We start from the raw sequence: 897,857 nt of genomic DNA on the forward strand, positions 1-897,857 counted from the left end.
CGCGCCGTGATCCTTCAGCATCGCTTCGAGGGCGGGTGCGAAGGGCGAATAGGTCACGTCGGCCTGACCGGCGACGACGAGATAACGGACGCTGGACAGATCGACCGCCGGAATTTTTTCCAGCACCGACATTGGCCGCAGCAGCACGGCGCGCTCAACGAGGCCGGGGTGAAGCAGGGTCAATGCGGCCAGCAGATTGGCGCCGTTGGAATAGCCGACGAAGGTGGTGTGATCGAGATCGAGCATCTTCTTCTTGACGGCGTCCTGCAGGAAACCAGCAAAGGCGTTTGCCTCCGAGCGGATGTCGCGCTGGTCGAATCGGGTCGGCGTCAGGCGGGCGTACCAGCGCTTGCTGCCATCCTGTACGACGCGGCCGCGCACGCCCATCAGCACCGAACGCGGGGCGATGCGGGAGGCGAGCGCCATCATCGTCGTCTCGTCGCCGCCCGAGCCGTGAAGGAGCACAAGCGTTTCGGCAGTGGCCTTTTCCGGCCGCTTGACGAGGACGGTAAAATTCTTCGCGCGGATGATGGACGACGAGGCGGCGGCCGGCGGAACGGCTGCGTTGATTTCAGGAGCGTGCGAATCCTGTTCGATCATGGCCTTCACTGGCTCGGCTTTAAGGCTTTTCACGGGCGTCTCGACCGACAGGTCCGGGCAGCGCGCCGCAGCCGCACTTGCGGGTTTCGGTGATTCCTTACTGCTGTTGGAAGCCGCCATTTTTGCCTGCGAACCATTGCGCTCGCAATCAGATAGATCGCGCGCGCCGGCTGCGCCAGCAAAACCGAGGACAAGAATAAGCGCCATCGCGCCGAGGAGAGACTGCTTGATCATGGACGGACACTGTCAGCTAAAAGTTAACTAAAATTCTAGAGCCTGATCCATCACAAGAGATTCCGGATCGTGCTCTATCGTCTTGTTTCGCCACGATCTTTCCGGGAGCCGGGTTCCGGCTGCCGATCATGGTTTAGCGCGTTTCGCGGGAGGCCCAACCCCACCGCATTTCATGTGTCATGCGTAGATTCTAAGTGTTACAGCGTCCTTTGCGCGTCCGACTGGACGCGCGGCGCTGTAAGCAGGGCGGCGCGTTTTCACGCTCGCCCCAGCTTCATTCAAGTCCTAATCAGAATATTTTCGTTTGTCACCACGCAATCTTACAGGTGGTAACAATCCGGCATAAGTGTCGCTTTCAGGTCACATTGCCTATAAGCGACATGCTACGGGCGAGGTCACGGCCACTTCACCTCGGGCGGCATGCTCGACAGGATCGAGTTGACGTTGCCGCCGGTCTTCAGGCCGAAGATGGTGCCGCGGTCGTAGAGCAGGTTGAACTCGACATAGCGGCCGCGGCGAATCAGTTGCTCCTCGCGGTCGCCATCGGTCCAGTTCAGGCCGAAATTCTTGCGCACCAGATGCTGGTAGACGACGAGGAAGGAGCGGCCGACGTCCTGCACGAAGCGGAAATCGGCTTCCCAGCCGCCTTTTTCCTGCGGCGACTGCAGGTAGTCGAAGAAGATGCCGCCGACGCCGCGCGCCTCATTGCGGTGGGGCAGATAAAAATACTCGTCGCACCAGGCCTTGTAGCGGTCGTAGTCGGCGATCGCGGCATGCTTGCCGCAGGCGAACTGCATCGTCTTGTGGAAGGCGAGTGTATCAGGGTCTTCCTGCGTGCGACGCTTGTCGAGCACGGGGGTGAGATCGGCGCCGCCGCCGAACCATTGGCGCGAGGTCACGACCATGCGCGTGTTCATGTGCACGGCGGGCACGTTCGGGTTCCAGGGATGGGCGATCAGCGAGATGCCGCTTGCCCAGAAACTGGGATCTTCCTCGGCGCCGGGCATCTGCTTGCGGAATTCGGGAGAGAATTCGCCATGGACGGTGGAGGTGTGGACGCCGACTTTTTCGAAGACGCGGCCATGCATCATCGACATGATGCCGCCACCGCCCTTGCCTTCTTCGCGCTGCCAGGGGGTCTTTTCGAAACGGCCCGGCGACCACGAGGCCTGCGGGCCGGTGAGATCGTCCTCGATCTGCTCGAAGCCGGCACAGATGCGGTCGCGCAGTTCCTCGAACCAGGCGCGCGCGCGTTCCTTCTTGCCTTCGATATCCGCAGGCAATCCCACCGGTATTTCAGCTCGCTCCATAGGCACTCGTCTCCACTCACTGCCTTGCAGGCCTGCCATCCCGTGAATGGCGCCTGCGAAAATGACTCGTCTTTTCCCGCGCGATCCCTAATCTGTAATTGATCAGGGTCAAGGAGTTAGTCGTGCGTACCCCGACGAGACCGCCGCTCGATGGTCTGAAAAGAAGGCTCGATCAAAGCCGGGCTGAGCGTGAGCGCACGCCGCGCGACGGCTTTTTGCGCGAGACCTTCGTGTTGCCCCGTCCGGACGCTCGCGCCAAGGCGCAGGAGTGGTTCGAACGCTGGCCGAAGCAGGCCTACTGGACAACGATCGAAAGCTGGTTCGAGCGACCGGGCGATGTCATCGAATTCACCATCCGGCGTCTGCCGACTTCCGACTAGACTGTGTTGAGATTCAGGCGGGCGGTAGCCAAGTTCAGAGCTTTCCGCATTCGCGGCTGGATTTTCGATGCGATGCGGTCAGAAGCAGGCGCGGGCCGGGTCCATCTTCGCTGAGATGGTCGTCGGCATTGTGCAAGGGGCAGCGGTCGATCGACATGCAGCCGCAGCCGATGCAGTTGGTCAGCCCGTTGCGCAATTTCTGCAACTGAAGAATGCGCTGGTCGAGATCAGCGGCCCAGCCTTCCGAAAGCACGCGCCAGTCCTCCCGTGTCGGCGTCCTTCCGTCCGGCAATGCGGCAAGGGCGGCGGAAATGTCGGCCAGCGAAATGCCGACCTCCTGCGCGACCTTGATGACGGCGACTCGGCGCAGCACGTCCTGGCCGTAGCGCCGCTGGTTGCCGCCGGTGCGGTGGCTTTTGATCAGGCCCTTCGTCTCATAGAAATGAAGCGCTGAAACCGCGATGCCGCTGCGATGCGCCACCTCGCCGACCGATAATTCCCTGCCCATGTCCGACTTTCCGCTTGACCTCAACTAATGTTGAGGTTGTAGCAAGATATCCTTCAGGACGCAAATCGAAGGATGAGATGATGTTCACACGGCTGAGAATCGGTGGGTCGGTCAGGGTCCGGGGGCGCAAGATCGCAAGCTGGGCGATCGTGGCCGGCGTGGAGGATGTTTCAGCCGAGTTGCCGGATCGCTTCGCCCGCAGCCATCGCGGCACTCAGCGCGAGATTGAGGCTGCGGCCGCCGCCCTTCATCGGAATGAGGAGCCGCGCGTCGGCGGTCTCATGCACGTCTTCTGGTACGCCCGCCGATTCGCGGCCAAACAATATTACGTCGCCATCAGCGTAGCGAAATTGCGTGTAGGGCAGGGCGGCTTTGGTCGAGAAAAGAACGAGGCGGCGGCCCTCAGACTTTCGCCACGCCTCAAAAGCCGTGAAATCGACATGGCGCGTCAGGGAGGCCATTTCGAGATAATCCATGCCGGCTCGTCTCAGGTTCCGGTCGGAAAGATCGAAGCCGGCTGGCTCGATGATATCCACGGCGATGCCAAGGCAGGCGGCCATGCGCAGGATGGTGCCGGTGTTGCCGGCGATGTCGGGCTGGTAGAGGGCGATGCGGATGCCGTCGGCCAATATCTTCACTCGCTAATGTGTTGCGTTACAGCCACAGGCGCCGCAAGGTTGCGACAATTTGGCAGTTACGCGTGGTCTTGCGCGCCGAATGCGGTTATAGAGCCGTCATTGTCAACTCGAACCGACGGAGGCAGTCATGACTATGCGTGTATTCTTGCTCCCGGCCCATGCTGCACGACGCTGACGGCGGTTTTCGGTTCGAAGCTTTCCTTTGACATTCTAAAGCACCAGTAACTCCATCTCCGCGTATTCGTGCGCGTGTCTTTGCTCCCGATCCACGGCCTCTGGGCGTGATGTCGGCCTGGGTTTGGCGCTTTAACTCTGACATTTCGAAGCTTCAGGACTCGATTCCCGCCGGAACTCTTTTCCGTTTTCAAAGGAATCCGACGATGTCTTTTTCATTCAGGGGACGAAAATCCCCACCCGAACCAGCCCCTTTGTCGCGGCAGCCGAACGGTCGCGTGAGCCTGTCCGAACGCAAGCTGTCGGCCTGGGCGATGGTCATGGGCGTGCGGCTGCCGTCCGACTACCCCGAGAGCCGGATGCGGCGTCGCGGCGGTTTGCCCGATGTCGACTTTTCGGGTGCAAGCCCCGATCCGGGCTACCGCTCGCCATTGCAAAGGCTGAGCGATCGCATTGCTTCGGCGTTGCGGTCTCTCAGGGACTGGCGGGCTCCTGCCACGACCGTGGCAGGAGCGATCGCCGAAGATATCGGCGAATCCGCGCGGACACCCTACATTGAGGAGAACGGGCCTGCCCTGGCGGGCAAGCCCGATCAAGCCGGTGAGGAGACGCCCGAATATGATGGCGGTGAATCGGTTCGCCGCGCTGCATGACGCAACGCTGTAACATGATCGCGGATTGATTCCGGGGCATGTTACAAGTTGTTGCTTTTACGAACGATTTGCCCGAACGGCGCGCCGCTTTTCGGGAAAGGCACCAAACAGAGAATGAACGATGTTTCGCTGGTTTGAAAAAAGGTTAGATCCGTTTCCCGCTGCGGAGCCGGTCGAGCCGCCCAAGACGCTGGTGGCCTTCTGCCTCCATTACACCAAGGGATCGTGGCCCTTCATTGCCGTCTCGGCTGTTCTGACGGCGCTGGTCGCGTTGGCCGAAGTGTGGATGTTCGGCTTCCTCGGCTCGATCGTCGACTGGCTGTCGGCACAGAATCGCGAGACGTTCCTCCAGACCGAGGGCTGGAAGCTGGCGGCGATGGCTTTCGTCGTGCTGTTTCTGTTGCCGGGCACGGTGTTCATCAATTCGATGGTCAACCAGCAGACGCTGATGGGCAACTATCCCATGCGCATCCGCTGGCAGGTGCATCGCTACCTGCTCAAGCAGTCGATGACCTTCTATCAGGACGAGTTCGCCGGCCGCATCGCCACCAAGCTGATGCAGACCGCGCTCGCCGTGCGCGAATGCGTGATCAAGCTGGTCGACGTGCTGAACTATGTCATCGTCTATTTCCTCGGCATGCTGGCCATCGTCGGATCGGCCGACTGGCGGCTGGCTGCGCCGCTGGCAATCTGGCTCGTCTGCTACGTCATCCTGCTGCGCTATTTCATACCCCGGCTCGGCAAGGTGGCCGAAGAGCAGGCTGATGCGCGTTCAGTAATGACGGGACGCGTCGTCGACAGCTACACCAATATCCAGACGGTGAAGCTGTTTTCGCACAGCCGGCGTGAAGCCTCCTTTGCGCGCGAGGGCATGTCGAGCTTCCTCGAGACGGTCTACCGCTCGATGCGGCTGGTCACCGGGCTTTATGGCGTTCTCTACGTCCTCAACTCGATCCTGCTCACTGCCGTCACAGCACTGTCCATCTGGCTGTGGCTCGGCGAGGCCGTGTCGATCGGCGCGGTCGCCGTCGTCATCGGGCTGGTGCTGCGGCTGTGGGGCATGTCGCAATGGATCATGTGGGAAGTGTCTGGCCTGTTCGAGAATATCGGCACGGTGCAGGACGGCATCGGCTCGATTTCGATGCCGCGGCTTGTCGAGGACAAGCCCGGTGCGAAGGAGATCGTCGTCAGCAAGGGCGAGATCGCGTTCGAGAATATCGGCTTCCATTATGGCAAGGGCAAAGGGGTCATCGAGCATCTTTCGCTGACGATCAGGCCGGGCGAGAAGGTCGGTCTGGTCGGGCGCTCGGGTGCGGGCAAGTCGACGCTGGTGAACCTTTTGCTGCGCTTCTACGATCTGGAAAGCGGACGCATCCTTGTCGACGGCCAGGACATCTCGGCCGTGGCGCAGGATTCGCTGCGCGCCGAGATCGGCATGGTCACGCAGGATACGTCGCTGCTGCATCGCTCGGTGCGCGACAATATTCTCTATGGCCGTCCCGACGCCGACGACGAGATGATGGTGGAAGCGGCGCGGCGCGCCTCGGCTGCCGAATTCATCGCCGGGCTTTCCGATCCGAAGGGCCGCAAGGGCTATGACGCCCACGTCGGCGAACGCGGCGTGAAATTGTCGGGCGGCCAAAGGCAACGCATCGCCATTGCCCGCGTTATGCTGAAGGACGCGCCGATCCTCATTCTCGACGAGGCGACGTCTGCGCTCGATTCCGAGGTCGAAGCGGCAATCCAGGAAAACCTCTACCGGCTGATGGAGGGCAAGACAGTGATCGCGATCGCCCACCGGCTTTCCACCATCGCCGCGATGGACCGGCTCGTCGTCATGGATCAGGGCCGCGTCATCGAGGAAGGCTCGCATGAGGAACTCGTCGCACGCGGCGGGCTCTATGCGCAGCTCTGGAATCGGCAATCTGGTGGCTTCCTGCCCAGCGACGAATCGGTTGAGAATGGACCCATAGGAAAGGGTCTCGCCGCCGAATGAGCATGCGCGCCGTCTATGAGATGTTCGAAGGCTGGGTGAACCCGTTTCGGGAGCCCCGGAGCCTTCGGCCACCCGAGACGGTGTGGGGCTTTATCTGGCACTATGTCGGCCAGGCAAAGCTCGCCTTCTTCGCCATGCTGGTTATCGGTGGAATAGCCCCGCTCGTCGAAGCGGGGCTTTTCTACTTTGTCGGGCACCTCGTCGATATTCTCGATCAGGCGTCCGGCAACAGAAGCTGGCAGGGGCTCTGGGATGCTGCCGGCATGCAGCTGCTGTTCATGCTGGTCACCGTTCTGGTGCTGCGGACGATCGTCGAGGCGCTGTCCGACCTGATCGACGAGCAGACCATCACGCCGGGATTCTACAATCTCGTGCGATGGCAGGCGCATCGCCATGTCTCGCGCCAGTCCTATGCGTTTTTCCAGAACGATTTCGCCGGCCGCATCGCCACCAAGGTTTGGCAGGCGGGGCAGGCAACCGGCGACCTGATGGAAAGCTTCATCGAGGTCGTGTGGTTCATGATCATCTATACGATCACCACGCTGGCGCTGGTGGCGAGCCTCGATCTCAGGATGGCGGGGCTGGTGGTGATCTGGATCATCGCCTTCGGCTTCGTCGCCCGCCATTACCTGCCGTCGATCCGCAAGCATGCCGAGGCGACTGCCGAGGCCGGCTCGATGATCAATGGCCGCATCGTCGATTCCTATTCCAATGTGCTGACGCTGAAGCTGTTCGCCGCCGATGGCGACGATCGCTACATTCGCAACGGCTTCGACATCTATGTCGAGACGCAGCGGCCGTTCATGCGCAAGCTGACCGGCCTGCGCATCAGCATGACCGCGCTGTCGGGTGTGATGATCACGGCGATCGCCTGCTTTGCCGTCTTTCTCTGGGTCGAGGGCACGATCACGGTCGGCGCGGTCGCCTTCACGCTCAGTCTCGTGCTGCGGCTCAACATGCTGCTGCTGCGGCTGATGATGCAGCTCAACGGCATCCTGCGAAATCTCGGCGTGCTGGAAAACTCCAAGGCGCTGATCTCGCAGCCGCTCGGGCTGATCGACAAGCCCGGTGCGAAGGACCTGGTGGTCAAGGGCGGCGAAATCCGCGCGGAGAACGTCGTCTTCCACTACGGCAAGGGCGGCGGCGTGCTGGACGGCATCGATCTTGTCGTCAAGCCGGGCGAAAAGGTTGGGCTGGTCGGGCCGTCCGGCGCCGGCAAGACGACGCTCGTCAATCTGATGCTCCGGCTCTACGACCTCGAAGGTGGCAGGATTCTCATCGACGGGCAGGATGTCTCCACGGTGACGCAGAATTCGCTGCGCGCCAATATCGGCGTCGTCAGCCAGGATACCGCGCTCTTCCATCGCTCGCTGCGCGACAATATCAAGCTCGGCAAGCCGGACGCGACCGAGGCCGAGGTGATCGCGGCAGCACGAAAGGCCGAGGCGCATGGGTTCATCGGCCGGCTGCGCGACAACAATGAGCGCTCCGGCTACGACGCCTATGCCGGCGAGCGCGGCGTGAAGCTGTCGGGCGGCCAGCGCCAGCGCATCGCCATTGCCCGTGTTTTCCTGAAGGACGCGCCTATATTGGTGCTGGATGAAGCGACGTCGGCGCTCGATTCGGATGTCGAAGCGGCGATCCAGGAAAATCTCCATGCGCTGATGCAGAACAAGACCGTCATCGCCATTGCGCACCGCCTCTCTACCATCGCAGCCCTCGACCGGCTGGTGGTGCTCGATGACGGACGCATCGTCGAGCAGGGCACGCATGATGAGCTGGTCGAAATGGATGGGCTTTATGCGCGGCTGTGGAAGCGCCAGTCGGGCGGCTTCCTGTTCCATGAAGACCAGATCGAAGCGACGAGGCCGGCCGAATGAAAGACGGCGGTTTTAGCGACAGGCTGTGGCGCAGGCTGGAAGGCTGGATCGATCCGTTCCAGGACACCGACCGCGAGGTGCTGCCGGCCAATGCGTGGCGCTTCATTCTTTATTTCGCCAGCCAGGCCAAGGGACCGTTCATCCTGCTCCTGATCGTCGGCGGCTTGAGTGGGGCGGTCGACGCCGCGCTCTACTGGTCCGTCGGCTGGCTGATCGACCTTCTCGACAAAACGAGCCCGCAGGCATTGCTGACCGATCACTGGCCGGAACTGGTGGGGCTCATGGCGCTGCTTCTGGTGGTACGCAGCGTGGTGATGATCGGCGGCGCGATCGTCGAGCAGCAGATGGTCGTGCCCGGGTTTTTCTCGATGGTGCGCTGGCAGGCGTTCCGCCGCGTCATCGAGCAGCCCTATGATTTCTACCAGAACGATTTTGCCGGGCGCATCGCCACCAAGATCATGCAGGGCGGCGAGGCCGTCGGCGATTTCATCGTCAACGTGCTCCAGACCATGTGGGCGTTCCTGACCTTCATGATCCTGACGACGACGATCCTGATAACCGTCGATCCGCTGATGGGCGTTGTGGTGACGGTCTGGTTCATTTTGTATGGAGCGATCGTCTATTTCCTGCTGCCTGAGATGCGCCGCGCCGGCCGCGCGACGGCCGACGAGCGTTCGATCTTCAACGGCAGGCTGGTCGATGCCTTCACCAACATCATGGCGGTGAAGCTCTTCGACAGCGGGCGGCGCGAACATGCCTATGTCCGCGACGGGTTGGAGCGGTTTCTGGTCGCCGTTGTTCGGCTGACGCGGTCGGTGACGCTGGTGCGCAGCTCGATCGCCATCCTGAACGGCTTCATGATGGGATCGGTGGCGGCGATCTGCATTTACAAATGGACCGGCGGCGGCATTTCCACCGGCGCCATCGCCGCCTCGCTCGGCCTTGTCTTCCGGCTGAACCAGATGTCCGGCTGGATCATGTTCAATATCAGCGGCCTGATCCGCAATTACGCCACCGTGCAGGATGCCACCCGCACGATCTCGGTACGCCCGGCGATCCGGGATGCGGCGGATGCACTCGTCATGCCGCGCGCCGAGGGCGATATCCGCTTCGAGAACGTCTCCTTCCACTATGGCAAGGGCGGCGGCGTCATCGAAAACCTGAACCTGCATATCAGGCCGGGCGAACGGGTGGCGCTGATCGGGCCGTCGGGTGCGGGCAAGACGACCATCGTCAATCTCGCGCTGCGGCTGTTTGATGTCGAGCAAGGCCGCATTCTTATCGACGGGCATGATTTGCGCTCGGTCACGCAAGGCTCGCTGCGCGCGCAGTTCGGCGTGGTCAGCCAGGAGGCGATGCTGATGCATCGCTCGATCCGCGACAATATCGGCTATGGCCGCGAAGGGGCGACGCAGGCCGAGATCGAGGAGGCGGCCGAGCGGGCGGCGGCGCATGAGTTCATCGTCGATGTCTCCGATCCAAAGGACAGGCGCGGCTACGATGCCCATGTCGGCGAGCGCGGCGTAAAACTCTCGGGCGGCCAGCGCCAGCGCGTGGCCATCGCGCGCATGATGCTGAAGGACGCGCCTATCCTCATTCTCGACGAGGCAACCTCGGCGCTCGATTCGGAAGTCGAGGCGGCGATCCAGGACAATCTCTACCGGATGATGGAGGGCAAGACCGTCATCGCCATCGCTCACCGGCTTTCCACCATCGCAGCACTTGATCGTCTGATCGTGCTGGATGATGGCAAGATCGTCGAGGAAGGCACGCATGAAGCGCTGATCGCCAGGGACGGGCTTTATGCGCAGCTGTGGAAGCGCCAGTCGGGCGGCTTCCTGGCCGATCGGCTCGCCGCGGAGTAGGCGGTCATGTCGCTTCGTCCCCCGGGCAAGTATTCGCATCCATCGCAGGAAACCGGCTTCAACGTGCTCGAGCACGAGATGCTGGCGGAAATGGCCGTATCGCTCGGACGCGCCGGACAGCGCGCCGAAGAGGCGCTGGCGCTGCTGCGCGATCACCATGGCGACGAGGCAACGAGACCGAAGCTGCTGAAAGCGGCGGCGCGGGCCGTGCATGCCTATTTCATCCAGCGCGAGCTTTGCGGCCTGCGCCGCCATGACGACGTGATCCGCGATCTCGCCATTCCGAAGGAAGTGCTGGTCAGGCTCGGGGCGATGTGAGCGCGCTCATTCGAGCCATTCGGTGATGAAACTATCGCTGGCGTGAATGTCGATCGTTTCCAGCAGGTCGGGACCGATGTTTTCGAATTTGTGCGGCGTGTTGGCCGGTGCGACAAGGACCATGCCGGCCCGTGCTTCGATCTGCTGGTCACCAACCGTGAAGCGGGCGCGGCCGGACCGGATGATGAAGGTTTCGGCATAAGGATGCCGGTGCAGCCTTGGCCCGCTGCCGATCGTTTCCAAGCTGTTGAAGATTATCGAAACCGGTGAGCCGCATGCGGTACCTGGCAACTCGCCGTGCCACAAGGTCGGCGATTCGGCCCATCCATCGCGATCGATCACGGTCACCATGGCGGCGACGATACTCTGGAGCGTTGCTGCATGTCGAGGAGGCGGGCGGGGAGTGCCGTTTTCTACCTTGTTGATAGACTCTCCACAGCCACCCGCGACAATCTGCCCTGACCCCTTGTCCCGTCTGGACAAGAGCCGGCTTCGCGCATAAACCGAGTGCCAAATGCCGGAGGAATTCGTCAGCCTGTTCCGCTATGCGGTTGCGGGCTGTCGACAGTGAGCGGGGACATGGCTCGACCGCCGGCGTGGGTAAGGCGAAAGGATCATATCTCGTGAGCGCAAACGACACGATCGACCCAACCCGTCGTGATTTTCTTTATGTGGCGACCGGCATGGCTGGCGTCGTTGGCGCTGGTGCGGTCGCCTGGCCGTTCATCGACCAGATGCGCCCCGACGCCTCGACGCTTGCAGCCTCCTCGGTCGAGGTCGACGTTTCGTCGCTGACGCCGGGCATGTCGCTGACGGTCAAGTGGCGCGGCAAGCCGGTGGCTATCCGCAACCGCACGGAAAAAGAAATGAAGGATGCCGAGGCTGTCAGCCTTAGCGACCTCAAGGATCCGCTTGCGCGCAACGCCAATCTGGCCAGCGACGCGCCCGCGACCGACGCGAACCGCACCGTGCCGGGCAAGGAAGCCTGGATGGTGATGGTTCAGGTCTGCACCCATCTTGGCTGCATCCCGCTCGGCGAGCAGGGTGAATATGGCGGCTGGTTCTGCCCGTGCCACGGCTCGGCATACGATACGGCCGGGCGCATTCGCAAAGGACCGGCGCCTGAGAACATGGCGATCCCGATATTCTCGTTCATTTCCGACACTTCGATCCGGATCGGCTAAGGCAGAGGGAACTTAATCCATGAGCGGTGGACACTCGACCTATTCGCCAAAAACAGGCATCGAACGCTGGTTCGACGCGCGCATGCCATTGCCGCGCCTCATCCATGATTCGTTCGTCTCTTTTCCGGTTCCGCGTAACCTGAACTATGCCTACACCTTCGGCGGCATCCTTTCGCTGATGCTGGGCGCGCAGATCCTGACCGGCATCGTGCTGGCCATGCACTATGCGGCAGACACGACGCTGGCTTTCCAGTCGGTCGAAAAGATCATGCGTGACGTGAATTCGGGCTGGCTGCTGCGCTACCTGCATTCCAACGGCGCTTCGATGTTCTTTATTGCGGTCTATATCCACATCATGCGCGGCCTCTACTACGGCTCATACAAGGCGCCGCGTGAGTTGCTCTGGATTCTCGGCTGCATCATTTACCTCCTGATGATGGCGACCGGTTTCATGGGCTACGTGCTGCCTTGGGGCCAGATGTCCTTCTGGGGCGCCACCGTCATCACCGGCTTCTTCACCGCCATTCCGCTGGTGGGCGAGTGGATCCAGCAGCTTCTGCTTGGTGGCTTCGCCGTCGACAATCCGACGCTGAACCGCTTCTTTGCGCTGCACTACCTGCTGCCCTTCATGATCGCCGGCGTCGTCATTCTTCATATCTGGGCGCTGCATGTGGTCGGCCAGACCAACCCGACCGGCATCGAGATCAAGTCGAAGACCGACACCGTGGCCTTCACGCCCTATGCGACCATCAAGGATGCGTTCGGCATGGTCGTGTTCCTCGCCGTGTTCGCCTACTTCGTCTTCTACATCCCGAACTATCTCGGCCACCCCGACAACTACATCGTTGCCGACTCGCTGAAGACGCCGGCCCATATCGTGCCTGAATGGTACTACCTGCCGTTCTACGCGATCCTGCGCGCCATCACCTTCAACATCGGTCCGATCGACTCGAAGCTCGGCGGCGTGCTGGCCATGTTCGGCGCCATCGCGGTCCTGTTCTTCGTGCCGTGGCTGGATACGTCGAAGGTTCGTTCGGCCGTCTATCGCCCATGGTACAAGCTGTTCTTCTGGCTGTTCGTTGCCAATGCCATCTTCCTCGGCTGGCTCGGTTCGCGCCCCGCGGAAGGCACCTATGTGGCACTGGCCCAGGCCTCGACGCTTTACTACTTCGCGTTCTTCCTCGTCATCATGCCGGTTCTCGGCCTGATCGAGACGCCGCGGCGGTTGCCGAACTCGATCACCGAAGCGGTGCTTGAGAAGAACAAGTCCGGCTCGGGTCACCCTGCGGGTGCTGCGGCATCGCCGGAAACCAAGGGCTGAGCGAGAATCTTGAGAGGAATGTTCGCATGAAAAAGATTCTCACTGGATTGGCTGTGTTCGGACTGGTCGTTGCCGGCGCTTTCGGTGCCGCCCTCGCCGCCGAGGAAGGCCACAACGAGGCTGAGCCGACCCATTTCCCGATCCACAAGCCTACGCAGGAAAAGTGGTCGTTCGCAGGTCCGTTCGGTACCTACGACAAGGCCCAGCTCCAGCGCGGCCTGAAGGTCTACAAGGAAGTCTGCTCGGCCTGTCATTCGATGGAGCTGGTCGCTTTCCGCACGCTGGAAGATCTCGGTTATTCCGAGGCCCAGGTGAAGGCTTTCGCTGCCGAATACGAAGTGCAGGATGGCCCCAACGCCGATGGCGAGATGTTCACGCGCAAGGCGATCCCCAGCGATCACTTCCCTTCGCCGTTCCCGAACCACGCTGCGGCTGCCGCTGCAAACGGTGGTGCTGCACCGCCGGACTTCTCGCTGATCGCCAAGGCGCGCGGCGTGGAGCGTGGGTTCCCGACCTTCATCTTCGACATCTTCACGCAGTATGCCGAAGCCGGCCCGGACTATATTCACGCGCTGCTGACGGGCTTCGACGAGCAGCCGCCTGCGGGAATGCAGATTGCCGAGGGCACGCACTACAATCCGTATTTCATTGCCGGCAAGTCGCTGGCCATGGCCAAGCCGATCTCGGATGACCAGGTCACCTATGACGATGGCGCGCCGCAGACGGTCGACCAGTATTCCCGCGACGTTTCCGCGTTCCTGATGTGGGCCGCCGAGCCGCATCTGGAAGCGCGCAAGCAGACCGGCTTCCGCGTCATGGCCTTCCTGCTGCTGTTCGGAGCGCTGGTCTACCTGACCAAGCGCAAGGTCTGGTCGGGCGTCGCCCACTAAGCGTGGTCACGGCAAAATCAAATCTGGAAGAGGGCGCTGAGAGCGCCCTTTTCTTTTTGTCCGCACGGCGGCACAACTAGATCGCCGTGCGTCCGTTCGGACGCGCAAAGGACGATCAAGCACTTTGAGGATCGGAATATTCCGAAAACCGGTAACCACTTTTCGGTCCGATGCTCTAAGCCTCAACGGAACAATCTCATGAAATCCTCCCTCGAAGAAACCTTGATCTCCGCGATCCGCAACATTCCGGACTATCCAAAGCCGGGCATCATGTTTCGCGACATCACCACGCTGCTCGGCAATGCGCGGGCTTTCCGGCGCGCCATAGACGAGCTGGTGCACCCCTATGCCGGCTCGAAGATCGACAAGATCGCCGGCATCGAGGCGCGGGGTTTCATCCTTGGCGGGGCGATGGCGCACCAGCTCTCGTCAGGCTTTATTCCGATCCGCAAGAAGGGAAAGCTGCCGCACGAGACCGTGCGGGTGGCCTACAGCCTGGAATACGGTCTGGACGAGATGGAGATGCACAAGGACGCCGTCACGGCCGGTGAGAAGGTTATCCTCGTCGACGACCTGATTGCCACCGGAGGCACGGCTGAGGGCGCGGTGAAGCTGCTGCGCCAGATGGGCGCCGACATCGTCGCTGCCTGCTTCGTCATCGACCTGCCGGAACTCGGCGGCCGGGCAAAGCTGGAGGCGCTGGACGTGCCGGTGAGGACGCTGGTCTCATTCGACGGGCATTGAGGCTTTGGGAGGTTGGCACCCTTCCTCTCCCCTTTTGAGGGGGAGAGGTGGCTCGGCGAAGCCGAGACGGAGTGGGGGTGGGCCGCGCTATATACGATTGGGGAGAAGGTCGCGGCAGCGCCGAGCCCTAAATAGTTCTCAATCCGCCTTCAGCAGAACCGCGCTTTCGAATTCCAGAACCTTGTCGCCGGTCGAATCGAAGGCGTCGGCGCGTATGGTTACGAGACGCCATCCGGGACGGCTGGCGACCGGCCTATGGCTCAAGCCGGTGCGGGTGAAGGTTACTGTTTCGCCGGCATAGACCGGCTTCAGCCATTTCAGGTTCTTGAAGCCGGGTGAGGGGCCGAATTCCGGCTTCGGGCCGGGGCCGTCCCATTTACCGTCTGCCAGCGCCTGTTGTTCAAGATTGTAACGCATCCAGGTCGCGGTGGTGTGCCAGCCGGAGGCGCAGAGCCTGCCGAACACGCTGTTCTCGGCCTTCTTCTCATCCATGTGAAAAGGCTGCGGGTCATACTTGGCGGCAAAAGCCTTGATGGCTTCGGGCTCGAATCTGTGCGACCCGAGCGTGACCGTGGTGCCGATGCCGAGGAATTCGTCCAGCGTCATGCCGTGCCCTCACGCGTCAGGAACATCCCGGTGTTTTCCAGCTCGATCACGCTTTCGCCCTTCTGGTTGAAGAGTTCGTGGCGGCAGGTGACGAAGCCGAGCGTCGGCCGCGATTTCGACAGCCGCTTGGCAAGGACGGAGCTGCGGCCGGTCAGGGTGTCGCCGGCCAGCACCGGCTTCTTCCAGCGGGCATATTCGATGCCCGGCGCGCCCTGGGAGGTAGAGTCGAGCAGGAAGGCATCGCACATCATGCGCATGAACATCGCGCAGGTGTGCCAGCCGGATGCGGAAAGGCCACCGAGAATGCTCGCCTTGCCTGCTTCCTCATCAAGGTGCATCGGCTGAGGATCGAATTCGCCGGCGAATTCTATGATCTCGGCTGCGGTGACAATTTTCGTGCCGAGGTCGATCGAGCCGCCTTCGGGGAAATCCTCATAGGCCCATTTCTTGGTGGTCATGCCGCAATCCTGTTCAGGCTTGAACTTTCATAGTGCCAATTGTCGCCTCCGACGGCAAGGCCGGGGGTGGCGCCACAGGTGCCTTACGGTTGTTACAGCCAGCCGCGCCGCTTGAAATAGAGGTAGGGCAGGATGGCCGACAGGACCATCAGGCAAAGCGCAAAGGGATAGCCGAGAAGCCACTTCAGTTCGGGCATGATGTCGAAATTCATGCCGTAGATGGAGGCGACGAGCGTCGGCGGCAGGAAGACCACGGCAGCCACCGAGAAGATCTTGATGATGCCATTCTGCTCGATGTTGATCATGCCCAGCGTGGCGTCGAGCAGGAAGGTGATCTTGTTGGATAGGAACGAGGCGTGGTCGGTCAGTGACGAGACGTCCCGCGACAGCGTTTTGACGCGGGCGCGCACATCCTTGCTCTTGGCCTGCATGGTGACGTTGCCGAGAAACCCTGAGAGCCGCTGAAGCGTCATCAGGCTTTCGCGGATGTTGGAGGTCAGTTCTTCCTTGCGGCCGATGGCCTGCAGTACCTTCTTGAAGTCGTGGTCGCGCTTGGAGGCATTCTTTTCGGATGACTGGAAGATGCCGTGCGAAATGGTGTCGATGTCGTGGCCGATACGCTCCAGAACGTCTGCAAGGCGGTCGACGATCGCTTCGAGCAGACTGACGAGGATGGTCTCGCCATTGGTGCAGCCCATGGTGACTTTTTCGGCGCGCAGCGGAAAGGTCTGGAACGCACGTGGTTCGTGGTAGCGAATGGTGATCAGTCGTTTGCCCGACAGCACGAAGGTCACCGGCGACATGATGGGATGATCCTCATCCGTCTTCGCTGGCAGCGTGGCGGTCATGAAGTAGGCGCCGTTCTCGATATAGAGACGCGAGGAAATCTCGATCTCCTCCATCTCCTCGCGCGTCGGTACGCCAACGCCGAGCCACTTCTCGACTTCCACCTCTTCTTCCTTGGTGGGGACAACGAGATCGGCCCAGATCACCGCATCCTTATTCGCCTCGAGATCGTCCACGGGGCGCAGGCGATCATTGTCGAGGACAAAGGCCTTGATCATCGCTGGGCTCCGTTTCTTGAGAGAAAGCGCGTCAGAAGCCGACGCTTGGTATAAGTGAACGCCGTAGACCTCGGCGTTCAATGCGTCAAGAATTGGGTATCGGCGTTACATCGCTGCGATCAGGTGTTGAACTTGAACATCAGAACGTCGCCGTCCTGCACGACATATTCCTTGCCTTCGTCGCGGGCCTTGCCGGCTTCCTTGGCCGGCACTTCGCCGCCGAGCGTGACGAAATCATTGTAGGCGATGGTCTGGGCGCGGATGAAGCCGCGTTCGAAATCCGTGTGGATGACGCCGGCGGCCTGCGGCGCCTTGGTGCCCTTCTGGATGGTCCAGGCGCGCGTTTCCTTGGGGCCGGCGGTGAAATAGGTGATCAGGTGCAGGAGGTCGTAGCCGGCGCGGATAAGCTTATCCAGGCCGGGTTCCTCAAGACCGAGATCAGCCAGAAACTCCTGAGCTTCTTCGTCGGGAAGCTGGGCGACTTCGGCCTCGATCGCTGCCGAGATGACGACGGTGCCGGCACCTTGCGCGGCTGCCATCTTCTCCACGGCCTGCGTGTGCTCGTTGCCGGTCGCAGCCTCGGCTTCCGAGACGTTGCAGACATAGAGGACAGGGTGCGAGGTCAGGAGGTTGAGACCCTGCAGGATGGCGAGGTCTTCCGCAGCGATGCCCTTGAGCAGCATGCGCGCGGGCTTGCCTTCCTGCAGCAAGGCAAGCGCCTGTTCCATCATCGGCAGGATGGTCAGCGCTTCCTTGTCCTTGCTGCCGGCGCGCTTGCGGAACTGGACGATGCGGCGCTCGAGGCTTTCGAGGTCGGCGAGCATAAGCTCGGTTTCGACGGTCTCGGCGTCGGCGACCGGGTCGATGCGGCCCTCGACATGGGTGATGTCGTCATCCTCGAAGCAGCGCAGCACATGCACGATGGCGTCGACCTCGCGGATGTTGGCGAGGAACTGGTTGCCCAGGCCTTCGCCCTTCGAGGCGCCGCGCACGAGGCCGGCGATGTCGACGAAGGAGATGCGGGTCGGGATGATCTCCTTCGACTTCGCTGCGTCGGCGATCTTCTTCAGGCGCGGATCGGGCACCGCCACTTCGCCGGTGTTAGGCTCGATGGTGCAGAAGGGGTAGTTGGCGGCCTGTGCTGCAGCCGTGCGCGTGAGCGCGTTGAAAAGCGTCGATTTGCCTACGTTGGGCAGGCCGACGATGCCGCATTTGAAACCCATGATGATAAAGCCTTATCGAGAAACCAAGATTTGTTCAGGGCTATGGGCGAAAGGGTCGATGATCGTCAAGCCTTCGATGACCTGACAGTCCTTCAAATCCTCGGAAAGGAAGTATTTGCAGCCCAGTTCGAGCGCTGAGGCGAGGAGAAGGCAGTCCCACCAGGAGAAGCGAAAGGTAAGATGGATTGCGCGAGCTGAGATTGCCGTTTCGAGCCGAAGTGGATTTGAGCCGAATGCAGCGAAGGCATCGATCCTGAAAAATACGTTGGTGTCGCCGAATTTGGCCGACTTGCGTATCGCAACATTGGCAATTTCGTTCAGCACCTGAAGGTTGGTAACGCCGCAATCGCGATCGGACAGATATCCCAGCCAGCGCTGCGCTACGGGCCTCTTCTCCTCTTCATAGACGTCAAAAGTATAGAGAAATGTATTGCTGTCGATGAAGACCTTAGCGCCTGGCATTCCGCTCTTCCGCAGTAGGCATGCGCCCATTTTCGGAAATAGGAAGCTTAGGCCCGTCGAAGACACGCTGCAAAGCCTCCAGCCGGCGCTTTATCTCGTGTGCTTTGGTGGTTTCCTGGGAGGTTTCCCGTTCCAGCAAGTCGGCGACATATTGCGACATGCTCTTGCCAGCCTTGGCTGCGTTCACTCTGGTGTCCTGCAGCAACTCTTCTTTCAGTGATATGGTCAGGTTTTTCATGGCTCAATCTCACGAAAACACGAGGTTCGTGAGAAATATAGCGATAATGGGAGATTGCTTCAAGAAATCAGGCCATCGCGCCGTTTGAACGCTATGCGGAAGTGACTGCCGGTGCCTAGCCGGGCAAAGTCACTCTTTGCCGCCGAACAGCTTCTTCAGCATTGCGGCCATCGGGCCGCTCTCGGGAATTTTTACAGCCGGCGCCTGCGGTTTGCGAGCCTGCCTGATGTGGCTTTGAGCCTTTGGTGCCTTCGGCGGTGGGGTATCGTCGGTGCCGGTCGGCTGCAGCTTGTCGCGCAGTGCCAGCGTGATGCGGTTCATGAAGCCGCTTTCGTCGCCCTTGATGAGCAAAGGGGCGTTGTCCGCTATTGAGTCCAGAAGCACGTCCAGCCATTCACTGTCGGCCTTGGCGAAGTCGCCGAGTACATGGTTGTGCACCATTTCCTTGACGCCCGGATGGCCGATGCCGATGCGCACGCGGCGGTAATCCCTGGCGATGTGCTGGTCGATCGAGCGGATGCCGTTGTGGCCGCCGGCGCCGCCGCCGGTCTTCACCCGCACCTTGCCGGAAACAAGGTCCAACTCGTCGTAGAAGACGGTGAGATCAGAAGGCTGTAGCTTGTAGAAGCGTAGCGCCTCGCCGACTGACTGGCCGGACAGGTTCATGAAAGTCTGGGGCTTCAGCAGGATGACTTTTTCGCCGTCGAGCTTGCCTTCGGCGATCAGACCCTGGAACTTCTTCGACCAGGGCGAAAAATCATGGCGGCGGGCGATTGCCTCCGCCGCCATGAAGCCGACATTGTGCCGGTTGTTGGCATATTTGGCACCCGGATTGCCGAGACCTGCAAAAAGCAGCATCGATGCGGCCCTCCGGAGCCTCGAAGATTACTCTTCGGTTTCAGCCTCGGTCTCGGTTGCAGTTTCGGCCGTGGCTTCGGCTGCGTTGTCTTCGCTCTTGAGGCCGGCAGGTGCGGCAACGGTCGCGATGGTGAAGTCGCGATCGGAGATGACCGGCTTCACGTCCTTGGGCAGCTTGATGGCCGAGATGTGAACCGAATCGCCGATGTCGAGACCGGTGAGGTCGACTTCGATGAATTCCGGGATCGCATTGGCCGGGCAGTGGAATTCCACGTCATGGCGCACGATGTTGAGAACGCCGCCGCGCTTGATGCCGGGCGACTTCTCTTCATTGGTGAAGTGAACCGGAACGTTGACGTTGACTTCGGTGTTCTTGCCGACGCGCAGGAAATCCACATGCATGGGGAAGTCACGGACCGGGTCGAGCTGGTAATCCTTCGGCAGGACCTGGATCTTCTTGCCGTCAAGGTCGATCGTCGCGATGGTGGTTTTGAAACCGCCGCCGTGGATCTTGTAGTAGATGTCCTTGTAGGACAGGGCGATCGCCAGGGGAGGCTGCTTGTCGCCGTAAATAACTGCAGGCACTTTACCGTTGCGGCGAACTGCACGGGCGGACCCCTTACCGACCTGTTCGCGAGCTTCGGCCTTGAGCTCATAAGTATCGTGGCTCATGGCATTTCCTTTCGTGTTATGGAGCATCTCCGGATACCGCGAGCGCGGGTGCCGAAAATGTCGAAAGCCGCGAATTTCGCGGCCCTCGCCCGCGTTGCCTCCAAGGGTGTCTACGCGGGTGGCGGCTCTATAGCCGAAGGTACATCTAAGCGCAAGGTTTGGCGCGAAATCGCCGTTCTCAGGCGGGTTTTGCCTTGTTGAACTTCTTCTTCGGCTTCTTGTGCGGCGGCTCGCCTGAAAAACCCTCGGTTCTGGGCTTGGATTTGTTGGGCTTGAACTTGCCCTTCTTCTCGTTGTTCCAGGAAGGGGCGGCTGCAGCTTCGGGGGCAGGGGCCTTGCCGTCGATCTTCTGGATCGTCACGCCCTTTTCGCCGGTGCCGGTTTCCTTGACCGCCGCCCAGAAGCTATTTGCCTTGTCGCCGGCGATCTCGAAATGGCTGTCGGTGTCGTTGATCTTGATAGAGCCGACCGCACGCTTGGTGATGTGCCCGGCCTTGCAGATCATCGGCAGCAGCCAGCGCGGCTCGGCACGATGCTTGCGGCCGACCGTGACGCGGAACCAGACGCCATTGTCGAAATCACTGCGGTCGCGTGGTGCGGCATCGCCGCGGCCTTCGCCACGCGGCGCACGCTCGGCAAAGTGCGTCGGCGCGTCCATCAGCTCTTCAGGCGCAGGGCGCGCGGCAAGCTGCAGCCGCAGATAGGCGGCAGCGATGTTTTCGGCGCCGTGTGCCTTCATCAGCTCTGCGACGAAAGCGACCTCATCCTCGGTCGGAGCGACCGAAAGTGCCGGATCTTCAAGGATTTGTTCGCGGTTGTGACGCTCGATATCGCTGGCGGTCGGTGCGGGCACGGTGCGTGCCGTCAATTTCGCCAGTTTCAGCACGCGGCTTGCAGCGCCGCGGCGGTGAAGCGGCACGATCAGCGTGCAGATGCCCTTGCGGCCGGCGCGTCCGGTGCGGCCGCTGCGGTGGAGGAGCGTGTCGGGGTTGGTTGGCAGATCGGCATGAATGACCAGACCGAGATTGGGCAGGTCGATGCCGCGCGCCGCGACGTCAGTCGCCACGCAGACGCGGGCCCTGCCGTCGCGCATCGACTGCAGCGCGTTGGTACGCTCGGCTTGGCTGAGTTCGCCCGACAGCGAAACCACGGCAAAGCCGCGATTGGAAAGGCGGCTCGTCAGATGCTTCACCGCTTCGCGCGTATGGCAGAAGACGATGGTGTTCTGGGAATCGAAGAACAGCAGCGTGTTGATGATGGCGTTTTCGCGATCGGCGGCGGCTACCAGGATCTGCTGGTATTCGATGTCGCTGTGCTGGTCGCTTTCGCCCTCAGCGGTGATGCGGTGGGCGTCGCGCTGGAAGCGCTTGGCCAGCTGCGCGATCTGATTTGGAACGGTGGCCGAAAACAGAAGCGTGCGGCGCTCGGCCGGGGCGGCTGCGAGAATGAATTCGAGATCGTCGCGGAAGCCTAGATCGAGCATTTCGTCGGCCTCGTCGAGCACGACGGCGCGAAGCTCGGAGATATCCAGCGAGCCGCGCGTGATGTGGTCACGCAGGCGGCCGGGTGTTCCGACGACGATGTGCGCGCCATCCGCTAGAGCGCGGCGTTCCGTGCGCATGTCCATGCCGCCAACACAGGAGCCGATGCGGGCACCGGTTTCGCGATAAAGCCATTCGAGCTCGCGGCGAACCTGCAAGGCCAGTTCGCGCGTCGGCGCGACGATCAAGGCAAGTGGCAGGCCGGCGGCGCCAAAACGTTCGCGCCCTTCAAGCAGGGTCGGGGCAATGGCGATGCCGAAGGCCACGGTCTTGCCGGAACCGGTCTGCGCAGAGACCAGAAGGTCGGCGTCGCGCGCCTCCGGGGTCAGCATAGCGCGCTGGACAGGGGTGAGGGTCTCGTATCCACGCGATGCGAGTGCGGCAGCCAGCGCGGGCGCCATCAGTTCAAAGTCGGTCATCAAGTCAGGCTTTCATCGTAAGCGCGGCGGTGACAGGCTTCTGGTCAACGACTGGCCGCGCGGTTCGCAAATCTTTTTCGAACCCTCCCCTAAAGCCTCTTGGCGAAAGCAGCAAGTCGCGGATGCAATCGATCGAAAGACGATTATCCGGTTGAAGCGCTGCCAAAGCGGGAATAATGTCGGTTTACCGGGGGCATGGTGGACTCCCCGTTTGAGGCGCAATGCCCAAGCTCCGCCTTCGCTGCTGCATGCGGAGGATACCATGCCACGGAGAATTTCAGCCCAGGACCTTATCGCTTTGACCGGGACCGACCGGTTTCCGCATGTCGTCGATGTTCGCCGCGAGGCCGTTTTCAAGGAGTCGCCGACGCGCATAGCGGCGGCGGTATGGCGCGATCATATGAAGACCGCGGAATGGTCGCCTGAATTTCGTGATGGAGAGCAGATCGTCGTCTATTGCACGCATGGGCACAATGTCAGCGAGATAGCGGCTGCAGGGCTTGCCCGTGCCGGGGCCGACGTCGCGATCCTTGACGGCGGCATTGATGATTATGAAGAGGCCGGAGGCGTTCTGGTCGCGCGCGCCGGGACCGGTGTCGATGTTGCCGCCGGACCAAGCGTCTGGGTGACGCGGGAGCGGCCAAAGATCGATCGCATCGCCTGTCCTTGGCTTATCCGGCGGTTTATCGATCCATTCGCGGTTTTTCATTTTGTTGCAGCGGAATGGGTGAAGGATGTCGCCGAAGAAATCGGAGCGATTCCTTATGATATCCAGGATGTCCATTATTCGCATCGCGGGGAGGGCTGCACCTTCGACACGCTCATTGCGGAGTTCGGCCTTTCCGATGCGCCGCTTCTCCATCTGGCGCGGATAGTGCGCGGTGCGGACACGGCCCGGCTGGATATCGAGCCACAGGCGGCGGGTCTTCTGGCTGTCTCGCTTGGACTTTCAGCAACCGAGCAGGATGATTTGCGGCAGCTGGAAAAGGGCATGGTCATCTATGATGCAATGTATGGCTGGTGCAGGCATGCAGCCGACGAGCGCCACAACTGGCCGGTGGCAGCATGACGATGGTTGAGAACGCAGTCGTGTCGGAGCCGGGTTTCGAGTTGCCCGCGCCGACCTTCGCCGAAGCGACGAAGGTCTTCGCCAAGATCGGGTTTTTGTCGTTCGGAGGGCCTGCCGGGCAGATCGCGCTGATGCACCGGATACTGGTGGACGAGAAGCGCTGGCTCGACGAGCCGCGATTTCTGCATGCGCTGAACTACTGCATGCTCCTGCCGGGGCCGGAGGCGATGCAGCTGGCGACCTATTCGGGCTGGTTGCTGCATGGGGTCCGCGGCGGGCTGATCGCCGGGCTGCTGTTCGTGCTGCCGGGAGCCGTCGTCATCACGCTGCTGTCGGCGATCTATATGACGGTTGGCGACGTGCCGCTGGTTCAGGGCCTGCTGTTCGGGTTGAAGGCTGCCGTGCTGGCGGTCGTTCTGGAGGCGCTGATCAAGGTTTCGAAGCGGGCGCTGAAGGGCGGTTTCATGGTCGCGCTGGCCGTGGCGGCATTTGTCGCCATCGCCTTTCTGAAGGTGCCGTTTCCGGTGATCATCGCAGTTGCGGCGCTGTGCGGGGCGGCGGCACATTTTTTTACTGCCAGACAGCCAATTCCCGACGATGAGCAGGAAGCATCTATTCCTGTTGCCGCCATGCCGGAGTGGACTCAGCCAAGCTGGCGACGTTTCCTGACGACGCTGTCCGTCTGGCTGGTGATCTGGTTCGTGCCGCTCGCGGTTTTACATGTAGCGCTCGGCGGGGCGAATGTCTTTGCAGCAGAGTCGCTGTTCTTTTCGAAGATGGCGGCCGTCACTTTCGGTGGTGCCTATGCGGTGCTGGCCTATGTCGCGCAGCAGGCCGTGGAGGTTCATGGCTGGCTGAAGCCAGACGAGATGCTGACCGGGCTCGGCCTTGCCGAGACCACGCCGGGGCCTCTCATTTTGGTGCTGGTGTTCGTCGGCTTTCTCGGCGGCGCGCGCCTTTCCGGTTTCGAGCCGCCGATTGGTGGGCTGGCGGGTGCGCTGGTCACCCTGTGGTTCACCTTCGTGCCGTGCTTCTTGTGGATTTTCGTCGGCGCGCCTTTTGTCGAAACCGTGCGTAATATCCGCTGGCTTGCCGGCTCGCTTGGTGCGGTCACCGCTGCGGTCGTCGGCATCATCGCCAATCTGGCAGTGTGGTTTTCGCTGCATGTGCTGTTCGGCCATGTCGGCGAATGGAAGGTTGGACCGTTCACGCTGCCGGTGCCGGATTTTTCGTCACTGGATATAGCTGCAGGCGTCATCGCAATTGCCGCAGGCGTCGCGCTGATCAGATGGCATGCCAACATGATCGCTGTGCTGGTTGCGGCGGCACTGGCCGGGATGGTGTGGACGCTTGTGTAGGGCTCGAGAGCCGAAGCCTCATCCGTCACAATAGAATCAGGACGACAGCCTATCTGCCTGTTCCTGAATCGATTTCCCGAAATCAGGTTTCGGGAAATCGTTGCCGAAACTCAATCGAACAGGCTGGAAACCGATTCTTCCGTTGCCGTGCGCGAAATTGCTTCGCCGATGAGATCGCCGATCGAGACGACGCGGATGTTCTGCGCGGCATCGATGGTCGAGGTCGGCTGGATCGAATCGGTGATGACCAGTTCCTGGAGCTTCGAGCCGGCAATGCGGGCAGCAGCACCACCCGAGAGCACACCGTGGGTGATGTAGGCGGTGACGCTGGTCGCGCCATTGGCTAGCAACGCGTCGGCCGCGTTGCAGAGCGTGCCGCCCGAATCGACGATGTCGTCGATCAGCAGGCAGTCCTTGCCGCGCACGTCGCCGATGACGTTCATGACTTCGGATTCGCCCGGGCGCTCGCGGCGCTTGTCGACGATGGCGAGCTGGGCATCGATGCGCTTGGCCAGCGCGCGGGCGCGGACCACGCCGCCGACGTCCGGCGATACGACCATGACGTTGTTGAGCTGCTTGTATTTGGCCTTCACGTCGCGCGCCATGACCGGCACGGCGAAGAGGTTGTCGGTGGGGATGTCGAAGAAGCCCTGGATCTGGCCGGCATGAAGATCGAGCGTCAGGACGCGGTTGGCGCCGGCGCGCGCGATCATGTTGGCGACGAGCTTGGCCGAGATCGGCGTACGGCCCGATGCGCGGCGATCCTGTCTTGCGTAGCCGAAATAGGGAATGACCGCCGTGATGCGCCGCGCCGAGGAACGCATGAACGCGTCGATCATGATGAGAAGTTCCATCAGATGATCGTTGGTGGGGAAGGAGGTCGACTGCAGGATGAACACATCCTCGCCGCGCACATTCTCCTGGATTTCGACGAAGATTTCCTGGTCGGCGAAGCGCCGAACGCTCGCCTTGCCGATCGGCACGTTCAAATAGCGGGCGACCGCCTCAGCCAGGACCCGATTGGAATTGCCTGCGAAGAGTTTCATGCACCGTTCCTGGTGAAGGATTTCATCGGGCTTTTAGCGGGCTGCGCCGCTATTGCAAGCGGCGTCGGATTATTTCGTCGGATATTCCAAAGAAACGGTGCTTCATCGCAACAGGATCACCCCGTGGAGCCGGCCAGCCACGTGGCCAGTTGATCGACCGTCGTGTCGGCGATGGCCTGCATGGCGGTTGCCGGAACCGACGACCAGCCGTCGCCGCCCGTCACCTGAACCTTCTGCTGGCCGTTGATGCGGTGCAGCCTCGTGCCAGCGGGATCGTATACGTCCCAGACATAGACCACCGTCGTTTCCTTGCCCTCTGTAAGCGCCGAGAAATAGCCCTTGAGGATATGAGTCGCCGATCCGTCCGACCCGCCGGCAAGGCGGATGCCGCGTTGGCGGGCGCGGCTTGCCAGCCGTTCGGTCAGCGGGGTCGCGGCCTCGACGCTTGCGCCGACGATCGGCGCAATCTGGATGCGGGCGTTGGTGGGGATGGCCGCAGTGGTGCCTGCCGGCGCGGGGGACGGCGCCGTCGGCGACGACGGCTGAGGTGTGGTCGTTCCTGTCGGGGAAGGCTGGCCCGCGGTTGCGCCCTGCTGTTGCTGGGCAGATATTGCCGACGGCTCAAGAACATCCTGCGTGCTGGTGCAGGCGGTCAGCGCGGCGACTGCGAGCAGGGACAGAGCGCTTGCCGGCAATCGCCTCATTGTTCTCGAACTCCCCGGCGATATACGCGCAACCATCTTCACCAGCGGATTCACTTCACGATCAAGTCGAGATCATGGCGCGAAAGCGGCTTCGGTTGGGAATCCGTCGTCAGGTAGGTACGGCCGAGCGTCATCGCGGTTTCGGTTTCGGAATCCATGATGATCATATGGGCAAACAGCGTCATGTTGGGCGCGATCGGTTCGGGATTGCCCTGGTAGAACATCGGCATGTCCATCCAGGACGGCGTGAAGCGCGCGCCGAGCGAATAGCCGCAGGCGTTGAGCCGGTGCTTGGTCAGGCCATGCGCTTCCATGACCTTGGCGTGGGCGTCGAAGACATCGCCGAAAGTGTTGCCGGGCGTCATCGCCTTTTCCACGGCGATGAGCGCGTCGCGGGACGCGTCGAACAGTTCCTGATGGCGCTTCGAAACCTTGCCGGTTAGAACGGTGCGCATCATGGCAGCGTGGTAATGGTGGAATACGCCGGCCCATTCCAGCGTCAGCTGGTCGTTCTTGTTGAGCTTGCGGCGGCCGGCCTTGTAGCGGCAGAGCAGCGCGTCGGAGCCCGAGCCGATGATGAATTCGTTGGCGGGATAATCGCCGCCGCCTTCGAAGATCGCGCCCTGCATGGCGGCAAGGATCGCACCTTCGTCCGCACCCTGCTTGATGAGCTTCAAGCCGGCATCGAGCGCGTCGTCGGCGAGATTGGCGGCCTTTTCGGCCTTCTTGATTTCGGCCGGGCTCTTGAACAGGCGCAGCCGGCTGATGATGCCCGAGGCGTCGACGATCTGGCCGAAGGTCTGGAGCTGTTCGTCCAGCCGGCGGCCATTGTAGGCGGTAAGGCCATGCGTGTCATATTCGATGCCGATGCGGGCACCGAGAAGGTCCAGGTCGTTCAGCAGGTTGCGAAGGTCGAGCGTCGGGTTCGCGCCATCGCGGTCCGTCCACAAGACGATGTTCTCGATGGTCGAGGTGTGCCTGGCCTGGCGCAGATCGGCCGAGCGCGTCAGCAGAACCATCGAGCCGTCGGCCTTCATGACGAGGCACTGGAAGAAGCAGAAGCCGAAGGTGTCGTAACCGGTCAGCCAGTACATGCTTTCCTGCGCGAACATCAGGATCGCGTCGAGCTTCTTCTCCGCCATCTCGATGACCAGCCGGTCGCGGCGGGCGTCAAACTCGGAGCGTTCGAAATGCAGCGCCATCAGATGTCCTCCAGAATGATTGCCGATATCTGCCGGCCGTAATCCGCTTCCTTGCGGTGGGTGGAGCGGCGATAGGAATAGAACAGGTCTTCCTCGGCATAGGTGCAGCGGTCGAGGCTTTCGGCGTTGACCCCTGCCTTTAGCAAGCGATCGACCGTGTAGAGATTGAGGTCGAACATGGCGTGGCCGGGCGTTTTCGACGGTGCGAAGTAACGCGCATTTTCGCCGTCGACTTCCACGAAGCGCGCGACGAATTCGGGGCCAACCTCGTAGTTGTCCGGGCCGATCGAGGGGCCTAGCACGGCGACGATACGCTCGCGCTTGGCGCCCAGACCTTCCATGGCGGTGATGGTGTTTTCGAGCACTCCGGTGAAAGCGCCTTTCCAGCCGGCATGGGCTGCACCGATCACCTTCGCCTCTGAATCGGCAAACAGCACCGGCCCGCAATCGGCGGTGGTCGCGCCGATGGCGATGCCTGGACGGTCGGTAACGATTGCGTCAGCTTTCGGCCGCGCGCCGGAAAACGGCTCGCGCGCCACGATCACATCGGGTGAATGGATCTGATGAGCGCTCAACAGCGAATCGACGTCGACGCCCATCCATGCGGCTACGCGGCGGCGATTCTCGCGCACGAGCGACTGGTCGTCATTGGAGCCCGAGCCGATGTTGAGGCCTTCATAGATGCCGTTGGAGACACCGCCGACACGGGTGAAGTAACCGTGCCTGATGCCTTTGGTTTCAGCTTCGCCGAGCAGGGCGGAACGGATCGGGTTCAGCATGATTTGATCTGACATATGCCGCCTTGTTCTTCGCGAAACCCATTCCGTCAAGGCGAAACTTCGCCAGGCGAGCCTCGCTTGCAATGGTGCGGACGGGACAGTGAGGCAGGGGATTGGCCGAGTCAATCCGCATCGGAAAAGGGCGAAACGGCTGTTCCCGAAGGCAAAATCGCCAGCACTTTGAACAGGTCGCCCATGGCGGAAGGACCTGCGAGACGCTCGACTTGCCCCCGGATTTTTTCCTGGCCGGCGGCGTCCATAGCTGCCCCCAAATGGCCAGCACGTTCCAGCAAGCCCATCTCTAGGAGGAAGTGACCCTGGGTCATGAGATGGGCGTCGAGCCGCTTTCCCCGCGCGGTTGCGGCAAGTGCTGAGAAATCGACATGGGAGGTGATGTCGGCATGGCCGGGGCTTGCGAGAACGTCTTCGTATTGATGTTTTCGCAGCGCCTGCAGCGTGTCGCCAATGCCGGGCTCGAGATGGCCGTAGTCGATGAACAGGCCGGCGCCGCCAAGGGTCGCTATCCGGTCGGCGATTGCATCCATCAGCGCGGTTCGGGCCGGTGCAAGCTCGGAGATGGCGCCGTCCGAAGCGGTGGTGGCATTGCCCGGCAACAGGGATGTGTCTAGCGAAGCTGCGCCGGCGAGGAAATGAAGCTCGCCGGCTTCGTTCAGACCGACCATGCGCTCCCGCCACTTTCCGCCGGCGTGCACGAACTGCCGTATCGGGATAGCGTCGAAAAGCTCGTTGCCGACGATGATGAGCGGTTTGGCCGGCAGGGTCTCGATGGACTGATGCCAGTCGATGCGGGCCTGCGTCCCGGTCAACGTTTTCTTTTGTATCTCAACCAGCCGGGGGCTGGTTTCGATCATGGCGAAGGAGGCTTGCGCAACGAGTGAAGGGTCGAGCTTCAACAGCGTGCGCAATATGTCCTTCATCAGGGTGCCCCGCCCCGGCCCGATCTCGGCGATCGTGACGGGTAGGGGCCGCCCGGTTGCCTGCCATGCCGTATGCAGCCAGACGGCGACGAGTTCGCCGAACATCTGGCTGATTTCAGGCGCGGTCGTGAAATCGCCAGCGACGCCAAAGGGCTCGCGGTTGGTGTAATAGCCGTCTTCGGGATCGAACAGGCAAAGCGCCATGTAATCGGCAACCGAAATCGGCCCGTTGGCGGCGATCAGCCTTTTGATGCGCTGCTTGAGCGCAGTCATGCGGCCTTCGGCTCAGGCGTGGGCTTGGCCGTGACCATGGCCCAGACACCGAGCAGGACCATCGGCACGGACAGAACCATGCCCATCGTCAACCAGCCGCCGAAGAGGTAGCCGAGCTGCGCGTCCGGCTCGCGGAAGAATTCGACGAAGATGCGCGACAGCCCATAGCCGGCGACGAAGGCGCCGGCGACGAAGCCCGGCCTCTTCAGTTTGAAAAGCGTATGGGTGAGGATGCGCAGCACGCAGAACAGGACGAGACCTTCAAGTCCCGCCTCATAGAGCTGGCTCGGATGGCGCGTGAACGGGCCGCCTGTGGGAAACTCGAACGCCCAGGGGACGTTGGTCAGTCTGCCCCACAGTTCGGAATTGATGAAGTTGGTGACGCGCACCAGCCCGAGCGCGACAGGTACGCCGGCGGCGACCACGTCGAACATGGTCCAGACTGGAATGCCGCGCTTGCGGGCAAACAGGATCATCGCCAGCGTCGTGCCGGTGAAACCGCCGTGGAACGACATGCCGCCCTGCCAGACCTTGAAGATGTCGAGCGGGTTCTGGATATAGCGCGCCAGATCGTAAAACAGGATGTAGCCGACACGGCCGCCCAGCACGACGCCGACTGCCGCCCAGACGAGGAAATCGTCAAGGTCTTCCGGCTTCATCGGCAGATTGCCGTTGTTCCAGAGGCTCGGCGTGGTCACCAGCCGCTTGCCGTACCACCACGCAAACAGGATGCCGACGATATAGGCAACGCCATACCAGTGGATCGCCAGCGGCCCGATCTGGACGATGACCGGATCGATGTTGGGGAAGGGCAGGGCAGCCAGAGGCAAGGCAAGATAGTCGCTCAAGAAAAACTCCCGGGTCGGGCGGCGGTTCGGCGCGGACCATGATGCAGGCTTTTGGCCGGGTCAAGGCAGGGGAGGGATCAACTCAAACGTGATAGGGGTCAGCTTTCGGGGAAGGCGTTGTAGTCGCGCTTCGTTCACGCTTTACGGTCGGTTATCTGCGCCTTGTATTTCGCTTCTAGCCGCTCAAATGCCTCATCGATCGGGATCACTCGCCCGGCCTCCGCATCAGCTATCCCGCGGGCGATGGCTGCATCGAGTGCGGCGAGTTTCGTCTCGCGCTCCTGAATGAGGCGCACGCCCTCACGCAGCACTTCGCTCTTCGAATTGTAGCGGCCGCTGGTCACCAGCTTGTTGACGAATTCCTCGAGCGGTCCGCCGAGATCTGCGCTTATGGCCATGGGCTGATCCTTTCATTGTCTGCCGAATTTAATAACTGTTATTGACGGCATCAAGTCGCAGGCCAGATCGCCGTGCGTCCATTCGGACGCACGGCGATCTAGCACTTTGAATGAGCATCGGACTATTCCGAAAACCGGATTCCACTTTTCGGTCCGATGCTCTGAGCAACGATCTTGCATTCGCGGTCGCGCGGCACTACGTCAAAACTTCAACCAAGAGGGTTTGCCATGTCGACCGGACCGAACCGCATTCTCGACGAATTCGCCAAGCTGGTGACGGACGCTGCAGGTGCTGCGCAAGGCGTGCGCCGCGAGGTCGAGACCGCCTTCAAGGGACAGGCCGAGCGCATCCTCAATTCCATGGATGTGGTGCAGCGCGAGGAGTTCGAGGCACTGCGCGAAATGACGCTGAAGCTTCGCGCCGAGAACGAAAAGCTCACCGGGCGAGTCGCTGAGCTCGAAGCCAAATTGGCCAAGACGCCGGGTCAAAGCCAGGCAGCAGCCGAAGAAGCGCCGGCAAAACGGTCCACGAAGGCCGCTCCCAAAAAATAATTGAAAATATTTCGTTAACCTTTTCCACAAAGCCCGATCCGAAAAAGCGCTTTCGGCTGAATCGCTTATCGGTCTTCGATGAATCTTTGTGCGAGCGGCTTTCCACACCCTTGTGCCCCTTGCCGCAAAAAAGGGGCTGTTCACGCGACTCTGCATCAATACACTGAATTTGTTGCATGATTCGTAACGGGGTCATGCGCCGGGTGGTGGGGACCCGGTCCCAGTGTGCGTAGCAGACCAAATCCTGCCGACCGTGTTCGAGATTAAGATTGTTCGCGTGTGCCTTTCCGCGGAGTGCGGGAATAGCGCTCCCAGAACGTCAGGAAGCATTTTATGGAACTTGTCGAGCTGGAATACGCACGTGAAATCCACCCGGTGGATGTCATCGAGCAGGTCGCGCACAACAATGAATGGTCGTTCGAACGCACGGGCGATGACGAGATCGCCATCTCCGTCGTCGGCACCTGGACGGACTACCATATCTCATTCTCCTGGATGGAGGACTTCGAGGCGCTGCATCTGGCCTGCGCCTTCGACATCAAGGTGCCGGAGACGCGCACGCTCGAAATCATGCGGCTTCTGTCGCTGATCAACGAGCAGATGCTTTTCGGCCATTTCGATCTCTGGGAGCAGGAAGGCGCGATCATGTTCCGCCAGTCCTTGCTGCTTGCCGGTGGGGTCGAGCCGACCAGCCAGCAGGTCGAGATTCTCCTCTCCTCGGCGCTGGAAGCTTGCGAATGCTATTTCCAGGCGTTCCAGTTCGTTGTCTGGTCGGGCACCTCCGCCAAGGACGCGCTGGCCGGCGTGCTCTTCGAGACATTTGGCAACGCATAAGTTTTCCATGACCGCAGACACAACAAGAAAACCGGAGATCACCTTCGCCGATTTCGATCGCGTCGACATCCGCGCCGGCACGATCGTCGAGGTCGAACCATATCCGGAAGCGCGCAAGCCTGCCTTCAAGCTGAAGATCGATTTCGGGCCGGAAATCGGCATCAAGAAATCGTCAGCGCAGATCACCAAATACTATTCCATCGACACGCTCGTCGGCCGGCAGGTTTTTGCCGTGGTCAATTTCCCGCCGCGCCAGATCGGCAAGTTCATGTCGGAAGTTCTGACGCTTGGCTTTCCCGACGAAGAAGGCGACGTCGTGCTCGGCGCCATCGAGCGGCGTGTGCCGGATGGCGGGCGGCTGTTCTAGCGTTCGGTAGAATTCGAACCGACGGCTGCGACAACCGCCGGTCCGAAGACCTCATCACGACAGATGATGGACCTTTTGCAGCCCGTAGACGGGCGTTGCGATGCCTTCCTGCCGCGCCTTGAGCTGCAGCGACAGATACTGCGAGTAATGACGCGACTGGTGGAGATTGCCGCCGTGGAACCACAGCGCTTCCTGCTGCGTCGGCTTCCACATGTTGCGCTGTTCGCCTTCCCAGGGGCCGGGGTCCTTGGTGGTGTTTGAGCCGAGACCCCAGACCTTGCCGACCTTGTCGGCAACTTCCTTGGAGATGAGGTCGGCGGCCCAGCCATTCATGGAGCCGTAGCCTGTGGCGTAGACGACCAGATCCGCCGGCAGTTCGGTGCCGTCGGTCAGGATCACCGAGTTTTCCGTCAGTTCCTTCACGTCGACGCCGCTCTTCAGCTTGATCGAGCCGTTGGCGACGAGTTCGGAGGCACCGACATCGATGTAGTAGCCGGAGCCGCGCCGGAGATATTTCATGAACAGCCCGGATTCGTCGTCGCCGAAGTCGAGCATGAAGCCGGCTTTCTCAAGCCGCTTGTAGAAATCGGCGTCGCGTTCGCGGATCGCATTGTAAACCGGGATCTGGAACTCATGCATGATCCTGTAGGGCAGGGAGGCGAAGATCAGATCGGCCTTCCGCGTCGTCATGCCGGCTTCGACCGCCTGTTCCGAATAGAGCGAGCCAAGCCCAATCTCCATCAGCGAGTCCGACTTGACGATGTGGGTCGAGGACCGCTGCAGCATGGTGACGTCAGCACCCGCTTCCCAAAGGGCTGCACAGATGTCATGCGCCGAATTGTTGGAGCCGACGACGACGACCTTCTTGCCGGCATATTTCTCCGGGCCGGGGTGTTTCGAGGAGTGTTGCTGGTCGCCCTTGAAGATATCCATGCCCTTGATCTTCGGCATGTTGGCCTTGCCGGACATGCCGGTGGCCAGTACGAGCTGCTTGGGCTTTAGCACGATCTCCTTGCCGTCGCGCTCGACGACGACAGTCCATTCCTTGGTTTTCTCGTCGTAGGAAGCGCTCTTGCACTCGGTCGAGCTCCAGTAATTGAGCTCCATGACCTTGGTGTACATTTCCAGCCAGTCGCCGATCTTGTCCTTCGGCGCGAAGACAGGCCAGTTCTTTGGGAAGTCGATATAGGGCAGATGGTCGTACCAGACCGGGTCGTGCAGGCAGAGCGACTTGTAGCGCTTGCGCCAGCTGTCGCCGGCGCGCTCGTTGCGCTCGATGATGATGGTCGATACGCCGAGCTGGCGCAGCCTTGCGCCGAGCGCGATGCCGCCCTGGCCGCCGCCGACGATGACGCAATAGGGCTGGCGCGAGAAGCCGAGTTCGCTGGCTTCCTCCTCGCGTTCTTCCTTCCACGTCTTGCGGTTCTTGCTGGAGCCGTGCTTGGCGCCCATCGGGCGGGCAAAGCCTAGCGGCTCCTCATGGCCTTTCAACTCGCTCATCGTCGTCAGCAAGGTCCAAATGCGGCCGTCCTTCAGGCGGATATGGCCGTAGCCGCGGGCGACATTGGTTTCGAAGGTGATCCAGCCGTCGACGATGCCGTCGGCTTCGGTAACGTCTTCGCCTTCGGCCAGCGCCCATTTCTCCGGCTTGGTGGCTGCGAGCTGCTTTTCCAGCATCTGGCGGACCTGATCGGGGCCCTCCATCGTCTTGATGTTCCAGGTGAATGTAACGAGGTCGCGCCAGTAGCAGTCTTCCTGAAACAGGCTGACTGCCGTGTCGATGTCGCCGGCGGCCAGAGCTTTGCCGAAGCGGTCGAGCAGATCGGTAAGTGTCTTTTGCGGTGCCTTTTCGAGCATGGATGATCCTCCCATCGGTGCTGAAATATCGCTGCGACGTGCCTGTCTCCTCCGGGCTGTCTCGAAGCGAATGCGGGAGTATCCGCAAAGATCGTGATGGTCGTCACGCCCGACCATAGTTTGCAGGTGATTCAAATGCTTATGGGAATCGCAGTTTGCGCCTGATGTCAGGCCGGTACCTTGATGATCGCCCTCAGGCCGCCCAGCGGGCTGTCATCCAGCGTGATGTCGCCGCCGTGGCTGCGGGCGATGTCGCGGGCAATGGCGAGACCCAGGCCCGTGCCGCTGGCGTCCAGATTGCGGGCCTCGTCTAGCCGCACGAAGGGCTTGAACACCTCTTCACGCTTTTCCGGAGGAATGCCCGGGCCGTTGTCGTCGACGACGACCGTCAGCGAACCGCGCGTATGGGTGGCGTTGACGCGGACTTCCTTGGCGTAGCGGAAGGCGTTGCCGGTAATGTTGGCGAGAAGCCTGCTGAACGCGTTGGGGCGCACATGGATATCGCGGTCACCAACCAGCGATGTGGCCAGCTTGCGTTCGCGCAGCTTGGCCTCTTCGCCAAGCTGGTGGAAATAGGCATCGAGATCGAAGCGGCCGGGGTCTTCCGAGGCTTCGCCGCGGGCGAATTCGAGATAGCCTTCCAGCATCGACTGCATGTCGTCGATGTCCTGGTTGAGGGCTGCCAGGTCCGGTTTCTTGCCCGACAGAGCCAATTGCAGCCTGAAGCGCGTGAGGATCGTTCTCAAATCGTGACTGACGCCGGTCAGCATCGCCGTACGCTGCTCGATCTGGCGTTCGATGCGCTCGCGCATCTGGATGAAGGCGAAGCCGGCACGGCGCACTTCCTCCGCGCCGCGCGGGCGGAAATCGCGCGGCATCGGGCGGCCCTTGCCGAAGCTCTCGGCGGCTTCGGCGAGCGCCAGGATCGGCCTGATCTGGTTGCGCAGGAACGGAATGGCGATCACCAGCAGCACCAGCGAGGTGCCGACCATCCAGATCAGGAAGATGTGGGTGTTCGACGCGTAAGCCTGGCTGCGGCGCACGAAAACGCGCAGCACCTTGTTTTCGAGCTGAATGCGCACTTCGACGATGTTCGAGTTGCCCACCGTATCGATCCAGAACGGCCGATTGATCTGCCGCGTGATCTCCGACGACAGGATCTGGTCGAGAATCGAGAAGAAAGGCTTCGGCCCCGGCGGCGGCAGGGGGTCGGGCGGCAGGATGTCGATCTTCAGCGAGAGCCGGTCCTGCGCGATGCGAATGACGTTGGCGTAGTCGTCGTCATGCGGATAGGTCTCGATCATGTCGATGATCGCGGCGATGTCGCGGGTCACGGCCTGCGACAGGCGCAGCGTCACCGTTTGCCAGTGGCGTTCCATGAAGTTGAAGGCGACCACCGACTGCAGCAGGATCATCGGCGTTATGATGATGATCAGCGAGCGTGGATAAAGCCGCTTCGGCATGTATAGCGAAACGAGCCGCCAGAAGCGTTTCCAGTTTTTCGGCACGGCGGCAACCGCGCGCCTGGCGCGCGCGACAAGATTTTCGTTTCCCGGTCCGTTCAGTTCCGAAGTCGCCATCTGCCGTTTCCATCCGCCGATGGCTTGCTGTTAGCAAAGCCATTGGAAGGGTCAGTCTATTCCACATGCGGACAGGCGAGAAGAGCCTAGAGAAATCAAACGGTTAGGTGCGCAGTCCAGTGTGCGCCGCCGTTTGAGTTCATTGCGTTGTTTCGAAGACGAAAGCGCAACACCAAACCCGGTCCGATCCGATCAATATAGGGAGTTCGGGCCGATTCCCAATCGGAAACGCGGGCGTCCGATAAAGACGCCCAACGTTGCAGGCGCCTATTCGACACTCAGCCGGTAGCCGATGCCGCGAACCGTCTGCAGCCAGACCGGATTGGACGGATCGCGCTCGATCTTGCGGCGCAGCCGGTTGATCTGGACGTCGATCGTGCGCTCGCCGACATCGGATTCCCCGGCGACAAGCTCGTGGCGTGGAATGGTTTCGCCCGCACGCTCGGCAAAGATCGCAAGAATCTCCTGCTCGCGGTCGGTGAGTTTCAGCGGTTCGCCGCCCTTCTTCAGTTCGCGCTTGGCGATCTGGAATGTGTAGGGGCCGAATACCAGCTGCTCGACCTTGGGCGTGGCCGCCGGACCACCGCGGCGCAAAATATTGTTGATGCGCAGGATGAGCTCGCGCGGATCGAACGGCTTGGGCAGATAATCGTCCGCACCGGCTTCCAGCCCGGTGATGCGGCTGTCGGTTTCCGACAGCGCCGTCAGCATCAGGATCGGTACGGATTTCTCTGCACGCAGCGACTTCGTCAGGTCGACGCCGTTCTCGCCGGGCATCATGACATCGAGGATCAGCAGATCGAAATCGAGCCCGGCCAGCTTGCGCCGAGCCTCGCCGGCATTGCCTGCGACGGTGATGCGGAAGCCGTTCTCGCTGAGATACTGCTTCAGCAGGTTGCGGATGCGGGTGTCATCATCGACGACAAGGAGATGCGGTGCATCATCTTCCGGCGCTGTCGGATGGTCGGCTATCTCATTCGTCTCCATGGCTCTCCCTCAGCGCATTTCCCGGCAGATTGTCAATCTGCGCTCTTAATTCCGGGTTGACCATCGCTTTGAGGAATTGTTCGATCCCTTCGCGCTCGGTCGCTTGTGCACTCTCCAATGCCGCACTGATGCGGCGTGACTGTGGCCGGGCCAGGTCCAGAGCCAGCGCGCGGCCCTTTTCGGTTGGATAGAGCTCACGCTGACGCCGATCGCGCGGCCCCTGTATCTGGATGACATGGCCGGTGTCGATCAATTGCTTCAGGACGCGCGCAAGGCTCTGCTTGGTGATTTTCAAGACGTCGAGCAGTTCGGCAACCGTCAATCCGGGCATCCGGTTCACGAAATGCAGGATGCGATGATGCGCGCGGCCGAAGCCGTATTCTGCCAAAATCTGGTCCGGGTCGGAAGTGAAATCTCGATAGGCGAAGAAGAGCAGCTCGATGATGGCCAGATCGATGCCATCCTCGTTGGAGAGTGCGGTTCTGATTGGTTTGGCATCCTTGCCGTTACGATCTGCCATGGGTCTCCTGTGAGGTCGCTCAAATTTATGTCAGCCTTGTTGACATATTTTAGCGGCACTGGTAATTTTTGCCAAGCTTTTCGGCCAATTGCGAACGAAAAGGCAAGCCTCAGCCGTTTTTTCCGGAACTTCGTGAGTTTGCCTTGTCGATCATATCGGCCAGGGCTTCACGCCATCAATCGACATTGTGGCTGGTGTATTTCGACCCCGAAACGTGTGCGGGCGAGGACCCGCTGGAGGATATCATGGCATCCGTTCCCTTCGATCAGCTGGATGGTTTCATCTGGATGAATGGCGAGTTCGTAAAGTGGGCAGATGCCAAGATTCACGTACTCACGCACGGTTTGCACTATGCAAGTGCTGTATTCGAGGGCGAGCGCGCCTATGGCGGCGAGATTTTCAAGCTGACGGAGCATACGGAGCGCCTGCATGAGTCGGCGTGTATTCTCGGCTTCACGATTCCCTATTCGGTCACCGAGATCGACGATGCCTGCCGTGTGCTCCTGAAGAAGCAGGGTCTTCTGGACGCCTATGTGCGGCCAATCGCCTGGCGCGGCAGCGAGATGATGGGCGTTGCGGCGCAAAGCAACCGCATCAACTGCGCCATCGCCATCTGGCAGTGGCCGAGCTATTTCGACCCGGCGCAGAAGCTGAAGGGCATCCGCCTCGACCTGGCCGAATATCGCCGTCCCGATCCGCTCACCGCGCCGTCGAAGTCGAAGGCTGCCGGCCTCTACATGATCTGCACCCTGTCCAAGCATGCGGCGGAAGCCAAGGGCTATGCTGACGCGATGATGCTCGACTGGCGCGGCCAGGTGGCGGAGGCGACCGGCGCCAACATCTTCTTCGTCAAGGATGGCAAGCTCCACACGCCGAAGGCCGATTGCTTCCTGGACGGCATCACCCGCCGTACGGTGATCGGGCTGGCAAAGGATCGCGGGATCGAAGTAATCGAGCGCGCAATCCTGCCGGAAGAGCTTGAAGGTTTCGAGCAATGCTTCCTGACCGGCACCGCGGCGGAAGTTACGCCGGTGTCCGAAGTTGGTCCATACAGCTTCCAGGTTGGTGAAATCGCCAAGACGCTGATGGAGGATTACTACGCCGCCGTTCAGCCCAGGCAGGCGATTGCTGCCGAATAAGACCACGTCGATCGCCACCAAAGAAGCGTTTTCTTGCGGGCTGCCTTCGGGCAGCCCGTGTCATTTCAGCGGCTTAGCATTTGACTTTCGTCTAAATCGGCGTCTCATGTTGCTCATCGACTCGCGCGAGTCGGTTTTACTGTTGGAGGGATAGTAATATGGAAGCGCTTCTTCCGATCATCATACAGCTGGTAACCGGCGCCGTAGGCGGCCTCGGAGTTGGTGCGGCACTCAAGCAGGCAGCGATGAGTGCAGCGGTAAAAGTGATCTCGGGTGCCGTTGGCGGCGTTGCTGGCGGGCAGATTCTGACGAATGTTCTGAGTGATCCCAATGTTGCGGGCGCCCTGTCGGGTTCGCTCGGCAATGCAGTTGGCGGTGTGGTCGGCGGCGGTGTGCTGACGGCAATCGTCGGTGCCGTCATGGGCGCCATGAACAAGCGCTGAGCGCTACAAATTCCAGATCACGGGCGGTCTTCGGGCCGCCCGTTTTGTTTGGGCAATGCGGTGGACGCTGGGAACGATCCTGCATAAGTATCGCCTGACAAAGCGAAAGGAAAATCATGGGTCAGCTCAATGCGGGCATCATTCCGGTCACTGCCTTCCAGCAGAACTGCACGATCCTGTTCGATACCGAGACCAAGACGGGCGTCGTGGTTGATCCCGGCGGCGATGTCGACCGGATACTGGCGGCATTGAAGGACAACGGCATCACCATCACGGCGATCTGGTTGACCCATGGCCATATCGACCATGCCGGTGGGGCGATGGAGCTCAAGGAGAAGCTCGGCGTCGACGTCATCGGACCGCATGAGGCCGACCAGTTCCTGCTCGACAATATCGAAACCCAGGCCGAGCGCTTTGGCCTGGCGAAGGACGAGGTGCGCAACTGCGTGCCCGACCGCTATCTCACCGAGGGCGAAACGGTATCGTTCGGCGACCATGTTTTTGAAGTGCTGCATTGCCCGGGTCATGCGCCCGGCCATGTCGTCTTCTACAACCGCGATGCGAAATTCGCCCATGTCGGCGATGTGCTGTTCCACGGCTCTGTCGGCCGTACCGACCTGCCAGGCGGCGATCACGAGGCGCTGATTTCCTCGATCAAGGACAAGCTCCTGCCGCTGGGCGACGATATCGGCTTCATCTGTGGCCACGGCCCGGGCGGGAAGTTCGGCGAGGAACGGCGCAGCAATCCGTTCCTAGTCTGAGACGCTAAACCGGCTCCTGCACGGCGGCGATGCGGCGATAGACGAAAGTGGTCGCCTCGTTGCTGCCATCGGCGCGAGCGGTGGCCAGCGCATCCTCGATCAGCATGCTCATACGCGCATGGATGGGCGATTTCGCGCAGGCCGGGTCGGTGGCGGCCGGATCACCGGCGATTGCCATCGCCTGGCAGCGGCAGCCGCCCCAGTCGATCTCGCGGCGGTCGCAGCTCCGACAGGGTTCCTGCATCCAGCCGGTGCCGCGGAAGGCGTTGAATGCCGGCGAGTCGGTCCAGATCTCCGCAAGCGAGCGGTCGCCGAAGCGTTCGAATGTCAGCGTGCGAATGGTGTGCGCGGCATGGCAAGGCAGCACCGTGCCATCGGGCGCGACCATGAAGGCGTCGCGCGCCCAGCCACCCATGCATGGCTTGGGATAGGTGGCGAAGTAATCCGGTGTGACGAAATCGATGTTCATGATGCCGCGCAGGCGTTCGCGCGCTGCCTCGACGATTTCCACCTGCCGTTCCACGGCAGCCCGGTCCGGCATCAGGGCGTCGCGATTGACCAGCGCCCAGCCCGAATATTGCACATTGGCGATTTCCAGCCGTTCGGCGCCGAGCGACAGCGCAAGCTCGATGAAATCCGGCACTTCCTCGATATTGTGCCGGTGGATCGGTGCGTTGACGGTGAGCGGCAGGCCCGCCGCTTTGATGCGCCGCGCCGTCTCCAGCTTCTTTTCGTGGCTGCCGCGGTTGTTGCCGATACGCTCGGTGGTCGCGGCGTGCGCGCCCTGGAAACTCAATTGCACATGATCGAGCCCCGCCTCGGCCAGCGCGCGGATGCGGCCTTCGGCAATGCCGACACCGGCGGTGATGAGATTGGTGTAGACGCCGCGCGAGGAAAGCCCGGCGACGAGTTGCTCCAGGTCTCGGCGCAGGGTCGGCTCGCCGCCGGAAAGATGGACCTGCAGAACGCCGAGATCAGCCGCTTGGCGGAAAAGATAAAGCCAGGTCTGCGTATCGAGTTCGCGGTTCGCCTTCATCAGTTCGGTCGGATTGGAACAATAGGGGCATTGCAGCGGGCAGCGATGGGTCAGTTCCGCGAGCATGCCGATCGGGGGCAAAAGAGGTTCGCTCATAGCTTCACCAGCAGGTTGTCGGACCATTCCTGGAGGAACGCGGTGACGTCGGCGGCAACGTCTTCCTCCGCAGCATCATATTCCGCCGCCAGATTGGCGATGATGGTTCCGACATCTGCCTTGCCGTCGCAGCGGCGCAGGATGTCGAGACTGATGTCGTTTGGCCAGAATACCTTCTCCGGCGACAGCACCGACCAGGCCTGCCGAACGGGATCGAACTGGATGCGGACATGGCGCGGCAGGGAAGGGGTCGCCTGAAGCGAGACAATCCTGCGTTCGCGGGTCAGTGTCATCCGCGCTCCTCCGGCCGAAAGGCACCCGGCGGGATGTGGCCCGCCTCGCCATAGGCATGCATCAGCGCATCGAGCATTGCCCATAGTATATCGCATTTGAAGACCAGCGCATCGATTACCGACTGCTGGCGCTCGGGACTGTCGGCGTGGGCCAGCACATAGGCGAGTGCAAAATCGGAATCGCGCGAGGCCTGATCCGGCCGCGGCTTGAAATAGGCGAGGATGTCTTCGGTGACGTAATCATATTTCGCCAGCATCGCCGGCACGCGCTCGGCAATGATGACCGGCGAAAACAGTTCCGTCAGCGATGAGCCGACGGCCTCCAGCAGCGTGCGGTTGGTGCAGAAGGAAAGATAGGCGCCGACCGCGAAGCGCGTTGCCGGAAGCGCCAGCCGCTCGCCGATCACATCTTCCGCTGGGAGACCGAGGCCGGTCGCCAGCTTGAGCCAGCGGGCGATACCGCCGTTCCAGCCGTCTGCGCCGTCGTGATCCTCGATGCGCTTGCGCCATTCGGCCCGGAAGGCAGGGTCTTCGGCGCGCGCCAGGATCATCGCGTCCTTGCGCGGAATGACCGACTGATAGCAGTAGCGGTTAAGCGCCCAGGCCTGCATCTGGCCTTTCGTTAGTGCGCCTTGTGTCATCTGGTGATGAAACGGGTGAAGGTTGTGGTAGCGCTCGGCGCCGACCTGGCGCAGCACGGCTTCGAACTGCTGTGTGGTTAGCCCGTTCTTGGCGGCGTTATGGAAATCGCTCACAATTCTATCTCCATGCCGTCATAGCCGACTTCCCAGCCTGCGGACCTGACTGCCGCATGCTCGTGCGAATTCTCGTCGAGGACCGGGTTGGTGTTGTTGATGTGGACGAAGATGCGCCGGGAAATCGGCACATCCGCCAGACGGGCGATCGATCCGTTTTCGCCCGACATCGCAAGGTGTCCCATGCGGGCGCCTGTCTTGGTGCCGACGCCTGCGGTCACCATCTCGTCGTCGGTGTAGACCGTGCCGTCGAAGAGCAGGCAGGACGCGCCGGAAAGCCGCTGGCGGAGATCCGGGTCGACCCGCGCGCAGCCGGGAATGTAGAAAGCCGAGCTCTCAGGTCGCGAACCGGCAAGGCGAACAGCGATCGTATCGCCGCTGTCCGAGCCGAAATTATCGTTCGGACGGCTGGTGTCCTCGAGATAGAGCGCGATCTTGCCCGGCACGGCGAACGTCTCGATGCGCACACCGGTCTCGTTTCCCTCGGCGTCTTGAATGCTGGTCTCCTGATTTTCCATGAGCCTGTGGCGCGGGACAATGGACGGATCGAGCACATTGAAGATCGAATTCGCCCGCAGCGCCGACAGCACCTGCTCGGTGGCATAGATCGCGAATGGCTGACGCTCGCGCAGGCTGAGCAGGCCTGCGACATGGTCGACGTCGGCATTCGTCAGCACCACGGCGCGGATAGGCGTGGAGCGCAACGCGTCGTCAGGTTGGGGCTGCAGTTCCGGCGTTTCCGCAATCTGCTGGCGGATATCGGGGGACGCATTGAAAAGCACCCAGCCCCGCCCGTCGGCGGACGCGGCGAGACTGGATTGCGTCCTTGGTCTCACGCCTGCGCTGCCCGCGCGTGCCGCACGGCTTAGCCGGTAGTTGCAGTTCCATTGCGGGAATCCGCCGCCCGCCGCCGATCCGATGATCTTCACGCGCATGGCGAAGTCCGTCTTGCAAATTTCCAGTCAACCACCATTCTCCCCTGCCAAGCGCAATGCCTGCAAGGTCAAATTTCAAACCATTACGGCCCAAGCGGTCATGAACGGCGCGTGCCCCTGCAAGCAGTGGGCACGCGCCTTCTTGGCCTACTTCTTGGGAGTGATTTCAGCAGGCAGATACCGCGAAATTTCCATTCCTGCCGATACCTGGCACATTGTAGGCTTCGTCCAGCTCTTCTTCATGTCTTTCTCCTTTGTACCGGCCCCAAAGGCCGATTCCTTCGATCCTCAACCATTGCCTTGGCACCTATGTGCAATGGTCCGTCCATAAATGGACTAATGAAACAGCAGGTGCTTAAATTGCTAAACAAACTTATGTGAACATCCGTTCCGAAACTATCCGCCAGCCAGCGGCTTCTTCTCCTCCAGCGGAAATCCTGCTTTTTCCCAGCCATCGGCACCCGCTGGATACCAGATCACCGAGCTGTGACCCCATTCGATCGCGCGCCTGGCAGCATTCCAGGACATCCAGCAATCGGTCATGCAATAAAACAGGATAGGGCGGGCCTTGTCGTTGCCGGTATGCGCCGAAAGGCCGTCGCGGAAATAGGCTTCCTGTTCCTTCGTCAAGGCGCCGTAGCCGACATTGGCAAGCCACACGCTACCGGGAATGTCGTTGCGGGTCTTGTCGCGCCAGATCGTGCCGGCAGGCAGGTTTGCCGGCTTGGGCGTGTTGGGCATGACGTCGAAGAAGACCGCCTTCTTTTCCCGCCATAGGGCTTCGGCCTCGGCCGTCGTCACCACCTGCGCGCCGTGCAAGGTCTCAGGCGTGGGGGCACGATATTCGTCCGTGCGGTAGCCGTCCGGCTCGGCGACATCGCCGGCGAAAGCCACCGGCAGATGCATCGAACTCAAAAGGCCCGCAACGAGCAGCAAGATCGTTCCCTTTCTTTTCATCGTCTTCGGCATTTCCGCCTTGGCGCCGGTAGCCTGTTGCTGCCGGCTGATTTCAGCCTCTATTCCGTAATCGGTTGGTCGCGCTCATCGAGCAGCGGCACGTTGTATTCGAGCAGGAGCTTGTTGATCTCGCCCTGATTGTCCTTGATGAAGTTGTTCAGCGTGCGTTTCCATTCCTGGTCGGACGGGCGCACGCCCATGGTGATGCGATAGACCATGCGCGAGCCGGTCTTTTCCTTGACCAGCGGCACGACGGCGAGATCGGCATTGGCCTGCTTGGCGTAGTAGCCTGCCATCGGTCCCCACAGCACGGCCACATCGATGACCCCGGCAAGCATGTCCTTGATCATGACCTCGGCCATGGAGGGAGCCAGCCGGGTGTCGACCATCAGTGGGTAGTTCTTGGCCTTCTTCATCAGCTTGGCGGCGGCCATGTTCGCCGATGGCGGCGTGCCGCCGACGATGCCGAGCCGCTTGTCGGCAAGCTTGGGATCCTCGATCGTCTCGACGCCGTCGAGATCGCCGCCCTTCTTGTAAACCATCACATAGGTCGAGCGGTAATAGGCGTTGGTGTTCTGCACCAGCTCGTCGCCCTGGGCATAGCCCATGATGATGTCGCAACGATTGGCGCGAAGCGTGTTGCGCACGAAGCCGGTGGCCATCGGGAACCACGTGTAGGCCACGGACTTGCGCCCGAGCTTGGCGGCGACGAGTTCGGCGAGCTTGTTTTCAAAACCCTGGCCGTTCTCGTCGGTGAAAGGCATGTTGGAGGGGTCTGCGCAAACGCGCAGCACGTCCGGGTCGACCAGTTCGCCGGCTGCACCCAGGCCGGCACCTTGAGCGAAGGCGGAGCCGGGCAGGGCGACCGTCAGTGCCAGGGCAGCTGCGGCCCACCGGAAACGGGGAAATTTGTGCCCCAATGCCATCATCCACCCATGCATGAAGATTCGTGGTCTTTTGCGGCCTGCGGCTTGTCGGCTTTCTTGGCCGGACGTCCGCGTGGCAGGTCGCCGACGGCGCGGGCGCGCAGGTAGACGTAGAGGTCGTCCATGTAGCAATAGACGTTCTTGTTGTCGCCAAAGGCCGGCATCACATTTTCCTTGCCGCCGCCGACATTCTTGCGGCCCTCGGCAACGACGGAAAGGAAGGTTCCGTAGTCCATCGTCTTGAGCGAATCGGCCAGTGCGGGCGCGTAGCTCGAACCGACGCCGTCCGGGCCGTGGCAGACGTGGCAGTCCGAATTGAAGCGGCGATAGCCGCTGAATGTGTACCAGTCGACAGTGCCGTCGTCCTGAATCTTGTATGTCGGGTTTCCATCCGCATCGACATATTTCCCGTCATCGTCGGAGACTGCCGCCGCCTTCTCCTTGCTATCTTGTGCTTGTGCCGGACCAGTGCCGGCGACCGCAAGAAGGGAGAGGGCGAGAGCGGAGAGTACGATGCGAACAGACATTCAAAACCTCATGTTTCAACGCGTCACGGCACGAACCGTTTTTCGAAGTTTCTGCGCGGCACGTGCTTATGTCAGTGAAGGCGAGAGCCCGGGACGGATTGTCGGTTCGTTCCGGGCTCTCGTTACTCAATGCCTTGCAAGCGCAAGGTTCAGTCGTTCAGCTCCGGACGATCAGTCCGGCAAGCCGAAGACGGTCAGCTGACCACCGAGCGTGGTGTATTCAGCCAGTCCGGCGTAGCCACCGACGGCACCAAGACCTGCCGTGCCGACCACTGCTGCTTCGTCGCCCTGGGCGCGGCCCTGATCGACGGCACCGTGCCATGCAGCGGCGTTTTCAGGCGCCATCAATCCGCCAGCCAGACCGATGCCGGCCCAGCCGCCAACGCCCGACAGAACGGCAATGTACTGCTTGCCCTTATGCTCGAACGTATTGATGTTGCCGATGATGCCGGAAGGGGTCTTGAACTTGTAGAGTTCCTTGCCTTCCTTATCGACTGCCTTGATGTAGCCTTCGAGCGTGCCGTAGAAGACGACGTCGCCTTCGGTGGCGAGAGCGCCTGACCAGACCGAGAACTGCTCGGGCTTGGACCAGACGATTTCACCCTTGGCGGCGTCCCAGGCGATGAAGTTGCCCATGCCGCCGTGGCTGTCAGGTGCCGGATACATCGACACCGTGGCGCCGACGTAAGGCTGACCAGCGGTGTAGCTTACCCGGTAGGGCTCATAGTCCATGCAGACATGGTTGGTCGGCACATAGAACAGACCGGTCTTCGGCGAATAGGCTGCCGGCTGCTGGTCCTTCGTGCCGAGTGCCGCCGGGCAGATGCCCGTCGAGTTGGTGTCTTCGCCATTCTGCTGGGTCGAGTATTTGGCGACGACCTGCGGGCGGCCATACTGGTCGCTCTTGGGGTCCATGATGACTTCCGTCGCCCAGTTCACCTTCGGGTCGTATTTCTTGGCGACCAGAAGTTCACCGGATTCACGATCCATCGTGTAGGCGAAGCCGTTACGGTCGAAATGCACCAGAACGTCATGCTTCTTGCCGTTGACGTCCATGCCGTCGACAAGGATCATCTCGTTGACGCCGTCATAGTCCCACTCGTCATGCGGGGTCATCTGATAGAGCCACTTGGCTACACCAGTATCCGCATCGCGGGCCATGATAGTCATCGACCAGCGATTGTCGCCGGGCCGCTGCACAGGGTTCCAGGTCGAAGGATTGCCGGTGCCGTAGTAGACGAGGTTCAGCTTCGGATCATAGGCATACCAGCCCCAGGTCGCGCCGCCGCCCGTCTTCCACTGCTCGCCTTCCCAGGTGTTGGTGCCGGAATCCGGGCCAACTGGCTTGCCGAGCTGCGTGGTCTTTTCAGGATCGATCAGCGTGTCCTTGTCCGGGCCCATCGAATAGGCCTTCCAGGCAACCGAGCCGTCCTTCAGGTTGTAGGCAGCAGTCCAGCCGCGAACACCAAATTCACCGCCGGAGATGCCGATGATGACCTTGTCCTTGACGACCATTGGTGCGGCCGTGCCGGATTCGCCCTTGCTGCCGTCGGCAGCATCGCCGTTCTTGACCGACCATGCGACCTTGCCGGTCTTGGCGTCCAGCGCCGTAACCGTCGTGTCCGCCTGGTTGATGATGATCTTGCCGTCACCGTAGGCTACGCCGCGATTGACCGTGTCGCAGCACATGATCGGGATGACGTTCGGATCCTGCTTGGGTTCGTACTTCCAGAGAATCTTGCCATCGTTGTTCAGGTCGAGCGCGTAAACGATGTTCGGGAAAGGCGTGTGCACATACATCACGTCGCCTATCACAAGCGGCCCGCCTTCATGGCCGCGCAGCACGCCGGTGGAGAACGTCCACTTGACCTGCAGGTTCTTCACATTCTCGGCAGTGATCTCTTTAAGCTTGGAGAAGCGGGTATTGGCGTAGTCGCCCGTAGGCATCGCCCAGTTCTTGGCGTCGTCCGCCAGTTTTATCAAGTCGTCGTTGGCCAGTGCTCCATAAGCCGTGGTGCAGGTCAGAAACGCCGCGGCTAATGAGATGTACTTAGCTTTATTGAGTGCACGCATTCGAAATCCTCCCGGGGTTCACAATCAGGAATCGACCGTCGCGCCCACGAGGGCTTGCCCAAGCGATTCATGTGGGGGAAGTATTTCCGGCAGCGTGTCACGACCTAAGCCAGATAAGCAGAGGGCACCGTTACCGCCCACCTCACTTGGCCTACGAAAGACTGTCGCCGCTCCCTAATGACGGTGACGCCCTTGAAGCCGGAAACAAGGAAAGGCTATGTCATAAAAATTTTCATGGCAAGCAGAAACCTCCAATTTTATATTGCAGTGCAATATAATAAATACTGCATCGCAATATAAATGATTCTAGACTTGTATGAAGTTAATATTAGAGAAAAATTGCCTTTGTGATGGCACTGATAGGCTCAAATTCTATCATTGAATGATCTATAAAGAGAAGCTGGATCGTATTTCTTTCTTGTATATTTAGAGTTTTCGCACCTGCAAGCATGGAGTGTATCGAGTAAGCCAAACTAGTGCCGATGGATGAAACAATGGCTTGATTTCGATTTTTTATGGTTGCGATGCATGCCGCTGAAACGGGGTCTTTAGAGGCATTTGACGCCCATTCAGAGCTTTCAGGGCCCCGATCGCCACATCCTCCTTTGGTCCTATATGGCAAGTTGACCGATCGGATCACATATTGCCAACTGGCAAAACACGGGAGGATTTGACCATGTTTTCGAGATTGCCGATCTTTCTGGCTACGGCCGTCACCCTGGCGGGAATCGTCCCGTCCTATGCGGAGAGCGACTATCCCACCTCGGCCCTGGCCGACTATGTCTATGGCTGCATGAAATCCAACGGCGAAACCCGCGACATGCTCGATCGCTGCTCATGCTCTATCGACGTGATCGCCTCGGTCATTCCCTATGACCATTACGTCACGGCTGAGACCTTCAAGCGCATGGGCCTGACCACGGGCGAGGCGTCCGGGCTGTTCAAGGAGAGCGCGGTGGCAAAGGCGTCCCTCACTGAGCTGAAGAGGGCGCAGGCGGAAGCCGACATCCGCTGCTTCTGAGAGGCTGCCTGCTAACTCTACTCTGCCGGCCATCTGACGCGGCAGAGCGAGTTCTCAAGAGCTTATAGTCCCGTCGCCTCCAGCGGCCACTGGTTGCGGAACACGTTGCCGTCGGTGTCGGTTGCCTCGACGCGGATTTCGTCACTTCCGGCCGGCTTGTAGTCGAAGCGGAAATTCGGATCCTCGGAAATCGAAATCCCACCCTCCATACTCAGGATCTGGCGATCTCCTTGAGAAATCAGCAGCTTCTGGACGAAATGCGGCGGGATGAAATACTGGGTGATCGGGTCCTTCTGCAGTCCCGAATTGTTCGGATGACGAATCATCAGCTGCAATTCCGGGACTTTGGAGCCGCTCGAGGCATCCTCCGCGAACTGGCGCAATTTCATCTGGCCCATGGTCTTCTTCGCCTCGTCCGCGTTCTTGACCGCCGGTGCCGAGCAGCCGCCGGATGCCTTGACGTAGGTCTGGACCATATGGAGCTGGCCATCCTGCGTCTCGGCAATCGCGCGGATGTAGGAATAGTCGTTGACCCGCATGCGCGTCGCCAGATGAGTGATGCCGGAATCCTTGCCGAACTGGAACGTCGCCGCGACCGGGGCGGGATTGACGTCGACGATGACGGTTATGGCTTTCACGCCGTCCGGCGCCTTTGCCGGGTCGATATAGATATCGATCGGGACAAGGGCTGCGTCCTGCGCGCGCTTGGGTGCCTCAAGCCTGATGAGGCCGGTGTCGAGCTGGATCGCGCGGTCGCCAAAGACATCCGGCTTCAACCCGTCCCATATCTTGCTGGCGGGCGGGCTGGCGGTTTCCGCATACGCTGCCCACGGCAAGCTGCCGGCCATGCCGACAAGGCAAGCCGCTACCGCCGCTATTCGCGCGTGACGTAGAATGTGCATTCCAATGCCTCCACCAGGTCGAGAGGTGGTGCCCAGGCTGATCGAATGATAGTCCTCGATCGATGCCTTGGCAAACGGGCTGTCTTTCACCTTACCGTGTCATTCCCATTCGAGTTCGGCATAGGCGGCGGTGGCGTTGCGCTGGTTGTATTCGTCGAAAAGCGCCCAGTTGTCCTTCTCGCTCAAGCCGGCTGTCTGCACTGCCTCGCTGAGCGGCGTACCGCCAGCAATGGCCTCGCGCAGATCGGTGGCCAGCGCCTGGAAATAGCGAAGCTCAGGAACAAGCGCGTCCGGCCAGTCCGACGGAACCGGGCCATGGCCCGGAACGGCGCGTGCCGCCTTGATATCCGTCAACGTGCCAAGCTGATCTATCCAGCCGAGAAAGGAACCGTCCAGCGTCGGCAGGTGACCCCTGAAGACGAGGTCGCCGGTAAAGAACGTCCTGGTCGCCGTGTCGAAAACGGTGAGATCATTGTCGGTATGGGCGGGCTTCCAGGCGCGCAGCTCGATGCTGCGTCCGCCGAGGTCTAGCGTCATCGGGTCGGTTACGACGACCGTCGGCGGCACGATCTCGATGCCTTTCATAAGACCTTCGCCGATCTGGTTACGGTAGCTTTGAAGGTAGAACTCGCCTCGTGCTTCCAAAGCGCGCGGCAGGTTGTGATGACCGACGATCGTTGCGCCGATGTCGCGGAAGGCGGCGTTGCCGAAAATATGGTCGGGGTGCATATGCGTGCTGATCAGGTATTTGACCGGCCTGTCGGTGACCTCGCGGATCGCAGCGATGAAGGCTTCAGCCTCGATCAGGCTGCCGCCGCTGTCGATGACGGCAACGGCCTCCTTGCCGACGATGACCCCGAGATTGCAGATCGCGCCCTGGTTGGCCTGCGTCATCAACTCGTTCACGCCGGAGAAGGCGTAGATGCCGTCACCAATGTCCTTGAGCACGAAATCGCGGCCGGCGGCGATCGCCGGCAGGCAACAGGGCGGCAGGAAAGCGCCGGCGCCTACACAGGCAAATCCCTTGACCACTTGCCGCCGGAAAAGATCGGTTCTCATGGCTCAGCCTTTCCTGTTCGTTCCTGCCGGCATCACAACACATCCGCGAACTTTTCGCGAAAGGAACGTCCGAGATCGCTCATGACCTGCGGGTTGCGATATTGCCGCGGCAAACGCACATCGAAGATCCCGCGAACATGGCTGGGGCGGGGCGACAGAACGATGATGCGATCCGACAGCATCAGCGCCTCGCGCACATTGTGCGTCACCATCAGCGCCGTCGTCGGCCGGGCCGACCAGACGGATAGCAGGAGATAACGCAGCCGCTCCGCCGTCTGCTCGTCGAGCGAAACGAAGGGCTCATCGAGGAAAAGCACCGCCGGCTCGGTTGCAAAGGCTCGCGCCAGCGCCACCCGGCGCGCAAGCCCGAGCGAAAGCTCGGATGGATAGAGCGAGCGCATCGTAGACAGGCCAAGGGTCTGGAACAGGGAGTCGAGATTTGCCTGCCTCAGGCTCTTGGGCAGCGCCAGGCGGATGTTTTCTTCGACGGTGCGCCAGGGCAGGAGGGTCGGCTCCTGGAAGACGGCGGCGACGCGGTTGTGTTCGCCTTCGGGCAGTCGAAAAGAGCCGGTAAAGTCTTTTTCGAGTCCGAGCAGAATGCGCAGCGTCGTCGTCTTGCCGCAGCCCGATGGTCCGAGCAGGCAAGCGAATTCGCCATGCCGGACTTCGAAGGACAGGTCTTTCAGCGCCGTGACCGATACGCCTTGCGCCGAGCGGAAGGTCTTTTCGGCAATGTCTACCCTAAGCGGGGCGACGGCGCCAACGGGTTGCATGTCGTTCAAAGGGCTGCACCAGAAGAAGTTCGATGAGGAGCATGATCGCGACGAAAGTCAGCGTGTAGGCAAGGATCGCGGCGACGTCGAAAAGCTGGAAGTAGAGATAGATCTGGAAGCCGACGCCGTTGGAGCGGCCGAGCAGTTCGACCACCAGCACGATCTTCCAGATCAGCGCGATACCGGATCTGGACCCTGCGGCGAAATAGGGCTGAAGCTGCGGCAGGAGAATGTGGCGGACACGGTCGAGCGCGCTGAAGCGATAGACCTGTGCCATCTCGCGATAGCGCGGATCAAGCGCACGGGCGCCTTCGCGCATGGTGACGATGACATTCGGTATCTTGTTGATCGCAACGGCGCCGATGGCCGCGACTTCGTTGAGGCCAAACCAGATATAGGCAAGCACGATGATGACCAGCGCCGGCACATTCAGGAACAGGATGACCCAGGCGTTGAAGAACTGGTCGGCGCGCCGATAGGTGCCGAGGGCGATGCCGATGACAGAGCCGATCGTCATCGCCAGCACGAACGAGGCGGCGACGCGGGCGAGCGTCATGCCGAGATGGTATGGTAACTCGCCACTTACGGTGTCCTTGACCAGAACCTGCCAGACCTGACCGGGGTGCGGAAAGGCCCTGCTCGGCCACATCGTTGCGGCGAGGCTCCACAGCAGGAAGAGGCCGACCAGCGAGATCAGGACCGTCAGTGCGGGCGTCAGCGCTTGTCCGAGGGCGCTTGAATTACTGGATGACCTGCCCGGCTGGCTCTGCTGGTCCTCGGAATTCGCTTCGCGCAGTGTCATCTGGTCAATCCCGACCAGAACGTGCCCGGTGCCATTTCGCGCGCTTCTCCAACGAGCTTCTCGCCACCGACCGCGGCCAGGACGGCATACAATTTTGCGGCGTCGGCTTCTTCTTCGGCTATCGGCCGTGTCGGGATGCCTTCGCGGTAGCGGTCGCGAAGTTTTTCGAGTTCCTTGCCTTCCGCGCGCATCAGCGGTGCGAGGCGAAGCCATTCCCCGTCCGATTGCGCCAGCAGTTGCTTGGCAGCGGCGGAAGCCTTGACGAAACCGATGGCGGCGGCCTGGTTTTCTTGCGCCCATTTCTCGTGGAAAATGTAGCCCAGGGCTGACACCGCGCCTGTCGCACCCAGTGCCTTTGCTGCTTCATTCGCGCCGACCAGCCGGCGAAAGCCGTTGGCTTCGAGACGCGCGCAGAAATGCCAGAAGTTCAGTACCGCATCGAGTTCGCCATCCATCGCCTTTTCGGCAAGCAGCGGCGGTGCGCCGTAGACGATGTCGTTCTCAGTCGGCAGGTCGAGTTCGAAGTCGCGCTTGGCCATGGCCTGGATGAGAAGCCAGCTCTTGTCGATCGGCCCGCCGGCGACGCCGATCTTCTTTTCCTTGAGGTCAGAGACGGTTTTGACCGGCGAATCCTGCTTGACCATGATTGCGCCGACCGCGGTCGAATAGGGCACCAGCGTCAGATCTTCGCCGGACGAGCGCTGGCGCGACACCCACAGCCAGTCCGAAACGATCATGTCGACCTCACCTGCGAGCAAAGCGACGTTGGTGGCGTCCTCACCGGCGAAATTGACGACGTCCAGCTCGATGCCGTTGGCGGTGTCGAGCTGGTGCTGTTTTATCGTGTCCAGCTCCCAGCTGACCGTGCCGAATTTCAACACGCCGATGCGAACCTTGCCGGCGGCATAGCCGGAGCCGCAGCGCGACGCAAAGACGCCGGTCAGCCCGAGAGCTGCCAGTCGTAGGATGTTGCGTCGTGAAATCAGCAAATCGTCTCCTCCCAAAGACAGGCCGATGGATCAGGTATCCGCAGTCAGATCGCGCGCCCCTTGTCGGGGAATGCGCATTTCCAGCGAACGATCTTGAACGTTGGGTGCTCGCTCGACCATTTTGCCAATTCGGCCGGAGCCAGGATCATGCATTGCATGAGAGAGCCATGGCTCTCGAAATAGAGATGTTCGTCGCGGCAATTGCCGGGGTTTGCGGTCAGGCAAACCGTCAGGACGAGATCGACCATATCCATTTCAGCACCTTTCGCCATTGTTGGCGCTCGCCCATGATCGGCCCGGCGGATGTCACATCCGGTTCCGATCGCCCGTTGCCCGCGTTTCCCCAAGGTGCCATTGGGAAACCTTGGGAAAGGCTACGCGTTCACCCTTATTGCGTCAATAACGATGGCCGAAGGGAACTTGTTTCACTTGGCGCAAATGCGCAGGGCAGCACCTTGGTATGATTGACTTCCGGCATTCACCGACTAGCTTCCCTTGTCGCGAGTGCCGCAATTCCAACAAGGGATGGCTGGATACTCCGCATACCCGCATCAAAAGGGCGAGCCGGCGGGAGGAAAAGAGCGGCATCGCCCGTCGTTCAGGGCACCCTGACGATCAATGGGGAAATACCATGCGCTCAATTGTACTTTTCGCAGCCCTATCCACCGCCAGCATGCTGGTCAGCCACGCCCAAGCGCAGGACGCAGCCGCCGGTGAGAAGGTCTTTGCCAAATGCAAAGCCTGCCATGTCGCCGATGAAGACAAGAACAAGATCGGGCCTTCGCTGCACGGCCTGATCGGCCGGACGGCGGGAACCCATGAGGGGTTCAAATATTCGCCGGCCATGGTCGCTGCGGGTGCGGGTGGGCTCGTCTGGGACGAGGCCCATCTTAAGGACTATCTGCATGATCCGAAGGCGAAAGTTCCAGGCACGAAGATGGCGTTCCCCGGCTTGAAGTCGGATGACGATATCGCCAATGTCGTCGCATATCTGAAGCAATTCACGCCGTAACCACAAGGTTGACGAGCGCCGCCCCCGAGGCATCCCTCGGGGGCGGCAGTTCTCGTATGTGGCGGCGGGGGTCAGGCGGCGCTTCGAAGCCCTTGCAGGGCGGTCGGCAAGTCTAGCAGGCTGTCACAGACCATATCGGCGCCAAGTTCTTCCACCGGAACCTGCGTATAGCCGCCACGTACCAGAACGACCGCCATGCCGGCGGCGCGTGCTGCCCCGACATCTGCCGAACTGTCGCCGACCATCAGTGCGTCGGCCGGCTCGACGCGAAGCCGCTCCAGGGCCAGGAACAGCGAGTCGGGCGCAGGCTTCTGGTGGCTGACGGCATCGCCGCCGACGATCGCGCCAAGCTGGTCGGTAAACCCGAAATGCAACAGGACCTCACGGGTCGCCAGTTGCGGCTTGTTGGTGGCAACGCCAAGGGCTACGCCGGCAACGTGGAAATGCGCGACCGTCTCCTTCGCGCCCGGCATGAGGGTGGTTAGCTTGGTCAGATGCCGCCGATAGATCGGCGCCATGTCGCGGTTAGCCTGCTCGAGGGCTGCGCCGTAGAGCGGCATTCCCGATGCCGTAAAGGCGCGCTCGACAAGCTTTTTGACGCCATGTCCTATCATCGATTTGGCTTGTGCCAGCGAAAGCGGCAGCAGGTGGCGTGTCGCCAGAAGCTCGTTGACGGCAGCACCTATGTCGGGCGCTGAATCGACCAGCGTCCCATCGAGATCGAAGATGATGGCCTTCGGAAAGGCCAGGGAAGTTCCCGTCTCGCCGCTCATGCGGTCTCCTTCCATTTTATGGAGCAACCTATCGAGGTGATCTGTTCAACCGGGCCATCGCCCGTGCGGGCGACCTGCTTCATCGCCTCATAGAGATCGCGCCTGAGGCCTGGCGGTCCGGCTTCCTTGCGCGAGGCGTCAAGACGGCCGCGATATTGCAGCGTCAGATCGTTGTTGAAGCCGAAGAAGTCCGGCGTGCAGGCAGCGCCATAGGCGCGGGCGACGCTCTGATCTTCGTCATAGAGATAAGGAAAGGTGAAGTGGTGCTCGGCGGCGAAGAGCTTCATCTTGTCGAAGGAATCGTCCGGATAGGCATCCGCGTCGTTGGAATTGACGGTAACGAAGCCGATGCCTTCCTTTTTCAGGTCGGCGGCATCGCGCACGATGCGCTGGATGACGGCCTTCACATAGGGGCAATGGTTGCAGATGAAGGCGATGACCAGCCCGTTCGGGCCGGCCTGATCGAACAGCGAATGGGATTTGCCGTCGGTGCCGCGAAGCGTGGCATCGACAGCCGGCCATCCGAAATCGCAAACGGGCGGCGTTGATGCCATGGTGCCCTCCTGATCAATCTTACGCCGCTTTGCGCACGGCGCCATCCGCCGCCTCGCGAATGGCAGCGATGTTGGCGCGGTAGGCGGCTTCGGTGCCGCCCTTGAAGACAGCCGAGCCGGCGACGAGGACGTTCGCGCCCGCGGCAGTGACCAACGGCGCGGTTTCCGGCGTCACGCCGCCGTCGATTTCGATGTCGATCGGGCGGTTGCCGATCAGCGCCTTGACGCGCTTGACCTTCTCCACCACGGCTGGAATGAAGGCTTGGCCGCCGAAGCCGGGGTTTACGGTCATCAGAAGCACCAGATCGAGCCGGTCGAGCACATATTCGATAACGCTTTCAGGCGTCGACGGGTTGAGCGAAACGCCGGCCTTCTTGCCGAGATTTCGGATCGCCTGCAGCGAACGGTCGAGATGCAGGCCCGCCTCTGCATGAACCGTAATGATATCGCAGCCGGCATCGGCGAATGCCGCAAAGTAAGCGTCGGCGGGCGCGATCATCAGATGGCAGTCGAAGACCTTGTCGGTGCGATCACGAATTGCCTTGATGATTGGCGGGCCGAAGGTGATGTTGGGCACGAAATGGCCGTCCATGACGTCGAGATGAATCCAGTCGGCGCCGGCGCGGACCACCGCCTCGACCTCGTCGCCGAGGCGCGAAAAGTCGGAGGACAGGACTGAGGGGGCGATGATTGTGTTGGCGGTCATGTCTCGTTCTCACCTTATTTGCACGGCGTTTGCCAGTCACATTGCCTTACTGATTGCGACGCCTCAAGGAACCGCGCCGTCAACCGGATCGCCGTCGAGCTTCCCTTCCACGAAAACCCGGCTGCCGCGGATATCCGGCTCTTCTATTGTGATCAGATCGAGCCTGGTCAATTTTTCGCTCCGCCCGGCGAACAGGCGGTTGGCCTGCCGGAGGCGTGCCCGGTCGAGCGCGTTGCGGATCGACCTGGCGTTGGAAAAGTGGGGCAGCTTCATCCTGAGAGGGATGTATTCCTCCAGCGCTGCCGCCGCACCTTCGCTCAACCGGTAATTCTGGCCAGCCAGCATGATCTCGGCAATCGATTTGAGTTCGACGGGACTATAGTCGGGGAAATCAAGATGATGGGCAATGCGCGAGCGCATGCCCGGATTGCTGTTGAAGAAGCGGTCCATCTTGTCCTTGTAGCCGGCGAGGATGACGACGAGATCGTCGCGGTTGTTTTCCATGCACTGCAACAGGATTTCGATGGACTCCTGACCGTAGTCCCGCTCGTTTTCGGGCTTGTAGAGATAGTAGGCCTCGTCGATGAACAGCACGCCGCCCATGGCGCGCTTGATCACTTCACGCGTCTTGGGCGCGGTGTGGCCGACATATTGCCCGACAAGATCGTCGCGGGTGACCGAAACCAGATGTCCTTCGCGCACATAGCCCAGCCGGTGCAGGATCTCCGCCATACGCAGCGCCACCGTGGTCTTGCCGGTGCCGGGATTGCCGGTGAAGTTCATATGCAAGGTCGGCGTTTCGGCGGAAATGCCGAATTTGCGGCGCAAGCGGTCGACGAGCAGGAGGGCAGCGATTTCGCGGATGCGTGTCTTGACGGGTACCAGCCCGACAAGGTCACGATCGAGCTTGTCGAACACGTCATCGATGCTCGATGCCTCGAACTCTTCCTGCAGATTGACCGTTTCATCGTCGCCGACGGCCGCCTGATCCAAGCTGCTCAACATGGCGCACTCCTGTTTGTGCCGGGAAACCGCCTGGCAACGCTGCTCCAATCGCCGGAGCAGCGTTGCAAACGGCTGCTACGATCGCTCGCCTTCGGGCCGATCGGTCGCGTAGGGAACGATGGAGTAGCCCTGGCTGCGGCCGTCGCGCTCCTGGCGCAGCAGGCGGAAGCCCGGTTCGTTCGGCGGCCGGTTGACGATGAACGACATGCGCGGCGCTTCCCAGCCCTTGCTCGAGTCGAATGCGGTGACGCGGATGTACATATTGGGCAGCGCTTTGCGGCAATTGTTGATTTCCATCAGGATGCCGGCGGGATCCTTCAGGTCGAACATCGGATTGCCGTACATCTCCCAATAGGTATTGCGGGGATGCGGATCGTCGGAATATTCGACGCTCACGGCCCAGTGGTTCTTCAGTGCGTATTTGATCTGCGCCGAGATTTGCGCGTCGGTCAGGTCGGGCAGGAACGAGAACTGTCCCTGCGTGACCTTGTTTCCGGGATTGGTCATCATGGCTATGGTCCTTCCTTAGAAGCTCGGGGTCGCGGTCGGCACGAAATCGGCGGTGTCGGTCGATTCGTAGTTGAAGGTCACGTCCTTCCAGGTCGTCAGTGCGGCCTTCAGCGGCGAGCACCATTTTGCCGCGTCTTCGAGGATTTGCGGGCCTTCGCGCAGATAGTCGCGGCCCTCGTTGCGGGCGAGGATCATCGCTTCCAGCGCCACACGGTTGGCCGTTGCGCCGGCCTGAATGCCGTCGGGATGGCCGATGGTGCCGCCGCCGAACTGCAGCACCACATCCTCGCCGAGGTAGTGGATGAGCTGGTGCATCTGCCCGGCATGAATGCCGCCCGAAGCCACCGGCATCACCTTGTTGAGCGAGGCCCATTCCTGGTCGAAGAACAGCCCGGTCTCGAGGTTCTGCGGCGTGCGTTCCTCACGCAGCGTATCGTAGAAGCCCTTGATCATCAGCGGGTCGCCCTCGAGCTTGCCGACGACGGTGCCGGCATGGATGTGGTCGACGCCGGCCATACGCATCCACTTGCAGATGACGCGGAAGTTCATGCCGTGGTTCTTCTGGCGTGAATAGGTCGAGTTGCCGGCGCGGTGCAGGTGCAGGATCATGTCGTTCCTGCGCGCCCACTTGGCCATCGACTGGATCGCCGTGTATCCGATGACGAGGTCGATCATGATGATGGCCGAGCCGAGCTGCTTGGCGAATTCGGCGCGTTCGTACATCTCCTCCATGGTGCCGGCGGTGACGTTGAGATAGTGGCCCTTGACCTCGCCGGTCGCAGCCGACGCCTTGTTCACCGCCTCCATGCAGTAGAGGAAGCGGTCGCGCCAATGCATGAAGGGCTGCGAGTTGATGTTCTCGTCATCCTTGACGAAATCGAGCCCGCCTTTCAGCGCCTCATAGACGACGCGGCCATAGTTGCGGCCGGAGAGGCCGAGCTTGGGCTTGGTCGTGGCGCCGAGCAGCGGCCGGCCGAACTTGTCGAGCCGCTCGCGCTCGACCACGATGCCGGTCGCCGGGCCCTGGAAGGTCTTCAGGTAGGCGACGGGGATGCGCATGTCTTCCAGACGCAAGGCCTTCACCGCCTTGAAGCCGAAGACGTTGCCGATGATCGATGCCGTGAGGTTGGCGATCGAGCCGGGCTCGAACAGGTCGAGGTCGTAGGCGATGTAGGCGAAGTACTGCTGTTCGGTCTTGGTGCCGGGACCGGTGTTGGGCACCGGTTCGGAACGATAAGCCTTGGCGCGATAGAGTTCGCAGGCGGTCAGCCGATCGGTCCAAACGACGGTCCAGGTCGCCGTCGAGCTTTCGCCTGCGACCGCGGCGGCTGCCTCCTCATGGTCGACACCAGGCTGCGGCGTGATGCGGAACATCGCTATCAGGTCGGTGTCCTTCGGCCGATAGTCCGGCTCCCAGTAACCCATCTGCTTGTAGGGGAGAACACCGGAGCGATAGCGCTCCTTGCCTTCCTTGAGCGTTCCAGTCGTGTTTATGTCCACCTTGTTCATGACAAATCTCCTTCTGGTTGCTTCATGCTGCCTTGGCAGCCGCGATATGCGGGTCGAGTTTTCCCGCGGCGTAGCGTTTGGCCATCTCGTCGAGCGCGATGACCTTGATCTTCGAGGCGTTGCCGGCGGTGCCGAAGCGTTCCAGCCGGTCGCGGCATAGGTCGCGCATGGCGTCCATCGCCGGTTTCAGGAATTTGCGCGGGTCGAACTCGTTCGGGTTTTCGGTGGCGATGCGGCGGAACTGGCCGGTCATCGCCATGCGGCAGTCGGTGTCGATGTTGACCTTGCGCACGCCGTGGCGGATGCCGCGCTCGATCTCCTCGACGGGCACGCCATAGGTCTGGGGCATCTCGCCGCCGAACTTGTTGATGACGTCCTGCAGTTCCTGCGGCACCGAGGAGGAGCCGTGCATGACGAGATGGGTGTTCGGCAGCTTGTGATGGATCTCCTCGATGACGCGCATGGCAAGGATGTCGCCGTCGGGCTTGCGGGTGAACTTGTAGGCGCCGTGCGAGGTGCCGCAGGCGATCGCCAGGGCGTCGACCTTGGTGCGGGCGACGAAATCGACCGCCTGGTCGGGATCGGTCAGCAACTGGTCGTGCGACAGCACGCCTTCCGCGCCGTGGCCGTCCTCGGCCTCGCCATGGCCGCTTTCGAGCGAGCCGAGCACGCCGAGTTCGCCTTCCACCGATGCGCCGACCCAATGGGCCATGCGCGAGACGCGCTCGGTGATGGCGACATTGTAATCATAGCTCGCCGGCGTCTTGGCGTCGGCCTCCAGCGAGCCGTCCATCATCACCGAGGTGAAGCCGTGGCGGATGGCGGTGAGGCAGGTGGCTTCGTTGTTGCCGTGGTCCTGATGCATGCAGACCGGTATCTGCGGATAGATCTCGGCCAGCGCGTCGATCATCTTGGCCAGCATGATGTCATTGGCGTAGGAGCGCGCGCCGCGTGACGCCTGGATGATGACCGGCGCGTCGCAGGCCTTGGCCGCCTCCATGATGGCGAGGCCCTGTTCCATGTTGTTGATGTTGAATGCCGGCACGCCGTAGCCATGTTCGGCGGCGTGGTCGAGCAATTGCCTCAGCGTGATGCGCGCCATGGATCAGGCCTCCTCTTTCGTTCTGATGTCTTGCTTGATGGGTTCGAGCGTGCGGCCGATGGCGACGGCCGTGTCGGCCATGCGGTTCGAGAAGCCCCATTCGTTGTCGTACCAGGACATGACCCGGACCAGCGTGCCCTCGATGACCTTGGTCTGGTCGAGCGCGAAGGACGACGAGGCTGGATTGTGGTTGAAGTCGATGGAGACCAGCGGTTCCTCGACGACCGAGAGAATGTGCTTCAGCCGGCCCTTGGTCGCTGCGATCATCGCCGCGTTGACTTCCTCGACGGTGGTCGGGCGCTTCGGGACGAATTTGAAATCGATGACCGAGACGTTCGGGGTCGGCACTCGGATCGAGACGCCGTCGAGCTTGCCGTTGAGTTCCGGCAGGACCAGGCCGACAGCCTTGGCCACACCCGTCGAGGTCGGGATCTGGGAGAGGGCGGCGGCGCGGCCGCGGTAGAGATCCTTGTGCATGGTGTCCAGCGTCGGCTGGTCGCCGGTGTAGGAGTGGATCGTCGTCATGAAGCCGCGTTCGATGCCGATGGCGTCGTTCAGCACCTTGGCGACCGGCCCGAGGCAATTGGTGGTGCAGGAGGCGTTGGAGATGACGATGTGATCCTTGGTGATCTTGTCGTCATTGACGCCGTAGACAACCGTGAGATCGGCGCCGTCGGCGGGTGCGGAAACCAGCACGCGCTTGGCGCCGGCGGTGAGATGCGCTGAAGCCTTCTCCTTGGAAGTGAAGATGCCGGTGCATTCCAACGCGATGTCGACGCCGAGTTCGGCATGCGGCAGTTCGGCCGGGTTGCGGATGGCCGTGACCTTGATCGGTGGCAGGTCATCGACCTCGATCGTGTCGCCCTTGACCGTGACGGTGCCGGGGAAGCGGCCATGCACGGAGTCGTAGCGCAGCAGATGGGCGTTGGTCTCGACCGGGCCGAGATCGTTCACTGCGACCACCACGATATCGGTCCGTCCGGACTCGATGATGGCGCGCAGGATGTTGCGGCCGATCCGGCCAAATCCGTTGATTGCGACGCGAACTGCCAATTTCCCCTCCCGTTCAGATGATGAGCCGCCGGGCCGCGTCGGCGACCGCTTCAGGCGTGATGTTGAAATGCCGATAGAGATCGGGTGCCGGCGCACTTGCGCCGAAGCCGGTCATGCCGACGAAGGCTCCGTTGTCGCCGATCCAGCGGTCCCAGCCGAGGCGGGCTGCGGCTTCGACCGCGACGCGCGGGGCCGAGCCGAGAACCGACTTGCGGTAATCCGCATCCTGTTCCTCGAAGAGTTCCCAGCAGGGCATCGAAACGACGGCAGCAGCAAGTCCATGTTCGGCCTGCAGTTTTTCGGCGGCTGCAACGGCTATCTCGACTTCCGAGCCGGTGGCTATTAGCGTGGCGGCGCGCAGGCCGTCCGTCTCGCGCAGAACATAGGCACCGCGCGCCGAGCGGTTTTCGTCGGTATGCGCCTGGCGCAGCATCGGCAGGTTCTGGCGCGACAGCACGAGAACGCTCGGCCGGTCCTTGGACTTCAATGCCAGTTCCCAGCACTCCGCCGTCTCGATGATATCGGCGGGGCGGAAGAGGTTCAGGTTCGGCGTCGCGCGCAGCATCGCCAGATGCTCGACGGGCTGATGGGTGGGGCCGTCTTCGCCGAGCCCGATGGAATCATGCGTCATGACATAGATGACGCGCTGCCCCATCAGCGCCGACAGCCGCATTGCGCCGCGCGCATAGTCGGCAAAGCAGAGGAACGTGCCGCCATAGGGCACGAAGCCGCCATGGAGCGCGATGCCGTTCATGGCTGCGGCCATGCCGTGTTCGCGGATGCCGTAATGGATATAGCTGCCGGCATAGTCGCTTGGCGCGACGCGGTTCATGCCCTTGGTGATGGTCAGGTTCGAGTGGGTCAGGTCGGCGGAGCCGCCGACGGTCAGGTCGGTTGCAGTGTTGATCGCACCGAGTGCCATTTCGGAGGCCTTGCGGGTGGCGACCTTAGTCGCCTTCTCGAAATGCTCCTTGCGGAAGGCGTCGAGCGCTTCGAAAAAGGCGTCGGGTAGCTCGCCGGCGATGGCAGTCTCGAAGGCCTCGCGCTGTGGCGAGCCGTCGAGGCGCTGTTCCCAGATGCGGCGCTTCGCTTGCCCACGCGCGGCTATTCCACGCCAGGCATCGAGGATGTCTGCCGGCACATCGAACGGGGCAGAGGACCAGCCGATATTTTCGCGCGTGGCGGCGATTTCGGCATCGCCTAGCGGCGCGCCATGGGTCTTTTCCGACCCCTGGAGATTGGGCGCACCCTTGCCGATCAAGGTCTTGCAGGCGATCAGGGACGGGCGGTCGGATTGACGGGCATTCTCGATGGCCTCGGCAATCGCTTCGGCATCGTGGCCGTCGATCGACTGGACATGCCAGCCGGCTGCTTCGAACCGCGCGGGCTGGTTCATCGAGGTGGAAAGCGAGGTCGGCCCGTCGATCGAGATAGAGTTATCGTCCCAGAACACGATCAGGCGGTCGAGCTTCAGATGGCCGGCAAGGTCGATTGCCTCGTGGCTGATACCTTCCTGCAGGCAACCGTCGCCGGCAATGACATAGGTATGGTGGTCGACGAGATCGTCGCCGTGGCGGGCGGCGAGCATGCGTTCAGCTAGCGCCATGCCGACGGCTGTGGAGATGCCCTGGCCGAGTGGGCCGGTGGTGGTCTCGATGCCGAGCGCGTGGCCATATTCCGGGTGGCCGGCAGTGCGGCTGCCCAGCTGGCGGAAGCTCTGCAGCTGCTCGATCGGCATGTCGTCGTAGCCGAGCAGGTAATGCAGTGCATATTGCAGCATCGAGCCATGTCCGGCCGACAGCACGAAACGGTCGCGGTCGGGCCAGCGGGGATTTGATGGATCGATGGCGATGAAGCGGTTGAAAAGCACTGTCGCGACATCGGCCATGCCCATCGGCATGCCGGGGTGGCCGGAATTGGCCTTCTGCACGGCGTCCATCGCCAGCGCGCGGATGGCATTGGCCATGTCGCGTTCGGAAACGGCAGTTTCGGGGGCGGTCCTGATGGCGGTCTGGCTCATGACACGTTTCTCCGGTTCCGCGAGCGGATCCTCACCGGTATCGGTTTCTCGACCGCTGGGCAGAGAAGGTCGGTCAGCCCGCGTGCGAGGATCTCGATCATGCGTTGAAGTCTCGATGAAATCGGGCGAGGGGGCGTTCTGCGGGTGCTCATCATCATCACTCCTCACGACATCCGGTTCTGGCGTTCGATCAGTTGCAGGATCAGCGGGGTCAGGATCAGTTGCATGGCGAGGTCGAGCTTGTTGCCCGGCACGACGATCGAATTTGCTCGCGACATGAAGCTGTCGTGGATCATCGACAGCAGGTAGGGGAAGTCGATGCCGCGCGGCCTGGCGAAGCGGATGACCAGCATCGATTCATCCGGCGTCGGTATCCAGCGCGCGATGAACGGGTTCGACGTGTCGACGATCGGCACGCGCTGGAAATTGATGTCGGTCAGCGTGAATTGCGGCGTGATGTAGCGGATATAGTCCGGCATCCGGCGCAGGATCACGTCCATCACCGCCTCGGCCGAATAGCCGCGCGTGGTGCGGTCACGATGGATCTTCTGGATCCATTCGAGATTGATCACCGGCACGACGCCGATCTTCAGATCGGCGAACTTCGCCAGATCGACCTTATCGGTCACCGCGCAGCCATGTAGCCCTTCGTAGAACAGCAGCTTGCTTGGCTCGAATTCGCGCCATGGCGTGAAGGTGCCGGGAGGCTGGCCGTAGAGCTTGGCTTCCTCCTCGTCATGGACGTAGGTGCGGGTCTTGCCGGAACCGCGGCGGCCATATTCCTCGAAAACCGATTGCAAGGTTTCGAGTTCGTTGGCCTCGGCGTTGAAATGGGTGAAGTTGGGATTTCCCCTCTTTTCCTCCTCGGCGACCTTTTCCTTCATCGCGGCGCGGTCATAGCGATGGAAGGCGTCGCCCTCGATGAAGGCAGCGTCGATGTTCTCACGCCGGAAAATCTGCTCGAAGATGCGCTTGACCGAGGTCGTTCCCGCGCCTGAAGAGCCGGTGATCGATATGATCGGGTGCTTGGCTGACATGCTGAATTCTCCCGATCAGGCGCGAAACAGGCCGCGATTGCCGAACAGCGGCGAGCGTTCGCCTATGCTCGACGGATCCGTGTGGTAGCGGGTGATGCGCGCCACTTCCTTGGCCGAGCCGAAAACCACCGGCACGCGCTGGTGCAGGCTGTTCGGTTCGATTTCGAGGATGCGGCCGATCGTGTCGGTGGCCGCGCCGCCGGCCTGCTCGATCAGGTAGGCGATGGGGTTTGCCTCGTAGACGAGGCGCAGCCGGCCTTGTCCGTAGCCGCGGCGCTTGTCGCCCGGATAGAGGAAGACGCCGCCGCGCATCAGGATGCGGTAGCAGTCAGCGACCAGCGAGGCGATCCAGCGCATGTTGAAGTCGCGCTCGCGCGGGCCTTCGCTGCCCTTCAGGCAGTCGTCGACATAAAGCCGGACGGCCTCGTCCCAATGGCGGTAGTTGGCGGCGTTGATGGCGAATTCATGCGCGCGGGTTGGCACGATCCGGCTCTCATAGGCCTGGACGAAGGTGCCTAACCGTGTCGACTGGACGAAGACATGTGTGCCGCTGCCCAGCGAGAGCACGAGCGCCAGCTGCGGGCCGTAGATGAAGAAGCCGGCACCGATCTGCTTTTCGCCCGGCTGCAAAAAAGTGGCGGCCGGGTTGCCGTCCGGCGCGCCAGTTGCAGGGAGGAGCGAGAAAATCGTGCCGATAGAAACATTGGTGTCGATGTTGGACGAGCCGTCGAGCGGGTCGATGGCGATGCAGATCGGGGCATCCTTGTTGAGCAGGACCGGCTGCTCCAACTCTTCGGAAGCGTAGAGGGCGACGGGTGCGTGGCGCATTGCGTCGAGGAAGATGTCGTCGGCGTAGACGTCGAGGTCCTTCTGGGCGTCGCCGTCGGCGTTGAAGCCGCCGCGGGTTCCAGCGAAGGCCTTGCCGAGCACGCCCTGATTGATGGTGTGGCGGACCTTGACCGCGGCCTGTGCGAGCTGGCGAACCGTCGCGGCAACCGCCGCGCGCAGATCGTCTTGCTCCTTGCCGACATAGGAATTCAGAACCGCATCAAGGGTTGCCACAGTCATTGTCGTCTCCTCCGCCTGTTCCGGTTGGAGTGGTCAGGCACAGGGGAATGAGAGCAAAGCGATGAGGATAAGTAAAATTTAATAACTTTACCTAGTCAGTAAAATTCTCTTATTATGCTGTATGCGCAACCTGACCCTCAAGCAGTTCCGGGCCGTCGAAGCCATCGTCTCCCACGGCAAAATCATCAATGCTGCCAAGGTGTTGGGACTTTCGCCGCCGGCGATCACCATCCAGTTGCGGCAGATCGAGGAAGAACTTGGCCTGCAGCTCTTCGATCGCACCAATGAAGGTATGCGTCCGACTGCCGCAGGTCTGGCCTTCGTCGACACGGCGCAGGCGATCGAGGAACGCATGCGGCTGCTGGCGGACCAGATCGACGCGATCAAGGGCGTGCGCACCGGCAGCCTGAGGCTCGGCGTGGTTTCGACGGCCAAATATTTCGCGCCGAGGATGATGGCGGCCTTCATGAAGGATTATCCCGACATCGATATGCGGCTTGCCATCGGCAACCGTGCAGAGACCATCGCCCGCCTGAAGAACCATGAGGTCGATATCGCGCTGATGGGCCGGCCGGCGAAGGACGTGCCGGTGCGGGCGTCGGCGTTCGGCGATCATCCGCTGGTGATCATCGCTGCCCCGGAGCATCCGCTGGCGAGGGCGCGCGACATTTCCAAGGAGCGCATCGCGCGCGAAAACTTCCTGATCCGCGAGCCGGGCTCCGGCACGCGCATTTCGCTGGAGATTTTCCTGAGCGAACTGCCCGGACGGCTCGACGATCTCGGCATCGAGATGGATTCCAACGAGACGATCAAGCAGGCGGTGATGGCGGGGCTGGGCATCGCCTTCATCTCCGCGCACACTATCGCCTTCGAGGTGGAAGCGGGGCGGCTCGTCATTCTCGATGTCGCCGGCATGCCGATCCGGCGGCAATGGTTCGCCGTCATGCGCACCGACCACGCAATCTCGCCGGCGATGGCGACGTTCCATGATTTCCTGATGCGCAAGGGCGCGATGTATCTGCCGCTGTTCGGAAAGCTCTATCCTGACCCGGAAGTGAAACGCAGCTGAGCTAAATCACTTCTTGGGAAGGGTTTCCGCGACCGTTTTCGCCAGCTGATACAGCCGCTGCTCGATCAATGTCGGCACCTCGCAGACATAGGTCAGCGATTGCACGCGCTCTTCGAACACGCGCGTCTGCCAGGTCAGTTGATCGGTGCGTTTCGTCACCTCGTTCTGGTCGGCATCGGGCTTGTTGCGCAATGCATCGACATCGGACGACTCTTTCCGCAACGCCGTCGCCAGTTCCAGCTGCTTGTGCGCATAGCGGGCAATGCCGGAAATGACATGCGAGCGCTCGGCGTTCATGTGGTCGAATAGCCCCTGAACCAGCATGGTCAACTGCGGCTCCAGCTTCTCAGGCGGCAGAGTGGCGGCGAACTCCTTGATCTCCTTCTGCGCTTCCGGAAGCGGCAGGCGCCGGGCCGCCAGTTCCTTCACACGGTCAGAGATATCCTCGTCATTCGACCAGTCTTTCGACGCTTCGGGAAGGTCGGGTCCGTTCCATATCTGGCCGAGCGAAAGTTCCGGCACCTTGCGCTGGATGCAGGGCCAGTCGGGATCGTTGTTGGCGGCGGCAAGCGCTGAACTGGAGAAGCTGGAGGCCAGCAGAATGGCTGTCAGGCAGCGAACAGGGCCGGTTCGTCTCATCAGGCATTTCCTCCCGTATCCTGTTTGCGGTTCATGAGACCGCGTGATGGGTCGTAGGCGATGATCGCCCCGCCAAGGAACAGCAGCGTGCAGCCGAGAACCACCGCCAGCGAGAGCCAGTCGATCTGGCCGTAGAAGGCGAAGCGCACCAGTTCAACGGCATAGGTGAACGGGTTGGCCAGGCAGATCTTGTAGAGCAGGGGGCTCGATTCCTGGATGCGCCATAGCGGATAGAGCGCCGGCGAGGCGAAATAGGCCGGGAAGATCACGAAATTCATGATGCCGGCGAAGTTTTCGAGCTGTCTTATCATCGAAGACAGCAGCATGCCGAGCGCGCACAGCATCAGCCCGGACAGGAACAGGGCCGGCAGCACCATGACATAGCCGATAGGCGGGGCCTTCACGCCCCAGAACCAGGCGACGACCAGAAATGCATAGACCTGCGCGATCGAGACCGTGACGCCAGCGAGCAGCTTCGACACCAGCAGGAACCAACGCGGGAAGGGGCTGACCAGCAGGGTGCGTATATTGCCCATCTCGCGGTCATAGACCATCGACAGCGACGACTGCATGCCGCTGAACAGCAGGATCATGCCGCATAGGCCGGGCGTGATGTAGACCTCGTAGAGGACATATGTCTTGTAGGGCGGGATGATCGAGACACCCAGCACCTGGCGGAAACCGGCGGCGAAAATGAACAGCCACAGCAGCGGCCGCACCAGCGAGGAGATGAAACGCTCGCGCTGGTGGATGAAGCGCAGGCCCTCGCGCAGCAGGATGCCTTTCAGGCAGATGAGATAGTTGACCAGCCTGTAGGGTTTCGAGCGCACGGGCACGATGCCGGCACCGGTCGCGTTTGTGGGCAAGGCCGTGCTCATGTCTGCGCCCCCGTTGCCTTGCGCGCGTCGAGCCCGCTCAGTTGCGAAAACGCTTCGCGGATCGTCTGCTTGCCAGTCGATTTCACGACATCTGCGACGCTGCCCTTGGCAACCAGGTTGCCCTCGCGCAGCACCACGACATGATCGCCGTCGTCGACCTCATCGATGAGGTGGGTGGCCCAAAGCACGCCGATGCCTTCGGTCACCACGAGCCGTCTTATGGTGGCAAGGATGCTGGCGCGCGACTGGATGTCGAGGCCGACGGTGGCTTCGTCCAGCAGCAGCAGCGAAGGGCGGTGGAGCAGAGCGCGCGCAATCTCGACACGCCGCATCTGGCCGCCGGAAAGGCTGCGCGCCTTGTCATGCAGCCGATCACTCAATTCGACGGACGCCAGCAGCGCGTCGATGCGCTGGCGGGCATCACGCGTGCCGATGCCGTGAAGCGAGGCGTGGTAGGACAGGTTCTGGTAGACGCTGAGATCGAGGTCCAGCGTGCGCGCCTGGAAAACGATGCCGAGCCGCCGCAGCGCCTCGCCCGAGGCGCGATCGATGTCGTGGCCGAAGATGCGGATGGCGCCGTTGCGCGTGTTGTAGAGATGGCTGATCAGCGAGAACAGCGTCGTCTTGCCGGCGCCGTTCAAACCGAGCAGCACGGTGAAGCTTGCCGGGGCGATGGAGAAAGACACGTCGGACAGCGCGCGTTTCGAGCCATAGGAATAGCTGAGCGCGGCGACATCGAGAGCCGCCACACTGCCATGTCCATTGGTCTTCACGTGCTGCAAGCTGGATTTCTCCTTCCCTGCTGTGCAGGATAGCCCGCAAGTCGGCTCCGCTCCATCGGACTATTTGATGGTGATCGTGCCTTTCATGCCCTTGTCGGCGAGATCGGGCACGGACCATGTGTAGATGCCGGGGCGTACGGTGGTGAACTGGACCTGGATGGTGCCGTCTGCGTCGTATTCGAGCCAGGCGGGTGCGCCGTTCATGTGGACTTCGAGGTCGTTGATGACGATCTGGTTCATCCAGACATTGCGGAACAGGTCGGTCACGAATTTGTATTCCAGCCCGCCCGCAGCCGAGATCTTCCAGCGGTAGCCTTGCCCGGCGATCAGCTCGAAGTCCTTCTGGTTGGCGGTGAACTGGTCTTCCTTGGTGCCGAGGATCAGTTCGGGCACATCCTTGCTGGCGCGGGTGATCTGCTCCTTGCCGCCGCTCGCCGGCTCCGTGGCGGTGGCAGCAGCAGCAGGCTTGTCGTCATCGTCGTCGGCATCCTGCGCCCAGCCGTGCGAGGCCGACAGTGCCGCTCCCATCAGTGCCGCGAAAGCGATCGTGCGGTATTTCCTCATTAACGTCTCCTCCTTTGTTGCCTGCGAAAACTCTCTGCCGCTCAGTTCGGCGACACGACCACCCCCCATGGCAGCGCTCCGACCGTGACCGACTGGGTTGGCTCGTCGGTGGCGACATCGATGAAGGTGATGTCGTTGGATATGCCGTTGGTGCTGATGATCGTCTTCTGGTCGGGGGTGAAGGCGAGCTGCCAGACGCGCTGGCCGACCAGCACATATTTCTCGACCTCATAGGTCTCGGCATTGACCACCGCCACCCGATTGGCCGGCCCGAGCGCGACATAGGCCTTCTTGCCGTCGGCGGTGATCCTGATGCCGACCGGCTGGATAGACTCTGCACGCAATCCGGGGATTTCGAAGGTGATCTTGTGCGTCACCTCTCGGCTTGCGTTGTCGATGATGGACACCGTGCCGCCGATCTCGGCGCTGACCCAGACCTCCGAGCCATCCGGCTTGAACTCGGCAAAGCGCGGGCGCGAATCGACCAGCACATTGTTGACGATCTCATGGCTCTCGGTGTCGATGAAATGGGCCATGTTGGTCGTTTCCGAGGTGTTGACCATGACCTTGCCGTCGGGGCTGACGCCCATGCCCTCCGGCTCGACGCCGACCGGCACTTCGGCCAGAACCTTCTTGGTGGCGACATCGATGACGGTGACGAGATTGTCGTCCTCATTGGCGACATAGAGCTTCTTGCCGTCTGGAGACAGAACGAACAGTTCCGGATCGGGGCCGGACGGCAGCGTGTCGACGATCTCCAGGGTTGCCGTGTCGATGACCTCGATGGTGTCGTCGTCGCTGGCGCAGAGATAGACGAATTTGCCGTCATGGGAGATGGTGATGCCGCGCGGGCGCTGACCGACATTGACGGTCTTGACCACTTCCATCGTCGTCGAATCGACGACGCTCATCGTGTTGTCCTTCTCGTTGGAGACATAGACCATATAGGCCCAGGCCGGCGAGGCCACGCAACCTCCAGCCAAGGTCGCGGCCAGCAATGCCAATCGTCTTCCCATTCAAAACTCCTCCCGACTTGACGCTTATCTAAAGTGGCATTTGGTCTCCGGCTGGTCGACCCCGAGCGTGTCGAGCTCGGAAACCTGATGCAGGAAACCTTCCTGTGGCGAGGTCGTGACGACGGATTTTGCGTCGCCGAGGAAAATCGGCTGACGCAGCTGCCAGTTCCATTTGCGGAAGGTCAGCTTCTGGCCCTTGAAGGCTGCGATGGAAAAATCGTCAGAGCGAATGAAGGCCTCGATCTTGGCCGGGTCCGCACCTTGCGTGCGCGTGGCGGCGTCACCGAGGATGCGGGCGGCAGTCCACGCTGCCATATCCTTGGAAAGCATGCGCCGGCCTGCATATTTGGCAAAGCGGTTCTGGATCTGCGAGCCGCCCCATTGCTCGCTGGCCGGATGCCAGCCTGACGGGATCAGGCCCGCAGTGCCGGCGACAGGACGCGGAATCCAGGTGCGAAAGGGAACATAGCTGCCGAACACTTCGCTCTCGTCGGCGACCAGCAGCACATCATGGTCGGGCAGGTCCTGGGTGAAGACTGGCATCTGCCGCTGAATCTGCACGACACCGGAATCGGTGCGGCGGGCGGTGCCGGTGTCCTTGAATTCCTTTTCGGCAACGATCTGGCCGCCGAAGCGGGTTGCGGCGCGGCGCAGCGCCTCGGCGAACAGCTTGTCCTTCTCATGCGAGCCGTAGATCAGAGCCCATTTGGGCCATTGCTTCCAGATCAGATACTGCGCCAGCCCGTCGGCCAGCATGGTCCGCGTCGGTGCCGTGTGAAAGACGTTGACGCGGCATTCCTCCTCGCGCAGGACGTCGTCGGTCGCTCCGACATTGAAGATCAAAACACCGTGATCGCGCGCGATATCGGCGATCGACAGCAATTGCTGCGCCGAAATATCGGCAAGCAGATAGCGATCGCCCTTGGCGACCATCTCGTTGAAGACGGCAACGACATCGGCACCCGGCTTCACCTCGGTGACGTCGAGTACGAATTTCTGGCCTAGAAAGGAGCCGGTCGTGTTGTTGTCGTTGAGCGCGACATTGGCGCCGGCGACACCTTCGTCGCGTGGCGCAATGTCGAGAACCGAAAGCGCAAGCTGCGGTTCATAGGCGCGCAGATAGCCGATCTTGATCTCTGTAACCTGCTTTTCGGGCTTAGCGGCCTGAGCCTTCGGTGCAGGGGCGGCCTCCTGAGAGGCGGCTGGGCCAGCGTTGACGCTTGCCAAAAAAAGGGCGATGAAGACTGCGAGAGTGTTTGGCACCATACTCTTCATAGATACTCGTTCTTCTTGCATACGCCGTCGCCCGATCTAAACCGGGAGATGCAGAATTTCGGTGCCACGATGAACTTAACCCACGAGAAAAATTTATCAAACCCCGTAAGTCTACTTTTGCGGGCAGCTTTCGATGTTTGCCCGATCTCCGGTTTTGGCAAGGTGTCCAATAGGACAAGAAGCGGCGATTTGCGGCTCGTGCCCTGCATGGATTATCGCTATCGTGACATGCCGGTTTCGTGCCTTGAGGACCTGACCAAATGACAAAAATGCTGGCGAGCGTAAACGGGGTAGAAGAGGCGGAGATCGCCCTGACAGGCGGCGCCGATATCGTCGACCTGAAGGACCCGAAGGCCGGAGCGCTCGGGGCCGTGGCGGTCGAAATCGTCCGCCAGACCGTTGCGGCCGTTGCGGGGCGACGGCCCGTCAGTGCGGTGTGCGGCGATCTGCCGATGGTGCCGGAAACGATCCGCGCCAGGGCCGAGGAAATCGCGGCCACCGGTGTCGATTATGTCAAGGTCGGCTTCTTCCCGTCCGACGATGCGGCGGCCTGCGCAGAGGCGCTCGCACCGCTGGCCCAACGGACGAAACTGATCGCGGTTCTGTTTGCCGACCTCAAGCCGGACCTTGAGTTGCTTCCGGTGCTGGCCAAGAACGGCTTTCACGGTGCGATGATCGACACGGCTGACAAGGCGGGCGGGCGATTGCTCGACCACATGCCGCCAGAGCGTATTCCGGGCTTCATAGACCGCTGCAGGGCGGTGGGCTTGATCGTCGGACTGGCCGGATCCTTGGAAACGCCCGACATTCCTCGCCTGCTGCCATCCGGGCCGGATTTCCTCGGTTTTCGCGGCGCGCTCTGCGATCAGTCGCGGCGTACCGGTGCAATCGATCTCGAGGCAGTCAGGCAGATACGCGAACTCATCCCCGAAGAACGCCCGGCCGGCAGCGCGTCGAGCGTCGATTACCGCCTGCTGGCGGCGCGCGGCTATTCGCCGGGTGCTGCCGATCCGACACTCGGAACCGACAAGATATTCGTGCGCGATTTCGTCGTGCCGGTGCAGATCGGCGCTTACAGCTTCGAGCACGGGCATACGCAGAAGGTGTGCTTCAACGTGACGGCCGACGTGTTGCGCGTGACCAACGCGCCGGAAGACATGCGCCACGTCTTTTCCTACGACATCATCATGGACGGCATCCGCACCATCGTCGCGCGTGGCCATGTCCAGTTGAGCGAGGCGCTGGCCGAGCAGGTCGCGGCGCTGGTGCTCGAAGACCCGCGGGTTATGCGCGTCGTCGTGCGGGTGGAGAAGCTGGAGCTCGGACCCGGCGGCGTCGGCGTCGAGATCGAGCGCAAGCGCGCCAAGGAACAGACATCGTCGTTGCACCCGACCGCGCCGTCGCATGGCGGCGGCTTGATTGGCCGGGGCAAGAAGGGCGCCTCTTCATGAAGCGCAGTGTCGTCAAGCTTGGCGGCAGCACGGCCTTTCATGCCGAGATGCGGGAATGGATTTTTGCGCTTGCGACGGCTGGCATGCCGCTGGTCGTCGTGCCGGGCGGCGGGCCATTTGCGGATCAGGTTCGCGACGCGCAGAAGCAGATGAAGTTTTCTAACCAGGCTGCCCATTTCATGGCGATCCTTGCGATGGACCAGATGGGGCTGGCGATCGTCGAGATGCACGACCGGCTGGTGCCGGCTCGGACCTTCGAAGAGATCGATGTGGCGCTGGAGCGGAGGGAAATTCCGATCTGGCTGCCTTCGCAGATGTGCTTTTCGGCGACCGAGATTCCCCAATCCTGGGACATGACCTCGGATTCGCTCGCGGCATGGCTTGCCGGCAAGATTGGTGCGGGGGCGCTGCTGTTGGTCAAGCAAACCAATGCTTTCGATGAAAATTCTCAGATTTTGAATCTGGTTGCCGACGGCGTCGTCGATCCTCTTTTGCCGATGATGCTGAAACCGGCGACGGGCTTTTTCCTTGCCGGGCCGGCTGCGCTTGTGACTGCGAGACATCGGTTCGCTGCGGGCGAAGTGCCCGGTGTGAGGATTGGCGCGGATAGACCCTTGGCCAGGGGAGCCGCATAAAATGGCAAAGCTGCATACGCCGCGCTGGGCCTGGGTGCTGACGGGTTCCGGCCATTTCTTCACCGAGAGCTTTGCCCTGATCCACGAACTGGAGCATTGCGATATCTTCGTCACCAAGGCGGCAAACGAAGTGCTGCGCATGTACAAGCTCAAGCTCGATTTCCCTGACACGATGCGCGTTCTCCACGACAAGACATCGAGTTCGGTGCCGGTCGGCGGCTTCTATCACGGCGTCTACCATACGGTGGTGATCGCGCCGGCCACCTCCAACACCGTCGCCAAATGCGTGCTCGGCATTTCCGACACCATCGCCACCAATGTCTTTGCGCAGGCCGGCAAATGCCGGCTGCCGGCAATCGTCTTTGCCTGCGATACCGCGCCCGAGCTTGAGACGATGGCACCGGACGGTATGGTCAAGGTCTACCCAAGGCCGATCGACCTTGAGCACACCGAGCGCCTGAAAAGCTTCGAGCGCACCAAGGTGGTGGAGTCGCTGGCCGACCTTCAGGCGGCTGTGGCTGCGCGCCGGGCCGAACTCGAACGCCATGGCTGAGCGGCTCGTTTTCCTCACCGGCCATCTCGCCCGGTCGCGGCTGGAAAAGCTGCTGGCCGGACTTGGCCAGACAGAATTCGAGTGGGAGATCGTCGACATCGGGGTGAAGGTCGCGGCGCTGATGACCGAGGAGATCATCAAGCGGCGGCTGACGCTGCCGAAAGGCACCGACCGTGTCATCCTGCCGGGACGTTATCGCGGTGAGCTTGAACGGCTGTCGGCGCATTTCGATGTGCCGTTCGTGCGCGGACCCGACGAGATCGCCGACCTGCCGTCCTTTCTCGGACGCGCCGGCGAACCGCCCGACCTGTCGCGCCACGACATGCGCATCTTTGCCGAGATCGTCGATGCGCCGATGCTGTCGGTTGCCGGGCTGCTGGCGCGCGCAAATGTCCTTCGAACGGCGGGGGCTGACGTTATCGACATTGGCTGCCTGCCTGAGACGCCGTTTCCGTTGCTGGGGGAGGCGGTGCGCGCGCTTAAGGCGGAAGGTTTTTCTGTCAGCGTCGACTCGGCAAGCCTCTACGAGCTGAAAATCGGTGCGCAGGCGGGGACGGACTATTTGCTGAGCCTGACCGAACATACGCTGCCGCTGGCGTTCGATTTTCCGGTCACACCAGTATTGATCCCCTCGGTGCCCGGCGATCTGGATTCACTCGGCCGCGCCATCGAGGCTGCGCAGAAAGCGGGAATAGCTTTCATTGCTGATCCCGTTCTCGATCCGATCCATTTCGGTTTCGCGCAGTCGATCGGTCGCTTTATCGAAGCGCGGCGGCGGTGGCCCGAGATCGAATTGCTGATGGGCACCGGCAATCTCACCGAACTGACGGACGCCGACAGTTCGGGCGTGACGGCGCTGCTTGCTGGGCTCTGTTCGGAGCTTTCGGTGCGCAATGTGCTGACCGTCCATGTCAGCCCACATACGGTGCGGACGGTGGAGGAGCATGACGTCGCCCGCCGCATCCTGTTTGCCGCGCGCAACGATGGCGCGCTGCCGCGTAGCTATCATGCCGGCCTGCTGCAGGTGCATGACCGCAAACCCTATGCGGCGACCATCGAAGACATAGAGGCCCTTGCCGGTTCGGTGCGCGACGCCAATTTCCGCATCATGACGGCCGAGGACGGCATCCATATCTTCAACAACAGGGGCCATGCAGTCGCAACGGACGCGTTTGAACTGTTTTCCGGTCTGGGCGTTGAGAAGGATGGCGCTCATGCTTTTTATCTCGGCGCCGAGCTGATGAAGGCCGAAATCGCCTGGCGCCTTGGCAAGCGCTATGCGCAGGACGAACCGCTGGCCTGGGGCGTTGCCGCACCCGCGCCGGAAACCGATCGCACCCGCCTTGCGGAGGCGGGTCACACGCTGCGGGCGAAGAAAGAGGGTTCGTGATGCCTTACATTCGCGAGACGATCATCACCACGGCTGACAAAAGCGGTAATGTCCACATTGCGCCGATCGGCATCATCGCGGAGAAAGACGGCTGGATCATCGCGCCCTTCCGGCCTTCGACCACGCTCGACAATCTGGCGCAGGTTCCCTTCGCCATCGCCAACTATACCGACGATGCGCGCATCTTTGCCGGCTGTCTGACCGGGCGCAAGGACTGGCCGACCGTTGCCGTGAAAGGCTTTGCCGTTCCGCGCATTGAGGCTGCGCTGGCGCATTCGGTGCTGGAAGTCGTTCATGTCGATGATGACGGCTTACGGCCAAGGCACTTCTGCCGCGTGGTGTCGGAGGAAATGCATGCGCCGTTCACCGGTTTCAATCGGGCAAAGGCGGCGGTGCTGGAACTGGCGATCCTTGTCAGTCGGCTTGGCATGCTTTCGCGTGACAAGATCGAGGCCGAAATCGCCTATCTGACGATTTCCATGGACAAGACGGCCGGCCCCGAGGAGAAGGAAGCCTGGGGCTGGCTGATGGAGCGCGTGACTGCGCATTTCGCCGACACCGATGCCAAGGGCGAGGATGTCCAGGTGAAATCGGCGGTATAGGCGTCGATCAGCCCTTCTTCGGCAAATCGCAGGCCAGAATGGCAAGCGCTGCGGCAGGTGCGGCGCTGCTGGCCTCGCTGCTGCTTTCCTCCGTCGCAGGGATCAGATCGGCGAAATCGATGAAGCGCCGCTCCAGTCGATCTGCCAGCCGCTTTAATTGCGGGCGTCCGATGCCCGCACCGACTAGCGGCGCGTCCGGTCTGGCGGCAAGCTTTCCCGCCACTCGAAAAGCCGCGTCATGAATCGTTCGGAGTTGCTGCTCGCTGAACCAGCCGGCGAGTTCGCGCCATTCCGGCGCGGTCAGGTCGGACGTATCGCGGCCGACCATGCGGGCGATGCGAGCGATAGAACCGTCCACCGTTTTTGCCTGGCCATCTGCGGCGGGTTGCTTGTCGTCGGCTTCGTCGAGCACGCCGAGAATGCGATGCGCGTCAGCAATCGAGGCGAAATACTCGTTCATCAGCGGCGTCATCCGGCCACGAACCGGGGCTCCGGAAGCAACGCCGATCAGGGCGCTGCGGGTGAAGCCCGTATAGACGAGCTCACCGGTGAGCAGCCTTTCGGCATCGGTGTAACCGTCATTTGCAACGACACCACCTTCCGTGACGAGGATGTCGGTGGTGGTCGAGCCCATGTCGACGAACAGCGCATCGCCGGTGAGTTTCGCCACGAGGGCAGCGCTCGCATGCCAGTTGGCGGAGGCGACGTCCATGGCAAGCGACACTGCGCGGTCAGGGCTAACGAAGCCGGAGCGGCCGGCATAGATATGTGCCTCGCCGGGGAAATGGTCGGAGATCATCTGAAGCAGCGTTGCAATGCCTGCCTCGCGCGACGGAAAAATGTCCGAAAGTTCGCCGGTCATGGTGAAGGCGTTGAGGCTGCTGCCTTCAAACAGCGGCAATGCTTCGCGGATTGCGGCGGTAAGGCGATCGAGGCCGTGCCAGATCGGCGTCGCCAGCGTCAGTGCCTCGACGATGCGGCCGTCTTCCGCGCGCGCGACTTTCAGATGCGCGCCGCCGATGTCGCAGCCGACGGTGATGTGCTTTTCTTTTGTCACGCTTCAGGCTTTCATGGATTGATTCAACTGGACATTGCCGCATGCGTATCATCCCCGTTCTCGACCTGAAAGGCGGGCAGGTCGTCCGCGCCGAACAGGGCAGGCGGGACCGCTACAGGCCGATCATCACGCCGCTCAGCGCCAGTGCCGAGGTAGTGGCTGTGGCCGAGGGTTTGCGGGGTTTGCATCCGTTTTCGACCTTCTACATCGCCGATCTCGACGCCATCGAAGGCCGTGCGCCAAATGAGGATGCACTGTCGCGGCTGAGGGGAATGCCGCAGCCACCGGAGCTGTGGGTGGACGCCGGGCTCGCAGATGAGAGGGCATTCGCTAGCGCTCTCGGCACACCGTCGCTTTGTCCCGTTCTGGGATCGGAGTCGCAGGCCGATGAGGTATTGCTCAGACGCTTTATGAGCCATCCCGATCTCATATTGTCCCTCGATTTTTTCGCCAACGGTTTTCGCGGACCAGAAGCCCTGCTCGCAAATCCGGACATCTGGCCGCAAAGGGTTATCGTCATGACGCTGGCCAAAGTCGGCGCCGCCTCAGGTCCTGATTTCCCGAGGCTTAGGGAGATCAAGGCGAAGGCTGGAAACCGTATGGTGATTGCCGCCGGTGGCGTGCGCAATGAGGCGGATTTGCTTGAACTGTCCTCGCTCGGCATCGCCGCCGCTTTGGTCGCGACGTCGCTTCACGACGGCACGCTGACCCCGGCACAGATCGAAGCGCTGGCTGACAAGTCGCCCTGAACTCAGCCCAAACAAACTCGTCCCGCACGCTTGCAGGCTGAAACTCGTCCCGCACGCTTGCAGGCTGGTCGCACAAGCAGTCATCCGAAGGATCAAAGAATCCTTCGGATGGGGAGATCAAAATCCCAAGAGCTTTTTCAGCCGGCGCAACAGACCATCCGGCTCTGCAGAGGGCTTTACCTGTGCGGGGCTGTCTCTTGTCTAGGCGCCGAACGGATGCTTGACCTTGTCCCGCTGGGCAGTGGCTTCGGCGGCTGTCGGCGTGCCTGCGATGGCGCGCTGAATGGCTTCCTTGGTTGCCTTGTAGTTGTATTCCTGGATCTTGGCGTCATCATTGGCTTCCCAATGGATGAACACGCCGACGCAGATGAAAATGTCATCGGCTTCGTTGGCGGGAATGATCCCTTCAGCAACGCTGTCCTGCACCGCTTTTGCAACGGCGAACTGTGCCGGGCCGAACATCTGCACTGCCTGCTTGGCGCCCTTGATCGTGACCTTGTTGAACATCACGGTGTTGGGCTTGCACTGAAGATTGGGCGCGATCACTGCAAGAAGCGAAGTGAAGCCGTCCTTGTTGTTGGTGAGCGCGTTGCAGAACGCGGTCTCGACCGCACTCCCTCTCGGGCCAATCAGAAGGTCGATGTGGGCAACTTCGTTGCCGTCTCCGACAAGCGATTCACCGACCAATACTTTAGAAATTTTTGCCATGCCAATTTCTCCTCCAAGACACAATTATGGTGTCCACAGATGCCGCGACCGAGCGGGCGCTCGATGGACAGCTATCCTTGTTGGCAGCGCCCGGGGAAATCCGGACCGGTTGGCTAGATAGCCGCGAAAGCGTTGCTTCCGCGAAGGAAATTCAACCATCAACGTTTCTATTATGCAAGGCGAAGCCGGAGATTGTGGACTAAAAGACAAGCTACGGTGAGATCGGCCGAGGTGCCGGGGTTAATGCCGCGCTGCTTGAGGCGTCCGTCGAAGGCTGCGAGGATGCGAATGCGGTCTTCCTGATCGCCATTGCGGCCTATCGCGGCGCGAACGATCGCGGCTTCTTCGCGCACCTCTTCTGCAATTGCCTGTCCGTATTTTCGCAGCACATGGCTGTCCGGAATGGCACTCAGAAATTCCATGTATGCGAATACGGTCGGCCACATGCCGCTTTCGCCGCGGACTGTCGCGGCTTCCAGCGCCGGCAACCCAAGTTCGAAAATGTCCTTGTAGCCGGTGACATATTGCTGGGCGATGCTGTCTCGCGCCGATGCCTCGCGCATGGCTTCGAGCAGATGCGCGGTCGGCTTTTCGCGGACATCGTGCTGCGACGACGACCCGAGACCGCCGGGGGAGGCGAGTACGATCGCCTCGAATACGGCGGCGGTGTCTTCCAGATCCATGTCCCGCAGGGCTTCGTCGAGACTTTTGCGCAGGTCGTCATTGTTCGTTTCGGCTGCGAGCATGAGAGGCGCGCATAGCAGGATAATGCCGAGATTGGTGTTGGTGCCGACAGCGTTGCGCGTGGCGCGCACCGCTTCGAGGATGCGCGTTCCGAGCGGCAGCTTCGGGTCGGTGAGCGGCTCGGACGAGACGCTCGCGCTGGTCATGAATTGCGCGACGGTCATGTCATGACCCTCGGCGAAGACGTGCACATTGCCCGGTTTGAAGGCTTCGATTTCCTGCCGGCAGGCGTCTTCATAGGCGATGCGGATGTCGCTGCGGGTAAGCATCGGCTTACGACTTCGCGACGGCCATGGGAAATGGCTCGATCAACCTGAGCGGCGGGCGTGCCTGACCGCGCGTGTCGAGAAAGGCGAGCAGGGACTCCGCAATTGCCTCCGCGATGTTAACGGCCACCACCGACTGCAATCCCGACCAGGCCGGCATGCTGTTGACCTCAAGAACGTGCAGGCTGCCATCAGCCGCCGGCACGATATCGACGCCGGCGAAGTCTGCGCCGACTGCGGCAGCGGCGGCGAGCGCCAGTTCTGCAAGTTCGGCCTCGATCTCGCCCGAGATCGCTTCAGGTGCCGCACCGCGATTGACGTTTGTTATCCAGTCATCGCCGCGCCGCGCCATCATCGCCAGTACCTTGCCGGCGCAGACGAAAACCCGGTAATCGCGAAACGGTGGACCGGCGCGTGGAACGTAATGCTGGAGATAATAGACGCCGTTGATCTCCTCCTCCGTGGGAAGGTCGGACAGTTCGCGTATAAGCCTTATGCCCCGGCCTTGTGCCCCGAACAGCGGCTTGAGCACCAGCGGTGTCTGGGGCAATTCACGCGCCGTGATCGCGGTTGCGGCTTCCAGTCCCTCAATGGCGAAGGTCGTTGGTGTCGGAACATCGGCGTTCTTTAGCAGGAAAGTCGTCATCGACTTGTCGACGCAACGCTCTATCGCCTGTGCTGAATTCCAGACGGGAACGCCATGCTTGCCGAGCGCGTGCAACACGCCAAGGCGGCGCGTGACCGCCTCGAAAGATCCGGCCGAAATCGAGCGGACGATGACGGCATCGGGCAATTCGCCTGCGTCGAAGCCGGGAATGGCGAGGCCACTGTGGCTCGTCGTGTCGAAAGCGATGGTGGAAAGCGAGGCCGTCGTCACCTCAAAGCCTCTTTCACGCAAGGCAGAGAGGAGCCGTTTCGATTGCGGCCCGGCATTATCGTTGACGACGAGTATTCTGGCCTTCACGCAATGATTCCCTTGCCGGCGCCAAGTTGTTGTTTCGACGCGTGATCTTCGTTGCCGCAGTCTGCAACCTTTCGCGCGGGCTTTCGACCTGGCATCATGCGTCAGCCGAGGCTTTTTTCCAGCATTGCGAAATCGCGGCCGCCGCTTCGGAACGTATCGCCGGTCTCGATTGCCGTCACCAGTACCTGCGCCGGGCTGAACAGCAGCGGGTCGATGGCATAAAAATCGCCTTTGAAATGCTTGAAGATGTCGGCGAAGGGCCGGCCATGATCCCGCGAGGCGCTGCTCGGCAGTTTATCGGCAAGCGCCTGCGCATCCTTTGCCGTTCCGCGCACGAAAAGCTGTGCGACGCCACCGTATATGATGGCATCGTTGGTGCGGCCCATCGCGGTCAGGAAATCCGGATGGGGCGCCGGAATGGGGGCAGTGGCAACACCGTCGATGATATTGTCGAGCGGGAATTTGAGATCGTTGGCCTTGTGCAAGGCTACCTCAAGCACGCGGCTGACAATCTGCACCGCACCGGCAATGCTCTGGGTTGGCGCGTAGATGAATGTCAGTTTTTCGGGAGCGAGGCTTGTTGCCTTTGCCACCTTTTCGACGACCGATTCGGGTGGCGGCTTTGCGGTTTCCAGAATGATCACCGAAGCATTGGCGGTCTCGCGATAGGCGAGCGTGGAGAACAATGGCTCGACCCGCGCCAGCGCGCGAACAGGCCCGGAACCCATGGCGAAATACTCGCCGCTGGAAAGGTTCCAGCCGGCATACTGGCTGGCGAGGCAGGCCAGGACAGGTTGCGAGGAACGGACTTCGACATGGAGCGGCCACTTGTCCGAACCCTGGTCCAGATTGGTGGTGATGACGCCGAGCCCGCCCATGGCCGCCTCGGCCATGCGGAGACCGGCTTCGACACTGCCTTGCGCCTTTGCGCCGGCGTCGATCAGGCATTCGCCGAGAGGGCCTTTCGAAACGGAAACGCGCAAGCGCTCAGCATCGTGGATCATGTCCTGGACGATGCGTTGCGCATTGTCGTTGAGATATGCGGAACCGTCCTTCATGACGGGTCTCCTGCCCATTGGCGTTGCAATTCCCGCACGCGGCGGTTCAGGGCATGTTGGGCGACATGTGCACTGGGGCCGTTTGCGAAGATGGTGCAGACCGGATCACCGGCATCGAGGCTGGACCCGGCGGACTGGCGGTCGGCCACCCATTCGGGCCATGCCATCTGCGGAAAACTTGGGATCGGGCGGTCGGTGTAGGCAATCGTTGACGCCATGCAATCGGAAAAGCCGGGCAGGCGGGGCGCTTCGCCGCGCGAGGCGCGCAGATGAGCTTCCATCAGCGGTGCCTCATCGGTGTCGAAGATATCCAGCGTCGCGCCTGGGCGCGGATTGATTTCCAGAAGGTGATAGCCATTGTCGTTGCGAATGAAATCGGCGCTGCACAGGCCGACGAGGCCGGCTCGGGCGGTGAGTGCGGTCAGCCAGCCGCCAATCATTGCCGCATCCTTCCGGTCGAAGCGGCGTAGCCGTACCGCACCGCCATAGCGGTAGGGAGCGCCGGCGGTCGGCGACAGAAATTGGCGGCTGAAGCCGACGACGCGCGCGGAGCTTCCGTCGCCGACAAACAGCGCAGAGATGCTTTTGCCCGGAATGAAGCGCTGGAAATAGCGGCCGGCTTTTGCCTTCTCATTCTTCGCACGATGAATGTGCGTTCCGCCGGCGGCGCCTGCCGTCTTGACCAGCCAGTTCTCAGGATCAAGCGGCGGCTCGCGGCGCAGTTCCGGGTGCGGAATGCCGAGTGCCGCGCAATCGGCGGCGAAAGTCTCGGGGTCTTTTACCCGGCGAACAGCTTCGCCGCTGTTGCCGGCAAGCGGGAATTTCCTGGCGATCCGGTCGAGCGTGCCGGGCAGACGCTCGAAGCCCGAGCCGCAAACGACGGCGAGAGGCTCTTCACCGTCGGTGAGCTGCGAAAGCGTATCGATCATGCGCGCGCCGTCGATGCCGCTGTGCAGATTGCCCGGCAGCCTGATTGCGCGGTCCGCCAGTTCCACCGTGTCGGCATCGCAGAACATGTCGGCAACCAGCGCGCGATAGCCGGCGCGCCGCGCCGCCGTTGCGAGCGCACGGCCGGAAATTGCCGCGATGACCACGGCCTTGGAGTTATTTTGCGATCTCGCGGGCAAGGGAAAATGCGTCCTGAAAATCGAATGCGACCGGCTTCTTGGCGTCGATCATCTTCTGAAACAAACCGAACTCGGTCTTGTATTTGACATTGCCGATGGCGAGTGCGCCGATGCCCAGGGCGCTCGCACCATCGATCGGATCGCTGTTGGCGTTGACCGTGAGGCCTTCTATGCCGGCGGGTGGGACGGCGTTCACATCGGCCGCCAGCAACAGCTTTCCCGCCCCGTTCAACTGCGCTTTCGAAAGCACCTGGACGCCTGCCTTGGCCGCGGCCAGCACGACTTCGCTGGCTTCCAGGATCGCCGTCTTCTTGGCTTCGGATGAGCCGTCTTCGGCATGGACCTCGACGCCGAACCGACTCTTGATTTCCGCCGCGATCTTGCCGACGCGTTGCAAGCCGTCATGGCCGACGACCGTGACGTGCGCACCGTCCTTGGCAGCGATGACGGCGGTGCAAAAGCCGACGACGCCGGTGGCGCCGAAAACAGATATGCGCGTGTCCTTCAGCTTGCGGTCAAACTTCTTGTCCAGCGCCTTCTCGACCTTGGCGACCATGGCGGCAGCGGTGGTGAAGGAACCGGCCGGGTCTGCGAACACCGAAACCACGAAGGGCGGCACCATGGCCTGCTTCGCCGCGTCGAACATATCGAGTGCCAGCGAGACATCCTTGCCGGCAATGAAAATGCCGGTGTTGGCGCCCGCGTCCGGTGGACGCGAGAAGATGGCATCCTGAACGAGGCCGGTGACCTCGGCGAGCGTGACGCCGGTATAGGGCACCACAACGTCGAATCCGGCGTCCACCGCCATGTTGACGTCGAAGGGGCTCATCTGCCGGAGCGGCGTGAGCATGTGCAGAATGTGTTTGGTGGCCATGTGTGGTCTTTCCGACGTTTCGGGTGGTGCCCTTCGACGTCTCAACTCCCAACGAGGTCGAGTTCTGATGGCGCGATCTCCGCGCCCGAATTGCGGCCCCGGACAATCTTTATCTCCACGCCGGTTTCGGCTGTTCCGGCAGCGGCACGCACCATCGCTTCGGCGGCGTCCTGCGATGGCGCAAAGGCAAAACCTGTCGGCCCCCACGAACTCTGGCCAATTCCGACGGCACCGGCTTCTGCCAACCTGTTCGCAACGGCCTCCACCCTTTTGCTGGTGAAGACCCCGCCCTGTGCCGGCGCGAAGTAGGCACCGATGGTGGATTGGATCGCGGTTATGGCGGTGCCGAAGGCTGCGAGATTGTGCTCGATCATTGCCGGCATGACGCCCATCAGCACATGGCGGCAGATCTCGCCGGCACTCACTGTAGGGAAGGGCGGCAGCGCACGGAACGCCTCGATCTCTTCTGCGCCGTGAATGCCATTCAGGTGCGAATCCAGGATCAGCAGCACGCGCCAGTCGTCCGGGAAGGGCAGGCGGGCGATCACCGGCGGCTGCTTGCCGCTGTCGTCCTTGCCGGCATCGATGATCAGGCCGCCGCTTTCGAAGCTGGCGATGCCTATGCCGGAGCGCTCGCCGCGGCCGAGAAGGATCGCGTCGGTGCCGGTTTCCAGCGGCAGGCGATGCAGCGTGCGCAAGGCGGCCGCTACGGCGATGGCGATCTGCGTGCCGGAGCCGAGGCCGGCATGGCGCGGTATGGCCTGCTCGATCGAAAGCCGATGGTGCGATCGTAAGCCGAGATGCCGGGAGAGTGTCGCCAGATGCTCGGCCGCGCGAGCGCCGTCCGGCCCCTCGACGATTGTCTCGGCGGCGCGCGAAAGCGTCAGCACCATTTCCGGCTCGCTCAGGGGCAGCCCAAGGCTGCCGAAGCGCCGTACGGCTTCGCCGCTCAGATCGAGGAATCCGAGATGCAGTCGCGCCGGCACCTTTATCGTTACGGAATTAGACATCTGCCCCCATGTGGGTGCATCATACATGCATCACAGAAGTTTAGGTGCCCGCCATCATGATAACTGCTTTCATCGATGGAGCAAGCGGGGGGAGAGGATATCTCTGCTCTTTCCGCGCACGGAGAAGCAACGGCGTTCTGTGCAACAGGTGGAGACGGCAATGAGCGACGATGACGGAAAAGCCGCGAAAGAGCGGGTTTACTCCGAAGCTGAGGTTACCGAACGGCTGAAGAAGGACCTGCCGAACTGGCGCTACGAAAACGGCTGGATCAGGCGAAAGTACAAGACGCACAGCTGGAAATCGACGCTGATGGTGATCAACACAGTCGGCCATCTGGCCGAGGCCGCCTGGCATCATCCCGACATTGCAGCGTCCTATGCCTTTGTCGAAGTGAAGCTGATGAACCATGCGGCAAAGGGCATCACCGACAAGGATTTCGAACTCGCCCGGAAGATCGAGGATGTCGTGCAGTGGCAGCCGGCCAAGGAAGGCGGGGCGCTGGAAGGCACGCCGGCCACCGACCAGCGCTTCGCTTACGTCAAATACGACTGACGGCGCGGCAAAACGTCCGCACCCGGTTGTCTCGAGTGGGGTTTGCGCTCGAATTATTTTTAGCTACAGTCTGATCGGCACCAGAAAGTAAGCATTGCATGGCGGTTGCGTGGATCGGCGACCGGGATGTGCCTGTAGCGCAGGCGGCAAAGCATGCCGCCGGGCTTTTGGTGTCCAGTCTCAGTCCGGTTTTCAGTTTCGATACGGATGTGCATGGCACGCGCGCGGCGATCGCGCTCGCCGAGCGCGTCGGTGCGGCCTATGACCATATCGGCGGTGAAGCGCTGGCGCGGGAGACCGCGCTGTTCACCGACAAAGGCGGTATGTTCACCGCACCCGGCGAAACGCGGCGACGGGCCGATGTCGTCGTCATCGCAGGCAGCCTGCCTGCCCATCACCACGAGTTCGTCGCGGAACTCGCAAGCACGGCGCCCGATCTTGGCGGCGGTGCTTCCCGACAGTTTTTCCTGATCGGAGCCGAAACCAAGGCTCCATATCTCAGCAAGGTCAAGCCGATGCGGCTTGCCGTGGCGGGTGCAGGCATCGACGCCACGCTGGCGGCACTTCGGGCTCAATGCGCCGGGCGCGGGGTGGCCAAGCCGGTGTCGAATTTCGAGCGCTTTGCAAAGGCACTGGCTGAGGCAAAGTTCCCCGTCTTCCTGTTTTGCGGTCAGTCGCTCGATCTGCCCGGGCTGGACATGCTGCAGGGGCTGATTGCCGACATCAACCGCAAGTCGCGCGCCTCGGCGCTTCATCTTCCCGCAAGCGAAAGCGGCTGGGGCAGCACGCTCGCCTCGACCTGGATGACCGGGTTTCCCATGCGCACCGGTTTTGCGCGCGGGATGCCCGAGTTCGATCCGTGGTGCTTCGACGTGGCGCGGATGATTGCGGCAGGTGAGGCTGATCTGCATGTCTTGATATCGGCAAAGGATCGAATAGTGGCCGCGAAAGGGGTTTCCTTGATCGCATTGGCGAAGAGCAAGAAGCCCATCGCCGGTGCGGCAGTCACTATTTCCATCGGCGAACCGGGTATCGACCACGATGCCGTTGCCTGGTCGAGCCGGGTCGGCACGCTGGCCGCCGTCAAGGCGCAAGCCGCGACTGATTTGCCCGACGCCGCCACGGTCCTGCGGCTGATTGCCGAACACCTGCCTGACGGAAAGGCGCTGCCATGCTGACGCGGATCAAGGGCGGCGAGATCGTCGATCCCGTCAACGGACGGCTCGGCAAGGGCGATCTGTGGATCGAAGATGAGACGATCGTCGAGGCCCCCACCGGCAGGCGGGCCGACCGGACCATCGATGCCGCCGGCTGCGTCGTCATGGCCGGGGCTATCGACATCCATTCGCATATAGGCGGCGGCAATGTGAACACGGCGCGCCTGCTGTTGCCCGAGCATCACGCGGCGCACGCGCCGCGGCCTGCGGAAACCCCGCTTTCCAATGCGGGATGGTCGACCTTCCAGACGGGCTGCCTCTACGCCAAGATGGGGTTCACGACCGTGGTTGAGCCGGCGATGTCGCCCGGCAGCGCCTTGCATACGCATCTTGAGCTCGCCGATATCCCGATCATCGACAAGGCGACGCTGGCGATCCTGGGCAATGACGACTTCCTGCTGTCGATGATCCGCGACAAGGCGTCGTCGCAGATGATTGAGGATTACGTCGCCTGGACGGTTTCGTCGAGCCGGGCGCTGGGCGTCAAGGTCATCAATGCCGGGGCGGCCGCGGCCTTCAAGGAAAATGTGCGTACCTTCTCGCTGGACGATGTCGTGCCGTCCTACGGCGTCAGCTCGCGCAAGATCGTCAAGACGCTGCAGGCGGCTGTGACCAAGCTCGGCATTCCGCATCCGCTGCACGTCCATTGCAACAACCTTGGCGCGCCGGGTGCGGCGGACACCGCTGCCGCAACGATTGCCGCCGCCGAGGGTGTGCCGCTGCATCTGGCCCATCTGCAATTCTATGGCTACGGCACCGAGGGCAAGCGCCGCTTCTCGTCGGAGGGCGCGCGGCTTGCCGAGCTGGTGAATTCGACGTCGGAAGTGACCATCGACATCGGGCAGGTGATGTTCGGCCAGACGGTGACGATCTCGTCGGACGTGATGCGGCAGTTCACCTCGCGCGGCACGGCGAGCCCGAAGAAGACGGTTATCTTCGACGGCGACGGTAATGGCGGCGGCATCGTGCCCTATCGCTACCGAGACGATTTCTATGGCTCGGTCCAGTGGGCAATCGGGCTTGAGCTTTTTCTCCTGATCAACGATCCATGGCGCGTGTTCTTCACCACGGACCACCCCAACGGCGCGCCGTTCACCGCCTATCCCGATCTGTTTGCGCTGCTGATGAGCCGCGATGCCCGCAATGCTGCGGCGGCCAACCTTTCGCAAAAGGCGTTGGCCCTCACCACGCTCGGCTCGATCGACCGCGAATATACCTTCGAAGAAATCGCCATCATGACGCGGGCGGCACCCGCCAAGCTGCTTGGCTTGAAGGATCGCGGCCATCTCGGCGCCGGCGCGCTGGCCGACGTCGCGGTCTATCGCAAGGGCAAGGATATCGCGCAGATGTTCCGCGAGGCCGCCTTCGTCATCAAGAATGGCGAGGTGGTGGTCGAGGATGGGGCGATCAAGAATTATCGCTGGGGCAGGGCGCTGCGGCTCAACCCGCCACCGGACAAGGCGATGGTGCGGCGGCTGGAGGCCTATCATCAGGACCGCTACGGCCTGTCGCTCGACTGGTTCGATTTTCCCGATTCCGCCATCCGGCGCGATGAACCGTTCGGCGAGGTGTCATGCAACGCTTGATAGTCAACGGCGTGGCGATCGACGACACCTTCGCGGAAGCCTTCGGCATGCGCGCGACCGCCATCATCATCACCGGGCCGAACCGCAAATGGGCGCGGCAGGCGGCGATCTCGATGACCGGCTTCGCCACCTCGGTCATCGGCTGCGGCTGCGAGGCGGCGATCGATGTCGAGCTTCCGGCTTCGCAGACGCCGGACGGTCGGCCAGGCTGCCGGGTAATGATCTTTGCCGTCAGCACAGACGAATTGCAGAAGCAGCTGCAGAACCGGCTCGGCCAATGCGTGCTGACCTCGCCGGGCAGCGCCTGCTTTGCCGACCTGAAAGGCACGGCGGACCTTAAGCTCGGTTCGGCGCTGCGCTATTTCGGTGACGGCTGGCAGGTGTCGAAGAAGTTCGGCGGCAGGCATTACTGGCGCGTGCCGGTGATGGATGGTGAGTTCCTGTGCGAGGCGACGACCGGCCTGACCAAGGAGGCCGTCGGCGGCGGCAATCTGCTGCTGCTTGCCGAAAGCAATGCCAAGGCACTCGCGGCTGCGGAAGCAGCGGTTGCGGCAATCGAGAAGGTGCCGGGTGCGATCATGCCGTTTCCCGGCGGCGTCGTGCGTTCCGGCTCCAAGGTCGGCGGCAAATACAAGGGCATGACCGCCTCGACCAACGACGCTTTCGCGCCAACCTTGCGCGGCGTGGTGAAGAGCGAGCTCGATCCCGGCATCAATGCGGTGCTGGAGATCGTCATCGACGGGCAAACCAGCGATGCCGTGGCTGCCGCGATGAAGGCCGGGCTGGGTGCGGTCACGAAGCTCGGGCCGGCCAAGGGTGCCGCGCGCATCAGCGCCGGCAATTACGGCGGCAAGCTCGGCAAGTTCCACTATCATTTGAAGGATTTGCTGCCGTGAAAGCGCTGACCTTCACCCTTCGCGAAACGCCGCCGGAACGGCTCGATCTATCGCCGCTGACGCCTGAAAAGCTCGCCGGCATCGACAAGGGCGAGATCGGCAAGATCCGGCTCGGCATGTCGAAGCGTGCGCTGACGGTCGGTGATCTGTTCAAGGTTTCGGGCAGCGATCTGAAGAGCATCGTTTTCGAAGGTGGCAGTGAGCGGTTTGATCGTGTCGGCACCGGGCTTGTTGACGGCACGATCCGCGTCGTGGGCGATGCCGGCGCGCAGGCGGGGCGGCAGATGCGCGGCGGCTTGCTGACGATCGAGGGAAATACCGGCTCTCACGCCGGCTCATGCATGCGCGGCGGGCGGCTGGAGATCACGATCAATGCCGGCGATCATCTCGGCGGGCCGCTGGCCGGCGAACTCGCCGGCATGAATGGCGGCATGGTGATCGTGCGCGGACGCGCAGGCGCTTTTGCCGGCGACCGGATGAGGCGCGGCGTGGCGGCGGTGTTGAAAGGCTGCGGCGAGTATGCCGGGGCGCGGATGATTGCCGGGACGCTGGTCGTCACTGGCGGTGTCGGGGGATTGCCGGGCTATCTCATGCGGCGCGGTTCGATCCTGCTTGATCGCGAGCCCGCAGAGCTGTCGCCGAGTTTTGTGGAATGCGGTGCGCCTGACAGCAGCTTTGCGTCGGTCATGGATCGCTATCTGGTGACGGACGGTATCTTGAAGCGGCCGCTGCTCGGCAAGGCGCCGGGTAAGTTCGGCGGCGATAATGCGGTGTTCGGGACGGGCGAGATTTTGTTTCGGCGGTAGAGATTGATGCTGAGAGGTTGGCGCTGCCCCTCATCCGACCCTTGGGCCACCTTCTCCCCGTAAACGGGGAGAAGGAAGAAACGGCAACGTTGCGGCCAGCCATCCTCTCCCCGTCACTATACGGGGGAGAGGATGCCGGCAGGCAGGTGAGGGGCAGCACTGACCTGAAACCAGAGACACTCTAGAGCTCTAATGCTCATGCTCGCAAAGATCGTGGTTCGCCAGCGCCTGGATGACGTAGCAATCCTTGACCTGGTCGCCGTGGCAATGGCTTGTGATGCGCTCCAGTTCGCTTTCGAGCCGCTTCAGCTTCTCGATCTTTGCGCGCACCGCCAGCAGTTGCTCGGCAGCGATGCGGTCGGCCTCGGCGCAGGGCTGCTCGGGGTGGGCGCTTAGCTCGATCAGTTCGCGGATCGCCTCGATGGTCAGGCCGAGGTCGCGGGCGTGGCGGATGAAGGAGAGGCGGTCCCGTTCCTCGCGCGTATAGCGGCGCTGGTTGCCTTCGGAACGCTCGGCGGCCGCAATCAACCCCATCTGCTCATAGTAGCGGATGGTCGGAATTTTCACGCCGGTTCTGCGCGACAGGTCGCCGATGGTCAGCATTTTTGACTCCCTAAATAGCTCTAGTCTCTGGAGATGTGGAGCCTTTCCTAGCTCAGGTCAAGCACACGGCGCAGATCTGAGTGCCGGAAGTGAAAACATGAAAAAATGGCAAAAAGCCTCTTGTAGCTCTAGTTGCTATAGATGTTACGCCGCTTCTGAATGAACAGGAGCCGAACCATGTCTGCCCGGAAAACTACCCACTCTCACGCCGCTGAACCTGCGTCCTGCTGCGGTCATGACCATTCCGGGCATGCGAAAATTATCGAACATTCGCACAAGCACGATGACCATGGGCATTCCCATAGCCATGACCACAAGCATGATCATGACCACGATCACGGTCCGTTGCCGGAAGCGCCGACTGCGGCGCAGAAGGCCTCGGGACGCAGCTTTCGGGTCTTCGGCATGGATTGTGCCGAGGAAGTGGCAACGCTGAAGACGGCGGTTGGGCCGGTTGTTGGCGGTGACAGGCACCTTGCCTTCGACGTGCTCAACGGCCGCATGACCATTCTCGACAGCGCCGGTTCGGTGCGAGATGCCGCGATCGTCTCGGCGGTGGCTGCGACCGGCTTGAAGGCCGAACCGTGGCAGGAGGGCGCACCGCCGGCCAAGGATGCGCGGCTTGGCGAACAGAAGCTTTTCACCACTCTCAGCGGCATCTTCCTGCTCGCCGGCTTTGCCGTGCATGTCGCGACGTCGCCGGGTCAGTCTTTCCTGGAAATCATGGGCGGTCATCACACCGCTGGCACGCCGCTGGCCGAGCAGGCGGCACTGCTGCTGTCGGTCATCACCGGCGCGCGCTTTGTCGCTATCAAGGCATGGTATTCGCTGAAACGCCTGTCGCCCGACATGAACCTGCTGATGATGGTCGCGGTAGCCGGCGCGCTGATCATCGGCGAATGGTTCGAGGCGGCAACCGTCGCCTTTCTGTTTGCGCTGTCGCTGCTGCTCGAAAGCTGGAGCGTCGGGCGGGCGCGAAACGCCGTCTCGGCGTTGCTCGATCTGGCACCGCCGGTGGTGCGGGTCAAGGACGCCAATGGCGAGCGCGAAGTGAAGGCAGCCGAGGTTGCTGTCGGCAGCCGCTTCATCGTCCGCGGCGGCGATCGCATCGCGCTCGACGGGCGCATTGTCTCGGGCACGAGTGCCGTCAATCAGGCGCCGATCACCGGCGAGAGCATTCCGGTTTCGAAAGAGATAGGCGACGAGGTGTTCGCCGGCACCATCAATGGCGACGGTCTGCTCGAAGTCGAATCCACCAAGGCGGCCACCGACACGACGCTGGCGCGCATCATCCGCATGGTGTCCGATGCGCACAGCCGCCGCGCCGCTGTGGAGCAGTGGGTCGAGCGTTTCGCGCGCGTTTACACGCCCGCTGTCATGGTGCTGGCGCTGCTGGTTTTCGTGGTGCCACCACTGTTGTTTGGCGGGGCATGGGGCGCGTGGTTCTACAATGCGCTGGTGCTGCTGGTCATTGCCTGCCCCTGCGCGCTGGTCATCTCGACGCCGGTCTCCATCGTGGCTGCTTTGGCTTCCGCGGCGCGCAACGGCGTGCTCATCAAGGGCGGCACTTTCATCGAACTGCCGGCCAAGCTCACGGCGCTCGCCATGGACAAGACCGGCACGCTGACGAAGGGCGAGCCGCAGGTGACGCGCGTCATTCCGCTTTCCGGCCATTCCGAGGAAGAGTTGCTGCAACGGGCCGGCGCGCTCGAAGCGAGAAGTTCGCATCCGCTGGCGCAGGCCGTCACGCAATATCTCGCTGCAAAGCAGGTCAAGGCGGTTGCTGCCGAGGACGTGAAGCTTCTGCCGGGCAAGGGCGTGCAAGGTTCGTTCAATGGCAAGACCTACTGGCTGGGCTCCTGGCGCTATGTGGTGGAGCGCGGGCAGGCGGACGATGCGGTTGCGGCGCGAATTGCTGAGCTGGAAAGTGCCGGGGCGACAACGGTCGTCATCGGCAATGACGAGCATCTTTGCGGGATCATCGCACTTGCCGACACGATCCGGCCGGAAGCAAAGGCGATCCTGTCGGCGCTTCGCGCCGAGGGCGTGAAAGAAGTCGTCATGCTGACCGGCGACAACCGCGCCGCCGCAAACGCGGTTGCGCAGGCTGTCGGCATCGACACGGTGCGGGCGGAATTGTTGCCCGAGCAGAAGGTCGAGGCGATCGACGCGCTGACCAAGCGCCATGCGATGGTTGCCATGATCGGCGACGGCGTCAACGACGCGCCGGCCATGGCGCGCGCGCATTTCGGCATTGCGATGGGTGCGATCGGCAGCGATGCGGCGATCGAAACGGCGGATATCGCGCTGATGACGGACGATCTCTCCAAGGTGCCGTGGCTGATACGTCACTCGAGGCGGGCGATGTCGATCATCCGCCAGAACATTGTGTTTGCGCTGGGCGTCAAGGCGCTGTTCGTGGCCTTGACCGCATTCGGCATCGCCACGATGTGGGGCGCGATCGCTGCCGATGTCGGCGCTTCACTGTTGGTCGTCGGCAATGCGTTGCGCCTGCTCAATGCAGGAGAGAAACGGGTGCAGGGCTGACCGCCATCAACTCTTCGTTAATCATGCTGACCAAGAATGGCAGCGATGTTATGAACCGCCATGCCCGCAGTTCTGCCACACAATTGTGGCAGGTCGGGGCTGGGTGACGGGTTTCCTTGGACGGATCGGGTTGGATTTGCTGCGTAGATTTGCGATTCTTTTGGCGATGGTGGTGCTCTCGGCAGTCCTTTCGGGCTGCGTTTCGAGTGTGCTCGACGTCGACAAGAGAGCGATCCAGCCGATACCGGCCAAGCTGATGGGCCAGATGAATGCCAAGCAGATGAAGCCGTCGGATCCGATCCTGGTGCGCATCTTCAAGCAGGAAAGCGAACTGGAGATCTGGAAGCGTACGCGCAGCGGTCGCTACGCGCTGCTGAAGACTTATCCGATGTGCCGCTGGTCCGGGAAGCTCGGGCCGAAGGTGCGGAATGGAGACCGTCAGGCGCCCGAAGGTTTTTACACCATCTCGGTGTCGATGCTTAATCCGAAATCGCAATATTACCTGTCATTCAATCTCGGTTTCCCGAACCGGCTTGAAAGCGCACTCGGCTATACTGGCGAGGCGCTGATGGTGCATGGCGCCTGCTCGTCGTCGGGCTGTTACGCCATGACCGACGATGGCGTCGCCGAAATCTACGCCGTCGCCCGCGAGGCGCTGAAGGGCGGACAGACATCCTTCCAGGTCCAGGCCTTTCCGTTCCGTATGACGGCGCAGAATATGGCAAAGTACCGCAGCGATCCAAACATCGAGTTCTGGAAGAACCTCAAGGAAGGCTACGATATTTTCGAAGTGTCGCGCCGCCAGCCGACGATTTCCGCCTGCGGACGCCGCTATGTCTTCGACGCGCAGTTCGAGGGCGGCGAGCCTGCCGATCCACTGGCTGCCTGCCCGCCCATGACGACGATGGAAGAGCCGGCCCTGCTCGCCAAGCGTGACGCCGAGATGCGCGCCATGGAGACGGCGATGACCACCAGCACGCCGGTTGCCGTTCATGCCTATTCGGATGGTGGCATGCATCCGAGCTTCCGGGCCATCCTGCAGCGCAACGGCGCCAAGGAACTCGCCAAGAAGACGTCGCGCACGCTGGTGCCGATCAGCCGACCCGATGCAGCGCTCGCCGATCCGCACACTCCGGGCGATTGACTTCGGGACAAGCCAAGCCGCTGATTTGACTGCCATTCACGTCTTTTTGATCGAGCGCTAACCAGTCGGACAGGGTTTTCATCGATAGTACGAAGCATGGGTAACATGCTGCTGCGATGCGTTGTGGGTTTCGTCGTGGCGCTGGTCATGACGATGCATGCCGGCGCAGCGGGTCGCATTGCATTTTCCGCTTCGCCCCATGAATCGGCACGGCCATGCGCGAAGGCGCAGCTCGCGGAGGCTGTTCTATCGGACGGCCAAACGGACGGCGATGAGCAGGAAGGCCGTCCGCCGCGCAAGACGTTCTGCAAGATAGACATGACCCATATTGTCGACGAGCCGGACGAAGCCGCGGTTCCGGCGGTACCTCTGGCGCGTCCGTTGGACGATTCACCTGCGGTTGCCGCCATATGGCCGGTTTCAGACAAGCCGCCGAACCTTCGAAGCTGCTGATCATCAAATCAAATTCGTGATCCAGGTCTTCGAAGGGGTAAGACAATGTTCAATCGTCGTGTTTTCATGCTTGGCTTGGCGGCCAGCGCACTTGCACCAGAAGCGGCACTGGCTGCAAAGCCGAAAAAGCAATTCGCAATCGATCCCAAATTCATGCCGCAACTGGTCGATTTTCCGAGCGGCTATCCGATCGGCACCGTCGTTGTCGATCCGCGAAACAGGTTCCTCTATCTGGTCGAGGGGTTCGGCGTGGCGCGCCGTTACGGCGTCGGCGTGGGACGCGCAGGGCTTGCCTGGTCGGGCAAGGCCGAGGTTGCCCGCAAGGCGAAATGGCCGAGCTGGACGCCGACCGCTAACATGATCAAGCGCCAGCCTGACAAATACGCCAAGTACTCCAACGGCGTCCCCGGCGGGCCTGGCAATCCACTCGGTGCGCGGGCGCTCTATCTCTATCGCAACGGCCGCGACACCTATTATCGCATCCATGGCACGACGGAGCCCTGGACGATCGGGACGGCGGTCTCAAACGGCTGCATCCGGCTGGTCAATGAGCATGTCGCAGACCTTTATGAGCGGGTGCCGGTCGGCGCGGCTGTCGTGGTTCTCTGACAAGAACTGGAACTGCGGTACCAAAATGCCAACGGCTCCCCATGCGATTGCACGGGGAGCCGTTTTATTGTCGCTTGCGGCTGGGATCAGCCGGCGTTGCAGAAGTGTTCCTGGCCGTCATAGCCGACATAGGTGCCTGACCGCGCGTCGAAGGTGCGGTAGCGGCCCTCGCAGTAGCGGTACCAGGCTGGCGACCAGGGCTCCAGCGGTGCTGCGTATTCCTGAACGTAGACCCGGCGGGGACGCTCGCGATAGACGCGGCGCGGCTCGACATAGGTGTAGTCCGGCTCGGCGTAGCGGTAGTCGGGCTCATAATAGCGGTAGCGCGGCGGGGGCGGCGGTGTATTCAGCGCGCCGACAGCCAGTGCGCCGACCGCCAGACCGAGCACGCCGGCCGCGAGTGCGTCGCCACCGTGGTTGCGGTGATGATAACGCCAGCGATCGTCTGCATTTGCCGCCGAAAAGGCTGTCAGCGTGGTTGCGACCACAGCGGTGCCAAGGATGGCGGTCTTGAGAAAGCGATTCATTTTGGTCTCCTTCACGCGAGCCCGATTTCTGGGGCGGGCCAAGCGTTGAGACGAGAAATAGGGCACCGCACCTGAATGCAGGCTGAACGGCTTTTATGTCTTAGTTAAGGTTTTCCGCTTTTCGGTGAATCTGGCAGCGAATGCGCCATGTCAGGCAAATACGGGCCGCTTTGCCTTATTGTCCCGGCCTCACGGCCAGGACATTCAAACCTTGTGGAGCCGCCGTACGGGCAATGCCGACGGCGTCAGGCGCCTGCGAGGGCTGGAGCCCCAGCACAGGCTGACGGGCCTCAACCGACCGTCAGATTGACCGCCTTGGGACCCTTGCCGCGCTTGTCCGGCTCGGTGTCGAATGTAACTTTCTGCCCATCTTCGAGACCGGGAAGGCCTGAGGCCTGTACCGCCGAGATGTGGACGAAGACATCCTTCGCGCCATCGTCCGGCGTGATGAAGCCGAAGCCTTTGGCATGGTTGAAGAATTTGACAGTGCCGGTCTGCGGCATGGGAAACTCCTTATTATCCCCTCATAGTCCAGTTCAGCCGGGACGAATCCCATGCTGTCGGACGCTTACAGGAGGAGAAGAAACAGTTTATCGCGCCGGGGCTCTGCCGAGGCCCTCTCGTTTCGCGATCCAGCCAGGAGTGCCTTGCAGCAACCCTCCCGGTGCAGGCCATTCCAGTCTCCGGGCCGGCAAATGCCCGAAGTCGAAATTTCTCCATTATTTTAGCGGTTGGGGCAAGCAAAAGTTTTTGCGGCCCGGCGGCGGGTCGAATCGCACGCGGAGTTTTGTCCGGCGACAATTGCGGACAAAAAAGGCGAGACCGCGAGGTCCCGCCTTTTTCAAAAAAGCTGGAATGCCATCGCCGGGATGGCAGAAAGGCTCAGGCCGCGCTGAGGTTTACCGCCTTGGGGCCCTTGCCCATGCGGTCCGGCTCGACGTCGAAGGTGACCTTCTGGCCGTCGACCAGCGTGCGCAGGCCGGACGCTTCGATGGCGGAGATGTGGACGAACACGTCCTTGGCGCCGCCGTCAGGCGTGATGAAACCAAAACCTTTGGTTGCGTTGAAGAATTTTACAGTTCCGCTCTGGGACATTGGGAGAACTCCTTCACCCGTTTCGTTGGTCAGTCCCGGTCTTCCGTCTGGCGCCGGAGGCCGGGTTGGTGGCTGCTTGGCGGTCATGCATTGGCGCATGGCAAAACCCCCCGCCAATGAACGGGGCTGTCAGAGATTCACAGTGTCGGGGAAAGGGCTCGTGCAAAACGTTCCAGTCTCCGGGTCAGCAAACGCCCGAACGCAAAATTTATTGCACGGAAACGTGATCCTTGCAAGATGCCGGTACGGGGCGGAAAAACAGGGGCTTTGCAAAGCATAACGAAATCAGTCCCATGCACGGAATCCCGCAACGCCGGGGATTGCATTTAGCGGCAAAGTTGCGAGGATCGAAAAGCAGCGGCAAGCGTTGCTTTGGCGGATGGGGCCAAGGGAGAGGTCATGAATTTCTTTGCGACATTGTTTTCGCGCCGCGGCGCGGCGATCGTCGGCGCGGCCATGCTTTCGGCCTGTACCGTGGTCGAAGGGCCGGGTCCCGGCCCGGGGCCGTATCCTGGCCCGCGCCCGGAGCCGGGCCCTCGCTTCTGCACCCGCGAATACCAGCCGGTGTGCGCTCGCAGGGGTGGTGAGCGCCAGTCCTTCCCGAATGCCTGCGAAGCCGACCGCGCCGGCTTCCGCGTGATCCGCGACGGCCAGTGCCGTGGCGACGATGGCGGCGGTGGCATGGGGCCGGGCCCGCGTCCGCCTCGTCCAGAGTACCCGGGTACACGCCCACCGCGTCCCGAATATCCGGGTCCGGGCACGCGCCCGCCGAGGCCGGAACCTGAGCAGACCTTCTGCACCCAGGAATACAGGCCGGTCTGCGCGACACGGCGCGGCAGCACCCGCACCTTCGGCAATTCCTGCGAAGCACGCGCGGCCGACTACCGCATCGTCGACCAGAACGGCCCCTGCTGAGGGACGGCTCACTGCATATGCCCTGCCGGACATGACCGGCAGGGTGCGATCGATGGCCCTCTTCGTTCCCGTCATCAGGCGCTGTTGACGCGATGTCATTCGGCCCGCCGAACATTGGGAGAAAGGCTTCGTTCGACTGGTGTCGGGTCACAATCGGAAACGCGATGAAAGTGCCGCGCCGAGCGCGCCCGTTCCGACACGTCATGTGTGCGGATGTCGGAATGGCAACCGCCGACCGGAATTGCCTGGATGTCGTCTTCTATGCTCGGAGGCGGCGACATTGCGGTGCTCGTGGCAGCAAAGCCGGCTGCTGCCGACAGAATGAGGGCAAAGGCGGTGGGCGGGAATTTCGTCATGAAAAAAGCGTCTCCGACTATATCGTCACAGCGCCGCACGCCCATCTGAAGGCAGGCCACGCTGAAGGTGCTCGAATCTGCGCGTCATGTTTGCCGAAGGCCGGGATCGGCTTTCGGCAAGCATGATGCGACAGGCCCAGTTTAACGGTGTGTTAAGCGGAGTGTTCTCCTCACGTTTCGTAACATCGCTGTAAGGTTAACGCACTGCGCGAACGGCCTGCTTCCCTGCGCGCCTGGGCTGTGCAGGCTGCGCCGGCACCAGTGCCTCGCGGGCGCTTGCCGCGCGGCGTTCCTCCAGTATCCAGGACAGGGCCATGCCCTCGCATACGGCCTCGAACCTCTGCACCAGAGCGTCCGGCCAATGCGCGCCGCAGGGTGGGCCTTGCTCGCCGATCGTCCCGGCCCGGCAGATGCCGCCGCGGCGGCAGGCGGCGTCGTCGCATTCTTCCGGGATGCCGGCATCGGTCGCCATGGCATGCAGGAGCGCCAGCATCTCGTTGCGCGGCCACTCGCGCGGCGCAAACAGCGCGGCGATCATTGCCGGTAGTTCGCCGACGATCTTTTCGATCTCCATCATGCGGTAGTCGGGGTAGGGGCGGTTGGTGATTTCGGACATTGGGTTCTCCTTTGGGGTTGGGGGTTGGCGTTCCCCTCCCCCTCGAGGGGAGGGTGGCCCGAAGGGCCGGGTGGGGTCGCTGCGGCAGTGCTCGACGTTCTTTTGCGCCGAGTGCTGCCGCAAGGACCCCACCCGCTTCCTTCGCTTCGCTCAGTGCGCGACCTCCCCTCAAGGGGGAGGTGGACGCTGGCACACTTCATCATCGCCACGCCCGGTTTTCACCGTCTGGCCATTGTCAAAGATCGGGAAGCGGGGCGCATGGCCGTGCCTTCCTATGTTTAGTACGTGGCGCAGCTTCCGCGCCCCGCTCGGTGTCTGTCCCGAAGTTGGCCGGTCACAACGCCCGCTCCATGTACATTCCATGGACAAGACGCCGCGGGTTCTCCGCATCCTGCGCGATCTACCCTTGGTCCTTCCGCCACAAGTTTTCACCTGCAGCTTCCAGCCAGGGCATGCGGCCGCAGGACGCCGGCCTGTGTCGGGCCCTCGGGTTCCTGGCTACCACATCAGGGCGGGAGGTCACCGCCGCTCTCCCCGATCCCGGTTCCAGAACCCGGTCCCGCAAGAGCGATGGGAGGGATTATGCGGGAGGTGTCTTGGGGTGGGGAAAGATTGGGGGTGAAAAGATGTGTGGGGTGAATGGAAACAATGGGTTGGCGGGAAATTGGGTGGAAATCTTTCCACACCTTCGCAAGCTTCACCTTCGATGGTTCTGCACCGCTGTAGCTGTCATCAATGGTCCGGCATGGATCCGTCGCAAGAGCGACCCCCGCATGCGCTTCGCTCATGCTGCGCCCGGGATGACGAACTGCATGTTAGGTCTTCGCTAATCGTCAACGCTGGCGCGCGGCAGTTACGTCTCCGGCGCGGTAGCCGCGCCTGCTGTGCGGCAGTCAACAACGTTTGCGATTAGCGGCGACACCCCCCTCTTCGTCATCCCGGGCGGAGCGAAGCGGAGACCCGGGATCCATGCCGGAACGGAGAAGAGCTTCGGCAGTGCTGAACGCGCGTCAATATCAGGACCGGGCCGTGCTTGACGACGATCAGGCCAACGGGTCCCGGATAACCTCCGCTTCGCTCCGGTTTCCGGGATGACTGCGGAGAGGCACAGTCTTCCCTCATCCTTCGACAGGCTCAGGATGAGGGAACAACGGGGCTCAGGATGAGGGCCGAGAGTAGCCCGTCAGGCCTGCTTCACCGGTGCGTTCATGGCCCAGTGGATGCCGAAGGGGTCGCGGAGCTGGCCCCAGCGGTCGCCCCAGAACATGACGTCGAGCGGCACTACCACTTCCATGCCGGCCTTGACCGCGCGGTCCCACCAGGTGTCGATGGTGTCGGTTTCGAGCAGGAGCTGCATGGTGTAGCCCTGCGGCGCCTGATGCGGATGGCCATGCTCGGGATAGGCGTCGCACAGCATCAGCGACGAGCCGTTGATGTAGAGATGGACATGCATGGTGCGGCCCTGCTCGTCCGGCGGAACGGCGAAGACCTGCCTGGCGTCGAAGGCCTTGGCGTAGAACTCGGCCACCTTCATGGCGCCGTCGACCTGCAGATAGGCGACGAGGCCGCCGAGCACTTTCGGGGCCGGCTGTTCGAGGGTCTGGGCGGTTGCTTCGGACATGAAAATCTCCTGTCGTTCGGGTTGTGCCGCGGACGGCTGACACTATGACGAACGGGGAGGACGGAAACCGACAGGCGGTGGGAGATTTTTTGCTGCCATAAGGTGGCGGGGCTTCCGGGCTACTTCTCCCGTTGCGGGTAGATCGTTTCGCCGCGTTTGAGCATGTCGACGAAGGCGGCGATCTTCTTCTTGCGGCCGGCTTCGGTTTTCATGTTGTGGGTGCGGAAGGCGAGCGCGAAGCGGTTCTGTGCGCTGAGTTTTGCCAGCATCGCCTTGGCTTCCGGTTCGGCATCGATCGCGGCCTGAAGATCATCGGGGATCTTCATGTCCTTGCCGCTCTTGTAGGCGCGGTCCCAGCGCCCGTCGGCCTTGGCGGCTTCGACTTCGCGCAGGCCATGCGCGGTCATGCGGCCTTCCTCGATCAGGCGGGCGACGTTGTCGACATTGATCTGGCTCCAGATGCTCTTCTTGCCGCGCCGCGTGTAGCGCTGCAGGAAGCTGTTCTCGTCGAGGCCCTTTCGTATCGCATCGATCCAGCCCCAGCACAGCACGACATGGATGGCCTCGATCGGCGTGATGGATTTCAGGCCGGAATTCACCTTGTGAATCTTGATCCAGACTTCGTCTTCGCTGTCGTGATGCTGTTCGAGCCAGCGATAGAACGCCTCGGCAGTCTCGAATGTGTGAACCTTGTCCGGATCGACCTTGAATGGTGCCATGGGCGGGAATGGTCCTGTGCGGAAGACTCTGTGTCAAGCGGGACTGGCAGCGGCATGGAGCGCAAACCAGTTCTTTTTAATTCCTAGACTGCTTGCAAAACAAAATCGGTTATGGCATTGCTTTACTGGTTGTAAAAAGCAATCAGTTTGGAGGATCGAGACCGTGCTGTTTCATGTCTTCGCCTCGCTCGCTGGCGAGGAAGCGGAAAAATGAAGAAACAATGTCGGAATCGGCCTCGCTGAAACGTCCTTTGGACGTCAAACCGCAGAGGAGATCGAAAAATGTCTTATGTCGACGGGTTCGTGCTTGCCGTGCCGAAGAGCAAAATCGACGCCTACAAGGCGATGGCAAAAGTGGGGGGTGACGTGTGGATGGAGCATGGCGCGCTGGCCTATGTGGAATGCATCGGCGACGATGTGCCCTATGGCGAGCTCACCTCATTTCCGCGCGCCGTGCAGGCCAAGGACGACGAGGTCGTCATCTTCTCATGGGTCGTCTATGCCTCACGCGAGGACCGGGATGCGATCAGCAAGAAGGTGATGGCGGACACACGCCTTAACGAATTCATGACCGACATGCCCTTCGACGGGAAGCGCATGATCTTTGGCGGGTTCCAGAGCTTTATGGCGCTGGAACAGGGCGGCCTTTAGATCGCTGCTCGGCTTCGCGTTGGGAGACGGCGAGGAAGGCCTTGCCCATGAGCGAGCTCTCGCCGTCGATCGCCTTTTGCAGAACCTTGGCGCGGATGGCCTGAATGCTCTGATCCTCGGGGGCGGCTGCGCTGGCGAACTCGGCGAGTTGCACGGCGAGGCGGGATTGTCCCGCCTCGGACAAGGCTGCTGCCCGTTCGGCCAGTTTTCTTGCGCCGCCGACGAGGCCGGCCAGTTCCGAAGCGAGGTCGGATGCCGGAGCCGGCTTGAGATGCGCCGGGTTGCCGTCGAACCAGCCTGCGTAAAAATGATAGATGCTTCGGACCAGGAATTCCGGATCATCGTATTTCGCAAGAAGGTAGGGTTTTGCGAGAAATTCAGCGGGCATCTTCACCGCTTGAAGAACCTCGTCGAGCGTGGCGCCCTTGTTCATCAGCGCCAGCGTCTCGCGCACGAGATATTCGAGCGCTTCGGCGCCATCCGCCAGTATCTGCGCGGCCCGTTCTTCGCCAAAAACCACCGGGCCATGGCCGGGGATAAGGATCGCGGGCCGAAGCTGCTCCATCTGCCGGAGCGCGACGGCCCATTCCGCCGCGTAGCGCTGCACCTTGCGGGGATTTCCGGCGTTGGGAAACACCCAGATCACGAAATCGCCGCTCGCCAGAACGCGCCGTTCGGGCAGCCAGACGAATGTGGCGTCGTCTGTTTCCCCGCGGCCATGAAAGAGCTCGATCCGCTCTCCTCCGACGGTAAGCGACAAGGTGTCGTCATAGACTTCATCGGGGCGGCGCTGGCCGATTGGATAGACGTAGCCCGGCATGTTGAACTGCTGGCCCTGCACGATGCTGTTGAAGCCATGCGACGCCTCGTACCGCTCCATGCGCCGCTTCACGTTGCGATGGGCAATGATCCGGGGACGCGAAACGCCTCTTGCCTCGGCCTCCTCGTCGATGATGGTGATGCCGCTCGTGTGGTCGATATGGCCGTGGGTGAAGATGACGGTGTGGATCGGGCCGTTGTCCCACGAGCGCACGACATCCAGTGTCTGCTTCGCCGTGTCCGGCTTGGCAGTGTCGATCAAGACCAGCCCTTCGGACGTGCGTATCGCCGTCACGCTGCCGCAGAAGTAGGTGGTGTGGACCGTAATGATGTTCTCGGCGACATGCGTGATAGCGCCGTGCGAAACCGCGGCGGTCCATTCCTCCATCTTGGCGCTGCCGTCCCAAAGCCGCTCAAACAACGGGTCTTGGGTCATAGGAAATCCTCGCTGAAATGGTGCTGGCGCGAATGAAAACCGGCGATGCGTTTATTGCCCCGGCCGACCCGAGATGGTTCTAGTTCTAGGGTGTCGCGACTGCTGGTTTGCAGAGGTTGTCGGCGGCGGCAACCTTCACGTTCCCGCAGTCTGCCTCTTGAGTAACTACCGGATCGTTCCAGCCGAAGAACATCACGCCCAGAATGCTAAGGCCCATCGCCATCGCTACCCAAATCCCCGGTTCTCGCCACTTGGTTGCCATGCCGCTACCGCCCAGGCCGGCCCGTCTTGCCCGGACGCCGTTTCTGGCGGCGGGCATCAGTGGGGTCTTCGTAGGAGCCTATGCCGGCGCGCTCGCGGTTGATGGGTTTGGGGGAGTTGTCATCGGCCGCGTCGGCGCTGCCCCTCATCCGGCCCTCCGGGCCACTACCCGGGGCCGAGCCGCGGGTCTCGGCCCGTCCCTCGGACCCCCGTGAACGGGGAGAAGGAAGATCCGGCTTCGCCGGCTTGATGCCTTCGACCGGCTTTTCGGTGCGGCGGACGGTCATTTCGTCGAGCGAATTCTTCTTGAACAGCGATTTGTGGGCATCGTCCGGCAGGCCGTAGTCGGCGCCGTGGGCTTCCTGGGCGGACTGCTTCTTGAACAGCGAGCGCGATACAGCGCCGGCGGGTGTCGTCGCGTCGGTGCCGGGTCCCATGTCGTCGAGCGAGGGTTTGGCGAAGAGCGGCTTGGATGGCGGCGTCTTGCCGGCGCGGGTGGTGTGGTCGCCGGCGCGGCCCATCTCGTCAAGCTCGGGCTTGGCGAAGAGCGACCGGCCCGAGGCGGCGCGCTGCTTGGTGCGCTCTTCCTGCGGGGAGGGCGCATTGTCGTCCACCGCCCGGTGGATCGCACGGCCCTTGTTGTGCTTGCCCTTTTCGCGGCCGGAGACGGGGCTCTCCATGTCGGCATATTTGGCCAGAGGATCGTCGGAGACGGCCAGTTCCATTTCGCGCAGGCGCTTGATCTCGTCGCGCAGGCGAGCGGCCTTCTCGAAGTCGAGATCGGCGGCGGCGTTGCGCATCTGCTTGTCCAGCGCTTCCAGATGCGCCTTGAGGTTGTTTCCGACCATGTTGCCGTCGGCGGCGAAGTCCGAAATGTCGGCGCGGACATGGTCTTTCTCGTAGACCGAATCCAGAATGTCGGAGATGCGCGACTTGACGCTTTCGGGGGTGATGCCGTTGGCTTCGTTCCACGCGACCTGCTTCTCGCGGCGGCGCGCGGTCTCGGCCATGGCGCGCTCCATCGAGCCCGTCACGTTATCGGCATAGAGAATGACCTTGCCGTCGACGTTGCGCGCGGCGCGGCCGATGGTCTGGATGAGCGAGGTTTCGGAGCGCAGGAAACCTTCCTTGTCGGCATCGAGGATGGCGACGAAGCCGCATTCGGGAATGTCGAGGCCTTCGCGCAGCAGGTTGATGCCGACCAGCACGTCGAAGGCGCCGAGGCGCAGGTCGCGGAGAATCTCGATGCGCTCCAGCGTGTCGATGTCGGAATGCATGTAGCGCACGCGGATGCCGTTCTCGTGCAGATATTCGGTGAGGTCTTCGGCCATGCGCTTGGTCAGCACGGTGACGAGGGTGCGGTAGCCGGCCTTGGTGGTCTCGCGGATTTCGCCGACGACATCGTCGACCTGGGTCTTGGCCGGGCGGATTTCCACCGGCGGGTCGATCAGCCCGGTCGGGCGGATGACCTGCTCGGCGAAGACGCCACCGGCCTCCTCCATCTCCCAGCCGCCGGGCGTGGCCGAAACGGCGACGGAAAGCGGGCGCATGGCGTCCCATTCCTCGAAACGCAGCGGGCGGTTGTCCATGCAGGAGGGGAGACGAAAACCGTATTCGGCCAGCGTCGCCTTGCGCCGAAAGTCGCCGCGATACATGCCGCCGATCTGCGGGATGGTGACGTGGCTTTCGTCGACGAAGACCAACGCGTTGTCGGGGATGTATTCGAACAGCGTCGGCGGCGGATCGCCGGGGCGGCGGCCGGTGAGGTAGCGCGAATAGTTCTCGATGCCGGCGCAGGAGCCGGTAGCCTCCAGCATTTCGAGGTCGAAGCGGGTGCGCTGCTCCAGCCGTTGGGCTTCCAGCAGGCGGCCGGCCTTTTCCAGTTCTACCAGGCGGCCCTGAAGCTCTTCCTTGATCGACTTGATCGCCTGGTTGAGCGTCGGGCGCGGCGTGACATAGTGCGAATTGGCGTAGATTTTTACGCTTTTCAGATCGCCGGTCTTGTGGCCGGTCAGCGGGTCGAATTCGGTAATGCTGTCGATCTCGTCGCCGAACATCGAGATGCGCCAGGCGGAATCCTCCAAGTGGGCCGGGAAGATTTCGATCGTGTCGCCGCGTACGCGGAACGAGCCGCGTACGAAGTTGATGTCCTGGCGCTTGTATTGCTGGGCGACGAGGTCGGCGAGTAGCGCGCGCTGGTCGAGGCGGTCGCCGACCGTCATCTGGAAGGTCATGGCGGTGTAGGTCTCGACCGAGCCGATACCGTAGATGCAGGAGACGGAGGCGACGATGATGACGTCGTCGCGTTCCAGCAGCGAGCGCGTCGCCGAGTGGCGCATGCGGTCGATCTGCTCGTTGATCGAGGATTCCTTCTCGATGAACGTGTCGGTGCGCGGAACGTAGGCTTCCGGCTGGTAATAGTCGTAATAGGAGACGAAATACTCCACCGCGTTCTCGGGGAAGAACTTCTTGAACTCCGAATAGAGCTGGGCGGCCAGCGTCTTGTTGGGCGCGAGGATCAGGGCAGGGCGCTGCGTCTCCTCGATCACCTTGGCCATGGTGAAGGTTTTCCCGGAGCCGGTGACGCCGAGCAGAACCTGCGTGCGGTCATTGTTGCCAACGCCTTCGACCAGATCCTTGATCGCGGTCGGCTGGTCGCCTGCGGGCTCGAAGTCGGACACCATCTTGATCGCCACGCCGCCTTCGGACTTTTCCGGGCGGGCAGGGCGGTGGGGAATCCACATCTCGCCGTTCTTGTGCAGCGGGTTGCCGGATTCGATAAGGGCGGAGAGTGCGGCGACCGTGGCGGTAACACCGCCCGACGCCGACATTTTCTCGGCGTCTTCCAGCGAGATGTCGAGGCCGGCAACGGGGTTGAGGCCGGCTGCGGAACGTTCGCGGGCGGTGGCTGCGCCGCCCATGGAGGTGCCGCGCGCCGATTTGGTGGGGGCGGAGGAGCGCTCGGGGACGCGCTTGGGCGCCTTTCCCTCCCCCTTGAGGGGAGGGTGGCCCGAAGGGCCGGGTGGGGTCGTTGCGGCAGCGCTCGACGCTCCTTTGCGTCCAGCGCTTCCTGTACCGACCCCCTCTGTCGCCTGCGGCTCCTGCCCTTCGCTATGGCTCCGGGCGTTCGTCGCTGGAAAAGCCAAATCGTTGGCTTTTCCTCGGCCTTCGTCCGACCGCTTCTCACCCCCCTCGAGGGGGGAGATTCGCTCTGCCTCCTTCGAAATCTGCTCTGCCCAATCCGAAATTGAGCCGGTAAGCGGTGCGCCGGTGAACTCGGCTTGCGGCGCTTCGGAAAAGCCCTTGCGCTCCAGCGGTTCGGCGGCATCCATGAAATCGGTCAGCGCGCTGCGGCGCACGCCCTTCGCGGGGCGGTCGTCACGAGCGGCCGCTTCGCGCGGCGATTTCTTGTCGGGAGATTTGGCCATGACCGGAATATGGTGGGAATCCGGTAAAATGAAAAGAGAAAGGTAGATGAAAGGCAGGCGCAATGTTCGGCTGCTGACAGTAGGGTGTCAGGAGTCGGCAGTGGTTTGACGCGACAAACAAGCTGCGGTCGCTACGCCATAATTGCGCTATGAGGAGATTTTAGGGAAGACTCGTGAACGCCTTTGCGCAAAGGCAAATAACCCCATATGAGGGGTGCGGAAAAATCGACGCGCCCCACGCGGCTTTTCCTGCAATTGCAATTGATGGCCGCACAGGCCGATCGGAAAAGCCGACCGTTTATGAAGATAGCCCATCTCATAAGCCATGATGTCCTGAATGGCGTTGCGACGAGTACCAAAACCTTGATCGACAATCAGATCAAGGCTGGTCATGAGGTGATGCTGATTCACCCGCGCAAGAGCTGGATCGAGCGGCAGAAATTCGCCGGCCCGGTGAAGATGCTGCAAAGCAGCTTCCGGACCAACCCGACCGATCTGCGCAACACCGGCTATCCGATACGCGACTGGGGCCGCACGCTGGTTCATGCGCATGGCAGCCGGGCCAACAAGTTCCTGATGATCTTCACCATTGCCGACGGCGCCCCTGCGGTGATGACGGCGCATACGCGTCAGTTCCAGATTCCATGGCGTTTCGCCCATGCGGTCGTGGGTCTCAGCCGGCAGACGGCGGACTATTACATCAAGCGCCTGCTGGTTTCTCCGAGCAGAATGCATATCGTGCCGAACATGTTCGACAGTGCGGCCTTGCAGCCGGTTTCGGCCGAGGCCAGAAGCCTTGCGCGGCAGAAACTCGGCATTCGAGAGAACACTTTCCTTCTGGGTTCCGTCGGCCTGATAGGGGTGCGCAAGCGCCAGATCGACATGCTCGCTATCCTGAAGCAACTGCTCGAGAAGGGCATCGATGCGGAGCTGATGCTTGTAGGTGGGTTGGACGGAAAAGAGGGCATGCCAGGCTGGCATGCGGCGCTCAAAGACCCCATCCTGAACGGCAAGGTCCACCTTGTCGGCCCTCGCGAGGATGCCGTGGAACTGGTGGCGGCGATGGATCTTTTCCTGTGCACGTCGATAGCCGAGGAGGCGCCGATCGCGCCGCTGGAAGCGATGGCACAGGCAATTCCCGCCATTTCCACCGATGTTGGCAATATGGAAGATCTGCTTCCGGCGGACCGCCTTTTCACGGTCGGTGACGTGGACGGCCTTTCGAAAGCGGCGGAACGTTTTGCGCGCAATCCGCAATGGCAGGTTGAGGCCGGCGCGGCGGACAGGCAAAAGGTCACCGAGCAACTGGCGCCGGAGGCGATGCTGCCGCAGATCGAGGACATCTATCTCGCCGCACTCAGCCGGGCGCGCGACCGCGGCTGGAAATATTTCAAGAACCCGGCCGACAGATGGGTGCCTGGCAAGGCGAGGTAAGCGCTAAAACTGCGCCGCCTCACTCGCAGTTGCCGATGGCGTTGCGGATCGTTTCGCCATGGCCGTCGAGATCGAAGGTGGCGTAGGTTTCAAAGGTCGAGCTGTCGGCTGCAGTCGTTGGGTTGAGATCGAAGGCGAGCGTCAGCAGCTTGCCGGCGGTCAGCGCACCGATCAGCGCGTCGTCCAGCGGCGCCATGTAGCCTTCCGCCTCCTTGCCTTCGGAAAACAGCACGACCGCATCGCCCGAACCGGCGGCGACCATTGGGAAGGCGCTGCCGTCGATATCTGCGCGGATGAAACCGGGCTTGTAGAAATAGTCGACGACCTCGCCGCCGGCGGCCGGTTTTATCGTGCCGTCGCCGCCGGAATAGACGTCGATGGCCGCACCGTCGACGCAATGGAGAACGACGGCCTGGATGGTGCTGTTGGTTTCCTTGGGAACCGAAGATATGCCGCCATCGATCTCCTGCCAGGCGGCAATTGCCGGACTGGACAAGAACAGCGCAAAAACAAGCGTCAGCACAGTTTTCATGGCTTGAAACTTACTCACGAAAACCCCGGCGCGACAAGGCCGTGCCGGGGTGAACTGCCTGGAGCGGTCCAACCGCTCCAGGTATTTGTTTTTACGCAATTCCGGACGGAAAACCGTTTCACACTTTTCCTGGAATTGCTCTGGGCGGCAGCTACCGTTACGGGCAGGGGAAGCCGGGTGCGATCTTGCAGTGGTTGCCAGGACGCGGCGGTCGCGGCTTCGGCGGCCTTGGCCGGTGCGGCGGGCGGTTCCAATGTGGAGGACGGTTCCAGTGCGGGGGCCGGTAATGCGGCGGGCGCACGATGATGGGTGGCGGAACGACGACCACCGGCGGGCGATAGCTTGCGCCCGACAGGTAGTTCGCCGAGACCCAGCCACGCAGGCCGCCGCCGCGGATGTTGCACCAGTTGGCCTCGCAGCCGCGCACATTGACCGTGGTGCCGGCACTGAGCGTTCCGACGCGGTCATAGCCGGTGCCCGGGCCCGAGCGGACATTCACATTGCCGGTGACATAGGCGTTGGCTGCGTTTGCTGCCGCAGGCAAAAGTACCACCCCGGCCAGCACGGCCGCGGCGGTGACCAGTTTTCGAAAATTCATGGACTGCCCCTCCAGAGCGGATTGCATTTCGAAGCGGATACAACCTAGCGCCGATTCCCCGCCTCTCCAATATGGCAGCGCGGTTATGCTTTATGCCTGGTAACGGGGCTTTCGCGTGCGTGCGCGCGGCTTTCTGTTGATGACTGATCAATCCATAGGCAGACGGCACAAGCTATGGTTGACGTAAGGTAAATTTGCTGATCTTTTGAGCAACAGGGCACCGGCATAGGACAGCGCACACGCGATGTGGCTGTCCTGATGAATCCCATAGGGAGGGAATTCACATGCCATTGCTCACCGCACTTGCACTCAGCGTTGGAATACTCGGCGGCATAGCCACTTGGCTTTTCGTCGGGCCATTGGCCGGACTTGGCCTGCAGATATGGGCGGCCTTCATCGCCTGGGGCGCCTATTACCATTCAGGCGGCAAGGAAGGCTCGCTCAAGACCAACATTCCAGCCCACATATGGGGCGCGATTCTCGGCTGGATCGCGCTTTACGGCATATCGTTGCTCGCCGGCTCGCTCGGCGTACCGCTGGCGGCGGGCATATCGGTCGCGGTCACCGTCATCGTGCTCATCATGGGTGCGAATGCGCCGCTGCTGGCCCAGATACCGTCTGCCGTCTACGGCTTTGCCAGTGTTGCAGCCTATGCGCTGCTCGCGGGCAAGATGACGACGCTGACCTCGGCATCTCTCGTCGACAACCCGCTGATCAACATCATCATCTCGATGATCGTTGGTGCGCTGTTCGGCTGGCTGTCGGAGAAGATCGCCGGGGCGTTGGTGGCGAAGCCCGCGGGGGTGGCTGCGTAGATCGTTCAGCTCTCGGCGGAAACTGCCCCTCACCCTTACCCTCTCCCCGTCACTATACGGGGAGAAGGTCGCGGCAGCGGGATGAGGGGCGGCTCTAGCTGAGCTGGAAAGGCTCCGGGGACCGCACGCAATCTCCACCGATCCTTCCGCGCGCAGCGTGCGGAAGGATTTGAACCGAGCATCCGTTGCTGTAGCGTGCGCGCAAAATCAACGGGCGGCGCGGTGTCGAATTTTCCACTCTCTTACAAGCTGTCATGGCTGCCGCGTTTCCTGCGTCCGTCGCTGGGTGGCGATCGAACCGGTTTTGCGCCGATGGCACGGTCGGCGCCGGCGAATGGCCGGCTGGTGCGGCTGGTTTTCCTCGGCGACATTTCGGCGGTTGCCAACCGGCGCGCGCCGCTGGTCGACCCGGCGCTCGGCAGGATCATCGCATCGGCCGATCTGGTGATCGCCAATTGCGAGAGCCCGGTGGTTGAAAAGCTATATGCGCCGTTCGGGACGAGTCTCGGGCTGCGTCACGCGATGACGCCGGTTTTTCTCGCAAGCGCCTTGGCCGCGTTGGAGATAGAGCCTGCAAGGCTTGTCCTGTCGCTGGCCAACAATCATGTGCTCGACCAGGGCGTTGCCGGTTTTGAGGAGACGGTGGCGACTCTCGGGCGTTTTGGCATTCGCACGATTGGCACGGAGGCAGACGGCTGGGTGAAGCCCTTCGAAGCCGCCGGGCTGACGGTGGGGTTCTCGGCCTTCACGCAGTGGCGTAATGCGGCGCGCGAGGATTTCGCCGGGCGGGTGCTGATGGTGGAGGATTTTGGCGGCTGGGATACGGAGGCGAAAGCGGGCGTCGATCTCATCTGCGCCGTGCCGCACTGGGATATTGAGTTCCGGCATTTTCCGCAAGTAACGACGCGGACGCTTGCTCGAAAACTGGCGGCTGCCGGGGCAGGGTTGGTCGTCGGGCACCACGCCCATGTCGTGCAGCCGCTGGAGCAGATCGAGGGGGCGCTCATCGCCTATGGGCTGGGCGATTGCCTGGGCACCGCATGGGCGCGGCAGCCCTGGCCGGGGAGGATCGGCGCGATGCTGGTGGCCGATATCGGCACGGAGGGTGCGCGGCGCGGGCGGATTGCCGGCTTTGAGACGGTGCCGTTCATGCGGCTGCACGAGGGCGGCCGCGAGTGCCTCGTGCCGGTCGAAGCGCTGGAGGGCCGGCTGAAGGAAAAGGTCTCGGCGCGGCTTGGGGCGGTCTATCCGCCGGTCTGAACGGCGCGGCCGTAATGCAGTTTCATGCCGACAATCGCGACGATGAAAAGGAACGTCACGGCGTTGGCCATGATGACCGGCCACGAGCCGATGAACAGGCCGTAGAGCGTCCACAGAAAGACGCCGGTGGCGATCGTGCCGATGGCGACGAGCGAGATGTCGTCGGCCTTCTTTTCGCGACGGATTTTCAAAAGCTGCGGCAGCCAGCCGAGCGTGGTGATGACGGCGGCCAGCGAGCCGAGGATTTCGACGACGGGGTGCACGGAGCGACTTTCGAAAAAGAGCGGAGGATTTCCCGACACTCATGCCAGAAAGCCCGATTCTTGTGAAGCGGGATCGTGAGGCTGGCCCAATCTAGAAATGGAGCAGGTGGCGACGGGTGTTTTGCAGTCATCACGCAGGGGCAAACTATTCGTGCCCGGGACGTGATGTTTAGCATCCCTTTCGTGTTTGGCGCGTGATTTGAGAAAAGCCTACCGATTTCATGCGCGGTGAATGCGCCGATGAACGGCGGGTGACCGGCGCAACGATGGGAGAAGATCACATGAAAACCATTCTCGGAGCCGCTTTCGTATCGATCCTGATGCTGGCGCCGGCACTCGCTGGCGAAATGCAGGGCAAGGTCAAGGAAGTCGATGCGAAGAAGCACATGATCACGCTGGAGGACGGCATGTCGGTGATGACGACCGACAAGGTGAAGCTCGACAGTGTGATGGCCGGCGACACCGTGAAGATCATGACCGGCAGCGACAAGATGGCGACTTCGGTCGAGAAGATGAAATAAGACACTGCCGCTTTAGCAATCCTGGAAGCCGGTTCCGTGCGGACCGGCTTTTTGCTGTGCCGTTATGTGATGCGCCTTATGGTTTTCCTTAAAAACCCGCGCTATCGGTGACGCCTTGAGGGAGATCACCATGGCGGATGGGCGCAAGAGATTTGGCATTTCGCGGCGGTTGCTGCTGGGTGCCGCCGTGCTCAGCGGTGCCGCTGCCTGGGGCGGCACGACGCTGGCGCGGCTGGCGCGTGAACCGTCGGGTGCGAAGGACGCGGGGCGAATTGCCGATATCGATGGTGTTTCGCTGCCATTGCAGCCGCTCGCCAATCCACCCGCCTATGATCCCACGCTGCCCTGGCTTTCGAAGGGTGGAAACATCAACGATGCCAGCGCGCTTTCGCGCACGCCGGTCTATGGCGTGGTCGAGGTCGGCGAGGAGGATCATGTCGCGCGGGCGCTGGCTTTTGCGCGCGAGAGCGGGCTGAAGGTTTCGATGGCCGCAGTGCGCCACTCGATGGGCGGGCAGGCTTTTGACGACAACGCGCTGGTGCTGGACATGCGCAAGTTCAACAAGGTCACTGTGGATGCCGAGGCGAAGACCATGACCGTGCAGCCAGGCGCGACATGGCACGATATCCAGAACATCTTACATCCGCGCTTTGCCGTGAAGGCGATGCAATCGACCGACATTTTTTCCGTCGGCGGCTCGATTTCGGTCAACGCCCACGGCATGGACCATCAAGCTGGTTCGGTGGCCGGCTCGGTGCAGTCGATGCGGCTGATGCTGGCCGACGGCTCGATCATTACCTGCTCGCGCGGCGAGAATGCCGAGCTGTTCCGGCATGTGCTGGGCGGCTACGGCCTGTTCGGCGTCGTGCTGGAGGCCAAGCTCGATATCGTCGACAATGCCGTCTACCAGACCTCGCGCGAGATCATCCGCTCCGACGATTTCCCGGCCTTCTTTGCCGAGCATCTGGAGCAGGACAGGAATATCGGCCTGTTCTACGGGCATCTTTCGACGGCGCCCGGCAATTTTCTCGAGGACATGATCGTCTATCGCTATGACAAGGTGGCCGACCAGCCGCCGGCGGATATGCCCGCGCTTGGCGAGCCGGATGGTGTCGGGATGAAGCGGGCGATCATGAACCTCGCCAAGCTGGGCGATACGTTCCAGAGCCTGAAATGGTACGCCGAAAAGAACCTAGAGCCGAAATTCGAGAGCTGCACGGTGCCGCGCACGGCGGCGATGGGCGAGGGCGAAGCGTGCCTGGTGACGCGCAACAACCCGATGCATGATTCCGTGCCCTATCTGTTCAACGATCTCGCCTATGAGACGGATATCCTTCACGAATATTTCGTTCCGCGTGGCGAGTACGATGGTTTCATCGGCGGTGCGCGGGAGATCTTGCGCGGGCAGGATTTGCCGGTACTGAACGCCTCGGTGCGCATCGTGCATCGCGAGGACGTGGCGCTGACCTATGCGCCGGAGCCGGCCTTCGCGCTGGTGCTCTACATCAACCAGAGCGCCGACGATGCCGGCAACGCAAAGATGCGGACGCTGACGCGGGCGATGATCGACCTGACGCTGAAACATCGCGGCCGGTTCTTCCTGCCGTATCAGCTTCATTTCACGCGGGCGCAGCTGCTGGCGTCCTATCCGGAGCTGCCGGCTTTTCTGGCGAAGAAGCGGGAGGTCGATCCGGGGGAGCTGTTTCAGTCGACGTTTTATCGGGCGTTGAGGACGGCGGTTGGGGTGGGGTGAGGGGGTAACCGTGACGGTTTGCTGCCTATCCCTTGGTAGCGTTTTACCCGTCTACGGGAGGTAATTGCGTTTGGAGGGACCCCCACCCCTCCCCACAAGGGGGAGGGGAACTCTGCTGCAAGTCCGCTCCGTCCAATCTTCACAGTGCTTGGTGGCCAAAGCGACGAAATCGTCCCCCTCCCCCTTGTGGGGAGGGGTTAGGGGTGGGGGTAAACACCGTTTATCCGACCTAATACACCAACCTCAAAACGCCGGCAGCTTGGCGGCGATCCAGCCGGTGGCCCAGCTTGCCAGATCGGCCGTGCTTTCGGCGGCGTGGCTGATGCCCTTGCGCACGACGGTGTAGCCGCCGGCAGTGCGGTAGAGCACCGAGCGGCCGTCCTCGACCAGACCGGCATAGATGGGCGCGTTGCGGCTTGGTTCGACAGTGTGCGACGCGGGCGCCGGGTCGGTCGCCTGGACGGAGGCCGTCTTGAAATCATCGGGCTGGTTCGAACGGCAGATGCCGGAGACCAGCGGATAGTCGACGGTTTTCTCGTGCAGGATCTGCTTTTTCAGCGCGGCCTCGCAATCGGCCACGGAGGCGTATTGCGGCGGCGTCTCGCGGATGAACTCGCAAAGCTTCGCGTCGCAGTCGCAGCCGATGATCGTCATGGCTATGAGCGCGGTCTTGATCATGGTGTCCTCGGAAGGATGTTGACCAGAACAACTTGCGCCCGGTTCGCGGCGGGATTTGGCTTGAATCGCGGAATAAGTGTGGTGAAGCGCAACTGAATGTTGCTGGAAATGCAACTGAGGCCCTGATTCTGGATATTGCGCTAACGCCTTGATTTGCAATCAGCTACTCAGCTCACCTGAACTCAATAATCGTAAACATGTTCCAGCTTCGCCCCGTCTTCTGCAAGCGTCGGCAGGACGGCGTGCAGTGAGCGAACCGCGACGGTCAGGCCAGTGCGCCGACGGCTCGGCTCGGCCGGGAGCTGGTAGGAGAACAGTTCGCGGGCGCCGGCCGGGATTTCGACTTCGCCGTTGGAAAGCACGGTGACGAGGATTTCGTCATTGCCGCCGATCTCGACGAAGCTGACGCCCTTTTCGATCAGGCGCGGGATCATTTCGGTGAAGACCTGATAGCGCTTGGTCACGAAGACCGCGCCGTCCGGGCCGAAATCCTTTTCGAGCTTGGTGTTGGGTTCGCCGGCAATCGCGTCAGCGACCGGGCCTTTGGCCCAGACATGAATGTCGAGGAAGGCCGGATCGGCGGTGGCCGACAGCGCCGACTTGATGAGGTCGGCATAGGCCTGCTTGATGGTATAGGCGAGGCCGAAGGCGATCTTGCGCTCGCTGGTGCGCAATTGGTCTTCGTTAGCGGCATTGCCCACAGCCATCAGGCCGGCGCGTTTTTCGGCGTAGGGAAACTGGTACCACGGCACCTGATCGAGAAAGGCGGCGTATTCCGTGGCGATCCGGGCCTGATAGACGTCCACCGCGATGCGCCGGCCCGAGGTCGCCTCGGTGATGCGGCCGATGGTGTTTTCATAGGCCCACTGGATCAGGTGCTCGATGGTGTGGCTGGTGCCGATGACGGTGAGCATCTGGTGGTTGGCGATGTTGAACGGCTTGTCCGAGGTGGCGCGGATGACCATGGCATAATCCTGCCAGAAGCGGCCGATGGTGGACCAATAGGGAAAGCCGCTTTCGCGGTCGTTGCGGACGAAGCCGGCATATTCGCGCGCGGCATAGACGATCGACCATTCGGGATAGGTGAGATAGGTCGATTCCTCGGGCCGCTGGTAGCCAGGGATTTCGGTGCGGACCTGATCGGCAAGCGCCTGCGGCGGCGCGCCCTGCTCGATGCCGGCAAGCGGGGTCTGGTCGATGCTGCTGGTGGTCAGGAAACCATAGGCAAGGCCGAGCAGCGGGATCGCCAGCACGACGACGAGGATGATGAGCAGCGTCTTGACGAGGCGCTTCAGCAGGCGGAGCAGGAACATGCGCTCAGGCCACTGCCAGCTTTTCGTGCACCCGCTTCGACAGCCAGTAGCCGACGAACACGGCAAAACCGCCAATGGCCAGATGCGGCGCGTTGGCGAAGAAGCGGGTCGGGAATTCGACATCGCCGAAGGAGCGGAAGCCATCGATGAAGATGCCGCCGTCGAGGCAGCCGGAACCGGTGACGAGGCCGAGCACGCCGTCGAACAGATAGATCGCACCGAACAGCTTGAAATACAGCACCGACTGGCGATGCGAGACGAAAGCGGCGATCAACGCCCAGACGCCGGAGAAAGCGTGCAGCAGGTCGTCATACCATTGCAGCGAGAACAGCCCGAACAGATAGCCGTTGGCGTCGTTGAAGGCCGGCACATAGCCGACGCCGACAACGAAAAAGAACATGGCGGCGTAGAAGATCGCCAGTTTCTGGATGAGTGTCATGGTTGTCCCCGTTACTCGCGAACGTCCCCGGTTCGACGATCGCAATCTAACCGATTCCGTTCACCAAAGCGTGAGGTTCGGACCATGTCCACAGATATGGGCGAGGGGATGACGACTTCTAAGCCGCTGCTTTGATGGTCACTGGCACCTGCTATTCTCTTCGAAAAAACCCTATTGACTTAGAGTGCACTCCAACCCCTAGCCTTGTGAGCGTCGTGACGAGACAGGGCAAGATCATGAAGATTGGCGAACTTGCAAAGCGGTCGGGACTGTCGGCTTACACCATCCGTTACTATGAGCGGATCGGGCTGCTTCCCTATGCCGACCGGGACCAATCGAGCCAACGTGACTACGACGCCTCGATCCTGACTTGGATCGAGTTTCTCGGTCGCCTGAAAACGACCGGGATGCCGATCCGGCAGATGCTGCAATATGCGGCTTTGCGGGAGCAGGGCGCCGATACGGACAGGCAGCGCCGCGAATTGCTGGAACAGCATCGCGAGCGCGTGCGCAATCATGTGGCTGAGCTTCAGGCCTGCCTTCTCGTCCTCGATACCAAGATCGCCGGCTATGCCGGCTCTGAAAAAAGGACGAAAACCCATGACGCAGAACAAACAGGACAGCAGATTCGAACGCGGCAAGCGGGCGCTCGCTGAAATCGACGGCGCAGGCGGCGAAAAGGTCATTGCAGCACTGGCCGATATCGCGCCCGATTTCGCGCGCTACGTGATCGAGTTTCCCTTCGGCGATATCTACTGCCGCGAGGGGCTCGGATTGCGCGAGCGCGAGATTGCGACCATCGCAGCGCTGACGGCGCTGGGCAATGCCAGCCCTCAACTCAAAGTGCATATCGAGGCCGGACTGAATGTCGGGCTGACCCGCGACGAGATCACCGAAGTGATCATACAGATGGCGGTCTATGCCGGTTTCCCGGCGGCCCTCAACGGGCTGTTCGCGGCCAAGGAGGTCTTTGCGCATCGGGGCGAAGTTGAGGCTGTCGGGCAGGAGCGTGCGGCATGAGGAGGATGATGCGCAGTATGCTTGCCGGCAGCACGCTCCTGCTCGGTTCCGCAGCCTTCGTGGGCCCGTTGGTGACGCCTTCTGCCGTGCAGGCAAGCACGGCTGCGGCCGAGAAGTTGTGGGAAGGTTTCAGCGCTCCGACCGGCATTGCCAGAGCATCGGACGGCACCGTCTATGTGTCGAACTGGAGCGGCGGCATGGTCGAGCGCATGACGCCGGATGGCTCCCGCTCGGTGCTGGTGGATGGCGTGGCTTCGCCCGCCGGCATCGCCGTCGACAGCGAGGGCAGCGTGTTCGTCTCCGCCTATTCGGGCGATCATATCATCCGGGTAGGACTGGACGGTTCAACCGCGCGCGTCGTGGAAGGGCTGGCGACACCTGCCGGCATCGCCTTTACCAAGGACGGGCGGCTGCTCGTTGCCAATCGGGCTTCCGGCGAAATCCTGTCGGTCGATCTGGCGAGCGGGGAGCGGCGCGTGGTCGCCAGCGGGCTGTCGCTGCCGGTGGGTGTGGTCGAGATGGCGGATGGCAGCATCGTCGCTTCGCAATATGGCGGGCGGGTGACGCGCGTCTTGCCGGACGGCTCGGTTTCGGAACTGGGAGAGAGCTTTTCGAGGCCGGGCGTCGGCATACTTGCCGCCGGGGCGGATGCGGTTTTCGTCATCGACAATGGTGCGAGCCTGGTGCGTCGTGTCGCCTTCGATGGTGCGTCGCAGGTTGTGGCGGACGGCCTCGAAGGCAGCGCGGTCGCGCTTGGCCGTGGCGGCGAAGGCGAACTGCTGGTCGGCACCTGGGGCTCGGGAGCCGTTTACCGGGTCAAGCTGCAGGATTAGGCGCTCGGTTTGAGAAACCGATTCAGCCGCCTCGTGAAATGATTCCGGATCGCCGGCCAAGGCCTTGATCCGGAATCGCTTTTTGCTTCACGGAAACAGCGGGTCCTGCATCATGTCGAGATGCAGGTCCTTGCCGGTCCAGGGATGGGCCTCGCAGACGGCCTCGTTGAGTTCGACGCCGAGGCCGGGTTCCTTCGACGGGATGACATTGCCGTCCTGCCACTCGATCTTCTTCTTCAAAAGCGTCTCGTGGAAGCCGTCCCACTGCTTCAGCGATTCCAGGATCAGGAAGTTGGGCAGGGTGGCGGAAAGCTGGACGTTGGCGGCGCCGACGATCGGGCCGCAATAGCAGTGCGGGGCGATCTGGATGTGATAGGCCTCGGCCATGGCCGCGATCTTCTTGGTTTCGAGGATGCCGCCGGAGCGGCCGAGATCGGGCTGCAGGATGGTGGCGGCGCGGTTTTCGATGACGCGGGCGAATTCGAATTTGGTCGTCAGCCGCTCGCCGGTGGCGATGGGGATCGAGGTGCCGCGCGCCACCTGCGCCATGACTTCGGGCATATCCGGCGGCACCGGCTCTTCGAACCACAGCGGGTCGTAAGGCTCGATGGCCTTGGCCATGCGCAGCGCGCCCGACGCGGTGAACTGGCCGTGCGTGCCGAACAATATGTCGGCGCGGTTGCCGACCGCCTCGCGGATCGCCTTGATCATGGCTGCCGAGCGCTCGATGTCGATCAGGCGCGGCTGGTGGCCGTCGAAGGCGGTGTAGGGACCGGCGGGATCGAGCTTCACCGCGTTGAAACCCTGCTCGACATAGGCGAGTGCGCATTCGGCGGCGAGACCGGGATCGTTGTAGACGTTCTTGTCCGGGTTGTCGGCTTCGGCTGGCACCGCACTTCCGGTGTGCGGGTAGAGATAGGTGTAGGAACGCAGGGTCTCGTGCACCTGGCCGCCGAGCAGCTTGTAGATCGGCTTGTTGGCCTCCTTGCCGATGATGTCCCAGCAGGCGATTTCGAGCGCCGAAAAACAGCCCATGACGGAAATGTCCGGCCGCTGCGAAAAGCCTGAGGAATAGGCGCGGCGGAAGAAGGTTTCGATGTCGTGCGGGTCGCGGCCGACGAGATAGCGCTCGGCCAGATCCTCGATCATTTTTGCGGTGACGTGCGGGCCGAAGGTGGCGTTGTAGGCCTCGCCATAGCCGACGACATTCGAGTCCGTCGTCAGCTTGACGAAGATGAAATAGCGCCCGCCGATGCCCGGCGGCGGATTGCCGACGACGAAGGTTTTAACGTCGGTGATTTTCATGGGTGGTCCTCCAGTATCATTGCAGCGCCCTTGGCGCCGGTCATGATGGAAGCGGCGTTGGTGTTGCCGCTGATGTTGTCGGGGAAGATCGAGGCGTCGACGATGCGCAGGCCGGAAAGGCCGTGCACCTTCAGGCGTGGATCGACGACCGATTGCGATGCGTCCGGCCCCATGCGGCAGGTCGAGACCGGGTGGTAGACGGTGCCGGAGCGGGCGCGGAAATCGGCGACAAGCTCTTCGTCGGTCGTGCATTTGGGGCCGGGTAGCACTTCCTCCTCGATGATCTCGCTCATTGCCGGCATGGCGGCAATCTTGCGCACGAACTTCACCGCGTCGAGCATTTCGGTGACGTCGGTGTTGGTCGAATAGGCGTTGGGCGCGATTCTGGGGTAGTCGAGCGGGTTCTTCGTGCGGATCATGATCGAGCCGCGGCTCGAGGGGCGGCAGTTTGACAGGCCGATGGAAAAGCCCGGCCAGGGGTCGGGCGTGAGGATGGGGCGCTCGCCGACCCGTGGCAGCACGGTGGAGAAGGCCTGGAAATAGAGCTGCATGTTTGGGCGGGTCTGCGCGGCATCGGTGCGGAAGAAACCGCCGCCCTGGTTCATGCTCATCGCCAGCGGGCCATTGCGCGTCAGGATATATTGCATGCCGACCAGCATCTTGCCCCACCATGGGCGAAGGATCTGGTTGAGCGTCGGCAGCCTGCCCCGAAAAGTGTAGTTGATGCCCTGATGGTCCTGGAGATTGTCGCCGACATGGTCGTTGGCGTGGACGACCGGTATGCCGAGACCTTTCAGGAGGCCGGAGGGGCCAACGCCGGAAAGCTGCAAAAGCTGCGGCGTGTTGATAGAGCCGGCGCTGAGGATCACCTCGCGGCCGGCGCGCGCGGTGAGCGTCTGGCCGCCGCGCTGATATTCGATGCCGACGGCGCGGGTTCCCTCGAACAGGATCTTGGTCGCCAGCGCATTGGTCTCGACGCGGACATTGGCGCGCTTCATCGCCGGGCGCAGGAAGGCGCGCGCTGCCGACATGCGGCGGCCATTCTTCGTGTTGATCTGATAGACGCCGACACCCTCCTGGGTCCTGCCGTTGAAATCCTGGTTCAAGGCGAGGCCGGCCTGCTCGCCGGCTTTCAGGAAGCGGTGGGTGAGGGGGTGGACGCGGGTGCGATTGTCGGTGACGTGGACCGGGCCGCCGCGTCCGCGCCATTCATCTGCGCCAGCCTCGTTGTCCTCGATCGCCCTGAAGATCGGCAAGAGATCGTCGAAGCCCCAGCCGGGATTTCCGGCGGCGGCCCAGGCGTCGTAATCCTCGCGCTGGCCCCTGATCCAGACCATGGCGTTGATGGAGCTGGAGCCGCCGAGCAGCTTGCCGCGCGGCCAGTGGTCGGCATTGCCGGCGAGGCCGGGATCGGCCTCGGTCTTGTAGTTCCAGTTCACTGCCGGGTCGAAAAACGTCTTGCCGTAGCCGAGCGGCATCTGCACGAAGAAGCGGCGGTCGGTGCCGCCGGCTTCGAGCACCAGCACGGAGAAGCGGCCATCGGCCGACAATCGCTCGGCGACCACGCAGCCCGCTGAGCCTGAGCCGACGACAATGAAATCATAGGTTTGCATGTGAAACGAAAGGCCGCCCGTGAACTGGCTCAGATATTGATTCAGCCTAGCGTTCGGCGAGGGGCTTCGACACCCCGGCATCCGGCATGGCTTGTGAAAAAAGCGACCGGTGCTTGCTGTAGTTTGTGTTAGCTGCCATCGATGGGGCGGGCATTTACGGAGATTCACGATGGTTCATTACGCAGACGGTCAACCCACGGGCGAGCTGACCTTGCGCACGCTGGCGATGCCGTCGGATGCCAATGCTGCCGGCGATATTTTCGGTGGCTGGGTGATGGCGCAGATGGACCTTGCCTGCGGCATACGCGCCGCCGAGCGCGCCAAGGGGCGCGTGGTGACGGCGGCGGTGAAGGAAATGTCCTTCGCCAAGCCGATGAAGATCGGCGACACGCTGTGCATCTACACCCATGTCAACCGCGTCGGGCGCACGTCGATGACGCTGAAGGTCGAAGCCTGGGCGCAGCGCTATCTGCAGGATCTGATGGAGAAGGTGACCGACGCCGATTTCATCATGGTGGCGCTGGACAAGGACGGGAAGCCGAAGCCGGTGCCAGCTGAGTGAGTAGGGAATAGTGAATAGTGAATAGTGAATAGCGAATTGCCTTGCCGATAGAGCGAAGCAGTTCAAACTCACTACTCACTACTCACTACTCACTACTCACTACTCACTACTCACTACTCACTACTCACTACTCACTACTCACTACTCACTACTCACTACTCACTACTCACTACTCACTACTCACTACTCACTACTCACTACTCACTACTCACTACTCACTACTCACTACTCACGCAGCCTTCTTCCCCTTCGCCCGTTCCGGGCAGGCGGCGTCGAATTTCGCGCGTGCTGCGTTGACGCGCGCAGTGTTCAGCCGCGCCCATTCGCCCAGCGCGTTGACGGGTACGAGCAGTTCGTGGCCGAGTTCGGTCAGTTCATAATCGACACGCGGCGGGATGGTCGGGAACATGGTTCGGGTGACGAAGCCGTCGCGCTCCAGCCCGCGCAGGGTCGTCGTCAGCATCTTTTGCGAGATGCCGCCGATGATGTGGCGCAGTTCGTTGAAGCGCATCGGCCCGTCGCCGAGCCTGCTCACGACAAGAACGGTCCATTTGTCGCCGATGCGCTGCAGGATATCGCTGACGGCGCGGCAGTCTTCGGTGTGATGCAGGTGCCTAGGTTTCAAAAAAGTGCCTCCTTGTGCACTGAATGATCAGTCACCAATATAGTGCGGGTATCCAATGGATACCAAGTGTTTCATAGGGAAAACTATCATGTCCAAGCCGAAAATAGGAATCATTATCGGTTCGACGCGAGCTGTCCGCTTCGCCGACGTTCCGACCGAGTGGTTCGCCAAGATCGCCAAGGCCCGCACCGACATCGACGTCGAAGTCATCGACCTGCGCGATTTTCCACTGCCCTTCTTCGAAGAAGTGGCCTCGTCCGCCTGGGTGCCGTCGCAGAATGAAGTCGCGCAGCGCTGGCAGAAGAAGATCGCCAGCCTCGACGGCTTCATCTTCACGGCTGCGGAATACAACCACGGCCCGACGGCCGTGCTGAAGAACGCGCTCGACTATGCCGCGACCGAGTGGAACAAGAAGCCTGCCGGCTTCGTCGGCTATGGCGGCGTCGGTGGCGCGCGTGCGGTCGAACAGCTCCGGCTCCACGCCGTCGAGCTGCAGATGGCGCCGACCAAGGCGGCCGTTCACATCGTCTGGGCCGATTTCCTTGCGGTGAAGCAGGGCGAAAAGAAGCTCGAGGATCTCGAGCACCTCAACCAGGCTGCCCATGGTTTGATCGAAGAGACGGTGTGGTGGGCCAAGGTGCTGAAGGCTGCGCGCCTGGCCGATGCCGAGGCTGCTGAATCGGAAGCGGCGTAAAATACTCCTCCCAAGGATGAAAAGAGGGTGGCGGAAAGTAACCATCCGGTCAGGGCCGCAGGTTAGGCAGCTTGACCTCGTAAGGACTTCGAGGGCTGCCAATTCCACGGAAGCAATTGCTCCAGCTTGGTGATCGGCGTGTTGGCGATACGAGCGAGAACGTCGGCAAGCCAGGCCTGCGGATCGACGTCGTTAAGCTTGGCACTGGTGATCAAGGTCGCCATGAAGGCGGCGCGATCAGCACCACGATCGGAGCCGGCAAATAGCCACGACTTCCGTCCGAGAGCAAAGCCGCGCAGCGCCCGTTCGGCGGCATTGTTGGTGAGACAAACCCGGCCATCACAGAGGAAAGATGTGAACCCGTCCCAGCGCTTCAGCATGTAGTCGATTGGCTCGGCGACCGGAGAGCTGCGTGACAGTTTTGCCCGCTCGGTCCGCATCCAGTCTTCAAGCTCGCCGACGAGAGAGCGGCTCTCCTGCTGGCGTCGTTGCAGCCTTTCATCTGCAGGCAGACCATTGATGTCACGCTCGATGTCGAAGAGGGCATCGATACGCTTCACGGCCTCGAGCGCAATCGGCGAGATCGGCGCGGCATTCTTTCCGCGCTTGGCGTTGGCGGCGATGTCAGCCAGCACAAAGAACTTGCGACGCGAATGCGCCCAGCACAGCGCCTGTGTCAGCGGACCAGGATCGCGATCCACTTTGAACAGCGGGTTATAGCCGCCATAGGCATCGGCCTGCAGAATGCCGATGAAGGTCTTCAGATGCCGCTCGGGATGCTCCTGTCGCCGATCGCGCGAGGCATAGTAAAGCGCCGCGGGCGGGGACGTTGCGCCGAACGGCCGGTCATCCCTGACATAGGTCCAGATGCGGCCGGTATCTGTCTTGCCTTTCGCCAGGATCGGCACGGTCGTGTCGTCACCATGCAGGCGCTCGGCGGCGAGCACATGCGCCTCGATCAGCGCATGCACAGGCTTCAGCGCCGCAGAACAGGCTCCGACCTGGTCGGCCAATGTCGAGAGGCTGAGGTCGATACCCTCGCGGGCATAACGCTCGCTCTGCCGGTTCAGCGGTTGATGCTGACCGAACTTCTCAAAGAGGATCATGGCGAGCAGGTTTGGCCCGGCAAAGCCGCGCGGCGTCACGTGGAAAGGCGCTGGCGGTTGGGCGATCTTCTCGCATTCCCGGCACGAGAACTTCTCACGCACCGTCTGGATGACCTTCCATTGACGCGGGATCACTTCCAGTGTCTCGGTGATGTCCTCGCCAAGCTTTGCCAGCTTGGCCGAGCCGCAGCACGGGCAGTTCAAGGGCGGCGCAACGACCACACGCTCACGCGGCAGGTGTTCGGGAAACGGCTTCTTCGATGGACGCTTGCGCTCGAAGGCTTTGACCGTCGATGACCCTGCCGCCATCTCTGCCGCCAGTTCGTCCTGGCTGGCATCGGCTTCCAGCTCCTCGAGCTGCAACTCCATCTGCTCGAGAAGACGCGCCTTGCGCTCCGATCTGCTGCCGTGGATGTCGCGCTTGAGCTTCTCGATCTCAAGGCGCAACCGGGCGATAAGCGCATCCGAGTGCGCGTTCACAGCCTGTGCGCGCGCTGCAATGGCCTCCGCTTCACGGCGTGCCGCGCGCTCGGCGAGGATCATCGCATGCGCGCTGGCAAGGTCGTCCGGGAGCTGATCGGCCACACAGGTCATGACCAGACGGAATCATATTCGGCCCCGCCTTTCCAGCCATTTCCGCTATCCAGCGGAACTCGGATGCCAGGTTTTTTGCGGCATTCTCCAGTCGATCCCTTCGAGCAGATAACCGAGCTGCGCAGAGGTGATCACCACCGTGCCGTCGGCCGCAGAAGGCCAGACAAAACGTCCGCGCTCCAGCTTCTTGGTGAACAGGCAAGCACCCTGGCCGTCGTGCCAGATCACCTTGATCAGGCCACCGCTCCGGCCTCGGAAGACAAAGAGGTGGCCACTCATCGGATCGCGCTTCAACGTCTCCTGCACCATCAGCGACAGTCCCGGAAAGCCCCTGCGCATGTCCGTGTGTCCGGTCGCCAGCCAGACCTTCACACCGCTCGGAACAGGGATCATCGCCGCTCCAGAACATCGAGGATCCGGCCGAGCGCCTCGATGTCGACGTCACTCTCGACCCGCAGGCGACGGCCGCCGCCAAGCTCGATCGTCACCATACTTGCCTTCCTGCGCGGACGGGAGACCGGTGGCGGTTCCGCCGACGCTGGCAGCGCCTCGGCGACCTCCACCGGAACAAGCTGCGGGACCAACGGTGCAGAGATCTGGCAAAGTTCCTTGCGCCACCGGAAAAGCTGGCTCACATGAATACCGGCCGACCGCGCCACGTCCGAAATGCTGGCCTCAGGCTCGAAGGTCGCCGCGACCAGCCGCTCCTTATCCTCTCGAGACCAGCGCCGACGCCGTTCAACCGACGTGATGAACTCAATCTGATGCTTCGTCATAGGACTACTCCTAGTGCTTGCACTAGGACTTCCGATGTTCGCCCTCAGCTCACAAGACGGCCATCACCGTGGGGATACGGCGGAAACGCCGCCCCTTTGTTTGCCAGGCAACGCTAATTGGTTAACGTCGCGCTGCCCCTCACCCTTACCCTCTCCCCGTGAAAAACGGGGAGAGGGGGTCGCCAGCGTTGTGGCCAGCCTCCTTCTCCCCGTCACTATACGGGGAGAAGGTCGCGGCAGCGGGATGAGGGGCAGCACTGACCAATCAGAACACGATCCGATTCTGATTCAAACGCCCTCCGCAAGCCATTGTTCTTGCGGTCAAAAACGCTTCCCGCAGATCGCCGCTACGCCGGCAGCTTCGAGGCGATGACCTTGTCGATGCGGCGGCCGTCGAGGTCGACGACTTCGAAGCGCCAGCCCTGCGCGTCGACGCTTTCGCCGGTGGCGGGCAGGTGGTGCATGTGCGACAGCACGTAGCCGGCGACGGTTTCGTAGTCGCGGTTTTCCGGCAGGTCGATGCCGAGCTGGTCGGCCATCTCGTCGGCCTGCATGTAGCCGGCCAGCAGCCACGAGCCGTCCTCGCGCTGGACCGCTCCTTCCGATTCGTCCTCGTCGAGATCGGCGCGGAAGACGCCGGTGATCGCTTCGAGAATGTCGGCCGGCGTGACGATGCCTTCGAAATGGCCGTATTCGTCATGCACCAGCGCCATCGGCACATCGGATTGTTTCAGCGTGGTCAAGACGTCGAGTGCGTCGGCCTGGTCGTGGACGATGGGGGCGGCGCGAACGTGCTTGCGCGCGTCGAAGGCGCGGCCGGCCAGAAGGGTCGCCAGGATTTCGCGCGTCTGCACGACGCCGACCATGGCGTCAACCGAGCCCTCGCCGGCAGGCAGGCGCGAATGCTGTGTTTCCATCAGCAGTTTCTTGAGCGTTGTCTCGTCGGAATTGAGATTGAGCCAGTCGACCTCGGTGCGCGGGGTCATGACCGCGCGCACGGCGCGGTCGCCGAGCCGCATCACGCCGGCGATCATGCGGCGCTCGTCGGATTCGATGGTGCCGTGATGCTCGGCCTCGGCCACCAGCATCTTGATTTCCTCGTCGGTGACCTTTTCCTCGCTCTCGCCACGCTGGCCGAGCAGCCAAAGCACCGAGCGGCCGGAAATGTCGAGCAGCCAGACCAGCGGTGCGCCGACGACGGCAATTACGCGCATCAGCGGTGCGACCCTGACAGCAACGCCTTCGGGATTGCGCAGTGCGATCTGCTTGGGCACGAGCTCGCCGATGATCAGCGAGCCATAGGTGATGATGGCGACGACAAGGCCGACGCCGAGTGCGTCGGCAATGCCGTCCGGCACGCCGTTGGCCGCCAGCACCTGGGTCAGGCGCTGGCCAAGCGTGGCGCCCGAAAATGCGCCGGAGGCAACGCCGACCAGCGTGATGCCGATCTGCACCGACGACAGGAATTTGCCGGGATTGGAACCGAGTTCAAGCGCGCGCCCCGCACCCTTGACGTTGCGGTCGATCATGGCTTTCAGCCGTGCCGGCCGGGACGAAACGATCGCCAGCTCCGACATGGCCAGAAGGCCGTTCACGCAGATGAGGACGACGACGATAGCGACTTCGATGTATAGCATTGATGCTCAATAGCATTGAGGCGGGGCGCTAGAAAATAGGGTGTGGCACTTTTCAGCGCGCTATTGTTTCAGGGTTTTCGGTTCAGATCGCAAATTGTGGCCATGCCGTCGGTAAAATAGCGGTCGCCGCCGCCGTTGCGGCCGGTCTGGGTCGCGCCTACTCCATCGGCGCTGTGGCAGGCCTCGATCGCGCCGGCAGCCTTGAGGTCGGAGATGAGCAGATCACGCTCGGCGTCGATGTCGGGGCCGATATGATGGGTGATCTGGCCGGTGTCATGGCTGAGGCCGACATCGCGGTCGAAACTGGCCGATCCCAGCCAGAGCGGGCGATCGTCGCCGTCGGGCGGCGGGATCATCCAGAGGCGGACATGGTGGCGTTGATCGGCGCTTGCGCCCACCGATTTCTCGAAAACCACATCCTGCCTGCGCCCGTCGAACAGCAGCGTGCTGACCGGAGCGTCGGCATAGGGGCGGTCGAAGAGGACGCTTTCGCCGATCTCGAGGCTGGAACGCCAGGTTATCGCGTCGGCCGGGTTCCACCCGGCTGCCGCGAAGGCGCGCATGAGATCGGCCTTGGAGCCGACGAGCCCGACATTGATCGGATCGCCCGGAATGCCTTGCGGGGTGGTCGTCACCATCGCCTCGGGGAGCTTGCGGCTGTCGTGCTCCCTGACCGTCCAGAATTCGGGTGCGGCCATATAGGCGACGAGGCCATAGGCCAGCGCCAGCGTGACAAGATAGTTGGCGACACGCCGGGGCAATCTGTGTCGTGACATGCGGCAGGCACCGGGCTGTGACGCAGCCGCGCTGCGTCAACGTTTGCATTCACTCAGAGATTATGCCCGGCGCTGGAATTGGCAAGAATGGGCCTTTTGCACTCACCGGCAGGCGACGTAGCCGTTCCTGCGCGGCTTGATGTCGAAATGGAAATGGTTGCGGTGATCGTAGTTGTAGCCGGGGCCGAGCACGGTGGTGAAGTAATCGCAGCCGTCGGCGCGCACGGTGTTGAGAAAACCCTTTTCGCGGAAGGCGAACCAGCCGGGCTTGCGCACGTCGATATCCTTGCCGTTGCTGAGTTCGATGCGCATCACGTCGAGCGCATTGCCTTTGGAATGTTCTGATGCCGTCCGGGTGCCGGCGATGCGGCGGCAGGAATAGCTCGATCCCTGATGGATCGTCTTCACGCCCGACCAGTAGCGCATGCGGGCGGACGGCACGAGCTCCTTGCGGGTCCAGCGCGAGAAGGTCGCGGCCATGCTGCAGCTCAGCGTCGCCGCCGGCTTCATCTGGACGCTGCCGATGGCGGAAACTTTTACCGGGAAATCGATGCCGCAGCTGCCTTCGTGGATGGGAGCGAGGTTCTGGAAGGTGACGCCGAGGCGCTTGAGGTCGTTGCGGCAGGCGACTTCGTCGGCGGGCATGACGGTCGACCGCGCCGCCGGCGGGTCCATGCGCGGATAGCCGACCATCATCGGATTGGAAGGCACCAACGTCTGCAGGCCTCTCGGCTTGACCGAGGCGGGCGGAATGACGGCGGCGATTTGCGGCTGTACCTGCTCGGGTTCGATGGAAGGCTGGATGGTGGCCGCGGCCGGCTCATCGACTTCCGAATCCATCGTGGCTTCCGCGGGTTCGGGCTCGATCGGCGTATCAGCCGCCCCGAACGACGGCTCGACTGGTGCGATTGCCGGTGCAAGGTTTGGCTCGACCGGCTCCAGCATCGGCTCGACAGGGGCGAGGGCAGGGGCAGATGGCCTGACCCGTGGCGCGACAGCGGCGGTCTGCGTGCCGACATCGACTTCCGGCCGCATCGACATCAGGCTGTCGGTGGTGCAGGACGCGACCATCGCCACGAGCAGCACCGCGCCGCCGGTAGTCGCCAAGCGCGCGCTGCCGAACCGCCGCGCCCACGCCAGCGCGGAAGGAGTTTTTTGGGCCATGACCGGTTCCCTGTCCCTTGAATTTCAAGGATAGCGGCCGAGGGTAAAGGAAAGGTCAGCGGTCAAATTTACGCTTGTGACTTGAATGAGGCAGTCACTGGCAAAACGTGCCGCCGTGCTTGCGCGGGGCGAGGTCGAAGTGGAAATGCAGCGAATGGTCGGCGTCGCTGCCGGGGCCGAGCACGGTCTTGAACGGGCCACAGGCGGCCTTGCGGATTTCGGCAAGGAATTTTGCCGCCTTCTCGTCGGGTGCTGGTTCGACGTCGATCTTCGTGTCTTTTGAAAGCGTGAACTGGGCGATGTCGAGCGCGTTGCCGAAGGCGTGCTCCGACAGTTTCTTGGTGCCATTGCGCGGGCGGCAGACATAGGCGGAGGCTTGCGAGATGGATTTCAGCTCCTCGCCATAGGCGGCCTTGGCGGCGGGAGAGATGACATCCTTGGCGAATCTGGCCGAGGCCTCCGCAAGGGTGCAGTTCATCAGCGCGTCGGGTGCGAGCTCGATCGTCTTGCCGAGCGATTTGACGGTGATCGGCCAGGGCATGGCGCAGCCGGCGGGGTCGCTCTCCGGCTTGTGTTCCTCGAACTCGACGCCGAGATCTTTGATACGCGCGCGGCAGGCCAGTTCTTCCGCCGGCATGGTGTCGGCGCGCGGTTCGTTTGAACGCGGATCGGGTAGGTATTTCGGTTCGGATTTTTCCTCAGGTTCGGGCGGGTTCTCGCCGGGCTTGGCCTTTTCCTCCGGCGTGGTTGGTTTTTCGCCTGGTTTGGCCTCGTCCGGCTTGGGGGCTTCGGCGGGTGGAAGCGGCTTCTGGTCTTTGGAAACCTCGTCCGGTTCCTTCGGATTTTCTGTCGGGACTGGGGCCGTCGCCGGGATTTCCTGCTTTTCGGACTCGCCCTTGTCAGCAGGCGTCTTTTCGTCCGGCTGTTCGGGGTTCTCGGTCGGCAAGGGTGCGGTTGCCGGGGCCGTTACCGGCTCGGTCTTCTTGTCTGCGTCGGGCTCGGCGTCGCCCTTCTTGTGAGGGCGTGGTTCCGGCACGGGCGTGTCGCCAAGTTTTTGCGGCGGGATGTTGCCAGCCGGTGGCTCGTGCACCTTGGGCACCGGCACTTCCTGCGGCAGCGCAGGCGGCTTGTTGTCGGCGGCGGTGATGAAAAGCAGCGATACCGCCAGCAAGGGCAGGATTTTCAGGAAATTACCGCGCGGTGAAACCTTCATCGCGGTGGCAACGGCAATGGCGGGTTATTGGTTGCGCGCCAGCGATCACTCTGCGTGACAGGGCCGTTACGCGCCGACGGCCTCCAGGCCTTCCTCAAGCCAGTCGCCGAGCATCGGCATGCCGAGCAGATATTTGGCGGTGCGCTTGTTGCCGCGCTGGCGCGCTTCGGCAAGCGCCTCGGCCCATTCCGATGCGTCGTAGTCGCCGCGGCCTATCCACATCAGCGCGATCAGTTCGGCGGCTTCGTCGACATTGAGGTCGTTGATCAGCTCCGAGAGTTCCTCGGCCATCAGGTTGTCGGCCTTTTCCTCGGCCAGCCCATCATGGTGGTGGTTGTCGCGGGTGTCCCCGTCCAGCTCGACCTCGTGCTCGTTGCCGTCGGCATAGTCGTCCTTGATGGCCGCACTGATGGCGTTGGCCTTTTCAATGAAAAGGCGCACGGTGTCGGGACCGATCGTCAGTTCCCATTCTTTGTCCAGCCGTTGCTGCACAGGAACTACCTCCTTGCCGGATGATACCTGATTTGCGGGCTACGTCACGCCCCCGCCGTTTTTGAGGGATTTGAAGGCTTTCGCCGCCGTCGGCCGGACATTGACAGCGGCTCGGTTCCCATTGAAATGGCTCCTCCCTCGAACACGGTTTCTCCCATGGCATCCCTGCTGTCGCCCAAGATCCTGCCGATCCTGATGCTCGTCGCCTCGAATGTCTTCATGACCTTCGCCTGGTACGGGCACCTGAAGTACAAGACTTCGCCGATCTACATCGCGGTGATCGCCAGCTGGATGATCGCCTTCTTCGAATACTGGTTCGCAGTGCCGGCCAACCGCATCGGCAGCGCGGTCTATTCGGCGGCCGAGCTGAAGACCATCCAGGAGGTGGTGACGCTGACGGTGTTCGCCGTGTTCTCGGTGTTTTACCTGAAGGAAGCGCTGACCATAAACCACGTCATCGGCTTCGCGCTGATTGCGGGAGGCGCGGCGTTCATTTTTAAAGGATGAGCAGCCCTCAGGCGGTTCCGGCTGGTGCCCGTTTTGCAAACAGCGGCGGCAGAACCTCGACGGCGAGGATCGCGATGAAGATCAGGCCGCAGCCTAGAAGACCGGTGGCGGGCAGGCGCTCGCCCAGGAACAGGGCGCCGAACAGCCCGGCAAAAACTGCTTCCGACGACAGGAAGATGGCGGCCTGCGAGGCCGTCGTGTAGCGCTGGCCGATGATCTGGAGCGTGAAGGCGAGGCCGCCGGAAAAGATGCCGGCATAGAGGATTTCAGGCAAAGCAAGGCGTATCGCCTGCCATTCGATAGGCTCCATGACCAGCGCGATCGTCAGGCCGAGGACGGCAACGACGGCGGATTGCGTGACAGCCAGCGTGAGCGGCCGGCCGGTGGGGGCAGCCGCGCGGCCGATGAAGATGAGCTGGAGCGCGCAGAAGCCGGCAGCAAGCACGGTCAGCCAGTCGCCGGTGTTGAACGCGGTCGCGCCACCGCCCGACAGGAACCAGATGCCCGCCATGGCCGTAATCGCCGCTGGCCAGACGATCGGGTGCGGCCAGTTGCGGAACAGGATGACCGCGAACAGTGGCGTTATCACCACGTAGAGCCCGGTGAGGAAGCCGGAATTGGTGACGGTGGTGTGGAGCAGCCCGATCTGCTGGAAGACGATGGCGCCGAAAAGCATCAGGCCGATCCAGACGAAGGAAAGCCAGTTGCGCGTGGTCAGCGGGCTTGTCGCGCGGCCGGATTCGCGTAGCGCGAAGGGCAGGATCGCCAGCGCCGCCATCGTGAAGCGCAGGCCGGTGAACAGGAACGGCCCGATCGCCTCCATCGCCGTCGACTGGGCGACAAAGCCCATGCCCCAGATGGCACCGGCAAGCAGCAGAAGGAGATTGGCCTGAATTCTTGTCATTTCGCGCATTTACAGAAGGCTGGAGAATATCGCCAGCGTGTCTTAGCATCGCCGGGCGCGGCCGCATGAGCCACGCGGGGGACAATGGGGGGTTCAGCGTGCGGCTGATTTCGATAGTGACGGTTCTGTTTTTCTGCGGGCTTTCGGCTGCGAGCGCCGATGCCTACAAGGAGTTCAAGGATTTTAACGTATCCTGTTCGGTGGCCATGACCTGCACGATCCAGACGCTGGCCAAGACGCCAAAGCAGCCGCCGGTCAACGCGTTTTCGCTACTGCGCAAGGCGGGACCGGACACGCCGCTCGATATTCTTGTCGCGGCGCAGGATGAATTGAGCGCCGGGTCGGACATCCGCTTGTCGGTGGACGGCAAGCAGGTGCTGATCTTGCCCGTCGCCAAGGGCGTTCGCGATGAGAACACGGAATACACATTTGCGGGCGGTGCGGATTCGCTGAAACTGCTGGAGGCCCTGCGCAACGCAAGCAAGCTCGAAATCGCCTACACGGCCAAGGGTGGGCCCGGCACATCATCCTTCTCGCTATCGGGGCTGGTTGCCGCACTGATTTTCACCGACGAGGTGCAGGGCCGGCTGAAAGCCAGGGACGCGCTGCAGGTGAAGGGCGACGGCACCAGCCCGGCGGCTGCCGTGCGGGAGATCGCCACTGTTGCCGATATTCCCGAGGCGATCCGCGATGAGTTCAAAGGGCCGGATGGCACCTGCAGTTTCTCGGACGATGACGGTTTCGACAATATCGGCGGCTTCGATGCCGATGTCGGCGACGACGCGCATTTTCTGGCGCTGCCCTGCGGCGACGGCGGTGCCTACAACCAGCCCTATGCCTTTTTCGCCAGCCAGTCCGGCAGCATCGACCAGATGGCTCTGCCGGATATGGCGCCCGACGGCCCGACGACGACGTCGCAGGCCTGGAACATCGACTGGGACCAGCAGAAGCGCATCCTGACAGCCTTCTTCAAGGGGCGCGGCCTTGGCGATTGCGGCGGTTGGAACAAGTGGCGGCTGGACAATGGCGGGGAGGGCCTTGTCTTCGCTCTCCTCGAAGCGCGCTCGAAGGACGACTGCGACGGCAATTACGACAACGGCCCGGAAAACTGGCCGGCGACGTGGCCGGTGGGCAAGAAGTGAGCGCCGGCGGGAGGCAAAAAAAAGCCCGTCCCGGTGGTAACCGGTGCGGGCAATGAAGCCTGGGAGGCCTAGGCTGCTAACGTAGGGGCATTGCGGCGCGCCGAATATGAACTGCTTCACACGGCTCGCGGAAAACGCCGCCAGACCAGCGGGAAAGCTCTACCGCATATTGTCGGGATGAAAGCGGGCGCGCGATGCGTTAGTATGGAAATGGGAGCATTTCAGGAGGACTTTCCATGCAAACCCGGATTGCCATCTATGCCGCTTCGCTGATCGTTGCAGTTCCGCTTTTTGCCGTGCCAGTGTTCGCCGCGGGCGGCGAGGCGCCGACGGTTCCGACCTGCGCGAAGGGGCAGGTCTACGATCAGGCGAAGAAAAAATGCGTCAAGCAGAAGGCCGGCTATACCGACGACAACAGCCTCTACCTGACCGGACGCCAGCTTGCCCTGGCCGGCCGTTATGGCGAGGCGATCAGCGTGCTGAGTCTGGCCGCAAACAAATCTGACCCGCGCATCCTGAACTATCTCGGCTATTCGCACCGGAAGATGGGCCGCGTGACTGTCGGACTCGGCTATTACCAGGAAGCGCTGAAGGCCGATCCGAACTACACGCTGGTACGCGAATATCTCGGCGAGGCGCATCTGCAGCTCGGCGATGTAGCATCGGCCCGCCAGCAGCTTTCGGAAATCGAAAAGCGCTGCGGCAAGGGCTGCGAGGAATATGCCGAACTGTCCAAGCAGATCGACGCCTTCGAGAAGACGAAGTCCTGATTTTTCAGGATTGGGAATTCAGTGAAGAGCCCGGCCGTCATGCGACCGGGCTTTTTTGTCATCTAGCCGGCGGATAGCCGGATGATCGCGCCGTCGCTTTCGTCGGTCAGCAGCCAGACCGAGCCGTCGGGCGCAACATTGACGTCGCGGATGCGGCCGAACTCAGCTTCGAACATGCGTTCTTCGCCGGTGATCTTGCCGGCATCGTCGCGCTCAAGCCGCGACAACTGGCCGAATTTCAACGAGCCGACGAGCAGGTCGCCTTTCCATTCAGGAAACATGTCGCCCTGATAGCTGGCGAGGCCGGATGGTGCGATGGAAGGGTCCCAATAGAATTGCGGCTGCTCGAAGCCGGGGGCTTCGGTGCCGGTGCCGATCTTTGCGCCGGAGTAATCGACGCCATAGGTGATGACCGGCCAGCCATAGTTCTTGCCGGCTTGCGGATAGTTGATCTCGTCGCCGCCTTTTGCGCCGTGCTCGACGGTGACCAGCGCATTTATGACCGGATCGAAGGTCGCGCCCTGCAGATTGCGGTGGCCCTTCGACCAAAGGATGGGAAGGCCTTTCGCACCGTTGGCATCGGGATTGTCCGCAGGGACAGACCCGTCGGCGTTGATGCGAATCACGGCGCCAGCGCTGTCCTGCATGTCCTGCGCCCTGTCGCCCTGGCCGCGGTCGCCCGTGGTGATGAACAGGGTGCCGTCAGGCCGGAAGACCAGCCGCGAGCCGAAATGGTGCGACGTGCCGGTCTTCTTCGCCATGGAGAAGATGGTGGTGAGGTCTTCGAGCTTTGCGCTTGCGCCGTCGCGGACGAGTTTCGCGCGCGCAACCGCCGTGCCCTGGCCGCCTTCGCCGGGTTCGGAGAATGAGAAGAAGATCAGGTTGTCGGTGGCGAAGTCGGGCGATAGCGCGACATCGAGCAGGCCGCCCTGTCCGCTTGCCGCCACCTGCGGCACTCCGGCTACAGGCTCGGACAGCTTGCCGTCTGCGATGATGCGCATGCGGCCGTCGCGCTCGGTCACGATTGCCCCGCCATCGGGCAGGAAAGCGAGACCCCATGGATTTTCGAGGCCATCCACGACGGTTTCGGCCAGGATTTTGGCCTTTTGCGTTTCGAATGTCTGCTGGGCGAGGGCCGGAGTGATGGATGATCCTGCAAGGAGGCCAAGCAGGACGGCGGAGCTGGCAAGGGTTTTTGTCGGGCTCATGCTACCCAAGGTAGGGGAAGACGAATGCGAGGCAAGGCGTGCCGACGCGGCGTCGGGTAAACATTGCAGCTTGGCGATCACAAGCCGGTGAGTTCCGCGTGAGGTGCCGGTGCCCGGAGAACCGCGAAAGGAGCGCCTGCCGGCACAAGAATTTTGCCGGGTTCTTTTTTTGACGTGAAAAACGCGAGAAGATCGCTATATTAAATGGAACTGTATGGACGGTTCCTGTGGCCAAGGCTGCCGGACCGTTTTCTTTTTGTGCTCGCCCGCATGTTTTCAGGGATGGATTGGATGGCGAGTGAATTGAGGAAAGGCCGATTGAAATGAACAAGGTCCCGATGACCGCCGCCGGATTCGCAACGCTGAAGGAAGAGCTGCGGTGGCGCCAACAGGACGAGCGTCCGCGCATCATCGAGGCAATCTCGGAGGCGCGCTCGCATGGCGACCTTTCGGAAAATGCGGAATATCATGCCGCCAAGGAGTCGCAGAGCCTGAATGAAGGCCGGGTCAACGAACTCGAAGACCTGATCGCGCGCGCCGAAGTCATCGATATCTCCAAGCTGTCCGGCGACAAGATCAAGTTTGGCGCCACCGTTCGGCTGGTCGACGAGGATACCGAAGAGGAAAAGACCTACCAGATCGTCGGCGACCAGGAGGCTGACGTTAAGTCTGGCCGCATCTCCATCTCCTCACCGATCGCGCGGGCGCTGATCGGCAAGGAAGTCGGCGAAACCATCGAGGTCAATGCGCCCGGCGGGCCACGTGGTTATGAGGTTGTCGCAGTCCAGTTCATCTGAGGACAAACAGATGAACGCCAAGGGTGCAGCGGCAGCCCCATCGGCTGCCGCCGGACGCTCGGCCGTGCCCGACATGTCGACGGTCGAGGTGATCGCTCCCAATCTCAAGCAGCGCCTTTCCGGTGTGACCAGCACGATCATCCAGCTGGTGCCGGTGCAGGCACGCACGCTGGGCATCGCTACGATCGGTCCCGGCCTGCCTGACAGCTTGCCCAAGATGCGCTGGTGGCAGCTTTCCAGTCTGAGGACACGGCCGAAATCCGGCCGGGATCGCATCTGGCATGCGCGCCGCAATACGGAAATGGTCGCGGGTCTGCTGCTGCGGGATGTGCTGCGCGCGCCTTTGAAACTCGTCTTCACCTCGGCTGCGCAACGCGACCACCGGCCTTTCACCAAATGGCTGATCCGGCAGATGGATGCCGTGATCGCCACCGGTGAGAAGTCGGCAAGTTTTTTGAAAGTTCCCCATACCGTTGTCATGCATGGCGTCGACCTCGACGTGTTCCGTCCCCCAGCGGGCGACGACGACGCGTTTGCGGCCTCCGGCCTGCCTGGCAAATACGCTGTCGGTTGCTTCGGACGCGTGCGGCACCAGAAGGGCACCGACCTGTTCGTGGATGTGATGATCGCATTGCTGCCGCATCATCCGGACTGGACGGCGGTGATAACCGGCCGCGTCACGGCGGAACACAAGGCGTTTGCCGACGAACTCAAGGAACGTATCGCCAATGCTGGACTTACCGACCGCATCCGGTTTCTCGGCGAGGTGGACGACATCAAGCCGTGGTATCGCCGCGTCTCGCTCTATGTCGCGCCGTCGCGCAATGAAGGTTTCGGGCTGACGCCGCTGGAGGCGATGGCCTCGCAGACGGCGGTGGTGGCGAGCGATGCGGGCGCCTATGCCGAAATGATCGTGCAGGGCGAGACCGGCGCGCTTGTGCCGGCCGGCGACGGCAATGCGCTGCGCGAGGCGATCCGGCCGTATCTTGCCGATCCGGCTTTGACCGAAACACATGGCATCAATGCGCTGGCCGAAGTCCGGGCGCGGTTTCCGCTCGAGCGCGAGGCCGAGGGCGTGCGCCGCGTCTACGACCATGTCTGGGCCATGCGATGAACGCCGAGGCCTTCATCATCCATCTTCAGCGTGCCGAAGGGCGGCGGCCGCAGGTCGAGGCGCTGAAGGCCACGCTTCCGTTGACGGTGAATGTCATTGATGCGGTCGATGGGCTGAAGCTGAGCGAGAGCGACATCGACGCCGTCTATCGCCGCAACGTCCATCGCCCGCGCTACCCGTTCGAGCTTCGTGCCGCCGAGGTCGGATGTTTCCTGTCGCACCGCAAGGCATGGCAGGAGATCGTCGATCGCGGGCTCGATGCCGGCTTGATCGTCGAGGACGACGTTCAGCCGGAAGGCGAGGGCTTTCGCGAGGCGCTGACCATGGCGCTGAAAACGATCAAGTCCGGTGACTACATCCGCTTTCCCTATCGCAGCCACACCGACAAGGGCCGGGAGGTCGCCGGCTGGACCGGCGCCATGCTGGTCGAGTCGGATCATGTCGGGCTCGGCATGCAGATGCAGCTTGTCGGGCGCGATGCGGCGGCGGAATTGCTGAAAGCGACCGAGATTTTCGACCGACCGGTCGACACGACCATCCAGATGCGCTGGCTGACCAAGGCGCGCATTCTTGCCGTGTCGCCCGTCTGCATCCGCCAGATCGATCATCTGCTCGGCGGAACGGTCGTGCAGAAAAAGTCCAAGCCGCTGACCGAGGTGATTTCGCGCGAGATCAAGCGGGCTTGGTATCGCCTGGCGATCTGGGCGATCGTCGAAAAGCGCAAGCTCGCGAGTCGTTAGAGCATGATCCCGAAAAGTTGCAGACTTTTCGGACAAGATCATGCGTCAAAAACAAAACGGGCGCCCGCATGGGAACGCCCGTTTCTTTGTAGTCTGCCGAGGATCAGATCGGCTTGAATGCCGGGTCGATCTTCAGCGCCTCAGTGCGCCACTCGTCGCCATAGTCGACGTCCTGCCAGTCCTTGAACCATGGGCCGCCGCTCGTGAAGTGGACGGCCTTGGGCAGGCCCTTGGCCGGCTTTTCGTTCCAGCCTTCGAGCCAGTTCCATTCAATCGGCAGGTCGCCGATCTCGTCGTCGGCTGCCCACTGCATGCGATGCAGATAGGCGCCGGTCTGGCTGTTGATCAATTCCGGGGTCAGCTGGCGCGTCGAAGGATGCGCGCTGTTGAAGAACATGAAGGACGACCAGTTCTTGCGCGGATAGCTGGTCTGCACCTTGCCATCCATCTTCACGCCATCCTTGGGCTGATAGTCGTGCTTGGCGCAGAGAACGGCCTTGGACGGGTTCTGATAGTTCCGCAGGTCGGCGAGATCGCCGAAGAACAGGAAGTCGCAGTCGCAGAAAAGCGCCCAGCCTTCATAGCCGGCAAGATGCGGCGTGAAAAAGCGGGAATAGGTGAATTCGGTCGAAGCCAGCGGGTCGATGTCGCGCGAATAGAGGCCCTTGGCGACGAGATCATCGAGCTTGATCGGCTGGATATCCAGCGGAATGGAGGAGTTTTTCAAGGCTGTCGCTTTGGCGACCTCATAAGCGATCGGTTCGCGGGAATCCCAGCCAATGAAGATTCTCAATGCTTCACTCATTTGCTTGTCCGTTTCCTTTCTCGATGTGGGGCTACTTAGATTTGCGTCCACAAAACTCTAATTGACGCCCTCGTCGATGAGGACAATGCGGCCCTGGTCGACCTGTTCGCCAACCCAGCGCCGCTCGTCGGCCCAGGCATGACGTTGCCATCCCTGCCATGTAAAGCCGCAGACCTCTATACGCCACTCTTGGGCAGAATAATGCTCAAGCGCATGCCAGATACCGAAAAAGCCGGTGCTGGGAAACACTTCATGCATCTTGTCGGCTGGAACGCCGAGGACGCGGCAGCCCTCCATATAGAATTGTGGCGGCATGATGCGGATTTCCTTGCCGGCGGCGCCGAATTTCTCGATCGCGGGCAAGGTCCAGTCGGTGCGGCGGCCTTTCAGCTGCGACAGGATGTTGGGCCGGCGGAAGTAGCGCGCGATGATGTGCGGGTGATAGGCAAACATCAGCTCCTTCGTCGCGCGGAAGATCGGCGATTCGATCAGCGCGGGATCCTCGAGCCGGCGCTGCATCGGCTTGCCGGAATTGGCCATGATCAGCCGGTCGGTGCGGACGCCGCTCATGCCGATCGAGGCCTTCGGCTCGTTGAAGCGGATGACGAAATCGGCACTGTCGACCTCGGCGGAAAAGTCGCGCGACAGCGGGCCGTTGCCGACGATAACCATGCGTTTTGACGGAGCGGACGGCATGAGAGGCACTTATGTCCGATCGCCGATCGCCACCACGCCCTCGTCCTTGACCTGGCGGATGGTGAGTGCGGTGCGCACGGTGTCGACATTGGGCGTCGAGGTGAGATCCTCGATGACGAAAGCCTGGAACGCGGCGAGGTCGCTGGCGACGCAATGGAGAAGGAAGTCCGAATCGCCCGAGACCATCCAGGCCTGGCGCACGATGGGCCAGAGCCGGGTGCGGTCGGCGAAGGATTTCAGCTCGACCTCGGCATGATGATGCAGGCCGACAAGGCAGAAGGCGACGACATCGAGCCCAAGTGCGGGGCTGTTGAGCAGAGCGCGATAGCCGCGGATGATGCCCGAATCTTCCAGCCGCTTCACCCGCCGCAGGCAGGGGGGAGCCGAGATGCCGACGCGCCGCGACAATTCGACGTTGGTCATGCGGCCCTCATCCTGCAACTCGCGCAGGATTTTCCAGTCGATGGCGTCGAGATCGGCCTTGAGAGGCATCATTGTCCTTTCGGTGCATTGGGCGCAAGAATCTGTCGCGATCGTGTAATTAAACTATAAGATTGGTTCCGTCAGGCCCCGGACGAAGGAAATTTTCCCGGCAGGTCGACGCCGAAACGGCAGGCACGAACGGCCGCGAGGCAAAGCTTTCCGGGGACTATCGATTCGTTGCCTTGCTGCCACACCCGGCAACACCTAGATTAACGGCAAATATTTCGTTGAAATCGCTCTGCCGCTTCCAGTTTACGAAGGCTGTCCCATGACGACCAAACACGCGCCTGTTCTCATCATCGGTTCCGGTCCGGCTGGATATACGGCCGCGATCTATGCCGCCCGCGCCATGCTCAAGCCGGTGCTGGTCGCAGGCATGCAGCAGGGCGGCCAGCTGATGATCACCACCGATGTCGAAAACTATCCGGGCTTCGGCGATCCGATCCAGGGTCCGTGGCTGATGGAGCAGATGCTGAAGCAGGCCGAGCATGTCGGCACCGAGATCGTCAACGACCTGATCACCGAGGTCAATCTCGACGTGCGGCCGTTCCGGCTGAAGAGCGATTCGGGAACGGAATATACCTGCGACGCGCTGGTCATCGCTACCGGCGCGCAGGCCAAATGGCTCGGCATTCCGAGCGAGCAGACCTATATGGGTTTTGGCGTGTCGGCCTGTGCGACCTGCGACGGGTTCTTCTATCGCGGCAAGGATGTCGCGGTCATCGGCGGCGGCAATTCGGCGGTCGAGGAAGCGCTCTATCTGTCCAACCTGGCAAAGAGCGTGACGGTCATCCACCGGCGCAACGATTTCCGCGCCGAACGCATCCTGCGCGACAGGCTGTTTGCAAAGGACAATATCAAGGTCATCTGGGACACGGTCGTCGATGAGATCACCGGACAGCCGGGCAAGGCGCCGATGCCGCCTTCGGCCGACGGGTTGAAGCTTCGCAACGCCGTGACCGGCGAGGAAAGCCATTTGAAGGTCGACGGCGTGTTCGTGGCGATTGGCCATGCGCCGGCGGTGGAGCTGTTCGTCGGCAAGCTTAAGCAGAAGCCGAACGGCTATCTGTGGACCGCGCCCGATTCGACGCGCACCGACGTGCCGGGCGTGTTCGCGGCGGGCGACGTGACCGACGATGTCTATCGCCAGGCGGTGACGGCCGCCGGGCTTGGCTGCATGGCAGCACTGGAAGCGGAAAAGTATCTGGCGGGCATCGAGGTGCACAGAGAAGCGGCGGAATAAGCAGAAGACCGGCCCCAATGTTTGTGGATTGAATCAGGATCGCTGTCTAAATCGTTGTTTTGACGCATTCTTGTCCAAAAGCCTGCAACTTCGGGAGTATAAATAAGGGCCGGCGGAACGAGGGGAACCATGGCACTGGATTGGGATAAGCTACGCGTGTTTCACGCCGCGGCGGAGGCGGGTTCGTTCACACATGCGGCCGAGACATTGCGTCTTTCGCAATCGGCGATCTCGCGGCAGGTGAGCGCGCTGGAGCACGATGTCGGCGTGCCGCTGTTTCATCGCCATGCGCGCGGGCTGGTGCTGACCGAACAGGGCGAGATGCTGTTTCGCACGGCGCATGACGTGCTGATGAAGCTGGAATCGATCAAGACCCGGCTGACCGAGGCCAAGGACCGCCCATCCGGCGTGCTTCGCGTGACGACCACCGTTGGGCTCGGCGCCGGCTGGCTGACGGAGCGGGTGCAGGAGTTCCTCGAACTCTATCCCGAAATCCACCTGCAGCTGATCCTCGCCAACGAGGAACTGGACCTGACCATGCGGCAGGCCGATTGCGCAATCAGGCTGAGGCAGCCGCAGCAGCCGGACCTGATCCAGCGCCGGCTGTTCACCGTGCATTTCCACCTCTACGCCTCGCCGGCCTATATCAACAAATACGGCAAGCCGGACACGATGGCGGAGTTGAAGAACCATCGCATCGTGACTTTCGGACTGCCGGTGCCGACGCATCTGAGCGAGTTGAACTGGCTGGAGACCGTCGGCGATTTCGAGGGTGGGCAGCGCGTGGCCAATCTGCAGATCAACGATCTGCTGTCGATCAGGCGCGCGGTGCAGACGGGGGCGGGCATCGCCATGCTGCCGGACTATCTGGTGAACAAGGACACCGAACTGGTCCAGGTGCTGCCGCAGACCGAGGTGCCGTCCTTCGACACCTATCTGGCCTATCCGGACGCGATGAAGAACCAGGCCAAGCTGCATGTCTTCCGCGACTTCGTCATCGCCAAGGCGCGAAGCTGGTCGTTCTGATCCTTCTTGTTTTTTGCGCAATTCAGGACGGAAAACCGCGGCCCACTTTTCCTGGAATTGCTTATCTGTCTTTCCATGGCGTGAGGCGCGGCCACCAGCCGGGAACCGCGCGGCGGTAGGCTTCGTATGAGGCGCCATAGCGGCGCGCCAGCGTCGGCTCCTCGTAGGTTTTGACGAAGGCGAACATGGCTGCACCGGCGACGCAGGCATATAGGGCGACCGGCCAGTGCGCGAAGATAAGCGCCTGTCCAAGGATGATCGACAGCACGGCGACATACATCGGGTTTCGGACATAACGGTAGATGCCGCCGACAACCAATTTCTCGGTCGGCGCGACGGGGGCAGGCGTGCCTGATCCTTCGAGCGCAAAGCGGGTAAATGCGTGGAGCAGCACTGCCAGTCCGGCAATGACGAGCAGCGATCCCGCTGCAACGAAACCGGCAATGGAAGAGAACGGCAGGCCATAGCGGTCGGTGAGCAGCCATGGCAGCAGCCCGGCCACGACACCTGGAGCCAGGATCAGGAAGAGCACACTGCCTGCAATCGCGGATGGCTTGCGCATGCGTAAAACTTAATCCCTTTTGTCTGGTGGCTATAAAATAGGCAGTAAGTCTCAGCTTTTCCTCTTCAGACTGCAAGTCTACGGAACCAAGAAAACAAACGGGCGTGGCTGCTTTCTCCTTGGATTCCCTTGGTCCTATGCCTTCGCCCCGGCGATTGGACCACAGCCTGCGTCATTTTGCATGGCAGCCTTGCAAGGTTTTTGCTTGTTTTATGGGCAGGAGAGGCGCATATAACAATCATCTCCTGGGCGCGTTCCTCCTCCCATTAGCGCCCGAGAGTGTTCCCCTCTGGAGGTTTAGCCTTAATCGGCACTTCCAATCAAACTCAGCCGGGTCTTTCAGATCCGGCTTTTTTGTTGCCTGTCGTCAGCCGGCCGGTCCGCGATATCTGCTTCCAGGAGTGGACCAGATGCACCGTCGGTTTCCCGCGGGCCTTATCCTTCAGCACTGAATGAAACACGCTGCCGCTCTCCTGATTTCGAGAACGTTGCTCTCGTGTTTGTGAACACGCAGGCAGGCTCGTTGCGTTACCTTCGCTGTATGGGAGCGCATATGACGCGTAACATGACGCATCGGCATCCTTGCTGTGAAAAGGGCCGGGCGGCGTAACAGTGACATGTAACCTCGGGTAACGTGCCGCACGGGTTTCGAATTTGCTAGGCATTGCTTAGGACGCGGCGTTGGGCCGTCGGGAGATGGGGGCATCACTCGGCCGGACCAGGGCTTAGGCAGCCGTCGCGTCCAGCCAGTTTCTCGCTGCGTGTTTCGTAGCGCATATGTATCGGAAAGTGTTGCGGCGGACCTGACGTGCCGCTTTTCCTCCCCACCCACTCCCCATGGGCGGTACGGTCCGCAAAGGCGGCGTCTGGATGTTGGTCCAGGCGCCGTTTTGCTTTTCATCGTTGATCTATGCGGCCTTGCCGTTGGCGTTCATCGCCTCGTCCGCCAGCCTGCCGGTCAGTTCGGCCATGTGGTCGAAACCGGCGCGGTAGCTGGCAACGCCGGCAGTGGCCGAGCGCAGTTCGATGATGAGGTCGCCGATCTCGGCCTGCGGCATGGTTGCTTCAACGACATCCCAGCCCGGCCAGCCCGGCCGTGCGTCATAGCCGAGAATCTGGCCGCGCCGCTGCGGCACGATGCCGGTGATCTTGGCTGTCGCATCCGAAGGCGTGAAGATCTCCACCTTCATCACGGGTTCGAGCAGCACCGGCGAGCAGGCGGCCATGCCTTCCTTCATGGCGAGCTTGGCCGCCATCTGGAAGGCCATGTCGGAGGAATCGACCGCATGGTAGGAGCCGTCGGAGAGATTGACCGCGACATCCACGACCGGAAAGCCGAGCGGGCCGGATTTCAGATAGTCGCGAACGCCGGTCTCGACCGACTGGATGTAGGTCTTGGGCACCACGCCGCCGGTGATCGTATCGGTGAACTGGAAGCCTGAGCCGCGGGGCAGGGGTTTTATCTCGACCACCACATCGCCGAACTGGCCATGGCCGCCCGACTGTTTCTTGTGGCGGCCGCGCTGCTGGACGCCTTTGCGGATCGTCTCGCGATAGGGCACGGCCGGCGTGTGGCCTTCGACGGCGATCTGGTTCTTGCCTTCCAGCCGCTCGACCGTGACGCGCAGATGCATTTCGCCATGGCCGGACAGCACCGTCTCGCTCGAATCCTGCTGGTGGCGCAGGCCGAGCGAGGGGTCTTCCTCGGCGAGGCGCTGGATTGCCGCGGACATCTTCACCTCGTCCTTGCGCTCCTTCGGGCGCAGCGCAAAGGCATAGACCGGCTGCGGCGCCTCGAACGCGATGAGGGGCGCGATGCCGCCCTTGGCCGAGGTCAGCGTCTGGCCGGTGCGCACGCCATCGAGCTTGCCGAGCGCTACCGTATCGCCGGCCTTGGCCGAGGGTTGCTTGGCCTGATCCTTTCCGAGCATGCGGTAGATGCCGGACACCTTGGCGCTGTCGCCGCCTTGCCCGAACAGTTCGGTGCCGTCGGCGACGCTGCCGGACAGGATGCGCGCGACGGACAGCTTGCCGCCATGGGCGGTGTGAACTGTCTTCATCACCTGGACAAGCGTCGCGGCACCATCAGGTGCGCCGAGCCGTTTGCGCGTCGCCTCGATGTCGGGGGCATCGTGGCGAATCGCCTTCAGCAGGCGCAACACGCCGTTGCCCTTTTCGGCGGTGCCGATCAGCACCGGGGTGACGGAGCCGTCGCGCAGGTCGGCCGACAGGTCGTCGAAGACGGCATCCTTGGGCGGCTCGATCTCTTCGAGCAACTGCTCCATCAACTGGTCGTCATGGTCGGCCAGCGTTTCCAGCATGGAGAAACGCGCCTCGAGCTCGCGCGCCTTCTCGTCGCCCGGAATCTCGGCGACCTCGCTCTCGGCATATTCGCGATAGATGTAGGCGCGCTCCAGCGCCAGATCGATCGAGCCGATGACGATGTTGTCCTTGCGCAGCGGTATCTGGCGCAGCAGCAGCGGCGCGGTGCTTGCCGGCTGCAGCATCTTCAGCGTTTCGCGCACGCCGGCGATCGCCTTGTCGACCTTGTTGAGGAACAGGATGCGCGGCACGCCGAGTTCGTCGAGCTTGCGCATGATGAGCTGCAGGGCGGGTATCTTCTTCTCGTCGGCTTCCGCGACAACGACGGCAAGGTCGCAGGCGGCAAGCACCGGTTCGGCCTCGAAGGCAAATTCGATCGAGCCGGGACAATCGACGAAGGTCAGGCTGTCGCCCATGAACTCGGTGGTGGCGAAGGTCGCCTCGACGCTCATGGCGTGTGCCCGCGCTTCGGCGGAATGATCTGAGACGGTGTTTCCCGATGAGACCGGGTTCTGGCGGGCTATGGTGCCCGTTCGGGCAAGTATGGCTTCAAGAAGGGTTGTTTTTCCGCTTGCAAAGGGACCGACGATGGCAATGCATTTCGGTCCCGTGCGTCTTCCTCCGGCGCGATTTCCCATGGTCTGGCGACCTCCTCCTCACGTGTTGACACCGAGGCGGCGGCCGGCCTCCTCCCGGCCGTCGCGCGGCGGGACAGGCTTGTCCCGTCGAAAGGCTATCGTCACATGGCGACGGGCCGAGGGCAAGGGGATTGGAGAAGCGCCATGCCAATTGCGCCATCAAATGTCGCATTCGGCTCCGTGACCTGATTGGTGGTCCGGCCAATATCCCCTTGGGGAATGCAACAACCGTCAAACGGTGCTGGAGGAAATTTTCTGCCATGTCCGATGAACTGAAATTCCTGAGCCATCATGTCATTCGCGGGCGGCTGTCGCGGCGCGATTTTCTCGGTCGTGCCGCTGCGCTCGGCGTTACCGCGACGTTTGCCAATTCGCTGCTTGCGGGTGCCGCGCGGGCCGAAGGCCCGGTCAAGGGCGGCCAGTTGAAGGGCGGCCTCGTCGGCGGGGCTGCCACCGACAGCCTTGATCCCGCGACCTGGGCAAGCCAGGTGCCTTACACGTTCGGGCGCTGCTGGGGCGAGCAGATGCTGGAAGTGTCGCCGACCGGCGAGATCGAGCCGCGGCTGGCAGAGGAGTATCACGCCTCCGACGACGCCAAGACCTGGACCTTCAAAATCCGCAAGGGCGTGACCTTCCACAACGGCAAGGACCTGACGCCGGCCGATATCGTGGCGACGCTGGAGCGCCACGCCGACGCCAATTCGAAATCGGCGGCGCTGGCCTTTGTCTCCAGCTTCGAGACCGTGAAGGCTGACGGCGACACTGTCGTCATCGTGCTGAAGGACCCGAATGCCGATCTGCCCTATGTCGTCGGCGACTATCATCTGATGATCCAGCCGAATGGCGGCAAGGACAACCCGACCGAGGGCATCGGCACCGGGCCTTACAAGGTGGCCGTCAACGAACCCGGCGTTCGCCATGTCGGCGAGCTTCACAAGGGCTATTGGGGTTCGGACAAGCGCGGCCATGCCGACCAGATCGAGATCATTGTGATCAACGATGCCACCGCGCGCACGTCTGCCCTGCAGGGCGGGCAGGTGCATATGATCAACCGCGTCGAGCCCAAGATCGTCGAGCTGGTCAAGCGCGTGCCGGGCGTGGAAATCCGCAACGTGCCGGGCAAGGGGCACTATGTCTTCATCGCCCATTGCAATACCGCGCCCTTCGACAACAACGATCTCAGGCTCGCGCTGAAATACGCCGTCGACCGCGAGGAGATGGTGCAGAAGATTCTCGGCGGCTACGGCTCGGTCGGCAACGACATGCCGGTGACGGCGGCCTATGCGCTGTTTTCCGACGACATCGAGCAGCGCAAATACGATCCCGACAAGGCGGCGTTCCACTTCAAGAAATCCGGCCATGATGGCGCGGTGCTGCTGCGCACCTCCGACGTGGCGTTTCCGGGTGCTGTCGATGCGGCGCAGCTCTACCAGCAGAGTGCCGCCAAGGCCGGCATCACCATCGAGGTCAAGCGCGAGCCGGGCGACGGCTACTGGTCTGAAACCTGGAACAAGCAACCGTTCTCGATGTCCTACTGGACGGGCCGGCCGACGCAGGACCAGGTCTATTCGATCGCCTATCTCAAGAATGCCGAATGGAACGACACGCGCTTCTTCCGTGACGATTTCGACAAGCTGATCCTCGGCGCGCGGGCCGAACTCGACCAGGCCAAGCGCAAGCAGATGTACCGCGATGCCGGCATGATCCTGCGCGACGAGGGCGGGGTGATCGTGCCGATGTTCAACAACTACATCGACGCGACCAGCCAGAGTGTCGGCGGCTGGGTCGACGATCCGAACGGCGAGCTGATGGGTGGGCATGCCCTGACCAAGTGCTGGCTGAACGCATGAGAAAAATGGGATGCTGCCCACCGCCGGTCTGCTGAGTTGATCGATCGGCGGCGCAAGATGCCGTCGTCCCGGAAGCTGGGCTGTGCTGGTCAATGGTTCCCGGGTCTCCCTTCGCTTCGCTGCGGTCGCCCGGGATGACGACGGTTTGGCGGACGACAAGGCCGGCAATGTGGCTCATTGCGCTCAGGATGATAAAGAGCAACAGTGCCGCCCGCTTCCGCGAAAGGGAGCGGGCGGTTTGTTTTAGGCATTCGCGCGTAGACGAAGGAGTACCCGACCATGAAGATCATCGCTTGCGGCAGCGTGCCGACGGTAACCGCTCCGGAGAACTACTTCACCGGACGTGTTCTCCAGACGCCCCTGATGATGGAGCCGGAAGAGCCGGCGCGACTGCGCACCGTTCTGGTGAATTTCGAGCCGGGCGCTCGGACTGCCTGGCATACGCATCCGCTTGGCCAAACGCTTCATGTCGTTTCCGGTGCCGGTCGCGTCCAGAGCTGGGGCGGGCCGATAAAGGAAATCAGGGCCGGCGATACGGTCTTCTTTGCTGCTGGCGAAAAGCACTGGCACGGTGCAGGGCCAAAAACGGCCATGTCGCACATCGCCATGCAGGAAGCGCTCGATGGCGTCACCGCCGACTGGCTGGAGAAGGTGTCTGACGAGCAGTATGGCGGCTGAGGCCGTCCGGCTGAAGCGGGCTAAGGCCGAAGCATTTTCAGAAACAGTGCCGACAGCTTTGCAGCGAGCTCGTTTCCGTCCCGATTGCCGGTCTCGATCGCTTCGTCGACGGCGCCATGCAACCCCTGGAACAGCACGATGGCGGTGAGGCGCGGGTCTGCGAAGGACCAGATGCCTGCTTCCGATCCGCCTTTGAGCAGGGCTGAAAGATCGACAACCACGGGATTGTCGCCCTTCATGCGCCGCTGGTCGGGGCGGTAGTCGTGAAAGACCACGTCGTGCAGCTTGTAGTCGTCCAGATAGGCGGCGACGCCGGCATGGACCCAGCTTCGCAACCTGGCATTCCAGTCGCCTTCCGGTGACGTGTCGATGGCGGCTCGCACGCGTGCGCAAAACCCCTCGACGAAGCGCTCGCGCAGGGCTGCGACGAGATCTTCTTTCGACGAAAAATAGAGATAGAAAGTGCCCTTGGCGACTTCGGCGCTGGTGGTGATCTCGTCGATCGTGGTCGTGCCCACACCCTTGGCGATGAACAGGGCCGCAGCGGCCTGAAGAATCTCGTCGCGGCGCACCTCCGCCGGCTTGGTCCGCGGCTTCAGCGCCTTCTTGCGCATCGTTGCTGATGTGTTGGCGGCCATGCTCACCCTGATAATTTCTCAACCAGATAACCCGACGAGGCCGACCTCTACAAGCATTTTATAACGATTCCAAAGTGACTTATACGAATTGACTGACCGTCGGTCAGCGAGATAGATGACTTGAAAACTCATATTTGGAGTCGTCATGTCAAGCCGCCGCACCTACCTTGTCGCCGCCGTTTATCTCGGCACTTTCGTTGCCCTGCTCGATGTGAGCATCGTCAATGTCGCCCTGCCGACGCTGCAGGCGGCGCTGGCGACCGATTTCGCCGGCCTGCAATGGGTGGTCGATGCCTATACGCTCTGCCTCTCGGCCTTCATGCTGTCTGCCGGCCTGATCGGTGACCGTTACGGACGCAAGCGCTCGTGGCTGGCGGGAATTGCCATTTTCATCGTGGGGTCGTTGATCTGCGCTGCCGCGTCCAATCTGCCGGTATTGCTGGTGGGGCGGGTGGTGCAGGGCATAGCCGGCGCGCTGGTCATTCCCGGCGCACTGTCGATCCTGGTGCAGGCCTTTCCCGATCCGCGCGAGCGTGCAGGCGTCATCGGTGGCTGGGCGTCGTTTGCGGCCATCTCGCTGCTTGTCGGGCCGATCCTCGGCGGCATCCTGGTCGAGACCGTCGGATGGCAGAGCATCTTCCTCATCAACCTGCCGCTCGGCCTGGTCACCCTCGTTCTGGGATCCGCCTCGATCGAGGAGACGGCGCATCCCGACCATGCTCATCTGGACATCGCAGGGCTGATGCTCAGCGTGCTGTGGCTGGGGGCGCTGACCTTCGGTTTCATCGAAGCCGGTGAGCATGGCTGGGGCTCGATGCGAACGATCGCGGCACTGGCTCTTGGTGCGGCTGGATTGGCCGCGTTCCTGACCTACGAGGCGCGCACGGCGCGGCCGATGCTGCCGCTTGGCCTGTTTCGCGACATCCGTTTTGCGGTGACGAATGTCGCGTCCTTCGCGCTCGGCTTCACCTCCTACACGAGCATCTTCCTCTACTCGCTGTTCCTGCAGCAGGTGCAGGGCTGGTCGCCGACGCAGACCGGCCTATGCATGGCGCCGCTGTTCCTGGTCCAGATGGTGGTTTCACCGGCCATCGGCAGGCTGACGGCGCGATATGGGCATACTGCCCCGATGAGCGTCGGCTATCTGCTGATCGGCGCGTGCCTAACGGGCATGTGCCTGGCGGATGCTTCCACGCCCTATGCCGCGATCGGCCTTCTGTTTGCCGTCGGCGGTCTCGGCAATGCGCTGGCGATCCCGACCACGAGTGCCGTCGCCATGTCTGCGGCCCCGCGCGAACGCTCGGGCATGGCGTCGGCGGTCATCAATGCCACGCGCCAAGGCGGGGCGGCCATCGGCATCGCGCTTCTCGGTGCCCTGATGAGCATGCGCGCGACGACGCTGATGGCGGAGAGCCTTGCAAAGGCCGGCGTTGCGGATTCTGGAACGGTCGCTCGGGCCGTGGTTTCGCGGCATGATTTCACAACCAGCCTGGCCTTGGGTGAGAACGGTCTGCGTGAGCTGTTCACGGCCGCCTATGCAGGCGGGTTCCATGCCGCCGTGCTGGTCGCCGGGATATTTTCGTTTCTGATTGCAGCACTTGTCGTCATTGTGCTGGGTCGCGCGGAAGCCCGTTCATTGGCTGCAGCGAAACAGGAAGCATGAAGCGACCTGCTTGCGGCCAAGAAAAAACCCGGCGCGAAGCCGGGTTTTTCATTTTCGATCTATGCGCCGATCAGGTCAGCGAGGCGGTGAAGCGCTGGATGCGCGTGCAGGCTTCTTCCAGCAGCGCCTCCGAAGTGGCGTAGGAGATGCGGAAGTTGGGGCCGAGGCCGAAGGCCGAACCCTGCACGACCGCCACGCCTTCCGCTTCCAGAAGCTCGGAAGTGAAGACGGCGTCGTCGGTGATGACCGTGCCGGCTTGCGTCTTCTTGCCGATCAGTCCTGCGCAGGACGGATAGACGTAGAAGGCACCTTCCGGGGACGGGCAGGTGATGCCGCGCGCCTGGTTGAGCATCGACACGACGAGATCACGGCGCGCCTGGAACACCGCCTTGTTCTTGGCGATGAAGTCCTGCGGACCGTTCAGTGCCTCGACCGAGGCCCACTGTGCGATGGTGCAGGCGCCCGAGGTCTGCTGGCCCTGGATCATGTCCATCGCCTTGATGAGCTGGATCGGACCGGCCGCATAGCCGATGCGCCAGCCGGTCATGGCATAGGCTTTGGACACGCCGTTCATGGTCAGCGTGCGGTCGTAGAGTTTCGGCTCGACCTCGGCGATGGTCTTGAAGACGAAATCGCCATAGGTCAGGTGCTCATACATGTCGTCGGTCAGCGTCCAGACATGCGGATGCTTGAGCAGGACGTCAGCGATAGCCCGCAACTCGGCCTCGGTGTAGGCCGCACCCGACGGGTTCGACGGCGAGTTCATCAGCAGCCACTTGGTCTTCGGCGTGATCGCCTTTTCCAGCTCCGCGGCCGTCAGCTTGAAGCCGTTGTCGATCGAGGTCTCGGCAAAGACCGAGGTGCCGTTGCAGATCGCAACCATCTCGGGATAGCTGACCCAGTAGGGACGAGGGATGATGACCTCGTCACCGGGGTTCAGCGTCGCCATGAAGGCGTTGAACAGGATCTGCTTGCCGCCGGTGCCGACGATGGTCTGCTCCGGCTTGTAGTCGAGATTGTTCTCGCGCTTGAACTTGGCCGCGATTGCTTCGCGCAGCGGCGCGATGCCGGACACCGGCGGATACTTGGTCTCGCCGCGGCGGATCGCATCGATGGCCGCATTCTTGATGTTGTCCGGCGTATCGAAGTCGGGCTCGCCCGCGCCAAGGCCTATCACGTCCCGGCCCGCATTTTTCAGCTCGCGCGCTTTCTGGGTGACCGCGATGGTCGCAGAAGGCTTTACGCGTGAAAGGGCATCGGCAAGGAAGGCCATGACGTTTTATCTCCGGTTCATGGATGGGCCAGTTTTCAGCCGCGCTTCTCATGTCGGATTGTGCGGAGAATCGCAAGTGTTGCGTGGCCGTGGCCAAGACAAATCGCCGTGTGGGCCGATTCATGGATTTATTAACGCGCAATAAAACGTTGCATGGCAATCTCCGGCGTCAATCCGGAGCAGCATCGTGTCGCGCAGTGTCGGCCTCAATCACGTCATCCGAGGCGATGACGGCACCGCTACAGGCGTGTGGGGCGCTTTCACGCTGGAAACGGCCTTTCAGCCAATCTTTGCCTTCCGTGATGGCAAGCTGGAAATCGTTGCCTATGAAGGCCTGCTGCGGCCCTCGCGCGATGGCGCGCCGGTGGCGCCGACGACTTTCTTCAACGAGATCGCTGCCGTGGACCGACTGGCGGTCGAGACGCTGACGCGCACGCTGCATTTATTGAATGCCGCGATCTGGCTGGACGCGGACGCCACGATCTTCGTCAATTTCGACCCTTCCATCTTCACCGAGCGATCCGTCGTCGACAATGCTTTGCGCGACCTGCGCCTGGTGCTGCATGAGGCCGGCATCGAGCCCTACCGCGTTATCTGCGAAGTGACGGAGCAGAAGGCCGCCTCGCAGGAGGTGCTTTATGCCTTCGTCGAGGCGCTGCGGGCTAACGGCCTGCGGATTGCCATCGACGATTATGGCGCAGCCGAGTCCGACATTACGCGGATACGGGAATTGCGGCCAGACATCGTGAAATTCGACGCGCAGTGGATCGCCCGGCTGATGGAAACGGGAGCCGGCTTCGCGCTGCTGACATCCATGGTCGAGAACTTTGCCGAGCAAGGCATCATGACCGTGTTCGAGGGCATCGAGGAGGGCTGGCAGCTGGACCTCGCCGAACGATCCGGCGCTTCCATGGTGCAGGGTTTCGTGCTGGCGCGGCCGGAAACGGTGGCGGCCGGGGCATCGCCCTTGCCGGAAGCACCGCCGACCGAGCCGGCCATCGAGCCGCAACTCCTAGTGAAACCCGTCCGCAGTGCCCGGCGCACGGACAAGAAGTTCGGCCGAAGGAGGCCATCATGACATCCGCATCAGGCCTTTTGGCTGCCATCGACGAGGCGATTTTTGTCGACGAAGTGGGTATCGAAATCGGCGTCATGGGCGATCTTCGGCTGAAGAGCGCCTGCCAGCCGATTTTTTCGCGCTCGGATGATGTGCTGGTGACGGTGGGCGTCAAATCCGTGCCGGCGTTTTTCCTGCATGGCCGGCCTTTGACGACCAAGGAGTTTCGGGATGGTGCGGCCTCTCCGTCCGCCGAATTTGCCGAGATGCTGTTGCGGGTTCTGCATCTGCGGAACTATCGCAATATCGGCCTTGGCGACGTCGATATGTTTGTCGATTTCGATGCGGGATGGTCCGATCTCGATACCTTCCTGAGCTTCCTGCCGACTGCCGCGTGGGAACCGGAATGCACCGTGTTGTGCCCGGATATGCTGGTCTGCGAACTCGACAACGTCATGCAGTCTGAAGCGGAGCATGTTTTGCAGCTCGCGGAGCAAATGCGCTGGAAGGGCATTCGGACAGGCTTGCGCGTTTATGGCGTCGGGCAGGCCGGCGACGATGAGATCGAGTTGATCCGCCCGGATGTCGTGCGCGTGGACGAGACATGGTTCGGCGAGCTTTGCCGGGACAGCGCGACAGTGCGGCTGTTTGCACCGATCGTTTCAGCCTTGCAGGACCAGGGTGCGAAGGTGCTTGTCGAAGGCATAGCCGACGCCGCGTCGCTGCGTGTTGCGCTGGATGCCAATGTCGATCTGTTCCAGGGCGACCTTCTTGCGCTTGCGGCACTGGCCGGAACGGTTTTCGACGAGAAGCCCCTGCCGATCGCGCGGCTGCTTGGGCGCAACGTGGTGCGGCTGTTCGGATGATTCATCAGCAGCGCTGATAGACCCGTCATTACAAATCACTGGATGGATTTTGCGGCAGCGATAATCTGCGCGCAAAGCAGGAGAGATGGATGACGCGAATCTACGGCATGGTCGACAGTGGCAATTGCTACAAGCCGCGGCTGCTGCTGGCCAAGCTCGGCCAGACCTTCGAGCATGTAGAGGTGAGTTCGCACAATGGCGCGACGCGCTCGGCGGACTACCTGGCGAAAAACCCGAACGGCATGGTGCCGCTGCTTGAACTGGAAGACGGACGGCTGCTGGCCGAGTCGAACGCGATCCTGCTCTATTTCGCCGAGGGCACGCGGTTCCTGCCGTCTGACCGCTATCTACGCGGGCAGGCCTATCAATGGCTGTTCTTCGAACAGTACAGCCACGAGCCTTACATTGCCGTGCGCAAGGCGCTGCTGACGTTTCCCGAACGCGCGAAGGACGCGACGCCGGAGCGTCTGGCCCTGACGCTTGAACGCGGCAACAAGGCGCTCGGCGTCATGGAAAAGCATCTGGCCAAGAATGCATTCTTCGCAGGCGATGCGATGAGCGTCGCCGACATCGCGCTTTATGCTTATACGGCCGATGCCGGCAAGGGCGGCTTCGACCTTGGTGCCTACCCAGCGGTGTCGGCCTGGCTTGAGCGGGTGAGGGCGGACCCGGGGCACGTATCGATCGACTGGCTGCCTTGAGGAAGGGATCAGCCGGTCATTCCCGGCAGGCGAGCCGCCAGAGTATCGATCAACAACCGCATCCGTGTCGGCAGATGCGGAGTCCGCGGCCATAGCGCGGAACTGTCAAAGACCAGAGGATCGATGTCTCGCAAAACGGGCACGAGTTCACCGTCGCGAACGCGATCCCGTATGAGCCAGCATGGCAACCAGGCCAGGCCCATGCCGGCCGTTGCCGCATCGGCAATCGCATCGAGATCATCGAATTTGATACGGCTCTGAAGCGGCAGTTCGTAGCTTTCACCGCTGATGCTGCGGAAGCGCCATGATCTGATCCGGCCGCCGAGCGAATAGACAACGGTATCGTGATCCGCGATCTCGGCGAACGTTGCGGGACTGCCCCGCTGTTCGAGATAGCGGGGTGAGGCGCAGATGGTCATGCGCTGGCGAGCGACCCGGCGCATCATCAGCCCGGCATTGTCGCGCACCGGGCCATTGCGGATTGCAAGATCGTAGCCTTCTTCGACGAGATCGACGGTCCGGTCGGTGAAGGACGCTTCCAAGTCCAACTTCGGATACTGTCGCGCCAGTTCCATGAGGACGGGCACGACGCAACGCCTGCCGAACAGAACCGGCACGCTGATCCTGATGCGGCCGGCCGGTTCGTTGCGGCCGGTCTCGATGGCGGTTTCAGCGGCTTCGAGTTCCCGCAACGCCCGCAAGCAGCGCTCATAAAAAACCTGGCCGTCGTCAGTCAGGTTGAAGACGCGGGTGGTGCGATGGCATAGCCGGACGCCCAGGCGCCCTTCCAGCCGGACGACGGCCTTGCCGACTGCCGAGCGCGACAGGCCCAGTCGTTCGCCCGCGGCTGCAAAGCCGCCAGCCCCGACGACGGCGACAAACTCCTGAATGCCGGAGAGACGATTTGTCATTCTGCACTCCATTGTATCCCAATAGGATACAATGAGAAGACAAATTACCGCCACTGGAGATTTTTGAGATCACCTATGTTTCTGCCGAACTCCATTTTCGGAGTGCAGCATAGGGAAATTGCAGATGACCGCCTTGATGAAACATTGGTCGATTGACGCGGCCGGCCGGGAAAACCTCAAACTTGTCGAGAGTCTGATCCCGACGCCGGGGCCTGCGGAAATCCTGGTCCGGGTTGCTGCTGTCTCGTTGAACTATCGCGACAAGCTGCTGGTGGACGACGGCTTTGGACTCCAGCGGATGGTCACGCCGCTGACGCCCGGCTCGGACATGGCAGGGAAGGTGATCGCCGTAGGCTCGTCGGTCGACAGGTTCCAGCCGGGTGACCGCGTTATATCGACGTTCATTCCGGGCTGGATCGATGGGGTCGGTCCCGGCAATGCACGCCAGCCCACTCACGGATCGCTTGGCGGCGGCTACCAAGGTGTTCTGGCGGAATATGTCGCGCTCAATCAGGAGTGGGCGGTCAAGGTTCCTGGAGGCCTGAGCGATGTGGCTGCGAGCACCTTGCCTTGCGCCGGCCTCACGGCCTGGACCGGGCTTGTCGAGCGCGGGAACCTCCATTCCGGCCAGACCGTCCTGGTGCAGGGGACGGGCGGTGTCGCGCTCTTTGGTGCGCAGATTGCGCTGGCGCATGGCGCCGAAACGATTGTGATATCGGGAAGTGACGAGAAACTGACGCGGGCCAGGGAACTGGGCGTCCATCATGCCATCAACCGCAACAAGCATGACTGGGTCGAAGAGATCTATCGCATCACCGGTGATCGAGGCGTCGACCACATTCTCGAAATCGTTGGCGGCGCGCATCTCGACCAGTCGCTGCGGGCCGCGGCGGTTGGCGGTCGCATCTCACTCATCGGGGTTCTGGAAGGTTTTGAGATTTCCGGCGGCTTCGCGTCTTTTGCGCAAAAGCGCCTCGTCGTGGAAGGGATACAGGTGGGACATCGCCGGGCGCTGGAAGATTTTGCCCACGCTGTCGAAATGAATGGCATCAAACCTGTCGTCGACGCCGAGTACGGGCTTGTCGATCTGCCGGCGGCACTCGATCATCTGACGCGTGGGCCGTTCGGCAAAATCGTCGTCACCGTGAACTGAACTGCGGACAACAAAAAGGCGGGGAGTTACCCCGCCTTCCGCGCCCAAAACAGGCTGATCTGGAATTCATTGACCAGGTCTGGCGGCTATCTGCCGCTTCAGCTCCTGGCCTTGACCTCCGGCGCGCTTGTCGCGCGGCCGCCAGTACATCCGTGACTTGCCGTGCGCTTCGAACCTTTCAGTCCGAGGCGCGCGTAAAATCAGCCGGCCTTGGAAAGAGAACCAGCAGACGACTTGCCGGTGCGGCGGTCCTGCTCGATCTCGAAGTTGATCTTCTGACCTTCGACGAGGTTCGACAGACCAGCGCGCTCAACAGCGGAGATGTGGACGAAAACGTCCGCGCCGCCTGCGTCAGGCTGGATGAAGCCGAAACCCTTGGTCGAGTTGAACCACTTTACGGTGCCAGTAGCCATTTTATATTTCCTTGCGTTTGCAACGTTATTTAACCAAGCGAACTTGGTCGCCTTGTATCGAGATTTTGGAGATAGACGTCAGCAAACGCGAATAAATCGCGGGACTACCATATCGATCGGCCGAAATATCAACGGGGCTGATATAATGCGTATTGCTCGCCAGCACAAGAGCCAGAGAAGATGATCGTTCACCGGGATGTGATCGGCCCGCATGAGCACTTCCGTCGATCCCGCTCGTTCCTGTCTATAGGAACACTTGGTGATGCATGCGCAGGGAGGTGACTTTGAAACGTGTTTTGCTCGTTCTTTGCCTGTCTTTGATCGCGGTCGAGGCGCAGGCGATTTCTCGCTATACCTCTACCAGCATGAGTTGCGGCGAGGTTCAGGCCACCGTCCGGCGCGATGGTGCTGCGCTGTTGCGTTATCGTTCGGAGCGCAATCCTTCAATCCTGCGCTATGACCGCTATGTGGCGGATCGCCGGTTCTGCAAAAGCGATGAAAGCGCCGAGACCGTCTTCGTTCCGACGGCCGACCGGTCCTGTCCGGTGCGTCGTTGCGAGCGGGTGGACCCGGAGGATCGCTTCATGATTCTGCGCCGCGACTGAGAGGCCGCTCGCTAACTCTACCCTGCCGGTCATCTGACGCAGTTTTCTGCGCTTCCGGTGCTCACGTACCTAAATGTACGCTCCGCTCCGGTTCTCGAAAACCACGCCATATGCCTCGGCAGGGCGAGTTATCAAACGGCCTCTAAGCAACCAAAGCTTCAGAAACCAAAAGACGCCTGTGCGGACGGTGGCGGGCCGACCCGCACGCCTTCCATGGTCAGAAGCTTCTCCTTGGTGGCCGAGCCGCCGGGAGCCGAAAAGCCGCCGATCTTGTTGCCGGCTGCAAGAATGCGATGGCAGGGCACGACGATCGGCACCGGGTTGGAGCCCAGCGCCTGGCCCGTTTCGCGCGCCAGCCCGGTGTGGCCTGCGCGTTGGGCCAGCTCGCCATAGGTCGTCGTCTCGCCGAAACCGAGCTTCCGCGCCGCGTCGTAGATCGCCAGCCGGAAGTCGTCGATGCCTGCGAGGTCGACCTTGATGTCGGAAAAATCCACCATCTCGCCAGCCGCGTAGCGCGTGATCTCATCGACCGCGGCAACGATGTTCGCCGGCAGATCGCTCGCCGTCTGTTGCGAAGGTTCGCCGGACTGTGAGATTCGCGACATCGTCGCCAGCAGCCGCCTTTCGGTGGCGGCGCGGTCGCGCTCGGGCAATTGCACCCGCGTCAGGCCCTGCTCGCTCCAGGCGATTCCGATCCAGCCGATGGCGGTTTCGAAGAGATGATAGGGTATGGTCATCACGTTTTTGTCCAAAAAACCGAGGTGTTTCATACCACAAAAGCCGCCTGGTACAAAGCGGGAACATCCCGTTATCAGTGGACTGCGCGAAGCCTCCTGACAGACTGGCGGATGCAGTTGCAACCGGGCCGTGTTGCCGAAACGGTGCGGCTGATGTATGGGGTTTCCAATCGTTAACAATTGATTTGCAGACAACGAGCGCGGCTTTGCCTTCTTTTCTGAGATTTCCTCTCGTTGCAGCGGTGCTGTCGCCCTTGGCGCTAGCGGCCTGCGCGACGACTGGAGAAGACACGGCAACAAGCCTTGCCATGGCGCCGACGGTCGATCTGGCGCTGCCTGACACCGTTTCGATCTTGCCGAGTTCCTATACACAGACGGTGGCGCGCGAAGAGGCCTATCCGGCCGAGACCGTTACGGCCAATGCCTTCGCCACGCCGGATACGCCCGCTGGCCCGGTCACTGCGCAAAGCGGTACCGTGGTGGACAAGCTCATCACCAAATACGCCGCGATCTATGAAGTGCCGGAAACGCTGGTTCGCAGCGTGGTCAAACGCGAGAGCACCTTCAATCCGCGCGCCTACAATCGCGGTCACTGGGGCCTGATGCAGATCAAGCACGCGACTGCGCGCGGCATGGGCTATGACGGCCCGGCGAACGGCCTTCTCGATGCCGAGACCAATCTGAAATATGCGGTGAAATATCTGCGCGGGGCCTATCTGGTGGCCGGTGGCGACCACAGACGCGCCGACCGCCTCTACCAGACCGGCTACTATTACGATGCCAAGCGCAAGGGCCTGCTGGAAGAGACGGGCCTGGGCACGGATCGCCGCCGCATGCGCCGCCCGGACCCGGCGCCTGAGATGAACCCGATGGCAGGCGGCTTAGGCCCCGAGCCGATCCCTGGCGCCGCCAATACTGCGCCTGCGGCTATTCCCGCCACGGCGCCGGTGTTTCCTCCCGCGCCAACGCCGCTTCCTGCCGCTGCACCGGTTCCGAAGCCGGCTGCCGCTCCCGGCGCTGCCTGATACCTAGACGCCCTTCGTTTCAGCATCCGATTTGGTCGGCAAGCGGATTTCCGTTTTCGGCGTGATGCGGTAAGTCGGCATGGTCCGAATGCAAGGGGATCGCATGCTCACGCTTCACCATCTCAACAATTCGCGCTCGCACCGCATTCTGTGGCTGCTGGAAGAACTCGGGCTCGAATACGACCTGGCTCTCTACCAGCGCGACTTAAAAACCATGCTGGCGCCGCCTGAGCTGAAAAACGTCCACCCGCTCGGCAAGGCCCCGGTACTGACGGACGGAGAGCTGACGGTCGCTGAATCTGGCGCGATCATCGAATATCTGCTCGACCGGCATGACGACGGCACGCTGCGGCCTGCACCGGGCGCTCCCGAGCGCGTGCCCTATCTTACCTTCATGCATTTTGCCGAAGGTTCGGCGATGCCGCCGCTGCTCTTAAAACTCTATTTTTCGCGCATGGGTGAGGCGGCTGCCGCCGTCCTCCCGCGCATCGATGGCCAGATCGCCGAGATCCTGACCTTTCTGGACGGTGAGCTTGAGAACCGCGATTTCTTTGCCGGTGACGACTTTACCGCCGCCGACATCCAGATGAGTTTTCCGCTGGAAGCCGCTGTGGCGCGCGGTGGGCTCGACCATCGCTTCCAGAACCTCACCGGCTTTCTCCAGCGCATCCATGCGCGACCGGCCTATCAGCGGGCCGTCAAACGTGGAGGAGCGGTAACGCTGGGGCGCTGAAATCATGGCGGATGAGCAGGTGGTGCGGTTTCGCCGCGACCTCGACGCCGATTTTCCCGCGCCAAAATGGCCGGCTGGGTTCTCGATGCGGACTTTTAGAGCCACCGATGCCCAAAGCCTGCACACGCTGCTGAGCGAGGTGTTCGACGATGGCGAGGAGGGTCCTTTCGACACCTGGTGGCAGAAAGTGTCGAACGATGCCGAGTTCGACCCGTCGCTGTGCTTCCTGGTGTTCGACGGCGACGACCGGCTCGTTGCGGCAGCCTTATGCTGGACCAGTGCCTATCTGAAGGACCTTGCCGTGCGCCCGGAGGCGCGCCGGCGCGGGCTGGCCGAAGCATTATTGCTGCAGGTCTTCGGCACGTTTCAGGCGCGTGATGCGGCTCATGTCGATCTGAAGACCGACCTCGTCAAAAACCCGGATGCCGTACGGCTCTACGAGCGGATGGGCATGCGCCGCGTTCCGCTCGAAGGCTGATTGCGTCGCTCAGGCAGCCAGCGGCAGACGGCCCAAAATGCTGTTTTTCTTCTGCAGGAAGCGCAGGAGCCGGTCGTTGTAGTCGGGCACGACGGCGTTTTTTACCGAAGGGCGCGCGGCCAGCGCCTCGCGCCATTTCTGCACCTTGGGCAGGCCGTCGAAAACCTCGAGATCGGCGAGGCGGTCGATGACTTCGAAATAGCGAAAGGCCGGGGCGAAGACGGCATCGACGATGGAAAAATCCTTGCCGGCGAAATAGGGGCCGTCGCCAAGCTCGCTTTCGACGCGCGCGAGCTTTTCCTTTAGCGCCACGCGGGCTGCGTCAAAGGCGGCCTGATCGCTCGTCACTTCCAGCGTCCAGATATCGCCGAGCACCGCCGAGCCGAACTCCATCCAGGCGCGATGGCGTGCCCGCGTCACCGGATTGGCCGGGTGCAGGGCAGGCGGGTTGGTCTCATCGAGATATTCAACGATGGCAGCGCTTTCGAACAGCACGTCGTCGCCGACCTTCAGCAGCGGAACCTTGCCGCGCGGCGAGATTTTCAGGAACCATTCGGGTTTGTTTTCGAGATCGACGTCGACGCGCTCGAAAGGCACGTTCTTCTCGGCCAGCACGATGGCGGCGCGCTGCACATAGGGGCAGAGGTCGAAGGAGATCAGGGTGAGGTTCTTCGTCATGACGGGAGCTCCGTGAACTGGATGCATTTGCATCTAATTAAGCGGGCGCCCATGTTCTGTCAATCTTGATGCAGATGCATGAAATCAACTATGTGTGAGAGATGGACAGACAACCGGACGACACGACCATCGCGGCCTGGATCGGCCTTTCGCGCGCGCAGCGCGTGGCAACGGCCAGCATCGAGGCGCAGCTGAAGGCGGCGGGCTTTCCGCCGCTTGCCTGGTATGACGCGCTTTGGGAACTGGAACGCGCCGGCGGCGAGGGGCTTCGGCCCTTCGAACTGGAGCGGGCGCTTCTGTTCGAGCAGTACAATCTTTCGCGGCTGATCGACCGTCTGGAAAAGGCCGGGCTGGTGGCGCGGCGTGCCTGCCCGGACGACAAGCGCGGCCAGGTGCTGGCGATCACGCCCGAGGGTTTGACCCTTCGCCGCGATATGTGGGGCGTCTATGGGCCGGCGATCGAGGCGGCGGTGGGCGCGAAGCTCGATGCGGGCGAGGCCAAGGTGTTGGCAGGATTGCTGACCAAGCTCGCCATAACTTCTGCGTGAAGCGCGAACGTCAGAACGGCTTCCGCCTATCTTTTGCCGTTCACGCTCCCTCCCTCGCTTCCATGGACAGACGCACAGCAATTGCCCTTCTTGCCACCGCCGCGATGCCGTGGCCGGCTTTCGCCCAGACGCCGGCGGAGCCTGCAACGCCGCGCCCGCTGCCGGATCTGCTTGATGAAGCCGAGCGGCTGACCTCGCTCAAGACCGTGCTGGTCATGCGCGGCGGTGAAACGATTGCAGAACGCGGCTATCGCGGCAATTCGCTGACGGCTCCGACCAACATCAAGTCAGCTTCGAAATCCATCGTCTCGGCGATGGTCGGCATCGCCATCGACAGGAAGCTGTTGCAAGGGCCGGACCAGAAGATCGCGCCGCTGCTGCGCGCCGATCTGCCGGCCAATGCCGATCCGCGCATCGAGGATATCACCGTCGGCAATCTGCTTTCCATGCAGGCCGGGCTGGGGCGCACTTCGGGGCCGAATTACGGGCGCTGGGTTTCCAGCCGCAACTGGGTGCGCACCGCCCTTGCCATGCCATTCGACGACGAGCCGGGCGGGTCGATGCTTTATTCCACCGGCTCGACGCATCTTTTGTCGGCGATCCTGACGCGCGTTGGCGGCAAATCCACGCTGGCACTGGCGCGCGACTGGCTGGGGCCGCTCGAGGGCTTTCGCATCGCTGCCTGGGACCGCGACCCGCAAGGCATCTATGTCGGCGGCAACCAGATGGCGATGAGCGCCCGCTCGCTGGGCAGCTTCGGCGAACTCTACTGCAACGGCGGCAAGACGCCCGAAGGCCGGCAGATCGTGCCGGCGGCATGGGTCGAGCAATCCTGGCAGCCGCGCACCACTTCGCGCTTCAACGGCGATGGCTACGGCTATGGCTGGTTCCTGCGCGAGCTTGGCGGCCGGCCGGTCAGCTATGCCTGGGGCTATGGCGGGCAGATGCTCTACATCGTGCCGTCGCTGGAACTCACCATCGTCATGACCTCGGCCGAGGACAACCCTTCCGCCCGCACCGGCTACCGCGACGACCTCCACGCGCTGGCAAGCGGCATCATCGAGGCCGCTGCGGCGACTTGAAGCGCGGCATCGCCGCACTTGCCTGCGACGGCGCGATGCTGTCTCCTCCTCCATGAAAAGAGGAGGCAGCTATGACTGACTGGAAACGCGAAGGCGGATGCCGCTGCGGGCAAGTGCGCTTCAAGGTGAGTGCCGCGCCGCTGGTGACCATGGCCTGTCACTGCACCGGCTGCCAGAAGATGAGCTCCTCGGCCTTTTCGCTGTCCGCTGCCATCCCCGCAGACGGTTTCGAAGTGACGCAGGGCGAGCCGGTGATCGGCGGGCTGCACGGCGCGACGAAACACTATTTCTGCCCGCATTGCATGAGCTGGATGTTCACGCGGCCGGAAGGCATGGACTGGTTCGTCAACCTCCGCTCGCCCCTGCTGGACGATACGAGCGGCATGGCGCCCTTCATCGAGACATGGACCAGCGAAAAGCTGCCCTTCGCCCAGACCGGCGCCCCGCACAGCTACGAGGCCCTGCCGCCGATGGAGGCGTATGAGGGGCTGATGAAGGAATATGTGGAGTGGACGGGGAAGTGAGTGACCAGCCGTAGAGGGCCCGTGTCGCAGTATCGCCTGGCTTTTTTCAAAGAACATTTTTCTTGGCTCATGACTCGCTTTCTCGACCCGGCTTCGCCGGTCGAGGCATGACGAGGGAAGACGGGCGGTCGTCGGATCGCTCGTTTTTGTATTATTATTGCGATCTTTGGACCGCCCGTTCAGTGCTCTTGTCCCGCTCAGTCGCCTCCACATTCGCGTAGCCAGCCGCCGCCAAGACCCGGGCTTAGGGGCTCATCACCCAGCAGCGCTACCGTCGCGCCACCAGCCCGGACACTGCCGTCCCCCACGCTCATCCGGTTCATGACCCGTGTTCCCGGTGAGGACGATGGAGGGATTATCGATCAGTCTGAAAGGGTGTGGATAAAAAAACTCGTTTTCGGTATCGTCTGACAATAAAATCAATGACTTGTACCGAATGCACCGTGAATTTTATCCTCCGCCCGCGTTAGATATCCGGCGCGTTGCCGATGCGGGTCTTGAGGTCGAGCGCCCAGGCGCGGCCTTCGTCGCCGCCCCAGAGAAGCCAGGCGATGTAGCCGGCCGAGGGGTTTTCCTCATTGCCGAAATTCTTGGCGCGCTTGTCGACCTCGTGACGGGCGAAATAGCTCACCATGCGATTGATAACGGAAGGCTGGAGCGCACGCCGCGCGACCAGCTCCTGCGCCCGCGCGAAGCCGATCTCCGTCCCGCCGCGTCTGAATTTAGCGCGAAAGGCGAGGCCTTTGGCGGCGTTGTCGGCGACGGATTGGGGTGGGACGAGGGAGATGAGGTTGTCGGGTTTCATGTGCGTGCTGCCTCGTCTACCGGAGTGACTTTGAGATGTATCCGACGATGTTCCAAGGTTCCATAACTTCGCGGCCGGCAGCTCGACGCTCCCTTCTCCCCTTGTGGGAGATGATGAGGCGGGCCTTCGTGCGAATTGCTAAAAAGCTCGCTGTAATCCAGCTTTCGTCGCTTGGACAAACATCAAGAATTCTCGTCCAGCGTCGGTAAGTTCCACGCGATCTCCTTCGATCCGAGCTAAGGTGTTTATTTCAAGATAGCGAAACCAGGTCGAGAACGTCACGTCCTTATAGAACTCAGCATGTTCCTTCTTGACGCTCTCAAAGTATTGCTCAGCGTCGTTCAGTGACAAACTGCCACCTGCCAAATGGAGTTGGTGAAGACCTTGGATTTGGCTCCCAAAGATATTGGAGAAGACAGCTTCAAATGCACTCTTGATTCGTGCCGATGCAAGCTGCTCGATCAGAACAGGAAGCTGTTTTTCGGGGACAATGGTCTTGAGGTCGTGGAGGATGCTTTCTTCTATCGCCTTATGCCATGATGAATGGTTTGGGGATGTACTTAGCACGAGTTCCGTTGTGGAGCGCGTAGTCGCATCTGTAACCTGTGGTTGAAATGTAACGCCGGTCGGACCAGCCGATAGCATGTCCTTAATCTTATTTCTGATTTCAGCTCGAAAGATCAGCGCCAGTAAAACTATGGCGAACGGCCATGCTACTCCAACCACGAGGGTCGTAACCGCTTTGAAGACCTCAAGCCACGCGACGCCAACAAACCATCGCGCAAAAGTTTGAAGCGCCTCCATACGAGTTACCTTTCATTCTTGGTGCAATCCGAGCTGATCTGAGTCGCTCGTATTTATACAGAAAGAAAAGAATTTTTTACTCGTTAAGAGCTTGAGGTTTATATCAAAAATACTCCTGCAGCGGCCGAACCTCCAAGCTCCCCGCCCTCAATGCCGCAATCGCCTCCGCCACCGCTGCCATACCCGCCAGCGTCGTATAGTACGGCACCTTCTGCATCAGCGTCGCGCGGCGGAGTGATTTGGAGTCCGAGACGGCTTTCTGGCCGTCGGTGGTGTTGAAGACGAGCTGGACCTGGCGGTTGCGGATGGCGTCTTCGATGTGGGGGCGGCCTTCGAGGACTTTGTTGATCTTTTCTGCGGCCACGCCGTTTTCGGCGAGGAAGCGCTGGGTGCCGCCGGTGGCGAGCACCTTGAAGCCTTGTTCGGCGAGGCGCTTGACGGCGGGCAGGATGCCTTTCTTGTCCTCGTCACGCACCGACACGAACAGGGTGCCCGAGCGCGGCAGGTCGACGCCGGCGCCTAGCTGCGCCTTGGCGAAGGCCAGCGCGTAGTCCCGGTCGAGGCCCATGACCTCGCCCGTCGAGCGCATTTCAGGTCCGAGCAGGATGTCGACGCCGGGGAAGCGGGCGAAGGGGAACACGGCTTCCTTGACCGCGATGTGGCCGGGGTTGCGCGCGTTCGGCTTTTCGCCGTAGGCGGCGAAGGCGTCGTCCAGCGTCTGGCCGGCCATGATGCGGGCGGCTACCTTGGCGATTGGCTTGCCGATGGTTTTCGCCACGAAAGGCACGGTGCGCGAGGCGCGCGGGTTCACTTCCAGCACATAGATGGTGCCGTCCTGAATGGCGTATTGCACGTTCATCAGGCCGCCGACTTTCAATGCCCTTGCAAGGGCGGCAGTCTGGCGCTCCAGCTCGTCGACGGTCTCGTCGCTCAGCGAATGGACCGGCAGCGAGCAGGCACTGTCGCCCGAATGGATGCCGGCCTCCTCGATATGCTCCATGATGCCGGAGACGAAGGTGTTGCTGCCGTCGCACAGGCAGTCGACATCGACCTCGATGGCGTCGGTCAGATAGGTGTCGAACAGCAGTGGGTTCTTGCCCAGCAGCGTGTTGATCTGGCCGGTCTTGTCGTTGGGGTATTTCTGCTTGATGTCCTCCGGAACCAGGCCGGGCACGGTGTCGAGCAGGTAGGTCTGCAGCATCTGCTCGTCATGAATGATCTGCATGGCGCGGCCGCCAAGCACATAGGACGGGCGCACGACCAGCGGGAAGCCGAGCTCGCCGGCGACCGTGCGCGACTGCTCGACCGAATAGGCGATGCCGTTCTTGGGCTGGGCGAGGTCGAGCTTCTGCAACAGCTTCTGGAAGCGGTCGCGGTCTTCGGCCAGGTCGATCATGTCCGGCGAGGTGCCGAGGATCGGGATGCCGGCCTTTTCCAGCGCTTCCGCCAGCTTCAGCGGCGTCTGGCCGCCGAACTGGACGATGACGCCGTGCAGCGTGCCGGCGGTCTGCTCGGCGCGCAGGATCTCCAGCACGTCCTCGGCGGTCAGCGGCTCGAAATAGAGCCGGTCGGAAGTGTCGTAGTCGGTCGACACGGTTTCCGGGTTGCAGTTGACCATGATCGCTTCATAGCCGGCCTCGCGCAGCGCAAAGGCGGCATGGCAGCAGCAATAGTCGAACTCGATGCCCTGGCCGATGCGGTTGGGGCCGCCGCCGAGGATGACGACCTTCTTCCGGTCGCTGACTTGCGCCTCGGAGCGCGTCTCGCCGGCGAAGGGCACTTCATAGGTGGAATACATGTAGGCCGTGGGCGAGGCGAACTCGGCAGCGCAGGTGTCGATGCGCTTGTAGACCGGGTGGACGCCGAGCTTCTGGCGCTGCTTCTGGACATCCTGCGCCTCTTTCTTCACCAGCGAGGCGAGGCGGGCGTCGGAGAAGCCCATCGACTTCAGCATGCGCAGATTGGTGGCGTCTTCCGGCAGGCCGTGCTCGCGGATGCGCGCTTCCATGTCGATGATGCCGGCAATCTGCTCGAGGAACCACGGGTCGATCTTGCACATTGCGTGCACGTCTTCCAGCGAGGTGCCCATGCGCAGCGCCTGGGCGACCATGCGCAGCCGGTCGGGCGTCGGCGTGCCCAGCGCCGCACGGATGGCGTTCTTGTCCTCGCCGTGCGCAAGGCCGGGAATCTCGATCTCGTCGAGGCCGGTGAGGCCGGTTTCCAGCCCGCGGAGCGCCTTCTGCAGCGATTCCTGGAAGGTGCGGCCGATGGCCATGACCTCGCCCACCGACTTCATGGCGGTGGTCAGCGTCGGCTCGGCGCCGGGGAACTTTTCGAAGGCGAAACGGGGAATCTTGGTGACGACGTAGTCGATGGACGGCTCGAATGAGGCCGGCGTCGCGCCGCCGGTGATGTCGTTCTCAAGCTCGTCCAGCGTGTAGCCGACGGCGAGCTTGGCGGCGATTTTGGCGATGGGGAAGCCGGTGGCCTTCGAGGCCAGCGCGGAGGAGCGCGAAACGCGCGGGTTCATTTCGATGACGACGAGGCGGCCGTCGGCCGGGTTGACGGCGAACTGCACGTTGGAGCCGCCGGTCTCGACGCCGATCTCGCGCAGCACCGCGATCGAGGCGTTGCGCATGATCTGGTATTCTTTGTCGGTGAGCGTAAGCGCCGGGGCGACGGTGATCGAATCGCCGGTGTGGACGCCCATCGGGTCGAGGTTCTCGATGGAGCAGATGATGATGCAGTTGTCCGCTTTGTCGCGAACCACCTCCATCTCATATTCCTTCCAGCCGAGCACCGATTCCTCGATGAGGACTTCGGTGGTGGGGGAGGCATCGAGGCCGGAGCCGATGATATCGAAGAATTCGGTGCGGTTATAGGCGATGCCGCCGCCGGTGCCGCCCATGGTGAAGGAGGGGCGGATGATGGCCGGCAGGCCGACATGGTCGAGCGCCTGGGCAGCGATCGCCATGGCGTGGTTGATGTAGCGCTGCTTGCGGTCGCCTTCGCCGAGGTTCCAGGCGGTTTCGAGCGCGTCGAGGGCTGCGTCGAGATCGGCGGGATTGGCGGCTTTGACGGCAGCGCGCTCGGCCTCGTGCTTCTTGCGGTCGGCGTCCTTGACGTCGGAAGCGTTGGCCAGCATCGATTTTGGCGTCTCAAGCCCGATCTTGGCCATAGCCTCGCGGAACAGGGAGCGGTCTTCGGCCTTGTCGATGGCGTGGGCATCGGCGCCGATCATCTCGACATTGTAGCGTTCCAGCACGCCCATGCGCCGCAGCGACAGGGCCGTGTTGAGCGCGGTCTGGCCGCCCATGGTCGGCAGCAGCGCGTCGGGGCGCTCCTTGGCGATGATCTTTGCGACGACTTCCGGGGTGATCGGCTCGATGTATGTTGCGTCGGCCAACTCCGGGTCGGTCATGATGGTGGCCGGGTTGGAGTTGACCAGGATGACGCGAAAACCTTCTTCCTTCAGCGCCTTGCAGGCCTGGGTGCCGGAGTAATCGAACTCGCATGCCTGCCCGATAACGATTGGACCTGCGCCGATGATCAGGATGGACTTGATGTCGGTGCGTTTTGGCATTTTTGCTCGGTCCGTTCGTGGTCGCTCTGCGCAAAAGACCGGCGCGGGAATGCCCGGCCGGTGCGCATCAGAGTCTGTTGTCAGGCTAAGGGCGCCTTATAGGCAAATGATTGGGCGGTTGTAACCCCGAAAATAGCGAGAATGCATCGATATTCAGGTGATGGCGGCCTGCGAATAGCGGCTTTCTGCGCTTCCGGTGCTCACGTACCTAAATGTACGCTCCGCTCCGGTTCTCGAAAGCCACTATTCTCGACTCGCCCTGACCTGAATCTCGACGCATTCTAAGGTGCGCGGCATCACTGCTCGTAGGTATAGGAGGCGCACATTTCTTCATTGCTCGACGGTGCTTCGTCGCCTGTGAAGACAGCTACGAGAGAGCGGCCGCCATCATCCCAATTTGCGATGTAGGTGACTGCGCCGGATCCGCATAGGCGGTTGCCGTTTTCGAGTATCGGGTCGCCCGGGTGACTAACTTGATAGACAGATGCTGGAACTTCCTCGCCATCGACGATGAAGGTGTCGCTTACGAGCCCCGAGAAGCTCAGCGTTTTGCCGTTCTCAAAGGTAATGCTGAAGTCATCGAACTGAATGTCGCCGGTCACGCTCATCGCGGTGTTGCTCACTGCCACGTAAGAGTCTTCATCGGTATAGGCGTGTGCCGTGACGACGGAAGATGTGGATATGAGTGCGGCCAGCAAGGCAGTCTGAAAAGTTTTCATGTCACGCTGTTACTGGGAAACCGCCGCCATTTCCAGTCGCCTGAGGCCAAGTAGTAACGCGACCTGAATCTCGACGCATTCTGATGCGCGGAACATTATGCGGGAGCTTAATACATAAGGGAAATAGGCGGTTGGAGAGGGGCTGTGCCCCTCTCCGTCTCGGCTTCGCCGAGCCACCTCTCCCCATTTCATGGGGCGAGGAACCCAAGTCCTGAAATGTGGCTGCCTCGCAGAATCTAGGTTCCTCTCCCCGCTTGCGGGTGGCTCGGCGAAGCCGAGACGGAGAGGGGGAGTTGGCGCGGTGCTCAGCCCTGCTCGAGCGCCAGCGCTGCATCCTGGGCTTCGGCGATCTTCTGCACCATTGGAAGGCTGACCGCTGCGGTGATGATCGAATCGAGCAGGCCGGGGAAGCGGGCGTTGAGGTCGTCGCGGCGCAGCGTGATCAGCCGGGTGGTGCCGACGGCTTCGGTGCGGGTGACGCCGGCTTCGCGCAGTTTGGCGAGGTGGTAGCTGATGTTGGTCTTGGAGCCGAAATCGGTGAACTGCATGCAGATGGTGGGCTGGCCTTCGCGCAGCGCGAGATAGCCGATGATGGCAAGCCGCGTCTGGTCGCCGAGCACGGCCAGCACATTCGGCAGTGAAATCTGGTCGGCGGTGGGATGGGGCAAGGTCATGGCTGAAAACTAGCTGCGCAGGCGTTCCGGTTCAATGCTTTGTCCGTCCTCCTGACATCAGGCTGACAGGAAGCATGTGCGACCACATTGACATGGCAGGCAATCAAGTTCAATAGTTCAATAACATTTGAACTAAGGATCGGTCCTATGGACAAGCGTCTTATCTGGCTGGCGGTCGGCTCCTTCACCATGAGCACGGTCGGCTTCGTGTTTTCGAGCCTGCTGCCGTTCATCGCAGCCGACACGCACACCACCATTCCAAAGGCCGGCTATCTCATCACCGTCTTCTCGCTTTCCTATGCCATCGGGGCGCCGCTGCTTTCGGCACTTGCGGGGGCTGCTGACAGGCGGCGCGTGCTAACGGCCGCGATGCTGACCTTCGTGGCCGGCAACGCGATTGCGGCGACCAGCGTATCGTTCACGACATTGCTGCTTGCCCAGATCGTCATGGGCATGGCCAGCGGCCTGTTTGCCGCCACTGCGCAGGCGACCGCAGTCTCATTGGCCGGGCCTGAGCATCGCGCCCTGGCGATTTCCGTGGTGGTGGGCGGCACGACTTTCGCGGTGGCGCTCGGCGCGCCACTGGGCGCGCTGATTGCTGCGGTTTGGGGCTGGCGCGGCACATTCGGTGCGATTTCGGTGCTGGCGCTGGCTTGTGCGACCGTACTGTGGTTCCGCCTGCCGCGCGGGCTGTCGGGAACAAAGCTGACGCTTGGCGAGCGCTTCAGCATCATCGGCCGGGCCGGTATCGCACCATCGCTGGTGGTAACCTTTCTGTACCTCGCCGGCGGTTTCATGATCATCTCCTACCTGGCGCCGCTGGCGATAGATGGGGCAGGGCTGTCCAGGCTCTCCTTGCCGGGCCTGCTGCTTGCCTTCGGCGTCGGTGCAGTGATCGGCAATCTGTCCAGCGGCTATCTTGCCGATCGCATCGGCGCGACACGGATGGTCGTGGGTTCGCTCGTGGCTTCGGTGGCGATTGCGCTGGCCATAGCGTTCGGCCTGCATCTCCTGCCGCACCACCTGGCCGGGCCACTGCTGATCGGCATCATGTTGCCCTGGGGCATCATTGGCTGGGCGTTCCCGCCGGCACAGGCAAGCCGCATCGTCGGCTATGCGCCCGAGGTTGCCCATCTGACGCTCTCACTCAATGCCTCGGCGCTGTATCTCGGCATCGCGGCAGGCACGGCGCTTGGCGGGCGGGTTCTGGAATATGCCGCGCCGGCTGATCTCGGGTACGTCGCTGCCATCTTCCCGGTGGCAGCGCTTGCGGTGCTTTATGCCGGGCTGCGCTCGCATCGCCGGTTTGTTGCGACGACTGCTACGCCGGCGGAATAGCGAGAATCAGGCCGGCATGAAGCCTGTGCGCAGAGCATAGGCCCATTCTGGCCGGCCTGTTTGCTCGGCCTGTCTCGCCGCACTTTCCCAATCATAGGTCACGGCAAAGAACTCGAAGTGCATCGTGCCATCGGCGTCGATCTCGACCGTGCCATAGCGCGCGTGCGGCGAACCTTGTTGCGAAGCGTGCGCCGGTTCGGTGTCGTCGAAATAAGCGGGCTCGCCGACGCTTCCGGGATTGAAGATCATTCGGCCGTCCGAAAGCTGGAGAAGTTCAGGGCGGTGGCTGTGGCCGCAGAGCAGCAGTTTGTACGACGGATCGAGCTGGCCAAGCCTCTTTTCGATCGCCACCAGCGGCGCGCGCACGAGATGGCCGTCGACGATGGCGTCGGCAAGGTAGCGTTCGTCATGGTCGGGTCTTGCATGGAAGGCGAGTACCGACGGCGCGATCTCCAGTTGGAGGGGCAGGGCGGCGAGTGTGTCGCGCTGTGGCGGCGTCAAACGTTCGCGGGCGAAGCGGTCGGAGGGCCACATCTTGTCTGAGACTTCCTCGGCGACGCGGCGATCGTGATTGCCGCGCACGGTCGGTGCGCCGAGCTTTTCCAGGCGCTCAAAAGTCTCGCGCGGCCACAGCGGGCCTGAAACGCAATCGCCGAGATTGACGGTCAGGTCGGCACCGCCGCGTTTTTCAAGGTCGGCGAGGACGGCGTCGAGTGCGACGACGTTGCCGTGAATGTCTGCGATAACCGCTATTTTCATGAGCCGACTCCAGATGCCGGCACTCTTTTAGCTGCCGCAATCGGGAATGTCAGTGGCTTCAGCCGAGAACGAAATCGAACAGCAGCTTTATGTTCAGCAGCGCGATGACGACCGCAATCAGCATGGCGAAGGCGGTGAGATAGCGCGGCGCCACGAGCGCGCCCATCTTTGCCTTGTTTGCGGTGAACATAACCAGCGGGAATACGGCAAAGGAAAGCTGCAGGCTGAGCACGACCTGGGTGAGGATCAGCAGTTTCGCCGTACCGCTGTCGCCGTACCAGATGGTGACGCCGGCCGCGGGGATGATGGCGATGGCCCGCGTGATGAGGCGGCGCAGCCATGGCGGCAGCTTGATGTGGAGAAAGCCCTCCATGACGATCTGGCCGGCAAGCGTCGCCGTCACCGTCGAGTTGATGCCGCAGCAGATCAGCGCGATGCCGAACAGGGTCGGCGCGATGGCGAGACCCAGCAGCGGCGCGAGCAGGGAATGCGCCTGGCCGATCTCGACGATGTCGGTCTGGCCGGCCTTGTTGAAGGTTGCTGCCGCCAGGATCAGGATCGCGGCGTTGATGAGCAGCGCAAACATCAGCGCGACCGTGGAATCGATGGTGGCGTATTTCAACGCCTGGCGCTTTTCCGGCACGGTGTCGCCATAGGCGCGGGTCTGCACGATGCCGGAATGCAGATAGAGATTGTGCGGCATGACGGTGGCGCCAAGGATGCCGAGAGCGAGATAGAGCATTTCCGGGTTGGTGACGATCTCGGTTGTGGGGGCGAAGCCCCGTATGACGCCGCCCCAATCGGGATCGGCCAGCGCGATCTGCACGGCGAAACAGGCGGCGATGACGCCGAGCAGCGTGATGATGAGCGCTTCGACCCAGCGGAAGCCGAGTTTCTGGAGATAGAGGATGAGGAAGACGTCGAGTGCGGTGATGAGCACGCCGATTTCCAGCGGAATGCCGAAGATCAGGTTGAGGCCGATGGCCGTGCCGATGACTTCGGCAATGTCGGTGGCGACGATGGCGATCTCGGCCATGAACCACAGCACATAGGCGACCGGCTTGCCGTAGGCGTCGCGGCAGGCCTGGGCGAGATCGCGGCCCGAGCCGATGGCGAGGCGCGCGCAGAGCGCCTGCAGCACGATCGCCATGATGTTGGAGACGAGTGCGACCGTGAGCAGGGCGTAGCCGAACTTCGAGCCGCCGGCGAGCGAGGTGGCCCAGTTGCCGGGGTCCATGTAGCCGACGGCAACGAGATATCCAGGGCCGACGAAGGAGATCGCCCGACGCCAGCCTGGACCGCTGGTTCTGACGGCGATGGAGCGATGGACGTCCGAAAGGGATGCCTCGCCGCGCGGCTGGCGCCAGCCGAGGTCTTCCATCGTGCGGGGCTTGAAATCCATTCCTGGCTCTATGGCTGAGAATTCTTGCAATTGCAAATCATTCTCAAAATGGCTTGAAAACATCACAAGCGCAAGTGGTGGTGTCGGAATATTTTGACGCAGTAGAGAACGTGCTTAGGCAATGCTGCGGAAGGTACTGCAATTGCCCGGAACGACGGCGGATCTATCGCATATGGGTACTCTGACGGACTTGAGCGGTGTTCTACCCCCACCCCTAACCCCTCCCCACAAGGGGGAGGGGGACTTTGCGGGCGGCCATGCCGCACGAAACCATCGTTGATCGGCACCTTGAGAGTATGCCAGCGGATTCCCCTCCCCCTTGTGGGGAGGGGTTAGGGGTGGGGGTCTTTTCATACGCGATAGCTCCTCGGAACGACGGCGAGGATGGCGCGTTGGTGCTAGCCGGAATGTTCCGGCCTCAGCGTGGAGGAAAAATCATGGGCGTCAAGGAAGCACCGACCGCAAAGGGCAAGGCCGCCGCCAAGGGCCTCAAGCAGGCCACTGCCAAGGAAGAACGCAAGGTGGAGGCGGAGACAGGACACGAGCTGAAGAAGGGCGAAAAGCGCTTCGAAGAGCGCTCACGCAGTTCGGACGGAAAGAGCGCCGGAACAAAGCAGAAGTAGGTGGTCTGGTCCTTGGGTTGCGAACGGTTCGCTAGAGCTCGATCAGCGTCTTGAACCCGCCATAGATCATGCGCTTGCCGTCGAAGGGCATCGAGTGCGGATCGTCGATCTTGAGGCGGGGGTCGGCCATCACCTTTTTGTTGATCTCGTCGCGGGCCTCGCGCGATTCGTAGGTGATCCAGGAGAAAACGATCGTTTCGCCTTCCTTCTGCAACACTGCGCGCGGGAAGGACGTGACTTCGCCATAGGGCACATCGTCGGCTACCGTCTCGACGAAGGAAAGCGCACCGTGATCCTTCCAGATTTCGCCGGCCGTCTGCGCCATTTGCTTATAGTCCTCCAGCTTCTCGGTTGGCACGGCGAGAATGAAACCATCGACATATGGCATTGGGTCAACTCCTCCTGACAAACTTACTGTGTTCAACGGCTTGAGAGAGGGCGAAGTTCCGCGGGCGTCTTATGGAGACTAGCGCCATCAGATCTTGCGGGCCAGCATCTGGATTGGCGCGATCGAGCCGGCGGCAAGGGCTGCCATGACATTGCCCAGCCGCTGCGGTGTCGCGGGACCCATCAGCGTGTGCAGGCTGAGTGGAGGGGCGCCATTTTTGGCGGCGTTTTCGCGCATTTCGCGACCGAGCGTCAGGGCCATCTGACGCCGGTTCTTTTCGGTCACGATCATAAGACCGGCCTTGGTCAGGAGATTGCGGTAGGTGGCGGGTGCCTCGACGAAGCTGGTTTCCAGCGTGTCGGCCCAGGGCATCGGGTAGGGCAGGTCTTCGCCGCTGACATTCATGATGTCGTAGACGCCGAATACGCCGCCCTTCTTGAGAATGCGATGGACCTCGCGGAACGCGCCGGCTTTGTCGCCGATGTTCATGCCGACGTGGATAAGGGTGGCGCGGTCGAAGCTGGCGTCTTCGAAGGGAAGGGACAGCGCGCTCGCCTGCCGGAACGACACCAGATCGGCGAGCCCGCAGCGCCCGGTGAGCGAGGTCGCGACGCTGACATACTCGTCAGTGACGTCGACGCCGACGACGGTGCAGCCGTGATGCTCGGCAAAATAGCGCGCCGGTCCACCGATGCCGGCACCGACATCAAGCAGTTTCATGCCCGGCGAAATGGCAAGGTCGTTGGCCAGATCGATGGTGGCAGCGAGCCAGCCGAGGTGGAACTCGTCGGCGCCGGAAAGGTCTGCGGGGTCGAGGCGGTCAACATCCTTTCCGGCTGTCTTCAGCGCGTCGAGGATCGCGCGTTCAAGCGCGCCGTGGCTGTAGTGCCTCGCAACGTCCTCCTCGGTGGTCATATTTGACCTCGCCTGAAAGCCGGCTGGGTTTATCGCATTGAAGCTACTCCTTTTTCATGAGCTTGAAAACGAAGATCACTCTGATTTGCCGGTATCGGGCTTGCCCCTGCGTTCCAAATTTCTTGTGACTTGATGCAACCGTTGGAGTAATTGTCTGTTTAGGTCAGCTCGCAGCAGCGGGCATGCATGGGCGCGGCGAAACAGGGAAGAGGTTGGCATGCTTTGGAAAGGTCGTCGGCAGAGTGAGAATGTTGAGGACGAGCGCGGCCAGGGCGGCGGCTTCGGCGGTGGCGGGCTTGGACGCGGCGGCGGCTTTCGCATTCCGATCGGCGGTACTGCCGGCGGTGGCGGACTTTCGGGCATCATCATTCTGGTGGTGCTGTTCTTCGCGCTGAAGGCCTGCGGCATCGACCCGATGGCGATATTGGCCGGCGGCGATGGTGCTATCCCCGGTGGCGGCGGCCAGATCAGCCAGACCGAACCGAAATCCAATGATGAGATGAAGCAGTTCGTCTCCACCGTGCTCGCTGAAACAGAAGACGTCTGGAGCGGCATCTTCCAGGCCGAGGGCCTGAAATACGAAGATCCGACGATGGTGCTGTTTTCAGGCCAGACGCGTTCGGCCTGCGGCTTCGCTTCTGCGGCGTCGGGTCCGTTCTACTGCCCCGGCGACCGCAAGGTCTACATCGACCTCGCCTTCTACGACCAGCTCGACCGCCAGTTCGGCGCTTCGGGCGATTTCGCGCAAGCCTATGTGCTGGCGCATGAGGTCGGCCATCACGTGCAGAACCTGACCGGCATCCTGCCGAAGTTCAATCAGATGCGCCAACAGATGGGTGAGGCGCAGGCCAACCAGATGTCGACGCGCGTCGAACTGCAGGCCGACTGCTTCGCCGGAATCTGGGGTCACTTCACTGCGCAGAAAGGTCTGCTCGAGCAGGGCGACCTTGAAGAAGCGCTGAATGCCGCCCAGCAGATCGGCGACGATACACTGCAGCGCAAGACGCAAGGCTATGTCGTGCCGGAAAGCTTCAACCATGGCACCTCCGCACAACGCGTGACCTGGTTCAAGCGGGGCTTCCAGAGCGGCAAGCTGGCGGATTGCGACACGTTCAACAATCCGGTCTGAACGGAGCGTTATATTCTTACGAAGCCCGTTCCGGCCAAGCCGGGGCGGGCTTTCTGATTCAGACCTTGCCGGCGTCGCGGTCGCGCACTGCCTTGGCGTGCCATTCGCGATCGATCGATCCTTCCTCGGCCTTGTGGAAGAACTGCGAGCAGACGAGCCAGCCTTTTAGCGGCCGCAACAGCGCGGTGCAGGCGAGAAGGGTCAGAGGCAGGGTGGTCAGCAGATGAACCCAGATCGGCGGCTCATAGGTCAGTTGCAGCCAGAGCGCGAAGAGAAGGGCGGGCACCGCGACGATCGTCATCGAGAAGAAGGCCGGGCCATCGGCCGGATCGGCAAAGGAATAATCAAGGCCGCAGACCTCGCAGCGTGGTGCAAGCTTTACGAAGCCCTGAAACAGATGGCCTTTCTGGCAGCGCGGACAAAGTCCGAGAATGCCCGTCTTGGCCGGGTTGGTGGTGGGGGTAAAGCTGGTGCTTTCCATGGCGGACCTCATGATCTGCCTGAGATATAAGCCTGCCTGCGGCATCTACCCCTGTGACATAGGCGTCCTGCGGCAAAAAGCCAGGGGCTTGATGGACCGTTCATACGTTTGGAGGATCGGGACGAAAACGGAGTATCCGGCTCTCACAACTGCCAGCTTTTTCGCGGATTGGCGGCGCCACTAGACTACCCTCCAGAGGGAGGGACACCCCATGCGTGTTTTGATCAACTGGTGTAAAACAGCAGTATTCCTGTCGGCTGGTGCAGCTTCGATTCTTCCAGCCCATGCCGACCCGCTTCGGCTGCCGTTTGCGGCGCTGAACGAATATTTTTCCCACGTACCGGCGCTTCCGATCAGATTACCGAATAACGATGTGCCGGGTGATATCTATATCACTCCGTATGAGGGCTATCAGGCTCGAAACGGCGAGTGCTTTCCGCAGCTTGTTCCAACCGAGGCCCCTACGAACCTGGCGGCAGCCCAAATCGTGGCATCGCAAACCGCACAAGGTGAGATTGGCGCAAAGGTCTCCGAAATTGTCGATTTAACTGCGCAGGCCGGTGTTTCATTAAAGGAAAACTATGCCCTGGTCTTCGACGATGCATCCGTCCGCAGCTATACGAACCTCGAGATTTCGGATGCGCTCCAACACCTTCCCACGAATTGCGCAGACCGCTTGAGAACGATTCTGGGGTCCAGCCCAAATCAGACGGTCCAAGGCGTGCTTTGGATATTACGGGATGTCATCAGCGCTCGCATGACCGCGGAACTGGCCGTGGAAAGCGGAAACACCGCAAATGTCGGCGCGGAGCTGGACGCCCGCCTGAACGGCCTGATCAGCGATCCCAAGGTCTCCATTTCAAGCGAGCTTCAAAGCAGCGGGAAAGTAAAAATAGGCTATGCTAGCGTGCTGCCGGTCGCCTACAGGCCCGCATTCATATCGTTGGATGATATGAGGCGACTGCAATATTACGACGAGCACGCCTTCTGGGCCTGGTTCAAAGGCGTGCTGACCGGAACGACGCCGGCGCTCGATGAACTGAAAAAGGTCCGCGAGCAGTTTCCCGATATTCCCGACGCCGATGTGGGCGGCTTGCCAAGACCCGGGGCTATCTACAAGCGAATGGGCGAGGGCAAGCCGATCGAGTACAACCCGGAAAATCCGGAACACCGCGCATATCTGGAGCATTCCAGCCTGCTGCTGGCTGCGTCCTGGGAACTGTATCGCGAGCCCTGACCGGTTGGTCGTGCTGCTTACCGCTCGGCCAGTGCCGGTTCGCCCTTGCGCTCGCGGATGAGGTTGACGAAGCGGCGGAAGAGATAGTGCGAATCCTGCGGGCCGGGCGAGGCTTCGGGGTGATGCTGGACGGAGAATACCGGGCGGCCCTTGAGCGCGATGCCGCAGTTCGAGCCGTCGAACAGCGAAACGTGAGTCTCTTCAACGCCTTCCGGCAGCGATTTCGCGTCGACCGCGAAGCCGTGATTCATCGACACGATCTCGACCTTGCCGGTGGTGTGGTCCTTGACCGGGTGGTTGGCGCCGTGATGGCCCTGGTGCATCTTTTCGGTCTTGCCGCCGAGCGCCAGCGCCAGCATCTGGTGGCCGAGGCAGATGCCGAAGACCGGGATTTCGGTCTTGAGCAGGTCCTTGATGACCGGCACGGAATATTCGCCTGTGGCGGCCGGGTCGCCGGGGCCGTTGGACAGGAAGATGCCGTCCGGCTTCATGGCGAGGATTTCGTCGGCGCCGGTCTTGGCCGGCACGACGGTGACCTTTGCGCCGAGGCCGGCGAGCAGCCGCAGGATGTTGCGCTTCACGCCGTAGTCGATGGCGACGACGTGCATGGTCGGGGCATCCTGCTCGGCGTAGCCTTCGTTCCAGACCCAGGGCGTCTCGCGCCAGACCGAGGACTGGCCGGAGGTGACTTCCTTGGCGAGGTCGAGGCCGACGAGGCCGGACCAGGCGGCGGCGCGAGCCTTCAGATCGGGGAGATCGAACTTGCCGTCCGGCGCATGGGCGATGATCGCGTTGGGTGAGCCCTTTTCGCGGATGAGCGCGGTGAGCGCGCGGGTGTCGATGCCGGACATGGCGACGATGCCGCGCTTCTTCAACCACGCGTCGAGATCGCCGGCGGCGCGGTAGCTCGACGGGTTGGTGACATCAGCCTTGAACACCGCGCCGACAGCGCCGTTGCGCGCGGCGGGGTTCAAGTCTTCGATGTCCTCGTTGTTGGTGCCGATATTGCCGATATGCGGGAAGGTGAAGGTGACGATCTGGCCGGCATAGGACGGGTCGGTGAGGATTTCCTGGTAGCCGGTGAGCGCGGTGTTGAAGCAGACTTCAGCCACCGCCGAACCCGTCGCGCCAAGGCCGCGGCCCTCGATGACCGTCCCGTCGGCCAGAACCAGCACTGCGGTCGGCACTTCGGTTGCCCAGGGGGCGGTGGTCGCGGCCATGTCAGCTACTCCGTATATCGTTCATCTCTGTCGGCATCGTCAGCGGGCGGAGGCAGTGCCGCGCCCTTGCAAGATGGCCCGCGAAGGGCCATATGGCGCAACGAAAAGCACGGGCTGCCGCGACAATCGCAAACCCCCGTGCACACCCAAAAACTAGTCCATGCAAGGCGCGGACAATAGGCGAAGGTGTTGACGCGGTCAATGAGCGCGCAAACGATTGCGGTTAAATATTTTCCCTAACGATATCAGGGGTTTAACTGCATGCATTGGTTTGCTTTGTTCGTTCGGCGGCATTAGAGGCTGCACGCATCCCATGGAATCGGGATGCGGCTTCGAACTGCCGTCGAGCCGCCGAAAACCGGTTCCCCCGTTTCGGGAACATGGTCTATTGTTCGCTGCCCATTAAGGAGTTACCGCCATGCGCGAGATCATCGCCCAGGCCCTCAAGACCGCGCTGAAAGCGCAGGACAAGCGCCGCACCTCGACGCTGCGGCTGATCAATGCCGCGATCCAGGATCGCGACATCGCCCATCGCGGCGTCGGCAAGGACCCGGTGAGCGACGAGGAGATCATGCTGATCCTGGCCAAGATGGTGAAGCAGCGCGAGGAGTCGGCCAAGGCCTTCGAGGAAGGTAACCGGCTGGAGCTTGCCGCACAGGAGCGCGACGAGATCGAGATCATTCGCGACTTCATGCCCAAGCAGCTCGGCGACGAGGATGTGAAGCAGGCATGCCAGGCGGTGATCGATGAGGTCGGCGCCGAGGGCCTGCGCGACATGGGCCGTTGCATGAACGCGCTGAAGGACAAATATGCCGGCCAGATGGACTTCTCCAAGGCCAGCGGCATCGTCAAGACGATGCTGCAATAGGCGGCGATTGGGGACTGTCCTCTCGCACCGGTCGATATCAGCCTGGCTTTTCAACCTGAAGAGTCAGGCTGATCTGTGAAGAAAGGCCTGTTAAGCCGTCCGTTCCGGCTCAATGCCTTGCACCACCCCCCGGTATCTGATTCCCTACAGTTGATCCGATTCGGGGCAGGGGCGCTGCAGAGGAAATGACAATATGAGCACCTCCAAGAAACCGGAAATCTCGGAAATGCGGCCGAAGCTGACGGTCATTGGCGTCGGCGGTGGCGGTGGCAATGCCGTCAACAACATGATCGCCGAGGGCCTGGAGGGCACGGACTTCATCGCGGCCAACACCGATGCGCAGGCGCTGACCATGTCGAAGGCGCCGCGGCTGATCCAGTTGGGCGCGCTGGTGACCGAGGGTCTGGGGGCTGGATCGCTGCCCGAGATCGGCCAGGCGGCGGCTGAAGAATCCATCGACGAGATCATGGACCACCTTGCCGGCACGCATATGTGCTTCGTCACGGCCGGCATGGGCGGTGGCACCGGAACGGGTGCTGCCCATGTGATCGCCAAGGCTGCGCGCGACGCCGGCATCCTGACGGTGGCTGTCGTGACCAAGCCCTTTACCTTCGAGGGCAAGCGCCGCATGCAGATGGCCGATCGCGGCATCGAGCTTCTGCGCCAGGCCGCCGACACGGTCATCGTCATTCCGAACCAGAACCTGTTCAGGATCGCCACCGAAAAGACCAGTTTTGAGGATGCCTTCGGCATCGCTGACCGTGTGCTCTATTCGGGCGTGAGCTGCATAACAAATCTCATCGTCAAGGAAGGCCTGATCAATCTCGACTTCGCCGACGTGAAAACCGTCATGAAGGACATGGGCCGAGCGATGATGGGCACGGGCGTCGGCACCGGCGAGGGCCGGGCCAGAAAGGCTGCCGAAGCCTCCATCGCCAACCCGCTGCTGGACGAGAACTCGATGAAGGGCGCAAGGGGCGTTCTGGTGTCGATTTCGGGCGGCCTGGACATGACGCTGTTCGAGGTGGATGAGGCCGCTACCCGCATCCGCGAAGAAGCGGGCGACGAGGCCGATATCATCGTCGGCGCGATCTTCGATGAAACGCTCAAGGGCCAGTTCAAGGTGTCTGTCGTGGCCACGGGGTTGGAGCCGCCGTCGGCACAAGCCGATCCGATCGTGAACATGCGCGGACAGCCGGCGCTGGATCAGATGCAGACCACGCATTGACCGGCTGAAATGCGCGGCATGCGTGCCGGGTCTTCGTATCTGACAGAGTGCATTCCATGACCATCGAGCTCGTAAAGCCGTCGCTCGAATATCTGCCCACCTATGTGCAGGCGCTGGAGCGCGGCTGGTCGCCTGACAATGTGAGCCCGGCAGCAACCATTCGCGCGCAGCTGGATGCGATCGACCGCGATGCCGCTGCCTTCGTGGCAAGCCTGGACGATCCCGAGGCGAAAGGCGGGCCGATCACATTGCCCGACGGCAAGCAGGTGCCGCGCCTGCCTGCATACCGCCGCTGGATGTGGGATGGCGAGTTGGCTGGCTCCATCGGATTTCGCTGGCAACAGGGCACCTCGGCACTGCCGCCGCATGTGCTTGGCCATATCGGCTATGCGGTCGTGCCGTGGAGACGGCAGCGCGGCTATGCCACGCAGGCTTTGGCGCTGCTTCTGCCACAAGCGCGGGCTCTCGGGCTCGACTATGTCGAGATCACCGCCAAGCCGGACAATCTGCCTTCACAGAAAGTCATCACCGCCAATGGCGGCGTGCTGGTGGAACGCTTCTTCGAGGATGCCGCCTATGGCGGCGAAGAGAGCTTGCGGTTCCGGATCGTGTTGTGAGGGGGCTCGGACCTAGGACAATCGCATCTGGAATTCGACCCCCACTCCGTCTCGGCTTCGCCGAGCCACCTCTCCCCCGATCGACGGGGGAGAGGAAACGCCGTCCGCAAGGCTGGCTCCTTTCCTCTCCCCTTTTGAGGGGGAGAGGTGTCACGCGAAGCGTGACGGAGTGGGGGTCTGCTGCCATATGCAATTGCCTTCCCTTGAAGGGAAGGTATCACCCCGTCTTCAGCCGCGACCCGCTCAGCAACCCCTGTTCCTCCAGAACCGGATAGACCATCGATGCCAGAAGCGAGTTGATCTGCTTGAGGTCGCGGATGGTGTCGAGGTGGATGGAGCTGGTCTCGACGCTCTTGGCGGTGCCGTCGCGCAGGCGCACGAAATGGCTGTTGCTGGTTTCCTTCTCGAAATCGCGCAGCCGGTCCTTTTCCTGTACGAGCTGGCGCGCGGTGGTGGCGTCGCGCGATATCAGCACGTTGAAGGCAAGTCGGGCGTTGGCCAGCACCGAGGCGTGGAAGGCGGTGAGTTCGCGCCAGCCCTCGTCGGTGAACTCCAGTCCGCGGTCGAACTTCTTCTGCACGTGGACAAGCATGTTGCGCACGATGATGTCGCCGACCTGCTCCAGCTTGACGCAGGCACCGATCAGTTCCTGGCAGCGCAAAGCTTCATCTTCGGTCATCTGCCGGGCCGTCGCCTTGGCGAGGTAGAGCTTTATCGCGGCGTGCTTGCGGTCGACGCGGTCGTCCAATGCGGCCAGTGCCCTGATCTTGTCGGGGTCGGCCTTCTCGTAGAGCTCGATGATGCGCTTCAGCATGATCTCGACGGTTTCGCAGACACGCACCACCTCGCGCGTGGCGTTGGCGAGCGCCTGGCTCGGCGTATCGAGGGCAGCTTCGTTGAGCGCGCTGAGCTCGACGGTGGCAAGCGATTCAGCCGATTCTGGCGGTGTGCCGAGCGCCACAATGCGCTCCGACGCCTTGTAAACGAGGCCGGCGAGCGGAATGCCGGCAATCAGGATGATGACGTTGAAGAGGATATGCGCATTGACGATCTGGTCGGGTGCGGTAGCTCCCAGGAACGAAACCGACGGCTTGAACATCATGAACAGGATGAGCATGACCACCGAGCCCATGCCGCGCATCAAAAGGTTGCCGATGGGCACCACGCGGATGGCGGGCTCGGCCGTGCGGGTGAGCAGCGGCGCGATGAGCGAGGAGCCGAGATTGACGCCCAGCACCAGCGCCACGCCGAGCTCCGGCGTGATGAAGCCGCGGCCGGCCAGCGTCGCCATCAGAAGCACGGCTGCGATGCTTGACTGGAACAGCCAGGTGACGAGCCCGGCGAGAAGAAAGGCCGTGATCAGGTCTGTGGAGAAATAATTGACGATGACTGGCAGGAGGCGGCTCTCGCGCAGGGGCTCGGATGCCTGGCCGATCATCTCCAGCGACAGGATCAACAGACCGATGCCGACCAGTATGCGGCCGATCTGGCGCCAGTCGCGCCGCTCGGTAGCCATGAACATGACGGTTCCGGCGACCAGGCACAGTGGCACCAGCAGCGTAAGATCAAAGGTCAGCAGCTTGACCACCAGCGCCGAGCCGATTTCGGCACCGCGCACGGCAAGCTGGCCGGCCGCACCCGAAACGATGCCGGACCCGGCGAAGGAACTGACGAGCAGGGTGACGGCAGTGGAGCTTTGCAAGGCGATCGCCAGCCCGGTGCCGGCCAGAACCGCCATGATCGGATTGCGCATGGTGGCGCGCAGGCGATGGCGCAGAACGTCGCCATAAGCGCGCTCGACGCCGGTTTTCACCATGCGGGTGGCAAACAGCATCAGCGCAACCGCGCCGGCGAGATGCAGAAGGACGACCGATCCGCTCATGGGCGCGCACTTTCAGCGCAAGCAACCACCGGCGCCTGCCCGAGGCGCCTTGAAAGGCAGTCTGTGATGCGAATCGAAGTCATGATCTGTCCGGCATTAGTTTAGCCGGATAATATTTTTCGTCCATGGTCATGGGCCGTTTCCTGCCGACGCAAAGTGTCGGAAATGAAGCGGTTGGCCCGTTCAACCGGCTTTCTTGTTCTTTAATGTCTCGCGCATGAAATGGCGCAGCACCGCATTGATGCGCGTCTGATAACCCTTGCCAGTGGCCTTGAAGAAATCGAGGACATCGGAATCGAGGCGAATGGAGACGGCCTGTTTCGGCTGCGGATAGACAAGGGTTGCCTGCGACCAGTCGATATCGACGAAATCAGCCCAGTCAGGATCGTCGCGCATCTGCGCTTCGATCTCTTCATCGGTCATCGCATCGACGCGTGCCCAGTCGGAGCGCGTGCCTTGACGCTTTGTCCGCTCCAGCGCCTCCTCAAGGGAAGTAGTGACGGTATGCTCTTTGCTCATCTTTTCTGGCCGCTCTGGCAGATATGATCCGGCATTTTTCGCCCCTCATTGTATAGATGACGGCGATTATTCGGCCGGAAGCGGGGCATATCGCCAGCGTGCGGACTTCTCCATCTCTGTCGGACCGAACTTCGATGTGTGGTTGCGACAATGCGATCGCCGCTTCGTCGAAATCGATACCGTGCTTTTGAATGTTGCTTTGCTCTTTGCCGAGGTTCCATTCGAACCCGCTGAATTCCAACGTCTCGATGCGGTGCATGACGTCTCCGCGAGTTGAGGCCGATTATTCATTCCATCGGCACGTCATGCGCCTCAGTGTGTATATACAATTGTAATTCGATCAAAACAACCTGTGAAAAGCGGGTATGTCCGAACTTGGTTGTCGTCGGCCTGGCAGATCATGCTTATATGGCGTGAAGAGAGAACCGAAAAATGCGCTTCCCGCCCTCATTCCTTGACGAGATACGCGATCGCGTGCCGATTTCGTCCGTGATCGGTATGCGCGTGTCGTGGGAAAGGAAGAAGACCAACGCGTCGCGTGGCGATTTCTGGGCGTGCTGTCCGTTTCACGGTGAAAAGTCGCCGAGCTTTCACTGCGAGGACAAGAAGGGCCGCTATCACTGCTTCGGCTGCGGTGTTTCGGGCGATCATTTCAAATTCCTGACCGAACTCGACGGCATGAGCTTTCCCGAGGCCGTCGAGCGCATCGCCGACATGGCCGGTGTGCCGATGCCGGCGCGCGACGCCAACGAGGAGCGGCGTGAGCGCGAGCGGGCCTCGCTGCACGACGTCATGGAAATGGCGACGAAGTTCTTCGAGGAGCGGCTGCAAAGTGCCGATGGCGCCAAGGCGCGGGCTTATCTTCGTGACCGTGGCCTGACGCCGGCGACGCAGCAGGCGTTCCGGCTGGGCTTTGCGCCGGACAGCCGCAATGCGCTGAAGGAACATCTGGCCAGCAAGGGCGTCGAGAAGACGCAGATCGAAGCCTGCGGCCTTGTCCGGCATGGCGACGATATTCCCGTCTCCTATGACTGGTTTCGCGACCGCATCATGTTTCCGATCCCGGATTCGCGGGGGCGCATCATCGCCTTTGGCGGCCGGGCGCTGGCGCCTGACGCGCTTGCCAAATACATGAATTCGCCCGACACCGAGCTCTTCCACAAGGGCAACGTGCTCTACAATTTCGCCCGTGCCCGTAAGGCCATGGGCAAGGACGGCACGGTGATCGCCGTCGAAGGCTATATGGACGTGATCGCGCTGGCGCAGGCGGGTTTCGAGAATGCGGTGGCACCGCTTGGGACAGCGCTGACCGAAAACCAGCTCGAACTGCTGTGGCGCATGACCGGCGAGCCGGTGCTGTGCTTCGACGGCGACCAGGCCGGCCTGCGCGCCGCCTGGAGGGCTGCCGACATGGTGCTGCCGATGGTGCAGGCCGGGCGCACGGCGCGGTTCGCGCTTCTGCCGGAAGGCAAGGACCCCGACGATCTGGTCAAGGCCGAAGGGCCGGAGGCGTTCAAGGCAGTGCTGTCGGAAGCGCGGCCGCTGGCGGAGCTTCTGTGGATGCGCGAGACCTCCGGAGGCGTCTTCGACACGCCAGAGCGTCGCGCCGACCTCGAAAAGACGCTGCGGGAGCTGACGTCGCGCATTCAGGACGAGAGCGTGCGCTATCACTATGCGCAGAACATGCGCGAACGGGTGCTGAGTTTCTTCGGCTCGCAGCGCGGCAACAGGCAGCAGCGGCCGGGCGACCGCGACAAGGGGCGCTTCGGCGGCGGGCAGGGCGGCCAATGGTCGCGCGGTGGTGGTGTCGCCAACGGGCGCACCGCGATCTCGGAGAGCCTCGGCCGCTCGTCCCTGGTCAAGCGGGCGGGCGAAGTCATGTCGGTTCGCGAGGCGGTGCTGATCGTTGCGCTGGTCAACCATCCGGCGTTGGTCGAGGAGCATTTCGATCACGTCGAGCGGCTCGATCTTGCCAATGCCGACCTGCGCAAACTCCATACCGCACTGATCGATGCCCTGGCGCATGGCGCGGGCAATAGCAGGGATGCGGTGATCGAGACGATCGGCCGCGCCGGATGCATCGATGTGTGGGAGCGTGCGGTGACGCTTACCAAGCGGGCGCGGCAGTGGCCGGCGCTGGAAGACGCCGCAATCGAGGACGCCCGCGACGCCTTTGTCCAGGTGCTGCACTTGCACCGCAGCGCGCGCACTCTACATAAGGAGCTGAAAGTAGCTGAGACGGCTCTCGCGACTGACCCCACAGACGAAAACTACCGCCACCTGGTGGAAATCCAGGCGCAGTTTCGTGACGTGCAGGCGACCGAAGCGCTGATCGAAGGCTTTGGCATATCGTCGGGTCGGGCCGGCCGTGCTTGATGAATTGGTTTGATGCACTATTTTGCCGGCGTGGTTGGCAAAGCTGTGTGGAAGCCGGTGAGGCAGGAAGGTCGCAATCCTTCAATTGATTCGCTTTTTTAACGCGAATCATGCGACAGGCGCTTGACCTTCCGTCGGATTGGCGGAATCAGAACGATTCGAAACGTTAATGCGCGGGCACGTCCGCACCCAAACATGACAAAACGGAGTACTGATCTGGACGGCGCAGGCAACCCGCCCCAGTTATCAGGGTTAATCAGGACTTAAGACACGCGCTGCTACTGGCTCGTGAATCGCAGTAAAGCGTGTGTTGATTTGCCCGGGTTATCGGAGTCTCGAAGGCTTCGCAACATCCGGCTTGGAGAAAGCAAAAGAATGGCGACAAAGGAAAAGGAAGAGGTCGAGACCGAACGCGAAGGCGCCACCGATGGCCCTCTGCTCGACCTTTCCGATGATGCTGTCAAGAAGATGATCAAGGTCGCGAAGAAGCGCGGCTATGTGACCATGGATGAGCTGAACTCGGTGCTGCCCTCGGAGGAAGTGACCTCCGAGCAGATCGAGGACACCATGGCCATGCTTTCGGACATGGGCATCAATGTCGTCGAGGATGACGAGGCCGGCGAAGAGGCCGAAGGCGAAAGCAATAATGCTGCCGACGCCGAGGAGGACGCCAACGAGCTTGCCGAGCAGACCGGCACGGCCGTTGCCGCCACCACGACCAAGAAAGAGCCGACCGACCGCACCGACGATCCCGTCCGCATGTATCTGCGCGAGATGGGTTCGGTGGAGCTTCTGTCGCGCGAAGGCGAAATCGCCATCGCCAAGCGCATCGAGGCCGGCCGCGAGACGATGATTGCGGGTCTTTGCGAAAGCCCGCTGACCTTCCAGGCCATCATCATCTGGCGTGACGAACTCAACGAGGCCAAGATCCTGCTGCGCGAGATCATCGATCTCGAAGCCACCTATGCCGGCCCCGAGGCCAGGCAGGCACCGACGCTGGAGCGCCAGGAAGAGCTGGAACGCCCCAAGACGCCCGAGGACCGCAACCCGCCGCGCCGTTCGCGCGACGATGACGACATCACCAATGTCGGCGGCGAAAACCGCTCGGAAGAAGAAGACGAGGACGAAGACGAGGCCAGCCTTTCGCTGGCAGCCATGGAAGCGGAGCTTCGCCCGCAGGTCATGGAGACGCTCGACGTCATCGCCGACACCTACAAGAAGCTGCGCAAGCTTCAGGACCAGCAGGTGGAAAACCGCCTTGCGGCGCAGGGCACCCTGTCGCCCAGTCAGGACCGCCGCCTGAAGGAGCTGAAGGACCAGCTCATCACCGCCGTGAAGTCGCTGTCGCTCAACAACGCCCGCATCGAGGCGCTGGTCGAGCAGCTCTACGACATCAACAAGCGCCTGGTGCAGAACGAAGGCAAGCTGCTTCGGCTCGCCGAAAGCTTTGGCGTGCGCCGCGAGGAGTTCCTGAAGGAATACCACGGCTCCGAGCTCGACCCCAACTGGACGCGCTCGATCTCCAATCTGACGTCGCGTGGCTGGAAGGAATTCACCACGCGCGAGAAGGATACGATCCGCGACCTTCGCGCCGAGATCCAGAATCTCGCCACCGAAACCGCCATCTCGATCGCGGAATTCCGCAAGATCGTGAACCAGGTGCAGAAGGGCGAACGCGAAGCAGCGATTGCCAAGAAGGAGATGGTCGAGGCCAATCTGCGCCTCGTCATCTCCATCGCCAAGAAATACACCAACCGCGGCCTGCAGTTCCTCGATCTTATCCAGGAAGGCAATATCGGCCTGATGAAGGCGGTCGATAAGTTCGAATACCGTCGCGGCTACAAGTTCTCGACCTACGCGACCTGGTGGATCAGGCAGGCGATCACGCGTTCGATCGCCGATCAGGCTCGTACCATCCGCATTCCGGTGCATATGATCGAGACGATCAACAAGATCGTGCGCACCTCGCGCCAGATGCTGCACGAGATCGGCCGCGAGCCGACGCCGGAAGAACTGGCCGAAAAGCTCGCCATGCCGCTCGAAAAGGTGCGCAAGGTTCTCAAGATCGCCAAGGAGCCGATCTCGCTCGAAACGCCGGTTGGCGACGAGGAGGATTCGCACCTCGGCGACTTCATCGAGGACAAGATGGCGATCCTGCCGATCGACGCGGCAATCCAGGCCAATCTGCGCGAGACGACCACGCGCGTTCTGGCCTCGCTCACGCCGCGCGAAGAGCGCGTGCTGCGCATGCGCTTCGGCATCGGCATGAACACCGACCACACGCTGGAAGAAGTCGGCCAGCAGTTCTCGGTTACCCGCGAGCGTATCCGTCAGATCGAAGCCAAGGCGCTGCGCAAGCTCAAGCATCCGAGCCGCTCGCGCAAGCTGCGCAGCTTCCTCGACAGCTAAATCGCGCAATAATGCACGACATGAAAAGGGCGGCTCAGGCCGCCCTTTTTCGTTGGCATCCACCGTTGAGCTAGCTTGCCGGTATTTTAGCATCGGCTCATAATATGGGTGGCAGAAGCGGAGGGCTATAAACCCGGCCGCCTGACACGGCGCTGACCCGAGTCACGGCACCGGAGGGAGGTGTACCGTGACGACCTACATCATGCTTCTGAACTGGACGGAAACGGGCGTGAAGAACGTGCGCGAATCGCCGCGCCGGCTCGATGCTGCGAGAAAACAGCTCGCCGACATGGGCGGGTCCTTCAAGGCATTTTACATGACCATGGGCGAGCACGACATGGTTGCGGTCTGCGAGGCGCCGGATGATGCAGTCGCGGCGCGCTTCGCGTTGCAACTCGGCATGGGCGGCAATGTGCGCAGTTGCACGCTCAAGGCGTTTCCGGAAGCAGCTTACCGCGAGATCATCGCCTCGCTTGGGTAGGCGTGTGCCACAGACTTTCGGCCTCGTATTGCCTCGACTGGTTTGCCGGAACGGGTTAACTTATGTCCCAGGCAAGAAACGAGGTGTGCATGTCTTTTCTGAAGCGTCTTTTCGGTGGCGGCGGTAGCGAAACCGGCCAAGCGGCGCCGGTCGCCGGCAAGGAGATCGAGCACAACGGATTTCGCATCCAGGCAACGCCTTTCAAGGAAGGCGGGCAGTTCCAGACCTGCGGCGTCGTCTCGAAGGAAATCGACGGCGTCGTCAAGGAGCACCGCTTCATCCGCGCCGACCGTTTTGCGTCTCTGGACGATGCGATCGACGTCGCCTTCAAGAAGGGCAAGCAGCTGATCGAGGAGCAGGGCGACAAGATCTTCGGCTGACTCTCAACACGCCATGCAGCCACGGGCTACATGTTTATCGCGGCATTGGGGATGACAAGCTGGTCCTTGTTGATCAGGACGATGGGCGCGTCGGTGCCCTCAACCGTCACGACCAGAAGCCGAACGTCCCACTGGCCGCCGGTGCGAATGGCATTTGAGGTCACCGTGCCGGTGCCTTTGTCGCCCTGAACGGGAATGCTGAGCTGTGCTGAGCCGGTGCCGCCGGCCTGAATGTCGACGCTGCCGCCGATCCAGAATTTCTCCGAGATATTGCTGCCCAGCGCGTTCTGGACTTCCGGGTTGGCGCGCACGGCGTCCATGCTGATGTGATAGGCACCGCTGTTCTTCATCGTCATGGGAACGGTGACGATCATGGCTGCTGCGGCGACGAAGCCGAGAACCCAGATGATCAGGCCGGCGATCGCCCATTTGCGCTGGGTGCTGCGGAAATGCTCGGCGTCGCGCCAGTAGCGGTTGCGCCAGGCCCAGCGGCTGCCCCGCAATCCGAGCACGATGATCATGATGATGTTGACCCCAGGGATCAGGGCGAGAAGCGCAATGAAGGTGCTGTTGCCGATGCCCCAGATCCAGTTGAGGAAAAACGCGCCCCAGTTCCAGCGGTCGAGTTCGTCCGGGATCTCGGCGGGGCTGTTCAGCGCTTCACGGGCCATTTCATTCTCCGGTCATTATCGTCCGATTCCCGAACGCTCGTGCTTGGCCTTTGTACATGCCCCAAGGCGCGAACAAAACCACCAGTTGCGTCCAGATCACGTGTTTTGCGCACCGTCAATCAGCAGGCCGTCGATCATTGCGGCGAGGGCGGCTGTGTGATCCTGCCTTGATGCGCCGGTCTCTATGGCAAGCGCTGCGCGGTCGAAGGCTGCCGATAGCAGCGCGGTTATGGCGTCGAGCGGCAGTTTCTTCATCACGCCCTCGCGCATGGCGATCGCGAGACCGGCGCGCAGGGTGCGGGTGCCGTTCTGGCCGTCGATTGCGTCCATGACAGCGCGGCCAAGCACGGCCGGCCCGTCGAGCAGCAGCAGCCGCGTTCGGCCGGGCGCGCTCATGGCGACCAGAAAAGCCTCGCCGCCCCTTATCAGGGCTTCGCGGGCGGACAGCGTTTCGGGGGAGGCCCGTTCTATTTCGTCAGCCACGGCCTGCGCCTCCTGTTCGACCACGGCCCGGAACAGCGCCTGCTTGTCTGAAAAATGATGGTAGAGCGCGCCGCGCGTGACGCCGGCGGCTGCGACGATCTCCGGTGTTCCGGTTTCCGCGTAGGATTTTTCGATGAAGAGCTTGCGCGCTGCGGCGATGAGGTCCGCGCGTGTTGCTTCGGTGCGCTCGCGGTTGGAACGCCGACTGGTTTCTAGTTGCATACATGCAGCCTGTATGTTATTTCGAAGTTACATGCAGACTGTATGTATTTCCAGAGGAGATTGGAAGCCATGAAAACCACCAGCTATTATCCAGTGATCATGACGGACGATGTCGCCGGGACTGCGAGCTTCTATAAAGAGCACCTGCGCTTCGCGCCGCTGTTCGAGAGCGACTGGTATGTCCATCTCCAGTCATCGGAGGACAAGCGCGTCAATCTCGGCATCGTCCAGGCCGATCACGAGACGATTCCAGAGCCTGCGCGGGGCAAGAGTGCGGCCGGCCTGCTGATCAATTTCGAGGTGAAGGACCCGGACGCGATCTATGCGCGCATTCTCGCGGCAGGCCTGCCGATTCTGCGGACGCTGCGTGACGAGCCTTTCGGCCAGCGCCATTTCATCATCGCCGATCCGAACGGCGTGCTGATCGATGTAATCAAGCCGATCCCGCCGAGCGAGGAGTTCGCGGCGCAGTATCTGGAGGGGGTTGCTGGTTGAACCTGGAGCGGGCAGGGCATGTTTCATCTGCCTTTTTCTGATGGACCCGAACTCGGTGTCGCATCCCCACCCCTAACCCCTCCCCACAAGGGGGAGGGGGACTTCTGCTGCACCGTCGACCAGTCTCAATCTTCGCCGTGCTTGGTGATCAAGGCGATGAAATCGTCCCCCTCCCCCTTGTGGGGAGGGGTTAGGGGTGGGGGTCTTTCTCAAAGACAACATCCGCGAAAAGGACGAATTCTTGATCCCTTCTGCCGTTTCGGAAAAGAATGGTAGAGAGGTTATGTCATGCGCTGGTTTCGAAATGCTTTGTCTTGTGCCCTTACGGCGATGGTCCTGTCCGGCTGCGCGATGGGTGGCGGCGTTTTCGGTACAACGATTGCTGACGGTACCGCGACGACGCGGGTCAAGACCGGCTCGGTGGGCGTGGGAACGTCAGGCGTCTCGACGGGATCGACGGATACGGTGGTGACCACCAACTGAACGTGCAGGCATAAGGGGAGGGATAAAAATGTCGCTGAAGAACAAGACGCTTTTCATTTCGGGCGGGTCGCGCGGGATCGGGTTGGCGATCGCGCTGAGGGCTGCGCGCGACGGCGCCAATGTCACCATTGCCGCCAAGACCGCCGAGCCGCATCCCAAGCTGCCGGGCACGATCTACACCTCGGCCGAGGAGATCGAGAAGGCCGGCGGCAAGGCGCTGCCGGTGATCTGCGATATCCGCGAGGAAGCGCAGGTGGCGGAAGCGGTTGCGAAGACCGTGGAAAAGTTCGGCGGCATCGACATCTGCATCAACAACGCCAGCGCGATCCAGCTCACCGGTACGCTGGAAACCGACATGAAGCGCTACGATCTGATGCACCAGATCAATACGCGCGGCACTTTCCTCGTTTCGAAAATGTGCATTCCGCACCTGAAGTTAGCGCAAAACCCTCATATTTTGAATCTGGCGCCACCACTCGACATGGAAGCGAAGTGGTTCAAGAACCACGTTGCCTACACGATGGCGAAGTTCGGCATGTCGATGTGCACGCTGGGCATGAGCGCGGAGTTCGCCAGGGACGGCATTGCCGTCAATTCGCTGTGGCCGCTGACGGCAATCGATACGGCCGCCATCCGCAATCTGCTCGGCGGCGAGGCGGTCGCCTCGATGAGCCGTTCGCCCGAGATCATGGCCGATGCCGCACACGCCATCCTGACGCGGCCGTCGCGCGAGACGACCGGCAATTTCTTCATCGACGAGCTTCTGCTGCGCGAGGCGGGCGTGACCGACTTTTCCAAGTATGCGCCCGGTGCGAAGGGCCCATTGGCCGGAGATTTCTTCGTGCCGGACGCAGTGTTTGCGCAGACCGACACGAAGGTGGTTGGACTGGGCGGGTAAAGCGGCCGATCAGTTCACCGGGCCGCCGCCGCCGATATCTTCCATCGTCGGTTCGGCCGGGCTCACGCCGGTGGCGCGGTTGACCGCCACGGTCACGAACCACAGCAACACACCGATGCCGATCAGAACGCCGGCGATCGTGTACTGGATGGGGTCGCGGCCGGTCCATGGGCCGGCGAAGAAGGCGCAGGCGAGCGCGCCGACCACTGGCAGGAAGGTCGGCGTGCGGAAATGCTCGTGCTTGACCGGGTCCTTGCGCAGCACCAGCACGGCGATGTTCACGACCGTGAAGACGCAGAGCAGCAGCAGCGCGGTGGTGCCGCCCAGCGCCGGAACCTCGCCGACGAAGGTGATCAGCGCGAAGGCGAGCAGCGTGGTGAAGCCGATGGCGATATAGGGCGTGCGGCGTGTGTGATGAACCTTGCCGAGGGCCGTCGGCAGCACGTGCTCGCGGCTCATGCCATAGACCAGCCGGCTTGCCATCAGCATGTTGATCAGCGCGCTGTTGGCGACCGCGAACATGGTGATGAAGCCGAAGATTTCGAGCGGAAAGTTCGGTGCGCCGGCTTCGACCACCTTGAGCAGCGGCGTCTCGCCTTCGCCGAGCTGCTCAGGCGGCACAAGGGTGATCGCCGAGATCGACACCAGCACATAGATGACGCCGGTGATGAGCAGGCCGAGCAGCAGGATTTTGGGAAAAATGCGAGTCGGATCCTGGGTTTCCTCCGCCATGTTCACGGAGTCCTCGAAGCCGACCATGGCGAAGAAAGCCAGCGTCGTTGCACCGATCACCGCCCAGAAGGCGGTGCGGTCCGGTGCCGTGCTGAACTGCGTGACACGAGAAACGTCGCCTTCGCCGGCGCCGATAGCCCACAGGCCGATGAAGATGATGATGAGCAGGCCGGTCAGCTCGACACAGGTCAGTACGACATTGGCCTTCACGCTTTCGCCGACGCCGCGGAAGTTGACCGCGGCTACGATCGCCATGAAGGCGAGGCCGATCAGCGTGATGCCTATGCCGCTTTCCAGGCCGAGATTGAAGGCATGGGACATGTTGGCGGCGAAGGCCCGCGAGGCGGTCGAGGCCGAGGTGATGCCCGAGCACATGACCGCGAAGGCAACGATGAAGGTGATGAAGTGGATGCCGAACGCCTTGTGCGCGTAGAGTGCTGCACCGGCTGCTTTCGGATATTTGGTCACCAGTTCCAGATAGCTGAAGGCGGTGACGACGGCGATGACGAAGGCCACCAGGAAGGGTAGCCAGACGACGCCGCCGACCTGCTTGGCGACCTGGCCGGTCAGCGCATAGATGCCGGTACCGAGAATATCGCCGACGATGAAGAGAAGAAGGAGCCAGGGGCCCATCACGCGGTGGAGACTGGGCTCGACCGCTGGTGAACCATGGGTTGTACTGGTGGGAACGTCGGTCATCGCGATGGCCTCCAGGCAAGTCACCCCCCATGTGTAGGAGTATAAACGGCTGGCCGGGCTGTCAAATTAGCGATGTTGCGGATAGGCGGCTCGGAGGACTACAGGCTCGGCCCTTCGGCCTCGTCGCCCTTCTTGCCGATCTTGGTCAGGCCGGTGAGGCGGTCGATATAGGCGAGGATCAGCGCCGAGACGACGAAGGCGAGGTGCATGATGGTCAGCCACATCAGCTGTTCTGCCGTGTAGCTGGAATGGTTGAGGAAGATCTGCAGCAGGTGGATCGATGAGATCGCGACGATGGTCGAGGCGACCTTGATCTTCAGCGAGCCGACATCGATCGTGCCGAGCCAGTGGACTTCGCCATCGTGGTTGTCGAAGCGGCTGACAAAGTTCTCGTAGCCCGAGATGATGACCATGACGACAAGGCTCGCCACCAGGGCAGCGTCGATCAGGCTGAGGATTTTCAAAATCGTATCAGTGTCGTTGAGCACCATGACCGTGGTGACGAACTCGAACAGCTTCTTGCCGAACGAGACGGCGTAGATCGCGAGTGCTACCGCCAGACCGAGATAGAAGGCGACGAGCAGCCAGCGCGAGGCGAGAATGATGGATTCGATGGCGTGTTCGAGGCGTTTCATCAGATGGTTCCGGTCGATGGGAGCCTGTTTTTCAACGAGGCAGGATTGGTTTGCAAGGGGAAATTTTGCGCCGTAGCATCAAGCCTTGGGACGCAATGAAAAGCCCGGCCGGGGAGGGGGACCGGCCGGGCTTTCGCCACAGTCCCCCGGCTAAGGGGGATGGGGCAGGGAACCATTCACCACAAGAACTGGTGAGGCTGGCTCCGCGAGTCAATGGATGCGCGCTAAACTCGCGAAACCGTGATTGTCATCCATTATCGTCCAAGATTTTGTCCAAAACGGGTCATCCTTTCCGAAGCTAGTTGGCGCTTGCCACCGGCGCCACCAGCGGCGTGATGCGGCGGATGGCGACGCGGCGGTTCTGGCGCTCGGGCGCTTCCGTGTTCACCTTCAGATATTGCTCGCCATAGCCCTGCGTGGTCAGGTTTTCCGGCGGAATGCCGAAGACGTTGGTGAGCGCTTCGGCAACCGCCTCGGCGCGCTTGTCCGACAGCGCCAGATTGGCGAGGTCGGAGCCGACCGCGTCGGTGTGACCCTCAATCAGGAAGGTTTCAGCCGGGTTGGCCTTGAGGATGCGCTCCATTGCCTTGGCGACGCCGTCGAGACGCGGGACTTCGCTTTCGGCGATGGAGTCCGCGCCGAACTCGAAGGTGATCGTATCGAGATCGATGCGGCGCGTCTTGTCGCGGATACGGGCAGAACGCTTCACCTCGTCGACCGAGTAGAGGCGCTCGACGCGTTCCACCGGCGGCTGGTCGAGGAAGGTGTAGTAGGCATCAGGATCTTCGACCTGGTCGGAGGTCATGATGTACTCGTCCTCGGGGATATCCAGCTGCATCGGCGGCAGGTCGTCGCCCGGATCGCGCCAGTCGCGGACACGGTCGTAATTCTGCTCGTCGACATAGGTCAGCACATATTCCTGACCGTCCGGCATGACGCGCGAGCGGCGGATGACGTCGCCATAGGAGTTGCGGATGGTCACGACCTGGGTGCCGTCGTCCCGCTCGATGGTTTCGCGCGTGCGGCCACGGGGAAGATCCTCGTAATAGACGTCACGGGCGCCATGGCGCATGCGCGGCCGTTCGTTGCTTTCCACCATGGTCTGGTTGTTGAACTGCAGGATGATGCGGTCGCCGAACTGCTTGACGATCTGCGACCCTTCCGGGCGCTCACGCTTGGCAATGTCGAACTTGCGTTCCTTGACGCGTACGCCCTTTTCTTCCCGCACCGGCTGGATGTCTTCACGCTGGAAGTCCTGCTGGGCTGCCTGGTCGTCTGCGGGCGGCGGGCCAGCGTCAACCGGCGCCGGTCGTGGCCGGGCCTGACCCTGTGTCTGCTCGCCCTGCTGCTGCTCGTCCTGCTGCGGCTGGTCCGACGAGCCTTGCGGGCGCTTGCGCGGACGCTGGCCGTCAGTTCCGGTCGCGGCCTGCGGGTTCTGCTTCTGGCTGTCGAGCACGGGGGCTGCGCTGCCGTCGTTCACGACCGGACGCTTGCCGGGTGCCGGCCTCACGCCTTCCGCCTGGGTTTCGCCCGAAGGAGCGGGCTCGCCGGGTGCGACGGGCTGCTGCGCCTCGACGGGTTCGCCGGAACCCTTCTTGTCGGGCCGCTTTGCCTGAACCGGCTTGCCGTCGGGCTGGGCCGGCTGCGGTTCAGCCGAGGGAGCGGCTGCCTCGCCCGAAGGCTGTGCTGCCTCCCCTGAGGCGGGTGCTTCCGTCTTCGCCTTCTTCTTTGGTGCCTCGGCTTCCGGCTCGGCTGCCTTTTTGACCGGCGCGTTGTCGGACTGTGCCGGCTGAGGCTGTGGCTTTGCCGTCGGCTCCGCAGCCTGGGCAGGAGCTTCCTCGCTGGCCTTTTTCAGCTTCTTCGGCTTGGCCGGCTGCTCTGCCTGCGGCTCGGAGGCTGCCGGCTGCTCGGCCTGAACCGGCGCTTCCTCGGCAGCTTTCTTCTGTTTTTTCGGCCTGACCGGCTGTTCAGCCTGAGGCTCAGACGCGGGCTGTTCAGCCTGCATCGGCGCTTCTTCAGATGCGCGTTTTAGTTTCTTCGGCCGTTGTGGCTGCTCTTCCTGCATGGGTGCGGATTCGGGCTCGGCCGCCTGTTCCTGCACTTCGCGCTGCTTGCGCTGCACCTTGCGTACCGGCTCGTCTCCGGAGCCCTGGTCGCCGCCCGCGGCCTCTGGCTCGGCCTGGCGCTTCTGGGCGCGCTCGGGGCGCTGCTTCTGTTCTGGCGCAGCCTGCTCGTCCGGGGCCTGTTGTTCCTGCGCCTGTTTGCGTTTCTTCGGAACGACCTGCGGTTCTTCGCCCGACTGCTGGCCTTCTCCCTGCGCGAGAATGACCGGAGCTTGCACGATCTGCGTCGATTGAGGGCGAGGGTCGATTTGGGTACCGGCGTCCATCTGGAGCGCAAAAGCGCTCAACGGTGCGGACGCCATCAATATGCCAAGGGCAGTCCCCGCCAAAATCCGTGACTGGCGTTTCATCTTCGAATTCTCCTGTACAGTGTCCCGTCCCGACCTCAACATCAATCACGCGAATTTGTTCCGGTCTGGCCTGCAACTGGGCTGGGCAGCGGCAATTGCCTGTCAGCATTCGGGCGAGAACGCGGCTTTCTCGTGATTTGCGCCGGATTTGCCGGCCTGCTTGACCTTCCGGGCGAGGCGGGCCACATGCACTTTATGGAAAAGGCTTTCTGGAAAACCACGGCGCTGGAGGACATGACCTCCACCCAGTGGGAATCGCTTTGCGACGGCTGCGGCAAATGCTGCCTGTCGAAGCTCGAGGACGAGGACACCGGCGATATCTATTGGACAAATGTCGGCTGCCGTCTGTTCGACGCAAAGACCTGCCGCTGTTCGGATTATGCAAACCGGCTGGCCCGGGTCTCCGACTGTGTCGGCCTGACGCCGCAGAATGTGCGCACCATTTCCTGGCTGCCGAAAACCTGCGCCTACCGGCTCGTTGCCGAGGGCCACGATCTCTACTGGTGGCATCCGCTGCTTTCCGGCAGCGCCGAGACCGTCCACGAAGCCGGAATTTCCATGCGCGGGCGCGTGCCGGTGCTGGAAAGCGACCTTGCGGAACCGGAAGACTACTTCGACTACATGCTCGAGGAAGAGCCGTGAGCGGCCTGTCCGTGCGTTCTTAAGCACGGATTATTTCAAGTCATATCAATGATTTATCGTATGAACCGGAAATGAATGGCCGGTTCGACATCGGTTCAGGCTCGGAGGCGCATTGTCGCCATATCGCTTCGGCAAGAGGCGAACGGTTCAGCCTACGAGGAGAAAACGATGTTGAACATTCTCAAGACCGCCGCCCTTTCGGCCTTCATCGGGCTGGGCGCGATTTCTGCAATGCCGGCTGCGGCGCATGCCGATGGCCTCTATCTCAATTTCGGCGGCGGCGATGACGGCCGGGTCGGCGTCTATGTCCGCGACGGTGAATACCGCCGTCATCATCGCGACCGCTGGGATCGTCGCGAGGAGCGCCGCGATCGCTGGGAACGCCGCGACGACCGTTGGGATCGTCCGTCCTGCTCGCCGGATCGCGCCGTAAACAAGGCGGAGCGCATGGGCCTGCACCGTGCTCGCGTCGTCGATGTCAGCCGCCGCACGATCACCGTCGGTGGACGCAAGTGGGGCGAGCGCATGGCGATCACCTTCGGCCGCTCGCCGAATTGCCCGGTTCTGCGCTAATCACAGTGCATGAATGAAGAAAGCACCGGAGGGTTCGACCTTCCGGTGCTTTTTCTTTTGTCGAAGCGCGGCCCATTCAAGTGGCTGCGTTCTGAAGAGAAGGCGCCGGTTTTTTGCAAGCGCCTTCTTTTGTACGAGAGCCGTTACTTGATCTCGAAAGTCACGCTTACCTGCACGCGGTATGAGTTCTCACCGGCCTGGACGGGCACAGAGTCAGCCCGTTCGAACGACATCGCCTTGCCCATCGGCATCGGCGGGGGCGCAAAATTCTGGTCGGCGATCTCGATCACGCGGCCAAGCTGCACGCCGGCTGCCTCGCTCAGCACCTTGGCCTTGGCGATGGCATCCTTGACCGCCAACTTGCGCGCCTCGGTGAGGGCGGCAGACGAATCATTGTTGGAGAAGGTGATGCCGCCGCCCTGATTGACGCCGAGCGAGACCGACTTGTCGAGTATGTCACCGGCCTTGTCGAGGTCGCGGATGCGAACCGACAGCGTGTTGGTGACCTGATAGGCGACGAGTTCGGCGTCCTGGCTGCCATCCGGCTTGTTGGTGTAGTTGTAGCGCGGCGAGATCTGGATGCCGGAAGTCTGGAGATCGCGCTCCTCGATACCGGCGGCCTTCATCGCCGAAATCACGGCGGCCATGGCGTCGTTGTTGGCGCTCAGCGCCTCGCGCGCCGTCTTTGCTTCGCGCATGACGCTGAGCGAAAGCAGCGCCAAATCCGGAGCGACGGCCTTTTCGCCTTCGCCGGTCACGATGATGCGCGGGGGTGCCGGCGGCATGGACTGCGCGGAGGCGGCAACGGCAGGAACGGCAAGGGCAGCGGCAAGTGCCAGGGGTAGATAGGCTTTCGTCATTCAAAAATCTCCAATGTCGGTCGTCCCTAGACGAGTCGGATTATGCCGCAATTATGAGTTGATTGCGGCATCCTTGTTGAGATTGCCGAGAAAGCCTTGTGCCAACCCGAAAAAGACACTATCCAGCCCGCGTGGGGCCTGTAGCTCAATGGTTAGAGCCGGCGGCTCATAACCGCTTGGTTGGGGGTTCGAGTCCCTCCGGGCCCACCATTTCTTTCTTCTGATTGAGTTGCCAAATTAACTTTGCCGCGCGCCGCAATTTGATTTGACGCGGGTGCAATTAGAGCAAGACTCTAAGCCTCTGGTACCATATGGCGGAGGAGGCGCCGGAGGCGCTTGCGGTAGAACTTCGCGATTTCTTCCGATCCGCGTAGATCCACTACCCGCCCAATTTCGCCGCGACCCATATAACAACGCTGCCCGGATACCAGGCAGGATGCCAGTCGATTCCGATGGGAAGGGAACCAACCTTTCAACCCCGACCCATTGCTTGGGTGCAATCCGACATCCAACCGCGTACGACGGCGACAGCCGAAAGTGCGGTCCAGAGCTCGTGGTGCGAGTAAAATGGGTGAAGCCGATCCACCCGGCCGGTCGAGCACTGGCGTTGGGGCCGACCGACGCGGGCGGCCCCAATCCTAGGATCAATACTTTATCCAGACCGTTTTGAGATTCGTATACTTGTCGAACGAATGTAGCGACAGATCACGCCCGTTGCCGGACTGCTTGAAGCCGCCGAATGGTACAACGTTGCTGACAGCGTCCATGCAATTCACCGAGATGGTGCCGACGCGAAGAGCATCGGAAAGGCGCATTACGCGCTTCAGATTGTTGGACCATATCGAGGCCGCCAGCCCGTAGATCGAGGCATTAGCGATGCGTGCCGCTTCTTCCTCTTCGCGGAAGGACAGAACCGAGAGGACGGGGCCGAATATCTCTTCCCTGGCGATGACCATGTCGTTGGTGACGCCGTCGAAAATCGTCGGCGTGACATAGTTCGATGAGCCGCTGATGGTCAACTGCTCGCCGCCTTCGACCAGTCGGGCGACGGACTTGCCCTGCTCGATGTAGCTCAGGATCCGCGCCGTCTGGCGGTCCTCGACAACCGCGCCCATCTTTGTGGTGGGGTCGAGTGGATCGCCAGGCTGGTAATCCCGCGCCCGCTTCTTCAGAAGATCGACGAACTCGTCCTTGATCTTCTCCTCGACCAACAATCGCGAGTTGGCGGTGCATACCTCACCCTGATCATACCAGATGCCGAACGCAGCAGCGTCGGCGGCCGCCTCGATGTCGTCGCAGTCGCTGAAAACGAGATTGGGGCTCTTGCCGCCGCATTCGAGCCAGACAGGCTTCATGTTGCTTTCCGCGGAATAGCGCAGGAAATACTTGCCGACCTCCGTGGAACCCGTAAACGCCAGACAATCCACATCCATGTGCCGACCGAGCGCCTGACCGGCGGTCTCGCCGAACCCGGTGACGACGTTCAGCACACCGTAAGGGAGGCCTGCCTCCACCGCGAGCTCCGCTAGGCGCAGCGCCGTCAGGGAGGTCTGCTCGGCGGGCTTCAGCACGACGGAGTTTCCTGCCGCAAGGGCTGGCGCGACCTTCCAGGATGCCATCATCAGCGGATAGTTCCACGGCACGACGCAGGCAACGACGCCCAGCGCATCCCGGCGAACCAGAGCCAGATTGCCAAGCTCCGTCGGCGCGATCTCGCCATAGACCTTGTCGATCGCTTCACCGAACCATTGGAACGTGGCGGCGGACCCTGGAATGTCGGCCGCGACCGAATTGGCGATCGGCTTGCCGGTGTCCAGCGTCTCGAGTAGGGCCAGTTCGTCCTGATGCTGGCGAATGAGCTCGGCAAGCCGCACGAGAACGGTCTTCCGCGTCTCGGGCGAGGCGCGGGACCATACGCCGGAATCGAAAGCCTTTCGCGCCGCCGCGACCGCACGGTTGACGTCCTCGACGTCGCATTCCGCTATCGAAGCAAGTAGGTGGTTCGTCGCGGGATTGCGTGCCTCGAAAACCTTTCCTGAAGCGGAAGCAACCCACTTTCCGTTGATAAAGGCCTGGTTTCGGAAAGAAATCCGTGTCGCCTTTTCGTGCCAATTCTGCATTGTTCCTCCTTTGGACGTCATGTCTGAGCGCGCCGAGATAACGCCACCGAGAAAATCTGGAATTCGCAGTGGCAATGAACTTTTATTCTTCCAGCCCAACAGCCGGTGAGCTTGGAGGCCGGACGATCACGAGACCACAATCGTCTTTGCGTTCGTGAACTCCTTTATGCCGAGCGAACCAAGCTCCCGGCCGTAGCCAGAGCGCTTGATCCCTCCGAATGGAAAGCGTGGATCGGAGACCACGACGGAATTGATGAAAACGGCGCCTGCATCGATCCTGCATGCGACTTGCTTCGCCAATTCGGGATCCTGGGTCCAGATCGAGGCACCGAGGCCGAATTCGGTATCGTTCGCCAGGCGTATGGCATGTTCAGTCCCTTCCGCGCGGACAACCGCGGCGAGGGGCCCGAATGTCTCCTCCCGGAACGCCGTCATGGATGGCAGGACATGGTCGAGGATCGTCGGCTGGTAGAAGAAGCCCGGACCGTCGCAATACCCGCCACCCGCGCGCAGTACGGCCCCCTCTTCGATCGAGCGCGTTACCTGGTGATGCAATGTCTCGCGAATATCGTGCCGCGCCAGCGGGCCGATATTCGTCATTGGATCGAAAGGATCGCCGACCTTCAGCTCGCTCACTTCGGCAGCGAAAAGATCGACGAATGTGTCGGCGACAGACCTATCGACAATGAATCGCTTTGCATTGATGCAAGCTTGGCCGCAATTGCTGAAGCGCGCCTTCGCTGCGGCCTTGGCGGACTTTGGGAGATCCGCATCGGCCAGGACAATGAATGGATCGGAACCGCCAAGCTCTAGAACCTGCTTCTTGAGCGCTTTGGCGGACTGGGAGCCGACGATGGCGCCGACGCGGGTCGAGCCGGTCAAGGTGATAGCCGCCACCCTTTCATCGTCAATCAGCGCCTGGATCGAGGGCGTATCTATGAGCAGGGCGCAGAACAGTCCCGCCGGTCCTCCCGCTTGTTCGAAAACCTCCTGAGTTGCCAGAGCGCACAACGGCGTGTTGAGAGCATGCTTCAGAAGTACTCCGTTGCCAGCCGCCAAGGCAGGAGCCAAAAACCTGAAGACCTGCCAGAATGGATAGTTCCAAGGCATTATGGCGAGCACGACCCCAAGCGGATCATATGAAACGAAGCTCTCGGTGTAGTCGCTCGCAAAAGCGTCGTGCGCCAGGAATCGGCCAGAATTTTCCGCATAGAAGTCACAATTCCAGGCGCATTTTTCGATTTCCGCCAAGGCGTCCGCGATGGGTTTCCCCATCTCTTGCGAGATCAGTGCGGCATAACGTTCCTTCTGTGCCCGGAGCACCGTCGCCATCCGGGAGAGTAGGCCGCAGCGGCTTGAAAGGGGTTCATACCTCCATGCGGCCTGGGCCGAGGCCGCCTTGCCCAGGCAATCCTTGACATGCTCCTGGCTGTGATAGGCGAACCGCGCGCTCTCCAGGCCGGTGGCGGGATTATAGGTCGTGAACATGGACCGAGCTTTCTTCAGAGGGAACGGAGCGTCTCGCGCAGGGCGTCGAGCAGGAAATCCGCGTTCTCCCTCGAAAACACGAGCGGCGGCCGAATCTTCAGTACGTTGGCTCTCGGGCCCGTCGCGCTGATCAGCACGAAGCGGTCACGCAGGCCATTGACGATTCGCGTTGTCGTTTTCGCGTCTGGCGCTTTGGCAAAGGCGTCCGAAACGATTTCGACGCCGATGAAGAGGCCTGCGCCGCGAACGTCACCGATCAGGGGATAATCAGTCGCCAAAGTGCGAAGTTCTTCAAGAAGATAGCCGCCGACGTCACGCGCGTTCTGTTGCAGCTGCTGCTTCTGGATTATATCAAGGACTGCCGTTCCCGCAGCCGCTGCCACAGGATTCCCGCCGAAGGTGTTGAAGTAGCGGGCATTGCGTCCGAACTCCGCGATGACGTCGGGTTTCAATACAACCCCCGCCATCGGGTAGCCGTTGCCCATGGGTTTGCCGATCGTCACGATGTCAGGCAGAAGGTCGTGGCGCTGGAAGCCCCACATTTCATCCCCTGTGCGGCCAAACCCCGGTTGAACTTCATCCGCGACGAACAGGGCACCCGCCTTGCGGGCCAGGTCGACGGCTGGCTTCAGGAAGCCGCGTGGGTCGGCATAGACCCCGTCGCTTGAGAATATTGTATCGACGATGAACATCGCCGGCTTGATGCCGTGCCGCTTGAGGTCCGCAAGGGCTTCCTCTACGCCATTAGCGAAAGTCTCGGCGATGGAGGTGGCAGAACCAGTATAGCTATCCGGCGGGCGCACGGTCCTGACATGCTCGCCAAGATTGACGAACTCCCCAAGGGATGGAGAAAATTCGGCCACGGCATTTGTCAGCCCGTGATAGGCGAGCTTCGTGGAAATGATCCCGGCCCCCCCGGTCACTTGCCGGGCGACCCTTACAGCCAGGTCATTGGCTTCACTTCCGGTGCATGTGAACATCACCTGGCTGATATCGCGTGGGAACGTGGCTGTAAGTTTTTCCGCGTAGTCCACGATACCTTCATGAAGATAGCGCGTGTGCGTGTTTAGCGTTGTCGTCTGTCGCGCAATGGCTTCGACGACTTGCGGATTGCAGTGACCGACCGAGGCGACATTGTTGTAAGCGTCGAGATAGCGCTTGCTGTCACGATCGGTCAGCCAGACACCTTCGCCGCGCACGATATGCAAGGGCCGTTCGTAGAAAAGACGGTACGCGGGGCCCAGCACCTTTTCGCGTCGTTCGATCAGCGACTTTTCGCGGGCGTCAAGCCGCTGGAGATCCTCATTGGTGAATGCGTTGACCATCGACATGATTCAAGCCTCGCAGCTGTTACGCAAGAGATGGTGAAGTTCTTGCTCGGGAAGTCGCCCCAGTCGTTGCAAGCCCTGCAGGGCAGCCGAATGGTTGCGGAGAATATAGTTCCGGTTTTCCGGGCGGCTCGCGGCGCGCCATTCCGTAATGATCAGCGTCATTGCAAGCCGTGCCTTGATGAGCACCGGAAGCAACTCCAGCTCGGAATTGTCTAGAGGTATCTGGGTGCTGAAGCCGGCCAGGAACGCTCGCGCATGCTCGAAATCCTGCCCCTCCGCGACGTGGTAGGAAAGCGCCACCGCGAGATCGTTGACAAGAGGTGCCGACACCATGTCGCCGAAATCAATAATTCCCACGATCCGCGTGGGGGAGCGCTTATCGACAAGGATATTGTGAGGATTGAAATCGTTGTGAATCGTCTGGCGACGTCTCAACGCTTGAATTCCTGGCTGCGCCGATTGGAATTCTTCAAGGGCACGGCTCACCAGCAACTGACGATCGGCTGCGACGCTCGCCACAAAGCGTTTGAGATCGAGTGTGTGCGTGATGTCCCACAACAGTTTGTGCGCGGGAAGCGTGCCCTGGAAGGTACTCAGCCCCTTCGAGAGCTGCGCGAGCGCAATGCCGGTGTTTCGGCTTTGCGCGGTGGAGGGTGGTGTTCGGAACTGTTGCTCGCCCTCCAGGAAAGTTAGAAGGCGAACGATACGGGGCTGTCCATTCTGTTCCACCAGCGAGCTCAGTTGACCGTCCAGGCCAGGAATCAGGCGAGGCACTGGTACGCTTGGCGATTCATGTTTGAGATGTTCGAGCACACGATCTTGAAATGAGAGCGTGATCGTATCTTCGCTAGGGTTGGCGATCTTGAGTACAAATTTTCCAGCCTGCCGACACGTTACAAGGAAAGTCTCGTCGCGTTCGCTTGAGAGGCGCGCGAGCTCTCCTTTCAAGCCGTAGGTTCCTGCCAGAATATCGTTGACGTCGCTCTCCGAGAGCGCATTCCAGTGCTTGGAGAGCGCGTCATTTCCACCAGTATCGCGTAGTTTTTCTGCCATTTAACAATCCATTGACACCAGTATGAAATCTTGGCGATAGCGGCTCAATTCTGTTGGATGAGACCGGAGCATTGGCTTTTTCAGTGCCATTGCTTTCTCGGTCTCACGAAAATCTCTCGTCCAATACGCCCAAGAACAAAATCTCTGGTTGCATCTATGCTAAACCTTGAGGACAACGAGCGGATCGCATCGAACATGCAGATCCGGGTCGCCGAAGCCCTCAAGAGATAGACGACGCTATCGGTGCTAACCAAGGCTTTCGGCTCTTTGGGCGTCAAGGCGATCCGCCTCCCAATGCGACTTGAGCGTGCCCATTCACTTCTCCTTGACGACGCGCTTTGAACCTATAGATTTTTGATGCATCATGCGTCAAGTGCATTTTGATGCATCATGTCTCGAGTCGCCCCAGCAAGGTTTTCTGCTATAAGGGTCGTATTTCGAGACCGCAGGAATCGATCGAAGGCGAGGTTTGCAACTTGAAAGATGTGTTTAATCAGCTTGATACAAGCAGCCTCTCTGAGGCGGTCTACTCGAAGATCACGCTTGCATTGATCGAGGGACGGCTCCAGCCGGACGATAAAGTCAGAATAAGGGCACTGGCCGATCAACTGGGTGTCAGTGTGACGCCGGTGCGCGACGCGCTGCTAAGCCTTGTAAAGGACGGGGCGCTTGAGATGAGAGGCCCCAAGGACATACGTGTGCCCCGAATGAGCGTCAGTCAGCTTCAAGAGATTCGCTTGATACGGCTTCGCATTGAAGGACTCGCGGCTCGTTTGGCTGCTGACAAGGTCGATCGCACTAATGAGATACTGCTAACTCGGATACTGGAGGACAACGAGACTGCCCGATCATCGAATGTCACAAGTGAGGCGATCCGGCTGAATAGGCTCTTTCATTACAAGATCGCTGAAATTGCCGGTCTTCCGATCCTGCTGAGCATGGTTGAGAACATGTGGCTTCGCATGGGGCCCATCATAGCGGCGGTCTATATGCAGGGCGGCAGGGGCATGATCCAGTATCATCACGACATTCTTGACGCGCTTCGCAGGAGAGACGGCGAGGCCGCTGAATGGGCAATTCGCCAGGACATAAATACAACGGCAGACATCTTGTTGGCATCAAACCTGCTCACGGATGACGGAGCGGCGCAAAGTGCCGTTCATTCGGCTCTCGCAGCGCCTCGGTAAGCTCCCCCGAATTGTGTTAGCGCCTGAAGCGCTAAAAGTTCGGCAGGCGTGTTGACTTCTGATGCATCATACATCAGATTGCTCTTGTCGGGATCACCAAGTAAATTCATGCGGACGGGTCTCGCCGAGATGCCGCTTCCGACTCCGCCAATCGCTCTTTCGACCGCGAAGTCGATTGCGGGCGCGTTGGCGAGTGCGTGCCGTGTGGGAGAGAAGACGAAATGACGGACTACATCGTGGTTGGCGGCGGATCGGCAGGTTGTGTGCTGGCAAACCGGTTGTCGTCGGATCCGTCTGTTCGTGTCACGCTGCTGGAGGCGGGTGGGTGGGACAGAAGTCCGTTCATTGGCATGCCGGCGGGCTATTTCCAGCTTATGAAAACGGGGCAGGTCGACTGGGGATATCATACCGAACCGCAAGAGAACCTATCTGGCCGTACGCTCTTCTTGCCGAGGGCCAAGGTGCTCGGCGGCTGCAGTTGCGTCAACGGGATGATCTACATACGCGGCAGCGCGACCGACTACGATCATTGGGCTTCGCTCGGCAATTCCGGGTGGTCGTTTGACGATTGCCTGCCGTATTTCCTTCGCGCGGAGAACTGGAATGGTCCTGCTGACCCTTACCATGGTGTCGGCGGCCCGCTCTACACGAGCCGGCACGGCATTCGCCATCCACTTTCCAAAGCCTTCATCGAGGCCGGCAAGCAGGCCGGTTACGCCTACAAGGATGATTTCAACCGCGGTGATCTCGAAGGTTTCGGCCCTTGCGACAGCACGCTGAAGACCGACGGCGAGAACGGCGTGCGGTCGAGTGCGGCCTTTTCCTATATACACCCGGTCAAGAACCGTCCGAACCTCACCGTGCTGACGCGGGCGCTCGTTACGCGGGTTCTCATCGAGAACGGCCGGGCGGTCGGAGTGGAATATCTGAAGAACGGACGAAAGGCTCGACTGCGGGCCGATCGTGAGATCATTTTGTCCGGCGGTTCGATCAACTCGCCGCAGTTGCTGCAGCTCTCCGGCATCGGCGAACCCGATCACCTCCTGTCGCTTGGCATCAAGGTGGAGGCACCACTTGTCGGTGTCGGTCAGAACCTGCAGGATCACTTGGCGGTCGGGGTCCAGACCCGCTGTACCCAGCCGATCACGCTGCTTCCCTATGTCAAGCCGGTCAAGGCTGCTCTCGCTCTTGCGCGCTACATCTGGGACAAGGGCGGACCGGGCGCCTATCACGGCATTGAAGCCCTGGCCTTCGTCAAGTCGCGGCCGGACCTCGTCGCGCCTGACATTCAGTACCATTTCGAGATGATCATGTATCGTGACCATGGCCGGGAGATCATTCCCGAGCACGGGTTCACGCCCTATCTGAACATCTCGCGCCCCAAGAGCCGAGGCTGGCTGAAGATCCGCTCCACCGATCCGGTCCAGCATCCCGTCATCCAGCCGAACTACTTTTCCGACCCGGACGACATCCGCGTGTTCAGGGAGGGCATCAGGATCGGTCGGGACATCGTCGCGCAGAGCGCCTTCGACCCCTATCGCGGCGTCGAATACGCGCCCGGCCCCGAGGCCAGGACCGATGCGCAGATCGACGCCTATCTGCGCCAGAACGTCGAGACGATCTATCACCCGGTCGGAACCTGCAAGATGGGTTCGGACGACATGGCCGTCGTAGACGATCGCTTGCGCGTCCATGGCGTTGCTGGCCTTCGCGTCGCCGATGCGTCGATCATGCCGACCCTCGTCAGCGGCAACACCAATGCACCCGCGATCATGATCGCCGAAAAGGCGGCCGACCTCATCTTGCGTGACGGCGCCGACCGACGCGGAAGCGCGGCCCGTCCGCAGGCACGCGTGATCGGCACTGAGATGAGACTCTAGTCGGCCGGGTGAAAAAGCGACCGACCTTTGCATTCAACATCGCAAGACGAGCTCTCGATATGGCAAGTGCGACCACGACAGAAAAGCCCGGTGAGCCGCCGCTGCGCGAGGTCGGTCTTTGCGTGCGGGGATTGACCAAGAATTTCGGCGGCGTCTACGCCGTGCGGGGCGTGAACCTCGAATGTGAGGTCGGCCAGATCGTCGGGCTCATCGGTCCCAATGGCGCCGGCAAGTCGACTTTGATGAACATCATTTCCGGGACGATGGCACCCAGCGCGGGAACGGTCTATCTCGACGGCAAGGCGCTCATGCCCTCATCGGCGGTTGAATGCGCCGAGAGCGGCATTGCCCGCACCTTCCAGAACATCCGGCTGTTCAAGCGGCTGAGCGTGCGCGAGAACATCAAGGTCGCGGCCATCACGCGCGCCCGCGTTTCGAAAACCGTCGTCGACGAGGCGGGGATCGACGAGCTGATCCACTTCATGGGGCTCGACGCGATGGCCGATACTGCTGCCGGTACGTTGTCCTACGGGCATCAGCGCCGCGTCGAGATCGCCCGTGCGCTGGCGCTCAAGCCGCGCATCCTCCTCCTGGACGAGCCGGCAGCCGGAATGAACGAGCAGGAAACCCTGACGCTGATCGGCTCCATCCGCACCATTCGCGACAGCTATGGCTGCGGTGTCGTCGTCATCGATCATGACCTCCACTTCATCATGGAGCTCTCGCAACGGCTCTATGTGATGCATCTCGGCCAATTGCTGGTCGAGGGGGAGCCGCATTCGGTTCGGCACGATCCGCGCGTGATCGAAATCTATCTCGGCAAAAAACAACAATAGAATCTTCAGAAAGGAACATCTCATGCAACGGAAATGGACGAGTGGAGTTGCGTTGGCCGCCATGTGCGTGTCCTCGGCGCAGGCCTATGCCCAGGACGCGGAGCCGATCCGCATTGGATACGATGCAGCGATCACCGGCGTACTTGCCCCCTACGACAGCGTCGACGGGGCCCGCTGCGAAGTCGATCGGATCAACGAGGCGGGCGGGGTTCTGGGCCGCAAGCTCGTGCTCGAATCGCGCGACATGAAAAGCGACGCGGTCACCGCCAGCGTCGTCAGGCAAGAGCTTATCGATATGGGCGTGACGGCCCTTCTCGCGCCGGCGAGCGATGACACAGCCATTCCTGTCGCCGCGCTGGCGCTGCCTCGCGATATCCCGGTGCTCACGGTTGGGGCGACGCAGGTCCAGTTCCCGCTCGCCTCACCCACAAACTCCTATCTCACCGCATTCGGCGACAACCTCGCTGCCGCGGCGATCGCCAAATACGCCATTGACCAAGGCTATAAAACCGCCGCTCTCATGGTCAGCCGCGATTTCGGATCCTACGGCATTGCCGTGCCGAACTATTTTGCCGACGCCTTCAAGCAGCTTGGCGGCAGCATAGTCGGAACCGTCAACTACAATGTCGGCCTGTCAGATTACAGCGCGCAGATCGCAGCGGTCAAGGCGATGGACCCCAAACCCGAACTCATAGTCGGCGGCTTCATTACGCCTGAGAACGGCGTCTTCCCACGTCAGTTCAAGGCGGCCAACATGGACGTCAAGTTCGTTGGCACCGACGCCTATGACGATCCGGGCCTGCCCAGCATCGCCGGCAGCGGGGCCGATCTCATCACATTTGTCACGCACGGCTTCCCGTCAGAAGGCACCCCGCTCAAGGCGTTCTACGACGACTGCACAAAGCGCGGATACAAGATACAGAACGTCTTCTTTGCACTGGCAGGGGAAGCGATCCTTTTGATCAAGGATGCAATTGAGCGGGCCCAGTCTGCAGAACCGGCCAAGGTGAACGCGGCGCTGGCGGAGACGGAAAACCTCAAGGGCATCACGTCCGGCAGCATCACCTACAAGGGCCGGTCGGGCATTCCCTTGAAGGAACTTACGGTCGTGACCATCAAGAATGGGGTCTTCGAACCTATCGGCAGCATCATGCCGGAATACGTTCCGGCGCCATGATGCTTGAGGTCAGCAATCTTACGGTTCAGTACGGTGCGATCCGTGCCGTACGGGACGTCAGCTTGACGATAGGGCAAGGAGAAGTCGTCTCCCTGCTCGGCTCCAACGGTGCAGGAAAAACCTCGCTCGTGGCGGCCTGCGTCGGCGTCATACCGAAGGCCGGCGGCCGCGTCGCCTTCGACGGGCGGGACATTACTCGTCAGGCGACCGAGGGCATCGTCAATTCCGGCATGACGCTAACGCCGGAAGGCCGACGTGTCTTTGCTGACCTTAGTGTGCGCGAGAACCTGTTGCTCGGCGCGGCGACGCGCAAGGATCGAGGGCAGGTCGCTGAGGACATCGAAACCTATTTCTCGATGTTCCCGATCCTGCGCGAGCGTTCCGCCCAGGCCGCCAAGACGTTGTCAGGCGGCGAACAGCAGATGCTGGCGATCGCGCGTTCGCTCATGTCGCGCCCGCGTCTCCTGATGCTCGACGAGCCGTCCCTCGGCCTTGCCCCGCGCATCGTCGAGGGCATCTTCGAACTCATCGTGAACCTGCGCTCCAAGGGGCTGACCATTCTGCTGGTCGAGCAGAATGCCACGGAAGCGCTGCGTATCTCGGATCGCGCCTATATCATGGCCAGTGGCAGGATTGCCTACGAAGGCAATGCCGCCGATCTGGTCCAGTCCGAAAACTTGATGGATGCCTATCTCGGCACCGGGATTCAGTAAGGACAGCCCAGATGACGGAATACATCATCCAGCAGATCATCAATGCGCTGAGTGTCGGCAGCGAATATGCCTTGCTCGCGCTCGGCCTTGCCATCGTCTACAGCATCGTGGGTCTGGTGAATTTCGCCCATGGCGAAATGATCACCGTCGCGGGCTTCGCGATGTATTTCGCCATCATCCTTTTCGTGCCCAATCCCTGGCTCCTCCTTGCGATAGGCCTGGTAGTCGCGACCATCACCGCTGTCGTCTTCGAGCGCGTCGCCTTCCGGGCGATCCGCAATGCGCCAGTGAATACAGGCATGCTCACGGCCTTCGGCGTTTCGATCATCATCCAGAATGCCTTCGTGATCTTTGTCGCGACGCGACCGAGGCCCGTCCAGTCGCCGGCCTTCCTGGGCGAACAGATATTCCTCGGGCCCATTCGCCTGCCGGTGTTGCAGGTGCTGGAGACCGGTGTCACCCTCGTCGCGATCCTCGCTCTCGTCGCTCTGCTCCGCTTCACGACGATCGGCCTTGCCATGCGCGCGGCGGCCAAGGACTTCACCACCGTTCGGCTGATGGGCATCCGCGCGAACCGCGTGATCTACGTCGCCTTCCTCATCTCCGGCTTTCTCGCCGGCATCGCCGCCATCTTCATTCTCAGTCGCCGTGGCGCCGTCGATCCGTTCATGGGGTTCGTGCCGGTGCTGAAAGCCTTCGTTGCCTGCGTCGTCGGTGGGCTCGGCTCCCTGCCGGGCGCTGTGCTCGGCGGGTTGCTGCTCGGGGTCTGCGAGGTATTCCTGCAGGCGACACTCCCCGCGGAGGCCGCCGCCTATCGCGACGCCCTCGTCTTCGCCGTGGTCGGCCTCATCCTGGTGCGGTTTTCTCAAGGCCTCTTGGGGCGCACCACCGAACTGGGAGACAAGGAGTCGTGATGGAACTATTCCTTTCCACACTGTATCGCTCGGCCTTGCCGATCATCGTGCTCGCGCTTCTTGCTCTGCTTATCCAGAACTTCGCCGAGCCATACCAGGTCCGTATTGCTTATGCGTTCATGCTGAACCTCACGCTGGCGCTCGGGATACAGGTCTTCATGGGCAATTCCGGCGTACTCAGCTTCGGCCACGTCAGCTTCATGGGCGTGGCCAGCTACGCGGTCAGCATCCTGACCATCCCGGTGGCCATCAAGGCCACCCTCATACCGACCGCCCCATTCGGGCTCGCCGCCCTCCAGTTGCCGATGCCGGCCGCTGTGCTCATCGCCCTCCTGCTGGTGGCCGTCCTCGCCTGGCTCAGCGGCTATCTGGTCGTGCGGGTCAGCGGCGCGGCCGCGGAGATTCTGACCCTGGCGCTGCTGGTGATCGCCTACGTGGTCTTCACCGGCTGGATCGACCTGACGCGTGGGCAGCGCTCGCTCTACGGCATTCCCGTCGTCTCCTCGCTTCCGGTCGCGGCGGCGGTTGCCGCGCTCGCCATATTCGTCGCCAAGATGTTTCGCGACTCCAATCCCGGCTTGCAGCTTCGCGCGTCCAGCGAGGATATGCTGGCAGCACGCGCGGCCGGGGTCCATGTTGCGCGGCTGCGTCACGTTGCGTGGGTGCTCTCCGCCATCATTGCTGCTGCGGCCGGCATCCTCCATGCGACCTTCATGGGCGTCATCGGTCCGAACAATTTCTATTTCAGCCAGACGTTTCTCATAATTGCCATGATCATCCTCGGCGGATCACGTTCGGTGTCCGGTGTGATCGTCGGTACTTTCCTTGTATCCGCCGGCAACGAACTGGCCCGTACGCTCGAGAATGGGCCCACGGTTCTCGGCGTCGAGCTACCACAGATGTTCGGGCTTACAGGTTTCTTTCTCGGGTTCGTCATCGTCCTGACCATGACCTGGAAACGCAATGGCCTGATGGGGGATCGCGAATTCGAGGACCTCATCAAGATTGGACGGATCCGCAACACGAAGCGCGTGATATCTCGAGACATCAATTCCGACGTCGCACCGCAGCCGTGAACATTGCGCGTTTCGAAATGGGGATGGCGTGACAGGCAGGAACCAATTCGGCTTCCGCTCCGGCGGCACGCCAGTAGCGTCCACTTTTGGGCCAAGAGCGATCATTGCGGCGGTGGGGCGCCAATGGCGGCAGATGCTGAAGGGCAGCTCTCCTAAGATTGAAGCCACAACCTGACGGTCCGTTGTCGGCCCCTTATCGGGTACTGCGATTGCCTGCTCAAGCTGGATGGACGGTGCTCCCCCGCGATTACAATCTGATCGTATCTCTCAGGCTTGAGCGGCCCGAGCACATCGTGCCATGCTATTTGTTCGGAGGAACGGGTTCTCCGGCAAACCAGTACCCGTCTCCAACATTCTGGAACTCTTTGGCTAACCACATGACCTTCGCCACGCGGTCGAGTGGAGCCTTCGCGCCGATCGCGATTCCGGAATTAGCGAGTCTCTCGGCGATTTCCGCTCTGTTCAAAGGATGACCGACCCTCCGAAGTTCCTCACGGGCGAACGAAAGGATCACTTTGGCGTCGCTGACGGGGCGATTAGCCTTGGCTCCTCGCTTGTTCTGGCCGATCGGGGTCGATTCCTCAGTTTCGACAGCACGCCTCTCCCGTTGTAAGGATCGTAACGCTGCTTTCATGCGTACGAGATTGTCCTCGCCCCTCTGCAAGTCGTTTTTGCATGCGGCAATGGCGGCAATCAAATCCGCTTCCATCTTTCGAGGCGCTCAATTCACGACTGCGGGGAGCCGGGCGCCAGGGACCTCCACCATTTCCTTGGTCCCCAAGACTCGCAGAAGGGCTCGTTCTGGGACCCCTACGTTTTAATGCTCAAGGCGGAGATGATCGACCTATTCTGGTCGGCGCGCGCGCCGAAGCTCTGGGAAGTCCTGAACGAGTTCGATATCAAGTTGAAGAATAAGAACGAAGAGCTCGCAAGATTGGGTGTTGAGCAGCTCGGCAAGCCCAACAAGGAGACGCTGCGGCTCTGGATCAACGGCGCCGAAAACTACCATCGGTATCGGGCACGGTATGACAAGCTTCGGGCCGGCCGCCGCTTTCGGGGGCAGAGTCGAGCGATCCAGGCCTCCCGCCCGCTCGAATATGTCATGTTCGACCATACACCAGCTGACGCCTGGGCAAATGTGGAGAACGCGTCAGGCCAAGTCCTGATGCAGGAACGCCCGTGGCTGATGCGGGCAATCGATGTCTACTCTCGGATGCCTCTGGCGGCGATACTGACCTTCGAGCCGCCGTCAATCAATACTGTCGTCATGTGCATGAAGCAGCTTGTCCGGAGAAAGGATTTTTTGCCCCCCGGACTTCGGAACTTCAAGAACTTCGCAGATGCTTGGGGCAAACCGAGTTTCATCATTGTTGATTGTGCCTGGGAGAATGCTGAGGTCTCCTTCCAGACTATGTGTGAGAGCTTAAGCATCAACATCATCTGGGCGCCAATTCACACTCCCGAATTCAAATGCCACGTCGAGCATGATTTTCACTTGCTGAGCCAGCTCTACTGGCACCGCTTACCCAGCGGTATTCCCCACAAGCCGCACGTGATGTCCCAGCTCAGGCTGGATCCCCGATCTAAAGCAGACAGGAATCTTGAGCAGATGACCGACGGACTCTGGTAGGCAATTCGAAAAGCCGCCTTCTCAGAGAACAGAGGCTTAGGGATGTCGCCTGCTCTCGTCTGGAAGGACGGCATCGAACAACACGGTAGGCCGATGATAGATAACGTCAACGCCTTCGATACTTTCCTGGGACGGGTCAAAAGTGCCCAGCTTACGACGTCCGGCGTCAGGTATAACAACCAGCAGTTTCACGATCCGCTGATCACCGGCGCGCTTCTGAATGACTTGATGCGTTTTGCTAAGAAGTCGCTCCAGCGGAAGTCGCCGTCACCAAGCGGCGTCGCACGGGTGCACATTACCCTCGATGAGACATGTGAATATATTCGAGTCTGGAACCCTCGCACCAAGCTAAACGTCCGCCTCCCGAATGTCCTTCCACGATACTCGGCCGGGCTCACATGGAAGGAAGCGGCTGACAGCCGCCAGTTCGCGCGCGATCGTAACTTTCAGTTCTGCAGCGAAGACGAGATGCTGGAAGTCGTTTCGGCACTGCGAGCGACGTATGAACCCATTGTCGCCTCCCATCCATTCCGGGAGGCCCGAAAGCTAGCGAGTAGGTTCACCCCTGGGACGAAGCTCGTGGCGGGCTCGGTAGTGGAAGAGGTCTTCGAAGACCCGTCGGATTCGGGCATGGGACCCAATGTTCCCAACTTCATCGCCGCTCAGGAGCGCACTGACGATCGCTCGGTGATCAAGTCGAGTCGCCGCGGGGGCGCCGCCGCCACAAAGAAAGCTGTGGCAACACGGGTCGCCAATCAAAAGAAGCGTGCCACAGTGACGGCGCAGCCTGTTCAGCAGATTCCGGAGACTGCTCCGAAAGAGAAGGATCCGGTTCCGCGACCGGTCTGGACCCAGGTCGAAGACGCCGACGGACTCCTGGCCGATCTCAGAAGCAACCTTTGAGGAGGCACTGCAATGTTACCCAATGGCGAGATAGTCGCACAATTTCTGCAAATGCGTATCAAGCACGACCGCTTGATACGGGCCCATAAAGTTTTCGATTCAATGCGGAAGATGAAGATCGACGCGCCGTGGGAAGATCAGCGCTTCTCCTGCATCTTCGCTCCAACGGGTTCGGGAAAATCAACGACAGTGAAGGATTACATCGAGACGGTCATCGTGGACTACGTCATCGCGCAAGGCCTCTTCCCGGCAAACATGAGCCGCAAGGAGATCGCACACAAGCAACATATTGCACTGCACGTTACCCTCGCTGCCAAGGCGACCGAAAAGTCGTTCGCCTCCGATATCCTGACTGCGTTTGGTGACCCCAGAGCCTCACGAGGCACCAAGGATTCAATGCTCGGGCGTGCGTACGACTACATGGGAGCGAAGGGCTCCCAGATCATGTTCATCGATGAGGTCCAACACCTCGACCATCGCTACGAAGCCGACCAAAAGAAAAGCAGTCGTGTTTTCTCAGCCGAGAACTCCTCAGTCACCGACATGATGAAGGTGATCATGATCCGGGGACGTATACCCATCGTCTTCCTCGGCATTGACGGTGCGAGGAATCTCATCCTGGGCGACGATCAGATGAACATGCGGAATTTAGGCGAGATCGATTTCAGCCAGCTCAGGCCGGAGCGTCCCGCCGAGCAACGGATGTTCGTGCGTTATCTGGGATCCGTTGGTATCCTGATGCAGAAGCGCGGCCTTTTTCCAAAGGAATCCGACTTGGTTTCTGGTGAGATACCGGCAAAGGTCCATGAGGTCGTTGGTGGGCGTGTGGGCACGGCAAGCAACCTCATATTGGCTGCCGCCACCATCGCTAAGGAGTGGGGGGCGGATCAACTGCTGGAAACGCATCTGTCGGCCGCGGTCGACGAATGGGCGATCCCTGCCAAGCTCATCAGCTATAATCCGTTTCGTTCGGGGATTAGACAAAGGGAGCTGCGGGCAGCATGACCCCCGATCTCCATGTGCAGTCCACGACGTCGTGAAACCATCCTGAAGGCACAGCTCCCCTAGTCGTGCCGGTGGGCGCGCTCTTGAGCGGTGAATCCATGGCAGAACTGGTGTTGCGCGCGACAGTTCTGAACTCATATCGCAGAACGACTCACGTTCTGGCCGCGGCCGGCTTCGAGGTCGGTCGGCATTCCGTTCGGATCTCGAGTCTGTCGCGCGGCCTTGATGGGTTGGCTGTGGCGCTAGGACTTCCACACGGTTCAGACGACTTGGAGCGTGTGGCGATCAGGCCGATCGCAGGCAAGCCCGGATGGGTCAATTTCTTCCGGGCTCCTCTAAGGGCGGTACATCGAGACGCGAGACAGCGGCGCGTCTCGCCGATGAGCCTTCGAAAGTCGCTGCACCTCAAGGCCATGTGGACCGTTGGAGTGTTCTCGTTTGATCCAGATACCAAGGAACTTTTGCTTGATCGCTGCCCCGAATGCTTGCGTCCCCCAACTTTCTCTCGGAGTTACGGCCTGCAGTTCTGCGTACGTGTCGACCGATACGGCGTTACCAGGGGACGGGTGGACTTTCGCGACTATCCCCAGCCGAACCTCGAGATCAATGACTTAGAAGCTCTCGATTTTTGTAGCGGCCTCATTGATCCCGAGCGTAGCAACGGAGACGGGTGCCGAAGCCTGCATCCCGAAATCGGCGCGTTTGAGCCGTCTGCACTATTCGAAGGAATCCTTGCAGTTGCATGCGCGATCACCTCGCGCGCGTCTCACACTTCTTCGACGCTCGAACGCCCATCTTGCCTTGCAGATTATCAGCGCTTCACTTCCGAGGTTTTGGCGAAGTCCGCCAGAATGTTTCTCGACTGGCCAGATGGCTTCCACAAGATCGCGGCGGACGTCCGAGCCACTGCAGGCGATCGGAGCGGATACTATGGCGTGAGGAAAGAACTTGGTCCGATAGTTGCCATCAGCATGGATCAGCATGTGGATCCACTACTGAAGTCCTTACTCAAGCGCAGGATCGCGACGGACATGGAGGGATGGGAGGGCGCTGCGCATGCGATCCGCACTGGGACCTACAGGGCGGGAGATGATTATGTTCCTGTCTGTCAGGCTACGAAAGACTTCAACTTGGACAGCCGAACCATCTTGCGCCTGGTACGCTCTGGTGCATTGCCCTTCCGGCAATTGAAGAACGCTCAGAAAGGCCCGATGATGGTTGATGTCGCCGCTCTGAAGGATATCATTGCCCACCGCAGGGAGACTCTCTCGTCCACCAAAGTGGCAGTAGACTTCTGCGTACCTCGCGCATGCGTATCCGCGCTGGCCGATATGGGTTTGCTGACGCCAGCCAAGCCTCGTCTCTCAGTGCCATACGCTATGGGCTACTACGAAAAGTCATCAGTGGAAGACTTGAGACGACGCTGCGAGGATATGGCTTCTCGGACGCCTCCGCCCGCTACAGCAATGACAATTACCAAGGCCGTCGGCAGGCTGCTCCCGAAACTTACGAATCCATGGCCCGAGATCTTCCTCAGAATAATCGCAGGTCAGCTCGAAGTCTGGTGCGTAGGAGGAAAGTCGTTGATGGCCTCCCTTGCCGTCCGCGACGCGGCAGCTTTACAATTCCTCTATGACGCTGTTTCGAGCAGCCTGGCTCCCGATATAGTCTTTACACAACAGGACGCGGCAGGGGTGCTCAAAACAACACCTGTGATCGTGAACCAACTCGTGCGTGAAGGTTTCCTTTCAAGGAAGCCAACGGTGACAGAGCTTGGTGCCTTTGAGAGAGAATTTATACTTACCTCCGAAATCACCGAGCGCTTCTCGGCTCTCGGACAAAAGCTGCGATGGCGAGACGTACCTCGTATTCTGCGCGCTGCTGGTATCCAGCCCTATGTCCTGGAACAGAAGAAGACGCTGGTCTGGCAACGCAGAGAGGTAGAACCGCTTCTTGCGGCAGCCTGAACCTAGCCTTTCCCCAGTCCCGACACTGCTTATAAAAAGAAGGCTGCCATTGGCGGCCTTTTTTGTTGCGCATCAGCCGAGCCTGAAACGCGTTCGAATGCATGCCATAATCACCCTATGAATCAGGCAAGTTTGGCGGATCGCATGGAGGGCAGATCCTCGTTTTGTGGAATTTCAAGGGGTTGGTTGAGTCAGTTTAGATTTGGCTACTCAAAATCAATACCTTAAAGGCGGGTATCCAAATAGGGTATCATTTGGTCATCCATACTGGCCCGCGGTATCCCCACGGTGATGGCCGTCTTGTGAGCTGAGGGCGAACATCGGAAGTCCTAGTGCAAGCACTAGGAGTAGTCCTATGACGAAGCATCAGATTGAGTTCATCACGTCGGTTGAACGGCGTCGGCGCTGGTCTCGAGAGGATAAGGAGCGGCTGGTCGCGGCGACCTTCGAGCCTGAGGCCAGCATTTCGGACGTGGCGCGGTCGGCCGGTATTCATGTGAGCCAGCTTTTCCGGTGGCGCAAGGAACTTTGCCAGATCTCTGCACCGTTGGTCCCGCAGCTTGTTCCGGTGGAGGTCGCCGAGGCGCTGCCAGCGCCGGCGGAACCGCCACCGGTCTCCCGTCCGCGCAGGAAGGCAAGTATGGTGACGATCGAGCTTGGCGGCGGCCGTCGCCTGCGGGTCGAGAGTGACGTCGACATCGAGGCGCTCGGCCGGATCCTCGATGTTCTGGAGCGGCGATGATCCCTGTTCCGAGCGGTGTGAAGGTCTGGCTGGCGACCGGACACACGGACATGCGCAGGGGCTTTCCGGGACTGTCGCTGATGGTGCAGGAGACGTTGAAGCGCGATCCGATGAGTGGCCACCTCTTTGTCTTCCGAGGCCGGAGCGGTGGCCTGATCAAGGTGATCTGGCACGACGGCCAGGGTGCTTGCCTGTTCACCAAGAAGCTGGAGCGCGGACGTTTTGTCTGGCCTTCTGCGGCCGACGGCACGGTGGTGATCACCTCTGCGCAGCTCGGTTATCTGCTCGAAGGGATCGACTGGAGAATGCCGCAAAAAACCTGGCATCCGAGTTCCGCTGGATAGCGGAAATGGCTGGAAAGGCGGGGCCGAATATGATTCCGTCTGGTCATGACCTGTGTGGCCGATCAGCTCCCGGACGACCTTGCCAGCGCGCATGCGATGATCCTCGCCGAGCGCGCGGCACGCCGTGAAGCGGAGGCCATTGCAGCGCGCGCACAGGCTGTGAACGCGCACTCGGATGCGCTTATCGCCCGGTTGCGCCTTGAGATCGAGAAGCTCAAGCGCGACATCCACGGCAGCAGATCGGAGCGCAAGGCGCGTCTTCTCGAGCAGATGGAGTTGCAGCTCGAGGAGCTGGAAGCCGATGCCAGCCAGGACGAACTGGCGGCAGAGATGGCGGCACGGTCATCGAGGTCAAAGCCTTCGAGCGCAAGCGTCCATCGAAGAAGCCGTTTCCCGAACACCTGCCGCGTGAGCGTGTGGTCGTTGCGCCGCCCTTGAACTGCCCGTGCTGCGGCTCGGCCAAGCTGGCAAAGCTTGGCGAGGACATCACCGAGACACTGGAAGTGATCCCGCGTCAATGGAAGGTCATCCAGACGGTGCGTGAGAAGTTCTCGTGCCGGGAATGCGAGAAGATCGCCCAACCGCCAGCGCCTTTCCACGTGACGCCGCGCGGCTTTGCCGGGCCAAACCTGCTCGCCATGATCCTCTTTGAGAAGTTCGGTCAGCATCAACCGCTGAACCGGCAGAGCGAGCGTTATGCCCGCGAGGGTATCGACCTCAGCCTCTCGACATTGGCCGACCAGGTCGGAGCCTGTTCTGCGGCGCTGAAGCCTGTGCATGCGCTGATCGAGGCGCATGTGCTCGCCGCCGAGCGCCTGCATGGTGACGACACGACCGTGCCGATCCTGGCGAAAGGCAAGACAGATACCGGCCGCATATGGACCTATGTCAGGGATGACCGGCCGTTCGGCGCAACGTCCCCGCCCGCGGCGCTTTACTATGCCTCGCGCGATCGGCGACAGGAGCATCCCGAGCGGCATCTGAAGACCTTCATCGGCATTCTGCAGGCCGATGCCTATGGCGGCTATAACCCGCTGTTCAAAGTGGATCGCGATCCTGGTCCGCTGACACAGGCGCTGTGCTGGGCGCATTCGCGTCGCAAGTTCTTTGTGCTGGCTGACATCGCCGCCAACGCCAAGCGCGGAAAGAATGCCGCGCCGATCTCGCCGATTGCGCTCGAGGCCGTGAAGCGTATCGATGCCCTCTTCGACATCGAGCGTGACATCAATGGTCTGCCTGCAGATGAAAGGCTGCAACGACGCCAGCAGGAGAGCCGCTCTCTCGTCGGCGAGCTTGAAGACTGGATGCGGACCGAGCGGGCAAAACTGTCACGCAGCTCTCCGGTCGCCGAGCCAATCGACTATATGCTGAAGCGCTGGGACGGGTTCACATCTTTCCTCTGTGATGGCCGGGTTTGTCTCACCAACAATGCCGCCGAACGGGCGCTGCGCGGCTTTGCTCTCGGACGGAAGTCGTGGCTATTTGCCGGCTCCGATCGTGGTGCTGATCGCGCCGCCTTCATGGCGACCTTGATCACCAGTGCCAAGCTTAACGACGTCGATCCGCAGGCCTGGCTTGCCGACGTTCTCGCTCGTATCGCCAACACGCCGATCACCAAGCTGGAGCAATTGCTTCCGTGGAATTGGCAGCCCTCGAAGTCCTTACGAGGTCAAGCTGCCTAACCTGCGGCCATGACCGGATGGTTACGGCCCGCGAGCAGTTCCAAGCTCGCTACGGTGAGTCGCTCTTAATCGGCCTCCCGGCGGTAAAGCTTGAGGTGATCCAATCATCATGAGCCAGGATGCCGGCGGAGTAGCGGTTGGGCTTTAGCGTTAGATACGTGCAACGCTGTAAATGCCGCCGCCGCCAAGGTAGCTGCCGATTTCAGGAGAACCATTTTTTCATCGCTGATTTTGCTGGCAGTTCGAACCTGTAGTGTACGAAGAGTGCGACTACCATTACAACGGAGAGAAAGACGAACGCGGTCCATGGTGACGCAAAATTGACCGGAACTTTCCACACGTAAAATATCTGATAGCGAGTAAAATTTAAGATCGGCCAATGACAGAGATAAACAGCGTAAGACAGAGCGCCAAGGCCAACTAAAACGGACCTAGTTAAGCCCTCGGCCATCGGCTTCAGCCGCTCGTACAAAGCGATAGCGAGCACCATGCAGAACATGAGCGGTACTGTCAAAAAGTCGATATTCTTCACTGTTGTGAATACCAAGATCAAACCAAACAACAGCCCGCTGGTGACGAGCGCCAAAAGACCAACGAAACGAGTAAATCCCGCGTTCTTCTGATGTTCCAAGCCATTGTAGACTTCGAAAACAACGATGCCGAGAGCAATGCCGGCGACGCCGCGGATTAAGCCAGAGTTAATGAAGCCGAGAGCCGGCTCACTAAAAGCCCCCAGGTTTCCAAAGGTGTTGAACAGAACTGCATAACAGATGATCGACGTGGCGAGAAGGAATGGCCATAGCCGCTTTCTTTGGGCTAAATGGATGATGAGTATACCCAAAAAGACGTTGACGACCATCTCGACCGAAATTGACCAAGCGGGGGCGTTCCAGGAACTGTTGGTTGTCAGTCCTACGTTTTGAAGCAGGAAAAGATTGAGCACGAAGGTATAGGCATGACCATCGCCATAAGACCATCCGTTGGATAGGAATTGCCCTCCGGATGTGACGTAAAACAGGATGTTGACGGGAACCAGTAATAACAAAGTCGCTAAATGCAGCGGATATAACCGCGCGATGCGGTCAACTAGATAGCGACGATAAAAGCCCGGCTGATCTGCCCTTCGCTCATAAGCGATGCAGAGAACAAATCCTGAAAGAATAAAGAAAAAATCAACAGCCAGATACGCTTTCTTCGGCGAGGCGAACCCGTTCAAATGCATCCAAGCGACAAGAAAAGCAAATAGAAACCGAAGAAAATCGAGAATTACAAATCTTTGAGCGGCCATCTCTCACCTTAATATATATTCTGGAATTGCTTACGGCTTGAAGGATCGAGACAGCGCGGGAAGCGCAACATCCATTGGGCTGGAATATCTCAGTTTTGTCGTGGCCTGATTACCAATCGAAGTACCGGGCAAGAACCTGGAACCAGATTCCAGCCTGGAGTTCTACACCGCGGTCGTCCATATGGGTTCCGTCAATCCGAAAAGGAATAAGATCAATGTTTGGTCCGAGGTAACTCCCTTGTAGATAAGCTAGCTCTCTTTGAGCCTGGAGCATTTCTGGTGACGATCTCCAGTTAAGAAAACTATCCTGAGCGATGAAGATCGGGGCCGTTACACCTTGGTCTCTGATTCCAGCCAATACCGTCGTCACCTTGGATTTGTAATCGGCCATATCGTCATCTAGGTTACCTTGTCCGTGCTCCCAGATAACAAAAGTCGGGAGAAGGCCTTTCTTTGTGGCGTTCTGGATTTGCTCTTTGAGAATGCGGTTGGCATCTCCCCCATCCATGAACCGTTCGACCCTGGTTCCTCCCACTGCCGCCATGTTTATTACGACGGGTTTTTGAGTTGCCCTCGTGATAAGGTTAGCTAGATCAAAAACGAACGAGCGGCGCGCATCAGAAGCGCCATAAAGAGGTTCGTTCGCTTTGTAGCAACGGGTCCCCCAATGCTCATATACGTTCCGATTAATCCGCTGCTCCCACGGCGACGATCCGTTGGCGTTTGCGATCAATGACTGACCGACTGCGAGAATGACTATAGGTTCCAATTTGGAGATATAGTCACAATCAATCTGCTGCTTATTGCTTATGTTCAGACTGTCGATGTTTCGATGTGGGTTGGAGACGATAGCATAGGGATCGATGGCAGGGGGTGAGGTGGGGGTTTGCGCTTCGGCGTTGGATATGAGTGACCCTGCAACCATTAGAGCCAGGGCGAAGCGCATCAAATCAAACAATACAAATCTAGGCATTACAGCGCGAATCCCCTCGGACCATCGCGACGGAAACCGCCGATGCTTGGTCCTGTTGCAGCTTCCGCTGATGGGATTCCCCGCCCAACCGCCAAGCCGATAACTCAATGTGGCCAAATGTAACTTTCCGTGAGGGCAACGGCAAGCCCCAGTCGCCGCAGGGCAATTCCAACCTAACCTTCAATCACACCTCACGGCGGGAAAGGACACGTCTTGTGCTGGCGGCTAGCACGCAGCCTTGAGACCTTGCGCACGTAGATCAACGCGCTTTCGCCCAACCGTTAAAAGATCAGCGACGGGACAATTGGCGATGCCGCGATCCTTGCGCTCCTCGGACCACAATCCCTTGTGATGAACACAAGGCGGGCATCGTCAGGTGATGCGGCTCAAGCAGGGACGTGCTAATACTTTACGGAAGTTGCTAAGCACAATCAGTCCCCAGCAACTCATTCTCGCCAGCCGCGTGCGCGTTCGACCGCCCTGGTGAAGCGGCGGCGGTCTGCGTCGGAAACGGTGCTATCGGGCAGGAAAGTCCTGGTGGTGGCGCGGGCGGGGGCGCAATCGATGCCGGCGAGTTCGGCAAGGCCCAGAGCCGTGAGCTCGAACATTGCAGGCACGACGATGGTGCGCCGGCTGGCCGAGGCCAGAAACTGGGCGAAATAGGCGCTTTGCGAGATACCGCCGTCAATGGAGATGGTTTTGCCGACACCGGCCGACCGGGCGGCTTCATCGATAAGGCCGACCGTCAGCATTGCGATGCCTTCGAGTACCGCGCGCGCCAGATCGCGTCTGCTCGTTGCGTGGTCCATCCCGATGAGAAGTGGCGCTGCCTCGCGGTCCCAATAGGGAGCGGCGAGCCCGGAGAGCGCGGGCACGAAGACGATGCCCCGGCTGAGCGCGGAAGGCCCGTCGAAGGCGTCGAGCTCGCCAACATCTGCGAAAAAGCCGACTGACCGCGCCCATTCAAGGGCGGCTCCAGCATCGTAGACCCCACCCTCAATGGCAAAGACTGCCGGCTTGCCTTGCTCTTTCCAGGCGATCGTAGGCAGGAGGCCTTCGACCTCTGGTCGTTCATTGCCGCTGACGGCCAGCAGGAAGGCGCCTGTGCCGAAGGTGATCTTGCAGTCGCCGGGCATACGGCAACCATGGCCGTAAAGAGCGGCCTGCTGGTCGACAATGGAAACCCTGACCGGCGTGTCGCCGAGCAGGCCGAAGCCACCGTCGACCGGAGCGATTTCCGGCAGGCATTCGAGCGGCACGCCGTGAAGCTCGCACATCTCGGCGCTCCAGCTTCCCTTTGCGAGATCGAGCAGGCCAGTGCGCGATGCGGTCGCTAGGTCGGTTCTGAACGAGCCGCACAGGCGGTCGAGGAAGAAGGCGTCGGTTGTTCCGAGACGCAGTCGGCCTCGGGTGTGTGCCTCCGATACGGCGGGCACATTCTTCAGCAGCCATGCCATCTTGCTCGCGGAGAAATATGGATCGAGCGGCAGCCCGCAAACGGCTTTCGAGCGCGCCTCGGCTGCCGCTCCGAGGGCCTCGAGTTCCCTGGCCGTGCGCGCATCCTGCCAGACGATGACCGGATGCAGCGCCTTGCCGGTTTTGGCGTCCCAGGCCAGGCAGCTTTCGCCCTGGTTTGCAATCGCGATGGCATCGACGGGACCGGCAGCATCGAGCACGGAGCGGATGTTTTGCAGAAGCTCTTCGGGATCGTGCTCCACCCGGCCCGGCGCGGGGTGATGCTGCGCATGGCGAATGCCTGCAGCGACCCGTGCCTTTCCGCCGTCCTCGACCACCAGGCAGCGGGTTGAGGTCGTGCCTTGATCGACGGCCGCGACACGCATCAGCTTTCCTCCGTGAAACGGAAATTGACGCTTTCCGCGGTGAATGCCGTGGGCGGGATCGGCACGAGAATGCGCCGTTCGGGCAGCCAGAGACCTGTACGGCTCCACACTTCCCGTCCGTTGAGTTCGAGCGAAAGACAACCGCGGACGCGGCGTTGGAAACGCAGCTGGAAATCGTGGAAAGCCGGGGTGGCAAGTCCATTTCGGCGCAGAAGGCCCGGAACCACCAGTTTTACGGGTCCGTCGAAGCCTACGGCCACGGGTGCTTCCCCAGCGGTGCCGCGCGCGAGATCTTCTGCGACGGCTGCTCCGACCCTGCGCCCTTCGCGGAAAGACCAGCCGGCCGTCTCCACGGCGCGCAGCACATTGCCGCCCGCAAAGTAAGCCGGGTTCTGCATCCGTCCGTCCTGATCGATGGCTGGTCCGGCGCTCCCGGGAGCGACACCCGAGAGAGAGCGCAGCAGAAGTGCCGATTCCGGCGTAAAGCATCCGGTCAGCAGGACGCCGTCACAGGCAAGCGTTTGCACCGAGCCGTTTTCGAGCCTGATCGTGGCCGCCTCGACCCGGTTCTGGCCCACGATATCGATCAGCTCGGCGCCGCAATGAAACGGGATACCCGCAAGACGCGGAAACCAGGTGAAGGGTGCCCGCGCCAGCGCGTAAGGATTCGGCTCGACCATCGCTACCGGCCTTGCCCCATGCGCAAGGCAGGTGAGCAGCGCCGAGTAGGAGACGAGCTCCGACCCGACGATCAACGGGCGACGGAAAGGCATGAGGCCATGGAAAGCCGCATAGGACTGCAGCGTTCCTGTCGTGATGACCCCGACCGGGCGATCGCCGGAGATGAAACGGGCCGAACGCGGCGTTTCCCGCGCGCCGGTGGCGATCACCACGCGCTTCGCGCTGATCGTTTCGATGCCGCGCGGGGAGGTGACAGTCAACGACCCTTGCGCTCCAAGGGAGACGACCGAATGTCCCGTTAACACTTCAACACCCGCCGCAGCGGCCGATCGTTCGAGCCGGCGGCCGTAGGCCGCGCCGAAATAGAGGCGTCCGAATTCCCGCATGCCGAAGGGCGAATGACTGCAATGCCGTGTCGCCCCGCCGAGATGCGGTTCCCGGTCGACAATGGTGACATGCTTCACGCCCCGCCGGCGCAATTCGACGGCTGCGGCAACGCCCGCCGGCCCGCCACCGACAACGATCACGTCCGCGACGGTGCTCATTGTTTGCCCTGCTCCCCAGCGGCGAGGGAGGTCGCAAGCTGCCCTTTCGTCATGGCAGCAAGGCGCGCATTGCAGTAAAAACCCTGGCAATGGCCCATTCCGGCGCGTGTACGCCGCCGCAAGCCGCCGAAATCGCCGGGTGGAACCGGGCTCGACATCGCTGCTTCGATCTCGCGCATGGTGACGAGTTCGCAGTGACAGATGATTTCGCCATGGTCTGGACGCTGCCAGTCGCGCTCCATGGTTTCCGTAAGGTTGGGTACGGATACATCCGGGACCAAAGCGGGCGCATCGAATTTTTCAGCGAAGGCTGCGTGGAGTTTCATCGCGTGCTGGGCAAGGCCGAGTGCTGCGCTCAGGCCGGTGGAGCGGATGCCGCCCAGTGTGATGGCGCGTTTTTCGGGCCTGGCATAAATGCGATATGCCTTCTCCTCCGTCGCCGGCCGCAGACCGGCATAGACGGCCGTCACGGGAATACCGGCAAGTGCGGGTACGATTTCGGCGCCTCGCTGCAGCAGGGTCTGCAAGGTTCCGCTTTCTACGGTCGCGCGAACCCGGTCTTCCTGCTCCTCCGCCGTGGGGCCGATCAGCACATTGCCGAATGCCGTGGGGCAGACAACGATGCCCTTGGTGGTTGCGGTGGGCACGGGCAGCACGATGCGGGGGACATGGCGGCGGGCCGCCTTGTCGAGCACGACGAACTGCCCTTTGCGGGGCTTGATCCGGAATTCGGCCGCAAAGCCAAGTCGCTGATCCACCACGTCCCCGTAAAGTCCGGCGGCGTTCACGACCGCCGAGGCATGGACATCACCATTCGTTGTCTTGAGCGCCCAGCGGCCACCGAATGTACCGTTGAGAAGTTCCGTTCCCCGCAGAAAACGTGCACCCATGGCCACGGCCTGGGTAAGATAGGCGAGGGGGGCGGACCATGGGTCGATGATGTGCTCCCCCTCCACCTCCAGCGCGGCGACGAGCCGGGCGGCTAATCCTGGCATTGTCTCGCGCGCCGAGGATGCGGAAAGCAATCTGAGTTCAGACACGCCGTTCGCCCGGCCTTGCTTCTCGATGTCTTCAAGCTTTTCCGCGTCCTCACCGCTCCAGGCGCAGACGAGGGCACCGGTTTTCATCAGTGCAAGGTTCAGGCTTTCGCGTATCTCAAGATATTCCTCGCGGCCCGCCCGGATGAGCTCGAGTTCGAGACTGTCCGGCGGCGCATCGAAACCGGTGTGAAGAATGGCGCTGTTGGCCTTGGATGCGCCGGACAGCATGTCTGCGCCTTTTTCGATCAGCACCACTTTTGCCCCGGCGAGCGCGAAGCGCCGCGCGACAGCACAACCGACAACGCCCGCGCCGATGATGGCGACGTCGTACGATTCCGGGTGAGGGGTTTGGAGCATCGGCGGCTCCCTTTCATGCGTCATGTCTGGAGGCCGGAGCGGCGTGGCAGGGCAGATCGCCCAAATGGGAGGGCGATGCGCTGGCACCCGCGACCACCGGCTCCGCCCCTGCGAGGGCGGAGCGTTCTAGGGTTTTACGATGCGACGATCAGCGGTACGGGTATCCGGCCTTCTGCATCGTCTCGCTGTACTTCTTGAAAGCCGCGACGACCTTGCCGGCGCGCGGGCTGGATGAGGCGGTCTCGTCCCAGAAGCTTTCCGCGTCCTTGACCACCTGGTTCCATTCGTCGGCAGGCAGCGAGGTCAGTTCCAGCTTTTCGCCCTCGACGCGCAGTTTCGCCTCGCCGCCCCAGTACCAGACATCGCGGTAATAGTGCGACTGGTCGATGGTGATGCGGAAAAGCTCTTGCAGATGCGGCGGCACCTTTTCCCAGCTCGCCGTGTTGGCAAAGTAGCTGCCGAACCATGCGCCGGTGAGGGAGTTGGTGAGCGCGTACTTGCAGACATCGGCCCAACCCACCTCGTAGGCTTCGGTAAAGCCGCACCACGCGACACCGTCGAGCTCGCCTGTCTGCAGCGACACTTCGACATTGTCCCACGGAATGGTGACCGGCACGAGGCCGTAGCGCGAGAGGAACTTGCCGGCGGTCGGCACCCCGAACACGCGCAGGCCCTGCATGTCGGCCAGGCTGCGGATCGGCTTGTCCACGGTAAATATCTGCAGCGGATCCCAGGCGCCGGCGGAAAGCCAGGTGACGTTGGGAACTTCCGCGTAGGCTTCTTCCCAGATCTCTTTCAGGCCGTAGTAGCGGAACAGTGCCGGCACATCGAGACTGTAGCGCGTGGCGAAGGGGAAGTAGCCGCCGAACACGGCGATATCGACCGGCGAGGCCATCGTGGCCTCGTCCGATTGCACGGCGTCGATCGTCCCGCTCTGAAGGGCGCGGAAGAGGTCGGACGTGGGAACGAGCTGATCGGCGTAATAGAGTTCGATTTCCATCTCGCCGTTGGCCGCCTTGTTGAAGGCATCGATCTGCGGCTTGATGACATGCGCCCCGAGTGGCGCTCCCGAATAGGTTTGGAGCCGCCACTTGATCGGGCCGCTCTGGGCGTTGACATAAGGCGCAGCGAGCGTCGAGCCCGCCACTGCAGCGCCCACGCCCAGGCCTGCGTTGGTCAGGAAATGACGGCGCGTGGAAAGTATCTTCTGGGAAGCACTCTGTTTTTTCGTTTCTTCTGTCACCTTGTTCTCCTCTGGTTATTAAGGACACTCCTGGCCGATCTGGCGATCAGCCTTTCACTCTCATTTGTTCCGGAAGCCATAGCGCGAGCCCGGGGAAGATCATCACCAGTGCGATGGTGAGCATCATGATCAGGGCGAAGGGCCAGATGGACTTGTAGATGTCGATCAGGGTGATTTCCTTAGGCGCCAGCGAGCGCATCAGGAACAAATTGTACCCGAAGGGCGGGGTGATGTAGGCGATCTGGCAGGTGATCGTGTAAAGCACGCCGAACCAGATCAGCTGGTTATCGAAGCCGAGGTCGAGCAGCTTTACCAGCGGGATATAGAGGGGTGCCACGATGACCAGCATCGCTGTGTCGTCGAGGAACATTCCCATGATGATGAAGCTGACCTGCATCATGATGATGATGGTCCAGGGATTGAGGTCCCACTGGTGAATGAAGACGCTCTCGATCGCCTTCACCGCGCCCAGGCCGTCGAACACCGCGCCGAAGGCGAGGGCGGCGAGGATGAGCCACAGGAACATGCAGGAGACGGCGAGGGTCTTCATAGACGTCTCGCGCACCAGCCTCCAGGTGAACCGACCCTTGAGAATGGCTGCCAGCGTGGCCGCCGACGCGCCGACCGCGGAGCTTTCGACCAGGCTGGTGTAGCCGAACACGAACAGCCCGGTCATGAAGAAGAAGATGGCAAAGGGCACGATGCCCGCCCGCGCCAGCTTGAGCTTCTCGCCAAGCGGCATGTTCAGCTCTTCGTCGGCGACAGTCGGGGCAAGCTTCGGGTTGAGCCTGGCACGGATGACGACATAGAGGACGAAAAGTCCGGCCATGAGCAGGCCCGGGATAAGCCCGGCGAACCACAGCTTCGACACCGGCTGACGGGCGATCATGCCGTAAAGCACCATCACGACTGATGGCGGAATCAGGATGCCGAGGGACGACCCACCCTGTATGACGCCGGAAATCAGCACCTTGTCGTAGCCGCGCCGCAACATCTCCGGCAGTGCGATCGTGGCGCCGATTGCCATGCCGGCGACCGAGAGCCCGTTCATCGCCGAGATGATCACCATCAGGAAGATCGTGCCGATGGCCAGGCCGCCGCGCAAGCGCCCGAACCAGACGTGCAGCATCTTGTAGAGGTCTTCGGCGATGCCGGACTCCGACAGGATGCAGCCCATGTAGATGAACATGGGCAGCGTCAGCATCGCGTACCAGTTGAACAGCTTGAACACCTGGTTGAACGGCAGGTCGGCAGCACCTGGACCATAAAGCAGCAACGCCGCGCCGGCTGCCACGAAACCGATGGCGGCAAAAACACGTTGCCCGGATACGAGCAGGATCACCATCGAAGCGAACATGAGAAGTGCGATCATCTCGTAGCTCATCGCAGGTCCTCTCCGCGCAGGGTGGCGATGTGCTTGAAGACAAGCGATACCGCCTGCATCAGCATCAGCACGAGACAGACCACCATCAGCGACTTGATGGGAATCACCGAAGGATTCCAGATCGAGAAGCGCCGTTCATTGGTGGCTAGCGCGTATTGCAGGCTGGAGATGGAGCCCGCGAGCAACACGCCGAGATAGAAGATCATGCAGCCGATGGTGGCGAGATCGACCTTGGCCTTGCCGCGTTCGGAGAGCCCCGAATACCAGAGGTCCATGCGGACGTGATCGTTGTTCTTGAGCGTGATCGGGCCGCCCATGAAATAATAGGCAGCAAGGGTGAACTGCGTGAGTTCTACCGCCCAGTGGACGGGCATCTTGAGGAGATTGCGGGTGATTGCATCGAAGATCAGCGTACCGCCCATGAAAAAGATGAGCGACGCGGCGAGGTAGCCGACATAATCGGATATCCGATCCGTCCAGCGGACATAACCGGCAATCAGCGGATGCAATGGCGTTCTCCCATCGGCTGTTTAATGTTCTTTGGTTTCATGTCCACTCCGTTCCCCACTTTGCGAACGCTGCCCCGTCGGCTTTTGCCAATGTCCCCATCGGCGAAAGCCGGCTTTCATCTGGGCGCAAAAAATCGTCCGGAGTCGGCAAGGCCCGAGTCCGCTCAATTCGCCCGTTGGATTGCCGACAAATGTGCAGCCGCACTTCGGTGCGATGCAGTATCCCGCCGGCTAAGCGCCGCTACGGCAATACGAAGCGTTTCTGAAAAGCAGTCATGTTGTTCCCCTTGTATCGCCCTCAACGACAGATGCGCGCGAGTTTGCCCCTTTCTCGCATCTGCGAGCACTCTAACCGGTTTTTGAGGGAAGTGAAGACCAAACTTTCAAAAATATGACCGAATGATCGCAATTCATCGCCAATATTGACCGAACAGTCACATCGTGACAGTAAATATTGACCGAACGGTCTCTTCGCTATATCGGTGTTTGTGTGGCAGATTGCGGTTCGCCTCGATTCGCGCTGACAGAAGGCACCAAAATGCAGCCATCCGAACGCCAGGATCAAATCGTCGCGATGCTTGGCCGCGCAGGTGAAATGACGGTGGACGAACTGGCGGAAGCCCTGGTGGTTTCGCGGGAGACGATCCGCCGCGACCTTACCCGTCTCGACGCGCGGGGTAAGGTCCGAAAATTTCACGGCGGCGCGCGTGTGATGACCATATCCACGTCGGCCATGGAAATGGAGGGGCCATACGCGCTGCGGCTGGCACAAAACGCCGAAGCCAAGAGAAAGATCGCTCAGGCAGCAGCCCGTCTCTTCCAGGCGGAAGACTCGCTCTTTATCGATACGGGCAGCACCACGGTTGCGATGGCCGAGGCGCTGGTGGGGCTCGAGGCGCTAGTCATCATCACAAATTCACCGCGGATCGCGGCGACGGTGGCAAGCAATCCCAGTCACAAGGTCTTTCTGATCGGTGGCGCCTACGGCTCGGATGCCGGCGAGAGCCTCGGCCCTCTCGCCCTTGAGCAGATCGGCAAGTTCCGTGTCCGCCATGCCGTCATCACGATCGGCGCGATCGACGCAAACTGCGTCATGGATTTCGACCTTCAGGAGGCCGAAGTGGCAAAAGCCATGATCGAGCGGGCTGACCGCGTGACGGTGCTTGCCGATCACAGCAAGTTCGACCGCCGCGCAGTCTTCGAGGTCGTGCCGCTTGCCCGCATAGACACCCTCGTGACCGATGTGCCGCCGGGTGAGACGATACAGGCCGCGCTTTCTGCTGCCGGCATTGATGTGATCGTTTCTGGGTGAGGGCAATTCAGGCGATTTGACGCCGCGCCGAACTTGCCGTCGTTCGATAGGCCTCAACGCGACGCCGCCGTTGGGCCCGCTGCCGATGGAAATGGCATCAATTGGGTATCCCTGCCGCCGGAATCTAGTTCGTCTTCAACTGGCCAATGCGGTTTTCAGCGATCCAGCGCGCGGCGAGCACCAGCGCGCCCATGCTGAAATCCTTGCCGTGCTTGGCCACCATCTCTTCCGATAGTTCGGCGAGCCTTTCGAAGAAGATGTCCTTGCTCTTCTCCTCGGGGGTAAGTTCGGTCGTCTGCATTTCATCCTCCTGTTTCATGGGGCTTGCTTGCGCTATTTGAACATCTGCGCTGGAAAGGTGACGATCGCGGCGGTGCCGTCGACTGCGCCCATCGCCAGATGATGCCCGTCGCCAGACCAGGCAAATGCGGTCACCGCGCTGCCTAATGGCCTGACGAGAAGTTCGTCGCGCACGCCGATCTGGGCGATGGTGATCTTGCCGTTGGCATAACCTGCGGCGACGAGCTTCTTCTCAGGATGCGCCGCTATCGTTTCGACCAGTACGAGCCCGGCGCGACCTGACTCCAGCGCGCCCGAAGTTTCTCCATCAAAGGGCGGCGCGACCATCGACCACCCGGCAATGCGGAACGCGCCCGACGCAAACAGGGCAGTTGCCGGTGAACTCCAGCACACCCTGCTTACAGGCGACGGAAATCCCGCGACGATGCCATGGCGGCTGTCAGCCATGCTGACCAAAGCAAAGCCCGCTTTTTCGAGCCCGCAGGCCAGCCACGAGCCGTCGCTGTTCCAGCGGATCGAAACCGGCGGCGCTGAAAGGGGTATGAGGCGCATCTGCGCGGCGTCGCCTTCGACGGACCAGATCGACAGCCCGTTACCCAGGCCGAAGGCCAGATGCTGCCCGTCCGATGAAAAGGAGAGCGCACCGGCGGGCAATGCCTCGCCGTGTTCCAGTTTCACCGCATCGTCGTGACCGCGCGACAGATAGATATCGCGCCCATTGCTGACCGCTGTCACACCCGCGCCGGCGCTGTGGTCGATGGCCACGATCGGACCGTCGATCTTGAACAGGGTCTCCGCGATTTCGCCGCCAACCGTCAGATGCTGCACTTCGCCCGCAGCCGTGCCAATCAGAAATCCTGAGTCCAGATAGGCAGTGAGCGGCACATCGCCGTCGGCCAGTGCCGCAGTGGCAATCAACGGCACTGTCGGCTTTTCGCGCGGGCGAATGGTCGTCTGACCGAGATCGCTGCTCACCCTGATCCGCGATTCCGGCGGTTCCTGGTCCGCCACTGATGCGATGGCGACGGTTCCGTCCACGGATGCGAAGGCAACAGCCGAGCCATCAGCGCTGAAGCACAGATCAGAGACAGCCGATGGACGCCGCCAGCTTCGGGCCAGCAGATCGAACAAGGTCAGATTTTGCATCGCTTGCTGGTTCATGGTCATTCCCTTTGTCAGTCTGTAACTGTCGCCGCGAGCCTGCGATCCACGTCCTCGACGTCGCTCTCGGCAGCGACGATGCGTTCCTCGCACGCCGCACATTCGTGAATGATCGCCTCGGCGCTCTCCTGTGCCTCATGCAAATCCCGCACCAGTTGCTCGCTGGTACCGTTCCTGCCGATTTCGAGTTTCAGGCGCAGCACGTCCATATCGATACCGGCGCGCTTCTGGTTGAGCCGCAGCGCCTCGGCGGTGAGTGCGGAGACATTGGCGACGAGAGCCAGCCGACGGACCAGCAGCGCTTCACGCGCGGCGGCTTGATCCTTCATCGAGACCTCCTCTTACTTCTTCTCAGGCACCGGCCCGGCCGGCTTTTCGAAAGGCGTCAGCAGGCCGGGCAAGCCGTCAGCCTGCGACTGGAACTGCTTTTCTGCCGTTTCGATGTGGCTCTTGAGCTGGTCCCAAATGTCGACGCGGATCATCGATGTGGTGTCGCCGGTGAGCCGCTCGATTTCGTCGACGCGGAACTGGCGCGACAGAGAAACGCCGGAAAAGACGAAGTCGCGCAGCAGGATCGCATGGCTCTCGATGAACAGATGGATCATCGGATGCGTTTCCGTGGTGACGCCGCCGGCTGCAAGCTCGGCCCGGATGAAGTCCTGAAAGTGGCTTTGAAGACGATACTGGCTCTCGCCCATGAAACGCATGACAAAAACCAGGTCGCGCGGCATCAGTCTGACAAGATCGCCGGTGACGCCGTCGGCCTGATCCGACATGGGCGAGGGCGGCCCTCGGCTGTCCTTATCGTTCGGCATGATTTCTCTTTCTTGCGCAGCGATGGCCTCAGGGCTTCGCCTTCAAATAGTAGAGAAATATGATGAATTGAATAGATGATGTAAAATTTCAATTATATTGCACATGCTAAGCAATATATCGCATATGCGAGAAGGCTGTAATCAGTTACAAGCGTAATATACAAATGTAAAATAACGTTACAGTTGACCGAATTATTGTTCGCAAAAAGAGTTGCGAATTCATCGCGGGTGTCGGGCTGCGGCGCGATTTGAAACTGGCACGGCATTTGCTTTACCATTTTGCATAAGAAGCCCACCGCGTTTTACGCGGTGCCAAAAGAACGAAGGAACGGAGGGAGCAGGGGTAAATACTATCCGCTTCGATACGCCCGCAGCAATGTGCGGCGCCCGGCGGACCTCCTGCAAAACGCCTCGAATACCTTTGCCGCGATCCACTTGAATGGCCGGACGCAAGTCGTGCCTGAAGGCGCGATCCATTGTCATGCCGCTCGCACTTTCACTGGCGGTGCACTGCACCGCTTCATGCCGGGGTCGATAGGCCTGCGGCTTAAACCTGGTGGAGGCTTATGACTATGACGTCTCTGACGCTCAACAAGATTACCTCGCAGCGCGGAATCTCCGTCGGCGAGGCAACCAAGAAGATTTCCGATCTCGGTTGGAACCCTTCCTATGTCCAGGAAGCGATGACGTTTCCGACGGACTACAAGATCAACAAGACACCGCGCGACCCGATGAAGCAGGTTCTGCGGTCCTATTTCCCGATGCAGGAAGAAAAGGACAACCGTGTCTACGGCGCGCTCGATGCGGCGTTGCGTGGCGACATGTTCCGCAATGTTGAACCGCGCTGGGTCGAGTGGATGAAACTCTTCCTGGCCATCATTCCCTTCCCGGAAATTTCCGCCGCCCGCTCGATGGCGATGGTCGCGCGTATCGCACCCGGCGAGGAACTCAGAACCGGCTTCACCATGCAGATGATCGACGAGTTCCGGCACTCGACGATCCAGATGAATCTGAAGAAATGGTACATGGAGAACTACATCGATCCGGCCGGCTTCGACATCACAGAGGAAGCCTTCGGAAAGTGTTATGCCACGACCATCGGCCGTCAGTTCGCCGAGGGGTTCATCACCGGCGACACGATGACTGCCGCCTGCATGTACCTGACCGTGGTTGCCGAGACTGCCTTCACCAACACGTTGTTCGTTGCCATGCCTTCGGAAGCTGCCCGCAACGGCGACTACGCGCTGCCGACGGTTTTCCTGTCGGTGCAGTCTGACGAAAGCCGGCATATCGGTAACGGCCATTCGCTGCTGATGGCTGCACTCAAGGAGCCGGAGAACCACCTGCTGCTCGAGCGCGACCTGCGTTACGCCTTCTGGCAGAACCATGCGATCGTTGATGCCGCCATCGGCACCTTCATCGAATACGGCACCACCAACCGCGACAAGAACAAGGAGTCCTACGCGGAAATGTGGCACCGCTGGATCTATGAGGACTACTACCGCACCTACATGCTGCCGCTCGAAAAATACGGCATCAAGGTCCATCACGACGACGTCCAGGCCGCCTGGGAGCGCATCACCAAGAAGAACTACGTCCATAAGGTCGGACAATTCTTCGCGGTCGGCTGGCCGGTCAATTTCTGGCGCATCGAAGCCCAGACCGACAAGGACTTCGAGTGGTTCGAGCACAAGTATCCAGGCTGGTACGCCGAATTCGGCGATTTCTGGAAATGGTATGCCAAGCTCAGCCACAAGGGCGAGAAGGTGCTGCTGTTCAACAGCGACGTCGGCTACGTCTACCCGCACCGCTGCTGGTCCTGCCTCGTCCCCTGCCTGATCCGCGAGGACATGGTGGTCGGCGAGATCGACGGCCAGCTTCACACCTTCGCCCACGAACTCGACAAGTGGACCGCCACAGTGGCCTTCGCTGACGAGTACGAGGGCCGTCCGACGCCCGCGATGGGCCGCTTCAGCGGCAAGCGCGAGTGGGAGACGCTCTATGACGGCTGGGATCTGGCCGATGCGATCAAGGACCTGAACTTCGTCCGTTCCGACGGCAAGACGCTGGTTCCGCAGCCGCATCTGCGCTTCGACGACAAGGAGATGTGGACGCTCGACGACGTGCGCGGCAACACGCTGGGTTCGCCGCTCAACGCGCTTCGTGCCATGTCGCCGGAGGACCGCGAGAAGCATCTGGCTGAATACCGGGCCGGCTTCACGATCAACCCCTGCAACTGATCAGACAGAGGGGGCGGGCCTCACCGCCCCCATTCTTTCACTGGAGGTCCGTATGTCGGAAACCCACACGGTCAGGCTTAGCCCGGTCAACGTCGAATTCGACGTCGAACATGGCGAAACGGTGCTTAACGCCGCGTTCCGCCAGGGCATCGCCCTGCCGCATGGCTGCAAGGAAGGGCAATGCTCGGCCTGCAAAAGCGTGTTGCTCGATGGCGAAGTCGACATGCTGAAATACTCTACCTTCGCGCTGAACGACATGGAGAAGGAGAGCGGGCACATACTCTTGTGCCGCTGCATCGCCTACTCCGACCTGGAAGTCGAGCTTCTCAACTATGACGAGGAGATCTTGGCGAAAGCGATCGCCGTGAAGCCCTACAAGGGCCGGATTGCTCACATCGAGCATCTCACCCACGACATACGCGGTATCGAAATCGAACTCGGGTCCCCAATGAAGTTCTGGGCGGGGCAATATGTCGACATCACGGTTACAACGCAAAAAGGGGAGACGATTACGCGCTCGTTCTCCATGGCAAATACGCCGGACCAAACCCAAAAACTTTCCTTCATCATCAAAAAATACCCTGAGGGAAAATTCTCCGGCGAACTCGATTCCGGAGGAATCGAGGCCGGTGCCGAAGTCACCGTCGTCGGACCCTACGGAACCTGCTTCCGCCGGGATGAACGGCAAGGACCTTTGATCCTGGTCGGTGCCGGATCCGGCATGTCGCCGATCTGGTCGATCCTCAACGACCATCTGAAAAGCGGTGAAAAGCGACCCGTCTATTTCTTCTACGGCGCCCGGACCCGCAACGACCTGTTCTATCTCGAGAGGATCGCCGAACTCGTCGGCCAGAATTCGGATGTCACCTTCATCCCCGTGCTGTCGCACGCGGCTGACGACACCGAATGGCAAGGCGAGCGCGGTTTCGTCCACCAGAGCGTCGATGCCACGCTCAAGCAACTGGCGGTCGACGGGCAGGGCGATGTCCATGCCTGTGGTCCGCCTCCCATGATCGACGCGCTCCAACCGGTCCTGTTCATGAACGGCTTCGAAACGGAGCGGATCTTCTTCGACAAGTTCACCACATCGGCAGGTGCAACGCCGGCTCATTGAAAGCCGGCCGCGCAACCGCAACCAAACTGCAACAAGGGAGTGAAGACTATGCCTGCAACCTCGAGTTCAGTCGGATCCGGAGCCGCCGGCGCGGCGATTTTCGCCGACTCCGACAGCCGGAAATACCGGTACTTCGATCCGAAAGGCCAGCGTGCCACGCATTACGAGGACATGACTGTCGACGTTCAGCCCGATCCGGAGCGCTACCTGATCCAGAACTGGATCATCTCCTTTGCCGACGGCAACGGCGCTTATGTCAAGCAAAACACCGCCGCTCAAAGCTCAAACTGGCACGCCTTCCGCGCGCCCGATCAGGAGTGGGAACGCACGCACTATCAGCGCCAGTCAAAGATCGAGACGATGGTGCAGAGCGTCATCAACAACGCCCGCAAGTCCGGCACGCCGAAAACCTTCGACCAGGCCTGGGTCAAGATACTGCAGACGCAGCTCGGCGCCTGGAAACATGCGGAATTCGGGCTCGGCACCTCGTTGATGCAGGCGCAGCGCTACGGCTACACCCAGATGATCAACAACGCGACGCTGACCAATTCGTCCTACAAGCTGCGGCTTGCCCAGGACATCACGCTCTATCTTGCCGAGATCGGCATGGACCTGCCCGGCTGGGACGACGAACTCGGCAAGAAGGCCTGGCTCGAGGACAAGAACTGGCAGGGCACACGCGAAGCCGTCGAAACCATCATGGGCGCGGCAGACTATCTCGAGCAGTATTTCGCCATCAACATCGTGTTCGAACCGCTGGTCGGCGAAGTGTTCCGCTCAGGCTTCCTGATGCAGATCGCAGCCGCCAACCACGACTTCATTACGCCGGCGGTGATTTCGGCAGCCGAAGCCGATTACGAGCGCAATCTGGCCAACACGATCGACCTCATGCACATCCTCGCCAATGACGAGAAGCATGGCGCGGCCAACCGCAAGCTTTTCCAGGGCTGGGTCAAGAAGCATGGCGCGCTCGCCGACAAGGCAGCCACCGGCCTGCAGCCGATCTGGTCGATGCCGCATTCAAAGCCGGTTGCGTTCGCGGATGTCCGCGCCAAATCCGAGGAACGGATTGGCCAGATCCTCGGCGAACTCGGCCTCAAGCGCTGACACAGGAGAAATTGTCATGTCACTAGCAGCACGCGACGCAACCCATTCCAACATCTTCAAGGCGATGAAGGACATCACCTTCGAACAGACGATTTCGCACCAGTGCGGCGTCACCATGAACGACTCCGTCGAGGCCAGGGCGATCGCCGAATTCATGGGTCAGAAACCGGGGGTGACGATCACCTATCAGCCGGCGCTGATCCGCATCGACGGAACCGGCAAGCTGATCTTCGAGATGGACGCGATCAGCGAATATCTCGGGCGCGAGATGACGGCGGAAACCTTCGAGGTCAACACCTCCACCCACTACGGACGGATGGTGCGCGTCGACGACAACACGGTGATCCTATTCGGCGATATGGGCGAGATGTTCGAATACATCGAATAGCCACCAGAAAATCGGGCGCGCTGCTGACCTGCGGCGCGCCGCGTCGATCAATCCGATTGTTGCGGAGGAAACAATGTACAGAACACCGGAAGGCAAGGACATTTTCGTGGTCGACGGCCACACCCATTTCTGGGATGGCAGCCCAGAGAACCAGAAGAATATCCACGGCAAGCAGTTCGTCGAGTGCTTCTACGCTTACCACACCGCGCTCAGCCCCAAGGAGCAGCTTTGGGAGAAGAGCAAGTTCGAAAAATACAGCGCCGACGATCTTTATCGCGACCTGTTCATCGAGGGACCGGACGATGTTGCCATCATTCAGTCCACCTATCTGAAGGATTTCTACAACAACGGCTTCAACACCATCGAGCGCAACGCCGAGGTCGCCAAGCGCTATCCGGAACGCTTCATCGTCAACGGTTCCTTCGATCCGCGCGACGGCGAAAAGGCGCTGGAATACATCCACTACATGAAGGAAACCTACGACATCAAGGGCGTGAAAATGTACACGGCCGAATGGAACGGGGATTCCAAGGGCTGGAAGCTAAATGACCCCAGAGCCTACAAATGCTTCGAGCTCTGCGAGAAGCTCGGCATCAAGAACGTTCACGTCCACAAGGGTCCAACGATCATCCCGCTAAACAAGGATGCGTTCGATGTCCATGACGTCGACTATGCGGCTACGGATTTCCAGAACCTCAACTGGATCGTCGAGCATTGCGGCCTTCCGCGCCTCGATGATTTCTGCTGGATCGCCGTCCAGGAAACGAACGTCTATGCCGGGCTGGCGGTGGCGCTGCCCTTCATCCATTCGCGTCCGCGCTATTTCGCCGAAGTGATGGCGGAACTGCTGTTCTGGTGCGGCCCGGACAAGATCCTGTTCGGTTCCGACTATGCCATCTGGACGCCGCGTTGGCTGGTCGAGCGGCTGTGGGCCATGGAACTGCCGGAAGATATCGCACGCGAGCGGGGCGTCGAACTGACGTCGGAGATCAAGGAGAAGATCCTCGGCCTCAACGCCGCGCGCCTCTACGATATCGACATCGAAGCCAAGAAGAAGGCGCTCGCCAGTTCGCCCTTCAGCATCGCGGCGGAGTAGGGCGATGACTACCGCCAGTGTTTCCGGCAGCCGCGAGAGGGAACTCTGGCGGTTCCTCGGCGAGGTCAACGACCCCGAACTCGACGAACCCGTAACCGAGATGGGTTTCGTTGAGCGGGCGGAAGTGGCGAGCGACGGCAGCGTGGAAGTAGATTTCCGCCTGCCGACCTACTGGTGCTCGCCCAACTTCGCCTTCCTCATGCTGGACGGCGTGCGCAAGGCGCTCGACGAGCTATCCTGGTCGCCCGCCTACCGGGTCACGCTTCACGACCACATGTTCGCCGAAGAGGTCAACAGCGGCATGGAAGCCGGCAGATCCTTCGGCGACATATTTGGAGAGCTGGCCGGAGACCTCGATCTTGGCACCTTGCGCGAAACGTTTGCGATGAAGGCGTTCAAGCGACGTCAGGAAGCGGTGCTGCTCAGCCTGAGACAGTGTGGTCTGCCGGATCAGGAAATTCTAGGCATGGATCTGGTTGTCTATGACGCCACCCAGTTCGGAGCGGGCGAAGCAGCCAAGCAGAAGGCGAGATACCGGGCAGCTCTCATGGAGCATTTCCCCGCGCAGCGGGCCGACGACCCTGTTTTCCTGACGTGGGAGGGGCAAAAAATTCCGGTTTCGGCCTTGGGCGCGCATCTCGCTGAACTGCGCGGCGTGCGCATCAATATGGAGTTCAACGGCGCTCTTTGCCGTGGGCTCAAGCACACGAGATACAAGGAACTGGATGTGGTCGATGGTGAGCCGACGCTGGTCGATTTCATCATGGACCGGGTGCCGGTCGAGCCCGCCCCAAACATCTGAACTGCGCTGAAACAACGGCCTCCCTGGCACGAGGCCCCTAACCAACAACCCGCCCGTAAGGCGGAAGGAGGAATCATGCCCAAAATTATGCTTCACAATTCCGAGGCCCGCCGTGCGCTTGCCCGCGGTGTCTTTCGGCTGGCAGCCGCCGTCGAGCCGACGCTCGGTCCCAAAGGCATGAACGCCATGATCGACCGGCCGATCGGTACACCCATTGTCACCCGCGACGGCGTCAGCATCGCCTCCGAGATTGAACTGCATGACCGCTTCGAGAACATGGGTGCGCAGGTGGTTCGCGAAGTGTCGATGCAGACCAACGAGGTTGCAGGCGACGGTACGACGACGGCCATCGTGCTGGCCAACGCACTCATCCAGGGCGGCATCGAGGCAAATGAACACGGCGCTAAATCGGTCGATCTCTGTAAGGGGATAGATATTGCGGTGGCGGCGGTGGTGGCTGCGCTCAAGGGCTCGGCCAAGCCGGCCAAGGGCAACGGCATCCTCGCCTCGGTCGCCAATATTGCCGCGACCAATTCGAAGCTCGGCGCGCTGGTGGCGGAAGCGCATGAGCGGGTGGGTGCCGAAGGCGTCATCACCACCGACTTCAGCGTGACCACCGAGACCACGCTGGACGTGGTCGAAGGCATGTCCTTCGAGCGCGGCTACCTCTCGCATCACATGGTGACGGATCAGGAGAAGATGGAGGCTGTTCTCGAGCGACCTTACATCCTGATGACCGACCTCAAGATCAAGGGACCCGAACAGCTTGAAGCGGTGCGCCGCATTGCCGACCAGGATGGACGGCCGCTGCTGATCGTCTCCGAGGAAATGTCACCGGAAGTGGTGGTGACGCTGCTCGGCAAGCAGGGACCGGGAAAATACCTAGTCGTGCATCCGCCGGAATATGGCCATTGGCGCAAGGCAATGATGGAAGACTTGGCGATCATCACCGGTGGCAAGGTGATCGCGCGCGATCTCGGCGGCCGGCTCGAGGACATTACCGTCGAGGATCTCGGAACGGCCGATCGGGTCAAGACCAGTTCGTCCTACACCTCGATCATTCGCGGCGGCGGCGATCATGATGCGATCGCATCGCGCCGCGCCCAGGTGCAGCGGCAGTATGAAGCCTCACCGCCGAACATCGACCAGGACAAGCTGCGCGAACGGCTGGCCAAATTGTCCGGCGGTACCGCAATCCTTTATGCCGGTGGCGTGACGCCGGTGGAGCAGAAGCGGACCATTCAGTTGATCGAGGATTCGCTGAATGCCGTGCGTGCCGCTTCCGAAGAGGGCGTAGTTGCCGGTGGCGGCTCGGCGCTTGCCCAGATCGCACCGCTGCTCAACAAGGTGGCGGCCGGTGTGGAAGGCGATGTCGCCGAAGGTGTGCGCCTGGTGAAATCGGTGCTCTCGCGGCCGCTGTGGCGCATCGCAGTCAACGCCGGTGCCGATCCCGACGCCGTCGTGGCCGAGGTCACGCGCATCAATGGCGGCTACGGCTACAACGCTTCCAACGGTAGCTACCAGAACATGTTCGAGGCAGGCATCGTCGATCCCGTTCGCGTCACTTACACCGCGCTTGCCAATGCGGCTTCCGTGGCGACGCTGATCCTGACCACCGAAACGCTGATCGGCGATCTCGCCGAGGACGAGGATCCGACCGCCGGCCCGGCACGCGGCGGCGGCTCGGAAAAGCTCGGCCGCGCCTGAAGCCGCAAATCAACCGGAACGATTTCGACGTTGAAAGGATACGACGATGAAAGCTGCCAGACTTTACGAATACGATCCGCATATGAACGTCCAGCTCAAGATCGAGGAGGTTACAGCACCCACGATCACGGCTCCGGACGAAGTCATCGTGCGGGTGGGTGCAGCCGGTCTCTGCCGCACCGACCTGCACATCATAGAAGGTGTGTGGAAGCCGACAATGGACCCGGAAGGCACGCTGCTGCCTTACATCATGGGTCATGAGAATGCCGGCTGGGTCGAGGAAGTCGGCAGCGGCGTCCGGTCGGTGAAGCGCGGCGACGCGGTAATCTGCCACCCGTTCCGCTCATGCGGCATCTGTCTGAACTGCCGTCACGGCGAGGACATGTATTGCGACAACGGGCAATTTCCGGGCCTTGGCATGAATGGTGGTTTCGCCGAATATTTCATCACCAGCGAACGTTCGCTGATCAAGCTCAACCCCAACATCACGCCGATCGAGGTAGCGCCGCTGGCAGATGCCGGCATAACCGCCTACCGCGCAGCCAAGCGCGCGGCGAAACTGCTGCGGCCCGGCAGTTACTGCGTCCTGCTCGGCATTGGCGGGCTTGGGCACATCGCGCTGCAATCGCTGCATGCGATCTCGGGTTGCCGGATCATCGCTGTCGACCGCGAGCCGGCCGCGCAGCTGCTGGCCAAGGATCTTGGCGCCGACTTTGTGCTCGATGGCGGGCCGAACATCGTTGAAGAGGTTAGCCAGATCACCGGCGGCGGCGCCCATGTGGTGATCGACTTCGTCGGCGAACTGGGCGTGGAAAACATCTGCTGGAAGATGGTGCGCAAAGGCGGGCAATTGTTCGTCGTCGGCTATGGCGGCAACATCAATGTGCCGACTGCACACCTCGTCATCGAGGAAATCAACATCGGCGGCAGCCTTGTCGGCAACTTCACCGAGCTGGTCGAGTTGATGGAACTGAACGCCGACGGCAAGGTGAAGATGCACTACACCGAATACAATCTCGCCAGCATCAACACCGCACTCGACGATTTCAAGAACCGGCGGTTCACGGGCCGAGGCGTCATCGTGCCTTAAGGCCAGCCCGATCCATCGGTTACAATTCCCCAACCCCATGGCGCAATGCCGTGGGGTTCTTTTTGTGCTGACTGTCAGACGAAGCCGCGGCGGATGCCGTACTGATCGAGCTTGCGATAAAGCGTCGGCCGCGAAATTCCGAGCCTGCGCGCAACACGGCTGAGATTGCCGCCTTCCGCCGCCAGCGCGTTCTTCATCGCCTGGCGTTCTGCGTCAACGAGCGTGCTGCCGAGCTGCTCGGTTCCGGCTGCTGCATGATCTACAGGTATGTTGGTCCGCTCGGTAACGGGCGTGGTGATTTCCTTTGGAAGGTCCCGGAGCCCGACGTTTCGGCCGCGCGCCAGCACATGCAGCCTTTCGATGAGGTTCTTCAGTTCGCGCACATTGCCGGGCCAACGATAGGCAAGCAGGGCATCAAGGGCATCGTGCGAGAATTCCAACGGGTCTTCGCTTGCAGCAGCCGCGATCTGCCGGTTGAAATGCTCGGTCAGCAGAAGCACGTCCTCGCCCCTGTCTCGCAGCGGCGGGACCTGGATCGAGACAGCACCGATGCGGTAGTAGAGGTCGCTGCGGAAGCGCCCGGCCGCGACTTCCTGTTTCAAGTCGCGGTTTGTCGAGGCGATGAGGCGGACGTCCACCGGGCGGCCCCTTGAGTCACCGATGCGATGGACCACGCGCTCTTCCAGAATGCGCAGCAGGAATGGCTGAATCTCGAGCGGCAATTCACCGATCTCGTCGAGGCTGAGAACGCCGCCATTGGCAAGTTCGAAGACGCCCGGCTTGCCTTCGCGTGAAGCACCGGTGAAGGCACCGGCGACGTGGCCGAACAATTCGCTGCCGAACAGTTCCTTGGTGATCGCTCCGCAATTTATAGCAATGAAAGGGTCGCTCGCGCTGCGCCGGCTGCCAGCATGAACGAGCCGCGCAAACAGCTCCTTGCCTACGCCTGTTTCGCCCTCGATCAACAATGATGTAACGCTACCCGATCGAGCCACGCGAGAGGCGATATCGACGGCCGCCAGCAGGACCTCGCTTTCGCCGACGATCATCTTCGTGGCCGTTTGCAGGTGCCTGTTCACCTCCCGGTCTATGACCGCCACGCTGGAGATGGCCGGTCCCGAAGGGAAGACGAGGGCTGCGCCGCGCAAGTTGCCGTCCAGCTTCAGCGGCGTGATGTGGCAGGATCGCAGATGCGGCGGCAACGCCTTGGCGAGCTCGTCTTCGGAGCCGCTCGGCGGAAGGTTCATGAGCCAGCGGCCGCGGCCCGGTTCCATCGGGCCGTCCCGCATTTCGGTGGTCTCGCCATCGGGGACGTTGTTGCAGAAGATCGCTCGTCCCCGGTGATCCATGATCACCAAGCCGTCCTTGCTGCGATAGCTGGGAGCGGAAGAAATGAAGGCTTCGAGCAGCCGCGTGCGCTGTTCCTGCTGTTGTTCAGCGAGCGCCTTTTCGATCTGCCTGGCCGTCGCGGCGACGAGCGCGGTGTTGTGCGGCCGGAAGATCGGCGAATAGCCCGAGAGGTCGACAACGCCGATGATCTTTCCATCCAGCGGGTCACGGATCGGCGCGCCGGCGCAGGTCCAGGATTTGATGCCCGCGCAGAAATGTTCGGCGGCGTGGACGAAAATCGGCTTGCCTGTCCACAGCGCGGTGCCGATGCCGTTGGTTCCGACGGCGTCTTCGTTCCATTTGCCGCCGATGGCTAGATGAATATCCATGCCGTCATGCAGGGTTTTCTTGTCGCCGATGGCGTCGATCAGCACGCCGTCGCTGTCGGCGAGCACCAGCATCGCGCCTGTCCCGTCCAGCAATTGTCCGAGGGACGCGAATGATCGCTGCGCTGCCGAAAGCAGTTCGGCGTTTGTACGGGTCAGATATTCGATCTCGTCGCGGTCACTGCTTAGCGGCGCTTCGATGCTCTGGGCGTTGATGCCGCCGGTTGCGCTGCGATACCAGGAGTCATGAATCAAGGTGCGGACTTGAACCGGATCGCGGGCACATTTTGGCTCGTCGGCCAGAAAACTCTCCCAGGCGCGCATGGTGGCGCGCTCGTCGTAGTCGGTGTCGTCCAGGGCTAACTGGCCGGTGCCAATCGATGTCCGGGCCGGAAGGGTATCGGTCTTGATCTGGTTGGGGCCGCTCGCGTGTTTCATTCAGTCATCACAGAACCTTTGAGGTATGCCATTTCTGTATGCTGTCGGGTTGGGCGTTCCGAAGGACGACCAGATGTGCGATCGTCAATCGATGCCGAGTTTCGCGCCGATGTCGGCGGCAAGCTGTTCTTCGGTGTAAGTCTTGGTCAGGCGGGATCCGTCCAGGTCGACAAGCGCTTCGGCAATGGTCTCGTCGACCGGCGAGAAGAATCCGTTCTGCTTGGTTGCCATGACGAAGACATGGTCCCCACCCCGGTTGCGAATATCGCCGATATGATGAAGTTGGCGTCCCGTGTTCTGATCTTTCGAGATGACACGGCCGTTCATGGTGACGTGGATGGACGGCTTGGCTTCGGCAGCAGGTGCCGATCCGCCGCCGACATGGATGATCAGGCCTTCGGCCTTCGGTTCCTGGCGTGGTTTCCTTGAGGCCGAATAACCGCCGCCGCTGATCTGGTCGGCAAGCTTGACGATGGTCGAACGGTTCTGCTCGATCAGTCGCTTGACCTGAACATCCTCGCGTCGCGGTCCATCCCGCTTGGAGATGATCTCGACCATGAATCCTCCCAGACACAATTGGCCAAAGCCGTAGCCGAAAGTCCTTCATGCGAACTTATCGCAGTCGGACAGGCTGCACCACAACTATAGTATGATGCGAAATGAGGCTGGTGTGGTGGTAGTGGGCTGGCACATACCCTCCGCATAGTTGGGCGTTGGGTTGGGGAATTGTTCCGTCGCAACCGCCGGTTGCCGTGTTGTTGCAAGACGACCGACAGCAGTTTTTCCAGGGAACAATGCCGCCTGCAGCCGGGTTGTCCTTCGATACTAAAGGAGGAAAAGCCATGGCAGGACCGAAACGGCCAAACGACGACGAAGAATTGCCGAACCCGATGCCGGCGCAGTCTCCTATCGAGGAGCCGGAGCCAGACAGGTTGCCCGATGAGGAGCCGCTACCCAATCCCGACGAGGTGAGGGTGCCACCGAGACGAGCAGCAACACCGCCGCGGCCAGTGCCTGACCCGATGCCGCCGACACCACCGGGGCCGATGCCCGATCCTGGGCCGGATCCACAGCCAATACCGACAAGGTGAGAGCGCCGATCACAGAGTTGTTTCCTAGACTTGCCATTACTCGGTGATAGAGTTCGCGAAGAACATACGTGGAGTATCGCAAATGCAATGGCTTTCGATCTGCACAACGCTCGCAATAGGATTCTTTGTTTCTGGTTGCCAGTCGAGTTCTTCCGAGCAAACCGTCAGGCAATTTTGTGCGATTAAGGCGGTGGAATCTGGCGGATGCCGATCCGCGCGCTCGATTGCTCCGCTCGAGCCTCTGGTGAGATAGCCGGCTAGAGGTGCTCGGGGAGGTCATTTCCCCGCTGATTGTCGGAGGAATTTCGGGCGATCTCGTTCGCCCGGGCGGAGCTGTTTTTGGCAATCGAAGCCGCAGTCTCCACCCAGGCGATAGTAAGTTTCAAACGCTTACATCAAGTTCACTGATTGACGAGCAGATCCTCGATCCGGATCGGGAAATGCCGGGCGCGCACGCCGGTCGCGTGCCAGACCGCATTGGCGATAGCGCCCACGGTGCCTGTGATGCCGATCTCGCCCACGCCCTTCACGCCGAGCGGATTGACGTAAGGATCGTCCTCCGGGATCAGGATCGCATCGAGCGACGGCACGTCCGCATTGACCGGCACATGATACTCGGCAAGGTCGGCATTCATGATCCTGCCGGTCCTGCGGTCGGTGACAGCCTCTTCCTGCAACGCGAAGGAGATGCCCCAGATCATGCCGCCGAAATACTGGCTGCGCACTAGGCGAGGGTTGATGATACGGCCAGCCGCGAAAGCGCCGACCAGGCGCGTCACCCGCACCTGTCCGAGATCGGGATCGACCTTCACCTCGGCGAAGACGGCGCCGTGGGAAAACATCGCATGGGCTTGGGCAACTGCCGGGTCGCGGGCGGCCTTCGCCGTGCCAACCACCTCCGTGCGGCCTGCACGCGCGAGAATTTCAGCATAGCTTTCGCTGCGTCCTTCGTCATCGCGGCGATGAAGCCGCCCGTTGCGAGCCTCAACGCCGATGTTGCCGGCGCCGAAAAGCGGCGATGCAGGATCGGCGGTGGCGAGTTCCGCAAGCCGGGCGATAGCATCCACGCCGGCATTGTGAAGAGCCAGTCCTGCGCTGGCCGTGTGGCCGGAGCCGCCGGCGATGCCGCCGTCGGGCAGGCTTGAAATGCCGGAATGAAGCTCGACCTGATCGGGATCCAGGCCGAGTGCCTCCGCCGCGATTTGAGCAAGAGCCGTCCAGGCGCCTTGTCCCATGTCGGCGCCCGCGGTTTCCACCAGCGCGGTACCATCGGCACGCAAGGTTGCGCGTGCCTCGGCAGGGAAATGCGGGCAGTGGAAGACCGCCGTACCCATGCCCCAGCCGACCAGGAAACCATTTTCGTCGCGCATCTGGCGCGGTTCGAGCGGCCGGCCCGACCAGCCGAAGCGTTTGGCGCCCTCGGCATAGCACTCGCGTAGGGATTTGGAGGAAAAGGGCTTGCCGCTGCCCGGCTCGGTCTCGGCATAGTTGGCGAGCCTGAATTCGAGCGGGTCCATGCCACAGGCGATGGCTGCCTCATCCATTGCCACTTCGAGGGCGGCCGAGCCGGATGCCTCGCCCGGTGCACGCATCGGTCCAGGCGTGCCGGTATCGAGCCGCAAGCCGTCGTGCTCGGCAAGAATGGCGGGGCTGGCATACAGCGGGAGCGAGGCATTGGCCGCCGGCTCCATGAATTCATCAAAGCTCGAAGTCGCCGCCAGCACATGGTGGTGAAGCGCGGTGAGGCGTCCTTCTCCATCCGTGCCGAGGCGCAACTTCTGCCAGGTTTGCCCGCGGTGCCCGACCGGACCGTACATCTGCGCCCGAGTGAGTGCCAGCTTGACGGGTCTGTCGAGCATGCGCGCAGCAAGGATCGCGAGTATCTGCGGGCCGTTGAGGATCGCTTTCGAGCCGAAGCCGCCGCCGAGGAAGGGCGAGCGGATGAGCACGTTCCCGGCCGGAATGCCGAAATAGGCCGCATAGGCCGCGCAACTGAGCGCCAGCGCCTGGTTGGGCATGTCGAGGGTCACCCGGTCGCCGTCCCATTGGGCAACGACGGCGTGGGGTTCCATCGCGTTATGATACTGCGGCGGCGTGATGTAGTCTGCCTCCGTCACCCGGACAGCTGCCGCGAGGCCTGCTTCGACGTCACCGTAGGCGGTGCGCGACGGCGCGCCGACGCCGACCGCGGGCGTATCGAAACGCTCGCCGTTCTCCAGTCTCGTGCGGGCGCTCTCGACTTCGTATTGCGGGTTGAGCAGTGCGGCCCCTTCCGTTGCCGCTTCCAGCGTTTCGGCGATTACCAGGGCTATCGGCTGGTTGACGTAGCGCACGGTGTCGTCCTGCAGCACCTCGACGCGAAACCCGAAGGGCGGGATCTTCTCATCGGGATCATGCGACAGGGGTGGCCGGTTGGCCGGCGTCAGGACCTCGACGACGCCCGGATGTGCCTTTGCGGCCTTGACGTCGAGCGCTGTCACGCGTCCGCGCGCGATGCTGCTGACCGCCGTCACGGCGTAGAGCATGCCTTCGGGGTGGTTGTCTGCGGCATAGGTGGCGCGGCCGGTGACCTTGAGCACGCCGTCGCGGCGGGTCAGCGGTTGGCCGGCGCTGGAACCGTGCCGACGGTGTTGCGGGGAGGGGAATGCGATCTCAGACGACATGGTTCGCTCCGGATAGTGTGGGGAAGGGCGAAGCCGGCAGCGCGGGCATGGCTTGCGGCGTTCCTTCCAAGGCGAGGCTCAAGGCGCGCGTGACGATGCGGCGCGCCAGTTCGATCTTGAAGGCGTTGTCCCCGGAGGGCCGGGCCTCTGCCAGCGCCAGGTGTGCAGCCTCGGCGAAAGCCTGCGCGGTGGCCTGTTTTCCCTCGAGCAGTGCTTCTGCCTCGCGGGCTCGCCAGGGCTTCGCGGCGACGCCGCCGAGCGCGATGCGCGCCTTGCGGATCGTGCCGCCCTCTACCTCCAGTGCGGCAGCAGCCGACACGACGGCAAAGGCATAGGAGGTGCGTTCGCGCAGTTTGATGTAACGGGCGTTGCGCGAGAAGGCAGTGGCTTCTGCCGGAAGCCTGAGCGCGACGATCAGTTCGCCGGGCAAAAGCGCTGTCTCCTGCTCCGGTGTCGCGCCGGGCAACCGGTGCAGAGCGTCCAGGGCGATCTCTCGGCCGCCATGCGGGCCCTCCACCTCGACGATGGCGTCCAGTGCCGCCAGCGGCACGCAGAAGTCCGAGGGGTGGGTGGCTATGCAATGCTCGCTCCAGCCAAGCACCGCCTGCAGGCGGTTTTCGCCGCCAAGCGCGTCGCAGCCCGAGCCCGGCTCTCGCCGGTTGCAGGCGCCGGCGAGGTCGTGGAAATAGGCGCAGCGCGTGCGCTGCATCAGATTGCCGCCAACAGTCGCCGCATTGCGAAGTTGCGCGGAAGCGCCTGAAAGCAGCGCTTCGGCTATGACCGGGAAGGTTTTGGCGAAACGCTCGTCATAGGCGAGGTCCGAATTGCGGACCAGCGCGCCGACGCGAACGCTGCCGTCGGGCAGCCATTCTATGCGGTCGAGGCCCGGCAGCCGCGTGATGTCGATGACCCGCTCGGGCCGCGAGGCGCCTGTCTTCATCAGATCGAGCAGATTGGTGCCGGACGCGAGATAGGCCGATCCGGGAACGGCCGCGGCTGCGACGGCTTCCGGCACGCTGGCCGGGCGGATATAGTCGAAACGGTTCATGCCGCGTCCCTCCGATTGCGTTCTGCGAGGGTCTTTTGTGCTTCCAGCACTGCTTCGGTGATGCCCTGATAAGCGCCGCAGCGGCAGATATTGCCGCTCATCAATTCACGGATACGCTCGGGGTCGTTTCCGGCATTGCCTTCGGTGATGAGGCCGATGGCGCTCATGATCTGGCCGGGCGTGCAGAAGCCGCACTGGAAGCCGTCATGCTCGATGAAGGCGGCCTGGACCGGATGCAGCGCGTCGCCCTCGGCAAGCCCCTCGATGGTGGTGACGGTGGCGCCGTCTAGGCTGGCAGCCAGCGCCAGGCAGGAATTGATGCGCCGGCCATCGACGAGCACGGTGCAGGCACCGCATTGGCCGCGGTCGCAGCCCTTCTTGGTGCCGGTCAGATCGAGCCGCTCGCGCAACAGGTCAAGCAGCGTCACGCGCGGGTCGTCGAGTGCAACCGTGCGGGGCTGACCATTGATGGTGAGGCCGATGGAGAGTGACATGTGGTACTCCATTCAGGATTTGTGATGTATGGATCGGTGCTGCCGGATGGCAGCCGAGGATGCGGGCGGGAAAAGATCTGACGCGAGCCGTCTTTCGGCCCAAACTGGGAATGCGTGCCTTGTGCGTTTTCCCGATGTGCGATCTATTTATACGGAGGATGCCTCCGTTTAGCAAGAGGCAACGAGCCCTGTTGGAAGAAAATGGGACCTGAGACCGCAAAAACAAGACGCAAGCCGCGCGCGGATTCCATCCGCAATCGCGAAATCCTGCTCGAGGCGGCGACGCAAATCTTCAGCGCCGGCGGTCCGCAGGCGAGCCTGGAGGCGGTTGCGCGGCAGGCGGGTGTGGGGATCGGAACGCTCTATCGCCATTTTCCGACGCGCGAAGCATTGTTCGAAGCGGTCTATCGCCATGAGGTCGATCACCTCGGCGAACTCGCTGAGTTGCTTGCCCACGACAGTGATCCGGTCGAGGCGCTGCGCAAATGGCTGCACGCCAATGTCCGCCTGGTGGCGACCAAAAAGGGTATGGTCGAAGCACTTCAGCTCGTCGCGCACGGTTCGAGCGAACTGAAGGCCTATTCCTTCGAGCGCATGAGCAATGCGATCGGCCTGCTGCTCGATCGCGGGGTTGCGGCAGGAGAAATCCGCTCCGACATTTCGCCGGAAGACCTGTTGCGAACCTTGGTCGGCATTTTCTATTCGCAGGGCACGGCCGACTGGCAGCCGGCAGCGCTGCGCCTGGTCGATGTGTTCGTCGACGGGCTGCGAACGCGTTGAGGCAACCTGTAGTCTGTTAACGCCGCCGCCATGCCTGGGTGCGTGTCAGGAGTGTGCGGGATATGCCTGCGTGCACGAGCCGGGCAACGACATTCGTGTAGAAGATCATCATGCCCATGGCCGCGGCGGGTGCCACGTCGCCGGCGTCGTCCATGTTGAGAACGGCGACCGAGGCAAGCTGCGTGTGCGTGGAATACAGAAACACGACCGCAGACACCGTCGTCATCGCATTGACGAAGAGGTAGATCGAAATGTCGAGAATGGCGGGCAGCGATACCGGAACCGTGACGCGGAAGAACAGCTTGTAGAATGGCTGTTTGAGCGATGCGGCAACCGGTTCGAACTCGCGGTCCATCTGCTTCAGGGCCGTCAGTGCGGTCAGATGCGAGACGGTGTAGAAATGCGTCACGGTGCTGACGACGAGGATAGCCATCGTTCCGTAGATCGCGTTGAACGGGTTCGACGGGTTGTTGAAGAAGAAGATGTAGGCGAGGCCGAGGACCATGCCGGGCACGGCCATCGGCAGCATGGCGAGGAACTGGAACAGCGTGCGCCCGAGCGGGAAGCCTTCGCTCTTCTCGACCATATAGGCGCCGACGAAGACGATGACCGTGCCGAAGATCGCCGTCAGCAGCGCCATCTTGATCGAATTCGCATAGGCGCCCCAACCGCCGCCATCGACCAGGTCGAAGCGGAAATTCTTGAGCGTCGGCGTCAGGTCGTAGGGCCAGAATTTTACCGTCGCCGCCAGCTGGCAGACGCCGATCAGGGTGAGGACGAACAGGGCAACCGCTGCGCAATAGGCGAAGCACATCCAGTCGAATCGCGCATTGGGCTTGGGCTGATAGGGCACCGAGCGAGCCGACAGCAGCGCGACCTGTTTTTTCTGGATCAGGCGGTCGACAAAGAAAGCGGCGGCGGCCGGCACAAGGAGGATGACGGAGACGACCGCGCCCATCTCGAAATTCTGCTGGCCGATAACCTGCTTGTAGATGTCGACCGCCAGCATGTTGTACTGGCCGCCGATGACCTTGGGCAGGCCGAAATCGGTGACCACCATGGTGAAGACCACGAAGGCAGCCGAGATGATGCCGTAGCGTGCGCCGGGCACCGTGACGGTCCAGAAGGTACGCCATTTGCTGGCTCGTAACGAAGCTGCCGCCTCATAGTGACGGGCGTCGGCGATTGCGAGAGCCGTGGATACGATCAGCAGGGCATGGGGCAGAGTGAAGAACACCGATCCGACGACGATGCCGATGGGGCCGTAGATGGAATAGCCCATCATGGCTTCCTTCAGCAGGCCCTGGTTGCCGAACAGATAGACAAGGGCGATGCCGGGCAACAGCGACGGCACGAGGATCGGGATGGTCGTGACGAGCCTGAAGAACCCCTTGAGGCGCATCTGGCTGCGGTTCAGCGCATAGGCGAGGCCAAACGCGATTGCGATGACAAGCACCGTCGTGATCACGCCCATGAGGACGGAGTTGTAGATCGCCTGCGTCAGCGATGGCGTCGAGAAATAGCTGACAAAATTGTCGAGGCCCGTGGCGGTCGACGGTCGCAGTGAGACGCGGCGGAAGGTGTTGGAGTCGAGCTCGAGCCAATCGGTGCCGCGATGCAGTTCCGAGCCGACAAGGAATGAGGCGGCGCTGTCCATGCCGCGTATGCGATATTTGACAGGGCTGCGGAAGCTGAAATCGGGGAACAGGCCGGTCACCGAAAGTCGATCGCCGGAACCGGCGTCGAGTTGTTCAGGCGTTATGGCATGGGTGTCGGCATTCAGCGCTGCGGCAGTCTTGGCCGGGCCGAAATTCGCGCCGGTCTCGTCGCTGCGCTGGATCTCGAAGGCGTCGAGATCGAAGTGATAGGTCGTGACGGATTTCGACAGGAGCACATAGAGGGGCGCGGCCAGCGCCACCAGAAGATAGAGCGAGATGACGATCATCAACCCGCGCTTGATGATGTCGTCCGAAGACACCTGCGGGCGCAACGCCCGGCCTGCCGGCATGGTCAGCGTTGCCGTGGCCATCTCAGGCAGCCTTTCCGAAGACGAGCAGGCGTTCGCTCGGCAGTTCGACACGCATCGCGCCATCCACCGCGATGCCGAGCCGGCGAACCGCATTGATGGAGAAATCGGCGATCAGGATGCGGGAGCCCAGACGCGGCGACGACAGCCGCGTACGCCAGAAGCTGCCGAGAAATTCCATCTCCGTGACGGTCACCTCGATCAGGTTCTCCGGCGTTCCGACCTTGTCGGTGCCGCTCATGGAATGCGGAATGATGTCCACTGGCCGGATCACCGCCGTTGCGTCGCAGGCGAGCGCGAGCTGATGAGGCGCACACGCCAGTTCGGTCCCTTCCACGGCCAGCCTGTCGCCCGCCAGAACCTTAGCCGGGATCTGGTTGGTCTCGCCGATGAAATCGGCGACGAAAAGCGTCGACGGCTGGCGATAGATTTCCGTCGGCGTGCCGATCTGTTCGATGACGCCGTGGTTCATCACCACGATGCGGTCGGCCATCGACAGCGCTTCTTCCTGGTCGTGCGTCACCATGATGGTCGTCACGCCGAGTTTACGCTGCAGTTCCTTGATTTCATGGCGCAGATGCACCCGCACCTTGGCGTCCAGAGCCGAAAGCGGCTCGTCCAGCAGAAGCAGGCCGGGCGCCACGGCCATGGCGCGCGCCAGCGCGATGCGCTGCTGCTGGCCGCCGGACAGCTGGGCGGGATACTTCTTGGCCTGGCTGGCAAGCCCGACAAGGGCAAGCAGCTCGGCGACGCGCGCATTGATTTCCGCCCTCGGGCGTCCCGCATTCTCCAGGCCGAAGGCTATGTTCCGTTCGATCGTCAGGTTGGGGAACAGCGCGTAGGATTGAAAGACGATGCCGTAGTCGCGTTTCGACGGCGGCAAGGTCGAGATGTCCTTGCCGGCCTGATGGATCGTTCCGCGCGTCTGCAGGTCGAGGCCGGCAACGGCGCGCAGCAGCGTGGTCTTGCCGCAACCCGATGGCCCGAGGAAGCAGACGAATTCGCCTTCCCGGATCGAAAGCGACACGCCCTTGAGCGCGACGAATTCGCCGAATGCCTTCCACAGGCCGTCGATTTCAAGATAGGCCGGCTTCCCGGCCATTGGACGCACCTCGGTCGGCGTCGCCGGTTGGCCGGCCACGATCTCATGTCTCATTCTAGCCACCAGTGCTTGGTTGCGAAAAGGGCGCCGCATTGCTGGGCGCCCCTCTTCAGAGCTGCGATCAGCTCTTCGGCTCGGACTTGGCGTCGTAGCGCTTGGCCCATTCCGTCAGGATCGCCTTGCGGTTGTTGGCTGCCCACTCGAAGTCGTTCTTGATCATGTGGGAGGCAACGTCGGCCGGCAGGTTTTCAACCGGCTTGGCAATGCCGGGATAAGCGAGCACGGCGTAGCCTTGATTGTACATCTCGTTGGCTTCCTTGGAGACCGAGAAGTCGACCAGCTTCTTGGCCGCGTCGAGGTTTGCCGTGCCTGCGATGATGGCGGTTGCCTCGGCTTCCCACCCCGAACCTTCTTCCGGGAAGATGATGTCGATCGGCGCGCCGGCGCTCTTGGCCTTGGCGCCGGGGAACTCGAAGGAAACGCCGATCACCGTCTCGCCGGCGCCAGCCATCTTGCAAGGCTTGGAGCCGGAATGGGTGTAGGCCGAGATGTTCTCATGCAGGCCGTCCATGAAGGCCCAGGCATCCTTCTCGCCGAAGGTCTGCATCCAGGCGGAGACGTCGAGGAAGCCGGTGCCCGAGGAGTTGGGGTTCGGCATGACGACGTGACCCTTGTATTCAGGCTTGGTCAGGTCCTTCCAGGACTTAGGTGCTGTGATGCCGAGCTTCTTGGCCTCGACGGTGTTGAAGCACAGCGCCGCGACATAGGCGTCCATGCCGGTCCATGACGGAGGCGTGGTGCTGTCGACGAAGCGCGGGTCGAGTTTTTCCACGCCGGCAGGGGCGTAGGGCTCCAGCATGCCTTCGCCCTTGAGCAGCAGGAGCGAGGTTGCCGCCAGTCCCCAGACCACGTCGGCCTGCGGATTATCCTTTTCGGCCAGCAATTTGGCGGTCATGACCCCGGTGGAGTCGCGAACCCAGTTGATCTTGATGTCGGGATTGGCTTTCTCGAACTCAGCCTTGTAACGGTCGAGATCGACGGCCTCGATCGCGGTGTAGACGGTGAGGTTGGTTTCGGCAAAAGCGGCAGATGCCGAGAGAGTGGCCGCCAACGCGGCAATGACGATGGATGCGGTATTCTTCATGGTTTGGTTCCCCATTTGACACAATCTGCGATGTATCGAGGCGCTCATGCTCTATGGCAGTTCACCGGTCGTTTGCGCCGGTCGATGTCGCCCATGTGTCAATCCTGAAGCCGCATGGTCGATAAGTAAAATCTATTTATCCTATAAAGCTATCACCTGAGGCGATAGTAGTCATGCTGCTGTCACACTACTCGGAGACAGCCAGCGTCACCACGCCGAGGGCGACGACAAGGGCTGCAAGAACGCGCCCGAACCATGGTCTTTCACGAAAGAAAACCACGCCGATCAGGGCAGCGATGATGACGCTCGACTCTCTGACTGCCGATACCGCGCCGATGTGAGCGATCGTCTTGGCGTAGAGTACGAGGCCGTAGGCGGTGACGGCGAAGAGCCCGCCGACCAGGCCGATGCCTACGATTTTCCAATCGATCCGAACGCCTGCTCTGCGGCGGCTTGCCAGGATCGCCAAGGTGACCGGCGACTCGAACAGGAAGAGCCATCCCATATAGCCGGTGGGGCTCTCGGAGAATCGAACCCCGACGCCGTCGGCGACGGAATAGGCTGCAATGCTGAGACCTAGCAGCGCAGCGACGAGAACTGCCTTGCCGTCTGCGTGACCGGCGCCGCGTTGCAGCGCCAGGAAAGCAATGCCGGCGGTCACGAGTGCGAGGCCCGACCAGCCGAGCGGCGACAGCGTTTCGCCGATCATCAGAAAGGTGCCGATGGCAACAAGTGCGGGCGCCATGCCGCGCGATATCGGATAGACTTGGCTCAAGTCGCCCAGCCGGTAGGCCTGGAACAGCAGGACATAGTAGCCGTAGTGGACGACGGTCGACACCGCTATCGAAGGCCAGCTCGCAACGGCAGGCGATGGCGATATCGCGATCAGCAGGATGCCGGCCAGCGCATGCATGGCGGAGACCGCGGCCAATGTGAGCGCGCGATCGGGCGCGGCCTTTACGAGCGCGTTCCAGCTCGCATGAAGAAGTGCTGCGAAAAGTACGATCGACAGTGCGGTTGCTGACACGCCTGCTAACCGAACATCTCGGCGATCGTTTCTTCACCAATCGCAAATCCGGTGCTGGCGCCGGTTCCGCTGGTAACCATCACCAGCCTCACGTCTTCATGCGGCTCGTCCCTGAAGCTCGCATGATCTGATGCGGAAGCGTAGGTGCCGGTCCAGCGCGCGAGCACATTTGGCGTCGATCCCCCGAAAAGTGCGGCGAATTCGTCGAGGATCAGGCGGTCGACCTCATCGGAAGCGAAGGGGTCCGGTGTTTGGCCATAGTGGTGGGAATCGCCGACGACCAGCGACCCGTCCGCGCTCTGGACGACGATCAGATGGACGCCGTTGTCGAGCGCCCGGGAACATTGGCTGGTCAGCGTCTTTCGCAGCGACGCAGCCTCAGGCAGCGCCGCATAACCGGCGTAGCGCAGCAGGCTGAGATCCGAGACCAGCGCCGAGCGCAGCTTGTGACCCGGGTTGGCAAGCCGCAGCATCTGCAGCTTGCAGCGCCGGATGCCGTACTTGCCGATGCGCTCCGGATAGAGAGTGGCGAGGTCGTCGCCCGGGCAGACCACGATCTTTGCCGCTCGCACCGGGCCGTGGCTGGTTTCGACAACCGGAGGCGCAATGGCCGAGACGGCGACGCCGCGACGGAATTCGACGCCGTGGCGCTCCGCCAGGAACGACGCAAGCTTCGGCAACGCCTCGCGCGATTCCACGCGCAGCTCGAACGGACTGTAGAGGCCACCGACGATTTTAGAACCATCGAGGCCGGGCTGATGGCCAGTTACCTCGTCGCTGGTCAGCAGCCGGCAATCCTGCCCGTGCTCGCCCGCCTTGAACGCTTCAAGCAGCGCGAGCGCTTCGGGGCGCTGCGCGGCGACGAGTTTGCCCTGCTGGAGGATTTCTATTCCGGCCTGCCCGGCGAGGCTCAGCCATACCTCGCGCGACCGTTCGGCGTATTGGCGCGAAATGCCGGCTTCCTGACCGGTGACCACGACGAGCCCGAAGTTGCGGATCGAGGCGCCGTTGGCCTGTGCATCGCGGTCGATGACGACGACGCGCAGGCCGCGGCGCGCGGCAGCGAGCGCATGCGCAAGGCCGACGATGCCGGCGCCGACGACAGCCAGATCATATTGCATGTCAGTCATGGATCACCAGGGCAGGGAGAAGGTCTTGACGTTTGTGAAGCTCTTCATGGCTTCGATGACGCCTTCCTTGTAGCCGTTGCCTGAATCCTTGATGCCGCCGAAGGGGCTCATCTCTATGCGGTATCCCGGGACTTCCCAGATGTTGACGGTGCCGACCTGAAGGCCTGCTATGTATTTCTGCATGCGGCGGAAGTCGTTGGTGCAGACGCCTGAGGAGAGGCCGAAGGCGGTGGAGTTGGAGAGTGCGATCAGCGCGTCGTCATCGTCGGGGGCGCGGATGATCGGGATGATCGGCCCAAAGGTTTCTTCCATGACGAGTTCTGAGGCATGCGGCACGCGGTCGACGACGATGGGCGGAAGCAGCGCGCCGTTGCGGCCCGGATTGTAGAGAATGTCGGCGCCTTGTTCTGCCGCCATGTGGACGCGGTCCTCGAACAGCTTTGCCGCGCGCTCATGCACGACAGTGCCGAGATCGGTGGTGCGGTCCATGGGGTCGCCGAACCTGATCTTCCTTGCCCGCTCCAGCACCAGCGGCACGAAACGGTCGGCGATGCTTTCCTGGACAAGGATGCGCTTGACCGCCGTGCAGCGCTGGCCGGAGTTCTTGGTCGCACCCGCGACCGCCAGATCGGCGGCCTTGGCCAGATCGTCGTCGGAGAGGTCGTTGAGGATGATCAGGGGGTCATTGCCGCCAAGTTCCAGCACCTGGCGCCTGTAGCCGGCCTTGGAGGCGATCAGCTTGCCCACCGGCACGCCGCCGGTGAAGGTGATCAGATCGATGTTTTCGTTGGTGATCATCTCGTCGCCGATGTCCTTCGGCCAGCCGGTCACCACCGACAGCATTTCCGGCGGCAGGCCGGCCTCGTAGAGAATGTCGGCCAGCACCAGTGCCGTCATCGGCGTCAGCTCGGTCGGCTTGACGACGACGCAGTTGTTGGTGGCAATCGCCGGCGCCACCTTGTGCGAGACCATGTTGAGCGGATGGTTGAACGGCGTGATCGCCGAGATCGCGTTGAGCGGCTCGCGCATGGTGAAGATTTTGCGCGCCTTGCCGTGCGGGGTCAGGTCGCAGGAGAAGATCTGGCCGTCATCCTGGATGCACATCTGGCCCGACAGGGTGAACACGTCATAAGCGCGGCCGACTTCATAGAGCGAGTCCTGCTTGGAGATGCCGAGTTCCAGCGTGATCAGGTCGGAGATTTCTTCCTTCCTGGAGCTCAGCAGCTCTGCCGTCCTGAGCAGGATCTTCTGGCGCTCGTAGCGGGTCAGCTTCGGCTTGTAGGCGGCAGCGATCGCGAAGGCCTGCCGGGCATGCTCGGCACCGCCTGCCGGCACGGTGCCGACCACCGTGTCGTTCCAGGGATAGCGCACCTCGACGACGCCGTCGGCGTCGACATGTCTGCCGGCAATGCGCATCGGCTCGTGGCGGACTTTGATCGTGGGGTCGAGTTTGGTCATCGCTGTGTTCCTGAATAGCCCTTATGCGTCTTGTCGCCTGTGCCATCGCTTGCCGGCAAAGCCTTCCCCCACTCCGGCCCTTCGGGCCACCTCTCCCCCTCCGGAGGGAGAGGAAGGGAGCCAGGGCTCGGCGGGTCGGCACCTTTCCTCTCCCCCGTCGAACGGGGGAGAGGTGGCCCGAAGGGCCGGAGTGGGGGTCGACCAACCTCGGTCAACATTCATCGCCAGCGCAACGAAGCGCCGGCATTGCAATCACGTATTCGGCAGCGCCGCAGCCATCACCGCGTAGTAGAAGGCGTCGAAGTTGCGCAGCTTCGGTGCGCCGGGCTGGTCCGGCAGGACGCGGTTGGTGATGAACGGCACCACCTGCTCGGTCAGCCCGCCATGCGAGCGCAGCGGCTCATTGAGGGCGGCGAGATCGTGACGGTGCTCGCTGGTGCCGATCGTCTTGTTCTCGGTCGAGATCATGACGATGTCGCCGATGCGGTCTTCCGGCAGCTCGAAACGGCGGCAGGCTTCCTCGCGGTCGACGACAAGGTCGATGCCCTCGATGCCGGCCAGCCGCTTCATGATGTCGGCGCGGTCGGCACCCTTGGGCAGATAGGCGGTGGCGAACGAGCCCAGCGCGCCGTGATGGACGACGTAAGGATCGGTGATCGGCAGGATGACGCGCCCGGCATCCTTGCCCAGCCATTCGTCGAGCAGGTCCTGCGCATAGACGACATCGGGCGAACCGTCAGCCTTGTGCTTCGGCTTCATGCCGTGATCGGCGGTCACCACGATCGCAGCACCCAGCGCGTCGAGTTCGGCGAGATACTTGTCGAACATCTCGTAGAAATCGTTGGCCTGCTTCACGCCCGGCGCGTATTTGTGCTGCACATAGTCGGTCGTGGTCAGGTACATGACGTCGGGCCGCCATTCCTTCAACAGCTTGACGCCGGCGGCAAAGACGAATTCCGACAGTTCGGCCGAATAGACTTCCGGCACCGGCCGGCCGAGCCATGAGGACGCATTGTCGATGCCGTGCTCGGCCTTCGTCGTGGTGTCCGACTTCTCAGAGGAAAAGCAGATGGCGCGGTCTTCATTGAACTTCAGGCCGTGCCCAAGCAGCGAACGCAGCTTGTCTTTCGCCGTCACCACCGCGACGCGGGCGCCGGCATCGTAGAAGGCCTGGAAGACGGTCGGGGCGCGCAGGAACTTTGGATCGTTCATCATCACCTCTTCGCCCGTCTCCGGATTGTAGAGGTAGTTGCCGCAGATACCGTGGACAGAAGGCGGGCGGCCGGTGGCGATCGACAGATTGTTGGGATTGGTGAAGCTCGGGATGACGCTGTGGGCCATGCGCACCGTGCCCTTCGCCTTGATCTTCTCCAGCGCCGGCATCAGCCCCGCCTTAATCGCCTCGTCGAGATAGGCCGGCTCGCAGCCGTCAAGGCAGATCGCGATCGCCGGCACGCGCGGCCAGGCATAATTGCGTCCATTCGCAGACACGGTGACAGGGGACATCTGGTTCATCGGGGCATTCCTTGGGAATTGGAGAGGTTTTCAGGCGGCGAGCTTGGCGCGCTCTTCGAGCGCGGTGCGAGGCGGCGCCGCATCGGGCACGTTCATTTCAGCAAGCGACTCGCGGGCTGCTTCCACGACGCGCCGCATGACGTGCTCGTCCATGCGGCCGATGCAGCCGACCCGGAAGGATTCCACCACGGTTAGCTTGCCGGGGTAGATGATGAACCCCTTGTCCTTCATCAGTTCATAGAAGCGGTCGAAGGCAAAGTTCTCATGCGCCGGGCAGAAGAAGGTGACGATGATCGGCGACAGCCAGTTATCCGACAGCAGCGTCTCGAAACCGAGTTCGCGCATGCCGGCAACCATCACGTCGCGGTTTTTGGTGTAGCGCGCGCCGCGGCCGGCAACGCCGCCTTCCGCCTCGTGCACCTTCAGCGCCTCGAGAAAGGCGGCAACGACATGGGTCGGCGGGGTGAAACGCCATTGCCCGGTCTTTTCCAGCGTCGCCCATTGCGCATGCACGTCGAGCGAAAGCGAGTGGCTGCGGCCCTTGGCGGCTTCCAGTTCCGTCTTCTTGGCGATGACGAAGCCAAAGCCCGGCACGCCTTCGATGCATTTGTTGGCGGAGGAGACCATCGCCTCGTAGCGGATTTCGTTGACGTCGAGCGGGATGGCGCCAAAGGCGCTCATGGAATCCACCAGCAGCTTGCGGCCCTTGGCGTAGACGGCCTCGGAAATCTCGGCGACCGGGTTGAGGATGCCCGAACTGGTCTCGCAGTGGATGGCGATGACATGGGTGATGGCCGGATCGGCGTCGAGCGCTGCGGCAACCTCACTACCGCGCGGGGGCAGGTAATCGCCCTTGTCGATCAGCGTATAGGCGCGGCCCAGATACTGCATGGTCTGCGCGGCGCGAAGGCCATAGGCGCCATTGGCCAGCACCAGAACCTTTCCGTCCTTCGGTACGAAGGAGCCGAGCATGGCCTCGACGCAGAAGGAGCCGCTTCCCTGCATGGGAACGCAATCGAATTCGCCCTTTGTGTCGCCGGTCAGCGCCAGCAATCGGCGGCGCATATCGGCAGTCATGGCACGGAAATCGCCGTCCCAGGAACCCCAGTCGCGCAGCATGGCCTGCTTGACGGCGTAGGCGGTGGTGAGCGGGCCGGGCGTGAGCAAATAAGGTTCGCCGAGCGCCGGTGGCTCAAAACCCTCGACTGGCGAAAACTTGGTCTCGGCGCTCATTGATCTTCCTCCACACGGCGTTCTGCAATGGCGTGATTATCGCCGCCGATGATGTATTTGCAAAATCGTTATTTTGTATCCTTGTATAAGTTTTGGCGATGATCGTCAGGCTAGACGTACCAGTCGGCTGCTCAGCAGGTCTCCGCTTTGCGTAAGCAGCGGATAAGCGATCGTAACCAGAAGCGAATTGATCTCCTTGAAAGCGCGGACGGCTTCCAGGTGGATATCGCTGGTCTCGATGCTTTCCATCTTGCCCGATTGCAGGCGGCGCAGATGCTGTTCGTGGCTTTGACGCTCCTGCGTTCGAATGCGCTCCTTCTCGGCCACCAGCTGGCGGGCTGCGGCAAGGTCGTTTGAAATCAAGACGTTCAGCGCAAGCTGCATGTTTTCCGCGACACGCGCATGAAGGTCCGTCATCTCCGCCCAGCCTTCCTTGGAGAAATTCAGGTTTTTCTCCGAGCGCTCGGCGGCCAGCACCAGCAGATTCTTGGCGATGACGTCGCCGGCATGCTCCAGGTTGATCGCAACGTCGGTCAGTTCGATGCCGCGGCGAGCCTCCTCCGAGGTGAGCCGGCCTCGGTTTACCTCGGCGATGTAGAGCTTGATGCCGGTGTGAGCATCGTTCACGTCTTCATCCAGGCTGCGCAGGCGTGCGATCTGCTCGCTCGTCCCGGACTTGAACATGTCCATGACCGGCCGGAACATCAGTTCGACCAGTTCTCCCATGCGCAGAAGCTCGCGCGTCGCGCTGGCCAGCGCCAGGGTCGGAACGCCGGTCACCGCCCGATCGAGGGCTGTGATGCGCCGCGCGACAAGATCATCATCTTTCGTCCTGACCGGAGCTTCGGACAGCAGCGTCGTCGTCAGCCGCGCCATCGCGCCGGTGAGGGGAAGGCAAAACACGCCCAGACATGCGTTGAAGAGGACGTGGAGATTGATCAGTGCCACGCCTGCATTGCTTCCCAGCCAGCCAACCGGCAGACTGAACAGCTGAATGGCAACCAATGCGACGACTGTCCCGCAGGCTCGAAAAATCAGATTGCCGAGCGGCAGGCGGCGGGCGGCAGGTCCCATGCCCCGTGACAGCCAGAATGCGATCAGCCCGCTGCCGACATTCGCGCCCAGTATCAGCGGTATGCCGGCTTCCAGCGAAACCAACCCCTGCGAGGCCAGGGCCGTGATCATGAGAACGGCGGCGACGCTGGAGTGAATGAGCCAGGTGAACACGGCGCCAAGCAGAAACGCCGTCAGATAGTCCTGGGCCAGATAACCGGAGATCATGGGCAGAAGTTCTGCATTCCGAAGCGGACCGGTCGCTTCGCCCAGCAGCTTCAACGACAGGAGCACGAAGCCAACTCCGAGCACCATGCGTCCGGTCTCGCGGATTTTCTGACCCGGCAGCTTGAGATGCATGACGCCGCCGGCCAACAGGCAGACGGGGATCAACCAGCCTAGATCGAAGGAGAGCACCCGCACGACCAGCGCCGAGCCAAGATCGGCACCAAGCAACAGAGCGAGCCCGGTCGGCAGCGCCAGCACAGCGCCGGCAGCGAAGCCGCAGGCGAGCATAGCCACTGCCGTTGAACTTTGCAGCATCACCGCCATGGCCGCGCCACCGGCAGCGGCACGTGTGTGCCCGCCTCTTGCCTCGCCAAACAGCTGGCGCAAGATGGGAGCGTGGGCGCGCTCCATCCCGGTGCGCACGAGATGCACGGCATAGAGCAGCAGCAAGGTTGCGCCCGCGAGGTGCAGAAGGATGATCGAGAAATGCATAGCCGGCTTCCTGTCAGAAGGAAAAGTTCGGCTTCCCCTTTACATAAGTCAATTCGTTAGTTTCTATACTTCCATTGATTTTACTTATGGAGGATGCCCTGGTGCGGTACGTGCAGCTGAGAGCTTTCCACTACGTCGCCATTTGCGGCGGTTTCTCGCGTGCCGCGGAGGCATTGTTCCTGACGCAACCCGCCATCTCCGACCAGGTGCGCAAGCTGGAAGAAGAGTACGACGTGCTGCTTTTCAACCGGCACAAGAAGCAGGTGACGCTTACGCAGCAGGGCGACCGTCTGCTTGAAATCACGCACCGCATGTTCGACACCGAGCAGCAGGCACTCGACCTGCTTTCCGAGTCGCGCGCGCTTCGAGCCGGCACCTTGCGCATCGTCGCGGACGCCGCGCATCATCTTCTCCAGATACTCGGGCAATTCCGGGCCAGGTATCCGGGAATCCAGGTGACCGTTCGCGCTGGCAATACCGAGAGCGTGATGGCCAGCCTTTACGCCTACGAAGCCGATATCGGTGTCCTGGGCGAAATTCCGGAAGGGCGCGAGTACAATATGCTGAAGCTCAATTCCTCGCCGATCATCGCGTTTGTGGCGCATAATCATCCGCTGGCCGAAGCGCGCAAGCTCGGGCTGGCCGAGATCGCCGAACAGCCGCTTGTGCTGCGTGAGCGCGGTTCCAAGACCAGGTCCAAGCTGGAAGCGTTGGCTGCAACTCAGGGAATCGAACTCAAGCCGGCCATAGAAGCCGAAGGCCGTGAGGCCGTGCGCGAGATCGTAGCCTCCGGTGTCGGTGTCGGCTTTGTATCGCGGGCAGAGTTTGGCCTAGACGGACGCCTCCGGCCGATCCTCATCGATGGACCGGAGATGCTGATGGACGAAGCGCTCATCTGCCTGCGCGAACGCTCAAGCGGCAAGCTGGTGAAGGCGTTCTGGGATCTCGCCAGGCAAACGGTCGAAGGCTGAGCTCTCTTTAGGGTTCGCGCGTAGCCGAAGGCGATCTGAGACGTAGAGCGATCATTCAGGGTCGAGCTCGAAGATAACGAAGCCTTTCCCGCGTTCCACTTCATTAAATCCGAGAATGCGGAACCACTTCGCGACTTCCGGCCGGTCCGACCAGCTGTAGGAATGGATTGGAAGGTTACCGCAGAGAGCCTGGATGCGCCTGATGTGTTTCTTGCAGAAGCGGACCGAAGACCTGGAAAAGAAGCTCTCGTGGGCTGCAAAAGCCGTTTGAGCTGCGTGATTGATCTCCCGCCACGCGATTATTGCGACCGGTTTGCCGTCTTCGAGCAGGGTATGGCCGCGGCCCTCTCTCAGGGCCATCATGAATTCGTCCTTCACCTCATCGATGTTCAGACCGGCCGTCGCATACTGGTCAGCCATTCGATTGGCCAGGTCTCGAAAGATGGCGGTAAGGTCGGCGGTAGTGGCTGTTCGATAATCCATGCTTCACTCCGTGAGGGCGGCAAAGTACCTGCCGAAACGCCGTCATGCAAATTCGCGACGCTTCAACCGTCGCGGGGCCTGGCGATATCTGCGACGGCACTCATTGTGGAGAGGAGGGCCTGGTCAGCCGCTGAACTGTAGTGCGCGCCTATTAAAATCATATGACAAGCGTTTGAAAACATTACGGATTGTTAATGCAGGTGTTCATATTGGGTTCACCCTTCGACACGTAGATATCAGGCGTGAATGAGAAGGACCCCTCCCAATGAAACGAATTGTTCTCGCAGCAGTGGCGATCTCCATGCTTGCAGTGCCGATGGCTCAAGCACAGCAGTACCATCGGCCCCCGCAGGGCATGCAGCAGCAAAATGGACCGTCGCATTTCAACAAGAAGCATGAGGCGCGCAAGCCATTCGCCAAGAAACAGCGGTGGTCAAAAGGCAGCCGAATGAGCGACTGGAAGCGGAAGCAGCATGTCCGCGATTATCACCGCTACGGACTGCAGCGTCCCGGCAGAGGCCAGCAGTGGGTGAAGGTCGACAACGACTATCTGCTGATTTCAATGGCGACCGGTATCATCGCGGGCATCGCCGCCGGCCGGTAACATCTGATGGTAGTTCCATCGAGCAAAAGGCGGTTCTCAGGAGCCGCCTTTTTTATCGGCGAATTACCGGCGAGGGAGTGGCCGTCCTGGCGAGGAGCTCGTGAAGCCGGATTGCGATCACCAGAAATGGAAGCGCTGCCAGCCAGCTCAATTCGGCGATTAGAGAGGTCTTGTCCATGGACTTCCTCCTGAAGATTTTAGCTCACTTGGTCAGAGCGTAGCATCTCGCGATATTAGGGCCTGCTTCCAGAAGTAGAACCCCCCAGATGGGACTGCTCTATCTCTGCCGAATTGTGCTCGTGACGATCGGGTCTGGCTTGCCGGCAAATCGCTCTTGGCTGGTAGACAGCCCCACCAACACGCCCAGCGCGATCGCGATGGGAGCAAACAAGATCGCAACGTGAACCAGGCATAGTACCGTCGCGCGCCAATCAGAGGCTGTTTTCTGCTCGTCATCCATGAACGAGATATGAAGGCCAAGAGTCAATCGAAGGTTAAAGTGCGGTCCTGTACGGCGACCTCAGCACTCAACCTTTGTTACAGCCTGCAATGCAAGGCCGGAAATTCGGATCAAACCCTTTTATCCAGTCAAATGGCGGCGCCCCGGGGTCGAACATGGGGCGCCGCCATTTGCCGTCAGGTCGCTTCCAGCACCATGTTGAGTGGCGTCTGTGCTGCCCGCCGGACGCGCGTGAAGCCACCTGACCGGATCACCTCGGCCAGCCGTTTCTCGCCCGCTTGTGCGCCAAGCGCGAGCCCCGTCTCCTGTGCCAGCGAGGTGGGAACGCAGATCATCGTCGATGCCGAGTAGTAGAGCCTTCCAACCGGATTGATGTTGTCTTCCAGCGCATCTCCGGCCATCGGCTCTACGACCATCCACGTGCCGCCCTGTTTCAGCGCCTTTCTGATGTGCGCTGCCGCGGTCTTGGGATCGCCCATGTCGTGCAGGCAGTCGAAGCAGGTGATCAGATCGAAGTCACGCCCTGCGAAGTCCTGTGCCCGGCCGACCTCGAAGTGCAGGTTCGTCATGCCGTGCGCTCGGGCGTGCGCGGTCGCGGCGGCAATCGATGCCGGATGGAAGTCGTAGCCGGTAAACCGGGATTTTGGGAACGCCTGTGCCATCAGGACCGTCGACAGCCCGTGTCCGCAGCCGACATCGGCCACCGTCGCGCCGGCTTTCAACTTGTCGATGACGCCATCGAGCGCCGGCAGCCACTCCTGCACAAGGGCATTCACGTAGCCCGGCCGGAACAGCCGCGCCACGGCGCAGAACATGCAGCCGGCCTGGTCACCCCAGGCCACGCCGCGGCCGGTCTTGAAGGCCGACTGCACCTTCGACTGGTTCTCGACCATTGCAGCAGCGGTATCGAAGGCACCGATCAGATTGACCGGGCTGTCGGGCTCTGCAAACACGAAGGACTGCTCGGGCGTCAGCGAGAACCGTCCGTTCTCGTAGTGCACGTAGCCCGAGGCCGCTTGCGCTGCCAGCCATTCGCGCACGTAGCGGGGCGCGCATCCCGCGGCATCGGCAAGCTCGTCAGCATTGGCGGGACCGATCTCCTTGAGGGTCTTGTACAGGTCGAGCGCGTCTCCGATCCTCACCAGCGGCACGCTGACAGCTCCGCCAAGGTCGCCAAGGACGCGGCCGACGAGTTCATTGAGGGTGGTTTCGTTGAGTTGTGTCATGGTTCCTCCTTCGGACGGCATGTTGCCATTCCGTCAGTGCAAGGATGAGACCAGTCGTAACGGGAGGCATGAGGCGGCCGTCCCGAACAGGCAAGGAAATCAGGCAGCGGAGAGGACAGATGTCCCGATCCGGGCCGGGAGAGGGCGGTAAACCGCCCGCCGCGCAAGTCGGTTACTTGGACAGCGTCATGACGATCGCCTGCGAGCGGCTGTGCACGCCAAGTTTGCTGAAGATCACCGACAGCTGGTTGCGCACGGTCTTCACGCTCTTGCCGAGGCGTTCTGCGATCGCACGGTTGTCGAGCCCCTCTGCAACGAGGTCCAGAAGTGCCGCTTCGGCGGGAGTGAGACCAGCCTCGCGGATTGCGCGCGGCTGCCTTGGTTGATCCTGCCCGAGGAAGGCAGCAAGTTCGGCTTGGAACACAGCCCAGGCCGGCTCGTCCGGCAGGAGCACATGGTTCTTGCTCTCAAGCGGCACGAAGCGTGCGCCCGGGATCGCTGCCGCCAGCTTGCAGCCTTCGTCGAACGGCACGCGCATGTCGCCGCGGCTATGCGCGATCAATGTCGGCACGCGGATCTTCGCGGCAAGGTCGAGCACGTCGATACCCTGCATCTGCGAAAGCAGTTGCGCGGCGACATCGGCAGTTGCCGTTTCACGCTCGAGATCGCCCCACCAGCGATGCTGTTCAGGCGTCCCGTCGGGTATGAAAAGGTTGGTGAAGAACTGGCAGAACGCAGGATTGTCGCGCCCCCAGCCGATGCGAATGAAGTTGACGAGGGTCTCGGCCTCCAGCCGCTCGGCTTCCGTCTGCGCGCGAACCCGCCCGCCCTGACCATAGGCATTCAGCAGCACCAGATGCGACACGCGCTCGGGATGCCTTAGGGCATATGCGATACTAAGAGCGCCGCCCTGCGAAAGACCAAGGAGGACGAAGCGCGGCTCCTCGATCGAGGCCGCCACGCAGTCCAGGTCCGCATGCCACGCCTCAAGCGACAGATCGGCAACGTGCCGGTCAGACAGGCCGCAGCCGCGTGGATCGTAACGCACAAAACGGTTGCGGGCCGAAAGCGCCTGGAGCCATGGCCGCCACACGGGGCTTTCAAGGTCGTAATCGACATGGCTCAGCCAGTGCGCCGCCCGCAGGATCACCGGTCCCTCTCCGCACGACGCGACGGCAATCCGAGTGCCGTCGACGGAGGTGCAGAACCGTATGCTCTGGCTGAGTTTCATCCTCCAAGGATACCGTAGCGGAAAGTCGGGCAACAGGCCCGATCTCATAGCCCGATCGATCAGCCGTCTACGCCGAAAGGGTGGCGCGGGCTTTTTGCGCAAGGTTCCGTGTCGGTGGATGGCAGCCGTGGCTGTTAAACGCAGCGGCCGCCGTCGACGTTGATAACCGCGCCCGTGACGAGCCTGGCGAGGTCGGATGCCAGGTAGAGTGCAGCACCAGCCACATCGTTCGGGCGGATGATCTCGCCCATCGGAATCTGGCTTGCAAAGCTGCCGACGACTTCATGCACCTGCTGCCCATGGGTGAACCCCGAAAGCATCGGCGTTTCGGTCGCGCCGGGGTTGATGCCGTTCACGCGGATGCCGTCCTTGGCCAGTTCGAGCGCGAGCGACTGGGTGGTTGCGATGGCTGCGGCCTTCGAGGCGCTGTAGGCAGCGAGGCCCGGTTTCGGGCGCACGCCGACAACCGAGCAGATGTTGACGATCGCCGCGTTTCCGCCCGCCTTGAGCAAGGGCAGGAAATGTTTCGTGGTGAGGAAAAGCGAACGCACATTGACGTTCATGATGCGATCCCAGCCGTCGACCGTCATCGTGTCGATCGGGATCGCCGACTGCGGAACGCCGGCGCAGTTGACCAGCAGGTCGAGCTTGTTTTCCGTGCGCGCAATGCGCTCGGCCAGCACCGCTACGCTTGCCTCATCAGCTACGTCGCAACGCCAGCCCGGACCGGTGCTGCAATCGGTGGGGGCATCGCTCTCAGGCAGCGAGAGATCGGCAATGATGACCTTGGCGCCGCTTGCCGCAAACAGCGACGCGATGGCCTGACCGATGCCGGAGACGCCGCCGGTGACCAGCGCGGTCTTGCCGGCGAGAAGGGACGGGGTCAGGTTGGTCGGAAAGTCAGGCAGAGCCATCGTCACACCTTGTGAAAATTCATCGCGTGGATCTCGGTGAACTCGGCCAGGCCGAGTTCCGAGTTTTCGGTGCCGATGCCGCTCTGCTTGATGCCGCCGAACGGCATGTGCCGACGGCCGAGGCGCGACTGAGCGTTCTTGTTGATGAAGGTCATGCCGGCCTCAAGCCGCCGCGCGAAGGCTGCGCCGCGATCGAAATTCGACGTCCACACCGAAGAGCCGAGGCCGTAGTCGGTGCCATTGGCCAGTTCCACCACCGCGTCCTCGTCCATGTAGCGCATGACCGGCAGGACCGGTCCGAACTGCTCGCAGGTGACAATGTCGAAATCGGGGCCGGGGTCCTTGACCAGCGCGGGGCGCAAATAGTTGCCTTCGTCCCAGGTTTCAGGGGAGACGGGCGTGCCAAGCTCGATCAGTTCGCCGCCCGCGTCCCGCGTCTTCTGGATGAGGCCCTTGAGGTAGCTCAGTTGAGCCCCATTGTTGATCGGGCCGAAGGTTGTCTCGGGATGCAGCGGGTGACCGATGCGCACCTTGTCGAGATGAGCGGCGAGCTTGTCGAAGAACGCGTCATAGATCGAAGCCGGCACATAGAGCCGCTTGATCGCGAAGCAGAACTGGCCCGACCGGTGGAATGCGCCGGCGGCAAGCGTCGGGATCTGCCCGTCCAGGTCGAAATCGTCGAGCACGATTGCCGCGTCGTTGCCGCCGAGTTCGAACTGCACGTTCTTCAGCGTGTCGGCCGCGGTCTTCATGATGGCCTTGGCGGCGACGCCGCCACCGGTGAAGGACACCAGGCGAACTTTGGGATGGGCGGCCAATGCCGCACCCGTTTCCGCGCCACCGTGCACCACATTGATGACGCCCTCGGGGAAGAGTGGCGCGAGTTTTTCCATCAGCAGCGCGATACCTGCCGGCGCGGTTGGCGGCGTCTTGATGACCAGCGTGTCACCGGCAACCAATGCCGGCGCGAATTTGCGGATCAGCAGCACGATCGGCGCGTTCCATGGCACGATCGCCGCCACCACGCCGATGGGCTTGTGCTCGATGCGCACGATCGAGGCCTCGTCCTCAATGATCCTGGGCTCAAGCGCGATCCTGGCGGCCTCGACATTGTCGCGGGATGCGAAAGCGGCGCCTCGGAACTCCATGGTGATCTCTGCCGGCAGCATACCGGTTTCGCGGACCACAACGCCGACGAGACCGTCGAGGCCTTTGTCGGCCTCGGCCTCGATCAGGTCAGCGGCGCGCAGCACGGCTTCCGCGCGCTTCTCGACCGACACCTCGGACCAAATCTTGAGGGCGGCATGTGCTGCATTCACCGCGCGATCGACCGCGCCTGCGTCGGCGACGGCAACGGTTGCCACGATGTCGGCGGTGCGGCCCGGATCACGGACTTCGAAGCGCTCAGCGCTGCCTTCCCATTTACCGGCGATGAAGTTGTCGATGGTGAGGGTTTTCGTAGAGGTCATGGCGCAGTCCTCACTTATGGTAGTTGAGGGCGTGGTATTCGACATATTCGCGAAGCCCGATGGGCGAGCTTTCGCGTCCGATGCCGCTCTGCTTCACGCCGCCGAAGGGGATGTTCTTCTGGCCGAGCCGCGAGGTACCGACATTGTTGATGAAGGTCATGCCGGCTTCGATGCGACGTGCGATCTTCAGCGCTTCGTCGAAATCGCGCGTCCACAGGCTTGAGCCGAGACCCAGTTCGCCTGCGTTCACGCTTTCGATGACCTCGTCGAGGGAATCGTATTTCACCACCGGCAGGATCGGGCCGAACTGCTCGATCTGGACCAGTTCCGCATCCATGGCGATGTCGGAGACGATCGCCGGCCGCATGTAATAGCCATTGTCCCAGCTTGCTGGATCGGCAACGGTGCCGAGTTCCCGAACCGTCGCACCGCTGGCGCGCGTGCGTTCGAGCAGGCCCTTGAGGAAGTCGAACTGGCCGCGGTTGTTGATCGGTCCGAAATTGACGCCCTGATCGAGCGGATGGCCGATGCGGAACTTGTCGGTTTCGGCCTCAAGGCGCGCAACGACATCCGCATAGGCCTCAGATGGAACGTAGACGCGCTTCACGGCGAAGCAGAACTGGCCCGAGCGGCGGAACGCCCCGCCGAGAATCTTGGGAATGGCGTCGTCGAAATTTGCGTCGGGCAGCAGGATGGACGGATCGTTGCCGCCCAGCTCGAACTGCACGCCCTTGAGGCCATCCGCAGCCGCTTTCATGATCTGCCGGGCAACGGCTCCACCGCCGGTGAAGGAAACCTTGCGCACCAGCGGATGGACGGAGAGTGCATGTCCGACATCGCCGCCGCCATGCACGACATTGATCACGCCGGCAGGGAAGAGCGCGGCCATTTTCTTGAGCAGCAGGGTCAGGCCGATGGGAGCCGTCGGCGCGGGCTTGATCACGACCGTGTTGCCGCAGACCAGTGCCGGCGCAACCTTGCGCATGGTCAGGATAATGGGCGCATTCCAGGGAACGATGTCGGCGATGACGCCGATGGGACGCTTCTCGACGCTGACCCAGCTTTCGGCATCCGACACTTCCATGGGCTTGAGAAATTCTTCACCCGCCTCGGCATTGTCGCGCACGATATTCGCCGCCATGCCGATCTCGGCCTTGTTGGTGCCGACCAGCATGCCGGATTCGCGCGCCATGATCTCGACGACCGCGTTGGCCTCGGCGTCAAGCAGGTCGGCGGCGGTGCGCAGTAGTGCTGCGCGTTCCTCGTAGCTCGTCTTCTTCCAGCTCTGGAAGGCCTCGTGCGCGGCGCGAACGGCTGCGTCGACGGTCGCCGCATCGCCCTGCGCGATCAGGCCGACGACATCGGTGAGCCGTCCCGGGTCGCGCAGTTCGGCATAGGAGGACGAGGGCACATCCTTGTTGCCGATCAGGTGGTCGAGGGTGATTGGGGAGGAAGTCTGCATGGTCGTCTCGTCCTTCGCCATCAGTCGATGGTGCGTTCGATTTCGTAGGTCGGGAGCGGGGAGAGGTCGGAAATCCTCTGCCGCAGTTCCGGGGTCATGGCAAAATTCACCGCCTCGACATAGTTGCCGACCTGCTCGACGCTTTCGGCGCCGATAATGGGAACGGTGACGGCCGGGTGCGAGGCAGCCCAGGCGACCGCCAGCATGGCGGGATCGACCCTCACCTCGTCGGCGATGGCGCAGAATTCGGCCGCGATCTCGAAATTGCGCTGGTCCTCGTAGCGCTTGAGATAGCGGGCTTCTGCAAGCCGGCCGCTGCGCTGGCCAGACGTATTGGCGTTCGCGCGGGTCAAAAGGCCGGAGGCGAGGGGCGAGAAGACCATGACCGAGAGGCCCACGGCCTGTGCCAGGGGAAACAACTCGAACTCGGCCTGGCGCTTCACCAGATTGTACATCGGCTGCACGACATCGAACCGCGCCAGCGCCTCGCGCCGGGAGATGCCGATAGCGTCGGCGATGCGCCACGCCGCCCAGTTGGAAACGCCGGCATAGATGATCTTGCCCTGGCGCTGCAGGTCGTCGAAGGCGCGCAGCGTCTCTTCGGGCGGGGTGTAGGGATCATAGTGGTGAGCGAAATAGACATCGATGCGGTCGGTCTTCAGCCGGCGCAGGCTGTTTTCGACCTCCTGCATGATATGACGCCGCGACAGGCCGGACCCGTTGGTGTCCTGCGACATCGGCCGGCAGACCTTGGTGGTGATGACCACGTGGTCGCGGTCGGAGCCTAGCAGATCGCCGAGAATGGCCTCTGCCTTGCCGCCGCCGGCATAGGAGTTCGCGCAATCGAAGAAGTTGATGCCCAGTTCCCGGCAGTGGTCGTACATCGCCCTGGCCGTGGATGCGTCGCTGTAGGAGCCGAACGACATCGTGCCGAAGCAGATGTTCGAGACGCGCGTACCGGTGCGGCCCAACTGAACGTATTGCAAGCTCTTCTCCTCCCGCCGGCCATGCGCAGGCGACGACGGCATCGCATGCGAAACCCTATAAGTCAATAATATATGTTTTTATACTTTACGTCACCGGAGCTTGAAATCGATGCGCACCCGGTCGCCTCGATAGGTGCCGTCGGCGACGAGAACCAGCTCTCCGTTGCTGTCCACCGCACAGCGCTCCACCCGTGCCACCGGGTTGCTGATGGGGATGTCGAGCTTCTCGGAGATATAGAGATCCGCACTGTCGATAGTGAGCGTCTGGGTGGCGTCGGTGATGACCAGCCCGGGCACGTCGGCAACGAGCCTCAGGGCTGTCTTGGTGCTGTAGTCGTCCTCGGGAATCTGGGATGCAATGCGCTCGGCGACATAAACATCGGCGAGCAGGAAGGCTTCGCCGTCGCGCGTGTGGCGGCGCTGGAGATGCCGGTAGGCAGGCGCCGGCTTGCCGATCTTGAAACTGCGCGCCGGCAGGGAAACATTACGCTCGTCGGACAGCACTTCGATTTTGGCATTCTCGCGTGCAAGCAGCATGCCGCTCCAGTCGGTCTGGACCTGGCACCACATGTCGTTGACCGGACGCTGCTTCACGAACGTGCCCTTGGCACGATAACGCTCGATCATGCCGTCGGCTTCGAGGATATTGAGCGCATGGCGGATCGTCATGGCGGCAACGCCGCACTCCTTCGCCAGCATCTCGACGGTTGGAATTTGCCCGCCAACCGCCCACTCACCCGTTTCGATACGCCGCTTGAACAGGGAAGCGAGCTGGATATACCGCGAAATCGCACTCTTTTTCAGCGCTTCGGCTGTGTTTCCCTGGGTCGAAACGGACAAAGACCTTCTCCTTCGCTGGGCCCTTCGAGCCGAGTGAAAATGCTATATGCTAGCATATGTCTGTTTTTGTCCGCCTTTCCAAGTCCTCGGCCTCATGCATCCACGAGTTGTGGGATCGGGCTTAGGCCTTCGGGCGGGGTGCCTCCGCCAAGCAGGTCCGGCCGTATCGAAGCGGGCAGAGGGATGCGATGCACGTTGAGCGTCAGCGCCACCATGCAGTAGTAGCCCACCAATGCGGTAAGCTCGACCGTTCCGGCCTCGTCCCAGCGTGCCAGAACCGCCTCGTAAACAGGGTCGGAGACGGTGCCTGTCGAGAGCATGTCCGCGGCGAAGCGATAGACTTCGCGGTCTTCTTCCTTGATCAGGCGCGGAGCCTTGCCATCGCGGATGGCGTCGATGATGTCGGCTTCCAGCCCGGCCGCCTCTGCCGCACGGCGGTGGATCGTCCATTCGAGTTCGCTGTTCCAGACGCGCGCAGTCACCAGCACCGCCAGCTCGGAGAGGCGAGGCGGCAGGCGCGTGCAATAGCGTAGTGTTTCGCCCAGCTTGCTCCACCGTTCGGCAAGCTCCGGATTGTGGAGTGCCGCGCGCAAAGGTCCGACGAGTTCGCCGCGGCGTCCGGTGACGATGCCGTCGAAGACGCGGCGCTGCTCCGGTGTCATGCCGTCGGCGTCGGGAAGGGAAATCCGCGCGGCCGATGTGTTCTGGGTATGCTGGGACATCAGGTCGTTGCTCCGTCGGTCAGGCCCAAAGAGGCGAGTATTTCGTCGGTATGCTGCCCCAGAAGCGGGGGCGGCCGATCGAAGGAAAGGGGTGCTTCGGTAAAGCGCATCGGGCTCACCACCTGCTTGACGGAACCCGCCAGCGGATGAGGCAGTTCCCTCAGCATTTCGCGGTGCTGCACTTGCGGCTCTTCGAAAACCATCGGGATGGTGTTGATGGGGCCGCAGGGAACCTTCGCCGCGCCAAGCTCAGCCAGCCAGTGTTGCAGAGGTTCGCGCGCGAAACGCTCGCAGATCATCGGATGCAGGACCGCAAGGTTGGTCACCCGCGCGGCGTTGGTCGCAAAGCGCTCGTCATCGACCCACTCCGGCGCGCCAAGGACGGCGGCGAAGCGGCGGAACTGCTCGTCATTGCCGACCGCAAGCACGACGTGGCCGTCGGCCACCGCAAAGACATCCTGCGGCTGGATGTTCGGATGCCGGTTTCCGCCACGCTTTGGCGTCTTGCCTGACACCAGGAAATTCATCGCCTGGTTGGCCAGCATCGCCACCGAGACGTCCAGCATGGAAACGTCGATATAGTCGCCCTTTCCGGTCTGGTCGCGGTTGGCGAGGGCCGCAAGAACGGCGACCGTCGTATACATGCCGGTCATGATGTCGATGATCGGGATGCCGACCTTCTGGGGACCGCCGCCCGGCAGGTCGTCGCGCTCGCCGGTCACGCTCATCAACCCGCCCATGGCCTGGATCATGAAGTCGTAGGCGACATCCTCACGCTTGGGCCCGGTGGTGCCGAAACCGGTGATCGAGGCATAGATGATGCGCGGGTTCTCGGCCTTGAGATGCTCGTAGCTCAGGCCGTAGCGGTCGAGCGTGCCCGACTTGAAATTCTCCAGAACGATGTCGGAGGTCTTGGCGATCTCGCGGATGACCGCCTGACCCTGTTCGGTCGAGATATCCACTTCGACGGAACGCTTGCCGCGATTGACGGACAGGTAATAGCCCGACTCCTTCGTCGGCTTTCCATCGCTGCCGGCCAGATAGGGCGGGCCCCATTTGCGGGTGTCGTCGCCCTCGCCGGTGCGTTCCACCTTGATGACGTCAGCACCCAGGTCGGCCAGAATCTGACCAGACCAGGGCCCTGCCATGATGCGGCTCAAATCGAGCACGCGGATGTGTGAAAGTGGTCCGGCCAAAGGTCAGTCCTCTCCGAAAGTAAGATTCATGATGGGGCCTTCGTCCGCCCCCTGGTCGTTGACGATGACGGTGGCGGCGACTGACGGCCGGTCGGCTTGCAGTTCGCTCCACGCCGTCAGTTTCGGGTGCGCGCCACGCCACCTGCTTTGCGAATAGCGGAAGTCGAGCTGGCCGAGCGCGCAGAGGATGGCGATCTGGCCGATGCCGAATGGCGTGGAGGCGAGATCGCCGGCTTCATCTTCGAGCACGGCAAGGGCTGCCCGCACCTTCGCGCGATAGGATGCAATCATCTCTGCATCGCCACCGTCGGCTCCAAGGCATTCGATGCGCCAGAGCAGCAGATTCTCGGTCAACCCGTCGCCCAGTGCCTGCCAGCGCAGTTGCCTGAGCCTCGGTTTGCCCGCGCGCGGGATCAGGCTTTCACCATCGGCAGACAATTGGGAAAGCCAGTCGCAGATGACGGCGGAATCGAAGATCGGCGGCAGGCCCGGCACCAGAAGCGTCGGGATTTTTCCGAGCGGGTTTTCTTTCAGGATGACGGGATTTGGCTCGCCGCGCGGCATCGCGACAGCGCGCACCAACTCGATCCTGTCCACCAGCCCGAGTTCGTGGATGACGATCATGACCTTGCGGACGAAAGGCGATTTCGGCGACCAGAGAAGCTTCATTCGGGCGTCCTCATCGCAACGCCGCAGCGAGCGCGGCGTTGAACTCCGCCGGCTTCTCGAAGTTGGGCACGTGGCCGGCATCCGGTAGGGCTTCGACCGCAGCGTCTGCAATCTGCCCGGCCATCGTTTTCATCGTTGCCGGCATGGCGCCGTCCTCGGCGCCGGCAATCAGCCGAACGGGAATGTCGAGCCGCGGCAGCACGGCGGACTGGTCGTACTCTCGCAGGGCAGAGGCACAGGCCACAAAACCCTCAAGCGGGGTGGTGGCGATCATGTCCTGGAGCCGTTCAGCCTGCGCGGAGGCATGACGCGCCGGCCGAAGCCAGCGCTTCACCGTCTGCTCGGCAAGTGCTGCCATGCCGTGCTCGCGCGCAAAGGCGATCCGCTCTTCCCAAAAAGCGCGTCCGGTGGCCGCGCTGCGCGGCTGGCCGTCGACGAGAACGAGGCGTTCGAAAAGAGCAGGGCGCGCGCCAACGGCGGCAAGCCCGGTCGGAACGCCCATGGAGAGCCCGACATAGGTGCAGCGCTCGATGCCGACGAAGTCGATCAGCGCCAGCAGATCCTCGGCCAGCGTCGGGATATCGAGAGCCGCCACCGGCACGCCGGATTGGCCATGCCCGCGCTGGTCGTAACGCAGGATGTTCCATGCGCTCGCAAGCGCCGCCACTTGTTCGTCCCAGATCGACAGGTCGGTCATCAGCGAGTTGCCGAACACGAGCCAGGGCGCCGCCGGATCGGCCTTGTCGATCCGGTAGTTCAGCGCCACGCCGTCGCGGACGAATGTGCCTTCCATGATCAGCGGCCTACCCATACCGGCGGACGCTTCTCGACCACGGCGCGCATTGCTTCGCGCGCGTCCTCGGTCGCCATCAATGTGGTGGAATAGCTCTGCTCGAGCTGATAGCCGTCTTCGGTCTGCATGAACTCGACCTTGTTTAGGGCTTCCTTCGCCATCCGCAGGCCGATCGGCGCCTTGGCGGCAATGACCTCAGCGAGCGCGCGAGCTGTCTTGGCGAGGTCTTCGAAGGGCACGACCTTCTGGATGAAACCGCATTGCAAAGCTTCGGCGGCACTGATCGGCAGGCCGGTGAAATACATCTGGCGCAGCAGGCCTTGCGGCAGGTGGCGCATCATGTGTGCGGCACCGCCGCAGCGGCCGACATTGATCTCGGGCATGCCGAACCGTGCGTTTTCCGATGCGATGCGGATGTCGCAGACCGAGGCCAACACGGTTCCTGCACCGAGCGCCGGGCCGTTGATGGCGCCGATGACGGGAACGGCGGCATGGCGCACTGCGGCGAAACAGCGGCGCACGATCCTTGCCCGGGCGGGATCCTGGTCCAGCGTGGCGGCGAGGAATTCGTTGAGGTCCAGCCCGGCGCAAAACGCCTTGCTGCCGGTGGCGGTGAAGATGATGCAGTTGATGTCGGCCCAGTCCTTCGCCGCCTCGAACGTATCGCCGATTTCGGCATAGTCGGCGATCGATATCGCGTTGACCGGCGGACAATCGATGGAGATCGTCGCGATCCTGTCGGCCTTTTCGATGGTGATTGCCATGGCTGCGTTCCTCGTTTCGGCGTGCGTTGTTATTGCTTGAGAGCGGAGATCAGGGCGTCGACGTTGCCGGCGCGGAATAGCGGCCCTTCGGCGGTGGCGACCTGTGCCAGAACGCTCTTGAGATTGTCGTCTGGCAGGTTCGCTGACCACCAGACCGGCCCGCCGGTCCAGCGCGGGAAGCCGTAGCCGTGCACCATGGCAACATCGATGTCGGATGGCCTGCGGGCCACGCCTTCCGCGAACAGGAGGGCTCCTTCATTGACCATGGCGCCCAGACAGCGTGCGCGAATCTCTTCATCGCCGATGGTTCGTGGCGTGATGCCTGCCGCCTGCCGCGATGCTGCGATGAAGGCTTCCACAGCGGGATCGGCCTGAGCCTTCCCCGAGGAATAGTCGTAGTAGCCGGCGCCCGTCTTGCGTCCGAGGCGCCCCGCCTCGCAGAGGTGGTCGGGAATATCGACATAGCGCGCCGATGGATTACGTGTTGCGGCCTGCGCCTTGCGCATCCGCCAGGCAATATCGAGCCCCGAAAGATCGGCCACGGCAAACGGTCCCATGGCCATGCCAAAACCGGTCATCGCGCGGTCGACGGCCTCGGGCGTCGCGCCATCCTGAATCAGGAATTCCGCGTGACGGCGGTAGGCGGCGTAGATGCGGTTGCCGATGAAGCCATAGGCGTTCCTCGCCACCACCGGCTGCTTGCCGAGCCGCTTCGCCACCGAAATGGCGGCCGCCAAAGTCTCGCCGCTGGTGGCCGAAGCACGCACGATCTCCAGAAGTTTCATCACATTGGCGGGCGAGAAGAAATGCAGCCCCAGCAACCGCTCGGGATGCGGGAAACCTTCGGCCATTGCGTCGATATCGAGATAGGAGGTGTTGGTCGCGACGACGGTTTCGCGGCTGACGATGGCGCCGAGGCGCGCGAGCAGGTCGCGTTTGACGCCCATGTCCTCGAACACGGCCTCAATGACCAGATCGGCATCCTTGGCCGCATCGAGGGCGGCGATTGCAGTCAAGGCGTTTGCCTGCGCTTGCTTCGCGGCTTCGGAAATGCGGCCGCGTTTGAAATCCTCGTCGCGCAAGCCGGCGATGCGCGTTACACCGGCGGCCAGTAACGGCTCATCCCTTTCGATCAGGATGACCTGATATCCGGAGGATAGAAACGCATGCGCGATGCCGGCATCCATCGTGCCGGCGCCGATCACGGCAACGCGCGAAATTTTCGAGCCGACCGCAGCAGTATCCAACCGCGCCGCGTCGCGCTCGGCAAAGAAGAGATGGCGATAGGCGAAGGCTTCGGGCGAGACGCGGATAGCCTGAAAGACTGCGCGTTCCTCAGCCAGGGCCTCGCGGAACGGCTTTTCGGAAGCGCTGAGGATTAGTTGTGCCGCCTGTTGCGCGGCGGGTCGGCCTTTTGCGCGGGCGATGGCCTTGTCGCACACCGCTTTCGCTTCAGTGGGATCGAAAGCCGGAACCGGCATGTCGGCAATGCGGCCCTTGCCGCCAAGCTGGCGAAGCGCGGATATCGTGTCTTCCAGCAGATCGCCGGTGCTTACCACATCGATCATGCCGAGCGACTGCGCCTCCGGGGCGGAAACCCGCCGGGCGGAAAGGGTGAGCTCGATGGCGGCCGGCACGCCCGTCAGGCGCGGCAGCCGTTGCGTGCCACCGGCGCCGGGGACGAGCCCAAGACTGACTTCGGGAAGTCCGACAATCGCCTTCTCGTCGGCCACACGCAGGTCGCACCCGAGCGCGAGTTCGTAGCCGCCACCGAGGGCAGCGCCGCGAATGGCTGCGGCGACAGGTATGGACAGCGATTCGATGGCGTCGATCACCGCCGGCAGTTGCGGATCGGCGAGCGGCTGGCCGAACTCGCGAATGTCCGACCCCGCGATGAAGGTCTTGCCGGCGCCGATGAGGATCACGCCTGTAATGGCGGTGTCAGCGGCAATCTCGGCGAGCGCCGCCACGAGACCGGAGCGCACGGCATGCGAACCGGCATTGACCGGCGGGTTGTCTATGGTGACAACCGCTATATCCGCATGTCTGGCCCAAGCGATCACGATAATTCTCTTGTTATGCTAAAAAGCTAGTTTTATATATTTTATCGATGTTCCGCCTGTCAATCTCTGGGCGGAATGGCTTTGCAGAGGAACAGCCATGACCGACCACGCCGACACCGACGACCTGCGAATCCTGCCGACCCGCGACGGACAGGTCGGCTACAGGGTCGGCGGTGAGGGGCCACTGTTGCTGCTGATGGCGTCCACTGGCCGCTGCTGCGCGGAACTGTGGCCATTGGCTAAAGCCCTGCAAGGTCATGGTTTCCGCGTCGCGCGCGTCGAACCGCGCGGCATCCTGCCGTCGAGGGGACCCATGCAGAACGTGAGTTTCCACGACTTCGCCGCGGATTTCGCGACCGTGCTTTCCGCCGAACTCGGAGAGGGCGAACGCGCTATCGTCGCCGGCCATGCCTATGGCACCTGGGTTGCCCGCACTGTTGCTGCAGACCATCCGGATCTTGTTGCCGGCGTCGTCCTGCTTGCGTCGGGCGCAAAGCAATGGCCGCAGCATCTGAGCGCAGCCATCACCGCCATCAACGCGCCGGAGACCTCGGACGCCGAGCGCCTTGCCGCCTTGCGCCTGGGCTTCTTCGCCGAAGGCAACGATGCCGGCGAGTGGCTCACCGGCTGGCATCCTGAAGTGGTGGCGAGCCAGCGCGCCGCCCGCGTGCTTACGCCGCAATCGGACTGGTGGGGAACCGGCGCTGCGCCCATCCTCGACCTGATGGGCGGCGCTGACCCGTTCCGGCCGGCCGGCAGCGAGGACGAGCTTGTTCGCGAGTTCGGAGACCGGGTAACGGCTGAAGCCATTCCCAATGCCAGCCATGCGATGCCGGCCGAAAAGCCGCGCGAAGCCGCCGCGGCGATCGCGCGCTGGTGGGGCGGTCTCCAGTCTTAGGGCTGACATCGCCGCCGCGCCGTTCAGCTGACTTCCAGCCATGTCCGGCGCACCGCGTCGTCGGCCTGGAAGTCGGCAACGCTGCCGGAAAACACGATCTCGCCACGTCCCATCACAAAGACACGGTCGGTCAGGCGCATGACCATTGCCAGCTTCTGCTCGAGCAGCAGCAGGGCCAGTCCGCGCCGCTTCATTTCGAGAATGACTTCTGCCAGCGCTTCCACCACCTTCGGCGCAAGACCTTCCGTCGGCTCGTCGATGAGCATCACGTCGGGATTGGTCAGCAAGGTGCGGAACAAGGTGAGCATCTGCTGCTCGCCGCCGGAAAGGAAGCCAGCCTTGATATGACGCCGCTCGCGCAGGCGCGGAAAGACGTCGAGCAGTTCGTCGACGGTCCAGGCGGCGCGGCCAGCCTTTGCCGGCTGAATGCCGATCTTGAAATTTTCCTCGACGGAGAGGTTCTTGAACACCTGCCGGTCTTCCGGGACGTAGCCGATACCGGCACGCGAAATCTCATGCGCCGGCAAGCCTGCGAGTTCCTTTCCCTTCAGCGTTACCTGGCCTCTCATCGGCGGCAGCAGGCCCATCACCGCCTTGCATGTCGAAGAGCGTCCCGAGCCGTTCCGACCCAGGATCGTGGCGATCGAGCCGCCGGGGACGGAAAGCGTCACCCCGTTCAGAACCTTGATATTGCCGTAGGCGGCATGCAGATCCGTAACATTCAGCATCAGTGCTCTCCGTCACCGAGATAGGCTTCACGCACGCGAGCGTCGGAGCGGATTTCAGCAGGCGTGCCCGTGACCAGGATGCGGCCATTGACCAGAACAGAAACACGGTCGGCCAGGTTGAAGACGACATCCATGTCATGCTCGACCATCACCAATGTGCGGCCTTCGGTAATCTTGCGGATGAAGGTGATGATGTGAGCGGTTTCCTCGCGCGACATGCCGGCGGTCGGCTCATCGAGCAGGATCACCTCGGCACCGGTACCGACGGTCATGCAAATCTCCACGGCCCGCTGCTCGGAATATGCCAGGTCGCCGGCGTTGGTTTCAGACTGCGGCGACAGATTGGCGCCCGCGATCAGCGCGTCCGTCTCGCGATCGATCTCGTCCCACACCGCTCCGCGGCGCAGGAAGCTCCAGCGCTTGCCGAAGCGGCCCATCACGGCCAGCCGGATGTTCTCGCGTACGGTCAGCTTGTCGAACACATGGGTGATCTGGAACGAGCGGCCGAGGCCCGCACGGTTGAGCTTGTGCGGAACCAGCCCGGCAACAGAGGCGCCATTTAGCTGGATGCTGCCGGAGGTTGGCGCGAAAGCTCCCGAGATCAGGTTGAACAGGGTTGATTTGCCCGCGCCGTTCGGCCCGATCAGCGCATGCCGTTCGCCCTTGGCGATGTCGAGGTCGATCGCCTCGAGCACGCGGACCATGGCGAAGCTTTTCTGGACGGACGAAAGGCTGAGTGTGGTCGCGCTCATTTTCCTGCCTCCGCTTTTGTGGTGACGAGATCGAGCAGCCGGGGGCGTCTAAGATGCGGTTGGGCAACGACGATCGCGATGCCTGCGGCAAGAGACAGGAGGCCTATGAGCCAGGGCAGCGGCGAAAGCGGATTGAAATCGTAGCCAAGCAGCCTGACCGGCGGCCATACGCCCTTCGCAGACGCGATGCCGGCGCGATACTGCTCCGAGCAGATCGTTCCCGTGATCTCGATCAGGAATATCAGGCCGAGGAAGGTGAGGGCGAAAGCAACGATTCCTATCAGGTCGCCTGTGCCGAAAGCTGCCTTCTCGCCGGCCTTCACGGCACGCGCGCGCTGTGCGATTGCGCCGCCGATGCCCTGCGGCGCGTACATCACCGTCACCACGAAGGCGATGCCGAGATAGAGCATCCAGAAATGGGAAAGGTTCGCGCCGAAATAGGCGAAGCTGGTGGTGAGTGCAGCACCAATGACCGGGCCGAGGAATACTCCGGCACCGCCGATCACCGTGTTAAGCACCACGAAGGCCGATCCGGAACCCTGGAACAGCACCATCGAGGCGGATTCGTCTGAGATCGCCAGAAGGCCGCCGGCAAGCCCGGAAACGGCTGCGGAAATGGCAAAGACGAGCGTTTTCACGCGATGGGTGTCGTAACCCAGAAAGCGGACGCGCAACTCGCGCTCGCGGATGCCGCGCACCACCAGACCGAAAGGACTGCGCTGCAGGCCGAACAGGAAGGCCATGACCAGAAGCATCCAGACAAGCGTTAGCCAGTAGACGGAGGTCGTGGACTGGAAGCTGAACGGTCCCCAGTCGGTGCGGATCGAACGAATGCCAGCTTCGCCGCCAAACAGTCCTTCCCACTTCAGCGCGATGGCTGAGACCAGTTCAGCGAGCGCCACTGTGATCATCGCGAAATAGACGCCTGAGCGGATCGTGGCGAACCAGCCCGCGACAAGTCCGAAGGCGAAGCCGGCGCCTGCGCCCACCAGCGGCAACAGCGGCGTCGGGAACCAGCCACCACGATCGATGGCATTCATCATGTAGATCGTCGCAAAAGTGCCGATGCCGTAATAGGCGGCATGGCCGAAGGACGGCAGGCCGGCCTGGCCCCAGAGCAGGTTGAAGCCGAGCGCGAAAATCGCAGCGATCATGATCTTGATCACCAGGTTCATGGTGCCGAGATCGCCGAAGATAGGCAGCGCCAGCAGGGCCGCAGCGGCAATGGCGGCGCCGATGTAAGGAACGGTTTTCATCGATCAGGCCCTTTCGTCGCCGGCGATACCCTGGGGACGGAACATCAGCACAAGAAGCATGAGCAGGAACGGCAGCACGCCTGCGGCGCTGGACAGCGGCACATCAAGTGTCGACTGCGCGACTTCGTCGGAGACGAGGCCGACAGCGGAGAGAATTTGCCCGAAAGTGACGTCGACATAGACGATGGCGCTGACCAGGACGCCGATGAGCAGGGAAGCGATCAGTGCGCCGCCGAGCGAGCCCAGCCCACCGACGACGACGACGACAAAGACGATCACGCCCAGTTCTGTCGCCATGTTTGGATTTGTCGTGTAGTAGGCGCCGCCCATGGCGCCGGCGAGGCCCGCCAGTCCGGCGCCGACAGCGAACATGGCCGAGAAGATGACGGATACGTTGTACCCCAGCGCCTGCACCATCGTCGGATTGAGCACGGCTGCACGCACCACCAGGCCGATCCGGGTGAAACGGAGCAGGCAGAAGATGGCGGCGAACATGACGATGGCCGTCAGGCCGATCAGGACGCGGAAGAACGGGTAGGACACCTCGCCGATGTGGAAGGCGGTGAAACGCAGTGACTCGGGCACGGAATAGGCCACCGCATAGGGCCCATAGAACAGCTTGACGACTTCCTCGAACGCAAAGAACAGGCCGAAGGTGAGCAGCAGTTCCTGGACGTGGCCGAAGCGCCTGACATGACGAAGCAGATAACGTTCACAGACGAAGCCGATCAGCGCCACGCCGAGCGTGCCGAAGACCACGCCACCCCAGAAGCCGAACATATGGATGGCCGTGAACGCCAGATAGGCGCCGAGCATGTAGAAGGAGGCATGGGCGAAGTTCAGAATACCCATCATGCCGAAGATGAGCGTCAGGCCCGAGCTGATCATGAAGAGCAGGAGCCCGTAGATCAGCCCGTTCAGCAGGGCCACGAGGAGCGTTTCCATGGATGTCGTCCGGGTGAAATAAGAGGGGCTTAGGCCCCGCATGGGTGCCTATAGCGCAAAGCGGACGGGAGCGAGAGCTCCCATCCGCAGGTTCTACGATGGATCAGAGCCGCTTCATCTTGCACTCGGCGCTGACCGGAACCGAGGTTTCCTCGGCACTGAGCACCTTGACCGGCTTGAAGCCCATATCCGTCCCGTCGATCTTGTCCTTGGCATCCTTGGACACCATGGAAATGACCAGCGGCAGCTGGACCTGATGGTCGTCCGCGCGCATCGAGAGCGTGCCGAGCGGCCAGTCGACCTTTACGGTTTCAAGCGACTTGACCAGATCGTTGACAGCGACCTTGTCCGCCTTCGGAAGTGCTGCGACGGCTGCGCCCAGCATGTTCAGCGTCAGGACGCTGTTGTTCATGAAGGCGACCGGATCGCGGCCGGCTGCGGCATTGAAGGCCGCACGGTATTTTTCGCCAGCCTCACCGCCCGCTTCGGCGTTGAAGATCTGGGCGTCGTAATTGTGAAGGGCTGCTTCGCCCGCCGCTGCAAGATTGCCCGGCTCGTCGAGGAACATGCCGGCGAAACGCGCCTTCAGGCCCGACGACGATGCAGCCTGGAGAATAAGCTGAAGATCACTGCCGCTGCTGGCGGTGAAGATGGTGTTGGGAGCCTCGGAGCGGGCCTTCTCGATGAAGGGCGAGAAGTCCTTGATCTTGAAGACGTCGTGTCGCGTCGTGCCGGCCACCTTGTAACCGTAGGTCTCGGCATTGTGGGTGGTGGCGGCTTCCATCTCGCGGCCCATCGTGTAGTCGGGCTGGAGCGAGTAGACCTTTTCACCCAGTGAGCCGTCCTCTTTCATGACTTTCGCCAGCGCATTCTGGCGGATGAAGGGCGTGGTGGTGAAATGGAAGGAGTAGAAGCTGCAATCGGCCCCGATGAAGTTGGAGCCTTCGGCGCCAACGATCAGAAGCATTGCCGGGTCGTCGGCGTTGCGCTGGTTCCAGCGCTGGATGTCGGCAAGGTTCTGCGCCGCAAGGGGCGAGGTGCCGGCGCCGACGAAAACGCGTGCGCCATCTGCAATAGCCTGCTTGAACCGGTCCGCCGCACCTTGCGTGGTGCCGGAATCGTCGTAAACGGTGATGTCGATCTTGTTTCCGGTTGCGCCGGCAGCTTCGTTGAAGGGCTGCTGCACGAAATTGATCGTGGGATCGTACATGGCGCCGATAAAGGCCAGCGGCCCGGTCTTCGGCGTCAGAAAGGCTATTTTCACAGGCTCAGCAGCAGCCGTGCCGATGCCTAGAGCAAGGGCAGATGCCGCCGCGGAGATCGCGAGGCGCAAGGATTTCATTGGGGATTCCTCCACTGGATCAAACAAGCCAGGCCGGCTGCGCCGCTGTTTCAGCCGGCAACTACCATCAGCGTGTCCTCAACTTTGCCGACCGGTCTAAGCTCGGCGGCAAGCTATGCAGAGGAGGGCTATATGTCAATAGACTATCTTTTAGGTGTAACCAGGCTAGTTTTGTCAAAACGACCGGATTTGACCTGGTAGCCGGATCGCTATTTGGGGTTGCCCAGCACGGTCAGATAACCCTTCTCGATAGGCTGCGTGAAAAGAACCTGCGGGTTGCTGTCCAGCCTGGTGCCGGTTTCCACAATGACATAGCCGGTTGGATGTCTGCCAAGCCAGTCATCCGCACTGCCTTGAGCTAAAATCTCGAAAGGCTTTTCCATTCGCGCCAGGAACGTCAGTTCTCCCTGATAGCGGCCAGCGAATGCCCACTCTGCGCTCCGGTGTTCGGCGACGTAGGCGGCCAGCGGCTTCAGGTCGTATCGGTCAAACACTGTGAACGCAGCGATTGCCTGTCCGACGCCGACCAAGGCGAGCATGATGACGGCGCCGGTGCGAATGGTCGCGAGCCGGACTGTCGACATGAAGTAGCCGAACAGGAGGATGAGTGGCGGCAGGATCGGCACCAGATAATGCGGCTGCTTGCCCGATATGAGGCTGAAGACGACCAGCACGGCGAGGCACCAGAGGGCCAGAAAACGCAGGATGCGACGGTCCTGCGGTTCGGGTGTGTGTTGCCAGGGCTTGGATCGCCAGAGATCAACCGACAGGATCCACGGCAGGAGGGCGACCGGCAGCAGCAGGAGATAGAAATAGATGGGACGCGCGTGAGCGCCTTCCATCGAGCCCGAGACGCGGCCGGCAGCCTGCCGCCAGACGAGATTGTAGGCGAAATCCACGCCGGTCTGGTAGAAGGCCGGCCCGAGCCAGGCGATGACCGGGAAGAAGGCGACGAGGAGTGCTAGTGCGATGCCGGAAAAGAATTTTCGCGTCGGCAGGTCAGAGGAGGAGTTTCGCCAGAGCGGATACATCAGGATCGGGCTGGCGACGTGAATGAGCACCACCGGCCCCTTGCTCAGCACGCCGAGGCCGATTAACAGCCCGGCGAGAATTGCGTAGCGCAGGCCGCGACCTTTTGCGAAGGCCAGAAGGGCGAGCATGAAAGCGAGGACGAAAAGAGTCAGCAGCAGGTCGAACAGGATCAGGCTGGAATAGATCACGAAAATCGTGCTGCCCAGCATCAGCCATGGCGTTCGTTCCGCTATGCCCTGGGTATTCCGGAACAGCGCTTTTGCCAGTCGCTGCGTCAGGTAGATGACCAGCGAGGAAATGACGAAGATGACGCCGACTGCCGAGAGCCGGCTGACGCCGAAGAGGCTCCAGGCGAGGTCGATCAGCCAGAACAGCAGCGGTGGCTTCTGGAAATAGGGCTCGAAATTCATCGTTGGAACGAAGAAGCTCTGCCGCAGGAACATTTCCCACGAGACCGTCAGGTACCGCGTCTCATCGACCGGCAGCAGCGGGCGCGCGGCAATGGAGACTGCGAAGAAGACGGCAAGCAGCAGATAGGGCAGCGCGCGATCGAGCGGCTTCGAGATCGTCATGAAGCTGAACTGCTCTAGCCGGCCGAAGGTTCGGCAGTTTCGATCTGTGCCGGGCGCCGGCTCAACATGATGTTGCGGGCGTAGATCAGCAGGCCGGTGCCCTGTCCGATGATGAAGACGATGTCGTGCTGATGCACCGCATAGGTGAGAAGCGTTATCCCGCCCAGGATGCTGAAATACCAGAACGCCTGCGGCAGGACGCTGCGGCGTTTGAATTCGGATGCGATCCACTGGACCAGAAAGCGCATGAAGAACAGCGCTTGGCCCACAAGTCCGATGCCTAGCCAGATCGTTGATGTTGTCATTGCGGTTCTGCCTTGCTGATTTCCTGAGGCCTGTAGTCTGTGGGCAATCTGCGGTGGATCAGCCACGCTGCGCCCATGAGATCGACGGCGCCGACGAGGGCACGGTTCCAGAAGCCGTATTTCGAGCGGCCATGAATGCGTGCGCGATGCGAAACCTGGACATGGGCAAGCTCGACGCCGTTGCGAAGCAGCATGGCCGGAAGGAACCGGTGCATGTGATCGAAATAGGGGAGCGCCAGAAAGTCTTCGCGGCGGATCATTTTCAGGCTGCAGCCGGTGTCGCGCGTTCCATCGCTGAGTACCTTTGCGCGCAATTTGTTGGCGAGCACGGAGGATATGCGCCGCAGCCCGCTATCGTTGCGTATGGCGCGTTGCCCGAGGACAGCGATCTTTGCGCCGGGCGAGGCCTTCTCGCGATAGCGGCCGATCAGCAGGGCAATGTCGGCCGGGTCGTTCTGCAAGTCGCCATCCATGAAAACCAGGAGTTGCTGCGTTGCCGCGCGGGCGCCGGACTGGAACGCTGCGGACTGGCCAAGCGGCCGGTCATGGTGGACGACGCGAAGCATCGGAACCTCGGCCATCAGCGCGCGCAGGCACTTGAGCGTGTCGTCCGTGCTGCCGTCATCGACATAGATGATTTCACGGATCGGGCTGAAAGCTGACGCCATCCCGATTTCAGTTATGAGCGCGTGGATGTTTTCGGCCTCGTTCAGGACAGGCACAACAACGGAAATCAAGCGGCTAGTCCTCGAACTGGGTCCATTATGATGAGCGGCATTTGAATGTGCCCTGCGATACGACATCGGCGATGCTGGTGCAGGAACCCTGCGCGGCCAGATGGATGTGGGCTGCTCCGAACGAAAGCAGCAGAAGGCCGAGCGCCAGGACGATCGGCCCGAACAGCAGCAAGACCCTGATGAGATGGGCCTTCCGCCGGGCATATGACGCTTTCGGATCAGCCATGGCTTCCGTCGCTCGTCTTGTTGATCGGCTTGAGGGTCCTGGGATTGAAGTAGGCTTCGAAAGCCTTGCCTTTTTCGTCGACGCCGAAGGCTTCGTAGCAGCCATCGGCCGCCTTGATCGCCCGGATATGCCATCCGCCGGCTTCTAGTTTGGACCGCAGCGCTTCGCGCGGCTGCCAGTCGGCAACAGGCACGTCGCATCTCTCGCCGGCATATGCCGCGACGGTCGCCAGGTTGACGATAAGGCCTGAAATCACGAGGCTCTTCAAAGCTGTCCCATTGAACAATTTCCCGGCTGTCCCTTGGCAGCCAAAGCTGACAGCAACCTGAAAGCAGGCAAAAAATACGGGTGGTTCAACGCTGCGCCGGTTTAATCGTATAAGGGATGACGTGCGTTCACCCGGACCGAAGCCATTCGCATGCGCATACTGCTTATCGAAGACGACAAGGCCATAGGCGGTGCGGTCCGTGACCACGCCGTTGCAGACAGCCACGCGGTGGACTGGGCAACCACGCTTGCAGCGGCGCGCGATCATGCCCGGGCGACGAGCTATGGCCTTATGCTGCTCGATCTCCAGCTGCCGGATGGCGACGGGGTCTCGTTTCTGCGGGACCTGCGCAGAGACGGCGACATTACGCCCGTTATCGTCCTGACGGCGCGCGACCAGATATCCAGCCGTATCGACGGGCTCAATGCAGGTGCCGACGACTATCTCGTCAAGCCGTTCGATCTTGGCGAACTCGCGGCCCGCATTCATGCGGTTGCCCGGCGCTACGGGCAAAGCCCCGAGCCAGCCTTGACCTTTGGGGCACTACAGATAGCGCCTGCCGAAAGGCGGATCGCACGGGATGGCGAGGCGATGGAGCTGACCGCGCGGGAGTGGTCGGTGCTGGACAGCCTTCTGAGCCGAAAGGGTTCGATCGTCTCCAAGGCGCAGATCGAGGATGCGCTCTATGCATTTGGGGCCGAAATTGAGAGCAATGCGGTCGAGGTCTATATCAGCCGCCTGCGCAAGAAGCTCGGCGCCGAATGCATCGTCACCGTGCGCGGCGTCGGCTACAGGTTTTCGGTGTCATGACCCGCCGGCTCATGCTCTGGCTGACGGGCGCCACGATCCTGTTCTGGTTCGCGGCGGCGGGCTTTGGCGCGCTAGTGATGCGCGAGGAATTCGACGAGGTCTTCGACAGCGCGCTTCAGGAGACCGCGCAGCGCCTTTTACCGCTCGTCGTCAACGATGTCTTCCAGCGCGAGCAATCCACCGATCCGTTTCGGATGAACGACAGCGGCACCGAACATGCGGAATATCTGACCTACCAGCTTCGCGACAAAGATGGCCGTGTGCTTCTGCATTCGCACGACGCCCTGCCGGAGCCGCTTGCTGCGCCGTTGAAGCGCGGCTTCTATGACACGCCGACACATCGCATCTATACCGAGGTAGCGGTCAGCGGCACGCTGTTCCTGCAGGTCTCCGATCCTCTGGCGCAGCGCCGCGAAGCGATGCTGGAGGGCGCTCTGACGCTTTTCCTTCCGTTGCTGGCGCTGGTGCCGTTGAGCATGGCTGCGGTCTGGCTTGTCGTGCGTCGCTCCCTGGCGCCGATTCGAACCTTGCGTGACGAAATCGGCGCTCGGGATGGCGGCAATCTATCGCCTGTGGGAACCGTGGGCCTGCCTGCGGAACTGAATACGATCGCCACGTCCGTCGACCGGCTTCTGGAGCGGTTGCGCACATCGCTCGATGCGGAGCGCGAGTTTGCCGCCAACAGCGCGCATGAACTGCGCACGCCGATCGCCGGAGCGCTGGCCCAGACCCAGAGACTGATCGCCGAACTTCCCGAGGGGGCGGCTCGCAAGCGGGCGCGCAACATCGAGAAGGCGCTCGAAAACTTGGCGCATCTGGCCGAAAAGCTGCTTCAGCTGTCTCGCGCGGAGTCGGGCATCGGCGTTTCGGATCGCTCGGTCGATCTGGTTCCCGTCGTGCGCCTTCTCACCGAAGAATTCGAACGAAAACCCGACAATGCCGGGCGCCTGACGCTGGATGTCGAGACGGGCACCAGCCTGACGCGAAAGGTCGACATCGATGCCTTCGCCATCGCCTTGCGCAACCTGATCGAGAACGCCTTGATCCACGGGTCGACGGACAGTCCGGTCAAGGTCGTCGCCGGCAAGAACGGCTCCATCATCGTTTCCAACGGCGGGGCGGTGATACCGCCGAGCGAACTTGCTCAACTCACGACCCGGTTCAAGCGAGGCAAGACGGAAGCCGAAGGTTCCGGCCTCGGTCTGGCAATTGCTGCGACGCTGGTGCGGCGGATGGGCGGAACGCTGGAATTCCGGTCGCCGGCCAGCGATCGGGAAGATGGTTTCGAGGCGACGATACGTTTTTAGGGGATGCACCACTCCGAGCGATAGGCAGAGCTCGGTTCGGGTCGAGCAGCCGTGCGTTATTCCCGTTTGGAACAACGCTCTCGCCGGCGAAATAATCTCTCTTACAGCCGGTAATAGCTCGTGAGGGCGGTTTACTTTCGGTATCGATTCATTGTTATATCCGCGTGGATATATCGATGGGGTGACTGTTCGACCATCCGCGATATGACAGAATTCAAATCCGAACCGGGAGTAGATATCATGTTCACACGCAGACGTTTTGGATTGGCGCTTGCCATCAGCGGCCTTGCCGCAGTGTTCTTTGCGGCAGCACCTGCCGCGCAAGCTGCGGACAACGTTACGGTTTTCGCAGCGGCGAGCCTCAAGAACGCGCTCGACAACATCAACACCGCCTGGCAGGCCGATGCCGGCAAGCAGGCGACCATTTCCTATGCGTCGAGCTCGGCGCTGGCCAAGCAGATCGAGGAGGGTGCGCCAGCTGACGTGTTCATCTCGGCCGACCTGGACTGGATGAAATATCTCTCCGACAAGAAGCTCATCAAAGCCGACACGGAGCTGAAACTGCTCGGCAATCGCATCGTGCTGGTTGCGCCGAAGGATGCGACGACCGAAGCAACCATCGCTCCGAATTTCGACCTCGCCGCACTGCTCGGCGATGGCAAGCTTGCCATGGGCGATGTGAAGGCCGTTCCCGCCGGTAAATACGGCAAGGCCGCACTTGAAAAGCTTGGCGTCTGGGCCTCGGTCGAAGGCAAAGTCGCGCAGGCGGAAAATGTGCGCGCAGCGCTCAAGCTGGTCTCGACGGGCGAGGCCGCTCTCGGCATCGTCTATGCAACGGACGCCGTTGCCGAGCCGGACGTGAAGGTCGTCGGCACTTTCCCGGAAGACTCGCACGCGCCGATCGTCTATCCCGTTGGACTGACAGCGGAATCGAAGAATGCAGACGCCGAGGGCTTCGTGAAATATCTCCAGTCGGCCAAGGCCAAGGAGATGTTCGAGGCGCAGGGCTTTACCTTCCTCGCGCCTGTCGCATCGAACTAAGGGACTTTTCGTAAAGCATGGAATGGCTGGACCTCAGTCCTGAAGAGTGGAATGCGGTCCGGCTTTCCATAAAGGTTGCCACCTGGGCCATGGTGGCAAGTCTGCCACCCGGAATCCTGATCGCGCTGCTTCTGGCGCGTGGAAAGTTCTGGGGCAAATCGATCCTCAACGGCATCGTGCATCTGCCGTTGATAATGCCGCCCGTGGTCACCGGCTATTTGCTGCTTTTGACCTTCGGACGGCGCGGCCCGGCTGGCGCCTTTCTGGCCGAACATTTCGGCATCGTCTTTTCCTTTCGCTGGACGGGTGCAGCACTTGCCTGCGGGGTCATGGGCTTTCCGCTGATGGTACGCGCCATCCGGCTGTCGATTGAAGCCATCGACCGTCGGCTCGAGGCGGCGGCGGGCACGCTTGGCGCCAATCCGGCGTGGGTGTTCCTGACGATCACCCTGCCGCTGACGCTGCCGGGCGTCATTGCCGGCATGATCCTCTCCTTCGCCAAGGCGATGGGCGAGTTCGGTGCGACGATCACCTTCGTCTCCAACATTCCCGGCGAGACGCAAACGCTGCCTTCCGCCATCTATACCTTCACGCAGGTGCCGGGGGGCGATGCCGGCGCGCTGCGCCTGACGCTGGTTTCCATAGTGATTTCCATGGCAGCACTTATAGCCTCAGAGGCACTGTCGCGCAGGCTTGGCCGCAGGATGGATCTCGAATGACGGTCGCGGTCGACATCAGGAATCGCCTTGGCGATTTCTCGCTGGAAGCGCGCTTCGAAAGCGCGGGGCGGCTGACGGCGCTGTTCGGGCCATCGGGCTCGGGCAAGACCTCGCTTGTGAATCTGATCGGCGGACTTTTGCGTCCCGACCAGGGACGCATTGCGGCTGAGGGGAGGGTTTTCGTCGATACGCAGGCGGGTGTGTTCGTGCCCAAGCACAAGCGGCGCATCGGTTATGTATTCCAGGAGCCTCGGCTTTTCCCGCATCTCAATGTGCGCAGCAACTTGTCCTACGGCCGCTGGTTCACGCCGAAGGGTGAGCGGCATGATGATATGGGCCGCGTGGTGGAACTGCTCGGCATCGGGCATCTGCTCGACCGGCGCCCGAGCCATCTCTCCGGGGGCGAGAAGCAGCGCGTTGCAATCGGCCGGGCGCTGCTGGCAAGCCCCAAGCTGCTGTTGATGGATGAGCCGCTGGCCGCACTCGACGATGCGCGCAAGGCCGAGATCATGCCTTATATCGAACGGCTGCGCGACGAGACGAAAACGCCGATCGTCTATGTCACCCACTCGATTGCCGAGGTGGCGCGGCTGGCGAGCGATGTCGTCGTCATGGCCGGCGGCAAGGTGGCCGCATCGGGCCCTGCGGCCGAGATCATGCAGCGGCTCGACCTTCTTTCCGAGGAGGAAATCGGCGAAGGCGGTTCCGTGGTCGATATGACCGTCTCTGCCCATGATGAAAGCTTCGGGATGTCGGTTTTGCAGTCGGCTGCTGGTGAGATTCGCGTTTCCGGGCTTGGGACGCCCGTCGGTGCATCGGTTCGCGTTCGGATAAGGGCGCGCGACGTGATTATCGCCACCGAGCGGCCTCGGGGCTTGAGCGCGCTCAACATCCTGTCGGGCAAGATCGCCAGCATAAGCTCGGGCAACGGCACGCTGGCAGATGTGCTGATCGATTGCAGCGGCCAGACCATTCTGGCGCGCATCACCCGGCAGTCGTGTCATGCTCTTGCGCTTGAGGCTGGCAAGCCGGTCTTTGCCGTGGTGAAGACCGTCAGTTTCGACAGGGCCAATACGATGTCCGGCGTCAAGCCGGTGTGAATTATGGGAATCGGCTATGTTCGCAATGACATAGCGACACGGGCAGGCTAGAACACTGCAAATGACGGCGCGCCAAGCGCGTGAGCATCAGGAACGACGACCATGCCATCGCTTAGCCTGCGTATAAATCTTGACCCCGACGGTCGCATCGGACCGGGCAAGATCGAATTGCTGGAACAGATCGCCGCCTTCGGATCGATCTCGGCGGCCGCACGCGGCATGAAGATGTCCTACAAGCACGCCTGGGATCTGGTCGAAGAGATGAACAAGCTGTTCGGCAAACCGGTCGTCTCGGCGCAGACCGGTGGAAAACGCGGCGGCGGGGCGCAATTGACACCGGTCGGCCTTGCAGTGGTGAGCCGGTTCCGCGCCATCGAGCGCGCCGCTACGGCCGCTGCCCAGCAACACATGGTTGCGCTGCAAGCTGAAATCGAGGCTGGCTGAAGCGGCGATCGCCGGCCCTTGTTTGGGTGGGACGATACTGCTTCGCATCTGCCTGCCGGCACCTTCCCCCGTCCTTTACGGACTGAGGGACATATTATGGCTCAAATATGCAGCGCGTGGCCGAGCGCCTTGAGTGCTGCTTCCTGAAAACCTTCGCCCTGCGTCGGATGGGCGTGGATGGTGCCGGCAATGTCTTCCAGCCGCGCGCCCATCTCGATCGCCAGCCCGAAAGCAGTGGAAAGCTCGGACACGCCGTGGCCGACAGCCTGGATGCCGAGCACCAGATGATTGTCGGCGCGCGCCACCACGCGGACGAAACCGTCCTCGCCGAGCATGGTCATGGCGCGGCCATTGGCGGCGAAGGGAAACTGGCCGATCTTGATCTCGCGGCCCTGGGCCCGCGCTTCGTCCGGCGACAGGCCAGCGGTGACGATTTCCGGGTCGGTGAAGCAGACGGCGGGAATGCAGCGCTTGTCCCATGAGCGCTTGTTGCCGGCAACGATCTCGGCCACCATTTCGCCCTGCGCCATGGCCCGGTGCGCCAGCATCGGCTCGCCGGTGACGTCGCCGATGGCATAGACGCCGCGCATCGAAGTGCGGCACTGGTCGTCTATGCGCAGGAACTTGCCGGCGCGGTCGAGATCGATTTCTTCCAGCCCCCAGCCGTCCATGACCGGCTTGCGACCGACGGTGACGAGTATCTTGTCCGCGGGCAGTTTTTGCTCGTCGCTGCCTGACGTCTCGATGACCAGGGCATCGCCTTTCGATGAAAGGCCCTTGGCTTTTGCACCTGTCAGCACGGTGACGCCGAGTTCGCCGAGCCGCTTGGAAACAGGCCGCGTCAGCTCGGAATCATATTGTGGCAGGATGCGGGCTTCGGCCTCGACCACCGTGACCCTCGAGCCGAGCTTGGCGAAGGCGATACCCAATTCCAGCCCGATATAGCCGCCGCCGACCACGACGAGCTTTTCCGGCAGCTTGGTCAGAGCGAGCGCGTCGGTGGAGGAAATGACCGGGCCGCCGAAGGGCAGGAACGGCAGTTCGACCGGGGCCGAACCCGTCGCGATCACCACCGTCTCGGCGCGAATGATCTGCGTGCCGGTTTCGGTCTCGACCTCGACCGTCTTGCCATCGCGGAATTTCGCGCGGCCATGCACGATCTTGACCTTGGCCTTCTTCAACAGACCCGTGACGCCGCTGTTGAGGCGGCCGACGATGCCGTTCTTCCAGGCGATGGTCTTGGCGAGGTCGAGCTTCGGCGCCTCGACAGTGATGCCGAGCGGGCTTTTGGCACCCGCCATATGCGAGACCTTCTCGAATTCCTCGGCTGCATGGATGATCGCCTTGGACGGGATGCAGCCGACATTGAGGCAGGTGCCGCCGGGCTTTTCCGCTTCGACGATGACCGTATCGACGCCGAGCTGGCCGGCGCGGATGGCGCAGACATAGCCGCCCGGACCCGCGCCGATGACCAGAAGCTTGCAGGAAATGTCTTTCATCAGCTCAGCTTTCGATAAAGATCATGGCAGGCGTCTCCAGCAGTGTCTTGATGCGCTGGATGAAGACGGCGGCGTCCCAGCCATCGACCACGCGATGGTCGAAGCTGGATGACAGGTTCATCATCTTGCGCGGCAGGAACTGCGTGCCGTCCCACATCGGGCGGACCATTATCTTGTTGACGCCGACGATCGCCACTTCCGGGTGGTTGATGACGGGCGTGGTGGCAATGCCGCCCATCGCGCCGAGCGAGGTGATGGTGATGGTCGAGCCGGAAAGCTCCTCGCGTGTCGCCGTACCGGTTTTGGCGGCGTCGGCAAGGCGGTTGACCTCCGCGCCGCAATCCCAGATGTCGCGCGCTTCGGCATGGCGCACCACCGGTACCATCAGGCCGCCGGGCGTCTGGGCCGCGATGCCGATGTGGACGCCGCCATATTGATGCACGATGCCGGCTTCGTCGTCGAAGATCGCGTTGACATTGGGCTGGTCGGCGATGGCCCTGACCATCGCCCGCATCAGGAAGGGCAGCAGCGTCAGCTTCGGCTGGTCGGGGCGCTTGGCCTTGTTGAGGGCGGCGCGCAAATCTTCCAGCGCGGTAACGTCGATCTCCTCGACATAGGTGATGTGCGGAATGCGCGATTTCGCAACCGACATCTTCTCCGCGATTTTTCTGCGCAGGCCGACGATCTTGATGTCCTCGACGGCGGTGTTTTGAGCGAGGCCGCGTGTGGTGGCAGGCGCGGTTTGCGGGCCGCGGGCGATGAAGGCGTCGATATCCTCGTGACTGATGCGTCCAGCCGGGCCGGTGCCGGGTATCTGGCGCAGATCGAGCCCGGCTTCCTTGGCGCGCAATCGCACGGCGGGTGAGGCGACCGGCCTTTCGCCTTCGGCGCGGGGAGCGCCGGAGGATAGTGGGCGGGCGGGAGAGGGAGCCGGAGCTTTGACGGGTGCAGCGGAAGCAGCCGGCTTTGCAGGCACGCTTGTGGCCTTTTCCGCCGGCTTTTCAGCTTTTGATGCATCCGCCGAAACGGGCTCGGGTTGCTTTTCCTCAGGCTTGGCGGTGGTGTCCGCAGCATCGTCCGCCTTATCAGCACCGCCCTCGATCTTCAGCCGGATCAGCGGCGAGCCGACGGCGACGACATCGCCGATTTCGGCGCCCAGCCAGATGATCTCGCCATCGACAGGCGAGGGGATTTCGACGGTGGCCTTGTCGGTCATGACGGCGGCCAGCAGCGTATCCTCGCGCACGAGGTCGCCGATCTTGACGTGCCATTCGACAAGCTCGGCCTCGGCCACGCCTTCGCCGACATCGGGAAGCTTGATGACATGTTCACCCATGATCAGGCCTCCATGGTTTCGCGAAGGGCCTGCCCGAGACGGGCGGGACCGGGGAAATAGTCCCATTCCTGCGCATGCGGGTAGGGCGTATCCCAGCCGGTGACGCGGGCAACGGGCGCTTCGAGGTGGTAGAAACAATGCTGCTGGACGAGGGCTGCCAGTTCCGCGCCGAAGCCGGAAGTCAGCGTCGCCTCATGCACGACGACGCAACGGCCGGTCTTCTTCACAGAAGCGATGATGGTGTCGAGGTCGAGTGGCAAGAGCGTGCGCAGGTCGATGATCTCGGCATCGATGCCGGTCTCTTCCGCTGCGGCTTCGGCGACATAGACCATGGTGCCATAGGCGAGGATCGTTATCGCCGTGCCTTCGCGGCGGATCGATGCCTTGCCCAGTGGCACGGTGAAATGGCCCTCGGGCACCTCGCCGAGCGGGTGTTTTGACCAGGGCGTCACCGGGCGCTCGTGATGGCCGTCGAACGGGCCGTTGTAGAGGCGCTTGGGCTCCAGGAAAATCACCGGGTCAGGGTCTTCGATGGAAGCGATGAGCAATCCCTTGGCGTCGTGCGGGTTCGACGGCACCACGACCTTCAGGCCGGAGACGTGTGTGAAAAGCGCTTCCGGGCTCTGGCTGTGGGTCTGGCCGCCGAAAATGCCGCCGCCGGTTGGCATGCGGATGACGATGGGGCAGGTGAACTCGCCGTTGGAGCGGTAGCGCAGGCGCGCAGCCTCCGAGACGATCTGGTCATAGGCCGGATAGACATAGTCGGCGAACTGAACTTCCACGCAGGGCTTCAGACCGTAGGCGGCCATGCCGATGGCAGCACCCACAATGCCGAGCTCGCTGATCGGCGCGTCGAAACAGCGGGTGCGGCCATATTTCTGCTGGAGGCCTTGGGTGCAGCGGAAAACGCCGCCGAAATAGCCGACATCCTCGCCGAAGACGACGACATCGTCGTCCTTGTCCATCGATACGTCCATGGCGCCGCGGATCGCCTCGATCATGGTCATTCTGGGCATGATCAGACCCCCGCCTGCTGGCGCTGACGCCTGAGATGCGGCGGCATCTCAGCATAGACGCCTTCGAACATGTCACGCGTGGAAGGCTTGCCGCCGGCATGCAGCGTGCCGTGGCTTTCGGCTTCCTTCTGCGCGGTGATGACAGTGTCGAGGATCTCGGCCTCGGCCTGCTTGTGGCGCTCGTCGGACCATACTCCTCGCAGGATGAGATGGTTCTTCAGCCTTATCACGGGGTCGCCCAGCGGCCATGCGTCGGACTCAGTCTTGGGCCGGTACGCGGAAGGGTCGTCCGAGGTCGAATGCGCGCCGACGCGGTAGGTGACATATTCGACCAGCGTCGGGCCGAGATTGCGGCGGGCGCGTTCGGTTGCCCATTTGGCGACCGCGTGGACGGCGAGATAGTCATTGCCGTCGACGCGCAGGGCCGGAATGCCGAAGCCGAGGCCGCGCGCAGCGAATGTGCCGGAGCCGCCGCGGGCAATGCCCTGGAAGGTCGAGATCGCCCACTGATTGTTGACGATGTTGAGCACGACCGGGGCCTTGTAGGTGGAGGCGAAGACGAGAGCGGCGTGGAAGTCGCTCTCGGCGGTCGCGCCATCGCCGACCCAGGCGGCGGCAATCTTGGTGTCGTTCTTGATGGCCGAGGCCATCGCCCAACCGACAGCCTGGATATATTGCGTCGTCAGATTGCCTGAGATGGAGAAGAAGCCATGCTCCTTCGACGCATACATCACCGGCAGTTGCCGGCCCTTCAGCGGGTCGTGTTCGTTGGAATAGATCTGGTTCATCATCTCGACCATGGGATAGCCGCCGGCGATCAGCAGGCCGGCCTGGCGGTAGGTCGGGAAATTCATGTCGCCCTGGTTGAGCGCCTTGCGGAAAGCGCAGCTCACCGCTTCCTCGCCCATGTGCTGCATGTAGAAGGAGGTCTTACCCTGCCGCTGCGCCATCTGCATGCGGGTGTCGAAGGCGCGCAGCGTCATCATGTGGCGCAGGCCTTCGGCAAGCTCCTCATCGGTCAGCGTGCCGGCCCACGGTCCGACGGCTTCGCCTTCGCGGTTGAGCACGCGGATGATCGAATAGGCGAGGTCGCGGATCGATTTCGGATCGGCATCCACCTCAGGGCGCGGCACCGAGCCGGCCTTGGGTATCGGCACGTTGGAGAAGTCTGGCGTGCCGCCGGGGCGTACCTCCGGCTCGGGCACATGCAGGCTAAGCGGGCTGCCTTCGGTCATGCCTTGTTCCTCCCGGCTTCAATCCGAAGCCAATTACATTCGGTAGCCATGGTCAAGTTCGCGAACATGCCGTGGCTCGGTTGCGTCATAGCGGCAGCGCCGTGGTCGACTTGATCTCGGAAAGCGAGACGATGGAGTTCACTTCCTGGATGCCGGGCAGGCTGCTGAGTTTTTCGAAGAAGAAAGATTGATAGGCGTCGTTGTCGGCGGCGACGACGCGGATCAGGAAGTCGAACGTGCCCATCAGCACGTGGCATTCCAGCACCTCGTCATAGGAGCGGATGGCATTGGCGAAATCCTCGAGATTTTGCCGGCCGTGCATGGTGAGCTTCACCAGCGCGAAGATCTGCGCGTTCAGCCCGACCTTACGGCGATCGATGATGGCGACCTGCCGGGTAATATAGCCCTCGTCCTTCAGCCGCTGGATGCGCCGCCAGCATGGCGACTGCGACATGCCGACCATGTCGGCGATCTCGGCCGTGGAACGCGAAGCATCCTCCTGCATCAGCAGCAGGATGCGACGGTCGAGCGGGTCGAGATCGTTCGGCATAGATCAACCGTATGTCGAGGCTGTTGAGCATTATTAATGTCACGATTTTTGATAATAGCAATATATTAGGCAGAAAATTTCCTAATTGCGCAGCTACTATTCTCCTAATGGGAATTGGGAGATTCAAATGACCGAGACTTTCACCACAGGCAGCGCGTCGGCCGAAAAGGTCAGCTTCTTCGATGATCCGGCAACCGGGTTGCACGCAATCATCGTCATTCATTCGACCGCACTTGGGCCTGCCGCTGGTGGCTGCCGGTTCTGGTCCTATGCACAGAAGGATGATGCAATCGCCGACGCCTCGCGTCTGGCCGAGGGCATGACCTACAAGAACGCGCTGGCCGGCCTGCCCTTCGGCGGCGGCAAGGCCGTCATCATGCGCCCGGAAGGCGAATTCGACCGGGAAGCTCTCTTCAAGGCATTCGGCAGGGCGGTGGACAGCCTGGGCGGGAATTACATCACGGCCGAGGATGTCGGCACGCATGTCTCCGACATGCAGGCGGTGCGCAGCGTAACCCGTCATGTCGCCGGCCTGCCTTCGGATGGCAGCCATGCCGGTGGCGATCCCTCGCCGTGGACGGCGCTCGGCGTGTTTCTTTCGCTGCGCCATGCGGTCGAGCGCCGGTTGGGCGGAAAGCTTGCCGGCAGGACAGTGGCCGTGCAGGGCGTCGGCAATGTCGGCATGGAGCTTTGCCGCCTGCTGCACCAGGATGGTGCGCATCTTGTGGTGGCCGACGGCTCGGCCGAGCGTGCCGCCAAGGCGGCGCATCTTTACGGGGCCGTGGTCGTCAGACCCGAGGATGTGCTCTCGGCAGATGTCGATGTGGTCGCACCTTGCGCCCTGGGCGCGGTGCTCAACGAGCGTTCCATCGAAAACCTGAAAGCCAAAGTGGTCTGCGGCGCGGCCAACAACCAGCTTGCGGTGCCGGAAGACGGCCGGCGGCTGGCTGGGCGCGGCATCCTCTATGCGCCGGACTATCTGGTGAATGCCGGTGGCATCATCAACGTCGTGGCCGAGAAGATGGGCGAGGCAAGTGCTGCGGTCGATGAGCGCGTGTGCCGCATTCCCGAGCGGCTGGCTGCGGTTCTCGATGCAGCCGAGGCGAGCGGCGAAGGCCCGAACTTCGTGGCCGATGCCATGGCGCGCGCGATCGTTGCCGACGCACGTCCGCAGGCGAGGCGGGTGGCGTAGCGCTGACGGCTTTGCCGGGTTAGCGTTCGAAGACCTGCCGGCCGAACAGGCTGGCGATCAATTCGACGACCAGCAGCGCGCTCTTGCCGCGGTCGTCGAGGAAGGGGTTGAGTTCGACCAGATCGAGTGAGGTCGTCACGCCGCGATCAGCCAGCATTTCCATGACCAGATGGGCCTCGCGGTAGGTGACGCCGCCGCGCACGGCGGTGCCGACGCCCGGTGCGAGGTCCGGATCGAGGAAATCGACATCGAAGCTGACATGCAGCATGGCGTTTTCGGCTTCGACGCGGTCGAGAATGTCGCGCATGATGCTGCCGGTGCCGCGCTCGTCGATGACGCGCATGTCGAAGACATTGACACCGGCTTCGCGGAGCGCCTTGCGTTCGTCGTGATCGATCGAGCGGGCGCCGTAGATCGAAACATCCTGCGGCCTGACCAGCGGTCGGTCGTTCGGGAGAATGCCCTCCATGCCGGGACGGCCGCAGAAGAAGGCGACCGGCATGCCATGCATGTTGCCGGACGGCGAAGTCAGCGGCGTGTTGAAATCGGAATGGGCATCGAGCCACAGCACATGAAGCGGCCGGCCGGCTTCCGCAGCGAAGCGGGCGGCACCCGACACCGAACCCATCGACAGGCTGTGATCGCCGCCGAGGAAGACCGGCAACTGCCCGGCCGCGAGCGCGCCATAGGCGGCCTTGTCGAGCGTCCGCGTCCAGCCGGTTATGATTTCGGCGTGGAGAGCAGCGCCGGGGATTGTCAGGTCGGTGACCAGTTCCGGCGTGAGATCGCCGTGGTCCCGCACGGCATGGCCGAGACTTGCAAGCTCCTTGGGCAGGTCGGCGACGCGCAGCGCATCCGGGCCCATCTTGCAGCCCAGCTTTCCCGCGCCTTCCTGGACCGGCGCGCCGAACAGGGCGATATTCCTCGGCAATCTGTCGAATATCCGCAACGCGCCAGATTGCACGTTGGAAAGGTCTTTTGGCTGATGAAGCATGATCGAAATCCCAGGCCGGGGAAGCTTTGTTGTTATGGCTCAACGACCCGGTTTGGTGAAATTACGGTCAGGCGATATCAAAGAATATGCTAGACATGTGTATATTTGCATAGTCATTTGAGCAAAACGCCAAATGCTTTGCTCAAACTATCATCGAGACGAATATGGACGACCTTGATCGACGCCTGATTTCCGCCTTGCGCATAGACGGGCGTGCGCCGCTTTCAAAACTGGCGACCATGCTCGGCGTTTCGCGCGGCACGGTGCAGAACAGGCTCGACCGGCTGGTCGAGACCAAGGAGATCGCCGGCTTCACCGTTCGGGTTCGCTCGGATCTTTCCGGCGACCGGGTCTCTGCCGTGATGATGATCGAGGTGGAGGGCAAAAATACGCGCCGCGTGGTGCAGTCCCTCAAGGCGATGCCGGGTATCAAGACGCTCTACACCACCAATGGCGCGTTCGATCTGGTCGCGGAAGTCGAGGTCGCGACGCTACTCGATTTCGACAGGGTTCTCTATGACGTGCGCATGATCGACGGCATTTCGAGGACGGAAACGAGCCTGCTGCTCGCGCCGGCGTAAATTTCAATCGTCGTTTGAAGCGTTGAGGTCTTCCGGTCGCAGGCCGTCATCTGTATCGCGGTCATAGAGCGTGGCGCGGATGAAGATCGTGTGGGCGGCACCCGGTTCGATTGAAAAGACGCCGAACTGCGGGTCGTCCGGGCCATTGGCCGGGATGTGCAGGGCGATGCCGCCTTGCGGGCGCTCGGCCGCCGAGATCAGGAATGTCACGCCGTTGGGAAGCGCGACTTCGATTTGATCGGCGTCGATTGTCGTTGTCTTGCCGTTGCGGCGCGCGCGAAAGGCGATGCCGCTCTGCTTGTTGCCTGCTTCTGTCATGCTGCGTCTTTCAATTTCTGGCGGTACGGATCGATGTGCGAAGGCGATGCTACCAGGAATTTTGCCTGACAAGTAAAATTGGCCGCGACGTATTTCGCCCGAGAAATCTCAATAAAAATAAATAATTTGACTATTCGGCTGAAGAAGTTTAGAAGTTTTTCATCGATATTTGTTAGATCGAATTTTGGTTTTGCGCACGCTTAGCGCGCTCCTGACGAACTTCCCTTCAAAATCGAGATGTGAAAATCATCGCGCATTCGTGCGGTGAATGATTAATATTTTCCGTGAAAGGGTTCGCTATGAGCACCGGAACAGTAAAGTGGTTCAATTCGACTAAGGGCTTCGGTTTCATCCAGCCTGATGATGGCGGCCAGGACGTTTTCGTCCATATCTCCGCAGTCGAGCGCGCTGGTATGCGCGACATCGTCGAAGGCCAGAAGATCAGCTACGAGATGGTGCGGGACAACAAGTCCGGCAAGATGTCGGCTGACCAGCTTCAGGCTGCATAAATATCATTCGTCCAGCCGGTGACCACGGATGTACTGGCACCGTTGGCAAGACGAATGACAAGGAAGGGTCAGGCAATTGCCTGGCCTTTTTTGTTTCAGCTCCACCCGCGCTCACAGCCGCGCGGTGGGTGACAAGTCTCAGCGCTGTGTAATTCTTGTTTTCGCATTCTTCGAAGGCTTTCGAAGCGATGCTTGGTTGCTCCAGGAGGCAAACCATGGCCGACAATTCCCAGAAGACCCGCGAGCAGGCTGAGCTTGCCTTCAGCAAGGCGCAGACCCAATCGCTTGCCCGCAATCGCATCGTCGACGAGCATGACGCTATCGGCAACGAACGCGAAGCCAAGACCGCCAGGCTGCGTGAACTGCGCTTGCAGAAAGAGGCTGAAGATCTGGCCCGCGCCGCCGCCAATCCGGTCGCGCCGAAGCGCAAGGCCGGCGGCTCCAAGGCCTGATCGCAATCAGGACCGCGCCGGCTTCAACGCACAGGCGCGATCTCCAATGACGGCTACGCCTCTTCGTGAATGATGTAGAGCTTCCGCGTCTTTTCGTGGATCGTCCATTCGCCGCGCCAGCCCTTCGGCAGAACCAGCATCTCGCCGGCGCCAACCTCCTGGCTGCGGCCATCAGGGCCATGCAGAGATACGCGGCCCGAGACGATGTGGCAGGTTTCCGAATTGGTGTCGCGCGATGCCGAGAAGCGGCCCGGCGTGCATTCCCACACACCCACTTCCAGTTTTCCGTCGGGCGAAGACCATAGCGTCTTTGCAGCCTCGACCTGATTGCCCTCAAGCGAAGTCGGCTTGGGCGCGGGCTCGCCGAGATCGATGGAGGCGAGGTGGGCGAAGGTCTGGAAGTCGGTCATGATGTTATCCAAAGTTATGCAAGAATATGCTCTGCTGGCGTTTTGGTGAGGTCACGCGCCGAACCAACGGCGCATGAGTGCGATTCGACGGGGTCCGAGTTTCCTCAGTGCCCGGTGATGCGATCGGCGATGGCGGCCAGCTTCGAGGTGTGATCGAGACCAGCTTCCTCGCGTTCGTCGGCCATGCGGTAGAGCTGATACATGGAGTGCACACCCAGCCAGCGCATCGGCTCGGGCTCCCATTTGCTGACCTGGCGGTTGACCCAGGGCAGCCGGGTCAGTTCGGTGTCGCGGCGCAGGATGAGGTCGCGCAGTGTGCGGCCGGAAAGGTTTGAGCTCGAGACGCCGAGCCCGACATAGCCGCCGGCCCAGCCAATGCCGGTTTCAGGGTCGAGGCCGGCAGTCGTGCACCAGTCGCGCGGCACGCCGAGCACACCGCACCAGGCGTGGTCGATGCGCAGGCTCTTGGTCTGCGGCAGAAGGCGAACGAGGATCGCATGGAGCTTTTCGATCGTCAGCTGCTGGGTCTGGCCGCGCACGTCAGTCTGCGAGCCGTAGCGATAGGGTACGCCGCGCCCGCCCATGGTGATGCGGCCCTCGCGGGTGCGCTGGGCGTAGCAATAGGCGTGGGCGGCGTCACCGAGAAGTTCATGCCCTTTCCAGCCGATCTCGTCCCACAGCGCGTCCGACACCGGCTCGGTGATGATCTGCGCGCTGTTGAGCGGCAGCCAGAGCCGTTCGTTGCCGGGAATGCCGGCGGTGAAACCTTCCGTTGCGCGGATGATGGTGGGCGCGCGCACCGTGCCGCGATTGGTCGTGACCTTGCCCTTTTCGATGCTGGTCACGGTCGTCTGCTCGTAGATCGGCACGCCGAGGCGCTCGACGGCGTCGGAGAGGCCGCGCACCAGCTTGGCCGGCTGCACACGCGCCATGCCGCGCAGAACATAGGCGCCCTGCACATTGTGGATGGCGATGCGGGCGCGGGCATCGGCGGCGCTTAGAAATTCGATGCGGTCGGCCGGCATTTCCCATGCCTTGGCCTCTTCATACTCGGCGTGCGCGCGGTCGAGCTGCGGCTTGTTGGTGGCGACAGTGATGTTGTCGGTACGAAGAATGTCGGCGTCGATGCCCTCGGCTTCAGTGATAGAAATCACCTCCTCGACCGAGCCGTACATTGCGCGCTGCATGTCGATGACGGCGCCGCGCGTCGAGGTCTTGAGGTATTTTTCGCGCGACCAGCCGAAGCCGCCAGACAGCCAGCCGCCATTCCGGCCGGATGCGCCGAAGCCGGCGAATTCCTTTTCCACGATGGCGATGCGGATCGAGGGGTCGGCCTTCTTCAGATAGTAGGCCGTCCACAGGCCGGTGTACCCCGCGCCGACGATGCAGACGTCGGCTTCAAGATCGCCGGGAAGCGGTGCGCGAAAGGCCGGCAGGCCGATATCGGCATACCAGAAGGAGACGTTGCCATTGACTTTGGCGTCCATGTTCAAAAAATCCTGCGAGGGGGAATGAGGGGGTCAGGTCAGCGTCATGTCGGCGCGGTCGTCGTCGGCGAGCAGCTTGGAATCCTCCACCGACCAGCGCAGATCGACCTCGTCGCCGATGGCGAAGGGCTTTGCCTCCAGCGACGAGCGCACGACTGCAATCGAGCCATCACGCAGCACGACCTGGTATTTAGAGCCCGAGCCGAGATAGATCGCCTCGCTGACCTGGCCGGCAAGGCTGTTCTGCCCGTCGGTGATGGGTGCCTTGGCGGCTGCGAGTGACAATTTTTCGGGGCGTAGCAGGATCACCGGCGTCTCGCCGCCGGCGAGCTTTTCCTTTGCGACGATCTTCTGGCCGGCGATGGTCAGGCCGGTCTCAAGGCCTGATGTTTCGGCCTTGCCGCGCAAGGTGGTGGATTCGCCGATGAACTTGCCGACGAACAGCGTTGCCGGTTCGTCATAGAGCTGGCGGCCGGTGCCGATCTGTTCGATGCGGCCCTGGTTGAACACGGCGATGCGGTCGGACAGCACCAGCGCTTCTTCCTGATCATGCGTGACATAGACGAAGGTGGTGCCGAGTTCGCGGTGGATGCGCTTGATCTCGAGCTGCAGCCATTCGCGCAGCTTCTTGTCGAGCGCGCCGAGCGGCTCGTCCATCAGAAGCAGAGGCGGATCGAAGACGATGGCGCGAGCGAGCGCCACGCGCTGCTGCTGACCGCCGGAAAGCTCGCTCGGATAGCGATGGGCGAAGTCGGCCATCTTGACCATGTCGAGCGCTGCCTTGACGCGGCGTTCGCGTTCGCCCTTTTCGACGCCGCGAAGGGTAAGGGGATAGGCGACGTTCTTGCCGACAGTCATGTGCGGAAACAGCGCGTAGTGCTGGAACACGACGCCGATGTTGCGCTTGTGCGCCGGCACGCCGACGATGCTTTCGCCGCCGACCGAAAGGTCGCCGGAAGTGAGGTCGGTGAAGCCGGCGACCACGTTCAGCGTCGTCGTCTTGCCCGAGCCCGAGGGCCCGAGCAGCGTCATGAACTCGCCCGGCTCGATATGGAGGCTGACGTTGTCGAGCGCGGTGAACTTGCCGTAGCGTTTCGTGGCATCCCGGATATCGATCGCTGCGCCGCGTTCTCTGGTCTTGGACGTGGACATGTCAGCTCCTTTTGGATTTCGAGCCGATGATCAGCCCTGCGGCGATCACGAGTGTGGTGGCGAGGAAAATGATGGTTCCGACGGCGGCGACGGTCGGGTCGGCGTCGCGGGTGATGCTGGTGAAGATCTGCACGGGCAGGGTCTTCAGATAGGGGCTGGTGATGAACAGCGCGACGATGATCTCGTCGAAGGATGTCACGAAGGCAAACAGCAGACCGGAAAGAATGCCTGGCGCGATCAGCGGTAGCGTGATCGTGCGGAAAGCGGTGAAGCGGTTGGCGCCGAGGCTTGCCGCCGCGGTTTCAAGCCGCACATCGAACACTTCCAAGCTCGCGGAAACTGCGATGATGACGAAGGGGATCGCCAGCATCGTATGGGCAAGCACGAAGCCCAGCGTGGTGCCCACAAGCTGGTAGTTGAGATAGACGGCGTAGATGCCGATTGCCAGCACCACGCCCGGCACGACCATCGGCGTGATGAGGATGGCGCGCAATATGCCGGCGCCGGAATGCTTCATGCGACTGAGGCCCAACGCGGCCAGCGTGCCGATGAAGGTGGCGACGACGGCGACGATGCCGGCGACCTTCAGCGAATTGAGAAGGCTGTTCGACCATTCGGGATTGGTGAAGAAGTTGGCGTACCACTGCCAGGAGAAGCCGGACGGCGGGAATGCCAGCGACTTCTTGTCGTTGAAGGACATCGGGATGACGACAAGCGTCGGCATGATGAGCCAGATGGCAACCAGCAGGCAGAACAGGCCGAGGATGATGCGGAACGGTTTCATCGTCAGCTCCTCGATGCCTGCTTGTGGCGCTGGCGCATCAAGGGCGCGGCGATCGCCAGAAGCACGAAGGTCGAGACCAGCAGCACGACGCCCATGGTGCCGCCACGCCCCCAGTTGAGCAGGCTCAGCACCTGGCTTTGCACCAGCGTCGACAGCATAGTGCTGCGCGGGCCGCCGAGCAGAGCGGGGGTGATGTAGAAGCCGAGCGACAGGATGAAGACGATGATCGCGCCGGCGAATACGCCCGGCAGCGACAGCGGCAGATAGACCTGCAGGAAGGCGAGCGCCGGCCGCGCGCCGAGGCTGCGCGCCGCCTGCACCAATCGCAGGTCGATGCCGCGCATGACCGAATAGAGCGGCAGGATCATGAAGGGCAGAAGCACCTGCGCCATGCCGATGACGACGCCGGTTTGGGTGCGGATGAGCCTGATCGAGCTGAAGCCGATTGCTTTCAGCGTTGAATTGATGACGCCGGAATCCTGAAGCAGGATCACCCAGGCGAGCGTGCGCACCACGCCGCTGACCCAGAACGGCACCAGCACGCACATGATGAGGACGAGGCGCATGCGCGGGCCGACTGTCGTCATCAGATAGGCATAAGGATAGGCCGCGATCACGCAGACGATGGTGACCCAGGCGGAAATGGAAAAGGTGCGGGCAAGAACGGTGAGATTAACGGGCGTGGAGAAGAACCAGACGTAGTTCTGCAAGCCCCATTCGGGCTCGGAAAAGCTGCGCAGCACGATCGTCAGCAGCGGATAGGCCATTGCCGCAATGAGCAGCAGGATGGCCGGAACTGTTAGCAGCGACGGATAGTCCGCCAGCCGCCAGCGGCGCGGCTCGGATGCTGAGCGGCCGGCTGGCCGGGGATCGGAACCCCCGGCCGTTGTCGTGTCGATTGTCTGGTTCACGCTTTACTGTTCCAGGCTTGCATGGGCTGGCTTAGTTGCCGGCCATGAGTGCGGTCCACTTTTCGGAAGCTGCGTCGAAGTTGGCGACCCAGAACTTGATGTTCTGCTGGTAACCCTGCTTGACGCGATCCGGCGTGTTGGTGAGGAAGGCAGCCACGGAATCGTCGACCTTCGGCTGGGCTTCGTCGTTGATCGGCGAGTAGGAGGTCTGCTCGGTCAGGATCTCCTGCGCCTGCTTGCCGAGATAGGCGTTGATCAGCGCGTAGGCCGCATCGGTGTCCTTGACGCCGACCGGGATGGTCAGCTGGTCCATCACGACCATCCAGTCGTTCCAGACCGGCGTGTACTGCGCGCCGTTCTTGACTGCCGTCATGGCGCGGCCTGTCCACATCATGACCATGTCGGCCTCGCCGGATTCGGCGAGCTGCTGCGATTCAGCACCCGTCTTCCAGAAGATCGTGTCCGGGCCGAGCGCCTTGATCTTGGCGATGCCCTTGTCGATGTCGGCCGGAGTCATGTTCTCGACGGAACCGCCGTCGGCAATGATGCCCTGTTCGATCAGCGCGCCGATCGGGTCGCCGCTGCCGTCGATGGCGCGGATGCCGGGGAACTTCTCGGTGTCGAAAAAGTCCTTCCAGCTCTTCGGCGGGTTATCCTTGTAAGCATCGTTCTTGTACATCAGAACCATGCCGTAGTTCATCGCCGGCACGCTGCATTCGCCGACCTGTCCGGCTGGGATGTGCGAGACGTCGATCTTGGTCAGGTCGAGCTTCTGGAACAGCTTGCCGCAATGCACGTAGGGCGGCAGGTCAGCAGTATCGACCACGTCCCAGGTGACGTTGCCGGATTCGACCTGCGCCTGCAGCTTGGCGATCTCGGTCGGGCCGTCATTGAGCAGCGTCACGCCGGACTTGTCGACGAATTCCTTCAGTGCCGCGACCTGGCCGTCCTGATAGATGCCGCCGTAGGAAACGAAGGTCAGCGTCTTGCCCTTGAGCGAGCCGTCCACGATGGTGCCGGCGGCTGGTGCTTCCTGTGCGTGAGCGACGGCGGCAATAACGGCAAGCGCGGTCGCGCCGGCGATGCCGGCAAATGTCGATCTATATCCCATTTTATTCAGTCTCCGATGACCCGCTATTTGGTTTTGGCGTCCCGGGTGCGAGCTTTTTCCGGGGCACATATTCATCGAGCTCGACTGCGCCGCTCGTCGGGGGCGCGATGATCCACAAAACCTCGGCCGGCACATTGCCGACATTGACCGTCTTGTGCGGGGTCGAGGTCGCGTATTCGATGCTGTCGCCTTCCTCGAGGATGAAGGTTTCATCGCCGAGCGTCAGTTGCAGCTTGCCGCGCAGGACGAGGAACATCTCATGCGCATTGCCATGGGTGTAGGGCAGGTCGCCGGTCGAGCCGTCGACCGCGAACTCACCCGAATAGACTTCGACATCGTGGATCGGACGACGCGAAAGCAGCGTCTTGCGATAACCTTCGCTCACCGGCAGGGCCGGGCGCTCGGCGCGTGTCAGCACCTTGTGCGTCGATACCCCGGAGTCTTCGAAAAGATCGGCGACGCTGATGCCCAGCGCATTGGCGATCAGCATCAGGGTGGACGTGTTGGCGCCGGAAAGGCCGCGTTCGAGCTGGCTGAGAAAGCTTGCGGTGGTGCCGGTCAGGTCGCCGAGCTGGCGCAATGTGAGGCGGCGGGCAGTGCGGAATGTCTTGACGCGATCCCCCAGCACTGTCGAGCGGCGAGCCTCCGTCCTGGACGTGGCGCCATCTGCCGGGCTTTCATCGTCGATCAGCTTCATCCGTCTCCCCACGGTTCACTTTACAAGCTATTAAGTGAATCTCTGGATGGCAAGCGGGATTCGTATGCCGGCGAAAAATCCTTGTTAAACAGGCCAGAAAAGAGAAACGGCGCGAGCGTTTCCTTCGCTCGCGCCGCTTTATTTTTCCTTGAAATTCCAGAATCTTACGCCGCGATCATCGCCCGCGCATTGAGGATGTGGAAACAGGCGTTCGCCGCTTCGTTCCCCTTTACCTTGAAGTGGTCGAAGAAGAATTTGCGATGCTCTTCGCTGTCGTGGAAGTGGTGCGGGGTCAGCACCGCCGACAGGACGGGCACATCGGTGGCAAGCTGAACATTCATCATGCCGTCGAGCACGGTGCCTGCCACGAAGTCGTGCCGGTAGATGCCGCCATCGACGACGAAGGCAGTACCTAGAATGGCGTCGAACCGGCCGGTTTCGGCAAGCAGCTTGGCGTGGAGCGGTATTTCGAGTGCGCCGGGCACGTCGAATATCTCGACAACTGTCTTGCCATTCGAAAGCGCCTGCGTGGCGCTGACGAAAGACTCGACGCATTGGTCGACGATTTCTGAATGCCACCGTGCACGAATGACGGCGACGCGGCGGGTTTCGAATTCACGAGGGGATATCTGATTCATGGGTCCTTACTCCGTTCAATGACCAGAATCAGGACGCACGAGACAGGACTTCGTCCGCGGTTAGGCGGCATGATCCCGTTCGTTCTCTTTCATCCGGACTATGACCGTCGGCTCCGGAATTAAACCGGATCTGCTGACCTTCCCGGAAAGTCCGGGAAGCGCTCGCGGGCTCAAGCTTTCGCTCTTACCGCCGGTGGGGAGTTACACCCCGCCCTGAGAACTTAACGCAATCTGTATGGCGTGAAATCCCTGTGGCCGTCAATCCGCCGGATGGCGGGGTCCGGCATTTTCAGTCATGTGTTTTTCTTGCGAAGAATTTTCGTTTTACGCTCGTTTCGATTGCGAAAAAGTTCAAAATTGGGTAGTGGGGAACTGAAGAGAATGCGGCGACCAGCCGGAGAAAATCGTGACCGAACCCTCGACCTACGACATCTTCATCATCGGCGGCGGTATCAATGGGTGCGGTATCGCACGCGACGCGGTCGGTCGCGGCTATTCGGTTTGCCTTGCCGAGATGAACGACCTTGCCAGCGGCACGTCGTCAGGTTCGACCAAGCTCATTCATGGCGGCTTGCGCTATCTCGAACATTACGAGTTCCGGCTGGTGCGGGAATCCCTGATGGAACGCGAGGTGCTGTGGAAGATGGCGCCGCACATCATCTGGCCGATGCGCTTCGTGCTGCCTTATGCCAAGGGCCTGCGCCCGGCCTGGCTGATCCGGCTCGGCTTGTTCCTCTACGATCATATCGGTGGGCGCAAGCTGCTGCCTGCGACGAAGACGCTGGACATGCGCAACGATCCGGCAGGAAAGCCGCTGAAGCCGTTGTTTTCCAAGGCATTCGAATATTCCGACGGCTGGGTCAACGATGCGCGTCTTGTCGTGCTGAACGCGCGCGACGCTGCCGATCGCGGCGCCGATATCCGCACGCGCACCAAAGTGGTCAGCGCGCGGCGCGAGGGTGAGCACTGGCTCATCAACCTCGAGGACCAGCGGACGGGCGAAACGCAGGAGGTGAGGGCGCGGCTGATCGTCAATGCCGGCGGGCCTTGGGTCGATGCCGTGCTTGCGGGCGCGGTCGGGCGCAACGATGTCCACAATGTTCGGTTGGTGCAGGGTAGCCACATCGTCATCCGCAAGAAGTTTGACGATCCGCGCGCCTATTTCTTCCAGAACAAGGACGGGCGCATCATTTTCGCCATTCCCTATGAGGAGGATTTTACCCTCATCGGCACCACCGACCGGGATTTCGACGGCGATCCGCATGATGTGAAGATCAGCGAGGCCGAAACCGATTATCTCTGCAATGCGGCGAGCGAGTATTTCGCGGCACCCGTCAGGCGCGAGGACATCGTCTGGACCTACTCGGCGGTGCGGCCGCTTTACGACGACGGCGCCTCGATGGCGCAGGAGGCGACGCGCGACTATGTCCTGAAATCCGACACCAGCGACGGAGCGCCGCTGGTCAATGTCTTCGGCGGCAAGATCACCACCTATCGCCGGCTCGCCCAATCGATGCTGGAAAAGATCGAGGTGCATCTCGGCAAGCGTGGTGCCGAGTGGACGGCGGGCGCGCCTTTGCCGGGCGGCGATTTCTTTGCGACAGGCTTTGATGCGCAGGTCAGGAAACTGATGGCGGCCTATCCCTTTCTCGATGGCCCCCACGCCCGTCGGCTGACACGGCTTTACGGCACGCTGGCATCGAAGCTTCTCGGTTCGGCGATTTCGCCGGGCGACCTCGGCCGGAATTTCGGCGCCGATCTGTATGAGGTTGAGGTGCGCTACCTCATGGCGCATGAGTGGGCCGTGACGGCCGAGGATGTGCTGTGGCGGCGTACCAAGCGCGGCCTGCATATGAGCGAGGCTCAGCGCCAGGCGCTCGACGATTTCATGCGCAGCGCCAATACGTCGAAGAACGCGGCTGCCGAGTAGCGATTTCCGCATCTTTCCGGCCGGCTGAACCAAAGACGGCAAAATCTCATGCCAGCATAGTGACGTGGCCATAGCTTTGCGCTATGACAACCGTACCCGCGGGTACGGTTGCGGCGCAGGAGGCGGAAATTCCGCCACATCCTGCTGCCGGAATTGGGCCTTCGGTGGGCTGTGGGCTGCTCACAAAATGAATCGGCTGCATCCCGTAAATCTTTGTTTTATCGTACGATCCCCGCGATCCATGTCAGGGGTCCAAGGCTTAGCTTAGGAAAAATCCGATGCCCGCTTACCGTTCCCGCACAACCACCCACGGCCGCAACATGGCAGGCGCTCGCGGCCTGTGGCGCGCCACAGGCATGAAGGACTCGGATTTCGGCAAGCCGATTATCGCGGTGGTAAACTCGTTCACGCAGTTCGTGCCGGGGCATGTGCACCTAAAGGATCTCGGCCAGCTTGTGGCGCGCGAGATCGAGAAAGCAGGCGGCGTCGCCAAGGAATTCAACACCATCGCCGTCGATGACGGCATCGCCATGGGCCATGACGGCATGCTCTATTCGCTGCCGTCGCGCGAGCTGATCGCGGACTCGGTCGAATACATGGTCAACGCGCATTGCGCCGACGCCATGGTCTGCATCTCCAATTGCGACAAGATCACGCCGGGCATGCTGATGGCCTCGCTGCGCCTCAACATCCCGACCGTCTTCGTTTCAGGCGGGCCGATGGAAGCCGGCAAGGTCGTGCTTTCCGATGGCAAGATCCACGCGCTCGACCTGGTCGATGCGATGGTTGCTGCCGCCGATGACAAGATGTCCGACGAAGACGTCCAGACCATCGAGCGCTCGGCTTGCCCGACCTGCGGTTCGTGCTCCGGCATGTTCACTGCAAATTCGATGAACTGCCTGACCGAAGCGCTCGGCCTGTCGCTTCCCGGCAATGGCTCGACGCTGGCAACCCACTCGGATCGCGAAAAGCTGTTCCTTGAAGCGGGCCGCAGGATCGTCGCTCTGGCAAAGCGCTATTACGAGGGCGATGATGAGACCGCGCTGCCGCGCACCATTGCCTCGAAGGGTGCCTTCGAGAACGCCATGGCGCTCGACATTGCCATGGGCGGCTCGACCAACACGGTTCTGCACATTCTCGCCGCAGCACACGAAGGCGAAGTCGATTTCACGATGGACGACATCGACCGTCTGTCGCGCAGGGTTCCGTGTCTCTCCAAGGTCGCTCCCGCAAAGTCCGACGTTCACATGGAAGATGTGCACCGGGCAGGCGGCATCATGGCGATCCTCGGCGAACTGAACCGCGCCGGCTTGCTCAATGTCGATCTGCCCACCGTGCATGAGAAGACGCTTGGCGACGCTCTGTCGAAATGGGACATCGCCGTCACCGACAATCCGGCAGCACTCGAGCTCTTCAGTGCGGCTCCCGGCGGCGTGCCGACGCAGGTCGCGTTCAGCCAGAGCGCGCGCTGGAAGGAACTGGATCTCGACCGCGAAAACGGCGTCATCCGCGATGCGCAGCACCCGTTCTCTAAGGATGGCGGACTTGCGGTTCTAAAAGGAAATATCGCGATCAATGGCTGCATCGTGAAGACGGCGGGCGTCGATGAATCGATCCTGAAGTTCTCCGGCCCGGCGCGCGTTTTCGAAAGCCAGGATTCGTCCGTCAAGGCGATCCTCGCCAATGAGGTCAAGGCCGGCGACGTCGTCGTCATTCGCTACGAAGGGCCGAAGGGCGGACCGGGCATGCAGGAAATGCTCTATCCGACCAGCTATCTGAAGTCGAAGGGCCTTGGCAAAGCCTGCGCTTTGATCACGGACGGCCGCTTCTCCGGCGGCACGTCGGGTCTGTCCATCGGCCATGTCTCGCCGGAAGCCGCCAATGGCGGCCTTATCGGTATCGTGCGTGAAGGCGACATGATCGACATCGACATCCCGAACCGCACCATCTCGCTGCGCGTCGACGAGGCTGAAATCGCTGCCCGCCTCGCCGAACAGGATGCCAAGGGCTGGAAGCCGAGCGAGCAGCGCAAGCGCAAGGTGACGACCGCACTCAAAGCCTATGCGGCCTTCGCAACCTCTGCCGATCGTGGCGCAGTGCGCGATCTCGGCGAGCGCTGAACCCAGAAACCGGATGGCGATCTGCCCCATGGGAAGATCGCCGTCTGACCTAAGACGTAATCCCCGAGCGGGTCTATGAGACGCTTGCAGGCGCTGCGCCCGCACGCGCCGGCTGTACTCGGCTGGCCAAATTCAGGAAGAACCATCGTGACCGATACCACGGCGACCGCAGGCCGCGTCCAAGCAGACAGTACAGTCTATGCCATCTTGCTAGCGGTGAGCTTCTGCCACCTGCTCAACGATGTGATGCAGTCGCTTCTGGCGGCCATCTACCCGATGCTGAAAACCGGCTACGGCCTCGATTTCTGGCAGATCGGCCTGCTCACCATGACTTTCCAGGTCACGGCATCTCTGCTGCAGCCGCTTGTCGGCATGTACACCGACAAAAGGCCGATGCCATATTCGCTGCCGCTCGGCATGGCTTCGACGATGATCGGCCTGATCGTGCTCGCCTATGCCGGCAGCTATACTGTCCTGCTCCTCGGCGCGGCCCTGATCGGTATCGGCTCGGCCATCTTCCATCCGGAATCCTCCCGCGTTGCTCGCATGGCTTCGGGCGGGCGTTACGGTCTTGCACAGTCGGTGTTCCAGGTCGGCGGCAATTTCGGTTCGTCGCTCGGGCCGCTGCTTGCTGCCTTCATCGTCGTGCCCAAAGGCCAGCACAGCATTGCCTGGTTCTCGATCGCAGCCCTCATCGGCATATTCGTGCTGTGGCAGGTCAGCGGCTGGTACAATCGCTACCGCGTGGCCAACGCCAAGCGTCCGGCAAGCAGCCATGCCGTTTCGCTGCCGCGCCGCAAGGTGGTCATAGCGCTGATCGTGCTGGCAACGTTGGTCTGCACCAAGAACATCTACATGGCCAGCCTGTCGAGCTACTACACCTTCTACGTCATCCATAAATTCAGCGTGTCGGTTCAGGAAGCCCAGGTACTGCTGTTCATATTCCTCGGCGCAGTGGCCGTCGGAACTGTGGCAGGCGGCCCGATCGGCGACCGCTTCGGCCGCAAATTCGTCATCTGGTTCTCGATCCTCGGCGTCCTGCCGTTCACGCTCGCATTGCCCTATGCCGACCTGTTCTGGACCCGCATCCTCACCGTCATTATCGGTCTTGTGCTGGCCTCGGCCTTCTCGGCCATCGTCGTCTTTGCGCAGGAGCTGGTGCCGGGCCGCGTCGGCATGATCGCCGGCATCTTCTTCGGCTTTGCCTTCGGCATGGGTGGTCTGGCAGCAGCGGTGCTCGGCGTCGTCGCCGACATCAAGGGCATCGATTACGTCTATATGATCTGTTCGTTCCTGCCTCTGCTCGGCCTTCTGACGATCTTCCTGCCGTCAGTAAAGGAAATGCGCGGGCAGGGCGCCTGACAAAAAAGAAAGCGCCGGGCAGACCGGCGCTTTCTTTGAAATCCGATTTGAGGTTTGGCGGCGCCCTTCTTTGGAAGGGCGCCGCTTTTTCGTTGGGCGCTTAGCCCTTGGCGGCAACCGCCTTCGACGCTGTAAGCTCGCGATCCGGATGCGTCCGCTTCCACCAGTCGCCGAGGAACAGCAGGATGGGTGCTGCGATGAAGATCGACGACGTTGTCGCAACGATAACGCCGAACACCATCGGAATGGCGAAGTTCTCCACGGCGCTGCCGCCCCAGATTGCCATCGGCAGCATCGAGAGCAGGATCGCGACCGAGGTGTAGATACAGCGCGCGAACACCTGATTGATGCTCATGTCGATGATTTCGCGCAGCGGCATCTTCTTGTAGAGGCGCAGGTTTTCACGCATCCGGTCATAGACCACGACTTTGTCGTTCACCGAATAACCGATGATCGTCAGGAGCGCGGCGATGGCCGTCAGGTTGAAATCAAGCCCCAACAGCGCGAAGAAGCCGATGGTCTTGGTCGTGTCGAGGATAAGTGTCGCAATCGCGCCGATGGCGAAGTTCCATTCGAACCGCCACCAGATATAGGCGAGCATCGCGATCGCGGCCAGAACCACTGCGAGCACGCCGGAACGCGCCAGCTCGCCGGAGACCTTGGGTCCGACGACTTCCGTGCGTTCGAACTTCACGCCGGGATCGAGCTTCTGCACCGCAGCCTTGACCTCGTTCACTGCGGCAGTCTGCGCCGTCTCGCCGCCCTCCTGACGCTGTACGCGGATCAGCACATTGCTTTCGCCGCCGATGTTCTGGAGTGCGATTTCGCCGAGGTTGAGGTCACTGAGCGTGCTTCTGAGCTGGGCGAGATCGGCCGGCTGTGAGGTCGTGATCTCGACCTGGATACCGCCCTTGAAGTCGATGCCGTAATTCAGGCCCGGCTTGAAGAACAGTCCGATGGAGGCCAGCGACAGCAGCACCGAAACCAGGATGCCGAAATAGCGGGCGTTCATGAAGTTGATCGAGGTCTTGTCCGGGAAGAAGCGGATAAGCGGTTCGATGGTGATCGTCTTCATTTTGCGGCGGCGTACCACCGACGCCATGATGACGCGCACGATGGCCACGGCGGTGAACATCGAGATACAGGTGCCGAGCATCATGGTGATGGCGAAGCCGCGCACCGGACCCGAGCCGAACATGAACAGCAGGCTGGTGGCGATCAGCGATGTGACGTTGGCGTCGACGATGGTCGAGTAGGCCCGCTTGAAGCCGTGGTCGAGCGCTGCGAAGGCGCTCATGCCTTTCTTGGTTTCTTCCCTTATTCGCTCGTTGATGAGGATGTTGGCATCCACGCCGAAGCCGATGCCGAGGATGATACCGGCGATGCCGGGCAGGGTGAGTGTTGCGCCGATCATGGCGAGTGCGCCGATGGTCAGGACCAGATGCAGGAGCAGCGCGAAATTGGCGATCATGCCCCACGCTCCGTAGAGCGCGACGATGAAGATCACGACCAGCAGGAAGCCGGCGATGCCGGTGTAGACGCCCATGCGGATGATGTCGCCGCCGAGATCGGGACCGACGGTGCGTTCCTCGATGACAGTCAGCGGCGCGGGCAGGGCGCCGGCGCGCAGCAGGGCGGAGAGGACGGTGGTGTCTTCCACGGTGAAGCTGCCGCTGATCTGGCCCGAACCGCCGGTGATCGGCTCGCGGATGACCGGTGCGCTCAGCACCTTGCCGTCAAGCACGATGGCGAAGGGGCGGTTGACATTGGCGGTGGTGATTTCAGCGAATTGGCGTGCGCCGACGCTGTCGAAGCGGAAGGAGACGATCGGCTCCTGCGTACGCTGATCGAAGCCGGCGCGGGCATCCGTCAGGCGCTCGCCGCTCAATGCGACGCGATCTTCGATCGGATATTGCTGGCTGGTCTTGGCGTCCGGCAGCATGGTCACGCCGGGAGGCACGGGCTGGCCCTGCTCGACATTGTTGGCGACCATGTGGAATTCCATCTTGGCCGTGCTGCCGAGCAGTTCGCGCAGGCGTGTCGGGTCCTGAAGACCCGGAAGCTGCACGAGCATGCGGTCGGAGCCGACGCGCTGGATGGTGGGCTCGGCGACGCCGACCTGGTCGACGCGCTGGCGCACGATTTCCAGGCTCTGCTGGAGTGCCGCGTCGAGGCGATCGCGCAGACCGGCTTCCGTGAGCTTCATGGTGATCTGGTTCTGCGCCGAAGCTACGTCGATGTCGGCAGTGCCGCCGCCGAAACCGGTCGCACTGACCGGCACCGCAAGCTTCTGCAGGACCTCCAGCGCCTTGGTGCGCTGGGCGTCGTCAGTGATGGTGAGAACGACGGCGTCGCCGGCAACGCGGGCCGACTGTGTGGCGATGCGCTCGTTGCGCAGTGCGCCGCGGGCATCGTCCAGCAATGAGCGCAGACGGTCGGTCTTCAGCGCGTTGGCGTCCACTTCAAGAACGAGGTGAGAGCCGCCCTGAAGATCGAGGCCGAGGGTGATCTGCTGCTTGGGCAGCCAGTTCGGCAGCATGGCGAGCTGTGCCGGCGTAAACATGTTGGGAAGGGCGGCGATGACGCCGATGAGGACGATAAAGGTATACGCCCCTATCACCCATTTTGATGTTCTCATTGTTCTGGTCCTGTCTGCGCGCAATGCCGGCGTTGGATTGACCGGGCAAAACGCGATCGCGTTCGGAAATTCATTTCGGAGCGGAAGGCGTATGCCTTACGCGGCCTGCGGTGGCGCTCGTGCGCGAAGGACTGTCGTGGCAGTCCCGCGAAAACTCTCCGGGATGCGATCCAGGAGGCCGGCATGCAGGCTGGCGGTGACCTGCCATTGCATGGCAGGCACTATGGCCGGGCCGGTGTCGCTGCCGGCGAGGAAGGATTTCAGCGCCAGGCCGCGCCAGTCAGCGATGGCCACAAGGCGCTGCGGGTTGGCCGCGCCGGACCGGTCACCGCTCGGGGTGCCGGCGCCCTGGCCTGATGCAGCCATGCCATCAGCAAGCAGCCGCGCGGCGCGCACCGGCGAATTTGCGCCGAGAAAACCGTGTGCTGCCGCGAGCGCTACGACAAGCCACAGCAAGGCGGCGGAAGAAAATCCGCGCCTTGGCGTTCTGCCGGGCTTGCTAGAGGTCATCGTGCAACGTCATTCTTCGGTGTCTGCGCCGGCAAATTGTATCATCCGACGGCGCCTGCTCCTACACCATTGCGGCGAAACTACCAACCCTGCGTATTTTTGGGCGCACAGATTAGAATTCCAGCCCGATTTCTTCGAAACCGACGAATGTATCGCTTAAACAAGCGCCGAAACCGCCTCGAACAAAGCCAGCGCCTGCTTGTCGAGCGCATCATCCACCGGAAACGGCTGTGACGACATCTTGACCAGAACGGTTTCGGTGGCCGGATCGACATAGAGCCATTGGCCGTGAATGCCGATGCCGCAAAAGGCGCCGCCGGCATAACCGGTCTGGTACCATTTGTTGCGGTAGCTGCCGTTGGGAAGCAGGAACGAGAAATCGCCCTTGCGCCAGGCTTCGCGGTCGCCGCCGGTCGTCGTGTCCTCGACCCAGCTTTCGGGCAGGATGCGCCGGCCTTCGAAAGTGCCGCCGCAGCGCATCATTTCGCCGACGCGGGCGAGATCGCGTGCCGAGACCGAGACGCCGCCGGCCGCGCGGGCCGTGCCTACGGCGTCTACCGTGATCTGCCCGCTGAGCTTGGCGCCGAGCGGCGCCCACAGGCGGTCGCTCATCAGGTCGGTATAGCGCCGGCCGGAAGCGCGCTCGACGATGATGCCGAGGAAATCGGAGCAGGGCGAGCGGTAGCGGAAGATTTCGCCATGTTCCTTGCCGGCGAGCTTGGGGAGGCTGAACAGGAAAGCCGGCAGCGTCTCCTGAGCGCCCGGCCGTGCAGAATTCCACAGCATAGCGCGGCGATAGCGGGCAAAGGCGCTTTCGGGATCGAGGTAGAGTTCCTCGAAATCGAGCGCCACCGTCATGTCGAGCACATGCTGGACGGTCGCGTCGCCGAAGGCCGAGCCCTTGGCTTCGGGAATGTAGGTCGTGACCGGGGCCGAAGGATCGAGCAAGCCGTCGGCCTGGACCACTCCGGCAAGGATGGCCGTCAGCGACTTGCTGATCGAAAAGATGATGTGGCGACCCGCCGGCTTCATATGCGGGGCATTGTATTCGCCGACGAATTTGCCGCCCTTCATGACCAGGAAGGCGTCGGTATGCGAGCGATTGAGGAATGCGGCGATGGTTTCCGGCTTGCCTTCGAGTGTGACTTTTTCGGCCAGCAAATCCTCGAGGTCGCCGGCTGGCGCTTCGGGAGCAGCTTCCGCGACTTCGATCTCGGCGCTCCGCACCAGTTCGCCGGCATTCTGGAACGACCAGCGATTGTAGGGTTCGGTGCGCCAGTTCTCCAGGGTAACGTCGGAGCGGGGAAAACCGAATTTGTTTTCGAATGCTGTCGGGGTGGTCATGATGGTCCTTCGGGAAAGTTCTTATTTCAGGCGAGTGCGGCGGCGATGGCGTGGATGGCCTTAAGCGTGGCGACTGAATAGGCGCTGTTGGCGAAATCCGGGTAGGTCGACAGTTTGACGACGACCATGTCGTGGTCCCAGTTGATATAGATGAGCTGTCCGAACACGCCCCGGCACATCAGCGTGCGCGACTTGGCATCTTCGAGCCAGAACTGGTTCTTATAGGAGCCGCCGGGAAGGCTCTCGCTGAACAACGGGCCATGCACGCCGTTTCTGGTTGCCTCGATCCAGGCGGGGGGAACGATGCCGCCACCATTTTCGAGGATCGTCTGGCCGAAGCGGCCAAAGTCCCTCAGCGTCGCATTGAAGCCGCCATCGGCCAGCGCGTAGCCGGCGCGATCGACGGTGAAGCAGGCGCTCTCTTCGGCGCCGATCTTCTGCCACAGCTCCTCCGACACCAGCTGTGCCAGGCGCTTGCCGGTGACCCGCTCCATGGTGAAGGCAAGCACGTCGGTCTCAATCGAGCGGTAGACGAATTTTTCGCCGTGCGGACGCTCGGTCTCCTTGAGGCCGAGGATCTGTTCCCAGATATGCGTCGGCCATTTGAAGGCAGGGTCGCTGCCCGGCGGGATCGGCTTCCAGCCTGCCGCGACATCCGTCTGGCCCATGTCCGAATAGCGGTCGGTGTATTCCTCGCTGTAGCGAACCCCGGTCGTCATATCGAGCACATGCTGAAGCGTTGCGCCGCGCCAGCCGGTTTCCTCGAGCTCCGGCAGATAGCGGGTAACCGGTGCCGCGGGGTCGATCAGGCCGCGCCCGACCAGAATGCCGAAAACGGACGCCGTGACCGATTTCGCCATCGACTGCGACAGATGCAGGGTGCGCGGCGTCATGCCGTTGAAGTGGCGCTCATAGGCGATTGTACCGCCCTTAAGCACCAGAAAGCCGTCGGTATACGTCTCGTCGAGATGGCCGGCGAGGGTGGTTGCAGCACCTGTGCTGTCCACCGTAGGCACATCGTCAAGCTCGACCTCCTTGCGCGCAAACTCGCGCGCCGGCCCGTTGCCGCGCCAGACCTCGACCGTCGGCAGGATTTCGCGGATGTGCTGGAACGACCAGCGGTTCCATGGCGGGCGGTCCCAGTCGAGCCTGGGTGGCACCATTTGCGGCGGCGAGCCCTGCATGATGGCAGGGGCGGGGTCGCTGTTGCGATAGGACGTCATTCAATGCTCCACGGAAATGCAACCCCGCAGCGTCTCCTGCGGGGCCTCTCCAACTTGGGTGTTCCGATGGTTATAGCTTCGGCCGTTTGGCCTTTTCGCCGTACCAGCCACCGACCGCTTTTTCATAGGCCATGCCGGCGCGGAACACGTCCTCATCGCAATAGGTGCGGCCGACAATCTGGATGCCTGTGGGCACGCCGTTCTTCGCGTGGCCGGACGGCACCGACAGGACCGGGCAGCGGCTCATCGTGTTGAACGGCGTTGTCATGACCCAGCCGAGCGAAGGATTGACCAGCTTGCCATTGATCCTGACCTCGTCCTTCGACTGGTCGTGGTCGGCCGGCACCGCCGGCAGCGCCGTGGTCGGGCAGATCAGCACATTGTATTTTTCCAGCAGCGGCCCGAGCGTCATATACATGCGGCCGGCTACTTCGAGGCTGTTGACGAAATCGGTCGCCTTGGACCCTGCGCCGTCTTCGGCGAATTTGCGGGCGTAAGTGGTCATCTCGTCGGCATGCTCGGGTAGCAGCTTCGACAGGAACGCGCCGAACAAATGGTTGAGATAGGCCATGCCGGCTTCCAGCACTTCCGGCCCCCAGCCGAGATCGACTTCCTCAACCTCAGCGCCGAGCGAGCGGAATACATCGAGCGCCTTCTTCGTGTTCTTGACGACTTCCGGATCGACCTCGAAGCCGCCGAGATTCATCGAATAGCCGATCTTCCAGCCCTTGATCGGCTTGAATTTGGTCGGCAGCGTCAGCTTCGGCCGAAGCGAGGCGATGTCGAGCGGGCTCGGGCCGGTCATGACGTTTTGCAGCAGGATGGCGTCCTCGACCGTGCGCGCCAGCGGGCCGGTGTGGCAGTAGAAATCGAGGTTGAAGGGCGGATCGTCCGGGTTGCGGCCATAGGGCGGCTTGTAGCCGACGACGCCGCAGGTCGAGGCCGGGATGCGGATCGAGCCGCCGATGTCGGAGCCGGTGGCGATCGACGACGTGCCCGAGGCGAGCGACGCGCCGGCGCCGCCCGAGGAGCCGCCCGGCGTGAATTTGGTGTTCCATGGATTGCGGGTGACGCCCCACAGCCGCGACCACGTATAGGCCGCGCAGGAGAATTCGGGCGTTGCCGTGCGCGCATGGACGATGCCGCCGGCCGTGATGACGCGCTCGTTCATGGTCGAGGAGGAATCCGCGACGAAATCCTTCATGATCAGCGAGCCGCCGGTGGTCGGCTTGCCCTTGATGTAGCTCTCGTCCTTGATGCCGACGGGCAGGCCTTCGAGCGCCCCGGTCTTCTTGCCCTTGGCGTATTTGGCTTCAGCCTTCCTGGCCAGATCCATCGCTTCGTCGAAATGCGTGTTGGTGAAGGCGTTGACCTTGTCCTTGGTCGCCTCGGCGCGCTTGATCACCGCTTCCATCAGTTCGACGGGCGAAAGCTTTTTGGCCTTGAAGCGCTTCAGGGCTTCGCTTGCCGGCATATAGCAAAGGTCGAGATCGCTCATGATAGACACACCTCCTTCGTGTCCACGGCCCGTCGATCGCCGGACGGTGTCCGGACGCGGGCTGGTATCGAAAAATCTCTTGATTGGTTCAAAAGGCCCCGGCGGCTTTCCGCCAGGGCCCTTGATAGCACCTACTTCAGAAGATCGGTCCAGATCTTGGTGTACATCGTCTGCACGTCAGGCGGGCAGGCGATATTGAACTCGCCCTTCTCGGCGAATTCGGCCGGGATGTTCACCTCGGGCGCGGTCTTCATGTCTTCAGGCATGAAGGCTTCGGAGCCCTTGATGCCGTTTGCATAGCGCGCGAAGGCCGAGATCATGGCCGCGTTCTCGGGGTCCATGATGAAGTTCACGAACAGCTTGGCATTTTCGGTGTTCTTGGCGTCCTTGAGAATGGCGACGTTGTCCATCCAGATCGGGTAGCCTTCCTTCGGATAGCCGTAGACGATCTTGTCGTTCTGCAGGCGAGCGCGGAAGGAAGCGCCGTTCCAGTTGACGCCGGCAGCGATATCGCCCTTGCCGTAACGGTCGACGTTGCCATAGTCCATCGACAGCCATTTCGGCTTGGCTGCGACCAGCGTGTCGCGAACCTTCTTCAGCACTTCCTTGTCGCCGGTGCACTGCTGGCCACCGACATAGTGGATGGCGAGCGCCATGACGTCGCTCATTTCCGGCACAACATTGACCTTGCCGACCAGTTCAGCGGGCGGGTCCATGAAGATTGCCGAAGTGTTCGGATCGCCTGAATAGACCGAGGTGTTGACCGTCACGCCGGTGGTGCCCCACTGCCACGGCACCGAGTAATGACGGCCCGGATCGAATGGCACATCGACCCATTTCGGGTCCATGTTCTTGAAATTCTCCATCTGATCGGGACGGCTTTCGAGCAGCAGGCCTTCGTCGATCCAGACATTCATCACTGAAGCCGAAGGCACGACGATGTCAAAGCCATGGCCGCCCTGGCGGATCTTGGCGAGTGCGGTGTCGTTGGAATCGTAGTCGGTGACGGTAACCTTGACCTTGAATTGCTCTTCGAATTTCTTGATCAGTTCGGGGCTGGTGTAGTTGCCCCAGTTGTAGATGTTGAGCTCGCCTTCGGCGCGCGCCATGCCCGCCGAGGCCAGCAACGACAGCCCTACCGCCGTCGCAGTCAATTTCCAGTTCATGCGTAGTACTCCCATTTTGGGGGCCGGCCGTTCTGCGGCTTCAGGCCCGCTTCCTGCTGATGATGAAGAAGATTGTGACGATAGCTACCGACAGCAGCAGGAAGACTGTCGAGATCGCATTGATTTCCGGCGTCACGATGCGCCGGAGCTGACCGAGCATGTAGGTCGGCAGCGTGTCCTGTCCGCCCGATTTGACGAATTCCGTTATCACCACGTCATCGAGTGATACGACGAAGGCCAGCATCAGCCCGGCGAGAATGCCCGGCCACAGCAGCGGCAGCGTCACATAGCGGAAGGTTTTCCAGCCCGTGGCGTAGAGATCGGCTGCGGCCGTTTCCAGCGACAGGTCCATGTTTTCCAGGCGGGCGCGGATCGGCAGATAGGCGAAGGGGATGCAGAAGGCGGTGTGTGCCGCGATCAGGTAACCGAGGCCGGAATAGCCGGTCCAGATCTTGATGCGCGAGAAGAACACCAGCAAGGCCACGGCGGTGACGATTTCCGGCACCATCAGCGGCTGGTTGATAAAGGCATATTTGAAGGTCAGGCCCTTGTAGGGCTTGGTTCTGGTCGTGGCGAGTGCTGCCATGGTGGCAGCGACGGTCGCGATCAGGGCGGCCGCGATGGCGATCTGGAACGAGCGGATCGAGGCATCGATGACCTGGGTGTTGTTCCACGCCGAGTAGAACCAGCGCAGCGAAAAGCCTTTCCAGATGGCGACCGAATCGTTGTCGTTGAAGGCGTAGGCCACCAACGTCACGATCGGCAGGTAGAGCAGGAAGAAGCAGATCATCGCGACGGTGGTGAAGCCGGTCTGCTGACGGATGTCGAACGTTGCTCGCTTAGCCATGTCCGGCCCCCGTCTTGCTGGCGTTGCGGACATAGAACATCAGCGTGATCATGACGATCACCATGAGGGTGATGGACAGCGAGGCGCCCAGCGGCCAATTGCGGCCCTGGCCGAACTGAAGTTCGATGAGATTGCCGATCATCAGATTGGTGCCGCCGCCCATGACGCGCGGTGTGACATAGGCGCCGAGCGAGGGGATGAAGACGAGGATCGAGCCGGCGATGATGCCCGGCTTGACCAGCGGCACGATGATGCGGCGCAGCACCTGCATGCGGCTCGCATAGAGATCATAGCCGGCCTCGACGAGCCGGAAGTCGATCTTTTCCATGCTGGCATAAAGCGGCAGCACCATCAGCGGCAGGTAGACATAGGTCATGCCGGCCAGCACCGCGAAGTCGGTATACATGAACTGGATCGGTGCGGTGGTGAGGCCGAGAAACCGCAGCAGCGAGTTGATCAGGCCCTCGTTGCGCAGCACTTCCATCATCGCGAAGGTGCGGATCAGGAGGTTCGTCCAGAACGGGATGGTGATCAGGAACAGCCAGATCTCGCGTCGTCCCTCGGGGCGGGTGGCGATAAAATAGGCGGTCGGAAAACCGAAGATCAGGGTCAATATCGTCGTCAGCAGCGACAGCGATATCGAACGCGTGAAGATCGACAGGTTCGCCTTTGCGAATGAAAGTGTGTCGTCAAAGATGTCGCGTTCGAACAGCACGTTCATCCACGCATCGGTCGAAAATTGCCACTTCACGTCGCCGTAATTGCCCGGCGCGAGAAAGGAATAGACGAGCACGATGAACAGCGGCCCGATCGCGGCAAAGAAGATGATCAGCAACGCGGGAGCAGACAACAGCCAGCGCGTGCGGATGTCGTCGCTTTCAGCCTTTTCGGCAGTCTCTTGTGCGGTTGCCATGGTTCAGTCTTTCAAAACCTGGGCCGCGTCGTCCGAGATAGACACGCCGATGCGCTCACCTTCTTCGAAGCCGCAGGATGCGCTGCGGCTGTTCTGCTGGCGCACGGTAAAGAGGTCGCCATCGTCAAGCCGGACAAGGATATGCGTGTCGGTGCCGAAATAGACGATGTTTTCCACCGTTCCCGAAAGCTCGCCCGCGCCCTTGACTGCCTTGGCGTGTTCGGGCCGCACGACGATCGTGGCTTCTCCCTTTGGCGTGAAGCCTTCGGCGACGGTCGCGGGGATCGTCTTGCCCGATTTGAGCGTAGCCTTAGCCTTGCCGTTGGCGACGCCGTCGATCTTTGCGATGAGGAAATTCGTCTCGCCGATGAAGTCGGCGACGAAACGTTCCGCCGGCTTGTCGTAGATGTCCCAAGGCGTGCCGACCTGCAGGATCTTGCCCGCCGACATTACGGCGATGCGATCGGACATGGTCAGCGCTTCTTCCTGGTCGTGCGTGACGAAGATGAAGGTAATGCCGGTCTCGTTCTGAAGACGCTTCAGCTCGATCTGCATTTCCTTGCGCAGCTTGTAGTCCAGCGCCGAAAGCGGCTCGTCGAGCAGCAGCACCTTGGGTTGCGGGGCCAGCGCGCGGGCGAGGGCAACGCGTTGCTGCTGGCCGCCGGAAATCTGGCTGGTTCGCCGCTTTGCCAGCGCCTCCATCTTCACCAGCTTGAGCATCTGGCTGACGCGCGCATCGATCTCGGCTTTCGGTTTGCCCAGCATCTGGAGACCGAAGCCGATGTTTTCGGCGACAGTCATGTGCGGAAACAGCGCGTAGTTCTGGAAGACCGTATTGACCGGTCGCTTGAAGGGCGGCAGCGGCGCGATGTCGTTGCCATAAAGCAGGATTTGCCCGTCGGTCGGGAAATCAAACCCGGCAATCAGCCGGAGCAGCGTGGTCTTGCCGCATCCGGATGGGCCGAGGAGGGTGAAAAACTCATTTTCGCGGATCGGTACCGAAACGTTGTCCAGCGCGGCTACCCGCGCCTCACCCGTTCCGAAAATTTTACTGACCCCAATAACTTCAATCGCATTCCTATCCGGTTTGTCCGGCACGATTACGCCTCACTGTTGGCCCCGCTCTTGTCGGCGGAGTACGTCCCCAATTTATTGTGATCACACGGCCGGGACATTGGCAACCCGGAATTGAATCACGGTTCAATTATCGCATTCAGTCTAGCAATCGCCGTACCAGGCTTATGCCTGGTACGTGACTTTGCCGCCGCAGATCGTGGTCACCGGGCGGATGGTATGGAGATCATGCGGGTCTACCGCTTCGATGTCGCCCGAGAGGATCACCAGATCGGCGACATAGCCGGGTTTCAGCGTGCCTTTGCGGTTCTCCATGAATTCCGCGTAGGCACCTTCGACCGTATAACCGGCGATAGCCTCGTGCAGGCTGAAGCTCTGGTCGGGATCGCCGTCTGCCCAAGGCTTGCGCACGACGGCTGCCTGAATGCCCGCTATCGGATCAATCGGCGACACTGGCCAGTCGGAGGCAAAGACGATCCGCGCTCCGGCATTCTTCAGGGTTCGCCACGCATAGGAGAGCGGCCAGCGCTTCTTGCCGATGCGCGAGACGGTCGGCTCCAGCGGCAGGCCCATCGAGCCGGGCGGGTGGGGAGGCTGCATGGACGCCAGCACGCCGAGATCGGCAAAACGCGGAATGTCCGCTTCCGTGGTCACCTCGATATGCTCGATGCGGTGGCGGCTGTCGCGCTTGCCATTGGCCTTTTGCGCCGTCTCATAGCCGTCCAGCACGGAGCGCACCGCGCCGTCTCCGATGGCATGCACCGCGATCTGCAGGCCGCGCCTGTCGGCCTCGGTAGCAACTTCGTTGAACTGTTCCTGCGTGAACAGCGGTTCGCCCACCCAGTCCGTGCGGTCGGCGTAAGGCTCGACCATGACCGCCGTCCAGCTATCCAGGACACCGTCCATGAACACCTTGACCATGCCGGACGAAATCCATTCGGACTTGTAGCGCTCGGCCATCAGCGATGCTTTTTCGAGCGCATCGACGGTCATGAAGTTCTTGTAGTGGAACGGTATCTGCACTCGGCAAAGCAGGCCGCCCTCGGCTTCGATTTCCGAAAGGAGCTCAAGCTGATGCAGATTGCCGTCCATGTTCTGGATCGAGGTGATGCCATGCCTGGCGCACCATTCGAGGCCGCGTTTCATGATCGCGCGGTCGGAGGCCTGTTCGGCTGCCGTGGGCTTCGGGTCCGGCTCGCCGCCGGTCGCGAGACCAAGCCGCACGCGGCCTTCTCCGGCAAGCACAAGCAGCGGGCCGAAAGCCTCACCCTCGCGCAGTTCGCCCTCTGCAAGCCCGTCCGAACCCATAACGATCTCGTTGCCGGGTCCCAGCGTCTTGCCGTGCAGCAGGCCCGCCATTTCCAGCGCCTTGGTGTTGGCCCACACCGTATGATGGTCGGGCGCGGCCATGACGAAGGGCCGATCGGGCAATATGCGATCAAGGTGGTGCCGGGTAACCCGTTCGGTGGCCGAGAGGATCGTATAGTCGGCGCCCTGAGCCTGCAGAATGAGCTGGTTTGGCCTTGCTGCAGCATATTTGCGGACAGCTTCGGAAAGAGCCTCGAACCCGTGCACGCCCATCAGTTGCAACTGCTCGAGTTCGGCAGCGCCGGCGAAGAGATGCATGTGCGATTCGATGAAGCCGGGCAGCACGGAGCTGCCCTTGGCATCGATGACGCGCGTGTCTGAATCTTGATGCTGCAGAATAGCTTCGCGATCTGCGATCGCAATGATCTCACCGCCCTTGATGGCAATGGCCTCGGCGCGGGGGGTATCGGGATCCATCGTCAGGATACTTGCGTTCACAACGATAAGATCGGCCTTTTGCGGCATTCTGTTCACCCAGTTTTGCTCAGGCTAGCAGAGTATTGGCATCTGGCAAGCCGTCTCGGTGTTGTCTTGCAGCAATTCGCGATTGCCCCTTGGCGGCATCAAAACTCTCTGTCACAAAGCAGTCGGTCAAGAAGTGACGATACCAACAGGGGTGAACAGAAAGACAAAATGAAGACGATTTTCTCTCCTCTCCACGCCGGTCATGGCGGCCAGATGGAACTGGTTTCGGGCCAGATCGTGCCCGGTTTCGAAAAGCCTTCGCGGGCCGAATTCATCAAGGCGCGGGTCGAATCCGAGAAGCTCGGACCCATCCTTGCGCCGAAGGAACATTCACTGGACGCAGCCAAGCGCGTGCACGCCAGCGACTACATCGATTTCCTGCCGACGGTATGGCCGGAATGGCAAAAGGCCGGCTTTCCCGGCTCGGCCATGGCCTTCACCTGGCCGACGCGCGGCCTGCGCGGTGACGTTCCGCCGAAGCGGATCGACGCACTCCTTGGCTATTATTCCTTCGATGCAGGCGCGACCTTCGTCAAAGGCACCTGGGATGCGATCAAGTCTTCCTACGATGTCGGCCTGACGGCGGCCGAACTGGTCAAGGCCGGCGAACGAGCAGCTTTCGCGCTATGCCGCCCGCCGGGCCACCATGCGGGTGCTGCCTTCATGGGCGGCTACTGCTTCATCAACAATGCCGCCGTCGTTGCCCAGTGGTATCTTGACCAGGGCGCTGCCCGCGTAGCGATCCTCGACGTCGACTATCATCATGGTAACGGCACGCAGGAAATCTTCTACGAGCGCGACGACGTGCTGATGATCAACCTGCATGGCGACCCGATGACGGAATATCCGTTCTTCCTCGGCCATGCCGATGAGCGCGGTGCTGGCAAGGGCGAGGGCTTCAACCACAATTATCCGATGCCTCATGGCACGGCGTGGGACAAATGGAGCGCGGCTCTTGAAGACGCCTGCGCCAAGGTGGCGGCCTATGCGCCGGATGTGGTCGTGGTGTCGCTGGGTGTCGATACGTTCGAGAAGGACCCGATCAGCCAGTTCAAGCTGAAGAGTTCCGACTATCCGAAGATCGGCGAGCGTATCGCCAAGCTTGCCCTGCCGACTCTGTTCGTCATGGAAGGTGGCTATGCTGTCGAGGAAATCGGCATCAATGCCGTTGGCGTGCTAACCGGCTTCGACAATGCCTGACATTCTCTGAGAGGCGGGCGCTCGTCCGCCTCTCGTCATTCGCGAAACCCCATTCCCAAGTTCGGAGCAGAGAGCATGAGCAATCACCTGAATTTCTACATCGACGGCAAGTGGGTTTCGCCGGTGGTCCCGGCCACGCTGGACGTGATCGACCCCTCGACGGAGGAGGCCTATGCGGCGATCTCGCTTGGTGCGAAGGCCGATGTCGACAAGGCGGTCGCCGCCGCGCGGGCAGCCTTCGTCAGCTTTTCGCAAACGACGCAGAAAGAGCGCCTGGCGCTGCTGAACAAAATCCTCGAGGTCTACAACAGGCGCTACGAGGATGTTGCGCAGGCGATCTCGCAGGAGATGGGTGCACCGATCACCTGGGCGCGCGAGGCGCAGGCGGCTGCCGGACAGGCCCATATGGAATCGACCATCAAGGCGCTGGAAGACTACGAATTCGGCCATCTGCGTGGCTCGACCATGGTGGTCAAGGAGCCGATCGGCGTCTGCGCGCTGATCACGCCGTGGAACTGGCCGCTCAACCAGATCGTCTGCAAGGTCGCGCCGGCAATCGCTGCGGGCTGCACGGTTGTGTTGAAGCCATCCGAGATCGCGCCGATCAGCGGCATCGTATTTGCCGAAATCATGGACGAGGCCGGCGTGCCGAAGGGCGTGTTCAATCTCGTCAACGGCACCGGGCCCGATGTCGGGCAGGTGATGGCCGAGCATCCCGATGTCGACATGGTTTCCTTCACCGGCTCGACGCGCGCCGGCATCATTGTCGCCAAGGCTGCTGCCGACACGGTCAAGCGGGTGGCGCAGGAGCTTGGTGGCAAGAGCGCCAACATCATCCTGCCGGACGCCGATTTCGCCCATGCCGTGCGCGAAGGCGTCAATGGCTGCTTCGGCAATAGCGGCCAGTCCTGCGACGCGCCGACGCGCATGCTGGTGCCGGTCGATCGCCATGACGAAGCACTCGCGGTGGCCAAGGAAGCGGCCGAGGCGCACCGGGTCGGCAATCCGACCTCGGAGGATACACAACTCGGGCCGGTCGTCAGCCAGCTTCAGTATGACAAGATCCAGCGGCTGATCGAAACCGGCATTTCCGAGGGTGCGACGCTGGTTACCGGCGGTCCCGGCCGGCCGGAAGGTCTCAATCGCGGCTACTACATTCGCCCCACCGTGTTCGGCCATGTCACGCCCGATATGACGATTGCCCGCGAGGAAATATTCGGGCCGGTGCTGTCGGTCATATCCTACGAGGACGAGGACGAGGCCGTGCGCATTGCCAACGACACCGTCTACGGCCTTGCCGCCTATATCCAGTCGGAAAACCTCGAACGCGCCCGCCGCGTCGCCGGCAAGATGCGCGCCGGCTCGGTTTATCTCAACTATCCCGCCTGGGACACGCACGCGCCGTTCGGCGGCTACAAACAGTCCGGCAATGGCCGCGAATATGCTGATTGGGGCATCCACGATTTTCTCGAGACCAAGGGGATCGTGGGGTACGGGAGCTGATCGCAGGTTTTGTTAGTGGGGGGCTTGGCTGGTTTTCGCTCTACGTTGCCCCCTCTGACCTGCCGGCCATCTCCCCCGCAAGGGGGGAGATTAGCAGCGTAATTCGTCCCGCACCTTCTGCGACGTTAAAGATTCGCGAAAGCGGCCATGAAGGCTGATCTCCCCATTTGAGGGGGAGATGGCCGGCAGGTCAGAGGGGGCGCGAAGGAACGCGGAGTTTTCCGGCAGTCCGGATGGACGCCTTCACTCATATTCTCAGTAAAGTCTCGGAAAGTCGGGCGCTGCCCAGAAAAGAAAACACCCGCCGAGGGAGGAGGTTCGGCGGGTGTTCTATGGTTCGGTCGACGATCGGGAGGAGGTGAAGGTCGACCGTATTCGGCATTGCCTGGGAGGAGGTAGGCGCCGCCGAAATCACTTGTATAAAGTCGGTTTATTTTCGGCTTTTCGCAACCCTCAATAGTGCATGGCTGCCGTGCAATTTGTGCAATGCAATATCAAATGCTGCAATGCGTCATGACATAATTCCGTCATCCGGCGGGCAGATCGGCATGATGTTGCATTCTGTCCAAATATGGACTATATCCATTTGCGGACAAGGAAGCGATCATGAGCCAGGCCCTTCGCAAAAATACCGAGATCATCGCGCCCGAGCCGCAGCGGCTCGATAGCTCGCGCTTTGCGCCGGCCAACAGGCGGCGGCTCAGCGCGCCTGCCTTGCGCACCTTTGTCTCGATCGCCGATCTGTGGGGCCTCAACGAGGAGGAGCGCCGGCTGATCCTCGGCTATCCATCGCGCTCGACCTATCAGAACTGGACCAAGCTGGCCCGCGAACACCGCGAATTCACGCTGGATGTGGATACGCTGACGCGCATATCGGCCGTGCTCGGCATTCATCAGGCGCTCGGCATTCTCTATGGCGGTGACCGGGAAGGGGTGGCCTGGCTGCGTGGCCCGCATGACGGAACGATCTTCAACGGTCGTCCGCCGCTGGCGCTTGTCACCAACGGCTCGCAGGATGCGCTTCTGACGGTTCGGCGTTTTCTCGATGGCGCGCGCGGCGGCATATATATGGAACCGAACGCGGTCGATGCGGCTTTCCAGCCTTATGAAGAAACGGATGTCGTCTTCCGGTGACGGAGCAGCTTTCGCCCGCGCCGCGCCCGGCGCATCGCCTCATCCCGTCGCAGTTCCCGCCCATCGGCCTGTTCGATACCGTTGCGACGGCGGCGGACCTGACGGCTGTCATGGACCTCGTCGGCTGGACGAACGACCGGCTGGTGGCTGAGCGCATCGGCCGCCTGCCGCAAAGCGAGTGGGTCTATGGTCGGTCGAACGCCAGTATCGTCATGGCGGCTTTCCTGCATGTCCCGCCCACCGGCGCGCGGTTCAACGGGCCTGAGCTGGGCGCGTGGTATGCGGCCGCCGACCTGACCACGGCCGCCGCGGAAGTCGGCCACCATCTGCGCCGCGAGGCCGTCGCGCGGGGCCTAGTGGAACTCAAGCGGAAGTACCGCGCCTATACGGCCAGGCTGGATGGCGAGTATGTCGATATAAGAGGGCTGCAAGCGTCGCTGCCCGCGCTTTATGCGCCCGACAGCTACGCCGCATCCCAGCCATATGGCGAGGCGGTCAGGGTGTCGAAGAGCGACGGCGTCGTCTATGACTCAGTCAGATTGCACCGGGGCATCTGCGCCGCAGCCTACAGGCCGTCGAAGATCGAAGATGTCGTGCAGGCCGACCATTTCGAGATCACGGTGTGGGCCGACCGGCGCACGATCGACGTGAGGAAGCTGAAGTCCCGGAAATAGCGCCTGGAAGAGCAGGTTTCAGCCGACCGCAGAATTTTTGCGCCATTTCGGCCAAACTTGAAATTTTTTAACTCTACAATATTTGTAGAATTAGCGAGGCTCGCCTTCTGAATGAGTATCAGGAGGCCTTCGATGGCACATACAGACACTGTGATGTTTCGCGCTTTGGCCGATCTTTTGCGGGCCGGCAGGACCGATGCTTTATGCGGTCCTGTGGAAAAACGGAAAAGCCAAACCATTTCAAAGGATGAAGCGGAGAAGAACCGGCTTCCCGAGCGCGATGAAGGTTTTTATTGGGCCTGGCAGTATCCGGGGCTTTGGTAAAACCAAAAACTGGTGCTAGGATCGATGTCGATGCAGGCCGTGTGCGAGCCTGTGTCATTCAGCGCAACATCAGTGCCCGCGGGTTTCATGCCCGCCCGTGTCCACTCGCGTTCCCCAAAAGAGGATGAGTTCAGAAGAAGACTGTCGCAACGACCGAAAAAGTGAGGAAACAGATATGCCGACTTTGCTGCCCCCGCTTCATGAAGGCCATGCCCCATTCATTCTTCATCAGGCTTTCCACGACGCGCTGGATGCTTACGAGGACTGGGCGCTCGACGCAGCCGAGCCCTTTGTGGAATTCGACGGCAAAAACGTTGCCGTAAGCGCCGTTTTTGGCCGGATGCGAACCTGCACCGATATACTGCCCATCCGCACGCTGGACGCCGTTCGCGACGTCGTTGGCGCCGGTTCAGCTCACGAACTGGTCAGCGACCAGATCACCTATGCGCATGCCGCACTGCTGCTCCGGGCTCTCTGCGTGGACAGACTCAGAAACTGACGGGCGATTCCGCCCGTTTCGCATTTCCCTGATTTTGTAGAATTTCGTTCGCGAAACTAATGTTTGATAGAAACATGTTCCTCGTTTCGGCGTAAATTTCGCACTCGACAATGTCTACAAAAATCATAGACTATCTGTAATTACGGAGGTCGTGATGTCCCTAATACAGCAATCCGGAACCAAGCGGCTTTCGCTTCGCGGCCCCGTGACGTCCCGCCCGGCCGGCATTCGTGTCGGTCTCGAGACGTTGATCTTCGCGCTCGCATTCGGCTTCACCGTTGCCGTCGTGCTCGGGCTGATCCCCTGACGGGAACCAGACAAAAAGAGGCCACCCGCGCAAGGGGCGCGGGTTTAAGAACAGGCCTCACAGTTAAATCACAACCAGTTTTGCGCCGAAAGGTGCTGCAGGTAAGACGATGGAGGAGAGTGCCATGCATGTCGAATTCACCAGCCGTACCGAAAGATGGACGGAAGCCGAGGCTGCCCGTTCATCCGATCTGCTCGCCCGCCAGAGCCAGGCGCATCGCCTTGCTCGCGCCGTAGAAGGTGCCGGGCTTGACCGGCTGCTCATCGCAGACAATCAGGGTCTTGCGGACAACGGCCAGCTTGCTTCTTTCGTTCTGCACAACACCTTCAACCTCGGCGTTGTCGTGTCCCACAGCGCTGGCGTTCTGGCCCCACAGGTAGCTGCCCAGCAATTCGCCACGCTCGACCAGCTGAGCGGCGGGCGGCTGTCCATCCGCATCGTTGCCGGCGACACCGGGCTCGATCATGAGGCAAGCCTTGCTCGTACCGACGAATATCTGGTGCTGCTCAAGCGGCTGTGGGCAAACGATAAGCCTTTCGATCACGAAGGGCCGCATTACAGCCTGAAGGATGCATTCGCCGGCTCCAAGCCGTTCGGCCGCGCGCAGATACCGTTCATCCTTGGCGGGCTTTCCGGCACGGCAATCAAGATCGCGGCCAAGCATGCCGATCTGTTCGAACTGCCCGCCGGCACGGTCGCCGAGGCGCGGCAGACCATCTCGCGGGTGCGCGCCGCTGCCGCCTGCCATGGGCGGTCGGACAAGATCCGCTTCTCCGTGCCCGTCCGGCCGGTGATTGCCGGCACGCGGGCCGAAGCCTGGGCCAAGGCCGACAGGCTCGGCCATGACGGCGAAGCGATCCGGCTTGTCGGAACCGCCGAGCAGGTCGCGCTGGCCCTGCTTTCCTATTGCGATCTCGGCGTGCGCGAGTTCGTGCTGCACGGCCTCGACCAGCCGCACGACCTTGCGACATTCGGCAGGGACGTGGCTGCAATCGTCAAGCGCTCGGTGGCGCGCCAGGAGTCCGAAGCGCCTCAGCCGGAATTCGGCGAGGCGATCTACCTCCCGTTCCGTAGCCGCGCTTCGTAAGCGAGGTCAGAAGCGAGGCTTCGGCCCTATAAGGGCCGGGGCCTGCGCGGCTCGCCGATGGAACATTCGAGAGCAGCTACGTCCCATCCAGCCGACCCGGCCGCCGCGCGGTAAGTGCTTTCCAGGAAAGCCAGAAGTGCTGCCTCGGGGTCTGCTGCCTGGCGAACCGCATCGTAAGGCAGCAGGAATTCGCCGAGCGTTTTGTCGAAATAGGCGGCCTCGGGGGTCACCTGTGCATCGGCAAATCCTGCCGGCGCCGGATAGGCATAGGAATAGAACGCCGGAAAATCGACACTCCCGCCGCCCGGCCAGAAGCCCGCCGAAGAAACCTCGTGGCTGTAGGCTTCGCGGGTAACGTCGTCGGGCAATGCCGGTATGCCGCCGGGGTGCAGGGGCGCACGCCTGCCGGAAAAGCGCGTCACGGCGAGATCGAAACTTCCCCAGAAGAGATGAACCGGGCTGACCTTGCCGAGATAGGCGGTGCGAAATGTCTGGAACACGCCCGACACCGAGACCAGGGCCCTGAAAAAGCGGGTGACAGCTTCGGCATCGTAAGGACGCTCCGCCCGGTCCTCAGCGAAGGGCAGGGCATTGGGGATTTCGTTCGGCGCGCCGTGCAGTTCGGGTGTTCCTCCGAGCGAGCGGACAAGCTCCAGGAATTGCCCGTGGAAGGCTGCGACGGACATCGGCCCGAGCGCGAAACTCGCCTTGCGCCCGTCAGTGCAAGCTCCGACCAGCTGGTGGTCGATGAGATCGAAGCTCACCTCGATGCCGCCGGACAGGTCAGGCACCAGTCCGGTGGTGAGGCCGCGGGCATTCGGATAGAGCGTGGCGTGCCACGAATGGTTGACCCATGGTGTCCGGGCGAGCCGATATTTGCCGACGATCTGCGTGTAAAGATGAAGCGCGGCGCATGTGTCGCGCCACGGAAGGTAGGGTATTTCGGGCCAGCCTGCGTGCATGAGCCGGTCTCCTTCGCCGTTTCAAATCGAAACTGGACGGGATTGTCCGGCATGTCCATCCCAGCCCGGCTGAAGTGCGAGCGGATACGAGGTTCAGGCCACCTTCTCCGTCAGGCGCCTAGCAAGCGCCGAACACTGCGTGCGGATGTCGGGGATGGCCTCGATCTCGAAGAAGGTGCCGCGCGTCAGCGGGCCAATGGCGAACAGGCGCGTGGAAGCGGCACCTTCCGCATTGACGATGGCGCAGCCCGGCGTGACATCGAGACCGATGCGCAGCGGGTCGGGCCGGGCGAGGCCACGCTCGATCAGCGAACGCACGATCGGATTTGATCCCGTCGACAGGTCGGTGGTGATGCCGGTGCAATCGTAGATCCGCGCTACGTTCAGCGTCACGGCTTCCTGCTTGTGGCGCGGGCGAATGGTGGCAGCAAAGCCGTTGCCGTCCTTGCGCACACTTTCCAGCTTGCCGGCGAGCAATTCCAGATCACCCGCCGCCAGCGCGCGCGAAACCCGCTCATGCAGGGCAGGCGGCATGCGGTGGCGATGAATATCCCACCAGGCGCGCGTGTGCTCGATGAAACGCCGCTTCGCGCCGGAAGGCCAGCTTTGCCAGATGCGCTGGTTGAATGGCCTGATGCCATCGACGACATCGCGCCAGTTGCCGCCGGCGTCTTCGGTTTCGCGCACGAGCTGGCGGAACCAGCGTATGAAATAGGAAAGGTCGGTGCCGAGCGGCACGTCGGCGGCGTCCAGCCTAATCGGTTTGCCGCGGCGATGGATGGCCGGCAGCAGCCCGCGCCGGGAGAGCGCGACGATCTTGCCGCTGTGTCCCCGGTTTTCCAGCGACAGCCAGAGATCGATCATGCTCAAGCCCGTTCCCAGAACCAGAACGGGTGCGTCGGCCGGCAGAGGCGTATCTTCTGAGGAGCCTGGCCGAATGGCGCCGCGATGGTCCGGCGGCGCCTGCTCCTCATGGCCGACGGCCAGCACGGCGATGTGGCCGACAAGGCTCGTTCCATTGGCAAGCTTCACCTCGACGCCGGAAGGCGTCGTCGTCACCGACTGGCAGGCTTCGTTCAGCGTGTGCAGCCTTCCGGTGCCTTTTTCCTGCTCGGTGAGCCGGTCGAGAATCTCGCGAAGATATTCGCCGTAGAGGCTGCGCGGCACGTAGATCTGCGGATTGTCCGGCTCGGCCAGCCCGCGCTCGACCAGCCAGCGGAAGAAATGCTCGGGATCGTCGGCATAGGCGCTCATGCCGAACGCGCTCACGTTCAGCACATGGTCGGGCAGGTTGGTGGAATAGGCGACGCCTTGGCCGAAGGTGTTGCGTTTTTCGATCAGCGTGACGCGGATGTCGGCATCGGGATCGCGCAACAGATGCGCCGCGAGCACGACGCCGCTGGCGCCGCCGCCGATGATGAGGATGGATTGTCTGCCGGTTGCGCGCTCAGCCATGAGATGGCCTCCGCCCCGTCAGAATATCAGGGCATGTCAGATGTGGTACTTGATGTCCTGTAGCACGTCGTCGTTGTCGGCGTCGCGCATGGCAGCCAGGCTGCGATTGTCCAGCACGTCGGCGATCGCCTGACGCACTTCGAGCATCATGTGCCGGACTTGGCATGTCGCCTCGTCACAGTCTTCGCAGCGCTGATACTGGGTGCGGCTGGCGCATGGGATCGGGGCCAGCGGGCCGTCGAGAACGCGCACGACATGGCCGATCTTGATCTCGGCCGCCGGCCGGGCGAGGCGATAGCCACCATCCTTGCCCTTACGGCTCTGGACGAAACCGGCATTGCGCAATTCGCCGAGAATGGCGTCGAGGAATTTCTTCGGGATATTGTTGGCAACCGCGATGTCGTTGACGAACGCCAACTGGCCGACAGGCATGCCTGAAAGATGCACGAGGGCCTTGAGGCCGTATTTGCCTTTTTTAGTGAGCATGCCCGCAACATTTCATCAGAAGTTCGCCTAAGCCTGTGGCGATCGTTTGTGTGCAAATCATGGCGGATAGCCCCCGCGTCGCTGCACCACCCAGACTTAAAATCGAGCGACATGATAAACAAGCTCAAACTCGTTGATTTTTGATGACTTTTCAGGCTGCTGTGGCCGATTTGATGCAATTTTCGCCGTGTTTAGCCCCGCTGGCACGCATTGCGGCCAAAAGATTGGCAAGTTGCCGGGCCGCGAGCTCGATCCCGACGAGCAAACCCGAATCGACCGAATGCGGGTAGAAAAGTTTCGTCACGGCGGCCACTCCTCGAAGATAATTCTACAAGAGTAGTAGACATTCGGCTGCTTGGCTTGGAACGACATTGCGCTCCGATCTTATCATCAGCATGAATATGCCAAGAGTGGCGGCAACTCGGGAATATTGACCGCCGATCGCACAAACCGCCGAAAGATGCGATCGCGGGCGTTACCCCGCAGCAAAAATGCGGCCGCGCCGGACTGTGACAAAGCCTTCATCGCCGGCCTTGGCCTGGATTTCGGGCGCAACATCGAGTTCCAGCGTCTCGCCCTGGTCAGTCGCGGCCAGCAGACGCCGGCCGTCGGGGCGGTCGATGACGCGCAGGATTTTTGCCGGCACGCCGTCGCCATTTTCCGTCCAGTCGAGATCGCTGGGGCGCACGAATATCTCCGCCTTGCCGTCTGCCACGCCGGGCGCGGGCAGGGCGGCATTTCCGACCACTGCGCGTCCGCCGGACACATTTGCCGGCAGGCGGTTGGTGTCGCCGAGAAAACCCATGACGAAGGGCGAATTGGGCTCGCGGCAGACTTCTTCCGGCGTGCCCTGCTGGACGATCTTGCCGTCCTTCAGGATGACGACGCGGTCGGCGAGGTCGAGCGCTTCTTCCTGATCGTGGGTGACGAACAGCGTGGTAATGGCGAGTTCCTCGTGGATTTCGCGCAGCCAGCGGCGCAGGTCGCGGCGCACATTGGCGTCGAGCGCGCCGAAGGGCTCGTCGAGCAGCAGAACTTTCGGATCGACGGCGAGCGCGCGGGCAAGCGCGACGCGCTGGCGCTGGCCGCCGGAAATCTGGCCGGGAAAGCGCTCGCCGAGGCCATCGAGCTTCACCAGCCGCAGGAGATCGGCGACGCGGGCGGTGATCTCGGCCTTCGAGCGCTTCACCTTGGAAACCTTCATGCCGAAAGCGACGTTTTCGGCCACCGTCATATGCGGGAACAGCGCGTAGTGCTGGAAAACAAAACCGACGCCGCGGTCGCGAACCGGAATGTCGGTGGCGTCCTCGTCGCCGAAATAGATCTTGCCGCCATCGGCATATTCGAGGCCGGCGACCATGCGCAGGATGGTGGTCTTGCCCGAGCCGGAGGGTCCGAGCAGCGCTACCAGTTCGCCGCTTTCGATTTCCAGCGAAACGCCATGCACGGCGCGGAAGGTGTCGAAAGTTTTTACGACGGTGTCGAGGCGGATTTTCACGTCGTTGTCTCCGGAACGGTTTGGTTTGCGGCCAGTGTCGGGCGGCCGCCGCGGCCGGCTCCCCGGCGCTCCAGCAGCACTTTGGCAACCAAGGTCACCACGGCAAGCACGGCGAGGATGGAGGCGGCGGCGAAGGCGCCGGCGGTCTGGTAGTCGTGGTAGAGCAGTTCGATATGCAGCGGCAGCGTGTTGGTCTGGCCGCGGATGTTGCCCGAAACGACCGACACAGCGCCGAACTCGCCCATGACGCGGGCGTTGCACAGCACCACGCCGTAAAGCAGCGCCCATCGGATATTGGGCAGCGTCACGGAGAAGAAGGTGCGCCAGCCCGACGCACCGAGCGAGGTTGCGGCCTCTTCGAGATCGCGGCCCTGCGCCTGCATCAGCGGGATCAGCTCGCGGGCGACGAAGGGCGCGGTGACGAACATCGAGGCCAGGACGATGCCGGGCAGGGCAAACAGGATCTTGATGTCGGCCGATTGCAGGGCCGGGCCGAACAGGCCCTGCAAGCCATAGACGAAGAGATAGGCGACACCGGCGACGATCGGCGAGATCGAGAAGGGTATCTCGATGACGACCAGCAGGAAGCGCCGGCCCCAGAAGTCGAATTTGGTGATCGCCCAGGCGGCTGCAACGCCGAAGGCGGTGTTGATCGGCACGGCGATCAATGCCGTCGTCACGGTCAGGAGAATGGCGTGGAGCGTGTCGGGATCGGCAATCGCTGCCGCGTAGACCGCCCAGCCTTGCGAAAACGCCTGCACGCCGATGACGACCAGCGGCGCGACGATGAAGATGGCGGTTACCACCAGCACGGCGGCGATCAAGGCGCCGCGGAAGCCTGGCTGGTCGCCGACGCGTGGCGGTTTTCTGGTTTTGCTTGCCATCGCTCAGCCCCTCGCCGTGTAGCGCAGGGCGCGGGCCTGCAGGATGTTGGTGACGGCGAGCATCACGAAAGCGGTTATCAGCAACACCGAAGCGATCGCGGCGGCGGCCTGATAGTCGTATTCCTCGAGCCGGATGAAGGCCAGAAGCGCGGTGATCTCGGTCGAGAAGGGCTGGTTGCCGGCGATGAAGATGATGGCGCCGAATTCGCCGAGGCTGCGGGCGAAGGCAAGCGAGACGCCGGCAAGAATGGCTGGCGTCAGCAAGGGCAGGATGACGCGTGCAAAGATCGAGGCGTCCGAGCCGCCGAGCGACTGGGCGGCTTCCTCAAGTGCCGGATCAAGGTCTTCAAGCACCGGCTGGATGGTGCGCACGATGAAGGGCAGGCTGGTGAAGGCCATGGCGATCATGATGCCGAGCGGCGTGTAGGCGACCTTGATGCTGGCTTCGCCGAGGATCGAGCCGAACCAGCCGTTCGGCGCGAAAAGTGCGGTCAGCGCAATGCCGGCGACCGCGGTCGGCAGGGCGAAGGGCAGGTCGACCAGCGCGTCGATGAAGCGGCGGCCGGGAAAGCGGTAGCGCACCAGCACCCAGGCCAGCGCGAAACCGAAGACGAGATTGAAGGCAGTGGCGGCGAGGGCGGAAAGTGCCGTGACGCGGTAGCTCGCCAGCGCGCGGCCCGACGAGACGATGCGCCAATAGTCCTCGAAGCCGAGGCTCGCCGCCTTGTAGACCAGCGCGCCGAGCGGCAGCACGACGATGATCGAGACGTAGACCAGGGTTATTCCGAGCGCCAGGGGCAAACCCGGCAGGACGCGACGAGCCACGGACAAAGCCTTCCGGAAAATCGAAACTCAAAAAAGCGGGAAGCCGGCATGACCGGCTTCCCGCCCTTGAACAGCAATCGAGCTAAAGGGTCAACGCTCGCCGTAGATCTGGTCGAGCAGCGCGCCGGAAGCGAAATGCTCGGCCTGCACCTTGTCCCAGCCGCCGAAGACGTCCTCGACGGTGACGAGGCGGACTTCGGGGAACTTGTCCTTGAACTCGCCGGCGACCTTCTCTTCGTGAACGCGGTTGCCGTTTTCGGCAAGAATGGTCTGGCCTTCCGGCGTGTAGAGGAAGTCGAGATAGTTCTTGGCGAGATCGCGCGAGCCGCGCTTGTCGACGACCTTGTCAACGATCGCCACCGGGAATTCGGCAAGCAGGCTGACCGACGGCACGACGGCCTCATATTTGTCTTCGCCGAATTCCTTACGGATGCCGGTCGTCTCGGATTCGAAGGTGATCAGCACGTCGCCGATGCCGCGCTCGACGAAGGTGGTGGTGGCGGCGCGGCCGCCGGTGTCGAAGACGGGTACGTTGTCGAAGATCTTGGTGACGAACTCCTTCACCTTGGTCTCGTCGCCCTTGAAGGCTTCCTTCGCATAGGCGGTGGCGGCGAGATAGGTGTAGCGGGCGTTGCCCGAGGTCTTCGGGTTCGGGAAGATCACCTTTACATCGTCACGGACGAGATCGTTCCAGTCCTTGATGTTCTTCGGGTTGCCGGCGCGCACGAGGAAGGAAGGCAGCGAATAGAAGGGCGAAGACTGGTTGGGGAAATCGCTCTTCCAGTCGTCCGAGACGAAGCCGTTCTTGGCCAGGAAGTCGATGTCGGTAACCTGGTTGAAGGTCACCACGTCAGCCTCCAGCCCTTCGACGATGGCGCGGGCCTGCTTGGAGGTGCCGGCATGCGACTGGTCGATGGTCACGCCGGGATGGGCGGTGACATAGGCCTTGTTGACGGCGACGAACAGTTCGCGCGCCACGTCATAGGAGGCGTTCAGCAGCTTGTCGGCGGCAAATGCCGATGCAGGGGCGGCGAGCAGGCCGGCAAGGGCCGCGCCAACGAGCAGGAAACGTCTCATTCGGATAACTCCATGATCCCAAAGTTGTTTTGTCTTTGTGACTGAACCTATCCGAAGCCCCGGCTGTCCGGCGAGGAAGAGGCTGCCTCATGATCGCGGCTCATGAGAACGGCATTCTAATGATGATGTCACATTAGAATTTCATTTCAGCGAGACTGCATGTTCTTCTCTTGCTGCGAGGATTTTTGTCATTTCGGGAAAAATCTTCTCACCGAGAATCGAATTCCGGTGGTGGCCACGGCTTACCGGAATAGTGTTTTCGATGTCGGCGGAAATTCGCAAAACCCGATCCTCTGTCAGCAGGGCCAGACCTCTAAAATAGCAGCATGAATCGGCGGCGAGGCGTCGCAAATCCGGCTGGGGCTTCCAGAGGAGTGCAGCATGACCACATTGATACTACCCGGCCTGAACGGTTCCGGCGAGGACCATTGGCAGCGCCACTGGCTGGCGGACCATGACGATGCGATCCTCGTCTCCCAGGAACATTGGGACAAGCCGGTGCTGGAAGACTGGCTGCATACGCTGGAAAGCGAACTCCTCGCCCATCCGGGTGCTGTTCTCGTTGCGCACAGCCTCGGCTGCATCTTGGCGGCAAAGCTCGCCGGCCGCCCGGCTGCCGAGCATGTCGCCGGCGCGGTGCTGGTCGCGCCCTGCGATATCGACGTGACCAATGCCAAACATCCCGGCTTGATCCACTTCGGCGCGATGCCGCGCCGACGGCTGCCGTTTCCGTCGATCTTCGTTGCCAGCCGCAACGACAGCTACATGGATTTCGATATCGCGCAGGAATATGCGGGCATCTGGGGCAGCGGACTGGTCGATATCGGCGATGCCGGGCACATCAACGTCGCCAGTGGCTTCGGCCGCTGGGAGGATGGCTACGCGCTGGCCTCGTGCTTCAATTTTGCCCGGGTTGAGGTGGCGTCGCGGGCGGCTTAAAGCTTTTCTGAATTCAGTTTGCGCTGCCTCTCACGGGGCGAGACCCGTGGCTTGCCGCGGTCGGTGCCGGCAGGCGGATGAAGGCAGCGCAACCTGCGACAAGAATGCCTGGCCTTATGTCTCCGACAGAAACACCTTCCAGCGGCGCGGCCTGAAGGCGACGCGGCTTTTCTGCGCTGCCGGGTGCTCGATCGGCAGTTCGATCTCGACGCGCTGCCTCTCGCCGCCGATCTCCAGTTCGACACGCCGCGTGCCGGCAACGCGTCGGCTGGCCACCACCGTGCCGGCGATGCAGCCATTGCACTCCTCCAGCAATTCGACGTCGTGCGGACGAAAATAGAGCTCTGCCTTGCCGTTCGGTGCGTCGGGCACGGAAAGCCCGATGGGGCGGTCGGCGACCCACAGCTGTCCGTCCTCGACCTTTACCGGCAAGGAACTGGATTCTCCGATGAAGCCGTAGACGAAGGGCGAGTTGGGCGTGTCGTAGACCTCGTCGGCGGTGCCGACCTGCTCGATGCGGCCCTGGCTCATGACGACGACACGGTCGGCAAGCTCCAGCGCTTCCTCCTGGTCGTGCGTGACGAAGACCGTCGTATGGCCGGTGGCGTCGTGGATCTCGCGCAGCCAGCGGCGCAATTCGCGGCGCACCTGCGCATCGAGCGCGCCGAAGGGTTCATCGAGCAGCAGAACCTTTGGCTCGATCGCCATGGCGCGGGCCAGCGCCACGCGCTGGCGCTGGCCGCCGGAAAGCTGCGCCGGGTAGCGTTTTTCGAGGCCTGAGAGCTGGACGAGATCGAGCAGTTCGGAGGCGCGGCGGCGGATTTCGGCTGCGGCAGGCCGGGTTGCGCCCGGACGAACCTTCAGGCCGAAGCCGACATTGTCGGCCACCGTCATGTGCCGGAACAGCGCATAATGCTGGAAGACGAAGCCGACATTGCGCTCCTGGATGGTGCGATGCGATGCGTCTTCATCGCCGAAATAGATCGCGCCCTTGGTCGGCTTCTCCAGCCCGGCGATAAGGCGCAGCAGCGTCGTCTTGCCCGAACCGGACGGACCCAGCAGCGCAATCAGTTCTCCGGACTTGATGTCGAGCGAGACGTCGTGAAGCGCCGGAAACCGGTCGAACTCCTTGCGCACATTGGCGACGCGAACTTCCATTAATTTACCCTTGTTCCCGAATTCTTCTTGTCAGTGTCCGCGGCTGCCGGCGATGGCGTGGCCGTAGCGGATTTCCAGAATGGTCTTCAAAACGAGCGTGACCAGCGCCAAGCCTGCCAGCAGCGAGGCGACGGCAAAAGCACCGACGGCGTTGTACTCATTGTAGAGGATTTCGACATGCAGCGGCATGGTGTTGGTCAGGCCGCGGATGTGACCCGACACGACCGACACCGCGCCGAACTCGCCCATGGCGCGGGCGTTGCAAAGGAGCACGCCGTAAAGCAGGCCCCATTTGATGTTGGGCAGCGTTACATACCAGAAGGCCTGCCAGCCATTGGCGCCGAGCGAAAGGGCTGCTTCCTCGTCGCCGGTGCCCTGTTCCTGCATCAGCGGTATCAGTTCGCGCGCTACGAACGGGAACGTCACGAACACGGTTGCCAGTACGATGCCGGGCACGGCGAAGAGGATTTCGATGCCGTAGCTTTTCAGCCATGGGCCGAGCACGCTGCTTGCGCCGAAAAGCAGCACGTAGACGAGCCCGGAAATCACCGGGGATACCGAGAAGGGCAGGTCGATCAGGGTGATCAGGAACGCCTTGCCCTTGAACTCGAACTTGGCGATCGCCCAGGCAGCTGCCACGCCGAAGACGAGGTTGAGTGGCACGGAAATCGCCGCCACCAGCAAGGTCAGGCGGATCGCGGCGACCGTGTCGCGGTCGACCAGCGCTTCGGTGTAAGGCTCGATGCCGCGCTTGAACGCTTCGGCAAAGACTAGCACCAGCGGCGACAGCAGGAAGATCGCCAGGAAGCCGAAGGCCAGCGCCATCAGGATCCAGCGCGTCGTGCGGCTTTCGTTGATGGCCGACGCGCGGTTTTCGCGGGCGCGGCTTGAAGAGGTTTCGACAAGCTCAGCCATAGCGTTTGCGGCTCCACGACTGGAGAAGGTTGATGACCAGAAGCATGACGAAGGAGATGACCAGCATGATCGTGGCGATCGCGGTGGCTGCAGCGTAGTTGTATTCCTCAAGCTTGATGACGATCAGCAGTGGCGCGATTTCCGAGACGTAAGGCATGTTGCCGGCGATGAAGATGACCGAGCCGTATTCGCCGACGCCGCGGGCGAAGGCCAGGGCGAAGCCGGTGACGATGGCCGGCGCGAGGCCGGGAAACAGGATGCGCGTGATGGTCTGGAAGCGGCTGGCGCCGAGCGTGGCGGCTGCCTCCTCGACCTCCTTGTCGATCTCCTCGATGATCGGCTGCACCGTGCGCACGACGAAGGGCAGGCCGATGAAGATCAGGGCAATGACGATTCCGAGCGGCGTATAGGCGACCTTGACGCCGAGGGGCGCCAGAAGGCTGCCGATCCAGCCCTTGGACGCGTAGAGCGTGGTCAGCGCGATGCCTGCCACTGCCGTCGGCAGGGCGAAAGGCAGGTCGACCATGGCGTCGATTACGCGGCGGCCGGGAAAGCGGTAGCGCACCAGAACCCAGGCGACGATGGTGCCGAAGACGACATTGACGGCAGCCGCGATCAGCGCCGTGCCGAAGCTTATCTCCAGCGCCTTGACCGTGCGGCGGTCGGTGGCGATTGCCCAGAAATCGGTCCAGCCAAGTGACGCCGAACGCCAGACGAGACCCGTCAGCGGGATGAGGATGATGAGCGTGAGGTAGGCAAGCGAGAAGCCGAGCGTCAATCCGAAACCCGGAATGACGCTCGGCGCCTTGAATCGCCACCCCGCCTGGGCGGGTTCTGTGGTCATGTCGTCCCTTATTCGCTGCGCGCAGCTAGTAGTAACATGCTCTGCCGGGGCGAATGGCGTGGCTTTTTAGAAAAGTCGCGTCAAACGCCCCGGCAGAGCCAAGTCGGTAGATAGTCCGTATTACTGGGCCGGCTTGTAAAGCTGGTCGAAAATGCCGCCATCGCCGAAATGCTCGGGCTGTGCCTTTTTCCAGCCGCCAAAGATCGGGTCGTCGATGGTGACGAGCTTCAGTTCCGGCAGCTTCTGCAACTCGTCGGCCGGCACAAGCTCAGGCTTGGACGGGCGGTAATGATGCTTGGCGGCGATGCGCTGGCCTTCCTCGGAATAGAGATATTCGAGATAGGCCTGCGCGACCTTGCGGGTGCCCTTGGCATCGACATTGCCGTCCACCACCGCGACCGGCGGTTCGGCCAGGATGGAGGAGGGCGGGAAGACGATGTCGAACTTGTCGGCGCCGAATTCGTCGAGCGCCAGATAGGCTTCGTTTTCCCATGCGAGCAGCACGTCGCCCTGGTCACGCTCGGCAAACGTCACCGTCGAGCCGCGCGCGCCGGTGTCCAGAACCGGAACGTGCTTGCTGAAGAGGGTGGCGATGTATTCCTTGATCTTGGCCTGGTCGCCGCCATACTCCTTGTCGGCCCAGGCCCATGCGGCCAGGTAATTCCAGCGCGCGCCGCCGGACGTCTTCGGGTTCGGCGTGATGACCTGCACGTCGTCCTTCACCAGGTCGCCCCAGTCGTTGATCGCCTTGGGATTGCCCTTGCGGACAAGGAAGATGATGGTCGAGGTGTAGGGCGAGGAGTTGTTCGGCAGCTTGCCGCGCCAGTCCGGCGCGATCTTCTTGGTCTTTTCGGCAATGGCGTTGATGTCGCTTTCGAGCGCCAGCGTCACGACATCGGCGTCGAGCCCGTCGATTACCGCGCGGGCCTGCTTGCCCGAGCCGCCATGGGAGTTCTGGATGGTCACCGTCTCGCCGGTCTCGGCCTTCCAATGCTTGGCGAAGGCTTCGTTGTAGTCCTTGTAGAGTTCGCGCGTCGGATCGTAAGACACGTTGAGGATCGTCGTATCGGCCGCTGCCAAGCCGAGAGACCCGAGTTGCAGTGCTCCGGCGAGGAGGCCGGCAAGAAGGTAACGAGATCGATATTTGGTCATGTCTGCCTCCGTTGAATTCGAAGGGTACTCTATCGATTTGATAGAAATTAGACGCACCCAAACATGCTAATTTAGGGGAGCGTGAGCAATTTTCCTCACTTTGGAGGGGATGATGGAGGAAAATATTTTTCTAATGGGGGTTGGGCGTTCTGTCGCCTCCGGTATTTCAAGCCAAAGGTATCAACCCGGCGCACAGTTGGAACACCCCCTCCGGCCTGCCGGCCGCCCTGGCCCGAGCCACGGGTCTCGGCCCGTCCTTCGGACCCCCCGCAAGGAGGGAGATTAGCTGTCATCAGCTTGGCCACCAGTTCTGCAACGTCGAAGATTGGCGAAAGCAGACATGAAGGCTGATCTCCCTCCTTGCGGGGGAGATGGCCGGCAGGCCAGAGGGGCGCGCGAAGGAACGCTGCCTTCGAGAGAAGCCGATTTCTGAAACTACCGCAGTTGTGCCGCTACTCCACAAACACCTTCACGCTTGCCGCGCGGCCGGCGGCGTCGATGACGGTCAGCGTCGAATAGCCGGTGCCGTCGGGCTGCCATGTCGCGGTGCGGCGGCGGTCGAGTTCGGCCAGCGGCTTGCCGTTGGCGAGCCAGCGGAACGGCGCGCGGCCGCCCTGCAGTTTTAGCACCAGCGGCGAGGCGGCGCTTGAGACGGTTCCGAGGTCTACCCTTGCCCCGTCCGGCGGAAAGACGATCTGCGGTGGCGGTTCGGTCGGCGCGGCTATCGCGACCAGCCCGTCCGAGCCGGAGGTGAAACGCGCCTGCGTCACCGGCAGGTCGGCGCGTGCGGTGCGGAACGTCCCAGCCGGCGCGCGGGCAAGCGGCACCGCGGCAAGACCGGAGCGGGCGAAGCCCTCGAACAGGATGGGCGCAGCCGAGACATAGCCGGACAGGCCGGGCACCGAGCCGGAATCCGCGCGCCCGACCCACACGCCCAGCACATAGCGTCCGTCGAAGCCGACCGACCATGCGTCGCGGTAGCCGTAGGATGTGCCGGTCTTGTAGGCGATGCCGCGATGGCTGGCCCCTTCCGGCGGCTTCACGCCGGAAAGAATGTCGGCGATCTGCCACGTCGCCTGCTCGTCGAGGATCGTGCCGCCACCCTGCACGGTTTCGACAATTTCGGTGCCGTCGCGGAGGATGCGGGCCTTTCCGTTGTTGGCGAGGCCGGTATAGAGCTGCACCAGATCACGCAGCGACAGCCCGACGCCGCCAAGGCCGATGGCGAGCCCCGGCGGCTCGTCCTTCGGCAAGGCAGGGGTGACGCCGGCCTGCCGGAACCGCGCCGTCAGCCGCGCCGGGCCGACCGCGTCGAGCAGGCGCACGGCCGGCACGTTGAGCGACAGTTGCAGCGCCTGACGCACGCTGACATCGCCCTGATAGCTCATGTCGAAATTGCGCGGGCGGTAGCCGGCGAAATCGGCGGGGCGGTCCTCGATCAGCGTTTCCTGCGCGACAAGACCCTGTTCCATCGCCAGCCCGTAGATGAAGGGTTTTAGGGTCGAGCCGGGCGAGCGCGAGACCTTCGTCATGTCGATCCAGCCCGAGCGGCTGGCATCGAAATAGTTCGCTGAGCCAACCTCGCCGAGGATTTCGCCGGTGCGGGCATCGGCCAGGACCATCGCCACCGAAATGCGCGGGCCAAGCTTGGCCGCAGCACTTTTGGCGACGGCTTCCAGCCCTTCCTGAACGCGCTTGCGCAGCGTGACTTGATGCCGGCTCTGCGACGGTGCCTTGCGCAGTGCTGCATCGGCAACATGCGCTGCCAGCGCGGGCAGGGCGAAGCGCACCTCGGAAACCGCGTCGTTGCTCGCGCGGGCAGCCTCGCGCTCGCCCAGAATATCCGCCGTCACCATGCGTTCCAGCACGCGGTCGCGTGCGGCCTGCGCGGTCTTCAGGTTGCGGTCGGGGCGGCGGCGTTCGGGCAATTGCGGCAGGGCAACGAGCAGGGCCGCTTCCGAAACGGTCAGCCGGCGCGGCTCCTTGCCGAAATAGGCGAGCGAAGCGGCGCGCACGCCTTCGAGATTGCCGCCATAAGGCGCCAGCGTCAGGTAGCGTTCGAGGATGTCGCGCTTGGAGAGCCGCCGCTCGATCTGGATGGCGCGCAGGATCTGCCGGAATTTCGAGCCGAAACTGCGGTTTTCGCGGGGCTCGATCAGCCGGGCCAGCTGCATCGACAGCGTCGAGCCGCCCGAAACGATGCGGCCGTTGCCGGCGAACTGCTTGGCTGCGCGGAGCAGTGCGAGCACATCGACGCCGTCATGGTCGAAAAAGCGCTTGTCCTCATAGGCGATCAGCATTTTTACGAATTGCGGGTCGACCTGGTCGAGGGAGGTGCCGAGCCGCCAATAGCCGTCCGGCGTCGCGTAGGCGCGGAGAAGCGCGCCGTCGCGGTCGAGCACTTCCGAGGAGACGGTGAGTTGCGCGGGCAGGGGTGGAGGGTAGGCTCGGTCGAGGGTGTAGAGGGTGGTGATCGTTAGTGCGACGACTGCTGCACCGGCTGTGGCGTAAGCCGCCAGTTTTCGCAGCGCTCTTATTGGGACACGCATAGCCGCCCCTCATCCGCCTGCCGGCACCTTCTCCCCGTATAGTGACGGGGAGAAGAAGGCTGGCCGCAACCCTACCGCTTCCTCCTTCGAGGAAAGAAGAAGGCTGGCTGCAACGTCGATGCCCCCCTCTCCCCGTTTACGGGGGTCCGAAGGACGGGCAAGACCCGTGGCTCGCCCCGGAATGGGTAAGGGTGAGGGGCGGCGCGACGTAGATTTGTAAGCCGCTGTCGCCGACATGTGGCCAAGCGCGTTCATGATTACGGCGCTCTCACCTCCATCATCCCGCTCGCCGTGCGGGCCGAATATTGCGGCCGGTACATGTCCTCGACGCTGGCGGCCGGATGCGCATAGATGCCGGGCGTCACGGCGCGCACCACATAGGCGAGCGTGATCTGGCCGTTGTCGCCCGAGGTGCGGTCGAAGGCGGCGACAAAACGGTCGTCGCGGAATTCGAGATGCGCGGCCTCGGTGCGGGCAAGCCAGGGGAAATTGCCGAGGTCGGCGCTGGACACCAGTCCCGGATTGTCGATCTCGAAGCCGGCCGGCAGCAGGTCTGTCACCAGCACGCGCGAGGGCCAGTTGTTGGACTCGTCGATCTTCAGCACCACCACGAAGCGCTCGTTCTGCGAGACGCTGGTGACATTGGCCTCGGAGCCGTCGAGGCCGTAATAGGTGCGCGCGATCTGAAAGCCGTCGCCGCCGGAAGGCAGCGGCTGTGCCGGTGCGGCAACCGCCGTCACCACCGCCTGCAGGGCATCCTTGCCGGTGTTGGCGATGACCAGCGGGTTGTCGGCAAGCTCGTTGCCGGACACCTGCTGCGAGAAGGCGCCGCCATGCTGTGCGCCGTTGACGGTGAGCTGGATGGCGTCGCTGTTGGCGCGCATTGCGCGTGCCGCCAGCAGCATCCAGGCCTGATCCTGCGTGCTGGTGTAGTTGGCAGCCTTGCGCTCGGCGGTGACGAGACTGATCAGTTCGGGGATCACCTTGGGTGCCGGTCTGCTTTCGGCGGCAAGCGCCAGCATGGCGGCTCCATCACGCAGGCGCGAGCCATAGTCCGAGCGCGAATAGTCATGCTCGGTGTTGGTCTTGGCCAGCGTCAGTGCTGCCTGGAAGGTGTTTTCCGAGCGCTGCTGGTCGCCGTAGAGCGCGAGGCTGGCGGCAAGCTGCGCCACCGCCATCGGGCTCGAGAAAGCCTCAAGCTGCGTGTCGGAATAATAGCGCAGGTCGCCGATCGATGCCTTCTTGTTGCGGGCCAGCACATAGAGCGCATAGGCGATCTCGCTGCCGCGATCCTGCAGGTCGATGTCGTAGGAAATCGCGTTCTGCAGGTTCTGGAGCGCGGCAAGCATCGCCTCGCTCGGCACGTCGTAGTTCTTCTCGCGTGCCCGGGTCAGGAAGTCGGTGACATAGGCGTCGAGCCAGAGATCGCCCGAACCCGGTCCCCACAGGCCGAAACTGCCCGATGACGCCTGATAGTTCAGCACGCGGTAGATCGCCTGCTGGATGCGGTCGTGGAGCGAGGTGTCGTCGGCCATGCCGGCACTTGCCGCGAGTTCACTGACATAGAGCAGCGGCAGCGCGCGGCTGGTCGTCTGCTCGGCGCAACCATAGGGGTAGCGGTCGAGCGTCATCAGCAGCGAAGGCACGTCGAAGGCGGAGGCGCGCGAGACGCCGACGCTGACGGAGGCACCGTCGAGCAGGCTTGCCGCTAGCAGTTCCTTGTCGATGCGCAAGCTGGCATTGGGCTTGAGGTCGACCACGGTCCGCGTCGTCACCGGCAGTTCGGCCGGCCGCACCGGGATCGTCAGGTTCTGCTCGACGCTCAGGCCCTCGGCGTTGGCGAGCCGAATGGTCAGGCCGGCATCGCCGCTCGATTGTGCGGCGAGTGGCACGGTCAGCGTCTGGCGCTTGCCGGCGGTCAGCGTCACTTTCTCCGGAACCGTGCCGGTCGAAAGATCGCCTGATGTGTCGATGGCCAGCGAATAATCACCGTCCGGGGCGTCGGTGTTGGCGATGTCGAGCCGCATTTCGGCGGCATCGCCCGGTGCCATGAAGCGCGGCAGGCCGGCGGTGATCACCACCGGGTCACGCACGATCACGTCGGAGCTCGCGTGGCCGACAGCCTCCTTGCTCCAGGCTACCGCCATGATGCGCACGGTGCCGTTGAACTGCGGAATGTCGAAGTCGACGGTCGCCTTTCCGTCGGCATCGAGCTTGACCGGGCCGGAGAAGAAGGCGACCAGCTTTTCGGTCGGCGGGCTGCCTTCGGAAGCCATGTTTGCGCCGTCGCCGCCGGTGCGCAGCTTGCCCGTCGTGCCGAGCGAGCCGTCGATCAGGCGGCCATAGAGGTCGCGCAGTTCGAGGCCGAGCTGACGCTGGCCGAAGAACCAGTTTTCCGGGTCGGGGGTCTTGAACTGCGTCAGATTGAGGATGCCGACATCGACGGCTGCGACCATGACATAGGCGTCACTGGCCGGTGCCGCGCCCGTCACCGCAACTGGGATCGACAGGGTCTGGCGCGGTGCGGTCTTCTCAGGCGGGGAAAGCGTCACGCCGAGCTGTTTTGCGCCGGGATCGACTTTCAGCCATTTCACGCCGATGGCGCGGGCAGGCATGCGCGATTCCTGCGCTTCGCCCGGGCGGTAAAGCGTGGCAGTGACATAGGCGCCTGCGCCCCAATTATCACCGACCGGTACGTCTACCGTCGCGCCGCCTTCCGGCACGCTTGCGGTGATCGTCTTCAGCAGCTTGTCTGCGCCGACGGTCACCAGAAGCTCGCCGGCAAAGCGCGGCGAGACCTGCAGCTTGGCGACTTCGCCGGCTGCATAATGGTCCTTGTCGAGGGCGATTTCGAGCCCGTCCGGCGTCTCGGTGGAGGTTGCAGCCACATACCAGCCGGCGTCGAATTCGAAGCTGGTGGCCGGGCCTGCCGGGTCGGCGGTCTCGACTTCGAGGCGATAGCGGCCCCAGTCGACGGGCGCGCTGATCGACGCCTCCTTGTCGGCGGCAAGATCAATCTGGCCGTTGGCGACAGCCTTGGTGAAGGTCACCGGCTCGTAGTTCCAGGCGTTGCCGCTGCGATACCATTGGTAATTGCGCTCGACCTTTACCAGCGACCATTGCACGCCTTGCAGCGCCTCGCGCTTTCCTTGCGGGTCGACGGCTATGAAGCCGAATTTGGCGGTCCCGCCTTGCGGCACCTCACCGCCGGAGAAATCCGGCCTGATGCCGATCATCCGGCCTTGCGGGCGGATACCGATGTCGAGTGCGCGCTCGACGGCGCGGCCGCCGCTTTCACGCATGCGCACCGTCACGGCAGCGTTCAGCAGGCGGGTGGTCGAAGGCAGTTGCTCGATCGCCACCGGGAAGGTCGACTTGCCGTCGTCACCGACGACCGGCAGGTCGGCCAGCGGTATGCGCGTCGCTTCGCCTTCCTGCTCATCGGCAAGGCCGAACGAGTAGCCGGGGAAGCTTTTCCATTCCTGCATGGTCGAAAGCGTCACTTCGCCTTCGAGGGCCAGACCCGCCGCCGGCGCGCCATAAAGGAAGCGGCCATCGACTGTGACGTTGGCCGCTTCGCCGGCGGCGATCTCGGGCTTGTCGCTGGTCAGGTCGAATTCGATGCGGTCGGGCACGAAATCCTCGACCAGGAACATCTGGCTGGCGACGGCTGCCTGCTTGGGGTCGGTGTAGATCGAAACCGTCCAGGTGCCGCGCATGGCGTTGTTGGCCAGCGTCAGGTCGACGGCGTGGCCGCCGGCATTGGCGCCGTCGGAAATGATGCGGCGATCCTCGACGCCGTCGGGTCGCGTGAAGATGAAGGTCAGCGGCAGGTTCTCGACCGCCTTGGCGGCGTCGTTGCGGGCAAGTGCTGCGACATGCACTTCCTCGCCGACGCGGTAGATGCCGCGCTCGGTCCAGGCATAGACGTCGAGTGCGCCGGGCGCGGTCCGTCCCGTCACGCCGCGGTCGGAGAGGTCGAAACCGGCCCGCGTCATGTCGAGGAAAACAAAATCGCTGTCGCCCTGGCTTGCCATCAGCACAGCCGGCACCATGCTGCCGGTGCCGCGCGTCAGGCCGGGGGTGAAGGTGGCGCGGCCCTCGGCGTCGGTCTTTGCCGTGCCGAGAATCTCATTGTTGCGGGCCAGCAGCGTCAGCTCGATGTCGGCTATCGGCCTGGCCGAGCCAAGCGAGCGGGCGAAGACGTTGAGCCCGTCCTGGCCGGTATAGGTGGAGAGGCCGATATCCGAGACGACGAACCATTGCGTGGCGCGGGAGGAGTAGTCCTCGCTGCGGTCGTTGACCGGCTGAGCCGTCAATACATAGACGCCGGGCTTGCGCTGCGGCAACGCCTCGTCGACCGGGAAGCTGGTGGTCACTTCCTTGTTGAGCTCGTTGGCGATCTCGATCTGGCCTTCCCAGATCGGCTCTCCCATTTGGTCGGAGATGTTGGAAATGTCGTAGCTGTCGAGCTGACGGAGGAACTGGTAGCCGGTGAGAAGCTGGGCCAGCGAACGGTCGCCGATGCGGAAAAGCTTCACGTCGGCTGCCGCCATGTTGACAGTGACGAGCGGAATGCCGCGCCTGGCAGTCGCCGGCAGCACGAAGCTGTCGCCGGTGAAACGCGCCGAGGCGGTGCGATCCTGTACATAGATGGAGAGTACGACCGGGGCTGCGATGACTTCGCCGACCGCCGCAGGCAAACCAGCGCGGAAGGTCACGTTGTAATGACGGCCATGCTCGAGGCCTTCGACGCAGATCTGCTTGTCCTTGGCTTCGATCGCCTTGGGCGCTGCGCCGTCGACGGTCACGAAGGGCGCGTAATCGACGCCGGTCTTGACGAGGTCTTCGGAGAATTGCGCGCAGATGCGCGGGGCGGCGCTGTCATTGTCGACGGAATGGTCGATGACGCGGAATCCCTTGCGGGCTTTCAGGTCTTCATACTCGGCGCGGATGGTTGCCGAATTGACCAGCGCGAGGCTCGCCTCATAGGCCTGCAGGGCAGGGCGGAACATCTCGCGCTTGTCGAGCGCCACCGCCATCACGGCCATCACATCGGCTCGTGCCTGCGTGGTACGCAGAAGCTGGTAGGCGTTCCAGGCGGCCGAGGTTCCGTCACGTTGCAGTTTCGCGGTCTCTTCACCGTTGGCGGGAGCGACGCCGACGATGGCGCGTGCAAGGCCGAGCCAAAGTGTGCCGTCATTGGGTGAGGTCGCGACGGCGGTGGTAAATTTCTGCATCGCCGTGCGCGGGTCACCGTTCTGCAGCGCCTGACCGGCTGTTTCGGTCAGTGCGGCCAAGCCTTCCTGGCCGATCGTCACCGAGCCGTCGGTCAGCTTCGTGCGGAACTGGCGGGCCTCGTCGATCATGCCGGCGGAGAAGAAAGCGAGTTCAGGCGGCGCGCCGATATCGGGGTCGCTGTTCAGCGTCACGACCTTGCCGGCAACCGCGCCCGGGAAAGACTTCAGCGTGGCGAAATCGGATTTGAGGAAACACCATTTGGCCTTGGTGTTGTAGGTGAAGGCGCGGCAGGAGGAATCGCCGAGGCAGGTCGACTTGCACTGATCGAGCGTGACGTTCTGCTCGGACCTCAGGTCGAAGCCGAAATAGTCGCCATTTTCGCTGGTGGCGATGGTTCGTGCGTCGACGGCGAGTGCAGTGCCGACACCGGTGAACAGCAGGGATAAAAGAAAGACGAAAACCGACAAACCACGTGCCGCGCGCATAGACATTGTCTCCTCCACACCGCTGTCGTTTCGGCGTCCATGAATCCGGCTTGGCCGGCGCTTGTCAACATGGATGCCCCGGCAGGCTTAACGTCTACCCATGTCTTTTGGATGTAGCCTGATCCGGAATTCGGTTAGGTGCTGAATATGGGACGGAGGCATCGACCAAAAGATATGCCTATACATGTTTCCACAATTTTTAGTGGCAGCCACACGTCAGGGCTGTGGCGGTGCCCCCGCGAGCCCTTGCCTGGCCTCAAGGAATGGCCCCTCTGGCGCTGGCCGGCACGCTCCAAATGTATCAGTTTTATTGTCCGCAGAAGATTCCGCCGAATCCGCCCGCGCAATAGCAATTTTGCGCCAAGTTTGTCGTATTCGCGCGAACCGCCAGCCATTCAAAGTTGCACATTTACTCCCGAGTTCTGTGATCCGCTCCTTTTGACATCGAGGGCCGGATGCGGAATGCTAATCGGCGGAAAGCCAACAATGGGAGTTCTAAGATGACATTCTACAAGAACAACGGGGATCGCGTTCCAGACCATATCGTCGAAATGGCCAAGAGCGTGAAGGCTGGCGGCATGGATCGCCGCGAGTTCCTCGCACTGGCGAGCGTGTTCGGCGCTTCCACCGCAATGGCGTACGGCATGATCGGTCTTGCCGCGCCCACCCCTGCAATGGCGCAGGAAGAACCCAAGAAGGGCGGCATCCTCAAGGTGGCGATGTCCATCAAGGATCCGAAGGATCCGCGCACCGCCGACTGGTCCGAAATCGCCAATGCCGAGCGCCAGACGCTCGAACCACTGGTGAAATACAGCCGTGAATTCACCTTCGAGCCTTACCTTCTCGAAAGCTGGGAAGTAAATGACGACGCTACGGAATATGTCCTGAAGGTCCGTCAGGGCGCGACCTGGAACAATGGCGACGTCTTCAACGCCGACGACGTGATCTTCAATTTCACCCGCTGGTGCGACAAGACGGTGGAAGGCAACTCCATGCCGGGCCGCATGGGCAGCCTGGTCGACGACGCTACGAAAAAGCTGCGCGAAGGCGCGATCACCAAGGTCGATGACAACACCGTCAAGCTGACGCTCAGCAAGTCCGACATCGCGCTCATCCCGAACCTGACCGACTATCCGGGTCTGGTCGTGCATCGCAGCTTCGACGAGAAGGGCGCGAATTTCGTCGCCACCCCGATCGGCACCGGCCCGTTCGAGCTCGTTTCCTACGATGTCGGCAGCAAGGTCGTCTACAAGCGCCGTGAAGACGGCAAGTGGTGGAACGGCGAAGTCTATCTCGATGGCGTCGAATTCATCGACTACGGCACCGATCCGGCGGCCATGGTCAGCGCTTTCGAGGCTGGCGAAGTCCAGACCAATCACGAGACGACGGCCGACTACGTAACCATCCTCGACGGCCTCGATCTGGTGAAGTCCGAGGTGGTTACCGCCTCGACCATCGTTGCGCGCACCAACGTGGCAAACAAGCCTTACGACGACCAGAAGGTGCGCAACGCGCTCCAGCTCGCCGTCGACAACGCTGTGGTGCTCCAGCTCGGCTACGGCAATGCCGGTGTGCCTGCTGAAAACCATCACGTCTGCCAGATCCATCCGGAATATGCGGAGCTGCCGAAGGTGGCGCGCGATCCGGCCAAGGCAAAGGCGCTGATGGCGGAAGCCGGACAGGCCGATTTCGAGCACGACCTGATCACGGTTGACGAGGACTGGCACAAGAACACGGGCGATGCGATCGCAGCCCAGCTTCGCGAGGCCGGCATCAAGGTCAAGCGTACGGTTCTGCCGGGCTCGACCTTCTGGAACGACTGGACGAAGTATCCTTATTCCATGACCAACTGGAATATGCGTCCGCTCGGCATCCAGGTCATCGCCATCGGCTACCGCAGCGGCGAGGCATGGAACGAATCCGCCTATGCGAACCCGGATTTCGACGCCAAGGTCAACGAGGCCCTGTCGATCGCCGACGCCGAAAAGCGCAAGACTGTGATGGCCGATATCGAGAAGATCCTCCAGGATTCCGGCATCATCATCCAGCCTTACTGGCGCAAGCTCTACAATCACTCGGCGCAGACCGTGAAGAACCACGGCATGCATCCGACCTTCGAACACGACTTCGGCAAGGTTTGGCTCGCCGAAGCATGAAACTGCTTCAACCGTCGGAGAGGGGCATCCGTGTCCCTCTCCCGATTCCAACGGGTTGACCGCATCTGACCCCAACCCAACGGCAGGGGCTGACCATGTTTGCTTTCATTATACGCCGTCTCGGGACCATGGTTCTGACCATGCTGTGCCTGACGATGGTCGTCTTCTTCATGGTGAATCTGGAACCGAACCTGAAGAAGCTGGCGATCAGCCAGCTCGACATGCGCAGTCCGGCCGACCAGATCGAAAGCTGGCTGGTCAAGAACGGCTACCGGCAGAACTTCTTCGTGCGCTACGGCCAGTGGATCGGCGTGGTGAAGAAGCAGCCCAATATCGACGCCACTGGCAAAGCCATACCGCGGTTCTCATTCTGCAATGAGCCGTCAGAACCTTATTATGGCGGGGTGCTGGAAGGCGATTTTGGCTGCTCGACCAAGTTCAAAACCAAGGTCGCCAACAAGCTTTTCCCGGCATTGGGTGCCACCGGCATATTGATGTTCTGGGTTATGGTGACGATGGTGCCGATCGCGCTGCTCATCGGCATATTGGCCGGCATGCGCGAAGGCACCCGAACCGATAGAACCCTCTCGGTCGCCTCGATCGCGACAACGGCGACGCCCGAATATGTTTCCGGCATCATCTTTACCGTCATCTTTGCCTCATGGCTCGGCTGGCTGAACGGCTCTGCCGCAACAGCGACGGCGCAAGGCATCACCTTCTACAATTTCACGCTGCCGGTGATGACCATGGCGATATATGGCATCGGCTACATTGCCCGCATGACCCGCGCCTCGATGGTCGAGGTAATGACGCAGCAATATATCCGCACAGCGCGGCTGAAGGGACTGAGCTTCTCCAGCGTCGTCATCAAGCATGCGCTGCGCAACGCGCTGATCGCGCCGTTCACCGTCATCATGCTGCAGTTTCCATGGCTGCTCACCGGCGTGGTCATTGTCGAGGTGATGTTCCGCTATCAGGGCTTTGGCTACACGCTGGTGGAAGCCGCAGGCAACAACGACATCGATCTCCTACTCGGCTGTTCGCTGGTCTCGGTCTTCGTCGTTCTGTTCACCCAGCTCATCTCGGACCTGGGCTACGCCTACCTCAATCCACGCATCAGGGTGCAGTAAGATGGGTACGATGGAATTCCTGTCCGCAACCCAGATCGTGCTTGCGGTGCTTGCGCGCTTCTGGCCCGTCTGGGTGGCGATGGCGATCGTGCTGGGCGCCAGCTTCTGGTTCAAGAAGAAGCTCGGCCTCTACGGCCAGCTCTTCGACAGCGGCGTCGGCATCGCCGGCGTGGTCATCTGCCTGTTCTGGCTGTTCACCGCGATCTTCGCCAACAGGGTCGCACCGTTCGATCCGCTCGGGCAGATACCGGTCATGAAGGACGCGCTGCCCGGCGCCATCGACGCCAATTCGGGCCTTGCCTATCTGTTCGGCGGCGACAAGCTCGCCCGTGACGTCTTCAGCCGCATGATCTATGGCAGTCGCATCGTTCTGGCGATTGCACCGTTGGCGACCGGCTTCGCGCTGATGGTGGGCATCACGCTCGGCCTGCCGGCAGGCTATTACGGCGGAAGGATCGACTCGTTCCTGTCTTTCCTCGCCAATCTGGTGCTGGCCTTCCCTGTCATCCTGCTGTTCTACCTGCTGGTGACGCCGGGCATCATGGACACGCCAATCCCCTTTGCGATGGCCGGGTTGTTCTTCCTGTTCCCGATCATCTTCTTCTGCACGCTCTTCTACACGCGCTTCAAGAACCGGCCGGAGCGCCTCTATCTGCTTCTCGGCCTCACCCTCCTGTTCGGAGGCTGGGTCTATATCGGGCTCGTCTTCAACGCCGACCCGTTCGGCATCGTCAAGATGGACCCGAACGAGCTGAACATCTTCGTGGCGGTGGTGTTCGCATCGAGCCCCGGCGTGTTCCGCATCGTTCGCGGCCTGGTGATGGACATCAAGACACGCGACTATGTGGCGGCGGCGCAAACGCGCGGAGAAAGCCCATGGTACATCATGCTTTGGGAAATCCTGCCCAATGCGCGCGGCCCGCTGATCGTCGATGCCTGCCTGCGCATCGGCTACACCACCATCCTGCTCGGCACGCTCGGCTATTTCGGCCTTGGTCTCGCGCCGGAAAGCCCCGATTGGGGCACGGCAATCAAGGATGCCAGCCGGTTGCTGCGCTCCTTCATTCACCCGGCACTGCCGCCGACAATCGCGCTGATGACCTTCGTGCTCGGCCTCAATCTTCTGGCCGATGCGCTGCGCGAACAATCGATGAAAGACTGACGGAGAGAGACGATGAACGAGGCTGTAAGGAATCCCGCCAAGCCGATCCTCGAAATCGAGAACCTCTCCATCTCCTTCTTCACCCGGCGAGGTGAAATCCCTGCGGTGATGGACTTCTCCTGCACGGTCATGCCGGGGGAGGCGATGGGCATCGTCGGCGAGTCCGGCTGCGGCAAGTCCACCGTGTCGCTCGGCATCATGCGCGACCTCTCCAATGTCGGAAAGATCGTCGGTGGCCGCATCAAGTTCCAGGGCAAGGACATGGGCGACATGTCCGACGAGGAACTACGCGCCATTCGCGGCAACAAGATCGCCATGATCTACCAGGAGCCGATGGCGAGCCTTAACCCGGCGATGAAGGTCGGCCAGCAATTGATGGAAGTGCCGCTCATCCACGACAAGGTGTCGAAGGAGGAGGCCTACAGCCGCTCGCTCGCCATGCTGAAGTCGGTGCGCCTGCCGGACCCCGAGCGGATGATGAAATCCTACCCGCACCAGCTTTCGGGCGGCCAGCAACAGCGCATCGTCATCGCCATGGCGCTTTTGTCGAAGCCGGCGCTGCTGTTGCTCGACGAGCCGACGACCGCGCTCGACGTGACGGTCGAGGCCGGCATCGTCGAACTGGTGAAGGGGCTCGGCAAGGAGTTCGGCACGTCGATGATCTTCGTGTCGCACAATCTCGGCCTGATCCTGGAAACCTGCGACCGCATCACCGTCATGTATTCGGGCGAGGCGGTGGAGACCGGCAAGGTCGAAGACGTGTTCGACCGTATGCGTCATCCCTATACGCAAGGGCTGTTCCGCTCCATCCCGCTGCCAGGTGCCGACAAGAATTCGCGGCCGCTGATTGCCATTCCCGGCCAGCTGCCACTGCCGCACGAACGGCCGACAGGCTGCAATTTCGGTCCGCGCTGCCAGCATTTCGTCGAAGGCGTCTGCAACGCCGCCGAAATCCCAATGATCCCGGTCGAGGGCCACGACAACCACCACAGCCGCTGCGTGCGCTTCGACGAGATCGACTGGACGGCGCTGCCCGAGGGCGCCAAGACCAGCAAGCCGCCGATCACCCCCGGCGCGCCCGTGCTGAAGATCGACAACCTCAAGAAATACTACAAGGTTTCGGCCAACGAAGTGTTCGGCGGCAGCGAGGGCCGCGTCGTCAAGGCCAATGAAAGCATCAGCTTCGAGGCGCGCGAATCCGAGACGGTGGCCATCGTCGGCGAATCCGGCTGCGGGAAGTCGACGCTCGCCAAGGTTCTGCTTGGGCTGGAGACGGCAAGCTCCGGAACGATTTCGCTTGGCAACCGCGATATTCAGTCCATCGCCATCGAAAACCGTGACGTTGAGACTGTCTCGTCGATCCAGATGGTGTTCCAGAACCCGTTCGACACGCTCAATCCGAGCCATTCGGTCGGCTCGCAGATCATCCGCACGCTGGAAAAGTTCAAGATCGGCAACAATGCCGGCGAGCGCCGCAAGAAGATGCTGGAACTGCTCGACCTCGTGAAGCTGCCACGCGCTTTCGCCGAGCGCATGCCGCGCCAGCTTTCGGGCGGCCAGAAGCAGCGCATCGGTGTTGCCCGCGCCTTCGCCGGCCGAGCCCGCGTGGTGGTCGCCGACGAGCCCGTTTCGGCGCTGGACGTGTCGGTGCAGGCGGCGGTGACCGAGCTTTTGATGGATATCCAGCGCGAGTCGAAAACCACGATGCTGTTCATCAGCCACGACCTTTCGGTGGTGCGCTATATCGCCGACCGCGTTGTGGTTATGTATCTCGGCCATATCGTCGAGCAGGGCACGACGGACCAGATATTCTCGCCGCCCTATCACCCCTATACGGAGGCGCTGCTATCCGCGATCCCGATCGCCGACACCAGCGTCATCAAGAAGCACATCGTGCTCGAGGGCGACATTCCCTCGGCGATGAACCCTCCTTCGGGTTGTCCATTCCAGACGCGCTGCCGCTACAAGAGCCTGGTGCCTGACAATCTGTGCGAGACAAGGGTGCCGCCGCTCAAGGATCTTGGCGACGGACACAAGAGCCTGTGCTGGTTGCCCGATGACGTTCTGGCCGGCATGGAGCCGGTGATCAGTTTCGCCAAGGACGAGAAAAAACCGGACCCCGCCGTCGCTCCTCCATCGGCTGAATCGCCAAGGCGGACGATGGCTACGCCGCCGGTCTCGCCGCTGGCCGATATGGAGGCGCCGAGCACGCCCAATGAGGCTGTTAGGGCGAAGGCGCAGCCCAAAGTGGCGTCTTCAAAGGCGATTTCCGCTCGGCCCGGTGAATCGGCTCCGGAAAAGTCCCTGACTGAAACAGGTGAGGGACGTCAGGCTGTCAGCGGCGAGGTCAAGCCTGCAACGGCTGCTACCGCAAAAGAGGCAGCACGCGCCGAAGGCAAGGTTGGGCAGAAGCCTCGCGTGGTGAAGACGGCGTCGTCTCCGGCTGCCGCTCGTGCCGCCATCGGTGCAAAACCTGCCAAGGCACCGGCGCGCGCGAAGGCCGTCGCGCCAGCGCAGACGAAGATGGCCAAGCCTTCCGCGCCTGTCGAAAAAGGCAGACCGCAAGGCATTGCGCGCCCGTCTGCTCCTGATGACCTGAAGATGATTTCCGGGGTCGGCCCAAAGATCGAGGGCATCCTGCATGAACTCGGCGTTTACACATTCGCGCAGGTTGCCGCCTGGAAAAAGGCGGAACGCGAATGGGTCGACGACCATCTGAGCTTCCACGGCCGCATCGAGCGCGAGGATTGGGTCAGGCAGGCCAAGGCGCTCGCCAAGGGCGGTGAGGCCGAATACATCAAGGTCTTCGGCAAGAAGCCGAGATAGGCGGAAGCCTTACCCGGCGTTATCTAAAAATAGCGGCATAGGATGCCGCTATTTTCTTAGGAGAAAGTCCGAAGTGACGCCCCGGCTAAAATCGCGCCTGCCGGTGCCGCTTTTCTGACAGAACTGCCTGGCTGGCGGCCTATTCAATGGGTGCATGAGCACGGACAGACGCCGACGCAGCAGCGAACGATCCCAGGGCAGGGGAACTGCGGCCATCCCGCAACTGCCGCTTCGCCGGGTGCAAAATCCCTATCCGCCGATGGCGCTTCTGTCGGCCGACCAGATCGAGGCCATCCACGAAGCCTCCATGCACATCCTCGAAAATTTCGGCATCGAGGTGATGAGCCCGCGCGCGCTGTCGCTGTTCGAAAAGGCCGGCGCCAAGGTCGACCATGCCACGCAAACCGTCTGGCTTGACCGTGGCATGGTGACTGAGGCGCTTAAGACAACGCCTTCCAGCTACACGTTGACGCCGCGCAATCCGGCGCGGAAAATCCGGCTCGGCGGCAATGATATCAGTTTCACGCTCGTCGCCGGTCCGCCCAATGTCCACGACATGGAGCGTGGCCGCCGCGCCGGCAATTACACCGACTATTGCGATCTCGTGCGGCTGGCGCAGCATTTCAACTGCATCCACATGATCGGCAATCAGGTCTGTGCGCCTGTGGAGATGCCGGCCAATTCCCGCCACCTCGACACCTATTTCGCCAACGCTACGCTGACAGACAAGAGCTTTCACGTCTCTGCCATCGGCCGGGGCAGGGCGCTGGACGGCATTTCCATGATGGCGATTTCGCGCGGGTTGACGCTCGACCAGATGCGCGACGATCCCGGCGTCACCACGATCATCTCGGTCAACTCGCCGCGCCGCTTCGACGACATGATGGCCGAGGGGCTGATGACCATGGCCGAGTTCGGCCAGTCGGTGGCCGTAACGCCGTTTACATTGATGGGCGCGATGAGCCCGGTGACGCTGGCCGGTGCGCTTGCCCAGCAGAACGCCGAGGCGCTATTCGGCGTGGTGCTGACGCAGCTTGTCCGCCCCGGCGCGCCGGTCATGTATGGGGCCTTCACCTCCAATGTCGACATGCGCTCCGGTGCGCCCGCCTTCGGAACGCCCGAAAACACCAAGGCCAACATCGCCTCTGGTCAGCTCGCGCGGCGATACTCGCTGCCCTACCGCACCACACCTGGTTCGGCTTCCAACGCCGCCGACGCGCAAGGCACATACGAGACGATGATGGCGCTGTGGGGCGCGGTGCTCGGCCACGGCAACCTCGTCTACCACGCCGCCGGCTGGCAGGAAGGCGGGCTGACGGCGAGTTTCGAGAAGCTGATCATCGATGTCGAGATGATCCAGCACATGATGGAGTTCCTTACGCCCATCGCGGTGAACGAAGGCGAACTGGCGCTTGATGCGCTCGGCCGCGTCCCGACCGGCGGCCATTTCTTCGGCGAGCCGCACACGCTGGAGCGCTATTCGACGGCATTTTACCAGCCGATGCTGTCCAACTGGCAGAACTATGAAGCCTGGCAGGAAGGCGGCGGGCTGGATGCTACGGCGCGCGCGACGCGGCTGTGGAAGAAGGCGCTGGAGGAATATGTCGAGCCGGAAATGGATGTTTCGGTGCGCGAGGCGCTGGAGGCCTATGTGGCTCGGCGGAAAGAAGAGATCGGGGTGGAGGAGCCGTGAGCGCCGTCTGGTCGACCCCCACTCCGTCTCGCTTCGCTCGACACCTCTCCCCCGATCGACGGGGAGAGGAAAGGCGCCAAGATCGCAGCTGCCCTGCAGGGAGACCGAAGTCAACGTTGATGGAAACGCGCTGACTTCCTCTCCCCCGTCGATCGGGGGAGAGGTGTCCGCAAAGCGGACGGAGTGGGGGTCGATAGCACTTCATCGCTTGATTCAACCACTTCCCATCCAGAATCTTCAAACTCATCCAACTCACTGAAAACAGAGCAAAATCATGAAATCGCATGCGCAGGTCGTGGTCATTGGCGGAGGTGTCGTTGGATGCTCCGTGCTGTTTCATCTGGCAAGGCACGGCTGGACCGATGTCGTGCTTCTGGAGCGCGACGAGCTGACCTCCGGTTCGACATGGCATGCGGCTGGCGGCATGCACACGATCAATGGCGATCCGAACGTCGCCAAGCTGCAAAAATACACGATCAGCCTCTACAAGGAGATCGAGGAGCTTTCCGGCCAGGCGACCGGCGTGCATGTCACCGGCGGTGTGCTGCTTGCCGCGACCGAGGCGCGCATGGACTGGCTGCGTGGCGTCGTTGCCAAGGGCCGCTATCTCGGCCTCGACCTTGAAGAGATATCGGCAAAGGAAGCGGCGGAGCTTATGCCGCTGCTCGACCCCAAGCAGTTCGTCGGCGCAGTGCGCAATTCGGAGGACGGGCATCTCGATCCTTCGGGCGTCACCCATGCCTATGCCAAGGCGGCGCGCAAGCTCGGTGCCGAGGTAGAGCGCTTCACCAAGGTCGAGGACATCGTGCGCCGCGAGGATGGCCTATGGCGCGTCATCACCAACAAGGGCGAGATCGTCACCGAACATGTCGTCAATGCCGGCGGGCTATGGGCGCGCGAAGTGGGCCGCATGGTTGGGCTGGAACTGCCGGTGCTGGCCATGGAGCACATGTACCTCATCACCGAGGATATGCCCGAGGTGAAGGCATGGAACGACAGGACCGGCACCGAGATCATCCACGCCGTCGATTTCGACGGCGAGCTTTACCTGCGCCAGGAGCGCGGCGGCATGCTCATGGGCACCTATGAGAAGGCCAACAAGCCGTGGTCGGAGTTTCAGACGCCGTGGAACTTCGGCCATGAGCTGCTGGAGCCGGACATCGACCGCATCGCGCCGTCGCTCGAGGTCGGATTCCGCCATTTCCCCGCTTTCCAGAACACCGGCATCAAGCAGATCATCAACGGCCCCTTCACCTTCGCGCCGGACGGCAACCCGCTGGTCGGGCCGGTGTGCGGCCTGCGGGGCTTCTGGTCGGCCTGTGGTGTCATGGCCGGGTTCTCGCAGGGCGGCGGCGTCGGGCTGGCGCTGGCCAACTGGATGATCCACGGCGATCCGGGCGCCGACATCTGGGCCATGGATATTTCGCGCTACGGCGACTGGGCCTCGATGCGCTACACCAACGCCAAGGTGCGCGAAAACTATTCGCGGCGGTTCTCCATCCGCTTCCCCAACGAAGAATTGCCGGCTGGCCGGGGGCTGAAGACCACGCCAATCTACGACCTGCTTTCGGCCAAGGGCGCGCAATGGGGCGTGGCCTATGGGCTGGAAGTGCCGCTGTGGTATGCGCCGGAAGGCGTGAAGGATGAGTTCTCGTGGCGGCGCTCGACCGATTTCGCGCATGTCGCCAACGAGGTAAGGACGGTGCGCGAGGGCGTCGGCCTGTCGGAGATTTCCAGCTTCGCCAAATTTCGCGTGAAAGGGCAGGGTGCTGAAGTCTGGCTTGACCACATGCTGGCCTGCAAATTGCCGAAAGCCGGCCGCATGACGCTTGCCCCGATGCTGAAGGAAGACGGCAAGCTGATCGGCGACTTTTCGCTGGCCAATCTCGGCAATGGCGAATGGTTCATCGCCGGCTCGGGCATTGCCGAGCAGTATCATATGCGCTGGTTCGAACAGCATCTGCCGGCAGATGGATCTGTGAGCCTCGAGGCCGTCGGCCAGAAACTCACCGGCCTTTCCATCGCCGGACCGAAGGCGCGCGATTTACTGAGCAAAGTCACGCATGCCGATGTTTCGGCGGATGCTTTCAAGTTCATGGATATCAGAAAGCTCGACATCGGTATGGCGCCATGTCTGGTCGGGCGCGTCAGCTATACCGGCGATCTCGGCTACGAGATCTGGATCGAGCCGGAATATCAGCGCCATGTCTTTCAAGTGCTGTTGGATGCCGGCGAGAAGTTCTCGCTCGGGCTGTTTGGGTCGCGGGCGCTGAACGCGCTGCGGCTGGAAAAGAACTACGGCTCCTGGGCGCGCGAATACCGGCCGATCTACGGGCCGCTGGAAGCCGGGCTCGACCGCTTCGTCGCCTACGCCAAGGATGCGGATTTCATCGGCAAGGCGGCAGCACTTTCCGAGCGCAAGGATGGCGGCAAGCTGCGCCTGCGCGCCTTCGTGATGGACGCAGTGGATGCCGATGTCATCGGCGACGAACCGATCTGGTTCAAGGATGAGGTGAGGGGCTGGGTAACCTCCGGCGGCTATGCGCATGGTGCGAAAGTTTCCATCGCCATGGGCTATGTGCCGAAGGAGATTGCCGAAGAGACGGACGGCTTCGAGATCGAGCTGCTCGGCAAGCGGCATTCAGCACGGATGCAGGCAGCGCCGCTGTTCGATGCCAATCAGGGCCGGATGCGGGGGTAAATGGTATTCACATTTGCGCGTGCAGAACAGATTCATCATGGAATCGAGGCGATAACGCCCTACATTCAGGTGAAATGGTTCCAAACTCGATGAAGGCGACGGTCATGCGTTCGTATTCCGCGATAAAATCGACGCTCGGCGTTCTCACGATAGCGATGGCGCTTGGCGCGGGCATTCCCGGTGCATCTGCCCAGACTGCTTCCGAGCAGGCCGCGGCGCAGGCAAGGGCGGCCCAGATCACCATTCAGAATCAGGCTATCCAGCAAGGCATCCAGCAGCGCGAGATCTTCCAGTTGCAGCAGCAGTTCAATCGCGAGCAGGATCGGCGGATCGTGCCACAACAGCAACCGCAGGTGCCGGTCATGAAACCGGGGTGTCCGCCAATCGGGTCAGGGTCCTATTCCGGCTCGTGCCGCTGAGCAGGGCGTTCATTCCCTAAGCAATGGGTGCTTTAGGTAAACTCCGACTCCCAGTCCTGCCCGCCATGAAACAACCGCAAGATCGTCACTTGCTCGCTTGTAACAGTGAAGGCGATCGTCATCCGGCGCTCGAAGCCGGTGACGCGTAGACCCGGTCGTATATCGTCGCGTTTGCGGCCACGTTCCCCAGCAAGATCAAAGGCAAAACACCACGATTCGATGCGTTGGACGTAGTCGAGTGCCACGATGGGACTGGCGGCAACGGCAACCCATTCGTAGATTTGAAAAAGATCATCTCGCGCTTCGGGTGCGAAAATGACGTTTCGGCGCCTCACGTCTTGCCTTTCAGCTTCGCTGCATGATGGGCGCGAACTTCATCGAAAACCGTTTTCGCTTCGATGCCGCGCTGAGGGTCGGCTTGCATGGCATCGTAAGCCTGCGCGACGTCTTCTTGCAGCCAGCGTTCTACAGCCGCGTCCCGTTCTTGCAGCGCTCTCAATCCAGCGCGCACGACCTCGCTTACCGAGGCATAGTCGCCGGCCGCCACCTTGGCGTCGACAAAGGCGGCGTGCTCCGCGGGAAGGCTGATCGTGCGTTTTTCAATACTGGACATGTGGCGCTCCTTTCGGCGCAATCTAGCATGCGGTATGAAAATATCATACCGCTCGAAAACATGACTAACTTAATCATGTTTTTATCCTGCCAATTCAATTGCTTATCCAGAAAATTGACCAATTGATAAAAAAATAAAACGTGCTAGCCTCTCCTCAAAACCACAATAATGGGGAACTGGAATGGCCGAAGGTCAATTCAAGGAAGGCATAGCCGGAGGGCGTCTCGCGCCGGCGCAGTATGCCGAGAATTTTTCGGATCTGCATCCGCCGCTCGATCATCACGAGGCGCTGGTCGAATCCGATCGCTGCTATTTCTGCTACGATGCGCCCTGCATGCAGGCGTGCCCGACGTCGATCGATATCCCGATGTTCATCCGCCAGATTTCGACCGGCAATCCGGTCGGCTCGGCCAAGACGATCTTCGACCAGAACATCCTCGGCGGCATGTGCGCCCGCGTCTGCCCGACCGAAACGCTGTGCGAAGAGGTCTGCGTTCGTGAGGTGGCGGAAGGCAAGCCGGTGCAGATCGGCCGGCTCCAGCGCTATGCCACCGACATCGCGATGGAGCAGAACAAGCAGTTCTATGAGCGTGCGCTGCCGACCAACAAGAAGATCGCCGTCGTTGGGGCTGGCCCTTCCGGGCTTGCCGCCGCGCACCGCCTTGCGCGCCATGGTCATGAGGTGACGGTTCTTGAAGCCAAGCCCAAGGCTGGCGGTCTCAACGAATATGGCATCGCCGCCTACAAGAGCACCGACGACTTTGCACAGGCCGAAGTCGATTATGTCACCGCCATCGGCGGCATCGCCATTGAGAACGGCAAGGCGCTGGGCCGCGATTATTCGCTGTCCGAACTCACCAAGAGCTATGATGCGGTGTTCCTTGGCCTCGGCCTTGGCGGCATCAACGCATTGCGCGCTGAAGGCGAGGATGCGGCGGGCGTTGAGAACGCCGTCGAGTTCATCGCAGGCCTTCGCCAGTCCAGCGATCTCGGCATGCTGCCGGTCGGGCGGCGCGTCGTCGTCATCGGCGGCGGCATGACGGCAATCGATGCGGCCGTGCAGTCCAAGCTGCTCGGCGCCGAAGAAGTGACGATCTGCTACCGGCGCGGGCAGGAGCACATGAACGCTTCGGAGTTCGAGCAGGATCTTGCCACCGCAAACGGCGTCATCATCCGTCACTGGCTGCAGCCGAAACAGGTCATCGCCGAGAACGGCAAGGTCTCGGCCATCGAACTCGAATACACGGCGCTGAAAGGTGATAAGCTTTCGGGCACCGGCGAGACGGTCCGGCTGGTTGCCGACCAGGTGTTCAAGGCAATCGGCCAGGCTTTCGAGCCGGCGGCACTCAATGGCAGCGGCGCTTCGATCACCATGGAAGGCGGCAGGATCGTCGTCGATGCCGAAGGCCGTACCTCGCTTCCCAAGGTCTGGGCTGGCGGCGACTGCATTCTGGGTGGCGACGATTTGACGGTTTCGGCGGTCGCGCAGGGGCGTGACGCAGCAGAGAGCATCCACCGGGCACTCACCTCTAACGGGAGGGCATGAGCATGGCAGACATCCGCAACAATTTCGTCGGCATCAAGTCGCCGAACCCGTTCTGGCTGGCGTCTGCGCCGCCGACCGACAAGGCCTACAACGTCATTCGCGCCTTTCAGGCCGGCTGGGGCGGTGTGGTCTGGAAAACGCTGGGCGAGGAAGGCCCGCCGGTCGTCAATGTCAACGGCCCGCGCTATGGCGCGATCTGGGGTGCTGATCGTCGGTTGCTCGGCCTCAACAACATCGAACTGATTACCGATCGCCAGCTTCAGATCAATCTGCAGGAGATGAAGCAGGTCAAGCGCGACTGGCCCGACCGGGCGCTGATCGCCTCGATCATGGTGCCTTGCGAGGAGAATGCCTGGAAGGCGATCCTGCCGGCGGTCGAGGAAACCGGCGCTGACGGCATCGAGCTCAATTTCGGCTGCCCGCATGGCATGTCGGAGCGCGGCATGGGTGCCGCCGTCGGCCAGGTGCCGGAATATATCGAAATGGTCGTGCGCTGGTGCAAGCAGTACACGCGCATGCCCGTCATCACCAAGCTGACGCCCAACATCACCGACATCCGCAAGCCGGCGCGCGCTGCGCATTCAGGCGGCACGGATGCCGTGTCGCTGATCAACACGATCAACTCCATCACGGCGGTCAATCTCGATACGTTCTCGCCCGAGCCTTCCATCGACGGCAAGGGCAGCCATGGCGGCTATTGCGGCCCGGCGGTAAAGCCGATCGCGCTCAACATGGTGGCCGAGATCGCGCGCGATCCGGAGACGCGCGGCCTGCCGATCTCCGGCATTGGCGGCATTACCACCTGGCGCGATGCGGCCGAGTTCATGGCGCTGGGCGCCGGCAATGTGCAGGTCTGCACCGCGGCGATGACCTATGGCTTCAAGATCGTCCAGGAGATGATCGAGGGGCTGAAGAACTGGATGGACGAAAAGGGCCATGCCTCGCTCGACGACGTCATCGGGCGTGCGACGCCCAATGTCACCGACTGGCAGTATCTGAACCTCAACTATGTCGCCAAGGCGCATATCGACCAGGACGCCTGCATCAAGTGCGGCCGTTGCCACATCGCCTGCGAGGACACCTCGCATCAGGCGATCACCAACATGGTCGATGGCGTACGCCACTTCGAGGTGATCGAGGCGGAATGCGTCGGCTGCAATCTCTGCGTCAATGTCTGCCCGGTCGAGAACTGCATCACCATGGAGCCGCTGGCTGCCGGCGTGATGGACCAGCGCACTGGCCAGCCGGTCTCGCCGGTCTATGCGAACTGGACGCAGCATCCGAACAACCCGATGGCGAAGGTGGCGGCCGAGTAGCGCCGCGTGCTGGAAACCGGACAGAAAGTACTTGCCGCACAACCCTTCAGCGCCTTGCTGGGAACCGAGCTTCTGGTTTTCGAGCAAGGCGTTGCTGAGCTTGCGCTGGACCTGAAGCGGGAGCACCTGCAGCAGAACGGTTTCGCTCATGGCGGCATCCTCAGCTACCTGGCCGACAACGCGCTCACCTTCGCCGGCGGCTCCGTTCTCGGCATCAAGGTGCTGACGCTGGAGTTCAAGATAAACTACCTGCGCCCCGCCAAGGGCGCTCGGTTGATCGCGCGTGCCAGGGTGATCGGCAGTGGCGCCAACCAGGCAGTCTGTGCCTGCGATATCTTCTCCATCGACAATGGCGAAGAAAAGCTCTGCGCCGCCGCGCAAGGGACAATCTGGAAGATCGGATAGCAAATCGCTGCATGTTCGTGCTGCGGTTTTCGTTTTTCATATTGTCGATAAAAAATATCCATGATATAAGTTATCCATAATAGGAGATGAGCGATGAAACTCGGTGACGGCGTAGAGGCGGCAATCCATTGCGCGAATATGCTGGCAGGCCTCGAAGAGGGGCGTACGCTGCCGGCGAGTGCGCTGGCCGAGTATCATGGCGTGTCGCCGAGCTATCTGCTCAAGCATCTGAAGGAACTGGTGGCGGCGAAGGTTTTCGAATCCGTGTCCGGGCCGCATGGCGGCTATCGCCTTGCGCGCACGCCCGACCGCATCAGCCTTCTCGATATCGTGCTGGCGGTGGAGGGCAGGGAGCCTGCATTCCGCTGCGCCGAAATCCGCCAGCGTGGCCCGGGTAAGCTGGAGCCGGCGGCATACACAAAACCCTGTGGTATCAATGCCGCCATGTTGCGGGCCGAGCGGGCTTACCGCGCTGTTCTGGCAGAAACCAAGCTGTCGGACATCATCGCCGGTTACCAGGAAGATGCCGATCCGCGCGCCATCACATTCGCGTGCGGATATCTCGCCCGCAACCAGCGGCCACAGGCCTGAGCCCATCAATCACCCAAGGAAAGGAAAAGACCATGAAACCACGTCTCGAGTTCTTCAAAGCCGATCCGGAACTGCTGAAAGCGGTGCAAACCCTGAACGCGAAGGTTGATCAGTGCGGCCTCGAAAAGAGCCTGCTGCATCTGATCAAGCTGCGGGCATCGCAGATCAACGGCTGCTCATTCTGTGTCGACATGCATACGCGCGAAGCGCGTGCCGATGGAGAGAGCGAGCAACGCGTCTATCTCGTCTCGGCCTGGCGGGAATCGCCGCTCTATTCCGACCGCGAGCGCGCCGCACTCGAATGGACCGAAACGCTGACGCGGCTCGCCGACAAGCCGGTGACGGACAGCCTCTATGCGGAGACGCTGGAGCATTTCAGCGAGCAAGAACTGGTCAAGCTCTCCGTCGCGGTCGGCATGATCAACGTCTGGAACCGTCTGTGCGTACCCTTCCACGCCATTCATCCGGTCGAGAGAGCCAAGGCAGCCTGACCTTCAACTCGTCAGAAGGGCGGCCATCCGGCCGTCCTCGCAAGGGAGATAATCATGTTCGAAGACGCGCTTCCCGCACTCGCCTTTGCCGGCCGCCTCCTGCTCGGCGGTGCATTCATTTTCGCCGGCATCCGCAACATTGCAAACAGGCCTTTGCTGACGAGCATCATGACGGCGCGGGGCGTGCCGCAGGCCGGCCTGCTGCTATGGGCCGGCATTGTTGTGCAGATCGTTGCCGGCGCGTTGCTGATCGCTGGTCTTTGGACGGCACTTGCAGCGGCAGCGCTGATCGGCTTCCTGATCGTCGCCACCCTCATGTTCCACAATTTCTGGGACCATCAGGGCGCCGAGCGCGCCGCCCGCATCAATGGCGTCGTTGCCAATATCGCGCTGACCGGCGGTTTCATCCTTGCTATGGCGGCTTCGGCGTAGAGTCGTCCGGCTACACGTCCTTCGTGTCGAAGAAGAACAGATCCGCACCGCCATCGGCGAAATTGGGAATATCGCCGGCCGCCGCCTGTCCCTCAGGCGAACCAAGCGCCGTCTTTATGGCTGCAAGCGAATCGAACTGAAGCGTCGCTATGAGATGATAGCCGGCTGCGCCGCCGGGCGTCTCGACCGTGCCGGTGCTGACGTCATATTTGCGCAAGCCGGGTATCTTCTTGGCGAGCGGCACATGGGTGGCGAAATAGTAGCGGTCGAAAGCGGCCGCGTCCTTCGGTGTCTTGTACATTGCAATGAGCTTTGCCATCGACGTCTCCTCCGCTGAAAGCGAGGGCACGATGGACTATCGCCGGTACCTTGAGAACCCGGACCAAAGTCCCCCATTCGCGCGTCGGCGGATCAGTCGCGCTTCGGCAGCAGGCCCTGGATGAACAGGTTTTCGAGGAAGCGCGCGGCATCCTCGAAGCGGCCTTCGCCGCCGCGGTCGGGGCCGAGCACGGCGCGCACCTGCACGTCGAAATCGGCATAATGCTGCGTCGTCGCCCAGATCGAGAAGATCAGGTGATAGGGGTCGGTCTTGGCGATCTTGCCGGCGCGCATCCAGCCGCGGATCACGGTGGCCTTCTCGTCCACCAGCGTTTTCAGCTCGCCTTCCAGCAGCGGCATGATGCGCGGCGCACCCTGGATGATCTCATTGGCGAACAGCCGGCTTTCGCGTGGAAAGTCGCGCGCCATTTCCAGCTTGCGGCGAATGTAGCTTCTAAGCTCCGTCATCGGATCGCCGATGTCGTCCAGTTCGCGTAGCGGCGCCAGCCAGGTTTCCAGAAGGCGCTCCATCAGCGTTTCGTGGATGTCTTCCTTGCGGCGGAAGTAATAGAGCAGGTTCGGCTTCGACATGCCGGCGGCTTCGGCGATCTGGTCGATGGTCGAGCCGCGAAAACCGTTGGCGGAAAACACCTCGAGCGCTGCTTCCAGAATGAGCTCGCGTTTCTCCTGCTGGATGCGGGTGCGGCGCGGAGCGGTGGAGCCTTCCATGGTCATTACGGCCTCTTCGCGAAGCCGGGAGAGTACCGGCTGTGGCCCAATACGCTGGACCAGTTTCTCTCGTTGTGTGGAACGCGATTTTGCCCGCGCATCTGGGCTACTATTCCCTTGACCGCCCATCTGGCGGTGCTAACGTTTGTCCAATCGGTCAAAATTTGCGTAGCACAGAAGCGAAGCAAAGACCAAGCGTTGGCCGTATCGAAACAGGGGACCGCAAAGGAAAAGCTTGGTCATGTCGAACAGAAAAAATATCGCGCCGAACGATCTCAGCGCATTCTGGATGCCGTTCACCTCGAACCGGCAATTCAAGCACGCGCCGCGTATGCTCGTCGCGGCCAAGGACATGCATTACACCGCAAGCGACGGCCGCAAGATCCTTGACGGCACCGCCGGCCTCTGGTGCGTGAATGCCGGCCACTGCCGTCCGAAAATCACCGAAGCGATCCAGAACCAGGCCGCCGTGCTCGACTATGCGCCGGCCTTCCAGATGGGCCACCCGATTGTGTTCGAGCTGGCGAACCGCCTGGTCGACATCGCGCCCAAGGGCATGGACCATGTGTTCTTCACCAATTCCGGCTCGGAATCGGTCGATACGGCGCTGAAGATCGCGCTCGCCTATCAGCGTGTTAAGGGCCAGGGCTCGCGCACGCGCCTCATCGGTCGCGAGCGCGGCTATCATGGCGTCAATTTCGGCGGCATCTCCGTCGGCGGTATCGTCTCCAACCGCAAGATGTTCGGCACGCTGCTGACCGGCGTCGACCACATGCCGCACACGCATCTGCCGGAAAAGAACGCCTTCAGCCGCGGCGAGCCGGAGCATGGCGCCGATATCGCCAGCGAACTTGAGCGGATCGTGGCGCTGCATGACGCTTCGACCATCGCCGCCGTCATCGTCGAGCCGGTAGCCGGTTCCACCGGCGTTCTCATCCCGCCGAAGGGCTATCTGCAGAAGCTGCGCGACATCTGCACCAAGCACGGCATCCTGTTGATCTTTGACGAAGTCATTACCGGTTTCGGCCGTCTCGGCACGCCGTTCGCTGCGGATTATTTCGGCGTCACGCCGGATATCATCACCACCGCAAAGGGCGTCTCCAATGGCGTCATTCCGATGGGCGCGGTGTTCGTCACGAAGGAAATCCACGATGCCTTCATGACCGGCCCGGAACACATGATTGAGTTCTTCCACGGCTACACCTATTCGGGAAATCCGATCGCTTCGGCAGCCGCCCTCGGCACGCTCGACACCTACAAGGAAGAGGGGCTTCTGACACGCGGCGCCGAGCTTGCTCCCTACTGGGAAGAAGCGCTGCACTCGCTCAAGGGCGAGCCGAACGTCATCGACATCCGCAACATCGGCCTGATCGGCGCGATCGAGCTTCAGCCGATTGCCGGCGAGCCGACCAAGCGCGCCTTCTCCGCCTTCGTGAAAGCCTTCGAACGCGGCGCGCTGATCCGCACCACTGGCGACATCATCGCGCTGTCGCCGCCGCTGATCATCACCAAGGGCCAAATCGACGAGCTGATCGATCATGTCCGTGAAGTGTTGAATCTGATCGACTAACACAGTAACGCCGGGATGCCGAAAGGCTTCCCGGCGTTTCATATTGCAAGAGTTTTTTAGAGTAGGACGAGCATGGCCGCCCCCGGCGAAAATTTGCGAATCAATTCAGATCGTTTGTGGGATTCGCTGATGGAGATGGCGAAGATCGGCCCCGGCATCGCTGGCGGCAACAATCGCCAGACGCTGACCGACTTCGATGGCGAGGGGCGTAACCTCTTCAAGAAGTGGTGCGACGAGGCCGGGCTCGAAATGGGCGTCGACCAGATGGGCACGATGTTTGCCCGCCGCGAAGGCACCGACCCGGATGCGCTGCCGGTCTATGTCGGCTCCCATCTCGATACCCAGCCGACCGGCGGCAAGTTTGACGGCGTGCTGGGCGTGCTCGGCGGGCTCGAAGTCATCCGCTCGCTCAACGATCTCGGCATCAAGACCAAGCACCCGATCGTCGTTACCAACTGGACGAACGAGGAAGGCACCCGCTTTGCGCCTGCCATGCTCGCTTCCGGCGTCTTCGCCGGCGTGCTCGAGCAGGACTGGGCCTATGGCCGCAAGGACGCCGAGGGCAAGCTTTTCGGTGACGAGCTGGAGCGCATCGGTTGGAAGGGCGAGGAGAAGGTCGGTGCGCGCAAGATGAAGGCGTTCTTCGAGCTTCACATCGAGCAGGGGCCGATCCTCGAGGACGAGCTGATCGATATCGGCGTCGTCACCCACGGCCAGGGCCTGAAATGGCTTCAGGTGACGCTGACCGGCAAGGAAGCGCATACCGGCTCGACGCCGATGCCCAAGCGGCGCAATGCCGGGCTCGGCATGGCGCGCGTGACCGAACTGGTCCACGAGATCGCCATGGACTACCAGCCCGACGCTGTCGGCGCGGTTGGCCATATGGAAGTCTATCCGAACTCGCGCAACATCATCGCCGGCCGCACCGTCTTCACCATCGACATCCGCTCGCCCAACAAGGAAGTGCTGGACGAGATGGACGAGCGCATCCGCGAGGGCATTTCGACCATCTGCGAGGCGCTAGATATCTCCTTCGAGATCGAACAGGTCGGCCATTTCGACCCGGTGACTTTCGACGATGGCTGCGTCAAAGCGATCCGCGATGCGGCTGTTCGCCTTGGCTACTCGCACCGCGACATCGTTTCAGGCGCCGGCCATGACGCCTGCTGGATCAACCGCGTCGCGCCGACGGCCATGGTCTTCTGCCCCTGCGTCGATGGGCTCAGCCACAATGAGGCCGAGGAAATCTTTCCGGAATGGGCGGCCGCCGGCTGCGACGTGCTGTTCCACGCAGTTGTCGAGACGGCGGTGATCGTGGAGTAACTGCCTGCATTTTTTGACCGGACCGACGCGCTCGCAAAGAAGCGCGCGGTTCAAAAAGGGGAACTGGGAGCATGATCGGAAAAATCGAGAATGGCGCGCCATGACCGTCTGCATCTTCGTGCAGCGCGGGATTTTTGGCGTGGGAGCCGCAACGTTACCGGACGTTGGCGGACGGCAATTGCCGTGTTTTGATGACAGCAGGCAGCCTGATTCAAACTGAATCAAGGTCTGCGCTTATCCTGTTGTTTTCGCGAATCTTCCTTTCATCAGCCAGTGTCCCCATCGTTGGAAAACTGCTCTAATAGAGCGATGGAATTTTTGGAAAGAGCCAGCTTGCAGCCAGCACAACAAACCGTCGTCGAAGCCAGGAAACTCGGTCTCACCTTCCAGACCGGAGACGGCCCCGTGCAGGCGCTGTCCGATGTCGACCTGACCATCAACAAGGGCGAGTTCGTTTCCTTCATCGGCCCTTCCGGTTGCGGCAAGACGACGTTCCTGCGCGTTATCGCCGATCTCGAAAAGCCGACCTCCGGCACCATCTCGATCAACGGCATGAGCCCGGAGCAGGCGCGGCAGGCACGCGCCTATGGCTATGTCTTCCAGGCCGCCGCGCTTTATCCATGGCGCACCATCGAGCGCAACATTGCGCTGCCGCTGGAAATCATGGGCATTTCCGGCGCCGACCAGAAAGCCCGCATCAAGCGCACCATGGAACTGGTCAACCTGTCGGGCTTCGAAAAGAAGTTTCCCTGGCAGCTGTCCGGCGGCATGCAGCAGCGCGCCTCGATTGCCCGCGCACTGGCCTTCGATGCCGACCTTCTGCTGATGGACGAGCCCTTCGGCGCGCTCGACGAGATCGTGCGCGACCACCTCAACGAGCAGCTTCTCGAACTCTGGAAGCGCACCAACAAGACGATCTGCTTCGTCACGCATTCGATTCCGGAAGCGGTCTATCTGTCGACACGCATCGTCGTCATGTCGCCGCGCCCCGGCCGCGTCACCGACGTCATCGAATCGACGCTGCCGCATGAGCGACCGCTGGATATTCGCGAGTCGCCGGAATTTCTGGCGATTGCTGCTCGGGTGCGCGATGGGCTGCGGGCGGGGCATAGTTATGATTGAGATGTCGCGCCGCCCCTCATCCCCCTGCCGGGACCTTCTCCCCGTAAACGGGGAGAAGAAGGCTGGCCGCAACTTTGCCGCTTCTTCCTTCTCCCCGTTTACGGGGAGAAGGTGGCCCGAAGGGTCGGATGAGGGGCAGCGCGAACTTTCACGAGGGCGCAGCTGATGGCCAGCATCGTCGCAACTCAACCTCCCGCCAAAAGCTTCTTCTCCCGAATCGCCGCCGGCAGCGTGTTTCCAGTCGTCTCCATCCTCTTGGGCCTGGTCATCGTCTGGTACGTCTTCGCCGTCATCCTCAATGGGCCGTTCCAGCGCGATCTCGACCGGCGGGCAGGCGAAACGCCGGGCTTTGTCGAATTCGTCGGCAAGACGTGGTCGCAGCCCAAGCCGACGCTGCCGGCGCCGCATCAAGTGGCGGCGAATTTCTTCGAAAACACGTTCCTGCGCAAAGTCACCAGCAACCGCAGCCTTGTCTACCATGCCTGGGTGACGCTTTCGTCGACGCTGCTCGGCTTTGCTTTCGGCACCGCGCTCGGCATCCTGATTGCCGTCGGCATCGTGCATTTTACCTCGCTCGACCGCAGCCTGATGCCATGGATTATCGCCTCGCAGACCATTCCCATCCTGGCGATCGCGCCGATGGTGGTGGTCGTTTTCGCCGCGATCGGCATCACCGGGGTCATCCCCAAGGCGCTGATCTCGACCTATCTGTCGTTCTTCCCTGTCGCGGTCGGCATGGTGAAGGGCCTGCGCTCGCCCGAACTCATGCATCTCGACCTGATGCATACCTATAATGCCAGCGCCTCGCAGACCTTCTGGAAGCTGCGCGTGCCGGCCTCCGTGCCGTTCCTGTTCGCTTCGATGAAGGTGGCGGTGGCGGCAAGCCTCGTCGGCGCGATCGTTGCCGAACTGCCGACAGGTGCCATTGCCGGCATCGGCGCAAAGCTGCTCTCCGGCTCCTATTACAGCCAGACCATAGATATATGGGCGGCCCTCGTCGCCGGTTCGGTCGTGGCGATCCTGCTGGTCACAGTTGTCGGCATCGTCGGCAACATAGTCGAGCGCTCCATGGGCGGGAGGCCGGCATGAGCGGGCTGAAGCTTTCATGGCAGGCGGGACTGGCGCTGCTTTTCTGCGTCGCCGCAGCCATCATGCTGCCGCTCGCCGGCGCGGCTGCTCCCTATAGCGGCGGCACGACCGCGCTTATCTTCGTCTTTGTCGCTGGTGCGGCATTGGCTTCCGCTCTTCCCCTGCCGAACTTGATTTCCGCCGCCATCCTGTTCGTCGGCGCGCATGGCGCGGCCTGGCTGCTCATTGCCGGAATCACGGGCAATGAGGGGACGGCGCGAACCTCGTTCTTCCTGCTGATTACGGCGGGATGGCTGCTGGCCTGGCGCTGCGTGACAGTGCTGTCGGTGCTGCGCCCGGTCGACCGCCTGGCGAATACACTGCTGCGCCTGCTTATCCCGGTCATCTTCGGTGCGTGGATCCTGATCCTGTGGGAAGCGATCACGCGCGGCGCCGGCATTCCCTTCGTGCTTTTGCCGCCGCCCAGCGCCATCGGCGTGCGGCTTGCGAATTCCCTGCCGATCCTGTGGGCGGATGTGAACCAGACGATCTTCAAGTCGGTGGTTGCCGGTTACGTCCTCGGCTGCGGCGCGGGTTTCGCCACCGCCATCCTTGCCGACCGCGTGCCTTTCCTGCGGCGCGGGCTGCTGCCCATCGGCAACATGGTGTCGGCGCTGCCGATCATCGGCGTCGCGCCGATCCTGGTGATGTGGTTCGGTTTCGACTGGCCTTCCAAGGCTGCCGTCGTGGTCGTCATGACCTTCTTCCCGATGCTGGTGAACACGGTGGCGGGCCTTGCCGCCTCCGGGCACATGGAACGCGACCTGATGCGCACCTACGCCTCCAGCTACTGGCAGACGCTGTTCAAGCTCAGGCTGCCGGCTGCTGCTCCTTTCATCTTCAACGCGCTGAAGATCAATTCCACGCTGGCCCTCATCGGCGCCATCGTAGCGGAGTTCTTCGGCACCCCCGTCGTCGGTATGGGCTTCCGCATTTCGACGGAGGTCGGCCGCATGAATATCGATATGGTCTGGGCCGAAATCGCAGTTGCAGCACTTGCGGGTTCGGTCTTCTATGGCGCGATAGCCCTTGTCGAAAGGGCCGTTACGTTTTGGCATCCGTCTGTCCGTGGTGGGTAGGCGCACTTCAGAGGGTGAAAAAAATGAAAAAACTGATGGTTTCCATGCTGGCCGGCGCGATGTCGCTGGCGGCTGTCCAGGCTTGGGCCGCCGACAAGGTGACGCTGCAGCTCAAATGGGTGACGCAGTCGCAGTTTGCCGGCTACTACGTCGCCAAGGACAAGGGCTTTTATGAAGAGGAAGGCCTCGACGTCGACATCAAGCCGGGCGGCCCCGATATCGCGCCTGAACAGGTGATCGCCGGCGGCGGCGCCGACGTGATCGTCGACTGGATGGGCGGCGCGCTGGCTGCCCGCGAAAAGGGTGTGCCGCTGGTCAACATCGCCCAGCCGTTCAAGAAGGCCGGCATGGAACTGGTCTGCCCGAAGGACGGCCCGATCAAGACCGAAGCCGACTTCAAGGGCCACACGCTCGGCGTCTGGTTCTTCGGCAATGAATATCCGTTCTATGCCTGGATGAACAAGCTCGGCCTGCCGACCGAAGGCGGCAAGGACGGCGTGACCGTTCTCAAGCAGAGCTTCGACGTGCAGCCGCTGATCCAGAAGCAGGCCGACTGCATCTCGGTCATGACCTACAACGAATACTGGCAGCTGATCGATGCCGGCTTCAAGCCGGAAGACCTGACCGTCTTCAACTACACCGAGATGGGTAACGACCTTCTGGAAGACGGCCTCTATGCGCTTGGCGACAAGCTCAAGGACCCGGCCTTCGAGGAAAAAATGGTCAAGTTCGTGCGCGCCTCGATGAAGGGCTGGAAGTACGCCACGGAGAATCCTGACGAAGCTGCCGGCATCGTCGTGGAAAACGGCGGCCAGGACGAGAACCACCAGAAGCGCATGATGGGTGAAGTCGCCAAGCTGATCGACAATGCCGACGGCAAGCTGATCCCGGCCGCTTACGAGCGCACGGCAGCAGCCCTGCTGGCACAGAAGATCATCACCAAGGAGCCGGAAGGCGCCTTCACGACGGTGATCACCGACAAGGCGATCAAGTAAAATCGTTTTGCCTTTTCGCAAGACAGTAAAGGGGCGGGCAACCGCCCCTTTTTGGTGTCATGACACCGTAAACCGACCGTGAGACGATTGGCGCTCCTGCATTCTTGCCTGAGGGACCAAGCCATGCGGATCGCAAGCTACAATGTCGAAAACCTGTTCGATCGCGCCAAGGCGATGAACCTCGACAGCTGGGAGGAGGGCCGTCCGGTTCTGGAGGCCTTCGCCGCGCTCAACGCGCTTCTCGGCGAAATCAATTACACGCCGGCGATGAAGACAAAGATGGTCGAGCTGATGATCAAGCTTGGCCTCGAAAAGTCAGACACCGGCCCCTTCGTCATCCTGCGCCGCAACCGTGGCGGATTGCTGAAGCGGCCGACTGCCGGGGGTATCGAAATCCTGGCTGATGGCCGCGCCGACTGGGTCGGCTCGCTGGAACTGCGCGACGAGCCGGTGAACGAACATTCCATGCGCAACACCGCCCGTGTCATGATCGACATCGAGGCCGATATCCTGGCGGTGGTGGAGGCCGAGAGCCGCCCGGTGCTGGCAGCTTTCAACGACACGATCCTGCCGGCAATAGGCGGCACGCCGTTCCGGCAGGTCATGGTCATCGACGGCAATGACGAGCGCGGCATCGATGTCGGGCTGGTGACCAAGCCGGACCATGTCATCGGTCTGATGCGCAGCCATGTCGACGATCTCGCCCCCAATGGCGAGCGCATCTTTTCACGCGACTGCCCCGAATTCCACGTGACGCTGCCGTCCGGCAAGACGCTCATCGTCATGGTCAACCATTTCAAGAGCAAGGGTTTCGGCTCGCCCGCGTCATCCAATGCCAAGCGGCGTTCGCAGGCAGAGCGCGTCAAGGCGATCTATGAGGGGCTGGTGGCGGCAGGCAACGAGCTGATCGTCGTGCTGGGCGACCTCAACGATACGCCGGGCAGCGCCCCGCTGAAGCCGCTGATCGACGGCACCAACCTAAAGGATGTTTTCACGCATCCGGGCTTCGACAATGGCGGCTTTCCCGGCACGTTCGGCCTGTGCAACGCTGGCAACAAGATCGACTATATCCTGCTGTCGCCGAAGCTGTTCGAGAAGGTTGAGGCCGGTGGGGTGTTCCGGACCGGCATGTGGCCCGGCTCGCGGCCACGGCGTTGGGATTGCTATGCTGAGCTCACCAAGCCGCATGATGCGGGGTCGGATCATGCGGCGGTTTGGGTGGATATCGATGTTTGATCTGGACGGGACGCTGGGTCGGAAAAGCCCCTCTCCGTCGCGCTGCGCGCGCCACCTCTCCCCGCAAGCGGGGCGAGGAACCCAAGCCCTTGAAGCGTTGCGCCCTCGCAGAATCTAGGTTCCTCGCCCCTGCGAAGCGGGGGAGAGGTGGCGCGCGAAGCGCGACGGAGAGGGGGCTCTTGCTGAGGGCTCCTGCAGCTAAACCCTACCGCTTCTCGCGAATATCCGTCAGCGTCCGCGCCGGCGTGATCGCCTCCGGGTCGAGCTTTATCTCGATGATAGCCGGCCTGCCGCTCGCCCTTGCGCGCTCGAAGGCCGCAGCAAAGTCGGCGGTCTTTTCAACTGTTTCGCCATGGCCGCCATAGGCGCGGGCGAGTGCGGCGAAATCCGGGTTCTTCAGGTCCGTCGCTTCGACGCGGCCGGGATATTCGCGCTCCTGATGCATGCGGATCGTGCCGTAGATGCCGTTGTTGACGACGATGACGATGATCGGCAGATCATATTGCACGGCGGTGGCGAATTCCTGCCCGTTCATCAGGAAGCAGCCGTCGCCGGCAAAGCAGACCACCTCGCGGTCGGGAAACAGCCCCTTGGCTGCGACCGCAGCCGGTGTGCCGTAGCCCATCGAGCCAGACGTCGGTGCGCCCTGCGTGGCGAAGCGGCGGAAGCGGTGGAAACGATGCACCCAGGTGGCGTAGTTGCCCGCGCCGTTGGTCAGGATGGCGTCTTCCGGCAGAACCTTTTCCAGATAGGTCATGATCGGCCCCATCTGCACCGTGCCGGGTCCGGTTTCGGGCGGCGTCGACCATGAGAGATAGTCTGCATGGGCCGTAGCCGTTGCCTCTGCCCATCCTGGCGACGACGGCCCTTTTTTCTTGGCGAAAGCCTGCGTGAATGCGGTCGGCGAGGCATTGATGGCGAGCGTTGGGCGGTAGACGCGGCCAAGTTCGCTCGTGTCGGGGTGGACATGCACCAGGGTCTGGTCCGGGTAGGGGCTTTTCATCAGCGTGTAGTCGGACGAGGGCATCTCGCCGAAGCGCCCGCCGACCAGCAGGATCAGGTCGGCTTCCTTGATGCGGGCAGCAAGCTTCGGGTTGATGCCGATGCCGACATCGCCGGCATAGTTCGGATGCAGGTGGTCGAACAGCATCTGGCGGCGGAAGGAAACGCCGACCGGCAGCGACCAGGATTCGGAAATCTCCTGGAAGCCGGCGACGGCCCCCTCGTTCCAGCCCGAGCCGCCGAGGATTGCGAAGGGGCGTTTGGCGCCGGCGAGCAGCCGCTCCAGTTCGGCCAGTTCCGCCTCTCCGGGCCGCGTTTCGACCGGCGTGAAGGGCAGGGCGGCAGGCGCTTCCACCTCGCTCGTCAGCATGTCTTCCGGCAGTGCGATCACCACCGGGCCGGGGCGGCCGGATGTGGCGATGGAGAAGGCGCGCGTCAGGATTTCGGGGATGCGCGCGGCGTCGTTGATCTCGGTGGCCCATTTGGCGATCGGGCCGAAGAAGGCGCGGTAGTCGACTTCCTGAAAGGCTTCGCGTTCGCGGGCGTGGCTCGCAACCTGGCCGATGAACATGATGAGCGGGATGGAATCCTGCATGGCGATGTGAATGCCGGCCGAGGCATTGGTCGCGCCGGGACCGCGCGTGACGAAGCAGATACCCGGCTTGCCCGTCAGCCTGCCGTGGCAATCGGCCATCATTGTGGCACCGCCTTCCTGGCGGCAGACGATGCTCTTGATGGAGGAATCGTAGAGCGCGTCGAGCACTGCGAGATAGGATTCGCCGGGCACGCAATACATGCGGTCGACGCCGTTGGCTTCGAGCGCTTCGACGATCAGTTTTCCGCCAGTCTTCATCCGCCTGCCTTCTCCAGTTCCGCCAGAATTTCCGCCGTATGCTCGCCAAGGCGCGGCGAGGGCCGCTCATAGACCAGCGGCGTCGCGCTCATAACCATCGGCGCGCGCACCGACGGCAGCTTGTTGCCATGTCCATCGTCGAGATCGAGCCGTATGCCGCGTGCGATGGCTTGCGGGTCGGCGAATGCCTCGCCGATGGTGTTGATCGGGCTTGCCGGCACGCCAGCCCTTTCCAGTTCGGCCAGCAGCGCCTCGCGCTCGAATTTTGCCAGGGCGGCAATCATGGCTTCGCGCAGGGTGACGCGGTTGGCGACGCGCGCGGCATTGGTCGCATAGAGCGGGTCGGTACCCATGGCGTCCAGCCCGACGACGGCGCAGAATTTGCGGAACTGTCCGTCATTGCCGACGGCGAGAATGAAATGCCCGTCCTTCACCGGCAGCACTTCATAAGGCGCGATGTTGGGATGGGCATTGCCCATCTGTTTCGGCGGAACGCCCGAGACGAGATAGTTCAGGTTCTGGTTGGCAAGCACGGACATCTGCGCGTCGAGCAGCGCCATGTCGATTTGCTGGCCCTGGCCGGTCGCCTCGGCATGGCGCAATGCGGCCTGGATGGCGACGACAGAGTAGAGGCCGGTGAAGATGTCAGTAACGGCCACGCCCACCTTCTGCGGTTCGCCGCCGGCCGGCCCGGTGATCGACATCAGCCCCGACATGCCCTGGACGATGAAGTCGTAACCGGCGCGAGGCGCGTAGGGGCCATCCTGGCCGAAGCCGGTGATCGAGCAATAGACGAGGCACGGGTTGACCGCCTTCAGGCTCTCATAGTCGAGTCCGTATTTCTTCAATCCGCCGAGCTTGAAATTCTCGATCAGCACGTCCGCCGTGGCGACGAGCTTTTTGACCGTCTCGGCCCCTTCCGGCGTCGAGAAATCCACCGCGATCGAGCGCTTGCCGCGATTGCAGGAGTGGTAGTAAGCGGCCGACAGGTTCTCGCCGTCATGGCCTTCGACGAAGGGCGGGCCCCATTTGCGCGTGTCGTCGCCGCCGTCCGGGCTCTCGACCTTGATGACGTCAGCGCCGAGATCGGCCAGCAACTGGCCCGCCCAGGGGCCGGCAAGGATGCGGGCAAGTTCGATGACGCGGATGCCGTGAAGGGGAGGTTGAGCCATGAAGGACCTGACGGTTGCGATGCTGGCACGCTGTAACAATCTTGCGCCGGCCTGTCACCGCCGATGCGCTGTGCCAGCCTTGTGCCGGCGCTATTTTCTCACCACCTGCTCGGCCCAGGCGGCGAACTCTTCCATGACGAGATCGCGGTTCACCTCGTTCAGGCTTTCGTGGCGGGTTTGTCCGTAAACCTTTGAAAGAAGATTCGAAAAACCCTGCCGCTCCATACGGCCGGCAAGGTCGGTTATGGCCTTGCCGCCATCGGTCGCCGGGTCCTTTTCGCCGCCGACGATGTTGAACGGCAAGTCCTTCGGCACGTTCGCAAAATTGGCGTCATCGGCGCCATGGAAGACGAAGCCGAACAGATCCTGCCATAGCGACACGCTGGCATCCCAGCCGCAGAGCGGGTCGGCGACATATTTGTCGACCTCCAGCGGGTCGCGCGACAGCCAGTCGAACCCGGTGCGGTGGTTGGGGATTTTCTTCGCCCAGGCCTGAAAGGTCAGCCTCGGCAATATCCGCGACGGCACGTCGGAGCCAAGCCGAAAACGCTCATAGGCAAGGATCGCCTGTGCCAGCCGGCCAAGCAGCCCGGCCGAGAAGCTGGCGTTCCAGATGGCCGCGCCGCGCAGCCCCTCGGGATGGCGCATGACGTAGTTGAGCGTGATCATGCCGCCCATCGAATGGCCGAAGATGATCACCGGCAGCCATGGCTGCTCCTTGCGGATCAGTTCATGGATCGAAGCGATGTCCGCGATCACTTTGTCGCCGCCGTCGGGCGTGCCGAAGATGCCCTGCGGCGCATCCGGCGCCTTGGTATAGCCGTGGCCGCGATGGTCATGCGCATAGGTGTGAAAGCCGCGCGCAGCCATGAAGTCGGCGAAGCGCGCGTAGCGGGCGGCATGCTCGGCCAGGCCATGGTTGATCTGGATCACGCCGCGCGGCGCACCCTTGGCGCGCTTCATATAAAGGTTGAGCTTTGCGCCGGTTGGCGACTCATGAAGCCTTTGGCTGTCGAATGGCATGATTTCTCCCTCGATTGCGGACTGTTGGCCACGGCGATGGGCGCGTCAAGGGAGCGTGCGCTGCCATCCACCGACCTTGGATTTCATGACTGAACTTTGGATGTTTTTTCTTCGCCAATGATGTCAGGAGGCCTTCGGTTTGCCCTTGTGCATCGAAATGCGAACCATATATTCCATTCGCTTCCCAAGTCGGCCCCCGGACTTCTCCGCCACATTCTCCAAAGCACCCGCGAATGCGGCCATCAACAGGCACCGTCATGCAGCCGATCATTTCCGTTTCCCATCTCTCCAAGACCTACGCCACAGGCTTCAAGGCGCTGAAGGACATCAATCTCGAAATCCGCAAGGGCGAGATTTTTGCGCTGCTCGGCCCCAACGGGGCGGGCAAGACGACGCTGATCAGCATCATCTGCGGCATCGTCAATCCGAGCGAAGGGTCGGTGGTGGCCGACGGCCACGATATCATCAAGGATTATCGCGCCGCGCGCTCGCGGATCGGGCTGGTGCCGCAGGAACTGACGACCGACGCCTTCGAGACGGTGTGGGCGACGGTGAGCTTCAGCCGCGGCCTGTTCGGCAAGCCGAAGAACCCGGCCCATATCGAGAAGGTGCTGCGCGAGCTTTCGCTGTGGGACAAGAAGGACAGCAAGATCATCACCCTTTCCGGCGGCATGAAGCGCCGCGTGATGATCGCCAAGGCGCTGTCGCACGAGCCGCAGATCCTGTTCCTCGACGAACCGACCGCCGGCGTCGATGTCGAGCTTCGGCGTGACATGTGGGAAGTCGTGCGCTCGCTGCGCGATACCGGCGTCACCATCATCCTCACCACCCACTACATCGAGGAGGCCGAGCAGATGGCCGACCGCGTCGGTGTCATCAGTCATGGCGAGATCATTCTGGTCGAAGAAAAGGCCGAGCTGATGCGCAAGCTCGGCAAGAAGCAGCTGACGCTTCAGTTGCAGGGCAGACTGGAAACCATTCCCACAGCGCTTGAAAAGCACGGGCTGGAACTGTCGCCGGACGGCGACGAGCTCACCTACACCTACGACACCCAGCAGGAACGCACCGGCATAACCACGCTGCTGCGCGACCTCAACGAAGCAGGCATCCGCTTCCGGGACCTGCAGACCAAGCAGAATTCGCTGGAAGAAATCTTTGTCAGCCTGGTGCGGGAGCAGCGGTCATGAATTTTTACGCCATCCGCTCGATCTATCTGTTCGAAATGGCCCGCACGTGGCGCACGCTGCTGCAGAGCATAGTCTCGCCGGTCATCTCGACATCGCTCTATTTCGTCGTCTTCGGCTCGGCCATCGGCTCGCATATGAAGGAAATCGGCGGCGTCAGCTATGGCTCGTTCATCGTGCCGGGGCTGATCATGCTGTCGCTTTTGACGCAGAGCATCTCCAACGCCTCCTTCGGCATCTATTTTCCAAAGTTCGTGGGCACGATCTATGAGCTTCTATCCGCGCCGGTCTCCTCGCTGGAAATCGTCGTCAGCTATGTCGGTGCTGCCGCGACAAAATCCATCATCCTCGGGCTGATCATCCTTGCGACCGCAGCGCTTTTCGTGCCACTGCACATCGAGCATCCGCTGTGGATGATGCTGTTCCTCGTGCTGACGGCGGTGACGTTCAGCCTGTTCGGCTTCCTTATCGGCATCTGGGCCGACGGTTTCGAAAAGCTGCAACTGGTGCCGCTGCTGATCGTGACGCCGCTGACCTTCCTCGGCGGCAGCTTCTATTCCATCGATATGCTGCCGCCCTTCTGGCAGAAGGTGACGTTGTTCAACCCGGTGCTCTATCTGATCAGCGGCTTCCGCTGGAGCTTCTACGGCGTGGCCGACGTGAATATCGGCGTCAGCCTCGGCATGACGCTGGCGTTTCTTGCGGCGTGTCTGGTTGCCGTGTGGTGGATATTCAAGACGGGGTGGCGGATCAAGGTTTGAGGGGGAAGCGCGCTGTAGATGGCTTCGGCTCCCCCAAAAGCATTTGCCGTTTCGGCCGGCATCGCCTACATAGCGCGCAACCTCCGCAAACAGATCAGGGATTAGCCAAGCGTGGCACGCCAGTTCATCTATCACATGGCCGGGCTCAACAAGGCCTACGGCACCAAGAAAGTCCTCGAAAACCTCCATCTCTCCTTCTACCCGGACGCCAAGATCGGCATTCTCGGCCCGAACGGCGCCGGCAAGTCGACCGTGCTCAAGATCATGGCCGGTCTCGACAAGGAGTGGAATGGCGAAGCCTGGCTCGCCGAGGGTGCGACCGTCGGCTATCTGGCGCAGGAGCCGCAGCTCGATGCGACCAAGACGGTCTTCGAAAACATCATGGAAGGCGTCGCCAAGAAGACGGCCATCATCGAGCGCTACAATGAGCTGATGATGAACTATTCCGACGAGACTGCCGACGAGTCGGCGCGTCTTCAGGACGATATGGACCGGCTGAACCTCTGGGACCTGGAACAGCAGGTCGAAATGGCGATGGAAGCGCTGGCCTGCCCGCCCAAGGACTCGGAAGTGACCAAGCTTTCGGGCGGTGAGCGCCGCCGCGTCGCTCTGTGCAAGCTGCTGCTCAGTGAGCCGGACCTTCTGCTGCTCGACGAACCGACCAACCATCTCGACGCCGAGACCACGGCCTGGCTGGAAAAGCATCTACGCGCCTACAAGGGTGCGGTGCTGCTCATCACCCACGATCGCTACTTCCTCGACAACGTCACCGGCTGGATCCTCGAGCTCGACCGTGGCCGCGGCATTCCTTATGAGGGCAACTACACCGCCTATCTCGAAGCCAAGGCCAAGCGTCTCAAGCAGGAAGGCCGCGAAGACGATGCGCGCCAGCGCGCTATCAACCGCGAGCGCGAGTGGATTTCTTCCAGCCCCAAGGCGCGCCAGACCAAGTCCAAGGCTCGTATCCAGGCGTTCGAAGACTTGCTGGAGCAGGCCGACAAGCGCCGTCCTTCCGACACGCAGATCGTCATTCCGCATGGCGAGCGCCTCGGCAATGTCGTCATCGAGGTTGCTGACCTCAACAAGGGTTTTGGCGAAGAGCTGCTGATCGAGGACCTGACCTTCAAGCTGCCACCCGGCGGCATCGTCGGCGTCATCGGCCCGAACGGCGCCGGCAAGACCACGCTGTTCAAGATGATCACCGGTCAGGAGACGCCCGATTCCGGCTCGATCCGCGTCGGCGAAACAGTGAAGCTCGGTTATGTCGACCAGAGCCGCGACGCGCTCGACCCGAACAAGACCGTATGGGAGGAAATCTCCGGCGGCGCCGAAGTGGTCAAGCTCGGCAAGTTCGAGGCCAACACCCGCGCCTATTGCTCGTCGTTCAACTTCCGTGGCGGCGACCAGCAGCAGAAGGTCGGCAATCTCTCCGGCGGCCAGCGCAACCGCGTGCACCTCGCCAAGATGCTGAAGACCGGCGGCAACGTCCTCCTCCTCGACGAACCGACCAACGATCTGGACACCGAAACGCTGGCGGCACTGGAAGACGCACTGGAAAATTACGCCGGCTGCGCCGTCATCATCTCGCACGATCGCATGTTCCTCGACCGCATGGCGACGCATATGCTAGCGTTCGAAGGCGACAGCCATGTCGAGTGGTTCGAAGGCAACTTCGAGGACTACGAGAAGGACAAGATCCGCCGCCTCGGCCCCGACGCCGTCAACCCGCACCGCATGACCTACAAGCGGCTGACGCGATAACGGAATTCTACCCAGCGCCCCGTCTTACAGCGGGGCGCTTTTGCATTCGACCTCCATTCAGGAGTACGCGCTATGAAAGACTGGTCCGCATCCCAATATCTCAAATTCGAGGATGAGCGCACCCGTCCGGCGCGCGATCTGCTGGCGCAGGTGCCGATCGAAATCCCGCGCCGTGTCGTGGATATCGGCTGCGGGCCGGGCAATTCGACGGAACTGCTGGCGGCGCGCTGGCCGAATGCGAAAGTCAGCGGTGTCGACTCTTCGCCGGCGATGATCGAGGAGGCGAAGCGTCGGCTGCCGGCACTGGAATTCACGCTCGCCGATGCGGACAGCTGGACGCCGGACGGGCCGGTGGATGTAATCTTCGCCAATGCCGTCTTCCAGTGGCTGCCCAACCACAGGGCCGTTCTGGCCCGGTTGCTCGGCCTGCTTGCGCCGGGCGGCGTGCTTGCCGTGCAGATGCCGGACAATATCGGCGAGCAGTCGCATGTGCAGATGCGTGAGACGGCCGCCGCCATGCCCTTTGCCGCAAAGATCGCCAAGGCGCGCGCGCCGCTGCCGCCTGTCGCGTCCTATTACGATCTTCTGACGCCGCAGTCCGCCCGGCTCGACATCTGGCACACGATCTACAACCATCCGCTGGCGAATGCCGAGGCGATTGTCGAATGGGTGAAATCGACCGGGCTGAGGCCTTTCATCGATCCCCTCGACGAGGACGAGAAGCACCAATTCCTGAAGGAATACACGACGCGCATCGCGGCTGCCTACCCACCAGCTGCCGACGGCAAGGTGCTTCTTCGCTTTCCACGGCTTTTCATCGTGGCGCAACGGGTGTAAAGCGCCTGCCTTTGCCACGCAGGTTAAGCTGACGTAAACTGCCGCCCTGCGACACTATCCCCGGGAGACCGCGTTTCTGCAAAGCGTGCGCGAGCAGATCGTGAGAAGCGAGCGCACCGGACAGGCATAGCATGCATCGCGTCATCATCAGCGGCATCGGCATCAAAATCCCCGAAGCCTCGATCTCCAATGAAGAACTGGTCGCAAGCTTCAACACCTGGGTCGATACCGAAAATCCGCGCCGCGCTGCGCAGGGGCTCGATCCGCTGCAGAAGTCCGATTCCGATTTCATCGTCTATGCCTCGGGCGTGAAGAAGCGCCACGTCATCGAGCGTGAGGGCATTCTCGATCCGGCCCGCATGGCACCGCGCATTCCGGCGCGTCCGGACGATGCGCTGTCGCTGGAAGCCGAATTCGGCATCGCTTCAGCCGAGCGCGCGCTGGAGCATGCTGGTTTGCGGCCGTCCGATATCGACATGATCATCTGCTCGGCCTCGCATCACCAGCGGCCTTATCCCGCCATCGCCATCGAGATGCAGCACGCCATGGGCACGCAAGGGGCGGGCTTCGACATGGGGCTCGGCTGCTCGTCGGCTGCCGCGGGGCTGCATGTCGCCGTCAATCTGGTGCGGTCCGGCGCGCAGAAGCGCGTTCTGGTGACGACGCCGGAAATCATCACCGGTCACCTCAATTTCCGCGACCGCCAGACGCATTTCATCTTCGGCGACGCATCGGCCTCGATGATCGTCGAGGCCATCGGCGAGGGCGAGACGCGGCCGGGGCGCTTTGAGGTGCTCGACACGCGCACCTGGACGCAGCTTTCGAGCAACATCCGCACCAATCTCGGCTATCTCACCCGCACCGCGCAGGAAGACCCCTACATGATCAACATGGAGGGCAACATGATCAAGCAGGTCGGCAACAAGGTGTTCAAGGAAGTCACCGTTGCCGGCCACCGTTTCATCGTCAATTTCCTGGCCGAGCATGGGCAGACGCCGGACGATATCCGCCGCTTCTGGCTGCATCAGGCCAATGCGCGCATGAATGCGATGATCCTGAAGCTCTCCTTCGGCCATGAGGTCGGCCATGATCGCGCGCCGATGGTGCTGGAACGCCTCGGCAATACAGCCGGTGCCGGCGCCGTCATCGCGCTTCAGGAAAACCATGCCGATATGAAAGCAGGCGAATATGGCCTGCTTTGCGCCTTCGGTGCCGGCTATTCCATCGGCGGCGCGCTGCTCAGGATGATGTGAGGCACGATTGTCGCCTGTGATCAGCGCGGCATGAAGGGCACCAGCATCGGAACGCGTCGGGCGTAGTCGTCATAGGCGGAGCCCAATTCCTCGCGCAGGAACCTTTCCTCGAGCCGGGCCTTCAGCCAGATGCCGAGGGTCAAGGCGATTGTACCGGCGACCACCCAAAAAGTGCCTCGGGCGGCCATGGTGGCGTAAATCGAGAGCAACAAGCCCGTATAGATGGGGTGCCTGACCAGGGCATAAGGGCCCGACTCCACGACATGATGACCAGCCTTGCGCGTCACTTCACCGGACCACAGCCGACCCAGATGCAGCCGTGCCCACCAGCAAAACGCAATGCCTGCAGCCACCAGCGCGACACAGGCCCAGCTTTCCGCGGAGGTCGGAGCCCAGAAGCGTGGAACTGCGGCGTGGCCGCGTGAGGGAATGAAGACGAGGATTGTGCCGAGGACGAGTGGCATCCTGTAACGAATTTCGGCCCGAACACCCACCCGTTTCTCGGTCCTGTCGGCCCAGGCGGACGCCGCCACCCATGAGGCTAGCCACGCCAGCCATAGAAGCCCGATTGCAGTCATCGGATGCATATCGATACCCAAGCCGTGTCTGTTGGACATGTCATGAAAGTGCGGCAGCAGGGCAGGATTGTGGCGGATTCCTTCACGCAACCGCGATCGTTTATCAGCCGTCTTCATGGTCCGATCATCGCTTTGAACTGGACCCGGTGCGGCAAGTCCGGCAAATTCTACTGACTTCAAGCAAGGAACGAGTACATGTTGGATCTCCTGCCCAACACCGAAAACCTGCCCGAAATCCTCCCCGCAAGGAAGCTGTCGGCTCGTGTCGCAGGCATTTACGTTGCGCAGGGCGACGATTTCGAGACGCAGGCGACGGACAGCCTGCAGCTCGAGTTCCAGGGTATTCCGCGGGATTTCCATGGCGGCTACACGCGCCGCTCGGGCGGCCGCGAGCCGTGGTATCCGCGCGGCACCGAAATGCGCAACGAGCGTCAGGTGTCGATCGTGGCGCCCGACGAACTGGCATTGGTCGCCGAGCGCATGGACATCGCCGAACTCAGGCCGGAATGGATCGGCGCCAATCTGCTGCTCGAGGGTGTGCCGCATCTTTCCATGCTGCCTTCAGGCACGATGCTGTTCTTCAAGGGCGGTGTGACGCTGAAGATCGATGCCCAGAACGGCCCATGCCGCATCGCCGGACGCCGCGTGGCCGAACGCGCCGGCATGGCCGACCACAACGCCGGCTCGCTGCTGTTTCCGAAGGTGGCTAAGCGGTTCCGCGGGCTGGTTGCCTGGGTCGAGAAGCCGGGCCGGATCGAGGCGGGCGAAGATGTCTCGGTGCGCGTGCCGGAGCAGTGGATCTACCGGGCTTAGCCAAGCGCCCGGTGACTACCGGGCAGCTTGCGCCGACGCGGGCTTGGGCTTGATCGTGGTGACCTTGTAGACCGTCCCGGCCTTATCGTAGGTCGTCCACTCGCCGATCTGAACGCCGCCCCTGAAATGGCCGGAGCGGAGTTTCGTGCCGTCCTTGCGAAACCATTCCCAATAGCCTTCGGGCTGGCCGTCGCTGAGCTGTCCGACAGCCCACAGGCTACCGTCCTTGTGGTAGTGGCGATAAGGCTCCGCCGCCATTCGTGTGCCTCCGCTTTTGCTAACCCCATGAGCCGCAAGAAAACCAGAAATCACCTGGGCCGACAAGCGCGTGTCCGGTCGCCCGACGGCTTGCGGGTCAGGCGTCCTCATCATCCGGGTCGAGCAGCCGCGTCGCGCGCCAGCCGGTGAGCACCTTGTTGGTCTGGTCGACCACGAAGAAGCGCGCCGAATCCCGGTCGTAGCCTTCATCGAGCAGCTTTTCGTAGTCGGTATGCTGGTGGCGCACATGAGCGACGGTTGCCAGCCAGACGGCGATTGCCGGCGGCAGTGTTTTCATATGCACGGCCCCGGCATCGGCCCTGATCTGCTCGGTGTCGGCGTAAGGCGCCATCGGCAGCAGGGCGGTAAGCGCCTTGGCGATGGCGCGGCGGCGGCCGGTCGAGCCTTTCATTTCGCATCCTTGCTGCTGGCAAAGACCGCATCGGCAATGAGATCGACAGTCGGAATATAGGGTTTCAGGTCGATTACCGGCGTGCCGTCGAGCACGTCGATGGCGTCAAGCGTCAGCGTGCCTGTCTCGATATCGAGCGAAAGCAGCCTGGCGATGTGCAGACCGACCGGGTTTGGCCGGGCAGGGGAGCGCAGCGCGAAAACGCCTTTGGCGTCAGTGGCATGGCGCGGATTCTGCACAATCAGATTCCGCGGCGCGTGATGCAGCCAGGTCAGGACGATGACATGACTTGCGTTGGCGAGCCCTTCCAGGCCTCGCCTGTAAGACTCGTCAATCTCGATCGTTGCGCCTTCGCCGGTCTCGCGGGCTGTGCGCATGTTCTTCGGACAGGTTTCGCGCGTCGTCCAGGGCGAGCGGATGCGGCCGATGAACACGATGCTGCCGTCTGCCGGCATGGCCGCCGGATCGTCGGCCAGGAGTTGCTCGCCGTCGCGCTTTTCGAACATGTTCATTCGGCCCAAGAGAGAAACGTCATTTTCTTGCCTGCCAGCGACATTAGTGATTGCAAAAGTCGCTGTCGTCACATAAAGATATGTTTATGTCTTTTTTTGAGAGATGTCACCCATGCGGGTAACTTTAGATTCCCTGGTAGATACATTGAAGGCCGCTGCCGAATCCAGCCGGCTGCGCATTCTTGCGCTGCTTTCGCGCGGCGACCTCACCGTGTCGGACCTAACCGAAATCCTCAACCAGTCGCAGCCGCGCGTTTCGCGGCACTTGAAGCTGCTGCTCGAAGCCGGGTTGATCGGCCGTTATCAGGAAGGGTCGTGGGCCTTCTTCCGCGTTTCGGATTCGGATGTCGCGCGCGATTTCGTGCATGGCCTGGTGGCTCGCGTCCATGACGGCGACCCGCAGATCGAGCGCGATCTGGAGCGGCTGGTGTCGGTGAAGCGCAAGCGGCAGGAGCGGGCGACCGAATATTTCAGCGAAAACGCTGCAAGCTGGGACGAAATTCGCTCGCTGCATGTGCCCGACCGCGCCGTCGAGACCGCACTTCTCAAGCTGGTCGGCAAGCGCCCGTTCCAGTCGATGCTCGATCTCGGCACCGGCACCGGCCGGTTGCTGGAAATCTTCGCGCCGCTCTATCGCCGCGGCATCGGCATCGATATGTCGCGCGAGATGCTGACGGTGGCGCGGGCCAATCTCGACAAGGCCGGCGTTTCCAACGCGCAGGTGCGGCAGGGCGATATTTTTGCGCCGCCGGTCGAGCGCGATTCCTTCGATCTCGTCACCATGCATCAGGTTCTGCATTATCTCGATGATCCCGCGTCGGCCATTCGCGAGGCCGCCCGGCTGTTGCGCCCGGCCGGCCGGCTGGTGATCGTCGATTTCGCGCCGCATACGCTGGAGTTCCTGCGCGAGGAGCATGCGCATATGCGTCTCGGCTTCTCCGATCGTCAGATCGAGGAGTGGTTCGCCGAGGCCGGCCTTGATCTCGAAGAAACGCAGGATTTCGAGCCACGCGGCGGCTCCGAAGCCAAGCTCACCGTCAAACTCTGGCTCGGTCGTGACCGTCGCCTGCTGATTGCCGACCCCATACCCAACGCAGCCATCTCGAGGGAAACTGTCTGATGAGCAATTACGGTTTTTCCCGACGTTCCGACATCGGCGACAAGATCCGCGTGTCGTTCGAATTCTTTCCGCCCAAGACCGACGAGATGGAAGCGCGGCTTTGGGATACGGTGAAGCGGCTGGAGCCGCTGCAGCCGAATTTCGTCTCGGTCACTTATGGCGCCGGCGGCTCGACGCGCGAGCGCACGGGCCGCACCATCAAGCGCATCCTGGGCGAAACGAGCATCCCGGCCGCTGCGCATCTGACCTGTGTCGGCGCGTCCAAGGACGAGGTGAATGCGGTCATCGCTGAATTCGTCTCCTACGGCATCAAGCGCTTCGTGGCGCTGCGCGGCGATCCGGCGTCGGGCGTTGGCGGTACCTATCGCCCGCATCCGGAAGGCTATCAGAACGGTGCCGATCTCGTTGCCGGCCTCAAATCCTTCGGCGATTTCGACATTTCCGTCGCGGCCTATCCGGAAAAGCATCCTGAAAGCCCCGATTTCGCAACCGATATCGAGATGCTGAAGCGCAAGGTCGACAATGGTGCGACGCGCGCCATCACCCAGTTCTTCTTCGACAACGATCTCTATGAGCGTTACGTCGAGCGGGTGCGCCGGGCCGGCATCTATATCCCCATCGTTCCGGGCATCCAGCCGGTCCACAGCTTCAAGCAGGTGGCGAATTTCGCCTCGCGTGCCGGCGCGCATGTGCCGGCCTGGCTGGCCGAGCGCTTCGAGGGCCTCGACCGCGATCCGCAGACCCATGCGCTGGTTGCCGCCGCGGTGGCTGCCGAGCAGGTGCTCGATCTGGTGGAGCGCGGCGTCGGCGATTTCCATTTCTACACGATGAACCGCTCGGACCTCGTGGTCGCGATCTGCCACATGATCGGCATTCGCGCGCCTGCTGTGAGCGTCGTGGATACGGCCGGATCGGCTGCTGCCTGACATAGACTGCCTGAAACGGAAAAGGCCGGGCGTTTGGCCCGGCCTTTTCATTTATCTACCAGTCAGTGCTGGTCTTCAAGCTCGGCGGCTTTAAGGAAGAACCCCTACGATCAGGGCGCCGATAACAGCGAACGCAGCACAAATCATCAATGCATTGATTGGCCGTGTAAGTCCCATATGTAGCCTCCAATATTGAGCTATGGGCCGGAGTCTAGGGGACTTTGGGCAACAGGCAAGCAGAAAACGTGCTGCATTGCGGCAGGATTGTGAAAAAACCGACCCTTTTGGAGGGTTTAGTTTTTGAAATCATTAGCCGAAAGTCGTAGTTACGCCTGTGAATAAATTATGGCGACAAGCCGGCAATTTTGCGTCATCGGCGGCGAAACAGCCTGCCGTCGATCGTCACCAGGCCGAGCGCGATCAGCGCCATGCCGATGGCTTCGATAAGGTCCATGCGTTCGCCGAGGAAGGCGATCCCCAGTAATGTGGCGCTCACCGGCACGATCAGCGTGACCAGCGAAGCATTGGTGGCGCCGGATGAAGCGACGAGGTTGAAATAGAGGATATAGGCGAAGGCGGTCGATAGCAGCGCCAGCGCCAGCACCGCGCTCCACACCGGCAGGCTGGCGCCGAACAGGCCGGTTGAGCCGTAGAGCGAGAGCACGATGGGAATCATGATGATGGTCGAGGCCGTCAGCTGACCAGTCGCCACCACCGGCGGCGGCAGCGCCTTGAAGCGGCGGGCAAAGATCAGTGCGAAGGCATAGGAAACCGAAGCGCCGACCAGCGCGAATTTCGCCCAGACCGGCCCACCCAGACCGGCGATGATGCCGGGTCCGATCATGACCGCGGTGCCGGCAATGCCCAGCAGCACGCCGGCGATCTTGTTCCAGGACAGTTTTTCGTCCGCCGTCATCGCGTTTGCCAGCATTACCGTCCAGAACGGCGTTGTGGCGTTGAGCACGGACGCAAGGCCCGCGCCGAGTTCCGTCTGGCCGAGAAAGATCAGCGAAAACGGAATGACGTTGTTGAGCAGCGCCAGCACGAAGAAGCTGCCGGCATAGGGTAGGGCAAGCCGGAAAGAAGGCCCGCGCGCGGCGAGATAGACATGCAGCGCAATTGCTGCGATCGCCACGCGAAACAGCACCAGCACCAGCGGCTGGATCTCGCTGACGGCGATGCGCGCAAAGAAGAACGAGCCGCCCCAGATGGCGCCGAGCAGCAGAAGCTGGCCCCAATCCTTCGCGCTCATGGTTTTCTGCACTGCGCCTGCTGTCGATGTAACGGCCATGGAAGCTCCCAACCCGTCGGCCCTGATCGGGCTGCGGCTCGCAATCCCTAAGAGGCTTCCCCGACTCACGCCACCCGATTTCAGCCAGCTTGCCCGTTTCCCGCGGCAAGCGCCAGAAACTCGCGCGCCGCACGGGTCAGGTGGCGTTCCCTGTGGCGGATGGCGAGAAAGCGCCGCTTCGGCAGCGCGACTGGCATCTGGACGAGCGTGCCGGCCGCTACAGCTGCGCTTGTGACGAGGCTGGACATGACGGTTGCCCCGGCGCCGGCCTCGACCGCCGTGCGCACCGCCTCGTTGGAGGAAAGCTCGAGCGCGACGTCGAGCTCGGCAGGCCGGATGCCGAGCGCCACCAGCGCCTCCTCGAACATGGCGCGGGTGCCGGAGCCCGGCTCGCGCAGCACCCAGCGCGAACTGCGCAGGTCGCTTGGCGCGATCGACTTTCGGCCGGCCCAGGCGTGGGAGGTGCCGACCACCAGCACCAGTTCGTCGTCGGCTGCCGGTGTTATTTCCAGCATCGGATCGTCGATCTCACCCTCGACGAAGCCGAGATCGGCGAGCCCCTCATGCACAGCGGCTGCGACCTGTTCGGTGTTGCCGATGGTGAGCCGCATGGCGATGCCGGGAAAATGCGCCTGATAGCGATGCATGAGCGGCGGCAGCCAGTAGTTGGAAACGGTCTGGCTGGCAGCGATATGCAGCGAGCCACGCTTCAACCCGGCAAGATCGGCCAGGACCGCTTCGGCCGACGCCGCGCGTGCCAGCACGGCGCGTGCCTCGACCAGAAACAGCCGCCCGGCCTCGGTGAGTTCAATGCGGCGGCCGACGCGGTCGAACAATTTTGTCGCGTGCCGTTCCTCGAGAGCGGCGACGGCGGCACTTGTGGCCGATTGCGTCAGGTTGAGATCGCGGGCGGCGCGGGTTACGTGTTCGCGTTCGGCGACGGCAATGAAGATGCGGAGTTGTTCGAGGGTCATGGGAGGCGACCCGCCATCGCTGGCGCGGTAGCTACCCCACCAGCTTGATCATCACCAAACTGAACGTCGCGATGAACAGAAACGCAGCCAGCCCGAGAAGCAGCGGGCGAAAGCCCTTGGCGCGCAGCTTGGCGATGTCGGTTTCGAGACCCATCGCAGCCAGTGCGATGCTGAGCATGAAGGTCGTCGCCATCACGATCATGCTTTTCGCCTCTGAAGGGATCGTCACGGCGCTGTTGAAGGCGACCATCGCGATGAAGCCGAGCACGAACCATGGCACCGGCGCCTTTGCCGTCATCTGGCTGTTGCCGTTGCGCTTTGCGCGGCGCGTCGCCATCAGCCCAAGCGAGAGGACGACGGGCGCCAGCAGCATCACGCGGCTGAGCTTTGCCACCGTGCCGAACTCGCCGGCCTGTTGTCCGTCCTGAAAGGCTGCCGCCACCACCTGCGCGATTTCGTGGATCGATGCTCCCGCCCAAAGGCCATAGGCGTGGGCGTCGAGGCCGAGCAATCCGGGCAGCAGCGGATAGGCGAACATGGCGATCGAACCGAACACGGTGACGCAGGCCACCGCATAGGCGACGTCCTCGTCCGGCGCGCGGGTAACCGTGTTGGTGGCGATCACGGCGGATGCGCCGCAGATCGAGGTTCCGGCTGCGATCAGTTCGGCCAGTTTGCGCTCCACGCCGAGCATCCGGCCAAGCCGCACGGTGAAGATGAAGGTGGACACCAGCGTCAGCGCGATGATGGCGATGCCGGTGGCGCCGACCTCGGCGATCTGCGCTGCCGTCAATTGCAGGCCGAGCAGGATGATGGCGAGGCGCAAAACCCGGCGCAGCGAGAAGACGACGCCGGCTTTCGCCACTGCCGGTGTTCCGACGAGATTGTGGAAGGCGATGCCGATGACGATGGCCAGGATCATCGGGCTGAAGACCGAGACGCCGGGGATTTCGCGCAGCACGAACCCCGTCGCCGCGATGGTCACGGTCAATGCAAGCCCCGGCACTGCCGCCATGACTTGCGCCCGGATGGTCCGCTTTTGCCGAGCCGGTGCGATGTCGACTGGAGAAGAAACTGCTGCGGAGGCAGTTGCGGCGAGTGTGGAATGAGCATTCATGGCAAAGAGTCCGATCTGGTATTGCCATGGTCTCGCTCATTCCAATCAATCGATCCAACGCATTATATCGTAGAAACCGTTCGCTAAAAGCGAATGATTGAAATTAATCGTCGCGGTCTAACGGATTCCCTTTGTCCGCTGCATGCTCTAAGTTCGCGCCCACTGCCTCGAGGAGGATGCATGCAGCGATTCGACAATGCGAAAGCAGCAGCCCTTGCCCTTCGTCCAGACGATCCGGTCTATTGCTTCAGGCCGGAGGTTCTGAAGAAGGACACCAGGCAGTTCATGGAGATGTTTCCCGGCAAGACCGCCTATGCCGTGAAAACCAACGGTGAAAATCTGGTCCTGAAAACGCTCGTCGAAGCCGGCGTCACCGCCTTCGACGTCGCTTCGCCGGGCGAGTTTGCCGCCGTGCGCGCCGTCTCGGCCGATGCCGAAATGCTCTACATGCATCCGGTCAAGGCGCAGTCAGACATCAGGCTGGCGCTGGAAAAATACGGCATCCGCGTCATTTCCATCGACCATGAGGACGAAATCACCAAGGTGACGCGGGTGGTGCGGGCGCTCGATATCGATCCGGGCGCGATCACCGTTTTCGTTCGCATCCAGACCAAGGGATCTGCGGCCTACGAATTGTCGAAGAAATTCGGTGCCGGGCCGGCCTATGCGGTCGAACTGGCCGAGCGGCTGAACAAGACCGGCTACAAGGTCGGCATCTGCTTCCACGTCGGCAGCCAGATCGAAGACCCGGACACCTATGAGCGCGCGCTGGCGTCGGCCGACTGGATACGCAACCGGCTGAGTTTCGACATTGCCGGGCTGGATGTCGGTGGTGGTTTCCCGGCCGAATACGGTCACGACCCCAACCGCAAGAAACAGGAGATGCCTTCGCTCGGGCAGATCATGTCGCGGCTGCGCGGTGATATAAAGGAATACCAGTTCGACGGCGTGCCGCTGGTGGCCGAGCCCGGCCGCGTCATCGTCGCGCGCGCCTTCTCGCTGATCGTGCGCGTGCTGCTGCGCAAGGGCAGGCGGCTCTACATCAATGACGGCATCTGGGCGTCTTTGTCGGATTCCTGGACTGGAAAGATCACGCTGCCTGCGCGCTTCATCCCCGATCCGGCGATCCGCTCGCGCAATGGCGACGAAGGCAAGATCGTGCCATTCAAGGTCTGCGGCGCGACCTGCGATTCCGTCGATATCCTGTCACGGCCGTTCTGGCTGCCGGAAACGATCGACACTGGCGACTGGATCGAGATCGGCCATATCGGCGCCTATTCGCTGTCGCTCAGGACACGCTTCAACGGCTTCTATCCCGACACATTCGTCGAGGTGACCACGCCCTTCGACGAGGGCGAAGCGCCACAGGGCTTTGCGAGTTTGGAGACGATGGCGGATTAGCGCCTGCTTAGGAGAGGTGAAAGCGCGCATGTTGCAAGCCTGTCTCAATGGTGATCGACTTCGCAGTGACCATCCGGCATTGCCGATAACAGCCGAGCAGCTTGCGCGCGACGCGGAGGCGGTGGTCCGTGCCGGCGCAAACGAATTGCACGTCCATCCCCGCGGCGCTGACGGGCTGGAAAGCCTCGAGCCGCAGGACGTGGCGGCGGCAGTCTTGGCCATCCGCGCGGCGGTTCCCGGCATACAACTCGGGCTTTCGACGCGCTCGCCCATCCGGCCGGGTGGCCGAGAGCGGCATCAGCCGATGCGATCCTGGTCGGTGCGGCCGGACTATGTCTCCGTCAACCTCGTGGAGGAGGATGCTCCAGACGTGATTTCCCTCATGCTCGACATGGGGATCGGCATTGAGGCCGGCTTGTGGTCGAAGGCCGATGCCATCCGTTTCGTGGGATTGCCGGATGCGGCGAGATGCCTGCGCGTCCTTATCGAGATAAACGAGCAGGACGAGGCCGAAGGTCTCGAAGTTTGCCGCGCCATTACGGAAGTGCTCGATAGCGCCGGCTCGACGCTGCCGCGACTGCTGCACGGCTACGAAGCAACCAAATGGAGCATCTACCGAGAGTCGCTGCGGCTGGGGCTGGATGCCCGCGTCGGGTTTGAGGATGGGTTTTTGATGCCTACGGGCGAGCGGGCTTCCGATAACGCGGCGCTGATCGCAGCGGCGCGCAAGATCGCGGTGTAGCGGCTTATCGTGCGTCCTTCGAGGCTCGCTACGCTCGCACCTCAGGATGAGGGAGGTTGGCGCTAAGCGCCAAAATCGTAGCGTCGCCCCCTGTTTTTAGGGCTGACACCATATCTTGGATAAAGCGCCTTGGTCCTGCGGTTCGAGATTGGCGCTAGGAACCTACGCCCCTCATCCTGAGGTGCGAGCGCAGCGAGCCTCGAAGGGCGCACCCAAACCTACAAATTCGCCAGCAGTGCCGGCGTCGGCCAGCCATCGACGGGCAGGCCGAGCCTGATCTGTTCCTGGCGAATCGCCTCGCGGGTGTTGGTTCCCAAAATGCCGTCGATGCCGCCGACATCGTAGCCCTTGTCATGCAGCTTCTGCTGCAGGGTCTTCATGGCGTCGCCGGTGAGGCCGGCTTCCGGGGTGCGGCGCTCGAAGGGTGGCTCGCCGGCGAGACGGGTCGCCAGATGCGCTGCCGTCAGCGTGTAGGTGATCGACTGGTTCCATTCGAGATAGACGTCGTAATTGTCGAAGCTCAGGAAGGCCGGACCCTTGTGGCCCATCGGCAGCACGACGCCGGCCTTCAGGCCATTGTCCTTCAGCGGGTTGCCGTTGCGGTCGGTGACGCCCCAGGCGATGAGCTGCGACATCGGCAGCTTGTTGGTGCGGCCAGTCTGTTCCCAAGGCATATTGTCGGGAACGCGCACTTCGATCAGCCATGGCTCGCCGCGCTTCCAGCCGCGCGACAGGATCTTGTTGCCGGTGGTCATGATGACGTCGGGCGCGCTGTTGCGCAGGTCGACGATGCCGTCGCCGTCACCATCGACGCCGCGCAGCAGGTAGTCGGAGGGCAGGATCTGCGTCTGGCCGATCTCGCCGGCCCATGCGCCGGTGACATCTGCGGGCAGGATGCCGCGGTCGATCAGCGTCAGCAGCGGTATGATCTGCGGGCGGAAGAGCTGGGGCCGGCGGCAGTCATGCGACAGCGTCACGAGCGCGCTCAGCGTGTGGAAATCGCCCTGCACGGCGCCGAAGTCGGTCTCCAGCGCCCAGAAGGCGGCAATCACCGGTCCCGGCACACCGAATTCCTTTTCGGCGCGGGCGAATACGTCGGCATATTTCTTGAGATTGGCCGCGCCCTGCTTGAGGCGGTAGTCCGAAATCATGCGGCCGGAAAATTCAGCGAAGGTCTGGCTGAACACGCCCTGCGCACGGTCGCGCTGCAGCACTTTCGGGTCGATGTCGGAATTGTCGAGGGCAGTCAGGCCTTTTTCGCCGACGCCTGCGGCCTGCGCTTCGGCATGCAACGCTTTCTTCCAGGCAGCAAAATCACCGCCGCATTCCTGTGCCATCACAGGTGTTGCTACAAACGACACGAAAAGCGCCGCCAGCGCCGTAAAGCGTGCTACCATAAATATAACTCCAAGCCTTGATGCCCTCGATATCACCTTTGCCTAATGGACATGGCAAAAAACGGGCAACGGCGCGAATTAGCCGCATATCTGGCCGGATGGAAGCCGGATTTTCTCACGCTCGCGTGAGAAGGGCGAATATTCACTTATCGACGGCCTGTAACACCTTCTTACCGGGTGTTTTCCTTCAGCCATTTCTTCCACTGGGCTTCGCTGCCGTTGAAGACATTGATGTCGGCGTTGCCCTTGATGCCGGGCACGACGCCGGTGCCGGTATACTGCCAGAAGGTGAAGGGGTGGCTACCGTAGCGCTCTGCCGGATGTCCCGCCACCGAGCGCAGCCAGTAGGGGTAGCCCAGAAAGCCGGCAAGCTGGTTGTCGTCGAAGAAATCGATCGAAGTGTAGATGATCGGCTTCTTGCCGTAGTGCTTTTCGATGATCTCCAGGAACGTCTTCATTTCGCTGCGCACGGTGGCTGCTGGCGGACGAAGCTTGCAGGTCGGCGACTGAGGGTTCCACTCCATGTCGAGCACCGGCGGCAGCGCCGAGCGATCACGCGGTACGTTGCGGATGAACCACGCCGCCTGCTCGGCGGCAGGCCGGCAGAAATAGTAGAAATGATAGGCGCTGCGCGGCATGCCGGCTGCCCTGGTGTTGCGCCAGTGCTCTTCGAAATAATCGTCGACGCGGTCGCCCCCCTCGGTCGCCTTGATGAAAGCGAAGGAAATGCCGCTGCTGCGCGCCTTCTGCCAATCGATGGACGTCTGGTATTTCGACACGTCAGTGCCGTGGACGGCGTGCTGCCACGGGTTGCGGCCGGTCCAGTCATGCGGATCGTTATCGCCGAAGCGCGGATAGCGCACCATGACTTCGGCCTGCATGCCGCCCGAGCCGCCGCTGACAGTGCGCGAACTGACCGGGGCCAGATCGTCGACTGTCGTGCAGCCGCCAAGCGCTGCCAGCAGGATGATAGCCGCAAGACGGCGCATCGCGTCTCCCTGGCCGAAGCGTGCCGGCCGAACATTTCAGTTGAGCGTGTGCCCCATGACCCACGCAAACGATATTGCCTGATCCTGCCGCCCCACGCGGCAGTCTCCAAGCTCCGTCTTGCGCCATCATGGTTGATTTTCGGTTGACGGCGCTTGGTGCCTCATAAAATTTGCGTGACGAATGGCGGCAAATCCATGACCTTGTGGCCGTTGCGAGGAGGCGACGGCAATGCGGATTTTCCTGAGAATCGTGAAGTGGCTGCTGAGCCTCATCGTGCTGGCGGTCGTGGCGCTTGCCGGCTGGCTCTATTTCGCGCCGCCGGAGCTGATCCGCGTCGGCTCGGGCTATGCGGCAAAAATGGTCTGCTCCAACGTCTTCGTCGCCGGGCGCGACGCCAATGAGGTGCTGAAGGTGGACGTGCAGGCACCCGGCCACCCGCTTCTGCGGCTGATGTCGGTCAGCGTCGATACGGAAAAGGGCACCGTCTCGGCCGGGCTGTTCGGCATATTCGGCAAGTCGCTTTCGGTCGCGCGCGACAATGGCGGCTGCGCAGCCGTGCCCGACGGCGATGTCGCCGCTGCCAAGGCTTTCGCGCTGGAGCCGCCGGCGGAGGTCGCGCAGACCGACGCGCTCTGGCCGCAGGGCGAGCGCGTCGAGCCGTCGCAAAATCCCGCCGTTACCGCGATCCTCGACGATGCCGGCGCGACCGGTCCCGGCATGCGCGCGGTGGTGGTGGTCAAGAACGGCCGCGTCGTCGGCGAGCGCTATGGCGAGGGTTTTTCGGCCTCGACGCCACTGCTCGGCTGGTCGATGACCAAGACTGTGACGGCAGCGATCATCGGCACGCTGGTCAAGGACGGCAAGATGACGACCGACGCCACCGGCCTGTTCGAGCCGTGGAAGGCCGATGGCCGCGCCAGGATCAGCCTTGCCGACATGATGGCGATGTCGTCCGGCCTCGAATTCAATGAGGATTATGGCGACGTCACCGACGTCACGCGGATGCTCTACCTCGAACCTGACATGTCGGCCTTCGCCTGGGCCAAGCCGCTGGTCGGCGAGGTCGGCAAGGTGTGGAGCTATTCGTCCGGCACGACGGTGATGCTGTCGAAGCTCTGGCAGCAGGCGGTTGGAGACAAGACGCAGGCGCTGGCATGGCCGCGCAAGGCGCTGTTCGACCCGCTCGGCATGAACACCGCCGTGCTGGAAACCGACGCGCGCGGCACCTTCGTCGGCTCGTCCTATCTCTACGCCACGGCGCATGATTGGGCTCGCTTCGGCCAGTTCCTGGCAGACGATGGCGTCTGGAACGGCACACAGATCCTGCCTGCCGGTTTCGTCTCGTGGATGCGCGAGGAGGCACCGGCTTCGGAGGGCGAATATGGCCGCGGCCAGCTCTGGCTGCAGGGGCCGGAAGGTTCCGGTTCGGTCGAGGACGATCCCGACGCTGGCATCGAACTGCCGGCCGACACCTTCTGGATGCAGGGCCATGATGGTCAGTCGGTGGCGATCATCCCGTCGCAGAAGCTGATCGTGGTGCGGCTGGGACTGACGCCGGCCAAGCTCGGCTACAAGCCGCAGGCGATGGTGGCGGCGCTGGCGAAGGCGCTGGAGTAACGCTTACGACTTGATGACCGCCTTCACCGCGTATCCCCGATAAAGCGTTTCGAAAGAAAGGCTTGCGGCCTGCTTCTCGCATTCTGATTCCAGCACTTGCAGCAGTGATGCGCGTGGTTCGACGTGGAATTTGGCCAGCCATGCATGCAGTACCGTGCGGAACCAGAGCGGCAGGCGCTCTTGTTGGCCGAAATCGACGATGTGCAGCGAGCCGCCGGGTTTGAGGCCTGCAAGGGCTGCACCCACGGCCTTTTCCCAGCCGGGGATCATCGATAGCGAATAGGAAATGAAGACGCGGTCGAAGCCGGTTTCTCCGAACAGCGCCCTTGTTTCGAAGGCGGTGGCATCGCCTTGTGCGAGCGCGACGCGGCCGGCTATCCCTTCACGGGCAACCGAGATTTTTGCCGTCTCCAGCATTTCGTTCGAAATATCGAGGCCGAAGAATTTCACATCGCGGTAGCGCCGTGCAGCCAGAACGATGTTGCGGCCGGTGCCGCAGCCCAGTTCCAGCGCTGTGCCGCCCGCCGGCACATCCAGCCCATCGATAAGCTGGTCGCGGCCCAGTAGATAGTATTTGCGCGTCAGGTCGTAGATATGGCGCTGATGGCGGTAGACGCCGTCCATCAGGTTCGAATGGCTGGCGGTGTCGGTCGCGCTCATCAGTTCTTCACGTAGAGATGGAAGCCGCCATAGATCGCCGAGCGGTCGCGGGCCGAGAAATCCTGCGAGCGGGCTTCGTCGTAGCGCCACTGGTCGAGCAAAGCGGACGAGACGCGTCCGGGCAGCAGGCTCGGCTCGGCAGCGGTGCGGAAGATGACGCGCGCGCCGGGAGCAGCAGTGCGGGTGATTTCGGTCCACAGCGCGTTGAGCTGGTCGTCGCTCATCCAGTCCTGTGCGTCGAGAAGCACGAAGCGGTCGACCGAACCAGCCGATTTCTGCGCCAGAAGCTCGGTGAAATTGGCGTGATGGATCGACACGCGGTCGAGATTGCTGCGGATCATCTCGTAGTTTTCCGCTTCGAGATATGCGGGCAGGGCAGCCTCGCCCGGCTCAGGGTAGCGGCGCGCAAAAGCCTGCCAGGCGAAATAATTGTCCTTCAGCGGAAAATGGCAGGCGAGCTTTTCCAGCCGCTCATGCAGCACGCTGGCCATGGTGCCGTCACCGGAAGTGATCAGCGAGTCATATTGCGCGGGCGGAATGCCGAGGCCGAACAGCGAGGATTTTCGCGCGGTTGCCCAGCGCAGCATGCGCTTCTGAAAGACCGGTGCGATCTTCTCGTCGAAGAAGCGGCGCTGTTCCTCCAAGGTCTTTGCTGACATCAGCCCGCTCACATCGACGCCATAGAGGCGGCCGACGCGATGGCCGGCGGCGATGAACAGGCCGAGCAGGCCTTTCTGGTAGAAATTGCCATCGAAGGCGGCGATACGGCGTTTGCCGCGCCAGTTGCGCTTTTCCCAATAAGTTCGGCTGGTGCGGTCGAGATTGGGCGCGACGAACTGGTCGTAAGCGACAGAATTGTGGCTGTTGCCGGCGCTGCCGAAGAAACGGAACAGGTCGGCGTGCGAAGGCAAATGGCGCACCGCCGCATGCTTCATGCGGTTCAGCGAGATATGGGCGGTGTTGAGATCGACGGCATCGATCCTGGCCGGTGAGCGCGTGAGGTAGGCCAGCACATTGCAGCCGCCAGACGCGATGGTGACGATGCTGTGGCCTTGCCCCAGTTCCATCGCCTCCATGTCGACATCCGGGTCTTCCCAGATCTGCGGATAGACGAGGCCGGAAAAGAGCAAAGTGAACAGGCGCTCGGAAAGCCCTTCCTTCGACAAAGCGCGGTTCTGGTAGACGGCTTTTCCAAGGCGCTTGTTGCGGGCGAAACCGATTTCCGAAGAGACGTCGGTCATGGCAAGGCGATTCCCCGTTTGCGTTGTTGCAAGCGGGTAGCGCAGCGTCATGACAGGGCGGTGACAGTTTGACGGCGAAGGAGGGGATCGCGCCAGCGCTCACCTCCCCCTTGAGGGGAGGTCGGCGAGCGTAGCGAGGCGGGTGGGGTCGGTTCATGCCGAACTCGGCGCAAAAGGAACGTCGAGCACTGCCGCGGCGACCCCACCCGCCGCTATGCGGCGACCTCCCCTCAAGGGGGAGGTGGGCGTCGCGCCCCGCCTCAACCCTCCCCAAACCCTCCCGGCGTGGGCGTGGTCACGATCACCGCCTCTCCGGGCTGCAGCACGGTCTGGTCGCAGGCTTTCAGCATCTCGACCGAGCCATCATTGCGGCGGACTTTGGTCGAGCCGACCTCACCATTGCCGCCGCCATTCACGCCACGAGGCGGTGCTGCGCGATGGCTGGAGAGGATCGCGCATTCCATCTTTTCGAGGAAACGGATGGTGCGCTTGGTCCCGTCGCCGGCGTTCCACTTGCCCTTGCCGCCGGTGCCTTCGCGGATATGAAAATCCTCGAGCAGAACCGGAAAGCGCAGTTCCAAAATTTCCGGGTCGGTGAGGCGCGAATTGGTCATGTGGGTGTGGACGCCCGAGGTGCCGGCAAAACCACGGCCATTGTTCATCTGGCCGGCCGGCGAGCCGGAACAGATCGTCTCGTAATATTGATACTTCTTGTTGCCATAGGTCAGGTTGTTCATCGTGCCCTGCGCATTGGCCAGCGCGCCCATGGCGCCGAATATCGCATTGGTGACGTGCTGCGAGGTCTCGACATTGCCGGCCACGACCGCCGCCGGATAGCTCGGCCGCAGCATGCAGCCATCGGGAATGATGATGTTGATGGGCCGCAGGCAGCCGGCATTCATCGGGATCATGTCCTCGACCATGACGCGGAAGGCGTAGAGCACCGCCGCGCGTGCCACCGGCTCCGGCGCATTGAAATTGTTCTTCATGACCGGCGAGGTGCCGGTGAAGTCGACGGTCGCCTCGCGCTTGTCGCGGTCGACAGTGATCTTCACCTTGATGACCTGACCGGTGTCGGTCGGATATTCATATTCCGAACTGTCCGGCAGGCGCTCCAGCACGCGGCGCACGCTTTCGGCGGCATTGTCCTGGACATGGCCCATATAGGCTTCGACCACGTCCAGCCCGAAATGCGCGACCATCTTGCGCAACTCGGCCACGCCCTTCTCGTTGGCGGCAATCTGCGCCTTCAGGTCGGCAATGTTCTGATGCGGGTTGCGGGCCGGGTAGGGGTGGTCGGTCAGCAGATGCTCAAGTTCGGCCTCGCGGAATTTCCCGCGTTCGACGAGCCGGAAATTGTCGATAAGGATGCCTTCTTCATCGACCGTCGTCGCCAGCGGCGTCATCGAGCCGGGTGCTGTGCCGCCGACATCGGCGTGATGGCCGCGCGAGGCAACGTAGAAGAGGATTTCCTCCCCCGTCGAGGGGGAGGTGACGCCGGAGGCGGCGGAGGGGGTACTTTCAGAAGGCACCGCCAGAACGTCGAGCACTGCCGCGGCGACCCCACCCGCCCGCTCCGCGGCCACCCTCCCCTCAAGGGGGAGGGAAAACACCGGCGTCACCACGGTGATATCCGGCAGATGCGTGCCGCCATTATAAGGTGCGTTCAGCGCGAAGACGTCGCCGGGGTGGATGTCACCTTCGTTGAGGCGGATGATCGTTTCCACCGAGCGGTCCATGGAGCCGAGATGCACCGGCATATGCGGCGCGTTGGCGACCAGCGCGCCGGTGCGGTCGAAGACGGCGCAGGAGAAATCCAGCCGCTCCTTGATGTTGACGGAATAGGCGGTGTTCTGAAGCGTAACGCCCATCTGCTCGGCGATCGACATGAACAGGTTGTTGAACACCTCCAGCATCACCGGATCGGCCTCGGTGCCAAGCGCCGCTTGCCGGCGCTTTTTGCTCATGCGGCGAATGACAACGTGGTTCTGGTTGGTGATTTCAGCTCGCCAGCCCGGTTCGACAACGATGGTCTGGTGGCTTTCGATGATCAGCGCCGGGCCGGAAATGAGGCAGGACGGACGCAAATCTTCGCGGCGGTAGATGCCCGCCTCGTGCCATTGGCCTTCGGTGTAGAGGCGGCGGGTTTCCGATGGCTTCGCCTCAACCTTTGCTGGTCCTGCGGGAGCGTAGGCTTCCGTCTTATCTTGCCCGCTGCTGTCAGTGCCCTCAACGCCGACGGCTTCGACGATCATCGGCTTGTTGTCGTAGACGAAGCCGAACTGTGCCTTGTGCGCGGCCTCGAAATCGCCGACCGCCTGCGCCACCGAGCCGGCCTCGAAATTGACCGGCAAAGCTGTGTCGGTGCCGTCGTAGCGGATATGCAGCACTGGCCGCCACGCGACGTTTTCCTCGGCTATGCCCTGATTGGTGAGTTCGGCAAGCGTGTCCTTGCGCAGGGCAGCGATCATGTCGTTGATTGCGCTGAGCGACTCTTCGGTCAGCGGCTTCAGCAGTGCCTGCTGACGCGAGGCGAAGACAGACGACAGGCCGATGCCATAGGCCGAGAGCAAGCCGGAGAAGGGGTGGATGAGCACAGCCTCCATCCCCAGCGCGTCGGCCACCAGGCAGGCATGCTGGCCGCCGGCGCCGCCGAAGCAGTTCAGCAGATATTCGGTCACGTCATAGCCGCGCTGGACGGAAATCTTCTTGATGGCGTTGGCCATGTTCTCGACGGCGATGGTGACGAAGCCTTCCGCCACCGATTCCGGGCTGCGGCCATCGCCGATCTCGGCGGCAAGCGCCTCGAATTTCTGGCGGACCACATCGGTATCGAGCGGCTGGTCCTGATCGCGCCCGAAGATCGCCGGGAAGAAATCGGGCTGCAGCTTGCCGAGCATGACATTGGCGTCGGTGACGGCGAGCGGCCCGCCGCGGCGATAGCAGGCGGGACCGGGATTGGCGCCGGCCGAATCCGGGCCGGCGCGGAAGCGGCCTGCCTCGAAATGCAGGATCGAGCCGCCACCGGCAGCCACCGTGTGGATGCGCATCATCGGCGCGCGCACGCGCACGCCGGCGACCTCGGTGTCGAAGGCGCGCTCATATTCGCCGTCATAATGCGCGACATCGGTCGAGGTGCCGCCCATGTCGAAGCCGATGACCTTTTCGAAGCCGGCGATTTTTGCGGTCTCGACCATGCCGACGACGCCGCCGGCCGGGCCGGACAGCAGCGCGTCCTTGCCCTGGAACATGTCAGCGGCGGTGAGCCCTCCGGAGGACATCATGAACATCAGGCGGGGTGTTTCCCTCCCCCTCGAGGGGAGGGTGGCTACGAAGTCGCCGGGTGGGGTCGTAGCGGCAGTGCTCGACGTTTCCTTGCGCCGAGTGCTGCCTTGACCGACCCCCTCTGGCTGCTTCGCAGCCATCTCCCCCTCAAGGGGGGAGACAATGCCCAACTCCCCAGCCACCCGGCTGACATAACGCGACAGGATCGGCGACAGATAGGCGTCCACCACCGTCGTGTCGCCCCGCCCGACCAGCTTCACCAGTGGCGAGACCTCGTGGCTGACCGAGACCTGGCCGAAGCCGATCTTGCGGCAGACCTTTGCCACGACCTGTTCATGCTCGGGGAATTTCCAGGCATGCATGAAGACGATGGCGACGGCGTCGATGCCGTCTGCCTTCGCCTGTTCGATCGCGGGCTTGACGGCAGCTATGTCGAGCAAGCGTTCCACCGTACCGTCGGCGCGAACCCGCTCCTCGACTTCGATGACACGCTCGTAGAGCTGTTCGGGGAGAATGATCTCTTTCGCGAAAATGTCGGGGCGGGCCTGATAGGCAATGCGCAGCGCATCGCGAAAGCCCTTGGTGATGAGCAGCAGGACGCGGTCGCCCTTGCGTTCCAGAAGCGCATTGGTGGCGACCGTCGTGCCCATCTTGATGTCGCCGATGCGCGTCGAGGGAACCGGCTCGCCGGACTTTACGCCAAGAAGATCGCGAATGCCCTGGATGGCGGCGTCGCGATAGGCTTCAGGATTTTCCGACAGCAGCTTGCGTGGATGAAGCCCGCCTTCCGGGTCGCGGCCGATGACATCGGTGAATGTGCCGCCGCGATCGATCCAGAAATCCCACGTCTTGGCGTTCATTGGAGCGTCTCCCGGCAATCGATCTTGGATATCAGGGCCAAGACTGCTATACAGCAAAACGAGGCCATTTCGTCAATGTTTTGTCGATAAAATGTAATTGAGGCTCTGCGCTGATGACTGAAACGAACCCCCTCGTCGGCCCGGTCGTTGCGGCCGCGCATCTGGCCGATGGCGCCATGCCGGCGCTTTCGGAGATGGAATTCGCGCTGACCATCCTGGGTAATGCCTTCCAGCGTTGGATGGCGCGCTGCATGGGTGCTGCCGGACTTCCCGGCCTTGCGCCGCTTGATGTGCTGATCCTGCATGCCACCAATCACCGGGGCCGCGAGAAGACGCTGGCCGACATCTGCATGATGTACAACATCGAAGACACCCATGTGGTGGCCTATGCGCTGAAGAAGCTGGAAGGGCTCGAGCTGATCCAGACCGGGCGGCGCGGCAAGGAAAAGACCGTCAAGGTGACAGAGGAGGGCGCTGCCGCGTGTCAGCGCTATCGCGAGGTTCGCGAGGCGCTGCTGGTTTCCAGCATTAAAGGGCTGAAATTCGATGAGGCGGAGATGAGCGGCATCGCGGCGCTCATGCGCGCATTATCCGGGCAATACGATCAGGCAGCACGTGGGGCGGCGAGTCTCTAGGCACGGAAAGTCTATTTGCCGAAGTGCTAAAGTGTTCCGGCATTTGACGAAATGTTTCTTCGTGTCAGCGTAAGTGACGCAACCCAAACAATAGTTTGCACATTTTGAACACGACCGTCTGATAAATCAGGCGTTGTTTGTGAAGGAGAGATATTATGAAGAAGCTTATTCTTGCGTCAGTTTCCGCCGTCGCGCTTTTCGGTATTGCCGCGTGCAGCGACAGCTCCGACAGCACGACGACGCAGAGCACCACACCGCCCGCCACGACCGAACCGGCAACGCCGCCGGCAGCGGCTCCCGCACCTGACACCAGCACGGGTACTGGCGGTACGACCACTCAGCCTGCCGCGCCTGCGCAGTAACCACTGAGTACGCGTAAATCAGAGTATGGCGGCTCAGGCTGCCGTGAAAGGCCGGGGAAACCCGGCCTTTCCTTTTGTCGCAACCTTCGGATTCTGCCTCGCCAAGAAAGCCGTTTCACCTTAAGAAGCGGCTTATGTCGATTTGGGCCAGCATAGGCGACTTCATCAACCGCGTTTCCGCTTCCGCAGCATCCGGCATCGCCGATGTCGTCGAGGCGGTGCGAACGGTGTTCGAGGGAGACGTAGAACTGCGCCGCCGCGTATCCTTTTCGGTGGCGATGATCGCGCTATCGGCCAAGATGGCGAAAGCCGATGGCGTGGTAACGCAGGACGAAATCCGCGCTTTCCGCGAGATTTTCGAGATTCCGCCGAAGGAAGCGCACAATGTCGCGCGGCTTTACGATCTCGCCAAGCAGGATGTCGCGGGCTTCGAAACTTATGCGCAGCGCATGGCCGGGCTTTGCGGCTCGGGCCATCAGAACTGCGCCATGCTGGAAGATATCCTCGACGGGCTGTTCCACATTGCCAAGTCGGACGGTGTGCTGCATGAGCGCGAGAGCCTGTTTCTGAAGCGCGTTTCGGAGATTTTCCGGATCGAGGAGGCGCATTATCAGACCATTCTGTCGCGGCATCTCGATCTCGGTGATGCTGACCCTTATGTCGTTCTCGGTATCGAGCGCGGAAAACCTTTCAAGGATGTGCGCAAGCATTATCTCACGCTGGTCGCAAACAACCATCCGGACAAGCTGATCGGCCGCGGTTTGCCGGAGGAGTTTATCAAGATCGCCACGACGCGCGTCGCCGCCATAAACGCCGCTTATGAAATGATCGAGCGCGGAGCGCGCGCCGCATGAGCGGATTTCCGCCCGATCATCCCGGCGCCGAGATCCGCGTTTCACGGAATTTCACACCGCGCCGTGGCACCGACCGGCCGGACATGATTATTCTCCACTACACCGGGATGGCGACGGGCGAAGCGGCCGAGGCTTGGCTGTGCGATCCGGCGAGCGAAGTGTCTTCGCACTATCTGGTGCATGAGGACGGGCGCATCGTTCAGATGGTGCGCGAAAGCGATCGCGCCTGGCATGCCGGCAAGAGTTTCTGGCGCGGCGAGACCGACATAAACTCCTGGTCGGTCGGAATCGAGATCGTCAATCCGGGCCATACCCTGGGTTACAAGGCCTTTCCAAAGGGGCAGATTGAGGCAGTTATCGGGCTTTGTGGTGGAATTTCCGGGCGCCATGGCATCGTGCCTGAAAGAATTTTAGCGCATTCTGATGTGGCACCGGGTCGCAAGGTGGACCCCGGCGAAAAATTTCCATGGCGAATTCTGGCGCATGCAGGCGTCGGCCATTTTGTGGAGCCCGCCCGCACGCGCAAGGGCTCGATGCTGAAGCCCGGGGACGAGGGCGTTGCCGTCGAAAGGCTGCAGTCGATGCTCGCGCTCTACGGTTATGGGATTGAAATCACTGGAATTTTTGATTCTCGGACTGAAATCGTGGTCGCTGCGTTCCAGCGCCACTTTCGCGTCAGCAGGGTAGACGGCATTGCCGATCCCGCCACCGTTGAAACACTGCGCCGCCTGCTGTCCAAACTGCCGGCCAGTTCCGCCTGAAGTATACCGGCGAGCGAACTGTCGTTACAAAGTGTAACCTAAAGTTACTTTGCCGGCCTTCATTGCCGCCAAATCGACCGGCAAACCCATTGCCGTGCAGATGGTGAAGATGTCCCCAAGATAGCTTGCCGTTGAGTAAGGGTTGCTGCGTGATTTCTTCACGCGGCCAATAAACAGATTAGGTAATCATGAAGAAACTGACCGTTCTCACGGCAGCTTTTGCTGTCGGCTTGATAGGCTTTGCCGCGAATGCGGAGGCCGCTTCCACAAGAAAAGATGAAAATGTCGTCGTCGTGCCTTCGGTCAAGGGAAAGGCGAACGTGAAGGTCGCGGATGCGAAGGTCTCGAAGCGGGACGTGAAGAAGACGACGAGCGTCAAGAAGACGACCGGCGTGAAGAAGGCCAAGGCTCAGAAGAGTGGTTCGAAGGTCAAGCAGGTGGTCATGAAGAGCCGCAAGAGCGGCACGAAGACCGAGATCGACATGACGCAGACTGCTTCGATCGGCAAGAAGGGCGCGAACACGCAGAAATATGCCGGTGCACAGTATAGCAGCATCGTTGCTCGTTATGCCGCAACCTACGGCGTGCCGGTGTCGCTCGCCCATGCCGTCATTCGCGTTGAAAGCAATTACAATCCGAATGCGCGCGGCAGCGCCGGGGAAATCGGGCTGATGCAGATCAAGCCGTCGACGGCCCGCATGATGGGTTACAGCGGCGGTGCCGGTGGATTGTTCAACCCCGAGACCAACATCAAATTCGGCATGAAGTATCTGGCCATGGCCCATTCGCTGGGCGGCGGCACCACCTGCGGCACGGTTCTGAAGTACAATGCCGGCCATGCCGCAACGCGCATGAACCCGGTTTCGTCGGCCTATTGCAGCAAGGTGAAGCAGCAACTCGCCATGAACTGAGAGGCCGCCTGCTAACTCTACCCTGACGGTCATCTGACGCGGCAGGGCGAGTTATCAAACGACCTCTGGTCACTATTGCCGTGGAATGCATGAAGCCTGCTTGAAAAAGCAGGCTTTTTCATTTGCCTTTTCAGGCGCGAACCCCTTTATACGCATTGCCAGCCGGCCGGGCGGCCGCACCAGCGAGAGCCGAAAGGCTGCGGGTGAGGAAAGTCCGGGCTCCATGGAAACACGGTGCCGGATAACGACCGGCGGGGGCGACCCCAGGGAAAGTGCCACAGAAAGCAAACCGCCGCGCTTGCGCGGTAAGGGTGAAAGGGTGGGGTAAGAGCCCACCGCGCGACTGGCAACAGGAGCGGCAAGGTAAACCCCACCGGGAGCAAAACCGAATAGGGATGGTATGAGGGGGGAAACCTCTCAGGGCTGTTTCCGGCCCTGCCATCCGGGTAGGTTGCATGAGGCGCATGGCAACATGCGTCCAAGACGAATGGCCGCCACGTTTTTGCGCCGCAAGGTGCAAAGGCCATACAAAACCCGGCTTATAGGCCGGCTGGCATTTTAACTTAAACTCTTCCGTTTCAGCGGCTTGCGAGATTTTTCAGGTGCGTCGAGTCATCGACTTCGCGCGATGAATCGGTTTGGCCTGCTCAATGGTGCTTCTTGAATGTGGTGCGATTTAATCGTACCATTTTGGTCAAAGGAGATGCGTCATGGGACATGTCGACAAACGCAGCATCACGCTTTCGCCGGAACTCGCGGCGAGTGTCGATGACGCCGTTGCAGCGGGCGAATATGCGTCGGCCAGCGAAGTCATCCGCGACGCGCTACGCCAGTGGAAGGAGCGCCGCGACCTGTTCGGGTATTCGATAGAGGAGTTGCGGACGCTGATTCAGGAGGGGATTGATAGCGGGCCGGGGCGGTTCTCCTCGATGGATGAGATCAAGAAAGAAGCGCGTAGCCGACTGGCAAAGAGCCGCTGATGACATATCTGCCGGTAAGGAAGTCCGCCCGCGCAGAAGAAGATTTGATCGACATCTGGCTTTACGTCGCAGCGAATAACGAGGCTGCAGCTGACCGTCTTCTCGACAGATTTCAGGCTCGTTGGGAACTGCAACCTTATTCAGGCATGGAGCGAACCGACATTGCGGCAAGCATCAGGCATCTGGTCATGGGCGAATATCTGACCTTCTACCGGATCGCCGCAGATCACATCGAAATCCTCCGCGTCCTTCACGGCAAGCGCGACATCACCGCCGACGATCTCGAAGCCTGATCGGTTCAGCCGCTCACATTATCCAGCGAAGCCTTGATCGCCGTCCAAAGCTCCTCTGCCGGCTCGCAGCCGATCGCGATGCGCACGAAGCCCGGCGGCACTGCGTCGCCGCGCTTGTTGCGGCGCTCGGCCGATGTGTGGACGCTGCCGAAGGACGTGGCCGCCTGCATCAAGGTGCAGCCATTGATGAAGTCTTCCGCCTGGTCCTCCGAATCAAGCACGATGCTGATCAGAAAGCCGAAGCGTTCCATCTGGGCGCGGGCGAGATTGTGCGAAGGATCTCCTTCAAGACCTGGAAAGCGCACGAGTTTCACCGCCGGATGCTCTTTCAGGCGTCGCGCTATCACCTCGGCGGACGAGCACATGCGGTCGAACCGCACTTCCAGCGTTTCAAGGCCGCGATGCACCAGCCAGGCGTCGAATGGGCTCGGGATGCTGCCGGCGGTTTGGCGCCAATCCTTGATGGCGGTGATGATATCGGCGTCGCGGCTGGCGACATGGCCGAACAGGGCATCGGAGTGGCCGTTCGGCGCCTTGGTGTCGGCTGCCACGACGATATCCGCGCCGAGGTCGAGCGGGCGCTGGCCGTAGGGCGTCATGGTGGTGTTGTCGGCGACGAGGATTGCGCCGGCGGCGTGGACGGCTTCGGCAACCGCGGTGATATCGCAGATGTCGAGCGTCGGGTTGGATGGCGTTTCGATGAAGACCAGCCGATAGCCGGAAAAACCGCTGTCGAGGAAGGTCGCGGTAGGCCGGACATCCAGTTCGACGCCAAGCTTGCCCAGGAACCTGTCGGCAAGAATTCGGGTCGTGTGATAGCCGTCGGCAGGCAGGAGAATGCGGTCACCGGATTTAAGCATTGCAAAGAATACCGCTGCGATCGCCGCCATGCCGGAAGGGAAGGCGACGCTCGGCGCGTCTTCCAGATGGGTGAGCAATTCCTCCACGGCATCCCACGTCGGATTGGAGAAGCGGCCATATTGGTGAAAGCCGGTCGAATCACCGGGGGCGTGAAAGGTCGCCGACATCGTCAGTGGCAGGGGAATCGGCTCGCCGCGTTCGAGCTTTCTGCCGCGCAGATGGGCAAGAGATGCGGCGCGCGAATGGCTGTCTTCGAACATGCTTTCAAGGCTTTCGACAGGTTTGCGGTTCCTTGCAACGCTATTCTGGTCGGCTGGCGCGGGCAAGGTGAGTGGTGCTGGGCCAGACGCTTCTAAACGGTTCGTTAGGCTTAATGGACGATAAAGGTGGCAATGCCGTCAAAGCCGCTGAAAGCGGCGGCGTGGCAGTCGTTGTGTAGTCCGTTCCCGTTGACGCCCATATTGGCCCATGCTATCCCATTCGGATAATCAAGACTTCGTTCCAGTCCCGGGTGAAGCGTTCCCCAAGCGATTAGTCGCGGCGGTCGCGCGGGGCGATCTTTTAGCATTCGAAAGCAGGGATCTGGGTGCGAAGGCACCGCGTTGCGACAACGCGGGGGACAAGATGGCAAGCGACGCGACGGGGGCGGCTGTATCAATTGATGGACCGGTTTCTGTCCAATGCGGTGAACAGGATCGATGCCAAGGGCCGGGTTTCGGTTCCGGCGCATTTCCGTTCGGTCGTGCAGAAACGCGGTTATTCGGAACTCTACGCTCTGCGCGCGCTGGACATTCCGGCGCTGGATGTCGGCGGGCTCGATCTGCTCGACCGTTACGAGCAGCGCATCGCGCAGGAAGATCCGTTCCTGCAGACTGCGGACGACATGTCCTTTTTCTGTCATGGCGACGGGATGTTCCTGAAGCTGGATCAGGACGGCCGCATAACGGTCTCGGATTTCATGCGCGAGCACACCGGCATCTCCTCGGAGGTGGTGTTCGTGGGTCGTGGCAATTTCTTTCAGATGTGGGAACCGGAACGTCTGCGCGCCTATGGCGCGGAAGTGCGTGCGCGGCTCTTGAAGCTTCGGCAGGGGGCGGGCGCAAAGCCGGTGGAGGAAGCGGAATGATGACGAGCGATGGCGAAGACGATCATGCCGTTGGCGGATCGGCTCCCCACATTCCGGTTCTGCTCGATGAAGTGATCTCGGCATTGGCGCTTGAGACAGGCGACAGGATCGTTGACGGCACTTTTGGCGCAGGCGGTTATACGAAAGCAATTCTGGCGCAGGGCGCGAATGTCGTTGCCGTGGATCGCGATCCCGATGCGATTTCTGCCGGGCGCGAACTCGAGGCGCAATCGGGCGGCCGTCTGCAACTGGTGCACGGGCCGTTCTCGCAGCTCGACGATTATGCACACGATGTCGATGGCGTCGTGCTCGATATCGGCGTTTCCTCGATGCAGCTCGACCAGGCCGAGCGCGGCTTTTCCTTCCGCTTCGACGGCCCGCTCGACATGCGCATGGCGCAGGAAGGCCTCAGCGCTGCCGATGTCGTCAATCGCTTCAAGTCGGGCGATCTCGCCCGTATCTTCGGCTTTCTCGGTGAGGAGCGTCACGCCGGGCGCATCGCACGCATGATCGAGAAGCGCCGTGCAGTGCGCTTCTTCGAGCGCACGCGCGATCTGGCCGAGGCGATTGCCGATCACGTCGGGCGCAATCCCAAGGACAAGATCCATCCGGCGACGCGCGTCTTCCAGGCGCTGCGCATCTACGTCAATGACGAGCTTGGCGAACTGGCGCGCGCGCTGTTTGCCGCCGAGCGAGCATTGAAGCCCGGCGGACGACTGGTCGTGGTGACCTTCCATTCGCTCGAGGATCGCATCGTCAAGCGCTTCATCGTCAATCGTTCCGGCAGTGCTGCCGGCTCGCGCTACATGCCTGAAACGCAGGTCCAGGCTGCAACCTTCGAAAAATCGGGCGGCGCAGTCGGACCTTCCGAGGCCGAGACCGAAGCAAATCCGCGCGCGCGTTCTGCCAAGCTGCGCGCCGCGATCCGCACGGAAGCGCCGTCGCGTTCCGACGACCTGTCGATCTTCGGCCTACCCAAACTCCCTGAAATCCGGTCCGAAAGGTAAGAAACAAATGTTCCGCACAAGCGACATCGTTCTCATCGCGGTCATGGTTTCGGCGGCTGCCTTCACCTACAAGACCAAGCATGATGCGGAAAGCCAGCTCGACGCCGCGCGCAAGATCGAGCAGCAGATACGTTTCGAGGAAGACTCCATCGATCTGCTGAAAGCCGACTGGAGCCTGCTGACCCAGCCCGCGCGCCTGCAGAAACTGTCGGAGCTTTACGAGTCCCAGCTTCAGCTGCAGCCGGTGGAGGCGCGCCAGGTCGTAACTCTCGACGATCTGCCGGCGCGTCCCGTCGACATACCGGATTTCTCGACGCAGCGGCTCGGTGGCATGGCCGATAGCGGAACCGACAAGATCGTGACGGGGGCGGTGACTCAATGATGAAGTTTTGGCGCAAGCGCATCTCGAAGGCTGAATCCTCAACGGCGTCGATCATCGTCGAGGGCGCGCGCAAGGCGACAGGCGGACGGTCGAAAAACCGCGTGGTCATGACCATGGCGGTGTTCCTGGGCATTTACGCGACCATCGCGGGGCGTCTCGTCTATCTCGGCTTCCAGGACCCCGAAGCTTCGGGTGGCCCCGTCTCGCGGGTCACCGCGTCGCGTCCCGACATTGTCGACCGCAACGGCGAGGTGCTGGCCACGGACATCAAGACGGCTTCGCTGTTTGCCGAACCGCGCCGCATCGTCGATGCCGACGAGGTCATCGAGAAGCTCCAGACCGTGTTGCCCGACATCGAAGTCGAGCAGACCTACAACAAGCTGAAGAGCGGTACCGGTTTCGTCTGGCTGAAGCGCCAGCTTTCGCCGAAGCAGCAGAACGACATCATGCAGCTCGGCCTGCCGGGCATCGGCTTCCGTACCGAGAAGCGGCGCTTCTATCCGGGCGGCCCGACGGCTTCGCACATTCTTGGCCTGACCAATATCGACAATCAGGGCATCGCCGGAATGGAGAAGTATATCGACGATCAGGGCCTTGCCGATTTGCAGGCCTCGGGTCTGGCAACAGCGAAAGACCTGAAGCCGGTGCGGCTTTCGATCGATCTTCGTGTGCAGCATATCGTGCGCGACGAGGTCTCCCGCGCCATGGAAAAATTTCACGCCATTGCGGCGGGTGCGGTCGTGCTCAACGCCAAGACCGGCGAAGTTCTGGCCATGGCCTCAGTGCCGGACTTCGACCCGAACAATCCCTACAACGCGCTCGACAAGGATCACCTGAACCGCATGTCGGCAGGCACCTACGAGATGGGCTCGACCATCAAGAGCTTCACCACCGCGATGGCGCTGGATTCGGGCAAGGTGACGCTCAACAGCACCTTCGACGCGCGTCGGCCGATCACCATCGGCCGCCAGACGATCCGCGACTTCCACGGCAAGGGCCGCATTCTGACCGTGCCGGAAGTGTTCATCTATTCGTCCAACATCGGCTCGGCGCGCGAGGCTGACGTGGTCGGCATCGAGGGACACCGTGAGTTCCTGAAGCGCATTGGCCTTCTCGACCGCATGAAAACCGAACTTCCGGAAGTGGCGCGCCCGTCCGAGCCGAAAGTCTGGAAGAAGGTGCATTCGATCACCATCGCCTTCGGCCACGGCATGTCGACGACACCGCTGCAGACGGCTGTCGGTGCGGCGGCGCTGATGAACGGCGGCCTGCTGTTCGAGCCGACATTCCTGCCGCGCACGCAGGCGCAGGCCGACGCTGTGGCCACGCGCGTGATAAAGGAAAAGACCGGCGAGGATATGCGCTACCTCTACCGTTTGAACGCGACCGCGCCCGGCGGCTCCGGCAAGCGCGCTGCAGTTCCCGGCTATCGCGTCGGCGGCAAGACCGGCACCGCCGAAAAAGTCGTGAACGGCCGTTACTCCTCGACTGTCCGGTTCAACGCCTTCGTCGCGGCCTTCCCGATGGAAGACCCGCAATACATCGTGCTCAGCATTATCGATGAGCCGAAGCCCGAAAAGCCCGGCGCGGGCGCCACGGCCGGGTTCAATGCGGCACCTATTGTGTCGAATATCATCAGGCGTTCTGCTTCCTTTCTTGGCGTACAGCCAGATTTCGGCCATGAAACTGAAGCTAAGCTGGTTTCGTACCAATGATTCTCGAGGCGCGCCGGCAAAGCGCGCCATTTGTTTATGACGAACGGACTTCGATGAAGCTGAAAGAACTTGCCGGTATCCTGCCTGTCGAAGGGACATTTCCAGGCGATCTGGAGACGGGCGGAGTTTCTTCGGACTCCCGCACGATACAGACTGGCGACATCTTCGTGGCCGTGGCCGGCACCAAGGCCGACGGCGCGGTTTATGCCGCTGACGCCGAAAAGCGTGGTGCGGCAGCGATCGTCGCCGCCAAGGGCGCGCAGTTGGGCTCGCCCTCTATCCCGGTGCTGTCGGTGGACGATCCGAGGCGTGCGCTGGCGCTGCTTGCGGCTCGGCTATTCAGCGGTCAACCCGAAACCATGGTCGCCGTGACGGGCACGAGCGGCAAGACGTCCGTCGCAGCGTTCACGCGTCAGATTTGGGAGCGGGCGGGCTTCGCAGCAGCCAGCATCGGCACCACCGGCGTCGTCGCACCTGGCCGCAACGAATATGGTTCGCTGACCACGCCCGACCCGGTCGAACTCCATCGCCTGCTGTCGGAATTGGCCAAGGCCGGCGTGACCCATGCTTCGATGGAAGCTTCCAGCCATGGCCTCGACCAGCGCCGACTGGATGGCGTGAAGCTTGCCGCCGGCGGCTTCACCAATCTCGGCCGCGACCATATGGATTATCATCCGACGGTCGAGGAATATCACCAGGCAAAGCTTCGCCTGTTCGACACGTTGCTGCCGAAAGGCGCGCCGGCGGTGATCTTTGCCGACGATCCATGGTCGCAGCCGACCGTCGCCGCCGCGAAGGCGGCAGGCCTCGAAGTGCTGACCGTCGGCCGCCACGGCGACTTCCTGCGCTTGAAGCGCGTCGAGCACGAGCGCTATCGCCAGCGCGCCGAGATCGAAGCCGGCGGCATTATTCATGAAATCGATCTGCCGCTGGCCGGCGATTTCCAGATCTACAACGCGCTGGTTGCTGCCGGTCTTGCCATTGCTACGGGCACGGACGCCGCAAAGGCGCTTGGTGCGCTCGAAAAGCTGAAAGGCGCTCCCGGCAGGCTGGACCTCGTCGGTACCACCGTCGAAGGCGCGCCGATCTATGTCGATTACGCCCACAAGCCAGACGCGCTGGAGAATGTGCTGGCTTCTGTCCGTCCCTTCACGACCGGCCGTGTCGTCGTGGTGTTCGGCTGCGGCGGCGATCGTGATCGCGGCAAGCGTCCGATCATGGGCGAGATCGCGACACGTCTCGCCGATGTCACCATCGTCACCGACGACAATCCGCGCTCGGAAGTACCCGAGACGATCCGCGCCGCCATTCTGGCCGCCGCACCCAATGCCATCGAGATCGGAGACCGCCGCGCCGCCATTCGCGAGGCGATATCGATGCTTCACGCCGGCGATACGTTGATCGTCGCGGGCAAGGGCCACGAGGAAGGCCAGACCATCGGTTCCGAAACCTTCCCGTTCTCGGATCATGAAGAAGTGCGGCAGGCTCTTAGGGAGCATGCGGCATGAGCTTGCTCTGGACCTCCGATGCGCTGATTGCGGCAATGGACGGTCGCCCGCTCGGGCATATGCCTGATGGCATAACCGGCATTTCCATCGACAGCCGCAGCCTGAAGCCGGGAGAGGCGTTTTTCGCCATCAAGGGCGAGGCCATGGACGGCCACGATTTCGCAACCGCCGCAGTCAAGGCTGGTGCGGGTCTGCTGGTCGTGGCCGAAGGCAAGCTGCCGGCGCTCGGGCGACTGACCGCGCCGATGATCGTCGTGCCGGACGTGCTGGTAGCACTCGAAAAGGCCGGCATCGCAGCACGCGCCCGTGCACAGGGCAAAATCATCGCCGTGACCGGTTCGGTCGGCAAGACCAGCACCAAGGAAGCGCTGCGTCACGCGCTTTCGGCTGTGGGCAAGGTGCATGCCTCGGCCGCGTCCTTCAACAATCACTGGGGCGTGCCGCTGACGCTCGCCCGCATGCCGGAAGATTGCGATTACGCCATCTTTGAGATCGGCATGAACCACGAGAATGAAATCCGCCCGCTGGTGAAGATGGTGAGGCCGCATATCGCGATCATCACCGCCATCGCGGCGGCGCATCTCGGGCATTTCAAGAGCCTCGACGATATCGCCAAGGCCAAGGCTGAGATTTTCGAGGGTATCGAGCCGCATGGCACGGCGCTCATCAACCGTGACGATGCTCGCTTCAAGCTGCTGGAAAAGCTGGCGCATGCGGCCGGCGTCGAAAATGTCGTCGGTTTCGGAGAGCATGTGCGGGCGCAGGTGAAACTCACCAATTTTGTGCTTCACGCCGATCATTCGATCATGACGGCGAAGGTGCTAGGCAAGGAAGTTGCCGCCAAGATCGGCGCCCCGGGCCGTCACATCGTCCAGAACGTTCTGGCGGTTCTCGGTGCTGCGCATCTTGCCGGCGCAGACGTGACCAAGGTGGCTTTGGCGCTCGAAGATCTGGTGCCGGAGCGCGGTCGCGGGCAACGCCATGTGCTGCGTCACCGCGAGGGGCCGTTCACGCTGATCGATGAGAGCTACAACGCCAATCCGGCATCCATGAAGGCGGCGATGGCGCTTCTGGAGGCGACGCCGGTTTCGGGAGAGGGGCGGCGTGTCGCTGTGCTTGGCGATATGCTGGAGCTTGGCCAGCATTCGGCGAAGCTGCACGCAGCGCTGGCCGAGCTTGTCACCGAAGGCAAGACCAATCGCGTCTTTCTCGCCGGGCCGGAGATCAAGGCTCTGGCGGAGGTTCTGCCGAGCGATTTTCATACTGAGTACCGGGCAAGCGCGCAGGACCTCAAGTCGGTCCTGATCAAGGCGATCCGTCCGGGCGACGTCATCATGATCAAGTCATCGAAGGGCATCGGTTTTTCGAAACTTGTCGATGCGCTTCTCGAAAAGTTCCCGGCGCAGGCCGGAAGCACTGCAAACAGCTGATCGCGGTCCGGGGAAAGGCCTTAGATGCTTACTTTACTGGTTGATTTTGCGGACCATTTTTCGGCCTTCAATGTCTTTCGCTACATCACGTTCCGCACCGGCGGAGCGCTGATCACCTCGGCGCTGATCGTCTTCATCTTCGGGCCGATGATCATCAACTCGCTGAGGGTCAGGCAGGGCAAGGGTCAGCCGATCCGCGCCGACGGGCCGCAAACCCATTTCAAGAAGGCCGGCACCCCGACCATGGGTGGCCTGATGATCATCTCGGGCATCGTCGGTTCGTCGCTGCTATGGGCGAATATAACCAGCGCCTATGTCTGGATCGTCCTGCTTGTGACGCTTGGCTTCGGCGCGATCGGCTTCTACGACGACTATCTGAAGGTGACGAAACAGTCGCATCTCGGCTTTTCCGGCAAGGCGCGGCTGGCGATCGAATTCGTCATCGCGGCAATCGCCGGCTGGGCGATCATGCATGCGGGGCAGGAGCCCTTCTCGTCCTCGCTGACATTCCCCTTCATCAAGGATTTCCTGATCAATCTCGGCTGGTTCTTCATACCTTTCGCCTGCATCGTGATCGTCGGAGCAGGCAACGCGGTCAACCTCACCGACGGGCTGGACGGGCTTGCCATCGTGCCGATCATGATCGCGGCCGCGTCCTTCGGCGTCATCGCCTACCTCTCGGGTAACGCGGTATTCGCTGAATATCTGCAGATCCATTTCGTGCCCGGCACCGGCGAACTCGCGGTGATCCTCGGCGCAGTCATCGGCGCCGGTCTCGGCTTTCTCTGGTTCAATGCACCGCCGGCCGCCATTTTCATGGGTGACACCGGCTCGCTGGCAATGGGCGGCCTTATCGGCACCATCGCCGTGGCGACGAAGCACGAGATCGTGCTGGCCATTATCGGCGGCCTGTTCGTCATGGAAGCCCTGTCGGTCATCATCCAGGTCGGCTTCTTCAAGGCGACCGGCAAGCGCGTGTTTCTGATGGCGCCAATCCACCATCATTTCGAAAAGCTCGGCTGGACCGAGAGCCAGGTCGTGATCCGCTTCTGGATCATCGCCGTCATTCTTGCGCTGGTCGGCTTGTCGACCCTAAAGTTGCGGTAGGGGATTTAGATGATTCCAGCGCGCTCGTTCGGCGGCAGGCGTGTAGCGCTCTTCGGGCTTGGCGGCTCGGGGATAGCGACGGCGCATGCGCTCATCGAAGGCGGCGCCAGCGTGTCGGCGTGGGACGATAATCCCGAAAGCGTGCTCAAGGCCAAGGCGGCGGGAATCGAGACGAAGGATCTGCGCCAGGCAGACTGGTCGCATTTTTCCTCGTTCGTCCTGTCTCCCGGCGTGCCGCTGACACATCCGAAGCCGCACTGGACGGTGGAGCTGGCGCGGGGTGCAGGTGTCGAGGTCATCGGCGACATCGAATTGTTTGCGCGCGAGCGCATTGCGCGGGCGCCGGCGTCTCCCTTCATTGCGATCACCGGCACCAACGGGAAATCGACGACCACGGCACTGACCGCCCATATCATCCAGGCGTCCGGCCGTGATACGCAGATGGGCGGCAATATCGGCCGCGCCGTCATGACACTCGATCCGCCGAAGAACGATCGCCATTACGTGGTCGAATGCTCTTCCTATCAGATCGATCTTGCGCCTTCGATCAACCCCACGGCGGGCATCCTGCTCAACCTGACGCCTGACCATCTCGATCGTCACGGCACGATGCAGCACTACGCGTCGATCAAGGAGCGGCTGGTTGCGGGCAGCGAGACCGCAATCATCGGCATCGATGATATCTACTGCGCCCAGATCGCCGACCGCCTCGAAAAGGCGGGCAAGGATGTCGTGCGCATTTCCAAGCGATTGCCGCTGACCGACGGTTATTTCGCCGATGGCACCAATCTGATGGAAGCAAAGCACGGTCGCTTCAGCCGCATTGCTTTCCTTGAAGGCATCGGCTCGCTGCGCGGGCAGCACAATGCGCAGAACGCGCTTGCTGCAGTCGTCGCCTGCATGAAAGTAGGCCTCGATCTTGGCGAGATACAGTCCGGCCTCGAAAGCTTTCCGGGCCTCGCCCACCGCATGGAGCAGGTGGCCCGCCGCGACCATGTGCTGTTCATCAACGATTCCAAGGCGACCAACGCGGATGCGGCAGCACCTGCTCTCTCGAGCTTCCCGCGCATCTACTGGATCGCCGGCGGATTGCAGAAGGAAGGCGGCATCGAGCCATTGCGCGGGTTCTTTTCGCGCATCGCCAAGGCCTATCTGATCGGCGAGGCGGCACCAGCCTTCTCGGCGACGCTGGGCGAGGCCGTGCCCTACGAGATTTCCGGCACGCTCGCTGCGGCCGTCGAGCATGCGGCGCGCGACGCCGCCCTCGACGATGCCAGCGAGGCGGTCGTCCTGTTGTCGCCGGCCTGTGCGAGTTTCGACCAGTTCAAGAATTTCGAAATACGCGGCGCAGCCTTCAAGGAGGCTGTCGGCGCGCTTGAGAGAATAAAGCCCATTGGAGGGACACGCTGATGGCAAGCCGTCTGGACAAAAGCCCGGTCGCAATCTGGTGGCGAACGATCGATCGCTGGTTTCTCGCTGCCTTCCTGTCCTTGATGGGCCTCGGGATCATCCTGTCATTCGCGGCTAGTCCGGCGGTGGCCGAGCGCATCGGGCTCGGCAGTTTCCACTTCGCCACAAGGCAGATTTTCTTCACCATCCCGGCACTGGCGGTGATGCTTGCAGTGTCCTTCCTGGAAGCGCGGGAGGTGCGGCGCATGGCGCTCATCATGCTGTGCGTCTCACTGGTGCTGATGGTGGCGGTCCTCTACATCGGCGTCGAGGTCAAGGGCGCGCGGCGCTGGGTGTCATTCGCCGGCGTCTCGATCCAGCCTTCGGAGTTTCTGAAACCGGCTTTCGTCATCGTCTGCGCCTGGCTGTTCGCCGAGCATGCGCGCCAGCCCGACATTCCCGGCAATCTCTTTGCCATGATCCTGCTCGGCCTCGTCGTGGCCTTGCTGGTGGCGCAGCCTGACCTTGGCCAGACCATGCTGGCGCTCGGCACCTGGGGCGTGATGTTCTTCATGGCCGGCATGCCATGGCTGTGGATCGTCGTGCTCGGCGCGCTTGGCGCCGGCGGTGCGGTGGCGGCCTATACGATATTCCCGCACGTCGCCGGCCGTATCGACCGCTTCGTGACGGGCGAGGGCGATACGTTCCAGGTCGACATGGGCCGCGAGGCTGTCATCAATGGCGGCTGGTTCGGCGTTGGACCGGGTGAGGGCACCGTCAAGCGGATCATCCCCGACAGCCACGCCGACTTCGTCTTTGCGGTCGCCGGCGAGGAATTCGGCATCGTGCTCTGCTTCGCCATCATGTTCCTGTTCGCCTTTATCGTGCTGCGCGGGCTGAACACGGCGCTGAAGGAGCAGGACGATTTCACCCGCTATGCCGTGGCCGGGCTGGTCGTCGTGTTCGGCTTCCAGTCGGTCATCAATATGGGCGTCAACCTGCAGCTCATGCCGGCCAAGGGCATGACCTTGCCTTTCATCTCCTATGGCGGTTCCTCGCTGATCGCGATTGCCATCTCCATGGGCATGGTGCTGGCCCTGACGCGAAAGCGACCGGAAAAGCGCAAGCAGGTCGGCTTCTCGGGGCTCTCCCAGCACGCCATGCCGGCGGAATGACATGGCGAGGGGGACAATACTTCTTGCCGCCGGCGGTACCGGCGGCCATCTCTTTCCGGCTGAGGCCTTGTCGCATGAACTGAAGGCGCGGGGCTGGGATGTGCATCTTGCCACCGACGACCGTGCGGGACGCTATGCCGGCAATTTTCCGGCCAAGGCGGTTCATTCGATCGCGTCGGCAACGATCGGTTCACGCAATCCGCTGAAGCTGCTCGCGTCGTTCTGGACGATCTGGCGCGGCTTCAGGCAGTCATCGGCGCTGATCCGAAGGCTGAAGCCGGAAGTCGTTATCGGCTTCGGCGGCTACCCGACATTGCCTCCGGTCTATGCCGCGACGCGTCGCCGTGTGAGGACGATAATCCACGAACAGAACGCGGTGATGGGGCGCGCCAACCGCGCTCTGGCGGCAAATGTGACGGCAATCGCCGGCGGCTTCCTAGACGAGGCAGCGAGCAGTTTTGGCGACAAGACCGTCATCACCGGCAACCCGGTCCGCCCGGCAGTGCTCGAGGCTGCCCGCACCGCCTATGCGGCTCCTGTTGAAGGCGAACCTTTCCGCCTGCTGGTATTCGGCGGCAGCCAGGGCGCGCTGTTCTTTTCCGATGCGGTCCCGCCGGCGATCGCTGCTCTCCCCGAAGCTTTGCGCAAGCGGCTGGTCATCACGCAACAGGCCCGCGCCGAGGATGTCGCTCGCGTCACCGCCGCTTATGCCGAACTCGGCATCGAGGCGAATGTGTTGCCGTTCTTCACCGACATGGCGGCGCGAATGGCGTCGTCACATCTGGTGATCGCCCGTTCCGGTGCTTCGACGGTTTCCGAAATCGCCGTCATCGGCCGCCCGTCCTTGCTGGTGCCGTTTCCCTACGCGCTCGACCACGATCAGGCCGCGAATGCTGCGACCCTGTCCGCATTGGGCGGGGCGGAGGTTCACCAGCAGGCGACGCTGACCACGGAAGTCCTCTCCGGCCTGATCGCCGGGCTCATGACCGAACCTGACCGGCTCGTGGCGATGGCCTCGGCTGCAAAGTCAGCCGGCAAACCCGACGCGGTGCGGTTGCTTGCCGACCTCACAGAGGCTATTGCGGCGAGGAAACCGATTGAAGACATAAAAGAAGGGATGCGGCCATGAAGATGCGGCAGACGATCGGCCTTGTGCATTTCATCGGCATTGGCGGCATCGGCATGAGCGGTATTGCCGAAGTGCTGCACAATCTCGGCTACAAGGTGCAGGGCTCCGACCAGTCCGACAGTGCCAACGTCCAGCGGCTGCGCGACAAGGGCATCGAGTGCTTCGTCGGCCATCGCGCCGAAAACCTTGGCGATGCCGAAGTCGTCGTCGTTTCGACGGCAATCAAGAAAACCAATCCCGAACTGATCGCGGCGCGCGAAAAGCTGCTGCCGATCGTTCGCCGCGCCGAGATGCTGGCCGAGCTTATGCGCTTCCGGCAGGCGGTCGCCATCGGTGGCACGCATGGCAAGACGACGACGACCTCGATGGTCGCCACGCTGCTTGATGCCGGTGGCCTCGATCCGACGGTCATCAATGGCGGCATCATCAACGCCTATGGCACCAATGCCCGCATGGGCGAGGGCGAGTGGATGGTGGTGGAAGCCGACGAGAGTGACGGCACCTTCCTGAAGCTGCCGGCAGACATTGCGGTCGTTACCAATATCGACCCGGAACATCTCGATCACTACGGGTCCTTCGACAAGGTGCGCGAGGCGTTTCGCCAGTTCGTGGAGAATGTGCCGTTCTATGGCTTCGGCGTGATGTGCACCGACCATCCCGAGGTGCAGGCGCTGGTGTCGCGCATCGAAGATCGCCGCGTCATCACCTATGGCGAGAACACGCAGGCCGATGTTCGCTTCACGCGCCATCGCATGGATGGTGCGGCCTCCCTGTTCGACGTGGTCATCCGCGACCGCAAGACCGCCGCGCAGACGATCATTTCCGACCTGCGCCTGCCGATGCCCGGCCGTCACAATGTTTCCAATGCCACCGCTGCCATCGCCGTCGCTCACGAGCTCGGCCTGACGCCTGAGGACATCAAGAAGGGCCTGTCGTCCTTCGGTGGCGTCAAGCGCCGCTTCACGCCAACAGGAAGCTGGAACGGCGTGCAGATATTCGACGATTACGGCCACCATCCGGTCGAGATCAAGGCCGTGCTGAGGGCGGCGCGGGATGCAACGAAAGGCCGTGTCATCGCGATTGCGCAGCCGCATCGCTTCACACGCCTGCACGACCTGTTTGACGATTTCTCCGCCTGCTTCAACGATGCCGACACGGTGATGGTTGCGCCGGTCTATGCGGCCGGCGAAGAACCGATCGAGGGTGCCAATTCCGAAGCGCTGGTTTCGCGTATCCGCGCCGGTGGCCATCGCGACGCGCGCCACATCGAAGGGCCGGCTGCCATCGCTCCCATCGTGCGTGAACTTGCCAAGCCGGGTGATTTCGTCATCTTTCTGGGTGCCGGCAACATCACGCAATGGGCCTATGCGTTGCCGAAGGAACTCGGCGGGGATACGGCATGACGAAGGGCGCGGCGCTTCTTGCCAGGCTGGGCGACCGGCTTGCCGGTCTGCGTGGCCGTATCACGCCCGACGCGGAAATGGACAAGATCACCTGGTTTCGCGCCGGTGGACCTGCGGACGCACTGTTCCAGCCCGCCGACGAGGACGATCTCGCAGCTTTCCTGAAGGCGGTGCCTGAGGATGTTCCGCTGACGATCGTCGGTATCGGCTCCAACCTTCTGGTGCGTGAAGGCGGTATTCCGGGTTTTGTCGTGCGGCTTTCGGCAAAGGGGTTCGGCGAGGCCGAGGTCATTTCTGAAACGCGCATCAGGGCGGGCGCGTCTACGCCCGACAAGCGCGTGGCGGCCGTGGCGCTGGAGGCAGGCATCGGCGGCTTCCATTTCTACCATGGCATTCCCGGAGCCATCGGTGGGGCGCTGCGCATGAATGCGGGCGCCAACGGCGTCGAGACGCGCGAGCGTGTCGTCGAGGTGCGCGCGCTCGACCGGCAAGGCAATATCCACACGCTGTCGAACGAGGAGATGGGCTATGCCTATCGGCATTCCTCGGCATCCGCGGACCTGATTTTCACCTCAGCACTGTTCGAGGGCTACAAGGAAGACCGCGAAACCATCCGCGCGGCGATGGATGCGGTTCAGCATCATCGCGAGACCGTCCAGCCGATCCGCGAGAAGACCGGGGGATCGACCTTCAAGAATCCGGAAGGCACATCGGCCTGGAAAGAGATCGACAAGGCGGGCTGCCGCGGGCTGATGATTGGCGGGGCGCAAATGTCGCCGATGCATTGCAACTTCATGATCAACACCGGCCATGCCACCGGTTACGACCTCGAATATCTCGGCGAGACGGTTCGGGCGCGCGTGCTCGAGAATTCGGGCATTCGCCTGCACTGGGAGATCAAGCGCATCGGCAACTTCAAGCCCGATCACGACGTGCAGGAATTCCTGGGGCAGCTACTTTAGCAAAGCGTGATTTGCCTGCTCCAGAAACGTGCAGCGTGATCACAATCGACCTAAATTTACATAAATTGAATCAACTCGAATCCTTGGGGCTTGCCACAGAGTCAACTCTCTGATTCTTTGGACAAAAGCGTTTCCTGATTTGAGTCGTTCCCGCGCGTTCGACGCGTTTCCGTCTGGGGGGTAACCTGCCGGGGTGGGCGGATTCAATTCGGAAAAGGCTTAAGCCGAAGTCGGGTTCGGCGAGGGGATTGCAGAAATTATGACGTCTAAACACGTGGCCGTATTGTTGGGAGGGTTCTCGTCCGAACGGCCCGTTTCCTTGTCTTCCGGAAATTCATGTGCAGATGAACTTGAGGCCGTCGGCTATCGCGTCACGCGGGTCGACGTCGATCGCGATGTCGGTTCTGTCCTTGCTGAGCTGAAGCCGGATGTCGTCTTCAACGCGCTGCATGGCCCGTTCGGTGAGGATGGCACGATCCAGGGTATCCTCGAGTATCTCGCCATTCCCTACACGCATTCCGGCGTGCTTGCTTCGGCTCTCGCCATGAACAAGGAGCAGGCCAAGCGTGTGGCGAAGGCTGCCGGCATTCCGGTTGCGGAATCGAAGACGATCGACCGCTTCTCGATCGGCAACAAGCACCCGATGAAGACGCCTTATGTGGTCAAGCCGGTCAGCGAAGGATCGAGCTTCGGCGTCGTGATCGTGAAGGAGGATCAGTCGCATCCGCCGCAGATCATCAGCTCACCGGAGTGGAAATTCGGCGGCACGGTCATGGTCGAGCGCTACGTGCATGGGCGCGAACTGACCTGCGCCGTCATGGGCGATGTAGCCCTTGGGGTCTGCGAGATCATCCCGACGGGCCATTCCTTCTACGATTATGATTCAAAATACGTTGCCGGCGGGTCAAAACACGAGGTTCCTGCTAAAATTTCACTAAATATTTACCAAAAAATACAGACACTGGCACTCAAGGCTCACCAAGCAATCGGGTGCCGGGGCGTCTCCCGGTCAGACTTCCGCTACGACGATCGTCATTCCGAAAATGGCGAGCTTATCTGGCTCGAAGTGAATACCCAGCCGGGTATGACGCCGACGTCATTGGTGCCGGAAATTGCTGCCCAGGCCGGGCATTCGTTCGGTGAGTTGTTGAGTTGGATGGTGGAGGACGCTTCGTGTTCGCGTTGAGGTCGGGGCAGGTTAGAAGGATGGGTTCGGCAAGGCCGGGCCTGTTTGGCATGTCCTTTTCCATCGACGGCTTCGTGCTTCCGCGCTGGCTTCGCCGGCCGGTGCGCGTCCTGGCGCGCCTGGGCAAAGGCGACTTCACGCCGCCGCCGTTTTCCGCGACGATCGCGTCTGCGATCCTCCTTTCCTCGAGCGGTCTCTACGGCGCCTATGTCGGCGGGCATATGCCGGCTCTCGTGCAGGGCATCACAGCGCGCAGCGGCTTTGCCGTCGATCAGATCAAGGTGGTCGGCCATCGCGAGACTTCGGAGATCGATGTCCTCGACAAGCTGGAGCTTGACGGCTGGACGTCGCTGATCGGCTTTAACGCCGACGAGGCGCGCGAGCGCATCGCCAAGCTCCCCTGGGTCGAGGTTGCTTCCGTTCGCAAGATCTATCCCAACACGCTCGAAGTGAAGATCGAAGAGCGCAAGGCCTTCGCCATCTGGCAGCACGGCAGCCAGCTTTCGATCGTCGAGGAAAATGGCAACGTGATCGCGCCGTTCTCGGGCGGTCGCCATGTCGCGCTGCCGCTGGTCGTCGGCTATGGCGCGGCCGAGCGCGCTTCCGGCTTCATCGCCAAGATCAAGCAGTTTCCGGAGCTGGCCTCGCGGGTGAAGGGTTATGTCCGCGTTTCCGAGCGCCGCTGGGATCTGCGGCTTGAAAACGGCATCACCGTCAAGTTGCCGGAATATGGCGAAGATACCGCACTCGCCGATCTCGTCAAGATGGACCACGACACCGGCCTGCTGTCTCGCGACATAGCCGGCGTTGACATGCGTCTTTCCGACCGGCTGGTCGTGCAGCTCACGCCCGAGGCGGTCGAACGGCGCGAAGCTGCGCTCAAAGAGCTTCTGAAATCACCGAAGAGCAAGCTGGAGAAAAGAATATGAGCTTGCTTGGCGGTCCAAAAGACGGCTCTGCCCACCGCTCCGGTATCGTCACGGTGCTTGACGTCGGCTCCAGCAAGGTTTGCTGCGTAGTCGCCAAGCTCAAGCCGGCGCCCGAGAGCCAGCTGCTGCGCGGGCGTACCCATCAAGCCAAGGTCATTGGCATAGGCCATCAGAAGTCGCAGGGCGTGAAGTCCGGCGTCGTCGTCGATCTCGATCGTGCCGAGCATGCCGTGCGGCTGGCGGTCGACGCTGCCGAACGCATGGCCGGGCTGACGGTCGACTCGCTCATCGTCAATCTCACTGCGGGCCGGCTGAAGAGCGAAACCTTTTCGGCGACGATCAATCTCGGCGGTCACGAAGCTTCCGCCAGTGACATCAAGCGCGTTCTGGCAGCCGGCGCCAAGCAGGCGCTGAAGGCCGAGCGCGAGGTGGTTCATTCGCTGCCGGTCGCATTTTCGCTGGATGCCGAACGCGGCGTGCGCGATCCGCGCGGCATGGTCGGCGACACGCTCGGCGTGGACATGCATGTGCTGACCGGCGACGCCGCGCCGCTGCGCAATCTGGAGCTCTGCATCAACCGTTCGCATCTTTCGGTCGAGCGCATGGTGGCCACGCCCTATGCAAGCGGGCTCGCAGCACTCGTCGATGACGAACTCGAAATGGGCGCGGCCTGCATCGACATGGGCGGCGGCACCACCACCATCTCGCTCTTTGCTGACGGGAAGTTCGTTTACGCCGACGCTATTCCGGTCGGCGGCAGCCATGTCACCATGGATATGGCCAAGGGCCTCTCGACGCGTCTCGACGATGCCGAGCGGCTGAAGGTGATGCATGGTTCCGCGTTGCCCGGCAGCGCTGACGATCGCGATCTGGTCACTGTCCAGCCGATCGGCGCCGACGAAACCGAAGTGCCGCTCCAGGTGCCGCGTTCCGTGATGACGCGCATCATCCGCGCACGCATCGAAGAGACGCTGGAAATACTGCGCGACCGGCTGAACAAATCAGGTTACGGCAATGCCGCCGGCAAGCGAGTCGTGCTGACGGGCGGCGCAAGCCAGCTTGCCGGTCTGCCGGAAGCTGCACGCCGCATTCTGGGCCGCAACGTGCGCATCGGCCGGCCGCTGGGCGTGGCTGGTTTGCCTGAGGCGGCAAAAGGTCCGGCGTTCGCAACGGCGGTGGGCCTTCTGATCTACCCGCAGGTGGCGGGCTTCGAGATCAATAAAGCGAGTGGGATTTCTGGACTACGCATGACCGGGACGGGCGGAAAACTGCATCGCATGAGTCAGTGGTTGAGAGACAGTTTCTAGAGTTTGACGGGGATTGCCCCATAACGGCCGCGGCGGCGAAGCGGCGGGAAAGGCGAAAAGGACAAGGACAATGACGATCAATCTGCAAAAGCCGGACATAACCGAGCTGAAGCCGCGCATCACCGTTTTCGGTGTCGGCGGTGGCGGCGGCAACGCAGTCAACAACATGATCACCGCGGGACTTCGCGGCGTCGAATTCGTCGTGGCCAACACCGATGCCCAGGCGCTTACGATGTCGAAGGCCGATCGCCTGATCCAGCTTGGCGCCCACGTCACCGAGGGTCTCGGCGCGGGTTCCCAGCCTGAGGTCGGTCGCGCCGCCGCCGAAGAGTGCATCGACGAGATCATCGATCATCTGTCGAACACCCATATGTGCTTCGTCACTGCCGGCATGGGCGGTGGCACGGGCACGGGTGCTGCTCCTGTCGTTGCCAGGGCAGCGCGCGAGAAGGGCATCCTCACCGTCGGCGTCGTCACCAAGCCGTTCCACTTCGAAGGCCAGCGCCGCATGAAGACGGCGGACATGGGCATCGAGGAACTGCAGAAATGCGTCGATACCCTGATCGTCATTCCGAACCAGAACCTGTTCCGGCTCGCCAATGACAAGACGACCTTTGCCGACGCCTTCGCCATGGCCGACCAGGTGCTCTATTCGGGCGTTGCCTGCATCACCGACCTGATGGTCAAGGAAGGCCTGATCAACCTCGACTTCGCCGACGTCCGTTCGGTGATGCGCGAGATGGGCAAGGCGATGATGGGCACGGGCGAAGCTTCGGGCGAAGGCCGTGCGATGGCCGCCGCCGAGGCTGCGATTGCCAATCCGCTGCTCGACGAGACCTCGATGAAGGGTGCGAAGGGCCTGCTGATCTCCATCACCGGCGGTCGCGACCTTACCCTGTTCGAAGTCGACGAAGCGGCAACCCGCATCCGCGAGGAAGTCGACCAGGATGCCAACATCATCCTCGGTGCGACCTTCGACGAGGAACTCGAAGGCGTCATCCGCGTCTCGGTCGTGGCGACTGGCATCGACAAGACGGCTGCCGAAATCGCTGCCGCCCCGATCGCCATCCGCCCGCCCATGAAGCCGGCGCCGCGCCCTGCGGCGATCGTCGAGCAACGTCCGGCCGCCCCTGTACAGCAGATCGTCCAGGAAGCGCCGCGTGCTGCCGATCCGGTGGCCGATGCGATCCGCATGGCCGAAGCGAACGCCGCCGCAATGGCAGCACCGCGCCCGGTCGCTGTTCAGGACGATTTCCGCCCGCAGAGCAAGCTGTTCCAGGCTCCGCCGCCTGCCGCTCCCCAGCCGCAGCCGGTCCAGCAGCAGCCGATGGCAGCTCCTGCACAGCTGCGTGAACTGCCTCAGCAGCCGGTAGCCGCCGCTCAGCCGCGGATGCCGCGCGTCGAAGACTTTCCGCCGCTGGTGAAAGCCGAAGTGGAAGCCAAGACCCGCGCGCCCGAGCAGCATCACGAAAGCGGCCCGATGGGCCTCTTGAAGCGCCTGACCAACGGCCTGACCCGCCGCGAGGAAGAGCCTGCACGCCTGCAGCCGGCACAGCCGCGCGAACCGAAGCTGCGCCAGCAGGCTCCGGAGCTGCGCCGCACGGCCAGCCAGGACCCGTCTCTCTACGCGCCGCGCCGTGGCCAGCTCGACGAACATGGCCGCCTCGCGCCGCAGCAGCGCGCCGTGCAGGAAGACGATCAGTTGGAGATTCCGGCATTCTTGCGCCGGCAAGCCAACTGAACCGTTAACGAAATGTAACAGATATTAACGGGCAGGCGCTTCGGTGCCTGCCCGTTAACTTTTTAAATTGAACGAAAACAATGGCTTGATGCGTTAATCGCATCTTAATCCGCCGTTACACGGGGTAAAAAACCGTGATTTGGAGTCTTCCCCGCGCGTCACTATCTTCCGTCTCGAATGGAGTCGGTATGCGCGAATCTGCGGGGAACTGTTCCCGTATGCCGACAAACACAAGAGCACGCCCCTCTGGACTGGCGTAATAGTCACGCGCTAAACGGGCATATGGGGATTCATTTGCACGACCATCAAACGACACTGAAATCGCGCGCGACGCTCTCCGGGGTTGGCGTCCACAGCGGTAAACCAGTCACTCTGCACTTTCTGCCTGCCGATGCGGACACGGGTATCGTGTTCCACCATGTCGGCGAGGGCGAGCCTGCGCGCGACCTTCGCGCGCTCGTATCGGAAGTCGGCAGCACCGATCTTTGCACCATGCTGGGCGATCCGAACGGCTATCATGTCGCCACCGTCGAGCACGTCATGGGTGCGCTGTTCGGTCTGGGCATCGACAATCTCATCATCGAGATCGACGGCAATGAAGTGCCGATCCTGGACGGCAGCGCCATCCGTTTCGTCGAAGCCATCGATCAGGCCGGCATCGAGACGCTTTCTGCCAAGCGCCGCTACGTCCGCATCCTGAAGCCGGTTCGCATCGAGGCGGGTGCCTCCTGGGCCGAGTTCCGCCCTTATGCCGGAACGCGCTTCGAGGTTGAGATCGATTTCGAAAACCCGGCCATCGGCCGCCAGTCCTTCGCGGCTGACGTTAATGCCGACATGTTCCGCACGGAGATCGCGCGTGCCCGCACCTTCGGTTTCATGAAGGATGTCGAGCGCCTGTGGGCTGCCGGCTATGCGCTGGGCTCTTCGCTGGAGAATTCCGTGGTGATCGGCGACGACAGCCGCATCATCAACATTGAAGGCCTGCGCTATCCCAATGAATTCGTGCGCCACAAGACGCTGGACGCGATGGGCGACCTGTCGCTTGCCGGCGCGCGCTTCATCGGCTGCTTCCGCTCCTACCGCGGCGGTCACCGCATGAACGCCGCTGCCCTTCGCCGCCTGCTGTCGGATCGTTCGGCCTTCGAGATTGTCGAGACGACTCGCCGCGAGCGTGGCCGTTCGGCCGAGATGATCGCCGTAAACGCTCCGGTCTACGCGCCCTGGGTACTTTGAGGCACGCCGAGGCTGCCTTGAGGCTTGAAAAACGGGACTTGTGTGACGATAACGCATCGTCCACAGGCTGATTGTGGCGAAAGCCAAAGCCTGCCACAAAAATGCGCCATTGCCGGACGATAGCGTTGCCGTTCAAGGGCAGTTGTGGTCTATGACTGCGGGGCGATGAGTATAATCATGGCGAGAGGGCCGAATCCGATCATGTTTTTCCAGCGAGCTGCACAGTCGAATCAGCCGGCGCGCGCTGCCTTCCTGGCGCTTTCGGTGCTTTCCGCGCCGCTTCTCCTTTCGGCCTGCATGTCTTCCGAAAAGGACCTCGATCTGTCGACCTATGTCGAGCAGACCGAACCAGCCGATGTTCTCTACAATCAAGGCCTGGCGAATCTGAATTCCGGCCGCCTGAAAGAGGCGAGCCGCAAGTTCGATGCGGTCGATCGACAGCACCCCTATTCGGAATATGCCCGTAAATCGATGGTGATGGGCGCTTTCGCCAATTACCGCCAGGGCAATTACGACGACTCGATCAATTCGGCGAAGCGCTATCTCGCGCTCTACCCGTCGACGCCCGATGCGGCCTATGCCCAGTACATCATCGGTCTCTGCTATTTCCGCCAGATCCGCGACGTTACGCAGGACCAGAAGGAATCCCGCCGCGCCATTGAGGCGATGCAGGAAGTGGTTACCCGCTGGCCCGATTCGGAATATGTCGACGACGCCAAGGAAAAGGTGCGTTTCGCGCGCGACCAGCTTGCCGGCAAGGAAATGCAGGTCGGCCGTTATTATCTCGAGCGGCGCGAATATATCGCTGCCGTGAAGCGCTTCCGCTATGTGGTCGAGAATTACTCCAACACCCGCCAGGCCGAGGAAGCGCTCGCGCGCCTCACCGAAGCCTATTACGCGATGGGCCTGACCTCGGAAGCGCAGACGGCGGCTGCCGTGCTCGGCCAGAATTATCCGGACAGCCCGTGGTATCGCGATTCCTACAAGCTGCTGCAGACCAATGGCCTGGAGCCACGTGAGAACGCCGGCTCGTGGATATCGAAGGCCGGAAAACTTATCACCGGCGCCTGATCATAGCGGGCGTCGATGCTTTCCAGACTGTCTATCCGCGATATCGTCCTGATCGAGCGGCTGGACATTGATTTCTCGCCGGGGCTCTCCGTACTCACCGGCGAGACAGGTGCAGGCAAATCCATTCTTCTAGACGCGCTGTCGCTGGCACTGGGTGCCCGCGGCGACGCATCGCTCGTCCGCCATGGCGCGGCGCAGGGGCAGGTGTCGGCAGTGTTCGACGTGCCGCGCAATCATCCCGCCCGGCAAATCCTGATCGACAATGCGCTGGACGACGACGGCGACATCATCCTGCGCCGCGTGCAGACCGCGGACGGGCGCACGCGCGTCTTCGTCAACGACCAACCCTCCAGCGTCACCTTGATGCGCGATATCGGCCGTGCGCTGGTCGAGATCCACGGCCAGCACGATGAACGCGCGCTCGTTGACGCAAGCGCGCACCGCGAATTACTGGATTCCTTCGGTGGGCATATCGGCGAGGCGCGCGCCTGCGGTGAGGCTTGGCGGCGCTGGCGTGACTGCGAACAGGAACTGGCGCGGCATCGCGCGCGCGTCGAGGCCGCCGCCCGCGAGGCCGACTATCTGCGTGCCGCCGTTGCCGAACTCTCCCAGCTCGACCCTCAGCCGGGCGAGGAGACGGAACTGGCAGATATCCGCACGACGATGATGCGGGCTGAAAAGATCGCCGGCGAAATTCAGGATGCGCAGGACGTTCTGTCCGGACAGAACTCGCCATTGCCGCAACTGGCCAGTCTGCTTCGGCGCTTGCAACGCAAGGCGTCCGAAGTCCCCGGCCTGCTCGATGATGTCGTGAAATCGCTCGATGAAGCCATGCTGTCGCTCGATGCGGCGCAGTCGGGCGTCGATGCCGCTTTGCGCGCCACGGAATACGATCCGCAGCGTCTGGAGAAAGCCGAAGAGCGGCTGTTTGCCCTGAGGGCCGCATCGCGCAAACACAATGTGCCGGTCGACGATCTGGCACGGCTGCGCGATACGATGTCGGCGGATCTCGCCGATCTCGACGCCGGTGAAGAGCGCCTGCATGTCCTTGAAAAGCAGGCCGTGGCCGCGCGTGACGCCTATGACGCCGTAGCGGCAAATCTTTCGGAATTGCGCAAGACGGCGGCAATCGGCCTGCGCAACGCAGTGATGGCCGAACTGCCGGCGCTCAAGCTCGAACGGGCCGAATTCATCGTCGAGATGAGCACCGAGGCCGGCAATCGGCTGGAAGAAGGCATCGACCTGATCGAGTTCTGGGTGCGCACGAACCCCGGCACCAAGCCCGGCCCGATGATGAAGATCGCGTCGGGCGGCGAGCTTTCGCGCTTCCTGCTGGCGCTCAAGGTGGCGCTTGCCGATCGTGGCTCTGCGCCGACGCTGGTGTTCGACGAAATCGACACTGGTGTGGGCGGTGCGGTGGCTGATGCGATCGGGCAACGCCTGTCGCGGCTGGCCAATCGGGTTCAGGTTCTGTCGGTCACCCACGCGCCGCAGGTTGCCGCGCGCGCCGGCACGCATTTCCTGATCGCAAAGTCCGGCGGCAAGGAGCAGGTCTCGACCAGCATCGCCGAAATGGATCGCGGCTCGCGGCAGGAAGAGATCGCGCGCATGCTGGCCGGCGCCACGATCACCGATGAAGCGCGGGCCGCAGCTGAGCGCCTGTTGCGGGAAAACACGGCTGCCGCATCCTGAGGCCCTTCACGAACTGATTCCGGCGATGTCAGTAGGGCGCTGTTTCGGCACGATCTTTTGCTAAAAGCACTGCCGTCGTCGTATGTCATGAGATAGGGTAGCCGCCGCAATATCAGCCGGATTCTCAAACCATGTCAGTGACCGCCAAGCCCGTAGAGGATTTGACCGAAGCCGAAGCCGAAGCCGAGCTTGCCCGGCTTGCGGCAGAGGTCGCCTACCATGACGAGCGTTATCACGGGCATGACGAGCCGGAGATTTCCGATGCCGCCTACGATGCCCTGAAGCGGCGCAACGACGCGATCGAGAAGCTGTTTCCGCAGCTCATCCGCGCCGACAGTCCCTCGATTCGCGTGGGCGCGGCACCGCTTCCGACCTTTGCGTCGATTACCCATTCGCGGCCGATGCTGTCCCTCGACAACGCCTTTTCCGACGAAGACGTGCGCGATTTCGTCGGCTCTGTCTATCGTTTCCTCGGCCAGTTGCCGGACGGTTCGATCGCCTTCACCGCCGAACCGAAGATCGACGGCCTTTCCATGTCTATCCGCTACGAGCGGGGCCGGCTGGTCAATGCCGCGACCCGCGGCGACGGGACGACCGGCGAAAACGTCACCGAAAACATCAAGACCATTAAGGAAATCCCGAACCGGCTGCCGGCCGGCGCGCCCGACGTCGTCGAGGTGCGCGGCGAGGTCTATATGCGCAAGAGCGATTTTCTGGCGCTCAACGCGCAGATGGAAGCGGAGGGCAAGCAGACCTATGTGAATCCGCGCAATACGGCTGCTGGATCGCTGCGCCAGCTCGACGCCAAGGTGACGGCGAGCCGCAATCTGAAATTCTTCGCCTATGCCTGGGGGGAGATGTCCGAGATGCCCGCCGACACACAGATGGGCATGGTGGAAAAGTTCAGGGAATGGGGCTTTCCGGTCAATCCGCTGATGAAGCGGCTGACCTCGGTCGAAGACATCATTGCCCACTACAACGAGATCGGGCTCCTGCGCCCGGATCTCGACTATGAGATCGATGGCGTCGTCTACAAGGTAGATCGTCTGGACCTGCAGGAGCGTCTCGGTTTTCGCTCGCGCTCGCCGCGCTGGGCGACGGCGCACAAATTCCCGGCCGAGCAGGCTTTCACCCATGTGGAGAAGATCGATATCCAGGTCGGCCGCACCGGCGCGTTGACGCCGGTGGCGCGGCTGACGCCGGTCACTGTCGGCGGTGTCGTCGTTACCAACGCGACGCTGCATAACGAGGACTACATCAGGGGTATCGGCAATTCCGGCGAGCGCATCCGCGAGGAGGAGCACGATATCCGCATCGGCGACACGGTGATCGTGCAGCGGGCCGGCGACGTCATCCCGCAGGTGCTCGATGTGATCATGGAAAAGCGCCCGAAGGTCGCCGTGCCATACGAATTCCCGAAGAAGTGCCCGGTCTGCGGCAGTCATGCGGTGCGCGAAAAGAACGAGAAGACCGGCAAGCTGGATTCCGTCACCCGCTGCACCGGCGGTTTCGTCTGCCGTGCGCAGGCGGTCGAGCATCTTAAGCATTTCGTCTCGCGCGCGGCCTACGATATCGAGGGCCTCGGCGCAAAGCAGATCGATTTCTTCTTCGAAAGCGACGACGAGGCGCTGAAGGTGCGCACCGCGCCGGACATTTTCACGCTGAAGCAGCGGCAGGAAACGTCGCAGCTTACCAAGCTCGAGAATATTGACGGCTTCGGCAAGGTGAGCGTCAAAAAGTTGTTCGACGCCATCGACGAGCGCCGAAGCATCGCCCTCAACCGCTTCATCTACGCGCTTGGCATCCGCCATATCGGCGAGACGAATGCAAAGCTGCTTGCGCGCGCTTACGGCACCTACGAAGCCTTCGAGGCGGCGATGAAGCAGGCGGCTGACCTCTCGGGGGATGCCTGGGAAGACCTCAACAACATCGAAGGCATCGGCGAGGTCGTGGCGCGCGCTCTTGTCGAATTCTTCAAGGAGCCGCGCAATGTCGAGGTGATCGACAGGCTCCTGAAGGAAGTGACGCCGCAGGCCATGGAAGCGCCGGTGGCGAGTTCCAGCCCCGTCGCCGGCAAGACGGTGGTGTTTACCGGCTCGCTCGAGAAGATGTCGCGCGACGAGGCCAAGGCGATGGCTGAAAAACTGGGCGCCAAGGTTGCCGGTTCGGTGTCCAAGAAGACCGATCTGGTGGTTGCCGGCCCGGGTGCGGGTTCCAAGCTGAAGCTCGCCACCGAACTCGGCATCGAGGTTATCGATGAGGATGCATGGTTCGAAAGGGTAGGGCAGCGGCCTTAAAGCGCGTCGTGTCGATTGATTCCGGCCGACGGGAGCATCATTTTCCCTGATCGCTGGCTCAAGCGAATTCATATGACTTGCGGGTCGGAGCGACCTAAGTAGATTTTCTTTCCTAGGGAGTAGCCATGTCCAGCGAAGCCATTTCCGAGGGCGCGCGCGCGAGCGGGTTTTGGCGCGGTTTTCAAATGGGCCTTCCCGTTGTCGTGGCATCCGCGCCTTTCGGCCTTCTTTTCGGCGCGCTTGCTGCCGAGCAGGGCTTCAGCATTTTCGAAGCTGTCTTGATGAGCGTGACCGTCTATGCCGGCGCAAGCCAGATGGTCGGCATCGAGCTTTTCGGCCAGAATTTGTCGCCGGCGCTCATCGTCTTTTCGATCTTTGCCGTGAACTTCCGGCATGTGCTCTACTCGGCAGCGCTCGGGCGGCGCATTCGCCACTGGCCGTTCGTCGAGAAGGCGATCGGCTTCTTCTTTCTCACCGACCCGCAATATGCCGTTGCGGAAGCAAAGGGCGAACGTGGCGAAGAGGTTTCCTTCGCCTGGTATATCGGCGTGGCTGCGCCGATCTATGTATGCTGGGTGGTGGAAGCAGCGCTGGGCGCGCAGTTCGGCAAGCTGATACCCGACACGCACGCATTCGGGCTCGATTTCCTGCTGCCGATCTATTTCCTCGGCCTGGTCATGGGCTTTCGCAAGCGGCCCTTGTGGCTGCCGATCGTCATTGCCAGCGCGATCGCCTCGATCGTTGCCTACAAGACGGTCGGGTCGCCCTGGCATGTCTCTATCGGCGCGGCTGCGGGCATCCTGCTTGCAGCGGTGATGCCGATCAAGAAATCCGATCAGCCCGAAACCTCCGAGCGGAGTGAAGTCCTGTGAGCACGACAGTCTGGATCATTCTTGCCGGTGCGGTGATGACCTATCTCACGCGTATCGGCGGCCACCTCGTTCTGTCGCGCTTCGAACGCGTCCATCCGCGCATCGAGGCCGGGTTGGATGCCGTGCCCGCTGCCGTGTTGACGACGCTGGTGGCGCCTGCCGCCATTTCGGCAGGACCGGCGGAACTGGCGGCCCTTCTGGTCGCTGGCATCGTTTCGCTGCGGAGCGGGCTGATGCCGATGTTTCTGGCGGGCGCTGCGGTTCTGATCGCGCTGCGCCATTTCATGGGCTGAAACTCTATTTGTCTTTGGACAACCGCGCCTATGAAATCGGCGCGGTCGCCTGTTCCAGCCATTTCAGCGTTTCGCCGTCCACCATCGGCCCGATCTCGGCCAGCACGCGGGCGTGATAGGCGTTTAGCCACACAAGTTCCTCATGCGTCAGCAGGTCAGGTCTGACCAGGCGGCGGTCGATCGGTGCCAGCGTCAGCGTCTCGAATTCATGTACGGGCAGATCGCCACCTTCGACCGGTTTGGCGGCGGTCACGAGAATAAGATTCTCGATGCGGATGCCGTAGTGGCCTTCCTTGTAGTAGCCGGGCTCGTTGGACAGGATCATGCCTTCCAGAAACTTTTCCGCGCCGGTTCGGGAAATGCGCTGCGGGCCCTCATGGACGGCCAGATAGGAGCCGACGCCGTGACCGGTGCCATGGGCGTAGTCAAGGCCGTGCTTCCACAGCGCCATGCGCGCGACCACGTCGATTTCCGAACCGCGCGTGCCCACCGGAAAGCGCAATATCGAAATGCCGATCATGCCTTTCAGGACCAGGGTGAAGCGCTCGCGCATCTCGTCGGTCGGCTGGCCGATCGCCACGGTGCGGGTGATGTCGGTGGTGCCGTCCTGATATTGCGCACCTGAATCGAGCAGGAAAAGCTCGCCGTCGCCAAGTCTGCGGTTGGTCGCCTTCGAAACGCGGTAGTGCATGATGGCGCCGTTCGGACCGGCACCCGAAATCGTGTCGAAGGACACGTCGCGCAGCGGCATCTGCGTTTCCTCGCCGACGGCCCGCCTGGCTTCCTCAAGCTGCGTCACGAGCTTGATCTCATCCATCGTGCCGGGCTTTTGCGCATCGAGCCAGCAGAGCAGCTTTGCGACAGCGGCCCCGTCACGGCGGTGTGCGGCGCGCGCGCCCTGCAGTTCAGCCTGGTTCTTGGTGGCGCGGGGCAGGCGGGCGGGATCGGCCTCGGAGACGACCGTGCCGCCATTCTCCTCGATGATCGCCCGGAGCCTTTCGGCGGCAAGGGCAGGGTCCAGCGCTACTTTCGCGCCGGATTTCGCAAGTTTTATGAGGTCGCCCGCGAGTGCGTCGGGCGCGCGAAGGTCGCAAAGCTGGGTCAGGTAGGCCTGCACCTTCCGCGGCAGCTTGCGCTTGTCGATGAACAGCCGGTGCTTGCCGTCGGCTGCCAGAATGGCGAAGCCCAGCGCCAGCGGCGTGTGCGGCACGTCATTGCCGCGAATGTTGAACGCCCAGGCTATCGACGACGGGTCGGTCAGCACGCAATGGGTGGCGCCCTGTTTTGAAAGGGCTTCGGCGAGGCGCGCCAGCTTTTCCTTGGCCAGTTCGCCGGCAAATTCGATGGGGTGGATGTCGACCGGTGCGGAGGGTGGTTCGGGCTGGTCGGCCCAGATTTCGTCGATCGGGTTGACGTCGAGCGGCACCAGCGTGGCACCGTTCTTCTCGGCGGCTTTCTTGAGCGCCTGGACTTCTCCGATGGTGTGCAGCCACGGGTCAAAGCCCAGCCGCGCGCCCTTGCCGAGATTGTCCCGGATCCAGGAGGCGGGCGGATTGTCGATCAGGCTTTCGATGGTGAAGATGCCGAGATCGACCTGTTCGCGCACCTGCAACTGATAGCGGCCGTCGACAAAAATGAAGGCACGATCCTTGAGGATGAGCGCCACTCCGGCCGAGCCGCTGAAGCCGGTCAGCCAGCGCAGCCGTTCCGAACGCGCGGCGACATATTCGCCCTGATGTTCGTCGGCGCGGGGCACCAGAAAGCCGTCGAGGTCATGTGCGGCAAGCCATTCGCGCAGTTTCGCCACGCGCGCAGGTGCGCTTGTCGGATCTCCGGCGGTCTCAAACGTCTGGAACATGACTTTCATGCCTTCCGGTGCTCGGTGCTTCGCGTCGCGCAAACCTATCCGGGTGGGTTGATGCTTGCAACGCGTCCGGCTTGATCCAAGCATCGCTGCAATGGTGCGGCGCACAATTCTCTTCGCATATGCAAAATCGTATGGGTGCAATGCAAAATACGCGCTGTTACTTCGCAGCGGTCAGCCCTACCTTGGTTGTCGGGAGGTTGATATTTCAACCAGGGGAATAAGATGTCCGGATTTTTCAAAGCTGCAATCAACGCCTTGATGGAAGCGCGCCAGCGCGAAGCCGCGCGCTATGTCAACGGCGTGCTTCTGTCGCTTGACGACGCCACGCTGAAGGCAAATGGCTTCACCCGTGAAGACCTGAAGAAGCGCGGCGGCTCTTACTCGTTCGTCTAATTCACCGCTTGAGGTGAAGCGTCACCCAGCCTTCCCGGGCGAGGGTGCGGACATGGCGAAAGTTCTGGCCGATATAGGCGGCCAGAACCGCGTTTCGCTGGCGCTCCAGGATACCTGAAAGCACGATCGAACCGCCCGGCACGAGGTGATGCGCCATCTGCGGTGCGAGCTTCATGAGCGGGCGCGCCAGGATATTGGCGACGATCAGGTCGAACGGGCCGCGCGCGGCGAATATCGGATGGTGAAAGCCCGGCGCGGTGTAGGCTTCGACATAGGCCGAGACGCCGTTCAGCCGGGCATTGTCTGCCGCGACCTTTGTCGCGATCGGATCGATGTCGGTCGCCAGAACCGGTATATGGGCGAACTTCGCCAGAGCAATGGCGAGAACCGCGCTGCCGGTGCCGAGGTCGAGTGCATTGCGCGGCCGCTCGCGCCGCGCCACGGTCTCCAGCACGTCGAGGCAGCCGGAAGTGGTGCCGTGATGGCCGGTGCCGAAGGCAAGCCCCGCCTCGATCTCGATCGACAGTTCGCCGGGCCGCTGCTTGTCGCGGTCATGCGCGCCATGGACGAAAAAGCGCCCCGCGCGAACCGGCTTCAACCCTTCCAGTGACAGCGCCACCCAGTCCGCATCCGGCAGAATTTCGCGCTCGATCGCCTTTTTCAGCGACAGGCCATCGAGCACCTGGCGCATGCGGCGCTCGGCTTCATCGATATCGCCATCGGCGTAGATCGACACTTCCTGAATGTCGCGCTCTTCGTCCTGTTCCAGCACGGCGAGTGGGAAGCCGTCTTCCTCGAACTCGGTTTCGAAAGCGGCGAAGATGCGGTTGGCGTCGGCGCGCCCGGCCGTCAGATGGAGGCGTGTCTGGGTCATGGTATTTCGCGATCAGGAACGAGGAAACGCCCTAAAGCGCGTTGCGATCTTTCAGGATCGCTTCTCGCGCTTCAGGTCTTTGTATTTACGCATGTCGTTATCGCAAAACCGCTGCACAGTTTTACGCGACATGCTCTAGCTTTTGAACGTTTCAGCCCTTGCCGGCAAGCCGTTTCAGCTTGGCTACAGCCGTGTCGCCGCTTTCGCCATAGGCAATGGTGCCGAAGAAGTCGCCCTTGCCGTCGAGCAGCAGCACGGAGGCGGTGTGATCCATCGTGTAGTCGCTGCCTTCAAGCGGCACCTTCTTCGAATAGATGCCGAACGCCTTTGCCATCGCCGCAACCTTGTCCGGCTCGCCGGTGATGCCGGTGATGCGGTTCGAGACGTTGCTGACATAGGCGTTCATGACTTCAGGCGTGTCGCGCTCCGGATCGATGGAGATGAAGTAAACCTTGATGTCCTTGCCTTCGTCGCCGATCTTCTTCAGCCAGCCATCCATTTCGAACAGTGTCGTCGGGCAGACCTCCGGGCAATGCGTGAAGCCGAAGAATAGCGCCGTCGGCTGGCCGCGAAATGCCGCCTCGGTAATCGGCTGTCCCGTCTGGTCGGTCAGTGTGAAGGGCGCGCCATAAGGCTCGCCGCCGTGGCGGGTCTGATACCAGTCGAAGGTGAGCCAGCCGATGCCGGCAGCCATCAGAACCAATATGCCGACGAGGATTGAACGCATCATGATGTGGAATTTCCGCCCGTAAACCTGAATCTATCGTCTTTTTATTCGACTGCGATCTTGCCTTGGCCGCGATCTAGAAACACCAGGCAAGCCCGGCTTCCACCGTGGCCATGAAGATCGCTGCCCCGTTCTCCATCCACGCAGCAAAGGCCACGCCGGCCAGGGCGGCAAAAGCTACCGTGCCGATGATGATCTTTGCGGTCGTTGCGACCGGAGCCGAAAGGCGCTGTCTCATTGCCGCTAACATAGTCTTTGTGGCGATCTCGAAAAAGAGGCCATGATGCCGCTGGCGGTGGGCGCAAGGGCCGGCACTTTCGGCCTTGGGCTTGCAAGCTGGCTTACGCTGCCCCAATTGTTGCGAACGTAATTTTTCCTTGCAGGAGGTTTTCATGCGTCTGGCTTTGTACGGTGCTGTTGCTCTTCTTCTCAGTGCGGCCGCGCCCGCGTCCGCGCAGGAGGTCGGCAGGGTCGGTGTCGACTGGCTCGGCAACGACATCATCGTCGAGGCGGTGACGGATCCCGCAGTCGGGGGCGTGACCTGCCACATTTCCTATTTCGACCGCGGCGTGGTCGACCGGCTGCAAAAGGGCAACTGGTTCGAAAACCCCTCCGATTCCTCCATCTCCTGCCGCCAGACCGGGCCGATCACCATCGGCAAGATCGACATGAGCGAGGAGGGCGAGGAGGTGTTCAAGCAAGGCATCAGCCTGATCTGGAAGAAGCAGGTGGTGAACCGCATCTACGACAAGAAGAACGATACGCTGATCTATCTCTCGCATTCCCGTCAGGTGCAGGACGGTTCGGCCAAGATGGCAGTCACCACCGTTCCGCTCTACGGCCAGAACGTCGTCTGGTCAGAGGGCAAGCCGCAGTAGGCGCTATCTGCCCGGCTTGCGGGGCAAGGCGAGGCGGCGTAAAGCGCCAGCATGGATCCGAACCCCGCCCTTCGCTTCAAGGATGCCGAGCCGCGCATTCATCCGACAGCCGAGCTGAAAAGCTGCAAGCTCGGCCGTTACGCCGCGATTGGCGAGCGCGTGATTTTGCGCGAGGTGACGGTCGGCGACTTTTCCTATTTCGAGCGCCACGCCGAGGCGATCTACACGACGATCGGAAAGTTCTGCTCGATTGCCGCCAACACCCGCATCAATGCGCTGGAGCATCCGATCGAGCGCCTGACCACGCATAAGGTGAGTTACCGGCCGAACGAGTATTTCCGCTATCTCGGCGTTGATGGCGACTTCAAGGCGCGCCGGCAGGGCAAAGCCGTCACCATCGGTCATGACGTCTGGATCGGCCACGGCGCGGTCATCATGCCGGGCATCAGCATCGGCAACGGCGCGGTCATCGGCGCCAATGCGGTGGTGACGCGCGATGTCGGTGCCTATGAGATCGTCACCGGCGTGCCGGCAAAGCCGCTGCGCCGCCGGTTCGCGCCCGAGATTGCCGCCCGAATCGAAGCACTTGCCTGGTGGGACTGGCCGATCGGCCATCTTGCCGACGCCATCCCCGACATGCAGGCGATGCCGATAGAGGCGTTTCTCGATTGCTGGGAAGCGCGCAAACCCTGATTTTCCTAGGGTTTTCTCTGCATCAAGATGATCTGACGTGGCTTTCAAGCCGCGACGGTAACCATTTCCCTTAACGTAAAACATTAGCGTTAAAAAAGGGAAAACGGGTTGTATTAGTGGAATACTACAATTCAAGATTGCATGAATTGATTACGTGTGAATAATCAAACTCGGAGAACAAGACGGGAAGCAGAGGGAAACACTGTTAGCAACAAAGGAGAGCACATCATGAAGACGATCATCTATGCACTTACTGCTACTGTTGTTTCCTTCTCGGCTGTTTCGGCACATGCCGGCGGCTGGGGCTCCAACACCGGCAACTTCAGCCAGTCGAGCGGCCTCATCAATGTGTCGCCATCGATCGGCCTCGGCAATATCGGCCTTGGCGTCAACCTGCTGAACGGCTCGCCGATCCTCAGCGGAAACAACATCCTCAGCGGCAACAGCACCGGCATCCTGAACGGGAACAGCACGGGCATCCTCACCGGCATCCTGAACGGCGTCGGCATCAACCTCCTGGGCGGCAACAGCAGCTACAAGCTGAAGAAGTAACCGCCAGTCACAATCATGAGCATGCATGCAAGGGCAGGAGGGAGTTGCGCCCCTCCTGCCTGAAAACCTGCTCATAAACTCTACTCCGGCGGCCATCTGCCGGCGTTTTCTGCGCTTCCGGTACTCACGTACCCAAACGTACGCTCCGTTCCGGTTCTCGAAAACACCACCATCTGACTCGCCGGAGCGACTTTCTGAACAGGTTTCACGCACCTGCGCTAAATTTTCGTCCGTATGCCGACGAAGGCATCTACCGTCTTCTTCTCGACGTCGATCACCGTCAGGAAGCGCTGCGTGTAGTCGACGCGGACGACTAGCGAGACGGCCTTTGTCGCCTGGAAGCTGGCTTCGCCATAGAGGCCGTGGGCGCGCTCCTTGTTTTCGTAGAGCAGGTTTTCCTTGAGTTCGGCGAAGGCGCCGGTGGCAAGCGTCAGCCGTTCGTTCATCAGAAACCGCGCTTCGATCTCGCCGCGCTGCAGCCATGACGCCAGCGGGTCGTCGCTGTCGACGGTCTCGAAGCGGCCAAAATAGGCGCCACGCAGTTCGAAGCCATGCGGCAGCGGCTGAACGACGGCGACCCGCCACGTCGGGCGCACGCTTTGATAGATGTCCTGCGCGCCGCGCAGCATCTGCACGCCGAGCGCGCCGGTGATGCTGGCTCCGGTCTGGCCCTTGTAGCCGGCCTCCGCCTGCAGCGTGTATTCGGCGAGCGACAGGCCGACGGGTGGCGAGCCCAGCTTTTCCACCGAGACGAACTGCGCCGAAGACGAAACGCCATAGGCCGCCGGTCCGACAGTGCGCATGAGCTTTGCGCCGACCTGCGTGCGGTTCTTGTCGGGGTCGAGTTTTGTGCGCGGCAGGACATCGTCCTGGAAGCGCGACTCGCCAAGCAGTTCATAGGCATTGGCCAGTTCGAGGATCAATGCCGTGCCGCCACCGAGATCGATGCCGGCCTGCCCCTGTGCGCCGAACACCTGCTTGGGCGCGCGCGTGCCGATGATGAAGGGGCCGATGGCAAAATCGTCGCCTTCGGTCGAAAGCCTGTAGGTGAGGGTGCCGCGCAGTTCCAGCGCGGGGCTGACGCGCCTGGTTACGTCGAGCAATAGTGCGCCGGCGCGGTCGTCTTCTATCTTCACCGTGTCGTAGCGCGTCGCCTGGATTTCGGCGCCGAATTTTACCGTCCCGTCGTCGATCTGCCATTCGTGCTGCAACGAGCCGCGGATCAGTGAATACCAGTCTGGTATGGCGAATTCGCTGTCGAGCGCGTTGCTGGTCCAGTGGCGCTCGACGCTGGTGACGATCTTGGGTGCCGATGAGGGGGGCGATCCTGCCGGTGCAAGATCTGCTGCCACTGACGGCGTCGCCAGAAGAGCCAGCATGAGAGAGGCACTTTGGACCCGCACGGCACGCTCCGGGTTCGGCTTCGAAAAACCCCTTCCGCCTGCGGGGGTGTCGAGGCGGAAGGGGCTGGAGTACCCCGCCGGGAAGCGGAGGGTACGGGCTCTTGCCCGCCCCGAAACATTTGCACGCATTCGGCAAACTTCGCGTTATGGTTGCATGCTATCTTTGGTTGCATCGAATTGCGTTACGGCCGGCCGCCTTGGCGAGTTGACGGCGCGGGAAGCGGGTGGGCATGGTGCCTGCGAATGGAGAGATGATTTGACCGACTGGCTTGAGATCCTGAAAGAGCAGACCGAGGCGGGCGCCCGCATGGGCAAGGAAGTGCCGAAAATGCTCTCCGACCCCGACATCAGCGCCGAACAAGTCGGCTCTTTGTTCCACGCGCTGGAGGAACAGGCCCAGTTCGTCGAGAAACTCACCAAGATCCTCGAAAAATACGGCTACGATTTCGACATCATCAAAGCCGCCGAGACGCTGGAGGAGCGCTATGTCGACCTCGCGGCGGAGGCGGCGGAGAAGCTGAGGGCGATGCGGGGGTAGGGCATCTCTCCTTCTCCCCTTGTGGGAGAAGGAAGGGGCGCACCTCAAACCCCCGTCACGAACCCGTCCAGCACCCGCTTCTGTCCAGCCTTGTCGAAATCGATCGTCAGCTTGTTGCCGTCGACGACCGAGACATTCCCGTTGCCGAATTTCTGGTGGAAGACGCGGTCGCCGACCTTGAAGGGCGAGGGGGTGTCGGAGACGGATTTGGCGACGAGTTCGCCTTCGATGGTGCGGCTTTTGACCGAGCCGCGGCCGGCGCCATAGCCTGAATCGGTCTCGCCATAGCCGATGCGCTCCACCGCGTGGCCGGAGCGCGAGCCCCAGTTGCGGTCGGTTGCGTCATTGCGGTTCGCCTGTGCGCGCTGCCAGCCTGGTGTGGCATAGGTGTTGGAGAATGAGCCGGAATCCTGGCCGACATTGTCGAAGCGCGACGCGCCATAGGGGTTCTGGCGACCGCCGCGCCCGCCGGCGAAGGAGCCGCCGCCGTAGCCGCCATAGCTGTTGCCGGCTTCGGCCACTTCGACATGGGCCTCGGGCAGTTCGTCGAGAAAGCGCGACGGGATAGTGGATTGCCACAGGCCGTGGATGCGACGGTTGGAAACGAACCAGATGTGCAGGTTCTTCTTGGCGCGGGTGACGCCGACGTAAGCCAGCCGGCGCTCTTCCTCCAGCCCGGAGCGACCACCCTCGTCAAGCGAGCGCTGGTGCGGGAACAGGCCTTCCTCCCAGCCGGGGAGGAAGACGGTCTCGAATTCCAGCCCCTTGGCCGAATGCAGCGTCATGATGTTGACTGCGTCGAGGTTTTCGTTCTGCTCGCTGTCCATCACCAGCGCGACATGCTCGAGGAAGGAGCGCAGCGACTCGTATTCCTCCATGGAGCGGATGAGCTCCTTGAGGTTTTCGAGCCGGCCCGGCGCTTCGGCCGAGCGGTCGTTCTTCCACATGTCGGTGTAGCCGGATTCCTCGAGGATCGTCTCGGCAAGCTCGGTGTGCGGCGTGTTGTCGAGAGCCTTCTGCCAGCGCTCGAAATTGGCCGCGACCTCGCGCAAGGCGGCGCGCGGCTTGGGCTTCAGCTCGTCGCTTTCGGCGAGGTTTCCGGCGGCCTCCAGCATCGGAATGCGCAGCGCGCGGGCCGTGTCGTGCACCTGCCGTATGGCCGCTTCGCCAAGGCCGCGTTTGGGCACGTTGACGATGCGCTCGAAGGCGAGGTCGTCGGCCGGCTGGGCGACGACGCGGAAATAGGCCATGGCATCGCGGATTTCCTGGCGCTCGTAGAAGCGCGGGCCGCCGATGACGCGGTAGTTCAGGCCGAGCGTGACGAAACGGTCTTCGAATTCGCGCATCTGGAAGGAGGCACGCACGAGGATGGCCATGTCGTTGAGCTTGTGGCCCTTGCGCTGGGCGGACTCGATCTCCTCGCCGACGGCGCGGGCTTCCTCCTCCGAATCCCAGGCGGCGTGGACATTTACCCGGGAGTCGTCGTCCTCGACCTTTTCGGTGAACAGCGTCTTGCCCAGCCGCCCCTCATTGTGGGCGATGAGGTGGGAGGCTGCACCGAGGATATGGGCCGTCGAGCGGTAGTTGCGCTCGAGGCGGATGACGGTGGCGCCGGGAAAATCCTTGTCGAAGCGCAGGATGTTGTCGACCTCGGCACCGCGCCAGCCATAGATCGACTGGTCGTCGTCGCCGACGCAGCAGACATTCTTCTGGCCCGGCGCGCCGGTTTCCTGTGCCAGCAGCCGCAGCCACATATATTGCGCGGTGTTGGTGTCCTGATACTCGTCGACGAGGATATATTTGAAGCGCTTGTGATATTCCTTCAGCACATCTGGGTGGCCGCGAAAAATGCGGATCGGGTGGCAGAGCAGGTCGCCGAAATCGCAGGCGTTCAGCGTCTTCAGCCGGTCCTGATAGGCCTGATAGAGCTGGCGGCCCTTGCCGTTGGCGAAGGCGCGGGCGTCGCCCTCGGGAATTTCGGAGGGGCCGAGGCCCTTGTTCTTCCAGCCGTCGATCATCATGGCGAACTGGCGCGCCGGCCAGCGCTTGTCGTCCAGCCCCTCGGCCTGGATGAGCTGCTTGATCAGGCGGATGACGTCGTCGGTGTCGAGAATGGTGAAGTCGGAGCGCAGACCGGCCAGCTCGGCATGGCGGCGCAGCATTTTCACGCCGATGGAGTGGAAGGTGCCGAGCCATGGCATGCCTTCGACAGCCTCGCCGACCAGCAGGCCGACGCGCTGCTTCATCTCGCGCGCGGCCTTGTTGGTGAAGGTCACGGCGAGGATCTGGCTGGGGAAGGCGCGGCCGAGGCTGAGGATGTGGGCGATGCGGGTGGTCAGCACGCGCGTCTTGCCGGTGCCGGCGCCAGCCAGAACCAGAACCGGGCCGTCGATGGTTTCCACCGCCAGCCGCTGCTCTTCGTTGAGGCCTTTCAGATAATCCGGGGCCGAACCCTGCCGGGCAGCCATGGCGCGCGCGGCAATGCCACCGCCTTGCGCCGGCGCGCGCGCAGGGGCAGCGCGAGGTGCGGGGTCCTCGTCGAAGAAGGGCATGTCGTCTGGAAAGTCTGACATTTGCTCCGAATGTAGTGATTCGGGCCAGAAAGGCCAGAAGAAGCGCTAAAACAAAGCGCGAACAAGCTCGATCTGACGGTATCCGGCGCATAAGGCGTGTGTTTCGGCAGCTTGCGGCGGCGTAGGTGCTCCCATATCCGTCATTTGACAGTGTTTGCGGTTCGGCGGAAAACTGGCGCCTGACGACTCAACGCTTGGCCGTCGAGGGTTTGGCTTGCCTCGAACGGTCCCCGAAATCATAAGGGCAACGATCTTGGCAACGGTTATCACGGCGCTTGTCTTCCTAATTCTTGGGCTCTTCCTAGCCGGTGGCGGCGTGTGGCTCGCCACGGTCGGTGGCAGTCTCTACTACGTCATTGTGGGCATCGGCTTCCTGCTGACGGCGTGGCTGCTGTTCAAGCGTTCGGGGGCTGCGCTTTGGGTTTTCGCGCTGGTGCTGATCGGAACGCTGGCCTGGGCAATATGGGAAGTCGGTCTCGACTGGTGGCAGCTTGGACCGCGAGGCGGTGTTGTCGTGCTTCTGGCGCTGTGGCTGCTGACGCCGTGGGTGCGGCGGCGCCTGACGGCTTCCGGCGGCGCAATTCCGCTGGCGGCCGGCGTTCTTGCCGCACTGATTGCGGCAGGCGCGTCGATGACGGTCGATCCGCAGGACATCGCCGGCGAGTTGCCGACGGACAAGGTCGCCGCCACGCCGGATCTCGGCGGCGGCGACGTGCCGGCGGGCGAATGGCATTTCTACGGCCGCACGCAATATGGCCAGCGCTATTCGCCGCTCGACCAGATCACGCCTCAGAACGTCTCGACGCTGACGCCGGCATGGACCTTCCAGACCGGAGATGTGCGCACGTCGGCGGACGTGCCGGAAACGACCTATCAGGTGACGCCGCTGAAGATTGGCGACACGCTTTATATCTGCACGCCGCACAACTGGGCGATTGCCATCGACGCGGCGACCGGCAAGGAAAAGTGGCGCTTCGATCCCAAGATCGCCGAGGACAGCGACCGCCAGCACCAGACCTGCCGCGGCGTGTCCTATTACAATGACACCAAGGTCGCAGCCGGGCAGCCCTGCGCGCAGCGCGTCTACCTGCCGACCTCGGATGCACGCCTGATCGCACTCGATGCGGCTAACGGGCAGGTTTGCAGCGGCTTTGCCAATGGCGGCACGATCGATCTCTACGCCAACATGCCCTACAAGCAGCCGGGCTATTATTATTCGACTTCGGCGCCATTGATCGCCGGAGGCAAGATCATCGTCGGCGGTGCGGTCAACGACAACTATGCAGCCGACGAGCCGTCGGGCGTCATCCGTGCCTATGATGCCGACACCGGCGCGCTGGTGTGGAACTTCGATTCCGGCAATCCGGACAAGACGACGCCGATCGCTGCCGGCGAAACCTACACGGCGAACTCGCCCAACATGTGGTCCACGCCAAGTGCGGATGAGAAGCTCGGCCTGCTTTTCGTGCCGCTCGGCAACAAGACGCCGGACCAGCTTGGCATGGATCGCAGCGAGAATGTCGAAAAGTTCTCGTCATCGATCACCGCGCTCGATCTCAACACCGGGCAGATGCGCTGGGTGCGCCAGACCGTGCATCACGATCTGTGGGACATGGATATTCCCGCACAACCGAGCTTGGTCGACATTAATACGGACAAGGGCGTGGTGCCTGCGCTCGTCGGTCCGACGAAGCAGGGCGACATCTATGTGCTCGATCGCCGCACGGGCGAGCCTGTGCTTTCCGTCACCGAGATGCCGGCGCCGGGCGGTGCGATCGAAGGCGACCACGCATCGCCGACGCAGCCTGTGTCTGCCCTGACCTTCATGCCGCCGCCGCTGACCGGCAAGGACATGTGGGGCATCACCATGTTCGACCAGCTTGTCTGCCGCATAAAGCTGACGCAACTTCGCTACGAGGGCCGCTACACGCCGCCATCGCTGCAGGGCTCGCTGATCTATCCCGGCAATTTCGGAACGTTCAACTGGGGCGGCGTCGCCGTCGACCCGGTGCGGCAGGTGATGTTCGGCATGCCGACCTATCTCGCTTTCACGTCAAAGCTTATTCCCCGCGCCGACGTGCCGCCGCCGGATGGTTCGAAGGGTAGCGAGCAGGGCCTGAACCGCAATGAGGGATTGCCCTATGCGGTGGTGATGGGGCCGTTCCTGTCGCCGCTCGGCATTCCCTGCCAGTCGCCGCCCTGGGGTTATGTCGCCGGTGCCGATCTCAGAACCGGCAAGATCGCCTACAAGCACCGCAACGGCACGGTCTACGACATGACGCCGCTGCCGCTGCCCCTCAAGGTCGGCGTGCCGGGCATTGGCGGGCCGATGATCACCGCCGGCGGCGTCGCCTTCCTGGGCGCTGCGGTCGATGACTATTTCCGGGCCTATGATGTGACGACAGGCCGGCAGCTCTGGGAGGCGCGGCTCCCGGCCGGCGGCCAGTCGACGCCGATGACCTATACGGTGGCCGATGGACGGCAATTCGTGGTGATCGTCGCCGGCGGTCACGGCTCGGTCGGCACCAAGCCGGGCGATTACGTGATGGCCTACACGCTGCCGAAATAGAGCGCAGGAAAGCTTGAAGAGAGCGGGAGAGGAAAGCTTCTCCCGCTCTCGGCTATACCGAGGCCTCGCAATCGCGACCGGCTTTCTGTCCTATTGTTCCTTCCTACACGCAAAAAAGCCGCACTCGGCGCGGTCAATTGCGGGCATCAAGGCGCGGATAACAGCGCTTGAAAGACAGGGGGACAGCACGATGAAAGTCTCTTACGACGACGTCAGGCGCACGAAGACGGCGAGACTGGTCATGATCGACGGCCACAGGGTGCGCGTTGATCAGCGGGCCATCAAGGTCTGGAGAAAGAACCCCGACGCGGTTTTCAACGCCGTTCTGGATTCCCACACAAGGGAATACCGGATGTCGGGCCACGAGACCTTGCGATCAGGCGACTAGGCGCAGATACGAGGGTTGCTCGCATCCGGCCGCAACCCCCGTCTTTTCCGAGATAATCTATTTCTTCAGTCGGCGCTCTTCGGGAACGTCGGCAGTTTGGCGATGTCGTCGGCATCATGCTGGACGATCAGCGTTGCCTTCAGCGTCTTTGCGATGTGACGCAACCGATCCATGGAAGCAAGCGATTCGGCCCTGTCGGTGTTGAATGGCGGGACGTTTTCGGTCTCCAGCTGTTTCTCGAAATGGGCGACGTCTCCGCTGAGCAGAACCGACCCGGTATTTGCCAGCTTTACCAGCAAGCCGTAGCTGCCTGGCGTGTGGCCGGGCATGGAAAGCATGGTCACCGTGCCGTCTCCAAAGACATCCTTGTCGCCGGTAACGGTTTCCACCTTCGATCCTCCCTTCAGCCATGGAGCGAGCAGGTCCGGCTCCAGCCCGAAGGGGGCGGGGTCTGCCGTGAAGGCTTTGAAGTCGGCTGCGCCGATCAGCAGTCTGGCTTTCGGAAAATCGGCGGCCTGGCCGACATGGTCGAAGTGGTAGTGGCTTATGCCGACGGTCGATATCTTCTCCGGCTGAACTCCGATCTTTTCAAGCTGGGCCGGGATCGTCTGAGCCAGCGTTGGGTTCATCGCCGCATCGCCGAGTGGCGCGTTGAGAAGGGTGGCGGGAAGGCCGGTGTCCCAGAGCATGTAGTCGCCATCGTGCCGGATGAGGTAGCAGCTATCGGTAAGCGTCCTGCTTTCGCCCTGATAATCATAGGCATCCGAGAAGACGCTCAGATCCTTGACCTTTATCGTGCCGCAGTCGAGCCGCCACAACTGAACCTCGGCAGCCTGCGCCATGGCTGTTGCAGCAAGCGATGCCACGGTCGAGATGAGAAATAATTTGAGCTTCATGTCCGTCTCCTGAGGGTAGGCCGGCCGGCAGGCATGTGCCGGCGCCGTCTCCGTAATGGGCGAAAGTGACATGCCGGATGTGTCTGAAGTGCTCAGGGCTGTGCCCGAAACGCTCATTTGATGGTGGCGGCGGTTTTGCCGGTGTAATAGACTGCCGCGATGAGTTCGAACGAAAATCACGACCACGACGGCTTGCGCCGGCTGTTGCTGCAGCGGCTGCGGCCCCTGGCGCTCGACCCGGATCGGCCGCACAAGACGTCGGGCATGCATGTCCATGCCGACCAGCTCTTCAGCTATTGCTGCTTCGACATGGAGCGCCTGGCGCTGGTGACCACTGCCGAGCCTTTGATCGGCATAGTGCTCAGCGGGGAAAAGGAATTCTGGATCGGCGGCATGGGCCAGCGCTTTGGCGCGGGCGAGGTGTTCGTGCTGCCGGCGGGGCTGGAATGCGATGTCGTCAACATTCCCGGCGAGCGCAGCGGTCTCTACGAGTCGCTGCTGGTCGAAGTGCCGCGGACCATGCCGAAGCCGGCTAAGGTTCGGCATCGGCATGTTTCCGTCACGTCAGGCTTCGACATGCGCGTGCGCCTGACCGGCGAACTGGTCGATGCTGTTGCCCATGCGGCGATTGCCCTGCGGGCCTCCGCGCATGCCGAGAGCCTGGCCACGCACCGGCTCGGCGAAGTGCTGCTGTTGTTGCGCGACGAGCCGGCGGCGCAGTGCCTGTTCGACACGTCGCTTGCCGACCGGATCGGCTGGCTGGTTCTGGGTGAGCCGGCACGCCAATGGACGGCGGCCGACATCGGCCGCGAAATCGGGCTCGGTGCATCGACCTTGCGGCGGCGGCTGGCCGAAGACGGAACATCGTTGCGAAAGGTGCTGGCCTCGAGCCGGATGCAACTTGCCCATGAATTGCTGACACGAGGCGAGGGCAATGTCACCGAGGCCGCCGAGGCGGCCGGTTACGCCTCCCGCTCGCACTTCGTGCGGCGCTTTCAGAGCGTCTATGGCGCTTCCCCAAGCGAGCACCGTGTCAGAAGGGCTTAGGCCTCGACCAGCCTCCTTATTCCGTTTTCTCGTTGCTGCGCCTGTCCAGTTGCAGTGGAAAGCGTATTTTCAAGCCGGCTAAACGGGTAGCGCCACAGCTTTCCCGCTGATAAGGGTGCCTTCTGAAGGGGCGGGATTTCCTGCCTGCATCGCGACCTCGGCATTTTTAATGCCTGGCGCAATCATGGAAAGAAAACCGGAGCACGGCACGCGATGATGGGATGGTTCCGCAAGCTTCTCCCGCGCGAGGATCGTTTCTTCGATCTGTTCGCAAGGCATTCCGAAACGCTGGTTCTCGGCGCGAAGGCGCTTGAGCGGCTTTTGGCCGGCGACGATATCGAGGCGCGCGGCAAGGAGATCATCGCGCTGGAGGACCGCGCCGACGCCATCACCGGCGAGGTGCTGCTTGCGGTTCGCAAGAGCTTCATAACGCCGTTCGACCGCGGCGACATCAAGGATCTCATCCAGTCCATGGACGACGCCATCGACATGATGCGCAAGACGGTGAAGACCGTGACGCTGTTCGAGCAGCGCGAGTTCGAGCCGCTGATGCAGCAGATGGGCACGCTTGGCGTGGAAGCCGCAAACCTCATCGCCCAAGCAGTTCCGCTGCTCGACCGCGTCAACGCCAACGCCACCCGTCTCAACGAGCTGACCGAACAGGTGGTGCGCGTCGAGGAGCAATCCGACGAGTTGCACGATCGCGGCCTCAAGGAGCTTTTCAAGCGATACGGCCGCTCCGATCCGATGGCCTACATGATCGGCAGCGAGATCTATTCCGAGCTGGAAAAGGTGGTCGACCGCTTCGAGGATGTTGCCAATGAGATCAGCGGCATCGTCATCGAGAACGTCTAGGAAAATCGATGGACGCCACACTCGCGTTTCCGCTGCTGGTCGGTCTGATCGGCGTCGCCCTGTTCTTCGACTTCCTCAACGGGCTTCATGACGCCGCGAATTCCATCGCGACCATCGTCTCGACGCGTGTTCTGCGGCCGCAATATGCGGTGTTATGGGCGGCGTTCTTCAACTTCATCGCCTTCCTGTTCTTCGGGCTGCATGTCGCCGAGACGCTGGGTACCGGCATCATCAGCGCCGACGTCGTCGATCCGCGCGTGGTGTTCTCCGCACTCATGGGCGCAATCGCCTGGAACCTGCTGACATGGGCCTTCGGCATCCCGTCCAGCAGTTCGCACGCATTGGTCGGCGGGCTGGTTGGGGCAGGGGTGGCGAAGGCCGGCGGCGGCGCGATCGTCTGGTCGGGCCTGGCGAAGACGACGGCTGCAATCGTTCTTTCGCCGGCGACAGGCTTCATCCTGGCGCTGATGCTGGTGCTGGCGGTGTCATGGATTTTCGTGCGCAGCACGCCTTTCGCGGTCGATCGCACCTTCCGCATCATGCAGTTCATCTCCGCCTCGCTCTATTCGCTCGGCCATGGCGGCAACGATGCGCAAAAGACCATGGGCATCATCGCCGTGCTGCTCTATTCGCAGGGCATGCTCGGGCCGGACTTTTACGTGCCCTTCTGGGTGGTGATTTCCTGTCAGCTCGTGCTGGCGCTCGGCACGCTGTTCGGCGGCTGGCGCATCGTCCACACGATGGGATCGAAGATCACGCGGCTCAACCCGATGCAGGGTTTTTGTGCCGAAACCGGTGGCGCGATCACGCTGTTTGCCGCGACATGGCTCGGCATTCCGGTTTCGACCACGCACACCATCACCGGCGCGATCATTGGCGTTGGCGCCGCGCGCCGGGTGTCTGCGGTGCGGTGGGGCATCGCCGGCAACATCGTCGTGGCGTGGATCATCACCATCCCGATCACGGCGGCGATTTCGGCGCTCTGCTACGTCGCCACCGGGCTTTTTGTGTAACCCTGCCGGGGCTGCGCGGTTCTTGACGCGCGCCGAGGGCTTGAATAGCTTTCCTGTCGGCCGGATGCGGCCGGCAGCCCGCGCTCCGCAACGAGCATGGCGAACGCATCCCGAGATATCTGTCACCTGATCCCACGGACGGTGAGAGCGTCAGCAATGCGGGCACTGATGAGCTTCCTCACCGTTTCGGAAGGATCGGAAGACCATGCGATCTTTTCACGATGCCAAGGCGATGGCCAAGGCCATGCGCGAAACCCTTGCCGCCAGGGGCCTGACGATTTCCCACAGCGAAGCGCTGGAGATCGTTGCCCGCCAGTTCGGCCTCGACAACTGGAACATTCTGTCAGCGAAGATCGAGGCGGAGGAGGGCGAGAGCCGGCCGGCGTCAAACGGCATCGCCTTCGAACAGGCCGTGCCGATCGTGCGTATCTTCGATGTTGCCAAGGCGCACGAATTCTATCTCGATTTCCTTGGCTTCAAGGTCGATTGGGAACACCGCTTCGGCGAGAATTTTCCGCTCTACGAGCAGGTCTCGCGGGCAGGGCTGCGGCTGCATCTCAGTGAACACTCCGGCGATGCGACGCCGGGCGGCAACATGGTCGTCTACATGAAGGGCGTGGAAGCCTTTCAGAAGGAACTGAGCGGCAAGCACTATCGCTACCTGAAGCCGGGGCTGGAAAAGGAAGAATGGGGCCTGGAAATGCAGGTCACCGACCCGTTCAACAACCGCATCCGCTTCATGGAGAGCAAGGACGCCGCCTGATCGCTGCCTATCCCGGACGATAAGGCAGCCCGCCGGTTAAGGCGGGCTGCCTGTCTGATCAAAGCCCGAAATGTCCCTTCAGCCCGGGAACGGACTCGACAATCTCATTGACGACATCTGGTCCGGCGGCAGTCTTTGCCTGCTGGATCAAGGTCGTGCCGGCCTGCCTGATCTGCGTGGCATCGAGGCCGGTGGAGCGAAGCTGCGAGATGCCGTTGATCAGCGCACCGGCCTTTTCACCCAGTGCGCCGCCCAGCGCAGAGGTCAGCGAGCCGAACAGTCCACCGCCGGACCCGCCGGCGGGTTGCGCTGCCATCACATCATATTGCCGGGCAAGATCCAGCGAGCCGGGAATGCTGCCGAAAAGCTCGGCGACACGCGTGCCCTCGGCCTCATGCTCGAGCACCGACAGGATGGTGCCGACGGCCTTTTCCGTCGTCGGCTCGTCCAGACCGGCCTTGGACGAGACTGTGGTGAGGATTTCCTGGATGTTCACAAGCGCCTCCCTATCCCTGTGCCTTCAGGCGCGTGTTGCAGGAACTCCAGAATTGAGGCCATTGCGTACCGGCCGGCAAGGTGCCCGAGGATTTTTGGCTCTGCCATTGCGTCGAGCATTCGTGAATGCGCTGGCGGAACGCGACTTCGCCGGGGGTAAGCGCCTTGCCGTTGGCGTTTGTCATCGGCATGGCCGATTGCATACTCGTAGCGGCTGTTGCCTGGGCCGGTTCGGGCGGAACATTGGATGCGTCCGATTTGTCGTTCTTGATGCTGTCTGCGCAGGCCGTCAGGAATTGCGGCCATTTCTGCCCTTTCAGGGTGTTGGCGGATTTGGCCGCCTGATATTGCGTGCTGCAGATTTGCTGCGTCGTCTGATGCCCGGCAGCGGCAAGCGCGACCGTCTTGGCCGCCGGTGCCATGGCGGTGGTCTGCTTCATCATCGTTTTGGGTTGAGCTGCCATCGCGGCCGTCGCCGCCACTGGTGCCGCGGCCGCGCCATTGTTCATGGTGGCGCTGCAATCGGACAGATACTGCGGCCACTTCTTGCCGTTCAGCGTACCGGCGGTCTTGGCCGCCTGATACTGGGTGGCGCAAGCCTTGGTGGTGGATTGTGCAGCAGTGGCATTCGCGGCGAAACCCTGAGAGGGCAGGGCCAGCAATGCCGTGCCGACAAATGCCAGGGCACTCGTGGATATCAGACTGGGAAAGCTCATCGTCGTGTCCTCCTTGCGGACATAGCTTCGCCTGCGGAGCGGGTGTCCGTTCCGACATAAGAGGCGTTGTGGGAGGCTTCGGAATGCGCCAGTGGATCGCCGGATTGGCGAAGACGCTGCGGAAGGCGAGGCCAGCACGGCCAAGCTTCTCCCAAATTGTGGCAGGATGTACGGGGTCGGCCTACATCACCAAAATTTAATAATCCGGTAAGTTTTGGCAGCCGCCCTATCGAGTGGTGGCAAGCCTTTGCCGCCTTGCCGACAAGGCAAATCCGTCGCGGATGTTGAAGCCCATCAAAGTGAGGTTGATCAATCCCACGGCGAGTTCGATTGCCTGTACCGTCATGAAGGCGGTGCCGAAGTCGCCCGCTGCTGCCTTGGCGTTGAGGAACAGCGCCGACGGCAGCAGCACCAAAAGGCCGTTGAGCGCGATGAATGGCATGCGCTTCTTCTTGGCCGTAACCATCGGCAGTCGCATGCCTTTGCCGAGGCGAAAGCCGCTGGCGCCGGTCGCCGCGAGCGCCGGCACAAGCACGAGCATGGCCCAGACGATCGCCTGCTTGACGGCGGCGATGGCCGTCGGCGTGCCGAAAAGCTCGCTGATTGCGGTAGAGAGCCAGAAGCTGGCGATCAGGACGAAGGCGAGGATGCCGGCGACTGCATGCAAGCGGTGGAGAGGCATGGTTTTCCTCCATAAGCATAGTATGCTATTTAATATTGCATAGCATGCTGTTTAAAGCAAGCTCCGCTATAACTTCGAGGGATTGGGGAAGGGCGGAGTTGCGAGTACGGCCGGCATCGAGGCGTTCACGCCCACTTCACCGATGCGTTACTGGACCTGCCCGACTCGCCCCTTATCTTGCCTTTCATCAATTCAATCGATGCAGGGGAGAGAGTCATGACCAAGCCGGCCATCACGCAGGCGATGATCGACGCCTATGACGAATATACGCATCTGACATTGGATCGACGCAGCTTCATGGAGAAGCTGACCAGGCTTGCCGGTTCGGGGGCGGCCGCCGCTGCCATTGCGCCAATGCTTGCCGCCAACTCGGCGCAAGCCGCCGTGATCCCCGAAAACGATGAGCGGCTGAAGGCCGAGGACATCACCTATCCCGGCTCGAAGGGCGACATGAGGGGCTATCTCGTTCGGCCGGCCGCGCAAAGCGGCAAGCTCGGCACGGTCATCGTCATCCACGAGAATCGTGGCCTCAACGCGCATATCCAGGATGTGGCGCGCCGTGTTGCGCTCGAAGGTTTCGTGGCGCTGGCGCCTGATTTCCTGTCGCCGCTCGGCGGCACGCCGACCGATGAGGAAAAGGCGCGCGAAATGTTCGGCCAGCTTTCCGCCGAACAGACCATCGGCGACGGCGTGGCGACGGTGGCGTTCCTGAAAAAGCATGAAGAGGGCAACGGCAAGACCGGCGCTGTCGGCTTCTGCTGGGGCGGTGGTGCGGTCAACGATCTGGCGGTCAATGCGCCCGATCTCGACGCCGGCGTTGCTTATTACGGGCGCCAGCCGAAGGCCGAGGACGTCGCCAAGATAAAGGCGCCGCTGCTGCTTCAATATGCGGGGCAGGACGAGCGCATCAATGCCGGCATCGAAGCCTATGAAAAGGCGCTCAAGGCGGACGGCAAGGAATACACCGTCTATGTCTATGACGGCGTGCAGCACGCCTTCAACAACGATACCTCGGAAGCCCGCTACAACAAGGAAGCGGCGGACCTCGCCTGGGGCCGGACCATCGCCTTCTTCAAGCAGAAGCTGGCTTAGCAATCGAAGCTGCAGCGGGGCTCCGTCAGTTGGATGGAGCCCAGTTCAGCGCGAAGTTCGGCGAGAGCGTAAAGCCGACCGGCAGGCTCGAAACCGGCGGTGGCGTGTGCACGCCTTCCTGCAGATAGCGAAGTGCCGCCATCAAGCCGTTCAGCGTATAGGGTTTGGCGATGACGCCGATGGCGCCGGCGAAATTTTCCGGAATGCGCTTGGGATTGGCCGTCATGAAGACGACCATCGACTGTTCCGTGTCCCCGATATACTGGGCGACATCGACGCCGGTAGGGCCATCGTTGAGGTGAACGTCGACGAAGGCGATGTCTGCATCCACCTCGTCGACCAGCCTGCGTGCTTCATCGAACGAGGTCGCCCATCCGACCACGCTGTGGCCGGCGTCTTCAACGAGCATCTCCAACTCCATTGCCAGCAGCGCTTCGTCTTCCACGATCAGGACTTTAAGCGGATCAGTCATGTTCCATCCTTTTGAAGTGTTGGTTCTGCGGGCATCTTTATGACCACCCGCGTTCCCGGCCCTGCGTCGAGCCATTCGATATCGGCGTGAAGCTGGCGGGCGAGCGACTTGATAAGCCGCATGCCGAACGAGCCGTCGCCATTGGCTCCTGCCATGCCGATGCCGTCGTCCGAAACCTCGATACGAAAATGCCCATCGCGCCGGTTCACCTTGACGCCCAGGTTGCCGGGTGCTGCCCCGTTCGTGCGGCCGTTGAACGCGTGCTTGAGCGAATTCGTCACCAGCTCGTTCACCATCAGCGCGATCGGCGCAGCCTTTTCCGCAGGGACAACGACCGGTTCTAGATCGAGTTCCGGGGAAAGTTTGCGGCCCGAAGCGGCGACAAGGTCGGTCACCAGGTCGCGGGCGAAATCGGATACGTCGAAAGTGGTAACGTCCTCCGACTGGTAGAGGCGGCGGTGAACCGTGCTCAGCGCCTCAATGCGTTCCAGCATCGATCTCTGCGACGCCCTGATCCCCTCGTCGGGAATTGCGCGGCTCTGCATGACGATCAGCGACGAAATCATCTGCAGATTGTTCTTCACGCGATGATCCACCTCGTGAAGCAGCGACTTCTGGGCCTCGAGCGCTGCTTCGAGTTCCTTGGTGCGTTCCTTCACCGCCAGCTCGAAACGTTCCTTGTCCGCCTGGACCTGATACTCTGCCTGCTTTCGGTCGGTGACATCCAGCTGCGAGGCGAAAAAGAACTGCAACTCGCCTTTCTCGTTGGAAACCGGGCTGATGTAGAGCGCGTTCCAGAAAGTGGTGCCGTCCTTTCGGTAGTTCAGAAGGTCGATGCTTATATTCGTCCTGTCGCGGATCGCATCGCGAACTTTCGCGGTCCTTGCAAGAACCTGCAATTGCGGCCCACGACCTCTTCGCGGCTGTAGCCACTCAGGCGCAGGAAAGCGTCGTTGACGAAAACGATAGGGTTGTCCGCTTGGCGCGGGTCGGTGATGATCATCGACATGCGCGTTGCGCGGATGGCGGCTGCGAACGGGTCGCCTTTGCCGTGTTCGGCATGGAGGTCGTCCGTCATGTGCCATGCTTCGGGCGATTCTTTTGCCGTTTTCCAATCCATTTATCTAAAGCTCCACGTCTTTCGAATGGCTCCACAACGGCCCCAGGGCCGAAATGGTTCAATCGAGAGTGAAGAAACGTGCGCTTGGGCTGCTTGCGAGGCGGTCACAAAAGCTGCGGACGGATCGTGAAAACGAAGTCGGCGCGCATGCAGCCGGAGCTGACGCAGCGCCTCATTTGGTTAATACAAGCTCAGGAAATTACGGGCAAAAATCTTGCCGGGGAAGCGTTGCGCAGGGTGCCAATCCGGCGCTTAGCGCAGCTTGCCGTGGGGATGGATGGAAAGAAGAGAATCAGTACCTTCCTGGCCGGCGCTTGTGTCTTGCAGTCCTGATGATCTCGCGAGCGTAGATCATCTTCATCGGGATAGGTAAATGAAGACGTTCGATGCGGTAAAGCTCGTTGTTTATTGTCTTCAGCGCGCGCCAGAAGTCGTAATCACTTATCGTGTTATCGGATGCGAGGCGGCTCGACATCTGAGCAACATCTATCTTCATGCCAATCTCCCGAACGGCGCCGCCCGTCACCATTCCGATCGTGAGTCGTTCCAGCATCGATTTTCACCCAGTGGCGGGCTGGATCAACCCGCCGCAACAGATCAAACTGTGCAAAAACCCTTAAGGTTAATGCTTCATTCACCATTAAAATTTTAACGACTTCCGCAAAACCCTTGCGCGGCAATCGCCGTGCGACGCTTTATGAGCGTGGTCTCACCACGCCCCCATCATTCGACCAGGGAAGGGAAGTTTCAATTCGGCCTTCGGGAGAGGTCACACGGCCTTTCGTTTGATGCCGATAGACCGTCCGGCACGCTCCGGCATCGGCAATCCGCCATGGGCGGCACGCATGGCATCCACCTTGGCCATGATATCTTCGGGGAAGGCGGCAACCTTCGGGCCCGACATGTCGATGTGCAGCGACAGTGTTTCCGACGTTGCGGCAAGCCAGCCGTCGACATGGTGGATTTCCTGATAGGCGCGGATGCGCTTCTCGTCATGGTCGATGAGCTGGAAGGTGACCGTCACCTTGTCGGCAAGGTGCAGTTCGCGGACATAGCAGAGGTGGACCTCGGCCGTGTAGATCGTCAGCTTGCGGTCGCGCGCATAGTCCGGCCCCATGCCCATGATTTCAAAGGCCTCGTCGGAGCAGCGGTCGAAGAGGACGTTGTAATAGGCCATGTTGAGGTGGCCATTGTAGTCGATCCAGTCTTTCTCGACCTCCATGATGCTCGAGACGAAGGGGGCCGGAATGGTCATTGACAGCGTCCTCATTTGGCGGTTTGCACGGTACCCACTCTTAAATGCTACACGAGGGCCGCTCATGGTCCAATTGCGGAGGATTTCATGGCTCTTAGCGACGTCGCAAAGGTCGAACGAAACGAGACCGGCATCGCGGCGGTGCTAGGCATACTCAAGCAGCGGTTCGGCGAGCGGTTTCAGACCGGCCAATCGCTTCGCGAGCAGCATGGGCACACCACCACCTACATCCCGAATCAGGCGCCGGACGGCGTCGTCTTCCCCGAATCGACTGCGGAAGTGCAGGAAATCGTGCGCGCCTGCGCCGAGCATCGTGTGCCGGTCATCGCCTTCGGCACGGGCACGTCGCTGGAAGGCCACGTCAACGCGCCGGGCGGCGGCATTTCGCTGGATACGTCGCGGATGAACCGGGTGCTTGCGGTTAATGCCGAGGACCTGGACGTCACCATCGAGCCGGGGATCACGCGCGAGGACCTGAACGCCTATCTGCGCGACACCGGCCTGTTCTTCCCGATAGATCCCGGCGCCAATGCCAGCCTCGGCGGCATGGCGGCGACTCGCGCTTCCGGCACCAATGCCGTGCGCTATGGCACGATGCGCGAAAACGTTCTGGCGCTGACGGCTGTGATGGCCGACGGCCGCGCGATAACCACCGCCAAGCGCGCCAAGAAAAGCTCGGCCGGCTACGACTTGACGCGGCTTCTGATCGGCTCGGAAGGCACGCTCGGCATCATCACTTCGCTGACGCTCAAGCTGCAGGGCATTCCGCAGGCGATTTCGGGCGGTGTGTGCCCGTTTCCGACGGTGGAGGCGGCCTGCCAGGCAACCATCGCGACGATCCAGATGGGCATTCCGGTGGCGCGCATCGAACTGGTCAATGCGCTGCAGATGCGGGCATTCAAGAACTATTCCAATCTCGACTATGCCGAGACCCCGTGCCTGTTCGTCGAATTCCACGGCAGTGATGCAGGGGTGGCCGAGCAGGCCGAAACGTTTGGCGAGATCGCCACCGAATATGGCGGCGGACCATTCCTGTGGACTGCGGTCGCTGAAGAGCGCGCCAAGCTGTGGAAGGCGCGGCACGACGCTTACTGGGCCTCGCTTACCCTGCGGCCGGGTTCCAAGGCGCTTTCGACTGACGTCTGCGTGCCGATCTCGCGGCTTGCCGAATGCATCGCCGAAACCGAGGCCGACATCGCTGAATCCGGGCTGATCGCACCCATTGTCGGCCATGTCGGCGACGGCAATTTCCATGTTCTGGTGCTGATGGACGTGAACGATCCGGCCGAAATCGAGCGGGCGGAAAAGTTCGTCGGCCGGCTCAACATGCGCGCTATCGGCATGGATGGCACCTGCACCGGCGAGCATGGCATCGGCCAGGGCAAGATGGGCTTTCTGGAGCGCGAACTCGGCGATGCGGTGGATTTCATGCGCACGATCAAGACCGCGCTCGACCCGCAGAACATCCTCAATCCGGGGAAGGTGCTGCCTGCGGCGCATTAGAATTGCCGCGCAATTCCGTCGGCCTTGACCCTGCCACCCTTTGGTCGGAGACTCCTCGGCTGTTGCAGCCGGAGGAGAATTCATCATGGCGATTTCGCGCAAGGAAGAAGCCCGCGCACTCAGCGCTGACGAGCATGAGCTGGTGGAAAAGTCGCACCATCCTGCCGTGCAGGAATTGTCCGACACCGAACTTGCCGGCCTGGTCAAACTCTTGCGCGAACGGCGCGACAAGGCGCAGACCGAAGCTCACCGCCGCCGCCGTGAAATTCGTGGCAAGGGTGAGCCCAAAGGGGCGGCGCCTTCAAAGGCCGATGCTGGTTCGCAACTGAAACTCGCCGTGCTGGCAATGACGATGCGCCGGCTCAACGGCGAGGTCGAGCGCCGCCGGCGTCTGGCGACTGATTTGTCTCAGGTCACTAATGCCCGCAGAGCTTTGGAGATGAAGCAGGCGGCCAAGGATAAAGGTAAGGACTTCAACACCCGCCATGCCCACAAGGGCATGCGCGCGGTGGCAAACGAGCGTGCGCAGAATCTGGTTCGGCCGATGGAGCTTGGTCGGCAGCGGCAGGCGGCAAAGGTGGCGCAGGCCAAACGCGACGCACGCTGATTTTTACCGTAACCCGCGATTAAGGTGCTGCTATGAGGCGGTGACAAGTGACGCCAGCACAAAGCCGCCCCATGCCATGAGGGCGATGCCGGCGAGTTTGCCGATCCAGTGACCGGCAGGCGCCAGTTTCTCGACCAGCACGAAGACGGCGATTGCGGCGATCCAGGCGAAATTCATTACGCCGCCGACGAAGAGAAGCAGCATCAGCATCCAGCAGCAGCCGACGCAGAAGACGCCGTGGCGAACACCCATCGCGAAAGCGCCGCTCCTGCCGTCACGCCAATAGGCCAGCACGAAGGACAATGGCGAGCGGCAATTGCGCAGGCAGGCCTGCTTGAGCGGTGTCCATTGATAGATGCCGGCGGCGACCAGAAGTGCGCCGGCGAGCGCGATGCTGGTCGTTTCCATCATCGGTGACAGCACGCTGGCCTTGTCCAAGGCATATTGAAGCGCCACCGCCGCAACGCTGAAGCCAAGCCAGACTGTCAGGTAGCCGAGCCCGAAAAGGCTCGTCGAACCGACGGCTGTATTGCCGGAGCTGCGCTTCCTGGCGATCGAGTCGTAGAAGAGAAGCATGGGAACCGCGCTGGGCAGCATCATCGCTGCCATCATGGCTGACCACATGGCGATGGTGAGCGCGGCATAGCCGACCGTCCAGTCGGGAGCCGCCATCGGCATCGCCATGCCTTCCATCGCGGGCATGGGCATTTCCACGCCGAACAGGAGATAGCCCCAGGAGATCAGGACGACCCCGAGGACAATGGCTATGACGGCTTCCCGGTCATGCCGGTGGAGATTCACCAACAACGTCATGGCTCATCACCGGTTTGGTCAGTCAGGTTCCAACCGCACGTTTCGGCGCGGTTCGTCGTGTCGGCGTCAGGCGGCGACGCCCATCGGCGTATGCACCACATGCGCAAGCGAGCTGTGCATGCCCTTCGTCTCGAATTTTATCGCGGCCAGGCTGCGAATGTTGGACGAGGCGATCTCTGCCATCCGGTGTTCGAAGCCCTCGGGCATGACGACCTGAACGCGGTGCGGCTCACCTGTCACCGGGTTCTTGATCGGCTCCACGTCCGTCTCGAGCACGCCGGGGATGACCATCCGCGCGGTGCGGGCGTCGCGGTCGAAGCTGAATTCGAACGAAGCCAGGATCGGGTCGTGGAAAGTGGTGACGATCAGGCTGACAATGTGAAACAGCGTTCCCTCCGCCGAATCCTGGCCCGACAGGATGGCTCCCAATGCGTCGCGCTGCTCAGGGCTTGCCCGCTCGTCGAGAATAGGTTGGGCTTGGCCGTTGCCCTCGTGAAGCGCGCCGGGGAAATGAACGGTCACGCAGAAATTCAGGCCGTCGAGCTTCACGTCCTTGTAGTGGCCCTTGGTGATGTGCATTGCCACGAGGCCTTCGCAGTAGCCTTGCGTGGGCTTCGCGTTGAAGTCGCAGGGGCAGCCAAAGGCGCAACTGCAGTTCTTGATCCACTCGCCTTCCAGTCTCCAATCAGCCAATGCCATAGTTTCCTCCATGGATTGTCCGGAGTGCTGCAAAGTCTGCAGCAGGCAGGATCGCTCATTGTATCACGCCCCACCGCTCGTCAAAATTACATATGAGAGGAGTTGGCCTAGTTCGTATGGAGGTGGCTGTGCACGCAAGCCCGCCAGGATCGGCATCAATCGCAGCGCAATCAGGCAGTTAATTCCAATTGCCATTTTATCAACACGCCGATGCGGGTACAGTGAGTCTCGATTGGGGCGGTTTGCTGAAGTGAGATGCTGGCGCGGCTTTTTGTAATCATCGGTGGAATGATCGTACTGGCGCTGACCGCGGCGCTGGTGGTTCCGTATTTTATCGACTGGACGGGCTACCGCGCCGATTTCGAGCGCGAGGCAAGCGCCATCCTCGGCCGCAAGGTCACGGTGCAGGGGTCGGCCACGGCGCGGCTGCTGCCGTTCCCGTCCGTGACGTTCTCCGATGTCGCTGTCGGCGGCGGCAATGGCGGCCAGCCGGCGATGACGGTCGAGAATTTCTCCATGGACGCCGAACTCGCGCCTTTCATGCGCGGCGAGCTGCTTATCTTCGACATGCGCATCGTGCGCCCCAAGGCGACGATCGATGTCGCGCAGGACGGCACGGTGGACTGGGCCATGCGGCCATCCTCGCCCTTCGATCCGCGGCGCATCGCGCTCGAGAAGCTGACGGTTACCGAGGGGCAGATCACCATCCGTCACGAGGCGGGCGGTCGCGACCACGTCCTGTCGGAGATCAACTCCGAAATTTCCGCCAAATCGCTGGCCGGGCCATGGCGGGCGAATGGCATCTTGCGTATCGACGGCATGAAGTCGACCCTGGCCGTATCGACCGGCACAGCAGACGATAACGGCCAGATGCGGCTGAGGGTAAAGGTCGACCCGGAAGCCTATCCGCTGGTGATCGAGGCGGACGGTAATGCACGCATCGAAAATGGCGCTGCACTCTATGCCGGACAGTTCAAGATCATCGGCAATGACCGACCTGCCGAAAAACTGCGCGGGAGCGATGGTGAGACGGTCAAGGCCGAGGCGTTGAAGCCTGAACCGGGCAACCGCGTGAATGGCGAATTCTCGCTCGACCACAAAAAACTTTCCATCGATAATTTCCGCTTCGAGACCGGCCCGCTGGACAATCCCTACACGGCAGACGGCACTGCCTTCGTCGAGCTTGGCGAAGCGCCGCGCTTTTCCATCGAGGCCAAGGGCGCGCAGGTGCGTTTCGACGAGGCGATTGCCGGCAGCGAGACGAGCACAGGGCTGACGCTGGCCAACCGCATCGCGGCGCTGGAAACGGCGCTTGCCAGCCTGCCCAAGCCGACCATTCCCGGCAGCGTCGAGGTCGACCTGCCGGCGGTGGTGGCGGGAGACACGACGGTGCGCGATGTGCGGCTTTCGGCCGAACCGGCCGATGGCGGCTGGACGGTAAAATCGCTTGCCGCGACGCTTCCCGGCCGCACCACATTGGAAGCGGACGGGTTCCTGCGCACGGACAATGATTTCGGGTTTACGGGGTCACTGCTGCTGGCCGTGGCGCAACCGTCGGGCTTTGCGGCCTGGGTGTCGTCTGATGTCGATGAGGCGATCAGGCGTTTGCCGGCGGCTGGCTTCAAGGCCAGCATCGACATGACCGAGCAGCGCCAGACCTTCAAGAACCTCGAACTCATACTGGGCAATGCGAAGTTTTCAGGCGAAATCGACAGCCAGCAACCGGCGGATGTCCGCCCGTCGATGCTACTGAAGCTCAACGGCGAAGCGCTGGATGTCGACGGGCTGGCGGCCTTTGCCTCCCTGTTCGTCAGCGACAAGGGCGCCAATCGCTTCGCCGACCGCGATCTCGACTTCCAGATCAAGGCCGGGCCGGTTTCGGCGGGCGGTTTGACCGCCGATACGATCGATACGGCACTTCGCCTGCGCAATGGGCTGCTGGAGATCGACAGGCTGTCGATAGGGGGGCTGGAGGGTGCTTCGCTGAGTGCGACCGGCACGATCAAGGACTTTCCGCAGAGCCCGACCGGCAAGCTCGATGCATCGGTCGTTGCCGTCGATCTCGCGCCCTTGGTGAAGCTTGCGGCCGAACGCTATCCGAACAGCGCCATCCTCAAAGGGCTGAACGAGCGGGCCATCGGCTATCCGAACCTGCTGCAGGACGCGCAGATCGACTTCCTGGCCAATGCCGCCGCCAATGATGGCGGCACGACTGAGCTCTCATTGAGTGCGAAGGGTAATGCCGGCGGATCGGCGGTTTCGGCCAGCCTTTCGGGCAAGGGCAAGCCCGACGCGTTGAGCGAAGCCCCGCTGGAGTTGACGTTTTCGGCGCGCAATGACGACGCCACGACGCTGCTTGCGCTGATCGGCCTGCCGGCACTGCCGCTCGGCGTCACCGGAGGCGGCGAACTGGCACTGTCGGCCAAGGGCGCGGTCGCGAGCGGATTGGAGACGGCTTTCGCTTTGACCGGCGAGGGGTTTTCGGCAAAATTCGATGGCACGGCGGGTCTTGGCGAGCAGGGGCCGACCGCGAAGGGCAAGATCAGCGTTGAGGCCGCCGACATCGAGCCCTGGCTCATGACCACAGCCGTGCATCTGCCCGGTTTGGGCATGGGCACACCGCTGGCCCTTGCTGCCGACGGTGATTATGAAAACGGCCTGCTGGTTCTCGACAATCTTGACGGCACGGTCAACGAAGGCGCGGTTTCGGGCGGCATCAATGTCGAGATCAAGGATGGCCTACCTTACCTGACCGGCGCACTGGCGCTGGACGAGATGAGCCTCGATCCGGCGGTTGCCATGGTTCTCGGCGAACAGGCCGTCGCCCCGGCGGAAAGCGGCTGGTCGTCGGTGCCGTTCCAGCAGAAGGTGGCTGCGCCCTTTGCAGCCGATCTCGATATTTCGGCGGCGACGGTTTCGATCGGCTCGGCGACGAGCGCCTATGATGCGACGATGGCGCTGAAACTCGACGGGGAGGGGCTTCGCCTCTCCGACATCAAGGCAAAGCTGTTCGGCGGGGCCTTTTCCGGCCTGCTGGAGCTGAAGAACGACGGCGGAAGCGGGTTGGTCTCCGGGCAGGCGAAGCTTGAGGGGGCGGAGCTTGCCACCGCTCTTCCCGGGACAGGCCTGACCGGCAGAACCGATTTTTCGACCGCGCTTACGGCCAGCGGCAAGTCGGTGGGTGGCCTTGTTGCTGCACTGTCCGGTTCCGGTACCGCGACCCTGAACGGCGTGGTCATTCCGGCGATCAACCCGAATGCACTCGGCCCGCTTCTGGCCAAGGCCGATGCGGTCGGGCGCGACATCGACGCCGCGAGGACGGGCCAATTCGCACCTGAGATCGTCAATGCCGGCGCGCTATCGGCCGGCAACGCCGATATCGCCTTCACCGTTGCCGGCGGCGTGCTGCGCGCCCCGCCGGTGAGTTTCGCGACGCCGGTCGTGACGGTGACAAGCGACCTGCGCGCCGACCTCAACGCCGATACGGTCGCTGCCGACGGCACGATCGCCTACGCGCCGGGCGACGAGGCGCTTGTCGGCTCCGAGCCTAGCCTGCGCTTCAATCTTTCGGGCTCGCCTGCCGCGCCTGAGCGGACGCTCGACAGCGATCCGCTGGCGCAGTTCCTGACGCAGCGCGCGCTGGAACGCGAGCAGGCGCGGGTTGAGGCGATGCAGGCGGCGGTGCTGGAAAAGCAGCGCCTGCGCCGCGAGGTTCGCTACTACGCCGCCCTGCAGCAGGAGCGCGAGCGCGCCACCGAGGAGCTTCGGCGCAAGCAGGAAGAAGAGGCGCGGGCCAAGGCCGAGGAAGAAGCGCGGCTGGCGGCGGAAGCCAAGGCGCGCGAGGAAGCGGCTGCCGCGGCAAAGGCGCTGGAAGAGGCCGCCGCGCAAGCCAAGGCCAACGAGCAAGCCAAGCAGGCGGCTGACGAAGCCGCACTCAGATTGCAGGAAGCGGCAAGGCAATCAGCCCGGGAGGCCGAACAGGCTGCCGAGGCGGAAAGAGCGCGGCAAGAGGCCGAGAAGAAAGTGCAACAGCAGCCGGCGCCGGAGATCCAGCGCGCGCCATTGCCGCGGGCTCCATCTGAAGGCTCGACGGGTTCGACGCAGAATTTCGAGCAGTCGATCCGCGATTTCCTGAACACATTGGACAATAAGCCTGAGTAGGCTTCGCTTTCGCGATGACATGGTCAAAAAATCTGGTGGCGATGTCGGCATCGTAAAAGTCCGTTCGTCCTTGGATCGAACCTGACATCAACGGAGAGAACCAATGACCGCCAAAACCGACGCCACCCCGGCCAACGACCGCGAACTGGTGCTGACGCGCCTGATCGATGCGCCGCGCGAGAAGGTGTTCAAGGCCTGGACCGACGCCGAACTGCTCAAGCAATGGTTTGCGCCGCTGCCCTGGACGACGCCTGTCGTCGAGGTCGATGTGCGGCCCGGCGGCTCCAGCATGTTCGTCATGCGCGACCCGGACGGCAATGATTATCCGAACAAGGGCGTCTATCTCGAAGTCGTCGAGAACGAGAAGCTGGTGTTCACCGACGCTTTCACCGAGGCATGGCAGCCTTCGGAAAAGCCCTTCTTCACCGGCGTCCTGACCTTCGAGGACGAGGGCGGCAAGACCCGCTACACCGCCCGCGCCCGTCACTGGACGAAAGAAGACCGCGATGCCCACGAGAAGATGGGTTTTCATGAGGGCTGGGGCCAGTGCACCGACCAGCTCGAGGCGCTGCTGAAGAAGATTTGACCTGCAGAGGGCACCCCCACCCCTAACCCCTCCCACAAGGGGGAGGGGGACGGTTTCGTCGCTTTGGCCGCCAGGAACGGCAAAGATAGCGGTGCCGGGTTGCAGCAAGATTCCCCTCCCCCTTGTGGGGAGGGGTTAGGGGTGGGGGTGCCTCATATGCTCAAAAACTCTACGACAATCTCGACAGCAGAAGCATCAGCTCGCTTTGGCGGTGCGTGTCGGTCTTGGCGAAGATCGACTTCAGCCGATGACGGGCGGTTTCGCGCACGATGCCCAGCGCATCGGCTGCCTCGAAGAGGGAGGCACCGCTTTCAAGCTCCTTGCATAGCTTGACCTCTGCCGGCGTCAGGCCGAAGCCGGCGGCCAGATGATCGAGCTTCGGTTTGCCCCGGTCTTCCGGGTCGGTGAGAAGAAGAACGGCCTGCGCCGTCGATGACATCGTTCTTACGAGACTGGGCAGGGAAGCTGCTTCAACGACGATCGGGTGCCGATCCGGCCTTGTGATATAGACCGGCAACGCTTCCGGGCTTTCGGCGTTTGAAAGCCTGCGGCTGGTCGCCGATGCGATCAGAACCTGCAGGGCATTGTTGCTGCGCGGATGATAGGCACACAGATAGCCTTTTCGCACGAAGAGAGCCTCGGTGTTTCGTTCCAGCAGCGCTTCCGCCTTGGCGTTCATCTGGCCGACCTGCCTGTTGGGGCCGATGAGAACGGCGGCCTGCCCGGTTCGGTCGAAGGCTTCCAGGCTGGAGCGACTGCGCGAAAGGCCGAACTGGGACGATAGCTTCACCATCCGTCTCAAGTGGGGACTCAAGGTGGAGAGAAATCCCGCTTCTTCCTTCGTGAAAAAGCCTTCCTTTTCGGCCCTCAGGATCGGCAGGCACCATGGAGCGCCGTCAACCATGAAGCCCACGGCCGCGTATCCCGGAAGCCCCCATTTGAGATACAGGTCGTTATAGTCTGGAAGTTTCCTGCGCTCGTCGTCAGTCGCAAGATCGTGCTCGATGATTACCTTTTGTTTCGACAGCAGCGGCCAGCCTCTCATGGCCCGGTAGTCATTTTCGTACCACTGACCGCCCACATATTCCTCAAGCAGCCGGTTGTTCCGGGTCGACGAGGGAATCCTGATCAAATCCTGATTGAAGTCCTTCGGGTAGAACATGGCGGCGGTCGCGCCCAGCGACGAGGCCAGCTCGTCCAGCGCCTCAGGCCAAAGCTCAGGCGTGGCGACGGCGGCATAACACGCGTCTATCGCACGCTCTTGCTGCTCGGAAAACACGCTTAGCCCCGCTCAGATTGCCCTTGCGAATGGTGCCTGCCGGGATGATGTCTGTCAATCAGGGATAGAAATAGCTGCGAGCGTGTCTATGCGTTCAATCAGGGCTTGCCGGGGAGGCCATAGCCCGAAACCGGCCTCGTCTCGGTCCGGTTGTCGAATCCTGCAATCAGCGGGCGTGCCCTGGCGATCGCGGCCTGGACGGCGGCCAAGGACAGCGATGCCTTGTGGCTGGTTTCGTTGTCCCACACTTCGGTGATCCAGATTGCGTTATCGTCGGCCGGGTCGGTTGCGATGACATAGCTCAGGCAGCCGGGCATCGCATCGCTGCTTTCCGTCATGATGGAAATCAGCTCGTCGCGTTTTCCGGGCTGCGCGATCATGCGGCCGATCAATCCGTACATGGCTCGTCCTCCTCGGTTTTTCGTCCGCTGCTTGGCCCATTCCAGCACATGAAGCCTGAGCGCCGATGACAGGTTAGCTTCGCGGGGGCGGGTTTCGTCCACTTCGGCGACAAGGGCGGCGAGTGCGATGCCACGCTCCGTGGCGATCGCCAGCAGGTCGTCGTAGAAAGGTTTTTCGAGCGAATAGCTGGTGCGGTGACCGCGAATGGTTACCGAGCGCTTCTCGACAAGGCTCACGTTCCGCCGTTCCCGTCCGGCCGCTCGCGCTTGTGACCGTCGATGAAGCGCACTGCCTTTTCGGTAGACTTGTTGGCCGCTGTCTTCTCGGCCTTGGTGCGGCCATGCAGCGCGCGGTTCTGCTCAGCCGCGCGTTCTTTCTCGGTACGCGCCTTCTGCTTGCGGACCTGGCGAAGATTCACGAGTTCCGCCATTTTGAACCTGCGGCGTTATTTCTTGCGGAAGGCGTCGAGCGAAACGACCTCGGCGCCCTTGCCAGGCGCGGAATCGGCGTCGGCGGGCTCGGCGACTTCCTTTTCCTTGTCCTTCTTCTTTCCCTCGCCTTTGGTCGAAGCGGCAGGCTGAAGCCGGGCAGGCGCCTTTTTCTCGACCGGAGCAGGCTCTTCCTCGGCGATTTCGGCCAGGCCGTCGGTCTTGACGTCGAACTCAAGCTCGAAATTGACGGACGGATCGTAGAAGCCGCGCACGGCGGAGAAGGGAATCTCGAGCTTTTCCGGCACGTCGGAGAAGGACAGGCCGATTTCGAAGCCGGTATCGGTGACCTTGAGGTCCCAATACTGGAACTGCACCACGATCGTCATCTGTTCCGGATAGCGTTCGCGCAGGCGGCTCGAGATGCGAACGCCCGGCGCGCCGGTCAGGAAAGTGATGAAAAAGTGGTGGCTGCCCGGCAGACCGGTGCGCGCGACTTCCGCCAGGACCTTGCGCATGACGCCGCGCAATGCCTCCTGGGCGAGAATATCATAGCGGATGTGGTCTTCGGCCATGTGCAAATGCAGTTCCGGTGAATCGACTGCATAGCTGTAATCAAGCTTGCGGCTGTCGTAAACCGCATATAGCGCGATGATCTATCTGGGCCAGCCGATGTTGCAGCTGTGCAATCTATGCTGAAACGTGTATCGGCGCGGGCGTTTCTACCCGTGGACGATAAGCACGCAGGAAAGTCCGCACCGCATTGGTGGCGGCGCTGCGAATCTGCTCGTCGGTTGCGATCTCGCCGAACATGGCCTGCAGCTGCAGATCGGCGCTGATAAGGGCGAGAAACTGGCGGGCGGCGACATCGGGATCGTCAATCTCGAGATGGCCGGAATAAGCGAGCCGCGCGAAGCGGGCGGCAAGAGCCGACCAGGTCTTCAACGGGCCTTCGTCGCGCCAGCCGGCGAACAGTTCGGGATTGCGCTCGCCCTCGCTCTCGATCAGCTTGCGCAGGAATTTTCCGTCCTTGCTGCAGATGCAGTTCTGATTCAGCCGCACGGCAAAGGCGATCAGCTCGGCTTCCAGATCCTTGGGCTGGTCGGGGAAGGTCGCGAGTGTCGCGAAAAGTCCTGCATTGGACCGGTCGGTGATGTCCTTCACCACAGCAAGCAGCAGATTCTCCTTGTCGCCATGGTGATTATAGACCGTCTGGCGAGACACGCCGGCTTCGGCGGCAATCAGGTCGATATTGGCGCCCGCAAAGCCCTCCCGGCAAAAAACACGCGCAGCAGCTTCCAATATGGATGTCCGCTTGGCGGAGTGGCCGCGCGCAGCGGGGAAATGGGGAAACGGGTTCTCTTTCATTGAAAAAAGAATATAGGTGCGGTTGACGAATTAGACAAGCGTGTCTAAATTTATGGACAGATACCGCTAACGCCGTTCCGTGGGAGGAGTGGCGGCGTAACTGGCGGGATGAGACGGCGTCGGATCGTCCGATGCCTACACTCCGAAAGCAGCAAGCAGATGACACCCAAATTCCTCCGCCTCGCGGTCGTGCTCGGACTTTTGTCAGCGATCGGCCCCTTCGCGATCGACATGTATCTTCCCGCGCTGCCTTCCATCGGCGCGGATCTGAACGCCGGCACGAGTGCGGTGCAGATGAGCCTGCTGATCTTCTTTCTCTCCATGGGCTTCGGCCAGCTCATCGTCGGCCCGATATCCGACATGGTCGGCCGCAAGCTGCCGCTCTATGGCGGCCTCGTGCTGTTCATAATCGGCGGCGTCGGCTCGGCGCTGGCTCCCAGCATAGAATGGCTGATCGCCTTCCGCTTTGTGCAGGGCCTCGGTGCCAGCGCTGGCATGGCAGTGCCGCGCGCCATCGTGCGCGATCTCTACACCGGCACCGAAGCCGCCAAGCTGATGTCGCTGTTGATGCTGGTGTTTTCGGTGTCGCCGATCCTGGCACCGCTGACCGGCAGCCTCGTCATCGAAAGCCTTGGCTGGCGCGCCGTGTTCTGGACTGTGACAGGGGCCGCGGTGCTGGCGATGGTGCTTCTGGCGACGTCGCTCACGGAGACGCGGCCGGCAGAAGACCGCGCCGGCAGTTCCTTCGGTACGGCGCTATCCGCCTATCGCTTCCTGATGGGTGAGCGCAACTTCCTTGGGCTGACCGCCATTGCCGGTTTCGCGATATCGAGCTTTTTCGTCTATCTGTCGAGCTCGTCCTTCATCCTGATCGACCACTACGGCCTGTCGCCGTCGGTCTACAGCCTGTTTTTCTCCATCAACGCGGTGGCCTTCATCGGCATGTCGCAGCTGACGGGAATGCTGTCGGAGCGGTTCGGGCTGCGGCGCGTGGTGCGTGTCGCGGTGACCGGCTATGCCACGACCATGGTGATACTGCTGGCGATCATGTCGACCGGCGTCGACCGGCTCGATGTGATGGCAGCACTCTTGTTCGTCGGTTATGGCTTCGTCGGGCTTGTCATCCCGAGCACCTCGGTGCTGGCCATGGAAGAGCATGGCACGATCGCCGGCACGGCCTCGGCGCTGATGGGCACGCTTCACTTCGCCATCGGTGCTGCCGCCATGGGCGTGGCCGGCCTGTTCTTCGACGGCACGCCTTTGCCGATGGTTTTCGGCATCGCCATCTGTGCTGTGATAGCGCTCGGCCTGACCCAGTTGACGCTCGGCCGTGGCCGGCAAGCTGCGGAAGCGCCGGCGGAATAGTTCGACCACGCATAAGCAAAGGAAAAGGCCGGGATTGTTCCCGGCCTTTTTTTCGGATCACGGGGCGAGAGCCAGCGCCGCGCCATCGACTTTTGCCGCGATGTGCGGCAAATGCGTTGCCTACAGTCAGCGCCTACCGTCGTGAACTGGCTGCCGGAGCAGGAAAATGCCGTCAACCGAACTGCTGATCGCTTTCTTTGTGACCACCGCGATCTTCGCCTACATACCCGGTCCGGCCATGCTCTATGCCGCGGCGCAGACATTGGCACGCGGGCGATGGGCGGGCCTGATGGCTGCTTTCGGCATCCACCTTGGCGGCTACATCCACGTCATCGCTGCCGCCGCGGGGCTGTCCGTTCTCTTTCACGCCGTCCCGATGCTCTATATGGCAGTCAAATTCGCCGGCGCGGCCTATCTGGTCTGGCTCGGCATATCGCTGTTCCGCTCCAAGGCGCAAGGCGAGGCCGCAATGCCCGGCGTTGAGCCGAAATCCGGCCGGCGCGCCTTTATGGAGAGCATTGCCGTCGAGGTTCTCAATCCCAAGACAGCGCTCTTCTTCCTGGCGTTCCTGCCGCAGTTCATCGATGCTTCAGCCGCATTCCCCATCTGGGTGCAGTTCATTCTTCTCGGCACGATCGTCAATCTGATGTTTTCGTCGGCTGACGTCATGTGCGTGCTTTTGGCGGGCGCGGCGATCACGCGGCTAAGGCGCTCGAGCCGTGCGCAGCGCCTCATGCAGCGCGCCGGTGGTGCATTGCTCGTCGGACTTGGCGCGCATCTCGCCCTGCAAAGAAGCTGAGGCTTTGGGCCTGCGATTGCCTGGCGAGCCGTTGCTGGTCAAAATCCAGCTTCGGCGAGCACGAAGCTTAGCCGCTCCTGAACAGGCGCCGGCGGCACGGTGATCAGTTCGTAGCCATGGTCGGTATAAGTCTCGACCATCGCCTCATAGGTTCGCCGCGCCTCTTTCAGGTCCTGCTTGCGCTCCGCATCCTGATGGAAAATCTCTGCCCAGGGCGGGAGAATGAAGACCTTGCGGTTGTAGCGAAAGACTTCCGCAGCCTTCTCGATATGGGCCGGAACCGGCAGTTCGGTGAGCCGGAGGTAGCCGATGACATCCGGCACACCGCGATCGAAGAAGACCGGGCCGGTTTCCTGCATGGCGATGGCATGCGAGCGCATTTCCCAGGACAGCATCAGTTCGGCGAAAAGGGCGGGATCGTTCCACGGCAGGGCGGAGCCGGAAATCGCCATCTGGTCCTGGATGATTCCGCGTCCGGCCTCGACGGAAGAGGGATAGCCGGCGGTGCGCAGCGCCTCGATGAGCGTCGTCTTGCCGGAGCCGGGTCCGCCGGTGAGGATGAAAAAGCGGTCGCAATCTGTCTGCATGTTGAGAACTCTCATTTGCAAAGGAGAATTGCCCGCGCAGCGTGGCGATGCAAAGCGCGGGAGCGCATGCGACGACCAGCGGGCAGGCGAGGGGATATTTGAAAGGGGGAGAAGTGGAGGCTTCTGTTGCCAGGTGCCTCCGGACCCCGCCTAGAAGTGCGAACCTCTAGGGCTTAATTTGAAGCTATCGCACTGCTTACGCAGCGAGACGTGCTTCCGCATAGTTGTCGTTTGCAACTACAAGTTTAGCCCGATAACGGTGGTACAATGCCGGGCAAAAGTACGATCTTTACACCTTCGTCGATCCTATTTCGCCCCCAGCAAAAACCGCTCCCTTGAAAGCAGCGGCTTTTGGTGGAGGCGCCGGGTACCGCCCCCGGGTCCGAACGGCTTATTGCATCGCCTGTTTATCACCATAGTCAGTCAAGCTGACGGACCGAATATAGGGAGGGATCGCGTCAAAGGGAAGGCCGCATTCGCCGGAATCCACTTACATTCAAAGTGCATGACGAGGGGGCAAAGTGCTTGACAGGACGGCGTGTTGAACCGAAGCTTTTCAACGGTGAGGAAAGTGCCGGAAACGCAAGGTTGTGATTCTGCGACCTCATCGAGCGAAGTCCTGTTGTTCGACGAGGGGAATATTTCATGGCCGATTACCTTGCAGACGTGAAGAAGTATGATGCCGGCGCCGATGCCGCCGTGGTCGAGAAGATCGTGAAGCATCTGGGCATTGCGCTTCGCAACCGCGATTCGTCGCTGGTGTCGTGCACCGACCCCAAGGAACTGGACCGCGTCAAGGCGAACTGGATCGCCAAGAAGCTCGGCATCACCGACGACGCCAAGGCAAGTGCTGCCGTCGAGAAAGTCTGCAAGGCAATGTCCGGCGACAACACCAAGAGCCGGGTGACCTTCTATTATCTGGCCGCCAAGGACCTCGGAAAGCTCGGCTCTCTCTGAGGCCGAAGCTTCTTTCTTCTCCCCGTTCACGGGGAGAAGATGCCGGCAGGCAGATGAGGGGCAGCGCCTAGCTGCGAAGCTTGCGATATCCCATCGAAACAGCTTTGCTTTTCCTTTGAGGGATTTTTGCTGCATAAGCAAAAATGCTTATCGCTTTTGCGTTCTCGCATAACCGGGCTTGCGCTATGATCGGGAAAAGCCCCGAATCGACGCGGAAGCGATGCGCCAGTATCTCGATCTCCTGAAACATGTTCTCGAAACCGGCGTTGACCGTGGCGATCGCACCGGCACCGGCACGCGTTCGGTGTTCGGCTACCAGATGCGGTTCGACCTGGCGAAGGGCTTTCCCGTCACCACGACGAAGAAGCTTCATCTGAAGTCGATCATCCACGAGCTTCTGTGGTTTCTGGCCGGCGACACGAATATCAAGTACCTGAAAGACAACGGCGTCTCGATCTGGGACGAATGGGCCGACGAGAATGGCGATCTCGGCCCGGTCTATGGCGCGCAGTGGCGGTCGTGGCCGGCACCGAATGGCGAGCATATCGACCAGATCGCCAATCTTCTGATCCAGATCCGCAAGAATCCCAATTCACGCCGGCTGATCGTTTCGGCCTGGAACCCGGCCGAAGTGGACGCCATGGCGCTGCCGCCATGCCACTGCCTGTTCCAGTTCTACGTTTCGGACGGCAAGCTCTCCTGCCAGCTCTACCAGCGCTCGGCCGACATTTTTCTCGGCGTTCCGTTCAACATCGCTTCCTATGCGCTGCTGACGCTGATGGTGGCGCAGGTGACCGGGCTGAAGCCCGGCGACTTCGTTCACACGCTGGGCGACGCGCATCTCTATTCCAACCATTTCGAGCAGGCGCGCGAGCAGTTGGCACGCACGCCCAAGGCGCTGCCGACGATGTGGATCAACCCGGATGTGACGGACCTGTTTGCCTTCCGCTTCGAGGACTTCCGGCTGGAGAATTACGTCGCCGACGCGAGCATCCGCGCGCCGATCGCGGTGTGAGCCGAGGGTCGTCGTCGCCTCGGCTGTGAAAGATCATTGTTTCTCTGACAGGAAGGTCGTCACCATCTCGATGGTGGCCTCCGGGTTCTCTTCCATGATCCAATGGCCAGAGTTCGGGATAATGCCCTCGGTGACATCGCTCGCGGCGAAACGCATCACCGTCGCCATCATCGGGCCGAAGGATTTCTCACCACCGACTGCCAGCACGGGCATGGTCAGCTTGCCGCCTTTCTCAAGAAACGCCTTGTCGTCGATGGCGTCCTGATCGAAGGCGGCGAATTGCGAGAAGCCGGCATGCATCGCGCCCGGCAGCGCGTAAAGCTCGGCATAGTGAGCGCGCGACGCTTCGTCGAATTTGGCGGGATCGGCGGAAAATTCGTTCCAGAACCGGTCGAGATAGATGCGCTCGCGCCCGGCGACCAGCCGTTCCATGTCCGGGCCGCCGAAGCGGAAATGCCACAGCAGCGGGTTCTTCAGAACTTCCTCCCACGGGCCGATGCCGGGCAGGGGCGCATCGATCAGCACGAACCGCGTCACCCGCTGCGGGTTCTCGGCAGCGAAGGCGTAACCGACCATATTGCCGATGTCATGCGTGACCACATCGGCCTTGTCGATGTGCAGGGTGTCGAGCACGCCGGCGACGTCGCTGCCTTGCGTCTTCTTGTCATAGCCGCCGGCGGGTTTCGAAGACAGGCCGAGCCCTCTCAAGTCGGGCACGACCACCGTGTGGTCGCGCGCGAGGACGGCAGCCAGCGGCGCCCACATGTCGCCGGTCTCGCCATAGCCATGCAGCAGCACGACCGCAGGGCCGCTTCCGCCGACACGGACATGAATGGTCGTGCCGTTCGTTGCGATCTCTTCGATCTTGAACTCGGCCGGGAAGGGCTGGATCTCCGCTTTGGCCGAACAAGCCAATGCCAGCAAAACAGGAACTGCGAAAATAACACGAAACAATGCCGTCACTCCTTCAAGAACTGAGGTGATTTTTCGGCTAGTGGAAATGCCAGGAATTCTAGGAAATGCTGCTGATCTTCAGTCGGGCGGTCGGTTGGCGAGCCGCGCGAAAATATCAGAGTAGTTCAAGCGCAGACATCCGGCAAGAACCGGTAAATTCAGGAAAGGAAGATTGCAAAATCACGTTGAAAGATGCCGCTTTTATTTTTGCCAAGGCTGCCGGAAATACTTTCAACTGAACTTTGGATGGCGCGAAGCCGCAGGATCGAGCCGGGCTTGCCCGTCGAACGGGAACCGCTTGACGGAAACCGACAAACATGGAATAAAAATTTCAATGATGATCGTGAATGGTATTTACGTTCCGTTTTTTGTATTTCGGAGCGTAAGCTTGCTGCCAGGGAGAAGCATAGGGCGCGACCACCCGATCGTTGACCGCATGATGCCATAGGAGGAACCATGCGGCTCTTTCCATTTCACGGGCTCGGATGATCCGGGTCACTTCAAGATGAGGCGTTATCATGACAGTTCGCTTTGGCCTGCTCGGTGCGGGCCGTATCGGCAAGGTTCACGCCAAGGCCGTGGCTTCCAACCCGCAGGCGCAGCTGGTCGCCGTTGCCGACGCCTTTGAAAAGGCGGCGAAGGAACTCGCCGGCGCCTATGGCTGCGCCATTCGCACGATCGACGAGATCGAGAAATCCAGCGATATCGACGCCGTCATCATCTGCACGCCGACCGACACTCACGCCGACCTGATCGAACGCTTCGCCAAGGCCGGCAAGGCGATCTTCTGCGAAAAGCCCATCGATCTGGACGTCAAGCGCGTCGAAAAATGCCTGGCCGTGGTCGAGAAGACGGGTGCGACCCTAATGGTTGGCTTCAACCGCCGTTTCGATCCGCATTTTGCCGCCGTACGCAAGGCGATCGACGATGGCGCCATCGGCGATGTCGAGATGGTGACGATCACCTCGCGCGATCCCGGCGCGCCGCCGGTCGATTACATCAAGCGCTCCGGCGGCATCTTTCGCGACATGACCATTCATGACTTCGACATGGCGCGCTTTCTGCTCGGCGAGGACCCCGTTTCGGTCAGCGCCCATGCCTCGGTGCTGGTCGACAAGAAGATTGGCGAGGCCGGCGATTTCGACTCGGTCAGCGTCATTCTGGAAACCGCGTCTGGCAAGCAGGCGATAATCTCCAATTCCCGCCGCGCAACCTATGGCTACGACCAGCGCATTGAAGTGCATGGCTCGAAAGGCATGGTCGCTGCAGAAAACCAGCGGCCCGTTTCCATCGAGATCGCCAATGGCAAGGGCTATACGCGCCCGCCGCTGCACGACTTCTTCATGACCCGCTACACCGAAGCCTACGCCAACGAGATCGCAGCCTTCATTGCGGCGATGAGCAAGGGCAAGAAGGCCTCGCCCAGCGGCCGCGACGGGTTGATCGCACTGGCCCTGGCCGATGCGGCGCTGAAGTCCGCCAAGGAAGGCAAGACGATACGCCTGAAAAGCAGGGATTGAAGGGAACCGTCATGACCGACCTGACCATGCGCAATGCCGGCACCAATGCCCTGATCACCGGCGGCGCGCAGGGCGTCGGGCTGGCGGTGGCGCGGCAATTGGTGGACGAGGGATGCAAGGCGCTCGTGCTGCTCGGCCGCTCCGAAGACAAGGGCAGGGTGGCCGTCGCCGAACTGGAAAAGCGCGGTGCGGAAGCGATTTTCGTCAGCGCGGATCTTGCCGACCCAGTGGCCTGCCTGGCCGCCGTCGAGACCGGTGTGAAGCGCTTCGGCAGCCTCAACGCGCTGGTCAACGCGGCGGCATCGGCAGCGCGGGGCTCGCTCACCGAGACATCGCCAGAAATGTTCGACGAGATGTTCGCCATCAACGTGCGCGGCCCGTTCTTCCTGATGCAGGGGCTGGTCAAACATCTTCTCGAAACCGGCCAGCCCGGCTCGATGGTCAACGTCCTGTCCGTCAATGTGCATGGCGGGCAGTCGTTTTTATCTTCCTACTCCGCCAGTAAGGGCGCGCTGGCGACGCTGACCAAGAACGTCGCCAACGCCTATCGCCGCAATCGCATCCGCTGCAACGCGGTACTGCCCGGTTGGATGGACACGCCCGGGGAAGCTGCGACGCAGGCGAAGTTTCACGATGCGGCACCGGACTGGCTGGCCAAGGCCGAAGCCTCGGCCCCGATGGGCCAGCTCGTCAAAACGCATGAGATGGCCGGCCTGATCACCTATATGCTGTCGCCTCAGTCCGGCGTCATGACCGGCGCTCTGGTCGACTACGACCAGAATGTACCGGGCATTATCGGCGAGTAATCATCGTGCGTGACAAATCCCGCGGCTTCGGCTATGAGACGCGCATGATCCACCTGACCGCCTCGTTTTGGTACTTTAGCTACTGCAGCTCGCTGGCGGCGGGAGGATTGCGCTCGATCTAAGATTGCAGCACCAAAATCCGAACAGCCGCCAGACCTGGCGGCTTTTTTGTTTTTGCCGGCAGGTCTCCCCAATCAGGAGCAGAAAGCCGTGTTGACCACCACAGACGACCTTCGGGTCAAGGAAATCAAGGAACTGAGCACACCAGACGAGGTGATGCAGGAGATACCGCGCACGCTGACGGCGACGAAGACCGTCACCGCGTCGCGCAACGCCATTCACGCCGCGCTGACGGGCACTGACGATCGGCTCGTGGTCGTCGTTGGCCCGTGCTCGATCCACGACCCGGTTGCCGCGGTCGATTATGCCAGTCGCCTAGTGGAGCTGCGCGAGGAATTGTCCGACCGGCTCGAGATCGTCATGCGCGTCTATTTCGAGAAGCCGCGCACCACGGTCGGCTGGAAGGGCCTGATCAACGACCCAGACCTCGACGGCAGTTTCAAGATCGACAAGGGGCTGAGGCTGGCGCGCAATGTGCTGGCTGCGGTCAACAATCTCGGCCTTCCGGCGGCGACCGAATTCCTCGACATGACGACGCCGCAATACATCGCCGACCTCGTTTCCTGGGGCGCGATCGGCGCGCGCACGACCGAGAGCCAGATCCATCGCGAACTGGCGTCCGGGCTTTCCTGCCCCGTCGGCTTCAAGAACGGCACCGACGGCAATCTGCGGATCGCCGCCGAAGCGGTGAAGTCGGCGGCCCAGCCGCATCATTTCATGGCGGTGACCAAGGGCGGGCGCAGCGCGATTGCCGCGACCACCGGCAACGAGGACTGCCATGTCATCCTGCGCGGCGGGCTCGCGCCCAACTACGATGCGGCCAGCGTCGAGGCAGCCAGCGTGGAAATCTCGCGCATCGGCGTTGCGCCGAAGCTGATGATCGATGTCAGCCACGCCAACAGCGGCAAGAAGCCGGAAAACCAGCCGAAGGTCGCAGCCGACGTAGCGGCCCAGGTCGCTGCCGGCGACGAGCGCATAATCGGGCTGATGATCGAGAGCAATCTGGTCGCCGGCCGCCAGGATGTCGTGCCGGGCAAGCCGCTCGTCTACGGGCAGAGCATCACCGATGGCTGCATCGACTGGGAGACGACGGAAACGGTTTTGCGCGGTTTGGCGGACGCCGTCGAGCAGCGTCGGCAAGTGCGGGGCGATATGGTTGCGCAGCGGGCGGGAGCGGCTTGATTGGGGCCGTGACAGCAGGTCGATTGCATATGAAAGCACCCCCACCCCTAACCCCTCCCCACAAGGGGGAGGGGAACCTGCTGGCATATTCTCAATGTGCTGATCATTGATGGATTCGTGCGGCATGGCGCGCGCAAAATCTCCCTCCCCCTTGTGGGGAGGGGTTAGGGGTGGGGGTGCTTCACATGTGATCGCCCCGTCCCTGTCGCGGCATGCTCTACCGCACCGCCACCCAGCGCCCGTCCTCGAACGACCGCGCCATCGCGTGCACAGTGCGTTCGATCTCCAGCCCCTCATCGAACTCGATCACATTGGCCGGCTTGCCGCCAATGCGGGCAATAAGCTCGTGGCACTCGATGGTTTTCAGATCGTTGAACCCCAGCCCATGGCCGGGGGCGGGCACGAAGCGGTCGTAGGGTGAGTGAACGGGCGCCGCGAGGATGGTGCGGTAGCCCTGCTCGGTCGGGCGATCCGACGTGACATAGAGCTGGAATTCGTTGAAGCGCTCCTGGTCGAACAGGATCGAGCCTTTCGAACCGAAAATCTGTACGGCGATGCGGCCCTTGCGGCCCCAGGCTGAACGGTTGACCAGCAAGGTGCCCGACACGCCATTTTCGAGATGCATCAAGGCGCTGGCGATGTCGTAGGTCTCGACCGCACGCCGGCCGCCGCCTTCGACGCGCCGGTCGGCATAGGGTTTTGCCATGTCGCACATGACCCGGCTGACGCGCCCGAACAGGGTCTGGACCAGCGACAGCGGATGGACGGCGAAATCGTCCAGCGCGCCATAGCCGGAGGTGGCGTTGTGCTTCCAGCCGAAGGCGGTGTCCGCGTCGGCCATGAAATCCTCGTCCATCTCGATGCGCAGATGGTTGACGTCGCCGATGGCGTTTTCAGAGAGCAGCGTCCGGATCTGGCGGATGGCCGGGCTCTGGATGTAGTTGTAGCCGAGCACCGCGATCTTGCCCGATTTGCGCGCGGCGGCACGCATGGCTTCGGCTTCCGCAAAGGATGGCGCCATCGGCTTTTCGCACCACAGGTGCTTGCCGGCTTCGAGTGCAGCAATCGCCATTTCGGGGTGGAACTGGTTGGGCGTGGTCAGCGAAACGACCTCCACTTCCGGGTCCGCGATGACGGCGCGCCAGTCGCCCGAGCCCTTTTCGAAGCCGAATTCATCGGCGCGGCGTGTGGCGAGTTCGGCTGTGGCCTCGCCGAGATGGACGAGCCGCACCGGTGCGACATCGCCGAACACAGTGCGCACCGAGTTCCAGGCGATCGCGTGGCATTTGCCCATGAAGCCCGTTCCGATAAGACCGACGCCTGTCATGATCGCGCTCCCTCCCTTTGGATTTATGGCGTATGGATTAATCTAAATTTTCCTTCAGTGGAATGGATGATCCATTTTTTATGACTTTCTTCGTCGGCTCCATTATGCTCTTGCGAGAGGGACGGGGACCAAGCAGTGTGAAACGCATGAACATCGAACCAGACCTGCCGCGCGACTATGAAACATTGAGGGCAAAAATCCTCGAGCAGCGGCAATCGCTGCCCAAGCGCATCGCGCAGGTCGCCGCCTATTCGCTCGACAATCCCGACGAGATCGCCTTCGGCACTGCGGCCAGCATCGCCGCTTCCGCCGGCGTGCAGCCCTCGACGCTGATCCGTTTTTCCCAGCATCTCGGCTTCGACGGTTTCACCAGCCTTCAATCGGTGTTCCGCGAGCGGCTGCGCGAGCGCACGACGTCTTATGAAGACCGGCTTACGACGCTGCGCGGGTCTGCACCGGAGGGGGGTCGGAACCGGGCTATTTTCGATGGTTTCGTTGCTGCGGCGAGCAATTCCCTCGACCAGATATCGCGCTCGATCGACGATGGCGTGCTCGAGCGGGCTGTGGCCATTCTTGCGGGTGCGGAGACGATCTACCTGCTCGCCCGCCGTCGCTCCTATCCGATCGCCAGCTACATGGCCTATGCCTTCGGCAAGCTGAAAATCCGCAGCCAGCTCATCGAATCGGCTGCCGGGCTCGATCCCGAAATCATATCCTTTGCCGGCCCGAAGGACGCCGTTCTGGCCGTCAGTTTTTCGCCCTATGCGTCTGCGACCGTCGATCAGGCCAGGCTGCTTTTCGAACAGGGCGTGCCGGTGGTGGCCATCACCGACAGTGCGTTCTCGCCTTTGGCGCAGTCGGCGGCGGAATGGTTCGAGGTCGCCGAATCGGATTGCGCCGGCTTCCGCTCGATGTCGGCGACGATGGCGTTGGCCATGACGCTGACGGTGGCGGTGGCCGAAAAGCGCCGCGACTGACGGAATACGGTCGTTCCAAGAGAAGAATATACATTCCATATTGACTATAGCGTGGAATTAATATTTCGTATTTTTGCCGGCACCGTTGACCAGAATATGCCGAGCGGCAAGCCTCGGGAGGAAGCCATGGCACGACCTCATGGCGCCGAAAAAGCGCAACTCGACGTCATCACCATCGGCCGGGCATCGGTTGATCTCTATGGCCAGCAGATCGGTTCGCGGCTGGAGGATATCGCCTCCTTCGCCAAGTCGGTCGGCGGCTGTCCAACCAACATCGCCGTCGGCACGGCGCGGCTGGGTCTGAAATCGGCGCTCGTCACCCGCGTCGGCGACGAGCAGATGGGCCGCTTCATCCGCGAGCAGTTGAAGCGCGAGGGCGTCGCCACCGACGGCATTGCCATCGATCCAGAGCGGCTGACGGCGCTGGTGCTGCTGGCGGTGGAGGAGGAGGGCGTTTCGCCGATGATCTTCTATCGCTCCGACTGCGCCGACATGGCGCTGTCGGAAGAAAACATCGATGAAGCCTTCATCGCTTCGGCCCGCGCCATCGTGGTCACCGGCACGCATTTTTCGCGCGAAAACAGCGCCGCCGCGCAGCGCAAGGCGATCCGTATTGCCAAGCAGAATGGCGGCAAGGTCGCGTTCGACATCGACTATCGCCCCAACCTCTGGGGCCTTGCCGGTCACGCCGAGGGCTTTGGCCGATACGTGAAATCCGACCGCGTCTCGGCGCAGTTGAAGGCCGTGCTGCCCGATTGCGACCTGATTGTCGGCACCGAGGAAGAAATCATGATCGCGTCCGGCGCCGAAGACGTGCTCGGCGCGCTGAAGGCGATCCGGGCGGTCTCGAAAGCCACGATTGTGCTGAAGCGCGGTGCCATGGGCTGCATCGTCTATGACGGCAAGATCAGCGACGATCTTGAAGACGGCATCGTCGGCAAGGGTTTTCCCATCGAGGTCTATAATGTGCTCGGCGCAGGCGATGCCTTCATGTCCGGCCTGCTGCGCGGCTGGCTCGGGGCTGAGGATTGGCAGACCACTGCCACCTGGGCCAATGCCTGCGGTGCCTTCGCCGTCTCGCGCCTGCTCTGCGCGCCGGAATATCCGACCTGGGAGGAGCTGCAATTCTTCCTGAAAAACGGCAGCAAGCAGCATGCACTGCGCAAGGACGAGGCGATCAACCACATCCATTGGGCAACCAACCGCCGGCGCGAAATCCCATCGCTGATGGCGCTGGCGATCGACCATCGCGCGCAGCTCGAGGATGTTGCGGCAAGACTTGGTGTCGATGCGGCGCGGATCGGCGATTTCAAGGTGCTGGCGGTGAAGGCGGCGGCGAGAGTGGCCGCCGGCCGCGAAGGCTACGGCATGCTGCTGGACGAAAAGCATGGCCGCGACGCCATGTTCGAATTCGCCCGACATCCGTTCGCCTGGCTCGGCCGGCCGGTTGAGCTTCCCGGCTCGCGGCCGCTGCGCTTCGAGTTCTCGCAGGACATTGGTTCGCAGCTGGTCGACTGGCCGGTCGACCACTGCATCAAATGCCTGAGTTTTTACCATCCCGACGATCCCGTAGTCCTGAAGGAAGAACAGCAGCAGAAATTGCGCGCTTTGTTCGAAGCATCACGCCGGGTCGGGCGCGAGCTTCTGGTCGAGATCATCGCCGGCAAGCATGGCACGCTCGACGACGAGACGATCCCGCGCGCCTTGCAGGAACTTTACCATCTCGGCATCAAGCCGGACTGGTGGAAGCTGGAGCCGCAGGCATCGCCCGACGCGTGGCGCAAGGTCGAGGCGGTGATTTCGAAGAACGATCCGTGGTGCCGCGGCGTCGTGCTGCTCGGGCTGGAAGCGCCACAGGCGGAACTGGAAGCAGCCTTTGCCGCGACTGCCGACGCCCCGGTGGTGAAGGGCTTTGCCGTCGGCCGCACCATATTCGTCGATGCTGCCGAAAAATGGCTGGCGGGCAAAATCTCGGACGAGGAAGCGATCGCCGACATGGCGTCGCGCTTCGAAAGGCTCACCGAAGCCTGGCTTGCCGCGCGCGGCCGGAAAGCCGCATAAAGGGCTGGGAGGAATAAGCGATGACAAAGACAATCCGCCTGACCATGGCGCAGGCGCTGACGCGCTTCCTCGCCCGCCAGATGACCGAGATCGACGGCGAGAAGCTGCCGCTGTTCGGCGGCGTCTGGGCGATTTTCGGCCATGGCAATGTCGCCGGCATGGGCGAGGCGCTCTACCAAGTCCGCGAGGATTTGCCGACCTTCCGCGCCCATAACGAGCAGGCGATGGCACATGCGGCAATCGCCTATGGCAAGGCGCATTTCCGCCGCCGCATCATGGCCGCGACCACGTCGATCGGCCCCGGCGCGACCAATCTGGTGACGGCCTGCGCGCTCGCCCATGTCAACCGGCTGCCGCTGCTGCTCTTGCCGGGCGATGTCTTCGCCAACCGCATTCCCGACCCGGTGCTGCAACAGGTCGAGAGTTTTGGCGACGGCACCGTTTCGGCCAATGACTGCTTCCGCCCGGTGTCGCGCTATTTCGACCGCATCACCCGTCCCGAGCAGATCATCCCGGCGCTGGCGCGCGCCATGCAGGTGCTGACCGATCCGGCGGAATGCGGGCCGGTGACGCTGGCGCTGTGCCAGGACGTGCAGGCCGAAGCCTATGATTATCCCGAGAGTTTTTTCGAGGAGCGGCTGTGGTTGCCGCGCCGGCCGCGCCCGGATCGTACCGAACTGGCGGCGGCGGTGGCAGCACTTAAGGACGCCCAGAAGCCGCTGATTATCGCCGGCGGCGGCGTGCTCTATTCGCAGGCTTCCGGCGATCTTGCGCGGCTGGTGGAGGCGACGGGCATTCCCGTCTGCGAGACGCAGGGCGGCAAATCCTCGCTGCCGGATGATCATCCACTCAACATGGCGGCAGTCGGCGTCACCGGCACGTCGGCGGCGAACCGGCTGGCGGAAGAGGCCGATGTGATCCTCGCCGTGGGCACGCGGCTGCAGGATTTTACTACCGGCTCGTGGGCGCTGTTCCGTAATTCGGGAAAGACCTTTGTCGGGCTGAATGTGCAAGCGTTCGATGCAGGAAAACATCGCGCGCTGCCGCTGGTAGCAGACGCCGCAGAAGGGCTGGCGGAACTCGCAGCAGGGCTGAAAGGCTACAAGGCGCCGGCAGGCTGGACGCAAAACGCCAGGGCCGGTAAGGCCGAATGGCAGGCCGCTGCCGCCAAGGTCACGGCGTCGACCAATGCGGCGCTGCCATCGGATGCGCAGGTTATCGGCGCGGTGCAGCGGGCTATGGGTTCGGGCGTCACGGTGCTTCATGCGGCGGGCGGATTGCCCGGTGAGTTACACAAGCTGTGGCAGGCCGGCGCGCCGGGTTCTTATCACGCCGAATACGGCTATTCCTGCATGGGCTACGAGATTGCCGGCGGGCTCGGCGTCAAGATGGCCAAGCCCGACGAGGAAGTCGTCGTCATGGTCGGCGACGGTTCCTACCTGATGCTGAATTCGGAGATTGCGACCTCGGTGATGCTCGGGCTGCGGCTGACCATCGTGCTTCTCGACAATCGCGGCTATGGCTGCATCAACCGGCTGCAGATGGGCACCGGCGGGGCCAACTTCAACAATCTGCTGAAGGACTCGCGCCACCAGACCTTGCCCGACATCGACTTCGCCGCCCACGCCGCGAGCCTCGGCGCGATCGCTGAAAAGGTATCGTCGGTGGCAGAGCTGGAGACAGCGCTTGGCAAAGCCAAGCAGAACCCGCGCACGACGGTGGTGGTCATCGAAACCGACCCGCTGATTTCGACCGATGCCGGCGGGCATTGGTGGGATGTGGCGGTGCCGGAGGTGAGTGCGCGAAAGGAGGTTGTCGCCAAGCGCAAGGCTTATGAGGAAGCGGTGAAGCTGCAGCGTGTGGGGGATTGAGGTTGGCGCTGCCCCTCATCCTCCTGCCGGCACCTTCTCCCCGTATAGAGACGGGGAGAAGAAGGCTGGCCGCAACGTCTCCGCTTCCTTCTTCTCCCCGTTCACGGGGAGAAGGTCCCGGCAGGGGGATGAGGGGCAGCGCCGACGCCCAAGAATTTAAAAAAGCGATCTGAAACCGGAGCAACGACTTGAAAGCCAAACTGGGCATGTCCCCCATCGCATGGTGGAACGACGATCTTGTGGAACTCAGCGACGATGTCTCGCTGGAGGAATGTCTTCGCCAGTCGCGCTCGGCGGGTTTCACCGGCATGGAGAAGGGCCGGCGCTTTCCCGATGATCCGGAAATCATGCTGCCGATCCTGAAGAAGGCCGACGTCACCCTTTGCGGCGGCTGGTTTTCGGGCACGCTGGTCGATGAGGACCTGTCGGCCAACAAGGATCGCATCCAGCCGATGATCGACCTGTTCAAGGCGGTCAATGCACCGTGCATCGTCTATGGCGAGGTCGGCCGCTCGATCCAGGGCGACCGCTCGAAGCCGCTGGCGACGAAGGCGGTTCTCTCCGACGACGAGATGAAGGCCTATGCGCGTAAGGTCACCGAATTCGGCGAATGGTGCGCCGGACAGGGCATGCCGCTCTCCTATCATCATCATATGGCTGCGGTCGTGCAGTTCGAACATGAGCTCAATGCCTTCATGAACCATTCCGGCGAGGGCATTCCGCTGCTGCTCGATGCCGGGCACCTCGCCTTTGCCGGCGGTGACGTGCTGCGCGCCATCGACAATCACCACAAGCGCATCAGCCATGTGCATGTGAAGGATATCCGTCGTGGCGTGATCGACGGTCTGGACTGGAAGAAGCAGTCGTTCCTCGACGCGGTGGCGCTGGGTGCTTTCACGGTGCCGGGAGACGGCTCGCTGGATTTCGGCGCCATCGTCCAGCGCTTCGCGGATCATGGCTATGAGGGCTGGTTCGTGGTCGAGGCCGAGCAGGACCCGAAGAAGAACCCGCCGCTGAAAATGGCTCAGGTCGGCCACAAGGAGTTGATGCGGGTGATGACGGCCGCCGGCTATACGGTCGAGACGCAGGGCTTCCCCAATGTTTGATCGTGCTGGCACATCCCTGCCGGATTGTGCCAAGCTTGGGCGCAAGAGCTGACCTGATTTCCGATTGGAGCCGTTTCATTTGACCAAGGATTCCGAACATCCCTTCTTCCGCCCGCTGTGGCGGCGCATCGCGCTGGTGGCATTCTGCCTTGTCTGGGCAGGCATCGAGTTCGCGATGGATTCGCCGACATGGGGAATGATCATGCTGGGATTTTCCGCCTATGCGGCGTGGCAGTATCTCTTCAGCTATGCGCCGCCGCCCGTGGATGCCGACAAGAAGGAGTAAGGCCATGTCGAAACTGTTGGTGAAGGCCAAGGACGGCGGCGGCCGCGTCGCCAATGTCACGCCGCAGAGCGCCGGCTGGACCTATGTCGGTTTCGACCTCCATCGTCTGACGCCCGGCGAAACGGTGGCGGAAAGCAGCGGCTCGCGTGAAATTTGCCTTGTCTTCGTCACCGGCAAGGGCAGGGTCCATGCCGGCGGGCAGGATCTCGGCGTTCTCGGCGAGCGCATGTCGCCCTTCGAGGGCAAGCCATGGTCCGTCTATGTGCCGCAGGACACCGAATGGTCGGTGGAAGCCGGTACCGATCTGGAACTGGCAGTCTGTTCCGCACCCAGCCTCGGCGGCGGGCTGCCAGTGCGGGTGATCGCGCCGAAGGATCTTCACGAGGAACTGCGCGGCAAGGGCACCAACACGCGCTACGTCACCAACATATTGCCGGAAGGCGAGCCGGCGGATTCGCTGCTGGTGGTCGAGGTGATAACGCCGGGCGGTCACACCTCGAGCTACCCGCCGCACAAGCACGACCAGGACAATCTGCCGGCAGAATCCTACCTCGAAGAAACCTACTACCACCGCCTCAACCCGCCGCAGGGCTTTGCCTTCCAGCGCGTCTATACCGACGACCGTTCGCTGGATGAAACCATGGCAGTGGAAGACGGCGACGTGGTAATGGTGCCCAAGGGGTATCACCCCTGCGCTGCCTGCCATGGCTACGATCTCTGGTATCTCAACGTCATGGCCGGGCCGAAGCGGACGTGGAAGTTCCACAATGCTGCAGAGCATGAGTGGCTGCTGAAGGCGTGATTACCTGCCCCTTGATAGGATGATCCGCTTGGTGGATCGAGTGGAAGCCGGGTGTTCTACCCCCACCCCTAACCCCTCCCCACAAGGGGGAGGGGGACGATTTCGTCGCCTTTGCCACCAAGAACATGGAAGATTGGGGAGGGCGTCCGCGCAGCAAGTTCCCCTCCCCCTTGTGGGGAGGGGTTAGGGGTGGGGGTCCCACCATGCCGAATTTGCTTTGATCACGCATCTCCTGGCAGGTTAGATGCCCATGCCTGACTGACTCGGCGTAAAAATCATGCCGATCAGCGCAACGCCGGGGGATTTTTCATGCTTCGCCACGTCCTGCTCGCCAGCCTCGTCACCGCGTCCGCGCCGGCGCTTGCCAACGATTCCATTGCCGAACTCGGCACCGGCGGGCTGATCCTGTCGCGCACCGACGCGATCATCATGGAAAAGGAAGACCTCTTCATCTCGCAGGAGAAGGTCACGGTCGATTACGTCTTCCGCAACCAGTCGGAGAAGGATGTCGACACCATCGTCGCCTTTCCGATGCCGGATATTGCCGGCAGTCCTTATGAGATGCCGGCGATCCCAAAAGATCAGGACGACAATTTCCTCGGCTTCGAGGTTTCCGTCGACGGGCAGGCGATCAAGCCGGAACTGGAGCACAAGGCGGTCGCCGTCGGCATAGACGTATCCGACGATCTGAAGGCGCAGAACGTGCCGTTCTATCCCTTTGGTCAGGCGGCAGTGAAGGCGCTGGAGGCGCTGCCGCAGGATGTCGCCGACGACTGGCTCGATCGCGGCATCATCGTCATTGACGAATTTGACGACGGCTCGGGCATGAAGAGCGTGCGCACGCCTTACTGGCAATTGCGCTCGACCTATTGGTGGCGCGCGAAATTTCCGGCGGGTAAGTCGGTGAAGGTTGCGCATAGTTACCAACCCAGTGTCGGCGGCTCGGTGGGGCTCGGCTTCTTCAATGACGGCAAGTTCCAGGGCGACGACTACGCCGACTACAAGCAGCGCTACTGCATGGACGACGCCTTCGAGCGGGCAGTGGCGAAAAATGCAAAGGAAAATGCCGACGGCTACCCTTCGCTCAGCGAAAACCGCATCGCCTATATCCTCAAGACCGGCGGCAACTGGGCAACCGGCACCATCGGTAAGTTCACGCTGACCATCGACAAGGGCGATGCGAAGAACCTCATCTCGTTCTGCGGCAACGGCGTCGAGAAAATCGGCCCGACGACCTTCCGCATAACGGCAGAGGATTTTTATCCCGAGCGCGATCTCGACATATTGATCCTTAGCCCAGGCCAGGCTGCAGAAGACGGCGACAGCTCCGCGCCGGCGCAGGGCGGGAGCGGCAACTGATGCATATCGCGATCTATGTCGCCATTGCTGAAAACGGCGTGATCGGCCGCGAAGGCGGGTTGCCGTGGCGGCTTTCGAACGATCTCAAGCGCTTCAAGGCCGGGACGATGGGCAAGCCGATCGTCATGGGGCGCAAGACGTGGGAGAGTTTTCCCAAGCGCCCTTTGCCGGGACGTCTGAACATCGTGGTGACGCGCGACCGCAGCTTTCAGGCCGAGGGCGCCGAGGTCGTCGGCTCGCTCGAGGACGCGATCACGCTTGCCACCGTGCGCGGACGCTGCATGGAGGGCGCGGACGAAATCTGCATCATCGGCGGCGGCGAGATCTACCGGCAGGCCTTGCCGATGGCGGACCGGCTTCATGTGACGCATGTGCTGGGCGAAATCGACGGCGACACGCGTTTTCCGGCGATTGACCCTCAGATTTGGCGTATTGTCCGCGCCGAGGAGCTGCCAGCCGGCGAAAAGGACAGCCATGCGACACGCTATACGGTTTACGAACGCCGCCCGGACGTGCATTGAAGGCGTGCTTGGGGAACGTGTCGCATCTGAAAAGGCGCGTCGCGTATGGCGGTTGCGTTGAAAGCGCGTGATGGCGTCCCTATAGAAGGAAGATAAGGAATTTGGGCCTGTCGCAGCAGGCGCGGAAGTTTTTGAGGCGAAAGGACATTCATGCCCTGGAACAATCAGAGTGGAGGAGGCGGCGGCGGTGGCCCATGGGGCGGCGGCGGCGGCAATAGCGGCGGACCATGGGGGCAGGGCCCTCGTCCGAGCGGACCGCAGGGTTCGCCCCCGGATCTTGAAGACATCATCCGTCGCGGCCAGGACAGGCTGAAGAACGTTCTTCCCGGCGGCGGCGCCGGCAATCCGGCCCTTTTCGGCCTCATCGCCATCGCGCTTCTGGTGTTCTGGGCCTTCCAGGCCGTCTACACCGTGCAGCCGGACGAAGTGGCGGTCGAACTGCGCTTCGGCAAGCCGAAGGACCAGCTCTCGGAGCCGGGCTTGCATTTCCATTGGTGGCCGATCGAAACGGTTGAGAAGGCCAACACGGCTGAAAAGCTGATCAATATCGGCGGCGGCTCGGACCGCTCGACCTCGGGCCTGATGCTGTCGGGCGACCAGAACATTGTCAACGTGCAGTTCTCGGTGGCCTATCAGGTCAACAATCCGCGCGATTATCTCTTCAACGTTTCCAACCCGGACGACATGCTGCGGCAGGTCGCCGAAAGCGCCATGCGCGAGGCCGTCGGCCGCCGCCCGGCGCAGGACATTTTCCGCGACGATCGCCAGGGCATTGCCGATGCCGTGCGCGGCATCATCCAGACCTCGCTCGAGGAATATGGCTCGGGCCTCGCGGTCAACGCCATCTCGATCGAGGACGCTTCGCCGCCGCGTGAAGTGGCCGACGCCTTCAGCGAAGTGCAGCGCGCCGAGCAGGACGAGGATCGTTTCGTCGAGGAATCCAACCAGTACTCCAACCAGAAGCTCGGTCAGGCTCGCGGTGAGGCGGCTCAGGTTCGCGAAGAAGCGGCCGCCTACAAGAACCGCGTCGTCCAGGAAGCCGAAGGTGAGGCGCAGCGCTTCATCTCGGTCTACGACGAATACGCCAAGGCACCCGACGTGACGCGCCAGCGCCTGTTCATCGAAACGATGGAAAAGGTGCTCAAGGGCTCCAACAAGGTCATCGTCGAGCAGGGTAACGGGCAGGGCGTCGTGCCCTATCTGCCGCTGCCCGAACTCCAGAAGCGCGCAACCACTGCCGCTCCCGCCGAAGGAGGCAACTGATGAGCAACCGACTTCCAATCATCGGCCTCATCGCCGTCGTCCTTCTCTTCATCCTCTACTCGTCGGTGTTCGTGGTGAACGCCAAGCAGCAGGCGATCATCCTGCGCTTCGGTGAAATCGTCGACGTGAAGACGCAGCCCGGCATCTACTTCAAGGCGCCGTTCGGTATCTTCGAAGCCGACAATGTCCAGATGGTCGAAAACCGCGTGCTGCGCTTCGACCTCGACGACATCCGCGTCCAGGTTTCGGGCGGTAAGTTCTACGATGTCGATGCCTTCATGGCCTATCGCATCTCGGACCCGCGCCGTTTCCGTCAGGCTGTTTCGGGTAACATTTCGCTGGCTGAAGCCCGCCTCAAGACGCGTTTCGACGCGGCCTTGCGCCGGGTCTACGGTCTGCGTGGCTTCGAATCGGCGCTGTCGGAGGAACGTGCCTCGATGATGCGTGAGGTTCGCGACCAGCTCCGTCCCGACGCAACCTCGCTCGGGCTGGAGATCGAGGATGTCCGCATCCGCCGCACCGACCTGACGCAGGACGTTTCGGCGCAGACATTCGAGCGCATGAAGGCCGAGCGTCTGGCCGAGGCCGAAAGGCTCAGGGCACGCGGTCGTGAAGCCGCACAGCGCATCCGCGCCCGTGCCGACCGCGAGGTCATCGAGACGGTTGCCGAGGCGCGCAAGGAATCGGAAATCCTGCGCGGTGAGGGCGAAGCCGCCCGTAACGCCGCCTTCGCCGGCGCGTTCCAGCGCGATCCCGAGTTCTTCGAGTTCTACCGCTCGATGAGCGCCTACAGCTCGGCGCTGGATAATTCCGGCACGACGATGGTGCTGTCGCCGGATTCGGAGTTCTTCCGCTTCTTCCGCAATCCGAACGGCACGGCATCGGGCGCAGCCCCTGCCGCCCCGGCTGCGGGTGCAGCACAGCCAGCCACCGGCCAGTAATCGCCGGTGTCCGACTTTATCGCCGCCGTGGGTCTGGTCCTCGTCATCGAGGGCCTGATCTACGGCGGCTTTCCATCTCTCGCCAAGAAACTGGCTTCCGAAGTGCTTCTTGTGCCTGAAAACGCCCTGCGCGTTGCCGGGCTCGCGGCGATCGCCATTGGCGTCGGCGTAGTGTGGATCGCGCGCGGATAAATCACACAAGATTGTCGGCCATCCCGCCCCGGGCAGTATGCAAGGCCGCAAACACGCCGTATTTTACCTGCCACATGGTAACGCGCCCCAAGGGCTGCCACGCTATTTCTTTATCTGAACCGGAGGCCACCTGCTTATGACGTTCACACTCGTACCGCCTGCGGTAAGAAGAACCTTCGTGGCCGCGACCATGGCGCTGCTGGCCGGCGCGGTCGCTGTGCCCTATGTCGCTGCTCCGGCGCTGGCGCAGGACAAGCCGAAGATCGCACCGCAAGCCCAGGTGCCGGCCCAGCCGCCGAGACTCGCGCCGCAAGGTCCGGCCTCGGTTGCCGATCTGGCCGAGGGGTTGCTCGGCGCGGTCGTCAACATCTCGACATCGCAGACGGTGAAGGGTGGCGAAGGCCCCGGTGCCGTGCCGATGCCGCAGCTGCCGGAAGGCTCGCCATTCCAGGATTTCTTCGACGATTTCTTCAAGAACCGCCAGGGCAACAAGGATGGTGAAGGCGGCGGCGGTGGTGGTGGCGGCGGATCGCAGAAGGTCCAGTCGCTCGGTTCAGGCTTCGTCGTCGATGCCGAAAAGGGCATCATCGTCACCAACAACCACGTCATCGCGGATGCCGACGAGATCGAGGTGAACTTCTCCGACGGCTCCAAGCTCAAGGCCACGCTCAAGGGCACCGACACCAAGACCGACATCGCCGTGCTTCAGGTCGATCCCAAGGGCAAGAAGCTGACGGCGGTCAATTTCGGCGATTCCAACAAGATGCGAATCGGCGACTGGGTCATGGCCGTCGGCAACCCGTTCGGTCTGGGCGGTACCGTCACCGTCGGCATCATCTCGGCGCGCAACCGCGACATCAATTCCGGCCCCTACGACGACTTCATCCAGACGGACGCGGCGATCAACCGGGGCAACTCCGGCGGCCCGCTGTTCAACATGGAAGGCGAAGTCGTCGGCATCAACACCGCCATCATCTCGCCTTCGGGCGGCTCGATCGGCATCGGCTTCTCGATTCCGTCCGAGCTTGCAGCCGGTGTCGTTGCCCAGCTTTCCGAGTTCGGCGAGACGCGTCGCGGCTGGCTCGGCGTTCGCATTCAGCCGGTCACCGACGAGATCGCCGAAAGCCTCGGCATGAAGGGCGCCAAGGGCGCGCTCGTCGCCGGCGTCATCAAGGGTGGGCCGGTCGACAACGGCACGATCCAGCCTGGCGATGTGATCACCAAGTTCGATGGCAAGGACGTCCATGAAATGCGCGACCTGCCGCGTGTCGTGGCCGAAAGCCCGGTCGGCAAGGCCGTGGACGTGCTGATCGTGCGCAAGGGCGTCGAGCAGACCGTCAAGGTCACGCTCGGCCGCCTGGAAGATGGCGAAAAGCTCAGCCAGGACGAAGAGGACAAGCCGGCACAAGGGGAAGGCGACAGCGGCGCGGTCGCGACTGCTTCCGTTCTCGGCATGACCATCGGCGAGCTGAACGACGAGGCGCGCAAGAAGTTCGAGATCGGCGCCGAGGTTTCGGGCGTCGTCGTCACCGAGGTCGCGCCGAACTCGGCTGCTTCCGAGCGCGGCATCCTCGCCGGCGAAGTGATCACCGAGATCGCCCAGGAATCGGTCTCGTCGCCCAAGGACGTGATGGACCGTATCGGCGCGCTGAAGGAACAGGGCCGCAAGAATGCCCTGCTGATGCTGGCGTCCAAGAGCGGCGAACTGCGCTTCGTGACCGTGCGGATGGATTGAGTCCGGAAACGGACGCAAGTGTTTGATTTTTAAGGAAGGGCGGTCGAGTGACCGCCCTTTTTTGTTGGGCTGGGTATCTGCTCGCGAATGACAACGCGGTTCCAACATCAACCTTGGCGTTTAGCTTTGACACGATGAAGTCGTCATCCCGGAAACCGGAGCGAAGCGGAGGTTATCCGGGACCCATTGGCCTGATCGTCGTCAAGCACGGCCCGGTCCTGATATTGACGCGCGTTCAGCACCGCTGAAGCTCTTTTGCATTCCGGCATGGATCCCGGGTCTCCGCTTCGCTCCGCCCGGGATGACGAAGAGAGGGGGTGTCGCAGCCAATCGCAAACGTTGTTGACCGCCGCACAGCAGGCGCGGCTACCGCGCCGGAGACGTAACTGCCGCGCGACAGCGTTGACGATTAGCGAAGACCTAACATGCAGTTCGTCATCCCGGGCGCAGCATGAGCGAAGCGCATGCGGGGGTCGCTCTTGCGACGGATCCATGCCGGACCATCGATGAAGGCCGCAGCGGTGCAGAACTGCCGAACTCGAAGCTCACGCAGTGGGGGAAAGATTTCCACCCGATTTCCACTCAACCCATTGTTTCCATTCACCCCACATATTTTTTCTCGCCCAATCTTTCCACACCCCAAGACACCTCCCGCATAATCCTGTCATCGCTCCTGCGGGACCGGGTCTGGAACCGGGATCAAGGGGGAGTGGCGGTGACCTCCCGCCCTGGTGTGGTAGCCAGGGACCCGAGGGCCCGACACAGGCCGGCGTGGAACGAGCACGGCGCAAATGCCACTGCCCAAAACCATGCGGAGAACCCGCGGCGTCTTGTCCATGGAATGTACATGGAGCGGGCGTTGTGACTGGCCGACTTCGGGACAGACACCGAGCGGGGCGCGGAAGTCGCGCCACGTACTAAACATTAGGAAGGCACGGCCATGCGCCCCGCTTCCCGATCTTTGACAATGGCCAGACTGCGATGCAGGGCGTGGCGATGATGAAACGCGCCGGCGTTTTCTCCCCCCTTGAGGGGGGTGAGGAACGGTTCGCGAAGCGAACGAAAAGCCAACGATTTGGCTTTTCGAGTGACGAACGCCCGGAGCCCTAGCGTAGGGCCGGAGCGCGAAGCGCCAGAGGGGGTCGGTCAAGGCAGCGCTCGGCGCAGAAAAGGAACGTCGGAGCACTGCCGCAGCGACCCCTCCCGGCGGCTTCGCCGCCACCCTCCCCTCAAGGGGGAGGGGAACGTCGACCTTACTTCCTCGCCCGCCAGTCTTCCCGCGACAGCCGGTAGAGCACATGCCGCTTCAGTTCCGGATGCGTGTCGGGCACTTCGGGATGATCGAAGTCGCCGGATGGCTCGCGGCGCATGCCGAGGCGTTCCATGACGGCGGTGGAGCGGTGATTTTTCTCGACGGCGAAGGAGATGATTTCCGGCTTGCCGAGTGTGTCGAAGCCGAAATCGAGCAGTGCAGCAGCACCCTCAGTGACATAGCCCTTGCCCCAGAATTCCGGTGCCAGCCGCCAGCCGATCTCGATCGTGCCGGAGGGCGCAGCCGGTTCGATCTCGGCGTCGTGCAGGCCGATGAAGCCGATGCAGTCGCCGGTCGCGGCAATTTCTGCCGCCATCCAGCCGTAGCCGTTTTCGGCGTTCTCGGCGCGTATCTCGTCCATCTTGGCGTCGGCCTTGGCGCGGTCGCGGCGGAAGGGGAAGAACTCCATGACCGTTTCGTCGGAGTTGATACGGAAGAACAGGTCACGGTCGCGCTCTTCCCAGTTGCGCAGGATAAGGCGTTCTGTGCGGATCGGTTTCATGCGGCAAACTCCTTCTCGCTGTAGCCCTGAAGATAAAGCAGGGCGGTGAGATCGCCATGGTCGATGCGGACCTTGGCTTCGGCCGCCACCGACGGCTTGGCGTGAAGGGCAACACCAGTGCCCGCCAGGCGGATCATGTCGAGATCATTGGCGCCGTCGCCGACTGCAATCGCATCAGCTGGTGAAAGCCCGAGGCGCGCGGAGATTTCGTGCAGGGCCTCGGCCTTGGCGGCGCGGCCGAGGATGGGCTCGGCAACCTCGCCGGTGAGACGGCCGTCCTTCTCGATCAGGCGGTTTGCGCGGTTCTCGTCGAAGCCGAGCTTGGCGGCGATGCGGGAGGTAAAGACATCGAAGCCGCCGGAAACCAGTGCCGCGTAAGCCCCGTTGGCACGCATCGTGGCGACCAGCTGCAGGCCGCCGGAGGCCAGCGTCAGGCGGTTGGCGATGATGCGGTCGATGACCGCGGCATCGAGCCCTTTCAAGAGCGCCACGCGTTCACGCAGCGCGGGTTCGAAGGCGATCTCGCCATTCATCGAGCGCGCGGTGATTGCCGCGACATGTGCCTTGACGCCGATCTCGTCGGCCAGTTCGTCGATGCATTCCTGGTCGATCATGGTCGAGTCCATGTCGGCGATCAGGATTTTCTTCCGGCGGGTTTCGCTTTCCTGGACGACGATGTCGATGGGTTCGCCATCCAGCGCTGCCCGTAATGCCGACAGGGCCTCGTCCGCCGAAACGGAATCTGGCAGAGCAATATCGCAGGCGATTTTCTCGGATAGCCAGCGAACAGAGCTTGCGCCGACCGCCTGCGAGGCCATATTCGCCAGCGATTGCGAAAGTCGGCCCTGGGCCGGATGGGAAATGAGCGTGGCGACAAGCGACATGGAGAAATCCGGCAAGGCTGAGGGTGGCGGGAGTATCAGGAACGCGATCCTGATAGCCGGGCCGACCGCCAGCGGCAAGTCGGCGCTTGCGCTCGACCTCGCCGAGAAGAAAAACGGCGTGATCGTCAACACGGATTCCATGCAAGGCTATGCCGTGCTGAACGTGTTGACGGCGCGGCCAAGCGCGGAGGACCTGGCGCGCGCGCCGCATCATCTCTACGGCCACGTTTCACCGAGAACGGCCTATTCGACCGGCGCATGGCTGCGCGACGTGATGAGGCTGATGGGCGAAGGGGTGTTCGAGGGCAGAACGCCGATTTTCGTTGGTGGCACCGGGCTCTATTTTCGGGCGCTGGCTGAAGGCATTTCCGAGATGCCGGAAATCCCGCCGGCGATCCGCGACCGGTGGCGCTATCGCCTGCTCGAGGACGGACCCGACCGGCTGCACCGCATCCTGCGGCAGGAAGATCCCGAAACCGCCCAGCGCCTGCGCCCGACCGACGGGCAACGCATCGTACGGGCGCTGGAAGTGCTGGAGGCATCGGGCCGTTCCATCCTGCGCTGGCAGCAGGAACGCGGGCGTCCGCTCATCGATCGGGCAAACGCTCACTTTTTCGTGATCGAGCCGGAGCGGCCGGTACTTGTGAATCGCATCGACCAGCGTTTTGAGCGTATGCTGGAAATGGGCGCTCTTGAAGAGGTGAGGGCGCTGAGCGCATTGGCGCTCGATCCGGCCTTGCCTGCCATGAAGGCGATCGGCGTTCGGGAGCTTCAGGCAGCCGATTCAGGGGAGTTGGAATTTTCCGAGGCAATAGCACGCGCCAAAATTGCAACCAGGCAATATTCCAAGCGGCAAGGCACATGGTTTCGCAACCAGCTCGGGCCGGAATGGAAACGCATTGGGGCAGCCGAGGCTTTGGAAACGTAAAGGGCAGTGGGGAAATTCAACACGGATAAAGCGGCAGTCGCAGACGTCCCGTCTTCGCCTTGCGGTTGCGGGGATTAACCCTCCGTAAGGCCCAAGGTGGCATAACGGTTTACGAAAGCTCGTCAACGGAAAGAATATGCGCTTCCACCAGTCGGAATCGGCTTTTTTTGTATTGATTACCGTTATTCTCGCGGCCGGAGCGGTGATCGTGCATGCCTACGGCGTTCTTCACACGTCGACCGAGACGCTTTACCAGCCGGAGCGGATGCAGGGCGTCGCCTATCTTTCCAAACTGCTTTTCGCGACCGGCGTTCTTCTTGCAACCGCGCTGTTCTTCGGCATTTTCTTCATCTACCCGCAAATCCGCACCCAGGTGAAAGAGCAGGGCAAGCTGCGTGCCATGACGGCCTCGCTCAGCGCCCGCTCGGTGACACTGGAACAGGCCGCGCTCACCGACGCGCTGACCGGCATGCAGAACCGGCGCTACTTCGACGATGCGCTGAGGGAATATCTCGAGGAGTTTCGCAAGATCGACAAGCCTGTCGGCCTGATGATCCTCGATCTCGACCATTTCAAGCAGGTCAACGACACGCACGGGCACGATATCGGCGACGATGTGCTGCGCGCGGTGGCCAGTTGCCTGAAGGACATGACCCGCTATCACGATGTCGTCGCACGTCTCGGTGGTGAGGAATTCGCGGTGGTCGCGCCCAATATGGACGCCGACATGCTCACCCGGCTGGCCGAGCGCATTCGCAAGGCCATCGCCGCCACCACGGTGTTCAACGGCAACATACGCTTGAAGATCACCACCAGCGTCGGCCTCGCCGTCTGGGATCGCAAGGAGACGGCCGAAGAGTTCTTCCGCCGCGCCGACAAGCAGCTCTACGAGGCCAAGAGGCAGGGCCGTAATCGCGTCAGCGCCTGAGAATTCCACGTGAATTCGTGATGCTGGCCTTCTGACACTGATTTTCTGCGCTTACCTAGAGCGCCACGCGTCCTATTGGACGCGTAAAGGACGCTCTGGAAATTTGAGTTGGCGCATGACCCCGAAATCGATTCCGATTTCGGGGTCATGCGCGTGCTCACGTACCTAAATGTACGCTCCGCTCCGGTTCTCGAAAACCAGCGCCATAAGACTCAGCCTGACGAATTCCTGCTGGAATTCTTCCCAAGCCAGCCAGAATTGCAATTGGTGTGGGCGCTGAAAGTCGTTTCGATTTCAATCCGAGCGCGGGCGGAGCCCAAAGGTCGTCGTCTTGAGACCGAAGCTGACATCGAGGTCATCGGCTGCCGGGATTGCGGTCGCAGTTTTGCGATAACCGGGATCGCCGGCCTGGCGCTGCACGTCGACGGCTTCGGAGAAGCCGAGATTCTGCTGCGGACGGGGCACGTTGCGCAGCCGCTCTACGATCGCGGCTAGGTCGACATCCGCATCGTCCGTGCTGGTTGCATCGGAGGCATGACGCTTGCCGGCACCGGGTATCAGATTTGCCGGCAGGCGCTCGAATTTCAGGCGCATGGTGGTCGCGACACCTTCGCCGAAGGCGATGGCCTCGCGCTGACCCATGGAGGACAGAAAGGACAGGGTGGAGGCCGAAGAGTCGGCGATCGCCGAGCGGATGATCTTCTGGTCCTGGTCGTTGGCGAGCCGCATGGCGAAGACCGTCGAGCACTGCGACAGGATCGTTGGGTCGAGATCGCCCGGCCGCTGCGTCACCACGCCGAGATAGCAGCCATATTTGCGGCCTTCCTTGGCGATGCGCGACATGGCGTGGCGGGTCGGCGCGAAGCCCAGCCGTGGATCGGAAGGCATGTAGCGATGCGCTTCCTCGCACAGCACCAGCAGCTTCAGCCGCCCCTCGCTCCACAGTGCCAGGTCGAAGGCGAGCCGGGCCAGAACGGAGCAGACCGAGTTCACCACTTCCGACGGCATGCCGGCCATCTCGAAGCAGGTGATGGGCCGGCCTCCATGCGGGATGCGGAAGATGTTGCCGATGGTCTGATGGATCGTGTCCTCGATCAGCCTGGAGGCGAACATAAAGCGGTAGCGTGGATCGGCCACGGCCGACTCGATGCGCGTCTTCAGCGCGCGATAGACTGGCCGGTCGTTCTTGCTTTCCAGCAGGCCCATGCGCTCGTCGATCTGCTTGATCAGGTCGGCCATGCGATAGGGCACCGGCGTGTCGGCGGTCAGCGCATCGCCGCCGCGACGTATGAAGGTGCCGGCGTTGGGATTGCGATAGAGGTTCTTGGCATGCGGGATCAGGTCGCGCAGGACATCGAGTTCCTCGGGAACGATCTCACGCCCGCGAAACAGCACCTCCGCGAACTCCTCCAGCCGAAACAGCCAGAAGGGCAGGTCGAGCGACGAGGTATCGACCTTGACGCTGAGTTCGGGCAGGGCGTCGGCGAATTCATTGTGCGGATCGAGGATCAGCACGCGCAGATCGGGCTTGGCCTGGATCGTCTTGCGCAGAAGCAGCGAAACGGCGGTGGATTTGCCGACGCCGGTGGTGCCGACCACGGCGAAATGGCGGGTCAGCGTGTCTTCGATGGCGATGCAGGCATCGATCGTCTCGTCCTGCGACAACTGCCCGATGGTGACGGCCTTGCGGCCGGCGAGATCATAAACTGCCTGAAGGTCGCGTGCGCGGATGCGGTGGGCAATCGCGCCGATATGCGGATAGACAGTGATGCCGCGATCGAAGGCCGGCTTTGCCGGCGGCGGGAGATCGCGGACCTCGCCAATCAGCTCGATGCTGACCTCGATGGCGTTGCGGCCGTCATTGTTCCAGACGCGGTCGGATTTGCCGATGGAATAGACGAGACCAACGGTGCGGCAGGCGCCGAGATTGATGGAGATCATGCGCCCGACCGTCCACTGGCCGGTTACCGAACCATCGCTCGCGTCGGCGAAGGCTGCGATGGTGGCGCGGGCGCCGTCGCAATGAACCACGTGGCCGAGAACGCGTGCGTCCGGTTGCGCGTTGTCGCGACGTTCCTGCGAAGTTGGTTCTCCGCCGGATTTCTGCCCGTCGACATACATGGAAATGACTGCGCCTCTCGGAAGTGTCCTATTTGCGAAAAGTCTATCGACATGGGGTTAAGGCCGCGTGTCGGGGCATGGTTGAGCAGTCGTTAAGGATGTCGGTCAAAGTCGCGGGATCGTGATTTCAGAGGCCGCAAATCGGTCACAGGCGGGGATGAGCATCGACGTTACTGAAGGGCGAAAATCTTTGCCCCAATGCCTTCGAACGGCTTTGCGGCAGCATTCTTGGAGGGCGCCATGCGCGTGTCTCTGTCTGGAATTTTCGGCAAAAAAGGTGGCTTGACCGCGATGGCGCTGATCGTGGCGCTGGGCGGAACTGTCTCCGCGCCTTCGGTCTTGCCTGGCAATCAGGCCGCACTGGCTGCGAGCTTCTCCAGCTCGACCCATGAAAGGCTTTCCCGCTACGGTGAGTGGCGAACGTCGTCGCGGTTCGGGCAGGTGTGGGTTCCGACCGTGCAGGCCGGGTGGCGGCCTTATACGGTCGGCCACTGGGTCTGGACTGACGATGGCTGGTACTGGCAGTCCGACGAGCCTTTCGGCTGGGTCGTCTTCCACTACGGGCGTTGGGCTTTCGACCAGGATATCGGCTGGGTCTGGATCGCCGGCAACGACTGGGCTCCGGCCTGGGTCGTCTGGCGCGAGAGCGACGAGGATGTCGGCTGGGTGCCCGCGCCGCCGCCCACGGTCGTCGTCGAGGATGACTGGTGGTCGTTCGTGCCGGTGGTGGCAATCGGTGCAGCCGCGATCCTGCCTGTGCTCAGGCCGGTGAGCGACAACGTCACCTATGTGCGCAATACGACAATCATCAACGAAAACATCACGGTGAACAATTACCGCGGTGCGGGCACGGTTCGCGTCGGCAATAGCGTCGTGCCGGTCAATGCCGGGCCATCGCTCAGCCGATTGCCAAGCACCGTCGTCAAATCGGTGAGGGCGGCGAAGGTGGTGCCGCCGTCCAGCGGTGCGATCGCTACAGCTCATCTCGATCCGTCTAAGGGTGCGGTGATCAAGACGTCGGGAGTAAGGTTGAATCCGGCAGCGCAGCCTTCCGGTTTGGTGAAATCGAATACTGCTCCCGCACCGGCAACGGCTGCGCAGCAGCCCGCAAATCCAGGGGCAGGCCCGAAGAAGCCCGTTGGCGCGACTGCATCCGCTCAAAACGGGAAGAAGCTTCCAACTGTTGCGGCGGGCGCCGGAACTCCAGCCACGCCTTCGGTATTGAAAACCCCGCAGCATCCGGTCAAAGCGGTAAGCGCGGCGGCGCAAAAACCGGTTGCCGTGAGTAGACACGTCACCAATGCCGGCGTCGCATCGCAACAATTGCTCCAGCGCCGTGCTGCCTTGCAACAACAGCGCAAACTCGCATCGGCGCAACAGCAGGCACGCAAGGCAGCGAAGCACCAGCAAGCAATGGCTATGCATGAGAGGTCGACGGTACACCCGCAGGCAAAGGCCATGGCCCGGCATGCGATGGCGCCGGCGCAGGCAAGGCGGGCCGCCAAGTGTGACCCGCACGATCCGCGCTGCAAGCGGCCCGGTTAATTGACGAAAATGTAACCCGGACCCGCCGTTTGACGGGTCCGGTTTCCGTCTGACCGCCGGCTGGCTCGGTTTTCACGTTCCTGTCGACGGCATTTGCTGAAAATGATAGGTTTGCGATGGAGTTGGGTTGGGCGCATTGCGCCCAAGAACATGGGAAATGTCTTGAGAGTATCATTTCCGGTGAATGATCCGGGGTTTGCCGCGCGTGCGGCAACGCCTTCGACCTGCTGTGGACGCCGATGAGGCAGGACGTTGCGGATAAGGCATTGAAGGCGGTTTATGAGGCCGCGCTGATGCCGGAGACATGGCCCGACGCGATGCAGATGATTTCAGCGGCCTGCAACGCTTCGCTGGCGCTTGGCCAGCTGGTCGGCAAGGACGGCTACAACGCGATCGCGAGCCGGGGCAGCGAAGGCCTGTTGCGCGACTATGTCGACGGCGGCTGGCACGAGAACAACCCGCGCATGATGCGGGGGTTGGCGATCACGCAGGCCGGCTTTCGCGGTCTGGTCACCGAGCGGCAGATGTTTACGGCGGAGGAGCGGGCGCGCCTGCCGTTCGAACAGGAATTCGCGCCCAGATATGACATCACCTCGGAAGCGGGCACGGTCGTTGCCTCGCATGCCGGTTCTCACTTCGTCCTGACGGTCCAGCGCGGATTGCGCGCAGGCTCGTTCGAAGACGACGAACTGAAGGCCATGAACCATTTTGTCGACAATGTTGCGGCGGCTTGTTCCTTCGCACTTCGCGCCAAGCTGGAGCAGGCCGCCAATATGCTTGATGCATTGGGTGCGCGCGGCGAGGCGTTGGCTCTTCTAACACCCGCCGGCCGTATTCTTCACTTCACGGCCCCTTTCGAGAAGCTGCTGACCGATCGCCTGACTGTCCGAAACAGTCATGTTCACGCGGTCGAGGCCGGTGATGACGTCCGCCTGCAGGAGTTGATCGCGCGGGCCGCAGACAGGCCGGCGCTTGCAAGCGAGCCTTCGAACAGCGTGTTCCTGCGGCGGGCGACAGGCCGGCCGCTCGTCGTGCGCTGCCTGCCGATCGCTGGTGCGGCGCGTGACTTCTTTGGCTTGGCACGAATGATCATGACGGTCGATGATCTCGAAAGACCCCGCTCGACCGCCGTGCATGAGAGCCTGCGCGACGCCTTCGGACTGACGGCTGCGGAAGTGCGCCTGGCAGTACGGATCGGGCGGGGAGAAATGCTGCGCGCGGCCGCTGCCGGTGAGGGCGTCTCGTTCGAGACGGCTCGCACGCGGCTAAAGCTCATCTTCGACAAGACAGGCACACGCCGGCAGGCGGAACTTGCCGTTCTGATCAGCCGCCTCGGGTGACCAGATAGCCGCCGCAGAATTCTCCTTACGCTGCGTATTTTTCCCGTTGACGCGCTTTCGGAGCGCAACTATGGTTCGCGACCATGAAGACAGCACTCATTCTCGTAGTAGGAAGGCGCGTGGGCAAGGCGGTGTAACCGCCGGGCGAAATCCCCCCATGCGCAAGACACAGGCTCCCTCGGGGGCCTTTTTTATTGCCAAAAATACCGATACGACCAGCAATCGCAAAAAGCGGAAGAGACGGAACCAGACCGATGAGCAACGGACAGAACGAAACCGGACGGCGTGAAATGAGCGGCGCCGAAATGGTGGTACAGGCGCTGAAGGACAATGGCGTCAAGCATCTCTTCGGCTATCCCGGCGGTGCGGTTCTTCCGATTTACGACGAGTTGTTCCAGCAGGACGATGTCGAGCACATCCTGGTCCGCCACGAGCAGGGCGCGGGCCACGCCGCGGAGGGCTATGCCCGTTCCACCGGCAAGGCCGGCGTCGTCCTCGTCACCTCCGGTCCCGGTGCGACCAACATGGTGACGCCGCTGCAGGACGCGCTGTCGGATTCGATACCGCTGGTGTGCATCACCGGCCAGGCGCCGACAATGCTGATCGGCACCGATGCCTTCCAGGAATGCGACACGGTCGGCATCACGCGGCCCTGCACCAAGCACAACTGGCTGGTGAAGGACGTCAACGATTTGGCTCGCATCCTGCACGAGGCTTTTCATGTCGCGACCACCGGCCGGCCCGGCCCGGTCGTCGTCGACGTGCCGAAAGACGTCCAGTTCGCCAAGGGCATCTACACGCCGCCGCAGACCGCGCCGCGCACCAGCTATCAGCCTAAGGTCCAGGGCGATCTCGAGAAGATCAAGGCTGCCGTGGCGCTGATGGCGGAGGCCAAGAAGCCGATCATCTATTCCGGCGGCGGCGTCATCAATTCAGGCCCCGAAGCGAGCCATTTGCTGCGCGAACTGGTCGACCTGACCGGTTTTCCGATCACTTCGACGCTGATGGGTCTCGGCGCTTATCCGGCCTCGGGCAAGAACTGGCTCGGCATGCTCGGCATGCACGGCAGCTACGAATCCAACATGGCGATGCACGATTGCGACGTCATGATCTGCATCGGCGCGCGCTTCGACGACCGCATCACCGGCCGGCTCAACGCGTTCTCGCCAAACTCGAAGAAGATCCACATCGACATCGACCCGTCGTCGATCAACAAGAACGTCCGCGCCGACGTGCCGATCATCGGCGATGTCGGGCATGTGCTGGAGGATCTCGTGCGGCTGTGGCGGGCGACCGCCAAGACCGACAAGAAGACGCTCTATCCCTGGTGGGAGCAGATCGCCAAATGGCGCGCGCGTGACTCCCTGGCTTTCAAGCCGAACAACGACGTCATCATGCCGCAACATGCGATCCAGCGGCTGTACGAGCTGACCAAGCACCTCGACACCTACATCACGACCGAGGTCGGCCAGCACCAGATGTGGGCGGCGCAGCATTTCCATTTTGACAAGCCGAACCATTGGATGACCTCTGGCGGCCTCGGCACGATGGGCTACGGCCTGCCGGCGGCACTTGGGGTGCAGATCGCGCATCGGGAATCGCTGGTTATCGACATTGCCGGCGACGCTTCGGTGCAGATGACGATTCAGGAGATGAGCACGGCGGTTCAGTATGAGGCGCCGATCAAGATCTTCATCCTGAACAACCAGTATATGGGCATGGTAAGGCAGTGGCAGCAGCTGCTGCACGGCAACCGCCTGTCGCATTCCTATACCGAGGCGATGCCGGACTTCGTCAAGCTGGCGGAGGCCTATGGCGGCCACGGCATTCGCTGTGAAAAGCCCGGCGATCTCGACGACGCGATCAAGGAGATGATCTCGGTGAAGAAGCCGGTGATCTTCGATTGCCGTGTCGCAGCACTTGCCAACTGCTTCCCGATGATCCCGTCGGGCAAGGCGCATAACGAAATGCTCCTGCCGGACGAGGCAACGGACGAGGCGGTCGCCAATGCCATCGACGCCAAGGGCAGGGAATTGGTGTGATCTGGGCGTCGCCCGGCAAAGGCCGTGCGGAAACAAAGCAATAGCCAAGAATTTTGAGAACGAGATTCAACAATGAACGCACAGCTACAACCAACCGGCTCCGCCTATTTTATCGCCAAGGAAACCGAGCGCCCGGAAAACCACACGCTGTCGGTGCTGGTCGACAACGAGCCGGGCGTGCTTGCCCGTGTCATCGGCCTGTTTTCGGGGCGGGGCTATAATATCGAAAGCCTTACGGTTTCCGAGACCGAGCATGAAAAACACCTATCGCGCATCACCATCGTGACGCGTGGCACACCGCATGTGCTGGAGCAGATCAAGCATCAGCTCGAGCGCATCGTGCCGGTGCATCGCGTGGTCGACCTTACCGTGTTGGCCGGCGAACTGGGCCAGGACCGGCCGATGGAGCGGGAACTGGCGCTGGTCAAGGTTGCGGGAACGGGCGACCATCGCGTCGAGGCGCTGCGCCTTGCCGAGGCTTTCCGTGCCAATGTGATTGACGCCAACACCGAGCATTTCATCTTCGAGATCACCGGCAAGGTGTCGAAGATCGAGCAGTTCATCGCCATCATGAAGCCGCTCGGGCTGGTGGAAGTCTGCCGCACCGGCGTGGCAGCTATGAACCGCGGCCCACAGGGGATGTAGGCAAGCCATCCTCAAACGGGCTCCGGCTGGACCAAATGATCAGCCGGATGTGAAGAGGCGGATCGTGCTAAGAAGGTCAATACTACTGACTTATATTCGGTGAACGATGTCCTCGGAAGCTTTTCTGGCCCTTCTCGTCTATGCCTTCGTGACCTCGATCACGCCGGGGCCGAACAACTTCATGCTGCTGGCTTCGGGCGTGAATTTCGGTTTCGTGCGCACGATCCCGCATATGCTGGGCATCGGCATGGGTTTCCTGTCGCTGCTGCTCGGCGTCGGTTTCGGGCTTGGTGCGGTGCTGACGGCTTTTCCGGCGCTGCACACCGTGCTGAAGATCGCAGGCGGTGCGTACCTGCTTTATCTCGCCTGGAAGATCGCCATGTCGCGCTCCATGGGCAAGTCCGGCGAGGCGCAGGCGCGGCCGATGACCTTCTTTGAGGCCTCGGCGTTTCAATGGGTCAATCCCAAGGCCTGGGTGATGGCGATCACCGCCATGGCGGTCTATACGAATCCGGCAGCACCGTTCCTGTCGGTGCTGCTGATTTCAGTCGCTTTCGCCCTGGTCAATCTGCCCAGCGTGTCTTCCTGGGCCGGGTTCGGCATGGCGCTGCGCGGCTTCCTGTCCGATCCAGTGCGGCTGAAATGGTTCAACATCGCCATGGGCGTGCTGCTGGCCGCGACGCTGTGGCCAATGCTGAAATAGCGTCAGAACAGATCGATCGCCGGTTTCGTCAGCATCAGCCAGAAAATGGCGAGCACGCTGAAGAATGCTGGAAATCCGCAAGCGAACCAGATCCGGTAGAGGCGGAAATAGCGTGCGGGCAGTTCGGTGCCGTCGGTCGCTGCCTTTCGCGCCAGATTGCGCAGCAGTATCTGGATATAGACGACCGGCAGCCAGAACAGGCCCGTGACGACATAGAGCACAAGGGAAAGCGCGATCCAGCCTTCACCGAGCGACCAGCCGATCTCATGCGCCAGCCACGCGCCGGTGATGGGCTGGAGGATGACGGCGGTTGCGGTGAAGATCGTATCAGCCAGCACGACGGTCCCGCCGACATGGGCGATGAGTGCCGGGTTGCGGGTGCGGTGCACCATGACCATGAAGAAGGCGATGCCGGCGCCGCTGCCGAACAGCACGGTGGCGCCGAGGACATGGATGAGGCGCAGAAGCTCTTCCATGGCTCAGCGCTCGTCCAGTATTGCGAGCGCCACCAGCGCCAACGCGATGGATGGCAAGACCTTGACCAGAGGCCCGAGCGGGTCGACCCATAACCCCGGCGTCAGAAACGTGGCTGCTGTAAGGTAGGCTAGCGACAAAGCGATCATGCCTTTGAGTGCTGTACCGGAATAGCGGCGGACAATGACGCCAAGTCCAAGCGCGATGTCGGCGACGCTGGTGATAAGCGTCAGGGCGGAGGCAAAGATGAGTGAAGCACCGGCGTCCACCAAATGTTGCGTCGAGGCGCCGAAGCGGAGCAACGCGATCGCGCCGGACACTATCCAGAATAGGCTCAGCGTGCCGAATATGACCGGCTTGAGCAGATAGAGCCGGGCGAACCAAAGCTCCTGGACGCCTGCCGGCATGTCCGCAAGGGTTTCGGAAAGGGATTTCAGTTGCCGGTCGGGCAAGGCTGGATGTCCCGAAACGCCGGCGGCGGCCACGTCGAGCGCCGTCGAGCGCAGGGGTGATCGCCAGCCCAGCCTGCCAAGCAGGTCGGCGACTGCAGCGACGGCGCGGGCGGCAAACGCGGGTACGGCGATGAAGGGTGCGGGAGGCAGTCCCAGCCACCGGCGATGGATGGCGACAACTTCGGAAAGAGAAAGTGTTTCCGGAGCGGCAAGGTCGAGATCGCTGCCGGGCTCGATCCTGCCTTCCACGGCATCCGCAACGGCAGCAGTCACATCGTCAAGCGCTGCAAACTGCATTTGAGCGTCGGCGTGAACCAGCGGCGTTACAAGCGGAAACGCCGCCAAAGCCCTCAGCAGCGCCGAGCCGCCGTATGCGGTTCTGCCTATGATTACGGCTGGCTTCAACACGACGAAGGGAGCGCCGCAGGCTTTCAGTGCTTTGTCGGCGGCTTGCTTGGTGGACAGGAATGGAAGGTCGGCAGCGTTGCCGTAGGCCCGTGCCGAGATCTGGACGATGAGCTTTATGTTCAAGCGGGCCGCAGCCTCGTAGAGCGCCCGCATGGCGTCATATTGAACGGCTGCCACATTGTCCCGGGCGCTGTCTTGCAAGGCGCCGGCGCAGTTCACCACTGCATCGATATCTTTCAGCAGTGGCAGCCAGGCCTCCGGGGTGAGCAGCTTGGCGATGTCGGTCGATATCCAGTCAATCTGCGGCATTCGACGTTTCGGCTGGGAAACATCGCGGGCAAGAGCGGTAACGGAATTGCAGCGATCCGACAGCAGTTTCGCAACTGCCGAACCGACGAAGCCGCTGCCGCCTAGAATCAAGACCCGCATTGCTCGACGATAGCCGGTGGCTGGGTTGCGTACAAACAACGGCTGGCCCAAGTCGATGCGCTTGCCGACCGGGCAGGTCGGGCTTAGGTTTCGCGCATGTCACACGATCACGACCATCACCACGACAACGAACTCGATCCGATGGCCGCACGGGTGCGGGCGCTGGAGACGATCCTGACCCAGAAAGGGCTGATCGATCCGGCGGCGATCGACGTGATCGTCGAGACCTATGAGACCAAGGTCGGTCCGCGCAACGGGGCAAGGGTTGTTGCGAAGGCGTGGAGCGACTCGGCTTTTGCCGAGTGGCTGAAAAGCGATGCTACTGCCGCCATCGCCTCACTTGGCTTCACCGGTCGGCAGGGCGAGCACATGCAGGCGGTGTTCAACACGCCGGAAACGCACAACCTCGTCGTCTGCACGCTGTGTTCCTGCTATCCGTGGTCGGTGCTAGGCCTGCCGCCAGTCTGGTACAAGTCGCCGCCTTATCGCAGCAAGGCGGTGATCGATCCGCGCGGCGTGCTTGCAGAATTTGGCGTAACGCTGCCTGCCGAAACGAAAATTCGTGTCTGGGATTCGACAGCCGAGCTTCGTTACCTGGTGGTACCGGTTCGGCCTGCGGGCACCGACGGCTGGAGCGAGGAACAGCTCGCCGAGCTGGTGACGCGGGATTCGATGATCGGCACCCGGCTTGCCGGGCAAGCCGCATGAACGGGCCTCAGGATCTTGGCGGGCAGATGGGTTTCGGGCCGGTCGCGCCCGAAAAGGATGAGCCGCTCTTCCACGCCGAATGGGAAAAGCGCGCGCTGGGCGTGACGCTGACTGCGGGTGCGATGGGCCACTGGAACATCGACGAAAGCCGGCATGCACGCGAGAGCCTGCACCCGGCTGACTACTATTCGTCGAGCTACTACGAAATCTGGACCAAGGCGCTGGAGGTGCTGCTTGAGCGCCATGGTTTCATGACGGCAGACGAACTTGCGCAAGGCAAGGCCCTGAGTGAGGGCACTACGCCGAAGCGTGTGCTGACGGCGGAAAACACGGCTGCGGTGCTGGCAAAGGGCGGACCTTGCGACAGGCCGGTGCCGACCGCGCCGCGCTTTGGCGCCGGCGACACAGTGCGGACGAAGAATTTCAACCCGCAAGGCCACACGCGGCTGCCGCGCTATACGCGCGGAAAGCTCGGCACGGTCGAGGCGGTGCGCGACGGGTTTGTCTTTCCCGACAGCAATGCGCACGGCAAGGGCGAGAACCCGCAATGGGTCTACACCGTCGTCTTCGATGGCCGCGAAATCTGGGGCGAGGGCGCCGACCCGACACTTACCGTCAGCATCGATGCCTGGGAGAGCTATCTTGAACCGGCGTGAGGCGTTGCCCGGATTATCCGTCGATGCTCCGGTCTTTGCCGAACCGTGGCAGGCTGAAGCCTTTGCCATGGTTGTCGCACTGCATGAGCGGGGGCTGTTTTCGTGGAGCGAGTGGGCCGAAGCGCTCTCGGCGGAGGTGAAGCAACCCGGCGCTGCCGAAGACGGCCATGATTATTATGCGCATTGGCTGGCCGCCCTGGAAAAGCTGCTTGCCGCAAAAGGTGTTGCGCCGCCGCGGGATGTCGACCAGCTTGCGGCCGCGTGGCAGCGCGCGGCCCACGCGACGCCGCACGGCAAGCCGATCGCGCTGGAGAACGACCCGCTGCACGGCGGGTGATCTTTCCGAACTTCGACCACAAGCCGCCTGCTTTAAGTATTTGTTTTTACGGAATTCCGGACGGAAAACCGCTTCACACTTTTCCTGGAATTGCTCTAAGAAAGACCGCTCCATGCAAGCTCTCCCGACATATGAAGATGTTCTCGCTGCCGCTCGCCGCATTGAAGGGCAGGCGCACAAGACACCGGTTCTCACCTCCAGCACGATCGACGGTGAGCTGGGCGCGAAGCTGTTTTTTAAGGCGGAGAACCTGCAGCGCATGGGCGCCTTCAAGTTTCGCGGTGCCTACAATGCGCTGTCACGTTTCACCGACGCGCAGAAGAAGGCGGGCGTGCTGACATTCTCGTCGGGTAATCATGCACAGGCCATTGCCCTGTCGGCCAAGCTTCTCGGCATCGCCGCAACCATCATCATGCCGAATGACGCGCCGGCCGCGAAGCGCGACGCGACGAAGGGATATGGCGGCAAGATCGTCTCCTATGACCGCTACGGTGAAGATCGCGACGAAATCGGACGCCGGCTGCAGGAAGAGACCGGAGCGACGCTCATTCCGCCCTATGACCATGCCGATATCATCGCCGGGCAGGGGACGGCGGCGAAGGAGCTTTTCGAGGAGGTTGGCGAACTGGATGCCCTGTTTGTCTGTCTTGGCGGCGGCGGGCTTCTGGCCGGCAGTGCGCTTGCGGCAAAGGCGCTGTCGCCCCACTGCAAGGTCTATGGCGTCGAGCCGGAAGCAGGCAATGACGGCCAGCAATCTTTCCGGGCCGGGCATATCGTCAGCATCGGCACGCCCAGGACCATCGCGGACGGCGCGCAAACACCGTCGCTTGGAAAGCTGACCTTCGACATCATCCGGCGCGATGTCAGCGATATCCTGACGGCTTCGGATGCCCAGCTTGTCGACTGCATGCGGTTTTTCGCCGAGCGGATGAAGATGGTAGTGGAGCCGACCGGCTGCCTCGGTTTTGCGGCGGCACGCAACGCGCCCGACAAAGTCAGGGGAACGCGGGTCGGTGTCATCATCAGCGGCGGCAATGTCGATCTCGGGCGGTTCGCGGCCTTGATTTCCGACGGCGCGCAAGCGTGATCAAAGCCGGAACGTCGATTGCGTCTTGCCCTTCGGGCGCGAATCCTGTCTGTCGAAACCATGGAATTCTCTCCGCAACAGGATGATGCGCTGCAGGCGGTGGCGCGCTGGCTGAAGACCGGAAAACCGCAGGTTTTTCGCCTGTTCGGCTATGCCGGAACCGGCAAGACGACACTGGCGCGCTATTTCGCCGAGCATGTCGACGGGCAGGTGCAGTTCGCCGCCTTCACCGGCAAGGCGGCGCAGGTGCTGCGCTCGAAGGGGGCAACCAATGCCCGCACCATCCATTCGCTGATCTACCGCCCCAAGGGCGAGGAAGCGGTGTCGGACGAGGCGACCGGCAAGACGTCGATGTCGCCGACATTCTCGCTCAACCGCCAGAGCCCGATCTCCAAGGCCAAGCTGGTCATCATCGACGAATGCTCGATGGTCGATGAGGAACTGGGCCGCGACCTGCTTTCCTTCGGCACGCCGATCCTCGTTCTGGGCGATCCCGGCCAGTTGCCGCCGATTTCCGGCGGTGGCTTCTTCACCGAGCACGAGCCAGATTTCCTGCTTACCGAAATCCATCGTCAGGCGCGAGACAATCCGATCCTCAGGCTGGCGCTCGACGTGCGCGAGGGCCGTGAGTTCATGCGCGGCGACTATGGCACCGCGCAGGTCATCGGCAAGGAGCAGGTGACGCAGGAACTGGTGCTGGCGGCCGATCAGGTGCTGGTCGGAACAAACCGCACGCGCAAGCGCTACAATCACCGCCTGCGCGAGCTCAAAGGCTTTACCGCGAGCTATCCGCAGGCCGGCGACAAGCTGGTCTGCCTGCGCAACGACCCCTCCAAGGGGCTGCTCAACGGTTCGCTGTGGAAGGTCATGGCCTCGTCGCGCGAAACGGTGAAACCCGGCATCAATCTGCTGGTGTCGCCGGAGGAGGATGATCCGGACCGCGGGGTGGCCAAGATCAAGCTGCTGAAGGCGGTGTTCGAGGATCCGGACGCCGACATTCCCTGGCAGCAGAAGAAGCGTTTTGACGATTTCGACTATGGCTATGCGCTGACGGTCCACAAGGCGCAGGGCTCGCAGTGGGACGACATCGTGCTTTTCGACGAGAGCTTTGCCTTCAAGGACACGCGCCAGCGTTGGCTTTACACGGCGATCACGCGCGCTGCCCAGCGACTGACGGTTGTGCGTTAGCCGCCTGCTTCATTCGACAATTTCGAACAGAACCGCAGTGGCGTCGTCGCTCATCTTGAAGCGCGGGAATTTGTGGCCGTCGGGATCTTCGACGCGCTCGATGCGGCGCAATTCTTCCAGCAGGGCCGACAGACCAATATCGCGGGCCGCCTTTACGAACTCGCCGACGCTATAGCGTCCATATTGGTCGCAGAGCGCTGCGAAGCCGTCGCTGCACAAAAGCCCTGAGGCGGGCAGACCGATGTGGAGTGGCTCCGTAGCCAGATGTTTTGCTGCTGCGGGCTCCGTTCCCAAGGTCCAGACGCCGGAGTCCGACTGGTTGTATGCGGCTCGGCGCTTGCGCAACTCGTCGCGCACGAGCGGATCGTCGGCCAGAGCCTGGTACGCCGAAAAACCGCCGGTATGGGCGATTGCCAGCCGTGCGCCGTCCCGCTCATCGGCAAAGCCGCCCTTGATCGCGCTGGTGTCGAATTCCGCACCGTCTGCACCGAGCAGAAACAGGCGGCAGTCGCCAAGCCCATGCGTGACCACCCCACCTTCCTCGACGCGTACCAGCTGAAAGCCGGCGATCGGCAGGTTCCACGGCTCGATCGGCAGCGCGTTGGCGGCTTCCTGGACGACATTGGCCGCGCAGGCGTTGAACTCGTGCACGATGTCGCTCATCGCGCGACCGTTGCGCACCATCTCCTCGAACGAATCTTTCGCGAACTGGGCAAGCCATGCCGCATCGGAACCGTTCAGCCCGACTATGCTCTTGCCGCCAAGGCCGGTCGCGCCGTCGATGACGAAGGCGCAACTGGCGTTGCCGCCGGCGGCGTCTTCATTGGGGCGCGAAGGGGAGCCCGGATCGGAGATCGAATCGATGATGCGAATGTTCGGCATGATGGCGGCTGTGTGGCGCGAGGCCGTGACGGGAATGTGACCGCGCTACTTAACCCAACGTCCGCCCGGCGTCACTCCGAGTTCGTGGGCGACGCACCCAGCCAGGCCCAGGCTTCCATTTCTCCTTCGGTATCAAAATGCCGTGTTTCGACCGGGGAAGGGGGTCTGAAAAACCGCTCCAGATACCGCGCGCCGCTGGATTTGCCGACCGTTGCGCAGCGGCGAATATGCTTCGAGGCAATGTCGCGGCCTTCCGACGTGGTATCTGGCGAAATCTGGCTCCAGTCTACGCCGTCATTGTCCACCATCTTCACCAGCAGATCGATGCGATCGTGCAGGGCGTAGGCGCCTTCCAGAAGGCCGTAGAAATTCTCGACGTCAGCCGCCGAGATATGTCCGGTAATCTCGAAGGCGTATGCGTCGTCCCGGTTCGTCTCGATGCGCCGAACCGCCGGCATGGAATCCAGTGGATTTAGCATGGCGGCAACCTCCTGGTGTCAAACATTCCAATCTTGTCAGACTGGAACACATAAAGGGCAATGTCTGTTCCCTCAGGACGCGCTATAGAACGGCTGCCCCCTTCAGGAACAAGGCTGCCGACATGCCCGCAAAACTCTCCGTCAACCTCAACGCCATCGCCATGCTGCGCAATCGCCGCGACCTGCCGTGGCCGAGCGTGACCGGGCTGGGACGGGCCGCCCTTGCTGCCGGCGCGCATGGCCTGACGGTGCATCCGCGGCCGGACGAACGCCACACGCGCCTGTCCGATCTGCCGGAGATCAGGGCGCTGATAGATGACGAGTTTCCGCAGGCGGAATTCAATATCGAAGGATATCCGACCGAGGATTTCCTGCTTCTTGTGGAAAAGCATCAGCCGGATCAGGTGACTTTGGTGCCTGACGACCCCGCACAGGCGACCTCGGATCACGGCTGGAACTTCGCCGAGCGATCAACATTTCTGACACCGATCGTCAGGAGATTGAAGAAGGGCGGATTTCGCGTCTCGCTGTTTTCCGATCCCGATCCGTCACAGGTTTCAGCCGCGCGTGACACCGGAGCCGATCGCATCGAGCTTTATACGGGTCCTTATGGCAGTTGCCATTCCGATTCCGAAAAAGCGCGCAAGGAGTTGGAAAAGCTTGGGAAAACGGCCGATGCGGCGATTGCCGCCGGGCTTGCCGTCAATGCGGGGCATGATCTGGTTGTTGCCAACCTGCCGGCGCTGGCGAAGCGAATTCCCGGCCTCGCGGAAGTATCGATCGGGCACGGCTTGACGGCGGATGCTTTGGAATATGGTATGGCCGAGACGACGCGGCGTTTTCTAAAGGCTTGCGGGTGGTAGGCTCGCAATCCTCGCTGCGGCGAGCTGTCGCGGTGCGACTGTTGCTATTGCGCTGCAGCAGGAGTAGATGACCGCCGCCTCATCGGAGTGTCATGCATGGCCCATACCAACCTTGGTACTGAGGCGGACCCAATACAGCAAGCAGCGCCCGCGAGCGAACACTCGCAAAATGCCGGTATTCTCATGCTCGGCGCTCTTGGCGTCGTTTATGGCGACATCGGGACGAGCCCGATCTATGCTTTTCGCGAGGCGCTGGTCGCGTCCGCCAGCCGTGGGCCGATAGCTTCCGAAGAGGCGGTTCTGGGTGTGCTCTCGCTCATCGTCTGGGCGCTGACGATCATCGTCACCGTAAAATACATCATTTTTGTGCTCAGGGCCGACAACAGGGGCGAGGGCGGAACGCTCTCCCTGATGGCATTGGTGCAAGCTGTGCTGAAAAAGCGCTCCAGGATCGTCCTCGCTCTTGGCATGGCCGGTGCGGCGCTGTTCTTCGGCGACGCGGTGATAACGCCGGCGATCTCGGTTCTTTCGGCGGTTGAAGGCATGGAGGTGGTCACGCCGGCCTTCGATCCCTATGTCGTGCCGCTGACGCTGCTGATCCTGGCGATACTGTTTTCCGTCCAGCGCTTCGGCACCGGCCGTGTGGCCACGGTGTTCGGCCCGATCACGCTGCTTTGGTTTATTGCCATCGGCATTTCCGGATTGATCCATATTGCCGATGCGCCGACGATCCTCTACGCGCTGAACCCCATCTACATTGTCGATTTCCTGGCGGATTCGCCGAGTGTGTCCTTCGTAACCATCGGCGCGATTTTTCTCGCCGTGACGGGCGCCGAGGCACTGTATGCCGATCTGGGCCATTTCGGCCGCAAGCCGATTGTTCTCGCCTGGCTCTGGATCGTGTTTCCCTGTCTATTGCTGAATTATTTCGGGCAGGGCGCCTATGTCCTGGCCAATGAAGGCAGGATCGGTCACCCGTTCTTCGAGATGAATACGGGCTGGGCGCTGGTGCCGATGGTGGTTCTGGCGACGGCTGCCACGGTCATTGCCAGCCAGGCGGTGATCTCCGGCGCCTACTCGCTGACACGGCAAGCTGTACAGCTCAACATGCTGCCGCGCCTCGAAATCCAGCACACCTCCGAGACGCAGCTGGGCCAGATCTACATGCCGCGCGTCAACGCGTTTCTGGCGATCTGCGTGATGCTGCTGGTCGTCGGCTTCCAGCAGTCGAGCGATCTGGCGGCTGCCTACGGCATTTCCGTCACCGGCAACATGCTGGTGACGACGACGCTGCTGTTCGTGGTGATGAAGCGTATCTGGAAATGGCCGCTCGGCCTGGCGGTTGCGCTGACGGCGCTGTTCGGGCTGATCGATGTCGGCTTCTTCGTTTCCAACATCGTCAAGGTCCTCGATGGCGGCTGGGCATCGCTCGTTGTTGCATTCGTGGTGATCCTCGTCATGTCCACCTGGGTGCGCGGCAGCAACATGCTGTTTGAAAAGACCCGCAAGAACGAGGTGCCGCTGGACTTCCTGGCGGAGAATCTCGCGAAGAAGCAGCCCAGGCTGGTGCCTGGAACGGCGGTGTTCCTGACCAGCGACCCGCAAAGCGCGCCGACCGCGATGATGCACAGCCTCAAGCACTACAAGGTGCTGCACGAGAACAACGTGATCCTGTCAGTCGTGACCGCTCCGCAACCGTTCGTGCCCAAAAGCGAGCGGGTGAAGATGGAGAAGATCAACGACCTGTTCATGCGGGTGTCGTTGACCTTCGGCTATATGGAGCATCCGAACATACCGAAAGCGCTGGTGATCTGCCGCCAGCAGGGCTGGAAGTTCGATATCATGGAGACATCGTTCTTCCTGTCGCGGCGCTCGCTGAAGGCCTCGCCCAATTCCGGCATGCCGCTATGGCAGGACCGGCTGTTCATCGGGCTGGCACGCAGCGCTGCCGACGCGACCGAATATTTCCAGATACCGACCGGCCGCGTGGTGGAAATCGGCACGCAGGTGGCTGTCTGAGGCGAGGGGCTTCGCCTCCGGTTACGGGATGATCCTGCGCCGGCGGAAGTCTTCGAAGACGCTCATGAACATGGCTTCGGTGTCGACGAATTCGTGAAACCCGAGGCGTCGCGCCTTGGTGCCGTCGGCGAAGAAGTCGTAATCCCACGAGAAAACGAAATCGCCGAAGCCCCATGCGGAGACATCCTGGTAGGAATGCGGCGCAAGCCCGTGCTTCTCCACCATGGCGGTCCACAGCGGCTCCTTGTCGGCCATGATGGTGTTGAGCGACATCGGCAGGGGTGGGGCGACTTCGAGATCGAAGAACCGCGCGATCTTCGGCCACATCTCGCTCCAGCGGAACAGGTCGCCGTTGTTGATGTTGAAGGCCTGGTTGGCGCAACGCGGGTCGGTTGCCGCCCAGACAGTCGCCCGCGCCAGAAGGCCGGCATCCGTCATTTCCAGCAGGCTGTGATAGGCGCCGGGCTTGCCGGGAAAGCGCAGTGGCAGGCCAAGTTCCTTCGACATCGCGGCATAGATCGCGATGACCATTGCGAGGTTCATCGGATTTCCAAGCCCGAAGCCGACGACGACGGAGGGACGCAGGGCCGACCAGCTCCATGACTTGCCCTGCTGGCGTTGTTCAAGAAACGCCTGCTGGTCGATATTGAACTCGGGCGGCATGTGGTTGGCATCGGTCTCGCGCGCCGGCGTCTTGAACGGCCCTAGATGCGCGCCATAGACCTTGTAGCCCTGCATGAGGCTGACATGGGCAAGGTTGGGGGCGACCAGTTCGATTGCCTCGACGACATTGACAAGCATCGCCAGGTTTGGCGCAACGAGTTCGGCCCAGGTCGGGCGATCCTGATAGGCGGCGTAGAAAATGTGGGTGACGCCGCTCAGCCCTGCGAGTTTTTGCGTTACGTCGTCCTTGTCCAGAAGGTCGACCGATATGTGACGCAGACGCTCCGTCGTCGCCCCGCCGCGCCGCGACAATCCGATGATGTCCCAATCGCCAAGCTCTATGAGATGATCGATGAGGTTGCCGCCAATGACGCCTTTGGCGCCGACGACGAGCGCAACTTTCTTCGCAGATGACATGATTTCCTCCAGATTGACGGTGCTTTCTAAGGATATGGAAGGAAAGGATGCTGTGAACTAGAGCGCCCACAAGAACATGATTTGTGAGTTGAAGTTCACAGACGGCCCTTGTCGCTCAGGCGCGTTATCGGCCAAGGGCGGATTGTTTCCAGCCTGATCTTCGCTGGCGGATTCGAATTGCCGAAAAAGGTCCGATTGCAGAAATCGCGCTTGCCAAAATAATGCAGCTTCGGCATAAGGCTTGCGAACCGTAACGTACGGTACGGCTTTATTTCGATAAGCAGGCTTTCAGGAAGCGGACTGGTGGAAACGGCCCTCGAAACCAATGACGGCGAAGAGCTGACGGAACGTCAAAAAGACGTTCTGAACGCTGTTCTGCGCCTTCTGGTCGAGGAGGGGGACCGCCTGACCATGACCGCGGTGGCGCGGCGGGCAAGCTGCTCCAAGGAAACGCTCTACAAATGGTTCGGCGACCGCGACGGCCTTTTGACCGCCACCGTGCGGTGGCAGGCCTCGAAGGTGCGGGCCGGCAATTACGACCGCCAGCATCTCGATGCGACAGCGCTGCGCGCCAGCCTCGAGGGTTTTGCCGCCAATTGGCTTTCGGTGATTTCGTCGCGGACCTCGATTGCGCTGAACCGGGTCGCGATCTCTCATGCCGGCTCCGGCGAGGATAATCTTGGCGCCATCGTGCTCGACAATGGGCGCATCGCGATCGGCGAGCGGCTGAAGCCGCTGCTGGAGGCTGGCCGCGATGCGGGCCTGCTCGACTTCAGCGACACCGAAACGGCTTTCCGGACCTTTTTCGGTCTGGTCGGCCGCGACGTGCAAATCCGGTTGCTGCTCGGCGACCGGCTCGAATTGACTGACGCGGAGATCGGCCGGGATGCGGCCGAGGCGACGCGTCAGTTTCTCGCTCTCTACAGAGCAAAAACCGGGGCGGCCTGAGCCGGCCCTGAAACACCCCGAAGGGAAGGAAGACAAAATGCGCGTTTATTACGATCGTGATGCCGATCTCAATCTGATCAAGGGCAAGAAGGTCGCCATCATCGGCTATGGCTCGCAGGGCCGCGCCCATGCGCTCAACCTCAAGGATTCCGGCGCAAAGGAACTTGCCGTCGCCCTGAAGGCCGGCTCGGCAACCGCCAAGAAGGTCGAGGCAGACGGCCTCAAGGTCATGACCGTTGCAGAAGCCGCCAAGTGGGCCGACCTGATGATGATGGCGACGCCTGACGAGCTGCAGGCCGACATCTACCGCGACGAAATCGCGCCGAACATCCGCGACGGTGCAGCCATTGCCTTCGCGCACGGCCTCAACGTGCATTTCGGCCTGATCGAGCCGAAGAAGACCGTCGACGTTCTGATGGTTGCGCCGAAGGGCCCGGGCCATACGGTGCGCGGCGAATACCAGAAGGGCGGCGGCGTGCCTTGCCTCGTGGCCGTTCATCAGGACGCTTCGGGCAACGCACTTGACCTCGGCCTGTCCTATGCCTGCGGCGTCGGCGGCGGCCGTTCGGGCATCATCGAGACCAACTTCAAGGAAGAGTGCGAAACCGATCTGTTCGGTGAGCAGGTCGTTCTCTGCGGCGGTCTGGTCGAACTGATCCGCGCCGGTTTCGAGACGCTGGTCGAAGGCGGCTATGCGCCGGAAATGGCTTATTTCGAGTGCCTGCATGAAGTGAAGCTGATCGTCGACCTGATCTATGAAGGCGGCATCGCCAACATGAACTACTCGATCTCGAACACCGCCGAATGGGGCGAATATGTTTCGGGCCCGCGCATCATCACCGCCGAGACCAAGGCCGAGATGAAGCGCGTTCTGAAGGACATCCAGACCGGCAAGTTCACCTCCGACTGGATGCAGGAATACCGTTCGGGCGCCTCGCGCTTCAAGGGCATCCGCCGCATGAACGACAGCCACCAGATCGAGGAAGTCGGTTCGAAGCTGCGTGCCATGATGCCGTGGATCGCCAAGAACCAGCTGGTCGACAAGGCCAAGAACTGAGGCGATCCACGTCTCTTTTCTCTGCGCGTTCTCGGGCTTTGCCCTGCGGGCGCGCGGGGAATCGCCAAGAACCAGCTGGTCGACAAGACGAAGAACTAAGGCGACCAGACCTTATCTATGAGAAAGCCGGCGGAGCAATCCGCCGGCTTTTTCGTGTCACCCGTAGTGCCAGCTGGGCTTGGGCTCGGTGCCGGTGAACTGGACGCCGATGCGGTCTTCCTTGCGCCAGCGCACGACAGACTTGTAGGCAATGCCGTCGACAGGCACGTAAAGCAGGAATTCCGGCGGGACCTGCGAATAGATCGAAATCTTAAGCTCTGCGCCGTCCTTGTGCATGTTGCGGATGGTGCATTTGACCTCGGAATTTGTGATGCCGCTCAAGATCGACGCACCCTTCAGCACACGCTGGCGGTGTTGGCGTCTGTTCTCGGCATCTTCAGGCTCAGCCACGCGGAGCTCCCCAAACGCTTGCGCATAGTGATTTGACGGTCTGCGAAAATCATAGGTTCCGACGTTCAAGAAATCCTTAAGCCATTGCTTAAATGCCATCCGCGGAGCGCACGCGAAAACGGCGCCGTCCCGGACGGCGCCGTTCTCAAACGCAGTGGAAGACGCTTCCATCTGTTAGCTGTAGGGCGACCAGCACTGCTGCCGCGGCCCGCCATAGGGCTGGAACGTGTTGTCATAGGCGCGATAGGAGCGGTAGCGGTTGTAGCACCAGTTGACATGCGCGCGTGAAAGCCGCGCACGCTGGTAACGGCGTGGCTGAACGTAGCGATATTGGGGCTCGTAGTAGCGGTAGGCCGGCGCCGAGAAATTGAAATAGATGCCGGAGCCGCCGTAATAGTCGTCATAGCCACCGTAATAGGGACGTGGGCGATAGTGGCGATAGCGCCAGCGGTCGTCGCGGTAACGCCAGCTTTCGTTGTTGCGCCAACGCGGGCGATCCCAGTTGCGGCGCGGCCGCTCCCAATTGCCCGGCCGGTTCCAGCCCTGCCGGAATTCACGGTCGCGCTGACGGATGACAACGCCGCCGCCACCGCCGCCGCGACGGAAGCATGATGAGCCCGGCGGGCAGCCCGGCTCCCATTCGCCGCTGCCGACTTTTATGAGCGGCAGGGTGTTTTCCGTGGCCGGTGTCATGCCCTGCAATGGGGCCGCGGCGGGAAGAGCAAGAGCCGGCGCGGAAACGCCAGCCAGAACGCCGAGGGCAATCAGCCCCGAGCGCACCAATGACGAAAGGTTCGGTTTCATTGAAATCTCCTGAGGAACAACTTTTGCAAGCCATTGCCCAACTGCGATGATGATCGGACTTCGACCCTGAACGGTCGATGAACGGACGTTTCCGATTCCTCAAACTGCAACCGGCCCTTGTTTTTGACATTGCTTGCGGGCAAAGCTCGCGCCCATGTCGCTGCGCCTCGCCACCTTCAACGTCGAAAACCTTATGAACAGGTTCGACTATTCCGGTTACCGCAACCAGCTCAATCAGGACCGTACGCTGGCCCTGTTCGAGATCAAGGACGAGGCGGAGTACCGGATTCTGGAACAGGCGCGCGCCATCGCCCATATCGACGATATGCGCCAGCTTACGGCGCTGGCGATCGCCGAGACGCGTGCCGACATCATCTGCATGCAGGAGGTCGACAATATCGAGGCGCTGCGTGCCTTCGAATATGGCTATCTGTTCAAGATGGTCGGGCAGGGCTATCGCCAGAAATACACGACCTCCGGCAACGATACGCGCGGCATCGATGTTGCCGTGATGATGCGGACGGAGACGGCCGACGGCGAGCCGATCGAATTCGTCCGCATGACCAGCCACGCCCATGTGACATTCCAGGATTTCGGCCTTCAGACGCCGGAACTCACCGCCACCGGCAACGAGCCTTTCGAGCGGATTTTCCGGCGCGATTGCCTGGAAATCGACGTCAAGATCGGCGGCAAGCCTCTGACCATCTACTCAGTCCATTTCAAATCCATGGGCAGCCCGCGAAATGGTGTGCCCGGCCGTGAGGCTTCCGCGCCGATCCGCGACGCTGAAGCGAAGGCGGTGCGGCGGATCATCGAAGACAGGTTCGGCAAGGACAATGCTGGCGGAAAGCGCTGGGTTATCTGTGGCGACTTCAACGACTATCGCCAGCGCGTGGTGATCGGCGGCAGCGCGCATACGGGGTACGATTTCACCGTGGTCAATGAAACGCAGTCGTGCCTCAACGTTCTGCTTGCCGACGGCTTTGCCGAAAACGTTGTCGAAAGACGCCCCGAACTCGACCGCTGGACGCTGTATCATACGCGCGGGCCGGAAGAGCGGCATCTGTGCCAGCTCGACTACGTCCTCCTGTCCCCAGCACTGGCGCGGGAGAATTCCGGCGCCGTGCCGGATATCGTGCGCAAGGGGCAACCCTGGCGCACGATCTTCCCGCCGGGCCAGGAAGTCGAGCGATACCCGCGCGCCGGCTGGGACCGGCCGAAAGCTTCCGATCACTGCCCCGTCGCCGTGACGTTGAACATCAGGTAGTTCCATGGATTTCGAGATCCCACGCAACACCATCCTGCCGGTGGACGGCATCGAGGTCCGGCTCGATTCAGCGCCGCATCCCTTCGAACTGGCCAATATAGCGGCGATCGAGGAAAACTGGCTGGCCGAAAAAGCCGCCAATCCGGCATTGTTCGATGGCACCGTGGTGCTGCTTTCCGGGCTTTCCTACAAGGCCGGGAGGCTGGAAGGGGTTTGCCATGCTGTGCGTTTCGCCACCTTCATGCACTGGCGCAAGCACCGCGCGATCTCAGGCGGCGAACATGCCTACGCGCATGCCGTGCTGGTGTCGCGCGACGATGCGCTGATTGCCATCCGCATGGGCGCGCATACGGTCAATGCCGGACGCGTCTATTTCGCAGCCGGTTCGTTCGAGCCGATCGATTTCGTCGACGGCATCGCTGATCTCCATTTCAACATGGTCAGGGAAGTGGACGAGGAAACCGGCATCAACATCAGCCATCTCGTGCGCGGCAAGCGCTATCACGCCTACTCGACCGAGGCAGGCACCGTGATCTTCCGCCGCTACTATATCGACGAGAATGCCGACGTCATTGCCGAGGCCATTCGTGAGTTCGTGGCCGCCGATCCTGAACCGGAGATCGAAGAACCGGTCATCATCCGCAGCCCGGATGACCGGCCTGAAGGGCTGATGCCCCACATGGTGCCGCTGATCGAGTGGCATTTTTCGGTAACGGAATGAAGTTGCCGCTGCGAAAGCGGGACAGCCGGCTATGTCGTATCAGCGCGCGCTACGGTCTTTGCGTCTAGCAGCCAGAAGCAGCACGACGCTGACGCCGAGAATCGCGCCCATCGCCATGCCGAATACGCTGCCGACCCGGCCCTGGAAATCGGAAGTGACGCTATCTGGATGCTGCATGCCATAACGCGCCAGATACAACCACAGCAGCGCCAGCCCAACCTCTACAACCACCACCGTGATCGCTACGCGCGCCGTCCTGCTCATCACCCTCCCGAATATCGCGATTATTCATGCCGTAGCGCGTCGATCGGATCAAGCCGCGCGCCGCGCAGCGCAGGGAAGAAGCCGAACACCATGCCGATCAGCGCCGAGAAACCGACGGCAAGCAGGATGATTGGAATGCTTGGCGCAAAGGGAATGGACAGCGTCAGCGAAGCCGCGCCCGCAAGCGCCAGGCCAATGGCGATGCCGATGAGCCCGCCGAGCAGGGACAGCACCGTTGCCTCGACCAGGAACTGGATGAGGATGTGCTTTTCATGCGCGCCGATGGCCAGCCTGATGCCGATCTCGCGTGTGCGCTCCGTCACCGAAACCAGCATGATGTTCATGATGCCGATGCCGCCGACAAGCAGGCTGACGCCGGCAACCGCGCCGAGCATGCCGGTCATGGTGGTGGTGGCGCTGGTCATGGCGTCGGCGATCTGGGTCATGTCGCGGACTTCGAAATTGTCGTCGGCGTCGGGTGCGAGGCGCCGCGTGTCGCGCATGATGCCTTCGATGCTTTCCTGCACCGCTGAGGTCGCAACGCCGTCCTGTGCTGCGATGTAGACCGCGTCGATATTGCGGTTGCCCGCAATGCGGGGCTGGAAGGCTCCCAGCGGCATCATCACGACGGCGTCCTGGTCCTGCCCGAAACCGGACGTGCCCTTGGCCTGCAGCACGCCGATGACCTTGCAGCTCGTCTTGTTGACGCGAACCGACATGCCGTCGGGATCGCCGGCGCCGAAGAATTGCTGGCGCACCGTTTCGCCGAGGATGCAGACGCCGGCGCCGCTGCGCACTTCGGACTCGGAGAAGATGCGGCCGCTCGATACATCCCAGTCGCGGGCGATGAAGAAATCCGTGTCCGTGCCCGTCACTTGGGCCGCGATGTTTTCCGCGCCGTAGACGACGCGCACGGTGCTTTGGGAAGCGGCCGAAACTGCCTTGGCGTTGGTCAGGCCCTTGCGCAGGCCGAGCAGGTCCCGCTCTTCCAGCCGTCGGGGCGTGAAGGACGTCGATCCGCCGCGCTCGGGCCGGGCGGCGCGCACGACGAGCAGGTTGGAGCCGAGCTTGGAAATGTCGTTCTTGACCTTTTCCGTCGTGCCCGAGCCGATGGTGATCATGGCGATGACGGCAGCGACGCCGATGACGATGCCGAGCAGGGTCAGGAACGAGCGCAGCACGTTGCGGCGAACAGAAAGCAAAGCGAGGCGGATGGTTTCCCAGAGCATCAGGCAGCCTTCCGGTTCAACTGATCGGAGGCGATGTGGCCGTCGAGGAAGCCGATCGTGCGCTGGGCGTAGGCTGCGATATCGGCCTCATGCGTGACCATGACGACGGTCAGGCCAAGTTCCTGATTGAGACGCGTCAGAAGCTCCATGATCTCGTGGCTGCGGGCGGTGTCGAGATTGCCGGTCGGCTCGTCCGCCACCAGAAGCGTCGGCTTGGTGACGATGGCGCGGGCAATCGCCACGCGCTGCTGCTGGCCGCCGGAAAGCTCGCCCGGCGTGTGGCCCTGGCGGCCGAGCAGGCCGACCTGTTCCAGTGCCTCGGCTGCCAGCTTGTGGCGCTCGCCAGCCGAGGCGCCACGATAGATCAGCGGCAGTTCGACGTTTTCGGCAGCCGTAGTGCGCGGCAGCAGGTTGTAGCCCTGAAAGACGAAGCCGACATAGAGATTGCGCAGCACCGCGCGGCGGTTGCGGTCGAGCCTTCCGGCATCGACACCGAGAAAGCCGTAGCGCCCGGATGTCGGCGTATCGAGGCAGCCGATGATGTTCATGGCAGTCGATTTGCCGGAACCCGACGGGCCCATGATCGCGACGAATTCGCCGCGCTGGATCGACAGGTCGACGCCCGCCAGGGCATGAACGCTGGCTTCGCCTTCGCCATAGGTCTTCCAGACCTGATCGAACGTTATGAGCGGCTTTTCCGTCATGCCGGTCAGTTCCGCGTCTGGCTGCCGGTGATGATGAGATCGCCGGCTGATATGCCGGAGACGATCTCGGTATCCTCGCCGTTCGTGGAGCCGGTCTTGACCTTGACTGCCTCTGGCTGACCATCCTTCAGCACGTAGAGCGTGCGGGTGCCGTCGGCTGCCACCTGGCGCTGGCGCTGGCCGCCGCCGGGACGGCCCATGCGCGGCATGAACAGGTTCTGCAGGCTCCAGCCGCGCCTCGAATCGGCCGCAGGCGGTCGGAAGCGGAAGGCTGCGCTCGGCACGGTGACGATGTTGTTGGCCTCGCGCGTGACGATGGCGACGGTGGCGGTCATGCCGGGCCGCAGCAGCAGTTCGGCATTGTCGACGGCCAGGCGGGCATTGTAGGTCACCACGCCCTCAGTGGTCGTTGAGGCAAAGGAGATGTCACGGATATCCGCGTCGAAGCGGCGGTCCGGAAAGGCGTCGACGGTGAAGCGTGCCTTCTGGCCCGGCGTCACCGAGCCGATATCGGCCTCGTCGACGGCGGCCTGAAGCTCCATCTGCTTGAGATCGGCCGCAATGACGAACAGCACCGGCGCCTGCAGCGAGGAGGCGACGGTCTGGCCGGGATCGACCGAGCGGGTCAGGATGACGCCGTCGATAGGCGCATAGATGGTGCTCTTCGCGAGATCGGCCTGCTGCAGCTTCAGATCGGCGGCCGCGATTGCCAGATTGGCATCGGCACTCGCCACCGCGCTCTCGGCGCGGTCGCGCGCGGCCTGTGCGGTATCCACAGTCTGATCGGCGACCATACCGCGGGCGGAAAGCTGGCGCGAACGGGCAAGCGTCTGTTCGGTTTCCTTCAGCGTGGTCTTCGCATCCAGAACCTTTGCCTCGGCAGCCTTGACGGAAGCCTGAGCGCGTTCGATCTGGGCGAGCAGCCGGGTGGTGTCGAGAGCGGCAAGCACGTCGCCCTTTCGCACTTCCTGGTTTTCCTCGGCGGAAACGGAACGGACGACGCCCGAAAGCTCGCTGGAAATGTCGACCTGAGTGAGCGGTTGCAAGGTGCCGGTTGCCGAGACTTCGACGACGAGATTGCCGGTTTCGGCAGGAACGGTGGTGTAGCTTACCGCCGCAGAAGACGGCCCTGAGACCATGTAGTATCCGCCGCCGGCGACGAGCGCGAGACCGACGAGCGCATAAATCCAGCCACGCCGACGCTTGCGTCCGCGTCCCTTATTGTCGAGGCCAAGAGCGGCTTCGACCGTCGCTGGAGTTTCCGTCACTGGCCGATTGACAATCTGGTCCATGCCGGCCCCCTATGCATGCGAAAATCCCTACATCTCGACAACTCGTGGTTAGAGCTGAGGATTACAAGTTAAATTTCGCTCATGTTTGGGGCGGGAAACAGGAAAAAGAGCCATGAAGGGCAGGAAATACCTCGTCTATGACGTGTTCACGGGCGAAAAGCTGGCCGGCAACCCGCTGGCCGTGGTGCTCGATTGCGATGGCCTCGACACGGCGGGAATGCAGCGCATAGCGCGCGAGTTCAACCTGTCGGAAACGTCGTTCGTGCTGCCGCCGGAAAACCCCAAGCACAAGGCAAGGGTGCGCATCTTCACGCCGGTGTACGAGATGCCTTTTGCCGGCCATCCGACCGTCGGCACGGCCATTGCGCTGGCGGAACTGGACGGCGGCGGCACGGACGAGCTTTTCGTGCTGGAGGAGAATATCGGGCTGTTTCGCTGCGCGATCTCGCGCAGCAAAACGGGCATCTTTGCGGAGTTCGACATTCCCGAACTGCCAAAACAATCGGAACTGACGGTGGAGCCCGAAGTGATCGGCGCGGCCCTTGGCCTCGACCCGCACGAGATCGGCTTCGAGAATCACCGCGTCAGCCTATGGTCGGCTGGTGTGCCCTATCTGACAGTGCCGGTTGCGAATCTCGATGTCGCCAAGCGGGCGCGAATGGACAGTCCTGCCTGGCTGGAATTCACGCCAAGACGCACCGACGGCAAGCCGGCCAGCGCCTATGTCTACACACGCGACACCGTCCATCACGACAGCAGCTTCCATGCGCGCATGTTCGTGGCGGGCAGTCCCTCCTATGAGGATCCTGCGACGGGATCGGCTGCGGCGGCCTTTTCCGGTGCGATCACGCATTTCGATGCGCCGAGTGACGGTCCTGCGCGATTCTGGATCGAACAAGGCATGGAAATGGGCAGGCCATCGCGCATCCGGCTGGAAATCGACGTGGAGGGCGGCAAACTGGCCGCCGCGCGCATAGGTGGAAACGCCGTCAAGATCGCGGAGGGAATGCTGTTTGCATAAATGACGCAGCCGAAAATGATCTTTGACGACGAATGATTGATTTAGGGGGCTGGACAGGCCGGAAAGGTATGGCTATATCCCGCGCCAACACCGGTTCGCCGGTGGAGTGGGTGCGTAGCTCAGTTGGTAGAGCAGCTGACTCTTAATCAGCGGGTCACAGGTTCGATCCCTGTCGCACCCACCACTTTCTTCCCTTAACATCAACAGCTTGTCTCGGCCTGATGCGGTTCGATCGGCGCCGAGGCGCTTCAATCGCGCCGGCTGGATGCAACTGCTGTGCGGCTCCCGTTTGCGAAGTTCGTAATACAGCGGCATGTGTCGCGTTGTAGAGGTTTGTCGTGCAATGGTCTTCATTGCCGGCCTATGTTACCCGTTGAATGGCGTTCGCAGCCCTGTCTCGCCGGATAACGAAGGGAAGAACACGATGCCGACCTTAAGCAATGGTAGTGAGCTTACCGTCTGGGAAGACGTCAACAATGAGAGCCCCGACGCGGTTCTGTTTTCCATAACGGAGACTGACGGCGACGTTCTCGGGCCGACAGGGGCGCACACGGATTTTCCGTTCGGCTGGGTCGATGTGGCTTCGGTCGATGTCTTCGACGGCTTCTTCACCGTCTCCACCTTCACCAATGACGGCAGGACCGAGCTCTTCACGACGATAGAAACGGCCGTCTTCGACAATGACGGCAACTATATCCGCACGCTGTCCGATCAGGCGGCCTATCTGTCGACCCAGATCGTCTCCGTCAGCGCCGATAGCCCGAACGACATCACGGTGACGTGGATCGGCGCCAACGAATATTATGGCGGTGAAAACACCCAGTATGGCCAGCATCAGATCATCCTGGATGGTGGCGTGGTCCAGCCCGACACTTTCATCAATCACGCTCCCACGGTCAGCAATCTGAGCTTCACACTTGCGCCGGGACAATCTCTCGACGACATCAAGTTCAGCGCGACGGATGCGGATTACGATCTGCTGAGCTTTGTCGTCGTCGATGGGCCGGACCACGGCACGCTGCAGCAGGAAACGAAATATGAGGCCGGTTACTATCCGTTTCACCAGGGCCATTATTTCGACAGCCTGCACTATCACGCGGATTATCTGAACGGGAACCTCTTCGATTATGCGCCCGAGGCAGGCTTCATCGGCACCGACACATTTACCGTCTATGCCACCGATGGCCAGGGCAACAGCAACGTGGCGACGATCACCATCACCGTCGCTCCGCCGGCCGAAAGCATCACGCTGACCGACGCCAAGGACACCGTCAGCTACAAGGCCTACGATCACGCCGTTCTGGTCGCCGCGAATGGCGGAAACGACCGCATCACCGGCAGCAAGTTCAACGATTCCCTCGATGGCGGTGCCGGCAACGATCGCCTGCGGGGCGGTGCGGGCAATGATGAAATCACTGGCGGCGCGGGCAACGACCGGCTTCGCGGCGGCGCAGGCGACGATATTCTCAACGGTGGTGCCGGCAATGACCGACTTCACGGTGGCATTGGCAATGATATTCTCAATGGCGGTGCCGGCCATGACCGACTCTCGGGCGGGGCGGGTAACGATACCTTCGTCTTCGATACCGCGCCCGGGTCAGCGAACCACGACAGGATCCTCGACTTCAGCTCCGCCGACGACATTATTCAGCTCGACGGTGCTGTCTTTGCCGGGCTTGCCACCGGCGCACTGGATGCCGGGGCATTCGTGATCGGCAAATCCGCCGTCGATGAGAATGACCGCATCATCTACAACAAGGCCTCCGGCAATCTGCTGTACGATGCGGACGGCGCGGGTGGCGCAGCAGCGGTCAAATTCGCCGCTGTAAGCCACGGCACGTCTCTTTCCGCCGGCGACTTTTTTATCGTGTAGGCGCAAATTCCCGACGGCCAGTTGTGCATTGGCCGTCTCGGAGCGCTTTGAGAAAAATAGCCTCTATCCCGCCAGCGCCTGATCCAGATCCGCGATCAGGTCGTCGCCGTCCTCGATGCCCGCCGAAATACGCACCAGCGAATCGGAGATGCCGAGCGCTGCTCGCTGTTCTGCCGGAATGCTGCCATGGGTCATCAGGGCAGGGTGCTCGATCAGGCTTTCGACGCCGCCAAGGCTCTCTGCCAGCGCAAAAAGCTGGGTCCGTTCGAGGAAGCGCTTTGTGGCGGCGAGGTCGCGGTCGAATTCCACAGTGATCATGCCGCCGAAGGCATGCATCTGCGCCTTGGCGATTGCGTGCTGGGGATGGCTTTCGAGGCCGGGATAGATGACGCGGCGGACATCCGAACGGTTTTCCAGCCATTTCGCGATCTTCGTGCCGTTCTGCGAATGCCTTTCAACCCGCAGCGCCAGCGTCTTCAGGCCGCGCAGGGCCAGGAAGCTGTCGAACGGTCCTGAAATCGCGCCGACGGCATTTTGCAGGAATTTAAGCTGGTCGAAGAGTTCCTTGTTCTCGCCGACGACCGCGCAGCCGCCGACCATGTCGGAATGGCCGTTGAGATATTTGGTCGTCGAGTGGACGACGATGTCGATGCCGAGTTCCAGCGGCCGCTGGATATAGGGGCTGGCGAAAGTGTTGTCGGCAACCGAGATCAGGCCCTTGCGGCGCGCGAGAGCTGCCACGCCCTCGAGGTCGACGATGCGCAGCAGCGGGTTGGTCGGCGTCTCCACCCAGAGCATCTTCGTCTCGGGCCGGATGGCGGCTTCGACTTTGGCGAGGTCGGTGAAGTCGACAAAGGTGATGTCGAGATTGGCCGTACGTTTGCGCACCCGCTGAAGGAGCCGGAACGTGCCGCCATAGATGTCATCGGTGGCGACGATGTGCGCGCCGGCGTCGAGCAGTTCCAGCACCGTGGCGATTGCTGCCAGCCCCGAGGCGAAGGCAAAGGCGCCCGAGCCGCTTTCGAGATCGGCGATGGCGCGCTCGAAGGCAAAGCGCGTCGGGTTCTGGCTGCGCGCATATTCAAAACCCTTGTGCACGCCGGGGCTCTGCTGGGCATAGGTCGAGGTGGCGTAGATCGGCACCATCACCGCGCCGGTCGTGGGGTCGTGGCTCTGGCCGCCATGGATGGTGCGGGTGGCGAAAGCCAGGCGGTTCTTGGGCGAAGTGGTCATCGTGCGCGCCTCAAATGGTTGATCAGGTCGATGCGGGTGATGAGACCGACGAATTCGTCACCATCGAAGATGATGGCGACCTCGTTGCGGTCGAAGACGGGCAGCAGAGAATCCAGTGTCTGGCTCGCCTGGAGCGTGTGGAGTTCCGAACTCATGGCCGAATTGACCGGGGCGTTGAAACGATCCCAGCGGCTGTCATAGGGGCCGTCGACCACGGCCAACACGTCGCTCTCGTCGATGATGCCGACGAGTTTACCGTCGTCGAGCACCGGCAGTTGCGAAACGTCTGCACGGCGCATGCGGCCGTAGGCTGTCAGCAGGCTGTCGCCGGGGCCGGCGAAGACGGTGCCGCCCTCGCGGTGCGAGCGGGCGACGAGATCGCGCAGATCGCCGTGGTTGTCGCGCTCGGAGAGGCCCTGTTCGGCCAGCCAGAAATCGTCGAACACCTTGGACAGATATTTGTTGCCGCTGTCGCAGACGAAGGTCACGACCCGCTTCGCCGTGGTCTGCTCGCGGCAATAGCGCAAGGCAGCAGATAGAAGCGTGCCGGAGGAGGAACCGGCGAGGATGCCCTCACGGGAAAGCAGGTCGCGCACCGCCAGCATGCTCGCCTTGTCGGGAATCGAATAGGCCTTGGAGACGAGCGACAGGTCGGCGTTGGGCGGCACGAAATCCTCGCCGATGCCCTCAACGGTCCAGCTGCCTGCCTCTTCCATCTTGCCGGTCTTGATGAGCGGCGCCAGCACCGAGCCGACGGGATCGGCAAGCACCATCTCGGTCTGCGGTGATACCTCCTTGAAGAAGCGGCCAAGGCCGGTCAGCGTGCCGCCCGAACCTACGCCGACGACCACTGCGTCGACCTTGTGTTCGAGCTGTTCCCAGATTTCCGGCCCGGTCGTGGTTTCGTGGGCCAGCGGATTGGCCGGATTGGCGAATTGGTTGACGTAGAAGGCACCGGGAATGCCGGCGGCGATCTTCTCGGCCATGTCCTGATAATATTCGGGATGGCCCTTGCCGACATCCGAGCGGGTGAGCCGTACGTCGGCGCCCAATGCGCGCAGATGCTGGATCTTTTCACGCGACATCTTGTCGGGCACGACGAGGATGATGCGATAGCCCTTGGGAATGCCGACCTGCGCAAGGCCAAGCCCGGTATTGCCTGCCGTCGCCTCGACAATCGTACCGCCGGGCGCCAGGCGTCCGTAGCGTTCGGCGTCGGCGATCATGGAAAGCGCGATGCGGTCCTTGATCGAGCCGCCGGGGTTCTGGCTCTCGAGCTTGATGAAGAGCCGGCATTTGCCGGTGTCGAATTTCGTCAGCTCGACCACCGGCGTCTCGCCGATCAGATCGAGCACCGAGGAATAGGGCTTGCGCAGACGTGTCATCGTTTCCTCCGATTCTCGCATACGGCGGCTTTGACCGCTCTGGCCCGGTTCGACCCGCGGTGCCGGGCGGGTGTCACGTTACAGATAGCAGTCGCGGCAGGTTTTCACACCTGTCCGCTGTGATCTGGAATTGAATTCTATCTGAGGCAAACAGTGTGCGGACAAAAGCCAAATAAGTCTAACAATGGTGATGTAATCGAAATTTGAATCCTTCCTCGTTTTTCGTACCTTGACTGCCACATTAGGTTCGAGCCGGAACAGTTGACTTGAACCAGCGTCGTCGGGCAAATGCGTCGAGCCGAACGGAGAACGACATGACGAGAATTCTGCTTGTGCTGACGGCCTTGACGGTCCTGTCCGGCGGCTTGCTCGCGGGCTGCGCTTCAGACGACGGCTACGCGAGCTGGAGCAAGCGCGAGGAAGCTATGACGCCGTTGAAGAAGCGGACGGATCGCGGCGGCGGCCAGTCGGGCAACTGAGGGCTGCTGCAATTTTGACTTTGCCCGTACGGGATCGGACCGAGGCGGGCAATCCAGGCGCAACAATGACTGCGCGCCATGTGAGGCCGGCAATCGCAAGCCGTTGAGCGGTTCTGCTCAAGCCGAGGCTTTTTCCTCGTCCTCTTCTTCTTCGTCGCTATCGTCGTCATCCGCTTCGGCTACGACTTCGTCGCCGTCTTCATCTTCATCCTCGTCATCGCTCGCCATTTCGTCGAGAACCTCTTCTCCGGCAGCAAGCGCTTCTTCCTCGGAATCGTATGGACCGACCCGTTCGTCATCGCCGCTGATCGAGTAGTACCACTTGTCGTCATCGTTCTTCTGATGGGCCGTCACCTTGGCAGTCTGATCGTCGGACATGGTCGCCTCCGTTGGTGTCCTGATGCCAGCGCAGCTTAGTTTTGGGTGTGTATCGGCGGTATGACATGGGCGCGCATATCGGCATCGATCAACCGCGGACCCACCGATTTCAGGGAGGCGATTTCAGGCCGTGACAGTCCGCCGTGTGCGCGCCATCAGATTGAGCAGGTTGCCGCCGAGGATGAGAGCGGCGCCGATGGCGGTGAACATGTCGATCTGCTCCGAATAGACCAGCCAGCCGACAAGCGCAGTCGCCGGCACGCGCACGAAATCCATGGGCATGACGACTGTCGCGTCAGCGTGGGCGACCGCACGCGCCATGCAGTAGTGCGCGTAGGAGCCGGAAAAGGCGATGACGAAAATCCATGGCCAGACATGCAGCGATGGCCAATGCCACTCGTGCAGCGCCGGGATCAGGCCGATGACCGACTGGATGACCAGCATCCAGAAGATGATCTTTACCGCGCTGTCCCTGCGCGTCAGCGCCTTCACCAGCACGAAGGAAATGGCGAAGCAGACCGCGGCGGCAAGCACGACAAGCTGGCCGGCATTGACCTCGGCAACGCCCGGCCGGACGATGACGGTGACGCCGATCAGCCCGAACACGATCGCGCCCGTCTTCCAGATATTCATGCGCTCGCCGAGGAAAGCCATGGCGAGCAGGGCGGTCCAGATCGGCGCGGTGAACTCGATGGCGATAAGCTGGGCAAGCGGGATAAGCGTCAGCGCGAAGAGCCAAAGGGCCTGGCCGGCATAGTGGGCGATGTTGCGGGACAGATGCTGCAAGGGCAACGTCGTTCGCATTGCCCTGATGCCGCCGCTGCGCAGCACCAGCGGATAGAGCATGAGAAGGCCGATGATGGAGCGCATCTCCATCACCTGGAAAACGTTCAGCTCCCTGGTCGTTTCGCGCCCGGCGATCGTCATGGCGAGCATGCAGGCCAGCGAACCGCCCATCCACAGGGCTGCCTTGAGATTGGATTGGGGTGCGGTCATTGCCGACTTATGCGGCAGGTATCACGGTGGCTGCAACCACTACGATAGATCATTCGCATGGGCCACGGCACTCCACATCGCGTGCTTCCTGGTGTAGTTGAGCGCTTGCAAGCGGAGCGGCGTTTTGAATTCAGTCGATGTTCTGGTGATAGGGGCAGGTGCGGCCGGCATGATGTGCGCCATCGAGGCGGGCAGGCGCGGCCGTTCGGTGCTCGTCATCGATCACGCCTCCAAGCCGGGCGAGAAGATCCGCATTTCCGGCGGCGGGCGCTGCAACTTCACCAATATTTATGCCAGCCCGAAGAATTTCATCTCGCAAAACCCGCATTTCTGCATTTCGGCGCTCAGCCGCTACACGCAGCGGGATTTCATTGCGTTGGTCGAGCGCTACGGCATTGCCTATCACGAAAAGACGCTTGGCCAGCTTTTCTGCGATGGCTCATCTACCCAGATTATCGACATGCTACTCTCCGAGATGAACAAGCAAGGTGCTGCGCTGAGGCTGGCGACGCGGGCCGAGCGCATCGACAGGATCGACGGCGGCTTTGCGGTCAAGCTGACGGACGGTACGGTTCGCTGCCAATCGCTGGTGGTGGCGAGCGGCGGCAAGTCGATCCCGAAAATGGGCGCGACCGGATTTGGTTATGAGGTGGCGGCCCAATTCGGGGTACGGGTGGTGGAAACGCGCCCGGCTCTGGTGCCGCTGACCTTCGACCAGAACACGCTGGAGCGGCTGAAGCCGCTGTCCGGCAACGCGGTGGACGCCGTCGTCTCCTGCGGCAAGACGCGGTTCTCCGAAGCAATGCTGTTCACCCATCGTGGCGTCAGCGGGCCTTCGATCCTGCAGATTTCATCCTATTGGCGCGAGGGCGACGAGATCGCCATTTCGATGGCGCCGGGAACCGATATCTTCGAAGTGCTCCGTGTCGCGCGCGCGCAGAACGGCAAACAGGCGCTGCAAACCGCCTTGTCGGCACATCTGCCGAAGAAGCTGGCGCAGACCATCGCTGAAGAGCTCGGCATGACCGGCCATCTTGCGGATTTCTCTGACAAGCAGCTCCGAATTGCCGAAGGCAGAGTCAACGGCTGGCGAGTGAAACCTGCCGGCTCGGAAGGCTACCGCACAGCCGAAGTAACGCTCGGTGGCGTCGATACGCGCGATCTCGATTCGAAGACGATGGCGGCGAAAGCAGTGCCGGGCCTTTATTTCATCGGCGAGGTTGTCGATGTAACCGGTTGGCTCGGCGGCTATAATTTCCAGTGGGCGTGGTCTTCCGGCTGGTGCGCGGGGCAGGCGGCATGAGCATCGTGATGGACGGTGTGCTGGCTGAGGAAGGCGATTTTGTCCCGCGCCCGCATCAGCTCGTCGCACGCGATGCCATTCTGGCGGCGCGCGAAAAGGGCCGTCCCGGCTTCCTGCTCGGCGATCTCACCGGCCTTGGCAAGACGCTGTCGGCATGGCTGGCGGTGTCGGCGATGCCGGAGGCGGACGTTCTCGTCATCTGCCCCAAGGGTGCCATTCCTCAGTGGAGGCGTACCATCGCGCGGTCTCCCGACGCAAAAAAGCGCGTCACCATCATGAATTTCGAGCGGACTAAATCGCTGCTGGCGCCGCCTGCCGCCAGCACCAAGCGTTCGACGCGGGCGAAGAACAACGAGCTTGCGCGGCATGGCGCGCCCAAGCGCATCTGGCCGATCGTCATCATCGACGAGAGCCATCGCATCCGCAATCCGGGCGCCCAGCAGGGACTGGTGTGCCGGCAGATGGCGGCGGCGGCCAATTTCACCATCTATATGAGCGCGACCGCCGGGCAGTCGCCGCACGAACTGTCCTATCTCGGCAAGTTGCTGGCCTATGCGACCGGTGGCGCAAGCGGCGAGATCGACGATTTCCGCAAGCTGATGAAGCGGCTGGGCATCGGCCGCGCCAAGGGGCGCTGGAAGAACTGGTCGTGGGAGCCGAATGAGACCGACCGCAAGACCATGTCGGACCTTCTCTATCGCGGCGAAAACGCCATCGGCATGCGCCGCCGCCCCGAAGACATCGCCGGCTGGCCGGAAGTTCAGCGCGAGCTGGCGCCGACGGCGCTCGATGCTGCAGGGCAGCGGCTCTACGATTCGACATGGCGGGAGTTCCGCCGCGAACTCGGGCTTCTAGGCGGCAGCACGCGGCGGGCCGCCGGGTGGGCGGCCGATCTGCGCTTTCGCCAGAAGGCCAGCCTGATCCGCACCACCGGCACGGTGGAATTCGCCGACGATCTTCTGGCTAACGGCCAGCAGGTGGCGATCTCGGTGGCGTTCCTTGAAACCAGCGCCATGCTGGCCGAAAAGCTCGCCGGGCGCGGCTGGGCGGTCGGCGAAATCAACGGCGAACAGTCGGGCGATGCCAATGAACGCACGCGCGTGGCCTTCCAGACCGGGCAACTGGACGCTGTTATCTTCACCGTCACCGAATCGATCTCGCTGCACCAGGGCGAAATGCCGGGCGGCGAGCGCGAGCGTTCGCTGGTCGTTCACGACATGCGCCACAGCGCCATCCAGCTTCAGCAGATCGAAGGCCGCTGCCATCGCGACGGCAAACGCGCCATCATCTACTACGCCTATGCCGAGGGCACGGTGGAGGAGCGCATCGGTGCGACCGTCATTGCCCGCATGATGTCGATGGACGGCATGGCGGGCGACGATACACGGCTGCTCGAGGAGATCGCGGCGGTGGTGGGCGTTTAGGAAAGCATTCCCGCCAACCGCTGGCGCCCCGAAAAAATGACTGTGGCGCTGCTTTTTGCGTGACGAATGCGCGAAAAGGGTGCAGGCGAGCCACCCCGTTCCGGCACGCCTGGAGGATCACCATGATGAATCCGGCTATAGCCACCGATCCGCGCCGCGCCGATTATCTCGACAGCACCTATTCCTGGACGCGCCTTGCCATTTCGGTGCTTGTCGCGACGATAGGCGGTGTCGGCATGTGGGCGGTGGTGGTCGTGCTGCCGGCGGTGCAGGGCGAATTCGGCATCGATCGCGCTGATGCCTCGCTGCCTTACACAATGACGATGCTCGGCTTTGCCGTCGGCAATGTGGTGATCGGGCGCTTCATCGACCGGGTCGGCTTCATGCTGCCGGCGCTTGTTGCAGCCGTTGCCCTTGGCGCCGGCTTCATTCTTGCAGCCTTGGCCACATCGGTCATTCAATTCGCCGTCATCCAGGGACTTCTGATCGGGATTGGTTCTTCTACAACCTTCGGCCCCTTGATCGCCGATATTTCGCACTGGTTCGACCGCCGCCGTGGCGTGGCGGTCGCAGCAGCCGCCTGCGGCAACTATCTGGCCGGTGCTTTGTGGCCGTTGGGCATGCAGGATTTCATCCCGTCCTATGGCTGGCGCGCGACCTATATCGGCATCGGCGTCATCTGCCTTGTGACGATGATACCGCTGCTGCTGTTTCTGAAGCGCAAGGTGCCGGTTGAGGCGCATTCCGGTGCCTCCGGCTCGGGTTCGAAGCGGCAGGTACAGACGATCGGCGTGTCGCCAGCCGTCTTGCAAGGCCTGCTGATCGTTGCCGGTCTCGGGTGCTGCGTGGCGATGTCGATGCCGCAGGTTCACATCGTCGCCTATTGCATGGATCTCGGATATGGCGTGGCGCGGGGAACCGAGATGCTCGCGCTGATGCTGGCGGGCGGCATCGTCAGCCGCCTGGTTTCGGGTTTTCTGGCAGACAGGATAGGCGGCATCAGGACGCTTCTCATAGGCTCGGTCCTGCAAGGCATCTCGCTGCTTCTCTACATTCCATTCGACGGGCTGGCTTCGCTCTACCTGGTGTCGCTGGTCTTCGGCCTTTCGCAAGGCGGCATCGTGCCGTGCTATGCGATCATCGTGCGCGAATACATGCCGGCGGCGGAAGCCGGCCAGCGCGTCGGCGTCGTTATCATGGCAACGATCGTCGGCATGGCGATCGGTGGCTGGATGTCCGGCTGGATCTACGATCTGACGGGATCCTATGCAGCTGCATTCCTGAACGGGATTGCCTGGAATCTGCTCAACGTCACTGTCATGGTGCTGTTGTTGTGGCGCTCGCGCATCGCGCAGCCAATCAGAGCCTGACCGGCTGCCGATCTGCTTTTCGTCAACCGCCTCTTAAAACCTTTCGCGCCATGATGCGGCCATGGTTGGTTTCGCGCTTCCAAAACTGAGATGGCTGGTGATCGGTGCCGCGGGCGCCGGCATATGGGCGATGACGCAAGAACCGCCATCGAAATTCCATGCCCAGCAACGGCCGTCAAAACCGGTGGAACGCAAGGCGGAATTGCCCGATACGCCGAAGAAGGCCGAATTACCCGATACGCCGGCGAAGATCGCGCCACCGGTGCCGCGTCCTTCGCAGGTGATCACCAGTTCCATCGCGCGGCCGGACCGTCCCGTGCCGGACAGAGCGGCCCGCTCAGATGATTCGCTCTACACGACCTCGCGCGTGAACATGCGGGCGACGGCGAACCTGTCAGCCTCCGTCGTGGCGACGCTGGGACCGGGTGAGGCGGTCAAGGTGATTATTCGCGACGGAAAATGGCAGCTCGTCTCGGTACGAGGGCGCAAGGGCTGGATCCACGGCGACTATCTGCGCCCTGCCGGCTTGGATGCGCCGCGACCGAGCCTGTCGGTACCGGGCAAGGCCACCAATGTCAGCACGAAGCCGGACATGCCTCGCGCCATCCGTCCTCAGGGCTATGTCGCTCCCAAATCCGAATCGACCAACCTGTTTTCCAAGGCCAAAGCCCTGTTTGGCGGACGCACGCCGATACGCGCGCCGCAGGAAGGCGATTGCCAGTGCCCTTACGATCTGATGATCAACGGGACGCAATGCGGCGACCACAGCGCTTATAGCCGCCGCAGCCGCCGGAACGTTCAGTGCTATCTGTGATCTAGGCAATTCCAGCAAAAGTGTGCAGCGGTTTTGCGTCCGGAATTGCGTAAAAACAACGCGTTAGCGTCCGCGCGCTAAAAGCCCGATCAGTAGGCCAACCACGGCGACGCCGACGACCGTTGCAGCCACCGGATTGTCACGGGCAGCCTGTTTCACGACGCGGGACTGTTTCGATATATGCGGAATAGCGTCGCTGACGCGCGCCATGAGATCTTCGTAGATATCCGATGCACCGTCGCGCGCATCCTCATAAGTGGCGGCACCGCGTTTCGACAGCGACTTCTTGAGCGATGACACTTCGCGGCGAAGCTTCACGATCTGATCCTCGAGATCGTCTTCTACGTCGTCGCGAAACCTTGAAAATACAGAAGCCATGTCGAAAAATCCTCAATTCGTCTGATGGGACCAAAACGGCGGGTGCCGGCTTTGGTTCCACTTCAAGAGAGAGGTTTTCTGGCAGGCGGCTGTTATTTTTCCGAGACGCCGGCCTCGGCAAAACTCGCCATGCCGGTGTGGCACTCCAGCGCCGAGCGGACGAGGTTGACGGCAAGACACGCGCCCGAGCCTTCGCCCAGGCGCATGCCGAGATCGAGCAGGGGATCGAGCTTGAGAGCTTGCAGCAGCGCGCGGTGCCCGGCCTCTGCCGAAACGTGGGCTGCGAGCGTATGGGCGAGGCCGTTCGGATCGAGTTTCGCCAGCGGTGCAGCGGCGGCGGTGCAGACAAAACCATCGAGCAGAACCGGAACGCCAAGCTGGCGCGCGGCAAGGGTTGCGCCGAGGATCGCAGCGAGTTCGCGTCCGCCGAGTGCGGCAGCGATTTTCAGCGGATCGGCGAGTGCATCGGCATGCAGCGCAAGGCCCTTGTCGATGGCGACGATCTTGCGCTTCAGGCCGGCGTCATCGACGCCGGTACCGCGCCCGGTCCATTTTTCAGCACCACCGCCGAACAGGGCAGCGGCTACGGCGGCAGCGGGTGTGGTGTTGCCGATGCCCATCTCGCCGAAGCAGATAAGATCGGTGTCCTTGGTGACGGTGGCGTAGCCCGTCGATACGGCGGCGAGGAAATTGGCCTCGCTCATCGCCACGCTTTGGGTGAAATCGCCGGTCTGGCGCTCGATTTCGAGCGGGATGACATCGAGTTCGGCCCCGGCGATGCGGGCAAGCTGGTTGATGGCTGCGCCGCCGCCGGCGAAATTCGCCACCATCTGCACGGTCACTTCCGATGGAAAGGCCGAGACGCCCTGCGCGGTGACGCCATGCGAGCCGGCAAAGACGATGACCTTGACGCGATCGAGCTTCGGCGTGTCGCGTCCCTGCCAGCGCGCCAGCCAGGCGACGATGGTTTCGAGCCGGCCGAGACTGCCTTGCGGCTTGGTCAGCGTGTCCTGATGCTGCGCCACGGCCTGTGCTGCCGCATCGCTGCCGGCCGGCAGGTTCGTGCAAGCGGCGCGCAATTCATCGAAGGACTTGAAGGCCATTGAAGAAACTCCTGAAGAATCAAACGAATATGGCGCTGGCTGCCAGCAGCACGATGATTTCGGCGCCCTGCTGGAGCGCGCCGATGGTGTCGCCGGTTTGTCCGCCGATCTGGGCGAGGCACAGTTTCCGGAAGGCGAAAAACCACAGGCCGAGAATGATGGCCGTTGCCAGCGCGCCGGGCATGCCGAGCAGAAGCAGTGTCAGCGCACCAAGCGCTGCTCCAGCGATTGCCGTTTCGTAAGACGGCGAGCCGGCATTGGCGGCCAACCCTTCCGCTCGCGCCGAGGGCAGGAAATGCATGAAGGCCGGGATCAGCCCACGCGATGCTGCATGAGCCGCGATGAGCGCGCAAAACACCTGCGAGACGCTGGTGAGATCGGCAAGTGCGGTCCAGCGCAGCAGGATCGAGAGCCCGAGGGCTGCCGCGCCGTAGGTGCCGATGCGGCTGTCGCGCATGATCTCGAGTTTTTTCTCGCGCGTCGAACCGCCACCAAAACCATCAACGGTGTCGCCAAGAGCGTCCTCGTGCAGGCAGAAGGTGGTCAGCATCGTTGCGGTTAGCGCCAGTGCTGCGGCGGGCGCGAGTGAGAGGCCGAGCCACGCGGCAACGGCAAAGACAATGCCGCCGATCAGCGCGACGACGACGCCGACCACAGGTGCCGCCCAGAGGGCCGAGGAAAGGCTGCGGCCGGAAAAATCCATGTGAGGAAGCGGCAGCCGCGTCAGAAAGACGAGCGACAGCGCAATATCGCTTATGATCCGGTTGCGCGGCGTGCCGTTCATGCCTCAGCCCCGCGCAATGGCATGGAAAAAGGTGCCGGTGACATGACCGCGCCGCCCGCCGAAGGCACCGAGTGGATTACCCTGACCATCGGCGAGATCCGCGAGTTTGTCGTCGCTTCCCGGCGTGACCGTCTGCGCGTAGTGGAATTCATGGCCGCGCACGGTCGAGCCCGCTGGTCCGAGCGGGCAGTCGGATAGCAACGTCGCCTGGCGATAGCCGAGAATCATCTTCCGCCTGGCGAAGCTGGTCGAATGGCCGAGCAGTCCGAGCATGCGGTGCGTGATGCCGTCGGCATCCTCCAGCGCTTCCCCCAACGCCATGAAACCACCGCACTCGCCGTGGATCGGCTTCGTTTCGGCGAATTCTGCCATGCCGGCGCGGAAGTTTTCGGCGGCGGCAAGCTTGCCGGCATGGAGTTCGGGATAACCGCCCGGCAGCCAGCAGACATCGCAGTTCTGTGACGGCGCTTCATCTGCAACAGGCGAGAATGGAATGATCTCGGCGCCGGCTTCGCGCCAATGCGCGGCGACATGCGGGTAGATAAAAGTAAAGGCGGCGTCCTGCGCCAGCGCGATGCGCTGGCCGGGCGGGGGCAGGGCGTCGGAAACATCTGCGCCTTTCGGTGCAAGCGGCGTCATCAGCGCAATGATCGCGTCGAGGTCGAGTGAGCGTTCCGCCATGTCGGCAAGGCGGTCGAGATGGGCGATCAGGTCGGCATGCTCGCTGGCCTGAACCAGGCCGAGATGGCGTTCCGGCAGGGACAGCGTCGGGTCGCGCAGGATCGCGCCGACGACCGGCAGCCCGAGCGCCTCGACCGCATCACCGGCAAGGCGGCGGTGTCGCTCGCTGCCGAGCCGGTTGAGCACGACGCCGGCAATGCGCACATCCGGATCGTAGGTCGCAAAACCCTTGGCAATGGCAGCCGCCGTTTGCGACTGGCCCGAAACATCGAGCACCAGCAGCACCGGCAGGCCGTAGAGCCGGGCAAGATCGGCGGCCGAACCGGAGCGACCGGAGGCGGCGGGAATGCCGTCGAACAGGCCCATGGCGCTTTCGATGAAGAGCAGGTCGGCCTGCGAGGCGGCGTTTGCCGCCAGCGCGTTGAGCAGCGGCGGCGACATCGCCCAGCTGTCGAGATTGACGCCGGGGCGGCCGGTGGCTGCGTGATGGAAGCCGGGGTCGATATAGTCCGGCCCGGATTTGGCGCCGCCGACGCTGAGGCCCCGCCGCGCCAGCGCGCGCAGAATGCCGATGGTGACGCTGGTCTTGCCCGAGCCGGAGCGCGGGGCGCCGATGATCAGACCGCGCGCCGTCACCGGTCGCCCATCAGTTCGGCGCGCATGGCGACGATGCCGCCGATGACGATCAGTGCGGGCGAGACGATGTTTTCGCGCTCCGCTGTCTCGACCAGCATGCCCAGGGGGGCGGTGACGGTGCGCTCCTCGGGCATGGAGGCGTTTTCGACGAGTGCCGCCGGCGTGTCGCCGGGCAGTCCCGCCGCCAAAAGCTCCGCCACCGTCGCCGGCATATGGGTCAGGCCCATATAGATGACGATGGGCTGGCCGGTGCGGGCGAGCGCTGCCCAATCTGGCCGGTCGTCGGTGGCGGCAGCAAAGCCGGTGGCGAGGATGATCGCGCCGTTGACGCCGCGCATGGTTGCCGGGATGCCCGCCGAGGTCAGGCCGCCGAAGGCCGAGGTGACGCCGGAAAGCGCGCGCCAGGGAATGTTTTCGCGTGTCAGCACCAATGCCTCTTCCGCACCGCGCGCGAAGACAAAGGGGTGCCCGCCCTTCAGGCGCACGACCTTGCGGCCCTCCCGTGCCAGCCTGACCAGCAGGGCATTGATCTCGTCCTGCGGGATCGACAGCCTGCCGCCGCGCTTGCCGACGAAGAATTTCTCGGCCTGTTCAGCAACGGCGACGATTTCGGGCGACACCAGCGCATCATGCACCAGCGCGTCGGCCTGGGTGAGCGCGGAGAGTACGTCGAGGGTGAGTAGGGCAGGATCGCCGGGGCCGGCGCCGGCCAGCCAGACATGGCCGGGCTGTAGGGGCTGCTTGCCGGCGATAAGGCGGGAAAAGAGATGGTCGATGCTCACAGAAAGTGCTTTCCCGGATGACGCGTAAAGACGGCCTGCGTATATAGGCCGGCATGAGCGAAGGCATGAAAGAAGCCGAAATGCCGCTGCGCCGTGGCTGGACCACAGGCGCCTGCGCCACCGCTGCCACCAAGGCGGCGTGTTCGGCGTTGCTGACGGGCAGTTTTCCCGACCCGGTGGAGATCACGCTGCCCGGCGGCAACATCGTGGGTTTTGCGCTGGCCAATCACGAACTTGGCGACGGCAGGGCGACGGTCGGCATCGTCAAGGATGCCGGTGACGACCCCGATGTGACGCATGGCGCGCTGGTAAAAAGCACCGTGCGGCCCGGCGCGCCGGGCTCGGGCGTGACTTTTCGCGCTGGCTCGGGCGTCGGCACGGTGACAAGACCGGGCCTGCCGATCCCGCCGGGTGAACCGGCGATCAATCCGGTGCCGCGCAGGATGATTACCGAGGCCGTGCATCAGGTCGCGGGTGACAACGCCGATATCGAGGTCGAGATTTCCGTGGTCGGCGGCGAGGAGATGGCGCAGCGCACGCTGAACCCGCGCCTCGGCATCCTTGGCGGCATCTCCATCCTGGGCACGACCGGTATCGTCATTCCCTATTCCTGCTCGGCCTGGATTCACTCCATCCATCGCGGTGTCGATGTGGCGCGCGCCATGGGCTTTACCCATGTCGCCGGTTCGACCGGCAATGCTTCCGAGATGGCCGTGCAGAAATTCCACGGCCTGCATGAAGTGCAGTTGATCGACATGGGTGACTTCGTCGGGGGCATGCTGAAATATATCCGCACGCATCCCGTGCCGCGCGTGACCATCGCCGGCGGCGTCGCCAAGATGACCAAGCTGGCGCAGGGCATGCTCGATGTGCATTCCAACCGGGGTGCGGCCGATCTCGACGGGCTGGCGGTTGTAGCCGTCGAAGCAGGCGCGGACGAGAAGCTGGCAGCGCGCATTCGTGGTGCCAATACTGTTGCCGAGGCTTTTGCGCTTGCCGTGGCCGAAGGCGTGCCAATCGGAGATGCGATTGCCGCCGGTGCGTGGCGCACGGCTGCACCCGTTTTGAAGAGTGCGGATATCGAGCTCGAAATCCTTGTCTTCAACCGCGACGGCGAATTGAGGGGGCATGCGCCCTTCGCGCCCACTCATAGCGAATCCCGCCCCCTGAACCGGCGCTGATAATAGGCGTCGTAGAGCGAGCTTTCGCGAAAATTCTCGGCCGCCAGCGAGGGGCCGACGAAGATGATCGCCGTGCGCTCTATCGGATCGGCGGCGAGTTGAGCGGCAATCGTTGCCAGTGTGCCACGCAGGATGCGTTCGTCCGGCCATGAGGCATGGAAAACGATGGCGACGGGGCAGTCTTCGCCATAGAACGGCGTCAGTTCTTCCACCACGCGGTCGATGGCGTGGATGGCGAGATGGATGGCAAGCGTCGCGCCGGTCGCGCCGAAAGCCGACAATGTCTCCTTTGCCGGCATCGGCGAGGCGCGGCCGGAAACGCGGGTCAGCACCAGCGATTGTGCGACTTCCGGGATGGTCAGCTCGCGACCGAGCGCTGCCGCGGCGGCGGCAAAGGACGGCACGCCCGGCGTCAGTGTGTAGGGGATGCCCAGCCTTTCAAGCCGGCGTATCTGCTCTGCGACCGCACTCCAGACGGAAAGGTCGCCAGAATGAAGCCGGGCGACGTCCTGCCCGGCCTGATGCGCCGAGGCATATTCGGCCTCGATCTCGTCCAGTGACATCGGGGCCGTATCAATGAGTTTCGTGTCCGGCCCGCAGTAAGCCAGCATCTCCTTCGGTACGATCGAGCCGGCATAGAGGCACACTGGGCAACGCGCCAGCAGGTCGCGGCCACGAACGGTGATGAGGTCGGCCGCGCCGGGGCCGGCGCCGATGAAGTGAACCGTCACGATGCCTCTCCGCTTTGCGCAATCGCGCAGGTCACCGAGTCGAGAACGCGTCTTGGCCCGAGCAGCCGAGCGTTTTCGCCGGCAGCCGCCAGGGCTGCGGCTTCCGACACGGAGGGTGCGCCGGTCAGGGTCAGGGACAGGTCGGAATGGCTGGGGGCCTTCTTTCCGGCCTCTGCGAGTTCCGCGTCGCCAATGATCATGACTTCGAGCCCCAGCTTGCGCCCGGCAGAGAAGATGGCGGCTTCATGCTGCTTCAACCGTGCGGTCGCGATGGCATCGAGCTGAGATGCCTTAATCTGGTATTCAGACAGGGTCGCGCTGATGGCGTCCAGCACCTGCTGTTCGCTGACGCCTTTGCGGCTGCCGATGCCCGCGACGATCATGGCTTCACCCACGACCATTGCGTGACCGGCATTGCCGGGCGCCAGCCCTGCATCGAACCGACGGGCGCGGTGCGGGAGAGGGCGAGGCGGATCAACTCGCCGCCAAGCCGCGCATGCAGGGCCAGAAGCAACACTTCCATTTCCAGTGTCACCGCATTGGCGACCAGCCTTCCGCCGGAGGGCAGGGCATCGATCGCCGCATCCATGACGCCGGGCTCGGTGCCACCGCCGCCGACGAAAATCGCGTCCGGCGTTTCAAGGCCGGCGAGTGCCGCAGGCGCCTTGCCTTCGACGACAATGAGACCTGGTACGCCGCAGGCGACGGCATTGCGGCTGATGCGGGCGGCGCGCTCGGGCGATGCCTCGACGGTGATGGCGCGCATCGAGGGATCGGCCAGCATCCATTCGATGGAGATCGAACCGGAGCCGCCGCCGATATCCCACAGTAGTTCGCCGCGCCTGGGCGCGAGGCTCGACAGCGTGACGGCGCGGATCTCTCGCTTGGTGATCTGGCCGTCATGCTCGAACAATTCGTCCGCCATGCCCGGCGTCAGCGGCTGGATGCGTGCTTCAGAGGTTGATTCCACTTCGATCGCCAGCACATTGAGCGGATTGATGTTTTTGGCATCGAAAGTCACGGCCCGCGTCGAGACCAGCCGTTCGGACGGGCCGCCCAGGGCCTCGAGGATCGTCAGGCGTGATGGGCCGAAGCCGAGTTCGGAAAGCAGCCGCGCAATGGCGGCCGGGCCGTCGCCGCCCGAGGTCAGCGCAAGGATGCGGGTCTTGGGGTGCAACAGCGGGCGGATCAACTCGATCGCTTTGCCGTGCAGGGAAATTGTCTGTGTTTCGGGCAGCGGCCAGCCGAGGCGGGCGGCAGCGAGGCTGAAGGCGGAAGGCGCGGGCAGAACGTTCATTTCGTCTGCCGGGATGTGCCGGGCGAGAGTGGTACCGACTCCGTGGCAGAAAGGATCGCCCGAGGCGAGCACGCAGACGCGGTGTCCGCTCAGCGCCAGGACCGCTTGCATGCCGGCGTCGAACGGCGTGGGCCACGGCTGCGACTTGCCGGTGACCAGCCCCTCCACCAGCGCCAGATGCCGCTTGCCGCCGAAAACCGTCTCGGCTTGCGCAATGCAGCGCTTGGCCTCGTCGCCAAGACCCTCTACACCATCCTCGCCGATGCCGACGATGGTGAGCCAGCGTTGGGCTGCGGCTGGTTTCTTTCGCTCAGCAGGCATGATGACCCACCGCATTCTGATACTCGGCGGCACCACGGAAGCGAGGCTGCTTGCCGGCAAGCTGGCTGGACGCGCGGACCTGTCGGTTGTTTTGTCGCTGGCCGGCCGCACTGTCGATCCTGTCGCGCAGCCTGTGCCGGTGCGAAGCGGCGGCTTTGGCGGTGCCGAAGGACTGGCGAGCTATCTGCGTGACGAGCAGGTCGGCCTGTTGGTCGACGCCACGCATCCTTATGCGGCCAACATCTCGCGCAATGCTGCGGAAGCCGCGACGCTGGCCGGTGTGCCGATCCTCGCACTGCGTCGCCCCGCCTGGGAGGCTGTCGAAGGCGATCGCTGGACGCTGGTCGAGAATGGCGGGCAAGCGGTTGCTGCTCTGGGCGAGAAGCCGCGCAGGGTATTCCTGGCGCTCGGCCGGCAGGAGATCGCTGATTTCGTCGAGGCTCCGCAGCATTCCTATGTTATCCGCAGCGTCGATCCCATCAAGCCGCCGCTCGCCGTGCCGGATGCGACCTACATCCTTGCACGCGGGCCCTTTGCCGACGCGGACGAGCGTGGGCTTCTGGCAGGCAATCGCATCGACGCCATCGTCGCCAAGAACAGCGGTGGCAGCGCCACCTATGGCAAGATCGCCGCCGCGCGCGAACTCGGCATCGAGGTCATCCTTTTCCGCAGGCCCGACCTGCCGAATGTGCCATCCGCTGCCAGCGTTGGCGAACTGCTCGCCATGATCGATCATTGGGCTGCCTCCGCCGAAAAGCGTGGCGTGTAGACGAGCGGCCGTTGGCCGCTCCGCTCGATGATGCGGGTTTCAGGCGAGCCGATCATCACGCAGGTCGCCATGTCAGCCTGTTCTGCGCGCGCCTCCGCCAAAGGCGTGATCTCGATGCGCTCGTCGGGCCTGCCGGCGGCGCGACCGAAGATCACCGGCGTCGTGCCGGGCAGGATGGCGCGCAATGTTTCGAAGGCTTTGCCGAGTTGCCAGGGGCGGGATTTGCTGATCGGGTTGTAGAGCGCGATGACGAAGCCGGCAGTTGCCGCAGCCTCCAGGCGTCGCACGATCAAATCCCAGGGCTTCAGATTGTCCGAGAGCGAGATGGCACAGAAATCATGGCCGAGCGGCGCGCCGATGCGGGCTGCGACCGCCAGCATGGCCGTGACGCCGGGAATAACAGTCAGCTCGATGTCGCGCCATTCGCCAGGGCCTGCCTCGATCGCCTCGCAGACGGCGGCCGCCATAGCGAAGACGCCGGGGTCGCCGCCTGAAACCACGGCAACGCTCGCCCCCCCGGCGGCCTTTTCCAAGGCTGAATTGGCGCGCGAAATCTCCTCGCGGTTGTCGGAGGCGATGCGGGTCTGGTCTGGGCGCAGGTTCAGCCGGTCGACATAGGGACCGTAGCCGAAGAAGAACTCGGCTTCCGCCGCCGCATCGCTTGCTTCCGGCGTGATCTGGCCGGGGTTGCCGGGGCCAAGCCCGATGACGAAAAGCCGCCCGCTCATGGCCGTCCCGCCCAGCCGGGAACCAGCACGATGGCGAAATAGGGGGCGGTGTCGTCGGTCTTGTCTGCGAGCTTCATGGCGGCGGTGTTGGCCATGGTGCCGCGCTCGACATACATGGCTCGATCCAGCTTGCCGCTGGCTTCCAGCGCACGGCGGATTTTGGGCAGGTTGCGCCCGACCTTCATGATCACGGCGGCGTCGGTGTCGGCAAGCCGGCGCGTCAGTTCGAACTCGCTCATCGTGCCCGGAAGAACGCTCAGCACGTCATCGCCCTGCACGATCGGCAGGCCGGTCTGCGACCAGCAGCCCGACATGGCGGTGACGCCGGGAATCACCTCGGTCGGGTAGCGGTGCGACAGGCGCACATGCAAATGCATGTAGGAGCCGTAGAACAGCGGGTCGCCCTCGCTCAGCACCGCGACCGTGCGACCGGCTTCGAGATGCTCCGCGACGGCTTGTGCCGATTCTTCATAGAAACCGGTGATCGCGGCCTTGTAGTCGGCATGTTCCTTGTCGATCTCGGTCGTCACCGGATAGAGCAGCGGCAGTTCGATGATTTCCGGCTTCAGATGCTCGGAAATGATGGCGCGGGCGTTGCCGTTGTTGCCGCGCTTGGCGAAATGCGCCAGCACGTCGGCCTCACCGAGGGCGCGCACGGCTTTCAGCGTCAGCAGTTCGGGGTCGCCGGGACCGGTGCCGACGCCGATGAGGCGGCCTTTGGGTTGGATCGTCACAGGCCGGGCCTCGCAAGTGCGTTGAGTGCGGCGGCCGTCATGGCGCTGCCGCCGAGGCGGCCGCGCACGACGGCATAGGGCACGCCATAGGAATTCTCAGCCAACGCATCCTTGGATTCGGCAGCACCGACAAAACCCACCGGCATGCCGATGATGGCCGCCGGTTTCGGGGCGCCGTCGCGCAGCAGTTCCAGCAGATAGAAGAGGGCGGTCGGCGCATTGCCGATGGCGACGACTGAGCCCGCCATGCGCTCGCCCCAGAGTTTTATCGCGGCTGCCGAGCGGGTGTTGCCGAGTTCTTTCGCCAGCGCTGGCGTACGCTCGTCACGCAATGTGCAGATGACTTCGTTGTTTGCCGGCAGCCGCGCGCGGGTGACGCCGCGCACCACCATCTCTGCATCGCAGAAGATCGGCGCGCCGGCCTTCAAGGCCGAGCTTGCCGCTTTCACGAAACCTTCGCCGAATTCAAATTTATCGGCAGCCTCGACCAGCCCGCAGGCGTGGATCATGCGCACGGCGACATCGGCTTCAGCATCGGAAAAGCGCGACAGGTCAGCCTCGGCGCGAATGATGGCGAAGGAGCGCTCATAGATCGCGTTGCCGTCGTGGATGTAGTCGTAAGCCGTCATGCTCATCCCTGTTCAAACGCCTTGGCGATCCGGGCCGCTCCCAACCGCGAAAGGCAGGAGGCGGTCGTCTCCCTTTTGTCGCGGCTGGCTCGCACCAGTTTTGCCACGCGGCCAAGCGCGCGTGCGGCTTCATAGCCGGGCATGTATCCGGCGGGAAGGTCTTTCGCCGTCCCGTCCACGACAAGTCCGGCTCCTTTTTCGCCGCCGACGAATGTGAGCGCTGCCGGGGCGGGATGCGCGCAACCTTTTGCGCAGCCGGAAACGTGGAGCTCGAACGAGCCGTCGAACAAGTCGGCTGCTTCATCGGCGAGCTGGCTGGCGATGTCGCGCGTGTGGAGAAGACCAGAGGCGCAGGCCGGCGTTCCGGGGCAGGCAGCGATAAAACGGCGCGGGTCGAGTGGGTCGGTGATGAAGCCGAGGGTTTTGGCGCGGTCCTGCAAGGTGAGGCAGGCGGTTTGCGATAGGCCGAGGACGATCAGCGTTCTTTGCGGGGCTGGGCGGAATTCGGTTGCGCCGAGGGATTCGGCAGCGCGTGCAAGATCGATTAGCTGGCTGGCCGGCACGCTGCCGAAGGGCAGGGCGAGGGAGAGGCCCGTGGCGTGGCGAATTGGGAGAAGGCCGATTGAAGACATGCGAACTGCATCACCGCCCCCCTCTGTCCTGCCGGACGCCCTGGCTCGGGCCAGGGCGTCCGGCAGGACAGAGGGGGGTGGTGACGTAAAAGAGGCAAGTGTGCGAAGTTGCCTCATCAGATGTACATTGATCGCTGCAAGGAGATTTTTTGCGCGGGCTTCACGTCCGTTTGTCGCAATTGCCTGCAAAATAACAAGCGCAGCCTCGTAGGCATCATTCTCACCGACAGCACCCAACAACGTGGCCGAGCGAGCGTCGCCGGCCATCGCCAACAGCCATTGGTTGGAGGACACAGCAGTCAGACGAACATCCGCCTGCACGGTATCCATATTCAACCGCCCGCCGCCATCGACAACGACCGAAACCTTCGGGCCGAGACGACCTGCGAGGTCCGATGCGCCAATCGCCTCGCGAATGCGGTCAGCAAGCGGAGATGGATCCCCAATCTCCTCCGGGTCCAACCCCGCAAGTGGCCCAGTCTCCACCGGCACGCCGGTGCGCACCGCGATGCCGAGCGCATTCACTTCGCCCGCAAGCGCCACCGCGCTTTCCGCCGTCAGTCCACGTATCTGCAGGCTCCCGCGTGCCGTGATTTCCACCACACCATTGCCGTGCCGTGAAGCGGATTCGCAGAGTCCGATCAAGGCCTTGGGGGCAAGTCCTCCAGCAACGGGATTAAGCCTCACCAGCAAGCCGTCGCCGGTCTCCATCGGCGCCGAGAGTGCCGGGCATGCACCGCGCCTGGAGAAGGCGCTCATGCCGCCACCTCCAGCGCCTCGGCCTCGACGATCAGGCTGGCCAGATCGTCGTCGATGGAATTGCGCAGCGGGTGCCACAGTCCGCGCCGGCGCGCCGAAGCAAAGCGCTCGGCGATGACCTTCGCTGCTGCCGGGTTCTCGCGCAGCAGGAAGGCGCGCACGGTCTCGTCGCCGAGATAGGCGTCGTGTACGGCCTCGATCAGCGCGCCGGGTATCGCATGCGTGGTCTCGGCGAAGCCGACGAGCCGGTCGACCGTCTCAGCAAATTCGGATGCGCCGCGCGGGCCGTGGCGCATCTGTCCTTCGATGAAGCGCGGATTGACTGCGCGAGCGCGCACCACGCGCGCAACCGCCTCGGTGATCGAACGTGGGCGCGGGCGCGCGGGATCGGTGGTATCGAGCACGATCACGTCGGCATTGCTGCCGAGGGTGGCGAGCGCTGCCGAAAAGCCTCCGATGAAGGCGACGTCGGCCGAGCCTTCGAGAATGTCGCGGCCGGGATCGTCGCCGCTGTGGACGAGAAGATCGGCTTCGGCGATGCGGGTCGCGAAAGCGCCCGGCGCGGACACGCCTTCGCCTTCGGCTCCGCCATAGGCATGCGAGGTGGCGTCGAGATAGGCGCGGCCGAGTTCCTCGCGGCTTGTCCATTGGCCGCTCGACAAAAGGTCTTCCAGCCCCGCGCCATAGGTGCCGGGCGACGAGCCGAAGATGCGGGCGGGAGCCTTGCCGAGCGTGCGCGTTTCGGCGGCAAGCGGATTTTCGGAAGCATCCTCGTCTCGCGCCGCGACGGCTGCGGCTGCGGCGTCGATCAGCGCAATCTGGGTCGGGAACATGTCGCGGAACAGGCCGGAAATGCGCCAGGTGACATCGACGCGCGGCCGCCCGACGGTTGCGGGCGGCAGTACCTCGATGCCGGTGATGCGGCCGGTGGCGGCGTCCCATTGCGGGCGGCAGCCCATCAGGAACAGGCCTTGCGCGATCTCCTCGCCGCCGGTGCGCAGCGAGGCGCTGCCCCAGAGATCGATCACCAGCGAGCGCGGCCAGTCGCCGTGATCCTGCAGATAACGCGTCAGCACTTCCTGCGCCCCGGCGCGGCCGAGGTCAAAGGCGGTCGGCGTTGGCATAGTGCGCGGATCGGCGGTGAAGAGATTGCGGCCGGTCGGCAGCACGTCTGTTCGGCCACGGGCCGGCGCGCCTGCGGGGCCGGCGGTGATGTGTCTGCCGTCGAGTGCTGCAATCAGCGCGTCGCGTTCGTTGTTCGCGCTTTGGCGACGCATGGCGTCAGTCTCGTCTTCTGCCGCGCGGCCATAGATATGCAGGCCGTCCTTGACGGCGAAGTCCTTCAGGTCGCAGAGCCAGGCGTCGATGCGGCGCAGCGCCTCGTCGGGAGCGTCGGTCCTGGCGACACCGGCTTCATGGGCGAGGCCGGTCTTGGCGGCGGTTTCGACGATCAGCCTGGCCAGCCGGTCGCGGCGGCGGCAGTCGAGGCCGTCGGCCTGTGCATATTCGTCGACCAGACGCTCCAGCATCTGCTGGTTTTCGTCGAGTCCGGCATGCGCGAGCGGCGGCGGCAGATGGCCGAGCGTGACCGCCGAAATCCGCCGCTTGGCCTGCGCTGCCTCGCCGGGATTGCTGACGATGAAGGGATATATGACGGGCAAGCTGCCGGTGACGATTTCGGGAAAGCAGGCGCTGCTCAGCGCCACGGTCTTGCCGGGCAGCCATTCCAGCGTGCCATGCGCGCCGACATGGACCAGCGCGTGGCAGCCGAATTTCTTGCGCAGCCACAGGCCGAAAGCGAGCAGCGCGTGACGGGGCGGCAGCGTTGGGTCGTGATAATCGGCGCGGCGGTCAGCCGAGCGTCCGCGATCCGGGGCAAGTGCTACGGTGATGTTGCCGAAGGTTGCGGCGCGGAAGGGGAAGGTTTCCACATCCGGCTTGCCCCACGCAGCCTCCACCGTCGCCCGCGCCTCCTCAGGCAGATCTTTCGCGAAGACAAGATAATCTTCTAAGCTCAGCCCATTATTGCCGTGCTCCAGCAAGCCCAATAGTTCGCGCGGCGATTCGGGAATCCCTTCAACAGCATAGCCCTGTTGCTTCAGGTCATGCAGCATGGCGAGAACACTGGAGGGAACGTCAAGACCGACGGCATAGCCGGTGCGGCCGGGCGCGCTTGGATAATCGGGAATGAGAATGGCGAGCTTGCGCGTCGGGCGCGGCTCGCGCTGGAGGCGGATGAAGGCTGCGACGAGGCTTGCCACTTGCTCGACGCGGTCCGGCTCGGGGTGATTGGCGAGACCCTTGAAAGCGAGGGCCGCGTCGACTTCGATCTCTGCCTTGAACGAAATCGCGCCGGCAAGGATGCGGCCGTCGAGTTCTGGCATGACCACATGCATTGCGAGATCGGCGGGGGCGAGGCCGCGCTGGTTCGTGGCCCAGGCGTCGCGGCGCGTGGTTGCGACGATAACCTGGAATACCGGCACGCCGGCGCGGTCGAACAGCGTTTCGCTGCCGGGCTCAGCGCCGGAGGCGAAGGCGGTTGCGGTGATGATCGCGGCGGGTTTCAGGTCTGCCAGCGCGTTTTCGACGAAGGCGAGGGAGGCCATGTCCTTCAGGCTGGAAACGAAGATCGGAACGGGGTTCATGCCATGTCGGCGCAGCGCCTCCACAAGCGCGTCGATCGGCGCGACATCGGCGGCGAGCAGCATCGAGCGGTAGAACAGGATGGGGATGACGGGGGCTTTTTCCTCCCCCCTTGAGGGGGAGGTGCCGCCAAAGGCGGCGGAGGGGGTTGCTGCGGCAGTGCTCGGCGTTTCTTGGCGTTGGCGCGCGGCCGGGACGACCCCACCCCCGGCCTGCGGCCGGACCCTCCCCTCGAGGGGGAGGGGGACGTCGCGCTCGACGACACCCCTTGCCGGGTCGTAAAAACCGGCCTTCGGCACCGTAACCGGCGCTGTTTGTGCGCCTTCTCCGCCGGCCAGCCCCGCCAGCCGCCGCACCAGCCCGCGCATATTCTCAGGTCCGCCCTCACGGAAATAGGCGAGCAGCCCGTCCAGCTGCTCGCGCGGCAGGGTCGAGCATTCGATCAGCCGGAGGTCTTCGTCGTGGCTTTCGCCGGGAAGCAGCGCCAGATGGATATTCTTCTCGCGGCACATTGCGGCGAGCCGGTCGCAGCCATAGCGCCACCAATCATAGCCGCCGAGGATGCGCACCAGAATGACCTTGGCCCGGCTGGCGGTGTGGTCGATCCACAGATCGACCGACATCGGGTGGCGCAGGTCGCGAAGGGCGGCCAATCGCATCGAGGGCAGCGTTTCGGCTTCTTGCTTCCATGCCGCCGCCAGTCCGGCCAGATCGCTGTCGGTGAAGGACAGGGCCACGATATCCGCCGGTGCTTGCCGCAGATCGACCGGCTCGACCAGATCGTCGAGCGAGGCGGATGTCGTGGTCAGTATGTGCATGGCGGCACGCTGTTGGTCAGTTGACCAGTATGCGCTCGATCGCGGCGCGATTCAGCCCCTTCAGGCCAATGACGACGAGACGCGAGCGGCGGTCGTCGGCAGCCGTCCAGGCGCGGTCGTAATAGTGGTTGACGCGTGGGCCGACGGCCTGGACCAGAAGCCGCATCGGCTTGCCGCCGACATCAACGAAACCCTTCACGCGCAGCACGTTTTCTTGTTCGGCAGCCGTCGCCACGCGCTTGGCCAGCGCGTCGGGATCGGAAATCGCCGGAAGCTCGATGATGAAGGAGTCAAAATCATCGTGCTCGTGGTCGAGTTCGTCGTCGTGATGGGTCTTGCGGTTCTCGATGTCGTCCTCGACGGCCAAACCGAGGCCGAGCAGCACCGAGGGATCGACCTTGCCCTGCGCGGTCGGGACGATTTTCACGGCGCGCGACAGATGCTCGCTGATGATGGCGTTGGCGCGGGCGCTGCCGGCTGCGTCGAGCAGATCGCTCTTGGAGAGAATGATGAGGTCGGCGCAGGCGACCTGATCCTCGAACACTTCCTCGACCGGGTCGTCATGATCGAGCGAATCGTCTTCCTGGCGCTGCGCCTGCAGAGCATCGAGGTCGGATGCAACCTTCCCTGCGGCCAGTGCGGGGCCATCCACCACGGCGACGACGCCGTCTACCGTCACGCGGCTCTTCACGCTCGGCCACTGGAATGCCTGCACCAGCGGCTTGGGCAGCGCCAGGCCGGAGGTCTCGATGATGATGTGATCGACTTTCGGCTCCAGCGCCAGGATCTGATCCAGCGCCGGCACGAAATCGTCGGCGACGGTGCAGCACAGGCAGCCATTGGCCAGCTCGACGATGTTTTCCTCCGGGCAGGCATCCACGCCGCAACCTTTGAGGATTTCGCCATCGATGCCGATATCGCCGAATTCGTTGACGATCAGGGCCAGCCGGCGGCCATTGGCGTTTTCGAGGATGTGGCGGATCAGCGTAGTCTTTCCGGCGCCGAGAAAGCCGGTGACGACGGTGCAGGGAACGCGGGCGGCGGAAGCGGTCATGAATTGTCCTTCAGGAGATCGAGGGGAGGGATGCGCGCGACGAGGCCGCGCTTGAGGCTGTCGGGGCGGCCGCGCCAAGGCAGGATGCCGTCGGTCGAGGTCGCGAAAAGCTTTGCGCCGGTGATCAGATCGGGTCCGCTTTCGGTCGTGAGGTCGCCGAAGACGTAGCTCCACGAGCCGTCGCGCAGCAGGGCAGCGCTCAGACGACTCTTGCAGTTGCCGAGGCATTCGACCTGTTTGACGGTGATCTTCTCGGGCGCTGCGGCGCGAATCGCACCTTGGGCAAGATGCTCGCCGGCGCGGGGCCGAGCATCCGAGCCGGTTTCGTCGCGACAGGAGGAGCAGACGAGAATCGTTACGCCGGGCGCGCCCAAATCTTGGGAGTCCTCGGCCAGTTGGATAGGATTGCCGTCGGCTTTCACAGAATCATGCTCCTTGCCCGGGACACCCGCCAGGCGGTCGGATTTTTCGTCTGACGGCAGGTCTCCTGGCTCGCGGGTCGTCGCTTCATGCCGCCTTCCCGGGAAAAATCCCAGTGGCTGTCGGCCTTCGGCTATCCGCTTACAGTTGCGGGGACAGCTGCGGACTTGGGCATGTTCGCCCGGCACCGCATTCCCTCTTAGCCCCTCCCTTTGCGGAGAGGGGACCGTCGCGGGCGAATTTAGGCGGTGGTGCCTTGCGCTGTCAACGCGTGGTTACGACGCGATTATGTCGGCCAACGCCGGGGCGAGGTCTCCGGCTGGCGATATCTCGATGCGATCGAGTTCGAGCCAGGACATCATCAGGCGCAGTTCTTCGATGAGAGCTGCGGCAGTGTGGTCCGGCGCGCCCGGTTCGGCATAGGCGGCCAGCACGCGCAGGACACGGCCCGGTCGGTCCGCCTTCACATCGATGCGCGCCACAATCGCGTCGCCGAGCAGGAAGGGCAGGACATAATAGCCATACTGCCGCTTTTCGGCGGGCGTGTAGATCTCGATGCGGTAGCGGAAATTGAACAGGCGCTCCGTGCGGGCGCGTTCCCAGACCAGCGGGTCGAAGGGGGCGAGGAGGGCGCGGGCCTCGACCTTGCGGGGGATGCGGGCACCGGCATGAAGCCAGGCCTGATGGGTCCAGCCTTTGACCCTGATGGGCAGAAGCTCGCCCGATTCGACCAGCTCCTCGATGCGGCCCTTCATGTCGGCGGGCGAAAGGCGGAAATAGTCGCGCAGGTCGCTGTAGGTGGCGATGCCGAGCGCGCGGGCCGAAATGCGCAGCAAGTCGCGATGCGCGTCGGGAGCCGACGGAATGGGCGCATTATATATGGAGGCGGGCAGGACGCGCTCGGGCAGGTCATAAAGACGCTCGAAGCCACGGCGCGAAGATGTTGTGATCCGCCCGGCCCAGAACAGCCATTCGAAAGCGTGTTTCTCGTCGCTCCAGCCCCACCAGCCGCCCGAGCCCTTGGCGCCATCGATGTCGGAAGCCGCGATCGGGCCTCGGTTGCGGACTTCCTGATAAATCTCATCGATCAGGCCTTCGTTCTCCCGCGCCCATTTCGCCAGCCCGGTGTACATTTCCTCGTGCCGGCCAGCCCGTTCCATGCGCCAGCGCATGAGGGGATAGGTTTCGACCGGAAGGAACGATGCCTCATGCGCCCAGTATTCAAAGAGCGCACGTTTTCGTGATGTGGCAGCGTTATCGAGTAACGCGCGCGGGTAGGGACCAAGCCGCGAGAACAGCGGCATGTAATGCGCCCGCACCACCGCACTGACGGAATCGATCTGCAGCAAGCCGATGCGCGAAAGCACCTTGTTGAGATGTCGCCGGTCGATGGTCCCTGTCGGTCGTGGATCGGCAAAACCCTGGGCGGCGAGCGCGATGCGTCGCGCCATGGCAAGCGGGATCGTTTCCTTCATTCTTCGGCCGTCCGGATATGCATGAGGCGGGTGTCTTTGCGTCAACTGGAATCGAAATGTGGAGTTCAGCCTAGCAGGCCTGCGACGGGAATTGTGTCAGGATAAAAAGTGGAGTAAAAAGGTAAGGAAATCAAATGCGCCTTGTGCAACGCAAATCGCTGAAAAGCGATTGGCGTAGCCATGCTTTCGCCAAGGTTTGACTTGCGTCCCCCGATTGCCTGCGCTAACCCTCGCCGCGTTGCAGCATAGTTTCTCGCCGCGGCCTTCGTAGGCAATCTGTCGCGGTCTGGCGGTTCGACTCAATGCTATAATTCAGGCCGATCGGCCACCAACGGAAAGTCGGAGCATGAGCGCGCTCTTAAGTTCATATCTTCCCATCGTCATTTTCATCGGCGTGGCCCTCGTGGTCGGGCTGGCGCTGATCGCAGCGCCCTTCCTCGTGGCCTACCGCAATCCGGACCCGGAAAAGCTGTCGGCCTATGAGTGCGGCTTCAATTCGTTCGACGATGCGCGCATGAAGTTCGACATCCGCTTTTATCTGGTTTCCATTCTCTTCATCATCTTCGACCTTGAAGTGGCCTTCCTGTTTCCGTGGGCGGTTTCCTTCGGCAAGATCGGCATGCTCGGCTTCTGGTCGATGATGGTCTTCTTGGCGGTGCTCACCATCGGCTTCATCTACGAATGGAAAAAAGGAGCGCTGGAATGGGATTGAACGACATGTCTCCCACAATGGTCGCTGCCAAGCCCAAGGGCATTCTCGATCCGAACACCGGCAAGCCGATCGGCGCCGATGATCCGTTCGTGATGGACATCAACAACGAGCTTTCCGACAAGGGCTTTATCGTCACCTCGTCGGAGGCGCTGATCACTTGGGCGCGCACCGGCTCGCTGATGTGGATGACCTTCGGTCTCGCCTGCTGCGCCGTCGAGATGATGCACATCTCCATGCCGCGCTACGACGCCGAGCGCTTCGGCATCGCGCCGCGCGCTTCTCCGCGCCAGTCGGACGTGATGATCGTTGCCGGCACGCTGACCAACAAGATGGCTCCCGCGCTGCGCAAGGTCTACGACCAGATGCCCGAGCCGCGCTATGTCATCTCCATGGGCTCCTGCGCCAATGGCGGCGGCTATTACCACTATTCCTATTCGGTCGTGCGCGGTTGCGACCGCGTGGTGCCGGTGGACATCTATGTACCCGGCTGCCCGCCGACCGCGGAAGCGCTGCTCTACGGCATTCTTCTCCTCCAGAAGAAGATTCGCCGCACCGGCACGATCGAACGGTGATTTTCGATGAGTGAAGCCCTCAAGGACCTTGCGGCCTATCTGGCCGAAAAACTGGACGGAAAGATCGGTGAAGCGGTCATCGCTTATGGCGAGCTGACGCTTTCCCTCGAAGCCGGCGATATCGTCAGCGTCGCCAGCTTCCTGCGCAGCGACGTGCAGTGCCAGTTCATCTCGATGATCGACGTTTGCGGTGCCGATTACCCGGCGCGTCTGAAGCGTTTCGACGTCGTCTATCATCTGCTGTCGCCGCGCCAGAACCTGCGCATCCGCCTCAAGGTGATGACCGACGAGGATACGCCGGTTCCTTCGCTGACGGGCGTCTATCCCGGCGCGGACTGGTTCGAGCGCGAAGCCTACGATCTCTACGGCATCCTGTTTTCCGGCCACCCGGATCTGCGCCGCCTGCTGACCGATTATGGCTTCGAAGGCCACCCGCTGCGCAAGGATTTTCCGCTGACGGGATTCGTCGAAGTTCGCTACGACGACGAAGCCAAGCGGGTCGTCTACGAGCCTGTCGAGCTTAAACAGGAATTCCGCAATTTTGACTTCCTGTCGCCATGGGAAGGGACGGACTACGTCCTGCCGGGCGATGAAAAGGCGAAGCAGTAAATGGCTGAAACCTCCGTTCGCAATTTCAACATCAACTTTGGCCCGCAGCATCCGGCGGCGCACGGCGTTTTGCGCCTCGTGCTGGAGCTCGACGGTGAAGTCGTCGACCGCGTCGATCCGCATATCGGATTGCTGCATCGCGGCACCGAGAAGCTGATAGAGCACAAGACCTATCTGCAGGCGATCCCTTATTTCGACCGGCTCGACTATGTCGCGCCGATGAACCAGGAGCATGCTTTTGCGCTGGCGGTCGAGCGCCTACTCGGCATCGAAGTGCCCAAGCGCGGCCAGCTCATTCGCGTGCTCTATTCCGAGATCGGCCGCATCCTCAACCACCTGCTCAACATCACCACGCAGGCGATGGACGTCGGCGCGCTGACGCCGCCGCTCTGGGGTTTCGAGGAACGCGAAAAGCTCATGGTGTTTTATGAGCGTGCCTGCGGCGCGCGCATGCATGCGGCCTATTTCCGTCCGGGCGGCGTCCATCAGGACCTGCCGCAGAAGCTGGTCGAGGACATCGGCAAGTGGATCGACCCGTTCCTGCAGACGGTGAAGAACCTCGACGACCTGCTCACCGGCAACCGCATCTTCAAGCAGCGCAACGTCGATATCGGCGTGGTTTCGCTGGAAGACGCCTGGGCCTGGGGTTTTTCGGGCGTCATGGTGCGCGGTTCGGGCGCTGCCTGGGACCTTCGCAAGTCGCAGCCCTACGAATGCTATTCCGAACTGGAATTCGACATTCCGATCGGCAAGAACGGCGATTGCTATGACCGCTATCTGCTGCGCATGGAAGAGATGCGCCAGTCGGCCAAGATCATGCGCCAGTGCGTCGATCTTCTGCTTGGCAAGGAAGGCACCGGGCCGGTCTCCAATCTCGACGGCAAGGTGGTTCCGCCCAAGCGCGACGCCATGAAGCGGTCGATGGAAGCGCTGATCCATCACTTCAAGCTCTACACCGAAGGCTATCACGTGCCGGCCGGCGAGGTTTATGCGGCCGTCGAAGCGCCCAAGGGCGAGTTCGGCGTCTATCTCGTCTCAGATGGCACCAACAAGCCCTATCGCTGCAAGCTGCGCGCGCCCGGTTTTGCGCATCTGCAGGCGATGGATTTCCTCTGCCGCGGCCACATGCTGGCCGACGTCACCGCCGTTCTCGGCTCCCTCGACATCGTGTTTGGTGAGGTCGATCGCTAAATGTCCGTTCGCCGTCTCGCAGAAGCTTCAGTCCAGCCCGCGTCGTTCGCGTTCAATCGCGCTCTTGCCGCGCAGGCCAAGAACTGGATCAAGAAGTACCCCAAGGGCCGCGAACAGTCGGCCGTTATTCCGCTGCTGATGCTTGCGCAGGAGCAGGAAGGCTGGGTCACGCGCGCCGCGATCGAGCATATCGCCGAGACGCTCGAGATGCCGCTGATCCGCGTGCTCGAGGTCGCGACCTTCTACACGCAGTTCCAGCTCAAGCCGGTCGGCACGCGTGCCCATATCCAGGTTTGCGGCACCACGCCCTGCATGCTGCGCGGTTCGGAAGCGCTGATGGATGTCTGCCGCTCGAAAATCCATCACGACCAGTTCCATCTCAATGACTCCGGCACGCTGTCGTGGGAAGAGGTCGAGTGCCTCGGCGCCTGCGTCAACGCACCGATGATCATGGTGTTCAAGGATACCTATGAGGACCTGACGCCGGAGCGGCTTGCCGAGATCATCGACCTGTTCGATGCCGGCAAGGGTGCTTCGGTGACGCCCGGCCCGCAGATCGACCGCATTTATTCCGGTCCACAGACTGGCCTGACCTCGCTTCAGGATGAAAAGACGGTCCTGAAATCCACGCGCGACAAGGAAGCTAAGGCGGAAGCCAAGGCAGGGCCCGCTGATGCAGGCGCGACCGTTCCCCCGTCGCAGGCTGCCAAGCCGAAGACTGCCGCCGCCGAGACCAACGGCACGGTAAAGTCGCCGTCGCCGGTCAAGGCAAGTGCGAAGGCCGAGGAGCAGGCGAGTGTTGCGGCACCCGCTCTCGACAAGGCTGCTGCGAACAAGACTGCGGCCTCAGTCGAAGGCGTTTCCAAGCAGCGCAAGGGCGCTACTGCGAAAGCCGAGCCGGCTTCCGCTTTCAAGTCGCCCGAACTTTCAAAGCCTGCCACCAAGAAGGCGGCCAAGCCATCGCTCGACCACAAGGATCGGCCTGCCGGCATCGAAAAGCCTGCGGCAGTCGATGATCTCAAGTTGATTTCGGGCGTCGGCCCGAAGATTGAGGGCATCCTGCATTCGCTCGGCATCTACACCTTCGCGCAGGTCGCTTCGTGGAAGAAGGCCGAGCGCGAGTGGGTCGACGGCTATCTGAGCTTCCACGGCCGCATCGAGCGCGAGGACTGGGTCAAGCAGGCCAAGGCTCTCGCCAAGGGTGGTGTCGCCGAATATATCCGCGTCTTCGGCAAGAAGCCGGTCTGAGGGACGAAAAATGCTTCAGGACAAAGACCGTATCTTTACCAATATCTACGGCCGCTTCGACAAGTCGTTGAAGGGTGCCATGTCGCGCGGCGCCTGGGACAACACTGCAGGTCTCATCGCCAAGGGCCGCGACTGGATCGTCAACGAAATGAAGGCTTCAGGCCTTCGTGGTCGTGGCGGCGCTGGCTTCCCGACCGGCCTGAAATGGTCGTTCATGCCCAAGCAGAGCACCGATGGCCGGCCATCCTATTTGGTGGTCAATGCCGACGAGTCCGAGCCGGGCACCTGCAAGGACCGCGAAATCCTGCGCCACGACCCGCATACGCTGGTCGAAGGCTGCCTGATCGCCGGTTTCGCCATGGGCGCGATCGCGGCTTACATCTACGTGCGCGGCGAGTTCATCCGCGAGCGCGAGGCGCTGCAGCGCGCGGTCGACGAGGCCTATGATGCCGGCCTGATCGGCAAGGGCAACAAGAACGGCTACGATTTCGACATCTACGTCCATCACGGCGCCGGCGCCTATATCTGCGGCGAAGAGACTGCGCTGCTCGAAAGCCTGGAAGGCAAGAAGGGCCAGCCGCGCCTGAAGCCGCCGTTCCCGGCCAATGTCGGCCTCTATGGCTGCCCGACAACGGTCAACAATGTCGAGTCGATCGCGGTCGCGCCGACCATCCTGCGCCGCGGTGCGGCATGGTTCTCGTCGTTTGGGCGCCCGAACAATGTCGGCACCAAGCTTTTCTGCATTTCCGGCCACGTCAACAACCCGTGCACCGTCGAAGAGGCGATGTCGATCCCGTTCCGCGAGCTGATCGAAAAGCATTGCGGCGGCATTCGCGGCGGCTGGGACAATCTCCTGGCGGTCATTCCGGGCGGCGCTTCGGTGCCGCTGGTGCCGGCCGAGCAGATCATCGACGTGCCGATGGATTTCGACGCGCTGCGGGACCTGAAGTCGGGTCTCGGCACGGCGGCGGTCATTGTCATGGACAAGTCGACCGACGTCGTGAAGGCGATCGCGCGGCTTTCCTACTTCTACAAGCACGAAAGCTGCGGCCAGTGCACACCATGCCGTGAGGGCACGGGCTGGATGTGGCGCGTGATGGAGCGTCTGGTTCGCGGCGAAGCGCAGAAGCGCGAGATCGACATGCTGCTCGACGTGACCAAGCAGGTGGAAGGCCACACGATCTGCGCGCTGGGCGATGCGGCTGCATGGCCGATCCAGGGCCTGATCCGGCATTTCCGCCCGGAGATCGAGCGCCGCATCGACGAGTTCACCCGCAACGCCCATCGCGCCGAGCCGGCGCTGGTGGCGGCCGAATAAACAAAAGACGCAGACTTAAAGTTCAAAAGGGAAACGAGCAGGACAGGGACCAACGGAAACCGGCTTAGGAGCAAGCCATGTCGATGTTTTCCATACCCGATCACTTGATACCTGACGTGAAACAGTTCGAAGAGATGAACAAGGAAATCAACGCGTTGCTGCCGAAGGAGTTTGCCGGCGCCATCAATCTGATGGCGCATCCGGTGGCGGGCGCGTCTGCGTTTTCGGCACTCGGGTTCGGCCTTGCCAGCCAGGCTTTCGGCATCTGGATGGGTACTGTGGCAGGCGCCATGCAGGCATCGCAGCAGTTCTTCGGGTCTCTGGCCGACGAGGAAATCGAAGAGGCCGCAGCCCCCACACCCAAGGAAAAGCCGGCCGCGACCAAGGCCCGCGCTACCGCCAGGACGCTGATCGCCGACGCGCGCTCGATCGCCAAAGAGCTGAGCGAGACGACGGCAAAACTTGGCGATGTCGCCGAGGTCAAGGAGACGGTCAAGCCTGATGCGGGCATCGTTTCTGCCGATGCAAATGCGAGATCGGAACCCCGGCAGCCCAAGGCGCTTGAGCGCCCGGAGACACCGGACGACCTGAAGCAGATTTCCGGCATCGGGCCGAAGCTCGAGCAGGTTCTGAACGGGCTCGGCATCTGGACCTACGGGCAGATCGCGAAATTGGAAGCCGCCGAGATCGGCTGGGTTGAGGATTATCTTTCGTTCAAGGGACGTATCGGACGTGACGACTGGATTGGCCAGGCAGAGAAATTGGCGCGCAACGCCAAGGCGAAGAGCTGAGTTGGGCAAGGCCGAGACGATGGCGATGGAGATACACGACAAACGCGATGTTCTCGACGTGCGTGACGCCACGGTGGCGAACTCGCGCTTCGACAACACGAACCTGTCCAACACGCAGTTCCACAACACGAATTTGTCGAATACGGCGTTCGTAGACGTGCTGTTGTGCAATTCGCGCATTGTCGACGCCAACATGTCGAACGCGTATTTCTCCGACATCGACCTGACGAATGTGAAGATCGAGAAAGCGAATATCGCCGGGATGACGATCAACGGCATCGCCGTCGATCAACTTCTGAAAGACTACGAAGCGGCGCAGGCCGCCGGGGGCAAGTGATGGCTAAACTCAAGGTCGACGGCACAGAGATCGAAGTTCCCGATCACTACACGCTTCTGCAGGCGGCGGAAGAAGCAGGCGCGGAAGTGCCGCGCTTCTGCTTCCACGAGCGTCTTTCGATTGCCGGCAATTGCCGCATGTGCCTGATCGAGGTGAAGGGCGGACCGCCCAAGCCGGCGGCATCCTGCGCCATGGGCGTGCGCGACCTGCGCCCCGGCCCGAATGGCGAGGCGCCGGAAATCTTCACCAACACGCCGATGGTCAAGAAGGCCCGCGAAGGCGTGATGGAGTTCCTGCTGATCAACCATCCGCTGGACTGCCCGATCTGCGATCAGGGCGGCGAATGCGACCTGCAGGACCAGGCGATGGCCTTCGGCGTGGATTCGTCGCGCTACAAGGAAAACAAGCGCGCCGTCGAAGACAAATATATCGGCCCGCTCGTCAAGACGATCATGAACCGCTGCATCCATTGCACGCGCTGCGTCCGTTTCACCACGGAAGTCGCTGGCATTTCGGAACTCGGCCTGATCGGCCGCGGCGAGGATGCAGAGATCACCACCTATCTCGAAGAGGCGATGACCTCCGAGTTGCAGGGCAACGTCATCGACCTTTGCCCGGTCGGCGCGCTGACCTCCAAGCCCTACGCCTTCCAGGCGCGTCCGTGGGAGCTGACCAAGACCGAATCCATCGACGTCATGGACGCCGTCGGCTCGGCCATCCGCGTGGATTCGCGTGGCCGTGAAGTGATGCGCGTCATGCCGCGCGTCAACGAGCAGGTGAACGAGGAGTGGATCTCCGACAAGACCCGCTTCATCTGGGACGGGCTGCGCACGCAACGCCTCGACCGGCCCTATGTGCGCCGCGACGGCAAGCTCCAGCCGGCAAGCTGGGCGGAAGCCTTTGCAGCCATCAAGGGCGCGGTGTCGAAGACTGCCAGTGACAGGATCGGCGCGATTGCCGGCGATCTGGCAGCCGTCGAGGAAATCTATGCGCTGAAGCAGCTCATGGCTTCGCTCGGCTCAGCCAACATCGACAGCCGGCAGGATGGTGCCGCACTCGACCCTTCGCTCGGCCGCGCCAGCTACATCTTCAACCCGACCATCGAAGGCATCGAGCAGGCTGACGCCGTGCTGATCATCGGCGCCAATCCGCGCTTCGAAGCTTCGGTGCTCAACGCCCGCATTCGCAAGCGCTGGCGCATCGGCAATCTGCCGGTCGGCGTTATCGGCGACATGGGCGACCTGCGCTACGACTACGAAATGCTCGGTGCCGGCCCGGAATCGCTCAAGGAACTGGCCGACGGCAAGGGCAAGTTCTTCTCGGTTCTGAAGAAGGCCGCCCGCCCGCTGATAATCGTCGGGCAGGGCGCTCTGGCGCGCGAAGACGGTGCGGCAGTGCTCGGCCTTGCGGCAGCACTTGCGGGTTCGGTCGAAGCCGTGACGGACGAGTGGAACGGTTTTGCGGTGCTGCATACGGCGGCAGCACGTGTCGGCGCACTCGATGTCGGCTTCGTGCCGGGCGAGGGCGGCAAGAACGTCACGCAGATGCTGGGTGGTACGGATGTGCTGTTCCTGCTCGGCGCCGATGAGCTTGACCTGAAGGCTGCCGGCGATGCCTTCGTCGTCTATGTCGGTACTCATGGCGATGCCGGCGCACACCGCGCCGATGTCATCCTGCCGGGTGCTGCCTATACGGAAAAGTCCGGCACCTTTGTGAACACGGAAGGCCGCGTCCAGCAGACCAACCGCGCCGGTTTTGCGCCGGGCGACGCCAAGGAAGACTGGGCGATCCTGCGCGCGCTGTCGGACGTGCTCGGCCACAAGCTGCCGTTCGATTCCCTGCCGCAGCTTCGCGCCAAACTCTATGAGGCGCATCCGCATCTGGCCGAGATCGACGAGATCGCCGCCGGCAACGCAGCCGACATCGCCAATGTAGCAAAGCTTGGCGGCAAGATCGGCAAGGCGGCGTTCGTGTCGCCGGTCGCGGATTTCTACCTGACCAACCCGATCGCGCGGGCTTCCGCCGTCATGGCCGAGTGTTCGGCCCTGGCGAAGGGCGGCTTCAAGCAGGCAGCCGAGTAGGACGAACATGGATACTTTCTTCTCAATCTACGTCCTGCCCGGGCTGATCATGCTGCTGAAGTCAGTGGTGATGATCGTCGTCCTGCTGATCTTCGTCGCCTATATTCTCTACGCCGATCGCAAGATCTGGGCGGCGGTCCAGCTGCGTCGCGGCCCGAACGTCGTCGGCCCCTTCGGTTTGCTGCAATCCTTCGCCGATCTGTTCAAGTTCGTCTTCAAGGAGCCGGTCATCCCGTCCGGCGCCAACAAGGGCGTGTTTCTGCTCGCGCCGCTGGTTTCGGCGGTTCTGGCGCTGGCCGCCTGGGCGGTCATCCCGGTCAATGAAGGCTGGGCGGTTGCCAACATCAATGTCGGCATCCTCTACGTCTTCGCCATCTCCTCTCTCGAGGTCTATGGCGTCATCATGGGCGGCTGGGCTTCGAATTCGAAATACCCGTTCCTCGGCGCGCTTCGCTCGGCCGCGCAGATGGTGTCCTACGAAGTCTCCATCGGCTTCGTCATCGTCACTGTGCTGCTCTGCGTCGGCTCGCTCAATCTCACCGATATCGTGCTGTCGCAGCGCGATGGCATCGGCACCATACTCGGCCTGCCCAACACCTTCCTCGACTGGCACTGGTTGGCGCTGTTCCCGATGTTCGTCATCTTCTTCATCTCGGCGCTGGCCGAGACGAACCGGCCGCCTTTCGATCTGGTGGAAGCGGAGTCCGAACTCGTCGCCGGTCACATGATCGAATATTCGTCGACGCCGTTCCTGCTGTTCTTCCTCGGCGAGTATGTCGCGATTGTGCTGATGTGCGCGCTCACCACCATCCTGTTCCTGGGTGGCTGGCTGCCGCCGTTCGATTTCGCACCGTTCACCTGGGTGCCGGGCGTCATCTGGTTCGTGCTGAAAGTCTGCTTCGTCTTCTTCATGTTCGCCATGGTGAAGGCCTTCGTGCCGCGCTACCGCTACGACCAACTGATGCGCCTCGGCTGGAAGGTGTTCCTGCCGATCTCGCTGTTCATGGTCGTGGCAACCGCTGCGTTCCTGAAGATCACGGGACTGGCGTGATGGGCGCGGGCACGATCGGCATACTGGTCGGGCTGGTGATCGCGGCGGCGGATTTCCTGCTGCTGCGCATGCTGGCCGGCCGTGTCGATCTGCCCGAGACCAAGCGCGTGCTTAACATTACCGGCCTGAGCCAGTTCGTGCTCCTGCCTATCATCGGCTACTTCGTAGCCCCATACGTAATCGGAGATTGACGATGTCAGCTCTAGCCCAGGCGGCCAAATCGCTGCTCCTCAAGGAGTTCGTCGGCGCCTTCTTCCTGTCGATGCGGATGTTCTTTTCGCCCAAGCCGACGCTGAACTACCCGCATGAAAAGGGTCCGGTCAGCCCGCGCTTCCGTGGCGAGCATGCGCTGCGCCGCTATCCGAATGGCGAGGAGCGCTGCATTGCCTGCAAGCTGTGCGAGGCGATCTGCCCGGCGCAGGCCATCACCATCGAAGCCGGACCGCGCCGCAACGACGGCACGCGCCGCACGGTTCGTTACGACATCGACATGGTGAAGTGCATTTATTGCGGCTTCTGCCAGGAAGCATGCCCGGTGGACGCGATCGTCGAGGGACCGAATTTCGAATTCGCGACGGAAACGCGCGAGGAGCTCTACTACGACAAGGACAAGCTTCTGGCGAATGGTGACAGGTGGGAGCGCGAGCTTGCGCGCAACATCTCTTTGGATGCGCCCTATCGCTAAGACGAGAATCATGGACGAGCCGGGATTGCTCGTCTAAGGAACACGCGGTTTTGCCGACCGGAGGCGGTGGCGAACCCAAGCGAGCCCGGTGCAATGCCGGGGCTTGAGAAGGAAACTGGGGGAACCCAATGCTGAATGGACTAGAGGCGGCCTTTTTCTACCTCTTTGCCTTTATTGCCGTGGCGTCGGCCTTCATGGTCATCTCCGCGCGCAATCCTGTGCATTCGGTTCTCTATCTGATCCTGACGTTCTTCAACGCGGCAGGCCTGTTCCTGCTGACGGGCGCCGAGTTCCTGGCGATGATCCTGCTGGTCGTTTATGTCGGCGCGGTGGCGGTGCTGTTCCTGTTCGTCGTCATGATGCTGGACGTCGACTTTGCCGAGCTGAAGTCGGGCGCGCTGCAATATGCGCCGATCGGCGCGCTGGTCGGGTTGATCCTTGCCGCCGAGCTTATCGTCGTCACCGGCGGCTATGCATTTGCGCCGCAGCTTGCGACCGCGGTCGCCAAGCCGACGCCGGATATCGCCACGCGCACCAACACGGCAGCGCTCGGCGACATCCTCTACACGGATTACATTTTCTACTTCCAGGTGGCCGGCCTGATCCTGCTGGTCGCGATGATCGGCGCGATCGTGCTGACGCTGCGCCACAAGGAAGGCGTCAAGCGCCAGAGCATTTCGGCGCAGGTAGCCCGCACGCCGGAGACCGGAATGGAAATCAAAAAAGTCGAGACGGGCAAGGGAATCTGACGATGGAAGTCGGCATCGCACACTATCTGACCCTTTCGGCGATCCTGTTCACGCTCGGTGTGTTCGGCATCTTCCTGAACCGCAAGAACGTCATCGTCATCCTGATGTCGATCGAGCTCATCCTGCTGGCGGTCAACATCAACTTCGTGGCCTTTTCGGCAGCGCTCGGCGACATGGTCGGCCAGGTCTTCGCACTGTTCGTGCTGACGGTCGCCGCCGCCGAAGCGGCCATCGGTCTTGCTATTCTCGTCGTCTTCTTCCGCAACCGCGGTTCGATCGCGGTCGAAGACGTCAACATGATGAAGGGTTGACGGGACACAACCATGTACCAGGCAATCGTCTTCCTTCCACTTCTGGGCTTCCTGATCGTCGGCCTTTTCGGCACGTCGCTCGGCGCAAAGGCATCCGAATACATCACCTCGGGCTTCCTGGTGATCGCGGCCGTTCTTTCGTGGGTCGCGTTCTTCCAGGTCGGCTTCGGCGAGAGCGAAGTGTTCACCGTGCCGGTGCTGCGCTTCATCGATTCCGGTTCGATGCAGGCCGATTGGGCGCTGCGCATCGATACGCTGACGGTGGTCATGCTCGTCGTCGTCAACACCGTATCGGCGCTCGTGCACATCTATTCGATCGGCTACATGCACCACGACCCGCACCGGCCGCGCTTCTTTGCCTATCTGTCGCTGTTCACCTTCGCCATGCTGATGCTGGTGACGGCGGACAATCTCGTACAGATGTTCTTCGGCTGGGAAGGGGTGGGCCTTGCGTCCTACCTGCTGATCGGATTCTGGTACAAGAAGCCGTCGGCCAATGCCGCGGCCATCAAGGCCTTCGTCGTCAACCGCGTTGGCGATTTCGGCTTCATCCTCGGCATCTTCGGCGTGTTCGTGCTGTTCGGTTCGGTCAGCTTCGATGCGATCTTCGCAACGGCAGCCTCTTACGCTCCGGTTGAAGGCGCGCACGAGGCGACCGCTGCCGTGTTCAACTTCCTCGGCTATGAGCTCGATCGCGGTGCCGCGCTGACGGTCATCTGCCTGCTGCTGTTCATGGGCGCCATGGGCAAGTCGGCGCAGGTGCCGCTGCACACCTGGCTGCCGGACGCGATGGAAGGCCCGACCCCTGTGTCGGCGCTTATCCATGCCGCGACCATGGTCACCGCCGGCGTCTTCATGCTGGCGCGCCTGTCGCCGATCTTCGAGCTGTCGCATACCGCGCTCACAGTCGTGACCTTCATCGGCGCTCTCACTGCTTTCTTCGCGGCCACCGTCGGCCTTGTCCAGAACGACATCAAGCGCGTCATCGCCTATTCGACCTGTTCGCAGCTCGGCTACATGTTCGTCGCGCTCGGCATGGGCTTCTACTCGGCGGCGATCTTCCACCTGTTCACGCATGCCTTCTTCAAGGCGCTGCTGTTCCTCGGTTCGGGCTCGGTCATCCATGCCGTCTCCGACGAGCAGGACATGCGCAAGTTGGGCGGGCTGCGCAAGCTGATCCCCACCACCTACTGGATGATGGTCATCGGCACGTTGGCGCTGACCGGCGTCGGCATCCCGGCGACGATCATCGGCACCGCCGGCTTCTTCTCCAAGGACGCGATCATCGAGGGATCCTTCGTCGGCCATAACCCGGCTGCCGGCTTTGCCTTCATCGCCCTGGTCATCGCTGCCGTGTTCACCAGCTTCTACTCATGGCGCCTGATCTTCATGACGTTCCACGGCAAGCCGCGCGCTACCGCCGATGTCATGCATCACGTCCATGAATCGCCGCCGGTCATGCTGGTGCCGCTGTTCATACTCGCCGTCGGCGCACTGTTTGCCGGTGTGATCTTCCACGACCATTTCATCGGCGAGGGCTATTCCGAGTTCTGGAAGGCCGCGCTCTACATCCTGCCGGAAAATCACATCCTGCATGATTTCCATGGCGTGCCGGTGTGGGTGAAGCTTGCGCCATTCGCGGCCATGATCCTCGGCTTCGGCGTCGCTTACCAGTTCTACATCCGCTCGCCGGAGACGCCGAAGTACCTCGCCAGCCAGCATCGCGGCCTCTACGCGTTCCTGCTGAACAAGTGGTATTTCGACGAGCTTTACGACTTCCTGTTCGTGCGTCCGGCCAAGCGGCTTGGCACGTTCCTCTGGAAGAAGGGCGACGGTGCCGTCATCGACGGCCTCGGCCCGGATGGCATCTCGGCCCGCGTGGTCGACGTCACCAACCGCGTCGTCAAGCTTCAGACCGGATATCTCTATCACTACGCATTCGTCATGCTGATCGGCGTCGCCGCCCTCGTCACCTGGATGATGCTCGGGAGCACTTTCTGATGACCGACTGGCCAATTCTTTCTACGGTCACGTTCCTGCCGCTGGTCGGCGCATTCCTGATCCTGCTGATCAGGGATGACAACGACAGCGCGCGGCGCAACATCCGCAACGTCGCGTTGCTGACGACGGTGTTCACCTTCCTGCTTTCGATCTTCATCTGGGCTGGCTTCGACAACGCCAATCCGGGCTTCCAGATGGTCGAGAAGTCGCCTTGGCTGGACTCGGGCATCTCTTATCATATGGGCGTCGACGGCATTTCGATGCTGTTCGTAATCCTGACGACGTTCCTGATGCCGCTCTGCATCCTGGCGAGCTGGCAGGCGATCGAGCATCGCGTCAAGGAATACATGATCGCGTTCCTGATCCTGGAAACGCTGATGATCGGCGTGTTCTGCGCGCTGGATATCGTGCTGTTCTACGTGTTCTTCGAAGCCGGCCTGATCCCGATGTTCATCATCATCGGCGTCTGGGGCGGCAAGCGCCGCGTCTATGCCAGCTTCAAGTTCTTCCTTTATACGCTGCTCGGCTCAGTGCTGATGCTGCTCGCCATCATGGCGATGTTCTGGCAGGCCGGCACGACCGATATCCCGACACTGCTGACGCACAGCTTCCCGGCTCATATGCAGACATGGCTGTGGCTGGCCTTCTTCGCCTCCTTCGCGGTGAAGATGCCGATGTGGCCTGTCCACACATGGTTGCCCGACGCGCACGTCGAAGCGCCGACGGCAGGCTCGGTCATCCTGGCCGGCATTCTCCTGAAGATGGGCGGTTACGGCTTCCTGCGCTTCTCGCTGCCGATGTTCCCGGAGGCGTCGCTCTATTTCCAGCCGCTGGTTTTCGCGCTTTCCGTCATCGCCATCATCTACACCTCGCTGGTGGCGCTGATGCAGGAGGATATGAAGAAGCTGATCGCCTATTCGTCGGTCGCCCACATGGGCTACGTGACCATGGGCATCTTCGCGCTCAACCAGGAAGGCATCCAGGGTTCCATCTTCCAGATGCTGTCGCATGGTCTGGTCTCCGGCGCGCTCTTCCTTTGCGTCGGCGTGGTCTATGACCGCATGCACACCCGCGAGATCGCGGCCTATGGCGGCCTCGTCAACAACATGCCGAAATATGCGGTGGTGTTCCTGATCTTCACCATGGCCAATGTCGGTCTGCCCGGCACCAGCGGTTTCGTCGGCGAGTTCCTGACGCTGCTCGGCGCCTACAAGGCCAACACCTGGGTGGCTCTGTTTGCCGCGACGGGCGTGATCCTGTCGGCCGGCTATGCACTGTGGCTCTACCGCAAGGTGATCTTCGGCGCGCTGTCGAAGGAAAGCCTCAAGAGCCTGCTCGACCTTTCGACGCGCGAAAAGGCGATCATCTATCCGCTGGTCGTGCTCACCATCTTCTTCGGCGTCTACCCGGCTCCGGTCCTCGACGCGACCGCAGCCTCGGTGCAGGCGCTGGTCAACAACATCACCGTATCGCTCGACGCCGCGAAAACCGCGGCTGCGAACTGACAGGGACGGGCATATGACGCCGGAACTTTACTCAAGCCTCTCGCTGGCCCTGCCGGAACTGATCATCGCTGGCGGTGCGCTCGTGCTGCTTATGATCGGCGTTTATTCGGGCGAGCGCGCCAACAGCACCGTGACCGGGCTCGCCGTTGCGATCCTGATCGGAGCGGGCGCGTGGATGCTGCTGTTCGGTGGCACAGGCAAGGCGTTCGGCAATGTCTTCGTCAGTGATCCGTTCGCGGTGTTCATGAAGGTCTTGATGCTGGTCGGCTCTGCCGTGACGCTGATCATGTCGGTCGGTTTTGCCAAGGCGGAAAAGTTCGACAAGTTCGAATATCCGGTTCTGATCCTGCTCTCGACTGTCGGCATGATGCTGATGATCTCGGCCAACGACATGATCACGCTCTATCTCGGCCTCGAACTGCAGTCGCTGGCGCTCTATGTCGTCGCTGCGATCAACCGCGACAGCGTGCGCTCGACCGAAGCCGGCCTGAAGTATTTCGTCCTCGGCGCGCTGTCGTCGGGCATGCTGCTCTACGGTATTTCGCTGGTCTACGGCTACACCGGTCACACCGGCTTCGATGCGATTGCAGCCACGCTCTCGGGTGCCGACCGCCAGCTTGGCCTGGTCTTCGGCCTGGTGTTCGTGCTTGCGGGCGTTGCCTTCAAGATCTCGGCCGTGCCGTTCCACATGTGGACGCCGGACGTCTATGAAGGCGCTCCGACGCCGGTGACAGCGTTCTTTGCCTCCGCGCCGAAGATGGCGGCGATGGCGCTGATGGTGCGCATCACCATGACCGCTTTCGAGCCGATCGCCGCCGACTGGCAGCAGATCGTCGTGTTCATCTCCATTGCCTCGATGGTGCTGGGTTCGTTTGCCGCGATCGGCCAGAAGAACATCAAGCGCCTGATGGCCTATTCGTCGATCGGCCATGTCGGCTTCGCGCTGGTCGGCCTTGCCGCCAACACCGAGACCGGCGTGCGCGGCGTTGCCATCTACATGCTTATCTATCTGGTGATGACGCTTGGCACCTTCGCCTTCATCCTGGCCATGCGGCGCAAGGACGGCAATGTCGAGCAGATCAGCGATCTCGCCGGTCTCTCGACCACCAATCCGATGATGGCGACAATCCTGACCATCCTGATGTTCTCGCTGGCCGGCATTCCGCCGCTCGCAGGCTTCTGGGCCAAGTGGTACGTCTTCCTCGCCGCCATCAACGCCAATCTCTACACGCTCGCCGTCATCGGCGTGCTGGCTTCGGTGGTGGGTGCCTATTACTATCTGCGCATCATCAAGATCATGTGGTTTGACGAGCCGGTCGGCGGCTTCCTGCCGATGGCTGGCGAGCTGCGGCTGGTGCTTGGCGCTTCCGGCGCGTTCGTCCTGTTCTACGTATTCTTCGGCGGGCCTGTCGGGCGTGTGGCTGAGGCCGCTGCCAAGACGTTCTTCTGACGGCATGGGATTCCAGCTCGCTCCGACCGCAGTAGCCGAAGGCTTTCGCCTCGAAGCGCATGACACTGTCAGCTCGACCAACATCATCGCCTTGGAGCGGGCGCGGGAAGGGGACGCGGGCAGGCTCTGGGTCGTCTCCAAGCGTCAGGAAAGCGGGCGCGGCCGCCGGGGCCGCGTCTGGGCGACGCCGGAAGGCAATCTTGCCGCAACGCTGTTGCTGATTACCGGTCGCGATCTGAAAATGGCTGCCACGCTCGGCTTCGTAGCCGGACTGGCGCTGGCCGACGCGCTCAACGCCGTGGTGCCGAACGGACGCATCGCGATTGCGCCCGATGGTGGCAGCGGCGAGCGCGGAAACCGTTTCGAGCTGAAATGGCCGAACGATGTCCTGGCGCAGGGCGGCAAGCTTGCCGGCATCCTGCTTGAATCGACAATGCTCGACGGTGATCGTGTAGCATTGGCCATTGGCATCGGCGTCAATGTCGTCGCATATCCCGAGGACGTTCCCTATCCGGCGACGTCGCTGAAAGCGCTGGGCGCGACTTGCGACGCCGAGACGCTGTTTCTTGCGCTCTCGGACGCATGGAGCGAAAATATGCGTCGATGGGACGAAGGGCGAGGGCTGGAACATATCCGCCAGCGCTGGTTGTCGCGTGCCGCCGGGCTTGGCGGACAGGTAGCGGTTCGGGTCGACGGGAATATCATTCGCGGCGTGTTCGAAACCATCGACGAGGACTGCCGTTTCGTCATTCGCGACGACAGCGGCGCGATCCAGAAAATTGCTGCCGGCGATGTGCATTTCGGTGCGGTCGCGTCGGCCGGCGCGGCCTGAACGGCCTGAGAGGAAAGAGAATGGCGAAATCGCGAGAAGCCGAACTCGTATTCGCGCCGCTGGGCGGCGTCGGCGAGATCGGCATGAACTTCGCGCTCTATGGCTTCGGGCCGGTCGACAAGCGCGAGTGGCTCATCGTCGATGTCGGCGTGACATTCCCGGATGCGACACTTCCCGGCGTCGATCTGGTGCTGCCCGACACGCGCTTCATCGAAGGCGAGCTGCACAATCTGCGCGGCATCGTCATCACGCACGCCCATGAGGATCACTACGGCGCATTGCTCGACCTCTGGCCGCGCCTGAAGGCGCCGGTCTGGATGACGCCGTTCTCTGCCGGCCTGCTGGAAGCAAAGCGGCAATCCGAAAGCGGCGCGCCGAAGGTGCCGGTGACGATCTACCGCGCCGGCGAGACCTTTACCGTGGGACCGTTCACGGTCGAGGCCATCCCGGTCAGCCACTCCATTCCCGAGCCGGTTTCTCTTGCCATCACCACGCCGCTGGGCACAGTCATCCACACCGGTGACTGGAAGATCGATCCCGCACCGGAGATCGGCCCGAAGACCGACGAGGCGCGGTTCCGCGCGCTCGGCGATAAGGGCGTTCTGGCGCTGATCTGCGATTCTACCAACGCTTTGCGTGAGGGCGACTCGCCGTCCGAGCAGGCCGTGGGCGAGGGCATTCGCGGCGTCATCGAGAAGGCTCCCGGCCGCGTCGCGGTCACCACCTTCTCGTCCAATGTCGGGCGTATCCGCTCCATTGCCGAGGCCGCACGTGACACCGGCCGCCAGGTCCTGCTGCTCGGCCGCTCTTTGAAGCGCGTCGTCGATGTCGCCTCGGAGCTTGGCTACATGGATGGCCTGCCGGAATTCGTCTCCGAGGAAGACTACGGCTACATTCCGCGCGAAAACCTCGTCGTCATCTGCACCGGCAGCCAGGGTGAATCGCGGGCAGCGCTTGCCAAGCTGGCGCGCGACGAGATGAAGACCGTGGCATTGTCGCCGGGCGATATCGTCGTCTTTTCCTCGCGCACCATTCCGGGCAACGAAAAGGCCATTCTCGAGATCAAGAACCAGCTCATCGATCAGGGCATGAAGATCATCGAGGACAGCGATGCGCTGGTGCATGTGTCGGGCCATCCGCGCCGCAGCGAGTTGCGCCGCATGTATGAGTGGACGCGCCCGCGTATCGCGGTGCCGGTCCATGGCGAAGCAGCGCATCTCGTGGCGCATGGCTCCCTGGCCACGGCCTGCGGCGTGCCGGAAGTGGCGCAGGTGCGCGACGGCGACATGCTGCGGCTCGCACCGGGTGCGGCCGAAATCATTGACCAGGTGCCGTTCGGTCGCGTCTACAAGGACGGCAAGCTGATCGGCGACGACGAGGCTGTCGGCATCCGCGACCGCCGCAAACTGTCCTTTGCCGGTCACGTCGCCGTCAATGTCGTGCTCGATGACAAGTATGAACTGTCCGGCGATCCCGATATCGTCGCCATCGGCGTAGCCCGAACCGACCAGCGGGGCGAAGATATCGAAGACCTGATGCTGGATGCGGCAATCGGCGCCGTCGACTCCATACCCCGTCAGCGCCGAAAAGACCTCGACCTTGTCCAGGAAGCGGTGCGCCGCGCCGTTCGCTCGGCCGCCAACGAAGCCTGGGGCAAGAAACCGCTGGTGACGGTGTTCGTCACGAGGTGAGTGAGTAGTGAATAGGGAGTAGCGCGTAGCGAATAGCTTATGGATATTCGTTGCCTTGCTTGTTCCCTACTCGCTACTCCCTATTCACTGTCTCGGGGATGTGAACAATGCTAGGCCGTTTGAACCATGTCGCAATCGCGGTGCCGGATCTGGCAGCCGCAAGTGCCGTCTATCGCGACACGCTGGGCGCTACGCTGACCGAACCTCAGGTGCTGCCGGAGCATGGCGTGACGGTCGTGTTCATCAACACCGGCAACACCAAGATCGAGTTGCTCGAGCCGCTGGGGCAGGGGTCACCTATCGCCGCCTTCCTGGAAAAGAACCCCTCCGGCGGCATGCATCACATCTGCTACGAGGTCGATGACATCATCGCCGCCCGCGACCGCCTGAAAGCTGCCGGCGCACGTGTGCTGGGCGACGGCAATCCCAAGATCGGCGCCCATGGCAAGCCGGTGCTCTTTCTGCATCCCAAGGATTTCCTGGGAACGCTGGTCGAACTGGAGCAGGTGTAAGTCATGAGCTGGATTTCGGTCGCCGCGATCTACTTCATCATCTGGTGGACGGTGCTGTTCGCCACACTGCCTTTCGGCCTGAAGACGCAGGACGAGACCGACGACGTTACGCTTGGCACCGTGCCGAGTGCGCCCGGACGTCCCCATATGCGAAAGACCGTCATTCGCACGACGATTGTCTCGCTGATCATCTTCGGTATTTTCTATTACGTCACGAAGGTGATGGGCCTTGGTTTCGACGATATTCCGAGCCTGGTTCCTGAATCGATCCTGCACGCGGGCTAATCGCATCGTCTGATGCTCGCTGCCATGCGGGTCCGATCAATACTCTAATATATGATAATTTTAGTCTAGTATTTAAGACTAACGCTGGTTAAGCTGCAGCATTCCTTCGCACCTTATGGGTCTGAGGGAAGTCGGCTAAGCTGTTGACTGCACAAAAAAAATGCAAGGCACAAGGCCTTGCAAATTAAACGCGTCCGATCTGCTTTCCGTCACCGGCGGCTGCGTATTATCGCGCCTAGATCGCATCCTCCCAAGACTTTGACCGCGTAGGAGGGCAGATTTTGCTCCGCCCTCTCAGTTATCGAGGCACACTAGACCAAGCTGCGATGAATTGTCACTAACAATTTTGCGTAAATAGCCCACTACATGTGCTGCACTGCACAATAAACGCGCAGCCTTTGCTCGAAAAGCCGTCAGGCCGGTTTTGCGAAGGTGCGGCGGGAGGTCCGGGTTTCAATTCCGCCATGAAATGGCTATGAAGCGCAGGCAGGCAACACTGCGTCGGTGCCGATTCCGGCATTGATCTGCTTCTCTTTCTTTTATGGACTTCTACATGCGGCTATCGCGCTATTTCCTGCCCATCCTTAAAGAGAATCCCCGCGAGGCCGAAATCGTCTCGCATCGGCTGATGCTGCGTGCCGGCATGATCCGGCAGCAGGCTGCGGGCAGCTTTTCTTGGCTGCCACTGGGCAAGCTGGTTCTCGACAAGATCTGCCGCATCATCCGCGAAGAACAGAACCGCGCCGGCGCGCTGGAAATCCTGATGCCGACCATCCAGTCGGCCGACCTGTGGCGCGAAAGCGGGCGCTATGACGATTATGGCGACGAGATGCTGCGCATCAAGGACCGCAACAAGCGCGACATGCTGTTCGGCCCGACCAACGAGGAGATGGTCACCGAGATTTTCCGGTCCTACGTCAGGACCTACAAGGACCTGCCGCTGAACCTCTACCATATCCAGTGGAAGTTCCGCGACGAGCGGCGCCCGCGCTTCGGCGTCATGCGCAGCCGAGAGTTCCTGATGAAGGACGCCTATTCCTTCGACCTCGATTTCGAGGGCGCGAAGGCGGCCTACAACCGCATGTTCGTTTCCTACCTGCGCACCTTCACGCGCCTGGGCCTGAAAGCCATTCCGATGCGCGCCGACACCGGCCCGATCGGCGGCGATCTCTCACACGAATTCATCATCCTGGCCGACACCGGCGAAAGCCAGGTCTTCTGCCATCGTGACTTCCTCGAGCTGCCGGTGCCCGGCGAAGACACCGATTTCTCCAATGACGGCGAGATCGGCGGCATCGTCAAGCAGTGGACGACGCCCTATGCGGCGACTGACGAAATGCACGACGAAGCCGCGTGGGATGCGATCGGCGAAAGCGAGCGGCTTTCGGCGCGCGGCATCGAGGTCGGCCACATCTTCCATTTCGGCGAGAAATATTCGAAGCCGATGGGCGCCAAAGTCACCGGCCCCGACGGCAAGGACCACTTCGTCTCCATGGGTTCCTACGGCATCGGCCCGAGCCGCTTGATTGCCGCGATCATCGAGGCTTCGCATGACGAAGCCGGCATCATCTGGCCTGAATCGGTCGCGCCCTTCGATATCGGCCTGATCAACATGAAGGTCGGCGACGCCGAATGCGACCGCGTGTCCGAAGAGCTTTATGCGGCTCTCACGGCTGCGGGCAAGGACGTGCTCTACGACGACACTGACCAGCGGCCGGGCGGCAAGTTCGCCACCGCCGACCTGATCGGCCTGCCGTGGCAGCTGATCGTCGGCCCGCGCGGCGTTGCCGCCGGCGAGGTCGAGATCAAGAACCGCCGCACCGGCGAGCGCGAGACGCTGCCGATCGCAGAGGCCACGAAACGCTTCGGGATCGCCGGATGAGCAAAGTCGCGGCCAAGCCGGCGGGCGCCGGGCCTTTCTCGGTCTTCGAACGCATGGTCGCGTGGCGCTACCTGCGTTCGCGCCGCAAGGAGACGGTGATCTCGGTCATCGCTTCGATCTCGTTCTTCGGCATCATGCTCGGCGTTGCGACGCTTATCGTCGTCATGGCGGTGATGAACGGCTTCCGCGCTGAGCTGCTCAGCCGCATCCTTGGCATAAATGGCCATCTCATCGTTCAGCCGATCGATACGCCGCTGGACGACTATGCGGCCGTTGCCGGCCGTATAAACGGCGTTGCCGGGGTGAAATACGCCATCCCGCTGATCGACGGCCAGGTTCTGGCGCAAGGCGAGGTCGGTGCCGGAACCGGCGCGCTGGTGCGCGGCATACGCGGCGAGGACCTCGGCAAGATTTCGCTCGTCGCCAACAACATCAAGCAGGGCTCGCTCGTCGGCTTCGACACCAGCGAGGGCGTGGCGATCGGCCAGCGCATGGCTGACAATATGGGGCTGGCGCTGGGCGATTCCATCACGCTCATCTCTCCCGACGGCGACATTACGCCGATGGGAACGACGCCGCGCACGAAGGCATATCCGATCGTCGCGATATTCGAGGTCGGCATGTCGGAATATGACACGTCGATCGTCTACATGCCGCTTACCGAAGCGCAGCTTTATTTCAATCTGGAAAACCGAGCCCAGACGATCGAGGTCTTCGTCGACAACCCCGACAACGTCGACACCTTGAAGCCGGCGGTGGAAGAGGCGGCGCAGAGGCCGGTGTTCATTTCCGATTGGCGCCAGCGCAACGAGACGTTCTTTTCAGCACTGCAGGTCGAGCGCAACGTCATGTTCATGATCCTGACGCTGATCGTTCTCGTGGCCGCGCTGAACATCATTTCCGGCCTGATCATGCTGGTGAAGGACAAGGGCCGCGATATCGCCATCCTGCGAACCATGGGCGCGACGCGCGGCGCGGTCATGCGCATCTTCCTGATGACGGGGGCGGCGATCGGCGTGACCGGCACCATTGCCGGCGTCATTCTCGGCATCATCGTCTGTCTCAACGTCGAATCGATCCGCCAGTTCTTCTCGTGGATTTCCGGCACGGTGCTGTTCAATCCGGAGCTCTATTTCCTCAGCAAGCTGCCGGCCAAGATGAATTTCGACGAGACGGCGACGGTCGTGGTGATGGCGCTTGTGCTGTCGTTCCTGGCGACGCTGTTTCCGGCATGGCGCGCGGCCAAGCTCGATCCGGTCGAGGCGCTGCGGTACGAATGATGGCAGGCAACGTGATTATCGAATTGAAGGGCGTCGAGCGGCACTATGTTCAGGGCTCGCGCAAGCTGACTATCCTCAACGGCGTGAACTTTTCGCTGAAGCGCGGCGAGATGGTGGCGCTGGTGGCGCCGTCGGGCGCGGGCAAGTCCACGCTGCTGCATACGGCGGGTCTGCTGGAACGGCCGGACGCCGGTGACGTGATCCTCAGCGGTCGCGCCTGCGGCCGTCTCTCCGACGATGACCGCACCGCCATACGCCGCAATGACATCGGCTTCGTCTATCAGTTCCATCATCTGCTGCCGGAGTTTTCGGCGCTCGAAAACATCATGATGCCGCAGCTGGTGAAGGGCCTGCCCAAGGCAGAGGCGAGCGCGCGTGCTGCACAACTGCTCGACTACATGCAGATCGGCAAGCGCGGCCACCATCGGCCCGCTGAGCTTTCCGGCGGCGAGCAGCAGCGCGTGGCCATTGCCCGCGCCGTCGCCAATGCGCCGCTCGTGCTGATGGCAGACGAGCCAACCGGCAATCTTGATCCCGTCACAGCAGGCTACGTGTTTGACGCGCTGTCTGCGCTGGTCAAGCAGTCGGGACTTGCGGCGCTGATCGCCACCCACAACCACGAATTGGCCGCGCGCATGGATCGGCGCGTGACGCTTTCGGACGGCAAAGTCGTTCCGTTCTGAAGCCATTTTCGGCAATTCGCCGTGCCTTTGAGCAGGCGATTGCCGTAACCCTTTGTTAACCCTCGGAACTTTCTTGGCCCTGCCGTCTTATCAGGCGGCAGGGTAGATGCTTGACTTTGGAACAAAATAAGAACAAATTAAGGACATACAGGAAACAGGAGAATGTTATGACTGATCTGGTTCAGGATGTCGTCTCACTGGTTTGCATGAGCACGTTTCTTATTTCCATGGCGATGTGGATAGGCGCACTTTGATTGCGCTGCCGCGGCCGGCAGTTTCGCAATTCAGCCGGCCTTGCGAAGACCTTCGGCGGCAATCGCCGCCGGACCGAATACCGTCTCGAAAGCCGATTTGAGCGCAACATCGAGGTCAGCCATCGTAACCGGCAGGCCGAGATCGACCAGGCTGGTCACGCCGTGATCCGAGACACCGCACGGCACGATACCGCTGAAATGACTTAGGTCCGGCTCGACATTTATGGCGATGCCATGAAAGCTGACCCAGCGTCTGAGACGGATGCCGATCGCAGCGATCTTGTCTTCGGCAGGTGAGCCATCCGGCATTGCCGGGCGATCCGGTCGCACAACCCAGACGCCGACGCGATCCTCGCGCCGTTCGCCGCGCACATTGAAGCGGTCGAGCGTGCCGATGATCCATTCCTCGAGTGCTGCCACGAAAGCGCGTACGTCTTCGCGCCGGCGCTTCAGGTCGAGCATGACATAGGCCACGCGCTGGCCTGGGCCGTGATAGGTGTATTCGCCGCCGCGGCCAGCATTGAAGACGGGAAAGCGGTCCGGCTCGACGAGATCGCTCGCCTGCGCGCTGGTGCCCGCGGTGTAGAGCGGCGGGTGCTCCACCAGCCAGACCATCTCATTAGCCGAGCCATCGCGAATCGCCGCGGCGCGCGCTTCCATGAAGGCGAGGGCGTCCTCGTATGCTGTCAGGCCTGGTTCGATTCGCCATTCGACGGGCGGCGAACCGGGGGCTGCTTGGAACGAAGTTTCGATCTGGCTGCGTTGCGTCATGGCTGGGTCGGTTGGCCTTGCTGCGGGTCCCCATCATATGGCGGCTGACGGGCAAAAGGTCCAGTTTCCTTTAAAGCCTTCATTTGCGGCAGAGATGCAGTTCTCCACATGACGCAGGGGCAGGGAAGGAGCCGAATTTGCCCGGAATCCGGCTCTTTCATCGAAGTGTCAAACAAGTGCCGAATATTCGGTTCAGTGCACTTGTTTCGCCGGAAACGATTTGCTACATGCCGCTGGCCGGTTCCGACCGGCTCCTTCGTGACGTGCGGTCGTGGCGGAATTGGTAGACGCGCAGCGTTGAGGTCGCTGTGGGGCAACCCGTGGAAGTTCGAGTCTTCTCGACCGCACCATCACTCTCTCCCTGATATTACCAACTTTGTCTGCTCCTCTTGCCTTGCGGCAGGGACCGGCGCATTTCGTTTGATATTCCAGCGCATTGTGCTTTAGACCTGCCACAGACGATTTCCCGAAATCACAGAGCAAGGGGCAGGTTTGGAAGGCCAGGACGAACACACGTCAGGCGCTACCGCGCAGCCGCATGACCACGCCGATATCTACGGCGAGGACGGCGTTATCCGTGCGTCTTTCCTTGCCCATGTCGGCGCAGCGATTGCCGACCGCGATACGCTGGCGCTCAAGGAGGATGTCGGAAGCCTCCACCAGTCCGAGCTTGGCGATCTTCTTGAGGCACTGCTGCCGGAGCAACGGCGCGCGCTTGTCGATCTCATGGGCGCCGATTTCGACTTTTCGTCGCTCACCGAGGTCGACGAAGCGATTCGTCTCGATATCGTCGACAACCTGCCCAATGCGCAGATCGCCCAGGCCGTCCAGGAACTTGATTCGGACGATGCCGTCTACATTCTGGAAGATCTCGACCAGGAGGATCAGGACGAGATCCTGGCGCAACTGCCGTTCACCGAACGGATCAGGCTGCGCCGCTCGCTCGACTACCCGGAAGAATCTGCCGGCCGGCGCATGCAGACGGAATTCGTCGCGGTGCCGCCGTTCTGGACCGTCGGCCAGACGATCGACTATATGCGCGATGACAAGAACCTGCCCGACAGGTTCAGCCAGATCTTCGTCATCGATCCGACCTTCAAGCTCCTCGGCGCGCTCGATCTCGACCAGATCCTGCGCTCCAAGCGCTCGGTCAAGATCGAAGATGTCATGCACGAGACGCGCCACGCCATTCCGGCCAGCATGGACCAGGAAGAGGCCGCGCACGAGTTCGAGCAATACGATCTTCTGTCTGCCGCCGTCGTCGATGAGAATGAGCGGCTCGTCGGCGTGCTGACCATCGACGACGTCGTCGATGTGATCCAGCAGGAAGCCGAGGAAGATCTGCTGCGCATGGGCGGTGTCGGCGATGAAGAGCTCTCCGACAGCGTGCTCACCGCTTCGCGCTCGCGCGTGCCCTGGCTGCTCGTCAACCTCTTTACCGCCTTTCTGGCGGCGTCCGTCATCGGCCTCTTCGACCATACGATCGAGCGCATCGTGGCGCTGGCCGTGCTGATGCCGATCGTGGCTGGCATGGGCGGCAATGCCGGCTCGCAGACGATGACCGTGACGGTGAGGGCGCTGGCGACGCGCGATCTCGATATCTACAATGCAGGCCGCATCATCCGCCGCGAGATGGGCGTTGGTTTCATCAATGGCATCATCTTCGCCGTCCTCATCGGCATCGTCGCCGCGACCTGGTTCCAGGACCCAAATCTCGGCGGCATCATCGCCGCCGCCATGATCATCAACATGTTCGTGGCAGCCCTTGCCGGCATTCTGATCCCGCTGCTCCTGGATCGCTTCGGCGCCGACCCGGCCGTGGCCTCTGCCGTGTTCGTGACGACCGTTACCGATGTCGTCGGCTTCTTTGCCTTTCTCGGGCTGGCGACCTGGTGGTTCGGCGTGACCTGAAGATCATTTTATCACAGGTCTGTGATCGATTGACTTTTACGTAAATGCCGTGCCAAGATTCCAGCGTGGAGTCGCGTTGGTGGAGCATCGGATTTTGTAACAAACCGGTTTCCACTCTTCGGTCCGACGCTCTGGCGAGAATGGAATTGACATGCGGGAATATTATTCGATCACCGAACTGACCCGCGAGTTCGATATTTCGACGCGCACCTTGCGGTTCTACGAGGATGAGGGGCTTATCCAGCCCGTCCGCCGCGGACGCACGCGCCTGTTCCGCCCGACGGACCGGCATCTGGTCAAGCAGATCATGCGGGGAAAGCGGCTCGGTTTCTCGATCAACGAAATCCGCGAAATCATCCAGATGTACAAGGAGCCGCCCGGCGAAGTGGGCCAGCTCAACCTGATGATCAAGCGGATCGAGGAAAAGCGCGAGGATCTGCGCCAGAAACGCCGCGACCTCGAAGAGACGCTTGCCGAACTCGACCATGCCGAAGAGTCTTGCGTCGAGCGGCTCGTTGAACTCGGCGTGACGACTTAAAATCTATTCGAAAATCGTCCGTCTCTCAAATCCAGCGCCGGACGCGCTTGGCATAATCGCGGTACTTCTTTCCGAAGCGTGCCATCAGGTGCTTTTCCTCGCGCTCTATGGCGAGTTTCTGGGTGGTGAAGGCGGCCACCAGCGCCAGCACGAAAAACCAGACGATGCCGGTTATCAGGCCAACGCCGATCATCAGCAGCGTGTTGCCGAGATAGATCGGATTGCGGGTGAAAGAGAACGCACCGTTTGTCACAAGATGATCCGCGCCCTGATGAGGCTTGATCGTCGTGTTGCCCTGCTTCAGGGCACGCATGGCTGAAACGTAGAGAGCAATCGTGCCGGCGACGGCCAGCCATCCAAGGGCGAGCAATATGTCGGGGAGTATGCCCGACGGCAGCCATGGCAGCGGATAGAGCAGGCCGAGCGCGATGCTGATCGCGATGGCCGCGAGATAGATGATCGGCGGCCACGGTATGCGGTTCGGCGCCGTGTGGATGTCCGTCATTGCGTTCCTCCTCCCTCAAGCAATTCCAGGAAAAGTGTGTAACAACTTTCCGTCCGGAATTGCGTAAAAACAAAGACTTAGAGCAGTTCGGCTTTCTGTTAAACGCTGAACCGCTCTAAGGGCTCGTGTTTTCGGTATCTGCCGTGCAGTAGCCGGCGCTGTCATTCACCTTGTCGCGCAGTTCCTGCGTCTGTTTGCCGGCAAAGAGCGCGTCGAGAGTGTCCTTTTCCAGCGTATCGAGCATGCAGGCGCAATAGCGCGTGCAGAATTCGGCGTCGCGCGTGTCCTGGCAGGTCCGTTCGCAGGAGGTGCGGAACTGAACTTCCTTGGTGGGGATGTCAGCCGGCATGACCTGCGAGAAAAGCCAGACGCAGGCGATCAGCACCGGCTGGTGGATGAGGTAGAAGGCCAGGCTGTGCCGCCCGGCAAAGGTTAGAGGCTTCGACCACGATCCGAGAGAAACCCCCGCCAGTCGCGCAAACAGCCCGGACGATGTGGCGAGCCTTGCCGCCACGATGCCGAGCAGGACCGCACCGAACCATGGAAACAGCGGGACGTAGTCGTTCGAGCGCGGATTGACGGACGACATGCCGACCCACCACCATGCCGGATGATCGAAGAATGGTGTGCGCAGGAAGTTCGGTGCGGCGATCACCGCTACCGCCGCGACCAATGTGAGCAGCGTCGGCAGCCGCAGGAACAAAAGCCCAAGCAGGCTCGCCAGCGCGATCTGATGCAATATGCCGAAGAAAATCAAATCGTCCGGCACGGCAAAGTAGGTGATCACAGAGATGGCGAGAGCTGCACCTGCCACCATGGCAAAGCGGCGCCAAAACCCCTTCCAGCGAATGCCATTGCCGTGGGCCAGGAAAAGGCTGACGCCGACGAGGAACAGGAAGCTCGAGGCGATGCAGCGCGCAAACAGCTTCCAGCCGCCGAAGGCCGTCAGGCTGGGCTCGGTGTAGCCGAAGAATCCGAGGTCCCAGGTGAAGTGATAGATCGCCATGGCGATCAGGGCGAGGCCCCGCGCCAGGTCGAGCGCGTCGATGCGGCGGGATTTCGGTTGCTGAAGCGGTTCTGTATCTGGAAGCATGCGTGATGTTGCGGTTCGTTTGATTATCGTTCAACCGTTAGCACGGATCATGACGACGAAAGAATGGAATTGGAGGATGCAATGCACAGCGTAAACGCCAATGGCGCGCAAATTCCCGCGCTCGGTCTCGGAACGTGGACGCTTTCAGGCGACGACTGTGCCGAACTGGTGTTGCGCGCGCTGTCGGTCGGCTATCGCCATATCGACACGGCCGCCGCTTACGGCAACGAGAAGGATGTCGGCGTCGGCCTTCGTGCTTCGGACGTTGCGCGCGACGATGTTTTCGTGACGACGAAGGTGTGGTGGACGGACATCGCGCCGGGAGATCTGGAGCGCTCGACTGAGGCCAGCCTGAAGCATCTCGGCCTCGATCAGGTCGACCTGCTGCTGATCCACTGGCCGAACCCGAAGATTCCGCTGGCTGGCTCCATCAAGGCGCTGAACGCCATGAAGCGCACCGGCCTTGCGCGCCATATCGGCGTGTCGAATTTCCCGACCGCATTGCTCTCGCAGGCGATCGCGCTCTCGGACGAGCCACTGGTAGCCAATCAGGTCGAGAATCACCCCTATCTCGACCAGCGGAAGGTCTACCGCCTTTGCCGCGACAACGGCATGGCGCTGGTTTCCTATTGCCCGCTCTATCGCGGCGGCGACCTGTTTTCGGAAAACGCGATCCGCGATGCCGCTGCCCGTCACGGCAGGACGCCGGGCCAGATCGTGTTGCGCTGGCATGTTCAGCAGGAGGGCGTTGTCGCCATTCCGCGGACGACGAAAATCGCGCGGTTGTCGGAAAACATCGCCATCTTCGACTTTGCCCTGTCGGACGAGGAGATGGCGGCGATCTCCGCGCTGACTGGCCGCAATGCGCGTCTTTGCGATTTCGGGTTTTCGCCGGAATGGGACGCCGCCTAGAGTTAGCGAGCGATCTCTTAGGCCACAGCCGAAAAGACGATATCCAACCGGCTTTTGCGACGATGGCAGGTCGGTTTCCTGCTATCGGCGGTGTGATTGCGCCTGCAAATCTGCCGGCAAATGATCCGGGGCAGGAATGGTCACGCAGGTAAGGCATCCGATCTGGCTTCCCGCCGTAAAGCCGGCGGGCGCGCGAACCTTTGCCACGCTTTATGCGCTGGAGTCCTTTGCGCGCGCGTCGATCGCCAGCGTCGTTCCGATCCAGGCCTACGAACTCCTGCAGAACAAGCAGACCGTCTCACTGCTTTATACGCTCGTTGCCTTCATCGGCCTTTCGGCAACGCTGTTCATGCCGATGCTGATCGGGCGTTTTTCGCGGCGCTGGATCTACACGACAGGCGTGGTGCTGCTCGCCGTCGGTTCGCTGCTGTTCATGACGCATTCGCTGCCGGGGCAGATGTTCGGCATGCTGGCCCGCGTCATGGGGGCGAGTGCGCTGGCGATCACGCTCAACCTCTACATCATGGACCACATCCGCAAGACGGACATCATGCAGGCCGAATCGCTGCGCATGGCGGCATCGATGATCGCCTGGACCGGCGGGCCGACGCTTGGCGTCTTTCTTTACACGCGCTACGGAATCTTCGTCACACATGGCGTGGTGGTTGCCTTCGCGACGGCGCTGCTCATAACCTTCTGGTACTTCCGCCTCGGCGACAATGCGCTGATCCGACCGGGCAAGACGCGACCGGCCAATCCCCTCAAGAATATCGGCCGCTTTGTCGCCCAGCCACGGCTGCGGCTGGCATGGGTAATCGCCTTCGGCCGCTCCTGCTTCTGGACGACGTTCTTCGTCTACGGCCCGATCCTGATGGTGGTTACGGGGCAGGGCGAACTGGCCGGCGGTCTTCTGGTTTCGGCAGGTAACGCCCTTCTGTTTGCTGCCATCTATTGGGGCAGGGCGGGCCGGCGCTTCGGCGCACGAAACATCATGACGTTTGCCTTTTTCGGCATGAGCACGGCGCTGTTGCTGGCAGGCCTTGGCGGCGAGCGATTGCCGCTCGTCACCGGCGTCTTCCTGCTGTTCGGCGCGCTGTTTGCGGTGGCGCTCGACGCGCTCGGCTCGACCGCTTTCATGCGCGCGGTGCGCACCTATGAGCGGCCACAGATGACCGCCGTTTACCGCACCTATCTCGATCTGTCGGAGCTTCTGCCGCCTCTGGTCTACTCGGTTGTGCTTGCCTTCTTCGGCCTTGGCGCGGTGTTCGTCACGCTCGGCGTCTTCACGGCCATCTGCGGCTTGATCACCTGGCGTTTTCTGCCGAAGTCGATGTGAGCGCCTGCGCATGCTTGCCGCGCACCCATTGATGAAAGCGCTGAAGCTCATATTCCTCCGGCATCAGCACGCCCGCCTCGTGGCGCAACGAATGCAGGCCTCTCTGGTTGATCTCGCAAATGGCCGCGTCCTCCTCCAGCACCTGGATGCCAAACCTGACGATGTTTTCGAGGTCGGTTCCGCCTGAGGTCAACGCTTCCGGCAGGAAGAGCCATTCCGCCACCAGTTCCGTCTGTTCCGGTCCCAGCGGCACCAGCCGCACGGTGCGGACATAATCGACATGGCCGACGACGAACATCGACGGCAGATGCGCGGCATAGGTCTGGCCGGCGCCGCGCTCGGCCTCGGTCAGGTCTGGAAAAGCCGGACCATGCACGCGCCCGTCCTCAGACCACGTCTCGGCGCCGGCCCGCAGGCCGCCGGAATATTCGGGCGCATCATTGTCGGCATGAAGCGCCCATTCCGGGTCGTCGTGGCGTGCCATCAGGCCGCGGCCATAGATCGGCACCAGATGCGACAGGGATTTATGGACGCCGGGGCAATGCAGGCACTCGTTGAAGTTTTCCCAAAAGATTTTCCAGTTGCAGTTCATCACCTTGCGAAACGCATGGCCGGTGACGAGGTCTTCCAGCGGCCAGTTGCTTAGGTCGGCGGAGCCGGCGTCAAAAACATCTGCAGCCGAGCCTTGCACATTTTCGGCCAGGTTGACGAAGACGAAGCCACGCCAGACCGACAGCGCCACCGGATAGAGCTGGTAGTCGGCCTTGTCGAAGCCTTCAGGCAGCGATTTCGACGGCACGCGCACGAGATCGCCGCGCAGCGAATAGGACCAGGCATGATAGGGGCAGGTGAGCAGCCGAGCCTTCAGCCTGCCTTCGCTCTCGCCGCAAAGCTGCGAGCCGCGATGGCGGCAGGTGTTGTGGAAGGCACGCAGCACGCCGGTCTCGTCGCGGATGATGAGGATTTCCTGCGTGCCGAGTTTGAACACGCGATAGGCGAGCGGCTGGGTGACATCGGCCTCGCGGCAGGCCATGATCCAGTTTCGATACCAGATCGTGTCGAGATCGCGCTGGTATTCGGCGTCGCTCCAATAGGCGCGGGACGGCAGCGTCACCTCCGCTGTTCGAAGCCCGTTATAGGCTTTGCTTTCCGCTGGGCCTGCCGTCATCGCGCTATCCTCCGGTGGGGTCAGCGGATACCTGTGCGGAAAATTTGTCAATTCCGGCGACGGTTGCCCGATCGTCAAATTACGACCTTTCCGGCAGGAAAAAGGGCGGGAAATTGGTTTGCCGGGCGGCGGGTTTATCCTTATAGTCGCCGCTGTCGTCGGTTCCGCGAGGAATCAATAGGGAATGCGGTGCGGGCAAAATCTGCCCAAAGCCGCGGCTGCCCCCGCAACTGTGCGCGGCGAGCTCTCCCCAGATGCCACTGAGAATTTTCTCGGGAAGGCGGGGAAGGGTGCCGACCCGCAAGCCAGGAGACCTGCCGGCGACGTCGGAAACTCTAGGTGCCCTCGGGTGGAGGGTGAAAGGTATTTGGAAATGAACACGGTTTCTTCGTCGCTCGGCGCAACAGCAGGTTCGGCCTCGCGCTCGATGCAGTTGGCAATGGCCGGTCTGCTCGGCCTCTTCGTTATCGGCTTCGTCGGCTTCTCGCATATGGAAGTCGTCCATAATGCCGGCCACGACTATCGCCACTCGATGGCGTTTCCCTGCCACTAACGAAGGACCGCTCCCATGACATTGTTTCGTAACGTCGTGTTCATCGCGGCGATCGCAGGGCTATTGTCCGGCATCGTCATGACGGCCATGCAGACCTATGCAACCGTTCCGCTGATCCTGAAGGCGGAAACCTTCGAGAACGCCGGAGGCGGCCACGAGCACGCTGCGGCCGCCGCCGATAGTGCGCAAACCGCAGCTCCGGCGGCTGAAGCCGCAGCACCCGCCCACGAGCATGACGAAGAAGGCTGGGCGCCGGCGGACGGTTTCGAGCGCTTCGCCTTCACAGCACTTGCCAACATCGTCACCGGTATCGGCTTTGCGCTGGTTCTGGTGGCTGCTTCGGAACTTGCCGGTGGCATCGCCAACTGGCGCCAGGGCATTTTCTGGGGTTTTGCCGGTTTTGCCGTGTTCACGCTGGCGCCGGGCCTCGGCCTGCCGCCGGAACTGCCGGCCATGCCTGCGGCCGATCTTGCCGCCCGTCAGGTCTGGTGGATCGGCACGGTGGTTGCCACCGCCGCTGGTCTCGGCCTGATCGCCTTCCGCTCGTCGCTGGTGTTTTCGCTGATCGGCGTGGCCCTGATCGTTGCGCCGCATCTGCTCGGCGCGCCGCAGCCGGCCAGCCACGAATCGCCGATCCCGCCGGACCTGCATCACCAGTTCGTGGTCGCCGTAACCGTGACGAACCTGATCTTCTGGGTGGTGCTCGGTGCAGCCGTCGGCGTCATTCGCGGACGCTTCACCGGAACGGCGACAAGCCTGCGCGACAGCTTTGCCTGACGCCACTTCGCTGACCTTCCTGCTCGGCGGTGCGCGCTCCGGAAAGAGCGCGCATGCCGAGCGGTTGGCCACCGCATTCCCTGCGCCCTGGACCTATATCGCCACGGCGCAGGCTTTCGACCATGAGATGGTCGAGCGCATTGCGCTGCACCGCGCCCGCCGCGCCGAAGGCTGGCAGACGATCGACGCGCCGCTCGACCTTGCCGATGCCATTGCCGATGTGCCTGATGAACAGCCTTTGCTGGTCGATTGCCTGACGCTCTGGCTTTCCAATCATTTGCTGGCCGATCATGATCTGGAACGCGAAAGCGAAATGCTGGAGGCCGTTCTGGCCAAGCCGCGCGGTCCGTGGTTCGTCGTCGCCAACGAAGTCGGGCTCGGCATCGTGCCGGACAACGCGCTCGCGCGGAAATTCCGCGATGCTGCTGGCCGGCTCAATCAAAGGATCGCCGCCCGCGCCGACCGCGTATTCTTTATGGTCGCGGGTCTGCCGATGCAGGTGAAATGAGATGAAAGAAATCGACGAAAAGGAAGCCGAGCGCCACAAGGCCAAGATGGCCAAGCGCAAGGCGATGCAGGACGCCGAGGTGGCCGAGAAGACGGTTACCGAAAAGGGACTGCTCATCGTCAACACCGGCCCCGGCAAGGGCAAGACGACGGCTGCATTCGGGCTGGCGCTGCGCATGCTCGGCTATGGCAAGCGCGTCGGCGTGGTGCAATTCGTCAAGGGCGCCTGGCACACCGGCGAGAAGGATGCCTTCGCCACCTTCGGCGACCGCATGGTCTGGCACACGATGGGCGAGGGCTTCACCTGGGAGACGCAGGACATCAAGCGCGATATCGCCGCTGCAGAAGCCGCATGGGCCAAGGCGGTCGAGCTTATCGCCGACCCGTCGATCAACCTCGTCGTGCTGGATGAGCTCAACATCGCGCTGCGCTACGATTATCTCGACCTCGACAGCGTGGTTTCGACCCTGAAGAACCGGCGCGAAGGCCTGCATGTCGTCGTCACCGGCCGCAACGCCAAGCCGGCGCTGATCGAGGCGGCTGATCTGGTGACCGAGATGGGCTCGGTGAAGCATCATTTTTCGGCGGGGGTTAAGGCGCAGCAGGGGATTGAGTTTTAGGCGGTGCGTCCTTCGAGGCTCGCCCATCGATGTCTGCGGCACAATTTCCATGCCCTGCGGGCTCGCACCTCAGGATGAGGGAGGTAGGCGGCTTGTCTTACCCAAGGCCTGCCAGGTTGTCCCACGGCCCGCTAGCTTGTTTCACCCCGACACCTGCCAACAAGTATTTCACATCACAGCACTTCAGATAACAAGCGTTTCAGAACTTGGCGTGAAAGCGCACCCACCTCCCTCATCCTGAGGTGCGAGCCCGCAGGACATTGCCGTTGTGTCGTAAACTCTGACGGGCGAGCCTCGAAGGACGCACCCCTATCCGAGCCACATCCCAAGCGACAGCACCCCAAACCCCACAATCATCAACGCATCCGCCGTCCAGTAAAGCCTCAGCGCGCGCCTGATGTCTGCGGCATTCGCCTCGCGCCGGCCATCGCCCATCGTCGCATCCTCGACCATCACGCCGCCATAGACACGTGGGCCGGCGAGCGACAGGCCGAGCGCGCCAGCCATGGCCGCTTCCGGCCAACCGGCATTGGGCGAGCGGTGTTTCGAGGCATCGCGCCAGACGCTGCGCCAGGCATTGGCAGCACTGGCACCGGGCACGATCATCGCGGCAATCACCAGCAAAAGCGCGGTCAGCCGCGAGGCGGGCAGGTTGATCAGGTCGTCGAAGCGGGCTGCAGCCCAGCCGAAAGCTTCATGCCGCTTCGTGCGATGGCCGATCATCGAATCGGCAGTGTTGGCAGCCTTGTAGGCGACGCCGCCGGCCAGCCCGCCGATGCCGAGCCAGAAGGCGGGCGCGACAATGCCGTCGGAAAAATTTTCGGCAAGGCTTTCGATCGCGGCACGGCTGACGCCGGCCTCATCCAGCCGTTCGGGATCGCGGCCGACGATCTGCGACACGGCGCGTCTGCCGGCCTGCAAGCCGCCGCGATCGAGCGCGTCGGCCACCGCTTTCACGTGGCTGGCAAGGCTGCGCTGCGCCAGCAATGTGCTGGCGAGCAGTGCCGACGCGACAATGCCGAGCGGGGAGAGCGAAAACAGCGTTTCAAGGAAAAATGCGAAGCCCGCCGGGATGGCAATCAGCACGATCAGCGCCACCACGCCGCAAATGCGGCGTGATGCGTCGGATTGGGTGGCGCGGTTGAGGTTCTTGTCGAGGAAAGAAATGAGCTGGCCGATCCAGATCACCGGATGGCCGATTGCGCGCACCAGCCGATCCGGGTAACCGAGACCCAGTTCGACGAGAAGCGACAGGAAGGCGAGCAGGACGAACATGGCGCTGGAAAACAGGAGTTCGGTGACGGCGGTGGCCGATCACGGCGGCAGCCTCGGCCGGGCGGCAGCGCTGTTTCCGCAAGCGCCGCTGCCCTGGATCGACCTGTCGACCGGGATCAATCCGCACTCCTATCCGCTTTTCGATCTCCCTGCCACAGCCTTGTCGCGGCTGCCGGAGCCGGACCGTGCGCGCGAATTGGCAGCGATTGCGGCAAGCGCCTATGGCGCGCCATCCGTGGCCAATATTGCATCCGCACCGGGCACGCAGATATTGCTGCCACGCGTCGCCTCGCTGGTGAAGCCGGGCAGGGCGCTGGTGCTGGGACCGACCTATGCCGAGCACGCGCGGGCCTGCGCGATTGCCGGCTATACGGTGTCGGAAGTTCGCGATTTCGAGGCGCTTTACGATTCTGACCTGGCCGTCATCGTCAACCCAAACAATCCTGATGGGCGCGTGATTGCGCGCGAAAAGCTTCTTCATCTCGCCGCCGCGTTGCACGCTAAAGGCGGGCTGCTGGTGGTCGATGAAGCCTTCATGGATGTCGGGCCGCAGTCCGAGCGCGCCGATGGCGATGTCGGGCAGGGCGGTCTCGTCGTGCTGCGCTCCTTCGGCAAGTTTTTTGGCCTTGCCGGCGTGCGGCTGGGTTTCGCGATTGCTGCCGAATCGGTGGTTGCCCGGCTGGATGCAGAATTGGGGCCGTGGGCCGTTGCTGGCCCGGCGCTGGAATATGGCATCAAGGCGCTGGCTGACACCTCCTGGCAGGTGGCGATGCGCGACAAGCTCAACGACGAAGCGGCGCGACTCGATACTTTGCTGGCAAGGCATGGCGTGATCGTCAGCGGCGGTACCAGCCTGTTTCGATTCATGAAAACACCTCACGCCGCGAGAATGTTCACCGCGCTGGGCGAAAAGGGTATCCTGCTGCGAAATTTCAGCTGGGACGCCTCCGCGCTCCGCATCGGCCTGCCCGGCAGCGAAGCGGAGTGGCAGCGTCTGGAGCACGCACTCGCCGCTTGGGCGGCCCGGCATGCCGGCAAACTCACCGAGGTTCGGTCATGATCTATGTCTGCCCACTGTCGAAGATCGATGAGACGGCGACGCGTATCGGCGCAAGCCGGATGGTTTCGCTGCTCAACACCGGCACGGCGTTGACCCGTCCGGCGGTGATCGCACCGGAAAACCATCTGCTGTTGCTGATGAACGATATCGCCGAGGCGCAGGAAGGCATGACCTTGCCGGGTGAGGACCACGTGCGCAACCTGCTCGATTTTGCCGGCACCTGGGATCGCGCACAGCCGCTGCTCATCCATTGTTTTGCCGGCATCAGCCGTTCGACGGCGTCGGCCTATATCGTTGCGTCGGCGCTCTCGCCGCATCGCGACGAGGTCGAACTGGCGAACACGCTGAGGCAGGCATCGCCCTCGGCAACGCCCAACCCGCGGCTGATCGCAGTAGCCGACGACATCCTCGGGCGTGGGGGGCGTATGGTGGATGCCATCCGCGCGATCGGACGCGGCGCTGACGCTTTCGAAGGCACACCGTTCGGCCTGAGCCTCTGATCAAGGCAGCCAGTCGGCCAGTTTTGCTTTCCTGACGTCTTGCAATAGGCGGATGAAGCCGTCGGCCTGATGCTCGGCCGTCAGCTTTCCCTTTTCTGCCGTGGCGATCGCAGCATTGCCGACGACGCCGTGCTTGTTGAGGTCGGTGGCGACCCAGGCGAAGGCATGCGTGCCGGTCTGGCGCAAAAGGTCGAATTGCTGCTCGGCATTGGCGACATTGGAGACGAAATTCTCGGCCTTGCCCATGTCGACCAGATCAGGCCGGAAATGCAGCATCAGCGAGGTCTCGACATCGCCGCCATGGATGCCTTGGCGGTCTTCCAGTTCCGGGTACATGCCTTCCGGCCGGCCGAAACGCTGCCAGCTCGTTTTCACCGCCAGCATGTCGAAGCGCACGCGCAGCTCGCGCGTGACGATGCCCATGATCTCCTCGTTGCCGCCATGCGAATTGACGACGACGAGCTTGCGCACGCCAGCCCGCGCGATGGAGACGCCGAGTTCCGTCCAGGCTTCGATCAACGTTGTCGCCGGCAAGGTCAGCGTGCCCGGCGAAAAGAGGTGCTCGTTGGATTTGCCGACTGCCTGCACCGGCAGGATGCGGATATCGAGATCGTCGGGCAGGCGCGTGATGACGGCGTCCAGCATGCCGTTCATGATGGTGGTGTCCGTCGAAACCGGCAGGTGAGGCCCGTGCTGCTCGATCGCCGCGACGGGTAGGACAGCGATCGTCCTCTCCGGATCGATCGAGGCATATTCGGTGGTCTTGTAGTCGCCCCACCAGACGCGTCTTTTTGTTTGGGCCACTGGAAACTCCGAAAAGAGAATAAAGGTTTGCGCTGCCCCTCATCCCGCTGCCGCAACCTTCTCCCCGTATAGCGACGGGGAGAAGGAGGAAGCTCCAGCGTTGACGCCTCCCTCTCCCCGTTTTTCACGGGGAGAGGGTAAGGGTGAGGGGCAGCGCCAATCTCTGGATCATTTAACGATAGAGCGAAGCGCTGTCGACTTACCCAGCCGCGATCACCTCGATCTCGACGTTGAACTCCGGCCGGGCGAAGCCGGAAACAATCATCAGCGTCGAAGCCGGCGCCGGATCAGAAAACAGCCGGTCACGCACGTCCATATAGGGCCGCAGATGCGCGCTGTCGGTGACGAAGGCGTTGATGCGCACGATGTCCTTCAGCGTCAGGCCGGCCTCGCCGAGAATTGCCGCGATATTGCCGAAGCAGAGCTCGGCCTGCGCGCCGGCATCCTCGGGGATCGCGTCATCCGGCCCAATGCCGAGCTGGCCGGAGCATAGGACAAGGCGCTTGCCTGCCGGCACTTCGACGCCGTGGCTGTAGCGCGCAAAGGGCGGTTTTATCGTTTTCGGGGTGAGGAATCTGAACATGAAAATCTCCGGGTCGACGCAAGCCTAGATCGGTTGAGCATCACGCTTCAAGCCATTGTGCATGCTTTCCAACCATGATGGACAGACGCCCGGAAAATGGGCACGATGCCGGGTGAAATGGCACAAGCGCGCCGCTGGAATTGCACGATGGCGTCATCATCCATGCAAACAGCCAATGGCATACGTCTTGCTTGAAGACTTTGTTACCCGGCGACAATCGCGCGGGCCGAAACAGGGGTGTTGTCGATGAACAGGAAATTCTGCTTCTCCGTCGGCGTGATCGCGCTTCTTGGCGCTTCCGCTTCGACCGCACTGGCAGCCGAAAAGATCACCTACATGACCAACTGGTTGGCCCAGGCCGAGCATGGCGGCTACTATCAGGCGGTTGCCGACGGCACCTATGCCGCCTGCGGCCTGGACGTCACCATCCAGCAGGGTGGACCGCAGGTTAGCGGCCGGCCGCTGCTTCTGGCCGGCAAGATCGATTTCTACATGGGCGGCAACCTGTTGCAGGCGTTCGATGCCGTGCAGCAGAACATTCCGCTGCGCATCGTTGCTGCTTCCTTCCAGAAGGAGCCGCAGGTGGTCATGTCCCATCCGGGGCAGGGTCTCGACAAATGGGAAGACCTGAAGAACGCCGACCAATACATCCTGGGCGACGAGGGCGCGCAGAGCTTCTTCCAGTGGATGATCACCGAATTCGGCTTCGATCCCGCAAAACGCGTGCCCTATACCTTCAATGCCGCGCCCTTCATTGCCAATACGAAGTCCATCCAGCAGGGCTACGTCACCTCGGAGCCTTTCGCGGTGGAGAAGGAAGGCGGCTTCAAGCCCAACACCTTCCTGCTAGCTGATTACGGCTTCAGCACCTACGCGACCACGATCGAGGCGATGCAGGACACGATCGACAAGCGGCCGGAAGTGGTAAAATGCTTCGTCGATGGCTCGGCCAAGGGCTGGTACAATTATCTCTACGGCGACAACAAGGCCGCCAACGAAGCGATCAAGAAAGACAATCCCGACATTACCGACGAGCAGATCGCGTTTTCGATCGAGCAGATGAAGAAGTTCGGCATCGTCGATTCGGGCGACGCGGAAAAGCTCGGCATCGGCGCCATGACCGACGAGCATATCGCAGGGTTCTACGCCAAGATGGTCAAGGCCAAGGTCATCCCCGAAGGCCTCGATATCAAGAAGGCCTACACGCTCGATTTCGTCAACAAAGGCGTGGGGCTCGACCTGAAGAAGTGAGCCCGGCTCCGGCGTAATGGTTCCATCGACAACAGTACCGGGCATGGAAGGCAGCGGAAAACCGCTGCTTTCTCTGCGCGCCGTGGGAAAGACCTTTTCCAACGGCGTGACCGCGCTCAGCAATGTCGACATGACGATCCGGGAGGGCGACTTCCTCAGCCTGCTCGGTCCGTCCGGCTGCGGCAAGTCGACGGCGCTGCGCATTATAGCCGGCCTGACCGCGCCGACCACCGGCACGCTGGACTGGTCGCGCAAGCCCGGCGAGGAAAGCTCCGTCGGCTTCGTTTTCCAGGAGCCGACGCTGCTGCCCTGGGCCAGTGTGTTAGACAATGTCTGGCTGCCGCTGCGGCTGAAGGGCGTTTCACGAAGCGATGCCGCACCGGCGGTTTCGCAGCTTCTTGAGCGCGTTCACCTGTCGGGCTTCGAAAATGCCGTGCCGCGCGAGCTTTCCGGCGGCATGAAGATGCGCGTGTCGATAGCCCGCGCACTGGTGACCAAGCCGCGTGTGCTGCTGATGGACGAGCCTTTTGCGGCGCTCGACGAAATCACGCGCTTCAAGCTCAACAACGATCTCCTCGAGCTCTGGCAGGACGAACGCTTCACCACGGTCTTTGTCACGCACAGCGTCTTCGAAAGCGTCTTTCTTTCCAACCGCATCGTCGTCATGGCCGCGCGTCCGGGCCGGGTGTTTCAGGAGGTCGAAGTCGACGCGCCCTATCCGCGCGATGAGGCGTTTCGCACGTCGCCCGCCTACGCCGCCCTATGCCGGCAGGCCTCCGATGTGCTGGTCAGCGCGATCAATTCCACGCATGGAGCGGCGGCATGACCGCTGTCGAAAGCCCCGTGGCAACGCTCGATCCCGAGGAAGCGCGGCGCCTCCGGCGGGAACGGCTGGAGCGCATCGGCAGCTGGGTTCTGCCGCTGGCGATCATGGTTCTGGCGATCTGGCTGTGGGACCGCATCTGCGTCTGGAACGAGATCCCGCAATATATCCTGCCGCGGCCGGGCGTGGTGCTGCAGACGCTGCACAACGATGCCGGTCTGCTGTTCGGATCCCTGCTGGTGACGCTGCGCATCACCTTTCTCGGCCTGCTTCTGGCGGTTGTCGGTGGTGTCGGGCTTGCGGTGCTGTTTGCCCAGTCGAAATGGGTGGAGATGTCGCTCTTCCCCTTCGCCATCGTGCTGCAGGTCACGCCGATCGTCGCGATCTTTCCGCTGATCAACATCTATGTCGACAACCAGACGGCCAAGCTGCTGCTCTGCGCCTGGATCGTTGCCTTTTTCCCGATCCTGTCCAACACCACGCTCGGGCTGAACTCGGTCGACCGCAATCTGCGCGACCTGTTCCGGCTCAACGGCGCGACGCGCTGGCAGGAGCTCTGGCATCTGCGCCTGCCGGCGGCGATGCCCTATTTTCTCGGTGGCTTGAAGATCGCCGGCGGCCTGTCGCTGATCGGCGCGGTGGTGGCCGAGTTCGTCGCCGGCGCTTCCGGCCAATCGTCGGGGCTCGCCTCGCGCATCATCGAGGCGGGCTACCGGCTCAACGCACCGAGATTGTTCGCAGCGCTGATCCTGATCTCGCTTGCCGGTATCGTCATCTTCCTCGTGCTTTCGCTGGTGTCGCATCTCATCCTGCGGCGCTGGCACGAAAGCGCGCTGAAGCAGGAGCGGTAGTGATGATCCTGCTCGCATTTCGCTGCCCCTCATCCCCCTGCCGGGACCTTCTCCCCGTGAACGGGGAGAAGGGGGCTAGCCGCAGCGCCTCCACTTCTCCTTCTCCCCGTCACTATACGGGGAGAAGGTCCCGGCAGGGGGATGAGGGGCAGCAATGACATCTATCCAGATACCCACCTCCGGCAACTACACCCTCGTCAATGCCCGAGTGCACTCCTCACTCACGCCCGACTTTGCCGCATCCTTCGACGCAGACGGCTTTGCGCTCGCCGACATTTCGGTCACGGGCGGGAAGATCGCCATCATCAACGCAACTGAGCTAGCCGCCGACGCCATCGACCTCAAAGGCCGCATCGTCCTGCCGTGTTTCGTCGATTGCCACACCCATATCGACAAGGGCCACATATGGCCGCGAACGCCGAACCCGGACGGTTCCTTTCCGGGCGCGCTGGTCGCGACGGGAAACGACCGCGCTGCGCGGTGGACTGCCGAGGATGTCGCGCGGCGCATGGATTTCTCCCTGCGCGCGGCCTACGCCCACGGCACCAAGGCGCTGCGCACCCATATCGACAGCGTGCCGCCCCAGGAAGAAATCTCCTGGCCGGTTTTCGAGGAGATGCGCGAGCGCTGGAAAGGTCGCATCGAGCTGCAGGGAGCCTGCCTGCTCGGCATCGATGGCGTGCGCGACGCGGCATGGTTCGAGCGGTTGGCGAAGCAGGTGGCGGCTGCCAAAGGCGTGCTCGGCGCGGTCGCCTATATGGTGCCCGACCTCGATGAACTGCTCGACCGCATGTTCCGCACTGCGATCGATCTCGGCCTAGATCTCGATTTCCATGCCGACGAAACTGCCGATATCTCCGCGGTCGGGCTGAAAAAGATCGCCGAAGCCGCATTGCGCCATCGCTTCACGGGAAAAATCCTCGTCGGCCATTGCTGCTCGCTGGCGCGCCAGCCGGACGCCGAGGTGCTGGACACGCTCGACAAGGTGGCGCGCGCCGGCATTGCGGCGGTGTCACTGCCGATGTGTAATCTCTACCTTCAGGATCGCCGTCATGATGGCACCACGCCACGTTGGCGCGGCGTGACGCTGCTGCACGAGATGAAGGCGCGGGGCATCCCGGTTTCCGTCGCCTCCGACAACACGCGTGATCCCTTCTATGCCTATGGCGATCTCGACATGCTGGAGGTCTATCGCATGGCGACGCGCATCCTGCATTTCGACCACCCGGTGAGTGACTGGCCGAAATCGGTCGCGGCGACGCCGGCAGAGGTGATGCGGCTCGACGGGGTGGGCGGCTTAAGCGTCGGCGATGCCGCCGACTTCATTGTCTTCAAGGGCCGAAGCTGGACCGAACTCCTGTCGCGGCCGGAATCGGACCGCATCGTCGTCCGCAATGGCAAGGCCATCGCGCGCGAACTGCCCGACTATGCCGAACTCGACGACCTGATGGTGACCTGATGGACATTGCGGCGCTGAAGCGCGAACTCGACGGCCTGAAGATCGAAGACAATCCGGCGATCGTGCAGCAGAAGAGCCGCGATTTCTACTGGTACAGCCCTGTTCTGAAGCGCCAGCTCGAAAACGTAACCGCCGATCTTGTCGTCTCGCCCAGGAACCAGGGCGAGGTCGTGCGCGTGCTTGCCGCCTGTCACCGCCTCGGCATTCCGGTGACGCCGCGCGGCACCGGCACCGGCAATTATGGTCAGGCCATGCCACTGTCGGGTGGCGTTGTGCTGTCGCTCGCCGAGATGAGCGAGATCACCACGATTGCACCGGGGCGCGTCATTTGTGGGCCGGGCGCCATCCTCGCCGATATCGACCGGGCGACGCGCGCGCATTCAGGCCAGGAACTGCGCCTGCATCCCTCGACCTACAACACCGCTTCCATCGGCGGTTTCATTGCCGGCGGCTCAGGTGGGGTCGGCTCGATCAATTTCGGCGGCTTGCGCGATTTCGGCAATGTCATTCGCCTGCTCGTCGTCACCATGGAGGCCGAGCCGAAGGTGCTCGACCTCACCGGCGAGGACCTGCACAAGGTCACCCATGCCTATGGCACCAATGGCATTATTGTCGAAGTCGAGATGCCGCTGACGGCGTCCTATGACTGGATCGACGTGATCGTCGGTTTCGACAGTTTCATCGGGGCGGCGCGCTACGGCAATGCGCTCGCCTGCCAGGACGGGCTTTTGACCAAGCTCATCACGCCGATCGCGGCACCGGTGCCGCAGGATTATTTCAAACGCCACCAGCGCTTCTTCCGGCCGGGGCAGAGCATCTGCCTCGCCATGGTCGCGCCGCAGTCGCTCGATGCTTTTCTGGCCTTCACGCGCCGCGAGGGCGGGGAAGTCGTGATGAACGCAGCCAGCATGTCGGAGGCGGAGAAAAAGGGCCTGCCGCCGGCCTTCGAGCTTGCCTGGAACCACACGACCTTGCGGGCGCTGCGCGTCGATCCCGCGATCACCTACCTCCAGTCGCTCTACCCATTCCCGAACCAGCTGGCTCTGGTCGAGAAAATGGACGCGATGTTTCCGGGCGAGGTGTTTTCCCATCTCGAATTCGTACGCTTCGACGGCAACATCACCTGTTTCGGCCTGCCGCTGGTGAAATTCACCAGCGAAGAACGGCTCGATGAGATCATTCGCTTGCATGAGGAGAATGGCTGTCCGATCTTCAACCCGCACCGCTACACGCTGGAGGAGGGCGGCATGAAGCAGACGGACGATATTCAGCTCGCCTTCAAGCGCGAGGCCGACCCGCAAGGACTGCTCAATCCCGGCAAGATGATCGCCTGGGAAAATCCCGACTACGACTACCGGTCGGGCAAGACCTTTCTGTTCAAGGGTTTGCAGCGGGCGGGTTGACGGAGCAGGCATGAACATCCTCGTCCTCTACGCCAATCCGGTCGAGACAAGCTTTGGCGCTGCAGTTCACAGCCTGATCGTTGAACGGTTGAGGACGAAGGGACATAGTGTCGACGACTGTGATCTTTATGGCGAAGACTTCGACCCGCGCCTCACGCGCGCCGAGCGCATTGGTTATCACGATGTTCCCGCCAACATCGAAAGCGTTCACACCTATGTCGAACGCCTGCGCCGCGCGGATGCGCTGGTGCTCTCCTTTCCTGTGTGGAACTACGGCTATCCCGCTATCCTGAAAGGCTTTTTCGATCGCGTCTTTCTGCCCGGCGTGTCGTTCAAGCTGGTCGCTGGCCGGACCGTTCCGACGCTCCACAATGTCAAAAAGGTCGCCGCAGTCACCACTTATGGCGGCAGCCGGCTCGCGGCGTTTGTTGTCGGCGACCCGCCGCGAAAGATCATCACGCGGGTGCTGCGCGCGACGGTGAAGCCGGGCGCGCCGGTTTCCTATCTGGCGCATTATTCCATGAACCTCTCGACGCCCGCCTCGCGCGAAAAATTCATGGCTAAGGTCTCGGCCCAGATGGACGCCTTCTGATGCGGGTGCTGGTGGTCTATTGCCATCCTGTGCCTGAAAGTTTTTGTGCTGCGGTTCGTGATGCGGCGATAGAGGCGATCCACGCCAAGGGCTGCGAAGCGCGTCTCGTCGATCTCTACGCGGAAAACTTCGACCCCGTCATGCGCGACGACGAGCGGCGATTCTACAATGATCGTCGGCCGCTGGACCCGGCGCTTGAAGCGCATATCGAGCATCTGAAATGGGCGCAGGCGATCGTCTTCATCTATCCGACATGGTGGTATGGCCTGCCGGCCATGCTGAAGGGTTGGCTCGACAGGGTGTGGGCGACGGAGGTCGCCTTCGAATTGCCCAAGGGCAAGGGTGCGATCAAGCCGCTGATGACGCATGTGTCGAAGATCGCCGTCATCACCACCTGCGGCGCTCCGCGCTGGTGGTCACATGTCGTCGGCCATCCCGGCCGCAAGACCATCCTGCGCGGCATTCGCGCGCTCTGCGCCCGGCGCTGCCGCACTATGTTCCTGGCGCACTATATGATGGATACCTCGACGCCGAAAAGCCGCGAGGCGTTTCTGGGGCAGGTGAGGCGAAAGCTGGCGGCTTTTTGAGAGGTTGCAGTGGTCTTTCTTCTCTCCGTTCACGGGGAGAAGATGCCGGCAGGCAGATGAGGGGCAGCGCTTGCCTCTCAGAAGTTGGAGCCGCCCCTCATCCGACCCTTCGGGCCACCTTCTCCCCGTGAACGGGGAGAAGGAATAAGCGCTACATCCTGACCCGTTCCGACTTCGGATCATACATCGGCTTCAACGATGCCTCGGCCTTGAAGCGTTCGCCGGCGATCTCGATCTCGTAGGAGGAACCGAGCACATCCGCTTCGCTCTCGCCCTTAGCCGGCACGTAGCCAAGACCGATGGCACCGCCGAGGTGATGGCCGTAATTGCCCGAGGTGACCGTGCCGACGATCTTGCCGTCGCGCACGATCGCCTCGTTGTGGAACAGCAGCGGTTCCGGGTCGGTGAGGCGGAATTGCACCAGCCGGCGTGACAGGCCGGCATCCTTCTTCGCCAGCACGGCGTCGCGGCCGATAAAGTCGCCCTTGCCGGTCTTCACGGCAAAGCCGAGGCCGGCTTCCAGCACATGATCCTCGTCGGTGATGTCGTGGCCGAAGTGGCGGAACGCCTTCTCGATGCGGCAGGAATCCAGCGTGTGCAGGCCGCAGAGTTTCAGGTCGAATTCGCGCCCGGCGTCTTCCAGCGCCTCGAAGACATGGGCGGTCTGGTCGGTCGAGACATAGAGTTCCCAGCCGAGTTCGCCGACATAGGTGACGCGGTGCGCGCGCGCCAGCCCCATGCCGATCTCGATCTCCTGGAAGGTGCCGAACGGATTGTTCGCATTCGAAAAATCGTTTGGGCTGATTTTTTCGATCAGTTCGCGAGAACGCGGACCCATCAGGCAGAGCACGCTTTCTGAAGCCGTCACATCGGTGATGACGACGAACTCGTCGCGCAGATGCTTGCGCAGCCATGCCAGGTCGCGCTGCAAGGTCGCGCCGGGCACGACGGCGAAGAAGGCCGTTTCGGAAAGACGCGAAACGGTGAGGTCGCTCTCGATGCCGCCGCGATTGTTCAGCATCTGCGTGTAGACGATCTTGCCGGGTGCGACATCGAGATCGTTGGCGCACATGCGTTGCAGGAAGGCCAGCGCATCGCGGCCCTCGATCCTGATCTTGCCGAAGGAGGTCATGTCGAACAGGCCGACATTGTTGCGCACGGCCAGATGCTCGTCGCGCTGGTTGTCGAACCAGTTCTGTCGCTTCCAGGAATATCTGTATTCGCGCTCCTGGCCTTCGCGGGCGAACCAGTTGGCGCGTTCCCAGCCGGCGACTTCGCCGAAAACGGCTCCGCGCGCCTTCAGTTGCTCATGGATAGGCGAGCGGCGCACGCCGCGCGAAGTCGCCATCTGGCGGTAGGGGAAATGGTCGGCATAGAGAAGGCCGAGCGTTTCGGAGACGCGCTCCTTGAGGTAGGCGCGGTTCTTCTGAAAAGGCTGGGCGCGGCGGATATCGACTTCCCACAGATCGAAGGGCGCTTCGCCGTCATTGATCCACTGCGCCAGCGCCATGCCGGCACCGCCTGAGGAGACGATGCCGATGGAATTGTAGCCGGCCGCCACCCAGTAGCCGCCGAGTTCCGGCGCTTCGCCGAGATAGTAGCGGTCGTCGGGCGTGAAGCTTTCAGGGCCGTTGAAGAAGGTGTGGATGCCGGCGGTGCCGAGCATTGGCATGCGGTTCACGCCCATTTCGAGGATTGGCTCGAAATGCTCGAAATCCTCGGGCAGCTGGTCGAAGCAGAAATCCTCCGAAATGCCGTTCATGCCCCACGGCTTGGCGATGGGTTCGAAGGCGCCAAGCATCATCTTGCCGGCGTCTTCCTTGTAGTATGCGCATTCGTCCGGCACGCGCAGGACGGGGAGGCGGCCAAGACCCTCGATGGCTTCGGTGACGAGATAAAAATGCTCGCAGGCGTGCAGCGGCACGGTCACGCCCGACATCGCGCCAAGCTCGCGCGCCCACATGCCGGCGCAGTTGATCACCACATCGCTTTCTATCGTGCCTTGCTCGTCATCCTTGGCCCACGAAACGCCGGTGACGCGGCCGTTCTTCTGGTGCACGGCTGTGACTTTGACGTTCTCGACGATCTTCGCGCCGCGCTGGCGTGCGCCTTTGGCCAGCGCCATGGCGATGTTGGCAGGGTCGCACTGGCCGTCGAGCGGCAGGTGCACCGCGCCGACCACGTCGGCCACGTTGAGATGCGGATACATCTCCTTGACTTCATTAGGCGAAATCTCGCGCACATCGACATCGAAGGCGCGCGCCAGCGAGGCCTGGCGGTAGATTTCGTGCTTGCGCTCCTCGGTCAGCGCAACGGTGATGGAGCCGACCTGGCGCATGCCGGTGGCGACTTCGGTTTCTTCTTCCAGCTTGACGTAGAGGTCAGCGGAATATTTGGCGAGCCGCGTCATGTTCTGCGAGGCGCGCAGCTGGCCGATCAGCCCCGCCGCATGCCAGGTGGTGCCGGAGGTAAGCTGCTTGCGCTCCAGAAGCACGATGTCGGTCCAGCCAAGCTTGGCGAGGTGATAGGCGACCGAACAGCCGGATACGCCGCCGCCGATGATGACGGCGCGGGCCTTTTGCGGCAGAGAACTCATGCTTGCTTGCTTTCCTTGGATGGGCTGTAGGCAGCGGCAAAGCGCTTCAGGCGTTCGGCTGCTTCCAGAAGAATTTCCTCCGGCTGGCAGAGGCTGATGCGGATATGGCCGGCGGCGGCGTCGCCGAAGCTGACGCCGGGCATGACGGCGACCTTCTCGCTGTTGAGGAACGCCCAGGCGAAGCTTTCGCAGTCCGGCTCTATGGCGCTGATGTCGAGCATGACATACATGCCGCCTTCGGAGCCGCGCACGGTGACATTGTTCAGCCCGCGCACGGCGTCGAGAAAGACGGCGCGCCGTGCCGCATAGCGCTCGGCTATCTCCTTGACGCCGTATGCATTCTCCATTGCCTCGACCGCTGCGCGGCTGACAAAGTCAGTCAGCCCGTAGGTGGTGACGAGATTTAGGCTGATGAGCAGGCTGACCAGTTCCTTCGGCGCCGTCAGCCAGCCGATGCGCCATCCGGTCATGCCGTGGCTTTTCGACATGGAATTGATGACCAGCGTGCGCTCGGCCATGCCGGGCAGCGAGCGCGGCGAGACATGCTCGCCACCGCCCAGCGTCCAGTAAACCTCGTCGCAAAACAGCCAGAGATCATGCTTGCGGCAGATTTCCGCGATGCCTTCCAGGCTTTTGCGGGAATATACGGCACCCGTCGGGTTGTTGGGCGTGTTGATGAGGATCGCCTTGGTGCGCGGCTGCAAGGCGGCAGTGATGTCTTCGGCGCGCGGCTGGAAACCGTCCTCGGCGCGGGTCTCGACGATGGTGAACTCAGCGCCCGCCGCCCGGAATGTCGGCGGGTAGGTCGCATAATAAGGCGCAACGACGATGGCGTGGTCGCCTGGATCAAGCGCGGCCTGCGCGGCGGCAAACAGCGCGAGCTGCCCGCCCGGCGTGGCGATCACCTCGTCGGCAGTGGTGGGCACGCCGGTGCATTGCGTGGAAAGCTTCGCCATGGCCGCGCGCAGGCGCGGGATGCCGGGAAGCTGCGTGTAATGGTGGTAGCCGGCGCGCACGGCGGTGACGCAGGCTTCGACCGTCTCAGTGGGCGTGTCGAAATCATGATCGCCGACCGAAAGCATGATGATGACCTCGCCTGCCTCCTTGCGGTTCATGGCGGCGAAATGGACTTCCCAGCCATCCTTGCCGGAGGGCGTGATGCCGGAAATGCGGGATGAGGGTTTGGGCATCTTATGCTCTCAATCTTTCGTTCTTCGGGTCCCACAGGGGCTGGTCTTCCTGCACCACTGCGGGGAAATTCTCGCCGAAGATTTCCACCTGAACTTTCGTGCCGGGCACCGCCAGATCGGCGCGGATGGTGCCGAGCGCGATCGACTTGCCGACGCGGTAGCCCCAGCCGCCCGACGTGGTTTCGCCGACGATCCTGCCTTCATAGAGAACGGTCGACATGTAGGGCGCGTCGTGAGCGCCAGCCTCGACCACCAGCGTGACGAAGCGCTTCTTCACGCCCTGCTGCCGCTCGCTCAGAAGTGCGGCCTTCCCCTTGAAATCCGGCTTGTCCCATTTGACGAAGCGCTCGAGCCCACCCTGAAGCACCGTGTAGTCGGTGGAAAGATCGCCCTTCCAGGCGCGATAACCCTTTTCCAGCCGCAGCGAATCCAGCGCGAACATGCCGAAAGGTTTCAGGCCGTGTTTCTGCCCGGCGGTCCAGACGGCGTCGAAGATCGTCGCCGTATCTTCGATCTTGCTGTGGATTTCCCAGCCGAGTTCGCCGGCAAAGGAAACGCGCACGAGCTGGCACCAGCGGCCGGCGATCTGCACGGATTGATGCGACAGCCATGGCAGCGACAGGTCGGCGTCCGTTACGCCGGCCAGTATCGCACGGGAATTCGGCCCCGAAAGAATCTGGCACGAAAAGGCGTCGGTCATGTTTTTGAGTGAGATTTGAGTCGCTTGCGGCAGATGCTTCTGAAGCCACTCGAAATCGTGCCACTCGGCAACGGCCGCCGTGATCAGGAAGAAAAAGTCCTCGCCAAGCGCCATGATCGACATTTCGGTGACGATACGGCCCTTGTCGTCGGCGAAATAGGCAAGCCCGATACGCCCGGGCTTCGGCACCACGCCGGTGATCAGTGAAGACAGCCAGTCGCGCGCGCCGGCGCCTTCCACGCGGAAGCGCGAGAAGCCGGGCAGGTCGAGAATGCCGGCCGTGTCGCGCACGGCCAGGCATTCCTCGCGAATGCGTTTCTCCCACGGCCCAGTGCGCGCAAAAGTCTGGGTGGATTCCTCCGAGGTGTCGTCGCCTTCCTTCGCGAACCACGTCGCGCGCTCCCAGCCATTATAGGCGTTGAACTGTGCGCCGAGGGCGGCGATGCGGTCGTGGATGGGCGACAGTTTTTGTCCACGGCCAGCCGGCCAGGCGTGGTGCGGAAAGTGGATCGCATATTCGTGGCCGTAGATTTCCATGCCCTTGGCCACGGCATAGTCCTTATCGGCGGCGAATGAGGTGAAGCGGCGCGGGTCGCAGGACCACATGTCCCATTCGGTCTGGCCTTGCGTCACCCATTCGGCCAGCACCTTGCCGGCCCCGCCGGCCTGGGCGATGCCGAAGGTGAAGACGCAGGCCTCGAAGGCATTGGGCACGCCGGGCATCGGGCCGATCAGCGGGTTGCCGTCGGGCGCGTAGGGGATAGGGCCGTTGATGACCTTGGAAAGCCCTGCGGTGCCGAGGATCGGCACGCGGGCGATGGCGTCGTTGAGATACCATTCCAGCCGCTCCAGATCGTCCGGATAGAGCTGGAACGAAAAATCATCGGGCATCGGATCGTCGGCGGTTGCCCAATGGGCGCGGCAGTTGCGCTCATAGGGGCCGAGATTCATGCCGTTCTTTTCCTGCCGCAGGTAATAGGAGCTGTCGACGTCGCGCAGCAGGGGCAGCTTGTGCCCAGCCTCCTTCGACCAGGCGGCGAGTTCAGGAATTTCCTCGAACAGGATGTATTGATGGCTCATCACCATCATCGGCACGTCGCGGCCGAACATCTTTCCGACCTCCTGCGCCCGGTAGCCGGCGGCGTTGACGACATATTCGCAGCGGATTTCGCCTTGCGCGGTCTCGATCACCCATTCGCCATTCTCGCGGCGCACGCCGCTGACCGGGCAGAAGCGGATGATCTTGGCGCCCATGTCGCGCGCGCCCTTGGCAAGAGCCTGGGTCAGCTGCGCCGGGTCGATGTCGCCGTCGCTCGGGTCGTAGAGCGCGCCCTGCAACTCATGCGTTTCGATGAAGGGATAGCGGCGCTTGATCTCGTCGTTGCCGACAACCTCGATGTTCAGGCCCTGATAACGCCCCATGCCTTTGGCGCGCTGGAACTCCTGCATGCGCTCCTTCGAGTGGGCAAGCCGCAGCGAACCGGTGACGTGATAGTTCATGGGGTAGTCGACTTCTGCCGCCAGCCCCCGGTAAAGCTCGGTCGAATAGCGCTGCATGTTCATCAGCGACCAGGATGACGAGAAGGTCGGCACGTTGCCTGCCGCATGCCACGTCGAGCCGGAGGTCAGCTCGTTCTTTTCCAAGAGCACGCAGTCGGTCCAGCCGGCCTTGGCCAGATGATAGAGCGCTGAGACGCCGACAGCCCCGCCGCCGATGATGACCACGCGCGCCGTTGTCGGAAAATCAGCCATCGAACTCTTCTCCTCCTCAATTCCTCAATAGACCGGCGGCGAGATCACCCATATGACCACAGCCGGTTCGTTCCCCGGATTCTTCCATCGGAACGGCTTGCCATCGAACCTGAAACTGTCGCCTTCTGCGAGGCTGTGCCAGTTGCCGTCGATCTCGATGTCGAAGCGGCCTGAGACGAGATAGCCGGCTTCTTCGGTCGGGCGATGCGCCGCCGTCTTCAATTCTGCGCCGGGCGCGAATTCGGAGCGCAGCATTTCGAAGCTTCCGCCAAGGTCCGGCGAAAGAAGCTCTTCCACCAGGCCGGAATCGCTTGTGCCAAGGGAGCGGCGGCGACCGGCGCGCACGATCACGCCGCGCTCGGCCTCTTCCGGTACGTCATGACCGAAGAACAGGCTGACCGGCACGCCGAACAGATCGGCGAAGGCGCGCAGGTCACCGATCGAAGGCGTCGACAGGCCGCGCTCGACCTGGCTCAGCCAGCCGACCGAACGCCCAAGTTTCAGCGCAATCTCGGACAATGTAAGGCCTCGCGCCTTTCGCAGCGCGCGCAGATCCCGCGCCAGCAGCGCGTTTGCGCCGTCTGCAAGGGGGCCATCCGCCGCGATGTGCCGGGACTTTTGAAGCGACATGAAAATTCCTCGAGAAATTTCATCAGATGTCAATTTCGTGAAAAATTCAAGCAGAATTTCATGGAACGCAGGTAGTGCTTGCGAGAGTTAAGAGGCTGGTGCAAATGCAGGTTTCGCGAAAGGATGATGAGGAGCGTTCTTTGGATCGCAGCCGCATCGAGAAGGAACTGTTCATGCTGGCACGTGGGGCCGCAGCCAACGCCAAGGACGAAACTGCGATCGTCGACGAGGCCATCGTGTCGCGTCGTTCGGTACGCGCTTTCCTGCCGACGCCGGTCGATGACAAGGTGATCCGGGAAATCCTGGATGTCGCCGCGCGCGCGCCGTCGGGCACGAACATGCAGCCATGGAAGGTCTACGTCACCAAGGGCGAGAGCAAGCAGCGTATCACCGACGCCATCCTCAATTCCGGCATCCGGGCGGAAAAGGCGAACTGGGACGAGTACAAATACTATCCCGACCAGTTCTTCGAGCCCTATCTGGCGCGCCGCCGCGCCAACGGCTTCGGCCTCTACAGCGTGCTTGGCATCGGCCGGCGCGAGGTCGAGCGCATGCGGGCGCAGCACGACCGCAACTTCGTCTTCTTCGACGCGCCGGTCGGCATGATCTTCACCATCGACCGCCGGCTCAACCAGGGCTCGTGGATCGACTACGGCATGTTCCTGCAGAACATCATGATCGCAGCGCGGGGCAGGGGCCTGCACACCTGCCCGCAGGCGGCATTCGCGCCCTATCACAACCAGATCAGGCCGGTTCTTGATATCCCGGATGAGGAAATCGTCGTCTGCGGCATGGCGCTCGGCCATGAAGACACCACCAAGCCGGAAAGCACCTTCCGCACCGACCGCGCGCCACAGGAAGAGTGGGTGACATTCAAGGAATAATTGCCGCAAGGCGGCCGGCTTCACGGCTGGTCGTTCAGGCGATTTTCCAGATTGGCGATGACGCCGCGCAGCATCGCCAGAAAAGCTTCCCTGTCGGGGCCCTCCAGACCTTCGAGCGCATCGGCATTGACTGCGGCGATTGCCGCTCGCACGTCGAGTGCTTTTTTCATTGCGGAGGGCGTCAGCGAGAACAGGGCACTTCTGCCGTCCTCCGGGTTTGGGACGCGCGCGACGATGCCGTCGCGTTCCATGCGCGACAGCGTTGCGGCCATGGTCGGCTGCTCGATCGCAGCAATTTCGGTCAGCGCTTTCTGTGACATGGCACCGCCATCGCCAAGCGCGAAAAAGACAGGCAGTTGGCCGGATGACAGGCCGAGTTCCTTCAATCGTCGGTCGATGGCTTTCGCAAACAGGCGCGCCGCCCAGTTGGTGAGATAGCCGGCTGATTTCTCGCGCGAAAACTTCATCTGCATAGCTTGCGATTTATATCGCATGCTACGGTCACCGCAAGCGCGCTACCTCACCTCGTAACCGACCTCTTCCGAGGCATGGCACAGGGCGGTCCAGAACGATCGTGCGAAAGAGCGGAAGACATAGACGTCGAACTGCGTCGGCGCGCTGCGCTGGATCTGGGCGAAAATGTCGTGATGCACGGTCGAGCGCCCGGCGCCGACCGGGAAGGCGGTCGGCGAAAAGTCGATGGCGAAGAATTTTGCCAGCACCCATTCCGCCTTCGGCCCAGTGATGCGGATCGCCGTGCGGCCATGCGAGAGGTCGGTCACAGCCCCGGTCTCCGCCTTGACGGATTTCGCGAAGGCCTCAGTCAGCCCTTCCTGCTCGTCAACGATGAGGAATTTTCCCGGCGCAAAGCCGAAGGCAGCCTTCGTGCCGGTTGCCGTTCCCCCGCCTGCGCCGTCCGGCAGCGTCAGGCCGGCGACCTTCTTGATGGCCGCGATGATCGCCTTTTCCTCGCCGTGCCATGCCGCGAGCTGGACGATCGAGCCCGGCGCGGTTTCGGACAGATAAACGCCGACGCCATCGGAAAAATTGCCGCGCGTGCCCGGCTTCCACACCGGCTTCAGCGGTGATTCCTGCTCAACCATGCATGCGGCTCCCTTCCGGATCGAAGAAATGGTGGCTGACGATCTCGACCGGGCCGAAGCGCTTGCGCAGCGGATCGGAGATGAAGGCGCGGGTGCCACGCCGCGCCTTGCCGCCCTTGACCAGTGCCAGGCCGATATATTTGCCGAGCGACGGCGAATAGCACGCGGCGGTGAGATGGCCGAGCGAGCCGTGCGGATTGGCCTCGTCCAGCTCCTCGACGATATGCGCGCCGCCATTCAGCGGGCGGTTGTCGAGCGAGACGATGCCGACGAGTTGCAACCGATCGTCTGCGACCAGCCCTTCGCGGTCCATCATCGCCGAGCCGATGAACGGCTTCTTCTTCGACAGCATCCAGTCGAGATGCAGGTCGCGCGCGGTGGTGCGGCCGTCGATTTCGGCGCCGGTGACATGGCCCTTCTCGATGCGCATGGTGCCGAGCGCTTCCAGCCCATAGGGCACGATGGCGAAGGGCTCGCCAGCCGTCATCAACGCTTGCCAGACATGGGTGCCGTGGCCCGCGCCGCTATAGACCTCGTAGGCCAGTTCGCCGGAGAAGGAGAGGCGGCAGATCATCACCGGCGCGCCGTCGATCTCGCCGTAGACGATGCCCATGAAGGGCAGGGCGTCATTGTCGACCTTGGTGCCGGTGACGCAGGCGGCGAGTACGTCGCGCGATTTCGGCCCGGAGATGGCAGCACCCGCCCACTGGTCGGTCACCGAGGTCAGTTGCACCTTCAGCTCCGGCCAGACGACATCGAGCAGATATTCCAGATGCTGCATGACCTTGCCGGCATTGGCGGTGGTGGTCGTCATCAGGAAATCATGCTCGCCGAGCCGCCAGGTCGTGCCGTCGTCGAGGACAAGGCCGTCCTCGCGCAGCATCAGGCCGTAGCGCGCCTTGCCGATGGCAAGGGTGGAGAACATGTTGGTGTAGACGCGGTCCAGAAACGCGCCGGCGTCCGGTCCCTGCACGGCGATCTTGCCGAGCGTAGAGACATCGACAAGCCCGACGCTGCCGCGCACGGCCTTGGTTTCGCGCACATAGGCCTGCTCTACGGTCTCGCCGGAGAGGCCGTAGATCATCGGGCGATGCCACAGGCCGGCGGCGTAGAACTCCGCGCCATTCTCGACATGCCAGTCATACATCGGCGTCAGGCGCTCGGGGCGGATGTCGCCATAGCGCTCGCCGGCCAGCGAGCCGACCGAGACCGGCGCGAAAGGCGCGCGAAACCGCGTCGTACCGACGTCCGGGATCGGCTTTCCCAGCGTTTCGGCCATGATGGCAAGGCCCGGAATGTTCGAGGTCTTGCCCTGGTCGGTCGCCATGCCAAGCGTCGTGTAGCGCTTCAGGTGCTCGACGGAGACGAACCCTTCGCGGTGGGCGAGGCGCACGTCATCGGCCGTCACGTCATGCTGGAGGTCGACGAAGGCCTTGCCCTTGGCCTTGATCTCGAAGACCGGCGCTGGGTTCGGGTCGAAGGCGTCGGCGTCTACCGAAGGCAGATCGTCCGCCTTGCTGTCGGCGGCACCCGCTGCGGAAAGTCCTGCGGCATAGCCTTCCGCGATCGCCTTTTCAGTCGAGAAACTGCCGTTGAACGCGCCGGCGCCGACCCAGTTCTGCGTTGGCTTCGGCGGCAGGAAGGCTTGCAGGTCGTTGTCCCATTCGGGCTTCAAGCCGGCCTGGCTGGCAAGGTGGATCGTCGGCGACCAGCCGCCCGAAACCAGCAGGCAGTCGGCATGGATGCTGCGCGGATCGCCCGACAGCGCACCCGTCGCGGCATTGATGCGCTGGACCTTGATGCCGGAGACCTGCGCGCCGCCTTCGGTGGCGACGACGGCGTGGCCGGCGAGGTATTCGCCGCCGACTTCGCGTGCGATTTCGCGTCCCGCGACCGATGTATCGTCGCGTACGTCCACCATGACGACGATCTCGGCGCCGGCCTTCTTCAGCGCTTCCGCGGTGCGATAAGCGCTGTCATTGTTGGTGAAGATCGCGACCTTCTGCCCCGGCAGCACGCCATATTGGTTGACGTAACGCAGGGCTGCACCCGCCAGCATCACGCCCGGCCGGTCGTTGCCCGGAAACACCAGCGGCCGCTCAAAAGCGCCCGTCGCCAGCACGACCGCTTGCGTGCGGATCGTCCAATGGCGATGGCGCGGCTCGCCCTTCGCCGGCGTATTCCTGTGGTCGGCCACACGCTCGATCGCCGACAGCGTGTTGCCGTCGTAATAGCCCCAGACGGTGGTGCGCGGCAGCACGCGGACGTTCTCGTGCGTCTTCAGGTCGCGCAGCATGCCGGCTGCCCATTCGGTCGCGGGCATGCCGTCGATCGTCTCGCCGGACCAGTTGGCCGAGCCGCCTGGCGCCGCGTCGAGTTCGGCCAGCATCACACGCGCACCATTGTCAGCGGCCGCCTTCGCCGCCATCAGCCCGGCGGGACCGGAGCCGACCACCAGCACGTCGCAGAAGGCGTTCATGCGCTCGTAGCGCGACGGGTCCTTTTCCAGTCCGGCACTACCGAGACCGGCGGCGCGGCGGATGAACCATTCGCAGAACATCCAGAAGCGCGTACCTTTCAGCGGGCCGATCACCGGTCCCATGAAGGTCTTGTAGTAGAAGCCGGCGCCCAGCACCTTGCTGCCGAGCTGGTTCAGCGCGCCGACATCATAGGCGAGCGAGGGGAAGCGGTTCTGGCTGACGACGTTCAGCCCGTCATAGATCTCCAGCATTGTCGCCGGGATATTTGGCTCGCGCACCGCACCGCTCAGCACCGTCACCAGCGCATTGGGCTCGTCGATGCCGGCAGTCAGCACGCCGCGCGGGCGGTGGTATTTGAACGAGCGGGCAAACAGCGTCACGCCATTGGCAAGCAGCGCCGATGCCAGTGTATCGCCCGCATGGCCGGTGAACTGCCTGCCGTCGAAGGTGAAGCGGATTGTGCGCAGGCGGTCGATCCGCCCGCCGGAAATGGCGCGGCGCGGGCTCATGCCTTGGCTCCGGTCTTGCGGCGGCTGTCGGACTTTTTGTGGCCGGCATCGCGGGCAAAGGAGACGCTGCTGACGACATGCGTCAGCGTATTGCGCGTCACGGCAAGATGCGCGCGGCAACCACCGGAATGCTGCCAGATCTCATGGTGCTCGCCCGCCGGATTGAGCCGGTCATAGACATAGGCGTTCCAGACCTCCTGGTCGGTCGAGGCGGGATCCGGCCGGGTTCGGTTGCCGTCACCCTGATAGGTGTATTCGGAAACGTCGCGCGGGCCGCAATAGGGACAGGTGATCAGCATCTGGGTTCTCTAATGCAGCCGCGGGGTCGAACCCTGGCCCTTGTCGTCGATGATGGTGCCGCGATGGAAACGGTCGAGCGTGAACGGCGCGTTGAATTCGTGCGGCTCGTCGCGGGCGATGGTGTGGGCAAAGCACCAGCCGGAAGCGGGCGTCGCCTTGAAGCCGCCATAGCACCAGCCGCAGTTCAGATACATGCCGGGCAGGGGACCGGTGGTGATGATGGGCGAGCCGTCCATCGACATGTCGCAGACGCCGCCCCATGAACGGAGCACGCGGACGCGGGCAAGGCTCGGGAACAGCGCCAGCATCTCGCTCATCACTTCCTCGACGATCGGCAGATTTCCGCGCTGGGCGTAGCTGTTGTAGCCATCGAGGTCGCCGCCATAGACGAGGCCGCCCTTGTCGGATTGCGAGGCGTAGAAATGGCCCATGCCGAAAGTGAGAACCGTATGCAGGAAAGGTTTCAGCGATTCCGAGACGAAGGCCTGCAGCACATGGCTTTCGATCGGCATCGTGTCGATGCCGGCCATGCGCATGACATGGCCGGTATGGCCGGCGACCGCTACGGCCACCTTGCCGGCGCGGATTTCGCCGCGCGTGGTATTCACTCCAACGACCCGGTCGCCATCCTTGATGAAGCCGGTGACCTCGCAGTTTTCCAGAATATCAACGCCACGACGGTCGGCGCCGCGCGCATAGCCCCACGCCACGGCATCGTGACGGGCGGTACCGGCGCGCCACTGCATCAGGCCGCCGATGATCGGAAAGCGTGCCGAGGCGGAGACGTCGAGACCCGGCACCAGCTTGGCGATCTGCGCCGGGGTCATCAGCTCGGCGTCGACGCCTTCATGGCGCATGGCATTGCCGCGGCGCGCATAGTCGTCGAGCTGGCCCGGCGTATGGGCGAGGTTCAGGCAGCCGCGCTGCGAGAACATGACGTTGTAGTTGAGCTCGTGGGAGAGGTTCTCCCACAGCTTCATCGAGTGTTCGTAGAAGCGGACATTTTCCGGCAGGAGATAGTTGGAACGAACAGCGGTTGTGTTGCGGCCGACATTGCCGGAGCCGAGATAACCCTTTTCCAGCACCGCGACATTGGTGATGCCGAATTCCTTGGCGAGATAATAGGCGGTGGATAGGCCATGGCCGCCGCCACCGATGATGATCACATCGTAGGCAGGCTTCGGGTCCGGCTTGCGCCAGGCCGGTTTCCAGTCCTGATTTCCGGTGAGCGCATTCTTGAGCAGCGAGAAGGCCGAATATTCCGCCATTATGTAATTCGTCCAATTGGGATAGTGCGCAGACTATAGAGCAGGCACGGCCCGCAAGGCCAATATTGCGCCACGGCCTTTCGTATGGCCGACTTTGGCCTGCCGGATCAAGGCGGCTTGCCCCGTTGGCGCGCCATCTTTATCACTGGGCGACTTTTCACAACCGGTTCTGGAAGCTAGTGAGTCGCCCGATCAATCTCTTTTCCGCTCTCTTGCGGCGCTTTGCCGTCCTGACCCTGCTGGCTGTTCTGGCAGCTGCCGGGCCAGTGGCAGCAATCGCGCAGCCTTCGGACACGGTTGCCGATGCTGCCCAGCCCGCAAACGGGATCGTTGCCGATCAGCGGCAGAAGATCGAGGCTATAACCGCTCAAGTCGATGCCATAGAAAAGAAAATCGATGCGAGCGCGGAAGATGATGTCGGCCTCGTCGAAATCCGGAGCGAACTGGAGCCGGTCGACAAGGCTCTGCTCGAAAGTGGCGTGGCTTTTCGCCCGCGCCTTACCGAAATCAATTCCCGCATCGAGCAACTTGGCGCGCCGCCGGCCGAGGGCCAGCCGCCCGAACCGGAAATGGTTTCCAACGAACGCCGCGCTTTGGCAAATGAGAAGGCTGAAATAAACGTCCTGCTCGGCAAGGCGGAAGACCTGTCGGTTCGTGTCAACGGGCTGGGCAACAAAATCCAGACCATGCGCCGCGACCTGTTCGCCAACATGCTGACCAAGCGCTACCAGCTCAGCCAGGCATTCAGCGGGGAGGTCGGCCAGGAGATCCAGACGGAATTCTCGACCTTCAACAGGTCGATTTCGTCCTGGCTGCGCTTCGCCTTCCAGTTCAAATTTCAGGCTATGCTCGGCGCGACCTTCTTTGCGCTGCTGGCTGCCGCCGCCTTGCAATTCATCGGAAAACGCCTCGTCAAAAGGGTGATCGACCGCGATCCGACGATCGAGGACCCGTCCTACCTTGCGAGGCTCACGGTCGCGTTCTGGTCGACGCTGCTGCCGAGCGTTGCGCTCTCCGTGTTCCTGAGCGCGACGATAGGGCTGTTCAACTATTTCAATGTCCTGCGCGGCGATATCGGCAGTTATCTCAACGGCCTTGTCGGCGTTATCTTCCTCGCCTTCTTCGTCTACCGCCTGAGCCATGCCGCCCTGTCGCCGGATATGCCCAACTGGCGGCTTATCCCGATCGAATCCCGGCCTGCCCGCGTGCTGGTCTGGCTGATGACGGCTATGGCACTGGTTGTCGGCCTCGACTATTTCATGGGACTTATCAGCGAAACGCTAAGCTCGCCGCTTTCCGTCACCATCCTGAAAAGCCTTATCGCGGCCGTGATCGTCGGCGTGCTTCTGGTTCTCATCGGCAGTGTCAGGCCGTTCATCGATGCACAAGGGTCGCGGCGCCGCTGGCCGGCGACCTTGCGTTTCCTGCTCTATTTTCTCGGCTTCGCCACGGTGGTTGCGGCGCTGCTCGGCTATATCAGCTTCGCACAGTTCATCTCGCAGCAGATCGTCGTCACCGGGGCGATGCTGGCGACGGCCTATATCGGTTTCCTGGCCGCGCGTGCAGTGTCGGACGAAGGCAGCTTTGGCAACACCTTCATCGGCAGGCGCCTGAAGGCTCGCTTCGAGACGGAAGACACCACGCTCGACCAGCTCGGCCTTGCGGCGAGTGTGTGCATCAACATCCTGATCGTCGTCGTCTTCCTGCCGCTGGTTCTGTTCCAGTGGGGTTTCCAGCCGGGCGACATCGCGAACTGGCTCAACAAGCTGGCGACCGGCTTCAAGATCGGCACCTTCTCCTTCTCGCCATTTGCCATCGTCACCGGCCTGATCGTCTTTGCGATCGGCTATTTCATCACCCGCTGGTTCCAGAGCTGGCTCGACGATTCCGTCATGGCGCGCGGCAAGGTCGACACCGGCGTGCGCAACTCCATCCGCACAGTGGTCGGCTATGCCGGTCTGGCGCTTGCAGCATTGATCGGCATCTCTGCTGCCGGCATCAATCTCTCCAACTTTGCCCTTGTCGCCGGCGGTCTCTCCCTCGGCATCGGTTTCGGTTTGCAGAACATCGTGCAGAATTTCGTCTCGGGGCTGATCCTGCTGGCCGAGCGTCCATTCAAGGCCGGCGACTGGATTGTCGCGGGCGCGACTTCCGGCACGGTCAAGAAGATCAGCGTGCGCGCCACCGAGATCGAGACGTTCCAGCGCCAGACCGTCATTCTTCCCAATTCGGAGCTGATCAACGGCGCGGTCGGTAACTGGACGCATCGCAACAAGCTCGGGCGCATCGAGATCAAGGTCGGCGTGGCCTATGGTTTCGATGCCAAGCGCGCCCACGAGATCCTGCTCGAGATCACGCGCAACCACCCGCTCGTGCTCAAGAATCCCGAGCCTTTCGTGCTGTTTGCCAATTTCGGCGCTGCCGCACTCGAGTTTGAGGTCCGTGCCTTCCTCGCCGATATCAACAATGGCAGCATTGTCCAGAATGATATCCGTTTCGCCATCCTCGACGCCTTCGGGAAGGAAGGCATTCCCATTCCGTCCACGGCGCGCTTCATCGAGCCTCCGCCGGAGGAAAACTGGCCGATCGACGACGACAAGCTGGAGGCCGAGCACTACGAAAAGGAACAGGTCAAGGCCAAGGCGGCGGTCGAACGGGCGACCAAACGCAGGCCCAAGCGACCTGATCCGGACTGACACGGTCGCGCGACCAATTGTGGCATGAACGTGTCATTCAGTTGCTGTTCAGGTTGGAATTCCTATAAGGTTGCTGCAAGGGGCAGGTGCGCCTTGCAAATGGCAACAGGGGCGGTGGAAACACCGACAATGCAATGATGAAATCTCTTCTTGCGGCCACGGTGCTTCTTGGGTTGGGCAGCGCTGCCTTTGGCGCGAGTGCCGTCAACAAGGATGCCGAGCCCCGCACGCTGATCGTGACGGAAGGCGGTAGCAAGTCCGAATTGTCGCTTGCCGGCGGCGAGACCGTGGAGTTCTGCCCGAGCGGCTGCTTCGTTACCATGCCCAATGGCGACCGTGAGGCCCTGACCGGCAGTGAGACCATCGAAATCTCGGGCGGAACGGCCCGTATCAAGTAATTGCCCGTAAAGGGCGGAGGCGAAAGGCCGGGCGATCTGCCCGGCCTTTTATCGTCCCAGGTAGCGCAATCTTAACGATGACAGGCGAAATCGCTCGCCTTTGGCGGCCTTCAACCTGCCCGTTTAACCTTCCGTAGCGCTATGGTAGTTATACCCCGCCCAAAACGCCTACAAATGGCGTAATGCGGAAACGGGCGGGCTACGCAAAATGGATGCGCGATCGGACAACAATGCGATACCGCTTGCAGTCGACCTCGACGGCACGCTGATCGCCGGAGATCTGCTCTGGGAGGGGCTGTTTCTCCTCATCCGCAAGAACCCTCTCTATCTCTTCTGCATTCCGTTCTGGCTGTCCAAGGGACCGGCTGGCCTCAAGCAGGCGATAGCGGCGCGTGTCGATATCGATCCTGCTTCGCTTGCTTATCGTGATGTGCTCGTTTCACGTCTGCGCGAGGAACGCGCCAACGGCCGCAAGATCGTCCTTGCCACCGGCACACCGCGCAAATTCGCCGACGCAATCGCAGCCCATCTCGGCTTGTTCGACGCGGTGCTCGCGACCGACGGCTTGGAAAACCTGACCTCAGGCCGCAAGCGCGCGGCACTTGTAGCGGCCTATGGCGATGCGGGCTTCGACTATGTCGGCAACAGCCGGCACGACCTCAAGGTTTTCGATGCATCGCGCGAGGCGATCGTGGTGGCGCCCGACCGGCACGCGGCGCGCTGGCAGGCAGCGCATGGCTGCGAGATCGTCGAGACGCCGAAGCCGACGCTGAAAACCATCCTGAAGATGCTGCGCGTGCATCAGTGGCTGAAGAATTCTCTGATAGCCGTGCCGATGGTGCTGTCGCATGAGTATTTCAACGAGGATATGCTGCTTGCCTGCGTGCTCGCCTTCATCTCATTCAGCGCGGCGGCATCGGCGATTTACATCGTCAATGATTTCTTCGATCTGGCGCTGGATCGGCGTCATCCGACCAAGCGCAACCGGCCTTTCGCCAGCGGCATCCTGTCGATCCCGTTCGGTCTTGCCTCGGCTGCTATCCTGCTCGCGATCAGCGTTGTTGCGGCCCTTTTCCTGCCGATCGAGTTCGCCGGCGTGCTGGCGCTTTATCTGGTTGCCACGACGGCCTATTCGCTGGCCGTCAAGCGCATGCTGCTGATCGACGTCCTCTTGCTCGCGGGCCTCTACACCGTGCGCATCCTGGCGGGTGCTGCTGCCACCGGCGTCGACGTCTCGTTCTGGCTGCTTGCCTTCTCGATCTTCTTCTTCCTGTCGCTGGCGCTGGTGAAGCGTTACGTGGAACTGCGTTCCTCGGTGCTTTCGCCGGGCGAGCGTATCGCCGGTCGCGGCTACCGCACCGAAGATCAGGAAATAATCGCGCAGGCCGGCATGGCGTCCGCTTTCTCGGCAGCACTCGTCCTTGCGCTCTATATCGACAGCGCGGCGGTGCGTGAGCTCTATCCGCATCCCTGGATGGTATGGCCGCTGGCGCCGACAGTGCTCTATCTGACGATGCGCGTCTGGATCCTGGCGCGCCGCGACGAGATGCACGACGATCCCGTCGTCTTCATCATCCGCGACTGGCGCAGCCAGGTCGTAGCGGTTACCGGCGCGGCACTCCTCCTGCTGGCGGGGTGGATCGGATGACGGCCGCCTATAACAGTTTCGGCCGGACGACTGCGCCGGCGCGGTGGGCGATGCCTGCTGCCGAAGGCATCGCGCTGCTCAAGAGCGGTGCAGCCAACCCGGGGGCTCTCCTTGCCTACGGCAATGGCCGTTCCTATGGCGATAGCTGCCAGAACGAGGCCGGAAGCCTCGTCGACATGCGCTCAATGAAGCGCATCCTCTCCTTCAATGCCGAGACGGGCGTTGTCGAAGCGGAAGCGGGCGCGCTGCTTTCGGACATTATCGCCTATGCTGCGCCGCATGGCTTCTTCCCGGCCGTTGTTCCGGGCACGCAGTTCGTGACGCTCGGCGGTGCGATTGCCAACGACGTCCATGGCAAGAACCATCACCGGCGCGGCACTTTCGGCTGTCACGTCGAGTCCTTCGATCTGCTGCGCTCGGATGGCAAGACATATAGCTGCTCCGAAACCAGCAATGCGCGCCTGTTCTGGGCGACTATCGGCGGCATGGGCCTGACCGGCATCATCCTGTCAGCCTCCATCCGGCTGATGCGCGTGCCTTCGATTGACATTTCGGAACAGGTCACGCCCTTCGCCAATCTTGGCGAGTATTTCGATCTCGCCGAAGAGGCCGACGCGGCCAACGAATATGCGGTTGCCTGGATCGACCAGCTTGCTAGCGGCAAGGGAAGCGGGCGCGGGCTGCTGATGACCGGCAATCACGCCAGGCACGGCGCGCGGGTTTCGGCTCCAGCAAGTTCCCGGCTGTCCGTGCCGTTCCAGCCGCCTCTCAACATGCTCAACCGGCCGTTCCTGAAAGCCTTCAACGCTGCCTATCGCTGGCGCAAGGGCAGCAACACGGCCGAGCATCACGTGCCTTACCAAGGGTTTTTCTTTCCGCTGGACGGCGTGCGCGACTGGAACCGCCTCTACGGGCCGCGCGGGCTGTTCCAGCATCAGAGCGTGGTGCCGGAGGCCGTCGCACGCGAAGCGATACCGGCAATGCTTGCCGCCGCGCGGCAGGCCGGGCAGGGATCGTTCCTCACCGTGCTCAAGCGCTTCGGATCGATCCGCTCGCCCGGCATCCTGTCGTTCCCGCGGCCGGGCTATACGCTGACGCTGGATTTCCCGAACCGCGGCCGGTCGACGCTGTCGCTGTTGCAGCGGCTCGACGAGATCACCATAGACGCAGGCGGCGCGGTCAATCCTTACAAGGATGCCCGCATGGGCGCCGATATTTTCGGGGCGTCATTCCCCGAATGGCAGCGGCTGGAAGTGCTGCGCGATCCGGCATTCACGTCCAGCTTCTGGGAGCGCACCGCGCGGCGGCTCCATGCCCGTCAAAGCGGGCATGTCGAAGCTGCTGAATAATTAAATTGTGAGCAAATCATAGTAAACGTTTCATTATTATCGAACTTTTCAAATCACTCTTCTGTTTCATGAAATGTTTTCAGTTTTGTTTTATAGAGCGTGACGGGTGGGTAGGACATGAAATACATCGCATTCATACTTTTCACGGTCATGACCAATGCGGCGGCGCAGTTGATGCTGAAGCACGGCATGATGACGCTTGGGCCGATCACCTTTGCCGGGGTCAATCCCATCCTGAAGATACTTCAGATCGTGTTCAGCCCATGGGTATTCGCCGGGCTCGCCACGTTCGTCATCTCCATGGCCTCGCATCTCTACGTGCTGTCGAAGGTAGAGCTTTCCTTCGCCTATCCTTTCCTCAGCCTGGCCTATGTCGCGGTCGCGGTATTCGCCTATTTTGTCTTCCGTGAAGACCTCAATGCGTGGCGTATCGCCGGCATCGGCTTCATCTGTGTCGGCACCATACTGATTGCCCAGGGCGGCAGCGGACACGAAGAAGCGGGCGATCTTTCGAAACCTGTTCAGACAAGCGAGCTTGCACAATGAGACACGTCATTTTCGGAGGCGACGGCTTCGTCGGGCGCCATCTTGCGCCAAAGCTTCTGGCCGACGGACAGGAAGTGATCGTCGCCGACATCGTCAAAAGCGACCTGCCGCACTACCGCAACGTCGGCTTCGTCCAGTGCGACGTGACCGAGCCGGCCTCGGTGGACGCTGTCGGCATCAAGGCCGACGACATGGTCTACAACCTGTCCGCCAAGATGCTGTCGCCGATCCAGGTGCGGGCCAAGCGGCACGACTTCTTCTTTCCGGTGAATTTTCACGGCACCGAGCACATCATGCAGGCGATGGACAGGGCGGGTGCGTCCAATCTCGTCCATTTCACCACCGACATGATCTACGGACACACCGTCACCTATCCAATGACCGAGGAACACCCGGTCGCGCCGCTCGGCGAATATGGCTGGTCGAAGCTTAAGACCGAAGACCTGGCCGTCGAATGGCGCAAGCGCGGCATGGCGATCTCGCTGTTCCGCCCGCGCCTCATCATCGGGCCTGGTCGTCTCGGCATCCTCGAAAAGCTGTTCAAGCTGATCGACTGGAACCTCCCGGTGCCGATGATCGGCTCGGGCAAGAACCCTTATCAGTTCATCTCGGTGTTCGACTGCGCCGAAGCTGCGCGCGCTGCCTGGAAGGCCGGCGTGCCGAACGAGGCCTATAATCTCGGCTCGCTCAACCCGCCGCCGGTGCGCAAGCTTCTGGGCGATCTGGTCAAGCATGCCGGTTCGAAGTCGATCCTGATCCCGACGCCGGGCTGGGCGGTCAAGCGTACGCTTGATCTGCTCGACATGATGAACATGCCGATCATGGACCCGGAGCAGTATCTGATCGCCGACGAGGAATGCGTTCTCGACGTTTCCAAGGGCGAACGGCAACTCGGTTGGGTGCCGCAGTATCGCGACGAGGACATGCTGATCGCCGCCTACAAGGAATACCGCGCCAAGAAAGACGGTCATGCAGTGGCCGCGAAACACGTTCCGGCCGAATAGGGGATATCGATGACCGTCATGACCAAGCCGAACACCACAGATGCCCGTGCCGTCTTAGCTGCGCCAAGCCTTTCGCCGGTGACGATCGCCAAGCCCGATCTCATCAGCGTCGAACAGGCCAAGGCGATGGACGTCGCCCGCATGACCGACCTGTTCAAGGCGCATCTCAATCCCGGCCAGCTTCATTTCATGAAGCTGCTCGGCTTCCACAAGATCAAGATCGAGAGCGCCGAAGGCATGTATTACGTCGACCAGAATGGTCGTCGCATCCTCGATTTCTTCGGCGGTTTCGGCTCGCTGGCGCTGGGTCACAATCACCCGCGCATCATCGAGGCGCGCAAGAAATTCCAGGACGAGAAGCGCCAGGAAATCGCCATCGCCTTCATGTCGCAATATGCGGCAGCCCTTGCGCACAATCTGGCGCAGATCTCTCCCGGCGACCTCGACATGGTCTTCCTTGGCTCCTCCGGTTCGGAGGCGATGGAAGCGGCAATCAAGATCGCAGAACGCGCCGCCGGCCCGAAGCGGTCCAAGGTCGTCTATGCCGAAAATTCCTTCCATGGAAAGACCAAGGGCGTTCTGGCCATCACCGACGGCCAGCTCTATCGCGGTGAGTTCAAGCTGGTCGACAACACCGTGCGCGTGCCCTTCGGCGACATCGACGCGATCGAGCGGGCGTTCAAGTCCGATCCCGAAATCGGCGTCATCATCCTTGAAACCATTCAGGGCGGCGGCGGCATCGTGCAGGCGCCCGCCGAATTCTGGCAGAAGCTGCGCGCGCTCTGCGACAAGCATGGCGTGATCTGGGTTGCCGATGAGGTTCAGTGCGGTGTTGGCCGCTCCGGCCGCTTCTATGCCTTCGAGCATTACGGCGTCGTGCCGGATGTGACGGCGGTGGCCAAGTCGCTCGGCGGCGGCAAGTCGGCCATGGCGGCGATGATCGCCAAGCGCGATATCTACATGAAGGCCTATGGCACGCCGAAGACGGCGATGATCCATGCCGCCGCCACCTTCGGCGGTATCGGCGAGGCTTCCATCACGGCCATCGAGACGCTGAACGTGCTCTATGACGAAGGACTGATCGAGAATGCCGCCGTCACCGGTGACTATCTGCTCGAACGGCTCCAGGCGCTTCAGGCGAAATATCCGAAGATCATCAAGGACGTTCGCGGCAAGGGCTTCATGGTCGGCCTCGAGTTCCACGATTTCTCGCAGACGCTGCCGATGGTGCTGCGTCCGGTGGTCAGCGTGCTCGACGACAAGCTGAAGGGCTCGCTGTCGGGCTTCGTCGGCGCGCTGCTGCTGCGTGACTATGACGTGCTGGTGGCCTTTACCGAATACAACCGCAACGTCATCCGCTTGCTGCCGCCGCTGATCTGCCAGCGCGAGCATGTCGATAAGCTCGTGGATTCGATGGACGATCTCCTGTCGCGCGGCATCGTGTCGATCGTCAAGGATTTCGTGAAATCGCAGATGAAGTGACGGTATAAGGCAGGGGGCAGGGCATGGCACAGTCGCAAGGGACGGCCATAGGTTGGGCGATGGGAACGGGTGCCGCTGAGGCGCTCGGGCGGGCGGCGTCGAACCGGACGCTGCTCGACCGGATCGCTGCCGTCTTCTTCCTCGCCATCTTCCTGTTCGTCGCGGCCTACACCTGGGTGCGGCCGGACTACAACTGGGACATGGTCGCCTACATCGCCAGCGCGCTTGAGAACCGGACGGAGACGCCGGAGCAGCTTCACGCCGAGACCTGGAAGGCTGTCAGCGAAGGCGCGCGCGAGGCGCAGCTCTACAATCTGCAATACGGCAATCCTTATAACCGCCATCAGTGGGAAAACCCGGCGGATTTCGAGTCGCAACTATCGATGTTCCGGGTGAAGCTCGGCTACATCGAAGCGTTGCGCGTGCTGGAGCCCATCACCGGCATCACAAGGGCGGCGATCCTGCTCTCCGTGCTTCCAGCACTTGGCTTCGCGTTGATCTGTCTGTTCTGGCTTGGTCGCGAAAACGCGCTGCAAGGGGCGATCATATTGGCGCCGGCGCTGATCGTCGCCGATGTGTTCCATATGACGACTGCGGTGACGCCGGACATGCTGCTTGCCCTGGTGTCCATGGGGGCGCTCTATCTGCTGGCCAGGAAACACGACATCGCCGCCTGCCTGCTGCTGTTCCTGTCGGTATTCGTGCGGCCGGACAACATCATCCTCATTTTCGCGCTGCTTCTGACTGCCATCGCCTTCGGCTGGCGGCTCTTGCCGATTGCGCTCACTTTTGTGGCGTCCTTCGCAGCCTGCCTGCTGATCTCGAAACTCGGCGGCCATCCCGGCTGGTGGGCGCATTTCTATTTCTCCTGCGTCGAGATCCAGAACTCGATGACAAACTTCCACCCTGACTTTTCGCTGGTCGCCTTCATCAAGGGGTATGCGCGGGGTGCGGCGGTCGCGCTGCTCGACAATGACTGGCCGCCGCTTTTCCTCGCGATCCTGGCCGGCTGGGCGCTGCTGTGGCGCGCGGGCCGAGCCGGCACTGGCCGCGAGAATGCACTGATGTTCGCACTGGCCATCGGCACGCTCGGCAAGTTCGCCAGCTTCCCGCTGCCTGACGACCGTTTCTACTTCGTTTTCCTCGCGGGCATGGCGATGCTGCTCGTCGTCATGTGGAAGCCGCGTTTCGATATCGCACCTGGAAAGGCATGATCATGGACGGAGCCGAAGCCTCGGTCTTCATGGAATTCGTTCGCGTCGTTTTGGCGCTCGGCGTTCCGGTCGGCATCCTCAATCGCGGCGCCCCGCTCAGGGGCACGCGGTTTCTCGCATGGGCAGCACTCAATGCCCGTTTCGGGCGCGGACGCCCCTTCCAGATGGTCAATGTCGGTGCCTGCGACGGCGCATTGTTCGACGACGTGACGCCGTGGCTGCACCGCATTCCGAATGCGCGTGCCGTGCTGGTCGAACCGATCCCCTACAACCAGCAGCGCCTGCGCAAGAACTATCCTGATACCGAACGTTTCAGGATCGAGCCGCTGGCGATCACCACAAAACCCGGCTCGATCACCGTGAAGACTTTTGACGCGGCAGCCCTCGAAGCCGGCACGCTGCCGATCGAGTTCATCGGCTGCTCTTCCATCACCGACACCAACCTGATGTCAGGCAAGAATGCCTGGGGCGAGGCGGATATCGATTTCAAGAAATTCGCGCCTTACCTCAGGGATATCGAAGTTCCCTCCGACACGCTGCAATCCGTGCTCGACCGCAACAAGGTCGAACATATCGACGCCTTCCTGGTCGATTGCGAGGGTGCCGACTGGATCGTCTTCGACCAGCTCGACCTCGAGCGCTACCGCCCGGGCATGATCAAGGTCGAGATCGGCGCGCTGCCGGCGACTGAGATCGGCAATGTCGTCGTCAAGCTGAAGACCGCCGGCTATCACGTCGGCATCTACGCCGAGGACATCTGGGCGTTTTCTTGAATTCCTTCGCGGGTAGTCGGCGGTTTATTTGGTGCGTCCTTCGAGGCTCGCTTTGCGAGCACCTCAGGATGAGGGCAGTAGGAGCCATTCTTCGCCCAAGTCCTGATAGACTGGGCGTTTCAGAACTGGGCGTGAAGTACCAACCTCCCTCATCCTGAGGTGCTCGCAAAGCGAGCCTCGAAGGACGCACTGAAAACTTAAGCTTCGGCCCGTCGCTCGGCTTTTTTGGAATGTCGCAAACAGGCTGCAATCGCGCTGCCCGCTCGCCCTATAGTCTGCCCGCATTACCACTTTGGAGTCGCGGGCAATGGCAGGGTTTCCGGCAAAGGCGAAGGTCGTCATCATCGGGTTGGGCGGGATCGTCGGCGCTTCGATCGCCCATCACCTGATCGAGCGCGGATGGGACGATATCGTCGGCATTGACAAGTCCGGCATCCCGACCGACATCGGCTCGACGGCGCATGCCTCCGACTTCTGCTACACGATCAGCCACGACTATCTTTCGGTGTGGACCACACAGTATTCCATCGATTTCTACGAGAAGATGGGCCACTACGCCCGCATCGGTGGCTTGGAAGTCGCGCGTACCGGCGACGATACCTGGATGGAAGAGATCAAGCGCAAGCTTTCCTCCGCCAAGGCGTTTGGCACCCGTGCGCACTACGTTTCTCCGGCTGAAATCAAGAAGATGTTCCCGCTGATTGAGGAAGATCAGGTCATGGGCGGCATGTTCGATCCCGATGCCGGCCTCGTCGTCCCACGCTCGCAGACGGTTGCCGGCAAGCTGGTCGATGCCGCCGAAAAATCCGGCAAGCTCAAGGTCTTCGGCAACACGCCGGCGACCTCGCTCCTCGTCGAGAATGGCCGCATCAAGGGCGTCGTCACGCATCGCGGCACTATTCATGCCGATCATGTCATCGTCTGCGCCGGCATCTGGGGCCGCCTGATCGCCGAGATGGTCGGTGAGGACCTGCCGGTGATGCCGGTCGACCATCCGCTGACCTTCTTCGGCCCCTATAACGAGTTCGAAGGGACGGGCAAGGAGATCGGCTACCCGCTGCTGCGCGACCAGGGCAACTCCGCCTATATGCGCGACACCGGCGATCCGAAGACCACCGAAGGCGGCCAGATCGAGTGGGGTTATTACGAGACCACCAATCCGCGCCTCTGCCATCCGCGCGACATTCTCGAGAAGCACCAGGCGCGCCTGTCGCCTTCGCAGCGCGACCTCGACATGGAACAGATCATGGAGCCGCTCGAAAAGGCCATGGAACTGACGCCGATCCTGGGCGAACTCGGATACAATGAAAGCCACTCCTTCAACGGCTTGCTTCAGGTGTCGGCTGCGGGCGGCCCCTCCTGCGGCGAGAGCCAGAAGGTGCGCGGCCTGTGGTATTGCGTCGCCATCTGGGTGAAGGACGGTCCCGGCTACGGCAAGCTCATCGCCGACTGGATGACGGACGGCCGCACCGAGATCGACCACAACAGCATCGACTATGCGCGCTTCTATCCGCACCAGCTCGAAGAGAAATTCATCGAGGGCCGAACCTACGAGGCTGCCCAGAAGATTTACTTCCCGGCCGTGCACACCCGCGAACCTTATGCCACCGGCCGCAACGTCAAGCGCTCGCCCTTCTATGACCGCGAAGTCGAGCTTGGCGGCTACTTCATGGAACTCGGCGGCTGGGAGCGTGCGCATGGCTACAAGGCCAACGAGCACCTTCTGGAAAAATACGGCAACCGCGTGCCGGTGCGCGAGAACGAATGGGACAATCGCCACTTCTGGCGCGTCTCCAATGCCGAGCATCTGGCGATGAGCGAGGATTGCGGCGTCGTCAATCTCTCGCACTTCCACATGGTGGATATCGAAGGGCCGGATCATGTCGAGCTTCTCGAATGGCTCTGCGCCGCCAAGATCGGTGGCGACGGCAATATCGGCAAGGGCGTCTACACCCACTTCCTCGACGACGAGGGCATGGTGCGCGCCGACTTCACCGTCTTCCGCCTGGCCGACCGCTGCCGCCTCGTGAACGGCGCCGATGCCGGCCCGCGCGACTTCCATTACATGAAGCGCGTTGCCGAAGATCGTGGCCTCGACGTCACCATCACCGACGTCTCGGAAAAATTCATCACCGTCGGCATATGGGGACCGAATGCCCGCGATACGCTGAAAAAGGTGGTCGCCGACCCAGCCGGCCTCGACATCGAAAACTTCGCCTTCGCCGCGATCAAGCAGATCGAAATCGCCGGCAAGCCGGTCACCGCCTTCCGCATCTCCTATGTCGGCGAGCAGGGCTGGGAACTGCACATGAAGTACGAGGACGGCCTTGCCGTCTGGGATGCGTTGCGCGCGACGGGCGTCATGGCCTTCGGTGTCGAGACCTACGCGAACTCGCGCCGCATGGAAAAGAGCCTGCGCTTGCAGAACGGCGATCTCCTGACGCAGTACAACCTCATCGAGGCCGATCTTGCCCGTCCGAAGGTCAAGGAAGCGGATTTCCGCGGCAAGGCGAAGCATCTGGAATACAAGGCGCGCGAGCACCAGCCCGCCATGCTCTGCACACTCGTCATGACGGAGAACACTGACAGCAAGGGCGTGAAGCGCTATCCCGTCGGCACGATGCCGGTCATCGACGCGGACACCGGCGCTGTGCTGATCGATGAACTCGGCCGCCGCTCCTACACGACTTCCGTCGCCTACGGCCCGACCCTCGGCAAGAACATCGCGCTTGCCTACCTTCCCTGGGCCTACTGCCAGGAAGGCCGCAAACTGAGCGTCGAGTATTTTGGTGAGACCTATCCGGTGGAAGTGGCTGCCGTTGGCTACAAGCCGCTGTATGACCCGGAGAACCTCAAGCCGCGAAGCTAGAGGTTTTTGCGGCGATGGGACTTGGTCGGTAAGGTCTGCGCTGCCCCTCACCCTTACCCTCTCCCCGTGAAGGACGGGGAGAGGGGAGCGTCGACGTTGCGGCCAGCCTTCCTCTCCCCGTCCCTATACGGGGAGAGGATGCCGGCAGGCAGGTGAGGGGCAGCGCTGGCTCTCATCATTAAGACGAAGATTCCTCGCGCATCCACCGTCTTCTCAACCGTTGGTTTTCATGTACCTTGCAGGACATGTCTCGTTTGCCCCGCATCAGGCATGTCCTAGCAGCCAGCGCAGCACTTGCGCTGACGTTTCTTTGCGCCCCGCAGAGTTTTGCCGACGAACAGGTCGATATCGAGCTGGTGCTTGCCGTCGATGTATCCCTGTCGATGTCGCCCGACGAGATGGAAATCCAGCGGCGCGGCTATGCGACGGCGCTGACGGATCCGCGTGTTCTGGAGGCGATTACCGACGGTGCGCATGGCAAAATAGCGCTCACTTATTTCGAGTGGGCCGGCAGCACCTCGCAGCATGTTATCGTGCCCTGGACGGTGATCGCAGGCCGTGAGGATGCCGAACGGGTTGCGCAACGCATTTCAGCCGAGCCGCCGCGCCAGTCGCGGCGAACCTCGATCTCGGGCGCGCTGCATTTCGCCGCCGATCTGTTTGCGGAAAGCGGCTTCAAGAGCTTCAAGCGGGTCATCGATATTTCCGGTGATGGGCCGAACAATGAAGGGCGGCCGGTCGATGCGGCGCGGGATGCCGTCGTTCAGCAGAAGATCGCCATCAACGGACTGCCGGTGATGGCGGCAGGCACTGAGCTGCTGCCCTATGAAGTTGCGGACCTCGATACCTATTACAGCGAGTGCGTGATTGGCGGGCCGGGCTCATTCGTCATGCCGGTCAATGGCTGGGAGCAGTTTCCGGAGGCTATCCGCCGCAAGCTTCTCATCGAACTTGCCAATACGCCGCCTTCGCACAACGAAAAGCGGCCGCCTGTGATACTGGCGCAGGGCAAGCCACCTTACGACTGCATGATCGGCGAAAAACTGTGGCAGGGCGATCGTGGGCGGCAACGGATGTACGATCCATGAGCAGCCGGCGCCGGAGCGACATGGCGCCTGGCAAAATTCCAGCAATCGCGAAAATGTGAACGGAAAAGGCCCGGCAAAAAACCGGGCTTTCTTTTCAACCGCAGATTTTCGCGTACCTTCGATTCATGTCTCGCTTGCTTCGCATCAGACATGTTCTTGCAGGCGGCGCAGCCCTTGCGCTGACACTTCTCTTCGCGCCACAGGGTTTTGCTGCCGAGCAGGTCGATATCGAGCTTGTACTGGCCGTTGACGTGTCGCTGTCTATGTCGCCGGACGAGCTTGAAATCCAGCGTCACGGCTATGCCGCAGCCCTTACCCACAACGATGTGTTGCAGGCGATTGCCGATGGCGTTCATGGCAAGATCGCGGTGACTTTCTTCGAATGGGCAGGCGCGTCCACCCAGCATGTCATCGTGCCGTGGACTGTCATCGCAACGCGAGAAGATGCCGAGCGTGTCGCAGCACAGCTTTCGGCCAGTCCGCCAAACAGCGCGCGGCGCACCTCGATCTCGGGCGCGCTGGAATTCGGAGGCGACCTTTTCGCGGAGAGCGGCTTCACCAGCATGAAGCGCGTGATCGACGTTTCCGGCGATGGACCCAACAACCAGGGTGCGCCCGTGCAGGGCATTCGCGATGCGCTGGTGCGGCAGGGCATCACCATCAACGGCCTGCCGTTGATGACCAATGGCGGGCTCGCCAGTGCCTATGATGTCGCCGAGCTCGACAAATACTACAAGGACTGCGTCATCGGCGGGCCGGGAGCCTTCATGATCCCGGTCAATGACTGGGAACAGTTCCCGGAAGCGATCCGCCGCAAGCTGGTGCTGGAACTGGCCGGCCCGTGGTCGCAGCCATGGCGTGCAGAGGCGGAGCAGGGGCTTCCGGTCGTTCTGGCGCAGGCCACAGCACCTTACGACTGCATGGTCGGCGAAAAGCTGTGGCGCGACCGCTCCTGGATGTGGGAGAGCCGCTGAGTTTTCCCTTCTCCCCTTGGGGGAGAAGGTGGCCGACTTCCCCGGATTTGCCGCCAAAGTTTGGCCACGAGGATCGCATCTCTAAGTTTTGGGGACACAGCCTGAGAGGGAAATGAGAATCATGAAACGTGTAGCCATTGCGGCATTTGCGTCTGTGCTGATGGTCGGCAGCGCCGCTGCCCAATATGATGAAGATGCCGCATGCGTGATGTATGAGCACAACAATTATCGGGGGCGTGCCCTGCCGATGCAGTCGGGGCAGGCGGTCAGTTTTCGCAACGGCCAGTTCTGGAACGACCGGGTTACCTCGATCCGCGTCGCGCGCGGCTGCACGCTGATGGCTTATCAACATTCCCGCATGAGGGGCAACGAGCGGGAATTCAATCGCGACGATCACAATATCGGTAACTGGAGTGACGGGATATCGTCGGCCGAGTGCTACTGCGACTCCTGGTGAAGGCTCTGCCCGACCTCAGGCAGCCAGTAGCTGCTTGCGGTCGACACGCTCCTGCTGCGGCGAGCGCGCATAAAGCTCACGGTAGCATTTGGAAAAATGCGACGCCGAGACGAAGCCGCAGGCGACGGCCACTTCCACCACCGGCATCGATGACTGGATCAGCAGGTGGCGCGCGCGGTCGAGCCTGATCTCAAGATAATAGCGCGCCGGCGAGCGGCCCATCTCGGTGCGGAAAAGACGCTCGATCTGGCGGCGCGACAGGCCGACATGATCGGCAATCTCGATCAGCGACAGCGGTTCGGCGAGATTGGCCTCCATCAGTTCGATAATGGTCAGAACCTTGGAATTCTGGACGCCGAGACGCGCCCGCAGCGGCAGTCGCTGGCGGTCCGTCGGGCTGCGCACGCGGTCGGTCAGCACCTGCTCGCAGACGCGGTTGACGAGATTGTCGTCGAAATCGTCGCCGATCAGCTTCAGCATCATGTCGAGTGCTGCAGTGCCACCGGCGCAGGTGTAGATGTTCTGGTCGACCTCGAAGAGGTCGGCGAAGACATTGGCCTTGGGGAAGGCTTCCGAGAAGCCGGGCAGGTTTTCCCAGTGGATTGCGCAGCGTTTGTTGGACAGCAGGCCGGCTGCCGCCAGCACATGCGCGCCGGTGCAGAGGCCGCCGATGGCGACGCCGCGATTATATTCCTCGCGCAGCCAGGCGAAGGCCGACTTGTTCTGGTATTTTTCGACATTGATGCCGCTGCAGACTACCACCATGGAGGGGCGGTCAGGGCCGGCCATCTTCTTGCGCTCTTCTTCCAGCGAGGTGTTGACCGCGCACTGCACGCCATTCGACGCGCTGACGGGCTTTCCGTCGATGCTGGCAAGCCGCCACTTATAGGCCTCGTAGCCGAGCATGCGGTTGGCCGAGCGGAGCGGATCGAGCGCTGTCGCGAAGGCGATCATCGTGAAATCAGGCACGAGGAAAAAGACAAGCGATCGTTTGATCGGATGTTTTACGGCGTTCAAGGAACCCTCACGCAGACCGAAGATGGCGCGAACCTGATGTCGCGAACAGCAAAGCGTCATCAGGAAAAACCATTGCTGTCAATGGGGTAGAGGGCCTGCCGAAAACTAAATTTGCGACATGGGCCTATTTGCATCACCTAAGGTCATGCCGGCTTGTTCCAAAGAAAAAGCCGCGCGGGCTGTTTGGCCTGCGCGGCTGCTGGAAGTCAGGCCCTGCAACCAGGGCCTTAAGTATGGTTTTTAATTAGCGGATCAGGAAGCCGAGGCGGGCGGCGGCAACAGCGCCGGACTGGCCAGGCATCGTCCTGTCGAGACGCTGGCGCTCAAGCGCAGTCGTCAGGTTCATTTCGCGGCGGCTGCCCTTCAGGAAACGGGAAAAAAACTTCATGACACTTCTCCATGCGTAGTGGTTACACGGGGTGCCTTCGCTTGATGGAGTGGGGCAGCTCGTTTGATGCCGCTCATATAGATGGTCTGTTGCGGAAGTTAAGTGGAGAAAACGAACTACTTGATGCGAAAAGCGACATCATCTGCGGTGTTTTTGTGCGCCGCATGCTGATAAAATAAGCAATTACAAGTATTTAACGATGAAATTAACCGGCTATGCGACTGCTTCATATGCGTCATGCGTGCCGCGCATGGCTGCCATGTCTACTTTGTGGCAAGGTCGAGGCAAAGAAAAAGCCTGCCGGTCTTCTGTAAGAGGGTCCGGCAGGCCATGATTTGGCTATGCACAATTACTTGCTCCCGGCCCATGCGCCAAGTGACGAGCGAGTAACGTCGCGCCGCGTGTAGCTATCCGGCCAGCCGATATCCTTCTGGATTTCGAAAGGAAGCGAACGAACCTGGCGTTCTGTCAGAAAGCGGTTGCGGGTGGCAGAGTATTCGGCGGCAAAGCGGCCGATCGTCGACAAAATAGACATTTTATTCTCCTCTCGGTTGCCCCACGGAAAAGATATCGCTGTGGGCTTTCGCATCTTGAGGTCGATCCTGGTGTCCATGCCCGTCGGCCTCTCTTCACGGTCTTGACTATCCTCCTGTTCTGAGGTTCAATCAAACGAAATGGAATGATGCTTCAGATCAGAAAAATTGAAGGGTTAGAGCGATGACAGCCCCACTCAATCATCCGCTGCCGGTGCTTGATCTTGATGTGTTGCGGACATTCGTGGCGATTGCCGAGACCGGCAGTTTCACCACCGCCGCCAACGCCGTCTTCCGCACGCCGTCGGCCGTTTCGATGCAGATCAAGAAGCTGGAGGATATTCTCGGGCGCTCGGTGTTCTCGCGCGATGCGCGCTCTGTGACGCTGACCAATGATGGCGAGGTCCTGCTGGGTTATGCGCGGCGGCTTTTGTCGATCAACCGCGAGGCGGTGTCGAAGTTCATCATTCCCGATATCGTCGGTGTCGTGCGCCTCGGTTCACCGGACGATTACGGCGAACGCATCCTGCCGCATGTGCTGAAGCGCTTCGCCCAGTCGCACCCATCCATCGCAGTCGACGTCACCATCGACCAGAGCAAGCATTTGTGGCGGCGCATGGACGATCGTACGCTCGACATCACCCTCATCACCAATTCCTACAAGACCAGCATGGCAGGCGCCGAAACGCTTCTGACCGAGCCGATCGTCTGGGCCGGCGCCAAGGGCGGCTGTGCGCATCTGCGCGAGCCGCTGCCGGTGTCGCTGTGGGAAGAGGGCTGCGCCTGGCGGGCAGGTGCGGTTGAAGCACTCGGCCGGGAAGGGCGAAACTATCGCGTCGCCTATATGAGCGCGCACACCGCCGGCCAGCGCGCCGCGATCCTGGCCGATCTTGCCGTTGCGCCGCTGCCGCGCTCCTTCATCGGCGGCGATCTGATGGAGCTTGGTTCCAAGGATGGCATGCCCGACATCGGCACCTACAGCCTGGCGATGGTCGTAGCACCCGACGCTAGCGCGCCGGTGCGCGCCGTGGCCGATCACATCCGCGCGGCGTTCGAGCTATTCCGCGAAACCGGCAAGTTCTGAGAGACCGCTCGCTAACTCTACCCTGCCGGTCATCTGACGCAGTTTTCTGCGCTTCCGGTGCTCACGTACTAAATGTACGCTCCGCTCCGGTTCTCGAAAACCACGCCATATGCCTCGGCAGGGCGAGTTATCAAACAGTCTCTAACAGCTAGTCCCGGTTTCGCCGCGCCGCACGTTCCTCGCGTGAACGCCGGCGCGGGGTTGCGTCACCGGCAACGCCATCCTCGCTCACCGTCTTGCGTGGCGGCAGTTTGACGGCGGCCGACAGTTTCGGGAACGGGTCGACCTTGTTGGGCAGCGCCATCGCATCGATGAAAAGCTGCTGGAAATTCGGCTCCAGCGCCGTTTCGATCTTCTCGATCAGACCGACTTCCTTTTCGATCTCGCGGCGGTGATTGCGGTTGAGCAGCGCCATCAACGCGCCGGTGCCGGCTGCGTTGCCGACGGCCTTCACTTCGTCGAGATCGCAATCGGGGATCAGGCCGAGCACCATCGCGTATTTCGGATCGATAAAGGAGCCGAACGCGCCGGCGAAGCGGATCGTATCGACCGTTTCCACGCCCTGCTTTTCCATCAGCAGCTTCACGCCGGCATAGAGGGCAGCCTTGGCAAGCTGGATGGCACGGACGTCGTTCTGCGTGACGGTGATGCGCGGTTCGCCCTGTCGTCCTTCCCGCAGCAGATAGGAGAAGGTGCGGCCATTCTGGATGATGCGCGGGGAGGTCGCGGCGAGCGAGCCGTCTACCACGCCGTCTTCCGAGATAATGCCCGCCAGGTACATTTCGGCGACGACCTCGATGATCGCCGAGCCGCAGATGCCCGTCACGCCGGTTGCCCAGGAGGCTTCCTCGAAGCCTTCTTCGTCGGACCATTGTTCGACGCCGATGACACGGTATTTCGGCTCCAGCGTCAGCGGGTCTATGCGCACGCGCTCGATTGCGCCAGGTGCGGCGCGCTGGCCAGATGAAATCTCGGCGCCTTCGAAAGCCGGACCCGTCGGTGACGAGGCGGCGACTACGCGCTGACGGTTGCCGAGGATGATCTCGGCATTGGTGCCGACATCGACCAGCAGCATCATCTTATCCTGACGATACGGGCCTTCCGACAATGTCGCGCCGGCAGCATCCGCGCCGACATGGCCGGCGATGCAAGGCAGCGTGTAGAGCCGCGCGCCGCGATTGACGTCGATGTCGATCTCATGCGCCCAGAATTGCAGCGCGCCCGACACGGCAAGCGCGAACGGCGCCTGGCCGAGTTCGGTCGGGTCGATGCCGAGGAACAGGTGATGCATGATCGGGTTGGCGACGAAGACGCAGTCGAAGATGTCGTGACGGTCGACACCGCCTTCCTCGCAGACCTTGCCGATCAGCGTGTTGACAGCCTCGCGCACGGCCTTGGTCATCGCCTCGCGCCCGTCGGGGTTCATCATCACATAGGAGACGCGGCTCATCAGGTCTTCGCCGAAGCGGATCTGCGGGTTCGACGTGCCGGAGGACGCGACGATGCGGCCGGACAGCAGCGACACCAGATGCATGGCGATCGTCGTCGAACCGATGTCGCAGGCAATGCCATAGGCCTCGTTCTTCAGGCCGGGGAAAAGCCCGATGATGAAGGGCCGCGACGAATCCATGTCGCGGTGGATGGCAGCGGTGACGCCCCAGTTGCCCTTGCGCAAGATGCCCTGAACCTGCGGGATCAAATGAGGGGCGATCAGCAGATCCTTCCAGCCCCAATCCTTTTCAAGCATCACCTTCAGCCGGTCGAGGTCGCCCAGCGGCTTGTGCATGTCAGGCTCGTCGACCTCGACATAGCACATCTGGACTGCCGCATTGCGCTCGATGACGCGGTCGCTGGCCGCCTTGCGCACCACCTGCGCATTGATGACGGTGTCCTGCGGTACGTCGATGACGAGATCGCCCTGGACGGTGGCCGAGCAGGAGAGACGGCGGCCTTCGGGCAGGCCGCGCACCTTTTCATAGCGCTGTTCCTTGGCGCCCTTGGGCGAGATGTGGTCGTTGGACGAGACGATCTTGTGCTTGGCGAAATTGCCTTCCTGCACCTCGATCTGGCAGCGCCCGCACGTCGCCCGCCCGCCGCACACGCTCTCGACATAGACGCCGAGCGTGCGCGCGGCATCAAGGATCGGCGTGCCGACCGGAAACCGCCCGCGCTTGCCCGAAGGCATGAACAGCACGAGCGGATCGGTGATATTGGCGGGAGAGTTCATTTATCGTGCGTCCTTCGAGGCTCGCCCGTCTGAAGCAGAGCGAATCCTTGATGCCTTGTTGAGGGCTCGCACCTCAGGATGAGGGAGGTTGAAGCCATATTTCGCCCAGTTTCCGTTACGCCGGGGTTTCAGAACTTGACGTGAAGCACACAAACCTCCCTCATCCTGAGGTGCTCGCGAAGCGAGCCTCGAAGGACGCACCCTTGGTTTTGCGAAGCGAAAATCATGCCGTTCGAAATGACCGTCTACATACTGCGCTGTGCCGACAACTCCTACTACGTCGGGTCGACCAAGCAGGAAATCGAAGCCAGAGTTTGGGAGCACAACAACCTGCCTATCGACGGTTATACGGCGCGCAGAAGACCTGTAACTTTGGTGTTTACCGAGACCTATGACCGGATCACTGACGCAATCGCGCGCGAGCGGCAGCTGAAAGGTTGGTCGCGCAAAAAAAAGGAAGCGGTGATCGCCCTTGCATACGAAGCGCTGCCCGAGCTTTCCCGGCGAGGACATTTGATTTCGAAGGCGGAATAGGTGCGTCCTTCGAGGCTCGCCCATCGAATGTCGGGCAAATCGCTGGCCGTCCGTACGGGCTCGCACCTCAGGATGAGGGCGGTGGGTGCACGTCACACCAAATTCTGAAAGGCAAGCACAACAAGAATGGGTAGGGACAGGGCGCTGTCCTCTCTCATCCTGAGGTGCGAGCCCCCGATCACGCACAAGACATTGGCGCGAAATCGGATGGGCGAGCCTCGAAGGACGCACCAACGTCATTACTGTGCTCTTCGAAGCGTGGTTCTCACGCAAGCCGCTGTAAGCATGGCATTTCAATTCTTGGGAGGAATGGCAAAAACCTCCCTCATCCTGAGGTGCGAGCCCTCGACCACGCACAAGACATTGGCGCGAAATCGGATGGGCGAGCCTCGAAGGACGCACAACAACCATCACCCCCGCGCCATCCGCGCTTCACGACCACCACGCCGGCGGCCGCCATTGGCGGCGCCTTCGCCGGGTGCGTTGACGGCTGTCGGAGCCGCAATCGCTTGGCCGCCCTCGGCTGGCTTGTAGTCCTTGTAGGTCTTGATCCAGTTGGTGCAGTTGGCGTCGGTGCCGTTGAGCACGTTGGCGGCGCGCACGGCTTCCATTTCCTGCGGCCGCACCGGGTTCATGATGGCGCTAGTCATGCCGGCGCCGATGACCATCGGGATGAAGCCGGCATTGATGCCGTGGCGGTGCGGCAGGCCGAAGGAGATGTTGGAGAGGCCGCAGGTGGTGTTGACCTTGAGCTCCTCGCGCAGGCGGCGCAGCAGGGCAAAAACCTGGCGGCCGGCATCGCCCAGCGCGCCAATCGGCATGACCAGCGGGTCGACCACCACGTCATGCGCCGGAATGCCGAAATCAGCGCAGCGCTCGACGATCTTCTTGGCAACGGCGAAACGCACGTCGGGGTCCATGGAGATGCCCGTCTCGTCGTTGGAGATGGCGACGACCGGAACGTTGTATTTCTTGATCAGCGGCAGGATCGCTTCGAGCTTTTCTTCCTCGCCGGTCACGGAATTGACCAGCGGCCGGCCCTTGGCGACCTTCAGAGCCGCCTCGATTGCAGCCGACACCGAGCTGTCGATGGAAAGCGGCAGGTCGACCAGGCCCTGCACGATCTCCAGCGTCTGAACCAGAAGCGCCGGTTCCGTGGCGTTCGGGTCAACGGCGGTGACGCCGGCATTGACGTCGAGCATGGTGGCGCCGCAGGCGGCCTGTTCGAGCGCGTCCTTGATGACGGTCTCGAAATTGCCGGCGATCATCTCGGCGGCCAGCTTCTTGCGGCCGGTCGGGTTGATGCGCTCGCCGATCACGCAGAAGGGCTGGTCGAAGCCGATGATGATTTCTCGGGTCGCCGAGGCGACGATCGTGCGGGTCATGAACTTCTCCGTAAGGATATAAAGACTTCTTTATATCGTTTCTCGTTTCGATCAAGCAGGCGCTCAGTGGGCGGTCTTCACCATGTCGACCTGGGTTTCGGTCACGTTGTCATGCAGCAGATGGTCGAGCCGGTCGGCGACAAGCTGGTCGTCGCGGCGCACTTCGCGCTTCCACGGCTGGCGGCCCTTCAGCACGCCCGATTCATCGACGATCTCGGCGACATATTCCTCCTGGCGATAGGCCATCACATGGATGCCTGAAACGCCGGGGATTTCCTTCACCTCGTTGATGATATCGATGGCGAGCTGCTTGCCTTCCTTCTTCTGGTCCTGCGCGCCTTCCAGCCGTGCGATGATCGAATCCGGAATATGGATGCCCGGCACGTTGGAGCGGATCCACTTGGCGGTCTTGGCCGAGGCGAGCGGCCCGACGCCGCACAGGACGAAAACCTGGTCGGTCAGGCCGAGATCGCGGGCGCGCTCCATGAAGGTGCGGAACATCGGCACGTCGAAGCAATACTGCGTCTGCACGAACTGCGCGCCGGCGGCGATCTTCTTGCCCAGGTGGATAGGCCTGAAATCGAAGGGCGGGGCGAAGGGATTGACCGCAGCACCCAGGAAAAGCTGCGGCGGCGTGGTCAGTTTGCGGCCCGAGAGGAATTTGCCGTTGTCGCGCATGATGCGGATGGTTTCCAGCAGCGACATCGAGTCGAGGTCGAAGACGGGCTTGGCGCCCGGCTGGTCGCCGGCCTGCACGCCGTCGCCGGTGAGGCAGAGCATGTTTGCCACGCCCATGGCGGCACCGCCGAGCACGTCGCCCTGGATGGCGATGCGGTTCTTGTCGCGGCAGGCGATCTGCATGATCGGGGCATAGCCCATGCGCGTCAGCAGCGCGCAGATGCCGACCGACGACATGTGGCAGTTTGCGCCCGAAGCATCGACGGCGTTGATGGCGTCGACCCAGCCGTCGAAAATCTTGGCGCGGTTGTAGACGTCTTCCGGATCGGCACTGTCAGGCGGGTTGAGCTCGGTGGTCACCGCGAACTCGCCGCGGCGCAGCACGCGTTCCAGCCGGCCGCGCGAGGAATGGCCGGGCAGGCGGTCGAGTGGCAGGTCGATGCCGGCAGGGTTCTCGTCGATCTGTGGCGGGCGCGGCGGGTTCATGCCGAGGCTCCCTCCGTGGTCTTGGCCTGTTCCTTCGCCATGGCCGCCTGCGCCGTCACGCGCAGCCAGGCCGAGGTTTCGCGCAGCGACTGGTCGACCGGCTTCTGCACGTTCAGGATCGCGTCACCGGCAACCATGTTGCGCGAGCCTTCCCACGCCTTGACCCAGACGCAGGGCATGTCCGGCTCGACCTCGCAGTTGCCGTTGGCGCGCACGCCGCCGCAGGGGCCGTTGCGCAATTGCTTGGGGCAGTTCATCGGGCACGACATGCCGGTGGAGGACAGGATGCACTGGCCGCACATGCGGCAGTCGAACATGAAGCCTTTCGCCCGCTTCTCGATAAACTTCACCGGTGCTTCGACGCGGGCGTAGCCGATGCCCTTCCAGAGGGGATGGAGCAGCAGGAACGTGTCGGCGAAGCGGGCATAGAACCATTCGAGCAGGCGCGAATGGCGGATCGACCACAGCCTGATCGCATAGGAGCGCTGGACGCGCCGCTGCGGCGACACGTCGGCCGGCTTGTAGTCGCTTTTCGGCGCTGCCTTCTTGACCAAAGTGGCCTGGGTAACCGCCGGCTGGTTTTCAGACATTTTCTTCTGTCCCGCCTGCTTTCGCCAAAGCCACGAGCCGCTCGCGGGTATAGTCGCTGTCAATCGTGGCGACGGCCTTGTCCGCCTCTGCCTCGAGATCGTCGCTGACCGGCAGCGGCTCGGCCTTGCGCCACTCGGCGAGATAGGCGTCGGTCTCGGCCGCACCCGAACGCATCGCGGCCATGTCGATGGCCTCGGTGAAACGCAGCGGCAATTCGCGCTTGGCGTTGGTGCGACCCTTCTTGACGATGACCTGGGCGGGGATGTCGCGCCAGTAGACGATAATCAGATCGGCCATTGAAATCTCGCTTTCCTCTTGTCTTCAGCATTGCCGCAACCGTTGGGGTGCTGCTTGTTATGGGACGACGCGCGCGCATTCAAAAGCGACGCCGCACGGTGTCGCAAAGAAACAGAGCGAAAAGGAGATTTAAGGAGCGACGGCTACCAGACGCCGCGCCGGATGCCGTTCCAGAGATAAGTCCAGATCGGCGGATGATACCATTGCATCGAGGGCAGGCCGGTATCGACCGGTTTCAGGCGCCCGGCGAGCGCATCGCCGACTGCCTGCACGCAGATTTCGCGCGACAATGAGGCCAGTCGCAGCGCGTAGGACATCAGATTGTCGTCGGGGCCGGGCTTGCCGCGCACCTGATACAGCACGTCGCCGGTGTCGACGCCTTCGTCGACGAGATGCACCGTAGAGCCGAAATTTTCAGCGTCGCCCGTGGCCAGCGCCCAATAGGCGCCGTTCATGCCGCGATATTTCGGGTTGATCGCTGCATGGTAATTCAGCACCGGGCATTTTATCGCCGCGAGCGTCTTCTTCGACAGCAGCCGGCAGCCGGCGAGGAAAACCACGGCCGGCTCGATTTCCGCGATCGCGGCGAGAAATTCCGGCGAATTGGCCGACGGAACATGGATGATCTTCTGTCCGGGGCGGGGCTCGGTTTCGAGCTTTGCGTCGGCAATCAGGCGATCGGCATGTCCGGAAAAGAAACGCTTGCCCAGCCGATTGACGATCATCGTCGCGACCTGGCCGCCGACCGAAATCCAACCCTGCTTGCGCGCCCGGCGCTTGAGGAGTGCGGCCTTCGATTCCGGTATTTCAAGAATGACCGTGATGGGCCCGAAGGCGTTCGCCACGGCATTGATGATCGCCCAGATGTGAGGACCACCCTCGGTCACCATGACGATCGGTTTGTTATCTGCGTGGGCTGTCATTCTATTCGGTCACGGTGATTTCTGCGAGCCCACGCCATTGCGGCGCGGGCCTGCGGGACAATCGCACGGTCAGCTTACTGCGGGCTTAACCGAAGTGACAAATTGCTGCCGTGAACCGCGGTTCAGCGCTTGAATTCGAGGATGTCGAGCTTGGATTCGAAGCGTGGTGCCGGAAATTCGATGCGCCATTCATTCGGCCCGGTGCGGAAGGTGTAGCCGGCCTGGTCGCTGTCGGGATTGGCCGGATAGCGCTTGGGCGTGTCGCCGGCGACAAAGAACGAGCCGAGATAGGTGAGGCGGGTATCGCTGTCGGTGAAGAAGCGGCCTTTGGTGCGCTGCGAGCCGCTCAGCTTCTCCAGCGTCCAGCCCGAACCGTCGTCGGTGACGCGGCATTTGAACCAGCCATAGACGACCAGCGGCAGGTTGCCGCCGACCTTGATGGTGCGGCACTGCCAGTTGCCGGTCATGTCGAAGTCGGTGAAGGAAACGGGCTGCTTGGCCAGGATCGCATCAAGCGTCGCCACATCTTCGGCTGCGCCGCCCTTCTTGGCCTCGTCGATCGCCTCGGTTCGCGTGGCTTCGTATTTTTCCAGCCGGGCGCGGTCAGCCGGCGTGATCAGGCTCTCGATCTCGCCGGTGGCAAGCGCCTGAGAGGCAGGCAGGACCAGCAGGAGAGAAAAAAGCGCTTTGCGAAATGCCATCGTGGGCTCCTTGTTTCCAGGCGAGGGGAGCCGGTGATTCCGGCAGCATCGTGATCACGCCGTTGTTCTTTACCTGATCATGATCTTATCCGAAAACCGGATTCCACTTTTCGGGATCATGATCAAGCGCCGCCTTGGCAAGGGAGGATGACAGGTCGCCATAGCCGGTGAAGCGGCGCTCATAGGCGAGGCCAAGCAGCCTGGCAGCATCCTCCGCCACCTTGTCCAGGGCAGGATCATTGGTCTGGGCGAGATAGACGACCTTCTCGTAATTGCCGAAATAGTCGGCGATCAGTTCCGGATGCCGGTCGAGCCCAAGCGGCTTGATGAAAAAGGCATCGAACTGCCGGCACAGGAAGTCGGTCATGTAGAAGGACATCATGTCGCCGTCTTCGATCGCGCGAAACGCCTCCATGCCCTGGTAGAAAGCAAAACAGTGCGGCCCGTCCATGCGCTCGACGCCGTGCTTTTCGCATATGCGGTCGACCATGCCGCCGCTGCCGCAATCGGCATAGCCGACGAATATCTGGCCATAGCCGTCAGCCTTGGCCTTGACGATCGCCTTGTCGAGCGCCGGCGCGATGCGGTCGGGATAGTAGTGGAACTCGGCGGGCAGGCAGGTCAGGTCGAGATGGTCGAGCCCAAGCTGCTCTTTCACCGCAAGTATTTCGCGCGCAAGCATGCCGCAGCCTATTACCAGCAGCCTGTCTCCTTGAGTGCTCTTCGATGCGGTCGCCATGGAACCACTTCGGTTCGAATTCGTTCCTGATCGCGTATTGACGCCTGAACGCATATTTATTTAGTCAACGAGGGAGACACAGTCCATGAAACTGTCACGTATTGCATCGCTTGCAGCGATTTTGGCCTGCGCCCTGGCCGTCTCGGCCTGCGCGAACACAGTTCGCGGCGTCGGCAAGGACGTCAAGTCGACAGCCAATGCCGTCGAGGATACCGTCGAGTAGTCCTTGATCTGAATATTCCGTCATAGGAAAAGGCCGCACCTTTGAGTGCGGCCTTTTTTCATTCAGGCCGAAGCGCGGACGTTGTGCTTGCGCTTCATGAAATCCTTGGCGGTTTCGACCGCCACCGCCGCGTCGCGGCAATAGGCGTCGGCGCCGACGGCCTTGCCGAATTCCTCGTTGAGCGGCGCCCCGCCGACGAGCACGACATAGTCGTCGCGGATGCCCTTTTCCTTCATCGTGTCGATCACGACCTTCATATAGGGCATGGTCGTGGTCAGCAGCGCCGACATGCCGATGATGTCGGGCTGGTGTTCCTCGATCGCGGCGAGATATTTCTCGACCGGATTGTTGATGCCGAGGTCGATCACGTCAAAGCCGGCACCTTCCATCATCATGCCGACAAGGTTCTTGCCGATGTCGTGAATGTCGCCCTTGACCGTGCCGATCACCATCTTGCCCTGCTTGGGCGCGCCGGTGGCGGCCAGAAGCGGGCGCAGGATGAACATGCCGGCCTTCATGGCATTTGCCGACAAAAGCACTTCGGGCACGAACAGGATGCCATCGCGGAAATCCTCGCCCACGATGCGCATGCCTTCGACCAGCGCTTCGGTCAGAACCTTGTAGGGCGCCCAGCCGCGTTCGAGCAGGATGTTGGTGCCTTCCTCGATTTCCTCCTTGAGGCCATCGTAAAGGTCGTCATGCATCTGCTGGACGAGTTCGTCGTCGGAAAGCTCGGACAGGATGATTTCGTCGTCGGACATTTTCAGGCTCCTCGTGGCCGCAGGCACCCATCCAGCGCGGCGCGCAATTTCGCTTCAATACCTATCCCGCAAGCAGTACAAATCCATAGCTGATTTGCGACTTCCTGCAAAAGGAAAGCGACCGCCAACTTATCGGTTTTCTTGTCGATTTTGCGACAGGTCTTGGCGCTGGCGGGCCGTTTCGCTAAGGGGGCATGACTACGATCCGGAGCAAGGGTGCAAAAAGCGCTCCATGTCAGATTTCTAGGGATGACTTCGATGGAAGATAACCTCTTGTCCGAGCAGGAAGCCTCCAACGCACGGCGCGGACGTGGCGCCAGCGGCGGTGCGGCAGCGCGGCGCGCGGCGCGTTCGGGCGGCGGCCCCGGCGTGCAGCAGACCTATATCAACCGCAAGATCAAGGTCTACGAGGTCCTCGACGAGGAGGGTCTCGCCCTGATCGAGAAGAATGCCGACACCGTTCTGGAAGAAATCGGCATCGAGTTCCGCGACGACGCCGAGGCGCTGGCGCTGTGGAAGGAAGCCGGCGCGGACGTAAAAGGCGAGCGCGTGCACTTTCCCAAAGGCCTGCCGCGTTCGCTGCTCAAGACCGCGCCGTCCATGTACACGCAGCATGCGCGCAATTCGGCGCGTTCGGTGCAGATCGGCGGCAATGCCACGGTCTTCGCGCCAGTCTATGGCCCGCCCTTCGTGCGCGATCTCGACGGCAACCGCCGCTATGCGACGATCGAGGATTTCCGCAATTTCGTGAAGCTCGCCTATATGGCGCCGTCGATCCACCATTCAGGCGGCACGGTGTGCGAGCCGGTCGATGTGCCGGTCAACAAGCGCCATCTCGACATGATCTACAGCCACATCAAATATTCCGACAAGCCGTTCATGGGCTCGGTCACCGCGCCGGAGCGCGCCGAAGACACGATCGCGATGGCCAAGATCGTCTTCGGCGACGATTTCGTCGACCAGAACACGGTGCTGACCAGCCTGATCAACGCCAACTCGCCGATGGTCTTCGACGAAACCATGCTCGGCGCGCTGAAAGTCTATGCCCGCAACAACCAGGCCTGCATCGTCACGCCCTTCATTCTCGCCGGCGCAATGAGCCCGGTGACGGTGGCTGGCACGCTGACGCAGGTTCTGGCCGAGGTTCTGGCAGGTGCTTCCTTCACCCAGCTTATCCGCCCCGGCGCGCCGGTGCTGTTCGGCACCTTTGCCTCGTCCATCTCGATGCAGTCGGGCGCGCCGACCTTCGGCACGCCGGAGCCGTCGCTGGTGTCTTATGGCGCAGCACAGCTCGCCCGCCGTCTCGGCCTGCCTTTCCGCACCGGCGGTTCGCTCTGCGCCTCCAAGGTTCCCGATGCACAGGCAGCCTATGAAAGCGCCAACACGCTGAACTCGACGCTGCTTGCTGGCACCAATTTCGTGCTGCATGCGGCCGGCTGGCTCGAAGGCGGTCTCGCCTCCTGCTACGAGAAGTTCATGATGGACATCGATCAGCTCGGCATGAGCCAGAAGTTTGCCGACGGCGTCGATCTGTCGGAAAACGGCCAGGCGATGGATGCGATCCGCCAGGTTGGTCCGGGCAGCCATTATCTCGGCTGCGACCACACCCAGGCGAATTTCCAGACGGCTTTCTACCGTTCCTCGATTGCCGACAACAATTCCTACGAGCAGTGGCTGGCCGAGGGCCAGAAGACCGCACCGCAGCGCGCCAACGACCTCGCGCGGCGCTGGCTCGAAACCTACGAAGCACCGGCGCTCGACCAGGGCATCGACGACGGACTGATCGATTTCATCGCCAAGAAGAAGGAATCGATGCCCGACGCCTTCACTTGAAGCGAGCCCGATTCAGGCGGGGCTAAAGTCGCCAAAATCATTCACAAGGAAGTCTGGCGGAGCGCTTTCTCCGGCCCGGGCAAGGGGTGAGGTTGTGCTTGCGCGGCTGGCTCTGCCCCTCATCCGACCCTTCGGGCCACCTTCTCCCCGTGAACGTGGAGAAGGAAGAGTGGAGACGTTGCGGCCAGCCTTCTTCTCCCCGTTCACGGGGAGAAGGTCCCGGCAGGGGGATGAGGGGCGGTGAAAGCCTTTCAGGAACTAGCGGAAACTCTCTCCACCACCCTCGCTGCCCACGGCCTCGTCCTGCGCGGCGGCTTCAACTTCAGCGCTGGCGAGGAATCGCCCACCGGCCCCTCCAACGCCCCCGCAAAATCCGTGCTTCTGGTCGGGCAGACAGGCTCCGCGCCTTGGCCGCATTTCCTGCGCTGGTGGGAAAGACAACCGCGTGACCTGAAAGACCCGCTCGACTCCTGGTCGCGCGAGGTCATCGGTGCGGTGGCGTACGAATTCGGCGCGCGTGCAGTCTCGCCGTCCGACCGGCCCTTCCTGCCGTTCCAGCAATGGGCGATGCGGGCCGAGGGACTAAAACCGTCGCCGCTCGGCATCCTCATGCATCCCGAATACGGCCTCTGGCACGCCTATCGCGGGGCGCTGCTGTTCGATCGTGAGATTTCGATTCAGGCGCCTGAGAATCCGATTCATCTTTGCGATGCATGTATCGGAAAACCTTGCCTGAACTCTTGTCCAGTCGGCGCATATTCCGCCGACGGATTTGCCTATGAGACCTGCCTGTCGCATGTGCGTGGGCCTAAAGGAGCACCTTGCCGCGACGCCGGCTGTATCGCCCGAAACGCCTGTCCCTATGGGACGGAATATCGCTATGCGGCTGAGGTGCAGGCCTTTCACATGAAGGCCTTTGCCGGGCTGTAGAGAGTGGCCGGGTCAGTTGGTGTAGCGCGTGTCGTCGGCCATGGGGTCGCGAGGGGCGTCGCAGGTAGTGACGTTGCCGACCGTGCGGCAGGCGCTGGCGACGGGTTTCGGCGCACAACCGTCCGGGTCCGGGCAAGGCGGCGGGCTGGGAAACCCGACAACCGAATTTGCATCAGGCCGGATCGTGCCGGCTGGCTGTGTGGCTGTTGGCGAAGGCATCGTGTTTGCCGCGAGGCCCGGAGGTGGCAGGCTTTCGGAAGTGTTGATCTGCGATATCGAAGCGGCCGGAGGTGCCGGCGAATAGGCGAGATCCTGCGGCTCGGAGGATGTGCAGCCGGCAAGAAAAATGGCGGAGATTACCGGGCAAAACAGCGCCGGCAGCAGTCGATTTTTCATGTGGGACCTCATTTAGCCGCGCCATTTTTCAGAGATATGGCGGGGATACAAGCCGAGCCGCGCCTTCTCCCCGCACGAATTATTGAACGCTGCAATCCGACGCCGTCTTGGCCCTGTGACGGCAGATCGCTATGTGTCGAACCGGAGCAAAGGAGCAGCCAATGACTATGCGTGAGATCGAGATCAAGACCGAAGACGGCACCGCCAAGGCGGCTCTGGTTCTTCCGGCGACCGCCTCCAAGGCCGGCGTCATCCTCTATATGGACGCCTTCGGGCCGCGCGCTGCACTCTACGACATGGCCGAACGTCTGGCAGGCGAGGGCTATGCGGTTCTCGTACCCGATCTCTTCTACCGCTTCGGCGCTTACGGTCCTTATGATGCGAAGACAGCCTTCAGCGACGAGAAGCTGCGCGCCGAGATCATGGGCATGGTTGGCGGCACCACGCAGGAGATGACGCAGCGCGACACAGCGGCGTTTCTCGAAGCCCTGTCGGAGAATGGCGCGACCGGCCCGATCGGCGCGGTCGGCTATTGCATGGGCGGCGGTCGCGCGCTGAATGCCGCCGCAGCCTATCCCGATCGCATCGTAGCCGCAGCCAGTTTTCATGGCGGGCGGCTTGCCAGCGATGCGCCCGACAGCCCGCACAACAATGCAGCGAAGATCAAGGCGCGTGTCTATGTCGGCACCGCCGGCGTCGACGGCAGCTTTCCGCCGGAACAGTCCGGCCGGCTTGCCGAGGCGCTGCGCATAGCGGGTGTCGATCACATCATCGAAAACTATGTCGGCTCGGACCATGGCTGGTGCATTGCCGACCATGGCGTCTACAACGAAAAGGGCGCCGAACGTCATTGGTCGCGGCTGACGACGTTCTTTGCCGAAACACTGTGCTGAAGTAGCGTCGTTTCGGAAAAACAGCTCGCAACGAGGGGTCGTGCTTTTCACAAACTGATTCAGTTTGACTGCCTATCCATCGGAAAACCCAGCCGGAATCCGTTCGAGTTGACGGTTGGTGGCTAGAGGCGTATTCATCAAGTCATCCGATGACTTGATGAATCTTTGCCATGCAACCTGCCACCCGAACCAATCTCACCGAAAGTGCCGCCGAAAGCGTGCGGCTCGAAATCGTCAATGGCCGCTGGGCCGTGGGCGAGCGCATCCCCAACGAAGCAACGCTGACCGAGATGCTCTCCGTCAGCCGCGGCACGGTGCGTGAGGCGGTACGTGCGCTGGTTTCGCAAGGGTTTCTCGAAACCCGGCAGGGATCCGGCACCTATGTGCGCTCCGCCGTCGACACCGCCGGCACATTGAGCCGCGTCAAGCGCGCCGGCCTGCGTGACCAGTGGGAGGCGCGCGCGGCACTCGATGTCGAGGCGGCGCGGCTTGCCGCCATCCGCCACACGCCCGCCGATATCGAACTGATGCGCCGGCTGCTGGCGCAGCGCGGAACGCCTGCAGACGGCGGGCGCGAGGCTTTCGCCCGCCGCGACATCGCCTTCCACAAGGCCGTCGTTGCCGCTTCCGGCAACCGGGCGATGGTCGAAATCTACGATTTCTTCTCTGCGGCAATCATCGAGACAATCCAGTCGACGCTCGCCGGCGACCTACCCGAGCCCGATGCCAGGGCGCATGAGGCCATCGTCGATGGCATCGCTTCGGGCGATCCCGACATTGCCGCCGCCACCGTCCGTGCCTTCATGGCGCCCGTCCTTCTCGAACTCGATCGGCTGCTTTCGCAATGAACCAGAACTTTCCCCGGCCGCAGGCGCAGGCCGAGCTTGCCGCGATGGATGCCGCAGACAGCCAGCTCATCGACGCCGAAGAAGACAGCATTCCGCGTCCGCTGCCGCCGCAGCTTCACAGCCGCGCGGCACAGATAATGCTTGGCTTGAACCTCGTGCTGATCGCCTTCAATCTGCGCCCGCTGTTTTCCAGCCTGTCGGTCCTGCTGCCGGAAGTCATCCAGGAAACAGGCCTGTCGACGGTCGGCGCCAGCATCCTGACGACGCTGCCTGTCCTCTGCCTTGGCCTCTTCGCGCCCTTTGCGCCCAAGCTTGCCCAGCGTTTTGGCGCGGAGCGCGTTTTGCTCGGCGCGTTGCTGCTTCTTGCCGTCGGCACGGCTTTGCGCGGACTGGAATCTGTGCCGATCCTGTTTGCCGGCACTTTCCTAGCGGGTGCTGCAATTGCCGTCAGCAATGTGCTGCTGCCGGGGTTGGTGAAGCGCGATTTCTCCAGCCACGCCGCCATCATGACCGGGCTCTACACCATGGCGCTCTGCGGCGGTGCCGCCGGTGCCGCAGGGCTTACCTTGCCCATCGAGCACATCGTCGGCTCATGGTCGGGCGCGCTCGCCGCCTGGGCGGTTCCGGCGCTGGTCGTGATGCTGATCTTTGCGCCGCAGGCTCTGGCACGGAAGGCGCAGGCTGCTCATTCGGGCTTCCGCGTCGTCGGGCTCTGGCGCGACCGGCTCGCGTGGCAGGTCACGTTTTTCATGGGGCTTCAATCCGCACTTGCCTATTGCATCTTCGGCTGGCTCGCACCGATGCTGCGTGAACGCGGTTTCGATGCTGCGACTGCCGGCGGCATCGTTTCGCTTTCGGTGATGACGCAGGTCGTCACCTGTCTGGCGGTGCCGTCGCTGGCAGTCCGCTTCAGGGACCAGCGCGGCGTCAATGTGGTGTTGGTCGCGGCTTCGGTCGTCGCGCTGCTCGGCTTTCTGTTTGCGCCGACTTCCACGGTGCTGTTCTGGGCGGTTCTGCAAGGCATCGGGCAGGGCGGGCTGATCGCGGCTGCCATGATGGTCATCGTGCTGCGTTCACCCGATTCCCATGTCGCGGCGCATCTTTCGGGCATGGCACAAGGTGTCGGCTATGTGCTGGCAGCAGTTGGCCCTTTGCTCGTCGGCCTCATCCGCAGCTGGACCGGCAGTTTTCATGCCGCCGCATTTCTCTTCGTAGCGCTCGGTCTGGGCGCCGCAATCATGGGATGGGGCGCGGGCAGGGCGCTGCATGTCGGGGCGCGGACGGTGATGGTTGGGGAAGAGTGATGTTCATCTTGTCCGACGGATTTGTCTTCGCCGGCCAATCGTCACCATTGCAGTGACAGGATGCTCAGAACACCATCGGTGACGATCAGCGCAGGCGGCACATGAAGTTCGTCATCCCGGAAACCGGAGCGAAGCGCAGGTAATCCGGGACCCATTGGCCTGATCGTCGTCAAGCACGGCCCGGTCCTGATATTGACGCACGTTCAGCACCGCCGAAGCTCTTTTGCATTCCGGCATGGATCCCGGGTCTCCGCTTCGCTCCGCCCGGGATGACGAAGAGAGGACAGCACTTCTAACGTCAACCTTGGCGATTGGCGGCGCCAACCATGAAGTTCGTCATCCCGGAGGTTATCCGGGACCCATTCCGAGCATCGGCAGGCACGGCCTCGTCCCGATATTGATGCGCGTTCAGTACCGCCGAAGCTCTTCTGCGTTCCGGCATGGATTCCCGACACTCTCCGCTCGTTCCTCGCTCACGAGGTCGAGAATGACGAGCTTACTGGTTGCCCAGCGGCAAGCCGCCGACGTTGGAGATGGGCTGTGCTTGCTGGTTGCCTCGCCCGCAAATCGTCCGAAATCGGCAGCGATTCTTAGCTGCCGTGCCGGCAACTCACCAAGGCCGAAGATTAGCGGCAAGCCCAAACGCAATTCGTCATTCTCGACCTCGTGAGCGAGGAACGAGCGGAGAGTGTCGGGAATCCATGCCGGAACATCGATGAAGGCCGCAGCGGTGCAGAACTGCCGAAGCTGAAGCACGCGGAAACTGTGGGAAAGATTTCCACCTCATTTCCACCCAACCCATTGTTTCCACTCACCCCACACATTTTTTCACCCCCAATCTTTCCCCACCCTCAAACCCCTCCCGCATAATCCCCTCATCGCTCTTGCGGGACCGGGTTCTGGAACCGGGATCGGGGAGAGCGGCGGTGACCTCCCGCCCTGGTGTGGTAGCCAGGAACCCGAGGGCCCGACACAGGCCGGCGTCCTGCGGCCGCATGCCCTGGCTGGAAGCTGCAAGCGACAAGCTTGTGGTGGAAGGATCAAGGGCAGATCGCGCAGGATGCGGAGAAGCCGCGGCGTCTTGTCCATGGAATGTACATGGAGCGGGCGTTGTGACCGGCCAACTTCGGGACAGACACCGAGCGGGGCGCGGAAGTCGCGCCACGTACTAAACATAGGAAGGCACGGCCATGCGCCCCGCTTCCCGATCTTTGACAATGGCCAGACTGCGATGCAGGGCGTGGCGATGAACAGGTGCGTCCTTCGAGGCTCGCTAACGCTCGCACCTCAGGATGAGGGAGGGTGGCGATGAAGTGCGCCGGCGCCCACCTCCCCCTTGAGGGGAGGTCGCGGACTGAGCGAAGCGAAGGAAGCGGGTGGGGTCGGTTCATGCCGAGCGCAGCGCAAAGGAACGTCGAGCACTGCCGCAGCGACCCCACCCAGCCCTTGGGAAGGTAATCCCTGCCATCAAAAAAATCTTTCCATCCCCCAAAGGATTATCGAATAGCTTTCGTCTCAGGAACGATGATGGCGATGACATTGGATGAGGGCGAGGCCACCGATGCCGATCTGATCGGGCGGGCGCGCAATGGAGACAGGCAGGCTTTCGGCGAACTCGTCGAGAGGCACTATGATTTTGTCCATCGCGTCGCCTGGCGCTGGTGCGGCCGAAAGTCGGACGCCGAAGACATCGCCCAGGAAGTCTGCGCCCGGCTTGGCCGGGCGATCCGCGATTATCGCGGCGGCGGGGCCTTCACCACATGGCTCTATGCCATGACCCTGAATGCAGCGCGCGACATGGTGCGCAAGAATGCTCGCGAGACGGCGAAGACCGAGGCTTTCGGTGTTCATGCGCTGATTTCGGGCGAAGCAACGAGCGAGCCGGAAGACCAGGCGGAAGCGCTTTGGGCGGCGGTGCGACAACTGCCGGACAAGCAGCGCGAGGCGGTTCTGCTGGTCTATGGTGAAGGCCTGAACCATGCGGCCGCCGCCGACGCCATGGCCTGCGCCGAGGCGACGGTCTCCTGGCATATCCATGAAGCGAAGAAACGGCTGAAGCTCATCATGCGCTCGGCCGGGGAAGATTGATCATGGTCGACGACAACGAACTCAACAGGCTGCGCGACAGCGCCGTGCCCAAGCCGAGCGCGGAAGCCAGGGCGCGCGCGCTGAATGCCGCTTTTGAGGCCTTTGACGAGAAAAAAACATCACCTGCCACCCAAGGATCGCAGCCAAGCCTTCGTCTCACTGACCGGATACACAAACTCTGGAGTGAGATGATGCAGAAGAAACTCTATGCCGCACCCGCGCTTGCCGGGCTCGTTGCCCTGCCGGTCGCCGGCTATATGACGTTCCAACTTGTCGAAAACTCGCCGTTCGATTTCGGCACCGAGCGCAAGGTGAGCGAACCGCGTGAACGCGTCGAGCAGCCGGCGACGGTTCAGCAGGCTCCCGTCGAAGCCGAGCAGGACAAGGATGAGGCGCTTGCCAAGCCTGCCACTCCCCAGCGGGAGCCGGCGCTTTCGGCCAGCGAGGCCCAGCCACAAGCCGCCGGCGGCAGTGCGCCGCCCAGCCCGACGGTTTTATCGCGGTCGAAAGCAGTGGTATCCAATCAGAATGCCGCCGACAGCACTACGCTGATGGCAGAGCCGCAGGCGATCATGCCGACCCCGGCGGATGTCTACGCGCCAGCCGAAGCCTCCAATGACCGCGTCCAGCAGTTCGACACCAATCCGATCCATTCGGCCAAGGAAAACCCGGTCTCGACCTTCTCGATCGATGTCGACACGGCGTCCTACTCCTTCGTTCGGCGCTCGCTGAAGGAAGGCGTCCTGCCGCAGCCCGATACGGTTCGCGTCGAGGAGATGATCAACTACTTCCCCTACGACTGGGCTGGTCCGGAATCTGCTGCGACGCCGTTCAACTCCACGGTCACCGTCATGCCGACGCCGTGGAACGAGAACACCAAGCTCATGCATATCGCCATCAAGGGCTATGACGTGAAGCCGGCCGAGCAGCCTAAGGCAAATCTCGTCTTCCTGATCGACGTTTCCGGTTCGATGAACGAGCCTGACAAGCTGCCGCTGCTGCAATCGGCCTTCCGGCTGCTGGTCAACAGGCTCGGGCCTGATGATACCGTGTCGATCGTCACCTATGCCGGGGAGGCCGGCACGGTGCTGGAGCCGACCAGTGGCTCGGACAAGGTGAAAATACTCGAGGCTATCGACAGGCTGCAGCCCGGCGGCTCGACCGCGGGTGCGGCGGGCATCGAGGAAGCCTACCGGCTCGCCCAGAAGTCCTTCATCAAGGATGGCATCAACCGGGTCATGCTGGCGACCGACGGCGATTTCAATGTCGGCCAGAGCGACGACGCCGACCTGAAGCGGATGGTCGAGGAAAAGCGCAAGTCCGGCATCTTCCTGTCGGTGTTCGGCTTCGGCCGCGGCAACCTCAACGACCAGATGATGCAGACCATCGCCCAGAACGGTAACGGCACCGCCGCCTATATCGACACGCTGGCCGAAGCCGAGAAGGTGCTGGTGCAGGATGCCGGCTCGACGCTGTTTCCGATCGCCAAGGACGTGAAGATACAGGTCGAGTTCAATCCGGAAAAAGTCTCCGAGTACCGGCTGATCGGCTATGAGACCCGCGCGCTGAAGCGCGAGGACTTCAACAATGACCGTGTCGATGCCGGCGAGATCGGCTCCGGCCATTCGGTGACGGCGGTCTACGAGATCACGCCGAAGGGCAGCCCGGCGCAGGCGGTGGACGATCTGCGCTATGGCGAGGCGAAGACCGACAATGCAACTGGGGTTGCGAACGCAGACGAATACGCCTTCGTGAAAATCCGCTACAAGCTTCCCGACGGCGATGTGTCCAAGCTCATCACCACGCCGGTGACTTCGGCCAATGAAGTGGGCTCGTTCGACGATGCCAGCGACGACCAGCGGTTTTCCGTTGCGGTCGCGGCTTTCGGCCAGAAGCTGCGCGATGCCGACCAGACGGCGAATTTCGGCTACGACCGTATCAGGGAGATCGCCTCGGCGGCGCGCGGAGCGGACCCGTTCGGCTACCATTCTGAGTTCCTGTCGCTGGTACGCCTTGCCGCCGCGCTCGGCAGTGGAGGGCGCTAAGCGCGGCCACGTGCCAGCCGTACTTGAGAAGGCAAAACACCAAAAGAAAGCTTACTGAAAGGCTGGCGAGGGAAACTTCGTCGGTCTTTTTCCTTTTTGGGATCAAAGGCTTGTACGATTTTCAGATTTTGCACCGAAGATGTATCTTGTAAAAGATATATCTTTTGATAGATATATCGCATGAAACACAAAATCTGGAGAGACACTCAAATGTTCAATCATCCCCATAATCACGAGAAACGCTGCGGCGGCTGGTTCATGTCCGGCCCGGATGGCGGCAAGGGCGGCGGACGCTTCGGCCGTGGCGGCGGCGGCGGAGGTGGCCGGTTCGGCCGTCATCGCGGTGGCCCGTTCGGCGGGCGCGGTCCGCGCATGTTCGATCCCGGCGCGCTGCGTCTGTTCGTTCTCGGCCTGATCGCCGAGGAACCTCGCCATGGCTACGACATCATCAAGGCGCTGGAAGCGAAGTTCCAGGGCGCATACAGCCCGAGCCCCGGCGCGATCTATCCGATGCTGCAGATGCTGGAGGAGGCCGATCTGGTCGTCTCCGAAACCAACGGCAACAAGCGGCTCTATTCGATCACCGAGCAGGGCAAGGCTTATCTCGCCGAGCACGCCGCCGAACTCGACAAGATCAACGCCCAGCTTGATGAGGCTTCTGCCGAGGTCAACGGCGTGGCGCTTGGCGACGAGGTTCGTGCGCTGGCGCAGGCCATCTTCGGACGGTTGCGCGGCGGCGAGCTAAGCGCCGAGCAGGCCGAGAAGGCGCTGGAGATACTGCGCAAAGCGCGGCTGGACCTCGAAGGCCTGTAAAACGAAGCCTTGAAACGAAAAATGCCCTTCCGTGGATCACGGAAGGGCCTTTTCTTGTGGGTTGTGCTTTATGCGCGGCTGCGGCGGCGCTCGCGACGGGCATCGGCGCTCTCACCGGTGCCGCCGCTCTGGTCCGCCGTCTTGTTGCGCAGCGGGCCGATGCGCTCGACGATCGTCTCGACCGTCGGGCGATCTGCCTTGTGGTGGCTGTCCAGCGCTTTGCGCATCGCAGCCAGATGTTCGAATGAGGTGCCGCAGCAGCCGCCGATGATCTTTGCGCCGCTGTCGACCGCAAGCCGGACATAATCGGCCATCAGTTCGGGCGTGCCGGAATAATGGATCTCCGTGCCGCGAAATTCCGGAATGCCGCAATTGCCTTTGACGATCACGGTCGCATCCGGCTTGGCCTCGGTCATGTCGAGCAGCGACGACAGGATGTCGGAAGCACCGACGCCGCAATTGGCGCCAACCCCGACCGGGCCCTGCGGCAAGCCTTCGGAAACGCCGTGAATATCCTTCGGCGCGAGGCCCATCATCGAGCGGCCAGCGGTGTCAAAGGAAACCGTGTAGGTGTAGGGCATGCCGGCATCGATCGCCGCCTGCGCCGCCGCCTTGGCTTCGTCAGGCGCGGACATGGTTTCGATCCAGGCGATTTCCGCGCCGCCGTCCTTCAAGCCTTTGATCTGCTCGGCGAAAGCCTCGACGGCTTCCTCGTATGTCATCGCGCCAAGCGGCACGAGAAGCTCGCCGGTCGGGCCGACGGAACCGGCAACGATGACCTTGCGGCCGGCCTTGTCGGCAACCGCGCGGGCAATTTCGGCGGCCCGCTTGTTCAGCTCATGAACTCGGTCCTGCGCATGATGCAGCTTCAGCCGGTGACGGGTGCCGCCGAAGGAATTGGTGAGGATGATGTCGGCGCCGGCATCGACGAAGTTCTGGTGCAGCGCCGTGATCTTTTCCGGCGCGGTCTCGTTCCAGAGTTCCGGCGCTTCGCCGGCCTCCAGTCCCATGCCAAACAGGTTCGTGCCCGTGGCGCCGTCGGCCAGAAGCACGCCTTTTTCTGCGAGCAATGCGTCAATGGGGTTGGTCATGGAGAAACGCCTTCAGGAATATTGTTGAGATAAGGATATAAAGAAGTCTTTATGTCTAGTCAAGAAAACGCATCAAACTGCAGTGCTGGAATGCAGTAAAGCATATCACGGCAGCCGGGAGGTGACTTCGATCTCGATTTCCGTGCACACGCCGCCATTCGTCGGGTAATAATCTACCGAACAGGCCGTCACCACGATCAGAAGGTCGAGTTCGGCGCGCAAGGTCACATAGCCGCCCGGCGGGTTGATCGAGGCGTAGACGTCGAGATGGCCGTCCGGTTCCGGCAGCGAATTCTGAAAGAAATCGACCGGGTCGGGACAGAAGGGCAGGTCTATGCCTTCTCTCGCAAGCGCGTTCAGCATGTTGTCCTGGCAATTTGGATGATCGGCGAAGCCCGCGCGCTCATAGAGCGCGGGATTGCAGGCCGGAAACAGCATGTCATGCGGGCCGGGTGAGCCATCCTCGACCAAGGTCAGCATCGGCACGCCATTGGCGCTGTAGAAGCACTGTCCGGCGACAGGGAACAGCTTTTCGTTGATGTCGCGCGTATGCGACGTGCTCAGCCAGTCGAGCTTGCCTTCGGTCGTGAACGCCCACAGGTCGGCCACCTGCTGTCCCTTGGGATCGATGATGCGAATGAGATCACCACGCGAGACGCGGATGGAGCGCCCCGACTGCGGCGGAACAACGAGATGGCGATGGTCTTGCATGAGAAGTCCTGAGCGAAAGCGAAGGAGCCATATCTACGCGCTGAAAAAGGAAACTCAACCGAAATGGGATTGCGACCGGTCTTCAGGGCTGGCCCACGTCAGGCATCTCGGCAAGTTTGCGCGCAAAGCCGGCTGCCTCGTGCGCGTTGATCTCGGCGCCACGGATCAGATTGTCGAAATGGCGGGTCAGCGTGCGGACGGGTGCCGTGGCGTTCAGCACCAGATACATGTCGCCGACATAGATCGCCGCGCGATAAGGCCCGAAGATAGTGTAAGGCACGGAATAGCGCATGCGCCCATCATAGAGGAACAGGCGGAAGGTCGGATAAAGATCGTCGAGCAGCGTTGCCATATGGTTCAGCTGGTCGCGCCGGTCCTGTTCTGAAAAGCCGCTCCACACGCCCATGCCGGCGGCGAAGATTTCCAGCGTGTGCCGCGGCATGCACACTTCCATGTCGGTTTCCGGACGCCGGTTGTAGTCGATGCGGTATTGCGTCTCGCCGGCCTGGGACTGGCGGCTCTTGTTGGTGATGTCGGCCTCGTAATCGACCAGCGCGTCCGTGCGCAGAAGATCCGGAATGCCGGCCGGCACATAGCGTATCTTCGTGCCTGCCGCCTCGGCGTGCCATTTTGCCAGCAAGGTGCGGTCGAAGCCGCCGGAACCTTCTTCGATTTCGAGGCTGGCGCGGATTTCGCCGGTCAGCCCTTCGTCCTGGCTGAGCCCGAGCAGCCAGTCGAGCGAGACCTTATGCTCTTCGGCGATCGTCATCAGCGTCTCGGCGCGCGGCAGACGCGTCGTGTCTTCCGACAGGAGCTGGGAAAGGGCTGAGCGATCTATGCCCACCGATGCGGCGAACGCCGACTGATTCTGGCCGGAACGCTGCACCAGTGTCCTCAACCGTTCGCGAAACAGTCCGGAAAGGTCGCGTTTGTCCAAAGGGTGCTCCCATGAGGCAGAATTTTGCGCGCACAACGCTATTCAACGCAGGCAACGATGAGATTGTTCCGCTTGTTTGTTTACAATTCGCAACATATGCGCATCAATAAGCGCAATATCAACATTCTGTGCACATTGTCGCGTTGAATCTTGCCATCACTACTGACAGCATAGTGTCAGGAATCATTTGGTTCCGGCGCTGGGGCAGTGGTCGAGGGCATGGCATACAAAAAAAGCATACGGCGAAACGGCACGCCGGCAGTCGAATGGCCGACAATAGTGCTCATCACAGCCACTTACGGCTCTTGGGCGGGAGCCTGTTTCTTCCTCTGGCCGAGCTATCCGGTTCTTGCGCTTCTGGTTCTGGCCTTCATTCTCGCCATGCAGTCCTCGCTCATGCACGAGGCATCACACGGCCACCCGACGCGAAAATCGTGGCTCAATGAATTGCTGGTCGGCCTGCCGATCGGGCTGGTTTACCCCTTCCGCCGTTTCAAGTCGTTGCATCTGCGGCACCATGCCGACGAGAGCCTGACCGATCCGTTCGACGATCCGGAAAGCTATTATCAGTCCTTCTGGAAGCATGAAGAACTGCCGCGCTGGCTGAAAACGTTGCTTTCCATCAACAACACGATGGTCGGCCGCTTCGTTCTCGGCCCGGCGCTTGGCACCATCGGCTTCCTGCTGGAAGAGGCAAGGCTCATCGCTGATGGCGACCGGGCCGTGCGCAAGGCGTGGCTGCTGCATGCTGCCGGTCTCGCGGTCGTGCTGCCGCTGGTGACCGAGGTCTTCGGCATTCCGCTCTGGCTCTATGTGCTGGTGCCGGTCTGGCTCGGGCAGTCCTTCATCTCGGTGCGCACTTTTGCCGAACATCAGTGGTCGGAGCGGCCGGACGGGCGTACCATCATCATCGAGCGCTCACCCTTCGCCTTCCTGTTCCTCAACAACAATCTGCATCTCGTCCATCACAAGAGCCCGACCATTCCCTGGTATCGGCTGCCAAAGCTGTTCCGCGAACGGCGCGACGAATGGATCGCGATGAACAAGGGCTATGTGTTTCCGAACTATCTGGCGCTGCTCAGGGAATACGCCTTCCGCGCCAAGGAGCCGGTGGTGCATCCCGCACTTCGACGTGCTCCGGAAGCCGGCCGTGCGTTCCAGCCGCGTGTGCGTGGCCGTTCGGTGAACGGGCTGGGCACCATTCCCGTGCCGGCCGAGCCGCCCAAGGAATAGGCTGAATTCCACCTTGCCATTGCAGACCTGATCGGCGGAGATGACGCCATGACCGGATTCGTCGCCGCACTCTCCATGTATGACTGGCCCGAAGCTCGAGCCGAAACCGACGCCGAATGGGCGCGGCTGCGCGAGGCTTTTGGCGCCGCCGGAATCGATGCGCCAGAAAGGCTCGTTCGCAGAAACGCCGATCTGCCGCCGGTGCCCGGAGGCATCCGGGACACAGCGGGCGAGCTGGTCGCGCCCGATCCGGCAACTCTCCCGCCTGACGAACTCGACTTCCCGACGGTCTGGCTGCATCCGAATCTGCTTTTCGCGCAGACGTGCTGGGGGCCGATGGAGCTTGGTCTGTCCAAGCATGTGCGGGTGATTGGCCAGCCGAGCTACGACGCCTTCGAGGGTGGGCAGGGCGAATTCTATTCAAGCGCGATCGTGATGCGGCGGGGTGAGGGCGCTCCGGTGTCTGCGCCATCCGACGGCCTGCCCCTCATTTCCCTAGACCTGATCCGCGGCAAGCGGCTCGGCTACAACAGCGATGATTCGATGTCGGGCATCATCGCGCTGACGCGCGATCTGGAGGCGATGGGCGAAAGCCTTGCCATTTTCCCGGAGCGCATCGAGACTGGCGGCCATCGCGCCTCGATCATTGCCGTCGCCGAGGGCCGGGCGGATATCTGTGCGATCGACTGCAGGAGCTGGGATCTGGCAAAACGGTTTGAACCTGCCGCGCAAAATGTGCAGGTCGTCGGCTGGACCGGGCAGCGCAAGGGCCTGCCTTACATCACGTCACTGACAGCGCCGGTAATTTCTCTTCCGATCTGATCGGCCATCACACCGCTTCGTCGATGTTACCGCATGGCCTGATCTGCGCCGGCGATCCACTTCCTTTGGGCCAGAAAATGTCGCGTAGGCGGCCAAGGGGTTGCCAATCCGTCAAATAGACGGGAAAAGCGCGCAACTTTCTGTCCCTCCCAAGACAGTCCGCCCCTCCCCAAAATCCTCAAGGAAGTAGGATCGTGAAAACAATAGCTGCATTCTCCGATTTCGTTGGCCGCACCTTCGCCATATGGGTGATCGTGTTCGCCGTGCTCGGTTTCCTCCTGCCGGCGACGTTCAGCCTGTTCGCGCCGTGGATCGTCGTTTTGCTCGGCATCATCATGTTCGGCATGGGCCTCACCATATCGATCAAGGACTTCAGCGAAGTCGCGCGCCGGCCGTTCGACGTGACAATTGGCGTGCTCGGTCAGTTCATCATCATGCCGGCGCTCGCCGTCTTGCTCACGCGCATCATTCCGATGTCGCCGGAAGTTGCGGCCGGCGTCATCCTCGTCGGTTGCTGCCCCGGCGGCACGGCCAGCAACGTCATGACCTATCTCAGCAAGGGCGATGTGGCGCTCAGCGTCGCTTGCACCAGCGTGACCACGCTGCTTGCTCCGATCGTCACGCCTTTCCTGGTCTGGTTCTTCGCCAGCCAGTATCTGCCGGTCGATGCGATGAGCATGTTCCTGTCGATCGTCAAGGTCATTCTCGTGCCGCTGGCGTTTGGCTTCCTGCTGCAGAAACTGGTGCCTGGCGTGGTCAAGGCGGCGGTTCCCATGCTGCCGCTGGTCAGCGTCGTCGGCATCGTACTGATCGTTGCGGCTGTCGTTGCCGTCAACAAGGCCGCTATCAGCCAGTCCGGCCTGCTGATCTTCGCCGTCGTCGTGTTGCATAACGGCTTTGGGCTGCTGCTCGGCTATTTTGCTGCCCGGTTCTCCGGGCTGTCGCTCGCCAAGCGCAAGGCTATCAGCATCGAGGTCGGCATGCAGAACAGCGGGCTGGGTGCCGCCCTTGCCAATGCGCATTTCTCGCCGTTGGCCGCGGTGCCGAGTGCTGTCTTCAGCGTCTGGCACAATGTTTCCGGCGCGCTGATCGCGAGCTATTTTGCGCGGATGAGCGATGACGATGCGGAAAAGCGCGTCGCCGAGCAGAAGGCTAGCTAGTCCGAGCGCTCGGGCGGTCAGCGTCCGAGCAACCTCGCATCTAAAGGATAGACGGACAGTTGCTGGTTGCCGCTCTCGGTAATCAGCACCTGTTCCTCGATCTTCACGCCCTCATGGCCGCCGAGACGGCCGATATAGCTTTCGACGCACAGTACCATGCCAGGTTCGAGAACGCCGTCGGGTGTGTCGTCGGTCCAGTCGGCCGCATGCGGCAGCGTCGGATATTCGTCGGCCAGCCCGACGCCGTGATAGAGTACGCCGTAGCGTGCTGGAAAACAGTCCGGCGGCGGGATTTGCGAGCGCTCGACGAGATCGCGGAACGAGATCCCCGGCTTCATCAAATCCGTATTGTAGGCGATCTGACCTGCCGCGATGCGGAAAAGATCGCGCTGTTCGTTGCTCGGTTCGCCATCGCCGCAGAGCCATGTCCGCGATAGATCTGCACAGAAGCCGTAGGGACCGATGAGGTCGGTGTCGAAGGCGACGAGATCGCCGGCTTCGATGATGCGCGAGGAGCATTCCTGAAACCACGGATTGGTGCGTGGACCGGACGACAGCAGCCGCGTTTCGATCCACTCGCCGCCGCGCGCGATGTTACCGCGATGTAGCTCGGCCCAAAGCTCGTTTTCGGAAATGCCGGACTTGAGCGCTGCTTCCATCTCGCCCATTGCCGCCTCGCAGGAAACGATGGCGCGGCGCATGCAGAGGATTTCGTCAGGCGATTTGATCAGCCGCGCGTTCTCCATCACGGCCTCGCCATTGCCGACCGAAATGCCGAGCCTTGCCAGTTCGGCAATGCCTTCATGATCAAGGTGATCGACCGCAATACGGCGGTTAGCGCCGCCATGTTCGCGGATGAGATCCGCGATGCCGGCCGCCCAGCGCTGCACCCGCTTTTCGGTGAGTTCGCCGCCGTAAAGATACATCCAGGAAATCGCCGGTCGCACCTCGTCGACGACGCCTGAGTGATCCGACAGATGCTCGCAGGAGAAATAATCGAACAGCACGACCGGCCCTTCGGTGGCGACAAAGCAATGTCGCGTCGGGTTGTGCGCGACCCAGAGCTGCATGTTGGTCGAGTCGGTCGCGTAGCGGATGTTGACCGGGTCGTAGAGCAGGGCGCCGGCATAGTCACGGCGCTTCAACTCGGCGCGAATGCGATCGAGGCGGTATTTCCGCATCGCCGGCAGATCGGGAGCGGGGATGCCGGCCGCGGCCCATTCGGTTTCAGCCGTCTCGCCGTAGCCGAGCACATGTTGGTTCAGGGAGGCAGCTTTTTGGCGGGCTTCGCGTTGCAGGGCCTCAACGGAACCGGGCGACGGAGAACCGCCCGGCTCGAATGGCATGATCTTGCGATGCCGCCCGAAATTCCCAGAGGAAGATCGGTCGGCCATCGTTTTACCCTCGCATCTTTTCGCCGGCTGGATCGAACAGCGGCTGGATGTTGATGCGGGCAGGGCGGCGGTGGCCGAGGATTTCGATCTCGAACATGCCTTCATTGTCGTTTTCGGCCAGGGCTGCCGGCACATAGCCCTGCGCCAGCGACTTCTGGACATAGTGAGCATAGCCGCCGGACGTTACCCAGCCGACCACGCGCCATTCGCCGTCGACGATGCCGCGAATGCTGGAAGCACCTTCGTCGGCTTCGGACGTGCGGGTCTCTGCGCCGGTCTCGTCGAAGCGCGGCGCACCGTAGCCGTGCGGCTTGTCGATCGTGCCGTGATCGGTGGCGCCGACCTTGGCCCAGATCGGCTCGTCGCCCATCACGTCGGCGCCGTTGGCTTCCACCACCATGGAGACGCGGCGCAGCTTCGGGCCTTCGGCCTGCTCCTTGGCCGCGGCGTCGCGGCCGACGAAGTCATTCTTCTCCAACCTGGTGAAGCGGTCCATTGAGCCTTCGAACGGCCCGTAGATCGGCCGCAACTCGCGGAACCAGGTCGGGAAGTTCTTTTCCAGCCGCATGGAGAGCAGGGCGCGCATGCCGAAATCGACGATGCCGAATTCCTCGCCGGCTTCCTTGATCGCCTTGTAGACGAGTCGCTGATAGGCTGGCGCCATCCAGATTTCGTAGCCGAGATCGCCGGTGTAGCTGATGCGGTTGACCATGCAGGGTGCGCCGCCGACAGCCATCTCGCGGAAATCCATGAAGCGGAAGGCTTTGGTCGACACGTCAGCATCGACCAGCTTGGCGAGCAGGTCCTGCGAGCGCGGACCGGCAATCGAGAGGCCGACCAGCGTCTGGTCGAAGCGGTGGATGCGAACGGAGCCGTCCTTCGGCAGCTGCTTTTCGAACCAGCGCATATGGTATTTCTGCGCCGCAGACGAGCCCCAGATCATGAAGCGGTCTTCGGCGCATTTGGCGATGGTAAAATCGCCGATCAGCTTGCCGAATTCGTTGAGCATCGGCGTCAGCACGAGCCGGCCGGTCTTGGGCATACGGTTGGTCATCAGCCGGTTGAGGAAATTCTCCGCACCCGGGCCGCTCACTTCGTATTTGGCGAAGTTGGCGATTTCGGTCACGCCGACACTTTCGCGGGTCGCGCGAACCTCGTTGCCGATGTGCTCGAAATCGTTGGAGCGGTGGAAGGAGACGATATCCTTCGGCTCGGTGCCCTGGGGCGCAAACCAGAGCGGGGTTTCCAGGCCCCAGCTATCGCCCATGACGGCATTCTGCGCCACCATGGTGTCGTAGAGCGGCGTCGTCTGCGCGGGCCGCGCTGCCGGCAGTTCCTCGTTCGGGAAGCGGATGGAGAAGCGGCGCGAATAGTTTTCGCGCACCTTGGCGTTGGTGTAGCGCAGGCTTGCCCATTCGCCGTAGCGGGTGACGTCCATGCCCCAGACGTCGAAGCCCGGATCGCCATTGACCATCCAGTTCGACAGCGCGAGCCCGACGCCGCCGCCTTGTGAGAAGCCTGCCATGACGGCGCAGGCCGTCCAGTAGTTGGTCAGGCCCTGCACCGGGCCGACCAGCGGGTTGCCGTCGGGCGCGAAGGTGAAGGGGCCGTTGATGATCTGCTTGATGCCGGCGTTCGCAATGCCCGGAAAATGCTTGAAGCCGATTTCCAGCGACGGCGCGATGCGGTCGATATCCGGCTGGAGCAGTTCATGGCCGAAATCCCACGGCGTATTGACCGGCGACCACGGCTTGCAGGCCTTTTCATAGGTGCCGAGCAGGATGCCGTTGCGCTCCTGGCGGGTGTAGATCTCGCCCTTGAAGTCGAGCACGCCGACCATTTCGCGGCCGGTCGACTTGTTGAATTCCTCGACCTCCGGCATCGGCTCGGTCAGCAGATACATGTGCTCCATGGCCAGCACGGGCAATTCGAGCCCGACCATGCGGCCGATTTCGCGGGCCCACAGGCCGCCGCAGTTCACCACATGCTCGGCCTTCACCGTGCCCTGTTCGGTGACGACATTCCAGGTGCCGTCGACCTCCTGCGTCAGTTCCTTGACCGGGTTGCGCAGCACGATCTGCGCGCCGAGTTTCTGCGCCGCCTTGGCATAGGCGTGGGTGGTGCCGGAAGGGTCGAGATGGCCCTCGACCGGGTCCCACATGGCGCCGACGAAATTCGTCTCGTCCATAAACGGGAACATGGCCTTGGCCTCTGACGGCGTGATCAGCTCGGTGTCCATGCCGAGATAGCGGCCCTTGGCATGGGCGAGCCGGAGGAAGTCCATGCGCTCCGGCGTGTCGGCCATCATGATGCCGCCGGTGAGATGCAACGAGCAGGACTGGCCGGAAATCTCTTCAAGCTCCTTATAGAGCTGCACCGTATAGGCCTGCAGCTTGGCGACGTTCGGGTCGCCGTTCAGCGTGTGGAAGCCGCCGGCGGCATGCCAGGACGAGCCGGAGGTCAGCTCTGAACGCTCGATCAGCATGACATCCGTCCAACCGGCGCGGGCAAGGTGATAGAGCACCGAGCAGCCAACAACGCCGCCACCGATGACTACAGCTTTTACGTGGGATTTCATGTGGTTATATCCATGTGCAGAGGAATAGATTCAACTTTTGTGCGGGGGCGCGAATGCAAACCGCAGGTCGAAGGCGCTGACGTCTTCCGCCAGCCGGCCGTCAAGTGCTGCAAGAATGGTTTCGCAGACAGAGATGCGGTGCTTCAGGACGTCGGTGTTCCAGAAGCGGAGCGTCGAATAGCCTTCCGAGCGTATGAATTTATCGCGGCGAAGGTCACGTTGGCTGTCCGCGTGCTGGCTGCCGTCGATCTCGACGACCAGCCATTTTTCACGGCAGGCGAAATCTGCATAGTAGGGGCCGATGGGAAATTGGCGGGTGAAGCGATAGCCGCCGAGCTTCCGGTTTTTTAGCTCTAGCCAAAGCAGAGCCTCGTCTTGGTTGCCGCCCTGTCTTAGTTCACGGGCACGACCGGTCGTGCCTTTCTTGCGCCGGCTGCGGGTTTCGGCAACGCCTTCCCCCACTCCGTCGCCGCTTCGCGGCGCCACCTCTCCCCCCTCCGGAGGGAGAGGAAGGGCGTCAAGCTTTGTCGGCTCGCGCCTTTCCTCTCCCCCGTCGAACGGGGGAGAGGTGGTCCGCGAAGCGGATCGGAGTGGGGGTCGACTGCTTACCATCAGCGCTCAAAAATCCGTCGGTGCGCCGCCTTCGGCCCGGCGCTTGGCGACGAAGGCGTCGATCTCCTCGGCAATGGCCGGGTCCATATAGGGCTTCTCGTAGGTGGCGAGGCGTTCCTTCCAGATGCGGTTTGCTCGCTCCATTGCGGTCGGGCTGCCTGCTTCCGCCCACGTCTCGAAATTGCGCCAGTCCGAGATGATCGGCGAATAGAAGGCGGTCTTGTAGCGGTCCTGGGTGTGCTGCGTGCCGAAGAAATGGCCGCCGGGGCCGACGGATTCGATGGCGTTGAAGCCAAGCGCGTCGTCGGAAAGGTCCAGCGGCGTCAGGAATTCAGCCACCATCTGCAGAAGGTCGATGTCGAGGATGGTCTTTTCATAGGAGCAGCGCAGCCCGCCTTCGAGCCAGCCGGCGCCGTGCAGGATGAAATTGGCGCCGCCTTGAATCGCCCCCCACAGCGAAAACACGCTTTCATAGGCTGCCTGCGCATCGACCGTGTTGGCGGCGCATACATTGGAGGTGCGGTAGGGGATCTGGTAGCGGCGGGCGAGCTGGCCGCCGATCATTTGCGCCTTCATATATTCGGGTGTGCCGAAGGCCGGCGCGCCCGATTTCATGTCGACATTGGAGGTGAAGCCGCCATAGCCGACCGGCGCGCCTTTCTTCACCATCTGGGTAAAGGCGATGCCCGAAAGCGCCTCGGCGTTCTGCTGCACCAGCGCGCCTGCCACCGTCACCGGTGCCATGGCGCCGGCCAGCGTGAACGGCGTGACGATCACCACCTGGCCGCTGCCGGACATCTGGATGATGCCTTCCATCATCGGAACGTCGAGCTTCAGCGGCGAGTTGGTGTTGATGATGGTGTAGACCGAGGGTTCATCCTGCAGCTGCTCGCGCGAAATTCCGCGCGCGATGCGGGCGATCTCGATGCCGTCGACATTGCGCTCCTTGCCGAGCGAATAGATGTGAAAAACCTTGTCGGTCAGCGTTGCCAGATCGCGGATGCATTCGAGATGGCGCACTGACGGGTGGATGTCGACCGGCTCGACCGGATACCCGCCTGTGGTCTGCAAAATGTTGTGCATCTGGGCGAGCTTGAGGAAGTTGCGATAGTCCGCCTGGTTGCCGGGGCGGCGGCCATTGTCGAGGTCGGAGCAGTTCGGCGCGGAAGCCATCTGCGAAATCACGAGATTGTTGCCGCCGAAGCGGACATTGTGGGCCGGGTTACGGGCATGAAGGGTGAATTCAGACGGCGCATGCGAAATCAGTTCGAGGATCATGTCGCTGTCGAAGCGCACCCGCTCGGTACCTTCGCGAACGTCCGCGCCGTGGCGTTTCATGATCGCGCGCGCCTCGTCATGCAGAACGTCGACGCCGATTTCCTTCAACACGCGCAACGAGGCTCGATGGATCGATTCCAACTCGTCGTCGGAAATGATCTTCGTTGGCGCAAAGGGGATTTTCAGCTGCCGGAATGGCGGCTGCTCGAAAGTCGCCGAGCCGCCGGCGCGCTTTCCGGCCCGCCCGCCGCGACGGGCGCGATCGGTGGCGAGAACCGGTTCTGCGGGATTGAGGGCAGCAGTCATGATGGGCCTCGTTTTATGCGAAAATCAGACTGCATAATGGACCGAGCCCAACGCGCTTAGTGCGGATGCGACGACCATTAGCGCGAGCAAAGCGACATGCCGGAGCGGAAGGTGGCCACAGCCCTGCATGCCGGCTTGAACCTTCAGGTCCGCATCGGCTAGAGTGAGCCATGGGCACGATACACCCGCGAACCCTCGACATAGCCGTGACGCCTTCTTCCAGAACGCGCCACGTCGAGCTTTTGCGCCTGTGCGCCCGCATCGGCTATTCGCCGCCGTCCTTCCTTTGAATTCGCGCCGGCTTTGCCGGATTGATTCAACTGGAAGGAACAAGTCCATGACTTACCAGAACTTTTCGCTAGCGCAGCTGCAGGCGATCGACTCCGCACATCACATTCATCCCTTCACCGACCACAAGGATCTGCGTGCCACCGGCGCGCGCATGATCACCCGCGCCAACGGCCCGTTCATCTATGATTCCGAGGGCAACGAGCTGCTCGACGGCATGGCCGGCCTGTGGTGCGTCAATATCGGCTATGGCCGCAACGAACTGGCCGAAGCCGCCTACGAGCAGATGAAGGAACTGCCTTACTACAACTCCTTCTTCCGCTGCTCGACGCCGACGCCCGTGCTGCTTTCCAAGAAGCTCGCGGAGATCGCGCCGAAGAACATGAACCAGGTGTTTTACGGTTCGTCCGGCTCGGAATCGAACGACACCGCGCTGCGGCTCGTTCGCCATTACTGGGCGCTGGAAGGCAAGCCGCAGAAGAACCGCATCATCTCGCGCAACATGGCCTATCACGGCTCGACCATCACCGGCGCGTCGCTTGGCGGCATGTCGGGCATGCATGAGCAGCTTGGCGGCGCGGTGCCGAACATCGTCCATGTCATGATGCCCTACGCCTACGAACTGGCGCTGCCGGGCGAAAGCGACCACGATTTCGGCCTGCGCGCGGCAAAGGCCGTCGAGGACGCCATCCTCGAAGCGGGCGCCGAAAACGTCGCTGCCTTCATCGGCGAGCCGATCATGGGTGCTGGCGGCGTGAAGATCCCGCCGGCAAGCTATTGGCCGGAAATCCAGCGCATCTGCCGCAAATACGATGTCCTTCTGATGCTCGACGAGGTCATCACTGGCTATGGCCGCACCGGCGAATGGTTTGCCGCGCAGACCATGGGCATCGAGGCCGACACGATCACCACCGCCAAGGCGCTGACCTCGGGCTACCAGCCGCTGTCGGCGCTGCTGGTCGGTGACCGTATCGCCACCACGCTGGTCGAGAAGGGCGGCGAGTTCAACCACGGCTACACCTATTCCGGCCATCCGGTTGCCTGCGCCGTGGCGCTGAAGAACCTCGAACTCATCGAGAAGGAAGGGCTGATCGAGCGCGTCAAGAACGACACCGGGCCTTACTTCGCGCAGATGCTGCGGGAGCGTATTTCCCGCCATCCACTGGTTGGCGAGGTGCGCAGCATCGGCCTGATGGGCGCGATCGAGATCGTCAAGGACAAGGCGACGCGCGAGCGCTTCCAGCCGGTCGGCAGTGCCGCTGTGGTCGTGCGCGACCACGCGATCGCGCAAGGCATGATGCTGCGTGCGACCGGCGACTCGATGATCCTCTCGCCGCCGTTGATCTGGACCCGCGAAACCATCGACATGGCCGGCGAGCGCATCGCCAAGGCACTCGACCTCGCCGAAGCCGATCTTCGCAAGGCAAGCTGAGACTGAAACGAGGGGCGTGATGAACTCACGCCCCTTCTGACCACCGGAGACCGGCATGAGCGGCAAACCCATCGTTCCCCTGATCGAATACGAAATGGCGAACGAAGCCGTTCGTGCCGTCTACGACGACATCATGCAGACGCGCAAAACCGACTGGATCAACAATTTCTGGAAGGTTCTTGCGCATGACCCGGCACTGCTGAAGCGCACATGGGAAACGCTGCGCGAGGTGATGGGGCAGGGCGCGCTCGATCCTCTGGTCAAGGAAATGATCTACATTGCGGTCTCGGCGACGAATGGCTGCGAGTACTGCACCTATTCCCACACCGCTTCGGCACGCGCCAAGGGCATGAGCGAAGCTCAGCTCATGGAATTGCTGGCGGTTGTCGGCATGGCGAATGAAACCAATCGCCTCGCCAACGCTTTACGTCCGCCGGTCGACGTTCAGTTCGAGCCTCGCGGCTAGGAGAATTTCATGAAAAGCCGCAGCAACCGGACGAACCGCCGGTCAGCCACGATAGCCGGAAATCTGATGCTCGCACCGATGGTGGCCGCCATGCGCTTGCCAACGATGCTGAGCGAGGACAGAAGCACCAATCCGTGGGGCACGGAGACGCTGCGCGCGATCAACGAGAAGAACGCCGCCATGGCCGAGGGCATGGTGGCGGCGCAGATGTCTCTGATGCAGTCGGCATCCAGTTTCTGGTTCGACGTGTTTTCCGGCAGGACGCCGTCTCTGCTCAGCGGCGTTGCTGCCGACCGCGCGGTTCAGGCGGCGCTGAAACCTGCCAGCCTTCGCGTGAAGGCGAATTACCGGCGATTGTCTTCGAAGAGCTGAGGCAGACTTTACACGCGTTCTAAAGGCAAAAACCGCGTCCTCCAGGCGGAAGAGCACGGCTTTGCCATTCATACGCATGGCCCTTCGCCACTGAATATACGCTGCGAAGGTAACGGCTCCGGTACGCAAGACCTGATCCGGAGCGGTGGGCGGCTGCGAAGACCGCCTGCTCACTGTTCTAGCCGCACAACGTTACCGCGTGGTTATCGAGACCTTAATCAAATCTAAAAATTTGAATCTTTCGGCGAATTTACGGCGAAAACCTTTGCCGCTCGCTTACGTGACGTCACCGCGCAGGAAATTGATGATGCCGGAAAAATCGGCGCCGCCCTGTCCCTGCGCGTTGAACAGCGCGTAGAGCTGAGCGGCTTCCGCACCGAGCGGCGTGACGGCACCTGCGCCTTGCGCCGCCTCCTGCGCAAGCTTGAGATCCTTCAGCATCAATGCTGCAGCAAAGCCGGGCTTGTAGTCGCGATTGGCTGGAGAGGTCGGCACCGGGCCCGGAACGGGGCAGTAGGTGGTCAGCGACCAGCACTGGCCGGAAGAGGTGGAGGCAACGTCGAACAGCGCCTGATGCGACAGGCCGAGCTTTTCGGCCAGCACGAAGGCTTCGGCCACGCCGATCATCGAGATGCCGAGGATCATGTTGTTGCAGATCTTGGCGGCCTGACCGGCACCGGCATCGCCGCAATGGACGATGCGTCCGGCCATCGGCTTGAGGATCGGCTCGGCCTTGGCGAAAGCGTCAGCCGCGCCACCGGCCATGAAGGTCAGCGTGCCGGCAGTCGCACCGCCGGTGCCGCCGGAAACCGGCGCGTCGATCGACAGGAGGCCGTGCTTTGCTGCGATGGCGTGCGCCTTGCGGGCTGACTCCACGTCGATGGTCGAGGAGTCGATCAGCAGCGCGCCTTTCTCGGCCTTCGGCGCGATGTCCTCATAGACGGACAGCACATGCTTGCCGGCTGGCAGCATGGTTATGACCACCTCAGCGTCCTTGAGAGCAGCGGCGGCATTGGCCATGACGGTGATGCCATGCTCGCGCGCGACGGTCAGGTTTTCAGGCATGAGGTCGAAACCCTGCACCGCATGACCGGCCTTCACAAGGTTGGCAGCCATCGGATTGCCCATATTGCCGAGGCCGATGAAGGCGATGGTGGTCATGTCGAGGTTCCTCCGGAATAGAGAGTAGAAAATAGTGAGTAGTGAATAGTGAATAGCGAGTAGGGAAATCGGAATAGCGATGAGTTTCGGAACTTTTCTCTTCTACTCACTACTCACTATTTTCTACTCACTATCTCCCAATCAAAGCCCGCGCGATGATCACGCGCATGATCTCGTTGGTGCCTTCAAGAATCTGGTGGACGCGAAGATCGCGCACCAGTTTTTCGATGCCATAGTCGTGCAGATAACCATAGCCGCCGTGCAGTTGCAGGGCGTCGTTGGCGACGTTGAAGCCGGTGTCGGTGACGAAGCGCTTGGCCATGGCTGACCACTTGCCGGCGTCCGGCGCCTTGCGGTCGAGCTTGGAGGCGGCGGTGTAGAGGAAGATGCGGGCGGCCTGCAATTCCGTTTCCATGTCGGCGAGCTTGAACTGGAGCGCCTGGAACTGGTTGATCGCCTGGCCGAAAGCCTTGCGCTCGGCCGTATAGCTTACCGCCTTGTCGAGCGCCGATTGCGCACCGCCCAGCGAGCAGGCGGCGATGTTCAAACGCCCGCCATCCAGCCCTGACATTGCAATGCCGAAGCCAGCGCCTTCGTCGGACAGCAGGTTCTCGGACGGCACCTTGCAATCTTCGAAGATGACCTGTCGGGTCGACTGCATGTGCCAGCCCATCTTGCTCTCGACGGCACCGAACGACAGGCCGGGCGCATCCTTGGGCACGACGAGGGTGGAGATGCCTTTCGGGCCGTCCTGGCCCGTGCGGACCATGGTGACATAGACATCGCTGTCGCCGGCGCCGGAAATGAACTGCTTCGCGCCATTCACGACATAGTCGCTGCCATTGCCGCCGCTGCGAACCGCGCGGGTTTTCAGGGCTGCAGCGTCCGACCCCGAGCCCGGCTCGGTCAGGCAATAGCTGGCCAGCCATTCCATCGAAGTCAGCTTGGGAATGAGGCGCTGGCGCTGTTCCTCATTGCCGAAGCGATCGATCATCCACGTCGCCATGTTGTGGATGGAGATGAAGGAGGCAAAGCCCGGGCAGGCTTTCGACAGCGCCTCGAACACCAGCACGGCGTCGAGGCGACCAAGTGCCGATCCGCCGACATCGTCGCGCACATAGATGCCGCCGAGCCCGAGTGGGCCGGTCTCGCGAATCACGTCTGCGGGGAAATGGCGCTGCTTGTCCCATTCGAGCGCGTTGGGCGCGACACGATCCTGCGCGAAGGCTTCGGCCATCTCCTGGATGGCGCGTTGATCCTCGTTGAGATCGAACTGACCGGCGGTCGGGTCGACTGCGGCGTCCATGGCGTCCTCCCTGACGTTTCCTGGCTTGCGAACATTTTTGCGATCGGACGGTTTTGTCCGCGAAAGTTCGTTTTGCCGCATGATCTGGTGCAGAAACTCTGCGACTTTTCACGATCATGCTCTAGGCGTGCCGATCAATCTAGACCAATGATGCACCCGCGCAACCCGACCTCATGCGGAGCGGCTGTGCACAAATACATGTTCGAGGCATCTTGTGACGATATTTTTTGAGGAACTGCTCGACCAATTCCGCGTCTTCCTGGCGACTTTCGAGGATGAGCGCCTGCGCGATTTCATGGCTTCGAGCGACTGGGCGATGTCGCCGCGCGCGCTGGAGCCGAATGTGCTTCCATGTCTGAGCCATCTCGACCGCACCGCCGAACTTGCCACGGCCACGGCGCGGCCATTGGCAAAGTTCGTCGCGGATCATCGTTCCGAGCTGCGCTGGGGCCAGACCTACACCGCTGCCGATTTCGGCCAGCATTTCATCGACAATTATGGCTGGCTGGAAGTGTTCGGCACGCGCGGGCATTTTGAAAATGATGCAATGGCCGGCGGATTGCTCGTTCTCGGCCCGAATATCGTCTATCCAGACCACCATCATGAAGCCGAGGAAATCTACATTCCGCTGACTGGCGGTACCGAATGGCGCAAGGGCGAGGGCGAGTTCGTCATCCGGGAGGGTGGCGAAGTCATTCATCATCCGTCCAACGTCAATCATGCCATGAAGACCGGGGACGAGCCGTTGCTGGGGCTCTATCTGTGGCGCGGCGGGCCGCTTGCGGCGCGCTCGACGGTCACCGGCGGGCAAGGCTGAGCATCATGGCCAAGGCGATCATGCTCCAGGGCACCGGCTCGGATGTCGGCAAGACGGTGCTTGTCGCCGGCCTGTGCCGAGCAGCGAAAAAGCGGGGGCTGAAGGTGCGGCCGTTCAAGCCGCAGAACATGTCGAACAATGCCGCCGTCGCCGATATTCCGGGCGAGGCGGGCGGCGGTGAGATCGGCCGTGCGCAATGGCTTCAGGCCATCGCCTGCGGTGTTGCGCCGTCGATCCATATGAACCCGGTGCTGCTCAAGCCGCAAAGCGATGTCGGCGCGCAGGTCGTCGTGCAGGGCAAGGTTTTTGGCGAGGCCAAGGCGCGCGACTATCAGGCCATGAAGCCGCAACTGATGGGTGCGGTGCTCGATTCCTGGCAGAAGCTCGGGGAGGGCGCCGATCTCATCATCGTGGAGGGCGCCGGCTCGCCCGCGGAAATCAATCTGAGGCCGCGCGACATTGCCAATATGGGCTTTGCCACGCGCGCCGACGTGCCGGTCATTCTGGTGGGCGACATCGATCGCGGCGGTGTCATCGCCTCGGTCGCCGGCACGCATCTGATCCTGCCGGAGGAAGACCGGCGCATGATCGTCGGCTACCTCATCAACAAGTTCCGCGGCGACGTGACCCTGTTCGACGACGGCATTGCCGCGATCGAGCGCTTTACCGGCTGGCCGTGCTTCGGCGTTATGCCATGGCTGAAGGCGGCGGCGTTGCTGCCCTCGGAGGATTCGGTCATTCTCGAGCGACTGACTTCAGGCGAAAAGCGGGCGCTGAAGGTTGCCGTGCCCATGCTCGGCCGCATCGCCAATTTCGACGATCTCGACCCATTGCGCGCCGAGCCGCAGGTCGAAGTGGCGTTCGTGCCGCCCGGCCAAAGGTTGCCGGAAGATGCGGGGCTCGTCGTCATTCCCGGCTCCAAGTCGACCATCGGCGACCTGCTGATATTCCGAGAAAACGGCTGGGATCGTGACCTGCTGGACCATCGCAGGCGCGGCGGTCACGTCGTCGGCATCTGCGGCGGCTACCAGATGCTCGGCCGCATCGTGCGCGACCCGCACGGCATCGAAGGCAGCGTCAGGGAAGCGGAAGGGCTTGGGCTGCTCGACATCGAGACGGTGATGGAGCCGGAAAAGACCGTGCGCAATGTCATCGCGCGCTCGGTGCATTTCGATGTGCCGCTGTCGGGCTACGAAATCCATCTCGGCGCCACCAGCGGACCGGATTGCCTGCGCCCCACGGCCATCATCAACAATACCGACGACGGCGCGACCTCCGCCGACGGCAAGGTCTTCGGGACCTACATGCACGGCCTTTTCGGAGCCGATGCGTTCCGGGCGAAATTCCTCGAAAGCCTCGGCATCAAGGGCGGCGGCATCGACTACCGCGCCGAGGTCGAGCGGGCGCTGGACGAGATCGCCGCTCATCTCGAAACGCATCTCGACGTCGACGCAATCTTTGCCGCCGCGCGCTGATCAGCCGGCTTTCTCGTGCGCCTTTGGCCAATAAGTGCCGAAGGACCAGATATTGCCTTCGGGATCGGCGCAGATGAATTCGCGGCTGCCGTAGTCGCGATCGGTCAGGCCTTCGAGGATTTTGGCACCGGCAGCCTCGGCCCGCGCGAACAGTGCATCGGGGTCATCGACGGCAATATAGGTGGACTTCCCGCAGTTCTGGCCCGGTGCCCCGACCATCTTGCCATACGCATCGTCGCGCACCGTTCCAAGCATGATCATGGCGGAACCCAGTGCCAGTTCGCCATGCTGGACGACGCCCTTGTCGTCGGCATAGCGGGCATGAACGGTAAAACCGAAGGCTTTGCCCAGCCAGTCGATCATCCCGGCGGCGTCGCGATAGCGGAAGGTCGGGTAAATGCGTGGCGGTTCGATTGAAGCGGTTGCAGGCATGGTTTCCTCCTTCGCCTTGGGTCCATTGAACCCATTGTGGCGAAGGGGCGTCCCACCGTCTTGAAGAAATGTTACCGCATCATGCGGCCCGCGCCAGCCAGGCTGCCGGTGTCGCACCGGCGAGTTCGCGGAAATCGCGCGTCAGATGCGCCTGATCGGCATAGCCGCATTCTGCCGCGATGCCGGCCCAGCCGTCTTCCTGATCGCCCCTCGAAAGCACCAATACACGGTTGAAACGGACGATGCGTGACAGCGTTTTCGGGCCGATCCCGATCTCCGCGGCAAAGCGACTAGCGAGATGCTTGCGGCTCCAGCCGATTTCCGTCGCAAGCCTGCTGATCGGTATGCGCCCACCGCTCGCCATCAGACGGTCGAAAGCCCAGGAAACCGGGGAGGGTGCTCGCGACGCATCGGCGATGCGGCGGGTGACAAAGCGCTCGGCCATTGCAAGGCGTTCTGTCCACGTCGCGGCATGTCCGAGACGTTCGCGCAATTCCCGTCCTTCCGCCCCCAGCACATCACTGAGATCGACCATGCGGCCGGTCAGTTCGGTCATTGGCATGCCGAAGAACCGACGTGCCCCGAGCGGCGTGAAATCGACCTGGATGCAGTGGGCGTCGCCGAAGGAATCGATGATGACGGGTCCGGCGAAGAGCCCGGCGGCGAAGCTCGTTACTCGATCTTCGAAACCTGGCGCTCGGCCAAGCCCGATCGAAAACGCGCCGCCGAAGCTGATGATCAGCGGCACCGTGAGCGAGGCAGCCTCCGTCTGGCGAAAGTGCCCGGCTGTGAGTTCGCGATAGCCGGTAATGCGCGTGACCAGTCCGGCCAAAGCGGCATCCGGCGCACGTTGCACCATCTCGAAGGCGCCCGCTTGAGGCGCAGCCAGGATCGAACGTGTTTCGGATACTTCGCTCATTCGGCGTTTCCTTCACGCCGAATCTAGCAGAACCGTGTGGCGACCAAAAGCACCCGGCAATGTGCCGGATGCTTTGGTGAAAGTTCTAGACGCCCTTCAGCAGGCAGCCTGCCGCAAGCACGATATAGGCGATGGTCAAAATCCAGACCGACGCCAGAGGAATAAACGCCAAAACACCGAGCGCGGCTATGACACCGATTACGGCGATCACGAGTGAAATCAGGAAAACGATTTGGGTGGGCGCACTGAGATTCATGGTTGTCTCCCTCCGCATGATTCGTGCAATGAGAGTGTAACCCCTGGGCGCTCAGACGCCAAACATCGTCCGCAGCGGGTTGGTCGGGTCTGCCAGCAGCTTGATCGCCAAGGCAATGCAGGTCAGCACCAATAGCGGCTTGATCAGCTTCGCACCGCTCTTGATCGCCAGGCTGGCGCCGACACGTGCGCCGAGGAACTGCGCGACGCCCATCATCAGCCCGATTTTCCACGAGACGACGCCGACGAAAGCGAAGACGGCAAAGCCGCCGATGTTCGAGGCGAAGTTGAGAAGCTTGGTGTGCGCCGTCGCCTTGACCATGCCGTAACCGGCGAGTGCTACGAAGGAGAGCATCAGGAAAGAGCCGGTGCCGGGGCCGAAAACGCCATCATAGAAGCCGATTGCCGGCACGATCGTCAGCCCGAAGAGGAATGGCGTCAGGCGCTGCACGCGGTCGACATCGTCCATATTCGGCTTCAGCGCGAAATAAAGCGCAATTGCAATCAGCACGATGGGTAGGACCAGGCGCAGCAGGTCGCTGGGCAGGACAGTTGCCAGAAGAGCCCCAAGAATGCTGCCGAGACAGGCCAGCAGCGCCGACGGCAGTTGCTTTTTCAGGTCGACATGGCCCTTGGCGGCGTAGGTGATCGTGGCCGAGCCGGTGCCGAACAGGCCCTGCAGCTTGTTGGTGCCGAGCGTCTCGATCGGCGAGAAGCCGGCAAGCAACAGCGCCGGAATTGTGATCAGCCCGCCGCCGCCAGCGATTGAATCGATGAAGCCGGCAATAAAGGCTGCCGCGGCAAGAAGCGCGATTGTTTCGGAAGCAATGTCGAGCATGGGATTGGCTGGCGGGAAGAATTAACCGCTTCGACCACAGGAGACCCGTTTGCGCAAGCCGGATTTCGCGCTACCAATCGCCGTGAGGGAGAAACGAGGATTCCATGGCTGCTAGCCTGCTTACGCAAATACGCAATCTGTTTGAGGGCGACCCCGGCGTCCGCAAGGTTGCCGACGATCCGGTGCTGTCGGCCGAGCTTCTCCTGCTGTTCCGCATGATCCTTGCCGACGGCACGGTCAGCGAAAGCGAGATGGAGGTGTTCCGCCGCATCTGTGAGGAATCCTTCGGCATTGGCGGCGATAGCCTCGATGCGGTTGTCGAATATCTCAACGATTATGGCTACGAGACCACCGGCGCGCAGGCCGCGGCGCTGTTCCGCGACCTCGATATCGAGCGGCGCAAGCTGCTCGCCCGCCATATGGCCGAGATTGCCAAGGCGGACCATCAGCTTGCGGAAAACGAAGTGCGGCTGCTGAGGCGCACGCTGGATATGCTGGGGATCAGCCCGGTGGACGTGGTGAAACCGGAGGGGTGAAACGTCGCCGCTTAGTTCGTCCGGCCGTTCACCCCTGTTCCTGCAATCTTTTCGCAATCGCCCGGCGCAGATCCGGCGTGGCGGCGACCAGCGCTTTTCCGGCCTCCGACTGCGGGTAGTCGAGAACCTCGTTGGTCCTGCCTCGCTCGACGATCCTGCCCTCATGCATGACCATGACCTCGTCGGTGATGGCGCGGGCGACAGAAAGGTCATGCGTGATGAAGAGATAGGCAACGCCGAGCCGCTGGTTAAGGTCGGCGAACAGGTCGAGGATTTGCGCGCGGATCGACACGTCCAGCGCCGAGACCGGTTCGTCGGCAACGACCAGCTTCGGCCGCGTGATGATGGCGCGGGCGATCGACAGGCGCTGCCGCTGGCCGCCGGAAAACTCGTGCGGATATTTGTCCATGTCGGCAGGCTTCAGTCCGACTTCATGCAGCGCGCGAGCCACCATCTCGCGCCGCTCGCCGGCGTCGGGCTGCTTTTCCAGCACATGCAACGGCTCGGCCACCAGCCGCTCGACCTTGTGACGGGGATTGAACGAACCGTAAGGATCCTGAAACACCACCTGCATGTTGCGCCGCGCCGGTTTCAGCTGGGCTTCGTCCTTGCCGGTCAAGGTTTCGCCCATGAAGCGGATAGCGCCGCCGGTGGGCTTGTCCAGCGCCAGGATCATGCGGGCAAGGGTTGATTTTCCGCAACCGGAACGGCCGACCAGCGCGGTCGACTGGCCCTGTTTCATAGAGAACGAAACATCATTCACCGCGCGAACCGGCTCCGGCTTGCGGAGCCAGGATGTGCGCCTGCCGGGATAGTCGCGAGTGATATTTTCGACGGAGAGCAGTGGCGTTCTCTGCCCCCTCGAGGGGCCGGCCGCGGAGCGGCCAGAGGGGTCACCTCGGCAGTGCTCGGCGCATGGGCGGTTCCTCCTGCGCCAACCCCCTCCGTCGCCCTTGGCGACATCTCCCCCTCGAGGGGGGAGAAAGGACGGCGCGCTGGCACATGCATCGATGCCAAAGCCAGTTGCCGCGTATAGGGATGTGACTGCTCCGACAGCGTTCGCGCCGTGTCGCCTTCCTCCATCACCTCGCCATGGCGCATGATGGTGATGCGATCGGCCATTTCGGTGACGACCGCCAGATCGTGCGAGATCAGCAGCAGTGCCATGCGGGTCTCGTCGACCAGATCGCGCAGCAGATCGAGAATCTGCGCCTGCAGCACGACGTCGAGCGCGGTGGTCGGCTCGTCGGCAATCAGCAGTTTAGGCTTCAGCGCGCAGGCAATCGCGATCACCACGCGCTGGCGCTGGCCGCCCGACAGCTCGTGCGGATAGCGTGACAGCGGAAATTTTGCCTCGGGCAGGCCGACGCGGTCGAGGATTTTGCGGGCGCGTTCTTCGGCCTCCACGCGGTTCGCGCCGGTGTGCCAGCGTATGCCCTCCGCGACCTGCTCGCCGATCGTCTTGACGGGGTTCAGCGCCGTCATCGGCTCCTGGAAAACCATGCCGATATCGTCGCCCCGCAGGGCGCACATCTGGTCTTCGGTTGCAGCCAGGATATCGATGCCATCGAAGCGGACTTTGCCTTGCGCGCGCGCCGCCTGCGGCAGAAGCTGCATGATGGTCAGCGCCGTCATCGACTTGCCAGAGCCGGATTCTCCGACAAGCCCCATGACCTCGCCGGCACCGAGCGTCAGGTCGATATTCCTTAGAATCGGGGTGTTGCCGATCGACAGCGTCAGGTTTTCGATTTCCAGCAGGCTCATCGCTGCCGCCGCAGTTTGGGGTCGATGATGTCGCTGATGCCGTCGCCGAGAAGGTTGAGGCCGAGCACGGTGAAGACGATGGCAAAGCCGGGGATCAGGGCGAGATAGGGCGCCACCATCATGCGCGTCTGCGCGTCGAACAGCATGCGCCCCCAGCTAGGCATTGGCGGCTGCACGCCGAGCCCGACATAGGAGAGGCCGGCTTCGGCCAATATGCCGAGCGCGAATTGGATCGTGCCTTGCACGAGCAGCAGGTTGGCGATGTTGGGCAGTACGTGCTCGACGGTGATCTGCGTCTTGTTCTTGCCGGCAGCGCGCGCTGCGAGAATGAATTCGCGCGGCCATATCGCCAGCGCGCCGGCCCGCGCGACACGGGCGAAGACCGGTATGTTGAAGATGCCGATGGCGATGACGGCGTTGATTGCGCCCGGCCCGAAGATCGCGGTGATGATCACCGCCGAAAGCAGGGCAGGGAAGGCGAAGACGAGATCGTTGAAGCGCATCAACAAATCATCGACGAAGCCGCCGCGCGCCGCTGCCCAGCAGCCGAGCGGAACGCCAAGCCCCATGCCGATGCCGACCGCCACCAGCGCCACCGCGATGGAACTGCGCGCGCCGACCATGATCATCGACAGCACGTCGCGGCCGAACTGGTCGGTGCCGAACAGATGCGTTGCCGAGGGCGGCAGCATACGGTCGGCGACGATCAATTTCGTCACGTCGTAAGGCGTCCAGAAGAACGACAGCAATGCCATGCCGGCGATAAGCGCGGTGATGACGAAGCCGATAACGAAGGAGCGGTTGCGCAAGGCCTGCGCGACGAAGCCGGCCTCTGGCGGGTTGGTTGGTTCTGTTGCCGGCATCGTCATCGGTTGGTCCTCAGGCGAGGATCGACGATCGCGTAGGACAGATCGACCAGCAGGTTGACGATTACCACCACCGCGACCAGCAGCATGACCACGCTTTCGACGACGATCAGGTCGCGCTGGGTGATGGCCTGGAAGATCAGCCGGCCGAGGCCGGGGAGATAAAACACATTCTCGATGATGATGGTGCCGGCGAGCAGGAAGGCGAATTGCAGGCCGAGAATGGTCACCACCGGGATCATCGCATTGCGCAGCGCGTGCCGCCACAGAACCGTGCGGCGCGGCATGCCCTTGGCGCGGGCGGTGCGGATATAGTCCTCGCCGAGCACTTCCAGCATGGCCGAGCGAGTGACGCGGGCAAGGATCGCCGCTTGGGGCAGGGCAAGCGCAATCGCCGGAAGGATCAGGGCTTTCAGCGCCGGCCAGACCCCAGCGCTCCAGCCGGGAAAGCCGCCGGCCGGCACCAGCCGCAGCCAGACGGCGAAAATGTAGATAAGCAGCAGGGCGAACCAGAAATTGGGAACGGCGACGCCGATCTGCGCTGCGCCCATCGAGATGGTGTCGGCGGCGCGGCCACGCCGTTCGGCCGAGAAAATGCCGACGGGAATGGCGATCAATGTCGACAGCGCCAGCGCGGTCAGCGCCAGCGGCAGCGATACCACGACGCGCTCGGCGACGAGATCGATGACCGGCACGGAATAAGTGTAGGACTTGCCGAAATCCAGCGTCAGCAGCCCGCCGATCCAGTCGAAATAACGGACGATCACCGGCTGATCGAGGCCCATCTGGTCGCGCAGCGCCTGCACTGCGTCCGGCGTGGCGTTCATGCCGAGCATCAGCCGGGCCGGATCGCCCGGCACGATCTCCAGCATCGAAAACACGACGATGGACGCGACTGCGAGCGTCGCGATGCCGATCAGGAGGCGCTTGAGGAGGTAGGCGGTCATGGTGGGACTTACCCTCCCCCTTGCGGGGAGGGTCGATCCGCGAAGCGGAGCGGGGCGGGGGTGGCTATGCTCGGTGACGACGGTGAAAGGTCTAGACCCCCACCCCGTCTCACCGCCATTGCTGCGCAATGGCCGCTCGCCGACCCTCCCCGCAAGGGGGAGGGTAAGAGGGTCACTCCGCCCACTTCACCTTGGTCAAATCCGTCGCCTGGATCGGCGCGTTGTCCCACAGGCCCTCGACCTTGGCGTCCCATACGCCGATCTTGGGCAGTTCGAACAGGAAGCCGACCACGGCGTCGTCAGCGAGGATCTTCTGCGCCTGGCCATAGAGTTCCTTGCGCTTGGCCTCGTCGGAAGTCAGGTTCAGTTCCTCGATGACCTTGTCGAAGGCCGGATTGTCGTAGTTGAAGTAATAATCCTTGCGCGAATAGATATCGATGTCGTTCGGCTCGGTGTGCGAGACGATAGACATGTCGTAATCCTTCTCGGTGAAGACCTGCTTCAGCCAGTCGGCCCATTCGAGCGGGATGATCTCGGCATCGATGCCGATTTCGCGCAGTTCCGAAGCGATGATCTGGCCGCCATCACGGGCGTAGGGGGGGGCGGCAGCTTCAGCGTGGTCTTGAAGCCATTTTCGAGGCCTGCTTCCTTCAGCAGTTCCTTGGCCTTGGCGACATCGTGCGGATAGGTGCCGGTGAGATCGACATAGGCCGGATTGTGCGGGGCGAAATGCGAGCCGATAGGCACGCCGAAACCGTTCGAGGCGCCATCGATGATCGCCTTGCGGTCGAGCGCGTAGGAGATCGCCTGGCGTACCTTGAGATTGTCGAAGGGCGGCTTCTTGTTGTTCATCGACAGGATGGTTTCGCCTTCCGTCGAGCCGATCACCACCTTGAAGCGCGGGTCGGACTGGATCTGCGGCAGGCCATCGCCGAGCGGCATATTGGGGAAGGCCTGAACGTCGCCCGAAAGCAGGGCAGGGATCGCGGCCGCGGCATCCGGAATGATACGGAACTCGGCCTTGTCGAGGAACACGGGATCGCCCCAGTAGCCGTCAGCCTTGACGAGCTTGATGGACGAACCCTTGGCCCAGCTTTCGAACTTGAACGGCCCGGTGCCGATCGGCTTTTCCTTGTTGGTTTCGGCCGATTCCGGCGCGACGATCACCGCGTCGCCCCAGCCGAGATTGTAGAGGAAAGAACCCTGCGGCTGCTTCAGCGTTACCTTCACCGTGGCCGGATCGACGACTTCGACCGTATCGATTGCTGCGAACAGGGTCTTCTGCGCATTGGTCGAGTTTTCGGCGCGGGCGCGGTCGAGCGAGAATTTCACGTCGTCGGCGTTGAAGTCGGTGCCGTCATGGAATTTCACGCCGGTATGCAGCTTGAACGTATAGACCTTGCCGTCGTCAGAGACGGTCCAGCTTTCGGCCAGATCCGGCAGCACTTCGCCCTTGGAGCCGATGCGCGTCAGGCCCTCGAAGACGTTGGCGTAGACGACTTCGTCGATTGCGGCGGCAGCACCCGCTGTCGGGTCGAGATGCGGCGGCTCAAGGACCACGCCGAGCACGAGATCGGTGCGCGCCGCCATCGCCGCGGTGCTTGAAGCCAGCGCGAGTGCCGCTGCCGCCAGGATCGTCTTCCAGGATTTCATCGTCACCAACTCCCATTCCCCTCAGTTGTCTGCCGGTCAAACCGGTTCCCGTTCGTTCGAAATCGACGGATAGAAGCGTGAATTCGCAGCCGAGTAAATCACGTTTGTTGCTGGCTAACGCCTCAAACGGAAATCTTTTTTCCTTTCAAAACCATCGCGGCGGCAATTCGCGCAAAAATCAACGCGCCTTGCCGCGCAGCAAAAGGTCGAGGCCGATCGCCATCACCTTGGCCGATTGCACCATGTCTTCGATGCCGACCCACTCGTCGGGGCGATGGGCGAGATCAAGAATGCCGGGGCCGTAGGCGATGCAGTCATAGATATGGCCGATGCGGGCGACGTGCTTCTGGTCGTAGGTGCCGGGCGAGATGACGTAGTCCGGCTCGCGGTCGAATATTTCGTGGATGCCTTGCGCGATGGCCTTCACCACCGGCGCGTCGCGCTCGGTCATGGTCGGCTGCACTTCCATGATGTCGCGGATGTCGTAGTCGAATTTCGGCCGCTCGCGCTTCAGCCGGTCGAGGATCGACGTAACCTCGCTCTTCACCTCGGCGATGTTTTCTTCCAGCAGGAAACGCCGGTCTATGGTCAGCCGGCACCAGTCCGGAACATTGGGCGAGGGCAGGCCCGGGCGGAAATCCTCGGTCTGGCCGCCATGGATCGAATTGATGTTCATGGTCGAGCGCCGCGCACCCTCGGGTACCACCGGCATTTTTGTCTGCTTGCGGTCGAGCGCGGGGAACAGCTCTTCCTCGAAGGCTTGCAGCACCGCACCCATATGGCGCACGGCATTGTCGCCGAGGAAGGGCATGGAGCCATGCGCGATCTCGCCCTTGGTTTCGATTTCGGCCCACCACACGCCGCGATGGCCAAGGCAGATGCGGTCCTTGTTCAGCGGTTCGGGAATGATGACGTGGTCGACGCGCGGCTTGGAGAAATAGCCCTTGCCGGCGAGATAGGCGACGCCGCCATAGCCGCCCGATTCCTCGTCGACCGTGCCGGAAATCTCGATCGCGCCGGGAAAGTCCGGATAGACATCCATGAAGGCTTCGACCGCGATGATCGAAGCGGCCAGCCCGCCCTTCATGTCGCAGGCGCCGCGGCCATAGACCCGCCCGTCCTTGACCACGCCGGCGAAGGGGTCGACGGTCCAGCCATCGCCGGCCTCGACCACGTCGATATGCGAGTTGAAATGAACCGTCGGGCCGGGGCTGCGGCCGTCGAAGCGGGCAACGACATTGACGCGCGGATAGCGATCTGTGTCTCCCGGCGTGCCTTCGCCGCGAATATATTCAACGCCGAAGCTGCGTTTCTTCAACCGCTCGCCGATATATTCGGCGCAGGGGCGATAGGCTTCGCCGGGCGGGTTGATGGTCGGAAAGCGGATCAGGTCGGCGGTGAGCGCGACCAGATCATCAACCCGGTCTTCGATTGTTTTCAGCAGTTTTTCATTCATGCGGGCGACGCGAACCGAAACCTTTTGACGATCGCATTCAGTGTTGCGCATCGCTTGCGTGAAGTCGAGGCAAGAACACCGCCCCGGTAGGCCGGGGCGGCAAAAGCATGCTTTACGGACGCACCGCCGTCACCTCGATCTCAACCAGGAAGCCCGGGGCTGCAAGACCGGCAACCTGAAACACCGAGCGCGTCGGCAGGTTCGGCTGCTCCTTGGTGCCGAAGAACTGGGTGTAGCCTTCCATGAAGCCTGAGAAATCCATCTTGCCGTCCTTTGCCGGGTCGCCGACAAGGAACACCTGCATCTTGATGACGTCGCTCATTTTCAGGTCGAGGCCGGTGAGCGTCTTCTCGATGGATTTGAGTACCGATTCGGTCTGGGTCTTGGTATCGCCATAGGCGGCCAGAGAACCCTTTTCGGCCTTTTCATCGACCACCGAGGGCACGGCACCGCTGATATAGACGGTCGTCTTGCCGGCGGGTACCTCAACGGCCTGGGCGATCGGGAAGTCCGAATTCGGGATCTTGTGGCGCACGACATCTTCCGCCAGCGCGCTTCCCGCAATCATCAAGCCAGCCACCAGCGTGGCGGCGCCGATCCGCATCTTTTTCATCGCATTCTCCTTCATCAGATAATTGGCGAGGCGGCGGAAAGTAGAATTCCGCCGCCTCTCAGTTGTCATCGGCTACCGGCGACATCCTCGGCCGTCACGGCATCCTCGTAGTTGTTGCCGAAGTGGGTCCGCACATAGTTGACCACGGCAGCAATCTGGTCGTCGCTCATCATCTTGCCGACCGGCGGCATGCCCTTCAGGCCGTTCAGCAGAATGGTGATCGGGTAGCCGCTGGCCTCCAGATTGGCATTCTTGGCCAGCGCCGGATAATGGCCGGCGCCGACCGCACCCTGACCTTCGCTCATGTGGCAGGCGGCGCAGACGTTGGCGTAGAGTTCTTCACCGGTCTTTTCGGTGAAGTTGTTGCCGGAGCTGAAGGTGACGCCCGCCGAATCAGCAAGTGCGCCCGACATAGTGAACAGGCCGAAAGCGGCAGTGGCGGCGAGGCGGCTGAGCGCCCGGGAAGAGTGGGTGGTCATGATGACATGCCTTCCGGAATTGAGGGGAGAGGGATGGATCGTCATGGCCATCACCCCGCAACCACGCGCTGGTGCAACCGGGTGATCGCATCCAGCGAGGAGAGTATTGCCCCCTCCATCCAAGCCGGGATGTAGGATGCGTGTTCGCCGGCAAGCACGATGCGCCCGTCGATCTTGCACAGGTTTTCGTAGTGCTCCTTGCGCGCCTCGTCCGTCCAGTCGCCGGCGCAGCCCAGCGTGAAGGGCGACCGGTGCCAGGCCCAGGAAACGCCGTTCTCGAACTCATCCTTGTATTGTGGATGGATCTGCGAGCCATAATCGACCGCGCGCTTGACCCGCTCTTCCGGTGACATTGAGGTGAACTCGTAGGAATTCGGCCCGTTCCAGGTGTAGCAGCCAAGCAGCACGCCCTTGCCTGCCTTGTTGAAGTCGGTGCTCGGATAGGAAATCTGCGTGATCGGCAGATCGGTGTAGCTGACGCCGCCGAAGATCAGTTCGTCCTCTTCCCAGAAACGGCGCTTGAACTGCAGCCCGACCTTGACCGAGGAAGCATAGGGCACCGCCTCGATCGCTGCCTGCATCGGTGCGCCGACATTGATCTCGATCTGGCTGAGGATGGTCAGCGGGATCGTGCAGACGCACCAGTCGGCACTGGCCTGCTGGGTCGTTCCGGGCTTCTGCGTGTCCTCATAGGTGACGGTGACGCCCTTGTCGTCCTGCGCGATCTTGGTCACCTTGGCATTGTAGGTGATGAGGTCGCCGACTTCCTTGGCGAAAGCCTTGCCGATCATGTCGATGCCGCCGACCGGCTGAAACATCGTCGTCTGGAACTCATAGAGCGCAAAGTTCTCCAGGCTGCCCCAGAGGCCGGAACTCAGTATGTCCGACAGGTCTATCGGCTTGCCGGGCACCGGCACTGCGGTGAGACCGCCGCCGGGGTCCTTCGCATAGCCGCGATATTCGCTCGTATGCAGGCTTTCCTTGTAGGAATAGTCGCTATCAAGCGCGCCCCATGACTTGAGCGCCTCGAGCAGCATTTCCTGGTCTTCCTTGGTGACGTCGCCTTCAAGCTTGCCCTTTTGGGTGACCTTGGCGAGCAGTTCGGAGACATGGCCCTGGAAATCCGTCTTGATGTCACGGATGCGCTGGGGCTTGCCGCCGAAGGCCTTTGACGAATGCAGGAAAGCGTTGTGGTTGATCTGCTGGAATGGCTGCAATGTCACGCCAAGGCGCTTGCAATAGGCGAGCAGACCGTTGTGGTGATAGGGGATGCGCCACGGGCCGGGATTGACGTAAAGCCCTTCGTCGAACTCGCATTTCTGGGTCGCGCCGGCGATGTCGGTAAAGCTGTCGCCGCCGCGAATGGTCCAGTTACGGCCGCCGGGGCGGGCGTTATATTCTAGTATTTGTACTTTGTAGCCGGCTTGCCTTAGTTCGAGCGCGGCCGTCATGCCGGCAAGGCCCGAACCCAGGATAAGCACCGAGGCGCCCTTCGGATCGCCTTCCAGCTTGATCGGCCCCTTGTAGCCGGATTCACTCGCCAGCCCCAGGCTGGTCATCGCCTGATACATGGCAGCGCTGCCGGCCGTCATGCCGATCAGGGACAACAGCTTGCGCCGGCTCAAACCGGTAAGTTGAGAATATTGTTGCATTTTTCATCCCTCCGTGGCGGCGGCTCGCTTAGGGGTCGCGCCGTTTCGTACTGGAGTGCGATTGGTTCGCTCCAGTCGCATGGATGAACCTATGCCGATGCCTCGCAGTGTCAACGGAGGCATTCCAGATGGAACAATGGTCCAAGGGTTCTGGTGCAATCTGCGTGGCTGTCGCCGTCCGGTGGCGGTGAGGATGTCAGGTTACGCCGTTGCTGTGACGTATTGGCCACAGCAAATTTACCCGGTGTATAGAATTTCACAGTCTTCTTGGGTCGCGAGCTGTAAAGCCTCGGAAAGAAGGGGGCTATTCACATGTACAAAGCAATGCTTTTCGCGATTACGCTTGTGCTTTCTGGTGCGCCAGTTCAGGCCATGGCAGATAATCTTGTGGCCAGGGTCAGTGTCTCGTCGCAGACGATGACGGTCAGTAAACAGGGCCGTGTCATCCACACCTGGAGAGTATCGACCGCTCGGAAGGGCTTTTCCACACCACGAGGAAGCTGGCGGCCGACGCGCATGCACCGCATGTGGTACTCGCGCAAATACGAGATGTCGCCGATGCCTTACTCGGTATTCTTCCGCGGTGGCTATGCCATCCATGGCACCGGCTACGTCAAGCAGCTCGGGCGGCCGGCATCGCATGGCTGTGTGCGCCTCGCGACCTCGAACGCGGCGCAGTTCTATTCCCTGGTCAGGGAAATGGGGCCGGGCAACACGCGGATCATCGTCACCAACTGATTGATTCGAAATTCCAAGCCCAAACCATATTCCGCAATCACTTTGCGGCATGTCGTTTATGTCTAGACGAAAATTGCCGTGAAATGACGCCTTCGGGCATTTCATTTCAGGCGTGCGCTCTATAGGAATCGGCAGAGGAGCACTGCCGATGACATCCGAGCCGCGTCTTGCGCTATCGACGCCCGTTGCCGACGAGGTCCGCAAGACCACCTGCTACATGTGCGCCTGCCGTTGCGGCATCAATGTGCATATCAAGGACGGCAAGATCCGCTACATCGAGGGCAACCGCGACCATCCGGTCAATCGCGGCGTGCTCTGTGCCAAGGGTTCGGCCGGCATCATGCAGCATTATGCGCCGGCAAGGCTGCGTGCGCCGCTGAAGCGCACCGGCCCGCGCGGTTCCGGCGAATTCCAGGAAATCTCTTGGGAAGAAGCGCTGACGATCGCCACAGGCTGGCTCGATGGCGTGCGCCACGACGACCCGAAGAAGCTCGCCTTCTTCACCGGGCGTGACCAGTCGCAGTCGCTCACCGGCTTCTGGGCGCAGCAGTTCGGCACGCCGAACTATGCGGCGCATGGCGGCTTCTGCTCGGTCAACATGGCGGCTGGCGGCATCATGACCATCGGCGGCGCATTCTGGGAATTCGGCGCGCCCGACTGGGACAGGACCAAGCTTTTCGTGATGTTCGGGGTCGCGGAGGACCACGATTCCAACCCGATCAAGATGGGCATCGCCAAGGTCAAGAAGAACGGCGCGCGCTTCGTCTCGGTCAATCCCGTGCGCACTGGCTATTCGGCCGTCGCCGACAACTGGATAGGCATCCGCCCCGGCACGGACGGGCTGCTGATCCTCGCGGTCGTTCATGAACTGCTCAAAGCGCGGAAGATCGATGTCGATTACCTCGTCCGCTACTCCAACGCACCCTGGCTGGTCATCGATGCGCCGGGAACCGCCGAGCACGGCCTGTTCGCGCGCGATGCCGATGGCAAGCCGCTGATCTTTGAAACGGTCACCGAGCGCGCCGTACCTGTCGGCACGAAAGGCGCTCGCCCGGGATTGTCAGGCCGCCATGAACTGCCCGATGGGCGTTTTGCCGTGCCGTCCTTCCAGCTTCTGGCCGAAAAATATCTCGACCCGAAATATGCGCCTGAAGCGGCTTCCGTCGAAACCGGCGTGGCTGTCGATGTCATTCGCGGGCTTGCTGCAGAGATCGCCCGCGTTGCCTTCGATGAGGCGATCACCGTCGAGCAGCCCTGGACCGACGTGCACGGCGAACGCCATCATCACTTCGTCGGCAGGCCGGTGTCGTTCCATGCCATGCGCGGGCTTTCGGCCCATTCCAACGGTTTTCAGACGGCGCGGGCGCTGCACATGCTGCAGGTGCTGATCGGGGCGGTCGATTGTCCCGGTGCATTCCGCTTTGAGCCGCCTTATCCCAAGCCGTTGGAAGCGCACCCGACCCCGCATGGCAAGGCCGAGCATTTCGGCTCGGCCAAGCCGCTGTCGGGACCGCATCTGGGTTTCCCGCGCGGGCCGGAGGATCTGCTCATCGACGCCGAGGGCAAGCCGACCCGCATCGACAAGGCGTTTTCATGGGATGCGCCGATTTCCGCCCACGGCTTGATGCATATGGTCATCGCCAATGCCCATGCCGGCGATCCTTATCCGATCGATGTTCTGTTCCTCTACATGGCCAACATGGCCTGGAACTCCTCCATGAACACCGCCGGCGTCATGAAGATGCTGGAGGACAGGGACCCCGAGACCGGCGAATACCGCATCCCGAAGATCATCTATTCCGATGCCTACGCCTCGGAAATGGTCGCCTATGCCGATCTCGTATTGCCCGACACGACCTATCTGGAGCGGCATGACTGCATCTCGCTGCTCGACCGGCCGATCTCCGAACCCGACGCCGTGCAGGACGCCATCCGCTGGCCGGTGGTCGAGCCCGACCGTGATGTGCGCGGCTTCCAGAGCGTGTTGATCGATCTCGGATCGCGGCTGAAGCTGCCGGCCTTTGTCGATTCACGCGGCACGGCGATCTACAAGGATTATGCGGACTACATCGTGCGCCACGAGCGCCGTCCGGGCATCGGGCCGCTGGCCGGGTTTCGCGGCCTGAATGGCGACAAAGCAGGGCGTGGCGCAGCCAATCCCGACCAGTTGAAGCGCTATATCGAGAACGGCTCGTTCTTCTCTGCGCATATCCCGCTCGAGGCGCAGTTCTTCAAGCATGCGAACCAGGCCTATCAGGACTTTGCCGTGCGCATGGGCTTCTTCGACACGCCGCAGCCGGTGACGTTCCAGCTTTACAGCGAGCCGCTGCAGAAGTTCCGGCTATCGGCAGAGGGCCTGCGCGCGCCTTTTGCACCGGAAACGCATCGCCAGCGCATCCTGGATAGTTTTACGCCGCTGCCCGACTGGTATCGGCCTTTCGAGGAAGCGCTGGTCGACCGCGAGACCTATCCTTACCACGCCATCACGCAGCGGCCGGCGGCGATGTATCATTCCTGGGGTTCGATGAACGCCTGGCTGCGTCAGATTCACACCCGCAACCCGCTCTATGTGCCGGGGCCGATCTGCGACGAGCATGGCCTTGTCGACGGGGACTGGGTCTGGGTCATCTCGCATCACGGCCGCATCAAGGTCGAGATCGCGCGCATGGAGGCGGTCAATTCCTCGACGATCTGGACCTGGAACGCCATCGGTAAACGCAAGGGCGCCTGGGGGCTCGACGAGAATGCGCCGGAAGCCAAAAAAGGCTTCCTGATGAATCACTTGATCCACGAACTTCTACCGCCGAAGGGCGATGGTATGCGCTGGTCGAACTCCGATCCCGTCACCGGACAGGCGGCCTGGTACGACCTGCGCGTGCGCATCGAGAAGGCGGAACGGGCGCAGATCAGCGAGCCGCATTTTCCAGCCGTCGCCGAGCCGGGCAGGCCGCATGCCCATGTCGAAGAACTGCGCTACGGGCAGGAGTGGACGAAATGACCATGCTGCCCGCCCAATCGACGCCGAAGAAGCTCGGGCTCGTCATCGACCTCGATGTCTGCGTCGGCTGCCATGCCTGCGTCGTCAGCTGCAAGGAATGGAACACCGGCGGCTACGGCTCGGCCCTGTCCGATCAGGACCCATACGGTGCCGACGTTTCCGGCGCGTGGCTGAACCGCGTCCACACATTCGAAGTGATGCCGGAAGGCGGTGAGATCGTCGGCGAGGCGGGTGATGCGCGCATCGTGCATTTCCCGAAATCCTGCCTGCATTGCGAGGATGCGCCCTGCGTCACCGTGTGCCCCACCGGCGCGTCCTACAAACGGTCAGCCGACGGCATCGTGCTGGTCGACGAGGACAAGTGCATCGGCTGCGGGCTATGCGCCTGGGCGTGCCCCTATGGCGCACGCGAGATGGACGTTGCTGCCGGCGTGATGAAGAAATGCACGCTCTGCATCGACCGCATCTACAACGAGACCTTCGAGGAAGTGGACCGCGTGCCGTCCTGCGTGCGCACATGCCCGGCCAATGCCCGGCATTTCGGCGATCTTGCCGACCCGCACTCCGATGTTTCGATTATGGTTGCGCAGCGCCGCGGCATGGATCTGATGCCGGAGCAGGGCACGCGGCCGGTCAACAAATACCTGCCGCCGCGCCCGCGAAAATCCCTTGCCGACAGCGCGCGGGGTTTGCCGCTGGCGGAAAACACCGAAGGCGCGAAGGGTTTTTTCGCCTGGCTCGACGGCATGCTGGATCGTATCTAACCCCATGCATCCGGCTCCCTCGATCATCCTCTTCACGACCTTGTCCGGCCTCGGCTACGGCCTTGCCGCCGTTCTCGGCCTCGGCTTGCTCGATCCTGCTGCAATCGCGACGAAATTGGCCCATGTGCTGGCGCTGGCCTTGATCGGCGGCGGGCTTCTGTCCTCGACGCTGCATCTCGGCAATCCGCAGCGCGCCTGGCGGGCGCTGTCGCAATGGCGGTCTAGCTGGCTGTCGCGGGAAGGCGTCATGGCGATCCTCACCTTCCTGCCGCTTGTGTTCTCGACGTGGATGGCAATCTTCGAAAACCGCTATCTGCTGCTTCCCGGCCTGCTTGGCACGGTGCTCTGCCTCGTCACCGTTTATTGCACCGGCATGATCTATGCCTCGCTGAAATCCGTGCAGACCTGGCACACGCCGCTGACGCCGCTCTGCTATCTGCTGTTTGCTGTTGCCGGCGGCTTTGTCCTTGCGGGGTTTCTCGCCTTCTGCGGCAGCGGCGGGACCGTTCTCGTTCCGATCCTGGCTATCGTCTCTCTTATCGCAGCCTGGGCGGTGAAGGCGCTGTGGCGCGACCACATGAAAAGGCTGGTGCCGCTGTCGACGCCCGAAAGTGCGACCGGTCTGGGCAGTATCGGCCATGTGCGCCTGTTCGAGCGGCCGCATGTCACCGAAAACTATCTGACGCGGGAAATGGGCTTCAAGGTCGCGCGCAAGCATGCAGGCAAGCTTTGGCTTGTCGCCCTGATTGCGGGCGGATTAATTCCGGCCTTGCTGTTTCTTGGCCTGTTGTTGACTGGTGCGGAAAACGGGCTGTTTCCCGCCTTCATCGCCGCGCTTGCCATTGTGATTCACGCGCTTGGCATGCTGACGGAGCGCTGGCTGTTCTTCGCGGAAGCCCGGCATGCGGTGATGAATTACTACGGCGGTTGAAGGTTGCAGCCGTTGCTTGGCCGGGAGAATTAGCCCGCCGGCCGCAGTTTGCGGCGCTTGTCCAGGGCAGCCAAACGTTTGATCAGCCTCTGGATCGCCAGCTTCTGCGCGTTGCGCTCAGGGCGGTGCTGCAGACCCCAAGGTGTCCACAGTGCTGCGCCTGCGGTGTTCGATTGGTTCTTTGCGGTCCGTTTGTCCATAGCCATTCTCATTATCACGAAATATGAACGGCTGAAATCGGACTTTGTTACGACCAGAAAACCTCTATCACGCCGATGTGTTTGGCGTTTGGGCAGGTGCCTGCTTGCGACCGCGTCCACGCTTCTTTTTCGACAGCACCCAGCGCTTGTGGAACCACATCCACTGACCCGGATCCTCGCGCACCCAGCGCTCGACGAGATCGTTGACGAGTTGGGCCGTGGCGGTCAGATCGACCGAGCCGTCGGCTTCGCGCGGCAGTTCGAGCTTGTTCTCGATCACCAGTCTGAACCGGTTGTTCGGCAGGCGGATGCAGCGGGCAGGGTAGACGTCGCAATCATATTGCCGGGCAAGTTTCGACAGAAGCGGGCTAGTCTCGCACTCGCGACCGAAAAACGTCGTGCGCAGGCCACGCATGAATTTCTGGTCGACGAGCACGCCGATGGTGCCGTTGTTTTCCAGGATGCGGGCCAGCGTGAAAGACGCGCCCGTCTTGGAGGCGAGCAGGTCGCCCATGGTCGAGCGGCGCGTCGAGAGGATGTAGTCGGCGATGTAGGGATTGTTGGGCGGCCGAAACAGTGCCGTTACCTTCATGCCGAAGGTAGCACCCGCGATCGGCAGCAGTTCGAAATTGCCGAGGTGGCCGGTGAACAGGATATGCGGTTTCTGTTCCGCCGCGATGTGCTCGAAGATGCGCTCGCCCTGCACTTCGACGCGGCCGGGTTGCGTGGCTTTCGGATCGTAGTCGAAGAGCTGGTCGAGGAAGATGTATTCCGCCGCCAGCCGGGCCATGTTGCCCCACATGTCGAGCGCGATGGAGCGGATTTCGTCTTCGCTCTTTTCCGGAAAAGCCTGGCGCAGATTGTTAAGCGCTACCTGATGACGCCCGACCAGCGGGCCGACACGGCGGCCGGCGCGGTCGGCGAAGTTCAGTGCCTTGTCGGTGGGCAGCAGGCGCAACATGGATAGCAGCGCCTTCGCAAGCTGCGCAACCAGCCAGTAGTTGGCCATCTTGAGCCGCTGCGACAGGCGGTAGAGGAAGGCTTTCACGGTCTCACCGGGCCTGTAGCTTGAGTAACTGCATCAATTGACGCGCAGGATGATCTTGCCGAACACGTCGCGGCCTTCCATGCGCTTCAACGCGGCGTCGATGGAATCGAAGTCGACCTCCGTGTCGATCACAGGCGCGACCAGACCGGCGGCCATCTTCTGCATCGCGTCGGCCATGTTTTCCATGCGGCAGCCGAAGGAGCCGAGCAGTTTCAGCTGCTGCTGGAACAGCATCATCAGGTTGATCTCGGTCGAAACGCCCGAGGTAGAGCCGCAGGTGACGAGGCGGCCGCCGCGCTTCAGGCTGAACATCGAACCGGCCCAGGTGTCCTTGCCGACATGTTCGAAGACGACATCGACGCCCTTCTTCTTCGTCAGCTTGCGCACGACGCCCTCAAAACGGTCCTCGCGGTAATTGATGACGTGGTCGGCGCCGAGCGCCTTGGCCTTTTCGATCTTGTCGTTGGAGCCGACGGTGGTGATGACCGTGCAGCCCATCTTCTTGGCAAGCTGGATCGCGGCGGAGCCAATGCCAGAGCCGCCTGCATGGACGAGTATCGTCTCGCCGGGCTGGAGCTTGGCGTTGTCGAACAGCATGTGCTCGACCGTGCCGAAAGTGACAGGCGCGACAGCCGCGCCGATATCGCTGACGCCGGGAGGGGCAGGGACCAGCAGGCGCGCCGGCAGGTTGATCTTCTCCTGGGCAAAGCCGTCGAGATGGAAGCCATGCACGCCGGAAACGTGCTCGCAGAGATTGTCGCGGCCTTCGCGGCAGGGGCGGCAGAGGCCGCAGGTGCGCGCGCCATAGATCGAGACGAGCTGCCCTGGTGCAAGGTTCGAAACGCCGGGGCCGACGGCCTCGACTTCGCCGGACGCTTCCGCGCCGACGACCAGCGGCAGCTTGCGCTTGGCAAATGCCATGCCGCGCCAGCCCCAGACATCGATGTGGTTGAGCGCCACGGCCTTGATGCGCAGCGTGACCTCACCGAGCGCCGGTGCCGGCGGCTCCGGAAGGTCAACCGTTTCGAGGCGGCGGTCTTCGATGAGTTGCAGTGCGCGCATATGTTTCCGGGGTCCGATCTAGAACGGTGCGTCCTTCGAGGCTCGCTTCGCTCGCACCTCAGGATGAGGGAGGTTGTGCGATTCACCTGACCTCTTGAACGCCTGCGCGTCAGAACTCGGGTGAAGCATGGCGCCAACGTCCTCATCCTGAGGTGCGAGCGAAGCGAGCCTCGAAGGACGCACCAAAATGCCGAAAGATGTCGATGGCCGCTACTAGACCGGTTCCCGCGCCATGACAAGGCAGGTGTTCTGGCCGCCGAAGCCGAAGGAATTGGAAAGCACGGTGGCGACCTCGGCGTCGCGCTTCTTGTTCGGCACCACGTCCAGTTCGATCGCCGGGTCGGGATTGTCGTAATTGATCGTCGGCGGGATGACGCCTTCGCGCATCGTCAGCAGTGAAAATGCCGCCTCGATGGCGCCGGCGGCAGACAGCGTATGGCCGATCATCGACTTGTTGGACGAGATCGGCGTGGTGCGCATGCGCTCGCCGAACACGGTCGACAGCGACAGGTGCTCCATCTTGTCGTTTTCCGGCGTCGAGGTGCCGTGCGCATTGACATAGGAAATGCCGTTTTCGCCAAGCCCGGCATCGGAAAGTGCTGCCTTGACCGCACCGATCGCCGGCGAGCCGTCGGGCTTGGAGCGGGTGCGATGGAAGTCGTCGGCCTTTTCGCCGCAGCCCTGCAAAATGCCGAGCACGGTCGCGCCGCGCGCCAGCGCGCTTTCGAGCGATTCGAGCACGAGGGCGGCCGAACCTTCGGCGATGACGAAGCCGTCGCGGTCCTTGGAGAAGGGTTTCGAGGCCTTTTCGGGAATGTCGTTATGCGTCGACAGGGCCGAGAGCAGCGAGAATCGGATCAGCGCTTCCGCTGTAACCGAGCCGTCCGCGCCGATCGACAGCGCGCGGTCGCATTCGCCGCGCCGGATCGCCTCGACGCCGAGCTGGATCGCGGTCGCGCCCGAGGCGCAGGCAGTCGACAGCGTGATTGGCAGGCCGCGCGTGCCGAACTCGTCGGCGAGGCGGGCGGCGATCGAGCCGAATTGCGAGGTCTCGAAAGTATCGAGCGTCGGCAGGTTGCGGGCAACCGTCAGCAGGCGGTCGGAGGCGCTGCCGTCCTTGCCGGTGTTGTAGAGCGAGAAGCGCTCGCGCCAGTCGAGCTCGACCGGCGGGGAGGCGAGGAACAGCGGGCCGCCGAAATCATCGGGGTCGAGGCCTGATTCCGCGATCGCCTCGCGGCCGGCGGTCTCGGCCAGCTCATAGGTCAGGGCGCTGGCGCCCTTGTCGCTCGACGGCAGGAAGTCGACCGTGCCGGCGATGCGCGTGTTGAGATGATCGATGGGAAACCGCGTGATCGGATGAATGCCCGAGCGGCCGGAGGTCAGTGCTGCCCAATTGTCGGCCTTGCCGACGCCGAGCGAGGTGACAACGCCAATGCCGGTTACGGCGACGATCGGCCTGCCGAGATGGTCGTTGTATTTAGCCATGTCCGTTTCCCGGCGGTTCAATCAGCAGCGGCGACGAGCGCCATGCCCTCGAAATAGTGATAGCCGACCGCCGTTGCCAGAACGGTGTGCGGAATTCCTTCGAAAGGTTTTTCCACCGTCGCGTCAAAGGCCGGATAGCCGGCCTTGCGGTCGATGGCGAGTGCTGCCAGCGCGACGGCGAAAGGAAACTGTGCTTCCTTCATGTGGCCCGTAAGCGTCCCGAAGGCACGCGCTGCGAGGGCGGCATTCTTTTCGAATGCGGCTTTCTCGGCCTTTGTCGCGGCATGCGCGCCGGATGCGCCCGACATGGTCAGCAACGGACCGTCCAGAAGGGCGGTCTTCTCAAGCATCGCGCTGACGACCTCTGCGAGGTCTTCCTTGCGGCGCCGGGCACGGCCGGAAATCACTGGCCCGAGCTGGGCGTAGATGTGACGTCCGCGCGCCTTGGCGTGTTCGCGTGATTCGAGCACCAGGAAGGCAGCACCCGATCCGCTGACGACGCCGCCGCCTTCCGAGCCATCGCGCTGCCATACGGGCTTCCAAGGGCCGCGGTGCAGATAGCCGCCGAGTTCGTAGCCCAGCAGCATGTCGGAATGCTCGGTCTGGAATGCGCCGCCGACCAGCATATGGGTCGACTGGCCCGAACGGATGCGCGCCGCAGCCGTTTCCACGGCCGAGACCCCAGCACCTTCCTCGCCCATGAAGGTGCGGGACGAGCCGGTCACCTTGTGGACGATGGAGATGTTGCCGGCGAGCAGATTGGAAAGCTGCGCCAGGAACAGCGTTGGGCGCAGTTCGGTCGTCAGTTTCTCGTTGAGCAGCACGTCGCGGTCGTTGCGGCTTTCGGAAGCGGCGAGGATGGCGTTGTCGACCGTTTCGTCGCGTTCGCCGCCGCCGGCAGCCACCACCATGTCCATGGTCGCGCAGAGCGCTTCGTCAGCCTTGATGCCAGCATCGTCCAGCGCAAGGCCGGCCGTATAGGTGCCGAGCCGCTGCCAGGTTTCCATCTGGCGCTGGTCGCCGCGCTTGGCGATCTGCAGGCCCCAGTCGATCTCGGGCAGGGGGTGGATGGAGTAGGGCGCATAGCGTGACGAATCGACGACCGGCTCAGCGCCGGCTGCGGTCAATTTCTGCCAATGCGCATCGGTGCCTTCGCCAAGCGAAGAGACAAGGCCGATACCGGTGATGACGACGTCGTGTGCGCTCATGGGCGGTTGTTGTCGGTCGGGCGGCCTGTCCCCGTCAAGGGGGTCAGACTGCTGCCTTTGCCGCGACGAGGCCGTCGATCTTGGCGCAGAGGTTCTTCATCAGGAAATATTCGTCGGTGGATGCCTTGCCGTCATTGACGTCCTGCGTCCACTTTTCCAGCGGCACCTTGATGCCGAATTCCTTGTCGATCGCAAACACGATGTCGAGGAAATCAAGGCTGTCGATGCCGAGATCGTCGATCGTGTGGCTTTCCGGGGTGATGGTGTCGATGTCGATCTCGCTCGTGTCGGCGATGATCTTGGCAACTTTCTCGAATGTCGTGGACACGGCTTTTCCTTCAAGTGCGGGCGGATTCCATCCGCGCATGTTTGTTCGGCTCTCTAATCCGTTTTTCCGGGCAGGAAAAGACCAAATCGGCCTTTGCCGGCTAGGCGCAGGGGAAGCACGGGCAATTCCCATGCCATCAATTGAAGACGATTCGCCCCAGAATATGCAGCCCCTCACCCTCCGGGCGCACGATTACGGCTTCGCCTTCTCGCGCCGGGCCGCCGGTAAGTGCGGTGATATTTTCCAGATGTGTGACGAGAATAAGGTTTCCAGAGCCGCTGTATGAGCGGATTTCCTGCATGACCGCATCGTCCTGGGCCTTCAGCGTCGAGCCGTCCGGGGCAGGCCGGTCGAGCGGCGCGAAAGGCTCGACGATCCGGTCGCCGAATGCCAGGCGGGCGGTTTCGAGCGCGTTGCAGTAGCGGCTGGACAATACGCGGTCGGTGGTGTCGGCACGGGCTGCGAAAAGCGCGCCGATCTTGCGTGCCTGCTGTTTGCCGCGGTCCGACAGATTGCGCTGCGTGCCGCATTTCTCGATATCGAAATTGGTCGGCTCGCCGGTTCCGGGCGTCATCGCGTGGCGCAGAAGCACGACATGGCCGCCGTCGCGCAGCAGGGCCCAGCCCGCTTCCGTGGCTTGTGCCGGCGATAGCGAAAACAATAAAAACAAGGCGATGACGAATTTCTGCATGCGTAACCCTAACCCCACAAGAGGGATATAGGGATGCGAAACCGTCATGAAAGGCAAGCCGGGCGAGATGTCGGTGGCGATTGCGCTAAAGCCTTCGCTCGCCTATCAGGGAGAAAATGTCTCCCCTCGTCGAAACCGTCCTTTTCGTATTCGGTCTTGTGACGCTTGGCTATCTCGCCGGGCTGACCGGCTATTTGAAGGCGGATGTGGGCGACGCGCTTTCGCAGTTCGCGGTCGGGGTCGCTCTGCCGGTGCTGTTGTTCCGCACGATGGTGAGCGCCGATTTCCACGGCTCGGCACCGTGGGCGCTTTGGGCGACCTATTTCACCGCGGTTGCGGTGACATGGACCGCCGGGCATCTCGCGATGACGAGAATCTTCGGGCGGGATTCGCAGGCGGGTGTCGTGGGTGGCGTTGCTGCCTCGTTTTCCAATGTGCTCCTGCTTGGATTTCCCTTCATGCTCGGCGTCTTCGGGCATCAAGGGGTCGAGATATTGTCGCTGATCATCTCGGTGCATCTGCCGACCATGCTGGCCGCCTCGATCATCTTGTTCGAGATTTTCGGCGGCAGGAAGAACGGCGTCCATCCGCTGCACATTGCCCGCGACTTTCTGCGCCGTCTTTACAAGAACTCGCTGATCATCGGCATTTTTGCAGGCGTGCTCTGGCGTCTCACCGGCCTGCCGCTGCCGGGACTGGCCATCCGGCTTGTCGACGCGCTTGCAGATGTTGCCGGACCGCTGGCGCTTTTTGCGATGGGTCTTGGCCTGCGCAGATTCGGCATTTCGGGGAATGTCCGGCCGGCCCTGGTTCATTCCACGCTTAAGCTGTTCCTGATGCCGGCGGCGGCACTCGGGGCGGCATGGCTGTTCGGCCTTCCGCCGATGTCGGCCAAGGTCGCGGTGGCCGCAGCCTCGTTGCCGGCGGGCGTCAATTCCTATCTCATTGCCACGCAGTTTGGCACCGGGCAGGCGCTTGCCTCGAACCAGATGACGATCGCCACCGCCTGCGCCGTCGTTACAACGGCGCTGTGGCTGACGATTGCCCAGATGGTCTTCGGATAGCGCTGGACCAGTCCGTCCATGGATCAAGGCGATTGATCCAACAGCACTCCCTAAGGTAAGAGGTGGCGCGATCGTCGATCGAGCCTATATTCAAGGCCAGACACGACGGCCCGCCGGGCGCTTCGTTCGTCCGGTTCATCGAATTCCAGAGGATCAGCGTGCTCTGACGCGCTGCACGAGAGGCGAGAACGATGTTGCAGAAAACCAGCCACTTCATGAAGCAGGCCAACCTCATCAACGGCGAATGGGTGCAGGCCGATTCCGGCAAGACCATCGACGTGATCAACCCGGCGACAGGCCTGAAGATCGGCACCGTTCCGCGCTCAGGTGCTGCCGAGACGCGCCGCGCCATCGAGGCTGCCAGCGAGGCCTTCAAGACCTTCCGCAAGACCTCGGCGCTCGAGCGCTCCAAGTGGCTGCGCAAGCTGCATGACGCCATCATGGACAATCAGGACGCACTGGCCGAACTGCTTACTCTGGAGCAGGGCAAGTCGCTGACCGAAGCCAAGGGCGAAGTTGGCTCGTCGGCCGCTTACGTGCTGTGGTTCGCCGAAGAGGCACGCCGCGCCTATGGCGATGTCGTGCCGTCGCCGTGGGCCGACCGCCGCATTCTCGTCACCAAGGAGCCGGTCGGCGTCATCGCCGCGATCACGCCTTGGAACTTCCCGTCCTCGATGCTGTCGCGCAAGATCGGCCCCGCACTCGCCGCCGGCTGCACCGCCGTGGTCAAGCCTGCATCGCAGACGCCTTACTCAGGCCTGGCCTGGGGTGCGCTGTGCGAGGAAGTCGGCATCCCGAAGGGCGTCGTCAACATCATCACCGGCTCGGCAGGCGAGATTGGCGACGAGATCTGCGCAAACCCGCTGGTCAAGAAGATCACCTTCACCGGCTCGACCGAGGTCGGCAAGATGCTGATCGAGAAGTCGGCTTCGACGGTCAAGAAGGTCTCGATGGAACTCGGCGGCAACGCGCCGTTCCTGGTCTTCGACGATGCCGATCTCGATCGCGCGGTCGAAGGCGCCATCACCGCGAAGTTCCGCAATTCCGGCCAGACCTGCGTCTGCACCAACCGCTTCTTCGTGCAGGCAGGCATCTATGACAAGTTCGTCGAGAAACTGGCCGCTGCCTCCAACAACCTCAAGGTCGGTCCCGGCCTGGAAGCCGGCGTGCAGCAGGGCCCGCTGATCGACGAGAAGGCCGTCGAGAAGGTCGAGGAGTTCATCGCGGACGCTACCGCCAATGGTGGCAAGGTCGTTGCCGGCGGCAAGCGCCACGCGCTGGGCGGCTCCTTCTTCCAGCCGACCGTCATCGCCAACGCCACGCCGAACATGAAGTTCATGAAGGACGAGATTTTTGGCCCCGTCGCACCCGTCTTCAAGTTCGAAACGGAAGAAGAGGGCGTGGAGCTTGCCAACGATACAGAGTTCGGCCTCGCTTCCTACTTCTACACCGGCGACCTGGGCCGTGCCTTCCGCGTGATGGAAGGCCTGAAATACGGCATGGTCGGCGTCAATGAAGGCCTGATCACCACGCCGGAAGCGCCGTTCGGCGGCGTCAAGGAATCCGGCCTGGGTCGCGAGGGTGGCCATCAGGGCATGGATGACTATCTCGACACCAAATATGTCTGCATCGGCGGCCTCGGCCTCTGATCCTGTCAGGCACCAACCCGTCCGATCGGACGGGCGGTGCTTTGACACTTGAAATCGATCGACAACCCCAGAAACCGGTTCCGGTTTCTGGGGTTGTTTGTTAGAGCGCTTGTCTGGCTGAGCCATTGAGGCGGCCGGATTCATGCCTGATCGGAGGGGATATGGCGAACGGTGAAGTCTTCGGCACAGCGAGCGACGGAAAGCCGGTTCAGCAGCTTACGATTGCCGCGGGCGGGCTTTCGGCAAACATCATCACCTGGGGTGCCGTCGTTCAGGATCTGCGCCTGGCCGATCATGATGCGCCTTTGGTGCTCGGTTTTGAGCGCTTCGAGGATTATCTCGCATCGCCCGGGTATTTCGGCGCCATCGTCGGGCGCCATGCCAACCGCATCCGGGACGGGCGCTTCATGCTCGACGGCAAGCGTTTTCAGATCGATCAGGACAAGCCCGGGACGCATGGGCTGCATGGCGGCTCGGAAGGTTACTTCAATCGAATCTGGGATGTGATTGAAAACGGGCGGGATTTCGTCACGCTAGGCCTGCGCGATCCCGACGGATCCATGGGCTTTCCGGGCACGCTGGACGCGCGTTGCACCTATCGCATCAAGGGTTCCGGTTCGCTTTCGATCGAACTCACGGCAACCAGCGATGAGCCGACACTCTGCAATCTGGCGCAGCATTCCTATTTCAATCTCGACAATGGCGGCAGCGGCGAGGTTCTCGATCATCGCCTGATGCTTGCGGCGGCTGCCTATCTTCCCGTAGATGAAAAACTCATTCCGGCCGGCGTTGTCCAGCCTGTCGAGGGTACGGGTTTCGATTTCCGGCAGGCCCGCCCGTTGCGAGCCACTAAGGGTCAGGCACAGGTCGACTACGACAACAACTTCTGCCTTGCCGCAGCGCGTGGCGCGCTCAAGCAGGCTGCCTGGGTGCAGGGCGCTGCTTCGGGCGTCGAGATGGAAGTCTGGACGACCGAGCCGGGTATCCAGCTCTATATCGGCCAGTATGTCGCGCCGGAAGCCAAGGGTTTGGGCGGTCGCCGCTACAAGGCCTATTCCGGTCTTTGCCTCGAGGCGCAGACATGGCCGGATTCGCCTAATCGTCCCTATTTTCCGCACGCCGTGCTGCGGCCGGGAGAAACATACCGGCAGGTGACGGAATATCGGTTCCGCGCTGGCTGAATCCGAACGAAAACTACCGATCGAACGCCAGTTTCAGGATATCGAAGGGTGCGAGCGCCCCGCGCACCTGCACGACCGCTCCAGCCACGCGATGGGCGCGCTTGACCGCGTCCGTCGGTGCGATGCCGAGCAGGCGGGCTGAAAGATAAGCGCCGTTGAAGCTGTCGCCGGCGCCGGTCGTGTCGACAGGGAGGACGGAGACCGCGGGGACTGAGACTGTGTTCTCGTAATGAGAGATAAGCGCATCGTGCTCGCCGTTCTTGACGACGATCTCCGCGACACCTGCCTTCTCGAGCCGCCCGATGGTGGCTTCGGGCGAGTCGTCCCCATAAAGCTCCTGCTCATCAGGAAAGGTCGGCAGAGCGATATCGGTGACCTTCAGCGCTTCGCCGATCGCCTCGCGGGCGGTGGCAATATCCGGCCAGAGCCGCGCGCGATAATTCGGGTCGAAGGCGATATGGCAGCCATGCGACCGCGCCGTCGCGATGGCCTGCAGCAGCGTGCGCCTGGCAACCGGTTCCAGAATTGCCAAAGTGATTCCGGAAAAGTAGACAAGCGACCGATTTTCAAGGCTTTTTGCCAATGCGGCGGCATTGCTGGCAAGCTGGCGCGCGGCAGCGTCGCCCCGCCAATAGGTGAAAGAACGTTCGGCACCCGTCAGCTTGATCGCATAGAGGCCGGGGCGTGCGCCGGGAATGACCGGGCTTGAAGCGATGCCGATATCGTGTTCGCGGAAAAAGGCGATCTGGTCGGTCGAGAAGGGATCATCGCCGAAGGCTGAGACGAAGTCGACATGGTGGCCCGGGCTCAAGGCGCGCATTGCCCACAGCGTGTTGAACGTGTCGCCGGCAAAACCCATGCGCCAGACCTGCGAGCTTTGCCCCGACAGTTCGATCATGCATTCGCCAATCGCCGCAATGCCGTTTGTCATGTCGTTCTCCTCTCGCCGCACCGTCGTTTTAGCGTGTCGAGGGTGTACTGGCTACTTCCCTGATATGGAAGGATATTTGGCTGCTTTTCGTTGTTGTCTTCACAGACTAACGTGCCGCTTGCGCAAACGGGATTCGGCGAGGAGTGCGAAAATGATTTTCAACTGGCGTTATCTCGTCGCGATCATCGGCATTGCGGCCATCGCTGCGATCGCCTTCTCGAAGATGCACATGGCGCCGCCGCCGTCCGAGCTCGATCTTGCCCGCTCCAAGCCGAGCGAAAAGGGCGTTTATGCCGTCTCGATCGAACCGGAGGCGGGGGAGGTGAAGCAGGGCGAGCTTCACAACTGGATCGTTGCCGTGAAAACACCGGACGGCAAGGCAGTCGACGGCGCGAAAATTGCGGTCGACGGCGGCATGCCGCAACATGGCCACGGTCTGCCGACAGCGCCGCAGATGACGGGCGAACTCGGCGAGGGCCGCTATCGCATTGAAGGCGTCAAATTCAACATGGGCGGCTGGTGGGAGCTGAAATTCGCCATTTCCGCGCCGCAGGGCGATGATCACGTGGTGTTCAATCTGGTGCTGTAGAAATGCGCCGCATCCTGCCGTCTCTTCCCATCGTGGCGCTTGTCATGAGCGGGATGCTGGCGGCCTGCAAACCGCCGGAACTGACCGAGGCGGAGAAGAAGACGGTTGCATCGCTGTCGCTTTCGGCACTGCCGCCGCTGCCGGCCGACCCCACCAACAAATATGCCGACCTGCCGGCTGCGGCAGCTTTTGGCGCGACGCTGTTCTTTGAGCAGCGTCTCAGCCGGAATGGCGATGTCGCATGCGGCACCTGTCACCTGATCGATCGGCAGTTCCAGGACGACTTGCCGCTTGCCAAGGGCATAACCACCACAAATCGCCGCACCATGCCGCTGGCAGATGTTGCGCGCAGCCCGTTCCTGTTCTGGGATGGCCGCCGCGACAGCCTTTGGTCGCAGGCGCTGACGCCGCTGGAGGATGCCCGCGAGCATGGCGGCAACCGCACCCTCTATGCGCATTTCATCAAGGCCCATCTCGCCGACCGTTATGAGCGGATTTTCGGGCCATTGCCTGATCTGGAGGGTCTGCCGGCAAATGCCGGGCCGCTCGGCAACGATGCGGAAAAAGCCGCATGGGCGGGCATGAGCGAAGAGCAGCGGCAGACAATCAGCCGCGTCTTTTCCAATCTCGGCAAGGCGATCGCCGCCTTCGAGCGCTCGATCGTTCATGAAAAAACGCGCTTCGACCGCTTTGCCGATGCCGTTACCGCAGACAGAACGCCCGAAGGCGAGGCGGCACTTTCCGACGAGGAAGTCTATGGATTGCGCCTGTTCGTCGGCAAGGCGAACTGCGTCGAATGCCATAATGGCCCGCGCTTCACCGACGATCATTTCCACAACACCGGCATTCCCGCCGTCGCCGGTCTGCCGGAAGATCTGGGTCGTGAGACAGCGGTGAAGCAGGTCCAGAACGACCCGTTCAATTGCCTCGGTGCCTTCAGCGATGCCGGTCCCGAAGCCTGCGGCGAGCTACGCTTCATGGTGACTTCCGGCCCGCAACTTACGCGCGCCTACAAGACGCCGTCGCTGCGCGGCGCAGCCGGCAGACCGCCTTATATGCATGCCGGCCAGATCAAGCGGCTGGAAGATGTCGTCGACCACTATGTCCGCGCGCCGGCAAGCCCGAGCGGAAAATCTGAAGTCGTCCCGTTGTCGATCTCCGAGCGCGAGCGGGCCGCATTGATAGCGTTCCTGAAGACGATTTCGGATTAAGCATCGGACCGAAAAGTGGATCCGGTTTTCGGGTAATTCCGATGCTAACTCAAAGTCTACCGATCCTTCACCGTCTCCATCGCCACGAAGGTCGAGGTCTGCGCGACGTGGGGCAGGGCAGAGATGCGCTCGCCCAGCACGCGGCGATAGGCTGCGATGTCGGTGGTGCGGACCTTCAGCAGGTAATCGAAGCTTGCCGCCATCATGTGGCACTGCTCGATCTCGCGCACGGCATGGACCGAACGGTTGAAGGCATCGAGTGCGGCCGAGCGCGTGTCCGACAGTTTCACCTGCACGAAGGCGACATGGCCTTCGCCCATGCGCTCGCGGTCGATCACTGCCGAATAGCCGCGAATGAAGCCGTCCTGCTCCAGACGCCGCACCCGCGCCTGCACCGGCGTCTTCGACAGGCCGACCTGCGCGGCAAGTTCGGCCATGGAAAGCCGGCCATCGCGCGAAAGGGCTGCGAGGATGTTGCGGTCGATGCGATCCAATTGGTCTTTTGACATTCGAAACGAAGTCCAGTGTTATAGAAAACTGACTTATCTATAGTCCAATTAGCCTTTCCAGTGCAATATTTTGGACCGATTGAAAAAGAGGTTTATGATAGACCTCGAAGCCGTCTCCAAACCGTTTCACCGCCAGCAGGATGTCCATGACCGCTCCATTGCTCGACACCATTCGTACCCAGATCCGCGCCAACTATCTGCCTGACGAGGACGAGGCGCTGGCCCGGCTTGTCGAGACGGCAGGACTGAGCAAAGCCGAGCGCAAGGCGATCACGGGGCGGGCGGTGCAACTGGTCAAAGCGGTGCGCGGTTCCACCGATCCGCGGTTGATGGAAGTGTTTCTGTCCGCCTACGGCCTCTCCACCAAGGAAGGCGTGGCGCTGATGTGCCTGGCCGAGGCGCTGCTGCGCGTGCCGGACACGCAGACCATGGACGACCTGATCCAGGACAAGATCGCCCCGCATGACTGGTCGGCGCATTCGGGCGGGTCGAGTTCGATCTTCGTCAACGCATCGACCTGGGCGCTGATGCTGACCGGCCGCGTGCTGGACGAGGGCGAGGACGGCATTGCCGGCACGCTGCACAACATGGTGCGCCGCCTTGGCGAGCCGGTCATCCGTAAGGCCGTGGCAGCCGCAATGCGCGAAATGGGCGAGCAGTTCGTGCTTGGCCGCACCATCGCCGAGGCCGTCAAGCGCGGCCGCTCAATGACCGCCAAGGGCTATCTCTATTCCTACGACATGCTCGGCGAGGCGGCTCGCACCGAAGCCGACGCGCTGCGCTATCACCGCGCCTATGCCGATGCGATCTCGTCGCTCAACAGCGGCTCGAACGGCCCGGATATCCGCACCAATCCGGGCATTTCGGTGAAGCTGTCAGCGCTTCACCCTCGCTACGAAGTGGCGCAGAAGGAAACCATGCTGCCGGTCATGGCCAAGCGCCTGCTGTCGCTGGCGATTGCTGCCCGCCACGCCCGAATGGGGCTCAACATCGATGCCGAGGAGGCCGATCGCCTCGACCTGTCGCTGGACGTCATCGAGCGCGTTCTGGCCGATCCAGAACTGGAAGATTGGGACGGTTTCGGCGTCGTCGTGCAGGCCTATGGCCCGCGCTGTGCCTTCGTCATCGACTGGCTCCACGCGCTGGCCAAGCGGCTCGACCGGCGCATCATGGTGCGGCTGGTCAAGGGTGCTTACTGGGATACCGAGATCAAGCGCGCCCAGACGCTCGGCCTCGACGGCTATCCGGTGTTCACGCGCAAGGTCAACACCGATGTTTCCTACATCGCCTGCGCCAAGAAGCTGCTGTCGATGACCGATCGCATCTATCCGCAATTCGCCACCCACAATGCGCATACGGTTGCGGCTATCCTGGCGATGGCGCCTGACCGCGATTGCTTCGAGTTCCAGCGCTTGCATGGCATGGGCGAATCCCTGCACGAGACGGTGCGCAAGACCGAGGGCACGCGCTGCCGCATCTATGCGCCGGTCGGCGCGCATTCCGATCTGCTTGCCTATCTCGTCCGCCGCCTGCTCGAAAACGGCGCCAATTCCTCCTTCGTGCACCAATTGACCGACGAGGACGTGAAGCCCGAAGATATCGCCCGCGATCCGATCGAGGCTGCTGAAACACAAGGTCCGGCGGCAAACCCGGCCATTGCGCGGCCCTCGTCAATCTTCGGGGCAGGGCGGCTCAACGCCAAGGGTTTCGACATCACCGACCCGGTGACGCTGGCGGCTATCGACAAGGCCAGACTGGAATTCGCCACGCCCGAGCGCTGGGCGGCAAAGCCCGTCACCCGCGCTGCCGGCTATGGCAGCCAGCGCAAGCTCGTCAATCCGGCCAAGCCGGACGACATCGTCGGCACGGTGCACGAAGCCGCTGCCAAGCAGGTGTCGACTGCCGTGCGCATCGCGGTTGAGGCGCAGCCGGCCTGGGCAAAACGCTCGGTTGCCGAGCGCGCGGCGATCCTGCGCCGCGCCGCCGATCTCTACGAGGCCAATGCGGTGGAGTTCTTCGCGCTGGCGACGCGGGAGGCCGGCAAGTCGCTGGCAGACGGCGTGGCGGAAGTGCGTGAGGCAGTCGACTTCCTTCGCTATTACGCTGCCGAGGCCGAGAAGGCCGAAGCGGGAACTGTCGCGCGTGGCGTCATCGCCTGCATCTCGCCATGGAATTTCCCGCTGGCGATCTTCACCGGCCAGATCGCTGCGGCCCTCGTTACCGGCAACAGCGTGGTTGCCAAGCCGGCCGAGCAGACGCCGCTGATCGCTGCGCGCGCAGTCGAACTGCTGCGCAAGGCCGGTATTCCCGAGGACGTCATCCAGCTTCTGCCGGGTGATGGCCCGTCGGTCGGCGCGCCGCTGACAGCCGATCCGCGCATCGCCGGTGTCTGCTTCACCGGCTCGACAGAAGTGGCCAAGCTGATCGAAAAGCAATTGGCCGACACGGCGGCATCCGACGCCATGCTGCTTGCCGAAACCGGCGGCATGAATGCGATGATCGTCGATTCCACTGCCTTGCCCGAGCAGGCAGTGCGCGACATCGTCGCTTCCGCCTTCCAGAGTGCCGGCCAGCGCTGCTCGGCGCTGCGCATTCTCTATGTCCAGAAGGACGTCGAGAAGAAGATGCTGGAAATGCTGGAAGGCGCAATGAAAGCATTGAGCGTCGGCGATCCGTGGTCGATCTCGACCGATGTCGGGCCGGTCATCGATGAAGAGGCGCAGAATTCCATCCGCGATTATTGCAGCAAGATGGAAGGCAAGGGCCGCCTGATCGCCAAGCTCGAGGTGCCAGCGAGTGGCCGTTTCGTCGCCCCGCATGTCTTCCGCGTGAAGGGCATCGAGGAGATGGAGCGCGAGATTTTCGGGCCTGTCCTGCATGTCGCGACTTTCGACGCCGACGATCTCGACAAGGTCATTTCCGCCATCAATGCAAAGGGTTATGGGCTAACCTTCGGCCTGCACACACGCATTGAAGGGCGCGTGCAGCACCTTGTCGATCGCATCCATGCCGGCAACATCTATGTCAACCGCAACCAGATCGGCGCCGTCGTCGGCTCGCAGCCTTTCGGCGGCGAGGGACTTTCGGGCACCGGACCCAAGGCAGGCGGCCCGCATTACCTGCGCCGCTTCCGAAAGGCTGAAAGTCTGGCCGCTGTCGAGGTCGAGGGCCAGCCGCTTCCGGCCGTAGAGCTTGCCGAGCAGTTCCCCGATGCGACCCTCAGTGGCTGGAATGTCGCCGCCGACCGCATCATGGTTCTGCGCAAGCACCTGCGCGGCAAGGGTTCGGCCGGCATCGCCGCTGCTGCTGCGATCGACTACGGGCAGATCGATCTGCCGGGTCCGACCGGCGAGGCCAACACGCTGGCGCTGGACCCGCGCGGCCGCGTGCTGTGCCTTGGTCCGGACAGCGAGACGTTGCTTGCGCAGGCCATCCAGGCGCTTGCAGCAGGCAATGCCGTGCTGGCGGTCGCGCCCGGCGCCTCAGTGGCCGTCAATGCGCTTACCGGCAAGGGATTGCCGATCGTGGCAATCGACGGTGTAGTGTCTGCGGCTTCCTTGAAATCGCTCGGCGTCGATGTCGTGGCATTTTCCGGTTCGCCCGAGCGTGCAAAGGAAATCCGGCAGGCGCTGGCGGCACGCAAAGGGCCGATCGTACCCCTGATCAGCGAAGTGCTTTATCCTTCGGCTTACGCGCATGAGCGCGCCGTCTGCGTCGACACGACTGCCGCCGGCGGCAATGCGAGCCTGCTGGCGGGAGCATGACTACACTTCTTCCGGCGCGCAGCCGAACCGCAGCAGGTTGCCGTGCGGGTCGTGGACGTAGAATTCCTTCATGTTCCACGGCCTCACGGTGAATGGACTCAGTTTCTCCACGCCGCGCTGCGAAAACTCGGCATGCAACGCCGGCACTTCGCCGCCGCGAATGTAGCAGGACGAAACCTCGGGCAGGGCGCGGTCGGCCGTATACCAGAAATGGATTTCCATCTCGCCGCGGCGGACGATCAGATAGTCGTCCATTTCCGGCTGGATGACCTCGAAGCCAAGCTGGTCGCGATAGAAATCGCGGCTCGCCTTGATGTCGGGCGAGGGCAGGACGGGGATCGTGCGCGCGAAATCGATGGCTTCCGCCGTCATTTCAGGCACCTTCGACGACCGAGAAACCCTCGAACTGGGGATGGCCGATATAGGCGGGTTTGGTCGCACCGGCATTCTTGTGGGCGGCGCGGAAGTTTTCCGACTTGGTCCAGGCGACGAAATCCTCGTAGCTTGCCCAGACCGTATGCGAGGCAAACAGGGTATAGCCTTCAGCCTCGTTCAAAGACCCGCGCAGGAGATGAAACTCCTTGAAGCCGGTCATTTCCGAAAGCTTCGAATCCCGGCCCTTCCAGACATTCTCGAAAGCCTCTTCCGAGCCTGCCTGCACCTTGAAGCGGTTCATTGCGATGTACATTTTCGTCTCCTTCAAATGTTGCGCCGGGAAGGCGCATGTTCTCTTGGCGCATTGCGCGCTTCGTCAGTGGTCGGAAGCCTGATTACCCCATACGGCATCTCGGAGCCAAGTTTCGTGACCGGGTTCGGGCCTGCCTGAGCCGGTCCCGTGTCCCGGTGGTGTTCAAGATCCACGACATTCGGGTTCTGCGCGGTCATATTTTCGCGCTCGCGCAGAAGCGCGAGCAATTCAGGTCTTAGCCCATCGCCACGCGCTGAGGCGAGGCCGTGAAGTCCGGTCAAAGGCAGCATGTAAGTCTTTCCTCATTGGAGTTCTGCCTGCGGCCACGGAGTTCCGGCTGCGAACAGGGCCGTCACACGCCGAAGGCTATTCCGGTTTTCGTTTCCGTCTTGAGTTGGCGCATGCAGGCGGCTGGCTCGACGCCTTCACCGGCGCATTCGGTCGCATGGTTGATCAGCACGCGGCTGATCTTGGCGCAGTCGGCGCCGGCGAGGTCGAAGCGGGTCACCTTGGTCTTGCCCACCGGCAGTTCCTTGAAATCGAGAACGGTCAGGCGATCGACCACGCCGCTTTCGTTGAACAGCGCGATCTCGAAGGCTGCCCTGGAGAGTTCGGAGCCGAGTGCATTGTTGACCACGAAGGTCAGCCGGCAGCCCTTGTCCGAAGGTTGTGCGCCGTTCAGCTCAAGGGTGAGGGCAGGCGCCGGCGCGGTTTCCTGAGAACGCGCTGAGGCAATCGGCAGGCATGAAATCGTCGCGGCTGCGATGATGAGACGGGCTGAAGTCAGGGTGGTGTTCATGGATATCCCCAATTGACTGGTCTGGTCGTTTCAAAAACTCACCGGCGAATGGGCTTCGCCGGTGAGTGCTGGATGTCAACTCGTTCCCGGAGGTCAGAACTGGAACTGCGTCGACAGGTAGAATGTGCGGCCCTGGCCGGAGCCGATGGTGCTCAGTGCCGGTGTGTATTGCTTGTCGAACAGGTTGGTGACCTTGAAGGCCACGTCCACATTCTCGTTGACCTTGTAGTTCGTGAACAGGTCGACGGTGGTGTAGCTTGGCGTCTTCACATTGATCGGCGTGAAGGTCGCATCGTTTGCATTGCCGACATTGGTTACCCCGTTGGAGACGTAGTTGACCCGTGTGCCGATCTCCAGCTTCTGCTCAAGGAAACGGCCCCCAAGGGTTAGAGCGACGATGTCGTCCGGCAAGTAGCTCAGCGCGCCGAGGCCGGGCTGCTGGCTCGGCAGCTTGGTGTCGGTGTGCGTGTAGGCGATGCCGCCGAAAGCCATGCCGAGATCATAGGTAGCAGCAAGCTCGATGCCGCTCTGGCGTGACTCACCCGGAACATTCACATACTCGAACATGAAGAATTGCGGATTGAAACGCGCCGCGATGAAATCCTCGACCTTCATGTTGTAGTAGCTGGCCTTGACCCGCAGGCTATCGTCGGCGGTGAGCAGGCCGTCACGCTTCACATTGACGCCGACTTCCCATCCTTTTTGCGATTCGGGCTTCAGGTCCGGATTGGGCAGGAAGCTTGCCGAAGTGCCACCGGGATGATCGCCGCCGACCATGGTCTCCTGCACGGTTGGCGCGCGCATCGACTGCGAATAGGTGACGTAAGGCTGAAACCAGTCGACCGGCTTGACCGCCAGCGTCACCTTTGGATTGAGCGCACCCTTCGACTGGTCGACCGTATAGGCGCCGCCGGCACGAGGCCCTGCATCGGCCGTGCCATTCAGATTGTAGAAGTCGTAACGCAGCGCGCCGACCAGTTCGAACATACCGTAGGTGAAAGTGTTTTCCGAAAACACTGCGCCAGTGCGGCTGTGGGCGTTGGCGGGGTTCACGCCGCCATTGATCGAGGTGACCTTGTCGGTGAAGTACTCGACGCCGTTTTCGGACTTCACCGCGATCTCACCGAAATCCATCAGTGACGTGTTGGACACGTCGAAACCGACGCCGCGGTCGTTGATCTTGCGTCCTGCGGCGCTCGCAAACGGCGAAAGCCCCTTTAGATATTCCATCTGGATGTCGTTGAAGTAGCCGTTCACCTTGAGATGGATCAGGTCGTTTCCTGTCGGGTCATAACGATAATTGGCAGTCGCCGTGCGATTCTTGACCTGCTGCTCGTAGGAATTGGCGGCGAAATCGTTCTGGTAGAAGATGCCGCCGAGCGACAGGCGGTGATCCTCGCCGAAGCCGAAATCAGCCTTCAGCAGACCTGAGACCAGATCCTGCCCGGTATATGGCACGGTATCGCCGTCGCCATTCCTGAAGTCGTTGGAATCGCGCTTGCTGATTGCCGCCGCGAGTCCGACGGCATCCCGCTTTACACCGCCCGCCAGCATTTCGGAGAAGCCGACGCCGTTGCTGCCCCAGGAGGCGCGGCCGAGCAGGCCGTATTCCTGGCCGTCACGCACGATGTCCTCGACGCCAATGGTGCGGAAATTGACCGAACCGGCAAGTCCGCCGCCGCCAGCCGTTGAGACGGCACCACGTTCGACATCGATCTCGGTCAGGAAGTTCGGATCGACATAGGTGAAGCCGCCGGCCTCATGGCCGGTGAAGCGGAAGCTCTGGCGCACGCCGTCGATCATCGAATTGACGCGGCCAGACCCTTCGAAGCCGCGAATGTTGACGGCAATGCCCGGCTGTTGCGGGTTTTCGCGGGTAAAGGTGCCGGGCACCGAGCGCAGCACGTCGTCGAGATTTTCGCGCCCGAGCTTCTCGAGTGTCGTCTTGTCGACCTTGCCAACGCTGGCCGGCACATCCACCGGATCGCCAGTACCGTTTCCGGCACCGGCCTTTCCTGTGGTGATGACGACGCGCTCAAGCTGCGTCACGCGATCTTGCTTTTCGGTCTCGTTCGTTTCCTGGGCTCTTGCCCCGATTGTCGCGACCAATACGGTCACTGCCGTTCCGCCAAGCAGAACAGCCATATTTCGTGCCACCAGCCCCATGTCCCAAGCTCTCCATAATGTCTTTCATGCGGGCTGGCTTTCGACGCTTGCTGGCATTTTTCATTGACGCCAGAGTGATTTAAATCTTGACTCATTTACTCTGGTATTGCACTGACTATTGAACATGATGTTTTGAGTCAAGATTGATTTCAAGGCTGGAGAAGAGGTCGTCCGACAGGTGAGGCCGAACTCCAAAACGAAAGGGTCCGACGACCATGAACAGCCACAACCATGACGATTTTCACTATCGCAACCGGCGGCCTTTCAACGACGCGCCCCGGCGTCCCGAGCTGCAGCATTTCCCGACTCGTACGGTCTTGAGTTCATCGCTGTTCAACGGCGACCACGAGATCGGGATCGACCACGGCGGGTCGCTCTATCGCCTGAAGATCACCCGTCAGGGCAAGCTCATTCTCAACAAGTAAGTGCAGGACGTTTCCATGGATGCTCGCGTCAAACCCGCGCCGGATGCAATTCGTACGGCTAGGGCGGCTAATCCCAAAATGCGCGAGCGCGACCTCGCAAGCCAGCTCGGCATCTCCGAGGCCGAGCTGGTGGCCGCGCATTGCGGCGAGGGCATCTATCGTGTGGAGCCGCGCGTCAACGATCTGCTGACCGGCCTGGAGGCCGTAGGCGAGGTGATGGCGCTGACCCGCAACGAAAGCGCCGTTCATGAGAAGATCGGCGTCTATGACAAGGTCGTCACCGGCAATCACAATGCCATGGTGCTCGGCGAAAACATCGACCTGCGCATCTTCCCGAAAGTCTGGGCGCATGGCTTTGCCGTCGAAAAGCGCGACAGCGGCGAAATCCGCCGCAGCCTGCAATTCTTCGACAGGGAAGGCGAGGCGGTGCACAAGGTGCATCTGCGCGGCACCTCCAATCTCTACGCCTACCAGAAGCTCGTTGCCGATCTAGCCTCCGTCGATCAGAGCCAGACGGTGGACCTTAGCTATGAAGACAACACCGAAACCGAGGCTGCCTCGGCGGAGGTTTCAACCAGCGTCGACGATTTGCGCGATCGCTGGAGCAAGCTTACCGACACGCATCAGTTCTTCGGCATGTTGCGCACATTGAAACTGTCGCGCCAGCAGGCGGTTCGCATGGTCGGGCCGGACTATGCGTGGCTGGTCGACAATGATGCGCTTGCTGCCATGCTGCATCACGCCGCCGAGAGTGAAACGCCGATCATGTGCTTTGTCGGCAACCGCGGCTGCATCCAGATACATTCGGGTGCGGTGAAGAACATCAAGCCGATGGGGCCGTGGATCAACATTCTCGACGAGACCTTCCACATGCATCTGCGGATGGATCACGTCAGCGAGGTCTGGGCGGTGCGCAAGCCGACCAAGGACGGTCACGTCACCTCGCTCGAGGCCTATGGCGCCGACGGCAAGATGATCATCCAATTCTTCGGAAAGCGGCATGAAGGGCAAAGCGAGCGCGAGGACTGGCGCTTCATTGCCGAGAACCTGCCGCGCATTCCGACTTCGACGGCGGCGTGAGGGGCAGTTCCATGAGCATCTTCAATCGCATTGCCCGCGGCGCATGTGCTGCTTTCGTGGCTGCATCCGTCTTCGGCGCGGCTACCGCGGCATCCGCGGAAGAAGGCAAGGCCGTATTTCCCGACACGTCGCGGCTCGTTTCCATCGGTGGATCGATAACCGAGATCGTCTATGCGCTGGGCGAGGAGGGCAAGCTGATCGCCCGCGATTCGACCGGGACCTACCCCGAGACGGCGAAGGCGCTGCCAGATGTCGGCTATATGCGGGCGCTGTCTCCCGAAGGCGTGCTGTCGGTCAATCCATCAGGCATTCTGGCGCTTGCCGGCAGCGGTCCGAAGGAAGCCGTCGATGTCCTGAGGAAAGCCAGCGTCACCTTCATCGAAGTGCCTGAAACTTTCGATCATCCCGGAATCCTGGAAAAAATTCGGGTCGTCGGCAAGGCGCTGGGTGCCGACGCCAAGGCCGACGCTCTCGAAGCCTCTGTCGATGCCGATCTCAAGGAGGCCGAAAAACTCACCGCCGATGTGAAAGAGCGCAAACGCGTGCTGTTCATCCTCAGCATGCAGGGCGGCAAGATACTGGCTGCCGGCAGCGGCAATGCCGCCGACGGCATCATCAAGCTCGCGGGCGGCGTCAATGCCGTCGAAGGTGTGCCGGGTTACAAGCAGCTTTCCGAGGAAGCGGTGGTCACCGCCAAGCCGGACGTCATTTTGATGATGAATCGCGGTGGTGATCATGCGGCCGCTGCCGACGATCTCTTTGCCCATCCAGGCATCGCGTCTACGCCGGCAGCCGAGAACAAGAAACTGGTGCGGATGGATGGCAGCTACCTGCTCGGCTTCGGCCCACGCACGGCCGGCGCCATTCGTGATCTTGCCGTCGCCCTTTATGGCGACGCGATCAAGGACTGAACGGAAAGACCGTGGCGGATACATTGGCCGACAGGTTCGGCGACATTGAAAAACGAGCCGCAGCGGGCGACCGCTCGGCGCGCGCAAAGTTTGCGATCGGTCTTCTGTGCCTCTTGCTTGCGCTGACCGTATTGTTCAGCCTTGCCTCCGGCGCATCGGATGCTTCGGCCATCACCGTCGTGCGCGACTGGCTGTTTCCGTCGCTGTCGGACGGTTCTGCCTTGTCCGCGCGCGACCGCATCATCGTCTATGACATCCGCCTGCCGCGCGTCATTCTCGGCGTGCTGATCGGGGCTGCCCTTGCCGTGTCCGGGGCGGTCATGCAGGGCCTGTTCCGCAATCCGCTGGCCGATCCCGGTCTCGTCGGCGTCTCATCGGGTGCAGGCCTTGGCGCGATTGTCATCATCGTGCTCGGCGGCACGGTGCTTGGGCCTGTGCTGGCGATATTCGGCATCTACACACTGCCGCTTGCCGCCTTCTTCGGCGGTCTGGCCACGACGATGCTGCTCTATCGCGTGGCGACACGGCGCGGCCAGACATCCATCGCCACCATGCTGCTTGCAGGCATCGCGCTTGGTGCGTTGACGGGGGCGCTGTCCGGCATCCTCGTCTATCTCGCCGACGACCGGCAGCTTCGTGATCTGACCTTCTGGGGGCTCGGCTCGCTGGCGGGCGCAACCTGGACCAAGATTGCAGCGGCCGGGCCGATCATCGTGCTGGTGCTGATCGTCTCGCCGTTCCTGGCGCGTGCGCTCAACGCGCTGGCGCTGGGTGAGGCGACTGCCAACCATCTCGGCATACCCGTCCAGCGCTTCAAGAATGTAGCGATCGTGGCGGTTGCGGCAGCCACCGGCGCTTCGGTTGCGGTCAGCGGCGGCATCGGCTTCGTCGGCATCGTGGTGCCGCATCTGCTGCGCCTGCTGATCGGGCCGGACAACCGCTATCTGCTGCCGGCGTCCGCTCTGCTCGGCGCATCCATGCTGCTTGTCGCCGACGCCATCAGCCGCACCATCGTCGCGCCGGCAGAACTGCCGATCGGCATCATCACGGCGTCCGTCGGCGGGCCGTTCTTCCTGTGGATATTGCTGCGCAAGCGCGGCCTCCTGGATCTCTAGAGGAAACGGCCATGATCGAAGCCCGCGATGTTTCCGTGTCCATCGGCACAAAGCGCATCATCTCGAACGTCGATTTCGACATGAGGCCGGGCGAGGTGGCGGCAATTGTCGGGCCAAACGGGTCGGGCAAGACGACCTTCCTCAGGGCGCTTACCGGAGAGTTGCCCTATACCGGCAGCATCGCCATCAACAATCGCGACCTGGCGACCCTGAAGTCCTGGGAGGCGGCGGGCATGCGGGCGGTGCTGCCGCAAGCGACGGCACTTTCCTTTCCCTTCACGGTGCGCGAAATCGTCAAGCTCGGCCTTCTGGGCGGCCGCTCCGGCGCGTTGCCGGGTGAGGACGATCGCCTGCCGGACCGGGCGCTGTCGCGTGTCGACCTCGACGGCTTCGCTGGCCGTTTCTATCAGGAGCTTTCGGGTGGGGAGCAGCAGCGGGTGCAGCTTGCCCGCGTGCTCTGCCAGGTCTGGGCGCCGGTGCTGGATGGAAAGCCGCGCTACCTGTTCCTCGACGAGCCGGTTTCCAGCCTCGATATCAAGCACCAGCTCATCATCATGAACATCGCCCGCGATTTCGCCCGGCGCGGCGGCGGGGTCGTTGCGATCCTGCACGACCTGAACCTGACAGCAATGTATGCCGACCGCATCTTCGTCATGCATCGCGGCAAGCTGGCGGCCGCCGGCTCGCCGCAGGATGTGCTAAGCGACGAGCTGATTTCGAAGGTGTTTGAATGCAAGCTGAAGGTCGGCGCGCTGCCTTCCGGCAACGTGCTATTCGTTCTCCCGCAATCGGCGGGACTTTAGGCTCGACTGCTAAGCAGCAGGCGCGCGGCGCTCTACCAGAAGATCGATACCGAGCAGGTTGCGCACATTGGGCCGTGCCTTGACCAGGTCGGCGATCGTGTAGCCTGCCAGCACTTCGAAGAATGCGTTCAACGCCTCACGCAGTGCCGAATTCAACGCGCAGCTGTCGACCAGCGGGCATTCTGCCGCGTCGTTCTCGAAGCATTCGGCCATGGCGAAATTTTCTTCCGTCACGCGCACCACGTCGAACAAGGTGATCTTGTCAGCGGCGCGACCGAGCCGGACGCCGCCATTGCGGCCACGTACGGTTTCCACCAGGCCGTTTTCGACCAGCGGCTGTAGGATCTTGAAAAGGAACAGCTCCGACACTGTGTAAGCGGCGGCGATTTCGGGAATCCGGCTCAGCCGGTCGTCATTGGCAGCGCAATACATGAGGATGCGCATGGCGTAGTTCGTCTGGCGGGTGAGCCGCATGGTCGTTTCCTTCGCAGCACCGGCTGGAACCGATTTCTGAACGGCTCAAGCCAAGACAGGCGCGATCTCTCGAGTCGTTGGATCGCTTTCATTCCTGAATATGGCCTACAGTCTAGAATAATTCCAGACAAGAAGCGAAAAATACCTTCTCTTTTTGGTCATATTTTTGGTCATATTTTTGGCATTGGTGGAGCGACGGCGTCCGGTATTCCATTTTTGCAATGCTGACCTTTACGTAAAGGGATTGCATTTCATGCTGCGGCGCACAATATAATTGCTGTCGAGAGTCGTAGACTCGGGGAGGAACCCACGAGAAGTACGACACATGCAGAATACGCTAAATCATCTCCCGCTGACCGGCATCATCAGGCAGCTCCGGCCTTCCGACCTGCCACGCTTCCGCGATCATCTTCTCAGGCTCGATGCCGTGAGCCGGCGCGATCGCTTCAATGGCGCGACGGATGACGATTTCATCGCCAGCTATGCCGACCGCAGCTTCGCGCAAGGCACCACCGTCATCGGCTATGTCGAAGACGACAAGGTGTTCGGTGCTGCCGAACTTCACGAACGGCCTGAAATTGCCGAGCCGACCGGCGAGATCGCCTTCAGCGTCGAGCGCCATCTTCAGCATCGCCATATCGGCGGGCGGCTGTTCGAGCGACTGATCGCCAATGCGCGCGGGCTGGGCTACACGAAGCTTCTGGTGACGACCCATCCGCAGAATGTCGCGATGAAGGCCTTGGCGCGCAAGTTCAACGCAGCGCTTTCCTTCGAGGACGGCGAGACCGTAGGCGTTATCGACCTTGGCCAGCGCTCGTTTGATGGTCTTGATCTCGTCGCTCCCAAACGGTTCGGCCTGTCGCCGGTTCGTGACGTTCCCAAAATGCTTGCCGGCAGGTGAGGGCGCCTGTCTCGCGTTCGCCCTCCGTCCGGATTGCATCAAAGGCCCGCTTACGCGGGCCTTTTTTATGTCTTCCACCTGCTAAAGCCCCATATGTCTCGCGAACCGAATGGCGGGGTCGCTCACGGATGATAGTGTGCGGCCCTTTCGAGAACCGGATGAGCATATGAACCAGGCATCGACAATCAGCCCGGAAAACGCGGAAAAGCTTGCGGCCTTGCGCCGTACCAAGTTCATCGCCACTGGTGCTTTGTGCCTGTGCGTTGCCGTCTTCATCACGGCGAAGCTGTTGCAGCCGCGCTTTCCGTGGCTTGGTTTCGTCGCGGCTTTTGCCGAGGCCGCCACCATTGGCGGCTTGGCCGACTGGTATGCGGTCGTCGCGCTGTTCAAGCGGCCGCTCGGCCTGCCGATCCCGCATACGGCGATCATTCCGTCCAATCAGGAGCGCATCGCCGACAATCTCGGCCGCTTCATCGAGGTCAATTTCCTGGCACCTGGTCCGGTGCGCGAAAAGCTCGGCGAGGTGGATTTCTCCGCTCTCGTCGCCGATTGGCTGTCGGATCGGCAGAGGGCGGAGGGCCTGTCGCGCTTTGTCGCGCGGCTGGTGCCGCAGACGCTGGCCGCCATCGATCAGTCCGGCCTGCGCGGCTTTGTTTCCGAGCGCATGCTGGAGCAGGTGGAAAAGGTGCCGCTTGCACCGTTGGCCGCCGAGCTTCTCTCAGCATTCACCGACGATCGCCGTCACCAGAAATTGTTCGACCAGTTCACCAAGGTCGTCGGCAAGTTCCTTTCCGACGAGGAAGCGCTTGCCACGATGCGCGAAAAGATCCGCGAGGAACTGCCGTCGCTGTTCAACCTGTTCCGCGCCGACGCCTATCTGCTCAAGAAGATCGTTGCTTCCGCCGGTTCGCTGCTGGAAGAGGTGCGGGCCGATCAGCATCATCCGATGCGGCAGGAGTTCGACCGTTTCGTCGAAAAATTCATCGCCGATCTGCGCAATTCCAAGACCTATGCGAAACGTGCCGAAAAACTGAAGCGCGATTTTCTCGCCCGCCCCGAGCTGAAGGCGCTGGCCGGCGACATGTGGGAAAGCCTGCGCAATTTGATCGAACAGGATGCGCGCGCCGAAAACTCCATGATCCGCACCCATCTCGCCGGTATGTTCGTCGAGGTTGGCCGCCAGCTTGCCAGCGACGAAAAAATCCGCGCCGACATGAACCAGGGTTTTGTCGTGGCGTTGGCCTCCTTTGTCGAAAGCCAGAAAAGCGGCGTCTCGAGTTTCATTGCCGAGCAGGTGAAGCGCTGGGATCTCGGCCAGCTTACGCGCCTCATCGAAATGAACATCGGGCGCGACCTGCAATATATCCGCTTCAACGGCATGCTCATCGGCGGCATGGCCGGGCTGGCGCTTTACGTGATCGAGCTCGTCTTCCTGGTGAATTGACCCGCGCGATCATCGGCCTATCTTCTCCTTGACCGCGTTCGACACCGGCGCGTGAAAGGGAGGAAATGATGGCCAAGGCACCCGAGACCGATACCTTCATGGACATGTTCAAACGGCTTGGCGAGGAGCTGAAGCTGCCGCGTTTCGACGTTGACTCCATTCTCGCCCATCATCGCAAGAATCTGGAAGCGTTGCAGAAATCTGCCTCGGCCGGCGCATCGGGGGCATCCAGTCTCATGTCGCGACAGCGCGAGATCATGCAGGACACGGTGCGCGAGATCGCCGAGATGGCGCAGGGTTTCCGCGCGCCCGGCAACCCGCAGGAGATGATGTCGAAACAGGCCGATTTTGTCCGCCGTTCCTTCGAAACCACAGTCAAGAACGCCAGCGAATCAGCTGAAATCATGCGCAAATCCGGTACGGAATCGCTGGATATCCTGCGCAATCGCATTCGCGAGGCCATGGCGGAAATCCGGGAGGGATACGACCAGCGGAAGTAGTCGTCCGGGCGTAACGCTGCCTGGGACCGGTTCGTTCGAACGACCTTGACCTGGATGATTGAAGGCAAAAGTCTGTCACGAAGGTCTTTTGCAGAGCATCATAAGCTGCTAGTTCCGGGCAGAAGCAGTCCGTTCGCGGGGGACGTCTGATCCAGTGAGCGTGCCTGTTTGTGCCGAAAACCTGCGCGCGTAAGCGTCGGAAAACGGAGAAACCGATGTCGAAACCGGCTTTGACATTCGCCACGCTCAAGCACGCCGTCGGGCAGGAACTTGGCGTTTCGCAATGGACTACCGTCGACCAGACCCGGATCGACCAGTTTGCCGATTGCACGGGCGACCATCAGTGGATTCATGTCGATGCGGAGCGGGCGAGGCGCGAAAGTCCTTTCCGCGCGACGATCGCGCATGGCTTCCTGACGCTGTCGATCATCGGCTCGCTCGGCCAGGAGATCGGTGCGATCCCTGAAAATACGCAAGCCGCATTCAACTACGGCCTCGACCGGGTCCGGTTCGTTGCCCCTGTCCGGGCAGGCACGCGCGTGCGGCTGCGCTCGACCCTGATATCGCTCGAGGACCGCGGTCCGGGCCAATACCTGATGAAAGCGAATAACGTCATCGAGATCGAGGGCGATGAGCGGCCCGCGCTGATCGCCGAGACGCTGATCATGCTTTACGAGCGGCGGCAGAAGAAGGTGGCCAGCTAACCTCCTATTCGGCGTCCGGCTGGTTTTTCGGTGCGGCCTTGATGAAGGCGGGCAGTTCCATGCAGGCTGTCGCGATACGCGAAATCACCGGGTAGGGCTCCATATCGACATTGTAGCGGGCGTTGTTGACGACTTGCGCGACAAGGCAGATGTCGGCGAGGCCGGGCCGGTCGCCGTGACAGAACGTGCCGGTGTCCTTGCTGTCGGAGAGAATCTTTTCAAGCGGTTGGAAGGTTTCGTTGACCCAGTGCCGGAACCAGTTGGCGACGTCGTCGTCGCCGGCGCCATAGAGCGTGCGCAATGAGGTCAGCACCCGCAGATTGTTTATCGGGTGGATGTCGCAGGCGATCATCTGGGAGAGCATGCGCACGCGGGCGCGGCCGAGCGCATCGGCCGGCAATAGGGGCGGCTGCGGCACTGTTTCATCCAGGAATTCGATGATCGCCAGCGATTGCACCAGAAGCGTGCCGTCGTTCCAGATCAGGGCAGGGACAAACCCTTGCGGATTTACGGCGAGATAGGACGGTTCGAGATGTTCGCCGAAGCGCAAGTGATGGGGCACATAGGTGTAATCCAGCTCCTTCATCTCCAACGCGATGCGCACCCGGTAGGACGTAGAGGAGCGGAAGTAGTTATGCAGGATGATTTCGCCCATCAAGGTTCCTCCCGGTGCGTCTTGCGGGTCGCTTTCGTGCGGCGAATGCGTCGCGTGTCGAAAAGCGGCCGATGTACTATTTGGCAATAATCGCTTGCGCTGCGCTCGGCTACTCTTGAATGATGCGGAATGAATCAGGGAATTAGAAAAAATGTCTTCTTTGGCCGGCGTGGCCGGACCACGGCATCCCTCGACCTCCGCGCTTGCATGACGGAGAGTTGGCCATGAGCTCTGCCAACGAAACTGCCCGGTTCCTGATAATCGACGACCACCCGTTGTTTCGCGAGGCGCTGCATAGCGCGGTGCGCATGGCCTATCCGGATGTCGATACGGTGGAAGCCCGCTCCATCACCGAAGCGCTGGAACATCTGGCCGGGCCCAAGCCTTTCGATCTGGCGCTGCTGGACCTCTCGATGCCCGACGTCCACGGCTTCGACGGCCTGCTGCAACTGCGCACGCGCTACCCGCGCTTGCCGGTGGTCGTGGTTTCCGGTCACGAGGAACCGAAGATCATATCCGAGGCGCTTTCTTACGGCGCTGCCGGCTTCATCCCGAAATCCGTGCGCAAGACCGACCTCGCCAACGCCATCCGTTCCGTCATGGAAGGGGCGATCCATGTGCCGGAAAACTATGAGGGCCAGGCACCTGACGCCGAAAGTGCCGACCGGGCCGAAATGGTGCGCAGGCTCGCCAAGCTGACGCCGCAGCAGTTGCGTGTGCTGCAAATGCTGCGACAGGGTCTTCTCAACAAGCAGATCGCCTTTGAACTGCAGGTCGGCGAGACCACCGTGAAAGCGCATGTCTCAGAGATATTGCGCAAGCTCAACGTCTATAGCCGCACCCAAGCCGTGATCGAAGTCTCGAAGCTCGACAATGCGGAGTTGTTTCGGGAGCAATCGGGATTCTAGGGGAATAAGGCAGTAGGGCAGTAGGGATTGAGCTTCCAGAGTCCTCGCTGTCTCGACTAAACGCGACTGTCGACCTTAATTCCCCTACTGCCTTACTGCCCTATTCCCCTACTGCCTTAAGCGAGCAGATGCGCCAGCAGCGCCCGCAATTGCGCCGGTTTCAGCGGTTTGCGCATCAGTTCGACGCCAGCTTCGCGCGCCAAGCGCACCACGGCGTCAGAGCTGTCTCCGGTGACGATCAGCGCGGGCACGCCGCGTCCGAGATAGTCGCGAATCTCGGCGATGGTCGCGCTGCCGAGGTCGCCGCCGTCGAGATGTTGATCGGCAATGATGATATCGGGAATCCAGTCCGTATCGCCCAGCGCCTGCATTGCCAGTGCGGTGGAGGTCGCAGTCTTGACCGTGCACTGCCAACGCTCAAGCAGCACGGTCATGGCCTCGAGAACCTCGATGTCATTCTCGATCAGCAGCACTTTGGTTCCGAACAGGCCGTAACCGCGCGGCCGTTCCGGCTCGCCAAGCAGTGCCATGGGATCGGCAAAGCTGCCGACCACAACCGGCACGTCGAGATGGAAAATCGTTCCGCGCCCGACGATCGAGGAAAAGGCGATGGGATGGCCGAGCGCGCTGGTCATGCGGCGCACGATCGACAGGCCGAGGCCAAGCCCGCCGCCGGAAAGATCGGCGTCGGCCGAACCCGTGCCGCGGTGGAACTCCTCGAACACCGCTTCGTGCTGGTCTTCAGGAATGCCGCAGCCGGTGTCGACGATTGCGATCCTTATCCTGTCGCCGCGGTGGCGGATACCGACCAGAACGCCACCTTTGCGGGTGTAGCGTATAGCGTTGGAGACAATGTTCTGGAGGATACGGCGCAGCAGCGTGCGATCGGAACGCACCACCGCATTTCCGGCATGGAACTTGAGTTTCAGCCCTTTTTGCGCGGCCAGTGGCTGGAAATCGGATTTCAGCGACGAGAACAATTGCTCAAGCGAAACATCGGTGATCTCGGGCTCGACGACGCCGGCGTCCAGTTTGGAAATGTCGAGCAGGGTGTGGAGCAGGTCCTCCATCGTCTCCAGCGAGCGCTCGACCTGCCGAACCAGCTTGCGCCCTTCCTCGCCGGCCTGCACCTCCGCCAGCGCCGACACCGACAGATGTGCGGCATTGAGCGGTTGAAGAATGTCGTGGCTGGCGGCTGCGAGAAAGCGTGTCTTGGAAAGGTTGGCGCGCTCGGCATTCTCCTTGGCGGCGACGAGGTCGATGTTAGACACTTCGAGCCGGCGCATCGTGGCGCGCAACTCCTCGGTGCGGCTGCGTACCCGGTTCTCAAGGTTTATCGCGGTCTGGAACAGCGAAAAGGCATTACCCTGCTGGTCCATCGAGCGCTCGACGCGGGAGATCAGCGCCTGATTGATCTTCTTCAGCTTCTCGATGTCATCGATCTGGCGCACGGACATTTCCCTGGCTCTTATTCCGCCGCCTGTCGCTGGCCGAAGGCGATGCCGATGAAGGTCTGGTTGAGATGCATGGAGCGATACTGCTCGCCATAGGTGCCAAAGCCGATAACGTTGTTGGCGCGGTAAAGTTCGGAAATATCGCGGAACACCTGGCGGTTGCGGGCGTCGAGCCGTCTCAAGACGCAGTCGAAGCCGAGAATCATGTCGATGCCGCCCAGCCGCTCGCTGACGTTCTTCAATGCGGTGCGGGTCGATTCCACCATGCCGGTCGGCTTGGCGATGGACAGCACGATGCCGTCGTCGATGGCGCAGAAGAAGGAGAGCGAGCCATCGGCGTTCATCTTCTGGATCGAGCGGCAGTAATACTCGCCGCCGACGCGCACGACGACCGGATGTGAGGCGAAACTGAGCGGCGTCATGGCTCCATGCACGATGCCGACCGCTGCGGCGAATTCCTCGGCCGCCACGCCGGCGTTGAATTCATGGACGATGCGCCGCTCGGGATCTGAGGATGTGACGACGAGCTTGTCTTCGGTCGGCACGAAGTTTTCCGTCTTGAAGACATGGAACGGGATTTCGGTCGCCATCAGGATGATGATGGCGCAGTCGCTGTCGACATGGCCGTTCGAGATCAGCGCGGTCGTCTGGAATTTCAGGTCGTCGCCGGCCGAGCCTCCGATCAGCGGAATGTCGTCCAGCCCCCAGTGGATCGCCGAGGTTACGGCCTCCTCAGCATAGGAAAGCCCGTCGATGAGACAGAGGGCGAAGACATTGCCGGAGTGAGTCGAGCCGGTGCGCGCGTACAGCGTCCGTCTCAATTCCTCGACCTCGCCGGCAATGTCATCCATGCCGGAAGAAGAAAGGTTCCTGATCATCGCGCTGACTGCGGTGAAGGAGCGCTGCGGGAACAGCATTGCCAAAACATGGCCTTCTTCGAGCCCGGCAGGCGTTATCTCGCCGGCAGTCGAACAGCCGGCATGGGCGAGGCCCGGTGCATGGAGCTTCAGCGCAGCCGACAGCGATTCGGCATCCATCAACTGCTGGGAAAAGAAAAAGAGCGCAAAGCCGGCATTTATCGCAGCCGCTTCCTCGGCGACTGCGCGGGCAAATTCATCGGCGTCGGCCATGTCGGATGTCAAAGCCGACAGGCCGCAGGCGTAGCTTGTCCGTGAGCAGACCAGCGCAGTTCCTCCCAAAACCCACCTTCGACGTCCTCATCTTATGTCGAAGGCACACGCGTCTTGTGCATTCTTGCCCCCAGGCGTTAGTTTGGCAATGCCTGCATGCAGAACTCGTGTCCGAAAGTACAATATACGGGCATCTGGGCCGCCTGCATTCTCGCATCGTCGGGAATAATAAATGTATTTTGCTGCGCGTTTCGCGGCGACAGAATTCAGACCGTCCGGCCTTCGGCTGTGACGGGAACGGCACCGAGGGAGGTTTCATGTCGGAAGTATCGTTGGTTGTGAACGGCCGGCGCGTAGAAGGCGTGGTCGAGGACCGCACGCTGCTGGTCCATTTCCTGCGCGAGCATGTCGGGCTCACCGGCACGCATGTCGGTTGCGACACGTCGCAATGCGGCGCCTGCGTCGTCCATGTCGACGGCAAGGCAGTCAAATCCTGCACAATGCTGGCCGCTCAGGCATCCGGCTCGACGGTGGTCACCATCGAAGGCCTGGCCAACGGCGCCGATTTGCATCCGGTGCAGGCGGCTTTCAAAGAGCATCACGGGCTGCAATGCGGCTTCTGCACGCCGGGCATGATCATGTCGGCGACAGATATGATCAATCGCCACCCGGAAGGCCTGGACGAAGCGACGGTGCGCGCAGAGCTCGAAGGCAATATCTGCCGCTGCACCGGCTATCACAACATCGTGAAAGCCATATTGGCAGCGTCCAAGACGATGTCGAAGGCGAGCAAGGGTAAGGTTGCGAGCAAGGCGAAGAAGGCGGCGTGAGATATTGAGAGAATAGGGAGTAGTGAATAGCGAATAGGGTTTCGCATTCGCTGCTGCGCTGATTGGTTTCCACTACTCACTCCTCACTACTCACTACTCGCCACAGACTATTCGCTTCTAGAAATTCGCGGAGGAGTTTCTGCAATGGGCATTGAAGGCGTCGGCGCACGGGTTGCGCGCAAGGAAGACAGACGGTTCATCACAGGCGCGGGGCGCTATGTCGATGATATGGTGGTTCCGGGAATGAAGCATGCGGCGTTCGTGCGCAGTCCTTACGCACATGCCGACATTAAGAAGATCGACGTGAAGGCAGCGCAAGCCATGCCGGGCGTCGTCGGCGTGCTGACTGGCAAGGAACTCAAGGCCGACGGCATTGGCAATCTCATCTGCGGCTGGATGATCCATTCCAAGGACGGCTCGCCGATGAAGATGGGCGCATGGTCTCCGCTGGCGGTCGACCGCGTTCGCTATGTCGGTGATGCAATCGTCATCGTCGTGGCCGACACGAAAGGACAGGCACGCGACGCGGCCGAAGCCGTCGAGATCACCTTCAAGGAACGCAAGGCCGTAACCAGCGCCGTGGACGCCGTGAAGAAAGGCGCTCCGCAGATCCATCCGGAAGCCGACGACAACCTGATCTTCGATTGGGATCTGGGCGATGCCGAAGCCACCAATGCCGCCTTCGGCAAGGCGGCGCATGTTGTGAAGCTCGACATCATCAATAACCGCCTCGTTCCCAACGCCATGGAGCCGCGCGCTGCACTCGGCCACTACGACAAGGCGGAAGACCACTACACCTGCTGGACGACGTCGCAGAACCCGCATGTCGCGCGCCTCGTCATGAGCGCCTTTTACAATGTCGCGCCGGAAAACAAGCTGCGCGTCATCGCTCCCGATGTCGGCGGCGGCTTCGGCTCCAAAATCTACATCTATCCGGAAGAGATCGTCTGCCTGTGGGCATCGAAGAAGACCGGCGTGCCGGTGAAATGGGTCGGCGACCGCACGGAAGCCTTCCTCACCGACGCGCATGGCCGCGACCACGCCACCCACGCCGAAATGGCTTTCGACAAGGATCACAAGATTCTTGGCCTTAAGGTCGAGACCAAGGCCAATCTCGGCGCCTACATGTCGCTGTTTTCCTCGGCGACGCCGACCTATCTCTACGCCACGCTGCTGTCGGGCCAGTACAACATCCCGGCGATCCACGCCAATGTGAAGGCGATCTACACCAACACCGCGCCCGTCGATGCCTATCGCGGGGCGGGGAGGCCGGAAGCCACCTATGTCATGGAACGGATGATGGAGACGGCGGCGCGCGAGTTCGGCCTCTCGCCGGCAGAGCTTCGCCGCAAGAACTTCATCACCTCCTTCCCGCATCAGACGCCGGTCATCATGTGCTACGACGCCGGTGATTTCGGCGCCTCGCTCGATGCGGCCCTCAAAACCTCAGACTATGCCGGCTTCGAGAAGCGCCGCGCCAAGGCCAAGAAGGCCGGGAAGCTGCGCGGCATCGGCATGAGCTGCTACATCGAAGCCTGCGGCATCGCGCCGTCGGCTGCGGTCGGTTCGCTCGGTGCTGGCGTCGGCCTTTGGGAATCGGCTGAGGTGCGCGTCAACGCCGTCGGCACGATCGAAGTGCTCACCGGTTCGCACAGCCACGGGCAGGGGCATGAGACGACCTTCGCCCAGCTCGTCACCCAGCGCTTCGGCGTGCCGATCGACTCGGTGTCGATCGTCCACGGCGACACCGACAAAGTGCAGATGGGCATGGGCACCTATGGCTCGCGCTCCGGCGCTGTCGGCATGAGCGCCGTCGTCAAGGCGCTCGACAAGGTCGAGGCCAAGGCCAAGAAGATCGCCGCCCATCTGATGGAAGCGGACGAGGGCGACATCGTCATCGAGAACGGCGCGCTGAAAGTCGCCGGCACCGACAAGAACGTGCCGTGGTTCCAGGTGGCGCTTGCCGCCTACACCGCGCACAATCTGCCCGGCGGCATGGAGCCCGGCCTCAAGGAAACAGCCTTCTACGATCCGGCCAACTTCACCTTCCCGGCCGGCTGCTACATCTGCGAAGTCGAGGTCGATCCGGATACCGGCACGACCGAGATCATCCAGTTCGTTGCTGCCGACGATTTCGGCAACATCATCAATCCGATGATCGTCGAGGGCCAGGTGCATGGCGGCATAGCGCAGGGTGTCGGCCAGGCGCTCCTTGAAGGCGCGCACTACGACCCCGGCAACGGCCAGCTTCTGACGGCGAGCTACATGGACTACACCATGCCGCGCGCCGGCGACCTGCCGTCGTTCCAGGTTTCGACCTCGAACACGCCATGCCCGTCCAATCCGCTCGGCATCAAGGGCTGCGGCGAGGCCGGCGCCATCGGTTCGCCGCCGGCAGTCATCAACGCCATTACCGACGCCATCGGCACCAATGAACTGACCATGCCGGCAACGCCCCAGAAGGTCTGGGCAGCGCTGCGGTTGGCAACGAAGCACTGAGGAGGAACGATCATGTACTCAGTCAATTACCACCGCGCTTCCTCGGTCGCTGACGCCGCCAAGCAGATCAAAAAAGGCGATGCCAAATTCCTCTCCGGCGGCATGACGCTCATTCCGGCGATGAAGACCCGGCTTGCGGCACCCTCCGATCTGGTCGATCTCGGCCACATCAAGGAAATGAAGGGCATCAAAGTGTCGGGCAAGACCGTCACCATCGGTGCCGGCACGACGCATTACGAGGTCGCCAATGACGAGAAGCTGAAGAAGGTCGCGCCCGCGGTCGCGCATCTCGCCAGCCTCATCGGCGATCCCGCCGTGCGCCATCGCGGCACGATCGGCGGGTCGATCGCCAACAACGATCCGGCCGCCGACTATCCGGCAGCCCTTCTGGCGCTCGGGGCCACCATCGTCACCAACAAGCGTCAGATCGCGGCTGACAAGTTCTTCAAGGGCCAGTTCGAAACGCCGCTGAAGGAAGACGAGATCGTCACCGCCGTCACCTTCACCGCGCCTGCAAAGGCTGCCTACCAGAAGTTCCGCAACCCGGCTTCGCGCTATGCCATCACCGGCGTGTTCGTGGTCAAGGGCAGCGATGGCGTGCGGGTGGCGGTTACCGGCTCGGGCGACGACGGCGTCTTCCGCTCCAAGGAGATCGAGGCGGCACTGACGAAAAAATTCGACGCCTCCGCACTGGAAGGCGTCACCGTGCCGTCGAAGAACCTGATGACCGATATGCACTCCTCGGCAGAGTACCGCGCCAATCTGATCGTGGTCATGGCCAAGCGCGCGGTTGCGGATGCCAACGCCTGATTGAGGGTACTCGCCAGATCCACGGAAGGGCCGCTTGCGGCCCTTTTTCATGCAGGTCGGAAAACAGCGCCCATTTTTTGACTTGCTCCTGCCGCATCGCTAGATGTCAAAGTTGAAGAGGGCGAGACGCCCGTAAGGCGGGCATTGACGCGTGAAGTTCTACCTGAAGATTGCAGCCGGATTTCTGCTTCTGCTTGCCGTGTTTGCGTTCATGGTCTGGTATCGCACCAACTCGATCGGCCATGAGGCGCTGCGCGACATCGCCACTCAGGCGCAGCTTTGCAAGACCGTGGGGTGCAGCGAAGGCATCGACGAGGCGGCATCCTATCTCGCCGAGCAGTACGGCCTTTCGCCGAGCCTGGTTCAATGGTGCGTCGGCGTCGACACGCTCTCTGAACGCGACGGCGCCAAAGGTTTGGTCAACCGTTCCTGGTGGATCAACCTGCTTTACGAGCCATGTGGCGATCCGATCACCGAGTAGATGCGGATGGGCCGTTTGACGGTGCCGGGTTGTCGCCAGGACCTCCATCGCTTCGCGAAGCTGGATGACTATTTCGGCATTGGCGGCATGAATGCTTGATGCCGCCAACATTTCATTCCACATCAGTCCCGATGCGGGATGACATATGGGATCAGCGTTGGATGTTCAGGTGGTGGGCCTTGCCTGCCTCCGTCGTCACGCATTTGCTCATTGCCGTACTTCTGATCTTCGGACTGCCGGTATCGCTCTCGCCATCGCAGGAGGAGCAGGCGATAGCGGTTGAACTCGTGCCCCCGCCGAAGCCACCGGAAAAAGCCAAAGTTGAACCTCCGCCACCTGCGAAAGCGGCCAAGCCCGAGAAGCCGCAGGAAGCGAAAGCCGAGACATCGTCACCGACAGGCAATGCTTCCGCCGGACAACGGCCGATACCCGCTCTGAGGCCCGTCTTCCAATTCGGCGAGAAGGACGCCGGTCCTCGGGAGGCTCCGGATGGCAACAGTGCGGAGGACGGTTCGGCGTCACCCTTGGCGCGGCTCGAACCCGACAAAAAGGATCTCGCAGAACCACCGCCGGTGAAAGCGCTCGATGCAATAAACCCGGCTCCGCAGCCCGAGACGCTAAAGAAACCGACGCCCAAGCCGGCGGAAGCCGTCAAAGTGCAAAGCGCCGTGAAGCTTCAGGAGGCCAAGAAGTTGTTCTCGCAGACGGCAACCGCCAGTCCGGCAGCGACAACTGCGATGCGCAATGTTCCGCGCGACGTACGTGCGGGCAGGCTCTGCGTCACCGAGTTGCGTGAGCAGTTGCTTAACGCTTCGCCGCCGTATTTTCCGGACCTCCTGCCTTCCGAGCGACTGAAGGACGGCACCGTTATCGAAATTCCCCGGGAGGCCTTCCGCGCGAATGGGCAGTGGTTCAATCTGAGCTATCGTTGCGAGGTCGACGCACAGGCAATGAAAGTCGTGTCATTCGCCTTCAATGTCGGGGATCCGGTTCCCCGAAGCGAATGGAAGCGCCGCGGGCTGCCCTCGCAATAGGGCCGCGGTAGCGCGTCCGGGATGGAATCTGAGCTAACCCTTGCCAAGAAAGTCGCGTGCGATATCATCCTTTGAGTGAGATCGGAAAACTGCACTCGACTGACGCGGTGCTATGTCCATGGCGGAAAAACGCAAATCGACTGCGGTCGAAAACCAGCGAAAGTCGCGCGCGGCTGTTCGGCGCGTCCTTGAACGGCACAAGGTCTACGTCGTCAGCCGGCGCTTTTCCGATTCCGGAATGTCTGCTCGCGTCCTGATCGACGGCGAGTACTACGACGTCAACGAGCGCGAACTTTCACGGCTGGAGGCCGGTGCGCGTCCGGAGAGGGATCTGGCTCTCGAACCGGTTCGCGATGCCTGATCTAGGCCGGCGCCTTATTTCCGAAGCGTGATCCATGCCGGCGCGTGATCGCTTGCGCCGTCCATTCCCCGAACGTCCCTGTCGATGCCGGCTCCGTTGAGCCGTCGTGCGAGCTTTTTGCTTAGAAGAACATGATCGAGGCGCAGGCCGGCATCGCGCGGCCAGCGGTTTCGCCGGTAATCCCAGAATGTGTAGATGACATCCTTGGGATGGACCTTGCGGATTGCATCGAGCCAACCCTGGTCGAGAAGGCTGCGGAACGCGGCGCGGCTCTCGGGCTGGACCAGCGCGTTGTCGTCGTAGGATCGTGTCGGATAGATATCGCGCGGCTCCGGGACGACGTTGTAGTCGCCGGCAAGCACGACAGGCAGCCCCGTCGACAAAAGCTCCGTGGCGTGGCTGATCAGGCGATCATGCCACGCAAGCTTGTAGTCGAATTTCGGGCCGGGCTGGGGGTTGCCGTTCGGTGCATAGAGCGACGCGACCAGGATGCCGTTCACGGCCGCCTCGATGTAGCGGCTCTGTGCATCGGATGGATCGCCGGGCAGTTCGTTGCGGGTCAGGACGGGTTCGCTGCCGAGCGCCAGGATGGCGACGCCATTCCAGGCCGACTGCCCGCGCCAGACCGCGCCATAGCCCGCCGCCTCGATCGCACTTTTGGGAAATTGATTGTCGGGCGCCTTCAATTCCTGCAGGCAGACGATATCGGGTTTGGCCGATGCCAGCCAGGCCAGCAGGTTCTCAAGGCGCCGGTTGATACCATTGACGTTGAAGGTCGCGATCTTCATGCCGGTCGCATGGTCAGCGAGGCAGCCTGGCGACCCATGCCGCGACCGCATCGGCAAGCGTCTTCAGGTGATCGGCGGCAGAAAAACCCGATATGCTCTTGCGAGGCTTGAGGTCGTGATCTCCATCCTCGAGCCATAGAATCTCAATGCTGTCGGAGAGCTGATAGGCTGAAACTTCCTCGCGGGTGCCGAATTCGTCGCGTGTTCCCTGGCAGACCAAGGTCGGCGTTTTCAATCCGGCAAGATGCTTGGTGCGCAACTGTTCGGGCTTGCCGGGTTGGTGAAAGGGGTAGCCGAGGCACAGAAGCCCGGCGATCTTACCGTCGGCATGAAGATCATCCGCGACCATGCTGGCGACCCGTCCGCCCATGGATTTTCCGCCGATGATGAGCGGCCCTTTCGCGCCGAGTTCGGCCACGGCCGCCTTGTATTCCGGATTGAGCGTCTCGGCACGGGGAGGGGGCTTGCGGCTGTCCGAGGTCCGGCGCGCGGCCATATAGCCGAATTCGAAGCGTGCGACGCGAAACCCGGCCTCCGCGAGAGCCTTGGCCGTGGCCGTCATCGATGCGGAATCCATCGGTGCGCCGGCGCCGTGCGCGAGGAGGATGGTGACGCGAGCATCATCCGGTCCATCGAACAGGAACATCTCAGCCTGCCGTTCGCTGGGCAAGCTGAAGGTCGACGAACTGGATGCCGCGAGCTGCGGTTCGCGCCCATTCGGAATCGCCGTCGAGTTCGAGATACCGCTCCCACCAGCGCCGCGCTTCGCTGAGATTGCCAGCGTCGAATTCGAGCTTCGCGAGGTTGAAGATTGCGTCTTCGTATGTGCTGTCGAGTTCGATCGCCTTGAGAAGGTGGCGGCGCGCGGAAGCGATCCGGCCATCCTCGCTCATCAGCCCGGCGAGGTTGAACCACGCCTCGACGAAGCTGGGATCGAGCTTGATGGCGCGGGTATAGTCCTGCGCGGCATCGGACGGCAGGCCGGCCGCCTTCAGGCAGTTTGCGCGGTTGAAAGCGGCGACGGGGTCGTTCGGATCGATTGCGAGATAGCGCTGGTAGAAGGCTGCAGCGTCCGCATATTGGCCTTCCTGCTCGGCCGTTTCGGCCTGCAGGAAGATATCCTCCAGTTCGGCTTCGCCGGGAATTCCAAGTTCGAACAGCATTTGGCCGTCGAGTTCACTCAGACCCTCGGCTCGGCGCGCGTAGATCGCGTCCGCTCCCTCGTGGTGGAGCGACAATGCCGTAAGCGACTTCACCGGCCCGGATCGATGCACCGATCTTGCGATCGCGCTCCAGGAAGCGCCGCTGGAAATCAGCCCCGCATATTTCCTGGCCAGGATCATATCCCGGAAGGAGTAAGGCTCGGCGTCATGCTCGAAAGCGTCGAACAGGGAAAGAAGCTTGAGCGTCCGCGGGGACAGCCCGGACTGGTCGACCAAAGACTGTTCCGTGAGTGCTGATGCCTCCGGCGAGGGCATCAGCCCCAGCAGCCGAAGAAACCCGTTCTCGCTCAACAGCCGCGTGCCCTGGCTCGTTCCGGTATCGAACAACGCTTCGATCTCGATCTCGCTTGCCCGCATGAGCAAGCCGCGGCCAAAGACCAGATGCGACATCCGGCGGGTCAACCCCCGCCGGAGATGACCATGTTGCCGTTCGACCTCTCGCGCGGCCAAGCGTCGTGGAAACGCGGACAGCGCTCCGACGATGCCGAATATCTGGCCGGCAACCGCCATCAGGCTTTTTTCTTGGCAGCCGGTTTCGCCGCTGCGGCAGGGGCGGCCTTTTCCTTGGACTTGGCTGCCGGTTCGGCCTTGGTCTTGCTCTTGGCTGCCGGCTTCGATTGCGACAGGCTCGCCTTGAGAGCATCCATGAGGTTGATGACATTGCCGCGTTCGGGAGCCGCCGCGACGATCGGCTTGTGACCCTTGAGCTTTTCCCGGATCATCTGCATCAAGGCGACCTCGTAGCGATCCTCGTAGTTCTTGGGATCGAAAGTCGTCTGCTTCTGCTGGATGAGCGCCTCGGCGAGCTGCAGCATCTCGGCATCCGGCTTTCCGAGCGGGATGTTGCCGAAATACTCGGCCGTACCGCGCACTTCGCTCGGATTTCGCAGCGTACAGACGAACATGCCGGTTTCGCGAGCGCCAATGGTGATCACCCGCTCACGGCTGGACAGGACGAGGCGTGCGATCGCCAGCTTGCCGGTCTTCCGCAACGCCTCTCGAAGCACGACGAATGTCTCTTCAGCCATGGCGCCGTCTGGCGCCAGATAATAGGGGGCGTCCTGATAGATGACGTCGACCGAGCCTTCGTCCACGAAGGCTTCGATGTTCATCGTGTGCGTGGATTCGATCTTGATGCTTTCAAGATCGCTATCCTCGATGATGATGTATTTCTTGTCTTCGTATTCGTATCCCTTCACCAGATCGGATCGTTCGACCAGGCCCAGTTCAGGATCGACAGGCTTAATATTAATCCGGTTGTGGGTCTTCTTGTGAAGCTGATTGAAGCTGATGCGTTCGCTCGTGCTCGTGGCGGGATAGAGCCTGACCGGACAGCTCACGAGACTGAGTTTAAGGTAACCTTTCCAGCTTGCCCTGGGCGCCATGATCGTCTCCTACGCGGTACTACGATGACTTCCTGCTTTCAGACAATAACGGCAAATCCCTAGCGAAATCTTCAATATCGGCCCAGGGATCGCCCGACGTGGCCAAGAGGCCAGGCAGCGAAGAATAGTTCAAATCCTCTGGAGCGTCGATGGCTTCGAGATCGGCCCAGCTTACGGGGGTCGATGCAGGCAGGTTTGTGCGTGCCCGAAGAGAGTAGGGGGCAGCCGAAGTGTGCCCGCGCGCGTTACGGTGAAAGTCGATGAAAATCCGCTTTATGCGATTGTCCTTGCCCATTGTCGTGGTGAAGGTTTGCGGTGCGCTGGCGGCAAGCTGGCTGGCTATGGCGCTGGTTGCCTGATGGACCTTTTTCCAGATGAGCTTCGGCGTGATCGGGACGACCACATGGATGCCCTTGCCGCCCGATGTCTTGACGAAGGGGACGAGACCGAGCCCTTCAAGCCCTGCGCGGATGTGAACAGCCGCCTCGACCACCTCCCGCCAGGCGATGCCTTCGCCCGGATCGAGATCGAAGACGATGCGATCGGGCTTGTCGAGCCGTTTGCGATATGATCCCCATGTGTGGAATTCGATGACGCCGAATTGCGCCAGCGCGAGATAGCCCCTCGCGTCTTCTACCGAGATATAGGACTTCGTCTCGCCTTCAGAATTGGTGGAGTCGAAGGTTGCCATCGAGGATGGCATGCCGGTGAAGGCATGGCGCTGGAAGAAGCAATCCGCGAGCTTTCCCGTCGGGCAGCGGAACAGCGAAACTGGCCGGCCGAGAATATGCGGCAGCATGAAGTCTCCGACCATGGCGTAGTAAAGCGCAATATCGAGCTTGGTCGGGCCGGACTTGCCGAACAGCCGGCGCGTTGCATTGGTGACCGAGATACTTGCGAGATCGGCGTCCGAAATCAGCCGTTTGCGCTTCGTCGAGACAGGCGTGGTAAGCTCCACGTCGCGAAGGCTCTTGAACACTGCGTGGCGAAGCGCGTTGTCGGCCGTGCGGTTGGCATAGTGGACATGCGCCGACAGCACCGGGCGGACCCAGATGATCTCCTTCGGCGCACCCTCGAGCTTGGTCGCGCCGTCATGCAGGGGCTCCAGCCGGGCAAGCAGCTCCTCCTGCATATCGGCATCGAAGCCCGTGCCGACCTTGCCGCGATACTGCAACTCGCCGTCCACCCATTCGGCCGCGGCAAGGGCGGCGAGGCCTTCGGCCGCTTCGGAAACCGTGTATCCGGCAATGACGAAATCGCCTGCCATCAACGCCTTGGTCTTGGTCCAGGTTTTTGAGCGGCCGCTTTGATATGGTGCTGATGCGCGTTTCGAGACGACCCCTTCGAGCCCCAGTTCCGAGACCTTTTCGTAGAATGCGTGTCCGTCGCCATCGACATGGTCACTTAAGTGGATCGCCGAATTTGCGGTTATGTGCCCCGCCAGGAATTGAGAAAGCAGCGCCTTGCGCTTTTCCAGTGCAACCTTGGCAAGGTTCCAGCCATCGAGATGGAGAAGGTCAAAGGCATAGAAGACCAGCTTCTTGCCGGGCCCTTCCGACAGCGCATCCTGCAGAAGCGAGAATCGGCTGATGCCTTTGTCGTCCAGCACGACGATTTCGCCGTCGATAACGACGTCGCGGCTCGGCAGCCGCCGAAATTGATCCGGCAGGTCGCCGTAGCGCTTCGTCCAGTCCAGTCCGCCCCGCGTGATCAGCCGCACGGTGTCGCCGGACACATGCGCCATCGTCCGGTAGCCGTCGAATTTGATCTCATGCAGCCAGACCTCTCCGGTATCACCGCCGGGCGGAGCGGCTATCTGGGTCGCGAGTTGGGGCTCGATGCGCGTCGGGGCGTCTCCCTTCGTGACGCCCGGAAGGGAGCCGGGATCGAGCCTGGCAGATTTGCGCACCGGTTTCGGCTTCTGCACCAGTTCTTCGATCCGCCGGCCGGACTTCACGCTTTCCGGGCGCTTGGCGAGGATGTCGATCTTGGTGTCGGCGGCGAGATCGCGCTCCTTGAACAGGAGCCAGTTGCGCTGGTCGTCTTCGCCCGGCTTTGGTTTCAGCCGCGCCAGCATCCAGCCGCCATTGAGTTTTTCGCCGGCCAGACGAAACTTGAACGCACCGGTCTTCAGGCTTTTCTCGATATCGTCCATCGGCGCCCAGACGCCTGTGTCCCAGACGATCATCGGGCCGCCGCCATATTCGCCTTCGGGTATGACGCCCTCGAAGTCGATATATTCCAGCGGATGGTCTTCGGTTTCGACCGCAAGCCGCTTGTCCGCCGGGTTGAGCGAGGGCCCTCTCGGTACGGCCCAGCTTTTCAGCACGTCGCCGACCTGCAGCCTCAGATCATAGTGATCCGCAGTCGCATGATGCTTGTGAACGACGAAACGGCTGCCCGTATCGCCTGAAAGGTTGCCGGCGGGCTCAAGCGTTTTCGAGAAGTCCCGCTTTTTGCGATAGGGCTGCAGCTTCGATGTCGCCATGCGCCTAGCGTATGGGCAGTCCGGTCAAGCCGCAATGTTCCAGTTCGATCAAGCGATACGTCACAATCTCAGCGACGAGGATTGTTCTCCTTGCCTTGAAGGCAGGCAGCAAGAATCGCTTCACGCAGTTCCTCGCCGGCGATCGGCTTGTGCAGGATACGAACTCCGCTCGCGCTGACTTCCTTGAGGCGCGATGGCGAGGTGTCGCCGGTAATGATGATGGCCGGGACACGGCGGCCGATGTGGCTGCAAAGCGTCTGGATCGCTTCCAGGCCCGTGGCGCCCCGACCCAGGCGGTAGTCGGCGATGATAAGATCGACCGGTGCGTCTCCGGTTCTCAAAGCTCCCGCATGGGTCTTTCGCACTTCTGCAGCAGATCGGCCGGCATAGACACGGTGCCCTTCCAGCGTGAGCAGCCGAACCATGGCGTCGAGAACATCTTTTTCGTCCTCCACGACCATGATGCCGACGGGTGCGGTGATGCCGGCGGGTAGTGTCTCGCTGCCCTGCAAAGTGGCCTCCACCACACCGGCTCTTGGAACCGTCACGGAGAACATCGAGCCGCGTCCGGGCATGGAAACCAGCTTCAACGGATGTCCGAGCAGTTCCGTCGTGCGGCGAACGATGGCGAGGCCCAACCCCAGACCTTGCGTGCGGTCCCTTGCCGGGTTCTGCAACTGCACGAATTCCTCGAAAACCATTGCTTGCTGATCGGCGGGGATGCCGGGGCCTGTGTCCAGGACCTGTATTTCCACCAGATCGCCGCGCCTGCGGCAGCCGAGCAGAACGCCGCCCTCCTTGGTGTAGCGAAAGGCGTTCGACACCAGGTTGTTGAGGACCCGCTTGAGCATCATCGGATCGCTGTCGACCCGCAGATCGCTGTCGACGACACGCCATTCAAGGCCGCGCTGTTTTGCTTCTGCGGCAAACTCGTTGCCAAGATCGCGGAAAAGCTCACGCAGTTCCACCGCTTCGTTGGCAACCGTGACGATTCCTGCGTCGAGCCGGGAGATATCGAGCAGTGCGTTCAAAAGCCCGCTGAGATTGCCGACGACGGATTTCGCCCTGCTTGCCAGGTCGCGAGCCTCACCGGAGGGTACATTGCCGCGCTGACCCAAAATGGCGAGCGTGGAAACCAGCAGGCTCAAGGCATGGATCGGCTGGCGCAGATCGTGACTGGCCGCCGCCAGAAAACGCGTCTTGGCGCGGTCTGCGGTCTGTGCCCGGTCGCGTTCTTCCTGCAGGTGGTCGACCAGATTCTCATTTTCCAGTCGCAAGCTGACGGTTTCGCGCAGCATCCGGTAAGTGATGCGGCAATAGTAGAAATTGATCGCCACAAGGGACGCGAGCAGGAACAGGAAGGCGCCGGAGATATCGCTTTCGGTCGTGATGCAACGGGCGGCAATCGGCACAACGGTCGCGAGAATCGAGCCGATGAGCGCCGGCGGAAAAGCCGAAAGCGACGGCACCGTGCCGCAGACGAGGCCGGTCAGCACGATAACCGTGAAGGAAAGCACGATGGGTGCCTCGGGAAGGAAACCGGCCCAGCCGAGCGCGCCCCACAACAGGCCCGATACCCATGAAAAGCTTGCTGCCAGCCATGCCCATCGCATGATCGAGCCGGCATCTCTTTTGCTGCTGAAAAATCGACGGGAGGCAAGAACGCGTATGGCGGTGAGCAGATAGAGCGCGCCAAGCCACCCGGCCAACCAATTCGCGGAAACGGCGTTCCTCAGCACGTATACGGCCGCGAGAGAAATGACGATGTTGGAGATGACCACGCCGTAGGAGTTGCGATACAGAAGCTCGATGAGCGCCTGGCGTATCTTGTCTTCCTGCATCAGGCTCCTCCAAGCGCCGCGCGAACATCGTCCGAACGGTCCTTACCCAAAAACGATTGATCTATAGGCAACTTGTTTCCCATAAGTTGGCGCCCAGGGAATTTCCGCTGACCAAATGATTCGCCCGCTCACCGCCATTCTTGCCGACGACCATGCCATTGTCCGTGAAGGACTGAAGCTGCTCATCTCGGCGATGGAAAATGTGTCTGTCGTTGCCGAGGCGGCGGACGGCGAGTCTCTGCTGGGCCATGTGCGCGGCACACGCGCCGACTTGCTGATCCTCGATCTCGGCATGCCGGGCGTTGCCGGAATCCAGTTCATCTCCGACATAAGGGCTCTTGCGCCCCGAATGAAGATCCTGGTCCTGACGGCCAATATCGAGCCGAGAACGGTGCGTGCTGCCCTCGATGCCGGCGCCAGCGCCTATCTGACCAAGGACGGCGACCCGGAGGAACTTGGCGCAGCCATCGAAGCGGTGAAGAACGGCGGAACCTATCTGGCGCAGACCGTTCGCTTCGCAGTCAGCGAGCCGGCTCGAAACAGCAGGCCGCAGCCGGCGCAGGAAATGCTGTCGCCAATCCCGCTGACGCGGCGCGAGCATCAAATCCTCACGCTGGTGGCGCAAGGCATGACCGCGCGGGAAATTGCAGAGCGGCTGGGCATCAGTCCCTTGACCGCCCGCAAGCACCGGGAAAACCTGATGCGCAAGCTCAATCTCCATAGTGCCGCCGAACTGACCGCCTACGCGGTTCGCCTGGGACTACCCGCCGGCTGACAGGATCGTGCGGGGCTCGCAATTCCGGTAGCATTCTCTTAACCATCAACTGACTATCGCAGAGCGACGGCCGTTCAAATACGGCATCTGCCGTATGTCTTCCTCCCGGAGCCGAGCCTATTCCTCCCGCGGCTGAAACATGTGGGAGGAGCCATCATGCCGTCGCTGGATCTGTGGATTCCGTTTGCCATCGCAACGCTTGCCTTCGCTTGCGTGCCGGGGCCTGCAATTCTCTATATGACCGCGCAGACTCTCGCCCATGGCCGCCAGGCAGGTTTGATGGCGGCACTTGGCGTTCATCTCGGCTGTTACGTGCATATCATAGCAGCGGCAGTGGGGCTCGCCGCGCTGATGGAGCATGCGCCGGTCGTTTTTTCGATTATCCGGTTTGCGGGCGCGGCTTACCTCATCACGCTCGGCCTTGCCATGTTCCTCGGTTGGAACCGCACGGGCGGGGATGGTTCCCGGCCGGCGCCGAACACATTTCGTGACAGCATGGTCGTTGAAATCCTCAATCCCAAGACCGCGCTGTTCTTCCTGACCTTCCTGCCGCAATTCGTAGACCCGTCGGCCACCATTCCCGTCGGACTGCAATTCCTCATTCTCGGCATCATCGTCAATCTCATCTTCTCGATCGCCGATGTCGCCGCGGTCGGCATCACCTCACTCGCGCTTGGCCGGGTCGCAGCCGGCGGGGCAGGGTGGATGGTCCCCAAAACCTGCGGCACGATCCTCATCGGACTGGGCGTAGCGCTCGTCAGCCATCATGTCTGATCGCGCAAATGTCGGGCTTTCCGGCCCGAAATACGGCATCTGCCGTATTGTTCGGACGCGCGGCGTCGCGATAATTTCGCTCCGTCTTTTCAGCGAATTCCGCCTTTCATTTCATCTATCGCATGCGGTGCCGATGTTGCCGCAAGGTTGCCTCGGAGTTACCCCATGAACAGCCGAAATCGCAGCGCGAGCCATATTGCCGCGCTTCTCTTGTCGACTGCGCTTTGCGGCAGTTTTTCCGGCATCGCCAGCGCTCAGACCGCAGGCGACCCGGCCAGTCCGGAGACGTGGAGAACGCCGGAATATCTCGCGCAATGGGGGCTCGATTTCATCTACGCCGCCGAAGCCTACGCGAAGGGGCTTGATGGCAGTGGCGTGCTGGTGGGACTGATCGATGGTGGTCTTGACATAAATCATCCTGAATTTGTGGGCCGCTATGTCGAGGGTGTCACTTTCGATCCATCGTATCCCTGGAACGTGGACGCGGAGGACCACGGCACTTCAGTTGCATCCATTATTGCCGCCAATCGCGATGGAGTCGGCATGCATGGCGTGGCTCCCGGAGCAACGATCGTTTCTGCCAACAGGTACGGCGGAGACGAATATGGCGATCTTTATGGCATCTCGATGCTCGTCGATCGCGGAGTGCGCATCTTCAACAACAGCTATGCGTTTTTACGCCCCACTACGGACCTTACCTTCGAAGAAGTGGAGAGCGACTTTGAACGTGAGCTTCCGGTTTATCGTCGTGCTGTTGCCGAAGGAGCTCTTTTAATATGGGGCACGGCAAATGAAGGGTGGAGCCAACCGGCCATAACCGCGGGCCTGCCCTTCTATTTTCCCGAACTGGAGTCCGGCTGGTTGGCTGTCGCCGCGGTTGCGCCCAACAACATATCGAGTTGGTCGAACCGTTGCGGCGTCGCCATGAACTGGTGTCTGGCAGCGCCCGGCGGCGGCGACGGCTGGGGGTGGAACGACAGCAGCGGCCAATGGGTCTGGATAGGCGACCGGGACGACATTTTGGTTGCCAACGCAGGTGGTGGGTACAGCAAGGAGTGGGGCACGTCATTGGCTGCACCGTTTGTAGCCGGCACTGCCGCACTGGTTGCGCAAATGTTTCCTTACATGACCATGGAGCAAGTGCGCCAGGTTTTGCTCGGCACGGCCTGGGATGTCGGCGCGCCCGGTGTCGATGAGATCTTCGGCTACGGCCTGCTCGATGCCGGCAAGGCGGTGCTCGGACCCGGCAAGTTCGATTGGGGCGACTTCCATGCCGTGATCGACGAAGGCAAAAGCACTTGGGAAAACGACATCACCGGCAATGGCGGGCTGATTAAGTCTGGTGACGGCGTGCTTGTTCTCACCGGCGACAGCACCTATCGCGGCGACACCCGCATCGCCGGCGGCGTGCTTGCCGTCAGCGGCAGCATTGCATCCGATACTTTCATCGATCCGGCCGGCACGCTCTCCGGCACCGGCACGATCTTCGGCGATGTGGACAACCGCGGCGCGGTCTATGCCGGCTGGAACCGCGACGGCGGCACGCTCACCATCGACGGCAACTATCGCCAGCGCGAGAACAGCTGGCTGGTCGTTGAACTCGGCGCGCCAGACGGCACGAGCCGTCTCGACGTTACAGGCACGGCCACGATCGAGGGCGGGTCGGTCGATGTCGCGTTCGAGCCCGGCGCCTATCGTGGCGATGCCCGCCACACGATCCTGTCTGCCGATGGCAGCGTCACCGGACAGTTCGCGGACGTCTGCAACTGCTACGCCTTCCTCGATTTCGATCTCACCTATGATCCGACGAATGTTTATCTCGACGTAGCGCGTAACAGTGTCGCCTTCGCCGATGTCGCCACCACCCGCAATGGCGCGGCGGTGGCCGGCGGCATCGAAAGTCTCGGCGTGAACAGCCTTTTCTACGGCATCATCACGACCCTGAACGAAGAGGAAGCAGCCGTCGCCTTCAACCAGCTTACCGGCGAGGTTCATGCCTCGCTTGCCGGCACGCTCGTCACACAAAGCAACCTCATCAGTGATGCGGCTTCGTCGCGCTTGCGCGCCGCCTTTGCCGATGCGGGTGCGCCGGCACTGCCGGTCATGGCTTATGGCCCGGACGGGCCGGAACTCGCGCCTGCCACGACCGATCGTTTCGCGGTCTGGAGCCAGGTGCTCGGCGCCTGGGGCGAACGCGACGGGACGGACAATGCGGTAGGGCTGGAGCACTCCATCGGCGGCGTGCTGTTCGGCGGCGATGCGGCTGTTGGCGACGCCTGGCGGCTCGGCGTGCTCGGCGGCTACAGCCAGACCACATTCGAGAGCCGGCAGACATCCTCGTCAGGTTCCTCGAAGAACATCCACCTCGGCCTTTATGCCGGCGCCGAATGGGGCGCTGTCGCCCTGCGGACGGGCGCTGCCTACACATGGCACGACATCGAAACCCGGCGCGCGCCTCGTTTCAGCAGCTATTTCTATGATTTCGACGGCAGGCCCACCGCCAGCTACGACGCGGGCACCGCGCAGGTCTTCGGTGAACTCGGCTATCGCCTGTCCGCCGGCAATCTCCGCCTGGAACCTTTTGCCGGACTGGCGCATGCAAGCGTCAGGTCGGACGGCTTCGCCGAAACAGGCAGCGGGATGGGCCTCGTTTCCGCAGCGTCCACCATAGATGTCACCTTCACGACGCTCGGCGCACACGCCGCTACCGACTTTGCCATCGGAAGCCTCGGCGCAACCGCCCGCGGCATGCTGGGCTGGCGGCACGCCTTCGGCGACACCGTGCCGACCTCCGCCTTCGCCTTTGCCGGCGGCACGCCTTTCGCGATCGAGGGTCTGCCGATCGCCACGGACGCACTCGCGATCGAAGCCGGACTGGATCTCCAGATCGCGAAATCAGCAACGCTCGGCTTCGCCTATGCCGGCCAGCTTGCCAGCAAGGCACAGGACCACAGCTTCAAGCTCGACCTAGCCGTGAGGTTCTGATCCCTATCGACCTGAAGAGCTTCAGTTTTTCAGGTCAGGACGGCGATTTCAGAAGTAATTGTCAGTGGGTCGCCGCTGCATCATTTCTTTGATCGAGGAGTTGACCCGCAATCCGCGATTGCGGCGCAGCTCATTGCTGGCAACTGTGCTTGTCTCGTGGGCAGGCACTTGCTTTGCGGCTGTCTTGCTATTTAAATCGATATAACTTGCAAAGGTCACATGAGGAGTGTCCGATGGAAAGCATAGCAGGCAGATTGTCCTACCTTTCCATCAAGTGCCGAAGAAGACCGTTATGGCGCCTTGCGCTTGGTGGTTTGCTGGGCCTGACCTTCAGCCTGTCCGGCAGTGCCTTCGCCCAACAGCCGCCGCCGCCAACCGTAACGGTCGCCAAGCCTGTAGTGCGCGATATCGTCGAAGACGATGAATTCGTCGGGCGTTTCGATGCAATCGACGATGTCGCGATCCGCTCGCGTGTGGCCGGCTACCTGGCGGACATACATTTCCGCGACGGCCAGATGGTGGCGAAAGGCGATCCGCTTTTCACCATAGACCAGCGCCCTTACCAGGCCGCCTTTGACGCGGCGAAGTCGCAGGTGGATGTGGCGACGAGCCTGCTCGAATTCTCCAAGATGCAGCTCGACCGGGCCGAGCAGCTGGCTAAGTCCGGCAATCTTTCCGCCTCCACGCTCGATGACCGCCGGCGCGAGTTCCTCTCCGCGCAGGCCCAGCATCAGGGCGCCGAGGCCGCATTGCGCACCGCCAGCCTCAACATGGAATTCACCGAGATCAAATCGCCGCTATCGGGCCGCATTGGCCGTAGGCTGGTCTCGCAGGGCAATCTCGTCCAGCCGGACTCGACCCTGCTCACCACCATCGTCGCGCTTGACCCCATCGACTTCTATTTCGACATCGATGAGCGGGCCTACTTCTCCTATGCCCGCGATGCGCGTCAGCGCGGCGGCTCCATTCAGGAAGGGGGAGGCGGCATCGACGTTTCGGTTCGGGTGGCCGACCAGAACGAGGCCGCCGTCAAAGGCAAGCTGGACTTTGCTGAGAACCGGCTGGACGAGGCGACCGGCACGATGCGCGCCCGCGCCCGCTTCGACAATAAGGAGGGGATGCTGCAGCCGGGCATGTTCGGCCGCATCAATGTGCCGGGTTCGTTGCCGCATCCCGGCGTACTGCTGCCGGACGAGGCGATCGGCGCCGACCAGAACCGCCGCATCGTCTTTGTTGTCGACCAGGCGGGGCTGGTTTCCACAAAGCCGGTCCGCACCGGCCCGCGCATCGACGGCTATCGTGTTATTCGCGAAGGCCTGACGGGCGATGAAACCGTCGTGGTCAATGGGCTCGTGCGTGTGCGTCCGGGCGTCACCGTCAAGCCCGAAGCGATCACCTTGCCGCCCAAGGCCGAAGGGCAACCGCAATGAGGTTCTCTCATTTCTTCGTCGACCGCCCGATCTTCGCAGCGGTCCTTTCGATCGTGCTCCTGATCGTCGGCGGTATCGCCTACACGCAGCTTCCGGTCGCCCAGTATCCCGAGATCGCCCCGCCAACGATCGTGGTGCGCGCCGCCTATCCCGGCGCGGACGCCGAAACAGTTGCAGCTACCGTCGCGACGCCGATCGAGCAGGAAATCAACGGCGTCGAGAACATGCTCTACATGTCGTCCTACTCGTCGGAAACCGGCGCGATGGCATTGACCATCACCTTCGAGATCGGCACCGACCTCGATCAGGCTCAGGTGCTGGTGCAGAACCGCGTCTCGGTGGCCGAGCCGCGCCTGCCGGAAGAGGTGCGGCGGCTCGGTGTGACGACCGCCAAGAGTTCGCCCGACCTCATGATGGTCGTGCACATGCTGTCGCCGGACGACACCTACGACCAGCTCTATGTCTCGAACTATGCGCGAACGCGCATTCGCGACGTGCTGTTGCGACTGGACGGCGTCGGCGACGTCATCATCTTCGGCGAACGCGAATATGCGCTGCGCATCTGGCTCGACCCTGAGAAACTGTCGGCATATGGCATGACGGCCGGCGATGTGGTCGAGGCATTGCGCGAGCAGAACGTGCAGGTTTCCGGCGGTTCGATCGGCGCGCCACCGGTCACCGGCGGATCGGCCTTTCAATATACGGTGACGACGCAAGGGCGCTTCAATGATGCCCGTGACTTTCGTTATGTCATCGTCAAGTCGACAGAAGGGCGCCTGATCTCTCTGGAGGATGTGGCGCGCATCGAACTCGGCGCCAAGGACTATGTCACCAATTCCTATCTCAACGGCAAGCAGGCGGTGGCGCTGGGCATTTTCCAACGGCCCGGAACGAATGCGCTGGCGGCGGCCGACGAGATCCAGAAAACCGTTGCCGATCTGGCGGCGGATTTCCCGAAAGGCCTCGCCTACGAGATTGTCTACAACCCGACCGAGTTCATCGCCGAGTCGATCAACGAGGTCTACAAGACGATCGCCGAAGCGATCCTGCTGGTCGTCATCGTCATCATCGTCTTCCTGCAATCCTGGCGCATGGCGATTGTGCCCATCGTGGCGATTCCGGTGTCCTTGATCGGCACATTGGCATTCCTTTATGCCTTCGGGTTCTCGCTCAACATGCTCACGCTCTTCGGGCTCGTGCTGGCGGTCGGCATCGTCGTCGACGACGCAATCGTCGTGGTCGAGAATGTCGAGCGCAACATCGCGCTCGGGCAGACGCCGCGGCGCGCTGCCCACCGAACGATGGACGAAGTCGGCACCGCTGTGCTTGCGATCTCGCTGGTGCTGATTTCCGTCTTCGTGCCGACGGCATTCATCCCCGGCATTTCAGGCCAGTTTTATCTCCAGTTCGCCATCACCATCGCGGTCTCGACGGCGATCTCAGCCTTCAATTCGCTGACGCTTTCACCGGCGCTGGCCGCCACCTTGTTCAAGCCTCACCACAATGGCGAGCATTCAAACTTCATCCTGGCCCGGTGGGGCCGCGCGCTTGCGGACGGCTTCAACAACGGCTTCGACAAGCTTTCGCATGGCTATGCCAAGCTGGTGCATCTGCTCGTCGGTTCGTGGGCAGCGTTGCTTACGATGCTGCTGGTCTTTGCCGCCTTGATTTACGCCACGGTCTATATGCTGCAGACGGTGCCGCGCGGCTTCATCCCGCAGATGGATCAGGGCTATGCCATCGTCGTGGTGCAACTGCCGGAAGGTTCCTCACTGGGCAGAACCGACGCCGTCGTCCAGAAGGCATCGGAAATCATCAGGAAGACGCCCGGCGTCGCCAATGCCGTTGCATTTGCCGGCTTCTCCGGCGCGACCTTCACCAATGCCAGTAATTCGGGCGTGATCTTTGCCGCCTTCAACAGCTTCGAGGAAAGGCTGAAAGAAGGCCAGTCGTCCGGACAGATCATCGGCAACCTGTATGGCAGCCTGCAATCGATCCAGGAGGCGTTCATCATAGCTCTGCCGCCGCCGCCGGTGCCCGGCATCGGCAATTCGGGTGGCTTCAAGATGATGCTGCAGGAACGCAACAGCGCCGACATGCGGCCGATACTGGCGCTCGCCTATGAGATTGCCGGCAAGGCCAACCAGACGCCGGGTCTGACGGGTGTGTTCACCACTTTCTCGGCCTCCAGCCCGCAGTTCTTCCTGGAGATCGATCGCGACAAGGCCCGCATCCTGAATGTGCCGATCCCCAACATATTCGAGACGCTCTCGATCAATCTCGGCACTGCCTATGTCAATGATTTCAATGCGTTCGGACGTGTTTATCAGGTCCGGGCGCAGGCGGATCAGGCGTTTCGCCTGGAGCGCGACGACATTCTGAAACTGAAGGTCCGATCGGCTACAGGCGCGTTGGTGCCGCTGGGCACTCTGGTGGAGATCCGCGACGTGACCGGGCCGTCGCTGGTGCAGCGCTACAACATGTATGTCTCGGTGCCGGTGCAGGGCAACGCCGCGCCGGGCGTCTCCACCGGTGATGCGCTGAAGGCGATGGAGACGGTTGCAACGCAGACGCTGCCACAGGGAACGTCGTTCGAGTGGACGGAACTTGCCTTACAGGAAAGCCAGACCGGCAACACGGCGATCCTGATTTTCGGGCTGTCGGTGCTGTTCGTCTTTCTTGCGCTGTCAGCTCAATATGAGAGCTGGATCATGCCGTTCGCGATCGTGCTCATCGTGCCGCTCGGCGTGCTGGCGGCACTGATCGGCGTGGCCTTCCGCGGACTGGACAACAACGTGCTGGTGCAGATCGGCCTGGTGGTTCTTGTGGGTCTCGCCGCCAAGAACGCCATCCTGATCGTCGAGTTTGCCCGACAGGGCCAGGAGCGCGGCGCGTCTGCGGTCGAAGCGGCAGTGGAAGCTGCCCGGCTGCGATTGCGGCCGATCCTGATGACCGCCTTCGCCTTCATCCTGGGTGTCGTGCCGCTGATGATCGCCACCGGGCCGGGCGCTGAAATGCGGCAATCACTGGGAACGGCGGTGTTCTCAGGCATGCTTGGCGTGACGATCGTCGGCCTGTTCCTGACGCCGGTGTTCTACGTGACGCTTCGGCGGCTTTTCCCATACCGGAAGCTGGAGGAAGAGGCGGCGGTGGTTCGGGGGGCCGATATCTAAAGCCAGCGGCAGCAATAGTCGGATACGCTTGGTCTTCCAGGATTATCCGCGATGCGGCTCGTTTGGCGAAAATTGACTGAAACAGGGAGAGACGATCGATGTTCTACGCCATCCTGGCTTATCACGAGGAAGGAGTGGTCGAATCCTGGACCGAAGAGGAGGATGCGGCGCTGATGGCTGAACTGCTTCAGGTCAACGATCGCCTCGTCGGGGAAAAGCGTCTGGGCCCAGCCGCACGGCTCGGCCCGACACAGGGTGCCGTGACCTTGCGCGGGGAGGGTGCCGGTTTGGTCACGGACGGCCCCTTTGCCGAGACCAAGGAGCAGTTGCTCGGCTTTTACGTGGTGGATTTCCCGACGCTCGAGGCTGCCGTCGCAGCGGCGCGCGACCTGCGTCGCGCCAATCCGACGGCGGTGTATGAAATCCGGCCGATTTCACTCTATGTCCCCGGTGCGCCGCTGACGGCCTGGGAGGAGAGCTAGCAAGCTTCTCTCACGCGTCCTCGCTATCCGCTCCTTTTCCTGCATCGTCTTCGCTTTTGCCGCGGCGCCAATAGGAGACAATGAGATTTTCTTGCTTACTCAGGCCACGTTCCTTGCGGAGATAGGCGCGGATCGCGCGAAAGGCTTCGAACTCGCATCCCGCCCAAGCGTAGACGGAAGTGCCATCGGCTGGAAACGCTGTGCGTCGCACGGCATCGGCTAGCAATTGCGTGGTGCCTGCCATTGCCCCATTGCGGCAGAGCCATTCGACCTCGATTCCGGCCTTGAAGGAAAGCGGCTGAATTTCACTTTCGTCCGCGACTTCGATGAGCGCCTTGCCCCGTGCATTTTCCGGCAGGTTTTCCAGCATGCGCCCGATTGCCGGCAGCGCGGTCTCGTCTCCGGCAAAAAGGTACCATTCGGCATCGACGAGGCCACCGCCGCCCGGTCCGACGATGCCGACCTGATCGCCGGCCTTTGCGTGTTCGGCGAATGTCGATCCCGGTCCTGCATCGGCATGGATCACGAAATCTATATCGATTGTGCCCGCCGGAAGGTCGAACGAGCGCACAGTGTATTTGCGGAACGAGGGCCGGCGTTCCGGGTCCTGCCACCTGACCAGACCATTGGCGCCGACGCTCGGCCACTGCGGCTCGGTCAGGTCAGGGTGCTGGACCAGTATGTTGAGATGCAACGCGCTCATATTGGTGAGCCGGTCGATATTCGCGCCCGAAAACATGATCCGGCGCATATGTGGCGTCACGTTGCGGACACCGACGATCCGAAGAATCTGGAAGTTGGGTGGGCGTACGAAATCGCCGCCGTCGCCTGTCCATGAGATCTCCGGGGTCTGCGCTCCGGCGAACTCGACGATATGCGAGGCAACCGTCAAGCGGATGAAATAAAGCTCTTCAAGGCTCGCGGCGGTTGCATCGATACGCATAACGTCGGCCTCGTGCGAAAAACGGGCGCGCGAATTGGCGAAACGCACGACGTGTTCGCCATTGCACGCCTCCACGGATGCTCCGTGCTCGACCATATGTTCGCAAAAGGGGGCGATTACCGTTTCAGGGTCGGCAAGAGCGATGCGGGCCTGCGCGACAAATTCCTTCATCACCGAAACTCCCTTTGATCTGTCAGTTATTCTTTGAAATCGAGGCGCGGCGTGACGCATGCGGCACGACACCGTCGACCATGATTTGAAGCCGAGCTTCGGAGCAGCGCTCCACGCGGGACTCGATCTCATAGACCTCGGCCAGCATCGTCGGTGTGACGATTTCGGCTGGCGGGCCGGCGCTATGCAGCGCGCCATGCGCCAGCACGATCATCTCGTCCGCCCATTGAGCTGCGAGCGCCAGATCGTGCAGCACCGCCACCACAATCCGGCCGGCGGCGGCATAATCCTTGACCATGCGCATAACGAAGAATTGCCGGGCCAGATCGAGCGCACTTGTGGGCTCATCCAGGAGCAGGACGGCCGGTTCGCAGGCGATAGCCTGTGCGAGGCTCGCCACCTGCTTTTGCCCGCCGGAAAGCATGTCGAGCCTTTGGGAGGCGAGATAGGAAACGCCGAGCCTTTCCAGGACGCCCAGCGCGCGCTCCTCGATGGGTTGACCGCCATCGCAGGCACCCGTCACCCTCAGTGCGGCGATTATCGTTTCGAGGACGCTCAGCGAAACATTGTCGGGCAGGCTTTGGGGCATGAAGCCGATCATTGTCGCGCGCGGGGCCGGCCGCATATCCATGAGGTCGATCTCGCCCAGCTTTATTTCACCGCGCGCGCTGATCAAATGCGCCATGGCGCGCAGGAGCGTGGACTTGCCTGCGGCATTCGGTCCGACGAGGGCGACGAGCCGTCCGGGTTTCAGCGGTGGCAGGCTGAGTCCTGCGATGACGTTCCGTGCGCCGTAGCCTGCATGAAGATCCCGCACGCTCAGAAAAGCGTTTTCCTTCGCCTTCATCGGCCTGCCCCATACTGGCGCAGCACAAGCACGAAGAATACGGGCAGGCCCACCAGCGCCGTCACGATCCCGATGGGTATCAGCACGCCGGACACGATCATCTTTGAGGCAAGGGAGGCCAGCAGCATGACCAGCGCGCCGACAGCCATACTGGCCGGCAGCAGGAAGCGGTGGTCCTCGCCAACCAGCATGCGCGCAATATGCGGCCCCACGAGCCCGACGAAGCCGATAATCCCCACAAAGGCTACGGCAGTCGCCGAAAGCAGGCTGATACGCAAAAGAGAGGTCAACCGCAGCCGGCCAATATCGACGCCGAGGCTTTGGGCACGTTCTTCGCCGAACCGCAGGACCGTGAGGCGCCAGGAAGCCGCGAATGAAAACGGAGCCGTTGCCGCCAGCACGATGAATACGATCAATGCGCTGTGGCTATCGGCGCGCGCGAGGCTGCCCATGCTCCAGAAAACGAGTTGCTGCAGCGCGTCCGCAGATGCCACGAATTGCAGGAGCGAAAGCAGCGCACCAGCAGAAAAGCCAAGCGCTATGCCGAAAAGGATCAGCGTTTGCGGGCCTGCGCCGCGTATCTTCGCCAGCACGTGGATCAAACCGAGCGAGGCGAGCGCGAACAGGAAGGCATTGGCCGAGATGGTCCAGCCTACGGGAACGAAGGGGAACGACAATCCAAGCACGATGGCAACCGCGGCTCCGAGCGCCGCGCAGGAGGAAACGCCCAGCGTGAACGGTTCTGCCAGCGGATTGCCCAGTATGGTCTGCATCTCCGCGCCTGCCAGCGCAAGGGCCGCGCCCACCAGAAGCGCCATCGCGCTCGTCGGTACACGAACCTGCCATACGATCACGTCGATGCGGCGGGCGACATCGCCAATGCCAAACAGCGCATTGAGCGTCTCCCGGACCCCAAGTCCGGAAGGCCCGACCACGAGGTCGGCAAAGAATGCGACCATGCAGATCGAGACGAGCAGCAGGGTGAGCAGGATGCGGCGGCGTCTCGTCCGGCGGTAATGCAGGATCGCGCTTTGATCAACTGTCGGGCTCATGGCTGTTGGCGGACCGTCTCGTCTTCGAGGCCGATCCAGAACGTGCCTTCGATCGGAACCGCCATGAACCGGCGGTTTATTTCGGCCAGCGTCTCTGCAGGATCGAGTTCGGCGAACAAATCCGGATGCGTCCATTTTGCAAAGCACTCGAGCATAAGCACGTTCAGTGCCGAGATCGAAAGCTGATGCGAGACGGCGAAGGCGCGTCCCTCGCGCACGGCGGTGAGTTCGCCCAGAAGGTGGCGGCCGACCACTGAGCGCAGCGAGGCGCGCGCCGCTTGAGCATCGATCCCGCCGCCGACCACAAGGCCGCCCTGTGCCGCCAGATGCGGCCCTCCCGTGCCGATATAGACTTGCGGATCCACGCCCAATACGTATTCGGCGCTCAGCTGGCCATCATATCCGGGCACCGTGTCGGCGCCGATGCTATGGCCGCCTGCAAGCTGCATAAATTGCGTCAGGCGGTTTTCCGCGCCGGGTGTCGCGCAGCAAAGCGCGCCTGCATGGGCATCGATGATCGCATTCGGGCGCTGCTCGACACCTTCGAGGCGCTCGGCCACGGCCTGGTAGCGCTTCATAACGAAATCGGCAAATTCGCCGGCCTGCACCTCCCGTCCGATCGCTTTGCCCAGAAGCCTGATCGAAAAGGATGTAGCTTCGGCAGGGTCTCGTGCGGCGTTCTCGGGCCCGTCCAGGAAGATGACGGGGACACCGGCTGCGTTCAACCTTCCGGTCACGCTTTCCCAACCAGGCTGCCAGAGGCTGACGACGAAGAGATCCGGGCGAGCACTCAATATCGTCTCGACGGAAACGTTGGCGGGAACGACGCCACCAACGACTGGAATATCGTCTATCGCCGGAAACCGCTTGCGGAACGCCTCATACATTCCGCGATCGACGCGCCGTGGCGTGGCCCAGCCAGCAAGTCTGGCCACTGGGTCGGGGTCGATCAGTGCGAGAGAGAGCAGCAACAGACTTTCATTGGTCACGATACGCGTCGCGGGTGCGGCAAGACGCACCTCACGGCCCGTAGCATCGGTCAGTACGATCTCGGCGCGCGCGTCGTGAAGGCCACCCCATGCTATCGCGAAGAGTGCAGCGAGAAGGACAAGGCAGTAACGGGCGAGGGCCGCTGAAAACCAGGCGGCCCCTTTCACGCTCAGGCGGTATGGATGCCTCACCATGTGTACTTCAGGTTGGCCGTAATCGCGCGTCCCGCCCCGTAATTACAGCTGCCGCCGGTGATGTTGAGGCAGTGCGAAACGTATTTCTCATCGAATAGATTGGTAACGTTGATCCTGAGTTTGGTGCCTTCGAGGTCCTTGCGAATGCCCCCGAAATCATACTCCGCACCAATATCGACCAGTGCGCGTGCCGGGATGCGCAACTGCTCCAGATAGGTAACGTCGGTCTGATAGGACGATGTCGCCCGCACGCCGGCGCTCAGCGACAGGCCCGGCACGCCGTCGGGGCTGTAGATCGCCCACAGGCTTGCCTGATGCTCGGGCAAGCGCAGCATTTCGCGTCCGACCGAAACCGGGTTGTTGGATTGCAGAACCTCGGAGTCAGAATAGGCGTAGGCTGCCATCAGGCTGATTTCCGGGGTCAGTTCATACTTGCCCTCGATCTCGATGCCGCGGACGCGCTGCTTTCCACCCTGCACATACTGGCTCGGCCGCGTCGGATTGGGATCGGTTGGGGCAGGCGTCAGCGCGTTCTCATGCGTCAACTGGAACAGCGACACCGTCACCAAGCCACGACCGCCGGCGGGCTCATATTTGACGCCGATCTCGAACTGATCAGCGGTCTGGGCCTCGAAGGGATTTCCAGACGGGTCGGTTCCCAGAAGAGGCAGGAATGAGGTCGAATAGCTCGCATAGGGAGCGAGACCGTTGTCGAACAGGTAGGTCAAGCCGGCGCGTCCGGTCAGCGCATTGTCGCTGGTCGTGACGGTCGGTGCATCGGTTATCCGATTGGTGGTATCGATATCCGACATGTCGGAGCGCAGGCCGAAGGTGCCGACCCAGCCGCCGTAGCGCACCTGGTCCTGTACATAGAGACCCACCTGATCCTGCTTTTGCAATGCTGACGCTGTCACAGGGGCTACGGGGATGGGCTGGCCATATATGGGATCGAGATAGTCAATCCCCGGCACCGAGACACCCCATCCGGTGTTGCCGAAGTTGGTGTCGGATATGCCGCGCACGTAATCCAGGCCGAACAGCACCGTATGGTCGAGCGCGCCGGTCTGGAACTTTGCCTCGGCCTGCGTGTCCACCGCGAAGGTCGAGGTCCAGTCGTCGGAGATGGCGGAAACCCTGTCCAGGTGGCTCGACGGCGCGCCCGAATAGGCGAATGCCGGATTGACCAGCACCAGATCCATATGCTGATCCGAACGCCCGTAACGCAGGTTTTGACGAACGGTCCAGGTCTCGTTGAAGGCGTGCTCGAATTCATAGCCGAGATGGAAATAGTCGCGTTCGAAGCCGCCCCAGTCCGGGTCGCCGAGGAATACATCACGCGGGATTTGCCCGGCCGGGTTGGGAAGCAGAGTTCCGATCGCAGGATAGAAGCGCGGGCTGAAAACCGGCCGGTCATGCTGGTAGTAGCCATACAGCGTCAGCGACGTTTGTGCCGTGGGGCTCCAGGTCAGGCTTGGCGCCAGCATCAGCTGCCGATCGCGCTCGTGGTCGATCTGGGTGTTCATGTTCTTCGCAAGCCCGGTCAATCGGTACGACCAATCACCGTCTTCCGTCAGCGGGCCGGTCATGTCGACCGCGCCCTGGATGCCGCCGAAGCCACTCGTTTGTAGGGAGACCTCGCGATAAGGTGTCGACTGAGGCCGCTTGCTGACCTGATTGACAAGGCCCCCGGGGACGGTGCGTCCGTAAAGCACGGAGGCCGGTCCTTTCAGCACTTCGACGCGTTCCAGCGCGTAGGAGTTTATGCTCGGCGTGGCGTAATTGTTCGGGTCGCCGGCGACAGCGAGCCCATCGAGCCACATCGTGCCATATGAGTTGAAACCTCTTATGTAGAGCCAGTCATAGCGCACGTCATAGCCATTCGGGTCGGCAAAGACACCGGGTGTGTAGCGCAGAGCCTCTGCAACCGTGTTGGCCCCCTGCGCATCCATCTGATCACGGGTAATCACGCTCACCGCCTGCGGCGTTTCGAGAATGGAGGTGTCCGTCTTGGAAGCGCTCTTGGCGCGTTTGGCGACTATTCCCGTGCCGGACCCGCCACCCTCAACGACAACCGTGTCGAGCGTCGTCACGCTGGAATCGGCCGTGCTGGCGGACGCTGCGTCGCCGCCTTGCTGGGCAGTGGCAGGCAACACGAATGTGCCACAAACACCGCAAATCACAGTGGATGCCAGCAACAGAGAGCGGCGTTTGGCTCCCATCGATGATTGCACTTGCAAGATATCCGTATCGCCCACGATCGTCCCTGTCCCAAACCAAGCCATGATAATACCCCATTAACTTGACAATAATAATCAAGTTAACCTAGTGAGTATGGCAACATGGCATTGCTGACAACGTCCGAACCTTTGTGCGGCGATCAAAAACATTTGCAGGCCAACAAAATTCGTCTCGGCGCCATCGCCGCGCTCACTCCGTAATCCGTGAGCAAGTACGATCGCCGAGAAAACTGGAAAGGCATTGCCGATGAGCTCGTTCTCTGGCGTGCGGGACGACAGCTTCGACCCCGGTGGCAACAAGCGCGTTCTCGTTCGCGATTTCATGCGACGTGATGGCGTCGTTGTAGACAGCACGGACGACCGGCTTTCGATGGAGGACACGCTGATCGAGGGCGAGTTCCTGCATCAGGAGCTGCGCCGCGGCCTGGTCCTGCATATCAGCGATGCCATCGAAGAACGCCCTTTCACCATCACATCGCGCCAGCGGCAGGAACTGTCCTGCATTTTCTTTCTCGACGGTGAGGTTGATCTCAAGATCGGTGACCGCCGCTTCCAGTTCAAAGGCGACCAGCGCAGCGCGATAAAAGGCGCAGCGATCATGAGCACCGGTTCCGAAAGCTTCGAGCGGGCTTCGATGGGTGGCCAGCATGTTCGCCATCTCGTCGTGTCTGCCACGCCGGACTGGCTCAATTTCGAAGGGCTGGAGGAAGTACGCGACAATCGGCTTGCCGCCAGCCTGCTCAAGGACAATCTCGCCGACCATCGCTGGACATTGACCCCCCGCGTCGTGGAATTGGTTCGGCAAATCGTCACGCCGTCGGTTTTCCTGCCTGAACTTCGCAATCTCTATCTGGAGGGGCGGGCGGTGGAGCTTGTTGCGGAAACCATCATGGCGGTCATGCATACCGACCGCCGCGCCACCGGCAGTAACATTCTTCAGCGTCACGAAATGACCCGCCTTCGACGCGCCAAGGATTTGATCGCAGCCAACCTGGCCGAGCCGCTGAATGTCGAAATGATCGCGCGTGAATCTGGGATTAGCGCTAGCGGCTTGCAGCGTCTGTTCCGCCGATCCGAAGGCCATAGCGTCTTCGAATATGTGCGCCGCCTGCGCCTGGAACTTGCATTTGCGGCTTTGCAGGACGGCGAGACGAGCATCCAGGATGCAAGTGCCATTGCCGGCTATTCAAGCCCGGCGAATTTCGCAACTGCTTTCAAGCGGCAGTTCGGCGTTACACCTCGAGAAGTCTTGACTGCCAGATAGGGCCAGGCGCGGGAGACCATTGGCAGAGGCGGTCCAGGCGAAGCGGCATGTCCATCAATCCTTGTGGCCTCGGAAGAGGGTTGATCTCACGACGGAAATATGCCAATAAGTGACCGACCGGTCGGTAAATAATGTTGTTCGATCCGGTTTGGGAGAGAGACCTGATGCCTGAGGCTTTCGTCTGCGATGCCGTGCGCACGCCTATTGGCCGCTATGGCGGTGCATTGTCGGGCGTTCGCGCGGACGATCTGGCTGCACTGCCGATCGCAGCGTTGATGCAGCGCAATGGCGCGGCGGATTGGTCTCAGGTGGACGACGTCATCTATGGCTGCGCCAACCAGGCCGGTGAGGACAACCGCAATGTTGCGCGCATGGCAGCACTGCTCTCGGGCTTGCCCGTCGAAGTGCCCGGCACGACGGTGAACCGTCTCTGCGGCTCCGGGCTTGATGCGGTTGGGCTGGCCGCGCGGTCGATCCGGGCCGGCGACTGCGATTTCATGATCGCGGGTGGTGTCGAGAGCATGTCGCGTGCGCCCTTCGTCATGCCGAAGGCAGACGCTGCCTTTTCGCGCTCGAATGCAGTCTACGATACGACCATCGGCTGGCGTTTCGTCAATCCGAGGATGAAGAAGACGTTCGGTATCGATTCCATGCCGGAGACCGCTGACAATGTCGCAGCCGACTTCGGCGTTTTGCGCGCAGATCAGGATGCCTTCGCGCTGCGCAGTCAGCAGCGCTGGGCGGCTGCGCAAGCTGCAAACAGTTTCGCCGACGAGATCGTGCCTGTGCCGGTGCCGCAGAAGAAGGGCGACCCGGTGCTTGTCGACCGCGACGAACATCCGAGGCCGGATGCCTCACTGGAACAACTCGCCAGGTTGAAGGGCGTCAATGGACCGGACCTCAGCGTCACCGCCGCCAACGCCTCCGGCGTGAATGACGGCGCGGCAGCGCTTGTCGTAGCCAGCGAACGCGCAGCCACAGCCAACGGCCTGACGCCGCGTGCCCGTGTGGTCGCAATGGCCGCCGCAGGCGTTGAACCCCGCATCATGGGTATCGGCCCGGTGCCTGCCGTGCGCAAGGTCTTGGCCCGCGCCGGCCTGGAGCTTGGCCAGATGGATGTGATCGAACTCAACGAGGCTTTCGCAGCCCAGGCGCTTGCGGTTCTGCGCGAACTCAGCCTGCCGGACGACGCTGCGCATGTGAACCCCAATGGCGGCGCCATCGCGCTTGGCCATCCGCTCGGCATGAGCGGCGCGCGGCTGGTCACCACCGCGACATGGCAGCTCCAGCGCAGCGGCGGGCGTTACGCGCTCTGCACGATGTGCGTGGGTGTCGGGCAGGGAATTGCATTGATCCTCGAGCGCGTCTGACGCGCGAACCGGAAGGAGACGACGCGATGTATGCACAGATGGTCAAGACGGATGCCGCCCGGGTGCGCAGCCTCGACGAGATGGAGCCGCAGGAGCGCGCCTTTCAGGAGCGCATCAATGACGGCCAGAAGATCGAGCCGAAGGAATGGATGCCGGAGGCCTATCGCAAGACGTTGATCCGCCAGATCAGCCAGCACGCCCATTCAGAGATCGTCGGCCAGTTGCCGGAGGGAAACTGGATCACGCGGGCGCCGACGCTGGAGCGCAAGGCCATCCTGCTCGCCAAGGTACAAGACGAGGCCGGTCACGGGCTCTATTTGTACTGTGCCGCGGAAACGCTCGGCATAAGCCGCGACGAGATGTACGAGCAGCTCCATTCGGGCAAAGCCAAATATTCCTCGATCTTCAACTATCCGACGCTGACTTGGGCCGACATCGGCGCGATCGGCTGGCTGGTGGATGGCGCGGCGATCATGAACCAGGTGCCGCTGCAGCGCTGCTCCTATGGCCCGTATGCCCGCGCTATGGTGCGCATCTGCAAGGAGGAGAGCTTCCACCAGCGTCAGGGCTTCGACATCATGACCGTGCTTTGCAAGGGCACGGAAGCGCAGAAGGCGATGGCGCAGGACGCACTGAACCGCTGGTGGTGGCCGTCACTGATGATGTTCGGGCCGTCCGACAGCGACTCGGTCCATTCGGCGCAATCCATGGCCTGGAACATCAAGCAGGATTCCAACGACGAGCTGCGCCAGAAATTCGTCGACCAGACCGCGCCGCAGGCGAAGTTCCTCGGTCTCGCCATTCCCGATCCGGAACTCAAATGGAACGAGGAGAAGGGTGGTCACGATTTCGGTGAGCCGGACTGGACCGAATTCTTCGAGGTGGTCGCCGGCAACGGTCCCTGCAATCGCGAGCGACTGGCCGCTCGCAATAGCGCCTGGGACGAGGGTGCCTGGTTCCGCGACGGCCTGACCGCCTACGCCGACAAGCAGGCGGCTCGGCGAAAAGAAGTCAGGATCGCGGCCGAATAGGACGCTAGCGAAAGCCTCAAGCGAGATCGAGTTGGGAGTAAACCAATGTCCAGCGAATGGCCCCTGTGGGAAGTTTTCATCCGCGGCCAGCATGGCCTTAACCACCGGCATGTCGGCAGCCTTCATGCACCCGATGCCGAGATGGCGATCAACAATGCGCGCGATGTCTACACACGCCGCAACGAGGGCGTGAGTATCTGGGTGGTGCGCTCGTCGGATGTCGTCGCCAGTGCACCGTCGGAAAAAGGCCCGCTGTTCGATCCGGCCAATTCCAAAGTCTACCGGCATCCCACCTTCTTCGACGTGCCGGACGAAGTGGGGCATATGTGATGTCGACCGCACCCGCTACATCATCGGCCGTCGCCGAATTTGCGCTCAGGATGGGCGACACCTGTCTCATCCTCGGCCACCGCAACTCGGAATGGTGCGGTCATTCGCCGGCTCTGGAGGAAGACATAGCGCTGGCCAACACCGCGCTCGACCTGATCGGCCAGACCCAACTCTGGCTCGGCCTTGCCAGCGAAGCCGAAGGTGGTGGGCGTTCACCTGACAACCTCGCCTTCCTGCGCGACGCTGCCGGCTATCGCAACCTTTTGCTGGTCGAGCAGCCGAGCGGCGATTTCGGCCGCACCGTCATGCGGCAGTATCTGTTCGACGCCTGGCACCTGCCTCTGCTGAAGGCATTGACCGGATCGAGCGACAAACGCGTCGCCGAGATCGCCGAGAAGGCGGCGAAGGAGGTGGCTTATCACCTGCAGCGCAGCGCCGATCTTGTGGTGCGTCTGGGCGATGGCACCAAGGAGAGCCGCGAGCGCATGCAGGCGGCGCTGGAGTTCCTCTGGCCCTATACGGGTGAAATGTTCACGGGTGACGTGGTGGACGACGAACTTGCCGCTGCAGGAATAGCGCCTTCGCCGGAGGAACTGCGCACGGCCTGGGAACAGCATGTCGCGCGCACCTTGGTCGACGCCACGCTGAAGCTGCCGGAAAAGGCTTACATGCAGAAGGGCGGCAAGCGAGGCGTCCATTCGGAGCATCTGGGCTTCATCCTGGCCGAAATGCAGTTCCTGCAGCGCGCCTATCCCGGCGCGAACTGGTAGGATCACCATGGACGCCACCCTGACGCTTCCAACAGTCGACCAGGTCTGGTCTTGGCTCGCTGCCATTCCTGATCCCGAGATCCCGGTCATATCGCTGACTGACCTCGGCATCATCCGACACGTAAGCTGGGCGGACGAAACGCTGGAAGTGACGGTAACACCGACCTATTCCGGCTGCCCGGCGACCGGCGTCATCAACTTCGAGATCGAACGGCACCTGCGCGAACACGGCGTCGAAAAACTGCGGCTCAAGCGTCAGCTGTCGCCTGCCTGGACGACAGCCTGGATCAGCGCCGATGGCCGCGAGAAACTGCGCGCCTATGGCATCGCGCCACCCGTCGAAGGCACGGCCGCCTGCGCCGGCGCGTTGATACCGTTCGACGTTGCCTGTCCGCGCTGCGGCTCCAAACAGACGGAGCGGATCAGCCAGTTCGGCTCGACGCCCTGCAAGGCGCATTTCCGCTGCACGGAGTGCCTTGAACCCTTCGATTACTTCAAGAGCCTCTGAGGACCCATGGCCCGCTTCTTTCCGCTCGAAGTTGCAGATGTTCGCCGCGAAACCCGCGATGCCGTGGTGGTGACGCTCGCCCCACGCGCCGAAGATTACGGCACCTTCGACTTCACGCAGGGCCAGTATCTCACTTTTCGCCGCGCCTTCGATGGCGAGGAACTGCGCCGTTCCTATTCCATCTGCGCCGGCAAGGACGAGGGTGTGCTCAAGGTTGGCATCAAGCGCGTCGATGGTGGTGCCTTCTCCACCTGGGCCAATGAAGAATTGCAACCCGGTGACGTGCTGGAAGCGATGGCGCCGATGGGTGCGTTCCATGTGCCGCTGGAGCCGGCGCGTGCCCGGCACTATCTCGGCTTTGCTGGCGGCAGCGGCATCACGCCGGTGCTTTCGCTGATCAAGACGACACTCGCCCGCGAGCCGAAATCGCATTTCACGCTGATCTACGGCAACCGTTCGAACAACACGATCATGTTCCGCGAGGAGCTGGAGGACATCAAGAACTCCAATCTTGGCCGTTTCAGCGTCATTCATGTTCTGGAGAGCGAGACGCATGACATCGACCTCTTTTCCGGCCGCATCGACGCCGACAAATGCGCAAGGCTGTTCAAAGGCTGGATCAATATCGCGGCCGTCGACATGGCCTTCATATGCGGGCCTGAGCCGATGATGCTGGCAATCGCAGCCTCGCTGCGCGAGCACGGGTTGCGCGACGACCAGATCAAGTTCGAATTGTTCGCTTCCGCGCCGCGCCGCGCCAAACAGGTCGCCAAGGTCGCCTCCGATGGCCAGAAGGCTGCGATGTGCACCGCGAGAATCACGCTCGACGGCTCTACCCGCGTGATCGAGATGGCCAAGAAGGGCGAGACCATCCTCGAAGCCGCGCTCGGCGCCAACCTCGACGCGCCCTTTGCCTGCAAGGCCGGCGTCTGCTCCACCTGCCGCGCCATGGTGCTGGAGGGCGAGGTCGAGATGGAAGCCAACCACGCGCTGGAGGATTACGAGGTTCGGCGCGGCTACGTGCTGACCTGCCAGTGCTACCCGCTGTCCGACCATGTGGTGGTGACCTATGACCAGTGACGAGACCATGCCGATTGCGGACTATCTCGCTCTGGGCGGCAAGCTGACGACGCCAGAGAATGCACCGCCGCGATATCGTGGCGAGTTGCTTCGCTTGATGGCGACCTTCGTCGACAGCGAGCTGGCGGGTGCGGCCGGTTTTGCCGACATCATCAACGATGGGCCCGGCATCAAGGAGCGCATCGCCGCCTCGCGCATCGTGCTGGAGAAGCTCGACCACGCCGAGCGCGTGCTGGCTATCATGGGCGAGTTCGGCGCTGACATTTCACGTTACGCCAATCATCATCCCTGGACCGAGCGTGTGGCGCGCGACAGCGATCTCGGCGCGGCGCGGCATGGTTCCGACATGCGGCTCGCCGTGCTGCACTATCCGCTGCAGGGCTGGGTCGATGCAGTGGCGATGAACGCGCTGATGGGCCATGCGGTGGTCCTGCAGCTCGGCGAATTCGCCCGCGTCTCCTACCAGCCGCTCGGCGAAATTTTCTTCGCCATCCTCCCGCGCGAGCGCCGGCACATGGAACTCGGGGTCGAAGGCCTGCGCAAGATTCTCGTCGATACGGCCAACCGTGCCGAGGTGAGCGGGTCTATCGCCTACTGGCGGCCGCGTGTCGCCGCCTCTTTCGGCAGCGGCACGTCGGGGCATTTCGAAACCCAGAAGAAGTTTGGCCTGCGCCACACCAGCAATGCCGATCTCGCTTCGGAATGGGAGCGCCAGGTGGATGCGCTGCTCGCCGAAATCGGCCTCGCATAAAATGGAAACTGCTCCCTTTCTGCGCGCCACTGAGACGATCCAAGCCGATTGAGGAACCAACCGATGAACGCTCCTTTGACCAAAATCCGCCAGCTCGAATCCTACGTTGCCGGCGAATGGGTGCGCGGCGCCGGCAAGGCCGTCCCGCTGCTCGATGCGTCCACGGGTGAAGCCGTCGCCCAGATCGACGCCAGTGGCCTCGACATGAAAGCCGCTCTGCGCTTTGGCCGGGAAAACGGTTCGCCGGTATTGCGAAAGATGAGCTTTCACGAACGGGCGCTGATGCTGAAGGCGCTCGGGCAGGCGCTGATGGAGGCTAAGGAGGAATTCTATGCGCTCTCCACGGCTACCGGCGCGACGCGGACCGACAGCTGGATCGACATCGAGGGTGGCATCGGCACGCTGCTTTCCTATGCCTCAAAGGGGCGGCGCGAATTGCCCAACACACGCGTTCTGGTCGACGGGGACGCGGAATCGCTTTCGCGCGACAACAGCTTCTACGGACAGCATATTTTGACGCCGCTGGAAGGTGTCGCGGTCCATATCAACGCCTTCAATTTCCCCTGCTGGGGCATGCTCGAAAAACTTGCGCCGACGCTGCTGGCCGGCATGCCGGCAATCGTCAAGCCGGCCAGCCAGACTGCTTATCTGACCGAGCTGATGGTGCGTCGCATCATCGATACCGGCATTTTGCCGAAGGGAGCCCTGCAATTGATCAGCGGGTCGGTCGGCGATCTGCTCGACCACGTCGATTGCCAGGACGTCGTCACCTTCACCGGTTCGGCCGGCACCGGCCGCCGACTGCGCACGCATCCGTCGATCGTCGAGAACTCGGTGCGCTTCACCATGGAGGCCGACAGCCTCAATGCCGCGATCCTTGGCCCCGATGCGCTGGCCGGCACGGAGGAGTTCGATCTCTTCGTGAAGGAGGTGGCGCGGGAAATGACAGTCAAGGCCGGCCAGAAGTGCACGGCGATCCGTCGCGTCATTGCACCACGTGGCAGCGTCGAGGCGCTAGTCAAGGCGCTGGGCGACAGATTGTCCAAGACGGCGCTCGGCAATCCGGCGGGCGAGACGGTCAAGATGGGACCGCTCGCCAGTCTTGCGCAGCGCGAGGAAGTGCGCGCGCGTATCAAGGATTTGCAAGCCGATGCCGAGATCGTCGCCGGCGATCCCGACCGGCCCAGCATCGTTTCGGGCAATGCTGAGGAGGGCGCTTTCCTCAACCCCGTGCTGCTCTATTGCGACAGGCCGGATGTTGCCCAGGCAGTGCACGACGTCGAGGCTTTCGGCCCGGTCAGCACCATCATTCCTTACGATACGGCGGAAGAGGCGGCCGAACTGGCGCGGCGCGGCAAAGGCAGTCTCGTCGCCTCCGTCTTTACCAATGATGCCGTTTTCGCGCGCGATACAGTCGCGGCGCTCGCCCCCTGGCACGGCCGTATCATGATCGGCAACCGCGCCAGCGCAAAGTCGTCCACCGGGCATGGCTCGCCGCTGCCGATGCTGGTCCATGGCGGACCCGGCCGCGCCGGCGGCGGTGAGGAGCTCGGCGGCATGCGCTCCGTCAAGCATTACATGCAGCGCTCCGCCGTCCAGGCGGCTCCGTGGCTAATGTCGGAAGTCACCGGCCGCTGGGTTCCCGGCGCGAAGGTTCGCCAGGATGTGCATCCGTTCCGCAAGTCGCTGGCGGAACTGGAGATCGGCGATCAGCTCGTTACTGCCAGCCGCACCGTGACGCTTGAGGACATCGAGCATTTTGCCGCCTTCACCGGCGATACGTTCTACGCCCATATGGACGAGGCTGCGGCCAAGGCCAACCCATTCTTCGAGGGGCGCGTAGCTCACGGCTATCTCATCGTCTCCTTCGCGGCCGGCCTGTTCGTCGATCCGGCGCCGGGTCCGGTGCTTGCCAATTACGGTGTTGATAACCTGCGCTTCCTGACCCCTGTCAATCCGGGTGACACGCTGCAGGTGACGCTGACCGCCAAGCAGATCAACCCGCGCGAGACCGAGGAATATGGTGAGGTGCGCTGGGATTGCGTGGTAACAAACCAGGACGCCAGGGTGGTCGCGCAGTACGACGTTCTCACCATGGTGGCGAAGACCTGATGCCGTCGCATTTCAGCGGCCAGACCCGGTACCGGCCGGTCGCTGCGATGTTCACCGGTTTAGTGAGGTTACGCCGTTGAGGAAAAGCGTCGTCACCATGTCGGCATAGCCGTCACGGCTCAGGGCACCGCTCGGCTTGAACCAGATGTAGGTCCAGTTGAGGATGCCGAAGAGCGACATGGTCACCGGGGTCACGCCAGCGCGCTTCTTGCCCAGTTCAGGATTGATCTCGATCAGCACATCCGAAAAAGCCTTTACGATGCGGCGCTCCATCTGCTGCAACTCGACGCGCTGGGCCTCGGACAAAGATCCGGTGCCGTTGAGCAGAACCTGATGGAAGTTCGAAGCCGTGCGGTAGTTCTCGAGAACGCCGCCAATCAGATGGCGGAGCCTTTGCGGCGGATCCAGATCAGGACGATCGGCTTTCTGGATGGCGGCCTCAAGCTCGATCAGATGCGTGCGTCCGATGTCGAAGAGAAGCAGTTCCTTGCTGGGGTAATAGTGATAGAGCAGGGCCTTGGAAACGTTGTTTTCCTTGGCGATCTGCGCCATCGATGCGTGTTCCATGCCAAGCTTGGCGAACACTGCCGCAGCGCTGTCGAGAATGCTGCGCCGTTTGTCGTCGAAATCGGCGGCTCTCGTTCTCGCCATTTCCTGCTATCCCTTAAGCCTGTTGTCGACGACACGCTTTGCCTTGCCTGCTGACCGCTCGACCGAATCGGGATCGCCGACCTTTACCTTCGTGCTGACACCGACCACGCTTTTGATGTGGTGTGCAAGTTCTTTGGCCGAGTGCGCGCGGACATCTGAGCCAGTTGCATTCGGCATTGCCTCGACATGCACGATCATGTCGTCCATGCGGCCATTGCGCGTCAGTTCGATCTGGAAATGCGGTGCAAGCCCACTGCATTTCAGGATCTGCTCCTCGATCTGGGTCGGGAAGACATTCACGCCGCGCAGGATCATCATGTCGTCAGAGCGGCCGGTGATCTTTTCGATGCGTCGCATGGCGCGCGCGGTGCCGGGCAGCAAGCGGGTCAGGTCGCGCGTGCGATAGCGGATGATCGGCAATGCTTCCTTGGTCAGCGAGGTGAACACCAGTTCGCCCATCTCGCCGTCGGGCAATACTTCGCCAGTCTCCGGGTCGACGACTTCGGGATAGAAATGATCTTCCCAAACATGCAGGCCGTCCTTGGTTTCCATGCATTCGTTGGCGACGCCGGGGCCGATCACTTCCGACAGGCCATAAATGTCGACAGCGTGCATGTCGAAATCGCGCTCGATCTCCAGCCGCATCGCGTTGGTCCAGGGTTCGGCACCGAAGATGCCTACTGCCAGCGACGTGCTGCGCGGGTCGATGCCCAACTTGCGGTATTCGTCCAGGATCGACAGCATGTAGGACGGCGTCACCATGATAATGCGCGGCTTGAAATCCTGGATCAGCGTCACCTGGCGCTCGGTCATGCCACCCGAAATGGGTACCACCGTGCAGCCCAGTTTCTCGGCGCCGTAATGCGCGCCAAGGCCGCCGGTGAACAGGCCATAGCCATAGGCGATATGGCAGATGTCACCCGGTCGTCCGCCGGCCGCGCGGATCGAGCGCGCCACCACCGTTGCCCAGGTGTCGATATCGTTCCTGGTGTAGCCGACGACGGTCGGCTTGCCGGTGGTCCCTGACGATGCGTGGATGCGCGCCAGCTTTTCGCGCGGCACGGCGAACATGCCGAACGGGTAGGTGTCGCGCAGGTCCTTCTTCACCGTGAAGGGAAACTTCGACAGATCGGAAAGGGTCTTCAGGTCGTCCGGGTGAACGCCTGCCTCATCGAACCTTGCGCGGTAGTGCGGCGAGTTCTGGTAAGCGTGCGCTAATGTCGTCTTCAGCCGCTTCAACTGCAGCGCGGAAATTTCGTCGCGCGAGGCCATCTCGATCGGCTCAAGGTCACCCGGGCGGGGAGACAGGTCTTCCATTTAGTTCCTCCCAGAACTCGTGTTCGGCTTTACGCCGGTGTCGGCAGATGCGTACCTTTGACGGTTCGCGATTGACCGCGGAATTCCGCGACATGCTCGCCTTTCTGATTGATTATCCGAACATCGTAGATGCCGTCGCGGCCGCCGCGCGAAACCTCCTTCGCAGTGGCAGTCAGGCGGTCACCGAGATATGCGGGCGCGATGAAGGTGATATCGCAATGCCGCGCCACGGCGCGCTGGTTGTAGCTGTTGCAGGCGAAAGCAAAGGCCGAATCCGCCAGCGTGAACAGATAGCCGCCATGGCAGGTCTTGTGGCCGTTGGTCATGATGCCGGTCACGATGAACGAAACCGTCGCTTCGCCCGGGGCAACATGTTCCAGCACCATGCCGAGATGCTGCGAGGCGCTGTCGTCGCGCCACATCGCTGCGGCGGAAGCCGTCGCCAATGCCGCTGGATCGTCAAAGTCGACAGTCATTTGCCCTTGAACTCCGCCGGTCGCTTGTCGAGGAACGCTGCCACACCTTCGGCGTAGTCGGCGCTGCGGCCGGCCCTGCGCTGCAGGTCACGTTCGAGGTCAAGCTGTTGGTCAAGCGTGTTGGCGGCCGCGGCCTGTATGGCCTGTTTGATGAGGCCGAGCCCAAAGGTCGGCCCGGCGGCCAGGCGTTTCGCCAGGGCTGCCGCTTCCGGCATGAGTTGGTCGTCGTCGACGGCCTTCCAGATCATGCCCCAAGCCGCCGCGGTTTCTGCCGGCAGCGGCTCGGCGGTCAGTGCCAGTCCCTTGGCGCGGGCTTCACCCAGCAGGCGAGGCAGGCTCCATGTGCCGCCGGAGTCGGGCACCAGTCCGATCTTGGAAAAAGCCTGGATGAACTTGGCGGACTTCGCCGCAAGCACGATGTCGCAGGCGAGCGCGATGTTGGCGCCCGCGCCGGCGGCGACGCCGTTCACCGCACAGACGATCGGTTTGTCCAGGGCGCGGATGAGGCGCAGCAGCGGATTGTAGAAAGTCTCGATCGTATAGCCGAGGTCCGGCGCCTCGGTGGAATTGCGCGGATCGCGGTCGCCGAGATCCTGGCCGGCACAGAAAGCACGGCCGGCACCGGTCAGAAGAACCGCCCGCACCGTCGCTTCGTCACGTGCGCTTTCTATCGCGGCGCGCAGCGCGCGATGCATCTCTTCGTTGAAGGAATTCAGCTTGTCGGGACGGTTGAGCGTCAGCGTCATGACATCGTCCGCCACCGACGCCAGCAGCGTTTCGGATTGCATTGCGTGAATTCCTCCCAATTCCTCCGCTGAGAAAATCCATCAGGAAATCTCGGTAAGAAAGCTCTTGCATAATCCGACCGGTCGGTCAATAATAATTCGAAAGGGAGAAGGTGGACGTGCTTCTTACCCGCCGGAGGGGTGTGGTGCCGGGGCTGTCTGACATTTGGGAACACTTTGCCTTTGGTGCCTTGGCGGCGCCGGAGCGCGCATATTTCAACCTGGGAGGAATCTATGAAATCTGCTTTGAGCACTGCTGCCGTTGCTCTCGTGCTTGGCGTGGCATCGCCAGCACTTGCCGACATCAAGATCGGCGCGACCGTCTCGGAGACGGGGCCTGCCTCGTCACTGGGTGATCCGGAAGCCAAAACCCTGCGCATGCTGGTGGAGGAGATCAACGCTGCCGGCGGCGTGTTGGGCGAAAAGATCGACTTGATCGCCTATGATGATGCAGGCGACCCCAATAAGGCGCGCACCTTCGCCACGCGGCTGATCGAAGACGACGAGGTCGTCGCTATCATCGGTGGATCGACGACCGGCACGACGATGTCGATCATGCAGGTGGTGGCCGACGCCGAGATTCCCTTCATCTCGCTCGCCGGCGCCGTCGAGATCGTCGATCCGGTGCAGTCCTGGACTTTCAAGACGCCGCATACCGACCGCATGGCCTGCGCCAAGATCTTCGAGAACATGAAGGCCGGCGGCATCACCAAGATCGGCATGATCTCCGGCTCTGACGGTTTCGGCGCGTCGATGCACAAGCAGTGCCTGCAGGTCATCGGCGACTACGGCATCGAAGTTCTCATCGACGAGACCTATGGCCCGACCGACGCCGACATGACACCCCAGCTCACCAACATTCGCGGCAAGGAGGGCGTGCAGGCGATCCTCAATGCCGGTTTTGGGCAGGGGCCTGCGATTGTCACGCGCAACTATGGTCAGCTCGGCATCAAGACGCCGCTTTACCAGTCGCATGGCGTGGCCTCCAAGGCCTTCATCGAGCTCGCCGGTCCCGCCTCGAACGGCGTGAAGCTGCCGGGGACGGCCATTCTCATCGCCAATCTGCTCAAGCAGGACGATCCGCAGTATGGCGTCGTGACCGCCTACAAGAAGGCTTACGAGGAAAAGGCAGGCTCAGCGCCATCGACCTTCGGCGGCTATGCCCATGATGCGCTGCGGCTGCTGGTCGATGCCATCGGCCGAGCCGGCAAGGCAGAACCGCAGGCGATCCGCGACGCCATCGAGCAGACCAAGGGTTATGTCGGCGTCACCGGCGTGGTCAACATGTCGCCCACCGATCACCTCGGCCTCGATCTCACCGCCTTCCGCATGCTGGAGATCAAGGACGGCGGCTGGGCGCTGGCCCAGTAATCCTGCCCAAGATAATCGGCGCGGCATAGCAGTCGCGCCTCCTGCCTCACGACAGTGGAAGGAGTCGCGGTGACGGAGTTGCTGCAATACGTGCTGTCAGGCGTGACGGTAGGCGCGGTCTACGCGCTCGTCGCGCTCGGCTTCACCATCATCTACAACGCCTCGCATGTGGTGAACTTCGCCCAGGGCGAATTCGTCATGCTAGGCGGCATGGTCACCTTCTTTGCCTGGCAGGCAGGCCTGCCGCTGCCGCTCGCGGCGGCGCTGGCCATTGTCGCCGCGGCCGCCGTCGGCGTGGCGCTCAACAAGTTCGCGGTGGAGCGAGCCCGTGGCGCGCCGGTGGTCAGCCTGATCATCATCACCATCGGTGCCTCCATCTTCCTGCGCGGCGGCGCTCAGCTCGTCTTCGACAAACAGCTGCACCGCTTTCCGTCTTTCAGCGGCGATGAACCCATCACCGTCGGCGGCGCCACGATCCTGCCGCAGGGCCTGTGGGTAATCGCGGGCGCGGCGATGGTCTTCGCCTCGCTCTACGTCTTCTTTACCCGCACGCTGACCGGCAAGGCGATCCTCGCTACCGCAAACAACCGCGTTGCCGCCCGGCTGGTCGGCATCAACACCGACTACATGATGACGCTCTCCTTCGCGCTGTCGGCTGCCATCGGCGCGCTGGCCGGGGTGTTGATGACCCCGATTACGCTGACCAGCTACGACCTCGGCGTTGCCTATGCATTGAAGGGGTTTGCGGCCGCCATGCTGGGTGGAATGGGCGTGCCGGCGGGCGCGCTTGTCGGCGGCTTGCTGCTTGGGCTGATCGAGGCGATGACGGCAGGCTATGTCAGCTCGGTCTACAAGGACGCCGTCGCCTTCATCGTCATCCTCGCGGTGCTGTTCGCCATGCCGCAAGGCCTGTTTGGCGGCAAATCGACCGACCGGGTGTGACGATGCGGCTCTCCTCCAAACATCTCACCCTGCTTGTCCTGCTGGCCATCATCCTGCTTGCGCCTCTCGGCTTCCCGTCCAACTTCTACTACCGCATCGGCTCGTTGATCTTCGTCAACGGCCTGGCTGTAACGGGTCTCGTCATCCTGATCGGCTTTGCCGGCCAGATCAGCCTCGGCCATGCCGGTTTTGCCGGCATAGGCGCTTATGCCTGCGCGCTCGGTCCGCAATATCTCGGTCTGCATCCGGCATTTGCCATGCTGCTCGGAACCGCGCTGAGTGCTGCGCTCGCCTGGCTGATCGGCCGCCCCATCCTGCGCCTGCAAGGCTACTACCTTGCCGTCGCGACGCTGGGCTTCGGCATTCTTGTCTCCATGGTGCTCGCCAACGAAGCGTCGATCACCGGCGGGCCGGATGGCCACGAAGTGCCCGAGCTTGGCCTGAGGAAGCTGATCGAAACGATCGGCATCCACCTTTCCAATGCCCAGTTCTGGTACGCGTTCAGCGGATTGTTTCTGCTCGCCGGGACCTGGCTTGCGCTGAACCTCTACGACAGCCCGTCCGGGCGTGCATTGCGGGCATTGCACGATTCCGAGATCGCGGCGCGCACGGTCGGTGTCGATGTCGCGCGCTACAAGCTCTTCGCCTTCGTGCTGTCTGCCGTCTATGCGTCGCTGTCCGGCTCGCTGCTCGCGCTGATGAACAAGTTCATCACGCCCGATGCTGCCGGTTTCCTGCACTCGGTCGAACTCGTCACCATGACTGTGTTGGGTGGTGCTGGTTCCGTGCCCGGCGCGGTGGCGGGTGCGGCGCTGCTCACCATGCTGCCGCAGGTTCTCACGGTGCTGCAGGATTATGAACACATGATCCTCGGCCTCATCATGATGCTGGTGATGATCTTCCTGCCGGCAGGGTTGGTGCCGAGCATGTCGCGGCTGTTGCGGGGGAGGGCGTGATGCCGCTGCTTACCGTCGAAGGTCTCGGCATCGATTTCGGCGGCCTGCGCGCCGTCAACGACGTCGGCTTCCAGGTCGAGCCGGGCGAGATCGTTGCCGTCATCGGCCCCAATGGCGCCGGCAAGACGACGCTGTTCAATATGATCAGCGGAGCCTACCGGCCGGCGCGCGGCACGGTCACGCTCGATGGCGAAGCAGTGACGGGCATGGCTCCGCATCTGCTCGCTCGGCGCGGCATGTCGCGCACCTTCCAGAACCTGCAGATATTCCAGAACATGACGGTGCTGGAAAACGCCATGTCCGGTTGCCACCTGAAGGAGCGCGGCAATTTGCTGGCCGACCTGTTCGCCATGCCAGGCTCGCGCCGGCGCACGGCCGAGACCCGCGCCGCTGCCATGCAGCTCCTGGAACGGGTGGGGCTCGCCCGCGCGGCGGACAAGGATGCATCGTCGCTTTCTTACGGTGCTCTGAAGCGGCTGGAGATCGCCCGGGCGCTGGCGCTGGAGCCGCGCATCCTTTTGCTGGATGAGCCCGCGGCCGGCTGCAACGCCGTGGAAACGCAGGAGATCGATCATCTCATCGCCGACGTAGCCAAGTCCGGGGTCGCCATCCTGCTTGTCGAACACGACATGAAACTGGTGATGCGCATCTCCAACCACATCGTCGTGCTCGACCGCGGGGAGAAGATCGCGGCAGGCAAACCCGAGCAGGTCGCGCGCGATCCCAAGGTGATCGAAGCCTATCTCGGCGTGCAGGCCACGGAGGATGCCGGCCATGCTCTCGGTTGAAAATCTGCGCTCGCGCTACGGGCGCATCGAAGTGCTGCACGGCGTCGATCTCGATGTGCGTTCGGGCGAAATCGTCACGGTGGTAGGCGCCAACGGCGCGGGCAAGACTACGCTCCTGCGCTGCATCTCCGGCGTGCAGCCGATCACCGGCGGCGCAATGGTTTTCCGAGGCGAACCGCTGCAGGCGGTTCCGGCACATCGCCGCGTTGCACTTGGCCTGTCGCAATCGCCGGAAGGACGGCAGATATTCACCAATCTCAGCGTCGAGGAGAACCTGCGCCTTGGCGCCTATCTGTTTTCCGATGCTCGGGTTGAGAAGGATATGGCGGAGGCCTTCGCTCTGTTCCCCATCCTGAAGGAGAAGCGCAACCTCGCCGCTGGTGGACTTTCGGGTGGCCAGCAGCAGATGCTGGCGATTACGCGCGCGCTGATGGCGCGACCTGCCTGCCTGTTGCTCGATGAGCCCAGCATGGGCTTGGCTCCCATCCTGGTCGCTCAGATTCTCGACGTGGTGAAGAACCTCAAGGAGTTGGGCATAACGGTGCTGCTGGTCGAGCAGAACGCCTATGCGGCGCTGCAGGTCGCCGACCGCGGTTATGTCATGGAAACCGGCCGCATCACCATGTCGGGCTCGGCCGAGGAGCTGATCGCGGATGAGCGCATCCGCGCCGCCTATCTGGGAGTGTAGCATCCGCCATCGTTCGTGGCGCAGCCGGTTCGATATCAGCCGAGGCTTCCCGCGAAGCGTTCCGCCAGCCGATCATTGCGAAACGCCTCGGCAATGAAATCGACGAAGACCCGTGTCTTGGCCGGCAGCTGCCTGCGGCTTGCGTAGTAGATCGATATTGGTCCGCTGTCGGCGTACCATTGCGGCAGCAGGCGGACGAGCGCACCGCGCTCGAGATGCGGCAGCGCGTGGGGGACTGCGATCAATGTCACGCCGAGACCGAGCAGTGCCGCCCGGCACATCGCCTCGGGATCATCGAATATGATCGTTTCCTTCAGGGTCGCCTGGATTTCCGTGCCCGCGGCATTTCGCATGATGCGATCACGGGTTCGTCCTGTCCGTGTGGAGCGCATGACAATGCCGTCGAAGACGGCCAGATCCGAGGGGTCGGCAGGCTGTTTCCTGCCTCTCATATAGGCTGGCGACGCGACTGCGATGATGTGCAAGGGCGCGAGCGTGCGTGTCACCAAGCCTGGCGTCAAGTCAATGCCGCCGCCGATCGCGGCGTCATATCCCTCGGCGACCAGATCGACTTGTCTGGCCTCGAACCGCCAGTCCGGGCGAATATTGGGATAGCGCGCGAGGAAGGTGGGCAGCGTCGGCAGGATATAATCTGCGCCAAACGTCAGCCCCATGCTGACCTTGAGGACACCGGCGGGCTCACCACGATCTGTCGCAGCGTCGGCGATCGCTGCCTGCAGCCCCTCCAGATGATCCTGCACCGTGAGCAGGAAGCGCTCTCCGGCCTCGGTCAGGGTCAACTTGCGCGTCGTTCGCTGAAACAGCCGGATGCCGAGATTGCGCTCCAGCATCGCCACGTTGCGGCTGACCGCAGCCGGCGTCAGGGAAAGCCTGCGCGCGGCAACCGAGAAGCTGCTGGCCTCCGCGCTTCGGACGAAGGATTCGAGGTTGGCAAGTGTCTCCATGAGCGTTCTTTCAAGTGATGCTTGTAAGAATTGAAACTGATTACCGTCTATTCATAGGTCAATAAAAGACCGACAGCTAGGGGCAGACAACGCAGCGCCAAACCGGAGACAACGCTCATGGCCAGCCAGTCCAATGCCCCCAAGAACGGCCTCAAGGCCTTGCTGACACCGGAAGAGTCGGTGCTGGTACTGATCGACCATCAGCCGTTCCAGTTCGCCAATCTGCACAGCCATGAACCCACGATGATCGTGAACAATGTCATCGCGCTGGCAAAGACGGCAAAGATCTTCGGCGTGCCGACGATTCTGACGACCGTCCTTGAGGACCGTGGCGGCAAGCTCATCAAGGGCCTGCAAGACGTCTTCCCCGATCAGAAGCCAATCGACCGCACCTTCATCAATACCTGGGAAGATGCGCGTGTCGTCGATGCCGTGAAGAAGACGGGTCGCAAGAAGATCATCATGGCCGCGCTCTGGTCGGAGATCTGTCTCGCCATGCCGGCCATCCAGGCAGCGGGCGAAGGCTACGAGGTCTATGCGGTCACAGATGCGTCAGGCGGTGTAAGCGTGGAGGCGCACGACATGGCCGTGCGCCGCATGGTTATGGCCGGTGTCGTTCCAATCACGTGGATGGCTGTGGCCGGCGAGCTGCAGCGCGACTGGGCTCGCGAAGAGACCGCCAGGATGGGTGGCGAGATATTTCTTGAGCATGGCGGCGGCACCGGCATCGCGCTCGCCTGGGAACTGCAACTGCTCGGTCAGAATGCCGGCGGCGGAGCATAAGCGGCTGTCGCCAATCTCTTCTCACGGATGCAACAACTCGGTGCCGCACCAATCGTCTGACGTCGATCGTTTGTACGTTCGGTCGCCACCGCTAACTCTGAAAGGAATAGCAAATGACCATTGGCATTATCGGCTCGGGTGCGATTGGCACCGCGTTCGCCCGAACGCTCGCTCGGGCGGGGCTCGAAGCCACGATCTCAAACAGCCGCGGTGCGGATTCGCTTGAAGGTCTGGTCCGCGAAATTGGGCCGTCCATCAAGGCTGGCAGCCGCGAGGAAGCGGCACGCGCCGACATTGTCTTCGTGGCGGTGAACTGGACGAAGCTCCCGGCAGCGGTGGGGGGCCTTCCAGACTGGAAAGGGCGCATTGTGATCGATGCCAACAATCCGATCGAGGCGCCGCTGTTCAAGCCAGCAGACCTCGGCGGCCGTGTATCAAGCGAGGTATTTGCTGATCTGGTGCCCGGAGCCCGCGTCGTAAAGGCATTCAATCATCTCCGCGCAGAGTTGCTTGCCACTGATCCACGTTCTGACGGCGGACGGCGCGTACTTTTCTATTCCGGCAACGACACCACGGCCAAGGCAGAGGTAGCTTCACTAATCGAGCAGATCGGTTTCGTTGGGATCGATCTTGGCTCGCTGGCTGTCGGCGGCAAGCTCGCTCAATTTCCCGGCGGCCCACTGCCGAACCTGAATCTCGTCAAGATCGGTTGAGTCTCTCCGCCGTTGTCGCGGATGGCCTAACTCCCAAGGCGGAGCGAGCTTGTCTCAATGTGTAGTAAGCAGCCTTTGAACAAGCTCGGTGCGATTATGCGCATGCAGCTTCTGGCAGAGGCTGCCGATATGGTCCTTGACCGTATAGGCCGATATTCCGAGCGCTCTTGCGATCTCCTTGTTGGACTGGCCGTGGCACAGAAGCAGCGCCACTTCGCGCGAGCGCGTCGGCAGCTGATTCAGGGCCGAGGCGCGGGTGAGCGATGCGTATTCGCCGTGTGAGGCCGTGCCGGATTGCGAGATCCAGGAGGGCGGAGCGCCGTTGAGTCGGCCTGTCTCGACCATCGTGGTAAGCGCGAGCGACCCGGCCCGGCAAAGGATCTGCATGCTGTCAACGGCCGGTGACTCATAGGCTCCGATCTCGCCCTGGTTGGCCGTGTAGACGACACCGACCACGCGGTTATCGACACGAAGCGGCCCTGCCATGCAATGCATGAACCCCCAGCGCCGCAGCAGCTCGAAATTGTTGCAGCTTTGCCAGCCTGCGGCGCCGACGAGCGTCGAGCCGTCCACCGGCTGTCCCTTTTCGCAGATATAGGCCAGCAGCGGATCGTATTTGTCGAATTCGGCGCTGTACTCCTGGATGAACCCATCCGGCGCATGCTTGCTGTAGAACAGATAGGGCTTGTCCCGGTCGAGCAGATAGAGGCCTACCGTCGGCGACCCGATCAGCCGGCCGATCTCGCGGTGGCAGGCGTCGCCGAGCGCTTCCAGCGAACGGCTGGCGGCAACGTTGAGCGCGGCATCGCTGACCGCGCCCGCCGAGTAGTCCGCTATCGTGGCCGGGGACCGGCGCATCTGTCATTCCTCCTTTTGCCCGCGCCCATTCTGGGCTTGTCGGACACGGCAAGGCTCGCCACCCTCAGCGAGCATCCTGTTTGCCGGACAAGGAGTTTCCAGCAAAAGCAGGAAAAAGCAAGCGGGTGCGTGCGATCCGCGACGGTCAGCCGTCGACGCCGAACACGCCCCATTTTGCGTCCGCCCCGACAGCGCCGAGATAGACGCGCCCGCATTCCTGGACGATCTCGTCAGCCATCAAAATGTGCTGCGTTCCCGAATGGATGTCGCGGTAGAAGCGCTGCATGATGCCGTTGTGCAGAGAAGCGCCCCGTGCCGCGCGGTGGGCGAAGGTGCCGACATCCGATATCACGTCATGCACATGGCGCATCGCCAGCTTCACGTCGGCGATTTGTTCAAGTGAAGCTTCGCCGCCTTCTGCGAATGTTTCGGCCATGCTCGTCCATGCCTGATAGGCGAAGGCGCGGGCCGAGCGAAAGCGCGCCTCGGCGCGGGCGAATTCATATTTGAACGTCGTACTTTCGTTCATCTTGCCGAAGGCATCGACGCGCTTGGCGGCAAGCTTGGCCAATTCGTCCAGCATGCGCCGGCCGACGCCCAGCGCCCATGTCGTATGGCCCCATGCCGTATAGCCGACCAGTCCGAGGCTGCCCTGAGGACCGCCGCGCTTGGCATTGCCCTCGTTGAGACCGTAGCAGAGGTGATGCGGCACAAAGAGCTCGTCGGCGTCTTTCAAAGTGTAATCAAAGCTGCCGGTGGCGCGCAGGCCAAGCACGTCCCAATTGCCTTTCAGCTCGATCGTGGCGCGCGGGTGATGGGTGACGACGACTTCCGGCTGGCCGTTCGGCTGCATCACCATGGTCTTGCCGGTCGCGTCGGTGACGAAACAGCCGGAATGGATCCACTCGGCATGCTGGATGCCGCTGCCATAGGCCCAGTGGCCGCGGATCATGTAGCCGCCTTCGACAGGCCGCGCATAGCCGCGCGGCACGCCATTCCCGGCGACCATGACGTCGGGCCCATGCGCAAAGATATCGCTGGCGCCCTTGTCGGAAACGAACAGCGACATCACCCCGCCGACGGCGTTGTTGACGATGACGCACCATCCCGCCGAACCATGCGCCCAGGCGACACGCTCGCCGAGCCGCATGGCGTCGACATGGGAAAGCTCCGCGCCGCCGACTTCCTTCGGCATCATCATGCTGTAGAGCCCGGCATCCTGCAGAAGCTTGAACGTGCCGTCGGCAAGCCGGTTCAGTTGCTCGCTTTCTTCCGCCGCCGCCTCGATTGCCGGCAGGATGCTTTCGACACGCGCCGTCATTTCGGCAAGCGACGGTTTGGCGGCTTGTTTGAGATTGGCAACAGGCATGTTCACGGGCTCCACCCTTGTCTTTCGGTTATCGGGCCAGGCTCAGCGGCCAGGTTCTTCCTCGTGCAGTGTTCCAACGGGGCGGGGGGCCAGCAACCCCCCCAACTGGGGGGATTGTGCGCCTCGCCGTACACTTGAAAGATGCCGGTCGACGGGAATTGAAGCGCGGCCCGCACAAGAACCAAGAGCCGGCTGCGCTGATCTGGGAGTATCGTATTGATGGCTGGCATCAGAGTCATCGGCTTCTGCGGCAACACGCAGAGGCCGTCGAAAACGCGCGCGCTTGTCGAAGCCGTTTCCACCAATCTGCACAAACGCCATGGCATCGACGTCGATATCTTCGATCTCGTCGATGCCGGCGACGGGCTGGGCGCGTATTCGCCGGCCGGACTGAGCGGTCGCGCCAAGGCGATCGTCGATGCGATCGAGAGCGCCGATGCCCTCATCGTCGGCAGCCCGGTCTACAAGGGCTCCTATACCGGCCTGTTCAAGCATGTCTTCGATCTGGTTCAGCCGACCGCACTGATCAATCGCCCGGTGCTGCTCACCGCCACCGGCGGCGGCGCACGCCATTGCCTCGTCGTCGAGCATCAGCTCCGGCCGCTGTTCGGCTTTTTCGAGGCCTGCACCATCCCGACCGCCATCTATGCCAGCGAAGCGGACTTTTCCGACGGCGTGCCCGCAAGTCCCCTGGTGCTTCAGCGGATCGCCGCGGCGGTCGATCAACTTGCGAGCCTGGTCGGGCGTCCCGACTGCGTCGCGGCTGAATAGCAAGGAGTTTCCCAGGATGAACCAGGCAATCGTCTCCAGATCCGCGCCAGCAATGAGCGGCTTCGAGCGCGCCGAGTATGATATCGGCGGCGTCCGCACCGTCGTCCACAGCATCGGCAAGGGCAAGCCCTTGGTGTTTCTTCACGGTGCGGGCACTTTTCCCGGCTTCGAATTCGCCCACCTGCTTGCCGCCGATGCGCGCGTGATCATTCCCTACCATCCCGGTTTCGGCGAATCCGCCGACGGCGAGCACATCGCATCGATCGACGACCATGTGCTGCATTATGCCGACCTGTTCGATCGCCTCGGCCTCGCAGACTTCGACCTTGCCGGCTTCTCGTTCGGCGGCTGGATCGCCGCCGAATATGCCGCGCGCATGAGCAGCAGCCTGCGCCGGCTGGCACTGGTGGCGCCGGCCGGGCTGGTGGTGCGCGCGCATCCTGCGCCGGACCTTTCGACTGTCGCGCCGCAGGATTTGCCGGGCTATCTAACGCATGATCCGCAAGTGGCGATCGGCTATTTCCCGAAGGCACCCGATCCGGCCTTCGACCAGTCGCTTGGCCGCGAAATGATGGCATTCGGCAAGCTTCTCGGCGACGAGCCGCAAGGCAACCCCAATCTTGAACGCTGGCTGCATCGCATCAGCGTTCCGACCCTTTTGCTTTGGGGCAGCGAGGACCGCATGCGCCCGGCAGCCCAGGCGTCCGCCTGGCTCAAGCGACTTCCAAACGCGCGGCTCGAACTGGTGGCAGATGCAGGCCATCTCCTGTTCGAGGAAAAGCCGACGACCGCCGTCGCAATCCTTCGCGACTTCCTCGCCGCATGAAGACCACCGAACCGACATATCTCGAAAAGGACAGATCAATGATTGTGATGCAGGCCGGCGTGACCAAAAGCGAGGAAGCCTATGACGGTGCCAAATGGAGCATTCTTGGCCAGACCTACACGCTGAAACAACAGTCGGATGCTTCGATGGCCTGGCATGCGATCCTGCCGCCCGGCACCTTCGTGCCGCCGCACACTCATCCGACGCAGGACGAGTTCATCTCGGTCTTCGAAGGTCGTCTCGACCTCTGGCTGAACGGCAAGGAAGTCATCGCCAACGCCGGCGATCTCATCCGCCTGCCGATGGGCGAGCCGCACGGCATCTTCAACAAATCCTCCGGTACGGTCAGCAGCCTGTTCTGGGTTTCGCCGACGCGGGCGCTGCGCGGCCTTTTCGAACGCATTCATAATGTCGGCGATCCGGCCGAAGTGGTGCGCATCGCCGCCGAGCACGAGGTCGACTTCCTGCCGCCTCCGGCCTGAAGACATCCATGCCTTTCCCGTTCGCTGCGATTGCGGTGCGCGGGAACCGGGTATGGCCCGGCAATCATGAACGCCGCAAAGGCGCATCAATTCGCGAAAATGAATTTCCGAACAGGGGAACGGACGATGAATTGGGACACGATTTCTGAAACGGACAGATCACGCATAAAACGCTGGCAATTCGGCATGCTGGCGCTGGCACTGATATGCGAGATCTTTCTCGCCGCGGACTGGTACGCCTTTGCGGCGGTCATTCCCTTCATCTCCGAGACACTGCAACTCGATCCGGCTCAAGCCGGCCTGGCGCAGGGCATCTTCGCGTTGACATACGGCCTCGGCATGATCGCGTGGTCGCAGGTCAGCCGCAGCATGAGCGCCCGCAACATGCTCCTGATCGGCCTTGCCGGCACCGGCCTCGGCATGGTGCTGCAAGTCTATGTCCAGAGCTATGGCCAGTTGATCGCGCTCCGGCTTTTCATCGGCTTCTTCGATGCGGCGATCTTCCTCGGCAACATGAAGCTGGTCATCGGCTGGTTCCCGCAGGCGCGGCGCGGTAGCATCGTCGGCATGATCCTGGCTGCCTACAGCCTTGCCATAACGCTCGATTTCGCGCTCGGCATTCCGCTTACCATCGCCTATGGCTGGCGCACATTCTTTGCCCTGCTCGCCGGCGGAACACTGCTTGTCGCGCTTGCAATCGTGTTGTTCGGTCGCAATGGGCCGGCCGAGATCGGCGTGCGTGGTTTTGCCTGGGAAGAGCCGCTGCCACGTGGTGCGTCGATCCCGCTCAGCGCCATCTTCCGCTCGCGGTGGATTTTGGTCGGGGGTCTCGGCATCGCCGCCTGTACACTCGCCATTGCCGGCACGGCGACCTGGGTGGTGCCGGCCTACATAGCGGTCCAGAACATGCCGGTGGAGGATGCCGCCCTGGTTGGGACGCTCATGGGCCTGTCGCAGGTGGTGTTCCTCGTCATCGGCGGCTATGTCGCCGATCGCATCGGCAAGGCCTTCATGATCAAGTTCGGCACGGTGCTGGCGCTGCTGACTGCAATCGCCTTCACGGTAGCCACCATCTATCCGATGGATTTCGGCTGGCTCCTGCTCTTCGCCGGTCTTAGTGGCATTGCCGTCTTCGGCGGCGGCGCGATCTTCTCGCTGCTCAGCGAGAAATATCCGGACGAACTGGCAACCGCCGCCGTCGGTTATGCCGAGGTCTTCGGCGTCGTGTCGAGCTTCCTGTCGCCATGGATGATGGGTCTGGTGATCCGCGCCTCAGGCGGTTCCTTCACGGAGGCGTTCGTAGCGTTCGCGGTCGTTGAGGCGATCTTCCTTGTCGTCCTCGTTATCCTGGCGCGGGAGAATGTCGGGCGGGCAGGGGTCGTTGCTCCGGTCGCGACCAACTGACGGTCAGCAGGATCGCTTTTATCTCCCCTTGCTTTCGAGAGTCCGGGCGCCCGCTAAAGCAGCAAATCGCTGACGGCAGCGCCCGGCGGTCGAGCGCCGACCATCATGCCGCATCGATCTTCTCGACAGCGGCCATCACACCGCGAAGCTCGGCCAAGCCACGAAGACGCCCGATTACCGGATAGCCGGGATGGGTTTTTCGCGATGCATCGTCGATCAATTCATGACCGTGATCAGGGCGCATCGGAATATTCCAGTCCCTGCGTCCTTCGGCCCTGCGGCGTCTGCACTCGGCCATGAGCACGCGCACCAGCGCTACCATGTCGGTGTCGCCGCCGAGATGATCGGCCTCCATGAAGGAGCCGTCGGCTTCCTTGGCGACGTTGCGCAGGTGGGCGAAGTGGATTTTGTCGGCGAAGCGCCTTGCGATCGCCGGCACGTCGTTAGCCGGGTTCGCACCGAGCGAGCCGGAGCACAATGTCAGCCCGTTCGATGGAGATGGCACCGCCGACAGGATGAAGTCGATGTCATCGGCGTTGGAGACGATGCGGTCGAGGCCGAACAGCGGTCGCGGCGGATCGTCCGGATGCACGCAAAGTCGCACGCCCACCTCTTCCGCGGTTGGGACCACCTCGCGCAGGAAGCGGACGTAATTGGCTTGAAGGTCGGTCCGCGACACGTCTCTGTAGCGCTCCAGCATGGCGCGCAGGCCCGGCACGTCGTAGCGATCATAGGCGCCCGGCAGACCAGCCATGATGTTGGCCAGCAACTTTTCCCTGTCGCTTTCCGAAGACCTCTGGAACCAGCTCCGCGCCCGGTTGAGAGTGGTCTCGTCGTGCTCGTCCTCCGTGCCCGGCCGTTTCAGCATGTAGCAGTCGAAGGCCGCATATTCGTGGATATTGAAGCGCAGAGCAGTGCCGCCGCCGGGAAGAGGGGCATCCAGTTGCGTGCGGGTCCAGTCGAGGATCGGCATGAAGTTATAGCAGACCACCTCGATGCCGCACGCGGCAAGATTGCGCAGCGACTGGCGATAAGCATCGAAGATCGGCTCCAACCCGTCGCCGCCAAGCTTGATGCTCTCATGCACCGGCAGGCTTTCCACCACGCGCCATTTCAGGCCCAGCGAGGCTTCGGCCTCGATGATTGCCTGCCGCTTGCGAATTTCCTCGACAGTCCAGACATGTCCGTAAGGAATATGGTGCAGCGCGGTGACGATGCCGCGCGCGCCTGCCTGGCGCACGTGCTTGAGTTCGCAGGCGTCATCTGGGCCGAACCAGCGCCAGGTTTCTTCCATTTCATAAGCTCCGATCGGGCATGTTGTCAGTTTTTGGCGTGGTCACCCACCGGACGATTACGAAACAGCGCGCCCGTCGGCATCGAAGAAGTGCAGATTGTCCTTATCTGCAATCAATCCAATGCTGGTGCCGATCGGCGGCATGTCCCGCTTGTCATCGACGATAAGGCAGGTCTGCCCACCGGGTAGTTCGACATGCATCAGCGTCACGGCCCCTGTGTATTCGTTGAGCGTCACGGTGGCGGACAGCGCGTCGGTCGTTGGCTCGACGACGCGAAGATGCTCGGGCCGTACGCCGACCGAAACCGCATTGGCGGGCAGGGCATGCGTCGGGGATACGAGCTTTGCTTCCGCGGCCGGCAGCAGGTTCATCCTCGGGCTGCCGATGAACTGCGCGACGAAGACATTGTTCGGCTTCTCGTAGAGGTCACGCGGCGAGCCGATCTGTTCGACCTTGCCGTCACGCAGCACCACGATCTTGTCGGCCAGCGTCATCGCTTCGATCTGGTCATGTGTCACGTAGATCATCGTGGTCTTCAGGCGGTGGTGCAGCGCCGCGATCTCGGAACGCATATGGACGCGCAGCTCCGCGTCGAGGTTCGACAACGGCTCGTCGAACAGGAAGACATCCGGGCTGCCGACGATGGCACGCCCAATGGCGACGCGCTGTCGCTGGCCGCCCGACAGCTGGCGAGGATAGCGGTCGAGCAAGGCTTCGAGCTTCAGTGTTGCGGCAGCTTCTCTCACGCGCCGGTCGCGCTCGTCGGCTGGAACTTTGCGAACCTTCAGGCCGAATCCCATATTGTCGCGCACATTGAGGTGCGGGTAGAGCGCGTAGGACTGGAACACCATGCCGACGCCGCGCTTTGCCGCCTGAACGTCGTTCATCCGCCGCCCGCCGATATGGAGTTCTCCGCCGGTGACATCCTCGAGCCCGGATATCATGCGCAACAGGGTAGATTTGCCGCAACCGGATGGCCCGACGAACACGGCGAACTCGCCTTCGTTGACCGTCAGGTCGACGCCCTTGATGATTTCCGTCGCGCCGAAATGCTTGCGAATATCTTTCAGGACTACATCAGCCATTCATATTCCTCGTCAGCCTTTGACGCCGGAAAGCGCAAAGCTTTCCGTGATCTGGCGTTGGGCAATCAGGTAAACGATCAGGATCGGCAGGACTGCGAGCGTGGTCGCCGCCAGTTGCAGGTTCCACAGCGGCAGTCCGTAGCTGTCGTTGAAGTTGGAGAGTGCCAGCGGCAGCGTGAACATCTGCAGCGAACTCAGGAAGATCAGTGGCTCGAGGAACAGGTTCCACGAGAACAGGAAGGTGATGATGGCGACGGCCGCCAGCGCCGGGCGCGACATCGGCAGGGCGATGCGCCACCAGATGCCGATGCGCGAAAGCCCGTCCATCCGTCCGGCATCCTCAAGCTCCCTCGGCAGCGCCAGGAAATACTGGCGCATGAGGAAGGTCGCCATGACGCCGTGCGGTCCGAATGTCGGCAGCAGGATCAACGGCCAGTGCGTGTCGATCAGGCCGAGCGAGCGGATGAGGAAGAAGTTGGGAATGATGGTCACCTCCTCGGGCACCATCAGCGCCGAAACGAGGAACAGCATCAGCAGGCCCGCGCCAGCGAAGCGCATCCGGGCCAGCGCATAACCGGCGAGCGAGGAGATGATCAGCGTCAGCACCGTCACTGCAATCGCGATGTAGAGCGAGTTGAAATACTGCCGGGCGAAGGGCTGATAGGTGAACACCTCGATGAAGTTCTCATAGCGCCAGACGCGCGGCAGCAGCGACGGCGTGCCGAATATCTCGGTCGTGCTCTTGAAGCCGGCCGAGACCATCCAGAGAAACGGAAAGACGAAGGGGATCGCCACGATCAGCAGCGCCAGCGTCCAGCATGTGCGGTAGACAATGTCGATCTGGCGCCGGGTCATTGCGTGCCCCTGCGACGTATCCGAACCTGGATGAGGGTAAGCGCCATGACAATCACGAACATGATCATCGCCAGTGCGGCGGCGTAGCCGACGTTGAAGAATTTGAAACCCTGCTGGTAGATGTAGAAGGCCAGCACCAGCGTGCCGTTCTCCGGCCCGCCGCCCGTCATCTGGTAGATGTGGTCGAACACCTTGAACGATCCGATCGTCGTGATCACCAGAATCACCAGCGTGGTCGGAGCCAGAAGCGGCCAGATGACCATGGTGAAGATCTGCCAGCGGGACGCGCCTTCGAGACGCGCGGCCTCCTCGTAGTCGCGCGGCACGGCCTGGAGTGCTGCGATGTAGAGGATCATGTTCAGGCCGACCATCTTGATGACACGCGTAACGATGACCGCGGCCATCGCCCAGTTCGGTTCACGCAGCCAGTTCGGGCCGGTTATGCCGACGAGCGCCAGCATCTGGTTGATCACGCCGCCTTCGCCCTGCAGCAGGAACTTCCATACGATCGCCCAGGCGATCGCCGACGTGATGACAGGCGCAAAGAAAACGGTACGGAAAAAGACGACGCCGAAGAATGGCCGCGACAGCGCCAGTGCGAGCGTCAGGGCAAGGGCCATATTGAGAGGCACGAGACCGATAGCAAACACGACGGAATTGCGGACGACGTGCCAGAAGTCAGGGTTTTTGAACAGCGCGTCGTTGAAATTGTCCAGCCCGACGAACGTGGCCTTCTGTGACAGGAGGTTCCACTCGGTCATCGAGAAATAGACGACCGCGACAAGTGGGCCGAGGAAGAAGATAAGGAAGCCGATGACGGTCGGGCTGACGAAGAGCCATGCCTCGAGCATCTCCCGGGTCTTCAAGGTCAGCCACGGCGCGCGATCGTCGCGCGTCGTGGTTTCTGGGCGGGAAATATCCATCATCTTCCGCAGGTCAAAGCAGCGGCTGGATGGCTGCGCAGACGCCCTTCAGCGCCTCTTCGACATTTGCGTCCGGCTTCCAGAGTGCGTCCATCTTCGGCGCCATCGCCGCGAATATCTGCGGGACCTTCTCATGTGCCGGGTGTACACGGCCCTTCACGATCGCGGCTGCGATACTCTTCATCTGGTCGGCAGGCACCAGCTTGTTGCTGTTGATGAAGGCGTCGCTCTCAAGAACCGACTTGCGTGCCGGCGGGAAGAACTGCGCCATGATGGCTACGTTCTCCTTCGTCGTCATCTCCGCGACAAGGTCGGCAGCGAGCTGCTTGTTCTTGCCCTGTTCGAAGACGACCAGCGCGGCCTGTCCAATGACCGGAGCCTCGCCTCCGGGACCGGTCGGGAGAGGCGCGATGCCCCACTTGAAGCCGGCCTCAGGCATCTTGGAGGCCCGCGATATCTGGTTGACCGTCATGGCGGAATTTCCGGAGAAGTAGTCTCCCTGTTCGCCAGGCGGCACGATCGTCTTGTCCTTGAAGACCATGTCGTGAAGCTGCTGCACGGCAGCGACTGCCTCCGGCTTGTCGAAGCCGCATTGGCCATCGGCCCACATCTCGCCGCCATAGGCGCGGATCGGAGGCAGCACCGCATGCGTCATGCGTGATGCATAGCCTTCGCCATCCTTGAATTCGAACGCCCACTTGCCAGGGTTTGCCTCGACGAGCTTCTTCGACACTTCCTGGAACTTCTTCATGTCCCACTCGCCCTTAGCGGCGAGCGCGCCCGGGTCTTCGAGACCTGCTTTGTCGAACATGTCCTTGTTGTAGTAGATCATGAACGGCGAGGTCGAGAATGGGATGCCGTAGACGGTTTCGCCATTCTGCCAGAGCGCCATGGCAGGCTGCGAGAAGTCGGCGAAATCATAGCCTTCCGCTGCCTTGACGGTCGGCCCGATATCCATCAGCAGGCCGGCGTTTTCGAAGGCGGGGGCTGCGTCTTCCATCATCCAGGCCGCATCCGGCGGATTGCCGCCGGCAACCTGGAAGGTCAGCTTCTGCGTATAGTCGGCGACGGGCACCGTCTCGAACTTCACGGTGACGCCGGGATGCTTGGCGATGAACTTTTCAGCGATGCCGTTCAGCATCTTGAGATGGGCTTCGCTGCCGGTCCAGACGGTCACGCGCAATTCCTGCGCGAGCGCTGCCCCGGACATCAGGCAAAGTGCCAGTGTGGAAGCGATTATTCCTGTTCGTGCACCTTTCATGGGTTCCTCCCCTTGGTGGTTAATCGTTATTGTTTATGTGTGCATGCGCAACGTTTGCGGACGGGCTGAAAGCCCCGTCATGCGGCTTCTCCCGGCAATGTTCCCGGAGCGTCGCCGATCGACCAGCCGCCATCGACGGGGATGTTCACGCCGGTGACGTAGGCGGCTGCATCGCTGCAGAGAAAGATGTAAGCGCCGACGAGATCCTCGGGCATGCCATGACGTCCGACCGGAATTTTGACGGCGACTGCGCGGCGGAATGCGGCGTCGCTGTAGCGGAGAGCTGTCGCTTCAGTCTCGATCGCGCCCGGCGACACGACGTTCATCGTCACGCCGCGCGGGGCAACGTCACGCGCCAGCGCCCTTATGGCTGTCAGCTGGGCAGATTTGAGCGAGGCGTAGACGATTGTTTCGGCGCGGGGACGGCTCGCCATGATGCTGCCTGTGGCAACGACGCGGCCCCAGCCGCGCTCGGCCATCGGCGGCAGGAATTTGCGCGCGAGAGTAATCAGCGCCGTGAAATTGGAGGCGACATGCGCCTCGATATGCGCCGGATCGGCGTCGTGCCAGGGGATGCGGCGCTCGATGGCGGCATTGGAAATGAGGATGTCTATTGGTCCTACCGTCGAGAGAACGTCATCGGCGAAGCTGTCGACAGCGGCCGGCTTGGTGAAATCGGCCTTGAAGACGGGCGTGCTGCCTCCCACCTCGCGGGCAGTGGCCTCGGCTCCGCCGGCATCGCCGAAATGGTGGATGACGATCTCGGCGCCCTGTGCTGCCAGGCCAAGTGCGACGGCGCGGCCGATGCCCGAACTGGCGCCGGTGACGAGCGCACGACGCCCCTCGAGTGAGAAGCGGCCTGCGCTCATTGGCGTCTGCCTTCGAGCTTGTCGGCGACTTCCAGAGAGGCGATGTCGGCGGCCTTGAAATGTGATTTGATCTTCGCTTCAGCAAGGTCGGCGTCGCCGGCGGAGATTGCGTCGAGAATCTCTTCGTGGCGCTTGATCGTCTGTCGCCAGTCGGCATCGGTCCGGTTCGAGCGCCGGGAGAACAGTTCGGAGACCTCGCGCTGCACTGAGCGAAGCCCTTCCATCTGAACACGTATCATCGTGTTTCCGGTCGCCATCGCCAGTCCGAGATGGAACAGGATATCGGCCTCCGTGAAACCCGCGGGATCGAGCAGGGACGTCTTCATGTCCTCGATCGCCTGGGTCATGGCCTTCAGCCCTTCGGGATCGCGGCGTTCGGCTGCAAGGCGAGCGATGCCGGTCTCGATGACGCGGCGCATTTCGTTGGCTTCCTGCAGGCTCTTCAGGCTGGAGCGGACCGCATAGCCGTAGATTCTCTCCATCGGCTCGCCGCTGATCGCTTTGGCCCGCGCTACCTTGCCTTGCTGGGTGAAGATCAATCCGGCAGCGGTCAGCTGGCGCAGTGCCTCGCGGGCGATCGGCTTGGACACGCCGAACTCACGCGCGATCTCGCCTTCGGGCGGCAAAGGCTCGCCGGGCTGGATGCGCCCGTCGAAGAGCGCTGCCGCAATCGCGTCCGACACGCTGTCCGCCAGGCGCAAGGGGCTTGCCTGCTTCGCTGAAAAGAACGGCTTCTTTGTTGTTGTCGCGGTCATTTGTTTTCCCAATTCAGGTTTGTTAGCACGACATCATAAAACTTAGCAACTAAGTTTATCAGTTGCCAAGCTGCTTGGCGATCGCTAGAACTGATGCATCGCACCTGCCGATAATACGGAACAGACGAAAAATCATGGACGTCGCGAGCCCCATAGTCTCAGACAAGATACGTATCACCGACGTTATCGCTCATCCTCTTACACAGAACCTGCCCAATCCCACCGTCACGTCGTGGGGTACCTATAGCCAGGTTTCGATCGTGCTGGTCGAGGTCAGGACGGACCAGGGGCTGGTCGGCGTTGGCGAAACGCTCGCGAGATTTGCACCCAAGGCCTATGCCGAACTGATCGAGACCTTGCTCAAGCCCCGGCTCGTTGGCCAGGATGCACGCGACATCCGTGGCCTGTGGCAGCAGATGCGCCGCGCGCTTTCCGGCCGGGCAGGCGGGATGCTGATCGAAGCGATTGCCGGCGTCGATATTGCGCTGTGGGACATACTGGGCAAGGCGGCGAATATGCCGATCGCAAAACTGCTCGGCGGCATGGGACGTGACAGGGTCGACGTCTATGCCGCCGCTGTGAACTGGATCGAAGACGACGCGGCTGACCGCGAACTCGAACGTTTCATCGCGGATGGATTTCCACGCATCAAGGTCAAGGTGGCCAAGCCGGTTCGCGATGCCTGCAGGCGCGTCGAGCGGCTGCGCAAGCGGGCAGGGGACCGGGTCGAACTCTGCGTCGATGCCAACTGGGCCTACAATCTCGAAGAGGCTGTCGAGGTCAGCAAGGCGCTGGCTGCAAACGGCTATTTCTGGTTCGAGGAACCGCTCGCGCCTGAAGACGAGGACGGCTATGAGGCGCTTCGTGCGCGCTCCGAAGTCCCGATCGCGGCAGGCGAAAGCAACTTCACCGTGGACCAGGCGCAGCGGCTGATAGCAAACCGCACGCTTTCCTACGTGCAGCCTGACGTCGCGCGCTCTGGCGGCATCTCCGAAACAATGCGGATTGCTCAATACGCCAACGTCCACAATATCGGCTATGCCCCGCATATCGGCATGTCCGGGATCGTCTGCGAAACCGCAAGCGTGCATCTGGCGGCGGCGATGCCGAACTTCAGGCTGCTGGAATGCGAATGCGACGGCAGCCCGTTCAAGACCGAACTTGCAGATCTGAAGCCCGGCTGCCTGCGCCAGAACGACGGCACTCTCGACGTGCCGGACAAACCGGGACTCGGCATCGAAATCGATTGGCAAGCCGTCGCCAGGCTCCGCACCGCATGAGGCACTTATCGTGACGTCCAAGAGCATTTCGGAAACCGCCGAAGCAATGCGCCTAGCGCTCCTGCGCGTCGACCCGGCGCTCAGCCGGTTCGATCCGCTCCCGCGCATAATTTCGCTGGACGACTTTTCGCGCGGCCATTGCGGTTGGTCGCAGCTGGTCGGCAATTACGAGGACCATCTCGACACGATGCTGCCGGGCTATGCCCAGCATTCGAGCGCAATGCTTTCGACACTCGGCCATTGGGAGGCGGGGTCGCATGGCGGCATGGATTCATCCTATGCTCTGAAGATCGCAACCCGGCCAAAGCCCGGCGCGCAGAACGTGGCGATCAAGCGTCACACGTTCCGCAAGCGCGGCCCTATCCGGTTCGAGGCCTATTTCACTTTCAAGCCCGAGGCCAACGAACTCAAGCTGTCGGAGACTGACGTCCGGTCCGTAGGCTTCCTCTTCGACCTGCAGGGGGGAGACCAGGATGCGGATGCGCAGCGTGTGATGCCGCATCTGCGCTTTCTCAACGCTGCCGATGGCAAGCACTGGCAGAAGTGGCAGTACAAGCGCGAGACGACGAAGTTCAAGGCGGTCGGCCCGGAGGATAAGACGTTGAGCCACTACCATCTCTCGCCGGATGGATGGCTCGACCTGCCCAATGCCGAACAGCGGCTTTGCTATAATGAGATTCCGACCAAGGTGAACTGGAGCTACCTGCGGTTTGATTTCGATCTTGAGACGATGAAAGCCACCGGCTTCCAGTGCAATGACCGAAACTTCGACCTTTCCGGCTTCGATTCGATCCGCATCCCGGCGATGAAGAACCTCTGGTGTATGCTCAACTTCTGCCTGTTCGTGGAGACCGACGTAGCCAAGCGGGCCTTCCTCTATGTCGACTCCATCTGCATCTCTGGAGACTTCTGATGCTGCCCGAAAACATAACTGCGGTCATTGCCCGCAACGAGCGGTGGACCGGCGAGGCGGCATGCGAGCCCTACGAGGCCGGATGGGCGCGCGAGGCCGTCTTCTTCGTCCGCGCGATCAACCCGCCTATTGGCCCGGCCCCCATGGCCTGGGTGGAGATTTCGCCCGACGGCATGCGCTGGATTCGCGAAGGCGCGGAGTTCCGCATGCCTTCCGAGCGCGACGGTATCGCATGCGCTCGCATTGCGCATTTCGGCAACTGGCTGCGCGTCGCGACGAAATTCGAGGACGGCGCGGAATGCACCGTCCTTGTCACGCTTCACCTCAAGGCTTGAAACCTTTTCACCCGAGATAAGCGCCTTGCGCGAGAAGTTCTCGGCGAATGTCCGCATAGTCGACATGGCGAGGCGTGCCGCGATTTCCGATCGACAGCGCTGCCGCGACGCCTGCCGCCTGGCCAAGTGCAAAGCATGGAGGCATGACACGGATTGCGCTGAGCGCTTCGTGCGTCGCCGATACCGCCCGGCCCGAGACCAGCAGCCCATCATGGCGCTTCGGCACCATGACCCGGTAGGGGATCTGGTAGACATTGGCGGTCGGCAACGCCTCGGCGGTGCCGCCGCCTGAGCCAGCAGGATCGTGAATGTCGAGCGGATAGCCGCAAAGTGCCACCACATCATCGAAGGCGCGTCCGCTGCGCAGGTCATCCAGCGTCAACTCGTAGTCGCCCTCGATGCGGCGTGTCTCACGCACGCCGATCTGCGTGGCGGTATCGCGCAGTTCCGCATTCTCGAAGCCCGGCAGTTCCTCACGGAAGAAGCGCAGCAGCGCCATCGTCTGCTCACGCCCCTGCATCTCGGCTTTCGTCAGGTCGCCAGCGTCGGCACCGTTGAGCTTGAGCACGCGACCCGTATTGATGCGCCAGACACCAGGCTCCATCGTCTTGTAGAGCCCGATGCCGCGCCGTGGCGCGGGGAAGCGGCCCGCGGCGGTCGCCGCAGCCACTATAGAGGCATAGGGGCGGAAGTCTTCGGGATGCCCTGCGACATAGGCCTCCACGGCGGCATCGTCGACATTTTGGACCCGGAAGAACAGCGTCTGCGGCTGTGCGAGGCCGTCGCTGTCGCGGCCGTGACGGGTGTGGACGCCGGCGTAGTGAGCAACGTCGCCGTCGGCCGAGCAATCGACGACGATGCGCGCCCGCGCTGCGCGGAGGCCGCCTTTTCCGGCGCAGACGACGCCTAGCACGCGCGGATTGGCGATATCGGGATCATCGACGATCGCATCCACCACCATTGTGTGGAGGAGCAGGTCGACACCTGCCTCCACACACATGCGCTGCGCGACGATCTTCGCGGCCTCGGGCTCGAAAGGCGTTACCTTGTCGTGGCCATAGACAATGAAGCCGCTGTACGGCGAACCGGCGGGCACCTTGCTGGGATGCATGGCGCCGCCGACTTCTATCATGTTCTGCACGAATTCTTCGAAGACGCCGCGGATGAGCTGCTCCGACCCGTCGAGCGAGTAGGACGTCATGCATGGGCCAACAAGTCCGGCGGTGAGATTGCCGCCGAGAAAGCCGTAGCGTTCGACCAGTCGCACCCGCACGCCGAGACGCGCCGCAGCGATGGCTGCGGAAATTCCCGAGGGTCCGCCGCCGATGACGAGGACATCGACCTCGTCGAGTTCCGGGATATGCGACGAATAGGCGTATGTGCGTTCGGTCTGCAGCATCGTCGTCTCCAGGATCAGCGGAACATCGACCCGCCATCGACGTCGAGGGCGGAGCCATAGGTGAAGCTCGCGGCGTCGGAGCAAAGGAACATGATGGCGGCCGCCATGTCGGTCGGCTTTCCCATGCGCCGCATTGGAAGATTTGCGGCGATGCGGTCCTTCAGCGCCTGGTCGATATGCGAATGCATGGGCGAATCGGTCGGGCCGGGATTCAGCGCGTTGATCCGCACTTTCTTGCCCGCCAGTTCGCGCGCCATCGACTTCACCAGCGACAGGGTTCCGGCTTTTGACGCTGCGTATGCGGTATCGGCAATGAGCCCGCCACCTCCGCAGACGCCCGCGTCGGACGCAACACAGACGATGTTGCCGCCTTGCGGATTTTCGAGGAAGCGCTTCACGCCGGCCTGTACGGTGAAGAACGTGCCGAGCAGGTTGACGCCGAGCACGCGCTCCCAATGCGCCCAGTCCTGTTCGAATATCCGCTTGGCGGTGATGACGGCGGCGCATGTCACCACATTGTCGAGACGCTCAAGCTTCTCGTCGCAATAGGCGAAGGCCTTCGAGATGCTGTCGGGATTGCTGACATCGACGGTCACGGCATGGATTTTCGCGCCACTTTCGCGCAGCGCTCCGGCATGCTGCTCAAGCCCCTTGGTGTCGCGGTCGCACATGATGACCTCCGCGCCTTTGGAAGCGAAAGCGCGTGCGGTTTCGAGCCCCATGCCGCTGGCTGCGCCGGTAATCAGTACGGACCGACCGGCGAAGGCGTCGTTTGCGAATGTGGCGTAGTTATCAGTCATATCCACTCCATTGATGTCGGGAATTGCGGCCGCTCAGGCCAAGTAGAGGCTGCCATTCACGTTGAGAGTGGGTGGCGTTGATGTAGCTGTCATTGGTCGAAGGCGAAGAACCGAGGCGACGTTGTCATGTGACAAGTAACTTAGCTGCTAAGTTGAGTAGTTGTAAAGTAGGTCTGTATCGTCCTCGGCGGATCGACTGAATGCCGGGTGGACAGCAGCGCAACGGGCGAGGGAACGCGGCCTGAACACCGCCGAAAGTCATGTCGAAAAGCGCTTGCAGAGGTTCCGCCACCCTGCGGCCTGATAACCGTACTCGACGGGCATCCGGCAACCCTGGCATGGCTTGGGTCGATGCGCGGACATCGCACGCGGTCACTGGGTGTCGAGCATTTCGGCCAAACCGGAACGATCGCCGATCTCTAAAGGCGTCATGAGATAGATGCCGCAGGCATCCTGAAAGCTGCCGAGGTGCTTATTCCGGGCGGGCCCATTCGTCATGGGTTAGGTATTCTGAGTCCAACTAATCGTACGTGACTGCGCCCGTCCGTGTGTTTCAAAACCTCACGATCCGGGCGCGCCAAACGTGCTTCTGCAGGCTGTTGCGGTCATCGACGATCGACCGCGGTGTCAGCCTCTATTGCATGCGGGCGGCCGCTTGCCGAACCAGTTCCATCCGACGCTGTTTGGCGACCTTGATCCGGTCTTGTGAGATAGCCAGGACTGCCGGCGAGGCGGTGTCGGGGGAGCCCGCATTGAACGGCGGCTGCGGATTGTATTCGAGCCGTAACTGGATCGTCTCCGCCGCCGTCGGATCCACCAGATGCGCAATAACGGTGAGTGCGAGATCGATACCAGCAGTCACGCCGCCTCCGGTCAGCCGGTTGCGGTCGACGCAAACCCTCTCGCGGGAAAGCTCAACGCCCAGCAGAGGCAGGGCTTCGCGAGCGCTCCAGTGCGTGGCTGCCCGGTATCCCTTCAACAAACCCGCGGCGGCAAGCACGAGGGATCCAGTACAGACCGATGTGACGAATCTTGCGCCTTCGGCCTGCCTGCGCAGGAAATCCAGCACCTCATCGTCACCCAACAGATCGTCCGTGCCGTAGCCGCCGGGCACGCAGATCACGTCGAGCTGCGGGCAGTCGGCGAAGGTGGTCGTCGGCGGAATACGCAACGGCGTGTCGCTCTGCACAGGCTCTAGTGTCTTCCACACGAGATGGACTTTCGCACCAGGCAGACTCGAAAAGACCTGAAGCGGCCCGGTCATGTCCAACTGGGTAACAAGGGGGAAGACCAGCAAGCCGATCTGCAGGGAATTGGACATTGGTAACCTCTGATTGAAACTTGACATGGGGAATTTGCCATGATTTGCCTTTATCCAAAATGCCATAGTTCCCTTAATTACGGACATTGAACTTGATCGCCATTCTGATCTTTCCGGGCTTCCAGCTGCTCGATGCATCCGGCCCTGCATCCGTCTTCGAGTTGGCGCAACGTTTCGCCCAAACCGGGCCAAACGTGTGCATGGTGGCGGCGCGTCCGGGCCCGGTGAGGAGCTCAGCCGGTATCGAGCTGGTCGCGTCGGGGTTAAAGGATGACGGCTCTATCTCAACGCTCATCGTTGCAGGCGGGCTGGGCGTGGAAGAGGCTGCGGATTGCGGGAAGACGCTGTCTTTCGTACGGCGCCTTTCCGAACGGGGTGCGCGCATAGCTAGCGTCTGTTCGGGTGCCTACGTCCTGGCAGCCGCGGGCCTCCTGAATGGCCGAAAGGCGACGACACACTGGTCACGGACGCAGGACTTCGTCTCGCGGTATCCCGAAGTGCGATTGGACCCCGACCGGATATTCCTGAACGAAGGTAATATCTGGACCTCTGCCGGAATCACCGCCGGCATCGACCTTGCACTGGCGATGGTTTCCGAAGATTTCGGCGAGAAGGTCGCAAAGAGCGTCGCCCGACAGCTTGTGCTGTACCATCGCCGCAGTGGTGGGCAGTCGCAATTCTCGTCATTGCTGGAATTGAAGACGCCGAACGGCCGCTTTGGCCCGTTGTTGTCGTGGGTGCGCGAGAACCTCGACAAGCCACTCAACGTGGAAACGCTTGCCGAGCGCGCGGGCATCAGCCCCCGCCATTTCGCGCGGGTGTTTACCGCCGAAACGGGGTGCACACCATCGAAGGCGATCGAGAGATTGCGGCTCGAAGTGGCCCGCGAGCGGGTGCAGTCGTCGGGCGAACTGATTGAGCGCGTCGCGGAGACCACCGGCTTCGGGGATGCCGAGAGGATGCGGCGTGCTTTTGTCCGCGCATTCGGCCATCCCCCGCAATCCGTGCGCCGGGAATCCCGCACTGGCTAGGTTGCAGAGCCTAAGAGGGTGTCTTCGTATCGCCAAATGTGAGAGCCGGGCTTGGCCTGACGCCGGATCTCACGCTTGCACCCGCCGGGCAGATATCGCGGGGCTAATTCGGTAGGCACCCTGGGCCAAACTCGGCCTATGCCGAACACCTTTAAGCCTTTCTGGAGATGAGATGCACTTCCGCCCTGGCATGGCAGGAATTGATGGAAATCCGGCATTGCGGATATCTGACGTCGGATTTAACCTTCCGACCATAGGCAAAAAATTGCCGAGCAAGTCCAGGCTGGCGCACGATGGCCGTGCGTGCCGAGGACCGCAAAAGCGGGCTCTATAATGGGAACAAGAATGAAGATGCCGAAGGAATTCACTTGCCTTTCTTGCGGTGCGAACGGCCGTGACTCGCTCACCGCTCCCGCCACCTCTCTTTCCGTAAGGGGCGTATCTGCGGCGGTGCGCTCAGCGACCAATTAGGCCCGCTCACAGACCTTGCCGGCCCGAGTTCGGTCATTGCCGCAAAACTAACCTCTGTGGAATTCTAGGCGCTGGGCAAGTCGCTCAACGACGGGATTATTGCGGCCAACCATCAGAACAAGGCCGATGTCGGCAGCCAGATCGCCCGCAGCTGGTGTGAGGCGGAAGGCCTGGACGTTCTCGTAGGCATCGGCACCTCCGCTGGGGCTGGCAGTTCAGGCGCTGCCGGGCGAAAGAGCAAGCTCGTTACTCTGCGCCCCAACATATTTTTCAGACCATTCTGGGCGGGAAATTTTCCGCCACACGCCCGTTCGACCAGACACGCGGCGAACGACAGATCACGCAATCACCCGCCAGAAAAGGAGAGGTCATGCTGACCCCATCGCAAATCGACGCCGCCATTTCCCAGAACTGGGAGCGCCAGATCGAATGGCTGCGGACCCTGACGCAGTTTCCCAGCGAACGCGGCCTTGAAGGGCCCTGCCAGGACTGGATCGCCGGCTCGTTCCGCGAACGCGGATGGAACGTCGACCGCTATATGCTGTCGGATGTGGCGATGAGCACGCTGCCAGGTTTTTCGCCGGTCACCGATACGGATTACGAAAAGGCGGTGCAGGTGGTCGCGGCCATTCGCGCTCCGAACCCGGTTGGCCGCAGCCTTATCCTCCAGGGCCATGTCGATGTGGTGCCGACTGGACCGCTGGAGATGTGGTCGCATGCGCCCTATGGCGGGGAGATCGTCGATGGCAAGCTCTATGGGCGCGGCACCTGCGACATGAAATCCGGCGTAGCCGCCATGGTCTTCGCGCTCGATGCCTTGCGCACCGCTGGTTACCTGCCGGGAAGCGACGTCTATGTGCAGACGGTGACGGAGGAGGAATCCACCGGCAACGGCGCTCTGTCGACATTGGCGCGAGGTTATCGTGCCAATGCTTGCCTCATCCCCGAGCCAACCGGCTTGCGTATCGGCCGCGGCCAGATCGGTGTCATGTGGTTTCGCCTGTCGGTGAAGGGCATTCCGGCCCATGTCGTCGAAAGCGAGCAGGGCACCAATGCTATCCTCTCCACCTACCGCCTGATCGAGGCGCTGCAGGCCTTCACCCTGGAACTCAACGATCGGGTCAAATCCCATCCCTGGTATTCGAAGCTCAGCTCGCCGATTAATTTCAATCCAGGCAAAATCCGAGGGGGCGACTGGGCAAGCTCGACACCTGCCTGGTGTGAATTGGATTGCCGCATCGCCGTGCTGCCCGGCACGCCGCTGGACGCTTTCCGCCAGGAGATCATCGATGTGGTGATGAAGGCCGCCGCCGCAGACCCCTTCCTGGCAGCCAATCCGCCCGAGGTTATCTGGAACGGTTTCCAGGCCGATGACTACATTCTGGAGCCTGGCGGCGAATTCGAGACGGCGGTGCGCGCCGCTCATCTGGCGACGACCGGCCAAGACGCTGAAGACTGGCTGATCACCGGCGTCACCGACAGCCGTTTCTACGGCCGCTATTACGACATTCCGAGCCTCTGCTACGGCGCCAGAGGCCTGCGCGCCCATGGCTTTGACGAATATGTCGAGCTGGAGAGCGTCAGGCAGACCACTCGCGTCATCGCCGATTTCATCCAACGCTGGTGTGGCCTTCGGGCGATCTGAGAGGGAAGGGCATCATGATAGACCGGAAATCGCAGTCGACCCGCGCCGCCATCGGCTCGTTCGTCGGCACCACCATCGAATGGTATGACTTCTACATTTATGGCTTCGCGGCAGCCTTGGTCTTCGGGCCGCTGTTCTTTACCGGGGCCTCGCCGTATATCGCGACGCTGTCGGCTTTTGGCACCTTTGCGGTTGGCTTTTTCGCCCGGCCGCTTGGCGGACTGATCTTCGGCCATCTCGGCGACCGAATGGGCCGTAAGAACATACTGGTCATCACGCTTGTCATGATGGGCTGCGCTACGGCTCTGATCGGCCTGCTGCCGACTTATGCCGAAATCGGCTTCTGGGCGCCGGTGCTGTTGGTCGCGCTGCGCGTCTTGCAGGGGATCGCGGTCGGAGGTGAGTGGGGCGGGGCAGTGCTTTTGGCGGCCGAACATGCCCCGAAGGGGCGACAGACCTTCTTCGCCTCGTTCGCCCAACTCGGCAGCCCCGCCGGCCTGGTGCTGGCGCTGCTCGCCTTCCGCGTTGCCGGGCTCGTCGACTCGGAGGTATTCCTGAGCTGGGGTTGGCGCGTGCCCTTCCTGGTCAGTATCGCGCTGCTCGTCGTTGGCCTCGTTATCCGCCTCAACATCGAGGAAACGCCCGAATTCGAGGCGATGAAGAAAAGCGCCCAGACCTCCGCGATGCCAGCGGCGGAAGTTTTCCGCGACTGGCGCAGCGCTATCTTCCTCGCCATGGGTGCCAATACCTTCGGCATTGCGGCAGTCTACTTCTACAACACCTTCCTCGTCACCTACGCGACGCAATATGCCGGCATCGACCGCTCGACCATTCTCGAAGCATTGTTCTGGACGGCGATCGCGCAATTCCTCTTCCAGCCGCTCGGCGCCCGCATTTCCGAGAAAATGGGCAATGAGGGGCTATTCTTGAAAATTTGCTTAGCCGGTGCGATGCTGACGCCTTATCCTCTGTTCATGGTCGTCGAAACCGGCAATTACGCTCTGATTCAGATCGGACTGATCGTCAATATCATCTTCGGCGCCTTCTCCTATGCCGTCATCGCCGGCTATATCTCACAGATATTCCCTGCAAGGGTGCGCTACAGCGCGATCTCTATTGCCTATCAGTTCTGCGCGGCGCTTGCCGGCGGCCTAACTCCGGTGCTGGGTACGGTGCTGGCGCAAGAGTTCAAGGGAGAGTGGTGGCCGCTTGCCGTCTTCGCCAGCGCCCTTGCCGGTGTCTCGTTCGTCTGCGTCTCGCTGCTTGATAGATATCGACGAGGGGAATTGGGACAGAGATGGAGCGGACAGAATAGTGGGAGCGAGGAGGTCAAGGCGTGATCTTCGTTAGGAAAACCGACCTGCAGAAACCATCCATTGTTTGCTGATCGACCAAACGCCGTCTGGCCTTAACGTGCAAGCAGGGCATCGAGGCACGACCTTCACCCCGCAGCGAAAGCCAGAAGCACGATGGTGGCAACGACATCTCCGTTGCCACCATTAGGACGTTTGCTATCCGCCGACACTTTTTTCAGTGACGTGTTAAGGATTGAAATCTCCAGGCGAACACGTTGCTTTGATTGATCAAACCGCCTGATCCTGGAACGCCTTGGACATCAGCATCGAGTGTATGAGTGCCGCGCGCGGCGCGATGGCCGAGACGAGGATGTGCTCATGAACCGCGTGGGCGCCGGCGCCATTCAAGCCAAATCCGTCGAGCACAGGAAGGCCGAGCGCCGCCAGGAAGTTGCCGTCGGAGCCACCGCCGCGCGAGGTTTCGCCAAGATCGAGGCCGAGCGCTGCGCCGAGTGCCTTTGTGGCATCGTAGAGGCGGGCAACTTGCTTGGTCTTCGCGAAAACCGGCCGGTTGAGTTCGCCGGTGATTTCGAGTTCGACGTCCGGCGTTACCGCCTTGCGGGTCGTAAGCTCGCGCAGCAAGCGGTCGGCGCTTTCCGGGCAGGTCGCGCGCATATCGACACCGAACGTCGCGAAAGCGGGAACCACGTTGAGGCGGGTTCCACCCTGGAATGTCCCCACGTTGAACGAGGAACCTTCGTTATTGTTGTTCATCGCTTCGATCGCAACGATCTGGTGAGCGAGTTCGTGGATAGCGCTGCGCCCATCAGACAGGTTGCCGCCTGCATGGGACGAACGGCCATGCGCTGTGAAGGTAAAGAACGCGACGCCCTTGCGGGCGGTGATCAGCGTACCGGGATCGCCGAAGGCCGGTTCCGGGATCAGGTTGAAAAACGCCTCGGAGCCGATTTCCTCGATTGTGGCGCGGGAAGCCCCGCTACCGGTTTCCTCGTCGCCATTCAGGTAGACGACGATCGGCCGCGGCGGCACCAGTCCCTGGCTTGCAATACGGCGCAGTGTTTCGGTTGCAAGGAAAGAGCCGGCCTTCATATCGAAGATGCCCGGTCCATAAACCTTGTCGCCCTCGCGTTTTACCGGCATGGTTTCCAGCGTGCCGGCAGTCCAGACCGTGTCGATATGACCCAAGAGCGCGACCGGCTTGCCGCTCGATCCCTCAGGCGCATAGGTGAGCACGAGCTGGCCGGCGCCTTTCTCGCAGGCGGGAATTCGGCGCCGCTCTACCGGGAGCCCTTCGAAACTTGCTTCCACATGGTCGTAGAAGATGTCGATCAGGTCGTGCCGTTCGGACGGGGTTTCGAACTTTACCCAGCGGATGATCCCTTCGAGAAAGGCTTCCGCGTCGATATCCTTGGGCTGAATGATGTTGTCGTACTGCATTGATTCCTCACGCTGCCGTTGTCTCGCTGCCACCGAGGCGGAAACCGTAATGTTCCAGGGCAAACTCTTCGGTGATGTAACCGTCCACCAGATCCGCTTCGACCTGAGCCCGGTCGCGCAGCGCCGGATCGCCCCAGCCGCCACCGCCCGGAAGGCGGATTTCGACGATGTCGCCGGCAACCAGCGACATGGAGCTGGTCGCATCAAGCTGGATGACCTCGTCGCCGCGAACGACGAAAAGCGATGCACGGCTCGCGTCGTGTCCCTTCTCGCTGCCCTTGGGCGGCAGGCGGAAACGGTCGGAGTAAAGGCTGAGGATGACGTCGTCGGACTGTATTCGATATCGGCGGAAGATGCCCATGCCGCCGTTGAACTGCCCCGCGCCCATCGAATTCTGAACGAGGCCGAAGCTTTCCATGCGCACATGCGGGTGCAACTGTTCGATCGACTCCGCCGGCGTGATCCGGCATGACGACAAGACGTGGTCCGTGGCGTGGATGGCATCGTAGCCCTTCGCCGCGCCCCAACCGCCGCCGAGTACGTCGAGATGGATCGCTGCCGTCTTGCCGGGTTGAGTATGCGAGAGGAAGAAGGCGGTCGTCGCGTTGTTGCCCTGGGCCGGAGTTCTTTCCGGAAGCGCCTGGCCGAGCGCATTGTGGACTGCATCGAGCGCCCGGCAGCCAGAGGTCCCGCGCGCCCGCACCGCGGCGCCCGGCCGCGGATTAAGCACCGATCCCTCCGGGAATATCAGCGTCAAAGGCCGGTTGCAGCCGTCGTTGGCGGGCATTTCAGTATCCGCCAGGATGCTTCTGATTGCTGTGACCGCCGCCGCGATGCTGCTGGCGATCGGTGAATTGAACATGCTGGGCAGTTGTTCCGCAGAGCCAGTGAAGTCCAGTACCGCCTCATCGCCCTTGATTGTGACGTTGACGCAGATCTTCACCGCCCCTGCGTCGAAGTTGCGGCCGTTGCTGTCGATCCAAGCCTCACCGTACCAGCTGCCATCCGGAATTTCGGCGATCGCCGCGCGCATCCGCCGTTCGCTGTAATCGAGCACTTCCGACATGGCTTCGGTCACATGGTCAATGCCGTAACGGCGGACGAGATCGAGCACGCGCTCGGCGCCGATGCGGTTTGCGGCAAACTGGGCGTCCATGTCGCCGCGGCCGATATCGGGCGTGCGGATGTTGGCGAAGATCATCCGCTCGATCGTGCCGCCATTCCAGTCGCGGTGGATATTTCCGCGTACCGGCGGAATGACGATGCCTTCCTGGATCAGTTCGATCGCCGCAACGTTGACGCCGACCGTGCCGCCGCCGATATCGAGATGGTGGGCGGTGCTGCCGGACCATGCGATCAGCTTTTTGTCGAAGAAGATCGGCGTGAAAAGAATGATGTCGTTGAGATGCTGGCCGCCGCTATAGGGATCATTCAGCAGGATGAAGTCGTCCGGCCCGATGTCCGTCATATCGACTGTATCGGCCGCCGCCCGGAACGACCCGTTCAGCGCAGCCGTCTGCATGGGGATCATGTCAGCCTGTCCGATGACCCGTCCCTCGGCATCGAGAAGCGCCGTGGAGCAGTCGCGCGCCTCGCGAACCACCGCAGAAAAGGCAGAACGGATCAGGTTTCTCGCCATCTCGTCCGCGGCGGCCTGGAAGCCGCGCGCTATGATCGTCAGGATCGTCTTGTCCGTGCTCATCGCTTGTCCCTCAGTAGTAGATCGCCGCTCGGCAGGCACTCGGCTTCCCAGCCTGCCGGCACGACGACGGTCGATGTCGGTTCGGCCAGAATGGCAGGTCCGCTGACCTTGCCGCCTACGGCTATGTTTCTGCGCAGTGCAAACTGCGCCTGATGCCGCTTGCCGCCGAGCTGCACATCGATCATGTCGCTGCCTGCGGACGATGCCGCAGCCTCCGGCACCGGCGTGGTCACGCCGTCTGCGCCTGCCTTGTAGAGACGCAGACGGTAGGCCACGACTTCAACGTCGAGCGATCCACGCGCATAGCCGTAGCGAAGGCGGTGTTCGTCCTCGAAAAGCTGGCGCAGCTTCGTTGCATCCAGTGGTTCGCCTGCGGTCCAGATCGTCAGTTCAAATGCCTGGCTTGCATACCGCATATCCAGACCGACGATGATCTCGAACTCTTCGCCTGCAAGACCGCTCGATGCCGCAACATCTCCCGCCATCTCCCGCAATCTTTCGATCCGCGCGAAATCCAGTGTCGCGTCGCATAGCGTATGCAGATCGCTGCTGGAGGCATCGATGATCGTGTCTGCGATCAGCAGGCCGAAAGCGCTGGCAAGACCGGGCGACCACGGCACGAGAACCTCGCGAATGCCTATCTCCTCCGCGACCATTGCTCCGTGCAGCGGGCCACCGCCGCCAAAGGCCACCATTGTGAAGGTTCGCGGGTCGATCCCGCGTCCGGTCGATACAAGACGCACGGCGCTTGCCATGTTGCTGTTGACGAGACGAAGGATCGAATCCGCCTTCTGCTCGGCGCTGACCGGAAGGTCGATCGTCGCCAGCGCGGCCATGGCCGCATCCATGTCGAGCGTCATCTTGCCGCCGAAGAACCGATCCGCGCGCAACAGGCCTGTAACCAATTGCGCATCGGTGACGGTCGGCCGGTTGCCGCCGTGGCCATAGCAAGCCGGACCGGGACGCGCACCGGCGCTTTCCGGGCCGACGGTCAGGAAGCCGCCACGGTCGACTGAGGCAATGCTTCCGCCACCGGCCCCGATGGTTTCCATGTCCACCGAAGCGGTCCGTACCGGAAGGCCGTCGATGGTGAGTTCGGCAACCGTTCCGGGAACGAGGTTCGGAGCAAGCGCGACATCGGTACTGGTACCGCCCATGTCGAGCGTGATGATGTTTTCGATACCGTTTCTTCTTGCAAACCAGATCGCGGCGCGCACGCCCGCGGCCGGACCTGACAACAGCATGCGAACCGCATTGCTGCCTGCCGCCGAGGCCGGCATGACGCCACCGTTCGATTGCATGATGTGCAGGACGCCGTCATAGCCTTTCTGACGCAGTCCCTTGTCGAGCTTGCCGATATAGTTTTCGACCACCGGCCCCACGAAGGAGTTGACGACGGTGGTGACACTCCGCTCGTATTCGCGAAATTCCGGCGAGACCTCGTAGCTGGCCGAGACCGCAACACCCGGCGCACGCTCGCGGATCATCTCGGCAATCGCGCGTTCATGTTCCGGATTGCGATAGGCATGCAGAAGGCTGACGGCGATGCCATCGACACCTTCGTCCAGCAGGCCCTGAATGACCGCCCAGGCGGCGGTGAGGTCGATCGCCTTGACAATCTCTCCGTCGGGTCCGACGCGCTCGTCGATTTCGCGGATCATGCTGCGGCGGATCAGTGGAGGAGACCGCCGGTATTGCATGCTGTAGATGTCATGATCACGCTCGCCTCGTCCGATCACCAGCACGTCGCGAAAGCCGCGCGTCGTGAGCAGCGCAACCTTCGCACCGCGGCGCGTGATCAGGGCATTGGTGGCGACGGTCGAACCGTGTGTGATCTGCGAAAGCGCGGATACGTTTGCCCCGGATTCGCCGATGACGTTGAAGACAGCTTCGTGGATCGCCTGTGGGGTGGATGGGGTCTTGCCGGTCTGCAGGACTCCGTCTTCCCGGAGCCACACCATGTCGGTAAAGGTGCCGCCGATTTCCACGCCGATCCTGCTCCCCCCCGTGGACTGAGGATGAGTTGTCACTTCCATAAACTGTTAGCTCCTTCTGGCGCGTTACGCGCTATGACGGTTCAAACCCTGTCCATTCGAGGCTTCAGGCCTTCCAGGCAGGGCGATTTTTGCGATTTTCTTCCTCTTCGGCATCAACGGACGGAACCGCCTCGATGAGCGTCCGCGTCCATTCGCTCTGGGGGCGGGACAGGACGTCGTCGGTCGGCCCCATTTCGACTATCTTGCCGTTGAACATCACCGCCGTGCGGTCTGCTATGGCGCGCACGACGCCGAGATTGTGGGTGATGACGATGTAAGTGAGACCTTCCCTTTCCCTCAGGTCTTTCAGGAATTCCAGGACGACGGCCTGAACGGAAACGTCCAGCGCCGACGTCGGCTCATCGAGGATCAAGATCTCCGGCTCCAGCGCCAGCGCACGCGCGATGGCGATGCGCTGCTTCTGGCCGCCGCTCAAGGAGCGGGGCTTGCGTTTGAGGAAGTGCGTTGGCACCGATACTTTGGCAAGCAGTTGCTCGACCTTTGACCGGCGTTCCTTCCTGTCACGCATTCCACGCAGCTTCAGTGGCAGTCCGACGATATCTTCGATCGTCTGCCGTGGATTGAGAGAGGAACCTGGATCCTGGAAAACCATCTGGACACGATCGTCCGGGCGTGCCGATCCTCCCCGTCCTGATGCCGCCGTCGTGCCGAGATCGATATCGACGCTGCCCGACGTCGGGGCGAGATTGCCGGCGATGATCTGGGCGATAGTCGTTTTTCCCGAACCGGATTCGCCGACCAGCGCGAATGTCTCGCCACGCGCGACCTTGAAATCGACGCCCCGGACGGCTTGCGCCGATCCGAAGTTTCGAACGAGATCTCGGACCGTTATGACCGGAGTGGCCTCGGGCGAAATCGCCTTGTGTTCGATCAGGGCGTCGTCATGCAGGCGCGGAATTGCTGCAACCAGCTTCCTTGTGTAAGCATGCTCGGGAGCGTCGAGAAGCTCGCGGGTCGGCCGCGCTTCCACGACGCTGCCATTCAGCATCACATAGCTTCGGGAGCAGAGCCAGCGCGCTACGCCGAGGTCGTGTGTGATGTAGAGACCGGCCAGTTTCTCGCGTTCTACGAGTTCCTGAATAAGATCGACCGTTCGCTTCTGGACGGTGGCGTCGAGCGCCGTGGTCGGCTCATCGGCAACCAGAAGCCGCGGACGGCCGCTCATTGCGATGGCGAGAAGCACGCGCTGCCGCATGCCGCCCGAAAGCTGATGGGGATAGGAACCCATGACTCGCTTCACGTCGCGGATATGGACGATATCGAGCAGATGCATTGCATGTTCCCGCGCGGAGGCCACCGCGGATCGGCTGCATTTCAACCGCAGATAACGGCTGAGACTCTGCTCCGAGCGTCCCCATACGATGAAATCGACCATCTGGCCGCCAATGGTGAAGGACGGGTTCAGGGCCGCCATCGGATCCTGCGGCACGTATGCGATGTATTGCTTGAGAGCCGTCCGCTCACGACCGGAAATCGTCAGGAGATCCTGCCCGAACAAGCGGGCCTCGCCCGATATCACCCGGGCGTTGTCGGCGACCACGCCGAGTAGATATTTGGCCGTGACGGTCTTGCCCGAGCCTGATTCACCCACCAGGCCGACGATTTCGCCTTCCCTGACGCTGATATCGATGTCGTTGAGAACCTGGCGAAAGCCTTCGCTTGTCTGAAATCCAAGGCAAAAGGACTTCAGTTCGACGAGTGGAGCCGCCGATGCCGAAATCTCTCCATGCGGGTTTTGACCCCCTGACAGTACTTTGTACTCGTTTTCACGATCGTGCAGCTTCACAAGCTTTTCCATGGGATTTCGTCAGGCCGCGCGCGGATGTACGGAATTGGAGATACCCATCCGGATCCAGCTCTCGCAGGTCGTCAGGGCGGCCAGCGCCGGGTCGATGACCGGAATGCTGGCTTTGAGCTGGCTGGCAACGCCGAACAGCGCCATGCATCCCAGAACGACGCAGTCCGCCTGGTCCTCGCGGGCCGCCAGTTCCACTTCGCGCGTCAGCAGTTCGATCGTGTTGTTCATGTCGGTGCGTAGTTCGAGCACCGGGCGGTCCACCTGCCTGACCTTCACGAGCGCAGACCCATAACCGTAGCCCTGCACACGCTGACGCGTCATGGGAACGTCGCCGCGGGGAATGACGATGGTGAAGCGCCTTCCGATGTTCGTGGCAATCCCGCACGATGCCATCAGCGGGCCGACCACCGGCACGGAAACCTCTTGGCGAAGGCTGTCCAGCGCCGGATCGGCTGCGCACCACGGAATGATGCCATGGATGCCCGTGAGATCGCGCGCCCTTACATTCCTGACGATCTCGACGGCGGCTTCGTCGCGCTGCGCTTCCGTCTCAATGCTTTCAGGGCCGAGATCGTTGCGCCACATGGCCAGTTCGGTTCCGGCCGATGCGTTTGCCTCGAGGAACTGCCGGCGCAGGTCCAGCACGTCTGCGGGCATTGTCGAATTGGGTACGACCACTGCAATCTTCATTGATTCAAATACTCCAGATCGATGGTTGGGACATCCAGCCGGCCGCCTATTCGTCGGCCAGAACGTCTCTCAATCCGTCGCCGATCATGTTGAGGCTGACCACGACCATGAAGATCGCAAGGCCGGGGAAAAGTGATACCCACCACGACTCCGGCATGTAATTGCGGCCCGTCGCGACGATGAGCCCCCATTCCGGAGTCGGCGGGTTAGCACCCGCGCCGAGAAAACTGATCGAGGTGCCGATCAGGATCACGGCGCCGGCGTCGAGCGACGCTGCAACGAGAAGTGACGACGCCATGTTCGGAAGGATTTCGCGAAACAGGATGTGGCGGTCGGAAGCGCCCATCTGGCGCGCCGCCAGTACGTATTTCTCGTGCTTGAGCGACAGTGTCTGTCCATGGGCGATGCGGGCGAATACGCGCCACCACACCAAAGACAACGCGACCATCGCATTAACGAGGCTCGGTCCAAGCAGGACGCTGATGCCGAGCGCCAGAACAAGTGCCGGGATGGACGAAAAGACATCGACGATGCGCATGAGCACGATTTCCGTGCGGCCGCCGTAGTAGCCCGCCACGAGCCCGATCGGAACGCCGACCACAACCGCAGCGACCATGACGACGAACGCCATTCCGAGAGAGAGCGCTGCACCGTTCATGACGCGGGTCAGGACGTCGCGGCCAGCCTCGTCGGTGCCGAACAGGTAATCGATGGAAGGCGGCTGGAGCATCCGATCGAAATGCAGCGCGTCCAGCGCGTCTTCAGGGTAGGGCGCGATCCAGGGCGCGAAGATCGCCACGAAGACCAGTATCGCCAGGCAGACAAAGCCGATGGCCGCCGTCCTGTTGTGGAAGAAGCGCTTTACGGTCCTGAAACGGACTTCCGGCACGTACGCTTCCTGTTCCAGTCCTGCTGCGGCGCTCATGTTGTTTCTCCCGAACGGATACGCGGGTCGAGGATCGGATAGATGGTCTCCACCAGAAAGTTGATGACCACCACGAACAGGCATACGACCATGGTGACGCCGACGACCCCGTTGAAGTCGTTGGCAATGATCGCGTCTGCGCCGAAACGGGCGATGCCTGGCCATCCGAACACTTTCTCGACCACGAAGCTGGAACCGATCATGATCGGCACAAGGAAGCCTATGATCGTCAGGGTCGGAGTGAAGGCGTTTCGCAGCACGAATTTGTAGTTGATGATCAGCGGATGAACGCCCAACGCCCTGGCAAGTTCAGGATAGGGCTTTTCCAACTCGTCGATCATGTTGGCTCGGGTCATGCGCATGATCGTTGCCAAAGGCCCTGTGGAGAGCACGATCGCAGGCGCCACCAGATGCCGCAGACTGTCGGTGAAAGCGCTGAAGTTGCCGGCCAGCAGGGAGTCGATGGTCATGAAGCCGGTCACAGTCAGGGGCGGGGGGCCGCTGATGCGCCCGGTGATAGGCAGCATCGCCAGGGCCAACCCGAAGACGAGCTGCAGGACGATGCCGATCCAGAATTGCGGAAAGGAAACTCCGGCCAGGGCGATGAAGCGGGACAGGCCGTCGATGAAGCGATCACGGCGAACAGCCGCAATCACGCCAAGCGGAACGCCGACGACAATGGCGATCAGAAGGGAGGCGAATATCAGCTCCAGAGTGGCGGGAAGCCGGGAGGCGATGACCTCGCCGACATCGCGTCGTTCGACCAGAGACAAGCCGAACTCACCCTTGAGCGCGCCGGTCACGAAGTTGACGTACTGCATGACCAGAGGCTGGTCGAGGCCGAGCTGGCTGCGCAATTGCGCAACCTGCTCGCCACTCGCCCGGTCACCGAGCGCCGCCGCCACCGGATCGCCCGGCAGAACCCGCGTCAGCAGGAACACCAGAACGGACACCCCGAAGAGAACGACAATCATCTGCGCCACGCGCTGCAGAAGGCTCTTCAAACTCATGACCACTCCGATTTCCAGCCTGTCGGGCAGCAGCCCATTCTACCGTTTCTGGTTGTTTTGGAAGTCTTTGCTATTCTGGTCGATGGCCCAGTTTTCGAAGCGCATGTCGTAGAAGATAGCGCCTGCGCTTGGCGGGAAGCCCTTGACGTAATCCCATGACGTGACCTGCCGTACTTCGGTATGGGAGAAGACGGCGGGGCTGTCTTCGGCGATGAGCTTGTTGGCCTGGCAGTAGCTGTCGGTCTGGACCTTGGGGTCGGTGGAGTGGATGCCGGCCTGGACGAGCTCGGTGACCTTGGGGTTTTCGTAATACATGCCGCCCGGGGGGTAGGGATCGCCCCAGCCGGACTTGGTGTAGTAGTTCAGGAACAGGGTGGGGTCGGAGACCTTGGCCGGATCGTAGTAGAGAACGAAATCGTAGGCAGTCTCGGGCTTGGTCTGAGCCTGGACGATGTCGGCCCAGCGGACCGGCCGCACTTCGGTCGGGATACCGATCTTGGTGAGGTTGGTGGCCAAAAGCATCGCGACGTTGTTGAAGCGATCACTTCCGGCAACGGCAGCAATCTGCAGCTTGCGCTTGGACAGCTCGCCGGCCGGATATTTCGACTTGGACAGGTATTCGCGCGCCTTGGCGAGATCGAAGGGATAGGTGGTGACACCCTCGCAGCCCGGCAGCATCTCGGCGGGAACCGGACCTGCCAGTGGACCGCCGGCGCCGAGGATGTGCTTGGTCACGGTGTCGCGGTCATAGGCGCTGGCCACCGCCCTGCGGACCCAGACGTCGTCGAGCGGCGCACGGGCATTGTCCATGATCACGAACCACGGCGACGGCATGGTGTCCTCGCGCCGCTGCATGGCCTGCAACTCGCCGAGCTGACGCTGCACGGTGCTGGGAAGGGTCGGGTCGCCGATGTCGAGCTCGCCCGCCCGAAGCTTGGTGACGATCGTGGCGATCTCAGGGGTCACCTGAAACTCCACGGTCGCGGGGGCTTCGCCTTTCTGCGGCGCTAGCGTATAGCCGTCGAACTTCTTCAGCCGCAGGATCTCGCCGGGCCGGTAGGTTTCCAGCTCATAGGGGCCGGAGCCCGCATCGTTGGTGCGCAGGAAAGCATTGCCGTAATCCTGCATCTCGCCGAAGGCGCCGGGCTTCAGGTTGGCGAGTATCAGGTCCTTGTTGACGATGCGAAACAGAAGCAACGCCTTGAGGAAGCTCGAGTTGGGCGAGTCCAGCTTGAAGGTGACGGTGTCGCCCTCGTAGGAGACGCCGCTGGCGTTGATCATGCGGAAGCTCGATGCGGACGGGCCGTTGACGGTCAGCATCCGCACCATCGAGAACGCGACGTCCTCGGCGGTGATCTCGCTGCCGTCGTGGAATTTCTGGCCGGCGCGGATCTTGAAGGCGTATTCGCGCCCGTCCGGGGAAATCGTCCAGGACTCGGCAAGCCATGGCTTTACGCCCTTTTCGGCATCAGGCCACAGAAGCGTGTCGTAGGAATTGTACATGGCGACCAGTTCCCAGTAATTGGTGCCATAGACCGGATCGAGCGTGCTGACCTCCATGACGGTGCCCCATCGCAGTGCTGCACCGGAACCGGTGGCCTGAGCCGGTGCCGTTCCGGCCGATACGGCGGCCGTCGTCAAAAAAGCTAAAGCGGCGGTCCCGGCGAGACCGCGCAACATCGTGCGCATGACCATGATTGTCCCCTTTTTTTGCAGCCGGCGGGTCAGGGCCGGCATGTCGGTTGGCCGGATATTGCAAGCGCGGGCCATCAGCGACAAGTGCCGATTTGACATTGTCCGGTGACAAAAAAACACCAATTGCACACACCAAAGGCAATCCTTCTAACCCCCCATCAACTTGCGTAGATCGGGGGTCAGCCTCCATCCTCCCCTTGGATTTCGGTCTTGCCCCAAACAAGTCGGATATGTTTCTATTCCCGAAACGGAGCAGAACTTTCCATATGAATAGTGCGTGGCTTAGACTCCCTCCCTTATCTTCTCTGCGTGCCTTCGTTGCCGTCGGCGCCACCGGCAGCATCCGCAAGGCGGGTGCGATGCTGAATGTCGATCATTCCGCCGTATCGCGTCACATCAATTGCCTGGAAGCACAGCTTGGAGTGTCGCTGCTTGCCCCTGAAGGACGGGGAATCACGCTTACGCCTGACGGAAAGCTGTATTTTGAAAGAGTTTCCAAGGGGTTCGAGATATTGGGAGACGCGACGGCCGACATATTCGGGTCGCAGTCCAAATCCCTCACCATTTCGGCCCCGCCAGCTCTCGCGCATCGCGTTCTGTTGCCCCGCATCCCCGAATTGGAGCTGCTCTTGCCCGACTGGGACGTTAAGCTTACGACCGGGGAAGAAGAAGGCCGAGGCGAGGTGGAAGGTCCCAACACGGTCAGCATTACCTTTCAAAGTGCCGCGGCCATATCGACATCAATTCACAGCGAGAGGATTGCTCACCCGCGAATACTTCCTCTTGCGAGTGCAAAAGCATCCGCGACATGGCCATCGATCAAAAGTGCGTCGGATCTTTTCCAGGTTCCACTTATCCAGCAGGCATCGAACGGCTACTGGATACGATGGTTTGCCGCATTAGGGGTCAGGGAACTTCCCGCGCTGAGGGGGCCCAACCTTCCCAATACGCTTCTCGCCTTGGAAGCGGCCCGCCGCGGCCAGGGAGTCGCGCTCGTTAATGAAACAATAGCGGCGGACTTGATCCGCGATGGAGAGCTTGTTGTGCTTTTTGAGACAGAGGTGCGCTTGGCCGGTTATTATTTGAACACGCCGAAAAGCATTTATGGACGCAATTCGGCACTGCAATTGCGTAAGTGGATCAAAAATATCGCTCTTTAGAGATGCCCAGAACTGGGCTCAGAGCTAGTTATTATCGGCGAGCGTGTTATCAGCCTGTCGAGTTTATCCCGCGTCGGCCGCCGATCTCGCTCTTGCCCTTCGCCGACAAGGCGGCCATCTAAACGTGGCGAAAAGCGGCATATGGGAGCATATACTCGTGTATGCTTGGCCCGACATGACGATTTGATGTTAAAGAAAACGATGAAATACCAAGACGTTAGACTGTCTATTGCACCTATGATGGACTGGACGGACTCCTATGGAACGTAAGGAGTAGGGCAGGCGAGTCGTACTAAATGTTGTACCCCGGCACGGTTGGTTAATCCGGCCGGGGCGGTGGTACGGTGGTGCCGTGGTAAACTCTTAGGTCGTCGCCAGTCGAAGGCGCTTTTCCGCACTGGCATAGAAGGCGGAAAACAATTCCTCAGCCCTCTTCCTCGCTTCGTAGATTGCGTACAGAGCCATGTCCTTGTTGCGGCCCTCCGCGATGTCGGCTGCTATGGCAACGGCATGATTCATGCTGTTGATGAGTCCTTCAATGTCGTCGATCGGGATAACGTATTCTGATGATTTATTAAGCATGCTGAGCGGCTCCTCGTTGCGTCTGTGTGATTCAAGATGTAGAACGTTGTTGAACAACCGTCAACGATAAAGTTCAACATTGTTAAACATTTTGGAGTCGCACCTTTGGTTAGAGCAACGAGCATCGGCATCCGACTGGACGAAGACGTTAAGGCTGCCCTTGCCGTGGCCGCCAGTTCCGACCGACGAACAATCTCGGCGTACGTTGAAAAGCTGATCATCGAGGATTTGGAACGCAAGGGGCTGTTAACAAAACCTTGACCGCATCCCGAAGATCGCGCCATGGTGCCAGCGGCAAGGGGGAAGACACCATGGCGGTATTCGTAGGCATTTGCGCCGCACTTCAGATACTCGGCGCCATCGCAATCTATGCGGTGGCCAGGTCGGCCATTCACGAGATTCTAGCCGCTACGATGTTCGGCATGGGCATAATCGCTTTTGCCCTCGGCGTGCTAATCGAGAACTCCAACAAGCAATTGGCGGCGATCGAGCGCCTTAAGAGTACTTCTTAAACAATTCAGCCACCTCGTCCTGGCTCGGCGCTGCCGGCTCTTCCTCGCCACCATGGGCGATGTTCCAGCCGCGAACGCACTGGGCAAATTCCCAAGGGGTTAGCTCGTCAATCTCTCGCGGTTTCAGACCAATCGCGTAGCCGGTGCGATAGACGCTGCCCAGCGTAACGTCGTCGCCGTCACCACCCTTCGGCTCATCTTCGCCGTCTGGCGTCGACAGGCCGCGAGAAATGGCCAAGGCGCACGATAGGGCGGCTTGATGAACGTCGGACAGGGAAAGCCGCTCCAAAAGGCGAGCACCTTCCAAGGGCGGCAGCAAGGCGCGCAGCGCCGTGCGCACGTCATCGACGAAGAATGTGCCGGACGCCAGGCGTTGGAGTACGTCACCGATAGCGGGAATGGCAAAGAACGCGGGAAGTGTCAGCCGGAGCGCGCATGGCACCCCGGCTATGGTGGTCGTTGTGAGTCCGTGCATTTTCCCTCAAAGCGTCGGAATGCCGAAGATGTAGTAGCGGATACCGAGAGGGTCATCGCCTGCGTCGCGTATGCCGCTGTTCGGGTTTGCTGGATCAATCCACGTGTTCCCGCCAGTGCACATGTGAAACTTCACCGACGTGTTGCTGATGAGCGCCACGGTGCCTTCATTGCCCTGCGTCCAGTTCAGACCGGACGAGCCGTAAAAGACGAGCATTCGGGAGCGTGGCTCCCGATATTGAAGGCCCGCAGTGCTGGTATTCTGCTTCACGATCATCTTCACAAATGGAATGAAGCCGGTGTTCGTGAAACTGATCGTCTTGGCTTTATTGCCGAACCGCGTGCTGGTCGCGCTCTCGGTGCAATCGCTCGGGGCAAGCCAACCTTCTGCGATGATCGGAATGTAGGAAAACCTCGTGTCGAGGAGAATGTCGCGAAGCTTTGTCGATGTGTCAGACGAGCCCGGCCTCTTGATCTGCACAAAGTCTTGAATGCCGTCGTTTCCGCTGAAGAGGATTTTTGATCCACCCGTCGAAGGCGTCGAATCCTCATTATCGGCGCATAGCATATAGCGAACCGTAATCGAGGCGCTTCCGGTATTGTAGACCGTAACCGTCGACCCAGAGATGGAGTATTCCAGCCCGTTTTCGGTGTCCTTCGCGACTTGACCTGTCGTGGCTGGCGGCCAGATAACCGAGCCGCCGGTGAAGTACCAATTCCAGTCCAGATATGCCGTCGCGGGGATCGGGACGGGGGATGTGATGGTGGCGTACGCTCCGGCTGCTATGGTGATCTCACCGGCCTTCAAGACCTTGGCGTAAACCCGATCGCTGTCGAGGATAAGCTGCCGGCCCGTTGCGGAACCGACATCAAAGCCCGGCCGAGCGACCTTTACCGTCGTCGGGTTGATGCGAACATTGCACTGACCGGCTACGGGCGTTGCAGTGGGGCTTCCTATCGCTACATTGTCGCACGGCAGCTCCCAGACGGTCGACACATATGTTCCACCGCTATCGCCTACGGGAGCCGTGAAATAGTAGACCCAGCCTCCTGGCGTCCAGCCGTTAGGCGCCGCCGTTTCGCCGCCCCTAGCAACATACCCTGGCGCAGACACGTGCACGCCGCTATTGCTACCCATATTGTAGGTGGTGTACCTGCTCGCGCCTGCCGAATAGCGTCCGTTTGACTGTCGCGTCCGTATCTCAATCATAGGATTGAAAGTGTAGGGCGGCGCACCAAAGATGCGGTTGATGCTGAACCAGCCTTGGCGAAGGCCTAGATAATACGTGTAGTAAAGCGCATTACCGGATGTTGACCCGGCCGGCCCATATACTGGCGTGGAGCCAGATGACTGAAACGCAGAAAACGGCACCGACCAAAGCCCGGTAATGTAGCCGATATCCTGCGTTTCAGAGTTGAAGAGGAACTTGCCGAAATCGGTGTTTGGCGTCGTGTTCGGATCGTCGGTATTGTCCTTCATGACCTTGACGACGCCACCGCCGCCAGAGGTCTTTTTGCCCATAAAGAGGCGCGCCATAGCTTTTCCTATGAAAAAGCCCGCTCGAGGCGGGCTGTTTGGGGACGGGTTTGTTTGGAGCGGGGAGGGCTCAGAGATTTCGCGTCTTCTGCGCCATGCGGACGGTAGTCACTACCCGAGCGCCGAACTCCTGATTGACCTTCGCCAGTCCGCGCTCGAGCCGCTCCACGGCCGCTATATCGGCGCCACGTGCGTCAATCACCGGAGAGAACGACATGCTCACGTTGCCACCCGAAGCCGGCAGAGCAGCCGGAACCTTCGGGAAAACCTGCGAACCCTTCGGCAAATTTATAAGCTCCGGACCCTTTTCACCCACAACGGCAAGACCGCCCGGCGCGTTGTTCGTGCCTTTCGCAAAACCCGGCACACGCATTCCTGCCCATGGATCGACCGCAGCCGTGGTCTTGCCGCCAAACAGGCCGCCGCCGCCGAATAGACCGGCAAGCGGGCCGCTACCGAGCAACGCACCCTGCGCAGCGGCGAGAGCCAGCTGCACGGCCAGCCGCTTGATGGCATCTTCGGCCTTCACGCTGCCGTCGGCAATGTCGGACAAGGCATCGCCGACCATGCCAAAGCCAGCCTCGAGAGTCTGATTCCACTTCTCGGCCTTTTCCTTGGCCGCATCCATGGCAGCCTGTTCTTGGTGGATGGCCTCGGTTAGCGCGATGATTTTCTGACGCTGGGCCTCGGTCGCTGCCGCGCCAGCCTTACGGCCAGCTTCGGCCGCACGACGCTGCTTTTCGGACATGCCGAGAAGGGAGTATTCGAACTCCAATTCCTCAATCAGCTTGCGCACCGCGTCGGCTTCCCGCTGTGCGGCTGCGGCAGCCTTGTCGCGAGACTTCGAACCCTTGTCGTCACCGACAATAGAAGGCGCGACGAGGTTTGAAGCTTCCGGCTTCTTAAGGTCATCGATACCCTTGCGGGCCGCCAGGATACGCTGTTCCTCGTCGGCAATCTCTGAAAGCCGTTGGCGCGCCTCGATTAAGCCGCCTTCGAAATCTTCGCCGAACGGATTCAGGCCGGTCGACTGGCGTTGCCGTTCCTGCGTTTTCAGGATCTGGTTTTCGGTGTTCAACCGCTCTTTACCCAGAGCGGCAAGCCTGTCGTCGACCGATCCGGCGCGGGCCTTGTCCCAGCCTTGGAATAGCTCGATGAAGCTCCACAACTGGTCGGCGGCGCGAATGATGGCGCCCTGCAGATAGGTAGAAACGGTGCCCGCGACTGTGCGGAAAGCACGGTCTAGCTCGTCAGCTTTCTTTATGAGCCTCTCATCAAGTACTACGCCAAGGTCGTTCGCCGCGGTAATCGTATCCCGAATCCCGCGCTCACCCTGATCAATCAGCCGAACGAACCGCTCGCCGTCGCCGCCGAACAGTTCGTCGAAAATCCGAATCTGGCTGGCCTTATCGAGCTTCTGGACCTTTCCGATAATCTCCGAAAGGAACGCCGACGGGCGTTTCAGCTTCTCCGCAACGTCAGCCGCGGAGAAGCCAAGCTGTTTGAACGCCTCGGCCGCACTGCCGCCACCCGTAGAGAAGAACTCCGAACCGCGGATAGATAGCTCCCGCATGCCAGCCGCAAGGGAGTCCACCTCGATCTTGTTGACACGGGCGACGTATGCCAATTCCTGAAAAGACTTCACGTCGAGACCGGCCTGTTTCGCGGCAATGCCGATATCGGCCACGGCGCTCACCGTCTGCTTGGCCGTGGCAATGACGCCCGCGAATCCACCCGCAGCAATGCCGCCCAGCCCGATCTTGGCCAAGGCGCCGTTGACGCGGGCAGCCGCCTGCTTCATGTCGGATTCCAGCGATTGGGCTGACTTCTTGGCAGAGGTGTTGATCTTCTTGAATTGGCGGTCGGCGGTGTTGGCGCCCTTCGCCATATTCTTCTCAAAGTCGCGAACGCGCGCTTCCAGCTTGACGACAAGCTGTTCCGTCTCGGTACGGGCCATCAGGCCTCCTTAAAATTTGACTGTGGCGAAGCCCTTGGGGCGCTGGCCGCCGGCATAGATGTTGCGCTGGTCCTGGCCGAATGATGCGCGGTCGAGGGCCATCCACGTGGCGAAGCAACCGTCGATGCGGTCTGTGCTTTTGCCCTTGTGCATGGTTCTGTTTCCGGCGGCGTCAGTGGCAATCTCGACATTCGAGAAATTCCACCGCAGGACCGGGTGACCGCCGTGCTGGAGTTTTCCGTCCAAGATGGCAGTCTCGAGCCGGTTCAAGGCAGGGGATTGCGTGACCCAACCCTGTTGCATGGTTATGACCGGGTGGTGGCTCTTGGTTAGCGATGCCATCAGGAGCGAGGCGTACGCCTTGTCGAACGCGATCTCCTTGACGGTGAAGCGCTCACAGAACTCGCGGATGTAGCGTTCCACCGCATCCTGATCGATGGTCACGCCAGGCGTCGGAGTGATAAAGCCGCGCTCAGCCCAGTGCGGGTAAGGCACGCCGTCCCGCTCAGCCTTGAGCCTAATGCCTTCCTCCGGGCAGAAGAAATGCGGATGAACCTTGAACCCGCCGTTACCATCACGCCAGCACGCGACAACGGCTGTAAGGTCGGTTGTGGTACTCATGTCGACGCCCAGCCAACACGGCTTGTCACGCAGTGACTCTATGTCGAATGGCTCTTTGCCCTTGTCGTAAACAGCCATGTCGACGAATGGCGAGGTGGCACTGTCGAGCCAGACATTCAAATGAAGCTGAAGCAGGACGTCGCGGTCGCCGGGGCTGTGCTCGGCCTTGCGGGCCAAGGTGCGAAGTTTCTTAAGCGACGGATAGCCGTGCTTAAGGCCGGGATTTACGGCGTGCCAAACTTCCTCCGAACGCCAATCGGCATCCTTTCCCGCCTGGAAAATGACAGGCAAAAAGGAAGGGTCGTCGATTTCTCCGGTCTGGACCTTCAGCGCATAGGTGTACTTCTCCCATGCGATATTCTCTTGCCCTCGGCCTGCCGTCGTCGCGACGACCATGATAGAGTCGTCGGTCTTGTTCAGCGAAGAATCCAGCACATCCCAAAGGTCGCGCTTCTTCCAGGCGTGCAGTTCGTCGACGAAAACAACCGTTGGCGTGCCGCCGTGGAGGACGCCGGCATCGGCTGAAACCGCCTCATAGCGAGTCCGGTGCTTTCGGTAGCTGATCCGGTTCTTGTAGTCGGTAATACTGACCTTGCCGCGCAGCCGGGGGTCAAAATTGACGATGTTCGCCAATTCTTCGTAGCACTCGCGCGCCTGCTTACGCGCCGATCCTGCCGACTGAATCAAGTTGCCGGGGGTCTTCTCAGGTCCAAAAAGGAATAGTGCAACAATTGCCGCCGCCAGGCTGGTTTTGCGGTTGCCACGCGGCAAGAGCAGGAAGGTCGTCTGCACCTTCATCGAGCCGTCAGGATTGCGCGGCCCGAACATCTTGCGGATTATCCGCTCTTGCCACGGATCGAGAACGAAGGGGTTACCCTTGGCCTTATTCTTCGGGTGTTTTAGCTTGCGTATCCATTGAACGTTCCGCTCTGCGTACCCAAAAGTGTCCTCGATCTCGGAATCGTCATCAATCCAAGAAGGACGAATCGTCGTCATCGGCGCCGTCCCTGATTGATGGCCTCGAACGTGACGTCGGGGCGAGTCCATATTGATCGCCGATCAAGCGAGCCGACTGGGCTGCCTTGTCCTGCGCGCGATAAAGGGCCGGGTCGAAGGCGTCTCCAAGCGCCTGAATGGCCCGCTCGAGCTTCTCAACCTTGCCGACCATCATGCAGAAGGTCCGCAAGCCGGGGATATCGGCAGGCGTAAGAATGCGACGGGCTACAAGCTCGGGCATGATCTCCCGCCATACCTTGCGCGCGTCTTTGTCTAGGATGGATGGCGGGGAGGGAACGTCATCAATGGCGGCATCGGCCGGAATTATGCCGGCCTTCCGTCCCTTTGTCATAATGCCTCTAACTGCGCCTCAACCATGATGCGGGCGCGGGAAATCGTATCATCAGTTTCGCGGGTGAAGACCGCACCAGCCAGATACAGGTCGACAAGATTGAAACCGGAAACGGCCAGCGGCTTCTTGTGCAGAAGCCCGTGAATCTCGCCCGCTATAGCCTTCGCCTGCGGATATCCGTCCAAGTTGGAATACACGTCGATTTGGAAGAACACGTCAAACCCGTCAACACACGTCGCGTCATTCGGGATGGTCTGGCCGTTGCCGATTTGGATCCGCGGGAAGACGTTCGGCGTCACCTTGTCGAAGACGTTGGCGCCTGCTGCGGTGTGGTTCTTGATGGTGGAGAGGATCGCGCCTTGAAGCGCCAACGACGGTTCGGCCATCAAGTAATCCTCTCGGCAAGCAATTCTAGGAACTCCCGCTTCTCGTCCATGTTCGCCACGGACTTGATGTCGTAGATTACGCCGCTGTCGGCATGCCGCACGCGCCAGGCGGTCGTCATGTCGGAAAGGTCGGGCGTCCACCGTAGATGGATCACAACAGGCTGCTTGCCGCTCAGGCGGGCCGCTATGACGGTCTCTGAACCTTTCAGCGGCTGGATGCGCGCCCACGCTTCGACGCCTGTCCAGATTCCAGGCCCTGGATTTCCATACCCATCGTCTCCGCCGGCAACATACTGCTCCGGCACGACGAGCTCTTGCATCTGTCCAATGGTCATTTCGCTTCCTTAATGGCTTTGCGAATACCGGCCTTGATCTTGTTCAAGGCCTTCTTCTTCCCAAGCCGGTAGCCTGGCCAAAAGAACGGCTGTGCCTCGGCCTTCTCGGTGCCGTGTTCGACAAGGTGCGGATAGCGGACAGCGGTGTTGCCTGCCGTTATCGCAACCTGATTTTCGGGCACGATGGATGCGCCGCCAGGCTGCGAGTAGGCAGGGGTCGACTGGCCGCCCGGCGTTACGGCGATGCTGGCCTTCAGGTCGCCTTCATCCTCTGGCGCGAGGCTGCGCATGATGTTCGCCATGTCTTCGGCAGCAGCGAGCGTGTCGATTGCGGCCCGCTCCTTTGCCGCTTTCGGGATCGCGGCAAGCCGTCGCTTCAGGCTGCCAATGCCGCCGTCGTTCACGCGAACGGCCGTTTGCGATATATGTTGACGAGCGCGCGGAAACCTTCTGGAATCTGCGTCAGCGCCGTTTCGCTGGCCACGCCGCGCCACTCGTACAAATGCGCTGCGACTTTCAGCACGGCCTCATCGAGCGGCGCGGGAACGCCGTCTTCAAATTCGTCGAGCTTCTGCCCGATGCGGGATTCCACAAAGATTTTTGCGGTATCAAGTTTGCGCTGAAGCAGCGTATCCTCGTGGCTGTGCAAAACGCGGCACTCAGCCTTCAGGTCCGCGAGATTTACGGCCATTTTGAAAACTCCAATTGAAAAAAATCACGCGCGAACGGCCCCCCACGGTACCCTCGGCGGTCGCAAAAGTCGGCCTAGAGGCCCCGGTTCTTCGCGAATCCCTGCGTCCTGGCAGTGTGTCGGGAATGGCAGGGATGGCAGAATGAGCGCAGATTGCCCCAAGATAGACGCAAATGCGGTGCTTCCCGCACAGATTTGATGTGGTCGACGTCGGCAGCTGGCTTGCCGCAACCATCGGTGCTGCAGGCCGGAAAGGCCAGCAAGAACGACTTGCGCAGCCGTTGCCACACTCTGTCATAGCCCCGCTTGGACGGCGATGGCCTGGCCCGGTCAGCGGCAGCTTTGCGCTCGATAGCGCATGAGCATTTGACGCCGTATGGAACTACCTCGGTGCCGCACGGGCATACGCGCGGTGGTGGAAGTGTCATGAATTCCTCGGAATGAAAGTGGGTGGCAGCATCACGCATGCCACCCACAAACGCGCCCTTGTTTCGGAGAAAGGAATAAGCCGACTGGTGCGCTGGACTGTTGCAACCTTGACCCTTGGAGATACCTGGCGGCAGGGAGGTTGCTACTCGCTATTGGACGCAGCCCGTTGTCACCATCGTTGATGGTGAGGCGCCCTCACTATTCACCGCCTTAACTTTCGGCGACGAAGGTCAGAACGCCAGCGGCTTCGAATGAAGCGCTGAATTCCATGTTGCCTTCCGTCTCGCCGGTAAACTCAAAGTCCGTGACAAACCACGCGCCAGTGTAGGTTCCAACGCCTGGCACAATGACCTTGGCGTTGAACACTTCGCTGTTGTTCACATGCTCGATAAAGGCCGTCGACACTGCGCTGGACACGAACGCGCCGCTACCGGAGAAAGCGCGGCTGGAAATGCCTGGTTCGCTGGTCCGCTGGACAGGGCCACCTGGATCAACGCAATTCGGGATGGTCGTATCAACCGAAGTCGTCGACAAATTGTAGCTACGGGTCTTGATGCCGCAAAGGTTCGAGAAAACCTCTGGGCCAGGCGTGGCACCGTCGCCAATCTGAATTAGGAGCGTGCGCCCTTTTTGCTGAGCCATGGTTAGGCCACCGGACGCTTGGCCGCATGGTCGAGAATGGCGACCGCGCCGGCTGCAATGGACGTGCCGGACACGAGCGTCAGCACAAGGCGCACATATCGCTTGTAGCCAATGTAGCCCGCCTTGGCAGAGCTCGAGGCTTCAAGTGCCGCCGGGAGCGCTCCGGTAATCTGCTCCGGTGCAACGTCAGTCCAGGCAGACGAGCCGGTGTCAGATTCCTGAAGCTTGGCGGTAAAGAGGCCGGCTCCGGCGATGGCACCGGTATTGATGACGAAGGCGCACGAACCGAAGTCTTTGACGTCGATGGCAAGGCCGTTCGTGGTTGCCGTCAGAACGGCAGGGGCAACGGCGAGCTTTGCGCCGATGTTATTAGAGAGATCGCGCATGGCTGATCCTTATGTTTGGGGAATTGAAAAGGGCTGCCCGATGGACAGCCCCAGACCAAAGGCAAAATTTTGCCTTTGGTTAGCTCACGCCGATCTTCAACTTCTTGATGGCGAGCGGACGAACCACACCACCACCGAGACGCTTGCGCAGGTGGAAGCGCGTCTGCGAATTGGTCGCCAGAAGATACTGATTGGCCAACACCTCAATGTCGATGCGATCATAAATCCGATAGGCCTGCTTCAGATCACCGAAGACAATCGGGAAAGCACCGGCCTCAACATCCGGCATGTCGATGGCTTCAACAACCGGGCGACCGAGAATGGTCTCGGGCTGGCCTTCGGCAAGACCCGGGCGCCAAATGTAAACGCCGTTGTCGTCCTTCAGGGTACGCAGCTTGCCGAGCGTATCGCCGTTCATAAGCCACGAGCCTTCCTTACGGTAGACGGCTGGCATGCTGTAGAGGAACGCAATCAAGGCATCGCTGTCGACCGTCGAAGCGGCACCGGAAGCGAACTCCGCAACACGTGGATCGACCATGAAGCCGGAAGGCTGCTTTACGCCAGTGCCGAACAAGAAGGCCTGCGTTTCCTTGCCGCCAATGTCCTCGGCAAAGGCTGTGCGGATTTCAGCCTCAACGTCGATCTCGGCATCTTCCAGAAGCTGCCAAGAAACGTCCACGTAAGTGTTGACTTCATGGATTGCGATTTCCTGCTCTTCGAAGTCGAAAGTCGACTCTTCCTGCGTCTCGGTCTCGCCCTTCCATTTTGCGTTGGTTCGTCCAACGCGGCCAGGAATCACAACGGAAGCATTGCCAGTCGAGCCGACATGCGCATTTTCGCGGATCGGGCTGTATTCAACGATTTCTCGAATAAGCTCCTTCGCGAATTCTGGCGGGGCAAGATATCCGCCCTTCGCATCATTGCTGCGAATGAGGCTTTTGGTTTCCGGGGCATGTTCGCCCTTCCGGAGATAGGCGCCGAATGCCTTCTTCTGCATGTCTTCCGGCTTCTCTGCCGGTGCGCGGACAACGCCGGGGCGACCGGACTTGGCGACGATGGTCTTCAGGGATTTACTCATTTCTTCAACGGTGTCGGACGTGCCGTTAATCGTATCTTTGATTTCTGCGACGTCGGTCTCGAGCGCGGCAACACGATCTTCAAGCGTGACTTCGTTATTGTCATTCGCAGCGTCGTCGATCTGATCGTCTTCGGCCTTGGTCTTCAGTGCGGCTTTTGCCATGCGTTTAGTGTCCTTCCCGCCAGCGGCGGATTTGATGGAGGTGATTGTCGCGCCGGGGTGGGCCGGGGCTGACACGATGGAGATTTCAACCAAGTCGCCGTCGCTAATATGCTGGCCGCCGGTTGCGTTCTTGTCTGACTTAAGTGGCCAGAATCCTACGGAAAGAGATTTGACGCCGCCGCTCTTGATGAGCGCGAAAACCTGTTTCGCAAGCGGAACCTCTTCCAGTAGCAGCCGCCCGCGAACCTCAATGCCGCGGGCAGTTTCCTTGATGGACTCCCAAACGCCGATGGCGTTTTCGTCCTTGTGGCTCCACAGAATGGGCAGCGTGTCTGGGAAGGACAGCGCGCCTTTTTCGATGGTATCGCCGTATCGGTCGGGTTCATCGAACAGCCAAGCAAGGCCGGTAATGACGCCTTCGTCCGTGACGGACAGAGCGCCCTTGGTGATGCGGTGTTTCAAATGAGGCGCCGTTTCTTCGCTTCGCGATAGTTGGCGCAGAAAGCGTCTAGCTCGGTCTGGCCGCATGCCACGCGGTCGAAATCGGCCAGCAACACGGCAGCCGATTTCACCAGCTTAGGCCTAAACCCATGCGGCTCACGAAGGATGCCGCGAGCCGCCTCTAGCGTCACGTCGACTTCTGCAGCGTCGCTCATGCGGCATCCTTCCCGAAGACCCGATCGGCTTCCGCCTTGGCCGGATCTTCGATTTCGAAGAAAGCCGCCTCAAGGATTTCAAGGGCAAGATTTGCCGACGGGGCAACAGGTCGGTTTCGAACATACGTTTCGACAAGCTCATGGGAGCGAATCTCGTCCGTGCCGCCACCGACCAGACCGAGCCGGACAATTTCGGCCACGTCGGAAACGCGCCAGTCGCCGGCAATCAATCCGTTCATCGTGGCGAAAAGGCTCTTTCGATTGTCGCGCTCAAAGCTATGAGCAAGGTTGAAAGTCAGTTCGAAGTTGTACTCGGCATCGCCGAAGAAGCGTTTCATGCAGCCTCCCGTTCCGGCTCGCTGGCCGGTGTTTGTGCTAGGGTGTTGGGGTTGGCGTACTCATCGCCGCCATCGTATGGCGGACGGTTTTCCATCGCTCGGCACTCGTTCGGATTGAGAACACGTGCCGCAATGGCCTTGGTATACGCCTCGAACCTCTTGGCGGTTTCGGCTCGAAGCAGGTCGTCAATCAGGAACTCGGCAAGGATCTTGTCGCGCTCCTTCTCGCTGAAGAGCTTCAGGCGAATTTCACCTTCCCAACGCTTCAACCAGGGCATCAGGCAGAAGGTCAAAAGCTGTGAGCCTTGCGCCTCATTGTTCGACCAAGTCGCCCGGCCATAATCATTCAGGAAGATCGGAGGCACGCGGAACACGCGGCCGATTTCCTCGATGGTGAATCGGCGAAGTTCGACAAACTGCGCATCGGTCGACGTCATCGTAATGGCGGAATAGGTTGCGCCATTTTCAAGAATGGCTATGCCGCCGTTCCCGTCGCCACCGTACGTATCAGCCCAGCTCTTGGTGAACGTCTCGGCCGGAGTGTCGCCAAGGTCGCCCGCCATAGAGATGACGCCGCTGGGCCTGCCGCCATTCTTAAAGAGCGTGCCGGCGTGGCGTTCCATGACCAGGGCAAGGGCGATAGACTCGCGGGCCGCCTCAATGGGAGACAGGCCGGTCACGCCATCGAGCGACGGCGCCTTGATATGCAGGATGTCCCCGAAGGCATAAACCGTTTCCTGGCCGTCGATGGTGTAGACGTAGGATGGTTCCTGCGTGGCCTTGTCTATCTCTACCTTGACGCAGGTAGGATCCAGCCGATGGAGTTCAATCGGCTTGTCGTCACCGTCACGGAGAATGGCCGCGTAACCGTTGCCGGTGAGCAGCGCGTCACGCGTCACGAGCTCGCGGAAGTCGCCGGCCGAAGTCCAATCATTGACCTGATCGTGAAGCAGGCCATGCGCCGGGTGGTTGTCGTCACGCTCCTTGCCCTTCGCCGTCCGCTTGTACACATGGACGGGAAGCTGCCCTGTCGCCTCGGCGATGGTCTGGACCGCACACCGCACTGGGGCGCATTCCATGGCGTTGCGCGGCGTGACCGTGATGCCTGCCGCAGCCTGGCGTATACCTAGAATTCGGCGTTCGATATCCGTGGGCGCAGATAGGCTTTTGGCCAACCGCCGCCACATAGTCTTTATGTTCATTTATATGCTGCCTCGCATGCCGCGTAGGTCGCTTCCGCGATACGGCCGAGATGGATGATGTGGATGCTGTCCCAGTCCGGGAGCGCGTCTGCTGAGCATAGAACCGTGGAAGACGTGGCTACGCTGCCCGGCTTCACGGCAAGGCAACTGTCCCGATTTATCCAAACGGCGCCTGCGCAGTGCTCCCATGCCACGGCCAGGGCGAGCAGCGTCACGGCACCGCCCTTGACCATCTCGTTGGCAACACGAAGAACGAGGATGTCTTCGGCGCTGTAAAAGCGCCGGCCACGTTGGCGCTCTGAGACGAAAAGAGTGCCGCACGTGGCAACCCAGTCTCGCAGTGCTGAAGGATGAAGCCCGGAAAGGTCGGCGGCCTCATCTGTAGAGAAAGCGCGATTGCGCCGCCATTCACGCATGGCAACCTCCTGCCGAACATTCGGCATTTTTTGATTTTTAAAAAAAAGCGCGACGACCGCGGGCAGCGGAGGAGAAACGCGCCCGCGGTCGGGATCAGCCTGCCGGGGACGGCGAGGCGATAAGAAAAGGCCCCGCCAAAACGGAGCCTTTGAAGCTGTCGGGAAGGATGCGTCCCTATCTAAATAGGGTTGCGGGAATGCGTAAACGGAACTTACGCGACCGTAACCCCTCACTTATACAAACCATGGGAAAGGCAGAAACTACCGCTCTCACCTATACAAACCATAGAAAGGGCAAAAGGGACGCATCCCCTTCACTATACTGTGAGCTTAAGTGCGGAATTTAAACATTCACGCTGCAGATTTTTTGAGGGCCTTCACCCTTATAGGGTGACGGATTCTAGGAAAGGGACGGTCAGGCTGAAAGTTTCTCCCCCCTCAACCATTGGGGAGTTGAGGGTACCGCAATTGCGGTATGCTGATTTGCACCCTCTCACCTGTAGCCGTGTTGAGTGCGCGTTAGTGGCACTCAGGCGGTTTTCTTGTTTTCAATCAAGTGGTTGTCGTTTGCAGAGGCGGGCTTCCTTCCCGCACCTTTTCTTGCACCGCCGCGGGGCTTCTTAGACATAGCCAGAAGCGCCTCGGACGTCTCCTTGGCGATTGCGCAGCACTATCCGCCCAGCCTCGGCGCGGCGTTTAACGGCTATGTCCAGATGCTCCGGAACAAGGTCTTTCATGTCCGCCCCGCCGCGTGCCTTCTGCAGCACCGAGTTCAGGTAGACAGCGATCGCTGGCGGCTTCGTCGGTGCAACCTTCAAGCCCCTGTCGATAACCCCCGCATGGCGTGCCGTCAGCCTGCCTGCACGGTGCTCCTCCGCGTATGGAAGGCGTTTGGTCTCATTCGTGTTAGCAACATGATCCAGCCGGCCCGGCAACGTCCGCGGAAGCGAGTCGGTCGTGTCCATGACATACGGCGCGATCGGGACGGGACGCCAAGGCGTGACGTGCTGGCGGCGAAGCGGGCCGCCTTCAAGGCTGTTCTTGACGTCCGCGTGTCCCCTAATACGCCTGCCGAGAAGCGGAACCTCGACCGACGTGACGCCCCACAGGGCGGTGCGGCTGGTTGTCCGCTCCATCGGCCGGCGCGGCTTGCCGTTCATGCGCAGAGCGGCTAGGTCGAACCACGGCTCGCCAGGCGGCGGCGGTAGTGCCTCGTCCTCCAAAGGCGGCCCGCCATTGTGACCGATGGAGGCGGTCATGCTGCTTTCTCGTGCGTATGGGCGTCCGTGGCAGGCGCCGCCATGACGCGCACGGCTTCGGTGCCATAGTCAAAGATAGAGACGCGCGCGCCTACGAGTTCGTCTGCGTCCTTTACGTCCTCCCGCACACCCGCCGCAGCGCAGAAGACGCGCAGGCGTCCGAGTCCGATCTCACGCACCGCGTCATTGGGGTTGTCAACGACGAAGTCCAGCATAAGTTCGCTGCCGTCCGTCGCTGCCATGCTAAGCCAAAGCGTGCCAGCCTCAACCACGGCCTCTGTCACAACCGCAACGTAGGGCATTGCCATAGCGCGCGGCGCTGCCCGCAAGGGCAAAGCGCCCGCGTCGCTAATGGCCCTTTCTTTCCCCTTTAGGGGAAGAAAGGGTTTGGGGGACATCATGTCCCCTCTACGATTGCTAGAGGGGACATTGTTGTCGTTTTGGTGGGACACGAATGTCCCCTCTACGGAATGCGTTCTGCAATCCAAAATAGGCTTTCCGAAATTGCTTGAACGAACGGTGTCGGCACCGCGAAACCACCAATTCACACCATATCGTGTGGATGCCCTGCCAGCCGGTTCACGGACGATAGAGATACGCCCGTCGGCAAGAAGAGCCTTTCGGGCCCGCTGCACGGTTTTCACGCTGATCGGCACACGGTCAACAATGAACGTGCGCGCACACTCGGAATAGCCATTCTTACGATTGAACGCGGCCACTATTTTCTGCAACACGCGATACGTGGCATCGGTGATACTGGAGTCTTCGTTGGCGTCCTCGAGGAATGCCATCTTCTCCCAAGCGTAGGGCCGGAGTGCACCCTTACGCTTCGCCATGCGCCAACCCCGATGCAGGAAGCGGGTATGAAGGCGCCGTGAAATGTTTCAACTGACGCGCCTTGCGCGCACCTTCCCACGCGGAATTGAATTCGTTTCCCCATCGGCGATATTCCTCGCCGCGCTCCCACACCGACACATAAACCGCCGTGCCTTCGTCAGTCGTGCCAGTGCGGTCAATCAAGCCATGGCTACGCAATTGAAAGATCGCGCGTTGCAGTGTTCTCCTGCAAACGCCGGTACGGCGCTCTAACTCCTTATGTGTCAGCCGGCTTTCGCCCTTGAGAAGGCTCTCCTCGGCTATATCCATGGCAACGCGCATGGCTGTGCGGGACGGAGCTAGTTTCGATACCGCTCCCATATAGTCCATAGAACGTTCGACGTCCCGCTCTGGAACGTCTTCAATGCTTTGATATGTCATCTGCTACCCTTCAGGGGAGATTTGGTTATGGTTCTTGCCAGTTGATGGCTGGTCTTTGTTAGGACGCCACCCGCGCAGCGCGGTTATTGTCATTGGCGTGGTCGTAGACGGCCGTACGCCGATTGGCGGCCAGCCACGCTTCGAGGTCGGGGAGGGCATAGCGAACCGATCCGCCGAGCTTCATATAAACCGGGCCGGTTCCGCTCATTCTGGTCTTGTTGAGCCATGATGCAGATTTGCCAATTTTGGCCGCGGCATCTTTTGTTGAAAAAAACACTTGACAGGGTCTCCCGTATATATGGTACACGTTGACAGTCGGATTATCTTGGCGCTATTTGCGTGCGCGCATAACCGATATCACTGGAAGATTTGTTGCGCCATGTCAAGGCCGTTCCGGCTTTTTCATTCTTTTTCTTTTGGCGCGACGATATCCAGCCATTTCCATCCTTCGAATTTGTCGCCGCGCTGCCGCAACTGCGTATACCGTTGCAAGCTGGCCCATGACCGATGACCGCTTACGGCTGCAACATGCGGGATAGAATTACCGAGCTCGAATAGCCGCGACACGCCTTCATGCCGCAGATCGTGGAAGTGAAGCCGTTGCTCGTCAGGCATCTCATCTGTCGTTATCCCGAGAACCTTGCACGCCCGCGTGAAGGCCGCACCGATGGCGTCGACGGAATAGGGGAAGATTTCCGGCTTGGTCCGCGACATGGTCTTGATGACGCGCATGGCCTCGGGCGGCAGGTCCACATAAACGTCGTTCCCAGATTTTTGGCCGGGGTGTTTCATATCTCTCACAAGGATGCGCGAATGCTCCTCGTCGAGGTCGGCCCATGTGATGCGGGTGATCTCCTCCATGCGCCTCGACGAGAACAGGGCGAATACCACGATCTTTGCCATTGGTGCGGAATGCGGTGCGCGGACTTGCCGCTCCATGAAATGTTCTAACAGCAGATCTAGTTCGGGCAGGGAAGGGCGCCGGTCTCGCTTGGTCGATTTACTGGTCTTATCATGACGCGACAGCACGCGCTGCGCTGCCTGCATTTCCGCATAATCCAGCGGGATTCCCCATGCGGGCTTTGCATCGCGGAAGATGGCGGCAAGGTGCGAGATATAGTTTCCGATGGTTTGCGGCTTTCGCTCGCCCTTGGCCAGCTCATCAGCAAAGGTGACGATGTCAGCTGACCGGATGGCGCTGCATTCCATTCCTGCAATTGTGTAGTCCTTGATACTGCGCAGAACCTGCTCCTTCGTTCGGCCGATGCTACGCTTCTCCAGGGTGTATCTGTCGATAGCGTCGGCCAGCGTCGAGGACGGTTTCTTCAGATCATCGAGCACGCCGGGCTTATCTAGTTCGGCCTCGCGGTAGGACGCCCACGCCTTGGCCTCGCGCTTGCTTGTGAAGGTCTTTGCCTCCCTCCAAACGATCGCGCCCTTTTGCTTCTTAACGATCTGCGCCATATAGGAGGGCTTGCCGTCCTTGCGCTTGCGTTCCGTGATGGTGCCCATATCGGTACAACATGCCTCTCTGCTGGTACGACATTGTTGTACTCCATACTGAAAAACCGTGCAACACGCTGAAAAACACTGACAAAACGTGACAGACAAAAACGAGCATAACGATTTGAATTTATACGAAAAAGCCCGGATTTCCGGGCTTCCCGTAGTAACGGTTGCACCTATGATGGACTGGACGGACAGGCACTGCCGGTTCTTCCATCGCCAGCTCACCAGCCGTGCGCTGCTCTACACCGAAATGGTCGTGGCCGACGCCGTCATTCATGGTGCGCGCGAGCGGCTGCTTGGTTTTTCGCTGCCGGAGCATCCAATTGCACTGCAGCTTGGCGGTTCCGACCCGGCGAAGCTGGCTGAGGCTGCGCGCATCGGCGAGGGGTTCGGCTATGATGAGATCAACCTCAATGTCGGCTGCCCGTCCGACCGCGTGCAGTCCGGCACCTTCGGCGCCTGCCTGATGAAGACGCCGGCGCTGGTGGCCGAATGCACGGCGGCTATGAAGGCGGCGGTGAAGATACCCGTCACGGTCAAATGCCGCATCGGCGTTGATGAGCAGGACCCCGAACCGGCGCTGGATGCGCTGGCCGATGGCGTTTTTGCCGCCGGTGCAGACGCGCTGTGGGTGCATGCGCGCAAGGCGTGGCTGGAAGGGCTCAGCCCCAAGGAAAACCGCGATATCCCGCCGCTCGACTATGATCGCGTCTATCGGCTCAAGGCCAAAAATCCGAATCGATTCATCGGCATCAACGGCGGTATTCAGACGCTGGATGAAAGCCGAAGGCATCTCGAGCATGTCGATGGCGTTATGCTTGGCCGCGCCGCCTATCACACGCCCGGCGTCCTCATCGATGCCGATGCGGCTCTCTATGGCGATGCCGCGCGCGATTTCGATTTCTCTACGCTGATCGAGACGATGGCCGACTATGCCGGCCGTCACATCGCTGAGGGCGGTCGGCTCGGCCATGTCACGCGCCATATGGTCGGGCTGTTCCACGGCATGCCCGGCGCGCGGCGCTTCCGCCAGATCCTTTCCACCGACGCCACGCGTCCGGGTGCCGGGCCGGATGTGCTACGCCAGGCCTTTGCCGAGATCGATTTCGAGCGCGCCAGCCAGGCAGCCTGATCCAGTCCCAACTCGTCCGTATTTTTATCGGCCAACACCGACAGGAATTCTGCTTGCCAATACAATAAGTATCTACTTATATGTTTGGCATGATCGAGTCGGAAATCTTTCGCGCCCTTGCCGATCCCACCCGCCGCGCCGTCTTTGAACGGCTGGCGGGCGGCGAGATGAGCGTTGGCGACCTCAAGGCGGGCTTTGAAATTTCGCAGCCGGCGGTTTCCCAGCATCTGGCGGCGCTGCGCAAGGCCGGGCTGGTGACCGAGCGGCGGGAAGGGCGCAACGTGTTCTATCGCGTCGAGCCGGAGGGTCTGTCGCCGCTTGCCGGCTGGGTCGAGCGCTATCGCAATTTCTGGCCGGATCGCGTCGAACGGCTGAAGGACGTGCTGAAGGGAATGGACCAATGAGCAAAGACCGTGCGCAGGACCATGAAGAAATTGTCGTGGAATGCACCTTGGCCGAAGCACCGGAAAAGGTCTGGCGCGCGTTGACCGTGCCGGAACTGCTTTCCGCATGGCTTCTGCCGAACGATATCCGCCCGGAGGAAGGCGCGCGCTTTTCCTTCGAAGGCGGTCCGGGCGAGGGCGGCAAGGTTTCGTGCGAAGTGCTCGACATCGAGCCGCACCGGCATATCCGCTATTCCTGGCGCGACGGCGAGGCAGAGCGCGAGGGGCTGGCGAGCACGGTCAGCTTCGATCTCACGCGAACCGAGGCTGGCGGCACGCATCTGCGCATTGCCCATGAAGCGCGCGTCGTGGCGCTCCCTGCAGTGCGACCACAGACCATCGCTGCAGCCAATTCGAACCGGCCCACCAGAATGCTGCTGGCGGCCTGATACCCTCACAGGAGAACGACCATGAGCGGAATTTCCAATCTCGTGCCGATGGTCATCGAGCAGTCGAGCCGGGGCGAGCGCGCCTTCGACATTTTTTCGCGGCTGCTGCGCGAGCGCATCATCTTCATCAACGGGCCGATCGACGACAACGTCTCGGCGCTGGTTTGCGCGCAGCTTCTGTCGCTGGAATCGGACAACCCCAAGAAGGAGATCGCGCTTTACATCAATTCGCCGGGCGGCGTGGTTTCCAGCGGCTTCGCCATCTACGACACGATGCAATACATCAATAGCCCGGTTTCCACCGTCTGCATGGGCACGGCGGGATCGATGGGGTCTTTTCTCCTGATGGCCGGCGCGCCGGGAATGCGTATCGCGCTGCCCAATGCCAGCATCATCCTGCACCAGCCGTCCGGCGGGTTTCAGGGCCAGGCATCAGACATCCAGCGCCACGCCGAGGATATTATCAAGGTCAAGAAGCGCATGTACGCGCTCTACGCCAAGCATTGCGGGCGCACGATGGAGGAGGTCGAGCGCACGCTGGACCGCGACTATTTCATGACAGCCGAGGAAGCCCGCGACTGGGGCATTGTCGATCATATTTATGAGCGGCGGGAACTGACTGCGGCCTGATAGCCTCAAGACCGGCAGTTACCCCTCTCCGTCGCGCTTCGCGCGCCACCATTCCGGGGCGAGCCACGGGTCTCGCCCGTCCTTCGGACCCTCATTTCATGGGGCGAGGAACTCAGGTTCTGGGAAGCCGAGACATTTCAGGACTTGGGTTCCTCGCCCCATGAAAATGGGGAGAGGTGGCTCGGCGAAGCCGAGACGGAGAGGGGAATTCGCGCGAGACGCGGCTTCAATCAAGCCGCATGCGCCAATATATTCACCAGTTTCCCAAACGGATCGCGCACGTAAAAGCGCCTCACGCCCCAGGGCTCGTCGGCCGGGCCATATTCCACCGCAATGCCGGCTTTCCGCACCCGCTCAAGCGCCTCATCCAAATCGTCCACCTCGATCGAAAGGTCCGGCACCGGCGTTCCCGAGCCACCCTCAGTGGCAAAGCTGATCTGGACGCGCATTTCTTCCTGTGAGCCGTAGGTTGCGATCCAGCCGATACCCATCAGCAGGTCGAGGCCGAGAATGTCGTGATAGAAGCGTTTGGCTGCGGCGACATCCGGCGTGCCGATATTGGCGACGATGCGTTTGACCTTCATTCCAATCCTCCCGATTGAAATTTTCGGCGTCAATCCCGCAGGATCATGCGGTCGCCGCGCATGTCGAAGCCCGACAGGGTGCCGATGAAATTCATGCCGAGCAGGCTCTGGTCGAGCATGCCGGGGGCGGCGACCAGCAGCGTCACATTGCGCCGCGTGATTGCGCCAAGCGTCAATTCCTTGGCCGTCACCCTTGCCGCCGTGGCGTTGCCGTTGGCGGTGGCAACCGGGATCGTATAGGCGAGCGTCTCAGGATCGAAGCCGGCGCGGCGGGCGTCATTGGCCGTCAGCACGGTGCTTGTCGCGCCCGTATCGACCAGGACCTGCATGGCCGCGCCGTCGACCCCGATCCGGGCTTCAAAATGGCCGTTCGGCATCTTTTCCAGGGTCACGGTCGTGCGGCCGTCGGAATCAGTGATCGAAAGCGGGCTGCCCGGCACCAGGCCGGCGGTGACGCGGCTGGCGATATCCTGCAATTCGTAGCGATATTGGTAGCCGGCGATGAACACGAGAATCACCAGCAGCCATAGCGCCAGATTGCGGGCGACGTCACCCAGACGGTGCCGCGAACTGAGAATGCCGGCACCAACCACCGCGCCGAAAATGCCGAGATAGAGCACGCGGCCGAATGTGTCGCTAGACAGGCCGGAAACATCGCCGTTCATGTCGTTCAGCACGAGCAGGACCAGCCCGACCGCCATAACCCCAAGAATGATCCAGATCGAACGGCTCATGCAGTCAAATCACCTGGCCGCGTTCGCGGGCCATGCGCGTGCGCCGCGTTTCGCGGCGGGGCCGCCGCTCGACCGTTTCCAGCCGTGCCGGCAGAAGCGTCATCACTTCGCGGCGCTGCATCGGCGTCATGTCGAGCCAGGCGGAGATTTCGTCGCGCGTGCGTCCACAACCGAAGCAATAGCCGGTCTTCATGTCCATCGAGCAGACAAGGATGCACGGTGATTCGATCGCCGCCATTTCGGATTCCCGTTGTCCTTTCCAGATGGGCCAGAGAGGCCGCCAATGCAAGCCCCAGGCCCTTGGCCCATTGTGCCACGCGGCCATCGCGGCTATGCCGCAGCCGACGACGATTTTAGCGGACATTTACGACATGACCAGCGCGCTTCCCTTTGACGATTTCCGTACATTGCTGACGAAACTGCCGGCCGGCAACGCGGCAGCCGGCGAACGCGTGCGCGAACAGTTCGACCGCGCCGACAAGCCGAGGGGGTCGCTCGGGCGATTGGAAGAGCTTGCGGTGTGGCTGGCGACATGGACCGGACGCCCGCCCGCCGTGAACCGTCCGCTGGTCGCGATCTTTGCCGGCAACCACGGCGTCGTCAGCCAGGACATCTCGCCGCGCACGATGGAAGCGACGGCGCGGGCGGTCGAACTCACCGCCGCCGGCGGGGCGGCGATCAACCAGATCTGCCTGGCATACGATATCGGCCTGAAGGTCTTCGACCTCGCGCTGCATCTGCCGACCGCCGATATGTCCCGGGAAGCAGCGCTGGACGAACGCGGCTGCGCGGCCACGATGGCCTTCGGCATGGAAGCGATCGCCGGCACGGACCTTCTCACCATCGGCGATCTCGGCGTCGGCAACTCGACCGTTGCCGCGGCGATTCTCGCAGCTCTCTACGGCGGACCGGGCGCGGATTGGGTCGGGCCGGGTTCGGGTGCCGATGCAGCCATGGTTGCCCGCAAGGCGGCGGTGGTTGACGCTGCACTTGCCGTGCATGCCGGCCACCTGAAAGACCCGTTCGAGGTGCTGCGCCGCGTCGGCGGGCGCGAATTCGCCGCCATTGCCGGCGCCATCATCGCCGCGCGCATGGAGCGCATTCCGGTGATCCTGGACGGGTTTGCCGCGACGGCCGCAGCCTCGGTGCTTTACGCAATTCAGCCGGGCGCCTTGGATCACTGCGTGATCGCGCAGCTTTCGCCCGAACCGGGCCACGCGAAGGTTGTCGAAAAGCTCGGAATGCGGCCCTTGCTCAATCTCGGCATCAGCCATGCCGAAGGGGCGGGCGGCGCGCTCGCCGCCGGAATGGTCAAGGCCGCAGCGCTGTGCAGCACCGGCATGGCCGCGGCTCTAAGGTAATCTGAAGCGGGCCTATCGCCGACGGCCGCCCACTGCCACAGCCGCCTTGGTCGGCAGCGCCGGCAAGACCTCCATGACCCGCGACGCCGGGAAGATGGCGATGGCTTCCGTGCCGACGCGCAGCTTGGAGTGAAGCTGGAACTCGCCGCCATGCATCTCCAGCAAGCCCTGGACGATGGGCAGGCCGAGCCCGGTTCCCTGTTCGGCGCTCTTGATGGCGATCGAACCCTGGCCGAAGGCCGAAAGCACCACCGGGATTTCCTCCGCCGGAATGCCGGGGCCGTTGTCCTTCACCGAAATGTATTGCCCGCCACCCGCCGTCCAGCCGACGCGCACGCGGATTTCGCCGCCGGACGAGGTGAACTTGATCGCATTGGACAGAAGGTTCAGCGTGATCTGACGCACGGCGCGTTCGTCGGCAAACAGGCGCGGCAGCTCCGGCTCGAACTCCTGGATCACCTTCAGGTTTTTGTTATAGGCCTTCAGCTCCATCAGGTGGCAGCATTCCTCGACAATGTAGAGAAGCCGAACCGGCTCCTCGTTGAGCTGGTAGCGGCCGGCCTCGATGCGCGACAGGTCGAGGATTTCGTTGATGAGGTCGAGCAAATGCTGGCCGGAATCGTGCACGTCGCGGGCATAATCGCGGTAGGTCTGGTTCTGCATCGGCCCCAGAACCTCGTTCGACATCACTTCGGAAAAACCGAGAATGGCGTTCAGCGGCGTGCGCAATTCGTGGCTCATCGAGGCGAGGAAGCGCGACTTGGCGAGATTGGCTTCCTCGGCACGGCGGCGCGCCTCGTCCGACATGGACTTGGCGGTTTCCAGCTCGGCGATCAGCCCGTCCTTTTCGGAGCGGAAGGAAAGCAGCATCACCGACGAGCGGTTGAGGCGGCTGGCGACATAGACGAAGAAGGGCAGCGAAAGCGCCAGCAGCGCCAACATGACAAGATCGGCCGGGTCCGGCTCGGTAACGCCGAACGTGGCATAGACCGCAACCGGCACTGCAAAAGTGGTGAGCAGCGCGCCGCGCAGAGACGAGGCGATCAGCGCGGTGGCCGCCATCGCCAGCAGCAGCACGACGGCCTTGACGATGGGAAACTGGTCGACCTGGCATTCGTTGCAGTTGATCGCCGCGAAATAGGCCCAGCCGAGGCCGGTGATGAAATGCCCGATCAGGAAGTTTCGTTTGGTCTGCGCGGTTTCGAGCTTGGTCGTGTCGGTCTTTTCGACGCGGTGCGCATAGAGCGCCAGCGCCGCGTAGCAGATCATGGTCAGCAGCGCCCAGACCATGATTTCGCCGCGCATGCCGATGAAAATTCCGGTGGCGGTGATAGCCAGAACCAGCAGCGGAATGGCGGTTGCGCTACCCACCATCGCATTGGCGTGAAGTTTCAGCAGTTCGCGGTCGAAGGCAAGCGCGCCGGGCCGGTGCGAAAGCCGATCACGCGTTTTGCGAACCGCGCGCGCGACATCGCTGTTGCGGTGCGGTTTCCTGCGGTCCACAATGAATTTGTCCGCTGTGTTAGAGCGCAGCAACGGCATGAATGTCTTCAACTTACGCGAGCAAACGATTACAAGCCCGCAGACTAGGCTGGAATGATTAAGAGTTTGTTTGCCATATGACTCGAATGTCGCGGAACTGGTCGCGCAGAAGGCGTTACACCCCGCCGCGCAGCCCATTCCGGAAGTTTCTCGACTATTGCGTCGCCTTTGCGATTCTCGGGCTGATTGTCCTCATTGTCGCGCGTCTCGACCGGGTCGAGACCCGCCAGACGACCGGCGCGGCAATCGTCAACGACGGCGATTCGATCACGCTCGGCGCCGAGCGCATCCGCCTGCGCGGCATCGACGCGCCAGAATACACTCAAACCTGCCAGAAGGACGGCGCCGACTATCCCTGCGGCCGGCGCGCCCGCGAAGCGCTCGCGCGGCTTGTGGCGGGCAAATCCGTTTCCTGTTCGGGCTGGGAGCGCGACCGCTACAACCGGCTGCTTGGCGTCTGCACGGCCGGCGGTGTCGATTTGAACCGCGCGCAGGTGGAGCAGGGCTGGGCGGTCGCCTATGGCGACTATGACGATCTTGAACAGGCAGCGCGCCAGAAGGGCCTGGGCATCTGGGCCGGCACATTCGAGCGTCCGCGTGAGTGGCGCGACACGCATCGCATGCCGGTCGAGCCGCATCACGGCAGCGCCGGTTCGATGCTCAACTGGCTGCGGGAAATGCTTCGATTGTCGTGACGCGGCGCTATAGTCGAAAGCCGAAACGGAAAGGGAGGTTGGATTGAAACTCTATGATGGCGGGCGCGCGCCCAATCCGCGGCGGGTCCGCGTGTTCCTGGCCGAAAAAGGCATCGAGGTGCCGCTGGTGCCGGTCGATATGGGCGCTTTGGGACACAAGGGCGACGAGGTCGCGCGGCGCAATCCGCTGCAGCGCCTGCCTGTTCTCGAACTTGACGATGGGACGATCCTCACTGAATCCGTCGCTATCTGCCGCTATTTCGAGGAGCTTCACCCCGAGCCGGCGCTGTTCGGGCGCGGCGCGCTCGGCAGAGCCCAGGTCGAGATGTGGCAGCGGCGCATGGAGCTCAATCTGCTCAGTTGCGTGGCGCAGGCGTTCCGCCACATCCACCCGGCGATGAAGGAGTGGGAAGTCCCGCAAATTCCGGAATGGGGTGAAGCAAACAAGCCGAAGGTCCTGGAATTCCTCAGCATTCTCGACGGCGAACTGGCTGACCGCGAATTCGCCGCCGGCGAGGAATTCTCCATTGCCGATATCACCGGCTTGATCGCCGTCGACTTCATGAAGCCGGCGCGCATCACCGTCCCTGAAGAGCTGACCAACGTCGTCCGCTGGTATCAGGCGATTTCTGCCCGGCCAAGCGCCAAAGCCTGATCATGCCTGCCGAGCTCGACCGGCTCGTGGCCGAAATCCGCGCCTGCCGCATCTGCGTCGAGCAGCCGCTTGCCCGGCCCCTGCCGCATGAGCCGCGGCCGGTCGTGGTGGCGTCCACGTCCGCCCGCGTCCTGATTGCGGGGCAGGCGCCGGGCACCAAGGTCCATGCCAGCGGCATGCCGTTCGACGACCGCTCGGGCGACCGTCTGCGCGACTGGCTCGGGGTGACGCGCGAGCAGTTCTACAACGCGCGCAACTTCGCCATCGTGCCGATGGGTTTTTGCTTTCCGGGGCAGGATGCCAAGGGCGGCGACCTGCCGCCGCGCCGCGAATGCGCGCCCGCATGGCGGCAGCGGCTTATCGATCTCATGCCGCAGGTCGATCTTGTTCTTGCGATCGGGCTTTATGCGCAGAGTTGGCATCTGGGCGCGGCGCGCAAGGCGTCGCTGAACGAAACGGTGCGTGACTGGCGCGCCATCCATGACGCTCCGACGATGCCGCGTGTCATCCCGCTGCCGCACCCGTCCTGGCGCAATACGGGGTGGCTGAAACAGAATCCATGGTTTGAAATGGAATTGCTGCCTGTCCTCAAATCGGAAATCCGGCATCGCATTTCCTGATTTTCCGGCAATGTCTTTGCGAAAATTCCCGGTCCCCGGAGAATTCCTTTCTTGTGAAACGCTTTCGTTAGGGAGATTATGGCGGAATAATTTTCTAACGGAGCCGTCATGGACCGCCTTGATCGAAAAATTCTTCGCCTTCTTCAGGAAGACGCGACGCTTGCCGTCGCCGATGTCGCCAAAAAGGTGGGCCTGTCGACGACGCCTTGCTGGCGGCGCATTCAGAAGCTCGAGGAAGAGGGCGTCATCAAGCGGCGCGTGGCCATCCTTGATCCTGAAAAGATCAACACGCGCGTCACCGTCTTCGTGTCGATCCGCACCAATTCGCACAGCCATGAGTGGCTGCGGCGCTTCTCGGAAGTTATTCAGGAGTTTCCGGAAGTCATTGAATTCTATCGCATGAGCGGCGATGTCGACTATCTGCTGCGCGTGGTTGTGCCGGACATTTCGGCCTATGACGCCTTCTACAAGCGGCTCATCGCCAAGATCGAGATTCGCGACGTGTCGTCTGCCTTTGCCATGGAGCAGATCAAATACACGACCGAACTGCCGCTCGACTACATGGTGCTGGACAAGGAATCCGGTTCGAACGCGGCTTGATGACAGCCTGCCGGGAGGTTCGCGCCTCCCGGGCGTGGTTCACTTCTTCATGAAGCTCCACGGGTTGGCCTGATGCACCACCACCGCGTCCGGCACGGACTCGGCCGATGCCACTTCCACCTTGCTGAAACTGTAGCCGGACTGGACGACCGAGACGCCGTCGAGAATGAACAACTGGCTCTTCTCCATGCCGGGCTTCAGCGTGCCGGTCACCGACACGGCCTCATAGGCTTTCGCCAGCTTGTAGGGCTTGGGCATGGTGACGAGAACGATCTGGTTCGGCGGCGGCGTCGGCATATGGCTGCATGCGCCGGTCCAGGGGACGAGCAGGAACTGGTAGACAAGGTCGCCGTCGCGGTCGACCGGAAGCGCGTAGCCGGTCAGCGTCACCGTCTTTCCGTCCAGATTTGTCGACAGCGTTTCGCCATGGTCCGGCATTTTTGCAGCGACCATCGGCAGTCCGGGGCCTTCGGCGGCCTGTTGCCCGGCTGGGCGAAGATCTTTCCAGAAAATGGTCGTGGCAACCGGCGAGGCGGCGTTCGCGCCGCATGCCAGAAGCGTGGCGGCAGCCGCGACGGCTGATCTGAGGACAAAATTCAACAGTCACACTCCACGGGCACGAGCCTGAGTAAAATCGCTCGGGAAGGTCGGGTCAATACGCAAAGGCGCGATTGGCCTGTTCGGGCATCTACCAGAGCGCTGCGCCCGACCGCTCATTGCGCGTCCGCCTTCCGTTGCAGGCGCTCCAGCGTTTTGGGGCCGGTCAGTTCCTTTACTGCGTCCTTGCCGATCCAGCGCGCCGTCTTGTCGGTCGAGGCCGCGAGCCTTTCGGCCATAGCAAGCACCGGTCCATGCAGGGCGAACGAGCGCTTGCCCATCGAGCGAAGTGCCCAGTTGACGGCTTTTTTCACGAAGTTGCGGCTGTCGGTGGCGTGAGCCTCGATCAGCTGCAGGAAATCGAGGAAGGTCGCGTCCGGTTCCTTCTTCCGATGGACGACTGACCAGGCCATCATGGCAAAGGCGGTTCGCCGGACGAATTCGCGATCGTCTGCCGCGAATTCCTCGATCAGTTCGCGCCAGCAGTCCGTGTCGACGAAGAGGTCGGAGACGCCATCGACGATATCCCAGGAGTCGAAGCTTGCAGCCCAACGCCTTGCATTCTCAGCGGTAAATCGCTTCGGGTCGGCAGTCACGGAAGCGATGAACTGCGCCTCCATGATGCCGCTTTCCCAAAGCTCGAAGGCGCGTTCATGGTTGCGCTTGATCTGCCTGGCGATCTGTCGCTGCACGCCGTGCGAGATGCCGAGCGCGCGATCGATCTTTATGCCGTAGCGCAGCATTCCGCGACGGTTTTCTTCCGAGCCGATCGAGCGCAGGTGCGTGATGATTTCCGCAGCGCTGGAGTTCGGCGAAAGCTCGGCCATGGCGTCTGCGCCTATTTCTCCAGTCGTGCCAGCAGCGAGGACGTGTCCCAACGCTTGCCGCCCATGCCCTGCACATCCTTGTAGAACTGGTCGACAAGAGCCGTGATCGGGAGCGATGCGCCGTTGCGGTCGGCCTCGGTGAGGCAGATGCCGAGGTCCTTGCGCATCCAGTCGACGGCGAAGCCGAAATCATATTTGCCGGCATTCATCGTCTTGTGGCGGTTTTCCATCTGCCATGAGCCGGCAGCGCCCTTGGATATGACCTCGACCACCTTTTCGATGTCGAGCCCGGCCTTCTTGCCGAAATGGATGCCCTCGGCCAGGCCCTGAACCAGCCCGGCGATGCAGATCTGGTTGATCATCTTGGTGAGCTGGCCGGCGCCCGTCGGCCCCATCAGCCCGACCATCTTGGCATAGGCGTCGATCACCGGCTTGGCCTTGTCGAAGACATCCTGCTCGCCGCCGACCATGACGGTCAGCGCGCCGTTTTCAGCACCGGCCTGACCGCCAGACACCGGTGCGTCGAGAAAGGAGATGCCATACTCCTTGGCTTTCTCGCCGAGCTCGCGCGCGACTTCCGCCGAGGCGGTGGTGTTGTCGATATAGATCGCGCCTTTCTTCATCGACTGGAAGGCTCCGTCCGGGCCAATGGTGACGCTGCGCAAATCGTCATCATTGCCGACGCAGGAGAAAACAAAATCCTTGTCCCTGGCTGCCTCGCGCGGCGTCGGCGCGTGGCTGCCGCCATGCTCGCCGACCCATTTCTGCGCCTTGGCTGCGCTACGGTTGTAGACGGTGACGTCATGTCCGCCCTTGTTCTTGAGATGCGCTGCCATCGGGTAGCCCATCACGCCAAGTCCCAGGAATGCCACTGACGCCATTTTCCGCCTCTTCAACTATGTTCCAACTGTTGGCGTCAGGTCTATGCCATCAAGCGGATTCGTCAAGGATGAAGGATTGGCTCAGGCGGCCGTGGCGACGCGATTGCGGCCTTCGGATTTGGCCAGATAGAGGGCTTCGTCGGCCTCTGCGATCAATGACGGCAGATCACGCTGGGAGAAGGGGGCGGACGCAACGCCGATGCTGATGGTCGGCCGCAGCGTGCCGCGTTCGGTGACAATCGCGATCTCGGCGCAGCGCGCGCGGATACTCTCGGCAATATCGATCGCCCGCCTCTGGCCGACGCCGGGCAGGAAGATGACGAACTCCTCGCCGCCGTGGCGGCAAAGAAGATCGCTGCCGCGAATTGTGCTCTTGGCCATGGCCGCGAACATCACCAGCACCTGGTCGCCGACGGGGTGGCCGTAGGTGTCGTTGATCTTCTTGAAGAAATCGAGATCCATGACCAGAACGGTCACGGGTGCGCGGGTGAGTGCCAGGCGTTGCAGCAATTGTTCGGCCCGGCTGATGAATTCGCGCCGGTTGAGCACGTCGGTCAGCACATCGTGGGTTGCGGCGCGGCGCAGTGCCATTTCGGTCTGTTCGCGGCCGAGTGCCACGAGGGTGAAGCTGGAAATCAGGATCAGCAGCATCACCTCGATGGTGGCCACCTTGGAGCCGAAATAGGCGATGAAGAACGGATGATCCGGGCTCGTCAGCCAGAGCACCGTGCCGCGCCCGGCATAGTACAGGCCGTTGAAACTGCTGGTCACGGCCAGGATCATGGCGTTCTGGTAGCGATTGGCCCCGCCGCGCCAGAATTCGAAGCCGGCCATCAGACTGAAGAGCGAGAACACGAAGAAAAACGGTACTGCGCCGCTCCAGGCCACGAGCGGCCGGGACATCAGCAGCGGCACGATGATGACCAGGAAAGGTCCGACGAGTGCCGGAACAATGGCAGCCGAACGCCCATTGAAGGAGCGCGCGCCAACCCAGATGAAGGACATGGTTGCCACGACGAAACCATTGCCAACGGGGCCGAGCCAATCGAGCTGAGGGGCCGATGAGGCGATGTAGAAGAGCAGCGAAACGGTCGAACAGGCAAAGCCGATGCCCCACCACAGGCTGGAGGCGATTTCGCGCCGCCGCCACGCCTCGAGCAGGAACAGCACCCCGCAGGTTGCCGTCACCAGCATCGAGCAAAGCATCAACGTGTTGAGATCGATTTGAAAAGCCATTCGGCCGCCGCACCCCGTATGACGTCCAGCATAGGCGTCAGTGGTGAAGCCGTCGTAAAGGGAATTGCCGCTGCGTCAATAAAATTGCGGGCGCGGTGGCTGATTTTCAGCGCTTCAAATGTTTGGTGATGCGCCGCTCGATCCATTCGATGCCGTGGCGCAGCGTCTCGACCATCGACAGGTAGATCAGTGCCGCCCAGAGGTAGGTCTGAAAATCGAAGGTGCGCGAATAGGCGCGGCGCGTCTCGCCCATCAGGTCGTAGACGGTGATGATGGCCACGATCGCCGAGCCCTTGATCATCAGGATGATCTCGTTGCCATAGGGGCGCAGAGCCACGATCAGCGCCTGGGGCAGCACGATCTTGCGCAGGATCTGGTACTTGTGCAGCCCGAGCGATTCAGCGCCCTCCCACTGGCCCTTCGGCACGCTTTCGATGGCGCCGCGCAGGATTTCCGCCTGATAGGCCGCGGTGTTCAGCGAGAAGGCAAAGACCGCGCAATACCAGGCGTCGCGGAAAAACGTCCAAAGTCCGACGGCCTCAAGCTGCGGCCGGAACGAGCCCAGGCCGTAATAGATCAGGAACGTCTGCGCCAGCAGCGGCGTGCCGCGAAAGAAATAGACATAGGCGTAGGCGAGCGCATTGAGCACCTTGTTCTTGGACATGCGCGCATAGGCGATCGGTATCGACAGCAGCGCGCCCAGCACGATCGAGATCGCCACCAGTTTGATGGTTACCAGCAGGCCCGACAGATAATAGGGCGCGTATTTCTCGAAAAGGTCCGGGTTCCAGGCGTTGACGAGATAGCCCACCATGGCGACGCCGAGCATCAGCCACAGCACAATGAAGACGTGCCCGGTTATGCGCGCGGCAGTCCATGGCCTGGGGATCGTCGGCGGGCGGTCGACGTCGGTGCTGGTTTCCGTTACGGCGCTCATCGCTGCGCCTCCCTGCGGCCAGCCCAGCGTTCGATGGCGTTGATGCCGAAGGACGAGATGATCGCCAGCACCAGATAGATCAGGCAGGCAAAGCCGAAGAACAGGAAGGCCTGCTTGGTGACGCGTGCGGCAATGCCGCTCTGGCGCAATATGTCGGCAAGGCCGATGGCCGAGACGAGCGAGGTGTCCTTGAGCAGGATCAGCCAGAGATTGGCGAGGCCGGGCAGGGCGATCTTGATCAGCTGCGGCAGCACCACCAGCCGCATCGTCTGGCCCTTGGAAAGGCCGATCGAATAGCCGCCTTCATATTGCCCTTGCGGGATGGCGCGGAAGGCCGAGAGAAAAACCTCGCTGGCATAGGACGAGAAGACCACGCCCAGCGCCACCATGCCGGCGACGAAGCTGTTGATCTCGATATTGGTGCCGGGGCTGAAGAAATGAAGCAGTTGCTGCAGGCCGATCTGCGCGCCGTAGAAGACGAGGAACAGCGTCAGCAGTTCTGGCAGGCCGCGAAAGATGGTGGTGTAGACGTTGCCGGCGATCCGCAGCGACGGTTCGGGCGATTGTTTGGCGAGCGCCACCAGGAAGCCGATGAGAAGACCGACCGGAAGCGTGGCGAGCCCGAGCGAGACCGTGACGAGAACGCCCCAGGCGATGTCGTCGCTCCACCCCTGTGGGCCCCAGCTGAGCAGCGTCCAGACGTTCTCCATCGGCGCGCCAGTCTCCCGTTTGTCCTCGCAGGTTCAAAAGGCGAGGGCGGCGATCGGGCCGCCACCCTCACGCTTCAAGAGGATCAGGATTCGGCGCCGTAGACGTCGAACTTGAAGTACTTGTCGTTGATTTCCTTGTATTTGCCGTTGGCGCGGATCGCCTTGATCGCAGCGCTGAATTCGGCTGCGAGCGCGTCGCCCTTGCGGACCGCTATGCCGGCGCCGGGTCCGAAGATTTCGACCGGCTGCGGCGAGGGCTGGCCCAGCAGCTTGCAGCAGGCGCCGTCGGCGGAATCAAGCCACTGCGACAGCACGACGATATCGTCTTCCACGGCGTCGAGACGGCCATTGGCGATATCGAGCTGGTATTCCTGGGCGGTCGGATAGGCCTTGACCTCGCCATCGGTGAAGGTCTTTTCCGCGTAGTTGAAGTGGGTGGTGGAGCCCTGCACGCCGATCGTCTTGCCGGCGAGGTCTTCCTTGGTCACGCCCTTGAGCTCGCTGTCTTTCGGCACGGCGATGGCCGAAGGCGTGTTGTAGTACTTCTCGGAGAAGTCGACCTTTTCCAGGCGCTCCGGGGTGATCGACATGGAAGCGATGATGGCGTCGAACTTGCCGGCCTGAAGGGCGGGGATGATGCCGTCCCAGTCCTGGGTCACGAATTCGCACTTTGCCTTCATCTCTTCGCACAGCGCGTTGGCGATATCGATGTCGAAGCCTTCCAGCTTGCCGTCGGCGGTCAGGTTGTTGAAGGGCGGATAGGCGCCTTCGGTGCCGATCTTGATGGTCTTTTCCTGGGCCTGGGCTGCGCCGATCGCCAGCGCCATGACAGATACCCCAAGCGCGACACGCATAAGAATACGCATGATGTTCCTCTCTGTTGTTGCCCGCCGCTGATGATTGCGGCGTCGTCCAGGGCCGCCTCCCGGTGACCCGCAGAACGCGATACTGCGTCTGTTTTCAGGAAGAAAGCAACTGCAAATACGCCCCCGGCAAACGACTTTACGTCAACTTGCCGGTGTGTACGCAAGTTCATTCCGGCGGCATAAATCGCTGCCGGGACATGACGTTACGTCAGCTTTTTCAAGCCGGTCGTGGTTTCGATGAAATCGGCTATCGCGGCAATGTCGTCGATCCCGAATGTTAGCAGGCGTTCTCCCGACACCGGATGATCGGCGGCGATGGCGACGATGTTGGGATCGTTGGCCGATAGCGGTGCTGTGTCTTTCGCTTCCAGCCGGCGCGCCTCGATCTTCTTGTGCGCCTCGCGCTTGTAGCCCTCGACCAGCACGATGTCGCAGGGCGAAAGGCGCGCCAGTATGGCGTCGAGCGAAGGCTCGTCCTCACTGGTTAGTTCGTGCATCAGCGCCCAGCGTTTGCCGGAGACGATGGCGACCTCGCCGGCGCCGGCCGCACGGTGGCGAAAGCTGTCGGTGCCCTGCTTGTCGATGTCGAATTCATGATGTGCGTGCTTGACCGTGGAAACGCGCCAGCCGCGCGCGGTCAATTCAGCCACGAGCCTTTCGGTCAGCGTGGTCTTGCCCGAATTCTTCCAGCCGGTGATGCCGAATACGCGCTGTGTCAAATCATGGCCCGCACGATCGCCTCGGCTTCCTGAAGGTCGCCGGGGGTGTTGATGTTGAAGAAGGGATCGACGATTTTTGCGGTGACGTCCAGCATCGGGAAATCGACCTCGACGAAATCGTGGCTTTCGATGAAGGCGCGCACGCGAAACTTGTGCTGTCCGCCGAGGAAGACCAGCAGCTCGTCGTGAAGCGTGACCGGCCACAGCGCAAATGTCGGGTGTTGTTCTCCGTCAGAGCATGCCACCGCAATGCGGCCTGCTTCGCCATTTCTGGCTGCATCGAGCTTTTCGCAAAGATTGGCGGGAAAGAAGGGCGTGTCGCCGGCAACCGTCAGGATATGGCTGGCGACAGGGCGCGCCCAGTCCATTCCCGCCAGAATCCCGGCCAAGGGTCCGGCGCCTGCGGTGTCGGCGATCACTGGGTGCCCGAACCCGGCAAGACGCGCCGGGTCGCCATTGGCGCTGATCGCCATGCTTGCGGCCTGCGGGGCAAGACGGGATATCACATGCGACAGGATCGTCCCGTCGCCAAGCGGACGCAATGTCTTGTCGCCGCCGCCCATTCGCGTCGCGCGGCCGCCTGAAAGGATCAATCCCGCAATGGTTTCTTGCACGCTCACGCTTCCCTGGCCGGATGCCGCGACACCCACATCACATAAAGGGTTGAAAGCGCGCCTGCCAGCGCCGAAAGCAACATCACCCACAGCAGCGGGTAGGGTCCAGTGTCGGGCGTCAGCAGTGCACCCGCGACCATCGAAAGAGCCGCGCCTCCGCCGATCTGCAATGCGCCGCCAAGGCCGGAGGCCGAGCCTGCGAGGTGGCTGCTGACGCTGACGATACCGGCATTGGCGTTGGGCAGCGTGACGCCATTGCCGACGCCGACGAAGAAGATAGGGCCGAACAGCGACAGCGGATGATTGTAGCCGGACCAGAACAGTGCGATCGACAGCATCATGCCCAGCGCCGTCACAATGTTGCCGTAGAGCATCATGCGGTTGATGCCCACCGTTCGCGAAAACCTGCCCGACATGAAGTTGCCGAGCATGTAGCCGATCGAGACGATGGCGAAGTACATGCCGTATTGCGACGGTGTCAGGTGCAGGATTTCGGATGAAATATACGGTCCGCCGCCGAGAAAGGCGAAGAAAGCGCCGGAGGTGAAGGCCGCCGTCAGCGTGTAGCCCCAGAAGCGGCGCGAGCCGATAACCTCGGGGTAGCTGCGAAACTGGGCGGCAAAGCTCGATGATTTCTGCCGGTTCGTTTCGCCGAGATCGAGCCAGACGATGACGAAGGCGAAGAGCCCGGCCGCAAGCATGAGCAGGAAGGTCGCTTGCCAGCCATAGAGTTCATCGAGGAACCCGCCGATGATCGGCCCGATCATCGGCACCAGGCTGGTGCCCATCGTGATGTAGCCGATCTTGCTTGCCGCCTCGGTTGCTTCGACCGTGTCGCGCACGATGGCGCGCGACAGCACCATGCCGGCCGCCGAACTGGCTTGCAGCAACCGGCAAGCAAGCAGCAGTTCGATCGTCGGCGCGTAGATCGCCGCAACCGTCCCAAGAATGAAAAGGGCGAAGCAGAACAGCATCACCGGCCGCCGGCCGAAGCGATCGGAGGCCGGCCCGATGAACAGCTGCAGGACGGCGGTGGCGGCGAGATAGAGCGAAACGGCCAGCTGCACCACCGCATATTCGGCGTCGAAATGCTTCGCCATGCCGGGCAGGGACGGCAGGAAGATATTCATCGACAGCGTGCTGGCTGCCGCTGCCGTCACCAGCGTGAAGACATGCGGCGGAGTCGCCTTGTTCAGAAACCCTGCGGCCATGTGCCCGCGCCTAGATGCCGTCCGGCGCCATTGCCGGGCTGGTGCTTTGCGCGGCCGGCGCTGTCTTCCCGGCGACCTGTTCACGATAGAGCGTGTAGAGGCCGGAGCTGACGATGATGATCGCGCCGACGATCATGGCAATGTCGGGAATGTCGCCAAAGATGAGATAGCCAAGCACGATCGCCCAGAGCAGGGCCGTATAGCGGAACGGTGCGATGAAGGAGATGTCGCCGGTGCGCATCGACATGATGACGAACTGGTAGCCGACCAGGACGAGCACGGCTGCAAGGCCGAGCAGAGCGATGTATTCATATTCCATCGGCGTCCAGCCGCCGAGCGGGGTTATGAGCACTGCGCCGCACAGCATGATCACCGTGGCGGTGACTGCGGAAACCAGAAGCGACGGGACGTGCGGCGGCAGGCGTCTGGTCGCCAGGTCGCGCAGTGCGCAGAAGGCGACCGATATCAGTGCCGACAATGCGAAGATGTTGAAACCCTCGAAGCCGGGCCGAACGATGACCATGACGCCGGTGAAGCCGGCGACGATCGCCAGCCAGCGGCGCCAGCCGACGCCTTCGCCCAGAAACAGCGCCGCGCCCATCGTCACTGCGAGCGGCAGGGCCTGAAGCACGGCAGAGACATTGGCGATGGGCAGGTGCTGGAGTGCGATCAGGAAGAAGATCGTGCCGCCGAGTTCGCCCAGCACGCGAAGGCCGATCATCGGGTGGAATATCAGCCGCGGCATCTTCAGCGCGCCCTGATGCCAGGCAAGCAGGGTGATCAACGTCGTCGCGAACAATCCGCGCACGAGGATCACCTGGCCGAAATTCATGTGCATCGACGCCAGCTTGATCAACGCGTCGTTGCAGGTGAACCCGGCCATCGACACCACCATGAACATGGCGCCGCGAAGGTTGGGAGAAAGTGCCAAGGCGTTTCCGATTCTTTATTGTTAGGCAAAGGATGTAACATCCGGTGCCGAAACAGCAATGCCAAAGCACTGGGCCACCGGAGAGGGTGCCTGTCCTGCTACTGCGAAAAATCGGCAGGCATAATTTTGCCGGCTAACGATGCTGCGCGGCCGCGCATGATCGAGAACGATGATGTATAACCGGCCGGATATGATAAATTCGCAGCGCCGGAAGGGGCCAGGAATTCGAGGTACAAGATCCCATGAATCCATCGGAACAGATCGACCAGCTCATCGCAAAACTAACGGACTGGCGCGGCAAGACGCTCGCCGGCCTGCGCAGGAGCATCCTTGAGGCCGATAAAGAGATCGTCGAGGAATGGAAGTGGATGGGAAGCCCGGTATGGTCCCGCGACGGCATCATCGCTGTCGTCAACGCCCACAAGGACAAGGTGAAGCTCACCTTTTCCCACGGCGCGAGCCTCGCCGATCCTGACAAGCTCTTCAATGCGGGCTTCGGCGGCAAGGTGTGGCGGGCGATCGATGTTTTCGAAGGGGATACGATCGACGAGCGCGCCCTGAAAAACCTGATCCGCGCCGCGATCGAGTTCAATCAGGCCAGGAAGAAGACGAAGAAAGCGCCGGCGGCTGCCCGATCGAAAGGCCCGTCCAGCAAGGAGACATGAAGCTCCTGCGGGTCTAGGCGGCTTCGATCAGAAGGTCGGCCAGTTCCTGCGGCTTGTCGATGCCGACATCGTGGCCGCAGGCGATCTGCCTGACGGCCCAGCTCGGATCCTTCCCTAGCGCATCGGCAGTCTGGCCGAACGGGCTGTCCCAGCCGGTCGCCTGGATGTAGGTCTTCTTCGGCACGCGCTGATAGGCGCCGGTCACGCGGAGCTTTTCCTTCAGCGACGCCGTCGGGTGCGGCGTTGCCTTGGCGTCGACCCAGGCGCGGTCGTTCTCGTCGAGGTAATCGCCCTTCGAGGTCGGCGGAGCGGGGATGGTTTCGCCGACCAGTTCCCAGCCTTCGGCGAAATCGGCGAAGGACTGGCCGTCTGCGGGTATGAACGCGTCGAGATAGACGATCGAGGCGATGCGCTCACCGATCCTTTCGGCCACCCCGGTTATGACGATGCCGGAATAGGAATGCCCGACCAGCACGATGCGATCGAGGTCCTTCCACAGCACCTCGTTGACGACGTCGTTGACATGAGTGGTGAGGTTTATGTCCGCTCCCGCCAGATGCGACCGCTCGCCAAGCCCGCTCAGCGTCGGCGCAAAGACACGGTGGCCCTTGGCCGTCAGCGCATCGGCAACCCGCATCATCGACCAGCTGCCCGCCCATGCGCCATGCACGAGCACAAAGGTAGCGCGCCCGTTCTTCTTTGAGTCGGTCATTTCATCCTCCCAAGTATTTGAATTCGCTGGCTTACGAGCCCTGCCGGCCCAGCGGTGCAAGGTCGAGATAGTGCAGGACCGGCACCAATGGCTCCAGGCCGCGCGCATAGGTCGAATAGCTGTGCAGGATCCGGCCTTCGTCGCGGAGGAAGACGCTGAGGCCCGGCAGTTCGGTGCCCCACTGGTCCCAGGCGCCTTTCGCGGCTTCGAACTCGGCCTTGCCGCGGTAGTTGATCTCGATGGGCGCGATCTTTTCGTCCAGCGTGACGTGGAAATCGTAGTTGAAGTCGCTGCCGAAGGACGAATACCACGGCACCGTCCAGCCCATCTTCTGCCTGTAGCCGGCCAGCTTGCCGAAAGGTGCGCGCGAGACCATTGCCAGCGTGGTTTCGCGTTTATGCAGTTCGGACAGATCCGGCAGGCTGTTGGCGAAGCTGGTGCAGCCGTGGCAGCCATTCTCCCATTTCGGGTCGAACATGAAGTGGTAGATAAGGAGCTGGCGACGCCCCTCGAACAGGTCGGCAAGGCTCGCTCTGCCGTTCGGCCCGTCGAAGACATAGTCCTTCTCGACCAGTTCCATCGGCAGGGCCCGGCGTTCGGCGTTCAGAGCGTCGCGCGCCCTCGACATTTCCTTCTCGCGGGCGAGCAGCCGCTTGCGCGCTGCCACCCATTCGCCGTGCGGGACGATTTTCTGCGCTTCCATGTCTGTCTCCTTTCGAATTCAGTTCAGGTTCCGCGTCGGAAAGAATTTGAAATAGGGCTCGGCTTCCTTCAGCACGCGGGCGAAGGACGGGCGGTTCAGCAGCCGGTCGAAATAGGCGGCCATGTGCTTGTGCGTGGCGGCAAATGGCTCGACCTTCTCGGCATAGAACAGCGCTGGTGCTGCCGCGCAGTCGGCCATGGTGAAGGCGTCGCCCATCGCCCATGTCCGCGTGGCCATGTCACGCTCGATCATGCCGTAGGCGGTTCGAAGCGTCTCGCGTGCCTGTTCGACGCCGAAGCCATCGTGCTGGCCTGCCGGGCGAATGCGGTCGACGACGATCTTCTGCATCGGTTCCTGCACGTAGAGATCATAAAAGCGATCGGAAAGGCGGGTGCGCCAGGCTTCTTCGGGGTCGGCCGGTATGAAGCGGATTTTTCCAGGGTAATACTTGTCCAGATATTCGATGATGATGGTCGATTCCGGCACGATGCGGTCGCGGGCGGCGTCGCGCAGCACCGGCATCTTGCCGACCGGCCACAATTCCTTGAAATCAGCGCTGGAGCTTTCGTCGCCAAGATCGACCAGCACCGTTTCGAACGGCGTGTCGTTTTCATAAAGCGCGATCAGCGGCTTGTGGCAGAAGGAGGCGAGGGGATGGAAATGATAGGTGAGAGACATGGACTGATCGCTTTCTCGCGCCGTTCGCCAGCCCGCACGCCAAGCTGACTAATTAGTGATTGTATTTTGAAACCAGTTGCACGATAATAGTACTGATATGGAATTGCAACCGGTTTTTCGGAGAATTTTTTGATGGACGCTGCTCATCGCTCGGGCTGCCCGATAAACCTCTCGCTCGAAGTGTTCGGCGACAAATGGAGCCTGCTGATCCTTCGCGACATGATCTTCGGCGGCAAACGCCACTTTCGCGAGCTTTTGCGGTCGGAAGAGGGCATTTCGTCCAACATCCTCGCCGACCGCATGAAGATGCTGCTGGAAGAGGGCATGCTCACCAAGACGGACGACCCGAGCCACAAGCAGAAGGCGATCTACAGCCTGACCGAGATGGCGATCGAACTGGTGCCGATCATGGCCCATCTCGGCGCCTGGGGCCGCAAATGGCTTCCGGTCAGCGAGGAGCTCAGCATCCGCGCCCGGCTGCTGGAGGAGGGCGGGCTGCCGATGTGGGAGAAATTCATGGCCGAGCTGCGCGTCGAGCAGCTTGGCGCGCCGAGCACCACTTCCGGCCCGACGGTGCGCGAGACGCTGCAGGCGGCCTATCTTGAGGTGGTCGCGCGGCAGCAGGCGGAGCGGGCCACAGCGAACTGAGGCAACTGCCGTCCGGCGGCGCGAGGCACGGCGATTAATCTGGCTTGTTCATGGCTTGAGACTCGATCAGAACCGATCCAGTCTGAGATTCCGCACCGGGTTTATGATTGCGGACTTTGCTGTGGGGGCTGATGAAAGCGCGAGCGAAAAAACCAAAGCTGCACACCGGAGGCTGCCTTTGCGGCGCCGTTCGCTTCGAGGCGACCGGCCCGGCTGAAAAGCCGCACACCTGCTCGTGCCGCATGTGCCAGCGCCACACCGGCGCATTGACGGCGCCCTGGGTCGAGTTCCCAAGCGACCGGGTGGCGTGGACCGGACCCGCCGGCAAGCCGTCCGTCTATCGCTCGTCGGACTATTCCAGCCGCGCTTTCTGCCCCACCTGCGGCAGCTCGCTCGGCGCGATCGACGACAACCCCGTCGTTGCCCTGCTGCTCGGAGCCTTCGACAAGCCGGCGGCAAAGGAACTGATGCCCACCTATCATACCAACCGAGGCGGACGGCCGAAATGGTGGCATGTGGAGGCGGGGGCGGAGTAGGGGAAGGTGGACGATGGGGCTGCGGTAAGAGAGCAGACGCCCTTGCTCCGCAAAGCTTTGGCTTTACACTCGGCGATATGGGCAGACGGGGGTATGTCTACATTCTCGCTTCACAGAAGAACGGGACGCTCTACGTCGGCGTCACGTCAGACCTTGCCGGCCGTTTGCTGCAGCACCAGACCGGAACCGGTTCGAAATTCGTCGCCCGATATGGCGTCATGCGCCTTGTCTGGTTCGACGAATACGATCTGGTCGTCGATGCCGTCGCCCGCGAGAAGGTGATCAAGAAGTGGCCACGTCAGTGGAAGATCAACCTCATCGAGGAGCGCAATCCACATTGGCACGACATTCGTGGCATTTGCTTTGACGGGAGGCATTTCGTTGCGCTTGTTCTGCACCGCCGGCTCGCGTTGCCGTTCAGGCATGGATTCCCGACACTCTCCACTCGCTAACGCTCGCTCACGAGGTCGAGAATGACGAATTGCATTTTAGATTCGTCGCCAATCTCGGACGCTGGCGACTTGCACGAGAGTTCTGCAAAGCAACCCTTCTCTCCAACGCAAGTGATTTGAGCCGAGCATTCCTTGACATCCGTCATTCTCGACCTCGTGAGCGAGCGAAGCTAAGGGCGAAGAGCCCGGGAATCCATGCCGGAACGTCGATGAAGCCGCTGCGGTGCAGAACTGCCGGAACCGGAAAAGTGGGGAAAGATTTTAGGAGCATTTCCACTCAACCCATTGTTTTCATTCACACCGCACATTTTCTCACATCCGATTTATCCCCCTCTTTCCAGCCTCGCTCATACTCGTCCCCGCAAATCCGCTTCCAACGGGATCCCTGGTGCGCACCGGGTATCAGGGGGAAGCGTCGGCGTCCGGGCTGGTGGTGCTGCGGTAGCACTGCTGGGTGATGAACCCCTAAGCCCGGGTCCTTGGCGGCGGCTGGCCACGCGAATGTGGAGGCGACTGAGCGGGACAAGAGCGCTGGCGGGGCGCATAGGCTGCGCCACGAATTACACTTAGGAAGGCAAGGCCTTTGCGCCCCGCATTCCCAGTTCTTTGACAATGGCCAGATGCGAAAGCAGGCGTGGCGATGAATAGGTGCGTCCTTCGAGGCTCGCTACGCTCGCACCTCAGGATGAGGGAGGATGTGCCCGCAGAAGTCCTTTTCATGAAGGGTAGGTGCGTTTCAGGATCAGGGAGAATTGCGCTAACCTCCCTCATCCTGAGGTGCGAGCGAAGCGAGCCTCGAAGGACGCACCGGAATGCACCGGGGACAGGGCGTGGCGATGATGAAGCGCGCCTCTCCTTCTCCCCTTGTGGGAGAAGGTGGCCGATCCGAAGGGGAGGTCGGATGAGGGGTGTTGGAAGAAATGCGACGAGGGGACGGGTAGCTATGCCTGCCACACCTTCGGAACAGAAATCACTCCGTCCAGCACCCTCATCCGTCTTGGCGCTACGCGCTAATCCACCTTCTCCCACAAGGGGAAGGAAGAGGAGCCGACCTTCACCCGCCGGTAACGCTCATATGGCGCGAGACGGCGGGGCGGCTGGTGCGGCGGTCGATGATGAAGTCGTGGCCCTTGGGCTTGCGGCCGATGGCTTCGTCGATGGCGCTGGAGAGAAGTTCGTTGCCTTCGGAGGCGCGCAGCGGTGCGCGCAGGTCGGCGGCGTCTTCCTGGCCGAGACACATATAGAGCGTGCCGGTGCAGGTCAGCCGCACGCGGTTGCAGCTTTCGCAGAAATTATGCGTCATCGGCGTGATGAAGCCGAGCCGGCCGCCGGTCTCGGCAACCTCGACATAGCGCGCCGGGCCGCCGGTCTTGTAGGGAATGTCGGTCAGCGTGAACTGGCGCTCGAGATCGGCGCGCAGCAGCGACAGCGGCAGATACTGGTCGGTGCGGTCAAGATCGATCTCGCCCATCGGCATGGTCTCGATGACGGTCAGGTCCATGCCGCGGCCATGCGCCCAGCGCAGCATCTCGGGCAGCTCGATATCGTTGAAGCCCTTCAGCGCCACCGCGTTGAGCTTGATCTTGAGCCCGGCAGCCTGCGCGGCGTCGATGCCGGCCATCACCTTGTCGAGATGGCCCCAGCGGGTGACGGCATGGAATTTCTGCGCGTCGAGCGTGTCGAGCGAAACATTGATGCGCTTGACGCCGCAATCGGCGAGCTCCCCGGCGAAGCGGGCAAGCTGCGAGCCGTTGGTGGTCAGCGTCAGCTCTTCCAGAGCACCGCTCTTGAGGTGGCGCGACAGCTCGCGCACCAGATGCATGATGTTCTTGCGCACCAGCGGTTCGCCGCCGGTCAGCCGCAATCTGCGCACGCCTTTCTCGATGAAGACGGTGCACAGCCGGTCGAGCTCTTCCAGCGAGAGCAGATCCTTCTTGGGCAAAAAGGTCATGTCTTCCGCCATGCAATAGGTGCAGCGGAAGTCGCAGCGGTCGGTGACCGACACGCGCAGATAGCTGATCGTGCGACCGAATGGATCGATCATGTTCATGCGAAGGCGCTTCCTCATGCCGTCAGCGTGACGGCTCTTGCCCCTGAATGTCGTGTATTCGTACCCGTCATTCAAGATAGGTGATATCGGTCTTTGGTAACATCTCCGTAGCCGACGCTGCAATGTCGGCTTTGTGGCACAGCTTTTTCACCTTTTCGGTGAACCCGAAGGCGCGTAGGGAAGGGGCCGAAACAAGGGCAGGACGATGACGGCGCCAACTGAACTGAGAGTATCGAAGGATCGCCGCACGCTGACGGTGACGTTTCCCAACCACCATCCGTTCGAGCTGTCGGCCGAACTGCTGCGCGTCGCTTCGCCCTCGGCGGAAGTGCAGGGGCATTCGCCGGAACAGCGCGTCACGGTGCCGGGCAAACGCAACGTGGCAATCTCCAGGATCGAGCCGGTCGGCAATTATGCGGTGCGCATCATCTTCGACGACACGCACGACACCGGCATCTTCACCTGGAACTATCTGCATACGTTGGGCCACGAGAAGGACGAGCGCTGGAACGCCTATCTCGCCGAGCTTCAGCAAAAGGGCATGAGCCGGGGATAGCGTCTTAAAAGCGTCATCGAGTTAGCATACGGCGCGAGCAGGAAACGGAGGTTTGGGAATGTCGAAAATCACCACCGTCGAACAGCTCGAAGCGCTCTACGGCCTGCCCGGCGAGACCTCGCTGGTCAAGGAACTCGACCACATCATTCCCGAATATGCGGCCTTCATCGAAGCGTCGCCCTTCGCAGCCCTTGCTACTACCGGCCCGGAAGGTCTCGACTGCTCGCCGCGCGGCGATCTCGCCGGCTTCGTGCGCATCCACGACGAACGGACGCTGATGATGCCCGACCGGCGCGGAAACAACCGCGCCGATTCGCTGAAGAACATCATCCGCGACGACAAGGTGGCGCTGCTGTTTCTCGTCCCGGGCTCCGGCACGACCTTGCGGGTCAACGGCCGCGCCTACATCACCACGGATGCCGAGCTATGCGCGTCCTTCACGGTCGAAGGCAAGCCGGCGCGCTCGGTTACTGTGATCAAGGTCGAGGCCGTCTATTTCCAGTGCGCGCGGGCCATCGTCCGGTCCGAATTGTGGAACCCGGAAAAGCACGTCGATCCGAAGTCGCTGCCGACGCCGGGCCAGATACTTGCGGTGACAAGCCGGAAAAACATCGACGGCGAGAAGTACGATCGCGAATGGCCGGAGCGCGCAAAAGCCAGCATGTGGTAGGAGGCGCGACCGCCTTCAGGTGTTTTTCATCACCTCGGAAATGCGTGTCATCATAGCGCCCATGCGGTCGCATTCGGACGGGGAGGTCTGGGCCATCACCGTCTCGATCAGGCCGTTATAGATGTGCAGGGCTTCCATCAGGAGTTCCTCGCCATTGCCCGTGAGGGTCAGCCGCATGATTCGCTTGTCCTTGGCGTCGTTTTCGCGGGTAAGCAGGCCGCGCTTTTCCAGCTGGGGCAGAAGCATGGTAATATTCGACCGTCCGACCAGCAATTTGCGGGCGAGATCATGCTGGGACATGCCTGGATGCCGGTAGAGGTTCATCAGCATGTCGAGCTGCGCGAGTTTCAGGTCGAGCGGCTGCAGCGCCTTGCTCAAGGCTGCCACGACGGCCTTTTCGGCGCGCACCAAAGCGATCCAGTTGCGGAACCGCGGATTGTCCCAGGGGAGGTCTTGCTTATTGTTCATGTTTGAACTATTATGTTCACAGTTGAACCGTTGGTCGGATCGTCAATATGGCATCAATTGGTTTGAAGGTCATCCGGGGTGTCTTCGGTGCTGCCGAACATATAGCACCGCGATTGGGCGGACGCGCTGCGTTTGAGCTCTTCTGCCGAACACCTGACCCGAAAAAGCTGAGTGCAGGCGAGCGGCGCGCGGTCGAAGCGGCCAGGGGCTTCATGGCTGAGGCGCGGCATCACCGGCTGAAAGTCGGCTCAGGATGCGTGAGCGTTCACGAGTTTCGCCCCGAGGGCCATCCCGCAACCGCAACCGTGCTCGTCATCCATGGCTGGCGCTCGCGCACCGAATATATGCGCGCCCTCATCGACGGTTATCGCAAAGCGGGCTTTCGCGTGATGTCGCTCGATCTGCCGGGGCACGGCGGGTCGACGGGCCGCAGGCTCAACATGGCCATGGCCGTCGAAGCGACCGCAGCGGCGGCGCAATGGTTCGGCCCGTTTGCAGCGGTTGTCGGCCACTCTTTCGGCGGCGCGGTCGCAGCTTGTGCGGCCTCCGGCATGATCAAGGGCACAGCGCCTCTGCCGACGGAACGTCTCGTGATGATCGCAGCGCCAAACGCGCTGACGGACGTGCTCAATGGATTTCGCAGACATACGAATGTCGGGGAAAAATCGGCCCGCGCGCTCGACAAGCAGATCAAGCGAATCTCCGGTCATCCGATGGCCGAGTTCGTAGCGTCCCGATATATCGCGCAGATGCAGATCCCGACGCTTGTCATCCACGCGCCCAACGATGCGGAGGTGCCGGCTTCAGACGCAAAGACGCTTGCGGCTGCCGGCGACCATGTCAGGCTTTTGTGGGCCGAAAACCTCGGGCATCGCCGCATATTATCCGACCAGAATGTCGTGTCGGAAGCGGTGGGTTTCGTGGAACAGCCACGCGAGCAAGCCGTCGTCCATTAGCAGTCACCGCTACAGCATCGCGACCGATCCGTTTTCCGGCGTCGCTCACGCCCTTGTGAAGCGGCGAGGCAACAACGTTGGCGAAATTTATCTTCCCTTAACGAAATCGGTATGAATCGATATAGTCGCGTCCTACATCGGTAGTGAACGAGCCGATCGTTCTCGGCGCGGCGAGAAACGGGAAACCGTCCGAGATACCGGGCGGAGACGGATGATCGATGAATTTCTCTCTGAAAAGAACCGTAGCGCTGCCGATAACGGTTCTTGCCGCCTCGCTGGCTTTCGGCGCACCTGCAGACGCTCAAGGGTTATTCGATGCCTTGTTCGGAGGCGGGCGCGTCCAGCGGATGCAGAGGGAAGAATTTCCACCGCCGCCGCACGCCGAGAGGCGGGTGCCCAAACCCAAGCGTACGGCAACAGGAACTCCTGCTGCGGTGGCCAAGATCACCGGGCCGACCTATTACACCTACAAAGCCGATCCGCTCGTTCGCGTGGACCTCGGCGCGCTGTCGAAGATTACGCAGCCGGTGTCATTCGAGCCATCGCTGGGTGGAACCTCCTTTCGGGAGGGACTTGCCGGTCTGGACGGGTTTGACCTCTCGGCTGAAAAGGATGTCGCCAAAGCCCTTACCGACTATTACGCGGCTAATTCCGATTACATCTGGGTAAGCGGCGCGACCGCGAACGCGCGGGCGCAGGATGCGGTTCGCGTTCTCGGCGAGGCGCCTACCCATGGACTGGACGCGGCCGACTACGCCGTCACGGTGCCCGCCACCGGCTATTCGCTCGACGACATGGCTGCGCGCCAGCGCGAATTGATGCGCTTTGAGATGACGCTCTCGGCACGCGTGCTGCGCTATGTTCGCGATGCGCAGAATGGCCGCGTCGATCCGAACAGGATTTCCGGATACCACGATTTTCCAGCCAAGCCGCTGGACATGGTCAACGTTCTGAAGACCCTGGCTCATACCAGCGAAGTGCGCCCCTATATGGAATCCTGGCATCCGCAGAACGCGGAATACCAGGCTTTGCGCGTCGAACTTGAGTCGTTGGAAGCCAGTTCGGAAAACGACATCGTCGTCGATCCGAAGCTGTTCTTGCGGCCGGGCCAAAGCAGCCCGGAACTGCCGAAGCTGCTGCAGCTTATCGCACGCGATTATCCCGACGACATCGGCCAATATTCCGAGGTGCTGGGTCGGCTCGGCGCGAGCGAGGCCTATGTCGACGAGTTGGTGCCCGTCATCAAGATGGCTCAGGAAAAAGTCGGTCTGAAGCCGGACGGCGTGATCGGGCCGCGCACCGTGGGCGAGCTCGCCGGAACGTCTAAGGCGGACCGCATCGACAAGGTGCTTTTCGCGCTGGAACAGATGCGCTGGCTGCCCTCCGATCTCGGCAGTCCCCGCGTTTTCATCAACCAGCCGGCATTCACGGCAAGCTATATCGACGGCGATACGGAAAAGCTGAAGATGCGCGTCGTCATCGGTCGGCCGACCAATCAGACAAGCTTCTTCTACGATGAAATCGAGCAGGTGGATTACAATCCCTATTGGGGCGTTCCCCAGTCGATCATAGTCAACGAGATGCTGCCAAGACTGCGCCGCGATCCCGGTTATCTCGACCGTTCCGGCTATGAGGTGACCGATTCGAAGGGACGAAAAATTCCATCGTCTTCGATCAACTGGGGGCAGTATGGCGCAAAGATTCCCTACAGCGTGCGGCAGACACCCAGCGAAGCCAACGCTCTCGGCGAACTGAAAATCCTGTTTCCCAACAAGCATGCGATCTACATGCACGACACGCCGCAGAAGAGCCTGTTCGACCGCGATTCGCGCGCATTCAGCCATGGCTGCGTCAGGTTGAAGGATCCGCGCGGCATGGCAGCGGCGGTGCTGGACACGACGGTCGACCACATCGCGCAGAAGCTGAAGCAAGGCCATTCGTCGGAGCGCGTCACGCGAAAAATTCCGGTCTATGTCGCTTACTTCACCGCCTGGCCGGAGATGAACGGCAAGGTCGAGTATTTCGGCGACGTCTATGACCGCGATGCGCATCTGAAGATGGCTCTGGAAAAGGCCGAGGCCGTGCGTACGCCGCCAAGCATCCGGCAAGTCTCCCAGGCCGACAGCGAGTTCTAAGACTTCAGGCACCCCAAACGGGTGGTGAAACAGTACGCAAAATAAGCATACTGCCTTGCGTCTGGGGCGGGTTTTATTGCGTTGGGTATGTTCGAAATTGTCGTGCTGCTAGCCGTCATTGTTCCGACGGCCGGCTATTTTTTATATGCGCATCTGGTCGTGCATCTGGTTTGCCGCGACAACGATGGTGCTGCCCGCTGGATCATGCGGCTCTTTGCAAGCAACTACCTGTTGCTTGCCGCGGTTCTTTGGATGCTTTGGCCGACGATGCGCTGAAGCCAACTACAAATAGGAAAATTCGGATAGGGATATGGTGGGCGATGCAGGGATTGAACCTGCGACCCCACCCGTGTGAAGGGTGTGCTCTCCCGCTGAGCTAATCGCCCGCTCGTTGCCCGAAGGCCAAGCGAGCCGCGATATAAGGGACGGGAATGACCGAAGTCAAGGCACCGATCAGTTTGCCGCCGCGATAAGTTTGTCGGCCAGCGCCACCGTCAGTTCGTCGAAGTGCGAGATGATTTTCGATGGCTCGAATTCGCGCGCATGCCGGTCGGTATAGCCGAAATCGACCGCGACGACCGGAATGCCGGCTGCCTTGGCCGTGTCGATGTCGGTTTGCGAATCGCCGACCATCACCGCGCGATCACGATCGCCTCCGGCCATTGCGATGGTTTCGGTCAGATGCCGGGGGTCCGGCTTGCGGAATGCGAATGTGTCCTGGCCGCAGATGGCGGCGAAGTACCGGGTCATGTCGAGTGCTTCGAGCAGCTTGCGCGAAAAACCTTCGGTCTTGTTGGTACAGACCGCCATCAGGAAGCCGGCATCGGCGAAACGATCGAGCGCATCCAGCACGCCCGGGTAGGGCAGGGACTTGCCGGGGATGTTTTCACCGTAGTGGTCGATGAAGAGCGCAAACAGCCGGTCATGTTCTGCAACCGGCAGAGGCGTCCTGCTGGCAGCGAAGGCGCGTTCGATCATCACACGGCCGCCATGGCCGACGAAGCTGCGGAAGCCTGTCGCGTCGGTATGCGGCACGCCGCCGGCGCCGAGGCTGTGATTAAGGCTCTCGAGCAGATCCGGCGCCGTGTCGACCAATGTTCCGTCGAGGTCGAATACGATGATTGGGCTGCTCATGAGATGTCCTGCTGCTTAATGAATAAGTCGGTCGCGCATAGCCTGAGCGACCTTGCGGCGCAAGCAAAGTCGATTGGGCCTGAAGGCCAGAAAACCTTTGCCGAAACAGCCAAAGATGCTAGGAGCGCGACCGAACGAGGACGTGGCGACATTCCCATGGATGCAAGAGCATTGAAGATCGAGGCGGCGCGGGCCGCGCTTGAACATGTCACGGACGGGATGCGGCTCGGCATCGGCACCGGCTCGACCGCCGAGGAATTCGTCCGGCTGCTTGCCGAAAAGGTTGCGGCAGGCATGAAGATCATCGGTGTTCCGACCTCTGAACGCACCGCCGCGCTGTGCCGCGAACTGGGTGTTCAATTGTCGACGCTTGACGAGACACCGGAGCTTGACCTGACGATTGACGGCGCCGACGAGGTCGATGCGCAGCTTACGCTGGTCAAGGGCGGCGGCGGCGCGCTCTTACGCGAGAAAATCGTGGCTGCAGCCTCGAAGAAAATGATCGTGATTGCCGATCAATCGAAGCTGGTCGACACGCTGGGCAAGTTTCCGCTGCCGATAGAGGTGAACAAATTCGGACTGAAGGCAACCGAGCTGGCAATCGCTGCCGTTGCCGAAAATCTTGGCCTTTCGGGCCCGCTGACATTGAGGATGACGAACGGCGCGCCTTTTGTTACAGACGGCGGACATTTTATCGTCGACGCATCTTTTGGCCGCATTCCCGATCCAAGAGCGCTATCAAATGGTCTTCACGCCGTTCCGGGGGTTGTCGAGCACGGTCTGTTCCTGGGCTTGGCGCAGGCGGCAGTCATCGCGGGTGCGGACGGCATCAGAACGGTCCGCGCGACCCAATAAAGAGGGAGTTTTATCCATTATGACGTTGGTCAATCGTGTTCGCCGCTTCTCCGCGGTTCTGGCGGCTTCGGCAATGGTCGCAATTGCGTCGCCGGCCTTTTCGCAGGAAATCTCGGACGCGCACCTGAAGGCAGCCCGCGAGGCGGTGGCGGCGATTCATGCCACCGACCTGTACGACAACATCCTGCCCCAGGCAGCGGGAGCGCTGAAGGCGCAGCTTATCCAGAAGAATCCGGACCTTCAGGAAGTCATCACCAAGACGGTTGACGAAACGACACTGAAGCTTGCTGGCCGCCGCTCCGACCTGGAGAAGGAAGCAGCGCTTGCCTATGCGCGGGTGTTCTCGGTCGAGGATCTCAACGGCATTGCCACTTTCTACAATTCGGCACCGGGCAAAAAGCTTCTTTCCGATGGCCCGATCGTGGCGCGCGAAGTCAGCAAGGCCGCCGATATCTGGCAGCGTGGCGTCGCTCGCGATCTCGCCGAGGAAACCGGCAAGGCGCTCGACAAGGCGCTCGAGGGCAAGTCCGCTCCGGCAATCACCGATCCGGCAACGCCGACGCCTGACGCGACAGCACCGGCGCCTGCGCCTGCTCCCGCCAACTGATCGAGCCTTTACAAAATTGCATAGTAGAAAAGCCCGGCCCTTGCCGGGCTTTTCTTTTGCGGCTTTGGCTCCTAACTGTCACTTGCCGCGCACGGAGACAGAATCATGACTGCATACGACTACGATCTTTTCGTCATTGGCGGAGGCTCCGGTGGGGTTCGTGCCGCGCGCGTCTCGGCTGCACTCGGCAAACGAGTGGCGATCGCCGAGGAATTCCGGTTCGGCGGCACCTGCGTCATCCGCGGCTGCGTTCCGAAGAAGCTCTACGTCTATGCCTCCCAGTTTCCCGAGCATTTCGAGGATGCCGCCGGTTATGGCTGGACCGTGCCTGAGGCGAGCTTCGACTGGCGCAAGCTTGTTGCCAACAAGGACAAAGAAATCTCGCGGCTGGAACAGATCTACCAGCGCAATGTCGAAGGGGCAGGCGGCGAGGTGTTCCACACGCGGGCGACCATCGTCGACCGGCATACGATAAGGCTGGAGAACGAAAACCGCACCGTCACCGCCGACCAGATTCTGGTTGCCACCGGCGGCAGGCCAAATCCGCACGTGGCACTGCCTGGTCATGAGCACTGCATCTTCTCCAACGAGGCTTTCGATCTTCCGGAACTGCCCAAGGCGATCGTGATTGCCGGTGGCGGTTATATCGCCGTCGAGTTCGCCAACATCTTTCATGGTCTCGGCGTCGAGACGACGCTGATCTATCGCGGCAAGGAGATACTGAACCGCTTCGACATGGATCTGCGGCATACGCTGCATGAGACAATGGAAAAGAAGGGCATTCGGATTCTATGCCACGAGATGTTCAGGGCCATCGACAAGCGTCCGGATGGCCGGCTGGATGCGCATCTGCAGGGCGGCGAGGTGCTGACGGTTGACCAGGTGATGCTTGCTATCGGCCGCATTCCCAACACCGAGAACCTTGGGTTGGAAAATGCCGGTGTCGAACTCGGCAAGATAGGCGAAATCATTGTCGACGGCTATTCGCGGACCAATGTCGACAACATCTGGGCGATCGGCGACGTCACCAATCGTGTCCAGTTGACGCCGGTGGCTATTCACGAGGCGATGTGTCTTGTCGAGACGGCGTTCAAGAACAATCCGACGCAACCCGATCATGACTGCATAGCGACGGCCGTTTTCTCGCAGCCGGAAATCGGCACGGTCGGTCTTTCCGAGGACGACGCGGCCAAGAAGTTTGCAAATCTGGAAATCTATCGCGCGACCTTCCGTCCGATGCGGCACACGCTTTCCGGGCGTCAGGAAAAGATGCTGATGAAGCTGGTGGTGGACGCCGACACGCGAAAGGTGATCGGCGCTCACATACTGGGCCCGGATGCCGGCGAGATGGCGCAGCTTCTCGGCATTACGCTGAAAGCAGGTGTCACGAAGGATGATTTCGACCGCACGATGGCGGTGCATCCGACGGCGGCCGAGGAACTGGTTACCATGTACAAGCCGACCTATCTGGTCAGGAATGGCGAGCGGGTCGAATAGGGCAGGCGGAACCGTTCGATTTCCGCGGAATTCCAGGGTAGAATAGCCAGCCGGCTTCCTGTATAGAGCGCCGTTCCCGAAAGCGGGAGATTTGCTGGGCAATTCCTGCCCTGAAGATTGTATTGGGTGCGACAATGACGAAATGGTCCCCGAGTTCCTGGAGAGACAAGCCGATTCAACAGGTTCCGGCCTTTCCGGATCAGGCTGCTCTTGCGGAAACCGAAGCTCGTCTTGCATCGTTTCCGCCGCTCGTTTTTGCAGGTGAGGCGCGCAAGCTGAAGAAGCAGCTTGCGCAGGTCGCCGCCGGAGACGCTTTCCTGTTGCAGGGCGGCGATTGCGCCGAGAGTTTCGCCGAACATGGCGCGGACAATATCCGCGACTTCTTCCGCGTCTTCCTGCAGATGTCTGTCGTGCTCACCTTCGCCGGCGCGCAGCCGGTGGTGAAGGTAGGCCGCGTTGCCGGCCAGTTCGCCAAGCCGCGCTCGTCCGACAACGAAACCAAGGACGGCGTGACGCTGCCGAGCTATCGCGGCGACATCATCAACGGCATCGAGTTCGACGAAAAGTCGCGCATTCCCGATCCGGCAAGGCAGGAGATGGCCTATCGCCAGTCGGCGGCGACGCTCAACCTGCTGCGCGCCTTCGCGCAGGGCGGCTATGCCAGCCTGGAGAATGTTCACCGCTGGATGCTGGGCTTCGTTTCCGACAGCCCGCAGGGTGAGAAATACGAATCTCTCGCCAATCGCATCACCGAGACGATGGACTTCATGAAGGCCGTCGGCATCACCTCCGAGACCAACTACGCGCTGCGCGAGACGGATTTCTATACCAGCCACGAGGCGCTGCTGCTCGGATACGAGGAGGCGCTGACCCGCGTCGATTCCACCTCGGGCGACTGGTACGCGACCTCAGGCCACATGATCTGGATCGGCGACCGTACTCGCCAGCCCGACCATGCCCATCTCGAATATTGCCGCGGCATCAAGAACCCGCTCGGCCTGAAGTGCGGTCCTTCGCTGACTGCTGATGGCCTGCTCGAGTTGATCGACACGCTGAACCCCGAAAACGAGCCGGGCCGCCTGACGCTGATCGCGCGCTTCGGCGCCGACAAGGTCGGCGAGCATCTGCCGAAGCTGGTGCGCGCGGTGAAGAAGGAAGGCCGCAACGTGGTCTGGTCATGCGATCCGATGCATGGCAACACGATCACGGCTGCCGGCTACAAGACGCGGCCCTTCGACCGTATCCTGCGCGAGGTGCAGAGCTTCTTCCAGGTTCATCGCGCCGAGGGCACCCATCCGGGCGGCATCCATATCGAGATGACCGGCAAGAACGTTACCGAATGCACCGGCGGCGCACGCGCCATTCGCGACGAGGAGTTGCAGGACCGCTACCACACTCATTGCGACCCGCGCCTCAACGCCGATCAGGCGATCGAACTGGCCTTCCTCGTGTCGGATTTGCTCAAGAAGGACGCCGGCACGACTGAGAAGAAAGTCGTGAACGGCTGATCTCAAGGTTTCGAAAATGAAAAAGGCGCTGGTTTCCAGCGCCTTTTTTGTTTCAGCTTGAAGATTCTGTTGCGCAACTCTCGACCTCAATCCTTTCGATAGAGCAGCCAGCTCTTGCTCGAACGCTCAGGAATCTCGGAGAACTTTGTAACGCGGTTGCGGCCGTTGAGTTTGGAGCGGTAAAGGGCGCGGTCGGTCTTGGCGTAGAGGTCTTCAGCGCTTTCGGCTTCAGAGGCCATGCAGACGCCCATCGACACGGTGATCGGCCCGTAATTGACGTTCGTCTGGCCGCCGCTGGAGAAGGAGGTGTGCTCGATCAGCAGCCTGATGCGCTCGGCGATGTCGAATGTCGACTGTTCGCTGGCGCCTTCGACGATCAGCGCAAACTCCTCACCGCCGGTTCTGGCGACGAACATGTCTTCGCGGATGCTGGTGCGGAAGATGCTGGCGATGATCTGGAGAATCTTGTCGCCAACGGGATGGCCGTAACGATCGTTGATTTCCTTGAAGCGGTCTATGTCGGCAAGGATCAGGGCGTTGAACAGGATGCCTCGGCTACTGTTGTAGACCTTGGCGATTTCCTTGTCGAAAGCGCGGCGGTTCCAGATCAGCGTCAGCGGGTCGGTATCTGCAAGCTTCTTGTATTCTTCGAGCTTGGATTTGACGCTTTCGAGCTCAGCCGATTTTTCGCTGAGCGTATTCGCTACCTGCTTTCCGTGGTCGATCGTCGAATTCGTGGCCGTCGACATGACGCCGGCGATCTTCTGCAGCAATTCCCTGGAAATCGCGGTGCGGCTGTTCAGTCCGTCTGCAGTCTGATCGAGAATCTGGCCGTATCGCTCGATGTGGTTGCGCTCGCTGCGAATGATGCCGGCGATATCTTCCAATTCCTTGGCGATCACTTCACGGGCATTTTCGACAATGCTCTGGGTGTGGTTCTGCGCAAAATATTTGCGGCCGATCTGGTCGAGTTGATCCTGGGGTGGCCGATTGCCCAAGGCGATGACCTCGAGGCTGAGCTTCGGGTTCGAACCCGACAGGGCCTCGTAGAAAATCTCGTAGTTGCGCGGCAAGGCCACGACGCCCATCTGGCGCATGGTCATGACCGTGTTGATGGCGAGGTCGTTGATTTCCTCACCTGTGGCGACCGCAGGCTGCATTGTTGCTCCACTTCACCATTGGAACCGAAGCCGGCCCCGTTTCCAATGTCAGACAGCCTGACGACCAAACGAACGATCGGGGATGAGAGTTTGCGCCGGCGTATACAACCGTACCGGCCCATGAGGACGCCCCCCTGCGACCTCTGCTTGCATTCATGCTATATGCTATCGAGCTAAAGTTTCCTTAATTGACCGATAGAACAGGCGCAAGTTGACGGGCATCGATTTGGGGAAAGATTGTTTCACAATCGCACACCCACGAGGTTGACCGTGGATTTTCTGGATCGATGTCGCAATTGCCAAAGTAAGTTGAATATACTTATGGCGATATGAGCGGCATCAACGAAATCTGCTACCTTTTAGCATTGCGGGTACGAGATGAACGATAAACGAACTGGTTCTTGTAGCTGCGGCGCTGTCCATTTCACGACATCGGGACCATTGCGCGGCGTGATCTATTGCCACTGCAAGCAGTGCCGAAAGCAAAGCGGTCATTTCTTCGCAGCAACCAACGTGCCCGATGACAGAATCATGATCGAAGGGGCAAGCAACGTCACATGGTATCGCGGCTCGGATAGTGCCAGGCGTGGCTTTTGCAGCATTTGCGGTTCGGTCCTCTTTTGGAAGCATGACGATCTCGATACGATTTCGGTCATGGCCGGCGCCTTCGATACGCCCAGCGGGCTGGAAGCCGACAGCCATATCTTCGTCGCCGACAAGGGCGACTATTACGACATCGATGACGGCCTGCCGCAATTTGCGAAATCGACGCCTGCTATCAAAGTGGCGGGAAACTGAACGGGAAAATTCAAAACGTTCTCGATTGTTGAACGGTTCGTCGACGGCTCGCGGTCTGCCCAGCCCGTTTCAACGGGCGTATATGATGGTCAAGGAGAAAGCCCATGACCACCATGCCCACACTGTTCATTTCCCACGGCGGCCCCAATATCGTCATCAGCGACACGCCGGCGCGGCATTACCTGGAGACGATTTCTGACCGTATCCCCGCGCCCAAGGCGATCGTGATCGTTTCCGCGCATTTCGAAACGCATGGCGTAACCGTGGTGACCGATCCGAGGCCCGAAATGATCTATGATTTCGGTGGCTTTGCTCCAGAGCTTTACAAGATGATTTACGCGGCTCCCGGTGCGCCGGAGCTTGCCGAAAGGGTGCTGACGCTTCTCGAACAGGCAGGGCTCGATCCTGCAAGGCTCGGAAAGCGCGGCTATGATCACGGAACCTGGACGCCTCTGAAACTGGCCTTCCCGCAGGCCAATATACCGATCGTGCAGGTTTCGATCGATCCGAACCGGGATGCTGCCTGGCATTACGCGGTCGGGCAGGCCCTTTCGCCCTTGCGCGAAGACGGCGTATTGCTGATCGGCTCCGGCCATATCACGCACAACCTTCGCGCGTTCTTCTCGGTCATGCGTCAGGGTGCAGCGCCCGATCCGTCACTCGCGGCCAAGGTGAATGCCTTTACGGAGTGGTTCGAGGAGAGGCTGGCTGCAAACGATAAAGCGTCGATCCTCGACTGGAAGAACAAGGCGCCGTTTCCCGCCGAGAACCATCCGACCGACGAGCACCTGATGCCCATCTTCTTCGCCTATGGTGCCGCGGGCGACAAGGTGAGGGCGGAGCGGGTTCACGATTCGGTCGACCACGGCTTTTTCGCCAACGATTCCTATCTGTTCCACTAGGTTCTGGTGCGCTACATGATCCCCTTCCGGCGATTCGGCGGGGGATTTGTGCAATGGAACGGCTGATAAACGCTTTCCACAATTCGGTCAGAGCCTTTAGCCGGCTCATCCGCTCCGAGAAGGCATTTCAGCAGGAGGTTATCCTACTGGCGATCGCCATCCCTGTCGGTTGGCTCGTGGCTTCGAGCTGGCGCGGCTATGCCTTGCTGATAGGGGCGCTGCTGCTCCTGATAATGGTCGAGGTGCTGAATACCGGCATCGAGGCTGCCTGCGATGCCGTTTCGCGTGAATTCAACATCGACATCCAGCTTGCCAAGGACTGCGGCTCGCTGGCCGTGCTGATCTCGGTGATCATCGCGGCAGGCGTCTGGGGCATTGCCATCATCGAGAGGTTCACCGGCCTACCGCTTTAGCCGCGACTTCCTATATGCGCGGGGCACAAGGATACCCGCATCATGAGCGAAATTCTCACCGAGCTTGAACGCCGCCCCGGCCTGCCGGAGGACTTGCGTTGGCTCGCCGCGAAGTACCCGCGCGAGGCCTGGCAGGCGCACGTCAATATTGGCGGCATGGCCAATATGTGGCTGCAGCGCCATGACATGTTTCGCGAACTGGGCGGTGTCCTTACCAACGTGATTGCGGACTATCGTGAGGGAAAACTGACCGCGCCTCAATTCGCGCAATTTTTCGCGCCGCGCCTTAACTTCTTCTTGGGTCAGCTCGACGGACATCACAGGATCGAGGATGACCACTATTTCCCCGTCTTCGCCAATGCTGAAAAGCGCTTGAAACGCGGCTTCGACATTCTCGATGCCGATCATCATACGATCCATGAAGGTCTTGAGCGAAACGCGGAAACCGCCAATGCCTTTTTGCGGGCGTTGCAGGATACCGACGACAAGCAACGCTTCGCGGCAGACGCCTATGCCGATGAAAACACGCAGCTCGTGGCGATGCTCACCCGGCATCTGGCCGATGAGGAAGATTTGATCATTCCGTTGATACTGGATCGCGGTGACCGAGGGCTGGGTATCGGCTGAACGCTGGTTGCTCAACCCGCTTTGTCACTAGCGGCGAGCCGCGCTTCCAGCCGCTGCATCATTTCCGTCAATTCGCTTAGCTTGTCCCGCATAGCCATCATCTCCTGATGCCGCAGTTCATCGAGTTTCTCGTGCAAGGCCATGATCTCGATTTCAGCCTTCAGATTGACTTCGTAGTCGTGCGTGGCGTCGATGCGATCGCGTTCGGTTTGCCGGTTCTGCGACATCATGATGACCGGCGCCTGTATGGCAGCCAGCATGGAGAGGACCAGATTGAGGAAAATGAAAGGATAGGGATCGAAGGCGTCGGTCCGGAGAAGGTAGACGTTTGCCACTGTCCAGACCACGAGGAAGAGCAGGAAGGATAATATGAAGGTCCAAGAGCCGCCGACGCGCGCGATGGAATCGGCGAGACGTTCGCCGAAAGATTGGCGGTCCTTGTAAGCCTTGGCCGTGTTCTTCGCTATCGCTTTTCGGTCGATAGCGCTTTGAAGCACGCGATGTTCGAGGTCGGTCAAAGCGTCCGGCTTACGGGTCAGCCAGCGGCCCGCCAGGTCGGCCACGGTCTTGTGCATCATCTTCTCCATGTGCTTGTCGTCAGGACTGTCAGTGGTCGCATCGAGCGGGATGGACGGATGCTTCGATGCAATTGAAAATGCTACGATGTGCCAAGTTGCAGGGAGGCCGCAATGCTCGACTTCGATAAAATCCGTGCTCGCGCGGCAAAGCGCAAGGGTGGCGAGGCGGTTCTTGCCGCCCTGCTGGGCTCAGCGCCCGACAATGCGGCTTTGGCGAAAATTCCCGACCGCCGCATTCTATCGACCATGGCCGAGCGTGTCTTTGCCGCCGGCTTCGTATGGCGGGTGATCGAGCAGAAATGGCCGGGCTTCGAGGAGGCTTTTCTAGGCTTCGAGCCCAAGCGGCTGCTCTTCCAGCCCGACGATTTCTGGCATGACCTCACCGCTGACAAGCGCATCGTGCGCAATCCGCAGAAGATCAAATCGGTGCGCGACAATGCTGCTTTCGTCGAGCGCATGTCGAAGGAACATGGCAGTTTCGGCAAATTCCTCAGCCAATGGCCAGCGGATGACCAGATCGGCCTGACCGCCTATCTCGCCAAGCATGGCAGCAGGCTAGGCGGCAATACCGGGCAGTATTTCCTGCGCTGGCTGGATTGGGATAGCTTTATCATCTCCCAGGACATGGGCGCGGCCTTGCGCGACGCAGGTCTCGATATCAGCGAAAACCCGACATCGAAACGCGATCTGTCCCGGATACAGATTCAGATCAACAACTGGGTGCAGGAGACCGGGCTGCCGCGCAAGCACATCTCGCGTATCCTGGCGATGTCGATCGGCGAGAACCATGCGCCCGAGACGATCCGCGAATATACTGGCGAATAGTGGCCTGAAGGCATGCAGGCATCCTGCAGGGCGTTATGCTCACATTGAGCATTGTGGCCCAAATCATTGCCGACGCTGTCCGTTGCAAGCATAAAGCCGCCGCGCTACACCGCTGATATGACAAAGAAGCCTTCCGCTCCCGATATCCTGTGCATCGCAGTCGCCCAGTTGAACCCGACTGTCGGCGACATCGCCGGCAATCTCGCCAAGGCGCGTGAGGCCAGGGCAGATGCTGCCCGCCAGGGCGCCGACATCGTCCTGTTCACCGAGCTTTTCATCGTCGGGTATCCGCCCGAGGATCTCGTTTTGAAGCCGGCGCTGCTGGCTGCGTGCGAAAGGGCGGTAGAGGATCTTGCGAAGGATACCGCCGATGGTGGCCCCGGTGTCATCATCGGCACGCCGCTGAAGCGCAAGACCGGCACGCACAATTCGGTGATGGTGCTGGACGGCGGCAAGATCATCGCCGAGCGCTACAAGGTTGATTTGCCCAACTATGGCGAGTTCGACGAGAAGCGCGTGTTCCAGCCTGGTCCGGACATGCCCGGACCGGTGAATTTCCGCGGCGTGCGGCTCGGCCTTCCGATCTGCGAGGATATCTGGAACGATATGGCCGTGTGCGAGACGCTGGCCGAAAGCGGCGCGGAGCTGCTGCTGGTGATGAACGGCTCGCCCTATTATCGCGGCAAGGTGGATATCCGCCATCAGGTGGCGATCCGGCAGGTGATCGAGAGCGGTTTGCCGCTGCTATTCGCCAACCAGCTTGGCGGGCAGGACGAGCTGATCTTCGATGGTGCGTCTTTTGCCATCAACGCCGACAAGACGCTCGCCATGCAGATGTCGCAGTTCGAGGAGCAACTGGCGGTCACCACCTGGAAGCGTGGCGAAGCTGGATGGGCCTGCACCGGCGGGCCGATGTCGAAAATCCCCGAAAAGGAAGAGGCCGACTATCGCGCCTGCATGCTGGGCCTGCGTGACTATGTGAACAAGAACGGCTTCAAGAATGTCGTGCTCGGCATGTCGGGCGGCATCGATTCGGCCATTTGCGCCGCACTGGCCGTCGATGCGCTGGGCGAGGAACGGCTGCGCGCCGTCATGATGCCCTATCGCTATACGTCGAAGGATTCGCTGAAGGACGCCGAGGACTGCGCTCGCGCGCTCGGCTGCCGCTACGACATCGTGCCGATATTCGAGCCGGTCGAAGGCTTCCTTCACGCGCTCGAACAGATGTTCGAAGGCACCAAGGAAGGCATCACCGAGGAGAACCTGCAGAGCCGTGCGCGCGGCACGATCTTGATGGCGATCTCCAACAAGTTCGGGTCGATGGTGGTCACCACCGGCAACAAGTCGGAAATGTCGGTCGGCTACGCCACGCTATATGGCGACATGAATGGCGGCTTCAACCCGATCAAGGACCTCTACAAGATGCAGGTCTATGCGCTGGCCCGCTGGCGCAACGGCCATGTGCCGCCGACTGCACTCGGACCCTCGGGCGAAGTGATACCGGCAAACATCATCGACAAGGCGCCCTCGGCGGAACTGCGCGAAAACCAGACCGACCAGGATTCGCTGCCGCCTTATCCCGTGCTGGACGATATCCTCGAATGCCTTGTCGAGAATGAGATGGGCGTGGACGACATCGTCGCGCGCGGCCACGACCGTGACACCGTGCACCGCATCGAGCATCTGCTCTACATCGCCGAATACAAGCGGCGGCAGTCGGCACCGGGCGTGAAGATCACCAAGAAGAATTTCGGCCGCGACCGCCGCTATCCCATTACCAACCGGTACCGCGATCGGGGCTGATCAAAATGGCAGATGTCGAGATCAGCTTCGATCGCTCCCGGATCGATTTCCAGAAGACCTCGGAGATCATCAAGGAGAGCTACTGGGGCGAGGGCAGGACTGACGAAACACACCACCGTGCCTTCAACAATTCATTCTGTGCTGCTGCTTTCATAAATGGAGAGCAGGTCGGCTTCGCGCGCGTCGTCACCGACTATGCCTGCTTCGCCTATCTCTGCGACGTCATCATCTGGCCGGAGCGGCGCGGCGCAGGAATCGGCAAGAAGCTCATGGCGGCACTTCTCGCTCATCCTGATCTCGCAGCGGTTGGCAGCTGGAGCCTCCGAACCGGCGACGCGCACAAGCTTTACGAACAGTTCGGTTTCGTTACCTCGACGGATGGCATGTATATGCGGCTGGCACGAAAGCCTGCCTGACACACGCGGCTGTTGCAAAAGCGCCTCACCGTTTATGCCAGTTGCATTTTGCGACACGGCCTATCTTGGCGAAGACGCGGGCCTCACATATAAGCAAATTTCTGCGATTCCCTTTTGGGAGGGTGCGAATGCCAGGATTTGACAATTACATGCGAGGTCTTGAGGCCTAGGTCTGCGATGCTCCGTCGCCAAAGCTGATTGCTTGGCGGTTTGAAGCAAGTTCAGAGCCTGGCACTCTTCGATCTCGGTCGCCGCCCGCGTAACGCGGGCTTGCAGCCAAATTCGCTTCGTACCCGCATTCCGGACGTTTTGTCGTCCTTCGCGGTGTTTTCAAAACTGACTTTACTGGGATCGGGTGACGCTTTTCGCCCGAATGACATCATGGCTCGTTTTCGTATCGACTGGCGCGGCGGCGCTTTCCGCAGCGTCCTGGGCTTCACCGCCCGCCATTGGCAGCGTCAGCCTGTCCGCGTGACCGTCATCGCGGCTGCGGTTCTGGTTTCGACCATGGCCGACGTTCTGACGCCGCTCTTTTCCGGCCGTCTGGTCGACGCTGTCGCCAATGGCGCGGCGACGGATGTGGTTGCATGGAATGCCGCACTCGCGGCGTTCTTCACGCTGCTGGCGCTGGCGCTTGGCGCCATCGTCATGCGCCACATCGCCTTCATGGGTATCATCGACCTGACGTTGAACATGATGTCGGATATCGCGGCCGACGCGTTTAATCGCGTCCAGCGTTTCTCGACGGATTGGCATGCCAACAGCTTTGCCGGCTCGACCGTGCGCAAGGTGACGCGCGGCATGTGGGCGCTCGACCTGCTGAACGACACGATATTGGTGGCCTTGTTCCCGTCGCTCGTGATGCTCATCGGCTCGACGCTGCTGCTCGGCTGGTACTGGCCCATGATGGGCGTGATCATCGGTATCGGCTCGTTGATCTACATCGCAGTGACGGTATCGCTGTCGCTCGGCTATGTCGCGCCGGCTGCAAGCCTCGCCAATCGCTGGGACACGCGCCTTGGCGGGTCGCTGGCCGATGCGGTGAGCTGCAATTCCGTCGTCAAAGCTTTCGGCGCGGAAAGGCGCGAGGACGGCCGGCTCGCCAAGGTGACAGCCAAATGGCAGCATCGGACGCGGCGGACCTGGGTTCGCGGTACCATCAACGGCACGACGCAAGGTGCGACGCTGCTCGTGCTGCGGGCGGCGGTGATCGGCTTTGCCTTGCTGCTGTGGTCACGCGGGCAGGCGAGTGCAGGCGATATTACGTTCGTCCTGACCTCGTTCTTCGTGCTTCAGGGCTACCTGCGTGATGTCGGCATGCATGTTCGCAACCTCCAGCGCTCGGTCAACGATATGGAGGAACTGGTCGATATCCACGGTCAGCCCCTCGGCATCGAGGACAAGCCCTATGCCAAGCCCATTGAGATCACCGTCGGACGGATCGATTTCGAGAACGTCACCTTCCACTATGGAAATCACAGGCTGCCGCTCTACGAGAATTTCTCGGTGACGATCGCAGCCGGTGAGCGTGTCGGTCTCGTCGGCCATTCGGGATCGGGCAAGACGACCTTCGTCAAGCTGATCCAGCGGCTTTACGACGTCAGCGATGGCCGCATCGTGATCGATGGGCAGGATATTTCGCAGGTGACGCAGGCATCGCTGCGCCAGCAGATCGCCATCGTGCAGCAGGAGCCGATCCTGTTTCACAGGTCGCTTGCGGAAAACATCGCCTATGCACGTCCCGGTGCCTCGCAGGCCGAGATCGAGAATGCGGCAAGGCTTGCCAGCGCGCATGATTTCATCACTCGGCTGCCCAAGGGCTATGGCACGCTGGTGGGTGAACGCGGCGTGAAGCTGTCGGGCGGCGAACGCCAGCGCGTGGCGATTGCGCGGGCGTTCCTTGCCGATGCGCCGATCCTCATTCTGGACGAGGCAACCTCGAGCCTCGATTCGGAATCGGAGGTGCTGATCCAGCAGGCGATGGAGCGGCTGATGATCGGGCGCACGACGCTGGTCATCGCGCACCGGCTTTCGACGGTGCGCGCGCTCGACCGGCTGCTGGTGTTCGACAATGGCAAGATCGTGGAAGAGGGCGATCACCAGGCGCTTATCCGTCTGAAAGGCGGCATCTATCGCCGCCTGTTCGAACGGCAGGCGTTGGAACTGACCAAGGGCCTCGCGGTCTAAAGGGCCAAATCCGCCGGCTGCGCTTCTGCGTGGCCGGCGGGTGCAGTCTTGCCAAGGCCATATCCATCCGTTAACCGGGGAAAATGACAGTAACCGTTCGTTTTGCTCCGTCGCCGACAGGCCTTATCCATATCGGCAATGCCCGCACTGCGCTGTTCAACTGGCTGTTTGCCATGAAGAACGGCGGCCGCTTCATCCAGCGCTTCGACGATACCGACGTGCTGCGCTCGAAGCAGGAATATGCCGACGCCATCCTCTACGACCTGCATTGGCTTGGTATCTTTCCCGATGCCACCGACTATCAGTCGCGGCGCTTCGATGCCTATGACGCAGCCGTCGAGAAGTTGAAGGCTGCAGGCCTGCTCTATGCCTGCTACGAGACGTCGGAAGAGCTGGAGCTGAAACGCAAGATCCGCCTCTCCCGCAAGCTGCCGCCGGTCTATGGCCGCGAGGCGCTGAAGCTGACCGGCGAGGAACGCGAGGCGCTGGAGGCCGAAGGCCGCAAGCCGCATTGGCGTTTTCTGCTGCCGAATTTCAGGGACAATCCGTTCGAGACGGAACGCACCGAAATCCAGTGGGATGACGTGGTGCGCGGCGAAGAAACCGTCGATCTCGCTTCTCTTTCGGACCCGGTTCTGGTGCGTGAGGACGGCACATATCTCTATACGCTACCGTCCGTCGTCGACGATATCGACATGGGCGTGACCCATGTCATCCGCGGCGACGACCATGTCACCAATACAGGTGTGCAGATTGCGCTGTTCAAGGGGCTTGGCGCCGAGCCGCCGGCATTCGGGCACCATAATCTTTTGACGACGAGCACAGGCGAGGGGCTTTCGAAGCGCACCGGCGCGCTTTCGATCAGCAGCCTGCGCGAATCCGGTCTGGAGCCAATGGCGGTTGCCTCGCTTGCGGTTCTGATCGGCACGTCGGAGAACGTGACCGCCGTGCCCCATATGTCCGAGCTTGCAGAGCGGTTTGATCCGGCAGCCACGTCGAAGTCCGCGTCGAAATTCGACCCCGCTGAGCTCATCGTGCTCAATCGCGCGCTGCTTCATCAGCTGCCGTTCAACGAAGCGCAGGATCGACTTTCGGCGCTCGGCGTTTCCGGAGAAAAGGCCGAGCCTTTCTGGCTTGCCGTGCGCGGAAATCTTGAGAAGCTGGCGGATGCCGTCACCTGGTGGCGCATCGTCAATCAGGGCCCGGAAGAGCCCGTCGAACTCTCGGACAAGGACCGTGAATTCGTGAACCAGGCTTTCGACATGCTCCCCGAAGAGCCTTGGGACGGGTCGACCTGGAAGGCTTGGACCGGTGCCGTAAAAGAAGAAACCAAGCGCAAGGGCAAGACGTTGTTCATGCCTTTGCGGCTGGCGCTTACGGGACTTGCCTCTGGGCCGGAGCTCGCAGATTTATTGCCCCTTCTGGATCAGGCAAAAATACAGGCCCGACGACCCTGACCCTGCGGTTGGGGTCCAGCGGTGCTGCCTCGGACGGCTTTGTTTCTTCAGGTGTCGAAGTTTCCGATCCCAGCTTTTGAATGGAGCTTGCGTGGGTTTCCTGCACGGCAGGTGGCTCGACGGGCATGATCGATGGAGACGCGCTAGGTTCGGTCGAGGAGGTCGCCTCGCTTGACGGTGGCGGGTTTCCGGCAATCACCTCGAAATTCTTAGGCGCGTTGCAGCTGCAGCCTTCCGGCTTCGGTAGGCTTTCGCGCTTGTAGAGATAAGCAGCCGGCATCTCGGAATACGGCTTGCCGTTGACTGCGGAAACCATATCGGCCGACTCGTCGGTGATCTCGGGTGCCTCTTCGCCTTCCTTGACCTCCTGCACTGCCACAGGGCTGCTTTGATGGAAGAAGACCTGCATTTCGGCGCCCGGACACATCGCCTGGCAATTCTGCTGGTCGCGGGCGAATTCGCGCTTCGATGACGCAAACGACATCGGGAAATAATATCCGTCGCATGTGCGCACACAGACGGTTCGATACTGGCCGCTCGGCGTTTGCATGCCAGATGCTTGACTGGGCTTGGCGACCTGCCTGGCGGTACGCACTGGAGCGTTGTCGATTGTCTCGCGCCGCTCGACGGTCTCAACCTTTGGCTGCACGACCAGATAGTTGCCTCTATCCGAATTGTCCGTGCCAGGAGCAAATGGTTGACGCGCAACTACTTGATTGCGGCAGCCATTGGCATTGAGAGAAGCGAGGATGGTCACCCGCGACCTTCCGCCGCCACGTCCGGCAGACTGATCGCGCCTGCGCTGAAGTGTGTCGAGGTTGCGCTCCATCTTCTGGACGTTTGCGTTGATCCTGGCGCATTGCTGCACATTGCTGCCAAACAGGGAAAAACCGCAGCCGGCGGCGCGCGCATTGCTCTTCGCGGCAGCAAGCTGCTGACGTTGTTTGCTCAGGGCTGCATCGTATCTGCGAAATTGTGCAGAGCCGCCACCGCCTGAACCAGCGGACGCAAGCTCGGCCTCGAGCTGACGGCAAACGCGGGAACTGGCGGCCATCGCCGAAGTTGTGAAAAGGATCGAAGCCAAAGCGAACAGCGTCGCCAATGCACGTGCCAAACCGTTCAACCCGGCCATCAGGTGCCCCCCGAACGTTCGCTATGCCTGATCAAAGATTCCGCCGCTGATCAGGCGTCACTCCGTTACCACATATGAGGTTAACTGTTTATTTGCGTTTGGACAGTTGACCTTTTCGTGATCGCTTTAGTTGATGGCTTTCAACCTGCCTTGGCTATCGTTGCCTGAGCCTTTTGCGCTGCTTCCACCACTGCAAGCGCGGTCATGTTCACCACGCCGCGCGAGGTCACCGACGGCGTCAGGATATGCGCGGGTTGCTCGGTGCCGAGCAGGATCGGCCCGACATGCAGGGCGTCCGTCATCTGCTTCACCGTGGTCAGCGCGATGTTTGCGGAGTCGAGATTGGGGAAGACAAGGAGATTGGCTTCGCCCTTGAGCGTGGAATGCGGATAGACGCGTTGCCGCAAATGTTCCGACAAAGCGGAGTCGGCGTGCATTTCACCGTCGCTCTGCAGGTCGGGCGCGATCCTCTTCAGGATCGCTGCTGCCTCGCGCATCTTCAGTGCGCTCGGAGAATCGCGCGAGCCAAAATTCGAGTGCGACAGCAGTGCCGCCTTGGGCTCGATGCCGAAGCGGCGGATTTCCTCGGCCGCCAGTATGGTCATCTCGGCGATTTCCTCAGCGGTGGGATCAACCGTCACATAGGTATCGGTGAAGAAGGTAACGCCACGGCTCGAAATCAGCATCGACAGTGTGGAGAGATCACGGTCGCTGACGCCGGCGCGCGGTCCGATGATCAGTGTCACATTGCGCAAATGACGGGCAAATCGCCCTTCGAGGCCGCAGATCATGGCGTCGGCATCGCCGCGCCGCATGGCAAGTGCCGCGATGACCGTCGTATCCGTTCGGACCATGGTGCGCGCAGCTTCCTGGGTCACGCCGCGCCGGCCGGTGAGCTCGATCAGCTGATCGACATAGTCGCGGTAGCGCGGATCGTCCTCGGGGTTGATCAGTTCGAAATCCGTGCCGGGGCGAATGCGCAAGCCGTAGCGCCGCAACCGGACATCGATGACATTCGGGCGGCCAATAAGGATCGGCTCGGCAATGCCTTCCTCAAGCACCACCTGTGCGGCGCGCAGCACGCGCTCGTCTTCGCCGTCGGCATAGATGACGCGTTTGGCCGTCGACATCTTCGCAGTGGAAAACACCGGTTTCATGACAAGGCCGGAGCGGAAGACGAAGCGGTTGAGCCGGTCGATATAGGCCGGAAAATCGGTAATGGGTCGCGTTGCAACCCCGGTGTCGCAGGCAGCCTTTGCAACCGCCGGTGCGATTCTCAGGATCAGGCGCGGATCGAACGGCGAGGGGATCAGAAAATCGGGTCCGAAGACCGGCGTCTCGCCGGAATATGCACGCGCTGCGACGTCTGACGGTTCCTCGCGGGCAAGGGCTGCGATGGCGCGGACGGCGGCCATCTTCATGTTTTCATTGATAGCGCTGGCGCCGCAGTCGAGTGCACCGCGGAAGATGTAAGGAAAGCACAGTACGTTGTTGACCTGATTGGGGAAATCCGACCGACCGGTGCAGATCATGGCGTCCGGCCGCGCCGCGCGAGCGACTTCCGGCATGATCTCCGGCGTGGGGTTGGCAAGTGCCAGGACAAGCGGCTTGTCCGCCATGTGCTTCAGCAGTTCAGGCTTCAGAACGCCTGCAGCAGAGAGGCCGAGGAATACGTCCGCGCCGCCGATGACATCCTCAAGCGTGCGCGCATTGGTGTCCTTCACATAGGGGTCTTTCCAGCGGTCCATCTCGTCCAGCCGCCCCTTGTAGGCAACGCCGAAACGGTCGGTGACCCAGATGTTTTCCACCTTGGCGCCAAGCGAAACCAGGAGGTTGAGGCAGGCAAGCGCTGCCGCACCAGCACCCGACGTGACGATCTTGATGTCCTCGATCTTTTTGCCGGCGAATTCGAGACCGTTCAGCACCGCTGCCGCAACGATGATCGCGGTGCCGTGCTGGTCGTCGTGGAAGACCGGGATTTTCATCCTAGCCTTCAAACGCTCCTCCACCTCGAAGCACTCGGGAGCCTTGATGTCTTCGAGGTTGATGCCGCCGAAAGTCGGCTCAAGTGCCGAAATGGTCTCGACCATGCGGTCGATCTCAGGCGCGTCGATCTCGATGTCGAACACATCGATGCCGGCGAATTTCTTGAACAGGACGGCCTTGCCTTCCATCACCGGCTTGGAGGCGAGGGGACCGATATTGCCCAGGCCGAGCACGGCAGTGCCGTTCGAGACCACGCCGACCAGATTGGCGCGCGCGGTATAGTCCGCAGCCGTTGCGGGATCGTCCCTGATCGCGAGGCACGGTGCGGCGACGCCTGGCGAATAGGCCAGCGCCAGGTCGCGCTGATTGCCTAGGGGCTTGGTTGCCTGGATCTCCAGCTTTCCCGGCACCGGGTATTTATGGAAATACAGCGCCGCCTCTTCGAAATCGGAACGCGCCGCATCGTTGTTTTTTTCGTTGTCCATGGTTGCGGTTTAACCCCGTATTCGATCGTTTCGACTGTGTTTTATCATGCGATTCCGGTTTTTCGAGGCGGTCCGTGAACGAAAATAACTGGAATCGGGAAGATCCCATGATTCCAGTTACTTGCCGTCAGAATCTCGCGAAATGAATCGGCTGGTGAATTCCCCCTAGAAGGCGCTCACATAGAGCCCGCCATCGACGGGTATGTTCTGCCCGGTGAGATAACCCGCGTGAACCGAGCAGAGAAAGGCGCAGATCTGGCCGAACTCTTCCGGCGTGCCGAGGCGTTTGGCCGGAACGTCGGCGCTGATACGCGTCTTGCGCTCACGTGATGCTTCGGGCGACTCGACGCTGCCTGGCTCGTGCGGGCCACGAAGCCGGTCTGTGTCGAGCTTGCCCGGAAGCATGTTGTTGATGGTCACGTTGCGGTCGGCAACCGTGCGGGCAACGCCAGCCAGGAACGATGTCAGGCCGGCACGCGCGCCCGACGACAGATCAAGGCCGGGAATCGGCACATAGACCGACAGCGACGTGATGTTGACGATACGGCCGAAACCGCGCTCGGCCATGCCCCCGACCACGGACTGGATGAGCTCGATCGGCGTGATCATGTTGTTGACGACGCCGTCGAGCATTTTCTGCCGGTCGAGTTCCTTGAAGTCGCGGAAGGGCGGCCCGCCATTGTTGTTGACCAGAATGTCGGGTGCGGGGGCTGCCGCCAGCAATTGCTTCTGAACCTCCGGGTCGGAAACGCTGCCCGGAACTTCGATAACCTTCACGCCAAAGCGGTCGCGAATCTCCTGCGCGGTTTTTGCCAGGATCGCCGCGTCGCGTCCGTTGACGACAAGATCGCAGCCGGCTTCCGCCAAGGCGATAGCGCAGCCGCGTCCCAACCCGCGACTTGATGCGCAGACGATCGCTGTCTTTCCCCGAATGCCGAGATCCATGATGTGCTTTCTCCGATTTGCAGGCGGCCAACCTATCGCGCCGGTGACGCAGACCGCAACCGTCATACGCCTGTTGCATGAATCGGGGCATAGGCTGCGCGACAGCAACGGAACAGAACCCATGTCCGGCGAAGCACCTCGCGCATTCCGCACCCTGTTCATTTCTGACGTCCATCTGGGCTCCAAGCCGGCCAAGGCTGAGTTCCTGATCGATTTCCTGCGCCATCACGAGGCGGAGACCATCTATCTCGTTGGCGACATCGTCGACGGCTGGCGGCTGCGCCGGTCGTGGCACTGGCCGCAGACCCACAATGATGTCGTCCAGAAACTGCTGCGGCAGGCCCGCAAGGGTACCAACATCATCTACATCGCCGGAAACCACGACGAGTTCCTGCGCATGTTCCAGGGCGTGCATTTTGGCGGCATCGTCGTTGCCGACCGCGCCATTCACGAGGCTGCGGACGGCAAGCGCTATCTCGTCATTCACGGCGACCAGTTCGACACGATCGTTCACAATGCCCGCTGGCTCGCCTATCTCGGCGACAAGGCCTACGACATGGCCATCATCGTCAACCGGGTCGTCTCGCGGGCGCGGCGTCTGTTCGGCATGCCGTACTGGTCGTTCTCGTCCTGGGCCAAGGTCAAGGTCAAGAAGGCGGTGAATTTCATCGGCGCCTTCCAGGACGTCCTGACCGAGGAAGCGCGCCGTTCGGATGTCGATGGCGTCATCTGTGGTCATATCCATCACGCGGTGATCGAGGATTTCGGCGACGTGCGGTACATCAATACGGGCGATTGGGTTGAAAGCTGCACAGCGGTGGTGGAGCATTTCGACGGTTCGATGGAAATCCTGTGGTGGCCGCAGGTTCAGGCAAAAGCTCCGGCCGCCGAAACAACTTTTGTGCCGACGGTAATCGAAGGCGGCGGCGTCAAGGCAGCCTGACGGGCAATCGACCATGTTTAGAGATCTGGCAGACGGGCGCCGCAAGCGCGCCGAAGGCTTGCCACTGCATGCTCCGGCGTCATCGATGACGCCGCAACCGGCAAGCAGGCGCGCCATGCGACTTGGCGTGCTCGGCAATCATCAGGGCCACCAGCCGGCAGTGCGGAACGCTGCAGCGCAGCCAATGGTTTTGCCGCGGAGCCATAAGCGCCTGGCGCAGGAAATGGCTGGACCAGGACGTTTCGCAGCCATCCTCACCGTGTTAAGTGAGCCAGCTACGCGGCTGAATCTTTTCGCATGAGTCGCGCTACCTGGACTGCGCGCCCTCAATGTCATTGCCGCCGCTCTCGCCTGAACAGCTCGTCAAGCCGCGTCATTTCGAACTGCGCATTTCGCTGATCTTTGCGGCTCTTTTCATTCCGCAGGGCGTGCATCTTCCTTATTTCCCGTTGTGGCT

Annotated in this window: 873 protein-coding genes, 4 tRNA genes, 2 other RNA genes, 7 pseudogenes and 3 riboswitches (2 of these 889 cut by a window edge); of the genes and pseudogenes, 433 read left to right on the forward strand and 453 right to left on the reverse strand. The window is 61.9% G+C overall.

From position 1 onward, the window contains the following. Both DZG07_RS07940 and hemF read right to left on the reverse strand, forming a co-directional pair. Nucleotides 1-834 carry the 5' portion of an alpha/beta hydrolase gene (locus DZG07_RS07940; protein WP_119815751.1) on the reverse strand. The gene continues 105 nt to the left of window position 1, outside the view, so only the first 834 of its 939 coding nucleotides appear in the window; its start codon is at nt 832-834; its stop codon lies beyond the left edge, outside the window. Nucleotides 835-1,229: 395 nt separating this feature from the next. Continuing rightward, the gene (gene hemF, locus DZG07_RS07945) at nt 1,230-2,144 is read right to left on the reverse strand and encodes an oxygen-dependent coproporphyrinogen oxidase (protein WP_119815754.1); all 915 of its coding nucleotides are present in this window, start codon (nt 2,142-2,144) and stop codon (nt 1,230-1,232) included. Nucleotides 2,145-2,266: 122 nt separating this feature from the next. On the opposite strand from hemF, the gene DZG07_RS07950 reads away from it, so the two are divergent. Beyond that, nucleotides 2,267-2,524 (forward strand): hypothetical protein, encoded by a 258-nt coding sequence (locus DZG07_RS07950; RefSeq protein ID WP_091917690.1) that lies wholly within the window; start codon nt 2,267-2,269, stop codon nt 2,522-2,524. Between the two features lie 34 nt (nt 2,525-2,558). On the opposite strand, the gene soxR is transcribed toward DZG07_RS07950, so the two are convergent. Continuing rightward, nucleotides 2,559-3,032 carry a redox-sensitive transcriptional activator SoxR gene (soxR, locus tag DZG07_RS07955; RefSeq protein WP_091917689.1) on the reverse strand — a complete coding sequence of 158 codons (474 nt, stop codon included), beginning with the start codon at nt 3,030-3,032 and terminating at the stop codon, nt 2,559-2,561. A gap of 170 nt (nt 3,033-3,202) precedes the next feature. Then, on the reverse strand, nt 3,203-3,661 hold the full coding sequence (locus tag DZG07_RS07960) for a tRNA (cytidine(34)-2'-O)-methyltransferase (protein WP_119815757.1): 459 nt from the start codon (nt 3,659-3,661) through the stop codon (nt 3,203-3,205). A gap of 461 nt (nt 3,662-4,122) precedes the next feature. Between DZG07_RS07960 and DZG07_RS07965 the strand changes: the two genes are divergently transcribed. The 5 genes from DZG07_RS07965 (at nt 4,123) to DZG07_RS07985 (ending at nt 10,556) form a co-directional block, all read left to right on the forward strand. Beyond that, nucleotides 4,123-4,497: a hypothetical protein gene (locus DZG07_RS07965; protein WP_133304729.1), complete on the forward strand. Its 375-nt coding sequence runs from the start codon at nt 4,123-4,125 to the stop codon at nt 4,495-4,497. Nucleotides 4,498-4,618: 121 nt separating this feature from the next. Beyond that, on the forward strand, nt 4,619-6,493 hold the full coding sequence (locus DZG07_RS07970; protein ID WP_091917686.1) for an ABC transporter ATP-binding protein: 1,875 nt from the start codon (nt 4,619-4,621) through the stop codon (nt 6,491-6,493). A 2-nt stretch (nt 6,494-6,495) separates the two neighbouring features. Next, on the forward strand, nt 6,496-8,373 hold the full coding sequence (locus DZG07_RS07975; RefSeq protein ID WP_119821512.1) for an ABC transporter ATP-binding protein: 1,878 nt from the start codon (nt 6,496-6,498) through the stop codon (nt 8,371-8,373). Then, on the forward strand, nt 8,370-10,238 hold the full coding sequence (locus tag DZG07_RS07980) for an ABC transporter ATP-binding protein (protein ID WP_119815763.1): 1,869 nt from the start codon (nt 8,370-8,372) through the stop codon (nt 10,236-10,238). Before DZG07_RS07975 ends, DZG07_RS07980 begins: the two co-directional genes overlap by 4 nt. A gap of 6 nt (nt 10,239-10,244) precedes the next feature. Then, nucleotides 10,245-10,556, forward strand: a complete 312-nt coding sequence (locus DZG07_RS07985; RefSeq protein WP_119815766.1) for a DUF6665 family protein — start codon at nt 10,245-10,247, stop codon at nt 10,554-10,556. 6 nt (nt 10,557-10,562) lie between these two features. Here the strand turns inward: DZG07_RS07985 and DZG07_RS07990 are convergent, their stop codons facing one another. Further along, nucleotides 10,563-10,907: a cupin domain-containing protein gene (locus tag DZG07_RS07990; RefSeq protein ID WP_119815768.1), complete on the reverse strand. Its 345-nt coding sequence runs from the start codon at nt 10,905-10,907 to the stop codon at nt 10,563-10,565. A 272-nt stretch (nt 10,908-11,179) separates the two neighbouring features. Between DZG07_RS07990 and petA the strand changes: the two genes are divergently transcribed. The 4 genes from petA to DZG07_RS08010 all read left to right on the forward strand — a co-directional run bounded on the left by petA (nt 11,180) and on the right by DZG07_RS08010 (nt 14,695). Further along, entirely contained in the window at nt 11,180-11,740 is a 561-nt protein-coding gene (gene petA / locus DZG07_RS07995; protein ID WP_119821514.1) for a ubiquinol-cytochrome c reductase iron-sulfur subunit, read from the forward strand. Between the two features lie 19 nt (nt 11,741-11,759). After that, nucleotides 11,760-13,061 carry a cytochrome b N-terminal domain-containing protein gene (locus tag DZG07_RS08000; protein WP_091917682.1) on the forward strand — a complete coding sequence of 434 codons (1,302 nt, stop codon included), beginning with the start codon at nt 11,760-11,762 and terminating at the stop codon, nt 13,059-13,061. A 26-nt stretch (nt 13,062-13,087) separates the two neighbouring features. Further along, a complete protein-coding gene (locus tag DZG07_RS08005; protein ID WP_119815771.1) occupies nt 13,088-13,951 on the forward strand; it encodes a cytochrome c1 in 864 nt (287 codons plus the stop codon). A 198-nt stretch (nt 13,952-14,149) separates the two neighbouring features. Beyond that, a complete protein-coding gene (locus DZG07_RS08010; RefSeq protein WP_091917680.1) occupies nt 14,150-14,695 on the forward strand; it encodes an adenine phosphoribosyltransferase in 546 nt (181 codons plus the stop codon). A gap of 138 nt (nt 14,696-14,833) precedes the next feature. Here DZG07_RS08010 and DZG07_RS08015 read toward each other — a convergent pair whose 3' ends face one another. The 9 genes from DZG07_RS08015 to DZG07_RS08055 form a co-directional block, all read right to left on the reverse strand. Continuing rightward, nucleotides 14,834-15,301, reverse strand: a complete 468-nt coding sequence (locus DZG07_RS08015) for a MaoC family dehydratase (RefSeq protein WP_119815774.1) — start codon at nt 15,299-15,301, stop codon at nt 14,834-14,836. After that, entirely contained in the window at nt 15,298-15,759 is a 462-nt protein-coding gene (locus tag DZG07_RS08020; protein WP_091917678.1) for a MaoC family dehydratase, read from the reverse strand. Before DZG07_RS08020 ends, DZG07_RS08015 begins: the two co-directional genes overlap by 4 nt. A 92-nt stretch (nt 15,760-15,851) precedes the next feature. Continuing rightward, nucleotides 15,852-16,823, reverse strand: a complete 972-nt coding sequence (gene corA / locus DZG07_RS08025; protein WP_091917677.1) for a magnesium/cobalt transporter CorA — start codon at nt 16,821-16,823, stop codon at nt 15,852-15,854. Between the two features lie 119 nt (nt 16,824-16,942). Beyond that, complete coding sequence (ychF, locus tag DZG07_RS08030; RefSeq protein ID WP_119815776.1) at nt 16,943-18,046, reverse strand: redox-regulated ATPase YchF; 1,104 nt, start codon at nt 18,044-18,046, stop codon at nt 16,943-16,945. Between the two features lie 12 nt (nt 18,047-18,058). Next, a complete protein-coding gene (locus DZG07_RS08035; RefSeq protein WP_162931577.1) occupies nt 18,059-18,508 on the reverse strand; it encodes a PIN domain-containing protein in 450 nt (149 codons plus the stop codon). Next, nucleotides 18,495-18,746: a DUF6364 family protein gene (locus DZG07_RS08040; protein ID WP_119815782.1), complete on the reverse strand. Its 252-nt coding sequence runs from the start codon at nt 18,744-18,746 to the stop codon at nt 18,495-18,497. Before DZG07_RS08040 ends, DZG07_RS08035 begins: the two co-directional genes overlap by 14 nt. 129 nt (nt 18,747-18,875) lie before the next feature. Continuing rightward, nucleotides 18,876-19,604: an aminoacyl-tRNA hydrolase gene (gene pth, locus DZG07_RS08045; RefSeq protein WP_119815785.1), complete on the reverse strand. Its 729-nt coding sequence runs from the start codon at nt 19,602-19,604 to the stop codon at nt 18,876-18,878. A gap of 27 nt (nt 19,605-19,631) precedes the next feature. Further along, a complete protein-coding gene (locus DZG07_RS08050) occupies nt 19,632-20,276 on the reverse strand; it encodes a 50S ribosomal protein L25/general stress protein Ctc (RefSeq protein WP_119821516.1) in 645 nt (214 codons plus the stop codon). A gap of 178 nt (nt 20,277-20,454) precedes the next feature. After that, a complete protein-coding gene (locus DZG07_RS08055; RefSeq protein WP_091917671.1) occupies nt 20,455-22,236 on the reverse strand; it encodes a DEAD/DEAH box helicase in 1,782 nt (593 codons plus the stop codon). 262 nt (nt 22,237-22,498) lie between these two features. Between DZG07_RS08055 and DZG07_RS08060 the strand changes: the two genes are divergently transcribed. Both DZG07_RS08060 and chrA read left to right on the forward strand, forming a co-directional pair. Then, nucleotides 22,499-23,305, forward strand: coding sequence for a sulfurtransferase/chromate resistance protein (locus DZG07_RS08060; protein ID WP_133304730.1), 807 nt, complete (start codon nt 22,499-22,501; stop codon nt 23,303-23,305). Next, entirely contained in the window at nt 23,302-24,663 is a 1,362-nt protein-coding gene (chrA, locus tag DZG07_RS08065; protein WP_119815791.1) for a chromate efflux transporter, read from the forward strand. The genes DZG07_RS08060 and chrA overlap by 4 nt, the downstream gene beginning before the upstream one ends. 110 nt (nt 24,664-24,773) lie before the next feature. On the opposite strand, the gene DZG07_RS08070 is transcribed toward chrA, so the two are convergent. The 7 genes from DZG07_RS08070 to DZG07_RS08100 all read right to left on the reverse strand — a co-directional run bounded on the left by DZG07_RS08070 (nt 24,774) and on the right by DZG07_RS08100 (nt 30,851). Beyond that, a complete protein-coding gene (locus DZG07_RS08070) occupies nt 24,774-25,709 on the reverse strand; it encodes a ribose-phosphate pyrophosphokinase (RefSeq protein ID WP_091917668.1) in 936 nt (311 codons plus the stop codon). A 116-nt stretch (nt 25,710-25,825) separates the two neighbouring features. Then, nucleotides 25,826-26,413, reverse strand: coding sequence for a hypothetical protein (locus DZG07_RS08075; protein WP_091917667.1), 588 nt, complete (start codon nt 26,411-26,413; stop codon nt 25,826-25,828). A 50-nt stretch (nt 26,414-26,463) separates the two neighbouring features. Continuing rightward, a complete protein-coding gene (locus tag DZG07_RS08080; protein WP_091917666.1) occupies nt 26,464-27,615 on the reverse strand; it encodes a Xaa-Pro peptidase family protein in 1,152 nt (383 codons plus the stop codon). Beyond that, on the reverse strand, nt 27,615-28,409 hold the full coding sequence (gene pgeF / locus DZG07_RS08085) for a peptidoglycan editing factor PgeF (RefSeq protein WP_119815794.1): 795 nt from the start codon (nt 28,407-28,409) through the stop codon (nt 27,615-27,617). The genes DZG07_RS08080 and pgeF overlap by 1 nt, the downstream gene beginning before the upstream one ends. Nucleotides 28,410-28,516: 107 nt before the next feature. Next, nucleotides 28,517-29,605, reverse strand: a complete 1,089-nt coding sequence (locus DZG07_RS08090; RefSeq protein ID WP_119815797.1) for a class I SAM-dependent methyltransferase — start codon at nt 29,603-29,605, stop codon at nt 28,517-28,519. After that, complete coding sequence (gene lgt, locus DZG07_RS08095) at nt 29,602-30,453, reverse strand: prolipoprotein diacylglyceryl transferase (protein WP_091917663.1); 852 nt, start codon at nt 30,451-30,453, stop codon at nt 29,602-29,604. The genes DZG07_RS08090 and lgt overlap by 4 nt, the downstream gene beginning before the upstream one ends. 134 nt (nt 30,454-30,587) lie before the next feature. After that, the gene (locus DZG07_RS08100; protein ID WP_091917662.1) at nt 30,588-30,851 is read right to left on the reverse strand and encodes a type II toxin-antitoxin system ParD family antitoxin; all 264 of its coding nucleotides are present in this window, start codon (nt 30,849-30,851) and stop codon (nt 30,588-30,590) included. A 228-nt stretch (nt 30,852-31,079) separates the two neighbouring features. Here DZG07_RS08100 and DZG07_RS08105 point away from each other — a divergent pair, with 228 nt between their 5' ends. From DZG07_RS08105 to DZG07_RS08115, 3 genes are all read left to right on the forward strand, one after another. Beyond that, nucleotides 31,080-31,403, forward strand: a complete 324-nt coding sequence (locus tag DZG07_RS08105; protein WP_091917661.1) for an accessory factor UbiK family protein — start codon at nt 31,080-31,082, stop codon at nt 31,401-31,403. A gap of 333 nt (nt 31,404-31,736) precedes the next feature. Continuing rightward, nucleotides 31,737-32,237 (forward strand): YbjN domain-containing protein, encoded by a 501-nt coding sequence (locus tag DZG07_RS08110; protein WP_091917660.1) that lies wholly within the window; start codon nt 31,737-31,739, stop codon nt 32,235-32,237. Between the two features lie 7 nt (nt 32,238-32,244). Next, nucleotides 32,245-32,604 carry a tRNA-binding protein gene (locus tag DZG07_RS08115; protein WP_091917659.1) on the forward strand — a complete coding sequence of 120 codons (360 nt, stop codon included), beginning with the start codon at nt 32,245-32,247 and terminating at the stop codon, nt 32,602-32,604. Between the two features lie 54 nt (nt 32,605-32,658). Here the strand turns inward: DZG07_RS08115 and DZG07_RS08120 are convergent, their stop codons facing one another. The 4 genes from DZG07_RS08120 to DZG07_RS08135 all read right to left on the reverse strand — a co-directional run bounded on the left by DZG07_RS08120 (nt 32,659) and on the right by DZG07_RS08135 (nt 37,548). Next, nucleotides 32,659-34,461 (reverse strand): NAD(P)/FAD-dependent oxidoreductase, encoded by a 1,803-nt coding sequence (locus tag DZG07_RS08120; RefSeq protein ID WP_119815799.1) that lies wholly within the window; start codon nt 34,459-34,461, stop codon nt 32,659-32,661. Nucleotides 34,462-34,628: 167 nt separating this feature from the next. Next, nucleotides 34,629-36,041 carry an ATP-binding protein gene (locus tag DZG07_RS08125; protein ID WP_091917657.1) on the reverse strand — a complete coding sequence of 471 codons (1,413 nt, stop codon included), beginning with the start codon at nt 36,039-36,041 and terminating at the stop codon, nt 34,629-34,631. Nucleotides 36,042-36,308: 267 nt separating this feature from the next. Continuing rightward, on the reverse strand, nt 36,309-37,028 hold the full coding sequence (locus DZG07_RS08130) for a response regulator transcription factor (protein ID WP_091917656.1): 720 nt from the start codon (nt 37,026-37,028) through the stop codon (nt 36,309-36,311). After that, the gene (locus DZG07_RS08135) at nt 37,015-37,548 is read right to left on the reverse strand and encodes a MarR family transcriptional regulator (protein ID WP_119815802.1); all 534 of its coding nucleotides are present in this window, start codon (nt 37,546-37,548) and stop codon (nt 37,015-37,017) included. The genes DZG07_RS08130 and DZG07_RS08135 overlap by 14 nt, the downstream gene beginning before the upstream one ends. Before the next feature lie 245 nt (nt 37,549-37,793). Here DZG07_RS08135 and DZG07_RS08140 point away from each other — a divergent pair, with 245 nt between their 5' ends. From DZG07_RS08140 to DZG07_RS08150, 3 genes are all read left to right on the forward strand, one after another. Continuing rightward, nucleotides 37,794-38,687, forward strand: coding sequence for a branched-chain amino acid aminotransferase (locus DZG07_RS08140; protein WP_119821518.1), 894 nt, complete (start codon nt 37,794-37,796; stop codon nt 38,685-38,687). A 158-nt stretch (nt 38,688-38,845) separates the two neighbouring features. Then, nucleotides 38,846-39,130, forward strand: coding sequence for a hypothetical protein (locus tag DZG07_RS08145; RefSeq protein WP_091917654.1), 285 nt, complete (start codon nt 38,846-38,848; stop codon nt 39,128-39,130). A 116-nt stretch (nt 39,131-39,246) separates the two neighbouring features. Continuing rightward, entirely contained in the window at nt 39,247-39,891 is a 645-nt protein-coding gene (locus DZG07_RS08150) for an MBL fold metallo-hydrolase (RefSeq protein WP_119815804.1), read from the forward strand. Nucleotides 39,892-39,895: 4 nt separating this feature from the next. Here the strand turns inward: DZG07_RS08150 and pqqE are convergent, their stop codons facing one another. Genes pqqE through pqqB form a run of 4 tightly spaced genes read right to left on the reverse strand, consistent with a single transcriptional unit; the run spans nt 39,896 to nt 43,006 of the window. Beyond that, on the reverse strand, nt 39,896-41,023 hold the full coding sequence (gene pqqE, locus DZG07_RS08155; RefSeq protein WP_119815807.1) for a pyrroloquinoline quinone biosynthesis protein PqqE: 1,128 nt from the start codon (nt 41,021-41,023) through the stop codon (nt 39,896-39,898). Then, nucleotides 41,020-41,316, reverse strand: a complete 297-nt coding sequence (gene pqqD, locus DZG07_RS08160; protein ID WP_119815810.1) for a pyrroloquinoline quinone biosynthesis peptide chaperone PqqD — start codon at nt 41,314-41,316, stop codon at nt 41,020-41,022. Before pqqD ends, pqqE begins: the two co-directional genes overlap by 4 nt. Beyond that, a complete protein-coding gene (gene pqqC, locus DZG07_RS08165; RefSeq protein WP_119815813.1) occupies nt 41,313-42,071 on the reverse strand; it encodes a pyrroloquinoline-quinone synthase PqqC in 759 nt (252 codons plus the stop codon). The genes pqqD and pqqC overlap by 4 nt, the downstream gene beginning before the upstream one ends. Then, the gene (gene pqqB, locus DZG07_RS08170; protein ID WP_119815816.1) at nt 42,068-43,006 is read right to left on the reverse strand and encodes a pyrroloquinoline quinone biosynthesis protein PqqB; all 939 of its coding nucleotides are present in this window, start codon (nt 43,004-43,006) and stop codon (nt 42,068-42,070) included. Before pqqB ends, pqqC begins: the two co-directional genes overlap by 4 nt. Between pqqB and DZG07_RS23775 the strand changes: the two genes are divergently transcribed. Then, nucleotides 43,005-43,337 (forward strand): hypothetical protein, encoded by a 333-nt coding sequence (locus DZG07_RS23775; RefSeq protein WP_162931578.1) that lies wholly within the window; start codon nt 43,005-43,007, stop codon nt 43,335-43,337. The genes pqqB and DZG07_RS23775 overlap by 2 nt on opposite strands. Before the next feature lie 65 nt (nt 43,338-43,402). Here the strand turns inward: DZG07_RS23775 and DZG07_RS08180 are convergent, their stop codons facing one another. The 4 genes from DZG07_RS08180 to DZG07_RS08195 form a co-directional block, all read right to left on the reverse strand. Beyond that, on the reverse strand, nt 43,403-43,963 hold the full coding sequence (locus tag DZG07_RS08180) for a PQQ-dependent catabolism-associated CXXCW motif protein (RefSeq protein WP_119815822.1): 561 nt from the start codon (nt 43,961-43,963) through the stop codon (nt 43,403-43,405). A gap of 59 nt (nt 43,964-44,022) precedes the next feature. After that, nucleotides 44,023-44,883 carry a substrate-binding domain-containing protein gene (locus tag DZG07_RS08185; RefSeq protein WP_245429601.1) on the reverse strand — a complete coding sequence of 287 codons (861 nt, stop codon included), beginning with the start codon at nt 44,881-44,883 and terminating at the stop codon, nt 44,023-44,025. Nucleotides 44,884-44,888: 5 nt separating this feature from the next. Further along, nucleotides 44,889-45,416, reverse strand: a complete 528-nt coding sequence (locus tag DZG07_RS08190; RefSeq protein ID WP_091917646.1) for a c-type cytochrome, methanol metabolism-related — start codon at nt 45,414-45,416, stop codon at nt 44,889-44,891. 171 nt (nt 45,417-45,587) lie between these two features. Beyond that, on the reverse strand, nt 45,588-47,489 hold the full coding sequence (locus DZG07_RS08195; RefSeq protein WP_091917645.1) for a methanol/ethanol family PQQ-dependent dehydrogenase: 1,902 nt from the start codon (nt 47,487-47,489) through the stop codon (nt 45,588-45,590). A 676-nt stretch (nt 47,490-48,165) separates the two neighbouring features. On the opposite strand from DZG07_RS08195, the gene DZG07_RS08200 reads away from it, so the two are divergent. Next, nucleotides 48,166-48,510, forward strand: a complete 345-nt coding sequence (locus tag DZG07_RS08200; protein WP_162931579.1) for a hypothetical protein — start codon at nt 48,166-48,168, stop codon at nt 48,508-48,510. A 62-nt stretch (nt 48,511-48,572) separates the two neighbouring features. On the opposite strand, the gene DZG07_RS08205 is transcribed toward DZG07_RS08200, so the two are convergent. From DZG07_RS08205 to DZG07_RS08230, 6 genes are all read right to left on the reverse strand, one after another. Continuing rightward, the gene (locus DZG07_RS08205) at nt 48,573-49,412 is read right to left on the reverse strand and encodes a quinoprotein dehydrogenase-associated SoxYZ-like carrier (RefSeq protein WP_119815828.1); all 840 of its coding nucleotides are present in this window, start codon (nt 49,410-49,412) and stop codon (nt 48,573-48,575) included. A 99-nt stretch (nt 49,413-49,511) separates the two neighbouring features. Then, nucleotides 49,512-50,471: a quinoprotein relay system zinc metallohydrolase 2 gene (locus DZG07_RS08210; protein ID WP_119815831.1), complete on the reverse strand. Its 960-nt coding sequence runs from the start codon at nt 50,469-50,471 to the stop codon at nt 49,512-49,514. A gap of 32 nt (nt 50,472-50,503) precedes the next feature. After that, nucleotides 50,504-51,244, reverse strand: coding sequence for an ATP-binding cassette domain-containing protein (locus DZG07_RS08215; protein ID WP_119815834.1), 741 nt, complete (start codon nt 51,242-51,244; stop codon nt 50,504-50,506). Continuing rightward, nucleotides 51,213-52,046 carry an ABC transporter permease gene (locus tag DZG07_RS08220; protein ID WP_119815836.1) on the reverse strand — a complete coding sequence of 278 codons (834 nt, stop codon included), beginning with the start codon at nt 52,044-52,046 and terminating at the stop codon, nt 51,213-51,215. Before DZG07_RS08220 ends, DZG07_RS08215 begins: the two co-directional genes overlap by 32 nt. Then, on the reverse strand, nt 52,043-53,035 hold the full coding sequence (locus tag DZG07_RS08225) for an ABC transporter substrate-binding protein (RefSeq protein WP_119815839.1): 993 nt from the start codon (nt 53,033-53,035) through the stop codon (nt 52,043-52,045). The genes DZG07_RS08220 and DZG07_RS08225 overlap by 4 nt, the downstream gene beginning before the upstream one ends. Nucleotides 53,036-53,079: 44 nt before the next feature. After that, entirely contained in the window at nt 53,080-53,307 is a 228-nt protein-coding gene (locus tag DZG07_RS08230) for a hypothetical protein (protein WP_245429602.1), read from the reverse strand. Nucleotides 53,308-53,666: 359 nt separating this feature from the next. Here DZG07_RS08230 and DZG07_RS08235 point away from each other — a divergent pair, with 359 nt between their 5' ends. Further along, complete coding sequence (locus DZG07_RS08235; protein ID WP_091917637.1) at nt 53,667-54,047, forward strand: cytochrome c family protein; 381 nt, start codon at nt 53,667-53,669, stop codon at nt 54,045-54,047. 71 nt (nt 54,048-54,118) lie between these two features. On the opposite strand, the gene gph is transcribed toward DZG07_RS08235, so the two are convergent. From gph to DZG07_RS08290, 11 genes are all read right to left on the reverse strand, one after another. Further along, entirely contained in the window at nt 54,119-54,820 is a 702-nt protein-coding gene (gene gph, locus DZG07_RS08240; protein ID WP_119815842.1) for a phosphoglycolate phosphatase, read from the reverse strand. Next, nucleotides 54,817-55,374, reverse strand: coding sequence for a thioredoxin family protein (locus DZG07_RS08245; RefSeq protein WP_119821520.1), 558 nt, complete (start codon nt 55,372-55,374; stop codon nt 54,817-54,819). The genes gph and DZG07_RS08245 overlap by 4 nt, the downstream gene beginning before the upstream one ends. A 19-nt stretch (nt 55,375-55,393) precedes the next feature. Further along, nucleotides 55,394-56,080, reverse strand: coding sequence for a ribulose-phosphate 3-epimerase (rpe, locus tag DZG07_RS08250; protein WP_119815845.1), 687 nt, complete (start codon nt 56,078-56,080; stop codon nt 55,394-55,396). 63 nt (nt 56,081-56,143) lie between these two features. Next, nucleotides 56,144-57,085: a CbbX protein gene (gene cbbX, locus DZG07_RS08255; protein ID WP_119815848.1), complete on the reverse strand. Its 942-nt coding sequence runs from the start codon at nt 57,083-57,085 to the stop codon at nt 56,144-56,146. 75 nt (nt 57,086-57,160) lie between these two features. Continuing rightward, nucleotides 57,161-57,595: a ribulose bisphosphate carboxylase small subunit gene (locus DZG07_RS08260; RefSeq protein WP_091917632.1), complete on the reverse strand. Its 435-nt coding sequence runs from the start codon at nt 57,593-57,595 to the stop codon at nt 57,161-57,163. Nucleotides 57,596-57,610: 15 nt separating this feature from the next. Further along, nucleotides 57,611-59,104 carry a ribulose-bisphosphate carboxylase large subunit gene (locus DZG07_RS08265; RefSeq protein WP_091917631.1) on the reverse strand — a complete coding sequence of 498 codons (1,494 nt, stop codon included), beginning with the start codon at nt 59,102-59,104 and terminating at the stop codon, nt 57,611-57,613. 22 nt (nt 59,105-59,126) lie between these two features. Next, a complete protein-coding gene (gene fba / locus DZG07_RS08270; RefSeq protein ID WP_091917630.1) occupies nt 59,127-60,206 on the reverse strand; it encodes a class II fructose-bisphosphate aldolase in 1,080 nt (359 codons plus the stop codon). Between the two features lie 3 nt (nt 60,207-60,209). Beyond that, nucleotides 60,210-61,259, reverse strand: coding sequence for a type I glyceraldehyde-3-phosphate dehydrogenase (gap, locus tag DZG07_RS08275; protein ID WP_119815851.1), 1,050 nt, complete (start codon nt 61,257-61,259; stop codon nt 60,210-60,212). Between the two features lie 13 nt (nt 61,260-61,272). After that, the gene (gene tkt, locus DZG07_RS08280; RefSeq protein WP_119815854.1) at nt 61,273-63,279 is read right to left on the reverse strand and encodes a transketolase; all 2,007 of its coding nucleotides are present in this window, start codon (nt 63,277-63,279) and stop codon (nt 61,273-61,275) included. Nucleotides 63,280-63,443: 164 nt separating this feature from the next. Further along, nucleotides 63,444-64,316: a phosphoribulokinase gene (locus tag DZG07_RS08285; RefSeq protein WP_119815856.1), complete on the reverse strand. Its 873-nt coding sequence runs from the start codon at nt 64,314-64,316 to the stop codon at nt 63,444-63,446. 15 nt (nt 64,317-64,331) lie between these two features. Next, nucleotides 64,332-65,384, reverse strand: coding sequence for a class 1 fructose-bisphosphatase (locus tag DZG07_RS08290; protein WP_091917626.1), 1,053 nt, complete (start codon nt 65,382-65,384; stop codon nt 64,332-64,334). A gap of 121 nt (nt 65,385-65,505) precedes the next feature. Here DZG07_RS08290 and DZG07_RS08295 point away from each other — a divergent pair, with 121 nt between their 5' ends. Further along, complete coding sequence (locus DZG07_RS08295; protein ID WP_119815859.1) at nt 65,506-66,453, forward strand: LysR family transcriptional regulator; 948 nt, start codon at nt 65,506-65,508, stop codon at nt 66,451-66,453. A gap of 6 nt (nt 66,454-66,459) precedes the next feature. On the opposite strand, the gene DZG07_RS08300 is transcribed toward DZG07_RS08295, so the two are convergent. Genes DZG07_RS08300 through DZG07_RS08325 form a run of 6 tightly spaced genes read right to left on the reverse strand, consistent with a single transcriptional unit; the run spans nt 66,460 to nt 71,607 of the window. Further along, nucleotides 66,460-67,092: a hypothetical protein gene (locus DZG07_RS08300; RefSeq protein WP_119815862.1), complete on the reverse strand. Its 633-nt coding sequence runs from the start codon at nt 67,090-67,092 to the stop codon at nt 66,460-66,462. Further along, a complete protein-coding gene (locus DZG07_RS08305; protein WP_119815865.1) occupies nt 67,092-67,970 on the reverse strand; it encodes an ABC transporter permease in 879 nt (292 codons plus the stop codon). Before DZG07_RS08305 ends, DZG07_RS08300 begins: the two co-directional genes overlap by 1 nt. Continuing rightward, nucleotides 67,967-68,752, reverse strand: coding sequence for an ATP-binding cassette domain-containing protein (locus tag DZG07_RS08310; RefSeq protein ID WP_119815868.1), 786 nt, complete (start codon nt 68,750-68,752; stop codon nt 67,967-67,969). The genes DZG07_RS08305 and DZG07_RS08310 overlap by 4 nt, the downstream gene beginning before the upstream one ends. A 60-nt stretch (nt 68,753-68,812) precedes the next feature. Continuing rightward, the gene (locus DZG07_RS08315) at nt 68,813-69,316 is read right to left on the reverse strand and encodes a hypothetical protein (RefSeq protein WP_119815870.1); all 504 of its coding nucleotides are present in this window, start codon (nt 69,314-69,316) and stop codon (nt 68,813-68,815) included. A 41-nt stretch (nt 69,317-69,357) separates the two neighbouring features. After that, nucleotides 69,358-70,332 (reverse strand): YVTN family beta-propeller repeat protein, encoded by a 975-nt coding sequence (locus tag DZG07_RS08320; protein WP_119815873.1) that lies wholly within the window; start codon nt 70,330-70,332, stop codon nt 69,358-69,360. A 24-nt stretch (nt 70,333-70,356) separates the two neighbouring features. Next, a complete protein-coding gene (locus DZG07_RS08325; protein WP_119815876.1) occupies nt 70,357-71,607 on the reverse strand; it encodes an ABC transporter substrate-binding protein in 1,251 nt (416 codons plus the stop codon). 260 nt (nt 71,608-71,867) lie between these two features. Between DZG07_RS08325 and DZG07_RS08335 the strand changes: the two genes are divergently transcribed. From DZG07_RS08335 to DZG07_RS08355, 5 genes are read left to right on the forward strand one after another with little or no spacing between them, the layout of a single operon-like run. After that, nucleotides 71,868-73,058, forward strand: a complete 1,191-nt coding sequence (locus DZG07_RS08335) for a (5-formylfuran-3-yl)methyl phosphate synthase (protein ID WP_119815882.1) — start codon at nt 71,868-71,870, stop codon at nt 73,056-73,058. Then, a complete protein-coding gene (locus tag DZG07_RS08340; RefSeq protein WP_119815885.1) occupies nt 73,055-73,693 on the forward strand; it encodes a dihydroneopterin aldolase in 639 nt (212 codons plus the stop codon). Before DZG07_RS08335 ends, DZG07_RS08340 begins: the two co-directional genes overlap by 4 nt. A gap of 1 nt (nt 73,694) precedes the next feature. Further along, the gene (locus DZG07_RS08345; protein WP_119815889.1) at nt 73,695-74,246 is read left to right on the forward strand and encodes a flavoprotein; all 552 of its coding nucleotides are present in this window, start codon (nt 73,695-73,697) and stop codon (nt 74,244-74,246) included. Continuing rightward, on the forward strand, nt 74,239-75,636 hold the full coding sequence (locus DZG07_RS08350) for a DUF6513 domain-containing protein (protein ID WP_119815892.1): 1,398 nt from the start codon (nt 74,239-74,241) through the stop codon (nt 75,634-75,636). Before DZG07_RS08345 ends, DZG07_RS08350 begins: the two co-directional genes overlap by 8 nt. After that, entirely contained in the window at nt 75,636-76,238 is a 603-nt protein-coding gene (locus DZG07_RS08355; protein WP_119815895.1) for a DUF447 domain-containing protein, read from the forward strand. The genes DZG07_RS08350 and DZG07_RS08355 overlap by 1 nt, the downstream gene beginning before the upstream one ends. A 7-nt stretch (nt 76,239-76,245) precedes the next feature. On the opposite strand, the gene DZG07_RS08360 is transcribed toward DZG07_RS08355, so the two are convergent. Then, the gene (locus tag DZG07_RS08360) at nt 76,246-77,295 is read right to left on the reverse strand and encodes a hydantoinase/oxoprolinase family protein (protein ID WP_119815898.1); all 1,050 of its coding nucleotides are present in this window, start codon (nt 77,293-77,295) and stop codon (nt 76,246-76,248) included. 41 nt (nt 77,296-77,336) lie between these two features. Between DZG07_RS08360 and DZG07_RS08365 the strand changes: the two genes are divergently transcribed. Then, nucleotides 77,337-78,044, forward strand: coding sequence for a HisA/HisF-related TIM barrel protein (locus DZG07_RS08365; protein ID WP_119815901.1), 708 nt, complete (start codon nt 77,337-77,339; stop codon nt 78,042-78,044). A 201-nt stretch (nt 78,045-78,245) separates the two neighbouring features. On the opposite strand, the gene fae is transcribed toward DZG07_RS08365, so the two are convergent. The 7 genes from fae to DZG07_RS08400 all read right to left on the reverse strand — a co-directional run bounded on the left by fae (nt 78,246) and on the right by DZG07_RS08400 (nt 84,795). Continuing rightward, complete coding sequence (fae, locus tag DZG07_RS08370; RefSeq protein ID WP_091913341.1) at nt 78,246-78,752, reverse strand: formaldehyde-activating enzyme; 507 nt, start codon at nt 78,750-78,752, stop codon at nt 78,246-78,248. A gap of 170 nt (nt 78,753-78,922) precedes the next feature. Then, on the reverse strand, nt 78,923-79,765 hold the full coding sequence (locus DZG07_RS08375) for a triphosphoribosyl-dephospho-CoA synthase (RefSeq protein ID WP_119815904.1): 843 nt from the start codon (nt 79,763-79,765) through the stop codon (nt 78,923-78,925). A 4-nt stretch (nt 79,766-79,769) separates the two neighbouring features. Further along, nucleotides 79,770-80,726, reverse strand: a complete 957-nt coding sequence (locus DZG07_RS08380; protein ID WP_119815906.1) for a RimK family alpha-L-glutamate ligase — start codon at nt 80,724-80,726, stop codon at nt 79,770-79,772. Nucleotides 80,727-80,827: 101 nt separating this feature from the next. Next, nucleotides 80,828-81,784 carry a methenyltetrahydromethanopterin cyclohydrolase gene (gene mch / locus DZG07_RS08385; RefSeq protein WP_119815909.1) on the reverse strand — a complete coding sequence of 319 codons (957 nt, stop codon included), beginning with the start codon at nt 81,782-81,784 and terminating at the stop codon, nt 80,828-80,830. After that, on the reverse strand, nt 81,781-82,911 hold the full coding sequence (locus DZG07_RS08390) for an ATP-grasp domain-containing protein (protein ID WP_245429603.1): 1,131 nt from the start codon (nt 82,909-82,911) through the stop codon (nt 81,781-81,783). The genes mch and DZG07_RS08390 overlap by 4 nt, the downstream gene beginning before the upstream one ends. Further along, complete coding sequence (locus DZG07_RS08395; RefSeq protein WP_119815912.1) at nt 82,889-83,785, reverse strand: NAD(P)-dependent methylenetetrahydromethanopterin dehydrogenase; 897 nt, start codon at nt 83,783-83,785, stop codon at nt 82,889-82,891. The genes DZG07_RS08390 and DZG07_RS08395 overlap by 23 nt, the downstream gene beginning before the upstream one ends. A 41-nt stretch (nt 83,786-83,826) precedes the next feature. Then, entirely contained in the window at nt 83,827-84,795 is a 969-nt protein-coding gene (locus DZG07_RS08400; protein WP_119821524.1) for a beta-ribofuranosylaminobenzene 5'-phosphate synthase family protein, read from the reverse strand. A 160-nt stretch (nt 84,796-84,955) separates the two neighbouring features. On the opposite strand from DZG07_RS08400, the gene DZG07_RS08405 reads away from it, so the two are divergent. From DZG07_RS08405 to DZG07_RS08425, 5 genes are all read left to right on the forward strand, one after another. Continuing rightward, nucleotides 84,956-85,348 (forward strand): 4a-hydroxytetrahydrobiopterin dehydratase, encoded by a 393-nt coding sequence (locus tag DZG07_RS08405; RefSeq protein ID WP_119815915.1) that lies wholly within the window; start codon nt 84,956-84,958, stop codon nt 85,346-85,348. 98 nt (nt 85,349-85,446) lie between these two features. Next, complete coding sequence (locus DZG07_RS08410; RefSeq protein WP_119815918.1) at nt 85,447-86,526, forward strand: tungsten formylmethanofuran dehydrogenase; 1,080 nt, start codon at nt 85,447-85,449, stop codon at nt 86,524-86,526. Continuing rightward, nucleotides 86,520-88,151, forward strand: coding sequence for a formylmethanofuran dehydrogenase subunit A (locus DZG07_RS08415; protein WP_119815921.1), 1,632 nt, complete (start codon nt 86,520-86,522; stop codon nt 88,149-88,151). Before DZG07_RS08410 ends, DZG07_RS08415 begins: the two co-directional genes overlap by 7 nt. After that, complete coding sequence (gene fhcD / locus DZG07_RS08420) at nt 88,139-89,047, forward strand: formylmethanofuran--tetrahydromethanopterin N-formyltransferase (protein WP_119815924.1); 909 nt, start codon at nt 88,139-88,141, stop codon at nt 89,045-89,047. The genes DZG07_RS08415 and fhcD overlap by 13 nt, the downstream gene beginning before the upstream one ends. Next, nucleotides 89,044-89,853, forward strand: coding sequence for a formylmethanofuran dehydrogenase subunit C (locus DZG07_RS08425; protein WP_119815927.1), 810 nt, complete (start codon nt 89,044-89,046; stop codon nt 89,851-89,853). The genes fhcD and DZG07_RS08425 overlap by 4 nt, the downstream gene beginning before the upstream one ends. A gap of 189 nt (nt 89,854-90,042) precedes the next feature. On the opposite strand, the gene DZG07_RS08430 is transcribed toward DZG07_RS08425, so the two are convergent. Then, nucleotides 90,043-90,456, reverse strand: coding sequence for a helix-turn-helix domain-containing protein (locus DZG07_RS08430; protein WP_119815930.1), 414 nt, complete (start codon nt 90,454-90,456; stop codon nt 90,043-90,045). A gap of 345 nt (nt 90,457-90,801) precedes the next feature. Between DZG07_RS08430 and DZG07_RS08435 the strand changes: the two genes are divergently transcribed. From DZG07_RS08435 to DZG07_RS08450, 4 genes are all read left to right on the forward strand, one after another. Then, nucleotides 90,802-93,003, forward strand: coding sequence for a heavy metal translocating P-type ATPase (locus DZG07_RS08435; protein ID WP_245429604.1), 2,202 nt, complete (start codon nt 90,802-90,804; stop codon nt 93,001-93,003). A 166-nt stretch (nt 93,004-93,169) separates the two neighbouring features. Further along, on the forward strand, nt 93,170-94,147 hold the full coding sequence (locus DZG07_RS08440) for a murein L,D-transpeptidase family protein (RefSeq protein WP_119815936.1): 978 nt from the start codon (nt 93,170-93,172) through the stop codon (nt 94,145-94,147). A 105-nt stretch (nt 94,148-94,252) separates the two neighbouring features. After that, entirely contained in the window at nt 94,253-94,600 is a 348-nt protein-coding gene (locus DZG07_RS08445) for a hypothetical protein (RefSeq protein ID WP_119815939.1), read from the forward strand. 66 nt (nt 94,601-94,666) lie between these two features. Beyond that, entirely contained in the window at nt 94,667-95,209 is a 543-nt protein-coding gene (locus DZG07_RS08450; protein ID WP_091913405.1) for a L,D-transpeptidase, read from the forward strand. Between the two features lie 86 nt (nt 95,210-95,295). Here DZG07_RS08450 and DZG07_RS08455 read toward each other — a convergent pair whose 3' ends face one another. The 3 genes from DZG07_RS08455 to DZG07_RS08465 all read right to left on the reverse strand — a co-directional run bounded on the left by DZG07_RS08455 (nt 95,296) and on the right by DZG07_RS08465 (nt 96,831). Then, nucleotides 95,296-95,736: a BA14K family protein gene (locus tag DZG07_RS08455; RefSeq protein ID WP_091913311.1), complete on the reverse strand. Its 441-nt coding sequence runs from the start codon at nt 95,734-95,736 to the stop codon at nt 95,296-95,298. 290 nt (nt 95,737-96,026) lie between these two features. After that, entirely contained in the window at nt 96,027-96,239 is a 213-nt protein-coding gene (locus DZG07_RS08460; RefSeq protein ID WP_024925394.1) for a cold-shock protein, read from the reverse strand. A 379-nt stretch (nt 96,240-96,618) separates the two neighbouring features. After that, nucleotides 96,619-96,831, reverse strand: coding sequence for a cold-shock protein (locus DZG07_RS08465; RefSeq protein ID WP_008835623.1), 213 nt, complete (start codon nt 96,829-96,831; stop codon nt 96,619-96,621). A gap of 399 nt (nt 96,832-97,230) precedes the next feature. On the opposite strand from DZG07_RS08465, the gene DZG07_RS08470 reads away from it, so the two are divergent. Further along, on the forward strand, nt 97,231-97,746 hold the full coding sequence (locus DZG07_RS08470) for a Kazal-type serine protease inhibitor (protein ID WP_091913309.1): 516 nt from the start codon (nt 97,231-97,233) through the stop codon (nt 97,744-97,746). Nucleotides 97,747-97,841: 95 nt separating this feature from the next. Here the strand turns inward: DZG07_RS08470 and DZG07_RS08475 are convergent, their stop codons facing one another. The 4 genes from DZG07_RS08475 to DZG07_RS08490 form a co-directional block, all read right to left on the reverse strand. Then, nucleotides 97,842-98,102: a hypothetical protein gene (locus DZG07_RS08475; RefSeq protein ID WP_119920257.1), complete on the reverse strand. Its 261-nt coding sequence runs from the start codon at nt 98,100-98,102 to the stop codon at nt 97,842-97,844. 196 nt (nt 98,103-98,298) lie between these two features. Beyond that, nucleotides 98,299-98,718, reverse strand: a complete 420-nt coding sequence (locus DZG07_RS08480; protein WP_119920258.1) for a hypothetical protein — start codon at nt 98,716-98,718, stop codon at nt 98,299-98,301. A gap of 1,183 nt (nt 98,719-99,901) precedes the next feature. Next, the gene (locus tag DZG07_RS08485; protein ID WP_119815949.1) at nt 99,902-100,339 is read right to left on the reverse strand and encodes a glyoxalase/bleomycin resistance/extradiol dioxygenase family protein; all 438 of its coding nucleotides are present in this window, start codon (nt 100,337-100,339) and stop codon (nt 99,902-99,904) included. A gap of 119 nt (nt 100,340-100,458) precedes the next feature. Further along, a complete protein-coding gene (locus tag DZG07_RS08490; protein ID WP_119815952.1) occupies nt 100,459-101,058 on the reverse strand; it encodes a YdeI/OmpD-associated family protein in 600 nt (199 codons plus the stop codon). 282 nt (nt 101,059-101,340) lie between these two features. On the opposite strand from DZG07_RS08490, the gene DZG07_RS08495 reads away from it, so the two are divergent. Continuing rightward, nucleotides 101,341-101,709, forward strand: coding sequence for a DUF1428 family protein (locus tag DZG07_RS08495; RefSeq protein WP_091913299.1), 369 nt, complete (start codon nt 101,341-101,343; stop codon nt 101,707-101,709). Here DZG07_RS08495 and DZG07_RS08500 read toward each other — a convergent pair. The 4 genes from DZG07_RS08500 to DZG07_RS23785 form a co-directional block, all read right to left on the reverse strand. Beyond that, nucleotides 101,681-102,964 carry an alkyl sulfatase dimerization domain-containing protein gene (locus tag DZG07_RS08500; protein WP_119815955.1) on the reverse strand — a complete coding sequence of 428 codons (1,284 nt, stop codon included), beginning with the start codon at nt 102,962-102,964 and terminating at the stop codon, nt 101,681-101,683. The genes DZG07_RS08495 and DZG07_RS08500 overlap by 29 nt on opposite strands. A gap of 85 nt (nt 102,965-103,049) precedes the next feature. Beyond that, nucleotides 103,050-103,226, reverse strand: coding sequence for a hypothetical protein (locus DZG07_RS23780; RefSeq protein WP_162931580.1), 177 nt, complete (start codon nt 103,224-103,226; stop codon nt 103,050-103,052). Between the two features lie 4 nt (nt 103,227-103,230). Further along, on the reverse strand, nt 103,231-106,653 hold the full coding sequence (uvrB, locus tag DZG07_RS08505) for an excinuclease ABC subunit UvrB (RefSeq protein WP_245429605.1): 3,423 nt from the start codon (nt 106,651-106,653) through the stop codon (nt 103,231-103,233). A gap of 147 nt (nt 106,654-106,800) precedes the next feature. Further along, nucleotides 106,801-107,046: a hypothetical protein gene (locus tag DZG07_RS23785; protein ID WP_162931514.1), complete on the reverse strand. Its 246-nt coding sequence runs from the start codon at nt 107,044-107,046 to the stop codon at nt 106,801-106,803. Here DZG07_RS23785 and DZG07_RS08510 point away from each other — a divergent pair. Beyond that, nucleotides 107,017-108,087: a glycosyltransferase family 4 protein gene (locus DZG07_RS08510; protein ID WP_245429606.1), complete on the forward strand. Its 1,071-nt coding sequence runs from the start codon at nt 107,017-107,019 to the stop codon at nt 108,085-108,087. The genes DZG07_RS23785 and DZG07_RS08510 overlap by 30 nt on opposite strands. Nucleotides 108,088-108,106: 19 nt before the next feature. On the opposite strand, the gene DZG07_RS08515 is transcribed toward DZG07_RS08510, so the two are convergent. Then, nucleotides 108,107-108,619: a hypothetical protein gene (locus tag DZG07_RS08515; RefSeq protein WP_119815958.1), complete on the reverse strand. Its 513-nt coding sequence runs from the start codon at nt 108,617-108,619 to the stop codon at nt 108,107-108,109. 157 nt (nt 108,620-108,776) lie between these two features. Continuing rightward, entirely contained in the window at nt 108,777-109,217 is a 441-nt protein-coding gene (locus DZG07_RS08520) for an SH3 domain-containing protein (protein WP_119815961.1), read from the reverse strand. Between the two features lie 284 nt (nt 109,218-109,501). On the opposite strand from DZG07_RS08520, the gene DZG07_RS08525 reads away from it, so the two are divergent. Continuing rightward, nucleotides 109,502-110,032 (forward strand): DUF1097 domain-containing protein, encoded by a 531-nt coding sequence (locus DZG07_RS08525; protein ID WP_119815964.1) that lies wholly within the window; start codon nt 109,502-109,504, stop codon nt 110,030-110,032. 222 nt (nt 110,033-110,254) lie between these two features. Then, nucleotides 110,255-111,292, forward strand: coding sequence for a CapA family protein (locus DZG07_RS08530; RefSeq protein ID WP_119821528.1), 1,038 nt, complete (start codon nt 110,255-110,257; stop codon nt 111,290-111,292). Here the strand turns inward: DZG07_RS08530 and DZG07_RS08535 are convergent. Beyond that, nucleotides 111,277-111,555: a SemiSWEET transporter gene (locus DZG07_RS08535; protein WP_119821530.1), complete on the reverse strand. Its 279-nt coding sequence runs from the start codon at nt 111,553-111,555 to the stop codon at nt 111,277-111,279. The two genes, DZG07_RS08530 and DZG07_RS08535, sit on opposite strands and share 16 nt — an antisense overlap. Nucleotides 111,556-111,836: 281 nt before the next feature. Between DZG07_RS08535 and DZG07_RS08540 the strand changes: the two genes are divergently transcribed. Then, nucleotides 111,837-112,076: a DUF1344 domain-containing protein gene (locus tag DZG07_RS08540; RefSeq protein WP_162931581.1), complete on the forward strand. Its 240-nt coding sequence runs from the start codon at nt 111,837-111,839 to the stop codon at nt 112,074-112,076. A 130-nt stretch (nt 112,077-112,206) separates the two neighbouring features. Beyond that, complete coding sequence (locus DZG07_RS08545) at nt 112,207-113,829, forward strand: FAD-binding oxidoreductase (RefSeq protein WP_119815970.1); 1,623 nt, start codon at nt 112,207-112,209, stop codon at nt 113,827-113,829. Between the two features lie 243 nt (nt 113,830-114,072). On the opposite strand, the gene DZG07_RS08550 is transcribed toward DZG07_RS08545, so the two are convergent. The 3 genes from DZG07_RS08550 to DZG07_RS08560 all read right to left on the reverse strand — a co-directional run bounded on the left by DZG07_RS08550 (nt 114,073) and on the right by DZG07_RS08560 (nt 116,259). Then, nucleotides 114,073-114,507 (reverse strand): hypothetical protein, encoded by a 435-nt coding sequence (locus DZG07_RS08550; RefSeq protein ID WP_119815973.1) that lies wholly within the window; start codon nt 114,505-114,507, stop codon nt 114,073-114,075. A gap of 182 nt (nt 114,508-114,689) precedes the next feature. Further along, the gene (locus DZG07_RS08555) at nt 114,690-115,820 is read right to left on the reverse strand and encodes a hypothetical protein (protein ID WP_119815976.1); all 1,131 of its coding nucleotides are present in this window, start codon (nt 115,818-115,820) and stop codon (nt 114,690-114,692) included. A 4-nt stretch (nt 115,821-115,824) separates the two neighbouring features. Continuing rightward, nucleotides 115,825-116,259 carry a hypothetical protein gene (locus DZG07_RS08560; RefSeq protein WP_119815978.1) on the reverse strand — a complete coding sequence of 145 codons (435 nt, stop codon included), beginning with the start codon at nt 116,257-116,259 and terminating at the stop codon, nt 115,825-115,827. 236 nt (nt 116,260-116,495) lie between these two features. Between DZG07_RS08560 and DZG07_RS08565 the strand changes: the two genes are divergently transcribed. Genes DZG07_RS08565 through DZG07_RS08575 form a run of 3 tightly spaced genes read left to right on the forward strand, consistent with a single transcriptional unit; the run spans nt 116,496 to nt 118,112 of the window. Beyond that, on the forward strand, nt 116,496-116,915 hold the full coding sequence (locus DZG07_RS08565) for a MerR family transcriptional regulator (protein WP_091913279.1): 420 nt from the start codon (nt 116,496-116,498) through the stop codon (nt 116,913-116,915). Continuing rightward, nucleotides 116,860-117,279 carry a carboxymuconolactone decarboxylase family protein gene (locus tag DZG07_RS08570; RefSeq protein ID WP_119815981.1) on the forward strand — a complete coding sequence of 140 codons (420 nt, stop codon included), beginning with the start codon at nt 116,860-116,862 and terminating at the stop codon, nt 117,277-117,279. Before DZG07_RS08565 ends, DZG07_RS08570 begins: the two co-directional genes overlap by 56 nt. A gap of 5 nt (nt 117,280-117,284) precedes the next feature. Next, on the forward strand, nt 117,285-118,112 hold the full coding sequence (locus DZG07_RS08575; RefSeq protein WP_205557150.1) for a hypothetical protein: 828 nt from the start codon (nt 117,285-117,287) through the stop codon (nt 118,110-118,112). 87 nt (nt 118,113-118,199) lie between these two features. Here the strand turns inward: DZG07_RS08575 and DZG07_RS08580 are convergent, their stop codons facing one another. Together DZG07_RS08580 and DZG07_RS08585 are read right to left on the reverse strand one after the other, a co-directional pair. Beyond that, nucleotides 118,200-119,417, reverse strand: a complete 1,218-nt coding sequence (locus DZG07_RS08580) for a mandelate racemase/muconate lactonizing enzyme family protein (protein WP_091913275.1) — start codon at nt 119,415-119,417, stop codon at nt 118,200-118,202. Then, the gene (locus DZG07_RS08585) at nt 119,414-121,030 is read right to left on the reverse strand and encodes a GMC family oxidoreductase N-terminal domain-containing protein (protein ID WP_119815984.1); all 1,617 of its coding nucleotides are present in this window, start codon (nt 121,028-121,030) and stop codon (nt 119,414-119,416) included. The genes DZG07_RS08580 and DZG07_RS08585 overlap by 4 nt, the downstream gene beginning before the upstream one ends. 169 nt (nt 121,031-121,199) lie before the next feature. On the opposite strand from DZG07_RS08585, the gene DZG07_RS08590 reads away from it, so the two are divergent. Then, on the forward strand, nt 121,200-121,592 hold the full coding sequence (locus DZG07_RS08590) for an acyl-CoA thioesterase (protein WP_091913270.1): 393 nt from the start codon (nt 121,200-121,202) through the stop codon (nt 121,590-121,592). Between the two features lie 229 nt (nt 121,593-121,821). Here the strand turns inward: DZG07_RS08590 and DZG07_RS08600 are convergent, their stop codons facing one another. Next, on the reverse strand, nt 121,822-122,217 hold the full coding sequence (locus DZG07_RS08600; RefSeq protein ID WP_119815987.1) for a helix-turn-helix domain-containing protein: 396 nt from the start codon (nt 122,215-122,217) through the stop codon (nt 121,822-121,824). A gap of 88 nt (nt 122,218-122,305) precedes the next feature. On the opposite strand from DZG07_RS08600, the gene DZG07_RS08605 reads away from it, so the two are divergent. Further along, complete coding sequence (locus DZG07_RS08605) at nt 122,306-122,911, forward strand: NADPH-dependent FMN reductase (protein WP_119815990.1); 606 nt, start codon at nt 122,306-122,308, stop codon at nt 122,909-122,911. A gap of 62 nt (nt 122,912-122,973) precedes the next feature. Here DZG07_RS08605 and DZG07_RS08610 read toward each other — a convergent pair whose 3' ends face one another. The 8 genes from DZG07_RS08610 to DZG07_RS08645 form a co-directional block, all read right to left on the reverse strand. After that, entirely contained in the window at nt 122,974-124,560 is a 1,587-nt protein-coding gene (locus DZG07_RS08610) for an IS66 family transposase (protein WP_245429633.1), read from the reverse strand. A gap of 96 nt (nt 124,561-124,656) precedes the next feature. Then, a complete protein-coding gene (gene tnpB / locus DZG07_RS08615; protein ID WP_119815995.1) occupies nt 124,657-125,004 on the reverse strand; it encodes an IS66 family insertion sequence element accessory protein TnpB in 348 nt (115 codons plus the stop codon). Continuing rightward, complete coding sequence (locus tag DZG07_RS08620; RefSeq protein ID WP_119815998.1) at nt 125,001-125,387, reverse strand: transposase; 387 nt, start codon at nt 125,385-125,387, stop codon at nt 125,001-125,003. The genes tnpB (DZG07_RS08615) and DZG07_RS08620 overlap by 4 nt, the downstream gene beginning before the upstream one ends. Before the next feature lie 347 nt (nt 125,388-125,734). Beyond that, a complete protein-coding gene (locus DZG07_RS08625; RefSeq protein ID WP_091913264.1) occupies nt 125,735-127,024 on the reverse strand; it encodes a hemolysin family protein in 1,290 nt (429 codons plus the stop codon). Nucleotides 127,025-127,092: 68 nt separating this feature from the next. Further along, complete coding sequence (locus DZG07_RS08630; RefSeq protein WP_119816001.1) at nt 127,093-127,800, reverse strand: LssY C-terminal domain-containing protein; 708 nt, start codon at nt 127,798-127,800, stop codon at nt 127,093-127,095. Between the two features lie 102 nt (nt 127,801-127,902). Beyond that, nucleotides 127,903-128,964, reverse strand: coding sequence for an extensin family protein (locus tag DZG07_RS08635; protein ID WP_119816004.1), 1,062 nt, complete (start codon nt 128,962-128,964; stop codon nt 127,903-127,905). A 94-nt stretch (nt 128,965-129,058) separates the two neighbouring features. Continuing rightward, a complete protein-coding gene (locus DZG07_RS08640; protein ID WP_119816007.1) occupies nt 129,059-130,177 on the reverse strand; it encodes an extensin family protein in 1,119 nt (372 codons plus the stop codon). 66 nt (nt 130,178-130,243) lie between these two features. Continuing rightward, entirely contained in the window at nt 130,244-130,669 is a 426-nt protein-coding gene (locus tag DZG07_RS08645) for a DUF3775 domain-containing protein (RefSeq protein WP_091913255.1), read from the reverse strand. Nucleotides 130,670-130,825: 156 nt separating this feature from the next. Here DZG07_RS08645 and DZG07_RS08650 point away from each other — a divergent pair, with 156 nt between their 5' ends. After that, nucleotides 130,826-131,176 (forward strand): DMT family protein, encoded by a 351-nt coding sequence (locus DZG07_RS08650; RefSeq protein WP_091913254.1) that lies wholly within the window; start codon nt 130,826-130,828, stop codon nt 131,174-131,176. Nucleotides 131,177-131,183: 7 nt separating this feature from the next. Here the strand turns inward: DZG07_RS08650 and DZG07_RS08655 are convergent, their stop codons facing one another. Continuing rightward, entirely contained in the window at nt 131,184-132,080 is an 897-nt protein-coding gene (locus DZG07_RS08655) for a DMT family transporter (RefSeq protein WP_119821534.1), read from the reverse strand. Between the two features lie 65 nt (nt 132,081-132,145). On the opposite strand from DZG07_RS08655, the gene DZG07_RS08660 reads away from it, so the two are divergent. Continuing rightward, complete coding sequence (locus tag DZG07_RS08660) at nt 132,146-133,222, forward strand: DUF1176 domain-containing protein (RefSeq protein WP_119816010.1); 1,077 nt, start codon at nt 132,146-132,148, stop codon at nt 133,220-133,222. A gap of 236 nt (nt 133,223-133,458) precedes the next feature. Continuing rightward, nucleotides 133,459-133,992, forward strand: coding sequence for a tetratricopeptide repeat protein (locus DZG07_RS08665; RefSeq protein WP_091913248.1), 534 nt, complete (start codon nt 133,459-133,461; stop codon nt 133,990-133,992). A gap of 62 nt (nt 133,993-134,054) precedes the next feature. Here DZG07_RS08665 and DZG07_RS08670 read toward each other — a convergent pair whose 3' ends face one another. Next, complete coding sequence (locus tag DZG07_RS08670) at nt 134,055-135,200, reverse strand: PQQ-dependent sugar dehydrogenase (RefSeq protein ID WP_119816013.1); 1,146 nt, start codon at nt 135,198-135,200, stop codon at nt 134,055-134,057. Nucleotides 135,201-135,523: 323 nt separating this feature from the next. On the opposite strand from DZG07_RS08670, the gene greA reads away from it, so the two are divergent. The 3 genes from greA to DZG07_RS08685 all read left to right on the forward strand — a co-directional run bounded on the left by greA (nt 135,524) and on the right by DZG07_RS08685 (nt 137,851). Next, nucleotides 135,524-135,997, forward strand: a complete 474-nt coding sequence (gene greA, locus DZG07_RS08675; protein WP_091913244.1) for a transcription elongation factor GreA — start codon at nt 135,524-135,526, stop codon at nt 135,995-135,997. Nucleotides 135,998-136,070: 73 nt separating this feature from the next. Further along, nucleotides 136,071-137,111: a glycosyltransferase family 4 protein gene (locus DZG07_RS08680; protein WP_197716902.1), complete on the forward strand. Its 1,041-nt coding sequence runs from the start codon at nt 136,071-136,073 to the stop codon at nt 137,109-137,111. Next, on the forward strand, nt 137,108-137,851 hold the full coding sequence (locus DZG07_RS08685; protein WP_119816015.1) for a glycosyltransferase family 25 protein: 744 nt from the start codon (nt 137,108-137,110) through the stop codon (nt 137,849-137,851). Before DZG07_RS08680 ends, DZG07_RS08685 begins: the two co-directional genes overlap by 4 nt. A 103-nt stretch (nt 137,852-137,954) precedes the next feature. Here DZG07_RS08685 and DZG07_RS08690 read toward each other — a convergent pair whose 3' ends face one another. The 3 genes from DZG07_RS08690 to DZG07_RS08700 are packed head-to-tail and all read right to left on the reverse strand — an operon-like array spanning nt 137,955 to nt 139,844. Beyond that, entirely contained in the window at nt 137,955-138,656 is a 702-nt protein-coding gene (locus DZG07_RS08690) for a glycosyltransferase (RefSeq protein ID WP_119816018.1), read from the reverse strand. A gap of 57 nt (nt 138,657-138,713) precedes the next feature. Further along, a complete protein-coding gene (locus tag DZG07_RS08695; protein ID WP_119816021.1) occupies nt 138,714-139,352 on the reverse strand; it encodes a glycosyltransferase family 29 protein in 639 nt (212 codons plus the stop codon). Between the two features lie 9 nt (nt 139,353-139,361). Next, nucleotides 139,362-139,844, reverse strand: coding sequence for an Lrp/AsnC family transcriptional regulator (locus DZG07_RS08700; protein WP_091913399.1), 483 nt, complete (start codon nt 139,842-139,844; stop codon nt 139,362-139,364). 259 nt (nt 139,845-140,103) lie between these two features. Between DZG07_RS08700 and trxB the strand changes: the two genes are divergently transcribed. Both trxB and DZG07_RS08710 read left to right on the forward strand, forming a co-directional pair. Next, the gene (gene trxB / locus DZG07_RS08705) at nt 140,104-141,078 is read left to right on the forward strand and encodes a thioredoxin-disulfide reductase (protein ID WP_091913236.1); all 975 of its coding nucleotides are present in this window, start codon (nt 140,104-140,106) and stop codon (nt 141,076-141,078) included. Nucleotides 141,079-141,207: 129 nt separating this feature from the next. Beyond that, the gene (locus DZG07_RS08710; protein WP_091913234.1) at nt 141,208-142,104 is read left to right on the forward strand and encodes a LysR family transcriptional regulator; all 897 of its coding nucleotides are present in this window, start codon (nt 141,208-141,210) and stop codon (nt 142,102-142,104) included. 61 nt (nt 142,105-142,165) lie between these two features. On the opposite strand, the gene DZG07_RS08715 is transcribed toward DZG07_RS08710, so the two are convergent. Together DZG07_RS08715 and DZG07_RS08720 are read right to left on the reverse strand one after the other, a co-directional pair. Continuing rightward, the gene (locus DZG07_RS08715; protein WP_119816024.1) at nt 142,166-142,666 is read right to left on the reverse strand and encodes an isoprenylcysteine carboxylmethyltransferase family protein; all 501 of its coding nucleotides are present in this window, start codon (nt 142,664-142,666) and stop codon (nt 142,166-142,168) included. 908 nt (nt 142,667-143,574) lie between these two features. Then, nucleotides 143,575-145,626: an elongation factor G gene (locus DZG07_RS08720; RefSeq protein WP_119816027.1), complete on the reverse strand. Its 2,052-nt coding sequence runs from the start codon at nt 145,624-145,626 to the stop codon at nt 143,575-143,577. A gap of 260 nt (nt 145,627-145,886) precedes the next feature. Here DZG07_RS08720 and DZG07_RS08725 point away from each other — a divergent pair, with 260 nt between their 5' ends. After that, entirely contained in the window at nt 145,887-147,476 is a 1,590-nt protein-coding gene (locus tag DZG07_RS08725) for an ABC transporter substrate-binding protein (RefSeq protein ID WP_119816030.1), read from the forward strand. Nucleotides 147,477-147,755: 279 nt separating this feature from the next. After that, entirely contained in the window at nt 147,756-148,154 is a 399-nt protein-coding gene (locus tag DZG07_RS08730; protein WP_091913227.1) for a cupin domain-containing protein, read from the forward strand. A gap of 20 nt (nt 148,155-148,174) precedes the next feature. Here the strand turns inward: DZG07_RS08730 and DZG07_RS08735 are convergent, their stop codons facing one another. Beyond that, nucleotides 148,175-148,792 (reverse strand): TetR/AcrR family transcriptional regulator, encoded by a 618-nt coding sequence (locus tag DZG07_RS08735; protein WP_119816033.1) that lies wholly within the window; start codon nt 148,790-148,792, stop codon nt 148,175-148,177. Nucleotides 148,793-148,937: 145 nt separating this feature from the next. Between DZG07_RS08735 and DZG07_RS08740 the strand changes: the two genes are divergently transcribed. Then, the gene (locus tag DZG07_RS08740; protein WP_119816036.1) at nt 148,938-150,455 is read left to right on the forward strand and encodes an MFS transporter; all 1,518 of its coding nucleotides are present in this window, start codon (nt 148,938-148,940) and stop codon (nt 150,453-150,455) included. Nucleotides 150,456-150,525: 70 nt separating this feature from the next. Here the strand turns inward: DZG07_RS08740 and DZG07_RS08745 are convergent, their stop codons facing one another. Then, nucleotides 150,526-151,728 (reverse strand): pyridoxal phosphate-dependent aminotransferase, encoded by a 1,203-nt coding sequence (locus DZG07_RS08745; RefSeq protein WP_091913221.1) that lies wholly within the window; start codon nt 151,726-151,728, stop codon nt 150,526-150,528. 187 nt (nt 151,729-151,915) lie between these two features. Between DZG07_RS08745 and DZG07_RS08750 the strand changes: the two genes are divergently transcribed. From DZG07_RS08750 to DZG07_RS08760, 3 genes are all read left to right on the forward strand, one after another. Continuing rightward, nucleotides 151,916-152,806: an EAL domain-containing protein gene (locus DZG07_RS08750; RefSeq protein WP_091913219.1), complete on the forward strand. Its 891-nt coding sequence runs from the start codon at nt 151,916-151,918 to the stop codon at nt 152,804-152,806. Further along, nucleotides 152,803-153,651 carry an EAL domain-containing protein gene (locus tag DZG07_RS08755; protein WP_119816039.1) on the forward strand — a complete coding sequence of 283 codons (849 nt, stop codon included), beginning with the start codon at nt 152,803-152,805 and terminating at the stop codon, nt 153,649-153,651. The genes DZG07_RS08750 and DZG07_RS08755 overlap by 4 nt, the downstream gene beginning before the upstream one ends. An 89-nt stretch (nt 153,652-153,740) precedes the next feature. Then, nucleotides 153,741-154,352: a glutathione S-transferase family protein gene (locus tag DZG07_RS08760; RefSeq protein ID WP_119816042.1), complete on the forward strand. Its 612-nt coding sequence runs from the start codon at nt 153,741-153,743 to the stop codon at nt 154,350-154,352. Nucleotides 154,353-154,360: 8 nt separating this feature from the next. Here DZG07_RS08760 and DZG07_RS08765 read toward each other — a convergent pair whose 3' ends face one another. Next, nucleotides 154,361-155,263 carry a LysR substrate-binding domain-containing protein gene (locus tag DZG07_RS08765; RefSeq protein ID WP_119816044.1) on the reverse strand — a complete coding sequence of 301 codons (903 nt, stop codon included), beginning with the start codon at nt 155,261-155,263 and terminating at the stop codon, nt 154,361-154,363. 124 nt (nt 155,264-155,387) lie between these two features. Between DZG07_RS08765 and DZG07_RS08770 the strand changes: the two genes are divergently transcribed. After that, a complete protein-coding gene (locus DZG07_RS08770; protein WP_119816047.1) occupies nt 155,388-156,416 on the forward strand; it encodes an NAD(P)-dependent alcohol dehydrogenase in 1,029 nt (342 codons plus the stop codon). 200 nt (nt 156,417-156,616) lie between these two features. Here the strand turns inward: DZG07_RS08770 and DZG07_RS08775 are convergent, their stop codons facing one another. Continuing rightward, entirely contained in the window at nt 156,617-156,829 is a 213-nt protein-coding gene (locus DZG07_RS08775; RefSeq protein ID WP_091913209.1) for a cold-shock protein, read from the reverse strand. 278 nt (nt 156,830-157,107) lie between these two features. On the opposite strand from DZG07_RS08775, the gene DZG07_RS08780 reads away from it, so the two are divergent. Further along, nucleotides 157,108-157,434 (forward strand): hypothetical protein, encoded by a 327-nt coding sequence (locus DZG07_RS08780; protein WP_348626420.1) that lies wholly within the window; start codon nt 157,108-157,110, stop codon nt 157,432-157,434. 158 nt (nt 157,435-157,592) lie between these two features. On the opposite strand, the gene DZG07_RS08785 is transcribed toward DZG07_RS08780, so the two are convergent. Further along, on the reverse strand, nt 157,593-158,171 hold the full coding sequence (locus tag DZG07_RS08785) for a methylated-DNA--[protein]-cysteine S-methyltransferase (RefSeq protein WP_119821540.1): 579 nt from the start codon (nt 158,169-158,171) through the stop codon (nt 157,593-157,595). A 479-nt stretch (nt 158,172-158,650) separates the two neighbouring features. On the opposite strand from DZG07_RS08785, the pseudogene DZG07_RS24185 reads away from it, so the two are divergent. From DZG07_RS24185 to DZG07_RS08800, 3 genes and pseudogenes are all read left to right on the forward strand, one after another. Beyond that, nucleotides 158,651-158,986, forward strand: a pseudogene (locus DZG07_RS24185) (lytic transglycosylase domain-containing protein); the annotation flags it as partial. A gap of 313 nt (nt 158,987-159,299) precedes the next feature. Further along, complete coding sequence (locus tag DZG07_RS08795; RefSeq protein WP_119821542.1) at nt 159,300-159,929, forward strand: glutathione S-transferase; 630 nt, start codon at nt 159,300-159,302, stop codon at nt 159,927-159,929. Nucleotides 159,930-159,933: 4 nt separating this feature from the next. Continuing rightward, nucleotides 159,934-160,407: a GNAT family N-acetyltransferase gene (locus tag DZG07_RS08800; RefSeq protein ID WP_119816053.1), complete on the forward strand. Its 474-nt coding sequence runs from the start codon at nt 159,934-159,936 to the stop codon at nt 160,405-160,407. A 9-nt stretch (nt 160,408-160,416) separates the two neighbouring features. On the opposite strand, the gene DZG07_RS08805 is transcribed toward DZG07_RS08800, so the two are convergent. Continuing rightward, nucleotides 160,417-161,085, reverse strand: coding sequence for a glutathione S-transferase family protein (locus DZG07_RS08805; RefSeq protein WP_119816056.1), 669 nt, complete (start codon nt 161,083-161,085; stop codon nt 160,417-160,419). A gap of 101 nt (nt 161,086-161,186) precedes the next feature. On the opposite strand from DZG07_RS08805, the gene DZG07_RS08810 reads away from it, so the two are divergent. The 3 genes from DZG07_RS08810 (at nt 161,187) to DZG07_RS08820 (ending at nt 163,239) form a co-directional block, all read left to right on the forward strand. Beyond that, complete coding sequence (locus tag DZG07_RS08810) at nt 161,187-161,633, forward strand: MarR family transcriptional regulator (protein ID WP_119816058.1); 447 nt, start codon at nt 161,187-161,189, stop codon at nt 161,631-161,633. Nucleotides 161,634-161,695: 62 nt separating this feature from the next. Then, on the forward strand, nt 161,696-162,715 hold the full coding sequence (locus tag DZG07_RS08815) for a serine hydrolase (protein WP_245429607.1): 1,020 nt from the start codon (nt 161,696-161,698) through the stop codon (nt 162,713-162,715). A 71-nt stretch (nt 162,716-162,786) separates the two neighbouring features. After that, on the forward strand, nt 162,787-163,239 hold the full coding sequence (locus DZG07_RS08820) for a GFA family protein (protein ID WP_119816061.1): 453 nt from the start codon (nt 162,787-162,789) through the stop codon (nt 163,237-163,239). Between the two features lie 466 nt (nt 163,240-163,705). Here the strand turns inward: DZG07_RS08820 and DZG07_RS08825 are convergent, their stop codons facing one another. From DZG07_RS08825 to DZG07_RS08845, 5 genes are all read right to left on the reverse strand, one after another. Then, complete coding sequence (locus tag DZG07_RS08825; protein ID WP_119816064.1) at nt 163,706-164,044, reverse strand: hypothetical protein; 339 nt, start codon at nt 164,042-164,044, stop codon at nt 163,706-163,708. Nucleotides 164,045-164,182: 138 nt separating this feature from the next. Next, nucleotides 164,183-164,848: a hypothetical protein gene (locus DZG07_RS08830; protein WP_119816067.1), complete on the reverse strand. Its 666-nt coding sequence runs from the start codon at nt 164,846-164,848 to the stop codon at nt 164,183-164,185. A 103-nt stretch (nt 164,849-164,951) separates the two neighbouring features. After that, nucleotides 164,952-168,431 (reverse strand): carbamoyl-phosphate synthase large subunit, encoded by a 3,480-nt coding sequence (gene carB, locus DZG07_RS08835; RefSeq protein ID WP_119816070.1) that lies wholly within the window; start codon nt 168,429-168,431, stop codon nt 164,952-164,954. A 296-nt stretch (nt 168,432-168,727) separates the two neighbouring features. Continuing rightward, nucleotides 168,728-169,150 (reverse strand): hypothetical protein, encoded by a 423-nt coding sequence (locus DZG07_RS08840; protein WP_119816072.1) that lies wholly within the window; start codon nt 169,148-169,150, stop codon nt 168,728-168,730. Nucleotides 169,151-169,455: 305 nt separating this feature from the next. Continuing rightward, a complete protein-coding gene (locus tag DZG07_RS08845; protein WP_091913186.1) occupies nt 169,456-169,824 on the reverse strand; it encodes a helix-turn-helix transcriptional regulator in 369 nt (122 codons plus the stop codon). A gap of 147 nt (nt 169,825-169,971) precedes the next feature. On the opposite strand from DZG07_RS08845, the gene DZG07_RS08850 reads away from it, so the two are divergent. Beyond that, entirely contained in the window at nt 169,972-171,162 is a 1,191-nt protein-coding gene (locus DZG07_RS08850; protein WP_119816075.1) for an MFS transporter, read from the forward strand. Between the two features lie 6 nt (nt 171,163-171,168). On the opposite strand, the gene DZG07_RS08855 is transcribed toward DZG07_RS08850, so the two are convergent. Continuing rightward, nucleotides 171,169-171,921, reverse strand: coding sequence for a metallophosphoesterase family protein (locus DZG07_RS08855; protein WP_119816078.1), 753 nt, complete (start codon nt 171,919-171,921; stop codon nt 171,169-171,171). A gap of 58 nt (nt 171,922-171,979) precedes the next feature. Then, a complete protein-coding gene (locus DZG07_RS08860; protein WP_091913180.1) occupies nt 171,980-173,323 on the reverse strand; it encodes an Nramp family divalent metal transporter in 1,344 nt (447 codons plus the stop codon). 437 nt (nt 173,324-173,760) lie between these two features. On the opposite strand from DZG07_RS08860, the gene DZG07_RS08865 reads away from it, so the two are divergent. Next, nucleotides 173,761-173,946: a hypothetical protein gene (locus DZG07_RS08865; RefSeq protein WP_119816081.1), complete on the forward strand. Its 186-nt coding sequence runs from the start codon at nt 173,761-173,763 to the stop codon at nt 173,944-173,946. Between the two features lie 31 nt (nt 173,947-173,977). Here the strand turns inward: DZG07_RS08865 and DZG07_RS08870 are convergent, their stop codons facing one another. Continuing rightward, on the reverse strand, nt 173,978-174,334 hold the full coding sequence (locus tag DZG07_RS08870) for a DUF1428 domain-containing protein (protein ID WP_091913176.1): 357 nt from the start codon (nt 174,332-174,334) through the stop codon (nt 173,978-173,980). A gap of 87 nt (nt 174,335-174,421) precedes the next feature. Then, a complete protein-coding gene (locus DZG07_RS08875) occupies nt 174,422-175,249 on the reverse strand; it encodes a methyltransferase domain-containing protein (RefSeq protein WP_119816084.1) in 828 nt (275 codons plus the stop codon). A 217-nt stretch (nt 175,250-175,466) separates the two neighbouring features. On the opposite strand from DZG07_RS08875, the gene DZG07_RS08880 reads away from it, so the two are divergent. Further along, entirely contained in the window at nt 175,467-176,378 is a 912-nt protein-coding gene (locus DZG07_RS08880; RefSeq protein WP_119816087.1) for a neutral zinc metallopeptidase, read from the forward strand. Between the two features lie 58 nt (nt 176,379-176,436). On the opposite strand, the gene DZG07_RS08885 is transcribed toward DZG07_RS08880, so the two are convergent. Further along, a complete protein-coding gene (locus DZG07_RS08885; RefSeq protein WP_091913170.1) occupies nt 176,437-176,859 on the reverse strand; it encodes a DUF983 domain-containing protein in 423 nt (140 codons plus the stop codon). A 211-nt stretch (nt 176,860-177,070) separates the two neighbouring features. On the opposite strand from DZG07_RS08885, the gene DZG07_RS23790 reads away from it, so the two are divergent. After that, nucleotides 177,071-178,096: a hypothetical protein gene (locus DZG07_RS23790; RefSeq protein ID WP_119920259.1), complete on the forward strand. Its 1,026-nt coding sequence runs from the start codon at nt 177,071-177,073 to the stop codon at nt 178,094-178,096. A gap of 17 nt (nt 178,097-178,113) precedes the next feature. Here the strand turns inward: DZG07_RS23790 and carA are convergent, their stop codons facing one another. Next, nucleotides 178,114-179,316, reverse strand: a complete 1,203-nt coding sequence (carA, locus tag DZG07_RS08900; protein WP_091913164.1) for a glutamine-hydrolyzing carbamoyl-phosphate synthase small subunit — start codon at nt 179,314-179,316, stop codon at nt 178,114-178,116. 418 nt (nt 179,317-179,734) lie between these two features. On the opposite strand from carA, the gene DZG07_RS08905 reads away from it, so the two are divergent. The 3 genes from DZG07_RS08905 (at nt 179,735) to DZG07_RS08915 (ending at nt 182,029) form a co-directional block, all read left to right on the forward strand. Continuing rightward, nucleotides 179,735-180,184 carry a GatB/YqeY domain-containing protein gene (locus tag DZG07_RS08905; protein ID WP_119816096.1) on the forward strand — a complete coding sequence of 150 codons (450 nt, stop codon included), beginning with the start codon at nt 179,735-179,737 and terminating at the stop codon, nt 180,182-180,184. 193 nt (nt 180,185-180,377) lie between these two features. Beyond that, the gene (ftsZ, locus tag DZG07_RS08910) at nt 180,378-181,412 is read left to right on the forward strand and encodes a cell division protein FtsZ (RefSeq protein WP_091913160.1); all 1,035 of its coding nucleotides are present in this window, start codon (nt 180,378-180,380) and stop codon (nt 181,410-181,412) included. Nucleotides 181,413-181,468: 56 nt separating this feature from the next. Next, a complete protein-coding gene (locus DZG07_RS08915) occupies nt 181,469-182,029 on the forward strand; it encodes a GNAT family N-acetyltransferase (protein ID WP_119816099.1) in 561 nt (186 codons plus the stop codon). A gap of 217 nt (nt 182,030-182,246) precedes the next feature. Here DZG07_RS08915 and DZG07_RS08920 read toward each other — a convergent pair whose 3' ends face one another. The 3 genes from DZG07_RS08920 to DZG07_RS08930 all read right to left on the reverse strand — a co-directional run bounded on the left by DZG07_RS08920 (nt 182,247) and on the right by DZG07_RS08930 (nt 184,689). Beyond that, a complete protein-coding gene (locus tag DZG07_RS08920) occupies nt 182,247-183,911 on the reverse strand; it encodes a Na/Pi cotransporter family protein (protein ID WP_091913156.1) in 1,665 nt (554 codons plus the stop codon). A 183-nt stretch (nt 183,912-184,094) separates the two neighbouring features. Continuing rightward, nucleotides 184,095-184,430: a BrnA antitoxin family protein gene (locus DZG07_RS08925; RefSeq protein WP_091913154.1), complete on the reverse strand. Its 336-nt coding sequence runs from the start codon at nt 184,428-184,430 to the stop codon at nt 184,095-184,097. After that, nucleotides 184,396-184,689: a BrnT family toxin gene (locus DZG07_RS08930; RefSeq protein ID WP_119816102.1), complete on the reverse strand. Its 294-nt coding sequence runs from the start codon at nt 184,687-184,689 to the stop codon at nt 184,396-184,398. The genes DZG07_RS08925 and DZG07_RS08930 overlap by 35 nt, the downstream gene beginning before the upstream one ends. Nucleotides 184,690-184,862: 173 nt before the next feature. On the opposite strand from DZG07_RS08930, the gene dnaG reads away from it, so the two are divergent. The 4 genes from dnaG (at nt 184,863) to DZG07_RS08950 (ending at nt 190,076) form a co-directional block, all read left to right on the forward strand. After that, nucleotides 184,863-186,806, forward strand: a complete 1,944-nt coding sequence (gene dnaG, locus DZG07_RS08935) for a DNA primase (RefSeq protein ID WP_091913152.1) — start codon at nt 184,863-184,865, stop codon at nt 186,804-186,806. A 375-nt stretch (nt 186,807-187,181) separates the two neighbouring features. Further along, entirely contained in the window at nt 187,182-189,215 is a 2,034-nt protein-coding gene (gene rpoD, locus DZG07_RS08940; RefSeq protein ID WP_091913150.1) for an RNA polymerase sigma factor RpoD, read from the forward strand. Nucleotides 189,216-189,402: 187 nt separating this feature from the next. Then, complete coding sequence (locus DZG07_RS08945) at nt 189,403-189,696, forward strand: GYD domain-containing protein (RefSeq protein WP_091913148.1); 294 nt, start codon at nt 189,403-189,405, stop codon at nt 189,694-189,696. An 89-nt stretch (nt 189,697-189,785) separates the two neighbouring features. Then, on the forward strand, nt 189,786-190,076 hold the full coding sequence (locus DZG07_RS08950) for an HlyU family transcriptional regulator (RefSeq protein WP_119821546.1): 291 nt from the start codon (nt 189,786-189,788) through the stop codon (nt 190,074-190,076). Between the two features lie 26 nt (nt 190,077-190,102). On the opposite strand, the gene DZG07_RS08955 is transcribed toward DZG07_RS08950, so the two are convergent. Next, nucleotides 190,103-190,747 (reverse strand): cytochrome c oxidase assembly factor Coa1 family protein, encoded by a 645-nt coding sequence (locus DZG07_RS08955; RefSeq protein ID WP_119816105.1) that lies wholly within the window; start codon nt 190,745-190,747, stop codon nt 190,103-190,105. Between the two features lie 96 nt (nt 190,748-190,843). Further along, entirely contained in the window at nt 190,844-191,452 is a 609-nt protein-coding gene (locus tag DZG07_RS08960; protein ID WP_119816108.1) for a TetR/AcrR family transcriptional regulator, read from the reverse strand. A gap of 69 nt (nt 191,453-191,521) precedes the next feature. Between DZG07_RS08960 and DZG07_RS08965 the strand changes: the two genes are divergently transcribed. The 3 genes from DZG07_RS08965 to DZG07_RS08970 all read left to right on the forward strand — a co-directional run bounded on the left by DZG07_RS08965 (nt 191,522) and on the right by DZG07_RS08970 (nt 193,328). Further along, on the forward strand, nt 191,522-191,947 hold the full coding sequence (locus DZG07_RS08965) for a VOC family protein (RefSeq protein WP_119816111.1): 426 nt from the start codon (nt 191,522-191,524) through the stop codon (nt 191,945-191,947). Between the two features lie 288 nt (nt 191,948-192,235). Continuing rightward, nucleotides 192,236-192,430, forward strand: coding sequence for a hypothetical protein (locus tag DZG07_RS23795; RefSeq protein WP_133304732.1), 195 nt, complete (start codon nt 192,236-192,238; stop codon nt 192,428-192,430). A gap of 28 nt (nt 192,431-192,458) precedes the next feature. After that, nucleotides 192,459-193,328 carry an NAD(P)-dependent oxidoreductase gene (locus DZG07_RS08970; protein WP_119816114.1) on the forward strand — a complete coding sequence of 290 codons (870 nt, stop codon included), beginning with the start codon at nt 192,459-192,461 and terminating at the stop codon, nt 193,326-193,328. Between the two features lie 9 nt (nt 193,329-193,337). Here DZG07_RS08970 and DZG07_RS08975 read toward each other — a convergent pair whose 3' ends face one another. The 3 genes from DZG07_RS08975 to DZG07_RS08985 form a co-directional block, all read right to left on the reverse strand. Then, nucleotides 193,338-194,759, reverse strand: coding sequence for an APC family permease (locus DZG07_RS08975; protein WP_119816117.1), 1,422 nt, complete (start codon nt 194,757-194,759; stop codon nt 193,338-193,340). A gap of 98 nt (nt 194,760-194,857) precedes the next feature. Continuing rightward, the gene (locus tag DZG07_RS08980) at nt 194,858-195,394 is read right to left on the reverse strand and encodes a TIGR00645 family protein (protein WP_119816120.1); all 537 of its coding nucleotides are present in this window, start codon (nt 195,392-195,394) and stop codon (nt 194,858-194,860) included. Nucleotides 195,395-195,692: 298 nt separating this feature from the next. After that, nucleotides 195,693-197,867 (reverse strand): OmpA family protein, encoded by a 2,175-nt coding sequence (locus DZG07_RS08985; RefSeq protein ID WP_119816123.1) that lies wholly within the window; start codon nt 197,865-197,867, stop codon nt 195,693-195,695. Between the two features lie 195 nt (nt 197,868-198,062). Here DZG07_RS08985 and DZG07_RS08990 point away from each other — a divergent pair, with 195 nt between their 5' ends. Then, the gene (locus DZG07_RS08990; protein WP_119821548.1) at nt 198,063-198,509 is read left to right on the forward strand and encodes a YcgN family cysteine cluster protein; all 447 of its coding nucleotides are present in this window, start codon (nt 198,063-198,065) and stop codon (nt 198,507-198,509) included. A 168-nt stretch (nt 198,510-198,677) separates the two neighbouring features. Next, a complete protein-coding gene (locus DZG07_RS08995; RefSeq protein ID WP_119821550.1) occupies nt 198,678-199,082 on the forward strand; it encodes a hypothetical protein in 405 nt (134 codons plus the stop codon). A gap of 143 nt (nt 199,083-199,225) precedes the next feature. On the opposite strand, the gene DZG07_RS09000 is transcribed toward DZG07_RS08995, so the two are convergent. Continuing rightward, nucleotides 199,226-199,942 carry an SIMPL domain-containing protein gene (locus DZG07_RS09000; RefSeq protein WP_091913131.1) on the reverse strand — a complete coding sequence of 239 codons (717 nt, stop codon included), beginning with the start codon at nt 199,940-199,942 and terminating at the stop codon, nt 199,226-199,228. 134 nt (nt 199,943-200,076) lie between these two features. Here DZG07_RS09000 and DZG07_RS09005 point away from each other — a divergent pair. After that, nucleotides 200,077-200,152, forward strand: a tRNA-Ile gene (locus DZG07_RS09005). A gap of 434 nt (nt 200,153-200,586) precedes the next feature. Here DZG07_RS09005 and DZG07_RS09010 read toward each other — a convergent pair. The 4 genes from DZG07_RS09010 to DZG07_RS09025 all read right to left on the reverse strand — a co-directional run bounded on the left by DZG07_RS09010 (nt 200,587) and on the right by DZG07_RS09025 (nt 205,934). After that, a complete protein-coding gene (locus DZG07_RS09010; RefSeq protein ID WP_245429608.1) occupies nt 200,587-202,062 on the reverse strand; it encodes an aldehyde dehydrogenase in 1,476 nt (491 codons plus the stop codon). A gap of 126 nt (nt 202,063-202,188) precedes the next feature. Beyond that, on the reverse strand, nt 202,189-203,550 hold the full coding sequence (locus DZG07_RS09015) for an NAD-dependent succinate-semialdehyde dehydrogenase (protein ID WP_119816129.1): 1,362 nt from the start codon (nt 203,548-203,550) through the stop codon (nt 202,189-202,191). Between the two features lie 14 nt (nt 203,551-203,564). After that, the gene (locus DZG07_RS09020) at nt 203,565-204,881 is read right to left on the reverse strand and encodes an aspartate aminotransferase family protein (RefSeq protein ID WP_119816132.1); all 1,317 of its coding nucleotides are present in this window, start codon (nt 204,879-204,881) and stop codon (nt 203,565-203,567) included. Between the two features lie 3 nt (nt 204,882-204,884). Next, on the reverse strand, nt 204,885-205,934 hold the full coding sequence (locus tag DZG07_RS09025; protein ID WP_119816135.1) for a phosphotransferase: 1,050 nt from the start codon (nt 205,932-205,934) through the stop codon (nt 204,885-204,887). A gap of 485 nt (nt 205,935-206,419) precedes the next feature. On the opposite strand from DZG07_RS09025, the gene DZG07_RS09030 reads away from it, so the two are divergent. The 7 genes from DZG07_RS09030 to DZG07_RS09060 all read left to right on the forward strand — a co-directional run bounded on the left by DZG07_RS09030 (nt 206,420) and on the right by DZG07_RS09060 (nt 213,717). Then, nucleotides 206,420-207,121 (forward strand): GntR family transcriptional regulator, encoded by a 702-nt coding sequence (locus DZG07_RS09030; RefSeq protein ID WP_245429634.1) that lies wholly within the window; start codon nt 206,420-206,422, stop codon nt 207,119-207,121. 221 nt (nt 207,122-207,342) lie between these two features. Next, the gene (locus DZG07_RS09035; RefSeq protein WP_119816141.1) at nt 207,343-209,001 is read left to right on the forward strand and encodes a choline dehydrogenase; all 1,659 of its coding nucleotides are present in this window, start codon (nt 207,343-207,345) and stop codon (nt 208,999-209,001) included. Nucleotides 209,002-209,060: 59 nt separating this feature from the next. After that, entirely contained in the window at nt 209,061-209,837 is a 777-nt protein-coding gene (locus tag DZG07_RS09040) for an ABC transporter ATP-binding protein (RefSeq protein WP_119816144.1), read from the forward strand. A gap of 22 nt (nt 209,838-209,859) precedes the next feature. Further along, nucleotides 209,860-211,014 carry an ABC transporter substrate-binding protein gene (locus DZG07_RS09045; protein ID WP_119816147.1) on the forward strand — a complete coding sequence of 385 codons (1,155 nt, stop codon included), beginning with the start codon at nt 209,860-209,862 and terminating at the stop codon, nt 211,012-211,014. A 62-nt stretch (nt 211,015-211,076) separates the two neighbouring features. Next, nucleotides 211,077-211,727, forward strand: coding sequence for an ABC transporter ATP-binding protein (locus DZG07_RS09050; protein WP_348626416.1), 651 nt, complete (start codon nt 211,077-211,079; stop codon nt 211,725-211,727). Nucleotides 211,728-211,738: 11 nt separating this feature from the next. Next, nucleotides 211,739-212,641 carry a branched-chain amino acid ABC transporter permease gene (locus DZG07_RS09055; protein ID WP_119816151.1) on the forward strand — a complete coding sequence of 301 codons (903 nt, stop codon included), beginning with the start codon at nt 211,739-211,741 and terminating at the stop codon, nt 212,639-212,641. Continuing rightward, nucleotides 212,641-213,717, forward strand: coding sequence for a branched-chain amino acid ABC transporter permease (locus DZG07_RS09060; RefSeq protein WP_119816154.1), 1,077 nt, complete (start codon nt 212,641-212,643; stop codon nt 213,715-213,717). The genes DZG07_RS09055 and DZG07_RS09060 overlap by 1 nt, the downstream gene beginning before the upstream one ends. A gap of 301 nt (nt 213,718-214,018) precedes the next feature. Here DZG07_RS09060 and DZG07_RS09065 read toward each other — a convergent pair whose 3' ends face one another. Next, complete coding sequence (locus DZG07_RS09065) at nt 214,019-214,426, reverse strand: hypothetical protein (protein WP_119816157.1); 408 nt, start codon at nt 214,424-214,426, stop codon at nt 214,019-214,021. Nucleotides 214,427-214,552: 126 nt separating this feature from the next. Here DZG07_RS09065 and DZG07_RS09070 point away from each other — a divergent pair, with 126 nt between their 5' ends. The 7 genes from DZG07_RS09070 (at nt 214,553) to DZG07_RS09100 (ending at nt 221,990) form a co-directional block, all read left to right on the forward strand. Next, entirely contained in the window at nt 214,553-215,347 is a 795-nt protein-coding gene (locus DZG07_RS09070; RefSeq protein ID WP_162931584.1) for a DDE-type integrase/transposase/recombinase, read from the forward strand. Between the two features lie 42 nt (nt 215,348-215,389). After that, nucleotides 215,390-216,250, forward strand: coding sequence for a hypothetical protein (locus tag DZG07_RS09075; protein ID WP_119816163.1), 861 nt, complete (start codon nt 215,390-215,392; stop codon nt 216,248-216,250). Between the two features lie 12 nt (nt 216,251-216,262). Then, on the forward strand, nt 216,263-217,255 hold the full coding sequence (locus DZG07_RS09080; RefSeq protein ID WP_119816166.1) for an ATP-binding protein: 993 nt from the start codon (nt 216,263-216,265) through the stop codon (nt 217,253-217,255). A gap of 98 nt (nt 217,256-217,353) precedes the next feature. After that, complete coding sequence (locus tag DZG07_RS09085) at nt 217,354-219,222, forward strand: hypothetical protein (RefSeq protein ID WP_133304733.1); 1,869 nt, start codon at nt 217,354-217,356, stop codon at nt 219,220-219,222. A gap of 355 nt (nt 219,223-219,577) precedes the next feature. Next, nucleotides 219,578-219,964, forward strand: a complete 387-nt coding sequence (locus DZG07_RS09090) for a transposase (RefSeq protein WP_119816172.1) — start codon at nt 219,578-219,580, stop codon at nt 219,962-219,964. After that, a complete protein-coding gene (gene tnpB / locus DZG07_RS09095) occupies nt 219,961-220,308 on the forward strand; it encodes an IS66 family insertion sequence element accessory protein TnpB (RefSeq protein ID WP_119815995.1) in 348 nt (115 codons plus the stop codon). Before DZG07_RS09090 ends, tnpB (DZG07_RS09095) begins: the two co-directional genes overlap by 4 nt. A gap of 96 nt (nt 220,309-220,404) precedes the next feature. Beyond that, a protein-coding gene (locus DZG07_RS09100) for an IS66 family transposase (protein ID WP_245429635.1) occupies nt 220,405-221,990 on the forward strand; the annotation gives its coding sequence in 2 pieces (ribosomal slippage) (nt 220,405-220,672 and nt 220,672-221,990; 1,587 coding nt in all). 202 nt (nt 221,991-222,192) lie between these two features. Here DZG07_RS09100 and DZG07_RS09105 read toward each other — a convergent pair. The 8 genes from DZG07_RS09105 to DZG07_RS09140 form a co-directional block, all read right to left on the reverse strand. Further along, entirely contained in the window at nt 222,193-223,278 is a 1,086-nt protein-coding gene (locus tag DZG07_RS09105; protein WP_091913129.1) for an acyltransferase, read from the reverse strand. 109 nt (nt 223,279-223,387) lie between these two features. Beyond that, nucleotides 223,388-224,251, reverse strand: a complete 864-nt coding sequence (locus tag DZG07_RS09110; RefSeq protein ID WP_119816175.1) for a hypothetical protein — start codon at nt 224,249-224,251, stop codon at nt 223,388-223,390. Between the two features lie 446 nt (nt 224,252-224,697). Beyond that, on the reverse strand, nt 224,698-226,092 hold the full coding sequence (locus tag DZG07_RS09115; protein ID WP_119816177.1) for an FGGY family carbohydrate kinase: 1,395 nt from the start codon (nt 226,090-226,092) through the stop codon (nt 224,698-224,700). Further along, nucleotides 226,092-227,318 (reverse strand): FAD/NAD(P)-binding oxidoreductase, encoded by a 1,227-nt coding sequence (locus DZG07_RS09120; RefSeq protein WP_119816180.1) that lies wholly within the window; start codon nt 227,316-227,318, stop codon nt 226,092-226,094. Before DZG07_RS09120 ends, DZG07_RS09115 begins: the two co-directional genes overlap by 1 nt. Beyond that, nucleotides 227,315-228,715: an NAD(P)/FAD-dependent oxidoreductase gene (locus DZG07_RS09125; RefSeq protein WP_119821554.1), complete on the reverse strand. Its 1,401-nt coding sequence runs from the start codon at nt 228,713-228,715 to the stop codon at nt 227,315-227,317. Before DZG07_RS09125 ends, DZG07_RS09120 begins: the two co-directional genes overlap by 4 nt. Nucleotides 228,716-228,863: 148 nt before the next feature. Then, nucleotides 228,864-229,958: a twin-arginine translocation signal domain-containing protein gene (locus tag DZG07_RS09130; RefSeq protein ID WP_119816183.1), complete on the reverse strand. Its 1,095-nt coding sequence runs from the start codon at nt 229,956-229,958 to the stop codon at nt 228,864-228,866. A 46-nt stretch (nt 229,959-230,004) separates the two neighbouring features. Next, a complete protein-coding gene (locus DZG07_RS09135) occupies nt 230,005-231,342 on the reverse strand; it encodes a TRAP transporter large permease subunit (protein WP_119816186.1) in 1,338 nt (445 codons plus the stop codon). Then, nucleotides 231,339-231,851, reverse strand: a complete 513-nt coding sequence (locus tag DZG07_RS09140; protein ID WP_119816189.1) for a TRAP transporter small permease subunit — start codon at nt 231,849-231,851, stop codon at nt 231,339-231,341. The genes DZG07_RS09135 and DZG07_RS09140 overlap by 4 nt, the downstream gene beginning before the upstream one ends. Nucleotides 231,852-232,305: 454 nt before the next feature. Between DZG07_RS09140 and DZG07_RS09145 the strand changes: the two genes are divergently transcribed. Further along, entirely contained in the window at nt 232,306-233,163 is an 858-nt protein-coding gene (locus tag DZG07_RS09145; RefSeq protein ID WP_245429609.1) for a DeoR/GlpR family DNA-binding transcription regulator, read from the forward strand. A gap of 124 nt (nt 233,164-233,287) precedes the next feature. Here DZG07_RS09145 and DZG07_RS09150 read toward each other — a convergent pair whose 3' ends face one another. From DZG07_RS09150 to DZG07_RS09165, 4 genes are read right to left on the reverse strand one after another with little or no spacing between them, the layout of a single operon-like run. Continuing rightward, nucleotides 233,288-233,464: a hypothetical protein gene (locus DZG07_RS09150; RefSeq protein WP_162931585.1), complete on the reverse strand. Its 177-nt coding sequence runs from the start codon at nt 233,462-233,464 to the stop codon at nt 233,288-233,290. A gap of 32 nt (nt 233,465-233,496) precedes the next feature. Further along, nucleotides 233,497-234,624 (reverse strand): WD40 repeat domain-containing protein, encoded by a 1,128-nt coding sequence (locus DZG07_RS09155; RefSeq protein WP_119816198.1) that lies wholly within the window; start codon nt 234,622-234,624, stop codon nt 233,497-233,499. A gap of 14 nt (nt 234,625-234,638) precedes the next feature. After that, nucleotides 234,639-234,953 (reverse strand): hypothetical protein, encoded by a 315-nt coding sequence (locus DZG07_RS09160; RefSeq protein ID WP_119816200.1) that lies wholly within the window; start codon nt 234,951-234,953, stop codon nt 234,639-234,641. Between the two features lie 12 nt (nt 234,954-234,965). Further along, nucleotides 234,966-235,439, reverse strand: coding sequence for a hypothetical protein (locus tag DZG07_RS09165; RefSeq protein ID WP_091913109.1), 474 nt, complete (start codon nt 235,437-235,439; stop codon nt 234,966-234,968). A 566-nt stretch (nt 235,440-236,005) separates the two neighbouring features. Here DZG07_RS09165 and DZG07_RS09170 point away from each other — a divergent pair. From DZG07_RS09170 to DZG07_RS09205, 8 genes are all read left to right on the forward strand, one after another. After that, a complete protein-coding gene (locus DZG07_RS09170) occupies nt 236,006-237,679 on the forward strand; it encodes an aromatic/alkene/methane monooxygenase hydroxylase/oxygenase subunit alpha (RefSeq protein WP_197716844.1) in 1,674 nt (557 codons plus the stop codon). Nucleotides 237,680-237,731: 52 nt separating this feature from the next. Then, complete coding sequence (locus DZG07_RS09175) at nt 237,732-238,793, forward strand: 2Fe-2S iron-sulfur cluster binding domain-containing protein (protein ID WP_119816202.1); 1,062 nt, start codon at nt 237,732-237,734, stop codon at nt 238,791-238,793. A gap of 48 nt (nt 238,794-238,841) precedes the next feature. Continuing rightward, nucleotides 238,842-239,900: an aromatic/alkene monooxygenase hydroxylase subunit beta gene (locus tag DZG07_RS09180; protein ID WP_091913103.1), complete on the forward strand. Its 1,059-nt coding sequence runs from the start codon at nt 238,842-238,844 to the stop codon at nt 239,898-239,900. 16 nt (nt 239,901-239,916) lie between these two features. Further along, complete coding sequence (locus DZG07_RS09185; protein WP_091913101.1) at nt 239,917-240,288, forward strand: MmoB/DmpM family protein; 372 nt, start codon at nt 239,917-239,919, stop codon at nt 240,286-240,288. A gap of 73 nt (nt 240,289-240,361) precedes the next feature. Next, entirely contained in the window at nt 240,362-241,384 is a 1,023-nt protein-coding gene (locus tag DZG07_RS09190) for an amidohydrolase family protein (RefSeq protein WP_119816204.1), read from the forward strand. Between the two features lie 4 nt (nt 241,385-241,388). Next, nucleotides 241,389-242,186: an iron-sulfur cluster assembly protein gene (locus DZG07_RS09195; protein WP_119816206.1), complete on the forward strand. Its 798-nt coding sequence runs from the start codon at nt 241,389-241,391 to the stop codon at nt 242,184-242,186. Between the two features lie 75 nt (nt 242,187-242,261). Further along, nucleotides 242,262-243,893, forward strand: coding sequence for a molecular chaperone GroEL (locus DZG07_RS09200; protein ID WP_119816209.1), 1,632 nt, complete (start codon nt 242,262-242,264; stop codon nt 243,891-243,893). A 46-nt stretch (nt 243,894-243,939) separates the two neighbouring features. After that, a complete protein-coding gene (locus DZG07_RS09205) occupies nt 243,940-244,983 on the forward strand; it encodes an NAD(P)-dependent alcohol dehydrogenase (RefSeq protein ID WP_119816212.1) in 1,044 nt (347 codons plus the stop codon). 74 nt (nt 244,984-245,057) lie between these two features. Here the strand turns inward: DZG07_RS09205 and DZG07_RS09210 are convergent, their stop codons facing one another. The 5 genes from DZG07_RS09210 to DZG07_RS09230 form a co-directional block, all read right to left on the reverse strand. Next, the gene (locus DZG07_RS09210) at nt 245,058-247,136 is read right to left on the reverse strand and encodes a sigma-54-dependent Fis family transcriptional regulator (RefSeq protein ID WP_119816215.1); all 2,079 of its coding nucleotides are present in this window, start codon (nt 247,134-247,136) and stop codon (nt 245,058-245,060) included. An 84-nt stretch (nt 247,137-247,220) separates the two neighbouring features. Next, entirely contained in the window at nt 247,221-247,694 is a 474-nt protein-coding gene (locus DZG07_RS09215) for a hypothetical protein (RefSeq protein ID WP_119816218.1), read from the reverse strand. A 934-nt stretch (nt 247,695-248,628) separates the two neighbouring features. Next, entirely contained in the window at nt 248,629-250,890 is a 2,262-nt protein-coding gene (locus DZG07_RS09220; protein WP_119816221.1) for a xanthine dehydrogenase family protein molybdopterin-binding subunit, read from the reverse strand. Further along, nucleotides 250,880-251,938: a xanthine dehydrogenase family protein subunit M gene (locus tag DZG07_RS09225; RefSeq protein WP_119816224.1), complete on the reverse strand. Its 1,059-nt coding sequence runs from the start codon at nt 251,936-251,938 to the stop codon at nt 250,880-250,882. Before DZG07_RS09225 ends, DZG07_RS09220 begins: the two co-directional genes overlap by 11 nt. Beyond that, nucleotides 251,935-252,432, reverse strand: a complete 498-nt coding sequence (locus DZG07_RS09230; RefSeq protein ID WP_119816227.1) for a (2Fe-2S)-binding protein — start codon at nt 252,430-252,432, stop codon at nt 251,935-251,937. The genes DZG07_RS09225 and DZG07_RS09230 overlap by 4 nt, the downstream gene beginning before the upstream one ends. A 201-nt stretch (nt 252,433-252,633) precedes the next feature. Here DZG07_RS09230 and DZG07_RS09235 point away from each other — a divergent pair, with 201 nt between their 5' ends. Next, entirely contained in the window at nt 252,634-253,212 is a 579-nt protein-coding gene (locus tag DZG07_RS09235) for a TetR/AcrR family transcriptional regulator (protein ID WP_119816230.1), read from the forward strand. Between the two features lie 16 nt (nt 253,213-253,228). On the opposite strand, the gene DZG07_RS09240 is transcribed toward DZG07_RS09235, so the two are convergent. The 9 genes from DZG07_RS09240 to DZG07_RS09280 form a co-directional block, all read right to left on the reverse strand. Further along, nucleotides 253,229-255,241: a putative 2-aminoethylphosphonate ABC transporter permease subunit gene (locus DZG07_RS09240; RefSeq protein WP_119816233.1), complete on the reverse strand. Its 2,013-nt coding sequence runs from the start codon at nt 255,239-255,241 to the stop codon at nt 253,229-253,231. 1 nt (nt 255,242) lies between these two features. Continuing rightward, nucleotides 255,243-256,340 (reverse strand): putative 2-aminoethylphosphonate ABC transporter ATP-binding protein, encoded by a 1,098-nt coding sequence (locus tag DZG07_RS09245; protein WP_245429636.1) that lies wholly within the window; start codon nt 256,338-256,340, stop codon nt 255,243-255,245. 121 nt (nt 256,341-256,461) lie between these two features. Then, on the reverse strand, nt 256,462-257,484 hold the full coding sequence (locus DZG07_RS09250) for a putative 2-aminoethylphosphonate ABC transporter substrate-binding protein (RefSeq protein WP_091913080.1): 1,023 nt from the start codon (nt 257,482-257,484) through the stop codon (nt 256,462-256,464). A gap of 187 nt (nt 257,485-257,671) precedes the next feature. Further along, a complete protein-coding gene (locus DZG07_RS09255; RefSeq protein ID WP_119816239.1) occupies nt 257,672-258,511 on the reverse strand; it encodes an EamA family transporter in 840 nt (279 codons plus the stop codon). 5 nt (nt 258,512-258,516) lie between these two features. Further along, a complete protein-coding gene (locus tag DZG07_RS09260) occupies nt 258,517-259,641 on the reverse strand; it encodes a TIGR03364 family FAD-dependent oxidoreductase (RefSeq protein ID WP_119816242.1) in 1,125 nt (374 codons plus the stop codon). A gap of 3 nt (nt 259,642-259,644) precedes the next feature. Next, nucleotides 259,645-261,099 (reverse strand): phosphonoacetaldehyde dehydrogenase, encoded by a 1,455-nt coding sequence (phnY, locus tag DZG07_RS09265; RefSeq protein WP_119816245.1) that lies wholly within the window; start codon nt 261,097-261,099, stop codon nt 259,645-259,647. A gap of 252 nt (nt 261,100-261,351) precedes the next feature. Continuing rightward, nucleotides 261,352-262,614: a phosphonoacetate hydrolase gene (gene phnA / locus DZG07_RS09270; RefSeq protein ID WP_119816248.1), complete on the reverse strand. Its 1,263-nt coding sequence runs from the start codon at nt 262,612-262,614 to the stop codon at nt 261,352-261,354. A 30-nt stretch (nt 262,615-262,644) separates the two neighbouring features. Beyond that, complete coding sequence (locus DZG07_RS09275; RefSeq protein WP_119816251.1) at nt 262,645-263,847, reverse strand: 2-aminoethylphosphonate--pyruvate transaminase; 1,203 nt, start codon at nt 263,845-263,847, stop codon at nt 262,645-262,647. Nucleotides 263,848-263,952: 105 nt separating this feature from the next. Then, a complete protein-coding gene (locus DZG07_RS09280) occupies nt 263,953-265,620 on the reverse strand; it encodes a Na/Pi cotransporter family protein (protein ID WP_119816254.1) in 1,668 nt (555 codons plus the stop codon). A 101-nt stretch (nt 265,621-265,721) separates the two neighbouring features. On the opposite strand from DZG07_RS09280, the gene DZG07_RS09285 reads away from it, so the two are divergent. Continuing rightward, nucleotides 265,722-266,591: a LysR substrate-binding domain-containing protein gene (locus DZG07_RS09285; protein WP_119821556.1), complete on the forward strand. Its 870-nt coding sequence runs from the start codon at nt 265,722-265,724 to the stop codon at nt 266,589-266,591. Nucleotides 266,592-266,642: 51 nt separating this feature from the next. Here the strand turns inward: DZG07_RS09285 and DZG07_RS09290 are convergent, their stop codons facing one another. Next, nucleotides 266,643-267,074 (reverse strand): hypothetical protein, encoded by a 432-nt coding sequence (locus tag DZG07_RS09290; protein WP_119816256.1) that lies wholly within the window; start codon nt 267,072-267,074, stop codon nt 266,643-266,645. Between the two features lie 265 nt (nt 267,075-267,339). On the opposite strand from DZG07_RS09290, the gene DZG07_RS09295 reads away from it, so the two are divergent. Beyond that, complete coding sequence (locus DZG07_RS09295) at nt 267,340-267,678, forward strand: RcnB family protein (RefSeq protein WP_091913067.1); 339 nt, start codon at nt 267,340-267,342, stop codon at nt 267,676-267,678. Nucleotides 267,679-268,314: 636 nt separating this feature from the next. Here DZG07_RS09295 and DZG07_RS09305 read toward each other — a convergent pair. The 13 genes from DZG07_RS09305 to DZG07_RS09365 form a co-directional block, all read right to left on the reverse strand. Then, nucleotides 268,315-269,364 (reverse strand): class I SAM-dependent methyltransferase, encoded by a 1,050-nt coding sequence (locus DZG07_RS09305; RefSeq protein WP_119816262.1) that lies wholly within the window; start codon nt 269,362-269,364, stop codon nt 268,315-268,317. Nucleotides 269,365-269,536: 172 nt separating this feature from the next. Continuing rightward, a complete protein-coding gene (locus tag DZG07_RS09310) occupies nt 269,537-270,595 on the reverse strand; it encodes an alpha/beta fold hydrolase (protein ID WP_119816265.1) in 1,059 nt (352 codons plus the stop codon). 134 nt (nt 270,596-270,729) lie between these two features. Then, nucleotides 270,730-271,509 (reverse strand): glucose 1-dehydrogenase, encoded by a 780-nt coding sequence (locus DZG07_RS09315; protein WP_197716845.1) that lies wholly within the window; start codon nt 271,507-271,509, stop codon nt 270,730-270,732. Nucleotides 271,510-271,511: 2 nt separating this feature from the next. Beyond that, entirely contained in the window at nt 271,512-272,978 is a 1,467-nt protein-coding gene (locus DZG07_RS09320) for an aldehyde dehydrogenase family protein (RefSeq protein ID WP_162931586.1), read from the reverse strand. A gap of 10 nt (nt 272,979-272,988) precedes the next feature. Beyond that, nucleotides 272,989-274,440: an aldehyde dehydrogenase family protein gene (locus DZG07_RS09325; protein WP_162931587.1), complete on the reverse strand. Its 1,452-nt coding sequence runs from the start codon at nt 274,438-274,440 to the stop codon at nt 272,989-272,991. A 20-nt stretch (nt 274,441-274,460) separates the two neighbouring features. Then, nucleotides 274,461-275,426, reverse strand: a complete 966-nt coding sequence (locus DZG07_RS09330) for an aldo/keto reductase (protein ID WP_119821560.1) — start codon at nt 275,424-275,426, stop codon at nt 274,461-274,463. Nucleotides 275,427-275,516: 90 nt separating this feature from the next. Next, nucleotides 275,517-276,266, reverse strand: a complete 750-nt coding sequence (locus DZG07_RS09335) for a GntR family transcriptional regulator (RefSeq protein WP_119816295.1) — start codon at nt 276,264-276,266, stop codon at nt 275,517-275,519. A gap of 92 nt (nt 276,267-276,358) precedes the next feature. Beyond that, entirely contained in the window at nt 276,359-276,988 is a 630-nt protein-coding gene (locus DZG07_RS09340) for a carboxymuconolactone decarboxylase family protein (RefSeq protein ID WP_197716846.1), read from the reverse strand. Then, nucleotides 276,988-278,184 carry a CaiB/BaiF CoA-transferase family protein gene (locus DZG07_RS09345; protein WP_119816298.1) on the reverse strand — a complete coding sequence of 399 codons (1,197 nt, stop codon included), beginning with the start codon at nt 278,182-278,184 and terminating at the stop codon, nt 276,988-276,990. The genes DZG07_RS09340 and DZG07_RS09345 overlap by 1 nt, the downstream gene beginning before the upstream one ends. Before the next feature lie 3 nt (nt 278,185-278,187). Further along, nucleotides 278,188-278,853: a glutathione S-transferase family protein gene (locus DZG07_RS09350; protein WP_119816301.1), complete on the reverse strand. Its 666-nt coding sequence runs from the start codon at nt 278,851-278,853 to the stop codon at nt 278,188-278,190. A gap of 10 nt (nt 278,854-278,863) precedes the next feature. After that, nucleotides 278,864-279,646 (reverse strand): alpha/beta fold hydrolase, encoded by a 783-nt coding sequence (locus DZG07_RS09355; protein WP_162931588.1) that lies wholly within the window; start codon nt 279,644-279,646, stop codon nt 278,864-278,866. Between the two features lie 2 nt (nt 279,647-279,648). Then, nucleotides 279,649-280,410 (reverse strand): enoyl-CoA hydratase-related protein, encoded by a 762-nt coding sequence (locus DZG07_RS09360; protein ID WP_119816307.1) that lies wholly within the window; start codon nt 280,408-280,410, stop codon nt 279,649-279,651. Nucleotides 280,411-280,439: 29 nt separating this feature from the next. After that, nucleotides 280,440-282,473, reverse strand: a complete 2,034-nt coding sequence (locus DZG07_RS09365; RefSeq protein ID WP_245429611.1) for a 3-hydroxyacyl-CoA dehydrogenase NAD-binding domain-containing protein — start codon at nt 282,471-282,473, stop codon at nt 280,440-280,442. Between the two features lie 97 nt (nt 282,474-282,570). On the opposite strand from DZG07_RS09365, the gene DZG07_RS09370 reads away from it, so the two are divergent. Beyond that, nucleotides 282,571-283,371: an alpha/beta hydrolase gene (locus DZG07_RS09370; protein WP_119816312.1), complete on the forward strand. Its 801-nt coding sequence runs from the start codon at nt 282,571-282,573 to the stop codon at nt 283,369-283,371. Between the two features lie 23 nt (nt 283,372-283,394). On the opposite strand, the gene DZG07_RS09375 is transcribed toward DZG07_RS09370, so the two are convergent. From DZG07_RS09375 to DZG07_RS24190, 10 genes are all read right to left on the reverse strand, one after another. Next, nucleotides 283,395-284,099, reverse strand: a complete 705-nt coding sequence (locus DZG07_RS09375; protein WP_091913044.1) for an ABC transporter ATP-binding protein — start codon at nt 284,097-284,099, stop codon at nt 283,395-283,397. Next, a complete protein-coding gene (locus tag DZG07_RS09380) occupies nt 284,099-284,851 on the reverse strand; it encodes an ABC transporter ATP-binding protein (protein WP_091913042.1) in 753 nt (250 codons plus the stop codon). The genes DZG07_RS09375 and DZG07_RS09380 overlap by 1 nt, the downstream gene beginning before the upstream one ends. Next, on the reverse strand, nt 284,848-286,107 hold the full coding sequence (locus tag DZG07_RS09385) for a branched-chain amino acid ABC transporter permease (RefSeq protein ID WP_119816315.1): 1,260 nt from the start codon (nt 286,105-286,107) through the stop codon (nt 284,848-284,850). The genes DZG07_RS09380 and DZG07_RS09385 overlap by 4 nt, the downstream gene beginning before the upstream one ends. 3 nt (nt 286,108-286,110) lie before the next feature. Next, a complete protein-coding gene (locus tag DZG07_RS09390; RefSeq protein ID WP_119816318.1) occupies nt 286,111-287,052 on the reverse strand; it encodes a branched-chain amino acid ABC transporter permease in 942 nt (313 codons plus the stop codon). A gap of 103 nt (nt 287,053-287,155) precedes the next feature. Beyond that, on the reverse strand, nt 287,156-288,394 hold the full coding sequence (locus tag DZG07_RS09395) for a branched-chain amino acid ABC transporter substrate-binding protein (protein ID WP_119816321.1): 1,239 nt from the start codon (nt 288,392-288,394) through the stop codon (nt 287,156-287,158). Nucleotides 288,395-288,603: 209 nt separating this feature from the next. Next, nucleotides 288,604-289,998: a glycosyltransferase family 39 protein gene (locus tag DZG07_RS09400; RefSeq protein WP_119816324.1), complete on the reverse strand. Its 1,395-nt coding sequence runs from the start codon at nt 289,996-289,998 to the stop codon at nt 288,604-288,606. A 14-nt stretch (nt 289,999-290,012) separates the two neighbouring features. Continuing rightward, complete coding sequence (locus tag DZG07_RS09405) at nt 290,013-290,303, reverse strand: lipid-A-disaccharide synthase N-terminal domain-containing protein (RefSeq protein WP_091913034.1); 291 nt, start codon at nt 290,301-290,303, stop codon at nt 290,013-290,015. Further along, nucleotides 290,300-291,106, reverse strand: coding sequence for a glycosyltransferase family 2 protein (locus DZG07_RS09410; protein WP_119816327.1), 807 nt, complete (start codon nt 291,104-291,106; stop codon nt 290,300-290,302). Before DZG07_RS09410 ends, DZG07_RS09405 begins: the two co-directional genes overlap by 4 nt. Next, nucleotides 291,066-291,266 carry a hypothetical protein gene (locus DZG07_RS23800; RefSeq protein WP_119920261.1) on the reverse strand — a complete coding sequence of 67 codons (201 nt, stop codon included), beginning with the start codon at nt 291,264-291,266 and terminating at the stop codon, nt 291,066-291,068. The genes DZG07_RS09410 and DZG07_RS23800 overlap by 41 nt, the downstream gene beginning before the upstream one ends. After that, nucleotides 291,259-291,522, reverse strand: a complete 264-nt coding sequence (locus DZG07_RS24190) for a PepSY domain-containing protein (protein WP_348272898.1) — start codon at nt 291,520-291,522, stop codon at nt 291,259-291,261. The genes DZG07_RS23800 and DZG07_RS24190 overlap by 8 nt, the downstream gene beginning before the upstream one ends. Before the next feature lie 162 nt (nt 291,523-291,684). Here DZG07_RS24190 and DZG07_RS09420 point away from each other — a divergent pair, with 162 nt between their 5' ends. From DZG07_RS09420 to DZG07_RS09445, 6 genes are all read left to right on the forward strand, one after another. Beyond that, nucleotides 291,685-292,344, forward strand: a complete 660-nt coding sequence (locus DZG07_RS09420) for a response regulator transcription factor (protein WP_119816330.1) — start codon at nt 291,685-291,687, stop codon at nt 292,342-292,344. Further along, nucleotides 292,341-293,651, forward strand: a complete 1,311-nt coding sequence (locus tag DZG07_RS09425; RefSeq protein WP_119816333.1) for an ATP-binding protein — start codon at nt 292,341-292,343, stop codon at nt 293,649-293,651. The genes DZG07_RS09420 and DZG07_RS09425 overlap by 4 nt, the downstream gene beginning before the upstream one ends. A gap of 240 nt (nt 293,652-293,891) precedes the next feature. Then, nucleotides 293,892-294,692, forward strand: a complete 801-nt coding sequence (gene modA / locus DZG07_RS09430) for a molybdate ABC transporter substrate-binding protein (RefSeq protein ID WP_119816336.1) — start codon at nt 293,892-293,894, stop codon at nt 294,690-294,692. A 17-nt stretch (nt 294,693-294,709) separates the two neighbouring features. Beyond that, nucleotides 294,710-295,411 carry a molybdate ABC transporter permease subunit gene (gene modB / locus DZG07_RS09435; protein ID WP_119816339.1) on the forward strand — a complete coding sequence of 234 codons (702 nt, stop codon included), beginning with the start codon at nt 294,710-294,712 and terminating at the stop codon, nt 295,409-295,411. After that, nucleotides 295,408-296,511 (forward strand): molybdenum ABC transporter ATP-binding protein, encoded by a 1,104-nt coding sequence (modC, locus tag DZG07_RS09440; protein ID WP_119816342.1) that lies wholly within the window; start codon nt 295,408-295,410, stop codon nt 296,509-296,511. The genes modB and modC overlap by 4 nt, the downstream gene beginning before the upstream one ends. A gap of 102 nt (nt 296,512-296,613) precedes the next feature. Next, nucleotides 296,614-296,955: a winged helix-turn-helix domain-containing protein gene (locus tag DZG07_RS09445; RefSeq protein WP_091913021.1), complete on the forward strand. Its 342-nt coding sequence runs from the start codon at nt 296,614-296,616 to the stop codon at nt 296,953-296,955. 101 nt (nt 296,956-297,056) lie between these two features. On the opposite strand, the gene lpdA is transcribed toward DZG07_RS09445, so the two are convergent. The 5 genes from lpdA to DZG07_RS09470 form a co-directional block, all read right to left on the reverse strand. Continuing rightward, on the reverse strand, nt 297,057-298,454 hold the full coding sequence (gene lpdA, locus DZG07_RS09450; RefSeq protein ID WP_119816345.1) for a dihydrolipoyl dehydrogenase: 1,398 nt from the start codon (nt 298,452-298,454) through the stop codon (nt 297,057-297,059). Nucleotides 298,455-298,458: 4 nt separating this feature from the next. Further along, a complete protein-coding gene (locus DZG07_RS09455; protein WP_119816348.1) occupies nt 298,459-299,790 on the reverse strand; it encodes a dihydrolipoamide acetyltransferase family protein in 1,332 nt (443 codons plus the stop codon). 2 nt (nt 299,791-299,792) lie between these two features. After that, nucleotides 299,793-300,806 carry an alpha-ketoacid dehydrogenase subunit beta gene (locus tag DZG07_RS09460; RefSeq protein WP_119816351.1) on the reverse strand — a complete coding sequence of 338 codons (1,014 nt, stop codon included), beginning with the start codon at nt 300,804-300,806 and terminating at the stop codon, nt 299,793-299,795. Between the two features lie 2 nt (nt 300,807-300,808). Then, nucleotides 300,809-302,041 (reverse strand): 3-methyl-2-oxobutanoate dehydrogenase (2-methylpropanoyl-transferring) subunit alpha, encoded by a 1,233-nt coding sequence (locus DZG07_RS09465; protein WP_091913013.1) that lies wholly within the window; start codon nt 302,039-302,041, stop codon nt 300,809-300,811. A gap of 85 nt (nt 302,042-302,126) precedes the next feature. Then, nucleotides 302,127-302,591 (reverse strand): Lrp/AsnC family transcriptional regulator, encoded by a 465-nt coding sequence (locus DZG07_RS09470; protein ID WP_119816354.1) that lies wholly within the window; start codon nt 302,589-302,591, stop codon nt 302,127-302,129. Nucleotides 302,592-302,718: 127 nt separating this feature from the next. Between DZG07_RS09470 and DZG07_RS09475 the strand changes: the two genes are divergently transcribed. After that, nucleotides 302,719-303,783, forward strand: a complete 1,065-nt coding sequence (locus DZG07_RS09475) for a Glu/Leu/Phe/Val dehydrogenase dimerization domain-containing protein (protein WP_119816357.1) — start codon at nt 302,719-302,721, stop codon at nt 303,781-303,783. 19 nt (nt 303,784-303,802) lie between these two features. Here the strand turns inward: DZG07_RS09475 and rocF are convergent, their stop codons facing one another. Beyond that, nucleotides 303,803-304,777 carry an arginase gene (rocF, locus tag DZG07_RS09480; RefSeq protein WP_119816359.1) on the reverse strand — a complete coding sequence of 325 codons (975 nt, stop codon included), beginning with the start codon at nt 304,775-304,777 and terminating at the stop codon, nt 303,803-303,805. A 164-nt stretch (nt 304,778-304,941) separates the two neighbouring features. Between rocF and DZG07_RS09485 the strand changes: the two genes are divergently transcribed. Next, on the forward strand, nt 304,942-305,358 hold the full coding sequence (locus DZG07_RS09485) for an Lrp/AsnC family transcriptional regulator (protein WP_091913007.1): 417 nt from the start codon (nt 304,942-304,944) through the stop codon (nt 305,356-305,358). Nucleotides 305,359-305,361: 3 nt separating this feature from the next. On the opposite strand, the gene DZG07_RS09490 is transcribed toward DZG07_RS09485, so the two are convergent. Further along, nucleotides 305,362-305,676: a hypothetical protein gene (locus DZG07_RS09490; RefSeq protein WP_119816362.1), complete on the reverse strand. Its 315-nt coding sequence runs from the start codon at nt 305,674-305,676 to the stop codon at nt 305,362-305,364. Between the two features lie 299 nt (nt 305,677-305,975). Between DZG07_RS09490 and DZG07_RS09495 the strand changes: the two genes are divergently transcribed. After that, the gene (locus DZG07_RS09495; protein ID WP_091913004.1) at nt 305,976-306,185 is read left to right on the forward strand and encodes a cold-shock protein; all 210 of its coding nucleotides are present in this window, start codon (nt 305,976-305,978) and stop codon (nt 306,183-306,185) included. Nucleotides 306,186-306,400: 215 nt separating this feature from the next. Beyond that, the gene (locus tag DZG07_RS09500) at nt 306,401-306,637 is read left to right on the forward strand and encodes a hypothetical protein (RefSeq protein ID WP_091913002.1); all 237 of its coding nucleotides are present in this window, start codon (nt 306,401-306,403) and stop codon (nt 306,635-306,637) included. Between the two features lie 53 nt (nt 306,638-306,690). On the opposite strand, the gene DZG07_RS09505 is transcribed toward DZG07_RS09500, so the two are convergent. From DZG07_RS09505 to DZG07_RS09540, 8 genes are all read right to left on the reverse strand, one after another. After that, nucleotides 306,691-307,047, reverse strand: coding sequence for a cupin domain-containing protein (locus tag DZG07_RS09505; RefSeq protein WP_119816365.1), 357 nt, complete (start codon nt 307,045-307,047; stop codon nt 306,691-306,693). A 104-nt stretch (nt 307,048-307,151) separates the two neighbouring features. Next, nucleotides 307,152-308,534, reverse strand: coding sequence for an FAD-binding oxidoreductase (locus tag DZG07_RS09510; protein ID WP_119816368.1), 1,383 nt, complete (start codon nt 308,532-308,534; stop codon nt 307,152-307,154). Between the two features lie 33 nt (nt 308,535-308,567). Next, complete coding sequence (locus tag DZG07_RS09515) at nt 308,568-309,686, reverse strand: ABC transporter ATP-binding protein (RefSeq protein WP_091912998.1); 1,119 nt, start codon at nt 309,684-309,686, stop codon at nt 308,568-308,570. Nucleotide 309,687: 1 nt separating this feature from the next. Beyond that, nucleotides 309,688-310,476, reverse strand: a complete 789-nt coding sequence (locus DZG07_RS09520) for an ABC transporter permease (protein ID WP_091913376.1) — start codon at nt 310,474-310,476, stop codon at nt 309,688-309,690. Beyond that, complete coding sequence (locus DZG07_RS09525) at nt 310,473-311,294, reverse strand: ABC transporter permease (RefSeq protein WP_245429637.1); 822 nt, start codon at nt 311,292-311,294, stop codon at nt 310,473-310,475. The genes DZG07_RS09520 and DZG07_RS09525 overlap by 4 nt, the downstream gene beginning before the upstream one ends. A 118-nt stretch (nt 311,295-311,412) precedes the next feature. Next, nucleotides 311,413-312,492 (reverse strand): extracellular solute-binding protein, encoded by a 1,080-nt coding sequence (locus tag DZG07_RS09530; protein WP_119816374.1) that lies wholly within the window; start codon nt 312,490-312,492, stop codon nt 311,413-311,415. Between the two features lies 1 nt (nt 312,493). Continuing rightward, a complete protein-coding gene (locus tag DZG07_RS09535) occupies nt 312,494-313,189 on the reverse strand; it encodes an XRE family transcriptional regulator (protein ID WP_119816377.1) in 696 nt (231 codons plus the stop codon). Nucleotides 313,190-313,353: 164 nt separating this feature from the next. After that, nucleotides 313,354-313,827 (reverse strand): 6,7-dimethyl-8-ribityllumazine synthase, encoded by a 474-nt coding sequence (locus DZG07_RS09540; RefSeq protein ID WP_091912991.1) that lies wholly within the window; start codon nt 313,825-313,827, stop codon nt 313,354-313,356. 77 nt (nt 313,828-313,904) lie between these two features. After that, a riboswitch (FMN riboswitch) is annotated at nt 313,905-314,052 on the reverse strand. 181 nt (nt 314,053-314,233) lie between these two features. Between DZG07_RS09540 and glpD the strand changes: the two genes are divergently transcribed. The 3 genes from glpD (at nt 314,234) to DZG07_RS09555 (ending at nt 319,239) form a co-directional block, all read left to right on the forward strand. Then, nucleotides 314,234-315,757 (forward strand): glycerol-3-phosphate dehydrogenase, encoded by a 1,524-nt coding sequence (gene glpD / locus DZG07_RS09545; protein ID WP_119816380.1) that lies wholly within the window; start codon nt 314,234-314,236, stop codon nt 315,755-315,757. A 278-nt stretch (nt 315,758-316,035) separates the two neighbouring features. Beyond that, on the forward strand, nt 316,036-317,877 hold the full coding sequence (gene ilvD, locus DZG07_RS09550; RefSeq protein ID WP_119816383.1) for a dihydroxy-acid dehydratase: 1,842 nt from the start codon (nt 316,036-316,038) through the stop codon (nt 317,875-317,877). A gap of 147 nt (nt 317,878-318,024) precedes the next feature. Continuing rightward, on the forward strand, nt 318,025-319,239 hold the full coding sequence (locus DZG07_RS09555; protein ID WP_244537828.1) for an MFS transporter: 1,215 nt from the start codon (nt 318,025-318,027) through the stop codon (nt 319,237-319,239). 100 nt (nt 319,240-319,339) lie between these two features. Here the strand turns inward: DZG07_RS09555 and secD are convergent, their stop codons facing one another. The 10 genes from secD to DZG07_RS09605 all read right to left on the reverse strand — a co-directional run bounded on the left by secD (nt 319,340) and on the right by DZG07_RS09605 (nt 332,285). Then, nucleotides 319,340-321,877 (reverse strand): protein translocase subunit SecD, encoded by a 2,538-nt coding sequence (gene secD / locus DZG07_RS09560; protein ID WP_119816386.1) that lies wholly within the window; start codon nt 321,875-321,877, stop codon nt 319,340-319,342. 96 nt (nt 321,878-321,973) lie between these two features. Further along, on the reverse strand, nt 321,974-322,387 hold the full coding sequence (locus tag DZG07_RS09565) for a hypothetical protein (protein WP_133304734.1): 414 nt from the start codon (nt 322,385-322,387) through the stop codon (nt 321,974-321,976). 156 nt (nt 322,388-322,543) lie between these two features. Next, nucleotides 322,544-323,731: a serine hydrolase gene (locus tag DZG07_RS09570; protein ID WP_119816392.1), complete on the reverse strand. Its 1,188-nt coding sequence runs from the start codon at nt 323,729-323,731 to the stop codon at nt 322,544-322,546. A 26-nt stretch (nt 323,732-323,757) separates the two neighbouring features. Beyond that, nucleotides 323,758-324,954: a serine hydrolase gene (locus DZG07_RS09575; protein ID WP_119816395.1), complete on the reverse strand. Its 1,197-nt coding sequence runs from the start codon at nt 324,952-324,954 to the stop codon at nt 323,758-323,760. A gap of 70 nt (nt 324,955-325,024) precedes the next feature. Next, nucleotides 325,025-326,452: an amidase gene (locus DZG07_RS09580; protein ID WP_119816398.1), complete on the reverse strand. Its 1,428-nt coding sequence runs from the start codon at nt 326,450-326,452 to the stop codon at nt 325,025-325,027. Nucleotides 326,453-326,583: 131 nt separating this feature from the next. Further along, on the reverse strand, nt 326,584-327,618 hold the full coding sequence (locus tag DZG07_RS09585) for an extracellular solute-binding protein (protein WP_091912971.1): 1,035 nt from the start codon (nt 327,616-327,618) through the stop codon (nt 326,584-326,586). Nucleotides 327,619-327,658: 40 nt separating this feature from the next. Then, complete coding sequence (locus DZG07_RS09590; protein ID WP_091912969.1) at nt 327,659-328,465, reverse strand: ABC transporter permease; 807 nt, start codon at nt 328,463-328,465, stop codon at nt 327,659-327,661. After that, nucleotides 328,458-329,378 carry an ABC transporter permease gene (locus DZG07_RS09595; RefSeq protein ID WP_091912968.1) on the reverse strand — a complete coding sequence of 307 codons (921 nt, stop codon included), beginning with the start codon at nt 329,376-329,378 and terminating at the stop codon, nt 328,458-328,460. The genes DZG07_RS09590 and DZG07_RS09595 overlap by 8 nt, the downstream gene beginning before the upstream one ends. Before the next feature lie 3 nt (nt 329,379-329,381). Continuing rightward, nucleotides 329,382-330,476 carry an ABC transporter ATP-binding protein gene (locus tag DZG07_RS09600; protein WP_091912966.1) on the reverse strand — a complete coding sequence of 365 codons (1,095 nt, stop codon included), beginning with the start codon at nt 330,474-330,476 and terminating at the stop codon, nt 329,382-329,384. A gap of 141 nt (nt 330,477-330,617) precedes the next feature. Further along, nucleotides 330,618-332,285, reverse strand: coding sequence for an amidohydrolase (locus tag DZG07_RS09605; RefSeq protein WP_119816401.1), 1,668 nt, complete (start codon nt 332,283-332,285; stop codon nt 330,618-330,620). Nucleotides 332,286-332,453: 168 nt separating this feature from the next. On the opposite strand from DZG07_RS09605, the gene DZG07_RS09610 reads away from it, so the two are divergent. From DZG07_RS09610 to DZG07_RS09640, 8 genes are all read left to right on the forward strand, one after another. Next, nucleotides 332,454-333,485, forward strand: a complete 1,032-nt coding sequence (locus DZG07_RS09610; RefSeq protein WP_119816404.1) for a histone deacetylase family protein — start codon at nt 332,454-332,456, stop codon at nt 333,483-333,485. A 75-nt stretch (nt 333,486-333,560) separates the two neighbouring features. Beyond that, nucleotides 333,561-334,988 (forward strand): aldehyde dehydrogenase family protein, encoded by a 1,428-nt coding sequence (locus DZG07_RS09615; RefSeq protein WP_119816407.1) that lies wholly within the window; start codon nt 333,561-333,563, stop codon nt 334,986-334,988. A 606-nt stretch (nt 334,989-335,594) separates the two neighbouring features. Beyond that, on the forward strand, nt 335,595-336,122 hold the full coding sequence (locus DZG07_RS09625) for an antitoxin Xre-like helix-turn-helix domain-containing protein (RefSeq protein ID WP_119816410.1): 528 nt from the start codon (nt 335,595-335,597) through the stop codon (nt 336,120-336,122). Next, a complete protein-coding gene (locus DZG07_RS09630; RefSeq protein WP_119816413.1) occupies nt 336,119-336,796 on the forward strand; it encodes an RES family NAD+ phosphorylase in 678 nt (225 codons plus the stop codon). The genes DZG07_RS09625 and DZG07_RS09630 overlap by 4 nt, the downstream gene beginning before the upstream one ends. Nucleotides 336,797-336,928: 132 nt before the next feature. Next, a complete protein-coding gene (locus DZG07_RS23805; protein WP_133304735.1) occupies nt 336,929-337,120 on the forward strand; it encodes a hypothetical protein in 192 nt (63 codons plus the stop codon). A 175-nt stretch (nt 337,121-337,295) separates the two neighbouring features. Next, nucleotides 337,296-337,619, forward strand: coding sequence for a hypothetical protein (locus tag DZG07_RS09635; protein ID WP_091912957.1), 324 nt, complete (start codon nt 337,296-337,298; stop codon nt 337,617-337,619). A 154-nt stretch (nt 337,620-337,773) separates the two neighbouring features. Beyond that, complete coding sequence (locus DZG07_RS23810) at nt 337,774-337,926, forward strand: hypothetical protein (protein WP_162931589.1); 153 nt, start codon at nt 337,774-337,776, stop codon at nt 337,924-337,926. A 124-nt stretch (nt 337,927-338,050) separates the two neighbouring features. Further along, a complete protein-coding gene (locus DZG07_RS09640) occupies nt 338,051-339,013 on the forward strand; it encodes an LLM class flavin-dependent oxidoreductase (RefSeq protein WP_162931590.1) in 963 nt (320 codons plus the stop codon). A gap of 26 nt (nt 339,014-339,039) precedes the next feature. Here the strand turns inward: DZG07_RS09640 and DZG07_RS09645 are convergent, their stop codons facing one another. From DZG07_RS09645 to cysP, 8 genes are all read right to left on the reverse strand, one after another. Continuing rightward, nucleotides 339,040-339,975: a DUF5996 family protein gene (locus DZG07_RS09645; RefSeq protein WP_119816419.1), complete on the reverse strand. Its 936-nt coding sequence runs from the start codon at nt 339,973-339,975 to the stop codon at nt 339,040-339,042. A 93-nt stretch (nt 339,976-340,068) separates the two neighbouring features. Continuing rightward, nucleotides 340,069-341,430, reverse strand: a complete 1,362-nt coding sequence (locus tag DZG07_RS09650; RefSeq protein ID WP_119816422.1) for an FAD/NAD(P)-binding protein — start codon at nt 341,428-341,430, stop codon at nt 340,069-340,071. A 36-nt stretch (nt 341,431-341,466) separates the two neighbouring features. Next, complete coding sequence (locus tag DZG07_RS09655; RefSeq protein WP_091912950.1) at nt 341,467-341,916, reverse strand: Rrf2 family transcriptional regulator; 450 nt, start codon at nt 341,914-341,916, stop codon at nt 341,467-341,469. Between the two features lie 151 nt (nt 341,917-342,067). Then, nucleotides 342,068-342,220, reverse strand: a complete 153-nt coding sequence (locus DZG07_RS23815) for a hypothetical protein (protein ID WP_162931591.1) — start codon at nt 342,218-342,220, stop codon at nt 342,068-342,070. A gap of 171 nt (nt 342,221-342,391) precedes the next feature. Beyond that, nucleotides 342,392-343,414: a sulfate/molybdate ABC transporter ATP-binding protein gene (locus tag DZG07_RS09660; protein ID WP_119816425.1), complete on the reverse strand. Its 1,023-nt coding sequence runs from the start codon at nt 343,412-343,414 to the stop codon at nt 342,392-342,394. Further along, nucleotides 343,411-344,298, reverse strand: a complete 888-nt coding sequence (gene cysW / locus DZG07_RS09665) for a sulfate ABC transporter permease subunit CysW (RefSeq protein WP_119816428.1) — start codon at nt 344,296-344,298, stop codon at nt 343,411-343,413. Before cysW (DZG07_RS09665) ends, DZG07_RS09660 begins: the two co-directional genes overlap by 4 nt. Before the next feature lie 3 nt (nt 344,299-344,301). Next, nucleotides 344,302-345,123, reverse strand: a complete 822-nt coding sequence (gene cysT / locus DZG07_RS09670; RefSeq protein ID WP_119821566.1) for a sulfate ABC transporter permease subunit CysT — start codon at nt 345,121-345,123, stop codon at nt 344,302-344,304. A gap of 90 nt (nt 345,124-345,213) precedes the next feature. After that, a complete protein-coding gene (gene cysP / locus DZG07_RS09675) occupies nt 345,214-346,200 on the reverse strand; it encodes a thiosulfate ABC transporter substrate-binding protein CysP (protein ID WP_119816431.1) in 987 nt (328 codons plus the stop codon). Between the two features lie 381 nt (nt 346,201-346,581). Between cysP and DZG07_RS09680 the strand changes: the two genes are divergently transcribed. Beyond that, the gene (locus DZG07_RS09680; protein ID WP_119816434.1) at nt 346,582-347,139 is read left to right on the forward strand and encodes an alpha/beta hydrolase; all 558 of its coding nucleotides are present in this window, start codon (nt 346,582-346,584) and stop codon (nt 347,137-347,139) included. 114 nt (nt 347,140-347,253) lie between these two features. Here the strand turns inward: DZG07_RS09680 and DZG07_RS09685 are convergent, their stop codons facing one another. The 6 genes from DZG07_RS09685 to DZG07_RS09715 all read right to left on the reverse strand — a co-directional run bounded on the left by DZG07_RS09685 (nt 347,254) and on the right by DZG07_RS09715 (nt 359,489). Then, nucleotides 347,254-348,297, reverse strand: coding sequence for a sulfate/molybdate ABC transporter ATP-binding protein (locus DZG07_RS09685; protein ID WP_091912942.1), 1,044 nt, complete (start codon nt 348,295-348,297; stop codon nt 347,254-347,256). Between the two features lie 30 nt (nt 348,298-348,327). Beyond that, the gene (gene cysW / locus DZG07_RS09690; protein ID WP_091912940.1) at nt 348,328-349,212 is read right to left on the reverse strand and encodes a sulfate ABC transporter permease subunit CysW; all 885 of its coding nucleotides are present in this window, start codon (nt 349,210-349,212) and stop codon (nt 348,328-348,330) included. Beyond that, a complete protein-coding gene (gene cysT, locus DZG07_RS09695; protein WP_119816437.1) occupies nt 349,205-350,056 on the reverse strand; it encodes a sulfate ABC transporter permease subunit CysT in 852 nt (283 codons plus the stop codon). The genes cysW (DZG07_RS09690) and cysT (DZG07_RS09695) overlap by 8 nt, the downstream gene beginning before the upstream one ends. 120 nt (nt 350,057-350,176) lie before the next feature. Further along, complete coding sequence (locus DZG07_RS09700) at nt 350,177-351,208, reverse strand: sulfate ABC transporter substrate-binding protein (RefSeq protein WP_119816439.1); 1,032 nt, start codon at nt 351,206-351,208, stop codon at nt 350,177-350,179. A 452-nt stretch (nt 351,209-351,660) separates the two neighbouring features. Next, nucleotides 351,661-353,757 carry a penicillin-binding protein 1C gene (pbpC, locus tag DZG07_RS09710; RefSeq protein ID WP_119816445.1) on the reverse strand — a complete coding sequence of 699 codons (2,097 nt, stop codon included), beginning with the start codon at nt 353,755-353,757 and terminating at the stop codon, nt 351,661-351,663. A gap of 257 nt (nt 353,758-354,014) precedes the next feature. Continuing rightward, nucleotides 354,015-359,489: an alpha-2-macroglobulin family protein gene (locus DZG07_RS09715; protein ID WP_119821568.1), complete on the reverse strand. Its 5,475-nt coding sequence runs from the start codon at nt 359,487-359,489 to the stop codon at nt 354,015-354,017. Nucleotides 359,490-359,983: 494 nt separating this feature from the next. On the opposite strand from DZG07_RS09715, the gene DZG07_RS09720 reads away from it, so the two are divergent. The 7 genes and pseudogenes from DZG07_RS09720 to DZG07_RS09750 all read left to right on the forward strand — a co-directional run bounded on the left by DZG07_RS09720 (nt 359,984) and on the right by DZG07_RS09750 (nt 371,570). Further along, nucleotides 359,984-361,639, forward strand: a complete 1,656-nt coding sequence (locus DZG07_RS09720; protein ID WP_119816448.1) for an ABC transporter substrate-binding protein — start codon at nt 359,984-359,986, stop codon at nt 361,637-361,639. Between the two features lie 95 nt (nt 361,640-361,734). Then, a complete protein-coding gene (locus tag DZG07_RS09725) occupies nt 361,735-362,769 on the forward strand; it encodes an ABC transporter permease (RefSeq protein WP_091912930.1) in 1,035 nt (344 codons plus the stop codon). Between the two features lie 10 nt (nt 362,770-362,779). Continuing rightward, complete coding sequence (locus DZG07_RS09730) at nt 362,780-363,931, forward strand: ABC transporter permease (protein ID WP_091913373.1); 1,152 nt, start codon at nt 362,780-362,782, stop codon at nt 363,929-363,931. Nucleotides 363,932-363,943: 12 nt separating this feature from the next. Continuing rightward, nucleotides 363,944-366,034 (forward strand): annotated as a pseudogene (locus tag DZG07_RS09735) (ABC transporter ATP-binding protein); the annotation flags it as partial. A gap of 877 nt (nt 366,035-366,911) precedes the next feature. Then, on the forward strand, nt 366,912-368,450 hold the full coding sequence (locus DZG07_RS09740; RefSeq protein WP_091912926.1) for a trimethylamine methyltransferase family protein: 1,539 nt from the start codon (nt 366,912-366,914) through the stop codon (nt 368,448-368,450). A gap of 274 nt (nt 368,451-368,724) precedes the next feature. Next, nucleotides 368,725-371,151 carry an FAD-dependent oxidoreductase gene (locus DZG07_RS09745; RefSeq protein ID WP_119816454.1) on the forward strand — a complete coding sequence of 809 codons (2,427 nt, stop codon included), beginning with the start codon at nt 368,725-368,727 and terminating at the stop codon, nt 371,149-371,151. A gap of 104 nt (nt 371,152-371,255) precedes the next feature. Next, on the forward strand, nt 371,256-371,570 hold the full coding sequence (locus tag DZG07_RS09750) for a hypothetical protein (protein ID WP_133304736.1): 315 nt from the start codon (nt 371,256-371,258) through the stop codon (nt 371,568-371,570). Nucleotides 371,571-371,602: 32 nt separating this feature from the next. On the opposite strand, the gene DZG07_RS09755 is transcribed toward DZG07_RS09750, so the two are convergent. Together DZG07_RS09755 and DZG07_RS09760 are read right to left on the reverse strand one after the other, a co-directional pair. Then, entirely contained in the window at nt 371,603-371,905 is a 303-nt protein-coding gene (locus DZG07_RS09755) for a type II toxin-antitoxin system RelE/ParE family toxin (RefSeq protein ID WP_119816460.1), read from the reverse strand. After that, complete coding sequence (locus tag DZG07_RS09760; RefSeq protein ID WP_119821570.1) at nt 371,902-372,183, reverse strand: type II toxin-antitoxin system ParD family antitoxin; 282 nt, start codon at nt 372,181-372,183, stop codon at nt 371,902-371,904. The genes DZG07_RS09755 and DZG07_RS09760 overlap by 4 nt, the downstream gene beginning before the upstream one ends. A gap of 181 nt (nt 372,184-372,364) precedes the next feature. Here DZG07_RS09760 and DZG07_RS09765 point away from each other — a divergent pair, with 181 nt between their 5' ends. The 6 genes from DZG07_RS09765 to DZG07_RS09790 all read left to right on the forward strand — a co-directional run bounded on the left by DZG07_RS09765 (nt 372,365) and on the right by DZG07_RS09790 (nt 376,964). Beyond that, nucleotides 372,365-373,729, forward strand: coding sequence for an NAD(P)-dependent oxidoreductase (locus DZG07_RS09765; RefSeq protein WP_119816463.1), 1,365 nt, complete (start codon nt 372,365-372,367; stop codon nt 373,727-373,729). A gap of 2 nt (nt 373,730-373,731) precedes the next feature. Beyond that, nucleotides 373,732-375,045, forward strand: coding sequence for an NAD-dependent dihydropyrimidine dehydrogenase subunit PreA (gene preA, locus DZG07_RS09770; RefSeq protein ID WP_119821572.1), 1,314 nt, complete (start codon nt 373,732-373,734; stop codon nt 375,043-375,045). Between the two features lie 6 nt (nt 375,046-375,051). Next, nucleotides 375,052-375,450 carry a PaaI family thioesterase gene (locus DZG07_RS09775; RefSeq protein WP_091912918.1) on the forward strand — a complete coding sequence of 133 codons (399 nt, stop codon included), beginning with the start codon at nt 375,052-375,054 and terminating at the stop codon, nt 375,448-375,450. A 93-nt stretch (nt 375,451-375,543) separates the two neighbouring features. Next, nucleotides 375,544-376,041, forward strand: coding sequence for an Rrf2 family transcriptional regulator (locus DZG07_RS09780; protein WP_119816466.1), 498 nt, complete (start codon nt 375,544-375,546; stop codon nt 376,039-376,041). A 32-nt stretch (nt 376,042-376,073) separates the two neighbouring features. Further along, nucleotides 376,074-376,532, forward strand: a complete 459-nt coding sequence (locus DZG07_RS09785; RefSeq protein ID WP_091912915.1) for a carboxymuconolactone decarboxylase family protein — start codon at nt 376,074-376,076, stop codon at nt 376,530-376,532. A gap of 54 nt (nt 376,533-376,586) precedes the next feature. Then, the gene (locus DZG07_RS09790; RefSeq protein ID WP_119816469.1) at nt 376,587-376,964 is read left to right on the forward strand and encodes a DoxX family protein; all 378 of its coding nucleotides are present in this window, start codon (nt 376,587-376,589) and stop codon (nt 376,962-376,964) included. A 10-nt stretch (nt 376,965-376,974) separates the two neighbouring features. Here DZG07_RS09790 and DZG07_RS09795 read toward each other — a convergent pair whose 3' ends face one another. Further along, nucleotides 376,975-377,283, reverse strand: coding sequence for an EthD family reductase (locus tag DZG07_RS09795; protein WP_119816472.1), 309 nt, complete (start codon nt 377,281-377,283; stop codon nt 376,975-376,977). 92 nt (nt 377,284-377,375) lie between these two features. Next, nucleotides 377,376-378,011: a TetR family transcriptional regulator C-terminal domain-containing protein gene (locus tag DZG07_RS09800; RefSeq protein WP_162931739.1), complete on the reverse strand. Its 636-nt coding sequence runs from the start codon at nt 378,009-378,011 to the stop codon at nt 377,376-377,378. Between the two features lie 241 nt (nt 378,012-378,252). Here DZG07_RS09800 and DZG07_RS09805 point away from each other — a divergent pair, with 241 nt between their 5' ends. The 7 genes from DZG07_RS09805 to DZG07_RS09835 all read left to right on the forward strand — a co-directional run bounded on the left by DZG07_RS09805 (nt 378,253) and on the right by DZG07_RS09835 (nt 386,464). Further along, the gene (locus tag DZG07_RS09805) at nt 378,253-379,581 is read left to right on the forward strand and encodes an aspartate aminotransferase family protein (RefSeq protein ID WP_119816478.1); all 1,329 of its coding nucleotides are present in this window, start codon (nt 378,253-378,255) and stop codon (nt 379,579-379,581) included. Nucleotides 379,582-379,653: 72 nt separating this feature from the next. After that, complete coding sequence (locus DZG07_RS09810; RefSeq protein WP_119816481.1) at nt 379,654-380,904, forward strand: Zn-dependent hydrolase; 1,251 nt, start codon at nt 379,654-379,656, stop codon at nt 380,902-380,904. A 309-nt stretch (nt 380,905-381,213) separates the two neighbouring features. After that, nucleotides 381,214-382,026 (forward strand): ABC transporter ATP-binding protein, encoded by an 813-nt coding sequence (locus DZG07_RS09815; protein ID WP_119816484.1) that lies wholly within the window; start codon nt 381,214-381,216, stop codon nt 382,024-382,026. Between the two features lie 165 nt (nt 382,027-382,191). Continuing rightward, nucleotides 382,192-383,115: an ABC transporter permease gene (locus tag DZG07_RS09820; RefSeq protein WP_119816487.1), complete on the forward strand. Its 924-nt coding sequence runs from the start codon at nt 382,192-382,194 to the stop codon at nt 383,113-383,115. Beyond that, nucleotides 383,112-384,233, forward strand: a complete 1,122-nt coding sequence (locus DZG07_RS09825) for an ABC transporter permease (RefSeq protein ID WP_119816490.1) — start codon at nt 383,112-383,114, stop codon at nt 384,231-384,233. The genes DZG07_RS09820 and DZG07_RS09825 overlap by 4 nt, the downstream gene beginning before the upstream one ends. A gap of 23 nt (nt 384,234-384,256) precedes the next feature. Then, nucleotides 384,257-385,228, forward strand: a complete 972-nt coding sequence (locus DZG07_RS09830; protein WP_091912899.1) for an ABC transporter substrate-binding protein — start codon at nt 384,257-384,259, stop codon at nt 385,226-385,228. Nucleotides 385,229-385,351: 123 nt separating this feature from the next. After that, nucleotides 385,352-386,464 (forward strand): endonuclease/exonuclease/phosphatase family protein, encoded by a 1,113-nt coding sequence (locus DZG07_RS09835; RefSeq protein ID WP_119816493.1) that lies wholly within the window; start codon nt 385,352-385,354, stop codon nt 386,462-386,464. A 205-nt stretch (nt 386,465-386,669) separates the two neighbouring features. Here DZG07_RS09835 and DZG07_RS09840 read toward each other — a convergent pair whose 3' ends face one another. The 3 genes from DZG07_RS09840 to DZG07_RS09850 all read right to left on the reverse strand — a co-directional run bounded on the left by DZG07_RS09840 (nt 386,670) and on the right by DZG07_RS09850 (nt 390,514). Continuing rightward, the gene (locus DZG07_RS09840) at nt 386,670-388,319 is read right to left on the reverse strand and encodes a thiamine pyrophosphate-binding protein (protein ID WP_119816495.1); all 1,650 of its coding nucleotides are present in this window, start codon (nt 388,317-388,319) and stop codon (nt 386,670-386,672) included. After that, a complete protein-coding gene (locus DZG07_RS09845) occupies nt 388,316-389,491 on the reverse strand; it encodes a CaiB/BaiF CoA-transferase family protein (protein WP_119816498.1) in 1,176 nt (391 codons plus the stop codon). Before DZG07_RS09845 ends, DZG07_RS09840 begins: the two co-directional genes overlap by 4 nt. 90 nt (nt 389,492-389,581) lie before the next feature. Beyond that, entirely contained in the window at nt 389,582-390,514 is a 933-nt protein-coding gene (locus DZG07_RS09850; protein WP_119816501.1) for an alpha/beta hydrolase, read from the reverse strand. 257 nt (nt 390,515-390,771) lie between these two features. Here DZG07_RS09850 and DZG07_RS09855 point away from each other — a divergent pair, with 257 nt between their 5' ends. The 5 genes from DZG07_RS09855 (at nt 390,772) to DZG07_RS09875 (ending at nt 396,310) form a co-directional block, all read left to right on the forward strand. Then, the gene (locus tag DZG07_RS09855) at nt 390,772-391,701 is read left to right on the forward strand and encodes an ABC transporter ATP-binding protein (RefSeq protein ID WP_119816504.1); all 930 of its coding nucleotides are present in this window, start codon (nt 390,772-390,774) and stop codon (nt 391,699-391,701) included. Next, on the forward strand, nt 391,698-392,459 hold the full coding sequence (locus DZG07_RS09860) for an ABC transporter permease (protein WP_119816507.1): 762 nt from the start codon (nt 391,698-391,700) through the stop codon (nt 392,457-392,459). The genes DZG07_RS09855 and DZG07_RS09860 overlap by 4 nt, the downstream gene beginning before the upstream one ends. Before the next feature lie 111 nt (nt 392,460-392,570). Beyond that, a complete protein-coding gene (ettA, locus tag DZG07_RS09865) occupies nt 392,571-394,220 on the forward strand; it encodes an energy-dependent translational throttle protein EttA (RefSeq protein WP_119816509.1) in 1,650 nt (549 codons plus the stop codon). A 72-nt stretch (nt 394,221-394,292) separates the two neighbouring features. Then, on the forward strand, nt 394,293-395,057 hold the full coding sequence (gene tam, locus DZG07_RS09870; protein ID WP_119816512.1) for a trans-aconitate 2-methyltransferase: 765 nt from the start codon (nt 394,293-394,295) through the stop codon (nt 395,055-395,057). 131 nt (nt 395,058-395,188) lie between these two features. Then, nucleotides 395,189-396,310: a beta-ketoacyl-ACP synthase III gene (locus tag DZG07_RS09875; protein ID WP_119816515.1), complete on the forward strand. Its 1,122-nt coding sequence runs from the start codon at nt 395,189-395,191 to the stop codon at nt 396,308-396,310. A gap of 20 nt (nt 396,311-396,330) precedes the next feature. Here the strand turns inward: DZG07_RS09875 and DZG07_RS09880 are convergent, their stop codons facing one another. Then, nucleotides 396,331-397,005, reverse strand: a complete 675-nt coding sequence (locus tag DZG07_RS09880; RefSeq protein ID WP_245429612.1) for an isoprenylcysteine carboxylmethyltransferase family protein — start codon at nt 397,003-397,005, stop codon at nt 396,331-396,333. Nucleotides 397,006-397,083: 78 nt separating this feature from the next. Here DZG07_RS09880 and DZG07_RS09885 point away from each other — a divergent pair, with 78 nt between their 5' ends. Then, nucleotides 397,084-397,701, forward strand: coding sequence for an MOSC domain-containing protein (locus tag DZG07_RS09885; protein ID WP_119816519.1), 618 nt, complete (start codon nt 397,084-397,086; stop codon nt 397,699-397,701). A 15-nt stretch (nt 397,702-397,716) separates the two neighbouring features. Here DZG07_RS09885 and DZG07_RS09890 read toward each other — a convergent pair whose 3' ends face one another. From DZG07_RS09890 to tsaA, 3 genes are all read right to left on the reverse strand, one after another. Then, complete coding sequence (locus DZG07_RS09890; protein ID WP_091914631.1) at nt 397,717-397,959, reverse strand: hypothetical protein; 243 nt, start codon at nt 397,957-397,959, stop codon at nt 397,717-397,719. Between the two features lie 97 nt (nt 397,960-398,056). After that, nucleotides 398,057-398,371 (reverse strand): DUF2293 domain-containing protein, encoded by a 315-nt coding sequence (locus DZG07_RS09895; protein ID WP_091914633.1) that lies wholly within the window; start codon nt 398,369-398,371, stop codon nt 398,057-398,059. After that, entirely contained in the window at nt 398,368-398,877 is a 510-nt protein-coding gene (gene tsaA / locus DZG07_RS09900; protein WP_119821576.1) for a tRNA (N6-threonylcarbamoyladenosine(37)-N6)-methyltransferase TrmO, read from the reverse strand. Before tsaA ends, DZG07_RS09895 begins: the two co-directional genes overlap by 4 nt. A gap of 118 nt (nt 398,878-398,995) precedes the next feature. Here tsaA and DZG07_RS09905 point away from each other — a divergent pair, with 118 nt between their 5' ends. Beyond that, the gene (locus DZG07_RS09905) at nt 398,996-400,003 is read left to right on the forward strand and encodes a metalloregulator ArsR/SmtB family transcription factor (protein ID WP_091914635.1); all 1,008 of its coding nucleotides are present in this window, start codon (nt 398,996-398,998) and stop codon (nt 400,001-400,003) included. Next, nucleotides 400,003-400,929, forward strand: a complete 927-nt coding sequence (metF, locus tag DZG07_RS09910) for a methylenetetrahydrofolate reductase [NAD(P)H] (protein ID WP_091914637.1) — start codon at nt 400,003-400,005, stop codon at nt 400,927-400,929. The genes DZG07_RS09905 and metF overlap by 1 nt, the downstream gene beginning before the upstream one ends. A 370-nt stretch (nt 400,930-401,299) precedes the next feature. Here metF and DZG07_RS09915 read toward each other — a convergent pair whose 3' ends face one another. From DZG07_RS09915 to DZG07_RS09925, 3 genes are all read right to left on the reverse strand, one after another. Then, the gene (locus tag DZG07_RS09915) at nt 401,300-402,220 is read right to left on the reverse strand and encodes a DMT family transporter (protein WP_119816522.1); all 921 of its coding nucleotides are present in this window, start codon (nt 402,218-402,220) and stop codon (nt 401,300-401,302) included. 80 nt (nt 402,221-402,300) lie between these two features. Next, a complete protein-coding gene (locus DZG07_RS09920) occupies nt 402,301-403,194 on the reverse strand; it encodes a LysR family transcriptional regulator (RefSeq protein ID WP_119816525.1) in 894 nt (297 codons plus the stop codon). A 31-nt stretch (nt 403,195-403,225) separates the two neighbouring features. Then, the gene (locus DZG07_RS09925; RefSeq protein WP_245429613.1) at nt 403,226-404,209 is read right to left on the reverse strand and encodes a YeiH family protein; all 984 of its coding nucleotides are present in this window, start codon (nt 404,207-404,209) and stop codon (nt 403,226-403,228) included. A gap of 282 nt (nt 404,210-404,491) precedes the next feature. Here DZG07_RS09925 and DZG07_RS09930 point away from each other — a divergent pair, with 282 nt between their 5' ends. Both DZG07_RS09930 and DZG07_RS09935 read left to right on the forward strand, forming a co-directional pair. Next, the gene (locus DZG07_RS09930; RefSeq protein WP_119816530.1) at nt 404,492-405,712 is read left to right on the forward strand and encodes an alanine racemase; all 1,221 of its coding nucleotides are present in this window, start codon (nt 404,492-404,494) and stop codon (nt 405,710-405,712) included. Between the two features lie 28 nt (nt 405,713-405,740). After that, the gene (locus tag DZG07_RS09935) at nt 405,741-406,454 is read left to right on the forward strand and encodes a 3-keto-5-aminohexanoate cleavage protein (protein ID WP_119821578.1); all 714 of its coding nucleotides are present in this window, start codon (nt 405,741-405,743) and stop codon (nt 406,452-406,454) included. A 218-nt stretch (nt 406,455-406,672) separates the two neighbouring features. Here DZG07_RS09935 and DZG07_RS09940 read toward each other — a convergent pair whose 3' ends face one another. Continuing rightward, a complete protein-coding gene (locus DZG07_RS09940; RefSeq protein WP_091914647.1) occupies nt 406,673-407,851 on the reverse strand; it encodes a lytic murein transglycosylase in 1,179 nt (392 codons plus the stop codon). A gap of 170 nt (nt 407,852-408,021) precedes the next feature. Continuing rightward, nucleotides 408,022-408,840 (reverse strand): GH25 family lysozyme, encoded by an 819-nt coding sequence (locus DZG07_RS09945; protein WP_091914649.1) that lies wholly within the window; start codon nt 408,838-408,840, stop codon nt 408,022-408,024. Nucleotides 408,841-409,069: 229 nt separating this feature from the next. On the opposite strand from DZG07_RS09945, the gene DZG07_RS09950 reads away from it, so the two are divergent. Then, a complete protein-coding gene (locus DZG07_RS09950; protein ID WP_119816533.1) occupies nt 409,070-410,458 on the forward strand; it encodes a serine hydrolase in 1,389 nt (462 codons plus the stop codon). A gap of 3 nt (nt 410,459-410,461) precedes the next feature. Here the strand turns inward: DZG07_RS09950 and DZG07_RS09955 are convergent, their stop codons facing one another. The 3 genes from DZG07_RS09955 to DZG07_RS09965 form a co-directional block, all read right to left on the reverse strand. Beyond that, complete coding sequence (locus DZG07_RS09955) at nt 410,462-411,118, reverse strand: class I SAM-dependent methyltransferase (protein WP_119816536.1); 657 nt, start codon at nt 411,116-411,118, stop codon at nt 410,462-410,464. Continuing rightward, nucleotides 411,118-412,359, reverse strand: coding sequence for a DUF3419 family protein (locus DZG07_RS09960; protein ID WP_245429614.1), 1,242 nt, complete (start codon nt 412,357-412,359; stop codon nt 411,118-411,120). Before DZG07_RS09960 ends, DZG07_RS09955 begins: the two co-directional genes overlap by 1 nt. A gap of 260 nt (nt 412,360-412,619) precedes the next feature. Beyond that, nucleotides 412,620-416,504 carry a hydantoinase B/oxoprolinase family protein gene (locus DZG07_RS09965; protein ID WP_119816540.1) on the reverse strand — a complete coding sequence of 1,295 codons (3,885 nt, stop codon included), beginning with the start codon at nt 416,502-416,504 and terminating at the stop codon, nt 412,620-412,622. Nucleotides 416,505-416,617: 113 nt separating this feature from the next. Between DZG07_RS09965 and DZG07_RS09970 the strand changes: the two genes are divergently transcribed. The 8 genes from DZG07_RS09970 (at nt 416,618) to DZG07_RS10005 (ending at nt 421,300) form a co-directional block, all read left to right on the forward strand. Continuing rightward, nucleotides 416,618-417,139: a winged helix DNA-binding protein gene (locus DZG07_RS09970; RefSeq protein WP_119816543.1), complete on the forward strand. Its 522-nt coding sequence runs from the start codon at nt 416,618-416,620 to the stop codon at nt 417,137-417,139. A gap of 155 nt (nt 417,140-417,294) precedes the next feature. Further along, entirely contained in the window at nt 417,295-417,501 is a 207-nt protein-coding gene (locus DZG07_RS09975) for a hypothetical protein (protein ID WP_091914658.1), read from the forward strand. A 134-nt stretch (nt 417,502-417,635) separates the two neighbouring features. Continuing rightward, nucleotides 417,636-418,355, forward strand: a complete 720-nt coding sequence (locus tag DZG07_RS09980; protein WP_119816546.1) for a DnaJ family molecular chaperone — start codon at nt 417,636-417,638, stop codon at nt 418,353-418,355. After that, the gene (locus DZG07_RS09985; RefSeq protein WP_119816549.1) at nt 418,352-419,116 is read left to right on the forward strand and encodes an N-acetylmuramoyl-L-alanine amidase; all 765 of its coding nucleotides are present in this window, start codon (nt 418,352-418,354) and stop codon (nt 419,114-419,116) included. Before DZG07_RS09980 ends, DZG07_RS09985 begins: the two co-directional genes overlap by 4 nt. A gap of 188 nt (nt 419,117-419,304) precedes the next feature. Next, nucleotides 419,305-420,027, forward strand: coding sequence for a transglycosylase SLT domain-containing protein (locus DZG07_RS09990; protein ID WP_119816552.1), 723 nt, complete (start codon nt 419,305-419,307; stop codon nt 420,025-420,027). 158 nt (nt 420,028-420,185) lie between these two features. Continuing rightward, nucleotides 420,186-420,585: RNase P RNA component class A (gene rnpB, locus DZG07_RS09995), an RNA gene on the forward strand. A 152-nt stretch (nt 420,586-420,737) separates the two neighbouring features. Continuing rightward, on the forward strand, nt 420,738-421,007 hold the full coding sequence (locus DZG07_RS10000) for a type II toxin-antitoxin system ParD family antitoxin (protein ID WP_091914662.1): 270 nt from the start codon (nt 420,738-420,740) through the stop codon (nt 421,005-421,007). Then, complete coding sequence (locus DZG07_RS10005) at nt 421,007-421,300, forward strand: type II toxin-antitoxin system RelE/ParE family toxin (RefSeq protein WP_119816555.1); 294 nt, start codon at nt 421,007-421,009, stop codon at nt 421,298-421,300. Before DZG07_RS10000 ends, DZG07_RS10005 begins: the two co-directional genes overlap by 1 nt. A 5-nt stretch (nt 421,301-421,305) precedes the next feature. Here DZG07_RS10005 and DZG07_RS10010 read toward each other — a convergent pair whose 3' ends face one another. Continuing rightward, entirely contained in the window at nt 421,306-422,421 is a 1,116-nt protein-coding gene (locus DZG07_RS10010) for a cystathionine gamma-lyase (RefSeq protein ID WP_119816558.1), read from the reverse strand. A gap of 401 nt (nt 422,422-422,822) precedes the next feature. Between DZG07_RS10010 and mraZ the strand changes: the two genes are divergently transcribed. The 22 genes from mraZ (at nt 422,823) to DZG07_RS10120 (ending at nt 449,115) form a co-directional block, all read left to right on the forward strand. Beyond that, nucleotides 422,823-423,287, forward strand: coding sequence for a division/cell wall cluster transcriptional repressor MraZ (gene mraZ / locus DZG07_RS10015; protein ID WP_119816561.1), 465 nt, complete (start codon nt 422,823-422,825; stop codon nt 423,285-423,287). Next, nucleotides 423,284-424,294 (forward strand): 16S rRNA (cytosine(1402)-N(4))-methyltransferase RsmH, encoded by a 1,011-nt coding sequence (gene rsmH, locus DZG07_RS10020; RefSeq protein WP_119816564.1) that lies wholly within the window; start codon nt 423,284-423,286, stop codon nt 424,292-424,294. The genes mraZ and rsmH overlap by 4 nt, the downstream gene beginning before the upstream one ends. Nucleotides 424,295-424,301: 7 nt before the next feature. Continuing rightward, nucleotides 424,302-424,676 (forward strand): hypothetical protein, encoded by a 375-nt coding sequence (locus tag DZG07_RS10025; protein WP_119816567.1) that lies wholly within the window; start codon nt 424,302-424,304, stop codon nt 424,674-424,676. After that, on the forward strand, nt 424,673-426,391 hold the full coding sequence (locus tag DZG07_RS10030; protein WP_162931592.1) for a penicillin-binding protein 2: 1,719 nt from the start codon (nt 424,673-424,675) through the stop codon (nt 426,389-426,391). The genes DZG07_RS10025 and DZG07_RS10030 overlap by 4 nt, the downstream gene beginning before the upstream one ends. Nucleotides 426,392-426,444: 53 nt before the next feature. Further along, nucleotides 426,445-427,899, forward strand: a complete 1,455-nt coding sequence (locus tag DZG07_RS10035) for a UDP-N-acetylmuramoyl-L-alanyl-D-glutamate--2,6-diaminopimelate ligase (RefSeq protein ID WP_119821582.1) — start codon at nt 426,445-426,447, stop codon at nt 427,897-427,899. Continuing rightward, nucleotides 427,896-429,329 carry a UDP-N-acetylmuramoylalanyl-D-glutamyl-2,6-diaminopimelate--D-alanyl-D-alanine ligase gene (locus DZG07_RS10040; protein ID WP_119816570.1) on the forward strand — a complete coding sequence of 478 codons (1,434 nt, stop codon included), beginning with the start codon at nt 427,896-427,898 and terminating at the stop codon, nt 429,327-429,329. Before DZG07_RS10035 ends, DZG07_RS10040 begins: the two co-directional genes overlap by 4 nt. A gap of 24 nt (nt 429,330-429,353) precedes the next feature. After that, on the forward strand, nt 429,354-430,436 hold the full coding sequence (gene mraY / locus DZG07_RS10045) for a phospho-N-acetylmuramoyl-pentapeptide-transferase (RefSeq protein WP_091914675.1): 1,083 nt from the start codon (nt 429,354-429,356) through the stop codon (nt 430,434-430,436). A 9-nt stretch (nt 430,437-430,445) separates the two neighbouring features. Next, nucleotides 430,446-431,846, forward strand: coding sequence for a UDP-N-acetylmuramoyl-L-alanine--D-glutamate ligase (murD, locus tag DZG07_RS10050; protein ID WP_119816573.1), 1,401 nt, complete (start codon nt 430,446-430,448; stop codon nt 431,844-431,846). Next, nucleotides 431,846-433,000, forward strand: a complete 1,155-nt coding sequence (ftsW, locus tag DZG07_RS10055) for a putative lipid II flippase FtsW (RefSeq protein ID WP_091914679.1) — start codon at nt 431,846-431,848, stop codon at nt 432,998-433,000. The genes murD and ftsW overlap by 1 nt, the downstream gene beginning before the upstream one ends. Before the next feature lies 1 nt (nt 433,001). Continuing rightward, nucleotides 433,002-434,129 (forward strand): undecaprenyldiphospho-muramoylpentapeptide beta-N-acetylglucosaminyltransferase, encoded by a 1,128-nt coding sequence (gene murG, locus DZG07_RS10060; protein ID WP_119816576.1) that lies wholly within the window; start codon nt 433,002-433,004, stop codon nt 434,127-434,129. Further along, nucleotides 434,126-435,532, forward strand: a complete 1,407-nt coding sequence (murC, locus tag DZG07_RS10065; protein ID WP_119816578.1) for a UDP-N-acetylmuramate--L-alanine ligase — start codon at nt 434,126-434,128, stop codon at nt 435,530-435,532. Before murG ends, murC begins: the two co-directional genes overlap by 4 nt. Continuing rightward, a complete protein-coding gene (gene murB / locus DZG07_RS10070; protein ID WP_119816581.1) occupies nt 435,529-436,494 on the forward strand; it encodes a UDP-N-acetylmuramate dehydrogenase in 966 nt (321 codons plus the stop codon). Before murC ends, murB begins: the two co-directional genes overlap by 4 nt. Nucleotides 436,495-436,753: 259 nt before the next feature. Beyond that, nucleotides 436,754-437,680 (forward strand): D-alanine--D-alanine ligase, encoded by a 927-nt coding sequence (locus DZG07_RS10075; protein WP_091914687.1) that lies wholly within the window; start codon nt 436,754-436,756, stop codon nt 437,678-437,680. Beyond that, a complete protein-coding gene (locus tag DZG07_RS10080) occupies nt 437,668-438,609 on the forward strand; it encodes a cell division protein FtsQ/DivIB (RefSeq protein WP_119816584.1) in 942 nt (313 codons plus the stop codon). Before DZG07_RS10075 ends, DZG07_RS10080 begins: the two co-directional genes overlap by 13 nt. Further along, on the forward strand, nt 438,606-439,916 hold the full coding sequence (gene ftsA, locus DZG07_RS10085) for a cell division protein FtsA (protein WP_091914692.1): 1,311 nt from the start codon (nt 438,606-438,608) through the stop codon (nt 439,914-439,916). Before DZG07_RS10080 ends, ftsA begins: the two co-directional genes overlap by 4 nt. 70 nt (nt 439,917-439,986) lie before the next feature. Next, nucleotides 439,987-441,657, forward strand: a complete 1,671-nt coding sequence (gene ftsZ, locus DZG07_RS10090) for a cell division protein FtsZ (protein WP_119816587.1) — start codon at nt 439,987-439,989, stop codon at nt 441,655-441,657. A gap of 282 nt (nt 441,658-441,939) precedes the next feature. Beyond that, on the forward strand, nt 441,940-442,890 hold the full coding sequence (lpxC, locus tag DZG07_RS10095) for a UDP-3-O-acyl-N-acetylglucosamine deacetylase (RefSeq protein ID WP_119816590.1): 951 nt from the start codon (nt 441,940-441,942) through the stop codon (nt 442,888-442,890). 201 nt (nt 442,891-443,091) lie between these two features. Then, a complete protein-coding gene (locus tag DZG07_RS10100; RefSeq protein ID WP_091915066.1) occupies nt 443,092-443,961 on the forward strand; it encodes an outer membrane protein assembly factor BamD in 870 nt (289 codons plus the stop codon). A 15-nt stretch (nt 443,962-443,976) separates the two neighbouring features. Then, nucleotides 443,977-445,653 carry a DNA repair protein RecN gene (recN, locus tag DZG07_RS10105; RefSeq protein WP_119816593.1) on the forward strand — a complete coding sequence of 559 codons (1,677 nt, stop codon included), beginning with the start codon at nt 443,977-443,979 and terminating at the stop codon, nt 445,651-445,653. 131 nt (nt 445,654-445,784) lie between these two features. Next, nucleotides 445,785-447,950 (forward strand): NAD-dependent DNA ligase LigA, encoded by a 2,166-nt coding sequence (ligA, locus tag DZG07_RS10110; RefSeq protein WP_119816596.1) that lies wholly within the window; start codon nt 445,785-445,787, stop codon nt 447,948-447,950. 125 nt (nt 447,951-448,075) lie between these two features. After that, nucleotides 448,076-448,822 (forward strand): AzlC family ABC transporter permease, encoded by a 747-nt coding sequence (locus DZG07_RS10115; RefSeq protein WP_119816598.1) that lies wholly within the window; start codon nt 448,076-448,078, stop codon nt 448,820-448,822. Continuing rightward, complete coding sequence (locus tag DZG07_RS10120; RefSeq protein WP_119816601.1) at nt 448,819-449,115, forward strand: AzlD family protein; 297 nt, start codon at nt 448,819-448,821, stop codon at nt 449,113-449,115. The genes DZG07_RS10115 and DZG07_RS10120 overlap by 4 nt, the downstream gene beginning before the upstream one ends. Before the next feature lie 28 nt (nt 449,116-449,143). Here DZG07_RS10120 and DZG07_RS10125 read toward each other — a convergent pair whose 3' ends face one another. Next, entirely contained in the window at nt 449,144-450,973 is a 1,830-nt protein-coding gene (locus DZG07_RS10125) for an aminopeptidase P family protein (RefSeq protein ID WP_119821584.1), read from the reverse strand. A gap of 231 nt (nt 450,974-451,204) precedes the next feature. Between DZG07_RS10125 and DZG07_RS23820 the strand changes: the two genes are divergently transcribed. Then, entirely contained in the window at nt 451,205-451,375 is a 171-nt protein-coding gene (locus DZG07_RS23820; RefSeq protein WP_162931593.1) for a hypothetical protein, read from the forward strand. Between the two features lies 1 nt (nt 451,376). Here DZG07_RS23820 and DZG07_RS10130 read toward each other — a convergent pair whose 3' ends face one another. From DZG07_RS10130 to DZG07_RS23825, 3 genes are all read right to left on the reverse strand, one after another. Then, nucleotides 451,377-452,249, reverse strand: a complete 873-nt coding sequence (locus tag DZG07_RS10130; RefSeq protein WP_119816603.1) for a 50S ribosomal protein L11 methyltransferase — start codon at nt 452,247-452,249, stop codon at nt 451,377-451,379. A 151-nt stretch (nt 452,250-452,400) separates the two neighbouring features. Continuing rightward, entirely contained in the window at nt 452,401-452,979 is a 579-nt protein-coding gene (locus DZG07_RS10135; RefSeq protein ID WP_091914708.1) for an SCO family protein, read from the reverse strand. Nucleotides 452,980-453,052: 73 nt separating this feature from the next. Continuing rightward, nucleotides 453,053-453,214, reverse strand: coding sequence for a hypothetical protein (locus DZG07_RS23825; RefSeq protein WP_162931594.1), 162 nt, complete (start codon nt 453,212-453,214; stop codon nt 453,053-453,055). A gap of 154 nt (nt 453,215-453,368) precedes the next feature. On the opposite strand from DZG07_RS23825, the gene DZG07_RS10140 reads away from it, so the two are divergent. The 3 genes from DZG07_RS10140 (at nt 453,369) to DZG07_RS10150 (ending at nt 455,099) form a co-directional block, all read left to right on the forward strand. Continuing rightward, on the forward strand, nt 453,369-453,854 hold the full coding sequence (locus DZG07_RS10140) for a CreA family protein (RefSeq protein WP_119821586.1): 486 nt from the start codon (nt 453,369-453,371) through the stop codon (nt 453,852-453,854). 51 nt (nt 453,855-453,905) lie between these two features. Beyond that, nucleotides 453,906-454,547, forward strand: coding sequence for a DapH/DapD/GlmU-related protein (locus DZG07_RS10145; RefSeq protein WP_119816606.1), 642 nt, complete (start codon nt 453,906-453,908; stop codon nt 454,545-454,547). Between the two features lie 228 nt (nt 454,548-454,775). Then, nucleotides 454,776-455,099 (forward strand): hypothetical protein, encoded by a 324-nt coding sequence (locus tag DZG07_RS10150; RefSeq protein ID WP_119816609.1) that lies wholly within the window; start codon nt 454,776-454,778, stop codon nt 455,097-455,099. A 218-nt stretch (nt 455,100-455,317) separates the two neighbouring features. On the opposite strand, the gene DZG07_RS10155 is transcribed toward DZG07_RS10150, so the two are convergent. Next, nucleotides 455,318-456,502: a hypothetical protein gene (locus DZG07_RS10155; RefSeq protein ID WP_245429616.1), complete on the reverse strand. Its 1,185-nt coding sequence runs from the start codon at nt 456,500-456,502 to the stop codon at nt 455,318-455,320. Between the two features lie 256 nt (nt 456,503-456,758). On the opposite strand from DZG07_RS10155, the gene DZG07_RS10160 reads away from it, so the two are divergent. Further along, entirely contained in the window at nt 456,759-457,040 is a 282-nt protein-coding gene (locus tag DZG07_RS10160) for a hypothetical protein (RefSeq protein ID WP_091914721.1), read from the forward strand. Between the two features lie 44 nt (nt 457,041-457,084). Here DZG07_RS10160 and DZG07_RS10165 read toward each other — a convergent pair whose 3' ends face one another. Next, nucleotides 457,085-459,613: a UvrD-helicase domain-containing protein gene (locus tag DZG07_RS10165; protein WP_091914723.1), complete on the reverse strand. Its 2,529-nt coding sequence runs from the start codon at nt 459,611-459,613 to the stop codon at nt 457,085-457,087. 253 nt (nt 459,614-459,866) lie between these two features. Between DZG07_RS10165 and DZG07_RS10170 the strand changes: the two genes are divergently transcribed. Together DZG07_RS10170 and DZG07_RS23830 are read left to right on the forward strand one after the other, a co-directional pair. Further along, nucleotides 459,867-462,182, forward strand: coding sequence for a glucose/quinate/shikimate family membrane-bound PQQ-dependent dehydrogenase (locus tag DZG07_RS10170; protein ID WP_091914725.1), 2,316 nt, complete (start codon nt 459,867-459,869; stop codon nt 462,180-462,182). A 190-nt stretch (nt 462,183-462,372) separates the two neighbouring features. Beyond that, nucleotides 462,373-462,570: a hypothetical protein gene (locus DZG07_RS23830; protein WP_133304737.1), complete on the forward strand. Its 198-nt coding sequence runs from the start codon at nt 462,373-462,375 to the stop codon at nt 462,568-462,570. 65 nt (nt 462,571-462,635) lie between these two features. Here DZG07_RS23830 and DZG07_RS10180 read toward each other — a convergent pair whose 3' ends face one another. Further along, a complete protein-coding gene (locus DZG07_RS10180; RefSeq protein ID WP_119821588.1) occupies nt 462,636-463,466 on the reverse strand; it encodes an N-acyl homoserine lactonase family protein in 831 nt (276 codons plus the stop codon). 159 nt (nt 463,467-463,625) lie between these two features. Here DZG07_RS10180 and DZG07_RS10185 point away from each other — a divergent pair, with 159 nt between their 5' ends. The 4 genes from DZG07_RS10185 (at nt 463,626) to DZG07_RS10200 (ending at nt 467,144) form a co-directional block, all read left to right on the forward strand. Then, nucleotides 463,626-464,513 carry a helix-turn-helix domain-containing protein gene (locus DZG07_RS10185; RefSeq protein WP_119816617.1) on the forward strand — a complete coding sequence of 296 codons (888 nt, stop codon included), beginning with the start codon at nt 463,626-463,628 and terminating at the stop codon, nt 464,511-464,513. 213 nt (nt 464,514-464,726) lie between these two features. After that, a complete protein-coding gene (locus tag DZG07_RS10190) occupies nt 464,727-465,368 on the forward strand; it encodes a DUF47 domain-containing protein (protein WP_119816619.1) in 642 nt (213 codons plus the stop codon). An 8-nt stretch (nt 465,369-465,376) separates the two neighbouring features. After that, nucleotides 465,377-466,381: an inorganic phosphate transporter gene (locus DZG07_RS10195; protein WP_091914734.1), complete on the forward strand. Its 1,005-nt coding sequence runs from the start codon at nt 465,377-465,379 to the stop codon at nt 466,379-466,381. Nucleotides 466,382-466,586: 205 nt separating this feature from the next. Continuing rightward, nucleotides 466,587-467,144 (forward strand): glyoxalase superfamily protein, encoded by a 558-nt coding sequence (locus tag DZG07_RS10200; RefSeq protein ID WP_119816622.1) that lies wholly within the window; start codon nt 466,587-466,589, stop codon nt 467,142-467,144. A 58-nt stretch (nt 467,145-467,202) separates the two neighbouring features. Here the strand turns inward: DZG07_RS10200 and DZG07_RS10205 are convergent, their stop codons facing one another. From DZG07_RS10205 to DZG07_RS10215, 3 genes are all read right to left on the reverse strand, one after another. Further along, entirely contained in the window at nt 467,203-467,640 is a 438-nt protein-coding gene (locus tag DZG07_RS10205; RefSeq protein ID WP_119816625.1) for a hypothetical protein, read from the reverse strand. A gap of 10 nt (nt 467,641-467,650) precedes the next feature. Beyond that, nucleotides 467,651-468,301, reverse strand: coding sequence for a hypothetical protein (locus DZG07_RS10210; RefSeq protein WP_119816627.1), 651 nt, complete (start codon nt 468,299-468,301; stop codon nt 467,651-467,653). A gap of 280 nt (nt 468,302-468,581) precedes the next feature. After that, nucleotides 468,582-469,037: a hypothetical protein gene (locus tag DZG07_RS10215; protein ID WP_119816630.1), complete on the reverse strand. Its 456-nt coding sequence runs from the start codon at nt 469,035-469,037 to the stop codon at nt 468,582-468,584. A 216-nt stretch (nt 469,038-469,253) separates the two neighbouring features. Here DZG07_RS10215 and DZG07_RS10220 point away from each other — a divergent pair, with 216 nt between their 5' ends. After that, nucleotides 469,254-470,129 carry a dienelactone hydrolase family protein gene (locus DZG07_RS10220; RefSeq protein WP_091914745.1) on the forward strand — a complete coding sequence of 292 codons (876 nt, stop codon included), beginning with the start codon at nt 469,254-469,256 and terminating at the stop codon, nt 470,127-470,129. A 25-nt stretch (nt 470,130-470,154) separates the two neighbouring features. Here DZG07_RS10220 and DZG07_RS10225 read toward each other — a convergent pair whose 3' ends face one another. The 5 genes and pseudogenes from DZG07_RS10225 to DZG07_RS10240 form a co-directional block, all read right to left on the reverse strand. Further along, nucleotides 470,155-470,601, reverse strand: a complete 447-nt coding sequence (locus DZG07_RS10225; protein WP_091914747.1) for a response regulator — start codon at nt 470,599-470,601, stop codon at nt 470,155-470,157. Further along, on the reverse strand, nt 470,598-471,167 hold the full coding sequence (locus DZG07_RS24395; protein ID WP_348626421.1) for a sensor histidine kinase: 570 nt from the start codon (nt 471,165-471,167) through the stop codon (nt 470,598-470,600). Before DZG07_RS24395 ends, DZG07_RS10225 begins: the two co-directional genes overlap by 4 nt. A 92-nt stretch (nt 471,168-471,259) precedes the next feature. Further along, nucleotides 471,260-471,721 (reverse strand): annotated as a pseudogene (locus DZG07_RS24400) (PAS domain-containing protein); the annotation flags it as partial. A 292-nt stretch (nt 471,722-472,013) separates the two neighbouring features. Next, nucleotides 472,014-472,274: a hypothetical protein gene (locus DZG07_RS10235; protein WP_244537893.1), complete on the reverse strand. Its 261-nt coding sequence runs from the start codon at nt 472,272-472,274 to the stop codon at nt 472,014-472,016. A gap of 216 nt (nt 472,275-472,490) precedes the next feature. Beyond that, nucleotides 472,491-472,976, reverse strand: a complete 486-nt coding sequence (locus DZG07_RS10240) for a thioesterase family protein (protein ID WP_119821590.1) — start codon at nt 472,974-472,976, stop codon at nt 472,491-472,493. Nucleotides 472,977-473,063: 87 nt separating this feature from the next. Here DZG07_RS10240 and DZG07_RS10245 point away from each other — a divergent pair, with 87 nt between their 5' ends. Together DZG07_RS10245 and DZG07_RS10250 are read left to right on the forward strand one after the other, a co-directional pair. Next, nucleotides 473,064-474,479 (forward strand): FAD-linked oxidase C-terminal domain-containing protein, encoded by a 1,416-nt coding sequence (locus tag DZG07_RS10245; RefSeq protein WP_119816633.1) that lies wholly within the window; start codon nt 473,064-473,066, stop codon nt 474,477-474,479. An 85-nt stretch (nt 474,480-474,564) separates the two neighbouring features. Continuing rightward, a complete protein-coding gene (locus tag DZG07_RS10250) occupies nt 474,565-475,086 on the forward strand; it encodes a hypothetical protein (RefSeq protein WP_119816636.1) in 522 nt (173 codons plus the stop codon). Nucleotides 475,087-475,116: 30 nt separating this feature from the next. Here DZG07_RS10250 and DZG07_RS10255 read toward each other — a convergent pair whose 3' ends face one another. Next, on the reverse strand, nt 475,117-475,899 hold the full coding sequence (locus DZG07_RS10255) for a DUF2182 domain-containing protein (RefSeq protein WP_119816638.1): 783 nt from the start codon (nt 475,897-475,899) through the stop codon (nt 475,117-475,119). Between the two features lie 66 nt (nt 475,900-475,965). Next, nucleotides 475,966-476,598 carry a DUF1326 domain-containing protein gene (locus DZG07_RS10260; RefSeq protein WP_091914759.1) on the reverse strand — a complete coding sequence of 211 codons (633 nt, stop codon included), beginning with the start codon at nt 476,596-476,598 and terminating at the stop codon, nt 475,966-475,968. Between the two features lie 255 nt (nt 476,599-476,853). Between DZG07_RS10260 and DZG07_RS10265 the strand changes: the two genes are divergently transcribed. Both DZG07_RS10265 and DZG07_RS10270 read left to right on the forward strand, forming a co-directional pair. Next, nucleotides 476,854-480,759 carry an AsmA-like C-terminal region-containing protein gene (locus DZG07_RS10265; RefSeq protein WP_119816640.1) on the forward strand — a complete coding sequence of 1,302 codons (3,906 nt, stop codon included), beginning with the start codon at nt 476,854-476,856 and terminating at the stop codon, nt 480,757-480,759. Nucleotides 480,760-480,862: 103 nt separating this feature from the next. After that, a complete protein-coding gene (locus DZG07_RS10270; RefSeq protein WP_119816643.1) occupies nt 480,863-481,345 on the forward strand; it encodes an SRPBCC family protein in 483 nt (160 codons plus the stop codon). Between the two features lie 169 nt (nt 481,346-481,514). On the opposite strand, the gene DZG07_RS10275 is transcribed toward DZG07_RS10270, so the two are convergent. The 6 genes and pseudogenes from DZG07_RS10275 to DZG07_RS10300 form a co-directional block, all read right to left on the reverse strand. After that, entirely contained in the window at nt 481,515-482,624 is a 1,110-nt protein-coding gene (locus DZG07_RS10275; RefSeq protein WP_091914765.1) for a helix-turn-helix transcriptional regulator, read from the reverse strand. A 98-nt stretch (nt 482,625-482,722) separates the two neighbouring features. Then, nucleotides 482,723-483,025, reverse strand: a complete 303-nt coding sequence (locus tag DZG07_RS10280; protein WP_091915072.1) for an antibiotic biosynthesis monooxygenase — start codon at nt 483,023-483,025, stop codon at nt 482,723-482,725. A gap of 27 nt (nt 483,026-483,052) precedes the next feature. Further along, nucleotides 483,053-483,262 (reverse strand): annotated as a pseudogene (locus DZG07_RS10285) (ribbon-helix-helix domain-containing protein); the annotation flags it as partial. Next, nucleotides 483,259-483,456: a DUF4169 family protein gene (locus DZG07_RS10290; protein WP_119816646.1), complete on the reverse strand. Its 198-nt coding sequence runs from the start codon at nt 483,454-483,456 to the stop codon at nt 483,259-483,261. The gene DZG07_RS10290 and the pseudogene DZG07_RS10285, both read right to left, overlap by 4 nt. A gap of 15 nt (nt 483,457-483,471) precedes the next feature. Next, nucleotides 483,472-484,029, reverse strand: coding sequence for an SspB family protein (locus DZG07_RS10295; RefSeq protein ID WP_119816649.1), 558 nt, complete (start codon nt 484,027-484,029; stop codon nt 483,472-483,474). A gap of 115 nt (nt 484,030-484,144) precedes the next feature. Continuing rightward, nucleotides 484,145-484,822, reverse strand: coding sequence for a TetR/AcrR family transcriptional regulator (locus DZG07_RS10300; protein WP_091914771.1), 678 nt, complete (start codon nt 484,820-484,822; stop codon nt 484,145-484,147). A 159-nt stretch (nt 484,823-484,981) separates the two neighbouring features. Between DZG07_RS10300 and DZG07_RS10305 the strand changes: the two genes are divergently transcribed. Both DZG07_RS10305 and DZG07_RS10310 read left to right on the forward strand, forming a co-directional pair. Continuing rightward, complete coding sequence (locus DZG07_RS10305) at nt 484,982-486,187, forward strand: multidrug effflux MFS transporter (protein WP_091914773.1); 1,206 nt, start codon at nt 484,982-484,984, stop codon at nt 486,185-486,187. Nucleotides 486,188-486,353: 166 nt separating this feature from the next. After that, nucleotides 486,354-486,986, forward strand: a complete 633-nt coding sequence (locus tag DZG07_RS10310) for a LysE family translocator (RefSeq protein ID WP_119816673.1) — start codon at nt 486,354-486,356, stop codon at nt 486,984-486,986. A gap of 38 nt (nt 486,987-487,024) precedes the next feature. Here the strand turns inward: DZG07_RS10310 and DZG07_RS10315 are convergent, their stop codons facing one another. Continuing rightward, nucleotides 487,025-487,573: an AAA family ATPase gene (locus DZG07_RS10315; RefSeq protein ID WP_119816676.1), complete on the reverse strand. Its 549-nt coding sequence runs from the start codon at nt 487,571-487,573 to the stop codon at nt 487,025-487,027. Between the two features lie 112 nt (nt 487,574-487,685). After that, nucleotides 487,686-488,045, reverse strand: a transfer-messenger RNA (tmRNA) gene (gene ssrA, locus DZG07_RS10320). 173 nt (nt 488,046-488,218) lie between these two features. Here ssrA and DZG07_RS10325 point away from each other — a divergent pair. Further along, nucleotides 488,219-488,530: a DUF2853 family protein gene (locus DZG07_RS10325; RefSeq protein ID WP_091914779.1), complete on the forward strand. Its 312-nt coding sequence runs from the start codon at nt 488,219-488,221 to the stop codon at nt 488,528-488,530. A 220-nt stretch (nt 488,531-488,750) separates the two neighbouring features. Further along, nucleotides 488,751-489,545, forward strand: coding sequence for a thymidylate synthase (locus tag DZG07_RS10330; RefSeq protein ID WP_091914781.1), 795 nt, complete (start codon nt 488,751-488,753; stop codon nt 489,543-489,545). Between the two features lie 33 nt (nt 489,546-489,578). Here DZG07_RS10330 and DZG07_RS10335 read toward each other — a convergent pair whose 3' ends face one another. Continuing rightward, nucleotides 489,579-490,499 (reverse strand): alpha/beta hydrolase, encoded by a 921-nt coding sequence (locus tag DZG07_RS10335; protein ID WP_119816679.1) that lies wholly within the window; start codon nt 490,497-490,499, stop codon nt 489,579-489,581. Between the two features lie 65 nt (nt 490,500-490,564). Between DZG07_RS10335 and DZG07_RS23835 the strand changes: the two genes are divergently transcribed. The 4 genes from DZG07_RS23835 (at nt 490,565) to DZG07_RS10350 (ending at nt 494,127) form a co-directional block, all read left to right on the forward strand. After that, on the forward strand, nt 490,565-490,738 hold the full coding sequence (locus DZG07_RS23835; protein WP_162931595.1) for a hypothetical protein: 174 nt from the start codon (nt 490,565-490,567) through the stop codon (nt 490,736-490,738). Between the two features lie 279 nt (nt 490,739-491,017). Then, nucleotides 491,018-492,019, forward strand: coding sequence for an inositol 2-dehydrogenase (gene iolG, locus DZG07_RS10340; protein WP_119816681.1), 1,002 nt, complete (start codon nt 491,018-491,020; stop codon nt 492,017-492,019). 11 nt (nt 492,020-492,030) lie between these two features. Beyond that, the gene (locus DZG07_RS10345) at nt 492,031-492,825 is read left to right on the forward strand and encodes an SDR family oxidoreductase (RefSeq protein WP_119816684.1); all 795 of its coding nucleotides are present in this window, start codon (nt 492,031-492,033) and stop codon (nt 492,823-492,825) included. A gap of 210 nt (nt 492,826-493,035) precedes the next feature. Next, nucleotides 493,036-494,127, forward strand: a complete 1,092-nt coding sequence (locus DZG07_RS10350; RefSeq protein WP_119821592.1) for a 3-deoxy-7-phosphoheptulonate synthase — start codon at nt 493,036-493,038, stop codon at nt 494,125-494,127. A gap of 217 nt (nt 494,128-494,344) precedes the next feature. Here the strand turns inward: DZG07_RS10350 and DZG07_RS10355 are convergent, their stop codons facing one another. Next, nucleotides 494,345-495,454 carry a Gfo/Idh/MocA family oxidoreductase gene (locus tag DZG07_RS10355; protein ID WP_119816687.1) on the reverse strand — a complete coding sequence of 370 codons (1,110 nt, stop codon included), beginning with the start codon at nt 495,452-495,454 and terminating at the stop codon, nt 494,345-494,347. Nucleotides 495,455-495,600: 146 nt separating this feature from the next. Between DZG07_RS10355 and DZG07_RS10360 the strand changes: the two genes are divergently transcribed. The 12 genes from DZG07_RS10360 (at nt 495,601) to DZG07_RS10415 (ending at nt 508,568) form a co-directional block, all read left to right on the forward strand. Then, nucleotides 495,601-496,431, forward strand: coding sequence for a MurR/RpiR family transcriptional regulator (locus tag DZG07_RS10360; RefSeq protein ID WP_119816690.1), 831 nt, complete (start codon nt 495,601-495,603; stop codon nt 496,429-496,431). Between the two features lie 126 nt (nt 496,432-496,557). Beyond that, nucleotides 496,558-498,492, forward strand: a complete 1,935-nt coding sequence (iolC, locus tag DZG07_RS10365) for a 5-dehydro-2-deoxygluconokinase (RefSeq protein ID WP_119821594.1) — start codon at nt 496,558-496,560, stop codon at nt 498,490-498,492. Nucleotides 498,493-498,512: 20 nt separating this feature from the next. Further along, a complete protein-coding gene (iolD, locus tag DZG07_RS10370) occupies nt 498,513-500,363 on the forward strand; it encodes a 3D-(3,5/4)-trihydroxycyclohexane-1,2-dione acylhydrolase (decyclizing) (RefSeq protein ID WP_119816693.1) in 1,851 nt (616 codons plus the stop codon). Between the two features lie 188 nt (nt 500,364-500,551). After that, a complete protein-coding gene (gene iolE, locus DZG07_RS10375; RefSeq protein WP_119816696.1) occupies nt 500,552-501,469 on the forward strand; it encodes a myo-inosose-2 dehydratase in 918 nt (305 codons plus the stop codon). Nucleotides 501,470-501,548: 79 nt separating this feature from the next. After that, nucleotides 501,549-501,755 carry a DUF3329 domain-containing protein gene (locus DZG07_RS10380; RefSeq protein WP_119821595.1) on the forward strand — a complete coding sequence of 69 codons (207 nt, stop codon included), beginning with the start codon at nt 501,549-501,551 and terminating at the stop codon, nt 501,753-501,755. 4 nt (nt 501,756-501,759) lie between these two features. After that, nucleotides 501,760-502,557 (forward strand): 5-deoxy-glucuronate isomerase, encoded by a 798-nt coding sequence (gene iolB, locus DZG07_RS10385; protein ID WP_119816699.1) that lies wholly within the window; start codon nt 501,760-501,762, stop codon nt 502,555-502,557. A gap of 309 nt (nt 502,558-502,866) precedes the next feature. After that, entirely contained in the window at nt 502,867-503,916 is a 1,050-nt protein-coding gene (locus tag DZG07_RS10390) for a DUF4424 domain-containing protein (RefSeq protein ID WP_119816701.1), read from the forward strand. After that, nucleotides 503,916-504,437: a dihydrofolate reductase gene (locus DZG07_RS10395; RefSeq protein ID WP_119816704.1), complete on the forward strand. Its 522-nt coding sequence runs from the start codon at nt 503,916-503,918 to the stop codon at nt 504,435-504,437. The genes DZG07_RS10390 and DZG07_RS10395 overlap by 1 nt, the downstream gene beginning before the upstream one ends. Nucleotides 504,438-504,587: 150 nt before the next feature. After that, nucleotides 504,588-505,700, forward strand: coding sequence for an FtsH protease activity modulator HflK (gene hflK / locus DZG07_RS10400; RefSeq protein WP_091914811.1), 1,113 nt, complete (start codon nt 504,588-504,590; stop codon nt 505,698-505,700). Next, a complete protein-coding gene (locus DZG07_RS10405; RefSeq protein ID WP_091914813.1) occupies nt 505,700-506,641 on the forward strand; it encodes a protease modulator HflC in 942 nt (313 codons plus the stop codon). Before hflK ends, DZG07_RS10405 begins: the two co-directional genes overlap by 1 nt. Before the next feature lie 6 nt (nt 506,642-506,647). Further along, nucleotides 506,648-506,833: a DUF2065 family protein gene (locus DZG07_RS10410; RefSeq protein WP_119816707.1), complete on the forward strand. Its 186-nt coding sequence runs from the start codon at nt 506,648-506,650 to the stop codon at nt 506,831-506,833. A gap of 136 nt (nt 506,834-506,969) precedes the next feature. After that, the gene (locus DZG07_RS10415) at nt 506,970-508,568 is read left to right on the forward strand and encodes a DegQ family serine endoprotease (protein ID WP_119816709.1); all 1,599 of its coding nucleotides are present in this window, start codon (nt 506,970-506,972) and stop codon (nt 508,566-508,568) included. 1,253 nt (nt 508,569-509,821) lie between these two features. Here DZG07_RS10415 and DZG07_RS10420 read toward each other — a convergent pair. Together DZG07_RS10420 and serB are read right to left on the reverse strand one after the other, a co-directional pair. After that, on the reverse strand, nt 509,822-510,382 hold the full coding sequence (locus DZG07_RS10420; RefSeq protein ID WP_119816712.1) for a GNAT family N-acetyltransferase: 561 nt from the start codon (nt 510,380-510,382) through the stop codon (nt 509,822-509,824). Then, nucleotides 510,379-511,266 (reverse strand): phosphoserine phosphatase SerB, encoded by an 888-nt coding sequence (serB, locus tag DZG07_RS10425; protein WP_119821597.1) that lies wholly within the window; start codon nt 511,264-511,266, stop codon nt 510,379-510,381. Before serB ends, DZG07_RS10420 begins: the two co-directional genes overlap by 4 nt. On the opposite strand from serB, the gene miaA reads away from it, so the two are divergent. Continuing rightward, nucleotides 511,244-512,194, forward strand: a complete 951-nt coding sequence (miaA, locus tag DZG07_RS10430; protein WP_119821599.1) for a tRNA (adenosine(37)-N6)-dimethylallyltransferase MiaA — start codon at nt 511,244-511,246, stop codon at nt 512,192-512,194. The genes serB and miaA overlap by 23 nt on opposite strands. A 136-nt stretch (nt 512,195-512,330) precedes the next feature. After that, the gene (locus DZG07_RS10435; protein WP_091914823.1) at nt 512,331-513,122 is read left to right on the forward strand and encodes a GGDEF domain-containing protein; all 792 of its coding nucleotides are present in this window, start codon (nt 512,331-512,333) and stop codon (nt 513,120-513,122) included. A 294-nt stretch (nt 513,123-513,416) separates the two neighbouring features. Here DZG07_RS10435 and DZG07_RS10440 read toward each other — a convergent pair whose 3' ends face one another. Then, nucleotides 513,417-515,243: an ATP-binding protein gene (locus tag DZG07_RS10440; protein ID WP_119816714.1), complete on the reverse strand. Its 1,827-nt coding sequence runs from the start codon at nt 515,241-515,243 to the stop codon at nt 513,417-513,419. Between the two features lie 240 nt (nt 515,244-515,483). Here DZG07_RS10440 and DZG07_RS10445 point away from each other — a divergent pair, with 240 nt between their 5' ends. The 5 genes from DZG07_RS10445 (at nt 515,484) to DZG07_RS10465 (ending at nt 521,518) form a co-directional block, all read left to right on the forward strand. Then, nucleotides 515,484-516,788 carry a DUF6600 domain-containing protein gene (locus DZG07_RS10445; RefSeq protein ID WP_245429617.1) on the forward strand — a complete coding sequence of 435 codons (1,305 nt, stop codon included), beginning with the start codon at nt 515,484-515,486 and terminating at the stop codon, nt 516,786-516,788. 266 nt (nt 516,789-517,054) lie between these two features. After that, nucleotides 517,055-518,128 (forward strand): helix-turn-helix transcriptional regulator, encoded by a 1,074-nt coding sequence (locus DZG07_RS10450; protein ID WP_133304738.1) that lies wholly within the window; start codon nt 517,055-517,057, stop codon nt 518,126-518,128. A gap of 254 nt (nt 518,129-518,382) precedes the next feature. After that, nucleotides 518,383-520,170: an acetolactate synthase 3 large subunit gene (locus tag DZG07_RS10455; protein WP_119816720.1), complete on the forward strand. Its 1,788-nt coding sequence runs from the start codon at nt 518,383-518,385 to the stop codon at nt 520,168-520,170. A gap of 72 nt (nt 520,171-520,242) precedes the next feature. Continuing rightward, nucleotides 520,243-520,815 (forward strand): acetolactate synthase small subunit, encoded by a 573-nt coding sequence (ilvN, locus tag DZG07_RS10460; protein WP_091914830.1) that lies wholly within the window; start codon nt 520,243-520,245, stop codon nt 520,813-520,815. Nucleotides 520,816-520,921: 106 nt separating this feature from the next. Then, nucleotides 520,922-521,518: a LysE family translocator gene (locus tag DZG07_RS10465; RefSeq protein ID WP_091914832.1), complete on the forward strand. Its 597-nt coding sequence runs from the start codon at nt 520,922-520,924 to the stop codon at nt 521,516-521,518. A 2-nt stretch (nt 521,519-521,520) separates the two neighbouring features. On the opposite strand, the gene DZG07_RS10470 is transcribed toward DZG07_RS10465, so the two are convergent. Continuing rightward, the gene (locus DZG07_RS10470) at nt 521,521-521,994 is read right to left on the reverse strand and encodes a DUF2269 domain-containing protein (RefSeq protein ID WP_119816723.1); all 474 of its coding nucleotides are present in this window, start codon (nt 521,992-521,994) and stop codon (nt 521,521-521,523) included. A gap of 3 nt (nt 521,995-521,997) precedes the next feature. Continuing rightward, nucleotides 521,998-523,281, reverse strand: coding sequence for an SDR family oxidoreductase (locus tag DZG07_RS10475; RefSeq protein ID WP_119816726.1), 1,284 nt, complete (start codon nt 523,279-523,281; stop codon nt 521,998-522,000). A 96-nt stretch (nt 523,282-523,377) separates the two neighbouring features. Here DZG07_RS10475 and nthA point away from each other — a divergent pair, with 96 nt between their 5' ends. The 5 genes from nthA to DZG07_RS10500 all read left to right on the forward strand — a co-directional run bounded on the left by nthA (nt 523,378) and on the right by DZG07_RS10500 (nt 527,257). Further along, nucleotides 523,378-523,989, forward strand: a complete 612-nt coding sequence (gene nthA / locus DZG07_RS10480; RefSeq protein ID WP_119816729.1) for a nitrile hydratase subunit alpha — start codon at nt 523,378-523,380, stop codon at nt 523,987-523,989. Further along, a complete protein-coding gene (gene nthB, locus DZG07_RS10485; protein ID WP_119816732.1) occupies nt 523,986-524,645 on the forward strand; it encodes a nitrile hydratase subunit beta in 660 nt (219 codons plus the stop codon). Before nthA ends, nthB begins: the two co-directional genes overlap by 4 nt. Further along, entirely contained in the window at nt 524,632-524,982 is a 351-nt protein-coding gene (locus DZG07_RS10490; protein WP_119816733.1) for a nitrile hydratase accessory protein, read from the forward strand. The genes nthB and DZG07_RS10490 overlap by 14 nt, the downstream gene beginning before the upstream one ends. Nucleotides 524,983-525,094: 112 nt before the next feature. After that, complete coding sequence (locus DZG07_RS10495; RefSeq protein WP_119816736.1) at nt 525,095-526,069, forward strand: threo-3-hydroxy-L-aspartate ammonia-lyase; 975 nt, start codon at nt 525,095-525,097, stop codon at nt 526,067-526,069. 60 nt (nt 526,070-526,129) lie between these two features. After that, the gene (locus DZG07_RS10500) at nt 526,130-527,257 is read left to right on the forward strand and encodes an ATP-dependent RecD-like DNA helicase (protein WP_119816739.1); all 1,128 of its coding nucleotides are present in this window, start codon (nt 526,130-526,132) and stop codon (nt 527,255-527,257) included. A 9-nt stretch (nt 527,258-527,266) separates the two neighbouring features. Here the strand turns inward: DZG07_RS10500 and DZG07_RS10505 are convergent, their stop codons facing one another. Together DZG07_RS10505 and DZG07_RS10510 are read right to left on the reverse strand one after the other, a co-directional pair. Next, nucleotides 527,267-528,139, reverse strand: coding sequence for a hypothetical protein (locus DZG07_RS10505; protein WP_119816742.1), 873 nt, complete (start codon nt 528,137-528,139; stop codon nt 527,267-527,269). A 71-nt stretch (nt 528,140-528,210) separates the two neighbouring features. Continuing rightward, entirely contained in the window at nt 528,211-528,618 is a 408-nt protein-coding gene (locus tag DZG07_RS10510; protein WP_119816744.1) for an STAS/SEC14 domain-containing protein, read from the reverse strand. Between the two features lie 122 nt (nt 528,619-528,740). Here DZG07_RS10510 and DZG07_RS10515 point away from each other — a divergent pair, with 122 nt between their 5' ends. Both DZG07_RS10515 and DZG07_RS10520 read left to right on the forward strand, forming a co-directional pair. Next, nucleotides 528,741-529,481, forward strand: coding sequence for a pyridoxine 5'-phosphate synthase (locus DZG07_RS10515; protein WP_091914850.1), 741 nt, complete (start codon nt 528,741-528,743; stop codon nt 529,479-529,481). Between the two features lie 96 nt (nt 529,482-529,577). Further along, on the forward strand, nt 529,578-531,500 hold the full coding sequence (locus tag DZG07_RS10520; protein ID WP_091914852.1) for a potassium transporter Kup: 1,923 nt from the start codon (nt 529,578-529,580) through the stop codon (nt 531,498-531,500). A 21-nt stretch (nt 531,501-531,521) separates the two neighbouring features. Here DZG07_RS10520 and DZG07_RS10525 read toward each other — a convergent pair whose 3' ends face one another. Further along, a complete protein-coding gene (locus DZG07_RS10525; RefSeq protein WP_119816747.1) occupies nt 531,522-532,580 on the reverse strand; it encodes an SDR family oxidoreductase in 1,059 nt (352 codons plus the stop codon). A gap of 303 nt (nt 532,581-532,883) precedes the next feature. On the opposite strand from DZG07_RS10525, the gene DZG07_RS10530 reads away from it, so the two are divergent. Both DZG07_RS10530 and ilvC read left to right on the forward strand, forming a co-directional pair. Next, entirely contained in the window at nt 532,884-533,528 is a 645-nt protein-coding gene (locus tag DZG07_RS10530; protein WP_091914856.1) for a TetR/AcrR family transcriptional regulator C-terminal domain-containing protein, read from the forward strand. Nucleotides 533,529-533,565: 37 nt separating this feature from the next. Then, nucleotides 533,566-534,585 (forward strand): ketol-acid reductoisomerase, encoded by a 1,020-nt coding sequence (gene ilvC, locus DZG07_RS10535; RefSeq protein WP_091914860.1) that lies wholly within the window; start codon nt 533,566-533,568, stop codon nt 534,583-534,585. A gap of 156 nt (nt 534,586-534,741) precedes the next feature. Here ilvC and DZG07_RS10540 read toward each other — a convergent pair whose 3' ends face one another. Together DZG07_RS10540 and DZG07_RS10545 are read right to left on the reverse strand one after the other, a co-directional pair. Further along, nucleotides 534,742-535,035, reverse strand: coding sequence for a PilZ domain-containing protein (locus tag DZG07_RS10540; RefSeq protein ID WP_119821603.1), 294 nt, complete (start codon nt 535,033-535,035; stop codon nt 534,742-534,744). A 174-nt stretch (nt 535,036-535,209) separates the two neighbouring features. Further along, the gene (locus DZG07_RS10545) at nt 535,210-535,839 is read right to left on the reverse strand and encodes a BA14K family protein (RefSeq protein ID WP_119816750.1); all 630 of its coding nucleotides are present in this window, start codon (nt 535,837-535,839) and stop codon (nt 535,210-535,212) included. Between the two features lie 154 nt (nt 535,840-535,993). Between DZG07_RS10545 and DZG07_RS10550 the strand changes: the two genes are divergently transcribed. Together DZG07_RS10550 and DZG07_RS10555 are read left to right on the forward strand one after the other, a co-directional pair. Next, the gene (locus DZG07_RS10550) at nt 535,994-537,106 is read left to right on the forward strand and encodes an endonuclease/exonuclease/phosphatase family protein (protein WP_119816753.1); all 1,113 of its coding nucleotides are present in this window, start codon (nt 535,994-535,996) and stop codon (nt 537,104-537,106) included. A 4-nt stretch (nt 537,107-537,110) separates the two neighbouring features. Next, on the forward strand, nt 537,111-537,827 hold the full coding sequence (locus tag DZG07_RS10555; RefSeq protein WP_119816756.1) for a hypothetical protein: 717 nt from the start codon (nt 537,111-537,113) through the stop codon (nt 537,825-537,827). A 39-nt stretch (nt 537,828-537,866) separates the two neighbouring features. Here the strand turns inward: DZG07_RS10555 and DZG07_RS10560 are convergent, their stop codons facing one another. From DZG07_RS10560 to DZG07_RS10575, 4 genes are read right to left on the reverse strand one after another with little or no spacing between them, the layout of a single operon-like run. After that, on the reverse strand, nt 537,867-538,091 hold the full coding sequence (locus DZG07_RS10560) for a hypothetical protein (RefSeq protein ID WP_091914868.1): 225 nt from the start codon (nt 538,089-538,091) through the stop codon (nt 537,867-537,869). 20 nt (nt 538,092-538,111) lie between these two features. Beyond that, complete coding sequence (locus tag DZG07_RS10565) at nt 538,112-539,320, reverse strand: ABC transporter permease (protein WP_119816759.1); 1,209 nt, start codon at nt 539,318-539,320, stop codon at nt 538,112-538,114. Continuing rightward, nucleotides 539,320-540,024: an ABC transporter ATP-binding protein gene (locus tag DZG07_RS10570; RefSeq protein WP_119816762.1), complete on the reverse strand. Its 705-nt coding sequence runs from the start codon at nt 540,022-540,024 to the stop codon at nt 539,320-539,322. The genes DZG07_RS10565 and DZG07_RS10570 overlap by 1 nt, the downstream gene beginning before the upstream one ends. 5 nt (nt 540,025-540,029) lie before the next feature. Continuing rightward, nucleotides 540,030-541,316, reverse strand: a complete 1,287-nt coding sequence (locus DZG07_RS10575) for an efflux RND transporter periplasmic adaptor subunit (protein WP_091914874.1) — start codon at nt 541,314-541,316, stop codon at nt 540,030-540,032. A 112-nt stretch (nt 541,317-541,428) separates the two neighbouring features. Here DZG07_RS10575 and DZG07_RS10580 point away from each other — a divergent pair, with 112 nt between their 5' ends. The 3 genes from DZG07_RS10580 to DZG07_RS10590 all read left to right on the forward strand — a co-directional run bounded on the left by DZG07_RS10580 (nt 541,429) and on the right by DZG07_RS10590 (nt 544,210). Next, nucleotides 541,429-542,337: a PhzF family phenazine biosynthesis protein gene (locus tag DZG07_RS10580; RefSeq protein ID WP_119816765.1), complete on the forward strand. Its 909-nt coding sequence runs from the start codon at nt 541,429-541,431 to the stop codon at nt 542,335-542,337. A 108-nt stretch (nt 542,338-542,445) separates the two neighbouring features. Further along, a tRNA-Lys gene (locus DZG07_RS10585) sits at nt 542,446-542,521 on the forward strand. A 240-nt stretch (nt 542,522-542,761) separates the two neighbouring features. Further along, nucleotides 542,762-544,210: an Ig-like domain-containing protein gene (locus DZG07_RS10590; protein ID WP_119821605.1), complete on the forward strand. Its 1,449-nt coding sequence runs from the start codon at nt 542,762-542,764 to the stop codon at nt 544,208-544,210. Between the two features lie 63 nt (nt 544,211-544,273). Here DZG07_RS10590 and DZG07_RS10595 read toward each other — a convergent pair whose 3' ends face one another. Continuing rightward, on the reverse strand, nt 544,274-545,443 hold the full coding sequence (locus DZG07_RS10595) for a cystathionine gamma-synthase (RefSeq protein WP_119816768.1): 1,170 nt from the start codon (nt 545,441-545,443) through the stop codon (nt 544,274-544,276). Continuing rightward, nucleotides 545,440-546,828 (reverse strand): pyridoxal-phosphate dependent enzyme, encoded by a 1,389-nt coding sequence (locus DZG07_RS10600; protein ID WP_091914882.1) that lies wholly within the window; start codon nt 546,826-546,828, stop codon nt 545,440-545,442. The genes DZG07_RS10595 and DZG07_RS10600 overlap by 4 nt, the downstream gene beginning before the upstream one ends. Nucleotides 546,829-547,142: 314 nt before the next feature. On the opposite strand from DZG07_RS10600, the gene DZG07_RS23840 reads away from it, so the two are divergent. Further along, nucleotides 547,143-547,307, forward strand: a complete 165-nt coding sequence (locus tag DZG07_RS23840) for a hypothetical protein (protein ID WP_162931597.1) — start codon at nt 547,143-547,145, stop codon at nt 547,305-547,307. Nucleotides 547,308-547,424: 117 nt separating this feature from the next. Here DZG07_RS23840 and DZG07_RS10605 read toward each other — a convergent pair whose 3' ends face one another. Then, entirely contained in the window at nt 547,425-547,685 is a 261-nt protein-coding gene (locus tag DZG07_RS10605; protein WP_119816770.1) for a DUF2188 domain-containing protein, read from the reverse strand. A gap of 123 nt (nt 547,686-547,808) precedes the next feature. After that, nucleotides 547,809-548,681 carry a DMT family transporter gene (locus tag DZG07_RS10610; protein WP_119816773.1) on the reverse strand — a complete coding sequence of 291 codons (873 nt, stop codon included), beginning with the start codon at nt 548,679-548,681 and terminating at the stop codon, nt 547,809-547,811. Nucleotides 548,682-548,805: 124 nt separating this feature from the next. Between DZG07_RS10610 and DZG07_RS10615 the strand changes: the two genes are divergently transcribed. The 4 genes from DZG07_RS10615 (at nt 548,806) to DZG07_RS10630 (ending at nt 553,592) form a co-directional block, all read left to right on the forward strand. Continuing rightward, nucleotides 548,806-549,984 (forward strand): NAD(P)/FAD-dependent oxidoreductase, encoded by a 1,179-nt coding sequence (locus tag DZG07_RS10615; protein ID WP_119816776.1) that lies wholly within the window; start codon nt 548,806-548,808, stop codon nt 549,982-549,984. Next, entirely contained in the window at nt 549,981-551,408 is a 1,428-nt protein-coding gene (locus DZG07_RS10620; RefSeq protein WP_245429618.1) for a DEAD/DEAH box helicase family protein, read from the forward strand. Before DZG07_RS10615 ends, DZG07_RS10620 begins: the two co-directional genes overlap by 4 nt. 125 nt (nt 551,409-551,533) lie before the next feature. Then, nucleotides 551,534-552,778 (forward strand): MFS transporter, encoded by a 1,245-nt coding sequence (locus DZG07_RS10625; protein ID WP_119821609.1) that lies wholly within the window; start codon nt 551,534-551,536, stop codon nt 552,776-552,778. A 130-nt stretch (nt 552,779-552,908) separates the two neighbouring features. Next, nucleotides 552,909-553,592, forward strand: a complete 684-nt coding sequence (locus DZG07_RS10630) for an SH3 domain-containing protein (protein WP_162931598.1) — start codon at nt 552,909-552,911, stop codon at nt 553,590-553,592. A 63-nt stretch (nt 553,593-553,655) separates the two neighbouring features. Here DZG07_RS10630 and DZG07_RS10635 read toward each other — a convergent pair whose 3' ends face one another. The 5 genes from DZG07_RS10635 to cobA all read right to left on the reverse strand — a co-directional run bounded on the left by DZG07_RS10635 (nt 553,656) and on the right by cobA (nt 557,956). Continuing rightward, entirely contained in the window at nt 553,656-553,970 is a 315-nt protein-coding gene (locus DZG07_RS10635; RefSeq protein WP_091914893.1) for a hypothetical protein, read from the reverse strand. Nucleotides 553,971-554,062: 92 nt separating this feature from the next. Next, on the reverse strand, nt 554,063-555,073 hold the full coding sequence (gene cobT / locus DZG07_RS10640; protein WP_119816781.1) for a nicotinate-nucleotide--dimethylbenzimidazole phosphoribosyltransferase: 1,011 nt from the start codon (nt 555,071-555,073) through the stop codon (nt 554,063-554,065). A 19-nt stretch (nt 555,074-555,092) separates the two neighbouring features. Beyond that, nucleotides 555,093-555,857, reverse strand: coding sequence for an adenosylcobinamide-GDP ribazoletransferase (locus DZG07_RS10645; RefSeq protein WP_119816784.1), 765 nt, complete (start codon nt 555,855-555,857; stop codon nt 555,093-555,095). A gap of 3 nt (nt 555,858-555,860) precedes the next feature. Then, nucleotides 555,861-557,174 carry a cobyrinate a,c-diamide synthase gene (locus DZG07_RS10650; protein ID WP_119816787.1) on the reverse strand — a complete coding sequence of 438 codons (1,314 nt, stop codon included), beginning with the start codon at nt 557,172-557,174 and terminating at the stop codon, nt 555,861-555,863. After that, the gene (cobA, locus tag DZG07_RS10655; RefSeq protein ID WP_119816790.1) at nt 557,171-557,956 is read right to left on the reverse strand and encodes a uroporphyrinogen-III C-methyltransferase; all 786 of its coding nucleotides are present in this window, start codon (nt 557,954-557,956) and stop codon (nt 557,171-557,173) included. The genes DZG07_RS10650 and cobA overlap by 4 nt, the downstream gene beginning before the upstream one ends. A gap of 65 nt (nt 557,957-558,021) precedes the next feature. On the opposite strand from cobA, the gene DZG07_RS10660 reads away from it, so the two are divergent. Then, on the forward strand, nt 558,022-559,137 hold the full coding sequence (locus DZG07_RS10660) for a cobalt-precorrin-5B (C(1))-methyltransferase (protein WP_119821611.1): 1,116 nt from the start codon (nt 558,022-558,024) through the stop codon (nt 559,135-559,137). On the opposite strand, the gene cobM is transcribed toward DZG07_RS10660, so the two are convergent. The 3 genes from cobM to cbiE are packed head-to-tail and all read right to left on the reverse strand — an operon-like array spanning nt 559,104 to nt 561,486. Then, nucleotides 559,104-559,868: a precorrin-4 C(11)-methyltransferase gene (gene cobM, locus DZG07_RS10665; protein WP_119816793.1), complete on the reverse strand. Its 765-nt coding sequence runs from the start codon at nt 559,866-559,868 to the stop codon at nt 559,104-559,106. The two genes, DZG07_RS10660 and cobM, sit on opposite strands and share 34 nt — an antisense overlap. Beyond that, complete coding sequence (locus DZG07_RS10670; RefSeq protein WP_119821613.1) at nt 559,865-560,251, reverse strand: cobalamin biosynthesis protein; 387 nt, start codon at nt 560,249-560,251, stop codon at nt 559,865-559,867. The genes cobM and DZG07_RS10670 overlap by 4 nt, the downstream gene beginning before the upstream one ends. After that, complete coding sequence (gene cbiE, locus DZG07_RS10675) at nt 560,248-561,486, reverse strand: precorrin-6y C5,15-methyltransferase (decarboxylating) subunit CbiE (protein ID WP_119816795.1); 1,239 nt, start codon at nt 561,484-561,486, stop codon at nt 560,248-560,250. The genes DZG07_RS10670 and cbiE overlap by 4 nt, the downstream gene beginning before the upstream one ends. Before the next feature lies 1 nt (nt 561,487). On the opposite strand from cbiE, the gene DZG07_RS10680 reads away from it, so the two are divergent. Beyond that, entirely contained in the window at nt 561,488-562,255 is a 768-nt protein-coding gene (locus DZG07_RS10680; RefSeq protein ID WP_119821615.1) for a cobalt-precorrin-6A reductase, read from the forward strand. On the opposite strand, the gene DZG07_RS10685 is transcribed toward DZG07_RS10680, so the two are convergent. From DZG07_RS10685 to DZG07_RS10720, 8 genes are all read right to left on the reverse strand, one after another. Next, nucleotides 562,219-562,983, reverse strand: coding sequence for a precorrin-3B C(17)-methyltransferase (locus DZG07_RS10685; RefSeq protein WP_119816798.1), 765 nt, complete (start codon nt 562,981-562,983; stop codon nt 562,219-562,221). The genes DZG07_RS10680 and DZG07_RS10685 overlap by 37 nt on opposite strands. Continuing rightward, the gene (locus DZG07_RS10690; RefSeq protein WP_119816801.1) at nt 562,980-563,717 is read right to left on the reverse strand and encodes a precorrin-2 C(20)-methyltransferase; all 738 of its coding nucleotides are present in this window, start codon (nt 563,715-563,717) and stop codon (nt 562,980-562,982) included. Before DZG07_RS10690 ends, DZG07_RS10685 begins: the two co-directional genes overlap by 4 nt. Next, complete coding sequence (locus DZG07_RS10695; protein ID WP_119816804.1) at nt 563,714-564,346, reverse strand: precorrin-8X methylmutase; 633 nt, start codon at nt 564,344-564,346, stop codon at nt 563,714-563,716. The genes DZG07_RS10690 and DZG07_RS10695 overlap by 4 nt, the downstream gene beginning before the upstream one ends. 2 nt (nt 564,347-564,348) lie before the next feature. Beyond that, nucleotides 564,349-565,737 carry a precorrin-3B synthase gene (cobG, locus tag DZG07_RS10700; protein ID WP_119816807.1) on the reverse strand — a complete coding sequence of 463 codons (1,389 nt, stop codon included), beginning with the start codon at nt 565,735-565,737 and terminating at the stop codon, nt 564,349-564,351. Continuing rightward, nucleotides 565,734-569,198 carry a cobaltochelatase subunit CobN gene (cobN, locus tag DZG07_RS10705; protein ID WP_119816810.1) on the reverse strand — a complete coding sequence of 1,155 codons (3,465 nt, stop codon included), beginning with the start codon at nt 569,196-569,198 and terminating at the stop codon, nt 565,734-565,736. The genes cobG and cobN overlap by 4 nt, the downstream gene beginning before the upstream one ends. A 16-nt stretch (nt 569,199-569,214) precedes the next feature. Beyond that, nucleotides 569,215-570,252 carry a cobalamin biosynthesis protein CobW gene (gene cobW / locus DZG07_RS10710; protein ID WP_119816812.1) on the reverse strand — a complete coding sequence of 346 codons (1,038 nt, stop codon included), beginning with the start codon at nt 570,250-570,252 and terminating at the stop codon, nt 569,215-569,217. Further along, nucleotides 570,249-570,674: a DUF1636 family protein gene (locus tag DZG07_RS10715; protein ID WP_119816815.1), complete on the reverse strand. Its 426-nt coding sequence runs from the start codon at nt 570,672-570,674 to the stop codon at nt 570,249-570,251. Before DZG07_RS10715 ends, cobW begins: the two co-directional genes overlap by 4 nt. Before the next feature lie 37 nt (nt 570,675-570,711). Beyond that, nucleotides 570,712-570,918: riboswitch (cobalamin riboswitch) on the reverse strand. Between the two features lie 29 nt (nt 570,919-570,947). Further along, the gene (locus DZG07_RS10720) at nt 570,948-572,147 is read right to left on the reverse strand and encodes a winged helix-turn-helix domain-containing protein (RefSeq protein WP_091914918.1); all 1,200 of its coding nucleotides are present in this window, start codon (nt 572,145-572,147) and stop codon (nt 570,948-570,950) included. Nucleotides 572,148-572,493: 346 nt separating this feature from the next. On the opposite strand from DZG07_RS10720, the gene DZG07_RS10725 reads away from it, so the two are divergent. From DZG07_RS10725 to DZG07_RS10840, 24 genes are all read left to right on the forward strand, one after another. After that, complete coding sequence (locus DZG07_RS10725; RefSeq protein ID WP_091914919.1) at nt 572,494-572,859, forward strand: NADH-quinone oxidoreductase subunit A; 366 nt, start codon at nt 572,494-572,496, stop codon at nt 572,857-572,859. After that, the gene (locus tag DZG07_RS10730) at nt 572,850-573,431 is read left to right on the forward strand and encodes an NADH-quinone oxidoreductase subunit B (protein ID WP_091914920.1); all 582 of its coding nucleotides are present in this window, start codon (nt 572,850-572,852) and stop codon (nt 573,429-573,431) included. Before DZG07_RS10725 ends, DZG07_RS10730 begins: the two co-directional genes overlap by 10 nt. Before the next feature lie 6 nt (nt 573,432-573,437). Continuing rightward, nucleotides 573,438-574,040 carry an NADH-quinone oxidoreductase subunit C gene (locus DZG07_RS10735; RefSeq protein ID WP_119816818.1) on the forward strand — a complete coding sequence of 201 codons (603 nt, stop codon included), beginning with the start codon at nt 573,438-573,440 and terminating at the stop codon, nt 574,038-574,040. Beyond that, a complete protein-coding gene (locus DZG07_RS10740; RefSeq protein ID WP_119816821.1) occupies nt 574,041-575,231 on the forward strand; it encodes an NADH-quinone oxidoreductase subunit D in 1,191 nt (396 codons plus the stop codon). After that, nucleotides 575,232-576,479, forward strand: a complete 1,248-nt coding sequence (locus tag DZG07_RS10745; protein ID WP_119816824.1) for an NADH-quinone oxidoreductase subunit E — start codon at nt 575,232-575,234, stop codon at nt 576,477-576,479. It begins immediately after the preceding gene. A gap of 10 nt (nt 576,480-576,489) precedes the next feature. Further along, on the forward strand, nt 576,490-577,797 hold the full coding sequence (gene nuoF / locus DZG07_RS10750; RefSeq protein ID WP_091914924.1) for an NADH-quinone oxidoreductase subunit NuoF: 1,308 nt from the start codon (nt 576,490-576,492) through the stop codon (nt 577,795-577,797). A gap of 77 nt (nt 577,798-577,874) precedes the next feature. Beyond that, nucleotides 577,875-578,588 carry an NADH-ubiquinone dehydrogenase gene (locus DZG07_RS10755; RefSeq protein WP_119816827.1) on the forward strand — a complete coding sequence of 238 codons (714 nt, stop codon included), beginning with the start codon at nt 577,875-577,877 and terminating at the stop codon, nt 578,586-578,588. Nucleotides 578,589-578,613: 25 nt separating this feature from the next. Then, a complete protein-coding gene (locus tag DZG07_RS10760; protein WP_091915095.1) occupies nt 578,614-578,925 on the forward strand; it encodes a pentapeptide repeat-containing protein in 312 nt (103 codons plus the stop codon). Beyond that, complete coding sequence (gene nuoG / locus DZG07_RS10765; protein WP_119816830.1) at nt 578,925-581,006, forward strand: NADH-quinone oxidoreductase subunit NuoG; 2,082 nt, start codon at nt 578,925-578,927, stop codon at nt 581,004-581,006. Before DZG07_RS10760 ends, nuoG begins: the two co-directional genes overlap by 1 nt. A 7-nt stretch (nt 581,007-581,013) precedes the next feature. Continuing rightward, a complete protein-coding gene (gene nuoH / locus DZG07_RS10770; RefSeq protein WP_119816833.1) occupies nt 581,014-582,057 on the forward strand; it encodes an NADH-quinone oxidoreductase subunit NuoH in 1,044 nt (347 codons plus the stop codon). After that, entirely contained in the window at nt 582,057-582,248 is a 192-nt protein-coding gene (locus DZG07_RS10775; protein WP_091914930.1) for a hypothetical protein, read from the forward strand. Before nuoH ends, DZG07_RS10775 begins: the two co-directional genes overlap by 1 nt. Nucleotides 582,249-582,250: 2 nt before the next feature. Then, the gene (nuoI, locus tag DZG07_RS10780; protein WP_091914932.1) at nt 582,251-582,742 is read left to right on the forward strand and encodes an NADH-quinone oxidoreductase subunit NuoI; all 492 of its coding nucleotides are present in this window, start codon (nt 582,251-582,253) and stop codon (nt 582,740-582,742) included. A gap of 128 nt (nt 582,743-582,870) precedes the next feature. Then, entirely contained in the window at nt 582,871-583,491 is a 621-nt protein-coding gene (locus DZG07_RS10785; protein ID WP_091914934.1) for an NADH-quinone oxidoreductase subunit J, read from the forward strand. Nucleotides 583,492-583,493: 2 nt separating this feature from the next. Next, nucleotides 583,494-583,802 (forward strand): NADH-quinone oxidoreductase subunit NuoK, encoded by a 309-nt coding sequence (nuoK, locus tag DZG07_RS10790; protein ID WP_091914936.1) that lies wholly within the window; start codon nt 583,494-583,496, stop codon nt 583,800-583,802. A gap of 12 nt (nt 583,803-583,814) precedes the next feature. Next, nucleotides 583,815-585,803 carry an NADH-quinone oxidoreductase subunit L gene (gene nuoL, locus DZG07_RS10795; protein WP_119816836.1) on the forward strand — a complete coding sequence of 663 codons (1,989 nt, stop codon included), beginning with the start codon at nt 583,815-583,817 and terminating at the stop codon, nt 585,801-585,803. Continuing rightward, nucleotides 585,803-587,308, forward strand: coding sequence for an NADH-quinone oxidoreductase subunit M (locus DZG07_RS10800; protein WP_119816839.1), 1,506 nt, complete (start codon nt 585,803-585,805; stop codon nt 587,306-587,308). The genes nuoL and DZG07_RS10800 overlap by 1 nt, the downstream gene beginning before the upstream one ends. Before the next feature lie 13 nt (nt 587,309-587,321). Beyond that, nucleotides 587,322-588,758: an NADH-quinone oxidoreductase subunit NuoN gene (nuoN, locus tag DZG07_RS10805; protein ID WP_091914942.1), complete on the forward strand. Its 1,437-nt coding sequence runs from the start codon at nt 587,322-587,324 to the stop codon at nt 588,756-588,758. 4 nt (nt 588,759-588,762) lie between these two features. Continuing rightward, on the forward strand, nt 588,763-589,590 hold the full coding sequence (locus DZG07_RS10810) for a biotin--[acetyl-CoA-carboxylase] ligase (RefSeq protein ID WP_119816841.1): 828 nt from the start codon (nt 588,763-588,765) through the stop codon (nt 589,588-589,590). Nucleotides 589,591-589,610: 20 nt separating this feature from the next. Further along, nucleotides 589,611-591,281: a ribonuclease J gene (locus DZG07_RS10815; RefSeq protein ID WP_119816844.1), complete on the forward strand. Its 1,671-nt coding sequence runs from the start codon at nt 589,611-589,613 to the stop codon at nt 591,279-591,281. A 107-nt stretch (nt 591,282-591,388) separates the two neighbouring features. Then, nucleotides 591,389-591,793, forward strand: a complete 405-nt coding sequence (mce, locus tag DZG07_RS10820; RefSeq protein ID WP_119816847.1) for a methylmalonyl-CoA epimerase — start codon at nt 591,389-591,391, stop codon at nt 591,791-591,793. A gap of 3 nt (nt 591,794-591,796) precedes the next feature. Then, on the forward strand, nt 591,797-592,078 hold the full coding sequence (locus tag DZG07_RS10825; protein WP_119816850.1) for a DUF1467 family protein: 282 nt from the start codon (nt 591,797-591,799) through the stop codon (nt 592,076-592,078). A 553-nt stretch (nt 592,079-592,631) separates the two neighbouring features. Then, nucleotides 592,632-593,960: a proline--tRNA ligase gene (gene proS, locus DZG07_RS10830; protein WP_119821617.1), complete on the forward strand. Its 1,329-nt coding sequence runs from the start codon at nt 592,632-592,634 to the stop codon at nt 593,958-593,960. Next, nucleotides 593,957-595,240 carry a lipoprotein-releasing ABC transporter permease subunit gene (locus tag DZG07_RS10835; protein WP_119816852.1) on the forward strand — a complete coding sequence of 428 codons (1,284 nt, stop codon included), beginning with the start codon at nt 593,957-593,959 and terminating at the stop codon, nt 595,238-595,240. The genes proS and DZG07_RS10835 overlap by 4 nt, the downstream gene beginning before the upstream one ends. Then, nucleotides 595,240-595,923 carry an ABC transporter ATP-binding protein gene (locus DZG07_RS10840; RefSeq protein ID WP_119821619.1) on the forward strand — a complete coding sequence of 228 codons (684 nt, stop codon included), beginning with the start codon at nt 595,240-595,242 and terminating at the stop codon, nt 595,921-595,923. The genes DZG07_RS10835 and DZG07_RS10840 overlap by 1 nt, the downstream gene beginning before the upstream one ends. Nucleotides 595,924-596,207: 284 nt before the next feature. On the opposite strand, the gene lipB is transcribed toward DZG07_RS10840, so the two are convergent. Continuing rightward, complete coding sequence (gene lipB, locus DZG07_RS10845; RefSeq protein WP_119816855.1) at nt 596,208-596,948, reverse strand: lipoyl(octanoyl) transferase LipB; 741 nt, start codon at nt 596,946-596,948, stop codon at nt 596,208-596,210. A gap of 265 nt (nt 596,949-597,213) precedes the next feature. On the opposite strand from lipB, the gene DZG07_RS10850 reads away from it, so the two are divergent. From DZG07_RS10850 to DZG07_RS10860, 3 genes are all read left to right on the forward strand, one after another. Further along, nucleotides 597,214-597,298: transfer RNA gene (locus DZG07_RS10850), tRNA-Leu, on the forward strand. A 142-nt stretch (nt 597,299-597,440) separates the two neighbouring features. Then, on the forward strand, nt 597,441-598,859 hold the full coding sequence (gene mgtE, locus DZG07_RS10855; RefSeq protein WP_091914955.1) for a magnesium transporter: 1,419 nt from the start codon (nt 597,441-597,443) through the stop codon (nt 598,857-598,859). A gap of 151 nt (nt 598,860-599,010) precedes the next feature. Then, nucleotides 599,011-599,397, forward strand: a complete 387-nt coding sequence (locus DZG07_RS10860; RefSeq protein WP_091914957.1) for a MerR family DNA-binding transcriptional regulator — start codon at nt 599,011-599,013, stop codon at nt 599,395-599,397. 25 nt (nt 599,398-599,422) lie between these two features. On the opposite strand, the gene DZG07_RS10865 is transcribed toward DZG07_RS10860, so the two are convergent. Both DZG07_RS10865 and DZG07_RS10870 read right to left on the reverse strand, forming a co-directional pair. Continuing rightward, nucleotides 599,423-599,902 carry an isoprenylcysteine carboxylmethyltransferase family protein gene (locus DZG07_RS10865; protein WP_119816858.1) on the reverse strand — a complete coding sequence of 160 codons (480 nt, stop codon included), beginning with the start codon at nt 599,900-599,902 and terminating at the stop codon, nt 599,423-599,425. Nucleotides 599,903-600,017: 115 nt separating this feature from the next. Beyond that, nucleotides 600,018-600,995 (reverse strand): DUF1624 domain-containing protein, encoded by a 978-nt coding sequence (locus DZG07_RS10870; RefSeq protein WP_119816861.1) that lies wholly within the window; start codon nt 600,993-600,995, stop codon nt 600,018-600,020. A gap of 81 nt (nt 600,996-601,076) precedes the next feature. Between DZG07_RS10870 and DZG07_RS10875 the strand changes: the two genes are divergently transcribed. Then, nucleotides 601,077-601,907: an aldo/keto reductase gene (locus DZG07_RS10875; protein ID WP_119816863.1), complete on the forward strand. Its 831-nt coding sequence runs from the start codon at nt 601,077-601,079 to the stop codon at nt 601,905-601,907. A 136-nt stretch (nt 601,908-602,043) separates the two neighbouring features. Continuing rightward, the gene (locus DZG07_RS10880) at nt 602,044-603,243 is read left to right on the forward strand and encodes an MFS transporter (RefSeq protein WP_119816866.1); all 1,200 of its coding nucleotides are present in this window, start codon (nt 602,044-602,046) and stop codon (nt 603,241-603,243) included. On the opposite strand, the gene DZG07_RS10885 is transcribed toward DZG07_RS10880, so the two are convergent. Continuing rightward, nucleotides 603,212-604,411 (reverse strand): aromatic ring-hydroxylating dioxygenase subunit alpha, encoded by a 1,200-nt coding sequence (locus tag DZG07_RS10885; protein WP_119816868.1) that lies wholly within the window; start codon nt 604,409-604,411, stop codon nt 603,212-603,214. The two genes, DZG07_RS10880 and DZG07_RS10885, sit on opposite strands and share 32 nt — an antisense overlap. A gap of 142 nt (nt 604,412-604,553) precedes the next feature. After that, nucleotides 604,554-604,748: riboswitch (cobalamin riboswitch) on the forward strand. Between the two features lie 36 nt (nt 604,749-604,784). Between DZG07_RS10885 and DZG07_RS10890 the strand changes: the two genes are divergently transcribed. Genes DZG07_RS10890 through cobO form a run of 4 tightly spaced genes read left to right on the forward strand, consistent with a single transcriptional unit; the run spans nt 604,785 to nt 606,868 of the window. Further along, a complete protein-coding gene (locus DZG07_RS10890; RefSeq protein WP_119816871.1) occupies nt 604,785-604,964 on the forward strand; it encodes a CbtB-domain containing protein in 180 nt (59 codons plus the stop codon). Between the two features lie 15 nt (nt 604,965-604,979). Beyond that, nucleotides 604,980-605,741, forward strand: a complete 762-nt coding sequence (locus tag DZG07_RS10895; protein WP_119816874.1) for a CbtA family protein — start codon at nt 604,980-604,982, stop codon at nt 605,739-605,741. After that, complete coding sequence (gene cobU, locus DZG07_RS10900) at nt 605,734-606,249, forward strand: bifunctional adenosylcobinamide kinase/adenosylcobinamide-phosphate guanylyltransferase (protein WP_119816877.1); 516 nt, start codon at nt 605,734-605,736, stop codon at nt 606,247-606,249. Before DZG07_RS10895 ends, cobU begins: the two co-directional genes overlap by 8 nt. 1 nt (nt 606,250) lies before the next feature. Further along, nucleotides 606,251-606,868, forward strand: coding sequence for a cob(I)yrinic acid a,c-diamide adenosyltransferase (cobO, locus tag DZG07_RS10905; RefSeq protein ID WP_119816880.1), 618 nt, complete (start codon nt 606,251-606,253; stop codon nt 606,866-606,868). 309 nt (nt 606,869-607,177) lie between these two features. On the opposite strand, the gene cbiB is transcribed toward cobO, so the two are convergent. Next, nucleotides 607,178-608,143 carry an adenosylcobinamide-phosphate synthase CbiB gene (gene cbiB, locus DZG07_RS10910; RefSeq protein ID WP_119816883.1) on the reverse strand — a complete coding sequence of 322 codons (966 nt, stop codon included), beginning with the start codon at nt 608,141-608,143 and terminating at the stop codon, nt 607,178-607,180. Between cbiB and cobD the strand changes: the two genes are divergently transcribed. Then, complete coding sequence (gene cobD, locus DZG07_RS10915; RefSeq protein WP_119816886.1) at nt 608,142-609,203, forward strand: threonine-phosphate decarboxylase CobD; 1,062 nt, start codon at nt 608,142-608,144, stop codon at nt 609,201-609,203. The two genes, cbiB and cobD, sit on opposite strands and share 2 nt — an antisense overlap. Continuing rightward, nucleotides 609,200-609,703 carry a tyrosine phosphatase family protein gene (locus DZG07_RS10920; RefSeq protein ID WP_119816889.1) on the forward strand — a complete coding sequence of 168 codons (504 nt, stop codon included), beginning with the start codon at nt 609,200-609,202 and terminating at the stop codon, nt 609,701-609,703. The genes cobD and DZG07_RS10920 overlap by 4 nt, the downstream gene beginning before the upstream one ends. Here the strand turns inward: DZG07_RS10920 and DZG07_RS10925 are convergent, their stop codons facing one another. Together DZG07_RS10925 and DZG07_RS10930 are read right to left on the reverse strand one after the other, a co-directional pair. Then, nucleotides 609,704-610,507 carry a creatininase family protein gene (locus DZG07_RS10925; RefSeq protein WP_119816892.1) on the reverse strand — a complete coding sequence of 268 codons (804 nt, stop codon included), beginning with the start codon at nt 610,505-610,507 and terminating at the stop codon, nt 609,704-609,706. 199 nt (nt 610,508-610,706) lie between these two features. Further along, entirely contained in the window at nt 610,707-611,090 is a 384-nt protein-coding gene (locus DZG07_RS10930; RefSeq protein WP_119816895.1) for a RidA family protein, read from the reverse strand. A 246-nt stretch (nt 611,091-611,336) separates the two neighbouring features. Between DZG07_RS10930 and DZG07_RS10935 the strand changes: the two genes are divergently transcribed. From DZG07_RS10935 to DZG07_RS10965, 7 genes are all read left to right on the forward strand, one after another. Further along, entirely contained in the window at nt 611,337-612,341 is a 1,005-nt protein-coding gene (locus DZG07_RS10935) for an ABC transporter substrate-binding protein (protein ID WP_119816899.1), read from the forward strand. Between the two features lie 16 nt (nt 612,342-612,357). Further along, nucleotides 612,358-613,167: an ABC transporter ATP-binding protein gene (locus tag DZG07_RS10940; RefSeq protein ID WP_119816902.1), complete on the forward strand. Its 810-nt coding sequence runs from the start codon at nt 612,358-612,360 to the stop codon at nt 613,165-613,167. Further along, nucleotides 613,164-614,015, forward strand: a complete 852-nt coding sequence (locus DZG07_RS10945) for an ABC transporter permease (protein WP_119816905.1) — start codon at nt 613,164-613,166, stop codon at nt 614,013-614,015. Before DZG07_RS10940 ends, DZG07_RS10945 begins: the two co-directional genes overlap by 4 nt. Nucleotides 614,016-614,169: 154 nt before the next feature. Then, nucleotides 614,170-615,474: a cytosine deaminase gene (locus tag DZG07_RS10950; protein WP_119816907.1), complete on the forward strand. Its 1,305-nt coding sequence runs from the start codon at nt 614,170-614,172 to the stop codon at nt 615,472-615,474. Next, nucleotides 615,474-616,877 carry an FAD-binding oxidoreductase gene (locus DZG07_RS10955; protein ID WP_119816909.1) on the forward strand — a complete coding sequence of 468 codons (1,404 nt, stop codon included), beginning with the start codon at nt 615,474-615,476 and terminating at the stop codon, nt 616,875-616,877. Before DZG07_RS10950 ends, DZG07_RS10955 begins: the two co-directional genes overlap by 1 nt. A 10-nt stretch (nt 616,878-616,887) precedes the next feature. Continuing rightward, nucleotides 616,888-617,469, forward strand: coding sequence for an NAD(P)H-dependent oxidoreductase (locus DZG07_RS10960; protein ID WP_119816912.1), 582 nt, complete (start codon nt 616,888-616,890; stop codon nt 617,467-617,469). Next, the gene (locus tag DZG07_RS10965) at nt 617,469-618,056 is read left to right on the forward strand and encodes an NAD(P)H-dependent oxidoreductase (protein ID WP_119816915.1); all 588 of its coding nucleotides are present in this window, start codon (nt 617,469-617,471) and stop codon (nt 618,054-618,056) included. The genes DZG07_RS10960 and DZG07_RS10965 overlap by 1 nt, the downstream gene beginning before the upstream one ends. 151 nt (nt 618,057-618,207) lie before the next feature. On the opposite strand, the gene DZG07_RS10970 is transcribed toward DZG07_RS10965, so the two are convergent. From DZG07_RS10970 to DZG07_RS10985, 4 genes are read right to left on the reverse strand one after another with little or no spacing between them, the layout of a single operon-like run. Next, nucleotides 618,208-620,652, reverse strand: a complete 2,445-nt coding sequence (locus DZG07_RS10970; protein WP_119816917.1) for an FAD-dependent oxidoreductase — start codon at nt 620,650-620,652, stop codon at nt 618,208-618,210. Continuing rightward, on the reverse strand, nt 620,649-621,842 hold the full coding sequence (locus tag DZG07_RS10975; protein ID WP_119816920.1) for a pyridoxal phosphate-dependent aminotransferase: 1,194 nt from the start codon (nt 621,840-621,842) through the stop codon (nt 620,649-620,651). The genes DZG07_RS10970 and DZG07_RS10975 overlap by 4 nt, the downstream gene beginning before the upstream one ends. Before the next feature lies 1 nt (nt 621,843). Further along, nucleotides 621,844-624,294: an FAD-dependent oxidoreductase gene (locus tag DZG07_RS10980; protein WP_119816923.1), complete on the reverse strand. Its 2,451-nt coding sequence runs from the start codon at nt 624,292-624,294 to the stop codon at nt 621,844-621,846. A gap of 24 nt (nt 624,295-624,318) precedes the next feature. After that, nucleotides 624,319-624,924: an XRE family transcriptional regulator gene (locus DZG07_RS10985; protein WP_119816925.1), complete on the reverse strand. Its 606-nt coding sequence runs from the start codon at nt 624,922-624,924 to the stop codon at nt 624,319-624,321. Between the two features lie 173 nt (nt 624,925-625,097). Here DZG07_RS10985 and DZG07_RS10990 point away from each other — a divergent pair, with 173 nt between their 5' ends. Further along, nucleotides 625,098-625,808: a nitroreductase gene (locus DZG07_RS10990; protein ID WP_162931743.1), complete on the forward strand. Its 711-nt coding sequence runs from the start codon at nt 625,098-625,100 to the stop codon at nt 625,806-625,808. Nucleotides 625,809-625,828: 20 nt separating this feature from the next. On the opposite strand, the gene DZG07_RS10995 is transcribed toward DZG07_RS10990, so the two are convergent. From DZG07_RS10995 to DZG07_RS11015, 5 genes are read right to left on the reverse strand one after another with little or no spacing between them, the layout of a single operon-like run. Then, nucleotides 625,829-626,275: a MarR family transcriptional regulator gene (locus DZG07_RS10995; RefSeq protein ID WP_119821621.1), complete on the reverse strand. Its 447-nt coding sequence runs from the start codon at nt 626,273-626,275 to the stop codon at nt 625,829-625,831. 48 nt (nt 626,276-626,323) lie between these two features. Beyond that, entirely contained in the window at nt 626,324-626,911 is a 588-nt protein-coding gene (locus DZG07_RS11000; RefSeq protein WP_091914998.1) for a sarcosine oxidase subunit gamma, read from the reverse strand. Then, nucleotides 626,904-629,900, reverse strand: a complete 2,997-nt coding sequence (locus DZG07_RS11005; RefSeq protein ID WP_119816931.1) for a sarcosine oxidase subunit alpha — start codon at nt 629,898-629,900, stop codon at nt 626,904-626,906. Before DZG07_RS11005 ends, DZG07_RS11000 begins: the two co-directional genes overlap by 8 nt. Then, on the reverse strand, nt 629,897-630,199 hold the full coding sequence (locus DZG07_RS11010) for a sarcosine oxidase subunit delta family protein (protein ID WP_119816934.1): 303 nt from the start codon (nt 630,197-630,199) through the stop codon (nt 629,897-629,899). Before DZG07_RS11010 ends, DZG07_RS11005 begins: the two co-directional genes overlap by 4 nt. A 9-nt stretch (nt 630,200-630,208) precedes the next feature. Beyond that, nucleotides 630,209-631,468 carry a sarcosine oxidase subunit beta family protein gene (locus DZG07_RS11015; RefSeq protein ID WP_119816937.1) on the reverse strand — a complete coding sequence of 420 codons (1,260 nt, stop codon included), beginning with the start codon at nt 631,466-631,468 and terminating at the stop codon, nt 630,209-630,211. 179 nt (nt 631,469-631,647) lie between these two features. Here DZG07_RS11015 and DZG07_RS11020 point away from each other — a divergent pair, with 179 nt between their 5' ends. From DZG07_RS11020 to DZG07_RS11080, 13 genes are all read left to right on the forward strand, one after another. Beyond that, on the forward strand, nt 631,648-634,164 hold the full coding sequence (locus DZG07_RS11020; RefSeq protein ID WP_245429619.1) for a mechanosensitive ion channel family protein: 2,517 nt from the start codon (nt 631,648-631,650) through the stop codon (nt 634,162-634,164). Nucleotides 634,165-634,298: 134 nt separating this feature from the next. After that, nucleotides 634,299-634,562 carry a hypothetical protein gene (locus DZG07_RS11025; protein ID WP_119821625.1) on the forward strand — a complete coding sequence of 88 codons (264 nt, stop codon included), beginning with the start codon at nt 634,299-634,301 and terminating at the stop codon, nt 634,560-634,562. Nucleotides 634,563-634,770: 208 nt separating this feature from the next. After that, the gene (locus DZG07_RS11030) at nt 634,771-636,210 is read left to right on the forward strand and encodes a UbiA family prenyltransferase (RefSeq protein WP_091915006.1); all 1,440 of its coding nucleotides are present in this window, start codon (nt 634,771-634,773) and stop codon (nt 636,208-636,210) included. Beyond that, a complete protein-coding gene (locus DZG07_RS11035) occupies nt 636,207-637,559 on the forward strand; it encodes an FAD-binding oxidoreductase (protein ID WP_119816940.1) in 1,353 nt (450 codons plus the stop codon). Before DZG07_RS11030 ends, DZG07_RS11035 begins: the two co-directional genes overlap by 4 nt. A 117-nt stretch (nt 637,560-637,676) precedes the next feature. Beyond that, entirely contained in the window at nt 637,677-638,105 is a 429-nt protein-coding gene (locus DZG07_RS11040; RefSeq protein ID WP_091915010.1) for a transporter, read from the forward strand. Next, the gene (locus tag DZG07_RS11045) at nt 638,102-639,109 is read left to right on the forward strand and encodes an NAD(P)-dependent oxidoreductase (protein WP_091915013.1); all 1,008 of its coding nucleotides are present in this window, start codon (nt 638,102-638,104) and stop codon (nt 639,107-639,109) included. The genes DZG07_RS11040 and DZG07_RS11045 overlap by 4 nt, the downstream gene beginning before the upstream one ends. Nucleotides 639,110-639,118: 9 nt before the next feature. Then, nucleotides 639,119-640,591, forward strand: coding sequence for an aspartate aminotransferase family protein (locus DZG07_RS11050; protein ID WP_119816943.1), 1,473 nt, complete (start codon nt 639,119-639,121; stop codon nt 640,589-640,591). Nucleotides 640,592-640,614: 23 nt separating this feature from the next. Further along, nucleotides 640,615-641,805 carry a hypothetical protein gene (locus DZG07_RS11055; protein WP_133304739.1) on the forward strand — a complete coding sequence of 397 codons (1,191 nt, stop codon included), beginning with the start codon at nt 640,615-640,617 and terminating at the stop codon, nt 641,803-641,805. Beyond that, the gene (locus DZG07_RS11060; RefSeq protein ID WP_244537898.1) at nt 641,802-642,578 is read left to right on the forward strand and encodes an FkbM family methyltransferase; all 777 of its coding nucleotides are present in this window, start codon (nt 641,802-641,804) and stop codon (nt 642,576-642,578) included. Before DZG07_RS11055 ends, DZG07_RS11060 begins: the two co-directional genes overlap by 4 nt. 307 nt (nt 642,579-642,885) lie before the next feature. Next, complete coding sequence (locus DZG07_RS11065) at nt 642,886-645,447, forward strand: FAD-dependent oxidoreductase (RefSeq protein WP_119816948.1); 2,562 nt, start codon at nt 642,886-642,888, stop codon at nt 645,445-645,447. Between the two features lie 245 nt (nt 645,448-645,692). After that, nucleotides 645,693-646,535, forward strand: a complete 843-nt coding sequence (locus DZG07_RS11070) for a DUF1194 domain-containing protein (RefSeq protein ID WP_119816951.1) — start codon at nt 645,693-645,695, stop codon at nt 646,533-646,535. A 125-nt stretch (nt 646,536-646,660) separates the two neighbouring features. Next, on the forward strand, nt 646,661-647,509 hold the full coding sequence (locus tag DZG07_RS11075) for a DUF1194 domain-containing protein (RefSeq protein ID WP_119816954.1): 849 nt from the start codon (nt 646,661-646,663) through the stop codon (nt 647,507-647,509). A gap of 121 nt (nt 647,510-647,630) precedes the next feature. Continuing rightward, nucleotides 647,631-647,966: a beta/gamma crystallin domain-containing protein gene (locus DZG07_RS11080; RefSeq protein WP_091915020.1), complete on the forward strand. Its 336-nt coding sequence runs from the start codon at nt 647,631-647,633 to the stop codon at nt 647,964-647,966. Nucleotides 647,967-647,981: 15 nt separating this feature from the next. Here DZG07_RS11080 and DZG07_RS11085 read toward each other — a convergent pair whose 3' ends face one another. The 3 genes from DZG07_RS11085 to DZG07_RS11090 form a co-directional block, all read right to left on the reverse strand. Continuing rightward, on the reverse strand, nt 647,982-648,920 hold the full coding sequence (locus tag DZG07_RS11085; protein ID WP_348272907.1) for a GlxA family transcriptional regulator: 939 nt from the start codon (nt 648,918-648,920) through the stop codon (nt 647,982-647,984). Between the two features lie 307 nt (nt 648,921-649,227). Continuing rightward, entirely contained in the window at nt 649,228-649,371 is a 144-nt protein-coding gene (locus tag DZG07_RS23845; RefSeq protein ID WP_091915021.1) for a hypothetical protein, read from the reverse strand. Between the two features lie 349 nt (nt 649,372-649,720). Beyond that, entirely contained in the window at nt 649,721-649,906 is a 186-nt protein-coding gene (locus DZG07_RS11090; protein ID WP_119816957.1) for a hypothetical protein, read from the reverse strand. Between the two features lie 182 nt (nt 649,907-650,088). On the opposite strand from DZG07_RS11090, the gene DZG07_RS11095 reads away from it, so the two are divergent. Then, nucleotides 650,089-650,988, forward strand: a complete 900-nt coding sequence (locus DZG07_RS11095; RefSeq protein WP_091915023.1) for a LysR substrate-binding domain-containing protein — start codon at nt 650,089-650,091, stop codon at nt 650,986-650,988. Between the two features lie 148 nt (nt 650,989-651,136). Here the strand turns inward: DZG07_RS11095 and DZG07_RS11100 are convergent, their stop codons facing one another. Next, nucleotides 651,137-653,215: an ASKHA domain-containing protein gene (locus tag DZG07_RS11100; RefSeq protein WP_119816960.1), complete on the reverse strand. Its 2,079-nt coding sequence runs from the start codon at nt 653,213-653,215 to the stop codon at nt 651,137-651,139. Nucleotides 653,216-653,440: 225 nt separating this feature from the next. Between DZG07_RS11100 and DZG07_RS11105 the strand changes: the two genes are divergently transcribed. Continuing rightward, nucleotides 653,441-653,749: a GIY-YIG nuclease family protein gene (locus tag DZG07_RS11105; protein ID WP_119816962.1), complete on the forward strand. Its 309-nt coding sequence runs from the start codon at nt 653,441-653,443 to the stop codon at nt 653,747-653,749. Nucleotides 653,750-654,159: 410 nt separating this feature from the next. Here the strand turns inward: DZG07_RS11105 and DZG07_RS11110 are convergent, their stop codons facing one another. The 7 genes from DZG07_RS11110 to DZG07_RS11140 form a co-directional block, all read right to left on the reverse strand. Further along, on the reverse strand, nt 654,160-655,134 hold the full coding sequence (locus DZG07_RS11110) for a methyltetrahydrofolate cobalamin methyltransferase (RefSeq protein WP_091915026.1): 975 nt from the start codon (nt 655,132-655,134) through the stop codon (nt 654,160-654,162). 63 nt (nt 655,135-655,197) lie between these two features. Then, nucleotides 655,198-656,298 (reverse strand): methylenetetrahydrofolate reductase, encoded by a 1,101-nt coding sequence (locus DZG07_RS11115; protein WP_119816965.1) that lies wholly within the window; start codon nt 656,296-656,298, stop codon nt 655,198-655,200. Then, nucleotides 656,295-656,888, reverse strand: coding sequence for a methylenetetrahydrofolate reductase C-terminal domain-containing protein (locus DZG07_RS11120; protein ID WP_091915030.1), 594 nt, complete (start codon nt 656,886-656,888; stop codon nt 656,295-656,297). Before DZG07_RS11120 ends, DZG07_RS11115 begins: the two co-directional genes overlap by 4 nt. Beyond that, the gene (locus tag DZG07_RS11125) at nt 656,881-657,186 is read right to left on the reverse strand and encodes a virulence factor (RefSeq protein WP_119816968.1); all 306 of its coding nucleotides are present in this window, start codon (nt 657,184-657,186) and stop codon (nt 656,881-656,883) included. The genes DZG07_RS11120 and DZG07_RS11125 overlap by 8 nt, the downstream gene beginning before the upstream one ends. Nucleotides 657,187-657,329: 143 nt before the next feature. After that, nucleotides 657,330-658,109 carry a formyl transferase gene (locus DZG07_RS11130; RefSeq protein ID WP_119816971.1) on the reverse strand — a complete coding sequence of 260 codons (780 nt, stop codon included), beginning with the start codon at nt 658,107-658,109 and terminating at the stop codon, nt 657,330-657,332. A 122-nt stretch (nt 658,110-658,231) separates the two neighbouring features. Beyond that, nucleotides 658,232-658,810: a DUF4893 domain-containing protein gene (locus DZG07_RS11135; protein ID WP_119816974.1), complete on the reverse strand. Its 579-nt coding sequence runs from the start codon at nt 658,808-658,810 to the stop codon at nt 658,232-658,234. Between the two features lie 85 nt (nt 658,811-658,895). Then, nucleotides 658,896-659,549 carry a DUF1638 domain-containing protein gene (locus tag DZG07_RS11140; RefSeq protein ID WP_119816977.1) on the reverse strand — a complete coding sequence of 218 codons (654 nt, stop codon included), beginning with the start codon at nt 659,547-659,549 and terminating at the stop codon, nt 658,896-658,898. 85 nt (nt 659,550-659,634) lie between these two features. On the opposite strand from DZG07_RS11140, the gene DZG07_RS11145 reads away from it, so the two are divergent. Then, nucleotides 659,635-659,772 (forward strand): entericidin A/B family lipoprotein, encoded by a 138-nt coding sequence (locus DZG07_RS11145; RefSeq protein ID WP_091915040.1) that lies wholly within the window; start codon nt 659,635-659,637, stop codon nt 659,770-659,772. 62 nt (nt 659,773-659,834) lie between these two features. Here DZG07_RS11145 and DZG07_RS11150 read toward each other — a convergent pair whose 3' ends face one another. Beyond that, nucleotides 659,835-660,533 carry a B12-binding domain-containing protein gene (locus DZG07_RS11150; RefSeq protein WP_091915042.1) on the reverse strand — a complete coding sequence of 233 codons (699 nt, stop codon included), beginning with the start codon at nt 660,531-660,533 and terminating at the stop codon, nt 659,835-659,837. Nucleotides 660,534-660,791: 258 nt separating this feature from the next. On the opposite strand from DZG07_RS11150, the gene DZG07_RS11155 reads away from it, so the two are divergent. Together DZG07_RS11155 and DZG07_RS11160 are read left to right on the forward strand one after the other, a co-directional pair. Continuing rightward, complete coding sequence (locus DZG07_RS11155) at nt 660,792-662,366, forward strand: trimethylamine methyltransferase family protein (RefSeq protein WP_091915109.1); 1,575 nt, start codon at nt 660,792-660,794, stop codon at nt 662,364-662,366. A 240-nt stretch (nt 662,367-662,606) separates the two neighbouring features. Continuing rightward, nucleotides 662,607-663,296: a 4Fe-4S dicluster domain-containing protein gene (locus DZG07_RS11160; protein ID WP_119816980.1), complete on the forward strand. Its 690-nt coding sequence runs from the start codon at nt 662,607-662,609 to the stop codon at nt 663,294-663,296. A gap of 12 nt (nt 663,297-663,308) precedes the next feature. On the opposite strand, the gene DZG07_RS11165 is transcribed toward DZG07_RS11160, so the two are convergent. Beyond that, the gene (locus DZG07_RS11165; protein ID WP_119816983.1) at nt 663,309-663,692 is read right to left on the reverse strand and encodes a hypothetical protein; all 384 of its coding nucleotides are present in this window, start codon (nt 663,690-663,692) and stop codon (nt 663,309-663,311) included. A 161-nt stretch (nt 663,693-663,853) separates the two neighbouring features. On the opposite strand from DZG07_RS11165, the gene DZG07_RS11170 reads away from it, so the two are divergent. The 6 genes from DZG07_RS11170 to DZG07_RS11200 all read left to right on the forward strand — a co-directional run bounded on the left by DZG07_RS11170 (nt 663,854) and on the right by DZG07_RS11200 (nt 671,683). Then, nucleotides 663,854-664,585, forward strand: coding sequence for a dienelactone hydrolase family protein (locus DZG07_RS11170; RefSeq protein WP_119816986.1), 732 nt, complete (start codon nt 663,854-663,856; stop codon nt 664,583-664,585). Nucleotides 664,586-664,755: 170 nt separating this feature from the next. Continuing rightward, entirely contained in the window at nt 664,756-665,433 is a 678-nt protein-coding gene (locus tag DZG07_RS11175) for a FadR/GntR family transcriptional regulator (protein WP_119816989.1), read from the forward strand. Next, nucleotides 665,430-666,737 carry a CynX/NimT family MFS transporter gene (locus DZG07_RS11180; RefSeq protein WP_119816992.1) on the forward strand — a complete coding sequence of 436 codons (1,308 nt, stop codon included), beginning with the start codon at nt 665,430-665,432 and terminating at the stop codon, nt 666,735-666,737. Before DZG07_RS11175 ends, DZG07_RS11180 begins: the two co-directional genes overlap by 4 nt. A gap of 1,527 nt (nt 666,738-668,264) precedes the next feature. Then, entirely contained in the window at nt 668,265-668,825 is a 561-nt protein-coding gene (locus DZG07_RS11190) for an RNA polymerase sigma factor (RefSeq protein WP_091912304.1), read from the forward strand. A gap of 2 nt (nt 668,826-668,827) precedes the next feature. Then, nucleotides 668,828-670,870, forward strand: a complete 2,043-nt coding sequence (locus DZG07_RS11195; protein ID WP_119816997.1) for a von Willebrand factor type A domain-containing protein — start codon at nt 668,828-668,830, stop codon at nt 670,868-670,870. Nucleotides 670,871-671,080: 210 nt separating this feature from the next. Continuing rightward, nucleotides 671,081-671,683, forward strand: a complete 603-nt coding sequence (locus DZG07_RS11200) for a PadR family transcriptional regulator (RefSeq protein WP_091912308.1) — start codon at nt 671,081-671,083, stop codon at nt 671,681-671,683. A 68-nt stretch (nt 671,684-671,751) separates the two neighbouring features. On the opposite strand, the gene bmt is transcribed toward DZG07_RS11200, so the two are convergent. From bmt to DZG07_RS11215, 3 genes are all read right to left on the reverse strand, one after another. Then, nucleotides 671,752-672,774 (reverse strand): betaine--homocysteine S-methyltransferase, encoded by a 1,023-nt coding sequence (bmt, locus tag DZG07_RS11205; protein WP_119817000.1) that lies wholly within the window; start codon nt 672,772-672,774, stop codon nt 671,752-671,754. 105 nt (nt 672,775-672,879) lie between these two features. Next, entirely contained in the window at nt 672,880-673,485 is a 606-nt protein-coding gene (locus DZG07_RS11210; protein ID WP_119817003.1) for an urea carboxylase-associated family protein, read from the reverse strand. Between the two features lie 82 nt (nt 673,486-673,567). After that, nucleotides 673,568-674,422 carry a helix-turn-helix transcriptional regulator gene (locus DZG07_RS11215; RefSeq protein WP_119817006.1) on the reverse strand — a complete coding sequence of 285 codons (855 nt, stop codon included), beginning with the start codon at nt 674,420-674,422 and terminating at the stop codon, nt 673,568-673,570. 219 nt (nt 674,423-674,641) lie between these two features. On the opposite strand from DZG07_RS11215, the gene DZG07_RS11220 reads away from it, so the two are divergent. The 3 genes from DZG07_RS11220 to DZG07_RS11230 all read left to right on the forward strand — a co-directional run bounded on the left by DZG07_RS11220 (nt 674,642) and on the right by DZG07_RS11230 (nt 677,637). After that, complete coding sequence (locus tag DZG07_RS11220) at nt 674,642-675,655, forward strand: fatty acid desaturase (protein WP_119821627.1); 1,014 nt, start codon at nt 674,642-674,644, stop codon at nt 675,653-675,655. 48 nt (nt 675,656-675,703) lie between these two features. Next, on the forward strand, nt 675,704-676,477 hold the full coding sequence (locus DZG07_RS11225) for a PhnD/SsuA/transferrin family substrate-binding protein (protein WP_119817009.1): 774 nt from the start codon (nt 675,704-675,706) through the stop codon (nt 676,475-676,477). 194 nt (nt 676,478-676,671) lie between these two features. Next, nucleotides 676,672-677,637, forward strand: a complete 966-nt coding sequence (locus DZG07_RS11230) for a bile acid:sodium symporter family protein (RefSeq protein ID WP_119817012.1) — start codon at nt 676,672-676,674, stop codon at nt 677,635-677,637. A gap of 17 nt (nt 677,638-677,654) precedes the next feature. Here the strand turns inward: DZG07_RS11230 and DZG07_RS11235 are convergent, their stop codons facing one another. The 4 genes from DZG07_RS11235 to DZG07_RS11250 all read right to left on the reverse strand — a co-directional run bounded on the left by DZG07_RS11235 (nt 677,655) and on the right by DZG07_RS11250 (nt 683,805). Then, the gene (locus tag DZG07_RS11235; RefSeq protein ID WP_119817015.1) at nt 677,655-679,031 is read right to left on the reverse strand and encodes a Xaa-Pro peptidase family protein; all 1,377 of its coding nucleotides are present in this window, start codon (nt 679,029-679,031) and stop codon (nt 677,655-677,657) included. Between the two features lie 4 nt (nt 679,032-679,035). Further along, nucleotides 679,036-681,609: an FAD-dependent oxidoreductase gene (locus tag DZG07_RS11240; protein WP_119817018.1), complete on the reverse strand. Its 2,574-nt coding sequence runs from the start codon at nt 681,607-681,609 to the stop codon at nt 679,036-679,038. A gap of 30 nt (nt 681,610-681,639) precedes the next feature. Next, a complete protein-coding gene (locus DZG07_RS11245) occupies nt 681,640-682,095 on the reverse strand; it encodes a DUF559 domain-containing protein (protein WP_245429620.1) in 456 nt (151 codons plus the stop codon). Between the two features lie 132 nt (nt 682,096-682,227). Continuing rightward, nucleotides 682,228-683,805, reverse strand: a complete 1,578-nt coding sequence (locus tag DZG07_RS11250; RefSeq protein ID WP_091912326.1) for a trimethylamine methyltransferase family protein — start codon at nt 683,803-683,805, stop codon at nt 682,228-682,230. A 170-nt stretch (nt 683,806-683,975) separates the two neighbouring features. Here DZG07_RS11250 and DZG07_RS24100 point away from each other — a divergent pair, with 170 nt between their 5' ends. Genes DZG07_RS24100 through DZG07_RS11265 form a run of 4 tightly spaced genes read left to right on the forward strand, consistent with a single transcriptional unit; the run spans nt 683,976 to nt 686,363 of the window. Then, nucleotides 683,976-684,095 carry a capsid protein gene (locus tag DZG07_RS24100; protein WP_197716847.1) on the forward strand — a complete coding sequence of 40 codons (120 nt, stop codon included), beginning with the start codon at nt 683,976-683,978 and terminating at the stop codon, nt 684,093-684,095. Between the two features lie 47 nt (nt 684,096-684,142). Then, nucleotides 684,143-685,525: an aspartate aminotransferase family protein gene (locus DZG07_RS11255; protein WP_119817023.1), complete on the forward strand. Its 1,383-nt coding sequence runs from the start codon at nt 684,143-684,145 to the stop codon at nt 685,523-685,525. A 55-nt stretch (nt 685,526-685,580) separates the two neighbouring features. Then, nucleotides 685,581-685,991, forward strand: a complete 411-nt coding sequence (locus DZG07_RS11260; protein WP_119817026.1) for a carboxymuconolactone decarboxylase family protein — start codon at nt 685,581-685,583, stop codon at nt 685,989-685,991. A 9-nt stretch (nt 685,992-686,000) separates the two neighbouring features. Continuing rightward, nucleotides 686,001-686,363 (forward strand): hypothetical protein, encoded by a 363-nt coding sequence (locus tag DZG07_RS11265; protein ID WP_119817029.1) that lies wholly within the window; start codon nt 686,001-686,003, stop codon nt 686,361-686,363. A gap of 276 nt (nt 686,364-686,639) precedes the next feature. Here DZG07_RS11265 and mmsB read toward each other — a convergent pair whose 3' ends face one another. Further along, on the reverse strand, nt 686,640-687,524 hold the full coding sequence (mmsB, locus tag DZG07_RS11270) for a 3-hydroxyisobutyrate dehydrogenase (protein ID WP_091912334.1): 885 nt from the start codon (nt 687,522-687,524) through the stop codon (nt 686,640-686,642). Nucleotides 687,525-687,654: 130 nt separating this feature from the next. Further along, nucleotides 687,655-688,830 carry an isobutyryl-CoA dehydrogenase gene (locus DZG07_RS11275; RefSeq protein ID WP_119821629.1) on the reverse strand — a complete coding sequence of 392 codons (1,176 nt, stop codon included), beginning with the start codon at nt 688,828-688,830 and terminating at the stop codon, nt 687,655-687,657. 214 nt (nt 688,831-689,044) lie between these two features. On the opposite strand from DZG07_RS11275, the gene DZG07_RS11280 reads away from it, so the two are divergent. Together DZG07_RS11280 and DZG07_RS11285 are read left to right on the forward strand one after the other, a co-directional pair. Next, a complete protein-coding gene (locus tag DZG07_RS11280) occupies nt 689,045-689,647 on the forward strand; it encodes a dimethylsulfonioproprionate lyase family protein (RefSeq protein WP_119817031.1) in 603 nt (200 codons plus the stop codon). A gap of 5 nt (nt 689,648-689,652) precedes the next feature. Further along, nucleotides 689,653-691,122 (forward strand): cobyric acid synthase, encoded by a 1,470-nt coding sequence (locus DZG07_RS11285; RefSeq protein ID WP_119817034.1) that lies wholly within the window; start codon nt 689,653-689,655, stop codon nt 691,120-691,122. On the opposite strand, the gene DZG07_RS11290 is transcribed toward DZG07_RS11285, so the two are convergent. From DZG07_RS11290 to DZG07_RS11305, 4 genes are all read right to left on the reverse strand, one after another. Beyond that, a complete protein-coding gene (locus DZG07_RS11290) occupies nt 691,123-691,554 on the reverse strand; it encodes a VOC family protein (protein WP_119817037.1) in 432 nt (143 codons plus the stop codon). A gap of 79 nt (nt 691,555-691,633) precedes the next feature. Next, on the reverse strand, nt 691,634-692,473 hold the full coding sequence (locus DZG07_RS11295; protein WP_119817040.1) for an AraC family transcriptional regulator: 840 nt from the start codon (nt 692,471-692,473) through the stop codon (nt 691,634-691,636). An 85-nt stretch (nt 692,474-692,558) separates the two neighbouring features. Further along, nucleotides 692,559-692,729, reverse strand: coding sequence for a hypothetical protein (locus tag DZG07_RS11300; protein WP_091912345.1), 171 nt, complete (start codon nt 692,727-692,729; stop codon nt 692,559-692,561). A gap of 51 nt (nt 692,730-692,780) precedes the next feature. Next, nucleotides 692,781-693,566 carry a TSUP family transporter gene (locus DZG07_RS11305; protein ID WP_119817043.1) on the reverse strand — a complete coding sequence of 262 codons (786 nt, stop codon included), beginning with the start codon at nt 693,564-693,566 and terminating at the stop codon, nt 692,781-692,783. Between the two features lie 104 nt (nt 693,567-693,670). Between DZG07_RS11305 and DZG07_RS11310 the strand changes: the two genes are divergently transcribed. After that, nucleotides 693,671-694,102 (forward strand): TerB family tellurite resistance protein, encoded by a 432-nt coding sequence (locus DZG07_RS11310; protein WP_119817045.1) that lies wholly within the window; start codon nt 693,671-693,673, stop codon nt 694,100-694,102. A 28-nt stretch (nt 694,103-694,130) separates the two neighbouring features. Here the strand turns inward: DZG07_RS11310 and DZG07_RS24205 are convergent. The 8 genes and pseudogenes from DZG07_RS24205 to DZG07_RS11355 form a co-directional block, all read right to left on the reverse strand. Continuing rightward, nucleotides 694,131-695,866, reverse strand: a pseudogene (locus DZG07_RS24205) (dipeptide ABC transporter ATP-binding protein). After that, nucleotides 695,863-696,735 (reverse strand): ABC transporter permease, encoded by an 873-nt coding sequence (locus DZG07_RS11325; protein WP_197716848.1) that lies wholly within the window; start codon nt 696,733-696,735, stop codon nt 695,863-695,865. Before DZG07_RS11325 ends, DZG07_RS24205 begins: the two are co-directional and overlap by 4 nt. Beyond that, on the reverse strand, nt 696,732-697,679 hold the full coding sequence (locus DZG07_RS11330; protein WP_119817051.1) for an ABC transporter permease: 948 nt from the start codon (nt 697,677-697,679) through the stop codon (nt 696,732-696,734). Before DZG07_RS11330 ends, DZG07_RS11325 begins: the two co-directional genes overlap by 4 nt. A 172-nt stretch (nt 697,680-697,851) precedes the next feature. Next, nucleotides 697,852-699,332: pseudogene (locus DZG07_RS11335) on the reverse strand (ABC transporter substrate-binding protein). Between the two features lie 178 nt (nt 699,333-699,510). Next, entirely contained in the window at nt 699,511-700,788 is a 1,278-nt protein-coding gene (locus DZG07_RS11340) for an acetylornithine deacetylase/succinyl-diaminopimelate desuccinylase family protein (RefSeq protein WP_119821633.1), read from the reverse strand. Between the two features lie 112 nt (nt 700,789-700,900). Next, the gene (locus DZG07_RS11345) at nt 700,901-701,401 is read right to left on the reverse strand and encodes a RidA family protein (RefSeq protein WP_119821635.1); all 501 of its coding nucleotides are present in this window, start codon (nt 701,399-701,401) and stop codon (nt 700,901-700,903) included. Nucleotides 701,402-701,466: 65 nt separating this feature from the next. Next, complete coding sequence (locus DZG07_RS11350; protein WP_348626418.1) at nt 701,467-701,925, reverse strand: cytochrome c; 459 nt, start codon at nt 701,923-701,925, stop codon at nt 701,467-701,469. A 5-nt stretch (nt 701,926-701,930) separates the two neighbouring features. Then, nucleotides 701,931-703,532: a flavin monoamine oxidase family protein gene (locus tag DZG07_RS11355; RefSeq protein ID WP_091912362.1), complete on the reverse strand. Its 1,602-nt coding sequence runs from the start codon at nt 703,530-703,532 to the stop codon at nt 701,931-701,933. Nucleotides 703,533-703,844: 312 nt separating this feature from the next. Between DZG07_RS11355 and DZG07_RS11360 the strand changes: the two genes are divergently transcribed. The 4 genes from DZG07_RS11360 (at nt 703,845) to DZG07_RS11375 (ending at nt 708,963) form a co-directional block, all read left to right on the forward strand. After that, a complete protein-coding gene (locus DZG07_RS11360) occupies nt 703,845-704,270 on the forward strand; it encodes a L,D-transpeptidase (protein ID WP_091912364.1) in 426 nt (141 codons plus the stop codon). A 148-nt stretch (nt 704,271-704,418) separates the two neighbouring features. After that, on the forward strand, nt 704,419-707,268 hold the full coding sequence (locus tag DZG07_RS11365; protein ID WP_119817057.1) for a molybdopterin oxidoreductase family protein: 2,850 nt from the start codon (nt 704,419-704,421) through the stop codon (nt 707,266-707,268). After that, a complete protein-coding gene (locus tag DZG07_RS11370; protein WP_119817060.1) occupies nt 707,265-708,032 on the forward strand; it encodes a 4Fe-4S dicluster domain-containing protein in 768 nt (255 codons plus the stop codon). Before DZG07_RS11365 ends, DZG07_RS11370 begins: the two co-directional genes overlap by 4 nt. A gap of 4 nt (nt 708,033-708,036) precedes the next feature. Beyond that, entirely contained in the window at nt 708,037-708,963 is a 927-nt protein-coding gene (locus tag DZG07_RS11375) for a DmsC/YnfH family molybdoenzyme membrane anchor subunit (RefSeq protein WP_119817063.1), read from the forward strand. Nucleotides 708,964-708,992: 29 nt separating this feature from the next. Here DZG07_RS11375 and DZG07_RS23850 read toward each other — a convergent pair whose 3' ends face one another. The 7 genes from DZG07_RS23850 to DZG07_RS11405 all read right to left on the reverse strand — a co-directional run bounded on the left by DZG07_RS23850 (nt 708,993) and on the right by DZG07_RS11405 (nt 714,985). Further along, nucleotides 708,993-709,163, reverse strand: a complete 171-nt coding sequence (locus DZG07_RS23850; RefSeq protein ID WP_162931599.1) for a hypothetical protein — start codon at nt 709,161-709,163, stop codon at nt 708,993-708,995. Nucleotides 709,164-709,230: 67 nt separating this feature from the next. Then, complete coding sequence (locus tag DZG07_RS11380; RefSeq protein WP_119817066.1) at nt 709,231-710,211, reverse strand: lipid A biosynthesis lauroyl acyltransferase; 981 nt, start codon at nt 710,209-710,211, stop codon at nt 709,231-709,233. A gap of 33 nt (nt 710,212-710,244) precedes the next feature. After that, complete coding sequence (locus tag DZG07_RS11385; RefSeq protein WP_119817069.1) at nt 710,245-711,273, reverse strand: zinc-binding dehydrogenase; 1,029 nt, start codon at nt 711,271-711,273, stop codon at nt 710,245-710,247. 213 nt (nt 711,274-711,486) lie between these two features. Beyond that, on the reverse strand, nt 711,487-712,758 hold the full coding sequence (locus DZG07_RS11390) for a beta-ketoacyl-ACP synthase (RefSeq protein WP_091912376.1): 1,272 nt from the start codon (nt 712,756-712,758) through the stop codon (nt 711,487-711,489). A 17-nt stretch (nt 712,759-712,775) separates the two neighbouring features. Beyond that, complete coding sequence (locus DZG07_RS11395) at nt 712,776-713,966, reverse strand: beta-ketoacyl-ACP synthase (protein ID WP_119817072.1); 1,191 nt, start codon at nt 713,964-713,966, stop codon at nt 712,776-712,778. Nucleotides 713,967-714,009: 43 nt separating this feature from the next. Further along, entirely contained in the window at nt 714,010-714,294 is a 285-nt protein-coding gene (locus DZG07_RS11400) for an acyl carrier protein (protein ID WP_091912840.1), read from the reverse strand. 136 nt (nt 714,295-714,430) lie between these two features. Beyond that, nucleotides 714,431-714,985: a histidine phosphatase family protein gene (locus DZG07_RS11405; protein ID WP_091912381.1), complete on the reverse strand. Its 555-nt coding sequence runs from the start codon at nt 714,983-714,985 to the stop codon at nt 714,431-714,433. Between the two features lie 116 nt (nt 714,986-715,101). Between DZG07_RS11405 and DZG07_RS11410 the strand changes: the two genes are divergently transcribed. The 3 genes from DZG07_RS11410 (at nt 715,102) to DZG07_RS11420 (ending at nt 718,879) form a co-directional block, all read left to right on the forward strand. Beyond that, the gene (locus DZG07_RS11410) at nt 715,102-716,049 is read left to right on the forward strand and encodes an AEC family transporter (protein WP_119817075.1); all 948 of its coding nucleotides are present in this window, start codon (nt 715,102-715,104) and stop codon (nt 716,047-716,049) included. 191 nt (nt 716,050-716,240) lie between these two features. Continuing rightward, nucleotides 716,241-717,698: an NAD-dependent succinate-semialdehyde dehydrogenase gene (locus DZG07_RS11415; RefSeq protein ID WP_119817078.1), complete on the forward strand. Its 1,458-nt coding sequence runs from the start codon at nt 716,241-716,243 to the stop codon at nt 717,696-717,698. Between the two features lie 161 nt (nt 717,699-717,859). Next, nucleotides 717,860-718,879: an aldose epimerase family protein gene (locus DZG07_RS11420; protein WP_119817080.1), complete on the forward strand. Its 1,020-nt coding sequence runs from the start codon at nt 717,860-717,862 to the stop codon at nt 718,877-718,879. 13 nt (nt 718,880-718,892) lie between these two features. Here the strand turns inward: DZG07_RS11420 and DZG07_RS11425 are convergent, their stop codons facing one another. Next, nucleotides 718,893-719,810 (reverse strand): sugar kinase, encoded by a 918-nt coding sequence (locus DZG07_RS11425; protein WP_119817083.1) that lies wholly within the window; start codon nt 719,808-719,810, stop codon nt 718,893-718,895. 151 nt (nt 719,811-719,961) lie between these two features. On the opposite strand from DZG07_RS11425, the gene DZG07_RS11430 reads away from it, so the two are divergent. Next, the gene (locus tag DZG07_RS11430; protein WP_119817085.1) at nt 719,962-720,399 is read left to right on the forward strand and encodes a FixH family protein; all 438 of its coding nucleotides are present in this window, start codon (nt 719,962-719,964) and stop codon (nt 720,397-720,399) included. Nucleotides 720,400-720,401: 2 nt separating this feature from the next. Then, nucleotides 720,402-721,610 (forward strand): cytochrome c peroxidase, encoded by a 1,209-nt coding sequence (locus tag DZG07_RS11435; protein WP_119817088.1) that lies wholly within the window; start codon nt 720,402-720,404, stop codon nt 721,608-721,610. A gap of 56 nt (nt 721,611-721,666) precedes the next feature. On the opposite strand, the gene DZG07_RS11440 is transcribed toward DZG07_RS11435, so the two are convergent. Further along, complete coding sequence (locus tag DZG07_RS11440; RefSeq protein WP_091912393.1) at nt 721,667-722,119, reverse strand: Lrp/AsnC ligand binding domain-containing protein; 453 nt, start codon at nt 722,117-722,119, stop codon at nt 721,667-721,669. Nucleotides 722,120-722,259: 140 nt separating this feature from the next. On the opposite strand from DZG07_RS11440, the gene putA reads away from it, so the two are divergent. Beyond that, complete coding sequence (gene putA / locus DZG07_RS11445) at nt 722,260-725,883, forward strand: bifunctional proline dehydrogenase/L-glutamate gamma-semialdehyde dehydrogenase PutA (protein WP_197716849.1); 3,624 nt, start codon at nt 722,260-722,262, stop codon at nt 725,881-725,883. On the opposite strand, the gene DZG07_RS11450 is transcribed toward putA, so the two are convergent. The 4 genes from DZG07_RS11450 to DZG07_RS11470 all read right to left on the reverse strand — a co-directional run bounded on the left by DZG07_RS11450 (nt 725,884) and on the right by DZG07_RS11470 (nt 729,515). Next, nucleotides 725,884-726,255 carry a VOC family protein gene (locus tag DZG07_RS11450; RefSeq protein WP_119817091.1) on the reverse strand — a complete coding sequence of 124 codons (372 nt, stop codon included), beginning with the start codon at nt 726,253-726,255 and terminating at the stop codon, nt 725,884-725,886. 1 nt (nt 726,256) lies between these two features. Further along, a complete protein-coding gene (locus DZG07_RS11455; RefSeq protein WP_091912399.1) occupies nt 726,257-726,571 on the reverse strand; it encodes an antibiotic biosynthesis monooxygenase in 315 nt (104 codons plus the stop codon). A 352-nt stretch (nt 726,572-726,923) separates the two neighbouring features. Next, nucleotides 726,924-727,370 (reverse strand): hypothetical protein, encoded by a 447-nt coding sequence (locus tag DZG07_RS11465; protein ID WP_119817097.1) that lies wholly within the window; start codon nt 727,368-727,370, stop codon nt 726,924-726,926. Nucleotides 727,371-727,463: 93 nt separating this feature from the next. After that, nucleotides 727,464-729,515 (reverse strand): TonB-dependent receptor, encoded by a 2,052-nt coding sequence (locus DZG07_RS11470; protein WP_245429621.1) that lies wholly within the window; start codon nt 729,513-729,515, stop codon nt 727,464-727,466. 236 nt (nt 729,516-729,751) lie between these two features. On the opposite strand from DZG07_RS11470, the gene hemP reads away from it, so the two are divergent. The 5 genes from hemP to DZG07_RS11495 are packed head-to-tail and all read left to right on the forward strand — an operon-like array spanning nt 729,752 to nt 733,870. Further along, on the forward strand, nt 729,752-729,961 hold the full coding sequence (gene hemP, locus DZG07_RS11475; RefSeq protein ID WP_119817103.1) for a hemin uptake protein HemP: 210 nt from the start codon (nt 729,752-729,754) through the stop codon (nt 729,959-729,961). A gap of 15 nt (nt 729,962-729,976) precedes the next feature. Then, entirely contained in the window at nt 729,977-731,041 is a 1,065-nt protein-coding gene (locus DZG07_RS11480; RefSeq protein WP_119817105.1) for a ChuX/HutX family heme-like substrate-binding protein, read from the forward strand. 11 nt (nt 731,042-731,052) lie between these two features. Then, nucleotides 731,053-731,952 carry a hemin ABC transporter substrate-binding protein gene (locus tag DZG07_RS11485; RefSeq protein WP_119817108.1) on the forward strand — a complete coding sequence of 300 codons (900 nt, stop codon included), beginning with the start codon at nt 731,053-731,055 and terminating at the stop codon, nt 731,950-731,952. 11 nt (nt 731,953-731,963) lie between these two features. Further along, entirely contained in the window at nt 731,964-733,067 is a 1,104-nt protein-coding gene (locus DZG07_RS11490; RefSeq protein ID WP_119817111.1) for an iron chelate uptake ABC transporter family permease subunit, read from the forward strand. Nucleotides 733,068-733,078: 11 nt separating this feature from the next. After that, nucleotides 733,079-733,870 (forward strand): heme ABC transporter ATP-binding protein, encoded by a 792-nt coding sequence (locus DZG07_RS11495; protein ID WP_119817114.1) that lies wholly within the window; start codon nt 733,079-733,081, stop codon nt 733,868-733,870. Nucleotides 733,871-733,879: 9 nt separating this feature from the next. Here DZG07_RS11495 and rirA read toward each other — a convergent pair whose 3' ends face one another. Next, on the reverse strand, nt 733,880-734,344 hold the full coding sequence (gene rirA / locus DZG07_RS11500) for an iron-responsive transcriptional regulator RirA (protein WP_091912429.1): 465 nt from the start codon (nt 734,342-734,344) through the stop codon (nt 733,880-733,882). A 325-nt stretch (nt 734,345-734,669) separates the two neighbouring features. On the opposite strand from rirA, the gene DZG07_RS11505 reads away from it, so the two are divergent. The 4 genes from DZG07_RS11505 to DZG07_RS11520 all read left to right on the forward strand — a co-directional run bounded on the left by DZG07_RS11505 (nt 734,670) and on the right by DZG07_RS11520 (nt 737,893). After that, the gene (locus tag DZG07_RS11505) at nt 734,670-735,245 is read left to right on the forward strand and encodes a GNAT family N-acetyltransferase (RefSeq protein ID WP_119817116.1); all 576 of its coding nucleotides are present in this window, start codon (nt 734,670-734,672) and stop codon (nt 735,243-735,245) included. A gap of 166 nt (nt 735,246-735,411) precedes the next feature. Beyond that, nucleotides 735,412-736,689, forward strand: a complete 1,278-nt coding sequence (locus DZG07_RS11510; RefSeq protein ID WP_119817119.1) for a DUF445 domain-containing protein — start codon at nt 735,412-735,414, stop codon at nt 736,687-736,689. Nucleotides 736,690-736,757: 68 nt separating this feature from the next. Continuing rightward, nucleotides 736,758-737,189 (forward strand): TIGR01841 family phasin, encoded by a 432-nt coding sequence (gene phaP, locus DZG07_RS11515; protein WP_119821639.1) that lies wholly within the window; start codon nt 736,758-736,760, stop codon nt 737,187-737,189. 215 nt (nt 737,190-737,404) lie between these two features. After that, the gene (locus tag DZG07_RS11520; protein WP_119817122.1) at nt 737,405-737,893 is read left to right on the forward strand and encodes a MaoC family dehydratase; all 489 of its coding nucleotides are present in this window, start codon (nt 737,405-737,407) and stop codon (nt 737,891-737,893) included. Between the two features lie 4 nt (nt 737,894-737,897). Here DZG07_RS11520 and maiA read toward each other — a convergent pair whose 3' ends face one another. Then, complete coding sequence (maiA, locus tag DZG07_RS11525; protein ID WP_119817125.1) at nt 737,898-738,548, reverse strand: maleylacetoacetate isomerase; 651 nt, start codon at nt 738,546-738,548, stop codon at nt 737,898-737,900. A 224-nt stretch (nt 738,549-738,772) separates the two neighbouring features. On the opposite strand from maiA, the gene DZG07_RS11530 reads away from it, so the two are divergent. Further along, on the forward strand, nt 738,773-739,456 hold the full coding sequence (locus DZG07_RS11530; protein ID WP_091912441.1) for a response regulator transcription factor: 684 nt from the start codon (nt 738,773-738,775) through the stop codon (nt 739,454-739,456). A 116-nt stretch (nt 739,457-739,572) separates the two neighbouring features. Here DZG07_RS11530 and DZG07_RS11535 read toward each other — a convergent pair whose 3' ends face one another. Continuing rightward, nucleotides 739,573-740,913 (reverse strand): hybrid sensor histidine kinase/response regulator, encoded by a 1,341-nt coding sequence (locus tag DZG07_RS11535; protein WP_091912443.1) that lies wholly within the window; start codon nt 740,911-740,913, stop codon nt 739,573-739,575. An 11-nt stretch (nt 740,914-740,924) separates the two neighbouring features. Continuing rightward, nucleotides 740,925-742,040: an FIST N-terminal domain-containing protein gene (locus DZG07_RS11540; protein WP_091912445.1), complete on the reverse strand. Its 1,116-nt coding sequence runs from the start codon at nt 742,038-742,040 to the stop codon at nt 740,925-740,927. Between the two features lie 317 nt (nt 742,041-742,357). Here DZG07_RS11540 and DZG07_RS11545 point away from each other — a divergent pair, with 317 nt between their 5' ends. The 6 genes from DZG07_RS11545 (at nt 742,358) to DZG07_RS11570 (ending at nt 748,055) form a co-directional block, all read left to right on the forward strand. Continuing rightward, the gene (locus DZG07_RS11545; protein ID WP_119821641.1) at nt 742,358-742,870 is read left to right on the forward strand and encodes a (2Fe-2S)-binding protein; all 513 of its coding nucleotides are present in this window, start codon (nt 742,358-742,360) and stop codon (nt 742,868-742,870) included. A 144-nt stretch (nt 742,871-743,014) separates the two neighbouring features. Continuing rightward, complete coding sequence (locus tag DZG07_RS11550) at nt 743,015-745,369, forward strand: xanthine dehydrogenase family protein molybdopterin-binding subunit (RefSeq protein WP_119817128.1); 2,355 nt, start codon at nt 743,015-743,017, stop codon at nt 745,367-745,369. Nucleotides 745,370-745,381: 12 nt separating this feature from the next. Continuing rightward, nucleotides 745,382-746,179: a xanthine dehydrogenase family protein subunit M gene (locus DZG07_RS11555; RefSeq protein ID WP_119817131.1), complete on the forward strand. Its 798-nt coding sequence runs from the start codon at nt 745,382-745,384 to the stop codon at nt 746,177-746,179. 151 nt (nt 746,180-746,330) lie between these two features. Beyond that, nucleotides 746,331-746,660 carry a hypothetical protein gene (locus tag DZG07_RS11560; RefSeq protein ID WP_119817134.1) on the forward strand — a complete coding sequence of 110 codons (330 nt, stop codon included), beginning with the start codon at nt 746,331-746,333 and terminating at the stop codon, nt 746,658-746,660. Between the two features lie 98 nt (nt 746,661-746,758). Next, nucleotides 746,759-747,694: a DUF930 domain-containing protein gene (locus DZG07_RS11565; protein WP_119817136.1), complete on the forward strand. Its 936-nt coding sequence runs from the start codon at nt 746,759-746,761 to the stop codon at nt 747,692-747,694. 118 nt (nt 747,695-747,812) lie between these two features. Further along, entirely contained in the window at nt 747,813-748,055 is a 243-nt protein-coding gene (locus DZG07_RS11570; RefSeq protein ID WP_091912844.1) for a hypothetical protein, read from the forward strand. A 14-nt stretch (nt 748,056-748,069) separates the two neighbouring features. Here the strand turns inward: DZG07_RS11570 and DZG07_RS11575 are convergent, their stop codons facing one another. The 6 genes from DZG07_RS11575 to DZG07_RS11600 all read right to left on the reverse strand — a co-directional run bounded on the left by DZG07_RS11575 (nt 748,070) and on the right by DZG07_RS11600 (nt 755,780). Continuing rightward, complete coding sequence (locus tag DZG07_RS11575; RefSeq protein WP_119821643.1) at nt 748,070-748,843, reverse strand: exodeoxyribonuclease III; 774 nt, start codon at nt 748,841-748,843, stop codon at nt 748,070-748,072. Between the two features lie 13 nt (nt 748,844-748,856). Next, nucleotides 748,857-749,489 carry an alpha/beta family hydrolase gene (locus tag DZG07_RS11580; RefSeq protein ID WP_119817138.1) on the reverse strand — a complete coding sequence of 211 codons (633 nt, stop codon included), beginning with the start codon at nt 749,487-749,489 and terminating at the stop codon, nt 748,857-748,859. Between the two features lies 1 nt (nt 749,490). Continuing rightward, nucleotides 749,491-750,576 carry a tetratricopeptide repeat protein gene (locus tag DZG07_RS11585; RefSeq protein WP_119817141.1) on the reverse strand — a complete coding sequence of 362 codons (1,086 nt, stop codon included), beginning with the start codon at nt 750,574-750,576 and terminating at the stop codon, nt 749,491-749,493. Next, the gene (locus tag DZG07_RS11590; RefSeq protein ID WP_119817144.1) at nt 750,576-751,451 is read right to left on the reverse strand and encodes a Ku protein; all 876 of its coding nucleotides are present in this window, start codon (nt 751,449-751,451) and stop codon (nt 750,576-750,578) included. Before DZG07_RS11590 ends, DZG07_RS11585 begins: the two co-directional genes overlap by 1 nt. A 19-nt stretch (nt 751,452-751,470) precedes the next feature. Next, a complete protein-coding gene (gene ligD, locus DZG07_RS11595; protein WP_119817146.1) occupies nt 751,471-753,939 on the reverse strand; it encodes a DNA ligase D in 2,469 nt (822 codons plus the stop codon). Nucleotides 753,940-754,007: 68 nt separating this feature from the next. Further along, nucleotides 754,008-755,780 carry a hybrid sensor histidine kinase/response regulator gene (locus DZG07_RS11600; RefSeq protein WP_119817149.1) on the reverse strand — a complete coding sequence of 591 codons (1,773 nt, stop codon included), beginning with the start codon at nt 755,778-755,780 and terminating at the stop codon, nt 754,008-754,010. A gap of 115 nt (nt 755,781-755,895) precedes the next feature. Here DZG07_RS11600 and DZG07_RS11605 point away from each other — a divergent pair, with 115 nt between their 5' ends. From DZG07_RS11605 to DZG07_RS11630, 6 genes are all read left to right on the forward strand, one after another. Beyond that, nucleotides 755,896-756,555, forward strand: coding sequence for a response regulator transcription factor (locus DZG07_RS11605; protein WP_119817152.1), 660 nt, complete (start codon nt 755,896-755,898; stop codon nt 756,553-756,555). Nucleotides 756,556-756,711: 156 nt separating this feature from the next. Next, nucleotides 756,712-757,329 (forward strand): LysE family translocator, encoded by a 618-nt coding sequence (locus DZG07_RS11610; protein WP_119817155.1) that lies wholly within the window; start codon nt 756,712-756,714, stop codon nt 757,327-757,329. A 165-nt stretch (nt 757,330-757,494) separates the two neighbouring features. Further along, complete coding sequence (locus DZG07_RS11615; RefSeq protein ID WP_119817158.1) at nt 757,495-760,314, forward strand: autotransporter serine protease; 2,820 nt, start codon at nt 757,495-757,497, stop codon at nt 760,312-760,314. Nucleotides 760,315-760,547: 233 nt separating this feature from the next. Next, nucleotides 760,548-761,744, forward strand: coding sequence for an efflux RND transporter periplasmic adaptor subunit (locus tag DZG07_RS11620; RefSeq protein WP_119817161.1), 1,197 nt, complete (start codon nt 760,548-760,550; stop codon nt 761,742-761,744). Continuing rightward, the gene (locus DZG07_RS11625) at nt 761,741-764,917 is read left to right on the forward strand and encodes a multidrug efflux RND transporter permease subunit (protein WP_119817164.1); all 3,177 of its coding nucleotides are present in this window, start codon (nt 761,741-761,743) and stop codon (nt 764,915-764,917) included. The genes DZG07_RS11620 and DZG07_RS11625 overlap by 4 nt, the downstream gene beginning before the upstream one ends. A gap of 98 nt (nt 764,918-765,015) precedes the next feature. After that, the gene (locus tag DZG07_RS11630) at nt 765,016-765,399 is read left to right on the forward strand and encodes a YciI family protein (RefSeq protein WP_119817167.1); all 384 of its coding nucleotides are present in this window, start codon (nt 765,016-765,018) and stop codon (nt 765,397-765,399) included. A 10-nt stretch (nt 765,400-765,409) separates the two neighbouring features. Here DZG07_RS11630 and DZG07_RS11635 read toward each other — a convergent pair whose 3' ends face one another. The 5 genes from DZG07_RS11635 to DZG07_RS11655 are packed head-to-tail and all read right to left on the reverse strand — an operon-like array spanning nt 765,410 to nt 771,746. After that, entirely contained in the window at nt 765,410-766,513 is a 1,104-nt protein-coding gene (locus tag DZG07_RS11635) for a siderophore-interacting protein (protein ID WP_119817170.1), read from the reverse strand. 22 nt (nt 766,514-766,535) lie between these two features. Next, a complete protein-coding gene (locus DZG07_RS11640) occupies nt 766,536-767,360 on the reverse strand; it encodes an ABC transporter ATP-binding protein (protein ID WP_119817173.1) in 825 nt (274 codons plus the stop codon). Continuing rightward, entirely contained in the window at nt 767,357-768,412 is a 1,056-nt protein-coding gene (locus tag DZG07_RS11645; RefSeq protein WP_119817176.1) for an iron ABC transporter permease, read from the reverse strand. The genes DZG07_RS11640 and DZG07_RS11645 overlap by 4 nt, the downstream gene beginning before the upstream one ends. Continuing rightward, nucleotides 768,409-769,596, reverse strand: coding sequence for an ABC transporter substrate-binding protein (locus DZG07_RS11650; RefSeq protein ID WP_119817179.1), 1,188 nt, complete (start codon nt 769,594-769,596; stop codon nt 768,409-768,411). The genes DZG07_RS11645 and DZG07_RS11650 overlap by 4 nt, the downstream gene beginning before the upstream one ends. Next, nucleotides 769,590-771,746: a TonB-dependent siderophore receptor gene (locus DZG07_RS11655; RefSeq protein ID WP_245429622.1), complete on the reverse strand. Its 2,157-nt coding sequence runs from the start codon at nt 771,744-771,746 to the stop codon at nt 769,590-769,592. Before DZG07_RS11655 ends, DZG07_RS11650 begins: the two co-directional genes overlap by 7 nt. 334 nt (nt 771,747-772,080) lie before the next feature. Between DZG07_RS11655 and DZG07_RS11660 the strand changes: the two genes are divergently transcribed. The 9 genes from DZG07_RS11660 to paaZ all read left to right on the forward strand — a co-directional run bounded on the left by DZG07_RS11660 (nt 772,081) and on the right by paaZ (nt 781,049). Then, nucleotides 772,081-773,097, forward strand: coding sequence for an AraC family transcriptional regulator (locus tag DZG07_RS11660; RefSeq protein WP_119817185.1), 1,017 nt, complete (start codon nt 772,081-772,083; stop codon nt 773,095-773,097). Between the two features lie 164 nt (nt 773,098-773,261). Further along, nucleotides 773,262-774,467 carry a 3-oxoadipyl-CoA thiolase gene (pcaF, locus tag DZG07_RS11665; protein ID WP_119821645.1) on the forward strand — a complete coding sequence of 402 codons (1,206 nt, stop codon included), beginning with the start codon at nt 773,262-773,264 and terminating at the stop codon, nt 774,465-774,467. Between the two features lie 26 nt (nt 774,468-774,493). Next, nucleotides 774,494-775,498, forward strand: coding sequence for a 1,2-phenylacetyl-CoA epoxidase subunit PaaA (paaA, locus tag DZG07_RS11670; protein WP_091912489.1), 1,005 nt, complete (start codon nt 774,494-774,496; stop codon nt 775,496-775,498). A gap of 45 nt (nt 775,499-775,543) precedes the next feature. After that, entirely contained in the window at nt 775,544-775,828 is a 285-nt protein-coding gene (paaB, locus tag DZG07_RS11675; RefSeq protein ID WP_091912491.1) for a 1,2-phenylacetyl-CoA epoxidase subunit PaaB, read from the forward strand. Continuing rightward, nucleotides 775,828-776,598: a 1,2-phenylacetyl-CoA epoxidase subunit PaaC gene (gene paaC, locus DZG07_RS11680; protein ID WP_119817188.1), complete on the forward strand. Its 771-nt coding sequence runs from the start codon at nt 775,828-775,830 to the stop codon at nt 776,596-776,598. Before paaB ends, paaC begins: the two co-directional genes overlap by 1 nt. 7 nt (nt 776,599-776,605) lie before the next feature. Further along, nucleotides 776,606-777,106: a 1,2-phenylacetyl-CoA epoxidase subunit PaaD gene (paaD, locus tag DZG07_RS11685; protein WP_119817191.1), complete on the forward strand. Its 501-nt coding sequence runs from the start codon at nt 776,606-776,608 to the stop codon at nt 777,104-777,106. Between the two features lie 6 nt (nt 777,107-777,112). Then, on the forward strand, nt 777,113-778,186 hold the full coding sequence (paaE, locus tag DZG07_RS11690; protein WP_119817193.1) for a 1,2-phenylacetyl-CoA epoxidase subunit PaaE: 1,074 nt from the start codon (nt 777,113-777,115) through the stop codon (nt 778,184-778,186). After that, nucleotides 778,176-778,937: a Phenylacetic acid catabolic protein gene (locus DZG07_RS11695; protein WP_119817196.1), complete on the forward strand. Its 762-nt coding sequence runs from the start codon at nt 778,176-778,178 to the stop codon at nt 778,935-778,937. Before paaE ends, DZG07_RS11695 begins: the two co-directional genes overlap by 11 nt. 63 nt (nt 778,938-779,000) lie before the next feature. Next, nucleotides 779,001-781,049: a phenylacetic acid degradation bifunctional protein PaaZ gene (gene paaZ, locus DZG07_RS11700; RefSeq protein ID WP_119817199.1), complete on the forward strand. Its 2,049-nt coding sequence runs from the start codon at nt 779,001-779,003 to the stop codon at nt 781,047-781,049. 51 nt (nt 781,050-781,100) lie between these two features. Here the strand turns inward: paaZ and DZG07_RS11705 are convergent, their stop codons facing one another. Genes DZG07_RS11705 through paaG form a run of 4 tightly spaced genes read right to left on the reverse strand, consistent with a single transcriptional unit; the run spans nt 781,101 to nt 784,281 of the window. Next, nucleotides 781,101-781,700, reverse strand: coding sequence for a TetR/AcrR family transcriptional regulator (locus tag DZG07_RS11705; RefSeq protein WP_119817201.1), 600 nt, complete (start codon nt 781,698-781,700; stop codon nt 781,101-781,103). Nucleotides 781,701-781,706: 6 nt separating this feature from the next. After that, nucleotides 781,707-783,017 carry a phenylacetate--CoA ligase PaaK gene (gene paaK, locus DZG07_RS11710; protein ID WP_119817204.1) on the reverse strand — a complete coding sequence of 437 codons (1,311 nt, stop codon included), beginning with the start codon at nt 783,015-783,017 and terminating at the stop codon, nt 781,707-781,709. A 29-nt stretch (nt 783,018-783,046) separates the two neighbouring features. Then, nucleotides 783,047-783,493, reverse strand: a complete 447-nt coding sequence (paaI, locus tag DZG07_RS11715; RefSeq protein WP_119817206.1) for a hydroxyphenylacetyl-CoA thioesterase PaaI — start codon at nt 783,491-783,493, stop codon at nt 783,047-783,049. Further along, the gene (paaG, locus tag DZG07_RS11720; RefSeq protein WP_119817208.1) at nt 783,490-784,281 is read right to left on the reverse strand and encodes a 2-(1,2-epoxy-1,2-dihydrophenyl)acetyl-CoA isomerase PaaG; all 792 of its coding nucleotides are present in this window, start codon (nt 784,279-784,281) and stop codon (nt 783,490-783,492) included. Before paaG ends, paaI begins: the two co-directional genes overlap by 4 nt. A gap of 231 nt (nt 784,282-784,512) precedes the next feature. Here paaG and DZG07_RS11725 point away from each other — a divergent pair, with 231 nt between their 5' ends. From DZG07_RS11725 to DZG07_RS11745, 5 genes are all read left to right on the forward strand, one after another. Continuing rightward, nucleotides 784,513-785,649, forward strand: a complete 1,137-nt coding sequence (locus tag DZG07_RS11725; protein WP_119817211.1) for an ABC transporter substrate-binding protein — start codon at nt 784,513-784,515, stop codon at nt 785,647-785,649. A 69-nt stretch (nt 785,650-785,718) separates the two neighbouring features. Further along, nucleotides 785,719-786,591, forward strand: a complete 873-nt coding sequence (locus DZG07_RS11730; protein WP_119817214.1) for a branched-chain amino acid ABC transporter permease — start codon at nt 785,719-785,721, stop codon at nt 786,589-786,591. A gap of 2 nt (nt 786,592-786,593) precedes the next feature. Further along, nucleotides 786,594-787,547: a branched-chain amino acid ABC transporter permease gene (locus DZG07_RS11735; RefSeq protein WP_119817216.1), complete on the forward strand. Its 954-nt coding sequence runs from the start codon at nt 786,594-786,596 to the stop codon at nt 787,545-787,547. Beyond that, entirely contained in the window at nt 787,547-788,335 is a 789-nt protein-coding gene (locus DZG07_RS11740) for an ABC transporter ATP-binding protein (protein WP_119817219.1), read from the forward strand. Before DZG07_RS11735 ends, DZG07_RS11740 begins: the two co-directional genes overlap by 1 nt. Beyond that, the gene (locus tag DZG07_RS11745) at nt 788,322-789,023 is read left to right on the forward strand and encodes an ABC transporter ATP-binding protein (RefSeq protein WP_119821647.1); all 702 of its coding nucleotides are present in this window, start codon (nt 788,322-788,324) and stop codon (nt 789,021-789,023) included. The genes DZG07_RS11740 and DZG07_RS11745 overlap by 14 nt, the downstream gene beginning before the upstream one ends. Before the next feature lie 35 nt (nt 789,024-789,058). On the opposite strand, the gene DZG07_RS11750 is transcribed toward DZG07_RS11745, so the two are convergent. Continuing rightward, entirely contained in the window at nt 789,059-789,988 is a 930-nt protein-coding gene (locus tag DZG07_RS11750) for a LysR family transcriptional regulator (protein WP_119817222.1), read from the reverse strand. A 117-nt stretch (nt 789,989-790,105) separates the two neighbouring features. On the opposite strand from DZG07_RS11750, the gene DZG07_RS11755 reads away from it, so the two are divergent. Both DZG07_RS11755 and DZG07_RS11760 read left to right on the forward strand, forming a co-directional pair. Further along, nucleotides 790,106-790,771 carry a hydrolase gene (locus DZG07_RS11755; RefSeq protein WP_119817225.1) on the forward strand — a complete coding sequence of 222 codons (666 nt, stop codon included), beginning with the start codon at nt 790,106-790,108 and terminating at the stop codon, nt 790,769-790,771. Between the two features lie 113 nt (nt 790,772-790,884). Next, nucleotides 790,885-791,484 carry an NAD(P)-binding domain-containing protein gene (locus tag DZG07_RS11760; RefSeq protein ID WP_119817228.1) on the forward strand — a complete coding sequence of 200 codons (600 nt, stop codon included), beginning with the start codon at nt 790,885-790,887 and terminating at the stop codon, nt 791,482-791,484. A gap of 54 nt (nt 791,485-791,538) precedes the next feature. Here the strand turns inward: DZG07_RS11760 and DZG07_RS11765 are convergent, their stop codons facing one another. After that, a complete protein-coding gene (locus tag DZG07_RS11765; RefSeq protein ID WP_091912526.1) occupies nt 791,539-792,342 on the reverse strand; it encodes a LuxR C-terminal-related transcriptional regulator in 804 nt (267 codons plus the stop codon). A gap of 145 nt (nt 792,343-792,487) precedes the next feature. Next, nucleotides 792,488-793,711 (reverse strand): acyl-CoA dehydrogenase family protein, encoded by a 1,224-nt coding sequence (locus DZG07_RS11770; RefSeq protein WP_119817230.1) that lies wholly within the window; start codon nt 793,709-793,711, stop codon nt 792,488-792,490. A gap of 219 nt (nt 793,712-793,930) precedes the next feature. On the opposite strand from DZG07_RS11770, the gene msuE reads away from it, so the two are divergent. The 4 genes from msuE to DZG07_RS11790 all read left to right on the forward strand — a co-directional run bounded on the left by msuE (nt 793,931) and on the right by DZG07_RS11790 (nt 797,194). After that, nucleotides 793,931-794,482: an FMN reductase gene (gene msuE / locus DZG07_RS11775; RefSeq protein WP_091912528.1), complete on the forward strand. Its 552-nt coding sequence runs from the start codon at nt 793,931-793,933 to the stop codon at nt 794,480-794,482. 16 nt (nt 794,483-794,498) lie between these two features. Beyond that, nucleotides 794,499-795,308, forward strand: coding sequence for an alpha/beta hydrolase (locus DZG07_RS11780; RefSeq protein ID WP_119817233.1), 810 nt, complete (start codon nt 794,499-794,501; stop codon nt 795,306-795,308). A 38-nt stretch (nt 795,309-795,346) separates the two neighbouring features. Continuing rightward, a complete protein-coding gene (locus tag DZG07_RS11785) occupies nt 795,347-795,790 on the forward strand; it encodes a cupin domain-containing protein (RefSeq protein ID WP_119821649.1) in 444 nt (147 codons plus the stop codon). Nucleotides 795,791-795,916: 126 nt separating this feature from the next. Further along, a complete protein-coding gene (locus DZG07_RS11790; RefSeq protein ID WP_091912852.1) occupies nt 795,917-797,194 on the forward strand; it encodes an MFS transporter in 1,278 nt (425 codons plus the stop codon). 103 nt (nt 797,195-797,297) lie between these two features. On the opposite strand, the gene uxuA is transcribed toward DZG07_RS11790, so the two are convergent. The 7 genes from uxuA to DZG07_RS11825 all read right to left on the reverse strand — a co-directional run bounded on the left by uxuA (nt 797,298) and on the right by DZG07_RS11825 (nt 804,237). After that, nucleotides 797,298-798,488 carry a mannonate dehydratase gene (gene uxuA, locus DZG07_RS11795; protein ID WP_119817236.1) on the reverse strand — a complete coding sequence of 397 codons (1,191 nt, stop codon included), beginning with the start codon at nt 798,486-798,488 and terminating at the stop codon, nt 797,298-797,300. Between the two features lie 57 nt (nt 798,489-798,545). Further along, nucleotides 798,546-799,574 (reverse strand): sn-glycerol-3-phosphate ABC transporter ATP-binding protein UgpC, encoded by a 1,029-nt coding sequence (ugpC, locus tag DZG07_RS11800; RefSeq protein WP_119817239.1) that lies wholly within the window; start codon nt 799,572-799,574, stop codon nt 798,546-798,548. A gap of 12 nt (nt 799,575-799,586) precedes the next feature. Continuing rightward, nucleotides 799,587-800,429 (reverse strand): carbohydrate ABC transporter permease, encoded by an 843-nt coding sequence (locus DZG07_RS11805; RefSeq protein WP_091912539.1) that lies wholly within the window; start codon nt 800,427-800,429, stop codon nt 799,587-799,589. Continuing rightward, entirely contained in the window at nt 800,426-801,352 is a 927-nt protein-coding gene (locus tag DZG07_RS11810; RefSeq protein ID WP_119821651.1) for a sugar ABC transporter permease, read from the reverse strand. Before DZG07_RS11810 ends, DZG07_RS11805 begins: the two co-directional genes overlap by 4 nt. Nucleotides 801,353-801,365: 13 nt before the next feature. Then, a complete protein-coding gene (locus tag DZG07_RS11815) occupies nt 801,366-802,613 on the reverse strand; it encodes a sugar ABC transporter substrate-binding protein (protein ID WP_119817242.1) in 1,248 nt (415 codons plus the stop codon). A 77-nt stretch (nt 802,614-802,690) separates the two neighbouring features. Next, entirely contained in the window at nt 802,691-803,482 is a 792-nt protein-coding gene (locus DZG07_RS11820; protein WP_119817244.1) for an SDR family oxidoreductase, read from the reverse strand. After that, nucleotides 803,479-804,237 (reverse strand): FadR/GntR family transcriptional regulator, encoded by a 759-nt coding sequence (locus DZG07_RS11825; protein WP_119817247.1) that lies wholly within the window; start codon nt 804,235-804,237, stop codon nt 803,479-803,481. The genes DZG07_RS11820 and DZG07_RS11825 overlap by 4 nt, the downstream gene beginning before the upstream one ends. A 134-nt stretch (nt 804,238-804,371) precedes the next feature. On the opposite strand from DZG07_RS11825, the gene DZG07_RS11830 reads away from it, so the two are divergent. The 3 genes from DZG07_RS11830 to DZG07_RS11840 are packed head-to-tail and all read left to right on the forward strand — an operon-like array spanning nt 804,372 to nt 806,765. Then, the gene (locus tag DZG07_RS11830; protein WP_091912548.1) at nt 804,372-805,517 is read left to right on the forward strand and encodes a mandelate racemase/muconate lactonizing enzyme family protein; all 1,146 of its coding nucleotides are present in this window, start codon (nt 804,372-804,374) and stop codon (nt 805,515-805,517) included. Between the two features lie 46 nt (nt 805,518-805,563). Next, complete coding sequence (locus tag DZG07_RS11835; protein WP_091912854.1) at nt 805,564-806,430, forward strand: DUF6772 family protein; 867 nt, start codon at nt 805,564-805,566, stop codon at nt 806,428-806,430. After that, nucleotides 806,430-806,765: a hypothetical protein gene (locus DZG07_RS11840; protein WP_091912550.1), complete on the forward strand. Its 336-nt coding sequence runs from the start codon at nt 806,430-806,432 to the stop codon at nt 806,763-806,765. Before DZG07_RS11835 ends, DZG07_RS11840 begins: the two co-directional genes overlap by 1 nt. A gap of 7 nt (nt 806,766-806,772) precedes the next feature. Here DZG07_RS11840 and DZG07_RS11845 read toward each other — a convergent pair whose 3' ends face one another. Together DZG07_RS11845 and DZG07_RS11850 are read right to left on the reverse strand one after the other, a co-directional pair. Then, nucleotides 806,773-808,164 (reverse strand): FAD-dependent oxidoreductase, encoded by a 1,392-nt coding sequence (locus DZG07_RS11845; RefSeq protein WP_119817250.1) that lies wholly within the window; start codon nt 808,162-808,164, stop codon nt 806,773-806,775. Between the two features lie 14 nt (nt 808,165-808,178). Then, complete coding sequence (locus tag DZG07_RS11850; protein ID WP_119817253.1) at nt 808,179-808,964, reverse strand: SDR family oxidoreductase; 786 nt, start codon at nt 808,962-808,964, stop codon at nt 808,179-808,181. 181 nt (nt 808,965-809,145) lie between these two features. On the opposite strand from DZG07_RS11850, the pseudogene DZG07_RS24210 reads away from it, so the two are divergent. Further along, nucleotides 809,146-809,498 (forward strand): annotated as a pseudogene (locus DZG07_RS24210) (transketolase); the annotation flags it as partial. 100 nt (nt 809,499-809,598) lie between these two features. On the opposite strand, the gene DZG07_RS11860 reads toward DZG07_RS24210, so the two are convergent. Then, a complete protein-coding gene (locus tag DZG07_RS11860; RefSeq protein ID WP_119817256.1) occupies nt 809,599-810,285 on the reverse strand; it encodes a DJ-1/PfpI family protein in 687 nt (228 codons plus the stop codon). A gap of 92 nt (nt 810,286-810,377) precedes the next feature. Here DZG07_RS11860 and DZG07_RS11865 point away from each other — a divergent pair, with 92 nt between their 5' ends. From DZG07_RS11865 to DZG07_RS11875, 3 genes are all read left to right on the forward strand, one after another. Then, a complete protein-coding gene (locus DZG07_RS11865; RefSeq protein WP_119821653.1) occupies nt 810,378-811,316 on the forward strand; it encodes a GlxA family transcriptional regulator in 939 nt (312 codons plus the stop codon). A gap of 841 nt (nt 811,317-812,157) precedes the next feature. After that, nucleotides 812,158-813,432, forward strand: a complete 1,275-nt coding sequence (locus DZG07_RS11870) for an ArgE/DapE family deacylase (protein WP_119817259.1) — start codon at nt 812,158-812,160, stop codon at nt 813,430-813,432. Nucleotides 813,433-813,446: 14 nt separating this feature from the next. Further along, nucleotides 813,447-814,772 (forward strand): MFS transporter, encoded by a 1,326-nt coding sequence (locus tag DZG07_RS11875; protein WP_119821655.1) that lies wholly within the window; start codon nt 813,447-813,449, stop codon nt 814,770-814,772. A gap of 243 nt (nt 814,773-815,015) precedes the next feature. Here DZG07_RS11875 and DZG07_RS11880 read toward each other — a convergent pair whose 3' ends face one another. From DZG07_RS11880 to DZG07_RS11915, 8 genes are all read right to left on the reverse strand, one after another. Next, nucleotides 815,016-816,185 carry a M20 family metallopeptidase gene (locus tag DZG07_RS11880; RefSeq protein WP_162931602.1) on the reverse strand — a complete coding sequence of 390 codons (1,170 nt, stop codon included), beginning with the start codon at nt 816,183-816,185 and terminating at the stop codon, nt 815,016-815,018. Between the two features lie 7 nt (nt 816,186-816,192). Then, complete coding sequence (locus tag DZG07_RS11885) at nt 816,193-817,887, reverse strand: hydantoinase B/oxoprolinase family protein (protein WP_119817265.1); 1,695 nt, start codon at nt 817,885-817,887, stop codon at nt 816,193-816,195. Beyond that, nucleotides 817,884-819,875 carry a hydantoinase/oxoprolinase family protein gene (locus DZG07_RS11890; RefSeq protein WP_162931603.1) on the reverse strand — a complete coding sequence of 664 codons (1,992 nt, stop codon included), beginning with the start codon at nt 819,873-819,875 and terminating at the stop codon, nt 817,884-817,886. Before DZG07_RS11890 ends, DZG07_RS11885 begins: the two co-directional genes overlap by 4 nt. 112 nt (nt 819,876-819,987) lie before the next feature. Further along, nucleotides 819,988-821,742, reverse strand: a complete 1,755-nt coding sequence (locus DZG07_RS11895; protein ID WP_119817271.1) for an ABC transporter ATP-binding protein — start codon at nt 821,740-821,742, stop codon at nt 819,988-819,990. Between the two features lie 9 nt (nt 821,743-821,751). Next, nucleotides 821,752-822,432, reverse strand: coding sequence for an aspartate/glutamate racemase family protein (locus tag DZG07_RS11900; RefSeq protein ID WP_091912568.1), 681 nt, complete (start codon nt 822,430-822,432; stop codon nt 821,752-821,754). A gap of 46 nt (nt 822,433-822,478) precedes the next feature. Continuing rightward, complete coding sequence (locus tag DZG07_RS11905) at nt 822,479-823,357, reverse strand: ABC transporter permease (protein WP_119817274.1); 879 nt, start codon at nt 823,355-823,357, stop codon at nt 822,479-822,481. Beyond that, nucleotides 823,354-824,367 carry an ABC transporter permease gene (locus tag DZG07_RS11910; RefSeq protein ID WP_119817277.1) on the reverse strand — a complete coding sequence of 338 codons (1,014 nt, stop codon included), beginning with the start codon at nt 824,365-824,367 and terminating at the stop codon, nt 823,354-823,356. The genes DZG07_RS11905 and DZG07_RS11910 overlap by 4 nt, the downstream gene beginning before the upstream one ends. 39 nt (nt 824,368-824,406) lie before the next feature. After that, nucleotides 824,407-826,062 (reverse strand): ABC transporter substrate-binding protein, encoded by a 1,656-nt coding sequence (locus DZG07_RS11915; protein WP_162931604.1) that lies wholly within the window; start codon nt 826,060-826,062, stop codon nt 824,407-824,409. Between the two features lie 266 nt (nt 826,063-826,328). Here DZG07_RS11915 and DZG07_RS11920 point away from each other — a divergent pair, with 266 nt between their 5' ends. Further along, nucleotides 826,329-827,222, forward strand: coding sequence for a LysR substrate-binding domain-containing protein (locus DZG07_RS11920; protein ID WP_162931605.1), 894 nt, complete (start codon nt 826,329-826,331; stop codon nt 827,220-827,222). A gap of 363 nt (nt 827,223-827,585) precedes the next feature. On the opposite strand, the gene DZG07_RS11925 is transcribed toward DZG07_RS11920, so the two are convergent. Continuing rightward, on the reverse strand, nt 827,586-827,804 hold the full coding sequence (locus tag DZG07_RS11925) for a hypothetical protein (RefSeq protein WP_119920264.1): 219 nt from the start codon (nt 827,802-827,804) through the stop codon (nt 827,586-827,588). Between the two features lie 311 nt (nt 827,805-828,115). On the opposite strand from DZG07_RS11925, the gene DZG07_RS11930 reads away from it, so the two are divergent. Continuing rightward, the gene (locus DZG07_RS11930; protein WP_119817289.1) at nt 828,116-828,316 is read left to right on the forward strand and encodes a hypothetical protein; all 201 of its coding nucleotides are present in this window, start codon (nt 828,116-828,118) and stop codon (nt 828,314-828,316) included. Here the strand turns inward: DZG07_RS11930 and DZG07_RS11935 are convergent. From DZG07_RS11935 to DZG07_RS12035, 21 genes are all read right to left on the reverse strand, one after another. After that, entirely contained in the window at nt 828,300-828,791 is a 492-nt protein-coding gene (locus DZG07_RS11935; RefSeq protein ID WP_119817292.1) for a hypothetical protein, read from the reverse strand. The two genes, DZG07_RS11930 and DZG07_RS11935, sit on opposite strands and share 17 nt — an antisense overlap. Before the next feature lie 6 nt (nt 828,792-828,797). Next, nucleotides 828,798-830,327: a hypothetical protein gene (locus DZG07_RS11940; RefSeq protein WP_119817295.1), complete on the reverse strand. Its 1,530-nt coding sequence runs from the start codon at nt 830,325-830,327 to the stop codon at nt 828,798-828,800. Between the two features lie 70 nt (nt 830,328-830,397). After that, a complete protein-coding gene (locus tag DZG07_RS11945) occupies nt 830,398-832,284 on the reverse strand; it encodes a hypothetical protein (protein WP_119817297.1) in 1,887 nt (628 codons plus the stop codon). A 9-nt stretch (nt 832,285-832,293) separates the two neighbouring features. Further along, on the reverse strand, nt 832,294-833,901 hold the full coding sequence (locus DZG07_RS11950) for a terminase TerL endonuclease subunit (protein WP_119817300.1): 1,608 nt from the start codon (nt 833,899-833,901) through the stop codon (nt 832,294-832,296). Beyond that, nucleotides 833,873-834,253 (reverse strand): P27 family phage terminase small subunit, encoded by a 381-nt coding sequence (locus DZG07_RS11955; protein WP_119817302.1) that lies wholly within the window; start codon nt 834,251-834,253, stop codon nt 833,873-833,875. Before DZG07_RS11955 ends, DZG07_RS11950 begins: the two co-directional genes overlap by 29 nt. Continuing rightward, nucleotides 834,250-834,639, reverse strand: coding sequence for a DUF3168 domain-containing protein (locus DZG07_RS11960; RefSeq protein WP_119817305.1), 390 nt, complete (start codon nt 834,637-834,639; stop codon nt 834,250-834,252). Before DZG07_RS11960 ends, DZG07_RS11955 begins: the two co-directional genes overlap by 4 nt. Beyond that, nucleotides 834,639-834,974, reverse strand: coding sequence for a phage head closure protein (locus DZG07_RS11965; protein WP_119817308.1), 336 nt, complete (start codon nt 834,972-834,974; stop codon nt 834,639-834,641). Before DZG07_RS11965 ends, DZG07_RS11960 begins: the two co-directional genes overlap by 1 nt. After that, the gene (locus DZG07_RS11970; protein ID WP_119817310.1) at nt 834,971-835,378 is read right to left on the reverse strand and encodes an HK97-gp10 family putative phage morphogenesis protein; all 408 of its coding nucleotides are present in this window, start codon (nt 835,376-835,378) and stop codon (nt 834,971-834,973) included. Before DZG07_RS11970 ends, DZG07_RS11965 begins: the two co-directional genes overlap by 4 nt. Beyond that, entirely contained in the window at nt 835,375-835,665 is a 291-nt protein-coding gene (locus DZG07_RS11975) for a head-tail connector protein (protein ID WP_119817313.1), read from the reverse strand. The genes DZG07_RS11970 and DZG07_RS11975 overlap by 4 nt, the downstream gene beginning before the upstream one ends. A gap of 639 nt (nt 835,666-836,304) precedes the next feature. Next, the gene (locus tag DZG07_RS11985; RefSeq protein WP_119817316.1) at nt 836,305-836,736 is read right to left on the reverse strand and encodes a phage tail tube protein; all 432 of its coding nucleotides are present in this window, start codon (nt 836,734-836,736) and stop codon (nt 836,305-836,307) included. A gap of 2 nt (nt 836,737-836,738) precedes the next feature. Further along, entirely contained in the window at nt 836,739-837,122 is a 384-nt protein-coding gene (locus DZG07_RS11990; protein WP_119817318.1) for a hypothetical protein, read from the reverse strand. Nucleotides 837,123-837,201: 79 nt separating this feature from the next. Next, the gene (locus tag DZG07_RS11995) at nt 837,202-838,824 is read right to left on the reverse strand and encodes a phage major capsid protein (protein WP_162931607.1); all 1,623 of its coding nucleotides are present in this window, start codon (nt 838,822-838,824) and stop codon (nt 837,202-837,204) included. Beyond that, nucleotides 838,821-839,018 carry a hypothetical protein gene (locus tag DZG07_RS23855; RefSeq protein WP_162931608.1) on the reverse strand — a complete coding sequence of 66 codons (198 nt, stop codon included), beginning with the start codon at nt 839,016-839,018 and terminating at the stop codon, nt 838,821-838,823. The genes DZG07_RS11995 and DZG07_RS23855 overlap by 4 nt, the downstream gene beginning before the upstream one ends. Further along, nucleotides 839,015-839,356 carry a gene transfer agent family protein gene (locus DZG07_RS12000; RefSeq protein WP_119817324.1) on the reverse strand — a complete coding sequence of 114 codons (342 nt, stop codon included), beginning with the start codon at nt 839,354-839,356 and terminating at the stop codon, nt 839,015-839,017. The genes DZG07_RS23855 and DZG07_RS12000 overlap by 4 nt, the downstream gene beginning before the upstream one ends. Beyond that, entirely contained in the window at nt 839,353-840,558 is a 1,206-nt protein-coding gene (locus DZG07_RS12005; protein WP_119817327.1) for a phage portal protein, read from the reverse strand. The genes DZG07_RS12000 and DZG07_RS12005 overlap by 4 nt, the downstream gene beginning before the upstream one ends. Beyond that, nucleotides 840,555-840,974 (reverse strand): MerR family transcriptional regulator, encoded by a 420-nt coding sequence (locus tag DZG07_RS12010; RefSeq protein ID WP_162931609.1) that lies wholly within the window; start codon nt 840,972-840,974, stop codon nt 840,555-840,557. The genes DZG07_RS12005 and DZG07_RS12010 overlap by 4 nt, the downstream gene beginning before the upstream one ends. 620 nt (nt 840,975-841,594) lie before the next feature. After that, nucleotides 841,595-842,233 (reverse strand): hypothetical protein, encoded by a 639-nt coding sequence (locus tag DZG07_RS12015; RefSeq protein WP_119817332.1) that lies wholly within the window; start codon nt 842,231-842,233, stop codon nt 841,595-841,597. Next, the gene (locus DZG07_RS12020) at nt 842,230-843,069 is read right to left on the reverse strand and encodes a hypothetical protein (protein ID WP_119817335.1); all 840 of its coding nucleotides are present in this window, start codon (nt 843,067-843,069) and stop codon (nt 842,230-842,232) included. The genes DZG07_RS12015 and DZG07_RS12020 overlap by 4 nt, the downstream gene beginning before the upstream one ends. Next, the gene (locus tag DZG07_RS12025; protein ID WP_119817338.1) at nt 843,056-843,490 is read right to left on the reverse strand and encodes a hypothetical protein; all 435 of its coding nucleotides are present in this window, start codon (nt 843,488-843,490) and stop codon (nt 843,056-843,058) included. The genes DZG07_RS12020 and DZG07_RS12025 overlap by 14 nt, the downstream gene beginning before the upstream one ends. A gap of 58 nt (nt 843,491-843,548) precedes the next feature. After that, complete coding sequence (locus DZG07_RS12030) at nt 843,549-843,767, reverse strand: helix-turn-helix domain-containing protein (RefSeq protein ID WP_197716851.1); 219 nt, start codon at nt 843,765-843,767, stop codon at nt 843,549-843,551. 125 nt (nt 843,768-843,892) lie between these two features. Next, nucleotides 843,893-845,002 carry a site-specific integrase gene (locus DZG07_RS12035; RefSeq protein ID WP_119817341.1) on the reverse strand — a complete coding sequence of 370 codons (1,110 nt, stop codon included), beginning with the start codon at nt 845,000-845,002 and terminating at the stop codon, nt 843,893-843,895. 139 nt (nt 845,003-845,141) lie between these two features. Between DZG07_RS12035 and dusA the strand changes: the two genes are divergently transcribed. The 4 genes from dusA to DZG07_RS12055 all read left to right on the forward strand — a co-directional run bounded on the left by dusA (nt 845,142) and on the right by DZG07_RS12055 (nt 847,593). Continuing rightward, complete coding sequence (dusA, locus tag DZG07_RS12040; protein ID WP_281004538.1) at nt 845,142-846,131, forward strand: tRNA dihydrouridine(20/20a) synthase DusA; 990 nt, start codon at nt 845,142-845,144, stop codon at nt 846,129-846,131. Between the two features lie 89 nt (nt 846,132-846,220). Then, nucleotides 846,221-846,535, forward strand: coding sequence for a metalloregulator ArsR/SmtB family transcription factor (locus DZG07_RS12045; RefSeq protein WP_091912860.1), 315 nt, complete (start codon nt 846,221-846,223; stop codon nt 846,533-846,535). Continuing rightward, nucleotides 846,532-846,963: an SRPBCC domain-containing protein gene (locus tag DZG07_RS12050; protein WP_119817347.1), complete on the forward strand. Its 432-nt coding sequence runs from the start codon at nt 846,532-846,534 to the stop codon at nt 846,961-846,963. Before DZG07_RS12045 ends, DZG07_RS12050 begins: the two co-directional genes overlap by 4 nt. Nucleotides 846,964-846,984: 21 nt before the next feature. Continuing rightward, nucleotides 846,985-847,593: an ATP-dependent Clp protease proteolytic subunit gene (locus tag DZG07_RS12055; protein WP_091912581.1), complete on the forward strand. Its 609-nt coding sequence runs from the start codon at nt 846,985-846,987 to the stop codon at nt 847,591-847,593. Nucleotides 847,594-847,823: 230 nt separating this feature from the next. Here the strand turns inward: DZG07_RS12055 and DZG07_RS12060 are convergent, their stop codons facing one another. From DZG07_RS12060 to DZG07_RS12070, 3 genes are read right to left on the reverse strand one after another with little or no spacing between them, the layout of a single operon-like run. Further along, nucleotides 847,824-848,177, reverse strand: a complete 354-nt coding sequence (locus DZG07_RS12060; RefSeq protein ID WP_091912583.1) for a VOC family protein — start codon at nt 848,175-848,177, stop codon at nt 847,824-847,826. Nucleotides 848,178-848,206: 29 nt separating this feature from the next. Further along, a complete protein-coding gene (locus DZG07_RS12065) occupies nt 848,207-848,911 on the reverse strand; it encodes a TIGR02281 family clan AA aspartic protease (RefSeq protein WP_119817350.1) in 705 nt (234 codons plus the stop codon). Between the two features lie 4 nt (nt 848,912-848,915). After that, nucleotides 848,916-849,149 (reverse strand): DUF1289 domain-containing protein, encoded by a 234-nt coding sequence (locus DZG07_RS12070; RefSeq protein WP_119817353.1) that lies wholly within the window; start codon nt 849,147-849,149, stop codon nt 848,916-848,918. Nucleotides 849,150-849,282: 133 nt separating this feature from the next. Here DZG07_RS12070 and DZG07_RS12075 point away from each other — a divergent pair, with 133 nt between their 5' ends. Beyond that, nucleotides 849,283-850,272, forward strand: a complete 990-nt coding sequence (locus tag DZG07_RS12075) for a nicotinate-nucleotide--dimethylbenzimidazole phosphoribosyltransferase (protein WP_119821661.1) — start codon at nt 849,283-849,285, stop codon at nt 850,270-850,272. A 12-nt stretch (nt 850,273-850,284) separates the two neighbouring features. Here DZG07_RS12075 and DZG07_RS12080 read toward each other — a convergent pair whose 3' ends face one another. Then, nucleotides 850,285-851,814, reverse strand: coding sequence for a HAMP domain-containing sensor histidine kinase (locus DZG07_RS12080; RefSeq protein ID WP_091912589.1), 1,530 nt, complete (start codon nt 851,812-851,814; stop codon nt 850,285-850,287). An 86-nt stretch (nt 851,815-851,900) separates the two neighbouring features. Between DZG07_RS12080 and DZG07_RS12085 the strand changes: the two genes are divergently transcribed. The 4 genes from DZG07_RS12085 to DZG07_RS12100 all read left to right on the forward strand — a co-directional run bounded on the left by DZG07_RS12085 (nt 851,901) and on the right by DZG07_RS12100 (nt 854,384). Then, entirely contained in the window at nt 851,901-852,509 is a 609-nt protein-coding gene (locus tag DZG07_RS12085) for a thermonuclease family protein (RefSeq protein ID WP_091912591.1), read from the forward strand. Nucleotides 852,510-852,552: 43 nt separating this feature from the next. Further along, the gene (locus tag DZG07_RS12090) at nt 852,553-853,164 is read left to right on the forward strand and encodes a glutathione S-transferase (protein WP_119817356.1); all 612 of its coding nucleotides are present in this window, start codon (nt 852,553-852,555) and stop codon (nt 853,162-853,164) included. Nucleotides 853,165-853,166: 2 nt separating this feature from the next. Continuing rightward, a complete protein-coding gene (locus tag DZG07_RS12095; protein ID WP_119817358.1) occupies nt 853,167-853,784 on the forward strand; it encodes a uracil-DNA glycosylase family protein in 618 nt (205 codons plus the stop codon). A 108-nt stretch (nt 853,785-853,892) separates the two neighbouring features. Then, nucleotides 853,893-854,384, forward strand: coding sequence for an Lrp/AsnC family transcriptional regulator (locus DZG07_RS12100; RefSeq protein ID WP_091912597.1), 492 nt, complete (start codon nt 853,893-853,895; stop codon nt 854,382-854,384). 39 nt (nt 854,385-854,423) lie between these two features. Here DZG07_RS12100 and DZG07_RS12105 read toward each other — a convergent pair whose 3' ends face one another. The 11 genes from DZG07_RS12105 to DZG07_RS12155 all read right to left on the reverse strand — a co-directional run bounded on the left by DZG07_RS12105 (nt 854,424) and on the right by DZG07_RS12155 (nt 863,913). Continuing rightward, nucleotides 854,424-854,984, reverse strand: a complete 561-nt coding sequence (locus tag DZG07_RS12105) for a DUF3299 domain-containing protein (RefSeq protein WP_119817361.1) — start codon at nt 854,982-854,984, stop codon at nt 854,424-854,426. A gap of 113 nt (nt 854,985-855,097) precedes the next feature. After that, the gene (locus DZG07_RS12110; protein ID WP_119817364.1) at nt 855,098-855,808 is read right to left on the reverse strand and encodes a DNA alkylation repair protein; all 711 of its coding nucleotides are present in this window, start codon (nt 855,806-855,808) and stop codon (nt 855,098-855,100) included. 11 nt (nt 855,809-855,819) lie between these two features. Then, nucleotides 855,820-856,689 carry an NAD(P)-dependent oxidoreductase gene (locus DZG07_RS12115; RefSeq protein WP_119817366.1) on the reverse strand — a complete coding sequence of 290 codons (870 nt, stop codon included), beginning with the start codon at nt 856,687-856,689 and terminating at the stop codon, nt 855,820-855,822. Nucleotides 856,690-856,770: 81 nt separating this feature from the next. Next, nucleotides 856,771-857,925 carry a GGDEF domain-containing protein gene (locus DZG07_RS12120; RefSeq protein WP_119817369.1) on the reverse strand — a complete coding sequence of 385 codons (1,155 nt, stop codon included), beginning with the start codon at nt 857,923-857,925 and terminating at the stop codon, nt 856,771-856,773. 106 nt (nt 857,926-858,031) lie between these two features. After that, nucleotides 858,032-858,862 carry an ABC transporter permease gene (locus tag DZG07_RS12125; protein WP_119817372.1) on the reverse strand — a complete coding sequence of 277 codons (831 nt, stop codon included), beginning with the start codon at nt 858,860-858,862 and terminating at the stop codon, nt 858,032-858,034. Then, on the reverse strand, nt 858,859-859,572 hold the full coding sequence (locus tag DZG07_RS12130; RefSeq protein WP_091912610.1) for an ABC transporter permease: 714 nt from the start codon (nt 859,570-859,572) through the stop codon (nt 858,859-858,861). The genes DZG07_RS12125 and DZG07_RS12130 overlap by 4 nt, the downstream gene beginning before the upstream one ends. An 83-nt stretch (nt 859,573-859,655) precedes the next feature. Further along, a complete protein-coding gene (locus DZG07_RS12135) occupies nt 859,656-860,438 on the reverse strand; it encodes an ABC transporter substrate-binding protein (RefSeq protein ID WP_119817375.1) in 783 nt (260 codons plus the stop codon). A 203-nt stretch (nt 860,439-860,641) separates the two neighbouring features. After that, entirely contained in the window at nt 860,642-861,157 is a 516-nt protein-coding gene (gene mobB / locus DZG07_RS12140; protein ID WP_119817378.1) for a molybdopterin-guanine dinucleotide biosynthesis protein B, read from the reverse strand. Then, entirely contained in the window at nt 861,154-861,771 is a 618-nt protein-coding gene (mobA, locus tag DZG07_RS12145; protein WP_119821663.1) for a molybdenum cofactor guanylyltransferase MobA, read from the reverse strand. Before mobA ends, mobB begins: the two co-directional genes overlap by 4 nt. 2 nt (nt 861,772-861,773) lie before the next feature. Beyond that, nucleotides 861,774-862,982, reverse strand: a complete 1,209-nt coding sequence (locus DZG07_RS12150; RefSeq protein WP_119817381.1) for a multidrug effflux MFS transporter — start codon at nt 862,980-862,982, stop codon at nt 861,774-861,776. Between the two features lie 10 nt (nt 862,983-862,992). Further along, a complete protein-coding gene (locus tag DZG07_RS12155) occupies nt 862,993-863,913 on the reverse strand; it encodes a DMT family transporter (protein WP_091912620.1) in 921 nt (306 codons plus the stop codon). 242 nt (nt 863,914-864,155) lie between these two features. On the opposite strand from DZG07_RS12155, the gene DZG07_RS12160 reads away from it, so the two are divergent. Then, on the forward strand, nt 864,156-864,578 hold the full coding sequence (locus DZG07_RS12160; protein ID WP_119817384.1) for a DUF1801 domain-containing protein: 423 nt from the start codon (nt 864,156-864,158) through the stop codon (nt 864,576-864,578). Between the two features lie 13 nt (nt 864,579-864,591). Here the strand turns inward: DZG07_RS12160 and DZG07_RS12165 are convergent, their stop codons facing one another. The 3 genes from DZG07_RS12165 to DZG07_RS12175 are packed head-to-tail and all read right to left on the reverse strand — an operon-like array spanning nt 864,592 to nt 866,671. After that, nucleotides 864,592-865,290, reverse strand: a complete 699-nt coding sequence (locus DZG07_RS12165) for an alpha/beta hydrolase (RefSeq protein WP_119817387.1) — start codon at nt 865,288-865,290, stop codon at nt 864,592-864,594. 31 nt (nt 865,291-865,321) lie between these two features. Next, on the reverse strand, nt 865,322-865,993 hold the full coding sequence (locus tag DZG07_RS12170) for a DUF899 domain-containing protein (RefSeq protein WP_119817390.1): 672 nt from the start codon (nt 865,991-865,993) through the stop codon (nt 865,322-865,324). 18 nt (nt 865,994-866,011) lie between these two features. After that, nucleotides 866,012-866,671, reverse strand: coding sequence for a glutathione S-transferase family protein (locus DZG07_RS12175; protein WP_119817393.1), 660 nt, complete (start codon nt 866,669-866,671; stop codon nt 866,012-866,014). A gap of 132 nt (nt 866,672-866,803) precedes the next feature. Here DZG07_RS12175 and DZG07_RS12180 point away from each other — a divergent pair, with 132 nt between their 5' ends. The 3 genes from DZG07_RS12180 to DZG07_RS12190 all read left to right on the forward strand — a co-directional run bounded on the left by DZG07_RS12180 (nt 866,804) and on the right by DZG07_RS12190 (nt 868,307). Then, nucleotides 866,804-867,319: a helix-turn-helix domain-containing protein gene (locus DZG07_RS12180; RefSeq protein ID WP_119817396.1), complete on the forward strand. Its 516-nt coding sequence runs from the start codon at nt 866,804-866,806 to the stop codon at nt 867,317-867,319. A 131-nt stretch (nt 867,320-867,450) separates the two neighbouring features. Beyond that, entirely contained in the window at nt 867,451-867,855 is a 405-nt protein-coding gene (locus DZG07_RS12185; RefSeq protein WP_119817399.1) for a GFA family protein, read from the forward strand. A gap of 77 nt (nt 867,856-867,932) precedes the next feature. Beyond that, entirely contained in the window at nt 867,933-868,307 is a 375-nt protein-coding gene (locus DZG07_RS12190; RefSeq protein ID WP_119817402.1) for a GIY-YIG nuclease family protein, read from the forward strand. A gap of 1,054 nt (nt 868,308-869,361) precedes the next feature. Here the strand turns inward: DZG07_RS12190 and moaA are convergent. Then, nucleotides 869,362-870,357 carry a GTP 3',8-cyclase MoaA gene (gene moaA / locus DZG07_RS12195; protein ID WP_119821665.1) on the reverse strand — a complete coding sequence of 332 codons (996 nt, stop codon included), beginning with the start codon at nt 870,355-870,357 and terminating at the stop codon, nt 869,362-869,364. A 205-nt stretch (nt 870,358-870,562) separates the two neighbouring features. On the opposite strand from moaA, the gene DZG07_RS12200 reads away from it, so the two are divergent. After that, nucleotides 870,563-870,913, forward strand: a complete 351-nt coding sequence (locus tag DZG07_RS12200; RefSeq protein WP_119817405.1) for a DUF971 domain-containing protein — start codon at nt 870,563-870,565, stop codon at nt 870,911-870,913. Between the two features lie 58 nt (nt 870,914-870,971). Continuing rightward, nucleotides 870,972-871,583, forward strand: coding sequence for a pyridoxamine 5'-phosphate oxidase family protein (locus DZG07_RS12205; protein ID WP_091912636.1), 612 nt, complete (start codon nt 870,972-870,974; stop codon nt 871,581-871,583). A 15-nt stretch (nt 871,584-871,598) separates the two neighbouring features. Here the strand turns inward: DZG07_RS12205 and DZG07_RS12210 are convergent, their stop codons facing one another. After that, nucleotides 871,599-872,051, reverse strand: a complete 453-nt coding sequence (locus DZG07_RS12210; protein ID WP_119817408.1) for a MarR family transcriptional regulator — start codon at nt 872,049-872,051, stop codon at nt 871,599-871,601. Nucleotides 872,052-872,098: 47 nt separating this feature from the next. Here DZG07_RS12210 and DZG07_RS12215 point away from each other — a divergent pair, with 47 nt between their 5' ends. From DZG07_RS12215 to DZG07_RS12225, 3 genes are all read left to right on the forward strand, one after another. Then, nucleotides 872,099-873,007: an alpha/beta fold hydrolase gene (locus DZG07_RS12215; protein WP_091912640.1), complete on the forward strand. Its 909-nt coding sequence runs from the start codon at nt 872,099-872,101 to the stop codon at nt 873,005-873,007. 218 nt (nt 873,008-873,225) lie between these two features. Further along, on the forward strand, nt 873,226-875,142 hold the full coding sequence (locus DZG07_RS12220) for a murein L,D-transpeptidase (protein WP_119817411.1): 1,917 nt from the start codon (nt 873,226-873,228) through the stop codon (nt 875,140-875,142). A gap of 87 nt (nt 875,143-875,229) precedes the next feature. Continuing rightward, the gene (locus DZG07_RS12225) at nt 875,230-875,418 is read left to right on the forward strand and encodes a hypothetical protein (RefSeq protein WP_091912644.1); all 189 of its coding nucleotides are present in this window, start codon (nt 875,230-875,232) and stop codon (nt 875,416-875,418) included. Between the two features lie 35 nt (nt 875,419-875,453). On the opposite strand, the gene DZG07_RS12230 is transcribed toward DZG07_RS12225, so the two are convergent. Together DZG07_RS12230 and DZG07_RS12235 are read right to left on the reverse strand one after the other, a co-directional pair. Beyond that, nucleotides 875,454-875,528, reverse strand: a tRNA-Val gene (locus DZG07_RS12230). A gap of 67 nt (nt 875,529-875,595) precedes the next feature. Next, on the reverse strand, nt 875,596-876,276 hold the full coding sequence (locus DZG07_RS12235) for a phosphoglycolate phosphatase (RefSeq protein WP_119817414.1): 681 nt from the start codon (nt 876,274-876,276) through the stop codon (nt 875,596-875,598). A 156-nt stretch (nt 876,277-876,432) separates the two neighbouring features. Between DZG07_RS12235 and rpiA the strand changes: the two genes are divergently transcribed. From rpiA to DZG07_RS12255, 4 genes are all read left to right on the forward strand, one after another. Then, nucleotides 876,433-877,131, forward strand: coding sequence for a ribose-5-phosphate isomerase RpiA (gene rpiA / locus DZG07_RS12240; protein ID WP_119817417.1), 699 nt, complete (start codon nt 876,433-876,435; stop codon nt 877,129-877,131). 19 nt (nt 877,132-877,150) lie between these two features. After that, on the forward strand, nt 877,151-877,738 hold the full coding sequence (locus tag DZG07_RS12245; protein WP_091912650.1) for a DUF2059 domain-containing protein: 588 nt from the start codon (nt 877,151-877,153) through the stop codon (nt 877,736-877,738). 105 nt (nt 877,739-877,843) lie between these two features. Then, the gene (gor, locus tag DZG07_RS12250; protein ID WP_091912652.1) at nt 877,844-879,235 is read left to right on the forward strand and encodes a glutathione-disulfide reductase; all 1,392 of its coding nucleotides are present in this window, start codon (nt 877,844-877,846) and stop codon (nt 879,233-879,235) included. Between the two features lie 134 nt (nt 879,236-879,369). Then, a complete protein-coding gene (locus DZG07_RS12255; RefSeq protein WP_119817420.1) occupies nt 879,370-880,743 on the forward strand; it encodes a 3-deoxy-7-phosphoheptulonate synthase class II in 1,374 nt (457 codons plus the stop codon). 86 nt (nt 880,744-880,829) lie between these two features. Here the strand turns inward: DZG07_RS12255 and DZG07_RS12260 are convergent, their stop codons facing one another. Continuing rightward, nucleotides 880,830-881,903 (reverse strand): GGDEF domain-containing protein, encoded by a 1,074-nt coding sequence (locus tag DZG07_RS12260; RefSeq protein WP_119817423.1) that lies wholly within the window; start codon nt 881,901-881,903, stop codon nt 880,830-880,832. Between the two features lie 378 nt (nt 881,904-882,281). On the opposite strand from DZG07_RS12260, the gene DZG07_RS12265 reads away from it, so the two are divergent. From DZG07_RS12265 to DZG07_RS12280, 4 genes are all read left to right on the forward strand, one after another. Then, nucleotides 882,282-882,701: a GFA family protein gene (locus DZG07_RS12265; protein WP_119817426.1), complete on the forward strand. Its 420-nt coding sequence runs from the start codon at nt 882,282-882,284 to the stop codon at nt 882,699-882,701. A gap of 104 nt (nt 882,702-882,805) precedes the next feature. After that, nucleotides 882,806-883,603 (forward strand): class III extradiol ring-cleavage dioxygenase, encoded by a 798-nt coding sequence (locus DZG07_RS12270; RefSeq protein WP_119817429.1) that lies wholly within the window; start codon nt 882,806-882,808, stop codon nt 883,601-883,603. A gap of 53 nt (nt 883,604-883,656) precedes the next feature. Further along, a complete protein-coding gene (locus tag DZG07_RS12275; RefSeq protein ID WP_091912661.1) occupies nt 883,657-884,016 on the forward strand; it encodes a diacylglycerol kinase in 360 nt (119 codons plus the stop codon). Between the two features lie 42 nt (nt 884,017-884,058). Continuing rightward, complete coding sequence (locus DZG07_RS12280; protein WP_119817431.1) at nt 884,059-884,643, forward strand: hemerythrin domain-containing protein; 585 nt, start codon at nt 884,059-884,061, stop codon at nt 884,641-884,643. A gap of 11 nt (nt 884,644-884,654) precedes the next feature. Here the strand turns inward: DZG07_RS12280 and DZG07_RS12285 are convergent, their stop codons facing one another. Then, entirely contained in the window at nt 884,655-885,218 is a 564-nt protein-coding gene (locus tag DZG07_RS12285; RefSeq protein WP_119821667.1) for a DUF1003 domain-containing protein, read from the reverse strand. A gap of 114 nt (nt 885,219-885,332) precedes the next feature. Between DZG07_RS12285 and DZG07_RS12290 the strand changes: the two genes are divergently transcribed. The 5 genes from DZG07_RS12290 to gltX all read left to right on the forward strand — a co-directional run bounded on the left by DZG07_RS12290 (nt 885,333) and on the right by gltX (nt 891,909). After that, complete coding sequence (locus tag DZG07_RS12290; RefSeq protein WP_119817434.1) at nt 885,333-886,046, forward strand: DNA-3-methyladenine glycosylase I; 714 nt, start codon at nt 885,333-885,335, stop codon at nt 886,044-886,046. Nucleotides 886,047-886,163: 117 nt separating this feature from the next. Further along, nucleotides 886,164-887,849, forward strand: coding sequence for an NAD+ synthase (locus DZG07_RS12295; protein WP_119821669.1), 1,686 nt, complete (start codon nt 886,164-886,166; stop codon nt 887,847-887,849). A 5-nt stretch (nt 887,850-887,854) separates the two neighbouring features. Further along, a complete protein-coding gene (locus tag DZG07_RS12300) occupies nt 887,855-888,265 on the forward strand; it encodes a GNAT family N-acetyltransferase (protein ID WP_119817437.1) in 411 nt (136 codons plus the stop codon). A gap of 381 nt (nt 888,266-888,646) precedes the next feature. Then, entirely contained in the window at nt 888,647-890,452 is a 1,806-nt protein-coding gene (locus DZG07_RS12305; protein ID WP_119817440.1) for an ABC transporter ATP-binding protein, read from the forward strand. An 83-nt stretch (nt 890,453-890,535) separates the two neighbouring features. After that, nucleotides 890,536-891,909, forward strand: a complete 1,374-nt coding sequence (gltX, locus tag DZG07_RS12310) for a glutamate--tRNA ligase (protein WP_119817443.1) — start codon at nt 890,536-890,538, stop codon at nt 891,907-891,909. Here gltX and DZG07_RS12315 read toward each other — a convergent pair. The 3 genes from DZG07_RS12315 to DZG07_RS12325 form a co-directional block, all read right to left on the reverse strand. After that, nucleotides 891,827-893,041: a DUF2865 domain-containing protein gene (locus DZG07_RS12315; protein ID WP_119817446.1), complete on the reverse strand. Its 1,215-nt coding sequence runs from the start codon at nt 893,039-893,041 to the stop codon at nt 891,827-891,829. The two genes, gltX and DZG07_RS12315, sit on opposite strands and share 83 nt — an antisense overlap. Before the next feature lie 140 nt (nt 893,042-893,181). Continuing rightward, entirely contained in the window at nt 893,182-895,512 is a 2,331-nt protein-coding gene (locus tag DZG07_RS12320; protein WP_119817449.1) for an NADP-dependent malic enzyme, read from the reverse strand. A 165-nt stretch (nt 895,513-895,677) separates the two neighbouring features. Next, complete coding sequence (locus tag DZG07_RS12325; protein WP_119817452.1) at nt 895,678-896,457, reverse strand: SDR family oxidoreductase; 780 nt, start codon at nt 896,455-896,457, stop codon at nt 895,678-895,680. 121 nt (nt 896,458-896,578) lie between these two features. Between DZG07_RS12325 and DZG07_RS12330 the strand changes: the two genes are divergently transcribed. Beyond that, a complete protein-coding gene (locus DZG07_RS12330; protein ID WP_091912869.1) occupies nt 896,579-897,400 on the forward strand; it encodes a UDP-2,3-diacylglucosamine diphosphatase in 822 nt (273 codons plus the stop codon). Nucleotides 897,401-897,729: 329 nt separating this feature from the next. Further along, a protein-coding gene (locus tag DZG07_RS12335) for an MFS transporter (protein ID WP_119817455.1) crosses the window boundary here: on the forward strand, nt 897,730-897,857 show its 5' end (the start). Its footprint extends 1,087 nt past the window's final position; 128 of the gene's 1,215 nt are visible here — the first part of the coding sequence; its start codon is at nt 897,730-897,732; the stop codon falls past the right edge of the window.

The organism is Mesorhizobium sp. DCY119 (genome assembly GCF_003590645.1).
Lineage (GTDB): Bacteria > Pseudomonadota > Alphaproteobacteria > Rhizobiales > Rhizobiaceae > Mesorhizobium_M.

What these genes read in the sequence shown, in the direction of transcription:
- hemF (WP_119815754.1), bottom strand. Translation starts at nt 2,144, where the DNA reads ATGGAGCGAGCTGAAATACCGGTGGGATTGCCTGCGGATATCGAAGGC.
- soxR (WP_091917689.1), bottom strand. Translation starts at nt 3,032, where the DNA reads ATGGGCAGGGAATTATCGGTCGGCGAGGTGGCGCATCGCAGCGGCATC.
- DZG07_RS07970 (WP_091917686.1), top strand. Translation starts at nt 4,619, where the DNA reads ATGTTTCGCTGGTTTGAAAAAAGGTTAGATCCGTTTCCCGCTGCGGAG.
- DZG07_RS07975 (WP_119821512.1), top strand. Translation starts at nt 6,496, where the DNA reads ATGCGCGCCGTCTATGAGATGTTCGAAGGCTGGGTGAACCCGTTTCGG.
- DZG07_RS07980 (WP_119815763.1), top strand. Translation starts at nt 8,370, where the DNA reads ATGAAAGACGGCGGTTTTAGCGACAGGCTGTGGCGCAGGCTGGAAGGC.
- DZG07_RS07985 (WP_119815766.1), top strand. Translation starts at nt 10,245, where the DNA reads ATGTCGCTTCGTCCCCCGGGCAAGTATTCGCATCCATCGCAGGAAACC.
- DZG07_RS07990 (WP_119815768.1), bottom strand. Translation starts at nt 10,907, where the DNA reads ATGGTGACCGTGATCGATCGCGATGGATGGGCCGAATCGCCGACCTTG.
- DZG07_RS08000 (WP_091917682.1), top strand. Translation starts at nt 11,760, where the DNA reads ATGAGCGGTGGACACTCGACCTATTCGCCAAAAACAGGCATCGAACGC.
- DZG07_RS08005 (WP_119815771.1), top strand. Translation starts at nt 13,088, where the DNA reads ATGAAAAAGATTCTCACTGGATTGGCTGTGTTCGGACTGGTCGTTGCC.
- DZG07_RS08010 (WP_091917680.1), top strand. Translation starts at nt 14,150, where the DNA reads ATGAAATCCTCCCTCGAAGAAACCTTGATCTCCGCGATCCGCAACATT.
- DZG07_RS08015 (WP_119815774.1), bottom strand. Translation starts at nt 15,301, where the DNA reads ATGACGCTGGACGAATTCCTCGGCATCGGCACCACGGTCACGCTCGGG.
- DZG07_RS08020 (WP_091917678.1), bottom strand. Translation starts at nt 15,759, where the DNA reads ATGACCACCAAGAAATGGGCCTATGAGGATTTCCCCGAAGGCGGCTCG.
- corA (WP_091917677.1), bottom strand. Translation starts at nt 16,823, where the DNA reads ATGATCAAGGCCTTTGTCCTCGACAATGATCGCCTGCGCCCCGTGGAC.
- ychF (WP_119815776.1), bottom strand. Translation starts at nt 18,046, where the DNA reads ATGGGTTTCAAATGCGGCATCGTCGGCCTGCCCAACGTAGGCAAATCG.
- DZG07_RS08035 (WP_162931577.1), bottom strand. Translation starts at nt 18,508, where the DNA reads ATGCCAGGCGCTAAGGTCTTCATCGACAGCAATACATTTCTCTATACT.
- DZG07_RS08040 (WP_119815782.1), bottom strand. Translation starts at nt 18,746, where the DNA reads ATGAAAAACCTGACCATATCACTGAAAGAAGAGTTGCTGCAGGACACC.
- pth (WP_119815785.1), bottom strand. Translation starts at nt 19,604, where the DNA reads ATGCTGCTTTTTGCAGGTCTCGGCAATCCGGGTGCCAAATATGCCAAC.
- DZG07_RS08050 (WP_119821516.1), bottom strand. Translation starts at nt 20,276, where the DNA reads ATGAGCCACGATACTTATGAGCTCAAGGCCGAAGCTCGCGAACAGGTC.
- DZG07_RS08055 (WP_091917671.1), bottom strand. Translation starts at nt 22,236, where the DNA reads ATGACCGACTTTGAACTGATGGCGCCCGCGCTGGCTGCCGCACTCGCA.
- DZG07_RS08060 (WP_133304730.1), top strand. Translation starts at nt 22,499, where the DNA reads ATGCCACGGAGAATTTCAGCCCAGGACCTTATCGCTTTGACCGGGACC.
- chrA (WP_119815791.1), top strand. Translation starts at nt 23,302, where the DNA reads ATGACGATGGTTGAGAACGCAGTCGTGTCGGAGCCGGGTTTCGAGTTG.
- DZG07_RS08070 (WP_091917668.1), bottom strand. Translation starts at nt 25,709, where the DNA reads ATGAAACTCTTCGCAGGCAATTCCAATCGGGTCCTGGCTGAGGCGGTC.
- DZG07_RS08075 (WP_091917667.1), bottom strand. Translation starts at nt 26,413, where the DNA reads ATGAGGCGATTGCCGGCAAGCGCTCTGTCCCTGCTCGCAGTCGCCGCG.
- DZG07_RS08080 (WP_091917666.1), bottom strand. Translation starts at nt 27,615, where the DNA reads ATGGCGCTGCATTTCGAACGCTCCGAGTTTGACGCCCGCCGCGACCGG.
- pgeF (WP_119815794.1), bottom strand. Translation starts at nt 28,409, where the DNA reads ATGTCAGATCAAATCATGCTGAACCCGATCCGTTCCGCCCTGCTCGGC.
- DZG07_RS08090 (WP_119815797.1), bottom strand. Translation starts at nt 29,605, where the DNA reads ATGACTGCGCTCAAGCAGCGCATCAAAAGGCTGATCGCCGCCAACGGG.
- DZG07_RS08100 (WP_091917662.1), bottom strand. Translation starts at nt 30,851, where the DNA reads ATGGCCATAAGCGCAGATCTCGGCGGACCGCTCGAGGAATTCGTCAAC.
- DZG07_RS08105 (WP_091917661.1), top strand. Translation starts at nt 31,080, where the DNA reads ATGTCGACCGGACCGAACCGCATTCTCGACGAATTCGCCAAGCTGGTG.
- DZG07_RS08110 (WP_091917660.1), top strand. Translation starts at nt 31,737, where the DNA reads ATGGAACTTGTCGAGCTGGAATACGCACGTGAAATCCACCCGGTGGAT.
- DZG07_RS08115 (WP_091917659.1), top strand. Translation starts at nt 32,245, where the DNA reads ATGACCGCAGACACAACAAGAAAACCGGAGATCACCTTCGCCGATTTC.
- DZG07_RS08120 (WP_119815799.1), bottom strand. Translation starts at nt 34,461, where the DNA reads ATGCTCGAAAAGGCACCGCAAAAGACACTTACCGATCTGCTCGACCGC.
- DZG07_RS08125 (WP_091917657.1), bottom strand. Translation starts at nt 36,041, where the DNA reads ATGGCGACTTCGGAACTGAACGGACCGGGAAACGAAAATCTTGTCGCG.
- DZG07_RS08130 (WP_091917656.1), bottom strand. Translation starts at nt 37,028, where the DNA reads ATGGAGACGAATGAGATAGCCGACCATCCGACAGCGCCGGAAGATGAT.
- DZG07_RS08135 (WP_119815802.1), bottom strand. Translation starts at nt 37,548, where the DNA reads ATGGCAGATCGTAACGGCAAGGATGCCAAACCAATCAGAACCGCACTC.
- DZG07_RS08140 (WP_119821518.1), top strand. Translation starts at nt 37,794, where the DNA reads ATGGCATCCGTTCCCTTCGATCAGCTGGATGGTTTCATCTGGATGAAT.
- DZG07_RS08145 (WP_091917654.1), top strand. Translation starts at nt 38,846, where the DNA reads ATGGAAGCGCTTCTTCCGATCATCATACAGCTGGTAACCGGCGCCGTA.
- DZG07_RS08150 (WP_119815804.1), top strand. Translation starts at nt 39,247, where the DNA reads ATGGGTCAGCTCAATGCGGGCATCATTCCGGTCACTGCCTTCCAGCAG.
- pqqE (WP_119815807.1), bottom strand. Translation starts at nt 41,023, where the DNA reads ATGAGCGAACCTCTTTTGCCCCCGATCGGCATGCTCGCGGAACTGACC.
- pqqD (WP_119815810.1), bottom strand. Translation starts at nt 41,316, where the DNA reads ATGACACTGACCCGCGAACGCAGGATTGTCTCGCTTCAGGCGACCCCT.
- DZG07_RS23775 (WP_162931578.1), top strand. Translation starts at nt 43,005, where the DNA reads ATGGCGAAGTCCGTCTTGCAAATTTCCAGTCAACCACCATTCTCCCCT.
- pqqB (WP_119815816.1), bottom strand. Translation starts at nt 43,006, where the DNA reads ATGCGCGTGAAGATCATCGGATCGGCGGCGGGCGGCGGATTCCCGCAA.
- DZG07_RS08180 (WP_119815822.1), bottom strand. Translation starts at nt 43,963, where the DNA reads ATGAAAAGAAAGGGAACGATCTTGCTGCTCGTTGCGGGCCTTTTGAGT.
- DZG07_RS08190 (WP_091917646.1), bottom strand. Translation starts at nt 45,416, where the DNA reads ATGTCTGTTCGCATCGTACTCTCCGCTCTCGCCCTCTCCCTTCTTGCG.
- DZG07_RS08195 (WP_091917645.1), bottom strand. Translation starts at nt 47,489, where the DNA reads ATGCGTGCACTCAATAAAGCTAAGTACATCTCATTAGCCGCGGCGTTT.
- DZG07_RS08200 (WP_162931579.1), top strand. Translation starts at nt 48,166, where the DNA reads ATGTTTTCGAGATTGCCGATCTTTCTGGCTACGGCCGTCACCCTGGCG.
- DZG07_RS08205 (WP_119815828.1), bottom strand. Translation starts at nt 49,412, where the DNA reads ATGCACATTCTACGTCACGCGCGAATAGCGGCGGTAGCGGCTTGCCTT.
- DZG07_RS08210 (WP_119815831.1), bottom strand. Translation starts at nt 50,471, where the DNA reads ATGAGAACCGATCTTTTCCGGCGGCAAGTGGTCAAGGGATTTGCCTGT.
- DZG07_RS08215 (WP_119815834.1), bottom strand. Translation starts at nt 51,244, where the DNA reads ATGCAACCCGTTGGCGCCGTCGCCCCGCTTAGGGTAGACATTGCCGAA.
- DZG07_RS08220 (WP_119815836.1), bottom strand. Translation starts at nt 52,046, where the DNA reads ATGACACTGCGCGAAGCGAATTCCGAGGACCAGCAGAGCCAGCCGGGC.
- DZG07_RS08230 (WP_245429602.1), bottom strand. Translation starts at nt 53,307, where the DNA reads ATGGCGAAAGGTGCTGAAATGGATATGGTCGATCTCGTCCTGACGGTT.
- DZG07_RS08235 (WP_091917637.1), top strand. Translation starts at nt 53,667, where the DNA reads ATGCGCTCAATTGTACTTTTCGCAGCCCTATCCACCGCCAGCATGCTG.
- gph (WP_119815842.1), bottom strand. Translation starts at nt 54,820, where the DNA reads ATGAGCGGCGAGACGGGAACTTCCCTGGCCTTTCCGAAGGCCATCATC.
- DZG07_RS08245 (WP_119821520.1), bottom strand. Translation starts at nt 55,374, where the DNA reads ATGGCATCAACGCCGCCCGTTTGCGATTTCGGATGGCCGGCTGTCGAT.
- rpe (WP_119815845.1), bottom strand. Translation starts at nt 56,080, where the DNA reads ATGACCGCCAACACAATCATCGCCCCCTCAGTCCTGTCCTCCGACTTT.
- cbbX (WP_119815848.1), bottom strand. Translation starts at nt 57,085, where the DNA reads ATGTTGAGCAGCTTGGATCAGGCGGCCGTCGGCGACGATGAAACGGTC.
- DZG07_RS08260 (WP_091917632.1), bottom strand. Translation starts at nt 57,595, where the DNA reads ATGATGACCAATCCCGGAAACAAGGTCACGCAGGGACAGTTCTCGTTC.
- DZG07_RS08265 (WP_091917631.1), bottom strand. Translation starts at nt 59,104, where the DNA reads ATGAACAAGGTGGACATAAACACGACTGGAACGCTCAAGGAAGGCAAG.
- fba (WP_091917630.1), bottom strand. Translation starts at nt 60,206, where the DNA reads ATGGCGCGCATCACGCTGAGGCAATTGCTCGACCACGCCGCCGAACAT.
- tkt (WP_119815854.1), bottom strand. Translation starts at nt 63,279, where the DNA reads ATGAGCCAGACCGCCATCAGGACCGCCCCCGAAACTGCCGTTTCCGAA.
- DZG07_RS08285 (WP_119815856.1), bottom strand. Translation starts at nt 64,316, where the DNA reads ATGTCAGCCAAGCACCCGATCATATCGATCACCGGCTCTTCAGGCGCG.
- DZG07_RS08290 (WP_091917626.1), bottom strand. Translation starts at nt 65,384, where the DNA reads ATGACTGTGGCAACCCTTGATGCGGTTCTGAATTCCTATGTCGGCAAG.
- DZG07_RS08295 (WP_119815859.1), top strand. Translation starts at nt 65,506, where the DNA reads ATGCGCAACCTGACCCTCAAGCAGTTCCGGGCCGTCGAAGCCATCGTC.
- DZG07_RS08300 (WP_119815862.1), bottom strand. Translation starts at nt 67,092, where the DNA reads ATGAGACGAACCGGCCCTGTTCGCTGCCTGACAGCCATTCTGCTGGCC.
- DZG07_RS08305 (WP_119815865.1), bottom strand. Translation starts at nt 67,970, where the DNA reads ATGAGCACGGCCTTGCCCACAAACGCGACCGGTGCCGGCATCGTGCCC.
- DZG07_RS08315 (WP_119815870.1), bottom strand. Translation starts at nt 69,316, where the DNA reads ATGAGGAAATACCGCACGATCGCTTTCGCGGCACTGATGGGAGCGGCA.
- DZG07_RS08320 (WP_119815873.1), bottom strand. Translation starts at nt 70,332, where the DNA reads ATGGGAAGACGATTGGCATTGCTGGCCGCGACCTTGGCTGGAGGTTGC.
- DZG07_RS08325 (WP_119815876.1), bottom strand. Translation starts at nt 71,607, where the DNA reads ATGAAGAGTATGGTGCCAAACACTCTCGCAGTCTTCATCGCCCTTTTT.
- DZG07_RS08335 (WP_119815882.1), top strand. Translation starts at nt 71,868, where the DNA reads ATGACAAAAATGCTGGCGAGCGTAAACGGGGTAGAAGAGGCGGAGATC.
- DZG07_RS08340 (WP_119815885.1), top strand. Translation starts at nt 73,055, where the DNA reads ATGAAGCGCAGTGTCGTCAAGCTTGGCGGCAGCACGGCCTTTCATGCC.
- DZG07_RS08345 (WP_119815889.1), top strand. Translation starts at nt 73,695, where the DNA reads ATGGCAAAGCTGCATACGCCGCGCTGGGCCTGGGTGCTGACGGGTTCC.
- DZG07_RS08350 (WP_119815892.1), top strand. Translation starts at nt 74,239, where the DNA reads ATGGCTGAGCGGCTCGTTTTCCTCACCGGCCATCTCGCCCGGTCGCGG.
- DZG07_RS08355 (WP_119815895.1), top strand. Translation starts at nt 75,636, where the DNA reads ATGCCTTACATTCGCGAGACGATCATCACCACGGCTGACAAAAGCGGT.
- DZG07_RS08365 (WP_119815901.1), top strand. Translation starts at nt 77,337, where the DNA reads ATGCGTATCATCCCCGTTCTCGACCTGAAAGGCGGGCAGGTCGTCCGC.
- fae (WP_091913341.1), bottom strand. Translation starts at nt 78,752, where the DNA reads ATGGCAAAAATTTCTAAAGTATTGGTCGGTGAATCGCTTGTCGGAGAC.
- DZG07_RS08375 (WP_119815904.1), bottom strand. Translation starts at nt 79,765, where the DNA reads ATGCTTACCCGCAGCGACATCCGCATCGCCTATGAAGACGCCTGCCGG.
- mch (WP_119815909.1), bottom strand. Translation starts at nt 81,784, where the DNA reads ATGAAGGACGGTTCCGCATATCTCAACGACAATGCGCAACGCATCGTC.
- DZG07_RS08395 (WP_119815912.1), bottom strand. Translation starts at nt 83,785, where the DNA reads ATGGCCACCAAACACATTCTGCACATGCTCACGCCGCTCCGGCAGATG.
- DZG07_RS08400 (WP_119821524.1), bottom strand. Translation starts at nt 84,795, where the DNA reads ATGTCTAATTCCGTAACGATAAAGGTGCCGGCGCGACTGCATCTCGGA.
- DZG07_RS08405 (WP_119815915.1), top strand. Translation starts at nt 84,956, where the DNA reads ATGAGCGACGATGACGGAAAAGCCGCGAAAGAGCGGGTTTACTCCGAA.
- DZG07_RS08410 (WP_119815918.1), top strand. Translation starts at nt 85,447, where the DNA reads ATGGCGGTTGCGTGGATCGGCGACCGGGATGTGCCTGTAGCGCAGGCG.
- DZG07_RS08415 (WP_119815921.1), top strand. Translation starts at nt 86,520, where the DNA reads ATGCTGACGCGGATCAAGGGCGGCGAGATCGTCGATCCCGTCAACGGA.
- fhcD (WP_119815924.1), top strand. Translation starts at nt 88,139, where the DNA reads ATGCAACGCTTGATAGTCAACGGCGTGGCGATCGACGACACCTTCGCG.
- DZG07_RS08430 (WP_119815930.1), bottom strand. Translation starts at nt 90,456, where the DNA reads ATGCTGACCATCGGCGACCTGTCGCGCAGAACCGGCGTGAAAATTCCG.
- DZG07_RS08440 (WP_119815936.1), top strand. Translation starts at nt 93,170, where the DNA reads ATGGTGGTGCTCTCGGCAGTCCTTTCGGGCTGCGTTTCGAGTGTGCTC.
- DZG07_RS08445 (WP_119815939.1), top strand. Translation starts at nt 94,253, where the DNA reads ATGCTGCTGCGATGCGTTGTGGGTTTCGTCGTGGCGCTGGTCATGACG.
- DZG07_RS08450 (WP_091913405.1), top strand. Translation starts at nt 94,667, where the DNA reads ATGCTTGGCTTGGCGGCCAGCGCACTTGCACCAGAAGCGGCACTGGCT.
- DZG07_RS08455 (WP_091913311.1), bottom strand. Translation starts at nt 95,736, where the DNA reads ATGAATCGCTTTCTCAAGACCGCCATCCTTGGCACCGCTGTGGTCGCA.
- DZG07_RS08460 (WP_024925394.1), bottom strand. Translation starts at nt 96,239, where the DNA reads ATGCCGCAGACCGGCACTGTCAAATTCTTCAACCATGCCAAAGGCTTC.
- DZG07_RS08465 (WP_008835623.1), bottom strand. Translation starts at nt 96,831, where the DNA reads ATGTCCCAGAGCGGAACTGTAAAATTCTTCAACGCAACCAAAGGTTTT.
- DZG07_RS08470 (WP_091913309.1), top strand. Translation starts at nt 97,231, where the DNA reads ATGAATTTCTTTGCGACATTGTTTTCGCGCCGCGGCGCGGCGATCGTC.
- DZG07_RS08475 (WP_119920257.1), bottom strand. Translation starts at nt 98,102, where the DNA reads ATGACGAAATTCCCGCCCACCGCCTTTGCCCTCATTCTGTCGGCAGCA.
- DZG07_RS08480 (WP_119920258.1), bottom strand. Translation starts at nt 98,718, where the DNA reads ATGTCCGAAATCACCAACCGCCCCTACCCCGACTACCGCATGATGGAG.
- DZG07_RS08485 (WP_119815949.1), bottom strand. Translation starts at nt 100,339, where the DNA reads ATGTCCGAAGCAACCGCCCAGACCCTCGAACAGCCGGCCCCGAAAGTG.
- DZG07_RS08490 (WP_119815952.1), bottom strand. Translation starts at nt 101,058, where the DNA reads ATGGCACCATTCAAGGTCGATCCGGACAAGGTTCACACATTCGAGACT.
- DZG07_RS08495 (WP_091913299.1), top strand. Translation starts at nt 101,341, where the DNA reads ATGTCTTATGTCGACGGGTTCGTGCTTGCCGTGCCGAAGAGCAAAATC.
- DZG07_RS08500 (WP_119815955.1), bottom strand. Translation starts at nt 102,964, where the DNA reads ATGACCCAAGACCCGTTGTTTGAGCGGCTTTGGGACGGCAGCGCCAAG.
- DZG07_RS23780 (WP_162931580.1), bottom strand. Translation starts at nt 103,226, where the DNA reads ATGGCAACCAAGTGGCGAGAACCGGGGATTTGGGTAGCGATGGCGATG.
- uvrB (WP_245429605.1), bottom strand. Translation starts at nt 106,653, where the DNA reads ATGGCCAAATCTCCCGACAAGAAATCGCCGCGCGAAGCGGCCGCTCGT.
- DZG07_RS23785 (WP_162931514.1), bottom strand. Translation starts at nt 107,046, where the DNA reads ATGACCAGCCTTGATCTGATTGTCGATCAAGGTTTTGGTACTCGTCGC.
- DZG07_RS08515 (WP_119815958.1), bottom strand. Translation starts at nt 108,619, where the DNA reads ATGAAAACTGTGCTGACGCTTGTTTTTGCGCTGTTCTTGTCCAGTCCG.
- DZG07_RS08520 (WP_119815961.1), bottom strand. Translation starts at nt 109,217, where the DNA reads ATGAATTTTCGAAAACTGGTCACCGCCGCGGCCGTGCTGGCCGGGGTG.
- DZG07_RS08525 (WP_119815964.1), top strand. Translation starts at nt 109,502, where the DNA reads ATGCCATTGCTCACCGCACTTGCACTCAGCGTTGGAATACTCGGCGGC.
- DZG07_RS08540 (WP_162931581.1), top strand. Translation starts at nt 111,837, where the DNA reads ATGAAAACCATTCTCGGAGCCGCTTTCGTATCGATCCTGATGCTGGCG.
- DZG07_RS08545 (WP_119815970.1), top strand. Translation starts at nt 112,207, where the DNA reads ATGGCGGATGGGCGCAAGAGATTTGGCATTTCGCGGCGGTTGCTGCTG.
- DZG07_RS08550 (WP_119815973.1), bottom strand. Translation starts at nt 114,507, where the DNA reads ATGATCAAGACCGCGCTCATAGCCATGACGATCATCGGCTGCGACTGC.
- DZG07_RS08555 (WP_119815976.1), bottom strand. Translation starts at nt 115,820, where the DNA reads ATGTTCCTGCTCCGCCTGCTGAAGCGCCTCGTCAAGACGCTGCTCATC.
- DZG07_RS08560 (WP_119815978.1), bottom strand. Translation starts at nt 116,259, where the DNA reads ATGACACTCATCCAGAAACTGGCGATCTTCTACGCCGCCATGTTCTTT.
- DZG07_RS08565 (WP_091913279.1), top strand. Translation starts at nt 116,496, where the DNA reads ATGAAGATTGGCGAACTTGCAAAGCGGTCGGGACTGTCGGCTTACACC.
- DZG07_RS08570 (WP_119815981.1), top strand. Translation starts at nt 116,860, where the DNA reads ATGACGCAGAACAAACAGGACAGCAGATTCGAACGCGGCAAGCGGGCG.
- DZG07_RS08575 (WP_205557150.1), top strand. Translation starts at nt 117,285, where the DNA reads ATGATGCGCAGTATGCTTGCCGGCAGCACGCTCCTGCTCGGTTCCGCA.
- DZG07_RS08580 (WP_091913275.1), bottom strand. Translation starts at nt 119,417, where the DNA reads ATGAAAATCACCGACGTTAAAACCTTCGTCGTCGGCAATCCGCCGCCG.
- DZG07_RS08585 (WP_119815984.1), bottom strand. Translation starts at nt 121,030, where the DNA reads ATGCAAACCTATGATTTCATTGTCGTCGGCTCAGGCTCAGCGGGCTGC.
- DZG07_RS08590 (WP_091913270.1), top strand. Translation starts at nt 121,200, where the DNA reads ATGGTTCATTACGCAGACGGTCAACCCACGGGCGAGCTGACCTTGCGC.
- DZG07_RS08605 (WP_119815990.1), top strand. Translation starts at nt 122,306, where the DNA reads ATGTCCAAGCCGAAAATAGGAATCATTATCGGTTCGACGCGAGCTGTC.
- DZG07_RS08610 (WP_245429633.1), bottom strand. Translation starts at nt 124,560, where the DNA reads ATGATCCTCGCCGAGCGCGCGGCACGCCGTGAAGCGGAGGCCATTGCA.
- tnpB (WP_119815995.1), bottom strand. Translation starts at nt 125,004, where the DNA reads ATGATCCCTGTTCCGAGCGGTGTGAAGGTCTGGCTGGCGACCGGACAC.
- DZG07_RS08620 (WP_119815998.1), bottom strand. Translation starts at nt 125,387, where the DNA reads ATGACGAAGCATCAGATTGAGTTCATCACGTCGGTTGAACGGCGTCGG.
- DZG07_RS08625 (WP_091913264.1), bottom strand. Translation starts at nt 127,024, where the DNA reads ATGCTATACATCGAAGTCGCTATCGTCGTCGTCCTCATCTGCGTGAAC.
- DZG07_RS08630 (WP_119816001.1), bottom strand. Translation starts at nt 127,800, where the DNA reads ATGTCACGACACAGATTGCCCCGGCGTGTCGCCAACTATCTTGTCACG.
- DZG07_RS08635 (WP_119816004.1), bottom strand. Translation starts at nt 128,964, where the DNA reads ATGGCCCAAAAAACTCCTTCCGCGCTGGCGTGGGCGCGGCGGTTCGGC.
- DZG07_RS08640 (WP_119816007.1), bottom strand. Translation starts at nt 130,177, where the DNA reads ATGAAGGTTTCACCGCGCGGTAATTTCCTGAAAATCCTGCCCTTGCTG.
- DZG07_RS08650 (WP_091913254.1), top strand. Translation starts at nt 130,826, where the DNA reads ATGGCATCCCTGCTGTCGCCCAAGATCCTGCCGATCCTGATGCTCGTC.
- DZG07_RS08655 (WP_119821534.1), bottom strand. Translation starts at nt 132,080, where the DNA reads ATGACAAGAATTCAGGCCAATCTCCTTCTGCTGCTTGCCGGTGCCATC.
- DZG07_RS08660 (WP_119816010.1), top strand. Translation starts at nt 132,146, where the DNA reads ATGAGCCACGCGGGGGACAATGGGGGGTTCAGCGTGCGGCTGATTTCG.
- DZG07_RS08665 (WP_091913248.1), top strand. Translation starts at nt 133,459, where the DNA reads ATGCAAACCCGGATTGCCATCTATGCCGCTTCGCTGATCGTTGCAGTT.
- DZG07_RS08670 (WP_119816013.1), bottom strand. Translation starts at nt 135,200, where the DNA reads ATGAGCCCGACAAAAACCCTTGCCAGCTCCGCCGTCCTGCTTGGCCTC.
- greA (WP_091913244.1), top strand. Translation starts at nt 135,524, where the DNA reads ATGAACAAGGTCCCGATGACCGCCGCCGGATTCGCAACGCTGAAGGAA.
- DZG07_RS08680 (WP_197716902.1), top strand. Translation starts at nt 136,071, where the DNA reads ATGTCGACGGTCGAGGTGATCGCTCCCAATCTCAAGCAGCGCCTTTCC.
- DZG07_RS08685 (WP_119816015.1), top strand. Translation starts at nt 137,108, where the DNA reads ATGAACGCCGAGGCCTTCATCATCCATCTTCAGCGTGCCGAAGGGCGG.
- DZG07_RS08690 (WP_119816018.1), bottom strand. Translation starts at nt 138,656, where the DNA reads ATGAGTGAAGCATTGAGAATCTTCATTGGCTGGGATTCCCGCGAACCG.
- DZG07_RS08695 (WP_119816021.1), bottom strand. Translation starts at nt 139,352, where the DNA reads ATGCCGTCCGCTCCGTCAAAACGCATGGTTATCGTCGGCAACGGCCCG.
- DZG07_RS08700 (WP_091913399.1), bottom strand. Translation starts at nt 139,844, where the DNA reads ATGCCTCTCAAGGCCGATCTCGACGCCATCGACTGGAAAATCCTGCGC.
- trxB (WP_091913236.1), top strand. Translation starts at nt 140,104, where the DNA reads ATGACGACCAAACACGCGCCTGTTCTCATCATCGGTTCCGGTCCGGCT.
- DZG07_RS08710 (WP_091913234.1), top strand. Translation starts at nt 141,208, where the DNA reads ATGGCACTGGATTGGGATAAGCTACGCGTGTTTCACGCCGCGGCGGAG.
- DZG07_RS08715 (WP_119816024.1), bottom strand. Translation starts at nt 142,666, where the DNA reads ATGCGCAAGCCATCCGCGATTGCAGGCAGTGTGCTCTTCCTGATCCTG.
- DZG07_RS08720 (WP_119816027.1), bottom strand. Translation starts at nt 145,626, where the DNA reads ATGGGAAATCGCGCCGGAGGAAGACGCACGGGACCGAAATGCATTGCC.
- DZG07_RS08725 (WP_119816030.1), top strand. Translation starts at nt 145,887, where the DNA reads ATGTCCGATGAACTGAAATTCCTGAGCCATCATGTCATTCGCGGGCGG.
- DZG07_RS08730 (WP_091913227.1), top strand. Translation starts at nt 147,756, where the DNA reads ATGAAGATCATCGCTTGCGGCAGCGTGCCGACGGTAACCGCTCCGGAG.
- DZG07_RS08735 (WP_119816033.1), bottom strand. Translation starts at nt 148,792, where the DNA reads ATGGCCGCCAACACATCAGCAACGATGCGCAAGAAGGCGCTGAAGCCG.
- DZG07_RS08740 (WP_119816036.1), top strand. Translation starts at nt 148,938, where the DNA reads ATGTCAAGCCGCCGCACCTACCTTGTCGCCGCCGTTTATCTCGGCACT.
- DZG07_RS08745 (WP_091913221.1), bottom strand. Translation starts at nt 151,728, where the DNA reads ATGGCCTTCCTTGCCGATGCCCTTTCACGCGTAAAGCCTTCTGCGACC.
- DZG07_RS08755 (WP_119816039.1), top strand. Translation starts at nt 152,803, where the DNA reads ATGACATCCGCATCAGGCCTTTTGGCTGCCATCGACGAGGCGATTTTT.
- DZG07_RS08760 (WP_119816042.1), top strand. Translation starts at nt 153,741, where the DNA reads ATGACGCGAATCTACGGCATGGTCGACAGTGGCAATTGCTACAAGCCG.
- DZG07_RS08765 (WP_119816044.1), bottom strand. Translation starts at nt 155,263, where the DNA reads ATGACAAATCGTCTCTCCGGCATTCAGGAGTTTGTCGCCGTCGTCGGG.
- DZG07_RS08770 (WP_119816047.1), top strand. Translation starts at nt 155,388, where the DNA reads ATGACCGCCTTGATGAAACATTGGTCGATTGACGCGGCCGGCCGGGAA.
- DZG07_RS08775 (WP_091913209.1), bottom strand. Translation starts at nt 156,829, where the DNA reads ATGGCTACTGGCACCGTAAAGTGGTTCAACTCGACCAAGGGTTTCGGC.
- DZG07_RS08785 (WP_119821540.1), bottom strand. Translation starts at nt 158,171, where the DNA reads ATGACCATACCCTATCATCTCTTCGAAACCGCCATCGGCTGGATCGGA.
- DZG07_RS08795 (WP_119821542.1), top strand. Translation starts at nt 159,300, where the DNA reads ATGCTCACGCTTCACCATCTCAACAATTCGCGCTCGCACCGCATTCTG.
- DZG07_RS08800 (WP_119816053.1), top strand. Translation starts at nt 159,934, where the DNA reads ATGGCGGATGAGCAGGTGGTGCGGTTTCGCCGCGACCTCGACGCCGAT.
- DZG07_RS08805 (WP_119816056.1), bottom strand. Translation starts at nt 161,085, where the DNA reads ATGACGAAGAACCTCACCCTGATCTCCTTCGACCTCTGCCCCTATGTG.
- DZG07_RS08810 (WP_119816058.1), top strand. Translation starts at nt 161,187, where the DNA reads ATGGACAGACAACCGGACGACACGACCATCGCGGCCTGGATCGGCCTT.
- DZG07_RS08815 (WP_245429607.1), top strand. Translation starts at nt 161,696, where the DNA reads ATGGACAGACGCACAGCAATTGCCCTTCTTGCCACCGCCGCGATGCCG.
- DZG07_RS08820 (WP_119816061.1), top strand. Translation starts at nt 162,787, where the DNA reads ATGACTGACTGGAAACGCGAAGGCGGATGCCGCTGCGGGCAAGTGCGC.
- DZG07_RS08825 (WP_119816064.1), bottom strand. Translation starts at nt 164,044, where the DNA reads ATGAAACCCGACAACCTCATCTCCCTCGTCCCACCCCAATCCGTCGCC.
- DZG07_RS08830 (WP_119816067.1), bottom strand. Translation starts at nt 164,848, where the DNA reads ATGGAGGCGCTTCAAACTTTTGCGCGATGGTTTGTTGGCGTCGCGTGG.
- carB (WP_119816070.1), bottom strand. Translation starts at nt 168,431, where the DNA reads ATGCCAAAACGCACCGACATCAAGTCCATCCTGATCATCGGCGCAGGT.
- DZG07_RS08840 (WP_119816072.1), bottom strand. Translation starts at nt 169,150, where the DNA reads ATGAAAACTTTTCAGACTGCCTTGCTGGCCGCACTCATATCCACATCT.
- DZG07_RS08845 (WP_091913186.1), bottom strand. Translation starts at nt 169,824, where the DNA reads ATGACCTTGCCCCATCCCACCGCCGACCAGATTTCACTGCCGAATGTG.
- DZG07_RS08850 (WP_119816075.1), top strand. Translation starts at nt 169,972, where the DNA reads ATGGACAAGCGTCTTATCTGGCTGGCGGTCGGCTCCTTCACCATGAGC.
- DZG07_RS08855 (WP_119816078.1), bottom strand. Translation starts at nt 171,921, where the DNA reads ATGAAAATAGCGGTTATCGCAGACATTCACGGCAACGTCGTCGCACTC.
- DZG07_RS08860 (WP_091913180.1), bottom strand. Translation starts at nt 173,323, where the DNA reads ATGGATTTCAAGCCCCGCACGATGGAAGACCTCGGCTGGCGCCAGCCG.
- DZG07_RS08865 (WP_119816081.1), top strand. Translation starts at nt 173,761, where the DNA reads ATGGGCGTCAAGGAAGCACCGACCGCAAAGGGCAAGGCCGCCGCCAAG.
- DZG07_RS08870 (WP_091913176.1), bottom strand. Translation starts at nt 174,334, where the DNA reads ATGCCATATGTCGATGGTTTCATTCTCGCCGTGCCAACCGAGAAGCTG.
- DZG07_RS08875 (WP_119816084.1), bottom strand. Translation starts at nt 175,249, where the DNA reads ATGACCACCGAGGAGGACGTTGCGAGGCACTACAGCCACGGCGCGCTT.
- DZG07_RS08880 (WP_119816087.1), top strand. Translation starts at nt 175,467, where the DNA reads ATGCTTTGGAAAGGTCGTCGGCAGAGTGAGAATGTTGAGGACGAGCGC.
- DZG07_RS08885 (WP_091913170.1), bottom strand. Translation starts at nt 176,859, where the DNA reads ATGGAAAGCACCAGCTTTACCCCCACCACCAACCCGGCCAAGACGGGC.
- DZG07_RS23790 (WP_119920259.1), top strand. Translation starts at nt 177,071, where the DNA reads ATGCGTGTTTTGATCAACTGGTGTAAAACAGCAGTATTCCTGTCGGCT.
- carA (WP_091913164.1), bottom strand. Translation starts at nt 179,316, where the DNA reads ATGGCCGCGACCACCGCCCCCTGGGCAACCGAAGTGCCGACCGCAGTG.
- DZG07_RS08905 (WP_119816096.1), top strand. Translation starts at nt 179,735, where the DNA reads ATGCGCGAGATCATCGCCCAGGCCCTCAAGACCGCGCTGAAAGCGCAG.
- ftsZ (WP_091913160.1), top strand. Translation starts at nt 180,378, where the DNA reads ATGAGCACCTCCAAGAAACCGGAAATCTCGGAAATGCGGCCGAAGCTG.
- DZG07_RS08915 (WP_119816099.1), top strand. Translation starts at nt 181,469, where the DNA reads ATGACCATCGAGCTCGTAAAGCCGTCGCTCGAATATCTGCCCACCTAT.
- DZG07_RS08920 (WP_091913156.1), bottom strand. Translation starts at nt 183,911, where the DNA reads ATGAGCGGATCGGTCGTCCTTCTGCATCTCGCCGGCGCGGTTGCGCTG.
- DZG07_RS08925 (WP_091913154.1), bottom strand. Translation starts at nt 184,430, where the DNA reads ATGAGCAAAGAGCATACCGTCACTACTTCCCTTGAGGAGGCGCTGGAG.
- DZG07_RS08930 (WP_119816102.1), bottom strand. Translation starts at nt 184,689, where the DNA reads ATGCACCGCATCGAGACGTTGGAATTCAGCGGGTTCGAATGGAACCTC.
- dnaG (WP_091913152.1), top strand. Translation starts at nt 184,863, where the DNA reads ATGCGCTTCCCGCCCTCATTCCTTGACGAGATACGCGATCGCGTGCCG.
- rpoD (WP_091913150.1), top strand. Translation starts at nt 187,182, where the DNA reads ATGGCGACAAAGGAAAAGGAAGAGGTCGAGACCGAACGCGAAGGCGCC.
- DZG07_RS08950 (WP_119821546.1), top strand. Translation starts at nt 189,786, where the DNA reads ATGTCTTTTCTGAAGCGTCTTTTCGGTGGCGGCGGTAGCGAAACCGGC.
- DZG07_RS08955 (WP_119816105.1), bottom strand. Translation starts at nt 190,747, where the DNA reads ATGGCCCGTGAAGCGCTGAACAGCCCCGCCGAGATCCCGGACGAACTC.
- DZG07_RS08960 (WP_119816108.1), bottom strand. Translation starts at nt 191,452, where the DNA reads ATGCAACTAGAAACCAGTCGGCGTTCCAACCGCGAGCGCACCGAAGCA.
- DZG07_RS08965 (WP_119816111.1), top strand. Translation starts at nt 191,522, where the DNA reads ATGAAAACCACCAGCTATTATCCAGTGATCATGACGGACGATGTCGCC.
- DZG07_RS23795 (WP_133304732.1), top strand. Translation starts at nt 192,236, where the DNA reads ATGCGCTGGTTTCGAAATGCTTTGTCTTGTGCCCTTACGGCGATGGTC.
- DZG07_RS08970 (WP_119816114.1), top strand. Translation starts at nt 192,459, where the DNA reads ATGTCGCTGAAGAACAAGACGCTTTTCATTTCGGGCGGGTCGCGCGGG.
- DZG07_RS08975 (WP_119816117.1), bottom strand. Translation starts at nt 194,759, where the DNA reads ATGACCGACGTTCCCACCAGTACAACCCATGGTTCACCAGCGGTCGAG.
- DZG07_RS08980 (WP_119816120.1), bottom strand. Translation starts at nt 195,394, where the DNA reads ATGAAACGCCTCGAACACGCCATCGAATCCATCATTCTCGCCTCGCGC.
- DZG07_RS08985 (WP_119816123.1), bottom strand. Translation starts at nt 197,867, where the DNA reads ATGAAACGCCAGTCACGGATTTTGGCGGGGACTGCCCTTGGCATATTG.
- DZG07_RS08990 (WP_119821548.1), top strand. Translation starts at nt 198,063, where the DNA reads ATGGAAAAGGCTTTCTGGAAAACCACGGCGCTGGAGGACATGACCTCC.
- DZG07_RS08995 (WP_119821550.1), top strand. Translation starts at nt 198,678, where the DNA reads ATGTTGAACATTCTCAAGACCGCCGCCCTTTCGGCCTTCATCGGGCTG.
- DZG07_RS09000 (WP_091913131.1), bottom strand. Translation starts at nt 199,942, where the DNA reads ATGACGAAAGCCTATCTACCCCTGGCACTTGCCGCTGCCCTTGCCGTT.
- DZG07_RS09010 (WP_245429608.1), bottom strand. Translation starts at nt 202,062, where the DNA reads ATGCAGAATTGGCACGAAAAGGCGACACGGATTTCTTTCCGAAACCAG.
- DZG07_RS09015 (WP_119816129.1), bottom strand. Translation starts at nt 203,550, where the DNA reads ATGTTCACGACCTATAATCCCGCCACCGGCCTGGAGAGCGCGCGGTTC.
- DZG07_RS09020 (WP_119816132.1), bottom strand. Translation starts at nt 204,881, where the DNA reads ATGTCGATGGTCAACGCATTCACCAATGAGGATCTCCAGCGGCTTGAC.
- DZG07_RS09025 (WP_119816135.1), bottom strand. Translation starts at nt 205,934, where the DNA reads ATGGCAGAAAAACTACGCGATACTGGTGGAAATGACGCGCTCTCCAAG.
- DZG07_RS09035 (WP_119816141.1), top strand. Translation starts at nt 207,343, where the DNA reads ATGACGGACTACATCGTGGTTGGCGGCGGATCGGCAGGTTGTGTGCTG.
- DZG07_RS09040 (WP_119816144.1), top strand. Translation starts at nt 209,061, where the DNA reads ATGGCAAGTGCGACCACGACAGAAAAGCCCGGTGAGCCGCCGCTGCGC.
- DZG07_RS09045 (WP_119816147.1), top strand. Translation starts at nt 209,860, where the DNA reads ATGCAACGGAAATGGACGAGTGGAGTTGCGTTGGCCGCCATGTGCGTG.
- DZG07_RS09055 (WP_119816151.1), top strand. Translation starts at nt 211,739, where the DNA reads ATGACGGAATACATCATCCAGCAGATCATCAATGCGCTGAGTGTCGGC.
- DZG07_RS09060 (WP_119816154.1), top strand. Translation starts at nt 212,641, where the DNA reads ATGGAACTATTCCTTTCCACACTGTATCGCTCGGCCTTGCCGATCATC.
- DZG07_RS09065 (WP_119816157.1), bottom strand. Translation starts at nt 214,426, where the DNA reads ATGGAAGCGGATTTGATTGCCGCCATTGCCGCATGCAAAAACGACTTG.
- DZG07_RS09070 (WP_162931584.1), top strand. Translation starts at nt 214,553, where the DNA reads ATGATCGACCTATTCTGGTCGGCGCGCGCGCCGAAGCTCTGGGAAGTC.
- DZG07_RS09075 (WP_119816163.1), top strand. Translation starts at nt 215,390, where the DNA reads ATGTCGCCTGCTCTCGTCTGGAAGGACGGCATCGAACAACACGGTAGG.
- DZG07_RS09080 (WP_119816166.1), top strand. Translation starts at nt 216,263, where the DNA reads ATGTTACCCAATGGCGAGATAGTCGCACAATTTCTGCAAATGCGTATC.
- DZG07_RS09085 (WP_133304733.1), top strand. Translation starts at nt 217,354, where the DNA reads ATGGCAGAACTGGTGTTGCGCGCGACAGTTCTGAACTCATATCGCAGA.
- DZG07_RS09090 (WP_119816172.1), top strand. Translation starts at nt 219,578, where the DNA reads ATGACGAAGCATCAGATTGAGTTCATCACGTCGGTTGAACGGCGTCGG.
- tnpB (WP_119815995.1), top strand. Translation starts at nt 219,961, where the DNA reads ATGATCCCTGTTCCGAGCGGTGTGAAGGTCTGGCTGGCGACCGGACAC.
- DZG07_RS09105 (WP_091913129.1), bottom strand. Translation starts at nt 223,278, where the DNA reads ATGGCCGCTCAAAGATTTGTAATTCTCGATTTTCTTCGGTTTCTATTT.
- DZG07_RS09110 (WP_119816175.1), bottom strand. Translation starts at nt 224,251, where the DNA reads ATGCCTAGATTTGTATTGTTTGATTTGATGCGCTTCGCCCTGGCTCTA.
- DZG07_RS09115 (WP_119816177.1), bottom strand. Translation starts at nt 226,092, where the DNA reads ATGCGTGTCGCGGCCGTCGATCAAGGCACGACCTCAACCCGCTGCCTG.
- DZG07_RS09120 (WP_119816180.1), bottom strand. Translation starts at nt 227,318, where the DNA reads ATGAGCACCGTCGCGGACGTGATCGTTGTCGGTGGCGGGCCGGCGGGC.
- DZG07_RS09125 (WP_119821554.1), bottom strand. Translation starts at nt 228,715, where the DNA reads ATGCTCCAAACCCCTCACCCGGAATCGTACGACGTCGCCATCATCGGC.
- DZG07_RS09135 (WP_119816186.1), bottom strand. Translation starts at nt 231,342, where the DNA reads ATGAGCTACGAGATGATCGCACTTCTCATGTTCGCTTCGATGGTGATC.
- DZG07_RS09150 (WP_162931585.1), bottom strand. Translation starts at nt 233,464, where the DNA reads ATGCAGACGACCGAACTTACCCCCGAGGAGAAGAGCAAGGACATCTTC.
- DZG07_RS09155 (WP_119816198.1), bottom strand. Translation starts at nt 234,624, where the DNA reads ATGAACCAGCAAGCGATGCAAAATCTGACCTTGTTCGATCTGCTGGCC.
- DZG07_RS09160 (WP_119816200.1), bottom strand. Translation starts at nt 234,953, where the DNA reads ATGAAGGATCAAGCCGCCGCGCGTGAAGCGCTGCTGGTCCGTCGGCTG.
- DZG07_RS09165 (WP_091913109.1), bottom strand. Translation starts at nt 235,439, where the DNA reads ATGCCGAACGATAAGGACAGCCGAGGGCCGCCCTCGCCCATGTCGGAT.
- DZG07_RS09170 (WP_197716844.1), top strand. Translation starts at nt 236,006, where the DNA reads ATGACTATGACGTCTCTGACGCTCAACAAGATTACCTCGCAGCGCGGA.
- DZG07_RS09175 (WP_119816202.1), top strand. Translation starts at nt 237,732, where the DNA reads ATGTCGGAAACCCACACGGTCAGGCTTAGCCCGGTCAACGTCGAATTC.
- DZG07_RS09180 (WP_091913103.1), top strand. Translation starts at nt 238,842, where the DNA reads ATGCCTGCAACCTCGAGTTCAGTCGGATCCGGAGCCGCCGGCGCGGCG.
- DZG07_RS09185 (WP_091913101.1), top strand. Translation starts at nt 239,917, where the DNA reads ATGTCACTAGCAGCACGCGACGCAACCCATTCCAACATCTTCAAGGCG.
- DZG07_RS09190 (WP_119816204.1), top strand. Translation starts at nt 240,362, where the DNA reads ATGTACAGAACACCGGAAGGCAAGGACATTTTCGTGGTCGACGGCCAC.
- DZG07_RS09195 (WP_119816206.1), top strand. Translation starts at nt 241,389, where the DNA reads ATGACTACCGCCAGTGTTTCCGGCAGCCGCGAGAGGGAACTCTGGCGG.
- DZG07_RS09200 (WP_119816209.1), top strand. Translation starts at nt 242,262, where the DNA reads ATGCCCAAAATTATGCTTCACAATTCCGAGGCCCGCCGTGCGCTTGCC.
- DZG07_RS09205 (WP_119816212.1), top strand. Translation starts at nt 243,940, where the DNA reads ATGAAAGCTGCCAGACTTTACGAATACGATCCGCATATGAACGTCCAG.
- DZG07_RS09210 (WP_119816215.1), bottom strand. Translation starts at nt 247,136, where the DNA reads ATGAAACACGCGAGCGGCCCCAACCAGATCAAGACCGATACCCTTCCG.
- DZG07_RS09215 (WP_119816218.1), bottom strand. Translation starts at nt 247,694, where the DNA reads ATGGTCGAGATCATCTCCAAGCGGGATGGACCGCGACGCGAGGATGTT.
- DZG07_RS09220 (WP_119816221.1), bottom strand. Translation starts at nt 250,890, where the DNA reads ATGTCGTCTGAGATCGCATTCCCCTCCCCGCAACACCGTCGGCACGGT.
- DZG07_RS09225 (WP_119816224.1), bottom strand. Translation starts at nt 251,938, where the DNA reads ATGAACCGTTTCGACTATATCCGCCCGGCCAGCGTGCCGGAAGCCGTC.
- DZG07_RS09230 (WP_119816227.1), bottom strand. Translation starts at nt 252,432, where the DNA reads ATGTCACTCTCCATCGGCCTCACCATCAATGGTCAGCCCCGCACGGTT.
- DZG07_RS09235 (WP_119816230.1), top strand. Translation starts at nt 252,634, where the DNA reads ATGGGACCTGAGACCGCAAAAACAAGACGCAAGCCGCGCGCGGATTCC.
- DZG07_RS09240 (WP_119816233.1), bottom strand. Translation starts at nt 255,241, where the DNA reads ATGGCCACGGCAACGCTGACCATGCCGGCAGGCCGGGCGTTGCGCCCG.
- DZG07_RS09245 (WP_245429636.1), bottom strand. Translation starts at nt 256,340, where the DNA reads ATGGCCGGGAAGCCGGCCTATCTTGAAATCGACGGCCTGTGGAAGGCA.
- DZG07_RS09250 (WP_091913080.1), bottom strand. Translation starts at nt 257,484, where the DNA reads ATGAAGAATACCGCATCCATCGTCATTGCCGCGTTGGCGGCCACTCTC.
- DZG07_RS09260 (WP_119816242.1), bottom strand. Translation starts at nt 259,641, where the DNA reads ATGACTGACATGCAATATGATCTGGCTGTCGTCGGCGCCGGCATCGTC.
- phnY (WP_119816245.1), bottom strand. Translation starts at nt 261,099, where the DNA reads ATGACCAAACTCGACCCCACGATCAAAGTCCGCCACGAGCCGATGCGC.
- phnA (WP_119816248.1), bottom strand. Translation starts at nt 262,614, where the DNA reads ATGAACCAGATGTCCCCTGTCACCGTGTCTGCGAATGGACGCAATTAT.
- DZG07_RS09275 (WP_119816251.1), bottom strand. Translation starts at nt 263,847, where the DNA reads ATGAGCGCCGAGACCAAGTTTTCGCCAGTCGAGGGTTTTGAGCCACCG.
- DZG07_RS09280 (WP_119816254.1), bottom strand. Translation starts at nt 265,620, where the DNA reads ATGCATTTCTCGATCATCCTTCTGCACCTCGCGGGCGCAACCTTGCTG.
- DZG07_RS09290 (WP_119816256.1), bottom strand. Translation starts at nt 267,074, where the DNA reads ATGGATTATCGAACAGCCACTACCGCCGACCTTACCGCCATCTTTCGA.
- DZG07_RS09295 (WP_091913067.1), top strand. Translation starts at nt 267,340, where the DNA reads ATGAAACGAATTGTTCTCGCAGCAGTGGCGATCTCCATGCTTGCAGTG.
- DZG07_RS09305 (WP_119816262.1), bottom strand. Translation starts at nt 269,364, where the DNA reads ATGACACAACTCAACGAAACCACCCTCAATGAACTCGTCGGCCGCGTC.
- DZG07_RS09310 (WP_119816265.1), bottom strand. Translation starts at nt 270,595, where the DNA reads ATGAAACTCAGCCAGAGCATACGGTTCTGCACCTCCGTCGACGGCACT.
- DZG07_RS09315 (WP_197716845.1), bottom strand. Translation starts at nt 271,509, where the DNA reads ATGGCTCTGCCTGACTTTCCGACCAACCTGACCCCGTCCCTTCTCGCC.
- DZG07_RS09320 (WP_162931586.1), bottom strand. Translation starts at nt 272,978, where the DNA reads ATGACCTCTACGAAAACCCTCACCATCGACAACTTCATCGCCGGTAAA.
- DZG07_RS09325 (WP_162931587.1), bottom strand. Translation starts at nt 274,440, where the DNA reads ATGCAGACTTCCTCCCCAATCACCCTCGACCACCTGATCGGCAACAAG.
- DZG07_RS09340 (WP_197716846.1), bottom strand. Translation starts at nt 276,988, where the DNA reads ATGTCCCAGCATACCCAGAACACATCGGCCGCGCGGATTTCCCTTCCC.
- DZG07_RS09350 (WP_119816301.1), bottom strand. Translation starts at nt 278,853, where the DNA reads ATGAAGCTTCTCTGGTCGCCGAAATCGCCTTTCGTCCGCAAGGTCATG.
- DZG07_RS09355 (WP_162931588.1), bottom strand. Translation starts at nt 279,646, where the DNA reads ATGGAAGGCACATTCGTCCGCGACGGCGTGGCGCTGAACTACCGGATC.
- DZG07_RS09360 (WP_119816307.1), bottom strand. Translation starts at nt 280,410, where the DNA reads ATGGCAATCACCATCGAAAAGGCCGACAGGATCGCGACGATCTCCATC.
- DZG07_RS09370 (WP_119816312.1), top strand. Translation starts at nt 282,571, where the DNA reads ATGACCGACCACGCCGACACCGACGACCTGCGAATCCTGCCGACCCGC.
- DZG07_RS09375 (WP_091913044.1), bottom strand. Translation starts at nt 284,099, where the DNA reads ATGCTGAATGTTACGGATCTGCATGCCGCCTACGGCAATATCAAGGTT.
- DZG07_RS09380 (WP_091913042.1), bottom strand. Translation starts at nt 284,851, where the DNA reads ATGAGCGCGACCACACTCAGCCTTTCGTCCGTCCAGAAAAGCTTCGCC.
- DZG07_RS09385 (WP_119816315.1), bottom strand. Translation starts at nt 286,107, where the DNA reads ATGAAAACCGTTCCTTACATCGGCGCCGCCATTGCCGCTGCGGCCCTG.
- DZG07_RS09390 (WP_119816318.1), bottom strand. Translation starts at nt 287,052, where the DNA reads ATGGAAACGCTCCTCGTGGCCCTGCTGAACGGGCTGATCTACGGGCTC.
- DZG07_RS09395 (WP_119816321.1), bottom strand. Translation starts at nt 288,394, where the DNA reads ATGAAATCCTTGCGCCTCGCGATCTCCGCGGCGGCATCTGCCCTTGCT.
- DZG07_RS09400 (WP_119816324.1), bottom strand. Translation starts at nt 289,998, where the DNA reads ATGACGATCTCGAAGCCGCTCGATCGCGCGCTGCCCTATCTGCTGCTT.
- DZG07_RS09405 (WP_091913034.1), bottom strand. Translation starts at nt 290,303, where the DNA reads ATGACAACATCAACGATCTGGCTAGGCATCGGACTTGTGGGCCAAGCG.
- DZG07_RS09410 (WP_119816327.1), bottom strand. Translation starts at nt 291,106, where the DNA reads ATGTCGTATCGCAGGGCACATTCAAATGCCGCTCATCATAATGGACCC.
- DZG07_RS23800 (WP_119920261.1), bottom strand. Translation starts at nt 291,266, where the DNA reads ATGGCTGATCCGAAAGCGTCATATGCCCGGCGGAAGGCCCATCTCATC.
- DZG07_RS09420 (WP_119816330.1), top strand. Translation starts at nt 291,685, where the DNA reads ATGCGCATACTGCTTATCGAAGACGACAAGGCCATAGGCGGTGCGGTC.
- DZG07_RS09425 (WP_119816333.1), top strand. Translation starts at nt 292,341, where the DNA reads ATGACCCGCCGGCTCATGCTCTGGCTGACGGGCGCCACGATCCTGTTC.
- modA (WP_119816336.1), top strand. Translation starts at nt 293,892, where the DNA reads ATGTTCACACGCAGACGTTTTGGATTGGCGCTTGCCATCAGCGGCCTT.
- modB (WP_119816339.1), top strand. Translation starts at nt 294,710, where the DNA reads ATGGAATGGCTGGACCTCAGTCCTGAAGAGTGGAATGCGGTCCGGCTT.
- modC (WP_119816342.1), top strand. Translation starts at nt 295,408, where the DNA reads ATGACGGTCGCGGTCGACATCAGGAATCGCCTTGGCGATTTCTCGCTG.
- DZG07_RS09445 (WP_091913021.1), top strand. Translation starts at nt 296,614, where the DNA reads ATGCCATCGCTTAGCCTGCGTATAAATCTTGACCCCGACGGTCGCATC.
- lpdA (WP_119816345.1), bottom strand. Translation starts at nt 298,454, where the DNA reads ATGAAAGACATTTCCTGCAAGCTTCTGGTCATCGGCGCGGGTCCGGGC.
- DZG07_RS09455 (WP_119816348.1), bottom strand. Translation starts at nt 299,790, where the DNA reads ATGGGTGAACATGTCATCAAGCTTCCCGATGTCGGCGAAGGCGTGGCC.
- DZG07_RS09460 (WP_119816351.1), bottom strand. Translation starts at nt 300,806, where the DNA reads ATGCCCAGAATGACCATGATCGAGGCGATCCGCGGCGCCATGGACGTA.
- DZG07_RS09465 (WP_091913013.1), bottom strand. Translation starts at nt 302,041, where the DNA reads ATGACCGAAGGCAGCCCGCTTAGCCTGCATGTGCCCGAGCCGGAGGTA.
- DZG07_RS09470 (WP_119816354.1), bottom strand. Translation starts at nt 302,591, where the DNA reads ATGCCGAACGATCTCGACCCGCTCGACCGTCGCATCCTGCTGCTGATG.
- DZG07_RS09475 (WP_119816357.1), top strand. Translation starts at nt 302,719, where the DNA reads ATGACCGAGACTTTCACCACAGGCAGCGCGTCGGCCGAAAAGGTCAGC.
- rocF (WP_119816359.1), bottom strand. Translation starts at nt 304,777, where the DNA reads ATGCTTCATCAGCCAAAAGACCTTTCCAACGTGCAATCTGGCGCGTTG.
- DZG07_RS09485 (WP_091913007.1), top strand. Translation starts at nt 304,942, where the DNA reads ATGGACGACCTTGATCGACGCCTGATTTCCGCCTTGCGCATAGACGGG.
- DZG07_RS09490 (WP_119816362.1), bottom strand. Translation starts at nt 305,676, where the DNA reads ATGACAGAAGCAGGCAACAAGCAGAGCGGCATCGCCTTTCGCGCGCGC.
- DZG07_RS09495 (WP_091913004.1), top strand. Translation starts at nt 305,976, where the DNA reads ATGAGCACCGGAACAGTAAAGTGGTTCAATTCGACTAAGGGCTTCGGT.
- DZG07_RS09500 (WP_091913002.1), top strand. Translation starts at nt 306,401, where the DNA reads ATGGCCGACAATTCCCAGAAGACCCGCGAGCAGGCTGAGCTTGCCTTC.
- DZG07_RS09505 (WP_119816365.1), bottom strand. Translation starts at nt 307,047, where the DNA reads ATGACCGACTTCCAGACCTTCGCCCACCTCGCCTCCATCGATCTCGGC.
- DZG07_RS09510 (WP_119816368.1), bottom strand. Translation starts at nt 308,534, where the DNA reads ATGGACGCCAAAGTCAATGGCAACGTCTCCTTCTGGTATGCCGATATC.
- DZG07_RS09515 (WP_091912998.1), bottom strand. Translation starts at nt 309,686, where the DNA reads ATGTCCACGTCCAAGACCAGAGAACGCGGCGCAGCGATCGATATCCGG.
- DZG07_RS09530 (WP_119816374.1), bottom strand. Translation starts at nt 312,492, where the DNA reads ATGGGATATAGATCGACATTTGCCGGCATCGCCGGCGCGACCGCGCTT.
- DZG07_RS09535 (WP_119816377.1), bottom strand. Translation starts at nt 313,189, where the DNA reads ATGAAGCTGATCGACGATGAAAGCCCGGCAGATGGCGCCACGTCCAGG.
- DZG07_RS09540 (WP_091912991.1), bottom strand. Translation starts at nt 313,827, where the DNA reads ATGAATCAGATATCCCCTCGTGAATTCGAAACCCGCCGCGTCGCCGTC.
- ilvD (WP_119816383.1), top strand. Translation starts at nt 316,036, where the DNA reads ATGCCCGCTTACCGTTCCCGCACAACCACCCACGGCCGCAACATGGCA.
- secD (WP_119816386.1), bottom strand. Translation starts at nt 321,877, where the DNA reads ATGAGAACATCAAAATGGGTGATAGGGGCGTATACCTTTATCGTCCTC.
- DZG07_RS09565 (WP_133304734.1), bottom strand. Translation starts at nt 322,387, where the DNA reads ATGACCTCTAGCAAGCCCGGCAGAACGCCAAGGCGCGGATTTTCTTCC.
- DZG07_RS09570 (WP_119816392.1), bottom strand. Translation starts at nt 323,731, where the DNA reads ATGACCACCCCGACAGCATTCGAAAACAAATTCGGTTTTCCCCGCTCC.
- DZG07_RS09575 (WP_119816395.1), bottom strand. Translation starts at nt 324,954, where the DNA reads ATGACGTCCTATCGCAACAGCGACCCCGCCCCTGCCATCATGCAGGGC.
- DZG07_RS09580 (WP_119816398.1), bottom strand. Translation starts at nt 326,452, where the DNA reads ATGAGCGATCTCGACCTTTGCTATATGCCGGCAAGCGAAGCCCTGAAG.
- DZG07_RS09585 (WP_091912971.1), bottom strand. Translation starts at nt 327,618, where the DNA reads ATGAACTGGAAATTGACTGCGACGGCGGTAGGGCTGTCGTTGCTGGCC.
- DZG07_RS09590 (WP_091912969.1), bottom strand. Translation starts at nt 328,465, where the DNA reads ATGGCTAAGCGAGCAACGTTCGACATCCGTCAGCAGACCGGCTTCACC.
- DZG07_RS09595 (WP_091912968.1), bottom strand. Translation starts at nt 329,378, where the DNA reads ATGGCAACCGCACAAGAGACTGCCGAAAAGGCTGAAAGCGACGACATC.
- DZG07_RS09605 (WP_119816401.1), bottom strand. Translation starts at nt 332,285, where the DNA reads ATGCCGCAAAAGGCCGATCTTATCGTTGTGAACGCAAGTATCCTGACG.
- DZG07_RS09610 (WP_119816404.1), top strand. Translation starts at nt 332,454, where the DNA reads ATGAAGACGATTTTCTCTCCTCTCCACGCCGGTCATGGCGGCCAGATG.
- DZG07_RS09615 (WP_119816407.1), top strand. Translation starts at nt 333,561, where the DNA reads ATGAGCAATCACCTGAATTTCTACATCGACGGCAAGTGGGTTTCGCCG.
- DZG07_RS09625 (WP_119816410.1), top strand. Translation starts at nt 335,595, where the DNA reads ATGAGCCAGGCCCTTCGCAAAAATACCGAGATCATCGCGCCCGAGCCG.
- DZG07_RS23805 (WP_133304735.1), top strand. Translation starts at nt 336,929, where the DNA reads ATGGCACATACAGACACTGTGATGTTTCGCGCTTTGGCCGATCTTTTG.
- DZG07_RS09635 (WP_091912957.1), top strand. Translation starts at nt 337,296, where the DNA reads ATGCCGACTTTGCTGCCCCCGCTTCATGAAGGCCATGCCCCATTCATT.
- DZG07_RS23810 (WP_162931589.1), top strand. Translation starts at nt 337,774, where the DNA reads ATGTCCCTAATACAGCAATCCGGAACCAAGCGGCTTTCGCTTCGCGGC.
- DZG07_RS09640 (WP_162931590.1), top strand. Translation starts at nt 338,051, where the DNA reads ATGCATGTCGAATTCACCAGCCGTACCGAAAGATGGACGGAAGCCGAG.
- DZG07_RS09645 (WP_119816419.1), bottom strand. Translation starts at nt 339,975, where the DNA reads ATGCACGCAGGCTGGCCCGAAATACCCTACCTTCCGTGGCGCGACACA.
- DZG07_RS09650 (WP_119816422.1), bottom strand. Translation starts at nt 341,430, where the DNA reads ATGGCTGAGCGCGCAACCGGCAGACAATCCATCCTCATCATCGGCGGC.
- DZG07_RS09655 (WP_091912950.1), bottom strand. Translation starts at nt 341,916, where the DNA reads ATGCTCACTAAAAAAGGCAAATACGGCCTCAAGGCCCTCGTGCATCTT.
- cysW (WP_119816428.1), bottom strand. Translation starts at nt 344,298, where the DNA reads ATGGCAAGCAAAACCAGAAAACCGCCACGCGTCGGCGACCAGCCAGGC.
- cysP (WP_119816431.1), bottom strand. Translation starts at nt 346,200, where the DNA reads ATGAGACGTTTCCTGCTCGTTGGCGCGGCCCTTGCCGGCCTGCTCGCC.
- DZG07_RS09680 (WP_119816434.1), top strand. Translation starts at nt 346,582, where the DNA reads ATGACCACATTGATACTACCCGGCCTGAACGGTTCCGGCGAGGACCAT.
- DZG07_RS09685 (WP_091912942.1), bottom strand. Translation starts at nt 348,297, where the DNA reads ATGGAAGTTCGCGTCGCCAATGTGCGCAAGGAGTTCGACCGGTTTCCG.
- cysW (WP_091912940.1), bottom strand. Translation starts at nt 349,212, where the DNA reads ATGGCTGAGCTTGTCGAAACCTCTTCAAGCCGCGCCCGCGAAAACCGC.
- cysT (WP_119816437.1), bottom strand. Translation starts at nt 350,056, where the DNA reads ATGACCACAGAACCCGCCCAGGCGGGGTGGCGATTCAAGGCGCCGAGC.
- DZG07_RS09700 (WP_119816439.1), bottom strand. Translation starts at nt 351,208, where the DNA reads ATGACCAAATATCGATCTCGTTACCTTCTTGCCGGCCTCCTCGCCGGA.
- pbpC (WP_119816445.1), bottom strand. Translation starts at nt 353,757, where the DNA reads ATGCGTGTCCCAATAAGAGCGCTGCGAAAACTGGCGGCTTACGCCACA.
- DZG07_RS09715 (WP_119821568.1), bottom strand. Translation starts at nt 359,489, where the DNA reads ATGTCTATGCGCGCGGCACGTGGTTTGTCGGTTTTCGTCTTTCTTTTA.
- DZG07_RS09720 (WP_119816448.1), top strand. Translation starts at nt 359,984, where the DNA reads ATGACATTCTACAAGAACAACGGGGATCGCGTTCCAGACCATATCGTC.
- DZG07_RS09725 (WP_091912930.1), top strand. Translation starts at nt 361,735, where the DNA reads ATGTTTGCTTTCATTATACGCCGTCTCGGGACCATGGTTCTGACCATG.
- DZG07_RS09730 (WP_091913373.1), top strand. Translation starts at nt 362,780, where the DNA reads ATGGAATTCCTGTCCGCAACCCAGATCGTGCTTGCGGTGCTTGCGCGC.
- DZG07_RS09740 (WP_091912926.1), top strand. Translation starts at nt 366,912, where the DNA reads ATGAGCACGGACAGACGCCGACGCAGCAGCGAACGATCCCAGGGCAGG.
- DZG07_RS09745 (WP_119816454.1), top strand. Translation starts at nt 368,725, where the DNA reads ATGAAATCGCATGCGCAGGTCGTGGTCATTGGCGGAGGTGTCGTTGGA.
- DZG07_RS09750 (WP_133304736.1), top strand. Translation starts at nt 371,256, where the DNA reads ATGCGTTCGTATTCCGCGATAAAATCGACGCTCGGCGTTCTCACGATA.
- DZG07_RS09760 (WP_119821570.1), bottom strand. Translation starts at nt 372,183, where the DNA reads ATGTCCAGTATTGAAAAACGCACGATCAGCCTTCCCGCGGAGCACGCC.
- DZG07_RS09765 (WP_119816463.1), top strand. Translation starts at nt 372,365, where the DNA reads ATGGCCGAAGGTCAATTCAAGGAAGGCATAGCCGGAGGGCGTCTCGCG.
- preA (WP_119821572.1), top strand. Translation starts at nt 373,732, where the DNA reads ATGGCAGACATCCGCAACAATTTCGTCGGCATCAAGTCGCCGAACCCG.
- DZG07_RS09780 (WP_119816466.1), top strand. Translation starts at nt 375,544, where the DNA reads ATGAAACTCGGTGACGGCGTAGAGGCGGCAATCCATTGCGCGAATATG.
- DZG07_RS09785 (WP_091912915.1), top strand. Translation starts at nt 376,074, where the DNA reads ATGAAACCACGTCTCGAGTTCTTCAAAGCCGATCCGGAACTGCTGAAA.
- DZG07_RS09790 (WP_119816469.1), top strand. Translation starts at nt 376,587, where the DNA reads ATGTTCGAAGACGCGCTTCCCGCACTCGCCTTTGCCGGCCGCCTCCTG.
- DZG07_RS09795 (WP_119816472.1), bottom strand. Translation starts at nt 377,283, where the DNA reads ATGGCAAAGCTCATTGCAATGTACAAGACACCGAAGGACGCGGCCGCT.
- DZG07_RS09800 (WP_162931739.1), bottom strand. Translation starts at nt 378,011, where the DNA reads ATGGAAGGCTCCACCGCTCCGCGCCGCACCCGCATCCAGCAGGAGAAA.
- DZG07_RS09805 (WP_119816478.1), top strand. Translation starts at nt 378,253, where the DNA reads ATGTCGAACAGAAAAAATATCGCGCCGAACGATCTCAGCGCATTCTGG.
- DZG07_RS09810 (WP_119816481.1), top strand. Translation starts at nt 379,654, where the DNA reads ATGGCCGCCCCCGGCGAAAATTTGCGAATCAATTCAGATCGTTTGTGG.
- DZG07_RS09815 (WP_119816484.1), top strand. Translation starts at nt 381,214, where the DNA reads ATGGAATTTTTGGAAAGAGCCAGCTTGCAGCCAGCACAACAAACCGTC.
- DZG07_RS09820 (WP_119816487.1), top strand. Translation starts at nt 382,192, where the DNA reads ATGGCCAGCATCGTCGCAACTCAACCTCCCGCCAAAAGCTTCTTCTCC.
- DZG07_RS09825 (WP_119816490.1), top strand. Translation starts at nt 383,112, where the DNA reads ATGAGCGGGCTGAAGCTTTCATGGCAGGCGGGACTGGCGCTGCTTTTC.
- DZG07_RS09830 (WP_091912899.1), top strand. Translation starts at nt 384,257, where the DNA reads ATGAAAAAACTGATGGTTTCCATGCTGGCCGGCGCGATGTCGCTGGCG.
- DZG07_RS09835 (WP_119816493.1), top strand. Translation starts at nt 385,352, where the DNA reads ATGCGGATCGCAAGCTACAATGTCGAAAACCTGTTCGATCGCGCCAAG.
- DZG07_RS09840 (WP_119816495.1), bottom strand. Translation starts at nt 388,319, where the DNA reads ATGAAGACTGGCGGAAAACTGATCGTCGAAGCGCTCGAAGCCAACGGC.
- DZG07_RS09845 (WP_119816498.1), bottom strand. Translation starts at nt 389,491, where the DNA reads ATGGCTCAACCTCCCCTTCACGGCATCCGCGTCATCGAACTTGCCCGC.
- DZG07_RS09850 (WP_119816501.1), bottom strand. Translation starts at nt 390,514, where the DNA reads ATGCCATTCGACAGCCAAAGGCTTCATGAGTCGCCAACCGGCGCAAAG.
- DZG07_RS09855 (WP_119816504.1), top strand. Translation starts at nt 390,772, where the DNA reads ATGCAGCCGATCATTTCCGTTTCCCATCTCTCCAAGACCTACGCCACA.
- DZG07_RS09860 (WP_119816507.1), top strand. Translation starts at nt 391,698, where the DNA reads ATGAATTTTTACGCCATCCGCTCGATCTATCTGTTCGAAATGGCCCGC.
- tam (WP_119816512.1), top strand. Translation starts at nt 394,293, where the DNA reads ATGAAAGACTGGTCCGCATCCCAATATCTCAAATTCGAGGATGAGCGC.
- DZG07_RS09875 (WP_119816515.1), top strand. Translation starts at nt 395,189, where the DNA reads ATGCATCGCGTCATCATCAGCGGCATCGGCATCAAAATCCCCGAAGCC.
- DZG07_RS09880 (WP_245429612.1), bottom strand. Translation starts at nt 397,005, where the DNA reads ATGAAGACGGCTGATAAACGATCGCGGTTGCGTGAAGGAATCCGCCAC.
- DZG07_RS09885 (WP_119816519.1), top strand. Translation starts at nt 397,084, where the DNA reads ATGTTGGATCTCCTGCCCAACACCGAAAACCTGCCCGAAATCCTCCCC.
- DZG07_RS09890 (WP_091914631.1), bottom strand. Translation starts at nt 397,959, where the DNA reads ATGGCGGCGGAGCCTTATCGCCACTACCACAAGGACGGTAGCCTGTGG.
- DZG07_RS09895 (WP_091914633.1), bottom strand. Translation starts at nt 398,371, where the DNA reads ATGAAAGGCTCGACCGGCCGCCGCCGCGCCATCGCCAAGGCGCTTACC.
- tsaA (WP_119821576.1), bottom strand. Translation starts at nt 398,877, where the DNA reads ATGTTCGAAAAGCGCGACGGCGAGCAACTCCTGGCCGACGATCCGGCG.
- DZG07_RS09905 (WP_091914635.1), top strand. Translation starts at nt 398,996, where the DNA reads ATGCGGGTAACTTTAGATTCCCTGGTAGATACATTGAAGGCCGCTGCC.
- metF (WP_091914637.1), top strand. Translation starts at nt 400,003, where the DNA reads ATGAGCAATTACGGTTTTTCCCGACGTTCCGACATCGGCGACAAGATC.
- DZG07_RS09915 (WP_119816522.1), bottom strand. Translation starts at nt 402,220, where the DNA reads ATGGCCGTTACATCGACAGCAGGCGCAGTGCAGAAAACCATGAGCGCG.
- DZG07_RS09920 (WP_119816525.1), bottom strand. Translation starts at nt 403,194, where the DNA reads ATGACCCTCGAACAACTCCGCATCTTCATTGCCGTCGCCGAACGCGAA.
- DZG07_RS09925 (WP_245429613.1), bottom strand. Translation starts at nt 404,209, where the DNA reads ATGGCGGCAGTGCCGGGGCTTGCATTGACCGTGACCATCGCGGCGACG.
- DZG07_RS09930 (WP_119816530.1), top strand. Translation starts at nt 404,492, where the DNA reads ATGCAGCGATTCGACAATGCGAAAGCAGCAGCCCTTGCCCTTCGTCCA.
- DZG07_RS09935 (WP_119821578.1), top strand. Translation starts at nt 405,741, where the DNA reads ATGTTGCAAGCCTGTCTCAATGGTGATCGACTTCGCAGTGACCATCCG.
- DZG07_RS09940 (WP_091914647.1), bottom strand. Translation starts at nt 407,851, where the DNA reads ATGGTAGCACGCTTTACGGCGCTGGCGGCGCTTTTCGTGTCGTTTGTA.
- DZG07_RS09945 (WP_091914649.1), bottom strand. Translation starts at nt 408,840, where the DNA reads ATGCGCCGTCTTGCGGCTATCATCCTGCTGGCAGCGCTTGGCGGCTGC.
- DZG07_RS09950 (WP_119816533.1), top strand. Translation starts at nt 409,070, where the DNA reads ATGCGGATTTTCCTGAGAATCGTGAAGTGGCTGCTGAGCCTCATCGTG.
- DZG07_RS09955 (WP_119816536.1), bottom strand. Translation starts at nt 411,118, where the DNA reads ATGAGCGCGACCGACACCGCCAGCCATTCGAACCTGATGGACGGCGTC.
- DZG07_RS09960 (WP_245429614.1), bottom strand. Translation starts at nt 412,359, where the DNA reads ATGACCGACGTCTCTTCGGAAATCGGTTTCGCCCGCAACAAGCGCCTT.
- DZG07_RS09965 (WP_119816540.1), bottom strand. Translation starts at nt 416,504, where the DNA reads ATGAACGCCAAGACGTGGGATTTCTGGATCGATCGCGGCGGCACATTC.
- DZG07_RS09970 (WP_119816543.1), top strand. Translation starts at nt 416,618, where the DNA reads ATGACTGAAACGAACCCCCTCGTCGGCCCGGTCGTTGCGGCCGCGCAT.
- DZG07_RS09975 (WP_091914658.1), top strand. Translation starts at nt 417,295, where the DNA reads ATGAAGAAGCTTATTCTTGCGTCAGTTTCCGCCGTCGCGCTTTTCGGT.
- DZG07_RS09980 (WP_119816546.1), top strand. Translation starts at nt 417,636, where the DNA reads ATGTCGATTTGGGCCAGCATAGGCGACTTCATCAACCGCGTTTCCGCT.
- DZG07_RS09985 (WP_119816549.1), top strand. Translation starts at nt 418,352, where the DNA reads ATGAGCGGATTTCCGCCCGATCATCCCGGCGCCGAGATCCGCGTTTCA.
- DZG07_RS09990 (WP_119816552.1), top strand. Translation starts at nt 419,305, where the DNA reads ATGAAGAAACTGACCGTTCTCACGGCAGCTTTTGCTGTCGGCTTGATA.
- DZG07_RS10000 (WP_091914662.1), top strand. Translation starts at nt 420,738, where the DNA reads ATGGGACATGTCGACAAACGCAGCATCACGCTTTCGCCGGAACTCGCG.
- DZG07_RS10005 (WP_119816555.1), top strand. Translation starts at nt 421,007, where the DNA reads ATGACATATCTGCCGGTAAGGAAGTCCGCCCGCGCAGAAGAAGATTTG.
- DZG07_RS10010 (WP_119816558.1), bottom strand. Translation starts at nt 422,421, where the DNA reads ATGTTCGAAGACAGCCATTCGCGCGCCGCATCTCTTGCCCATCTGCGC.
- mraZ (WP_119816561.1), top strand. Translation starts at nt 422,823, where the DNA reads ATGGACCGGTTTCTGTCCAATGCGGTGAACAGGATCGATGCCAAGGGC.
- rsmH (WP_119816564.1), top strand. Translation starts at nt 423,284, where the DNA reads ATGATGACGAGCGATGGCGAAGACGATCATGCCGTTGGCGGATCGGCT.
- DZG07_RS10025 (WP_119816567.1), top strand. Translation starts at nt 424,302, where the DNA reads ATGTTCCGCACAAGCGACATCGTTCTCATCGCGGTCATGGTTTCGGCG.
- DZG07_RS10030 (WP_162931592.1), top strand. Translation starts at nt 424,673, where the DNA reads ATGATGAAGTTTTGGCGCAAGCGCATCTCGAAGGCTGAATCCTCAACG.
- DZG07_RS10035 (WP_119821582.1), top strand. Translation starts at nt 426,445, where the DNA reads ATGAAGCTGAAAGAACTTGCCGGTATCCTGCCTGTCGAAGGGACATTT.
- DZG07_RS10040 (WP_119816570.1), top strand. Translation starts at nt 427,896, where the DNA reads ATGAGCTTGCTCTGGACCTCCGATGCGCTGATTGCGGCAATGGACGGT.
- mraY (WP_091914675.1), top strand. Translation starts at nt 429,354, where the DNA reads ATGCTTACTTTACTGGTTGATTTTGCGGACCATTTTTCGGCCTTCAAT.
- murD (WP_119816573.1), top strand. Translation starts at nt 430,446, where the DNA reads ATGATTCCAGCGCGCTCGTTCGGCGGCAGGCGTGTAGCGCTCTTCGGG.
- ftsW (WP_091914679.1), top strand. Translation starts at nt 431,846, where the DNA reads ATGGCAAGCCGTCTGGACAAAAGCCCGGTCGCAATCTGGTGGCGAACG.
- murG (WP_119816576.1), top strand. Translation starts at nt 433,002, where the DNA reads ATGGCGAGGGGGACAATACTTCTTGCCGCCGGCGGTACCGGCGGCCAT.
- murC (WP_119816578.1), top strand. Translation starts at nt 434,126, where the DNA reads ATGAAGATGCGGCAGACGATCGGCCTTGTGCATTTCATCGGCATTGGC.
- murB (WP_119816581.1), top strand. Translation starts at nt 435,529, where the DNA reads ATGACGAAGGGCGCGGCGCTTCTTGCCAGGCTGGGCGACCGGCTTGCC.
- DZG07_RS10075 (WP_091914687.1), top strand. Translation starts at nt 436,754, where the DNA reads ATGACGTCTAAACACGTGGCCGTATTGTTGGGAGGGTTCTCGTCCGAA.
- ftsA (WP_091914692.1), top strand. Translation starts at nt 438,606, where the DNA reads ATGAGCTTGCTTGGCGGTCCAAAAGACGGCTCTGCCCACCGCTCCGGT.
- ftsZ (WP_119816587.1), top strand. Translation starts at nt 439,987, where the DNA reads ATGACGATCAATCTGCAAAAGCCGGACATAACCGAGCTGAAGCCGCGC.
- lpxC (WP_119816590.1), top strand. Translation starts at nt 441,940, where the DNA reads ATGGGGATTCATTTGCACGACCATCAAACGACACTGAAATCGCGCGCG.
- DZG07_RS10100 (WP_091915066.1), top strand. Translation starts at nt 443,092, where the DNA reads ATGTTTTTCCAGCGAGCTGCACAGTCGAATCAGCCGGCGCGCGCTGCC.
- recN (WP_119816593.1), top strand. Translation starts at nt 443,977, where the DNA reads ATGCTTTCCAGACTGTCTATCCGCGATATCGTCCTGATCGAGCGGCTG.
- ligA (WP_119816596.1), top strand. Translation starts at nt 445,785, where the DNA reads ATGTCAGTGACCGCCAAGCCCGTAGAGGATTTGACCGAAGCCGAAGCC.
- DZG07_RS10115 (WP_119816598.1), top strand. Translation starts at nt 448,076, where the DNA reads ATGTCCAGCGAAGCCATTTCCGAGGGCGCGCGCGCGAGCGGGTTTTGG.
- DZG07_RS10125 (WP_119821584.1), bottom strand. Translation starts at nt 450,973, where the DNA reads ATGTTCCAGACGTTTGAGACCGCCGGAGATCCGACAAGCGCACCTGCG.
- DZG07_RS23820 (WP_162931593.1), top strand. Translation starts at nt 451,205, where the DNA reads ATGTCCGGATTTTTCAAAGCTGCAATCAACGCCTTGATGGAAGCGCGC.
- DZG07_RS10130 (WP_119816603.1), bottom strand. Translation starts at nt 452,249, where the DNA reads ATGACCCAGACACGCCTCCATCTGACGGCCGGGCGCGCCGACGCCAAC.
- DZG07_RS10135 (WP_091914708.1), bottom strand. Translation starts at nt 452,979, where the DNA reads ATGATGCGTTCAATCCTCGTCGGCATATTGGTTCTGATGGCTGCCGGC.
- DZG07_RS23825 (WP_162931594.1), bottom strand. Translation starts at nt 453,214, where the DNA reads ATGAGACAGCGCCTTTCGGCTCCGGTCGCAACGACCGCAAAGATCATC.
- DZG07_RS10140 (WP_119821586.1), top strand. Translation starts at nt 453,369, where the DNA reads ATGCGTCTGGCTTTGTACGGTGCTGTTGCTCTTCTTCTCAGTGCGGCC.
- DZG07_RS10145 (WP_119816606.1), top strand. Translation starts at nt 453,906, where the DNA reads ATGGATCCGAACCCCGCCCTTCGCTTCAAGGATGCCGAGCCGCGCATT.
- DZG07_RS10150 (WP_119816609.1), top strand. Translation starts at nt 454,776, where the DNA reads ATGAAGACGATCATCTATGCACTTACTGCTACTGTTGTTTCCTTCTCG.
- DZG07_RS10165 (WP_091914723.1), bottom strand. Translation starts at nt 459,613, where the DNA reads ATGTCAGACTTTCCAGACGACATGCCCTTCTTCGACGAGGACCCCGCA.
- DZG07_RS23830 (WP_133304737.1), top strand. Translation starts at nt 462,373, where the DNA reads ATGAAAGTCTCTTACGACGACGTCAGGCGCACGAAGACGGCGAGACTG.
- DZG07_RS10180 (WP_119821588.1), bottom strand. Translation starts at nt 463,466, where the DNA reads ATGAAGCTCAAATTATTTCTCATCTCGACCGTGGCATCGCTTGCTGCA.
- DZG07_RS10185 (WP_119816617.1), top strand. Translation starts at nt 463,626, where the DNA reads ATGAGTTCGAACGAAAATCACGACCACGACGGCTTGCGCCGGCTGTTG.
- DZG07_RS10190 (WP_119816619.1), top strand. Translation starts at nt 464,727, where the DNA reads ATGATGGGATGGTTCCGCAAGCTTCTCCCGCGCGAGGATCGTTTCTTC.
- DZG07_RS10195 (WP_091914734.1), top strand. Translation starts at nt 465,377, where the DNA reads ATGGACGCCACACTCGCGTTTCCGCTGCTGGTCGGTCTGATCGGCGTC.
- DZG07_RS10200 (WP_119816622.1), top strand. Translation starts at nt 466,587, where the DNA reads ATGCGATCTTTTCACGATGCCAAGGCGATGGCCAAGGCCATGCGCGAA.
- DZG07_RS10215 (WP_119816630.1), bottom strand. Translation starts at nt 469,037, where the DNA reads ATGCCTCTCCACCGCTTGCATGCAGTCGCCGGCATCCTCGCCTTCGTC.
- DZG07_RS10220 (WP_091914745.1), top strand. Translation starts at nt 469,254, where the DNA reads ATGACCAAGCCGGCCATCACGCAGGCGATGATCGACGCCTATGACGAA.
- DZG07_RS10225 (WP_091914747.1), bottom strand. Translation starts at nt 470,601, where the DNA reads ATGACTGATCCGCTTAAAGTCCTGATCGTGGAAGACGAAGCGCTGCTG.
- DZG07_RS24395 (WP_348626421.1), bottom strand. Translation starts at nt 471,167, where the DNA reads ATGATTTCGTCGCTGATCGTCATGCAGAGCCGCGCAATTCCCGACGAG.
- DZG07_RS10235 (WP_244537893.1), bottom strand. Translation starts at nt 472,274, where the DNA reads ATGCTGGAACGACTCACGATCGGAATGGTGACGGGCGGCGCCGTTCGG.
- DZG07_RS10240 (WP_119821590.1), bottom strand. Translation starts at nt 472,976, where the DNA reads ATGACCATTCCGGCCCCCTTCGTCTCGAGCATCATGGAGGTCGAGAAA.
- DZG07_RS10245 (WP_119816633.1), top strand. Translation starts at nt 473,064, where the DNA reads ATGGCTCTTAGCGACGTCGCAAAGGTCGAACGAAACGAGACCGGCATC.
- DZG07_RS10250 (WP_119816636.1), top strand. Translation starts at nt 474,565, where the DNA reads ATGGCGATTTCGCGCAAGGAAGAAGCCCGCGCACTCAGCGCTGACGAG.
- DZG07_RS10255 (WP_119816638.1), bottom strand. Translation starts at nt 475,899, where the DNA reads ATGACGTTGTTGGTGAATCTCCACCGGCATGACCGGGAAGCCGTCATA.
- DZG07_RS10260 (WP_091914759.1), bottom strand. Translation starts at nt 476,598, where the DNA reads ATGGCATTGGCTGATTGGAGACTGGAAGGCGAGTGGATCAAGAACTGC.
- DZG07_RS10265 (WP_119816640.1), top strand. Translation starts at nt 476,854, where the DNA reads ATGCTGGCGCGGCTTTTTGTAATCATCGGTGGAATGATCGTACTGGCG.
- DZG07_RS10270 (WP_119816643.1), top strand. Translation starts at nt 480,863, where the DNA reads ATGACCGCCAAAACCGACGCCACCCCGGCCAACGACCGCGAACTGGTG.
- DZG07_RS10280 (WP_091915072.1), bottom strand. Translation starts at nt 483,025, where the DNA reads ATGTACGGATTGATCGGCCGCATGATCGCGCAGCCCGGAAAACGCGAC.
- DZG07_RS10290 (WP_119816646.1), bottom strand. Translation starts at nt 483,456, where the DNA reads ATGGCGGAACTCGTGAATCTTCGCCAGGTCCGCAAGCAGAAGGCGCGT.
- DZG07_RS10295 (WP_119816649.1), bottom strand. Translation starts at nt 484,029, where the DNA reads ATGGCCGAAGACCACATCCGCTATGATATTCTCGCCCAGGAGGCATTG.
- DZG07_RS10300 (WP_091914771.1), bottom strand. Translation starts at nt 484,822, where the DNA reads ATGAAAGAGAACCCGTTTCCCCATTTCCCCGCTGCGCGCGGCCACTCC.
- DZG07_RS10305 (WP_091914773.1), top strand. Translation starts at nt 484,982, where the DNA reads ATGACACCCAAATTCCTCCGCCTCGCGGTCGTGCTCGGACTTTTGTCA.
- DZG07_RS10310 (WP_119816673.1), top strand. Translation starts at nt 486,354, where the DNA reads ATGCCGTCAACCGAACTGCTGATCGCTTTCTTTGTGACCACCGCGATC.
- DZG07_RS10315 (WP_119816676.1), bottom strand. Translation starts at nt 487,573, where the DNA reads ATGCAGACAGATTGCGACCGCTTTTTCATCCTCACCGGCGGACCCGGC.
- DZG07_RS10325 (WP_091914779.1), top strand. Translation starts at nt 488,219, where the DNA reads ATGGCCGATTACCTTGCAGACGTGAAGAAGTATGATGCCGGCGCCGAT.
- DZG07_RS10330 (WP_091914781.1), top strand. Translation starts at nt 488,751, where the DNA reads ATGCGCCAGTATCTCGATCTCCTGAAACATGTTCTCGAAACCGGCGTT.
- DZG07_RS23835 (WP_162931595.1), top strand. Translation starts at nt 490,565, where the DNA reads ATGCTGCTGATCTTCAGTCGGGCGGTCGGTTGGCGAGCCGCGCGAAAA.
- iolG (WP_119816681.1), top strand. Translation starts at nt 491,018, where the DNA reads ATGACAGTTCGCTTTGGCCTGCTCGGTGCGGGCCGTATCGGCAAGGTT.
- DZG07_RS10345 (WP_119816684.1), top strand. Translation starts at nt 492,031, where the DNA reads ATGACCGACCTGACCATGCGCAATGCCGGCACCAATGCCCTGATCACC.
- DZG07_RS10355 (WP_119816687.1), bottom strand. Translation starts at nt 495,454, where the DNA reads ATGACAGGCGTCGGTCTTATCGGAACGGGCTTCATGGGCAAATGCCAC.
- DZG07_RS10360 (WP_119816690.1), top strand. Translation starts at nt 495,601, where the DNA reads ATGAACATCGAACCAGACCTGCCGCGCGACTATGAAACATTGAGGGCA.
- iolC (WP_119821594.1), top strand. Translation starts at nt 496,558, where the DNA reads ATGGCACGACCTCATGGCGCCGAAAAAGCGCAACTCGACGTCATCACC.
- iolD (WP_119816693.1), top strand. Translation starts at nt 498,513, where the DNA reads ATGACAAAGACAATCCGCCTGACCATGGCGCAGGCGCTGACGCGCTTC.
- iolB (WP_119816699.1), top strand. Translation starts at nt 501,760, where the DNA reads ATGTCGAAACTGTTGGTGAAGGCCAAGGACGGCGGCGGCCGCGTCGCC.
- DZG07_RS10390 (WP_119816701.1), top strand. Translation starts at nt 502,867, where the DNA reads ATGCTTCGCCACGTCCTGCTCGCCAGCCTCGTCACCGCGTCCGCGCCG.
- DZG07_RS10395 (WP_119816704.1), top strand. Translation starts at nt 503,916, where the DNA reads ATGCATATCGCGATCTATGTCGCCATTGCTGAAAACGGCGTGATCGGC.
- hflK (WP_091914811.1), top strand. Translation starts at nt 504,588, where the DNA reads ATGCCCTGGAACAATCAGAGTGGAGGAGGCGGCGGCGGTGGCCCATGG.
- DZG07_RS10405 (WP_091914813.1), top strand. Translation starts at nt 505,700, where the DNA reads ATGAGCAACCGACTTCCAATCATCGGCCTCATCGCCGTCGTCCTTCTC.
- DZG07_RS10415 (WP_119816709.1), top strand. Translation starts at nt 506,970, where the DNA reads ATGACGTTCACACTCGTACCGCCTGCGGTAAGAAGAACCTTCGTGGCC.
- DZG07_RS10420 (WP_119816712.1), bottom strand. Translation starts at nt 510,382, where the DNA reads ATGAAACCGATCCGCACAGAACGCCTTATCCTGCGCAACTGGGAAGAG.
- miaA (WP_119821599.1), top strand. Translation starts at nt 511,244, where the DNA reads ATGAGCGTGGCGACAAGCGACATGGAGAAATCCGGCAAGGCTGAGGGT.
- serB (WP_119821597.1), bottom strand. Translation starts at nt 511,266, where the DNA reads ATGTCGCTTGTCGCCACGCTCATTTCCCATCCGGCCCAGGGCCGACTT.
- DZG07_RS10435 (WP_091914823.1), top strand. Translation starts at nt 512,331, where the DNA reads ATGCGCTTCCACCAGTCGGAATCGGCTTTTTTTGTATTGATTACCGTT.
- DZG07_RS10440 (WP_119816714.1), bottom strand. Translation starts at nt 515,243, where the DNA reads ATGTATGTCGACGGGCAGAAATCCGGCGGAGAACCAACTTCGCAGGAA.
- DZG07_RS10445 (WP_245429617.1), top strand. Translation starts at nt 515,484, where the DNA reads ATGCGCGTGTCTCTGTCTGGAATTTTCGGCAAAAAAGGTGGCTTGACC.
- DZG07_RS10455 (WP_119816720.1), top strand. Translation starts at nt 518,383, where the DNA reads ATGAGCAACGGACAGAACGAAACCGGACGGCGTGAAATGAGCGGCGCC.
- ilvN (WP_091914830.1), top strand. Translation starts at nt 520,243, where the DNA reads ATGAACGCACAGCTACAACCAACCGGCTCCGCCTATTTTATCGCCAAG.
- DZG07_RS10465 (WP_091914832.1), top strand. Translation starts at nt 520,922, where the DNA reads ATGTCCTCGGAAGCTTTTCTGGCCCTTCTCGTCTATGCCTTCGTGACC.
- DZG07_RS10470 (WP_119816723.1), bottom strand. Translation starts at nt 521,994, where the DNA reads ATGGAAGAGCTTCTGCGCCTCATCCATGTCCTCGGCGCCACCGTGCTG.
- DZG07_RS10475 (WP_119816726.1), bottom strand. Translation starts at nt 523,281, where the DNA reads ATGCGGGTCTTGATTCTAGGCGGCAGCGGCTTCGTCGGTTCGGCAGTT.
- nthA (WP_119816729.1), top strand. Translation starts at nt 523,378, where the DNA reads ATGTCACACGATCACGACCATCACCACGACAACGAACTCGATCCGATG.
- nthB (WP_119816732.1), top strand. Translation starts at nt 523,986, where the DNA reads ATGAACGGGCCTCAGGATCTTGGCGGGCAGATGGGTTTCGGGCCGGTC.
- DZG07_RS10495 (WP_119816736.1), top strand. Translation starts at nt 525,095, where the DNA reads ATGCAAGCTCTCCCGACATATGAAGATGTTCTCGCTGCCGCTCGCCGC.
- DZG07_RS10500 (WP_119816739.1), top strand. Translation starts at nt 526,130, where the DNA reads ATGGAATTCTCTCCGCAACAGGATGATGCGCTGCAGGCGGTGGCGCGC.
- DZG07_RS10505 (WP_119816742.1), bottom strand. Translation starts at nt 528,139, where the DNA reads ATGCCGAACATTCGCATCATCGATTCGATCTCCGATCCGGGCTCCCCT.
- DZG07_RS10510 (WP_119816744.1), bottom strand. Translation starts at nt 528,618, where the DNA reads ATGCTAAATCCACTGGATTCCATGCCGGCGGTTCGGCGCATCGAGACG.
- DZG07_RS10515 (WP_091914850.1), top strand. Translation starts at nt 528,741, where the DNA reads ATGCCCGCAAAACTCTCCGTCAACCTCAACGCCATCGCCATGCTGCGC.
- DZG07_RS10520 (WP_091914852.1), top strand. Translation starts at nt 529,578, where the DNA reads ATGGCCCATACCAACCTTGGTACTGAGGCGGACCCAATACAGCAAGCA.
- DZG07_RS10525 (WP_119816747.1), bottom strand. Translation starts at nt 532,580, where the DNA reads ATGTCATCTGCGAAGAAAGTTGCGCTCGTCGTCGGCGCCAAAGGCGTC.
- ilvC (WP_091914860.1), top strand. Translation starts at nt 533,566, where the DNA reads ATGCGCGTTTATTACGATCGTGATGCCGATCTCAATCTGATCAAGGGC.
- DZG07_RS10545 (WP_119816750.1), bottom strand. Translation starts at nt 535,839, where the DNA reads ATGAAACCGAACCTTTCGTCATTGGTGCGCTCGGGGCTGATTGCCCTC.
- DZG07_RS10550 (WP_119816753.1), top strand. Translation starts at nt 535,994, where the DNA reads ATGTCGCTGCGCCTCGCCACCTTCAACGTCGAAAACCTTATGAACAGG.
- DZG07_RS10555 (WP_119816756.1), top strand. Translation starts at nt 537,111, where the DNA reads ATGGATTTCGAGATCCCACGCAACACCATCCTGCCGGTGGACGGCATC.
- DZG07_RS10560 (WP_091914868.1), bottom strand. Translation starts at nt 538,091, where the DNA reads ATGAGCAGGACGGCGCGCGTAGCGATCACGGTGGTGGTTGTAGAGGTT.
- DZG07_RS10565 (WP_119816759.1), bottom strand. Translation starts at nt 539,320, where the DNA reads ATGCTCTGGGAAACCATCCGCCTCGCTTTGCTTTCTGTTCGCCGCAAC.
- DZG07_RS10570 (WP_119816762.1), bottom strand. Translation starts at nt 540,024, where the DNA reads ATGACGGAAAAGCCGCTCATAACGTTCGATCAGGTCTGGAAGACCTAT.
- DZG07_RS10575 (WP_091914874.1), bottom strand. Translation starts at nt 541,316, where the DNA reads ATGGACCAGATTGTCAATCGGCCAGTGACGGAAACTCCAGCGACGGTC.
- DZG07_RS10580 (WP_119816765.1), top strand. Translation starts at nt 541,429, where the DNA reads ATGAAGGGCAGGAAATACCTCGTCTATGACGTGTTCACGGGCGAAAAG.
- DZG07_RS10590 (WP_119821605.1), top strand. Translation starts at nt 542,762, where the DNA reads ATGCCGACCTTAAGCAATGGTAGTGAGCTTACCGTCTGGGAAGACGTC.
- DZG07_RS10595 (WP_119816768.1), bottom strand. Translation starts at nt 545,443, where the DNA reads ATGACCACTTCGCCCAAGAACCGCCTGGCTTTCGCCACCCGCACCATC.
- DZG07_RS10600 (WP_091914882.1), bottom strand. Translation starts at nt 546,828, where the DNA reads ATGACACGTCTGCGCAAGCCCTATTCCTCGGTGCTCGATCTGATCGGC.
- DZG07_RS23840 (WP_162931597.1), top strand. Translation starts at nt 547,143, where the DNA reads ATGACGAGAATTCTGCTTGTGCTGACGGCCTTGACGGTCCTGTCCGGC.
- DZG07_RS10605 (WP_119816770.1), bottom strand. Translation starts at nt 547,685, where the DNA reads ATGTCCGACGATCAGACTGCCAAGGTGACGGCCCATCAGAAGAACGAT.
- DZG07_RS10610 (WP_119816773.1), bottom strand. Translation starts at nt 548,681, where the DNA reads ATGACCGCACCCCAATCCAATCTCAAGGCAGCCCTGTGGATGGGCGGT.
- DZG07_RS10620 (WP_245429618.1), top strand. Translation starts at nt 549,981, where the DNA reads ATGAGCATCGTGATGGACGGTGTGCTGGCTGAGGAAGGCGATTTTGTC.
- DZG07_RS10625 (WP_119821609.1), top strand. Translation starts at nt 551,534, where the DNA reads ATGAATCCGGCTATAGCCACCGATCCGCGCCGCGCCGATTATCTCGAC.
- DZG07_RS10630 (WP_162931598.1), top strand. Translation starts at nt 552,909, where the DNA reads ATGACGCAAGAACCGCCATCGAAATTCCATGCCCAGCAACGGCCGTCA.
- DZG07_RS10635 (WP_091914893.1), bottom strand. Translation starts at nt 553,970, where the DNA reads ATGGCTTCTGTATTTTCAAGGTTTCGCGACGACGTAGAAGACGATCTC.
- cobT (WP_119816781.1), bottom strand. Translation starts at nt 555,073, where the DNA reads ATGGCCTTCAAGTCCTTCGATGAATTGCGCGCCGCTTGCACGAACCTG.
- DZG07_RS10645 (WP_119816784.1), bottom strand. Translation starts at nt 555,857, where the DNA reads ATGAACGGCACGCCGCGCAACCGGATCATAAGCGATATTGCGCTGTCG.
- DZG07_RS10660 (WP_119821611.1), top strand. Translation starts at nt 558,022, where the DNA reads ATGAAAGAAGCCGAAATGCCGCTGCGCCGTGGCTGGACCACAGGCGCC.
- DZG07_RS10670 (WP_119821613.1), bottom strand. Translation starts at nt 560,251, where the DNA reads ATGATCGTCGCGGGCATCGGCAGCCGCAAAGGCGTCAGCGAACAGCAG.
- cbiE (WP_119816795.1), bottom strand. Translation starts at nt 561,486, where the DNA reads ATGCCTGCTGAGCGAAAGAAACCAGCCGCAGCCCAACGCTGGCTCACC.
- DZG07_RS10680 (WP_119821615.1), top strand. Translation starts at nt 561,488, where the DNA reads ATGACCCACCGCATTCTGATACTCGGCGGCACCACGGAAGCGAGGCTG.
- DZG07_RS10685 (WP_119816798.1), bottom strand. Translation starts at nt 562,983, where the DNA reads ATGAGCGGGCGGCTTTTCGTCATCGGGCTTGGCCCCGGCAACCCCGGC.
- DZG07_RS10695 (WP_119816804.1), bottom strand. Translation starts at nt 564,346, where the DNA reads ATGACGGCTTACGACTACATCCACGACGGCAACGCGATCTATGAGCGC.
- cobG (WP_119816807.1), bottom strand. Translation starts at nt 565,737, where the DNA reads ATGAGCGCCTTCTCCAGGCGCGGTGCATGCCCGGCACTCTCGGCGCCG.
- cobN (WP_119816810.1), bottom strand. Translation starts at nt 569,198, where the DNA reads ATGCACATACTGACCACGACATCCGCCTCGCTCGACGATCTGGTCGAG.
- cobW (WP_119816812.1), bottom strand. Translation starts at nt 570,252, where the DNA reads ATGACCGCTTCCGCCGCCCGCGTTCCCTGCACCGTCGTCACCGGCTTT.
- DZG07_RS10720 (WP_091914918.1), bottom strand. Translation starts at nt 572,147, where the DNA reads ATGAAGGAAACGATCCCGCTTGCCATGGCGCGACGCATCGCGCTCGCC.
- DZG07_RS10725 (WP_091914919.1), top strand. Translation starts at nt 572,494, where the DNA reads ATGAGCGCGCTCTTAAGTTCATATCTTCCCATCGTCATTTTCATCGGC.
- DZG07_RS10730 (WP_091914920.1), top strand. Translation starts at nt 572,850, where the DNA reads ATGGGATTGAACGACATGTCTCCCACAATGGTCGCTGCCAAGCCCAAG.
- DZG07_RS10735 (WP_119816818.1), top strand. Translation starts at nt 573,438, where the DNA reads ATGAGTGAAGCCCTCAAGGACCTTGCGGCCTATCTGGCCGAAAAACTG.
- DZG07_RS10740 (WP_119816821.1), top strand. Translation starts at nt 574,041, where the DNA reads ATGGCTGAAACCTCCGTTCGCAATTTCAACATCAACTTTGGCCCGCAG.
- DZG07_RS10745 (WP_119816824.1), top strand. Translation starts at nt 575,232, where the DNA reads ATGTCCGTTCGCCGTCTCGCAGAAGCTTCAGTCCAGCCCGCGTCGTTC.
- nuoF (WP_091914924.1), top strand. Translation starts at nt 576,490, where the DNA reads ATGCTTCAGGACAAAGACCGTATCTTTACCAATATCTACGGCCGCTTC.
- DZG07_RS10755 (WP_119816827.1), top strand. Translation starts at nt 577,875, where the DNA reads ATGTCGATGTTTTCCATACCCGATCACTTGATACCTGACGTGAAACAG.
- DZG07_RS10760 (WP_091915095.1), top strand. Translation starts at nt 578,614, where the DNA reads ATGGAGATACACGACAAACGCGATGTTCTCGACGTGCGTGACGCCACG.
- nuoG (WP_119816830.1), top strand. Translation starts at nt 578,925, where the DNA reads ATGGCTAAACTCAAGGTCGACGGCACAGAGATCGAAGTTCCCGATCAC.
- nuoH (WP_119816833.1), top strand. Translation starts at nt 581,014, where the DNA reads ATGGATACTTTCTTCTCAATCTACGTCCTGCCCGGGCTGATCATGCTG.
- DZG07_RS10775 (WP_091914930.1), top strand. Translation starts at nt 582,057, where the DNA reads ATGGGCGCGGGCACGATCGGCATACTGGTCGGGCTGGTGATCGCGGCG.
- nuoI (WP_091914932.1), top strand. Translation starts at nt 582,251, where the DNA reads ATGTCAGCTCTAGCCCAGGCGGCCAAATCGCTGCTCCTCAAGGAGTTC.
- DZG07_RS10785 (WP_091914934.1), top strand. Translation starts at nt 582,871, where the DNA reads ATGCTGAATGGACTAGAGGCGGCCTTTTTCTACCTCTTTGCCTTTATT.
- nuoK (WP_091914936.1), top strand. Translation starts at nt 583,494, where the DNA reads ATGGAAGTCGGCATCGCACACTATCTGACCCTTTCGGCGATCCTGTTC.
- nuoL (WP_119816836.1), top strand. Translation starts at nt 583,815, where the DNA reads ATGTACCAGGCAATCGTCTTCCTTCCACTTCTGGGCTTCCTGATCGTC.
- DZG07_RS10800 (WP_119816839.1), top strand. Translation starts at nt 585,803, where the DNA reads ATGACCGACTGGCCAATTCTTTCTACGGTCACGTTCCTGCCGCTGGTC.
- nuoN (WP_091914942.1), top strand. Translation starts at nt 587,322, where the DNA reads ATGACGCCGGAACTTTACTCAAGCCTCTCGCTGGCCCTGCCGGAACTG.
- DZG07_RS10810 (WP_119816841.1), top strand. Translation starts at nt 588,763, where the DNA reads ATGGGATTCCAGCTCGCTCCGACCGCAGTAGCCGAAGGCTTTCGCCTC.
- DZG07_RS10815 (WP_119816844.1), top strand. Translation starts at nt 589,611, where the DNA reads ATGGCGAAATCGCGAGAAGCCGAACTCGTATTCGCGCCGCTGGGCGGC.
- mce (WP_119816847.1), top strand. Translation starts at nt 591,389, where the DNA reads ATGCTAGGCCGTTTGAACCATGTCGCAATCGCGGTGCCGGATCTGGCA.
- DZG07_RS10825 (WP_119816850.1), top strand. Translation starts at nt 591,797, where the DNA reads ATGAGCTGGATTTCGGTCGCCGCGATCTACTTCATCATCTGGTGGACG.
- proS (WP_119821617.1), top strand. Translation starts at nt 592,632, where the DNA reads ATGCGGCTATCGCGCTATTTCCTGCCCATCCTTAAAGAGAATCCCCGC.
- DZG07_RS10835 (WP_119816852.1), top strand. Translation starts at nt 593,957, where the DNA reads ATGAGCAAAGTCGCGGCCAAGCCGGCGGGCGCCGGGCCTTTCTCGGTC.
- DZG07_RS10840 (WP_119821619.1), top strand. Translation starts at nt 595,240, where the DNA reads ATGGCAGGCAACGTGATTATCGAATTGAAGGGCGTCGAGCGGCACTAT.
- lipB (WP_119816855.1), bottom strand. Translation starts at nt 596,948, where the DNA reads ATGACGCAACGCAGCCAGATCGAAACTTCGTTCCAAGCAGCCCCCGGT.
- DZG07_RS10860 (WP_091914957.1), top strand. Translation starts at nt 599,011, where the DNA reads ATGCGGGAATATTATTCGATCACCGAACTGACCCGCGAGTTCGATATT.
- DZG07_RS10865 (WP_119816858.1), bottom strand. Translation starts at nt 599,902, where the DNA reads ATGACGGACATCCACACGGCGCCGAACCGCATACCGTGGCCGCCGATC.
- DZG07_RS10870 (WP_119816861.1), bottom strand. Translation starts at nt 600,995, where the DNA reads ATGCTTCCAGATACAGAACCGCTTCAGCAACCGAAATCCCGCCGCATC.
- DZG07_RS10875 (WP_119816863.1), top strand. Translation starts at nt 601,077, where the DNA reads ATGCACAGCGTAAACGCCAATGGCGCGCAAATTCCCGCGCTCGGTCTC.
- DZG07_RS10880 (WP_119816866.1), top strand. Translation starts at nt 602,044, where the DNA reads ATGGTCACGCAGGTAAGGCATCCGATCTGGCTTCCCGCCGTAAAGCCG.
- DZG07_RS10885 (WP_119816868.1), bottom strand. Translation starts at nt 604,411, where the DNA reads ATGACGGCAGGCCCAGCGGAAAGCAAAGCCTATAACGGGCTTCGAACA.
- DZG07_RS10890 (WP_119816871.1), top strand. Translation starts at nt 604,785, where the DNA reads ATGAACACGGTTTCTTCGTCGCTCGGCGCAACAGCAGGTTCGGCCTCG.
- DZG07_RS10895 (WP_119816874.1), top strand. Translation starts at nt 604,980, where the DNA reads ATGACATTGTTTCGTAACGTCGTGTTCATCGCGGCGATCGCAGGGCTA.
- cobO (WP_119816880.1), top strand. Translation starts at nt 606,251, where the DNA reads ATGAAAGAAATCGACGAAAAGGAAGCCGAGCGCCACAAGGCCAAGATG.
- cobD (WP_119816886.1), top strand. Translation starts at nt 608,142, where the DNA reads ATGGCGCTGGAAAACAGGAGTTCGGTGACGGCGGTGGCCGATCACGGC.
- cbiB (WP_119816883.1), bottom strand. Translation starts at nt 608,143, where the DNA reads ATGTTCGTCCTGCTCGCCTTCCTGTCGCTTCTCGTCGAACTGGGTCTC.
- DZG07_RS10920 (WP_119816889.1), top strand. Translation starts at nt 609,200, where the DNA reads ATGATCTATGTCTGCCCACTGTCGAAGATCGATGAGACGGCGACGCGT.
- DZG07_RS10930 (WP_119816895.1), bottom strand. Translation starts at nt 611,090, where the DNA reads ATGTTCAGATTCCTCACCCCGAAAACGATAAAACCGCCCTTTGCGCGC.
- DZG07_RS10935 (WP_119816899.1), top strand. Translation starts at nt 611,337, where the DNA reads ATGAACAGGAAATTCTGCTTCTCCGTCGGCGTGATCGCGCTTCTTGGC.
- DZG07_RS10940 (WP_119816902.1), top strand. Translation starts at nt 612,358, where the DNA reads ATGGTTCCATCGACAACAGTACCGGGCATGGAAGGCAGCGGAAAACCG.
- DZG07_RS10945 (WP_119816905.1), top strand. Translation starts at nt 613,164, where the DNA reads ATGACCGCTGTCGAAAGCCCCGTGGCAACGCTCGATCCCGAGGAAGCG.
- DZG07_RS10950 (WP_119816907.1), top strand. Translation starts at nt 614,170, where the DNA reads ATGACATCTATCCAGATACCCACCTCCGGCAACTACACCCTCGTCAAT.
- DZG07_RS10955 (WP_119816909.1), top strand. Translation starts at nt 615,474, where the DNA reads ATGGACATTGCGGCGCTGAAGCGCGAACTCGACGGCCTGAAGATCGAA.
- DZG07_RS10960 (WP_119816912.1), top strand. Translation starts at nt 616,888, where the DNA reads ATGAACATCCTCGTCCTCTACGCCAATCCGGTCGAGACAAGCTTTGGC.
- DZG07_RS10965 (WP_119816915.1), top strand. Translation starts at nt 617,469, where the DNA reads ATGCGGGTGCTGGTGGTCTATTGCCATCCTGTGCCTGAAAGTTTTTGT.
- DZG07_RS10970 (WP_119816917.1), bottom strand. Translation starts at nt 620,652, where the DNA reads ATGAGTTCTCTGCCGCAAAAGGCCCGCGCCGTCATCATCGGCGGCGGC.
- DZG07_RS10975 (WP_119816920.1), bottom strand. Translation starts at nt 621,842, where the DNA reads ATGCCCAAACCCTCATCCCGCATTTCCGGCATCACGCCCTCCGGCAAG.
- DZG07_RS10980 (WP_119816923.1), bottom strand. Translation starts at nt 624,294, where the DNA reads ATGGCTGATTTTCCGACAACGGCGCGCGTGGTCATCATCGGCGGCGGG.
- DZG07_RS10985 (WP_119816925.1), bottom strand. Translation starts at nt 624,924, where the DNA reads ATGTCGCTTCAAAAGTCCCGGCACATCGCGGCGGATGGCCCCCTTGCA.
- DZG07_RS10990 (WP_162931743.1), top strand. Translation starts at nt 625,098, where the DNA reads ATGCTGGCACGTGGGGCCGCAGCCAACGCCAAGGACGAAACTGCGATC.
- DZG07_RS10995 (WP_119821621.1), bottom strand. Translation starts at nt 626,275, where the DNA reads ATGAAGTTTTCGCGCGAGAAATCAGCCGGCTATCTCACCAACTGGGCG.
- DZG07_RS11000 (WP_091914998.1), bottom strand. Translation starts at nt 626,911, where the DNA reads ATGGTTGAGCAGGAATCACCGCTGAAGCCGGTGTGGAAGCCGGGCACG.
- DZG07_RS11005 (WP_119816931.1), bottom strand. Translation starts at nt 629,900, where the DNA reads ATGAGCCCGCGCCGCGCCATTTCCGGCGGGCGGATCGACCGCCTGCGC.
- DZG07_RS11010 (WP_119816934.1), bottom strand. Translation starts at nt 630,199, where the DNA reads ATGCTGATCACCTGTCCCTATTGCGGCCCGCGCGACGTTTCCGAATAC.
- DZG07_RS11015 (WP_119816937.1), bottom strand. Translation starts at nt 631,468, where the DNA reads ATGGCGGAATATTCGGCCTTCTCGCTGCTCAAGAATGCGCTCACCGGA.
- DZG07_RS11025 (WP_119821625.1), top strand. Translation starts at nt 634,299, where the DNA reads ATGATGAAATCTCTTCTTGCGGCCACGGTGCTTCTTGGGTTGGGCAGC.
- DZG07_RS11030 (WP_091915006.1), top strand. Translation starts at nt 634,771, where the DNA reads ATGGATGCGCGATCGGACAACAATGCGATACCGCTTGCAGTCGACCTC.
- DZG07_RS11035 (WP_119816940.1), top strand. Translation starts at nt 636,207, where the DNA reads ATGACGGCCGCCTATAACAGTTTCGGCCGGACGACTGCGCCGGCGCGG.
- DZG07_RS11040 (WP_091915010.1), top strand. Translation starts at nt 637,677, where the DNA reads ATGAAATACATCGCATTCATACTTTTCACGGTCATGACCAATGCGGCG.
- DZG07_RS11045 (WP_091915013.1), top strand. Translation starts at nt 638,102, where the DNA reads ATGAGACACGTCATTTTCGGAGGCGACGGCTTCGTCGGGCGCCATCTT.
- DZG07_RS11050 (WP_119816943.1), top strand. Translation starts at nt 639,119, where the DNA reads ATGACCGTCATGACCAAGCCGAACACCACAGATGCCCGTGCCGTCTTA.
- DZG07_RS11055 (WP_133304739.1), top strand. Translation starts at nt 640,615, where the DNA reads ATGGCACAGTCGCAAGGGACGGCCATAGGTTGGGCGATGGGAACGGGT.
- DZG07_RS11060 (WP_244537898.1), top strand. Translation starts at nt 641,802, where the DNA reads ATGATCATGGACGGAGCCGAAGCCTCGGTCTTCATGGAATTCGTTCGC.
- DZG07_RS11065 (WP_119816948.1), top strand. Translation starts at nt 642,886, where the DNA reads ATGGCAGGGTTTCCGGCAAAGGCGAAGGTCGTCATCATCGGGTTGGGC.
- DZG07_RS11070 (WP_119816951.1), top strand. Translation starts at nt 645,693, where the DNA reads ATGTCTCGTTTGCCCCGCATCAGGCATGTCCTAGCAGCCAGCGCAGCA.
- DZG07_RS11075 (WP_119816954.1), top strand. Translation starts at nt 646,661, where the DNA reads ATGTCTCGCTTGCTTCGCATCAGACATGTTCTTGCAGGCGGCGCAGCC.
- DZG07_RS11080 (WP_091915020.1), top strand. Translation starts at nt 647,631, where the DNA reads ATGAAACGTGTAGCCATTGCGGCATTTGCGTCTGTGCTGATGGTCGGC.
- DZG07_RS11085 (WP_348272907.1), bottom strand. Translation starts at nt 648,920, where the DNA reads ATGATCGCCTTCGCGACAGCGCTCGATCCGCTCCGCTCGGCCAACCGC.
- DZG07_RS23845 (WP_091915021.1), bottom strand. Translation starts at nt 649,371, where the DNA reads ATGAAGTTTTTTTCCCGTTTCCTGAAGGGCAGCCGCCGCGAAATGAAC.
- DZG07_RS11090 (WP_119816957.1), bottom strand. Translation starts at nt 649,906, where the DNA reads ATGTCTATTTTGTCGACGATCGGCCGCTTTGCCGCCGAATACTCTGCC.
- DZG07_RS11095 (WP_091915023.1), top strand. Translation starts at nt 650,089, where the DNA reads ATGACAGCCCCACTCAATCATCCGCTGCCGGTGCTTGATCTTGATGTG.
- DZG07_RS11100 (WP_119816960.1), bottom strand. Translation starts at nt 653,215, where the DNA reads ATGAACTCTCCCGCCAATATCACCGATCCGCTCGTGCTGTTCATGCCT.
- DZG07_RS11105 (WP_119816962.1), top strand. Translation starts at nt 653,441, where the DNA reads ATGCCGTTCGAAATGACCGTCTACATACTGCGCTGTGCCGACAACTCC.
- DZG07_RS11110 (WP_091915026.1), bottom strand. Translation starts at nt 655,134, where the DNA reads ATGACCCGCACGATCGTCGCCTCGGCGACCCGAGAAATCATCATCGGC.
- DZG07_RS11115 (WP_119816965.1), bottom strand. Translation starts at nt 656,298, where the DNA reads ATGAACCCGCCGCGCCCGCCACAGATCGACGAGAACCCTGCCGGCATC.
- DZG07_RS11120 (WP_091915030.1), bottom strand. Translation starts at nt 656,888, where the DNA reads ATGTCTGAAAACCAGCCGGCGGTTACCCAGGCCACTTTGGTCAAGAAG.
- DZG07_RS11125 (WP_119816968.1), bottom strand. Translation starts at nt 657,186, where the DNA reads ATGGCCGATCTGATTATCGTCTACTGGCGCGACATCCCCGCCCAGGTC.
- DZG07_RS11130 (WP_119816971.1), bottom strand. Translation starts at nt 658,109, where the DNA reads ATGACAGCCCACGCAGATAACAAACCGATCGTCATGGTGACCGAGGGT.
- DZG07_RS11135 (WP_119816974.1), bottom strand. Translation starts at nt 658,810, where the DNA reads ATGGCATTTCGCAAAGCGCTTTTTTCTCTCCTGCTGGTCCTGCCTGCC.
- DZG07_RS11140 (WP_119816977.1), bottom strand. Translation starts at nt 659,549, where the DNA reads ATGGCGACCGCATCGAAGAGCACTCAAGGAGACAGGCTGCTGGTAATA.
- DZG07_RS11145 (WP_091915040.1), top strand. Translation starts at nt 659,635, where the DNA reads ATGAAACTGTCACGTATTGCATCGCTTGCAGCGATTTTGGCCTGCGCC.
- DZG07_RS11150 (WP_091915042.1), bottom strand. Translation starts at nt 660,533, where the DNA reads ATGTCCGACGACGAAATCATCCTGTCCGAGCTTTCCGACGACGAACTC.
- DZG07_RS11155 (WP_091915109.1), top strand. Translation starts at nt 660,792, where the DNA reads ATGGAAGATAACCTCTTGTCCGAGCAGGAAGCCTCCAACGCACGGCGC.
- DZG07_RS11165 (WP_119816983.1), bottom strand. Translation starts at nt 663,692, where the DNA reads ATGAAAAATCGACTGCTGCCGGCGCTGTTTTGCCCGGTAATCTCCGCC.
- DZG07_RS11170 (WP_119816986.1), top strand. Translation starts at nt 663,854, where the DNA reads ATGACTATGCGTGAGATCGAGATCAAGACCGAAGACGGCACCGCCAAG.
- DZG07_RS11175 (WP_119816989.1), top strand. Translation starts at nt 664,756, where the DNA reads ATGCAACCTGCCACCCGAACCAATCTCACCGAAAGTGCCGCCGAAAGC.
- DZG07_RS11180 (WP_119816992.1), top strand. Translation starts at nt 665,430, where the DNA reads ATGAACCAGAACTTTCCCCGGCCGCAGGCGCAGGCCGAGCTTGCCGCG.
- DZG07_RS11190 (WP_091912304.1), top strand. Translation starts at nt 668,265, where the DNA reads ATGGCGATGACATTGGATGAGGGCGAGGCCACCGATGCCGATCTGATC.
- DZG07_RS11195 (WP_119816997.1), top strand. Translation starts at nt 668,828, where the DNA reads ATGGTCGACGACAACGAACTCAACAGGCTGCGCGACAGCGCCGTGCCC.
- DZG07_RS11200 (WP_091912308.1), top strand. Translation starts at nt 671,081, where the DNA reads ATGTTCAATCATCCCCATAATCACGAGAAACGCTGCGGCGGCTGGTTC.
- bmt (WP_119817000.1), bottom strand. Translation starts at nt 672,774, where the DNA reads ATGACCAACCCCATTGACGCATTGCTCGCAGAAAAAGGCGTGCTTCTG.
- DZG07_RS11210 (WP_119817003.1), bottom strand. Translation starts at nt 673,485, where the DNA reads ATGCAAGACCATCGCCATCTCGTTGTTCCGCCGCAGTCGGGGCGCTCC.
- DZG07_RS11220 (WP_119821627.1), top strand. Translation starts at nt 674,642, where the DNA reads ATGGCATACAAAAAAAGCATACGGCGAAACGGCACGCCGGCAGTCGAA.
- DZG07_RS11225 (WP_119817009.1), top strand. Translation starts at nt 675,704, where the DNA reads ATGACCGGATTCGTCGCCGCACTCTCCATGTATGACTGGCCCGAAGCT.
- DZG07_RS11235 (WP_119817015.1), bottom strand. Translation starts at nt 679,031, where the DNA reads ATGGCCGACCGATCTTCCTCTGGGAATTTCGGGCGGCATCGCAAGATC.
- DZG07_RS11240 (WP_119817018.1), bottom strand. Translation starts at nt 681,609, where the DNA reads ATGAAATCCCACGTAAAAGCTGTAGTCATCGGTGGCGGCGTTGTTGGC.
- DZG07_RS11250 (WP_091912326.1), bottom strand. Translation starts at nt 683,805, where the DNA reads ATGACTGCTGCCCTCAATCCCGCAGAACCGGTTCTCGCCACCGATCGC.
- DZG07_RS24100 (WP_197716847.1), top strand. Translation starts at nt 683,976, where the DNA reads ATGGGCACGATACACCCGCGAACCCTCGACATAGCCGTGACGCCTTCT.
- DZG07_RS11255 (WP_119817023.1), top strand. Translation starts at nt 684,143, where the DNA reads ATGACTTACCAGAACTTTTCGCTAGCGCAGCTGCAGGCGATCGACTCC.
- DZG07_RS11260 (WP_119817026.1), top strand. Translation starts at nt 685,581, where the DNA reads ATGAGCGGCAAACCCATCGTTCCCCTGATCGAATACGAAATGGCGAAC.
- DZG07_RS11265 (WP_119817029.1), top strand. Translation starts at nt 686,001, where the DNA reads ATGAAAAGCCGCAGCAACCGGACGAACCGCCGGTCAGCCACGATAGCC.
- mmsB (WP_091912334.1), bottom strand. Translation starts at nt 687,524, where the DNA reads ATGACCACCATCGCCTTCATCGGCCTCGGCAATATGGGCAATCCGATG.
- DZG07_RS11275 (WP_119821629.1), bottom strand. Translation starts at nt 688,830, where the DNA reads ATGGACGCCGCAGTCGACCCGACCGCCGGTCAGTTCGATCTCAACGAG.
- DZG07_RS11285 (WP_119817034.1), top strand. Translation starts at nt 689,653, where the DNA reads ATGGCCAAGGCGATCATGCTCCAGGGCACCGGCTCGGATGTCGGCAAG.
- DZG07_RS11290 (WP_119817037.1), bottom strand. Translation starts at nt 691,554, where the DNA reads ATGCCTGCAACCGCTTCAATCGAACCGCCACGCATTTACCCGACCTTC.
- DZG07_RS11295 (WP_119817040.1), bottom strand. Translation starts at nt 692,473, where the DNA reads ATGAGCGAAGTATCCGAAACACGTTCGATCCTGGCTGCGCCTCAAGCG.
- DZG07_RS11300 (WP_091912345.1), bottom strand. Translation starts at nt 692,729, where the DNA reads ATGAATCTCAGTGCGCCCACCCAAATCGTTTTCCTGATTTCACTCGTG.
- DZG07_RS11305 (WP_119817043.1), bottom strand. Translation starts at nt 693,566, where the DNA reads ATGCTCGACATTGCTTCCGAAACAATCGCGCTTCTTGCCGCGGCAGCC.
- DZG07_RS11310 (WP_119817045.1), top strand. Translation starts at nt 693,671, where the DNA reads ATGGCTGCTAGCCTGCTTACGCAAATACGCAATCTGTTTGAGGGCGAC.
- DZG07_RS11325 (WP_197716848.1), bottom strand. Translation starts at nt 696,735, where the DNA reads ATGACGATGCCGGCAACAGAACCAACCAACCCGCCAGAGGCCGGCTTC.
- DZG07_RS11330 (WP_119817051.1), bottom strand. Translation starts at nt 697,679, where the DNA reads ATGACCGCCTACCTCCTCAAGCGCCTCCTGATCGGCATCGCGACGCTC.
- DZG07_RS11340 (WP_119821633.1), bottom strand. Translation starts at nt 700,788, where the DNA reads ATGAATGAAAAACTGCTGAAAACAATCGAAGACCGGGTTGATGATCTG.
- DZG07_RS11345 (WP_119821635.1), bottom strand. Translation starts at nt 701,401, where the DNA reads ATGAAAAAGATGCGGATCGGCGCCGCCACGCTGGTGGCTGGCTTGATG.
- DZG07_RS11350 (WP_348626418.1), bottom strand. Translation starts at nt 701,925, where the DNA reads ATGACGATCCATCCCTCTCCCCTCAATTCCGGAAGGCATGTCATCATG.
- DZG07_RS11355 (WP_091912362.1), bottom strand. Translation starts at nt 703,532, where the DNA reads ATGCAACAATATTCTCAACTTACCGGTTTGAGCCGGCGCAAGCTGTTG.
- DZG07_RS11360 (WP_091912364.1), top strand. Translation starts at nt 703,845, where the DNA reads ATGTACAAAGCAATGCTTTTCGCGATTACGCTTGTGCTTTCTGGTGCG.
- DZG07_RS11365 (WP_119817057.1), top strand. Translation starts at nt 704,419, where the DNA reads ATGACATCCGAGCCGCGTCTTGCGCTATCGACGCCCGTTGCCGACGAG.
- DZG07_RS11370 (WP_119817060.1), top strand. Translation starts at nt 707,265, where the DNA reads ATGACCATGCTGCCCGCCCAATCGACGCCGAAGAAGCTCGGGCTCGTC.
- DZG07_RS11375 (WP_119817063.1), top strand. Translation starts at nt 708,037, where the DNA reads ATGCATCCGGCTCCCTCGATCATCCTCTTCACGACCTTGTCCGGCCTC.
- DZG07_RS23850 (WP_162931599.1), bottom strand. Translation starts at nt 709,163, where the DNA reads ATGGACAAACGGACCGCAAAGAACCAATCGAACACCGCAGGCGCAGCA.
- DZG07_RS11385 (WP_119817069.1), bottom strand. Translation starts at nt 711,273, where the DNA reads ATGCGCGCACTGCAACTCATCGAAGACCGCCGCCTCGAAACGGTTGAC.
- DZG07_RS11390 (WP_091912376.1), bottom strand. Translation starts at nt 712,758, where the DNA reads ATGGCTAAATACAACGACCATCTCGGCAGGCCGATCGTCGCCGTAACC.
- DZG07_RS11395 (WP_119817072.1), bottom strand. Translation starts at nt 713,966, where the DNA reads ATGAGCGCACACGACGTCGTCATCACCGGTATCGGCCTTGTCTCTTCG.
- DZG07_RS11405 (WP_091912381.1), bottom strand. Translation starts at nt 714,985, where the DNA reads ATGCAGAAATTCGTCATCGCCTTGTTTTTATTGTTTTCGCTATCGCCG.
- DZG07_RS11410 (WP_119817075.1), top strand. Translation starts at nt 715,102, where the DNA reads ATGTCTCCCCTCGTCGAAACCGTCCTTTTCGTATTCGGTCTTGTGACG.
- DZG07_RS11415 (WP_119817078.1), top strand. Translation starts at nt 716,241, where the DNA reads ATGTTGCAGAAAACCAGCCACTTCATGAAGCAGGCCAACCTCATCAAC.
- DZG07_RS11420 (WP_119817080.1), top strand. Translation starts at nt 717,860, where the DNA reads ATGGCGAACGGTGAAGTCTTCGGCACAGCGAGCGACGGAAAGCCGGTT.
- DZG07_RS11425 (WP_119817083.1), bottom strand. Translation starts at nt 719,810, where the DNA reads ATGACAAACGGCATTGCGGCGATTGGCGAATGCATGATCGAACTGTCG.
- DZG07_RS11430 (WP_119817085.1), top strand. Translation starts at nt 719,962, where the DNA reads ATGATTTTCAACTGGCGTTATCTCGTCGCGATCATCGGCATTGCGGCC.
- DZG07_RS11435 (WP_119817088.1), top strand. Translation starts at nt 720,402, where the DNA reads ATGCGCCGCATCCTGCCGTCTCTTCCCATCGTGGCGCTTGTCATGAGC.
- DZG07_RS11440 (WP_091912393.1), bottom strand. Translation starts at nt 722,119, where the DNA reads ATGTCAAAAGACCAATTGGATCGCATCGACCGCAACATCCTCGCAGCC.
- putA (WP_197716849.1), top strand. Translation starts at nt 722,260, where the DNA reads ATGTCCATGACCGCTCCATTGCTCGACACCATTCGTACCCAGATCCGC.
- DZG07_RS11450 (WP_119817091.1), bottom strand. Translation starts at nt 726,255, where the DNA reads ATGACGGCGGAAGCCATCGATTTCGCGCGCACGATCCCCGTCCTGCCC.
- DZG07_RS11455 (WP_091912399.1), bottom strand. Translation starts at nt 726,571, where the DNA reads ATGTACATCGCAATGAACCGCTTCAAGGTGCAGGCAGGCTCGGAAGAG.
- DZG07_RS11465 (WP_119817097.1), bottom strand. Translation starts at nt 727,370, where the DNA reads ATGAACACCACCCTGACTTCAGCCCGTCTCATCATCGCAGCCGCGACG.
- DZG07_RS11470 (WP_245429621.1), bottom strand. Translation starts at nt 729,515, where the DNA reads ATGGCTGTTCTGCTTGGCGGAACGGCAGTGACCGTATTGGTCGCGACA.
- hemP (WP_119817103.1), top strand. Translation starts at nt 729,752, where the DNA reads ATGAACAGCCACAACCATGACGATTTTCACTATCGCAACCGGCGGCCT.
- DZG07_RS11480 (WP_119817105.1), top strand. Translation starts at nt 729,977, where the DNA reads ATGGATGCTCGCGTCAAACCCGCGCCGGATGCAATTCGTACGGCTAGG.
- DZG07_RS11485 (WP_119817108.1), top strand. Translation starts at nt 731,053, where the DNA reads ATGAGCATCTTCAATCGCATTGCCCGCGGCGCATGTGCTGCTTTCGTG.
- DZG07_RS11495 (WP_119817114.1), top strand. Translation starts at nt 733,079, where the DNA reads ATGATCGAAGCCCGCGATGTTTCCGTGTCCATCGGCACAAAGCGCATC.
- rirA (WP_091912429.1), bottom strand. Translation starts at nt 734,344, where the DNA reads ATGCGGCTCACCCGCCAGACGAACTACGCCATGCGCATCCTCATGTAT.
- DZG07_RS11505 (WP_119817116.1), top strand. Translation starts at nt 734,670, where the DNA reads ATGCAGAATACGCTAAATCATCTCCCGCTGACCGGCATCATCAGGCAG.
- DZG07_RS11510 (WP_119817119.1), top strand. Translation starts at nt 735,412, where the DNA reads ATGAACCAGGCATCGACAATCAGCCCGGAAAACGCGGAAAAGCTTGCG.
- phaP (WP_119821639.1), top strand. Translation starts at nt 736,758, where the DNA reads ATGGCCAAGGCACCCGAGACCGATACCTTCATGGACATGTTCAAACGG.
- DZG07_RS11520 (WP_119817122.1), top strand. Translation starts at nt 737,405, where the DNA reads ATGTCGAAACCGGCTTTGACATTCGCCACGCTCAAGCACGCCGTCGGG.
- maiA (WP_119817125.1), bottom strand. Translation starts at nt 738,548, where the DNA reads ATGGGCGAAATCATCCTGCATAACTACTTCCGCTCCTCTACGTCCTAC.
- DZG07_RS11530 (WP_091912441.1), top strand. Translation starts at nt 738,773, where the DNA reads ATGAGCTCTGCCAACGAAACTGCCCGGTTCCTGATAATCGACGACCAC.
- DZG07_RS11535 (WP_091912443.1), bottom strand. Translation starts at nt 740,913, where the DNA reads ATGTCCGTGCGCCAGATCGATGACATCGAGAAGCTGAAGAAGATCAAT.
- DZG07_RS11540 (WP_091912445.1), bottom strand. Translation starts at nt 742,040, where the DNA reads ATGGCCGACGCCGATGAATTTGCCCGCGCAGTCGCCGAGGAAGCGGCT.
- DZG07_RS11545 (WP_119821641.1), top strand. Translation starts at nt 742,358, where the DNA reads ATGTCGGAAGTATCGTTGGTTGTGAACGGCCGGCGCGTAGAAGGCGTG.
- DZG07_RS11550 (WP_119817128.1), top strand. Translation starts at nt 743,015, where the DNA reads ATGGGCATTGAAGGCGTCGGCGCACGGGTTGCGCGCAAGGAAGACAGA.
- DZG07_RS11555 (WP_119817131.1), top strand. Translation starts at nt 745,382, where the DNA reads ATGTACTCAGTCAATTACCACCGCGCTTCCTCGGTCGCTGACGCCGCC.
- DZG07_RS11565 (WP_119817136.1), top strand. Translation starts at nt 746,759, where the DNA reads ATGCCGCCAACATTTCATTCCACATCAGTCCCGATGCGGGATGACATA.
- DZG07_RS11570 (WP_091912844.1), top strand. Translation starts at nt 747,813, where the DNA reads ATGGCGGAAAAACGCAAATCGACTGCGGTCGAAAACCAGCGAAAGTCG.
- DZG07_RS11575 (WP_119821643.1), bottom strand. Translation starts at nt 748,843, where the DNA reads ATGAAGATCGCGACCTTCAACGTCAATGGTATCAACCGGCGCCTTGAG.
- DZG07_RS11580 (WP_119817138.1), bottom strand. Translation starts at nt 749,489, where the DNA reads ATGTTCCTGTTCGATGGACCGGATGATGCTCGCGTCACCATCCTCCTC.
- DZG07_RS11585 (WP_119817141.1), bottom strand. Translation starts at nt 750,576, where the DNA reads ATGGCGGTTGCCGGCCAGATATTCGGCATCGTCGGAGCGCTGTCCGCG.
- DZG07_RS11590 (WP_119817144.1), bottom strand. Translation starts at nt 751,451, where the DNA reads ATGGCGCCCAGGGCAAGCTGGAAAGGTTACCTTAAACTCAGTCTCGTG.
- ligD (WP_119817146.1), bottom strand. Translation starts at nt 753,939, where the DNA reads ATGGCGACATCGAAGCTGCAGCCCTATCGCAAAAAGCGGGACTTCTCG.
- DZG07_RS11600 (WP_119817149.1), bottom strand. Translation starts at nt 755,780, where the DNA reads ATGCAGGAAGACAAGATACGCCAGGCGCTCATCGAGCTTCTGTATCGC.
- DZG07_RS11605 (WP_119817152.1), top strand. Translation starts at nt 755,896, where the DNA reads ATGATTCGCCCGCTCACCGCCATTCTTGCCGACGACCATGCCATTGTC.
- DZG07_RS11610 (WP_119817155.1), top strand. Translation starts at nt 756,712, where the DNA reads ATGCCGTCGCTGGATCTGTGGATTCCGTTTGCCATCGCAACGCTTGCC.
- DZG07_RS11615 (WP_119817158.1), top strand. Translation starts at nt 757,495, where the DNA reads ATGAACAGCCGAAATCGCAGCGCGAGCCATATTGCCGCGCTTCTCTTG.
- DZG07_RS11620 (WP_119817161.1), top strand. Translation starts at nt 760,548, where the DNA reads ATGGAAAGCATAGCAGGCAGATTGTCCTACCTTTCCATCAAGTGCCGA.
- DZG07_RS11625 (WP_119817164.1), top strand. Translation starts at nt 761,741, where the DNA reads ATGAGGTTCTCTCATTTCTTCGTCGACCGCCCGATCTTCGCAGCGGTC.
- DZG07_RS11630 (WP_119817167.1), top strand. Translation starts at nt 765,016, where the DNA reads ATGTTCTACGCCATCCTGGCTTATCACGAGGAAGGAGTGGTCGAATCC.
- DZG07_RS11635 (WP_119817170.1), bottom strand. Translation starts at nt 766,513, where the DNA reads ATGAAGGAATTTGTCGCGCAGGCCCGCATCGCTCTTGCCGACCCTGAA.
- DZG07_RS11640 (WP_119817173.1), bottom strand. Translation starts at nt 767,360, where the DNA reads ATGAAGGCGAAGGAAAACGCTTTTCTGAGCGTGCGGGATCTTCATGCA.
- DZG07_RS11645 (WP_119817176.1), bottom strand. Translation starts at nt 768,412, where the DNA reads ATGAGCCCGACAGTTGATCAAAGCGCGATCCTGCATTACCGCCGGACG.
- DZG07_RS11650 (WP_119817179.1), bottom strand. Translation starts at nt 769,596, where the DNA reads ATGGTGAGGCATCCATACCGCCTGAGCGTGAAAGGGGCCGCCTGGTTT.
- DZG07_RS11660 (WP_119817185.1), top strand. Translation starts at nt 772,081, where the DNA reads ATGAGCTCGTTCTCTGGCGTGCGGGACGACAGCTTCGACCCCGGTGGC.
- pcaF (WP_119821645.1), top strand. Translation starts at nt 773,262, where the DNA reads ATGCCTGAGGCTTTCGTCTGCGATGCCGTGCGCACGCCTATTGGCCGC.
- paaA (WP_091912489.1), top strand. Translation starts at nt 774,494, where the DNA reads ATGTATGCACAGATGGTCAAGACGGATGCCGCCCGGGTGCGCAGCCTC.
- paaB (WP_091912491.1), top strand. Translation starts at nt 775,544, where the DNA reads ATGTCCAGCGAATGGCCCCTGTGGGAAGTTTTCATCCGCGGCCAGCAT.
- paaC (WP_119817188.1), top strand. Translation starts at nt 775,828, where the DNA reads ATGTCGACCGCACCCGCTACATCATCGGCCGTCGCCGAATTTGCGCTC.
- paaD (WP_119817191.1), top strand. Translation starts at nt 776,606, where the DNA reads ATGGACGCCACCCTGACGCTTCCAACAGTCGACCAGGTCTGGTCTTGG.
- paaE (WP_119817193.1), top strand. Translation starts at nt 777,113, where the DNA reads ATGGCCCGCTTCTTTCCGCTCGAAGTTGCAGATGTTCGCCGCGAAACC.
- DZG07_RS11695 (WP_119817196.1), top strand. Translation starts at nt 778,176, where the DNA reads ATGACCAGTGACGAGACCATGCCGATTGCGGACTATCTCGCTCTGGGC.
- paaZ (WP_119817199.1), top strand. Translation starts at nt 779,001, where the DNA reads ATGAACGCTCCTTTGACCAAAATCCGCCAGCTCGAATCCTACGTTGCC.
- DZG07_RS11705 (WP_119817201.1), bottom strand. Translation starts at nt 781,700, where the DNA reads ATGGCGAGAACGAGAGCCGCCGATTTCGACGACAAACGGCGCAGCATT.
- paaK (WP_119817204.1), bottom strand. Translation starts at nt 783,017, where the DNA reads ATGGAAGACCTGTCTCCCCGCCCGGGTGACCTTGAGCCGATCGAGATG.
- paaI (WP_119817206.1), bottom strand. Translation starts at nt 783,493, where the DNA reads ATGACTGTCGACTTTGACGATCCAGCGGCATTGGCGACGGCTTCCGCC.
- paaG (WP_119817208.1), bottom strand. Translation starts at nt 784,281, where the DNA reads ATGCAATCCGAAACGCTGCTGGCGTCGGTGGCGGACGATGTCATGACG.
- DZG07_RS11725 (WP_119817211.1), top strand. Translation starts at nt 784,513, where the DNA reads ATGAAATCTGCTTTGAGCACTGCTGCCGTTGCTCTCGTGCTTGGCGTG.
- DZG07_RS11735 (WP_119817216.1), top strand. Translation starts at nt 786,594, where the DNA reads ATGCGGCTCTCCTCCAAACATCTCACCCTGCTTGTCCTGCTGGCCATC.
- DZG07_RS11740 (WP_119817219.1), top strand. Translation starts at nt 787,547, where the DNA reads ATGCCGCTGCTTACCGTCGAAGGTCTCGGCATCGATTTCGGCGGCCTG.
- DZG07_RS11745 (WP_119821647.1), top strand. Translation starts at nt 788,322, where the DNA reads ATGCTCTCGGTTGAAAATCTGCGCTCGCGCTACGGGCGCATCGAAGTG.
- DZG07_RS11750 (WP_119817222.1), bottom strand. Translation starts at nt 789,988, where the DNA reads ATGGAGACACTTGCCAACCTCGAATCCTTCGTCCGAAGCGCGGAGGCC.
- DZG07_RS11755 (WP_119817225.1), top strand. Translation starts at nt 790,106, where the DNA reads ATGGCCAGCCAGTCCAATGCCCCCAAGAACGGCCTCAAGGCCTTGCTG.
- DZG07_RS11760 (WP_119817228.1), top strand. Translation starts at nt 790,885, where the DNA reads ATGACCATTGGCATTATCGGCTCGGGTGCGATTGGCACCGCGTTCGCC.
- DZG07_RS11765 (WP_091912526.1), bottom strand. Translation starts at nt 792,342, where the DNA reads ATGCGCCGGTCCCCGGCCACGATAGCGGACTACTCGGCGGGCGCGGTC.
- DZG07_RS11770 (WP_119817230.1), bottom strand. Translation starts at nt 793,711, where the DNA reads ATGCCTGTTGCCAATCTCAAACAAGCCGCCAAACCGTCGCTTGCCGAA.
- msuE (WP_091912528.1), top strand. Translation starts at nt 793,931, where the DNA reads ATGGCTGGCATCAGAGTCATCGGCTTCTGCGGCAACACGCAGAGGCCG.
- DZG07_RS11780 (WP_119817233.1), top strand. Translation starts at nt 794,499, where the DNA reads ATGAACCAGGCAATCGTCTCCAGATCCGCGCCAGCAATGAGCGGCTTC.
- DZG07_RS11785 (WP_119821649.1), top strand. Translation starts at nt 795,347, where the DNA reads ATGATTGTGATGCAGGCCGGCGTGACCAAAAGCGAGGAAGCCTATGAC.
- DZG07_RS11790 (WP_091912852.1), top strand. Translation starts at nt 795,917, where the DNA reads ATGAATTGGGACACGATTTCTGAAACGGACAGATCACGCATAAAACGC.
- uxuA (WP_119817236.1), bottom strand. Translation starts at nt 798,488, where the DNA reads ATGGAAGAAACCTGGCGCTGGTTCGGCCCAGATGACGCCTGCGAACTC.
- ugpC (WP_119817239.1), bottom strand. Translation starts at nt 799,574, where the DNA reads ATGGCTGATGTAGTCCTGAAAGATATTCGCAAGCATTTCGGCGCGACG.
- DZG07_RS11805 (WP_091912539.1), bottom strand. Translation starts at nt 800,429, where the DNA reads ATGACCCGGCGCCAGATCGACATTGTCTACCGCACATGCTGGACGCTG.
- DZG07_RS11810 (WP_119821651.1), bottom strand. Translation starts at nt 801,352, where the DNA reads ATGGATATTTCCCGCCCAGAAACCACGACGCGCGACGATCGCGCGCCG.
- DZG07_RS11815 (WP_119817242.1), bottom strand. Translation starts at nt 802,613, where the DNA reads ATGAAAGGTGCACGAACAGGAATAATCGCTTCCACACTGGCACTTTGC.
- DZG07_RS11820 (WP_119817244.1), bottom strand. Translation starts at nt 803,482, where the DNA reads ATGAGCGCAGGCCGCTTCTCACTCGAGGGGCGTCGTGCGCTCGTCACC.
- DZG07_RS11825 (WP_119817247.1), bottom strand. Translation starts at nt 804,237, where the DNA reads ATGACCGCGACAACAACAAAGAAGCCGTTCTTTTCAGCGAAGCAGGCA.
- DZG07_RS11830 (WP_091912548.1), top strand. Translation starts at nt 804,372, where the DNA reads ATGGACGTCGCGAGCCCCATAGTCTCAGACAAGATACGTATCACCGAC.
- DZG07_RS11835 (WP_091912854.1), top strand. Translation starts at nt 805,564, where the DNA reads ATGCGCCTAGCGCTCCTGCGCGTCGACCCGGCGCTCAGCCGGTTCGAT.
- DZG07_RS11840 (WP_091912550.1), top strand. Translation starts at nt 806,430, where the DNA reads ATGCTGCCCGAAAACATAACTGCGGTCATTGCCCGCAACGAGCGGTGG.
- DZG07_RS11845 (WP_119817250.1), bottom strand. Translation starts at nt 808,164, where the DNA reads ATGCTGCAGACCGAACGCACATACGCCTATTCGTCGCATATCCCGGAA.
- DZG07_RS11850 (WP_119817253.1), bottom strand. Translation starts at nt 808,964, where the DNA reads ATGACTGATAACTACGCCACATTCGCAAACGACGCCTTCGCCGGTCGG.
- DZG07_RS11860 (WP_119817256.1), bottom strand. Translation starts at nt 810,285, where the DNA reads ATGTCCAATTCCCTGCAGATCGGCTTGCTGGTCTTCCCCCTTGTTACC.
- DZG07_RS11870 (WP_119817259.1), top strand. Translation starts at nt 812,158, where the DNA reads ATGCTGACCCCATCGCAAATCGACGCCGCCATTTCCCAGAACTGGGAG.
- DZG07_RS11875 (WP_119821655.1), top strand. Translation starts at nt 813,447, where the DNA reads ATGATAGACCGGAAATCGCAGTCGACCCGCGCCGCCATCGGCTCGTTC.
- DZG07_RS11880 (WP_162931602.1), bottom strand. Translation starts at nt 816,185, where the DNA reads ATGCAGTACGACAACATCATTCAGCCCAAGGATATCGACGCGGAAGCC.
- DZG07_RS11885 (WP_119817265.1), bottom strand. Translation starts at nt 817,887, where the DNA reads ATGAGCACGGACAAGACGATCCTGACGATCATAGCGCGCGGCTTCCAG.
- DZG07_RS11895 (WP_119817271.1), bottom strand. Translation starts at nt 821,742, where the DNA reads ATGGAAAAGCTTGTGAAGCTGCACGATCGTGAAAACGAGTACAAAGTA.
- DZG07_RS11900 (WP_091912568.1), bottom strand. Translation starts at nt 822,432, where the DNA reads ATGAAGATTGCAGTGGTCGTACCCAATTCGACAATGCCCGCAGACGTG.
- DZG07_RS11905 (WP_119817274.1), bottom strand. Translation starts at nt 823,357, where the DNA reads ATGAGCGCCGCAGCAGGACTGGAACAGGAAGCGTACGTGCCGGAAGTC.
- DZG07_RS11910 (WP_119817277.1), bottom strand. Translation starts at nt 824,367, where the DNA reads ATGAGTTTGAAGAGCCTTCTGCAGCGCGTGGCGCAGATGATTGTCGTT.
- DZG07_RS11915 (WP_162931604.1), bottom strand. Translation starts at nt 826,062, where the DNA reads ATGGTCATGCGCACGATGTTGCGCGGTCTCGCCGGGACCGCCGCTTTA.
- DZG07_RS11920 (WP_162931605.1), top strand. Translation starts at nt 826,329, where the DNA reads ATGAATAGTGCGTGGCTTAGACTCCCTCCCTTATCTTCTCTGCGTGCC.
- DZG07_RS11925 (WP_119920264.1), bottom strand. Translation starts at nt 827,804, where the DNA reads ATGCTTAATAAATCATCAGAATACGTTATCCCGATCGACGACATTGAA.
- DZG07_RS11930 (WP_119817289.1), top strand. Translation starts at nt 828,116, where the DNA reads ATGGCGGTATTCGTAGGCATTTGCGCCGCACTTCAGATACTCGGCGCC.
- DZG07_RS11935 (WP_119817292.1), bottom strand. Translation starts at nt 828,791, where the DNA reads ATGCACGGACTCACAACGACCACCATAGCCGGGGTGCCATGCGCGCTC.
- DZG07_RS11940 (WP_119817295.1), bottom strand. Translation starts at nt 830,327, where the DNA reads ATGGCGCGCCTCTTTATGGGCAAAAAGACCTCTGGCGGCGGTGGCGTC.
- DZG07_RS11945 (WP_119817297.1), bottom strand. Translation starts at nt 832,284, where the DNA reads ATGGCCCGTACCGAGACGGAACAGCTTGTCGTCAAGCTGGAAGCGCGC.
- DZG07_RS11950 (WP_119817300.1), bottom strand. Translation starts at nt 833,901, where the DNA reads ATGACGACGATTCGTCCTTCTTGGATTGATGACGATTCCGAGATCGAG.
- DZG07_RS11955 (WP_119817302.1), bottom strand. Translation starts at nt 834,253, where the DNA reads ATGACAAAGGGACGGAAGGCCGGCATAATTCCGGCCGATGCCGCCATT.
- DZG07_RS11960 (WP_119817305.1), bottom strand. Translation starts at nt 834,639, where the DNA reads ATGGCCGAACCGTCGTTGGCGCTTCAAGGCGCGATCCTCTCCACCATC.
- DZG07_RS11965 (WP_119817308.1), bottom strand. Translation starts at nt 834,974, where the DNA reads ATGACCATTGGACAGATGCAAGAGCTCGTCGTGCCGGAGCAGTATGTT.
- DZG07_RS11975 (WP_119817313.1), bottom strand. Translation starts at nt 835,665, where the DNA reads ATGGCCGTAAATCTCGCGGACCTGAAGGCTGAGTGCCGCGTTTTGCAC.
- DZG07_RS11985 (WP_119817316.1), bottom strand. Translation starts at nt 836,736, where the DNA reads ATGGCTCAGCAAAAAGGGCGCACGCTCCTAATTCAGATTGGCGACGGT.
- DZG07_RS11990 (WP_119817318.1), bottom strand. Translation starts at nt 837,122, where the DNA reads ATGCGCGATCTCTCTAATAACATCGGCGCAAAGCTCGCCGTTGCCCCT.
- DZG07_RS23855 (WP_162931608.1), bottom strand. Translation starts at nt 839,018, where the DNA reads ATGAGCGACGCTGCAGAAGTCGACGTGACGCTAGAGGCGGCTCGCGGC.
- DZG07_RS12000 (WP_119817324.1), bottom strand. Translation starts at nt 839,356, where the DNA reads ATGAAACGCTTCTTCGGCGATGCCGAGTACAACTTCGAACTGACTTTC.
- DZG07_RS12005 (WP_119817327.1), bottom strand. Translation starts at nt 840,558, where the DNA reads ATGAACATAAAGACTATGTGGCGGCGGTTGGCCAAAAGCCTATCTGCG.
- DZG07_RS12010 (WP_162931609.1), bottom strand. Translation starts at nt 840,974, where the DNA reads ATGCGTGAATGGCGGCGCAATCGCGCTTTCTCTACAGATGAGGCCGCC.
- DZG07_RS12015 (WP_119817332.1), bottom strand. Translation starts at nt 842,233, where the DNA reads ATGACCGCCTCCATCGGTCACAATGGCGGGCCGCCTTTGGAGGACGAG.
- DZG07_RS12020 (WP_119817335.1), bottom strand. Translation starts at nt 843,069, where the DNA reads ATGGCGAAGCGTAAGGGTGCACTCCGGCCCTACGCTTGGGAGAAGATG.
- DZG07_RS12025 (WP_119817338.1), bottom strand. Translation starts at nt 843,490, where the DNA reads ATGACATATCAAAGCATTGAAGACGTTCCAGAGCGGGACGTCGAACGT.
- DZG07_RS12035 (WP_119817341.1), bottom strand. Translation starts at nt 845,002, where the DNA reads ATGGGCACCATCACGGAACGCAAGCGCAAGGACGGCAAGCCCTCCTAT.
- DZG07_RS12045 (WP_091912860.1), top strand. Translation starts at nt 846,221, where the DNA reads ATGATCGAGTCGGAAATCTTTCGCGCCCTTGCCGATCCCACCCGCCGC.
- DZG07_RS12050 (WP_119817347.1), top strand. Translation starts at nt 846,532, where the DNA reads ATGAGCAAAGACCGTGCGCAGGACCATGAAGAAATTGTCGTGGAATGC.
- DZG07_RS12055 (WP_091912581.1), top strand. Translation starts at nt 846,985, where the DNA reads ATGAGCGGAATTTCCAATCTCGTGCCGATGGTCATCGAGCAGTCGAGC.
- DZG07_RS12060 (WP_091912583.1), bottom strand. Translation starts at nt 848,177, where the DNA reads ATGAAGGTCAAACGCATCGTCGCCAATATCGGCACGCCGGATGTCGCC.
- DZG07_RS12065 (WP_119817350.1), bottom strand. Translation starts at nt 848,911, where the DNA reads ATGAGCCGTTCGATCTGGATCATTCTTGGGGTTATGGCGGTCGGGCTG.
- DZG07_RS12070 (WP_119817353.1), bottom strand. Translation starts at nt 849,149, where the DNA reads ATGGCGGCGATCGAATCACCGTGCATCCTTGTCTGCTCGATGGACATG.
- DZG07_RS12075 (WP_119821661.1), top strand. Translation starts at nt 849,283, where the DNA reads ATGACCAGCGCGCTTCCCTTTGACGATTTCCGTACATTGCTGACGAAA.
- DZG07_RS12080 (WP_091912589.1), bottom strand. Translation starts at nt 851,814, where the DNA reads ATGCCGTTGCTGCGCTCTAACACAGCGGACAAATTCATTGTGGACCGC.
- DZG07_RS12085 (WP_091912591.1), top strand. Translation starts at nt 851,901, where the DNA reads ATGTCGCGGAACTGGTCGCGCAGAAGGCGTTACACCCCGCCGCGCAGC.
- DZG07_RS12095 (WP_119817358.1), top strand. Translation starts at nt 853,167, where the DNA reads ATGCCTGCCGAGCTCGACCGGCTCGTGGCCGAAATCCGCGCCTGCCGC.
- DZG07_RS12100 (WP_091912597.1), top strand. Translation starts at nt 853,893, where the DNA reads ATGGACCGCCTTGATCGAAAAATTCTTCGCCTTCTTCAGGAAGACGCG.
- DZG07_RS12110 (WP_119817364.1), bottom strand. Translation starts at nt 855,808, where the DNA reads ATGGCCGAGCTTTCGCCGAACTCCAGCGCTGCGGAAATCATCACGCAC.
- DZG07_RS12115 (WP_119817366.1), bottom strand. Translation starts at nt 856,689, where the DNA reads ATGGCGTCAGTGGCATTCCTGGGACTTGGCGTGATGGGCTACCCGATG.
- DZG07_RS12120 (WP_119817369.1), bottom strand. Translation starts at nt 857,925, where the DNA reads ATGGCTTTTCAAATCGATCTCAACACGTTGATGCTTTGCTCGATGCTG.
- DZG07_RS12125 (WP_119817372.1), bottom strand. Translation starts at nt 858,862, where the DNA reads ATGAGCGCCGTAACGGAAACCAGCACCGACGTCGACCGCCCGCCGACG.
- DZG07_RS12130 (WP_091912610.1), bottom strand. Translation starts at nt 859,572, where the DNA reads ATGGAGAACGTCTGGACGCTGCTCAGCTGGGGCCCACAGGGGTGGAGC.
- DZG07_RS12135 (WP_119817375.1), bottom strand. Translation starts at nt 860,438, where the DNA reads ATGCGTATTCTTATGCGTGTCGCGCTTGGGGTATCTGTCATGGCGCTG.
- DZG07_RS12150 (WP_119817381.1), bottom strand. Translation starts at nt 862,982, where the DNA reads ATGGCCGCAGGGTTTCTGAACAAGGCGACTCCGCCGCATGTCTTCACG.
- DZG07_RS12160 (WP_119817384.1), top strand. Translation starts at nt 864,156, where the DNA reads ATGAATCCATCGGAACAGATCGACCAGCTCATCGCAAAACTAACGGAC.
- DZG07_RS12165 (WP_119817387.1), bottom strand. Translation starts at nt 865,290, where the DNA reads ATGACCGACTCAAAGAAGAACGGGCGCGCTACCTTTGTGCTCGTGCAT.
- DZG07_RS12170 (WP_119817390.1), bottom strand. Translation starts at nt 865,993, where the DNA reads ATGGAAGCGCAGAAAATCGTCCCGCACGGCGAATGGGTGGCAGCGCGC.
- DZG07_RS12175 (WP_119817393.1), bottom strand. Translation starts at nt 866,671, where the DNA reads ATGTCTCTCACCTATCATTTCCATCCCCTCGCCTCCTTCTGCCACAAG.
- DZG07_RS12180 (WP_119817396.1), top strand. Translation starts at nt 866,804, where the DNA reads ATGGACGCTGCTCATCGCTCGGGCTGCCCGATAAACCTCTCGCTCGAA.
- DZG07_RS12185 (WP_119817399.1), top strand. Translation starts at nt 867,451, where the DNA reads ATGAAAGCGCGAGCGAAAAAACCAAAGCTGCACACCGGAGGCTGCCTT.
- DZG07_RS12190 (WP_119817402.1), top strand. Translation starts at nt 867,933, where the DNA reads ATGGGCAGACGGGGGTATGTCTACATTCTCGCTTCACAGAAGAACGGG.
- moaA (WP_119821665.1), bottom strand. Translation starts at nt 870,357, where the DNA reads ATGAACATGATCGATCCATTCGGTCGCACGATCAGCTATCTGCGCGTG.
- DZG07_RS12200 (WP_119817405.1), top strand. Translation starts at nt 870,563, where the DNA reads ATGACGGCGCCAACTGAACTGAGAGTATCGAAGGATCGCCGCACGCTG.
- DZG07_RS12205 (WP_091912636.1), top strand. Translation starts at nt 870,972, where the DNA reads ATGTCGAAAATCACCACCGTCGAACAGCTCGAAGCGCTCTACGGCCTG.
- DZG07_RS12210 (WP_119817408.1), bottom strand. Translation starts at nt 872,051, where the DNA reads ATGAACAATAAGCAAGACCTCCCCTGGGACAATCCGCGGTTCCGCAAC.
- DZG07_RS12215 (WP_091912640.1), top strand. Translation starts at nt 872,099, where the DNA reads ATGGCATCAATTGGTTTGAAGGTCATCCGGGGTGTCTTCGGTGCTGCC.
- DZG07_RS12220 (WP_119817411.1), top strand. Translation starts at nt 873,226, where the DNA reads ATGAATTTCTCTCTGAAAAGAACCGTAGCGCTGCCGATAACGGTTCTT.
- DZG07_RS12225 (WP_091912644.1), top strand. Translation starts at nt 875,230, where the DNA reads ATGTTCGAAATTGTCGTGCTGCTAGCCGTCATTGTTCCGACGGCCGGC.
- DZG07_RS12235 (WP_119817414.1), bottom strand. Translation starts at nt 876,276, where the DNA reads ATGAGCAGCCCAATCATCGTATTCGACCTCGACGGAACATTGGTCGAC.
- rpiA (WP_119817417.1), top strand. Translation starts at nt 876,433, where the DNA reads ATGGATGCAAGAGCATTGAAGATCGAGGCGGCGCGGGCCGCGCTTGAA.
- DZG07_RS12245 (WP_091912650.1), top strand. Translation starts at nt 877,151, where the DNA reads ATGACGTTGGTCAATCGTGTTCGCCGCTTCTCCGCGGTTCTGGCGGCT.
- gor (WP_091912652.1), top strand. Translation starts at nt 877,844, where the DNA reads ATGACTGCATACGACTACGATCTTTTCGTCATTGGCGGAGGCTCCGGT.
- DZG07_RS12255 (WP_119817420.1), top strand. Translation starts at nt 879,370, where the DNA reads ATGACGAAATGGTCCCCGAGTTCCTGGAGAGACAAGCCGATTCAACAG.
- DZG07_RS12260 (WP_119817423.1), bottom strand. Translation starts at nt 881,903, where the DNA reads ATGCAGCCTGCGGTCGCCACAGGTGAGGAAATCAACGACCTCGCCATC.
- DZG07_RS12265 (WP_119817426.1), top strand. Translation starts at nt 882,282, where the DNA reads ATGAACGATAAACGAACTGGTTCTTGTAGCTGCGGCGCTGTCCATTTC.
- DZG07_RS12270 (WP_119817429.1), top strand. Translation starts at nt 882,806, where the DNA reads ATGACCACCATGCCCACACTGTTCATTTCCCACGGCGGCCCCAATATC.
- DZG07_RS12275 (WP_091912661.1), top strand. Translation starts at nt 883,657, where the DNA reads ATGGAACGGCTGATAAACGCTTTCCACAATTCGGTCAGAGCCTTTAGC.
- DZG07_RS12280 (WP_119817431.1), top strand. Translation starts at nt 884,059, where the DNA reads ATGAGCGAAATTCTCACCGAGCTTGAACGCCGCCCCGGCCTGCCGGAG.
- DZG07_RS12285 (WP_119821667.1), bottom strand. Translation starts at nt 885,218, where the DNA reads ATGCACAAGACCGTGGCCGACCTGGCGGGCCGCTGGCTGACCCGTAAG.
- DZG07_RS12290 (WP_119817434.1), top strand. Translation starts at nt 885,333, where the DNA reads ATGCTCGACTTCGATAAAATCCGTGCTCGCGCGGCAAAGCGCAAGGGT.
- DZG07_RS12295 (WP_119821669.1), top strand. Translation starts at nt 886,164, where the DNA reads ATGACAAAGAAGCCTTCCGCTCCCGATATCCTGTGCATCGCAGTCGCC.
- DZG07_RS12300 (WP_119817437.1), top strand. Translation starts at nt 887,855, where the DNA reads ATGGCAGATGTCGAGATCAGCTTCGATCGCTCCCGGATCGATTTCCAG.
- DZG07_RS12305 (WP_119817440.1), top strand. Translation starts at nt 888,647, where the DNA reads ATGGCTCGTTTTCGTATCGACTGGCGCGGCGGCGCTTTCCGCAGCGTC.
- gltX (WP_119817443.1), top strand. Translation starts at nt 890,536, where the DNA reads ATGACAGTAACCGTTCGTTTTGCTCCGTCGCCGACAGGCCTTATCCAT.
- DZG07_RS12315 (WP_119817446.1), bottom strand. Translation starts at nt 893,041, where the DNA reads ATGGCCGGGTTGAACGGTTTGGCACGTGCATTGGCGACGCTGTTCGCT.
- DZG07_RS12320 (WP_119817449.1), bottom strand. Translation starts at nt 895,512, where the DNA reads ATGGACAACGAAAAAAACAACGATGCGGCGCGTTCCGATTTCGAAGAG.
- DZG07_RS12325 (WP_119817452.1), bottom strand. Translation starts at nt 896,457, where the DNA reads ATGGATCTCGGCATTCGGGGAAAGACAGCGATCGTCTGCGCATCAAGT.
- DZG07_RS12330 (WP_091912869.1), top strand. Translation starts at nt 896,579, where the DNA reads ATGTCCGGCGAAGCACCTCGCGCATTCCGCACCCTGTTCATTTCTGAC.